Source organism: Ehrlichia ruminantium str. Welgevonden (assembly GCF_000026005.1).
In the GTDB taxonomy this organism is placed as follows: Bacteria; Pseudomonadota; Alphaproteobacteria; order Rickettsiales; family Anaplasmataceae; genus Ehrlichia; species Ehrlichia ruminantium.
In genome coordinates, this window is sequence record NC_005295.2 from 692,057 (window position 1) to 1,516,355 (window position 824,299).

519 protein-coding genes, 12 tRNA genes, 2 rRNA genes, 2 other RNA genes and 17 pseudogenes (1 of these 552 only partly in view) are annotated in these 824,299 nt (G+C 27.4%); 252 read left to right on the forward strand and 300 right to left on the reverse strand.

The genetic code is table 11. From position 1 onward, the window contains the following. The 6 genes from hpf to ERUM_RS02195 all read left to right on the forward strand — a co-directional run. Positions 1-58, forward strand: partial view of a ribosome hibernation-promoting factor, HPF/YfiA family gene (gene hpf, locus ERUM_RS02170; protein WP_011155079.1) — the 3' end only. 539 nt of this gene lie to the left of the window's left edge; only the last 58 of its 597 coding nucleotides appear in the window; its start codon lies beyond the left edge, outside the window; it ends in the stop codon at positions 56-58. Positions 59-234: 176 nt separating this feature from the next. Then, the gene (locus ERUM_RS02175) at positions 235-9,243 is read left to right on the forward strand and encodes an ankyrin repeat domain-containing protein (protein ID WP_011155080.1); all 9,009 of its coding nucleotides are present in this window, start codon (positions 235-237) and stop codon (positions 9,241-9,243) included. A 78-nt stretch (positions 9,244-9,321) separates the two neighbouring features. Then, positions 9,322-10,173, forward strand: a complete 852-nt coding sequence (gene atpG, locus ERUM_RS02180; RefSeq protein WP_011155081.1) for an ATP synthase F1 subunit gamma — start codon at positions 9,322-9,324, stop codon at positions 10,171-10,173. Positions 10,174-10,181: 8 nt separating this feature from the next. Next, the gene (gene folE, locus ERUM_RS02185) at positions 10,182-10,754 is read left to right on the forward strand and encodes a GTP cyclohydrolase I (protein WP_011155082.1); all 573 of its coding nucleotides are present in this window, start codon (positions 10,182-10,184) and stop codon (positions 10,752-10,754) included. Continuing rightward, a complete protein-coding gene (locus tag ERUM_RS02190; RefSeq protein ID WP_011155083.1) occupies positions 10,729-12,096 on the forward strand; it encodes a TldD/PmbA family protein in 1,368 nt (455 codons plus the stop codon). The genes folE and ERUM_RS02190 overlap by 26 nt, the downstream gene beginning before the upstream one ends. Positions 12,097-12,596: 500 nt before the next feature. Further along, positions 12,597-13,610: an NAD(P)/FAD-dependent oxidoreductase gene (locus tag ERUM_RS02195; protein ID WP_011155084.1), complete on the forward strand. Its 1,014-nt coding sequence runs from the start codon at positions 12,597-12,599 to the stop codon at positions 13,608-13,610. 572 nt (positions 13,611-14,182) lie between these two features. Here ERUM_RS02195 and rsmA read toward each other — a convergent pair. Further along, positions 14,183-14,971: a 16S rRNA (adenine(1518)-N(6)/adenine(1519)-N(6))-dimethyltransferase RsmA gene (gene rsmA / locus ERUM_RS02200; protein WP_011155085.1), complete on the reverse strand. Its 789-nt coding sequence runs from the start codon at positions 14,969-14,971 to the stop codon at positions 14,183-14,185. 140 nt (positions 14,972-15,111) lie between these two features. Between rsmA and ERUM_RS02205 the strand changes: the two genes are divergently transcribed. From ERUM_RS02205 to ERUM_RS02225, 5 genes are all read left to right on the forward strand, one after another. Further along, a tRNA-Thr gene (locus ERUM_RS02205) sits at positions 15,112-15,185 on the forward strand. A 24-nt stretch (positions 15,186-15,209) separates the two neighbouring features. Further along, entirely contained in the window at positions 15,210-15,932 is a 723-nt protein-coding gene (locus tag ERUM_RS02210) for a triosephosphate isomerase (RefSeq protein ID WP_011155086.1), read from the forward strand. Next, positions 15,932-16,912: a TAXI family TRAP transporter solute-binding subunit gene (locus ERUM_RS02215; RefSeq protein ID WP_011155087.1), complete on the forward strand. Its 981-nt coding sequence runs from the start codon at positions 15,932-15,934 to the stop codon at positions 16,910-16,912. Before ERUM_RS02210 ends, ERUM_RS02215 begins: the two co-directional genes overlap by 1 nt. A 6-nt stretch (positions 16,913-16,918) precedes the next feature. Then, positions 16,919-17,965, forward strand: coding sequence for a tRNA (adenosine(37)-N6)-threonylcarbamoyltransferase complex transferase subunit TsaD (tsaD, locus tag ERUM_RS02220; protein ID WP_011155088.1), 1,047 nt, complete (start codon positions 16,919-16,921; stop codon positions 17,963-17,965). Positions 17,966-18,079: 114 nt separating this feature from the next. Then, entirely contained in the window at positions 18,080-18,256 is a 177-nt protein-coding gene (locus ERUM_RS02225; RefSeq protein WP_231837247.1) for a hypothetical protein, read from the forward strand. Between the two features lie 1,578 nt (positions 18,257-19,834). On the opposite strand, the gene ERUM_RS02230 is transcribed toward ERUM_RS02225, so the two are convergent. After that, complete coding sequence (locus ERUM_RS02230) at positions 19,835-20,416, reverse strand: RDD family protein (RefSeq protein ID WP_011155089.1); 582 nt, start codon at positions 20,414-20,416, stop codon at positions 19,835-19,837. A gap of 206 nt (positions 20,417-20,622) precedes the next feature. Between ERUM_RS02230 and ERUM_RS02235 the strand changes: the two genes are divergently transcribed. Further along, positions 20,623-20,970 carry a dihydroneopterin aldolase gene (locus ERUM_RS02235; RefSeq protein WP_011155090.1) on the forward strand — a complete coding sequence of 116 codons (348 nt, stop codon included), beginning with the start codon at positions 20,623-20,625 and terminating at the stop codon, positions 20,968-20,970. Positions 20,971-21,049: 79 nt separating this feature from the next. Continuing rightward, positions 21,050-21,994, forward strand: coding sequence for a malate dehydrogenase (gene mdh / locus ERUM_RS02240; RefSeq protein WP_011155091.1), 945 nt, complete (start codon positions 21,050-21,052; stop codon positions 21,992-21,994). Positions 21,995-23,773: 1,779 nt separating this feature from the next. On the opposite strand, the gene ERUM_RS02245 is transcribed toward mdh, so the two are convergent. Beyond that, complete coding sequence (locus ERUM_RS02245; RefSeq protein WP_231089396.1) at positions 23,774-24,004, reverse strand: hypothetical protein; 231 nt, start codon at positions 24,002-24,004, stop codon at positions 23,774-23,776. A 153-nt stretch (positions 24,005-24,157) separates the two neighbouring features. Between ERUM_RS02245 and rpiB the strand changes: the two genes are divergently transcribed. Both rpiB and ubiG read left to right on the forward strand, forming a co-directional pair. Next, on the forward strand, positions 24,158-24,598 hold the full coding sequence (gene rpiB, locus ERUM_RS02250) for a ribose 5-phosphate isomerase B (RefSeq protein WP_011155092.1): 441 nt from the start codon (positions 24,158-24,160) through the stop codon (positions 24,596-24,598). Next, the gene (ubiG, locus tag ERUM_RS02255; protein WP_011155093.1) at positions 24,595-25,320 is read left to right on the forward strand and encodes a bifunctional 2-polyprenyl-6-hydroxyphenol methylase/3-demethylubiquinol 3-O-methyltransferase UbiG; all 726 of its coding nucleotides are present in this window, start codon (positions 24,595-24,597) and stop codon (positions 25,318-25,320) included. The genes rpiB and ubiG overlap by 4 nt, the downstream gene beginning before the upstream one ends. A 53-nt stretch (positions 25,321-25,373) precedes the next feature. Here the strand turns inward: ubiG and ERUM_RS05245 are convergent. The 3 genes and pseudogenes from ERUM_RS05245 to ERUM_RS02265 form a co-directional block, all read right to left on the reverse strand. Next, positions 25,374-25,546 (reverse strand): annotated as a pseudogene (locus ERUM_RS05245) (2Fe-2S iron-sulfur cluster-binding protein); the annotation flags it as partial. A gap of 525 nt (positions 25,547-26,071) precedes the next feature. Continuing rightward, a complete protein-coding gene (locus ERUM_RS02260) occupies positions 26,072-26,542 on the reverse strand; it encodes an RrF2 family transcriptional regulator (protein WP_011155094.1) in 471 nt (156 codons plus the stop codon). 356 nt (positions 26,543-26,898) lie between these two features. Continuing rightward, complete coding sequence (locus ERUM_RS02265; RefSeq protein ID WP_011155095.1) at positions 26,899-27,621, reverse strand: alpha/beta hydrolase; 723 nt, start codon at positions 27,619-27,621, stop codon at positions 26,899-26,901. 322 nt (positions 27,622-27,943) lie between these two features. On the opposite strand from ERUM_RS02265, the gene ERUM_RS02270 reads away from it, so the two are divergent. The 11 genes from ERUM_RS02270 (at position 27,944) to ERUM_RS02320 (ending at position 39,557) form a co-directional block, all read left to right on the forward strand. Then, complete coding sequence (locus tag ERUM_RS02270) at positions 27,944-29,512, forward strand: aminotransferase class V-fold PLP-dependent enzyme (protein ID WP_011155096.1); 1,569 nt, start codon at positions 27,944-27,946, stop codon at positions 29,510-29,512. A 71-nt stretch (positions 29,513-29,583) separates the two neighbouring features. Further along, positions 29,584-30,825 (forward strand): IscS subfamily cysteine desulfurase, encoded by a 1,242-nt coding sequence (locus ERUM_RS02275; protein WP_011155097.1) that lies wholly within the window; start codon positions 29,584-29,586, stop codon positions 30,823-30,825. Positions 30,826-30,859: 34 nt separating this feature from the next. Continuing rightward, a complete protein-coding gene (gene iscU / locus ERUM_RS02280; protein WP_011155098.1) occupies positions 30,860-31,273 on the forward strand; it encodes a Fe-S cluster assembly scaffold IscU in 414 nt (137 codons plus the stop codon). A 12-nt stretch (positions 31,274-31,285) separates the two neighbouring features. Further along, complete coding sequence (locus tag ERUM_RS02285; protein ID WP_011155099.1) at positions 31,286-31,735, forward strand: HesB/IscA family protein; 450 nt, start codon at positions 31,286-31,288, stop codon at positions 31,733-31,735. Beyond that, the gene (gene hscB, locus ERUM_RS02290; RefSeq protein ID WP_231089395.1) at positions 31,713-32,165 is read left to right on the forward strand and encodes a Fe-S protein assembly co-chaperone HscB; all 453 of its coding nucleotides are present in this window, start codon (positions 31,713-31,715) and stop codon (positions 32,163-32,165) included. The genes ERUM_RS02285 and hscB overlap by 23 nt, the downstream gene beginning before the upstream one ends. After that, on the forward strand, positions 32,165-34,015 hold the full coding sequence (gene hscA, locus ERUM_RS02295; protein WP_011155101.1) for a Fe-S protein assembly chaperone HscA: 1,851 nt from the start codon (positions 32,165-32,167) through the stop codon (positions 34,013-34,015). Before hscB ends, hscA begins: the two co-directional genes overlap by 1 nt. A gap of 28 nt (positions 34,016-34,043) precedes the next feature. Further along, entirely contained in the window at positions 34,044-34,412 is a 369-nt protein-coding gene (locus tag ERUM_RS02300) for a ferredoxin family 2Fe-2S iron-sulfur cluster binding protein (RefSeq protein WP_011155102.1), read from the forward strand. Further along, positions 34,409-35,479 carry a hypothetical protein gene (locus ERUM_RS02305; RefSeq protein ID WP_011155103.1) on the forward strand — a complete coding sequence of 357 codons (1,071 nt, stop codon included), beginning with the start codon at positions 34,409-34,411 and terminating at the stop codon, positions 35,477-35,479. Before ERUM_RS02300 ends, ERUM_RS02305 begins: the two co-directional genes overlap by 4 nt. 25 nt (positions 35,480-35,504) lie before the next feature. Beyond that, positions 35,505-35,882 carry a cytochrome c-type biogenesis protein gene (locus ERUM_RS02310; protein ID WP_011155104.1) on the forward strand — a complete coding sequence of 126 codons (378 nt, stop codon included), beginning with the start codon at positions 35,505-35,507 and terminating at the stop codon, positions 35,880-35,882. A gap of 876 nt (positions 35,883-36,758) precedes the next feature. Further along, the gene (locus ERUM_RS02315) at positions 36,759-38,297 is read left to right on the forward strand and encodes a lysine--tRNA ligase (protein WP_011155105.1); all 1,539 of its coding nucleotides are present in this window, start codon (positions 36,759-36,761) and stop codon (positions 38,295-38,297) included. An 852-nt stretch (positions 38,298-39,149) separates the two neighbouring features. Further along, entirely contained in the window at positions 39,150-39,557 is a 408-nt protein-coding gene (locus ERUM_RS02320; RefSeq protein WP_011155106.1) for an outer membrane protein assembly factor BamE, read from the forward strand. A 1,281-nt stretch (positions 39,558-40,838) separates the two neighbouring features. Here the strand turns inward: ERUM_RS02320 and truA are convergent. Beyond that, the gene (gene truA, locus ERUM_RS02325; protein WP_011155107.1) at positions 40,839-41,579 is read right to left on the reverse strand and encodes a tRNA pseudouridine(38-40) synthase TruA; all 741 of its coding nucleotides are present in this window, start codon (positions 41,577-41,579) and stop codon (positions 40,839-40,841) included. 389 nt (positions 41,580-41,968) lie between these two features. On the opposite strand from truA, the pseudogene ERUM_RS05075 reads away from it, so the two are divergent. Continuing rightward, a pseudogene (locus ERUM_RS05075) lies at positions 41,969-42,058 on the forward strand (tRNA pseudouridine(38-40) synthase TruA); the annotation flags it as partial. A 49-nt stretch (positions 42,059-42,107) separates the two neighbouring features. On the opposite strand, the gene ERUM_RS02330 reads toward ERUM_RS05075, so the two are convergent. Then, complete coding sequence (locus ERUM_RS02330; RefSeq protein WP_011155108.1) at positions 42,108-43,028, reverse strand: aspartate carbamoyltransferase catalytic subunit; 921 nt, start codon at positions 43,026-43,028, stop codon at positions 42,108-42,110. A 362-nt stretch (positions 43,029-43,390) separates the two neighbouring features. Between ERUM_RS02330 and gyrB the strand changes: the two genes are divergently transcribed. The 4 genes from gyrB to nuoH all read left to right on the forward strand — a co-directional run bounded on the left by gyrB (position 43,391) and on the right by nuoH (position 49,345). Continuing rightward, positions 43,391-45,787, forward strand: coding sequence for a DNA topoisomerase (ATP-hydrolyzing) subunit B (gyrB, locus tag ERUM_RS02335; protein WP_011155109.1), 2,397 nt, complete (start codon positions 43,391-43,393; stop codon positions 45,785-45,787). Positions 45,788-45,952: 165 nt separating this feature from the next. Beyond that, positions 45,953-46,171 (forward strand): hypothetical protein, encoded by a 219-nt coding sequence (locus ERUM_RS02340; protein WP_044148645.1) that lies wholly within the window; start codon positions 45,953-45,955, stop codon positions 46,169-46,171. 9 nt (positions 46,172-46,180) lie between these two features. Next, a complete protein-coding gene (gene nuoG / locus ERUM_RS02345) occupies positions 46,181-48,235 on the forward strand; it encodes an NADH-quinone oxidoreductase subunit NuoG (protein WP_011155111.1) in 2,055 nt (684 codons plus the stop codon). Between the two features lie 6 nt (positions 48,236-48,241). Next, entirely contained in the window at positions 48,242-49,345 is a 1,104-nt protein-coding gene (nuoH, locus tag ERUM_RS02350) for an NADH-quinone oxidoreductase subunit NuoH (protein ID WP_011155112.1), read from the forward strand. A gap of 145 nt (positions 49,346-49,490) precedes the next feature. Here nuoH and ERUM_RS05005 read toward each other — a convergent pair. The 5 genes and pseudogenes from ERUM_RS05005 to ERUM_RS02375 form a co-directional block, all read right to left on the reverse strand. Then, positions 49,491-49,682: pseudogene (locus ERUM_RS05005) on the reverse strand (NADH-quinone oxidoreductase subunit H); the annotation flags it as partial. Between the two features lie 322 nt (positions 49,683-50,004). Then, positions 50,005-50,245: pseudogene (locus tag ERUM_RS02360) on the reverse strand (NADH-quinone oxidoreductase subunit H); the annotation flags it as partial. A gap of 204 nt (positions 50,246-50,449) precedes the next feature. Beyond that, a complete protein-coding gene (gene gltX, locus ERUM_RS02365; RefSeq protein WP_011155113.1) occupies positions 50,450-51,862 on the reverse strand; it encodes a glutamate--tRNA ligase in 1,413 nt (470 codons plus the stop codon). Positions 51,863-52,156: 294 nt separating this feature from the next. Then, complete coding sequence (locus ERUM_RS02370; protein WP_231837248.1) at positions 52,157-53,419, reverse strand: hypothetical protein; 1,263 nt, start codon at positions 53,417-53,419, stop codon at positions 52,157-52,159. Between the two features lie 234 nt (positions 53,420-53,653). Beyond that, positions 53,654-53,724, reverse strand: a tRNA-Thr gene (locus tag ERUM_RS02375). A 26-nt stretch (positions 53,725-53,750) separates the two neighbouring features. On the opposite strand from ERUM_RS02375, the gene ERUM_RS05185 reads away from it, so the two are divergent. The 3 genes from ERUM_RS05185 (at position 53,751) to ERUM_RS02385 (ending at position 55,906) form a co-directional block, all read left to right on the forward strand. Further along, positions 53,751-53,873, forward strand: coding sequence for a hypothetical protein (locus ERUM_RS05185; protein ID WP_257616662.1), 123 nt, complete (start codon positions 53,751-53,753; stop codon positions 53,871-53,873). Continuing rightward, a complete protein-coding gene (mutM, locus tag ERUM_RS02380; RefSeq protein WP_011155115.1) occupies positions 53,857-54,666 on the forward strand; it encodes a bifunctional DNA-formamidopyrimidine glycosylase/DNA-(apurinic or apyrimidinic site) lyase in 810 nt (269 codons plus the stop codon). The genes ERUM_RS05185 and mutM overlap by 17 nt, the downstream gene beginning before the upstream one ends. 79 nt (positions 54,667-54,745) lie before the next feature. Beyond that, on the forward strand, positions 54,746-55,906 hold the full coding sequence (locus tag ERUM_RS02385) for a hypothetical protein (RefSeq protein ID WP_231837249.1): 1,161 nt from the start codon (positions 54,746-54,748) through the stop codon (positions 55,904-55,906). A 67-nt stretch (positions 55,907-55,973) separates the two neighbouring features. On the opposite strand, the gene ERUM_RS02390 is transcribed toward ERUM_RS02385, so the two are convergent. Further along, a complete protein-coding gene (locus ERUM_RS02390) occupies positions 55,974-57,197 on the reverse strand; it encodes a 3-hydroxyacyl-CoA dehydrogenase (RefSeq protein WP_231837250.1) in 1,224 nt (407 codons plus the stop codon). A 73-nt stretch (positions 57,198-57,270) separates the two neighbouring features. After that, entirely contained in the window at positions 57,271-57,744 is a 474-nt protein-coding gene (locus ERUM_RS02395; protein WP_011155118.1) for a hypothetical protein, read from the reverse strand. Between the two features lie 114 nt (positions 57,745-57,858). On the opposite strand from ERUM_RS02395, the gene miaA reads away from it, so the two are divergent. Continuing rightward, positions 57,859-58,761: a tRNA (adenosine(37)-N6)-dimethylallyltransferase MiaA gene (gene miaA / locus ERUM_RS02400; RefSeq protein ID WP_011155119.1), complete on the forward strand. Its 903-nt coding sequence runs from the start codon at positions 57,859-57,861 to the stop codon at positions 58,759-58,761. A 513-nt stretch (positions 58,762-59,274) separates the two neighbouring features. On the opposite strand, the pseudogene ERUM_RS05010 reads toward miaA, so the two are convergent. Continuing rightward, positions 59,275-59,650, reverse strand: a pseudogene (locus tag ERUM_RS05010) (lactate/malate family dehydrogenase); the annotation flags it as partial. Positions 59,651-60,593: 943 nt separating this feature from the next. Then, positions 60,594-61,316, reverse strand: a complete 723-nt coding sequence (locus ERUM_RS02410; RefSeq protein WP_011155120.1) for a DUF3023 domain-containing protein — start codon at positions 61,314-61,316, stop codon at positions 60,594-60,596. A gap of 503 nt (positions 61,317-61,819) precedes the next feature. On the opposite strand from ERUM_RS02410, the gene ERUM_RS02415 reads away from it, so the two are divergent. The 4 genes from ERUM_RS02415 (at position 61,820) to nuoE (ending at position 69,281) form a co-directional block, all read left to right on the forward strand. Next, complete coding sequence (locus tag ERUM_RS02415) at positions 61,820-64,804, forward strand: DUF3023 domain-containing protein (protein WP_011155121.1); 2,985 nt, start codon at positions 61,820-61,822, stop codon at positions 64,802-64,804. Positions 64,805-65,143: 339 nt separating this feature from the next. Next, the gene (locus tag ERUM_RS02420) at positions 65,144-65,842 is read left to right on the forward strand and encodes a VirB8/TrbF family protein (RefSeq protein WP_011155122.1); all 699 of its coding nucleotides are present in this window, start codon (positions 65,144-65,146) and stop codon (positions 65,840-65,842) included. 1,702 nt (positions 65,843-67,544) lie between these two features. Then, entirely contained in the window at positions 67,545-68,726 is a 1,182-nt protein-coding gene (locus ERUM_RS02425; protein WP_011155123.1) for an NADH-quinone oxidoreductase subunit D, read from the forward strand. A 3-nt stretch (positions 68,727-68,729) separates the two neighbouring features. Next, positions 68,730-69,281: an NADH-quinone oxidoreductase subunit NuoE gene (nuoE, locus tag ERUM_RS02430; protein ID WP_011155124.1), complete on the forward strand. Its 552-nt coding sequence runs from the start codon at positions 68,730-68,732 to the stop codon at positions 69,279-69,281. 238 nt (positions 69,282-69,519) lie between these two features. Here nuoE and ERUM_RS05170 read toward each other — a convergent pair. Together ERUM_RS05170 and ERUM_RS05255 are read right to left on the reverse strand one after the other, a co-directional pair. Next, positions 69,520-69,683 (reverse strand): annotated as a pseudogene (locus tag ERUM_RS05170) (acetylglutamate kinase); the annotation flags it as partial. An 84-nt stretch (positions 69,684-69,767) separates the two neighbouring features. Further along, positions 69,768-69,877, reverse strand: a pseudogene (locus ERUM_RS05255) (NADH-quinone oxidoreductase subunit D-related protein); the annotation flags it as partial. A 219-nt stretch (positions 69,878-70,096) separates the two neighbouring features. Here ERUM_RS05255 and ERUM_RS05250 point away from each other — a divergent pair. From ERUM_RS05250 to ERUM_RS02445, 4 genes and pseudogenes are all read left to right on the forward strand, one after another. Further along, positions 70,097-70,317, forward strand: a pseudogene (locus ERUM_RS05250) (hypothetical protein); the annotation flags it as partial. 578 nt (positions 70,318-70,895) lie between these two features. After that, entirely contained in the window at positions 70,896-71,483 is a 588-nt protein-coding gene (locus tag ERUM_RS02435; RefSeq protein WP_011155125.1) for a hypothetical protein, read from the forward strand. 791 nt (positions 71,484-72,274) lie between these two features. Beyond that, positions 72,275-73,117 (forward strand): DUF3023 domain-containing protein, encoded by an 843-nt coding sequence (locus tag ERUM_RS02440; protein ID WP_011155126.1) that lies wholly within the window; start codon positions 72,275-72,277, stop codon positions 73,115-73,117. Between the two features lie 821 nt (positions 73,118-73,938). Beyond that, the gene (locus ERUM_RS02445; protein WP_011155127.1) at positions 73,939-75,471 is read left to right on the forward strand and encodes an acyl-CoA carboxylase subunit beta; all 1,533 of its coding nucleotides are present in this window, start codon (positions 73,939-73,941) and stop codon (positions 75,469-75,471) included. 1,169 nt (positions 75,472-76,640) lie between these two features. Here ERUM_RS02445 and ERUM_RS02450 read toward each other — a convergent pair. From ERUM_RS02450 to yihA, 4 genes and pseudogenes are all read right to left on the reverse strand, one after another. Then, positions 76,641-77,753 (reverse strand): porin, encoded by a 1,113-nt coding sequence (locus ERUM_RS02450; protein WP_231837196.1) that lies wholly within the window; start codon positions 77,751-77,753, stop codon positions 76,641-76,643. Between the two features lie 1,440 nt (positions 77,754-79,193). After that, positions 79,194-79,352 (reverse strand): annotated as a pseudogene (locus ERUM_RS02455) (carboxyl transferase domain-containing protein); the annotation flags it as partial. 18 nt (positions 79,353-79,370) lie between these two features. Next, complete coding sequence (argB, locus tag ERUM_RS02460) at positions 79,371-80,339, reverse strand: acetylglutamate kinase (RefSeq protein ID WP_011256090.1); 969 nt, start codon at positions 80,337-80,339, stop codon at positions 79,371-79,373. Then, entirely contained in the window at positions 80,311-80,913 is a 603-nt protein-coding gene (gene yihA, locus ERUM_RS02465) for a ribosome biogenesis GTP-binding protein YihA/YsxC (protein ID WP_011155130.1), read from the reverse strand. The genes argB and yihA overlap by 29 nt, the downstream gene beginning before the upstream one ends. A 160-nt stretch (positions 80,914-81,073) precedes the next feature. On the opposite strand from yihA, the gene prfA reads away from it, so the two are divergent. Both prfA and ERUM_RS02475 read left to right on the forward strand, forming a co-directional pair. Beyond that, a complete protein-coding gene (gene prfA / locus ERUM_RS02470; RefSeq protein WP_011155131.1) occupies positions 81,074-82,153 on the forward strand; it encodes a peptide chain release factor 1 in 1,080 nt (359 codons plus the stop codon). Between the two features lie 1,019 nt (positions 82,154-83,172). Continuing rightward, a complete protein-coding gene (locus ERUM_RS02475) occupies positions 83,173-84,381 on the forward strand; it encodes a dicarboxylate/amino acid:cation symporter (protein WP_011155132.1) in 1,209 nt (402 codons plus the stop codon). 845 nt (positions 84,382-85,226) lie between these two features. Here the strand turns inward: ERUM_RS02475 and ERUM_RS02480 are convergent. Then, positions 85,227-86,537 (reverse strand): DNA recombination protein RmuC, encoded by a 1,311-nt coding sequence (locus ERUM_RS02480; protein ID WP_011155133.1) that lies wholly within the window; start codon positions 86,535-86,537, stop codon positions 85,227-85,229. A 211-nt stretch (positions 86,538-86,748) separates the two neighbouring features. Between ERUM_RS02480 and ERUM_RS02485 the strand changes: the two genes are divergently transcribed. Both ERUM_RS02485 and serS read left to right on the forward strand, forming a co-directional pair. Beyond that, a complete protein-coding gene (locus ERUM_RS02485) occupies positions 86,749-87,348 on the forward strand; it encodes a hypothetical protein (protein ID WP_011155134.1) in 600 nt (199 codons plus the stop codon). 217 nt (positions 87,349-87,565) lie between these two features. Next, complete coding sequence (gene serS / locus ERUM_RS02490; RefSeq protein ID WP_011155135.1) at positions 87,566-88,849, forward strand: serine--tRNA ligase; 1,284 nt, start codon at positions 87,566-87,568, stop codon at positions 88,847-88,849. Between the two features lie 2,133 nt (positions 88,850-90,982). Here serS and hemF read toward each other — a convergent pair. The 6 genes from hemF to ERUM_RS02520 all read right to left on the reverse strand — a co-directional run bounded on the left by hemF (position 90,983) and on the right by ERUM_RS02520 (position 95,479). Beyond that, positions 90,983-91,849 carry an oxygen-dependent coproporphyrinogen oxidase gene (hemF, locus tag ERUM_RS02495; RefSeq protein ID WP_011155136.1) on the reverse strand — a complete coding sequence of 289 codons (867 nt, stop codon included), beginning with the start codon at positions 91,847-91,849 and terminating at the stop codon, positions 90,983-90,985. Between the two features lie 266 nt (positions 91,850-92,115). Continuing rightward, complete coding sequence (locus tag ERUM_RS02500; protein WP_011155137.1) at positions 92,116-92,403, reverse strand: DUF2312 domain-containing protein; 288 nt, start codon at positions 92,401-92,403, stop codon at positions 92,116-92,118. Positions 92,404-92,709: 306 nt separating this feature from the next. Continuing rightward, on the reverse strand, positions 92,710-93,372 hold the full coding sequence (fsa, locus tag ERUM_RS02505; RefSeq protein ID WP_011155138.1) for a fructose-6-phosphate aldolase: 663 nt from the start codon (positions 93,370-93,372) through the stop codon (positions 92,710-92,712). Further along, positions 93,356-93,760, reverse strand: coding sequence for a F0F1 ATP synthase subunit epsilon (locus tag ERUM_RS02510; RefSeq protein ID WP_011155139.1), 405 nt, complete (start codon positions 93,758-93,760; stop codon positions 93,356-93,358). Before ERUM_RS02510 ends, fsa begins: the two co-directional genes overlap by 17 nt. Positions 93,761-93,762: 2 nt before the next feature. Next, complete coding sequence (gene atpD / locus ERUM_RS02515; RefSeq protein WP_011155140.1) at positions 93,763-95,277, reverse strand: F0F1 ATP synthase subunit beta; 1,515 nt, start codon at positions 95,275-95,277, stop codon at positions 93,763-93,765. Positions 95,278-95,395: 118 nt separating this feature from the next. Further along, a tRNA-Leu gene (locus ERUM_RS02520) sits at positions 95,396-95,479 on the reverse strand. A gap of 239 nt (positions 95,480-95,718) precedes the next feature. On the opposite strand from ERUM_RS02520, the gene mgtE reads away from it, so the two are divergent. From mgtE to ERUM_RS02545, 5 genes are all read left to right on the forward strand, one after another. After that, positions 95,719-97,089, forward strand: a complete 1,371-nt coding sequence (gene mgtE, locus ERUM_RS02525) for a magnesium transporter (RefSeq protein WP_011155141.1) — start codon at positions 95,719-95,721, stop codon at positions 97,087-97,089. 1,087 nt (positions 97,090-98,176) lie between these two features. Then, the gene (locus tag ERUM_RS02530) at positions 98,177-98,551 is read left to right on the forward strand and encodes a hypothetical protein (RefSeq protein ID WP_011155142.1); all 375 of its coding nucleotides are present in this window, start codon (positions 98,177-98,179) and stop codon (positions 98,549-98,551) included. 582 nt (positions 98,552-99,133) lie between these two features. Then, on the forward strand, positions 99,134-99,538 hold the full coding sequence (locus tag ERUM_RS02535) for a hypothetical protein (protein WP_011155143.1): 405 nt from the start codon (positions 99,134-99,136) through the stop codon (positions 99,536-99,538). A gap of 597 nt (positions 99,539-100,135) precedes the next feature. Further along, complete coding sequence (locus ERUM_RS02540; protein WP_011155144.1) at positions 100,136-100,513, forward strand: hypothetical protein; 378 nt, start codon at positions 100,136-100,138, stop codon at positions 100,511-100,513. 474 nt (positions 100,514-100,987) lie between these two features. Next, entirely contained in the window at positions 100,988-101,359 is a 372-nt protein-coding gene (locus ERUM_RS02545; RefSeq protein ID WP_011155145.1) for a hypothetical protein, read from the forward strand. Between the two features lie 374 nt (positions 101,360-101,733). On the opposite strand, the gene ERUM_RS02550 is transcribed toward ERUM_RS02545, so the two are convergent. After that, the gene (locus ERUM_RS02550) at positions 101,734-104,049 is read right to left on the reverse strand and encodes a hypothetical protein (RefSeq protein ID WP_011155146.1); all 2,316 of its coding nucleotides are present in this window, start codon (positions 104,047-104,049) and stop codon (positions 101,734-101,736) included. A 331-nt stretch (positions 104,050-104,380) separates the two neighbouring features. Next, positions 104,381-106,675, reverse strand: coding sequence for an AAA family ATPase (locus ERUM_RS02555; RefSeq protein ID WP_011155147.1), 2,295 nt, complete (start codon positions 106,673-106,675; stop codon positions 104,381-104,383). A gap of 166 nt (positions 106,676-106,841) precedes the next feature. Between ERUM_RS02555 and ERUM_RS02560 the strand changes: the two genes are divergently transcribed. Continuing rightward, positions 106,842-107,549 (forward strand): TerC family protein, encoded by a 708-nt coding sequence (locus tag ERUM_RS02560; RefSeq protein WP_011155148.1) that lies wholly within the window; start codon positions 106,842-106,844, stop codon positions 107,547-107,549. 1,167 nt (positions 107,550-108,716) lie between these two features. Here the strand turns inward: ERUM_RS02560 and rbfA are convergent. The 17 genes from rbfA to rplU all read right to left on the reverse strand — a co-directional run bounded on the left by rbfA (position 108,717) and on the right by rplU (position 131,719). After that, positions 108,717-109,064: a 30S ribosome-binding factor RbfA gene (rbfA, locus tag ERUM_RS02565; RefSeq protein WP_011155149.1), complete on the reverse strand. Its 348-nt coding sequence runs from the start codon at positions 109,062-109,064 to the stop codon at positions 108,717-108,719. Beyond that, entirely contained in the window at positions 109,061-111,631 is a 2,571-nt protein-coding gene (gene infB, locus ERUM_RS02570; protein ID WP_011155150.1) for a translation initiation factor IF-2, read from the reverse strand. Before infB ends, rbfA begins: the two co-directional genes overlap by 4 nt. A 23-nt stretch (positions 111,632-111,654) precedes the next feature. Then, positions 111,655-113,208 (reverse strand): transcription termination factor NusA, encoded by a 1,554-nt coding sequence (gene nusA, locus ERUM_RS02575; protein ID WP_011155151.1) that lies wholly within the window; start codon positions 113,206-113,208, stop codon positions 111,655-111,657. A gap of 137 nt (positions 113,209-113,345) precedes the next feature. After that, complete coding sequence (locus ERUM_RS02580; protein ID WP_011155152.1) at positions 113,346-116,465, reverse strand: efflux RND transporter permease subunit; 3,120 nt, start codon at positions 116,463-116,465, stop codon at positions 113,346-113,348. 98 nt (positions 116,466-116,563) lie between these two features. Next, positions 116,564-117,316, reverse strand: a complete 753-nt coding sequence (gene tatC / locus ERUM_RS02585; RefSeq protein ID WP_011155153.1) for a twin-arginine translocase subunit TatC — start codon at positions 117,314-117,316, stop codon at positions 116,564-116,566. Positions 117,317-117,343: 27 nt separating this feature from the next. Beyond that, positions 117,344-118,612 carry a flavodoxin-dependent (E)-4-hydroxy-3-methylbut-2-enyl-diphosphate synthase gene (ispG, locus tag ERUM_RS02590; protein WP_011155154.1) on the reverse strand — a complete coding sequence of 423 codons (1,269 nt, stop codon included), beginning with the start codon at positions 118,610-118,612 and terminating at the stop codon, positions 117,344-117,346. An 869-nt stretch (positions 118,613-119,481) separates the two neighbouring features. Then, complete coding sequence (locus ERUM_RS02595; RefSeq protein ID WP_011155155.1) at positions 119,482-121,401, reverse strand: TRP75-related protein; 1,920 nt, start codon at positions 121,399-121,401, stop codon at positions 119,482-119,484. A 259-nt stretch (positions 121,402-121,660) separates the two neighbouring features. Continuing rightward, on the reverse strand, positions 121,661-122,824 hold the full coding sequence (dxr, locus tag ERUM_RS02600; RefSeq protein WP_011155156.1) for a 1-deoxy-D-xylulose-5-phosphate reductoisomerase: 1,164 nt from the start codon (positions 122,822-122,824) through the stop codon (positions 121,661-121,663). A gap of 50 nt (positions 122,825-122,874) precedes the next feature. Continuing rightward, complete coding sequence (locus ERUM_RS02605) at positions 122,875-124,299, reverse strand: NADH-quinone oxidoreductase subunit N (RefSeq protein WP_011155157.1); 1,425 nt, start codon at positions 124,297-124,299, stop codon at positions 122,875-122,877. Positions 124,300-124,306: 7 nt separating this feature from the next. Further along, on the reverse strand, positions 124,307-125,767 hold the full coding sequence (locus ERUM_RS02610) for a complex I subunit 4 family protein (RefSeq protein ID WP_011155158.1): 1,461 nt from the start codon (positions 125,765-125,767) through the stop codon (positions 124,307-124,309). Between the two features lie 6 nt (positions 125,768-125,773). After that, positions 125,774-127,642, reverse strand: a complete 1,869-nt coding sequence (gene nuoL / locus ERUM_RS02615) for an NADH-quinone oxidoreductase subunit L (protein WP_011155159.1) — start codon at positions 127,640-127,642, stop codon at positions 125,774-125,776. Between the two features lie 73 nt (positions 127,643-127,715). Then, positions 127,716-128,042, reverse strand: a complete 327-nt coding sequence (gene nuoK / locus ERUM_RS02620) for an NADH-quinone oxidoreductase subunit NuoK (RefSeq protein WP_011155160.1) — start codon at positions 128,040-128,042, stop codon at positions 127,716-127,718. Continuing rightward, on the reverse strand, positions 128,026-128,628 hold the full coding sequence (locus ERUM_RS02625) for an NADH-quinone oxidoreductase subunit J (RefSeq protein ID WP_011155161.1): 603 nt from the start codon (positions 128,626-128,628) through the stop codon (positions 128,026-128,028). Before ERUM_RS02625 ends, nuoK begins: the two co-directional genes overlap by 17 nt. 992 nt (positions 128,629-129,620) lie before the next feature. Continuing rightward, positions 129,621-130,898, reverse strand: coding sequence for an NADH-quinone oxidoreductase subunit NuoF (nuoF, locus tag ERUM_RS02630; RefSeq protein WP_011155162.1), 1,278 nt, complete (start codon positions 130,896-130,898; stop codon positions 129,621-129,623). Positions 130,899-131,047: 149 nt separating this feature from the next. Continuing rightward, positions 131,048-131,124, reverse strand: a tRNA-Ile gene (locus ERUM_RS02635). Between the two features lie 14 nt (positions 131,125-131,138). Beyond that, complete coding sequence (gene rpmA / locus ERUM_RS02640) at positions 131,139-131,405, reverse strand: 50S ribosomal protein L27 (protein ID WP_011155163.1); 267 nt, start codon at positions 131,403-131,405, stop codon at positions 131,139-131,141. A 5-nt stretch (positions 131,406-131,410) separates the two neighbouring features. Next, positions 131,411-131,719, reverse strand: coding sequence for a 50S ribosomal protein L21 (rplU, locus tag ERUM_RS02645; protein WP_011155164.1), 309 nt, complete (start codon positions 131,717-131,719; stop codon positions 131,411-131,413). Between the two features lie 165 nt (positions 131,720-131,884). Here rplU and eno point away from each other — a divergent pair, with 165 nt between their 5' ends. Together eno and cgtA are read left to right on the forward strand one after the other, a co-directional pair. Continuing rightward, a complete protein-coding gene (eno, locus tag ERUM_RS02650) occupies positions 131,885-133,150 on the forward strand; it encodes a phosphopyruvate hydratase (RefSeq protein WP_011155165.1) in 1,266 nt (421 codons plus the stop codon). Continuing rightward, positions 133,147-134,169: an Obg family GTPase CgtA gene (cgtA, locus tag ERUM_RS02655; protein ID WP_011155166.1), complete on the forward strand. Its 1,023-nt coding sequence runs from the start codon at positions 133,147-133,149 to the stop codon at positions 134,167-134,169. The genes eno and cgtA overlap by 4 nt, the downstream gene beginning before the upstream one ends. Positions 134,170-135,962: 1,793 nt before the next feature. Here the strand turns inward: cgtA and rsmH are convergent. Then, positions 135,963-136,868 (reverse strand): 16S rRNA (cytosine(1402)-N(4))-methyltransferase RsmH, encoded by a 906-nt coding sequence (rsmH, locus tag ERUM_RS02660; RefSeq protein ID WP_011155167.1) that lies wholly within the window; start codon positions 136,866-136,868, stop codon positions 135,963-135,965. Positions 136,869-138,561: 1,693 nt separating this feature from the next. After that, the gene (gene ileS / locus ERUM_RS02665; protein ID WP_011155168.1) at positions 138,562-141,876 is read right to left on the reverse strand and encodes an isoleucine--tRNA ligase; all 3,315 of its coding nucleotides are present in this window, start codon (positions 141,874-141,876) and stop codon (positions 138,562-138,564) included. Positions 141,877-142,013: 137 nt separating this feature from the next. Here ileS and ERUM_RS02670 point away from each other — a divergent pair, with 137 nt between their 5' ends. The 3 genes from ERUM_RS02670 to ERUM_RS02680 are packed head-to-tail and all read left to right on the forward strand — an operon-like array spanning position 142,014 to position 143,708. Continuing rightward, on the forward strand, positions 142,014-142,457 hold the full coding sequence (locus tag ERUM_RS02670) for a peroxiredoxin (RefSeq protein ID WP_011155169.1): 444 nt from the start codon (positions 142,014-142,016) through the stop codon (positions 142,455-142,457). Between the two features lie 10 nt (positions 142,458-142,467). Further along, on the forward strand, positions 142,468-143,184 hold the full coding sequence (locus tag ERUM_RS02675) for a 16S rRNA (uracil(1498)-N(3))-methyltransferase (protein ID WP_011155170.1): 717 nt from the start codon (positions 142,468-142,470) through the stop codon (positions 143,182-143,184). Positions 143,185-143,186: 2 nt separating this feature from the next. After that, a complete protein-coding gene (locus ERUM_RS02680; RefSeq protein WP_011155171.1) occupies positions 143,187-143,708 on the forward strand; it encodes a 5-formyltetrahydrofolate cyclo-ligase in 522 nt (173 codons plus the stop codon). Between the two features lie 117 nt (positions 143,709-143,825). On the opposite strand, the gene argS is transcribed toward ERUM_RS02680, so the two are convergent. Further along, on the reverse strand, positions 143,826-145,556 hold the full coding sequence (argS, locus tag ERUM_RS02685; RefSeq protein ID WP_011155172.1) for an arginine--tRNA ligase: 1,731 nt from the start codon (positions 145,554-145,556) through the stop codon (positions 143,826-143,828). 277 nt (positions 145,557-145,833) lie between these two features. Here argS and recO point away from each other — a divergent pair, with 277 nt between their 5' ends. Continuing rightward, positions 145,834-146,568, forward strand: a complete 735-nt coding sequence (gene recO / locus ERUM_RS02690; RefSeq protein WP_011155173.1) for a DNA repair protein RecO — start codon at positions 145,834-145,836, stop codon at positions 146,566-146,568. A 919-nt stretch (positions 146,569-147,487) separates the two neighbouring features. Next, positions 147,488-148,048: a hypothetical protein gene (locus ERUM_RS02695; protein WP_011155174.1), complete on the forward strand. Its 561-nt coding sequence runs from the start codon at positions 147,488-147,490 to the stop codon at positions 148,046-148,048. Between the two features lie 1,219 nt (positions 148,049-149,267). Here ERUM_RS02695 and ERUM_RS02700 read toward each other — a convergent pair. Next, a tRNA-Pro gene (locus ERUM_RS02700) sits at positions 149,268-149,344 on the reverse strand. A gap of 151 nt (positions 149,345-149,495) precedes the next feature. On the opposite strand from ERUM_RS02700, the gene ERUM_RS02705 reads away from it, so the two are divergent. After that, positions 149,496-150,119 (forward strand): RlmE family RNA methyltransferase, encoded by a 624-nt coding sequence (locus ERUM_RS02705; RefSeq protein WP_044148653.1) that lies wholly within the window; start codon positions 149,496-149,498, stop codon positions 150,117-150,119. A gap of 83 nt (positions 150,120-150,202) precedes the next feature. Here the strand turns inward: ERUM_RS02705 and ERUM_RS05080 are convergent, their stop codons facing one another. Continuing rightward, entirely contained in the window at positions 150,203-150,331 is a 129-nt protein-coding gene (locus ERUM_RS05080) for a dihydrolipoamide dehydrogenase (RefSeq protein WP_011256102.1), read from the reverse strand. 166 nt (positions 150,332-150,497) lie between these two features. Here ERUM_RS05080 and ERUM_RS02710 point away from each other — a divergent pair, with 166 nt between their 5' ends. Together ERUM_RS02710 and ERUM_RS02715 are read left to right on the forward strand one after the other, a co-directional pair. After that, positions 150,498-151,976 carry a YifB family Mg chelatase-like AAA ATPase gene (locus ERUM_RS02710; protein ID WP_011155175.1) on the forward strand — a complete coding sequence of 493 codons (1,479 nt, stop codon included), beginning with the start codon at positions 150,498-150,500 and terminating at the stop codon, positions 151,974-151,976. 99 nt (positions 151,977-152,075) lie between these two features. Continuing rightward, positions 152,076-152,453, forward strand: a complete 378-nt coding sequence (locus ERUM_RS02715) for a hypothetical protein (RefSeq protein ID WP_231089442.1) — start codon at positions 152,076-152,078, stop codon at positions 152,451-152,453. A gap of 1,333 nt (positions 152,454-153,786) precedes the next feature. Here ERUM_RS02715 and ERUM_RS02720 read toward each other — a convergent pair. Then, the gene (locus tag ERUM_RS02720) at positions 153,787-154,620 is read right to left on the reverse strand and encodes a YihY/virulence factor BrkB family protein (RefSeq protein WP_011155177.1); all 834 of its coding nucleotides are present in this window, start codon (positions 154,618-154,620) and stop codon (positions 153,787-153,789) included. Positions 154,621-154,792: 172 nt separating this feature from the next. On the opposite strand from ERUM_RS02720, the gene thiL reads away from it, so the two are divergent. Further along, positions 154,793-155,743: a thiamine-phosphate kinase gene (gene thiL, locus ERUM_RS02725; RefSeq protein WP_011155178.1), complete on the forward strand. Its 951-nt coding sequence runs from the start codon at positions 154,793-154,795 to the stop codon at positions 155,741-155,743. Between the two features lie 873 nt (positions 155,744-156,616). Here the strand turns inward: thiL and dnaQ are convergent. The 16 genes from dnaQ to ERUM_RS02805 all read right to left on the reverse strand — a co-directional run bounded on the left by dnaQ (position 156,617) and on the right by ERUM_RS02805 (position 176,209). Beyond that, on the reverse strand, positions 156,617-157,345 hold the full coding sequence (gene dnaQ, locus ERUM_RS02730; RefSeq protein ID WP_011155179.1) for a DNA polymerase III subunit epsilon: 729 nt from the start codon (positions 157,343-157,345) through the stop codon (positions 156,617-156,619). Positions 157,346-157,893: 548 nt separating this feature from the next. Continuing rightward, entirely contained in the window at positions 157,894-159,366 is a 1,473-nt protein-coding gene (locus tag ERUM_RS02735; RefSeq protein ID WP_011155180.1) for a porin, read from the reverse strand. A 502-nt stretch (positions 159,367-159,868) separates the two neighbouring features. Beyond that, on the reverse strand, positions 159,869-161,563 hold the full coding sequence (locus ERUM_RS02740) for a hypothetical protein (protein ID WP_011155181.1): 1,695 nt from the start codon (positions 161,561-161,563) through the stop codon (positions 159,869-159,871). 652 nt (positions 161,564-162,215) lie between these two features. After that, on the reverse strand, positions 162,216-162,974 hold the full coding sequence (locus tag ERUM_RS02745) for a cytochrome c1 (RefSeq protein WP_011155182.1): 759 nt from the start codon (positions 162,972-162,974) through the stop codon (positions 162,216-162,218). Beyond that, positions 162,974-164,200 carry a cytochrome b gene (locus ERUM_RS02750; protein ID WP_011155183.1) on the reverse strand — a complete coding sequence of 409 codons (1,227 nt, stop codon included), beginning with the start codon at positions 164,198-164,200 and terminating at the stop codon, positions 162,974-162,976. The genes ERUM_RS02745 and ERUM_RS02750 overlap by 1 nt, the downstream gene beginning before the upstream one ends. Before the next feature lie 23 nt (positions 164,201-164,223). Then, positions 164,224-164,787, reverse strand: coding sequence for a ubiquinol-cytochrome c reductase iron-sulfur subunit (gene petA, locus ERUM_RS02755; RefSeq protein WP_011155184.1), 564 nt, complete (start codon positions 164,785-164,787; stop codon positions 164,224-164,226). Positions 164,788-165,284: 497 nt separating this feature from the next. Continuing rightward, positions 165,285-166,157, reverse strand: coding sequence for a hypothetical protein (locus tag ERUM_RS02760; RefSeq protein WP_011155185.1), 873 nt, complete (start codon positions 166,155-166,157; stop codon positions 165,285-165,287). Between the two features lie 420 nt (positions 166,158-166,577). Continuing rightward, the gene (locus ERUM_RS02765) at positions 166,578-167,378 is read right to left on the reverse strand and encodes a metal ABC transporter permease (RefSeq protein ID WP_011155186.1); all 801 of its coding nucleotides are present in this window, start codon (positions 167,376-167,378) and stop codon (positions 166,578-166,580) included. A gap of 6 nt (positions 167,379-167,384) precedes the next feature. Further along, positions 167,385-167,747 carry an Mth938-like domain-containing protein gene (locus ERUM_RS02770; RefSeq protein WP_011155187.1) on the reverse strand — a complete coding sequence of 121 codons (363 nt, stop codon included), beginning with the start codon at positions 167,745-167,747 and terminating at the stop codon, positions 167,385-167,387. 405 nt (positions 167,748-168,152) lie between these two features. Further along, positions 168,153-169,019, reverse strand: a complete 867-nt coding sequence (gene tsf, locus ERUM_RS02775) for a translation elongation factor Ts (protein WP_011155188.1) — start codon at positions 169,017-169,019, stop codon at positions 168,153-168,155. Then, entirely contained in the window at positions 169,009-169,869 is an 861-nt protein-coding gene (gene rpsB / locus ERUM_RS02780) for a 30S ribosomal protein S2 (protein ID WP_011155189.1), read from the reverse strand. The genes tsf and rpsB overlap by 11 nt, the downstream gene beginning before the upstream one ends. A gap of 1,616 nt (positions 169,870-171,485) precedes the next feature. Further along, a complete protein-coding gene (locus tag ERUM_RS02785; protein ID WP_011155190.1) occupies positions 171,486-172,064 on the reverse strand; it encodes a Maf family nucleotide pyrophosphatase in 579 nt (192 codons plus the stop codon). Further along, complete coding sequence (infA, locus tag ERUM_RS02790; protein WP_011155191.1) at positions 172,057-172,305, reverse strand: translation initiation factor IF-1; 249 nt, start codon at positions 172,303-172,305, stop codon at positions 172,057-172,059. Before infA ends, ERUM_RS02785 begins: the two co-directional genes overlap by 8 nt. A gap of 207 nt (positions 172,306-172,512) precedes the next feature. Further along, positions 172,513-173,604, reverse strand: coding sequence for an efflux RND transporter periplasmic adaptor subunit (locus ERUM_RS02795; protein WP_011155192.1), 1,092 nt, complete (start codon positions 173,602-173,604; stop codon positions 172,513-172,515). Positions 173,605-173,631: 27 nt separating this feature from the next. Next, positions 173,632-175,029, reverse strand: a complete 1,398-nt coding sequence (gene lpdA / locus ERUM_RS02800; RefSeq protein ID WP_011155193.1) for a dihydrolipoyl dehydrogenase — start codon at positions 175,027-175,029, stop codon at positions 173,632-173,634. 10 nt (positions 175,030-175,039) lie between these two features. Continuing rightward, positions 175,040-176,209 (reverse strand): PQQ-binding-like beta-propeller repeat protein, encoded by a 1,170-nt coding sequence (locus ERUM_RS02805; RefSeq protein WP_011155194.1) that lies wholly within the window; start codon positions 176,207-176,209, stop codon positions 175,040-175,042. Between the two features lie 849 nt (positions 176,210-177,058). Between ERUM_RS02805 and gpmI the strand changes: the two genes are divergently transcribed. After that, a complete protein-coding gene (gene gpmI, locus ERUM_RS02810) occupies positions 177,059-178,564 on the forward strand; it encodes a 2,3-bisphosphoglycerate-independent phosphoglycerate mutase (RefSeq protein WP_011155195.1) in 1,506 nt (501 codons plus the stop codon). A 1,356-nt stretch (positions 178,565-179,920) separates the two neighbouring features. On the opposite strand, the gene der is transcribed toward gpmI, so the two are convergent. Beyond that, entirely contained in the window at positions 179,921-181,240 is a 1,320-nt protein-coding gene (gene der / locus ERUM_RS02815) for a ribosome biogenesis GTPase Der (RefSeq protein ID WP_011155196.1), read from the reverse strand. A gap of 612 nt (positions 181,241-181,852) precedes the next feature. On the opposite strand from der, the gene carA reads away from it, so the two are divergent. From carA to ERUM_RS02835, 4 genes are all read left to right on the forward strand, one after another. Then, on the forward strand, positions 181,853-182,977 hold the full coding sequence (carA, locus tag ERUM_RS02820; RefSeq protein ID WP_011155197.1) for a glutamine-hydrolyzing carbamoyl-phosphate synthase small subunit: 1,125 nt from the start codon (positions 181,853-181,855) through the stop codon (positions 182,975-182,977). Between the two features lie 803 nt (positions 182,978-183,780). Further along, entirely contained in the window at positions 183,781-184,767 is a 987-nt protein-coding gene (ispH, locus tag ERUM_RS02825) for a 4-hydroxy-3-methylbut-2-enyl diphosphate reductase (RefSeq protein WP_011155198.1), read from the forward strand. A gap of 1,155 nt (positions 184,768-185,922) precedes the next feature. Continuing rightward, positions 185,923-186,357: a dUTP diphosphatase gene (dut, locus tag ERUM_RS02830; RefSeq protein WP_231837252.1), complete on the forward strand. Its 435-nt coding sequence runs from the start codon at positions 185,923-185,925 to the stop codon at positions 186,355-186,357. 944 nt (positions 186,358-187,301) lie between these two features. Beyond that, on the forward strand, positions 187,302-187,901 hold the full coding sequence (locus ERUM_RS02835; protein ID WP_044148657.1) for a DUF2460 domain-containing protein: 600 nt from the start codon (positions 187,302-187,304) through the stop codon (positions 187,899-187,901). A gap of 1,015 nt (positions 187,902-188,916) precedes the next feature. On the opposite strand, the gene ERUM_RS02840 is transcribed toward ERUM_RS02835, so the two are convergent. The 7 genes from ERUM_RS02840 to ERUM_RS02870 all read right to left on the reverse strand — a co-directional run bounded on the left by ERUM_RS02840 (position 188,917) and on the right by ERUM_RS02870 (position 209,986). Continuing rightward, complete coding sequence (locus tag ERUM_RS02840; protein WP_011155201.1) at positions 188,917-196,284, reverse strand: type IV secretion system protein; 7,368 nt, start codon at positions 196,282-196,284, stop codon at positions 188,917-188,919. A 17-nt stretch (positions 196,285-196,301) separates the two neighbouring features. Then, a complete protein-coding gene (locus tag ERUM_RS02845; RefSeq protein WP_011155202.1) occupies positions 196,302-200,891 on the reverse strand; it encodes a type IV secretion system protein in 4,590 nt (1,529 codons plus the stop codon). 1 nt (position 200,892) lies between these two features. Further along, positions 200,893-203,628: a TrbL/VirB6 family protein gene (locus ERUM_RS02850; protein ID WP_011155203.1), complete on the reverse strand. Its 2,736-nt coding sequence runs from the start codon at positions 203,626-203,628 to the stop codon at positions 200,893-200,895. Positions 203,629-203,765: 137 nt separating this feature from the next. Continuing rightward, the gene (locus tag ERUM_RS02855) at positions 203,766-206,231 is read right to left on the reverse strand and encodes a TrbL/VirB6 family protein (RefSeq protein ID WP_011155204.1); all 2,466 of its coding nucleotides are present in this window, start codon (positions 206,229-206,231) and stop codon (positions 203,766-203,768) included. Between the two features lie 38 nt (positions 206,232-206,269). Continuing rightward, a complete protein-coding gene (locus ERUM_RS02860; RefSeq protein WP_011155205.1) occupies positions 206,270-208,672 on the reverse strand; it encodes a VirB4 family type IV secretion/conjugal transfer ATPase in 2,403 nt (800 codons plus the stop codon). Further along, positions 208,672-208,965, reverse strand: coding sequence for a type IV secretion system protein VirB3 (locus ERUM_RS02865; RefSeq protein ID WP_011155206.1), 294 nt, complete (start codon positions 208,963-208,965; stop codon positions 208,672-208,674). Before ERUM_RS02865 ends, ERUM_RS02860 begins: the two co-directional genes overlap by 1 nt. Positions 208,966-209,353: 388 nt before the next feature. Beyond that, complete coding sequence (locus ERUM_RS02870) at positions 209,354-209,986, reverse strand: superoxide dismutase (RefSeq protein ID WP_011155207.1); 633 nt, start codon at positions 209,984-209,986, stop codon at positions 209,354-209,356. 264 nt (positions 209,987-210,250) lie between these two features. On the opposite strand from ERUM_RS02870, the gene ERUM_RS02875 reads away from it, so the two are divergent. Beyond that, positions 210,251-211,513: a PstA family ABC transporter permease gene (locus tag ERUM_RS02875; protein ID WP_011155208.1), complete on the forward strand. Its 1,263-nt coding sequence runs from the start codon at positions 210,251-210,253 to the stop codon at positions 211,511-211,513. A gap of 1,711 nt (positions 211,514-213,224) precedes the next feature. Here ERUM_RS02875 and ERUM_RS02880 read toward each other — a convergent pair. The 6 genes and pseudogenes from ERUM_RS02880 to ERUM_RS02900 all read right to left on the reverse strand — a co-directional run bounded on the left by ERUM_RS02880 (position 213,225) and on the right by ERUM_RS02900 (position 224,066). After that, a tRNA-Arg gene (locus tag ERUM_RS02880) sits at positions 213,225-213,297 on the reverse strand. A 957-nt stretch (positions 213,298-214,254) separates the two neighbouring features. Next, the gene (gene lipA / locus ERUM_RS02885) at positions 214,255-215,133 is read right to left on the reverse strand and encodes a lipoyl synthase (protein WP_011155209.1); all 879 of its coding nucleotides are present in this window, start codon (positions 215,131-215,133) and stop codon (positions 214,255-214,257) included. 242 nt (positions 215,134-215,375) lie between these two features. Next, positions 215,376-215,519: pseudogene (locus tag ERUM_RS05085) on the reverse strand (lipoyl synthase); the annotation flags it as partial. Positions 215,520-216,247: 728 nt separating this feature from the next. Beyond that, entirely contained in the window at positions 216,248-217,642 is a 1,395-nt protein-coding gene (locus ERUM_RS02890) for a hypothetical protein (protein WP_011155210.1), read from the reverse strand. Positions 217,643-217,704: 62 nt separating this feature from the next. Then, on the reverse strand, positions 217,705-221,883 hold the full coding sequence (locus tag ERUM_RS02895; RefSeq protein ID WP_011155211.1) for a hypothetical protein: 4,179 nt from the start codon (positions 221,881-221,883) through the stop codon (positions 217,705-217,707). Between the two features lie 212 nt (positions 221,884-222,095). Further along, on the reverse strand, positions 222,096-224,066 hold the full coding sequence (locus tag ERUM_RS02900) for an acetyl-CoA carboxylase biotin carboxylase subunit (protein WP_044148659.1): 1,971 nt from the start codon (positions 224,064-224,066) through the stop codon (positions 222,096-222,098). 159 nt (positions 224,067-224,225) lie between these two features. Between ERUM_RS02900 and ERUM_RS02905 the strand changes: the two genes are divergently transcribed. The 3 genes from ERUM_RS02905 to rpmB all read left to right on the forward strand — a co-directional run bounded on the left by ERUM_RS02905 (position 224,226) and on the right by rpmB (position 231,345). Continuing rightward, positions 224,226-225,200: an RluA family pseudouridine synthase gene (locus ERUM_RS02905; RefSeq protein WP_011155213.1), complete on the forward strand. Its 975-nt coding sequence runs from the start codon at positions 224,226-224,228 to the stop codon at positions 225,198-225,200. Between the two features lie 1,856 nt (positions 225,201-227,056). After that, a complete protein-coding gene (gene lysA / locus ERUM_RS02910) occupies positions 227,057-228,319 on the forward strand; it encodes a diaminopimelate decarboxylase (protein ID WP_011155214.1) in 1,263 nt (420 codons plus the stop codon). Positions 228,320-231,042: 2,723 nt separating this feature from the next. Beyond that, complete coding sequence (gene rpmB, locus ERUM_RS02915) at positions 231,043-231,345, forward strand: 50S ribosomal protein L28 (RefSeq protein WP_011155215.1); 303 nt, start codon at positions 231,043-231,045, stop codon at positions 231,343-231,345. 520 nt (positions 231,346-231,865) lie between these two features. On the opposite strand, the gene priA is transcribed toward rpmB, so the two are convergent. Further along, positions 231,866-233,845 carry a replication restart helicase PriA gene (gene priA / locus ERUM_RS02920; protein WP_011155216.1) on the reverse strand — a complete coding sequence of 660 codons (1,980 nt, stop codon included), beginning with the start codon at positions 233,843-233,845 and terminating at the stop codon, positions 231,866-231,868. Between the two features lie 1,396 nt (positions 233,846-235,241). Beyond that, positions 235,242-236,219 carry a glutamine amidotransferase-related protein gene (locus tag ERUM_RS02925; protein WP_011155217.1) on the reverse strand — a complete coding sequence of 326 codons (978 nt, stop codon included), beginning with the start codon at positions 236,217-236,219 and terminating at the stop codon, positions 235,242-235,244. 243 nt (positions 236,220-236,462) lie between these two features. Here ERUM_RS02925 and ERUM_RS02930 point away from each other — a divergent pair, with 243 nt between their 5' ends. After that, positions 236,463-237,191, forward strand: coding sequence for a uroporphyrinogen-III synthase (locus ERUM_RS02930; RefSeq protein ID WP_011155218.1), 729 nt, complete (start codon positions 236,463-236,465; stop codon positions 237,189-237,191). A gap of 1,080 nt (positions 237,192-238,271) precedes the next feature. Here the strand turns inward: ERUM_RS02930 and ERUM_RS02935 are convergent. The 6 genes from ERUM_RS02935 to ERUM_RS02960 all read right to left on the reverse strand — a co-directional run bounded on the left by ERUM_RS02935 (position 238,272) and on the right by ERUM_RS02960 (position 248,615). Further along, the gene (locus ERUM_RS02935; RefSeq protein ID WP_011155219.1) at positions 238,272-239,990 is read right to left on the reverse strand and encodes an aminopeptidase P family protein; all 1,719 of its coding nucleotides are present in this window, start codon (positions 239,988-239,990) and stop codon (positions 238,272-238,274) included. Positions 239,991-242,161: 2,171 nt separating this feature from the next. Then, a complete protein-coding gene (locus ERUM_RS02940) occupies positions 242,162-242,683 on the reverse strand; it encodes a retropepsin-like aspartic protease family protein (protein WP_011155220.1) in 522 nt (173 codons plus the stop codon). Positions 242,684-242,765: 82 nt separating this feature from the next. Continuing rightward, positions 242,766-243,593 (reverse strand): 3'-5' exonuclease, encoded by an 828-nt coding sequence (locus ERUM_RS02945; protein ID WP_011155221.1) that lies wholly within the window; start codon positions 243,591-243,593, stop codon positions 242,766-242,768. Continuing rightward, entirely contained in the window at positions 243,583-244,473 is an 891-nt protein-coding gene (era, locus tag ERUM_RS02950) for a GTPase Era (protein ID WP_011155222.1), read from the reverse strand. Before era ends, ERUM_RS02945 begins: the two co-directional genes overlap by 11 nt. Before the next feature lie 1,224 nt (positions 244,474-245,697). Then, positions 245,698-247,050: a signal recognition particle protein gene (gene ffh / locus ERUM_RS02955; protein ID WP_011155223.1), complete on the reverse strand. Its 1,353-nt coding sequence runs from the start codon at positions 247,048-247,050 to the stop codon at positions 245,698-245,700. Continuing rightward, complete coding sequence (locus ERUM_RS02960; protein ID WP_231837197.1) at positions 247,035-248,615, reverse strand: proton-conducting transporter transmembrane domain-containing protein; 1,581 nt, start codon at positions 248,613-248,615, stop codon at positions 247,035-247,037. Before ERUM_RS02960 ends, ffh begins: the two co-directional genes overlap by 16 nt. 1,424 nt (positions 248,616-250,039) lie before the next feature. Here ERUM_RS02960 and ERUM_RS02965 point away from each other — a divergent pair. The 5 genes from ERUM_RS02965 (at position 250,040) to ERUM_RS02980 (ending at position 254,167) form a co-directional block, all read left to right on the forward strand. Continuing rightward, complete coding sequence (locus ERUM_RS02965) at positions 250,040-250,834, forward strand: hypothetical protein (protein ID WP_011155225.1); 795 nt, start codon at positions 250,040-250,042, stop codon at positions 250,832-250,834. Between the two features lie 447 nt (positions 250,835-251,281). Continuing rightward, positions 251,282-252,058 carry a DUF3023 domain-containing protein gene (locus ERUM_RS02970; RefSeq protein ID WP_011155226.1) on the forward strand — a complete coding sequence of 259 codons (777 nt, stop codon included), beginning with the start codon at positions 251,282-251,284 and terminating at the stop codon, positions 252,056-252,058. A gap of 448 nt (positions 252,059-252,506) precedes the next feature. Then, positions 252,507-252,707: a hypothetical protein gene (locus tag ERUM_RS02975; RefSeq protein ID WP_011256122.1), complete on the forward strand. Its 201-nt coding sequence runs from the start codon at positions 252,507-252,509 to the stop codon at positions 252,705-252,707. 264 nt (positions 252,708-252,971) lie between these two features. Continuing rightward, positions 252,972-253,106, forward strand: coding sequence for a hypothetical protein (locus ERUM_RS05190; RefSeq protein WP_258010793.1), 135 nt, complete (start codon positions 252,972-252,974; stop codon positions 253,104-253,106). Between the two features lie 584 nt (positions 253,107-253,690). Further along, positions 253,691-254,167 carry a DUF3023 domain-containing protein gene (locus ERUM_RS02980; RefSeq protein ID WP_011155227.1) on the forward strand — a complete coding sequence of 159 codons (477 nt, stop codon included), beginning with the start codon at positions 253,691-253,693 and terminating at the stop codon, positions 254,165-254,167. Between the two features lie 177 nt (positions 254,168-254,344). Here the strand turns inward: ERUM_RS02980 and ERUM_RS02985 are convergent, their stop codons facing one another. The 10 genes from ERUM_RS02985 to ERUM_RS03025 form a co-directional block, all read right to left on the reverse strand. Then, entirely contained in the window at positions 254,345-254,641 is a 297-nt protein-coding gene (locus tag ERUM_RS02985) for a hypothetical protein (RefSeq protein ID WP_151450213.1), read from the reverse strand. 164 nt (positions 254,642-254,805) lie between these two features. Continuing rightward, complete coding sequence (locus tag ERUM_RS02990; RefSeq protein WP_011155229.1) at positions 254,806-255,267, reverse strand: type II toxin-antitoxin system RatA family toxin; 462 nt, start codon at positions 255,265-255,267, stop codon at positions 254,806-254,808. A 36-nt stretch (positions 255,268-255,303) separates the two neighbouring features. Continuing rightward, a non-coding RNA gene (gene ssrS / locus ERUM_RS04900) (6S RNA) lies at positions 255,304-255,460 on the reverse strand. Positions 255,461-255,507: 47 nt separating this feature from the next. Then, positions 255,508-257,445 carry a molecular chaperone DnaK gene (dnaK, locus tag ERUM_RS02995; RefSeq protein ID WP_011155230.1) on the reverse strand — a complete coding sequence of 646 codons (1,938 nt, stop codon included), beginning with the start codon at positions 257,443-257,445 and terminating at the stop codon, positions 255,508-255,510. A gap of 74 nt (positions 257,446-257,519) precedes the next feature. Then, positions 257,520-259,349 carry an Rne/Rng family ribonuclease gene (locus tag ERUM_RS03000; RefSeq protein WP_044148664.1) on the reverse strand — a complete coding sequence of 610 codons (1,830 nt, stop codon included), beginning with the start codon at positions 259,347-259,349 and terminating at the stop codon, positions 257,520-257,522. Between the two features lie 142 nt (positions 259,350-259,491). Beyond that, positions 259,492-259,827 (reverse strand): cation:proton antiporter subunit C, encoded by a 336-nt coding sequence (locus ERUM_RS03005; protein WP_011155232.1) that lies wholly within the window; start codon positions 259,825-259,827, stop codon positions 259,492-259,494. A gap of 94 nt (positions 259,828-259,921) precedes the next feature. After that, a complete protein-coding gene (locus ERUM_RS03010) occupies positions 259,922-260,341 on the reverse strand; it encodes a Na(+)/H(+) antiporter subunit B (RefSeq protein WP_011155233.1) in 420 nt (139 codons plus the stop codon). Then, complete coding sequence (locus ERUM_RS03015; protein WP_011155234.1) at positions 260,334-260,879, reverse strand: DUF4040 domain-containing protein; 546 nt, start codon at positions 260,877-260,879, stop codon at positions 260,334-260,336. Before ERUM_RS03015 ends, ERUM_RS03010 begins: the two co-directional genes overlap by 8 nt. Further along, the gene (mnhG, locus tag ERUM_RS03020; RefSeq protein WP_011155235.1) at positions 260,866-261,165 is read right to left on the reverse strand and encodes a monovalent cation/H(+) antiporter subunit G; all 300 of its coding nucleotides are present in this window, start codon (positions 261,163-261,165) and stop codon (positions 260,866-260,868) included. The genes ERUM_RS03015 and mnhG overlap by 14 nt, the downstream gene beginning before the upstream one ends. Continuing rightward, positions 261,162-261,428 carry a monovalent cation/H+ antiporter complex subunit F gene (locus ERUM_RS03025; RefSeq protein ID WP_011155236.1) on the reverse strand — a complete coding sequence of 89 codons (267 nt, stop codon included), beginning with the start codon at positions 261,426-261,428 and terminating at the stop codon, positions 261,162-261,164. The genes mnhG and ERUM_RS03025 overlap by 4 nt, the downstream gene beginning before the upstream one ends. 2,334 nt (positions 261,429-263,762) lie before the next feature. On the opposite strand from ERUM_RS03025, the gene ERUM_RS03030 reads away from it, so the two are divergent. The 3 genes from ERUM_RS03030 to ERUM_RS03040 all read left to right on the forward strand — a co-directional run bounded on the left by ERUM_RS03030 (position 263,763) and on the right by ERUM_RS03040 (position 270,547). Continuing rightward, positions 263,763-265,421: a DUF3023 domain-containing protein gene (locus tag ERUM_RS03030; protein ID WP_011155237.1), complete on the forward strand. Its 1,659-nt coding sequence runs from the start codon at positions 263,763-263,765 to the stop codon at positions 265,419-265,421. 1,744 nt (positions 265,422-267,165) lie between these two features. After that, positions 267,166-268,200 carry a DUF3023 domain-containing protein gene (locus ERUM_RS03035; protein ID WP_011155238.1) on the forward strand — a complete coding sequence of 345 codons (1,035 nt, stop codon included), beginning with the start codon at positions 267,166-267,168 and terminating at the stop codon, positions 268,198-268,200. Positions 268,201-269,905: 1,705 nt separating this feature from the next. Beyond that, positions 269,906-270,547 carry a DUF3023 domain-containing protein gene (locus ERUM_RS03040; protein WP_011155239.1) on the forward strand — a complete coding sequence of 214 codons (642 nt, stop codon included), beginning with the start codon at positions 269,906-269,908 and terminating at the stop codon, positions 270,545-270,547. Positions 270,548-271,589: 1,042 nt separating this feature from the next. Here the strand turns inward: ERUM_RS03040 and tkt are convergent. Both tkt and ERUM_RS03050 read right to left on the reverse strand, forming a co-directional pair. Next, positions 271,590-273,605 (reverse strand): transketolase, encoded by a 2,016-nt coding sequence (gene tkt, locus ERUM_RS03045; protein WP_011155240.1) that lies wholly within the window; start codon positions 273,603-273,605, stop codon positions 271,590-271,592. Between the two features lie 58 nt (positions 273,606-273,663). Further along, the gene (locus tag ERUM_RS03050; RefSeq protein WP_011155241.1) at positions 273,664-275,139 is read right to left on the reverse strand and encodes a gluzincin family metallopeptidase; all 1,476 of its coding nucleotides are present in this window, start codon (positions 275,137-275,139) and stop codon (positions 273,664-273,666) included. 738 nt (positions 275,140-275,877) lie between these two features. Between ERUM_RS03050 and ERUM_RS03055 the strand changes: the two genes are divergently transcribed. Beyond that, positions 275,878-276,531: an OmpA family protein gene (locus tag ERUM_RS03055; protein ID WP_011155242.1), complete on the forward strand. Its 654-nt coding sequence runs from the start codon at positions 275,878-275,880 to the stop codon at positions 276,529-276,531. Positions 276,532-277,325: 794 nt separating this feature from the next. Next, positions 277,326-278,618, forward strand: a complete 1,293-nt coding sequence (locus ERUM_RS03060) for an adenylosuccinate synthase (RefSeq protein WP_011155243.1) — start codon at positions 277,326-277,328, stop codon at positions 278,616-278,618. Positions 278,619-280,389: 1,771 nt separating this feature from the next. Here ERUM_RS03060 and ruvX read toward each other — a convergent pair. From ruvX to ERUM_RS03075, 3 genes are all read right to left on the reverse strand, one after another. Then, positions 280,390-280,860: a Holliday junction resolvase RuvX gene (ruvX, locus tag ERUM_RS03065; RefSeq protein ID WP_011155244.1), complete on the reverse strand. Its 471-nt coding sequence runs from the start codon at positions 280,858-280,860 to the stop codon at positions 280,390-280,392. A 382-nt stretch (positions 280,861-281,242) separates the two neighbouring features. After that, positions 281,243-283,030: a ribonucleoside-diphosphate reductase subunit alpha gene (locus tag ERUM_RS03070; protein WP_011155245.1), complete on the reverse strand. Its 1,788-nt coding sequence runs from the start codon at positions 283,028-283,030 to the stop codon at positions 281,243-281,245. Between the two features lie 246 nt (positions 283,031-283,276). Beyond that, a tRNA-Glu gene (locus ERUM_RS03075) sits at positions 283,277-283,349 on the reverse strand. Between the two features lie 1,732 nt (positions 283,350-285,081). Here ERUM_RS03075 and ERUM_RS03080 point away from each other — a divergent pair. Both ERUM_RS03080 and ERUM_RS03085 read left to right on the forward strand, forming a co-directional pair. Continuing rightward, on the forward strand, positions 285,082-285,912 hold the full coding sequence (locus ERUM_RS03080; RefSeq protein ID WP_011155246.1) for a polyprenyl synthetase family protein: 831 nt from the start codon (positions 285,082-285,084) through the stop codon (positions 285,910-285,912). Between the two features lie 2 nt (positions 285,913-285,914). Then, positions 285,915-286,868 carry an FKBP-type peptidyl-prolyl cis-trans isomerase gene (locus ERUM_RS03085; RefSeq protein WP_011155247.1) on the forward strand — a complete coding sequence of 318 codons (954 nt, stop codon included), beginning with the start codon at positions 285,915-285,917 and terminating at the stop codon, positions 286,866-286,868. 1,711 nt (positions 286,869-288,579) lie between these two features. Here the strand turns inward: ERUM_RS03085 and ERUM_RS03090 are convergent. Continuing rightward, positions 288,580-289,644 carry an FAD-dependent oxidoreductase gene (locus ERUM_RS03090; RefSeq protein ID WP_011155248.1) on the reverse strand — a complete coding sequence of 355 codons (1,065 nt, stop codon included), beginning with the start codon at positions 289,642-289,644 and terminating at the stop codon, positions 288,580-288,582. 822 nt (positions 289,645-290,466) lie between these two features. Here ERUM_RS03090 and ERUM_RS03095 point away from each other — a divergent pair. Beyond that, positions 290,467-290,667, forward strand: a pseudogene (locus ERUM_RS03095) (tRNA-specific adenosine deaminase); the annotation flags it as partial. Between the two features lie 649 nt (positions 290,668-291,316). On the opposite strand, the gene ERUM_RS03100 reads toward ERUM_RS03095, so the two are convergent. Further along, positions 291,317-291,736 (reverse strand): nucleoside deaminase, encoded by a 420-nt coding sequence (locus tag ERUM_RS03100; RefSeq protein WP_044148670.1) that lies wholly within the window; start codon positions 291,734-291,736, stop codon positions 291,317-291,319. Between the two features lie 159 nt (positions 291,737-291,895). Here ERUM_RS03100 and ERUM_RS03105 point away from each other — a divergent pair, with 159 nt between their 5' ends. Next, the gene (locus tag ERUM_RS03105; RefSeq protein ID WP_011155250.1) at positions 291,896-292,324 is read left to right on the forward strand and encodes a hypothetical protein; all 429 of its coding nucleotides are present in this window, start codon (positions 291,896-291,898) and stop codon (positions 292,322-292,324) included. Positions 292,325-293,813: 1,489 nt separating this feature from the next. Then, complete coding sequence (locus tag ERUM_RS03110) at positions 293,814-295,274, forward strand: replicative DNA helicase (RefSeq protein WP_011155251.1); 1,461 nt, start codon at positions 293,814-293,816, stop codon at positions 295,272-295,274. A gap of 2,511 nt (positions 295,275-297,785) precedes the next feature. Here the strand turns inward: ERUM_RS03110 and ERUM_RS03115 are convergent. The 3 genes from ERUM_RS03115 to rpmF are packed head-to-tail and all read right to left on the reverse strand — an operon-like array spanning position 297,786 to position 299,991. Then, on the reverse strand, positions 297,786-298,745 hold the full coding sequence (locus ERUM_RS03115; protein WP_011155252.1) for a beta-ketoacyl-ACP synthase III: 960 nt from the start codon (positions 298,743-298,745) through the stop codon (positions 297,786-297,788). Between the two features lie 16 nt (positions 298,746-298,761). Further along, positions 298,762-299,772: a phosphate acyltransferase PlsX gene (gene plsX, locus ERUM_RS03120; RefSeq protein ID WP_011155253.1), complete on the reverse strand. Its 1,011-nt coding sequence runs from the start codon at positions 299,770-299,772 to the stop codon at positions 298,762-298,764. Positions 299,773-299,808: 36 nt separating this feature from the next. Then, positions 299,809-299,991, reverse strand: a complete 183-nt coding sequence (rpmF, locus tag ERUM_RS03125) for a 50S ribosomal protein L32 (RefSeq protein WP_011155254.1) — start codon at positions 299,989-299,991, stop codon at positions 299,809-299,811. Positions 299,992-300,134: 143 nt separating this feature from the next. On the opposite strand from rpmF, the gene tgt reads away from it, so the two are divergent. Then, complete coding sequence (tgt, locus tag ERUM_RS03130) at positions 300,135-301,328, forward strand: tRNA guanosine(34) transglycosylase Tgt (RefSeq protein ID WP_044148672.1); 1,194 nt, start codon at positions 300,135-300,137, stop codon at positions 301,326-301,328. Positions 301,329-302,166: 838 nt separating this feature from the next. On the opposite strand, the gene pstB is transcribed toward tgt, so the two are convergent. From pstB to ubiA, 4 genes are read right to left on the reverse strand one after another with little or no spacing between them, the layout of a single operon-like run. Beyond that, positions 302,167-302,928, reverse strand: coding sequence for a phosphate ABC transporter ATP-binding protein PstB (gene pstB, locus ERUM_RS03135; protein ID WP_011155256.1), 762 nt, complete (start codon positions 302,926-302,928; stop codon positions 302,167-302,169). 20 nt (positions 302,929-302,948) lie between these two features. Beyond that, positions 302,949-303,743: a 4-hydroxy-tetrahydrodipicolinate reductase gene (gene dapB / locus ERUM_RS03140; protein ID WP_011155257.1), complete on the reverse strand. Its 795-nt coding sequence runs from the start codon at positions 303,741-303,743 to the stop codon at positions 302,949-302,951. After that, complete coding sequence (locus tag ERUM_RS03145; protein WP_011155258.1) at positions 303,740-304,234, reverse strand: flavin reductase family protein; 495 nt, start codon at positions 304,232-304,234, stop codon at positions 303,740-303,742. Before ERUM_RS03145 ends, dapB begins: the two co-directional genes overlap by 4 nt. A gap of 53 nt (positions 304,235-304,287) precedes the next feature. After that, entirely contained in the window at positions 304,288-305,175 is an 888-nt protein-coding gene (gene ubiA, locus ERUM_RS03150) for a 4-hydroxybenzoate octaprenyltransferase (RefSeq protein WP_011155259.1), read from the reverse strand. 2,201 nt (positions 305,176-307,376) lie between these two features. Between ubiA and rpmH the strand changes: the two genes are divergently transcribed. From rpmH to ERUM_RS03160, 3 genes are all read left to right on the forward strand, one after another. Next, on the forward strand, positions 307,377-307,511 hold the full coding sequence (gene rpmH, locus ERUM_RS04910) for a 50S ribosomal protein L34 (RefSeq protein ID WP_011155260.1): 135 nt from the start codon (positions 307,377-307,379) through the stop codon (positions 307,509-307,511). Beyond that, positions 307,502-307,870, forward strand: coding sequence for a ribonuclease P protein component (gene rnpA, locus ERUM_RS03155; protein ID WP_011155261.1), 369 nt, complete (start codon positions 307,502-307,504; stop codon positions 307,868-307,870). Before rpmH ends, rnpA begins: the two co-directional genes overlap by 10 nt. A 64-nt stretch (positions 307,871-307,934) precedes the next feature. Beyond that, complete coding sequence (locus ERUM_RS03160) at positions 307,935-309,248, forward strand: alanine:cation symporter family protein (protein ID WP_011155262.1); 1,314 nt, start codon at positions 307,935-307,937, stop codon at positions 309,246-309,248. Between the two features lie 2,920 nt (positions 309,249-312,168). On the opposite strand, the gene ERUM_RS03165 is transcribed toward ERUM_RS03160, so the two are convergent. The 31 genes from ERUM_RS03165 to ERUM_RS03315 all read right to left on the reverse strand — a co-directional run bounded on the left by ERUM_RS03165 (position 312,169) and on the right by ERUM_RS03315 (position 331,967). Then, positions 312,169-314,121 carry a ComEC/Rec2 family competence protein gene (locus ERUM_RS03165; protein WP_011155263.1) on the reverse strand — a complete coding sequence of 651 codons (1,953 nt, stop codon included), beginning with the start codon at positions 314,119-314,121 and terminating at the stop codon, positions 312,169-312,171. An 800-nt stretch (positions 314,122-314,921) separates the two neighbouring features. After that, on the reverse strand, positions 314,922-317,291 hold the full coding sequence (pheT, locus tag ERUM_RS03170; protein ID WP_011155264.1) for a phenylalanine--tRNA ligase subunit beta: 2,370 nt from the start codon (positions 317,289-317,291) through the stop codon (positions 314,922-314,924). 83 nt (positions 317,292-317,374) lie between these two features. Further along, positions 317,375-317,761 carry a 50S ribosomal protein L17 gene (gene rplQ, locus ERUM_RS03175; RefSeq protein ID WP_011155265.1) on the reverse strand — a complete coding sequence of 129 codons (387 nt, stop codon included), beginning with the start codon at positions 317,759-317,761 and terminating at the stop codon, positions 317,375-317,377. Positions 317,762-317,779: 18 nt separating this feature from the next. Further along, positions 317,780-318,904 (reverse strand): DNA-directed RNA polymerase subunit alpha, encoded by a 1,125-nt coding sequence (locus tag ERUM_RS03180; RefSeq protein ID WP_011256130.1) that lies wholly within the window; start codon positions 318,902-318,904, stop codon positions 317,780-317,782. 31 nt (positions 318,905-318,935) lie between these two features. Next, positions 318,936-319,319 (reverse strand): 30S ribosomal protein S11, encoded by a 384-nt coding sequence (rpsK, locus tag ERUM_RS03185; RefSeq protein ID WP_011155267.1) that lies wholly within the window; start codon positions 319,317-319,319, stop codon positions 318,936-318,938. 11 nt (positions 319,320-319,330) lie between these two features. Next, entirely contained in the window at positions 319,331-319,702 is a 372-nt protein-coding gene (gene rpsM / locus ERUM_RS03190; RefSeq protein ID WP_011155268.1) for a 30S ribosomal protein S13, read from the reverse strand. Positions 319,703-319,760: 58 nt separating this feature from the next. Beyond that, positions 319,761-320,423: an adenylate kinase family protein gene (locus tag ERUM_RS03195; protein WP_011155269.1), complete on the reverse strand. Its 663-nt coding sequence runs from the start codon at positions 320,421-320,423 to the stop codon at positions 319,761-319,763. Continuing rightward, positions 320,408-321,706 (reverse strand): preprotein translocase subunit SecY, encoded by a 1,299-nt coding sequence (gene secY, locus ERUM_RS03200; RefSeq protein ID WP_011155270.1) that lies wholly within the window; start codon positions 321,704-321,706, stop codon positions 320,408-320,410. Before secY ends, ERUM_RS03195 begins: the two co-directional genes overlap by 16 nt. 39 nt (positions 321,707-321,745) lie before the next feature. Then, positions 321,746-322,219, reverse strand: coding sequence for a 50S ribosomal protein L15 (gene rplO, locus ERUM_RS03205; RefSeq protein ID WP_011155271.1), 474 nt, complete (start codon positions 322,217-322,219; stop codon positions 321,746-321,748). Positions 322,220-322,222: 3 nt separating this feature from the next. After that, complete coding sequence (gene rpsE, locus ERUM_RS03210) at positions 322,223-322,747, reverse strand: 30S ribosomal protein S5 (RefSeq protein ID WP_011155272.1); 525 nt, start codon at positions 322,745-322,747, stop codon at positions 322,223-322,225. Positions 322,748-322,764: 17 nt separating this feature from the next. Then, entirely contained in the window at positions 322,765-323,127 is a 363-nt protein-coding gene (locus tag ERUM_RS03215; RefSeq protein ID WP_011155273.1) for a 50S ribosomal protein L18, read from the reverse strand. A gap of 13 nt (positions 323,128-323,140) precedes the next feature. Continuing rightward, a complete protein-coding gene (gene rplF, locus ERUM_RS03220; RefSeq protein ID WP_011155274.1) occupies positions 323,141-323,677 on the reverse strand; it encodes a 50S ribosomal protein L6 in 537 nt (178 codons plus the stop codon). Between the two features lie 12 nt (positions 323,678-323,689). Then, positions 323,690-324,088: a 30S ribosomal protein S8 gene (gene rpsH, locus ERUM_RS03225; RefSeq protein ID WP_011155275.1), complete on the reverse strand. Its 399-nt coding sequence runs from the start codon at positions 324,086-324,088 to the stop codon at positions 323,690-323,692. Positions 324,089-324,108: 20 nt separating this feature from the next. Further along, on the reverse strand, positions 324,109-324,414 hold the full coding sequence (gene rpsN, locus ERUM_RS03230) for a 30S ribosomal protein S14 (protein WP_011155276.1): 306 nt from the start codon (positions 324,412-324,414) through the stop codon (positions 324,109-324,111). A 9-nt stretch (positions 324,415-324,423) separates the two neighbouring features. Next, the gene (gene rplE, locus ERUM_RS03235; RefSeq protein WP_011155277.1) at positions 324,424-324,957 is read right to left on the reverse strand and encodes a 50S ribosomal protein L5; all 534 of its coding nucleotides are present in this window, start codon (positions 324,955-324,957) and stop codon (positions 324,424-324,426) included. Between the two features lie 9 nt (positions 324,958-324,966). Then, positions 324,967-325,296, reverse strand: coding sequence for a 50S ribosomal protein L24 (gene rplX, locus ERUM_RS03240; protein ID WP_011155278.1), 330 nt, complete (start codon positions 325,294-325,296; stop codon positions 324,967-324,969). Between the two features lies 1 nt (position 325,297). Continuing rightward, the gene (gene rplN / locus ERUM_RS03245) at positions 325,298-325,657 is read right to left on the reverse strand and encodes a 50S ribosomal protein L14 (protein WP_011155279.1); all 360 of its coding nucleotides are present in this window, start codon (positions 325,655-325,657) and stop codon (positions 325,298-325,300) included. 9 nt (positions 325,658-325,666) lie between these two features. After that, a complete protein-coding gene (gene rpsQ, locus ERUM_RS03250; RefSeq protein ID WP_011255720.1) occupies positions 325,667-325,915 on the reverse strand; it encodes a 30S ribosomal protein S17 in 249 nt (82 codons plus the stop codon). Next, the gene (gene rpmC, locus ERUM_RS03255) at positions 325,884-326,087 is read right to left on the reverse strand and encodes a 50S ribosomal protein L29 (protein ID WP_011155281.1); all 204 of its coding nucleotides are present in this window, start codon (positions 326,085-326,087) and stop codon (positions 325,884-325,886) included. Before rpmC ends, rpsQ begins: the two co-directional genes overlap by 32 nt. A gap of 12 nt (positions 326,088-326,099) precedes the next feature. Continuing rightward, positions 326,100-326,510, reverse strand: coding sequence for a 50S ribosomal protein L16 (rplP, locus tag ERUM_RS03260; RefSeq protein ID WP_011155282.1), 411 nt, complete (start codon positions 326,508-326,510; stop codon positions 326,100-326,102). A gap of 12 nt (positions 326,511-326,522) precedes the next feature. Beyond that, positions 326,523-327,158, reverse strand: coding sequence for a 30S ribosomal protein S3 (gene rpsC / locus ERUM_RS03265; protein ID WP_011155283.1), 636 nt, complete (start codon positions 327,156-327,158; stop codon positions 326,523-326,525). A gap of 4 nt (positions 327,159-327,162) precedes the next feature. Then, positions 327,163-327,507 (reverse strand): 50S ribosomal protein L22, encoded by a 345-nt coding sequence (gene rplV / locus ERUM_RS03270; RefSeq protein ID WP_011155284.1) that lies wholly within the window; start codon positions 327,505-327,507, stop codon positions 327,163-327,165. 13 nt (positions 327,508-327,520) lie between these two features. Then, positions 327,521-327,802: a 30S ribosomal protein S19 gene (rpsS, locus tag ERUM_RS03275; RefSeq protein WP_011155285.1), complete on the reverse strand. Its 282-nt coding sequence runs from the start codon at positions 327,800-327,802 to the stop codon at positions 327,521-327,523. Between the two features lie 3 nt (positions 327,803-327,805). Next, positions 327,806-328,636, reverse strand: coding sequence for a 50S ribosomal protein L2 (rplB, locus tag ERUM_RS03280; RefSeq protein WP_011155286.1), 831 nt, complete (start codon positions 328,634-328,636; stop codon positions 327,806-327,808). 4 nt (positions 328,637-328,640) lie between these two features. Continuing rightward, a complete protein-coding gene (locus ERUM_RS03285) occupies positions 328,641-328,931 on the reverse strand; it encodes a 50S ribosomal protein L23 (RefSeq protein WP_011155287.1) in 291 nt (96 codons plus the stop codon). After that, positions 328,928-329,545: a 50S ribosomal protein L4 gene (gene rplD, locus ERUM_RS03290; protein WP_011155288.1), complete on the reverse strand. Its 618-nt coding sequence runs from the start codon at positions 329,543-329,545 to the stop codon at positions 328,928-328,930. The genes ERUM_RS03285 and rplD overlap by 4 nt, the downstream gene beginning before the upstream one ends. A 6-nt stretch (positions 329,546-329,551) precedes the next feature. Further along, positions 329,552-330,247, reverse strand: a complete 696-nt coding sequence (rplC, locus tag ERUM_RS03295; protein WP_011155289.1) for a 50S ribosomal protein L3 — start codon at positions 330,245-330,247, stop codon at positions 329,552-329,554. Continuing rightward, the gene (gene rpsJ / locus ERUM_RS03300) at positions 330,240-330,569 is read right to left on the reverse strand and encodes a 30S ribosomal protein S10 (RefSeq protein WP_044148737.1); all 330 of its coding nucleotides are present in this window, start codon (positions 330,567-330,569) and stop codon (positions 330,240-330,242) included. Before rpsJ ends, rplC begins: the two co-directional genes overlap by 8 nt. Before the next feature lie 6 nt (positions 330,570-330,575). Beyond that, positions 330,576-331,763: an elongation factor Tu gene (gene tuf, locus ERUM_RS03305; protein ID WP_011154850.1), complete on the reverse strand. Its 1,188-nt coding sequence runs from the start codon at positions 331,761-331,763 to the stop codon at positions 330,576-330,578. A 42-nt stretch (positions 331,764-331,805) separates the two neighbouring features. Then, positions 331,806-331,876 (reverse strand) — tRNA-Gly (locus ERUM_RS03310). A gap of 8 nt (positions 331,877-331,884) precedes the next feature. Then, positions 331,885-331,967, reverse strand: a tRNA-Tyr gene (locus ERUM_RS03315). Between the two features lie 151 nt (positions 331,968-332,118). Between ERUM_RS03315 and rlmB the strand changes: the two genes are divergently transcribed. The 9 genes from rlmB (at position 332,119) to hemH (ending at position 340,353) form a co-directional block, all read left to right on the forward strand. Continuing rightward, complete coding sequence (rlmB, locus tag ERUM_RS03320; protein WP_011155291.1) at positions 332,119-332,868, forward strand: 23S rRNA (guanosine(2251)-2'-O)-methyltransferase RlmB; 750 nt, start codon at positions 332,119-332,121, stop codon at positions 332,866-332,868. Continuing rightward, entirely contained in the window at positions 332,861-333,499 is a 639-nt protein-coding gene (cmk, locus tag ERUM_RS03325; protein ID WP_011155292.1) for a (d)CMP kinase, read from the forward strand. The genes rlmB and cmk overlap by 8 nt, the downstream gene beginning before the upstream one ends. 66 nt (positions 333,500-333,565) lie before the next feature. Continuing rightward, the gene (locus ERUM_RS03330; protein WP_011155293.1) at positions 333,566-335,263 is read left to right on the forward strand and encodes a 30S ribosomal protein S1; all 1,698 of its coding nucleotides are present in this window, start codon (positions 333,566-333,568) and stop codon (positions 335,261-335,263) included. Positions 335,264-335,272: 9 nt separating this feature from the next. Further along, complete coding sequence (sppA, locus tag ERUM_RS03335) at positions 335,273-336,142, forward strand: signal peptide peptidase SppA (RefSeq protein WP_011155294.1); 870 nt, start codon at positions 335,273-335,275, stop codon at positions 336,140-336,142. A gap of 2 nt (positions 336,143-336,144) precedes the next feature. Beyond that, entirely contained in the window at positions 336,145-336,408 is a 264-nt protein-coding gene (locus ERUM_RS03340; RefSeq protein WP_011155295.1) for an HU family DNA-binding protein, read from the forward strand. A gap of 33 nt (positions 336,409-336,441) precedes the next feature. Then, positions 336,442-336,735 carry a DUF4164 domain-containing protein gene (locus ERUM_RS03345; protein WP_011155296.1) on the forward strand — a complete coding sequence of 98 codons (294 nt, stop codon included), beginning with the start codon at positions 336,442-336,444 and terminating at the stop codon, positions 336,733-336,735. Next, a complete protein-coding gene (locus tag ERUM_RS03350) occupies positions 336,728-337,093 on the forward strand; it encodes a cell division protein ZapA (protein ID WP_011155297.1) in 366 nt (121 codons plus the stop codon). Before ERUM_RS03345 ends, ERUM_RS03350 begins: the two co-directional genes overlap by 8 nt. A 115-nt stretch (positions 337,094-337,208) precedes the next feature. Next, positions 337,209-338,186 (forward strand): hypothetical protein, encoded by a 978-nt coding sequence (locus ERUM_RS03355; protein WP_011155298.1) that lies wholly within the window; start codon positions 337,209-337,211, stop codon positions 338,184-338,186. A 1,225-nt stretch (positions 338,187-339,411) separates the two neighbouring features. Beyond that, complete coding sequence (gene hemH / locus ERUM_RS03360) at positions 339,412-340,353, forward strand: ferrochelatase (RefSeq protein WP_011155299.1); 942 nt, start codon at positions 339,412-339,414, stop codon at positions 340,351-340,353. 756 nt (positions 340,354-341,109) lie between these two features. On the opposite strand, the gene zapE is transcribed toward hemH, so the two are convergent. The 7 genes from zapE to ERUM_RS03390 form a co-directional block, all read right to left on the reverse strand. Continuing rightward, positions 341,110-342,183, reverse strand: coding sequence for a cell division protein ZapE (zapE, locus tag ERUM_RS03365; protein WP_011155300.1), 1,074 nt, complete (start codon positions 342,181-342,183; stop codon positions 341,110-341,112). A 1,611-nt stretch (positions 342,184-343,794) separates the two neighbouring features. Beyond that, positions 343,795-343,923, reverse strand: coding sequence for a hypothetical protein (locus ERUM_RS05195; RefSeq protein ID WP_258010944.1), 129 nt, complete (start codon positions 343,921-343,923; stop codon positions 343,795-343,797). A gap of 773 nt (positions 343,924-344,696) precedes the next feature. Beyond that, positions 344,697-345,002, reverse strand: coding sequence for a hypothetical protein (locus ERUM_RS03370; RefSeq protein ID WP_011155301.1), 306 nt, complete (start codon positions 345,000-345,002; stop codon positions 344,697-344,699). Between the two features lie 1,117 nt (positions 345,003-346,119). After that, positions 346,120-346,977: an SPFH domain-containing protein gene (locus ERUM_RS03375; protein ID WP_011155302.1), complete on the reverse strand. Its 858-nt coding sequence runs from the start codon at positions 346,975-346,977 to the stop codon at positions 346,120-346,122. A 1,394-nt stretch (positions 346,978-348,371) separates the two neighbouring features. Further along, entirely contained in the window at positions 348,372-348,749 is a 378-nt protein-coding gene (locus ERUM_RS03380) for an ankyrin repeat domain-containing protein (protein ID WP_011155303.1), read from the reverse strand. A 53-nt stretch (positions 348,750-348,802) separates the two neighbouring features. Next, on the reverse strand, positions 348,803-349,207 hold the full coding sequence (locus ERUM_RS03385; RefSeq protein WP_011155304.1) for a hypothetical protein: 405 nt from the start codon (positions 349,205-349,207) through the stop codon (positions 348,803-348,805). Between the two features lie 429 nt (positions 349,208-349,636). After that, positions 349,637-349,882, reverse strand: coding sequence for a hypothetical protein (locus tag ERUM_RS03390; RefSeq protein ID WP_011155305.1), 246 nt, complete (start codon positions 349,880-349,882; stop codon positions 349,637-349,639). A 93-nt stretch (positions 349,883-349,975) separates the two neighbouring features. Here ERUM_RS03390 and ERUM_RS03395 point away from each other — a divergent pair, with 93 nt between their 5' ends. Beyond that, positions 349,976-352,549 carry a UvrD-helicase domain-containing protein gene (locus tag ERUM_RS03395; protein WP_011155306.1) on the forward strand — a complete coding sequence of 858 codons (2,574 nt, stop codon included), beginning with the start codon at positions 349,976-349,978 and terminating at the stop codon, positions 352,547-352,549. Positions 352,550-353,681: 1,132 nt separating this feature from the next. On the opposite strand, the gene ERUM_RS03400 is transcribed toward ERUM_RS03395, so the two are convergent. Then, entirely contained in the window at positions 353,682-354,656 is a 975-nt protein-coding gene (locus ERUM_RS03400) for a quinone oxidoreductase family protein (RefSeq protein WP_011155307.1), read from the reverse strand. A 1,251-nt stretch (positions 354,657-355,907) separates the two neighbouring features. Beyond that, positions 355,908-357,689, reverse strand: coding sequence for a type I secretion system permease/ATPase (locus ERUM_RS03405; protein WP_011155308.1), 1,782 nt, complete (start codon positions 357,687-357,689; stop codon positions 355,908-355,910). Positions 357,690-358,054: 365 nt separating this feature from the next. Here ERUM_RS03405 and folP (ERUM_RS03410) point away from each other — a divergent pair, with 365 nt between their 5' ends. Next, positions 358,055-358,879, forward strand: a complete 825-nt coding sequence (gene folP, locus ERUM_RS03410; protein WP_011155309.1) for a dihydropteroate synthase — start codon at positions 358,055-358,057, stop codon at positions 358,877-358,879. 560 nt (positions 358,880-359,439) lie between these two features. Then, a complete protein-coding gene (gene folP / locus ERUM_RS03415) occupies positions 359,440-360,291 on the forward strand; it encodes a dihydropteroate synthase (RefSeq protein ID WP_011155310.1) in 852 nt (283 codons plus the stop codon). A 595-nt stretch (positions 360,292-360,886) separates the two neighbouring features. Here the strand turns inward: folP (ERUM_RS03415) and ERUM_RS03420 are convergent. After that, positions 360,887-361,945, reverse strand: coding sequence for a hypothetical protein (locus tag ERUM_RS03420; RefSeq protein WP_011155311.1), 1,059 nt, complete (start codon positions 361,943-361,945; stop codon positions 360,887-360,889). A 332-nt stretch (positions 361,946-362,277) separates the two neighbouring features. Here ERUM_RS03420 and carB point away from each other — a divergent pair, with 332 nt between their 5' ends. Next, a complete protein-coding gene (carB, locus tag ERUM_RS03425) occupies positions 362,278-365,505 on the forward strand; it encodes a carbamoyl-phosphate synthase large subunit (protein ID WP_011155312.1) in 3,228 nt (1,075 codons plus the stop codon). A gap of 2,487 nt (positions 365,506-367,992) precedes the next feature. On the opposite strand, the gene eplA is transcribed toward carB, so the two are convergent. Together eplA and fumC are read right to left on the reverse strand one after the other, a co-directional pair. Then, positions 367,993-368,310 carry an adhesin EplA gene (eplA, locus tag ERUM_RS03430; protein ID WP_011155313.1) on the reverse strand — a complete coding sequence of 106 codons (318 nt, stop codon included), beginning with the start codon at positions 368,308-368,310 and terminating at the stop codon, positions 367,993-367,995. A gap of 112 nt (positions 368,311-368,422) precedes the next feature. Further along, complete coding sequence (fumC, locus tag ERUM_RS03435; protein WP_011155314.1) at positions 368,423-369,808, reverse strand: class II fumarate hydratase; 1,386 nt, start codon at positions 369,806-369,808, stop codon at positions 368,423-368,425. Positions 369,809-370,035: 227 nt separating this feature from the next. On the opposite strand from fumC, the gene ERUM_RS03440 reads away from it, so the two are divergent. Continuing rightward, positions 370,036-370,674, forward strand: coding sequence for a phosphopantothenoylcysteine decarboxylase domain-containing protein (locus ERUM_RS03440; protein WP_011256139.1), 639 nt, complete (start codon positions 370,036-370,038; stop codon positions 370,672-370,674). Positions 370,675-371,806: 1,132 nt separating this feature from the next. Next, on the forward strand, positions 371,807-373,156 hold the full coding sequence (locus ERUM_RS03445) for a dihydroorotase (RefSeq protein WP_011155315.1): 1,350 nt from the start codon (positions 371,807-371,809) through the stop codon (positions 373,154-373,156). Positions 373,157-374,314: 1,158 nt separating this feature from the next. Here the strand turns inward: ERUM_RS03445 and lipB are convergent. The 3 genes from lipB to ERUM_RS03460 form a co-directional block, all read right to left on the reverse strand. After that, positions 374,315-374,941 carry a lipoyl(octanoyl) transferase LipB gene (lipB, locus tag ERUM_RS03450; RefSeq protein WP_011155316.1) on the reverse strand — a complete coding sequence of 209 codons (627 nt, stop codon included), beginning with the start codon at positions 374,939-374,941 and terminating at the stop codon, positions 374,315-374,317. A gap of 423 nt (positions 374,942-375,364) precedes the next feature. Then, a complete protein-coding gene (gene purN / locus ERUM_RS03455; RefSeq protein WP_044148739.1) occupies positions 375,365-375,997 on the reverse strand; it encodes a phosphoribosylglycinamide formyltransferase in 633 nt (210 codons plus the stop codon). 173 nt (positions 375,998-376,170) lie between these two features. Then, positions 376,171-377,673, reverse strand: a complete 1,503-nt coding sequence (locus tag ERUM_RS03460) for a leucyl aminopeptidase (protein ID WP_011155318.1) — start codon at positions 377,671-377,673, stop codon at positions 376,171-376,173. A 1,877-nt stretch (positions 377,674-379,550) separates the two neighbouring features. Here ERUM_RS03460 and ERUM_RS03465 point away from each other — a divergent pair. Then, on the forward strand, positions 379,551-380,285 hold the full coding sequence (locus ERUM_RS03465) for a protocatechuate 3,4-dioxygenase (protein ID WP_011155319.1): 735 nt from the start codon (positions 379,551-379,553) through the stop codon (positions 380,283-380,285). Positions 380,286-382,789: 2,504 nt separating this feature from the next. On the opposite strand, the gene clpB is transcribed toward ERUM_RS03465, so the two are convergent. After that, complete coding sequence (gene clpB / locus ERUM_RS03470) at positions 382,790-385,369, reverse strand: ATP-dependent chaperone ClpB (protein WP_011155320.1); 2,580 nt, start codon at positions 385,367-385,369, stop codon at positions 382,790-382,792. A 390-nt stretch (positions 385,370-385,759) separates the two neighbouring features. Here clpB and ERUM_RS03475 point away from each other — a divergent pair, with 390 nt between their 5' ends. After that, the gene (locus ERUM_RS03475; RefSeq protein ID WP_011155321.1) at positions 385,760-386,509 is read left to right on the forward strand and encodes an SDR family NAD(P)-dependent oxidoreductase; all 750 of its coding nucleotides are present in this window, start codon (positions 385,760-385,762) and stop codon (positions 386,507-386,509) included. A 1,921-nt stretch (positions 386,510-388,430) separates the two neighbouring features. Here ERUM_RS03475 and groL read toward each other — a convergent pair. Then, a complete protein-coding gene (gene groL / locus ERUM_RS03480; protein WP_011155322.1) occupies positions 388,431-390,086 on the reverse strand; it encodes a chaperonin GroEL in 1,656 nt (551 codons plus the stop codon). A gap of 97 nt (positions 390,087-390,183) precedes the next feature. Continuing rightward, positions 390,184-390,468: a co-chaperone GroES gene (locus ERUM_RS03485; RefSeq protein WP_011155323.1), complete on the reverse strand. Its 285-nt coding sequence runs from the start codon at positions 390,466-390,468 to the stop codon at positions 390,184-390,186. 264 nt (positions 390,469-390,732) lie between these two features. Here ERUM_RS03485 and radC point away from each other — a divergent pair, with 264 nt between their 5' ends. Next, a complete protein-coding gene (gene radC, locus ERUM_RS03490) occupies positions 390,733-391,425 on the forward strand; it encodes a RadC family protein (RefSeq protein WP_011155324.1) in 693 nt (230 codons plus the stop codon). 317 nt (positions 391,426-391,742) lie between these two features. Here radC and ERUM_RS03495 read toward each other — a convergent pair whose 3' ends face one another. Then, positions 391,743-392,540: a phosphoribosylformylglycinamidine synthase subunit PurQ gene (locus tag ERUM_RS03495; RefSeq protein ID WP_011155325.1), complete on the reverse strand. Its 798-nt coding sequence runs from the start codon at positions 392,538-392,540 to the stop codon at positions 391,743-391,745. Between the two features lie 1,795 nt (positions 392,541-394,335). On the opposite strand from ERUM_RS03495, the gene mnmG reads away from it, so the two are divergent. Further along, positions 394,336-396,213: a tRNA uridine-5-carboxymethylaminomethyl(34) synthesis enzyme MnmG gene (mnmG, locus tag ERUM_RS03500; protein WP_011155326.1), complete on the forward strand. Its 1,878-nt coding sequence runs from the start codon at positions 394,336-394,338 to the stop codon at positions 396,211-396,213. Between the two features lie 942 nt (positions 396,214-397,155). On the opposite strand, the gene glpX is transcribed toward mnmG, so the two are convergent. After that, positions 397,156-398,076: a class II fructose-bisphosphatase gene (gene glpX / locus ERUM_RS03505; RefSeq protein WP_011155327.1), complete on the reverse strand. Its 921-nt coding sequence runs from the start codon at positions 398,074-398,076 to the stop codon at positions 397,156-397,158. Positions 398,077-398,519: 443 nt separating this feature from the next. On the opposite strand from glpX, the gene ERUM_RS03510 reads away from it, so the two are divergent. From ERUM_RS03510 to folK, 7 genes are all read left to right on the forward strand, one after another. Beyond that, positions 398,520-399,140: a murein hydrolase activator EnvC family protein gene (locus ERUM_RS03510; RefSeq protein ID WP_011256143.1), complete on the forward strand. Its 621-nt coding sequence runs from the start codon at positions 398,520-398,522 to the stop codon at positions 399,138-399,140. Positions 399,141-400,269: 1,129 nt separating this feature from the next. Then, complete coding sequence (locus ERUM_RS03515; RefSeq protein ID WP_011155329.1) at positions 400,270-400,725, forward strand: PAS domain-containing protein; 456 nt, start codon at positions 400,270-400,272, stop codon at positions 400,723-400,725. 176 nt (positions 400,726-400,901) lie between these two features. Then, positions 400,902-401,123 carry a hypothetical protein gene (locus ERUM_RS03520; protein WP_011256144.1) on the forward strand — a complete coding sequence of 74 codons (222 nt, stop codon included), beginning with the start codon at positions 400,902-400,904 and terminating at the stop codon, positions 401,121-401,123. Between the two features lie 2 nt (positions 401,124-401,125). Continuing rightward, positions 401,126-402,094 carry a biotin synthase BioB gene (bioB, locus tag ERUM_RS03525; protein ID WP_011155330.1) on the forward strand — a complete coding sequence of 323 codons (969 nt, stop codon included), beginning with the start codon at positions 401,126-401,128 and terminating at the stop codon, positions 402,092-402,094. A 43-nt stretch (positions 402,095-402,137) separates the two neighbouring features. Further along, an RNA gene (gene rnpB / locus ERUM_RS04820) (RNase P RNA component class A) lies at positions 402,138-402,475 on the forward strand. Between the two features lie 2,101 nt (positions 402,476-404,576). After that, on the forward strand, positions 404,577-407,609 hold the full coding sequence (locus ERUM_RS03530) for a phosphoribosylformylglycinamidine synthase subunit PurL (protein WP_011155331.1): 3,033 nt from the start codon (positions 404,577-404,579) through the stop codon (positions 407,607-407,609). A gap of 1,611 nt (positions 407,610-409,220) precedes the next feature. Further along, on the forward strand, positions 409,221-409,745 hold the full coding sequence (gene folK, locus ERUM_RS03535; protein WP_011155332.1) for a 2-amino-4-hydroxy-6-hydroxymethyldihydropteridine diphosphokinase: 525 nt from the start codon (positions 409,221-409,223) through the stop codon (positions 409,743-409,745). A gap of 1,463 nt (positions 409,746-411,208) precedes the next feature. Here the strand turns inward: folK and ERUM_RS03540 are convergent. Beyond that, positions 411,209-411,841 (reverse strand): hypothetical protein, encoded by a 633-nt coding sequence (locus tag ERUM_RS03540; protein WP_011155333.1) that lies wholly within the window; start codon positions 411,839-411,841, stop codon positions 411,209-411,211. 147 nt (positions 411,842-411,988) lie between these two features. Further along, positions 411,989-413,290 carry a M48 family metalloprotease gene (locus tag ERUM_RS03545; protein ID WP_011155334.1) on the reverse strand — a complete coding sequence of 434 codons (1,302 nt, stop codon included), beginning with the start codon at positions 413,288-413,290 and terminating at the stop codon, positions 411,989-411,991. A gap of 207 nt (positions 413,291-413,497) precedes the next feature. On the opposite strand from ERUM_RS03545, the gene rsfS reads away from it, so the two are divergent. Next, positions 413,498-413,863 carry a ribosome silencing factor gene (gene rsfS, locus ERUM_RS03550; RefSeq protein WP_011155335.1) on the forward strand — a complete coding sequence of 122 codons (366 nt, stop codon included), beginning with the start codon at positions 413,498-413,500 and terminating at the stop codon, positions 413,861-413,863. A 405-nt stretch (positions 413,864-414,268) separates the two neighbouring features. Then, positions 414,269-415,156 (forward strand): hypothetical protein, encoded by an 888-nt coding sequence (locus tag ERUM_RS03555; RefSeq protein ID WP_011155336.1) that lies wholly within the window; start codon positions 414,269-414,271, stop codon positions 415,154-415,156. A gap of 809 nt (positions 415,157-415,965) precedes the next feature. On the opposite strand, the gene ERUM_RS03560 is transcribed toward ERUM_RS03555, so the two are convergent. Next, on the reverse strand, positions 415,966-416,604 hold the full coding sequence (locus ERUM_RS03560; RefSeq protein ID WP_011155337.1) for a histidine phosphotransferase family protein: 639 nt from the start codon (positions 416,602-416,604) through the stop codon (positions 415,966-415,968). A gap of 151 nt (positions 416,605-416,755) precedes the next feature. Here ERUM_RS03560 and purM point away from each other — a divergent pair, with 151 nt between their 5' ends. After that, complete coding sequence (gene purM, locus ERUM_RS03565) at positions 416,756-417,784, forward strand: phosphoribosylformylglycinamidine cyclo-ligase (protein ID WP_011155338.1); 1,029 nt, start codon at positions 416,756-416,758, stop codon at positions 417,782-417,784. A gap of 2,607 nt (positions 417,785-420,391) precedes the next feature. Here purM and ERUM_RS03570 read toward each other — a convergent pair. After that, on the reverse strand, positions 420,392-421,330 hold the full coding sequence (locus ERUM_RS03570) for a tyrosine-type recombinase/integrase (protein WP_011155339.1): 939 nt from the start codon (positions 421,328-421,330) through the stop codon (positions 420,392-420,394). 259 nt (positions 421,331-421,589) lie between these two features. Here ERUM_RS03570 and ERUM_RS03575 point away from each other — a divergent pair, with 259 nt between their 5' ends. Further along, complete coding sequence (locus ERUM_RS03575; RefSeq protein WP_011155340.1) at positions 421,590-422,573, forward strand: NAD(P)H-dependent glycerol-3-phosphate dehydrogenase; 984 nt, start codon at positions 421,590-421,592, stop codon at positions 422,571-422,573. A gap of 1,382 nt (positions 422,574-423,955) precedes the next feature. Here the strand turns inward: ERUM_RS03575 and ERUM_RS03580 are convergent. Both ERUM_RS03580 and ERUM_RS03585 read right to left on the reverse strand, forming a co-directional pair. Then, entirely contained in the window at positions 423,956-425,371 is a 1,416-nt protein-coding gene (locus ERUM_RS03580; RefSeq protein ID WP_011155341.1) for a sigma-54-dependent transcriptional regulator, read from the reverse strand. A 271-nt stretch (positions 425,372-425,642) separates the two neighbouring features. Next, positions 425,643-426,458: a cell division protein FtsQ/DivIB gene (locus ERUM_RS03585; protein WP_011155342.1), complete on the reverse strand. Its 816-nt coding sequence runs from the start codon at positions 426,456-426,458 to the stop codon at positions 425,643-425,645. Positions 426,459-427,196: 738 nt separating this feature from the next. Between ERUM_RS03585 and ERUM_RS03590 the strand changes: the two are divergent. Then, a pseudogene (locus ERUM_RS03590) lies at positions 427,197-427,592 on the forward strand (response regulator); the annotation flags it as partial. 260 nt (positions 427,593-427,852) lie between these two features. On the opposite strand, the gene gshB reads toward ERUM_RS03590, so the two are convergent. Together gshB and ERUM_RS03600 are read right to left on the reverse strand one after the other, a co-directional pair. Next, positions 427,853-428,791: a glutathione synthase gene (gene gshB, locus ERUM_RS03595; protein WP_011155343.1), complete on the reverse strand. Its 939-nt coding sequence runs from the start codon at positions 428,789-428,791 to the stop codon at positions 427,853-427,855. A 1,051-nt stretch (positions 428,792-429,842) separates the two neighbouring features. After that, on the reverse strand, positions 429,843-430,445 hold the full coding sequence (locus tag ERUM_RS03600) for a BON domain-containing protein (protein ID WP_011155344.1): 603 nt from the start codon (positions 430,443-430,445) through the stop codon (positions 429,843-429,845). Between the two features lie 959 nt (positions 430,446-431,404). Between ERUM_RS03600 and aspS the strand changes: the two genes are divergently transcribed. The 6 genes from aspS (at position 431,405) to ERUM_RS03625 (ending at position 441,940) form a co-directional block, all read left to right on the forward strand. Then, positions 431,405-433,177: an aspartate--tRNA ligase gene (gene aspS, locus ERUM_RS03605; protein ID WP_011155345.1), complete on the forward strand. Its 1,773-nt coding sequence runs from the start codon at positions 431,405-431,407 to the stop codon at positions 433,175-433,177. A 258-nt stretch (positions 433,178-433,435) separates the two neighbouring features. Next, positions 433,436-433,615, forward strand: coding sequence for a hypothetical protein (locus ERUM_RS05100; protein ID WP_157858266.1), 180 nt, complete (start codon positions 433,436-433,438; stop codon positions 433,613-433,615). Positions 433,616-434,730: 1,115 nt separating this feature from the next. After that, positions 434,731-435,363 carry an HAD family hydrolase gene (locus ERUM_RS03610; RefSeq protein WP_011155346.1) on the forward strand — a complete coding sequence of 211 codons (633 nt, stop codon included), beginning with the start codon at positions 434,731-434,733 and terminating at the stop codon, positions 435,361-435,363. Further along, a complete protein-coding gene (locus ERUM_RS03615; protein ID WP_044148677.1) occupies positions 435,360-435,854 on the forward strand; it encodes an RDD family protein in 495 nt (164 codons plus the stop codon). The genes ERUM_RS03610 and ERUM_RS03615 overlap by 4 nt, the downstream gene beginning before the upstream one ends. Before the next feature lie 977 nt (positions 435,855-436,831). Then, entirely contained in the window at positions 436,832-439,453 is a 2,622-nt protein-coding gene (ppdK, locus tag ERUM_RS03620; RefSeq protein WP_011155348.1) for a pyruvate, phosphate dikinase, read from the forward strand. Positions 439,454-440,461: 1,008 nt separating this feature from the next. Next, positions 440,462-441,940: a proton-conducting transporter transmembrane domain-containing protein gene (locus tag ERUM_RS03625; protein ID WP_011155349.1), complete on the forward strand. Its 1,479-nt coding sequence runs from the start codon at positions 440,462-440,464 to the stop codon at positions 441,938-441,940. A gap of 1,707 nt (positions 441,941-443,647) precedes the next feature. Here ERUM_RS03625 and ERUM_RS03630 read toward each other — a convergent pair. The 5 genes from ERUM_RS03630 to gmk form a co-directional block, all read right to left on the reverse strand. Next, entirely contained in the window at positions 443,648-444,424 is a 777-nt protein-coding gene (locus tag ERUM_RS03630; RefSeq protein WP_011155350.1) for an alpha/beta hydrolase, read from the reverse strand. A gap of 23 nt (positions 444,425-444,447) precedes the next feature. Next, the gene (locus ERUM_RS03635; protein ID WP_011155351.1) at positions 444,448-444,972 is read right to left on the reverse strand and encodes a c-type cytochrome; all 525 of its coding nucleotides are present in this window, start codon (positions 444,970-444,972) and stop codon (positions 444,448-444,450) included. Positions 444,973-447,186: 2,214 nt separating this feature from the next. Then, positions 447,187-447,259 (reverse strand) — tRNA-Val (locus ERUM_RS03640). Positions 447,260-447,308: 49 nt separating this feature from the next. Next, the gene (gene folD / locus ERUM_RS03645; protein WP_011155352.1) at positions 447,309-448,211 is read right to left on the reverse strand and encodes a bifunctional methylenetetrahydrofolate dehydrogenase/methenyltetrahydrofolate cyclohydrolase FolD; all 903 of its coding nucleotides are present in this window, start codon (positions 448,209-448,211) and stop codon (positions 447,309-447,311) included. A 1,457-nt stretch (positions 448,212-449,668) separates the two neighbouring features. Then, positions 449,669-450,298, reverse strand: a complete 630-nt coding sequence (gmk, locus tag ERUM_RS03650) for a guanylate kinase (RefSeq protein ID WP_011155353.1) — start codon at positions 450,296-450,298, stop codon at positions 449,669-449,671. Between the two features lie 1,768 nt (positions 450,299-452,066). Here gmk and ERUM_RS03655 point away from each other — a divergent pair. The 4 genes from ERUM_RS03655 to ERUM_RS03670 all read left to right on the forward strand — a co-directional run bounded on the left by ERUM_RS03655 (position 452,067) and on the right by ERUM_RS03670 (position 455,718). Beyond that, positions 452,067-452,771: a heme ABC transporter permease gene (locus ERUM_RS03655; RefSeq protein WP_011155354.1), complete on the forward strand. Its 705-nt coding sequence runs from the start codon at positions 452,067-452,069 to the stop codon at positions 452,769-452,771. 10 nt (positions 452,772-452,781) lie between these two features. Continuing rightward, positions 452,782-453,357: a Holliday junction branch migration protein RuvA gene (gene ruvA, locus ERUM_RS03660; RefSeq protein ID WP_011155355.1), complete on the forward strand. Its 576-nt coding sequence runs from the start codon at positions 452,782-452,784 to the stop codon at positions 453,355-453,357. Between the two features lie 1,160 nt (positions 453,358-454,517). Beyond that, positions 454,518-455,507, forward strand: coding sequence for a Holliday junction branch migration DNA helicase RuvB (gene ruvB, locus ERUM_RS03665; protein WP_044148681.1), 990 nt, complete (start codon positions 454,518-454,520; stop codon positions 455,505-455,507). Then, positions 455,485-455,718: a hypothetical protein gene (locus ERUM_RS03670; RefSeq protein ID WP_011256150.1), complete on the forward strand. Its 234-nt coding sequence runs from the start codon at positions 455,485-455,487 to the stop codon at positions 455,716-455,718. Before ruvB ends, ERUM_RS03670 begins: the two co-directional genes overlap by 23 nt. Positions 455,719-458,448: 2,730 nt before the next feature. On the opposite strand, the gene ERUM_RS03675 is transcribed toward ERUM_RS03670, so the two are convergent. The 12 genes from ERUM_RS03675 to ERUM_RS03730 form a co-directional block, all read right to left on the reverse strand. Then, on the reverse strand, positions 458,449-459,645 hold the full coding sequence (locus ERUM_RS03675; RefSeq protein ID WP_011155357.1) for a multidrug effflux MFS transporter: 1,197 nt from the start codon (positions 459,643-459,645) through the stop codon (positions 458,449-458,451). Positions 459,646-460,974: 1,329 nt separating this feature from the next. Then, entirely contained in the window at positions 460,975-461,832 is an 858-nt protein-coding gene (thyX, locus tag ERUM_RS03680) for an FAD-dependent thymidylate synthase (RefSeq protein WP_011155358.1), read from the reverse strand. 1,761 nt (positions 461,833-463,593) lie between these two features. Then, entirely contained in the window at positions 463,594-464,370 is a 777-nt protein-coding gene (locus tag ERUM_RS03685) for a succinate dehydrogenase iron-sulfur subunit (RefSeq protein WP_011155359.1), read from the reverse strand. 33 nt (positions 464,371-464,403) lie between these two features. After that, positions 464,404-466,200 (reverse strand): succinate dehydrogenase flavoprotein subunit, encoded by a 1,797-nt coding sequence (sdhA, locus tag ERUM_RS03690; protein WP_011155360.1) that lies wholly within the window; start codon positions 466,198-466,200, stop codon positions 464,404-464,406. A 1,639-nt stretch (positions 466,201-467,839) separates the two neighbouring features. Then, complete coding sequence (locus ERUM_RS03695; protein ID WP_011155361.1) at positions 467,840-469,591, reverse strand: ABC transporter ATP-binding protein; 1,752 nt, start codon at positions 469,589-469,591, stop codon at positions 467,840-467,842. 3 nt (positions 469,592-469,594) lie between these two features. Continuing rightward, complete coding sequence (gene cyaY, locus ERUM_RS03700; RefSeq protein ID WP_011155362.1) at positions 469,595-469,924, reverse strand: iron donor protein CyaY; 330 nt, start codon at positions 469,922-469,924, stop codon at positions 469,595-469,597. 197 nt (positions 469,925-470,121) lie between these two features. Further along, positions 470,122-471,387, reverse strand: coding sequence for a serine hydroxymethyltransferase (glyA, locus tag ERUM_RS03705; protein ID WP_011155363.1), 1,266 nt, complete (start codon positions 471,385-471,387; stop codon positions 470,122-470,124). A 68-nt stretch (positions 471,388-471,455) separates the two neighbouring features. Continuing rightward, positions 471,456-472,079 (reverse strand): 50S ribosomal protein L9, encoded by a 624-nt coding sequence (rplI, locus tag ERUM_RS03710; protein ID WP_011155364.1) that lies wholly within the window; start codon positions 472,077-472,079, stop codon positions 471,456-471,458. A gap of 21 nt (positions 472,080-472,100) precedes the next feature. Further along, on the reverse strand, positions 472,101-472,388 hold the full coding sequence (gene rpsR / locus ERUM_RS03715) for a 30S ribosomal protein S18 (RefSeq protein WP_011155365.1): 288 nt from the start codon (positions 472,386-472,388) through the stop codon (positions 472,101-472,103). Positions 472,389-472,399: 11 nt separating this feature from the next. Beyond that, on the reverse strand, positions 472,400-472,729 hold the full coding sequence (gene rpsF / locus ERUM_RS03720; RefSeq protein ID WP_011155366.1) for a 30S ribosomal protein S6: 330 nt from the start codon (positions 472,727-472,729) through the stop codon (positions 472,400-472,402). A 126-nt stretch (positions 472,730-472,855) separates the two neighbouring features. Then, positions 472,856-473,467, reverse strand: a complete 612-nt coding sequence (locus tag ERUM_RS03725; RefSeq protein ID WP_011155367.1) for a CvpA family protein — start codon at positions 473,465-473,467, stop codon at positions 472,856-472,858. 12 nt (positions 473,468-473,479) lie between these two features. Next, a complete protein-coding gene (locus ERUM_RS03730) occupies positions 473,480-476,125 on the reverse strand; it encodes a TRAP transporter permease (RefSeq protein ID WP_011155368.1) in 2,646 nt (881 codons plus the stop codon). Between the two features lie 451 nt (positions 476,126-476,576). Here ERUM_RS03730 and ERUM_RS05200 point away from each other — a divergent pair, with 451 nt between their 5' ends. The 6 genes from ERUM_RS05200 (at position 476,577) to ligA (ending at position 483,517) form a co-directional block, all read left to right on the forward strand. Then, positions 476,577-476,702, forward strand: a complete 126-nt coding sequence (locus ERUM_RS05200) for a hypothetical protein (RefSeq protein ID WP_258010901.1) — start codon at positions 476,577-476,579, stop codon at positions 476,700-476,702. Between the two features lie 46 nt (positions 476,703-476,748). Beyond that, positions 476,749-478,101, forward strand: coding sequence for a DNA repair protein RadA (radA, locus tag ERUM_RS03735; protein WP_011155369.1), 1,353 nt, complete (start codon positions 476,749-476,751; stop codon positions 478,099-478,101). Beyond that, positions 478,098-478,598: a DsbE family thiol:disulfide interchange protein gene (locus ERUM_RS03740; protein ID WP_011155370.1), complete on the forward strand. Its 501-nt coding sequence runs from the start codon at positions 478,098-478,100 to the stop codon at positions 478,596-478,598. The genes radA and ERUM_RS03740 overlap by 4 nt, the downstream gene beginning before the upstream one ends. A gap of 2,305 nt (positions 478,599-480,903) precedes the next feature. Next, the gene (locus ERUM_RS03745; RefSeq protein WP_011155371.1) at positions 480,904-481,125 is read left to right on the forward strand and encodes a BolA/IbaG family iron-sulfur metabolism protein; all 222 of its coding nucleotides are present in this window, start codon (positions 480,904-480,906) and stop codon (positions 481,123-481,125) included. Positions 481,126-481,131: 6 nt separating this feature from the next. Beyond that, positions 481,132-481,464 carry a Grx4 family monothiol glutaredoxin gene (gene grxD / locus ERUM_RS03750; protein ID WP_011155372.1) on the forward strand — a complete coding sequence of 111 codons (333 nt, stop codon included), beginning with the start codon at positions 481,132-481,134 and terminating at the stop codon, positions 481,462-481,464. Between the two features lie 28 nt (positions 481,465-481,492). Beyond that, positions 481,493-483,517 (forward strand): NAD-dependent DNA ligase LigA, encoded by a 2,025-nt coding sequence (gene ligA, locus ERUM_RS03755; protein ID WP_011155373.1) that lies wholly within the window; start codon positions 481,493-481,495, stop codon positions 483,515-483,517. Between the two features lie 1,322 nt (positions 483,518-484,839). Here ligA and ERUM_RS03760 read toward each other — a convergent pair. The 3 genes from ERUM_RS03760 to ERUM_RS03770 form a co-directional block, all read right to left on the reverse strand. Beyond that, positions 484,840-486,000 (reverse strand): ribonuclease D, encoded by a 1,161-nt coding sequence (locus ERUM_RS03760; RefSeq protein WP_231089472.1) that lies wholly within the window; start codon positions 485,998-486,000, stop codon positions 484,840-484,842. Between the two features lie 645 nt (positions 486,001-486,645). After that, positions 486,646-488,778, reverse strand: coding sequence for a sensor histidine kinase NtrY-like (locus tag ERUM_RS03765; RefSeq protein WP_011155375.1), 2,133 nt, complete (start codon positions 488,776-488,778; stop codon positions 486,646-486,648). Between the two features lie 177 nt (positions 488,779-488,955). After that, a complete protein-coding gene (locus tag ERUM_RS03770; RefSeq protein WP_065433825.1) occupies positions 488,956-489,219 on the reverse strand; it encodes a cold shock domain-containing protein in 264 nt (87 codons plus the stop codon). Between the two features lie 288 nt (positions 489,220-489,507). Here ERUM_RS03770 and ERUM_RS03775 point away from each other — a divergent pair, with 288 nt between their 5' ends. After that, entirely contained in the window at positions 489,508-490,320 is an 813-nt protein-coding gene (locus ERUM_RS03775; protein ID WP_044148684.1) for an SDR family oxidoreductase, read from the forward strand. Positions 490,321-491,474: 1,154 nt separating this feature from the next. Continuing rightward, a complete protein-coding gene (gene dcd / locus ERUM_RS03780; RefSeq protein WP_011155378.1) occupies positions 491,475-492,032 on the forward strand; it encodes a dCTP deaminase in 558 nt (185 codons plus the stop codon). A gap of 377 nt (positions 492,033-492,409) precedes the next feature. On the opposite strand, the gene purC is transcribed toward dcd, so the two are convergent. Beyond that, positions 492,410-493,162 carry a phosphoribosylaminoimidazolesuccinocarboxamide synthase gene (gene purC, locus ERUM_RS03785; protein WP_011155379.1) on the reverse strand — a complete coding sequence of 251 codons (753 nt, stop codon included), beginning with the start codon at positions 493,160-493,162 and terminating at the stop codon, positions 492,410-492,412. Between the two features lie 166 nt (positions 493,163-493,328). On the opposite strand from purC, the gene hisS reads away from it, so the two are divergent. Both hisS and ERUM_RS03795 read left to right on the forward strand, forming a co-directional pair. Next, positions 493,329-494,573, forward strand: a complete 1,245-nt coding sequence (gene hisS / locus ERUM_RS03790) for a histidine--tRNA ligase (RefSeq protein ID WP_011155380.1) — start codon at positions 493,329-493,331, stop codon at positions 494,571-494,573. 493 nt (positions 494,574-495,066) lie between these two features. Then, entirely contained in the window at positions 495,067-498,030 is a 2,964-nt protein-coding gene (locus tag ERUM_RS03795; RefSeq protein WP_011155381.1) for a hypothetical protein, read from the forward strand. Between the two features lie 11 nt (positions 498,031-498,041). On the opposite strand, the gene ERUM_RS03800 is transcribed toward ERUM_RS03795, so the two are convergent. Beyond that, positions 498,042-498,791, reverse strand: coding sequence for a DsbA family protein (locus ERUM_RS03800; RefSeq protein ID WP_044148687.1), 750 nt, complete (start codon positions 498,789-498,791; stop codon positions 498,042-498,044). Between the two features lie 353 nt (positions 498,792-499,144). On the opposite strand from ERUM_RS03800, the pseudogene ERUM_RS04935 reads away from it, so the two are divergent. The 3 genes and pseudogenes from ERUM_RS04935 to ccmA all read left to right on the forward strand — a co-directional run. Next, positions 499,145-499,336: pseudogene (locus ERUM_RS04935) on the forward strand (glutamate--tRNA ligase); the annotation flags it as partial. 1,354 nt (positions 499,337-500,690) lie between these two features. Then, positions 500,691-501,734, forward strand: coding sequence for a COX15/CtaA family protein (locus ERUM_RS03805; protein WP_173358438.1), 1,044 nt, complete (start codon positions 500,691-500,693; stop codon positions 501,732-501,734). A gap of 454 nt (positions 501,735-502,188) precedes the next feature. Next, positions 502,189-502,818, forward strand: coding sequence for a heme ABC exporter ATP-binding protein CcmA (gene ccmA / locus ERUM_RS03810; protein WP_044148688.1), 630 nt, complete (start codon positions 502,189-502,191; stop codon positions 502,816-502,818). Between the two features lie 1,960 nt (positions 502,819-504,778). Here ccmA and ERUM_RS03815 read toward each other — a convergent pair. The 12 genes from ERUM_RS03815 to ERUM_RS03870 form a co-directional block, all read right to left on the reverse strand. Further along, on the reverse strand, positions 504,779-506,419 hold the full coding sequence (locus ERUM_RS03815) for a hypothetical protein (protein WP_011155385.1): 1,641 nt from the start codon (positions 506,417-506,419) through the stop codon (positions 504,779-504,781). Positions 506,420-506,590: 171 nt separating this feature from the next. Beyond that, on the reverse strand, positions 506,591-510,613 hold the full coding sequence (locus ERUM_RS03820; protein WP_231837198.1) for a hypothetical protein: 4,023 nt from the start codon (positions 510,611-510,613) through the stop codon (positions 506,591-506,593). A gap of 305 nt (positions 510,614-510,918) precedes the next feature. Continuing rightward, positions 510,919-513,513 carry a hypothetical protein gene (locus ERUM_RS03825; protein ID WP_231837199.1) on the reverse strand — a complete coding sequence of 865 codons (2,595 nt, stop codon included), beginning with the start codon at positions 513,511-513,513 and terminating at the stop codon, positions 510,919-510,921. Between the two features lie 686 nt (positions 513,514-514,199). Continuing rightward, positions 514,200-514,886 carry a hypothetical protein gene (locus tag ERUM_RS03830; RefSeq protein WP_011155388.1) on the reverse strand — a complete coding sequence of 229 codons (687 nt, stop codon included), beginning with the start codon at positions 514,884-514,886 and terminating at the stop codon, positions 514,200-514,202. 1,641 nt (positions 514,887-516,527) lie between these two features. Beyond that, complete coding sequence (locus ERUM_RS03835) at positions 516,528-517,220, reverse strand: hypothetical protein (RefSeq protein WP_231837200.1); 693 nt, start codon at positions 517,218-517,220, stop codon at positions 516,528-516,530. Positions 517,221-518,163: 943 nt separating this feature from the next. Further along, positions 518,164-518,712, reverse strand: a complete 549-nt coding sequence (locus ERUM_RS03840; RefSeq protein ID WP_011155390.1) for a hypothetical protein — start codon at positions 518,710-518,712, stop codon at positions 518,164-518,166. 71 nt (positions 518,713-518,783) lie between these two features. Further along, a complete protein-coding gene (locus ERUM_RS03845; RefSeq protein ID WP_231837201.1) occupies positions 518,784-518,936 on the reverse strand; it encodes a hypothetical protein in 153 nt (50 codons plus the stop codon). A gap of 800 nt (positions 518,937-519,736) precedes the next feature. Further along, positions 519,737-520,351: a hypothetical protein gene (locus ERUM_RS03850; RefSeq protein WP_011155391.1), complete on the reverse strand. Its 615-nt coding sequence runs from the start codon at positions 520,349-520,351 to the stop codon at positions 519,737-519,739. A 1,039-nt stretch (positions 520,352-521,390) separates the two neighbouring features. Next, entirely contained in the window at positions 521,391-521,951 is a 561-nt protein-coding gene (locus ERUM_RS03855) for a hypothetical protein (RefSeq protein ID WP_011155392.1), read from the reverse strand. Between the two features lie 2,224 nt (positions 521,952-524,175). Beyond that, entirely contained in the window at positions 524,176-524,769 is a 594-nt protein-coding gene (locus ERUM_RS03860; RefSeq protein WP_011155393.1) for a hypothetical protein, read from the reverse strand. A 2,209-nt stretch (positions 524,770-526,978) separates the two neighbouring features. Beyond that, the gene (locus ERUM_RS03865) at positions 526,979-527,395 is read right to left on the reverse strand and encodes a hypothetical protein (RefSeq protein ID WP_231837202.1); all 417 of its coding nucleotides are present in this window, start codon (positions 527,393-527,395) and stop codon (positions 526,979-526,981) included. 461 nt (positions 527,396-527,856) lie between these two features. Next, positions 527,857-528,375, reverse strand: coding sequence for a hypothetical protein (locus tag ERUM_RS03870; protein ID WP_011155395.1), 519 nt, complete (start codon positions 528,373-528,375; stop codon positions 527,857-527,859). Between the two features lie 666 nt (positions 528,376-529,041). On the opposite strand from ERUM_RS03870, the gene ERUM_RS03875 reads away from it, so the two are divergent. Both ERUM_RS03875 and ERUM_RS05110 read left to right on the forward strand, forming a co-directional pair. After that, a complete protein-coding gene (locus ERUM_RS03875; RefSeq protein WP_011155396.1) occupies positions 529,042-529,608 on the forward strand; it encodes a DNA-3-methyladenine glycosylase in 567 nt (188 codons plus the stop codon). A 267-nt stretch (positions 529,609-529,875) separates the two neighbouring features. Next, positions 529,876-529,962 (forward strand): annotated as a pseudogene (locus ERUM_RS05110) (DNA-3-methyladenine glycosylase); the annotation flags it as partial. 1,049 nt (positions 529,963-531,011) lie between these two features. On the opposite strand, the gene ERUM_RS03880 reads toward ERUM_RS05110, so the two are convergent. The 9 genes and pseudogenes from ERUM_RS03880 to rnhA all read right to left on the reverse strand — a co-directional run bounded on the left by ERUM_RS03880 (position 531,012) and on the right by rnhA (position 547,869). Further along, a complete protein-coding gene (locus ERUM_RS03880; RefSeq protein ID WP_011155397.1) occupies positions 531,012-531,737 on the reverse strand; it encodes a hypothetical protein in 726 nt (241 codons plus the stop codon). A gap of 188 nt (positions 531,738-531,925) precedes the next feature. Continuing rightward, positions 531,926-532,771, reverse strand: a complete 846-nt coding sequence (locus tag ERUM_RS03885) for a hypothetical protein (RefSeq protein ID WP_011155398.1) — start codon at positions 532,769-532,771, stop codon at positions 531,926-531,928. Between the two features lie 2,733 nt (positions 532,772-535,504). Next, complete coding sequence (locus ERUM_RS03890; protein ID WP_011155399.1) at positions 535,505-536,587, reverse strand: hypothetical protein; 1,083 nt, start codon at positions 536,585-536,587, stop codon at positions 535,505-535,507. Between the two features lie 505 nt (positions 536,588-537,092). After that, positions 537,093-537,434 (reverse strand): annotated as a pseudogene (locus tag ERUM_RS03895) (amino acid kinase family protein); the annotation flags it as partial. Positions 537,435-537,707: 273 nt separating this feature from the next. Then, positions 537,708-538,394: a phosphatidate cytidylyltransferase gene (locus ERUM_RS03900; RefSeq protein ID WP_011155400.1), complete on the reverse strand. Its 687-nt coding sequence runs from the start codon at positions 538,392-538,394 to the stop codon at positions 537,708-537,710. Positions 538,395-540,421: 2,027 nt separating this feature from the next. Then, positions 540,422-540,979, reverse strand: a complete 558-nt coding sequence (gene frr / locus ERUM_RS03905) for a ribosome recycling factor (protein ID WP_011155401.1) — start codon at positions 540,977-540,979, stop codon at positions 540,422-540,424. A gap of 29 nt (positions 540,980-541,008) precedes the next feature. Further along, positions 541,009-541,743: a UMP kinase gene (gene pyrH, locus ERUM_RS03910; protein WP_011155402.1), complete on the reverse strand. Its 735-nt coding sequence runs from the start codon at positions 541,741-541,743 to the stop codon at positions 541,009-541,011. Positions 541,744-544,361: 2,618 nt separating this feature from the next. Beyond that, positions 544,362-547,328, reverse strand: a complete 2,967-nt coding sequence (locus tag ERUM_RS03915) for a YhdP family protein (protein WP_231837203.1) — start codon at positions 547,326-547,328, stop codon at positions 544,362-544,364. A gap of 100 nt (positions 547,329-547,428) precedes the next feature. After that, the gene (gene rnhA, locus ERUM_RS03920) at positions 547,429-547,869 is read right to left on the reverse strand and encodes a ribonuclease HI (protein WP_011155404.1); all 441 of its coding nucleotides are present in this window, start codon (positions 547,867-547,869) and stop codon (positions 547,429-547,431) included. Between the two features lie 1,479 nt (positions 547,870-549,348). On the opposite strand from rnhA, the gene ERUM_RS03925 reads away from it, so the two are divergent. The 3 genes from ERUM_RS03925 (at position 549,349) to mfd (ending at position 556,070) form a co-directional block, all read left to right on the forward strand. After that, positions 549,349-549,924 carry a hypothetical protein gene (locus ERUM_RS03925; protein WP_231837204.1) on the forward strand — a complete coding sequence of 192 codons (576 nt, stop codon included), beginning with the start codon at positions 549,349-549,351 and terminating at the stop codon, positions 549,922-549,924. Between the two features lie 283 nt (positions 549,925-550,207). Next, complete coding sequence (locus ERUM_RS03930; protein WP_231837205.1) at positions 550,208-550,717, forward strand: hypothetical protein; 510 nt, start codon at positions 550,208-550,210, stop codon at positions 550,715-550,717. Positions 550,718-552,701: 1,984 nt separating this feature from the next. Next, positions 552,702-556,070 carry a transcription-repair coupling factor gene (gene mfd, locus ERUM_RS03935; protein ID WP_011155407.1) on the forward strand — a complete coding sequence of 1,123 codons (3,369 nt, stop codon included), beginning with the start codon at positions 552,702-552,704 and terminating at the stop codon, positions 556,068-556,070. A gap of 1,679 nt (positions 556,071-557,749) precedes the next feature. Here the strand turns inward: mfd and ERUM_RS03940 are convergent. The 7 genes from ERUM_RS03940 to ERUM_RS03965 all read right to left on the reverse strand — a co-directional run bounded on the left by ERUM_RS03940 (position 557,750) and on the right by ERUM_RS03965 (position 566,985). Beyond that, positions 557,750-557,935: a hypothetical protein gene (locus ERUM_RS03940; RefSeq protein ID WP_011256163.1), complete on the reverse strand. Its 186-nt coding sequence runs from the start codon at positions 557,933-557,935 to the stop codon at positions 557,750-557,752. 785 nt (positions 557,936-558,720) lie between these two features. Continuing rightward, positions 558,721-559,194 carry a hypothetical protein gene (locus ERUM_RS03945; RefSeq protein ID WP_011155408.1) on the reverse strand — a complete coding sequence of 158 codons (474 nt, stop codon included), beginning with the start codon at positions 559,192-559,194 and terminating at the stop codon, positions 558,721-558,723. A 611-nt stretch (positions 559,195-559,805) separates the two neighbouring features. Continuing rightward, positions 559,806-560,414 (reverse strand): hypothetical protein, encoded by a 609-nt coding sequence (locus ERUM_RS03950; RefSeq protein WP_011155409.1) that lies wholly within the window; start codon positions 560,412-560,414, stop codon positions 559,806-559,808. Between the two features lie 485 nt (positions 560,415-560,899). Then, positions 560,900-561,694 carry a hypothetical protein gene (locus ERUM_RS03955; RefSeq protein ID WP_231837206.1) on the reverse strand — a complete coding sequence of 265 codons (795 nt, stop codon included), beginning with the start codon at positions 561,692-561,694 and terminating at the stop codon, positions 560,900-560,902. Between the two features lie 668 nt (positions 561,695-562,362). Next, complete coding sequence (locus ERUM_RS05120; RefSeq protein WP_157858267.1) at positions 562,363-562,524, reverse strand: hypothetical protein; 162 nt, start codon at positions 562,522-562,524, stop codon at positions 562,363-562,365. A 635-nt stretch (positions 562,525-563,159) separates the two neighbouring features. Then, a complete protein-coding gene (locus ERUM_RS03960) occupies positions 563,160-563,975 on the reverse strand; it encodes a hypothetical protein (RefSeq protein WP_231837207.1) in 816 nt (271 codons plus the stop codon). Positions 563,976-566,616: 2,641 nt separating this feature from the next. Beyond that, the gene (locus tag ERUM_RS03965; RefSeq protein WP_011155412.1) at positions 566,617-566,985 is read right to left on the reverse strand and encodes a hypothetical protein; all 369 of its coding nucleotides are present in this window, start codon (positions 566,983-566,985) and stop codon (positions 566,617-566,619) included. A 2,389-nt stretch (positions 566,986-569,374) separates the two neighbouring features. On the opposite strand from ERUM_RS03965, the gene ERUM_RS03970 reads away from it, so the two are divergent. The 3 genes from ERUM_RS03970 to ERUM_RS03980 all read left to right on the forward strand — a co-directional run bounded on the left by ERUM_RS03970 (position 569,375) and on the right by ERUM_RS03980 (position 572,058). Next, positions 569,375-569,812: a hypothetical protein gene (locus tag ERUM_RS03970; RefSeq protein ID WP_011155413.1), complete on the forward strand. Its 438-nt coding sequence runs from the start codon at positions 569,375-569,377 to the stop codon at positions 569,810-569,812. A gap of 661 nt (positions 569,813-570,473) precedes the next feature. Next, positions 570,474-570,917, forward strand: a complete 444-nt coding sequence (locus ERUM_RS03975; protein WP_011155414.1) for a hypothetical protein — start codon at positions 570,474-570,476, stop codon at positions 570,915-570,917. A gap of 631 nt (positions 570,918-571,548) precedes the next feature. Continuing rightward, positions 571,549-572,058: a hypothetical protein gene (locus tag ERUM_RS03980; RefSeq protein WP_011155415.1), complete on the forward strand. Its 510-nt coding sequence runs from the start codon at positions 571,549-571,551 to the stop codon at positions 572,056-572,058. A 626-nt stretch (positions 572,059-572,684) separates the two neighbouring features. Here ERUM_RS03980 and ERUM_RS03985 read toward each other — a convergent pair. Next, positions 572,685-573,140 carry a hypothetical protein gene (locus ERUM_RS03985; RefSeq protein ID WP_231837208.1) on the reverse strand — a complete coding sequence of 152 codons (456 nt, stop codon included), beginning with the start codon at positions 573,138-573,140 and terminating at the stop codon, positions 572,685-572,687. A 365-nt stretch (positions 573,141-573,505) separates the two neighbouring features. On the opposite strand from ERUM_RS03985, the gene ERUM_RS03990 reads away from it, so the two are divergent. Beyond that, on the forward strand, positions 573,506-574,114 hold the full coding sequence (locus tag ERUM_RS03990; protein WP_011155417.1) for a riboflavin synthase: 609 nt from the start codon (positions 573,506-573,508) through the stop codon (positions 574,112-574,114). Positions 574,115-574,276: 162 nt separating this feature from the next. On the opposite strand, the gene ERUM_RS03995 is transcribed toward ERUM_RS03990, so the two are convergent. Beyond that, positions 574,277-575,680 (reverse strand): NAD(P)H-dependent flavin oxidoreductase, encoded by a 1,404-nt coding sequence (locus tag ERUM_RS03995; RefSeq protein ID WP_011155418.1) that lies wholly within the window; start codon positions 575,678-575,680, stop codon positions 574,277-574,279. A 1,225-nt stretch (positions 575,681-576,905) separates the two neighbouring features. On the opposite strand from ERUM_RS03995, the gene ERUM_RS04000 reads away from it, so the two are divergent. After that, positions 576,906-578,171, forward strand: a complete 1,266-nt coding sequence (locus ERUM_RS04000) for a M16 family metallopeptidase (protein WP_011155419.1) — start codon at positions 576,906-576,908, stop codon at positions 578,169-578,171. A 1,094-nt stretch (positions 578,172-579,265) separates the two neighbouring features. Here ERUM_RS04000 and ERUM_RS04005 read toward each other — a convergent pair. Both ERUM_RS04005 and secB read right to left on the reverse strand, forming a co-directional pair. Further along, positions 579,266-579,991, reverse strand: a complete 726-nt coding sequence (locus ERUM_RS04005; RefSeq protein ID WP_011155420.1) for a DsbA family protein — start codon at positions 579,989-579,991, stop codon at positions 579,266-579,268. Between the two features lie 57 nt (positions 579,992-580,048). Beyond that, positions 580,049-580,573, reverse strand: a complete 525-nt coding sequence (gene secB, locus ERUM_RS04010) for a protein-export chaperone SecB (RefSeq protein ID WP_011155421.1) — start codon at positions 580,571-580,573, stop codon at positions 580,049-580,051. Between the two features lie 116 nt (positions 580,574-580,689). Between secB and ERUM_RS04015 the strand changes: the two genes are divergently transcribed. Then, a complete protein-coding gene (locus ERUM_RS04015) occupies positions 580,690-581,331 on the forward strand; it encodes a Tim44/TimA family putative adaptor protein (RefSeq protein WP_011155422.1) in 642 nt (213 codons plus the stop codon). Between the two features lie 647 nt (positions 581,332-581,978). On the opposite strand, the gene ERUM_RS04020 is transcribed toward ERUM_RS04015, so the two are convergent. The 3 genes from ERUM_RS04020 to ERUM_RS04030 all read right to left on the reverse strand — a co-directional run bounded on the left by ERUM_RS04020 (position 581,979) and on the right by ERUM_RS04030 (position 585,055). Beyond that, positions 581,979-583,196, reverse strand: coding sequence for an MFS transporter (locus ERUM_RS04020; protein WP_231837209.1), 1,218 nt, complete (start codon positions 583,194-583,196; stop codon positions 581,979-581,981). Between the two features lie 54 nt (positions 583,197-583,250). After that, positions 583,251-583,859, reverse strand: a complete 609-nt coding sequence (tmk, locus tag ERUM_RS04025; protein WP_011155424.1) for a dTMP kinase — start codon at positions 583,857-583,859, stop codon at positions 583,251-583,253. Between the two features lie 233 nt (positions 583,860-584,092). After that, complete coding sequence (locus tag ERUM_RS04030; protein WP_011155425.1) at positions 584,093-585,055, reverse strand: ACP S-malonyltransferase; 963 nt, start codon at positions 585,053-585,055, stop codon at positions 584,093-584,095. Between the two features lie 162 nt (positions 585,056-585,217). Here ERUM_RS04030 and rpmE point away from each other — a divergent pair, with 162 nt between their 5' ends. The 3 genes from rpmE to guaB all read left to right on the forward strand — a co-directional run bounded on the left by rpmE (position 585,218) and on the right by guaB (position 589,049). Further along, complete coding sequence (gene rpmE / locus ERUM_RS04035; protein WP_011155426.1) at positions 585,218-585,445, forward strand: 50S ribosomal protein L31; 228 nt, start codon at positions 585,218-585,220, stop codon at positions 585,443-585,445. A gap of 17 nt (positions 585,446-585,462) precedes the next feature. Then, entirely contained in the window at positions 585,463-586,254 is a 792-nt protein-coding gene (locus tag ERUM_RS04040; RefSeq protein ID WP_011155427.1) for an NAD kinase, read from the forward strand. 1,337 nt (positions 586,255-587,591) lie between these two features. Continuing rightward, positions 587,592-589,049: an IMP dehydrogenase gene (guaB, locus tag ERUM_RS04045; protein ID WP_011155428.1), complete on the forward strand. Its 1,458-nt coding sequence runs from the start codon at positions 587,592-587,594 to the stop codon at positions 589,047-589,049. A gap of 2,465 nt (positions 589,050-591,514) precedes the next feature. Here guaB and rrf read toward each other — a convergent pair. After that, positions 591,515-591,629 (reverse strand): 5S ribosomal RNA (gene rrf / locus ERUM_RS04050). A 69-nt stretch (positions 591,630-591,698) separates the two neighbouring features. Next, positions 591,699-594,487: ribosomal RNA gene (locus ERUM_RS04055) — 23S ribosomal RNA — on the reverse strand. Between the two features lie 300 nt (positions 594,488-594,787). Here ERUM_RS04055 and ERUM_RS04060 point away from each other — a divergent pair. The 4 genes from ERUM_RS04060 (at position 594,788) to trxA (ending at position 598,182) form a co-directional block, all read left to right on the forward strand. Next, complete coding sequence (locus ERUM_RS04060) at positions 594,788-595,633, forward strand: alpha/beta fold hydrolase (RefSeq protein WP_011155429.1); 846 nt, start codon at positions 594,788-594,790, stop codon at positions 595,631-595,633. A gap of 221 nt (positions 595,634-595,854) precedes the next feature. Next, on the forward strand, positions 595,855-596,844 hold the full coding sequence (gene pdhA / locus ERUM_RS04065) for a pyruvate dehydrogenase (acetyl-transferring) E1 component subunit alpha (protein WP_011155430.1): 990 nt from the start codon (positions 595,855-595,857) through the stop codon (positions 596,842-596,844). Positions 596,845-596,991: 147 nt separating this feature from the next. Further along, a complete protein-coding gene (gene virB9, locus ERUM_RS04070) occupies positions 596,992-597,768 on the forward strand; it encodes a P-type conjugative transfer protein VirB9 (protein WP_011155431.1) in 777 nt (258 codons plus the stop codon). 90 nt (positions 597,769-597,858) lie between these two features. Continuing rightward, on the forward strand, positions 597,859-598,182 hold the full coding sequence (gene trxA, locus ERUM_RS04075; protein ID WP_011155432.1) for a thioredoxin: 324 nt from the start codon (positions 597,859-597,861) through the stop codon (positions 598,180-598,182). 1,924 nt (positions 598,183-600,106) lie between these two features. On the opposite strand, the gene mtaB is transcribed toward trxA, so the two are convergent. Both mtaB and xseB read right to left on the reverse strand, forming a co-directional pair. After that, entirely contained in the window at positions 600,107-601,348 is a 1,242-nt protein-coding gene (gene mtaB, locus ERUM_RS04080; RefSeq protein WP_011155433.1) for a tRNA (N(6)-L-threonylcarbamoyladenosine(37)-C(2))-methylthiotransferase MtaB, read from the reverse strand. Between the two features lie 1,028 nt (positions 601,349-602,376). Beyond that, positions 602,377-602,565 (reverse strand): exodeoxyribonuclease VII small subunit, encoded by a 189-nt coding sequence (gene xseB / locus ERUM_RS04085; protein ID WP_011155434.1) that lies wholly within the window; start codon positions 602,563-602,565, stop codon positions 602,377-602,379. A gap of 64 nt (positions 602,566-602,629) precedes the next feature. Here xseB and ERUM_RS04090 point away from each other — a divergent pair, with 64 nt between their 5' ends. From ERUM_RS04090 to ERUM_RS04100, 3 genes are all read left to right on the forward strand, one after another. Continuing rightward, positions 602,630-602,923: an ETC complex I subunit gene (locus tag ERUM_RS04090; RefSeq protein ID WP_011155435.1), complete on the forward strand. Its 294-nt coding sequence runs from the start codon at positions 602,630-602,632 to the stop codon at positions 602,921-602,923. 642 nt (positions 602,924-603,565) lie between these two features. Continuing rightward, the gene (locus ERUM_RS04095) at positions 603,566-604,480 is read left to right on the forward strand and encodes an AEC family transporter (protein WP_011155436.1); all 915 of its coding nucleotides are present in this window, start codon (positions 603,566-603,568) and stop codon (positions 604,478-604,480) included. A gap of 2,015 nt (positions 604,481-606,495) precedes the next feature. Then, positions 606,496-606,684, forward strand: coding sequence for a hypothetical protein (locus tag ERUM_RS04100; RefSeq protein WP_011256166.1), 189 nt, complete (start codon positions 606,496-606,498; stop codon positions 606,682-606,684). On the opposite strand, the gene rsmD is transcribed toward ERUM_RS04100, so the two are convergent. The 6 genes and pseudogenes from rsmD to gltX (ERUM_RS04120) all read right to left on the reverse strand — a co-directional run bounded on the left by rsmD (position 606,668) and on the right by gltX (ERUM_RS04120) (position 613,938). Then, a complete protein-coding gene (gene rsmD / locus ERUM_RS04105) occupies positions 606,668-607,252 on the reverse strand; it encodes a 16S rRNA (guanine(966)-N(2))-methyltransferase RsmD (protein WP_011155437.1) in 585 nt (194 codons plus the stop codon). The two genes, ERUM_RS04100 and rsmD, sit on opposite strands and share 17 nt — an antisense overlap. A gap of 5 nt (positions 607,253-607,257) precedes the next feature. Beyond that, positions 607,258-608,472, reverse strand: a complete 1,215-nt coding sequence (locus tag ERUM_RS04110) for a SurA N-terminal domain-containing protein (RefSeq protein ID WP_231837211.1) — start codon at positions 608,470-608,472, stop codon at positions 607,258-607,260. An 814-nt stretch (positions 608,473-609,286) separates the two neighbouring features. Continuing rightward, a pseudogene (locus ERUM_RS05175) lies at positions 609,287-609,406 on the reverse strand (lipoyl synthase); the annotation flags it as partial. A 1,125-nt stretch (positions 609,407-610,531) separates the two neighbouring features. Beyond that, positions 610,532-610,608: transfer RNA gene (locus ERUM_RS04115), tRNA-His, on the reverse strand. A 1,599-nt stretch (positions 610,609-612,207) separates the two neighbouring features. Beyond that, positions 612,208-612,351, reverse strand: a complete 144-nt coding sequence (locus tag ERUM_RS05125) for a hypothetical protein (RefSeq protein WP_155720549.1) — start codon at positions 612,349-612,351, stop codon at positions 612,208-612,210. Positions 612,352-612,606: 255 nt separating this feature from the next. Continuing rightward, complete coding sequence (gene gltX, locus ERUM_RS04120) at positions 612,607-613,938, reverse strand: glutamate--tRNA ligase (RefSeq protein ID WP_011155439.1); 1,332 nt, start codon at positions 613,936-613,938, stop codon at positions 612,607-612,609. A gap of 1,102 nt (positions 613,939-615,040) precedes the next feature. Here gltX (ERUM_RS04120) and ERUM_RS05205 point away from each other — a divergent pair. Beyond that, positions 615,041-615,403, forward strand: a complete 363-nt coding sequence (locus ERUM_RS05205) for an Erum7620/ECH_0207 family putative T1SS effector (RefSeq protein ID WP_011155440.1) — start codon at positions 615,041-615,043, stop codon at positions 615,401-615,403. Positions 615,404-616,004: 601 nt separating this feature from the next. On the opposite strand, the gene ERUM_RS04125 is transcribed toward ERUM_RS05205, so the two are convergent. Further along, positions 616,005-616,790 carry a thiazole synthase gene (locus tag ERUM_RS04125; RefSeq protein WP_011155441.1) on the reverse strand — a complete coding sequence of 262 codons (786 nt, stop codon included), beginning with the start codon at positions 616,788-616,790 and terminating at the stop codon, positions 616,005-616,007. Between the two features lie 232 nt (positions 616,791-617,022). Beyond that, positions 617,023-617,229 (reverse strand): sulfur carrier protein ThiS, encoded by a 207-nt coding sequence (thiS, locus tag ERUM_RS04130; RefSeq protein WP_231089406.1) that lies wholly within the window; start codon positions 617,227-617,229, stop codon positions 617,023-617,025. A gap of 290 nt (positions 617,230-617,519) precedes the next feature. Between thiS and ERUM_RS04135 the strand changes: the two genes are divergently transcribed. Further along, a complete protein-coding gene (locus tag ERUM_RS04135) occupies positions 617,520-618,926 on the forward strand; it encodes a hypothetical protein (protein WP_011155443.1) in 1,407 nt (468 codons plus the stop codon). 1,929 nt (positions 618,927-620,855) lie between these two features. Here the strand turns inward: ERUM_RS04135 and ERUM_RS04140 are convergent. Continuing rightward, a complete protein-coding gene (locus ERUM_RS04140; RefSeq protein WP_011155444.1) occupies positions 620,856-621,413 on the reverse strand; it encodes a NifU family protein in 558 nt (185 codons plus the stop codon). A gap of 178 nt (positions 621,414-621,591) precedes the next feature. Between ERUM_RS04140 and ERUM_RS05130 the strand changes: the two genes are divergently transcribed. Next, positions 621,592-621,846, forward strand: a complete 255-nt coding sequence (locus ERUM_RS05130) for a DnaJ domain-containing protein (protein WP_011155445.1) — start codon at positions 621,592-621,594, stop codon at positions 621,844-621,846. A gap of 1,153 nt (positions 621,847-622,999) precedes the next feature. Here the strand turns inward: ERUM_RS05130 and rho are convergent. Next, positions 623,000-624,376: a transcription termination factor Rho gene (rho, locus tag ERUM_RS04150; RefSeq protein ID WP_011155446.1), complete on the reverse strand. Its 1,377-nt coding sequence runs from the start codon at positions 624,374-624,376 to the stop codon at positions 623,000-623,002. Positions 624,377-625,809: 1,433 nt separating this feature from the next. Here rho and hslV point away from each other — a divergent pair. From hslV to ERUM_RS04170, 4 genes are all read left to right on the forward strand, one after another. After that, positions 625,810-626,379 (forward strand): ATP-dependent protease subunit HslV, encoded by a 570-nt coding sequence (gene hslV / locus ERUM_RS04155; protein WP_011155447.1) that lies wholly within the window; start codon positions 625,810-625,812, stop codon positions 626,377-626,379. Between the two features lie 2 nt (positions 626,380-626,381). Next, positions 626,382-627,848: an ATP-dependent protease ATPase subunit HslU gene (gene hslU, locus ERUM_RS04160; RefSeq protein WP_011155448.1), complete on the forward strand. Its 1,467-nt coding sequence runs from the start codon at positions 626,382-626,384 to the stop codon at positions 627,846-627,848. Between the two features lie 16 nt (positions 627,849-627,864). Next, positions 627,865-628,557, forward strand: a complete 693-nt coding sequence (gene ubiE, locus ERUM_RS04165; RefSeq protein WP_011155449.1) for a bifunctional demethylmenaquinone methyltransferase/2-methoxy-6-polyprenyl-1,4-benzoquinol methylase UbiE — start codon at positions 627,865-627,867, stop codon at positions 628,555-628,557. A 638-nt stretch (positions 628,558-629,195) separates the two neighbouring features. Then, positions 629,196-629,402, forward strand: a complete 207-nt coding sequence (locus ERUM_RS04170; RefSeq protein WP_011256169.1) for a hypothetical protein — start codon at positions 629,196-629,198, stop codon at positions 629,400-629,402. Between the two features lie 603 nt (positions 629,403-630,005). Here ERUM_RS04170 and metG read toward each other — a convergent pair. Then, entirely contained in the window at positions 630,006-631,526 is a 1,521-nt protein-coding gene (gene metG, locus ERUM_RS04175; RefSeq protein ID WP_011155450.1) for a methionine--tRNA ligase, read from the reverse strand. A gap of 356 nt (positions 631,527-631,882) precedes the next feature. Here metG and ERUM_RS04180 point away from each other — a divergent pair, with 356 nt between their 5' ends. From ERUM_RS04180 to cyoE, 4 genes are all read left to right on the forward strand, one after another. Continuing rightward, positions 631,883-633,130: an aspartate kinase gene (locus ERUM_RS04180; RefSeq protein ID WP_011155451.1), complete on the forward strand. Its 1,248-nt coding sequence runs from the start codon at positions 631,883-631,885 to the stop codon at positions 633,128-633,130. A gap of 786 nt (positions 633,131-633,916) precedes the next feature. Further along, entirely contained in the window at positions 633,917-634,693 is a 777-nt protein-coding gene (coxB, locus tag ERUM_RS04185) for a cytochrome c oxidase subunit II (RefSeq protein WP_011155452.1), read from the forward strand. 8 nt (positions 634,694-634,701) lie between these two features. Continuing rightward, positions 634,702-636,258, forward strand: coding sequence for a cytochrome c oxidase subunit I (gene ctaD, locus ERUM_RS04190; protein WP_011155453.1), 1,557 nt, complete (start codon positions 634,702-634,704; stop codon positions 636,256-636,258). 2 nt (positions 636,259-636,260) lie between these two features. Continuing rightward, positions 636,261-637,148, forward strand: coding sequence for a heme o synthase (gene cyoE, locus ERUM_RS04195; protein ID WP_011155454.1), 888 nt, complete (start codon positions 636,261-636,263; stop codon positions 637,146-637,148). Positions 637,149-637,904: 756 nt separating this feature from the next. Here the strand turns inward: cyoE and ERUM_RS04200 are convergent. Further along, entirely contained in the window at positions 637,905-638,657 is a 753-nt protein-coding gene (locus ERUM_RS04200) for an outer membrane protein assembly factor BamD (protein WP_011155455.1), read from the reverse strand. A gap of 179 nt (positions 638,658-638,836) precedes the next feature. Here ERUM_RS04200 and purD point away from each other — a divergent pair, with 179 nt between their 5' ends. Together purD and yajC are read left to right on the forward strand one after the other, a co-directional pair. Beyond that, positions 638,837-640,102: a phosphoribosylamine--glycine ligase gene (gene purD, locus ERUM_RS04205; protein ID WP_044148748.1), complete on the forward strand. Its 1,266-nt coding sequence runs from the start codon at positions 638,837-638,839 to the stop codon at positions 640,100-640,102. A gap of 1,914 nt (positions 640,103-642,016) precedes the next feature. Continuing rightward, positions 642,017-642,385 (forward strand): preprotein translocase subunit YajC, encoded by a 369-nt coding sequence (gene yajC / locus ERUM_RS04210; RefSeq protein WP_011155457.1) that lies wholly within the window; start codon positions 642,017-642,019, stop codon positions 642,383-642,385. A gap of 900 nt (positions 642,386-643,285) precedes the next feature. Here the strand turns inward: yajC and ERUM_RS04215 are convergent. Beyond that, a complete protein-coding gene (locus tag ERUM_RS04215; RefSeq protein WP_011155458.1) occupies positions 643,286-643,990 on the reverse strand; it encodes a DUF2497 domain-containing protein in 705 nt (234 codons plus the stop codon). Between the two features lie 21 nt (positions 643,991-644,011). After that, on the reverse strand, positions 644,012-645,214 hold the full coding sequence (locus ERUM_RS04220) for a TolC family outer membrane protein (protein WP_231837212.1): 1,203 nt from the start codon (positions 645,212-645,214) through the stop codon (positions 644,012-644,014). A 1,673-nt stretch (positions 645,215-646,887) separates the two neighbouring features. Here ERUM_RS04220 and rplM point away from each other — a divergent pair. From rplM to dnaN, 8 genes are all read left to right on the forward strand, one after another. Continuing rightward, the gene (rplM, locus tag ERUM_RS04225) at positions 646,888-647,352 is read left to right on the forward strand and encodes a 50S ribosomal protein L13 (protein WP_044148750.1); all 465 of its coding nucleotides are present in this window, start codon (positions 646,888-646,890) and stop codon (positions 647,350-647,352) included. Beyond that, the gene (gene rpsI / locus ERUM_RS04230; RefSeq protein WP_011155461.1) at positions 647,352-647,813 is read left to right on the forward strand and encodes a 30S ribosomal protein S9; all 462 of its coding nucleotides are present in this window, start codon (positions 647,352-647,354) and stop codon (positions 647,811-647,813) included. The genes rplM and rpsI overlap by 1 nt, the downstream gene beginning before the upstream one ends. A gap of 8 nt (positions 647,814-647,821) precedes the next feature. Then, positions 647,822-648,865 carry an N-acetyl-gamma-glutamyl-phosphate reductase gene (gene argC / locus ERUM_RS04235; protein ID WP_011155462.1) on the forward strand — a complete coding sequence of 348 codons (1,044 nt, stop codon included), beginning with the start codon at positions 647,822-647,824 and terminating at the stop codon, positions 648,863-648,865. 245 nt (positions 648,866-649,110) lie between these two features. Further along, positions 649,111-649,632 carry an inorganic diphosphatase gene (ppa, locus tag ERUM_RS04240; RefSeq protein WP_011155463.1) on the forward strand — a complete coding sequence of 174 codons (522 nt, stop codon included), beginning with the start codon at positions 649,111-649,113 and terminating at the stop codon, positions 649,630-649,632. Positions 649,633-650,475: 843 nt separating this feature from the next. Further along, positions 650,476-651,105: an ECH_1013 family putative transcriptional regulator gene (locus ERUM_RS04245; RefSeq protein ID WP_011155464.1), complete on the forward strand. Its 630-nt coding sequence runs from the start codon at positions 650,476-650,478 to the stop codon at positions 651,103-651,105. A gap of 376 nt (positions 651,106-651,481) precedes the next feature. Continuing rightward, complete coding sequence (locus tag ERUM_RS04250; RefSeq protein WP_011155465.1) at positions 651,482-652,285, forward strand: response regulator transcription factor; 804 nt, start codon at positions 651,482-651,484, stop codon at positions 652,283-652,285. Between the two features lie 70 nt (positions 652,286-652,355). After that, on the forward strand, positions 652,356-652,973 hold the full coding sequence (locus tag ERUM_RS04255) for a ribonuclease D (protein ID WP_011155466.1): 618 nt from the start codon (positions 652,356-652,358) through the stop codon (positions 652,971-652,973). A gap of 81 nt (positions 652,974-653,054) precedes the next feature. Continuing rightward, on the forward strand, positions 653,055-654,182 hold the full coding sequence (gene dnaN, locus ERUM_RS04260; protein WP_011155467.1) for a DNA polymerase III subunit beta: 1,128 nt from the start codon (positions 653,055-653,057) through the stop codon (positions 654,180-654,182). Between the two features lie 2,408 nt (positions 654,183-656,590). Here the strand turns inward: dnaN and ERUM_RS04265 are convergent. After that, positions 656,591-657,640, reverse strand: a complete 1,050-nt coding sequence (locus ERUM_RS04265) for an Mrp/NBP35 family ATP-binding protein (RefSeq protein ID WP_011155468.1) — start codon at positions 657,638-657,640, stop codon at positions 656,591-656,593. A gap of 123 nt (positions 657,641-657,763) precedes the next feature. On the opposite strand from ERUM_RS04265, the gene prs reads away from it, so the two are divergent. Both prs and gatC read left to right on the forward strand, forming a co-directional pair. Next, positions 657,764-658,720 (forward strand): ribose-phosphate diphosphokinase, encoded by a 957-nt coding sequence (prs, locus tag ERUM_RS04270; RefSeq protein WP_011155469.1) that lies wholly within the window; start codon positions 657,764-657,766, stop codon positions 658,718-658,720. A gap of 809 nt (positions 658,721-659,529) precedes the next feature. Next, complete coding sequence (gene gatC, locus ERUM_RS04275) at positions 659,530-659,874, forward strand: Asp-tRNA(Asn)/Glu-tRNA(Gln) amidotransferase subunit GatC (protein WP_011155470.1); 345 nt, start codon at positions 659,530-659,532, stop codon at positions 659,872-659,874. Positions 659,875-660,959: 1,085 nt separating this feature from the next. On the opposite strand, the gene acnA is transcribed toward gatC, so the two are convergent. Both acnA and apaG read right to left on the reverse strand, forming a co-directional pair. After that, positions 660,960-663,587 (reverse strand): aconitate hydratase AcnA, encoded by a 2,628-nt coding sequence (gene acnA / locus ERUM_RS04280; RefSeq protein WP_011155471.1) that lies wholly within the window; start codon positions 663,585-663,587, stop codon positions 660,960-660,962. A 1,394-nt stretch (positions 663,588-664,981) separates the two neighbouring features. Beyond that, positions 664,982-665,386, reverse strand: a complete 405-nt coding sequence (apaG, locus tag ERUM_RS04285; RefSeq protein WP_011155472.1) for a Co2+/Mg2+ efflux protein ApaG — start codon at positions 665,384-665,386, stop codon at positions 664,982-664,984. A 1,297-nt stretch (positions 665,387-666,683) separates the two neighbouring features. Here apaG and ERUM_RS04290 point away from each other — a divergent pair. Then, on the forward strand, positions 666,684-667,763 hold the full coding sequence (locus ERUM_RS04290) for a 5-(carboxyamino)imidazole ribonucleotide synthase (protein WP_011155473.1): 1,080 nt from the start codon (positions 666,684-666,686) through the stop codon (positions 667,761-667,763). Between the two features lie 1,286 nt (positions 667,764-669,049). Here the strand turns inward: ERUM_RS04290 and ERUM_RS04295 are convergent. The 8 genes from ERUM_RS04295 to ERUM_RS04330 form a co-directional block, all read right to left on the reverse strand. Then, positions 669,050-671,257, reverse strand: coding sequence for a hypothetical protein (locus ERUM_RS04295; protein ID WP_011155474.1), 2,208 nt, complete (start codon positions 671,255-671,257; stop codon positions 669,050-669,052). A gap of 2,476 nt (positions 671,258-673,733) precedes the next feature. Continuing rightward, positions 673,734-677,648: a hypothetical protein gene (locus ERUM_RS04300; protein ID WP_011155475.1), complete on the reverse strand. Its 3,915-nt coding sequence runs from the start codon at positions 677,646-677,648 to the stop codon at positions 673,734-673,736. Between the two features lie 1,181 nt (positions 677,649-678,829). Continuing rightward, positions 678,830-683,962, reverse strand: coding sequence for an entry-triggering protein EtpE (gene etpE, locus ERUM_RS04305; RefSeq protein WP_011155476.1), 5,133 nt, complete (start codon positions 683,960-683,962; stop codon positions 678,830-678,832). Between the two features lie 1,565 nt (positions 683,963-685,527). Continuing rightward, positions 685,528-687,900 (reverse strand): VirB4 family type IV secretion/conjugal transfer ATPase, encoded by a 2,373-nt coding sequence (locus ERUM_RS04310; protein ID WP_011155477.1) that lies wholly within the window; start codon positions 687,898-687,900, stop codon positions 685,528-685,530. A gap of 1,677 nt (positions 687,901-689,577) precedes the next feature. Continuing rightward, positions 689,578-689,955, reverse strand: coding sequence for a TrbC/VirB2 family protein (locus ERUM_RS04315; RefSeq protein ID WP_011155478.1), 378 nt, complete (start codon positions 689,953-689,955; stop codon positions 689,578-689,580). A gap of 293 nt (positions 689,956-690,248) precedes the next feature. After that, positions 690,249-690,587 carry a TrbC/VirB2 family protein gene (locus ERUM_RS04320; RefSeq protein ID WP_011155479.1) on the reverse strand — a complete coding sequence of 113 codons (339 nt, stop codon included), beginning with the start codon at positions 690,585-690,587 and terminating at the stop codon, positions 690,249-690,251. Positions 690,588-691,531: 944 nt separating this feature from the next. Next, positions 691,532-691,888 carry a TrbC/VirB2 family protein gene (locus ERUM_RS04325; RefSeq protein ID WP_011155480.1) on the reverse strand — a complete coding sequence of 119 codons (357 nt, stop codon included), beginning with the start codon at positions 691,886-691,888 and terminating at the stop codon, positions 691,532-691,534. A 1,462-nt stretch (positions 691,889-693,350) separates the two neighbouring features. Beyond that, positions 693,351-693,725, reverse strand: coding sequence for a TrbC/VirB2 family protein (locus ERUM_RS04330; protein WP_011155481.1), 375 nt, complete (start codon positions 693,723-693,725; stop codon positions 693,351-693,353). 805 nt (positions 693,726-694,530) lie between these two features. Between ERUM_RS04330 and hflK the strand changes: the two genes are divergently transcribed. The 10 genes from hflK to ERUM_RS04380 all read left to right on the forward strand — a co-directional run bounded on the left by hflK (position 694,531) and on the right by ERUM_RS04380 (position 706,375). Then, entirely contained in the window at positions 694,531-695,601 is a 1,071-nt protein-coding gene (gene hflK, locus ERUM_RS04335; protein WP_011155482.1) for an FtsH protease activity modulator HflK, read from the forward strand. A gap of 11 nt (positions 695,602-695,612) precedes the next feature. Beyond that, positions 695,613-696,485: a protease modulator HflC gene (gene hflC, locus ERUM_RS04340; protein WP_011155483.1), complete on the forward strand. Its 873-nt coding sequence runs from the start codon at positions 695,613-695,615 to the stop codon at positions 696,483-696,485. Further along, on the forward strand, positions 696,485-697,915 hold the full coding sequence (locus tag ERUM_RS04345; RefSeq protein ID WP_011155484.1) for a Do family serine endopeptidase: 1,431 nt from the start codon (positions 696,485-696,487) through the stop codon (positions 697,913-697,915). The genes hflC and ERUM_RS04345 overlap by 1 nt, the downstream gene beginning before the upstream one ends. A 7-nt stretch (positions 697,916-697,922) precedes the next feature. Next, entirely contained in the window at positions 697,923-698,537 is a 615-nt protein-coding gene (locus ERUM_RS04350) for an outer membrane lipoprotein carrier protein LolA (protein ID WP_011155485.1), read from the forward strand. After that, on the forward strand, positions 698,538-699,221 hold the full coding sequence (gene rnc / locus ERUM_RS04355) for a ribonuclease III (protein WP_011155486.1): 684 nt from the start codon (positions 698,538-698,540) through the stop codon (positions 699,219-699,221). Next, positions 699,218-699,751, forward strand: a complete 534-nt coding sequence (locus tag ERUM_RS04360; protein WP_011155487.1) for a cytochrome c oxidase assembly protein — start codon at positions 699,218-699,220, stop codon at positions 699,749-699,751. The genes rnc and ERUM_RS04360 overlap by 4 nt, the downstream gene beginning before the upstream one ends. A gap of 1,380 nt (positions 699,752-701,131) precedes the next feature. Beyond that, positions 701,132-702,448, forward strand: a complete 1,317-nt coding sequence (locus tag ERUM_RS04365) for a M16 family metallopeptidase (RefSeq protein WP_011155488.1) — start codon at positions 701,132-701,134, stop codon at positions 702,446-702,448. A 2-nt stretch (positions 702,449-702,450) separates the two neighbouring features. After that, entirely contained in the window at positions 702,451-703,818 is a 1,368-nt protein-coding gene (locus ERUM_RS04370) for a M16 family metallopeptidase (RefSeq protein WP_011155489.1), read from the forward strand. 975 nt (positions 703,819-704,793) lie between these two features. After that, positions 704,794-705,291, forward strand: coding sequence for a hypothetical protein (locus ERUM_RS05165; protein WP_197524285.1), 498 nt, complete (start codon positions 704,794-704,796; stop codon positions 705,289-705,291). Between the two features lie 439 nt (positions 705,292-705,730). After that, positions 705,731-706,375, forward strand: coding sequence for a hypothetical protein (locus ERUM_RS04380; protein ID WP_231837213.1), 645 nt, complete (start codon positions 705,731-705,733; stop codon positions 706,373-706,375). A gap of 257 nt (positions 706,376-706,632) precedes the next feature. Here the strand turns inward: ERUM_RS04380 and lspA are convergent, their stop codons facing one another. Together lspA and ERUM_RS04390 are read right to left on the reverse strand one after the other, a co-directional pair. Continuing rightward, on the reverse strand, positions 706,633-707,082 hold the full coding sequence (lspA, locus tag ERUM_RS04385) for a signal peptidase II (RefSeq protein ID WP_011155491.1): 450 nt from the start codon (positions 707,080-707,082) through the stop codon (positions 706,633-706,635). Next, positions 707,079-707,999 carry a bifunctional riboflavin kinase/FAD synthetase gene (locus ERUM_RS04390; protein ID WP_011155492.1) on the reverse strand — a complete coding sequence of 307 codons (921 nt, stop codon included), beginning with the start codon at positions 707,997-707,999 and terminating at the stop codon, positions 707,079-707,081. Before ERUM_RS04390 ends, lspA begins: the two co-directional genes overlap by 4 nt. Before the next feature lie 85 nt (positions 708,000-708,084). Here ERUM_RS04390 and grxC point away from each other — a divergent pair, with 85 nt between their 5' ends. Next, positions 708,085-708,330 (forward strand): glutaredoxin 3, encoded by a 246-nt coding sequence (gene grxC / locus ERUM_RS04395; protein WP_044148753.1) that lies wholly within the window; start codon positions 708,085-708,087, stop codon positions 708,328-708,330. 791 nt (positions 708,331-709,121) lie between these two features. On the opposite strand, the gene ERUM_RS04400 is transcribed toward grxC, so the two are convergent. Then, positions 709,122-709,964, reverse strand: coding sequence for a HemK/PrmC family methyltransferase (locus tag ERUM_RS04400; protein ID WP_011155494.1), 843 nt, complete (start codon positions 709,962-709,964; stop codon positions 709,122-709,124). A gap of 6 nt (positions 709,965-709,970) precedes the next feature. Next, positions 709,971-710,771: a type I methionyl aminopeptidase gene (gene map, locus ERUM_RS04405; RefSeq protein ID WP_011155495.1), complete on the reverse strand. Its 801-nt coding sequence runs from the start codon at positions 710,769-710,771 to the stop codon at positions 709,971-709,973. Positions 710,772-711,323: 552 nt separating this feature from the next. On the opposite strand from map, the pseudogene ERUM_RS04410 reads away from it, so the two are divergent. Continuing rightward, positions 711,324-711,601: pseudogene (locus ERUM_RS04410) on the forward strand (M24 family metallopeptidase); the annotation flags it as partial. A 332-nt stretch (positions 711,602-711,933) separates the two neighbouring features. On the opposite strand, the gene ERUM_RS04415 reads toward ERUM_RS04410, so the two are convergent. The 5 genes from ERUM_RS04415 to ERUM_RS04435 form a co-directional block, all read right to left on the reverse strand. After that, a complete protein-coding gene (locus tag ERUM_RS04415) occupies positions 711,934-713,052 on the reverse strand; it encodes a hypothetical protein (protein ID WP_011155496.1) in 1,119 nt (372 codons plus the stop codon). Positions 713,053-713,064: 12 nt separating this feature from the next. Beyond that, positions 713,065-713,472 (reverse strand): hypothetical protein, encoded by a 408-nt coding sequence (locus tag ERUM_RS04420; RefSeq protein WP_231837215.1) that lies wholly within the window; start codon positions 713,470-713,472, stop codon positions 713,065-713,067. Positions 713,473-714,739: 1,267 nt separating this feature from the next. Beyond that, positions 714,740-716,413, reverse strand: a complete 1,674-nt coding sequence (locus ERUM_RS04425) for a hypothetical protein (RefSeq protein ID WP_231837216.1) — start codon at positions 716,411-716,413, stop codon at positions 714,740-714,742. Positions 716,414-717,590: 1,177 nt separating this feature from the next. Further along, positions 717,591-718,799 (reverse strand): 2-oxoglutarate dehydrogenase complex dihydrolipoyllysine-residue succinyltransferase, encoded by a 1,209-nt coding sequence (gene odhB, locus ERUM_RS04430; RefSeq protein WP_011155499.1) that lies wholly within the window; start codon positions 718,797-718,799, stop codon positions 717,591-717,593. Between the two features lie 583 nt (positions 718,800-719,382). After that, on the reverse strand, positions 719,383-719,901 hold the full coding sequence (locus ERUM_RS04435) for a gamma carbonic anhydrase family protein (protein WP_011155500.1): 519 nt from the start codon (positions 719,899-719,901) through the stop codon (positions 719,383-719,385). A gap of 1,536 nt (positions 719,902-721,437) precedes the next feature. Between ERUM_RS04435 and ERUM_RS04440 the strand changes: the two genes are divergently transcribed. Then, positions 721,438-722,310: a D-alanyl-D-alanine carboxypeptidase family protein gene (locus ERUM_RS04440; RefSeq protein WP_011155501.1), complete on the forward strand. Its 873-nt coding sequence runs from the start codon at positions 721,438-721,440 to the stop codon at positions 722,308-722,310. Positions 722,311-723,119: 809 nt separating this feature from the next. Here the strand turns inward: ERUM_RS04440 and ERUM_RS04445 are convergent. Beyond that, positions 723,120-724,328 carry a protein-disulfide reductase DsbD family protein gene (locus tag ERUM_RS04445; protein ID WP_011155502.1) on the reverse strand — a complete coding sequence of 403 codons (1,209 nt, stop codon included), beginning with the start codon at positions 724,326-724,328 and terminating at the stop codon, positions 723,120-723,122. A gap of 807 nt (positions 724,329-725,135) precedes the next feature. After that, a complete protein-coding gene (locus tag ERUM_RS04450; RefSeq protein ID WP_011155503.1) occupies positions 725,136-725,417 on the reverse strand; it encodes an FAD assembly factor SdhE in 282 nt (93 codons plus the stop codon). 119 nt (positions 725,418-725,536) lie between these two features. Here ERUM_RS04450 and rseP point away from each other — a divergent pair, with 119 nt between their 5' ends. From rseP to purH, 5 genes are read left to right on the forward strand one after another with little or no spacing between them, the layout of a single operon-like run. Then, entirely contained in the window at positions 725,537-726,676 is a 1,140-nt protein-coding gene (gene rseP / locus ERUM_RS04455; RefSeq protein WP_011155504.1) for an RIP metalloprotease RseP, read from the forward strand. A gap of 4 nt (positions 726,677-726,680) precedes the next feature. Next, the gene (gene bamA / locus ERUM_RS04460; protein ID WP_011155505.1) at positions 726,681-728,996 is read left to right on the forward strand and encodes an outer membrane protein assembly factor BamA; all 2,316 of its coding nucleotides are present in this window, start codon (positions 726,681-726,683) and stop codon (positions 728,994-728,996) included. Between the two features lie 12 nt (positions 728,997-729,008). Then, positions 729,009-729,557 carry an OmpH/Skp family outer membrane protein gene (locus ERUM_RS04465; RefSeq protein WP_011155506.1) on the forward strand — a complete coding sequence of 183 codons (549 nt, stop codon included), beginning with the start codon at positions 729,009-729,011 and terminating at the stop codon, positions 729,555-729,557. 9 nt (positions 729,558-729,566) lie between these two features. After that, complete coding sequence (gene fabZ / locus ERUM_RS04470; protein WP_011155507.1) at positions 729,567-730,004, forward strand: 3-hydroxyacyl-ACP dehydratase FabZ; 438 nt, start codon at positions 729,567-729,569, stop codon at positions 730,002-730,004. A 41-nt stretch (positions 730,005-730,045) separates the two neighbouring features. After that, complete coding sequence (purH, locus tag ERUM_RS04475) at positions 730,046-731,560, forward strand: bifunctional phosphoribosylaminoimidazolecarboxamide formyltransferase/IMP cyclohydrolase (protein WP_011155508.1); 1,515 nt, start codon at positions 730,046-730,048, stop codon at positions 731,558-731,560. Between the two features lie 509 nt (positions 731,561-732,069). Here the strand turns inward: purH and pgsA are convergent. Further along, positions 732,070-732,627: a CDP-diacylglycerol--glycerol-3-phosphate 3-phosphatidyltransferase gene (gene pgsA, locus ERUM_RS04480; RefSeq protein WP_011155509.1), complete on the reverse strand. Its 558-nt coding sequence runs from the start codon at positions 732,625-732,627 to the stop codon at positions 732,070-732,072. A gap of 347 nt (positions 732,628-732,974) precedes the next feature. Between pgsA and ERUM_RS04485 the strand changes: the two genes are divergently transcribed. Beyond that, positions 732,975-734,276: a cbb3-type cytochrome c oxidase subunit I gene (locus ERUM_RS04485; RefSeq protein ID WP_011155510.1), complete on the forward strand. Its 1,302-nt coding sequence runs from the start codon at positions 732,975-732,977 to the stop codon at positions 734,274-734,276. 788 nt (positions 734,277-735,064) lie between these two features. Here ERUM_RS04485 and ERUM_RS04490 read toward each other — a convergent pair. Beyond that, positions 735,065-735,706, reverse strand: a complete 642-nt coding sequence (locus tag ERUM_RS04490) for an SURF1 family protein (RefSeq protein WP_011155511.1) — start codon at positions 735,704-735,706, stop codon at positions 735,065-735,067. Between the two features lie 449 nt (positions 735,707-736,155). On the opposite strand from ERUM_RS04490, the gene ERUM_RS04495 reads away from it, so the two are divergent. After that, positions 736,156-737,958 carry a pentapeptide repeat-containing protein gene (locus ERUM_RS04495; RefSeq protein ID WP_231837217.1) on the forward strand — a complete coding sequence of 601 codons (1,803 nt, stop codon included), beginning with the start codon at positions 736,156-736,158 and terminating at the stop codon, positions 737,956-737,958. A gap of 1,096 nt (positions 737,959-739,054) precedes the next feature. Here the strand turns inward: ERUM_RS04495 and ERUM_RS04500 are convergent. Together ERUM_RS04500 and ERUM_RS04510 are read right to left on the reverse strand one after the other, a co-directional pair. Further along, positions 739,055-740,923 (reverse strand): hypothetical protein, encoded by a 1,869-nt coding sequence (locus ERUM_RS04500; protein ID WP_011155513.1) that lies wholly within the window; start codon positions 740,921-740,923, stop codon positions 739,055-739,057. Positions 740,924-742,045: 1,122 nt separating this feature from the next. Further along, complete coding sequence (locus ERUM_RS04510) at positions 742,046-743,305, reverse strand: iron-containing alcohol dehydrogenase (RefSeq protein WP_011155514.1); 1,260 nt, start codon at positions 743,303-743,305, stop codon at positions 742,046-742,048. A gap of 935 nt (positions 743,306-744,240) precedes the next feature. Between ERUM_RS04510 and ERUM_RS04520 the strand changes: the two genes are divergently transcribed. The 4 genes from ERUM_RS04520 (at position 744,241) to ERUM_RS04535 (ending at position 746,264) form a co-directional block, all read left to right on the forward strand. After that, a complete protein-coding gene (locus tag ERUM_RS04520; protein ID WP_011155515.1) occupies positions 744,241-744,972 on the forward strand; it encodes a F0F1 ATP synthase subunit A in 732 nt (243 codons plus the stop codon). 69 nt (positions 744,973-745,041) lie between these two features. Next, on the forward strand, positions 745,042-745,263 hold the full coding sequence (locus ERUM_RS04525; RefSeq protein WP_011155516.1) for a F0F1 ATP synthase subunit C: 222 nt from the start codon (positions 745,042-745,044) through the stop codon (positions 745,261-745,263). A 9-nt stretch (positions 745,264-745,272) separates the two neighbouring features. Further along, complete coding sequence (locus tag ERUM_RS04530; RefSeq protein ID WP_011155517.1) at positions 745,273-745,776, forward strand: F0F1 ATP synthase subunit B family protein; 504 nt, start codon at positions 745,273-745,275, stop codon at positions 745,774-745,776. Beyond that, entirely contained in the window at positions 745,773-746,264 is a 492-nt protein-coding gene (locus ERUM_RS04535) for an ATP synthase subunit B (RefSeq protein ID WP_011155518.1), read from the forward strand. The genes ERUM_RS04530 and ERUM_RS04535 overlap by 4 nt, the downstream gene beginning before the upstream one ends. 1 nt (position 746,265) lies before the next feature. Here the strand turns inward: ERUM_RS04535 and ftsA are convergent, their stop codons facing one another. Both ftsA and ERUM_RS04545 read right to left on the reverse strand, forming a co-directional pair. Further along, on the reverse strand, positions 746,266-747,504 hold the full coding sequence (ftsA, locus tag ERUM_RS04540; protein ID WP_044148754.1) for a cell division protein FtsA: 1,239 nt from the start codon (positions 747,502-747,504) through the stop codon (positions 746,266-746,268). Positions 747,505-748,548: 1,044 nt separating this feature from the next. Next, entirely contained in the window at positions 748,549-750,000 is a 1,452-nt protein-coding gene (locus tag ERUM_RS04545) for a TrkH family potassium uptake protein (protein WP_011155520.1), read from the reverse strand. A 1,275-nt stretch (positions 750,001-751,275) separates the two neighbouring features. On the opposite strand from ERUM_RS04545, the gene ERUM_RS04550 reads away from it, so the two are divergent. From ERUM_RS04550 to ftsH, 3 genes are all read left to right on the forward strand, one after another. Continuing rightward, a tRNA-Ser gene (locus tag ERUM_RS04550) sits at positions 751,276-751,365 on the forward strand. A 35-nt stretch (positions 751,366-751,400) separates the two neighbouring features. Further along, entirely contained in the window at positions 751,401-752,717 is a 1,317-nt protein-coding gene (gene tilS, locus ERUM_RS04555; RefSeq protein ID WP_231837218.1) for a tRNA lysidine(34) synthetase TilS, read from the forward strand. Beyond that, on the forward strand, positions 752,714-754,549 hold the full coding sequence (gene ftsH / locus ERUM_RS04560; protein ID WP_011155522.1) for an ATP-dependent zinc metalloprotease FtsH: 1,836 nt from the start codon (positions 752,714-752,716) through the stop codon (positions 754,547-754,549). Before tilS ends, ftsH begins: the two co-directional genes overlap by 4 nt. Positions 754,550-756,705: 2,156 nt before the next feature. Here ftsH and lgt read toward each other — a convergent pair. The 13 genes from lgt to bioD form a co-directional block, all read right to left on the reverse strand. Next, positions 756,706-757,485 (reverse strand): prolipoprotein diacylglyceryl transferase, encoded by a 780-nt coding sequence (gene lgt / locus ERUM_RS04565; RefSeq protein WP_011155523.1) that lies wholly within the window; start codon positions 757,483-757,485, stop codon positions 756,706-756,708. A gap of 1,407 nt (positions 757,486-758,892) precedes the next feature. After that, positions 758,893-759,024: a hypothetical protein gene (locus tag ERUM_RS05210; protein ID WP_258010958.1), complete on the reverse strand. Its 132-nt coding sequence runs from the start codon at positions 759,022-759,024 to the stop codon at positions 758,893-758,895. Between the two features lie 111 nt (positions 759,025-759,135). Then, entirely contained in the window at positions 759,136-759,267 is a 132-nt protein-coding gene (locus tag ERUM_RS05215; RefSeq protein ID WP_258010959.1) for a hypothetical protein, read from the reverse strand. Between the two features lie 111 nt (positions 759,268-759,378). Beyond that, positions 759,379-759,510, reverse strand: a complete 132-nt coding sequence (locus ERUM_RS05220) for a hypothetical protein (RefSeq protein WP_258010959.1) — start codon at positions 759,508-759,510, stop codon at positions 759,379-759,381. Positions 759,511-759,621: 111 nt separating this feature from the next. After that, positions 759,622-759,753, reverse strand: a complete 132-nt coding sequence (locus ERUM_RS05225; protein WP_258010958.1) for a hypothetical protein — start codon at positions 759,751-759,753, stop codon at positions 759,622-759,624. A 111-nt stretch (positions 759,754-759,864) separates the two neighbouring features. Further along, on the reverse strand, positions 759,865-759,996 hold the full coding sequence (locus tag ERUM_RS05230; protein WP_269445987.1) for a hypothetical protein: 132 nt from the start codon (positions 759,994-759,996) through the stop codon (positions 759,865-759,867). A 5-nt stretch (positions 759,997-760,001) separates the two neighbouring features. Then, complete coding sequence (locus ERUM_RS04570; protein WP_011155524.1) at positions 760,002-761,684, reverse strand: hypothetical protein; 1,683 nt, start codon at positions 761,682-761,684, stop codon at positions 760,002-760,004. Positions 761,685-761,749: 65 nt separating this feature from the next. Then, positions 761,750-761,920 (reverse strand): zinc-finger domain-containing protein, encoded by a 171-nt coding sequence (locus ERUM_RS04965; RefSeq protein WP_011155525.1) that lies wholly within the window; start codon positions 761,918-761,920, stop codon positions 761,750-761,752. Positions 761,921-762,516: 596 nt separating this feature from the next. Then, positions 762,517-764,034 (reverse strand): protein translocase subunit SecD, encoded by a 1,518-nt coding sequence (gene secD / locus ERUM_RS04575; protein WP_011155526.1) that lies wholly within the window; start codon positions 764,032-764,034, stop codon positions 762,517-762,519. 406 nt (positions 764,035-764,440) lie between these two features. Beyond that, positions 764,441-765,223 carry a HesA/MoeB/ThiF family protein gene (locus ERUM_RS04580; protein WP_011155527.1) on the reverse strand — a complete coding sequence of 261 codons (783 nt, stop codon included), beginning with the start codon at positions 765,221-765,223 and terminating at the stop codon, positions 764,441-764,443. Positions 765,224-765,226: 3 nt separating this feature from the next. Beyond that, on the reverse strand, positions 765,227-765,826 hold the full coding sequence (gene pyrE, locus ERUM_RS04585; RefSeq protein ID WP_011155528.1) for an orotate phosphoribosyltransferase: 600 nt from the start codon (positions 765,824-765,826) through the stop codon (positions 765,227-765,229). 366 nt (positions 765,827-766,192) lie between these two features. Then, positions 766,193-767,266, reverse strand: coding sequence for a recombinase RecA (recA, locus tag ERUM_RS04590; RefSeq protein ID WP_011155529.1), 1,074 nt, complete (start codon positions 767,264-767,266; stop codon positions 766,193-766,195). Between the two features lie 1,479 nt (positions 767,267-768,745). Beyond that, entirely contained in the window at positions 768,746-769,417 is a 672-nt protein-coding gene (gene bioD / locus ERUM_RS04595; RefSeq protein WP_011155530.1) for a dethiobiotin synthase, read from the reverse strand. A gap of 82 nt (positions 769,418-769,499) precedes the next feature. Between bioD and ftsY the strand changes: the two genes are divergently transcribed. Beyond that, positions 769,500-770,429 carry a signal recognition particle-docking protein FtsY gene (gene ftsY, locus ERUM_RS04600; RefSeq protein ID WP_011155531.1) on the forward strand — a complete coding sequence of 310 codons (930 nt, stop codon included), beginning with the start codon at positions 769,500-769,502 and terminating at the stop codon, positions 770,427-770,429. Between the two features lie 1,612 nt (positions 770,430-772,041). Here the strand turns inward: ftsY and icd are convergent. After that, positions 772,042-773,493 (reverse strand): isocitrate dehydrogenase, encoded by a 1,452-nt coding sequence (gene icd, locus ERUM_RS04605; protein ID WP_011155532.1) that lies wholly within the window; start codon positions 773,491-773,493, stop codon positions 772,042-772,044. A gap of 99 nt (positions 773,494-773,592) precedes the next feature. Between icd and ERUM_RS04610 the strand changes: the two genes are divergently transcribed. From ERUM_RS04610 to ERUM_RS04620, 3 genes are all read left to right on the forward strand, one after another. Then, the gene (locus ERUM_RS04610; protein ID WP_011255942.1) at positions 773,593-773,859 is read left to right on the forward strand and encodes an aspartate-semialdehyde dehydrogenase; all 267 of its coding nucleotides are present in this window, start codon (positions 773,593-773,595) and stop codon (positions 773,857-773,859) included. 1,791 nt (positions 773,860-775,650) lie between these two features. After that, positions 775,651-777,408, forward strand: a complete 1,758-nt coding sequence (gene recJ / locus ERUM_RS04615) for a single-stranded-DNA-specific exonuclease RecJ (RefSeq protein WP_011155533.1) — start codon at positions 775,651-775,653, stop codon at positions 777,406-777,408. Between the two features lie 1,131 nt (positions 777,409-778,539). Then, positions 778,540-779,733 carry a CCA tRNA nucleotidyltransferase gene (locus tag ERUM_RS04620; protein ID WP_011155534.1) on the forward strand — a complete coding sequence of 398 codons (1,194 nt, stop codon included), beginning with the start codon at positions 778,540-778,542 and terminating at the stop codon, positions 779,731-779,733. Positions 779,734-780,983: 1,250 nt separating this feature from the next. Here ERUM_RS04620 and ndk read toward each other — a convergent pair. After that, positions 780,984-781,415 (reverse strand): nucleoside-diphosphate kinase, encoded by a 432-nt coding sequence (ndk, locus tag ERUM_RS04625; protein WP_011155535.1) that lies wholly within the window; start codon positions 781,413-781,415, stop codon positions 780,984-780,986. A 239-nt stretch (positions 781,416-781,654) separates the two neighbouring features. On the opposite strand from ndk, the gene ERUM_RS04630 reads away from it, so the two are divergent. The 16 genes from ERUM_RS04630 (at position 781,655) to ERUM_RS04710 (ending at position 799,043) form a co-directional block, all read left to right on the forward strand. Then, positions 781,655-782,260 (forward strand): helix-turn-helix domain-containing protein, encoded by a 606-nt coding sequence (locus ERUM_RS04630; RefSeq protein ID WP_011155536.1) that lies wholly within the window; start codon positions 781,655-781,657, stop codon positions 782,258-782,260. A gap of 278 nt (positions 782,261-782,538) precedes the next feature. After that, positions 782,539-783,468 carry a P44/Msp2 family outer membrane protein gene (locus ERUM_RS04635; protein WP_011155537.1) on the forward strand — a complete coding sequence of 310 codons (930 nt, stop codon included), beginning with the start codon at positions 782,539-782,541 and terminating at the stop codon, positions 783,466-783,468. Positions 783,469-784,351: 883 nt separating this feature from the next. Then, on the forward strand, positions 784,352-785,236 hold the full coding sequence (locus ERUM_RS04640) for a P44/Msp2 family outer membrane protein (RefSeq protein ID WP_011155538.1): 885 nt from the start codon (positions 784,352-784,354) through the stop codon (positions 785,234-785,236). 795 nt (positions 785,237-786,031) lie between these two features. Beyond that, positions 786,032-786,859: a P44/Msp2 family outer membrane protein gene (locus tag ERUM_RS04650; RefSeq protein WP_011155540.1), complete on the forward strand. Its 828-nt coding sequence runs from the start codon at positions 786,032-786,034 to the stop codon at positions 786,857-786,859. A 15-nt stretch (positions 786,860-786,874) separates the two neighbouring features. Next, complete coding sequence (locus ERUM_RS04655; protein WP_011155541.1) at positions 786,875-787,756, forward strand: P44/Msp2 family outer membrane protein; 882 nt, start codon at positions 786,875-786,877, stop codon at positions 787,754-787,756. Between the two features lie 27 nt (positions 787,757-787,783). Continuing rightward, a complete protein-coding gene (locus ERUM_RS04660; protein ID WP_011155542.1) occupies positions 787,784-788,557 on the forward strand; it encodes a P44/Msp2 family outer membrane protein in 774 nt (257 codons plus the stop codon). A gap of 16 nt (positions 788,558-788,573) precedes the next feature. Beyond that, complete coding sequence (locus tag ERUM_RS04665) at positions 788,574-789,443, forward strand: P44/Msp2 family outer membrane protein (protein WP_011155543.1); 870 nt, start codon at positions 788,574-788,576, stop codon at positions 789,441-789,443. Between the two features lie 25 nt (positions 789,444-789,468). Next, positions 789,469-790,317: a P44/Msp2 family outer membrane protein gene (locus ERUM_RS04670; protein ID WP_011155544.1), complete on the forward strand. Its 849-nt coding sequence runs from the start codon at positions 789,469-789,471 to the stop codon at positions 790,315-790,317. A 22-nt stretch (positions 790,318-790,339) separates the two neighbouring features. After that, complete coding sequence (locus tag ERUM_RS04675) at positions 790,340-791,179, forward strand: P44/Msp2 family outer membrane protein (RefSeq protein ID WP_373278957.1); 840 nt, start codon at positions 790,340-790,342, stop codon at positions 791,177-791,179. A gap of 19 nt (positions 791,180-791,198) precedes the next feature. Further along, a complete protein-coding gene (locus tag ERUM_RS04680) occupies positions 791,199-792,086 on the forward strand; it encodes a P44/Msp2 family outer membrane protein (RefSeq protein WP_011155546.1) in 888 nt (295 codons plus the stop codon). Between the two features lie 8 nt (positions 792,087-792,094). Next, the gene (locus ERUM_RS04685; protein WP_011155547.1) at positions 792,095-792,712 is read left to right on the forward strand and encodes a P44/Msp2 family outer membrane protein; all 618 of its coding nucleotides are present in this window, start codon (positions 792,095-792,097) and stop codon (positions 792,710-792,712) included. Between the two features lie 39 nt (positions 792,713-792,751). Continuing rightward, positions 792,752-793,645 (forward strand): P44/Msp2 family outer membrane protein, encoded by an 894-nt coding sequence (locus tag ERUM_RS04690; protein WP_011155548.1) that lies wholly within the window; start codon positions 792,752-792,754, stop codon positions 793,643-793,645. A gap of 20 nt (positions 793,646-793,665) precedes the next feature. After that, the gene (locus ERUM_RS04695) at positions 793,666-794,613 is read left to right on the forward strand and encodes a P44/Msp2 family outer membrane protein (RefSeq protein ID WP_011155549.1); all 948 of its coding nucleotides are present in this window, start codon (positions 793,666-793,668) and stop codon (positions 794,611-794,613) included. Between the two features lie 23 nt (positions 794,614-794,636). Further along, complete coding sequence (locus ERUM_RS04700; RefSeq protein ID WP_011155550.1) at positions 794,637-795,557, forward strand: P44/Msp2 family outer membrane protein; 921 nt, start codon at positions 794,637-794,639, stop codon at positions 795,555-795,557. A 1,392-nt stretch (positions 795,558-796,949) separates the two neighbouring features. Then, complete coding sequence (locus ERUM_RS04705) at positions 796,950-797,798, forward strand: P44/Msp2 family outer membrane protein (protein ID WP_011155551.1); 849 nt, start codon at positions 796,950-796,952, stop codon at positions 797,796-797,798. Positions 797,799-798,170: 372 nt separating this feature from the next. Next, positions 798,171-799,043: a P44/Msp2 family outer membrane protein gene (locus ERUM_RS04710; RefSeq protein ID WP_011155552.1), complete on the forward strand. Its 873-nt coding sequence runs from the start codon at positions 798,171-798,173 to the stop codon at positions 799,041-799,043. Between the two features lie 1,606 nt (positions 799,044-800,649). On the opposite strand, the gene ERUM_RS04715 is transcribed toward ERUM_RS04710, so the two are convergent. After that, positions 800,650-801,507: a P44/Msp2 family outer membrane protein gene (locus ERUM_RS04715; RefSeq protein ID WP_011155553.1), complete on the reverse strand. Its 858-nt coding sequence runs from the start codon at positions 801,505-801,507 to the stop codon at positions 800,650-800,652. A gap of 487 nt (positions 801,508-801,994) precedes the next feature. Here ERUM_RS04715 and ERUM_RS04720 point away from each other — a divergent pair, with 487 nt between their 5' ends. From ERUM_RS04720 to secA, 3 genes are all read left to right on the forward strand, one after another. Next, entirely contained in the window at positions 801,995-802,330 is a 336-nt protein-coding gene (locus ERUM_RS04720; RefSeq protein WP_011155554.1) for a hypothetical protein, read from the forward strand. A 1,081-nt stretch (positions 802,331-803,411) separates the two neighbouring features. Further along, positions 803,412-803,945, forward strand: a complete 534-nt coding sequence (locus ERUM_RS04725; RefSeq protein ID WP_011155555.1) for a hypothetical protein — start codon at positions 803,412-803,414, stop codon at positions 803,943-803,945. 324 nt (positions 803,946-804,269) lie between these two features. Continuing rightward, a complete protein-coding gene (gene secA, locus ERUM_RS04730) occupies positions 804,270-806,882 on the forward strand; it encodes a preprotein translocase subunit SecA (protein WP_011155556.1) in 2,613 nt (870 codons plus the stop codon). Between the two features lie 1,219 nt (positions 806,883-808,101). Here the strand turns inward: secA and ERUM_RS04735 are convergent. Beyond that, on the reverse strand, positions 808,102-808,512 hold the full coding sequence (locus ERUM_RS04735) for a hypothetical protein (protein ID WP_231837219.1): 411 nt from the start codon (positions 808,510-808,512) through the stop codon (positions 808,102-808,104). A gap of 1,548 nt (positions 808,513-810,060) precedes the next feature. Here ERUM_RS04735 and ftsZ point away from each other — a divergent pair. From ftsZ to rplS, 8 genes are all read left to right on the forward strand, one after another. Next, on the forward strand, positions 810,061-811,329 hold the full coding sequence (gene ftsZ, locus ERUM_RS04740; protein ID WP_011155558.1) for a cell division protein FtsZ: 1,269 nt from the start codon (positions 810,061-810,063) through the stop codon (positions 811,327-811,329). Between the two features lie 6 nt (positions 811,330-811,335). After that, positions 811,336-811,743, forward strand: coding sequence for an EVE domain-containing protein (locus tag ERUM_RS04745; RefSeq protein ID WP_011155559.1), 408 nt, complete (start codon positions 811,336-811,338; stop codon positions 811,741-811,743). Further along, complete coding sequence (gene ybeY, locus ERUM_RS04750; protein WP_011155560.1) at positions 811,740-812,213, forward strand: rRNA maturation RNase YbeY; 474 nt, start codon at positions 811,740-811,742, stop codon at positions 812,211-812,213. The genes ERUM_RS04745 and ybeY overlap by 4 nt, the downstream gene beginning before the upstream one ends. 228 nt (positions 812,214-812,441) lie before the next feature. Next, positions 812,442-813,209, forward strand: a complete 768-nt coding sequence (locus ERUM_RS04755; RefSeq protein ID WP_011155561.1) for a ParA family protein — start codon at positions 812,442-812,444, stop codon at positions 813,207-813,209. A 10-nt stretch (positions 813,210-813,219) separates the two neighbouring features. Next, the gene (locus tag ERUM_RS04760; RefSeq protein WP_011155562.1) at positions 813,220-814,089 is read left to right on the forward strand and encodes a ParB/RepB/Spo0J family partition protein; all 870 of its coding nucleotides are present in this window, start codon (positions 813,220-813,222) and stop codon (positions 814,087-814,089) included. Between the two features lie 356 nt (positions 814,090-814,445). Next, a complete protein-coding gene (gene rimM / locus ERUM_RS04765; protein WP_011155563.1) occupies positions 814,446-814,964 on the forward strand; it encodes a ribosome maturation factor RimM in 519 nt (172 codons plus the stop codon). Then, positions 814,954-815,661, forward strand: coding sequence for a tRNA (guanosine(37)-N1)-methyltransferase TrmD (trmD, locus tag ERUM_RS04770; RefSeq protein ID WP_011155564.1), 708 nt, complete (start codon positions 814,954-814,956; stop codon positions 815,659-815,661). The genes rimM and trmD overlap by 11 nt, the downstream gene beginning before the upstream one ends. Then, on the forward strand, positions 815,654-816,031 hold the full coding sequence (rplS, locus tag ERUM_RS04775) for a 50S ribosomal protein L19 (RefSeq protein WP_011155565.1): 378 nt from the start codon (positions 815,654-815,656) through the stop codon (positions 816,029-816,031). The genes trmD and rplS overlap by 8 nt, the downstream gene beginning before the upstream one ends. A 1,010-nt stretch (positions 816,032-817,041) precedes the next feature. Here rplS and ERUM_RS04780 read toward each other — a convergent pair. Continuing rightward, positions 817,042-817,542, reverse strand: a complete 501-nt coding sequence (locus ERUM_RS04780) for a CinA family protein (protein ID WP_011155566.1) — start codon at positions 817,540-817,542, stop codon at positions 817,042-817,044. A 273-nt stretch (positions 817,543-817,815) separates the two neighbouring features. Here ERUM_RS04780 and thrS point away from each other — a divergent pair, with 273 nt between their 5' ends. Beyond that, complete coding sequence (thrS, locus tag ERUM_RS04785; RefSeq protein ID WP_011155567.1) at positions 817,816-819,717, forward strand: threonine--tRNA ligase; 1,902 nt, start codon at positions 817,816-817,818, stop codon at positions 819,715-819,717. Positions 819,718-819,743: 26 nt separating this feature from the next. Beyond that, entirely contained in the window at positions 819,744-820,265 is a 522-nt protein-coding gene (infC, locus tag ERUM_RS04790) for a translation initiation factor IF-3 (protein ID WP_011155568.1), read from the forward strand. 1,471 nt (positions 820,266-821,736) lie between these two features. On the opposite strand, the gene tsaE is transcribed toward infC, so the two are convergent. From tsaE to ERUM_RS04805, 3 genes are all read right to left on the reverse strand, one after another. Next, entirely contained in the window at positions 821,737-822,189 is a 453-nt protein-coding gene (gene tsaE, locus ERUM_RS04795) for a tRNA (adenosine(37)-N6)-threonylcarbamoyltransferase complex ATPase subunit type 1 TsaE (RefSeq protein ID WP_011155569.1), read from the reverse strand. A 45-nt stretch (positions 822,190-822,234) separates the two neighbouring features. Continuing rightward, positions 822,235-822,939 (reverse strand): Bax inhibitor-1/YccA family protein, encoded by a 705-nt coding sequence (locus ERUM_RS04800; RefSeq protein WP_011155570.1) that lies wholly within the window; start codon positions 822,937-822,939, stop codon positions 822,235-822,237. Between the two features lie 104 nt (positions 822,940-823,043). Further along, positions 823,044-824,171: a hypothetical protein gene (locus tag ERUM_RS04805; RefSeq protein ID WP_231837220.1), complete on the reverse strand. Its 1,128-nt coding sequence runs from the start codon at positions 824,169-824,171 to the stop codon at positions 823,044-823,046. Between the last annotated feature and the right edge of the window lie 128 nt (positions 824,172-824,299).

Below are 824,299 nucleotides of genomic sequence, written 5' to 3' on the forward strand. Positions count from 1 at the left end.
TACTAGGAATGATGGTAGTATAATATGGGTAGATCCACTAAATGTGTCATCTATGTAATAAATGCTTTTTTTATTTATGTTTGTGTGGGTAATTATGCATATCTTAATATCACATATAGAATATTATAGTTGTAAAAAATTAATATATTAATTAATATTATAATAATTTATTTAATTTAGTATAGTAAGCAATAATAAAAATAAATATTTAATAATAAATCTAGGTTAATAGCAATGGCAATACAAGATCTACATGATGCTATAAAGGCAGGAGATGCAGTTAAGGTAAAAGAGTTTTTTAAATCATCGAATAAAAAGGAAATATCTAAAGCAGTATGTTCTGAATTAGCAAATGGGTCTGGTATACTGCAGTTCATAATTGGTGAACATCAAAAAACTCCTAAACAGGAGTTTATTGAAATTTTTTATGAGGTCTTAAAACATTGTGATCATGACTTAATAAATAGGAAAGATAGAAATGGAGATAGTCCAGTACTGATGGCTGCAAGTACTGACTCCTTACTATTGGAGGCTTTATTAAAAAGTGCATTTAAGGAAAAAGTTGATTGGAATGTTTGTGACCATCATGGTAATGGTGTATTGCATCATGCTATAAATTCTGGAAATATTGAATGTATAAAAGCACTCCTTAATAGCAAAAATGCACTTGCTCACCTATCTCAGGTAAATAATAATAATGATAATGTATTACATGCTATTGTTAGTAAATGTATAGAATCAGGATCTCATATAAGCACATATGATGAAGTATTACATAAAATTTCAGACTTAGCAAATGAACATGAAGGATCAGTATTAGGTGATCAAATTGCTCTTTCTAGGTTATTTAATGCAAAAAATAAGAATGGTTATACAGCAGCTCACCTATTAGTAAAGAATCCTACAGCATTTATCAAAGAAGGTGTAGATAATGATGATCTTATTCGCAATTTTGATATTGGAGCAACTGATTCACAAGGTAATAGTGTACTTGATTTGGCAGTACAAAATAATACTGCTGAGTGCATTTTTAAGATGGCTTTGAATCATGAAGGTACGGATTATCACAAAGCAATACAAAAAACCTTAATTAGATATATAGGGATTAAAAAAGGTGAAATAATGCCTTTTGCTTATGATAGAAAGCTATATGATAAAGCATATTCTATAATGTATTCTATTAATCGTAAAGATCCAGAAATATTATCAGCTATAGTTAACAGATGTAAAAAGCTTAGTACTAAAACAGCTGTTGAGGGATTTATTGATTATGTATATATTGACCTCAATATTCCTAGTACTATCGAAGACTTGTTATCTTGTATGCTAAAATCTGGGAATATGTATGCTCTTAGACACTTTATTGATCTGTATTATAAAGAAAACCAGCTTAGTACTAAACATTATCAGAAAGAACTTTCTCAAATACAAGATGAAGAAATGTTAAGAGCAGTTGTTGGTATAGATTATAATAGTATTATTAAGGATTTTTCTGATAAATGTTTATCACCTGGAATAATAAATGCATTATTCAATACGGATGAACTTGGTGTTAGTATAAAGTTAATAAATAGATTAGCTAACTCTTCAGAGTTGCGTAAAAGTTTTATTGAAAATGCATCAGGCGAGCAACTTGCTGCTTGTATGTCAAAATTAGATGCTGGCCGTCCATTTAGAAAAAATTTATGTGCTGCAATAAGAAATGAAGCATCAAAGCAAGAAATTACATCTGCTATGGATAATATTTGTAGTGATATACTAGAAAAAGCATTTAGTTTTGCTGAAAAAGGTGATTTACAAGCTCTTAATTCGTTTCTTGATTCTTATCCTAGTTTTATATATCGAGAGCAAGGTGGTAAAAGTTTACTAGAAGTTGCATCAGATAATGGGCATGTAGATATAGTACAATCTTTAATCTCGTTACACAATAAAAACATAAAACAAGCAGCTAGTAACTTATCTAAGAATCCTAATTTAATGGATGCTATATCTCTTTCTTTTCGTCAAATATCAAAAATTAATTCTGAGAATGTTTTAAAAGTTATTGTTGAAAATCAGGATGTTATTACTCCTAGTATAGAATCTGATATATTAAAAAATGCGAAGCACTGTGATAATAGAAATATTATATCATATTTAAATTCTGATAGATCTATAGCACCAAGAAGTGTTGTAGATAGTGATGCTGGTACTTCTTCAGCTATGTTAGTACAAGATAATATGAATAGATATGGTTCTTTATCAGAATATGTTGATGCAATACGTAGTAAGGATCTTGATAGGTTCAAGAAAGAAGTTTTAGATAAATTAAGTAAAAATGTAAAAGAATATATTACAAGAAGTCATGGTAATAAAGGACATACAATATTTTCGTTAGTTGCTATGTTTGGAAGTACTGAACAATGGGAAGCATTAGATTCTTCCTATAGATCTATTCCATTAACAAAGAAAACTAAGTCTCTTTTTCCAGGTGATCCATTAAATAATAATAGATTATCTACCATATGTAGTCCAGTTCAATGTGCTGTTCTTGCTGGTAATGTGCCAATGCTGGATTTCTTTTTAAAAAATATTAAAGACAGTGAATTGTCAGCAGTGTATGGTGACCATGGTAATAATTTAATTCACACTTTAGTATCATGTGGTAAAATTGATACAGTTCGTCAAATTATTGGTAATGAGAGATTTTCGAGAAAAGAAGTGATAAAGGCGCTTCTTCAACCTAATAAAGATGGAATAACTCCTTTTACTATGGCCTTTAGTGAAGGATATGGTCAATTGTGTAGGGAAATTCTTACATTTATCAAGGCATCACAAAATATTACTCAATTGAAAACAATCCTTTTGGATGAGAATTTACTTAAGGAAGTTATTAAAGATGGTAATGTTAATTTATTTCAGGACCTGTTAGATATTCAAAATCATGTTAATAAGTCAAAATCTAAGACTAGAATACAGATACTCAATCATCAAATTGATGGTAGAAATAACTTATTATCTTATGTATGTAAAAAGTCTAATGTAGAGTTTCTAGAATTATTACTTAAATGTTGTGAGTTTCAAGAATTATTTGGTGCATTGGAAGATGTAATTCGAGAACAACGTAACATTAAACCTGAGATATTGGAAAAGTTAATATCTCATTTAGTACGATGTTCTTCTGAAGAGCAAGTAGCTAGTAAGATTGTTCCGATTGCCATAAAACATGATGTTCCTGAAGTATTAAGGCACGTAATAAATGCAGTGGATATAAATGATCCTAAATTCAATATTTATGATCTTATTACACAAAATAAAGTCAACATGTTACGTTATGTGTTGACTGCGAAACCTAATAGTCTTGAGACTCCTTCTGGTAAAGAAGGTATGAGCAATTTTGCAGTTGCTATGTGTTCTCCTAATATGTTGAAGGTATGTCATGAGTATTTGACATCACATCCTAATATCGTATTGGAAAGTAATTCATTGATTTATGCAGCAATATTGTCAAACAATGTTGAATTAGTAAGTAAATTGTTACAAAAAGATTCATCTTTATTAACTAAGGGATGTGATAATTCATCAGCATTATCTAAGCAAATTCTTTCTGAATTAAAAAGTCGATATAAATGTAACTTTCAATCTGGAGAATTATTACATGATTTTGCAGAGAGAGTAGGTAGTATTACTCCTGAAATGAGAGAATATTTGAAAGATGCTTTCTTAAAAAAATGTCAAGAAAGTATTATTGCAAAAGTAGAATTGCCAATTACCAATAGTTTAATAAAAGCAATTGCAACATCTAACGATCCTGAAAAATATCCTCAATTGTGTCAGTACATTACTGATAATATTAAAGTTAGTGATTTTTTACGTGAGAGTAATCGTACTGGTAGTAATGTCTTTCATTTAGTAAATGATAACAATATTAAGTTTTTATGTGGAATAGCTAATGAGTGTGATGTTTGTATTAGGGATACTAAAGATTTAAAAATTAAAAGTATTTTCAAGGATATGATGAATAAAGTTAGGAGTTCAGACGGCTTATCTTTCTTTCATATTCTTGCAGCTAATGGTCGCTATGATGATTATGCAAAGCTTAGATCATCTGTTGGAAAGGTTGATTCATTAACATCAGATGGCGCAAATGTAATGCATCTTTGTGCTAAAAGTGGAATGAAAGATAAGTCAGGTGGTTTTGAATTTGAAAATTTGATAAGCAATAACGGTAAGTTAAGTGGGTCTGTTGATAGGCAAGGAAGAGGATTATTAGCTTATGCTGCTAGTGGATCAGATAAAGATTTGGCTAATGAAGCTGTTAAAAGGATTATAGAAATACCACATTTAGATTCTAACCTTAGTCATAAGCTATTGAAGTCTACGCAACGTAGTTATATTGAAAAATGCTTAAAGGCTGCTTTTAATAGTGGAAATATTGAAGCATACGGAATGATTGATTCAGCATTTGGTGAAAGTAGATCTGTTCCTATGGATAAAATGCATCAAGAGCTATTAACTGAAATCGGCAAAGATAGTGATCCTACTAAAGCAGCAAAATTACTATCTGATGAATATGATACATATGCAAAGTCTAAAAAGTCATTAACTGAAGGGCTAAGTCAGTCATCACATGATGAAGATGGTCAGGTACAAGAAGTATTCGTTAGTTTAGATAAAAAAGCATTATTACAATCTTATTACAAATTGCTTAATATATTAAATAGTAGGGCATCATATGATGAATGTCTATCAGAAATAAATCGAGCTTATGGTCAAGCATTACAAATTAGAATTTCTGGAAATGATTCTATTGCTGAAAGAGCTATTTTTTCTGGTAATGTTGATTTTGTAAAAGCTTTAGCATTAAGTTCTAAGGAATTGAATCCTAATGTTACTGATCATAATGGTAATACTTTACTAAGTAATTTGATAATTGCTTGTGATCAACATCCACAACTTATTCCTCATATTAATACAATATGTTCTAACTTGGTATACAAGCATAATTTTTCTGTTAACCATAAGAATAGCCAAGGTGAAACGCCAGTTAGTTTATTGCAAGTGTTGAAGGAAAAATTAGAACAAGATCCTATTAAAAATAAGTTTGGTTTAGGGGTTATTGAGAGACTTGAAGAGTTTTTTAACAGAATGCATCATGTAGAACTTGATCAATTAAAAGAACATAATAGTGCATGTAGTGTATATGATAATACTGGTTCATATAAAGCATTTAGTTCAGTACTTGAGAGACATAAATTATTATCAAAACAGTTTAATAAGGTATTATATGATGCATGTACTGATCTTTTAAGTAATGATGCTGTAAAACACCCAAGTGCAGCTGACCGTTATGCTAATAGGTTAAAAAGGTTATTATCAGATAGTGTCATTAGGAAAACGTTAACTAATACAGATAGTAAAGGTGATAATATATTACAGGTAATATTTAAAGGTATTGCTGCTGGAACAATCAAAAGTGATGATGTTGGACTAACACAACTTATTAATATGATTGTATCTAATATTACAGAAAACAGAGAATATAGCACATTACATGATCTGTTATTTAATAATAGGAATTCAGAAGGTGAAAGTGCTATTGAAACCTTGGCAAGGATCCCTAATGCTTATCCTATATTTAAAAGATTAGAAGAATTATTAGATAAAGGAATCATATCCAATAATACTGATTTGAATACTGTATTAGTAAATGCTGCAGGATCTGGTAATGTTCAGTTATACAATCATATTTGTACTAAATATGCAGTTGATGGATTGTATAATATTGATATACATGGCAATTCATCTTTACATAAAGCTGTTATTAGTGGTTCTCTAGATATGGTGAAAAGAGTACTAGAAACCGGTACTGATATTAACAGGAAAAATGCTAATGGTAATACTCCTTTACATGTTTTATTACTCCATATTTCTAATGCTCCAAGTAATATGGTTAAGAGTGAACATCTTGAACTTGTAAAATTATTAGTATCTCGTGGTGCATCACTTAGTGAACGGAATAAATTTGGAGATTCTCCAAGTAGTATTGCTCCATATATTGTAAATAGAGCAAAATCAAAAAGTGAATTACCAGAAAATGCAAATAATGTTATAGACCTCATTAGGGAAGGTAGAAAAGATCATATAGCTATAAATAGTGAGTGTAATACAGAATTAAAGTCTTATATAAAATTAGGTAAAGATTCTCAAGGAGTAGAAATTGGTATAGTGGGTGCTGTAATATCTGCTAAAATTGATAATGGAAAAATACACTCTAGTGCATTATTAAATAGTGATTTCTGTAAAAAGCATTCTTTATCAACAGTACAATTCAACTTATCTGACACAGATAAAGGATATGTACAAAAAGTTGGTGAAAAAAGAAATTATGTTGTAAATGAGGGTTCTATAAAACTTAAACTATCGTGGAAACCTGTAGGTAAAAATAGTAAAGAACAAAAAGTTAGTGTTATTATAAATGCTGATGGAACCATATCAGTGGAACCTAATGATATAGAAAGGTGTGGAGAGAATGGTCAAAACCTTAATTTTAATAATTGTAAGGTTTATATAGGTAGCTTGTGTTTAAAAGATGCTTTAGCAAGTGGTAAATGGAGAAATCAAAAGTCTGTTTCAGAAAGTCAAGAACGTACTTCACAAGACAAACATTTAAGTTCTGATAGATCTCTTGATGATGGTATGAGTTCTGAAATTGCAGAACCTAGCAGTACTAATCCAGAAATCACTCCTCAAGCATTAGGTGGTTTTGGTACAACAGATCCAACTAAACAAGCCGATATAGGTAGTGTTACTCCTACAGCACCATCAGATGATTTGCTTAGTGATAGTCATCAAACCATTCCAAAGCAATACTCTGCTAGTTCACAAATCGTTCCTCCATTAAGTGGTTTTGGTATAACAGATCCAACTAAACAAGCTGATAGAGCTAGTGTTACTCCTACAGCACCATCAGATGATTTGCTTAATGATAGTCATCAAACCACTCCAAAGCAATACTCTGCTAGTTCACAAATCGTTCCTCCATTAAGTGGTTTTGGTATAACAGATCCAACTAAACAAGCTGGTAGAGCTAGTGTTACTCCTAGAACATTATCAGATGATTTGTTTAGTGATAGTCGTCGAACTATTGAAAGGCAATTTCCATCTAATTTCCCAGTATTACCAGATAGTTTATTTGGTAGCGATGATCAAACTACTCTAAGGCAATTATTTGATATTGATGATCAAACTACTCCAAAGCAATTATTTGATATTAATGATCAAACTACTCCAAAGCAATTTGCATCTGTTGATAGTTTTTTAAGCCAAGATAGTTTAAAAGTAAGTGAAGTGCAGGATAAATCTACTGATTTTCCTGTAACAAGACCTGTAGCAGAACTAGGGGCAAGAAGTAAAATTCCTTTATTAGGTAATTTACCTAAAGAATTAAAAAATCCGTTAGTAGAATCAGTACCAATGAGTAAACAAAAGTCTGTGAGAGCAGAAGTACATAGTGATCCACTTATAGGTGAAAGTGATACAGAAGAACTTCAAGAGTTTAGTTATAGTACACGTGATGATCAATTTATGTCAGGTGCTACAGGTGGTTTAGCTAATGAAGATATATTACAACGAGTTATGGGAAGTTTACTTAGTCCTGAAGTAGCTAATAAATTAGAAGAAACTAATCATGGTATATATAGAAGAGTAATAGATGAACAATTAACTAAAACAGGAGCTAGTGGAACTACATTACAAGTTACACAAGATGGTGAACATTTAGGTTTAGCAGAAGAACAAACATCTAAAGAAAAATCTGTTCAGGCAGCAAGTAGTGGAGCTGCATCACAAGTTACACAAGATGGTGAACATCGAGGTTTAGAAGAAGGACAAACAGCTCAAGAAAAATCTGTTCAAGCAGCAAGTAGTGGAGCTGCATCACAAGTTACACAAGATGGTGAACATTTAGGTTTAGAAGAAGAACAAACATCTAAAGAAAAATCTGTTCAAGCAGCAAGTAGTGGAGCTGCATCACAAGATACAGGAGATGATGAACATCGAGGTTTAGAAGAAGGACAAACAGCTCAAGAAAAATTTGTTCAAGCAGCAACTAGTGCAGCTGCATCACAAGTTACACAAGATGGTGAACATCGAGGTTTAGAAGAAGGACAAATGGCTCAAGAAAAATCTATTCAAGCAGCAAGTAGTGGAGCTGCATCACAAGATACAGGAGATGATGAACATCGAGGTTTAGAAGAAGGACAAATGGCTCAAGAAAAATTTGTTCAAGCAGCAACTAGTGCAGCTGCATCACAAGTTACACAAGATGGTGAACATCGAGGTTTAGAAGAAGGACAAATGGCTCAAGAAAAATCTATTCAAGCAGCAACTAGTGCAGCTGCATCACAAGATACAGGAGATGATGAACATCGAGGTTTAGAAAAAGAACAAACAGCTCAAGAAAAATCTATTCAAGCAGCAACTAGTGCAGCTGCATCACAAGATACAGGAGATGATGAACATCGAGGTTTAGAAAAAGAACAAACAGCTCAAGAAAAATCTGTTCAAGCAGCAAGTAGTGGAGCTGCATCACAAACTACAGAACATGGTAAACATTCTGATGTAGGTGATAAAGATGGTGTTAAAGGAAAAGTAATGCGTTATCGTTCTTCTAGTACATCAGCCTTAGATGAAAATATTCGTTTTGATTCTGAAATGTTACGAAGACATAGAGAACGTTTAAAAAGTACAGGTTCATCTGGTATATTAGATGAAGTACCAGGACAGATGAAGCATGTTGAACCTCAAGTAGATCAATCTGGGAAAAATATTATCCTCATGTCTGGTTTAAGGCCAGTAGTTATACAAGATGCAAGATCTCGCAGTTCTAGTGAAGTATCTTCTGATGATATTAGAAAACCAAGATCTCAGAGTGTTGATAATATTTCTGATATTGTTAAAGAAGATCATGATCCAACATGCAGGAAAAGTACTGGTGATATTAGGGATGCTATATTAGGAATGTCTAGATCTGTATATGGATCAGAAAGTTATAAGAAACATATGAATGATGCTATGAATTTAGCTCAACAAAGTTCACAAAAAGGTAAGCAGACTGATGCTACATCTTTTGCAAACGAAGTATCTAAAATTGCTGAAGATTTACAAGGTGTTTCAATGTGTGAAACAGATGAAAAAAATGTGCCATTATCACATACTCCTAGTAGTGGTAAATCAAAAACAGGAGCTTCTAAGTCTATGTAGATATATTTATAAAAATCTTGTATTCTTAGTAGAAACTACTATAATTTATAGTGAGTCTGTTATAAGTTATTATGGTTTATGGCTAATCTGAAAGCTCTATTTTTGAGAATGAAGAGTGTAAAGTCTATACAGAAGACTACTAAGGTAATGCAGATGATATCCGCTGCAAAATTGCGTCAAGTTCAACAAAGATTAAACAATGCTAGGATGCATATGTTAGAGCTGAGCAAAATCATTGATACTAATGTAGTTACTAAGAATAATGAATGTACTGGTCCACACAATAAAAAAGATATTTTATTGGTGATAATGTCTTCTGATAGAGGATTATGTGGTAATTTTAATAACATGATAGTTAAGTTTGCTAAGTCGTATATAGAAGAACTAGAATCTTGTGGTAAAAATGTAAAGTTGCTGTTTTTTGGTAAAGTAGCATATAATATGATGTGTAGTCAGTATTCAAGTAAGATATTAGATGTGTTTTCCAATATTCAGTCTATTACGGACTTTTTATCTTTTAAGCTTTTTCTATATGGAAGTGGTGTTGATTTTAATCAATTTATTGGTGTCATGGTGTTGTTTAATAAATTTTATACAACTATATTACAAAAACCTACAGTAGAACAACTCATGCCTTGTAATATTGATATTTCTGTATCATTAAAGGAATACTATAAATATGAACCAGCATATTTAAATGTTTTATCTACGATGAGTTTAAGTTATATATTAAATTTAATGTATATTGCTTTCTTAGAAAATTGTGCAAGTGAACATTCTTCACGTGTTATTGCTATGGAATCAGCAAATAATAACACTAAAGAAATGTTAAGTAAGTTAGTGTTACAGTACAATCGTTCTAGACAGGCTGCTATTACAACTGATTTAATAGAAGTTATTAGTGGTTTTGAATCATTAGGTAATCAATAAATTAACTTATGAAGAACAATAGGAAGCCTTCTGAAAATGAAGTTGAGGATGCAATTAGTTTACTAATAAGATGGATAGGTGATGATGTTGATAGGCCTGGGCTTATTGGTACTCCGAGACGTATGTTGAATGCTTATAAAAAGTTTTTTATAGGGTATCAAGATATATCGTTAGTGATAGGAGGTTCAGTATTGCCTAACGAAGGTTATGATAGTATGATCACTTTTAAGGATATTGGATTTGTGTCTTATTGTGAACATCATATTATTCCAATGCGTGGAAAAGTAAATATTGGATATGTTCCTGATAAAGTCATATTTACTATTGGTCAAGTTATAAGGTTAGTAAATTATTTTTCAAAAAGGCTACAAGTTCAAGAAAGATTAACTGTAGATATAGCAGAATCTATAAATAGTTATTTAGTTTCTAAAGGAGTAATTGTAGTAATTAATGCAACACATGAATGTGTGCTCTGTTATGAGGAAAATAACAGTGATTTATTGTTGCAGACAAGCTGTGCTCTTGGTATATTTCAGAATAATGTAGAACTCAGACGTGAGTTTTTTAATAGTATTAATTGATCTTGGGAGAAAAGAATTGGATATTATAAATATAGCTGATGATACAATACATAAAATAAAAAATAAAGGTTATATTGGTGATGTTGTAGTATGTAATAACAGTAGATTATCTTTATCCCAACGATTACACAAACTTGATGAGGTAGTTCAATCTAAGAATTGTAAAATAGGAATTAGGGTTATTGTAAATAATAATCAATTTGCTTGTGTGTCTTCAAATGAATTTAGTAATATTGAAGAATTGATAGATCGAGCTATTGCTATAGCAAAATTGTCACCAGGTGATCCATATATTTCCCTATATGATGGTGATTTTTCAACAGAAAATTTCTATAATTTGATGATATTTGATAAAAGTACTATCACAATTGACCAATGTAAAAAGATTGTAGAAGATATGGAGAATGCTGCATTAAATTATAGTAATAAAATTACTAATTCTGAAGGTTCTTCTTTTTCTCATGGAATGACTGATATTGCTTTAGCTACTTCAAATGGTTTTATTGGTTCTTATAGTAAATCTAATTTCACAGCTTCTGTTTCTGTAATTGCTAGTGTTAATGGTAATATGGAAGTAGGTTATGATTTTTCTTCTGTATGTAACTTTAGTGATATGAAAGACCCTATTAAAATAGGTAAAGAGGCTGCATCAAGAGCAATTAGTAAGTTAAATCCTCAGAAAATACAAACTTCTAAGATGCCAGTAGTAATTGAAAATCGCATAGCTAGAACATTATTAAAAAATTTTGCTAATGCTATAAGAGGCGATAATATAGCTAATGATGCTTCTTTTCTAAGTAATCATCTTGGGAAAAATGCATTTTCAAGTAGTATTTCTATAATAGATGATCCGTTAATGGTAGGTGGTATATCTTCTAGACCTTTTGATGGAGAAGGTATTGTTGGTAGTAAGAAATTAGTAGTGGAAAGTGGTATAATAAATACTTGGATTATGGATATTCGTTCAGCTAATAAATTAAAGATGAAAAGTAGTGGAAACGCTATTAGGCATTCTAATGGGTCTATAACTCCTGGAGTAAGTAATTTTTATATACAAAGTGGAAATTTATCTGTTAATGAGTTAATATCAGATATTAAATCTGGGTTATATATTACTGATCTTTTCGGTTTTGGTATTAATTTAATTACTGGTGATTATAGTCAAGGAGCATCTGGATTTTTTATTGAAAATGGAAAGATATCTTATCCGGTAAATGAACTTACAATTGCTAGTAAGTTACAGCATATGTTTTCTGAAATGTCAGTTGCAAATGACTTAATGTTTTTTGGTTCAGTGAATTCACCTACTATAAGAATAGATGATATAACAGTTGCAGGATAAATTCATGTTAGGAAATTGAAATAAGTCTTAGTTAAAAATATAACCTTTAAGTAGATTTTTGACATTAGACAACTCCATTATAATTCATATTATCAGTACATAATTTAACTAAAGGATATATTACATAAAAATTATTATATTGTGTAATATATAATTGTAATGGTATTCTTAACAGTGTTGTCATTATTATTTTCTATAAATATTATATCTAGTCAGTATTTTTATTAATAATGGGTCACTATATATATTTGGTAATAAAAAAACAAAGAAATTTGTACAATATCAGTATGCTTATAATATATCAATATCCTACATATTTTTATAATTAGTTTTTTCTATATATAAGACACTTGCATAGTATTAAGCGTATAAAAAGTGTATTATTGTTTCCTTCTAGAATATAAAATTTTTTATATCATGAATTATTATGTAATAATTGCTAGATAAGTTTTTTCCTTTAGTTTAATGTAATAGCATATAAAAATATACTGGAAAAAAATATGGTTGATTATGTAACTGATATAGTAGTTATAGGTGCTGGCCCTATTGGTATATTTACAGTATTTCAATCTGGTATGCTTAGTATGCAATGTTGTGTTATTGATTCATTAAATGAAATTGGTGGTCAATGTGTTGCCTTATATCCAGAAAAGCCAATATATGACATACCTGCTTATCCAATAATTACTGCTAAAGAATTAATAAATAACTTAGTTGAACAATCAAAACCATTTGATCCTCAGTATTTATTAGGACAGGTGGCTGAAAAAATAGAAGAGTATATAGATTATCTATTAGTAAAAACTAATTATGGAACGGTTATACAATGTAAAGCAATTATAATTGCTGCTGGATCTGGTGCATTTGGACCAAATCGCCTTCCTGTAGATAATATTATTGATTTTGAGAATAAATCTGTGTTTTATTCTGTTAAACAGATTTCGGATTTTTATGATAAAAGTGTAATGATAGCTGGAGGAGGAGATTCAGCTGCTGATTGGGCAGTAGAGCTTTCTAAAGTTACTAAGCAACTGTACATGGTACACAGAAGAAAAAATTTTCGTTGTTCTCCTAATACTTCATTAAAACTAGATGATTTATTTCAGCGTGGAAAAATTAACCTTGTTGTGCCATATCAAATCAAACAGTTATGTGGTAAGGATGGTAAATTAGATTATGTAGTTGTTAAAAATATTACAACTAGTGAAGAATTAACATTACAGGTTGATTACTTATTACCATTTTTTGGTACTTCTGCAAATCTTGGTCCTATTTTAAACTGGGGGATTACAATAAGTGGTTATCAAATTGTTATAGATCCTGCAACGTGTAGAACAAATCGTAACAGAATATATGCAGTTGGAGATGTATCTACTTATCCAGGTAAAATAAAACTAATATTAACAGGTTTTTCGGAATCTGCTATGGCATGTCATGACATATATCATATTGTATATCCTAATTCTCCGTTAAATTTTCAGTATTCTACTTCAAAGGGTATACCAAAAGTATGATTTATATTATCTGTATAAATAAACAAAGTTTGATAAAGAATTTATTCAATATTATTATAAAGTTGTGCCTTCTTCAAAAGCAGGTTAATAAGTTTTACAATTTTTGATATAGCTAGTATATGTTAATCTTATCATTTTTTGCTTATTTAAGATTTATATTACTTACTATATACTTTTATATAATGACATTATCTCTGTAATTTATGTATTATATCTATTATTAGAGCATGCAAGTCTTAAAGTTTTTTTATATTTCAATAAAATGTTTATTTTAATTCGCAATAATAAGTATACAAATATGTTTATGCATAACCACAATACTGATTTTTTTATTTTAAGAATATATACTGAACATTATTTTTTAGAATTGTAAGCTTATGTACAATTTATAATTCATAAAAATTGTTTTTGTTGTTAGGTTTTCAACACATAAGTTACTTATAAATATTGAGTAATGAATATTTATAAGTAATAAATTAACCTATTACAAGTATAGTGCTATATACTCGTAATATTAGCTATCCAAATATTAGTATTATATAATACTAATAATTGATTTTTTTATATTTAGATTATATACAATTTGCAATATCACAGAACTGTTTTATTGATAAATTTTCAGGACGTAAATTATTTGGAATATTTAAAGAATGTAAAATTTCATCTGTATTGTTAGTAATTTGCTTTAATGTGCTTCTTATCATCTTACGACGTTGGTTAAAAGTTATTTTTACAATTTTACGTAATTTATCATAATTTACATCAAATCTAGGTTGTGGTAATACTACAATATTTATTACAGATGAAAACACTTTAGGTTTTGGTGAGAAAATTTCAGGACCAAAATCCTGCATTTTATACACATCAGCAAATAATTGAGTTAGTATAGATAAAGTACCATAATTTTTGTTATTTGGTTGTGCTATTATACGATCTGCTACTTCTTTTTGGAACATTAATGTAAAGCTATGAAAGAAATTAATATAATTGATCCACTTTATTAAAAGTAGAGTTGCAATACTATAAGGTAAATTTGCTATTACTTTTACTGGTGGTTTCGCTATATTTCGTAAATCAATATCTAATGCATCTGATAATATGAATTCATATTTACCTTGAAATTTTTTAATTATTTTATCATGTATTGGTAATAATCTACTGTCTTTCTCTATAGAGATTAATTTTTTAGGATTCTTTTTGAGTATTGAATAAGTCATTGTACCAAGTCCGGGACCAATTTCAATAATTGAAAAATTGCTAATGTTTCCTGCATAATTAACTATTTTATCTGTAATATCAGTTGAGTGAATGAAACATTGGCTTAACTCTTTTTTAGGATTTATCATGTAATTATCATTCATAATTTTTTAAATTGGATTATTAAATTTTGTAAATTTCTAATATCATTATACTGGTAAGTAGTATGCTTATATATACAAATTATAATTTATCAGAGTATTGACTTTTGTGATATGTGTATATAAAATACGGAGATGTTATAGCCGACTTAGCTTCAATTGGTAGAGCAACTGACTTGTAATCAGTAGGTTATAAGTTCGAGTCTTATAGTCGGCACATCATTTTACTTTAAGTAGTTTTATGTCATTACTCATCGTTGCTAACTGGAAGATGCATGGTGATTTTTTTACTTTTTCTTCGTTTACAAAGGAGCTTAGTAACCGTTTAATTAATATAGAAGATAAAGTAAAGGTAGTATTATGCCCACCATTTATTGCGTTATCTACTTATGTTAATTGTCCACATAATATTAAGTTTGGTGGACAGAACTGTTGTTATGTATCTAGTGGGAAGTACACTGGAGAAATTAGTGCTAGTATGTTATATAACTCTGGATGTAGTTATGTAATAGTGGGTCACTCTGAAAGGAGGAGTACGTTTCATGAAACTGATCATGATGTTAGGTTAAAAGCTGAATGTGCGATCGAATCAGGATTAATACCAATTATTTGTGTTGGAGAAACTTTACTAGATAGGGAAAATGGTATGCTAAAAGATACTTTATTAAGTCAATGTAGTAAATCTTTTCCTAAAAATGGTAAGTTTATCATAGCATATGAGCCAGTATGGGCAATAGGGAACAATAAAATACCTTCTACTGATGTAATAATAGAAGCTTTAGAGATTATTAGGTCATATGATTATGTATCTGATATCATATATGGTGGAGCAGTAAATCATACTAATGTAGGTGATATTGTCAGTATAAATCAATTATCTGGTGTTTTAGTTGGTAGTGCTAGTTTAGATATGGAGAGTTTTTTTAATATAATATGTAGTGCTATAAATGTGGGGCAAAGTTAATGAAGAAAATATTGGTTACGTTTTTAGTTGTTGTTAATGTGTTTTGTAATGCTGCTATTGCTTCAACTGACTCATCAGAAGATAAACAGTATATTTTAATTGGTACTGGTTCTATGACTGGAGTATATTATCCTATAGGAGGTAGCATATGTAGGTTTATTGCATCTGATTATGGTAATGATAATAACAGCATAGTTTGTTCTATATCTTCTACAACTGGTAGTGTATATAATCTTAATTCTATGCGTTATGCAAATATGGATATAGGTATTATTCAATCTGATTTAGAGTACTATGCATATAATGGTATTGGTTTATATGAAAAAATGCCAGCAATGAGGCATCTAAGAATATTATCTTCATTACATAAAGAGTATCTTACAATTGTTGTTAGGGCGAATTCTAATATATCAGTTATTGATGATATAAAAGGCAAAAGAGTTAATATTGGTAGTCCTGGTACTGGTGTAAGAATAGCAATGTTAAAATTGTTAAATGAAAAAGGATGGGAAAGAAAAGATTTTGCTGTTATGGCAGAATTAAAATCATCAGAGCAAGCTCAAGCATTATGTGATAATAAAATTGATGTGATGGTAGATGTTGTTGGACATCCTAATGCTGCAATTCAAGAAGCAGCAGCAACTTGTGATATAAAATTTATTTCTTTAGATGATGATCTCATAGATAAATTACATACTAAGTATCCCTATTATAAAAGGGATATTATTAGTGGTGCGTTATACAGTAACTTACCTGATATACAAACTGTTTCAGTAAAAGCTTCTTTAATAACAACTACTGAATTAAGCAATGAGTTGGCCTATAAAGTTGTTAAATCTTTGGTTAGCCATTTACATGAACTACATGGAATTACTGGAGCTCTTAGAAATCTTACTGTAAAAGACATGGTACAGTCAGATATTACACCTTTACATGACGGTGCAAAACGTTATTATAAGGAAATTGGAGTTATAAAATAGAATATTGTGGTAAGCAATTTGCTAAAAGTAGTATTAGCAATAGAGACAAGCTGTGATGAAACAGCTGTTGCTGTCGTAAGAAGTGATAAGCAAGTTTTATCACATAAGGTACTTTCACAAAAAGAACATGTAGTCTATGGTGGAGTTGTACCTGAAATTGCTTCTCGTGCACATATTAACTATTTATATGACTTAACCTCTCAATCTATTGAGGAATCAGGATGCGACTTAGCAGATATTGATGCTATAGCAGTTACTTCAGGTCCAGGTCTTATTGGAGGACTAATTATAGGTGTAATGATGGCTAAAGCTATTTCCAGCGTTACTAATAAGCCTATTATTGAGGTTAATCATCTAGAAGCACATACTTTGCTAATACGAATGTTTCATGATATTGATTTTCCATTTTTAGTATTGATCATATCTGGCGGACATTGTCAGTTTTTAATAGTTCATGATGTTGGATGTTATCAAAGATTAGGTTCTTCTTTAGATGACTCCCTTGGTGAAGTATTTGATAAAGTAGCAAGAATGTTAAATTTGGGATATCCTGGAGGGCCAATTATTGAACAAAAATCCATAATGGGTGATAGCAAAAGTTTTTTTCTACCACGTGCATTAATCAATCGTTTTGGATGTGATTTTTCTTTTTCCGGTATTAAGACGGCAGTAAGAAATATTGTTGTAAATCAAAAATATATAGATAATGATTTTATATGTAATATTTCAGCTTCTTTTCAAGATTGTATTGGTGATATATTGGTAAACAGGATTACTAATGCTATTCATATGTCACAAGCTATAAATTGTAAGATTAATAAGTTAGTAGTAACTGGAGGTGTTGCAGCTAATCACCTATTACGTAATCGTATATCAATTTGTGTAAAAGATAATAATTTTGAGGTGCTATATCCTCCAACTGAGTTATGTACTGATAATGGAATTATGGTTGGGTGGGCTGGTATTGAAAATTTATCTAAAGGTTATGTTTCTAATTTAGATTTTGCTCCAAAAGCAAGATGGCCGTTAGAAAGCATAAAAAGGTCTAGTTAATTATTAATACAGTAGTATCTTAATATACACAATTTCTATTATATAATATTTAAAATATTGATTGGCTATTATAAATTTTTTTATTTATTAAAGTACTCATTTTTTGCAGGAAAAATGTTTAATCAGTATCAAGATAATCAAGCTAACGACAATATTTCTTATTTATGTGGAATAAGAAGATTTACCAGCATACTAATAGGCTTAGTGTTTTTAATGTTTGTTTTACAAATTATATTGTGGTATTTTGAAAGTAAAATAGCATATTCATATACTAAGTTATTAATTAACTAGATTATTATGATTGTTGATATATGTGTGCGTATATTTAAAAGGTTAAATATACTGATACTACTAATTGATAGATTATGTGTATGTAAGAAAAAAAAAGATGGAATTGTTCCTTAATATATTTATGTCTAAGTAGAAATAGTGTATAAAGTTGCAATATAATTGGTATTTATTTCTAGATAAAATTTAGAATTTTTATTTTTTTTATAAAGCATTCACATAGAGGTAGTTAAGAAAATGTTTAATTATTAATAGTACAAAGGTGTAAATATGGTTTTATAAGTTATAATGTAATATAGTGATAAGATTATGTTTTTTTGTATGACTTTTTATAAATAACAAATTGAACAGTATATAAATACCACTTTTCCTTAAGTAATTACTACTGCTAAATAAAACGTAGCCTTTTATATGACTCTTTTTTACTATAGAAAATTCACCAATCTAACAATAGTAAATAAAAATTTTTTAATTTATATGACATTTGTATATTACTATAAATCAGTATTTATTCAAGTTGAGAATATTAATAATGTATTTAAGTTTAAAAAAAACTTTTTTGTAAATAGTCATGTTAATATAACTTTTAGCAATATAAATATTGAATTTTCAGTACTTACGTCATACTGTTAATCCTCACTATAATCATCTTTATTTATCATTAATAAAGAGATTTTTTGGTTTTTTATGATCATAGCTTTTAGATCTAAACTGATGGTTAACTAAATTTAATATTACTTTGTGTAGTACTCTATATGCTATATATAATATGTAAAAGTTTTTATAATACTTATTAGTGAAATGTAATGTTAACTTTCATTCAAAGGAATGATATATTGAAAAACCTATTAATGAAAACGGTTTTTCTGAATTGCAATTTGTTTATAGGCTCACAATTCTAAAAAATAACGTTCAGTATGTAAAATACTATAAAACAGATAACTAATTTACAATTATAGATAAAAAAACGTATTCATTATCTTTATGTGTTAAGTAACATCTCAAATAAAAAAATATATATTTCTATTGAAAATTGCGAGTTTTTTATATCTATAGCTGTATGCCTCATATATGCAATCTAAATTCGTGTTTTTATCAATTATTTATTACGCTATAATTTATAAAGAAATTTTGTTGACTTTTATGATGGTGTATAATGTGGAACTTTTTCTTGAATTCAGAATAAAAAATCTTTTTCAGATATATTATCATACCTAAGCTATAGGTTTTGGTACTATTAATATTACAGTATAGTATTATAATTAATCTCTCATTCTATAGTAATAGAATTCTTAAGTACATAATATTATTTAATACTCAATTTATAATTTATCAGTTTAGCAATATACATAATTATTTATAATTTTCTATAATTATTAAGACATCATATTATAATAACTACTACTCTAAAAAGTATATGATAAATGTCTATATCTATATAAAGAATATTACACTTGTACTTTAATATATGTATATAACATACTGTAATAGTCAACAATAAGTATAATAATTAACTATTAAATATATACTTTATAAAATGAATTTATAAAAAAACATTTAATTTATAGTAATGACAAATCTTTATCTCTTGTGATAATTTTTTAAACTTTTATTAGTTACTACAACAGTATTTGCAAGTTTATCATGCCATGTTTGTTTCCGTCTATTAAAGTTACACCACATTATTCCTATACAAAATGGTATACAAGAAAGAGCAGAAGAAAAAAAGCGCTTTACTGATTGGGATAATGTTATTTTTTCAAAAGTTGTTGCATCAACTACTCTTAATCCCATAATAAATTTTCCTAGTGTTGCAGAATATTTACTCCAACCATAGACAGCATATATATATAGTATGATGGCTTGAATTATCTGTCCACATAGAGCTCTATAAAGGTATTTATTTTTTATTTGTGATTCTTCTTCAGTTAACGAAACACCCATTTTATATTTTTCCATAACTTTTATCATCGTATCATTCATCTGACTATGTATGAAAAAATATGAATATACATTATGTATAATTTGTAAAACAAACATTAAAAACACTAGGTCTATTAGTATGCTAGTAAATCTTCTTATTCCACCTGAATAAGAAATATTGTCGTTAGCTTGATTATCTTTATTTTTTTTTAGAAAAGGAAAGTAATTAAATAAAAACATATTTTCTATTACGCATCTGTTATTCTAATATTGATATTTATACTATACTAAGATTAAATACAAAGATAATATTTATGTAAATAGGTAATATAAAATTGGAATTTGTAATAAAGTAATTATTTGTAGTACTGACTTTCAGTGATAGAATGAAAAAAATATGTTTACAGTATATTATTAACTTTAGGTAATTTTTTATTTAATAATAAATGAAAATACAAATTAATGACTTAATAGCTTACTCTCAGGTAGGAATTCGTTGCTGGGAAAATGTCTTAAAACAAAGGATAGTAATAAATTGTGAGATTACTCTTAAATTTTATGATTCTATTTGCGACATTAACTATACAATTGACTATCACGAATTTACTAATAATTTGATAAATTTTGTAAGTTCACATAAATTTTCATTATTGGAAACATTAGTTCTAGAATTAATGGATTATATTATGCAAGATGACAGAATAGCTCATTGTTGCTTAAAGGTACATAAGTGTCTTGCTTGCGGAAAAAATGCAAATGTTAGCATTGAATTACAAAGGTTTGCACAAAATTGATTTTATTATAAATTTAATTATTATTATACAAATAATATGGTAAAAGTAGTCTTTAGGTATTTTTATTTTAATGAGGGACATGATGATTCAGAGTAAAAAAATTGCTCTTATTGGTTCAGGTAATATTGGTGGCATGATAGCATATCTAATTAGATTAAAAAATTTGGGAGATGTTGTTTTATTAGATATTAATGATGGTATGGCTAAAGGCAAAGCACTTGATATAGCTGAGTCTTCACCTATAGGCAAATATAATGGTGAAATATTTGGAACTAATAACTATGCAGATATTGAAAATGCTGATGCTATTATTGTTACTGCTGGAATAACTAGAAAACCTGGTATGAGTCGTGATGATCTTATTAGTACTAACGTTAATATAATAAAAGAAATAGCAACTAATATTGCAAAATATGCTCCAAATGCGTTTGTTATTGTAGTAACTAATCCACTTGATGTTATGGTATTGGCAATGTATAGATATTCACATCTGCCTAGTAATATGATTGTTGGAATGGCAGGTGTTTTAGATTCAGCAAGATTTTCATATTTTATTGCAAAAGAATTAAATGTTTCAGTAGAAAGTGTGGATTCTTTAGTATTAGGTGGTCATGGAGATATAATGTTACCTTTGATTAGATATTCATCAGTTTCTGGTGTTTCTATTGCTGACTTAATAAAACTTGGAATGATTACACATGATAAGGTTACAGAAATCGTAGAGAGAACTAGAAAAGGAGGTGAAGAAATAGTAAGTTTATTAAAGACAGGGTCAGCTTACTATGCGCCTGCTGAATCTGCTGTATTAATGCTTGACTCATATTTGAATGATAAAAAGTTGATGTTACCTTGCTCAGCTTATTTAAAAGGAGAATATGGAGTTCACGATTTATTTGTAGGTGTTCCTATAATTATTGGAAAAAATGGAGTAGAAAAAATAGTAGAACTTCAATTAACTGAGGAAGAAAATAGCATATTTAATAATTCTGTTGCATTAATACAGAATTTGGTAGCTAATATATAATTTTACACATTACTTCTATTCAACATTATACATATTGAATTATAGTGGTATTACGAAATGGTTGTGAAGTTTGCTATATATTATTATATAAAATTTATAATGCCTAAATATTTATTTGTAGTATTAGTATAGTATTATTATTTAGACATATATAGAACATTTAGTAAACTGGATAACACTATAGGTATGGATTATATAAATATAAATTATATAGTTTATTTTTTTATTTTTATATTAGAGTAGGGTATAAGATTAAATAATGAATTATATAGTTAATAATACAATAAGGTATATTTATTAACGCTAGTTACATATTGTTGTTAATATTATCTTACATTATAGTGTATAGTACTAAATCTAATTTCAGTTTATCTGAATCATTTTGTAGGTGTAAATATTATTTTTGGTATAGTATATGATATTTCCTAAACAATATACTAAGTAGTCACAAATCTGGAAATTTAACTATTTGTCATTCTATATTTATATAATATCGTATTGATTGAGGAACTAACATATTGATATATTATTACTTAAATCAATATAGGATTATATTTAATGTGCTATTCTTTATAATGTACTGAATATTAACATCTACAACAATGATACTAAGAGATAGTAAATTTTGAGTAGCTTATTATTGTGATTTTGTATTATATTATAAAAAACATTAAAGTGTTATTATCAAATGATATGAAAGGTATGTATTGCAAATTATATATATATCAGTAAAAGAATTACAAAGTATCTGATATGTGTTTTAGTATGGTAGAGATACAATTACATATCTAGTTCTATTTTTTAACTAATAGTCCAATTACTGTACATTATCTTATATTAAACCTCTAAAAAATAAAACAAAAACCAGATGATAATTTTAATCGGACTGAATAACATAATAAGATAAGTTAATAATATTAATGGTTATCAAAAAAAAAAATCTTATATATAGTATGCTTATTTAATTAAGAAATGAATCAAGTGTAAATACAATGTTATAAATAATAAGTTAATTCTATCAGTTGTGTTCCTGTAATTATATATATTCACACAATTTTGTTACATGTGATTTATTCATAGCTTGTCAACCTAGCATGAAGTGATTTGGAGTTCTATAAAGATACTAATTCAGTTATAAAAGAAGTGATAAATACATTTTTCGTCAAGAGACTTATTATTCTAGTTAACTAACACAGATTTTCATTTACCATATTTACAATGAAATGTAGGATGCTCAATTGTATAACTTCTTAAAAAAAACAATCATTATTTAAAATAACTAAATGTGAAGGATTAATAGCATTATTAAAGGTATACCAGCCTTACAATATTAGTTTAATAATATTAAACTACCAATTAATGAAATTTAGTATTCAATTACAATATGTTTTAATGTAATAACTACATAATAAAAATTTATATCAATAAAAAGGTATTTTATATAAATATAACAACTACATTAATTAAATATATTAACATTAGTTGTACACTCTATAAAATATCAAAGAAAAGACTACTGTCTATTTTTAATGTGATGTAGGATTATTATTAAAAATTAATTAAATATCATTTAAATAATAGTAGTGCTACTTATTATGTACATAATTATAAAGCATCTATAATTCTAAATAAAATACTAAACGTTAATCACTAAAAACTATACAAATAAATAAAAAATACAACCCTATAAATCTTCTATCACTAAAACTTTAAAGAGTCATACATCTAAAAACACCAATACATAAACTATAAAGTAATAAATTACAAGTAAGTCAATGCTTAATTTAACTTATGAAGCTCACAAAATTCTGAGAATACGCTTTCATATATTTCGATCTTTTTAATAAAGGTTGTTGTATGTGATAACATGTGAGAATACTGATCTTCCGTAATAAACCCAGCTTCAAAAGCTTCTATTAAATTTTTCTTAAATGCTGTCGTATAAGATTTTGTATTGTTCAAGTAAGATAAAGTACATAGTACTACACTCTCCAAAGTTTTCGTACTCATAAAAAACATAACCAACTATGAAAATATATATACAATTAACACTATTATTTTAGTTTTGTAAAGTAAAATCTTAACGTGTAAGTTGTATAACTGTGGTTGTTGACTTTTTATTTTATTTTATGTAACGTTATATAGTGTTGAGTTGTATTGAATATGCAGAAAATTTTTATTTCTTCTGATCATGCTGGAGTGGAATTGAGACTCTTTATTAAATTATATTTAGAAAGCTTGAGTTATACAGTAGAAGATTATGGTTGTGTAATATCTGATGTTATTGTAGATTATCCAGATTATGTACAAGATGTTGTTCATTGTGTTACTAGTAATGATTCAGGATTTGGTATTTTAATATGTGGTACTGGAATTGGTATGAGTATTGCAGCAAATCGTTATAAGAAGGTTAGGGCAGCTTTATGTTATACTACAGAACTTGCTAGGTTTGCACGGGAACATAATAATGCAAATGTACTTTGTCTTGGAGCTAGGTATATTACATATGAAAAAGCTAAGTTAATAGTGTATAAGTTTCTAAATACAAAGTTTGCTGAAGGTAGGCATACACAAAGAATAGAAAAAATAGATAGTTATTTATGAACAGCACAGTTAATCAGAATGAACTATTGAAATTTTCAAAAATATCTGACAAGTGGTGGAATGAAAATGGACCATTAAAGCCTATGCATATGATGCATCCTGTAAGAATGCAATATATTATTAATTATATTAATAAAGTCATGCCAAATGTTGATTTCAAGTCATTGTCGGTACTTGATGTAGGTTGTGGAGGTGGTTTATTGTCAGAATCTATGGCACGCTTAAATATGAGAGTTTGTGGTATAGATGCTAGTAAAGAAACTATTAATGTTGCTCAAAAGCATGCTTTAGTACATGGTATACATAATATAAGTTATCATTGTATGAATATAGAAGATTTAGTTAATATTCAAGAGAAGTATGATATTATCACTGTAATGGAGGTAGTTGAGCATGTCGATAACTTGCCATTGTTTATAAATAGCATCAGCAGTTTATTAAATGACAATGGTATAATATTCTTATCTACTTTAAATAGGAATATTAAGTCTTTATTGTGTGGAGTAATATGTGCTGAATATATACTCAACTTAGTTCCCTATGGTACACATCAATGGAGCAGGTTTGTAAAACCTTCAGAAATTGCAAACTTATTTTTACCTAATGGAGTAGTTTTACAAGAAATTGTTGGAGTAAGTTTTAATTTAATAAAAAACTGTTTACAATTATCTAAAGATATTTCTGTAAATTATATTTTGGCTGCACAAAAATATGTAAATTAGATACTAAGTACTGACTTTTATAATCAATGACTTCTATCGCGGGAATTACGCAAGGAGCTGCAGGGTTTAGGTGGTCCACCAGAAATTTCCGCTAGACGCATTCTGCAATTACCTGCTATAGCAATTCTCTTATGATAGCAAACCTTGGTATTTGTATACCAGCAAGCTCACAAGCTTGTAATACAGTTATACCATCTTCAAAGCTGCAGTTTATAAAAGAGTTGATTAGGTGAGTTGTTGGATTGTATTTATATAACTTTATTGTTGTATTCATATTTTATTATATGTTAACTGTACATAATCTATTTGTAGGATTGTATAGTTTACATTCCTAATGATGCTACAGTATAGTTATTTTCTCATTATGGAAATATGTAACATTTTTCTGTTTTTCTAATATTGATAAGGAACTAATTTTGAAGTATTTAGAAATTCATTTATTATATGTATAGCTAATATATGGTGAAATGAGCTTTCCTTAAGATATTTTGTAATAAAAAGCTGGGAATCATGAATAATATGATTAATTGCTGTAGTGATTAGTTTGCTTATTATGTAATAGGCTTATTACTATATAACATAAAAAACATTCATTGTAACAAGATAAAAAAGACAACTTAACTACAAAGAGCAAATATTCAGCATAAATTTCTTATTAATTAAAAACTTGGAAACCACTAAATTTATTACTGGAAATCTTCTTATCTATAATAAACAGCACAGAGTATATTCAGATCAATACAACAGATAGTTATTTCTTTTTAACAAAATCATCTTTATGTAGTGCTATATTTGACTTAAAATTATTATTTACTATATCCTCTAGTGAAATATTATTTAAATAATCTTTTATATAATTTCCTATATCATCCCATAATTTGTGAGTTACACATCTATTGTTATTCGATAGACAACCTGGACTGTTATTTTCGCATCTTGTAATTTTAATATTTTCGCCTATTGATTCAAGTATAAGACTAAGTGTAATTAAATGAGGAGCAATACTTAGTGAATAACCACCACCTGGACCTTTTGTAGCATTAATAAGCCCTTTTTTCTTTAATTGAACAATTACCTGTTCAAGATATCCTTCAGATAAAGATTGATTACTTGCAATATATGACATTCTTACTGGTTGCAACTTATTTTGTTGCGTGCAAAGACCATGAGCTAATTTTACCATAAACATTATAGCATAACGTAGCCTAGCTGTGGTCAACATATAAATATCCACACGTTAATTATGGGCCTTTTAAAGTATTTTTAATTGAATAGATCACTTTGATATTATCAACAACCTGATAATGTATCATTAATATACCTTGTGTCAAATTTAACGCCCTAGCATGATACTATAGCACAATAAATACCTAATTTTACCATTAATCAAGGTAGAAACATATGTGAAATACTATTTTATCTGCTATATACAACCTAATTGTATACCAATTACACATTATCATTATATCAACATATTATTACTAGTGACTTGATAAATAATTATTAGAAGACTTTTAATTATAGCTTTCATAGCGTACAACAATATATTGAGAAATCAATGTGTTATAGGCTACTACATTATACTGGTTCATCTTGCATAACAATTCTGCGGTATTTTACTTTTTTATTTGTAATATCTTTTTTACGATTACCAGCAGATTCAGATAAACAAAATTTAATGTAATTATCGACAATTTCATTAAATTTATCCATGTGATCGCGGAAAAAATGGTCTGCTTTTTCTATAACATAATACTGCATGTATTTACTTTTTATCGAGTTACTTAATCTAGCAGCAAGTTGAGATACTGCAGCTTCATCAGAAATACTATCTTGATCACCTTGAATAATTAAACCAGGTACAGGACAAGGAGACAAAAATGAGAAATCATACTTATTTGCAGGAGGTGCTACAGCTATAAAACCTTCAACTTCTGGACGTCTCATCATTAATTGCATAGCAACCCATGCACCAAAAGAAAAACCAGCCACCCAAAAAGGAGATGATGCCATGTTATTATTTTGTAACCAATCTGCTGCTGCTGCTCCATCACTTAGTTCACCAATACCCTTTTCAAAATTGCCAGATGATTTACCTACTCCACGAAAATTAATTCTTAAAACAGAAAATCCGTTATTTGCAAATATATTATACAAATTATATACGATCTTATTATCCATGTTCCCACCGTACTGAGGATGAGGATGAAAAATTAAAGCAATTGGAGCTCCTACCGTTTTATTATGGTGATACTTTCCTTCAATTTTTCCTACTGCACCATTAAAAAATATCTCTCTCATGAATTAACTTCCTTAAAAATTGAGTAAACCTTCACCTCATCAATAATACAAAAAAGTTTAACTTAATAAAGTATTTTTAACAAGTATATTATTAATTACAGCTTCAAAAGCACTATAGTTTTGCTTTCATTTTTGTAAAAAAAATTAAAGTTGCAATTAAAGACATATTTAACAATAAATATTTTTACTTATCTCATTTAAGAAAAAACCTACTTGACACAAGGTATATTAATGATACATTATCAGGTTATTGATAATATCAAAATGATCTATTCAATTAAAAATACTTAAAAAGGCCCATAATTAACGTGTGGATATTTATATGTTGATCACAGCTAGGCTACGTTATGCTATAATGTTTATGGTAAAATTGGCTCATGGTCTTTGTACGCAACAAAATAAGTTGCAACCAGTAAGAATGTCATATATTGCAAGTAATCAATCTTTATCTGAAGGATATCTTGAACAGGTAATTGTTCAATTAAAGAAAAAAGGGCTTATTAATGCTACAAAAGGTCCAGGTGGTGGTTATTCACTAAGTATTGCTCCTCATTTAATTACACTTAGTCTTATACTTGAATCAATAGGCGAAAATATTAAAATTACAAGATGCGAAAATAACAGTCCAGGTTGTCTATCGAATAATAATAGATGTGTAACTCACAAATTATGGGATGATATAGGAAATTATATAAAAGATTATTTAAATAATATTTCACTAGAGGATATAGTAAATAATAATTTTAAGTCAAATATAGCACTACATAAAGATGATAAACCATATATATATGCTGATTACAATTCAACATCTACGATACTACCTGAAGTAAAATATCAATTAAATAATTTATCCTATATAAAATTATATAATCCATCTTCAATACATAAACTAGGTCAAAAAACAAGAAGTATAATAGAAGAGGCAAGAAACATAGCTATTAAGCAACTAAATGCACAATATTATGATGTAGTTTTTACATCCTCTGGTACAGAAGCAAACAATTTAGTCATCAATAGTACATCAGACTACAAACATTTAATCTCTTCTACAGAACATCTATCTATTATAAAATGTGCTACTAATGCAGAATTAATACCTGTTGATTCTAATGGAATAATATGTCTAAATGCATTGAGTAGTCTTTTACATAAGTTTAAAGATGACAAAATACTAGTGTCAGTAATGACAGCAAACAATGAAACTGGTGCTATTCAACCAATAAAAAAAATTGTAGAACTATCACATAAATTTGGAGCATTAGTACACACAGATGCCATACAAGCGTGTGGAAAAATCCATATAGATATTGAAGATTTAGGAGTTGATTTGTTAACAATATCATCACATAAACTTGGCAGCATTGCTGGAGCAGGAGTGTTATTCTTTAATAGCAAAAAGATAAAGATAAAACCTATGATAATTGGTGGACATCAAGAGAAAGGATTAAGAGCAGGGACTGAAAATGTTTTAGCGATATACTTATTATCTATATCACTTAGTAATTTATATAAATCTATAACAAAGATGCTTCTTGTTGAAAAATTAAGAAATAAATTGGAAAATGAAATATTATCTTTAGTTCCTGACGCTCAAATATTTAGTAGAAATGTCGAGAGACTACCAAATACTAGTTGTATTTCAATGCCAAATGTAAATAGTGAGATTCAAGTAATAAGCTTTGACATAAAAAATATTGCAGTAGGTAATGGGTCTGCATGTTCCACAGGAGTAGTAGAACCATCTCATGTGTTATCTGCAATGGGAGTAAATCAGGAGATTGCAAATAATTCAATAAGGATTAGCTTAAGTCCTGACACTACAGATGAGCATATAAGAACTATAGTAAACTGTTGGTACGAAATATATACACATAATCAAGTGCATAAATGAAATTAGGTGTAAAATGATGCAAAAATTAGAAGATTACTATATCATTAACGATATCAAAGACAGGTTATAACATGGAAAAAATAAAAGATATACAACGACATATTAATCTACCTATATTTCTTGATTATCAATCCACAACTAAAACGGATAGTAGAGTCTTAGATGCTATGATTCCATATTTTCAAGAGTTTTCTAATCCTCATTCACGTAGTCATTGTTTTGGATGGAAAGCTGAGTCGGCTGTTGAATTAGCACGAGAAAGAATTGCATCTTTAATAAATGCTGAAAGTAAAGAAGTAATATTCACTTCTGGTGCTACAGAATCAAATAATTTGGCAATCAAAGGTGTAGCAAACTTTTATAAAAGTAAAGGAAATCACATTATTACAGTACGTACAGAGCATAAATGTGTTTTAGATTCATGTCGCCATTTAGAAACAGAAGGATTTGATGTTACTTACTTAGATGTACAAAAAAATGGTATTTTAGATCTTAATTTATTAAAATCAGCTATAACTGATAAGACTATATTGGTATCGGTTATGATGGTGAACAATGAAATTGGTGTCATTCAACCAATAGAGGAAATAGGAAAAATTTGTCATAATCATGGAGTATTCTTTCATACTGATGCAGCTCAAGCATTTGGTAAAATACCAATAGATGTAAACAAAATGAATATAGATTTGCTTAGTATATCAGGACATAAAATATATGCTCCAATGGGAATAGGGGCATTATATGTACGTAAACGTCAACCAAGAATACGACTTACTCCTATAATAAATGGTGGTGGACAAGAACGTGGTATGAGATCTGGAACCATACCTACTCCATTAGCAGTAGGTTTAGGTGAAGCAGCATATATAGCTCAGGAAGTAATGGAAGATGAAGCCATTAGGATAAAAGAATTACGTGATATTTTATATAGTGAAATAAAAAAACATTTACCCTATGTAATACTGAATGGTGATTATGAACAACGTATAGCAGGAAATTTAAATTTAAGTTTTCCATATGTAGAAGGAGAATCTATTATTATGGCGATTAACAACTTAGCAGTAAGTTCAGGATCTGCTTGTACATCTGCTTCACTAGAACCATCTTATGTTTTACGTGCGTTAAATATAGATAAGGATTTAGAACACTCATCTATTAGATTTGGAATAGGTAGGTTTACTACAAAAGCAGAAATTTTATATGCAGCGGATCTTATTGTAAATAGCATAAAGAGGTTGCGTGAGATGAGTCCTTTATGGGAAATGGTACAAGAAGGTATAAATCTTAATGAAATTAAGTGGGATGTGCATTAATTTTTATTGTATTTGATAATTATGAGGTATTTATATGAGTTACAGTGAATCTCTTCTAGAACATTATAAGAATCCTAAAAATGTTGGTACTTTACCTAAAGAGGATTACAATGTAGGTACTGGCTTAGTGGGAGCTCCTAGCTGTGGTGATGTAATGAAGTTACAGATTAAAGTAGATGATAATGGAAAAATTATAGATGCAAAGTTTAAAACTTTTGGATGTGGTGCTGCAATTGCAGCTAGTTCACTAGCTACTGAGTTAATTAAAGGTAAAACAGTAGATGAGGCACATGAGTTGAAAAATACAGTATTGGCAAAAGAATTAAGTTTACCCCCAGTGAAAATACATTGTTCATTACTTGCAGAAGATGCTGTAAAAGCAGCTATAAATGACTATCATATGAAACAAGCAAACAAAAAAAATGCTACTAAAAATCCTAATGAATAATACAGCAATAATATGCAATCAGGTTTATCTATGGATAAAGAAGTGTTGATACCACATAATAATCAAGAGAATACATGTGATTCACAGATAAAGTATTTTATAAACAGTAGTTTCACAGATAAGTCTCCTATTATCATAACGGAAAATGCTATTAAAAAAATTAAGGAACTCATTGATAAGAAAAAAGATTCTGTCATTGGGATTAGAATAATGGTAGCGCAAAAAGGATGTTTTGGTTTTAAGTATAATATAGAATATGCATATGATATCAAAATGTTAGATGTACAAATTCAAGTAAAATATCAAAATCAAAATTTTATAATTTTGATTGATCCAAAAGCTATGATGTTTATTAATGGAACAGAAATGGATCATGTAGAAAATAAAATATCTTCTGGCTTTGTATTCAAAAATCCAAATGAAAAAGGAAGATGTGGTTGTGGAGAAAGTTTTTATGTATAAGGACTATTTTTCATTATTCAAGTTAAACCAGAGTTTTTTTATTAATATACAAACATTAGAGAAGAATTATATAGCATTACAAAGTAAACATCACCCTGATTTGTTTTTTTTAAAATCTGAAAAAAAATTAGCATTAGACAATATAGCAGAAATAAACAAAGCATATCAAACTCTAAAATCGTCAATAACGAGAGCAGAATACTTATTAGAAATAAAAAGAGTTATTGCTAATACAGATGATGTAAACAACATAATAAAAGAAGTATTTACACTTAGTGAGCTAGATGATGCTGATATTCAATATCATATACTATTGTGTACAAAAGCTATGGAAAATGCTTTTCTTATGGAAGATTTTAAAGAAGCTGCTAAGCAACTTACGAAATTGAAATATATAAAGAAAATACAAGAAGATAGGGGTATTAGTTAATGAAATTAATTAATATAACAGAACCACAAGAAAAACGCATATCCATAGCATTTGGAATAGATCTAGGTACTACTAATTCTTTGATATCTATGGTAGATGATAATGGTCAGATTATTATATTTAAAGATCAGAATGGTAATTCTCTTATTCCATCAATTGTTAGCTATCTTGATGATCATAGAGTAGAAGTTGGTAAAAATCACAATGATGATAAAAGTTGTACTATTTCTTCAGTAAAACGCCTAATGGGAAAATCTATTGAAGATATTAAACAATCAGACCTATTATTTAATATAGCTAATACAAAAGACAATATATACATTAGAAAACAAGATAATACATATGTTACTCCAGTTGAAGTGTCAGCGGAAATTCTGAAAAAATTATGCCAAATTGTAAAAAATAGCAGTAACTTGGATGTAAAAAAAGTTGTCATAACAGTACCTGCGTATTTTGATGAAGTAGCAAGAAAAGCTACAAAAAATGCTGCAAAACTTGCTAATCTTGAAGTACTACGTTTATTAAATGAACCAACTGCTGCAGCATTAGCATATGGAATCGAGAAATCAGAACATGATACTATATGTATGATATATGATTTAGGAGGAGGAACATTTGATGTCTCAATATTAAAGTTACACGATGGAGTATTTCAAGTTTTAGCAACTGGTGGTAATACAAATCTAGGTGGAGATGATATAGATTACTTATTTGCAAAATTTATATACCAAAAATATCAGACAAAATCACATATTAAACTTACAGATTTCAATAAAGAAATACTTAAGGAGTTAATTGATGATGTAAGATATGCTAAAGAATATCTAAGTGATCATCATAGTGGAACTTTCATTTTTAAAATCAGAGGTAAGGATTTTTTGTGCAAAGTTACTAGAAATGAATTAAATAATATAGTATTAGGGTTAGTAAAAGAAACATTAGATATTGTACATTCAACAATTAGTAGTATTAGCCTCCTTCACAAGGATATTAAAAAAGTAATACTAGTGGGTGGTGCTACTAAAATGCCTATAATAAAAGACATGTTAAACAATCTATTCCATAACAGAGTATTTTGTGATGTAGATCCAGAAAAAATAGTCGCTGTTGGAGCAGCTTTACAAGCACATTATTTATTGAATCCAGATATAAAAAACAATCTACTTATAGATACTTTACCATTATCATTAGGGATTGAAACAATAGGCGGCATTGTAGAAAAAATTATACCAAGAAATACACCTATACCTGCATTTGCTACACAAGAATTTACCACATATGTAGATGGACAGAATGCAATACAAATTCATGTATGTCAAGGAGAACGGGAAATTATAGAACACAATAAATCTTTGGCTAAATTTGATTTAAAAGGGATACCTCCATTACCTGCAGGTTCTGCAAAAATTCAAGTAGAATTTCAGGTAGATATGGATGGATTATTAACTGTTTCAGCACAAGAAAAATTGACAGGAATAAAACAATCTGTAAGTATTAATAATACATTAAAGTTAGATCAAAAAGAAATAGAAGAAAACGTTATGGAATCTGTTAAAAATTTTAACAGTGATATGGATGCACGTTTGTTAGCTGAACAAAAAATTGAGGGACAAAGGATTATATCCATAATAAAGAAAGCACTTATTGAGGATAAAGATTTGATATCAACATCAGAATTAATGATACTTAATAAAACACTAGAAGATGCAGAAAAAGTATTATTAACTGGTCAGAGTGATCAAATTAAAGATGCTATTAATCATGTTGAATTACAAGCATCTAATTTTATAAAAAAACGGATGGATTTTTACTTAAAAAAATCTATTGATAACTATAATATTAGCAGTTAAATAAGTATAATGATATTGGAGATATGCTGTGCCATTAATAACATTTATTTTACCAGATGGAACTAGAAAGACATATGAAGCTTATGATGGAGAAACTCTATTAAGTCTAGCACATAGAAATAACGTAGATTTAGAAGGTGCATGTGAAGGTTCTTTAGCATGTTCTACATGTCACGTGATAATTGATCCAAGTTGGTATAACATTGTTGAACAACATAATGAAATTTCTGATGAAGAAAACGATATGCTGGATTTAGCTTTTGGTTTAACAGATACTTCACGTCTTGGATGTCAAATTATTTTAACAAAAGAACTTGATGGATTATGTGTAATATTACCAAGTGAAACTCGTAATATCTCTTTTACAAAAAACAATAGCGAAGTTGTAAGTACATGAAATATTTTAATAAAAAGTTAATAGTGATATTATTAATTATCATATCACTTTCCTCTCTATATACTGGTCTTTGGTTTGTTGTAGCAACTCAAGTAAAAGCTACTGTCTCGAAAGCTTTTCATCATGTTTCTGCAACATACGGTGATATACAGATTATAGGATTTCCTTTTACTCCTTATGTTAGCATATCAGATTTTAAAATTAATGCATCTTCAATAAACATACTCGCTCATTCATTATCAGTAAAATATAGCATATTAAATAACGAATTAGAATTCTTAACGTTAGACGGTGAACTTAAGATAGAGAATAAAACAAAAATTACAAAGAGTGATCCTATAAATATAGCAAATTGTAAATTTAACCACGGTTTAAAAGTATTAATTCAACCATCTGAAAATCTATTATTTATGTTATTTAAAGATAAAAGTACAAAAAAGTTGTATTTTAAATCTATTAAGTATCATGATAGTGGTATTAGTTGTAATAATAAAAGTAATATAGGAAAAAATTCTTTCTTTATAGAAAGTAATGAATCTAAAGCTTTAAATGATTTTATAACAAAACTACAATATAAAATAAATGCTGATATTATTACTGATACTGGTGACAATACCATCAATGCAACTATAAATAACAGTATTATAACACTAATGATGACGGATGTTGATTTTAAACAAGTAGATGCTGATATAGAACATATAGATTTAAAATTTAAAAACTCATCAGTCAATATAAATGGAAGACTGTCAATTCCCCTTTCTCTAGATAATAAAGTCGTTGATGAGGGAAAGTTAATTATAAAAATGAGTAATTATCAAGATGCTATTAGACAATTAATTGAACTATTTTATACTAAAGTAACAGATAAAGAGCAGCTCTCATCTGTTTTAAGTAAGTATATATATGATGAAATTTCTGATATAAAAGACAGTAACAACATCACATTATTAGTACATGAGAAAAAAGATCCTTTTAACGTATTTATTGGTAAGATTTCTTACAAGGATTTTATCAATAAAATCAAATCTATTATCAATGTAGATAATCATGCGTCTGATAAGTAATAGTGTAATATTGATCATATCATTTATGGCAATTTTTTCATTTTCTTCTGCATATTCATTTTTAGTAGATGAAAAGTTAAAAAATTCTGAAATGGAGTTACGTGCTGTCAACTTATTTAAAATAACTAGATGTTTGATTTGTTCTGGAGAATCCATTTATGAATCACAATCACAATTTTCTCACGATATGCGTATGTTAATAAGAAATTATATTAAAAATGGATATAATGATAACCAAATAATTACAGAATTGCGCCATCATTATGGCAATCAAATTATTATCATACCACCATATGATTTATATGCATATTTTTTGTGGTTTTTACCAGTAATTATCTTTGGTTTAGGAATAATTTTAACTTTAAGGTTCATTTATATAAAGTGTAATGTTACAAAAATTTAATATTAAGAAATTATCAGGTGATAAATAATCAGTTAGTTAGCATTGTTAAAGTAAATATTAATTATATTTATTTTATACTATTTTTTAATATTATAGCAGATATATTGTCTAAAAATTATAAATTAGTACAATAATCTTATACTTTGTTATAAACAATGCTTCATTATTTCACATGATTCTGGAATTAAATTAATATGGTATATGTCATTGTCTAATTACTTATAACAATTACCTAATTATTTTGATAACTGTCATCATTACTAATTGATATACTATGAATTGCAGTATTGGGTTTAATTGATTTATAGTGTTAAGTAATACAAATACATATTTTTTTTCAACATAGTACCTTTTAAAATAGTTTACTACTGCAATACATGTAGATAATCATTTAATACTGCTTTTTAATTTGACAAAATATAGTGTGTAAAACACTCTGGAAGGTATATATAATATTATCTAGTATATGTAAGATAATATTGCTGTATCGTGGTAATATATATAGTATTCTACTGAAGTTAACAAACTTTTTTGAACTTGCCTTGCTTAGATATTATTTTAATAAAATGCATATCTATACTAATTTTACTTTTATCAATTCATAAGATAATTTCTTATCTATAATTTTATTATGCTCATAATACAGAAAATATCTACTATAAACAAATATGTTATATGTAATACTTAGTATATTACTTTAATTAATTAAATGAAAACTATTATAGGATTATCAAATTAATATGATAAAAAACACCTAGCATATATTTTATTTTCTATAATGGTTTCATAGTAAATTGCCATGCTTATATATTTTGCTACTTTAGGTGTTTTATGTTATAGATATGAGCTTTATAAGTTATAAAATTATGTATCATTATGATGGAACAATATAAATTTTGGCCGTTTCACGAAGCAGAAAAAATATTAAAGAGATTTGGAGAAAATCAGGAGATTATTTTTGAAACAGGATATGGACCATCAGGTCTTCCTCATATTGGTACTTTTGGAGAAGTATTACGTACTACAGCAATAATGAATGCACTAAAAAAGATATGTCCTCATATTGTAACGAAAATAGTAGTAATATCAGACGATATGGATGGGTTACGTAAAATTCCAGATAATGTTCCAAATCAAGATATGCTAAGTCATCACCTAGAAAAGCCTTTAACTATGATCCCTGATCCATTCTGTACTCATAGTAGCTATGGAAAACATATGAACATGCTATTATGTAAATTTCTTGATCTATTTAATTTTCAGTATGAGTTTAAAAGTGCAACAGAATGCTATCATAGTGGTATATATGATGAGAAGCTTCTTCTTCTATTAAAAAATTATGATAAGGTTATGAATATCATGCTTCCTACTTTAGGAAGTGAACGACAAAAAACTTATAGTCCATTCTTGCCAATATGTCATAAAACATCAAAAGTATTACAAGTACCTATTATTGATATCAATACTGATACAGGTACAATTTCTTATAAAGATAACGATGGTAAGATTGTTGAAACTCCTGTAACAGGTGGGAAATGTAAATTGCAATGGAAACCAGATTGGGGAATGAGATGGTCTGCACTTAATATAAAATATGAAGCATATGGTAAAGATTTACAGCCATCTGCTGATATTTCTAGCAAAATATGTGAAATTTTAGGTAGTGAACCTCCAGTTTTATTTTGTTATGAATTATTTCTTGATAAAGATGGTAAAAAAATTTCTAAGTCTAAAGGTAATGGCATTTCAATAGAGGATTGGCTATCTTATGCTCCATCTGAAAGTTTAGCATTGTATATATTGCAAAACCCCAAAAAAGCAAAAAAACTATATTTTGATGTAATCCCACGTTCTATGGATGATTACCTTGATTTAGTAGAGGATTATCACAAAAACCATAGTTGTGATAATCCTGTATGGCACATTCATAATGGGGATGTACCAATAATTAATACTGCTGGTCTGAGTTTCTCTCTGTTATTGAACTTAGCATCAGTGTGTAATGCTGAAAAGAGTGAAGTATTATGGGGATTTATTAAAAAATATAAATGTGATGATTCTGTGTTAAGTGATAGGATCTTGTCTCAATTAATAGATTTTTCTGTAAAATACTATCATGATTTTGTTAAGCCTAATAAAATTTATAAAATTCCAGATGACGATGAAAAAATTATATTAGATGAATTAAAAAGTATACTTAGTGAATTTCCAGATAATATAACAGCCGAAGAAATACAAAATAATATATTCTCTTTAGGTAAAAAATATTTCTTTAACGATTTAAGGTCTTGGTTTAAACGTCTTTATGAGATTTTATTAGGTCAGAATCATGGTCCTAGACTTGGGTCTTTTATAAAATTATATGGAATAGATAATACTATAGAATTAATTAATCAAGCATTACAGAGACAATAATTAATTATTATATATTATTTAAATTTTTGCTTAATTTTTTATGTAGTAGTTAATAAAAAGATGCATATATACAAGTTTTGGGATTTTTAATAATAGTCTCACTAAATAGAAATTTTTATATTATAAAAGCAATATTATTTTTAATAACATCAGAAATTATACCTTCAAGAAGGGTAACTCTTCTTAAGTAGGATAACCATGATACATATTTATAAGCGTACATCCGCTACCTAATAAAAGTAAAATTATGAAAAAAATTCTGACTATCATAGTGTCTCAAAAATAACCATTCTACAAGCTATACTCTATAACCAGTAAGTTATTGTATGATAGAAAGATAAAACAATAAGTTTTATCTAGTAAATTGCTTATATTAATAATCAATATATAGCTATATTATCAGTTTTAGATTGATGAAATAATAAATATTATATATTATCCTATAAAAAATATGTTATTCGTATTGACAAAAATTAAGTTCAATTTTTAATGCAAAGGTAATTAATAATATATAATTTTCTAAAAATGATACTTATAGCTTTATATACTACTTTATAATAGGTTATATTGGTACTTTTTTAGTATTATGGTAATACATTAGTAAATAAAGTATTGTTACTTATAAAATATAATTCAATAAAGTTACATAGCCTTTTTTTAAAGCATAATGGATAAAAAATATCGTTATGTGATCATGTATTATCGAATATTAAAAGTATAAATTTTATTTACGATAGCTCTGTTAATATATTCATATTTGCTAAGAAATAACATTACTAACTATATTCTATATTAGCATTGACCTATAATTTAATTTATGGTAGCTTGTAAAATGGTTATTTTTGAGACACTATGATAGTCAGAATTTTTTTCATAATTTTACTTTTATTAGGTAGCGGATGTACACTTATAAATATGTATCATGGTTATCCTGCTTCAGAAATGAGTTTATGGGATAAGATTAAAGTAGGTGATTCCGATAGCCAAGTTACCCAATTAATAGGTATTCCATGTATTATTGAAGATAATATATGGTATTATGTTTCTTATAGTGTGTATAAAAAACGCTTCTTTTCAACAAAGGAGTATGAATCTTCAATGTTAAAGTTAACATTCGATCCTCAAAATAAAAAAGTAGTAGAGATTAAAAATCTCAAAATAAATAGAACCCAGGTAATGCAATTACTTAAAAAAGATACGCAAATTACTGGTATTAATGATAGTCCATTACGTCGCTTTGGACGTGGGTTACTTAATTAATATTACATCAAAATTGACTGTATTATTCTTAGTATTAAGATTTATATACAGTTATATGTATGCTATATCTTATGTGAATTGCGAACTCATTTTTGCAGTATAGTAAATATAATGGCTAGGTTTATTAGGCAAAAAATCTTAGATGGCTTTACTACTATGACAATAATTGAAATTTCACAAATATATACCAAAACTAGAAATGTTAATTAAGTGTACCACGCAGATATTCTAAATTACAATTAGTTTGTATAATATGTGAATATCAATATAAAAACTTACTATATATTAATAATATTATTATAAATATAAAATTTTAGTAAATATTATGGAGTAAGTAAAAATTATTTTTTTATGAAATAGTACTAAATAATAAAAAAATAACCAATTAATGTTTACTGTGTACCTGATTATTTTTTCGAATAATGTGGTAATGAATTATATTACATTTTGTTAATTAGAATATTAATTAGTATAACTTTTTAAGTTCACAATAAGTATATAAAGAATCACTGATCTAATAAGAATTAATATAATATTGATAAAATTTTACTTTTAGTATCTTAAATAATGTATTTATTATCTTATCTTAAATAGGTATTAAAAACATTTTATCTTATAATATCTAAGTTAGGTCGTATATTGAATAGTAAATAATATTACTTATATAATCAACTTAATACGAATTTAGGTTATATAACTATTGTACACATATAATTTTATGATAAATCAAAAATAATTATAAAATATGAAATAATCAATTTATTAATAAGACTCATTGATATTTAGTAAGATTACTACTATATGTTACAATAAGAATTTTGACTGTATCAAACTATATTTAGAAATAATTTAGCATTACTTTAATTTTTTAATTAAAGAACATATAATTAATATGAGTTACAGTTTTATTTAGTTTAAACAAATCAATTATTACGATATTAATGCAATATATACAATATCATTTGTAACACATATCAATAATTTTATGCCAAAATATAAGAGAAAAATTATTATAACTCTGCTTAATACACATAATTAACAATATTATTTCTTGTGATTTTGACTGTCATAAACAATGATTATTCTTTGATATATTGTTGCATATGATATACATATGCTAACAACAACAAATTCGATTCATTGTATGAAATAATTAAAGTAAAAAATATTTAATATTGTTACATACTTTAGCATGTTTCTTATAAGGTTATTATAAAAAATGGAGAAAAATCATAATAGCCTTAGCAATTTTACATACAATTAAACTGTATATTTTTGTATTTAAGAGTAATCTACTTTTACAAAATATAATCCATAAGATGGAGCTGTTGTGCCAGCATAAGATCTATTATTCGCTTCCATGATAGTTTTAATATGCTCTGGTGGAAAGTAACCTTTTCCACATTCTACTAATGTTCCAACAATAATGCGAACCTGATGATGTAAAAAAGATATAGCAGATATATTAATATCAATATAAGGATGATTATATGTAATACTTAAATTATCTACTGTTTTTATAGGACTTTTAGATTGACAACATTTAGCACGAAAACTAGAAAAATTATGATTTCCTTTAATATAACATACTGCTTTTATCATATTTTCAACGTTTAAAGGAGTATGTACTAACCATGCTCTATTACGGTCTATTGTTAAAGGTGAATAACGATTTACTATTTTATATAAGTAATATCGTCTTTTTGCTGAAAATCTTGCATGAAAATCAGTATCTGTTTTTTCTACATGCACTACAGCAATAGCATGAGATATCAAATGGTAATTTATTGCGTTTCTGACAATATATGTTTCAAAATCTGTTGTTAAATCAAAATGTGCTACTTGGCCTAATGCATGTACACCTGCATCTGTTCTGCCTGCTCCATATACTATAACATGCTGTTTGGAAAATTTAAATATAGCTTTTTCTAGTATTTCTTGAATAGAATTAGAATTATGATTTTGTTTCTGCCATCCAATAAAATCTGAGCCATCATACTCTATAACAATTTTATATCGCATTATTTGATGTTTTTTCTTAATTATTGCACACTAAATACTGTAGTATTAATTCTTATACTGCAATACCCACTTTTTTATATGGTAATTTTTTTTAATAAATATTACAATATTTTTTAGTACATATATGACATTTATTATATTAATAATAAGTCATATTATAGTAAATTATCAGTATATTATTTTGTTGTTAACATTTTTTATAAGTTCTTAGAATTGGAGAATTACGAGTTCTATCATTAAATAAATAAGATCCTAAAAGAGAAATTAATAGACTAACATATACTGACATATAATTTATAGAAAATATAACGCTAGTTAGTATATATAAATGGAAGTATTATAGAATATATATTTGTTTATAATAAAAATTCTTTACCAAGTGTAGAATGTATTCACCTTTAACAGTAAACCGTAATAGAGCATGGTTAGTACATACTCCTTTAAACGTTGAAAATATGATAAAAGCAGTATGTTATATTACGTGTATACCGTCATAAATTTCTTATAATTAAAGCTTTAACAACCTATTTATGTAATATTACCCATGTCTTTAACTAATTTATGACACAGTAAGTACTCTAATATTGCTTTTCGTACTGCTACACCCATTTTTACTTGCAGTAGAATTATAGATTTTTTTTCTGCTACATAATGAGATATTTCTACACCCTTATTTGTAGGTCCTGGATGCATAACTATCACATCTGACCTTGCATAAGAAAGGTTTTCATAATTTAACATATAAAGATATGCATATTCCTCTTCTGAAGAAATAGTAAAATTAGTCATACGTTCTTTTTGTAGCCTTAATAGCATAATAACATCTGAATCACTAATTCCTTCAACAAAGTTGTGATGTATATGCGATACTCCTTTCAAATTACAAATTAATGTTGGTGGAGCAACTATAGATATATTAGCCCCGTATCTTGATAATAATCTGATGTTTGATCTTGCAACTCTACTATGTAATATATCACCACATATAGATATATTTAAATTATGAATTTTTCCTTTAATATAACGTATAGTACAATAATCTATTAATGCTTGTGTTGGGTGTTCATGGTGTCCATCTCCTGCATTGATAATATGACAATTTGGTAAATATTTTGATATTTCTTTTATAAATTGACTGTATTGTGACCTGATAATAATTAGATCAGGATTCATTGCATTTATATTTAACACAGTATCTATAATGCTTTCTCCTTTATTCATAGATGATGTACTTACATTTATAGTAACAGTATGTGCTCCTAAAGACTTTGCAGAAATTTCAAAAGAAGATAAAGTACGGGTTGAACTTTCAAAAAATAAATTAACAATTGTTTTTCCATATAAGGAATTGTTACTAACATTGCTGTTATTAAAATGTTGTATTGCAGTGTCAAAAATGAATTCTATATCATAAGAATTTAGATCATTTATTTCTAATAACATATTCATTATTTAACCTATTTATTTAATAGAAATATATCATAAATCTTGATTTTTTATAACATCTAGTATTACATGATTAAAGTGATGGATGAAAATAAAAATAGTTTTATCAATTGATAAAAGTAAGTTAATTGTAAAATACTATAATTTTTTTCACTAGATTATTACAATATCCTATGGAATCATATTATTAATAGTCAATACATTTTTGGAATATATCAATACTATAAGGTTAACAAAATACTTCTTAACAAATTGCACATATGAACATATATACATTACAAATTGGTAGTACTTAAGAGTTTTTTTACTTTATCTAAATTTTTCTACAGGTATAATGTTGTTTACTTAATTAAGTAAATATTGCTATGAATGATTATAATGCAAGCTCAATTACTGTTTTAAAAGGGCTAGATGCAGTAAGAAAAAGACCAGGAATGTATATAGGTGATACTGACGATGGGTCAGGCTTACATCATATGGTATATGAAGTTATTGATAATTCTATAGATGAGGCACTAGCTGGTTTCTGTAATAAAATAGATATTATCATTCAAAATGATGGATCAGTATCTGTAATAGATAATGGTAGAGGTATACCTGTAGATATACATGAGGATGAAGGAATACCTGCAGCAGAAGTGATTATGACACAGTTACACGCTGGTGGTAAGTTTGATCATAGCTCTTATAAAGTTTCTGGTGGGCTTCATGGTGTAGGAGTATCAGTCGTAAATGCACTTTCAAGTTGGTTAGAATTAACTATATGGCGCAATGGTAAAGAATATTTTATGCGTTTTGAAGATGGAATAACAGTTACACCTTTAAGCGTAGTAGCTGAAAATACAACAAAGAAAGGAACTAAAATTACTTTTCTACCATCAAAAGACATTTTTTCATTCATCAGTTTTAATTATTCAACACTAGAAAACCGTATAAGAGAACTATCATTTCTTAATTCTAATATTAATATCAACTTAAAAGATTTGAGGGATAATCAAATCTCAGATTCATCTTTTGGAATAAAAGGTCATATTAAAACCTCTGCTATAGAAGACAGAGGAACTTCTGGTTTTGTTAAGTATCTTGACCGTAATAAAAATCCTGTAACTAAGGTTATTCACATAGAAGGTAATATACCTGAAAGTGGAATTAATGTTGAGCTATCAATGCATTGGAATGATTCATACTATGAGAATATGCTATGTTTTACAAATAATATAAGACAAAGAGATGGTGGTACCCACCTTGCAGGTTTTAGATCTGCTATGACACGTTGTATTAATAACTATGCTACTAATGAAGGCTTTTTAAAAAAAGCTAAAGTTAGTATTTTGGGAGAAGATGTAAGAGAAGGGCTAACTTGTGTACTATCGATAAAACTACCAGATCCTAAATTTTCATCTCAGACTAAGGATAAACTGGTAAGTTCTGAAGCTAGAACAGCTGTAGAAAATATAGTTTATGAAAAGCTTACAAATATTTTTGAAACTAATCCTAAGTTAGCGAGTAGTGTTATAGAACGTATAATTAGATCAGCTAAGGGTAGGGAAGCTGCTCGCAAAGCAAGAGATATTATAAAAAATAAAAATGGTTTTGATTTTACTATCTTACCTGGAAAGTTAGCAGATTGTCAGGAAAAATCTCCAGAATTATCTGAATTATTTATTGTAGAGGGTAATTCAGCAGGTGGTTCGGCAAAACAAGGACGTGATAGACGTTCTCAAGCTGTACTATCTTTAAAAGGAAAAATATTAAATGTAGAACGTGCAAGTTTGGATCGCATATTATCATCTTCAGAAATAGCATCATTAATCACAGCAGTAGGTAGTAATATTGGGGTTGAAAATTTTGATATAGAAAAAGTACGTTATCATAAAGTTATTATTATGACTGATGCAGATGTTGATGGATCGCACATTAGAACCTTGTTATTAACATTTTTCTTCCGTTATATGCGTGAAATCATAGAAAAGGGGTATTTATATATTGCCCAACCTCCTCTTTATAAAGTCACACAAAATAAAAAAGAACTATATATCAAAAATGATGAAATGTTGTATAATTATATTATTAATAATGCAGTAAGAAACGTAACATTTATTGCTGATAAGGATTATGTAGGAGATAGCTTATCTAAGATATTACATCAATGTATGGAAATTAGTAAAATAACAAAGAGTTATAACAGAATAATTCCTCAAAATGTTTTAGAATCACTTATAATTTTCTTCAAAAAGCATAACTTTAATTCTGCAGATGAAGTATCTAATCACTTAAATAAGATTTTCTGTGATTATGAATGGAGTGTCGAAATACCTGAAAAAGATAATATAACTATTTTTAGATTATCTCATGGATTAGTTGATAAATATTATCTTGATAACAAAATTATGAATTCTGAAGATATTCAACGTGTTATTAATATGTGTAATAATATTGAAGAAGCTTTTAGTGATATACCTATTTTATCTACAAAAGATAATAATGTTAAGATAGATTCACCTACTTCTTTAGTAGATAACATAATAGAATTTGGCAAAAAGGACATGACTTTACAAAGATTTAAAGGTTTGGGTGAGATGAATGCAGATCAATTATGGGATACTACATTGAACCCTGATACTAGGACTTTACTAAAAATTAAAATATCTGATTGTGAAGCTGCCGATTCGATATTTTCAATATTAATGGGTGATTTTGTTGAACCAAGGCGTGATTTTATCAATAATAATGCTTTAAATGTACAGAATATTGATGCATAAGATATTTTGTACCTTTATGATATGTTAGTATTTATATTATAGTAAAAAGAAAATTTACGTTAAAAGTATAATATTGCATCAAAGATTTAATATGTAATTTATTGACGTAAAATACTAAAATGATAAAATATGTTATGCTTGCATAGCGTGTGTAGAGAGGATATTATGGCTAAAAAAGGAGCAAAAGTTGCAAAAACAGCAAGTAAAAATAATCCATTACAACGTAAGAAAGGTAGTACTCAGAAGATGTATGCTGGAAAAACTATAAAACCAGTTAAGTACATTAATAGAGAACTAGGAAAAATTTTTATTGCTGGACAGTATGATAATGGTGATTTGGTAAAGGATAGTTTAGGTAATCCAATAGAGTGGGCTAGTATATAAGGATAATGTGTGGTTAAACTAGTTATAGATTCTTTAGAAATAGAAGTTGAAGATGGTATAACTGTATTACAAGCTTGTGAGCTTGCTGGTATACAAATACCAAGGTTTTGCTATCATGAGAGACTTGCTATAGCAGGTAATTGCAGAATGTGTCTAGTGGAAATTTCTGGTGGACCACCTAAACCTGCAGCTTCTTGTGCAATTCCCGTAGCAGAAGGCATGGTAGTAAAAACTAACACTGATAAAATAAAAAAAGCTAGAGAAGGAATATTAGAGTTCTTATTAATTAATCATCCTTTGGATTGTCCAATTTGTGATCAAGGTGGAGAATGTGACTTACAAGATCAAACTATGTTATATGGTAGGGGGAAAAGTAGGTATAAAGAAAAAAAACGAGCTGTAAAGAAAAAGAATTTTGGGCCATTAATTGAAAATGCAATGACAAGATGTATACACTGTACTAGGTGTATTAGATTCTTATCCGATGTTGCTGGAAGCTACGAATTAGGTACTTTAGGTCGTGGTGAAAAAATGGAGATAGATACTTATATTTCTAATCATATTAGTTCAGAATTATCGGGTAATATTATAGATCTTTGTCCAGTTGGAGCCTTAACTTCAAAGCCATACGCATTTAAGGCTAGATCATGGGAATTACGTCATTGTGAAACAATAGATATTTTAGATGCTGTATGTAGCAATATAAGAGTAGATACTCGTGGCTTAGAAGTAATGAGAATATTACCTAGGGTTAATGAAGAAATTAATGAAGAATGGATATCTGATAAAACACGTTTTTCATACGATGGATTAAAGTTACAAAGATTAGACAGGCCATATATTAGAAAAAATGGACAACTATTCCCAGTAACATGGGAAGAAGCATTTAGTACAATATCACAAAAAATTACTAATACTCCAGGTAATAAGATTGCAGCAATTGCTGGAGATCTAGCAGACTGTGAGTCGATGTTTTTACTAAAAGAACTTATGCATAAGTTAAAAAGTGATAATTTAGAATGCAGACAAGATGGCTCAATATTACCTAATAATTACAGGCCATTATACTTGTTTAACACTGGTATATCTAACATTCATAAAGCTGATCTGTGTTTATTAATTAATACGAATATTAGGCTTGAAGCACCTATTATTAATGCAAGATTAAGGAAACGCTATTTACAAGGTAATATTCATATTGCCAGTATAGGTACATATGACAATTTTAACTATAGAGTAGAAAACTTAGGAAATTACTGCTCAGTTTTACAAGATATATTAGATGAAAATACAGATTTCTCTCAATTATTGAAATCTGCAAAAAACCCTATGTTAATTTTAGGGCAGGATGCTTTAATAGATAATTATGGTTATACTGTATTTACATTAGCTATTAAAATTGCAGAAAAATTTGGTATGTTAAGACATGATTGGAACGGATTTAATGTACTACACAAAGCTGCAGCCAGAGTAGGTGCTTTAGATGTAGGTTTTGTACCTAGTTATAATAAAAAAAATATCGTATTAGATATAATTAATGGTGTTAAATCTGGAGAAATAGAAGTTTTATACCTTCTTGGAGCAGATGAACTTGATATATCTCGTTCGGATTCTTCTTTTATTATATATCAAGGACATCATGGAGATAAGGGAGCACAAATTGCAGATGTAATCTTACCTGGTGCTGCATATACAGAAAAAAGTGCAACCTATGTTAATACTGAAGGTAGAGTACAAAGAACTAATATAGCTGTTTTTCCGCCTGGTATGGCAAAAGAAGACTGGGTTATTATACAAGAATTATCAAAATATTTAAAAGTAGATATGCAGTACAATACTATAGATTGTGTAAGAAATAAGTTATCAACAATAGGAGAACAGTTTTTAGAAGAAAATATTGGTCATCTAATACCAAGTAAATGGATTTCAATTGATTTAGGTGTTAAATTAGAAGAAACTTCAACATTTATAAATAGAGACTTTAACTTTTATATGACAGATCCAATCAGTCGTGCGTCTGTAATAATGGCAAATTGTGTAAAAGCTTTTTTAGGAAAAGATTAGGTAAATATGCATAATTATAATATTTTTCTAAGTTTTTATAATTATATTAGTAGTGGAGTACTGCTATTTTTAAAAATAATTATAGTAATAATTTCTGTTATGGTATCTGTTGCTTACCTAGTATACATGGAACGTAAAGTAATAGCAGCCATACAATTAAGACAAGGACCTAGTGTTGTTGGTCCATTTGGTTTGCTACAGCCTTTTGCTGATGCTATAAAACTTATTATTAAAGAACCTATAATTCCATTTAAAGCAAATAAGCTATGTTTTCTTATAGCTCCAGTTATTACATTTACACTAGCTCTATTAGGTTGGGCAGTTATTCCATTTGGATCTTACATAATAGTAGATAATGGTCAAGAATTAATTGTACCAAATGTTATCGCAAATATAAATATTGGAGTATTGTATATTCTTGCAATTTCTTCGCTTGGTGTTTATGGAATTATAATAGCTGGATGGTCAAGTAATTCTAATTATGCTTTTTTAGGAGCTATTAGATCTGCGTCACAAATGATATCATATGAAGTATCTATTGGTCTAACTATAGTGACAGTACTATTAGCTACTGGATCCCTAAAACTAGGGGAAATAGTTATAGCACGACATAACATGCCTTATTGGATAGACTTATTATTACTGCCAATGGCATTTATGTTTTTTATATCTGCTCTAGCAGAAACCAATAGGCATCCTTTTGATTTACCAGAAGCAGAATCTGAACTAGTATCTGGATATAATGTTGAGTATTCATCTATGCCATTTGCTTTATTTTTTTTAGGTGAATACGCAAACATGATTCTTATGAGCGCAATGGCAGTCATATTTTTTTTTGGAGGATGGTATCCTCCATTAAATGTTAGTTTTTTATATATCATTCCTGGAACTATATGGTTCATCTTTAAAATAGTAATACTATTATTTTGTTTTATATGGATTCGTGCTAGTATTCCTAGATATAGATATGACCAACTAATGAGGTTAGGTTGGAAAGTATTTTTACCTATATCTTTATTTTGGGTAATATTAGTCTCAGGTATTTTAGTATATACTGATTCTCTACCCAAAAATACCTTAAATAATACTGTTTATTATAAAGAAAATTAGCTAATAGTACTTGTCACTATAGTAAGACCAATAGATACTTCATATGATATTATTTGTGATAAGATAGTATTTTTTATCAGCTATAAATTTAACACTATTTAAATATAAAAAATATACTGTGTATTTTTGTATATATGTATACCTAAATAGTTCCAAGAATGATATATAAAAAACTAACATTTAATGGAGGATACCATCCTCCAAAAAAAAATATGACTGCCATTGCGCTCATAAGAATCATGTTTGCGTATTCACCTAAAAAAAATAAAGCAAATGGCATAGATGAATACTCAACATTATATCCAGATACTAGTTCAGATTCTGTCTCTGGTAAATTATAAGTAATATATAAAAGGCTATAATGCAAGTTTACAATACTGAATAATTTATTCAATAAAGAAAATCTAAACTCTACTAATAGAACTAAGTCAGTCTTGCCTTCAACATATAAAGACTGTGTGATAAATTAGCTGTTATGAATTATATAAATCTTTGAACTGGCAAATAACCATTTTCATAGTTTCATGAAAACACTAATAAATAAACTATTACATGAATAAAACCTACAACACTAAATAATCTAGTGTCATTACAAATTCATGAAAAAGCTTTTCGTTTATTACAAACAATATATATCTGTATACAATATAATAGTTCAATTCTGCTTCTGATAAATCAAAAGGATGCCTATTGGTTTCTGCTAGAGCAGATATAAAAAACATAAATGCCATTGGTAGTAATAATAAGTCTATCCAATAAGGCATGTTATGTCGTACTATAACTATTTCCCCTAGTTTTAGGGATCCAGTAGCTAATAGTACTGTCACTATATTTAGACCAATAGATAACTTCATATGATATCATTTGTGATGCAGATCTAATAGCTCCTAAAAATACAAATTTTATTTTTTTGAATAAGAATTAATTTTAATCTTATGTAATCTATAGTAATATTATTTACGGAATGCAAAATTGGTAATTAGCTTATAACTCAATAACTATAACAGCACTAACTTTGATAGAAAAAACAAAAATTTAGTTATATAGTAAGCATACACTAATACTATTTGTTATCTTATAATTTTTTATCCTTAAAATAAAGTATTATTTTACCATATCTCTTGCATATTTTATTCTATTTAAGCATTCTTCACGCTGAAAATTAACCATTATATCTATGATACTTGGAGCATTTATTCTTCCGATAATAGATGCACGTAAACAGTGATAAATATTATGAATTTTTGTATTGTAATCTTTTACAATATTTTTGATCATTGAAGTTAATGTACTGTTATTCCAGTCATCATTTAAAACTTTTGATAGATTATCATATAAAATGCTTAATATATCATGGTTAGATTTGATAATTATAAGAGATTCTTGATCAAAAGAAATTGGAATATCTTCAACATAAAATAGAGACTCATTTGCTAAATTAACTAAATTTTTTGTTCTCTTTTTTAGTTCATTAATTCCATTTAATAGATAGCCTATTTTCTCTGTATTGACTTTATATCCTATCGTTTTCTCTATAATAGGAATTATCATCTCAATAATAGTTGCATTATTAGTTGCATTAATATAGTGATTATTTAAAAATTCTAGTTTTTTGCTATCTAACCTTGCTGGAGATTGTCCTACTTTATCTATGGAAAACCAACGTATGGCTTCATCTATAGTAATAACTTCATCATTACCATGACTCCACCCCATCCTTAATAAGTAGTTTAACAAAGCTTCTGGTAATATTCCAGCATTCTTATATTCATGTATACCTAATGCATGATGCCTTTTAGATAATTTATTACCGTTTTCATCATGTATTAATGGAATATGAGCAAATTCAGGAGGTTTCCAACCCAATGCATTATATATTAATAGTTGACGTGCTGTATTAGTCAAGTGGTCTGTTCCTCTAATAATATGTGTAATACCCATATCATAATCATCAACAACAACAGATAAAAGATATGTTGGAGTATTATTAGATCGCAATAAAACCATATCATCAAGTTGTACATTATTAACTGCAATAGTACCATAAACCTTATCTTTAAACTCAGTTATACCTTCTGTATCACTATGTAATCTAATTACTTTACTACAATTACCAATAGGTGGATTTCTATTTTTCCATATACAATTATGTTTATAATGTAATCCCTTTTTCGTATATTCTTCTTTTTCCAAATTAATTTCTTCTTCAGAGCAATAGCAATAATATGCTTTATCATTCAATATCAATTGATTTGCAATTTCAATATGTCTTGATATTCTGCTCGATTGTAATATAATATCTCCATCATGCTGGATATTTAGCCAAATCATTGAATTAATAATTGAATCTATTAATTCCTTAGATGACCTCTTACTATCAGTATCTTCAATTCGTAATAAAAATTTACCATTATTGTGTTTAGCATATAACCAGTTAAACAGAGCAGTTCTTGCACCACCTAAATGCAAATGTCCAGTAGGTGATGGTGCAAATCTAGTAACTACATGATTAAGCATAAAAAAAAGAAATTTTAAAATTTTTCATTGTTTAATATAAAAACAATTTTGTAAAGCTAAATATCTATCGTGAAATACCAAAATAACAATTGTATACCATATTATGCTTTCAGATATTTTTTTTCAAAACAAATACTTATTATTAGTAGAATAGTTCGACATAATAAAATAGCCATATTAAAAAATATAATGTCTGTATGATTAGTAATATAAAACATTACTAAAGTACCTCTCTTAAAATCGCTAAATACTATAGTTGATAGATTATATAAATCCCATCATATATAACTGATTTTACTCTTTTTGTACATAATGAACTATGGGATGTGTTACTATCACATTATCTATACTCTCATATATGTGTTCACTAGATTCAAATATAGAATCTTCACCATCTTTATTATCTGTTGAATGAATACTACTTATATCTTCATCTTCTTCTATCGCAGAATATAATCTTTCATTTGATAATTTCAAATTTTGATATAAGGTACTTTCATTTTTTTGCGATAAATAATTATGAACTACATCTTGACATGAAATTAACCTTTTCTTTGTATATGATATACAACACAATTTACGGTTTTCTACTGTTTCAATATATACTTCTTCACCTAATTCTTTCAATATTAACAACTCATGAAAATGTTTATCTTTTATAGATGACATGTAACAGCTTGATATAATTTCACCATGCTGGGTTAAAGGCATTTTAGCTTTTAATTCTAAATGTCCTCTAATCAATACTGGATAATATAATGTATTACAAAAGTTATACATTTCTTCTTTGTTTATTCGTAAATACAACAATTCTGCTCTAGAACTTAATGCTTGACCAGTACGTAATTCCATAAGTAATGCAAATATATAAACTTCTGCATTAGGTACCTCATAACTTTTTCTATTACCAGCATCAATATAATTGAGTACCATTTTTTTACCATGCATATTACCAATAGCTATACATTCAACATTCGATATTAAGGCATCATAAGATTCTAAGGATTCTGAAACACACCTTCTAGATTTTCCTTCTAATATGCATCTATTAATCAATTCAGAACATAAAATTAGACTTCTTCTCTTATATGGTATACAGCATAATTTACGTGTTTCTACTATTTTAATATATACTTCTTTATCTAATTGATTAAGAATTGATAATTCAGCAACGCGTAAGTTTTGCGTACTCAATATTGGAATAACTGATATAACATCAGCATCTTGTTCAATAGGCCTTCTAAAATCTAATCCACCTGCACCTTGCTTGGATATTGGAAAATAAAATATTCTTTTAAAACCTAATATTTCATTTTGCTGCAATCTTACATACACATAACATAATCCTTTGTCATTACATAACTTGACTATTAATGTAACTATACAAATTTCTGCTGAATCAGGTATTTCGTACCTTGCCTTATCTTTCCCCTCAAAATACTTTAATACTAATTTTTCCGCACTCTTGTAACCAACAGCTACACACTCAATACCTATTACTTTTCCATTTCTAATATCTTCAAATATAGATTCTGGAACATTCCTTACAGTATACACATTCTTAACCTCCAATTTTTTTTCTTAATAAATAATTAAATATACTTAAATTAGTAATACTATAAATTAAAATTTATGCAAATATTTTAAAATTAAAAACCTTGAATGATAATAAATCTATTGCTAATACTTTACAATTATTTGGAAATAAGGAAGCACTAATACATTATATTAGTAAAAGAGCACAACTTATATAAATATCCTTTTAACAAAATTTATTATATTAACTACCTGTGCCGTTACTAAGAATCGAACTTAGTTCTTGTCAATACCAATGACATATTCTACCATTAAACTATAACGGCGGTATTATTATTCTATTTTATATTATATGGATAAGTCAAAAAAAATAAAAAACTTAGATAAAAAAAAATCTCTATCTAATGCATTAAAAGCTAATCTATTGCGCAGAAAACAAAAACAAAAACAATTAAAAGATGCCAGAGCTACCTGAAGTTGAAGTAGTATGTAAAATATTATCTACTAAAATTGTAGGAAAAACTATACTAAAAATACAAATTAATAGATACGATTTAAGAACACAAATCACAGAAAAATTAGCTGATATTGTGCAAGGTTGTTATATATCTAAAATCCTTAGAAAAGGAAAGTACATAATTTTTATTTTAAACAATCAGTATTATATAGTAATACACTTAGGCATGAGTGGAACACTGATTTGCAATCATGATTATATTACTATGAAACACAATCATGTATTATTTTTCTTTAACGACAATCAAATTCTAGTTTTTAATGATCCTAGAAGATTTGGATCATTAACTTTATTAACTTATGAACAATACCTAGAATTTTTTAAGGATTTCGGCATTGATCCATTATCTGACAATTTTAATACTGAATATCTTTATAGTAGTTTCAATAGAAAAACAAGTATCAAATCTTTATTAATGAATAATAAAATCATCACTGGTATAGGTAATATATATTCTACAGAATCCCTGTTTATGGCAAAGGTTTTACCAACTAAACTGACAACCAATATATCACAATTAGAATGTACTACAATTGTAGAGAATCTCAAGAACATTTTATTATTATCAATAAAACATGGTGGATCAAGTATTAGAAATTATATATCTCCGACAGGAACTAAAGGCAATTTTCAAAATTATTTTTCAGTTTATAACAGAGCAGGGCTATTGTGTTATATATGTAACAATAAAATTTCAATGATCAAACAACACAGCAGAAGTACTTTTTTTTGTTCACATTGTCAATCATAAGTTTACTTAATAGTAAACATATTAATTGTAAGTTATAATATTATTATATATAATTGTATTAGTGTGTTTATTTAAAATTATGCAGTTAGTACTTTTATCAACAATAGATTCAAAAAATGGAGAAGTAGTACCATTTTTATCTAATGCTTTTTCTTACAAATATGATAGTGGTAAATTCATTCCACAAAATATGAATCTTGCTAATAATGTTGTTTTTAGCAATGATTATAATTTTGGTGAAATAGAATTACATGGATCTATTTTTAATAGATGTAGTATTAGTAAATGTGAATACTTTAATGAGGAGATTATTATATTACGTGGTCTTTCTAATTTTACTAGTGAAGAAGTATTTATATGCTTCTCTGATAATAATTTTGAAAATTTCTCTAATAATACTGAAGAAGATAAAATTTTGGTATTAAAAAATTATATTTGTGGAGGAAAAGTTGGTACACTTGAATTTCACGATATACTGTTAAGTTCTCTAGAAAAGTTACAATTTACAATTAGAAAATCTCACCTTAAAACAGAATTACCAAGTGCACTTACTTTTAAATCACTAGATGTGGAAAATAATACTACCACTACTATTCAAGTAGTTTCTAGTATGCTTAATATTACTGAACCATCATGTCTTGGAGGGATAGTAGTAATATGGGCTAAACCTGATAAAAAATATGATGACCCTAAACTTTGTTTATGTAATGCTTCATTATTTGAACGTGATAACGATGGTACACTTATCACAAGTAATAGAAAGATCATGAGTATATTAACATCAGAAGCGCGTCATCTTCTTGATCCTGAATTATTTAAAACAATATTTACCAAGTTTTATCGTATCTCTAGTTCTTCTTATAATGAAGATATATTAATTATAACAGGAAAAACCACAAGTAATACAACAAAATTTCTGTCTACAACACTAAAAAAGTATATGTTTAACTGTTTTGTTAAATATCAAAATGAAAATCCTATTCTTACCTTAGAAAATAGTATTTGGGAAACAGTAGGAAATGATATTACTCCTAAGCAAATATTTCTTAATATAATTTCAAGATGTACACTAACACAAACAACAGTAGGTCCACAAAAACAATTTGTAATTTTTACATGCTATGATGAGTACGATACACAAATTAGCAATATCTACTGTAGTACTAAAAAAATATCAAATTACCATTTAATGAACCCTAAGCTACAAGAATGTGTAAGTGTACATAGAGATGTTATGTAAGATTAATTTTCCATAATATACATTATGTAATATATATGATAATAAAAAAATTATTAATGGCAGTATTTTATACATACCCCCCATCATATATATTAAGATATTGACCTTGATTATTATACATTTTTTTCTTTAATGACAGAATTTTTGGTAAATTGTTACATTCTATAGCAGAATTAAAAAAACAAAATTTATTATGATTACAATCGTTTAACATATCAATAATTTCAAATGGACCATATTTCCATCCATATGTTAATTTTACTGCTTTATCTATAATTGATATATTAGAAGATAATTCTGGAACTAAAGAAGCAATATATATTAAAGTATTTGACCACACATAATACATAAATTTTCCATATTTATTATTAGTATCAAATAAACTCTCAATACTTTTAAATTCTTGATTAATATAAGATATAGATCTGTATAAGCCAGTATATAAATCTATGACCTGATTATTATATCCATTATAAAGCTCATAAGATCTATAAAAACCACCAATATTACTTGTAGAACCAGTATAACCGTCAGAAATCATTTGAAATACTACTTTAGGAATCATATTGTATAATTGACTTAAATGATCATCATTTGGCAAGACATTAACTAAAGATTGCACAGTGGTAATAAATTTGTCTAAACCCATTTTATCTAATAATTTAAACATACCATTTGATATTCCAATATGATTATTACTGATAACAAAATCAGCTTCTTCTATCTTTATTTGAAAATCGTAAGCTCCTATTAATACAATCATTAATAGAAATGATATAATTCTATCTAATATGAGTCCTGGAGTATTATTACATACAATTAAATTAGTACAATTAAAACTATATAGTACATCAACTACTTTACCCTCACCTTTTTTCTTATAAAGAGCACATTGTATCAATTTTATTACATTATTATAATTAAAAAAATCTGTAATTACCAAATTATAACAATACATATTATTTAATATTTTACTCTCTATAACATCCAATAAAAAAACTGAATTAGATGAGATAATAATATTATCACTAAGATAAGGAGTAACTTTGTTATATGTATGATATAAAAAATCTGTATTTTTTTTTTGATCACTAATATTTATTATCCAACTTACTTCTTTAAGACAAGAAAGATCATCATTTACATTGATAACCTTTAGTAAATGATTTTCCTGTAATCCATTACCAAGATTATCTAGCTCCACTATAATAATTGGAACATTAAAATTATTTATGATATATTCTGTTATATTACTATTTTTTGTAAAATCTATAAGTGCTATTTTATGCATTTCCACGAAGTTTTTCCTTTTTTAGCTATATAGCAATCTATATATGTTATACAATTAATTAACAATATATTTATTAAACACCAAATTCATCTTCTATTTTCTTTACTATATCTTGTGGTGGATTTTCACCCCAACCAGAATATAATATTTGCCCATATAATGCAACATCTATAGATCCTGACCTACTCTTAGCAAGAAACATTTCTCTCTTATGTTTGTCAACTAACACATAATGCCAAGCAGGCCTACCATTATCTTTACCTCTAACAAGGAATAAACAATCTAACCTACTCTTCTTAGTAGATTCAGCAAAATTTTTATTACTTAATTTACTTTTTCTTAATACATCCTTTGATTCAGAAAAAGATGAATCTTTTTCACTTTTACTACTTAATGTCTCAGAAAATTTTGTTGTTTTATTAGAAATTGCATTAGGATTATTATATCTTTGAGCAAAACCACCACTTCCACTTCCTACACTTTTTCTATTGCCAGCAAATTGTTTAGTAAACTTTGAATCACCTGTTTTTTTAGAGTCATCGCTCATTTATTTACCTAATTTAACTAAAATTGCATATTAACAAAATGACTAATTCTTCATTTATACTATATTTTTACTATAATTGTACATACCATAATAATTCAATTATGTATAAACACCATGAATAATGTATTAATCATTACTGGTCCCACAGCATCTGGTAAGTCTAAAATATCTATAAAAATCGCGCAAGATAATAATGGAGTTATTATCAACTGTGATTCAAAACAAATATATAAAGAAATTCCTATAATTACAGATCAGCCAAAATTAAATGAGACTTTTATACCACACAAACTATATGGATATGTATCAGCTGTAAAACAGTACTCCGTAGCAGAATGGGTTAATGATTTAAAAAGAGAAATATATCAAACCTTTACAGAAAATAAACTACCAATTATTACTGGAGGTAGTGGTATGTACATTAGTAGTATAATATATGGATTATCCCAGATTCCTGCAATAGAAGAAAACATTAGATATCAAACAAAACAGTTATTCAACACTTTGGGAAATAAAGAATTTTATTCATTATTAATAGAAAAAGATCCTATAGCAAAACGTTTACACTATAACAACTCGTATCAATTACTAAGAGCATATGAAGTTATCGAACAGACAGGAACTTCGATATTTAGATTACAAGAAGAGCTAAAACGTAAACCATTATTTGACAACTTTACTCTCTGTATACTAGTTCCACAAAGACAGGAAGTATACAAAAAAATTAATGATCGTTTTATTAGTATGATTAATTCATCTGTAATAGAAGAAGTAAAAAATTTAATATCATTAAATATACCTAATCATTTTCCTGCTATGAAAGCTCATGGTATACCAGAAATTATTCAATATCTAACAAATAAAATTAGTATTGAAAAAGCTATAGAAATAGCTCAAAGGAATACAAGACACTATGCTAAACGTCAGTATACATGGTTTAAAAATCAATTTCCTAATGCCCTATTCTATGAATCTCAAGATCAATTATTGAAATTCATTTCTAAAAAATTTAAATAATAATTATAAATACTATTAGTTAATACTTATATATTAGATATATTACATACCTTTTTAGTATTCTAACTATTAATTATGACTTTATTCATAAAAAATTATGAAAGCAATAATACAAACATATATATAGCACAAAAAGTTCACAAAACTTATGAAAGTAATGACATAATTGTAACTTATACCAGAGACTAATAGTACTGATTATATCAAATAATTAAAAGCAAAAATTAAGTTTAAAATATTATAAAAATCTTCAGTTTTTTTAGATATCTAAAATTTTTAATAGCGATTCACATTAATAATCATATTGACATGCCTAATAATAACGGAAAAGACATGATATATTTACCTATAATAATTAGGATATAAGTATATATAAAAATGTGGTACTAGTATATTTGTTATGCTATTGATAGAATGTGTACCTATTTTAAAAGAAGAAAAAGAAAAACCTAATAAGTTATCCTATTATGACAGAAGATATTGTCTTATAGTTTTCTCCAATATGTGTAAAACGTTACCTGATATATAAAGAATTATTGCCAATTCAAGCAGATCACTTAATTCTTTTGCAATAAAATATGAAAATCTTGCTGAATCTAAAACACCTGCCATTCCAACAATCATATTACTAGGCAGATGTGAATATCTATACATTGCCAATACCATAACATCAAGTGGATTAGTTACTACAATAACAAATGCATTTGGAGCATATTTGCAATATTAGTTGCTATTTCTTTTATTATATTAACGTTAGTACTAATAAGATCATCACGACTCATACCAGGTTTTCTAGTTATTCCAGCAGTAACAATAATAGCATCAGCATTTCAATATCTGTATAGTTATTAGTTCCAAATATTTCACCATTATATTTGCCTATAAGTGAAACAGAGGAAGAAGAAAAACAACCACATAGGTTAAGATTTTGTTCAAAAAAAAAAAAAAAAAAAAAAAAAAAAAAAAAAAAATCGTATAAAAGTATCGAATAGTGCTATATATTTTAGTAAAAAATAATAATATAATAATTATACTACTTTAACATTCTAAGCATTATAAGTAAAAATGTATAGTATAAAAGGTGTATAAGGAAAACAAGATGTAAAAATTACTTTTCACCTTAGAAGAAGAACTAAATAATCAATCTTAGTTTACATTCTCAAAAACTCTTAAACTCACTAAATTAAAATTATTAGTAGTATAAATTGTTATTTCCATTGTTAGTGTATCTAAGGATACCTTAAATAAGATAATGAATTTTGAATGCTTATTGTATCAATTTAAATAAGTCAGCATTCTTTTAATAAAGGAAAGCAATATAACATATTTTAAAATAAAATATTCTAATAGTAATCAAGAAACAGAATTTTAATAAAAACTAGCAATATAGAAGAAGTATAAGCAAACAATAGTATTAAGAATATAAGCTAAATATTAATAAATAAATATTATACAATCCATTGTTTTGGTTCATAACTGATTATATAAAACTAAATAAAATAACAACTTTGTTGTACCATCTATGGTTTTTCCTATTATAATTAATATATCTTCATTATAAGAAGAGCTAGAGAAGTGATATTCTGTTATTTTTATAATGACGCAATAAACCCAATAGTCGATAATTAAAGATTAATAATATATTTAAGTAATTAAAAAAATAGTTCTATTCCATATTGTTTAAGACAAATATTATAAATAACAGAATGAAAATTTACTATCGCTAATAAACAAGTTGATCTATGGATAAACGAGTCATGTTACTGAATGTCATATATTCTCTCAGATTAACTAAAATTATTAGAACAGATTGCTCTATTAGTATATTTTTTTTAATACGTTCTCAAATTCTCTTCGCCTGATGATAAAGACTGAATACAAGTTTCAACTAATGCTTGAGCTGGTTGTTTTTCTTCTTCTTCCTCTGTTCCACTATCTTCTTGAATTGGCAATAATTCTTTTATATCAGGTAACTTTTTGCACATATTAGAGAAAACTGTAAGACAGTATCTCTTTCCATAATAGGATAACTTATTAGATTCTTCTTTTTCTTCTAGTATAAAATCTGCCTTTAATTTTACAACATTTTTCAAAAAGTAATACTCATCACATCTATATCTACGTAAAGATTCTATCAATGGCCTAACAAATATACTAGTACCATAACTTACTAAATATTTACATATTAATTGTTGTGAATTAAGTATATCATGTACAAAATTTGCTATGTTATCTCCATCAACTAAAAAACATACTTTAACATTGATGTATTTTTTTTCTAATTCTTCATTGGATAACATAAAAGTTTTAAACAAATAACGATCATTTTTCAATATTACATTAGGTACGCTTAACATTAATAAAAATAAAGATTGTCCATTTGGTAAAATTAGTTGTCGATTTTTATGAGTCTTGGTAATATATACTTGCAATAACTTTTTATGATCTGCTGTATGACCTATACAGTAAGATCTCTTAACTTTAACATCAACAAGCAAATCTATCTTATTACATAATGTTGTATTGATAAGACGTATGACTTTATGGTTGAACATAGTCTTTAAATTAATACTATTAGTTATTATATTTTAATAAGTAATATTAATTTATTAGTATAAAAAAAACATAAACATAATAAGCAATATGTCAATAGATAAAAAATTCTAATCAACAAAAGCTACTTATTTAGTTATTAATAATATTATTATTAAACGTAGAAAATTAATTCAAAATATTAGTAAAAACCAATCAACAATATTCTTTTATCGGTTCTCATAATTAACAAGCTATAAATACAACTATACAATTTGTAATATTATTCTATTAATACTAAAAGCTCAACTTTATGAACTATTAAGATAATAGTTGAAGTTTTTTAATATTACTCACAATAACATCTACTTATAGTAATCAATGTTTGTTAAGACTCACCTATAGAATATTTGATGTATTTTAAGATGGATATATATAGGAAAAAGAAGAATTAATATTCTTGTAATATTAATATATTTTAATTATATTATAAGATATGTCCTTATATATTTAATAGTTACCTGTTATGCCACTTACTTTCGATCTATATGCACATGAAAAAAGATTAAATCTTCTTCTATGCAATGCTATAAATTCCGCTGCTAATCTAGTTAATGAAATAGATATATCTTGTGTAGGATATACTGATGAAACCGGTAAATTAGTGGCTTTTATTGACCCTAACATTCCACTAAACTTATTCCCTATTCCTCAAAATCTATCCTTATTTCGTATAAGTGGTACTATACCAATTACCATTATAACAAATTCTAATTCTCAAGAATTATCTAAAGAGTTTGTTTTCACAGAAGGTGAAATAAATAGTGGCCTTGTTAAGTGTGAAATGTATTGTTTAGTAGGTAATGAAAATCTTGATGATTTTACTGAAATATGTAGTAATCCTAAAATAGGATATGAAAATTTAATAAAAATTTCCAATAATATTTACACACAATTATTTACAGAAGATATATTAAAATTTCCTATTAACATAGAACATGCTCTATCAAATATAGCAAATTTAAATGCAGAATATATATATGCATCTGATCTAGTAAGGAAAGAAAAACTTAAGCAGCTTAAAGAAAGAAATGATGATTTATGTAATGCAATATGCCATGCATGTAATGAGGAGAATGTAACTTCTGTAAAATGCATAGGACATACTCCTGACAGTAATCAACTCACAGTTCATATTAAATGTCCAGAAAGCCTTTTACCTATACCTCAAAGTAACTCTCTATTTCTTGTCGAGATGAGTATATTACCTAATGTTATAGGGGGCAATCAAATATTATCCTCTACTTTTGAATTAACAGAAAGTGAATGTAAAAAAGGTGCTCTCAATTGTACAATGTACTGTTTAGTTAGTAAGGAGAAACTTAAAAATTTTACTGATGAATGTAATAATGCAAAAAATAATAAACCAAAGCTTAAAGATATTATTCAACATTGTTCTGTAAGATGTATAAAACTCAATACAGAAGGAATATTATCATTACAAATTAGCGAAGAACAGCTAATAAATAATGTAGGAATATGTGATGCAACATTTAGATATTTTAGTGATCTACGTCAGGAAAAACTTCAGAAAATACAGCAAATAAATAATGAACTATGTAGTGCAATATGCAGTCTACCTGAAGCAAATAAAATAATTGATGTAAAATGTGTAGGACACACCACCACTAAGAATAAATTAGTAGTTCATACTGAATGTCCACTAGCTCTTCTTCCTACACCTCAAGGTGATTCATTATTTTCTATACTGATGGCTATACCACACACTATTATAGCAAATAATGCCATATTATCTTCTACTTTTAAAGTAGTAAAAAATGATCTTGGTATTGATAGTGATTATATTTTATGCACTGCATACTGTCTAGTAACTAAGCATAATCTTCAAGATTTTACTAATGAAGTGTCATCGGATGATGTAATAGATGATACTACACAACAAAAACGTCAAAAATTTAAAAATATCATTAAATTATGTTCTGTAAAATGTGTAACATTACATACACAAGAAATGTTATCATTAAACATTAGTGAAGAAGAACTAATCAACGATATAGGGTTATGTAATGCAACTTTCAAATATTTAAGTAATCTGCATCAAGAAAAGATTGATATACTTAGACAAGCAAATAATAAATTATGTCGTGAAATATGTCTTAAACTTAATAAACATCAAACAAACTATATAAGATGTATAGGAAATACTGTTGATAATCAATTAATAGTTACCACTCAGTGTCCACGAGATCTTCTTCCTTTTCCTAAAAATCAATCTTTATTCATTATAAGGATAAATATACCACCTAACATTATATTACACAGTAAAATACTAAATAATACATTTAAATTAACAAAAAGTGAAAAAGAAGATTATTACATTAAATGTGATATGTATTGCCTAGTATATGAAGAAGATATTAAGAGTTTTATTGATGTATGTGATGATTTAGATAAGCCATATATTGAAGAGTTAATTCAACATTGTTCTGTAAAATGTATAAAATTGTATACACAAGAAATGTTATCATTAAACATTAGTGAAGAAGAACTAATCAACGATATAGGGTTATGTAATGCAGAGTTTAAATATGTTGAAAGTAGACAGATAATTGAATCAGTACTAGACACATTTGAGTATATCGAAATACAAGCAAATAAACTCCTATGCAGAATTTTGCCTACACTTTGTGCTTTATATAAAAAAGATTTTCTCATCAAAAAGATACGTTGTATAGGTAATACTATAGATCCTGAACAAGGATTAACAATTTATCCTCCTAGTATATTCTCAAAGGAACACTTACCAACTGCCAAAGGTACATCTTTATTTTTAATACGAAGTAGGATGTTAACTGAAGTTATATTAAGTACTCCTGAACTAGTGAATGTACATAATCTAAGTGATGAAGAAATGTCGAGTAAGTATTTATTATGTGATATATATTGCCTAGTAGATAATCAAAACATTAATCTATTTAAGAATCTTTGTACAAAGACAAGACAGTTTTCTGATGTTGTAATTACATGTGATGTAAGATATATTAGGATATATACAAAAGATGCTAGAAAATTCCCATTTAATGAGGCAAGTGTATTAAAACAATTAGGAAATATAAAAGGAAAATATCTCAATGAACAAGACTTTAAAGCATTAGTTAGTTCTGGACTTTATACTAAATCAGCAAGTGAATCTTCATCAGCAGTATCAACTGAAGAAGAATCAATTATACAACAAGAACTCCATGTAAAACAGAGTTTAAAATCAAGATTATCACAAATAAGAAAACAACTAACACCTGATTCTTCATCATCTAATACAGTATCAAGTGAAGATGATATAGATACACCAGCAGAAATTAAAAGAAAAAGAGAAGCAAGACGTTTAAAATTAGCAAAATTACAACAAGAAGAATCACAAACAACAGGAATAGGTATGTTGTCTGATCAAGAAGTTTCACATCATAAATCTCAAAGTAAAGATTTAGATTAGTAAAAGGAAAATTTATCCTTTATTATTAAAATAATATGTATTCTTCATTTTGCTAGTATATGTTTTTATAAAGTATGGAAACATAATATCTAGCATTATGTAGAAGTATTACTCTAAATATATAATGATATATAATATGATCTTTTTAACATAGTTAATTCAAAAATAAGCTTATAACAAGTTAAATAACAATTAATATAAGTATTATCTATATTTTAACTATATACTTCTAATATTTATATATAAATATTTTTATGGTAATGAACTATATTTAATAGTATTACTGTTTATTATTAGTTATGACATTTTTATATATTATGAACTCAAGTAGAAATTTTTATGTCTTGTAGCAATGATAAAGATATTGATAGTGAATATATTGGAAGTAGTAAATATTTTCAAGATGCATTAGACTGGTATTGTAACAAATATTTGTTCTGTATTACTGAACGTGCTTGGTTGTCAATTGTAACACTTTTCTTGCTATATTTAATCTTAGTATTAATGTTTGACATATACTCATATTTTCCACTAAAAACAGATTTTTCATTTGTTAAATATACAGATCGTTATACTGATGAGTTTTCTGTTATAAGAAAGTTAAGTACTAATAATGAAGATAGTGAAGAAACACTCCTATCACGGTACCTTGTTGCACAATATGTAAAAAGATATGAATCATACTCATACGATGATTTAGAAAGTCAGTTCAACTTTATAGAAAACAATTCTTCAAGGAAAATATATTTAAGCTTTAAAGAAATGAAAGATCCTAGTAATCCTAGTAATTCTAAGTATAACTCAAAAGCTTTATCAATCAGTACTGTAATTGATAAAGTTGATTTAATATCACAAAATTTTACTTCACTTAATAAAGCTATTGTAACTTTTAAAACAAAAATTGCTGTTAATGGAGTTAAGTCACATACTGAATCTCACAAAGTATTATTAAGTTTTTCTTTATCTAGTATTAAAATGGCTAGTTCAGGAATTATGCCTCTAGAATTTGTAGTACATGATTATAAAAAATTAGATTGATTTGTTTTCACTAAAATTGATGATTAAGTCAATAACAATGGGTTATATAATCACATATCTATACAGCAATAAAGTCTGCCAATAATTATTACGCATGTACTAACTATACATATTTCGTGAAATAAATTAATTTTTATATCATCTAAAGTAAATACTATCTTAGTAAGTACATGTTATGTTATGTCATGTACCTGTGATCTATAGTATTGAAAAAAATAATCTTTTTGTTGCATTTCAAGATTGGTAAAAGTAATCTATGTGCTATATCTAACTATTAGTATATACCTATTCTGTATATAAATATTATACTCTGAATTTCCTATTCAATAATCTTACTATAGTAGACATTTTAGAACAATTTAGCATTTTATTTATAATATTGGAAACTTTATGTTATAGGAAATACAAATTATGATATTTATAAACGATTTTGTCTGTCTAGTTATTGTAAAAAATTATATATGATAACTTACAGATGTTTATAGTATTTTTTTCTATATATTTGCTGTTTATGATGATGTTAAATAGTGTTTTGTATATTACTTGAGTAATGAGCAATAAACTATTAATATACTAGTATTATCAATAATGATTTTCGTTTAGTAATATAATAAAATATATTACCTAATGTTTAAATAATTATCTTAGATATATTATTAATACATATATTCTTTTCAATATTTGTGATCTATAGCATTACTTCTCATATTGTTTGTAAGATTAAATGGTTATTTTAAAACTTGTATACTATGTTCAATTTTATTTAGGCTAATTATATATAGTTTTTACCATATAATTACAATATATATTAGTGCTTCTAAGGATCGCTAGTATAAGAAATTTACAAAGCAAGTTATATTGAAAATAATTGTTTATTATATAAATCAATATTAATTGTAATATATATATTTACTTAAATTATGTGATTTAAACAGTATGTTATCTTTTAGTTGTGTTTTTTTATATATTAAATAACTAAGATATTAATTGATGAATTAATATGTTTTTTGAAAGTATGATGTACTAAAATTATGATAGTACAAAATTTCTACACATTTTTAATTTTGTATATGAAATACGATGAATACTATATTAAAGAGATAAAAAATACTGTACAATAACTAAAATAAAAACCACCTTTAGCACCTAAATTTTTACATTTAAACGATAATTACTAAACTTTTTATTACTCCTTATACCTACTATAGTATATACATTACAAATCTATCATTGTACCAAAATCCTAGAATTCATCACCAAAATTATTACTTTTAAAAAATACCTATTAATTGCATTTATTAGTAGAATAGCTACACACAAAAAATAGCTGTATTAAACATCATGATCAATAAGCATACTTTTATACTTACTATGTAAATCAACTACTAATTGTTTTAATATTAATTAAACTTGCTATGATTATATAAAAAATGATCTTATTTAGTAGTTTAAATAATACATTATATTAGTAAAAGAGCATACCTATATAAATATCCTTTTAACAAAATTTATTATATTAACTATCTGTGCCGTTACTAAGAATCGACTTAGTTCTTGTCAATACCAATGACATATTTTATTATACTAAAACTTAATATAATGATAAATTACTTTTGTATAATTCGCGTACTATCCGAACCTTATTCTTGACATAAAATATTAGTACTTACATAATTTAAGTTATATTATTTCATAATTAACAATGTCTGATCACGTCAAAATTACACCAATGACTTTAAATTTCGGACCTCAGCATCCTGCAGCTCATGGTGTAATGCGTTTAGTTTTAGAAATGGGTGGCGAAGTTATAGAAAGAATAGATCCACATATTGGATTATTACATAGAGGAACCGAAAAGTTAATTGAATATAAAACATATCTGCAAGCTTTACCATATTTTGATCGTCTTGATTATGTATCTCCAATGGCTCAAGAACATGCATACTCATTATGTGTAGAAAAGTTGCTAAAATGTGAAGTTCCAATTAGGGCAAAATATTTACGTGTTATCTTTTGTGAATTGACTAGGATATTAAATCATTTATTAAATATATCAAGTCAAGCGTTAGATATTGGAGCTATGACTCCTTTATTGTGGATGTTTGAAGAACGTGAAAAGATTCTGAATTTTTATGAAAGAGCATCAGGAGCAAGATTCCATTCAGCATATATTCGTCCAGGGGGTGTAGCAGCTGATATTCCTGAAGATTTGATACATGATATATTTCAGTTTGTGAATACATTTCCTAAATTTATGGATGATGTAGATAGCTTGTTAACTGAAAATAGGATTTGGAAGCAACGTAATGTTGATATTGGTGTAGTATCTAAGAAACAAGCTCTGAATTGGGGTTTTTCAGGACCAATGTTAAGAGCCTGCGGAATTCCTTGGGACTTACGTAAAAGTCAACCTTATGAAATATATGATGAACTTGAGTTCAAAATTCCTATTGGAGAAAAAGGAGACTGCTATGATCGATATCTGGTTAGGATGGCAGAAATTAGAGAATCTATTAGATTAGTTGAACAATGTTTAAATCGTATACCAGATGGTCCTGTAAAAACAGATGATAGGAAAATTGCTCCACCAAAGAGATCAGAAATGAAAAAATCTATGGAAGCATTAATACATCATTTCAAATTATATTCAGAAGGTTATAGTGTACCTGCTGGAGAAACCTATATGGCAGTTGAAGCTCCAAAAGGTGAATTTGGTGTGTATATAGTATCCGATGGAACAAATAAACCGTATAGGTGTAGAATTAGAGCTCCTGGTTTTGCTCATTTACAAGCAATAGATATGATGGCAAAAGGTCATATGTTAGCTGATTTAACTGCTATAATTGGATCATTGGATATAGTATTTGGAGAAATAGATAGGTAAGAAATGGTGTCTAATATACAAAAGAATTGCAATACACGTTATGATATTGGAGAATTTAAATTCAATAAAGAAAGTCTAAAACAAGCAAATGACGCTCTTAATAGATATCCTAGTGATAGAAAATCTAGTGCAGTAATGCCATTGCTGCATATTGCCCAAAAACAGTGTGGGGGGCTTATTCCAATAGCTGCTATGAACTACATAGCAGATTTTTTAGATATGAAACCAATACATGTATATGAAGTTGCTAAGTTTTATTCAATGTATAATTTATCTGTAACTGGTAAATATTTAGTTCAGGTATGTAGAACAACTCCGTGTTGGTTATGTGGTAGCGAGAATGTATTAAAAGCGTGTAAGGAATTTTTAAATATAGATGTCGGAAATACTACAGATGATAATTTGTTTACGTTAAAAGAAGTAGAATGCTTAGGTGCGTGTGTTAATGCACCAGTTGTACAGATAAATGATGATTATTATGAAAAATTAAATGCTGATAAAATAAAAAATATATTAATAGAATATAAGAAAAAGGAAAATACCATTATAGATTAAACTTTATTTTGAAATCAAATCTATTTGATCTTAGTATAATTCAGTAGCAAACATAAGCTTTTAATATAGAAAAATTATGTGGAATTTAATGCAAGTTATTTCTATTAATAACTAATATCATAAAATCACAAACACTCAACGCATCAATACATACATCCTCAACTATAAAGTATATAATTAGCATATATTAATGCTTATGAACTCCCTACTATTGTACCAATACATAAATACTAAATAACTACAACAATAATACATGAAACATCTTTCTATCAATAACATGAGCGTAACCGTAATATTTCCTTCTACTTTTACACAAATTTGTAACTTATGGATCATATCTGCATTTGCAGTACCATTATCAATAAGATTTTCTTCATGACTTACTGATAATTCAGATATTAAAATACTATCCTTACGATATTATATATATCAGTTTTTCATGTTATTACCTGTATTGCAGTTCTTTTGTATACTAGATACCATTTCTTACCTATTTATTTCCAAAATACTTATATCCAATAACTCAATTATAGCAGTCAAATCAGCTAACATGTGACCTTTTGCATCATATCTATTACTTGTAAATTAGCAAAACCATGAACTATAGTGTTTTGTATATATACGGAAGAAAGCTAAAATAAGTTAATCAGATTGTATAAAAGTATACATTTCTTTAAAAAACTTATGCTGATTTATTTGTTCTAAGAAATACTATTATATATACTCGCTTCTTGGAATTTAGTCATATAAGCTTTTCCAGCAAGTACGCTAAATGTTCTAAATGTAAGTTAAATTTTTTAGTAGATAACATAATAGAATTTAGCAAAAAGGACATGACTTTACAAAGATTTAAAGGTTTGGGTGAGATGAATACAGATCAATTATGGGATACTACATTGAACCCTGATACTAGGACTTTTCTAAAAATTAAAATATCTGATTGTGAAGCTGCCGATTAGATACTTTCATATTAATGGATGATTTTGTTGAACTAAAACGTGATTTTATCAATAATAATACTTTAAATGTGTATTAATTATGTTGAGGTTAAATACTAATTTAGTATGTATTAGTGTAATTACTAGAAAGTAATTCAGTATTTTATAAATTTTTGTATAGTTCTAAGAGTTCTTTTTACATTGAATATTGTTTTGAATATATTGAAAAAAATTCACATCTGTCTTATGAATTTTGATCTTATATAAATTTAAGTATAAGAACACTAATACTACATAGTATAGTAGAATATTATGGCCTTCTTGGATAATTATGCTATATATATAATAAGCTGTTAGCTTATTACCATGTTTTCCAGTAATTATATATGTCTATAATTTAGATTAGTAAAATTAATCATAAATAAATTAAATATGTTAGCTATATAATTAATGATTCATAGAAAAATATTTTTACAGTTGTGTATTAATATGAGTGATCTTACTCATTACATATGTATGTTTTGTATAATTTAATACACTAAAAATATGTAACTTTTTATGTTATATCATATTAATATGTTGTGACTATTAGATTTTTATGATATTAAAAAAAATTAATTACTTAGACAAGTATATTAATTAATATTTATTAAATTACTAATTAGGTACATTGTATATGAAGTATCATAATACAAATCATAAGCTATTAAAATATCATTTTATGTTGATTATTGGTATTAGTGCAGCTATTACATTTCAGATGTTTTATTCTCCAAATACCATATCTTCTTGCTTTTTTTTATTAGTATCTGTAATACTTCTTACATTGTGTTTCCGTAGTATGTTAAAAAGGTCAGATCCAAAGCCATTAATTCCAAGTGAAATACTGGAACCTATAAAACAAAAAGATGAATGCATAAAATTTTCTGATATAACCAGAAAGTTAAAAAAACATAGTTCTACTTTAATAGCTGGGTTGTTTATAGTAACCATATGTATACAAGTTGCTATTTTTTGTCCTGCTCATGTTAAGGTTTTCCATAATATTGCTTCCCATTGTTTAAGTTTGGCATCTTTAATGATTATTATATTATGTGCTTATGATATGTTAAAACTATTTAAGCCAGACAATTCCTTAATTTTTAAAATACCAATATATGCAGAAGATAAAAAGTTGCTCGATAATTTAGTAAGCAGTATTTTAAAGATACATGATGTAGACCGTGTTGAAATTAAAAATTATGACGAACTAGAATTAGATTAAAAAGTATGTTACGTAATACTTCTATGTTTTAGCGATAAATATATTAGAATTTTAATATTATAAACTACATAACAACGGGCTAAGTTTTTTACTAATTCTATTCTATTTTTCAAGTATGGCAGATTATATATTATTTATAATAGCTTTAATACAAGTGATATTTATATTGTAATATAATATATATTTTTTTCTTTTTCCCTATTGTTAAATTAATGTGATATTTTTATTACATACTTGATTAAGGTTTTATATGTAGATAGCTCTATAATATAATGTTCTAGTGTAGTAATTAAATACAAGCACAATAAAGTTGTTATATTTTATATAAATTAGGTACTAAATGGTTTATATCATAAAAAGACACATGTAGCATGCTTAAGAAAGTAATATTAAAATTAATATAACAAAAGTTATGTATAATTCATGGATTATATATATATTGAAAATAAAATAACATTTTGTAACCTATCATTCGTATTCAGTATTTCATATGCAATATATTTAACTAATAATTTAGTAAATATTAGTTAGTATACTTCTTAAATAACTGTCTTTTAATAAATATAAGTATTATTATCTTAACCTAATAATACTCTCTAATATAAACAATTTAAAAGTCTTATTTGTTATCTAATTAGTGTTTAATTTTGTATTGTATATGCTAATGCCATAATATGTATATTTGAACTATTTTTTTTATATTTTTAAATACAATCTTTAAAATTTACATATTATAGATTACTATATATATATTGTTATGGTAGTATTAGTAATAATCTTATGGTATTAATATGTTATATGGTTGTGATATAAAGAAGGAAATAGAACTTAACCAGGAAATATGTAACAGTTTTATGGCACAACAATTCCTACGTTATTCTAGTATTTCATGTATTGGTGCTTCTGATACTGATAAAGGACTTGTTATATATGTTGATGATTTTAATAGTATTGGTGACCGATGTAACCCAAGTGGTGATAGTCTGTTTAAAATTTTAATTGAAGTACCGCGGAAAAAAGTAAAACAAAGTAAAATTTTTAATGAATTGCTAAAAATATTCCATGCTGAACATAATAATATGTGTTTTTCTATGTACATTATGGTAACATCTAGAAATCTTAATATGTTTCTGAGGAAGACCTGTATTTCAGGTGGGGAAATCTATATAGATGACTTAGCTAAATGCGGCAAAATAGTTCTAACAGTACCAGTAAGTATAGGTAAAAGAAGTATCTATAGTTCATATAATGAATCACTTCTATTGAAAGAAGTTGGAGGTGTGGCTTGTAATGAGTTTAAATATATTAATTTTGAGAAAAGTATAAGCAGCAGTACTAATTCTACAGGATTATTCAATAGGATAACAGCTACTTTTCATAATAAATTCTCAAAAGCAAGAAATAAAGAAGGAACTTCAAATGCAATGTTCTTTCAAGAAAGTGAGGAAGATCATTTATCTACTATCGGTGCAGTCGGCGGTTCTATTAGTGACAGAAAGGCAAAACCAAAAACGTCACAAGAAAAATTACAAGAGAAAGTAGAAGATGAAGATGTAGATCTAAGCGAAACTACATATCTTTTAGGCAAAGTAAAATTATCAAGTACAAGTTCTTCAGTAAGGAAAAAAGAATAAAAATATATATACTGTATAGTAACAAATTCAGTGTATATTGTTAATTATATCACTAAAGATGTTATTTTTACCAATAGAAAGCAGGTAAAGAGGTTAGTAAACATCACATGTCTTTTAGATAAAATAAAATTAATATAGGTTCTTTAACAAAAAAAGTATAAGAAATACTACAAAACTATATTGGTAAGTTAAGTTTACATTACTAAAGATTGTTATTTTTACAATTAAATGCCTTTAATTATATATATTACCGTATATGGTTATTATTATTTTACAGTATACAAATTTTTTACACATAAAAATTTTAAAGTTTTTTGTTATTATTTATTAATAAACTAATAGAAGTACAATATATTCCATATTTAACTTCTTTTAAATTTGATATTCTAATAAATTGATAAAAGTATATTATACTTAAACTTTGTGATACATATCCTTTACCTAATTATAAAGAATGATTTTTTATTGAAATAGTTAATATATTATTCAAAATATTTGAATAACATGTAAGAATGATTGTATATTAAAGATATACAATCATTAGTTCATAAAGTATATTCGTACCTTTAATGGTTAATAATATAATGTATTTACATATTAGATATCATTTATAATAACATACAAAAATGCTTCAATAATAATATTTTTATACATATTTTAGTATGTTATATAATTTTTTGCGTTATAAAAAATTTTAAATATTTAAATACTATCTTGTTAATTATAAACTTGTAATAATGTTTCCAAGTATAAAAGATTTACATATTTTTGTTAAATGTGGTAAAAATGTTTGAATAATATTTGATTATTTTACTAGTATCATGAGATTTATAGGGTTACAAAATTTAAAAGATAAAAAGTTGAATTCTTATAATGGTGGTGGTTTATCTAAAATAGAACAACAACATCTTAAAGGTAAGCTAACTGCAAGAGAAAGATTAAGGGTATTACTTGATGACAATTCTTTTGAAGAATATGGAGTATTTGTTGAACACAGATCTGTCAATTTTTCTATGGATCAATCTAAAATACTTGGAGATGGTGTAGTTGTAGGATATGGTACAATTAATGGACGAAGGGTATGTGTTTACTCTCAGGATTTTACTGTATTTGGTGGATCACTTAGTGAATCAAATGCTAAAAAGATATGTAATATTATGGATAAAGCTTCAGTATTAGGTGTACCTATTATTGCTATTAATGATTCAGGTGGTGCTAGAATACAAGAAGGAGTCGATTCTTTATCTGGTTATGGAGAAATTTTTCAACGTAATGTTGATTTATCAGGTGTAGTTCCACAGATATCTTTAATTATGGGGCCATGTGCAGGTGGTGCAGTATATTCTCCTGCATTAACTGATTTTATCTTTATGGTACGTAATACTTCATATATGTTTGTTACAGGGCCAGATGTAATAAAAAAAGTTACATATGAACAAGTAAGTAAAGAAGAATTAGGTGGAGCTACAGTTCATGCTGCTAAAACAGGAATTGCAGATTTAGTATTTAATAATGAAATTGAAGCATTGTTACAGATACGCAAGTTCATGCAATTTATTCCATCGAATAATATCATGAAGCCATTGAAACTTGACACAAATTTAGATACTTTTACAGAAGACATTTCTTTAAATACTTTGGTACCTAAAAATAGTTCTACTCCATACAATATGTATGAATTAATAGAAAAGGTATGTGATGAGAGACTCTTTTATGAGATAAAACCTGACTTTGCTCGCAATATTATTATAGGTTTTGGTAAAATAGGTGGTTGTAATGTAGGAATTATTGCAAATCAACCGTTACAATTAGCTGGATGCTTAGATATTGATGCTTCAAGAAAAGGTGCACGATTTATACGTTTTTGTGACGCATTTAATATCCCTATTATTAGTTTTATTGATGTCCCAGGGTTTATGCCAGGAGTTAACCAAGAACATTCTGGAATTATAGTACATGGTGCTAAATTGTTGTATGCATATGCGGAAGCAACTGTTCCTAAAATTAGTGTAATTGTCCGTAAAGCTTATGGTGGAGCATATATAGTTATGAATTCTAAACATTTATGTGGTGATATAAATTATGCTTGGCCAGATGCTGAGATTGCTGTAATGGGTGCTGAAGGAGCAGTTGAAATAATCTTTAGGAATGAAGCTGATGAAGAAAAAAGACAATATATAATTGATGAATATCGCTCTAAAATAGTCAATCCTTATGTAGCAGCTTCTAGAGGATATATTGATGATATTATTATACCATCACATACTAGGAAACATTTGTTTAAATCTTTACAACTCTTACAAGAAAAAAAAGTACAAAAAATTTCACGCAAACATGATAATTTGCCTTTATAGTTTTTAGTAACATGTAGAAAATTTAAATATACATTATAATAGCTATATCAGTGTTACATAGTTTGGTAAGTATTAGTATTATAAAATAATTCAAAGCTGAAGTTCTTTAAATCTTACAAAGAAATACAAAAAATCTCCTTGTTCAAAAGTGTGGCAGCAAATTGTCTTGATAGTTATATAATACAATAATACATGCTTATATATTCTACATAATATAAAAGAATATTATCTTAAATGTTATTTGATTAGATTTTCTCTAATTTATGAGAATAATTACATAATTTAATTAAAAACCAAAACTCAGTTCAAGTTATATTCTTTCAACATATTACAAAACTGTTGATATATACAATAAAACATTATACTAATGATTACAACTTAAGAATAACACCACTTTAAATAACTTATTACTTACAGCATTATATACATCTCTTTCACCAAAAATTTGGTATTCTATTTACAGAACATATAATGCCAATTAAGATTAGCTATTTTACACACACAATCAAAAATTGAAATACTAACTTATTCGGTAAAATTCAAATTAAAGCATCATAATTTTTAGAAATTTATGATACTCACATTTGTAATTTATATCTTTCCAGCTTATATACAATATTTTTAAATATGTTTTCCTAACTCCCTATCAAGTATGCCAACTTTTACCTACTAAATAACCTACTTAGTAGTATTTTAAAATATACATAGTTCATTATTTAAGTAATTAAAATATAACAGTACAAATACATGACATACACTGAAACTTTTGTGCTGCTATATTTCAATACAAAATGTAAAAGGAAAACTTATGTTTGCTATCCAGTAAAACCTTACACTATATATTAGTAAAGCCATTTACTATAAGCAATATATGTAAATTAAGACATAAACCTGAATTGAATAACTATAAAGGTATCACAAATAATATGTAGCAATATAACTTACAACCATTTTTTATATAATAACAAAGCTTCAACTCCTTACAAAGGTGTTACCACTAAGCTACAGATAACAAAGAAAAAATAACATATAACAGACATAACCAAAAAATAGGCTAAATATCCCCCCTATTACAAAAACAATTTATCTTGCTTTACAAGGTTACACCTCATGCCTATATAGCTATGATAAATCACTACTATAAAGGCACTAGAGTAATCCGTTTTTTCTTAAAACTTAAACTTTGTACCTATCAAAAACACATAACCTGACTGTTGATCAGATGTAGGCCTATCAACAGCAAAACAAATTAGATCACTATATACTGATACTTTATCAACCAAAACCTTCTCTATACCTAAAGCATAAACTGAAAGTGAATGTTGCTCTGTATTACTTTGATCATTTTTCTTAAGATCTTTATTACTATAAAAATAAGTAGCACTGATACTAAATCCATTTCTTTCGAATTTCGCTCCTAGATCATAATATTCACTACCAAGAACTACATAGTTTGCAGTATCCACAGATATAGCTTTTTTACCAGATTTGCCTAAATTACCGTATGACCCTAAAATTGTAAAATCATGATAATTAATTGATAACCCAATATTGTAAGCTACCAAATCATTATACTCCTCACTATTCAAACGAGCATGCTCTATTACCCCTGAAAAAGAATAATTAAGATTTGATAACTTATTTTCATACTTAATTCCTATGTCAATAATATCATTATAGCCACCCGCATCTTTATCCTTAGGTATATAGCTAAAGCCAGCTTTAAAACCCTTGAATTCTGGTGAATAATAATTAAGAACTGGCCCACCAATTTCATGTCCACAAGCACTAGCAATATACAAACCAGGCTTTACTAAAATTGTACCATCTTTATCAAAACCATACGGATACTTCTTAGAATCAGCTTTTAAACTAACATGCTCTAAATAGCTACCAGAAATTCCCCCTGAAGCAACACTAATTTTAGAGGAAGAAATTCTCATACTATTGGCAACAGGTTCTGCTAAACCTACTTCTATACTACCTATATTAGGTAATTTTAAAAAAACATAAGCACTATTAGCACCTACATTCAGTAAATACTTACTAGAGTCATTAGCAGTATCATCTACAACATCAGATGCTAGCTTTACATCTATCCCTACAGATGAACCAACTGTAAACTTATCACTGACACTATCTTTTACAGTATAAGAATACAATAATTTTGAATCTGCACTAAGCAAACCCCTTGTATAATCTTTACTATTAATACTATGCTGTAAACTTAAATTACCAGACAATGAGAAATCATTAGCATAAGCATTGCCCACTGTCAGCATAAAACAAGCTATAGCACTAGATATATATGCTATTTTTTTACACACCTAAACTTACCCTTTAAAAAACCCTAAGCTAAATCTAACACCAACTGTTAAAACAATCAAGAATATAATTAAAAAAAATAACTACTATAATAAATATCTATTTAACATAGATTTATTTCAGTGTAGCAAGCACTATATAGTAAATAAAATATACTTTAACTTTGTAAATATGCACATAGTTCTATACAGAAGAATTTATTTTTTAAAAACAATAATCTAATAACTTAAGTTGACCTATTAATAACCCAACTATAATCAACCAAAACAATCCTATATACTAAACTAATAAAAAAACTTATCTTTAAGATATACAAACAATAGTAAGTAGTTATGTAAGTTATATAGGCTATAGTTTTAAATATATAGTTCTAGTAAATATACTACCTATACGTTATACTATATCAAATTATTATCCAATAAAATGATAAAACAATAATAAGTAATATTCTTTAAATTCTTTTCTACATAAAATAGTCCTACTTTATACAAGTAACTCATCTTTGCATTATTTGATAAAATTAACAGAAAAGTAATACTATAATATTATTATCTTCTTATCAGAATATTTTAAGAATACCCTATTCTGCCTATATTTAGTTATACACATAATAAATAAATTTCTAAATACTCTGAAAATCGATATGTAGAATAACAAAAAAATATCATGTATTTTTATAAATATAGAAAATAACTATATGCATCATAATAATGGATAATTATATTATCCTATAAATAAGTAAATGAGATTTTACACAATTAATTAGAAACTTAATAAGATAATATTCATATTCATTGTTATTTAACTTGCTATAAGCTTATTTTTGAATTAACTATCTTAAGTAGATTTAGAGTAATATTTTTATATAAAGCTAGAGATATTATGTTTTCCATACCCTATAAAAACATATATTAACAAAATAGAAGAATAAGAATACACCTGATTTAACAATAAAAGGTCAATTTTCCTTTTACTAATCTAAATCTTTACTTTAGGATCTATAATGTAAAATTTCTTGTTCAAGCAATATAGCACTCCTATTCCTCTTAATAATAAAAGATTAATACAATACATTAATAGAAAAAGTATATTATGATAGATTGTTATTAGATAAAATATTCTTATAATATCACTACATAAAAAGTTCTTATTTACCTAATAGTATTAACATACTATAAAAATTAACAAACGTAGTTTCTATTGAAGTATTAAGAAAATAACATTTATACCACCAACATATAAATAATTATTGAGTAATATAGGATTAGTAAGTACGATTTTCAATATAGAAAAGCCATACAAAAACTTAACTTCAATAACCCCTATTAATACACTTTAAATTTATAAATTTCCTAATTATTAAATACATGAAGTTAATACATACATTTATATATATAATTCGATGGAATAAATTGCATGAACTTGCGTATCTGTAACAATGCTTCAATTTCATTATTAAATACTAAGTCTGCAATTCCTGTTTTAGCAGCATGGACTGTAGCTCCACCTAATTCTTCTTTACTTACTTGTTCATATGTAACTTTTTTAATTATATCCCAACTATAAAGCACATATTATACTCCTGAATTCACCACCATTGTACCAGTACCATGAATAGTAAATAACTCCAACAATAATACATGAGGTATTCTACCATCAATAATATGAGCAGAACCGTAACCTTCTTTAACTACTCTAACACAAGTTTGTAGCTTAGGAATCATACCTGTATGTGCAGTACCATTATCAATAAGATTTTCTGCATGACTTACTGATAATTCAGATATTAAATTACCATTACTATCAGTTACCCCTGAAACATTTGTTAAAATAATTAACTTAGCAGCAGCCATAGCATTTGCAAGAGCACCAGCTACTAGATCAGCATTCACATTATATGTTAAATTATTTTCACCACTACACACAGGAGCTATTACAGGAATAAAATCAGATTCCTCCATAAAAAATAACAGATCTGTATTAATATCATGAGGCTCACCAACAAAACCCATATCTAAAATTTTTTCAACATTATTCGATTGATTCTCTTTGTAAGTATAACAAATTTTCTTTGCTTCTATTAAATTAGCATCTTTACCACATAATCCAATAGCATTACCTCCAGCATTATTAATCAGCTGTGTAATATTTTTATTCACTAATCCACAAAGTACCATTTCTACAATTTCTAGTGTTTCAGCATCAGTAATCCTTAATCCGTTAATGAATGTACTTTTCTTATTTATCTTCTCTAAAAATTCATTAATCTTATTTCCTCCTCCATGTACAACTATTGGGTTAATTCCAAGCTGCTTGAGTAATACAACATCATGGGCAAAGCTCTCTGCCAATTTTTTATCCGTCATGGCAGCACCACCATACTTAATAATAAATGTTTCACCAGAAAATTGCTGTATATAAGGCAAAGACTCTGATAAAGTTTTAGTAATATTAAACCACTCAACATTCCCACCAAATTGCTCAATGCTCAATTTGGTATCTTCTTTATTAAGATTATTTTTTGATACATTGCGCAATTTCATAAATTAACTCCTCTATTCCTTGTTTACATTTACTACTAACATTAATGATTGGATATATAATAAAATTCAGGTTGAAGTTTTGAATATCACTTACAATAACATCAAGAACATTACTTTGTACGCGGTCAATTTTTGTTAATACTAATTGATACAATATTTGATGTACTTCAAGCCACCTAATAAAATCCAAGTCTATTTCCTTAAATCCAACTTTAGCATCTATAAGTAACACAACTTTTGACAAATTCTTTCTATTTAATAAGTAATACTCCATTAAACAAATATAACTATTTACAGTAGCCCTATCTGCTTTAGAATATCCATAACCTGGCAAGTCAACCAAAACCATCAATCCTTTATTAATCAAATAAAAATTTATCTGCCTTGTACACCCTGGTTTAGATGATATTCTAGCATTTTTTCTATTATTCGTTATTGCATTAATTAAGCTAGACTTTCCAACATTTGATCTACCAGCAAGTGCAACTTCTGGTATAGAAAAATCAGGCAAAGATTTAATGCTGGTAGCTCCTATAATGAATTGACATTGTGACATTATAGATTTTAATTTCATAAATTTCTAACATTTAATAAAAATATAAAATAGACTAGGCTTAAAGTATATACCACATATCAAAATTTAAAGAAAAAAATTTTGCAAATAATATTATAGATGTTATCATTCCTAAGTAGTCAAAATTTATAAAGATTATTTAATATATGGTAGCAAAGCTATGAGCTTTGATAGTGGTTTAGAAGAGTTATCTGAAAAGTTTTATAAGCTAAAACATTTGTTAGAAGATCCAAGTCAATTAAGTGTAGAATCTTTTGTAAATGCCTCAAAGGAATATTCAGAGTTGTTACCTATAATTTCAGTAATAGATGAGTACAATGCTGTACAAAAAGATATAAAAGATTTACAAGAACTAATAAATAACCAAGAAACTGATACTGAATTAAAAAATCTTGCTAAAGAAGAATTTTACGAGCTGCAAAAACAATTACCTAAAGTAAAACATAAATTAAAGTTATCTCTACTTCCAAAAGATAAAGACGATGCACGTAATGCTATTTTGGAAATTAGAGCTGGTACAGGAGGTGAAGAAGCAGCATTATTTGTGACTGATTTATACAGAATGTATATAAAATACGCTGAAAAAAAAAATTGGAAAATCGAACAAATCAACTCATCATCAACTGGTATAGGTGGACATAAGGAAGTTTCGTTATGTGTAAGTGGATCTAATGTATTTGCTAAGCTAAAATTTGAATCTGGAGTACATAGAGTACAGAGAGTACCAGAAACTGAAGCATCTGGTAGACTTCATACCTCAGCTGCAACAGTAGCAGTGTTACCTGAAATTGAAGAAGTAGACTTAAAGATAGATGAAAAAGATCTAAGAATTGATGTATATAGATCTAGTGGACCAGGAGGGCAATCTGTTAACACAACTGACAGTGCTGTACGTATTACACATATACCAAGTGGTATTGTTGTAATACAACAAGATGAAAAATCTCAGCATAAAAATAAAAACAAAGCTCTTAAGGTTTTAAGAGCAAGGCTTTATGACCTTGAAAAACAAAAAAGAGATGCAGAAATATCACAATTACGAAAAAGCCAAATAGGATCTGGGGATAGATCTGAACGAATAAGAACATATAATTTTCCACAATCAAGAATTACAGATCATAGAATAAATTTAACGTTATACAGATTAGAAGATATAATGAAAGAGGGAGATTTAGATGAACTAATTGAAGCATTAATAGCTGAAGATGAAGCAAATAAGTTAAAGAACTTAAATATCTAACAAACACTTCTATTAAATAAAAAAATAAGCTCATGTTATCAAATAAGAATCACATTGTTTTATTTACATGTATAGTTAATAATATCAATTAACTGTAAAGTATAAGTATTGGAATATCTATAATATTTCATTTAAATAAAATTAAAGAATAAGATAACTTACAAAAAAACTTTATATATAAACATTATACCACTTTTAATAGATATACATTTATATGTACAATAACCTTTATAATATTAACTAAATATTATAGTTTTTAAATATTTAAAATACTTTCTCAAATAGAATATAGATAAGTTACAAATAAAAAAATATAACATATATAGGATAGAAAGTGCTATCAATGATAGTAAAATAACAACATTAATACAGCAAAATAGTAATTAATATAATAACTCACTCATAACTATATATTCTATTTATTCGTATTTATATACTGAAAAAATTCAAATAGAAAAACTAAAGCATAGGACCATATAATTTTCGAATACTAACTTAATACTTTCATAAAAAATTTTTTACACTTATCAATCACACTATTATAGATTAACAACGTAAGCCATATATAAAACGTTAATTAATCAATGAGTTATAGAATATATCTGTAACCATAACTACATTAAACAACAACAAGATTATCTTTTAAAGAACAGTATAAACTTCTCTAATGATAAATTCTTCAGTATGTTATTAAAAAGATTTATTCATATCACTATATGATACTAGATATATCTTTATATAAATAATCAGGTTATAAATGAAGTCATTAATTATAAAATATAATAGTTTGCTTTATAAGTAATATTTCTTATATTATATAGATAGGAATTAGTGAATATAAACATTTTTATATACCATAAACCATGATATACGTAAAGTTGTCATAACTATATCTACCAGCTAATATATGTTAATGAAAATTCTTATTATTTCAGATTTTTATTACATATTTTTATCACACACCATATAATATAAATTATATAACTAAATATATCTCTTATCATTAATGGTCTTAATTTATGACTTATAAGTATATTCTTAAAATTCTACTTCCTATAATTCTTTCAGTAATCGCATTTTATATTAATCAACAATGGATACTTGAATTAGCAAAGACTTGTGAAAATATTTTTATTAATTTACTTAAATTAATTAGTTTACCAGTAGTATTTTTTTCTATTACATCAACAATTTCAAAACTAACAAATTTTATGGAAATAAGAATTTTAATTAAAAAGACTACATTTTATACTATAATTACAACGATTATTGCCGCTACTATTGCACTTATAACATATATATTAATAAATCCATCAAGTAAAAATATAATATTAAATACATCTATTATTAAAGAACATATTGATACTCAAAGCTATTTATCATATTTAATTTCTATATTACCTCACAACTTCATCAAGGTTTTTTTAGACAATAACATAATAGGATGTGTGATATTAGCTTTTTTAATAGGTGGAGCATTACTATCCTTACCAGATCAAAGCAAACGTGAATTACTTAATAAGATACTTGATGCTCTTTTTGACACATTTCTAGAAATAACAAAGTTCATATTAAAATTGATGCCTATAGCACTGTGGTCATTCATTACAGTATTACTATATAACCTTAACGATGGATACAATTTATCCAGCATATTAAAATATCTGTCATGCATAATAATAGCAAATTTTATACAAGCATTTATAATATTACCGTTGCTATTAAAATTAAAAGGAATCTCTACTATCAAGACATTTCGTGGAATTATGCCAGCATTAATTGTAGCGTTTTTTTCCAAGTCTTCTACAGCAACATTACCAACAACCTTACGTTATACCCAAAATAATCTAAACATATCAAAAAAAGTATCATCTTTTATATTACCAGTGTGCACAACAATTAACATGAATGCATGTGCTGCTTTTATACTTATCACAGTACTTTTTGTATCAGAAATCAATGGATACACATTTTCTATCAGCGAAATGCTATTATGGGTATTTCTAGCAACAGGAGGAGCAATTGGTAATGCCGGTATCCCAATGGGATGTTATTTTATGGCTATGAGTTATTTAATATCCATGAAAATACCACTAAATACCATGGGAATAATATTACCTATATACACAATAATAGACATGTTTGAAACAGCAATTAATGTTTGGTCAGATGTATGCATTACTCAAGTAGTAAATAAGGAGTACTGTATAACAATAAAAAACCAATAATGATCAATTTTTCACAACATATATAATGTTTATATCCACCTTATCATATTAAGTAGCTAATTAACAAGATGGTAAATCTGCTATAGAAGCTGTAAAATATTTCTATTTCATTCTCTATCATTCCTTAGATTACTTATTTTGAGAATTTCACTATATAAAAACACAAGCTATATAAGCTTTTTCAAATAAATTACTAATTTTAATAATTGTATAACCTTATAATTAAATTATCAAATCTATATTAATAATCATAACTATATCTAGGATTAAATAATCTGTAAAACTAGCAATATAACACATTAAATACATCAAAAAATAATCTTATAAATTTTACTTTTTCTTAAAAACCTTTCTCAATTAAAGATTCTTTTAATTTATGCATATTACTACATAAATACTTAGTTAAAAAAATAAGTAACTAAAATATATTTACCTTATTTCTATAATTAAAATTACAAATGCTCACATAAATCTGCTATTATTAAATTAAGTATTTTAATATAGTAATACATTATATAAGCAACACAACTACAGGATAAAAACATCAGTAGATATCATGATATATTTTGTCATTACGTTACTATTTTTAACTTATATATATACCTATTTTTACTGTTGTATATATCCCATAACATTATAACAATATTACTTGGTATATATCAAAGTGTGTGTTTAACCTCATACCATAATTATAAGTCTTATTAATAAACTCAAGTAATTTCTTATATATTTATTATAAGTTACTAATAAAGGATATTTATATCCATCACCTATAAAAACTAATTTTCTATTTAAATAAACCTAATTATCACTATAATTTTTCTACACTAATTGTATTATTAATTTTATTCATCAAAATCCTCCAGTACATTCTTCTTTGAAGTTTTAATACCTAATAATTTTAAGTTTTCAGTACGTGACAAAATATTACCATGTCCCTCTGATAATTTTTTCATTGCATCATTATACACATTGTGTAAAATGCCCATCTGCTTTCCAAGCTTTTGCATATCAGATATAAATCCAATAATTTTATCATATAAAGCCCCACCCTGACGCGCTATTTCCATAGTGTTACGGTTTTGATATTCCAATTTCCATAAAGATTCAATAGTTTTTAAAGTAGCAAGTAATGTAGACGGACATACTATAACTATTTTCTTATTCCATGCATAATTATGTAACATGAGATCTTCCTGCATTGCTAGGGAATATGCGCCTTCTATTGGAATGAACATTAAGACAAAATCTGGCGTTTTTAACTTTTCAATATCCTGATATTTCTTACATGATAATACATTAACATGTGACCTAATAGATGCTATAAACTGCTTTAATAAATTATTCTTTGATTCTTCTGATTTCGTAACAAAATACTTTTCGTAATGAATTAAAGAAACTTTTGAGTCAATTATTAAGTGCTTATTCTCTGGCAAATTTATAATAGCATCTGGTTGTTGTTTATTACCTTCGTTATCCTTAAGATTCAGGCCTGTAGCATGCAAAACATAGTCTTGATTCTTCCGTAATCCAGAATTTTCTAATATTTTCTCCAATATCATTTCTCCCCAATTTCCCTGAATCTTGATATCTCCCTTTAAAACATTAGCTAAATTCTCAGCTTGTAAAGTAATCTTTTCATTTGCAAGTACAATCCTTTGAATTTCTTTCTTTAACAGAAATTGTTCTTGATTATGTATATTAAATGAATCTTCAACCTTTTTTTTAAATAAATTTATATGTTCTTGTAATGGATTTAATATATTACTTAAATTCTCTTGAGATATTTTATTGAATTTATCTGTTTTTTCTTCAAAAATACGATTTGCAAGATTTTCAAAACATAATTTGTATTTTTCGTCAATCGTTGAAAACTCACTTTTATATAGATTGACAGTATTTTCTAAATTCTTTTTCTCATACTCTATTTCTGTTATTTTACTCTTCACATTACATAATTCAACGTTAAGAATATCATTCCTATCTTTTAATTGGCTATTTTCAATTTCTAAGTTTTTTATCCTCTCTTCCAACATGTTCTTATTAATATTCAAAATACGATAATCAAATTTTGATATTCTAGTCTTTAATGCAATAAAATAACTTACCAAGGCTACTATTAAGCACTCAAAAACACATACAATAATCAATATCATAGTACTTTTACACCTTCACAATATAACAAAAAATAGATCATACTCTACCTAATATAGTGAAAATTCCGACTCATACCTATTACAAATTGATATATTTTATTTCTATTCTTGAGGTTACAATTAATTATTATAAAAATATTAGTTATTTACTTTAAAATATATTATTTTAATATAAGATATTAAAATATTAATGTAATAAAGGAAGCAACATATGCAACATAGACCTAATAATCTTGGTATTTATTCACCAGTACCATTTACAACAAATATCTTTGAAGAATTTGGTATTACGAAAAATACTACCTATAAATACATGTGGTGTTATAAATTTTTATGTATTGGCATGATTACATCAGATAATAAGTTATCTATGGTAAAAACGTTTAATCAGTCAATACAATACAACAATCAAGATGGAAATTATATATTTTTTATAAAAGGTCTAAATTATAATAGTGAAAAAATATGGACATGTATTCTTATAAAAGATCATCAACTAGAAAATTTCTTAGGGGATCTCTCACTCATTAAATGCGACTCAATGAAAGTAAAAACCTTTTCAGGAAGAAATTTAAATACAGATTATTTTTACGATAATAGTACAGTTATCTGTTCTGGAACAGGAAAAATTAGTTTTTCCAATTTAAGAAAAAGATTAAAACGTGAATGCCAGAATAGTAGTGATATATCACTCAATAATATCAAATTTCCATCTAATAGTACATCATGGAGTAGAATAATTAGTGGTATTACAGAAATAATTGCAATACAGGAAATGACTTATGGTAGAGCAGGAAATGAATCATGGTAGAATAGGATAAGCTCTTACATGTTTTACCAGCTTACTCAATATAGTTCTGAGTTTTAACTTTATAAAACCCTATTACAAAAAATGAATAAACTGTTTTATACATAATTTTAAATAATTATAGATTACAGAGAATTATTAGTCCTTTTTTATAAAAATATAAGTCTATTAAAATAAAATTATGTTATTATCTTTCAGTTGAATATATTTAGTTATATATATGCATGATATAGATTTTATAAAAAATAATCCAGAACTATTTGATGAAGCAATGCAAAATAGAAATTTTGGAAAAATCGCCCACAAAATTATAGAATTATCTGCCAATAAAAAACACACACTAACACAATTGTACTCTTTACAAAAAGAACGAAACAATATAACACAAGAAATTGAAAAATTAAAAAAAGACAATATCCAATGTGATACACAAATAGAACTTTCAAAAGAAATAACAAAAAAAATAAATCATATTAACAATATGATAAAGACAGATTCTGAATTAATTGATTTACTTAATATATTGCCAAATATACCTGATAAAAAGGTACCTATTGGTAAAGACGAAAATGACAATATTGAAATCAGAAGATATGGAAAAAAAGTAGATTTCAAATTTCCACCAAAAACTCACTATGAATTAGGTGAAAACTTAAACTTAATGGATTTTAAACAAGCTGCAAAACTTTCTGGATCAAGGTTCGTAATACTAAAAAGTCAGCTAGCACAATTAGATCGTGCTTTAGCAAATTTTATGTTAGATGTTCACACCCAAGAATTTGGATATTCAGAAATCTCTCATCCTGTATTAGTACATGAATCTGCTATGTACGGAGTTGGACAATTACCTAAATTCGCTGATGATTCTTTTAAAACAACAGATAACTTTAGGCTTATTCCTACAAGTGAAGTAGCACTAACTAATTTAGTATCAAATACAAACACTAATGCAAATGAACTACCAATAAGGTTAACTGCATGTTCTCAATGTTTCAGATCAGAAGCAGGAAGTGCTGGTAAGGATGTACGTGGTATGATGAGACAACATCAATTCAACAAAGTAGAATTAGTAAGTATTGTTACTGAAGAACAATCAGAATTGGAATTAGAAAGAATGACACAAGTTGCTGAAGAAATTTTAAAAAAATTGGAACTACCATATAGAGTAATGATGCTATGTACAGGAGATTTAGGTTTTTCAGCAAGTATAACATATGATATTGAAGTATGGATACCAAGTCAAAATCAATATAGAGAGATTTCAAGTTGCTCAAATTGTAAAGCTTTTCAAGCACGGAGAATGAATGCTAAATATCATACAATAAGCAATGGTAATAAAGTAAATAAATTTGTACATACTTTAAATGGCTCTGCGTTAGCAATAGGAAGAACTATAATTGCAATTTTAGAAAATTATCAAAATCAAGATGGCTCTATAACTATACCACATGTACTGAGAAAATATATGAATAACCAGGATATAATAAAAAACAATAATTATTAGTTTTGTTAAGAGAGAATGCATATTTTATATATAAATTATATGAATAACTTATAAGTTTTATAACAGTAGAGTATGTTTTTTTTATATATTAAATAAAATCTCAATGTTTTTACATACCAAATTGAGTGTTATCCAGTTAATTTCTATAATGAAATTGGTATAAAAATATAAACACAATTATATAAATAAATAAAATATATAGCTATGAATGTATTACTACTGATGTGTATTGTAACATAAAGTTTTTTATTTGTAGCTGATCTTATTCTATCTGAGAAAATATTTTAAATATTTAAGGACTATAATATTTAATTAATATTACAAAGCTAATATGTAGATATATATAAATATAATTATACGATTAAGTGAGTTATTGTTATTATATATAATGTGTTATAAGCTTTTTTTTTGTAACTCATCTTATTTTTTTGATTTCACTTGTATTATATATAATAAAGCTATAGTTTTTACAAAGATAACAATTTACTTATAAATATCTCTCATTTACAAAGTAAATTTTAAATATATAAAACATATAAATAACCTACACACATAACAACAATAGTTAGCCTTTTTAATTGTTATACACTAACACATACCTTATTTATATACTAAAATATAAATACTCTGATAATTGCTATTTTACAGTATAGAGAATATTGTATTAATAAAATAGTCATTATCATATTCATAAAATGAAAACAATATGAAAAGCTAATATTATCTACTTTATAGTATAAAAAATCACTGAACTCAGAAATTCTAGTTTGTAATAACACATAATTATATATATGTAACTCTACTTTATCTATTCATGATACAGTTTTACATTATAAAAGCTTTTAGATAAGATAATATAATCAAAAAATTATTATTAACTACAATAGGCTATTCATATAAAATAAAAATTAACAACATACAAAAGTCACTTAGTAAGTATTTAATCAATTATCGTTTTCAAGTCATAGAGAAATAAAAACTGCATCACTAGCAATATTTGTTAATTTTTAATAGAGCCAACACAATAATACTTATAATTGTATATATAACCCCTTGCTTATATATACATACATAAAAAATAATACAATATCTATTGTAAAATGATCATATCACTACAATTTTTATTATTATTTTAAAAATAAAAAAGACTAATTAATAGTAATATCGCATACCAAATTACTACATCAAAATACCTAACCACATATTTTACTTAAAGTATAAAGAAATATTTTGACACATTTTGATACTATTTATACAACTTAATTGTTCTTTGTAATTCTAAATAATATTCTACCATTGTATTATACAAAAAATTTTTTCTATACTGCATTATACATTTAATGCATAGTAATACTAATATAATAAGATAATTTACTTTTAATGATGTGATAAAATTATTTATAAGTTAAGAGACAACAAAAGGATAATTAGAAATAGTGTAAATTTTAAAGACTATTTTAAAAAATATAGAAAAATAATTCAAATATACATATTATGGCATTAGCATATACAATACAAAATATAAACACTAATAGATAACAAATAAGACTTTTAAAGTGTTTATATTAGAGAGTATTATTAGGTTAGGATAATAATACTTGCCTTTATTAAAAAGGCAGTTATTTAAGAAGTATACTAACTAATATTTATTAAATTATTAGTTCAATATATTGCATATGAAGTACTTTAATACGAATGATATGTTACAAAATGTCATTTTATTTTCAATAATATAATCCATGAATTATACATAACTTTTCTTGTATTCATTTTTAATATTACTTTATTATGCATAATACATGTATCTTTTTATAATAGAAATCATTTAATACCTAATTTATATAAAATAACAACTTTACTGTTTTGTATTTTATAAATAATTACCACATCAGAACATTATATATAGAGCTACATACAAAACCTTAATCAGGTTATGTAACAAAAATATCACATTTATAATATTCGAGTAAATGTCGTTCAATAAAAAAAAGTTCTACTAGTGTTTACAATAATGTTAATTTATGAGCTACTACTGTTTTAAACAATGTGCATAAAATGAAGTTGATATCGGTTAATTCAATAGGAAATAACTAAGCTATGATTACTTATCAATACTAAGTCAATAATTCAAATTCATTTCCATTTTACCACAGGAGGCATAGACATCATAATTGCATCAGGATTTCCATTAGTTAATAAACCAAATCTTGTACCTCTGTCATAAATCAGATTAAACTCTACATACCTACCACGCTTAAGTAATTGATACTCACGCTCATCTTGACTCCAACTTTTATACATATTTCTCATGACAATAACTGGATAAATATCTAATAAAAATTTACCAACTTCCTTAGTATAATAAAAATCAGATTCCCAATCTCCAGAGTTGATATTATCATAAAATATTCCACCAATACCACGTGGTTCTTTTCTATGATGCAGGAAAAAATATTCATCGCATTGTTGCTTGAATTTTGGATAATATTTCTGATTATGCCTATCACACATTGTACGCAAATTAGCATGAAAAAATTCTTCATCTTCTTTATTTTCATATGTAGGAGTTAAATCTATCCCACCACCAAACCAATTCTTGTCACATATAGAAATAAATCTAGTATTCATATGAACAGCTGGAACAAATGGAGAACACATATGTGCAACAACAGAAATTCCACTTGCCCAAAATTCTGTACCTTCCACATAAGAAGCATTAAATTTATGAGAATTCATAACACTTAATAATTCAGAATTTTGTGTAATATTACCATATACTTCTGATACATTTATACCAGCCTTTTCAAAAACATTACCTTGTAATATTATAGAATGTCCTCCTCCACCTTCAGATCTTGTCCAATCTTTATATTGAACTTCTGGTACTGAAGAAGAAAATTTTTCTTCCACTGATAAAAATGCAGAAAGAAGTTTATTTTGTAATTCCTTAAACCAATTAACAGCCATTTTTTGTTTATCTTTCATAGACAATTCATTCATAATAACACCAGACTTATAAACCGTTATATAAACTCATTTCTTATATAATTTGAAATTATTTTATAAACAATAGATATAATAGAACAACAAATAAAAAAAATAGCTAATACTATAAAAGTACTATTCTACCTTATTAAACATCAGAATTAAATATACAATAGAAAATACTATAAAGAATAAGTTACCTACTTATTGTACAATATAACCTACCTTATATTTTTTTTAAAGATAACTAAATAATAAAAAACAAACAACAACCAATCCACTTATTCATCAATTTCAACTAAGATTCCAAGTGCCCTTTTATAAGTCATCAAAAGCATTTCGTGTTCTTCTCTATCATCATTATTCATTTTCCGTAATTTTATTATTTGTCTAATTGCTTTAGTATTGAAACCATTACTATTTGCTTCATTATATATACCTCTAATACACTGACTTATTTCTTCTCTTTCAGATTCCAATTTTTCAATTCTCTCTATATAGCGCTTTAAATCTTCAACAACCGTATTATCTTTATCCCCTGATACTAGACGACCATTAATATACACCATGTAATTTTCTCATATAATTTTGATACTGGTTAGTATACCAATAATTTATTTGAACGCAACTCATCAAACAAGAAGTCTTAAAATAGAAACTTATATAAACAACATAAAACAGACAGTTCTACAATAAAATATAGTACTACTTACAAAAGTAATGTAATGTTAAAATAAACAGCATTTCCCCTTATCTTCAAAAGCTCACTAAAAATAAAAGATATGTTCATAAATAGTAATAAAAGTATAATATCGCAAAACCTACCCTATATAAAGGTTATTTAAAACTCATGATATACATATATTTACTTTATACTAAGAAAACATTTTTTTACCTGACTCACTCCAGTTTCGTAAAAAATCTTCAAGTCCCTTATTTGTAAGAGGATGTACAAACATTTGTTTAAAAATCGATGGAGAAATAGTAACAATATCAGCTCCTATTTTTGCAGCTTGCACAACATGCATAGGATGACGTATAGATGCCACTAAAATTTGAGTATTAAATGAATGATATTTACTATAAATTTCTCTTATATCTTTAATTAATTCCATACCTATTTGTCCTATATCATCCAATCTCCCAACAAATGGAGATATAAAATAAGCACCTGATTTTGCAGCCAAAATAGCTTGAGCTGGTGAAAAACAAAGTGTTACATTAACTTTAAGGTTATGTTCATTGGATAGAATCCTACATGCTATTAATCCATCATAAGTTAAAGGAAGCTTTATTACCACATTTTCAGCAATTTTAGATATCTCTAAAGCCTCACTAATCATATCTTTATAAGATGTAGAAATAACCTCAATACTTACTGGTCCTTTTATTAATGAACATAACTTAAATATTAGGTCACTACATTTTAATTCTGATTTCGAAAATAAAGATGGATTAGTAGTAACACCATCTATTAAACCACTAATACAAAATTCCTCTAAGAAGCTTATATCTATAGTATCAAGAAATATTTTCATGCATTTTGATATTATTTATAAAATTCAATTGTTTTTCTGCAATTTCAAGCAACATCTTATCATTGATATTGTGCAAAATCTTCTCTATGCCTTCTTTATATGCTTTAAGCATACCAATATTGACATCATAGGCATTAATTAATTGATTAGCTATAATCTTACACTCATATAAAGTAACCTTAAGTATAGGATTTAGCACATAAAATACTTTTATCTCCTTTGTATCAAGGGTCAATTTCACAACTCCAGAACATAATTCCATAATAAAATTTTCATGACCAGGAAGTACCATAAATTCACCATCTACAGTATATGAAGTAATCGATAAAACATTTTTTATCTCTAGTGAAACATCTGGAGTAACAAATTCAACAGAAAGGCATTTCATAGTTATTTACCTTCTTTTTGCAATAGCTCTGCTTTTTTAACAGCTTCATTTATGTTACTAACCATATAGAATGCAGCTTCAGGTAAATGATCATACTTACCTTCCACTATATCCTTAAAACTAGAGACTGTGTCTTCAAGAGAAACAAATACACCTGGTGTACCAGTAAACACCTCTGCAACATGAAAAGGTTGCGATAAAAACCTCTGAATTTTCCTCGCTCTTGCCACTATAAGCTTATCTTCTTCTGACAACTCCTCCATACCAAGAATTGCAATAATATCTTGTAAAGACTTATACGTTTGTAATATACGCTGCACTTCCTTAGATACCTCATAATGTTTTTCCCCAACAATATCAATAGACAACGCCTGAGAAGCCGAATCTAAAGGATCAACAGCAGGATATATACCCAACTCAGCTATTTGTCTTGACAAGACAGTTGTCGAATCAAGATGAGCAAAAGAAGTTGCTGGAGCTGGATCTGTTAAATCATCTGCTGGCACATATATTGCTTGTACTGAAGTAATAGAACCACGATTTGTAGAAGTAATTCTCTCTTGCATAGCACCCATTTCTGCAGCAAGAGTAGGCTGATAACCTACAGCAGATGGGATTCTACCTAATAAAGCTGAAATTTCAGAACCAGACTGAGTAAATCTAAATATGTTATCTACAAAAAACAATACATCCTGATTTTCAACATCCCTAAAATATTCTGCCATAGTTAAAGCAGATAATGCAACACGTAACCTTGCCCCAGGAGGTTCATTCATCTGACCATATACTAAAACTGCTTGTGACTTATCTTTTTCCTCTAAATTGATTACACCAGATTCTATCATCTCATGATATAAATCATTTCCTTCACGTGTACGTTCTCCTACCCCAGCAAATACTGAAACCCCCTTATGAGCTTTTGCAATATTATGTATTAACTCCATAATAAGTACAGTTTTACCTACACCAGCACCTCCAAACAAACCAACTTTTCCACCTTTAAGGTACGGTGCCAGTAAATCTATTACCTTAATACCAGTTACCAATATTTCTGTAGTAACCTTTTGATCCGTTAATTTAGGAACTTCTGAATATATTGGCTTAATAGAGTAATCTGATTTAGTTAATGGGCCACAATTATCTATTGGATTTCCTAATACATCAAAAACCCTACCCAAAGTTGCTCTACCAACAGGAACAGAGATAGGAGCACCAGTATCAATAAATTCATCATTTCTAGATAAACCATCAGTACTATCAAGTGCTATACACCTTACAATACTATCACTAATATGCTGAGATACCTCAAGAACTAATTTTTTACCATTATAAATTTCTTTACTTTCTAATGCATTTAGTATCTTAGGTACCTTCCCACTAGGAAACTTAATATCTACAACTGCAGTCATCACACGGATTACTAATCCAACATTCTCAGTGGACTCATTAATACGAATATCTGCATCACCTTTAATTTTCCTAGCTCTACCTTTTACTTTACCAGTTAAACTTGACATCCTGTACCTTACATTACAATAAAAACGTAGCAAAAACTACTTAAGCTGATCACTCAAACTAACCTGTATTGTAATTAAATAAAAAAAACTTGCAATACTTAAACAATGCATTTATAAGTACCCCTAGCCGGACTTGAACCAGCATGTCTTTTCAGACAGTAGATTTTGAGTCTACCGCGTCTACCAATTCCACCATAGGGGCTAAAGCTATACGTATTACAATATATAATTTTCTATGATCAGTCAATATTTTTAGTAATATGCCACATTCCTTATATTCAAATAACCATCAAAATAATTTACTGTGTAATCACTTATACATTACTTCGTCTATTAAATCATTTATAGAATTTTTTTATTTAATTGTATAAACTTGTACTATTCTTGACAATTTTTTATGTTTAAAAAATTATATATCAATTAATAAAAAGGCTATGTCATATGTCTATGTCAGAAATTGACCACACATTACATTATATATTAGATGAAAAAATAAGTAATTCCTTAACTCAAGCATTAGAAACACAAAATTACGAAGTAATACAAGAAATAATTAATGAATCAGATAATGTACAATTGGCTTATTTTTTACTCACTTCAACATACCAACATCGTAAAGAACTATTGAATAATATAAATGATAATTTAATAAAAGATATTCTAATTCACTTAGTACCAGATTTGCGTCAAGAAATAATTAAAATTTTAGGAATAGAAAAAGTAGCCTCTTTAATATCTCAGTTAAACACTGAAGACATAGTAGTCATAATTGAAGACTTAGACAAAGAAAGTCAGCTGAGCATTATAAATGTATTATCAAAACGCAATAAAATTTTTGTTAATGAATTGCTATCTTACCCAGAAGAAAGTGCTGGTAGATTGATGCACAAAGACGTTATCATAGCCCCAGAATATTGGACAATAAATCAACTATTATATTTTTTAACTCAGAATAATAAAATAAATAAAGAATTCTATGAGATTTTTATTGTAGACCCAAAATTAAATCCTATAGGATATTTAAGGTTAGATAATATAATATGTGCAAATAAATCTCAAGTTATTAAGGACTTGATGAAAACTGATATAAAAATCATCACATCACATACAACACAGGAAGAAGTTGCTGAAATTTTTAGAAAATACTCTTTACTATCAGCACCAGTAATAAATAAAGAAGGAAGAATAATCGGTTCAATAATAGTACATGATATATTAAATGTTATACATCAAGAAGCTGAAAAAGATGTGTTACATTTAGGAATGGTGTCAAATAATGATATCAGTTCCTCATTATTAAAAACTGTTATAAAAAGGTTACCATGGCTAATAGTAAACCTTCTAACAGCAACAGTTAGTTCAATGATTATCGGAATATTTAGTAATACACTACAACACTTCATTGCCTTATCTATAATAATGCCAACAATAGCATCTATGAGTGGAAATGCAGGATTGCAATCTTTAGCAGTGACAATCAGGGCACTTTCTACAAAGCAACTTACCCATAGAAATGCCTATAGATTATTATTTAAAGAATTATGTGTAGGATCAATCAATGGATTAATCTTAGCAATAATAGCATCTATAGTACTTATACTTAGAGGACAAGACACCGAAATTCAAATATTAGCTGGAACTTCAATGATAATTACTTTTTCTATAGCAACTTTTCTAGGTACTGCAATACCAATGTTATTAAACTTTTTTAAAGTTGATCCTGCTATATCCTCTTCTATTATAATATGCGCTACAAGTGATACTTTATCTTTTTTAATTTTCTTAGGAATGGCTACAATATTTCTATTATAAACAGTACATATTATTACATAAATTAAAAATAATTTATCATATCATATTATAAGTTCATTAATTTTAGATTATATACACCCTTACAGTAAGTTATTTTGTAAAAACTATCCAATTTGTCATCACTAAAGATTCCAATCCTGTGCTTCAGTCATGGATGCTATTATTGATATTGTTTATAGAAGATAGTAAAGTGTTCTAGTGTGTCACTAATAAAAACTATATATTACATAATCTTAAAATTTGTGTAATGTTTTATAAAAAAAATCTAGTTTTACTAAGTTCATTTAATTATTTAAGATCATATAATTAATAACTATATTACAAAATATTTGCTGCAGTCAGACTCGTATTATTCATTACTTTTTTTTTATAAAAGCATAAAACTACTAAAACTTCCAGGATTTACTATAAGTTAGCTAATTTAAACCACAATTAGAGTAAGTTTCACAATTTTTACAAGTTAGACAACTCAGTATAATTACATACATTCTACAATTAGTTAGTAGTATCAGTAGGATAATTGATTAACACATCTAGATATTTTAGAAAAATATTATAGCGATAACTATAACATATTAACTTATTGCATACCTATATATAGAAACAATAATGATAAATACAATATAATGCTAATAATTAAATCATTTAGCTATAAAAACTCACATTAAAAAATAGCATACCTATATAATAACCTTAACTACACAAATAAGCTTTTATATTAAAATAAAAAATAATCATAAAGTACTTCCAGTTAATTAATCAGTTATAAAACCTATAAATACTTTGTATTATGTTAATCTAAGAATAAAGATAATCACTAATCTTTATTCATAATAATATATAATTTGATAAACATATTACACTACTATATTTAAAGTTGTAAATTATAATTACTTCTGTTTTATAAATACTATATATTAATCATATATTTTTATACATTTAATCAACAGAATACAAAATACCTAAAACAACATATTATGTTCTGTATACCACAATACACATAATATTAACATACTAAAAAACTACACCTATATTTTTATACTATAATTGCTATACTAACTTATAGTACGTAAAATAAAGTGTATTCATGAATAACCATAAGATATTACAACATTCTCTACTTGCTCTTTTTACTTTGTTAATCATACTGTTAATTATAGCAATAGCTTTATATATACAACAAGTTAAAATTCAAGATAGTGAAAAAAATGAAATTAATGAGATGTTTAAAAAAGCAGATCATATACGAGGAATGAATCAGCAGATAATTAAAGAGTTAGAAATTTACAGAGAAACAAATGCTAAGTTATTAACCGTATGTAACAAATTACGCGATGCAGCACAAGAAACTCTACATGATGCTATAATATCTCACCAAAATCTCAATAATATACCATCCCATCATATTGACGAGCCATCACTTCATGACAATATTACATATGATAAAAAACTACATTCTTAATTATTATAAATTATTAAGGATAGCTAATATATCAAATATAATTAATCACCTAATAAACTGATTAACTACATAAAAGTATTTTAAATAATAGTACTTTTATACCTTTTCAAAAATGACTTAATTACATAAGATGTACCTTCTGCTATAGAAGGCATCACATAACACTAGAATAGTTTATATAATATCAACTGAAATACCATATTAACAAAGCAAACAAATACTATTGAACAGTAAATAAAATCTCAGTTAACTTAATAATATGGAAGTTTAGCATGTTCGATTATCAATTACCATTGCAATAATATATTTGAAATATTATAAACATATTGGTAAAATTTTTTCACACAGCATTCTAATATTTAGAAATGTAAATGACGATAATTATCTTTACGATAAACAGCAATTACACAAAATAGTACGTTAACAACAAACAGAATAAATTCTAATAGATATCCCAAATAACATACTCTTAATTACTATATATAAAAATAATTTAACATGAATATCTTAAAATATTACACTTGTATTTTTATATAAGCAATTGATATACTATACTTATAGTATATTAAATAAAGTGTGTTTATGACTACTAATCAACTTATGGCATTTGAATATTTTGCAGTTGCTCTTTTTATTCTGTTAACTATACTAATAATTATAGCAATAGCTCTAGAGATATGTAATTTAACACAACAACGTAAACATATAACTTCATCATCTAACAAAGAACAAACAGTTATAGATCCTATCGCACTACTTGGTGAAGTAAGAAATGTGAAAAGTCATAATGCTATGATCTTAAGTATGTGTAAAGAATTACGTAATATAACACAAAATCTATTACAGGAAGTTAATGACATAAAACAACAACAAGATATAAAATCTCAAGAACAACCATCTAATAATATAAATGTAAGCAGTTTATCTGTACTATCAGACACTGACCTATTATCTAATAACATAGAAATGGCAATGCGTCAGTTGTAATTGATTAATAAAATGTCAGTTGGTATACTAATCTGGAAGCATATAGATGTTATTATATTTGTTAATAATATCTAATATATTTTTTTAATGTTAATTAAATTATATATCATTTTTTATACAGGAAATATGTAATAGTACTTCATAATTCATATATAACACCAATAAAAACATCATAGCTAAGATATCAGGTTAGGAAGTATTACCAAGAAGCTATTCCCTATTACTACATAAAAATACTTCTATAAGTTACATAAACAATAAATATGGTATCTATACTTATGATTAGTAATATATATAATCATACATAACAATGCTATAATATATATCGTGTAAAATTGTTTAACATAGCATTATAATAGTATTAAGAATATAAAACTATAGAACAGTTTTATTTATAATAAAAATATTATAGCACATATTTATCATTTAAAATTTTTTTCAAAAAAATACACATGCATAATATCATTATGTATTTTAACGTACTTAAATAATACATTATTAACTACTATATGTTAGGTATTGATACTTCTCAAATGGTGTATTTATATTCTTACATAAGTATATACTATGCATACAGTTATTAAATAAAGTGTGTTTATGAATAATGATCCAATATCATACGGTATACTTGTTACTCTTATCTTGTTAATTATACTTATAGCAGGAGTAGTAACATTATATATATATAATTCAATAAAACAAAATAATCATATAAACGATAATCCTAAAAAAACTCAGGCTACAAAAAACCAGACTTTACCTCAAACAGCACATGAACTAAATATAATGTATAAGAAAATGCTGAAACATATAGCAGATTGCCAACGGATGAGTAGTCAGTTGAATACTAGTACTATACAATTCACAGAACAACCATACTACTCTCAGGATACTACACCATCTTCTAAGGTTGAGGGCTCATTATGCAACAATATTACACAAACAACTGATAATAATATAACTAAATGTTATTAGTTAGTTTTAACTAATCAACTGGTTAATTATAAGAACACTAATTGTTATATTATTATGTATTCTATTATAAAGCGATGGATATAAATATAGTTTATTAGCAACTTATAATAAATATATAATAAATTACTTGAGTTTGTAAAAATAGTAGTACAGTAATTCATATAATGCTAATCAAAATTAGATTAAAAACTCATAAGAAAAGTATTTATTATATAAATGATATATTTGAATTACGTAAAAAGTGATTTATAAATATTAACAATAAAGTACCACCACACTATACTAAAAATAGTACAATCTACACATAGTTTCATATATTTAAAATTATTTCTAAAAAAATACACACACTAGAACTATAAAGATATATCAAGTGATAAGTGTTCAATTATACATATTAAAAAATTACACTTGTATTTTCACATAATTAAATTATATATTACAGAAATAATATACGTTATAGTTAAGGTGTGTATAATGGTTAGATTAGCATCATTTATGCAATTAGAACTTGCATTAACAATTATAAGTGCATTACTGGCACTTTTAATAATATCCCTGATCACTACTTCTATAGTTGTTTGGTGCACAAGTGTCCGCAATAAAGGTGATAAGATTCAACAACAATATTGCTGTAGCAATCCAGAGTTAAGTGAACGTTTTCAGGAATCTATGGTCTCATTATTAAATGCTATATCTAATAGGTTAGATAATATGTATCCTATACATAATTCTCAAGAACCCAAGAGTGATGTTGTTACTTCTCCTAAAAAATTACCATCTTCTAATCTTAATGAGACATCATGTTGTAATAACATATCTAATGTTGATAAAAGATCATTTGTTTAAATAACAAATTATGTTCAACTACTATTATTGTATTTCCTAAATCACAGGGTGATATTGGTATAACTATATATCTATTAGCTATCAAACTATTGTTATTTTATTTTCTAACTTTGATATCTAGATTAGATTTATTATTTTACTATGTGTTAAATATTCTACTACAATAAGCATGTTTATGTGAAGTATGACTACTGTTATGTCACTGCTGAGATAAGAAATTAGTCTAGACTTTTAAGTACTAGGATAAGCATTTTTTTAAGATATATACTTTACTGTACTTAAGATATATTTTTTTAAGTAATTGATAGTGTTACTAGCTATCCTTCATTATCTTAATATGCAAGAATTTTTATTACATCATAAGATTATATTATCTATACTTTTAGGCTAGCACATAATAACTCCGGCTGTACTACCAGTTGATTTACTTGAGGTATTTCACATATACGTGAAGTTATCTTACTTAAATTAGCAATTATTTCTTGATGAGGATTTGTTATTCCTTGTTTTGCACATTCTAGTTCAAACTGTGCTATTGATAAATTATGTTGATCACATAACATTTTTTCCATACACATACATAGATCTTCATAATAACTTGGTAAGTTCAAAATATGTTCTACTTTTGTTAATGCTATTCCTAAGTTTTTTACTAATCTAGGAGTATTTCCAATAAATAATTCAGGTTGTAATTCCTTTATACCATATTGAATTAACATACTACGTAACTCACTTAATTTATTCCTAACTTCACACTGAATATCAGACACTCCATGTTCTTGTAAATATGTATCATTCTCTAAAAGTTTATTTTCCAGTCTATCAGAAATTTCGTTAAGTACTTTATTATAAATTTCTTTTTTCGTAAAGTTTAAAGCAATTGAGTAGTCTCTTTTACTTATTAACATACATACTCTTAACAAGAACTTAAGTCTTACCATACATTCACTTGTAACAAATTGTGAAATTTCCTCTTCTAGTTGACTTGCTATTCTACTGATATACTGATCACTTCCAGAATATAAAATCATTAGTTGCATAATTACCATAAACAAATTATTTGTAGTCATTGTCCGTGATACATTAATATCTGATTCAGGAATACTTGGTAATTTTCTTAAGAATACCAGTATTGAATTTGCTACACAAACTAACTGCAACCTATGTATTACACATTGATATTCTTTTAACTCACTCAACTTTTCTTTCAATAAAGCTTCCTTTTCTTTAATATCTATATCCATGTCATTAATATCTTGCCTAATATCTAATAATGTTACACATAATTTATTCAAATCAGACATCAAAGGTTGCAACCTACTATCCTCTAACACTAGTGGTAATTCACCAGCCACACTATGAATCAATTCTACAATCTCTAGCAATTCATCAGGATCTATCAATTCTAATCCTATGTCCAATAACTCATTAGACTCTAATAAATTACTAAAACTTACCCTAGCTTCATCTTTTTTTGATATCGCACATATAAATTCATTAAGTCTCTTTACTACATGGGAATTGGCTAATAAATCTGACCCTGAATTACACTGTTTTTTTAATAATTGAGGGTAATTATATAATGTCAATAGAGCACCCTGCAATATAGTTTGTAAATATAATACAACATCATTATTAAATGATTCAATAGATGTTAGCACTTGTTCTGATGATTGGGCTAAAATGTACATAGCATCCATTAAATTTACAACATTAGATAAATATTCAAAAATACTACGTATTTCATTTAATAATTTTATAATTTTACTACTATCATTTTGTAATTTCTCTATACGACCGATGCTTTTCATATAATCTAAAATAGATCGTAAGGTACGATAATCATCATAGTGATATATTACATAAAACTTTTTACGAAGAAGTAAAAAAAAATCTTGTGTTTGTCTAAGATCTTTCAGAGAGTCTGTTACATATTTTTCTAATTCACTTACATCTCTTCCACTTAACTTACTACTACGTGTATCATAGAAATCTGATACCATCTTACTTCGTTGAGAAACCCAATTACCTATTTTTTCAAATAAATCTTTCTTTTTATTTACAGCCTCACTAATTTTTTTTAAAAATACACGTTTCATTATTTTTTGCTCTCTTATACCTAGAAAACTCACTAAATCATTAAATAATGGTATATTTTCAAATATCAAACTAGGATCCCAAAATAATGGCTTGTCAATAAATTGATCTGTTGTTTCTGACATATATTGTACAAAACTCTTATGTTGATCTAAAATTACACTACACTGATCTACTAAATAGTGTAATAACTCAATATCCTTGTTATAAGAATTTAACTGTCTACTAAGAGATTCTGTTAAATCTGACTTATCAGAAGACATATTATGCATAGCAGTTATTAAATCTTTTCTTATAGAATTTTGCCTATTAATTAATTTCTTAATATTATTTATAGTAAGTCTATACTGATAAATAGAAGATTTATATGCAAATATTTCAGTACTCACACTATTTCTTATGGTATTAGGGTCCACCCTTTCAACAAATAATATTTTTTGTTGAAATTCAGTAAGCTTATCAAAAAAGCTAGTAATAGCATCTATAAAGTATGATTCCTGTTCAATCATATATATTACAGGTCGAATAATTTCAGACATTATCATTATTCTATGTTGTTCTGCTTTTTTTAGATCTTCTTCTGTGAATAACATTTTAATTAACTCTTTTTATTAATCTTAACTAATATTAATATATTTTATAATCTTAATTTTTATAATCTTAATAAAGATACTATTTTATATTAAGAAATTTATAAATCTATTTCATTAGAACTTCAAGAAAAATTAAAAAATTAATTTTTTATATACTGATTAGGTATTTATAGAATATTAAATTAATCAATATTAATTTAATAAAATAAATAATATTATGCTTATTATTAAGTTAAAATTTTAGTAAATAATAAGTTTATTAATGAACTTAAAAAACAGTTAGCTAAGAAAAGTACAGATTAAAACATACAATCTCAATAGAATAATTAAGTTACACTTCTGCACAACAAAAATCATATATTAAATCATTAGTGTTAGGATCAAGTATAATTTTTACATATCCACCATTAGATAACCTACCAAAAAGTATTTCATCCGATAAATATCTTTTAATTTTTTGAGAAATAATGCTCTCTATATTCCTAACACCAGGTATACTATCATATCCAGATTTTGCTAAATACAATAATACATCATCACCTATATTAAAATGTATACCTTTCTTAGCTAACTGTTCTTTAAGTTCATTAATAAATTTATTCACTACTTGCAACACTGCACTTTGATTCAAAGATGAAAAGGAAATTATAGCATCTAATCTATTCCTAAATTCTGGACTAAAAATTCTCTCAATTGCTTGTTTATCATCACCTTGATTAAAGCTTCTATTCCTACTAAATCCAATAGAATTTCTACTTAGTTCAAAAGCACCAGCATTAGTTGTTAGAATAACTATTACATTATGAAAACTCACTTTTCTTCCATAAGTATCAGTAACACATCCATAGTCCATTATCTGTAATAATATATTATATATATCACTATGCGCTTTCTCTATTTCATCAAGTAACAATACGCTATATTGATGTCTAGATATAGAATCTGTCAATAAGCCTCCTTGATCATATCCTACATACCCTGGAGGAGATCCTATAATTTTAGAAATAGAATGAGATTCCATATATTCAGACATATCAAATCTTATCAACTTCATACCCATGTGATTTGCGAGTTGTTTTGCTAATTCAGTTTTTCCAACTCCAGTAGGCCCAGTAAATAAATAACTAGCTAAAGGTTTTCTATGATCTCTAAGTCCAGCTTTAGCTATTTTTATTGAATCTACAAGACTAGAAATAGCAAAATCTTGACCAAATATATGTTGTTTTAAATTTTTTTCTAGATTTTTTACTTTGTCTAAATCATTATGTGCTAGATTACGAGATGGTATTCCAGTAATCCTAGACACTATATGTTCTATATCACTACCAGTAATAACCCTATTACCGTTACTATTATGTAAATTACAATATGCCCCTGCCTCATCAATGACATCTACAGCTTTATCTGGAAGCATTTTTTCTGAAATATACCTATCTGATAACTCTGCAGCACGATCTATTGAATCTTCACTATATGTAACATTATGATATGATGCATAATAAGATTGTATTCCACGTAATATTCTCACAGTTTCATCAACTGATGATTCCTCAACATTAATTTTTTGATACCTCCTAGCCAATGCTCTATCTTTTTCAAAATTATTATTATACTCCTTATAAGTAGTAGCACCAATACATCTCAAAGTTCCCCTAGCTAAAGCAGGTTTAAGTAAGTTACTTGCATCAAGAGATCCACCACTAGTAGAACCTGCCCCAACAATTGTGTGAATTTCATCAATGAATAATATTGCATTTTCTTTTGCTTCGATTGCTTTAATAACAGATTTTATTCTTTCTTCAAAATCTCCACGATAACGCGTTCCAGCTAATAATGATCCCATATCTAAAGAATATATAACCATTTTCTTTAATTGTTCTGGTACATTACCATCTATAATATTTAATGCTAATCCTTCAACAATTGCAGTCTTACCAACACCAGGATCTCCAACATACAATGGATTATTTTTTCTCCTGCGTAATAGAACTTCCATAGTTCTACTCAATTCATATGATCTACCAATTACATAATCTATTTTACCTTTCTTAGCTGACTCATTTAAATTTATACAATAAGCATTCAAAATTTCATTATCTTTTAATATATCCTTAGGTACAGTAACAAATGAATTAACAGGCTTATTGTATTCATAATCTCTAAATTCTTGATCCATGCTAAAATCATTAACATAAGCACCACTATTATTATTTGATATATAATTTACAACATCTATATATTTTATATTTTGTTCATGTAAAAAAGATGCACTATAAGAATCTTTCTCAGCTAGAATTTCACTAAGAATATCTGCACCAGTTATTTCACTTATACCAGAACTATGAGCATGTATAATAGCTCTATGAACTAACCTTTCAAAAATAATAGTAGGCTTAACTTCTGAGATACCTTTATCAATTAGAGTGGGTATTTCATATCTTAAAAAATTTATAATAGTAATTTTTAGCTTATCAATAGATACACGAAATGCATAAAAAACACGCCTAGCATCTATATCATCCGTTAACGCCAATAAAAGATGTTCTAAAGTAGCATATTCATGATGAAAATCAAACGCAATTGATAATGCCTTATGCAAACTATCTTCAAGATTCTTTGATAACACTAATGTCCCTAATCTATATTTTCAGACACTCTATCACTGAAAAATTAAAAATAAGTTGCAAATGATAATACATCAATTTCATAATCAATACTGTGCAATAAATTTTTAATATTGTACTTATAAACAACATATGTTACACAATGATGCTTAAACTAACTACTTACATATGTTTGAAAATGATATATTCAAGTTTTTCACACTACTACTATTAGAAATCATTTTAGGTATAGATAATGTGATTTTTATATCACTTGCCGTTATAAAAGTACCAGATACCATACGCAACAAAGTAAGATATATAGGACTAGCATTAGCATTAATAATGCGACTCATTGCATTACAAACAGCATCGATATTATTGTCACTAAATAAACCAGTAATATTCCTAGCACAACTTCATTTATCACCCAATAACTTATTTATGATATTTGGAGGAGTATTCTTAATATATCACAGCATATGTGAAATATTGGATGACATTTCAAAAAAAGCTCATGATAAGAATCTTCATAACTTAAGATCAAACCCTTACTTGGTAATACTACAGATAATATTAATAGACTTAGTATTCTCAATAGATTCAATACTCACTGCTATAGGAATTACATATAACATTTTTATAATCCAACTAGTATTTATAATATCCATAATACTTACAATCTTATTTTCAAAGCATATCATAGAAGCTATTACAAAATACAGTAACATCAAAACTATAGCTGTTATGTTTGTATTAATATTAGGTATAATACTAATACTAGATGGAATACATATTAAAATATCCCATAATTATTTATATTTTACCTTTACCTTTTCTATCCTCGTTGAAATAATAAATATTATAAAAAAGTCAAGAAATAGCCTAATACAGTAAAATTAATAAGCACAATAGGTAATTTATTTATTCATCGTACAATGATATCTCTAAAAATTCATACATAAATTGTAAAGAGACATATATAACATAAATAAAATATGTTATATATACCGTAATCATTCACAGGATTATATTTAATCACAATAAACAATTAGCTCTTTAAATATTACAATTAATATTGTTACCAGTATAATTATATTACTAAAATTAAAATTTTGTTTTGTTTGTAATTTTGATTTTAAGTATTTTTATTAGATGTTTAAAGAGTATTGACAATATTACTTATTTACTTTAAAAAAAAGGGTTTTGACAATTTTTAGTTTTTAAGTAGACATCAATATTTCTAAAACAGAAATGAAATATAAATCTTTTTTTTATACAAGGAATACTACAACTATAGTGGTAAGTTCAGTTTACATTGCTAAAGATTGTTATTTTTACAATTAAATGCCTTTAATTATATATATTACCGTATATGGTTATTATTATTTTACAGTATACAAATTCTTTACACATAAAAATTTTAAAGTTTTTTGTTATTATTTATTAATAAACTAATAGAAGTACAATATATTCTGTATTTAACTTCTTTTAAATTTGATATTCTAATAAATTGATAAAAGTATATTATACTTAAACTTTGTGATACATATCCTTTGCCTAATTATAAAGAATGATTTTTTATTGAAATAGTTAATATGTTATTCAAAATATTTGAATAACATGTAAGAATGATTGTATATTAAAGATATACTATCATTAGTTCATAAAGTATATTCGTACCTTTAATGGTTAATAATATAATGTATTTACATATTAGATATCATTTATAATAACATACAAAATGCTTCAATAATAATAAATATACACAATACATACTACTGTGTTTATTAAATAAACACATATAACAAATCACTGTTATAACTTAACATTATAGCAATAATATTAACCAACACTCCACAGAAAAACTTAACTATACACAGTTACTGCTTGATTACTACTGATTACTATTTTGTTACAATACACATAACATTTTACTAATTAACTGATAATTCTAGCGTTGCGAAATTATCATAAATATCATTATTTAAATACAACAAGAATAACACATAATAATATTAACAATGTACACTAGAAATAATAACTAACAAGATATAAAAGAAATTATTTAGATTCTAATAATTGGTTTACTCTTACTAAATTATCAAAATGATAATCAATTTTAAAATATAATTTCGGTACATATCTAAGATCTACATATGAAAATATAGCCTTTCTTATTAAAAATGAAACATCATTTAGTTCTTTTACAAGATTTTCTTTATCTGGATGATCATCGGAAATTACAACAAATACAGTAGCATTTTTGACGTCTTTACTCACTTCTACTTTAGATACATTAACTATACTACAACCTATTGAATAAATATCATGTATCAATACTCTCGATATTGCTCTGCTTAATACTGAAGCAACCTTTAAATTTCTAAAACTCTCAGATTTATAAATCATTGTATAACTCTAATTTCTTCTACTATCTCAAATATATTCATAACATCACTTTCTGGATATATCTCTTTTGAATAATCAAGTAAAATACCACATTCAAAGCCAGCAGTAACTTCCTTTACATCATCTTTAAATCGACGTAAGACTTTAATCTTACCCTCATGTATAATATTATTATTACGAACTAACTTAACTAATGCACCTTTTTTTACCAAACCACTTGTTACATAACACCCAAGTACACTACCGTTATTACCTACAGAAAACACTTTTCTCACAGACAAAGTACCTATCTGTACCTCTTGTTTCAATGGCTTCAACATACCAGTTAGTATCTTCTTAATATCATCTATTATATCGTATATAACAAAATAATGCTTTATTTCGATATTTTTCTGTTTTGCCAATTCTTTTACTTGCGTATCCGTTTTAACATTAAATGCTAAAATTATTGAATTTGATGTCTCCGCCAATAAAACATCTGACTTTGTAATATTCCCTACACCTTTATATAGAATATTAACTCGTATATCTTTATGAGTAATTTTACCAATTGAATAACATATAGCTTCTATAGAACCCATAACATCACACTTTAAGATAACGTTCAACTCATCAACCATATCATAAAGCAATATATTACTCTTATCGACTGCTGGCTGTTTACTCAATTCCACATTTAGTAAATCTTGCCTATAATTAATTAATTCACGTGCTTGTTTTTCAGAATCTACAACAATAAAACTAGTACCAAAATTTGGGACATTATTTAAACCAAATACCTTAATTGGCATTGAAGGAATAGCAACTTTTTCACTTCCACCATCTGCATTAAACATACTACGCACCCTACCATAAGCTTGATTACCTGCAACAATAATATCACCAACTTTCAAAGTACCTTTTTGTACTATTAACGTAGCAACTACTCCACAATTCTTATCAACTTTTGATTCAATTACTGTACCAGATGCCCTAGTATTATATACAGCTTTTAACTCCAACAAATCTGCAATCAACAATATACTTGATTTTAACTGATCTAAGTTTATTTTCTCCTTTGCTGATACAGGAACAACAATAACATCACCTCCTAAACTTTCTGCTACCACTCCATGCTGTAATAAAGCATTAGTAATTCTATCTAAATCAGCATCATGCTTATCAATTTTATTAACTGCAACTATCATAGCAACATTAGCTGCCTTTACATGATTGATAGATTCAATAGTTTGTGGCATAATACCATCATCAGCGGCCACTACTAGCACTACTATATCAGTAACATTAGTACCATGAGCTCTCATAGCAGCAAATGCTTCATGTCCTGGTGTATCAATAAAAGTTATCTTCTTATCTCCATTTAATGTGATTTGGTACGCACCTATATGTTGTGTTATTCCTTTAAATTCCCCATCAACAACGTTTGATTCACGTATAGCATCAAGCAATGAAGTTTTTCCATGATCAACATGTCCCATAACAGTAACAACTGGTGCTCTAGGAATCAATTCCATATTATTACCATCAGAATATAAATCATTCTCTAATTTAGCATTGTCTACCAACTTAAATGTATGATTGAATGCTTCTACTATAATAGAAGCTTGATCAGAATCTAGATAATCTGTTAACTTAATATCATGCTTTCCTGTCATTTGATATAACACTTGTTGCACATCTTTTACTCGCTCAGACATGCTATTAGCTAACTCTTGAACAGTAATTTTATTAGGAATTAATACTTTACGAGTAATTTTATTTTTTACAGATCTATTTGTAACACGGTTTTTCTTACTTCGATAATTTTTTATAACTTGTTTATTATTATCTTCTTCCAGTTCTTCTTCAATTACTAACTTTACATGTTTAGTATATGTATTGTTAGACATTACCTTTTTTGGATTACCTTTCTTTTCTTCATGCTCTTTTTCATATTTTTTAAGCTTTTTCCCTTCAATACCTTTGTGTTCTAATAGATCACTAATATCATCTGATTGATCACCATTCTTCTGATCACCAGCATCATCTAGGTTAGAAGATACAAATTCATCCAACATTACAACGTCTTGAAAATCTTTATCACCATGTTCACTATCGGTTACTGGATCAACAATAACTTTTTCAGAACTATCACTCTCTATTAACAAATTATCATTAGGTAATACAACATCAACAGATTGTTCTACTTCTGCTTTAACACTGATAACTTCTTCCTCAATATGCTTATTACTATCACTAGATAACTCTTCTCTTTTTTCATTATTACTAGCATTTTGTAAAGCATTCATACGAGAAATCTGCTCTTGTATAGTAAGAGAGTTTTTATCTTCAGAATTTCCGTCTATATCATTATTTTGTAATAATAAAGAAGACCTAGCAGCTTCATCAATATTTTTTCTTTTTTTACTCTTACGTACTTCTACTGTAGTAATAGATTTATTTAAAGAAAATTTATTACCCTGTTGTATATTTGAAGATATCTTTAATTTATCACTAAGCTTAAGTGTTGTACGTTCAACCTTCCCTGATGTCAATTCATTACTCGCAACACTTTTAGACTCATTCATAGATAACTACCTAAAACAAAAGTTCACAACCATCCAATCTTTCTACGAGACTCTAATATAATAGAGTCGATTTGATCCTTAGTTAATGCAACATTAGGAACAATTTCGTAAAACTCATCTGTACACAATCCAGCTATATCCTCAAGATTATTAATACCACTTTCAGATAATGCAATAATATCACTTGGCTTTAAAAATGGTAATACTGCAACATCCTTATCAATAGGTAAACTTTCTAAGATCTGTTTTATTTCAGCATCCTTACGTGTTAAATAGTCAGATGCCCTATTCTTCAATTCTATTGCAATCTCTTCATTAAAACCATCTATAGCAGAAATATCACTAACAGATGCTTGATCTATATCTTCAATACTAACAAACCCTTCAGTAAATAACAACTGACCTATTATCTCTTCTACATCCAAACCTTCAACAAATATTCTTGAACCTACTGTTAATTCCTTTGCCTTCCGAGTAGATTCAGTTTCATCACCTATAACATCTATTTTCCAGTTAACCAACTCAGATGCTAATCTAATATTTTGTCCATAACGTCCAATTGCTAAACTTAATTGATTTTCAGGGATTATTAACTCAACTTTTTCTTTATCTTCATCAATAATAACTTTCAACACCTCCGCTGGAGCAATAGCATTAACTATAAACTTAGGAAGCTCAGGAGAATATAATACTACATCAATTTTTTCTCCATGTAGCTCAGCAATAATACTTTGAATCCTTACACCTCTAGCACCAACACATGCACCTACTGGATCTATGTTTTTATCAGAAGAAAATACAGCAACTTTTGATCTTGAGCCTGGATCTCTTGCTATTGCCTTGATTGTAACAATTCCATCGTATATTTCTGGTATTTCCTGCTTAAATAATTGTTCCATAAACCCTTTGTTAACTCTTGAAAGAAATATTTGAGGACCAGAATTTTCTTTTCTCACATCTTCTATATGGGCCTTAACTCTATCACCTACACGAAATACTTCGCCTTTGATCAGATTAGAAGCTGATAAATAACCTTCATTACCATTTAAATCTACAATCACATTATTATATTCGATACGTTTAGCAGTACCATAAACTATATCACCTATACGGTCTTTAAAGCTTTCATATTGTTTTTTTCGCTCTTCTGAAACAATAACTTGAGCTATTTTTTGCTTTGCAATTTTCGCAGAACTATAATCAAGATCAATAACAGGTAAAGGTTCTAACATTATATCACCAAGCTTAGCATTTTCATCAATCTGCTTAGCTTCTGTTAATGTAATAAGCTTATATTTATTTACGTCAGCATGATCTATTTCATTTTCTTTCCCTTCAGGAATAACAACTTCACCATTATCACTGATAACTAATACCTGCCTATAAGTAGAAATTAAACCTGTCTTTTTATCAACAGTTACCTTAATCTTACAATTGCCATACCTACTACGACTAGTTAATTGTATTGCTTCTTCTATAGCTCTGATTATTACATCTAAATTTAAGCCCTTTTGATCAGCAATATCCTTAGCCACCCTTATCAATTCCAAATTATCAAAATTTTGTAGATTAGCCATAAAAACCCTTAGTAAAACCTATGTACAAACAATTAAGATTTAGTACATTTGATTATTAAATAAAAAATGACAGATACCTAGATAAAACTGCGATAGCAGTCTATATTATAAACATTACCCAAGTCAAGCAATTTCTCCTAGTAGCAAACCATCCTATCAGACTTATTAATTCTATTACATTTTCCCAATACAAGCAATGCAGGAGTAAAAAATAAAGTAATTACAGTAGCTAATAATAATCCAATAGATATAGTATATGATAACTCACACCACAACTGGCTTGATGGAGAATTATAGATAACTCTTTGATTAACAAAATCAAAACTTATACGGAATACCATAGGTAATAACCCAACAATCCCAGTAATAACAGTTAACAATATAGGTCTTAATCTTGATATAGATGCTTTTATTATAGCATCTTTTTTATCATTTATATTACTTATATTAGCATAAAAAGCATCAATCAATAATATATTATTATTTACTATAACACCAGCTAATACAATAATACCAACACCACTCATCACTACAGAAAAAACATGATTTGTAACAAAAAGCCCCAAAAACACACAACTAGTTGATAAAAAGATTGCTGTCATAATAATAAATGTATCATAAAAACTATTGAATTCAGTAAGCAAAATCAACATAATAAGTACTATGATTATTAAGAATGCTTTAACTAAAAACTTAAGAGATTCTTCTTGATCTTGTATTTCTCCTTTTAATTCAACTAATACTTCTGGATCCATATTTTTCTTCAATTCTTTATTTAATAAACTTACCATATCATCTAACAAATACCCATTAGCCAAATCAGCAACTATACTAATAGTTCTTTTTCCATTTATACGGCTTATTATACTATCTTTGTGTTGAGCTTTATGAGTAACAAAATCACTTACAGCAGTATATCCATGAATAGTATTAACAAATAAATTATCTATTGTGTTCAAATTACGATACTCTTTAGAAAACCTCAAAAAGATATCAACTTCATCATTAATATTATCTGGATGATACTTATTTAGCATTATTCCATTAGCTATCATTTTGATAAATTGACTGATCATTGAAACATCAACTCCAAATTTTGCTGCTTTATTTTTATCAATATCAATCTTCCATTCCAACTCTGATGATGATCTATTATCTGTAATATTTTCAAATCCTAACGAATTTTTCATTACATAAATTATCTTATCTGCAACATTATGAATTTTATCTACATTATATGAGCTGATATCAATACGAATTGGTTTACCAGTAACTGGCTTAACTCTTTCCTCTAATACCTCTATAATCACACCCCTAATATCTTGTAGTTTTTCCATAACTTCATTTAATATTTCTTCAGACTTTCTACGAAGAAACCAGTTTTTTAATTCTAATTGAATTTTTCCAATTACATTATTTGAATCCAGCAAATATTCAAAAAGCCCAACTTTTACATATAAAAATTTTATACCTTTAACATTAAAAATTCTTTCTTCTATCTTATTTAATATGTTATCTCTTTCAGCAATAGATAGATTACTATTTGATTTTATAGTTATAAGTATTCTCTCAGGTTCAATGCTTGGAAAGAATTCTATACCAGGACCAATTGTAAAATACCCAAACGTAGATAAAACTAATACAGCAATTACTGCACAAATAAATTTTTTTGGATGATTAAGTACACTTTTGAGTATATTAACATAACTTTTACTAAATCGTCCTAAATTTGTAAACTTTCCAGTTTCTATTGCCATAATTTTTGCAATACTTTGCTTATCAGTAACAGATGGCTTACCAATCATAGATCCTAAAACTGGAATAAATATCAAAGCCATTATCCAAGAAGCACTTAATGTTGTAATCAATGCAATTGGAATATATTTCATAAACTCACCAGTTGTTCCAGGCCATAATAGTAACGGTATATAAACCACTAGCTTTGTCAGTGTCGCTGATGCAACTGGCCAAAACATATCATATGCAGCTTGTTTGAATGCTTCTTTTCTACCTAAACCATTGATCATTTTTCTATCTGCATACTCAGTAACTACGATAGCATCATCAACAAGCATGCCAATAGCCATAATTAAAGAAAATAAAATTACTATATTTAATGTATACCCAAGTAAGTACATAACAATAATACCAAGTAAAAATGATCCTGGTATTGAAATAGCAACTAACAATGCAGTTTTAGTTCCCATAAATATCATCATAATGACAACAACTAACAGCACCGAGACAAGTATAGAATTCTGCAATTCATTTAAAACATCTGATATTTCTTCTGATTGATCTTGCAAATATATAATTGATAAATTGTGTGGTAACACGTCTTTAGTATCATGTATCATATCCTTTACCTGAGATATAGTACCAAGGATATTTTTACCTGGTTGCTTTGATATTTCTAATACCAAAGATGGCTGACCATTTACTCTTATAATTTCCGTATCATTTTGATATATTAATTTTACAGTAGCAACATCACCTACAGTTACAATAGAATATCCATCTGTTTTTATTGGTATATTCACAATATCTTGTACATTTTTCAACAAACCAGACACATGTAGTGCATATTTACTAGACGTCACATCTAAGTTTCCAATATTGATAAATTGATTATTATTCAATATAGAATTAATCACTTCATGCACTTGCAAGTTGTACATATTAATTGCATTAGGTGAAACATTGATTTCAAGAACATCTTTACGATTTCCAATAATTTTCACATTTTGTACATTTGATAATCCTTCTAATTTAGCTTGTAAATTTCGTGCGATTTTAAATAATGCTCTATCAGGAAGATCACCTGTCAATGCAATATTTAACACAGGTAACAGACCTAAGTTCTCTTGATTTACTACAGGAAAAGTTGCTTCCTGTGGTAACTTAGCACGAATGATATCTACTTTTGATCTTACATTATCCAAAGCTTCTTTATCATCAAATCCTGCACTAAATTCCAATATAACATTTGCATATCCATTTTTTGCTAATGAAGTAACTTTAGTAACACCTTTAATTGACATTACTTCTTGCTCAATAGGATAAATTATTAGCTTTTCTATATCTTCAGATGACATACCTTGTAATACAGTATGAATAGATAAAACTGGCTTTTTAATTTCAGGATTTTTCTCTTTAGCAATATCAAAATAAGAATAAGAACCAAATATCAATATTACAATCAATAAGAATATAGATACCCTATTTCTTTCTAAAAATATTTCAGATATTTTTCTCATTTTCTAAATTACATACTAAATTAATTAAAACAAGAGATTTAATACCACAATATGGATAAAAATACTTTATTTATATATACAATTGTAGTTTTTTTACACTACTTATTATTTTGCTCAATATATCTACATGCTAATATTGAGACTTCGTACAACAATAGCATTGGCACAGCCAAACCTACTTGACTTAATACATCAGGTGGAGTTAATACAGCAGCAATAATAAAAATAATCACTATTGCAAATCTTCTTTTCTTCGCTAAAACTCTTGCTGGTAAGATACCAATCCTAGACATTAACGTCAAGAATATAGGTATTTGAAATGCTACTCCAAATGCAAACATCAATTGTAATACCAAATCTAAATATTCACTAACTGATGGCATAAATTCTATAGGTACACCCATTGAAGCATCTCTATTTTCAAAGGCAATAAAAAATTTCCAAGCTAAAGGGAATATATAATAGTATACCATTGCTGCTCCAGCAATAAACAACAGTAATGCTGAAATCAAGTAAGGCAAAAGAATTAACTTTTCCTTTTTGTATAAACCAGGAGCTAAAAACATATATAATTGCCATATAAAAACAGGGCAAGAACATAATAAAGCTGCCATAGTAGCAACTTTTAAATATACAAAAAAAGCTTCTGTTAAATCAGTATATATTAAAGAAAACTCAGAATTAGAACCTTCTAATTCTATTAAAGGAATTAATAAGAAATTATATATTTTTTCTGAAAAAAAATAGCATACTCCAAACATAATACAAAAAAATGCAAAACAAAAGAATATCCTATATCTTAATTCCTCAAAATGCTTAAAAAAGGGCATTTCACCATTTGTAGATTTCATTATACAAATTACCTTTGCACTTTTTAATCAGTGATAATAAATACTAACATAATTTTCAATAATTGATACAAATTGCTCAAAAATATTATTACCTTCTAAAGTACATAATTTTTCACCATTTTGATATACAGCAGCTACAGATCTTTCACCATAACCAGGCATACTAATTCCCAAATTAGCATGCTTGCTTTCACCAGGCCCATTAACTACACATCCCATAACTGCTATAGTCATATTCTCAACTCCAGGATTTGCATTTTTCCATACACTCATACGATCTGCTACATATTTATTCACATCACTAACTAACTGATGAAAATACTTTGGATTAGTCCTATTACATCCTGGACATGAAGTAACTTGCACAGAAAAATTTCTTAACCCTATACTTTGGAGAATTTCTTGACACAATTTTACTTCATTAGTTCTTGATTCTCCAGGCTGTTGAGTTAATGAAACCCTAATAGTATTACCTATACCATGAAGTAAAAGATAAGATATTCCAGCTGAACTACCAACAATTCCTTTTACACCAGATCCAGCTTCTGTCAAACCTAAATGCAGAGGATAATCACAAATCTTTGACAACATAGTATATACAGATATTAAGTCACGTACTTTACTCACTTTACAAGATATAACTATTTTATTCGCAGGCAAACCAACTTTTTCTGCATGTTTAGCACTTGTTATAGCAGAAATTACTAATGCCTTCCTTAAAACTACATAATCTGGATCAGGAGTACCACGTAATGAATTATCATGCATCAATTTTGCAGCCAAATACTTATCTAAACTTCCCCAGTTAACTCCTATTCTGATAGGTATATCATTTTTTATTGCAAACTCAATAATATCTTCAAAATTTTTATCTCTTTTATCTCCAAAACCTATATTTCCTGGATTAATCCGTATTTTCCCTAAAGCAAGTGCACATTCTGGATATTGTTTTACTAATCTAGCAATCTCATACTGTCCACAACCTATAATCATTTTACTATTAAAACCATGATTAATTAATACATCTCTAATATAAGGAACACTTTTTATTGCTTTATCTGAATTAATTGCAATTCTTACTAATTCAGACCCAGCCTGTGCAAGTTCTAATACTTCACGTGCATCTTGATAAACATCTCCAGAACCACCAAGCGCCATTGACTGTACAACTATAGGATTATTACCACCAATTATCACATCACCCACTTTAACTTCATGAGTGAATTTACTTCTGTATACAATAGCGTTTAGCAAATCATATTCATTTAAAATTCTGTCCACAAAATCACACTGCATATCAAACCTACTACAACAACCAGACGTAACTATAACATAATATAAAGATTAAACAAATCTTCTATTCTGCTAATAATAGCATTATTCTAACTTAATAAAGCTAATGTACTTCTGCTATAATAGTGCGTAATAAACCATATTGTAATATAAAGTGCTGTATATAAAAATCATATACTACATAAATTTTATTAATGAATTAATTTACTACTATTTCATTTAAAATTCTGTCCACAAAATCACACTGCATATCAAACCTACTACAACAACCAGACGTAACTATAACATAATATAAAGATTAAACAAATCTTCTATTCTGCTAATAATAGCATTGTTCTAACTTAATAAAGCTAATGTACTTCTACTATAATAGTGCGTAATAAACCATATTGTAATATAAAGTGCTGTATATCAAAATCATATACTACATAAATTTTATTAATGAATTAATTTACTACTATTTCATTTAAAATGATGTCCATAAAATCACACAATATGTAATAAATCCTCTTAAAATGACCAGATATGGATCATAAGATAATATAAAACTTAAATAATCTTCTAGTTTTACTAATAACAGCATTAAATGCCATTAACTAATTACTTGTTTATGCAAAATAGTATCTAGTAAATCATATTTATTTGCATATAAAACTGTTAGTATAATCACAATACAATATTATAAAATACATCTCTTGAGTTAGAAAGCATATAAACTTCACTTACAAACTAAATAAATTAATATTCTAAATAAAAGATCCCAGTAAGTTCAAAAATTAATTTAGATGACATTGAATATAAAACTAATACATAATACACGGTAATACAAAAACCATATATTTAAGATAATCATTAACGCAGATTAGTTCATATTATTCATAATAATAGGTAATAGAATAATCCTCATCGTATTCTTCTTTTACTTTTACATCTTTCTTATCATGCTGCTTAACTGATTTTTGCTGATTTTTATTATCATACTTTTTATTTACATTATCCGATAAAGGAAGATTATTATCACCAGGACCTTTACTATTATTTTTCTCTACATCTTTAGTAACGTTCTGTTCACTTAATTCTGGTAAAAAGTGAGTAACTTTGTGTGTAGTATCTTGCTTACTATCCTTATGATCATTAATAATAGTCTTTGAATTATTATCTCCTTTTAAAGGTTGATGATTACCTAAATCTTTTTCCTTATCATTATCTTTTGAAAAATCTAACAACAAATGTAATTTACTTTCATCAGTATTACTATGATCCTTTCCTTCAACAACTGGAAGCTTACTTATATCTAACTTAGATTTATCTTCAGGTAAAGATTTGCTCTTATCCTCTTTCACATGAACCTTATTTTTATCTAATTCAGAAGATTTACTTTCAGTTGATACCTTAGCTTTATCTTCTTTAATTGCAGGAAGCTTACTAACATCTGATTTAGATGTATCTTCAGGTAAAGACTTGCTCTTATCCTCTTTTATATGAACCTTATTTTTATCTAATTCAGAAGATTTACTTTCAGTTGATAACTTAGCTTTATCTTCTTTAATTGCAGGAAGCTTACTAACATCTGATTTAGATGTATCTTCAGGTAAAGACTTGCTCTTATCCTCTTTCACATGAACCTTATTTTTATCTAATTCAGAAGATTTACTTTCAGTTGATACCTTAGCTTTATCTTCTTTAATTGCAGGAAGCTTACTAACATCTAATTTAGATGTATCTTCAGGTAAAGATTTGCTCTTATCCTCTTTCACATGAACCTTATTTTTATCTAATTCAGAAGATTTACCTTCAGTTGATAACTTAGCTTTATCTTCTTTAATTGCAGGAAGCTTACTAACATCTGATTTAGATGTATCTTCAGGTAAAGACTTGCTCTTATCCTCTTTTATATGAACTTTATTTTTATCTAATTCAGAAGATTTACTTTCAGTTGATAACTTAGCTTTATCTTCTTTAATTGCAGGAAGCTCACTAACATCTGATTTAGATGTATCTTCAGGTAAAGACTTGCTCTTATCCTCTTTCACATGAACCTTACTTTTATCTAATTCAGAAGATTTACTTTCAGTTGATAACTTAGCTTTATCTTCTTTAATTGCAGGAAGCTTACTAATATCTAATTTAGATGTATCTTCAGGTAAGGACTTGCTATTATCCTCTTTTATATGAACCTTACTTTTATCTAATTCAGAAGATTTACTTTCAGTTGATACCTTAGCTTTATCTTTCTCCACTGCTTCATACTTTTCTTCAACAGGAACATGGTCATCAAGTAATTTTTCTTTAACATCTAATTTTTTACTTACACTTTTACTACTTACGTGCTTCACATTCTTCTTAGAAAGCTTACCTGACTTGTCTTGTAAATCATTATGTTTTTTTATAACATTATCATTTTCATAATCATCATCTATAGATTGAACAAACCTAGCACCTGCCACATCAGCTAAGTTAATTCCATTACTATCTACCATAAGTTGTAAATCCTTACTTTCCGATAATCCATCATCTTGTATAGGATCGTATCTATTTATATGCTTATTATCCAGTTTACCATATTTTTTTTTTGACACATTCTGCTGATTACCGTCTCCTACTAAAGCATCCCTACGTTCTTTGTAAACTGAATAAGCACGAGAAAACTCTTGGTTGCTTTCAAAAGATTCACCACCAGGATTATAAACTGGAGAATATTTACGACTAAATTGATATTTAGTTTTATTACTACACGAAATAATAAAACAACAAATCAATATCAACAATGTATTTAATACACGCACAAACATCCGATACCTATATGGATAAGTTCTACACTATAATACATTTATACTAAATATACTATGATAAGTAAACGCATTATTTACAATAAATACAAATTTTTTATTATTTAAAATATATTTATCCACAATTAAATTAAGATTTATCTAATAAAATATTAATAAATTATTAAAAATCTATATACATCAGCAAATACAAAACATGAAATACTATTTTTCAAAACAATCGTAGTGTAAACCAATATAAGCTTTTATATAAATTAGATAACTAATTCAATTTACAAATGATATCAGATGCAACCCTTCTTGCTATAGAATCACATTCCAGAATATCTGATAAGGAATTAATATGCAAACAATCAACCATATCTAATGTACTATAAATCACATTCACAATATCAAGAAATCCTATTTTTCTATTTAAAAAAGCATCAACTGCAATTTCATTAGCAGTATTAAAAATAATACTATTTGCATGAATATTTGATGTTCTAAGAATTTCAAAACCTAATCTTATTCCAGGAAACTTGTTAATATCAGGCTTCATAAATGTTAACTGATGGTATGATGCCAAATTCAACTTTTTATACAACATAGACATTCTATTTGGCCAGGACAATGTGTACATAATTGAAATTTTCATATCAGGAACAGACATAAAAGCAATACAAGCACCATCTACATAAGACACTATACCATGTACTATCGCTTCAGGATGTATAATTACATCTAATTTTTCTGGTTTTACTGAAAACAAATGATAAGCTTCTATAATTTCAAGAGATTTATTGACCATAGTTGCACTATCAACGGAAATCTTTTTACCCATTTTCCAAACTGGATGTTTTATTGTTTCCTGAACTGTTATATTTCGCATTTGATCATAATCCATATATAATAATGCACCACCAGATCCAGTAATAGTAATCTTATCTATGTTTTCTCTGTCATTACTATGAAGTATTTGAAATATAGCATTATGTTCTGAATCTACAGGAATAACATTAACATTTTTTTCTCTTGCTAAATTAAATAATAATGTTCCACCACAAACAACACTTTCTTTGTTTGCCAAGGCAATAACTTTAACACCAGCACTAATCAAATATACCATAGGTACAAGTGCAGCTATTCCTACAATAGCCATCATAACATAATCCACATTCAATGATGCTGCCATTTGCATCCCAACATCACCAACACTAATTTTAACATTAGTACCAAATAATAAATCCTTTAATTCTTTATATAAACCAACATCTGCAATAACCACCATTTCAGCATTAACTATCTTAGCTTGAAATGCTAGTAATTGAACGTTTGACTTTGCAACTAATGCTTTTACTTGATAACTATCAGAACTAGCAAGTATCACATCAATTATCATCTGACCAATAGCTCCGGTCGAACCAAATATAGAAACTGTTTTCACAAAACTAATATAAAAAACTTCAACAAACTATATATCGAATATTCACATTATTATCCATTAAAAAAATTAAAATGTAAAAAATAACCTATAACTGGCTTCACATATCCAACTAATAAGAAAAACACTAGATTAATTAATACTGTAGTCAATAGAATAAAAAGCAATCCATTACTCATTATCAAATTACAAGAATGATCATTACTTTCATCAAAATACATCACTTTAATAATTCTTAAGTAATAGTAACAAGAAATAACGCTAATAAATGCAAAAATAACTGCAATTTCTATAAAACCATTTTCTATCAAGCTTGATAATACATAATATTTTGTAAAAAATCCACCTAATGGCGGTATACCTGCCATAGACAACATAATTACAGAAATACAAAATGCTATCATAGGGAACTTGTGATGTAATCCTGTAAGACTAGAGATAGAATAATCGTCATTTTCATACTGCATCAAAAATGAGAAAAGGCCTATATTCATAACAATATACAATAATAAATATAATATTACAGAAACATTAGCATCAAAGGTATTCATAGCTAATGCAATCAACATATACCCAATATGACCAATAGCAGCATATGAAAATAATCTTTTTAGATTATTTTGTCTTATTGCACAAAATGCTGAAATACAAATAGATAATATAGATACAAAAATCATGATCTGCTGCCAATTTTTGAACAGATCAATTAGCACTTCATTAAGTAATCTGATTAATAAAAATATAAATGCACTTTTTGGAACAATAGAAAAAAATGCCGTCATAATAGTCGAAGTTCCTTGATATACATCAGGAACCCACATATGAAAAGGAGCGACAGATAATTTAAAGAAAATGCTAATTAAAATAAGTACAATACCTAAAATTACACCTAAAGATACAACCTCACTTCCAGAAAAGAAATTATGTAATTCATCAAAACCAACCTGTGCTGTATACCCATATAACATGGAAATCCCATACAACATAATACAAGAAGATAGTGCACTTAAGACAAAATACTTGATTCCCGCTTCAGAAGATTTAACAGCACTCTTATCAAAGCATGTCAATGCATATAAAGTTATACTTTGTATTTCAAATGACAAATAGAAAGAAAGTAGGTTATTTGCAGAAATTAAAGTAATTAATCCAAAAACTGCAAATAAGATCATAATAGAAAATTCATAACAATAATTTCTACCAGATGCTAATAGCATTAACAAAAGAGTAATACTAGAAAATAAAATAACAATTTTCGAAATAGAAATATATAGATTAGATTTTAAAAGTCCATCAAAAATCAACCTAGGCTCAACTTCAATACTACTTATTACAATACCAATAGTAACTAATAATGTAATTACTGAAGAAATATGTATAATTTTTTTATCTACAACAATTCCCAATAATAAAAGGATTAAAGATGAACTGATTAAAAAAATTTCAGGTATTATATAAACAAAATTATTCCAATACATAATAATCTCAAATACTACTAAAGTATAAGTTTCTTAACGACAATTGCTCCATAAATGGAGACAAAGATTTTAACAAAATATAATAAGGATATATTCCAAATACTAGTACAAGAGTAGCTAAAATAATTAAAATAAATAACTCATTCTTATTAAGGTCACATACAATTAAACTACTATTAGATGCTCCCCAGATTATTTCTTTAGATAAAAATAACATATATACAGCACCTAATATAACTCCAGTAGCAATCAAAGCTGCAAATAATTTAGAATAATGAAAAACTCCTAATATAGACAAGAATTCCCCTACAAACCCTGAAGTACCAGGTAAAGCAATAGAGGCCATAGTGAAAAATATAAACATTATAGAAAACTTTGGCATTACTTTTGCTAAACCACTATATTTTGATATCTCTAAAGTATGATTCCTATCATAAAGCATACCAACACAAAAAAATAATGCTGCAGATATCAACCCATGACTAATCATTTGAAATATAGCACCTGATATTCCATATTCATTAAAAGAAAATATCCCTGCAGTAACAAATCCCATATGAGCAATTGAAGAATATGCAATAAATTTCTTAATATTACTCTGAACAAAAGAAATTAATGAAGCATAAATAACACCAATAATACTCAATATTATAACAAAATTTGAAAAATACATATTAGCTTCTGGTAACATGGGAATAGAAAATCTAAGTAATGCATATGTCCCTACTTTGATCAAAATACCAGCCAATAATACAGATCCAACAGTTGGTGCTTGAACATGGGCATTAGGCAACCACGTATGAAAAGGAACAATAGGAATTTTTATTGCAAAAGAGATAAAAAATGCACACCATAACCACTTCTGAGCTTTTATATTTAAAAAGTTAGGTAAAATGTAACTTAATTGTTCTATATTACTTACCTTATCAGAAAAAAGATATATATATATAATAGCTATTAAGAATAACAAAGACCCAGCTAAAGTATATAAAAATAACTTAAATGTAGCATATATCCTGTCTTCATGTCCCCAAATTCCTATAATAAAAAACATAGGAATTAAAACAGATTCAAAAAATATATAAAACATTATAATATCAAGTGAAGCAAATACTCCGATCGTTAATCCTTCTAATAATAATAATAATGCAATAAACGTACGTAAGTTATATATCTTCATATTAAAAAGAGAAAACACAGTACATAATAAAAACAAGAAACTCGTTAATAATATAAGAGGTAATGATAAACCATCTACTCCTATTGAAAAACCATGTAACAAGTTACATATAAATTGATATCCCTTATATGAATAGTCAAATTTTATAGCTATAATAAAGTTGAGAATAAATGTAGCCCCAGAAGATATTAGAGAAATTACCTTTATCAATACTGAAGTTGTCTTAAAATTATTAATTGTTAATAAGCACGACCCTAATATTGGCAACAAAATCATAAAAAGCAGCATAAGGTTTTAAAATCCTGTATTATTATAAATTAACCACATGACAATACTTATCAATCCTAATAACATTACAAATGCATAATCGAAAATAAAACCAGTCTGTATTTTAACACTACCTTTTGATAAGGAATTTACCGTTCTAGTAATACCACCTAACCCAAAATAATCAATAACTTTTTTATCAATAATTTGTGAAAAAAAGTCAGCAATTAATTTAATAGGTATTACAAATACGTAATAATATAATTCATCAATATACCATTTTTTATACAAGAACTCAGTTAACCTATGAAACTTAAAAAAAGTAAAATAGTTAAAATAATATCTTAAATATGCACACACTATCCCTAAAACACTTAAAACTAAAGGTAATAACTTTATTAATAACCCAACATCTTCATGGGTGTGTATTGTAAGGCTACCTTTCCAAAATATATGATCATTTATTAGTAATACCTTTTCCCCCCACATACCAGAAAATATAGAACCTACGGATAATACTAACAAAGGCAAAAGCATTACTTTTCCTGACTCAAATATAGATTTTTTTTCTGAATCAATACCATGAAAAACAATTATAATTAATCTCCAAGAATAAAATGCAGTTAAAAATGCAACTATGTTAGATATTATAAAAGCAGTATTACTAACATTATAACTACTTTCAATAATCAAATCTTTTGAATAAAAACCAGCAAATGGAAAAATACCTGCTAATGCTAAAGACCCTATCCAAGTTAACACATACGTGAATGGTATTTGACGCCAAGAAGCACGTATTTTATAAATATCTTGCTCATGTGTAGAATGAATTATATTACCAGCACATAAAAACAACAATGCTTTAAAAAAAGCGTGTGTCATTAGATGAAATATAGCAACACTATATGCTGACAAACCACATGCAAGAAACATATATCCTAATTGGCTACAAGTAGAATATGCTATTATCTTTTTTAAATCAGTTTGAACAATAGCAATAGTAGCAGCAAATAAACAAGTAATTGTTCCCACAATTAATATAAAATGACGTGCTACATCTGATAACTCAAATAATGGAGAACATCTAACAACAAGAAATACTCCAGCTGTTACCATAGTTGCAGCATGAATCAATGCTGAAGCAGGAGTAGGCCCCTCCATAGCATCAGGCAACCACGTATGTAAACCAATTTGAGCAGACTTACCCATACATCCAATAAAAAGCAGTACACATATAACATCTATATAAGGGACTTGATAACCAAAAAAATTAATTATACCAATTCTATAATCTGAATTCACTATACTATGAAATACTCTAGCAAAATCTAACGAATCAAATACTAAAAATACTGCTATAATCCCTAATATAAAAAAAAAATCACCTACTCTATTTATAATAAATGCCTTCATTGCAGCTTTAGTAGCTGAAGATTTTTCAAACCAAAATCCTATCAATAAGTAAGAACATAGACCAACACCTTCCCACCCTAGAAACAATTGTAAAAAATTACCACTTGTTACTAAAATTAACATAAAAAATGTAAATAATGACAAGTATGACAAAAACCTAGCTGCTCCTACATCATGAGACATATAACCTATTGAATATATATGTACTACTACTGACACTGTATTCACTATAACAAGCATAATAATACTCAAAGAATCTAAATACAACGACCAGTGAATTTTTAAATCATAGACTTGAATCCATGAGAATAAATCAATAATATAGCTATTTTGAAAATTGAAAAATAAATACCACGATAATAATGATGAAGAAGTGATAAAAAAAACAGCACACAACTGTGCAAAAAATCGATGACTTATTATATTAGCAAAAACAGAACCTATTAAAGGTAATAATACACATAATAGCTCTATTTTTATCATAAAACTGATCTCCAATAAATTACTATTTTTAATATTTAAACATAAATAACTAGACAAAAAAAGTACATTTTCATTATTCTTTCATCTTATTTGCTGTTTCAATATCAATATTTCCACAACTCCTAAAATATACAACAATAATTGCTAATCCCACTGCAGACTCTGCAGCTGCAACTGTCAAGATAAACATGACAAATACTTGCCCTAAGATATTGTCAAGATATACTGAAAAAGCAGCAAAATTGATATTAACTGCTAATAACATTAGTTCTATTGATAACAAGATTGTTATAATATTTTTGCGATTTATAAAAATACCACAAATTCCAGTAGTAAACAGTACTGCAGCTAAAATTAGAAAATGGTTTAGAGTAATTCCAGCATCAATCAGAGTCTTCATAACTTACCCCTCCTCTTACCTTAACATCTACATATTTTACAAAGGGAGATCTACTTATCTGAATATCTGGACTTTGCCTACGTATATTATTACCTTTATCACGCAAAGTTAATACTAATGACCCAATTATCGATATTAATAGCAATACACCAGACAAGTGAAATATATACATATACTTTGTATATATTAGATTGCCAATAGCCATAACATTACTAACATAAGGCTTAGATTCTGTAACTAAGTCAGCTGTTGCAGAGTGTTTTATAATAAATACCATATTAACAAAAAGTATCATTCCACTTATTAATCCTATAACAAAATATTTCGTAAAACCATGCTTAAATCTTGAATAATTTATATCCAACATCATTACAACAAACAGAAATAATACAGCAACAGCACCAACATATACTATTATAACTAACATTGCTATTAATTCTGCACCTAATAATATAAATAAGGTGCTAGACATAAAAAATGTTAAAATCAAGAATAAAACAGAATATACAGGATTAGATACATAAATTACAGCTATAGAAGATAGTATTACTAATACTGCAAAAAAATGAAAGAAAAAATAAATCATTATATTTCTATCTGTTTAATGATTAACAAATTTAGCCAAAATCATCTAAAGTATAACTAATAAAATATTCAAGTAAACTACTAATTAGTAACTTAAAAGCCATCATACATTAACTGACTAAAGATTTAGGCCATATATTTAAACAACAAAGCATAAATAAATTCTTAAATTTTTAAGCAAAAAAATCCATTCTCTGGGTATACCTACTAAATATATACATAAAGCTCTAGCACTCTATATAAAATAGACCCATTTTAATAGCACATAATCTACTTATCTATAAAATAACAAAATATATTGTTAGTTTAAAAATACTAATTTACTGAAAATTCATTTGGTAAATATTTTTATTAATTTTACAAATACTGAATTAAGTAATTTTTATAAATATTACAAATATATACAATCAGGTCATAGTGAATATTATATCTTAAAGAAGACATAACTATTTTCTTTGATTTAATTATTTTACTACATTACCCACCTTATTTAGTGTTAATCCTTTAACAATTGCAGTCTCAGCAATACTCACAATTATTAAGTTACTTTGAAAAGAAAGTTCATCCATATTAATAAAATAGCATACATAACATAGGAATAATTATTAAGATAAAATATCTTTAGTTTTTATATAAATTTACTACAAGCATTATTATACTAATCACTATATCTTTATTGTATAAATTTAGATAATCAAAATATTACCTTGCATTATAAAACTATAATATAATCAAGATACTCAACATATATAATCTAGATACAACTACATCATATCAAGATTGTAAAACTCATATATTAACAATAAAGTACTGAATAAGTCAATTTATTGCTTAATTATGATAACACTCAAACAACTTTTTGTGATTTTTTTATGTGATAATACCTAAATAGAATGTAATGAGAAGAAAAATTGTTCTCTAAAAATTAATTAAAAGATTGTTATAAATGATATTGTATCTCACCTATATTGTAAAATAGACATGTTATTTTTTCTATGATTTTCTAATACAATTATCTATTCTCTCTTCAATAACACCTCTAAAATGTCTAATTAAACCTTGTACTGGCCAAGCTGCAGCATCACCAAGAGCACAAATTGTATGTCCTTCTATCTGATAACTAATACTTAATAATAAATCAATATCATCATATGTAGCAGTTCCTTTTACTAGCTTCCTCATGATTTTCCACATCCAACCAGTACCCTCACGGCATGGTGTACACTGCCCACAAGATTCATGCATGTAAAAATGTGATAACCTTTCTATAGCTGCAATTATATCTGTTGATTTATCCATCACTATCAAACCTGCAGTACCCAAACCAGATTGCACAGCCCTTAAAGAATCAAAATCCATAGTAATAGTATCACAAATAGATTTTGGAAGCACAGGAACTGAAGAACCACCTGGTATTACTGCTAATAAATTATCCCATCCACCACGAACACCTCCTGCATATTTCTCTATTAACTCTCTCATAGGAATACCTAATTCCTCTTCTACATTACACGGATTATTAACATGTCCTGATATGCAGAAGATTTTAGTACCAGTATTATTCTCCTTTCCAAGAGATGCAAACCAATTACTACCTCTTCTTAAAATTTCACCAATTGTTGCAATAGTTTCAACATTATTAATCGTAGTAGGACATCCATATAATCCTATTGCAGCAGGAAATGGTGGTTTTAACCTTGGCATCCCCTTTCTACCTTCCAAAGATTCAAGCTGAGCAGTTTCCTCCCCACAAATATATGCACCAGCACCTCTATGAATAAATATATCTATGTCATAACCAGACTTACATGCATTTTTACCAATTAATTTTGCTTTATATGCCTCCTTAAGTGCCTCAGATAATATTAAATATTCATTATAAAATTCACCACGAATATAAATATAAGCTGTAGTCACTCTCATAGCAAACCCAGCTATTAATATTCCTTCAATAAGCCTATGTGGTTCATACCTTAATATATCACGATCTTTACATGTACCAGGTTCCGACTCATCAGCATTAACAACTAAATACGCTGGCTGTCCTTCTTTTCTGGTTTTTGGCATAAAACTCCACTTAAGTCCTGTAGAAAAACCTGCACCACCCCTACCACGTAATCCAGATTTTTTTACTTCTTGAATAATGTGTTCTGAGCCTAAATTTAATATATCTAAGATATTACTCCAAATACCTCTACTTTTTGCAGATTTTAAAAATGGAGAACCTTGACCACTAAGATTAGTAAAAACTTTGTCTTTATCTTCTAACATAAAGCTTTAAATAAACAAGAACTAAAAATTGGAAACTAAAAAACAGACATCCAATATAAACATATTGATTCCACATATTAAAACTATATAACTGTTATCTAAATAAATACAACACAACTATATAAATTTTACTAAAACATTAATACAATTGGTGGGCTTGGGAAGAGTTGAACTTCCGACCTCACGCTTATCAGGCGTGCACTCTAACCACCTGAGCTACAAGCCCAATATAACACATTTTTAAGAAGCAGAGTTAACCTCTAATACATCAACAAATGTCTTATTTAAAGCCCCTTTCCTAAAGTACACAACACCTGAAACCTTAGAGAAAATAGTATGATCTTTTCCAATACCGACATTTCTACCAGGATGATATTTAGTACCTCTTTGACGTATAATAATATTACCAGGGATTACTTTTTCACTACCAAATTTCTTTACACCTAGCCGCCTACCCCTCGAATCTCTACCATTACTGGAACTACCACCAGATTTCTTCGTAGCCATAACTTCTACTCCATATTATTAATTTTAGTAATACGTAAGACAGTCATATATTGCCTATGACCATTTTTACGCCTATAATTCTTACGGCGCTTTTTCTTAAATATTATTACCTTATCATTCCTACACTGCTCAAGAACTGATGCTGTAACACTTGCATTTTGTGTAAAAATAACTTCATTATTCACACCAGTTAATGCTATCACTTTACTTAAAGTAACTTCCTCTCCTACACTTGCATTTAACTTCTCTATCCTTATAATATCGTGTTCCTTTACTTTATATTGCTTTCCACCAGTTTCAATAATAGCAAACATATATATCTCTTAGTGTTCTTAAAAATTACTCTAGCTAATTCTGCGTAATATAACATAATCTGTCAATAATATTGTGATTTTAATTAACTTAACACCTAGAATACACATTTACATTACATAAGAAAGTAATTATTATCATTAACTCCAAATAATAAAAGGTACTTTGTGGCTAATGTAAAAATTAATAACATATCAGCTAGGCAAATTCTAGATAGTAGGGGTTATCCTACTATTGAAGTACAAATAACATTATCAAATAATGTATTTGCAAAAGCCTCTATACCATCAGGAGCATCAGTAGGAAAATTTGAAGCTGTAGAACTACGGGATCACGATACAAATTATTACCATGGATATGGAGTTACAAAAGCAGTAAACTTAATCAATTCAGAAATTGGACAAAAAATCATAAAATTAGAAACTTTGGATCAAGAAAAAATAGATAATGCACTAATTGAAATAGATGGTACAAACAATAAGTCAAGAGTTGGTGCAAATTCTATACTTGCAATATCACTAGCAGTTGCAAAAGCTGCAGCTTCAACATTGAATATTCCATTATATCAGTATCTAGGAGGAATTACAGCAAAGATTCTTCCAACACCTCTTATCAATATCATAAATGGTGGAATGCACGCAGATAATAATTTAGATTTTCAAGAATTCATGATTATTCCGCATGGAGCTAATAGTTTTGAAGATGCAATACGAATGTCATCTGAAGTATTTCACACATTAAAAAAAATCTTAAAACAAAAACAATATAATACAAATGTAGGAGATGAAGGAGGTTTTGCCCCTAATATAAAAGATAATACAGAAGTATTTGATATTATTATAGATGCTATAGAAAAGTCAGGATATAAAGTATATAAGGATTTTTCACTAGGATTAGATGTAGCAGCATCTACATTTTACAAAAATGAAAAATATAAATTCTCAGATTATCAATTTAGTACTCATGAACTAGTTGAATATTATAAAAATATAGTTACTCAGTACCCTATTATATCACTTGAAGATCCAATTGCAGAAGAAGACACACTAGGCTGGAAAATGATAACAAAAGAACTAGGAGATAAAATACAAATAGTTGGAGATGATTTATTTGTAACTAACTGTAAATTGATTAAAAATGGTATTGATAATAATATGGCAAATGCAGTATTAATAAAACCAAATCAAATTGGTACTCTAACCGAAACTTTAAATGCTATAAGACTTGCTCAGAAAAATAACTACAACGTAATACTATCTCATAGATCAGGTGAAACAAATGATACTACAATCTCTCATATAGCTGTAGCAGTAAATTGTGGACAGATAAAAACAGGTTCTTTATCAAGATCTGAAAGGTTAGCAAAATATAACGAGCTATTATATATAGAAAAGTTATTAAATACCTCAGCAATATATCAAGGAATGCTATGAGCTTTATTGACGAAGCAAAAGTCTACTTAAAAGCAGGGAAAGGTGGGGATGGATGTAGTAGTTTTCGTCGTGAAAAATTCATTGAATTTGGTGGCCCTGATGGTGGTAATGGTGGTAATGGTGGTAGCATTATTTTTATTGCAAGTCATCATGTCAATACCTTAATATACTTTAAGTATAAGCAACATATAAAAGCAGAAAATGGACATCCGGGATTAAGCAAGAATAAATTTGGATTATCTGGAAGAGATATTACTATAGAAGTACCTATAGGTACACAAATATATGATGAAGAAGGAACATTAATTACCGATCTCAACTCTGAAAACCAAAAATTTATAGCAGCACAAGGTGGAAAAGGTGGAATAGGTAATTCCAGGTATAAAACTTCTACTAATAGAGCACCAAGATATTTCACACTTGGTGAACAAGGAGAAGAAAAATGGATTATACTGAAATTAAAAATTATTTCCGATGTTGGAATCATAGGATTACCAAATGCAGGAAAATCAAGTTTTTTAGCTTCTTGCACTAATTCAAAAACAAAAATAGCAAATTATCCATTTACAACATTAGAACCAGAGTTAGGTGTTGCTTTCATTAATAATACAGAATTAGTTTTAGCTGATATACCAGGACTGATTTCAGGAGCTCACTTAGGATACGGTATAGGAGATAAGTTTTTAAAACATATAGAAAGATGTTCTATATTATTACACATTATAGATTGCACATTGGAAGACATAATAGATTCATACAAATGTATTAGAAAAGAACTATCACTTTATAGCAAAGCACTAACTGAAAAAACAGAATTTATATTGTTGAATAAATGTGATTTGCTTGATAAAGAAGAAATAGCTATAAAAAAACGTCTACTTGCTGAACATACAAAAAAAGAAATATTCACATCATCTATTAAAAAAAGTAAACAACATATTCTATCAATATTAATAAAACATATAAATAAAGATTGTTCTATAAACAAACCATTTATATATGATCCTTTCAACACTTAATCTTAAATTAAACAGAATGATTTAATCTAAATCACTAAAACTAGTTAAATAACATTAAGTGTTAAAATTAAGAATAATAATGCTTCAATTCGATCTTTATAAAAAAAGTTTTTAATTATAATTGTAACCACCGTACATAAACTAATAAACTAATTTTATAGGAATTTATAGTATGTTACATATAATAGTTAAACTATATTATTTTTTTAAAAGTAATTCTAACTACTCTGACTATATTTAAATTACATTTAATAATATTAGAAAATGTGTTTAAGTAGAATTAGAAAATAAAGAGTTTTTATTATGGTAGTAAAAATTATTTTTTAAAATAGATGTAGATTAGTTAAATAGTTTTCTTAAAAGGATCGCTCTCATAACATTTTGTGTTCTTTGATATTTTTTACATGTATGTAATTAATGAATAGTACTAATAACATAAGATTATTGATAAATGTAATGCCAATACATTACCATAACTATGATCATCAATAGATGCTAATTAATACAACTCTGAAACATTTTTAGAACAATATATTACTAAACTGTAGAATAACTTTATTTCTACAAAATAAATTGGATCATATTATTAATATAATATTAGGATTGTAAAAAAATATATAAAAAATTAGAAAATCTTATAAACTTAATATCTAATTTTAAGCAATAATTATATCATAACACTTAACTACATACTGTATTGGAATACATAACATTACAGATAAATTCAAAATAAGTATATAATGCATCAAAAAAAAACATAACAATAAATACAAGATTTTTATAGTTAACTTCATTTTGTAATACGTTACTAATATTTATATTAAACATAATAATTTTCTATTACATAATACTATCACCTACAACAATATAGTAGGTTTTATCGATGCATAACTTAATGACATGACTAAATAATAATCAGAACATACAATAAAGCTAATAACTATAGATAATTTTGCTAAATAACTAGCATAAATATCCACATCAAAAGTTACTTTACAATATACAATCTCAATACATTTTATATACTATTTTGAATAAATTATTTTTTATATCGATATCAAATAATCATTGTATTACTTATAGATCAATCTAACATGAGCTAAGATATTACATGAATAATTTGACTAAACTATCTATATTTCTAATGAAATACGTAGTATTTTTGAATATTTATCTAATGTTGTAAATTTAATGGATGCTATGTACATTTTAGCCTAATCATCAGAACAAGTGCTAACATCTCATGATTCATATCAATATAAATCTTCCACACTTGTAGATTTATATTGATTATAATGAAATTTTAACTAACAAAATACTGTACTTATACTGACACTAAAACCCACACTTAAAGAGTGTAAATAAATATAGCATCTTATAAACATAAAATTTAACACTAGTTTATATAATACTGGCTTTTCCATAAAAAAATTATAGAAATATACATGGAAAGTATCACATATATAATAATATATAAATAGAGTAAGATATTGTAATAGCTTTTTTTACTAATAGTTAGGCAATTGGATAATATCCTACATCAATATTATCAGATAAATATATTACATCACTATATATTTCCAATAAAACCAATCAATATTAAAATATCTTTTATTTTCCATAAATTATATGAGAAAATATATCAATATACTAAAAAAGTAAGAGTATAACATATCATAAAATAACAACCATACTAACGTATTAGTCAAATATTATTTAATTGATAACTATAAAACTTCCAAAATTTACTATGAAAGAAACAATATAGTTAGCAAATCATATTTAATACACTCTCATAGTTTTAATATAGCACGCAATTTTGCAGATCTAGCTCTAGGATTACTATGTATTTCTTCAGCAGTTGGTCTAATTATTTTTTTATTAATTAACTGAAATCCTAACCCTAAATTTAATAAATTGACAGATTTTCCGTCACACAATAACTTAAATATGACTTTAACAATTCTATCTTCTAAAGAATGAAAAGATATTACTATTATTTTTCCACCCTGATTTAATATATTTGCAGCACAAGCTATACCTTTCTCTAATTCCTCTAATTCTTTATTCACCCATATCCTAATTGCTTGAAAAGTTCTTGTAGCTGGATCAATACTATGGTTTTTACTACGCGATACCACAGAACGTATTATTGATGCAAGTTCTCCTGTAGTATTAATCATATTTTTATTTCTAGCATTAACAATAGCTCTTGCAATTTTTCGTGAATATTTTTCTCCTCCATATTGATATATAACATTAGCCATTTCTACTTCAGATACTGTATTCACAAACATACGTGCATCAACACCAGACAATGAGGTACTCATTCTCATATCAAGAGGCCCATTCTTAGAAAAAGAAAACCCACGACTAGCATCTTCCAATTGCATAGAAGACACTCCTATATCAAATACTACACCATCTACCTTTTTTATCTGCACATTATTCAATATTTGCTGTATTTTACTAAATTTATTAATAAAGAAATGTATTCTATTAGGAAAATCATTAGATAACTTTTCATAAAAAGTATAAGTATATTCATCCTGATCAATAGCATAAACTTGACAATCTGCAGAATTTAAAATCGCCCTACTATATCCTCCTGAACCAAATGTTGCATCAACATATATCCCTCCATTTTGAGGAGACAATATATCTAACATTTCCTTCAATAAAACAGGAGTATGGTACATTCTTTAATCTACTCTGAAAAAATTTTATTACTCTTACACTTTTAACATAAAAAACCATTTTTCACTACACATTTCCATTATAAAACCACAGCAATAACACAAATCAAGTATTACTTAAATTATAAAAATAATTACCTCACTACAAACTATGTAAACCAAATAAATAATAATTTAATGCACATAAAATGTTGTGTTGTACATATCGATATAAAGCTTAACTAATACAGAAAACAACTTCCATATTAATAAAAGATAAACAAAAATCGAACCAAAGCATATTTTATAACAATGTTTTGTTTGTAAAGGGTGCTACTGCTTGCTCATATGAGAAAATTTTTGTTTTATTAATAAGATTTGTTAATCCATAAATATTAAAAAATACGTATACTATAAAAAACTATATCTAATAATCAGACAACTTATTAACTTATATAAAAATCATTACCATGATTAACTCACTAAATAACTCGTAATACTATTTTTAATATTAATAATATATCAAGTAGGTAATAAGAATTTATCAAGTTATATTATACCTTACTACACCTCACTAGCGATATCATATAAATACATTTATTAAATAACCTTAGTATAACTTTATACATCTACTATTTTAACACCTGATAACTAATCATTACCAATTTACATGTACAGTACACACTGTATATTAAACAATACTTTAATAAATAGATAAATGTTTAATTAAAATTTATAATATTCTACATATTTATATTAATTTAATATACACTATCAGTGCTTTATTGTAATATATACAACATTTCTCAAATCTACGTATATAACATATTGAAAACTACTTAAGCTAGTGTAATTAATAAATACATAACATAAAAAAACTTTATAAGTTGTGATCAAAGTACTATACAGATAAAATAATATATCAAGAGAATTTATATATCTTATTAAAGATATATAAATTAATGAATAATGTTTATACACTTTAATATAATATATAATTTTTTATATTTTTAGGATGATACTAACAAACTGACTAAAAATAAAAGACTATAGAGAACCTGAACACTATACAATCAAAAAAATTGCATATTACCTACTTTGTAAAAAACTTATTAATATTTATACTTTAAGCAGTATATATTGTTCTATATGTTATAACTTTTAAACTAATATCTGTTTTATCAACTACAGAATATAAGTTCATAAAATCTCAGACACTTAAAACATTTATAAAAACAGATTTTACCTAATACCCATAATAATACCTTATATCTACACAGCAACTATTATATATTTGCATATCATATGATGTATAAATTAATATTAGTAATACATGAAATTAGTATAATTAAAATTACATATCTAACATATTTACATGCATTTCTTAACATCTATTAACCTAACAAATACCTTAACACAATAAAAACTGACTAACAAAAATAAGCAATATTATTTTCACAAACATTGTTACAATACACACTTATCTTATATTAAGATACTAATTTTATTTATATTTATTAAAATAAAAAGACATTAAACATATTGCTATAATAAAACCTTTTTAACATTATAACATCTAATTGAACAATATCTGACATAAAATTTAACTTAACACTATACAATTTTATATGAAAATAATATAGACTAAATACATAATTCCTTAAAAAAGAAAATATAAGTAAAACTTTAGATATTTTTACATTTTACTTCAAGAAAATTATAACTTTTTAATAAAAAGAGTTAAATTTCTATCTTTCATTGTAGTTTTACAATATTCTGCTACGTTATTAGCATCCAAATTTTCATATATAACAAGTGATAGAGATAGAGTTTGTTGTACAATATATTCGTACCATGCTTGTACTGAATTTTTAACCATTTTGTCTTGAGTACATATCACTACATCAATTTTATCAGAAACATTAAACTTATTATCTTTCCTAGATTGTTGAATTATCCTAACAATATCTCTTGCTATACCTTCCATAATTAATTCATCAGTTAGTGTATTATCTAATACTAATACTCCTAGTAAATTTGGCCCCAAAGTTATAGTGGACGCAAATTCACTGTGAACCTTTAGATTTAATGTATATTCATTGTCTTCTAATATATAGTGTTCACCTTCTCTAATACCAAGCATTAGTTGGCCATTTTCCAGTATTTTCCATTGATTACTCTTTAACAACGATATCAAGTTTTTCATTTTTTCTGGTATTCTTTTTCCTAATTCTGGAAAATTAAGTTTCAACTGAAACGAAGCAATATCCTCAATATTAGACTTAAACACTATGCTTTTTACATTTATTTCATCTAACAAAATATTTTGGTATTTTACAGGTAAGTTAAATAAATCATTATTATTATAACTATATATAGTAATCTTATTTAAAGGCTGTCTCACTCTAATATTACGAACATTTCTAATAGAAAGCACACAACCACATATATTTATGATAAGTTTCATATATTGTATATTTTTCTGATCTTCATCTTTTAACGTAATATGCTCTATATTAGGCAATAACGATAAATGTACTGATTCCTCTTCCTGGAAATTCAATTTTTGCCAAATTGCTTCAGTAATAGCAGGCAAAAATGGTGCTGATACTTTTACCATATAGTACATTACTGTGTATAAAGTATTATAAGCATTTACCTTATCTTTAGTAATTTCTGATGACCAAAAGCGACTTCTACATCTTCTTATATACCAATTATTCAATACTTCAAAAAATTGTACAATACTATTACATGCAGCTTTTATATTATATCCATAATTACCGACACTCTGATCAAACTCTTCCATAGCATTAAATATGGACTGTATAGTACTGATACACTCACACATTATATATTTATCCATAATGTTATCTACTTCATCTAGATCAGAGATAACCCTTGCGTTTACTTTGTCAATATCAGCATAAATAGTAAAGAAATTATAACTATTCCACATTGGCTTTATTACATTACGTATTACATCACGTACCATAACACCATCTTTATCCAATAATAAGTCTCCACCATATGACACTGTATGAGATAACATTAGAAAACGCATAGCATCAGAGCCATATTGCTTAAATATCTCCATTGGATCAGCATAATTATTAAGTCTTTTCGACAACTTTTGTCCTTGAGTATCTAATACCACACCATGACATATACAATTCTTAAATGGAGGTTTATCAAATAAAGCTGTAGACAACACAAATAATGTATAAAACCATCCCCTAGTTTGAGCTACATATTCAGTAATAAAATCCGCTGGAAAATAATTCTCAAAAAGTTCTTTATTTTCAAATGGATAATGAAGTTGAGCATATGGCATCGATCCAGATTCAAACCAACAATCAAATACATCAGTAACACGTCTCATCATTGACTTCCCAGTCGGATCATCAGGATTGGGACGTACTAAATTATCAATATATGGACGATGTAAATCATCTATAGGTATATCAAAATCCTCTTCTAGTGCTTTTATATCATCAAATACTTTTTTTATTGATCCATATACATCAACCCTAGGATAATTAGGATTATCAGATTTCCATACTGGCAACGGAGTTCCCCAAAATCTATTACGTGAGATTGCCCAATCCTTAGCATTTTCAAGCCATTTACCAAATTGTCCACTACGAATATGACTAGGAATCCAATTTACATCTTTGTTTAGATCTATCATTCTATTTTTAATTTTTGTAACTTCAACATACCAAGATGACATTGCTCTGTATATTAATGGAGTATCAGTACGCCAACAGTGCGGATAATTATGTAAATATTGATCTGTTTTAAAACAAAGATTTTTTGCTTTTAATATACTTATGATCTGATCATTAGTATCAAATACATGCATATTAACAAAATCTGAAATTCTCTCAGTAAACTTTCCTCCATCGTCTATTGGACAGATTGTCGCAAGTAATTTTGAAGTATCCTTATCATCAATATCTGGTATACCTTGTTTTTTACATAATATAAAATCATCTTCCCCAAAACCTGGTGCCATATGTACTATTCCAGTGCCTTCATCTTCTACAACAAAATCTGCAACTAAAACTTTAAATGCATTTTTTATATCAATAAAATAATTAAATACAGGTTTATAAGACAAATATTCTAAACTTAAATAACAAATATCACCATTATGTATCAGATATTCTATATTATTTTTCCTGCAATGATCTTCAAAGTTTTTCAAATATGCCCTAGAAAAAATATACATTTCTTTATTTATGATTGCTCCACAATACTTAATATTTGGGCTAATAGCTAAAGCAAGATTACAAGGCAAGGTCCAAGGAGTAGTTGTCCACACTAGTATTTTATATGCTGTTATATTATCTACTATTAAAGATTTTGGTGCATCTAATAATTCAAACGCTAAAGTCACTGTTTTACTTGTCTTTTGTCTATACGCATTATCTATTCTAGTTTCAAAATTTGATAATGGTGTCTGACATGCCCAACTATATGGGACTATTTTTATAGATTCATATATAAGTCCTTTTTGCCATAATTGATAAAATGACCACATTATCGATTCCATAAAAGACAAATTCATTGTCTTATAGTCATTTTCAAAATCCACCCAACGTGACTGTCTATCAATATACTGTTTCCACTCTCTTGAAAATTTCATTACTGAATTACGACAATAGTTATTAAACTTCTCTATTCCAAATTTTTCTATCGCTAATTTTCCAGATACCCCCAATTCTTTCTCTGCAAGCATTTCAGCTGGTAATCCATGACAATCCCAGCCAAATCTTCTATCCACCCTAAAGCCTGCCATAGTCTTATAGCGCGCAACTGTATCTTTAATAAACCCAGTAAGTAAATGACCATAGTGAGGTAACCCATTGGCAAATGGAGGACCGTCATAGAATATAAATCTCCTTTTCTCATCACGATTTTCTATAGATTTTTTAAAAATATTATTTTCTTTCCAAAATTCTAATATCTGCTCTTCTATTAATGAGAAATCTGATCCTTCTGTAAATTGTGAGTTATATTCTTTCATAACATGTGTTATTAAGTGTAAAGTTTTTACTATACACATATTTGTATAAGCTGCAATCACAGTTTATAAATATGTAAAAATTATTGACTCATATTAATATTCATAGCATTGTTTTAAGAAATTCATATTGAGGTTTTATGACAGTAGCAATAGGAGACACAGCACCATATTTTAAAAGTCTAGATACATACAAAGGAACTAAGAATATAGTTTTATATTTTTACCCAAAAGATGATACACCAGGGTGCACTAGAGAAGCAAAAGATTTTCAATCTGCAATTAATGATTTTGCTGATTTAGATACAGTAATTATCGGTATATCTAAAGATAGTCAAGGATCGCATGAAAACTTTAAAAAGAAACACAATTTATCATTCGAATTGATATCAGATGAAGAATCCGAATTATCCCAACAGTATGGCACTTGGGTACAAAAAAATATGTTTGGAAAGTCATATATGGGAATAGATCGTTCAACATTTTTGATAGATAAGAATGGAAAAATTAGGAAAATTTGGCGCAATGTAAAAGTAGCTGGACATGTTAACAATATTTTAGAGATAATAAGGGAAATAATATAATTAAAGTAAGATGCATAATAAGTTACTAAATGTTAGGCTATATGTTCCTGATTCAATTAGCAAACACTCTATTATTAAATTAGATACTCTAGCATCTCATTACATATCTAAAGTAATGCGCGCAACAAAGTGTGATTATGTTAAAATATTTAATGGTAAGGACGGAGAATGGATAGGTGAGATATGTGAATTATCTAACAACATCAAAATCCGCATAGATAAATTAACTAGAAAACAGGTAAAGAGCAAAAATTTAACATTGTGTTTTGGAATTGTAAAAGGTACCATATTGCCTAATATAATTAGACAAGCAACAGAAATGGGTGTAACACTCTTACAGCCAATTTATACAAAACATATAGCAACTAGTAATATCAATTTAGATAAATGTAGAAAGTGGGCTATTGAGGCTTCTGAACAATGCGAAAGACTTGATATACCACAAATATCACATCCAATTAGTTTTACTGATTTAAAAAAACTAGATACAGCAAATATCAATTTTATTATTTGCGATGAAACAGGAAATGGTAAAAAACCAGCAGAAATTTTAACAAATAAGAATAATATTTATATTATTGTAGGACCAGAAGGTGGCTTTTCTTCTGAAGAATTGGATTTTGCATATACTTTTTGCAATGGTTTATCTTTAGGAACAAGAATACTAAGAGTAGATACAGCAGTTGTCAGTGCACTAGCTTATGTAAATGAGTATTATTACGTATAAATATGGTTAATATTGAAAACATTCATCAAAAAAAAACTGAGTTACGCAAAAGATATAGGAAACTAAGAAAGGAAGTTATTCATAAGGAAGAAGCAGCTCGTCTATTACTAAATAACTATATAAATAATGTAATAACAGAAGGATCATCTATAACTTCTGGATACATACCTATAGATGGTGAAATAGATGTTTTACCATTAATGCATCATCTATTACAAAAAGGCAATGTAGTAGCAGTACCTGTAATAGATCAAGGTAGCAAAATATTGTCATTCCATCAATGGAATACTACTAACCATATTATTCCAAATATCATAATAGTACCACTAGTTGCTTTTGATAAAAAGTTAAATAGATTAGGTTTTGGTGGTGGATACTATGACACTACTATTGCTAAACTTAAACCACATTGTAAAACAATAGGAATAGCATATAATATACAGTTATGTGACAAAATACCTACTGAACCACACGATCAAATACTAGATATGGTAATTACAGAAAATATGGTATATACAACTTAAGTCTCTATTAAAACTTATCTTGCCTTAAGATCAAGTAAAAAATACATTATTTATAGCAATAAATGTACGTAAAAACTTATATAAAACACTAATGATATCTTAATATATTTTGTATAGTTATTTCATTTCTGTCAATGGTACAATAGAGAATATTGTTAAACCACTTGCAATAACATATCCAACAGATTTAGCTAAATATATTCTGGCAGATGTGAGATTTATATTATTATCTACAATAAAACGCATATCTGTACTCTTATTACCATAACCCCATAACGCATGAAACGCTTCAGCAATTTCTATTAAATAGAATGTTATACGATGTGGTTCTGCAGTTTTTGCGGATATTTCAACTATATCTTGCCATTTTGCTAATAGCTTAATTAATAAAATTTCTTCCTTTGAAGATAACACAGAAAAATCTACAAGTTCTATTTCTAGAATTTTTGGTGCATTACGTATAAGTGAATGAACACGAGCATGTGCATACTGTACATAAAATACAGGATTATTTTTAGACTGTTCCACTACTTTTGCAAAATCAAAATCCAAAACCACATCACTTTTACGAGTTAACATTATAAATCTAACTACATCCTTTCCTACCTTTTCTATAACATCCTTAATAGTTAGAAACTCGCCAGATCTTTTTGACATTTTAACCTGAGCTCCATTATCAAGAAAATTAACAATACTATGTAGCTTTATATCAATCGTTGCATTACCATCACTTAGTGCTTTTACAGCGGCTTTTAATCTTTTTACATACCCAATATGATCAGAACCAAGTTCCAATATCATATGCTGAAAACCACGTGAAATCTTATAAAAATGATATGCTATATCATTTGCAAAATACGTCCAACTACCATCAGCTTTTTGTAAAGCTCTATCTACATCATCACCAAAATCAGTAGACTTAAATAACATCTGAGTTCTAGGTTTCCAATTTATACCTTCTGTACCCTTAGGTTGATCTAAAGTACCATAATATATCAACTGCTTTTCTTGCAAAAGCTCTACACATTTTTGTACAATGTTATCTTTTTGTAATTGTGATTCTGACGTAAAAATATCATGTTTGATACCTAACAATGCAAGATCTTCTTTTATAAGCTTCATAAGATACATCAAAGAAACATCACGTATAATTCTTCTTCTCTGACTATAATCCATTCCAAGTAGACCACTATCATATTCTTGATATAACAACTTTCCTATATCTTTCAAATATAAGCCAGGATATAAGCCACTTCCTATTACAATATTTTCACCTAAAACTTCTTTATATCTTAAATATACTGATTCAACTAATACATCTATTTGTGCACCTGCATCATTAATATAATATTCCCTAACAACCTCATATCCTACCCTTTCTAATAAATTAGCAAGTACATCACCAAATATAGCACCACGCGCATGACCAATATGCATTGGTCCGGTTGGATTAGCAGATACAAATTCTATATTTACTCTCTTACCATTACCAAAATTAACATGACCAAACTTCTCTTTTAATCTGTTAATAGAAATTATAATTTCATACCACACATCAAGAGAAATATTAAAATTAATAAAACCAGGTTTTACAACATTAATATCAGATATTTCTTTAATACTAGAAAATTCATCCACTAAGATTTTTGCAATATCCATAGGATTCTTTTTAATATACTTACTCAAAATTAAAGCTGCATTAGTATATAAATCACCATGGTCAGGATTATTAGGATAATCAACTATTAACTTAGCTAATATTGACTCATTTGTTACTACAAAGTTATCAATGTTTAATACATGTAATTTTTCTATTATATGACGTCTAATAGTACAAGCTACACTCATTATATTCAGTAATTCTTTTATAATTTTGCTATTATACAGGTTTTTAGCAATATTAAAAGTAAACAGCAGTAATAATACTTACAAAATTAAACACATATAAAAAAATCAAAAAACACAAAATGTTATGAGAGCGATCCTTTTAAGAAAACTATTTAACTAATCTACTCCATTTAAAAAATAATTTTTACTCACCATAATAAAAACTATCTATTTTCTAATTCTACTTAAACACATTTTCTACTATTATTAAATTATATTTATAAAACAATTTGATAATGTGAGATGGCAAGACCAAGGCATAGTAATTGCAATAAGAAAATACTGTGACAATCAAGTTATTATTTCAGTACTGACTAAAAAACATGGTTTAAAAAAAGGATTAACAAAATATTATAAAAAAACAATTAATAGACTACAAATTGGAGACTATATTAATGTCACTTGGAGTGCAAGATTAATCAGTAATTTAGGATACTTTAAATACGAACTGATTAAATCTACTATATATTATTATATAACAAACAATCTACAAACATTATGTTTAGCTTTTTTTACATTTATATTAGATCAAGTATTACCAGAAAACGAAGAAAATTACGTTATTTATCACTACTTCGACATTTTTATCAATTCAATACAATCCAAAAACATAAACTGGCAAATAAAGTACCTAAAATTGGAAATGGTACTACTTTCTGAACTTGGATTTGGACTCGATTTATCAAAATGCGCTGTAAATCAAACACAAGAAAGTTTAATATTTATTTCTCCAAAAACTGGAAAAGCAATATCAGAAAACATAGGATTACCTTATAAAAAAAAATTACTACCTCTACCTCAATTACTTTACAATATATACAATGACTATACATACGAATTCTCTAATACAGAATTCAAATTGAGTTTGAATGTATTAGGATACTTTTTCAAAAAACACTTTTTAACAGATAAAAATATAACTTTTTTAAAATATAGGGAAGAAATTATAAAACTACTAGATACAGAGAACTAAAATATTTAAATCATATTATCAAATACATATATTTAGTCATATTTTTAATTTTGTCACATTTTAAGTATATACAAGAATTATATTACTTTATTTTAAGACCTATATAAATGTTCTACACATGCCTCTTTAGCTCTAATTATTAAAAAGAAATGAACCTAATCTTGAAAAAAAATATTTTCACTTTTATTTTTCATTTTTACCTCATAATCAAATTTCTCACACCAATAACATTAAATAGCATCAAACCTATCAAGTAAGTACTACAGTTAGTTTTAGTAAGGAATTATATAACCATGTAATATACCTAGATTTTACAGAATACAAAACTTACAATACTAGCTTCATTTTTTAAGATATATCTCCCTAATATATGACCTATAAATATAACATATCATTCTTATATTCTTTTATTTTTAATGCTTATAAAAAATAAATTAATCACATAAGAACTTTATTAAGAAAATATTTTCCATATTTATATTTTATTATATTTAAATCATTCTAGAACGCTATAAAAGCTATATAGCTATAAAACAGTAAATATACATAAGTTCATATACAATATAATACTTTATTTAAAAATCTAAATTACCCCTTCAATTGAGAAAGAAAAATAATTTTTTATATGTTTACCTTTAATCATGAAATTGAAACTATGATTTAACAAAATATAAGGAAAATAGTTTAACCTCTCATAATGCTATACAATATATCAAATATCAAAAAATTCTTATTACAATCAAATCGACTAAAACTAAGAGCAGAGATTTTTCATTAATAATAAATATGACCTAACTACATGACCTTTCATTCTTATTATAAAAAAGTACACTACCCATTTTAATACTATATATTAAAAATATATTTACAATTACATAATATAATATAAACATATCATAAAATGATGTATTGGTAAGTTATGGATGAATCTCATTCCAGTGGAATAAATGTTTCTGCTTTACAATCCTATCTTCATGAACAACAAAGTGGTGGACATGGAGAAGATGAAGAGACTGTATTTTCTGTTTTTGTATTTCTTGCATGGTTTTATAAAAATGTACCAGGAGTTTGTGATATGACAAGCGGAAATCTATTAGCAGCAGTTACATCATTAGGAATGAACTTAAAAACTGAATTTTCAATAATGTCAGATTCAGGCAAAAACTTCTTTGGATTACCAAAATTATTACCAGATGCACAACCAGGAGGAGCTCCGGCTGATGGAGGAAGTGCTGATGGAGGAGGAGAAGGTTCAGCTACCGGTGGAGAAGCTAGTGATAATGATGCCATATACCATGCTCATCATGATGACCCATATGCTCATGCTGAATACCCTCATGCCGATCAAGAAATAATGCATGCAGCTGGTGGAGGATTTAATAACATTAGCCATGAAGATCATAGCCCACAACATGATCATCACCCTAGCCCTACACCTATCAGTCCATCACATGCAAATCAATACTACCATGACATGTAATGCAGCATGGTTATATTACCCCAGTAAATAGTTATTTATATACTTTATTTAGTATATATACAATTGGTTAGTGTTATAATCCCAACATTAGATGTAGCATTATACAACCAATATATATCATTTATAGGATAGTACTCAGTTTTTTAGTCATTCTATCGTGAATACAATAGTAACATAAGATATACATTTCCAGTAAAGATAACTTAAACAAGTATCTTTTTAATTCATAACTTAAATAATAGCATTTTTATGCTTCTTATTAAAAGATTCACAGATATTTTTCGTTATTTTAAAGCTGTATAAATCTATAATACTTTTATTCATAAAAATACAAACCAGTCAAAATCATATTTGTCATCTAAAACTGATATATATAACCTGATTCTTAACAATATACACAAATACCTATTTATCCATAATACATATACTAAAAACATTTATATAATATTGTCTACGCTAATATCTAAAATTTATACAATACCTATGTTCCAAGAGATTTCTGATCAAAAGAACATACCAATTCTTAATAAATTATATATATAGGATTGTACATATTTACTTAATTAGAATATACTGTTTAATATCACTTTTAGTTTATATAATTATTCAATACTTATATCATAACGAACTACGGATAAAGATATTAATGTAAACGCAACAAATATCATAAGCATCACATATACAGTACACATATTATATAAATATACTAATATCATAACAACAACCAGTAACTAAAATTATAGCTGTTGAAGTAATATTACCATTATGTATCACTATTATATAATAGTTAAAATTATTTATTAGAATTGCATTTATATAATAGAAATACGAAAAAACACATACCTATAGTACTTATACTATTACTGATCAAATATCCATTATGTATAGAAGTATCTCTTACAATACTACATGTATAACTTTCCTATACATAAAACTAAACAATATTCTTAACCCAATTTTCCAATTTATAACAATAATATGTTAGTCATTTACCTAGTATTCTTCAATAGATACAATTTGTACAAATTGACTCTTAGATATATATATAATCAAAAATATAATTAGCATTATAGATACTAAAAATCTTACACAATATAGATACATTATATATGTAATAAACCTATTACATTTGTGCTACATATATTATGCTGATACAGCAATACTTAACGATATAGTAAGCAATAGATAATAAAAAATGTATTGATATTATAAACTAGGATGGTCGGAGTGGAGAGATTTGAACTCCCGACCTCTTGGTCCCAAACCAAGAGCGCTACCAGGCTGCGCTACACTCCGGACGCAAAAGAACATATATAATCCTACCAAGAATATATATTATATCAATAAAATAATTCTTGTTATTAAATAAAAATAATTTATCATTTTATTTTAACTTAGATGGTATAAGTATATATCTATTACAGTCAAAACTGCAAAAGGACGTAAAATTTCTTCTACAAGATGGCTTCATAGACAATTAAATGATCCTTATGTACTTCTAGCTAAAAAGCAACAATATAGATCCAGAGCTGCTTTTAAATTAATAGAAATAGATAATAAGTTTTCCATTTTTAAAAAAGGACAGTATGTACTAGATCTTGGTGCATCACCTGGTGGATGGTCTCAAGTTGCTTCACAGAAAGTATCACATGGTAATAGCTCTTCTGTATTTGCAGTAGATATGCAAGAAATGAGTAGTATTCCTAACGTTATATTTATTCTATGTGATATTGCTAATAAAATAGAATTATTAAATTCTACATTTGATAAAAAAAAGTTTGATGTAGTATTATCAGATATGGCACCAAAAGCTTGTGGCAACAAACAAGTAGATCACGCTAATATAATCAATCTATGTGAAATGTCTTTAGAAATAGCAGTAAAATTTATAAAGCCTAATGGAATCTTTATAACTAAAATTCTACAAGGGGAATATGAAAAAGAATTCTATCAATCAGTAAAATATCATTTTAATTCTGTAAAATATTTTAAACCCAAAGCAAGTAGAAAAGATTCATCAGAAATGTATCTAGTTAGTTTAGGATTTAAAGAAAATTTGGAATATATTTAGAATATATACTACTACTTTAAGATACATAGTAATAAATACAAAGTAAAAACTTTAACAAATTCTTCTTCATTATTTGTAATTTTTTACCTACCATTTGCAGAAAAACTAAACCTACCTACATTGTACATATAATTAATATTCTTTAAACTTTTTTCTGTTTTACCAATAGATGCAACAGCAAGATGTGTACATATAACAGTATGGAATAACATTCATAATCTACACATTGATGTTTCCAGAAATCAATTCTGTCACATTTTATAATTATATCATATATTTATTAATATATAAAAATTTAACTTTTATTAACAAATTATTAGAAATATATTTAAAATATCTATATACTAATATTTTTACTATTAAAATAAAAACCTTAATATGATACAGGTTAAAAGTGTAGCATTTTATGGAATAAACACAATAAATGTTAATGTACAAATACACGTTGCAAAAGGAATACCAGCATTTAATATAGTTGGACTTCCAAATAAAGCAGTTGCTGAATCTCGTGAACGCATTAGAGCTGCTTTACATTCTATTAACTTATCACTACCAACACAAAGAATTACCATAAATTTGTCTCCAGCAGACATCATTAAAGAAGGAAGCCACTATGATCTACCTATCGCAATAGGATTACTAATGACTATTGGTGCAATACCTAAAATCAATAATTTACCATATATCATACTAGGAGAATTATCATTAGATGGATCAATAGTCCCAGTATCTGGAATATTACCAGCTGCTATAAATGCTCGAGAACATAATATAGGGATAATATGTCCATACAATAACGGCTCAGAAGCATCCCTAATTAAAGACATTCCAATACTATCACCTAAACATTTAGTATCATTAATAAAATATTTTAATAATCATGAAACTATACTTCCCCCAATCAATGATATATTTATAGAAGATATAAAATACTTAGATATAAAAGACATAAAAGGTCAACCTATAGCAAAAAGAGCCTTAGAAATTGCTGCTGCTGGAGGTCACAATATGCTAATGATTGGCCCTCCTGGTACTGGAAAATCAATGCTAGCAAAAAGAATTCCAGGAATATTACCTGACTTAATATATGAAGAAATTATTCAAATAAATAGCATTGTAAGTATAACAAAGCAAGAAACAAAATCAATATCAACTACTCGTCCATTTCGTGATCCTCACAGCTCACTATCTATAGCAGCTATGGTAGGAGGAGGAAAATATGCTAAACCAGGAGAAGTTACTTTAGCACATTGTGGTATACTATTTTTAGACGAGTTACCAGAATTTTCAAGATCGGTACTAGAGTCATTAAGGCAACCATTAGAAAATAAAGAAATCCTTATATCAAGAGCAAACATTCAAATAAAATATCCAGCAAACTTCCAGTTAATTGCAGCAATGAACCCATGTAAATGCGGATACTTTGGAGATACATCACAATCTTGTCAAAGAGCACCTAAATGTGCTATCGAATATCAAAATAAAATTTCTGGACCATTACATGATAGAATAGATATACATGTTGAGGTACCAAATATAAACATATTATCTTATAATAATTCTACAATAACAGAAGATTCAAGAACAATCAAAGAACGCGTTACACGTGCAAGAAAAATACAATCAAATCGTTATGGTTCATCTCTTAATAACGCTACAGTATCAGGTAATATCATATTACAATTCTTCACTCCAGATAAATCAGTAATTAAACTTCTAGAGAAAATATCACAAAAAAGGAATATATCTGCTAGAAAATATATAAAAATTATTAGGATTGCTAGAACCATTGCAGATTTATCCTCAGAGGCAATTATATCATATGAACATATTGCTGAATCTTTATCATATGTATAAAAAAATTTAATAAAATTATACAAAGATTAATCTAATATTGATTTATGGTTAATAATTTACTAAAATCAAATATTAATAAATCTTTATATGGTAATAATTATGTTTACAAGTATAGGTCAACCTCATAAAATAAGTTATAAAGGACTTAATATGGCACTAGGAGTTTGTGTTTGTATTTCTAGTATACTTATAAAACTATCAATAATTACTGGTATATCATGTTTTGGTGGTGTTAAAATACCAGGTTTACCAGAATTTTCACCTTTACATTTTTTTGCTGCTATAGCAGGTTTTGCACTAAGTACTGGAATCATTGTACTTTCTTCAATAGGTCAAAATGTTACCAAGCTTGTAGAAGCTAAAATTAACGCTCCAGGATCCATTGTTAATACATCAGAATCAGAATCACAAACTCCACAAGATGATCATGAAATAAATACTAGCTCACCAAGATTACAGAGAACTACTTTAAAATGATTACAAAACAACATCTTATAAAGTAATTGCCACTCATAGGTGTTTATAACATTAAAGTACTTTCTTATTTTACATGATACACTATTATCTAAACAATTATTATGTAGTGTATCATGCGTGTTATCTTAAATACTATTATAGGAAAAATTTGTTATATCTAAGCTATTATTAAGTAAATATTATAAGTATTTTTAACTGTACGTCTTATGCTTGAACTACATAAAGTTATATTAACAGCACTGTTATTAACTCAATAGTAAATTAATTTTTTCGCTAGTTCTATGTATCATAGTTACTTTTTTTGTAGTAATATGCTCTATAAAAAATATTATGTACTTTATCAATAACAAACTGCTAATTATAAAAACTAGCAAAAATGCATTTATAATGATTACATGAGATTAATTAGGTAAGTATAAAATATAAGTAATAAAAGAAAAACAATACCCATCAAATGATAAATATCTCAAAAGAAGTTATGTGACAATAACAACACTAATATTATTAGTATTTTTTAGTGTGTTAACATTCAATGTAGTACAGATATTAAATCAATATTCATGTTAACACAAAAGTAGTAACTTACGAATTAATTTCAAGAACCCAGTAAATAATTTGATATCATAGTTTACTAACATCGGTAATCATAGAAATAACACTCATACAAAACATTTCTATAGCTGAATACTTTCATATATACAATAAGAACAAAAAGAATAATAACATAAACAAAAATATTATTTGATTATATAAAAATAAATATATATGCTACTACATATACAAAAAAGTTAGTAAATTAATATTTAATAAAATTTTCAATATATTGATCACTTACAGTCAATTAAAACACTACTCCATATATAAAAACACAATCTAACACAAAAATATATAACTAATGCTAGTTAAGATATTACTTAAAGATTTTCAATAAATAAATACTATTATAACTATCACAAAAAATACCAACTTCTATATATAATCATATATAGAATAGTAGATAGTTTTTTTTTACTAATATTTCATAAGCATTTATTGTTTCTATTAAAGATTATATAATAATTATTGTGAATATATAGCATATTCCAATAACAATTTTCTAATAAATCATTAAATAAAAATATAGAGTAATATTACTTTACATCTCCTATTGCTGTGTTACACCATAAGGTAAATCACAACCATTTTATGTCAATAATATAAGCAAAATCACCTATTCCAGAAAATGCTATACCTCTAGAAAATTAATAAAAATAACATTAATTATATATTTTTTGATCCTAAATAAACTGATAATTATCTTATGCTTATTTCTAATACAACAATATTACAATGTTTACACAGTACTATTAAATGCATTTTTTATTCTATAGTTAAATTCTGCTCCATATATAAAAAATATACTTAAGATATAGAAAAATAACAAAGAAGCAATAATACTAGCTAAACTACCATATATTATATTCAGTTGATGAAACGTTTTTAAATACCATGTAAAAATTAAGGATGAGCAAGTCCATAAAAAAGTAACCAATACTGCACCTGGTACTACATTTGCCAAATTTTGCTTAACATTTGGTATAATAAAATACAATAAAGTAATAGATACAAATAATACTAACTCACTAACAGCATACTTAAAATACCCAAGATTTTTATTTAACATTTCATAAATTACAGGTAACACAATTATACATATCATAGCAATAGTCATCGCCAAAGTAATAGAAATAAACTGAAATATACTTAACAATCTACGAAAAATATAAGATGGTGGACTAGAAACTCTACATGCTTTATTTAATATAGTCCTTATTCCTTCTACAGCAGATGAAGCAGTCCATATTGTCCCTATTACTGCTAAAGTTAACAAACTATGTGGAGGACCTGAAATTATTTCTTGAATCCTTGGCATTAATCCAGAAATAACCTCACTAGGTATATTATCAGTAATTAATATAATTAACTTATCACTTACACTAATATCATAATAATGTAATAATTGTGCTAAATTGGACATTAATGCCATAAAAAACACTAAAAAAGGAAATACCGATAATAGTATTACAAATGATAAATATCCTGCATGTTCTATACCATCATGTTCTATCATATCAACTACTGCATAATATGAACATTTAAAAATACATCTTATCTTTTTAGCTAACATACCATAACTGCATATAAATACATATTAATCAATTATACCAATAAAGAATATATATGAAATCTTCATCTTTTCAAAATATTAATAATTATATACACTCAAATCTAAAAATATGAATTAAACTATAATGTATTACCACTAACCTAATTTCTTCAATTTAATATCTAAGAATTTTATGAAAGAATTTGAATATCTACAAAATTACATATACACATTAGATAACAATTCATTAATAGGGGATGATGCTGCTATTATTAATTGCACAGAAAACCAACTTGTCGTAACAAAAGACATTTTGATAGAAGAAGTACATTTCCTAAAAAATTGCAAACCAAGGATATTAGCAAAAAAAGCACTTCGATCTAATTTATCAGATATTGCTGCTATGGGAGCAATACCTTATGCATACTGTTTAGGATTAGTATTACCTAATGATATATCTAACAATTGGTGGCAAGATTTTAGCAATAGTTTAAGAGAAGAACACAAAATATTTGACATAATACTACTTGGAGGAGATACAACTTCACATAAAAATAATATAATTATAATAAGTATCACTGCTTTTGGAATAAATCATGGTAATTTATTAAAAAGATCTGGAGCAAAAATTGGAGATTTTATATATGTTAGTGGGACTATTGGAGATGCAGCATTAGGTTTACTTGTTTACCAAAACATTATCAAAAAAAATTATGAAAACTTAAAAAATAAATATGATATACCTCAACCAAGAATTAATTTAGGAATTGACATTAATCAAATTGCATCTTCATGTATAGATATCTCTGACGGATTAATACAAGATATGGAACACATTTGCCATGCATCTAATGTAGGAGCATCCATATACTTAAATAAAATACCATTATCAAATGAAACTAAAGAAATTATTGCTAATACACCTAGATACATTAATTTAGTATTAAGCGGAGGAGATGATTATGAATTAATTTTTACAGCTAATCCCAAATTTTCTGATTTAATAAAAGAAATATCTAAAAAAAATGGAGTTAAAATCACTAAAATAGGAAAAATCACTGAAGGTAATTCTGTAATACTATATGATCACTCAAATAATATAGTAACTTTAGATAATAAAGGCTTTAATCACTTTACCATTTAGATATAAAATACATTATACACAGTATATAAAACAGTAACTATCTATAATTATAGCTTTTAGGTAGCTTAAATATCCAATAAATTAGAATAAAATAATTTTTTAATATATAACTGTATTAATAATGCAATACCCTATTCTTGTATACTCACAATTCATAAAAATTTTTATACATACTCAAGTTAGTATAAACAGAAACATTAGCTAGATGTACTTATATTTAATTTTCCTTAAAATATCAATAATTAAAGTAAATAGTTTACACTTTTATACAAGATAATAAAGTACATTTTCCAATTTACGTAGATATTTTTATAAAGAAAGTATCTTCATAGGTAACAACTCACTATTTCATATCAATGATGTATCATTATCAATCAAAATATAAAAAACTAAAACTATAAATAACATACCTATTATGAAAAAGATAACAAAACACACTGACTAAAAAGTACTATAAACTATCCTTAAAAAATCATTGTCATAAGCAACATTTTATACTAGAAGTTAATAATTATCATTAAATAGAAAAAATTAATAATATTTAATTTATAATAATGCATTGTTATTATCGAGTTAAATATTATGAACTAATAAATAAGATATTTCATAACCAATCCGGAATATAGTTAATATATTCGTCTAAAGTAATAAATACAGCTAATAATAATTAAACAAGATTGTTACAAACAAACATCAATTCAAATTAATACTTATAAAGTATTAAGGAAAGTAAATATTAGAAAATTGCTTTACTTATTAAACCACAACTATATATTACAAATTTACCACTATATAAGTATCATTATATTTTATCATATGCTTTAACAAATACCCTTACTCAAGTAAACAAAAATACTATACAAATAATATTCACTAATTATAATTTTCATTTTTTTTATAAAATATATTGTTCCAAATAGGATTTTTTATTTTTTCCAATAACATCTTATGCTTTACTATTTCTTCTTCACTTACTTTATACAAACGTGGCTCTATATAAGATCTACTTACATCATGCGAGTAATCACTACTTTGAAACATACTACTATTATCTTGAAAATTTAAAGATCTCTGCAATCCCCCCATTAATTGCACATACACTTTTCCTAACAATGTTGCATCTAATAGTGCTCCATGAAACTTTCTATCTTGTAAAGAAATATTAAATCTTTTACATAAAGCATCCAATGTAGAAGACACTCCAGGAAACTTCTTCCTAGCTAAAATAAGAGTATCTACAACCTGAAAATCAGAATTATAGCTCTTTTGAATTTTATCAAGTTCCATTTTTATAAACTTAATATCAAATACAGCGTTATGAATAACCAATACACTATTACCAATAAAGTCTAAAAACTTATCTGCAATTTCTGAAAATTTTGGCTTATCTTTCAACATATCAACAGTAATACCATGAATTTTTGTTGCATAATATGGTATATCACGTTCAGGATTAATATACTCATGAAATACTTTACCTGTAAAAACACGATCTATTAATTCAATACAACCCATTTCTATTATTCTATCTCCACCATCTGCATCTAACCCTGTTGTTTCAGTATCTAATACTATCTCTCTAATTCCATTGTAATAAGACATATGTTTTTAGCTTAATTTAGTTATTAAGTTATTATAAAAACTTAAATATCTAAAGCATAGTAATATAAATCAAAATAAGTGCTACCACTAAATAAAGATACATATTTTATAAAGATTACTCAAATTTAAAATATTCAATATAATTATAATTATTTAATGTGATCACACTAGAAAACATTTATAATCATCTATATAATACTACTTTAGTATGTAAGGAATCCATTAAAGTACTTAAGATAGTTTAAGATATCTAAAGTTTTAAAATTATGTTCTCTCAAATTAAAAAATATTATCTTTCTTAATTTATTATTGAATTTTAATACTTTGTAACTTAATAAGTATCATTAACAGATAAATAATCTATAAACTTAACATAATAAACAAGCATAAGAACATAACTTATTATCAAGAAACTCACTATAAATCTACTATTACTTGCTAATAAAAATTATAAAAAAAGTTATACTAACTCAACGTTAAGAGCATAGTATAACTTTTTTTTTTATTCAATATTATAAAAACATTAAAGATATCACTTAAATGGCTAATTAAAATTCATACTTCATACCCAACAATAGAACATTACCAGCATAAGAACCACTGCTAGTACTTGAAATATTTTTTACATTAAAACGATGATAATTACCAAATACCTTATATTGCCCTTTATACTTACTATTAGCAGATAAATTACAATCTATTCCTATACCAAAATCTTGAAATTCATTACCAAAATTATTACTTCTAAAATAAGAAGTACTTATTGATGCATTATCATAAGTATACTTTGCACCAAGAGTCCAATAATAAGCATTCCCCTTAACATTAATAGGTTGACCAGATTTTCCTAGATATCCGTAAGACGCTGCAACTATTACACTATCATAAGCAACAGATGTACCAACAGCAATACCTGATAAACCATTAAATGGTACAAGAGGTCCCGAATATGAGGATTTTTTCAAAGCTTCAACATCATTAGAAGCATATTCTGCAATAACAGAAGCTTGAAAATCAATACTATCAAAAGAATGACTATAAGATAATCCTGCATTGATTATATTCTTATAATTTGGCCCTAAAAACTTTACCTTACCTGAATCAGCTAACCCCTCCATTTCAACATCTTGTAATGCTATCTTATCACCTAATACAGCAACTATTTCTTCTATTTTCTTATCTGCAGTTTTTTCCTGTAAAGGACCTAGTAGTGGAGGTATTGTTAATTTATCAACTTTATAATCATCACGATCTGCATGTTCAAACAAGCTGGTAGGATATCCTAGAGGAGCATAACTTACAGCAACTTTTAACCCAGCAAAACTAGGGGACTGATAAGATATCCTAAATGGTAAATTATTAATAAAATCTTTACCTCTACCTTGAATACTAAGCAATGCAAGTGATTCACTTCCATTAAATAAACTTTCAGTATATAAACCCGGGAAAACATGGTACACTAAGTTTTTATCCTTATCCAAGATATTTAAATTCTGTACCCACGTAATGCTGTTATCTCCAGACCCTATAGTAAAAGCATCAATCTTCATTATAGAATCAACACCTTCCTGATAACCCATTGATATATTTCCATAAGAAGAATCAATAAATAACTGGGCACCTCTATTATAAGCTTTTACAGTAGGAATAAAATATTTATCCTTTATAGCTGGCACTCCTATTTGCAGACTAGCACCATAAGAAATTCCTAAATTAGGATTTTCACTTACAGACTTTACATTTAAAATACCACTTACTCCTACCCCATGCTTTTGAGATTGATTAACATTATCTGTACACCAAGCATAAGATAATATTTGACCGCCTAGCTCAATCCTATGGTAACCCTTTGCTAATTTACGCAAAACTACACGCTTCATGTCACTATGATTTTTTTTAGTATTAACTGTTATCTTGTTATCATTTGTATTAGCTTTAGCTAAATTATCAACTGCAAATGCATCAACATTATACAAAAAGAGCAAAGAAACAAAAGCTGTAGTCAAAGAAAATTTACACATAAAGATTACCAAATTAATTCATACAACAAATAAACATATTAATAATACTTAATCAAGTATATAAGGTAATGTCAAGAAATAATCTTTATATTATTAATATAGCATATTAATATACAACAATCTATATAAATTTTTTCATAAATAAATTACGATAAAAAGGATGTATATTAAAAAAAAATTATTGTAAAACAAGAAATACTTTAAGATTTATATAAAATTCTAGAAAATAAAATGTATAAATAATTCAAAATGCTAAAAAAATATGAAAGACAAGTATATAGTCATTATTAGAAAAATTATGTTAAGTAAGATAAAACTAAATGCTAATACAGATACTATATAAAATCAATTACAAAATAATACCATACTGACAAGATACAATATAAATAATTATGACTTACGGTAATATAACCTACATTTAGCAATAAATAAGAAAAAATCAGATGAACCTAACACTATTCATCAAAAGTAAATCAACAAAAATAAAAACAACAAATAAATTTTAAAACTCCAGTTTTACACCAACTAAAAATATATTACCAGAACCACTTTTTAATTTTTCACTTTTTTCTCTAGTATTATAACCGAGTTTTTGCAATTCTGTTTGAGCTTGAGCACTATATACAGCAACCTCATGATTATAAACCACCTTATCAGTAATAGCAGTTTGTGAAAAATCATAATAATGATAATTACCAAATAACTTACATTTCATCTTATTTAAGTCTTTTAATAAATTATACTCAAAACCTAAACCTATATCACGTAACACATTACCACTTCTATTGCTTTCAAAATATGCAGCACTAATATAATAAGCATTATACCTATATCCTAAAGCTATATCCCAATAGTAGGTATTAGATCTTTCATATAATGGATATTCTTTATCTTTATAATAGTATTTTTCTACAAAACCAGATTTACCCAAATAACCAGAGGCAGCAGCAAAACTAAAATTACCAGAACTAATCACTGACCCAATAGATAATCCTTGAAGAGAATGACTTTTTGGATAAATATCATAACCTTTTATATTAGAATATAACCTAGGATGAGCATACTCACCTACTATTGCTACATTAAACCTTGCCCCATTACTAAAATCATAATCACAAGCAACACTACCACTTAATATATGCTCATATTTTGCACCAAAAAAAACATTACTACCACCTGGATTTTGAAGCACAGAAGCAAATTGTGGAACACCATTCCCATTTTGGTTCATTTTCATCATCCCACTAGTAACTGGATATACAATACTTTGAGCACTACCAGTATTATTAAATCCACTTTTTAATTCACTAAACTTCTCAAAATTATTGAACTTTTTATCAAAAAGATTGAATTCATAACCTTTAGGTGAATAACTAACCCCGAACCTAAAACCCATATAGCTAGGTGACATATAGGATAACCGCAATGGCAAATTATTCACAAAATCCTTACCTTGTCTATATGGATCATCAAATACTGCATTATCATTGTTTCTAAAAACAGTTTCACTATACAATCCTCCAAAAAAAAGGAACGGATACATCAAATACCCAAGAGAATTTTTCTCCTCAGCTAAAACACCTCTTATATGATGTGTCCAACCATGACTATCATCACCAGCAACTATACTAGATGCATCCAATCTCATAATAGATTCTACACCTTCCTGATATCCTACTGAAAAATCACCATAAGGTGTCGCAGCAAATATTTTCGATCCTCTATTCACAGCTGCTTTTTTCCCAAAATACTTTCCTCGAACATTAGGAACAGCTACTTGAAAATCTACACCATATTTAATACCAGAACTACTTGAACGTATTTCAGCTCCTACACGTAATAAAGCATCATAAGTTATTCCAGATGTATCATAATTAATGGATATATCTTTTACATTACCTTCTAACTTATCTTGTACATTATCTTCTAACTTACCTAATGAACTCCAAATGTAAGATATAGCTTGGCCACTCACTACTGCACGACCTATTGACTTAGGTGCATAACTAATAGAACTATACCTTGTATCTTTTACATTTTGCCATTCAACCCCTACTTTACTAGTTACATCACCCTGACTTTTATCTTGATCATAACTCAACTGATTCCCCTGACTTAATACATCAACTGCAAATGTATTATTTACATATAATACAAAAATAGAAGCCAACGCAGAGGCAACCCAAGTAAATTTCATAAGAACACACCATATCTTAACATAAAGATAAGCTACATGCTAACTATGAAATAATAATAAGTCAAATAATTTCTATAATTTATTTTATTAAGTAACCTTATCCACCTAAGTGATAGAATTAGGAAAAAATACTAAAATGACATGATTAAAAATTTCAAACTAAATTTAATTAAATATACCCTTACAATTAATCAATAAACACTTTATTAAAATATACCATATTTCCATAATACCTTACTTATTCTCAATGTTAAGTAACATCATATCTCTCAAAAAAAATTATATTCTACTTTTATTTTATAACATTAATGCCTCCTTATTAAAAACTTCCAAAACCATCATTTAAAAAAGTAATATTATCAATACTCTTTCAACATTCAATAAAAACATTGAGAACTAAAATTACATACAAATAAAAACCATCAATTATTTCCTATTAGAAACTCTTATATAGTTATACAACTATTCACATAATTATTAGCAGAAGTGAAGTTTCCTTAGTATAAAAAACTACAACATACCTACGCAAACCTTAATTATATTATTTATCTCAATACATTATTAGAATATCACTTAAATCAACACAGCTATATACAATATTAATAAAAATTAATAAGAAAAACACTGAAGTAGAAAACATATAAATATAATCCTATTTATCTTTATAAAGCGATTTCCATAGCCTTTTATTTACAAAAAATACAAAAATAGTAATCACTAATAAAAATGTAATAACTTTAATCCCAAGTTTCTTACGTACTTCCATTTCAGGTTCAGCAGCCCATTGCAGAAAATTAACTACATCATATGCCATATTCTGCAATGTAGAATCTGTGCCATCTATATACTGCACTAAATGATCAGAGAGAGGTGGAGGCATAGATATTTTTCCAGTAGCAAAATAAGGATTACTATATAAGCCACTTTCATCAGCAGTATTACTTTCATATCCAACTAACAATGAATATACATAATTAGCACCATTATGTCTTGCCTTAATTATTAAGGACAGATCAACAGGAAAAGCACCACCATTAGCAGCTACAGCAGCTTCCTTATTAGGGAAAGGAGAGACAAAATAATCCGATGGAATACCTGGACGTTCAAACATCTCACCAGATTCATTTGGTCCGTCTATAACGTTATATGATTTAGCAATAGTTTTCACTTCATCTTCTGAAAACCCAACATCACGTAAATTACGAAAAGCTATCCTTTTCATAGAATGACAAGATGAACAAACTTCTTTATAAACTTGGTAACCACGTTGAATAGATGGTTTATCAAATGAACCAAATACACCACTAAACTTCCAATTAATGTTCTTAGGAGATGCAGGATGAAATTCATCTGTAGCATAAGCAGGTGAAATATATAAAGAAAATATTATGAGTATAAAACGCAGTAACATTATTTCATCTCCGAAACTGTATCACTTAGTGTATTTGGAAGGACAACTGATTTCTCATATTTAGACAATATAGGTAAGATAATAACAAAATAGGAAAAATAATACAAGGTAGATAGTCTACTAAACGTTACAAATGGTTCTTTAACCTCTTGTCCACCAAGCCAAGTTAATAAGCAAAAATTTGCAATAAATAACCAATAAAATATTCTGAAAACTGGACGATAAGCACCACTTTTAATTTTAGACCTATCTAACACAGGTAATAAAAACCATACTGCTATAGAACTAATCATCGTAACTACACCCAATAATTTGTTTGGGATAGATCTCAACATAGCATAAAATGGTAAAAAATACCATTCAGGCACTATATGAGCTGGTGTCACCATAGGATCAGCTTCAATATAATTATCAGGATGGCCTAAATAATTTGGAATATAAAATACAAATAAAAATAATAATAAAAAGAATATACCAAATGTTATACAGTCTTTTACAATAAAATAAGGATAAATAGGAATAGTATCTTTACTAGATTTTACTTCAATTCCACTTGGATTACCTGACCCAAACCTATGTAGTGCTATAACATGTAATGAAGCAAGCATTAAAATAATAAAGGGCAATAAATAATGCAATGCAAAAAACCTATTTAAAGTTGGATTATCTACAGAAAAACCACCCCATAGCCATTGTACAACATTGTCACCAACTAAAGGTATTACAGAAAATAAATTAGTAATTACAGTAGCACCCCAAAAGCTCATTTGACCCCATGGCAATACATATCCCATAAATGCCGTAGCCATCATCGCAAAAAATATAAATATTCCAACAAACCAGACCAATTCACGTGGACTCTTATAAGAACCGTAATACAAACCACGCAATATATGTATATATACAACTATAAAGAAAAATGAAGCCCCAACAGCATGAGTGTAACGTATTAACCAACCATAATTAACATCACGCATTATTCTTTCTACACTATCAAACGCATGTGCAACATGAGGTGTATAATGCATTGCTAAAAATATCCCTGTAATAATCTGTAATATTAGTGCAATACCAGCTAATGAACCAAAATTCCATGCATAATTTAAATTTTTTGGAACTTGGTAAGAAGCTAACCCCTTTAAAAAAGCACAAATTGGCAATCTATATTCTATCCACGATAAAATACCACTTCCTTCTTGTTTTTCCATGTTATTATGTCCAGACATCAATAACCTCTTACTCTATAAACTTATGCAACATCAACTCCCTTTGCACCTATTACAATAACATCTTTCCCAGAAAAATAATAATCAGGTACAGGAAGATTTAAAGGAGCAGGCCCACTAACAATCCTTCCAGATGTATCATATTTAGAACCATGACATGGACAATACCATCCTTTTTTCCCATCCTCAACTTCAACTGGAACACAACCAAGATGAGTACAGATACCAACCATAATTAACCACTGTTCCCGTCCTGAATGTGTACGTTCTTGATCAGATTGTGGATCCCGTAAATCACTTATATTAGCAGCACGAGCCTCTTCGATTTCTTGCATAGTACGCTTACGTATAAAAACAGGCTTACCTTGCCACTTTACAACCTTAGTTTTTCCTTCCTTAATATCAGACAAATTTACTTCGACAGTAGACTTAGCTATCACCTCTGCAGAAGGACTTAGAAATTTTATTAAAGGGTATACCGAAGACAACAAACCAATACCTGCCATAGATAAGGTAGTTAATCCTAAAAAATCTCGTCTTTTAACTTTCTTCTGAAATCCAGATTTTTTGTTTTCATCGTTACTCATAATTACCCTTTCAATAACTATAATAAAAATGACTTAAAGCATTTAACACAAAGTTACCATTATAGAAGCTACATCTTACTTATACAAGTATATTTTATCAATTAACTACCTTTTAATAACAAAATTACATTATTAATAGAATTATTAATAAATCATCTAAAAACTAACAAACATTAATTATTAAATGGAAACATAACAGCTTGGTGATATCCTTATACATCATGTATGATAAAAAGTAAATAACAAATCCATATATTCAAATTGACTACTATGTAGTTTAAAAAAAACGTAATAATTATAATCTAATATTCTAAATTCAATATAATACTTACAATACAAAGTTAATAATTTATTAAATTAAAATCTTAAGTAAATGTTTATTTTACCATATACTACATGTTAGGTAATTCAAATAAAATTTAGATTTACAATAAACTTACATTTTACTGTAAACAATAAACATTATTCTTAAAATACAATTTTAAACCAACAATCTTCTAAACCTGATTCAAAATACTTAATATCTTACTCTTGCATTTTTCTAATTTTTCAACATTAGCTTCAGTGATTTTTGTACTACTTAACATATTATAATCTGAAATCTCTTTAACTAATTTGCAATATTGCTTATCTATCTCCACAAATTTATCATTTAAAGACTTCTTAATTTCTGGATAATCTTGTTCACTAATCTTCAATTCATTCTTAACATCACAAAGTAATAATTGATCAATAAGAAACATAATTAACAAACATGATACCATAACACCATATAAAAACAAATCTGTTAAATCAGACATCTCAAACATTGCACTATGAAACGATTGAGATAAAAAAATTAACAATGCTATACTAAATATTATTAAATTTATTACACGATAAGAAGCATAGTAATCATAATACTGCATATTACGCGGTAATAAGCACTCCTTTTGTATATCAGTACAAATCTGATCATTAGAAGCAAAACCACTAAAATGCAGTTCTGTTTCTCTTTTTATAGCACTTAACCGTATCTTTAAATTAATTATCTTAACTTCCAAAGCATGTATAGACTGTTTTTGCTTCTTTAGTTGATTATACTCAACAGACTCTTTCCTCAATATTATATTAGTAATACAGAACATTATTAAAGCACTGGCCAATAATATCCCGTATACCTTGAATTTTGTAAATGTTAATGGGTCTTTATTACTACCATATATTGAAAAAAACATTACAATGCCAACACTTAAGAATGACATTACAGCAATTACAGCATTGCTATTTTTATTGCAAAAATATCGCATTAATACATTTCCAACAAAGATTAAACATGCAAAGCTGCCTACTACACCAGCTGTACGAGCTGTATTCTTTAAAAGTGGCATAATATTCCTTGTTTATGCAATATTATATTTATTGTAGCATATTTTTTTAATATCGTAACTATAATTATTATTTTTTATATATTATTAGTGTATAACAAAAAAATAATACTAATAAATAATCTTACATGTATCGGATATTTATCATAAAAGAAAAACAAATACTTATAAAAAATAATTAAAGTAATTCTATTAATCACACTTTTTCTTAAAAAACACATACCTATGTAATATAAACCTCTAATTACTAATAATGTCCCTGACAGATCAAGCATTATATAGAATAAACTTATCTACAGTTATTAGCAATCATTCTTTCTAAAAAATTAATTGAAATTTATTAAATATTCTTACAATAATTAAAGATATTTAATATATAATTTAAAAAATTAAGTATTTATTTTAAATATATTGAATCTAATACTAATTAACTAACTTACCTACAGAATACATACACAATAGAAAGATAAATGATACCATAATTACTATAGGACCAGGAAAAATATCAAACTTTTCAGATAATAACAGCCCAATGATACCAGAGAATACAGAAATAACTGTAGATATAATGATCATTTGTAATGGAGTTTTTGATATAAACCTAGCTGCTGCTGCTGGAATGACTAAAAATGCAGTAATTAATAACACCCCAACTAATTGCGCTGCAAAAGCAATAAAAATAGACAATATTACTAAAAACTCCAATTTTATTAATCCCATATTTAAGCCTTCAGATGCTGATAAATCATTACTTATTGACATGATTAACCAATATTTCCACCTATATATAATAAGAACAATAACTACTATTGCTACACTAAACATTATTACTAGATCCCTATTCGTTAACATAAGCATATCTCCAAATAGAGAATGTATAATATTATTGTTTGCAGAGGGAAAAAAAGATAATAATATCATTCCCAAAGACATGGTCACATTAGTTACAATACTTAACACTGTATCTATAGAGTGAACCTTACTAATACCATAAGATAGTAAAAACGCAAAAATTACAGAAGTACATAATATCCCAGCAGATATATTAACATTTAGCAATATAGACAAAGCAACACCCAAGAGAGATGCATGAGAAATGCTATCCCCTAGATAAGAAAGGTTTTTCCATATCATAAATGAACCAAGCGAACCTGTAACCAGACTCACTATTACTATGGCTATCATACCATTAATAAAATAATACTCACTAATAATCTCAAACATAACAACTTATAACGATATTAAAGCTGCACAAATATTTCTACCTTCATATAACAAAACATTATATGTACGACAAACTGCTCCAGTAGACATATGTTCAAGATTAAAACCAAATTCAAAGAAATAGTTTTTTATTTCATTAGGTACAAAGATATGATCTTTGCCCGTACCAACCAAAACAATCTTTATCGTCTCATCCAATAATTCAATGATACTGTTCAAATTAAAAATACTAAGATTTAAGTAAGGAATAATCTTATTTGGAAAAATAATATGAGATCCTAAATATACATTATCATTCACAAAAAACTTACCTTCACCATAACCAGTAATTACATTTTTATCAGGACAAATAATCGGTGTGATATCCATTTTCTCTTCTATATATAATCTTAGGAAACTTATAACTATATATTAGTTATGAAATTAGTGTAATTACTAACTTAATAATTATTTACTTAACAACTGGCAAGCTAGTATAAAATATTTATTGAACAAACACTATTACTATAAATTAACTACACTACACAAAACACTTAATATATACTTACAAACCATATAACACAAACCTACTATAACAAATTGATAATACTCTATACAGTACAAATAAGCTATATAGAACAAGTCATATTAACTTCAACAACATAGGGTATAGCAAATACCAGATTGTTTCAACTAAAAAGTCAAGTTTGACCTATATGAACATACTAGATTGTAAAAAAACAAAACTACTTAATATATACTAAAGTATATTAATAACCAGATCTATATTATTATCTACTTATTAATAATAAATAGCTTATAATCTACAATATTAATACTAGAGCCTAATTCCTCTTCTTTCTTTTTTATTAACTCAGAAACTGTAAATTGACTATCCATAATAAACATTTGATTCATTAACACCACTTCCTGATAAAATTTAGCCATTCTACCATCTATTATCTTTTCTAAAACTGATGCCGGTTTATTTAATTGTTCAACCTGTTTTTTTATAATATCACGTTCCTTATCTATAACATTTTGATCTAAAACATCCAAAGATAAAGCTTCGGGTTTTGTTGCAACAATATGCATAGCAATTTGTCTTGCAAATATTTTTAACTTTTCAACATCACAATTAGATTCTAAAGCAACTATTGCACCCACTTTTCCTAAATTATCAACTATAGGATTGTGAATATATCCACATACTACACCACTACTAACAGACAAACAGCCTATTTTATTTAAATGAATATTTTCACCTATTACTGCAATATTACTCATTATTTCATCATTAATATTAGTATTATTAGCATATTCACATTTAAGAAAGTCTTCTATATTTTCAATCCCATACTGATTAGCTAAAAAAGCTAAATTTAATACTAACTTCTGAAACTTCTCATTTCGTGCTACAAAATCAGTTTCTGAATTCACTTCTAAAATAGCACCTTTATTTCCATCTATACAAATAGCTACTAAACCATCTGACACATCCTTATTGGATTTCTTATAAGCTTTTGCAATACCTTGTTCTCTTAAATAAGTTTTTGCTTTTTCTATATCACCATTACAAGAGGTTAATGCGTCCTTACAATCTCCAACACCAGCACCAGTAAGATCTCTTAACTCTTTTATCGCATTGATATCAACCTTCATTATTACTTCCTCCTATAAGATCACTTTCTTTAATATTTTCATCAGCATTAATAGTATTACTTTTATTACTCTTATTATCTTTATTCATCTTTAAAAAATCTTCTCTCCTTTCTACAGAAAAATCCTTAATACCATCAACATTAATACCAGACTTAGCTAAATCAGAGCGTATTGCCTCTAATATAGTGTCTGATATAATCTTACAGAAGAAATCTATTGAACGTACAGCATCATCATTACCAGGAATAGGATAATCTATACCAGTAGGATCAGAATTAGTATCTAAGACTGCTATAACAGGAATGTTCAACTTATTTGCTTCCCTAATAGCAATACGTTCCTTATTTGTATCAATAACAAAAATCACATGAGGTAATCCCCCCATATTACAAATACCACCTATAGATCTATCAAGCTTTGCACGTTTTTTCTCAAAAAGTAATAATTCCTTTTTTGTAAACTGATTATCTACATTTTGTAATAACTTTTCATATTCTCTAAGTTTCTTTATTGACAAAGAAATAGTTTCCCAATTTGTCAACATACCTCCTAACCACCTATTATTTATATAATACTGTCCACAACGTGTAGCCTCATCAGCAATAATTGCAGAAGCTTGAACTTTAGTTCCAATAAATAATACCCTACCTCTTTTAAGTACTATATCATATAAAGCACTCAATGCATTCTTAAGTAAAAATACAGTACTTTGTAAATTAATAATATGAATATCGTTATGTACCCCATATATATAAGGAGCCATTTTTGGATTCCATCTACTTGTTTTATGACCAAAGTGAACACCACACTCTACTAAATCTCGCATTGTAAATTTTGGCAAATCAACCATCTTATTCTCCTAATCTCATAATAGTTACTCCTCCATGAAATAACCTGCGAAACAACACAGGACCATTATGCTATATCATGTGTGAAATATCATTTGAAAAATAATCCTACAACGAAACTAACAATATAGAAGTCATCTAATAAGATTAGACCTCAAATGAGCTCAATCATAGCAAGAGCTAACACTATTAGCAAGAACTTTATCATTAAATTATTTATTAAAAACTACATCAGTAAATCAGTATGATGTAATTAATATATAGATTCTTGCTACACTATCAATCCATTAAGCATATAATAGGCACTATAAAATCAATAAATAATTGAATTATAAATTTATATAATAAACCACTAAATAATTGAAGTAATTTATACATACAGAAACACCATATATTTTTTACATCTTCTAACATCACACAAGTACAAAAAAACACATTACAATCTATAGTACAACACTTATCTTAATATATGTTTTTAACTTAACGACATGTAGAATATTAAAAATCCAAATCAATAAAATAAACATAATACAAGATCAATATGCTATTAAAATCAATTACAAGAAAACCACATATAATCTTTCTTAACAAATAAGTATTGTAACAATTACAATAATACAAAGCTATATAACTTCAGCATATTCAAAGAAGTGATAACAATTAACAAAACTATAAATTAGATTCATTATATTTACATAAAAAAAAGATAAGATTTTTGGAAACTTGTTTTCCAATATCAAATATTTATAATCCCAATAATACATATGATGCATTTATACAATAATTCACATATTATCAGTAAAAAAATGTAGTAAAACATATCCACTCTACAAAAAGTGATAATATTTAAATAATTCACTACATCACCTATCATTTACTAAAATCCTGTATATTAGACAAGATTTTTTCAACATTCATTTACTAATATAAATATTTCATAATCTACACTATCTTGATTACTAATGTATTTTTATAACTATTTATAATATCACTATATATATGACAATCTCTATCAACAATAACACAATATCATCTTGGTATATTAGCTCTATAAAAATTTAAAACACTTAAATCTATACTAAATAATTACCATAATCTCCTGTAAAACTCAGATTTTTTAGAATCATACCCAGAATCATGACTAAAACCCAATAATCATGATAATCTAGAAATCAACACATATTAATAATATCAATAAAAAAGCGTACTCTTCATAAGATATTATGCATACAATATTCTATCAATCATCACTAATACATTGAGTATGTATAGCAAAACACATATACAAAAAAATATCATGCTAATTTCATCTATGTTCTTCATAAGAATAGACTTATATAAAGTATTTGACATGTAAAGAATATTAAAAAAAACTTCATATACCTATAAGATGATCTATACAATCTTTATTGGCAAGTATATCGTAACATTAGTAATTTAACACGAAGTTATAAACTATCACTTGAACTCTGATCAATTAGCTTTCTTAACTCACTTTATTTAGATACCATTATCCAAATGAATAACGTATACAATTAGCATGTGTAAATACTATAAATTAATTATTAATATATCAATATTATGTACTTTACATTATTAATATTACAAATGTTTACAACTATATAGGAAAATATTGACTCAAAATAGAATAAGTCTCATATAATGGTAATCCTATCACAGAAGAGTATGACCCATTAATCGATATTACAAATTTACCAGCATTACCCTGTATATTGCATGCTCCAGCTTTTCCCTTCCATTCTCCAGATAATATATAAGAATTTATTTCTTTGACAGATAAACGTTTAATCTTAACTACTGTCATGACACTTCTATAATGCAATTTCTTACTAGGAGCATATAAATAAACAGATGTATATACCCTATGTCTACGACCTGATATTAATTCCAAAATTTCAAATGCTTGATCTTCAGTTTCTGCTTTTGGTAATATCTTCCTACCACAACATACAACAGTATCTGCACCTAATATAAACTTTTTAGGATATAAAAGACTTACCTTAATTACCTTCTCTTTAGCTACACGCATAGAATAAATTTTTGGTAATTCTTTTTTTAAAGGACTCTCATCTATATTCGGAATTACTATCTCACCTGGAAGTACTCCAAGCTGATTTAATAAGCATAACCTTTGTTTTGATGAAGAAGCTAATATTAAGTTATCAAACTTAAACATCTGTAATCTTTAATCGTCTAATAATCCTACCTTTACCCACATTACCTTTACTAAGACCATAAGTACTAACCTCAACCAATACTCTATCATGCATTAAAATACGTATCTTACTTTTTCTTATTTTACCTGAAGCATGAGCTATTATCTCACAATTATCGTTAAGCTTTACCATAAAAGTTGCATCACGTAATAACTTAACTACAATACCTTCAGCTTCAATTATACCTTCTTTTGTTGCCACTATATTTAATTCAAAAAATAAACCTTATACAGTGTAGAGTATGAACTAGTAACCTGCAACATAATTTTTTTTCCAATACTAGTATAATATCTCCAGCTACTCCAGCTACTCCAGCTACTCCAGCTACTCCAGCTACTCCAGCTACTTACTATTTAACAATTTTAAAAACATGCAAGAAGTTTTTCAAAAAACATGTAACTATATAAATTATGACACATACTTAATATACGCATTATCTAATACATATTCGTGCCCTAAAGTAATTATATCAAGTGTATCAGGAATATTACTAACCCAAACATCACCATTATATTCAGTATCAATAATTTCAACAGGTATAAATTTCACTTTATTATCAACAATAATTTTTATCCCTAAATCCCCATTATTTTGCAAATCTAAAGCAGAAGAAGAGATTTTATGAGCTTGATATTTTCCTACAGGAACCTTTATGGAATATACAGCACCTTCAACTAAGATCTTAGTATCACTATTATCTAATAACATCTCAACTCGGTAAGTTCTTGTGTGACGATTTATTACTTTACTAATAAAAACAATAGGAACTTCTATCTCCTTATCTTTTATCATAGAGATACTACACATATCACCTACTTTTAATCTGCTAATATATTTTTCTGGAACATAAGTAACTATCTTTATTTTTGCAAAGTCAACTAACTGTACAATAGGCAACCCTGAACTATTAGATACTAAACCACCAGTTTGTACATTAATTTTATCTATAAAGCCTGCAAATGGAGCTTTTATATCAGTATTATCTAAATTAATTTCTGCTTTCTTTACATCTGCCCTTGCTGATTCCAAAGCAGCAAATGATAATGCATCATTTATTTCAGATCTATACCCAGATTCGTTTAAAGATTGAGATGCTTTATATTCAAGCTCTCTTTGTTTTAATAAAGCTTGAGCTTGTTTAAGTTGTGCTAATTTCTCATATTTTTCTACTTTGACTAAAATATCACCTTTTTGTACATAATCACCATCTCTCACTAATATATCTAAAACTTTACCACTAACCTCTGGCATAATATTTACGGAACGAAAAGCTTCTACTTCTGCCATTAAAGATAAATATACTACTTTTTCTTGAGCATGAGAATTTACTATCTGAACATTAGCAACACCATTATTAGAAGTATTTATTATATCATTTATATCATTATGATGAACATCATTTTTCCTAAACACCCCAATAGTAATCCAAATAACAGCTAATAATATTATGAAACATGCTATTTTATGCTGCAGCTGCAAACCTAAGAGTTTCTGTAACATAAAACATACCTAAATTAAAACACTTATTTATTTCAAATACGCTGCCTCACATGCATCCTTAAATGCTTCATTTACATCTGGATGAGAATGGGAAATACGAAACACATCTTCCGATGATGCACGATAAGCCATAGCAATAGCTGCTTCATTAATGATAGTATCAGCATATGCGCCAATTATATGTACACCTAGTATTGCATTATTTTCTTTAGAAGTAAGAACTTTAACAAATCCTTCTCCATTATTTGTAATTTTTGACCTACTATTTGCAGAAAAATTAGATTTACCCACATTGTATGCATAATTAATATTTTTTAAACTCTCTTCTGTTTTACCAATAGATGCAACAGCAGGATGTGTATATATAACAGATGGAATAATATCATAATCTACATGAGGAATGTTTCCAGCAATCAATTCTGCTACAGCAATCCCTTCCTCTTCTGCTTTATGAGCAAGCATTGCTCCACCAATTACATCACCAATAGCAAAAATCCCTGGTATATTAGTTTCATATTTATTGTTAACCTTAATAAACCCTCTAGAATCACATTCTATGCAATTTTGGTCAATCAATCCATCAGTATATGGCATACGCCCAATAGATATAAGAACCTTTTCTGCTTCTATAATTTCAGATTTTCCATCTTTTACAGATTCAAGATGTATTGTTAAATTATCTGAACTTTTATCTATAGAGGTGACTTTCGTTGATAATTTAAAATTAATTCCTTGCTTTTTCAAACTAGCAAGTAGTGCTTTACTTATATCTATATCCATACTAGGAGCAATTTTATCAAAAAACTCAACCACTGTAACTTCAGAACCAAACCTACTCCATACAGAGGACATTTCTAATCCTATAGCTCCAGCACCAACAACTACCAATTTTTTAGGAACTTCTTTAAATGATAAAGCAGCTGTAGAAGATACAACATTCTTTTCATCAATCTCAATACCAGGAAAACTTGCAACTTCAGATCCAGTAGCAATAACAACATATTTAGCAGTTATTTTCTCTTCACCATTATTTCCAGTAACTGTAATATCAAAATTGTTAGAGTTTATAGATCTTATTTTACCAACACCACATAACCTATCAATTTTATTACTAGCAAACAAATAATTAATCCCATTACTTAATTCAGTAATATTCTTATTTTTAAAGGACATAATTTTATCTAAATTGAAACTCAAACTATTACAAGTTATTCCAACTTCATCTAGATGATTTTTGATGTGATAATACTCATGAGAAAAATGTAATAAAGCTTTTGAAGGAATACAACCAACTCTTAAACAAGTACCACCTAGGATCTCATTTTTATCTACACATGCAACCTTTAAACCAAGCTGAGCACTCCTAATCGCACACTTATACCCTCCAGGTCCTCCACCAATAACTACTATATCATAATTTTGCATACACTTCTTCCTATACTTTTTTATCAAAAATAACTACCTTATCCTTACTTGTAATAATGTACACTGAAGAATTGAGAAATATTGGTACATAATAAGATGATGGTAATATATAATTTACTGATTTTAAGGCTCCAGATTTAGAGTCTACTAATATAACACAACCATTACTTCCCATTACCAAAACATTATTATCAATTATAACAGGAACATTCCATTGAATTTTTGGCTTTTTATACTGTAATAAGTCATACTGCCATAAAAACTCTCCTGTACTAATATCTAATGAAATAAGCTTATCATCAATAATAGCAACTATATAGTTCTCTTTAATTCCAGAAATTCCTTGAATATTTAAGTCTTTTGACCATTTCTTCTTACCGGATTGAATATCAATACTTGATATATTACGAAATTTATCTATAACAATAACATCCTGCTCACTTGCACTTAAAGAAGCTCCACCAACAAAAGCAATATTATTATTTGTACTATCAGATACACTGATTTCCCATATCTTTAGCCCATTGGTAGAATTAAATGCAATAATTTTCCCATTAGAAAAAGATAAGACCACAATATCTCCAGATGATACTCTAGAAAAAGAGTAATAACTCTTTACTTCAGGTATTGATTCTTGACCACTCCACAATAACGAACCATCACTTAAATTAAAAGAATATAGATAATTATCTATTGTAACAACTATCAAACTATCATGAACCACAATAGGAGCACCTGCTATGACACTTCTCAAGGTTTTTTGCCATTTTATTTCTCCAGTATCAGCATCAATTCCATAAACATTATCATCTACTGCATATATTACCATATTTTGAGAATATAATATACTAGCCCTATATAACTTACCATATTTTGAAAAATCTAATTTCCAGTAATATTTATCTAGATTCTGCTTACTCACAGAATACAGAAAATAATCCTTACCTAAAAATATAATTCTATCACCTAGAATAACAGGTATTACACCTCTCTGCATTTTCAAAGAAATAGTATGCATCTTCCCAATATAAAAATCACTGCTAATGTTTACACCATCATTTAAATTACTATTAGTTTCTTGAATTACCTCACCCTGCTTTTGCAGTGTTTCATCTGCCAATGCTGCTATTGAAAAACAAGATATAAAAACAAGTAAACATACAATATTAGGGTTTATCATGTGCTTATATAATAAAATGTTATATTACTAAACTAAGTATATTACTTAAACAAAGAAATCAACTACTTTTACATTTAACAAGCCAATAACATATCAAAGTATTTTAAATAAATCATTAGAAATAACAACATGAACCCTAATTATAACCAACAAATGTATACCAATTTTTATATTATATATAGAACAGTATTATTTAAAATATAAAACAAGATACATCTAAAATAGAATAAAATATTATGTATATTATCAATGAGTTATAAAACACTTTTAATTTAACTTATAATAAAAATTGAATATTCTTAAATTAATCACCAATTTTTTAATAACACCAATCCACAAAATACTAACTCACATTACAACTTAATAATAAATAACATTAGACTGTTCTGTTAATAATAATTATTATTAATCAATAAACATAGCTTTTTAGTAGGAAAACTTAATATCCTCAAGTTTTACATTAATATTTGCAAAATTATATAATATATTATTTTTGTATTCTCACATATACAAGAATGATAATTTTATTACAAAAAAACTTAATATATTCAAACTTTATACACGTTACTTTGTAAAAATTTATACATATCTTTGTATTTCAAGATAGAAAAAATAATAACTTGTATATAAAAATTTTTATGACAAAACAACATCACTATGAATAAAAGCAATTACACAATAATGTATATAATTCGGTAAATAAAATTCAATATCTTCATTTATCTATATAATACTGTACAAATAATTATACTTATTGTTATACTTCAATATTAAAAATTGAAAAAAATATCTCTACTATGTCTTAACTAATGTGATATAGTAATCATAGTCCAAGTTCTACCATAAATTATGACTAATCATTCTGTAATCTTGTGTATATTAGATGGGTGGGGTAACAATAAAAACAGCCAATTCAATGCCATTGCACAAGCAGATACACCATATTGGGATAGTATAATTTCACAATACCCACAAAGCAATATAGTTACCCATGGACCAGATGTGGGATTACCAGATAGACAAATCGGAAATTCAGAAGTTGGTCATATTAGCCTAGGTAGTGGCAGAATTGTCCTACAGGATTTATGTAGAATTAATGAAGAAATAAAAAATATAAGAAAAAATACCCATTTATTAGAATTTACAGAACAAATAAAAAGGAACAATGGCATATGTCATATAGCAGGATTACTATCTGATGGAGGAATACACTCTTCCCTATCACATATGCTAGATATTATTGATGCATTATCTTATCTAAAAATCCAAGTAGTTATTCACATATTCCTAGATGGACGTGATACCCCACCAATATCAGCGTTAAAATATATCAATATCTTATGCTCTCACATTAAAGACCTCAGCAATGTTAGCATTGCAACAATAAGTGGTAGATATTACTCTATGGACCGCGATAACAGATTAGATCGCACAACAAAAGCATATAACTCAATAGCATTTGGACATGGTAAACGTTATGAAGACCCTATATCAGCAGTTCAAGATAATTACAATGCTGGAATTACAGATGAGTTTATCATACCCTGTGTAATTGGCAATTATCAGGGAATGAATCCAACAGATGGATTTATCATGACAAATTTTAGAAGTGATAGAGTTATACAAATCCTCAAGATGATTACAGAAGATCAAAACACTAATCATATCACACTAAAAAACACAATAGGAATGATAAAATACTCTAATGAACTCAATATCCCTTGCTTATTTCCTAATAAAAAAATAAGTAACACACTTGGAGAAATTATATCTAATCAACAATTACATCAATTAAGAATAGCAGAAACAGAAAAATATGCACATGTAACTTTCTTCTTTAATGGTGGCAGAGAAGAAGTATTTGAAAATGAAGAAAGGATTATTATACCTTCACCTTCTGTAACAACATATGACTTAGTACCAGAAATGTCTGCATATGAGATTACTGATACACTTATCAAAAAAATCAACTTACAGAAATACTCTTTAATTATTATAAATTACGCAAATGCAGATATGGTAGGCCACACTGGAAATATAGAAGCAACAAAGAAAGCTATAACAACTCTTGATCAATGTTTAGGCAAAATACTAAAATGTATACATAATACTAATTATATATTGGTCATTACTGCTGATCATGGAAATGCAGAAGAAATGTTTGATGTACAAAATAATATGCCTTATACAGCACATACATTAAATCCAGTGCCATTTGTAGTATGTAATTACCCTAAAAAAATCAAATTAAAAAATGGCAGATTATCTGACGTGGCACCAACAATTTTAGAAATCCTTAATATAAAACAACCAGAAGAAATGACAGGCATTTCATTAATTGATACAAGTAACTAAGTAGTTATTCACAGATAATTTTCAAGCAAATTTAATATAAAATAATGTAGTATCAGAAATTAAAAAAATTAATCTTAAAAGAAATACAAAGACTTAATTATTATATTTTCACTAAAGCACATATAATGTATAATAAGTACTATGCTCAGTATAACTATATTATTAATACGAAAATTAGGTTATGGTATTGCAAGTATAATACACACAATAACTCTGCCAAGACTTAATTAATAAAATTACTTAGATAATAATGATTAAGATAAAGTATATTACCCAAAAAACTTAACACATTATAGTAACATTACTTAAATTTACTATTCTTCTAAATAAAAAACAATAGATATTCATTAAATGGATAAAGTACTTTATCAACCAATTATATAATACTTTTAAAACACACTATATATAATGCTAATAGATTTTCACAATAATTAAAATTACCTCATAATAAGCAAATTTCATAAATATCAATTATTTCCCTAAAAATCTCATTTTGTATTAGTAATAAGATTACATTTCATAATATACAGAAAATCATCTAGTAATATCAAATAATCCAATACCCATTTACCTTATATAGCTCATTTATATATTACTAACTTATAACATTTTATATTTAATAATGATCATTAACATATCAAGACAGATACATACTAGGCAATACTGTTACTATCTTACATCACAGTAATTCTCCACTAATATATAGAATATCAAGTATTACTGTTATATATGTGATTGACTACAAACGATACATTAATGATATTGAAAAATATTTATTAATTTTAACAATCTAAAAAGACTTATCCCGTAATATTGCAAAATCTAAATTATATTACTAACAAAATAACATATCAAGACAGATACATACTAGGCAATACTGTTACTATCTTACATCACAGTAATTCTCTACTAATATATAGGATATCAAGTATTACTGTTATATATGTGATTAATTACAAACAATATATTAATGATATTGAAAAATATTTATTAATTTTAACAATCTAAAAAGACTTATCCCGTAATATTGCAAAATCTAAATTATATTACTAACAAAATAACATATCAAGACAGATACATACTAAGCAATACTGTTACTATCTTACATCACAGTAATTCCCTACTAATATATAGGATATCAAGTATTACTGTTATATATGTGATTAATTACAAACAATATATCAATGATATTGAAAAATATTCGTTAACTTTAACAAGCTAAAAAAACTTATCCCGTAATATTGCAAAATCTAAATTATATTACTAATAAAATAATATATCTTACCAATACAATCATTCTAAATGCAAATAGTCACTATAAAATTTACCTTACCTATTCCTTTAAAATAACACATATTAATAATTAACATCATATGGGTTTTTATTCTTTTTAAAATTCATTCTAATGGGAATTCCATCAATAGAAAAATATTTCCTTAAACTATTCATTAAATACTGTTGATATGTTAAATCTATACCATACAAACCATTAATAACTATAGCAAAAGTTGGAGGCATAACTTTAATCTGTGTAATATATTTTAATTTAACTGTTTTACCATTAAATAATGGTGGTCTATGATGATCTACAGCAAGTCGTAACCACTTATTCAACATAGGAGTTGAGATACGCATTGTTAAATATTTATATAGCTCTATACTCTTTTCAAGAACCATATTACAGTTAATATTTTTAAGAGCAGAAATTTCTATTATTGGTACATCAAAACTTAATTTATTATAATTACGGATATCTCTTAATAACCCCAATCTATGTTCCTTAGAAATTACATCCCATTTATTTAATGCAATGATGATCGCTTTACCTTTCTGTATTACAAGCTCAGCAATTGATAAATCCTGCTGTTCCATACCACACACAGAATCTATCATTAAAATTATTATATCCGATCTATTAATCGACTCTATACTTTTATACACAGAAGTTACTTCTATATTTTCAGTAATTTTTGCCTTTTTACGCATACCAGCAGTATCAATCAAAATAAACTTCTGATCTTGATATTCATATTCTATATCAACAGCATCACGAGTAGTACCAGGCTCAGAACTAACAATCATTCTATCTTCACCAACCAATCTATTAACAAATGTTGATTTCCCAGCATTTGGCCTACCTACAATAGATATTTTAATATAAGAAGAAGTGAAATTTTCTACATTACTTTCTGGAATAAATGGAATCAAAGCATCATATAAATCTACCATACCTAAGTTGTGTTCTGCAGATATATAAATCGGACCTATAAAATTAAAATACTCTAAGTAATCCACCTCAGAACACTTTTTTCTACTTTCACATTTATTTGCAATCAAAATTATAGGTTTATGAGTATTTTTTCTCAAATATTTTGCAAACTCTATATTCTTAATATCTCTTTCAACTCTTGCGTCAACAACAAAAAATATTACATCGCAAGCTTCTATAGCTAATTTTACTTGATCCAATATTAAAACAGATAGTTTAATCCGATAATCTACACCACCTGTGTCAATAACCTTAAATTTTAAACCACATAAATCAGCACTTCCCTCTCTTCTATCTCTAGTCAAGTTAGGTACATTACTAACTATAGCACTTCTTTTTTTTACCAACCTATTAAAAATAGTAGACTTACCAACATTAGGCAACCCAACTATAGCTACTTTTAACATAGAAAAATTTCATACCTTTATTTGTACATGATTATACAGCATATAACCTATTTCTCACATGTTAAATTTAAAGCTTAAGAATCAATATATTGTGATATATATTCTATTTACTCACTAAATAAAACGTATAATATAACAACGGCAATTTTCGTATTCATTAATACCATTAAAACAACAAGTGTTCTAATAATAAGATAATCATATCTATAGAGCTACTTTTAATCTCAGAAAACTTAAATTTCTATTATATACTACATAATATGTGATTTTTTTCTTATATATTAAAATTAAAACAGGTAAAACTATACACTTACATCTGATTACTCATTTAAGAAAAAGATCTCAAAAACAATAGCATTTTTCTCATTATCATCAAATACAGACTACATTACACCAGACATACCGATTAAGGTTTACTCTTAACAAAAAAACTTAGATTTTATTATATAATTAACTCTCATGTTACTAATAATATAGGGAAATCTCAACTATAATAATTGAATCACAAAAAACTTATTTTACAAAATACTATTCATAAATGATAATTATATAGTTAAATCAAAAAGAATTTGTTATATAATTTGCAAAATCTATTAACTCTATACATAAATAATGTCTCAAATAAAAAACTATTTAAACGCTATCCTAATGCTATCTGATGGAAAATATTTCCTTGGAAAATCTATAGGAAACAAATCTAATGCTGTAGGGGAAGTATGTTTTACTACTTCAATGACAGGATATCAACATACTATAACAGATCCATCATTTGCAGGCCAAATAATCACATTTACTTTTCCTCACATTGGCAACATTGGAATAAATAAAGAAGACTTTGAAAACACTCAAGTACTAGCACATGGAATTGTTGTGAAAACAATATCAGAAGATTCCCATTCAAGTTCTTACTCAAACTTAGAAAATTGGATGATAGAAAATAAAATAACTGGAATATCTGAAATCGATACTAGAGCATTAACACGTCACTTAAGAAACTATGGATCACAAAATGGAATTATACATCATTTCCATGACATGAATTCATTAAATCTAAAAGAGTTACAAAATACAGCATCTCAATACAATTATGTAAATCATTGTCAATCAATTTCACAAGCTTTTATAAGTGATTACAATCAAGAACCAAAGTACAAGACCTTATACAACATAGTAGTTATTAATTTTGGAGTAAAGTCCAGTATATTAAATGCTTTATCTAATATAGGATGCAAAGTACATATAGTACCAGGTCATGAATTTAATTTAATAGATAAAATATTATCATTCAATCCAGATGGCATAGTATTATCAAATGGTCCAGGAGATCCATCTGCAATTTCTGAACATACTATACAACAAATTAGAAGTATAATAGAATTAAAGGTACCAACATTAGGAATCTGTCTAGGGCACCAACTAATTGCACTAGCATTAGGTGCACAAGTTAAAAAAATGTTATTTGGACATAGAGGAAGTAACCATCCAGTATATAATAAAATGCTCAATAACATAGAAATTACTAGTCAGAACCACGGATTTACCATAGATGAAAACTCATTATCTTCAAACATACAAATAACTCACACATCTCTGTTTGATAACACAATTGAAGGTATTAAAGTAGAAAATTATCCCATTATTTCAGTACAGTATCATCCTGAAGGCAGTCCAGGACCTAATGATACAAAGTACATATTAGAAGATTTTGTTAATTTAATACAGGAAAAAACTGTATAAATTTTTTATAAGTTAACAAATCCCAAATTATTCAAAATAGTTATATGTTTTTAATATTTATCTAACCCATAAACAAAATAACAGACAATTATACTAAAATACATACTTAAGAATTATGCTAACTGATGTAATTATTTTTCTCAAATCAATAACATTATCTAGCAGGAAGAAGATTTGGTCTAAATGCACCAAATCCGGCAGCAATTAAAGAATATTTAAAATTTTTTATGAACTAATATTTCAACAATTAAACAAGCAGCAAATTATCCACTAACTAAACTATCTAGAATTATAAATACATTTAATACTATATTTCATATAAATAAGATAACCTCTAACTATATAAGATAAATATTTAAGGGTTATATTAACTCAATAAAGAAAGTTTTTTAAGTTTAATAATTTTATTCTATGTGTTTTTAGCATCTAATAGCATTCAGCTTATTACCTACTTCCATACTATAAACTCATAGAAAATTAATAAGATAAATAATCAATTACTCTATCTTAACACACATACAGATGTATAAAAAATATTCTGAAAATTAATAAATCATGTGTCTAATATTCAAACTAAGTATACTAAAAACTATTTAATTAAACTAAGCTTGATTATATTAAAATGTAACATTACATAAATAAACTTATAATATTTTTAAATATACTTAAAAAAACTACCATACTAAAGTTTTTATCACTTTGATACTATCATGAATTAGTAAAATTCTATACGATAAATATAAATTGACATACTACATACAGAACAATACAATCAATATTGTTGCATTTAGTTGATAAAAGTTATGCATAATGCAATATACACAGACCTACAAAAAGAAGTAGAAGTCATTTTAGCAAGACCAAGAGGGTTTTGTGCTGGTGTTTCAAGAGCTATAGAAATAGTAAAATTAGCAATAGAGTATTATAAAGATACTAAAACAATATATGTACTACATGAGATTGTACATAACAAATACATCGTAGAAACTTTAAAAACCATGGGAGTAATCTTCATAGATAAAGTAGATCAAGCTCAAGATGGGTCAGTATTAATATATAGCGCACATGGGGTTTCAAAATCCATAAAACAACTAGCAGAATTACGAGACCTGGAAGTTATAGATGCAACATGTCCATTAGTAAACAAGGTGCATAAAGAAGTTCAGTTATATGATAAGTCAGGATATCAAGTCATCTTAATAGGTCATAAAGGACATAGAGAAGTAGAAGGTACTGTAGGACAAATAAGCACTCCAGTAATTATAGTACAAAATTTAAATGACATAGATAAGATAGAAATATTTGACCCAGATAAGCTTGCATACGTCACTCAAACAACTTTAAGTGTAGACGATACAAAAGTAATAATCGACAAGTTGAAGAAGAAATTTCCAAATATAAAAGGACCAGATTTAAAAGATATATGTTATGCCACTCAAAATAGACAAACCACCACTAAACGTTTAGCTGAGCTAGTAGATATAGTATTTATATTAGGAAGTAAAAATAGTTCAAACTCAAACCGTCTTAAGGAATTAGCCGGAATACAGACTCAAGCTTTTTTAATAGATTCTTACAAAGAAATTGATTTAAACCTATTAAATGATATAACAAAAATTGGCATAACAGCAGGCGCATCAGCTCCAGATATACTAGTACAACAAGTCATAGATTTTCTAAAACAACACATGAAGGTTAAGTTATCAGATTTAGAGATTGTACAGGAAAGCGTAACATTTAATGTACCTAGACAACTTAGGCAATATAAAGAACAATATAATCCTATATAGAATATTATAGAAATTATTGGCATTTTTTACATTGACTTATATTAGAGTAAGTAACTTATTGAAATAATAATAATACAAATTTCTTACATTAAAATTTTTTTTATCCAAAGCCAAAAATCTAAGTATTACTTACACAATAGCTTGCAAGGTTTTATTTTTCTAAATTTCATAATAAAATAACCCACTATTAAGATAAAGTATAGAACCATATACATTTCATACTAAATATCTCAATACTAATTACTTTATAACCAAGAAATTCACCATTATTCAACAAATGCTATAAAATAAATTTATATACAATATTCAACACTGAACATTACTAGAGCTTACTTTTTAGTATATTCCAAAAAAGCATAGACATTATCAAAATAGGAAAACAGAATTACATATCTTTCATATCAATATCTCAATACTAATTACTTTATAACCAAGAAATTTACCATTATTCAACAAATGCTATAAAATAAATTTATATACAATATTCAACATTGAACACTACTAGAGCTTACTTTTTAGTATATTCCATAAAAAGTATAGCTATTATCAAAATAGGAAAACAGCATTACATATCTTTCATATTAATATCTCAATACTAATTACTTTATAACCAAGAAATTTACCATTATTCAACAAATGCTATAAAATAAATTTATATACAATATTCAACATTGAACACTACTAGAGCTTACTTTTTAGTATATTCCAAAAAAGTATAGCTATTATCAAAATAGGAAAACAGAATTACATATCTTTCATATCAATATCTCAATACTAATTACTTTATAACCAAGAAATTTACCATTATTCAACAAATGCTATAAACATAGATATGCTATATACAATATCTAATAATGTACTATCAAGATTATTTGTATATGTATTTCAATAAAATAACATAATAACTATATATCATAATAACCATATATTATTAACGATAGAATATCCATTTTTAATAAAAACTATAAGATAAAAAAATTCATGCTACTGGTAAAATGTGTTAGCAAATATTCTACACATGTAATATAAGACAATAATAAGTCTTTTTACAATCCATAGTAATAAATAACATTATTGACTAATACAAAAAACTAATTAAAATTACTGAAAAAAATATGGAGTAATTATATTAGTAGTGGCGTATCTATTAAGATCATAAAATTAAATAACAGTGATCTTCCTCTACCGTTTTATGCAACAGAACAAAGTTCTGGTATGGATTTATGTTCAGCAGTTGTATCAAGCATAGTGTTAAAGCCAGGATGCAGAGAGTGTATAAAGACCGGTATTGCAATTTCTGTACCAGATGGATATGAAGCTCAAATTAGGCCAAGATCTGGTCTAGCTCTAAAATTTGGTATAACTGTACTTAATACTCCAGGTACAATAGATGCTGATTACCGTGGAGAAATCATGGTAATCTTAATTAACTTAGGAAATGAGGCATATACTATTAATTATGGAGATAGGATAGCACAAATGGTAATAGCTCCTGTTACTCGCATATCATGGAATCTTGTCGAAGATCTTGAAGCTAATACCACAAAACGTGGCATTCATGGATTTGGATCAACTGGTATATCAACATAACACAAGTTACTACTAAGAAGTCTCATTCAATTAATTTTTCAGAATGAAGCTATAGTAGTTTACATTTTATGTTATTCTGAAATGTATATTTACCAGTTACAAAATTAATTTTTCTAGTTTAATATAAAACATATCATCTTAGACTTATAATAATTAATAATACAGCTCTGCTGAAAACACAAATATACAACTGATAATCCATTTCATACTTTACTATAATCACAACTTTATACTTTTAAATTGATAATTTCTTAGCTAGATTAATAAATAACCACAACAATACAATATTTAAATATAACTAACAATATAAACACATCAGTAAGTACTCTACTTCTTAAAAGTTTTACTACAAATTAGTAATAAATACTCAAACTTATATTTCAAATGTATACTAGCTAGATTACATAAGCACGTATAGATTTATAAATACTACAAAAACATATATAATTATTATATAAACTTTGAAATAAGAAAATAAACGTATCTTAATACAATTTACTAAAACTTAGGCTGTAATGCTACTTACAATTTTATACTTTAAAAATGTATTTCCTTAATTAAGAATATCACATAATGCATATAGTAAGCATATCAATTTGTAATATACAAAAGTTTAATACCTAACCAACCTATTGTAATCACTTATACAATTCTACAATTTATAACTAACAACATTCAGAAACACAATATTTTTTAAGTTTAGAGACCTTAAATATACTGATATTGACTGAACGACAACTCAATATTTTATATTAAACAATATATATGTACACACTTTTATATTATGATTACATAATTGATGCTTATGTGATATAATTCGGATGTATACTAAATATAGGACACAAAGCCGTCCATATTTCTAGCTACCCAATATTATAATCACCTAAGATTAAAATACCTACTTAAACCATTACAATAAACAAACATATTCTATGGTAACATCAATGACATTTTATGAAACAAGATTCCCAGAAGATATTTCTTATGGATCAACTGGCGGTCCAGAATTTACAACAAGTATTATAGAAACAAATAACGGTTATGAATACCGCAAAATCAATATATCATATCCACGCAATAAGTATAACATAATGTATAGTGTAAAATCAGAAGAAGAATTATTAAAACTAATCAATTTTTTTTACATTCATAAAGGCAAAGCGATTGGATTTCGGTTTAAAGATTGGGCGGATTACAAAGCAATACAACAAAAAATTGGTATAGGAGATAATCATCAAACAACTTTTCAGTTAGTCAAAACATACAAAGTTGACCAATTCTCATATATACGTACAATTACAAAGCCAGTAATAAACACAGTAAAAATTTATTATAACGATTCTATCAAAAATAATGGATTCTCTGTTAATTTATCTAATGGACAAATAAAATTTGATATAGCACCAAAGGATGGAATAGAAATATTCGCAGATTATGAATTTGATGTTCCAGTAAGATTTGACTCAGACTATCTACCATATTCTATAGACAACTACAAGCAGTATAATTGTAACAATATCACACTAATAGAAGTGAAAACTTAAAAAACCACCTTATATAATAACTTATCTTCAGAAACACGTTCAGTAATAATTCAATATATACTTATTTACTATTGTAAAACACCATAAGACTACCATAGTTTCTAATTATATACTTATTTGATATTAATCTCATAAATTACACACAGTACAACTAAACTACACAATTATTACTGCAAAATAGAGACTTATTATAACCAAAAAAATCACCAACAATTTATAATATATCAAATATCAAATGAGTTTTTATTTACTATAAAGCCAGTAATCAAACATTTTATAAATAGAAAAATACTCTTAAATATAAATAAATATTATGATCTAAATCTTATTAAGCAATAATCAATACAAAAATTTAATAAGTAATATTCTTATTAAATTCTCCCGATTATCTTAATAGGCAATTGCAACACTGCATTTAATACAATTTACTCACATATATAATTACATGAATTTTTAAAACAGTCTCTTACCTTTTACAAAAAGTCAGTTGCATAGATATTTTATCAATAGAAAAACTATTTTAAAGATTCATTAAACATAATGATCTAAATTTTATTGATTAACAATTAATATAAAAAATAATTTTTTTATTCACATAATAATTTAACTATCCATTGTTTAGCCCAAATATATACCTTATATTTATACAACTACGATAATAATGTATATATACTTCACACATTAAAAATAAAAAAATAACATAAACAACAAACAAAAGCATTTACAGACTAATAATATTATAAATCATTATTTGAAAAATACATTATTGCTTTATGCTTAGCTTAACATAATAAAAATACTATATCACTACCTAACAAATTACTATGAACTAAATTTTCTATTCTTTTATTGTAATTTTATAATGATAAATTTTAATATCCAGTATAACTAACCACTTTCTCATATATACGTCAAAACAAAATATTACATATCCATTGATACTTAAACAATTACTTTTCGTATTAACATCCAACTACCTAAAGCTACACAATTAATATAAAAAAATTATATGCAATCATTGATTATCTAAAATGGATTTTATTGTACTTTCTAATTTTCTTATATCATCTTCTATGTTTGCTATCTCACTAGGATCAGTAAGCTTTGATTTTTTATCTTTTAAAGATACAAGTAATTGTTCAAGATCTCTTACCATAGATTCAATATCTTCTTTTGAAAGTTTTCTTTTACCACGTTTCTTAGATTCAGTATCTTCAAAGAATTTATCAAAAGATTCTGATAGCCCTGTAGATATCTGTTTTGCATATTGATTTACTAAAATTTTAACACCAGACATAATTTTTGGTAAAGAAGTTTTCTTTGTTTTATTAGATGTTGATGTACCTTTTTTCTCTTTAGCATTATCTTTACTATCTGTAGACTCTGTTTTCTTAGCCGTACTACTTTTCTTACTTACAGCATCCTTTTCTTCAGATTTTAACGACTTAGGAATATGAATAGACTGTGCACCTTCTAGACCCATTTTTTCTTGCAACTTGAATTCCTTACCACTATCAACTTGATGGACAGCAGCTAATCCCTCTGACATATCATCAGTAACAACAGAAGCTTTTTTCATTCCATGCCCTTCAGTTACTGACTCCTCAGGCATATCTTTAACTGCAAGCTCTTCTGTTAATTCCACCTTAGACTCTTCTGCTTCCAAATCATTCTCTAATGTATCATTAGATCCTTTTTCCACATCTGCACTATCACCATCACTATCTACTTCATCAACTTCTGTACCTTCATCAGAAGAAGTATCATGTCCCTCTTCTTCAGATTCTTCCACATCACGTTTACTATCTTCATCTAGTACACTTGTAGATTCTTCTTCTGTGCTACCTTCTTGAGCAGGCTCTACTATATCTGGTTTTTCACTAACCTCTTTATCTACACTAGTATCTTCAGCATTACTATCTCTTTCAGATTCTCCTACCTTATCTTGTTCTTCCATTGATGTTTGATCAAGTTGACTATCTTCACTACTTTCCTTATCAATACTTTCACTAGAAGCAGCACTGTCACTGTGTTCTTCTGTTACATCTACTACACCTTCACTTTCATTACTTTCCACTTCAACTGCTTCAGGTTTTGTTTCACTACCTTCTTGAGCAGGTTCTACTATATCTGGTTTTCCACTAACCTCTTTATCTACACTAGCATCTTCAGCATTACTATCTCTTTCAGATTCTCCTACCTTATCTTGTTCTTCCATTGATGTTTGATCAAGTTGACTATCTTCACTACTTTCCTTATCAATATTTCCACTAGAAGCAGCACTGTCACTGTGTTCTTCTGTTACACTTACTACACCTTCACTTTCATTACTTTCCACTTCAACTGCTTCAGGTTTTGTTTCACTACCTTCTTGAGCAGGTTCTACTATATCTGGTTTTCCACTAACTTCTTTACCATCTATACTAGCATCTTCAGCATTACTATCTCTTTCAGATTCTCCTACCTTATCTTGTTCTTCCATTGATGTTTGATCAAGTTGACTATCTTCACTACTTTCCTTATCAATACTTTCACTAGAAGCAGCACTGTCACTGTGTTCTTCTGTTACATTTACTACACCTTCACTTTCATTACCTTCCACTTCAACTGCTTCAGGTTTTGTTCCACTATCTTCCGGAGCAGGCTCTACTATATCTGGTTTTTCACTAACCTCTTTATCTACACTAGTATCTTCAGCATTACTATCTCTTTCAAATTCTTCTACCTTATCTTGTTCTTCCATTGACGTTTGATCAAGTTGACTATCTTCACTACTTTCCTTATCAATACTTTCACTAGAAGCAGCACTGTCACTGTGTTCTTCTGTTACATTTACTACACCTTCACTTTCATTACCTTCCACTTCAACTGCTTCAGGTTTTGTTCCACTATCTTCCGGAGCAGGCTCTACTATATCTGGTTTTTCACTAACCTCTTTATCTACACTAGTATCTTCAGCATTACTATCTCTTTCAAATTCTCCTACCTTATCTTGTTCTTCCATTGATGTTTGATCAAGTTGACTATCTTCACTACTTTCCTTATCAATACTTTCACTAGAAGCAGCACTGTCACTGTGTTCTTCTGTTACATTTACTACACCTTCACTTTCATTACCTTCCACTTCAACTGCTTCAGGTTTTGTTTCACTACCTTCTTGAACAGGCTCTACATTTCCTACTGCAACACCAGGCAATCCTAATTCAAGAGAAGCCACATCTAAAACTTCATTATCAGTAGCATAATAAGTATTTGCCTGTAACTCAGGTTCTAATACTTGATCATCACTTTCTGAACCTCTTGACTCAGTACCATCTGAACTCTCTGAACTAGATAATTCAGAAGCAGTGTCTTGATATTGATCAGATAGCACATTAACAGAAGAATTACCTTCTGCATTCATATCAATTAATTCTTGATCTGAAGTTTGAGGAACATCCAGTTCCTTCCCAAACGCATCAGAAGTGTGATCTACATCTGGTATACTTTCTATTGTATCTTTATGATCAACTAACTCTTTACTTTCTTCGAATTCATTACTAGATTTCTCATCAATAAAATCAGTACTTTCTTGTGTATCATGAGATAAAGGATCTGTATCAAGAAGGCTATCAAAATTTTCATGTCCTAATAACACATTTTCATCACTAGCTACTGATTCTCTATCATGATCACTAGTACTAGCATACGATTCATTTTCACTGATTAATGTTTGATCAAAGATTGCCTCTAAATCTTCAGATTGTGAAGAAGTTTCCCCCTGTGAAACACCTGTAGAACTAATATCAGATAATCCATCTCCAGATAATTCTACATCTAACGCACTTGGTTGTGTAGTATCACTAGGTGATGTAACTGCTTCGCTTCTATCAACTTGTACTTCATCTTGTACATGTACACCAGTTTCACTAGATAATTGCTGCTCAGAAGTTGCTCCTAAAACATTCAATTCTATTTCTTCAGATTGTGGAGAAGTTTCCCCTTGTGAAACACCTGTAGAACTAATATCAGATAATCCATCTCCAGATAATTCTACATCTAACGTACTTGGTTGTGTAGTATCACTAGGTGATGTAACTGCTTCGCTTCTCTCAACTTGTACTCCATCTTGTACATATACACCAACTTCATCAGATAATTGCTGCTCAGAAGTTGCTCCCAAAACATTTAATTCTATTTCTTCAGATTGTGGAGAAGTTTCCCCTTGTGAAACACCTGTGGAACTAATATTAGATAATCCATCTCCAGGTAATTCTACATCTAACGCACTTGATTGTGTAGTATCACTAGGTGATGTAACTGCTTCGCTTCTATCAACTTGTACTTCATCTTGTACATGTACACCAGTTTCACTAGATAATTGCTGCTCAGGAGTTGCTCCTAAAACATTTAATTCTATTTCTTCAGATTGTGGAGAAGTTTCCCCTTGTGAAACACCTGTGGAACTAATATTAGATAATCCATCTCCAGGTAATTCTACATCTAATGCACTTGGTTGTGTAGTATCACTAGGTGATGTAACTGCTTCGCTTCTCTCAACTTGTACTCCATCTTGTACATATACACCAACTTCACTAGATAATTGCTGCTCAGGAGAAGTTTCCCCTTGTGAAACACCTGTGGAACTAATCTCAGATACTCTATCTCCAGATAATTCTACATCTAACGCACTTGGTTGTGTAGTATCACTAGGTGATGTAACTGCTTCGCTTCTATCAACTTGTACTTCATCTTGTACATGTACACCAGTTTCACTAGATAATGACTGCCCAGAACTTGTTCCTAAAACATTTAATTCTATTACTTCGTGTGGTATAGTTTCCTCTTTTAAAGCACTTGCAGAAATAAAATCAGATATCTCATCTCTCCCGACATCTAGCATACTTGATTGTGCAGCAGCATTACTATGTAATATATCTTGTCCTGTATCTGGAACAGAAGCACTAGATATTTGTGCTGTACCATCTAATCTAGAAATATCATCAATATTTAATCTAGAATAATCAGTCGCTGATAAATCAGAGGAATGTTGAACAGCCATATGAGAATTAGCATAATCTTGCGTTACTTGCTCAAAATCATGACCTAAATGCTTATGTAAAGCACTATCTAGCCTATCAATATCATAATTAATATTTATCAATGCAGTTTCATCTTTAGTATTTTCACGCATTGTTTTAAGTTGTTCCCTTGCTTCAAGAGCATCTGCTAAATTATCCTTACCTACACGTACATTTCCAGCATCATCTAATAAAGAGTGCTGATTTTGTAATTCTAACCTAGTAATAGGACCAGAACTACCTACTACGCCGCCAGCATAGCCTTTAGCAACAGCAGCATCACCTATTACATTACCAGCATAATTTGTATCATAAGAATCACCTCTCACATTACCAGTATCAGTTCTTGCAATAGAATGAGGCTCACCTCTTACATTCCCTTCATAATTTTTACTACCAGGAGAGCTAGAATCACCTACTAAATTTTTAGCATCATTTTTAACAAAAGGATTAGAATCATCTTCTTTCTGTTTCGGTATATAAGGACTAGGCTTATGTTGTTCAGGCCCCAATATATGTGCCTTTAAACTATCCAATGCAGCCTTACGATCCTGAACCATATTATGAATTAGTCCACCACTCCTACTACCTAACATTTTTCCAGCAGCATACCCACCTAAATATTTCATTGCACTCAGTGGAGAAAATCCTAGGTGAGCTCCTATGAAAGCACGAGCATAATTTAGCTGCTTAAAGTTTGAACTGTGCCTTCTATCATATTCACCATATGAAGATGTCAATCCACCAGCAACTTTACCAGTAAATTTAACAGCATGTCCTAACACAGGAACTTTCTGTAACATATTTAAAGGCCTACGTGCTGTTTCCGTTATATAGTTACCTACTAATAATTTATACGAATCTAAACCTCCATCGATTGTTTTAAATACCTTACCCACAACAGGAATACTTGAAAAAGTCTTTAGGAATCCTTCCTCATACATACTTGCAATAGTTTGTGACATCATACTACCACCTGCTAGAGATACAGCAACACTTTGTACAAAAGCACGCATTTGCCATATCAGTAATGCAGCAAGGAATAAAGAACCAACTTCAGACCACAAAATTAAATCTCCAGCACGTATTCCTTGAATTAAAGCATAATCATACTGTTCATTTAATTTTTCTTGACTAGTAGGAGTAATAGCAGCTCCATCGATAACATTATCAATAACAGATCTAATTATTTGTGACTTAAAACTTTGATCACCATACTTATCCAATTCACTTTTACCAGCATCCTTATCTTTTTTAATTCTGTCATCTATAATCTTCAATACTTTATTTTGACTATCAGAGGTTATTGTCTTATTTTTCACCAATTTCTCTAACTCAGTCTTTATATCAGCAACCAACCTAGCAACTATATATTTTTTATCAGTAGTTAGTAGCGCATTAACAAGATGCGACAATTCTTTGAAAGGACTATCTTTTGCAACATTAACACCATGTGGATTACTATCACTTTCAGTATCTGGATCAAGGAACGGATAATCTATATACCTAAAATCCTTATACTTGTGATCAGGAGGAACACTAATATATCCACCTCCACCAGTAAACTTATATCTTGCATTACCAGACATTTTTATATCATCTGGATCATCACTAGAAGCTTTCTTATCACTAACGTTAAAATCTGAAGTTATTCCAATAACTTTTGGATCATACATCTGACCTGGAGTCCACCCAAATAAACTTTTATCTACTAAACATCCAACTCTACCAAATAAACAAATTTTTACTTTCATCCATTCATTATAACATACCGTAAATCCAAAAATACGGTAATAATAATTCATAATAAGTGTCCCAAATAATGAAATCAAAGTAAATATTAATATTGCCTGCAACGAGAAACTTATACATTGTGTTAACCAACCATCAAATAAGCTCTTAAATTGAGAAAAAAGAATACCTAACAATAACAATGGCATTAACCCTACTAGAAAGGTAATACCAACAAACGCTGTGAGATATATAACAAAACCATATATGCACAATGCAATATAAATCAGAACAGCAATAACAATTACCAATACAGCAAATATTGAAGAAAAATTGGCAACAATCAATGCTCTGATTTTTATTTTCCAAATCACTGGAGAAAAAATCTTATCCCTAATCATTATATCCATAAAAGAAAATGGTGCTTGAGGATTATAATCACCTGTATAGCTATTAATCATAGCAATAATTTGATCTGTACCATGAATGAATAAACGAAGTAAATGGTTATAAAAGAAATCCCAACTATTAGGAGAAATTAACAATAACATTAAAGATATTTTCAATAACCTAACAATAATATCAGCAAACGGAGTACGAACAATACCTAGAATATAAGCAAGTGAACCAAATATTAAAAATAAAGTTAATAAACTAAAAACAAAATTCTTAAATACCGGATTCTTAACTATATTTTTAAAAAGGTCTTCTCCCGCTTTATCTAACCTACCTCTAACTTCCTTTCTAACCCATTCAAATGCAGAAAATTCTTGTTCAGCTTTTATCCCATCAATAAAAGTAACTGTATACCCACCAACATTATCATAATAATTTCTATCCAAGATTTTTATATATATTTTCCATCCTGGTTTTAATTCAACATCTTTACAAGAAGAATCCTTAATTTTCTTACTACTAGTAGAAATACCATGAGTACCTGCTAATTCTAATGGTTTATATCCTATATGCATAACAGGAGAAGTTGGATATCTCATATTAGTAATCGTTTCATTTGGTTCAGGATCTTCTGGTCTTTTGAATAATAGGTACGCACCATAACCATTTCTAAACCAACAAGGTGGACCATATGTTCCTGTCTCTAAATTGTCTTGAACTCCGGAAATCATTTCACATGATACTTTACATTGATTTGTACCATTAGAAAACGTCTTCTCTATTTTTTTATAAGGACCACAAACTCTATCAACTGCCAAGATAGCATTATAACGATCTACATCATCATCTCCATAATCTGTAGTATTTTTTTGAACTTCAGTTACATTATTACTTTTCTTGGCCCATGAAGTCCACATTCCTTCAGCCCTTAATACAATCGGATGACCATTTGTTACATATCCAGTATATTTCCACCGCACTACTTGATTATCTTCAACAGAATTTCCTAAAGCCTTATTGTCAGACATAAAATTTTCAGAAGTAGGATCAAAATATGCAGATACAGAAGTTGTCCTGCCTTCAGTAAATACATCAGCTGGTACACATCTAGGCACCGGATGCTGATTTGATTCACATGCAGTCATCAATAAAAGTAACAATAATTTTATAAAATGATTTTTAATAAAATTATACATATAACAACATCCAACCGTTACTCATCCTTTTTCTTACCACGCCTTTTCACCTGTGATCTTTCATGAGATTCTGTTTCCACATCTATAGCTGATTGATGGCCGGCAATTTTTTCTTTCACACTAGAATATTCATCCATATATAGTCTTCTTTTTTGAGGACCATCTAAGAAATTAATATCACGTTTACCTCTCTTCTTACCAACACCTTCACTTTCACTAGATGAATCATCAACAGCACTTGATGCTTTACTTTCTGCATCCTGCATATCATTTGTATTATTATTTTCATCAACAGTAGTATTAGTATTAAGGTTCTTATCATCTGAGTCATTCTCTGAAGTATTACTTTCTACATCACTACCTGAACCATTCGTTTCTCCTTCACTTACAGGACTATCAGAAGTACCATCAGTACTATCCATAGTATCAGTTCTGTCAGTTGTATTACTTTCCTCCCCTAGATCAGATTCATTTTGTTGTACACTTTCATCTTTATTATCATCATCACCAGGTGTTTTATCGTCAGTATTACTTCCAACTTCAGTAGTATTATCACCACTACTTTCTACATCACTCTCTGAAACATCAGATTCTCCTTCACTTACACTACTATCAGAAGTATCATCAGTACTATCCATAGTATCAGTTCTGTCAGTTGTATTACTTTCCTCCCCTAGATCAGATTCATTTTGTTGTACACTTTCATCCTTATTATCATCATCACCAGGTGTTTTATCGTCAGTATTACTTCCAACTTCAGTAGTATTATCACCACTACTTTCTACATCACTCTCTGAAACATCAGATTCTCCTTCACTTACACTACTATCAGAAGTATCATCAGTACTATCCTCACTATCTATAGTATCATGTCTATCAGCTGCATGACTTTCTTCTTCTACATTAGATCCATCTTGTTGTGCATTATCATTATCATTTTGATTTTCATTATCAGTAGGTACTTTATCTTCAGCACTACTACTTCCATCACGATCACCTATATCTGAATCATTACTACCTTGCATATCACCATCTCCAGTAGCAACACTTTCTTCTACTGTTTTACCATCAATATTATCTTGTGTACTATCATTCCTATTAGTGGTAGAACCTTCATCAGGTACATTATCACGAGTCTTAGTTGATCCATCATCCATTACATTTCCAGAAGTATCTTTTACACCATCACCATTATCTTTATAATGTGAAGAATCAGTATCTAACACTTGACCTTTAGTTGAATTTATTAACGTATCATCAACTGGACCATAGCGACTTCCTGAAGATACTTGATGTTTTTCATCACTATCAAAGTTTTCACCTGAAGATACACTACTACTACCTAATTTATCATGATCACCAGTAACTGGTCTATTACTACTATCATCACCATCTTTATTTAATGATTCCCCTTCATTAACAGGATTAGGATTAGCCCTACTTGAAATATTAACATCAGATTGGCCAGTAGACCTACGATTGGCCATAGCATTTTTAATAATACTTTGAGTTTCTTGATCAAGTCCTACTATCGACGCTAAAGACTGAGTTGCTGCATGCAAACTAGCACCGATACCAGCAACACTTCCTGAAATAGACTGAGAAATAGCTTCTGACATCCCTCTAAACGCCTTCATAGCATTTGCTGTAATAAGTAATATTAAAACCGACGTAATTCCAAAAGGAAGACCAAGAAACCCAATTCTACCATCTCTAGAATCTGATTCTCTAACTGCATCATCTATAGATAACTCACTTGCATAACCCACTGGTAACAATACAGGCATAACACAAACATCAGGCGGAGCACCTTTTTCAGTAACACTTGCAGGAAGACTTAGTCCAATAAAACACTGATTACAAACAGTAAATCCTGTTACATCATGCAGTACTGTTAACATTACCTGATTTAAAAATGCAAGAGCAGCAAATAAAATTATAGGCTGTAGTGAAAAATTCACTAACATTTTTATCCAAGAGTCAAATAATGTTTTTGTCAATTGAAACAAAAGAAAAGTTATAAAAATAGGAGCTAATGTAGCCAAAAATGCAATAGCAACAATAGTAAATAAATACGCTATAACTGCTTCAATTATACATACAAAAAATACAAACACAGCCCATATAATCATAGCAAATACAAGCCATCCTATTGGACCTGTAATTATTAATGTTAAGAACCTAATCCAAACTTCCCCTGTTAACAAAACGCCTATAGTTGGATCTAAAAATGCAAATGAATTATCTCCATCTAATTCTCCATTAAATGTAGATATGAGATCACTTACACCTTGCACAAATAAAGAGAAGAAATGACTACTAAAAAGCTCCCAACTATCTTGACTTAGTAAACCAACAACTACAGCTATTTTAGCAATACGAACTCCTAAATCATATTTAGTACATTTTACAACCCCTATAACATAACCCAATACCGTAAAAATGATATATAAAGTACATAATGCTTGCACTCCTCTCCATAATTTTCCAGAAGTAGTCTGATTAGTATAAATATGTTGTACTGCCCCTTTTGATTTAGTAGTACGAACAACATCCATTGCTTGAGATATACTACTAACTTTTTGATTATCAGGTAATCCATACAAGACTTTCAAAAGAAAATCTCTAATCATCACAAATGCTTTAGAGAAGTTAGGATTCCACCTATTAATAGCAAAATCAACAGTATATTTATTATCTGACTCAACACTTGGCATACTTCGATAATCAAATTGATCTTCATAACCTTGAACATCTACTCCTAAATAAATAGTACCGGATTTCTTTTGAGAGTTATCATCATTTATTGTATACGTCGCAGTCCCAGAAGTAGATTGTTTACCATCCTTACCTTTCTTTGGAACAAAAAGCTCAACAGTATTATTACTACCTGGCAACATAGTTGGAGGAGTATTTCCTATGTACATGTATAATTTCTTTCCATCTACAAAATTACACATACGTTCTACATGAATATTATATCCACCAGAATAACCTGCATATTGATTATACCCACCTATTATACCAAACTTTAATACAACAGGCTCATCAAACCCATAAGTATAGTTAACATTAGATTTTATGCTATTTTCTTCTACACTCTTTCCAAAAATAGCACTAATACATCTGAATCCTTGTGAATTAGACTCACTAGGAAAACAACGATGCAATGGCTCTCTACTTTTCCTATCTACTCTATTATCAAATAATCTAAAATATGCTGTCAACCCTACTATTATTTCTGTTTTAACATCTTTCTTCCATTCTTGCTTTGTCCAGTCTTTCTTCTCTAAATCCTCTTTTGTTGCATTTTTAAATTCTTGATCTGAATTGTTAGCAACACTACACTCACTACTACCTTCATTAAGAGTTAATATAGAAGATATTCTACTTTGTTGTGACAATGATTGATCAGATTTACACACTGTGCCACAAACACAATTAATATCATAAGTGGTAAAACTATTAAGAACATCTATAGTATCTTGTGTAACTTCTGATTTTATGATATTTCTTTCTTTTTGTTCTTTATAATATTTGAGAATATCAGCATCACTAGTACTTGTATTTACTATATGACTTATCATATTTTTCTTATTAAGTTCTTTAATAATCTCACATTGATCTTTTAACTTATCAATACTTTTCTGATTCTTAACTGTTCTAGCATCATAAATAAAAGGAGCTTCTATCCAATTTTTCTTGCTATCATTTGTATAAAATATTTTATTTCCACGAGGAGAATATCTATTATCAACTAATGCGGAAACTTCTGTTCCTTGTAGACGATTTATTGCTCCTGCTCCTTCTGTAAAATTTATACAAGCCTGTTCATCTCCTATCTTCATAGAAAAAGATTGTATCCCATTCTTGCATATATATTCAGCTTTTACAGGTTTACTACATTGATCATCTTCAAATATTTCATTATCAGAATAATATATAATACCTAAACCTTTTAACTCAGCACTACTACAACCTTTAACTTTTACTGTTCTAGGAACTAGATTAACCCTAAAAACATCACCTTTATTAAGACGAAATGTGCTTACAGTATGAACATCGGGTGCAAAAATCATCTGATCTACTTGTTGTTTCGTAGGTTGTTGTTTCTTAGATTGTTCCTGATTTCCTGTAACACCACGTTTAAAAATCACACTATCTATTAATTTTTGTTTTGCATTATCCTTAACCTGATTCTTAAAAGCTTCTCCACACACCTTCCTTATATGAAAATAAGTAGATTCATTTTGATACTCATCATCAGGAACGCCATACTGACATGAAATAGCCGGTACAATTATTTCTCGTGGATTAAAAGAATCCTTAGGACACAGATTCACAGACCCATTAATTGTTAAGTTGATTTTTTGATTCTCACTAACTCTTATCCCAGTATCAATCCAATTAGGATGTACCTTTCTATAATCTATGGTAGTTTCTTTTCCATTCTTCTCTTTTACCTTCTTTGTTATAATACTAACCTTTGCCACAGGCGGAACATCAACACTAACTGAAGTACTACTTACACCTTTACTACCTTCTATACAATTGATCCCACATCCAGTTATAAAACACAGCATCAATAATATAATACTATTCTTCATATTATTTACCAAAACTAGATGGAGGACTTTCAGGAATTGAGACACCACTACGTGATGACCGATTACCATCCTCTGCAGGTAATGGAGCAGCAAAAGAACTACGTTTACGTTCACCATCACTATTTTGATTATTTAGACTATTCATCTCATTATATCTCTGTCTTTGCATACGAGTATTTCTGTCCATACCAACTACCCCTAAAAGGCTTTCTTTTGCATTATCAGCAACTGAAGATAAATTAGCAAATGATCCAAAAATTGATGTACACATTTCACCAGAAGAACCAACAAAATGCTTAGTTGCATTTACCATAATAACAAATGCTATTATCTTAGTAATAGGAGCTGGTAATCCTATAAATATTAGTGAGTCACCATTTACTGAATCTCTCATATTATCAGAAAATGTTGAAAGAGGAGAAAATCCAGAAGGAAGAAGAAATTCAAGTAAACAGAAAGTTATCTTGATTATCCCTATATTAATTGTAGGATTAATAACACAAGCATCACATGATTCAAAATTAAACATAGCCTGTATTATACTATCTATTGTTTCTGTTAGTAGTGCAAAAGATGCAAATATTATAACAGGTTGCATGACAGTTTGAACTAAAGATTTTATCCATGCATCAAAAATTGCTTTTGTACGTTTAAATAAAATACAAATTATAAAAAATGGCGCTATACTAAGCAATAATCCTATAAGAACAATAGATATTAAGTAGGTGATAATTGCACCAGCAATAGTTAAAAACAAAACACATAATCCCCAAAATATCAGAGTTACACTCACCCATCCTATTGGTCCTGTAAAAAATAACGACAACATTTGCAGCCAGCTGCTAGATAAAGAGAATCTGTACAACATCATATCTAAAAATGCAAAACTTGTACTATTCTTAGATTCCTGACCTGTCAGGATATTAATTAGTTCTATAGGAGCATCAGTAAATAGTTTAAATAAGTGATTATGAAAAAAGTCCCAACTATTAGGACCAATAACATACATTACTATACCTATTTTTAATGTTATAACTAGTAGTTCAAAAATAGAAGATTTAGCAAATCCAACAAAATAAAACAATGCATTTATTAATATATACAAAACTAATAATGCTTTTACTATCTGAATAAAATGTGTATTTTTAATTAAGCTATCATATATTAAATGAACAGATCCAGAATTAGTAGCTGATGTACCATACAACCCCCTGTATAAACTATCTTTTAAAGTATTTACCATATAAGATATGATCTTAGGTATCCTTTTCTTTGCCACAACTGTTATATTAAAATAACCAGTGTTATTTTTATATCCATCTCCATTATCTTTGACACCAAAATACAATTCACCTGCTTTATTTTCTTTTGTTAAACTTACCGTTATATTTTTATCACTAGCAAAGTCAATTTTATGTGTACCTGAATCTCCTGGTTTACTATTAGGAACACCCTTAGATATTGTATAATATAAACTATCCTCAGCATAACCACTACAATCTCTCATAGCTTCAATAGTATATTTGCCTTTTAACGTAGCATCTTTTGGTGGTCGAATTTCTAAATAAAGCCCCTTATCTTGCCCACCATTTTTAATTTCTTTTGAAAATTTATAATTATAACCAGTTAATAACCCTACAGCATTGTTAAGAGTACTATCACTATTAACATTAGGTTTATTTTCATCATCTTTCCATTTTTTTATGACTCCATCAGACTCAAGAAAGTTATTTATGTCCTCATTATCATATAATAGATATACAAAACGCAACCCTGTATACTGTATATTATTCTTTATTACATTACATTGTGTACCATCAGTACAAGAACTTACATCTTGTTGCGTTGGTATATAATTCGCTTTCTCAATAACAAAACAATTCTTTTCATTTTCTTCATTTTTGTAATTACGAAAACCACATAAATTCCCACACAACATATTTACAGTATATGCATCATATAATCTCTTATATTTCTCTATTACGATATTTCTTTCATTACTGTCATCACCAGTATTTTTTATGTTATCATCTTTCTTACAAAGTAAGGACATCTCTTCAGAATTTATCTCTCTACTGCTTACATCAGTTATTTTATTATCTATTTTACTAACTAATTCATCATATACCTTATAATTAATATCATATAAAATCCTAGATGGAAAATTAATCCAATTTTCTTCCTCTTCTTTTCTTTCTTCTTTCTTTTTTAATGCACCATCAGTATATTCCAAATACATCATATTATTCATTTGACCATTATGTTTACCAAAAGGTATATAATGACGTTCTCCAAAATAAGTATCCATACACTTATCCTTATTTTGAACATAAACTCTAGGATCTTTATTATCACATATATCTTTATCAACAGTAAACTCAAACTCAGGCACTACTCTAAAGCTAAGTTTATCTTTTGGCATTATATTATTAAACCCCAAGTAAAACTTTTTTTTATCTCCACTTTTTTCATTACCATTAATAAAAACATTTATTGTTCTTTTGTCATTACTACAAAAATTAACATTTACTGTGCTTACACTAATATCTAAAGATTCTCTTCCAGCTAATATTAAATCTGATTTAACCCAAGTAATATGTTCTTTTTCTCCATCTTTTATTCCAGCTGCTACAACATTTGAATATTCATCGTATAACATATCTTGCGGCTTGATACACTTATGGTATCCACAGCTTGATAAAAGTAAAATACTGATTACTAAAATTACTCTCATCATAAAACCAGCTCTTTTACTTTAATAAACAACATAGCACTTAATATATCCCACTATATTACAAACTTTTAAAAAACTAAATAAACACACATTTTCATTATAAGTTTCCTTCTATTACTTCTTACCGACTATCAAAATACTCACGAAGAACTGTCTGACGCACCAGATGATCTAGAAGACCCAGAAGATATTTCATCCTTACCTCCATCTCCTCCAGATTTATTATTTCCTAATTTATTACTAATAGCATCCCTAGCCTTATTGAATCCAGCACCCTGTGCTTTAGCAGCAAGATTGACTGCAGAACCCATCATAGCTTTAGGACTTAACGATGCTCCAACATGACCAGCTCTTGGATCTCCTGCTAATTCAGCTGCAATATAAGAAATAGAAGATAAGAAATGATAAAATAAAAACCCTATTAACACCATCATTAAGAGTTTAGTCCATAACATCTCAGCTTCATGTTTAAAATCAGGAGCATAAGCATTAAACCCTAAAAATGCAGGTTGTGATAAAAACTTCATATTCCCAAACATACAAGCCAAGTTATAATCATATTTTGAACCATCACATTGATTTGGATTTTTTAATTTAAAAGTAATTCTTTTAGCATCAATAATTGTAACTTCATGCCTTTCAAACTCAAGATCCTCAAAATATAAATTATCAAACACAGTAAATAGCAACGCAAGAAAACCGAACAATATAACAGGATATAAACTATAAACCATTAACTGCCTAATCCACCCATCAAAAAACCCTTTCGTAGCTTGAAATAATACCATAGGAATCATAAGCGGAGAAATTAATATTAGTATAGTAAGGGCTATCAATGATAGTAAAAATATATATACTAACCATATTACAATAAACAACAACATTAATACGGCAAAAATTGCAACCAAACATAACATCATTTTGACATTAAATAACATAGTAGCAAAAAACATACCTGCTGTTATGAATAATCCAAGTAGTACAGTAGCAGGCCCACCAATTAATTGCTGCCCAAGATAAAATAGTATTCTACAGTCCAGCCTATCCCATGGAGCTATATATTTATATTTTTCATCATAATCTGACTCTTTATAATTACATATACTCTGTGTACCTCCTGCACTTAGCACAATATCAGATAGACCTATTGATAATTTTACCAACTGATCATAATAATGAGACATTGCATTACCCTGAGTAAAATACACTACTAAAGAAAACTTAATTACTAACATATATAATTCAGCTGGACTTTGTATTCCACCAAGAGCTGCTTTAATAGCAAATAATATTAGAGCTAATATTAAAACTGCCATAACAGCCTTTTTTAATTTTTCTTGAGCAACTTTTAAAAACCCAACTTTTTGACTCTTATTATCCCTACCAGCACTACATGTTCCGTTCAATATGTTATTCAATGAACCTTTTATACAAGCAACTATTGTAGAAGTTACAGGGAAAATAGACTTAACATAAGCACCAACCTTACCTGTACATGCATCATCTATATAACAACTATAACACTTAGAATTATCATAATCTATAATCTTACCAGTTTCTGACTTTATAGCTTCAGATTTATCACACATAGGTGCTGGTGGACCACCAGGTCGCATATGACAACCAATTTCAGCATGAGGCCATAAAGGTGCGCCCCCTCCCTTAACAGCATGTACACAAATCTTATCAGCTTTTTCTATTGCACGAAAAGTAATTGTATGAATGGTTTCTTCTTGACCAGCTCGTAAAACCTTACACTCAACAGATCCTTGTAAAGCATATTTTGCTCTTTTTATTTGAGAATCACCATAATCAGCTTCCCTTGGATAACTTCCAGACCTTAATAGAGCATCAATATCACCAGAAATAGCTTGCCCTATATTCTTTACCATAGTAAATGGATTACTAATACCTATCGGGTTACGATAACAAACTTCTATATAGGATGAACTAGATACTCGATTTTTAGGCCAACTATATTTGGTTGCCTTCTTAAATTTTCTAGAGTGACAAGTAGGTTCTTTATCTTTAGCAGCTTTTAAATTAAACGCATCAGTACCATCACGTTTTTTAGTAGCAATACACCTAAAATATTCTTCTTCTAATCCTATATCGTCATTAGCACATTTAGGATAACTCTCACCTTCAGGTTTCTCACACTCCTTATAATCACCTGCTTTAATATCGCCAGTATTCCCAGTTGTTATCTTTTTTGCATTCTTCACATCAAAATCATCAAATCGCATAACTGGATGACGTACAAATGCCCAATTACAAGCAAAAAAGGATGTAGCTCTTGTAATAGCTACTGCAATAGATGCAAATGCTGAACCCACCATAATCAAACCAATAATCCAATGCCCTGTTGCAAACACTGGAATACTTGCTATGATAAGTGCAATACCAGCAGTAAATCCTGCAATTCCAATATATTTAGTATGTTCATTTATTGCAGCACAAAGAGGATTACTAGCCAATGTTGTCCTATATACTGCTACTTTTTCACTTTCAGCTTCTACTGCAAAAGCAGGCTTAGCATACATAAAGTTAATATTGATTAAAAATAACATTAATATACATATTAACTTTTTACTAGCCTTTAGCATAATCAACTCTTTTACTAAAAATATTCAATAATTAATTTTTATACATACTTCGCTCGTTCATAAAATATAGGCAACCAAACATTTGGATCATCACCTACCTCTTTTATCAAATCATGCAACATTAGCACTGTCTCTGTCCTACCTGATAACACACTGATTATATCCTCAAGTCCACTTAAATTAATTCTAGCAATCACTGCACTAACACCCTGTTTTACCAGGAAAAACCTAGTACTAGGATCAGTATGTTTTATTAAAGTATATTCTCTCTCAGTTAACATAAACACATTTCTATAAGCACTAGTAGCCTTTAAATTAGGTAAAAATATTTGAGTAGCAGTTTGCTGTACCAAAGTATCACTAATAGCACTTTTACTAGCATCTTCAACACTCTGAGTAGCAAAAATTACAAATGTATTTAACTTTCTTAAAACTTTCAACCAATCTTTTATTTTAGGAGCAAAAACTGGATTATCTATTAAAGCCCATGCCTCATCTAAAACAATAATAGAAGGAGTACCATCTAAAGAAATACTAATCCTATGAAATAAATACAATAATACAGGAGCAAGAGATACTGGATCTTTTAATAGATGACTCATCTCAAAACCAAATACCCTGGATTTATTAAAATCTAATAAATCTTCTTTATTATCAAATATTGCTGCATGAGATCCATCACTATGCCACATAGAGATTGCTCCAGCTAAAGTATTAGGACCATCTAAGCCTAAAAATGGCACTAGATTACTTAATACCCGATGTTCCTTCTTTAATTTAAAATTACCTTCAATTGCATCATTAATACGAGTAATATCCTCAGAAGTAAGTTTATCATTAAATACAGATATTAGAGATTTAATCCATTCCATTAAAAATGTACGATTATCTGGAGTATCATCAAGATGTAAGGGATTAAAGCCTGTAAGATGTCTAGGCTCTATAACCATATAAACTCCATCTATCGCTCTGATAAAAATTTCAGCACCATAATCTTTATCAAAAAAGAAAATTCTTGGTGAAAATTTCATGGCTTGTGCACATAAAAAGTTCATGAGTACTGTCTTTCCACCACCAGTAGGACCTATAATAGAAGTATGACCAACATCACGAATATGAAAGTTAAAGAAGAAAGGAGTACCAGAAGTAGTATCAAATACTGTAACTGCTTCACCCCAATGATTATTAAACTTTTTCCCAACAGGATAGTTATGTTGAGATGCAAACCCAGCCATATTTAATGTACTAATTATAGCTTTACGCACCACATATTCAAAATTTCCAGGTAACTGAGCCCAAAATGCTGGCTCTAGGTTAATTTTTTCTCTTACTGGATATACTCCACAGTTAGACAATTCTGACTCTATTAATGACAATGCATTATCAAGAGTTTTTAAATTTTTTTCTGCACATAAAATTGTCAAATGATGTTGTCCAAAAGCAATTCTACCACTAGTAGCATCATCCAAAGCTTGACTTATTTCCACCACTTGTGATACAGCTTTATCAGAAGATTGTATCATACGATTTTGCTGGATTTGCATTTTAGTAATAGCACTCTGTCTATTAGTAAAACGAAAAGATTGAGTAATAATCAATTCATAAGGCAACTGCAAAAATGCATCTAGCATACCAGCAGAAGTAGTTTGACCATATTCTTTTAAACTAATTAATCCAGCATACTTACACTCATTATGGCCTACAATTTGTATTGTCTTATGACCAAAGTATAACCTATGCATAGGCAAGTACCGTGATACATCACCCATAGGAAATAATGCATATTGAAAAGAACCACAGTTTACTATTTGCAACAAAAATTCCATGATCTCAGAAAATACCCCATGTTTGGTTTCTCTAATACCTAAAATTTTAGGCATATAGTTACGTAGACTTGTAAATACACGATTTGTCACTTCATCTAAATCTTCAGAAATAGCATGCAAATCCTTCATCCTTGCTTCTTGCGCAGCACCTTTTCCAAACTTATCAAGGATACTAGAAAGAAATTCCATTCCTTTTTTGCCACCTTCCCTAACTATTGTAATATACAAATCATTAGTAAAAGACTGTTTTGTTGCATGCTTTTCCCTCCATTTTACATTTACATAGTTTGCAAATGAACTAGATACCTTATCACTAGCGAAACCTTCTGTAAAAGCATTCCTTCTACGTCTAATTATATGAAAATACAAACCAAAAGATGAAGATGATATACTTCTTAACATTTGATTACGAATAGAATTTTGTATAGATAAATCTTCATCGTCAGCAGTTTCAAACGCATATCCAGACAATTTAATAACCTTAAGCATTGACCCATCTTTTGTCATCAATGTAGAAGAATTCCAATGCTCACTATAAGGAATAAAATTAGACTCATGATATTCCCGAGCTATTATTTTTCTTTTTTTTGTTTGCAACCTATTTAGCTTTAACATCACATCACATCATAAGAATTAGCATTATGATAAAACCTATTTAAACATTTACTACACTTCTTCATTCTCAGCATAAATAATTCTAAGAATAATGGCTCTTTTGATGAAGCTAAGAAACCTATACCATGTATACCTGGCCCTAAAATGAACAATGCTCTAAAATCATTAGTATACATAAATAGCATTATGCAAATCATAAAATTTAACATAGCAAATATATAGCTAACACCAAATAACATTGTAGGACGTGTCAAACCCTTAAATAACTGATCTGCTTTAACAGTACCTGCCATAAACACATAACCAAAATAAAAATATATTAGTGATCCTAAGCCTTAACGTGCAAACACTAACACAAAAATGTTTAAATACAATACCTATAACGGCACACAACAATTAAAGTAACAATAACAATTTAATAAAACATTAAATCAGAATTATTTATCATAATTAATAAATTCCTTTCATTAATAATTCACCACATATACCAACTATAGCATTATTTACTAACTACAAAAATATCTGAAAAAATAGATTAAAAAACTAATAAAATCAAAATTACCTAATTAAAACACTATTACACTAAATTAATACTTAAAATATCATAATAAAAATTAAAACTCTATAAGTAAATTAAACAATAGTAGAAAATAATGTAAAATTAGCATCTTAGGAAAATATTTATTTAACATTATCAATACATTGAGAAAATCTTTGAGATGCAAAATCCCAATTAACTAAATGTTTTAAAAATATTTCTATATAATTTTGACGAACATTAAAGTAATCTAAATAATAAGCGTGTTCCCATACATCCATAGTCAGTAATGGGTATGTATCAGGATATTGAGTAATAGGAGTATCACCATTAGCTGTACACAAAATTTTAAGTTTTTGCTCTACAGTATCAAAAACCAACCATACCCATCCACTACCAAAATGACCTTTTCCAGCTTCAGTAAAAGCATTATTAAACTTTTCAACACTTTCAAAATCTTTATTTATTCTATCTAATAACTCTCCTTTAGGCGTAACAACACCATTCTTTGTTATAGATTGCCAATAAAAATTATGATTCCATACTTGACCAGCATTATTAAATATTGATCTAGTTGCTAAATCACTATGTGTAGCTTTAATAACCGCAGGTAAATCTTCATTCGTACAGGTACAGAAATCAGTCCCTGCAACAAGATTATTTAAAGCATTTACATAACCTTGATGATGCTTTCCATAGTGATAATTCAACACATTAGCACTCAAATATGGGGCTAAATCATCTTTTTGATAAGGCAGTTCTGGCAAAGTAAACATATATCCCTCCAAATTAATTATTAACTATATAATAAATAGAATATTAAAATGCTGACACAAATAATTTTTAAATGTATATCGAACAAAAAATTATATCTTTAAAATACGATAACATTATACAAAATATATGTACATATACTAGAAATTAAAAAAATAATGCTAAATTAATATATTTATTTTATATAAAAACACTTTTAATATAAATGAATCATAGATAAAATTAAAGGTCATCATTAATAGTACGATATTACATTTATAAATAACATGCACATACAAAAAAAGTTAGGTAAACTATTAAAGCACCGTCATATTGCATCTCGTGTATCCTTGAAAAATAGGAAAGATCGTATCTTATCAATCTTATCAATGAGTGCATTAATTTCTTCATTAGGAATATTATTTTTAATTTTAGGTAGTATTATCAACAATGGTTACAATGCATTAACAGCAACAGAAATTTTATTACCAATCACCATAAATAAAAGTACTACAGCTGATAATATGGCACTAAGAGGTATCCTTATAGACTCTATTCATAAATCTTTAGAGACATTATTTTCAGATGTTGTAGATATTTCAGACCCTAACAATAAAAACACTATATACAGTATCATAAGCGACACTGCACACCACAACTTAGCAGACTTTATATACAAAAACCCAGAAACCACCACATTTAAAATGTGGTTTAAATCTTCCACCACATTTAATAGAATTATCAAACAAAAAAACACATATAACAAAGTATACTCAGCAATCATCACAAAACTACAGAATGAAAATTTAATAAAACAATCATTCAACAATGCTTTATTTATTAAATATAACTCTAGATCTCCTGAAAGTAGCGGAATAATTGGATCATTAATAGGATCTATTTTTTCAATCATCATATGTTTAACATTTGCAGTACCAATTGGGATCACATCCGGCATATGCCTAAATGAACTAATACCTAAAAATAGGATATCTTATATAATAGAAGTCAGTATCACAAATCTTGCAGCGGTTCCATCAATAATATTTGGTATTTTAGGATTAGCAATCTACATAAATATTTTCAAAATACCACGCTCATCATCTTTTATAGGTGGTCTAACTTTATCATTAATGATGTTACCAAATTTAGTAATAGCAACAAAACAAGCTTTAACAGCAGTTCCATCATCTGTAAAAGATGCTGCATTTTCACTAGGAGCATCAAATATGCAAGTTATTATGCATCATTCGTTCCCGTTAGCCTTACCTGGAATTATGCAAGGTGTCATTTTAAGTATAGCTAGGATATTAGGTGAATCATCTCCACTTATTATGATAGGTATGGTAGCATTCATTGTTGACATACCTAAAAATTTTCTTGACCCAACAACAGTGTTACCTGTACAAATATATATGTGGGCAAGTAACCCACACATTGAATTTATACAATTAGCTGCAATTGCAATAGTAGCACTATTATTAATATTACTAATTTTGAACCTTATCGTAACCTTTATAAGAAAGAAATTTGATTACTTTATTTTCTAATATCCATTATAACAAGCTATACAAAAAAGCTTTAAGTTTAAATTGAATTTACCTAATAATAAAAGGAATATTTAATAATCTATTAACACCATTATTTGTAAATTTTTATACCCTTACAATATATTATCTACAGTAATCAGATACATAAAAATACAAACACATATATCTATATTCTAATCATAGAATATAAGCTTATGTTAAAACATATAATATTATTCTATACATACTGTATATTTTTTAATTAAGTAATTTATCGGTATTACAACTACTCATTCACAAACTATATACAAAACATAAAATAGTCACCAAGTTACAGATAATTTATTAATTATCACTCTCAGTACTATAAATACATTAAAATAACTGAAATATAACCTAAGCATTTTTCATTAATTTATTATTATTGTTTACAATACTACCAGTGAAACTAGATTTCCGATTTGTATTGAAAAATATACAACAGAATAATATGCTATTTTAATATAACATTATTATGAATTATAAAAGTATTTCATGCCACTTACATCAATTTATAACATTATTAAACTTATCAGTTTTATAAAAATATCTATTGAATTAATTAAAACTATCTTGTTAAAGCAGCACTTCTTTAAGTATAAAAAGTTATTAAATATATCTTAAATATACTATGATAAATATTAATTATGATATTGAGACACTAGATAGTACTTTACATAAACATTCAGGTCATGATTTTCAGCAGTAACGCAAGACTATGCTAGTTCTCATCAACTTTATACTTACTATGCATTATAACTGGTAGCCAACAAGCAAACAGGCTAAAAAACATCTATTTAAAATATCAACTTACACAAACAAAAAATTGTTTAATAGAATACTATCTATCTTTCCATAATCAAAGAATAGTATACTCATTTTTTAAATAAAAATACATATAATCAGAGAGTTATACATGAAACTCTAATATTTACTTTAATAAGATATGAAAATTATCACTAGACATATTTATTTACAATAATATACACACTATCTAAACTGAACCTACACCTGTTATTAAAGATTTAAAGATAAAAAAACTTATATAATAAGGAAGTTATGTATATAACTTAAATCTTGAGTTTAATAAAATATAAAAATTACTACCAAGTAAATTTATTAGTAAAAATACGTGCACTATATAGAATTTAAATTCACAATTTCAGTATATAAATATTAAAAACACATATAATAAAGTAGTTATACTTATAACTTAAATATTTTTTAATAAGATATGAAAATTATCACCAAACATATTTATTGACAATAATATACACACTATCTAAACTGAACCTACACTTATTATTAAAGATAAAAAAACTCATATAATAAGGAAGTTACGTGTATAACTTAAATCTTGAGTTTAATAAAATATAAAAATTACTACCAAATAAATTTATTAGTAAAAATACGTGCACTATATAGAATTTAAATCCACAATTTCAGTATATAAATATTAAAAATACATATAACAAAGTAGTTATACTTATAACTTAAATATTTTTTAATAAGATATGAAAATTATCACCAAACATATTTATTGACAATAATATGCACACTATCTAAACCGCACCTACACTTATTATTAAAGATAAAAAAACTTATATAATAAGAAAGTTATATGTATAACTTAAATTTTGACTTTAATAAAATATAAAAATTACAATCAAGTAAATTTATTAGTAAAAATACGTGCACTTAGCAGGATTTGAACCTGCGACCTTTACCTCCGGAGGGTAATGCTCTGTCCACTAAGCTATAAGTGCAAAAAATCAAATAATTTATAAATATACTAAATAAGACTATAAGCATATAAAAAAATAACATTTTCAAAATTGCGTACTTAATATAACTCAATATTTCAACAATATTTATAATTAAAATTCTTTCCTCTATATACACTATTTCATTTTTTATTAGAGAATTTACTTATCAGATTTTCCATCACGTAAGGTATTTCAATTAATGAGAAAATCATAATAGCACAATCATATGTGCTAAATTCCTATAGCTATTTATACACAATAAAAACTATTCTTACTATACATAAAGTACTGACCTTTTATTGCAAAATATTGAACATATATTTACATTACTAAATATTTTAATACTGCTATAATAGCACAATTGTAAATTTTTAATCTATAAACTGTTCATAATAAATTTAAAACTAGATATATAAAATACCAACTCTCCACCAGAAACTACTAATACACGTACTTGTAATTCAGAAAATTAGATACTAAAATAAGGCTATTTATTTCAATATAAAATTAACAAGACAATCATATTTTAACTATTATACAACATAAGACTTGTTATTTCACTAATCACAACATTTTCTCTTCAAAAATACTTAATATATATTGATTATCAAAAATTATATATCCCTATAGATAAAGTACCAACCATAAAATAGAAAATATCATAAGTATTTGATTTGTTAATTTCTATACTACATTGTCATGGTTAATTATACTTCTCAGCCATTTCTATAGAACAATTTATAATGCCAGTATCAATTATTTCTCTTAACATTAACACTATTTGACTAATAATAGATGTAACCAATATCAACTCAAATGTATACCTACAAAAAAATACTTATTAAACTCATATTCATAATAATAAAACTTATAAGTTATGGATTATATAAGTGATACTTTAAAAATATAGTATACAGCTATATATATTTTTCTTTCCTTTGACTACACACTTTATACTTATGTATACATAGCAGCACGATTTTTTTTAAGTCTCTGAAAATCCTCTTCTGCATGATATGAAGATCTAACTAAAGGACCAGAAGCAACCATTAAAAATCCTTTGGAATACGCAACATATTTATAATGATCAAATTCCTCTGGAGTAACATACCTATCAACTACAGCATGTTTAGAAGTAGGCTGTAAATATTGACCAATTACTATAAAATCAACATCTGCCGACCTTAAATCATCCATAACTTGGTATATCTCTTCTTTTAGTTCTCCCAATCCTACCATTATACCTGACTTAGTAAATATTCTAGGGTTTTTCTGCTTTATTGTTTTTAGCAAATATAAAGAATGAAAATAACGTGCTTTTGGTCTAATCTTAGCATACAGCCTTGGTACTGTTTCTACATTATGATTATACACATCAGGAAATGCTTTAGCAATTTTATCAATTGCATCATGTTTATTTAAAAAATCTGGAGTTAATATTTCAATAGTGACATTACTATCCCTTTTGCGTATTTCTTCTATACATTCTACAAAATGCCCAGCACCACCATCTTCTAAGTCATCTCGATCCACAGATGTAATTACAACATGCTGTAACTTCAACGAACTAACAGCTTTAGCCAAACTTTGAGGCTCATGAGGATCCAACTTATCAGGAATCCCAGAAGCAACATTACAAAATGCACATGCTCTAGTACATGTAGAACCTAAAATCATCACTGTAGCATGTTTTTTATTCCAACACTCACCAATATTAGGACATGCAGCTTCTTCACATACTGTATTCAGTTTATGCAACTTCATTAAATTGCGCATTTCATAAAAAGCACTACCTGTAGGCATCTTTACCTTTAACCAATCAGGCTTACTTTTCATATCGCAAATTTAGAAATCAAGTTTTACTACCTACTCAGGATAATTAATACTTACAATTCTGTCAAGAAAATGACTTCTTACCAACTCTATAATAAATACAAATAACTATAAGTAGAACTTTCTGTCTCATGATAACTTGTTCTTAATTCATTACAATAATTAACATTTTTTACTTTATAATAAGTAAATTTATTATTTCAAAAGAGAGTCAGTATACTACATAACAACCTAAAATCTTCTTATACACCAGGAAATGCTTTAGCAATTTTATCAATTGCATCATGTTTATTTAAAAAATCTGGAGTTAATATTTCAATAGTGACATTACTATCCCTTTTGCGTATTTCTTCTATACATTCTACAAAATGCCCAGCACTACCATCTTCATTTAATTTAAAATATGTAATTTATTTCAAAAATTAAGTACAAAGATACCTTTTGCTTAATATATCTATCAATACTAATTCCCTAAATTATTAAATCTATTATGTAACTATGTTTTAATAACCCATAAACAATATATATAAGATATCTTAAATCTTCTGCTAATACATTATGAAATTAAGTAATATCATACCTATTTATTCAATACATCTCCTTTATCCCACATAATCAAGGACTAATATTTTATTAATTCAGTAAACTATCCTAAAGAATTAGAACATACAGTACATCACGCATAGATGTTAATGACTGATAAAAAAACATTCTGCGAGATATTTTATTTAAGATATGTTCCTTACTATACAAGATAAATTTTTTCAGAAATAATCATTTAATAAAAAGTAGAGTAATTAATACACTTACATTAATTACTATAACTAATATAAAATTTAATATCTAGCATGTATTACTATCTTATGCATTTTCTTTGATATACATTCTATTATTATTCAACTTATCATACTAAATATAGGGAACCACCTTAATAACTGATAATCTATAATCTTTAAAAGACTAACTAAAAAACATATTAAAACAAATCTATAAAGCTCCTTCACATTTATATCGTTTAAACATACTATCACTACCTGTTGATTGCTTCAGCTTTACATATCATATTTTATAATTAAGAAGCATAATATTTTTTCAAGTTAAGAATACTTTGTCATACTTAATTCCCTAACTTTAATGATTGAGAAGTACTACAGGTTTGAGACATTTCCTTAACTTTTATACTATCTAAATAACTATTATTTTTAATTTCCATCGAAGAAAATCTATACTCACTGTGATAACTATACGATGACATATAACCCATCATACTTTGAGTACTATAAGTAACACTTTGACTCACACTTACAAAACTACATTTATAATCATAGCTAGCAGCACTTTCAGATCCCATATTTAAAGTACTTTCAGGCTTAACAGAAGCAGGAATACTATGCCTACGGTGCATAACAGGTACTTCAGATCTATCAGAGTGAAAAACCTTAGAAACAGCATCTTTAACTTTTCCTATAGCATAATCTACTGCACGCATTATAGCATATACAACAGCAAACATACCAACATTAGGTACCTGCTGAACAGACATATGATCTCTATGCATCATCATATAATATTGATCGTGTAATTTATGAGATACTTCCTTTACACAACCACGATAAGTATCTGAAATATAGCTTTGTGCATTTAATATACTCGACAGACTAACAACAGGACTTACTTGAGAAGTATTAGCAATTGTTTCATTTACAATACTTGAATCTTTTTGTTGTAATAACAACAGTTTAGACAAATCACGTAACAAACTATCATGTTCTCTACCTCCAACAGAAGCTTCCCCTTGTACCCTAATAACAGAACTAATAATACTTGAAGTTAATAAACAACTAATAAGTAAACTAGAAGTAATACCCTTTTCAATTAACATAGCCTTTAATTGCATTAAAAGAATTAACCTTTCATGAAGCAATTTTCTAAGTTCAGGATCCTGCTCTTTACTTAACCTTTCTTGTAACTCTAAAATTTGTTGTTCTATTAATTCTTTGAGACTTAGTCTACGATTAGCACGTAATAGTTTTTTTAAAAATTCTATAATAGATAATAATATAAACCTTTTTTTCCTTTTTTTACGCTCTAAAGGATTAAGTTCATACTCAAAATATATATCTTCTTCACTATCTTCAGATAATCCAACAAAAAAATCTAATATTTTTTGTAATAAGGATTCTTCTATTATCTCAAGATCTTCAGTATGATCTACAACATTTGATAAACTATAGTTATAAGCATCATTATATCCATCTTTCTGTATTACACTGCTAAGCCCAGCTTGTTCTATAATAAACCTATCAAACTGTTCTTCCAGCTGTAGCATAGTTTCCTGAATATCTAAATCTTCTAGCTTTATTTTGCCAAGAGCTTTAAAATCATCACTTACATCACCACTAAGCTGTAATAAAACTATATCACTAATTACACTATTTGGTTTGTTATGATATTTTTCTAAATTATTTAAAGTATTAGATTCAGTATCAAGTTTATTATTATCATCTACCATGGAGATACACCATCAATATTCCTATAACAACATATCATGAATTACATAATATGTAATACTTATTAATCAAAATCTAAACTCAATCCCAACATATGATATACCCCATCAAGGTCAAGTAATAATTGATCACTCCTACCATTTGCACAAGATACTTCCCCTTTCATATCACACTTTAACTCATTAGCAGATAAACATTCTTGAACACTCATTAACATTGAATTAGATACCATATTCTCATGTAATATGAAAGACTCCATATTATATATTACTTTCTCTCGAAAACAATGAGTAATATGTTTCACCATTTTTAATCCTACCATTTCATATATTAATCTAGCACACCCATTAATACACTCTAACAATCGCCATTGAGGTTCATTAATCCTATGAAAAGAAGAAGAATATATTAGATAATTAATATCACAAATTGGCAAATACTCATCTTGTACATCACACACATCATTACATAATAACCCCAAATTCAATTCAGCCAACATACAAGTTAAGTCTTGAAATAACATACCCTGTTTATAAAACTCAAGTAATAATATCTTTCCAAAATCAGTTTGAGTAAAATATTTATATAACTCTTCTATTGCTATTACATTTAACACCTGATCCATTATTTGTGAGACATGCTCAGTAATACTTAATAAACACGAACTAGAATTTGTTAAGCGAATCAAATAGTATATAAAAAAAGAAAAAACAGTACCTTTTGGATTTTTAATACATTCCATACTTTCACAAATATACTCTTTAAATCTTGAAAAACATGATATTGTTCCAGTTTCAACTCTAATTGTCCGTGCCAAATTTTTAGCTTGATCTGATGGTTCTTTTAATAGTAAGTTGTGATTGCCAAAAAAAGTGTCAAAAAATACTTTCATGCTCCTCATTTGACCATTATAGATTATACTAGTGTCTACAGATTGTAAAAGATAATAAACATCTCTTATATAACAAGAAAAATTGCACTCAATATCAACATCTACAAAACTAGTAGAAATCACTTCACCATGTTGAACGCGTTTTCGATAACTTTCTAATCTTAAAATGCAATCATATAATACTACTGTTACAATATTATCTAACCTAGTATTTAAAAATATCAATTCAGAATTACGCTTGATATTATAAACATCACAAACACTTAACATATGTATTGCCCACTTCAAAGATGCAATTTTTATATTCAATGTTTCTACTGTTATAGCATTTCCAATATCACGCACCCTATCGAAAATACTTTCAACATCACTTACAGTACATATTGTTCTGTATGAACCTTTAGAGAAATACTTAGTTTGTAAATTAACAGAAGTAATTTTATTATAGATTTCTTCTCTTCTTCGAAAACTATTTAGAATATTAGGCGAATCACCCTTACAATCATTATGATAGCTGAAGTTTTTTATATAATTATTCAATAAATAAGAAAACTCATATTTTAATTTCAGATAATTTACATTACTTATAATATCCTGAGGCAACTTAGCAGTATAATTCTCAAAATCTCTCAATAAATTCTCAATTCTCGGTTTTCCATAATATAAATTTTGATTAATTTGAGATGATAACTCCTTAGTTATCTCAGTAATCCTTAATAATACTGGTAAATCAATATTAACTTTATTACAAATGTCTTCTAACATTTCTGCAATATTGTATTCAGTATGGTACCTCCTCATACCATACACGTCTAGTTCTTCCTTCTCATTTGAGTGATCATAATCTTTAATTATAACACTTTTTAGAGATAATAGTTTATTCAATAAGATAATCATTGAACCTTTTAACCCATATGTAACAAGTGATCTACACACTTCTTGAAGAACATTATATACAGATATGCATACAAATCGTATGCCTTTTATAACTAATTTAATAACCTCAGATAATAACCCACACAACAAAATAAAATCAAGAACTCTAACTACAATGCCAATAACATCTAACATTAAAGTCCTGACTTTATCTACAAAAGTATCTAGCCCAGATACTACAAATAAACTATCACATACTCTTCGTATTACATCAATAAATCTAGCAAGAAAAATACCAGATATAATATTGAAATGTCCTAACAATACTACACAAACTGTAACTATTAGCATTATCAAAAACGTTAGTATAAAAAGCAAATATGCAACAAACTTATTAGAATATAAAACTGTTTTTACTTTTTCCAATTTACCTGAAATATTATGAGCTTTACAAAATTTCCTACTCAAAAACTTGGCTTCATGATCACTTTCAACAAATCTTTGTTGTGACAAATTTAATTTTAGTGATTCTATAACACTATTTGAAAATGATGTAACAGGAATTTGTTTGTTCTTTATATACAATTCCTCTTTTAGATTTTTACCTATATAACCTGATACAGTACGATAACGACCAGGATTAACATAATAAATAAAGAAAGAAGAAAATGGTAGGCATTTTAATACTCTATATAAAATTTGCAACACCCTTAAAAAACTACTGATTTTAATATCACAGACATATTGCTTATCTACTCTCACAGCACGTATCATAGATTGTAAAATAGTAAAAAAATCTCTATTACTTAACTTATCATCCCATAATTCCTCAGGAATATCTGATGAATCAATATTGATATCTAAATAATCCATTAAAGAATGCAATCTTAATTGATGCAAAAACCACTCATTCTTTTCTTTCTTACACGTTACCCATCTACCATCAACATAATCAATAGACTTTAACAACTGCACAACATTTATAGACGGTAACAGTTGTCCATTTTTAATAAATTCAAGACTCAACGTATGATGGCTACTAACAATATAGTAAATCACCCAATAGTTCATAAAGTATTTATTTGAATCTATAACCTTTAGATTATTATTCATATATCGAACAATTTCATCTAATAACAACACTCTACCACTTACATATTTTTTTAATTCTGAAACTTCCTTTCTTGTAACTTTTAATATTGGATTCCTATAAACAATTTTCCTATGCATAAAAAAATCATACATTACCAGTAATTCATTGATATCATGATGTACTTCTTGAAAAGTCACCTCTAACAAGAAGTTCAAGTCTTTCATGGTTAAAACATCTTTAAAGTTTTCTAAAAAATTAATTTCTGCATTTATCAGTGCAGTTATTCCTCTGAAATACTGTTGCGCACGTAAAACACCTCGGTTCTGACTAATCTCAGAAAAAAAATCAATATTTATTGTAATATTGGACTTTACAGCATGTAAGTCAGATATAGCTTTTTCTGATCTTAAAATAACTTCTGGTGAACTATTTTCTATACTATAGAATGATTTATACACATTTCGTGCATCATTTATATCTAGAAAATCTATTTTTATTTTCTTATCTTGAAAAAACTTACAAACAATACCGTTTGTAATATCATATTGTTGACGTTCTTTTAACAGATTTTCAATTTCTTTTAGTATTATCTCATCATTTGAGAGAATTGATAATGTTGCATGTAATACATGAAATGGAACCTTTAAAACTAATATACTACTTTTCTCTATTCGTAATACATAATCAATAAACAACTTTAAACTTTTCTTTTGATTTAACAATTTTAACAATTCATTATCATCACATAGATTATCAATTTGTGATTGTAATAAACTTAATTTTTTCGTAATTACCTGAAATAATACACTATCCTCAAATTTTTTCGTATCACACAAGAAAAATCCATACATACCATTTTCATAAATACATATCTTTTTTCTTAACAATTCTGGATTTGGGAAACATAAAGGGATTACATCAGTGATACATGTTGATTCCATTCTTCCAGAAAACTCATTGTTCCGAAAGAAATAATTAACTAACTTATAAAAATTTTCACGTACATCATGCTTATAAGGACCTGTTATGTTATAATAAATATTCTCACAATGCAATTTCCATAGATCAGTCACCTCAACTAATAAATACATCATCAATCTGATGTTATATTCACCACCACACGTAGCATAACGGAAAGGATTCTGAATTTTTTTTCTAAAAAAAACTAAATCTACTTTTTTTATTATCAACTTATGATTAGCTCGATCTTCTTTAATAATATCACTAGGCAATAAATCTAAAAATCTTTTCCTTTCTGTATTATCTCTGTAGAAAATCTCAAGATTTAAAAACCCCAGTTTTACTTTTAGATTATCTGTCTGAAGTACAGAAGATAAGAAATCAACCAATGATTTACTACCATATGAACTATCTAACAACATAATATTATTACCTAATTATAGATAACTATATTTAGGTTATTACAGTATTAAGTGTGACAGTGATGAATAAACAACCTTAATCTTATCTAAAAACTATAGAGAGATTAGTAATGTACTACAACTGATACTATAATGAAAATCTTTTTTTACAATTTATATTCTAGCTGCTACATACAATAACAAGTAATTAATATATATACAAACGCTATAGGTTAAGTTAACTCAATAATAATATCTCCCGTAGAAACATTACTTCCCTCTGCTAACAACACAGATTTTACTATTGATTTAACATCTGAACATATTACATTTTCCATTTTCATAGCTTCTATTACCAATAATGATTGTCCAGGATAGATCTCTTCCCCTTCCTTAACATAGATCTTCACTATCATACCAGAAATAGGAGAGCATACATTATTAGGAATGAGTTCTTGTAAATCGGTTTTAGGCATTATACTAAGTAATTTAGATACATAAGGCCTATATACTGCACATGTTGCACGTATTGCAGAATACCTCAATTGATATTCACCAATTTTTCTACTATCAACCTTTATTGGAATAACTTCACCATTTACTCCTAGCGCTAATATTTTAAAATTCATATTCCACATACCTGATATCACATACCTGATATCATTATACAGAACAATTATTTTACCATCTTCATATTTTACTGATACAAAATATTCCTGATCATTTACATAAACAACTAATTCCTTATCACAAGATAAAACATACGCACACCCCCCATATTCATCTTGAAAAAATATAAATATTGCAGTCAAAATAAAAAGCTCTATGCTGTATTCTGTTAAGTGTTCACCTTGAAAACCATTAGGATAAAATTGTTCAACAAATTTCGTATTAATATTTCCAGAAATAAATACAGAATTATTAAATACAGATAATAAAAAATCTATGTTATTAGCAATACCATTAATATAAAAACTATTTAAATACTTTTGCATAAAACCTATTGCTTCATTCCTATCTTGACCATGTGTACACACTTTAGCAACCATAGGATCATAAAACATACTCACTTCTGATCCTTCGAATATTCCACTATCAATTCTTAAATTATCATTAGGTACAGGAGCAGAATAATAAACTACTCTACCACTAGATGGCAAAAAATTCTTCATAGGATCTTCTGCATAAATTCTAGCTTCTATCGCTGAACCATTGAATTCTATATCCTTTTGAGTAAATCTTAACTTTTCACCATTAGCAATTCGTATCATTTCTTCTACTATATCAATGCCAGTCACAAGCTCTGTAACAGGGTGCTCAACTTGTAATCTAGTATTCATCTCTAGAAAATAAAATTGCTTATTTTGGTCAACAACAAACTCTATAGTACCAGCAGAATAGTAGCCAACTTTCCTAGCTAAACTAATACATTGTTTGTACATCTTTCGTCTTGTACGCTCATCAAGAAAAGGACTGGGTGTTTCTTCTATAACCTTTTGATTATGTCTTTGTATTGAACACTCTCTTTCCCCTAAACATACAATATTTCCATGTTTATCAGCTAGAATTTGTATTTCAATATGTCTTGGTAATTCAATATATTTTTCAATAAAAATTCTACCATCTCTAAAATTTTTTGATGCTTCATTTGTTGCAGAAGTAAATGCTTGATTTATTTCATCTCTTGATTTTACAATTCTCATGCCTTTACCGCCACCACCAGCAGTAGCCTTAATCATAACTGGAAATCCTATAGATTCTGCTATTTTTTCTGCTTGTTCAGAAGAATCTACAATTCCCATATAACCAGGAATAATGTTAACTTGTGCAGATTCAGCTATTTTTTTTGAAGTAATCTTATCAGCCATCATCCTAATAGAATCAGCACTAGGACCAATAAATTCAATTCCATAATCATTAAGCTTTTCAGGAAAATTAGCATTCTCAGATAAAAAACCATATCCAGGATGTACTGCTTGTACACCTAGATCTCTAGCTATTTCACAAATTTTCTCTATACTTAAATAACTTTGACCTACAGGAGCAGGACCAATATTCACTGCTTCATCAGCAGATAAAGCATGTAAAGAATACACATCTGCATCTGAATATATAGCTACACAATATATCCCCATTTTATGAGCAGTTTTCATTATTCTACACGCAATTTCACCTCTATTTGCTATTAATATCTTCTTTATCATGATTATCAACACTCTAAATTATAGGTCACCTTTACTAAACAATATCAAAAATAGACTAAATTTTACCTAGCTATAGCTATACTGCAAGCAATATCTGACTATTTTGACGACAATTAACAATTACAGTATATTAGTTAACATGAATTATAAACTATAAAAATGTTTGAAAAAAAAATTTTTATCCAAAATGGTGAAGAAAATAAAAGATTAGACAAATTTATAGCACTAAAACTCAACATATCACGTAACAAAGTACAACAATTAATACAAAATAATAAAATTTATTTATTTAATAAGATAGTAAAAGATAACAATCATATTACAAAAGTAAACGACATATATTATATAAATATGCCTACACAAGAACACAACTGTTCTATTACACCAAACATCAATATACCAATAACAATTCTATATGAAGACCAAGATATCATAATAATCAACAAAGAACCTGGAATCACAGTACATCCAGGTGCAGGTACAAAAGATGACACACTAGTGAACGGACTAATAGCACATTACGGAAGTACTTTAAGTTACATAGGAAAAGCTTCAAGGCCAGGCATTGTACATAGATTAGATAAAGATACTAGTGGACTAATGGTTATTGCAAGAAATGAACACTCGTATTATTTTTTATCCGATCTATTATCAAAAAAACAAATAAAAAAAGAATACCTAGCAGTAGTATGGGGAATACCAAATCCTAAATGCAACATTATCAAAAATCATATTGATACAAAGTCTAATAATAAACAAATGATGACTGTTACACACTCACGAAACAAAGGGAAACTTGCTATAACTGAATATAACACTATACAAACCTTTGCTAGCATAGCAACTTTAGTAAAATGCAGAATATACACTGGTAGAACCCACCAAATACGCGTACACATGAGTTATATAGGAAACTCAATAATAGGAGACCAAAAATATGGAAAAAATGATAGTAAAATAGCAAAATATGCTCAACAAAGCACCATTATTAATACATTAAAAAGACAAGCATTACATGCACATAAGTTAGGATTTATTCACCCAACAACAAATACATATATAGAATTTAATTCTGACATCCCTAACGATATACAAATACTACTAAATGAATTAGCACAACTTGCAAAAAAATAGTATAACCATAAGATAGCTCTACATTACAATATTGTAGTAGCATCTTACACAACTCCACATTAATTACCACAACAAATTAAATATGTATATCTTTATTAGCAGTAAATAATTTGTAGTTTAATTTCAGACTATTATATCTAACACAACTATTTAAACAACATGACTCTAACATTAGGGATACTATATTATGCTATAATATTAATAACCTTATACAACAAATCACATTAGGCACAGAGCTTATTAGTAATATGTAGCTTTACAAAGTAGTAAATAGATAAAATATGATTTTTTTATATTATAACATCTATACACAACATTAAACACATATAAAAAACTCACTTTAATAATTAGACACACTATATATGTCATAATACTGTAATAATAAGCAACTGCATAATAAATTATTATAGAATATTGAACACACAAAGTTAAAAAGTAGATAAGTAAATGATTTTTAATGGAACTTTACGTTTTAATACTCATAAACAATCTTAAGCACATATAAATAACTCACCTTAATTAATAAGACAAACTCTATATGTTATAACACTATAATAATATAATGAATGTATAAAATCATTTCGAATATCGAGTATGCATGTTATAAAGTAGATACGTAAAATAGCAATAACGTAACTTTATATTTTCGTACTTATTAAAATTGACATAAACAATACAATCTTAATATTAAACATATTATATCATACTAATAATACAAACATTAAATAATTTCTCAAGATCATTGCAGAACATTAAATGAAGTATATTAAACACAATTTTTATTTTAAATTACTATGTTTATACAAATAGTCATCAATGATTTAAAATAATCGACAAAATACATAATTTAACTACCAGTATAAGTTTTACATTATAAACACTATTACTCCCAGATACATTTAATAATGATGATTCACAATTTACAAGTAAAACTTAAGCATTTAAATATAAGTCCAATGTACTGAATATAGAAAACGTAAGCGTATTAGATATTACAAATTTCTCCTATTTATAGATAATATTAATATCATTATTTAACATTAACACTGTAATACAACCTTATAATGCATAGTGTTCCATATTTATTAACTATATATAGAAAATGTAAGCGTATTAGATATTACAAGTTTCTCCTATTTATAGATAATATTAATATCATTATTTAACATTAACACTGTAATACAACCTTATAATGCACAGCGTTCCATATTTATTAACTATATAGAAAACCTAAGCGTATTAGATATTACAAATTTCTCCTATTTATAGATAATAATTAATATTATTATTTAACATTAACACTGTAATACAACCTTATAATGCATAGTGTTCCATATTTATTAACTATATATAGAAAATGTAAGCGTATTAGATATTACAAATTTCTCCTATTTATAGATAATAATTAATATCATTATTTAACATTAACACTGTAATACAACCTTATAATGCACAGCGTTCCATATTTATTAATTATATAAGTAAAACATGACATATACTAATAATATACAAAACTATTAGTATTACAAAAAGTGAATCTACATCAACTTATCACAAACCACCAAGAAAAAATTTATTAAGCAAACCCTAACCACCATTTAATAATTATATATAATAGACTTAGACTAAACTATTTATATGAATTAAAATACCTAATTCGAAATACAATATGCTTTATCTGCTTTATTATAACCTTAATATACTTAATATAGAAAAGTAAACCGTATTAACAAAACTCTACCTTGTAATATTTACTAAACATCCTTTAAGAAAACTCTCTAATTATTTGATCATAATATGTTATAGACTTATACTAAGATATTTTTATGAATTAAAAACTCAACTTGGAGTACCATATGCTTTTCCTAGCTAATCCTTTTTTTCATTATAAGTCCAATGTACTGAACATAGAAAACGTAAGCGTATTAGAGATTACAAATAGCATAGGTACACCTGTTTATTGTTACTCTCTTAATGCAATCAAAAACAATTACATACAATTCAAAGAAAATTTACCGAATAATTCAATAATATGTTATGCAGTAAAATCAAATTCTAATTTATCCATTTTAAGTCTATTAAGTTCACTAGGATCTGGAGCAGATGCTGTATCTGAAGGAGAAATACGTCGTGCTATTACAGCCGGAATTTCACCAAACAAAATAGTCTTTTCAGGAGTAGGAAAAACTGAACAAGAAATCAGTTTTGCATTAGATAACAGAATTCTGCAACTTAATGTAGAATCTATTGAAGAGTTACAGCTTATAAATAAAATTTCATATCATAAAAATATCATTGCACCAGTCTCTATAAGAATCAATCCAAATATCAATGCAAATACAAATGATAAAATTACAACAGGATTAAAAGTAAATAAATTTGGAATACCAGAGGAATCACTTGATCAAGTATTTAATAGCTCATTAACTAATATAAAAATCATAGGTATTTCTGTACATATAGGATCGCAAATTGCTAATCTAGGTATATTCCAAAATACTATTGATAAAGTAAAAAGAATTGTAAAAATCTTTGAACAACATAATATCCATATATTAAGAGTTGATATGGGAGGAGGACTTGGAATACCATACAAAAATTCTGATATTTTTCCCACAATTCAAGAATATACAAATTTATTAAAAAATAATTTTGAAAAGGAAAGTTATAATATAATATGTGAACCAGGAAGAGCTATAGTAGGTAATACTGGTATACTACTAGCAAAAGTATTATACCACAAAAGTAATTATGAAAAAAACCACCTGGTACTAGATACAGGAATGAATGATTTAATACGTCCAGCATTATATAATGCTGAACACACAATAATACCTGCAGTAGTTTCTTCAAAATCTCATTTATCTTTCGATATAGTGGGACCTATATGTGAATCCGATGATACTTTTGCATATAGTTACTGGATTAACAATGTAGATAATAACGAAATAGTAGCAATATGTACAGTAGGAGCTTATGGATCTTCAATGTCAAGTAACTACAATTCTAGACCACTGGTGCCAGAAGTTATAGTGAATCAAGACAACTATCATATAATACGTCATCGTCAAACTTACAATGATATGTTAAAAGACGAGGTAACCTTAAAATTCAAATAAATACAGATCAAGTCTATATAAATTAGACAAGAATTATTGTACAACATTATATAAATAAACGACCTACAAATAAAGAGATATACAATGCAGTGTTACATATTGTATATTACCTTAATAAAGTTTCCACAAATATCAAATAACAGACTAAATTAATGATCGAATATTAAAATACAGAAATTTTAAACCGTATAAATGATTAAATTTTCATAAATAAAATAGCTTAAGCTATACACAATAAATCATGATTATAACAACACCACAATCCATCAGCTATCAAAATAGCAAATACTAGAAAGAAACAAATAATTAGAGAACTTCATATATTTAATTAACCATAAAATAACCAATATATTTTCCTAATATTCATTACAAGAGCTACCGTCTACAAAGAGTAGAAATAGTAGTTTATTAAAGATATAATAAAAACACAGCAATTTTAAACTGTATAAGCTATCAAACTTTTAGGCAAAAAAAGCAACATAGGTTAAATATTATGCGTAATAAACCAAGCATATCATTTCATAATACAAAAAAAAATAGTATTAGAACTCAATTCTATATACTAAGTAATTTAAAATAAAAAAAACAATAAATACATTCCAAACTACTAATCTATAAAACTCTACAATCATTTTATGTCATATAAAATCAATAAAAACATGCTCAAAACTCAGCAATTACAGAATGTATAGATAAATTGGTTCTAGAAATAAAATAGAAAATTACCAACATATTAATTAGCTATAATATTATCAACAGGTCAGAATAAAAGTAGATCAACAACCCTTTATAATAGTTCTAATTGTCAATTTATACTAAAACTTATATTCACCGAATTTATCATATTATTATAAGACTCAACCTAATACACTTATTATATTGAAATACAATCTAAGATATTAATTGAGAAGTAGATTAACAACCCTTTATAATAGTTCTAATTGCCAATTGATACTAAAACTTACATTCACTGAATTTATCATATTATTTATAAGACTCAACCTAATACACTTATTATATTGAAATACAATCTAAGATATTAATTGAAAAGTAGATCAACAATTCTTTATAATATTTCTAATTGCCAATTGATACTAAAACTTACATTCATCGAATTTATCATATTATTATAAGACTCAACCTAATACACTTATTATATTGAAATACAATCTAAGATATTAATTGAGAAGTAGATTAACAACCCTTTATAATAGTTCTAATTGCCAATTGATACTAAAACTTACATTCACTGAATTTATCATATTATTTATAAGACTCAACCTAATACACTTATTATATTGAAATACAATCTAAGATATTAATTGAAAAGTAGATAAACAATTCTTTATAATATTTCTAATTGCCAATTTATACTAAAACTTATATTCATCGAATTTATCATATATTATAAGACTCAACCTAATACACTTATTATATTGAAATACAATCTAAGATATTAATTGAGAAATAGATTAACAACCCTTTATAATAGTTCTAATTGCCAATTGATACTAAAACTTACATTCACTGAATTTATCATATTATTTATAAGACTCAACCTAATACACTTATTATATTGAAATACAATCTAAGATATTAATTGAAAAGTAGATCAACAATTCTTTATAATATTTCTAATTGCCAATTGATACTAAAACTTACATTCATCGAATTTATCATATTATTATAAGACTCAACCTAATACACTTATTATATTGAAATACAATCTAAGATATTAATTGAGAAGTAGATTAACAACCCTTTATAATAGTTCTAATTGCCAATTGATACTAAAACTTACATTCACTGAATTTATCATATTATTTATAAGACTCAACCTAATACACTTATTATATTGAAATACAATCTAAGATATTAATTGAAAAGTAGATAAACAATTCTTTATAATATTTCTAATTGCCAATTTATACTAAAACTTATATTCATCGAATTTATCATATATTATAAGACTCAACCTAATACACTTATTATATTGAAATACAATCTAAGATATTAATTGAGAAATAGATTAACAATCCCTTAATAATGGTTCAATTACTAATTCATACTAAAACTTACATTCACCCAATTTATAAATCAAAATTATCATATGATTAATAATAAGACTCCACATAATATATTGATTATATTTAAAATATAACCTCAGATATTAATTTAAAAAGTGATACTAAGATATACCAATTAATATACATTTTGATGAAAAATCATGTTTTTGTAGGCATTCCTATTGATTAGATTATCATAACTTTAATCTTATAGTAACACAGCATTTATTAATTGTTATATTGTGCTATCCTAAAATAGTAACATCAGTTTGTATATAAATAGTATTATTGCTAATTACTTTACAAAACAACAACATGAACATCACTACTAATATTTAGAGTAACTATCACTAGCATTTGAACTATAGTTACATTGTAACTACTATTGTAAAATATATTTTAGTTTTCAAAAATAAACTTACATTAGAAATACTTTCACCTTATTGACACTATTTAATAAATAATGATCAAAAAGAAAAATTTACCATTTAATTAACATGTGATGTTTTATATAAATATTATATCTCTATATAAAAGCCAAATTATCAACCGTTTTCTTGAATCTGACAATTTTAAAAGACTATGATTTATATTTGACTAGTATTATTATCATCTATATAATACATGACTGTTATTAGCAATGTATAGGTTTGTAGAATGAGTAGGGTTTGTGATATTACAGGTCAAACTAAATCTTTTGGTAACAAGGTATCTCATTCTAATCGTAAAACTAAAAGGACATATTTGGTAAATCTACATAATGTTACATTATTCAGTGATGTATTAAACAGAAAGTTTAGATTTAAAATATCCAGTAGAACTCTAAGAACAATAGATTATAAGGGTGGCCTTGATTTGTACTTACTCGAAACTTCATCTAGGAAGTTAAGTGATAAAGCTCAGAAGATTAAGAAAATGATAAAAAAAGCCACTGCAGAAAATGCAAAAGTTTCTTTATAACAATGTGCTATACTAGTTCAATAGCATCCATTTTATTAGGGTAAAGATTTTATTTTTGGGTAGGTTTAGGGTTATTTATATACTAGTAGTAAGTAATACTTTATATAGTTTTTTCAACGTTAAATTCAAATACCACTATAATGAAAAACATCCCTCAAAGTAATATAATTCTTAAATTTTAACCTCATACCTGATAATGTTCACTGTAGTTATTGTTCAGTACTAACAAATCTCAAATATACACAATACACTCTATAATACTATTTAAATGTAGTACTATATAATCTGTTGATACAGTAGTATTCATATTTCTACACTTGATCTAATCTCAAATATTTATGGCCTACTCTAGTTACCATTTTATAAAACATAAATTATATTACTATCAGATTAACTTTACGTGGTAATATTCTAATAAAAATTATGAACACCATGAATATTAACTAGCTTTATATATAATTAAATTATGTGATTTAATCCTTAGCAAAAATAACCCTCCTACAATACAATAATATAAAACTCACATAAAATTAATTGGATCAACATCAATAATAATTTTTACCTTACCTGTGCTTGCATAATATTCTTTATATCTAGTAAGTAACTTTTGTATTACAACATTATTTTGTACTTTAATTAAAATTCTATACCTGTATTGTCTATTCAACAAACTAATCGGAGCAGGAGCAGGACCAAGTACGGTAAGTGTTGTTGGAAGACTTTTCACTATTTGTTTAGACACATTGATTACTTTAGCTTCATTTTTTCCAGTAACTATAATACCTATTAATCTAGTATAAGGTGGCATTTGAGTTAATAACCTAGATTTTAGTTCTAAATCATAAAACAACTCACGATTATAAGATGACAAAGATTTAATCAAAGCATTATTTGCATCATAAGTCTGTAAAATTACCTCACTTCTATCCACAAATCTACCAGAACGTCCTGCTACCTGATGTAATAACTGATATGTTCTCTCCGTCGCACGTAAATCACTATTATTCAAACCTAAATCAGCATCTATTACACCAACTAATGTCAATTTGGGAAAATTATGACCTTTTGCTATTACTTGAGTTCCAATAATAATGTTTACCTTGTTTTGCATAATAAGATCAATAGTCACACCAATTTCCTTACTACTAATATCACTGCTTATTATTGCAATTTTAGCATCTGGTATGAGTGTCATTATATCTTCCGCTACTTTTTCTACTCCTATCCCATAAGATATAACTGATGATTTATCTAAACAATTGTAACATTCATCTACTATTGTACATGAATATCCACAATAATGGCACAATAATACATTCCTTCTTTTATGTTCTATAAGCCATGTAGCACAATTTTTACATTGAACTTTAAATCCACAAGTTTTACATAATCTTAATGTTGCATACCCACGACGATTTAAAAACAGCATAACTTGATCTTGCCTTTGCAATACCTTTAGCATACTACTGTAAAGATCATAAGATAACCACCTATTCACCATTTTGCTTTTACACAAATCAATAATCTTTACCGTAGGCAACTTAGCATCTCCAAACCTTTGAGTTAACCTCACATGATAATACTGAGATTTTTGTATATTACTAATAGTTTCTAAAGATGGAGTAGCCGAAGACAAAATAACTGGTATATTAAACTGCTTTGCTAGAACTATCGACATATCACGAGCATTATATATTACACCATAATCTTGTTTAAATGATGCATCATGTTCTTCATCAACAATAATCATTTTAAGATTCTTAAAAGGTAGAAATAACGCAGATCTTGCTCCTATTACAATTGAAGACTGACCATATGCTATTGATAACCAATACTCTCTACGACTTTTTACTGTTAAATTTGAATGCCATTCCACTGGAAAATAGTTTTCGAAATAATATTTTATGCGTTTAATCAATTGTAATGTTAATACTATTTCTGGAAGCAAAACTAATACCTGTGCTGTATTATCTCTAGTAACTAATTCACGTATAACTTCACAATAAACTTCTGTCTTCCCAGAACCAGTCTCTCCATCTAAAAGAATTACTGAATAACTTGATATCTTACCAATAATATTATTATACGCTTGCTTTTGTACATCAGATAAATTAATTTTTATATCACTACTATACTTTTTATTTTCATCAACAGAAAATTGAAGTTTATTAAAAAATTTAACATTTACTACATTACTAAAAACCATTTTTAAAATTAAACCAGCAGGAACAACATTATAATCACTAACCCACTTTATAAAATGAATAAGTGCACTACAAATTCCAGGCAAAGAACCTTTGCAATTTACCATTTTTAACTGTGAAATATTTACTTCACAAGTTGAAGGTATAGAATCACTGATAGCTAACACAATACCTACAATCAATCTAGACCCGAAAGGTACAATAACATAATCTCCTACAATAAAGTTCTCATTATAAGGAATATTATAAAAAAACGTTTTATTAACCGGCACTGGTAGCAAAACTTCAGCAATCATGCCTGACACATTCACAGAAAATACTGATTTACAGCAGATTATAGCAGAAAAATAAAAATATTCACACTATTAACTATACTAATGTATTTAAGGTGATATAACTTCTGAATTACCTAAAAACTAAAATAAATCTGCTTAACAATATAAATTATATTAGGATACTATGTAATAATATGCCATAGCTTATTCTATCGAATATATTGAAATTAAAAAACATAGATATATTTTTAATACATGCTCTCCAGAATTAACAAAATAGTCAAAATAACAACATAATAATTATGAGAATCACTCTATCCATGATTTTTCATTAACATATGAGTAACACAACATGTTTATAACTCAATAACAAATATGATTCATCTTAATAATATGTTTTAAACCTAATAAAACATAAAATTATCTTTACTATATTCTTTTCTATTAGATAAAGTACTAAAAAACCACTATTAATAGTAAACCACTAGCAGTATATTTTCAGTATCAATAAGAGTGTATTTCAATGATATTATTTAACTGAATATAATAAAATTAATTTTATTATATTCAGTTCCTTAGATAAAATACTCAAAAAATAACCGACAAAAACATCATGAGTAAATTATCACTCATATTTTTTTCATTATCTTTACACATTCAAGCATTATATTTCATTGTTTGATAATAACAGGTTCTTACTTAAAATTATCGTTAATGTTTTTGTCTAATAAAAATTACACTCTATATTATCCTTTAAGATACAAACACATTAATGTAATTAAGACTAGTTATCATATAAATACACTAACATTACAACTATACTAACCTTTTTCACAAAAATAATTCACAAGATATTTACAATAAAATACTCTTATTTCCCTTTTACTATTCACTATAGATATACATCTGACCATCTTGATAATTAAAAATTTACACAAACTCATCACATAAGTTATTACTATAAATTAGGAGAAATAATTTAAATTATACATAGAATAGACTCTAAACTTATTGTTATTATATCAATAGTAAGGAAGAAAACTTATTCCACTATCGATGAATATGTTATACAGTATAACCTGTGAAATTCTCACTATAATAATCCAAAACTATTTATAGAATAGATAAAACCTACAAGTTATTATACAAAATAAAAAAAATAACTTAATCACAATATAGGGTATCATAAACTATTGTTATTCTATCAATAGTAGAAAAGAACACTTACTCTAATATTAACAAATAGAAATTCTTATATACAATAGTTATCAAAAATTAACTATAGATATATACTAAATACCACACAAAATATTATATAATCAATTTATTAAAACACTATATAATAATACTTGTAATAAGAATTTCTTATAATCCAAAAACACATAACTATCCTTAATAGCATACTATATGTTATAACTTAATCACGAAAAAGAAAATCTCTAATTATCGCATCTGCAATCATAATAGATGTATCCATTCCAACATTATTAAGACGTTTCTTCTCAACATTAACTAATAGATATTCTGGGTGAAACTGAACATATATATTACCATATTTATCTTCTATAGCTTCTATTATACCATCCTCTGATAAAGCAACAATTTTATAACCAAGACTATATATCTTTTTAATATTTTCTATACTATTATCAACTGCCTCTGAATGTGCATCTGGTAAATATATTACCTGTGTACTTTTATTCAACTCATCATTAAGATCATTTAGAATACCTGACAATCTATTATGAGAAAAAACTATTATCTTATGTAAATTAGCATCTACATTTCTAGGATTAGGCATTGAAATACGATGAGATGCAACTGAAATTTCAGAGTTAAGCATACTGTCCACCGGTCTAATTTTAACACCATTTGCATCCATTATACCTTGGAATCCACCACATATTCCAAAAAGATGTATACAATTATTTTTATTAACAATTTGAACAATAGCATTAGTAACTAATTGTCTATCCAAGGATGGAGAAATAGGAAAAGAACTAATGTTATAATAATTACCTGGTATTAGTATCCTATTAATACGATTATTTTTAATAAATTCTTCAACAACATCTTCTATTATACTATAACGCGATACTTGATAATTCTGTCCAACATAAGATTTATTTCTTTTAATAATCTCATCTTTAACTGATTCCATAAGTACATTATAGTCCATCAATACTACACGTACTCTATAGCTTTGCAATAGCTGTGTAATTTCTGCAGCAGTCTTATCTTCATTAGGGTATGTAGGAAACTTGGTGGATAATAAACCAACTACAATATCTTTTTGATCATATTTTATACAATCCGCCAATACCAGACTGTCTGGTATAATCACAGAAATAAGACATAAAACTATAATACTTTTGATTTTATATATGAATTGCATTAATATAACCTACTATAAAATTGTATAGTCATTGCTAAGATACAAATACAAACAGTATTACCCTAATTTAGGATAATACAAGAAGCTAATTATACAAGTGTTTTTGATACATGCAATATTATAACATAGTAATGCTATATCATTAAATAACTAATCAAAATATAATTAGTTTTATACAAATAGTTAAGTTGATTTTCTTATAATATTGATATATCTTTAAACAACCATGTAGAATCACCATTAATGAAGTCTTTATTAGTTACACGACCTCAGGAAGACTCTATAATAATAAAAGAAACCTTAACAAACTTAGGCTTTAATATTTACATAGAGCCTATGTTCTCAATAAAATATTTACCTGTAAAACTTAATTTAGAATATTTCGATTTAATTATATCTACAAGCAAGCACAGTATTATTGCATTATCTAAAATTAGTAAAAATCGCACTCAACCCATAATCACCGTAGGCGATAACACAAAGCAAGTTGCAGAAAAATTAGGCTTTTCATCAGTCACATCACTTAACGGTAATATTCATGACATTATATCATACATACACAATAATTCTCATCTAAAATTTTTATATATCAGAGGACAAGAAATAACATATGACCTAAAAGAGATTTTTAGTAATAATACTATTAAATTTTATGAAATTATACTATATTCGACAATAGATAAACAGTCTTTAAGTAATCATTGCTATAACTTACTCTTTCATAATAGAATTTCTGGGATATTATTCTACTCTTCAAGAACTGCCACCATATTTATGGATTTAATAAAAAAGCACAATATAGGTCATAAAACAAGCAGCATAACTGTATATGCTATGAGTCAAAAAATCGCAGAAACTGTAAATAATATATCCTGGAAAAGTATAAAAACTTCTGATAAACCGACTAATAAATCACTAATTTCATTAATATCTTCTGATATGAAAATTATCAAAGAATCCACATTAGACTAACAGTACAACAATAAAAATAATTTTTATATTTTTAAAACTTTTTTAACATGATAGATAATAATAAGCTAAGAGTAATATTACTACACTATATTAAATTACAGTATCAATTACTAGAATGTTTGCAATTTACAAGTTTTATTTTCAAAAAATAAATTACATATTTCAATAATTAAATTCATTTCACTAAAAAATGAAACTAGAATAATTTACTATAGCAGCACCTAAGTATTATACATCCACTTACAAAAGTTATGTTATACTACTGTTTTTCAATATCACACAACAAAACAAAATAATCAACATTGATATGCTACATTGTAAATATTGAAGTCTTAATTAATAGAATAACACAATTTATAAAATCTTATAAATTGAAATAAACGTCCCATAATACTTGTAAAGTATAGCCATATAATAAAAAAAATAACTCTTCACAATAGCTAACACATATAACATAAATATAGGATTTATCCTACTCTATTGCTTTTTAACACCACAAAATAATCAACATTGATATGCTACATTGTAAATATTGAAGTCTTAATTAATAGAATAACACAATTTATAAAATCTTATAAATTGAAATAAACGTCCCATAATACTTGTAAAGTATAGCCATATAATAAAAAAACAATTCTTCACAATAGCTAGCATATATAACATAAATGTAGAATTTATCCTACTCTATTGCTTTTTAATATCACAAAATAATCAACATTGATATGCTATGCTGTAAATATTGAAGTCTTAATTAATAAAACAACACAATTTATGAAATCTTATAAATTAGAATAAACTGTTCATTATATTTTAAAACACACTAATATAATAAAACAACCTCTCATGATAACATGTGAATACATCTACCATAGTTACAAAATTCCTAAACCAATTTCACAATCAAAACGACAAAAGATTAGAATAATAGAAATCACATATATTTATATTATATAAATGCAATAATATATATAAAGTATCTATTTCTCTATAAAATAAAAATTAACATAATTCTTCACAGCAATATTATTGTATAAAAATATAAAATAGCTAATATAAACACTTACAGTTTTTATTATATTATCACTTTATACTACGACACGAATTCCATAACCAATCTTTTACTTTCGCATTCAGATATGGAGCAACTGTTGTATATACAAAATCATGATATTTATTTATATAGTCAATTTCCTCTTTACTTAACATATCAACATTAATTAAGTTTAAATCTATAGGAACACATGTTAATTGTTTAAATCTTAGAAATTTATCACAACATTTTTCAACATACATTAAATTTTCAATTCTTATTCCATATTCTCCATCTTTATAATACCCAGGTTCATTAGATAAAATCATATTTGGCTGTAATATAATATTATTACCATAAGAAATAGCACAAGGACCTTCATGCACTGAAAGGAAACTTCCTACACCATGACCTGTACCATGCTGATAATCAAGTCCACTTTTCCATAAATACTGCCTAGCCAATATATCCAACATTCCACCAGTAGTTTTTAAAGGAAAAACTGCCATTGCTATTGCTATATGACCTTTCAATACCAAAGTAAAATTAACAATCTGCTCATACGTAGGTTCACCTATTGCAATAGTACGTGTAACATCAGTTGTACCATCAAGATATTGCCCACCAGAATCTAATAAATATAGTCCATTTTTACAAATTAACTTATTTGTTTCATTATTTACTTTATAATGTATCACAGCCCCATTCTCTGCAAATCCAGAAATCGTAGCAAAGCTATCTCCACAAAATAAATCCTGTTGTTGTCTAAACATTAACAACTGCGCTACAACATCTAATTCTGTAATTCTTGCATTATTACTCAACTGAACATCTAACCAATACAGCAAATTAATCACAGCAACACCATCTCTAACATGTGCATTAACTGCACCAGAAATTTCAGTATTATTTTTTATAGATTTTATTATAAGACAAGCATCAAAATCTTTAACTAATACATCCTTCTGACTCAAGTGCTTAAAAATATTCATTGGAACAGTAGATGCATCTATCACTATTGATTGTATAGATTCTAAAACACTAAACAACTCATCAACATGATATATTCTAATATATTCATACTCAAAATTAACTGATTCAACATTTTCAATAAATAAATCAATTGTTCCATCTTTATACAAAATTGCACGGGATAACACAGAAGGATTAAAAACAAAATCTTTATTACGGATGTTTAATAACCATGAAATAACATCAGTATCTGTAATTAATGCTACATCCTTACCATGCAAACATTTTATAGCTTCACTAGCTTTCTCATAACCTGCAATTCCAGAATATTTTAAATCATGATCCACTATGTTTTGCGGCACATTGAAATCACGAACCCATAATTTATCAATTAAAATATCATCTATCGGCTTTAAAATAATATGATGATTTGTATATTTTTTTATATGATTTAATGTAAATAGTTGAGCTTCATATCCTACTATAACACCTGCAGGTAAATTTCTCACACACCACTGCCAAGGTGTAATATCAGCAACATTGTGTATTTGATAATAATTAAGATCCAACTCCTGTTGAGCCTGCAATGTATACCTACCATCAGTGAAGAAATGCTGTTTTTCCTGTTTTGATATTATTAAAGTAGCATTTGATCCAGAAAAACCACATAACCATCTTAATCTTTGTTTACTCTCATGTATATATTCTGACTGATACTCATCTGTATTATATAATAATAAAACATCAATCTCATATTCTGTAATTATACTAATTAAGCTGCTTAATCTATTTTCCATAAAACCAAAACCTCTATTAGCAAACACCTAATACTCTTAAACAGATTTATGTTACAAAATCAAAAACTAAAAGCTATCATGGTACAATATAATAGTTCTTGATAAATCATGAGCTATTAGTATATAACTAATACTCAAGAAACAAATTTAAACATTTTAATAACCACTTTTCTCAATCACATACATTAAATATATTTCCACTTAATAATACAACATATTAAAATGTTACCTTAACCATCTACACATCTTTCTAAGCAATGTACATAATATTTAGTAGTATAGTTTTCTACAAATCATGAGCTATTACTATACAACTAACACTCAAGAAACAAATTTAAACATTTTAATAACCACTTTTCCTATCACATACATTAAATATATTTCTAGTTAATAATACAACATATTAAAATGTTACCTTAACCATCTACACATCTTTCTAAGCAATGTACATAATATTTAGTAGTATAGTTTTCTACAAATTATGAGCTATTACTATACAACTAACACTCAAGAAACAAATTTAAACATTTTAATAACCACTTTTCCTATCACATACATTAAATATATTTCTAGTTAATAATACAACACATTAATAAAATGTTACCTTAACCATCTACACATTTTTCTAAGCAATGTATATAATATTTTAGGAGTATAGTTTTCTACAAATCATGAGCTATTAGTATATCACTAATACTCAAGAAACAAATTTAAAATTTTAATAACCACTTTTCTTAATCACATACATTAAATATATTTCCACTTAATAATACAACATATTAAAATGTTACCTCAACTCTTTACATATCTTTTTAAGCAATGTACATAATATTTTAGGAGTAATTTTTCCATAGCAAAATTATCATCCTACATTTTATATTAAAATATGAGTAACATGTTTAGTTATCAAACTTGCTACTACACTAATACACATATTAGACACATAAAAAAACTGTAATATCAGCTATGTATGGAACGAATATTAAGTTATTATAAACATACTCTGAATGTAATTTTATTATCAATAAATACCACCTAATTTTCACATGAGCTTATCTTGTACTATATTAACTCACTGCATAACAATATAATCAATACCTAAACAACAAAAAATAATAAACCATAGCTTAGCTATATCAGGATCTCAATAACATTTATCTTTATTAAAAAATGACCATTTATATATTAACTATAAAAATAAATTCTGATAGTATATGAATATTTAACTAGTTATCAAGCATACAGGTTATAATTTTATAAATATAAAACTTTAGCAAGTATTTAAAAGTCAACTTTTATAACAATCTCACTAAATACGTGTCTTTAAATTAAATATGATAAATATTTTCATATATAAATATTCTATAACCTTAATAAAAATTAATAACTAATTTGCTAGCTACATATACAGTAAACCAAAATATACAACAGTACATCTGAATAAAAACTTATACTAAAACTACCAGTGCTAATTTAGTGTTAAAAAGAAAAAAACACATATAATTCAATTATATATTATCTAAACGATTCTAATCTCAATATAAAATATTATTTAGTACTATTTACTCCCACATCAGAACTCTATAACAACTTATTTTTTTAAGAGAATTTATTCAAAAAATAACATTTTTATTCACTCTGGCTAAATCCACAAAACTTATATTACAAAGAGTTTTCGCATCAATATTTTTAACAAAATAAAAAAAGTATAAAATAGATTAATTATTACTCATTAGTATCTAAATCTTCTAATTTTGATATAATTCACTTAATCACTACTACAAAATCATTAAAATTATATTAAACAGATTTAAGAAAATAGCACCATTACCTGTCATTTAATTTCCTAAGTACTATACTGACAATTTTCTGTTTATAGTTTCATACCTAAATATCTTCTAACCTTTATGATTCACAGATACATTGAAACTAACAATAACCAAATCAATAAATGCTTACTAAAATAAATTTGCATTAACATATATCAAATAATAAATAAAAAAGTACAAATAAAATTAATTATTACCTATAATCCGAATGTTCAAATACTTTATACAAAATATTAATTTAGTACCACCTATATCATATATAAACTGTATAAGAATTTATTCTTAAAAAAAATCCATCATAAAAACACTATTACTTAAATATTTATTTTAATGTGCTACACTTCAATAAGTATTTAATACTAATGTATTACCACTCATATAAAAATTAAAATATTGTAAGAAACTCATTCCTAAAAGAGATGTACGCATTGGAGCAACATTAACACTTGCTTTAACATCTTTAACAACAAACTTACCTATCTGCATCTCAGATATTTCAACATATAATGCTTTTATTGTCCCGTTAGCTGTATGATATGTTTTTTTTCGATTTAAATATTTTAAGTGATCTTTGATTTGCTTGGCATCCTCTGCAGAAAGCACAACATCAGTAGCTCCAGTATCAACAAGAAACTTTATTGGAACTCCATGTATCTGTGCTGTTATATAAAAATGCCCATCTTTAGCACGATAAAATTCAGCACCTCCTTCCTTAGTATAATGAATTTCATCCTGTGTAGTACCAAGATTAGAAAAAAATTTATTAAAGTACCTATTAGAAGTTAAATCATCGTTAGCATCTTTAAACAGCATAACTACAATTATTAAACCCAACCAAAACAATATATATTTTACGTTTTGCATAATAGATTCCAAAAAACCCACCAATTAATAATGATATATTGATAAACATATAAATTAATTAACTGAAAGTATTTAAATGTAATTAAAGATAAAAATTTCCACTACAAGCTTTGTTCCACTCTAATTTAAACTGTTGTAAATGTCTCTTTTGGCTTACATCTAAATATAACAACAGATCATCTATACTCTGATTATAACTTAACGTTGTAATTCTGCTTTGATGATGCATAACTCTCAAATATACTAGATAAGTATTGATAACATCTGTTTCACAATAATCTCTAATTTCTGATATCTTATCATTATCATATAACTCAATAACTTTTGACCCATCTGTACCAAATTTTCCAGGAAAATTTAAAATCGAACATACCTCATTCATTTTTATCCTAGCAGAAGTACCAAAATCAGATAAATAATCCAATAAATCACAATGCCAATCAATACTATAACGTTGAAAGTAATTATTCCACTTATCTCCAACTTTATACAAACACCCTGCTTGTATCCCATATACCATTGCTCTATATTTCAACACTGGAAAATCAAAAGTACGCCCATTAAATGACACAAATCTTGGCTTTAGAGATGAAGCATACTGAAAAAAACCCTTAAGCAGATCCTCTTCTGTAGAATCTATCTTTCCCCCAGAACGCACTTCTTGCAGGTGAAAAGATTCATATTCTCCTTCTTTCCTAATACTTGCTTTCAAAAAACTAATAGCAACTACCTTATGAAAAGGCTGTCGTAAAAAAGAGTTTTTACCATCTGTAATTTCAAGGTGATAATTTGCTAATGCCTCTCTTCTCTCAGTCACACCATGTACATCATCAAAATTATCTAAAAGATTAGTACAAACATTCACATCTGGTACTGTTTCAATATCAAAAACTAACAAATTACTCAGCATATCCTACACACTCATTTAAATGATTCTGCCAAAACTCTCGAACTTTTACAAATAAAAAAAGATGTACTTTTACTTGAAGTATGTTTTCAAGATCAGATTTAGATTCCATACTAATTTTTTTCACCATTTCACCTTTCTTACCTAGAATGATGGTCTTATGACTACCCTTAGTCACATATATAACTTGTTTAATAATTAAACTATTATCTTCCTTTTCTTCAACCAATTCAGTAACCACAGATAACGAATACGGCAATTCATGACGTAAAGTTATAAATAACTTTTCACGTGTAATTTCAGCCATAAAAAACTTCAAAGGTGCATCACTAATCTGATCATCATTATATAACCAAGGACCATAAGGTGAAGTTTCACACAAATAATCTACTAATTTATCTATACCAATTCCATATAATGCAGAAATAGTAAAAGCCTTAGAAAATTTATATAAAGAATACATATATTCTATTACTTCACTAACTATCGATTGATGAACTATATCAATCTTGTTAAGAACCAAAATAGCATTAAGATTAGAATGTTTTATTCTATCAATAATCTTTTTCAGATGCTGATTTAAATAGTTTTTTACATCAACTAATACTATTACATTTTCAATGCCCTTGAGAGACATCCATGCATGCTTAACTAAAAACTTTTCCAATTTTGTCTTTGGTGAAAATATACCCGGTGTATCTATAAATATCAACTGTACATTTTCATGATTTGAAACAGCATGCATCCTTACTCTTGTAGTTTGCACTTTTGGAGTAACCGCTGCAACCTTTTGCCCTACTAGTACATTAACTAATGTTGACTTACCTGCATTAGTTGCCCCAACTATAGCACTCATAGAACATTTTCTACCTACATGATTCATATTTTTCTGCTAGTACTAACTAATTAAACATACTTATACATCAGAAGACCTGTATCAAAATTATAACACATAATTAAGATCACAATACAATTAGAAACTACTATTTATAGAATTACAAAAAGCCAAAACAGTAACTTACTTATACTATATATACTCTGGTATTACACATTAAAAACATATTCTATGCAATAAAATTTTTTAATAAATTAAAAATGTGTAACCCAATAAACAAAAAAACAATACAAACATTACTAAATATGTGTAGAAAACATAACAATAAAACAATTATTATCTACAGAGTATATATTTAAAGTTTACCAATTAACATTGGTACTGACTACTTACAATTAGAACACTATAATTTTAACAACATTTTGCTATATGTATAAATTAAATACAAGTACTTACCATAAATACACTTTACAAAATAGAAACAAATAAAAATATTAACTTAAGCATAAATTCTTATACTGAAATTTTCTTATAAACAGAAATAATTGCAATTTATAGAAGTGTACACATAAAAACTATAAAGTTCATAATAAAAAAAAGATTCACACAAAATAACATTAATACCAATATCTATATAGCTATATTAAACATAATATAAAATTCATTATTTATATAATTACAATAAAATGTTTAATAATTTATCAGGTTTTTATATAGATAGTTACTTATTACTTTAAGTATATAAAATCTCAATATCCTTGATCTTTTACTAAAAAAAGATTTATGTAAAACCATTTAATATAAATAAATTTGTATCATAACAATATGATACAAAGCTTACTAGCATTTAATTACATGTCATTACTTCAAATATTCAAGATTTACAAAGGTTTTATAGTTAAGTGATTTATCATCAATACCAACATTAAAAAATCAAAATACTAGCAAAACTCTTATTACTAACTTTTATAATATAGTAACAACATTAATGCTTATGCTTTACCTTCTGATTAATAGATAGAAAACTGATAACTATTTTACCTATAAGCTAAATGTCCATAAACCTTAGCAACATTCAACACTAATTAATTATCACTATATAAACAGCATTGATAAAATACATTTTTAGCTATCTAACTAGTTAAAAAAAAGGACCTTGACCTGCTTTATTTAAAAATATATGTATACCTAAATTACTATTAACTAATCTTTAAATAACAAATATTCGTTACATGTAATATTAGTCTTATTTGTAACCAAAACACATCAACATTATTCATTGTTTTTCAGTAAATTCATAAAATTTACATCTTTAAATTTATTATAGTCAACCTTACTGAACTTATTCATTAAATTACTCATTTGATTAAATTGCTTGATTAACATATTAATTACATTAACTGGTACACCAGAACCTCTTGCAATTCTGGTTTTACGTGAACCATTTAATATCTTTGGGTTTGCTCTTTCCTTTTTCGTCATAGAATTCACAATAGCTATATATTGTTTTATTCTACTATCATTAGCAATTCCAGCAACTTGACGTTTAACATCAGAACCAAAATTAGGCATAAACTTCAAAATATTACTAATACCACCAAGTTTATTTAAAGCTTTTAACTGCTGAACTAAATCATTTAAATCAAACTTACCTTTCTGAGCTTTCTTCTGCATTTCATCTATAGCAGTTTTACCTACAACTTCAGTAGCTTTTTCTACTAAAGATACAACATCACCCATATTCAATATTCTTCTAGCAATTCTATCCGGATAAAAATCATCTAAATCACTTAATTTTTCTCCAGTCGCAAGGAATTTAATAGGAGTACCAGTAGACATCTTCATTGATAAAGCAGCACCACCTCTTGAATCACCATCAATACGAGTTAAAATTATACCTGTTATACCAATATTACTATCAAACGATTTAACTACATTAACAGCATCTTGTCCTATCATAGCATCGGCAACCAAAATAACTTCACTTGGAGAAGTAATAGCTTTAATAGCCTTTAATTCCTCCATCATAATCTCATCTACGTGTAATCTTCCAGCTGTATCAAAAATTAAAACATTACAGTTACTTTCCTTAGCAACTGTAATTGCCCTCTTAGCTATATCAACAGGTTGTTGCTTCTCAATAATAGGTAATGTCTTAACGTCTATCTGTTTCCCTAAAATTTCCAATTGAGTTTGAGCTGCAGGACGATATAAATCTAAAGATGCCATCAACACTTCTTTCTTTTTATTTTTAAGCCTTAATGCTAATTTTGCTGTAGTTGTAGTTTTACCAACACCTTGAAGACCTACCATCATAATCACAGCAAAAGGTTTTGCAGAAAGATCTAGATCTCGTTTTTCAACCCCTAATATCTCAATTAAACAATCTTGTATTTTCTTTATTACCATCTGTGTGGGTAATACACCTTTTATTGTAGTTTCTCCAACTATTCTATCTTTTATATCATTAATAAAACTCTTAACTACAGACAACGCAACATCAGCCTCAAGTAAAGCTACCTTAACCTCTTCCATAACAGAATCAAAATCCTCAGAAGAGATAACATGTTTACTCTGCATCTTCTGGAGAACTGCAGTTAAACTACTAGTTAAAGATTCAAACATAAATATACACTAACCATAATAATAATAAATAACATAGGTAATATTATAGCAAATCCTAAAGATTTCATATTTGATATGTTCACCACTTTTCCATGAGTTTCACATAACAATAATGTACTACAATTCAACACATAACTTATTATGCTAACAATAATACCAGAAACATACAATAAAAAATCACCAATAAATAACATAAAACGAGCTAACAAAATTCTGTAAAACCAATCTAATTCCATAGTAAAATTGATTCTTCCTTTAAAAAAGGAACAAAAACAAATAAATAACAGTATACTGCCAATTATTATACCACCCTGTAATATTACACTATGTAATTGTTCATAACTTAAATTATAGAAAAGATGATAACTTCCATACATTCCTAAAAAAATACAAATCAATACTAGTACAACCATTGAGACTCTTGCACCAATATTTTGCTTCATCTGATTAAAAATAAAACCATCTCTCGGTTTAGAGATAAATACAAACCAAAAAAATTTTAGACCAACACTAACAAACAACAAAGTACTACATACTAAAAATAACTTACTCACTATTGCGTTAGTCATATCTGTAGTATCTATACTATGACTTACAAGAAACTTAGATATAAAACCTGCTGTCCCAGGGAATGCTCCCATATTTAATATAGCAATCGCAGAACATATAGCCTCTAATGGCATCTTCTTTAATAATCCACCAATTTCATTAAGATTAAATTTTCTAGTATTATTTATCACAGACATAGCAACTATAAACAATAAAGTTTGATATATCATAGACAACACTATCTGAAATACAATTATACTACGAACAGATACTCCACTACTATATGAAAAACCTACAGCAGTAATAACTAATCCCATTTGCCCAACTAAGTTGTAACAAAGTAAACGCTTAATATTGTTTTCTAATATAGAAAAAACTATTCCATAAATAGCAGTTGTAATACCTAAAAACAATAATATCTCTTCCCCTTGAAAAAAAGATAGTAACGCAAACGCCGCAACTTTAGTTGTAAAAACAGATAATACTATAATTCCATTATTAGCTGTTGAAGAATATGCATCAGGTACCCAAGATGACATAGGGAAAGATGCACAATTAATTAATATTCCTATTAACAAAAATAATTTACAATAGCTGTTATAATCTATAGATAATTCAACCACACTACCAGATGCACCAACTAACAATAGTACTCCAGCAAAAAAATGAATATAAGAGTAATGTATAACCTGATGCATATTTTTTCCATTAGATCCAGTAGCAATTATCATAACTGCACTTAATGCCATAATTTCAAAAGAGATAACAAATTTTAGCAAACTTTCAGCAGAAATGGCTATTACACTACTTAAATAATACAAAATGTATAAAATTATCTCTTGCTTCTTTATTTGTGAAATATATAGAAAAATTAGAGTAATAATTAAAGAAAATACAAAAAATAACACTGTATTATAAAAATACAGACTGCTTTCTATCTTATATAATAAATCACTCAATGTTATAGAAAATAAGTCAAAGAAACTCATAACTAAGTCAATAACATACTTACCCATAGTCACTCTATAGTACTATTACCTACTTCCATATATATCATACTAATACTAATTATTACATAGGCAACAAATAGCATTATAAATTATAATTTATATAAAGGAAAATATACCATATAAACACTAAAAGCAATACATAACAGGTATTGTAACATTTTACTATCACATAATTAAATGTCATTGACTACATAATCTATTCAAGAAACTACAAACTCAACTAAAAAAAAATTTAAGTAAAAATAGGTACAGGCTTATTAAACTACCGATAACTGAAAACAATAACCCATTCACATAAGTTGTAAGTATAATAATTACTATAAATTGAGAGTTGACGTTTCATAACCATTCAAATAATAATATAATGTGCAAGATATATTGATTGATAAAAACCATATAATTTTAAAAATAAAGTCCAGCTAACCTTAACATCAAGTTGTAATAAATATTCTATAACCAAAATAATTTACATCTTTACATAGGTAGTTAGGTAATAATTATAATACAGTTTATAGTTGATGTTTCAATGATCAGTTAATAATATAACAATAACATATGTGGTATACATGATTAATAAAAACTATATAATTTTAAAAATAAAGTCCAGCTAACCTTAACATCATGGTTATAATAAATATTCTATAACCAAAATAATTTACATCTTTACATAGGTAGTTAGGTAATAATTATAATACAGTTTATAGTTGATGTTTCAATGATCAGTTAATAATATAACAATAACATATGTGGTATACATGATTAATAAAAACTATATAATTTTAAAAATAAAGTCCAGCTAACCTTAACATCATGGTTATAATAAATATTCTATAACCAAAATAATTTACATCTTTACATAGGTAGTTAGGTAATAATTATAATACAGTTTATAGTTGATGTTTCAATGATCAGTTAATAATATAACAATAACATATGTGGTATACATGATTGATAAAAACTATATAATTTTAAAAATGAAGTCCAGTTAACTTTAACATCAAGTTATAATAAATATTCTATAACCAAAATAATTTACATCTTTACATAGGTAGTTATGTAATAATTATGATACAGTTTATAGTTGATGTTTCAATGATCAGTTAATAATATAACAATAACATATGTGGTATATATGATCGATAAAAACTATATAATTTTAAAAATGAAGTCCAGTTAACTTTAACATCATGGTTATAATAAATATTGTGTAATAAAAACAACTATAACGATAACTCAATAATACTTTAATATTTTATCCAATATAGCTTTATGAAATAATAACACTTATTTATACAGTTTATCCAGTATACATAGATATTATACTATCACATCAAATTTTAATTTTTACTAAATAAAAAAATATTTATATCAGTAGTATACTAATTAGTGTATTATCAACAGATTACGTGTGTTATTTAATCGGTAATCTTATGCTATTTAAATACAATCCTGATAATACTAAAAATATACATGATGAAGCTTTAAAATGTCTAAGTAGTATAAAATTATCGGTATATAGCTACCGTTGTATGGGATATACAGGAAAAGACGGAATTTTAAGAGTTATATCAAATCCAGATAAAATACGTATCCCAATTAAACCAAGTATTGGTTATTCTTTATTTTATCTGAAATGCACTATATCTCCTAAAACTCTCAGTGAAAACCTATCATTAATAAATATGGCACTAGCAGTTGTTAATAGTCCTACACTTAATGTTATGATTAGAAGTAGGCATCTTGCACCTGCTATGTGCATGGGATTTTATATATTAATACACAGTGATAACCTTAAGTTACTAACAAAACAAGAACTTTCTCCTACTCGTAATGTAGCTAGAGTTGGTCAGTTATTACTTTGTAAACCTAATTCTATAGGCAATGGCATATATAAAATAAATATGGATTTTGATGAACTAAAAGCTTTACAAGCAGTTAAAGAATTAGAATCTGCTCAGTTTATGGTAATAAAACCTCTACCCGTTAAAATGAATAAACCATTATTTGAAGGAAATTCAAATAATTATTCTTCGCTAGTTGAAGAATCCAGTACCCATGAAACAAACACCACAAGCAATACAGAAAACGTATCAAATGAACAAGGTGCAGTAGGAGGAGATATACAACCACAACAACTCACTAATACGGAAGCAGCAACATATGATATTAATTTTTTAACTGATGTCTCAATAGCTCTTGAGAAACTATGTGAAAAATACTATTAACAAATTAGTAATAATTTCCTTCTTAACTATTGTAAAACTTACAATTATATTTACTTACAGTATGCATGGTGACTTTTTAATTTTATGGTGATTCTTCCATACTTTTATATATTATGCTCATCATTAGTAGTTCAAAACCATGCATATACACTTTAAATATAATAAACATTACAAGCTTTCGATACTAAAAAAATAAAATCTATCAGTAATATCAACTCAGTAAGCTAATTTCCCTTCTATTTCATTACCTAGAAGATATTTTAATCTATTAATAACATAAGGAAACATACGTGAGATAATTATTTTATAATATCAAGTTACCACAACCTTAATTTATAGCAGGTTATCTTATAAATTTAACCATCAATATTATAAAAATAATCGTAAATGATACACTAAGTATTATATAATATAAGAACAACGTGTGTTAATTTAATCGGTAATTCTATGCTATTCAAATACAATCCTGAAAATACGCAACAGTTACATAATGCAGCAGTAAAGTGTTTAGAGAACATAAAAGTGTATGTAACATTATCTCGCTGCATAGGATATACAGAAAATAATGGAACTTTAAATGTTATAGTCAGCAAAGATAAAAAAGAAAGCTTATGTAAACCTCAAGGTATATCTTTATATTATATGACATGTAGTCTATCTGAGCATAAAGTTGCTAATCACAAAGAAATATCGGATATCTTAAAAGCAGTTATTCGTAATAAAATTGTGCGTGCAAGTGTTGATTACCGCATTACAGCACCTACTGCAGATTTCGAGTTTTATATATTAATAGACGAATCTAAAATTCACATGATAACAAAGGAATACCTTTGCCCTGTCAATAACATAGGTAATCTTGGAAAAATAATACTATGTAAACCCTTATCTGTAAGCAAAGGAACATATTCATTAGACTTGTACTTTGATGAAGAAGAAGCTTTAAAAGAGTTTGGAGGACTAAAGAATGCTATCTTCACAAGATTAGATATTAGACGACCACCTACTACTAAAAAACTACAATCTACAAAAGGCTCACATGGCTATTTACAACTATCAGACAAACATAATAAACATGAAACAAGTTCTACAACCATTAAACAAGGTGCAGTAGGAGGAGATATACAACCACAACAACTCACTAATACGGAAGCAGCAACATATGATATTAATTTTTTAACTGATGTCTCAATAGCTCTTGAGAAACTATGTGAAAAATACTATTAACAAATTAGTAATAATTTCCTTCTTAACTATTGTAAAACTTACAATTATATTTACTTACAGTATGCATGGTGACTTTTTAATTTTATGGTGATTCTTCCATACTTTTATATATTATGCTCATCATTAGTAGTTCAAAACCATGCATATACACTTTAAATATAATAAACATTACAAGCTTTCGATACTAAAAAAATAAAATCTATCAGTAATATCAACTCAGTAAGCTAATTTCCCTTCTATTTCATTACCTAGAAGATATTTTAATCTATTAATAACATAAGGAAACATACGTGAGATAATTATTTTATAATATCAAGTTACCACAACCTTAATTTATAGCATATTATCTTATAAATTTAACCATTAATATTATAAAAATAATCGTAAATGATACACTAAGTATTTATATAATATAAGAACAACGTGTGTTAATTTAATCGGTAATTCTATGCTATTCAAATACAATTCTGACAATACGCAACAGTTACATAATGCAGCAGTAGAGTGTTTAGAGAACATAAAAGTGTATGTAAAATTATCTCGCTGCATAGGATATACAGAAAATAATGGAACTTTAAATGTTATAATCAACCAAGATAAATCAGGAATTTGTGTGAACCACAAGCACATAGATCATTGTTTTATATAGAATGTAGTATACTTTCTAAGAGAGTTTTTGATAATCCATCAATATCAAATATGATGAAAGCTGTCATCGGTAAAAAAATAGCTCACACTTTTTTTAACTATGCAACCAGTACCTACTGTAGATATAACTCTACATATTAATAGATAACAGCAAACTCAATATGCTCATAAATGAGCACTTCATGCCAATATATAACATAGAAAGTATTGATCAAATAATATTGTAAACCCTCTTAGTGTAGCTCATGGTTTATACTCATTAGATATGGATTTCGATAAAGAAAAAGCTTTAAAGAATTTTGGAGGATTACAAAATGTTATGTTTATAAAAACAACAACCACACCACCTATTACTAGAAAATTAGCACCAAATAAACTGAACTATTCACAACTACTATAACACAATAAAGATGAAGTAAGTACCAAAAACACTAGTACTAGATGTGCGGTAGAATGAGAAAATGTATTACAAAGTCAACAAAGTATTTTAAGTGCAACAGAAACTACATCACCTTTAAAACCTAGTTCTACCAATATAGACATAAGTTTTTTAGTCATCTTACAAACAGTCTTGATAATTTTGTAAAATATTATTAATAGGCTTTAGTCATTATAATTCTCTCACTAACCATTTAAAAGCTTATAATATTATTGATAGTATATCTATCCATAAACTAATTATAAGTAGAACTCACAATAAAATGAGAAATACATAAACAATACTGAGATTATTGTGCATCAGTTATATAATTAATCACAGTTTTAACCTCCATATTATATTCATTTTATGACTAATGCATAAATACTACTTTACAACATCAGTCTTAAATTTAGCATAAAAACACCACAATCTAACTTACATTAACAATACCTTACTCTACACAAACATATATGCTTGTAACAGCATAATATGCTTGTAATAGTATAAAAATAATATTATTATACCATTACAATCAAGCCCATGTGTAAATTAATGGAATAACTATGCTCTTTAAAAACAGTGCTGAATACACACAAAATTTACATAGTCGTGTATTAGACGATTTAAATGACATGAAAGAAAAAATCGATGTAACACGCTGCCGTTGTATAGGAAAGACAGATAACAGTGGAAATCTAACAATTTTTACAAGTAAAAATAACAAAAACGATCTATGCACACCAGAAGGTAAATCATTATTTCTCATTAGATGCCATTTATCTCGTCACACAGTAAACAAATACCCAGCTATCAAAGAATTGTTATATAATTTCATTCATAGTGCACTTCCAACACCAGTCTTTATACTAAATATATACTTCTTAGTTCATGAACAGAAAACACAAAAATTTAAGGATTTATTAGAACATTATAAGATAACAGCACATACTGACAATCATACTAATTTAAATATGAGTGGTTTTGGTATTTTCATTTTATGTAGACCATTATACGCAGGTAACTATGTAAACCAAGCTTAATAACATTTTTAACGAATCAGAAGCTTTACAAACTCTTGCTGGTAGTGAATTAAAAAATGCTACTTTTATAAATATCGATATAACACAACATACAGAAGATAATACAGAAGAAAGTCCTATAACTACCACTACAGCACATAAGACACAATATCAAAAGAAAAAACACTATGGTATATATCATGTTAATACACCCACTAAAGAACTATTACAGGCACAAGTAGATAGTACAGAACCTAACAAACAGACAGATAATACAGAAACATCATCCAGGACAGAACCTCCTAGATGGCTTACCAAGTCACATCTTAAAAACAAATTTGCAAGTATTATCTCATCTACAGAACAATCAGATATACAAACTATAGAGAATGCTGAACCACAATCAAAGGCAGTATGTTCATTAAAAGTAAGAGCAAATGATAATATACATAGTCGTCGTGTAACTATAGTAGAAAATAAAAATGAGGTTAGCACAACACTAGCAAATATAACAGTTGATCGACATAGTACCATAGAAGTTTATTTGCAAGATATATAATTTTACATTACAATATCATCTTCTGTATCTGTTTATAAAGATACAGCTATTATTAACTCTAATAACTTGTAGTAGGTATACTATCGCTTTACACTTAAAGCTATTTCTTTAATAAGCTAATTGCCCTATCTCTAAAAGCAGTAATTATCTTTTTATATGCATGGTCACATACTAAATTAAATCCAGATTGCAACATAGGAATTTTAAAAGCACAACTAATATAAAATTGTACTAATGTTTCATCTTTTTTTTGTGGGACAAAAGTCCATTGATTATATAAAAATTTAAATAAATTTTCTCCTCCTTCAACCTTTATCCACCCTGGCAATTCCACAGTAGGCTGCTCAAATATAATATATGAAGTATATTGACCACTTAATCCCTTGAAACTTGCTAATAAATCAGCAACTATCATCGCATCGCTACGTTGCTTTATATATACTGCCTTACACCATGGAAGAAAATCTGGGTACTTCTCTACATCTAGTACTATATTAAATAAATCAATAGCAGAAAAATTTAAAATTTCCTCCTGATTTAGATTATATTGATTATTAGACATAATAAGATCTTTCTACAAGAACAAAAAAATCTTACGGAGGAAACCGTAATTGCCGCCTATGCTCTGAATATCCTGAGACTTAAGTTAAGGTGGGTACCGTTTATTAGTCACCACTAACTAACAGTGACAGTTCCCTAAAGAATCAATCGAGCTCGAGGAATTAACTTAACTTCAACGTACAACACAGAAACCCCCATAAGATCGTAACATAATACAATGGATCTATCAACTTGTATTAATTTACTTACCATCCTTTTTATCAATTTCTTGATAATCAGAATCTACAACTTTAGATCCATCACTATTTGATGATGATCCAGTATCAGTAGTATTATTATCACCAGCTGTAGCATTGTTAGTATTAGAATATAAAGCTTCCCCTAATTTCATAGATACTTTCATGAGATGGTCAAGCTTGTTCTGCATAGTATCTGTATCTTCTATATTATCCTTACTGATACAATCTTTTAAATCCCTGATAGCATTTTCAATATCAAGCTTATCAGCATTTGAAATCTTATCACCATGCTCTTTTAAAGATTTTTCTGTAGAATGCACTAAATTCTCAGCATTATTTTTCACCTCAACAAATTTCTTACGTTTCTCATCTTCTTCAGCTTTACTTTCAGCCTCCTTGATCATATTTTGAATTTCATCATCAGTCAGACCTCCAGATGATTGAATCCTAATAGCCTGTTCTTTTCCAGAAGCTTTATCTTTTGCTGAAACATGAACTATTCCATTTGCATCTATATCAAATGTAACTTCAATTTGAGGCATACCACGAGGAGCTGGAGGAATCCCTTCTAAACTAAACTGACCTAGCAACTTATTGTCATTTGCCATTTTCCTCTCACCCTGGAATACCTTAATAGTTACTGCAGTTTGACCATCTTCTGCTGTTGAGAATACCTGAGATTTCTTTGTAGGAATTGTAGTATTTCTTTCAATCAATGGAGTAAACACACCACCCAAAGTCTCTATACCTAAAGATAAAGGAGTAACATCAAGTAATAATACATCTCTTACATCACCAGCAAGAATACCACCCTGTATTGCAGCACCTATTGCAACAACTTCATCTGGATTTACCCCCTTATGAGGCTCTTTACCAAAAAATTCTTTTACTGTTTGTATTATTTTAGGTACCCTGGTCATACCACCTACTAATACAACTTCATCAATTTTATCTGCAGATATACCAGCATCCTTTAATGCTTTTTTACATGGTTCAATAGTTCTTTTTACAAGATCACTCACCAAATTCTCAAATGTAGCTCTAGTTAACTTTAAACTCAAATGCTTAGGTCCAGTACTATCACTAGAAAGGAATGGTAAATTTATATCAGTTTCCATACGACTAGATAATTCTATTTTAGCCTTTTCTGCTGCTTCTTTAATTCTCTGCATTGCCATAGCATCAGAATGTAAATCAATACCTGTACTTTTTTTAAAATCATCCATCAAATATTCCATAATAGCATGATCAAAGTCTTCACCACCAAGCATTGTATCACCATTAGTTGACTTGACTTCAAAAACACCATCAGCTATTTCCAAAATTGAAACATCAAAAGTACCACCACCTAAATCATATACCGCTATTACTTTTTGCTTATCACTTTTATTTAATCCATAAGCCAAAGCAGCAGCTGTAGGTTCATTAATTATTCTAATAACATCAAGTCCTGCAATTCTTCCAGCATCTTTTGTTGCTTGACGCTGTGCATCATCAAAATACGCAGGTACTGTAATTACAGCTTTTTCGACCTTACAACCAAGATGTCTTTCTGCTGTTTCTTTCATTTTCTCTAGAATAAGAGCACCAATTTGACTAGGAGAATAATCTTTATCACGTACTTTTATCCAAGCATCCCCATTTTTTGCAGATACTATATCATAAGATGTTTTAATATCCCTTGTATCCTGATACCTACGTCCTATAAGTCTTTTACTAGCATATATAGTATTTTTAGCATTTGTAGTAGCTTGACGCTTTGCTGGATCACCTACTAAAACTTCTGAATCAGTAAACGCAACTATCGAAGGGGTAGTTCTTGCACCTTCACTATTTTCAATAGCTTTTGCATCACCTCCTTCCATTACTGCAACACAAGAATTTGTCGTACCTAAATCTATACCTATAACAGCCATAAACAGCCCCCTACATAAAATCAAAATCGATATTCACAGATATAATAACCAATTACCAAGATTACAACCCCATTTAATATAAGTTCACACAATTTATATTAAATATGCGAAAATATACGATTTAACCATCGTTTTATCCATACACTACTAGTAGACTTTTGAACTTCCTCTTTTAAGTCTTCACTCTTAGAAGTTTTATAGTCAACAGTAAATACATTTACCAGATCTTCACTTTGATTTACTATATTATCATTTTCAACACTAATACTAAAGTCAGATACACTATTAAGATTTTGACTAACTGTTAACTTTATTGATACGCTAAACTCTGCTTCAATTTCAGTAATATGCTGACGCTTATTATTAAAAAAATATTCCACCATTTGCGCAACTACCGAAACATTTATTAACTTGTTACGATTTTTATTAGCACAATATCTAATATTTCTTAGTATATCTCCAGAAGATGATTCAAAAGAACGTACCTTACCTACTCCTTTACAATGTGAACATGGTACTGTATTTGCTTCTAATATACTTTGCTTTACTCTTTGCCTTGATATCTCCATCAATCCAAATGTACTTATATACCCAAACTGAACTTGTGCCTTATCATATTTAAATGCTTCTTTGATTTCAGATTCTACTGATCTACAATATCGATATTTTAACATATCAATAAAATCAATTACTATTAATCCAGATAAACCACGTAAATTAACTTGTCTTGCAATTTCTTTAACAGCCTCCATATTTGTTTTATAAGCTGTTTCTTCAATACTATCTTCTCCTGTCATTTTACCGGAATTAACATCTATTGATACCAAAGCTTCCGTAGGAGTAATAACCATATATCCACCAGAAGGTAGATTTACTATATTGCTATATAGTTCACAAATTTGAGATTCAATCTTATAATAAGAAAAAATAGGTACACTACCTTTATAAATCCTAAGACGTACCCTATTCCTAAACATAAACTTAATACATTCTTTAGCTAATTCATATGCATGACTACCTGATACAACAATATCTTGAGTACTTTCATCACAATAATCACGTAATGTTCTTTTTATTATATCCCACTCAATATACAATAATGAAGGTACAGTAACACTTATATAACTATTTTGTATACTTCGCCAAATTGATTGTAAGTATGACAAATCTTGCTCGATTTCTTTTCGAGCTTTATTAGATCCAGCCGTTCTAATAATTAAACCAGATTTTTTAGGTAATTTGATAGAATTTAAAAAATTTTTTAATATTTTTCTTTCTTCAGGATCATCTATACGACGCGATATCCCACTATTTTTATTACCAGAGTTAGGCATAAATATGCAATATCTCCCAACTAAAGTAATAAATGTTGAGAAAGTCGCACCTTTATTCCCGCGCTCTTCTTTTATAATTTGAACCATTATTTTTTGGTCCAACTTTATGACATCCTGTACCTTATATAGCTTATGAAAAGGCAACTTAGATTTATTATAATTATTTCTTGAGTTTTCTTTCTTTAATAATGCTAGTTTTTCTTCAGATTCAGTAATACCTTCACTCTCATCTTCAGATAAAATCATTGTATCTGTAGATTTTTCATCATCACTTTTTGTATCAGTATCTTTATCAGAATCTTTATACAAGGTCTGATATAATGCTTCTTTCTCTTCTTCAGGAATATTATAATATTCCAAAGATATCTCAGAAAAAGGCAAAAACCCATGCTTATTTATTCCATACTCAATAAATACTGCCTGTAAAGATGGTTCTATACGTTTCACTACAGCACAATATATATTACCCTTCAAACACTTTTTGCTTTTTGATTCTTGGTCAAATTCTACAACCTGACCATCACGTAATACTGCTACTCTAATTTCATCCTGATATACCCCATCAATTAATATCCTTTTATTATAATTTGACACCAAATTTACACCTAAAACTTACTGAAACTATAGTAGCTAATTATAACAGTATAGATAAGATTTTAAAGATAAAAACACTTTATTATTTTCTTATCATTTCAATATAAAAAATATATTATCTAAAGCAATATATAACTGTTAACTAATCTCTGATCTTCCTATCACTTATAGAAGAAAATTTTTTATTAATCTTAACAATTATCGATAAACCAACTGCTAAAATCGCAACTCCGACAACAATTGCTGTTAACATCAACACACTAGGCAAAGGATTAGTATATAACACTGTTTTATCTGTTAATATTGGTGGAACAGCACCATATACATAACCTATGGAAATATAAAACAATAATACAGAAGTTTGAAATATATTTAATCCTATTAGCTTTCTTACAAGATTCTTATTCGCAATAGTAATATATAAACCTATAACCATCAACATTATAGATACAACATAACTAAAATAACTAAAAATCATACACTAAAATCACATTACAAATTAACATAAATAGAGTATTACACCATAAATATCTACAATAAAACTATCAATACATCAACTTACAGATGTTTACTCATTCCTTACACCAAGACACAAAACTAAAATAAAGAGTCAACATCGAACTACATACTGTAATACCCACACCTAATTCCACAAGAAATATTCCTAATTCTTGACCAACAACTGAATTATCAATTAAAACAGAGTAAGATAAAAATTCCCCACCAAAAAACATTGAAACAATACCAGTTATCCCGTATATCAACACACCGATTCCACCCATTAATCGTACAATATATGGCGAAATTGCTTTCAATGTAATACTTAATCCAAACAACATACTATATATAATAATTGCAGCAGCAACAATTACCCCAGCCTGGAAACCCCCACCTGGACTATAATCACCATGAAATTGAACATACAAACCATACAAGACTATTACTGGCACCATAAGAATAGTTATTGTACGTAAAACTGGATCTTTAAGCATTATCACCTCGAACAAGTAACAAAGATACACCTAAACCAGCAGTAAATATTACAATTGTCTCACAAAAAGTATCATAGCCACGAAAACTTGCCAGAATCGCTGTAACCACATTAGGAATCCCTATGTAATAACTGGTATTCTCAAGATAATAAGATGCAACATGACCATTCGCAAAAGATTCAGGATCTCCAAAAAGCGGTAAGTCAGGTATAGCATACAATAAGCTCACAAACATTGATATTGCAATCAACATAGGAAACACCTTCACCTTACTATACTTTTTTACTACATCATTTTTAAGTAGTGATAATGCAGCCAACATAAGTACTGTACTTATACCAGCACCTACAGCTGCTTCTGTAATTGCAACATCTGGAGCATCCATTATTAAATATAACAACGCCATTAAAAAACTAAACATACTCATCATAACTACATTAATAGTCAGATCTTTAAAAAAAACTAGAGAAGATGTTATTGTTAGTAAAAACAAAGACAAAACAACATTAATAATAAAAGTTACATTACTCATCATCATTCTCACCTGTTTTCTTATTATGATAGGCAGCACGTACCAATGCATAAGAAGCAGTAGTACTAGTAATCCACAAAAAACAGATTAATAATAGTACTTTTACTGTAAACATTGATAACTCACAGCGTAGAGCTACCCCAATTAAAATCAACGCTGAACCTAAAGAATCCGTAATCCCTGCAGGATGTAATTTTGTATAAAAACCAGGAAACCTCATTACACCTATAACAGAAGTAACAATCAAAAATAATCCTATTCCCAAAATTATTATACTTAAATATCCTATCATCTTTTCGTATCTCCAAACGACCCATGAATGAAAAATTTCATAAAAGCAATGGTAGAAATAAAATTAATACAAGCATAAACTAAAGATACATCTATTAATGATAAAGAATCATTTATAACTCCAATAACTACAATTAGTATTACAGAATATGTTCCGAACAAGTTTGCAGCTAGTATTTTATCATATATAGTCTCCCCAGAAGCTACGTAGATTAACATCATCCCCATACAAAATAATAAAACAAAGCTTACTACTAACAACATCAAAATTTATAACAACTATAATAAGATCAATATATATATCAATATTAATAAGGTATAAATAATTAAATTAAAGTAACTATAGTTTTTTTAATATAAAAACTTTTATACAATTATAAAACTTATAGAAAAATAAAAATTATTTATTCTTTAACATTTGAATATACAAAGAAAAGATTATCGTAGCAAAGTATTTAACTTATCAAATTAATTATAGTATCTTCGTGCACCATTAACACTAAACTGATTAAATACTATTTACCATAAATATGCTATGTTGACTTTTATTTTGATATTTCACTTAATAAGTCACCTTACACACAAATTAATTATAATCAATGATTTGAGACCACTTATTAAGTAGACTACACCTAAATACACACCCAATATTCTAATAAAAATAATTATAAAATAACACATATAAAAAATTTTTGTATTTTATAAACAAACTATATACACTTTTACAGAGTGCTATCTCAACTAAAAAGATAAATTACTCTTATGTTAACCAACTAGACATTTTTAAAATATACAAATTCAATAAAATTTAACATCAACCTATGTCTAGTGAGTATATCCATATAGCAATTAACTTAAATAGAGAATTACACATAAGTAAAATTTCCTATATGTTGAATGTTCTCAAAGATTAGGTTCTTCTTTAGATGACTCGCTTACTGAAGTATTTGATAAAATAACAAGACTATAACAACATGGAAAAGTAGTAAAAATTCTCGCATTCTGCTTAATAACAAATAAAAACACCCAACTATTCTACATAAATGCATGTATATTTATATACAACATTTTCTCTCCATAAATAAAGATTTTACAATTTTTAAAAGTTATAATATACATCATTTATATATAAAACGTATATATTTGTCCAACATCTAGGAAAGTACAATATATTTCTTCCATATCAATACAAATTGCACATGCTTATGTGTTAGTTCAATAAAAACTCGTTAAAATATAATTTTTATCTGACACAATTAAATACGCTTAAAATGTCTACTAGTTTAATAAAACTACGAGCCTTATTATATGTACACCAAGATCTCATTCGATAACGTCTATTACTAAACCTGTTGTTTAAGGAAATAAAATGTTAAGTACTTCAGAGAAATGATATTACTCAACTTTCTTTCACATACACCAATCATCTAAATAATTTATATTTTATATTGAAAAGAAATAAAAATTATATGAAAGATCTTCTGATATATTCTATAAAAAACTTCACCTTCTGAACATGAAGATTATAATACCTTATGCATATGTATAGTATTAATAATACAAATTGAATAATAATGACAAAGTCACAATCTTAACAAAAAGTACAACAGATCCTTCAAAATATATATATCTTCAGAAAGTGCAATTCAGATAGTATAATTAAGAATAAAAAAACTATTTAGATATTTTGTATACTAAACTGTTCACTACAAAAAAACTAAGAAATGCAAACACATATAAAGGATTCTGTATATTATTTTACAAAAAACTATTACCTTCTAAGATAGAAAAGCATAATTAGGTATTTAAACTATATCTAAAAATATATAATTGATGTAGAATATACATGTAAAAGTAACTACAAAAAACTTTATAATTTATATAAAGCTTAAACATTAAGCTTCCATTATTAAAAATTTATAACTTACACAAACATTATAAAAAATACAAAATGATCCAATCAAATATTCATTTTATATTATTCAAAGCTAACCTTACTTCACTAGTCCAGTAGTAGTTGCTTTAGGTAATAATCAGTATGCTGGACTTTTTTTATAATAATATATTATACTAATGTTAAATATTACCTTACTGCTATTAAAAAATAAATTGCTAGTAATTATAGTACTTTAATATTATCACTTATATTCTCAAAATTACTACAACTGATTCAATTTATTTAGTATATCATGTATCAAGCTTATCAATCAATTTTCAAATACCCAATAACTCCCATATCAATTAAACTAGATTTTTACCTAAAAAAATTCTTATTTCTCTATAGAAATCCTGGATACTCATCACGTTTATAGAATACCTAACTGTATTGTTAAACATAGTATTACTAGATCACTTATAATAAAAAAAATATGTCAACTTTTGAAATAAATATCAACACAAATTACACTTTTAATACAAGCTTTAATTGTAACTTGTAAAACTATAACAAGAAAATTACACTTAAACTACTACTATGTTAACAACATATTTATTATATAAGTTGAATATCAGATGTATATGATTATAAACATTGACATTACTAGACAATATAAGTTATACTAATTAAGCATTATCCTTAATTTCAGTACAGATATAAACATGTTATTCAAACCCGGTTTACCCATTTCCAAGATTACAGAATCTCTGCATAGATCAGTTATACGTGAGTTGAATAGAGCGTCAGAAATACATGTTAATACGTGTCATTGTATAGGAGCTACAATAAATAAAAAAACTCTTAATATCTGCGTTGATAATAAGCCAGGTAATCGGTGTACTCCAGTAGGAACATCTTTATTTCGTATGGAATGTATTATACCCGCTCCTGTAATAAATAATCCACGTAATATATCTTTACAAAAGTTGACACAAGTATTGTCTAGTCCTTTTTTAATAACACTAGAACCACTTAAGGTTGATGCATATTTTATTGTACCAGAGGAAGAATTAAAGAATTTCATAGATTTAGTAAAACCTTTATCTAGTATGCCACGTGAAGGACTTTTACCTATTTATAATATTGGTAAATTCGGAACATTTTCCTTATGTAGGCCAAAAAGTATAGGTAATAGAGATGTAAGGCATGATGTACCATTTGACGAATTCAAAGCTTTAAATATTTTAGGAGGTCTAGAGGATTCTATTTTTTTTAAAACACCCTCATCAATCCCTGATATCACAAAACGTAATACAAAACAAAGCATAGCAGATAGTAAACAACAAAAAGTTGTAGTAACTGGTAAGGAAATTCAACACAAAATACAACATATAAAAAAAATGTTTTCTAGAGTTTCTACTACACAATGTTCACCTTCAAGTACACCAGTCAGTGCTCAAATGACACATAATATAGAAGAAAAAACAGCAAGTAGTCCGCAAAAGCCAGCTATCCAAAAGGTTATAGTAACTAGCAAACAACCTCGTAAAGAAGAAATACAATTTATATATACAAAGTTTCCTGAGGCTCCAGAAGAACATTCATCTTCAAATCAAACACAAGAGACAACAAGCAAGCATTTAGAACAGCATCTATCAAAAAGTATAGTAGGTGGTGCGCCACTTATACAAAAAGGTACAGTAGATCCTCAACAAGTTGTCAGACCAAAAACATTTGCATCTAGTCCTTTTTATAAAGAATCGACACTTCCAACTACAAAATATCCATCTTCAAATCAAACACAAGAAACAGCAAGCAAGCATTTAGAACAGCATCCATCAAAAATTACACAAAAAGGTACAATAAACCTTCAACAAGTTGTTAGACCAAAAACACAATTTTCATCTAGTCCTTTTTATAAAGAACAGGTACTTCCAAATATAAAACATCCATCTTCAAATCAAAGACAAGAGACAGCAAACAAGCATTTAGAACAGCGTACATTAAAAAAAAGTACACTAGGTAGCATGCCGCCATCTATACAAAAAGGTACAATAGATCCTCAACAAGTTGTTAGGCCAAAAACACAATCTGCATCTAGTCCTTTTTACAAAGAATCGACACTTCCAACTACAAAACATCAAATGTTAAGTGTTATAGAAGAATCGACAAATAGTAGTGTACCAATTAATACATTAAGTTCTGAAGAAATACCACGGTTTTTCAGTGTAGATTATTTTAGTAGTTATAAAGTATTGTACGATACTTACAAAGAATCTTATAAAGTTGATACTTTACCAACAGCACCTCTCGTCCCATCATGTCAACTTGAAGATGATGTATTTGTTGAAAATAGTAATCCCCATGTATCTTTGAATTAACCTAAAAGTAAAAACATATAAAGATATGTATCGTGTTTATCTAATAAGAGTTTCTTTATAAACCATGTTTTTTTATTCTGTCTTATAAAATATAAGCATTACATCTGCAAATATTAGTTTAAATTCATTGTAATATATCAATGTGCTATAAACCATCTTTACTATTTGTTAACAATTAATATATGGTACATTTAAAACCTTAACATTAGCAATATTAGTATTATAAAATATAACTTTGTTACTTTTACATATCTTTTTTATTCATTTTCTTTGTACAGTACAAACACAGAAACTTTTACATATAATTTATATACCAATATACTATCTTTGATTATTATTGTGTTAATTTATTACGTATGTTATCCCATAAAGCTTTTTACATATCACTTTATAGCCTTATAAGTTCTGAAATCCACAAAACTATTGTAATAGAATCTTATTATTACTATACTCTATTTACAATCATTAATCCACTATTAAAAACAGTTTTATACAACTAATAGACCATATCTCTCAAACATATTTTATATATCTAAATAAATTTTACTACATTTAACTATATAAATACCACATAACTTAAAATGACATACTTATAAATAATATACACTGAACCATGAAATTCTGTGTATAATACAATATAAGATGCACTACCTCAAATAAAACTACAATGTTAATAGTACATAAAGACACTAATAATGTTTTATACTTTAAACATAATAACATGTTTTTGAAACTCTATGCTTTTAAAACAATACACATATCAAAAACGGTAATATACAAGAAAAAATTATATTGATTTTTCTATAAATAACTTTAATCAATCTATAGACCAACAGTACTTAAATAAACTAACATTCTTTATATTTTGTAACATTATAACACAGATTTTAAATTTTGTACTTTAATAACAGTACACTTACAAAAGATAGATAGTTTAATATCATAATAATTATTTTATTTATCATAGGATATATTACTAGAAATTAAAGGTATAAATACTTTTTTAGTAATAGCAAAACCATTAGATTATAAAAAACCTACTACTTATATTGGTCATAACTGACATAAAAACTTATCTAACTAAATAGCTTTCAATACTTGCACTTTTATAACAATACATTTACAAAAGATAGTTCATATATAATAATTATTATTATTTTATTTATCATAGGATATATTACTAGAAATTAAAGATATCAACACTTTTTTAGTAATAGCGAAACCATCAGATTATAAAAAGCCTACTTATATCGGTCATAACTCACACAGAAACTTGCCTAACCAACCATACATGAAATTTCCTGCTTGTTAATTGTAATTTAAACAAAACTATTACACCAATATTTACCTAATTTGCCTAAACATACTTATAGATAATTCATATAGACAACTTACATTGTCTTATAACATGCTACTTGCACTTATTTCATGCAACTTCAATTTTAGATCCAATAATAAACACCATACACTTAATCACAATACTAATACATAAATCATATGATAAAGATATCTAATAATAACTTCTATAAACGTTCATTTAATAGTAAAAAGACTTTTCATCTTTTAAGTAATACTAACTTTATATTATAGATGAAAATATCACACTGCGATTATTTCGATATTAATAATTACACACATATCTTCTAAATAATTGTATATTAACAACATATACTATAAAATTAATTGTATTAACATGAATATTTAGTTAATATATAAGCAATATGTGTTATTTAATTAATAAGTTATGTTATTCAAAAACAATAAACTATTCTCTAATGCCTTACATGGACAAGTCTTAATAGAATTAAACCATATAGATAGGATATATGTAAAATCTATGTGTTGCATAGGAAATACAGATGCTAATGGCAATCTCAACGTTATAATAAATAAAGATAAAACACATAATCTATGTACTCCTGGAGAAGGTAAATCCTTATTTCATATGCAGTGTACTGTATCTGCCAAAAGGCTAACCAGATATCCTGCTCTAAAAGAGCTAGTCTATAAACTCTATCCTAGTTTTTTGCCATTACCTATTCTTAACATGGAGGCATATTTCTTAGTAGAACATACTAACATTGGTATAGTAAACCATATAATAAATAATCCGGAAGGACCAGTAGATGGCACCACAATATTTAAAAAACATAAGCCTGTATTCAATCCTGGCACGTTTGGACAGTTTATTCTATGTAACCCAAAATCTGTAGGTAATTTTGGTACACACTATCATACGGAATTTGATGAGGTTACTGCTATACAGACACTTGGTAATTTAACATATGCTACTTTCCAAACAACACAAGAATCACCAAAAAGTGATACAACTACACAGAAAACTAAACAACAAGGTTTACTTTCAAGGCTTTCTAGTATATTTCACAAAAAAACACCACTTGAAGAAGATGTAAATGAAGAATCTCAAAAATTATTAGAAGATGAATATGAAAAACTTGGTGCAGTAGGAGGTATTGACATCTCTGGTCCTATTTGTACACAATCTCAACAAAACAGTGATACAGAATCACCAGAAAGTAAAAATAAATATTTTTCTTCACTATCACAATTTTCCAGTGTAGTCCATAAGACAACATCAGATAGACAACGCACCAGTGAAGAATCTAAATGCTTAATAGGAGAAGAGGAGAATGATGAAATTAGTACAACAAGTAGCATTGGTATTAGCAATATAGCCGGAGATTCAGAATCTTATCCACCAGCTACTATATATGATATATCAGCTTCATCTAATCAGCAGAAAAAAGAGAAACATTAGATATACTTGTAGCGGTACAATGTATATTTATCATCAAATTCATTGTAGCGCTCTTGTTTTTTAAGTATTATCCTTGGTAGCAGTAATAACTATCCTAGTAATTTACAGTTTTAACATTAGCTAATACAAGCACTAAAAATTATAAATTTTTTACAAGAGTCTACCATATAACTTTTTTTACAGTTATCAATATAAGAATTGTTTTAATTAAATTTTATAATCAACTATTATTTTTATAATCATTCTTACTTAATATATTATAGCTAAATTCCTTATATATAATTTAAAAATAGGTTGACAACTTTTTGAATAAATATTTGTTTCAAGATTTTCGTAATATAATAACCTATATTTCTCAATATATTTATAGTACCTAAATCAACTTAATAACTTTTATGTTTAATCACAATCATATGATTTTGAAACTCTGCATTTATAACACTACACTTACTAAAGATAATACTATACAGAACACAATTACCATAATCATATAATGTATAACTTAAATAAAATTTTTTCCTAAAAATAACTTTAATGAATTCATATTGTTATGGTCCTTAGATAAACCAACAGTTTTTATACCTTTAATATTACCACTGATTTAAAACTCCATATTTATAACAACTAACCATTAACAATTCACTAATAAATCTTAATTCACCAATACATTTATAATCTACAAATAAGCTAACAGTTTACTGAATAACATATCACATAATTTAAATTCTATGCTTGCAACAATACAGATTTACTAAAAACAGCTTTTAGTCCAATAATTATTTAAACAATCAACATGTTATTTTAAATAACATCACATATTTTTTTTAAATAACTTGAGTCACTACATACATTTATAATACACAACAAACTAACAATTTTCATACTTTAAACATGATAACATGTTTTTTTTTTAACTCTATGTTTTTAAAATAATACACATATCAAAAATGGTAACACACAAAGAAAAATTATATTGATTCCACAAATAACTTTAATTAGACTATAGACAAATAGTACTTAAATAAACTAACATTCCCCAATTTTGTAAGATTACAACACAGATTTTAAATCTTGCACTTTAATAACAGTACACTTACAAAAGATGGTTCAACAAAATAATAATTAATTATTATTCATCACAAAATACATTATTAAAAATTAAAGATATAAACACTTTTCCAGTAATAGCAAAACTATAAGATTATAAAAAGCCCACTATTTATATTAGTCATAACCCACATAAAAACTTATCTAACAACCAGATACAAAATTTCTTGCTTGTTAACTGTAATTTAAACAAAGCTATTACACCAATATTTACCTAATTTACATAACACATACTTATAGATAACTCATATAGACAACTTACTTGTCTTAATAATATACACTTGCACTGATTTTATACAATTTCAATTTTAGATCCAATAATAAAGATCATATGCTTAATCACAATGCTAATACATAAATCATATGATAAAGATACCTAATAATAACTTCTACAAATGTTTTATTTAATACTTAAAAGATTTTCCATCTTTTAAGTAATACTAATTTCATATCATAAAAAAAAGTACCATATCATAATTTATATATATTTTTCACCAAATAATTGTATATAGTAGTAAATACTATAAAATTTTTAATTGCATCATAAATATATTAATAATATACTAATAATGTGTGTTATTTAAATTTATGAGGGTTTATGTTATTAAATAATAGTCATATTATTCCCGAGACATTATCATTTAGAGTTCTCAAAGCACTAAGACATATTGAGAAGTTACAAGTAAAAGCTATTACGTGTATAGGACATACGCATGATAGAAACAAACTTATTACATTAAATCAAGACCATACAGTAAACACATCTCACTTAGAAGGTGAATCCATAGTGCGTGTACTATGTACTGTATCTAAAAAAAGAATACTAAGAAATCCTGATATTAAAGAACTACATGATCTTGTTAATCCTGGTGTACCGGTAAAGCCATTAAATTTAACCATATATTGTGCAGTAAACCGATTACAACATAATAATTTTACAAATATATTTCCTAATACTAATTTTACACAGAATAGTTCAGGAGTGTTAAAAAAACCTGTTAAGGTAGTTACTCCTACTGAAACAGTAGGATATCCTGTATTATTTCTACCCACAAATTGTGTACTTAATTTCAATGAGGCAGAAGCATTAAGAGAAGCAGAAATAACAAGTAATTTTCAAATAGTACGTGATGATACCATAGTAAATACTCAAGAACAAGCAGCTACATGTTGTAGTTTATTATCATGTACTACTACTACTGCTAGCACCAACCAAAGACAAGATTCAACAAGTAGGTAATTATATATTTTAAGCTACTGCCTACCTATTGCTGGTTTCAAGTATAATACAAAGTATCAATACTTTTTTTATATTATGTAACAAAATTTTCACCTGTTACTGCTATTACGTTGTATTAACCACCTAACAGCAGTAACAGCTATGTATCATTATTTACAGTGTCAAAATAAGCTAAAGTAAGTATTAAATATAATTTAGCACATCATCCTGTAACAAAGATTTTTCATGCTTAATTCTATATACATTATTATCTTTATGATTATTGTATTTAAAGAAAATACAGATTCCTCTAAAAAAGTCAGATTAACAAATTTCAAACAATAATACATAAATTAACATCATCTGTATAATATGATCAATTATAAGTTATATTAACAAAAAGCTTGACTACATAGATTTTTATTAAATCATGTATAACAACATAAATATACAAATAAACTAAATTGTTTATAGAAAAAATTACATCGCATTTTTTTATAATTATGTTTTATAGCTATAGTAATTACCGAACTATTGTGAATCTACTCATCACTAGTACAAGTATAAAATTTTAAAACCTATATAATATATAAATACAAAATATAAAAACTGTAAGTCTTTTTAAGCATTATGAAGACAATATTAGTAAGTAGACTTAAATTATTTATGGAAAACATATGTTATGTTACTTCATACAAAATAATCATTAGTCACATAACATTATTTTTAATTATTATATACCTATTTATTACAAGTACAGATTTTAAAAAACCAAAATATCTAAATTATTTACCTTACTACATATTCTCCCAATTCGCAAAAATTCATCAATAAAAAAATCAGCATAGATAATGAACTCAGCAATTTAAAGCAAAATTACAACAAATGTAATATAGAACAGCAATCATACAGGTAAATACATTATATAAAACAATAACATATAGAATAATAAATCTAAATAAGCTGCTAAGAAGACATAAATAGAAAAAGCAATAGATTTATCTAAAAAATAATACAATGTGATAATTCTCTATCAATACAATCACAATGAAGACTATAACAATCAATCCGCAGTAACATTACTTTCGTAATTACTATTAATTCTTAATTTACTGAGTATTTTATCCACTAAGTTTTCTGGAGTAATTCCAAAATACTTATACAAATCTTTGAATGGAGCAGATATTCCAAAATCTTCCAAACCTACAAAAATTCCATCTTCTCCTATATACTTACACCAACCAAATGAATTAGCAGCTTCTACTGCTGCCTTTATACTTTTATTATTTAACAGACTTATAATATATTTTTTATCTTGTTTATAAAACAATTCCCAACAAGGTACAGAAACTACCCGGACACCTAATCCTTTACCTATTAAAATATCACTTGCTTTTAATGCAATCTCAACCTCAGACCCAGTAGCAAAAATTGTTACATCGAGATCATTCTTATATTCACGAATAATATATGCACCTTTGTTTGACATATTCTCTGCAACATAAGTACTACGTACACATTTAACATTCTGTCTAGATAATATCAGAACCGATGGAGCATCTATTAACTTTAATGCAATCTCCCAACACTCTAATACTTCTATAGCATCAGCTGGTCTAAAAACATACAAATTAGGAATTAACCTCAAAGATGGTAGATGCTCAACAGGTTGATGAGTAGGACCATCTTCCCCAACCCCTATTGAATCATGGGTCATAATATAAATAACTTGCCTTTTCATCAAGGCAGACAACCTTATAGCTGGTCTACAATAATCAGAGAAAATTAAAAATGTACCACCATAAGGGATTACTCCCTTATGCAATGCCATACCATTCATACATGCTGCCATAGCATGTTCTCTAACTCCATAATGTAAATAAGAACCAGAGAAATTATCTTTATTAATTACCGATGTAAATTTTGGTTTAGTATTATTAGAATTACTAAGATCTGCAGAACCACCTATCAACTTACCAGTACTACCCATTATAACATCTAATACTCTACCTGAAGATTTACGTGTTGCTTCATTCAAATTCAAGCTACATAATTCCTCTTTTAAACTCTTCAAATTCAAAAAAACCTCATTAGATACACCATCAGCCATCACATCCATAAAATCTTGTGATGTCTTGCCATACTCACTAACTCGTTCTACCCATAATTTATACTCTTCCTCTGAATTACACGCAATATCTTGCCATAATTGCAGAATTTCCTCTGGGAACTCAAATGGCTTATAAGCCCACCCTAATCTCTTCTTCATTACAATGATATCTTCTTCAGTCACTGGCCAACTATGTATATCACAAGTATTTTCTTTTGAAGGAATAGTTTTGCCAATAATAGTCTTACAACAAATTAGAGATGGCTTTTTAGAATTTTTTGCATTTTTAATTGATGATTCAATCTGAGAAAAATCATGCCCATCTATTTCATCAACATCCCATCCATAAGATAAAAATCTACCTTTAACATTATCAGAAACAGACAATGATATAGGACCATCGATAGAAACATTATTATCATCAAATAATACTATTAATTTATCTAACTGCAAATGTCCAGCTAAAGACGCAGCTTCATGGCTAATTCCCTCCATAAGACATCCATCCCCAACCATAACATAAGTATTATGAGATACAATATCAGCTCCAAATTTTTCAGATAGTATTTTTTCTGCTATTGCCATACCCACAGCAGAAGCCAATCCCTGACCTAGCGGACCAGTTGTAGCATCAACTCCAGGAGTACAACCATATTCTGGATGGCCAGGTGTCAGAGAATGTATTTGCCTAAACTTTTTTATCTCTTCTATATCCAAACATCCTAAGAAATATAATATAGAATACAATAACATTGACCCATGTCCATTTGATAAAACAAACCTATCCCTATCAAACCAATTAGGATCCTTAGGATTAAATTTTAAAAACTTAGCAAATAACATAGTTCCTACATCTGCCATACCAAGAGGCATACCTGGATGTCCAGAAGCGGCTTTTTGTATAGCATCTATTGAAAGTACTCTTACAGCATTAGCCATGGCAATCATATTACTATATTTTTGACTCATATGCTCATCTCATTAATTTTATATAATTTACACAGTAACATAATAATACATATCGTAATTATACTTTTAAATACTTATCCACTAAGTAATTTTTATAAAAACCAACATTTAATTTTTGTCCAGTAACTTTCTTTAAAAAATCTATACTGTTATACCTACCCCCATAATGACATATATTTCTATTTATCCATGAAAGAAATAATGAAAAATCACCCTTTTCAACTTCTAACAAAATCTGAGGTTCATCCTTTTGCATAACACTAAACATCTGTGATGCAATAATAATAGAGATTATATTACATGGAATATACCCAAACATCCCATTTACCCAACTATCATCTTGTAAAAACCCTTCAAAATCATCAGTTGGTGTAACATTAAAGTAATGCTTCATACCCTGAATCCAAGCATCTGGCAAATCCTGTACTTGTAAAGTATCATTTATCATTTCTTTTTCTAAAGTATATCGCAACATAATGTGAGCTAACAAAGTGACCTCATCAGCCTTATGCATAAACAAACTTGGTTGAACTTGACTAAAATAAGATTGAATATTTTCATAGCATCCTACCTTCCCCCTAAAAGAAAACTGTTTTTTCAACTTAGGAGCAATAAAATTTATAAATTCCTTACTCATCATTAAATGTTCTGATATAAGAAAACTTAAAATCCCAGGTATTATACTACCAATATTCCAACACAAAGGTTGTTTACTCCACTTTATAGGTGGATTTAAGGTACATAAAACATAACCTACTCTTTTTAGTAAAGATTTTAAACCAATCTTATAATCACTCTTATCATAATTAATCAAAAAACTAACATCTTCTCCTAACAAATATCTACTACTCTCAAAACCCTGATGATTAATACTAATATTATCAGATACAATACCAAAATAAGATAAACAATCATATCCTAAGTTAATCTGTTTATTTTCATCGATATCTCTTGGAGAATAAACCTTAATCTGCTTTTGCTTGGTATTCACTTCGGTCATAAACTGACGAAAAAAAGCTCCAATTTCAGTAAAAATACCATCTATTTTCTTAGTATTTAACTTGGAATCCTGTGCTCCTAAAATTACATCATACTTAGAAATCTTTAAACTTTCAGCTTTAATACCAGCAATCTCACCCACTAATCTTATAACTTCAGATAACAAACCTATTACATCATGTATAGAAACATCACCTTGACGTAATGATAACCAACAATTCTTACATTTTTCCTGTGCTTTAAAAAGTTCTATAGTTAACTCTAGTGGCACCATATTACTATTTCTACATATTATCTCCATATGGTTCAAATTGGCAAGTTCCCATTCATTTAGTTTTGCCTTATTGGTTAGTGAACACTGTATCATTTCATTAACCATTTCACTAGTTATAATCTCATGTCTAATTTCTTTAAGTGTACAAATATGTTCTATTCTGTCATCTACACCATTCTTATTTGTTTTTAAAACATTAATAACGGAATTAACATGTCCCACCTTCTGAAAAACTTCTTCTAAAAACTTATAATATTTCATATGTATAACATACCACGTGTTAAATTCACTCTTGATCAATAAAAAATTAATTAAATAATATCAATAGACATGCAAGACTTTTCTAAAAAATATACTAAGCACACATCAAATACTCAGATTATACCACATCAAATAATATATTAACAATAAAAGTCATTTAATACCTAAAATCACTATAGATTTTCAACAAATAAATGTATAATATACCTCTATTTTCATTAGCATTAATACTCCAAAATCATTGATTAATATAGAACCTATTTAAATATATTAACCTTAAAAAAAATAATAATAACACCTTTTCTAAAAATAAGAACTTACTTAATGATTTCACTTAATACTACTTTAACTATGAGTATTTTGTTATCTAGTAATATATAAATAACCATATAACTTACATTCATAGCAAAAGCAAGTAATCATCATCTAATTACCAGAAATTAAGTATATTTTTTCTTTATCATCATATATATCACAAACATTTCATCTTATTTTATAAGAAAAGTTTATAAAATATCTAGAATCATCATAAAATTCCATTAATAATCCGATATAAAAGGATTATCATCACACTTAAAGTTCAATGTGACATATTATAACACATTAACAAAGCATTACAGGTAAGATAAATTTTTATAAAACTACTCTATTCTAAGAATACTTTTATTTTTCTCTTGACTTAAAACAATTTTACGCAATGATCATGATTGATTTTGTTTCAATAACAGTTGAGGCCTTATGCGATATCAGTTAATAGTTGCAAATTTGATTCTATTATGCTTAACCTTAAATGGTTGTCATTTTAACAGTAAGCATGTACCACTAGTAAATGTTCACAATTTATTTTCTAACATAAAAGCTATTGATAAAGTATATTTTGATCTCGATAAGACAGTAATAAAAGATTCAGATAAAGTACTACTTGAAAAATTAGTACAAAAAGCACAAGAAGATCCTACAACTGACATTATTATCGTTGGACATACTGATACTCGAGGTACAGATGAATACAATTTAGCTTTAGGAGAACAGAGAGCAAATGCTGTTAGGGATTTCATAATAAGCTGTGATAAATCTCTAGAAAAGAGAATTACTGTTAGATCCAAAGGAAAGTCTGAGCCAGCAATTTTGGTATACTCTAATAATCCTAAGGAAGCTGAAGATGCACATGCTAAAAATCGTAGGGTAGTTATTACACTTGTAAATAATAGCACATCTACAGATAATAAGGTTCCTACAACAACTACACCTTTTAATGAGGAAGCACATAATACCATTAGCAAAGATCAAGAAAATAATACACAACAACAAGCAAAAAGTGACAACATCAACAATATTAATACACAGCAGAAGTTAGAACAAGACAACAATAACACACCAGAAGTAAACTAGTTTTACATACCCATCCTCTACAAACTTTACTGTAAATAGGTATTCTATTGTAGAGGAGTGGAAATTTTTTTTAAGGCCATAGTTTTAGTATAATGGATTATTGTTAACACACCATAATTTTACTATCTTTTAATATTGTAATATTAGTACATAAAATATGTGTAGGTACCCACACTTAAGCATGCAAGTATTTTTTATATTAAAAATATTTTTTAGCTTAGCAAAGAATAATATTACTAGCTTATTAATTATACATCGTAATCTTACTATCTTCTAATATCGTAATATTAGTACATAACATATATAGATATCCATATTTAAGCATGTAAGTATTTTTTTAGTATTAAAAATATTTTTAGATAAACAAACAATAATATTACTAGCTTATTAATAACACGTACTTATAACTAATGAGTTCATTATGGAACCATTACATACATGTTTTTTATTATCAGAAACTGCAACAATATCATATAACATACAGAACAGTAGATGTACTATATAAATACAAACTCAGTAACTTGCCATTGTACATATTTTCCTGTTTTACTAGTGCATTTTAGCAATGCTAATTACAATAACTTCATACACATATATACTAACAATATGGATATCTGAACTAGCAATTTATCATTATACGTTATTTTTATATATAAAGTTACATGCTAATTAATATAAATTTTCCATAGTAATTCAAGAACATAGATACAAAAAATAACAGATTTAAACACTAAATAATTTGACACAATTTCTTTATTTTGCTAGTGTGACTTGGGATTTATACAAATAAAGCTATGACAAATATAGTAGTTGTAGGATTACAATGGGGTGACGAAGGTAAGGGAAAAGTTGTAGATTGGTTATCTAATAATGCAGATGCCGTAGTTAGATTTCAAGGAGGCAATAATGCAGGTCATACTATAGTAATACAAGAGAAAACTTATAAATTAAATTTACTACCTTCTTCTATTTTACACAATAACAAATTATCAATAATAGGTAATGGGGTTGTCCTAGATCCTTACGCTCTGATGTCCGAAATTGACAACTTAAGAATCAACGGAATTAATATTAACACTCAAAATCTTGTAATATCAGAATCTTGTCCTTTAGTACTCAATATACATAAAGAAGCGGACACGTTATTTGAACAACTAAGACAAAATACTATAGGTACCACAAATAAAGGAATTGGTCCATGTTACGCCGATAAGATCAGTAGAAGAGCTCTTAGAGTATGTGACCTATTTGATAAAAAAGACATATTGTACAATAAGGTCAATAACCTTTTAAATTACCATAATCTATTAAGACAAAATTTTAATATTCTACCAATAGAAGCAAGCAAGTTAGTAGATGAGCTTTTAGATATCGCACCAAAAATATTACCATTTGTTAAACCTGTATGGAAAGTCATTCATGATCTAACACAACAAAATAAAACAATAATCTTTGAAGGAGCCCAAGGTACCTTTTTAGATATTGATCATGGAACATATCCTTTTGTAACATCAAGTAATACTATAGCACCACAAGCATTTGTTGGAGGAGGTATTAATCTATCACATAGTTCTTGTGTTCTAGGAGTAATAAAAGCATATACAACACGAGTAGGAAATGGCCCATTCTTTACTGAACAAAAGAATGAAATAGGTAAGTCTATGTTTGAACGAGGTAATGAAATAGGAACAGTAAGCAATAGAGAAAGAAGATGTGGATGGTTTGATGCCGTATTAGCAAAACAAGCAATCATATTATCTGGCGTTTCAGGTCTAGTCTTAACTAAGCTCGATGTATTAGATCAGTTTAGTGAAATAAAAATATGCACACAATACAAATATGATGGTGTAATATACGATTACATTCCAGCATCATCTTATGTACAAAATAATTTAGAACCAATTTATGAAACAGTTCCTGGATGGAAAGAAAATACATTTGGCAGTGTTACATATGAAGACCTACCTAAAAATGCAATATCTTACATAAAAAAAATAGAAGAAATCTTAAAAGTACCAGTGTATTTGATATCTACAGGACCAGAAAGGAATGCCATGATTATCATTAACGACAAGTTCCTTAAATAGACTTCTATATCTAGAATATAGATCATTATTAATTAATAATACTATATGTTATTTTAATTACAATACTAATATGTATACTACTATTTAATACGTTTACATATTCTAGCAACAGTATTACCTTTGTATTTATACAAGAATAATGAATTAATAAATTTTGTCGATTCTCTCTTGATAAATCACTGTTTATTGATTGTTAGTTTAAAACCTTTGCATAAATAGAGATTCTGTAGAATATATATTACACAAGTATATTATTTTTATATAAAAAAAACCCTGGCCCCCTTTTTCCTAGACAGATAAAAACCAAAGGATTTACTATATATAAAACCATATTAATTATAGTCTAACGTGTTAATAATAAATAAAGTATTTCTTAATTTATACTTAAAGCCAGTTATATAAAAACAACATAAGTAATACTATTTAAATAAAGATCTCAATACCACAATCATTTAAACTTAATCAACATTACACTATATAATACTATTAAATATTATAACAAACTCTTGCAGACACTGAAAATATATATTTATATATGTCAATAATTATACTGGAAAGTTGACCAATATAAACATACCACAAAATTACGTATAATTATAAAGACATGAACATATTCATTAATAAGCTACTAAACCACAAACTACAGATCAGTTGTATAGATTTAACAAACCAAAACTCTACAATTAATAGTAACTAAACTAAAGCTGTACAATAACAAGACATCAAACATATGCTATTTTATACATAGACATGATAAAATATACTTAAACATAACAAAATATAGTAGAAATACTTAGTAAAATAACTTAAATACAATATTTAGTGACATAGTTATCATACAACTAGAAGTTCAAGCAAATATCATAAAAACCATTATACAAAACTATAACACTTACAGTAAAACATATGAGGTATGCATAAGAAATAAATATTGTATAACAAAAGATCACAAGAATGAATACAGATCTAGAATAATACTTAATAATATTACATATGAATTACACAAAAAGAGATATAAAATGTAATCACCATAATACTAGGTATTAAAGTCATATTAATTAACCAAATATCGCTATATATCACATATACAGAAAAATAAATATTACATAATAAAAAATCATAACATGTAAATAGAGATCTCAAATAACTCCTAATAATATCCCAAACAATTATACAAAAAAAACTTTAGATTAATTAAAGTAATATAATTAAACCAAGTATAGAAAAAATAAATATTTATATAAAAGAAAACCATAATACGTAAACAAAGATCTAGTATAACTACTAAAAAAATAGTACACATGAATTACATAACAAATATATTAATCATTTACATGACATAATCTAGATATAATAAAAACTTAAATAATTGTAGAATATTGTGTAAATCTATAAATAATACGCTAACATATAGCATGCTAAAATTATGTGATAAGAAACTATGATAATATAAACATAAGATTTACAATACCTTGCTAGAATAACACTAATATTGTAAAGCAATCAGTACTTTAGCTTATAAGTAAGTTATACAACAACGACACAGTTATACATTTCACTGATAAATTAAATAAATCGCTATATAATAAGTGTTTTTCACATTGAGTTACAATTCCAGCAACTCTACAGTTAACTCACCCTAATAGAAAAACTGTAATAATATTCTCATCAAGACTTTACAATATAAATATATAATTTTATTGAACTAATGTATACACTAAACTTTTTATATGATCACTAAATATAAACTTAAAAGTTAGATATTATAACCCTACATCTGATAAATCTTTACCATATCTAACACCTGTTGTAAAATTAATACTGCAGCAATTTTATCATCTATTTTTTGAGATTCTTTTCTCTTAATATTAGCTAATTTTGCTACCCTAGTAGCCATAGCAGTACTATATCTTTCATCATGCAAATAAATATTAATTGCATACTTTTTAATCATACGATTTGCAAATAACATTACTTTATCACATAACTCATTACCCATACCAAATAAATCAAGTGGCAACCCAATTACCATTGAACCTGCATCATTTTCTATAAGTATACCATATAAACTACCTAAATCTTTTCTGGTATTTTTTCGAACATATACACTATGCGGTATTGCTATTAAATTTGTTTTATCACTTAAAGCAACTCCTATTTTCTTTTCTCCAAAATCTAAACACATAATTCTCTTTGTTTTATCTATAACTTGTTCAAATTCATTAATATTTTTATACAACACTATATTACGTTACCCAGTATACATTACAAATCTATAAAACTTAGAATTTTAAAACCACAATATATATAATCTACAACACACATATATGTAATACACAACTAGAGAATATTTTTCATATCTAATTCATATCAAAAATCACAGAATTAATTAATACAGGTCCTAACTCTTTACTCTATAACTGATCACCTACATATATTTATAATGATACAATAATAATTTTCTAATGTCTTTAAAATCACTGAACATTTGATATTTTTCTCATGTCTGATGATAAGCAATACTTTTACTCATCAAAATACCTGACTATTTAGTATGCTATTATAAAAATTCATTACTTATATAGGTCATCTATAATTTTAACATGTTAATTAATTCATCAATATTACTGACATGATAAACATTCATCATAATCAAAATTTGTGATCTGTTTACACTGCTCAATTGATTTTTCAAGTGCACCACGAGACACTTTATCTGCACGCTGAATAGACTTTGACCTGGAGTAATATAAACTTTTTAAGCCTTTTTTCCATGCAAGAAAATGTATTTTATGTAAATACCTCTTATGTACATTAGCAGGTAGAAAAATATTAACAGATTGTGCCTGACATATGTATTTTGATCTATCACTACTATGCTCTATTATCCACCTTTGATCAAGCTCATATGCAGTTTTAAATACTAACTTTTCTGTATCAGTTAAAAAATCTAAATGTTGAACTGAACCCTCATTAGTTGAAATGGTAGACCAAACTTGATCATTATTCTCACCTTTTAATATCAAGAGTTTTTGTAAAAATTTATTTCGTACAATAAAAGAGCCAGTTAAAGTTTTATGGGTAAAAACATTAGCTGCGTAAGGTTCAATTCCAGGAGATGTATTCCCAGCAATAATTGAAATAGATGCAGTAGGAGCAATAGATAATTTATTAACAAACCTTTCCATAACACCAGCATCCTTAGCATCAGGACAAGGCCCTTTTTCTATAGCAATTCTATATGATGCAGCATCAGCATGTTTTTTTATATGAGAAAATATCTTTTTGTTCCACATAGTAGCTGCTACCGATTCAAAAGGAATCATTTTACTTTGCAAAAATGAGTGAAAACCCATAACTCCAACTCCTATACTACGCTCACGCATAGCTGAATATTTTGCTCTTTCCATTTCATTAGGAGCTTTCTCTATAAAATCAGTCAATACATTATCAAGAAATCTCATTACATCTTCTATAAATAACTCATTATCTTTCCACTGCTCATAATATTCAAGATTTAATGATGAAAGACAACATATAGCTGTACGAGACTTATTCAAATGATCATATCCAGTAGCAAGAGTTATCTCAGTACATAAGTTAGACATTTTTATATCCAAATTTAGTTTTTGATAAATCTCTGGTTTATTACGATTAACATGATCAATAAACAATATATATGGCTCACCAGTTTCAACTCTGGCAGTTAAAATCTTTATCCAAATATCACGTGCTTTTACAGTAAAAATAACAGATTGATCCTTAGGGCTAATTAAATCCCACATTGCATCATTTTCAACACACTTCATAAAATGATCTGATAATACTACCCCATGATGTATATTTAATGCTTTTCTATTAGGATCACCACCTGTAGGCTTTCTTAAATCTAAAAACTCCTCAATTTCTGGATGCCAAACCGGTAGGTATACAGCAGAACTCCCACGTCGCAAAGACCCCTGACTAATTGCTAAAGTTAAAGCATTTTGTACTACAATAAACGGTATAATCCCTGAAGTTTTTCCACTACCACGAACTTTCTCACCTATAGATCGTAAATTACCCCAATAGCTACCTATTCCTCCACCTTTTGAAGCTAACCATACATTTTCATTCCATAAATCAACAATACCTTTTAAACTATCTTCCGTTTCATTTAAAAAACACGAAACCGGTAACCCTCTATTTGTGCCACCATTACTCAATATTGGAGTAGCAGGCATAAACCATAGCTTACTCATATAATCATATAACCTTTGCGCATGCTCTGAATTATCTGCATAATACTCAGAAATTCTTACAAATAATTGTTGATAATCTTCATTTTCTAGCAAATACCTATCAGATAATACAGCCTTACCAAAAACTGTTAGGTTATTATCCCTTTCGTAATCAACAATTACTGATCCCATAATTTTTACCTTATTTTTCGTCCATAAATCTTATACATACTATCAAAAATATTGTCCATATAATATATATTGTATTTGTCTATTATGTAAAACACAATATATAGAAATATAAATATATTAAGCAATATACATAATTATCAAACAGGGGTACATTTTACACAGTAAATTTTATTATTACTAGAAAATATTCACCTAGCAAAATTGAAATAATAGCACTATGAGAAAAAAGATTACAAAATGCGAAAGTGACTCCCACGGGAGTCGAACCCGCGTTACCACCGTGAAAGGGTGGTGTCCTGGACCACTAGACGAAGGAGTCATACCGGGTGATTATAAAAGTGAACATTATTATAGTCAAACATTATTGTTTACAATTTATTTCACTATGTAGTTATATAAAACATCCCTATCCACTAAAGTATAAAACTATACTAAGATCAAGTAAAGCCAATCATCACTAATTTATTTACTTAAATATCATACTACCAATATATAATTACTAAATTTTAAATATCACAAGCAGCAATAAACAAATAAATATACTTTTCTCAGAACTACACATTTTAAATTACTTGTACTTCTAATCTGGATATATAAAGATCATATATATGCTTAATGTGAGTATTATCAGTATAATCAGCTATTAAATTACTAACTAAATATTTTCTAAAGTACACGTTGCCAATTATTTGTATATAATAAAGTCCAATAACTACAATATCTTGTTACATGAAAGATAATCTCAAATATTATTGATAACAACAATATAAAACACATACTTCATCAATACTCAAATAGATATTTTTTGTCATAAAATTAAAACAATTTTAATTAACAAAATACAATCCACTTTACACACACCACATAACTCATAATCTTTAGAATCACAAAATTATAACAGTATTGCACGATACTTAGTAATACCCCACTAAGATCTTTTTCTTATGTCTTAACAACCAACACAATGCCAAAGAAACATTCATTTAACAGTACACTATAAATTTATAGTATACTAATAAACCAAAACTAATAGTTAATCGATAAACCAGTATAATTTAAGCAACATACTACAATATTAGCATAACATACAACACAAGTCACATTACTATTAGTACATAAGAAAACATTTTGTGTTTTTTAATAATAGAAAAAAACTTATTAAGGTTATATAATAAGGCAATAAAAGTATGTTTATACAAAGTAATAAATTATAAAATTTCTATATGATTCAAAACTAAAATATTATTAACAATCAATACTTTATACATAAGCACATACAACCTGAAATAACCTAGATTAATAAAACCAGTAATATAGATCAACTAATATATATTGAAAGAATATATTCACCAAAAACTAACAACATAAAACAAATTCACTAGATTAGTATTATCTGATAACTCCTTTAGTAAAATTATAATCAAATACTATCAATTACTCATAACCTATTTAACACAAGCTAATATAAGCCAATAATAAAATACATAACCAACATTCATTTAACAACAAAATTGATCTAAAACTACTCAACATACAAAAAATCACTAAGTATCTATAATAATTCTTTTAATAAAATTATATATTAAACATTTATAACTGATTTTAAACATAAGCTCACATACATTAAAAACTGCTATTTATAATAATCTATAACTAACGCTTCTATTGAAAAATAGATCTATCTCAAATAAACAATAAGCAAATACCTTATTATCCAGAATAATACATCTAAAATTACACATATTATTATTTTACAATGGATTTGTAATCTTATTATTATTTCATTTATTACCACTTATTATAGAATACATATTCTTAAATATAAATTTGGTTCAAATATTAGATAATCCATACTATAGGATTAAGCTATTTGATTATATGAGATTAACATTATTAAGTACTAATAAAAACAAGACAACCAACATGGTACATCTCGTTGATAATACAAGTATTACAAATTTCGTAGTGAAATATTCATAAATAACATTGCATATTATCCATGAAATTTCTATAATCTTAAAAATTTCGAAGAAGTAACTTTAGGATTAGTATTGTTTTATAATATATCACATTTAATGGAAAATTACAGTAGGTTATTTACTAAAGAACTGTACAATATCTTACCTAAAGCTGATCATGATGATATACTTTTAGCATCAATGAAATATTCTCTTTTCACTCCTGGAAAATATATACGTCCTTTCTTAGTCAACGCATCTGCACAAATATTTAATGTGAATATAGACAGAACATTACCTGTTAGCGTTGCGATTGAACTCATACATGTTTATTCTTTAATACACGACGATTTACCAGGTATGGACAATGAAGATACACGTAGAGGACAATTAAGTTCTCACAAAAAGTTTACTGAAGCAATTGCAATATTAACTGGTGATGCACTATTAACTTTAGCATTTGAAGTATTATCCACAATAAATGAATCACCGTATATACGTTGTCGTATTATACAGGTATTAACACAGGCCATAGGATACCAAGGAATGATTAAAGGACAAGTACTCGACACTGAAACAATTGCTAAGGATATTAATGATATAAAGACTATGCATACACTAAAAACAGCATGTCTATTCTCTGCAGCATGTGAAGTAGGAGGAATACTTGGTGGTGCTTCAGATACAGAACTTAATTCTCTAAAAAATTATGGATTAAATCTAGGATTTGCCTTTCAGATTAAAGATGATATAGCAGACATATGCAAAGATATATCTAAAAATAATATTCTCAATATATTAAGCAAGGAAGATACTGAAAATTACATAAGGTCGATAGTAGATAAATCTATAGAATATTTAGCTATTTTCTCAAATAAAGCAAATATTTTAAATAACCTAGCTGAGTTTATAAGAAATTTATAATAATGATGAAGAAAGTACTACATAAGTTATTATATGTTTGTTTAATTATAGTAGTTTTAATAACTATAGGAAAAATATTTGAACCACTATTCATAAAAATAATGTCTGATAAGGAACACATTGATAATAGTAAACCATATCACATTAGTTTTCCTAATAGTTTTACATATAATCTAGGATACAAGTTACTTAGACCAATTATTGAATCTCGCATTGATCACTACATAAAAGAAAACGGATTGGCAGAATACTTATCACAAATAAAACGTAAAACTATAATTGAAGATTTATTTACACAACATGATTATATTAAAGGATCTGGAAAAACAGCATTATGTGGACAAAACATTTCAGCAATAATATACAAATTTTCATATACTGATAATAGTAAGGAAATATTGAGTGAAGTATTAAAAAATACATTACAAGAAATACAATTCAAACTAGGAGATAGCATTATTAAAGAAATAAACTATGCAATAGATGGTATGAAAGAAGGAGGTGAACGCATTGTTATATTAACAGATCAAAAAGGGATACCAAAAGAGCAATACTATATAAAATTAGTATCTGTTAATTCAACATATCCTGACTCAATTAATAACTTACTCATATTTAGTAGTATTATTGAAAGCTATGAAGGCATTGTGAACAAATTTCGTTGTGGAGATACTGTAAGTATAAAGTACGACGTACGTGAACTAAACGGTAATACAATACTACAAGATCAAGAATTAAAATTTACTATTGGAAAAAATGAAGTCCCTCTTGCAATAGAGCTAGGTGTAATTAATATGAGACAAGACATGGTCAGACATATTATTGCACCATTAGAACTTTTGACTAATTTTGACAAACCTGACAATTTTGATGAATATAAAATAAAACTAATTGATATTACCTACATTAATCAACCACAACCTATACAAAAAAACGCAAAGCCCAGCCAATCTTAAGGTGATTATCTGTATAGCCACATAAAAAAGCTAAAAATAACGTTATTATATCAAATAAATTACAATCAACAATACTACACTAATATTATAGAAATCTACTAATATATTGATATAGTAAAATAACACACATTTACACAATCAATACTTAAATTCATAATAACTTGTGTCAACTTTATAAAACCAGCTATTTCATAAAAATAACACAAAACTATAAAACACCAAATAGCTTACTCACAATAAATGTCTCTATAAATAAATCAACTTGTTATTGTAATAATATAAAAACTAACCAACTTTAATAAAACAAATATATACTAATCTTTTATTTCCTAATTCATCTTAATAAGATTCAATATCCTTATACTAATACAAATCTTAACTCATATATTACCACCCCACACTAACAAATCCATAGAACCTGCTAAGTGTATATTATATAATATTAATTTAACATGTTAATGACTGAAAAAGTATTAACTTAAAGATCTATTTAATAAAATTTAACCTCTTCTATAACCTTAACTATTACCATTTTTAAGTAACTGAAGTATTTAAGACATTTGACAATTATATATCATATAAAAATCTGCTTAATGTATTAGCAATCGATCGATTATTCTCTCATAATATATGCAAGCATAAATGCCTATTTAACAAAACTTTATCTCTTCTATAACCTTAATTATTACTATTCTGAAGTAATGAAGTATTTAAGATATCTGACAATTATATGCCATATAAAAATCTGCTTAATGTATTAGCAATTGACAACTATTCCCTGATAATATATGCAAGCATAAAATGCCTAATTTAACAAAACTTTATCTCTTCTATAACCTTAATTATTACTATTATGAAGTAATGAAGTATTTAAGACATTTGACAATTATATACCACATAAAAATCTGCTTAATGTATTAGCAATTGATCGATTATCCTCTCATAATATATGCAAGCATAAAATGCCTAATTTAACAAAACTTTATCTCTTCTATAACCTTAATTATTACTATTCTGAAGTAATGAAGTATTTAAGACATTTGACAATTATATGCCATATAAAAATCTGCTTAATGTATTAGCAATTGATGGATTATTCTCTCATAATATATGCAAGCATAAAATGCCTAATTTAACAAAACTTTATCTCTTCTATAACCTTAATTATTACTATTCTGAAGTAATGAAGTATTTAAGACATTTGACAATTATATGCCATATAAAAATCTGCTTAATGTATTAGCAATTGACAACTATTCCCTGATAATCTATGTAGCATAAAATACCTACAGGAATCTTTATTAATAGTAATTTACTTATCTATTGAACATAACTTTAAGTATTACTAGTCATAATATTATAAAGACACACTTAATATTAAACATTGTAGACATTTTAACATGATTATCTAGGAAAATACTATCTTACTTATTATCTTTAACTACTATTTTCTTAATAATATAAACACTAAAAAATGCTATATAATTTAGCATGTCATCTTGAAGTATAACTGTTAAAGATCTATTCATAGCTATCTCTTATTACTTGCTGACTACTATTATCCTTAAGTTCACAACCAATACAATTTAATATACATCATATTATCATTAATTAACGTACCAATACTTCATATAGTTTATCACATTTGAGCATTACCATCCTTACTAACTGCAATACTGAAAAAAACTTGACAAGTAATATTATATTACATTTAGTTTAGTACACTAACAATTGATAGATTATTCTTCGAAGATCCATTCAGTAAAAACATAACCTCCTCTATCAGAGAAGGAGCTAATAAATAACCATGCCTATACAAACCATTAATACTAATTATATTACCATTAACATATATTCGTGGTAAATTATCAAGAAATGCTGCTCTACAATTTTTTGACATTTCTATAATCCTCGCTTCAGCAAAACCTTTATGTACTGAATAAGCTGAAGACAATAATTCTAATACAGATTGTACTGATACTTCAGACATATCTTCACTTTCTATTTCAGTAGCTCCAACAACAAAACGAAAACCTGGTCTAGGTACTATATATACACTATACTTAGGATGTACCATTCTTATAGGCCTATTAAAACTTACCTGTGGAGCATATAATACCATTATTTCACCTCTCACTGCTCTTAAACCAGGTAAATCATCCTTTGCTCCTATCCCTCTACAATCAAAAATAAATTCAAACTTATACTCTGTACCATTTTCTAAAATTACATACTTATCAACAATTTTACTTACACAAGTATGTTCATACCACTGAATGTTATATTTTGCTAAAGTGTGCATTATATTCTGAAATAGCCCTGAAGTATCAATATGACCTTCCCATGGTAAATATATACCATAAGGAAACAAAAGTTCAGGTTCCAATAATTTCAATTCTTGTTCACCCATAATTTTCAAATGATTAATCTTCAACTTTCTTTTGATGAACATCATAGACCTTTCAAGTTCCGACATATCATTTCTATGAGCTACAATAATACTACCAGACATTGTAAAAAAAGTATTCCCTACTAAACTTTTAATAATGTTTGGCCACAAATTCAATGACCTAATACCTAATTCAAAAACAACTTCCTCCATTTTTTCTAATTCTGAATACAACCCTAACATACCAGCAGCAATAGCACCACAACTTTTCCTATCATTTTTACCAAACTTATCAAATAAGGTAACTTGCCAACCATCTTGTAATAATCTTAATGCCAACAGCCTACCTAATAATCCCGCACCTACAACAGCAGCTTTTTTATTCATATAAATTCATATATTAAAAAATAAATAAAAATTTAAAATTACATAATTTCGTAATAAAACATTCGATTTAATTATAAACAGCATGTAGAGTCAATCATTATCAACCAACAAATCCAACAGAATAATTTAGAAAACCAATAAAAAAACACCTAAATCATAACAATATCTAAATTTCACATTTAATACATTCACCTAATTCAATATAAATGTGACTTTAACATTAATATCAAAAAAGCACTTATTATACAGTTTTCACAAACCTATAATACCTATATTATGATACTTATGTTCAGTTTTTATAATAATATATTAATCTTCATTACTATATAGCTTTACTAGCATATCTTATAAAAAATACTTCTTACAAGAATACAAACTAATAACATAAAACACCATCTAAGAATTCTTTTTATAACTAATACCTAGTAACTATGATTGTTTTAAAATTATATATATAACTTCTTCATTAATAGCATAAAAACACATTTAATATTTTACATGATACTATCTAAAGATTCACAGAGCTAATATTGTTAAACTTAGTATGTAAGCTGTAAACATTAACTGATAACTTTGTAATACTGATTATCTTACAAATAGTTAGTATATTAATTTGAAATGCCCCCCCCCCCCTTACAATTCTGAACAATTAGGTTGTAAAATACTTCTATGTTATACTAGTATTACTAAATAATAAGGACAACTATAGCATCTATATCTCAATCATGTATCCGTCAACACTATTGCATACTTAGAAGATTTTCACATACCATAACTATTATACAAAGTTGTATGATATAAACAATATAATTAATTATATCAGAACCATGTGCAATGTGTGCTCAAGCAATATCTTTTGCGAGAATACATAGATTGTATTTTGGAGTATATAATAAAAAATATGGTGGTGTTGAAAACGGTGCTAGAGTTTTTCACTTCTGTCATAGTATTCCAGAGGTATATGGAGGAATATTAAAAGAAGAAAATATGAAATTGATAACTAACTCTGCCTTAGTAGTATAAATTTTCATGCTACTTTTACCACTATATACAAGACAAATATGACTTAATTTGGCATTGTTACATATATACATTACATTGCAGAGAATTTTTATTGTTATACAATATTTTTATAATGTATAAACAACAGAACTTATTATCAGTAATATGTTTGTAATATTACTTGCTTACCATGTATATTATAACAATTAACTTGTATTTCATTTAATATTATAATACTTATAAAAACTATTAGGAAAATTTCACTATATTACACAATACCAAATCATCATAGTATTTGTTACAAATAGTCAGTTCAACAATCTTTATAAGTTATATTCAAACTTACCTTTATCGAACTATATCAGATTATCAAGTATTCCTCGTTGCAGTAATAAGTTTATAAGTATAAATTATTTTTAGCTTAAATAATACTTATAACTAATTTTAATAACATATACATAAAGCATACAAACTAGTTAGCTGATATATATTTATAAATATCAAACAATTTATAATAAGCTTGTAATATACATGTCTTTTAGAAATAATAAACCTCCAGCACCATATTACAATCCCATATTTTTGAAGATTCAACTCATCAAGCTTTACTTTACTAGGCAAATAAATATAACCTAATAGGTACAACCATTATAACTAACATAACAATATACTATTCCCTAAGTCTTCTAAAAAAGTTAGTCATCAGCCTAATATTTTCTTCTTCTAATATTCCTCCATATACCTCTGGAACACTATGACAGAAGTGAAAAACTCTAGCACCATTTTCAACACCACCATATTTTTTATTATATGCTCCAAAATACAATCTACGTATTCTCGCAAAGGATATTGCTTGAGCACACATTGCACATGGTTCTAAAGTTACATACATATCACATTGGTTTAATATATGAGTAGACAATACAATACAAGCATGCCTTATAGATAGAATTTCTGCATGTGCAGTAGGATCACAGTTCTTTACATTTGAGTTGTTTTGACAAGATATTACTTTACCATTATACACTATTACTGCACCAACTGGTACCTCCAAACAATCTTCCTGTGCTTTACCAATAGCTAATCTCATGTATGAGTAATTAAACACTGAATTTATCGTGAATTAAAATTATGATTATACAATAAAAACCATTTCTTAATATATATGTATTTTATTTTTTCAATAGAGCTTACTATTTTTATTATATTATGATATAATGTATTAAGTTTGTTATAATTATGTGCACCTATGTATTTTGATGTTCTTACATGGTTAGTTATAGCTTTAGGAGCCTTAGGCATCTGTATAGCACTATTCAACCTGTATAACAATTCTGTACATAGATTTATCATCAAAATATTTACTGATGATGACTATGAAGATAAATTAACAGATGAAGAAAAATATAAGTTATACATAGAAAAGAAACAAAAAGAGATCATTAAGCATCAGATGCTACATCAATATATTGCTCAAGATCATCTCCAGGAATACAAAAATCAAGTGAAAATCGTATCAATCATGGAACCTATTGGTCAATGGACTAGGCTTGTTATGTCAGAAAAGCTACAAAGATTTGCTGGTTTAAAATTTGATGAGAATCAAACTGGATTTTGGCAGATGTTTGTAAGTATGAAATCTTTATCTCAAGGAAAACATAAAGGAAGATCGAAATAAGGCATTAATTAAACCCTAGTATAAATAAAAGTTTACTGGCTTTAATATATGACTCATAAGTCATAAACAGCTATTGTAATTAATCATACATTAATAATACCAAAAGCACACTAATGCAATTACTACTTTTTACCGCAATATAAATAAAAAACCTACTTTCATATAATAATCTAAAATGTACTATTCTATCTATCACTTGTACATAATACTCAATAGATCAATTTTAACCTTAATTTTCAATAAGACAAATCTATAAATCTACACATATTTTACTAAACATTTATAAGCCACTGTAATTGGAAAAATTATACCATTTTGCATTATTATAAACTTATATCTAAATAAAACGATAAATCTTCTTTTATGTAATTAACAATACTTAGTTGCTTTTTATACCCAACTTATAATATATTAACAGGTAATACCTACCCATCTTGATTATATTATTTTCAATAAGACAAATTGATAATCTACATATATTTTACTAAATATTTATAAGCCACTGTAATTGGAAAAATTATACCATTTTGCATTATTATAAACTTATATCTAAATAAAACGATAGATCTTCTTTTATGTAATTAACAATACTTAGTTGCTTTTTATACCCAACTTATAATATATTAATAGGTAATACCTACCTATCTTGATTATATTATTTTCAATAAGACAAATCGATAATCTACATATATTTTACTAAATATTTATAAGCCACTGTAATTAGAAAAATTATACCATTTTGCATTATTACAAACTTATATTTAAATAAAACGATAAATCCTCTTTTATGTAATTAACAATACTTAGTTGCTTTTTATACCCAACTTATAATATATTAATAGGTAATACCTACCCATCTTGATTATATTATTTTCAATAAGACAATTTAATAATTTACATTATATAACTTGTTACTTTAAAACCATCTGATATCAGATAATATTAAAATATTGTAGCAACTTTAACATTACAATCAGATTCTTAGCTAAATAAGAAAAAGTTTATTATTACATACCCACTATCTGTCTTCAATTCCTCAATGTTCAACTTATTGATAACTTTCAATAATATAACTTAATATACATATTACTTAATTAGTTACTCATAAATAACTAAAATTAGAAAAGTGTAACAGTAGCAACATTTAATCTGTTCCATATGCTATTATAGAAGTTTGTTTAGTAGGTTTCGCAAGTACTGTATGTCGAGTTATCAAGAAAGTACATACACTGATAATTCAGCATAAATCTAATCACTTGTTAACATTACACAATTTTATCAGTACTTAGGAATACCACTATAAATACCAATAAAAAATGTGCTATAGGTAAGTAATTTTGAATAACATGATACCATCTAGCACAAATATAAGTTCAACTTTTCACTAATAAATACAGAAAAGTTATAAATAGTACATAATTAAAATTAGTAGTATTAGATTTCTATCTTGGTTTATAATAGGCATAAATAATAAGATGGTATTTTAGTTTTGAAAGCAAACACCAATAAAAACTTAGAAAGATTAATATCTGAACTTCCGTGCAATATTGAAGCTGAGCAAATATTGCTTGGAGCTATGTTACGTGATAATAGAGTTTGTGATGCAGTTGGAGATTTAATCACAAGCGAAGTTTTTTTTGACCCATTGCATCGTCGTATCTTTGAACAAATTTTCAAAATCAACAAACGTGGACTAATTGCTAATGAGTTGAGTTTAAAAATGTTTTTTGATAATGATGAAGCGCTAACTGAATCCGGAGGAGTTGAATACCTGGCAAAAATAGCAACAAAAGCAAGTATTATTTTTGATATTAAAAATATAGCAAATATAGTAGTTGATGCTTACTTAAGAAGATGTCTAATATCATTTGGGCAAGATATGATTACTAATGCTTACAACTATGATATTGATAATCCTGCTGTGTATCAAATAGAAAATGCAGCCCAAAAACTGTTTTTACTAAGTAACCAAGGAAAATCAGATAACACTTACAATAAACTCGCATTTCTAATAGAAAACATTACCAAAAGAATAGAATTTGCAAAAAGCAATGAAGGTACTCTACAAGGAATATCTGTAGGATTACGTGATTTAGATCAGTTATTAAATGGACTACAAAAATCTGATCTAATTATTCTAGCAGCACGTCCATCTATGGGAAAAACAGCTTTAGCATTAAACATGGCATTAAATGCATGTAAACTTCTACACAGTAAAGATCAATATAATGGAATGCACATCGGTTTTTTCTCATTAGAAATGTCAGCTGAACAATTAGCATCGAGAGTAATAGCTATTGAATCAGAGGTTAGTTCATATAAGGCATTGTCTGGTAAAATTAGTGGGGAAGAGCTCAATAAGGTTATTGATGCAAGTACAAAAGTATGTAATTTACCATTAATTATTGATGATACATCTAGCCTCTCAATAAGTAGTTTAAGAACAAGAATTAGAAGAATGCACCAATTGTATAATTTAGGAGCTGTCTTCATAGATTACCTACAATTAGTAAAAGGAACTACTAAGCGCAGCGGAGAAAATAGAGTACAAGAAGTTTCTGAAGTCACACAAGGACTTAAAGCTATAGCAAAAGAACTAAATATACCAGTAGTAGCACTATCTCAGTTATCTAGGTTAGTTGAACAACGTGATGATAAAAAACCTCAGCTTTCAGATCTACGAGACTCTGGAAGTATAGAACAAGATGCAGATATTGTAATGTTTTTATATAGAGAAGAATACTATGAACTTAGAAAACAACCTGCAGAAGGGACAACTAAGCACATTGCATGGCAAGAAAAAATGAATTCAATAAGTAATGTTGCAGATGTGTTAATTTCAAAGCAGAGAAATGGCCCAATAGGAAACATAAAACTATTTTTTGAAGCAGAAAAAGGTAGATTCAAGAACTATACTGCAAAATACAATCCTGCAGATTTTAATGTATGATCTCCAAACAGCAGTTTTTCAATTATTTTAATAAAAAAATAAACTTAATAATAAAACTATACATTTCTTAACATTACAAACATAGTAGTATAAGAAAAAACATTACAAATAAACTAAAAAGTACACTACAAAGTGTAACTATATATATGATAAATGCACAATTTGTAAATATTCATTTTCCACATTTCACATAACAAGAAATACACCATCTAACAAAACTTATACACTTTTACATAATTTACTTATCATACACTATGTTATGAATTAAACTATTGCAACAAGCTAATGGTAAGTAGTACTAGCAGAATAAATGAAGATTTGCATTTCAAAGTTACATCATAAGTACAGTTTACTATAAAATACTACTTGAAGTTTTAACATAGATATATTACTAAAATAAATTTAAATTAATATAGAAGCTCTCCTAAATAACTTTATAATACATAAGACATAACAGAATACTTGAATTATTTTTTTATACAAATAGATAATATAAAGCACAAATTACACTATAAGATGCACTATTTTTTAACAGTTCTTTTTCATATCCATTAATAAAAAAAGTAACTACATATTTATACATATTGATAGAATATAGTCATATATATCATAGAATATCCAAAATGATTGACTAAATAAATCTATATCACTATTACTTCAAAATAAACGAAATACAAAATATTAAGATCACATGTTATAACACTAGTTTAAATACTAGAATAGATATATTGACTAAAACCAATTTACAATAACATAAGATACAAGAGAAATACTAAACTATAAAGAATATAGACCACAAATTATACTCTAAAACGTACAACCCTACAGATACACTATTCTTAAAAACCAGCAGACTATATAGCCTATACTTATACACTTTTATTAAATTCGTTACCATAAATAGAATACAGCAAATATTACACTTCAACTACTGTCTTATTATAATTACTACTATTTAATAGCTAAAGATATGTATGTCAAAACTATATAAAATAGCTTTACTGCAATATATTAATCTAGCAGACTATATAGCCATACTTATACACTTTTATTAAATTCGTTACCATAAATAGAATATAGCAAATATTACACTTCAACTACTGTCTTATTATAATTACTACTATTTAATAGCTAAAGATATGTATGTCAAAACTATATAAAATAGCTTTACTGCAATATATTAATCTAGCAGACTATATAGCCATACTTATACACTTTTATTAAATTCGTTACCATAAATAGAATATAGCAAATATTACACTTCAACTACTGTCTTATTATAATTACTACTATTTAATAGCTAAAGATATGTATGTCAAAACTATATAAAATAGTTTTACTGTAATATATTAATCTAAATGTCAATGACAAAAATATTATTCAATAAACCAAATATGCTGAAAATTTTATTAAATAATTTTACAATAACGCAATATAGTAAGAAACTGTAAACTACTCACTGAAGAATATAAAATAAAAACTATACTACAAAGTGCAATATTAGAGATTGATACATAATCTAAAAAGTTTTACAATTGTAAATGGAACTACTATTCCTCATATAAAACAATAAACACACATAAGATAATTTAGATAAAAGTATTTTTTATTTCTGGACAATTAATATTTAATACGTTGCAATATAGTTTTCTATAAACAATCTTTTAATAGTTTTTTATTACTACTAATTAACAAAATTACCTTTTATTCTTATAATATAATCATGCACAATCATAAACACTAAACGAGTATTATAAAACTTTTATTGACATACATGTTTTACACACATAATAACAAATTTTAATAAATAATATTGTAAATTATTATATTTATAATCCAGACTACTTAATACATTTGATTTAATATTTCCACATAATTTCCTACTTGCTCTTTACTGTTACCAGAGCACCAAACTTTCTGTATAACATGCAGGATAAACATTGACAAATTAGATATGCTAAACTACATATAATATTTATTAATAGAAAACTTACTATATATACAAGTTTTAAGATGCACTATTATATATAAACATATTTCAATTGCACATTATACTCCTATAATAACATGAACCATGTTTAAGTATAATTAATCCTTATCTACTACTTTTAAACTATTTTAAAATAGAAATTTTACAAAAAATACATATTATCCAAATTATTATATATTACTAAAAATCAATACTATAAACTGTATATAAAAAAACATTATAGAGATACACTACTTGGTAGTTTTGTATTTAGCAGAACAAAAGATCTTATTAAATGTATTACACTCCAGATAAATATGCTCATAATTTATCATATAAAACACATAGCTTGAATCTCTTTCACCTCTTGGATATGTCAACCTTACAATTAGAATAACAAAAATCTTGTATGTATTACACTTTAGCTAAACACTTTCCTAAATAATACTAATAATACTTACTATTTATAACACATAACTTGAATTTTTCATTTTTTACATACGATCTAGTCTTGTCATTAGAGTAATAGAATTTATATAATACTACATTCTCACTAAACATACACCCCAAGTAATACCAGCACCTATTGCTGCCAAAACAACAAGATCATCTTGTTTTAACTTTCCTGAATTTTTTGCATAAGATAATGCTAATGGTATTGAAGCTGCAGATGTGTTAGCATGTTGATTAATACTAATTACCATTTTCTCAGAAGGTATTTTTAATCTTCTTGCTACTAATTCAATGATACGAATATTAGCTTGATGCAACACAAACCAGTTAACCTCATCTATGCTCAAATTATTTTTATTTAGAATTTCAACTATAGAAGCACTTAATTTTTCAATTGCATGTTCAAACACAACTGTACCATTCATACATATTGTACCTGCAACACCATTGTATGCTGTACCACCACTTGTATACAATAAATTATGAAGAGTTCCATCAGAATACAAAATAGTAGATATAACACCAGTATTTCGTGCAGAATTATTACTTAAAACAACTGCACCTGCACCATCACCAAATAATACACATGTAGACCTATCCTTCCAATCTAAAATTCTAGACATTACTTCAGCCCCTATTACAAGTGACACATTAACCTGACCAGATTTTATAAAATTATCAGCAATAGCCATAGCATATATGAATCCAGAACAAACAGCCTGAATATCAAACGCAAAAGCATTCTTACACTCCAACTTAGACTGAACTATAGTAGCACAACTAGGAAACGTCCTATCTGGTGTAGTAGTAGCAACAACAATTAAATCAACATCCTGTTTATTAATACCTGAATCATTCAAAGCAAGTTTTGCTGCCTCTACAGCCATATCTGATGTCATTTGATCATCTGCAGCAATATATCTCTGTCTAATACCAGTCCTTTTGACTATCCATTCATCACTCGTTGCAACAGTACAAGCAAGATCATCATTTGTTACCAAACTTTTAGGTAAATAAGAACCTATTCCCAATATCCTAGAACTTCTCATTTAAATAACACTATCTTTAATTCAACTCATGAACAATCTTAGCATTAATATCATGAATTACAGCATTGACAACTACTTTTACAGCATTAGCAAAAGCTAATTCATCAGAATTCCCATGACTTTTTACTACTACACCATTCAATCCTAAAAACATTGCCCCATTATGTAGCTTGGGATCAAACTTGCTAAAATTTTTTATCAATCTTGGTTTAAGTAGTAACCCTGCAAATTTAGCTACTATAGATTCAGAAATTGACTCTTTAAAAATTGAAGCAATAGTACTTGCGATAGATTCAGACACTTTTAATACAACATTACCACAAAACCCATCAGTTACAACAACATCTACCTTACCATCTACCATATCTTTAGGCTCAACATAACCACAAAAATTTATTTTACCTTCAACTTCTTTTAATAAGGAAAATGCTTCTCTAATTACACCAGTACCTTTAATTTCTTCTTGTCCAACATTAAGCAATGCAACTTTAGGATTAGGTATATTTAGTACAGCTTTTGCAAAAGCACCACCCATAATTGCAAACTGGAACAAAGAATTTGCATTACACTCAATATTAGCACCTAAATCTAATAATACAAAATCCTGAAATTTAGAAGGAACTTTAGTACAAATAGCAGGACGATCAATATTAGGAAGAGTACCTAATACAAAACGTGATATCGCCATTAAAGCTCCAGTATTACCACAAGATACTACACCAGATGAAGTACCAGTTTTTATACTATCAATTGCACACCACATACTAGAAGACTTACGTTTTCTTAGAGCAAAAGATGGCTTATCATTTGCCAGCACAACATCTGAAGTATTAATAAAGACACTATTATCACGTACTGCTTTATACTTATCTAGCACAGGTAATACACAATCCTCTTTTCCATATATATTAAAAGATATATTGTGATCTACCAATAAATTCATCAAAGCAAAATTCAACCCACCTACTACTGCTTCTGGGGCAAAATCTCCACCCATAGCGTCTACTGCAATTGATATCGTGCTCATCTGTATATTTCCCAATATTAATCAGTATCAAAACAATTATATATTACTATCAACTTCCACTATTTGCTTACCATTATAGTACCCACCTAAACATATATGATGAGATAACTTATATTCTCCAGTTGTTTTATCAATTCCAATATTAGGAACTTTCAATTTACAATGTGAACGGTGCATATTACGACGTGACTTTGACTTTTTTCTTTTTGGTACAGCCATTAATATAAACTCCACAATTTAAAACACCAGGGTACATTATCAGTGAAAAAACATAAATTAGCAAATATTTTTCAACTAAACTCTAGTAAAAATTTATAAAATAACTTAAACATTACTTAAAGTATTAAATTTTTACATTGTTCATGTATAAAAATTTCCAATTTAAAGTAAAACATCAACATAATAATGCAAGATTATGTATGATACACACACCCCATGGAGTAATTAATACTCCAGCATTTATATTTTGTGCAACAAAAGCAGCTGTAAAAGCTGTTGATATTTCAAAAGTAAAAGAATCTAATACACAGATAATATTATCTAATACTTATCATTTAATGTTACAACCTGGAGAAGATATTATAAAAAAATTAGGTGGGCTACATAAAATTACGGGATGGGATAGACCAATACTTACAGATTCAGGTGGATATCAAATCTTCAGCTTAGGGTATGGATCAGTATCACAAGAAATAAAAAGTGCAGGAAGACCACATAAATCTAAAACTTTAATATCAATTAATGAAGAAGGTGCTATCTTTAAATCCTATATTAATGGTAACATATACCACTTAACTCCTGAAAAATCTATACAGATTCAACACAAACTAGGAGCAGATCTCGTTGTAGTACTAGATGAATGTACACCATTTCACATAAGCTATGATTACACAAAAAATTCAATGTACATGAGTAACCGTTGGGCTATTAGATGCATCAATGAGTTTAAAAAAATCAATGATAATTCCCAAGCATTATATGGAATAATTCAAGGAGGAATTTATGAAGATTTAAGACGAGAAAGCTGTAACTTCATCAATAATACCCCATTTTTTGGACATGCAATAGGTGGTTCACTAGGAAATTGTAAACAACAAATGTACGATATTGTTTCTTTTACATCAGAAAAATTAAATAGAGATCGTCCCATACATCTCCTAGGTATAGGTAATATTAATGATATTTTCCAAGGAGTAAAATCAGGAATAGATACTTTTGATTGTGTCTACCCTACAAGATTAGCTAGACATGGTGGAGCATTAATAAAAGTACAATATAGAAATGAAGAAAATGCTACTAAAGAATATATTAATTTACGAAATGAAAGATTTAAGATAGATACAAACCCTATAGAAGCAGATTGTAAATGTTTTACATGTTCTCATCATTCACGAGGATATATACACCATCTCCTAAAAGCACAAGAAATACTGGCTCATAGTTTACTTACAATACATAACATATACTTTATGAACAATCTAATGAGTGCCATTAGAGAATCTATATTGAATAACACACTAGATATAGAACAAAAAAAATGGGTGGTAACATCATAAGATAAATATTGATTATACAATATATTGTACTTTAATTGATTACATTTAAAAAATTTTAATCAGTAATTACTTAATAGAAATACATACTCATAAAAACCTAATATTTTCAAATTAATACACTATTAAGAATCTTTCTAAAATCACTTACCACTGCTCATAGCTAAACAAATATATTCTTATTAACACAACTTGTTACATTATTTCTTACATCAATAAAAACTATAATAAATGATTAATTATACAATATATTGTACTTTAATTGATTACATTTGAAAAATTTTAACCAACAATTTTATATAGAAATACAAATTCGTAAAAACCTAGTATTTTCAAATATACATCTTTCTCAAATAACTTACCACTACTCATAGCTAAACAAATATATTCTTATTAAAACAACTTGTTACGTTATTTCTTACATCAATAAAAACTATAATAAATGATTAATTATACAATATATTTACTTTAATTAATTACATTTGAAAAATTTTAATCAGTAATTACTTAATAGAAATACATACTCATAAAAACCTAATATTTTCAAATTAATACACTATTAAGAATCTTTCTAAAATCACTTACCACTGCTCATAGCTAAATAAACATATACTTACTAAAACATGTTATGTTCTTTCTTACATTAATAAAAATTATGGCAAGTATATACCCTAACTTTATCTCAAGTGTGAGTTTCAAAACATCTTATTTAGTAATATACTAATTACATAGTACCTTACACTATCATAAATCTCCTAACCAAATTAGCAATTATTGCCTATATTAAATACAATATAAAATTCATTGCTATAACTTGTAGTATTTCTTATAAAAAAAAATGTTATAAATGATCTACTATATATCTTTTCGTTTTACTTGACTGTGGGTTTTTAAATATTTCATCAGTAGTATTATATTCTATCAACTTACCAGACTCAAAAAATGCTACTTTATCAGATACTTTACGTGCTTGTTTCATAGAATGAGTAACTACAATAATGGTAAAATTCTTTTTTAAGTTTTGTATAAGATTTTCAATAACACTAGTAGCAAAAGGATCGAGAGCAGAACATGGTTCATCCATTAATAACATTGTTGGTTTCACAGCAATAGCACGTGCTATACACAAACGTTGCTGCTGCCCACCTGATAACTCAAAAGCATTATCCTTTAACCTATCAGACAATTCTTCCCATAAACCAACACTAGTTAAACTTTTTTCAACTATTTCATCTAATTTTTTCTTATTCTTAGCTAATCCATGTAACTTCGGCCCATATGCAACATTATCATATATAGATTTAGGAAAAGGATTAGGTTTTTGAAATACCATACCAACCTTGGCACGTAAAAGTACTACATTTGTATTAACAGAGCAAACATCTATATTCTCAATTATCAATTCACCTTTGATTTTACAATTCGACACAAAATCATTCATACGATTAAAACATCGAAGAAACGTAGATTTACCACATCCTGAAGGACCTATAAAAGCAGTAACTTCTCTTTTATATATGTCTAAACTGATATTATGTAAAACTTGGTTACTATCATACCATAAATTCAAATTTTTAGCTGAAGCATGAATCTCTATCGACATACCTTATTATACCAAAATAATTACTGTGTCACCATCATATCTGACATTGTATATATACCACAAGGTTGTCCTATTAACCATAAAGCTGCCTTTAGAGCGCCTTTTGCATAAACATTTTTATTCGTAGCTCTATGACTAAATTCTATAACATCCTCATCACCAGCAAAGATAATTTTATGATCACTAAGTCCTACCCCACCTCTAGACACAGCATATCCTATACTCTTATTATCTTGTCTACTTTCCTGACCACCTTTTATATACTGATTCATCCTAAATTGAACATTCATACCCCTTGCTGCAGCTTTTCCCAACATCAAAGATGTACCAGATGGAGAATCCTTTTTATACCTATGATGTATTTCCCATATTTCTACATCATAACCAGACAACATTCTTGTAGCATCCTCAACTAATTTTAACAGTATATTCATACTAAAACTTAAGTTAGCACTCCACAAAAAAGGTACACTCTTAATATAATCTTGAAAAACCATATCTTCACTTATTCCAGTAGTACCACTTACCATAGGTTTCTTTTTTAGTTCAGCCATTTTCATACATTCTATCATGGTATTAGGATTAGTAAATTCTATGACAACATCTGAAACATCAAAAAGATGCTCTAAAGAATCAGTAATTTTCGCATCACAATTACATCCAATAACGACACCTAATACCTTACCAACATATTCACTGCCTATACGAACAAGTCCTGCACTTACCTCAGCAATATCACTTGCAGATATTTCACTCACCAAATGCCTACCCTGCCTACCTAAACAACCAACTATCCCTACTTTCACTTTATTCATAATGGATCACCTATAGCCATATACTGTCCTCTATAATATACTAAAGGACTATCTTTACTATCTAATTTAGAACAATCTATGACTTGACCAATTATAATTTTATGATCCCCACCATCATACACATATTTTTTGATACAGTATATATAAGAGATACAACCACTAATCATTGGAACCCCATCCATAATATCATATTGAAAATCTTCCCAATTTTGAAGATCACACTCTGCAAAATTCTTAGATATTTCTTTTTGCTTAGAGCTTAATATATTAACAACAAATTTTTTACAGGTAGCAAATACTTTAAACCGCGAAGCAGATTTTTCAATTGAAAATAATACCATAGGTGGAGCTAATGATACAGAATTAAAAGAATTAACAGTAATGCCGTGCATAGTTCCAGCTTCACTAACTGTAGTAACAATTGTTACACCAGTAGCAAATTGACCTAAGCAAGACTTAAGATAAGCTTTAGAAAAACCACCTACTTGCATTTACCTATATACCTTAACAACAATCAAGAAACTAAAGTAATTTTTCACAAACATTATCTCATAATCCTACCAAGCAAAGCACCCAGGAACAAGATCATCCCTACATATATATTGATTTTAAACATATACATACATTTTCCTGGATTGTCAAAATCTGATTTTTTATATTGATAATAGAAAACCCCAGCTATAATAAGCATAGCGAGATAAAATATAGGATGCAATACAGCAATAATACCAGCTGATACCCACATTGTTATAACAATAATGTACAATCTTTTAATCCATGACCTGATATTATCACCAAATTCTATAGCAGTAGATTTTAAACCTAGTTGCATATCATATTTTTTATCCTGTGCAGCATATATAGTATCGTAACCCAATGTCCAAAAAATACATCCAATATAAAGCAAAACACTACTCAATGCTAAATGCCCAATAACCATAGTACATCCCATCAATACTCCACTATTAAACACTATTCCTAATAATAATTGTGGCCAAGAAAAACACCTTTTAGCCAGTGGATATAAAATTATGAGAACCATAGTCACAAGGCTTATTTTTACTGTATACATATTAGTAAACACAAGTAAAACACTTGCACATAGTAACAATACTGCTAACACTTTTAATGCTTGAAAAACACTCAAACTACCATTAGCTAACGGTCTACTTTTAGTTCGTTCAACCGCTATATCTATTTTCCTATCACAAATGTCATTAATTATACAACCAGCAGATCTCATAAGGAATGAACCTACAAGACATAGAAACATATATAAAGTATCACGCAATAGATTATTAGATACTAAAAGTATACTTGTACAACTAGGAAAAACTAATAAACAAATTATCCACACACTATGTAATCTTAATAAAAAATAATATCCTTTAAAATCTGAAAGAACATCCTTAAGTTTACATAACATATACATCTCCTAACATTACACACACTACATATATTTATCAAAAGTAGAAATACATGTATATTAAATCATATAATTATTCTTTAAAATACTTTTTGATTAGATAACCTATGCTTGCAAATGATATCATAAAAAATAGATAATCAATCTAACAAACCCAATTAATGCATATACTCATATTTTTATTTGAAATTCATAACTTGTAAACAGAAAGTTAAATGTAAACTGTTGCACTTATAAAAAATAAATACTCTTTTATTAATCAATATCTTAATGATCTATGAATACAAATACTTACCTTAGAGTATGAATTATTGGATTAATACCAAAATTCTATTTTTTAGCAAGAAATACCACATAATAAATAACTCACAAAACCCCCTTCAAACTCATTGTAATAATCAGTTGATAATAAATTAATTAAATATCTACATAGTTTAAATAATATTATGAATAATTTATTACAGTACACATCATTGCCAATAATCCTTTTAGGATAAACAATACTATTGACATACAGAACATACAAATTTAAACTTACTTATGAATTCTCCATCTATAATTTTATAGTACACTTATTAAAAAGAGTAAGTATTATCAAGTTAGTAGCTACCAAAATTAAATTGTAAGTAAATTATTCCCAGTAATTTTTTATCACTAATTCTCATTATCTATTCTCCATACTATTAACATATGGGAACTATAAATTCAAAGTCATTCTAAATCCCGATCTAAGAATAATATCATCTCATTAAAAATAATTAACTATACCATAAGTCTCTATAATGTATTAATTAATGTATATTACTTGATTCTCAGAAATAATCTGAGAATTGTGGTAAAGTCTGCAATGATTATTGATATCCGTCCCAAAAATACTTAACTTGTTAACTATGATCTACATTATCAGTACATTTCCTAAGAATAGACTCATAATATCTAACGATAACTATAAAAATTAAGAAGATAACCTTGCTCACTCAACAATTTACACAAGTTATCAATAGATAATTAAGGTAGTAATATTGAGCAATCTACATATACTCCTATACTATTTAGAACAAAAATATATGATCTTTCATGTTACATAAAAATGTCATACCTACATAAACATACAAAAACGTGATTCTAATAATATTTAATTAACATATTACTTAATAACACACCTAGAACAAATACTATAAAACACATTCATTCCTATATCACGTAATATAGAAAGTACACATAGAAAATATTAAGTTACCTTACTGATATTGTTATAATACCAATAGACTTATACAAATATACTTACATTAATCATAATAGAGAATTTCTTAAACTCTATGTAATAACAGTATTACATAAATACACTCATCTATACACTAGCTAGTATAGCAGAACTCATACACACATAAAACACTACTACACATTTTAACATTTTTACAAAGTAATCACAAAAACATCTACAGCTCACAATTACTTTATGGAACATAATACTTCATCACATAATCTTACTTCATCTATATTAACCAGGATAAGAAAATCATATACAAAATATTTTATCGTTCTTACTCTAATACAGAGTTATATAAATACACCAACTGTAATAGAAAATTATATAGTATTACAGTAACCTAATTGCACGCTATACTTTATAAATACGTTCCAAATACAAAACAAACTTACTGGTAAACATATATACAAAATTTTAGATGCTAATAAATTAATATATAGAATATAGACAATATTACCTTATATTAACAAATTATACAGATAAAAAAATCATTCAAAAAAGTGTATTCGTACACATTAACTTTAATAATAAGTTACAGGGATTATATAATAAGATTTATATGATCATACCAATAACAATTTATAATTAACAGCAATCACATCCTCACAAATTAAAAAAAGATCATAAACAAATGCTTATACTAACTTAATAATATTTACTTAACTATAGAAATCATATTTAAAACAACTATCAAAAATAGTTTTATATTTACACTAAGTTTTAGTAGTAACACTATTTATTTACTAAGATTTAAAATAAAATTATTTCCTTTTTTATTACACAAAATCCATCATATAATGTTTAATAATCAGAGAAATAAAATCATATAGCAGATCATTAGCTTTATGAATAAAAAATGTATTGCTACTCTTGACAAACATCAGATAACATGTAAGTATTTAGCATACTTTTAACTTTCTATAAAGAGGATTTTAGTATGAGGCAGACCTTTCAGCCCAGTAGGATTGTACGTAAGCGTAGACATGGCTTCAGAACGAGAATGTCAACGCGAATGGGCAGAAAGATTCTAAATCGTAGGCGTACTCAAGGTCGCCGTGTTTTATGCGCTTAAATGGCATAGTAACAATAAAAAAAAGAGAGGATTTTTTATTCGCACAGCATAATGGTTGTTTTATAGGGAGTTTTGGCTTATTTTTACAGGTTGTTCGTGAATCATCTAAGCCTCTACAACATGATGTTATCAGGGTTGGTTTTACAGTAAGTAAAAAAGTTGGTAATGCTGTTGTACGTAATAAGGTTAAGAGACGTTTTCGTGTACTAGCAGAAAGTGTTATAGTACAGCATGCTAGGAAAGGTTATTATTACATATTAATAGCTAGTAAAGATACACCGAAAATAAGTTTTCAAGATATGTTATCTAGGTTAGCTAGCTATCTTAACACATCACGTGTATATTCTAAAACACTATAACCAAATAACATTACCAGATAGTGCTTCTAATTTTTCATTTCTAACTATGTATGGAGTTTACAATATGGTTATATTCAATATTTTACTATTAATATCAGCACTTATGGTATTATCTACAGGTGTCTATTTATCAATAAAATCAAATTTTTTACAAATTAGAAAATTACCACAGGCAATATCACTAATTACAAAATCTAAATATCGCGACAAGTCATTCTCCATAGCAGCATTATGCACAATTATCGGAGGAAATTTAGGAGTTGGAAATATTTCAGGAACAGCAGTTGCATTAAAATCAGGAGGTCCTGGATTTGCACTTTGGATGATAATTGTTGTAGTAATTTGTTCAATTATAAAATATGTAAACTGCTATATAAGCATAGACACACGCACTAAAATGGACAATGGTTACTTTGGTGGACATGCAATGTATTTCAAACGTGTATTCAAAACAAATAAAGTTAATATTTTATTTGCAATACTGATAGTATTATGCACTATCACCGCAGGAAATTTTGTACAAGTTAATTCCTTAGTAATACCTATGAAACTAATAAATCAGCCTCCAATAATAGGAGGGTTATTTATGATGTTAGCATTTCTCTTTATTACAGGGTTAAAGCTAGAGAATATTGCACTACTAATCTCAAAAATTGTACCAATAATGGCTATAGCTTACTTAATACTATCATTTAGTGTACTATATAAATTCCATGATAACATAATTCCTTCTATAAAATTAATGTTCTCCAGCTTCCTTAATTTTGATAGCTTTAAAAATGGAATGATATCAGCGTTTATATTAGAAACCTTGCATTTAATTCAAGTTGGAGCTTTTAGAGGTATATTTGCAACAGACATTGGATTAGGATTAGAAGGAATCGTACACTCTGCTATAAATAGTGATAGTAAAGACTTTAAAATAACCCAAAGTTTAATATCTATAATATCTCCATTTATAGTGGTAATTGTTGCAATATTTACCACATTAGTAATACTCGTAACTGATGCATGGCACGGACCATTAGAAAGTACTAACATGTGCATTGCAGCTTTCAAAGCTGCATTTGATTCTCAATATGTAAATTACATAATTATGATAATCATGTTTTGCTTTTCATTTACCACTATTTTTACTTGGTTTACTTGTGCTAGAAGTAGTTTGTACTATTTTACAAATGGCAAGAACAATCTATATATCAAGCTCTGGTATATTTTATTTGTAATAGTACTCCCAATAGGAGCATTATGGGAAGTACAGTTTTTATGGAATGTAGCTGATGTTTCTATGTCACTTATGTTAATTGTAAATAGCATTGCAATATTAATGATATTTCCACAATATAAGAATAGCATTTTTAAATATAATCTGAAGTAGTTAAACATCACTAAATTACTAAAAGTTTTTTTCTTAATGTTTTAGAAAAAAACTTTTAGTAAGCAAGACTAATTACTACATAAATAAGTATATGTTACAAAATAATCTATAAAATAAACTTCATATTACCACAAAAATAACTTACCAAATTAACATAATTAAACTTTTAAATAGATGTGAAAATCATAATATCAAGTACTTAAATATTCAACATTACTCATCATATATTTTTTTTGATTACAGAATTACAACGCTATATAGTAGCAGTTAACATGTCTCTTTTTCACTAATGATAAGAGTTTTTACAGCTTAAAAAAAAAGATCTTTTCCATTCTATAAATTTTACTATTATTCAAGTTACAGATGCACTATTCTTCTAATAATATATCAAGATTAAATATATAGAAAGTATCATGTTAGAACAGTAAAATAAGTAAGTGGCAATCAATCACACTAAAAGGTGAGAGTTTGTAAAATGTTAAGTATAATATCAAATATATACGACTATGATATATTCTACTAATATGATGATGATATGTAAGATTAGTACTTAAACATTACTTTATACTTCCACAATGTCTTCTTATCCAAACTGTAGTTTCACCATTTTCTCATTCCTGTGTTTCACATGCAAAAAAATAAATCGAGCTAGTTTGATAGTACTATCAGATTGCTTAAAAAAAGATAGTGAAATAAAAGCTTTGCATATAAAACAATAAGCACTTACTAAATGGTATTAATAAACTAAAAAAATCTAGTTAATTTAGCGCAAGCAATTTTCCATCTATGTTAAAGATATTTCAAATTATACTCACCAATAATTTATAATAATTATAAGATCTATTTTATATGATTATTTATCAAAAGCTTTAGATAATCACTGGAATTACTAAATACTAACTTTAGTGATTAAAAATATTATAAAAATTTATATGGATATTGACCAACATATATTAAGAACTCACTATACTATGCATAAAAAAATAATCGACCAAATGTTTAAAGACTACAAAAGTATCATGATAAAATAAATTTGCAAAACATCTCTAAAACATAGTGTTACAAACAAATAACTTTATATTACTAACCAAAAAAGGTTTAAACTCTTAAATATAATATACTGAACACATGCTTTCCATTATTGATAACTATATAATTTAAGGTACGCTTTATACCAACACATTACACATAATAAAAACAATATTATACAACATGTTTCATATTCTCTCATCTACCCATACATATAAAAACTATATCATAATTATCACAACATTATGTCCTTAGTACTCATAAGCACATTAATTTTTAATTATTATTATAGTTTACATACCTACACAAATAACAATTTTTCATACTGTATTACTTATTATATATCTTACCATGATTTAGTTTACAAACCTTGATACTTTTATCATCTATAATAAAAATACAGTTTCTAACTACATACCATTATAATCAATATATCAATTATAATATTTTGAAAATCTATACTTTTTTAAATCACATTACGTATTTAATATCCCATAATTATTTATGGTTTATCAACTCTCACTTCAATCATCTAACAATATAGCCTACAACTATAATATCACCATCACTAAGATATTGTTTATGACATTCTTATCATACACATTCTAATATATTAGACACTCCATATTCTATTATTATGTTTACTAATCTTTATTTTATTATCTAACACTCAAATAAAATATAGTCCATGACTTATTATATCAACATAACTAAGATATTGCTTATGACATTCTTATCATACACGTTCTAATATATTACACATTCCATATTCTATTATTATGTTTACTAATCTTTACTTTATTATCTAACACTCAAATAAAATATAGTCCATGACTTATTATATCAACATAACCAAGATATTACTTATGACATTCTTATCATACACATTCTAATATATTAGACATTCCATATTCTATTATTATGTTTACTAATCTTTATTTTATTATCTAACACTCAAATAAAATATAGTCCATGACTTATTATATCAACATAACTAAGATATTGCTTATGACATTCTTATCATACACGTTCTAATATATTACACATTCCATATTCTATTATTATGTTTACTAATCTTTACTTTATTATCTAACACTCAAATAAAATATAGTCCATGACTTATTATATCAACATAACCAAGATATTACTTATGACATTCTTATCATACACATTCTAATATATTAGACATTCCATATTCTATTATTATGTTTACTAATCTTTATTTTATTATCTAACACTCAAATAAAATATAGTCCATGACTTATTATATCAACATAACTAAGATATTGCTTATGACATTCTTATCATACACGTTCTAATATATTACACATTCCATATTCTATTATTATGTTTACTAATCTTTACTTTATTATCTAACACTCAAATAAAATATAGTCCATGACTTATTATATCAACATAACCAAGATATTACTTATGACATTCTTATCATACACATTCTAATATATTAGACATTCCATATTCTATTATTATGTTTACTAATCTTTATTTTATTATCTAACACTCAAATAAAATATAGTCCATGACTTATTATATCAACATAACTAAGATATTGCTTATGACATTCTTATCATACACGTTCTAATATATTACACATTCCATATTCTATTATTATGTTTACTAATCTTTACTTTATTATCTAACACTCAAATAAAATATAGTCCATGACTTATTATATCAACATAACCAAGATATTACTTATGACATTCTTATCATACACATTCTAATATATTAGACATTCCATATTCTATTATTATGTTTACTAATCTTTATTTTATTATCTAACACTCAAATAAAATATGGCCCATGACTTATTATATCAACATAACTAAGATATTGCTTATGACATTCTTATCATACACGTTCTAATATATTACACATTCCATATTCTATTATTATGTTTACTAATCTTTACTTTATTATCTAACACCCAAATAAAATATGGCCCATGACTTATTATATCAACATAGCTAAGATATTGCTTATGACATTCCTGTGGATAAACAAACTTCCCAAATTGTATCACTAAATCTATATCTAAACAATTCTGTATTACATACTCAGATGTATATGCAATTAAAATTTTTCTTTTTTGCTTAGTATATATACATCCTTTACCTGCTTCACAAAATAAGCATTTAGCATTTTCCAAATTATATTTCAAGAGTTTCTGTTGACCATTCTGCTTTGCCCACACTAAACCTATGAAACCTGTAATATGTGCATTTTTATTAACTGAATACAATTGCCCATCTGATTCTTTAACCGCAATATTATTAATATTTACCAATATATCAGGTGTAACATATTGAAAACCAATAAATAAACCACACACAATAACCACTAATCCTAAAAATCTTAAACTTCCATTCCATAAACATAAAAACAAAAACCCCAATGTAATAATCAATATAGATACTGATGACACTGCATGAAACGATAGTATTAAACTATCTATTTTAGACACATAACTAGATACATATAAGAGCAACTTTACAGAACTTTCTAACGCATATGAAATATAAAACTCTAAATTGACAAAACTTAATACAACATATAACAAACTCAACGGTATAATAAAAAATGTAGTAACGGGAATTGCTAACACATTAACAAAAACTCCAATAATAGAAAAATTGTGAAAATGATATATTACATACGGTAGCGTAGCTAATCCTGCAATTAATGAACTCAAAACTATCGATGAAAAATACTGTAGTATATCACCTATAATAATAAGTTTTGTAAAAATATCACAACTTGCTATAAGAGCCAACACAGCAGCAAATGACATCTGAAAACTTGGATTAAGAACTGCTTCAGGATAGCACAATAATATAATAAACGCTGCAATTGCTATAGCACGAAAATTATTATGACGCCGGTCAATAAGAATACCTATAAAAACATAACTTGTCATTAAAAATGCACGTTCTGCAGAAACTGACATCCCAGTAAGTAACAAATATATTAAACTCACTATAATGGCTATAACAGCAGATATCTTTTTTATATTATAACTTTCAGCCAAATTCCCAAAAAAAACTAATAAATTTCTTGATAAAGAAAAAAACAATCCAGTAATAAAGGATAAATGCAATCCAGAAATAGCAAAAAGATGAGCTATTCCAGCATTTCTAATATTACCCATTATATCATTACTAATCCCATCCTTTTTACCAATTACCAATGCACTAACTACATTAGCAGTATCCCAAGTTAAATTTCTTAAGAAAAGTTTGTATATATGTAATCTGATTAGTTCTATATACTCAAAAATTTTCTTACTTTTTCTTTTTTCAAATAACCTAACATTACTTATTGTGAAACCAATTCCATTTATCTTTTTAAAATATGAAACACGAGAAAAGTCATAAGAAAACGGTGAAACTGCAGTTTGCGGTGGATAAACAATCGCAGAAAGTAAAATTCTATCACCTATTTCAATATTCTCATCCCATTGAGTACGAGACACTAACCTTATACAGGTAACATTATATTTAACATTTTGAACATCACAAATTATTACCCTCTTATGTGATTGTTTACTACTTACCTCTTTTACTGTTCCAATAATATCTTTTGCATATATCTTAGCTTGTAATACATCACCAGAAAAATAATGAGCTTTTACATAAATAGTAACAAAACCAAACAATATAAAAAAAAGTGATAAAAATAGGCAATTGCTCTTCTTCAAAATTACAGCAATTAAACTTACAAACAATGTAAAAACTATACATAATACAATATAGCTTTGTGGTTCTGTTGGTAAAGAAAAGTATATAATTACACCAATTCCTTGTAGCACTGGAATCCATAACATTAAAGAATTTTTATTATTTTCCAGTTGCTTATGTAAAAATGATATAAAATTTGTAATTATTACATCCACAAATAGTATATAAATTAATAATATTATTAATTTATATACTATTTATTAATAATACTTAATAAATAATTTTATATTGTTCATATTAATAAATAATACATACTAAAAATGCTGAAAATTAGATTCATAAGTTATATAATTTACTGAAGTAATATCATACTATACGTAATTTAGTGTAAAAAGTTTTTATATATAGAATTGAAATACATATACATTTTCCCACTATTACTTTTTAAGCTAATGATATTATTAACATATAATATACAAATATAGAGAAGGACAGATGTACTCAACATCAAAACGCTCTAAAACACCAAAGCCACTTTTTCTATTACAACTCTTTAGCAAATTTATTTATAATTAATATATAACAAACATCAATTAGATATACACATACATTTATTTGATATAAGAAAGTTTTTATATACAAGAACTTATAATTATAATATTACCGCCCTATAACTAATAGTACTATCATTATTATAACATTAAATAAACTATAATAACGTGTAATATGATTTAAATAACTAACTGACATACTTTTAAAAACTTATTTGCTTCATTCATAAACCGAAGAGTTTCTTTATTATTAAGATCATTAAGCTACAGAAAGTTAACAGTTATAAAAATAAATCACAGATACAAATCATATTAAAAATACAAAAAACCTATAAATAACCTTTAATACTACAGGTAAAAGCATTATCAGTAACTATAGAAATAAAAATAAAAACTTAACAAGATCTAAGAATCCCATTAAAACCTTTACTAATTGCACTAATTATTAGATCAGATGCATCCTTTATCTCTTGATCATTTAACGTATGATCAACAGATCTAAACGTGACAGATAAGGCAACAGATAACATACCTTTATCTATACCATTTCCTTCATATATATCAAAAATTGACACATCTTCTATTAACTGAACATTAGTCTTTTTAGCAACCTCTATCAAACACTGAATATTGACATTTTTGCTAACTAAAAAGGCAAAATCACGTTTTACAGATTGATATCGTAACTCTACAAATTCTTTACGTGTTAAATCAACAACTGGAATTTTATACAAAAATACCTCAAAACAAACTATAGGACGCTTTATTTCATACAAATGAACAATACTAGGATGTAACTCCCCAAAATATCCAATAAGAATATTATTAAAATATACATCCGCAGATTTCATAGGATGGAGATATGACTTAGTAGATCTTACTAAATCAACAGAATCATATCCAATATTCATTTCTTGTAAAACCTTAAAAAAATCAGATTTTACATCAAATATATCAACAGACCTGTCAGTTTTATAAAAATTACGAGGTAAGTTATCTCCATATCTTACCCCACTTACCACATAATTATTATCACCACATACACTATTAATATTATATATCTGACCTATCTCAAAAATAGCCGCATCATTATTTCCATATGCTTGATTTTCAGATATAACTTGTAATAAATTCAATAAAACACTAGGCCGCATTAAATTCATGTTATTATTAATAGGATTATCTATTAACATTATATCTGAATCATATCCAAATTTTTTAGCAAATTCTAGATTTGTAAATGACCATGTTACTACTTCCGTCATTCCTTGTGATAATAGTACTGATCTTAGCTTATTATGCAAATTATCAGGAAATTCAATATTAGAAATAGGTATAGGATTCTCAAGAATTTTATCATACCCATATAATCTAAGCACCTCCTCTACAAGATCAAAAGAATGCTTAAGATCTGATCTCCAAGACGGAGGAATTACTATCCAAATATCACAATCATGATTCTTTACAACACAACCAATATTACAAAGGAAATCAAAAATTTCGTCCCGTGTAATACTAACACTACCAATGTTCCGTACAGAATCTGGAGAAAAATTCAACAAGATATCATTGTGTACATAATTCTGTACAGAAACAATACTAGAAGGGCTACCACCACAATACTCTAGTATCATTTTTGTAGCTAGTTTCAAACCATCTTGAAGAAACTCAGGGTCAACAAACCTTTCAAGCCGATAACTAGAATCTGTAGATAACTTTATCTTCCTAGAAGATAAAGCAATATCTACAGGATCAAACCATGCACATTCTAAAAAAATATTTTCTGTATCAAATAAGCATTTACTATATTCTGAACCAATTACTCCAACAATACTATGAATCCTATTTGCTAAATCAACAGCAATAATATTTTCCTTTCCTAATAAGTATTTTTTATCATTAAGTGCAAAAAATTCTATTTGATCATCAATTTTCCTAAAAACCAATTTACCTGCTATTTTATCCGCATCATATATATGAAGAGGTCTATTAAAAGACAACATAATATAATTTATAATATCAACAACGCACGAAATAGATTTTACCCCACATGAGAATAAATACTCTTTTAACCATTTAGGAGTCTCACAATTCCTTATACCCTTAATGTATACTCCTTTTACTATTCCTTGAACCTCTAGACAAATTTCAATTGGAGAAATATAACAAGTATTATCAAAAGTAATATCACAAAAATTAACAGACTTTAACTTACCTACTCCAGCAGCAGCTAAATCACGTGCTATACCATATACTCCCAGACAGTCACCACGATTTGGAGTAATATTCAACTCTATCACAGGATCACATGAGAAAAAACTCTCTCCTACATTATATGTATTATCAGACAACTCTATTATACCTTCATCAGTACTATCATTTTCTGCAATGCCTAACTCATCTCTAGAGCATAACATACCGTAGCTATCAACTCCACGCAGCTTAGCAACTTTAATAACAGTTTGATTTTTTGGTATCACACTACCGACATAGGCTAGTACAGATTTCATGCCAACCTTAACATTAGATGCACCACATACAACTTGAAAAGTTTGTACTCCATCATATACCTGACAAACTTTTAACTTATCCGCAGCATGATGTGGTACTACATCTATAACTTCTACAACTACAAAAGATTGAAGGTGCTTTTTACAATCTACACTATCTACTTCTAATCCAATATCACTTAACTTAGAAATAATAAAATCTAATGAAGCATCAGTATCTAAATACTGCATTAACCAAGAAAGTGTAAACCTCATAAAGAACTAATACTTAACAACTATAAATCTCACTTGAAACAGCATTCATACTGAATAAACACACTTAACTAGCTAAGTTACACTTAAGATTGAGATACTATCTGCCTATCGACAAGCTCAATAATTGCTATAGGAGCACAATCACCTTTACGAAACCCATTTTTCATAATTCTAGTATAGCCACCATTTCTACTTTTATAACGAACTGATAACACATCTATCAATTTATCAGTTGCATCAATGTTCTTGAGTTTGGATATTAATAACCTTTTCCCATATACTAAATTTTTCTCCCTGTACACCTTACCAATAGTAATAAGCTTCTCTACATAAGGACGTAATTCCTTAGCTTTAGGCAAAGTAGTAGTAATTCTCTCATGCTTAATTAAAGATATAGATAAATTTAATAACATAGAGATTCTATGAGCACTAGTACGAGAAAACTTTCTATGAGCAACACGATGCCTCATAACATAACCTCACTTTTCTTATTCTTCACTATATTGCTTACTTAAACTCTCAATGGACTCAGGAGGCCAATTTGCAATCTTCATACCCAAATGCAAATTCATACTTGCCAAAAGCTCATTAATTTCATTAAGTGACTTCCTACCAAAATTTGGAGTTCTTAACATATCAGATTCAGTCTTCTGTACTAAATCTCCTATATAAGTAATATTATCATTTTTCAAGCAATTATATGATCTAACCGAAAGCTCCAACTCATCAACCTTACGTAATAAATTAGAATCATAAGGTAATACATCCTTAGTATCAACCTTCTGATGAGGCTCATCAGTTTCATCAAAATTAATAAACTGTTGAAACTGATCTTGCAAAATTCTTGCAGCCAATGCAACAGCTTCATCAGGTAAAATAGAATGATCTGTCTCTACAGACATAATCAACCTATCATAATCTGTAAACTGACCAATACGACTGCTCTCAACTCTGAAAGACGCTTTCTTGATCGGACTATAAAGAGCATTAGTAGCAATAAAATTTACAGGAACATCATTTAATCCAAACTTATTAATTGACTTACGCTTCACAGCGGGAACATATCCTTTTCCAGAATTAACATACATTTTTATATTAAAATCAACATCCTGATCCAATGTACAAATCAATAAATCCTTATTTAAGATAGTACAATCAGGAGTATCAGCTATCATCCCAGACCTTACTTCACAAGGCCCCTTAACTTTAAGAGATAACACCTTATTATCCATCCCAGAAAGCTTTAACCTAATCATACTTATATTCAATAGAATATCAGTTACATCCTCTCTAACCCCAGAAATTGAAGTAAATTCATGCAAAACATTTTCTATTTCAACACCATAAACTGCAAAGCCACGCAAAGAAGACATCATAACTCTTCTCAAAGCATTACCTAGAGTTAATGCAAAACCGCTTTCAAGTGGCTCAATAATTAAATCTGCCTTATTTAAAGCATTACCATGATTAACTACTTTAATAGAAGAAGGCTTAGTTAACTTATTCCAGTGGTCACTCATTGATATACGCCCTACATCACTAGAGTATGGACTACCTACTCCCATATAACCCGATTCTTGAGCAACAGAACTAGAATCCTCATCAAAAATCACAATAGAACCTCACACATTACTATAAACATAATTAAACCCTGCGCCTCCCTGGAAGCTTACATCCATTATGTGGAAGCTTCGTAGTATCTTTAATAGAAGTAACATTTAAATTACAAGCTTGAACAGCCCTAATAGCTGCTTCTCTACCTGCCCCAGGACCAGAAACTTTAATAGATACAGTTTTCATCCCATTTTGCTCAACAACTGTTTTAACAGCATGCCCTGCTGTTTCTTGCGCCGCATAAGGAGTTGCTTTCTTAGATCCCTTAAAACCATAAGCTCCAGCAGAAGTTGATACTAATGAATGCCCTTGCTGATCAGTAATAGTCACAATTATGTTATTATAAGTAGCATGAATGTGCACAACCCCAACTACAACATTCCTTTTTTTCTTTTTATTATATGTTACACTCATAATATACCTTGTTATTTTTTCTTAGCAGCAACTGGCAATCTTGACCTACCCTTACGAGTCTTAGCATTAGTATGAGTTCTTTGCCCGCGCACAGGTAACCCCCTTCTATGCCTTAACCCTCTGTAACATCCTATATCAGTCAAGAACTTAATATTCATACTAACTTCTTTCCTTAAATCTCCTTCCACTACATAATTTTCTCTAATAAAATTCCTAATTCTAATAATTTCATCATCACTTAAATTTACAACTCGAATATTATGATCAATATTGCAACTTTCACAAATCTTATTAGCTAAAGAGATACCAATACCATATATATAAGTCAAAGCAATAACTACACGCTTATTTGTAGGAATATTAACTCCAGCTATACGTGCCACTAACTTTCCTCCACAAGATAATAAATGTCTTGCAATATAGCAAATTTGTCAATTAACGTCAATCAATAATTAAATATTCTATGCGTTCCTTTATATCCTGAGTAACCTTATCAATTGATTTACCTGCATCAATTTGTATGATCTTATCATGGTAATACAATTCTAAATCTTTCATCTCCTCATAGTATTGATTAACTCTTTTGACTATCACTTCAATCTTATCATCATATCTATAATCTAACCGACCTTTACAAAACTTACAAGTGATTTCATCTATTGCTTGATCAAAAAAATGTAAATTAGAAACCTGTCCACAATCCTTACATACAATACGTCCACAAAGCCTACTTTTTATAGTGTCTAAATCTAATTGTAATTGTATCACTATATTAATCTTATTATTACGCTCTTCCAAAATTTTAGTTAGAAACTTCGCTTGACTTAAATTTCTTGGGAAACCATCTAATAAAAACCCATTACTGATACTATTAATAGATACTGAAAACATCCTGCATACTAAATCATCATCCACTAAATCACCAGATTCCATAATATGCCTAATCTTACGTCCATCATCAGTATCAAGCTTTGCCTGATCCCTCAACAAATCCCCAGTTGAAATAACAGAAATACTAGGATAAATCTCTGACAAAATACGACACTGAGTACCCTTACCAGACCCAGGTGGACCAAATATCAACATATTTATTTTATTTTCCATAATTCAGACTTTTTAATTAATGTACTATAACGACTTGAATACAAATGTGTTTGAATTTGAGAAAATGTATCAATAATAACATTAACTATTATTAGAAAACTAGTGCCCCCCAAAGTAAAAGATATAGAATAATAATACCTAATAAGCTCAGGAACTATACAAATAACTGTTAAATATACTGATCCCAAAACAGTTAATCGTTTCATTACATAATTAAAATACTCACAAGTACTATTACCTGGCCTTTTACCTGGAACAAATCCCCCATTTTTCTTTAACAATTCTGATGTTTCTTTTGCATCAAAAACAAATGTCATATAAAAAAACGCAAAAAACACTATTAATAGTGCATAACACACTATATACAACAGCTTACCAGATGAAAAATACATAAGTATAAAATCAGACCATGGAGAACCTTGATGAAAATTTGCAACAGTAATCGGTGATAACAGTAAAGCATTTGCAAAAATAGGAGGTATAACTCCAGAAATATTAATTTTTAGCGGAACATATGTAGATGCAGTATTATATAATTTATTTTTAACCTGCCTTTTTGGATATTGTACTAAAATTTTTCTATAAGATTTTTCAACGAAAATGATTAACAATAGTAATGCAAAAAATATTAATATCATTAATAAAATCACAAATATTGGCACATTGCCATTTTTACCTAATAAAAACATAGCAGAAAAAGAACCTGGTAACTCTGCGATTATTCCTGTAAATATAATTAGAGAAATCCCATTACCAATACCCCTTTTATTTATACTATCACCTAACCAGAGTAGAAACATTGTACCACCTAACAAGCTACTAATACCTACTACCCTAAATAACAAACCAGGATCAATTACCACAATACTAGTCTGTGTATTCATTTTTTCTAACCCAAGCAAGATAATAGAACCTTGAATTAAACAGAAAACAATAGTTATATATCTTACATAAGTATTAATCTTTACCCTACCTAATTCACCACTTTGTCTCATCTCATTCAATCTTGGAATTGTAACTGAAAGTAACTGCATAATTATAGAAGAAACTATATATGGCATAACATTAAGGGCAAAAATTGTCATTCTACCTAAAGCACCACCAGAAAATACATTAAAAATACCTAAAACACCCACTGAATGTTTTGATATAACTGCATCTATTACATCTGGATTAATGCCTGGAATAGGTATATATGTACCTAAACGATATATAATTAAAGCTAATAGCGTAAACCAAATCTTACCTAATAAATTATCCTTATTCCAAGACAGCAGAGCCATTTTTATAACCTAAGATTACCTAAATTTATATTAAAAATGTTATTTTGATTCACTATCTGAAAGACTATTCAATAAAGTAACCTGTGACTTTGCTGATTTTGAAATAAAATCATATTCAATGCATACAGTAGTGTTCAGTTTACCATCCCCAAGAATCTTAATTTTTTGTTTAACTGAAGAAATAACACCTAAATTATACAAAACTTCTTTTGTAATAGCAGAAACATTATCAATCTTTCCACTGTCAATAAGCCTCTGAATCAAAGATAAATTGATTATCGAATACTTATTTTTAGGTAAAGAATTAAAACCTCTTTTAGGTAAACGAGTAAATATAGATTGTTGTCCACCTTCAAAACCATTTATAGAAACTCCAGATCTTGCTTTCTGACCTTTATGACCACGACCAGAAGTTTTACCTTTACCACACCCTATACCTCTACCTAAAACCTTAGATTTCTTTTTTTTAGGTAATCCGCTAAATATATTATTCAATTTCATAACTACATCCATAAGTTATCTATTCTCAATAATCTCACCTATTTTCCTACTTCTTTTACTAGCTACTTGTTTCGGTGAGAGCATTTTTCTAAAAGCAGTAAATACAGCATATACAACATTATGTGGGTTTGAGGAACCTATAGATTTTGCTACAACATCTTGTACACCTAAAACTTCAAAGATTAAACGTATAGAACCACCAGCTATAATACCTGTTCCCACCTTAGCAGATCTTAACATAACCTTACTTGAACAAAACTTAGCTTGTATATCATGATGTAAAGTACGAGACTCACGTAAATGTACCCTAATCATATTTTTTCTAGCAGCATTAACAGCTTTTACTTTAGCTTCAGATACCTCAAGATGCTTACCTATTCCGCAACCAACTTTACCTTTTTCATCCCCTATAACTACTAGAACTGAAAACGAAAATCTACGACCACCTTTAACTACCTTAGCAACTCTTCTAACAGAAACTATCAACTCAGAAAAATCATTAGATCCATGCGTGTTCCTTGACTTCTTGACAACATCCATACTATACAACCTACCTATTAAAACTCAAAACCATAACTTCGCAATTCATTCGCAAATTCAGCAACTACCCCTATATACTTATAAGGTCCTCTATCAAAAACAAATTTTTTACAATTATCCAATTTATTCAATCTTTCAGACATTAACTTTGCAACAATTTTTACAGAATTACTATTAACTCTCCTATGAGCTAAAGCAATAACCTCACGTTCTAAAGTAGAAGCAGCAGCATATGTTTTACCACAACTATCATCTATTAACTGAACATAAAAATGCCTATTTGATTTAAAAATTGACAACCTTAACAAGGAAAGATTGTTTTTTAACTTTAACCTTACACGTCTTTTTCGTCTTTCAAATCTATTAGAAGTAGCCAACATATCAATTTACACCTTACTTTTTCTTATTAACTTCTTTTCTATAAATATATTTGCCTTTAATGGAAATACCCTTACCTTTATATGGGTTATATTTCCTGATTGAACAGATATCAGACGCAACCATATATACTTTTTGTTTATCAAAACCTTTTACTAATATCTGAGTAGGCTTAACACACTGAATAATAATGCCATTAGGTATTTTATACTTTATACCATGACTAAAACCTAACGATAAAGATAAATACTCATCATTAACTTCTGCCTTATATCCAACCCCAGTAATTTCAAGTTCAACAACTAACCCTTGAGATAACCCTATAGCATAACTATTAATCATACTTCTATAAGTTCCCCACATTACCTTTGAGTTAGCAGAACTATCATTAACATGCAAGGTAATGCTGTTACCATCAATATTACAGGATATACCATAATCTAAAACTAACTTTAATGAATTTTCACTATTCTTCAAAGTAAGCTGGTTACCAACTAAATCCACCTGAACATTACTAGGAATCAGTATAGGCATAGAGCCAACTCTTGACATCTTATTTATCTCCTAAAAAACACCACATAAAATTTCTCCACCAACACCAGATTTACGGGCATTATAATCTGACATAATCCCTTTAGATGTAGATATTATATATAACCCCAAACCATTATAAAACTTCGGCATACCCTTAGCTGAACAATAGCATCTTTTGCCAGGTTTTGACACTCTACATATCCGATTAATTACAGGAACACCATTATAATATTTAAGTTTTACCTCAAAAAACTTTATATTAGTGCTCCTTAACTTTTCAGTAAAACCATCTATATACCCTTCCGATAGTAAAATTTGCAATATAGCATGGATAACATAAGAATAAGATACTGTTACAACCTTATTCATACTTAATTGCCCATTACGTATACTTGTTAAAAAATTAGCAATAGGATCTGACAACGACACTACTGAACCTCCTTTTAATATTACCAACTTGATTTAGTCAAACCAGGTATTTGTCCAATTGAACCTAACTGACGTAAAACAATACGAGAAACTTTAAACTTTCTATAACAACCTCTAGGCCTACCAGTAATTAAGCATCTATTTCTAATCCTAATATAAGAAGAATCCCTAGGAAGCTTGGATAACTTTACTTGTGCTAAAAATCTATCATTCATAGAAATAGATTGATCTTTAATAATAGCACGTAACTTCTCCCTTTTACTTTTTAATCTATCACAAATAGATATACGTTTTAAGTTTCTCTGTATAACAGACTTTCTTGACATCAAACCCCTCTAATTAATAAATGGCAATCCAAATTCCATTAACAATAGCTTCGCATCCTTATTGTTAACTGCATTTGTTACAATATTAATATCTAACCCCAATATTTTATCTATTTTATCATAATCCACTTCCAAGAAAGATATATGTTCTTTAATACCAATAGATATATTACCACACCCATCAAATTGATTAATAGATAAACCTTTAAAATCTTGCTCTCTAGGAAGAACAACATATATCAATCTTTCCAAAAATTCATACATTTTATTATTCCGCAAAGTTACCTTACAACCAATAGGAAATCCTTTACGTATTTTAAACCCAGCAATAGATTTCTTAACAGAAGTTGCTACAGGCTTCTGACCAGCTATTAATGCCAAATCACGAACACAAGAATTCATAACCTTACTATCAGAACCTCTAATTCCTAACCCCATATTCAAACAAACCTTAACAATCTTAGGCACTTGCATTACATTACTATACCCAAGCTTATTTTGTAATGATGGTACAATTTGAGTCTTATACAAATCTTTTAACATATAAATAACCTACTCTATAACTTTGCCAGAAGATTTCATAAAGCGTACTTTTTTATCATCAATAAATTTATAGCCCACCTTCGTACGAATACCAAGAACTGAATCAACTAATGCGATATTTGAAATATTAATTGGCCTTTCAACACTAATAATTCCACCATCACTATTTTGTGTTGCCTTAACACTCTTCTTACATATATTAATCCCAGAAACTATTGCAAAGGTGAGATCTTTACCACAAGATTTCTTTTTTAAAACTTTAATCACCTTACCCATTTTCCCTTTATCTTTTCCACTAACCACTAGAACATCATCACCAGCAATAATTTTCATACCCATTTTATAATACCTCAACAGCTAAAGACATAACCTTAGAAAAAAGACCAAAAGGTAATTTTTTAACCGGACCGAATACACGAGTTCCCAATGGATCACCTTGATCATTAATTAACACAACAGCATTACTTGAAAATTTAATAACGCTACCATCTAATCTACGTACTGCCTTTTTGACCCTAACAATAACTGCTTTATAAACTTTCCCTTTACTAACCTTTCCTCTTGGAATCACAACTTTTGTTGAGACTACAATAACATCACCAACTGATGCAGATTTTTTTCCATTCAATAGCCCAATACATAACACCTTGCGAGCGCCAGAATTATCTGCAACATCTAATAAAGTATTTTTCTGTATCATATATCACCTTTATATTACAACCCACCTTTTAGTAGCAGATATAGGTATATGCTCACGTATCTGCACAACGTCACCACACTTATACCGATTATATTCATCATGTACTACATAGTTTTTACGTTTCTTAACTATTTTTTTATACATCTTATGACTGACCATCCGGGACACCATAACTTTTATAGTTTTATCACACTTTGCCCCAACAACCACTCCGGTCAAAACTTGCTTAGACATTCTTGACCTCATTCTTTCTTTCACTTAACACTGTTAATATCCTAGCTATATCTTTCTTTATATTTGAACCATAAAAATGATTATGCGACTTATCAAGTTTTTTAGTTAAAATAACATCAATTAATTCCTTACGTAAATTAAACAACAGCTCATGTAATTCATCATTAGTCTTAGATCTGATATCAATAATATCCATACTTAATACCCTTTACAATTCATCACTAATAAACTTACACTTTACTGGAAGCTTAGCTTGAGATTTTTGCAGAGCTTCCTTAGCTAAATTTAACGAAACACCACTTATTTCAAACAATATTTTACCAGGCTTCACTTTACATACCCACATCTCAATACTACCCTTACCTTTCCCCATACGGACATCCATAGGCTTTTTACTAACAGGAGTATGACAAAATACTCTTATCCAAACTTTACCTACACGCTTCAGAGTCCTAGAAATACTTCTTCTAGCTGATTCAACCTGCTTAGAAGTCAATCTACCAGGTTCTAAAGATTTTAAACCATAAGTTCCAAATGCTAAAGTATAACCACCTTTAGCATTACCACTAATACGTCCCTTAAAATCCTTCTTATATTTAGTTTTCTTAGGTATAAACATAAAATTTACTCACTACTCATTGCTCGATTTTGTCTCACCAAGATACACCCAAACTTTAACACCTATTATACCATAGATAGTCTTAGCTTCAGAGAATCCATAATCTATATTAGCCCTAAAAGTATGCAATGGAACACTACCTTCTTTATACCATTCTGTCCTAGCAATTTCAGCACCACCTAATCTACCAGCACAACTAACTTTGATTCCTTTTGCACCTATTTTTAAACAATTTTGTACACTTCTTTTCATAGCTCTCCTAAAGGATACCCTCCTTTCTAGCTGTTGTGCTATGTTTTCTGCTATTAAAATAGCTTTCAGTTCAGGTTTTTTGACTTCTATAATATTTAACTCAATATTATTATTGATCATCTTGACAATTTTTTGCTTCACTTTATCAATATCAGCACCTTTTTTACCTATAATCACACCAGGTTTAGCAGAATATACATTAACCATAATTACATCTACTTTTCTAGCAATTACAACCTTACTAATAGAAGCATGATAGAAGGCCTTCTTAATAAATTTACGTAATAAAAAATCCTCATGAAGTTTAGTAGTATAATCTTTATTAGCATACCATAAAGAATCCCATGTATTGATTATTTTTAACCTTAAACCAATAGGATTAGATTTTTGACCCATAAACTTATACCCTCTCAAACAATTTTATGATCACATTACCATAATGCTTATATACCCTACATGCCTTGCCTCTCGCACGTGCATGAATTCTACGTAAAGAAAAAGACTTACCAACTAAAACTTCCTTAATATAAAGATTATCAACATCAACACTATAATTAGCCTGCGCATTAGCAATTGCTGATTTTAAAACTTTACTTATGTATCTAGCAGATTTTTTCTTACAAAATTTTAGATACATAACAGCAACAGATACAGGCTTACCTCTAATTAAATCAGCAACTAAATTTAACTTGTAAGGAGTAGACCTCAACCCCATCCCTTTAGCTTCAACCAACACTTTACTCATAATACAAACCAATTTACTTTCTAGATACCTTCTTATCACCAACATGTCCAGTATAACGACGAGTTGGAGAGAACTCACCAAACTTACGACCAATCATATTATCATTCACTTTTACAGGTACATAAGTCTTCCCATTATAAACCCCAAAAGTTAAGCCAATAAACTTATTTAATATTACAGAAGACCTAGAGTGAATATTGATAATAGAGTTTAATTTATTTTGAGCTATAGCCTTATTCACTAGGCGCAAAACATGTGGCGCACAAAAAGGAGGTTTTTTTATAGATCTAGACATACTTTACCCTTTATCAGATACACGCTTAATATACTTATTACTAGACTTATTTTTCTTCCTAGTCTTTTTACCTTTTGTCGATACACCCCATGGTGTCACAGGATTTCTACCACCAGAAGTCTTACCTTCACCTCCACCATGCGGATGGTCTATAGGATTCATAGCAACACCACGCACAGTTGGTCTAATACCCAGCCACCTACTTCTTCCAGCTTTACCTAACTTTACATTTTGATTATCTAAGTTAGAAACTATACCTATAGTTGCACAACAATCAGCTAATACTTTCCTAATCTCACCAGAACTCAATCTAAGTAAAACATATATACCATCCTTACTCATCAACTGAGCATAAGTACCAGCAGATCTTGCTATAATTCCTCCCCCTCCAGGCCTCAATTCAACATTATGTACAAATGTTCCCACAGGGATCAGCTTTAACATAAGACAATTTCCAGGTAATATATCAGAGCCATTACCAGACATAATTACATCACCTTTTTTTAATCCATGTGGCGCAATTATATAAGACTTTTCCCCATCATCATAAGATAACAATGCAATAAATGCTGTCCTATTTGGATCATACTCTAATCTTTCAACAGTAGCAGGTACTCCAACCTTCTTTCTCTTAAAATCAATAATTCTATATAAGCGTTTATGTCCTTTACCACGATGACGAACAGTAATAACACCACGAGAATTTCTTCCACCATGAGAAATCTTATAACCAACCAAAGATTTTTCTGGCCTACCTTTCCATAACGTAGACTTATCTAACAAGACAGTACCACGTAGTGATGGAGTTACTGAATTTAAATTTTTAATACCCATGTTACTATTTTATTCCCATATACTTAAAATCCTGATCTTTTAATAGAGAAAAATAGACTTTTTTTCTATCTTTCCTATGACCAATTATTCCTTTAAAATACTTCTTTTTGCCTTTTTGATTTAAAATATTAATACGGACAACATCCAAACCAAAAACTACTTTAAAAGCCTTCCTGATTGTTTTCTTATCCGCATCACCTGATACATAAACAGCATACTTATTAAATTTCTCATTCAACAATACTGCTTTTTCTGTAATAATAGAGGAATGTATAATACTAAAATAATTAATCATAACAACCTATCTTCTAAATACTTCACAGTGTCAACAGTTAGAATTACACAATCATGCCTTAAAATATCAAAAACATTTGTTCCAATTTGCTTTAGCAACGTTACATTATGCAAATTTTTACAAGAATACATCATTCCTTTATTATAATCTTTACCAATAATCAAAAAAGATTGATGCTCAAAATTCTTAATAAAGCGTAATACTTGCGCTGTTTTCACAAAATTAACATCAATACTATCTAAAATCAACAATTTATTACAAGAATTCTTTAATGATAAAGCAACTTTTAACCCTAAATTACGCACTTTCTTATTTAGCGAATAAGCATGAGTCCTAACTACTGGACCAAAAATAACAGCACCACCTCTAAATTGTGGACTACGCAAACTACCTTGTCTTGCTCTTCCAGTATGCTTCTGCCTGTATGGTTTAGCTGTTGTACCAGAAACATCACCTATAGTTTTTGTTTTATGAGCTCCAATACGCCTCTTAGATAATTGCCATTCTACCACCATTTTTAATATATCTGGCCTATAGTTTACAGAAAATATCAAAGGATTTAAGTCAATCTTACCAATGTTTTGACTCTCTATGTTTATTACATTAACTTCCATATATTATCATCCAATATTATCTAACTTTAAATCTTCAGCACATATAGGAAAAGAATTTTTAGGAACAGGCTTTTTAATAGCATCTCTAACAAAAAGATAAGACCCCTGAGCTCCAGGAATATTATTACCCTTGACAACTAATAAAGATTTTTCTTTATCTACTGAAATAACTTTAATATTTTGTACAGTTACTCTACTATTCCCTAAATGACCAGCCATCTTTTTACCCTTATATACTCTTCCAGGATCTTGACACTGACCAGTAGAACCTTGAGACCTATGTGAAATAGAAACACCATGAGATGCTTTTAACCCCTTAAAGTTATGCCTCTTCATAACACCAGCAAAACCTTTACCTAAAGAACATCCAGTAATATCAACATATTGGTTTTCAACAAAGTGAGTAATTAAAACTTTAGCCCCCACTGTCAAATTATCAATATGATCAACCCTAGATTCAAAAATTTTACAATTAACATTAATATTACTTTTTTGTAAAATTTTTAATTGAGGTTTCTTCATATTAGTAGAAACTTTCATTCCAAAGACTACTGAAGTATAACCATGAGAATCTTTGTCCTTTATCGATACAACAAAAGAATCCCTTAAATGCAACAACGTAACTGGTATTCTTTTTCCTTCATTATCAAAAATAGCACTATGTCCTACTTTTTCTAACAATAACCCTATTCTCTTAGCCATTATTACTGCCTCCAATTACCTTAACCTTTACATCTACACCAGCAGGTAACTGTAAGCTCATTAGTGCTTGAATAATTGTTGAATTAGCTTTTGGTAAACTAATTAAACGTTTATGTGTTCTAATTTCAAACTGCTCCCTAGATTTTTTATCAACATGAGTTGATCTATTAACAATAAATTTAGCCACTCTACGAGGAAAAAATATCGGGCCATTTACACGTGCACCACTCCTTTTAGCAGTCAAAATAATGCTACGGGCAGACCTATCTAATAAATAGCTATCAAAGGCCTTTAACTCAATATATATCTTTTGCGTTACCATAACCACTTACTCCAAAATTTCAGTAATAATACCAGAACCAATAGTTCTACCACCTTCACGAATTGCAAATCTTAACCCTTTATCAATCGCAACTGGCTTATCTAAATTCACTTCGATACTTATATTATCTCCAGGCATTACCATCTCTACCCCATCAGGTAATTTTATATTACCTGTTACATCAGTTGTCCTAACATAAAATTGTGGCTGATAATTTGAAAAAAATGGAGTGTGCCTTCCACCCTCCTCTTTCTTTAATACATATACCTCTGCCTTGAACCCCTTATATGAATGTATCTGTCCAGGTGCACTTAATACCTGTCCCCTCTCTACATCCTCTTTCTTTATACCTCTTAACAATATCCCAGCATTATCCCCCGCCTCACCAGCATCCAAAGCCTTATGAAACATTTCTACACCTGTACATACTGTACTTTGTATATCTCTTAATCCTACTATATCTATCTTGTCCCCTACCTTTATTACTCCTCTCTCTATCCTTCCTGTTACTACTGTCCCTCTCCCGGGTATTGAAAATACATCCTCTATAGACATCAAAAATGGCTTGTCTTTCTCTCTTATTGGTAAATCTATCTTCTCTAAAGCATTCATCAATTCCATTATCTTCTCGCTCCAGACACCATCAGCCGATTCTTCTTCTAATGCCTTGACTGCAGATCCTTTCACTACATCTATATCATCACCAGGATATCCATACTTTGTTAATAACTCTCTTATCTCCATCTCAACTAACGATAGCATCTCTTCATCATCTACTACATCACACTTATTCATCCATACTACTATGTCCTTTACCCCTACCTGCTTCGCTAGCAAAATATGCTCCCTTGTCTGTGGCATCGCACCATCAGTAGCAGATACTACTAATATCGCAGCATCCATTTGAGCTGCCCCTGTGATCATATTCTTTATATAATCAGCATGCCCCGGACAATCTACATGCGCATAATGCCTATTCTCTGTCTCATACTCTACATGTGCTGTTGAAATGGTAATCCCTCTCGCTTTCTCTTCCGGTGCTTTATCTATCTCATCATACTTGACACTCTTATTCCCTTCACCACTTAATCTCTTCGCTAATACTGTCGTTAATGCAGCAGTTAATGTTGTCTTACCATGATCAACATGTCCTATCGTTCCAACATTTATATGCGGCTTCCTTCCATCTACCATAAACAATATACCTTTAACACCATAAAACCATCCCAAATAAAGAGCGGATAGTGGGAATCGAACCCACATAACCAGCTTGGAAGGCTGGCACTCTACCATTGAGTTATACCCGCATTTAACGTGGAGGAGGTAGGATTTGAACCTACGTACACGCTAGTGGGCAGATTTACAGTCTGCTGCCTTTGACCGCTCGGCCACTCCTCCTAAACACACTAACGCTAACCTAAACAATTTTAATTAGCATAAAAAAATAAAAAATGATACCAAAAAATTTAGATTAGAATTGATTTAACTAAATTAAAGATTAAAATATGTCAATACCTAATTATAAAAATCACATTAACAGCTGATATTTATGACTAAGAAAAAAATATGGATCTATGGAAAACATCCTTGTGTTGCTGCATTACAAAATATAAATAGAAAATGTCATGAGCTTTTAGTTACAGAAAATTTTATTAAACATAATAATGGAATACAAAAAATCAGAGAGCTTAGTAAACAAAAAAATATTTACCCAAAACAAGTAAATCTCAATACTATTAACTCAGTACTACCACCTAATAGTAATCACCAAGGCATTGCTTTACAAGTTTCAATAGTCGATACAGTAAGCATAGAGGACGTATTATCTAATATTCCTACAGAGATTTCAACAATAATACTTTTAGATCAGGTAACAGATGTTTATAATGTAGGCTCTATTATTAGATCAGCAGTATGTTTTAATGTACATGCTGTAATTTTACCATACTATAATTCACCATCAGAAAACTGTGGAATGTCAAAAACTTCAAGCGGAGCAATAGATATGATCCCAATAGTATATGTAGTTAATATATCAAATGCTATTCATACACTGAAAAAAGCAGGATATTGGTGTTATGGATTTGATGCAAAACAAGGAGAGCCCTTACACAAAATAAAATTAGATAACAAAAGATTAGTGATTTTTGGATCGGAAAACAAAGGATTACGTACATTAACAAAAGAAAATTGTGATTTTCTATTAAAAATTGCAACATCAGAAAGAATTGATAGCCTTAACGTATCAAACGCTGCTGCTATAGCATTATATTCTATTTTTATACAAAATCATGATTAAATATCGCAACAATTTTGTAATAACAATTGACGGCCCATCTGCTTCAGGTAAAGGGAGTTTAGCAAAACAATTAGCTGAATTATTTAATTTTAAGTATTTAAATACAGGAAAATTGTATAGAATCATTGCTGTATTATTTGGAATAGAAGCACAGTATAATATCAAAATTGATAATGTATTAGAAAATAAAATACTACTATTATTAGAGGATAATAACACGTTATATAATGATGAGAATATAGGTAAAATTGCATCAATTTTAGCAAGATATCAACATATCAGAACTGCATTGTTACCAATACAGCACAAGCTCATTAATTCAGCAAGTCCAGGTATCGTACTCGATGGAAGAGATACATCTTCTGTAATATTCCCTAATGCAGACTTTAAGATATTTATCACAGCACAAACACCTTTAAGAGCACAGAGACGGTTTAAAGAATTGCAACAACAAAAAAAAGAAATGTATAAACAAGTATATAGACACATAATTCAACGAGATATCAGAGATATTTATCGAAAATCTTCTCCACTGATAAAAGTAGAAAACGCTTTATACGTTGACAGCTCTTATATGAATAAAGAAGAAGTATTATCATATATTAAAGAAAAAATAAAAACCTACTTGTAAAGTATAGGAAATAATAATAATATGACTTCATACTGCTTTACTAACTTAATTTTATAGGCTGTGTTTATGGAAAATCTTCAAACAAGTTTAGAATCAGAAAACTACTTACAGAATATCAAAAAAATAAAATCCAACAAATTTATTAGTCATACTTTGGAAACAGAAGGTTATGACAATAATAACGAAGATACAGAGTTCCAGCATGCATTAAAAGAGTTTATGGATAGCAGTGTCAAAGAAGGACAAATAATAGAAGGTACTATAATTTGCATAGACAAAGGATACGTAACAATAGATTCTGGATTAAAGTCTGAAAGTATTATATCACTTAAAGAATTTGAACTTGGTGATGATTATCAAAACATCGGAGTAGGATCAAAAGTAAAACTGTACCTTGAAAAAATGGAAGGCCGTAATGGTAGCGTAGTACTAAGTAGAGAAAAAGCCATTAGGAGTGAATTATGGCAAAAGCTTGAAGAAGCAGCAGAAAATAAAGAAGATGTTGAAGGTGTAATATTTAGCTCAATAAAATGTGGATATACAGTCGATATTAAAGGTGTAGTAGCATTCTTACCAGCAAGTCATGTAGCACTAAGACAAGTCAAGGATATTACCCCATTATTAGGTAAAAAACAAAAGTTTCGTATACTTAAAATGGATAAGAAACAAGGCAATATAGTCGTCTCAAGAAAGGCTATACTTGAAGAATCTCTTGCAGATGCTAAGAGTCTATATTTAAGCCAGTTAAATGAAGGAGATATTATTGAAGGTAAAGTTAAGAGTATTACTAAGTATGGTGTATTCATAGAAATACATGAATCACCTTCAGTAGGTGTAGTAGATGGATTATTACATATCACAGATATATCATGGAGTCGTGTAAATCATCCATCAGCTGTCTTTTCATGTGGTCAAACAGTAAGGACTAAAATAATAAAGATTGATCGTGAAAATAAAAAAATCTCACTCGGCGTAAAACAATTAGAAGAAAGTCCATGGTCTAATATCGAGAAAAAATATCCTGTTGATAGTGTTCATAAAGGTATTGTAACAAGTATAGAAGAATATGGTATATTTGTTGAATTAGAAGTAGGGATAGAAGGTTTAGTCCATGTATCTGAAGTTAGTTGGACAAAAAGTTCCCTTCCAATAAATCAATTATTTATGAGAGGTGAAGAAATACAAGTTAAAGTATTAAGTATCGACACAGCAAAAAGCCGTATGAGCCTTAGTATGAAAAGATGTCAAGACAATCCATGGGAAGCATTTACATTGAAATATCCTCTAGGATCCATTGTTTTAACAAAAGTTAAAAATATAACAAATCTTGGTATATTTGTTTCATTTCAAGATGAAACATTGAACAGTGGAATTGAAGGGTTAATCCGTATTACAGAATTAAGCTGGTCATTACCACCAGAAGCAGCAGTAAAAAAATACAGTATTGGTGATTCTATAGAAGCAAAGATACTTATGATCAATACAAATAAAAGCAAAATTGATTTAGGAATAAAACAGTTGGAATATGATCCTTTCCTTGATCTATTAAAAAGAACTAATTTAGGAGATAAAATACCAGTTACTGTTACTAAGGTAGTTGAAGATACTGGTATATTAGTTGATGTATTCAATGGTTCCAATAGTTTTAATCTCTTAATTGAGCAAGAATATTTGCCTGATAACAAAAAGTTCTTCCCAGGAGATAAGTTAGAAGCTGAAGTATTGTTGATTGAAACATATAATATGATATTGTCTTTAAAATAGGATTAATTTATGTCTGACCATCAGTTACTTAAAATAGAAATGTTAAATTCTAAGTTAAAGTTATGGCGTACTTTAACGTTTCTTGTGGTTTTCTTAATGTTGATATTAAGTAACTATGTTGACACATCAAGTGTTAGTAATTTCCTAGATAATGAATATATTGCCAAAGTAAACATAGAAGGCAAAATTGAAACTAATGAGGAGATGGATAAATTACTAAAAAAAATTGCTAAGGACACTCACATTAAAGGATTAATACTCAATATAAATAGTCCAGGTGGTGCAGTTACTGGTAGTGAAATTTTATACCAAAACATTCGTAATGTTTCAAAGTATAAGCCAGTAGTTGCATTATTAAATGATTTTGCAGCATCAGGTGGATACATGACAGCAATTGCTGCAGATTACATAATAGCTCGTCATACTACTATTACAGGTTCAATTGGAGTATTAATGCAATACTTTGGAGTAGACCAGTTAGCAAAAAAGTTAGGCATTACTTTGAAATCTATTAAATCTTCTCAACTAAAAGCAGCAACATCTCCTTTTGAAGAACTGACACAAGAAAAAGAACAATCTGTACGTCATATAATCAATGACTCATATAACTATTTTGTTGATATAGTAGCAGAACGTAGAAAAATGACAAAAGAACAGGTATTAGCAATAGCAGATGGAAGTATATATACAGGGTCTGAAGCATTAGCAATAGGCTTAGTAGATCAAATTGGTGGTGAAGATGAAGCACTAAAATGGTTCAGTTCCCAAAATGTTAAAACACAAAAAATTAATACTCTACCAATTAGAGAGCATAAATCTGTACTTGGAAATATAAACTCACTTATATCCCAATTAGTTTATTATTATATTAGCAAATAGTTATGTTAAAATCACATCTAATTCAACATATATCTAAAAAAAATCCTTCTCTAAGTGAGGATATAGTATCTAGAATATTGCATACTTTTTTTTCATTAATTGTAGAGTATTTAAAAGATAATCATAGAGTTGAGCTTAGAGGGTTTGGAGCTTTTACTGTACGTACATATAACATTAAAACTGCTAACACAAGGTTGACAAAAAATAAGTATCAAAAAGTTTACTTTAGGCCAAGTAACAAGTTTATCAAGCTTATTAATCAATAGGTGTGCTATATTGTAATAATTATATGGTTTACTATGGATCAAACAAATAGTTTTTCTAATTCAGAAATTCAGCAGAGTTTAGACCAAGCATTTGATAACTTGGAAAATTTATTAAAAGAGAAATTAAGCAATAATAATAACACATTACAAAATAATGAAACAATAGCACTACTTAATGTAGAAAAAAATCAACTAAATCAACAGCTCCTAGAAAAAATAAATGAATGCAATAATTGGAAAGTAACGTGTAACGAGGTAATTAATAGATTAAACACAGCAATAGAAGGTATAAGGTCTATCTTAAATAAGGAGCAAGCAGGTGAATAATCATAATACACAAATTATTGAAATTATCATCAGAAGCAATACCTATAGAATAGCTTGTAATAAAACAGAAGAAACACATTTACTTAAATTAGCTGAGCAGTTCAATTCATTAGTTAATTCAATTTCAACTGCAGAAAAAGGTAAAGGATCTGATGCTTTAATATTTTTATTAGCAGGTCTAACGCTAGCAGATGAGAAAAATGAGTTAAAAACACAATTAAAAAAAGTAAAAGATGAAATGTTAATGTATAAGAAACATTTTGATGATTATTTACAGGTAAAAAATGATGTAAATAATTTATTATCTCACACCTTAGCAAGAATAGAAAAGTTAGTTCAATACTTAGAATCTTATTAACTACTAAGGTTTTCAATATTTTATATATTATAAAATACACACTTATTAAATAGTATACTTTATCAAAAAAATAAATTATAATTTCTATTTTATTAATTATCGCTAGTATTTATTTATGTTATCCTCAACATTAAAATCAAGAATTGACTTATCAAACATACCACTAAAAGTTAAGAACTCTATATTATGTGGAATAAAAGGATTCCTCATATGCAATTTAGCAGCATTTACTACTCTGCAACAATATATCTACATTAAACTTCATAAAAATGATGTCCCATCTGAAATACTACTCACCCATATTACAGGAAAACAAAACGCACAATATGCTACTAGACATAATCTAATACCATTTGCAGAAGCAGCAACTGTTATGCCTCTCGTATTTATATCAGCTTATTATCTTGCTAAATATGGAATAATTCCTAATACAAATCCGCTCAATATGCATATGATATGCTTAGCTATTTGTCTAGCTATCATGATAATAATTTGTATAAGTTTAAGAATACTAAAAATCAGAAAAGATTGTTGCTCTTATATAGAACATCCAATATATAGAGACCATACTACAACAACATCTAGCCTTTTTGTTAATTTTAAAGGCAATTCTTTGGTATTTCAATCAAAAAATACACACAAAAATCCTACTTATTATACATCTGGATATTATATTATAAATTTCCTTTTTTCCGTACTAACTACCCCACTAAAACTAGTAATAGCACTTTTAGAACTCCTTTTGTTCTGTGTAACAATACTAGAACTTCCATTAAGCTTAATATTTGATACAGTAATTTTAATACATAACAAAATAAAAAATATTAACCAAAAAGAAACAGAATCATTCCATCAAGAAACCTACAAAATAAATTATCATTACTCAAAAGAAACTACAAACAAAGCATTTAGTTTTTTATATGCAGGAATCCGGGATTTAATAGTAACATTGAGTATTGGATTATTAGGATTTGAATATATTACACCTACCAATGGTGAACATCCAAGATCTTTAATATCATATATCGATCAAGTATTTACAACACAAGCTAAAAAATCAGAAGATATACCTAACACAGACAAAGAGGAATAAAAAACTAGTAGTTGTATGTCAGATGCTAGTACAGAAAGTGTAAGATCTTGCTGTAAAAAAAAGTGTTGTTAGGAATTATAATATATATTCATACAGAAAAATAGTTAGTATAATACTTATTCTTTATACTTATAAAAGTAGAATTGTTGTTATTTCTATATACTCTAATGATATAGTACTACTAATTGCATGTAATACTATTAAGTTATACACTTAAACAACCAACCATGTAGCTTATACTATTTTCTTTTAAGTGACAAACAGTAATTGTTTCTGTCCTATAAAGCTCTAACATTATTACTAACATAAAAAAATTCTGTATTACATCTTTTAATAGGATGTAATAGATGATGCAACTAGATAGAACCATTTCCCCAAATATTACACATACAAAACTTGTATGTCAGGAAACAAGATACTTTTTTATATTTTCACTAAAACATAATTTTTTTAGATAAGAACAAGTACACACTTAATAACAGGAAATAGAGATATTAATAGTCACATAAAAAATCTTCTATATTACATCTTTGATATAAATGCAATAGGTGATAATATTTTTAACTAAATAGAACCATTTCCCCAAAGTATTACACATACAAAACTTGTATGTCAGGAAACAAGATATTTTTTTATATTTTCACTAAAACATAATTTTTTTAGATAAGAAAAAGTACACACTTAATAAAATTATACCTCATTCATTTTTCTGAAATAGGATTCATAAAAAATAAAAATATTACACATAATCCATAATATGCTTACTAATATTGTACAAAGCATAATCCAGGTAACAATTACACTTATAACTTGCACATATTACATATATTTTAATATCAATTAGCAAAAATTATATACTCACACAATAAACATATTAGTATTTCTTCATTCATTAGTTTCTTATACATAATACAATACCATGTATCCTAAAATTGCATATATATAACTGCTATACCCATACTTACACTCCAGAAATTATATAAATAATGAAATCAGTATAATCGAATTCCACAGAGTTATATAAACAGCAATATTTTATAAATTATATCATTATTAATACAATTCACAAAAAACAGTACTCATGCTAATAACTTATTATGTTCCTAATATATCAAAATCAAAATATATAATTCTATTTAAACAATGTGTAACTGACTATATTTCACTTGATAGCTAGCACATCACATGTTACTTTCAAGGATTACATAGAACCAACAAACATTACATGTCAAGAATAGCAGTAGTATTATTTAACTTAGGTGGACCACAATCACTATCTGAAGTAAAATCATTTTTATTCAATTTATTCTACGATAAAAATATCATAAATTTACCAAATCCACTACGATTTATTATTGCTACATTAATTTCACACTTTAGGAATAAAACAGCAACTAAAATATATCAATATCTAGACGGCAAATCCCCTATATTAGAAGCAACAAAAACACAAGCTACCTTACTTGAAAACGTATTAAATAAGCACAATAACAACCAATACAAAGTCTTCATATTTATGAGATACTCTAATCCTTCAGTAAAGGAGACAATTAAACATGTTAATGAATATAATCCAAATAGAATAATTTTACTCCCACTATATCCACACTATTCATTAACAACTACATTTTCAGCCATCCAACATTGGAATAAATATACTAAGACAGAAAATCTTGCAATTCCTACCACCACTATTTGTTCATACTACCACAATGAACACTATATAAAAGCACAGTGCAAACTTATAACAGAAAAATACTATGAAGCATGTATCTACGGATTACCAAGAATTCTATTTTCAGCACATAGCTTACCATTAAGTATAATACAACGTGGTGATCCTTACTTATATCAGATTGAACATAGTGTATATTTAATTGTAAAGTTTCTTAATATACCATCATTAGACTATAAAATTTGTTATCAAAGCAAGGTTGGACCTGTTAAGTGGTTAGAACCCAGTACATTATCAGAAATTAATAAAGCAATACAAAATAACACACCAATAGTATTAGTACCTATATCATTCGTATCAGAAAATTCTGAAACTCTCGTAGAACTAGATATTGAATATAAGTCAACAGTACCAGAAAATATGTTTTTTAGAGTACCAACATTAAGTGAAAACGAAGGCTATATCAAGTGCTTAGAAGAAATGTGCATATAAAATCATTATTAACAGAAAATACTATTCAAACTAACAAGTTTTACTAAATTATATACACAACAAAAAACTCATATGCTTTTTTACATAAAAAATAGGTCTATAATATTGAAAAGCTTTCATAGTGATTGATATTTATTTAGTAATTTATTTTACAACACTAATATTTGAGCTGCTAAATTTATAAAACTCTTAACCAATTTATAACATCTTTTCTAAAATTTATATTATCAATCTAACCTAACACATAAAAGACACATTCACCTAAATATATATTTTAACAAAATTTAACCAAAATATCAGATTATTCAATTATTAAGATTACATAAATACACACAATTTAAGTCTGTGCTTTCTACAAATAACTATATTAACAAGATAAAAAAAATACAACTATCTAAAGCATCTATATAATATTAGTCTAACACTATTAGATAATAAATCTCCCACTCAATATATCAAAGAGTTCTTCATAAATGAAAGCTTCACAAATTACACAAACATATAACAATACACTTTCAGGTCGCTATACTATAAAAATATTAGTTTACTTAATTATTAGAACTATAGGAATAATACAAATACACACAACTTTAACCTATAGTCTTCTATAAATAAGAGTATCAAAAGTATATACAATAACAACTATCTGTGCATCATAATATGAGAACTCATGGATACCTTATATCCAATAATAAAATTCAGATCAGTACATTTAAACATTTGCTATAAAATAAACATATTAAACATCAAAAATGATTACCTAGCAGTATCATAATATGATTTAGATCTCATTTCGATTAAACGTGAGATTGTACGTTGAAAATCTATAGGAACATCACACAAATAATACAATGATTGAGGTTCTGCAGCTAAAGAACAAAAAATTCTTGTCTTACTTTCATATAACTCATCAACTAAAATAGTAAATCTTTTCATTTCATTATGATTATAGAAATTAAAAATAGGCACTCCAGCAATAAATATCACTGAAAAATTACGAACTATCTCCTGATAGTCAGAAACCCATAAAGGTTGGCCACACAGTTCATGAAAATCAAACCATGCAATCTCACCACATACCTTACTTACTTTAATATCTCGTCCTAAAACATACAACTTTACAGACTTCACTTCTTTATTATTTACCATCTTAATAAACAGATTTGATAAACTATCATAAGAATGATCACCTATAAAATATATATCCTCTACTCCTAAATCTTTTACAGTCCGGTAATCTTGTTTTCCAGATAAATGTACAATATGCATTCTATCCATTATTAATGATATAGCAGGTTCAAAAGATTCCCTTTGTATTCCATCTTGATAAAGATCAATAGGAGCATAATTTGAAGTCATCATTACAACAATTTTCTGCTCAAAAATAATCGAAAACAGCTTATATAATATCATGGCATCACAAATATCATGTACCTGAATTTCATCTAAAAACAATAAATCCACATTATAGCACATTGTTTTTGCAACTTTATAAAGTGGATCTTTTATATAAGATGATCTATATTCGTGTAATAAAGAATGTATTTCCTTCATGAACTGATTAAAATGTTGTCTTTTTTTATTCTCTATACCACAAACATTGTAATATAGGTCTGTAACCATGGACTTACCCCTTCCAACTTTACCATGTACATATACACCAACCTTTTTCAACCTCCTTTTTATTGGAAGAAAAGAACAAACATTTTGTACAGTAAGATAAGGTAAAAATTTTTCTAGTAAATTAACTTGTTGCTCATCATAAGTAATTTTACCACTATCTACCATAGAATAATAAGTAGTAAAAACTTCATTTTTTTTTCTATTCATAAAATAAATATTTTTTAAGGCAACTTATTAGACAAACTATTTTTATATTTCCAATATTTTATTCTATATTTAGAATAAACAAAATCTCAACTTGCAGATTATTTAACAGCAAAATTGAAAGTTATACAAGTTGAGATTTCTAACAATTGACAGAGAACTTATAAGTAATTACACTCTTTTAAAATAATATTGATATAGCCATATCCTACGGTACATTATCCATATTACTTCATCAAACACCTTGCTAAATAAAAGTTACACCAATTTAGATTTCAACAGCAAAAAGAAAATTAGCAAATTAATCAATGTTTCCTAAACAATATTACTAATATTCTGCATAATTATTATTCATCAAACACCTTGCTAAATAAAAGTTACACCAGTTTAGATTTCAATAACAATAAAGAATAATTAGCAAGTTAATCAATGTTTCCTAAACAATATTACTGATATTCTACATCATTATTATTCATCAAACACCTTACTAAATAAAAGCTACATCAATTTAGATTTCAACAACAATAAAGAATAATTAGCAAGTTAATTAATGTTTCCCTAAATAATATTACTGATATTCTACATCATTATTATTCATCAAACACCTTACTAAATAAAAGTTACATCAATTTAGATTTCAACAACAATAAAGAATAATGAGCAAGTTAATTAATGTTTCCCTAAACAATATTACTAATATTCTGCATAATTATTATTCATCAAACACCTTACTAAATAAAAGTTACACCAATTTAGATTTCAACAACAATAAAGAATAATTAGCAAGTTAATTAATGTTTCCCTAAACAATATTACTAATATTCTGCATAATTATTATTCATCAAACACCTTACTAAATAAAAGTTACATCAATTTAGATTTCAACAACAATAAAGAATAATTAGCAAGTTAATCAATGTTTCCTAAATAATATTACTGATATTCTACATCATTATTATTCATCAAACACCTTACTAAATAAAAGTTACATCAATTTAGATTTCAACAATCCATACATAAAGTCAATTATTAGATTCTTTTTAAATAACATTGATATATAGGACATCATAGTACTATTTACAAAACATATTACTTAACAAAAAACATACATTCAAACAATCTATAGAGGGATTAATAAATAATTACACAGTAATAAAATTTTATATCAGGACATTCTAGTTTAGTATTCTCAAATACTTTACCAGAAGTACAACTTAATAAAGTATTTAATAAGCACCAAACTTACATATTTCATAAATATATAAAAAATATAACACACATAGCATTACTTACACTATCAACATTAACAATAAATAGCTCATAATAAAAATAAATGCTTATATTATTACTTATAAAACTTTCAGTAATTTGTTCCTTTTAATGGTTAAACATGACAATTTATAGAACAATTCGTCATAAGGTAATCATTTGAACTGTTACCAACTATAACACACTTAGTAAATATACATCTAATAACACACCTATCTTTTTTCTATGTTTTCATACATAAATTCCTTATAAAATAATTTTTAAATTTATTGAATTACATCTTATAATCAACTAATAGAATTCATAAATAACACATTTAAAAAAAATCTTCTTACATACTTAACTTTAAAATCCTATAAACATGTTATCAGGTAAAAAACTTTCTTCCTTAATACCTATAATACTTTTACCTACACCATCGCGTTTATTAATAATGCACCTTTTAACCTTACGTATATTAACCTTAGATAACATATGAATAGGAAAATCTACAACACAAAACTAGCAGCTATAGAACAAAAAAACAAAAGAGATTCTTATGAATATATTATTTTTATACACTATATCTTAACAAACTTACATAATTCTCATAATTAAGAAATACGCTAAACATTTTAGATAAACTACCTATGCATACATAAATTACTTGAATTGAAATATAATTACTAACATGAAAGTCTAGGATAACAAATGCTTAATAAAATTACTTTCCATCTATAATATAGACAAATACAAAATTATAATTCTACAACAAAAAAACTAAACATCTCAACTTACTACACACTATGCATGCAATAACACAAACCATAATTCAAATAACTATACACTCATTCTAAAAATCAGTTACACTTATTTGAGTATAATATTACTTTTGCATATACAAAAACTACATGAGAGAAAGTACAAAATAAATAATAACAAAGACCAAAACAATAACACTTAATAAAATCAACATCTGCCCTTACATAGACAAACATAAAATTATAATTCTACCGTTAAAAAACATGAATATTCTAATTGACACGATAACAAACTTATTATGAATACCAGACTACTATATAAGTTTTCAGAATATTATTAACATATACTATCTTATTTACAGATAACATTATTTATAAAATAAACAGGTAACCAATACATGAGAAATATACTCAATAATCAAATCTCAACTTGCAGATTATTTTAAACAGCAAAATTGAAAGTTATACAGGTTGAGATCTTCTCTACTTGACCTTTTAAGCGTCCATTTATTTACTGTTTGATATAATTCTCTTTGCCTTAGTTTGTACAGTTACAGCACTATAACCAGCAAAATGACAAACAGTAACAAAATCTTCTGAGTAATCATTAAACCAATTATTAGCTTTTATTTTCTCAATCTTATTTTCCATCCTTTTATAATTAGATGTTGAATCAATAATTGCTTGAAGTATTACTGCCTTCCATATTGCTTGGTAAGACATATACTCTTCTGACAGCTCACTATCGTATACATAATCTACATCATTATATATACCATGATATTCATAAAGATTTAATGTATCATAATTCATAATTAACCTATAGTATAAAAAATATTGTTATTCAAATCTTAGGAAAAATAAAAAGCAAGAATTGGATATAGCATTTATGATTGCTATTCTTTAGGAAAAATAATTAACAACTTAAAATAATCTAAAAAATTTTCACTATAATTATAAACAGTGATAAAACTTCATTAAGTTATAGTATAACCTAACCTATTGTTTATTTATGACAAATACACAATATACATTACTATCAATCATGAATAATAGTTATAGAAAAACATTTTCAATTAATTGATAATAGATAAATACATAATAAATATACCTATTTTTATATATAATAAAATAATTATACAACATATATACTATCAGGCTGATCATATTTTATGATATAAAAGACAAATTTTTCATATATGCAAGATATCATATATAAATTTAATACCATTCTGTCTTTTTTATGTACATCAAGAAAGATATTTCTACTATATAAAAACAAAATTTTTAGTTTTTACAGTTGTAGTATATCATAAGTTATACTTGGATTATTCAACATTAAGAAAATTACATATATAACTCATTACTTTTTAATCTTAGTTTTTTAAGTCTTTATAAGATTAAGCAATGCATATACATATATCAATAAATAAAAACATTGCTATGTACTCAATATTCCACATCAATATACGTATTAACTTTTCTTATTATTATCAAGATATTATTTATTAATATGTCATATATAAAACATTGAAATACATATACTAAATTTTACAACTAAAAACCCAACATCAAAATTAGATGATAATTCTTTTTACACTATAAAAACAATAGTACATATCTACTTCTATATCCAATTAACTATGATTACTTAACAAACCAATACACATACTTTGTAAATATCATATATCATTACATACCAATAGCAGGCAAATACCATAGAATTTATCAATTCAATTTTTTATTCATCAGATAAACCAATATGATATTTTATCCATAATAACATTACATATTATAAATACTAGTTACAACTTTTGTTATCATTATATAAAAACAAATAAATACTCTATACAAATTTTCACAACTATAAGAAGATATTTTGCCCACAATTCTTAAAAAAAAGGCCTCCACCTTTTTATACTATTAAGCATTATTCTATATTAAGAGTAGGCTGAGCACCTTGCTCTGAAATCAGAGACACTAACAGATTATTTATCAACTTAACTTTTTGTTCATCAGATAAATTAATTTGATATTTTAACTCAAAATGTGTTAATATTTCATCCACCATAGTAATAGCATTTCGCACTATGTATCCTCTAGCATTAGTAATAGCTTTTGCTTGTTGTCTTCTTAACATAAGCTGTGCTATTTCAGAAGAATAAGCTAAATGTGCAATACGAGCATCTTCTATAATAATTCCCACAACATCTAATCTACTTTGTAATATATCACGCAGCTTAGATGATATTTGCATAGAATTATTACGCAAAGACTCACTATCATCTTCAGCATCATATGGGTAGCTACCAGCTAACTCCCTGACTGCAGTTTCACTTTGAATATTAATAAACTCCTGATAATCACCTACATTAAGACACGCTTTTGCAGGACTAACTACTTTCCAGACAATTACAGCAGCTATTTCTATTGGATTTCCATTAAAATCATTCACTTTAATTTTACTTGTATTAATATTTCGAACTTTTAATGAGATTGTTCTCATACGCACAAATGGAACAGTCCAGAAAAACCCTGATTGAAATATAGTACCAATATAATTCCCAAAAAATTCAACAACCTTAGCTTCATTTGGATTGTTTACAAAAAAACCACTCGGAATAATTACTGTAGAAACCAACGCAATTAAAGACATTGGTAACACAACTATAAAATTCCCATAATATATGCCAGAAAATAATAACAAGACATAAATAATCGTAGAAAATATTATTGATAAACCACTAACATATGCTAGATTTTTATCACTAAATTCTTTAGCATTCACAACAACTCCATAAATCAACTACCTACTAGAAAACCTCATAGACAAAATAACAAACACCCAATCATAAACAACCATTATTTCACTATTAAGATCTTACAATTAATTCAACAATACAAAATTATATAAAAGATAAAATACTTTGTTATTTATATATACTAAAATAAACACATAAAATTATATTGTTTAGTAATACACATGATAAAATTAGAATTAAAAAATATTATTATCAAATTGACCAAGTAGTATTAATTGCTACATAGTATAACAAAAATAACAACAGTACTATAAAATCATTTATTGTTTTACTTATATACTAATCAGTAAATTTATAAATATTTCATCTACTAACATATAACTTGAGTATTTTAATAAATAATCCACCTATAATTTATATAGTAACAGAATAGATTTACAAAATTAAAAAAGTATTTTCACATTATTTATTTTAACTAAGATATCAACTTTCCACAACTAATAAGAGCTATCTATTCAAAATAAACACCACAATTGTTTACTACCACCATGTACATTATTTTGTATTACTATCTAATGATCATATACCTACAATAAAATTAATAATATTATTTACTTATAAACAGTACTTCTCACAGTTAACAATGGCTATTATATGAAAAATAGTATTATACACTTAACAGGAAAAAATATCTTAATAATCCTATTATTCAGTATATTATATAACTATTTAACATATATAGTATTACCATTAAAACTAGCAATATTATATCTTTTACTTAATATAAAAAGTCACAACTTACAATTACGAAATCTTACTTTAGAATAGAACTACCAAATACACCTACTTTTGAATCATTAGATATAGAAATAGCAGACTCTATTTTATAATATAAAAAAATGACATAATATGCTTAAACTTAACTAATAAATATTACAATACTATTTAGCATATATTACTACTCAATATAACACATATCACTCAGCTAGCAACGTTATGATTTTTTACTGATATTAAGCTTTCATATATAAAATAAAAAAAATAGAACTATGCACTTAACAAAGAAATAAGGCATTCAGTATAAATAAAATGTACATAATATATTTCACATTATGCAATATCTAAGAATGCAATAACCTACAACCTGACATCAAATATTCAATCAATAACATAAACAATCATATGTACAAGTATTACAATAAGTAATTTACTATAACAACTATTAATTTGTAATTGATGTATAAATAAAGTAATAAATAACTATATAGTAGGAATCAGTAATAACATCTATTAGCAAGTTACCTAATTTTTTGTTACACATATATACAACTACTAACAAATAACAATTTTACTAATAATGTCCTACATACAAACAGTTATAACTAACATTTACAGTTTTTAGTAACCCATAATATAAATACTAACGCTGCATTGTCATAATAGCACGTGCTATATCATACCTGCTATTTTTCATAGCTATACTGATAGGAGTATCATTATTATAGTTGGCAACATTAGAATCAACACCTACTGATAGAAGAAATCTTACTATATCTAACTTTCCATATCTTACAGCATAAGTTAACAAAGTATCACCAAGTCCTACAGTACGTATTTGAGATGATACAACAGGCAAACCAATATCTAGTTCTTCAAGCTTATTAAGCAAAATACGTAAACCAGAAACATTATTAGTTATTATACAGTAAAAAAGTTGAGTACTATAATCTTTCACAGTATACAATTTTGGTAAATGATTATTCATTTCATCATATTCACCTTTTTCAATCTCTGGCATAGGATTCCTAGCAAATGGCCACTTATATGAAAAATTTGCTGTTTGTACCTCATTTACTGATTCACCATTAGTTTTTTTTTATCATCAACTTTTTCTGTATTATCTTTCTTTTTTGGATGTTTCTTATCTTGTTCTTTCTTTACACTATCACTTGCATTAGTATTCTCAGATTTAAGTATACTCTCATCATATTTTTCATTATCTTCAATATCTTCTTCATCTTGCAAATCTTCTCCTGTAATATCATCACTTAGCTCATCAGAATCATCATCTTGTTCTAAATAATCTTCATCATCAACTTCATCATCATACGAGTTATCATTCTGAGGAAATACATGATCCTTTGTATCCTGATCTCTCATATCAAAAGAATTATCATCAGGATGCAAAGCATATGCAATACCAGATGTAGCATTAACAAAACTTACTAACACCATCATTAAAAACAATTTTTTCATAAAAAAGTACCCACCAAATTACCTGTTGTGACAGAATATACTATTATAAATATAATTTTTCATTAACATGAATAAATTTAAAAATATTAGTAATTATATACTATATAAAGAATATTGCAACTGAACTTCTTTATTCTTTTACATAAATACTAGAATCACTAATAAAGAAAAAATACTAGGTATGAGCAAATAGAGTACTTTACCTACTTAATAATACATAACTTAAGACAATATTTTACATAAGATTACGAAATATAATTAAACATCAAAAACAGAAATATATTTTTAATAATGAGTGATAAATAAAATAGGATAATTAAGAAATAACATTAGTACTACCAAATTAACTTTTACAACTATGTAAAAGTTAGGATCATACCATATACTCACCATTCATCCTTAAGCACGCATATAACAAAACTCATACTTTTAAAAAACACCACTTACATACTTTTTATTATCAAAACCTTCTCCAGTAACTTGAAGACCAGTAGTACTTCCATAACCTTCTTCTTCATTTTGATTACTTTCAACGTTGTCATGATCATAATCATCCTGCATTACATTTTCAGCATTACTGTTTTGTTTATTATTCCTAGAATGTACATCACATGCAATACCAACTTTAACACTAATAAAGCTAACTAACACTATAAATAAAAATAACTTTTTCATAAAAACCTCATCATTTAATAAAAACAAACTACAATAAAGTATGAGTTTTGATTAATATTATAGATTTTAGGACACTACTAATTATACACTATAATGAGAAATATTACAACCAATACGTTTGACTCTTTGATATGGATCTCAGCATCAGCTGGAACTGGAAAAACCAGGATATTAGTCAATAGAGTACTAAAATTATTAATCACAGGTCATCAAAATATACTTTGTCTCACATTTACAAATGCAGCTGCATATGAAATGACAGAACGTATACATTCAACCTTAAGTGCTTGGACAACATTAACAGATACAGAGCTTAAAACAGACCTACAAGAAATTATTCACAGTAATATAACAGTTCAAGAATTACATCAAGCAAGAAGACTATTTAACAGTATACATAACATATCACTTTCAATAAAAACTATACATAGTTTTTGCTACCAACTAATCTCCGCATTTCCTATAGAAGCTGGAATCTCTCCAAATTGTATAGTGAAAGATTTATCAGAATCCTTTCCAAAAATTTTTTATAAAACACTAAATGATGTAACAATAAAACATAACATATCTGCTATCTCCTCTGAGATCACAGAAAAAACACTCTACGATTTATTATACAAATTACTAAGTAACCAAGACTATAATCCAAACCAAGAGTTAATATATCATAAACTAAACTGTAATATAACACAGATAAAAAAATTGCCCAATATTAACCAAAGTAATTTAATATTTCTTATAAAAGCTTTAAGTAAAGGAAGTACAAGAGATCAAAAAATCAGCAATAAATTAACTGCATGGATGAATTTATCTGAAAAGTATAAAATAGCAAAATTAAATGAATATACAAAAATATTTATCAACTCAACATCTTTAGAAAAAAAATCTATATCATCAATAATAACAAAAAAAACTTTAAATGACTTCCCTCAAATAGAAAAAATAATTATAGATATACAAGAAGAAGTATTAGAGTTTACCAACACTTTTTATGCTAATAAAATAGCAGAACGAACTGTACATTTAACTGAAATCGCAAAATGCTTCACAAAACTATACCAGCAGAATAAACAAAGATTAAACTACTTAGATCATGATGATGTAATTAACTTAGCACTAAAACTACTTATAAATCCACACTATAAGGATTGGATACTCTTTCATCTAGATAGTAAAATAGATCACGTATTAGTCGATGAATCACAAGACAATAGCATAAAACAATGGCAGATCATTTCTGAATTATGTCAAGATTTCTTTACAGGTATTGGAACAACAGAAGAAACAAAAACATTATTCATTGTAGGAGATATAAAACAATCAATATATAGCTTTCAAAATGCTAGACCAGACTACTTTAAACCCATGTGCAACTACTTCGCACAAAAAAGCAATCAATACAAAATACTATATCTTAAACAATCATTCAGATCTACAGCACCCATTTTAAAATTAGTGGACAAAATATTTAATAATTTTCGGCAAGAAATATCTTTTACCACAGAAGCAATACATCATGAAATTTTTCGAAAACATGACCCAGGATATTTAGAAATATGGCCTATATTTCATACTGAAAACAATAAGTATAATTTTCTAGAAAATACAGATCACAAAATCACCCCTAATACAAATCTATTACTTGCATCAACTATTGCTAATAAAATTCACACATGGATAAAAAATCAAAGAATTCTACCAGCAAAACAGCGCACCATAAGTGCCGGAGACATCTTAATATTGGTACGACACCGTACATCTTTTATAGACCATATGATTACAGAGCTAAAAAAACTTAACATTCCAACACTAGAACGAGATAAATTTAAAGTTATGGATAGTATAATAATTCAAGATCTTGTCAATTTAGGAGAATTTCTTTTATTACCAGAAAATGATTTAGCATTAGCAGGATTATTAAAATCACCAATATTTGAATTCACTGAAGAACAAATATTTAACTTAGCATACAATAGAAACAATTTACATTTATGGGAAGTATTACAATTAAAATTTAGTTACATATCAGACTACCTGAAACAACTAATTAATATATCACAAACTCATAACCCATTAGATACATATAATTATATTATATCACAGCATAAACATAAATTTATAAAACGTTTAGGTCAATCCAATATAGAGGAGATCATAGGAGAATTTATTAATCTATTAATAAAATTCGAGCTAGATCATATTAACTCATTACAAGCATTCATACATTGGATAAAAAATACTAATCCAGAAATAAAAAGTGATATCAATCACACAAAAAATTATATTAAAATCATGACAATACACAATGCAAAAGGAATGCAATCACCTATAGTATTCCTTACTGATACCACAACTATCCCAAAAAATGATCTTCAATTAATATTCGATACAGAAAATACACCATTCTGGTGCCGTAACGATACTCATGACTTCTGCGAAAAACTAAAAACCCAACAAAAAATTAATGAATATAACGAATATTTAAGATTACTATATGTAGCAATGACTAGAGCTGAAGATGAATTATATATAACTGGTACACCACCAATACAAAGTAAATCATGGTACAATATAATATACAGTATCAGTGGTACATATAAAAAAAAATACATTGACCTACAACCTTTAACAAAAGAAAAAGCAGAAGTATTATATTTAGATGAATAATTTTTAAACATTAATACTGTACTGCAACTAACTACACATGAGACCAATTATACAGCACAATTAATTAAGCATTAGTTATACACTCATAATCTACAACCATTTCAAAAAGCAGAAGTTTTCTTAGATAAATAACTATTAAATATTAATAACTGCACTACAACTAACTATGTGTAATATCAATTTATACAGTACAATTAATGCCGCTCTAGTTATACACTAATGATCTACAACCATTTCAAAAAGCAGAAGTTTTTTTAGATAAATAACTATTAAATATTAATACTGTACCATAACTAGCTACATATAAGACCAATTATACAGTACAATCAGTGTAGTACTAATTATACACTCATGATCTACAACTATTTCAAAAAGCAGGAGTTTTTTTAGATAAATAACTATTAAATATTAATACTGTACCACAACTAGCTACATATAAGACCAATTATACAGTACAATTAATGCCGCTCTAGTTATACACTAATGATCTACAACTATTTCAAAAAGCAGAAGTTTTCTTAGATAAATAACTATTAAATATTAATAACTGCACTACAACTAACTATGTGTAATATCAATTTATACAGTATAATCAATGCAGTACTAATTATACACTAATGATCTACAACTATTTTAAAAAGCAGAAGTTTTTTTTAGATAAATAATTTAAAATATTAATACTATTTAGTAAGCAGCATATTTTATGCTGCTATTCATATAAACATAAAACAATAACATATATATAAGATAAGTCATATCATAGTATATTAAATTATACAGTACAATTACAGAACACTAATTATACATCCAATTTTAACCATAAAAAAAGTAGAAGTGTTATGTTTAAATGAATAAATCTTAAACTCAGCAATCAGTGATTTTTCCCTATCTATAATATATTGATACTTTTTACAAATAAAATTGTAATACTAAATAAACAGCATATGTTTTAAATTACCATATACTTACATTACATATAAAATATTATAAAACATATCTACTTCACATACAGCCCTTTACTAAAAGATAAGAAAAAATACTGTATGATCATTAATCTACCTTAAAAATTACCTAACAACAGTAACTTTTGTTCTGTTCTTTATACACGGTAGAATAATACAAAACCACCAACCTACAATAAGATCACATTTGAACCAGTAAGGTTTCTTTTTTCTAAATCTTGATGTGCAGTAATTATATCATCAAATCTATATATTTTATTTATATTAACTTTTATATGACCTTTTCTCATTACTTCAAAAAGTTCCATAGCTGTCATAGACAAATCAAAACTTGAACGCTTATAGTGAAATATTAAAGGAGCAGTAAAAAATAATGATCTTGAACTCATCATAGAAGCACTAATATTTACAAGAGGACCAGATATCTGACCATAGGAGATATAAATACCAAAAAGACCTAGTGACTCAAAAGATACTTTACCTACTAATGCTCCTATAGGATCATACACAACATTAACACCAGCTCCATTTGTAATTTCCATGACCTGCTTGACAAAACTTTCACTATTAGAATTTACAATATATGAACATCCAGAACGCAGAGCAATATTAGCTCTATCATCAGAACTAGTAACACCTATAACTTTAGAACCTTTATAACTAGCCCATTGACATAATATTTGCCCTACACCACCTGTAGCTCCATGTACTAATGCAAAACTCTTAGGTCGCGTGCTGTAAACTACATGTGTCAAATAATGAGCTGTCATCCCCTTAAATAACACTGCAGCTGCAATTTGGTCAGTTATATCATCAGGTATTTTAACTAGATATTTTTGATTTATAATCCTCTTTTCAGAATACGCTCCTCCAGATACAGTACAATAACCTACTCTATCTCCTATATTAAAAACCTCAACATTTTTCCCTAATTTTTCTATAATCCCGACTGCCTCACTTCCCAAAACAGCAGGAAATTTTTTAATTTTGCGTGTACCATTACAACATTCGAGATCATAACGATTTAACCCAATAGCAGTATGTTTGATCAACACCTCATCATCTTTTGGTTCATTCACATTACAATCAACATATTTTAAAACTTCAACACCACCAGTCTTATCAATAACAACAGCTTTTACCATAATACTACATAATTTATAAAAAATATCTCACTTATCTACCAATAGCAAGCTAACCTAAAATTACAACATATTCTTTAAATTTAGACTAATTTATACCAAATAATAAGCAATTTCTCCAAAACATCATTAATAAACACACACCTACAAGATAGCAGGACATAATATTAACTTCTATATATTTTTCAAAAATTAAAATATATATTAAATTAGAAAAAAAGTACTTACACTTAAACCATAATTCAGCTATATACATTCAAAGAATTAATAATATATCAAATTATATATAAATACCATATAACCTTTAAGTATTTCATTCCACTGTATTTATTACACACAACTTAAACTCTGTTATCAGATTACTTGCATTTAAACTAAAATTTAATATAAAAAAATATTATTGAATACTAATACTCAAGTTTAATATACGTTTCTAGACATAAATAATACATTTATAAAGTGAAAAAAACACCAAGTTTATCAACTACACTATAATTCAATATTAATATTTTATTAATAATTAATTGATGTAACACGATAAAATTTTCAATTTTATCTTCCACAAATACAATTTTAAGATAATATTACAAAACTTACAGCACATATAGTTTAATAGATTTATCAAATTCAAAAATAAAATATACCACTAGATATATTATTAGATAATTTAACAACATTACATAATAAGCTGTACCTTCAAAATCCATAAATTTTTACATATTAAACAACTCAATTTTATCAATATCAACTATTACAGACTAATTTAATAGCACATTACGATGATAATAAATTTAATTGATAAGAAAAATTCTCTGAATTTTTCTTATCTAATTAATATTTTCAACTCTAACCATCAAGGAAATCTGTAGATCAAAAAAACACATTTTTTAAAGATAAAATTTTAAGAAAAATAGAAGGTAATCCATAAAACAATATTTCCAACAGTTTTTAATATCCTACTAGTAAGATCCATTATAAATTTAGATTTTTTTGGATCCTATTATTGTCAAGTTCAATTTATTACAATACTTATGAGAAATTTATTGTACCATATCTACAATAACTTCATTTGGAACCCAATATTTATATTATAGAAAAAAATAAATACAACATTTCTAACCTTTTATTATTTAATACTTGTTAGCATGTATTTCTATATAAGTTGCCTATCTCTGAAAACCACCCAAAGGTTGACCTATCATATACTTGCTACATAACTTGAATTAATAGACTTTTGACAACTTCACAAAATTATTAGTTTTTTGGATTCTCTACATTATCAGGTAATGGTCTAGCTTGACCCTGCGACTGAGTATTTTGTGGACTATATTTAGGAACAATTTTACTCAAAATCTCATCTCTAGGACCAATACCACTAATCATACCATCAGTCATCACTAGTATTTTATCAACAGCATTTAATAATTGTACCTTATGAGTCATTATAAAAGTGGTAATACCACTTTTTTTCGCATAAAGTAATGCATTTATTAAACTTGCTTCTGAATTCCCATCTAGATTAGCATTTGGCTCATCAAGTACTAAAAGTTTTACATCACCATAAAACGCCCTTGCTAACCCTATCATTTGTTTTTGCCCTCCAGATAAAACCAGACCATTAGAACCAATTAAAGTATCATATCCATTAGGCAAACTTAAAATTAATTCATGTACACCAGCAATTTGCGCAGCTTTTATTACCTTACTTGGATCAGGATTTGGAATCATTCTTGCAATATTAACATTTACTGGAGCATTAAATAATTCAACATCCTGCGGAAGGTAACCAATATAACGTCCAAAATCTTCTCTATTCCACGTATAAACATCAGCTCCATCAAGTCTTACAACTCCTGCTATTGGTTTCCATACACCTACTAATAGTTTTGCTATAGTAGATTTTCCAGATGCACTAGGTCCTATAACACCAACAACATCTCCAACTTCTACTGCAAAAGATATACCTTTAATAGTAGGCTTATTACTACCATAAGGAGTAAAAAACACACGATCAAAAACTACCTTACCTTGAGGAATAGGTAAAGACATAGTTTGCTCTCTTTTAGGAGATGCTACAAGCAACATTTGTAATCTTTTATAAGATATACGAGCCGATATCAACATTTTCCATGTATTAATTGATGTCTCAAATGGTGCTAATGCTCTACCCATCAAAATTGATGAGGCAATAATTCCACCTGCAGTCTTATGTCCAAGTACTGCAAGAAATGCACCAATACCTATCACAGCTATTTGTAACACTGATCTAATGAACTTAGTTATACCAGAAATCAAATTAGAACGATTCTGTGCCTTAATTTGCATAGCCCTATTTTTATCATTTTTCTGTGCCCAATCATCTACAATATAATTAACCATACCCATAGCTTCCACTACTTCAGCATTACGAGTTGCAACATCGATTGAATTAATATTACGTATCCCTTCTTCGCTAGCTTCCTGCAATATCTTTTTCGTTGCTAATTCATTCCACACACCCATAGCAGTCAATAATACTATACCTACTATAGCAATATATCCTGTAACACTATGTATCATAAAAATAGTAACTAAGTACAATACTGCCCAAGGTGTATCAAACAATGAAAATATACCAAATCCAGTAATAAAACTTTTCACAACACCTAAATCACGAATTACTTCACCACTTGAAGTAGACGATTTTATAGAAGTGAGACTAATTGACTTCATAATAAGATCAGGAGTAACAACTTTATCTATCCAATCTCCAACTTTAGCCATAACCAAAGATCTACATATCTCTAATATTGCAGAACAGGCAAAAGCTATAATTGTAATAGCACTTAGCATAACAAGAGTTGAAACGCTACCACTTGTAAGAACTCTATCTAAAACTTGAGAAGTATAAAGTGGTAAAAATAACATTAACAGATTAATAGCAGAACTAAACCAAAAAATAAACCAAAATACACTTTTACACTTCTCCAGGCTAGTATACAGAACGCTTTTCTTTAGCTCTTTCATCGCCCGAAAGTTAAAATTTACACCGTCCACGGATTCCTCTAAACAATTAATTCACTATATACATAATTTAAACTTCCTTTATCTTAAATAAACAATACAGATATTTTATAAATTTTCATATAAATAATTTTCATTGAGACAAAGTTATACAATATGATATAGTACAGCGTATTCTTATATGCATATGAAAATGTTTAGTAATGCAGTATCGTTAATAATAATTTTAATTTTCACATCATTAACGTTAATATCATTAATATCTGGCGTAATACTAATGGCCATTGGTAATGAATTCTACATTAAACACAGAAACAAAATTATGATGGTTAGAATACTACTACAATTTATATCACTAATCCTAATAGCATTATTTTTTAGATAACACAATTTTTAACATGAATTTTAATACAAAACTAGTTGGGATTTTAAATTATACCCCAGACTCATTTTCCGATACAGGTAAATTTTTTACTGTAGAAAAAGCACTACAACAAGCTGAATATTTAATCAGTGGAGGAGCTGATATAATAGATGTAGGAGCAGAATCAACAAGACCTACATACCTATATAATAAACATGGTCATTGTACCGTATCTCAAGCTGAAGAATGGTATAGATTACAACAAATACTTCCACAAGTTATAACACTTGCTCATAGCAAGAATGTACAAGTCAGTATAGATACTCGAAATGCAAAAACTGCAGAAAAAGCACTAGAACTCAATATAGACTATATTAATGATGTAAGTGCACTATCAGATAATAATATGATTAATGTACTACAACAAAACAGTCTTACTAAGATTATTATTACTCATAATCTAGGTATACCTTTAACAAAAGGAAAAACAATTCCAGAAAATTCTAATCCGATAGAAGAAATTATCCTATGGGCAGAAAAATGTATAAAAAAATTAACACATGCAAACATTAGCAAAGATAGAATTATTATAGATCCAGGTATAGGATTTAGTAAAACTGCCACCCAATCACTATACATACTTAAAAACATCACAAAATTACAAACTTTAAACCATCCAATATATGTTGGTCACTCACGGAAATTTTGTCTATCTCTATGTACATCAAATAATCAAACTCTTGACAACGCTACATTAGCAGTATCAATATCTTTACTCCAAAAAGGTATAGATTTTATTAGAATACATAATGTTCATTTACATAGTGAAATATTTAATGTTCTAAAAAAAATATATTAGGCAGACCTTAGAAACTATGTATTTAAGCTTTTAACATAATCACAGCATTTGTAAGAGCAATATTTTTTTAGCACAATTTATATACTTTGAACTATTTAAATAACTAACCCATTACATCACAATAGTACTAGCAAGATACATAATATCAAAAAAAATACATGAAGTTGATCTTATATATTAAGTTTTCTAGTTTTTTAACATAACAACAATATTCATTTAGAACAAAACCTATTAAAATATATATTATACATTTTTACTTGTTAGAATCATAAGTTCATTATATAACAACATTATTAGTGAAATGTTTAATGTCCTAAAAAATATACTAAATTCATATTAGAGGCTATATGTTCAAGTCTTTAATGCTATAAGAGTATTTACCAAAATAGCATTTACTCAGACACATACCTTACATATTTTAACCTATTTATTAGGACAGTAAGTTCATTATATGACACAATTATTAAGGTAGTATTGCATTTATTTATAATAGTAGAGATTATGTAAATATCATCTTAACCTAAGTCTAAACTTTAATTCTTCATAATAGGAGTCTTACAATGAAATTCAAAACACAAATACTAGGTTGTTTTAACTTTACCCCTGATTCATTTTCAGATGGAGGACAGTTTTTTACTGTAGAAAAAGCAATCAAACAAACAGAACATTTAATCAATAGTGGAGCAGATATTATAGATGTTGGAGCAGAATCAGGAAAACCAAGATATATATATCAAGGAGATGAAACTCTAATTACACAAGAAGAAGAATGGAATAGACTAAAAACAATATTACCACAAATTGTAGAACTTGCTCACAGCCGCAATGTTAAAGTTAGTCTAGATACTAGAAATGCAAAAACTGCAGAAAAAGGATTGGCTTTAAATGTAGACTTCATTAATGATGCTACTGGAATATCAGATAGTAATATGATACCAGTATTATTAAATAGTTCTGCAAAAATTATAATCTCACATAACCTAGGCGTACCGTTAATAATGGGTCAATTTATACCAAAAGGTGTTAACCCAATAACTGAAATTAAGCAATGGCTTAAAGATAAAACTACAATGCTGATCAATGCAGGAATAAATAGAGATAGAATTATCGTTGACCCAGGTATAGGATGTGGGAAAAATGCAACACAATCATTATATATAATGAAAAATATAGATAAATTAAAGGAACTAAAGTATCCAATATGTCTTGGCCATTCTCGTAAATCTTGTCTTATGCAATTTGATCCAGAAGATAAAATACGTGATAACCCTACAGTAATAGCATCATCTGCTTTGTTTTATAAAAATATAGACTTTTTTAGAGTACACAATGCTGAAATACATAGTAAAGCATTTAAAGTTATAAAAACTATGTTTCAAATTACCTTAAAAGATGTATATGATTCTTTATAAATTAGTTGCTATATAGTAAAGTACTCATTAAATGTAAAGTAGTTTTACTTTAGTAAAAAAATATCTATTTGGAATAATATTCACACTATTGAATAAATTGTGTATAAACCATATATAAACACTCTTCAGGTATGGTAATGCTATGGGTGTTCATTTTTGGTGTTCATTTGCTGCAAACTTCAGATAATATATCAAGCTTATTAAATGGTGTGTTTTTTTGAAAGCTACTTCATATGTATATAATACCGTACTTAATATTACTTAACACTATATTTAGGATTCTAGATTAACAGTATTTTAGTAATGTAAAATACTCACATAACAATTTATATACGCTCACTTTACTTGATCATCTCTCCCCTGATTTTCTAGTATAAATACACATAGTAATAAATTTCAGTTATATTTTACAAATACCTCTGAAATTATATCTCAGTTATACGACGAAGTCATACCAATTTACAATAAAATTTTACAAAGATAAATCAACAATATTACTAACTAAAAAGGACTATTAATAACACTATAAGCTTATCATCATGTAATAATAAAGGTTAACTTCTAATAAAACAAATCATCATGCTGAATAAAAACATTACAAATCAATGTTTTCACCAGGTACATAAAAACTCTCCAAACTTAATTCACTTCTATGTAAAGAAGAAACATTATCCTGATGAAGCTTTTTATAACCTATAGAAACCAAAGTAACAGACACAATACCTAATATAGCAGATCCAACACACACACCAATGGATAAGTTTTTCATATCAACGACATTCATTATATTATTAACATGTAATAAAATAAACAATGATCCAAAAATACTAAACACTACCTGCATTAAAAAAAACATTAACGCAAAAGGCATAACTGAATTGATTTTAAGCTCACTTGTAACAGATAAGTAAGGCAACCCTTTTACCATTTTATTAGTGTAATACTTATGAATAGATCGAGAATAGCAATAAAGTACTATATGATTTATTAGTTTATCATAATTACTTGAGATATTAATCGTTACATCATTACTCTCAGGGGGAAAAAACTCACGAGATGCAAGAAGTTGTATAAATCTAAGATTTACTATACCTAATATAAGATCAGTACTGCAAAATCTCATCAACGTTTCTAAAGCAGAAGAATCCAAACTTAATTCCGAACAGATTGTACGAAATTCTTCAACAGATAGTAATTTACTTCTATCCAAGATATAAGAAATTTTCACACATCTACACATAGTACGCTTGATCCTTTCATTCCCTTTAAAACTTGGTATTACAATTCCTACCTGGATATACTTAGATTCACATTTTATCACTTTATCTAATAAACTACCGACACACCGCCTATATTCTTCCAGAATACTTTGAGATATACGTTGTTTCTTACTCCCCATATCAATATCAAATATTTTTAAAAGTACTTCTTTAATTAGTGCTTCCATTAAAACAGATTGTTCACAATTGACAAAATGCCCTCTAGCTTCTCTACCGTGATATCTTGGTATTTCATATTTAAGTTCATTTATCCTATCAACTAAATTCTGTAATTCTTTTTTTATTTCTTCATTTTTTTGTCTAGCAAAAAAATATGAAACTATTTCCATAGTACTTTCAATTAAATTATTTAATCCTACTTTCACTGCATGCACTTGATTTCTCCATTAATATTTTATTATTAAACTAGAATATTATAATAAATTTTATACTATACAACTTAAAATTGTAAAATAATATGTTTTTTTAGAATACTAAATGAGCAAATCTTACTTATCTTATATAAGTTAGTTATAACTTATGAACTACTATGTTAAATATATTTAACAATAAAAAGTCTGAACCAAATACCTACCGGTAATATTTCAATCACTCACAATATAAATGGAAATTCACTACACCTTGAAAAAAAATTTTCATTTTTTTTATTTTGAAGATTCAATACTAGTAGTTTATATTACTAGAAGCTTAATTCTTTAATTACATCATGCCAAAACGTACAGACATAGAATCAATACTGGTAATCGGAGCAGGTCCAATAGTCATAGGACAAGGATGCGAGTTTGATTACTCAGGTACTCAAGCTTGCAAAACATTAAAAAAAGAAGGTTATAGGATAATCTTGATCAATTCTAATCCCGCAACAATAATGACTGATCCAGAAATAGCTGATTCTACATATATTGAACCAATTACAACACATATTTTAGAAAAAATAATCATTAAAGAAAAACCAAGTGCTATACTTCCAACAGTCGGTGGACAAACTGCTTTGAATGCTGCAATAAGTCTTTGCAATACAGGAATATTGGAACAATATAACGTCAAGTTAATAGGAGCTACAAAAGAAGCAATAAAAAAAGCAGAAGACAGAAATCTATTTCGTCAAGCAATGGATAGAATAGGAGTTAAATATCCAAAAAGCATCATCATAAGAAGTGTAGATGAAATAAACTATGCCCTAGAATATATAGGACTACCAGCAATCATTAGACCATCATTTACACTAGGTGGTATAGGAGGAGGTATATCATATAATAAAGAAGAATTTCAAAAAAATATAGAATATGGACTAAATATCTCCCCAATATCAGAAGTTCAAGTAGATGAATCTATTATCGGATGGAAAGAATTCGAAATGGAAGTAATGAGAGATAATAAAGATAATTGTATTGTTGTCTGTTCTATAGAGAATCTTGACCCCATGGGAGTACACACAGGTGATAGCATAACAGTAGCGCCAGCACTAACTTTACGAGACGTAGAATATCAAAAAATGCGTGATATTTCTTTTTCCATTCTCAGAGAAATAGGAGTAGATACAGGTGGATCTAATGTACAGTTTGCAGTCAATCCAAAAAATAATGATATACTCGTTATAGAAATGAATCCAAGAGTTTCTAGATCATCAGCACTAGCATCAAAAGCAACTGGGTACCCAATAGCTAAAATCGCTGCTAAGCTTGCTGTAGGATATTCTTTAAATGAAATACAAAATGATTGTACACAAGCTATTCCTGCATCTTTTGAACCAAGTATAGATTATATAGTCACAAAAATCCCAAGATTTAATTTCGATAAATTTCGAGGAACAGATAAAGAGTTATCAACTTGCATGAAATCTGTAGGAGAAGTAATGGCACTTGGTAGATCATTTCCTGAATCATTACAAAAAGCACTATGTTCACTAGAAATTGGATGCTGTGGATTAAATGAATTTTTCGATGATAATGTTGAAATAGATCAAATCTACAACGCTCTTGTTAAGCTATCCCCTGAAAGAATCTTTATTATAGCAGATGCATTAAGACGTAATATAAGTATAGAAGAAATAAATAAAATAACAGGATACGATAAATGGTTTTTAATGCAAATTCAAAATATTATACATCACGAACAAGATATAAAAAAATATGGGTTACCAAAAGACGCAGAAAAGTTACTGCTTCTAAAAAAAATGGGATTCTCAGATGAAAGGTTAGCACACTTAAGTAATAATACTGTAGAATACATAGAACATTTCAGGAACTCATTATGTATAAAGCCTGTATACAAACATATAGATACATGTGCCGGAGAATTTGAAACTAGTACGTCATATATGTATAGCTGTTATGAGGGAAATACATTCAGTAAAACCGAATGTGAATCTTTTATAACAAATAATAAGAAAGTTATAATACTAGGAAGTGGTCCTAATCGTATTGGTCAAGGTATAGAGTTTGACTACACATGCGTACATGCAGCACATACTATTAAGGATATGGGATATGAATCTATAATGATAAACTGTAATCCAGAAACTGTATCCACTGATTATGATACCTCAAGTAAACTATACTTTTCCCCTCTCACTAGAGAACATGTTTTAGATATCATATATAAAGAACAAGAAACGTCCTCCTTATTAGGAGTCATTGTACAGTTTGGAGGACAAACTCCTTTAAAACTTGCAAAAGTGTTACATCAAAAAAACATTAGAATACTGGGAACATCCTTTGACTCTATTGACTTAGCTGAAGATAGGATGAAATTTCAACAATTACTTATGCAATTAAATATAAAACAACCACCTAATATTACATACAATTCCAAAGATGAACTACTTAAGAATATAGAAACATTAGATTTTCCTATATTAGTAAGACCATCTTATGTACTAGGCGGACAATCAATGTCAATTATACGCGATAATAATGCCTTACTTAATTACCTCACAATACATAAGAATATATTTGATCATGGTTCCCTATTATTAGATCAATTTTTAACAAATGCCGTTGAAGTTGATGTAGATGCTATTTGCGATGGAAAAGATACATACATTGCTGGCATAATGGAACATATAGAAGAAGCAGGCGTACATTCAGGTGATTCAGCGTGTTCTTTACCAGCTTATACATTAACAAAAGAAACAATAGACACTATAGCAAACTATACAAAAAAGATTTCATTAGCACTAAATGTACAAGGATTCATCAACATACAATATGCAATACATAACAATGAGATTTATATACTAGAAGTTAATCCTAGAGCTAGTAGAACTGTACCTTTCATTGCTAAGGCAACAGGTATTCCTATTGCAAAAATTGCTACTGAAATATTACTAGGAAAAAAACTTCCTAAAAATCTTGAAAGAAAATTTAATCATGTTGCTGTTAAAGAAGCAGTTTTTTCTTTTTCAAGGTTTCCTAACATAGATGTGCTACTAGGACCTGAAATGAAATCCACAGGTGAAGTGATGGGAATTGATCAGTCATTTGAAATAGCTTTTGCAAAAGCACAAATGGCCGCAGGGTATGAACTTCCAATAGAAGGAGCTGCTTTTATATCTGTTAAAGATTCAGATAAGCCATTAATTCTTGAAACAGCAAAAATACTAAAAGATATTGGTTTTACAATTTTTTCCACGACAGGTACATCTATATTTTTGAATAAAGCTGGCATAATAACACAGCATGTAAATAAAGTAAGAGAAGGTAGACCACATATACTCGACTTATTACAAGACGGAAAGATAAACTTAGTAATTAATACATCTGAAGGAATTAAATCATTTTCAGAAAGTAGCAGTATAAGAAAAACTGCACTAATCAAAAAAATCCCATACAGTACAACAATACCTGGAGCAAAAGCTATAGCATTAGCAATTAGAACTTTAAAAAAGCAAGGAGTTCAAGTAATACCTATGCAAGAATACATAATACAATAGAAAAAGCACATAAGCATAGAGGAATAAGTTTAATTGCTATACACTAATAAAAATATAAGACTTATAAAATCAGGGATGCTATCCTAAACAACTAAAGATATTCAATATATGACTCATCACAAATTCAAGGAATACATAGCATTATAGGGAAACAAAAGTTCTTAATCTTTACAAGCTAGAAAAATCTGTTTAATTTGCTATATACTATAAAAAGATATAAAAAAAAGTATAAAATCAGGAGTTCTATCTAAACAATTAAGGATATTCAATATATTATCCTTAACAAATTCAAGGAATACATAGCATTATAGGGAAACAAATCTTCTCAATCTTTACAAGATAGAAAAATCTGTTTAATTTGCTATATACTATAAAAAGATATAAAAAAAAGTATAAAATCAGGAGCTCTATCTAAACAATTAAGGATATTCAATATACTATCCTTAACAAATTCAAGGAATACATAGCATTATAGGGAAACAAATCTTCTCAATCTTTACAAGATAGAAAAATCTCTTTAATTTGCTATATACTATAAAAAGATATAAAAAAAAGTATAAAATCAGGAGTTCTATCTAAACAATTAAGGATATTCAATATACTATCCTTAACAAATTCAAGGAATACATAGCATTATAGGAAAACAAAAGTTCTTAATCTTTACAAGCAGAAAAATCTGTTTAATTTGCTATATACTATAAAAAGATATAAAAAAAAGTATAAAATCAGGAGTTCTATCTAAACAATTAAGGATATTCAATATATTACCCGAATAGGCAATAATATACATAAGTATAGCATAATAGAACACTAAACCCTGTAAAATAAGTATAAATATACCCAAGAATGAATAATCTGATAGTAACTCAAAATAATGTAAAATATATTTTAAAATTAGAACAACATCAATAACTAAGAATAGTTCATGTTATAACCTAAAATCATTATAACACTTAAATAAACAATAGATTTAGAATTACAAACATATAGAAAAATATTTTACAATTTATTTACAAAAAACTAAGTAATAAAAACTATAAAATCAATAATTAATATACTACAAACCAAACTGTAATAATACATAATAAAAAGTATAAAACATCATAAAATTAACATGCTTAATTAAAATCTAATTATAGTAACACTAATATTCAGTACTTTGATGTAATAATAACAACCTCACTAATATACAATAAATAATAATTTATAAAACTAACAGCAATTTTTAATATATACAGAATAAAATATAGAAGTTAATTAGTATTTTAACATATACAAAACTTAATTAAATCTATAATTATATTTAATAACACACAATAAAATTGCTAAACTAATATTACTATATCATATATTATCCTATTTCTATCTAATTGTAATGTTACAAGCAAACTTATCTTTTACATTACACATTAAATAATAATCACTAATATTATCAATATATTTAAATATTCTTATTTAAACTTATCATTTTCCAATTTATTCAAGTAATGAATTCAGTAAATGTTTAAATAAAGTCACAACATAAAAAATATTATAACATACTTTTTACGGGATATTATACACTAGAAACAAGTAAAATTGTATTCACTATCAAAATAGATTAGGTATTAAAATCAATTTTTAAACTATATAATAACATGTCCAATAAATAACTATTATTCTAAAATATCAACAAAACAAACATATCAAATGAATATTCATGGAATACTATAAAAATACCATAATTTACATAATTTAATACTGATTAACATATGTACTAATTTATAGATTATCAAATAACCAATTGATAATGTATTAATTAATATTTTTATGGATAATGATAAAAAACACAGCATCTATTTAAAATAATAAATAACACAAAAATTGTACTAAAATTTAACACTCTACTACAATCACCAATAATCGTGCTGATAAAGTACCCATCACGAACGCATTAGATAAATACTATCATCTGACAATTTAGTATAAAATACTACCTATTAATAGATATAAGAAAGAATTTCCAAAAACCACTAAAAAAGATGGAACAAATATATGTAGAAATAATTAGGACTATTCCAATAACTATCATATAAACTGTAAAATCTCAGGAATTATCTGCTAAATTTCATCATCTGACACTATTATACACATTACTAACAATATACAAAATAACCTGAGTGAAATTAGTACTTAGCTGCTATATACAATAGCTACATGATCCAAAAAAGCTTTCAAATAAAAAATCACCAATGAGATATTAAATAAACAACAACCCCAATTGTATGAAACTACAACTCTAAGAAATAACAATAGGCTAACAAATTTAACAAATGAAATGTACCTTGATAGACTTATACTATATATAATCAACCAATACCATATCGTGTACAAATAGACCTGTAAACGTACACAACAACACAAATAATGCCCATTGTCAAAAGAACTACAGTAAACAACATAAACACAAGATTATTTACAAATAGTTAAAAAACAACAAAAGAATACTTAAGCCTCTGTCTTATTAGACTTAAAGACATGACGCTCTAACCTTGCAATACGCTTTTTAAGTACCTTTAGCTCTTCTAGCAATTCTTGACTCTGAGTATAAGCTATACTATCATCAGCAGATCTTATACGTTTCATCTTGGAGTCCCCTTCAACTAAAGCTCCATTAGCCTCATTCTGAGCACTTGCTGCCATAACCCTTTCCTGAATTTTTACAACTGACTCAAACATCTGATCGAAGGTTTTACTGTCCCCAACTATTTCCTTTACTGTATCTATATACTGCTTTATTACACCCTTGTAATCTTCATCTGCCATAAAACTACTACACAAAATACTATAATTCTACTGATTATAACCATATAATGGAAGATGTCAATATTATTGCATAAAAGAAGTTTATACGATCTTAATAGCACACAATAATACATTAATTATCAGGATATATCATATTTTCAGGATTTATAATTTTATCAAATTCTTCTTCACTTATTAACTTTAACTTCATAGCAGCATCTTTTAAAGTGATACCTTCTTCAAAAGCAGTTTTTGATATTTTAGCTGCATTATCATAACCTATATATTTATTTAATGCTGTTACTAACATTAGAGACTGATTCAGTAAAAATGCAATACGTTTTGTATCAGCCCTTATTCCGTATATACACTTCTGTACAAAATTAACACTAACATCAGATAGTAATCTAATAGATTGTAAAATATTATAAATAATTACAGGTTTAAATGTATTCAATTCAAAATGACCATTTGATCCAGCAATACTAACAGTCATATTATTACCCATAACTTGAGCACATACCATAGTAACCGCCTCACATTGAGTAGGATTAACTTTCCCTGGCATGATAGATGATCCTGGCTCATTTGCAGGTAATATAATTTCCCCTATACCACACCTTGGACCAGAGCTCAGTAATCTAATATCATTAGCAATTTTCATCAAACTAACAGCAAGTACATTTAATGCACCACTAAACTCAACTAGTGCATCATGTGTAGCCAAAGCTTCAAACTTATTTACAGAAGAAACAAAATTAAAACCTGTAATTTTTTTTATTTCATTGGCAATATGAACATCAAACTGCTTCCTAGAATTAATACCAGTACCTACTGCAGTACCACCCTGTGCTAACTCAAGCAAATTACTTAATGCTGATTTGATTCTGCCAATGCCTTGTAAAATTTGATATGCATAACCAGAAAACTCTTGCCCTAAAGTTAGCGGAGTTGCATCTTGAAGATGAGTACGTCCCACTTTGACAATATTTTGAAATGCTATAGATTTACTATGTAATGCATCATATAAATTTTTAAGACTCGGTAATAAATAGTTTTCAGTTTCACTAACAGTAGCAATATGCATTGCTGTCGGAAAAGTATCATTTGAAGACTGAGAATAATTCACATGATCATTTGGATGAACTGGAACTTTACTACCCTTTTCACCACCTAAAATTTCAATCGCACGGTTTGCTATAACCTCATTAACATTCATATTAGTTTGAGTACCAGAACCAGTCTGCCATACTACCAGAGGAAATTCATTATCTAACTTACCATCTATAACCTCAGCAGCAGCATTACAAATTGCATTACCTATCACCTCATTTATATCACCATTTTTCATATTAACACGTGCTGCAGCTAATTTTACAATCCCCATAGCTCTTATCAAAGGTTTAGGCATTTTCTCTGAGCCAATTTTAAAATTATCAATAGAACGTTGTGTTTGTGCTCCCCAATAGTGACATGCTGGTACATTCACCTCTCCTAAACTATCTTTTTCTTTTCTCATAACTTTACTTAATCTTAGTTCCTATTCATAAAAGTTTATAATTCAGTTTCTCAAACATGTCTACTTATATAGCTGATCTGAATAAACAGATTAAAAAAATAGGTATACCATAAATATAAAATAATCATCTATACCCTATTCTCACCTATAATTTTAATTTCATACTATATATTCTGCAATTTCTATACTACAATAAGGACATAAAATAAATATTACCCAATATTTACATGATCAATGTGTTAATTACAGCTGGACCAACATGTGAAAAGATAGATCCTATAAGATACATAAGTAACAATTCTTCTGGTAAACAAGGGTATGCAATAGCAGAACATATGAATAAAATTGGCTGGAAAGTCAACTTAGTGTCTGGACCAGTACATATCAAAGGTTATAATATAGAAAATATCATATACGTAAACACCGCACATGAAATGCTTCAAGCTTGTATAAAATCATTACCAGTAGATGTAGCAATCTTTACAGCAGCAGTAACTGATTGGTGCCCTATATACTCTCCCACAAAAATTAAAAAGGAAAGAATTACAAACATTCACGTTACACATAATCCAGACATTATACATCAAATAAGTACTCATCAAAAGAGACCTAAATTAGTAATTGGATTTTCATTAGAATCAGAAAATATAGTAGAGAACTCACTAAAGAAATTATTTAATAAAAAATGTGATTGGATTATTGCAAATGCTATAAACATCAATAATCAAGAAGTCATGGGAAATGATAATAATCAAATTACTATTATCACAAAAGATAAGAATTACAAATTTCCAATAATGTCAAAAAAAGACATTGCTAAACTAATTACAGAAAAGATTATAGGTTTTTTAGATAATCATAATTAAATTTAAGCAAAATACCTTTCAACTATAATGACAATTTATTGAAAAACCTAAATAACATATCTACAAGGATACTACTACGTAATAACTAAATGCATGAAAAATGTTTCATACACATTTATTATTGATAATATAAATATAGTTTATTCTCATTAAAACATGGAAATATTAAGAACTACTTTCTCCTATATAACATGTTTTTAACTATCACAAATTCCATAAATAATTGAAGAATTATAAAATCCCAGGCAATAAATTTACATGATAGTCAATAAACAAAAAATACTTTTCAAGTTTATAGTGATATCTAACCAAATAATCATAAATCTTCAGCATTAAAAATAACATTACTGAATAATTAATATACTAAATGATATACAAATATAACTTACTTAATAATACTTACAATTCATAACATAAACATTACTTACTATAATTAATGATGCAATCATATTTCCAACACCCTGTTAATCATAAAATATTTTCAATTAAAACATAGTATTTAATAATTGATAAATGTTATTACAAAGTTAAAAATAGTAAAAAAGCATATTGAAAAAAAACAAGTAGTATTATTGATACATACTCATATATTTGTAAAAACTAAATCATATATACTTATAGAATAATCTACACCAAACTATTCACTTATTAAAAAAATATGTAAACTACATACCATCCCTCAATATATCACATGTACAGGTTTACATACCATGCATTATAAATTATTTATTATTTCAACTAAAAACACAAAACTCCTGCATTCCTATTAAACTTATTAGATAATCTCACTTACCTTATAGAATAATTTCTATTACATAAATACGAATTATCAAGAATATTAACCTATTAAATATAATGTATCTTATAAACATATTGTAAATTGTAACTACATATTTTAACCTATTTTCTAATAGTTAGTTATCTCTAATCAGCAAAAAGCTTATACGAATACTAAGATAACTTCTATTGACCAAAATTAACTATCCTAGTAATACCTAGCACATGTATTAATGAATCAAACACAAAATCATACATAACATAAACTTGTTGACTATTTAACCATTTATAGATACCTTAGTAATAAAATTTTGTACAGATTACTTAATTTTTAGGATTTTTTTAGGCATTTAGAGTGTATCAGCAGTTTTGGGAGTTGTTAGGAAATCGACAACATAAAGATTATAGTGTTGCATACATTAACGCACGAATCATTGACCCAGAATCCAGGTTAGATATTAAAGGATCACTTCTTACTAAAGGAGACAAGATAGTAGATTTTGGTCCAAACTTATTTGCTGATGGTATACCTACTGGAATATGCGAAGTAGTAGATTGTAAACATAAAATATTGATGCCTGGCTTAATTGATATTCATGTACATTTTCGTGAGCCAGGTCAAGAACATAAAGAAACTATTGAAACAGGAAGTAAATCAGCTGCTGCAGGTGGTATAACTACGGTAGTATGTCAACCCAATACCATACCTACTATTAGCAGCGTTATTATCGCAAAATACATAAAAATGAGAGCATTAGAAACTGCTTATGTAAATATAGAATTTTATGCTTCTATAACAAAACCTGATAACTCACTATCCGACATGGCCTTACTAAAGGAAGCAGGAGCTGTTGGGTTCACTGACGATGGTATGCCAGTAATGAATTCCCTTATAATGAGACAAGCACTCAGCTACTCAAGTATGTTAGATACAGTAATTGCTCAACATGCTGAAGACCTAAATTTATCAAATAATGGATGTATAAATGAAGGTAAGGTTTCATATGAGTTAGGATTAAAAGGCATGCCTGATATTTCAGAATCCATTATTGTTAATCGTGATATAGCTATACTTAACACATTAAAAAATGTACATTATCATGTTTTACATATTTCCTCTAAAAGCTCGTTAGATATAATAAAACAAGCAAAAAATCAAGGTTTAAAAGTCACATGTGAAGTAACGCCTCACCATCTTACTTTAACTGAACAAGATGTGATACAGCATAGTACATTTGCAAAAATGAATCCTCCTCTACGTACTGAGAGTGATCGTATTAGTATGATAGAAGGATTAAAAAACGGGATTATAGATTGCATAGCAACAGATCATGCACCGCATGATCTAGGATCTAAAGAATTACCTTTAGACACAGCCGCTTTTGGAATAGTTGGATTAGAAACAATGCTACCAATTTCCTTAGAATTATATCACAATGGTACTATGCCATTAATAGATTTACTTGCAACATTGACATATAAACCAGCTGATATTATTAGAGTACCAAGAGGACGTATTAAAAAAGGATTCACAGCAGATCTTATTCTACTAGATCTTGATCATGAATGGACTATTGATATATCAAAATTCGCAAGTAAGTCAAAAAACTCTCCTTTTCACAATCGTAAAGTAAAAGGTAAAGTATTAAGAACAGTAGTTTCTGGAAAAACTACCTATAGGCTTGAAAATCACAAGACCTTATAGTTTTAGACACATATATAAGACAATTTTATGTCAAGTAATTTACTAAATTATTAAAATTTTGCACCATATAACTATAGTAACAAGAATACTCTAAAATAGAATATTAAACATTTCCAATAAAATAGAAGAATACAAAATTATTATACAATACTGAAATACGCTAAAATATACCAATAAACAAATCTTCCACTTATACAACAATAAAGAATATAGCTTTATTACAATAATCTAAGAAATATTTTGTTATTTAGTTATCTATTATTTAAAAAGTATATTGCTTCTTATAGTTCTTAAAAATTTGCACACATTGAAAAATATTTTATAATTAATATAAAATAGAAAACATAGCTTTACAGATTTTAGTTGGAATAAACTGTCTTTATATTACAAATAATGCATATCATTAAAACACCATATTAGTAAAATTCTGACAGATTTGATCATTTAAGTAACACTACTTTTTTAATAACCTATTATTCTAGATTTTTTTAATGAATTGTCAAAAAACCAAAAAAATATGTCTTTAACTTTTTTACATCTAAGCTTATAGTCTAATATTTTATCATTTTCTTATCTTTCCTAAAAATTTGTACATACTAAAAATATTGTATAATTAATATAACATAGAAGAGCATAATACTACATATTTCCAGATTTTAGTGGGACAAACCGTCTTTATATTACAAATAATGCATATCATTAAAACACCATATTAGTAAAATTCCGACAGATTTGATCATTTAAGTAACACTACTTTTTTAATAACCTATTATTCTAGATTTTTTTAATGAATTGTCAAAACACCAAAAAAAATGTCTTTAACTTTTTTACATCTAAGCTTATAGCCTAATATTTTATCATTTTCTTATCTTTCCTACAAATTTGTACATGCTAAAAATATTGTATAATTAATATAACATAGAAGAGCATAGTACTACATATTTCCAGATTTTAGTGGGACAAACTGTCATTGTGTTTTACATGATAAATATCATCTATATTTGATATAACAAGTTAGTATTATCATAAATATACTCTTTTGAGTTTTTTCTATAACCTCACTTATCACAAATAGTACAAATACTTAAAAATACCTGTACCAGTCTTGTCACACGTTTCAATCCTAATATAAGATTGTAATTTAATAATAAAATTAGATTAACAATTACAGAAAACCTTATTAAATTCTTTCTTCAACACAACATCAAATTCTTCATAAAGAATATTTACTCCTAATGTTTTAAGTGAAGTTATTCCATATTCTTTGATACCACATGGAATTATTCCTGAATAATGAGAAAGATCTGTAAAAACATTTATAGAAACTCCATGATATGTTATCCATTTTCTTATTCTAATGCCAAATGCAGCAATTTTTTTTTCACTACCATTATGGTTAACCCATACCCCTATTAAATTAGGATTAAAATATGATCGTATTGAAAAATGCTTTAAAGTTTTAACAATCCACTCACCCAAAGTTTCAACATACAACCTAACATTACATTTATCTCTTGCTTTTAAATCCATCATCACATAAGCAATTCTTTGACCAGGACCATGATAAGTGTATTTACCACCTCTACCTGTAGAATACACAGGAAACAAACTATCGGTTAGTAATTCCTCACTCCTTGCACTAGTACCAGCCGTATATAACGGAAAATGTTCAAGTAACCATACTAGTTCATCTTGTGTCTTATTAGCAATACCCTCGACCCTTTGTTGCATAAAACACATAGCTTTATCATAAGGTACAGGTAAGGATTCAATCTTCCACTCCATATAACTTCAAATAACATTCATGGTATAGCGTTATAATAAACCAATACAAAATTTATTAAAATATAAAACTATCATCACTTGATAATACAAATATGATAAGCCTAGGCCTATCATAACATTTAATGATATTACCATAAACCTTAATAGTTACATTATAAATGATTTTACTAACTCTCATTATGTAGAATATATATTTTCATAATGAATATCTTATCAATACTATACAAGTAATACACTCTTAAATAATAAGAAGAAATAATGTTTTAGAATACAATGCTACAACTAAACATTACTTACTACATAACTAACATTAATAACACCAAACAAAGGCAAAGAAATAGTTGTTTACAGTATTATAACGAGGAAAAGTAGATTGTTTTACCAACTTATCCAAAAATAAGGCTCAATACATAAAAAAATAAGCTATACAAAAGCTTCATCATTATAAAACATGTGTAGTGTTTTTGCTGATAAAGCTAAACTACCGTTAAGTTGTAGCTGATTATAAGCAATTAGTTCCACAGCTTTAGGGTAACAAATATGTTCCATCTTCAATATTCTATTAGCAAGATCCTCAACACTATCAGATGAAAACACTGGAACTGCTGCCTGAACAATAATAGGTCCACCATCAACTTCTGGGTATACATAATGAACTGTACATCCAGCAATCTTTACTCCAGCCTTTAATGCTTGAGCTTGTGCATTTAAACCCTTAAATGATGGCAAGAGAGAAGGATGTATATTAATAACCTTATATAACCACTTATTAATAAACTTTTCAGGAACAATACTCATAAATCCTGCAAGACAGATTAAATCCACCTCATGTTCTTCAAGTATATTATCAATAGCATCAAAATCTAGAGGACGACCTTGTACTATAAAAGTTTTAATATTACTTTGCTGAGCAAGTATTAGACCGTTTGCATTTGATTTATTTGATATAACACAGGATACACTTGCAGGAAAATCATCTCGCTGACAAGCATTAATCAGAGCCTGCATATTAGAACCCCTACCTGAAATTAAAATACCTAACCTAAGTGGTTTCATAGTCATTAACTGAACCTATATAAATATAACTACAAATATAAATTTATACCACAATAGCACACTCATAAATCAATCACAATACCAAAAAATCAGCCTACTACATAAACTTAAATTGAGTAACATATAAATCAAGATACATTACTTTACTTAAACTATAAATAAAGAAGCAACAACTAATGAGACTCGTAGTACTTTGATACAAATCTATTTAATAGCCTTACCCCAAAACCAGTTGCACCCTTAGGACATATCTCAGTGCCTTCATAATCCCATGCCATACCAGCAATATCCAAATGCACCCAAGGAACACCATTAACAAATCTTTGTAAGAACTGTGCTGCAGTAATACTATCTGCCCCATATCCTTTTGTTGAAATATTCTGCATATCAGCAATTGATGAATCTATAAGTTTATCATATGCTTCATCTAAAGGTAACCGCCATAATTTCTCACCAGATTCATTCCCAGCTACAATCAACTGATTTGCAATAGCATCATCATTTGAAAAAAGCCCAGCATACTGATTATTACCTAAAGCAACCACTACTGCACCAGTTAATGTTGCTAAATCCACCATCAATTTAGGAGTAAACATCTCTTGAGTATACCATAACGCATCAGCTAAAACCAACCTCCCCTCTGCATCAGTATTTAACACCTCAATTGTTTGTCCAGACATTGAAATAACAACATCACTAGGTCTTTGTGCGTTCCCATCCACTGAATTTTCAACTAATCCAACTACTCCAACAGCATTAACTTTTGCCTTCCTTGCAGCAAGAGTACGCATAATTCCAACAACAGAAGCAGAACCTGCCATATCATATTTCATATCCCACATACCCTTTGAAGGTTTTAAGGATATTCCACCAGTATCAAAAGTTACACCTTTTCCAACAAACGCAATAGGACTTTCTGACTCATCACCTCCATTCCATTTCATAACTACAAGTCGAGATTTTTTAGCACTACCCTGACCTACTCCAAGAAGTGCCATCATTTGATTTGCTTTCATGTAATCTTCATCAAAGACTTCAACCGTTACACCAACCTTACTTAATTCTTCATATATCATCTGAGCATATGTTTCTGGATATAAAATATTCGGAGGTTCTGAAACAAAAGAACGAGCTAAGAATATTGACTCACCTTCAGCTTTTAAATCATTAAACAAAGCAGTAACCTCTTGTGGTTCACTCTTTGAGAATAGAACCAACTTATTCAAATAAACTGAATTTTTATCTTTTTTCTCTACGAAATATTTATCAAATTTAAAACTACGTAAAAGTGCTCCATAACCAATATTAGCACTTACATTACTATCAGTATTAATAACAATTGATGCATCTGGTATTTTCATTCTATTAAGTTCAGAATATATTACACCACCAACTTTTAAAGCTTTATTTTCATCAAAATCCTCAGATTTACCCAGTCCAATAACTACCACAACAGGAAAATCTTTCTCTAACCCAATAATAGGTAATACCTCAGCAAACTTACCATCAAAAGATTGATAACCATTTACTATTTCCATGATTTTATCATTATAACCTTCTAAAGCACCATTATCCTCTAAATGATTACTTCCTTCAAAAATACCTACAACTATTACCGTGGTCTTTAATAATACAGATATTCCAGACATTAAACCTAAAAATGATACATTTATCATGACTACCCTTCATTGGTATAATTCAACTATATGTTTACTCTAGTCTTTTTTCAAAGCTTTTCAAGGAAAATTTTAACTCACTTAATTACCTAACCTTGATCCCGAAATACTATAAACTTTCAGCTTATTACAAAGAATCAATAGTCTTTTACATGCACATAATCACTATTGTTTCTACACAATGTTTAGAATTAAATAACTATATAAAATACACCGTAATCAATAATTATAACAGTGCACCTTTTTCAGATCTTTATTAATTAGAGGAACAGTATTATCCAATAGTTTCGGACTAATTTCAAAATATATTACCATACCTAACTAATTTTTACAACCCTACCACTATTAACATATCGAGATAAACTAAGTCTTACTATTATTCATTTGATAATAACCACCAGTTCATCTAAAGGTACAGGAATTGTTACAATATGATCAAATTTATTGTCTTTATAAAACTTATAATTCCAATCTTGCCACAAGTTAACTTATCATAAAAATAACTACAATCTTAAGTTATCACAATTACCTTTTTGAAACATAGTGATAGCTATTTCTTATGTATTAGCTAATTAAATAAAATAACTGTATACAAATATTATCATATTTATCGCTTTCATATTTTCCAAATATATAAATTAAACCACTATATCTTTTCTCTTACATTATCTAATAAAATAATTCATTAAATTTAGTATACTGAATACTGTTTACCAAAATTTAGCAGTACAACTAAAAAGTAGAAATAATCTTATTGATATAAGAACATTTGAATCTTAACAAACTGACATAATATAAAGAATCATATTTTGATCCTTCTATAACTAAAGTTTAAATTAAAATTAGTACTATTATTCTTTAGAGCTTATATAAGGTCACACCTAAAAGTATTATTTCAAACTCACACATTAAACTTATAAAATATTCATGGTATTCCGTTCCTGATACAAAAACAATATCTTTTTATGCTTAATGCACCTAGATCAATCTTTTTATTAATATATACATTATTTACAACTTAACATGTTGTTTTAATCATTATAACCTATGTTATAAACATTAGCATCAGTCTTGGCTAACATAATACAGCATTTAGCATAAAATGTATTTATAAGTATTGATACTTTATTTATATATGTAAATGTCAGTAGAAAAGTGTTTAAAGCAAGTACACAATGTAATACCTAATACTTTCATGTTTTTGACAATAGTTGTTCGTTTATGATATTCATCATTGATTTAATTAACACACCATACTACATAATTTCCTCTTACAAACTTCTTCCCCACCCCCATACCTAATTTTATCTTATAAAGATTCTCCTCCTTTTTGAATTATATTAATACCAAGATCATATATAACCACATTAGTACTCAACAGTAATTCTTGATTATGAGTGACAGATAACTATGTTAGTATCTAATTTATACAGGTTCTCTATAGTATATAAAAACAAGATACAGTTTTACCTATTATCAAGATAAATAAATACTCAACACACTATATAAAAGCTATAGAACAAACACCAAAAAGCTAAGTTATACAATGAGTTTAAAATATCAAATACAGCAAAATTATCATAATGTATTTAACATATATAATATTTATACAATGAATATCTGAATTCTAAAAAAGCTAGTTTTTTTGCTTATAAATTACCAATTACTGCATAAGTTTTGAATGACATACTCAATTGATAATTTATCTACAATATAAATAATATTTATGAGATTCAACACTGTATCCATTAAACAATTACAAACTCTTTCTGTTATTAGTTATAGTATCATCACCTAATTATTATTGATATAATAAAAATATATAATACACTCTTATAGGTATAATACAACGTTGCATCAAATTAAGTTGAAATATAATGGAGCATGAAATATTATTTACTACAACTCAAAGATCCGATTATGGTAATAAAATGAATTACTTAATAAAGTTATTATTCTGCATATTCATAAGCATAACATACACAAGTATTGCAGTAGCAGATGATCCTGTGTTAGTTAACTGTAAAAAAACTCCTGAAATTTACGATCTCAACAATAAACCAAATAAGTTCTCATTATCAAATAATTTACGACGCAAAATGAGCAGTCCAGCAACAGCTGAAGGAGAATTAATATATATTGTTGGTAGAGTTACTGATATAAACTGTATACCTATTACAGGTGCTAATGTTTTCATTTGGCAAACTAATGCACATGGAATATATCAACAGAATCCTTATGATAATGATAATAGATCAGAATTAATCCCAGAAGAATTAGATATGTATGATTACCAGTTTATTGGTTCTGGAAAGTCAGTAACTGATAATCTAGGAAATTACAGTTTTATTACCATAATGCCTGGCACTAATAACAAAAACAAAGTTCCTCGCATACACTTTATGCTACAACACTCAGAATTTCCTGAGTTTAATACAACAATGTTTTTCTCAGGATATGACAATAATCAAGATGAAAAATTTAAAGAAATAAATGATATAAAATTACAAAACCTGCTAACGGCTCAATATACTATAAATCACCTTGGAATAAAAACTTACCACTTTAATATTACAATTGGGAGTAAAAATACTCATCAATCTTTTAAGTAAATACTACTCATTAATAGAATTATTCAATAGTAACTTATAGTACTCTGCAAAATAAGGTAAACTTAAGTATCTTGATACTTCACTACCTATATAATCTACTTACTAAAGTAATTATTGATACATGTAAATATAATATCTTGTTATATTCTCATACCTATACAAGCAAAACACTGTTTTATGAACAAACATTATTACAAAGCCTTATACTTTGAACAATAAAAATACTAAATAATATACCATTACAAACACTTAATGTACCTGATTATTTAAATAAGCACTTAACATACAAACTTAAAAACACATCAACTTATAATCATGATATAAAAACACCATATACATATAAGTTAATACAGTGGAACTTTTAGCATCACATATATCTTTTTCTGTATACAGCAATATTATCAAATTTAATAATAGTACAATATGATTTGATAATAATATTTTTCTCAAATAGTATTAAAATTAGATTATCATTAAGTCTATATTATAATATCAAAAATGCTAATTTTAGCATATTATTAACAATATACAAAAAAATCAATAGTACTAATTACTGCAATATTGATACATACACACCACCTTTTCTATTAACGTAAGATGAATAGCAATACTAAAGAAAAATTGTGATAAAAATATCAAATTGTAGAAAATTACTACAAAACATCTTGTTAAATTTCAATTATACATAATATATTCTTACATATCAGCTTCTAGTAAAACCACCTTATTATCTAAGAGTACTAATCTATTGTACTTAACGATATCAGTTTACCTTCTTACTAATATTAATTTGTTACTCACATAATATAAAAACATCTAAGGTTAATTTAAATTAAACAATATTTTGATGACCAAAGTTGATAAAAATAATGACAAAGATTTTATGCAGTAGTATTTAATATGCTATACAAAAAACCTATATATACCTTTAGAAGTTCACTTACAAAGTTTATTGATCAGAATATTATCTATAATCTCTCCAATATAATATCAAGATAATACTAACTAAAACACTAGAGTAACCTTAATAGCTTCAACATGATGAAAAAAACAGCTTTTCTTATAACCAATACCACTTTATAATAACCACAAAAAAATCTTAAATTAAAATAATACCTATACAATGAAATACCATAATATTAATAACATTATTGTTTTATTTTAAACACACTGATAACTTAACTATTAATATTCCTACTAACCTTAAGAATATAAAAATATAGAAAATTTTTTCAATATAAAGTTAGTAACATAATATATACATCTTAGTATCCTATATATAAAACTCTATAGCTACGTATTTCGATATATTTAATAAAATTTTTAATTGATGATAACCAAATATTAAAAGTAATAATACCTTCTTAATTTTATAAATTAAGAACATTTTCGCTAATTCAAGCTACTCAATATTACAAAATTTATACCTATACCTTTAAAAATGAAAAAAGATTTATTACACATAAAAGTCACATCAATTTCCTATAACTAGTTAACCAAGGTAACAAACTATCCACTTATATGATCAAATAAAGATATTTTTTAAGAACCTAAACAAATATAAGCTGCTTTCAATAAAAGCTAACTAAGCATATAAACTTTTTACTTGATTCCTGATATAAATAAAAAGCATTATTTAACATAAAGTTTACGAATTATTCATTATTACAATCAAATAAAGACATTTTTTTTAAGAACCTAAACAAATATAAGCTGCTTTCAATAAAAGCTAACTAAGCATATAAACTTTTTACTTGATTCCTGATATAAATAAAAAGCATTATTTAACATAAAGTTTACGAATTATTCATTATTACAATCAAATAAAGACATTTTTTTTAAGAACCTAAACAAATATAAGCTACTTTCAATAAAAGCTAACTAAGCATACAAACTTTTTACCTGATTCTTGATATAAATAAAAAGAACTATTTAATAAAGTTTATGAATTATTCATTATTACGATCAAATAAAGATATTTTTTTAAGAACCTAAACAAATATAAGCTGCTTTCAATAAAAGCTAACTAAGCATATAAACTTTTTACCTGATTCTTGATATAAATAAAAAGAATTATTTAACATAAAGTTTATGAATTATTCATTATTACGATCAAATAAAGATATTTTTTAAGAACCTAAACAAATATAAGCTACTTTCAATAAAAGCTAACTAAGCATACAAACTTTTTACTTGATTATTGATACAAATGAAAAGAACTATTTAACACAAAAGTCACATAAAAATTCCTATAAGCTGATCAATTATTCATTTATTAGAATCAAATAATATAAACTTTTTTCAATAAAAGTTAATCCACCCAATAAATTCTCCTGTCATTTCCACATAAATAAAAGAGATTTCTTTAATACAAAAGTGATATAAACCTTTACAACTAGTTTAACAAATATCACAAAATCTATACTTGCCACCATAGAAGTAAAAAAATTCACTCCGAAAACTTTCCAACTATAAACTTCTAAAATCTATCTTATTTTATAGAATTAACTAATCTTATGAATAACAAGATTATCATCTAATAAATCTACCCTTAATTTATTACCTTCAGCTACCTGATTAGCAAGTATTAATTTTGCCAAGTTATTCTGTATTTGCTGTTGTATTAACCTCTTTAAAGGTCTTGCCCCATATAAAGGATCATAGCCATTATTTATCAACCATGTTTTTGCATCTGAAGATAAAGTAATCTCTAATTTTCTTTGAGCAACAATTTTTTGTAATATAGAAAATTGCACATCAATAATTCTTTCAATATGTTCTTTAGTTAACCTATGAAATATAATAATTTCATCCAATCTATTTAAAAATTCTGGCCGAAAATGACTACGCAACACATTAGTAACAGACTCTTTAACTGACTCTTCATTGATATTTCCAGATTCATTGTTCATTAATATTTCTTGCCCTAAATTTGAAGTTAATACCAGTATTGTATTACGGAAATCCACTAACTTACCATGATTATCAGTCAATCTTCCTTCATCTAATACTTGCAATAAAATATTGAAAATATCTCCATGTGCTTTTTCAATTTCATCAAATAATATTACTTGATAAGGCCTTCTCCTCACAGCTTCAGTTAATGCACCACCTTGGTCATATCCAACATATCCTGGAGGAGCTCCTATTAATCGTGAAACAGCATGCTTTTCCATAAATTCTGACATGTCAAATCTTAAAAGTGCAGACTTATCACAAAATAAAAACTCAGCTAATGTTTTAACCAACTCAGTTTTACCTACTCCAGTTGGCCCAAGAAATAAAAAAGACCCCAATGGTTTCTGTGCATCCTGTACCCCTGCACGTGATCTCCTGACAGCATCACTTACTGCTTTTACAGCACTATCCTGACCAATAACTGTTTTGCCTATCTCCTCCTCCATACGCAGTAGTTTTTCTCTTTCACTACTCATTATGTTCTCAATAGGAATACCAGTCCATTTTGATACAATACTTGCTATGTCATGTTCTGTAATTTCCTTCTTAAAAAGGCTACTTGTAAATTTTTCATGTTCTTTTAACTCTTTCTCAATTTCTGGTATTACACCATACATTAACTCACCAGCTTTTGCCAAATCACCAGATCTTTGTGCTCTTTCTAAATCACTTCTAGCAATATCAAGCTTTTCCTTACATGCTTTCATCTTTGACATTTTCATTTTTTCCGCTTGCCATTTACTACTTAGCTCAGCAGACTGAACATTTAGTTTTTCTAGTTCATCTTTTAACTTCATTAACCTCTGTTTTGAGGATTCATCACTTTCTTTTTCTAATACTCCTATCTCGATTTTTAGCTGCATTATCTTTCTATCTAACTTATCAATAACCTCAGGTTTACTATCAATCTCCATTCTCGCACGACTCGCTGCTTCATCAATAAGGTCTATAGCTTTATCTGGTAAATACCTATCCGTAATATAACGCTGCGATAAAGCTACAGCAGCAATTATCGATCTGTCAGGAATATCTATACCATGATGTCCTTCATATCTTTCCTTTAACCCACGTAACATAGAAATTGTATCATCACAAGTTGGCTCAGAAATAAATATAGTTTGAAATCTTCTAGCAAGTGCTACATCTTTTTCTATATGCTTTCTATATTCATCCAATGTTGTTGCACCTATACAATGTATTTCACCTCTAGCTAATGCTGGCTTCAACAAATTTGATGCATCCATTGCTCCATCTGTTGCACCAGCACCAACTAATGTATGTAACTCATCAATGAATAATATAATACTACCATTTGAAGAAACAATTTCATTAACTACAGCTTTCAACCTTTCTTCAAATTCACCTCTATATTTAGTCCCAGCAACAAGCATACCAAGATCTAATGACATTATTCTCATATCTCGCAACCCAATTGGAACATCTCCCTTCACTATCTTATGTGCTAACCCTTCAATAATTGCTGTTTTACCAACACCAGGCTCTCCAATTAATACAGGATTATTTTTTGTTCTTCTCAATAATACCTGTATTGTACGTCTAATTTCCTCATCTCTTCCAATTACTGGATCTAATTTTCCTGCTCTAGCAACTTCAGTCACATCTTTAGCATATTTTTTTAGTGCATTAAACTTTTGCTCAGAATTTACACTATCAGCTCTAGCACCATTACGCATGTTTACTATTAATGACTCCAACTTCTGAGGAGTCACACCATGTGCAATTAATATCCTAGAAACATTACTGTCCTTTATTATTGTCAGAGCTTGCAGTAATCTTTCAACAGTAACATAAGAGTCCTGATGTCTTTTTGCAAGATTAACAGCCTCTTGTAAAACTTGCGCCATTTCCTTTGATAAATGTATATGACCACTACCTGGACCACTTACAACTGGTAATTTATTTAAAGCCGATATAACATCATTACGTAACGTCTCTACATTACACCCACAAGAAGTAAGCAAAACTTCAACTATCTCATCTTTATCATCCAACATTACCTTAAGTAAATGCTCAGGTACTAAAGACTGATGCCCTAATGCAACAGCTGAAGTTTGCGCTTGCACTATGAAATTCTTTGATATATCAGTAAATTTATTTAAATCCATAACTAACTTCATTGAACAATTTATAATAAACTATATAAGCATTATTAAAAGGAATTAAAGATATGTTGACAATTTTATACAAGCAAAAATATTCCATTAATAACATTATTAGTAATTAATATGATTATAAGCATAATTAATTATAAGTATTAACTTTATCTCCAAAACAGTAGAGAAAAATTTTCTAACAAAATGTAACTTATAATAAAGTTACTATTTATACACAAGAGTATATAGTAATTTTAAAAAATTCACATTTTCTCATATATCTTTTACATTATAATTCATCACTACTTAACTAGCTATGCGTATTATACGTTACGTATTGTTTATGAAGTCAATTGACAGTTTTTATTATTAATATATTATAAACTAAAAAGTAGGTACAGCATGGAGAAACAGTTAGAAGGTAAAGTAGCAATAATTACAGGTGCATCTGAAAGGATAGGTTCAGCAGTTGCACAAAGGTTTGCTAAAGAAGGTGCCTTACTTATTTTAGTAGCTAAAGATATCAATAAGTTAAATGCTGTTTATGACTCTATACAAGAACTAGGAGGAGACGCAATATTAGCACCTGTCGATTTGGAAGACTTTGATACCATAAAAGACTTTGCTATGTCTATAGAAAACAGATTTAAAAGCATAGATATACTAATACTTAACGCTGCAGTTTTAGGGAATCTAAGTCCTGTACAAGATTATGAATACAGTACATGGAATAGAATTATGAATATTAATTTTACAGCTAATTGGTACTTAATAAAATGTTTTGATCCACTTCTTAAACTTTCCCCAGCAGGTAGAATAATTGCAACCACCTCTGAAATAACACAATCGCTTTCTAATTATCCATATTGGAGCCCATATGCATCAAGCAAAGCTGCACTAGAGACAATGATGAAAATATATGCAACGGAAACAAAACACAGCAAATTATGTATTAACATGGTATACCCATCACTAATAGACAGCGGAATATATGTTAAGGCATTTCCAACAAAAGATACCCCAGAATCATTACTTCCAGAAAGCTTTACAGACAAATTTGTTGAATTATCATCTAGCCAATGTAATGTAACAGGACAAGTTTATCAGTTACCTTCTACAGTTGAAGATAAACCCATCACTAATTATGTGTAGTTAAGTAAAAAAATTTTAATCTATACACCTTTTAAACAAGGTTTACTTCTTTCATAGACATGAATAAACTAGTTGTGATCTCCAAAAAACATCTTATTATTGTACTTAATTAATATATTAATTATTCCTAATAATATATATCTAATCAGTATTTCTTAAAAAATTTTACTACAAATTCACCGATTACCATCTAACTAATATGATGCAGCAGAATAAGAGTTGTTAATTTAAGAATAATAAGTATATTCACATTAAAATTTTCGGTATACAAAAAGTATTAAGGTAGCTAATTATAGGAAATGTAAATCATACAAGGTACCAGTAAATACTTCAATACTTACAAAATAAAATAAAAAACCTACCACTTATTACAAAGTGTATCTTTAAGATGCACCAATATAAAAACACCAATTAACTGAAATTAGCTATATTGATTCAATAACTTTGTTATAAATTAACTAATAATAGACTTATTATACAATACAAAATAAAAAATCATACCACTAATATATTAATACTGATAACATATAACTATATAAAACATCTTAACTCTTAGTTTTTTACTTTAATACCACCGTATATATTATCACAAATCTTTACATATAATAAGTGATCACAATAATTATATTGATATACCAAACAAGACATCTAAATGCTTTAAGTAGTAATTAATATAACTCTTTCTACTAAACCCTCTACATACATCAGAGCAATCATTATCCAATAAAACTGGCAATTTATTAACTACAAAGACTATATAAAGAAAATTCACTAAGTATAATAAGAAATATTTAAATTCTAAATATACAACTTAACATTAATATCAGTGTATAAACACTATTTCCAAAACGGCTAAAAACGATTCATACATATCAACACTACATTACATAATCACACTAAAAATCCATAATCAATGCTATTAAACTACTGTATACATACTTATTAAGAAAATTGATTCAGTATAACAAGAAACACAATACAACTTAAATATCTAAATATTTATAGTAGTTCCTAATTCGTGAATATCTTATACAAACAACTAACAACATATTTATAAACACGTTACTATACTACATACAGTATATAAAGACTTATAATTAACATTTAGAATAGCAATAGATAATTTATAAAAATTACCAAAAAAAACAGTAACCGAAAACTAATCATACTATTATACATATACTTACATAAGTAATACAGCCATTTAGATATATTTATAAAATAGTTACCTTATATTACACAATACAAAAATTATTTAATATACAAAACTAACTTACTCATTCTACTTTGAGTCAATACCTTCCTATATAATTGTAATGATCTTATAATATTATAATGTAAGGCATAATACTAATATACTAATAATGGATCATTTGTATAGTAATTATATACAGATGTTAATAGCATACATTATTTATTTAGATAATGGCATCTAATATATACAAAAACCATGCCTAGTTATATCAACTTAAACCATTGGTAAAGTATCAATCTATAAAAACACACAAAATCAATTTTATTGTCCAAGTAAATTAAATAAGTAATTAATTTTGACAAATATACTCAATACTTGTTCTACCATATTTCATCCTTGTACATATACTACATTCTTTAATACAACAAGCATACAGTAACTATTAGGCAACACTATTTTTTGAACATTAAAGATACTACACACATTAAAACACTTTTTTAATTCTGGAACATAACAATACTAGAAAATACACATTGTTGTCAGTAATATACTAAAATTACAATACTCTAACCATAATACCACCACTTATCAGTACTTGTTAAATACACGTAGAATATAAAACCTAAATAAAGTAGATAAGTTAACTTATAAAAAATACTACATCATAAACGTACAGGAGGAAGTAAACAAACTTCCTCCATATAATATTAAAAAGGATATGGTTACTTAAAAACCACCCATACCACCCATGCCTCCCATACCAGCACCACCGGCAGCACTATTATCATCCTTAGATGGAATATCAACAACAATAGCATTAAGTGTCATAAATACTGCAGCAAGAGATACAGCAAAATCAAATGCTATACGCACTACTTTAAGCGGATCAATTACTCCAGAAGTAAATGCATTAGCAAAATTCATTACATCCACATTAAAGATAAGTTCCTTATCATTTTGCTTCAATAAATGAGCAATAACACATGGTGCATTTTCTGATCCAGCATTTTTAATAATACGCTTTATAGGAGCTTGTAAAGCACGCTTTACAATATTAATACCCAACTGTTCATCATCATTCTTACTTTTTAAGTTGTCAAGCGCTGATAATGTATACAATAATGCAGCACCACCACCTGGCACAACACCTTCTTCAACAGCAGCTCTAGTTGCATGAAGAGCATCTTCTACACGATCTTTACGTTCCTTAACTTCAACTTCACTAGATCCACCTACTTTCAATACAGCAACACCACCAGAAAGCTTTGCTAAACGCTCTTGTAGCTTTTCTTTATCATAATCTGAAGTAGAATTATCAATTTGCATTCTAATTTGACAAATTCTACTTTGAACATGAGCACAACTATTATCTACACTACCAATAATAGTTGTAGTATCTTTTGTAATACGTATATTCTTAGCAGTTCCTAAATCACATAGAGTCAAATCTTCCATTTTAATAGCAAGCTCATCATTTATTACATGTTTAGCTCCAGTTAAAATTGCAATATCACCTAACATATCTTTTCTTCTATCTCCAAACCCTGGAGCTTTAACTGCAGCTACATGTAAACCACCACGCAACTTATTCAATACAAGTGTACTAAGTGCTTCACCTTCTACATCCTCTGCAATAATTAAAAGTGGTCTACCTGATCTAGCAATATTCTCTAAAATTGGCAATAGAGGTTGTATTATATTTAGTTTCTTTTCTGTTAATAAAATATAAGGATTTTCAAACTCAACTAACATCTTTTCTGAGTTAGTAACAAAATAAGGAGAAAGATATCCTCTATCAAATTGCATACCATCAGTCTTTTCAACATCTAACTCTTTAAATCCTTTGCTTTCTTCAACTGTAATAACCCCATCTTTACCAACTTCTTTAACACACTGTGCAATTTTAGTACCTATATTTTTATCACCATTCGCAGAGATAGTTGCAACTTGGGCAATTTCTTCTTCAGATAACACTTCACGCTTCATGCATTTTAAAGCTTCTAATACTGCCTCTTTAGCTTTAAGTACACCTTCCCTAACACAAATAATATCTGCACCAGCAGCCTTAACCTTAGATACTTCCTCAATAACCTTTGCAGTTAAAATAGAACATGTAGTAGTTCCATCACCTACTTTATCGTTACATTGAGAAGCACTTTGAGCAATTATATTAGCAATAGCAAGAGCCAATGGATCTTCTGGCTTTATGCTTTTCATAACCTTATATCCATCTTTTGTCACCTCTGGTGCACCATAAGGTTTACTAATAGCTACAGTCAATCCTTTTGGACCAGCTGTACATCCTACTGCGTCTTCTAAAATACGGACAACTTCTCTAATTGATTTGTCTAGTTGCTCCCCTGTTACAACCATATTTGCCATGTTTTTACTCCATTTATAATGAAAAATTAACTAAAACACCTATACTTTCAGCAATTGCAAAAAAACTATATTTATTTAATATACTAAATACAATTTATTATACTTCTTTCGCAATTATATCACTCTCCTTCATAACTATGTATTTCTTATCAGAAAACTCCACTTCATTACCAGCCCACTGGCGATAAAACACTACATCACCTACTTTAAGAGTCATAGGAATGAGGTTACCATTATTATTGTAAGACCCTGGACCAACAGCTACTACTTTCCCTTTAGTTGGCTTCTTTTTTGCTGATTCAGGAAGTTGTATAGGAGAATTATTAAGACTCTCTTCTAAAGCCTCAATTAACACATTGTCATGTAACATATTTAAATTCATATACTACCTCTGTAAAAAAATAAATTATCAGCAGCATCAGCTGATTAAAACCATATATAATATCAAGAAATTTAATTTCAAGTATCAGTCAAACATATTTTATCATATATACTATACAAATTTTTACAAGCTTAGAATCACATACAACCAAAAGAATATATATTTTTCACACTCAACCAAGCTATTAAACCGATTATAAAAAATTAATTGACTTCACTGTCCAAAAATCCGGATATTTAAATTATTAACTTTTAAAGAAAGTCCATGAATACCGAAAACGAGCAAAAAACTCAATATCTTGGACACAGAAAGAGAGTAAGAAAAAAATTATTGTCTGGTGGAAGTAAAGGATTATTAGACTATGAAATCTTAGAAGTAATATTATATTCTTCTTATCCAAGAAAGGACGTAAAACCTCTTGCAAAAAGGTTAATTAAACACTTTGGCACCTTTGCAAAAGTATTTTTTGCAGATTTCAACCAATTAAAAGAAGTACCAGGCATAGGTGAAGCTTCAGCATCTGCCATTTTTTGTGTTAGAGAAGCATTAGGAAGAATTTTACGTGAAGATATCAAAAGTGGAATAATAATCAACGAATGGCAAAAATTAATAGAATACTTAAGAATAAAAATAGGTAACGGTAATATTGAAAACTTTCATATATTATATCTTAACACAAAATTTAAACTTCTTGCAGATGAAATTCAAGACGTAGGTACAGTTAACCAAACCCCCTTATACATTAGAGAAGTAATAAAAAAATCCTTATTATTAGGAGCTACTTCTATTATCATAGCACATAATCACCCAAGTGGTGATGCTACACCATCAAAAGCAGATATTGAAGTCACCAATCAACTAGCTATAGCATGTCATAATATGGGAATCACACTAATAGATCATGTAATTGTCACATCTAATACTCATTACAGTTTCAAAAGTCATGATTTACTATAATTAAAAGAACCTCTACATATTACCCATTAACTTATATAAATAATAAAATATCATTACTTTTTATTATTCAAAAGTACCAATCTAAACTTTCTCAAACATTAAAATTACTAACTATAGCATACCAAACATGGGAATCACACTAATAGATCATGTAATGTAAAACTCAACAGATTACCATAATTTTAAAAATTAGAACTTGTTAATAGCTCAAAAATATACATAATTCAACATATTATATGTTAATACTAAAGTTATCATATATGCATATTTATATGGTATTAACATTGTTATTACTTGTCATTAAGAAAATCTATTCATTACATACTATGAAAATATTTCACAGCATTGCAAAAAATCTTTATTCCATCACCATAAATGGGATAAGGGATATCAGAACGTAAGCACTGTTCCTTAATTTCACTCCAATTATCTTGCTGTAAGAAAAATACAGCTCTTTCTGGATGTGGCATCATTACTAGCACTCTACCATTGTTACTTGATAACGCAGCTATATCATATACCGACCCATTTGGATTGTATGGAAATTGTTGATTTGCAAGATTACCTTTATCTGTAACATATTGTAACGCAATTTTATCTTTAATAGATACATCAATAGAATTACTTTCAAGAAAAAACCGTCCTTCTCCATGTGCAACTGGAATATACAATTCATCTAACTCATACAACCATACTGAATCATTTAACTGGTTTACTTTTACTTTCACCCACCTGCATTGATACTGCTTAACAGAATTACTTAAAAGAGTGATACATGAAAAATCAGATATTACCCTAATCAATACTTGACATCCATTACAGATACCAAGAACTAATTTATCAGCAGTAAGAAATTCTTCTATTTCTTCTTTAAAATTATTTAACATCCTTAATGCAAAAGCATTGCCAGCACCAGTATAATCACCATATGAAAAACCACCAGGTATTACAAGTACATTATAGCCTTTCAATAATCTGGGATTTGATACCACTTCATTAATATGCATTACTTTCACTTGCACATTACACGATAATAATTCTCCAGCTTTTAAAAAAGCAAATACAGTTTCTTCTTCACAATTCAAACCATATCCAGATAAAACAATTACATTCATTATTAATCTACAATAAGTATATAAATTTAGATTCACATAAAAGCAAACTATTGAACTTTCTTTATATCAACATTTTATTTAAAAAACTAGATTATTAAATACATAATCTACAGAATACAAAATCACACAACGTAGATCATTGAATGATTTTCTTTTTTTTAGAATATACACAAATTTACTATTAGTGAATGAGATTATAACAACACTTTATTGCGAAGTAATCAACATTTTTAGCATATTGAAATATAAAAACTATAACATTTTCTTTAATAACTAGCCTACATCTTTTTTATACTAACACCTAATAATTAAAGAACCAAACTATTCAAAATTATTTAATTATTTCAAAATACTAACTAGAAAACTGACACATCCAGACAGAAAATAAACAACTAAAAAATAAATATCAAAAACATATGACCAATAATTAGCTACTCTATATGAATTAATTCAATGATAATCAGAATAAATATTTCAATTTTAATGTTACTACCAGTAAATTAAGCACTAGCCATATTTAATTATAGTTAACATTCAAACTATTGTTACAGTAAGTCAAATAGGCAAAATACAACTATATTTCTTATATAATCCAGTCAATATAGTTAAGAAGTAAACACTTTAATATCAGTCTCATTACACATAATTAAATGTTAACAATACATCAATACTGTAATAAAACATAAGAGTTTTTCATCATATATTACTAGTAAGCATTGATAATGCTAAATTTAAATTATAATAACCTATATCAGGTTACTCAAGAACTACCATTGTTCCTTATATTATCACCAATACAATATTATTAAAAAGTGAATTCTTTAATATTAATACCACTACAAGCAACTAAGTATTAATAATACACCAATAACCAACGTATTAAAAAACACTATAGCTTTCGATCCTAATAATTAGGAAATACGCATAATACCCAATCAAAATTGTTGTAACAACTAGTACAAATATATTGTATCACAAACCAATACCTACCACACATATTATCAAAATAATATCTATGAATATCCTTAGTTAGCTTCACTACAAGTGACTAAGTACTAATAATACACCAATAACCAACGTATTAAAAAACACGATAGTTTTCGATCCTAATAATTAGGAAATACGCATAATACCCAATTAAAATTGTTGTAACAATAGGTACAAATTATACTATATCGCAAACCAATACCTAACCCACATGTTATCAAAATAATATCTATGAATATCCTTAGTTAGCTTCACTACAAGTGACTAAGTACTAATAATACACCAATAACCAACGTATTAAAAAACACGATAGTTTTCGATCCTAATAATTAGGAAATACGCATAATACCCAATTAAAATTATTGTAACAACAAGTACAAATATATTATATCACAAACCAATACCTAACCCACATATTATCAAAATAATATCTATGAATATCCTTAGTTAGCTTCACTACAAGTGACTAAGTATTAATTGATAATAGTAAAAATGTATATTAACTAAGTATTATAGTTTTTTATATTACAATTGTGTTTAAATAGCATAGCCACCATGAATTTTTCTGCTAGTGTTTCTCACATAGGATCTTATAAAAAATACCGAATGTACTAATTCTTCAGTTTTATAAAAATTTATAATGTACTAAGGTAATACTTTACTGCTAAATACTAGACTATTGCTCTAATAACAATTTTGTATAATACTATTAATAGGTCAGTATACTAATATTAATGTAACCATATTGACAACTTTAAAAGAGTATTAGCATAATTAAGGATCTGTTACTTTTTAAATATATCTTTTCATGAAAAAGTATGACGTAGTAGTAATAGGGGGAGGTCATTCTGGATGTGAAGCTGCTGCTGCAGCAGCGCGTATCGGAGCAAAAACTTTACTCATTACTCATTCTATATCAACAATAGGAGAAATGTCCTGCAATCCAGCTATTGGTGGCATTGCAAAAGGTATAGTAGTAAGAGAAGTTGATGCATTGGATGGGTTAATGGGAAAAGTTATCGATAATGCTAGTATTAACTCTACCATACTCAATAGGAGTAAAGGTCCAGCAGTATGGGGACCTAGAGCACAAGCTGACAGAGATCTATATAGACACGCAATGCAGAATAGTATACTTAATTACCCAAATTTAACAGTTTTAGAAGCATCAGTAGAAAATTTCACTACAACAGATAACCAAGAACTCCCTACTATCAATTCCGTCATCACTGCAGATCAAGAAGTCATATATACAAAAAAACTAATATTAACTACTGGAACATTTTTACAAGGAACTATTCACATAGGAAGCTATAACACTCCGGCAGGTAGATTTAACGAGCAATCATCAGTTGGATTAGCAAAAACACTAGCATCATATAACTTTAAATTAGGCAGGTTACGTACTGGTACCCCTCCACGACTTGACAGAAACAGTATTAATTTTTCAGGATTGCAAGAACAAAAAGGAGATACACCACCCTCACCTTTTTCTTATATGTCAGAATCAATAAATTTACCACAAATATCTTGTTATTTAACTGCAACTAACACTAAAACTCATGAAGTTATCAAAAACAATTTACACAAAGCTGCAGCTAGTAACTTACTAAAAGAGATAAAAGCACCAAGATATTGTCCATCAATAGAAGAAAAAGTAAGAAGATTTTCAGAACGTAATAGTCATCAAGTATTCTTAGAACCAGAAGGATTGAATTCTGAAATAATCTACCCTAATGGCATAACCACTTCATCCCCACTTGATGTACAACAAACCATGCTTAAAACCATATCAGGGTTAGAAAATGTAAAAATAGTAAGAAGTGGTTACAGTGTTGAATACAATTTTATTGATCCACGAGAGTTATACCACACCTTAGAAACAAAAAAAATACGAGGGTTGTATTGTGCAGGACAAATAAATGGTACCACTGGATATGAAGAAGCAGCTGGTCAAGGGATCATAGCAGGGATTAACGCAGCCCTTTCACTCAACTCAAATTATGAGCCATTTATACTAAAGCGGAATGACGCATATATTGGTGTCATGATAGATGATTTGGTAACATTGGGAACATCTGAACCATATAGATTATTCACATCAAGAGCAGAATATAGATTAAGGTTACGTTCTGACAATGCAGACTTACGGTTAACAGAACTGGGATATAAAGTATCAGCTGTATCATACCAAAGGTATCTTACTTTAAATCGTAAGAAAGAAGAGGTAACCAAGTTAACTAACATACTAAAAGAAACTGTTATTTTACCATCGCAGCTTTCTCAGCATGGTGTATGTATATCACAAGATGGAAGAAAAAGAAGTGCTTTTGACTTATTAAGCAATCCAAATATCAACATGAATATTTTATCAAAAATATTCAATCAAATAAAAAATTATCATGCAAGTACTATACAACAAGTAGAAATAGAAGCAAAATATGCTCCTTATTTTATAAAGCAAGAATTAGATATTCAGTCTTTTATAGCAGAAGAAAATACGCACATTCCACACGATATAGAGTTTTCACAAATCCATGGATTATCAACAGAAATACAAGAAAAGCTACAATATATGAAACCACCATCCATAGGATCTGCAAGACGCATACCAGGTGTAACACCAGCAGCAATTACTAACATTCTTTTCTATCTACGTTACCATAAAAATAAAAAGATATTATAGATATGTTATTGTTAAATTAAAATTTTGTATACATACCACACTCAAAGTTATAACACATAGTACAAAATATTCGATGTATTAAAGCTCTACATTAATTTTACAAAAAAAATAGGTTCATATACTTTGAGTATAATCAATACAGTAAATTAAAGTCTAATATACATTTTTTACAACTATGTTTTTTCTATATACACCCATACTTAATAACTGTTTTCTAATATCAGATATTGTTATATGATTAATTAGTACATTAAATTTTTATAGCTTAAGTAGAAATATAGATTCTGGCATGAAATATCCACAGTAAATTAAAGTTTTACATGATACTTTTAGTATCCTTCCCATATATAATACTTAACAACTACCCAAATAATACCAAAATTTAACTAGCACATTAACCTCAAATAAGTAAAACATATACTCAGAGTATGAATTCATTAAATAAACTCAAGTTTTATAGTATATTTCGATGAGAATTTTCCTATCCTTGATCCTAAATTATTTAAAACAATGATACTATACTTAATAATCATTTCTATAGTATCAGATATATAACTATTTATGTAATCCTGAAATAAGCTCAAACATAAATATCACATATGGTATTATTACATCATATTCTCAATACCATACATTCAATAAATCCTCCTAATAAACTACTATCTTCTGCTCATTCTACTAAATACGTAAAAATCTTATCAATAATCTTCTTGTTACATAAATTCTAATACAGGTAAAAATGATGTTTTTTATTTGATAATAACCAGCTGATATAAAAATGTAACAAATTTATAGATCTAAAAACACTAACAACTAATTATCATAAAATACTTATAATCTATGTATTATTTAAAATAACATATCAAATACTATATAAAGTACTATTCCATTTAACATATCGCATAATCCAAATATCCCCCTTAACATTTTAAAAATGTACAACTAAGTATATACAGTATTACTAATATGCATTACACGTGCTGATTTAATAATAATAGACTCTATAAAAAGCAAACCCTTAGAATATCTAATACCCTTAACTAAACTACTATCTGTAATACCTGTAGCGATAAATATTGCATCAGATCTAACCATTTCGTCTATACAATAAATTTTATCTATATCATCTATTCCAAATTTTTTAGCTCTCGCTCTTAACTGATCTGTATCAATAATAAGCCTACCTTCAATATAACCTCCTACTGATAACAACGCAGCTGCGGCAAGCACACCTTCCGGTGCACCACCAATACCAATATACAAATCGTGATTTCCATGCATTAGTGATACCACAGCTGAAATATCCCCATCATCTATAAGCTTTACACGTGCCCCACATTCTCTAATGTTTTTAATCAATTCTAAATGTCTTTCTCTTTTTAATACCGTAACTACTAAATCAGCTATGTTACATCCTTTTATTTCTGCTAAATTATATAGATTAGTTTTTATATCATACCTTAATGAGATAACCCCTTTAGGAATACCAGGTCCAACAGCAATTTTTTCCATATAAACATCAGGAGCATGTAAAAAACCTCCCTTTTCTGTCACCGCAAGAACAGACATAGCTCCATCTTGATAATGAGCACATATAGTAGTTCCCTCAAGTGGATCAAGAGCAATATCAAGTTCAATACCACCAAGACCAACCTTTTCTCCAATATATAACATAGGAGCATGATCTCTTTCTCCTTCCCCAATTACAACAGTACCACTAATATTTAAAAAATTTAACGACTCACGCATAGCATCAACTGCAACTGCATCTGCTTTCTTCTCATCACCTATACCTAGGCACTTATAAGAAGCTACAGCAGCAGCTTCAGTAACTGATAATAATTTAAAACATAAATCTTGCATTATTCTAACTCATACAGTCTAACAACAAAGAAATTATCATATTACACAAAATACCTTTTATAGCAAATCATCATAATACTTTTCACTATTACAACTTATTTATAACCAGTAACAATTATCATATATCAATTAATCATTCTAGATTAATATGGCAATCTATAAATCTTGCACATGATACCTAATATATCACTACTAGTATAATAAAAAATAATTACCATAGGTTAAAAACCACATACATTTAGAGATAAGTCAAATACAATTACCAAAACATAAACTCATGTTATATTTTTTATTTATTATTGATATTTAAAGAAATACATTACTTCATCAAAATAATTAATTATAGGTTAACAAAAATTTTACATTGCTAAACTTTTAGTAATATACTACTATACTTAGGAATTAAATAAGATAAAAAGAACATAGGTATTGAGACTTAGTAGGTGTATGTGACAATACGGAAAGCAATTTTAATTATGTTCTTATGTTTTGGTTGTACACAAAAACCAGCTCCATATTTTCTAAAAGGAGAAGAGTTTCATGGTAATAAGGAGCTAGAAAGTGCAGATGAATATCATCTTGTAAGGTATGATATTCAAAACCAGGAAACCAACCAACCGGAAAAAACATTACAAGCTCATAAAATAACTAAAGCATCATCACCAACTAAACAAGAGTGCATTTTTATCATACCTATTGAAGGAATTATTACATCAAAATTTTTAACAAATAATCAAGATCAGCATTGTACTAAGGGAATCATTATCAAATCAAATAATGAACAACCAGTCAGAGCATCAGCTGCTGGAAAAATATTATATACAGGTCATGGTCTTAAACAAAATGACAATACTATAATAATAGAACATAATAGAAATACAATCACTCTATATTCTTACTTAAGTACCATCAATGTAAAAGTAGGAGACAAAGTTAAACAAGGAGAACCCATAGGATCTATTACAACACAAGATAATAACATAGCTTATTTATGTTTTTCTATGCGGAAACACGGAAAATCTGTAAACCCACTATCATATATCAATTGTAAATCATTAGAATAATCATATACTAACTAATAATACTTATTAATAACCAGCAAATGCTAAATATAATTAAAAAAAAAAGCTTATGCTTTTATAAAACAAACTCTTATCCACTTAAATATCTTTTTACTTATTGTATTGGAAACATAAATAACCGTCACGTTGCAATTATTTCATACATAAAAAACAATTATAAAATTAGATTGATATAATCAGTAACAAATAAATATCAAATAACAAGATAATTCTATTTAACTTATAAAATAAACATTTATATTAATTTTACTATGCTAGCATTGTGTATACATAAGCTAGAGTGTTTGTTATTTCTAACATAAGCAAAAGTCCAAACATAGAACCATTTATAATAGAAATAGGAAAAAACTTGTACTACTATAATATATACCATATATTCATTAACAACTAACAATATTAAAGTAAGTATTTAATCTACCCAAAATACCTATTTCCACAAACATGAACTATTATTAACCCATAGTTGATACATTAACTAACACACTAGCATACACTATAAGTATACTGTGGTACTTAACTATAGAGTACCTATGCTACTATTAGCAATTGAAAAAAAAATAGTAAAACTGAATCTAAAAGAATTATGTTATTATTATATATTAAATAACCATATCATTTAACTAAACTATGCCATGTCTTCTACAATAAAAAATTTTACCACTAATCAAGTATGAAATAATTTCAAATGTATATCGAAAACATGATATTTAAGAAATATTCATACAACATATATTTTATATAAATACATAACAATAGTGTTTAAAATATAATTTACAATGTGAACACCTATAGTAATAGTCTAGTGTTTATTTACATATTTTGTAAATAAATCTTAGAAACAGTATGACAAGATATGTCCTATATTCAGGATATCAATAATTGTTAATAAGTAAAAAAACTTTCTATTTACAAGAATCATAAACTGATAAGTCATCAAATAATCCAATGCATGGAAGACATATTTATATATGGCACAACTAATAAGATAAAAAATTTACTACTATTATATCATCTATATATAAACTAATAGCTAACTAGTATTAATAGCAAGTAAGAGAAAATCAATACATTTATTGTAAATTTTTATTCATTACAAAAATTAAGGTAGCAAATGCCAGAATATGTATCAGAAAGAAGAGCAATAAAAATATTATTTTCTTACTGGGACCAGTTACGTGCTGACAAAGCTTTCCCTAGCATGGAAGAAATAGATCCTGAAGAGATTACAGACATTTGGCCTTACTGCTTTATTATTGAAGTAAGAGAAAATAATGAAGAAAAATATCACTGTACTTACATAGGTGAAGCAGCCAAAGAACTATATAAATCTGATATCAAAGTATATGCTGAATCTCAAAATATAAAGCTATTCTTCCCACAAATCATAGAAAATTTATTTGATTACTTGGAATCAGTACTAGAAAACCAAGAACCAATAATAGATGAATCAGAGACTGAAGGCGCTGATGGAAATTATATAAAAATAAGAGAATGTCTATTACCCCTTGGTAATAATGGTAAAATAACCCATATTATAGGAGTAATAGGTGGAAGAATATACTATTAAACTCCTTTTATCAAACTGCTATATAAGGTCAGATATTAGAAAAATGTAATAACTATATAACTATAAACATTAAAAAAATATTGACTATCTTACTAGTGTTGAATACCATTTAATGATTTAGTAGTTGTAGAATAGCTGTTGTTTGGCTTGGTATACCATAATAAAATGAGTGTCTTATGAAATTTTTCTTACATGATATGTCAAAAGTTAGTGTATCATTTTTTGGAATTGCGTTATGTACTTTGAGCATTACAAGCAAAGCTTTTAAGAGATGTTTGTCTACATATCTAAAAAATAACAACTTTGTTACTCATGACGATCTAGAAGCTTTAAATAATTCTATTAAAGAAGTAATACTAAAACAGGAAAAAATTGAAGAACAGTTATCACAAAAATAAATATGTGTACTTCAATAAGACATGATTGGCAGCTACCTGAAGTATTAGAGCTCTTTAATCTTCCATTTAACGATTTAATATTGAATGCTCATCTAATACATAGGAAGTTTTTTAATAGTAATGAGATACAGATTGCTGGATTGTTAAATATTAAGACTGGTGGATGCCCGGAAAACTGTAAATATTGCTCACAGAGTGCTCACTATAAAACACAACTTAAAAAAGAAGATTTACTCAACATTGAAACTATAAAGGAAGCAATAAAAAAAGCTAAAGTAAATGGTATAGATAGGTTTTGTTTTGCAGCAGCTTGGCGTCAAATACGAGACAGAGATATAGAATATATTTGCAACATTATTAGCTTAATAAAAAGTGAAAACCTAGAAAGCTGTGCTTCATTAGGAATGGTTACTCTGGAACAAGCAAAAAAATTAAAAACAGCAGGTTTAGATTTCTATAATCATAACATCGATACTTCACGTGATTTTTACTATAATGTCACCACCACACGCAGCTATGATGACAGATTATCAAGTTTAAATAACATTAGTGAAGCAGAAATTAATATATGCTCCGGTGGTATACTAGGACTTGGAGAAAGTATTGAAGATAGAGCAAAAATGCTCTTAACTTTAGCAAATTTAAAAAAGCATCCAAAGTCTGTTCCTATAAATAGACTAGTTCCAATAAAAGGAACACCTTTTGAAAATAATCCAAAAATAAGCAATATAGATTTTATTAGAACTATTGCTGTAGCTCGTATTTTGATGCCAGAATCATATGTACGTCTTGCTGCAGGGCGTGAAAGTATGTCACACGAGATGCAAGCATTATGCTTATTTGCTGGAGCAAATTCTTTGTTTTATGGAGAAAAATTACTTACAACCCCAAATGCAGATTGTAATGATGACAAGAATCTGTTATCAAAACTTGGAGTCAAAACAAAACAAGCCGTCTTTTTTGATTCATAAATTTTTATTTACTATGTATAATTGATTAGATATAATCAATGTGTCAGGTAAGAAAGTAGTTGCTGTATTTCATAATGCAGAGGAAAGTCCGGACTCCAAGGGAAAATGGTGACAGGTAACTCCTGTCGGAGGTAACTCTAGGTATAGGACTACAGAAAATAACCGCCTTACTAATAAGGTAAGGGTGAAAAGGTGTGGTAAGAGCACACCGTACTTATGGCAACATATAGTAGCTAAGCAACCACCACCAGGAGCAAGACTAAAAGAGATATATGTGTTTTCCCTCACAATTATCTAGGTAAGTCGCGTGAGGTAGATAGCAATATTTATCCCAGATGAATAACTACACAAACAGAATCCGGCTTACTCTTACCTGACCATAAATAATATTTCATAACATCACAAGACATCATTATGCAAACTTTTACCGTTCTATTTTACTTACAGATTACTATGCAAACATAATTTGTAATATATTGCACTTTGTGTTATTAATCTAAATATATTTTATTAACTTATTAAACTCGTCAAACTTAAATTATTACGTAATAAAATCAATTATTATTAAGTATATAATCTAATATTATACTCAACAACATAGAATATAAAATCACCGCAACACATACTTAATATAATTGTTAGTAATGTAGTTGATACAGCAGCTGTTATATAAATTTACAAAAATATGCAATAATCTCAATTATTTAAGTCCATGATAATTTGTTATATATCATTACCATTATCACGTTACTCAACACCACACTTAACAATCAAACAACACAAAATCTCAACAAATACAACTTACTTGATTCAAACAATATTTTATCTACAAAGCTATATAAAAACCTAATGAAACTCAATTCATACAAGACAAACAATAATTTCTTACACGTGATACTACCATAACTTCATTCAACAACGTTACGATTAAATAATACATATCACTAAATCACTACTATACATATTTATTCAATTATAAAATACTACATACTTCTTATAATTCACAAAGGCCTAATTATGTATATACATTTAACCAATAAGAGTAATTATAACCTCACTTACAGCACCACTTAACTCTTAATATTAACCAATCAACTACAATACATACATCTAACATCACAATATAACAATTAATCTCCATTAGAATATTCTACTAACAAACCGCTTAACAGTTTTTTTATGACTGTAGAAAATTGTTATGTATCTCACTACATAGTATTTTTAATACTGCTCATAGAATTATATAACTGTTATTAATAACCTACTCACCTAACAAATGTATATGTCAGAATCCTTCTCCATCAAATAATCAGCAGTTTTTACGACGAATAGAAAATTGTTACGTATCTCACCACATGGTATCTTTAATGCTACTCATAGAATTATATAACTGTTATCAATAACCTACTCACCTAACAAATGTATATGTCAGAATCCTTCTCCATCAAATAACCAGTAGTTTTTATGACTGTAGAAAATTGTTATGTATCTTACCACATAGTATCTTTAATGCTACTCATAGAATTATATAACTGTTATCAATAACCCACTCCCTAACCAAGGTATATGTCAGAATCCTTCTCCATCAAATAATCAGCAGTTTTTACGACGAATAGAAAATTGTTATGTATCTCACTACATAGTATCTTTAATGCTGCTCATAGAATTATATAACTGTTATTAACAACCCACTCCCTAACCAAGGTATATGCAGAATCCTTCTCCATCAAATAATCAGTAGTGTTTATGACTGTAGAAAATTGTTACGTATCTCACCATATAATATTTTTAACGCTATTGATAACATTGATATAATTACCATTAATACATATTTACTAACAACACTGTATATTTATAATATGATTATCAAACAACAATTAATCATCAACGATTTACCAAATATTTAGTAAACATAATTTAATAATCTGAAATATAATTGCAGTATCCAACTTATAAAATCGATATTATTATTATCCATTATACAACATTACATTTACCAAAATATCTTATAAAAAAACACTGCATACATTATAATAACTAGAATTAGGCTTCCTACAAAACATATATATTCTAAAAATTAAAATAACAATCAGCTCTGCTAATAAACCACAATAAAAAAAAATTATTTCACATTCTTTACAATTCATTATGTAACATAGGAGATTAATGTAATTTATTTACATAACTTATTAAGATACATCCTATGTAATCCACACATTAATGATTGAATATTAACAACCGCAACAAAAATATACTTCACTCCACCATCACAATTACTATAAAATAGCCTACTCGATAAAGAAATGTATCTCTATAAACATATATATTTCAATTCATAGTATATTTATATTTTATGGAGAAACATTTAGATAATAGTATGTAGTGTATAATTACTAATATATATTAACAATATAACAAATAATAATTTGAAATTACCATAAATTATTATACAGTGTAAATATATCACATAATAAAAACATATATGATTATCCGGATTGGCATAGCAGACAAGACATTACTAGAAAATTATAGAAATACCACCCTTACCGTTTATACGATAGATACCCAAAAGAACCTAGACCAAGAAACTATTAATAAAATAGGTACTTTACTTACTAATCCAATAACACAAAGATTTTTTACATTCATATACAATAATGTAGAATTAAATTACCAAGAAGTTAACACTACAAATAACTACAATTTGTTGAACATATTTAATGCAAATTGGTCCTTAGAAAAAAGCTTTTTACCTGGAGTGACTGATAATGTTGGCAATACAACTAAATGCATGATAAAAGAAGCATTAAAATGTGATTTCAGTTTGGATGTTATAACATCACAAGTAATATTCAGTCAAGAGACCGTACCACAAGAAAAAGATATACTCAAGATTTACAACCCACTTATAGAATATTGTAAGTTATCAATTCGCAAAGAAACTGGATTTAATGTACGTTTTTTTGGAAATAAGCAAATATTGGATCTTAATAAACTATATGACAATTCCAGAACACATAATACTATATTTATTATACCATATGTAAGACAAGAAGATCTTGTTCCTCAATGCATTACACAAGATACTTGTGTCACAGCCGTAAATTTAAATATTCAAGATGAAGAATTAATGGAACTTAGCAAATACGGTATCCATGGTAGAGGAGGCTTAAACCTGTCATTAGAAGCTATGAAAGCTATACAAGCATATTTTAAAAAAATAAACCGGAATCCTAATGATATAGAATTAGAAACACTAGCACAAACCTGGTCAGAACATTGTAAACACAATATCTTCTCCTCTCCCATAGATGATATTATAGATGGGCTGTACAAACATTATATCAAACGTGCAACATATGAAATAAACTCAGAAATATGCGTATCTACGTTCTCTGATAACGCAGGAGCAATAATATTTGATGATAATTTCATTATTGCAGATAAAGTAGAAACTCACAATAGCCCATCAGCTCTTGACCCATTTGGAGGAGCAATCACTGGTATACTAGGAGTAAATAGAGATATCATTGGATTTGGTAAAGGAGCTAAACCAATATTAAATGCTTATTACTTTTGTTTTTCTGAATCAGAAAAAGAGTTATATCGAGATAAAATGTGTACAGTTAGCGTGTTACCATCTGAAACAATAATAAATGGAGTAATCAAGGGAGTTAACTCAGGAGGAAATTGTTCTGGTATCCCAACAGGTCTAGGTTCAGTATATTTTGATGATAGATTCCAAAGTAAACCATTAGTATTTGTTGGATGCACTGGTATCATACCACGCATTATAGGTAATACTCCATCACATCTAAAGGGACCTGCAGATGGAGACTATATAGTAATAGCTGGAGGTAGAACTGGACGTGATGGCATACACGGAGCCACCTTTTCATCCAATGCACTAACAGAAAATAATAGCAACAGTACTGTGGTACAGATAGGTGATCCAATTACACAAAAGAAATTGTCTGATGCTATCATTAAAGAAGCAAGAGATTTAAACTTATATAATGCAATCACTGATAATGGAGCTGGAGGTCTATCATCTTCTATAGGTGAAATGGGAAATAATGGATTTAAAGTAGAACTAAATAAAGTATTATTAAAACATAAAAATATGCTACCTTGGGAAATTTGGGTATCAGAATCACAAGAAAGAATGACATTAGCTATTCCTCCAAGCAAATTCCCAATATTTGAAAAAATTATGAAAAAGCATGATGTTGAAATCAGTATTATTGGAACATTCAATAATACAAAAAAAGCAGTAGTATCATATAATGACTCCATTATTATGGATATAGATATAAACTTCTTACATAACGGTATACCAAAAACTCATCTAAAAACCATACCATGGTCAAACATAATATCCTCAGCAGTAGACACATTACATAATAAACCACTAGACACTGAGCTAAATGAAATGATGCAAAGAATGAATATATGTAGTAAAGAATTTATCTCTACACAATATGATCATGAAGTACAGGGAACATCAGTCATAAAACCTATACAAGGGAAAGGACGAGTAGATGGAGAAGCAATAGTTATTAGACCAATATTATCATCAGAAAGGGGATTAGTAAAATCACATGGATTAGGATCAAGCTATGGAGAAATCAGCACATACCACATGGCTGCATGTGCTATAGATACAGCAATACGTAATTATATAGCAATCGGGGGAAATTTCCATCACTTAGCATTATTAGATAATTTCTGTTGGTGTGACTCTACAAATCCAAAAAGATTATGGCAATTAAAAAATGCTGCCCAAGCATGTTATGATTACGCAAAAATTTTCAAAACACCTTTCATTTCTGGAAAAGATAGCATGTTCAATGATTTTAAAGGTTATAACAATAAAGGAGAACCTATTAACATTTCTGCTCCTCCTTCACTTTTAATTTCTACAGTAGGAATAATAGAAAATATTCACAATGCCATAACACTTGATGTAAAAAATCCAGGAGATTTAATATACATATTAGGTGTGACATATGATGAACTTGGAAGGTCCGAATACCAAAAATATAGCGGATTAGGAAATAATAATGTTCCACAAGTACGTGCTAAACATGCAAAAAAACTATACAAGTTATATAGCAATGCAGTTAATACAAATATTATATCATCTGCAATTGCATTAAACCTAGGGGGGCTAGTTATAGGTTTAATAAAATCACTAATTGGAGGAGAACTGGGAGCAAAAATTGACTTATCACTAGTACCAACACATAATATTGAAGATAATAGCATAAAAGAGAAAGTAATCCTATTTTCAGAATCACAAAGTAGAATTTTAGTAACAATAGCCCCACATAATAAACAAAAATTTGAAACTATTTTCAAAGACATAGCACATGCAAACATAGGTATAATCAGTGATACAAATACCCTGATTATTAACAATATGCACATTATTAATTTAAATACACTAAAACACAGTTATAAAAAATTCAGCAACATGAAAATACAAGCATATGCAAATGCAGAATATATTTAGTTAGTAATTAATTTTACTTTTATTACCTTAATAGTCTTAGTAATATATAAATTTTAACACACCATAGATAGATATTATGCATTACTGAAAATATCTATAATGTTAATCTAAATGAGCTGAAACATAGTTATAAGAAATTCACCAATATGAAAATACAAGCATATGCAAATGCAGAATATATTTAGTTAGTAATTAATTTTACTTTTATTACCTTAATAGTCTTAGTAATATATAAATTTTAACACACCATAGATAGATATTATGCATTACTGAAAATATCTATAATGTTAATCTAAATGAGCTGAAACATAGTTATAAGAAATTCACCAATATGAAAATACAAGCATATGCAAATGCAGAATATATTTAGTTAGTAATTAATTTTACTTTTATTACCTTAATAGTCTTAGTAATATATAAATTTTAACACACCATAGATAGATATTATGCATTATTGAAAATATCTATAACGTTAATCTAAATGAGCTGAAACATAGTTATAAGAAATTCACCAATATGAAAATACAAGCATATGCAAATGCAGAATATATTTAGTTAGTAATTAATTTTACTTTTATTACCTTAATAGTCTTAGTAATGTATAAATTTTAACACACCATAGATAGATATTATGCATTATTGAAAATATCTATAATGTTAATCTAAATGAGCTGAAACATAGTTATAAGAAATTCACCAATATGAAAATACAAGCATATGCAAATGCAGAATATATTTAGTTAGTAATTAATTTTACTTTTATTACCTTAATAGTCTTAGTAATATATAAATTTTAACACACTATAGATAGATATTATGCATTACTGAAAATATCTATAATGTTAATCTAAATGAACTGAAACATAGTTATAAGAAATTCACCAATATGAAAATACAAGCATATGCAAATGCAAAATATATTTAGTTAGTAATTAATTTTACTTTTATTACCTTAATAGTCTTAGTAATGTATAAATTTTAACACACCATAGATAGATATTATGCATTACTGAAAATATCTATAACGTTAATCTAAATGAGCTGAAACATAGTTATAAGAAATCCACCAACATGAAAATACAAGTAATAAAACTATTGTTTTTATTCTACTACATTAATAATTGAACCTTGATCCAATCTTGGTATATTACAGCATCGTGATTATCAAAAACATGTATACACTAATAAAATTATAAAAAACTTAATATTTTAATAATACATATGTATACATAAGAACAATATATTTTTTACAACTCAATTATTAAGCCATACAGATTATAGTTTCTTGTTTAATAAATAAGTAAAAATAATACAAAATCTATTTTTCTAATTTCTTTAAAATGAATTTATATACTAGACCTACTGTATCCTATATAAGGAACATAAAAATACATTTATAATCAGATTAGAAATTTATCATAATATTTCAATATCTTTGTTAATTTTATTATATAATTTATATCTATTATATAATGTTCTCTCATTATTAATTGTAACACATTATTTGAATACTAAAATCATGTAATACTTTTCTCAACTTAAAAATTGAAACGACCAAAAATCTATTCTATAATTTATATGCTTTGTAATAGCTTAACTTAAATTATAGACATGGATTACTCACCTGACTATGATATAGTAGTACTAGCATTAGGTAGTAATTGTGGCAGTATGTTATTGAATATTAAATCTGCTATAAATATGTTACCTTTATATAACAAAACATATTCTTATATCTATAAAAGCATGGCACTATTACCAGAAAATGCTAGTAGTGATTGGGATACTCCTTTTCTGAATATGGTAGTATCAGGTTATACAAATCTTTCACCAAATCTTATGTTAGAAAGAGTTAAATACATTGAAAAAAAAATAGGCAGGTTTAATAATGAATACTGGTCACCTAGATGTATAGATATTGACATTATCTTATGGGGAGATAAAGTCTTAGATTCACAAACTTTATCTATTCCTCATAAGCATATGCAAGATAGAGATTTTGTACTTGTACCACTCTCTGATATTCACGCAAGATTTCCTCACCCAGTATCAAAGCTATCAATTGAAGAAATAGTTCTCAATCTACGTGAGATCAATTTAATAAAGCAGTCATATACTATAACTCGATATTTATAGGTGACACTTATAGTATTCACAGTGTTATCATTAAGTACATATAATCGTATATATATCAGGAAATACTTCTCAATCTACGTGAGATCAATTTAATAAAGCAGTCATATACTATAACTCAATATTTATAGATGACACTTATAGTATTCACAGTGTTATCATTAAGTACATATAATCGTATATATATCAGGAAATACTTCTCAATCTATGTAAGTCAACTTAATAAAGCAGTTATATTATACTCGATATTTATAGGTGACACTTATAGTATTCACAGTGTTATCATTAAGTACATATAATCGTATATATATCAGGAAATACTTCTCAATCTATGTAAGTCAACTTAATAAAGCAGTTATATTATACTCAATATTTATAGATGACACTTATAGTATTCACAGTGTTATCATTAAGTACATATAATCGTATATATATCAGGAAATACTTCTCAATCTACGCAAGTCAACCTAATAAAGCAGTTATATATTACAACTCAGTATATATATAATACTTAGAGTATTAACAGTACTATAATAAGTATATGTATTAGTATAGCAAGTTATATTAGATTATATTTAAAAATATATAACCAGATCATAATAACATGAATGAAAAACACAAGATGATATAAAAAGTTTTTTAGTTACACCATATCATTGGCAATCCATATTTATTACTTATCATATTATTCAGAAATTATTACTTTCCTTCACTGATTCCTGCAATATATATAATAAATTTATTTTCACATCTTATATAAATTTAGAAAATTCCTTGTAAATCAATATACTAGGGTTATAGTGTCAATCGCTAATTAATACTACTCCCTACACAATGCCGTATAAGTGCTTTTAAATTTATATAAATACTTTACCCCACAATAACAAAATAATAACTTTTATTTTATACATAAATAAGCATAACCACATAAATCAATAAACACAGTAGTATACCAAAACTAAAATTACTCTTTACTATCAATATCAAACATATTAGCTTATAAATTTTCACCATTTCAAATAACACTAGAACGTTTCATTTTTATAACCTAACTCTACATAACCAACATCCTTTGATTAATATCAACACTGATAGATCACCTTCTAATAAATACCATAAAATTCTCGGATATTAATACTATAAATAAAACTTAATATCTCCTATTTTCATAACTTATTCTCCCTAAAACAATACGCTATAACACAAATATTTACCCTAATAGATTCTAAATGCTTATAAACATGCGCCTGATTACACTAACAAAATACAGCGTTCATATATAATATTAGTTACCTAAACTAACAAACTAAAGTAGCATATTTAAATTAGAAAATTATTTTTACCATAAATTGCTATAATACATTTATAGGTTATTATCCTAATACAATAGCACCTTTTATCTATACTTAACTATCTAATCTAATATGCCACAGCAGTACTATTTAACACTAATTTACAGAAGAAAATTATTTTTTATCACAAAATGCTACACACTTACTGTAAGTAGTAATTTTTCCACCACAACCAGTAAAACATAAATCATAATCACTCCTACATAATCTATCACAATCATTTACCTTACATAAACTTACAGGTTTCACAGGAACTACAGATTTTATACCAGCTCCAAAAGATTTTGAGGTACTACTACTTTGTACTTCATGCTTAAAAGATCCTGAAGAAAAACTCATATCAGTTTTAACTCGTTGCTCAGTATCACACACATTAAATTGCATATCACATTCAGTATCACAAAAAGTACCATTTTTACATGATTTCATACATTTTTGTCTCTTATCCTCACATGGATTATTACTATCCTCTTTATCATCATTACCTTTACTGATAGTATTGTTTATTATACTAATAAATGGATTACGACGAGTTTGTGCATCAATCATTTTCTCTGCTAATCGACAATCTGTTAACTTAACCTGACATTGCCTATAGCAATCATTCTTATTGTAACTACATTGAAGTATACATGCTTTGCCAACTTCACTGTCTGGAGCTTCATAGTTTGATCTAGTTTCATAAATCGCACTACAAGATACTTGTAATATAAGAACCAGCAATAAAAATAAACTTATTATTCTCATAAAATTACCACACTCATAAATAAATTCAGGTTTATAGTACCTGCACAGTACTATTTATCAATTTACTATTGTTCATTACTACACTTACTTTTATACACACATAATAAAAAATAACTAATATAACCTATAATTATATTAAGAGTGATTTCATAAATTAGTTTTTAGATCGCGTATGTGTTCTAAATATACACTATCCTTTGGAAGATATCGCTGAGCTAAATTAAAATATTTTTCAAAATCTTTTTTATTATATTCAAAAAAAGACTTGTTTGCTAATGAAAAGTAGGACATTCCTAAATTTCCCATCATACCATATCCTATGGCTAATTGTTTCCATGCAAACACATTATCTGGCTCTTTATATATTACTTGTTCTAAAAAATTCACTGCTTCTTTCTGATCATATAATAATAAAGCTTGTGACATTTCAAGCTTCATTAAAATATCATCAGAAGAAAACTGAAGAGCTAATTTATAATTCTCTATAGATTGCTTAATATCACCAATTTTATACAAAATCTGTGCTTTCAATTCATAAAGATAAGGATCTTCTGGAGATTGTGATATCATATTATCTAACGTTGTTAAAGCCTTTGGAACATTAGATTGTCTATAAAAAATAATAGATTGCATGTACGGAGACAATTGATCAATACTTGTATTATTATTTAATAAAAGATCTATAGGTGTAAAAAATGCATTCATTTTTTCCACTATTCGCTGAAATTTTTTGACATCCCCATCTTCAAATCCATTAACCTTATTAACATTATGGTAATTTTGCATCTGCAATAACCTATCACTACTAAGAGGATGAGATAATAAATATTGATCAACACTTCCTCTGTATTGTGCTTCTAAAAGGTAAAAATGTTTAAACATTTTAATTAATCCTTCTTTACTATATCCAGCACTATCTAGGTAACGTAATGCACACTGATCTGCTGCTGTTTCTTGTAAACGACTATAAAGAAAAAACATCCTTTTTGTAATATCATTGGTAGCTAAGGCAATAGCCTGACCAACATCAGGATTTACCGTAATCGCAGTAATAATGCCCAATACATAACCTATTCCAGACATAATAATAGAATCTTGTATTTTATCTTTACGTAGTAAAACATGTTTTTGAGATATATGACCAATTTCATGAGCTAACACTCCAATAAGAACATTAGGATCTTTTGAAAACTCAAACAATCCATAATTCAAAAATATGTCATTATTATTTCCAGTAACATAAGCATTAACCGTCTTATCATCAACAATGAATACCCTAACTGCTTCTGGATTAATCTTCGCAGCAACAAATATTGGGAATGCCATTTTTTTTATTACAGACTCCACTTCACTATCACGAAAAATTGTATAATTCTCCTGACAGAAAGACACATTACTATAAAGTAGGATAATTACAACTACAGAGAATAGTAAAATTTTTATATTCATAAATTAACCTAATTATACTTGTTAAAGTATACTATAAATATTGCTTATAATGTATCAAAAAATTAATACTTACACTATAATACAGGATAATCTTAATATATATATATTTAAATATAAGTATACTACTTTTAGTACATTTATAATAGTTTGTATTATATCCAATATATGATAAAATGTAATAACTAAGCTTAATAAACGTGAGGAGTCATGAATCCAAAGGAGTCTAACATCGTATTCAGTTCTGAAGAAGATCTGAAAGATTTAGTAATATCCATACTTGATCAACACAAAGCAACCAATATTGTTACCATTAATATTGGCAACATAAGCAACTTAGCTAAATATCTAATTATTGTTTCAGGACAGTCAAACTATCATGTAAAATCCTTAGCAGAAAAAGTCAGAAAAGCAATCAAACCATATGAAAAAGTATCAATTGAAGGATTAAAGGAAGGTAATTGGGTAATAGCGAGCTTTCATAATATACTAGTTCATATTTTCAGGCCAGAAGTACGTGAATATTATCAGCTTGAAAGCTTATGGCATGGTCAGGTATTAGGTCAGAAATCTTAACCATACAATTTAATTATACATAATATTTCTTAATAGCGTTTGGATATTAATTAAGTAAGTATATGAAATCCATATTTGATGCTCTACAGCAATAACACCTAATGTCTGTTAATAACTACACAACATACATCTACTATAAAATAGTATATCTTATACTTAACAAATCTAACATTAACAATATTACTTACACCATTAATATTAGAATTATATGTCGTAACCTATTATAAGTCTACCTTATTACATTATCATATTCATGTTATACAGAGACCTTAGTACTTTATTAAGTAACCTTATGAATAATTCATTAATTATGCATCATAAATTAAAGAGTAAAAGTAAAATTTATATACACACAAAATAATAAAAAGTTTTTAATTCTTAAAAATTCATAAATACGAGAAAAATATGAATGATTTCATAGTTGCAAGAAGATCTGATGATTCTGTAATATCAGTACAACAAGACAATAGTACTAAAAATTTAATGATTACTAGTCTTAATAAGTCAGCAGAACTTCTTCTCAATTATACAAATTCTGAACTCTCTAATAAACCACTATCAACAATCCTAAATAAAAATCTAGTAGAAGATATGAACAATGAGTTAGAATACACAAATGATGGAACTGACTTATTTGATATTATATCTAAAATGAATAATTTAACTTTTATAGGAAAAAATAATAAGAATATAACAGTAAAAGCAAAAATTTTTCGTACAGCTAATTTTGATAGAAATATAATAAATTATGAATTCTTAATACGTGACACTACTATTTCTCAAAAACTTGATATATTTAGAAAATCTATATCTAACAATACAATATATACAATGCATCCAGTATTCGAAATTATGGATGAATCATCAACAATTATGGAGATTAAGATCATCTTAGATTTTCTACATAAATACAATATGAGAGCTACTATTGCAATGTTAAGTATAGATCCTCCACATAACAGTAAGAACATCGATATTTTAACAAAAAATACCATAGATTTATTACACAAAAACATCAGAGAAAGTGATATAACTGGTTACATTGGAGAACATAAAATAATATGCATATTACTAGGATGTAAATCTGAATATGCATACTCAGCAGTCTCAAGGTTACATAAAAGTATAAATAACAGCTTACAAAACTTTCATGCAAAAATATCAATAGGTTATGCTCAAATGTATAACGAAATTGATGCCACAGAACTAATAAATAAAATAAATAAGATACTATTCATTGCTCAACAAGAAATTGGAGGAGGGTCTATAAAAGATGCTAATACCGAGTTATAATGACTAATCAAGGCATCTTGAATATAATGTGTACTAATTTGTACAATAAACCAACTTCACTACAAATATTAGTTAAAATATTAGATCAGATTCAATATCACAGAATTTTAAATATAATAATACATGGTTTATTTATACAATACAGAACTAGAGAATAACCTATAAAAAAAACTACCATTAAACTATATTCTGAGTAAATCTATAAAGATTGATTCTTATCATTATACAAACATCTATTACAAAAGCACTGATAATAATAAACAAAGTCAGTATTACATAACCGGCTAAAAAACAAACAATAGATTAATGATATCAAAGTTTGGTATACAACCATCAACATAAATAAATATTAATTTTTCTAATGATATATTGCTAAAACATTTTATATAACCTTATATCTTTAAAAGATGCTCTCGATCTATAGAGTTTTACATCATTTTATAAGATTAACACAATTATAATAATAACACATGTACTATAACTCTAAACATATCATATATTCCATATACTATTAATAATAAATTTTTTTTTTAATAACATCATGGAATACTGTCAGTAAAATTCTACTAATACACACCCTTTACTAATATTAATATAACATCAAGCTGAATAGATTGATACTACCCCCTCCTACCTTAGATCACTGATTTAATACTAATCTACTAAAAAACTGGTTTTATTTAACCATATAAACATTTCTACACAACATATATTATAATAATATTACAACTTTAAACCCAAATTATAATGATATAAGATGTTACCATTGAAAATTATTTACACACAAATTGCACTCTCTTACGCTTAATTTATAATGGAAAATCAACAATAAATTTAAATACAGTTTGTTGTACATCATATGCAATACGTGCATTATAATTACTGATAAGTAACATAAGAAAACTGACTTGAACATTTCTAGTTGTTAACTCTACAGAAGTTATATCTCCATTAAGAATACTCTTAATACTTTCATGCATTTCTATAATTTGTGCATTTGCAATCACTTCAATTAATAGATGACCATCACTCATACTAGACAACATTATCTTTACTCTATTCCCATTAATTACAAAAAGCATGAGTACCATAACCATATTAGTCAGTAGTTTATTAATCTTTTCAATCAACTCAGCATCAAAAATCTGTACATTAACATTCCATTCAAGAATAACTTTTTTTCTTGTTAGATAATTTTCTATGTTACACTTGGTACTATTAAAATCACCATTATCATCAGAAATACTATAGGCCTGCTTTAGCAACTTAAACTTATTCATTACATCATTAGATGCATCAGAAAGTAGAGGCATCATACTCCCGGATAAACTTTCATCATCACCTAAGCATTCTATATAATTTACTATAGCACCCACTGATCCAGCCAAATCATGCAATAATCTTGCAGATATTAACTCAATATTTGATAAAACATCATTATTTTGCATAAAAATCCTAAATTTTATATAACGTTTCTATATGTCAACATATAAAAAAAATAACTTTATTAACTAGTAAACAATTTTTTATATGAAGTACAAGTATTTAATGCTATGCTAATTAACTAAATATAAAGATTTTCCATTATTTAAGGCATTCATGAAAACATATTCAAGTGCCGGTGTTGATATTGAGTCCGGTAATAGTTTAGTAGAAAAAATTAAGCCAATTGCATCTTCAACATCCAGACTAGGTGTAGTCAGTAATATAGGATCTTTTGGAGCACTTTTTGATATATCTAAAATAAAACAATATCGCAATCCAATTTTAGTATCATCAACTGACGGAGTAGGTACAAAATTATGCATAGCTCAAGATACCAATAATCATACAACCATAGGAATAGATTTAGTAGCAATGTGTGTTAATGATGTTTTAGCACAAGGAGCAGAACCATTATTTTTTTTAGATTACTTTGCAACAGGGAAAATTCACCATAATACTACTTTAGAAGTGATTAGTAGCATAGCAAAAGGATGCAAAGAAGCAAATGTAGCCTTAATAGGTGGAGAAACTGCTGAGATGCCTGGAATGTATGACAATAATAAATATGATATTGCCGGTTTTTCAGTTGGAATTACAGAAGCAGATTATATTTTACCAAAAACCAAAAATATCAAAATTGGAGACACAATTATTGGATTAGCATCAAGTGGTTTACACTCAAATGGATTTTCTCTTATAAGAAATATCATAGATGAATATCATATAAATTATCAGGACACATGTCCTTGGTCAGATGAAACATGGGGAAGTTATTTATTAATTCCCACAAAAATTTATGTTAACAGCTTACTATCAATAATACCATTAATCAGTGGATTAGCACATATTACTGGTGGAGGTTTTATATACAACATACCACGCATTCTACCCAATCATCTATCAGCACAAATTAGTCTAAATTCATGGAAAATGCCAGAAATATTTGATTGGTTAAAAACTACAGTACAAATATCACAGACAGAACTTCTAAAAACTTTCAACTGTGGTATTGGAATGGTAGTAATTGTACCACAAGAACATGAAGATCAAATATTATCCATGTTAGAAATTACAGGTGAGATTGTATATAAAATTGGCAAAGTTACAGATAATATAACTGGAGATCAAATTTTATTTCAGTAAATTTAAAATTATTTAACATTCAACAACTGTAATTATAAAACCAACAATACAATATACTAATGTGTTTAATACTAAAAAGGGTTTAACTTTATAAATTAATATATAAGATATTTTATAATACATTCCGTATTACATATAAAATAAAAGTCTACACTAACTCAACAGAATTAACGCAAAAAAAATAACATTTATAAATTATTTTCTTCACAAGAAAGGCATAATACCTCTCATATAATAAATTTATAATATATTATGTGACAACACCATAAATCCATTGTAACCCTAACAATGTAAGTAAACACACTATATTATGTAATAAAATCTTTAGTATATGTGCTATTAATATACTATTATCAATGCTAATAACAGAACCAACCTTACTATATATGATTCAATCATAAGTTCTCTTGATATTATGAAAATTAGTATATATTGTGCTGATAAATATAACTTTTCAAAAAATCATTATAACATAATCAAATAATTCTTCATAACCACATAACACAAATGTACGATTTTTACTAATATTATATGTAAATTTTAACTGTATATAATTTATTAATAATGTATCTAAGTGTATATACCCTGATTACTAATATGCTAAAACACACTTATGGGACACAATACATAAAAACTTTCTATGATATTATTTTCACTCTGATAGTATAAACATATAATGCTAATATCCTACATAATTTTCATTCTTTAATATAATTAAGAGTTTTTTATATTAATTGGAAATATATACTCATAACAAAAATCATATAGAAAATATCCAATACATAGATAATATCCGACATTCACTATAGAAAATTAAACTGTACATACTATCAACAGAATTTCCTATATACTAAGTTAAAGAATATATGTTTACTTATTACAAATAAAATCAAAAACATAAGCAATCTTTAGCATTGTTACTTATACTTCAATATATAAATGTTAAACCTCACACAGAATTAAACTGCACATACTATCAGCAGAATTTCCCATATACTCATAAAGAACATATGTTTACTTATTACAAATAAAATCAAGAACATAAGCAATCTTTAGCATTGCTACTTATACTTCAATATATAAATGTTAAACCTCACACAGAATTAAACTGCACATACTATCAACAGAATTTCCCATATACTCATAAAGAACATATGTTTACTTATTACAAATAAAATCAAGAACATAAGCAATCTTTAGCATTGTTACTTATACTTCAATATATAAATGTTAAACCTCACACAGAATTAAACTGCACATACTATCAACAGAATTTCCCATATACTCATAAAGAACATATGTTTACTTATTACAAATAAAATCAAGAACATAAGCAATCTTTAGCATTGTTACTTATACTTCAATATATAAATGTTAAACCTCACACAGAATTAAACTGCACATACTATCAGCAGAATTTCCCATATACTCATAAAGAACATATGTTTACTTATTACAAATAAAATCAAAAACATAAGCAATCTTTAGCATTGTTACTTATACTTCAATATATAAATGTTAAACCTCACACAGAATTAAACTGCACATACTATCAACAGAATTTCCTATATACTAAGTTAAAGAATATATGTTTACTTATCACAAATAAAATCAAGAACATAAGCAATCTTTAGCATTGTTACTTCATACTTCATATATATAAAATGTTAAACCTCATATAAAATTTCTATAGATTTAGAACAAGATCTTTTCTTTTTTATAACCAAATAATATATCTATACACCATTACTAACAAAGATGGCACCATATACATGGTATATATCCTTTAATAAACCACTTTTATTATATTAGTACATATCACACAATACAAAAAACAAACTGATTAATAAAACTTGAATAGACAATCTAAACAACTGCTTAATATTAAATAGAAATATAAGCATTCAAAGATGACACTATATACATGGTATATATCCTTTAAAACCACCTTTATTATATTAGTACATATTACACAATACAAAAAACAAACTGATTAATAAAACTTGAATAGACAACCTAAACAACTGCTTAATATTAAATAGAAATATAAGCATTATAATAACACAAAATATAAAATAAAAACTGGTATACCATAACGTTAAAAACATCTTGAGCAATGAGGAATCTTCCTCAAGTATTAAAAATATAATGATTTTATATCCTACTTACTGAATAGATATTTACCAGGCTATTCCCATATAAACTCAGTACAATGCTTTTTAAAACAAAATAAACAAGACATCAATAAGTTATAATATTCAAAATACTGTAATATTAAATAACCATGAAGAAATTTATTTAACAGCTAAATAAGCCATGTTTTATACAAGTACTAATCGAATAAATATCTATTTAAGTAATTTCTATAAATTAAGCACAATATATTTCATAACATAAAATAAGACGTTAACGAGTACATAACTTTTAAAACATTACCAATAAAATTAAGAACTATTTCCAAAAGGTTAAAAGACAATATTTTTTATCTTTACCTATCAAGTAGATATTTATTAAGTTATTTCTATATAAATTTAACATAACATATTGAAAAAATATATATAGTATAGACAGTAAGATACCAATGACCAAATAATGTTCAAAACATTTTTAATAATCAATATTCTTTTTTACTATTTGAGGATGAAAAGCTTTATAATGCTCAATAATGCTCTTATGATCTAAATGAGTATAAATTTGCGTAGTAGATAAACTTGTATGACCTAGTAGTTCCTGAACTGATCTAATATCAGCACCACCAATAAATAAATGTGTAGCAAAACTATGACGGAATGTATGAGCAGTTGTAATATCAGGCAACCCCATTTCAGCACGAAGCTTTTGCATTATGTTTGCAAAATGAGTCCTACTCAGTTTTTTTCCTCTAACTCCAACAAAAATATATTGGTTACTAGGTCGTGCACCCAAATAATATGGACAACACTCTATATATTGACATAAGCTTTTATATACCATTGATAAAATAGGTACTACTCTTTCTTTATTGCCTTTACCAGTAATAAAAAGTCTATCTTCTCTAACATCTTGAAACTTCAAATTAACTACTTCACTAATCCTGAAACCAGATCCATAAAGCAACATCATGATTGCAAAATTACGCATATCTACCCAATTCTGCGGTAATTGTTTATAATAATTCAGTATTATCTCAATATGAGATCCTGCTAATACTTTAGGTAATGTTTTTTTAAGATGTGGCCTAGATAAATAAAACACTGCTTGACTGTCTATATAGTACATACGTGATAGATAACGAAAAAAATTTCTCAAAGCAGACAGTGACCTTGCATTGGTAACTGCTTCAACTCCACATTGATATCTAGAAGCAAACCATTTTCTCAAATCTCCAATTTTAACATGCACAAGATCATTTAATGTAACAGAACACCCTGTACTCTTATGCAAGAACTTTATAAGCTTATCAAGGTCTCTTACATAAGAAACAACTGTATTCAAAGAATACCTCTTCTCCTGTTCCATCCATATTTTCCAATCATTTACAATATCATAGAGTTCTTTATTCGACATATATTTAAAATCAATCAAAACAAAATAATAATACTATCCAATCAATAAAAAAATCCTCAATAGTCTTTAGCAAGAACTACAAATATACTGAGATACTTAACTTATTAATATATTTCAAATTTATTATACTACTCATCATATTTAGCATAATATCACATCTGACATGATTAACAATAGTAACACATTTCTTAACACTAGATAATATACAATAAATAATATATAATTTTTGACTGGTTTCTTGATATAAATTAGGTAGAAAATGAAAATCAGTATTTTAGGTGCAGGATCATTTGGCACAGCAATAGCAATTGCACTGTCAGCACATGGTATATCAGTTAACTTATGGGGACGTGATCATAGAAATACTACACATATAAACACCTACCGAAAAAATTTAAAATATTTACCTACATATCATCTACCAGACAACATATATGCAACCAGCAATATAGATGAAGTATTATCTGACAACAATACATGTATTATCTTAACTATTCCTACACAACAATTACGCACCATATGTACACAAATACAACACAAACAGCATATGTGTAAAAATACTCCAATATTAATTTGTAGTAAAGGTATCGAAATTACATCACTCAAATTTCCCAGTGAAATAGCAGAAGAAATTTTACAATATAACCCAATTTTTATACTATCTGGTCCAAGTTTTGCTAAAGAAATTGCAGAACATCTTCCTTGTAGTATAGTACTTGCTGGCGATAATAAAGAACTTGGTGAATCACTGATAGAAAAAATAAGTAATGATGTTCTAAAAATAATATACCATCAAGATATTATAGGTGTACAGATTGGAGCTGCATTAAAGAACATAATTGCAATTGCATGTGGAATAATCGCTGGAAAAAATTTAGGTAATAACGCTGTTGCTACTGTTATAACTAAAGGCATGAATGAAATTAAAACACTATATATAGCAAAAAATCATTCAATAGATCTTCATACATTAATTGGTCCATCATGTCTTGGAGATCTAATATTAACATGTACAACAGAACATTCACGCAATATGGCTTTTGGACTAGAAATAGGAAAAGGTAGAAACATAAATACATTAATAGATCACAACCTAAAGCTTGTTGAAGGAACCAGCACTGTAAAACCACTGATATCATTAGCAAAAAAACTTAATGTAGAACTACCAATTTGTATATCTATTTACAATTTATTACATGAGAATATATCACTAGATAAAGCCATATCAAATATATTATCTTAGTCTAATCATCCTTTGATAATTTCAACACAATGATAAATAAACGGTCAAAAATATAACATACAACGTTCACCACACATATAAAAAGCAGTCAAATACCCATCCCGTTAACACCCAACTAAGTATGTAACATATTACATAACAAACTTAAGTATAACTTAAAATTTCCTAGCTAATTATATAAACAAATTCCTATCTCCTATCTCCTATCTCCTATCTCCTATCTCCTATCTCCTATCTCCTATCTCCTATCTCCTATCTCCTATCTCCTATCTCCTATCTCCTATCTCCTATCTCCTATCTCCTATCTCCTATCTCCTATCTCCTATCTCCTATCTCCTATCTCCTATCTCCTATCTCCTATCTCCTATCTCCTATCTCCTATCTCCTATCTCCTATCTCCTATCTCCTATCTCCTATCTCCTATCTCCTATCTCCTATCTCCTATCTCCTATCTCCTATCTCCTATCTCCTATCTCCTATCTCCTATCTCCTATCTCCTATCTCCTATCTCCTATCTCCTATCTCCTATCTCCTATCTCCTATCTCCTATCTCCTATCTCCTATCTCCTATCTCCTATCTCCTATCTCCTATCTCCTATCTCCTATCTCCTATCTCCTATCTCCTATCTCCTATCTCCTATCTCCTATCTCCTATCTCCTATCTCCTATCTCCTATCTCCTATCTCCTATCTCCTATCTCCTATCTCCTATCTCCTATCTCCTATCTCAATTAACCAATTGTTATCAGATTATAAATAAGTCAAATTAAACTTTTACTTATTTATAAAATAATATGTTTGCACACTTTCTCACTACATCATGATATAATGAACATAATTTTACATAAAATAACTAATAAAAAGAACCAATACATATATTATATTAAATTACTAAAACACCTATTTACTACGTAATATTACACAGATGTCCTGACATAATAGATTCTATCACCCTTGACATATTTCAAACATAAAATATGATAAACTGTTTTTTATACCCATTAGTTCTTGATAAAATTGCTAATTACCCAAGAAGGTTAAAATACACATTCTTGCAACAAGATGAAGAAAATACAATACACGTCAAATAAATTAAACAAATTTCTAATATAACCACCTACTCTAAACATAGGAACCAATAGTATATCATACCTAAGTAAGATATCCCTACAGCACACATCAAATAATAAAGAAAAATAGTTATGTATATTTATACAATTACAAAATTTCCAATTTCAACAACAAAACTCAAAGTTCCATTATAACAAATTCAAGAATTATATATACTTCACCAACACATAGTTATCAAATTCTATAATATATCATATCCTTTTAAAAAAAATGACTTCATAATTCATACATAAATAATTATACATGCAATGTTTATTCAGAAACATTACACAATCCAAGAATTTTCAATTTACGGTGTAATGCTGAACGTTCCATTCCAACAAATTCAGCAGTTCGTGATACATTACCTCCAAAACGAGATAACTGAGTTTTTAAATACTGTCTTTCAAATTCTTCACGAGCTTTACGTAATGGTACAGAAATAACTTTAGCACTTAAAACATCATTAATAGGCGAATTAGATACTATATCTACTGGTAAATCTTTTGCTGTAATCATCTCCTTAGGAGATTTCATAATTAAAATCCATTCTATAACATTACGTAATTGTCTTAAGTTACCTGGCCATTCATATGACTGCATTGCTATTAAAGCTTCATCACTTAATACATGAGTACACAAACCTATTTTTTTACAGATGCTATTCATAAAATACCTACACAATTCCGGTATATCTGTACAATATTCTACTAAAGACGGTACTCTAATTGGAAGGACATTTAATCTATAATATAAATCCTCACAAAACCTACCAGCTTTTACTTCACTTTCAATATCTTTGGAAGAAGACACAATAATTCTCACATCTATACTAACAGGAATCTTACTATTTTCCCTATATATTTTTCCCTCCTGTAATAATCTGAGTAATCTTAATTGCGTATCGTATCGTAAATCTGTTACTTCATCTATAAATAACGTACCATGATTTGCTTGCTCTATAATTCCAATATGAGGAGGTACTCTATGAGACAATATATTATTACTTTCCTCACTACCAAATATATTAACCAAGTAATTATTAGCTGGTAGCATAGATGAGTACATAGATATAAATGGAGTATCATACCCCTTGGATTTTTTATGTATTAGCCTAGCAACTACTTCCTTTCCAACACCTGGCGAACCAGTAATGAGTATACGACTCGATGTAGTAGCTGCTTTATTAATCATACTTCTCAAATTACGTATAACAGGGGAGTTACCGACTATTTCATAATCCTCAAATGCTGATTTCAACTCATCATTTTCTCTACGTAATCTACCAGACTCTATAGCTCTCTTTACAACTAACTTTAATCTTCCTTCTGTAAAAGGCTTTTCTATATAATCATAAGCACCCATATGCAGAGACTTTACAGCAGTGGCAATATTACCATGCCCACTAATCATAATAACAGGCAAATAAGGATACCTTTCTTTAAGCTTTTCCAGTACACTTAATCCATCAATATCAGATCCTCTTAACCATATATCTAATAATACAACATCAGGCTCTTTTTCATAAGCCATCTTGATCGCGGATAAACCATCAACTGCTAATTTAGTGACATAATTATCATCACTTAATATATCTTTTATTAGATTTCTGATATCAACTTCATCATCAACAACTAATACTTCAGAAATATACAATCTTTCCTTGGACATTTCAAAATCCTGTGCCATAATTACCTACAATACTAATGAAATACTGCAAACACAATGTACTCCTTTAAAGTACACCTCATAATACTACCACACACACTAATGATCAACAACCAATATATTAAATTCATTATTTTTTACTTATAAATTTAAACATATTATAAAAATTAGTTACTATTATTACTAATTTATCAAGCATAGGTTTCCTATATATCCAAAAAGAAAAATAAAAACACTTAATAAAAAACTTATCATCAACTTTGTAAACCTATAGTAACTAATTATTAATAAATTATTTCATTATATTAACCTTCCCTGGAACACGCATGTCTATAGTTTTCCATACCAAAAACTCACTTGAAGCTTTATAGATATTCAATAACTCACGCCAAGCAGCATAAGGATCATTATTAGGTAATTTTATATTTAAACCACTAGACAAAATAATATCCCACCAATGACTATCAACATATGTGATAGATGAAACCATACCACCAACAAGAGTATTATCATTGACTACTTCACGTATAAAATCTAAATGAGTTAACGCACCATCTCCATGTATTGAAGTCAAATCATCCCTTATACTACAATTATCAACAATAACATGCCCAAAACTATCAATGATAGAATTTTTGTTATCATGATACCAATTTGCAAAAGCAGAATATTCTTGAACTGTTATCTGTAAAGTATTTGGTAATAGCCTCTTAACTGAGGCACTTTTGATCCATGGATGACTAGACTCTATTTTGTTTCTCAAATCAGCCAAAGGTACAAAAAAGATAGACCTTGCATCAACAAGTTTACGTATTTCATCAGAACTTACATATTCATTACCATCAATCAATATTTTATCAACAGTAAATCCACAATTGACTAATTGATCTGACAACCTATATAACATAACAAGAGAATAATTATCAAACTTACTAGTGACTTTAGTTGTTATAAAACAAGTTATAGTAACACTAACAGCAATAGCTATGATTAAACCTTTGTAAGAAAAACGTATCTTTCTTTTATTTACCTTAGAAGTAGCAAAATCTTCAACATTATCCGAAAATTGATACTCCTTTACATTATTAAGATCATCAGTCTCTTTCATAACACCATAATACTCCTCAATCTAAATATTCCACTAATTTATCATAAATCACCAATAACATAATTATATAAAATGTCTATTCCATACTTAATAGATAAACTATCCACTGATTGCTATATCACAAAAAGTAGAATAATTCTTACAGTATTAGATTTACGATGTTACCTATATAAAGCTGAGCATAACAACAGAATACCTAACTCTTCTAATACAAATAAAATATATGCTCATAAATAACGTTATAGTACCATTTAAGTATACAACATTATATGAAATCTAAAGACAATATCAAAAATATAATATATTATAATAAAATAATATAAAAACTAAGTTCTATATGAACTATTACTAGAAATAAAGAAACAAACTTAATTCACTTAATAAGAAACTTATTTAACATATACCATAGTGAATATTATTTAACCCTAAAAAGTTTTTATATATAAAATTCGCTGTTTTGGCAAATCTATAAATATTAATATATTTTTAATCAAAGAAATCAGGTTCATAACTTTACCAAATTCTGATTACGCATTGATAATATTACAATCAACTTACAACAATAATTATCATATATAATTAAGATCATTTTAAACTACAACACCCTATTCGAAAACCTCACATCAAATAAGAATATTTCTTAAAACAACTATTAAAAAAATTTTATTTAAAAATACTGATCTCAGTCTATCTATAATAAAAACTTACCTATGGAACTAATAATGATATATTAGGTGTGATAATTATATCACTAAATTAGCAGTTGATGGTTTATCCGCGATCAAGATGGCTTATGAAAAAGAGCCTGATGTTGTATTATTGGATATATGGTTAAGAGGATCTGATATTGATGGATTAAGTGTACTGGAAAAGCTTAAAGAAAGGTATCCTTATTTGCCTGTTATTATGATTAGTGGGCATGGTAATATTGCCACTGCTGTAAAGTCTCTGCATATGGGTGCTTATGATTATATAGAAAAGCCTTTTACAGAAGGAAGATTAAAGTTAGTTGTAAAGAGAGCTATAGAGTCTGGTAGATTACGTAGAGAAAATGATGAGTTGAAATCAGCATTTGAGGATTATGAAATAGTCGGTAACTCCCCTGTTATACGTAATTTGAGAAGTATGGTTAATAATGATACTTTATATTCATATTATTATCAAAACTATAGATAAAGATTTCTTACATGAATGTATATATATTATGAAGTTTATAAAACACATATGACATATTTTGATAAGACATAAAATTATTACCTAGATAAATATATCCACATCATCACTAAATTCATACAAACATACTCAAGATAGTAATGTTGTTAATATTGAAAGAATTAAATTATAATATAAAAAACATGTACATATATATAACTTTAGTTCACCAAATAAATGATCTATACATAACCACATCTTGCATAAAACTTTTTTTCAAAACAATCCCAACATTTTTTTTCTAAACATACATTATATAACTTATTAACCTCCAAAACTCCACAAGGAGACGTAACATTAATTTCAATTAAATATCCATCTAACACATCTATTCCAGCAAATATCAAGCCTTTCAAAGCTAACTTATCCTCTATTGCTAAACATATATTATAATCTCGATCTGATAATTCAGCAGGTTCTGCAACTGACCCAACTCGCAAATTAGTTCTTACCTCTCCAGCAGATAATATTCTACGCCTAAAGACTCCTATAGGTTTACCATCTAATAGCAAAATTCTTTTATCATTATTAATATTAGGTATAAATTGTTGAGCAATAATAGGACATTTATACTTTTCTATCATCAGTGCAACTATTACCTTAATATCAACATTATTATTAATCCTAATTACGTCATTTCCACCATAACTATATAGAGGTTTTAATATAATATCCTTATGTTCATAATAAAAATTTTGCAACATAGAATAATCTTCAGTAATTAGAGTATCTGGAATAAAATCATCGAATAAAAGTGGTAACAGTTTTTCAGGATAATCCCTTAGAAATTTAGGATCATTTATTACAAGTGGCTTTGTCAGTTTTTCTAAAATATAAGTCGAAGTAATATAGCGCATATCAAAAGGTGGATTTTGACGAATAAATATTATATCCATATCTTCAAGAAATAACTCTTGTACATTCTCAAACTTCAGTTTTTCCTGTTCTACAGTAACTAAACAAGCACTAGCAACTGGAATATTGTTTTTTATTGCCAATTTATCAGGAGTAAAAAAAAATACAGTATGTCCTCTTATTTGCGCTTCTTGTATGAATTTTACTGATACATCTTTACCAACAACTACATCCCTATCCATCTGAAAAGCAACAACTAACGCCATCCTTATTTCTCTTGTAAATTTATTTAACTTAATCTTCTTTCTTTATATAATACTAACACAGCTTCATAGGGATTATGCAAAATAATTTACTAAGCAAGAATAATTAAATACCAAAAATTTATATCTTTTGTATAAATTTAACTGGTATACAGCTAATTAAGTATTGAAATTTACTTCAATCAAATCCTCACCAAATTTATACTTGAATCATACAACTAAATATAAAATAAAAATGTTAGCTTTAATCGGGTAACATATATCATTCAATTAACACATTTATCATGAATATACAGTATTGACCACTCAGATTACTTACTTTTTTTAATATTTTAAAATAGATAAAATTAATATATGAATGATTCATTTTCTATAAATAATGTACGTTTAATAATAATATAAAATACACATAACAACGTACTATCTTATTAGTTTGGTAAAAATATGTATAAACCACTATAAATACAAAACAGTTATTAATTGGATAATTGACTCATATAGTTATTGGTTTATTTCTCATCAAATCTATGTGCACTAATGATAGTAAACATATATATAAAAAATGCCTCAAATTATCTCCTTAATTTACACTCCTATTTATTTAAAATACATATAAAACATACAAAAAATAAGATAGTTACTATTGATATAATTTACTTATAAATACACTACATAAATTACATAAGAAATTCACATAGTTAAATTATACTTCTTACATATATCACAACAGATTATCTAAACACATCTAACGATTTACTCAAATTTATTTTACTATCTAATAGAAATTATATAATATAACCACTCGGTAAATACAAAGTCTTACTAAGAGAATAATTTATTCATAAGTATACTACAAAAACTAACATACTTAATGACGTATTTAATCAACATCTATGTTCGAATAACACTGATAAACACATCATGAATATGATACACATAATACTTATCAGAACACATAATTTCCTGATCTATCTTCCTTAAAAACATATGATAGTTCATTTCATGATACATCACTTATATAAAGTTTAAATCCCTAACCTAAACTTCCATACTTTTAAGAGTTTTGATTATTACGTAACCTGCTATCCTTTAATCTAACATAGCTAATTACTTGCTTTACCTTTTTCACCTTTCGTGCAATTGCGACTACTTTATCTAATTCCGCCTGATTTTGAGCTATTCCCATTAAATAGACAGTACCATTAACAGTATTAACACTATAATTCATTGATCTAACTTTACTTTGAGATAGAATACGTGCTTTAACTTGAGCACTAATCATAGCATCAACAGCAGCTTCTTTTATGTTAATAGATTCCTTATCTACAACTATTTCGTTAACAACTTCTTTTACATCTTTCTGATGCCAAGCAATTTTTTCAGCCTTAATTTGATCTTCTGACGATTTAACATTACCAATCAATAATACACGTCCTTCACTAACTTTAACTGTAACTATTGGAAACAAACCTGCATTAAATAATTCTTTATTAATTCTAATCAATATTGCAGTATCATCTATAGTATCACCAATTGACTTATCTTGTAATGTAATGATCGCACCTGTAGTAACAGCAAGTCCTGCCATTATCCCAGAACAACCAGTTTGATTTATGAGAAGTAAAGCTACTAATAACAAATTAATAAAAAAACGCATAACTTCAAAAAAGTCAAATTAACAGAAAAGCGACAAACTCATGCTATACAACTTTTTACAGTGTGTAAATAGTAAAATATTTTAGATTTTCGTATTATAATATAATTTTTAATACTTCCGAAATATTTAATTACTTATAATTATAACATTAAAAGTTCATTAACTAATATCTAATTAATTCATAAGATAATACTAACCTCTAGAATAAACATATTTATTACACAATAAAATATACTAAGAACTTAAACTTTACATATCATATTTTTTTACACCATACAATAATATTCAAAATAAACCTATCAACATCAAAGTTACTATTTAATACACAGAAACGATAACATCAATAGTCAATGATATTAAAGAATAAGATGCTCCAGTTACATATTTCTTTCAGGATACAAAACATATTTTCTTAAAGTCACAAACTTTTCATATGTTTTAACATTAGGATGAACTAGATACTAAACTTATCTATATAGCAATCACAATAAGCTAACACCTTACCTCTAAGAAAATAATTACTATTACTTAAACATTCAGGAGTAAGTGTTAGTAGTTATGTTATAAAGTAAATCACTGTATATTTTTCAAGAAAGAGAGATAAGAAAACGGCCTGTACAGGTAAGCATTGTTGTACAATATTTGTTATATGCGTTATTTAGTTAGCTCATTTCAACAGGTCTAGATTATATAGTAATCACCATACCAAAAATTTTATTATTCCATAACACATCAATCAATATGGATCATATATGTTAAGAAAGTAACGTACATTTTTCCAAATACATAGCACTTTGCCATAAAAAATTTATCAACACTGTATAAATAACTAAGGTATCTATATTTTAAAATTTGCTACCATCTTAATAAATAAATTTTACTATCATATAATTAATAACCCTACCAAAAATACTTTTCAATGTATATACTATGTACAAATGAACTTGCACTAACATATTATGAACGTATATAGAACACATTTGTGTAATGAATTAAGAGAAGAACACATTGATCAAACAGTAACACTTTCAGGGTGGGTATATAGAAAACGTGATCATGGAAAAATTATTTTTGTAGACTTACGTGATCATTATGGAATCACACAATTAGTATTTAATGACTCTGATACTACAATCTTTCAATTAATTACTACTTTAAGACTTGAAAGTGTAATCACAATAAAAGGAATAGTAAAAGCAAGAGATAGTTCTACTATCAATGAGACATTAGATACAGGATCTATAGAAGTTATAGTGAGTTCTATCAATATTGAAACAGCATCAGAGATCCTACCAATAAATATTGCATCTATGCAAGATTATTCTGAAGATATTAGGTTAACATATAGGTTCTTAGATCTTAGACGAGATAAAGTAAAAAATAATATAATTTTAAGATCTAAAGTGATTACAGAAATAAGAAAAAGTATGGAAAATATGGGGTTCATTGAAATACAAACTCCAATATTAACATCATCATCCCCTGAAGGAGCACGAGATTATTTAGTTCCAAGCCGAATTCACCATGGAAAATTTTATGCTTTACCTCAAGCACCTCAACTATTCAAACAGTTATTGATGGTAAGTGGCTTTGATAAATATTTTCAAATTGCACCATGTTTTAGAGATGAAGATGCAAGAGCAGATCGTTCACCTGGAGAATTCTATCAACTAGACATTGAGATGTCTTTTGTAACTCAAGAAGATATATTCAACATCATAGAGCCAGTAATGATAAATATATTTAGCAAATTTTCCAATAAGACCATTAATAAAGAATTTCCTAAAATATCTTATCATGATGCAATGTTATATTATGGATCAGATAAACCAGATTTACGTAACCCATTAGTTATTCAAGATGTAACAGAAATTTTTAGAGATTCTGAGTTTAAAATATTTAATTCAAATATAAAACAAGGGATGGTAGTACGTGCAATCCCTGCCCCAAATACTGCACATAATCCTAGAAGCTTTTTCGATAGTAAAATTGAATTTGCAAAAACACTTGGTGCACAAGGTTTAGGATATATTACTTTTATTGATGACTCTTTAGCAAAAGGACCAATAGCTAAATTTCTAGATAAAGATCGTTTAGATAATATAAAACTTATCTGTAATATAAAAGCTGGAGATAGCGTATTTTTTGTCTCAGAAATAGCAGATAAAGCTGCTTTATTTGCAGGAGAAGTTAGAACTTTATTAGGTAAGGAGTTAAATTTAATAGAAGAAAACACCTTTAAATTCTGCTGGGTAATTGATTTCCCATACTTTAAATACGATCACAAAGAAAAATCCATAAACTTTTTTCATAATCCTTTTTCAATGCCACAAGGTGGACTAGAAGCATTAGAAAACCAAGATCCTCTAAACATACTAGCATATCAGTATGATATAGTATGTAATGGTATAGAAATATCAAGTGGAGCAATACGTAACCATAAGCTCAATATTATGTATAAAGCATTCTCCATAGCAGGATATACCAAAGAAATGGTTGATGAAAAATTTAAAGCTTTAACTCGTGCTTTTAAATTTGGAGCACCACCACATGGAGGAATTGCTCCAGGAATAGATCGCATAGTTATGTTATTAGCAGACGTACCAAATATCAGAGAAGTCATTTGTTTCCCATTAAATCAATCTGGAGAGGATTTACTTATGGGATCTCCATCAGAAATAGATAACGACCACTTAAAATTACTTTCACTAAATATTATCAAGAAAACTTGATACTTACTAAAGTTAAGTACTTTTAATCAGCATATTATTAATAATGCCACAGTATTATAAACTAGGCATGTGGTAGTGTGATATATCTTACAAACCTACTCACATAAATAACTATGCAAATAACCATCAGAAAAATCAACTTTAAGAACAAGACATTCAATAAAATTATAACATAATTTTTTTTCATAGAATTTTGAGATTACGGTATACCCTATACATAAGTACACAAATATATATTATTATAAACGAGGTAGGTTGATGCATGATACAGTTGAAAGATATGCTAAGTTTACATATTACCTGATTTATTCATATAAATCACTATGTAAACAACCATCAAAAAAATCTCTTTTAAGAACAAGACATCCACATAAAATCATAACACAACTTTTCCATGGAATTTTGAGATTACGGTATACCCTATACATAAGTACATGAATATATATTATAAATAAGGCATACTGTAGTGTGATACAGTTGAGAGATATACTAAGTTTACATATTACCTGATTTATTCATATAAATCACTATGTAAACAACCATCAAAAAAATCTCTTTTAAGAACAAGACATTCACATAAAATCATAACACAACTTTTCCATGGAATTTTGAATTACGATATACCCTATACATAAGTACGCAAATATATATTATTATAAACGAGGCAGGTTGATGTATGATATAGTTGAAAGATATGCTAAGTTTACATATTACCTGATCTATTCACATAAATCACTATGTAAACAACCATCAAAAAAATCTCTTTTAAGAACAAGACATTCACATAAAATTATAACATAATTTTTTTTCATAGAATTTTGAGATTACGGTATACCCTATACATAAGTACATAAACATATATTATAAATAATAATGCAAAACATAATTCAACATAATAAAATATGTTGTTTCCAATATGTCAGAAATAGTTTTTAGAATAATAATTTGACAGACTTTTACCAATACTAAATCTTATTCTAATTTAACAAGTACATTAAATAAATACAAAACATTATATAACCTATCTTAAATAATATTATACTGAATATTTAACACTTTTTCATATAATAAGTTTCAATAAAAAAATAGTAGCACCAATAAACACCATATAAAAATAGCACACAAAACTTTTAACTAATTTTACCAATCACTAATACATTAGATACAATTTTACTACACCAGATAAATTACCGTAGCAATACATTTCACTTAATTACTCATTTAGACTATTATTTATATACATATAAAAAAAATAACTCGTACATTTTGATAAACAAACAATATCAACATATAAAAACAAATTTTTCGTATTTTCAATACACACTTCTTCACAATATACAATATTTACTAATAGATAAATAATATAGTTTGAATTATATGCCAATAAAGGTATAATTAAACTTGTCATTATCATATACATTGATAAAATAATAAGATATATACCGTAAAAAATATGTATAAATTAAATATTGAAATTAATCCTTACTTTTATAGTATCTTAATAAATTTTTTATAAAAATAGCAGTTTATACAAAATGATTAAGTGAATAATTATGAAACAACCTATAGCAGTAATATTCGATTGGTATAATACACTAATTGACACAAAGGTTAACATTGATCGCCCAACTTTTTATCAAGTATTAAATAGAATGGGATATAAAGATGTTAATCTCAATACTGTATCTGATTCTACAATATTAAAATATCTAGCAATGCTATTAGGGGATAGATGGGAAGAAGGAGTAGCTTTATATGAGAACAGTTTAGAAAAATCACAAAAGCTAGATAATTTTGTATTAAATGATGGAGCAATAGAATTACTAGACACTTTAAAAGGAAATAACATTACAATGGCTATTGTAAGTAATAAAAATGGAAAAAGTTTGCGATCAGAAATACATAATAAAAATCTCTCCCATTATTTCAATTCTATCATTGGATCTGGCGACACAGCTTCTACTAAACCATCTCCAGAACCTGTACTAACAGCACTAGCATATTTAAATATTCAACCAAGTAAAAATGTATTTTTCATAGGAGATAGTATATCAGATATACAAAGTGCAACCGATGCAGGATGTCTACCAATCAGATATGGAAATTGCAGTACTAAAGATAATGTTTTATCATTTAAAAATTTTAATGAAATTAATAAATTTATTTGCCAATTATTAAGTCTATGAAAACAAAAACAGCAAAAACAACAATCTTATTGAAAAGAATTAGTGCAAATATCATTGATCAGATTATACTATCACTGATTAATTACCAAATTTCGTGGTTCATAGGTGAAATAACATTTCTATCTTTTATCATTAACATAGTAAGCCATTGTTGTTATTATATGTATTTTTTATCTTCTGAAGCTCAGGCATCCATCGGACAAAAAATACTAAAAATTCATACTATACGCTGCAATGATAAGAAAATTGATGCTAAGTTAGCATTTGATCGGACACTATCAGAATTTCTATGCCCTACTATCTTCATGATTAACATACAGATTGTTAACATGCATATAAACAATAGTTTGATCACCATTATTGTTTTTATAGTCACAATATTCACATTAATATTGTCAGTTTATTGGTATTTTATAGCTTTATTTTCAGAAAGTAATCAAACTATCCATGACATTATATTTGACACTATAGTAGTAGAAAATAAACAATAATTTTTTATTTACTAAACATATAATATTCACTTGTAAGATAAGCTATATACACCTTTAATATTAATGTCAGCAGCCTAAATTAAGCTATTATATTATCATTGCATGATACAATTAACAATAGCATACATCATAAACAGAAATACATCACTACAACTACTTATATTAACGTAGATATTTATGTAACAATACTACTAATTTACTGATATTTTGCACTATCAAAAATATCATGTAAATAATAAGTCCTGCTTATTTGTAATATTATGTAACCATATAACTTCACAACAACTCTTCAGAGATATATTATAAACCACTACCACAGACTACCTATAATAAACTCATATTTTATATCATATCTATGCAAGTATAGTACAATTTTACCAATATTGCATTGCTAAGAATTATATACACTTTCCAATTACCATTATGATTAGTGAATATTAAGATAATACTAGTAAGCTAAAAACAAAATTAACACGTGTTATAGTTTATTAACATCATATATACTTTACAAAATAGTTTCTCTTTTTATACATATTAAAGTGAGAAGCATTTCCAAAATTACCAAAGTAATATGTAAACTCAATAAACAATACTATAAAACTAAAATCAGGTATAGATGGTAAAGTACAAAGCTATGTGTATACTAACAGTAGAAATATACTATAATGCTTTAAGTATACATAAATCGATTACATAAAAAAATAAGCACACTATACAATACAATATTATCAATGCACATACTAACAAATAATATAAGTAATTTTTATACCATTAATAAACAAACCATAATATCTTGTTGAACAGTTTAAATCTATATATCTCGACATCATTAGTATCTGAAACACATTTAATATACTATCTTTACTGACTAATTATTCCACAATAGTTGCACTCTACAAAATTAGGTTTTATAGTATAGATATTAGTGTTTTCGATAACTATTATAACATAAAAACAAATTTTTCTGGTTCTCCTATATGAGTGAAAGATTAATATATTATTTTAGTAAAAATAAGTGTGATGGAAATTTAAAGTTAAACCATATATTAGGCAGTAAAGGTGCAAATTTAGCAGAAATGTGCAATATTGGTATAAGCGTACCTCCAGGTTTTACAATATCAACAGCAGTATGCAGTCACTATAATGACAACAAATTGCCAGATCAAATATCATATCTGATACAAAACGCTATTGAATTTCTAAATAATGAAGTAAATTTAAAATTTGGTGATGAGAATAATCCTTTACTACTCTCAGTAAGATCAGGTAGTGTCAGCTCTATGCCAGGAATGTTAGACACTATATTAAACGTAGGTTTAAATGATAAAACAGTTATAGGATTAGCAAAAAAAAGTGGAGATCTTTTTGCATACGATAGTTACCGTAGACTTATACAAATGTATGCTCATACAGTACTACAAGTAGAAAACAGTTTCTTTGAAGAAGCAATATATAAAAAGAAAAGTGTTAGTACATCAAAAAATGAGAAAATATCAGATCCCAATATATTTAAAGAACTAATAGATGAATTCAAAAGAATAGTTAAACTTCACACAAACAAAGATTTTCCTCAAGATGTAAATGAACAACTTTATACTGCAATATATGCAGTCTTCAGATCATGGATGAATAAAAGAGCAATTACCTATAGAAAGATACACAATATACCAGATAATCTAGGTACAGCAGTAAATGTGCAATCTATGGTATTTGGTAATATGAGTGAAAACTCAGCTACAGGTGTTGTTTTTACACGTAACCCGTCAACAGGAACAAAAGAAATCTTTGGAGAATTTTTAATAAGTGCACAGGGTGAAGATGTAGTATCAGGTACACATAGTCCATTACCACTAAATAAAATGAAGGATTTAATGCCTATAACTCACAATGAATTAGAACAGGTGTGTAAAAAACTAGAATTGTATTATCGTGACATGCAAGATATCGAATTTACAATAGAAAATGGTAAATTATGGATCTTACAAACCAGATCAGGAAAACGTAGTATCCAATCTGCAGTTAAAATAGCCACAGATATGGTCAAGGAAAAATTAATCTCAAAAGAAGAAGCTATTACAAGAATTGATCACAAATCATTTAGCAAATTATTTCATCCAACACTTGAAAGCAGTACAAACACTGACATTATTGCATATGGGCTACCTGCATCTCCAGGAGCAGCAACCGGTCAAGTAGTTTTTACACCCAGTGATGCAGAACAACTTAAAAAAGAAGGAAAAAATGTAATATTAATACGTCAAGAAACCAACCCAGAAGATATAAATGGGATGAATAGTGCTGTTGGTATTATCACCTTAAGAGGAGGAATGACTTCCCATGCAGCAGTAGTTGCTAGAGGCATGGGTAAGCCATGCATTTGTAGTGTTAATAACATTTTTATAGATAAAAGCGAACAATTCTTTTATACAAATACAGGAATAAAAGTATATAAAGGTGATAATATCACAATAAATGGATGCAATGGAGAAGTTATTTTAGGTGTTATTAAGACAACACTACCAAAATTAGATGAAAGTTTTTATGATCTAATGGAATGGGTAGACGAAATAAGAACATTAAAAGTTATGGCTAATGCTGATACACCAGAAGATGCAGAAATATCAATGAATTTCAAAGCAGATGGTATAGGTTTATGCAGAACAGAACATATGTTTTTTTCAGACAAGAGAATAAGCATAGTACAAGAAATGATCGTATCAGATAAGAAAGAAGAAAGAGCAGTAGCATTAGAAAAACTAGAAATTATGCAAAAAGAAGACTTCAAGAAAATATTTACACATACATTAGACAAACAGGTAACTATTAGGTTACTCGATCCTCCACTACACGAGTTCTTACCAGATAATGATGATGCTATACAAGAAATATCATCCAGAACAGGAAAATCCTTAGAAAAACTAAAAAATAGGATTCTTTATTTATTAGAAAAAAATCCTATGTTAGGACATCGTGGATGCAGACTTGCAATATCATATCCTGAAATATATGAGATGCAAGTTAAAGCAATATTTCTTGCTATTAAAGAATTGCAAGAAGAAACAGGTATTAAAGAAATCATTCCTGAAATTATGATACCTTTAATTATGTCTGAAGAAGAGATTATTGTAATCAAAGAACTAGTAAATAACATTGCAAAACAATTTGATAATCCTAAATACTTACTTGGAACAATGATAGAACTACCAAAAGCAGCATTAATTGCAGATAAAATTGCAAAACATGTACAATTCTTCAGTTTTGGTACAAATGATCTTACTCAAACCACTTTAGGAGTTTCTCGAGATGATTCTGCAAGTTTTATAGGTACATATCGAGATTTAGGAATTATAAAACACGATCCTTTTGAAACCTTAGATATTGATGGAGTAGGAAAATTAATATCAATCGCAGTAAGTTTAGGTAAAAAAGAATCTCCAGATATCAAAATTGGAGTATGTGGAGAACATGGAGGAAACTTTGAATCTATACAATTCTTTTCAAGGCTAAACATAAACTATATTTCCTGTTCTCCATACAGAATTCCAATAGCAAGGCTAATAGCTGCACAATGCACAATATTCAATAAGGATATAAATTAATTCTTTTTTAAGAGTAAAACACATTTATAATGTAGTTATTATAACTACTAGATAATAATAGCCATATAATCTATTAATATCATAATTAACAGTTTATAATAATTTAAACATACAATAAACACATTATGTTATTTCTACACTACATATCTACATATATTATCCAACAGTTTACCCTTGGCTTTGAGTATTTTATGATTGAGACAGTAACTTTACATTCCACTTCTTAGATCGATAATACATTGGAATATTTTATTACTCTACAATGCATATTCATAATAAATACTAGAAATCATAATTTGACAATGTATTACTATCAGTAGTGTAGTACTCCTTCTAATAAACACATTCATGCATACAATATATTACATAATTTTATTTATGTAGTATATATCCTGTATAAATATACAAACATATATTTATATTGCTAAAGTTAGATATTTTATTATAAATCTTTTGAATACTTTTAATCTATACAACTATAACCTTATGTTCTATTCCTCATGTTTTCATGATCAACATCAGGCTACTTTATCTTTACTATACAACGTGTACTAATGATAAATAGCAACAAACACAATGTTAGATTATATTTATCAGTAACATAGCACTTCTTATAAAAAATCTCTTAAAATACATAAGCATACCATATCATTATATCCTATAATACTAGTAAGACATGTATAAACACATATATATCAGTATGACAAAGTCCAATAACTATATTATTCATGACACAACATTAAGTACTACGAATAATGTTTACACAATTAAATATTGATTAGCTACTTAAATAATAAAAAACAATTTATCATTACAATTATATATGTATATAAAAAAACAGTACCGTCTTTATACATCTAAATAATATATATTGTAACTACTCATCAGATCATTAAATTATTTAACTATACAACAAGTAATAATAATCTATAAATCAAGACTCTTTACTTTAAAAAACTTTATTGATATCTATATATACTATATGTTAGGGTGGCGGTAAAAAGGCTTATGCACTTTTTCAAAAATTCATTATCAGATTTTTCTATAATCTGGTTAGTTTTCCTACCATATATATCTTCAGTATTGATATTATTATTAAAAAAAGTTAGATACTCACAAGAAACAATAAGTTTTATTGCTTCATGCATGCTATTTTACGCAGCATTTAATATTTACACCCAAACAACCGATAACATATCAGCCTTACATGTTGTATTATGTGAGTTTACTCCTAAAATACAGCTAACATTAAAAACAGAATATATAGGCATAATATTCAGCATACTAGCTTCATTTTTGTGGATAGTAACTACTATTTATACTATTAGTTATATGAGACACAATGATAAAAATAACAAAAAGCAATCTATATTTTATGCGTGTTTTGCAGCAAGTATTGGATGTACAATGGGAATTGCTTTTTCAGGAAATCTATTAACATTATTCATATTTTATGAGTTGCTAACTATTAGCACTTACCCTCTTGTTACATATTATGCAAATCACGAATCACAAATTTCTGGTAGGTATTATATGGGAATACTGCTGGGAACTTCAATGTTATTATTTTTACCAGCAATCATCATTACTTATAACATTAGCGGCACCTTAGATTTTACAAAAGGTGGCATATTACCATCAAGCATCTCTAGCGTTTTTTTAATGAGCTTATTATTCCTATTCATTTACAGTATAGGAAAAACTGCATTAATGCCTATACATTCATGGTTACCAAGAGCTATGGTTGCCCCTACTCCAGTAAGTGCACTATTACATGCAGTAGCAGTTGTCAAATCTGGAGTTTTTGCTTTAATAAAGGTTTTATTGTATATAATCGGGTTAGAAAGACTACAAGCGTTAGTTCAAACACATAACAATATATTGATGTACGCTTCAGCAATTACAATTCTCTTAGCATCCTTTATAGCAATAAAACAAACAAACTTAAAGAAGTTATTAGCATATTCAACAATTTCACAGCTTTCTTATATAACAATAGCAGTATCATTGTATACAGAACGTGCCGTTGATATTTCTATATTTCAAATGATATCGCATGCATTTGCAAAAATAACATTATTCTTTACTGCAGGAGCAATATATACCAAAACAGGAAAAAAATACTTAAATGAACTTCAAGGTATTGGTAAATCCATGCCAATAACAATGACAGCGTTCTCTATAGGAGCTGCTGCAATGATAGGCATTCCTCCTGCTGTAACATTTTGGGGAAAATTTTTTATTATATCAGAATCATTAAATCAAAATATTATGTCTGTAGTACTAGTATTAATAGCAAGCACCATACTAAATACAATATATTTTATCCCTATTATATACAATGCGTTTTATGTCCCATGTAACACTAATAAATATGCTGAAGCTCCTATACCCATGCTAATTGCCATTTCTATAACAACAATATGTACAATATTATTATTTTTATATCCTGACGTAATATTCAATATAATAAATCACCTCAAATAAGATAATGTATATAAATACATTGGTTAATACCATATAAAATATTCTATTTGGAGTACAAAATAAGAATTAGTTAAATATTATTTTGAATTGATAACGTATTATTTACACTATATATTAATCAAGTCATTAATTATAAGTATAGATTCTACATTCTACATACTACACCTAAACAACTACAATTAAATACTTCAATTTGAAATATAAATACAATATTAAAATAGTCGTAAACTAGTAGCTTATCACTTAAATTATAATACCAACCAAAATCATTAATTATTCTTTTTCACATATTACTTAAAGTAAAAAATAGAATATAAGATTAAAATATAACCCTAAGTTAGGAGTACTTTATCTACACTAGATCAATTATTTATTACTTGTAGTAGTATAAAGGTCACTTTATAAATCTAAATTAAAAATTATAATGAGAAGAGACCTTTTAATATTTGTAAGAAAAACAGACAATAAACATATTGAAAAGTTGTATTATTCTTCAGAATTGATTGTTGTATCAATGGTATTGTTGTACTATGAAGAGTAGTATAAAATTCCTATTTGTTTGCTATAAATAGCATATTGCTTTGTAACAGCTTGTGTAGTTGTTATGTAGGAGTAGTATGTTCAGTTGATAGTTTGTAAGAATGATATTATTTAAATAGGTTTAGTATAAACATTATATGTCAAACTTCAATCTGATAAATATTACTAAATATACAATAACATAAATTTTCAAAAATAAACTTAACTAACAATTTATAGTAAAAAACTTACCATAATATACATATACTAATAATTTATTTCTAATAAACAATATTTTATAAAATTAACAAAAAGATAGTACCCTTTTTACTAATCACGTAAAATTATATTCAATTCTATTATTAACAAAGTAACTTATTAATAAGTTACTTGATAACGTGAAAAAAGTTTCTTTAATTAACACCCAATTTCACATTGTAAACACAACATGTGAATCTATTAAATTATATAAATATAGGATTATATAAATATACATTTTACTACACACTAAGATTGTTAAACAACCATACCAATCAAAAAATCACATTTATCATGAATAATCAGTACTACATACCATTAATTTTATAATATTAAAAACACAACTTCATTATATAAATTTAATAACAACTGATATTCAATAACAGAATCAAACAATCAGAGTATTTCTATTTTTTTTTATTCATCTACTATTATGACTCAAGTTAACTAAGGATAATATTATTAATTACTTTTATATCCCATACATCACCATTATATTAATCGTAAATAAAACATTACTAAATAATAAACCTTCAAAACAAGTCAGGAAAAAACACACAATCCAATATAGCTTTTAACAACATTATATAACATCATCTAAATAATACTAAACCATTTTTAAATAATATCATTCTTATAAACTATCAACTGAGCATACTACTTCTATATAATAACTACACAAGCTGTTACAAAGCAATATGCTATTTATAGCAAACAAATAAGAATTTTATACTACTCTTCATAGTACAACAATACCATTGATACAACAATCAATTCTGAAGAATAATACAACTTTCTGAAACCCAGTAATTTTTTATATACTGTATATACATTAACTACTCATAAGTTTATAATATTACTAGCATAACTAAAGATACTGAGGTTACAATCAATACAAAATATGCTACTACATATAAAAAATAGATAGCATTATAAGTTTTGCTGTTCTATTGCTTCTTCTATAGCCTTAAAAATTATCGTTAAAGAAATATCATCTGACAAACTGTGATCAGACGACCTGATTAATCGTAAAGTCAAATAACTTGATCTTATCTTTTCTGCTAAAGTTAGTGAAACATTATATGGAACAATTGTATCATTCATACCATGAATAAGAGTAACTGGACACTCTATATTAATAAACTCCCTATTTAATATTAAGTTTTTCCTTCCATCCTCAAACATATACCTAGTTATAACACGAGAACGACTATCTTCATTACTACTTAAGAAAGTAACATGACCATACTTAAGCAATTCATCTTGTTGAACTGTAGTTAAACTTTTAAATAAACTTTCTGTAATATCAGGTGCTCCAGCTAGACTAATCAAATTAGATACTCTATGCGGGTGAGACATTGCTAATAAAAACATCATCCAAACCCCAAGACTAGATCCTATAATAATATGACTACTATTAGGAGGAGTTAACTGATCAATAACATCAATAGAGTTTTTGTACCAATCACTTATAGAATAATCAATGAGCTGTCCATCTGATTCACCATGCCCTAAATATTCAAACAAAATTAAATTAAAGTTATGAGCCTTGCAGTAATTATACAATGCTGTTGCTTTTGCACCTTGCATATTTGCCTGAAAACCAGAAAGGAACACAATAGAAACATTACTATCACTAATTAATTGCTTATATGATATATGTAAATCCGGCGCATAAGATAACTTTAGCCTACCTTGATTCAACATATGTATCCTCCATAATGACAAACCTATTCTAAAGACTTCATATATGCTATTAAATCTGCTATATCTTGAGGCTTTGAAATCCCAGCAAATGCCATACGTGTACCTTTAACATAAGCCTGAGGCTTTGTTAAAAACTGAAACAAGTCATGATACTCCCATGTTCCACCAATATTCAACATTGCCTTTGAATAATTGAAAGCATCCCCTAAATGTGCTTTTTTGTTCCCTATTATATGCCATAGGTTTGGACCAACTTTATTTGCTCCACCTTTCTCAAAAGTATGACATGACACACACTTTTTTGAAATCTCTTTTCCCTTTGTTATATTAGCTTGTGCTACAAGAGCCTGGATATCTACTTGTACATCAGGAACAGCTGCACTTTCTTCTATCAGACCCTGTTGCTCTACATCTACTTTATAACCCCTTACTGGTTCAGTATGAGGCTCAGGATTATACAATAAGTCAGTTACATTACTAACAAACAATACTATAAAACATGCAAACAAAATAGCTGTAAATATTTTATTTAATTGAAAACCATCCATATTATTTTGGAGTCCCTAGCTTACAAGTAACTATAATCGTACTTTCCTAGGGTAATATAATAGTTAACTATAGTCAACAAATAACATAGGTTTTGATTATTCATAATTAAAGAACCTATTTAAACTTGATCATATAAAATATCATACAAAACTTACAATATGTAATAGTGAAATCTCGATTTTTTAGGATTTAGCATTACAGATATTTTATTATACAAAAAAACTGCATAAAAAGACATACCTTACTTTTTACATATAACATAAACAGTTTTTTAGTAAGAAATTTTTCTTAGCCACTTTTTAACTTAGATTAACATTTTAAATAATAAACATCCTAGTAGCAACAGAAAAAGTCATGTAATAATTACTAACAATAAACATGCATTGCAATACTATTGTATATTGTAATTCCATAACTCAAAAAAGCATAATAATGATTTAACCAATTTAAAACAATGACACAATTAAGTGATAACCTTCTAATATTATTTTAATAACTATTAAATTAGTTCAAATAAACAACATTTATACTAGTCTATTTATACTGAATCTATATTTACATTCATATAATTTAAACACCAAGCAGTATATTTACTAAATTATTGACATTTCACTTAAATAGCCAATATATCAAATATGTTGAATCTATAATAATACAGGATTTCATTATTTAACTAACCTTGTACATCTTTCATATAAGCACCACTAATATTAGAAACAAATTATTAGTATTTTATATAAGAGTATCATTATCACTGCTATCAGCAATACCTATCCAGACTGTATAAGTGACCTGCTAAATAAATTTACTTACAACAAACATATAAATCTACTTAAAACAACCCCAAAAACAATTAAGCCAACTACTACTATAGATACAAATACTTTTTTTAAATAAGTTTTAAGTATTAATTCAAGACTATATTTACTTATATATCAAAGATGTGTAACTCATATAAAACCAGTATTTTTAATAACTAAGCTTAGGTTTTGGCTTTTAAACCACAATGCATTATATCAAACATGTAGAATTAGTATAAAAACTTGTATTTTAGTAATTAAACTTAGATAACAATCCTCACAACTACAAATATCTTTATTGTACAACATATATACCATATATTGCGTTCTTAATATAAAAAACTTACTTTAAATTATTACATTACAATATATGAGAAATATACTTATAGGTATATACTTACCACTTTCTAGCTATAAATGTTTCACAGTTCTATAGCTATAATAGAAATACAATATTTTCAAAAATAAATAACGTGAAGAAACACATATTAACACTATGAATAATCATAGCATCAATTAACAATAACAACTTATAGGGAAGACTATACTACTTACAAAACACAATAACATATCTAAACACTTTAATGATACATGTACAGTAAATATGAAAGTACTAAATATAATTTTTTCAAAAAAATAACGTAAAGAAACACATATTAATACTATGAATAATTACACCATCAATTAACAATAACAACTTATAGGAAGGATATAATACTTACAAAATACAATAATATATCTAAACACTTTATTCTTTATGATACCTGTACAGTAAATATGAAAGTACTAAATATAATTTTTTCAAAAAAATAACGTAAAGAAACACATATTAATACTATGAATAATTACACCATCAATTAACAATAACAACTTATAGGAAGGATATAATACTTACAAAATACAATAACATATCTAAACACTTTATTCTTTATGATATCTGCACAGTAAATATGAAAGTACTAAATATAATTTTTTCAAAAAAATAATGTAAGGAAACACATATTAATACTATGAATAATCACACCATCAATTAACAATAATAACTTATAGGAAAGATATATAATACTTACAAAATACAATAACATATCTAAACACTTTATTCTTTATGATATCTGTACAGTAAATATGAAAGTACTAAATATAATTTTTTCAAAAAAATAATGTAAGGAAACACATATTAATACTATGAATAATCACACCATCAACTAACAATAATAACTTATAGGGAAGAATATACTATTTATAAAATACAATAATATATCTAAACACTTTATTCTTTATGATATCTGTACAGTAAATATGAAAGTACTTAGGAAATCACAAAACTTACTATATTAAAGCAATATCACACTCTACTAGCTATAAAGTAGTAATAATAACTCATAAAAATATTCACAGCTATAGATAAAAGAGTGGGCGATAACAGACTTGAACTGCTGACCTCCTCGGTGTAAACGAGATGCTCTACCAACTGAGCTAATCGCCCTATTACATTATCTTTATAAACTATAAATACGTTAACTGCAATCAAAGAATTATAAATCAAGATACTTTTCAAGAAAACCATCAATTCCTGACTGGTTACATGCAGCAATAATGGTATTAACCATTAAAAACGCAATAGTCATAGGTCCAACACCACCAGGTACTGGAGTAATGGCTGAAGCAATTTTATTGACCTCAGCAAAATCGACATCTCCTACAAACTTTTTCACGCCATCTTCTTCTATAGAGTTAATACCTACATCTATAACAATTGCCCCATGTTTTACCCAAGAGTATTTAACAAAACGAGGTATCCCAACCGCAGCAACAAGAATATCAGCTCTTCTACAATAATCTGGCAAATCACGAGTAGCCGAATGAACAGTAGTAACTGTACAATTTTCCCCTAATAGTAAACAAGCCATAGGCTTCCCTACTATATTTGATCTTCCTATAACTACAGCATCACTACCAGATAAATTACGAGTGATAGTTTTTATTAAATAGAGACAACCCTGCGGTGTACAAGGTACTAAGCAATTCTTTTTCTGTCCAGTAAATAATCTACCTACGTTTTCATTATGAAATCCATCAACATCTTTTTTAGGATCAATAGTATTGATAATCAGGTTCTTATCAATATGTCTCGGAACAGGTAACTGTACTAAAATCCCATGAACACTATCATCATTATTAAGCTGATGTATTTTTTCAATCAAACTACTTTCAGATATTGTACTAGGAAGCAACATCGTTTCAGATCTAAGTCCTAACATTTCTGCTTTTCGTTGCTTATTACGCACATACAATTGACTTGCAGGATCATCTCCAACTAGAACAACTATTAAACACGGTGTTAAATTATGCTGTGCTTTTAAATCACTAATACATGTAGCAAGTATGTTTGTAATATTATCAGCAACTGCTTTCCCACTTACAATATTCCCTTCCATAAGAGTTCAATATCTTATTGTATAACTTAAAGGTTAGTGCATTTTACAAAAAACTTCAATAAACATTAAGAATATATTTTTATAACCACTACAAATAAGACTTAATATTCTCCAAATAAAATATTATCTACATTATTTTAACTACATAATATTTTTTATTAAATGATATTACTTATAAAACATATATCATGTAAGGTAGTTTTTATGGTATTATCTTACTAAAACCTATAATACCAATAAAATTATATAATATTATAAATAAGTAACTCATTAATACTGAAATAAAACAAGTAATACTTAAGAACATCCGTTTTTAAATTTTAGTTATTTTATATATTCCCCATAAATCAATGTGATGGTTAAATAAAATTTATGTTATTTCATACATATACTAAAAGAACAACTGGTATAAAAAATGCACTAATAAAAAAGCTATAGAAATAACATTTGTTTACTACATACAATAACACAATCTCCTTTAAAAAAACTACGTCACACAATCAACATTTACGACTGCTAATAACAACTAATATAAGACCACTTTACCAAACTAAACCTATTGAGCTGCTTATTTGCTTTTTTTTAGTATTATAGTTCCGCATAATACACAAATATTATATGTATTTAGCATTATTAAACATGCCACTTATTTTTATAGTAATAAAGACCTTAAGAAAAATGATTAAAGTAATACAGAGCGAATATTAATGAACAGATACATTACTATACAAGCTCTTTTTTTTTATATATCATAATGCATAGAAATCTAAACAATACAAGAAACTTCCCTATTACCAACAAAGAAATAGTTAACACTACCTAGATTAAAACAAATAATTAAGATTATTTAAATTATAATACAGCACTATAACTCAAAAAGGTTATTTAATACCAACAACTATATTATTCTAATAAATAATAGCCAACTATCAAAAAGTAATAAATAACAAATGAATATTATTACTGAAGTGCTACAATAAACATATTGCTATTTATAGAAATATATAGTAGATCAGAATTTTAATAACTTACATAATAAATAAAGAATACCTTATTCCAAATAATGTATAGGTTAGTATATTATTTATACATAACTAATAAGATTTACATCATACTCTGCTTTAATTATTAATAACTTATCTGTACTTACTTATAATAAAAAAATACAATAAAATACATTGTCAACAATGATATACACGTTAAACAAATAACAATTTTTTAAATATAAAGATCATAAAGTAGCAAATAAACTTAATAAGTTCTACAAGTATTGCACTATTTAATCCTACAAAACATATTCTGGTATTTAAATAAAACTTATACTTGAACTATTACAACACTCCTTAAACAATAGATGTACCTTAAAAATTCTACAGTAACTATTTATATTACATGATAAATAATCCACAAAATACTTATCTTACTTCAATAAGTAAATAATATTACAATTTTCACAATTATATATAATAACTCTTCACAACCTGCTCAAGAAACATTTTACGATGTGTTTTCAATTTCTCCGCAATAAAAATACTTTTTATTTGTTGTACACTTTCTTCAATATTATGATTAACGATAATATAATTATAACGATAACAGTGACTGATCTCAAAAGCAGCTTCTTTTAATCTTTGGTTAATCATATCACTCTCACCACTTCTATTATATAGGCGTCTTTTTAGCTCTTCCATAGATGGAGGTAATATAAAAACACTAACCACATGCTCACTCATAATATCAATTAATTTAAATGCACCTTGCCAATCTATACTAAACAATATGCTAATACCATTATTTATATTATCCATTACAAATCTACGAGGAATACCATAATAATTTCCAAAGACCTTAGCATATTCCAACATTTGATTTGTATTACATAAATGATGAAATTCATCCTCAGTAACAAAAAAATAATCTTTACCTTCTACTTCCTCATTTCTAGGTTCACGAGTAGTAACAGAAACTGACCTAATAATCTCACCCTGTAATTCATTAACCAACAACTGCGATATAGTAGTTTTACCCCCTCCAGAAGGAGAAGACATAACTAACATTATTCCCCTGCTTTTTAGATTATTATTCACCGCATATTTCCCAATAAAACATGTTTTTAGATAACCAACGTTATTTCATATAATAATACAGCAGACTATAAATTATTTAAAAAAAACTATTGCTAACCTTGAGTTATATAATTTCTTAATATTAACAACACTTATTATGTAAAAATACTTTTCATTTTGCAACATAATATAACATTTGTAAACTTGATTGAGTTCATTTATTACTACATCTTTGAATTGAAAAAAACTTTTAACATTAAAAAAATCTACAGTTATTTAAAACACATATTTAATATTAAAAAAACAATTACTTACTGTACGTACTACCGCTAATACTATGTATAAAACAAGAATATAAAATTAATTTAAAAATTCACCAAGTCTATTGATTACCTAATAATCTCGAAATTTTTTTTATTTAGAACATATATTTACTAACAACTAAATAAAAAAATTTTGGTATTAGATTACTTAATATTTACCTAAAAGCTCATAACATTAGATTTACAACTATAGCTTATCCTTTAGATATTCAGTTACAACATGTCACATTAATATTATATACATATAATTACAAATAAATCATTGGTACTTTTCATTAACGTATACATATATGTATATACTATTCTAAAACTGCTTAGATAATTTTTAATATAAAAAATTAGTGTAAAAAGAAATTACACAGAAAATAAATACTTAATATAGATAAAACTAACTTATTGTCTTTATGTATAATGCAATACATTACATATTACTATATAAAGTAACACATGTATGTATTATTTTTTAAAACTGTATAAACAATCTCTTATGTTAAAAATCAAAAAAAATTATACAGGAAGTAAACTATGTACATATTATTCTTAAAACTGTATAAACAATCTCTTATGTTAAAAATCAAAAAAAATTATACAGGAAGTAAACTATGTACATATTATTCTTAAAACTGTATAAACAATCTCTTATGTTAAAAATCAAAAAAAAATTATACAGGAAGTCAATATTTATAGTATAGAATCAAGTCTATAAAAAAATTCACATACACCTTTCTAATACTACTATAACTTAACATCCATATAACTAAAGAAAATGTTATTTTAAGACAACAAGATTGCAATTGATTTTTCTTAGATTGATTCATATGTGTAAATATTAGTAAAATACAAAATAACAACTTAAACATTACAAATATAAAAAATAGGAAAGTATGAAATACTTATCCTATTATAACGTCTCAAACCAGGACATAACTCCATACTATGAAAGTATATTATAAATACAATAAACTACTTAAAACATAACTATATACTATACTTACAGTTATAAGACATAATTTCATTATACACTAACCCATTCACAATTTTGTATTATTAATTATCAACTGAAATTGTTATGGTATTTTTCAAATACAATTTTGATACATATAATCATACACTATAACCACAGCAAAAAGATAATAGTTACACTGCCCTCAACCAATTTACAATCTAATACCATAAGAAATAATTACAAATTTGCTAAAACACAACCGTAATATACCCAATAATACACCATACATACGCTCAAAATATAATTTTATTATTTTACAATCCTATACTAGGATAACTATGTTGAAATTATTATAGGTTTTTTTACAGCAAAACTTGTAACATACAATACACCTATAAACTAATAGATAAAAAAAAGAAAATATAAATCAATAATATAACTTCTATTTCAAATATTTTTATGCATTGCCTGATACTAGAATCTATGGTACTTTTACCTACCGCTATTACCTTTTTATACTATGACTAGGTTCATTCGTTATACAAAACTAATTTTACCATATATAATATTCTCATTTACCATCTGTTTAGCATATAGTTTATACATGATATTTATTGCATCCCCTGCAGATTATAAACAAGGAGAATTCGTAAGAATTATGTACATACACGTACCATCAGCATGGATATCACTAGGTTCCTACACACTAATAGCGATATTGAGTTTTGCAATACTAATCTGGCAAAATACCGTTGCAACAATCATATCACATGCAATTGCACCATTAGGATTAGTGTTTACAGCTATATGTTTAATTACAGGTAGTATATGGGGCAAATGTACCTGGGGAACATGGTGGGTATGGGATGCAAGATTAACATCAATGTTAATTTTATTCTTCCTCTACTTAGGATATTTATCACTGTGGAGTTTTTTTGATAATGAAGCAAGATCAGCAAAAGCATCTTCAATTTTTGCAATATTTAGTGCAATTAACATTCCAATTATAAAATTTTCAGTGAACATATGGGCAACATTACATCAACCAGCAAGTATATTGCGTAAAGATGGTATAGCTATTGATATTTCAATGCTCATACCTCTTCTTTCTATGTTTATAACGCTTGGGCTATTATTTTGCATTTTACTAATATTAAGATCACACACATTAATCAATCTAAGAAAAATCAACTGCAGACTTGCTGTATTAAATAACATTCTTTGAGAGGATAACATTGATAGGTAGTATCACAGGTAATGTTGAGGAAATACGTGACAGCTATATTATACTAAATGTAGGCAATATAGGATATATTATTTATGTCTCACATAAAGTCTTACAGACTTGTAAAGTAGGAGATAATATAAAACTATATATAGAAACTTATGTAAATAGAGATAACATAACTCAACTATATGGGTTTTTAAATAGACAAGAACAAGACTACTTAAAAATGCTGGTTACAATAAATGGAATTAATTATAAAACAGCACTTTCAATATTGAGTAAGTTATCACCTGAACAGATTTTTTCTGCAGTAGTAAACAATGATAAAATAGCATTTAAAGGAAATGGTATAGGTGAAAAACTTGCAGGACGTATAATAACTGAACTACAATATAAAATCAATAAAATGCCTATAGAAGAAACATTTTCAATAATAGAAAATGATGATTCCTTAGCTGCTCTTATAAGCTTAGGATATGAAAAATTAAAAGCTTTCAATGTAATACAGGAAATAAAATCTAAAACTCCAGATGCTAGTACACAAGAAGTAATAAGAAAGGCACTACAAAAACTTTCTCAATAAAAAATATATTTTATTAAAATTAAAACAACCAATAAAAACCTTTTCTTTATACTCTTTTATGTTTACAGTGATTAAACTTTACATTTTTATCACTTAATACATAATTAATATAATTTTGGATAATAACTCCATATATTACCTATCTTTCATTCATAATTAAGATATATAGGCAATGATATTGATAGACCTGGGCTTAGTGGTACTTGAGACATATGTTGAATGGTTATAAAAAGTTTTTTTACAAGGTATCAAGTTACTATAATCATTTTAGAAATAGGTATATAATTTTAACATTAATTAACTAAACTTACTACATACCATTATAACATATGCATAACTACATAATATAAAAACTAACACTGTACAATTTATTAAGTTACACAAATACTCTTTATCTTATTTTATGAAATACAAATACTAAAAATATATTCTATCTTTCACTACACAGTCTTTTAGCGTTACAAGTTAACCTTTGCCATTAGTGCGTTTTTAATATTAAACATCACTAGAATAATAAAAAACATTACATACTATACCTGATAATAGAATACTACACATACCTCCAAAACGTTTAACATTCAGTAACTGAATACTCAAGCTTTTGCTTGTTTTATTACTAGTTCTTAATATTAAAAATTACCAGAATAATTTTAAGAGTAGTAATGCATATACGTACAATTTACCATCGTACTATAAAATATGACAGATTTATTGATAATTATATAGATATGAATAATCATAATTGCCAATATAATATCATACATTATCATCTATGATATACACATACGCAATACTACTCCAAAAACTGTGAAAATGACTTATAATATCAAAATTAATGTAATACAATCTACAATATGCACACACGATATACTTTAAAGCCGTTAAGATGATTTATAATATCAAAATTAACGTAAAAAGAAATTATCTAAGAAATAAAGACTCAATACAGACAAAATCAAGTATAGCCTTTATATAACATCTAAGTATTCTTATTTATATTATCAAATTCATTATCTTCATTCTGCTATAACTAAGTTAAGTAACTTTAAGAAGGTATATAACTAAATTGACTGGGATAATATCTGAAACTTAAGATATAAAATACAATTTAATATGCTATTATACAATAAGTGACAATCTTAACAAACTAATGAGTGTTTATGAAAGACATATTGCAAAGTAGCGAATGCATAGAAGATCAACAAAATATTTCAATGAGGCCAAATCTTCTTGATGAATTTATAGGGCAAAGCAGTGTAGTCAGCAATTTAAAAATCTTCATAGATGCTGCCTATGAACGAAAAGAACCAATAGATCATATTTTGCTATATGGTCCACCAGGGCTAGGAAAAACGACACTAGCACATATAATCGCTAAAGAATTAAAAGTAAATTTTCGGTCAACAGCAGGACCACTACTTAGCAAAGCAGGAGACTTAGCAGCAATATTAACTAATCTTCAAGCAAGAGATGTATTATTTATTGATGAAATTCATCGTTTAAATCGAAATATAGAAGAAATATTGTACTCAGCTATGGAAGACTTTTCTCTAGATATAATAGTAGGTGAAGGATGTGGAGCACGCACTTTAAGAGTAGACATACCACCATTCACATTAATAGGAGCAACAACACGAATTGGACTACTATCAAACCCTTTAAGAGATCGTTTCGGAATACCAATGCATTTAGAATTTTATTCAACCGAAGAACTTACAAAAGTAATAAAGCGTGCTGCAAAAGTGATACATACTAATATTTCCAATAACGGAGCAGAAGAAATATCTTTAAGATCACGTGGTACACCTAGAATTGCATTAAGATTATTAAGACGTATACGAGATTTCATATCAGTTACAAAACAAGATACAATCACTCATGAATTTGCTGACCAAGCACTATTACGTCTAGGTATTGATAAACTTGGACTAGATAGACAAGACATCAAGTACCTACAGTTCATTTACGAGGCTAATAATCCAATAGGAATAGACACCATATCTTCCGCATTATCCGAAGATACTGGAAATATAGAAGAAACTATAGAACCATACTTAATAAAAATAAACTTCATACAACGTACACCACGTGGTAGAGTTATAACTCAAAAAGCAATATCTTATCTTAATGAACAAACATACAATATGTAGTAAAGTATTACATATTATACATAATTTCTATATAACACATAATTACACATCATTTGAGCGTGATAATGATTATACACTTACCACAAGTAATAGAAATATCATAGATATATTAACATCAGAAGCGCGTCAGTTCCTTAATCCTGAATTATTTAAACAACATTTACTAAATTTTATCGTACCTCTAGTTCTTCTTATAATGAAGATATATTAATGATAATAGGAAAAACCGTAGACAGTACAACAGAATTTCTGGCTATAACAAAAAAAATATATGTTTACTGTATATATTATTATGCATAACATTTCATATTAAATGACTATAGAATGATTTCCTGATATTGTTTAAGTGTCATAGATAATCATATAACTTATAGAATAACCTATTAACAAAATCACTATAGAGAAAGTTATACCTCTATTTATATTTTTAATATATCAAGCTTATGTACAAATTATTTTAACATAACATATACAACTATACACTTACAAAAGAATCAATAATATTAGCATATTATTCATCATATACTTAGATAACAAAACTATTAACTTTAATTATAAATAAAAACTACAAGAAATACTTACACTCTATAGTATATCCCGTTAGCATAGGAGATTTATAATTCTTGATTACAAATATATCATGTTATTAGTGGTAACAGATGTCCATTTAAAAAAAGCTATTACTTCATAATAATAGCAATAACCTAGTTCAATTTTATGCATTACTTATCTTTAGAGTAGATATCTGTAATTTCATTAATAACATTATAACATAAAACCATTGTAGTAATCATTGTTACTTATAAGAGATGAAAATTACAAGCAATATATGAATTGTAGAAACACTAAAACAAAAAAATATATTTAAACAAACTAACTTAACTTCTTTTATATCTTACTTATTCTTGCATGGATATCTGTTTTCATTAATAAGGGTAATCTTATACTCAAATTATTTAGTAATGACTTTATTATAATGAAACTGCAATAACATATTATCGAATCATTATAAAAATACAAACATGTATAATAAAGTTACAATTTATAACAAGTTCCAACAACTTAATATTCTTTTGATACCTTAATTATCTGTAGAAGAAATACTACCAATTTCATTAATATCACTTATAATATTGAAATCACTAAGTAATCATTTTGTGTATAAATAGATAAAAACTGCAAATAAGATATAATTGAGAAAAGGCAATATACTAGCACAACATATTGTATGACAAAGCTCTGGGAAATAAATAAAGTAACACCCTAGCACCCTATTATGCATTATTTATTTTTAGAACAAGTACCTATATTTAGTAAATAACTTTTATAATATCTAAAATACTCAGCAATTATTCCAAAAGTGATGTTTAATATTAAAAACACTAATGGAAAAAGCTCAGTTATAACGAATGACACATGAAAATTTAAAATAATATATAAACAACTTTAAGATATTCCTCTTTCAAATAATGCATTAACATTTAAAACCTATAAACACATTCTCACAATAGATATTATAATAACATTAAGAACCAAAATATCTTCTTTCAAGTTATATCAGAAAGTCATATACATTATGTAATATCATACATATACTAACAGCGGGATATATAAACCAATATTTCACAATACTCAGTCACTTAATACCTATTTAAAAGCAATTACCATAATAAAAATATTAATCGTTAGTTATTTCTTTAATATCATGTATAACAATACTCTAAACTATTCAGCTTATATTTCAATAATATTATCATTATAGAAATATAAAAGAAGTACTTACTAAATACTTAAAATCACAAATAATACTTAATCGGTACTGTTAATCATTCACAATATCTTTAATATCAATATAACAGATACCAAATACATAGTACTACTTTTTATAAATTACTGTCACTGTGACAGATTACATAACAAATGCATTCATATACTCCAAATTGTGAACAATACAAAATAACTAGTACTTTTAATTATCAATAATCCCTTTAATATCAATGTAACAATACTCTAAACTATTCAGCTTATATTTCAATAATATTGTCATTATAGAAATATACAAAGAAGTACGTACTAAATACTTTAAAATCACAAATAATACTTAATCGGTACTGTTAATCATTCACAATATCTTTAATATCAATATAACAGATACCAAATACATAGTACTACTTTTGATACATTACTGTCACTGTGACAGATTACATAACAAATGCATTCATATATTCCAAATTGTGAACAATACAAAATAACCAGTACTTTTAATTATGAATAACCCCTTTAATATCAATGTAACAATACTCTAAATTATTCAGCTTATATTTCAATAATATTGTCATTATAGAAATATACAAAGAAGTACGTACTAAATACTTAAAATCACAAATAATACTTAATCGGTACTGTTAATCATTCACAATATCTTTAATATCAATATAACAGATACCAAATACATAGTACTACTTTTGATAAATTACTGTCACTGTGACAGATTACATAACAAATGCATTCATATATTCCAAATTGTGAACAATACAAAATAACCAGTACTTTTAATTATGAATAACCCCTTTAATATCAATGTAACAATACTCTAAATTATTCAGCTTATATTTCAATAATATTGTCATTATAGAAATATACAAAGAAGTACGTACTAAATACTTAAAATCACAAATAATATTTAATCGGTACTGTTAATCATTAAGAATATCTTTAATATCAATGTAACAGATATTAAATACATAGTACTACTTGCATTAATTATCTAGCTATAAAAATTATATGATAAGCATGTGTTAGTATACTTTATCAATTTGAATCACTTTATGAAAAGTGAACGGACTCACAAATTAATAAAGTATACTAACTATAACCACCCATATAATTATCATTTAGAAGTTGCACTTCGTTATAATATCATCAAAATAGAATTACATTCCTACATATTAGTTTTTTTTTCCGTTACCTTAAGAACAAGGTATATGATAATACATAATATAGAACAAACTACTGGAAAAATTATAACAGGTATCAAAGTACCATCATAAAAACAACTTAAAATATAAATGCCAATAGCACCAAAAATCGTTTGTAAAAATAAAATAAATGCTGAACCTATACCTGTTTCTTTAATCTCAGAAAAAGCACAAGTCATATTATTTCCAAGAATAAACGCAATACCCATACCAGATGGGATCCACATAATTTCTGCTAATAAAGGAGTTATTTCTATCACCTGATACAAAATAAAAACACTCGCATCTGACAAGGTTGTTAAAATTAAACCCAAAATCAGCATATTACTCATACCAAACTTCTCAACAAATTTCTGGTTAATAATAGCGCCTATAATATAGGCAGCAACATTAATAGCTACAAAATAACCATAGTAAGCAACAGGTACACCCATATCATTTACAAAAACAAATGGTAAGTTAGTGATGCATGACCAAATCCACATAATAGTCAAACTATGAATCAAAGCGAATCCAAAGAATCTATAGTTACAGATAAGTTCTTTATATTTATACATAACTGATCTAAAAGAAATATTATTTTTAGATCTATCAATAACTAACGTTTCTCTTAAAAAAGAAAATAAGCATATCAAAACTATAACAGATATAACAGATATTATCATAAACAGTACATTCCAATTATACTCATAAGATATTACTGTACTTCCTAAAATTGGTCCTAACACTGGAGAAAATGCCACTGCTATATTTACTATAGAAATATTTTTAGCACATTCATCACCTGAATACATATCTTTGATAATAGCGTATCCAACAACTCCTGCAACTCCTGTTCCAAATCCTTGAATAAAACGCATAATAATTAACATCATAACATTGTTAGCAAAATAACATGCTACACTTGCTATAGTAAATATCACAATACCTAACAACATCACAGGACGACGCCCATAATAATCAGATAGAGGACCATACAATAAACCTGAAATAGAAATTCCAGCTAAATTTAAACTAATTGTCAACTGTGCAATTGAATAATCTACATGAAAAAAATCACTAATTTTTGGCAAACTAGGCAAATATATATCTGATGACATTTCAGTCATTACTATCACTGTAATAATAAGAATTAAAATATTCCTTTTAAAAACTTTCATAAATAAAAAAATAAACCCCCCTTAATTAATAAAATAATCTAATATAAGCCAAAGCTATAATACTTAAGCTTTATTTCATTATTAATGTAATATAAAAAATATAAAACAACATCAGTAGTATTAAATATACCACTCTTACTAAGCTACAGTTATAGTAAATTATACATAAATTAATAATAAAAAGTAGTACTTATATAACAACCTATAAAAACAACATAATTACAATATTACAGGATGAATAATACTACTTAAAAAATAAAAGTACAATATTAGTAAATAATGAACAAATCAACTATAAACATCTACTTAAAACATAAGTACTTTATAAAAAATACAACACTATCAATCCTTATTCTTGCACTTATATACACTTTTGTCACTATAGATCATTTATATAAGCACCTTCCATTTAAAAATGATATATTTTATAATACATTACATCACAAAAATATATGATAAGCTTTTATTAAAATGTTACACACACAAAACTTTTGTACAAATATAACTATACCAACAAGTAGCTTCACTCTACATATCAAAAGCTGACATGCTAAAAAAATTCAATATATTAAACTTTCACACATTTCATAAATATCTTCTATATTAATCATTCTTAATTACTACTATCATAAAAATCATTATTTAACATACTCCATCACTATTAAATAATGTCATAGCAATAATTTCTTTTATAAATACAATCACACATTACAAATAGTATTTTATACAAACCATAAAGATCGTATACCAAAAAAATAACTATCACTTATTAACTTCACATAACATGGCTTAGTATCTTCTATAGCAACTATAGATTCTTTTTATTCAATAAGACTCCTTTACACAAGTTATTAATAAACATGTTAATAGTAATTACCTCCTCGCACATATAATTACACATTAAAATTAGTATGCTAAAAATAATTGTAAAATCTTATATAATATCTTCTACCTTATACGATAATTACTCATTTTAATAAGCCATATTATGTAAGTATATTACAAGATAAAATAGCTTGAATAGCATTAACAATTTTCACTAAATACATTATTAAGCACATTTTTGTACAACTTTTGTTTCTAACAATAACAACTTACATATAATAAAACAAGTGTTACTAAGTACAAATATTGCTGACAGATCTGACATCTATGATGAAAAACTCTATAAATAATTAATACTGATTAGCTTATATATTATCAGATGTACTAGATTAATATTTAGATACCTATCTCAACCTTCACTTATAATCTTGTTCCAGCAATAAAGTATCTTTCAACCATTTCCCACAACAATGAAAGTTTATATATCTGATTTATATACTATAATTATTTATTATCTGCTAAAACATCCATCAACTCTCTCCACTCTCTTTTACCAATACCAGTATCTTCTCTAGCAACATCCTCACCAGCAATTAGCTTCTTGACAACACTCAATGCACTCTTAGAAAAACTTTGTGATTCCAAACAATATTCAACAAAAGCTGCATAAGTTAATGGCACCCACTTTTTTACAATTTCCAACATAGTCTCAGCATAGACTCTAATTTCATATTGAGCATGCACATCAGACCTCAATCTTAAAAAATGCAATAAATTATGTAGATCTATTTTCCAATACCATTCAGTGTAATAATTTAGAGTAAGGCTAATACGTGATATTTCTCTTGAAACACCTTTTATTAAAAACTTATTATAGGTTTCATATACCATATCAGAATCTCTTTTTAATAGATCAGTTACATACTGAGCATCCTCATTAGACAAGCTATTACCTCTACCTTGTGCATTATCTTCAGATTGAGTTGCCACATGATCAAGCTCAGGAATATAAAATTCATGATCTAAAACAGAATATCTAGCAGAATATTCATTAACATTTGCAGTTCTATGACGTACCCACTGTCTTGCAACAAATATAGGTAATTTAATATGAAATTTTATTTCACACATTTCAAATGGTGTAGTATGTGAATGCCGCATAAGATAATTAATCAACGCAGCATCCTGGCTTACACTTTTAGTACCTCTTCCATAGGATATTCTAGCAGCCTGTACTACAGATTCATCAGATCCCATATAATCTACTAACCTGACGAACCCCTTATCTAAAACCTTATGTTCCTTATAAAGAATATCTTCTAATTCAGGAACAACTATACGTTTTGTAATCTCTGATTCCATAGTCTGCCATACTTTAATTCTAATACTTAATACTAACAACTGGCTACATTAGATCAAGTTTAAAAATATAATGAAATTTATAAAAGTTCTACACACACTTACAAAATATATAGTCAGAAAAACTACTATACTTGATTTAAAAGCAATATATTAACTATAAATAAACATATACTTTTGCCTACTAATCTTGATCTGAATTTTTATAAAAATATTCTATAATTTACAGATTATCATAATACGCAACACAGGTAACCATCAATACACTTTATTAAAAAATTCATAAGAAACTATAACAATATAATTTAAGATTTTTTATTCAACACTATTTTCATAAGTATACAGCATTATATACCTATTGTGACACTTTTTATCTTTTAAGATTATTTTAATATTATGATTTTCCTACCAGTATTTATATTTTTAAAATTAAGTATTAGTAACGTTCACTATTTATAAAATAGCATAATTCTAATTTAATATCTCAGATTTTACATAATATACATAGTAAAATAATTTTAAATATTGTTTACCAATACTTAATGTTTAATTAGCATATAAAAAAAGAAATTTTTTATAACCAATTATCTCAATACAAACACTTATATCATCCTTGTTATCATCACCTGCTTAACATTAGTAATCGTTCCAGCAAAATAAATGCAAAACATAAGGGAAAAATACACTGAAATTTTCAATTGTTTATTGAATGCAATTTTTAAACACTAACCATAACAATAATTCTAGAACTCATCAGCATATTAAATATTTTATATAGGGGATCACAAAATACTTCCACAAACTATTCAATTATTTCAAAATACCAACTAGAAAAATGATATATCTATATAAAAACACATGACCAATAATTAGCTATTTTTCATGATTAATCCAACACAATTGAAATAAATTCTTCAATCTTAATGTTACTACATGTAAATTAATCACTCACTATATTTAAATTATAGTTAATACTTAAACTATTGTTACAGTAAGTCAAATAGAACAAATAATAACTATCATTCCTTATGCTATCAAGATCAATATAGTTGAGAAGTGAACATTTTAATCAATCTCACTACACATAATTAAATATTAACAATACATCAATACCACTAATTAAAAGCATTATAACAAAACATGAAGAACATTTTTTCAAATTTTATTCCATTAGCCTTTCCCACAAAGTACTATATCTTTTCCTATAGTAAATACATAAATAATTATCATCCTCTAGAAAAATTAAAATTTATTTTTTAAGTATTTTAACTAATACTCTAGAATTTTTAACTACCTATCTAATATAATTTTTCAATGCTAGATTTTATAATTATCAAATATCCCATCAGTACTATTTAATCCTAATATCGATAATATAAAAGGTTTTTAAAAACCACTAACACTTATAAGAATCTACATCCTAACTCTTATATTTTCTAATAATTCTTCAATATCAGTAATTATCTTAGTAGAACTTAAAAAACAGTACCACCTGTAAAACCCACATAGCAATATCATTTAGAAATACAGTCCACATATCCTATCAGGATATACAGTATAACACATGACTTTTCTCAAAATAAATTAACCTTTATAGTACTTAGAAAACCTACTAAAATTTTCCACATTCCTACACTCATTTGCTGTGTATAATGCAATAACTCATGAATAACCCAAATACATCTTATTAATAACATTACAAATATGTAATTAATAAGATCATTAATTCTATCCAACCTCTACACACATATATAAGATAAAATTTTATCTTCTTACCATCATTTGCTTAATATCAGCAATTGCCTTAGCAGGATTTAAACCCTTAGGACAAGTATTGGTACAATTCATAATAGTATGGCAGCGATATAATTTAAATGCATCATCAAGCATATCCAACCTTTTATCTGATGCCTCATCCCGACTATCAATTAACCACCTATATACTTGTAATAATGCAGCTGGTCCTAAATACTTATCTGGATTCCACCAATAACTAGGACAGCTAGTACTACAACATGCACATAATATACAATCATATACTCCATCCAACTTACTCCTGTCTTCTATACTCTGCAATCTTTCCTTATTATGACTAGGCTCTTCAGCTTGCATCCATGGAGTAATGGACTCATATTGTTTGTAAAAATTGCTTAAATCAGGTACCAAATCCTTAATGACATTCATATGTGGTAAAGGATAAATCTCAACATCCGATTTAATATCTGATATGGCCTTTGTACATGCCAGAGTATTAGTACCATCAATATTCATTGCACAAGAACCACATATACCTTCCCGACATGACCTCCTAAATGTTAATGTAGAATCAATCTCATTTTTAATTTTTATAAGAGCATCAAGAACCATCTGCCCACATTGATCAAGATCTATAAAAAATGTATCAATTCTTGGATTGCTATCATCATCTGGAGACCATCTATATATCTTAAAACATTTTACATTTTTTGCATTTTCAGGAGCATTATATACTTCCCCATTTTTATTAATCTTAGAATTCTTAGGTAAAAAAAACTGAACCATAACAAACCTTTTACACAATTCCTATACGGATAACTAATATACTCTTCTCTGTGGGGGAAAATATTGAACATCATTTGTTAAAGTCGTCTTAGCAACATCCTTATACTTAATTTCTACAGAACAATTAGCAGCATCATACCAAGCTAAAGTATGTTTCATCCAATTTTCATCATCACGCTCAGGAAAATCTTCTCGTGCATGAGCTCCTCTACTTTCCTGACGGTTTGCTGCACATTCCATAGTTACAACTGCTTGCGGCATCATGTTAGTCAATTCCAATGCTTCAACCAGATCACTATTCCATATCATGCTCTTATCCTGCACTACAATCTCAGGCATTAGCTTAGCTACATCTTTAATCTTGACTTTTCCTTCATCTAACACTTCTGCTGTACGAAAAACAGCTGCATGATTTTGCATAACATGCTGCATTTTACCACGTACTTCCGCAACACGTAAACTCCCCTTAGAGAACCTAATTCCATCAAAACGAGCAATTATTTTTTCTTCACTAGCTTTGTTTATAGGAGCATGTAACATACCAGGCTTTATCAATTCCTTCGCTTTAATAGCTGCAGCTCTACCAAATACAACTAAATCAAGTAATGAATTAGAACCCAAACGATTTGCTCCATGCACAGAAACACATGCTGCCTCTCCTATCGCAAAAAGCCCAGGTACGATCTTTTCTTCACTATCTGTTAACGTAATCACTTGACCATAATAATTTGTGGGAATACCACCCATATTATAATGAACAGTTGGTAATACAGGTATAGGTTCTTTCGTAACATCCACTCCAGCAAAAGTACGAGCAGTTTCACTAATACCTGGTAATTTATCATGTATAACTTCTGCTCCTAAATGAGATATAGATAAATATACATGATCCTTGTTAGGTCCTACACCACGACCTTCTCTTATTTCCAAAGTCATGGCCCTACTCACAACATCACGAGATGCTAAATCTTTAGCTTTTGGAGCATAACGCTCCATAAATCTTTCACCCTCAGAATTAATTAAATAACCACCTTCTCCTCTACATCCTTCGGTCATTAAACACCCAGAACCATATATCCCTGTTGGATGAAATTGTACAAATTCCATATCTTCTAAAGGCAAATTAATACGAGATACCATTCCTCCACCATCACCAGTACAAGTATGAGCACTAGTTGCAGAAAAATATATCCTACCATACCCACCTGTAGCAAGAACAACAGCATGAGAACGGAACCTATGTAACGTCCCATCACATAATGACCATGCAATTACACCTTGACACTGACCAACTTCATTCATAATTAAATCAATAGCAAAATACTCCACAAAAAATTCAGCATTGTGCTTTAAAGATTGCTGATATAGAGTATGAAGTATAGCATGACCTGTTTTATCAGATGCAGCACAAGTACGAATTGCTGGTTTACCTTTACCAAATTCTGTAGTCATACCACCAAAAGGACGCTGATATATTTTACCATCACTAGTACGTGAGAAAGGTACTCCATAACGCTCAAGTTCAATAACAGCTTCTGCTGCATTTTTACACATATATTCAATAGCATCTTGATCACCAAGCCAGTCAGAACCTTTGACTGTATCAAACATATGCCATCTCCAGTCATCCTCAGTAACATTACCTAGAGCAGCACTAATACCACCTTGAGCAGCTACTGTATGACTCCTCGTTGGAAAAACCTTAGATATGCATGCAACAGACAAGCCAACAGAAGTCATCCCAAAAGTTGCCCTCAAGCCAGCTCCCCCAGCACCTATTATTACAACATCATACTCATGGTCTATAATACTGTACGTAGAACTAGACATTACAAAAAAAATATTACAAAACAACAGAAAACATAACTAGGCTACCATAATAACACAATGAGTCAACATAATTTCTATATTAAAACAGTTTAATAATATACTCACAGTCTTATTAATAAATTAAGAACTATTATCATTACTTAACACTTACAATATACATAATGTACTATATAACTATTACTAATTATCTAATATCTAAATAAAGGAACAAATAAACAATTAATATATGAATAAACTCATCTTTTATATACCAACTACAAAGAAACGAATTACTATAATCTGATGTCCACACTTTTCAAGAAAAATTATATCAACATACAACTTAATCTGATACTTACAATTTTGCAATAAACACAATAAATTATCTAAATATTTACTAATATTATTAAAAATATAATTTCTATTACTCAATTATTCTCCCACATTTATTATCAAGATTTAGACAAATTAGTAACAGAACTATAGAATTAGTGCCTAATAATTAAATCAACTAAAATAGATGAACATATTCTCGAACATCTATTAACAATATTATAATAATAACACCATATAACCTTAACAATTATCACATACATATGTTATAATTTATATAAATGATACAGAGTTATAAGGTTAGTAATTTAGCAATTAAATTAATTAATATAGATAAGATCTATATATCTTTAAATACCTATTAACAACATTACAGCTTTATAATAACATCATGTAACCTTAATAATTATTACACACATGTATTATAACTTTATATAAATAACACAGAATTATAAGGTTAGTCATTTAGCAATTAAGTTAATTAAGATAGATAAGATATACATATCTTCGAATACCTATTAACAATATTATAGTTTTATAATAACATAATGTAACCTTAACAATTATCACATACATATGTTATAATTTATATAAATGATACAGAGTTATAAGGTTAGTTATTTAGCAATTAAATTAATTAATATAGATAAGATCTATATATCTTTGAACACCTATTAACAATATTATAGTTTTATAATAACATCATATAATCTTAATAATCATTATACATATGTATTATAAATATTTATATAAAGTGATCTAAACAATAAAACTCACTAAATAATAGATTGGCACATAATATTTAAAACATCTATTAATGTACTACAAATTTATGTAGTAACACTATATATTATCTAGTTATTTCTACAAATCATAAATATTTATATAAATTGACAATAGAATAAAAAACACATCATCTTATACAAAATTAACAATAATAAATAAAATTTATCTTCAATCACCCATTTAATAAAATACAAGTACCCATCAGTATAACAATACTATCAAAATAACTTGTAATAAAATATCTCAGTCCTCACTGATGACACAATTGAAAACTAATCTAGTACAACTATTAAAAATAGATGCAACACATGATAAATGTATTCAATAATTTACTCAACAAACATAAAAATTATAATTCAATTATGCTATTTCTTTAAATTATGATGTTTATTACATCCCAGCATCAGATTACTATAATCTATAACTAACACTACATATAGAACAAAAGAATATATACAACATAGATAAATTGTCTCAAAACAACAGTAATTGTATTACCTAAAAACTTATTACATATTTTTTATATATCAAAGAATGCAGATTAATTAGAACTACCATCTGAAAAATTTTCATTTGATAACTGTAATTTCGCCAATTTGCTATACAACCCATCTTGTTTAGCTATTAACGACTTATGAGTACCGATATCATCTATACATCCATTGTTAAAAACAACTATCTTATCAGCTTTAACAATAGTTGATAACCTATGAGCTATTATTAGCATCGTTTTATTATTTTTTAAATTATCCAAAGCATCATGTATTAACTGTTCATTTTTAGAATCTAGAGATGACGTAGCCTCATCTAATATCAGCACCCCTGAATCTTTTTTTAATACAGCTCTTGCTATAGCAATTCTCTGTTTCTGCCCTTCAGACAAGCATAATCCTCGTTCACCAACAAAAGTACTAAATTTATTAGGAAGACTTTCTATAAAGTCAAGAATACAAGCTGTTTTCGCTGCATTTTTTACATCTTCATATGTAGCATCTGATACACCATATGTTATATTCTCTAATATAGTACCAGAAAACATTACAGGATTTTGAGGTACAACAGAAAATAAAGAACGTAAGCTACTTAAAGATAAATCCTTGATATTTATACCATCAATAGTAACATCACCTGCAGTAATATCATAAAAACGTAACAAGATATTTGTAATAGTACTTTTACCACTACCAGAAGGTCCCACTAATGCAACAACCTGACCTTTATCTATTGAAAATGATACACCTTTTAATGCAGGATCATTTGGCTTACTAGGATAAGAAAATGTTACATTGTTAATTAAAATTGCATCTTTTAATTCATCAACTATTTTTGGATTCTCTATTTCATGAATATCCAATGGCATTAATAATACCTTTGAAATATCTTCTGAAATTCTTACAGCTTTCTGTATGTCATGAAGATTATCTCCCATATTATTTACCGATCCAGCAGCTATTGCTGCATAAAATATAAACGAAAAAAGAGAACCGACAGTAATATTATTATTCAATACCTCCTTGATACCTAAAGATAATACAAGACCTATAGAAGTCATTGCAGAAGTAATAATCAAAGTTACCAACAATGCACGCAGAATAATATATTTATTTGTTATATTCAGTGAAACACCTAATAAATTAGAAAACTTTTGTTTTGTAGTATTTTCCTTAGAAAAAGATTGAATAACAGAAATACCACGATATGTTTCTTCAACGAATGACGTTATCTCATCTGTTTTTAAACGTACTTTTTGCGACAGAAGTTTTACTTTTTTACCAAGAGAAGTTAATATTACTAAAATAACTGGTATTACCACTACAGTATATGTAGTCAACTTGAAATTAGTATGTACTAACATTACAATACTACCTAACAAAGTAGTTGCATTTCTTAATATTGTTGACATGCTAGCACTTAATATAACTTGAAGTGCTGACGTATCAGCCATCAAACGCGTTACTAAGCTTGAGATACTATTATTCTCGAAAAATCGTGGAGAAAAATGTATTATCCTATTATATAAGTTTAACCTAATTCCAGTAATAACTCTCTCACTTCCATAACCCGTAAGCCACATTCGTAAAAAAGATGTTACTCCAACTATTAAAACCACAATTAACAAAAACAATAATGCATTATTTATAGACGTAACACTGGATGTAGTAACCCAAGAATCAACTAAATTATGTAAACCATAACCAAATGCCAAAATTGTAACAGAGGAAACAGCAACTACTAAATACGCAAATATAAAGTATAACAGGTAAGGCTTGACAAATTGAAATAATATTTTCATCTTCTATATCATAACATTAAATAACATATTAATTTCAGACTTTAAGAAGTGAAATAGCTCATCGTTGTTATTATTAACCCAAATATTTAGAGATTTATTATAACTGAAACGGACAGATCCACTAATAGGTGAAGCAACCCAAATCTGCAAAGAAGGCTCATGTTTGCTAACAATATATACATTACCTTTACCATCAGATATGCTAACTATCCCATTACAATTTTCACATTCCAATATCCCATCTAAATCTGCAGCATCTATCATATTCACTAAAGTATCTAATACATTATAAGACAAGCTTTGAAAATCAGACACACACAAAAAATGTGGCATTTATACTTCCTCGCAACATTATGTCAAATAAAAATACATGCACTTCAACAAGTATGAACCTTACTACAGAATCTTAAAAATAACAAATAAACCTATCCACTTTTCATTTATTAATATCATTAATAATATTATTTAATACAAAAATCAAGTTATTTACGATACATCCAAAAATATATACTACATTATTTTATAGATAATTAAACCTTAAAAGTATCCGTCAATTCCTTAACTCTCCTTATGACATCTTGCTCAATAGATAATCTAACATCATCAGTAGTTTTTAAACTATCAATAACATCACATACCATATGACCAATCTTTTCAAATTCGGGCTCCTGTAATCCTCTAGATGTCTCAGCAGCACTTCCAAATCTTAATCCAGAAGTTACAAAAGGTTTTTCCGGATCAAAAGGAATAGCATTTTTATTACAAATTATCCCTAGTCTTTCTAACGCAAGCACTGCATCTTTCCCTGTAACAGACTTAGGACGTAAATCAACAACTACCATATGAGAATCTGTACCACCTGTAACTACATTAAGACCTCTTTCTTGAAAGACTTTAACCAATGTTTTAGAATTTTTAATTATCTGCTTTGCATAATCTTTAAATTCTGGTTTTAATGCTTCCCCAAATGCTACAGCTCTAGCAGCAATTACATGCATTAATGGACCTCCTTGCATACCAGGAAAAATAGAAGATTGAATCTTCTTATAAATATCCTCATGATTAGTCATTATTACTGCACCTCTAGGACCACGTAAAGTTTTATGAGTAGTAGATGTAATAACATGAGCATATTCAATAGGTGAAGGAAATTCTCCTGCAGCAACCAATCCAGCATAGTGCGCTATATCAGCTAAAAGATATGCACCCACCTTATCAGCAATCTCTCTAAATCTTTTAAAATCTATTGTACGTGGATAAGAAGAAGAACCAGCAATAATCAGTGATGGATTATGGGATAAAGCAAGTTTTTCAATTGCATCCATATCTATCATACCAGTGTCACGGTCAACTTGATATTGTACAGCATTAAACCATTTTCCAGAAATACTAGGAGCTGAACCATGAGTTAAATGCCCACCACAATCCAAAGACATACCAATCACCGTATCACCTGGTTTAAGTAAAGCAGCAAACACCCCTTGATTAGCTTGAGAACCAGAATGTGGTTGTACATTAGCAAACTTACATCCAAATAACTTACATAAACGCTCTATTGCAATATTTTCTATAATATCTGCAAAATGGCATCCACAGTAATACCTTTTGCCAGGATAACCTTCAGCATACTTATTTGTAAATATAGAACCTTGTGCTTGTAAAACTGCTTTACTCACAAAATTTTCAGATGCTATTAATTGTAATTGAGAATTCTGTCTATTTGATTCATCAGTAATACATTTAAATACTTCCGTATCTACATCTTGTAAATCATAATCCGAGATATACCTAACCATAGTAATAATAACTCCTGCATAAACATTATAAAAAATAAAATCTTAACAGCGTGTTACAAAACTGGTTATTACTGGCTCTCTTCTGTGCCTTCTACTACAATTTCTTTAGCACCATCGCCATCATTATCATTTGTGACGCTACTAAGCATTAACTCTTCATCTTTTTCTGTAGCACTTACTTCATCCTTAGCTTTTTCTTCTTTCTTTTGCTTATCTAAATGCAACTTCTGCGCTTGCATAGCTCCTAAATCATTTTTTACAACGTAAAGCATCATAGGAACTACAAGATCATGATGAAGTTCTAAATTAACTACATACTCACCAATATACTTAATTACAGAGTGAAAAAATATGTTATGATAATGTATATTATATCCTTTATCAGATAATAGCTTAGATATACACTTCGGTGTCACCGAACCAAAAAGCTTACCATCATCAGCTGCTTGCCTTATGATAATCAGGAATTCATCTTTTAAAGACACTTGTAAAGCCTTTGCAGCCTCTAATTTTTCTAAATTCTCTTGCTGAATAGAGATATGTTGCTCTTCCAAGATCTTAAGATTCTCTTTAGTGGCTCTTACTGCTTTTTTCTGTGCTAATAAATACCTAGCATACCCTGGTTTTACTTTAGTGACCACTCCCGCTTTACCAAGATTTCTAACACTCTCCTTGAGAATAACTGATAACATACCAACCTATAACATAAAATACTAACAATAAGGCAACAGAGCTAGATAACGTGCCCTCTTTATAGCAGTAGATAATAATCTCTGTTTCCTAGATGAAACTGAAGTAATCCTACTTGGCAATATACGCCCATATTCTGAGGTAAATTTAGATAATAAAGCTTTATTCTTATAATCTATATCCTCATTTGCACATTGCTCTAATGGACAAGCTTTAGATCTCCTAAAATACGGCCTTTTCAAATAAGCCAAAGGAGAATATGCTGTACCACCTGAACTATTAGAACCTGTCTTTTTACCTTTTTTCAACATAATAACACCATCTATGCTTGACTTGCTTGTACCATTAACGAGTCACCTTCTGGTAACTTATCTCTCTTAAGACATAAGAAGCGTAAGACATCTTCATTTAATCTTACCTTACGCTTAAACTCATCCATACTAGTAGAAGATGACCTGATATACATCATACAGTAATGCCCTTTGTTCATCTTATCTATTGCATAAGCAAAATCCAAGAGTCCCCAGTATTCATACTTAAGAAGTTCAGCACCATTTTTTGTCAATAAAGACGATAAACCTTTCACTAACCCTTCTAACTCATATTGAGTTAAACCTTGTTGCGCTATAAAAGTAAACTCATATAAAGGCACATCTTCTCCTTAACAAAAACTAATGATGCTAGTATATAAAATATTACATGATAATCAAGTTAATTATTTTATCTTATCAGAGGTTTTTTATAACTTAAGTACCATTAGATAGATGAACCTATTATCTTAATTTTCATCTTCCATATCTTTTTTATACTTACCAGATTTCTTTTTATCCTTATTTATAGACTTTTTATCTATTATATCCTGTAAAGTAGACTCTAGCTCTTTGATCTTATCATGAGTAGATTCTGGTACAACCTCATCTATATAAGTATTAAAGATATAGAATATATTATAATAATATGAATCTAAGAACCAATTTGGTAATACTTCCTCATCTTCTTTTGCTGCAGGTAATAATGCATAACAGGAAGTTTGAATGATAAAAAACAAAATATAAGAAAAAACTACACCCTTCACTAACCCTATCAACAAACCTCCAAATCTATCAACAATACTACATCTAGCTGAAGAAAGAAGGCTCATAACCCAACCATTAACAATTATTGCAGTAATAGTAATAAAAATAAATACAGTAATTGCTGACAATATTCCTGCTATAACTTCAGAAGTAACATACTGATTATACAACTCAGCAAAGCAATCCCTATATCGTACAGTCAACAATATAGATATAAAAATACTAGTTAAACCAAATACTTCCTTAATAAAACCTCTTAAAACACCAATTATAATCGATAATAATATAATACCAATTACTGCTAAATCTAGCATATCAATCCTACTTCATTTTATAGTATTATTTCTTCTAGTTTGTAAGAAGATAACTACTAACAGTAACACAATAGCTATTAAATAAATACAAATAACATGATAATATTTTTTAACAGATAATGCTAAACCTACAATATCATACGTATTATCCATATCAGAAGGTTCTACAGAACTCCAACTAGCTATATCAACAACACCTAACCTATTACTGGATGTTTGAACATTATCAACAATTATACCAAGATTTTTACGTAATAAATTAAGCATTGTACTTTGGTATTCAACTGTATCTACCTTATCTTTTAATGGTATGATAACATCCTTTCGTGTAACATTACTGATATCATCTTTTCTTTGCACAGTAATTTTAATAGAACTATTTTTAGAGACTATTAATGTACGATCTAATTCAGAAAATATGATATCATTATATGGAGATACTATTAAATTAGTAATATAATTCTGCATAATAAACATTATCCCAACAACCAATAGCATAATAGACTCATACAATTTATTTCGCCTAATAAAATACCCTTGCATTGCTGCTGAAATACTCAATATTCCAACTAAAGAAACACAGATAACTATTATATTATCCCATATATTTGTAATATCGTATAATATTAGCTCAGTATTATATATAAATAAGAAAGGAACTATCATAGTCCTTATGTTATACAAGAAAGACTGTACTCCAGTTTTAAAAGCATTACCTTTTGCAATAGCCGCAGCAGCATAGGAAGCTATACCTACTGGTGGAGTAACATCTGCCATAATACCAAAATAGAAAACAAATAGATGTATAGCAATCTGTGGAACATACATGCCACTCTTATGTATCACAGAAGTCAAAATAGGCGCCATAAGTGTAGATACTATAATGTAACATCCAGTTGCTGGCATTCCCATTCCTAATACTATACATATTATCGCTGTAACTAATAACGTAATAAACAAACTACCACTTGCTATAGAATCAAGCATACCGCTAATTGACAAACCAAAACCAGTTAATGATACAATACCAACTATAATTCCAGCTGCACCTGTAGCAATTGCAATAGCAATCATGTTTTTAGAAGCCATCACCATAGCTTCATATATCTGTTTCACACTACCAAAAAACACAGAAAGTATACCTGATGTTTTCTTAATAAATAAGGCATATATTGTATCCCTGGTAAGTAACATAAAAATTAAGAATAAATTTGTCCAAAAGCAGGATAGTGCTGAAGATAATTTTTCAACTATTAGACACCATATTAAAATAAAAATTGGAATAAAATAATGTATTCCATACTTAAAAGTTTCTGATAAACTTGGGCACTTATCTTCTTGATTGTCATTAGTCCTAAAACGTTCACCTCTAGATTGATAAAAGAGTACTCCAACATATAAACCAATCAATATTAACGATATACAGTATATACTTTTATCAAGAAAGATATCCTTGATCCCAGGAATATAAATTCCGTATATATCCACTCCTTCTATAAGCACATAAACAGCACATGATAAAATAACTATACAACTAACAGAAATAAAAAATCGTAGTAAACTTAAATAAATAGATCTTGCTTTTGTTAAATCAATTACAGGGCGCATATCTAACTTACAAGCTTCTAGATGTACAATATAAAGTAAAGTAATATATACCATCACTGCTGGAACAAACGCATATTTTACAATTGTTGCATATGGAATAGATAAAAATTCCGACATTAAAAACGCTGCTGCACCCATTACTGGGGGCATAACTTGTCCATTAACACCAGCTGAAACTTCTATTGCGGCAGCTTTTTCAGCACTTAAACCCATCTTCTTCATTAAAGGGATAGTAAAAGACCCTATAGTAATAGTATTAGCAATTGAAGATCCAGACATCATACCCATAAAACCAGAAGCAATAACGGCAGCTTTAGCAGGACCACCAACAAACCTTCCAAGTAATGCAAACGATAGTTTAATGAAAAAATTACCAGCACCAGCCTTGTCTAGAAAGGCACCAAATAGTACATATAAAAATACAAAATTACAAGATACAGCTAATGCCACTCCAAATACCCCTTCCTGGGATAACCACTCATGAGACGCTATAGAAGAAAAATTGTGCCCTTTATGTGCAACAATATCAGGCATATATTTGCCAAAATAAGCATATACTAAAAAAGCCAAAACAATAATAGTAATAGGCAAACCTATTGCTCTTCTGGCACCTTCTAATAAAAATAAAAATCCAAAAAATGCTATTATCAAGTCAATATCATTAGGCATTGCTATCCTAAATGATAATTCCTCGTAAAATACCACAATATATAATGCAGATATACTAGCTAATATAGCAGAAATCCAATTAAAAGCTTTAATAAAACTTTTGTTTGAACCTTCCGATATTGGAAAAAATAAAAACAACAAAGAAAATGCAAATGCTAAGTGTATAGCTCTACACTGAATATCAGGAAGGACTGCCCACTCTATCCCACAACCAACCAACCAAAAAGGCAAAGGCGAAGCTATAAATAATTGAAAGCATGCCCAAAAAAAAGCCAAAAAGCTTACTGTATAGGCAGTAATTTTACTACCATCATCAATTTGCCTTGAAGAAGCTAACTCTCGTTCTATTATATGTTGTATATCCTCTTCCTTATTTTTCATCCTACAATCAACCTTGTTCTAATTATTTATTAGTTAATAGCATCACGTAATTTCCACGTCAATAAAATATCACCCCATCAATTAACACCTACAGTTCTCTAAAATACAATGCAAAATAAGCATTGATATCTTAAAAATATATTGTCGAAACTAACAAAATGATAAATTATACGATTAAATACCTCTACTGACCTTTTGATATATTTATCGTATTATGTGATTAAACTACAACTTACATACTCCAAATCACATAAATTTATTCTACTACAGATTACTATAAATAGTTGTAATAGTAAAGATATTTACTAAATTAACTTTATTATTAATAAATATATACACATAATAATCATCTTTTATTTGTATTTAACTTAATAACTATTGTGTTATTGTCAGTAGTTCTCTCCTTAATAAACTATGAAGAAGTAATACTATAAAATGAAGTAGGGTTGATATGTTAGATTTAGCAGTAATTGATATTATAATTATCAATTATAATTGGTGTTTTATTAAACAATATTCTCATAAGCATACTTATATAAAAAAACTTCCAGTAGATAATATATTGTCTACCTGTTAGAATTAAGTTTGTATTTAATTTAATAATAAAATTTATCATCAAAAACATGTCCTCAAAAATCGTATACATCTGTCAGGTATGTAGTAATCAAACACATAGATGGACTGGTAAATGCAATTCCTGTGGTAGTTGGGACAGCATAATAGGAGAAACGGCTACTGAACATCTAACAAACATACAATATACCTCTGAAATAAAGTTAAGTTCATTATCCGATAACAATACAACATCCACCTCTCGTTTCATAACACAAATAACTGAAATAGATAGAGTATTTGGAGGAGGTATAGTCTTAGGTAGTAGTACTCTAATTGGTGGAGAACCTGGTGTAGGAAAATCAACCCTGTTATTACAATTAGCTGCAATTTTAGATAAAAAATCACCTATGTGTCTTTATGTTTCAGGAGAAGAATCTGTAGATCAAATTAAAATTAGAGCAAATAGACTAAATATTACTCAATCTAATATTCAATTATTATCAACATCATCTTTATTAGATATTACTAATTGTTTAAAAAAAAATAAGGATTTTAAGTGTATTATCATTGATTCAATACAAACCATATATGATAGTAAAATATCATCACCACCAGGTACCGTAGTACAAATACGCATGTGTACTCATGAACTTATAACTTTTACAAAACAACACAATATAATCTTATTCATATTAGGACAAATAACAAAAGATGGTCAAATCGCTGGACCAAAAACCCTAGAACATATGGTAGATACAGTATTATATTTCGAAGGAGAAAATAATACTCAACTTCGTATTCTACGTACAGTTAAAAATAGATTTGGCCCTACTAATGAAATAGGAGTATTCGAGATGTCTGATCAAGGTTTAATTCCAATAAAAAACCCATCCGCCCTTTTTCTATCTAAATCACAATATAATAATATAGTAGGTAGTGCAGTATTTGCAGGCATTGAAGGATCAAGACCTTTATTGATGGAAATACAATCATTAATTGCTAATACAAACATGGTAACTCCAAGAAGAGCAGTTGTGGGGTGGGATGTCAATCGATTAGCAATGATTATAGCTGTATTAACAGCCAAATGTAATATCTTCCTTGGAGATAAGGAAGTATACCTTAATATTGCAGGAGGGTTAAAAATATGTGAACCAGCAGCAGACTTAGCTATAGCAGCATCATTAATATCAAGTTTTACAAATATACCTATTCCACCATCAACAATAATACTAGGAGAAATAGCTCTATCAGGAGAAATAAGAAATGTATCAAGCATTGATTCACGTTTAAAAGAAGCTTATAAACTAGGCTTGACACAAGCAATTATTCCACTCAATAATAAAACCATCTTCTCTGATATTAAAATCATAGAAATAGGTCACATTAGAATGTTAAAAAAATATCTTATTGAATTATGAAAATATTTGGTACAATTTTCTTAATATGTTTTTTAATGTTTGTAGCCATATTCACAAAAACATTGTTAGATAAGAATACCGTTCCTGATGTTTCAAATAGAATAGTACTACCTCTCCTATACACAGAAGATAAATTATTTGATACAAACGAGCTAATTGGACATCCATACATATTAAATGTATTTGCATCGTGGTGCACAACATGCCAAGAAGAGCATGGTATATTACTAGACATTGCTAAAAAACAAATGATAAAAATATATGGTATTAATTATCTTGACACAGAATATAAAGTAAAAGAATGGCTGAAGACTAATGGTAACCCATACACTGAAATAGCTAAAGACTACTCTGGAAAGGTAAATAGTGCACTAGGAGTAACAGGAGTACCAGAGACTTTTATATTTGATCAACACGGGAAATTAATATTACACATACACGGTAATTTACCCGAAAATATATGGGAAACTCAAATACTACCTCTAATACAAAATTAAACACATATAACCTCACACACCACTAATCATATTAGAAATAGTGCTACTATAAAAAAACTGACAAAATCATACTAACTCGTATTCAGATCAACATCATAATTTTATGATAATTAGAAAATAAAATAACATATACTTTGAAGTATTCAGACTAAAATACTCACAACATCTTAGAATTAATCAAACAACTACTTTTTCTTAAGCATCCCTCAGTTATTATATTCCTAAGGGATATATATTTGTGTTAATGAGAATTATCCACACTTCATACCTACTCAAGGTAAACCAATACTACATATTACCTCAGAACTATAAATAAGCACTACAGGTGAATACCAGCTCCAGGACAATATGCTTAGTATATATCTAAACTATAGTAAAAGTAATATTATGAAAACAAAATCTACAAAAACCTCATCACACAATTTATATAATTACATATCCACACTTACTAAACCCTCTAATTCATTATTAAATCAATAGAAAGATATTTATACATTTTTGGAACTACCATTATTTTACTGAACATAATCTAGAGGTTAAATATATTTAGTTTAAATGCACTTTAATTAGCTGGTCCAATTATATTTGATTATATTGGTAATGTTTTTATCACTTTAGTAATAACTACATATTTTCACACAATAACTATAAAATTACATACTAATACTTATTAAAGTCTCTAATTCACTATTAAACCAATGGAAAGATACTTATAAATTGGAACTACCATTATTTTACTCAACATAATCTAGAGGTTAAATATATTTAGTTTAAATGCACTTTAATTAGCTGGTCCAATTATATTTGATTATATTGGTAATGTTTTTATCATGTTAGTAATAACTACATATTTTCACACAATAACTATAAAATTACATACTAATACTTATTAAAGTCTCTAATTCACTATTAAATTAATCGAAAAATACTTATAAATTGGAACTACCATTATTTTACTCAACATAATCTAGAGGTTAAATATATTTAGTTTAAATGCACTTTAATTAGCTGGTCCAATTATATTTGATTATATTGGTAATGTTTTTATCATGTTAGTAATAACTACATATTTTCACACAATAACTATAAAATTACATACTAATACTTATTAAAGTCTCTAATTCACTATTAAATTAATCGAAAAATACTTATAAATTGGAACTACCATTATTTTATTTAACATAATCTAGAGGTTAAATATATTTAGTTTAAATGCACTTTAATTAGCTGGTCCAATTATATTTGATTATATTGGTAATATTTTTATCATGTTAGTAATAACTACATATTTTCACACAATAACTATAAAATTACATACTAATACTTATTAAAGTCTCTAATTCACTATTAAATTAATCGAAAAATACTTATAAATTGGAACTACCATTATTTTATTTAACATAACTTAGAAGTTAAATATATTTAGTTTAAATGCATTTTAATTAGCTGGTTTAATTATATTTGATTATATTGGTAATATTTTATTATTTAGTAATAATTACATATTTTTATAAATAAGAATAATATCCAATAACTAAGCATACAGATAAACATAAAGCTACTTGCCTATGCTCTTAATAACTTATCAAAGTATTCAAATAGTCAATATAATACACCTCAAGAAACTAATTATATGTACATTTTGTTCATAAAAACATATATTCCCCCATTCATAATCATTATACCAGTACATAGGAAAAAACATCTAAGCGCATCTTTCAAAATAGAGTTACCATAATTAAATATAATATCAATCATCTTAATATTTTATACTTATTGAATACTCAATTACATCTTCTACTACAGATGCATATTAGTCACATTTATAATTATCATACTAGTATACAGAAAAAAGTATCAGAGTATATCTTCACAATATAGATAAAATACATTTTTAATTACATTATATCGTACTATAATATCTTCTCATTTCGGATAGTACCACAACAATATAAAATATTAAGACACTCTTTTCATTTTCTCATCTTTAGATGTACATTACAATTTACTAAATATCCTTATTGTACTTTTCTTATATAAAATTCACTTTGTATCTTTTTAACATCAGAAGTATTACCTAATATAGGTTAACATTTTCTTTTTTTTCAACTTTACCTATATTAATCAAAGACATTATACATAGCTTTCCACTATATAAAACCCATTACGTATCATTTTTAACCTGACCACAACTATGCAGAAAATAAGTGTAATATTCACTAACCATACACCTTAGCTATTTACCTACATTATAAAACATGTTATAGTACATAGCTTTTGTATCAACTTATGGCTTATTTAAATAATGAGTGTAACACAGCTTCAACTAGAACAGGTAATTAAGAATGCTTTTCCAGAAGCTGACATTACTGTAACTAGCTTAGTTGACGATAATAACCATTATTCAATTAAGGTAGTGTCACACCAATTCCATGGCAAATCAAAACTCGAACAACATAGGATGGTATATAAAGTATTAGATGGATTAAATATACATGCAATACAAATTAAAACAGAATCTAAGTAATGTACTATGACAAACAATATAATGGATAGAATAAAACATGATATAGAAACTAACGATGTAGTACTATACATGAAAGGTGATGCTAATATGCCTCAGTGTGGTTTTTCCAGTGTAGTAGTTACTATTCTTAAGAAAATGAATATCAGTTTCAAAAGTATTAATGTATTAGAAGATCAAGAACTGCGGGAAGCAATAAAGGAGTTCACAAACTGGCCTACCATACCACAATTATACGTGAAAGGTGAGTTTATTGGAGGATGTGACATAGTAAAAGAAATGTATCACACTGGAGAACTTCAAGAATTATTTGTAAAAAATAACCTAATTACAGCTAATTAGCTCAAGATACATTTAGTAAAAACTAACTATGACAGATCAAGAAGAAGCTAAGTTGATACTAGATAAGCTAAATGAAAAAATTAGGTATCATGATCTTTTATATTACACACAGGATAGTCCAGAAATAAGTGACGCAGAATATGATGACTTATGCCATCAAAGAAGTATAATTCTCGAAAAGTTCCCTTCACTAAATAGTTATTATCAAGATTATATAGGTGGAGATCCAGACTCAAGGTTTTCTAAAGTTAAACACAATGAGAGAATGCTATCTTTAGATAATGCTTTCAATAAACAAGATGTCGAAAAATTTATGGTGAGGACCAGAAAACTCTTAGATATGAAAGAAAACGAGTCACTATGTTTCTCCTGTGAATTAAAAATTGATGGGCTATCATTTTCTATAATATATAAAAATGGAAAATTATTTCAAGCATCTACAAGAGGCAATGGATACTTTGGTGAAAATATAACAAATAATGTTAAAACCATTGAAAATCTACCTCATACCATTCAAAATGCACCAGATTTTTTAGAAGTAAGAGGTGAAGTATATATAGATAGAAATGATTTCATACAATTAAATAATGAAGGAAAAAACTTTGCAAACCCACGTAATGCTGCAGCTGGTTCCATTAGGCAATTAGACCCTACTATTACTGCTCAACGTAAACTAAAATATTGCATGTACACAATAGTAAATAGCAATTGCCTAACACAAACAGAATCACTAAATCTATTAAACAGTTGGGGTTTTTGTACAAATGAACATACAATTAGTACAGATAATTTTGAAGAAGCTATTAATTTCTATAATAAAATGTACAACAATAGAAGTAACATAAGCTACGACATTGACGGAATAATATATAAAATTAACAACATCAAATTACAACATATTCTTGGTACAACAAGTAAGTCTCCTAGATGGGCTATAGCATACAAATTTCCAGCAATAGAAGGTAAAACAAAATTAAATAAAATTTCAATACAAGTTGGTAGAACTGGAGTGCTAACACCTATTGCAGAACTTGCACCCATTAATATAGGTGGAGTTGTAATAACACGAGCTAGTTTACATAACAAAAGTGAAATAGAACGCAAAGACATACGTGAAGGAGATTATGTTATTGTAAAACGAGCAGGAGATGTAATTCCCCAAGTAGTTGATGTTGATAAAAGCTTACGAACTGTAGAATTGGCAGAATTTAATTTCCCAACAGCATGCCCTGCATGTGGAAGCACTGTATACCAAGCACAGCAGGAAGTATCCATATACTGCATGGGAGGATTATTTTGTCACAATCAAATTTTAGAGAAAATTAGGCACTTTGTGTCAAAAGATGCATTTAATATTATTGGGCTTGGAAAAAAACAACTACTATTCTTTTATGAATATGGTTTAATCACAAATATTATTGATATATTTACACTAGAAGAAAAAATCAACAATAAAAACATACAATTATCCTCATTTAATGGATGGGGAGAAAAATCCATAAATAACCTATTATCTGCTATAAATAACAGCAAAGTAATTAACCTTGAAAACTTTATCTTTTCTTTGGGTATTAGATTTGTAGGTAAACATATAGCAAAGATACTTGCCAATCATTTTATATCATATAAAAATTGGTATACTGAAATGCTTAAATTAGCACAAGATGTTAATTATACAATTAATATACAACAAGTAGGATTAAAGACTATAAATTCACTAAGAACATTTTTCATAGAACAACATAATTTAAATATGATAAATAACTTAGTAGAACACCTCACAATAATAGACGCACAATCTAACAGCTATGTATCTCTGATTCACGGAAAAACCATAGTTTTTACTGGAGAATTATCAAGTATGTCACGGTCAGAAGCGAAACTAAAATCAGAAACTGCAGGAGCAAAAGTTTCTTCATCATTATCAAAAAATACAGATTTTCTTATTATAGGTAATAATCCTGGTTCAAAATATAAAAAAGCACAATCTCTTAACATACAAATCTTAAGCGAAGATATATGGTTACAATATATTCAACCTAATAAAGTATAATATATATAATGTATATCAAACATTAAAAGTATATTATTATCATTAATTATGAATATCGGTACTTTAGTACAAAAAAAATGGAAACTATAGATGCAAGTTTCCTTATCACACTCAAACACACAAACCTTCTCACTAGCAGTAATAATCCTAGTTCAAAATATAAAAAGCACAATCTCTTAACATACAAATCTTAAGCGAAGATATATGGTTACAATATATTCAACCTAATAAAGTATAATACATATAATGTATATCAAACATTAAAAGTATATTATTATCATTAATTATGAATATCGGTACTTTAGTACAAAAAAAATGGAAACTATAGATGCAAGTTTCCTTATCACACTCAAACACACAAACCTTCTCACTAGCAGTAATAATCCTAGTTCAAAATATAAAAAGCACAATCTCTTAACATACAAATCTTAAGCGAAGATATATGGTTACAATATATTCAACCTAATAAAGTATAATACATATAATGTATATCAAACATTAAAAGTATATTATTATCATTAATTATGAATATCGGTACTTTAGTACAAAAAAAATGGAAACTATAGATGCAAGTTTCCTTATCACACTCAAACACACAAACCTTCTCACTAGCAGTAATAATCCTAGTTCAAAATATAAAAAAGCACAATCTTTCAATATATAAATCTTGTTTAAATGAAAACTTATTCTTAAATATATTTAATCTAATAGAGCATTACCACTATAGCGAATATTATAAATCCACCAATATGATACCTGCATCAATTAATAATAATTGTTAATATGAAAAATGTAAAACTTAGAATTTTCAGTTTTTTACTACCTAAAAACATACTGAGTAATAATATAATACCAATTACTGCTAAATCTAACATACTAATCCTACCTCATTTTATAGCATTATTTCTTCTAGTTTGTAAAAGTATTATTTATCATACGCAATAGTTTCGCTTAAAAATATACTTAATTTATAATCCATCACATACAAACTCTAATTGAAAATTGATGTTTACCATGTACTCAAAATAAAGGATTTTTATAATCCTATATAATCTATATATGTAATATGCCATAGCATATTAAAATGATAACATACTATATACTCTTTATAGCACTCTATATAATCCTTAAAGATAATTACCTTATTAAAACTTAGCACTCACTATAAAACTATAAGCAAGTTTTTAGGATACTAACTACTGTATCATTAGAACAAGTACAAAAATTTAAACAACCCTAAGAACAGCAATAATAAAAACCTTATTCATTTACCTAAACTGGAAACTGATAAAACAATTAAATTTACATAATCTATTACTTACTTACATCTCTGATAAAGTAGTAACAATGTCTACACACTGATTATTTAATGCTTGAGCAGATACTATAATTTTTGATTTTCCTTGCATAAATTTTTCAATTTTACACCCAAAAAACTCATATCTCCAACCTGTCATTACATAACTAGACTTACCATTAAGAAACCTGATTAAACTACCTTTAGAACACACCAACTTTTGTGATATATTATTCTCATAACAAATATTGTATAATAATATTAAGAGTATATTTAAAACTGACTTATTATTATTAGAAGTTACACTAGACAGACCACCAACATCAATAGACTGATTATTACTAATAATTTGAAAAACATCAAACGTTGTATCATGCAATAAATACTCTTTTTTGATGTACTTCTTTAAAATACTAATATCACTTTTTCCCACAAGATCTTTAGCTAAGTATGGTATTGCTTTATTTTTTAATACAAAATCACGATTAACATTAAAATACTTTGCTAATTTTTCTCTCCATTCAACAATAGACCAACTAATAATAATCTCATCCTTTGTCACTTCTGAAGGAAAATCAGAAATGTCATATATGTTACCATAACTTGCCTCCTGTTTGACAATATTACTCATTTCTTCTAAAAACCATAACAACCTTTTAGAAGATATAAGATTATCATATAGTACCTGGTATAACTCATATAAATACACAACATCATCAAGTGCATACTGAATCTTATCATCAGATAACGGACGCATTAGCCAGTTAGATCGTTTTAGAGTTAATTTATCTAATGAAACATCTAAAAATTGTGCAACTAACTTTGAATATCCCACAGCATTATCATAATAGGCACAAAACATGGCAGCAATTTGACTATCAAAAATAGGATAAGGAATTCTCGGAAATTTTGTTAATAATGCATCTATATCTTGTTTACAATCATGAAAGATCTTGACTATCTCTTTATTATAAAAAATAGATTCCAAAACAGATAAATCTATATCATCTGCTAGAACATCAATAACACATTTTCCTTCACTCCAGGCAATTTGTATCAAAGATAATCTAGGATAGTATTCATTACAATTTCTGATAAATTCAGTATCTACTGCAATAAATTTAGGACATGACATAAGTAATTGATTACATACATCCTGCAATTTACCAGTAGTATCAATCAACATACTTTTCATTCCTCTTTATCATTTAACATATACTTATTATCTATAATGCAATTTCACTACATACAACTAATTTACATACACACTGATCTAAATTTTTATAAAATAATTAAATCTTTTATGAAAATTATCAATTCTATCCTTATTAAACATGACCTAGTATTTTAGCTATACAATAAAATGCATAATTTTACCTTTTGATACATCACAATATATATTTAGTACATAAATAAGACTAAGCATTTTTAATACTGTTAAGATAGTACCAAACCTTCCAAAATATTACGCGTTTATTTTTTATCTACTAGCATACTTATCCTATTTATTTCATACTAATAACAAAATATCATGTAACATTTTTAACACAATACACTTATAAACTTTAGTTACTGATAATCTTTAACAATACAAAATAAACTTTTATAATCTACTACATATATAAAGATATAAGTTTTACACATCTAATATTACAAATATCTTATATAAACATAGAATGACGTTATATATATATTAATAACTATTGGAATAAAATTCTATATAAATACATCAATAGATGGCTAAAAATCTGTGTAACACCATTGTTAATAAAAAAATCAAATTTATTACACAATGATTACTATCTGTACTATTGACTACTTAAAGTGTATTTTATCCATTATCTAAACATTTTATAAATGTTAATTTAACCATACCACCATCCTCTATATTATAAAAATTTATTGATGCATGATGCTCATCTAATATTTTTTTTACTATAGATAAACCTAATCCCGTTCCTTGACTACGAGTTGTTACATAAGGTTCTGTAAGTTTTTCTATAAGCTCTTCTGGAAAACCAATTCCATTATCTTGTACTTGTACGTAAACTTGATCATCATCTTCAACTACACTAATAGTTATTTTACCATGTACATTATGTTTAATTTCAATAGACTCACATGCATTTTTAAATAAATTAATAAATACATGATTAATTTGACTTTTATCTAATACTACAAAAATTGGCTTATCTGGTACATTAAAATTATAATCTACAAGATCACAGCTAAATTGCCCGGAGGATACTAAATCCCTTATAACATTACAAATATCATGCTTAACCAATACAGGATCTGACATCCTTGCAAATTTAGCAAATTCATCAACAATCCCTCTAATACTTGTAACATGACGAATAATTGTATCAACATACCTGGAAAAACTTTCCTGGTCAGATACAATTTCTTTTTTATATTTGCTATTCAATCTTTCAGCAGCAAGATATATTGGAGTAATAGGATTTTTTATTTCATGTGCTATTCTTCTTGCAACATCAGACCATGCTGCTGATCTCTGTGCTTCAACTAAACTTGAAATATCATCAAACGTAATAATATATCCTTTTGTAACACTGCCTAATACTTTAATGCGTACAGACAAAGTAAAAGATTTTTTATTTCTAATTACAATCACTTCATCTTTCATCTTATTGCTTGTTATCAACTCAGATATTTCAGGAAAAACACTATCAAGTTCTACATTTAACACTTCAGGAGCTAACAATTCTTTTGCCTTATCATTCATTAAAGTAATAACACCTGCACAATTTACAGCTATTATCCCAGAAGAAATACCTGACAATACAGCTTCTATAAACTCTCTCCTTTCATTCATATCCTGATATAACTTTATTAACTGAGAACGTTGAGTATTAAGTTGTGATGTCATCTGGTTAAATGCACGCACAAGCGTAGACATTTCTTGTCCAATTTTACCTTCTTCTATTTTAAAAGATAAATCACCCTTTTGAACTTTCCTTGTAGCATAAAACAAATCCAATAATGGACGAACTATATCACCAGAAAAATTAATACCATACCAAATCGCAGTAAATAATAATAACAATGATATTAAAATAAATATCATTGAAAATTGAACTTGCAACGACGATATCTGAGATTGTAAATCTCTATAAGATTTAACAGCTCCCTTAGTTGCAGATAAGTGAGAAGACACTTTCATATCTATAATACGGCCAACCATAATATACGTAGATGAGAACCCATCAATTAACAAAAAAGCACGTATCATATTTTCTTGTGTTATTATAATCACTTTATCATCATCTATTGTTTCTAAACCATACCATGGAATCATATCAAAACTTAAAGCAAAGCTAAATTTACTACTTGCTATCACTCTACCTGGTTGAAAAATCAATACTTCTGATAATCCTAATAGATCTGCTTCAGACTGAACAACATCCTGCAAATATCCTTTATCATAATATAATAGTCCTTTATTACCAGATACATAATGCGATATAGCTAAGATATCAGAACGAATATTTCTCTTCTGCTCTCTAAGATAGGCTTCTGCTACTTTTATAGATTGATGCATAGCAGTTTCTACCCTTTCATTAAACCAAGCTTGAATACTATAATTAAAAAACAAGCTAGAAAATCCAGATATAATAATAGTAGGAATAACAGCTACCACAGAAAACATTAACACAATTCGTGTTTGCAAATGTGAGCCTAAACGTCCTCTCTTCCTCTGTATCCATATATTAATCAGCTTATAAGATACACTTGTAATTAATAATAAAAATAATATTAAATCAAAAAATATTAATTTAATAGCTTTACTATGATCAGGCCCAAGTGGATCATCATGATGGAAAACAACACAATAAGTTATAACAGAAAACAGAAAAATAGATATAGCTAGAAATGAAGCAACAATTTTAAAAAATTTTAACTTATTTATGCTGCGATATACCTTTATAAACCAGTTTTTCATTAGAGTATCAAACGGTGATGAACTAACTTATACAAAAACAATTAGTTCTTAGGCCTATGACACACTATAACATGCCTAAAGGAACCTATATTTAGAATATTTGTAAAAAATAAAGAACGCTACAAATTTTTTCATATAACCAAATAATAAAAAATACTCATAGCGCATAATTTTATCTTAGCATTCTAAAACTTCGAGGTTAATTGCTGAGAACTTTCCATTATTTTTATCAAGCTGATACTTAACTTTTTGACCTTCTTTCAACTCACTAATTCTACTTTTTTGTAATGCAGTAATATGAACAAAAATATCTTTCACATCTTGACCTATATTTTTTACTTTATCACCATGGTCTTTACGAATAAATCCATAACCCTTTTCTGAACTAAACCACTTTACATACCCAGTGTAAATTGAGTCATCTACCAACCGTTGAGACATTAAACAATCCTTAAAAATTAACATAAAAACATATACTACACTACCAATAATACATTAAAATACCATGTATTAGAATATATAATACTATGTTGGATTAAGAGTAAAGGTTAATATATTTTTTGCAAGAAAAAATTAGTAGACTAGTCTCAAGAATATCTACATTACAGCGTTGATACTAGGTATAAAATTACTATTATACTGCAATATTTAAATAATATTAATAATTTAGTTGACTTTTATTAAAATTAGATATAGCAAGTGATTAATCCAATACGACATTACACAGTTATGCATTTGTTTTGCTTTGGATATGGATACACAGCTAGCTTCCTTGCACAAAAATTACTACCTCTTAAATGGAAAGTAAGCGGAACATCATTTCATAAAAAGAAAACACAAGATAAAAACGTAAATATATTAGATTACAATTTCCCATTACCAGAATCAATATTTAGTGATGTCACTCATGTACTTATATCAATCCCTCCAGAAGGAGACAATATTCTTGAAAAATACCACTTACTCTTAAAAAATATTCATTGGTTAGGGTATCTATCAGCAACAAATGTATACGGAAATCATAATGGTAATTGGGTTAACGAAACATCTATTACAAATCCATCAACCAGCTCCGGCATTCATCGTTTAAACAAAGAAAAACTCTGGCTCAACTCTAACTTACCCACACATATATTCAGATTATCTGGTATATACGGCCCACACAGAAATGTATTACGCAACCTAATACAAAACAATGTAAGATATATTATCAGTGATATTATGTTTTCCCGTATACATGTAGATGATATAGCAAATATTTTATTTACATCAATACATCAACCAAACCCTAATAGTATCTATAATTGTTCAGATGACCTACCAGATTCATATTTAAATGTCATTAAATATGGAGCTCAACTATTAAACATAGATCCACCAAAACCCGTTACGTTTGAGGATTTACCAGATAGTATGAAAAGATTTTACACAGAAAACAAACTAGTAAGTAACCTTAAAATAAAACATGAGCTAGATGTATCTTTAAAATATCCCACCTATATACAAGGTTTACAAAGCTTAATTAACACAGAAAAATTTTAAAACATCAGCAGAAATACCTGATATAGAAAACACAAAAAGCAACTTGAGAATAAAAAAGTTAGCATCCCACAGTATTACAGAAACTCAAACAAACTCTAAAAACTCAATTAATTAAAAAAACATACATTATATCATACGTAAACAATACAAAAACATATCTTTACCAATAACTTCACCATAAGAGTATATAAAATTTAACTAGTATAGAAAAAAATTTTTAAAGCATAAACAATAGCTTTATCTAGAACAATTGTAATATTAATAGTACAAAAACATATGGTTTAGGTATGAATGATAATATATCTGAAAAAGATTTTTTATTCTGAATTCAAGAAAATTGATTAAACATTTTTCCTACAAAAAATGAGTACTTTAATAAATAAAAAAATATAATAAATAACCTAAAGTAGATTCAGATATACATAATCAATATTCGATCCATGTACACAGTTTATAAAACCTAGTAATAAAGAAATTTTAGCAACATCAGAGTAAGTAATAACCTAAGCAAGTTATACTAGTATCATATTAACTAATCGATTAATACCTACCATACAGTATAAAATTAACTTAAGATACTGTGAACCTATATTATAAAAAGCTATTTAATTAAGAATTCATCACATTAAATCAATACTATTTTAATACCACTCCTACATTAATAGCAAAGTTATATATCTCCGAATTCGATATAGTTTTACATATTACTAGATTATAATGAAATTATACCTTTCAAATAAATTATAACACCTAGCTAAGTAAACTAACTCTTGTCTATAATTAATGATCATACACTTTGATATCTTATATATTTATATACCACCTCACTAAAAATCATCACAAAGACACTCCATAATTACATATATATTATATCAATATACATATACTTCAGTAGAAATAATAACTAATATAGAAACCCATACTGAAAAAAAATTTTTACATAGGCAAAACATGAATAATATAACCATTTCAATGTATTATGAGATAGCTTTTAAGTGCATTTGTATTTATGATATACTATGAGTTATAAATTAATTACATTATTAATGTCTAACACCATACATGCACACATTGATTTTAAACTTGCATTGATTAATGATTAATTGTAAATGTGTTACTTGCCATCTAGATATCACGTTATATGAGGACCAAATATGTCAGTCATGCCAGATCATTGGATAAAAGATAAGGCTATAAAAGACAAGATGATTAACCCATTTACTGATCACAAGAAGAGTAGTGGCGTTTTATCATATGGTCTATCATCTTATGGGTATGATGCAAGAATAGACAATAAATTTAAAATATTCACAAATGTCAATTCAGTAACAGTTGATCCTAAAAATTTCCCTTTAGGAAGTTTTGTTAACAAAGAAGAAGATGTGTGTATTATCCCACCTAACAGTTTCGTATTAGCAAAAACTGTAGAATATTTTAGAATACCAAAAGATGTGCTTGTAATATGTGTAGGTAAGTCAACTTATGCAAGATGTGGTATTATCGTTAATGTAACCCCTCTAGAACCAGGGTGGGAAGGATATGTGACATTAGAATTTTCAAATACTACACCGCTACCTGCAAAAATCTATGCTTTTGAAGGAGCTTGCCAATTCATTTTCTTAAAAGGAGATAGTGAATGTAGTGCATCATATAACGAGTTAAAAGGAAAATACATGAACCAATTAGGTGTAACTTTACCTATTGTTAAGTAATAAATTAAGTTATTGTACTCACAGTAAACTTACCATTACACTAGCTACTTGTATAATAGAAGTACATCAAACCACTTTAATAATTAAAATCACTTTGCTAATATTACACATTAAAATACTTGGCAATAATTAAATAAAATCTTTTATTATATACATATGCTAAATTCCAATCGACTTTTTACTGTAGTTAATCTAAATTTTAGAAGTTATAAAACGGTATTGCTTAATATATTGGAAAAAAATTTTTCCTTTCTAGTTTTATATATTAATTATCTCTAATAAATTTAATATTAAGCATCAAATGAAATTTATAGTTTACCAATTAAACTTATATATAGTCTTGATGTATTGCTTTTTTTAACAATGTGTACACCTTATCAAGTAGAACTTGGGATAGCATGTAGTCTTTGTGCAACTTCCTTATATCTCTCGATTACATTTCCAAGATCAAGTCGATAACAATCTTTATCTAACTTTTCATTAGTTGATATATCCCAAAGCCTACATGTATCAGGACTTATTTCATCAGCTAGAAGTAGCTCAGTTTGATTATTGTATAACCTGCCAAATTCTAGTTTAAAATCTACTAATTTAATATTCACGTCCAAAAAAAGTTTGCTTAGAACATCGTTTATATGAAGTGATAGCTTTTTTATCATATCCAGCTCATATGATGTTAGTAATTGAAAACTTAAAATATGGCTTTCACTGATCATAGGATCATGTAATTCGTCATCTTTATAATAAAATTCAAGAATAGGTAATCTAAATGTTATTCCATCTTTCATATTGAATCTTTTACTAAAATTACCAGCTGATGTATTCCTTACAACAACTTCAATTGGTATGATTGTAACATGCTTTATTAACTGTTCTCTATCATTTAACAAAGATATAAAATGTGTTTTTATACCTGTAGATGTCAGCTTTTTCATTATAAATGCACTTATATAGTTATTCACTACTCCTTTTTCTGGAATAATATCAGCTTTTTTATTGTTAAATGCAGTTATATTATCTTTAAAGTGCTGTATAACCTCTGTAGACTTAGAAGTTGAAAATATAATTTTTGCTTTTCCTTCGTAAATTTTTTGTACCATATGTATTTTCTGGTAAATATAAGGGCTCATTGTATATTTCTATAAGCGTTTTAGCAACTGCCTTTTTTATATTAACCAATGTATCGTGTACTTAATAGTTCTTTATATTATATGTGTTTTTGTAGATTGATGAAAATAATGTGTATATAGTTGTAAAATTACAGAGATTAGATAGGCCAATACGGGGAGCAATCTTATGCAACATAATAAATTGAGAGAAGTTAGAGGTACTAAAGATTTGTTAGATGACGAGCTGTATAAATTTCAATATATACAACATTTAGCTCAAACAATAGCAAGTAGATATGGATTTATACCTGTTGATACTCCAATTATTGAGTTTACAGAAGTATTTACTAAATTGGGAAACACATCTGATATTGTAACTAAAGAAATGTATAATTTTAAAGATAAGGCTGGAGAAGATATAACACTAAGACCAGAGTTTACATCAGCTATTGTAAGGTTACTTATTAGTAAAAATTTAACTATTCCTGTAAAGTTATTTTCTAGTGGCCCTGTATTTCGTTATGAAAGACCTCAGAAATGTCGTCAAAGGCAATTTCATCAAATTAATTTCGAATTTTTTGGAAGTGATAGTCCAATTGCAGATGTTGAGATGATATCTTTATGTTATAATATCTTAAGTGAGCTAAAATTATCGGACCGTATAAAACTAGAAATTAATTTTTTAGGTGACCAAGAAACTATAAACTCATATAAAATACATCTTGTAGAGTATCTAAATAAATATCAAAAAGATCTATCAGAAGATAGTCAACGTAGACTTGTTGTCAATCCGTTGAGGATATTAGATTCGAAATCTCCTGAAGATTGTAAAATTTTACTTAATGCTCCTAGTATTTCTGACTTCTATAATCAAAATTCACAAAACTTTTTTAAAGAAGTTTTGGATGGCTTGGATAATTTGTCCATTAATTATGTGATAAATCATAATATAGTTAGAGGCTTGGATTACTATTGTAAGACAGTTTTTGAGTTTACAACTTCCGAGTTAGGATCCCAAAATTCAGTAATTGCTGGTGGTAGATACGATGGATTAGTAAAATCTATGGGCGGACATAGTACACCTGCAATTGGTTTTGCAGCAGGTGTTGAGAGACTCAGTGCTTTAATAGATTATGAGCATAAAAAACCTAAGCGTATAGTGTTAATACCTATAGGAGATGATGCAATATCCTACGCTATTAAGCTTGCATATGAATTGCGGTGTAAAGGGATACACGTATGTTGGAATAATTATAGAGGTACTAGTCTCAAAAACGAATTAAGAAAAGCAAATGACACTGACATAGTTTTGATTTTTGGAGACGAAGAACTCCAAAGCAACACAGTAAAAGTAAAAGATATGAAAACTGGTGATCAACAAAATGTTGCTGTATGTGACTTATTGGATAATTTACTATATAGAATTGTGTAATAAAGTTTACATTTAAGTCAATCCTTTTTTGCATTTTTATTCTAGGCTTACTTTAACATTAAAGCTGTGTACAGATTTGCAATTTGTAGTAATATTGTTTCTTATCTATTTTATTCTTCTTGTATGATTAGAATTTCATCTCCTTAATATTAATTATAGTCCTTTTTCCTTATTCTGTTCCAACATTATCTCTTAATAAGGCAATATTAAGTAAGCGCTTACAAATAGTCTTTCTATGTAAAACAATACTACTTATGGTAAGTACAAGTGAATAAGTACTTGCTTACTTAATAGTTATATATTAAAATTCTACTAGAGTGAGGGTTTATGCATATTGATAGTATTTATTTCTTATACTGAAGATTTTTATCTCTATTACTTATTATTATAATAAGTTGATTATATGTTGGTAGCTATTATGTCAATTTATTATTCTTTAAATTCCTCGGTGGTATAAAGAAAGCTAGTATTACATATTTTTATAGGTAGTGTTGTGTTACATCCAAAATTCAAACAGTACATTTTAGCAAGAAAAAGCATTTTTTTAGATTGTCTACGTAAACATGGTTTTAATGATCAAGAAATTTTAGCTGCTCTCACCATCCTTACATCTTTTCATCAAAATGTTGCTTCTTATATTGATACTGGTGCAGAAGAACCTCAGATTATCGACAATTTTTGTATTCATTTTAATATTGCACATCCTGACCCTAGAAATTTCATCATTTTTCATACTTTGCAAAGGCAATCTGCATCAAGTCCTAAGGATAAAGAAGTTTTATCCTATGTTCTGCAGATGTATGGAATATATCGTATGTTTAGTACCATATATCAGAGCATGTTTGCTAATCCATATAATACTGATGAACAGATCGCTACTAGTGTAATAGAAGATATTACAAAAACCTGCAAGGCTGTTATGCATATGGAGGAGGAAGCCATAGATATAAATGATCCTCAATTTATAAGCAATATAACAACCTTTACCAAAGTTGTTTTAGGCATTGATTACTATGATATCCAACAACAGATCTGCTACCAGATAAAAATAGTTAAAGCTAACTATTTAAAAATAGCAGCTAAACTAAACAAACCTATAGATCAAGCAAAGGTTAGGAAATTTCTTGTAATGTTAATATATAAGGATGCTATTAGGTATTTTGGAGAAACTCACAGTAGTATCTTTAGTAATAAATTCCAGAAGGAAATGCCTGCTATACTTACTCCAATAAGTGGTGCATATGACCCATCTTTATCTAATACAGTATACGAAAACAAAAATGTTGGCAAGTTAACTAGATTAATACTTAATGCCTATCAGGATATTTTCTATGCAATGTACCAGGATTGTCTCTCTATCTGCAATCCAGAGTACTTAATGTCAGCATCTCTTTCTCAAGACATTAACTGTACAATGAGAACCTTTGAAAACTTACAAACAACAAGTACATTTCAAATTATCCCACGCAATAACACTAGTTTTGTTAGTTGCGATATCTCACATGCAATACACAGTACACTTAATACTACTCATGCCATAAAGTTAAATATATTACATGTCATAAGTGCAATATATAAGGAAGTACTATTACAAAAGTTTATTTCGCAAAGTGAAGACCATAGAGACATATTAACAGAATTACATGGAGCTAACAAACAATTATCAGGACATTTGTTAGAGTTACTAGCCCTTTGTTATTATTCCGCATTCCATCTAAAATTACCAGCTTCACAAATAAAAGAATGTTATGATACATGTTACAATTTCTTAGTAAAGATCGCAAATGCCTCACATAAAAAACATACCAAATTACTTCGGGGGTATGAAGTACTTTTTAATGAAATTCAAGCAAAGTTACATTGTAGCACAGTTAATATATATAATCAAAATACTCAGATTATACCAAATAACATGGTCATGTTATTGCAACACCTAACATTGAATGAAGGTGTACCATACATATTAGGCAATACACAATTACCATATCACATGATAGCTTGTTGTAGTACTGTTAATGAAAGAAAAGCTCGACAAATCGCAGTTATAATGTGTAGAGTATTAGGGCAACATTCTCTTGATCCGGAACACTATTCTAGCAGTGTACTAATAATTTTATTAAAGCTATGTTTTGGTAATTTTTTAGAAAAATCTTGCATTACAAGATTATTTGATATTGCATATGTTGCTTATAACAACCCTGAAACCTTATTATCACGTGTAACATCAGGTATTAATAAGTTTTATATAACACTTTCTTTACTAGCAAATCTACTAAACAGCGATGTAAATAACATATACTGTTATGCATCAGCTGATGATTTTGCAAAAGCCAATGCTGAACCTTTTCACAACTATATGACAATACATAATGTCCTTGATTCTTTTTCAGAGGAATTAGGTGTCGATACAGATCATATAGTAACAACACAAGATACACTGTACAGTACTGAGTTCTGCAATAAAACAATAAGGGAGGTTGTATTACGTATGCAGTTGGTACGTACTACGGAAACAAGGGAAATATCATGCCAAAACTTTGACATTTCTTTGTTTAGTCGTACCCTACAATTAGCTGCATGTTATGTAAGTTCTTTCAGTGATGAGCAATTTTCTCAATATTTATGTACAGCCCAAACATCTTCCATACAATTTTTATTATTTAATATTCTAGTTTCAAGTTCTGTAGTACGAAATATAGATCTATTGTGTAATAGTGCTAAGAACCTACAATATCCACTACTCAGAGCATTTGAAGAAGGACTTCAGGAGTGTGTTTCTTGGGATAGTGTGTCATCAGCATCTACAACATCACAATGGCTCTCTCCTTTCGATATACAAAAGTTAGTTTGTCCTTTAGTTGATAAAAATGGAAATATTTGCCTATCACATGATGTAGTTAAACAGGTTGGTAATAATGCATTGAGTGATCAATTAAAATTTTCAATTGATCAAGATATACAACTTGTATCATTGTTAGCTAAGGGATTTTCCATGGATCAATTATATATTCCTAATATATACGCTACAGCACAAGCTTTAGCAATTCACTACCCTCACACTAGTACTAAAGAAAGTGAAGGTCACATAACTGATACATATGATAGCCATAGTATTAGCAGTCATACAAAAAAAACAGCTCAACCACCATATCCCAAAAAAACCCTATGTTGTGTATTTGCAGCAGCATTAATTATACTTTTTAGTATTATAACAATATCATTGTTATACCACTGTGAGGTTAATAATAAAGATATAATAATTAATATTATTGCTATAGCAAGTGCCATTATTGCACTATCAATGATAGCTTATGGAATCATATGCAGCAAAACCTACACCATTACTGATGAAAACAATAATGCAGAAGATATGGAAGAAGGTGTTCCCAACACAATAACAATCACTGAAGACCCTAAAAACCCTTCTATAAATAGCACAGATAACACCCTTCATTAAGGAAAGAAGCTTTATTGTTCCTGCTGTTCTACTATTTTACTTCTTAAAGTTGATAAATCTGCAGCTCCCCCAATGAATGCATCACCTATTATAAGAGCAGGAGTACCTCTAATATTTAACTTCTCAGCCAGATTTCTAGTGGACTCTATCATCTTATCAATAGTACTAGAATTTTTAGATAAAGAATCTTTAAATTCCTCTTCTGAAATTTCAAGTGATTTAACTATATTAAGTATAGATTCATCATTAAATGGCTGTTTATGATTTAATGCTGCATAATAGAAGTCCAGATACTTACTTGGATTGATAAGATGTATAGCCAATGCTGCTTTAACAGCCTTTAACGACGACTCGCCAAGTATTGGAAAATCTCTAAAAATAACACGTACCTTACCATCTTTTACAATTTGTTTTATATCTTCAAACATCATTTTACAATAACCACAAGAGTAATCAAAGAACTCAATAAATGCAACTTTACTGTCTTTATTGCCAGCAGATGGGTATGCAATATCTTCAAGCTCAGATTTATATTTTTTGATATTTTCAGTAAGCTCTGCTCTTTCTGCTTGTGCTTGGCCTGTAGTGAGTAAATCTATTACCCTCTGAGGATAATTGGTTATATATTCCTCAACTATAGATATAACTGCATCCTTATCCAATGTAGTAGACTTACCAGAATGATTAGATAGCCAGTTATTTAATAGTGGAAAACTTGCTACTAATAATACTAAGCCTAACAAAAGAAAGATTCTTATCATCATAAACCTGGTAAAAGATAGAGTGCTAAAGCTACTATAAATTTATACTGAAGTCAATATATGAAAAACAAATATTATTGAAATTTTGCCATAAAACAATTTGTAATAAGTTTATTATCATTTATACAAAAAACAACAGTAACTAAATCAGTAGTGAGATACAGATCATCCATGACACTAGATTTACTAATATAATTACAATGCAATCATAGATATATGAGTCATTAAGTAATAAATATAAAAAAATAGATATAACTTCTTATTGTATATTTTAGAGTAAATTAAGAATAATTATACTTTCATTACAGTAAATAAAGAACCAAGGTTTTATACTTTACAAGATTAAATTTGATATAATATTCATAGAGAAAACAATAGGATATAAAGTCAATACAGAGAAAATAGGCTATCTACTAAATGGAATTAATGAACTAAAAAAGAGAACAAAAAATTTAGTTAATTTAGCAAATGAGTCCCTATTTTATGTTGAAGATATTCCAATTTCTTTTGATCAAGAATCTCTTATAATTAGAGAATCTAACCATATTGAATTCAATATTCCTACATAGTAATACTATGTATAATCAATCTCGAAAATTGAAAAAAGTTCCAATTTTTACAGTATCAGTACTTGTTCTAACGTCACTTATTACCTCAATTTTAAACTGTAATTGATTTAATAATGCATTACAGTATGTTATTAAATACACAATTTGAAAAAAATTAAGACTCGCTAATTCTACTATTTTAATAGAAAGCAGAAAATAATTTTAATTAACAATTTAATTGTTTTTGGCTAAGTAGCATAGGTAATTAATAATATTAAAGTGTTAGTGATAATGGATAACTGAAAAGTATTGTACAACACATTCTAAGTTTTAATATAAGTATGCCATCAAAATAATCAAATAAATACTGATACTCCTATAAATATTAAGTAATAGATAATTAAGTAGAAAAAGATTTTAACATGTGCATAATTTATTAATATTCCGTATTAGATTAAGCAGAAAAAAAATTAGCAATATTACTAAGTATAGGTTTATCTCTAAAAATAAGATGTATTATCACGCATTTAGTAATGGCTCATAAATACTATATTAGCCAAAGAACAGAATCAAAATCCAAAACATTAACTATTACAAACACATATAATCATATATATTAGTAAAAGGAATATTATCCTAGGAAAACTTAAAACTATTGAAATATAAATCTATTACCTTGATTTGAGATTCAATTGATAAACTTGCTTTCAGTAATTATGCATGTTTTAAACTTTGGTAAATTCATGGAACAGACAATATTGTGAAAGATAACATATTATAAACAATGTTACTCGTGATAAAAAATTTTGTATTACCCTTCAATATAGTAGAGATCAATGAATAATTGCATAAATAATAGAATTATTTCAACATTAACGTTGGAGTTACACAACTGCAAAATAATAGGATTTTCATCTTAATATTGAAAAAAGCTAGTTAAATATATATTGTTTGAAAGCCATATACAGCAACTATTTTGTATTACTTAAGGTTTTTCTGATTATATCTCTTTATTACAAAAGGCATTAGAGAAGTGTAATAAATTTTCCCTATCTCATAAACATTGCTATAGTACCTGATATAAGTATTTTATACAAAAAATACATTAGACAATCATTAAAAGTATCCTCAAGTTATACTGATCAGCAAATGCACTAAACTAGTCTTAACTATTAAAATAATACAGTACATATTATGCTATATCTTTCTGATTGATATAATCTTATCTATAAACAATCATAATTCACGAATATTATTCTATGCATTAATAATAATTAGAATTTTTGTTAAATTATATGAGAAACAAGATTATTTTGTGCATATAATATCAAAAACCACTGTGGATTCTAGTATGAATATTATTAATAATTCTGAAAATGTATGTACTGGCGTGAAAATATGGTTATGTATATGTTGCATAGGAATATTAGTAATGGTTTTTATTGGAGGAATAACACGCCTCACCCACTCTGGTTTATCAATCACAGAATGGAATCCTGTAATAGGAATATTCCCACCAGTTACTGAAAAGATGTGGATAGCAGAAAAAATAAAGTATATGGCTACTCCAGAATATAAATATATTACTTCCAATATTACTTTAACAGAATTCAAAAAACTGTATTTAATAGAATATTTCCATCGATTACTTGGAAGGATTGTTGGTTTGGTGTTTTTAATTCCATTTTTATACTTTATGTATAAACAAAAACTAAGTAAAAATTTAATACATCGTTTCATATTAATAGCTTTTTTAATATTAGTACAGGGAGTAATGGGATGGTATATGGTTAAAAGTGGTTTAATCGATCGCCCACATGTTAGTCATTACAGATTAGCTATGCATTTGCTGTTAGCATTAGCAATTTTTTATCTTTTATGGAAGCATTTTTTATTGTCTGTTGTACATCAAATAAAATGTAATATTAAAGTTACTAATACGTCAGTTTTTTATATAATCATCTCGTTGATTACTATACAAATAACGTGTGGTGCTTTAGTAGCTGGGTTAAATGCTGGATTATTAAGTAAAGATATTCCTTTCCTATCAGACAAAGTAGGATTAAACGATTTGTTATTTATTAAACCATGGTGGCATAATATTTATAATAATCCTATTACAGTACAGTTTATACATGAAGTAATTGCTCTACTTATTTTAATCATTGTCGTTATTACATTATTAGTATTAAAAGTAAGAATTTTTCCTATGTACTTATTATTAGCGCTTTTACTAATACAATTAACATTAGGCATATTAACATTTATATATAACGTACCTATAATACTGGCTTCGTTACATCAGGTTACAGCCTTTATACTCTTTGCTAGCAGTATATATCTACTACATTATGTAAAATTGTTGCAAATACAGTATGTAAAGAACAAGATTTAATTACTCTATTTCATATTAGTGTTTATTAGGTAATTTATATAAAAAGTGCTGTTATTGCTATATATCCTTTTTTAATATATCATGACTTTATAATATGAAATGCATAAATATTATATTTATAACTAATTAATTCCCCGTTTTTTTTGTTATATAACAAGTGATTATGGAATAACACTATTTGTACACTAAAGAAAAGTGTAAATCTGAGTACAAGTACTGTATTATATAGGTACAATATGTTCCTTAGTACGCTGTACACATTGCAGAAATATGCAAAATATTACAATTTGTATTAAACACTAATTACTTTCCTTTTTGCAACTACATAATTATCAAATAAAAAAACAGATACAGATAATAATGATACACTGAACCCACAATATTATAGAATAAAATTGTTGACCTATCTGCAAAGAACTAATATTAAAATATAACTCTAGCAATGTATAAAAATATGTTAGAATGTATTGACCTGCTTTGTATTAGAAATAACAAGTGCTTATTTTCTCAGTTGAGTTTTACTACAAAGAAAAATTTTCTCACCCTGGTAATAGGAAGTAATGGTACTGGAAAAACGAGTTTACTAAGATTGCTTGCAGGACTAATTCCCATAACACATGGCAACATAAAATACAATGGAGAAAATATTCATGACTCCGACACTTATTTTACATCTATTACCTATATAGGGCATAAAAATTTTTGTAATGACAACCTTACAGTACTAGAAAATATAGAATTCTGGGCAAACATAAAGAATTCCCACGAATTAATAGCAGCAACAATATGCTTTTTTGAGCTACAACTAGTACTCGATATAAAATATAAATACTTATCAGCTGGATGGAAAAGAAGAGTAGCTTTATCAAGATTGCTTATATATAATACTAACATATGGATTATCGATGAGCCTTTCACACATCTTGATACCCATACAAAAGAGTTAATATTAGAACTTATTCTTACGAGACTAAAACAAAATGGAATAGTGATTGTATCTGATCATAATACAAGAGAAGCATATGGGGAGTGCAATGTTATAAATCTCGAATCATTTGCTAATAAATCTACAATTCAAACATAAACAGCCCATATCAATGCTGTATAATTACTAATAGTATGTAATACTATTTCAATATAAATTCATGCAACAAAATAACATACTTTCTATCGTTACATAATAATAATAATAATAATAATATTAATATTCACAACCCTCCAACTTTCTGCATATTAAAAAATCTGTGATATAGTGGCTACTAACTTACAAACACTGTATTTTACACATAGATAAAGTTTTTGACACTATGCTTGTTTTTTTATAGTTTAAACAATTCATTATAAGCACAACTCCTTGAGGTAAGTAAATTAGTAAATACATTACTCACAAACAAATATCTTCACTAATATCTATATTTTAAATTATATAAAGAGTATACCTTTTATGGAATTTTCTCACACACAATATAAAATATTGACAATACTACTAATACAATCTTTTATAGATAACAAGAGACAACAGTAGTTATATATAACAGCTAAAATAATTTAGCTTTGCACCTTAAGTTATACATTAATAATAATTCTCTACCTAAAAATACAATCTTACAATTGTATTCATTACATATAGTATGGAATATTAAGTAAACACTATTCAAATCAATCCTATAAACACTAAAAATTTAAATATGTAAAACAGTAATTAATTTATATACAATTGTACAAACTATTTATCAATATTCGTACTTCACATAGTAATAGTTAATTATCTAAAAACATAATTTTATCTTATACTATTTGTAGTTTATATATACTTAAAACATCTACTATATTGTTAATGTCAATTATCTGAAAACAAAAAAGTCAAAGAATGTAAAACTAGTAATTAATTTATATACAATTGTACAAACTATTTATCAATATTCGTACTTCACATAGTAATAGTTAATTATCTAAAAACATAATTTTATCTTATACTATTTGTAGTTTATATATACTTAAAACATCTACTACATTGTTAATATCAATTATCTGAAGACAAAAAAATTAAAGAATGTAAAACTAGTAATTAATTTATATACAATTGTACAAACTATTTATCAATATTCATACCTCACATAGTAATAGTTAATTATCTAAAAACATAACTTTATCTTATACTATTTGTAGTTTATATATACTTAAAACATCTACTACATTGTTAATATCAATTATCTGAAGACAGAAAAGCCAAAGAATGTAAAACTAGTAATTAATTTATATACAATTGTACAAACTATTTATCAATATTCATACCTCACATAGTAATAGTTAATTATCTAAAAACATAATTTTATCTTATACTATTTGTAGTTTATATATACTTAAAACATCTACTATATTGTTAATGTCAATTATCTGAAAACAAAAAAGTCAAAGAATGTAAAACAGTAACCAGTTTATATACTAATTATATGGATTATTTGTAAAGACTGATTAACTATCTAAGAATATAATATAGTTGAACTTATATATATTTTATGTACATCTATAAATACTTTTACTTGTTTTTTGTGTTTTAAGTTATTAATATACTGAGGTGTATGTTACATAGCATCAACAGTATTTAACAAATAAATCATAAAATTTAATAACTCTATAATTTCTTAAAATTAAGCATATCGGTTAATACTATTCTAACAGATTTCTATGGTAAATACTGGAACTCTTTTGGAGCAACGATACTTTACCATTTTCTATAATAGAAATAACAATAAATCAAGATAGCAGTAACAATAATTTTTATATAAATTACTTATAAATACTAATATGAAATAGAATAACTAAATCTTGTTCCCTACATACTGTATTTGCAACAATTTTACATAATGTAGTAGTATATACTACTACATTATGTAAAGGCTGTGACCTGATGTAACGACATCAGTACTATAATACGTTATACATAAATGTTAACTGCACCTTATAAGACTATATAGAGTATACACTATACATTACATATTACATAAAAGCATATTATCACACTAATAATTATGGCATATATCCTATTTCACATAGATTGCACTATTGCACAAACAAAAACAACACATACCTTTAGATCCTACAGGTCCTGCAACATTTGTTGTAGGACGATTATATACAACACTATCTTTTTGTCCTAACAAACTCAAATCTTGTGCTAATTCTTGACAAATATTATTTACATAAGATACTGGTTCTTTCAACATGTCAATTGTATTACTAATAGGTTCACCCAATTTCATACTGTAATGAATATGATACATTCTTTTCAAAGCATTCCTACATTTCAATAAAGCTTGTTCATAATTTATATAATCATCTGTTAAAAAATCACATACAATATTAGGAAATTCTTTTGCACTACAAGATAATTGCGATATTTGACACATACGATCTAATACTACATCCCGTTGAAAACAAAGATCTGATAGTTTTGCCCTATCCACACCTGAATCTAAGCATGCACTCACATCACAATCTTCTTCCATAAACGAATAGGCTGATTTCATATCGCTACAAATATATTTTAAAACTCTTTGTTTTACTATTTCATAATTTGCCCGTGTACATGTTTTGCATAATAATAACTCTATTTCTTTATTTATTTTTTGAAAATGTATGTCTAAAGTGTCACATATCTCCTGACATATGTCACATATTTCCTTCGTAGGTAGCATCATAGTCAAAAAAGGTTCAGCAGCTACAGCTATTTTTTTATATTCTTCCTTTTCACGTTTTCTACTATTTCTACTTTGACCATCTTGTTCTGAATCTACAAAATGCTCCTTAATACCAAGTAACATGCTCCTCAAAGGATCTTTCACTTTATCAAGTAATAAGGTTAATGTCGTATTTTGAATGTTTGTTCCAAGAACAAGGTATTTTACCAAACTTCTAACATATACCATATCTATACGTGAAATTTTACCAAGTTTTTGCATCAATCCAGCAATAAGTTTATAATTAACATGGTCTCCACAAGATAATATTTCCTTCATATCAGGTATACATTTTTCTTTAAGTAAATCAATTTTCTCCCTTTCAGATTGTACTTCAACACAAGTTTCAATTAGCTTCATAAAATTTGCAAATTCTTCTGAATCTATTTCTTGTCTATATTGATCAAATTCTTCTTGAGTTATGCCATCTCTTATACCCATTAACATTGTATCTTTTTTATTTGCTACATTTATTGCAACATAATTACTTTCTTTCACTTGTAATACTCGTTCAGCTGTAGTTTTATAAATCTCTTCTTTTTGAGTAACAAATTCTATAATTCTCATTACTTCGTAATTAATAAATTTTTTAACGAATGTGTTATTAAATAACACTTCCTTACCTTTAAATAACGTTACAACAGATTTCATTAGTGCATTAATAACAGAAGATTGTTTTGAAGATGTAATTGTTAAATCATCACTCTTCAACACTTTTACTACTAATATTAACAATTTATAAAACTGCAAATCACGTTCATACGTAACCAAACAAGTTTTTAAATCATTAAATTTTTCTTGTTCAGTTTTTAACAGATCTATTATTTCTCGAGCATATAATCTATCTTCTACCTCATGACCAATTCCTAGAGATATTTTAAATTTAGAATCATCAATATATGATTTTTTAGAAATACCAGCAAAACTGCCTTCTTCATTTCCCATTATGTCATCCTTTTATATATTTAAATTTTTTTAACAATATAATTACATTAATATATTAATTAATTTTTATATAATACTACTTAAGATATATACTTTTTTTTTATTTAAAAAAACAAACTACCTATACGTAACACCATAAAAAAGTATTTACCTAAATCACATCAAATCATATTAATGTGCATTACATTTACTGTTCTGTCCTAATTCCATAGCTACAAGATCCCCTACATCTTCTAAAGTATCCATAGGAAGAAGAATACCATCAATTTCCTGATCATAAAATTTTCGGGCTGCAGCACTTCTAGATTGTCGTCGATTATGATATTCTTGAACCGCAGGTAAAAAATCATCTATATCTTTATAAAAAACCGTGTACTCACAAACAATACACTTCACCAAACCTAGATATTTTTTTTCCTCTTCATACAACACATCACGTAACACATATGGTGCTAGGTTCTTTATATTTTTGATAACTTGTTTAGCCTTATCATCAAATTTCCAACTATCAAAAACAATACGTGATACAAAATATCTTATATAAGCAACATCTCCTGTTAATAACGCCTCTTTTTCTGCTATAAGATTAGTGTAAACTTGCTTAGTTAAATTCAGTTCTTTTTCTATTTTATCTAATAAACACAACAGGTCTTCCTTTTTTTCACTAAAATGATCTGTAAATTTCGACAATGCACTTTTCTTCTTTCCTTGCCTTAGATTACACTTTTTAATCTTTTCTCGTATTTCATCACACTGTTTAGATAATGACTGAATTTTCTTTATTGCACCTGCAGTTTTTTCACATGCACACACTATACAATAAAATATCCTTTGAAAATACACATTATCTTGTAAGACTGCCCTTCTCATAGAGAACAATTCATCTACTAATTTCCATTCCATTGAAGATATAGGATCATTGTTAAAGAATATTTTAGCAAAAACCGGAATAATATGTTTAAAGACCTTAAATAAATATTTTTCATCTTGGATAAGCATTTGTGACATAACATCATCATAAACACCACTAGATTGTTCCATTACATACCTGGATATATCATCTGTACTTTTAGTATCAAAAAATTGAATACCTACCGTTTCTTTTATTAAATCCATAATATTAACAAGGTTACTAAATATTTTTTCATTATTTTTTTTAATATCATCTATAAAATGTTTTTTTCTTTTTTCTAAAGTAGAAAATGTATTATTAAGCTGCACAGTAGTATCAATATCACAAATCATCTTATCTATAAAATACGAACCCATACCAATCATAGAAGAAACACTATCATCACCCCTACTAGCACAAAGACCTGTACTAGGTTTATTACCATATTCTTCTACAGTCATTGTTGCACCTGTATCTTTTAAACATGTATCACTAGTAAATGATGAGCTCATTACCACACTGTCTCTACATTTTCCCTCATCTAAAGGACCTATTTTTACTTGTAACTCTGCAACAGACTCAACACTATGAACTCTATGCTCAATTACTGGACTACTAACCAAACAAGTAGTAACATTACTTAATTGCTCAACAACTTCTCTATCAGGATAACATTTTTCCATACTAGCCATATTATAGTGATCTTCTACAAGATCCATTTTCACTCTCCTCTCTAAGTCAGGTACACAATATTGAACTTTATCCATACCTACAGGATTACTAACTGAATCAGCAGTAGTACAACCTGATGACTTAACAACTTTTTCATCAATATCACGTTTTTCCCCTAAATTAACTACATCAACAATATCTAACTTAGCAGATACAGAACCTGTAACTATAAAAGCACCCTGCTTAGTATCTTCATTCTGTTTAGCTTGTTTTATATCATCAGGAACCAAATCACTCTGACATACACTTACGCTATTTTCAGTCATATCATATTGACTATGCGCAGCCGCGGTTGCAGAACCTGTAGCTATAAAAGCACCCTGCTTAGTATCTTCATTCTGTTTAGCTTGTTTTATATCATCAGGAACTAAGTCACTCTGATATACACTAACACTATTTTCAGTCACATCATATTGACTATGCGCAGCCGCGGTTGTAGAACCTGTAGCTATAAAAGCACCCTGTTTAGTATCTTCATTCTGTTTAGCTTGTTTTATATCATCAGGAACTAAGTCACTCTGACATACACTTACGCTATTTTCAGTCACATCATATTGACTATGCGCAGCCGCGGTTGTAGAACCTGTAGCTATAAAAGCACCCTGTTTAGTATCTTCATTCTGTTTAGCTTGTTTTATATCATCAGGAACCAAATCACGCGGATATACACTTACACTATTTTCAGTCACATCATATTGACTATGCACATTAGTAATACATGAATAAAGTTGATCTTCTGATTGAGGAAGATCAACACCACAATGTTTTTCTTTAGTGTGATATATAACATTATCAGGATAGAAACTAGGCACTAACTTACTAGTTGCCTCTTCGTATACAGGATTACCATTTCTGTCAAAATCTAACATTAAAGAACAAGTTTCACTTAAACCACAAGTATTTCTTGAACTATCTTCAACAGCATTAACCAAATCCAAACTTGAAGCTAATTGAAACGTACTTTCTTTTCCAACACATATAACAGGCTTATTATCCTTAACAGTAGTTTCACAACTAGAAGCAGATAAAACTGAATCCTCTATTTTACCTAAATCTACACCTGATAGTTTTACTTTATCATCTTTTACATTACCACTTTGAAGATTAAAAGTAGCATCAACACTTCTAGCAACACTACTCTCCTTTTCATCTCTTATAGCAGTACCTTCAGATACTACTTTTTTCTCTACAGATTTATCCTTAGTATTACCCGTACAACCTGTATCAGTAACATCCTTTCTCTCATCTAGTTTTTCTAATCTAGAACCAGATAATTTAACTTGATTACTTTTCATATCACCAGTTTGAGCACTAGCACTTACAAAAACATCTCTCTTTTTTTCATTTATTCTTATAGTATCACCTTCAGGTACTACTTTTTCCTCTACAGATTTATCCTTAGTATTACCCGTACAACCTGTATCAGTAACATCCCTTCTCTCATCTGGTTTCTCTAATCTAGAACCAGATAATTTAATGTGATCACTTTTCATATCACCAGTTTGAGCACTAGCACTTACAAAAACATCTCTCTTTTTTTCATTTATTCTTATAGTATCACCTTCAGGTACTACTTTTTCCTCTACAGATTTATCCTTAGTACTACCTGTACACGCTGTATCAGTAACATCCCTTTTCTCATCTGGTTTCTCTAATCTAGAACCAGATAATTTAATGTGATCACTTTTCATATCACCAGTTTGAGCACTAGCACTTACAAAAACATCTCTCTTTTTTTCATTTATTCTTATAGTATCACCTTCAGGTACTACTTTTTCCTCTATAGATTTATCCTTAGTACTACCTGTACACGCTGTATCAGTAACATCCCTTTTCTCATCTGGTTTCTCTAATCTAGAACCAGATAATCTAACTTGATTACTTTTCATATCAGTTTGAGCACTAGCACTTACAAAAACATCTCTCTTTTTTTCATTTATTCTTATAGTATCACCTTCAGGTACTACTTTTTCCTCTACAGATTTATCCTTAGTACTACCTGTACACGCTGTATCAGTAACATCCCTTCTCTCATCTGGTTTCTCTAATCTAGAACCAGATAATCTAACTTGATTACTTTTCATATCAGTTTGAGCACTAGCACTTACAAAAACATCTCTCTTTTTTTCATTTATTCTTATAGTATCACCTTCAGGTACTACTTTTTCCTCTATAGATTTATCCTTAGTATCAACCATAACATCAGATTTAAAACTAAGACTTGTTTTTATAATAGTTTCAGTATGATTATAGTGAACACCAACACCAGCATTTTCCTTAACCATAACTTGTTGACCTTCTACATTATCGCGTTCTATAGTTTGAACGTCAGAAATTTGATGTGTTACCTGATCCATTTTGGTAGATGAGACAGTAGATTTTGATTTTAAAACATCACCTACATCATCACTATCACTATGGTAAACTGATTTTAGAAATTCAATACCATCTTTTCCAGATAAAGTTTCCATCTCGTACTTTCCATATTCATACTCACTCTGACTACAATAAGTAACCCTACTTTTTGTATCATTATCCGATATATCCAATTCTCTTGACTTATACTTCATAATACTTAACACATAACACACAAACCTAGCCACAAGCAGAACATAGTAAATACATATAAAAAACAGTGATACTGCTGTGTATAGGATTATCTCATTCATATTATTTAATAAGAAAATTAATATAAGTTAATATATACATATATATTTAACAACTAAAAGAATTATAATAAAAAAATTTACTATTTCTAATATTTTTTTAATTAGTTACTAAATCTATATTATATTTTTAAATAATACTAATTTTTAATATAAATAAACTAATATCAAATGATAATCTTTTACTATATTAGCAACATCATAAAGTGCTAAATACTACTTCTTATAGAGGATGATCTACTATCACTCATTACACAACTCACATTAATATAAGATGGTAACCTTTCTGAAGGAGTATATATTTTATTCTTCTTAACCCGTTTTACAACATTACTTATAATAATAGCATCTGAAATTTCTCCCATATTGTTTTTTAAATATTCTTTAACTACAACAGCAGCTTTTTTCTCCATCTTATCACTAAAAAATGAAGCCAATTTCTGAATAGATTTCAATATATCAAGTTCCCATTTATCATTATTTATCACCTTAGACATTAATGTACCAAACACTGAACTTTGAGAATGATTTCCATGTTCTAGATATCTGGTTACCATATTATGTACAGCCCTATATTTAAGTCGCATTTTACTAACCGCCATGATCAAAACATTCTTATATGCTACTGTGATCGCTTCTTTTTGAATACTCTCATATACTTGTGTGACATATTCAGAATACATATAAGATTTTACTTGATTCTCTAATTCACAGATCAAAAACTCTCGATCACCGGGATTAGCATCACATACTCTCATATCCTTTGCCAATAAGTAAACACATTCTTTTATAAGTCCTGCTTTAGACCTTTTATACAATGTTGTACCACGCTGAATAGCAAAGTCCCGTATCATAACAGGCATTACTTGTTTATCCATACGTTGTATAGTATTCAACATCAGACTATATGCATCCATACATTCATGCTTAACTTTACTACGTAAATTCTCATCACCTATTCCCGACAACAGAGTATCTAGTCTATCACTCTCAATATTCCATGCTGATATCAATAAATCATGAGGATCAATTTGCATTCCTCCTTGTGCTTTGTGGTAAACCATTATTTGAGATATGTCACATTCATCATCTCTAAACAAGTATGTAGTAGTACTTAAACCTTGCTTCTTCTTTAACTTATCTGTATTCAAACAAGTAGACTCTTGACCTATAACTCTACCTTCACTTTCAATACTATGTTTTACAGATGGTAATACAGTACAATCTACACTACTTTCATTTTTTCTACTTTCACGAACACGATTAGTATCATGAATACCACCTATTTTACTAGAAGCCACACTAATTTTCTGGCCATGACTAATTGCTGGAGTTACTAATGACAATCTAGCACGACTTATAGGCGTAGCCTCTTTTCTCCTACTACGCTCATCAGCATCTTTAACATGCCTAGCATCACTCTTCTTACCAGTAACTGACCTAACTGCTTGATCACAAACAACCAATCTCTTACTATTAGCATGTACTTTTTTATCTCTTGCATTTATCATTGCTACAGATCTGTTACCACTCTCAACTATAGCACGCCCCGCATACATTATAGCTTCTCGAAAAACTTGCGGATTACTAAAAATCAAGGACATACTAGTCATTGGATCATTAAACATCAAATACATATTAATTCGTGGATTACTAAACATTAAGCTTACATTCAGACACACATTTGACAATAGTTTGAATAGATTTTCACAGTTCATACTTGTCATCTGACTTAACAATCGTTGATCACCAGCATTACCACTTATCATAGTTCTGATTACAAGTCCTAAATCTCGCGAAGACATAGCAGTCTGATTATTATCAGAAACAGCAGTACTTGTACTACTAGCCTTTTTAGAATATGAAAATTGTGTACAAGAATCTGGGAGTTTACCAGTTGTATCTTCTTGACCAACTAGAAAACTATGTCCAGATGATACAACCCCTTCCAAACCTTTACATGGTGTATCTGAAAGAGCATCTTGCATATCAATGCCACGAATAGCAAGGTCACTCATATCATAACCAGTAGACTTAGTATCCCTATGCCTGGACAAATTTCTCAACCAGCGAGTATCAGCACTTGCAAATATAAAATCTTTCTGTTTATCAGATCGAACAATAAAGTCATTCCCACCTAAACTCTGGTCAAGTGTTCCAAGACTACCATAGAATCCAAACTCCATTCTATATTGTTGAGAGAAAGCAGATTTACCTAATAATCCACCACCACCAATAAAGCTATCACTAGCATATAGCCCAACTTTTGGATTATCACCCAAACACAAACCATCCGGAAAAACACTACGCTTTGGAGATAAATAACTATCGAAATGTTCAACTTCTGAAGATAAGTTAGTTATGGAATAGGAGCGCTTTTTTTGAACAACATCTTCACCATCACACTGATTTAATATTCTACAAGGTTTACCCCATCTTTGTATACCATTACTAAAAAACTCATCACATTCTTCCATACTATCACTAGTAAGAACACCATCTTCTTGTAATCTTTTACTACCTTGCCCATCATATATAAATTGATCACCATATTTATACTCTACAGTCTCCATCCCCGTCTCCATCATACCATCTAGACCCTCAGGAAAACTTTCACTATCAGAAGGATCTACTCCAATGACACAATCTTTTCGCTCTTCTAATTCTTTACCAGGTATAGTTTTAGAACTTACTGAAGAAGGCTCAGATTCCCCCTCTAGATTACTATTTATTAAAGTATTTCTTCCTTCTCTTTCATAAATTCTCTTACAACAATACACTATACAACTAGCAATTACGAGCATAATAATGAATACCGTAAATATAATAAGCATGAGCATTCTTATATTCATATTTAATACTTCTTTATATATTATCATTAATAATATATAATTTTTTAATATAAACAAGACTATTTAATAAAAATATACTATTTTAACGGAAATTTTTATGATAATTCTTAAAATTATAAATATATATCATAACATGTAACAAGTTATTGATATAAAAAATAAAATAATAGTAACCCTACTAAGTTATATTCTAAAATAATTAAAAATAATCTTAAAATCTATTAATAAGTATTTATATACAATATATAATACCATTACTAAATAACCATACAGATCCACGATATAATAATTCAAAACTGTACTGATATTATTTTATCCACTACAAGATCTACACTAATATAAAAGATAGTAATTAAGGAATGTAACACAATATATTATTTATCTATCTACACAGAATAGATTTATTATAGTAGCTCACATTTTAACATATAAAATTATGTTTACAGAGAAACCACACCTTTCCTTTATTAACAAAAACACTAAAAACTATTCTAGTACCTTTTAAAGTTTACAATAAACCAAATATCATTAATGATAACTATCATTAATACCTGTAAATACTATTAATAAACAATATTAAGCACGATTAATATACATATAGATAAATCGCTACCTGTAGTACATCAGATATTAGATCATTATCTACTAATATCTGTATCACAATTCTTTACACTATTCATTATATCAACTAGCCGCATATTATTTTTACAGCATCTTTCATCAATAAGATTCAATACATTTAAACATTTATATACAGATGTATCATCTCCTGTATTAGATATTACATTACGTATCTTTTTTATACATTGTGTTATTTTGTTATAAAAAACATGTTCAAAATTTAATAGTGGTTCAATAACTATATAATTACCACACATCACATAAGACAAATATTCACGTGATCTAGTATTGAGTCTTTTTACATCTGATAGTACCTTTTGTAAAATTGTAACCTCTTTGAATTCAGCTTTATTACATAACTTCTCTATTGCTGATTGCATAAACTTAATCATACATGAATTAACATAAAAACGATCTGTGATCTTTTCAACGTCACAAAACAATTGATCATATTCATTGAGCAATGCAACATTTACTATAGAATCTAGTTGAGTACATGGTAATTCTTCAGATAAAGATTCAGTATCAATATTTCCGGCACTATTTATTTTACCTGTTACAGAATCAGCATCATTTTTTTTATCTATTTGCTTTTTATAAGAAACACCTTTACCAATACAATCAAAAATATACAGTAGCAAGACAGCAATAAGGACCACAAATAATACTATTAATCCTAGCATGATGCCTTCAACTAATTCCATATATACCTCTTTTTTAAATATCAATTCTATCTAAATTTTATTCGCTTATACGTGATATTTATAATAGCAATAGTACACTTCAACATACTTTATATATTTTTCTAAAATACAGAATTTTTAAAGCTATAAACAACTTACTAAAATTTTAGCAAAAATATTACTATTTAAAGTATATGTGAATATAAATTAACAAATTCCTAATTTAACTACTGATTCATTTAAAATAGGGTAATACGGTATTTTTATAGTAAAAATAATAGCTTGAAGATCAGCACAAATACTAGTAGCCAAATACTCTGCTGACAATTATATAATAATCTTCCAAGTTAATCATACATATACATAAGGTAACTATAAAAATTATGCTCGAATTATAAGTTGTAATGTAACCTCAAGTTAATATAACTTGACATTAATATTGAAAATACTCCATAGAATTTCCAATTCACACATTTAACATTTTATACATTAGCATTACATAACTAATCATTCACTATTACATTTTTACAATATCCATATCAATCACAATACCTTTAATAGGTTATCAGTAAGTCAAACATAATATATAACCATTAAAGAAATTGATATTTCCTTTCACTGGAAACACATACTTAATTATATTTTTTAAATTTATGATAAAAATATCTATCAATATATAATTCACTTATACACTTCCAATATTATGGATAAAAAAATTCTATAAATCACTTCTATTTATAGAAAACAAAAAGCACATTCCTAACCATTCAGCAATAAAATTGCTCTATATGATATGTAATGGTGTGTAACTACTAAAATCAATATCATTAACTCTGCTTCTCAAATTATTTAACTTTATAAATTGAGATGATGTTAGTTTTTTAAAATTATAAAATATGTTTTTATATAATCAAAATTAATAGAAATTTTCCCTTTTATCTATATTAATTTACTTATGTTGCTATAGAATTTTCCAATAACAAATACATTATAAGTTGTTAAAGATTTTTCTCTTAAAATCATCTACAACTACAATTTCTTTGTATATAAGATTATTCTACATTCCATATAAATAGCTATGTATTACAGCAACAAGTAGCTAATTTAAGAGCAAAAAACTATTTGATAAATATCAAATTAGAAAAAATAATACTATTATACATAAATATACAATTTTAATATAATTATATATATGATAGTGATCATGTATATTATTCAACTTACAAACTTGTTAATAAATTAAAGTTTAAACCTTTAATATTCAATATGATATGCTAATACTTACCATATTACTAACACATAACCACATTGTATAATAAAATACTAAAACTTTTTATAGAAGATATAAACCCTTTACAAACCCTACATAAAACAAAGATAGTTTAATCAAATATAACATATATATGAGTTTATGTATCCACTAATACATCTCTGATATCCTATAATACTTGTATTATCTATATAAATTTTCTCAATGAACCATAGAGTATTCTCCCTAATACTTAACTACCTCTCTATAGTAAACTAAAATTTACCTTAAATAAAACATATGTAATAAAAACACAGTAATAGAATATAATCTATACTCAACCCTTTGCCTCTTGACATCCAAAGGCAGTTCTTGCATTATCATTTTATAATAGTTTAGACATTATTTTAAAACTAACTAATACCATGATCACTGCTCATATTATTAAATAATATAGAACTTAATCTATCACCCTTCCTAGAACAATAACTATTAATCATTTCAAGAGTAAGATTATGTACATTAAAATTAGGATCATTTTCAGTTGCTGAATAGACAATGTCCTTCACCTTAGGCACAGTACATAATAACAGTTCATACATTCGACATTCATTATATAATATATCGAATTCTGTATAAGGACCTAATAGAGGAAGTTTGCTTACCATATTTTCTAATACTTTAACTTGACCACTAAGAAATTTACATAATCCTTGTGCTTGTGCTTTTGACTCTTTATTAGTTAATGGCTCAGCACCGGTCAATATATCTAATAAAGTCTCACACATAGATATTTGATTATATAACCTCTGCTTAACATGAACAGGAGCCATATCAATACCTTCCTTAATCAATGCTCTCTGCATATTCTCGAGCCTACTAGATGGTAGAATATCACTTTCTTCCGAAGATGACTCTTCTTCTGACGAAGTAGAAGATCTCGCTTTTTTCTCTTGACATAAATCTTTATCAACAATGCCTTTGTCTGACCTAACATGCAACCTAGGTTGACACAATTTCTTTACAATATACGTTAATAACACTATAATAATAGTTAGAGTTATTACTACAATAAATACTATTTTTAAAGTTTCAGCAGCATCCATAACAACAACATACCTGACAAAATTAACACACTTACAACAAACTACATACCATAGTTTCACCCTTTAACATGACATACAAATAGCACAAAACTAGTATACATCACATATAGCGATACTAGTTCATAAGATACATTGTCATGTAAAGCAGTTTTACATATATCACATAATCCTTAAAATTATATATATAATTCAACTAATGATATGGTTAAATGTTCAACTAATAAGATTAATTATACAGCATCTTTGTTAAAGATTTACATTAAAGATTAATAAAACTTTAGGATCTTTTTTATGTTGACCTCAAATTGATCAATCATTAATCAATAACTACTATTTAGTATATATCATAAACAATTTATACTTTAAAAGTAACAGAATACACAAACAAGGTGTAATACAAATTTTTAACAAATATATCTAGATGATAAATAATACAAATGCTTTTTTAGTAATATCATAGGATTAGATCCTATGATATTAGGAAATTTCAAAAAATCTTGCTATCCATTGGTATATAGTTATACTTTTTACCAAGGATAACACGAAAAAATATTGTATATCATTACCTAAAGCATGTTATCAACATATATATTTTTTGAATTCAGTATAAAACATCTTATACCAAATGAATACAATGTGTTGTTATACCATGTAGAAAGATAAATTAACTACTCATCAATCATTCTAATTACTCACTAAGATTAACACAAAAATTACTCAACTTTATATATTCATTAAGATAATAATATTTAATTATTTAACCTATAATAAATATATAATACATCTTCCAATTGAACAAAAAATTAACATTCACAGATAATTAATTCTTATGCTACTAACATTGACACTATGTAACATTATTTATAAATTAACATATAATATAAATACCCATTATTTTTTTCATTACTATAAAATATTAATTTTCAAAATCACTATTCTAACCCTATAGACTAGAATTTTTACATTTTGTATTATGTGAAGTAACATTAATTTTATTTAACACAGTATTTGTCAGAAATAGATTTTCAAGTTCTTTCCTCATAAGATCACACATGTCAGAGAAATACAAATAAATTCGCGTTTTATCCAATAAAGGATATTTACTCACAAATTCCTCTATCGAAAACTTCATGTTTTCTATCATGTTAATATAATCATTACAAATAGTCTCACTATTCAATGGTCTATGGCGATCAATAAATTTATCAACAAGTGCACGTGCTTGATCAACAAAGCAATCAAAGTTTCTATAAATTTCATATCTATCTTTTATAGGAAACTGCAAACACAACATATCAACATCATATTTCAACAATGTCACAAATTTAACAAAATGCTTACATAAAATACTACTTATTATATGATCATTTATTCTAGAGTTAGAATACTCTTCATTAATTTTCATTAATGTGATTATACATAAAGAAATCATTCCTACTAAAACTATTACTAATAGCAGAAATACTAGCACAATAATTAAAGAACTTTGCATAAAATACACACCCTCAATCTATGCATATTCTCTTAATATTTTAATTTAGATTACAACTGTAAATCTATAGATCATTCAGATAACAAACTTATCATAAGATTTAAAACATTAAGTAGAAACCCAACATGTAAGCTGATTTTTTTAATTAAAAACATTAAAAAATACATATTACTACTTAATGCATTTTTATTAATTAATACAACCAGTACAATTTTAGATCTCATATTAACAGATAAAATAACTATAAATTCATATGTCAAAAACAGTACAATTCTATTATAACATCTAAAATTTATAGCATACTTATCTTTTTTTTTCTATATCAGATATACCTAATATAACAAATTTGCCTATTATAAAACAGTAAGATATTTAAACACACTTAAATAATATCTCTAATTTTAATATTATATTATAACATAATATCCTAATAAATATATCCAAATGCATATATCACTATATAAGTAAATAACCACCTATGATTATATATACATTGCCAATATTTTTAAATATCGTAAAGTCATAATAATGAATCTCACAAATTTTATTTTATACCAACAGATAAAACACAACTACTTATAATCAAGAATCTATAAATTTTTAATACTAATAAGCTGCCCATTAATACAGACATAACTGTATAACAATGTTCTCACAGAGCTATATACAGGACACACATTCCTTATATATAATATACTGTAATAACAATAAAAACTAATTATTTAGACCAATTAACAGGATAAAATATACTTAGAATAAAGCAATATTAAAAAACAGTACTAGATTAATGAAGACATAATGATGCAAATAATTCTCAACAATCTACATTACATATATAATTTAGAAATTTCCATGCATAATATACAACAACGATATAATTTATTATACCAACAAATAGGAAACTGAAACCATAATATAACACAAATTTAGTAAAAAACTCTATATATTCCCTTTCACGTAAACACGTATTGAATTTATACAACAGGTAAATATACTTATATTTTTCTCAAAATACATTAAAAATTTATTTTGCCAAATTCATAGCCTCACTATTTATATGACGTAATTCTACATAATCTAAACTAGACTTCACATCCTCTTTAGACGGAGTTGACTTAACATCTCTACTTTCTCCAAGCATAACTTGTGCATTAACATGCATCATAGAATGTTCATCTTGATCATGATGTTCTTCTGATGTCAGAACATATTGTTTTTTAACTTCAGGAACTACCTGTTCAGCCTCTGTATGTTCTTGTAAATCGTGTTGTATATCACTATGTACAACAGGATCAGAGCTCTGAGCTACTTTCTCATCAATTCCACTTCTTTGATCGCTAATACTTCGATTTTGATTACAATATATATCAAGAACTTTATCATATAAATGTCTTGTCAATTCATCTGACAAATATAATAACTCAGACTTTAATTCATTTACACGCAATGTTATATTATCAGACAAATCCCTAAGTTCACTCCGTGTACTTCCATAGTACATAAGATTTGTACGTACTACACCAGCAATAGAGTTATCAATTTTTTTCAATTTACAAAAAACCTTAACCATTGTAATTATACAAGCAAGCAATAATACTGATGTAACAACTGTTAAGGCTATACAAGTTTGAAAATTCATAATACCTCTCTATTTAAATATAACATGTAGCTAATTAGTGAAAAAAATAATCGTCATATATAAACTGGTTTAACAAAATAATTCCAAAAATTATTATAGCTTCTACAGTTCTTATATATATATTGCCATTAGATACTAATATTCTGATCTATAATACATAGTATCATAGAATAGTAATTAATATATTAATCTTTTTCTTTAAGATAGAAATATATATTAATATGTAATACATCTTATTAACTTAACTGCTATATAAAAATTTAGCTAATATAAAAGAATTTCTGAGCATAGTAATCAATACCAGCACATATTAAAAACCCAGACTACAACCATACCCATTATATATAAGCATTTTGCACATTATTTAATAAGTAATACATCAAACATTAGAAGTAAATTCAATTGATAAACCTATATATTCCATTCAATGCTTAGCATTAAGTTCATCAGAAATAATTAATATAAACAAGTAAGAAAGAAATTTTTTCCAATGTTATTAGATAACATCATTTTACAAGAAATATATACAACACATGATAAATCATGGTTGACAAATTTAAAGATAAATAACAGTTATATAACCGATAGCAACACTTATAAATATAAGACTGATAATCGGAATACATAAAAACCGATATCTAACGTTTTCTAGATAATAAAAATTGATAACAAATAAAGAATAACTAAGCAGGTAGTTATTTAAACACTATTAAAAAATAAATAAAAAAGTTCAATCTCCACAAATATACCTATGTTACAAAAAGATAATATTTTAATCTCTATAAGCAATACAACATATCAATAGTATAATCTTATATCTCTCTATATAAATATTCTTATTAAACTCATAAAAAAGTAATTAAATATATTGAGGAATAATAATACTAACTATATTAAATTCATGCTTCATACTACAAATCATTTTTTGATAGATCTTTTAAAAATTTCCTCTACTAAAACACAGTAATTAATACATCAAACACAACTTAATTTTGAATAATTGATATACTTTAACTACAAATTTATCTCAATAGATATTTCAACGTCTACAACCCAACTGAATATCTTCTTCACCAACAGGAGTAATTGATACATCAGACGTCATATAACTTGATTTTGTATCATTAACACTCTGTTTAGACACCACCTCCTGTGAACTTTGTTTAGAATCCAAAAGTACATCCTCTTCTTGAACAACATGTTTACCATCTTTATCAGTCATTTTATCATTTAACAAACGGCGACTAGGTAATCCAAGTATCTCAACTTTATCAGGTATTCTAGATAATAGATTTGTAGTTAGTATACTATCACTAGGTATAACTTTTTTATCCGAACATATACCATCTTCATTCATAACATTATGTAAATCATGAACCTTCTTTGTCAGAACATGTAACTCATCAGTTTTTGCAATTATGTTTCGAATTTGTTCTTCAACATCTGAACAATAATATTTATCTCGTATCTCCTCATTATGCCATGCTTTCCTAACTTTTTGAAATTTGGATAACAGACATACAGCAATACATATAAGAACACATAGTGAGACCAATAGTGCCATCGATGCTATAAAACAATATTCTTTAACCTCTAACATATAGATTCCTTCTTCTCACATGAATTTTTATTGATTAATAAACTACTTAATTTTTAACACATGCATATTAATGTATGCCTTCTTTAACAGAATAAATGACCTATATTTTGATGAATCAGAAACACACAACTAATTTTTGTAAATTAATTATATAGTAAAAAACAACATTATTAATATGAAATCTCATAATATTGTATTTTATAATATATATTTTAACTAAAATGTTTCTATATGTCCTTTATATGCTAAATATTAAAAATAATACTAGGAAAAAGTAACTAATTTATTACCTTTTAAGAGTATTAATACATAAAGGATTTTTCTTGAAGTTTTATCATATAACAGAAATATATAATCACCAGCATAGTAAAATACTATGAATAATGATGTCTTATAATTTTATTTATCAAGTTTATTATTCACATTTTTTTTATTATATATACTAGAATAGCAAAATAATATTTTCTCGATTAAAAATTTTGTATTTAACGGATTATTTATAAAAAATTATATACAAGTAAATATCTATAAGAAATACACACATCTATATAATAATCAGCAATCTACTGTAATTAACCATATAAATAAAATTTATACAACACACCATTATCATTTTGAAAAATTTAGACAATCCTTTAGAGATCTATATTTATAATTCAAGCACATTGAAATAAATATAACACTATTTAATTCTCTCTCATATCAATACGAAAAATCTATATAGAACATACATTTTACATTCATAATAACATTTATAAAACTATTACTAAAAATTTTAAAATCATATTACTGTGTTCAATTTTATACTGTAGCCTTAATGTAAAATAATAACCTTATTTTTAATTTTGAAAATACTCTAACCTATTTATACATATAAAATTTACTGTCCTTACGTTATAACATTTAGGATAAATTATACATAATGATAATTATATTGCACTTCTTTAATCATGATAACAATCAAATATTGTAGTCCATTTCTTAACTTAAAAATACTGTAATTTACTAAGATACATATTGCAACTTACCACTCGTATAGTACTAGAGTTTATATAAATTACATAATGATAATTATATTGTACTTCTTTAATCATGATAACAACCAAATATTGTAGTCCATTTCTTAACTTGAAAATACTGTAATTTACTAAGATACATATTGCAACTTACCACTCATATAGTACTAGAGTTTATATAAATTACATAATGATAATTATATTGCACTTCTTTAATCATGATAACAATCAAATATTGTAGTCTATTTCTTAACTTAAAAATACTGTAATTTACTAAGATACATATTGCAACTTACCACTCGTATAGTACTAGAGTTTATATAAATTACATAATGATAATTATATTGCACTTCTTTAATTATGATAACAATCAAATATTGTAGTCTATTTCTTAACTTAAAAATACTATAATTTACTAAGATACATATTGCAACTTACCACTCATATAGTACTAGAGTTTATATAAATTACATAATGATAATTATATTGTACTTCTTTAATCATGATAACAATCAAATATTGCAGTCCATTTCTTAAGTTAAAAATACTGTAATTTACTAAGATACATATTGCAACTTACCACTCATATAGTACTAGAGTTTATATAAATTACATAATGATAATTATATTGTACTTCTTTATTACAATAATATGATACTGATGTATAACCCTTTAAAAATATGATGATATATCAGATATATATCAAGTTTACTTCTCTCATATTACGAAATTTATACTAAATATACACTGACAATTATATTCTATTTTTAGAATATAAACATATGCCCTTCTCTCATTCAATTTGAGCATCATGTAATTCATAAGACACATATTTTTCATAGTACTATAGGTTAATATCAGCTACACATTAATAATTATATATTGTTTTGATCATAATATAGTACAAATGTAGACACTCTATATACAATAAGCACATTCATTATTACGCATTTATACAATATCCACTAAGGATATCTCACCCTATTAATTTATTATAATAATTACTATAATTCTTTTCACTACTTGAATTAGATTTATTAAAAAATAAATTTTACATTATAACTTACATATACCCTATACAAGAATAGAATAGTATATTACTTACCGCACGGTAACTTGTAACTCTTTACTATATAAGATTAATTGTCATATATTATATACTAGTATATCTAACACTGAAAAAACTATTATTTATATTATTATGTAAACTACTGCATGATATAGTCAGATAAATCTAATACAGAATTTACAATAACATTCATAATAATTCCAACATTACTCTGGGAATTGTTAGAATCTGGCACATCTTGTATTTGTGCAGCTTTTACCACTTTATCTTCTGCTTTTGTATTATTCACAAAACTCTCTACTTCAGAATCACTAACTGGTTCAACAGAAACTTGAGAACTTATAACACCATGAACTTTATCTTCTACAGAATCACATTTACTGGCAACATCAAAAACATCAGATTTATCACTTGTATCATTATGAGACCACTTCACTCCGAAACTACTGGAACATTCACAGCATTGCTGAACATCAACATTCTTCATAACAAGATGCAGACTTTCTATTTCTTCTTCTAAAATTCGACTATCTTCTCTTCCATCAGATATAACTGTAATATCACTACTAGTTTCACGCGCTCTTGTTTTAGGCAATTCTACTTTATCTAGCTCATTACAACTAGTAGTACTGTGAAAACTATAATACATACACCATATGACGGTTAATAATATCATTAACAAAATCACTAATATTATTCCTACAAGTATATAACTAATATTATTTCCATACATTACACACACTCCATTAATTTCAAAACAATAAACTCATGTGATAATCAGATAATTCACAAAATATACTCATATAAATCGGACGCATTAAGGTTCTAAATAAAGTAGAAATTGCCAATAACCGTATTTCCAATGTTAAATATATATTTTTATTAAGTTGATTATTACTTTTTGTGAATATTGAGAATCTTACTAATCCTAAAAACACACACTAGTAAGTGTACTATTATTATTTAAACAAGACAATATATTATGTATCAATAATAATATCTGATGATGTACTATTATTCCTATTTTTTGTATGCATAAAATTATTACATATTTCTCAAGACATCAATACAGTAACAAATAAAGAACACTGCTCATATAACTGGTATTATTAGATGAGTATAATACTTAAATAATCACGATATTATTTTGTAATGAACTGAATTTATATATATCGTAAAAATATATAGATCTTTATCTAGTATATCCTAATAGGATACTGTTACATAAACCAATTTACTAATTTGAAAGCATAGTATAAAATAATCTATCTTATTCTTAATTTACCACTTTAAATTATCAAGTATATGTAATATGGTATTATCAGCACATTTTTGTATATAACCATACATAACTGTATCTATAATATAACAACAGGCAATCTATAGCTGGACTTTATGATATTTTAAATCACAATTACTTTTATAATCCCTCGAATAATCTATTATTAATTTTATATTGCATATATATATTACAAGGTTACCCTCTACACATGTCATAAATAATATAATTACACTTTTCACAATATATTAGAACAAAACTGCCATGCTACATAAAAATTTTATTTCTATACATAATAGGTATATTTATATTATGCAGCAATTTTATAATATATAAATATCACAATATACAATATATATACACGATATATACACGAATAATTAATCTTATAATAATGACAGTTATTTTAATACAACATTATCTGGACATAAATGGGACATATTTATATGTCATCATTACGGAAATGCATAATCCATTATGAATCAATCATAGTAGTCAAAATATCACAAAATATAACTTTGCTAATGCAAAATACTAAGCATCTAATAAATTATGTATTAATCAAAATACACGATACACTATATTACAAATATTAAACACAAACACCATACTACCTAATATCAACATATAGCAACTATAAACCTTCTATTATTGTCAACTTTATAATCTGATTTAATACGTTAGAATATTTTTTTCTCACCAAGATTACTAATTTTATTGATACTATACTTAAGTAACAATTAGGACACAAATAATTTTGATATCAAATAATAAAGTACCATTAATAATTTGTGCTACACACTAGGTTTCTTAAATTTAATAATAGTACTAAAAAATTTATTCTTTCCTTTAGATATAGATCATGCTTTATTTCACTAAATACATCTCAAAATTATAATTATTCATAAACTAGATCTTACTAAATTTCTCAAAATTCACTCTTGCAAGTATTATCAACATATCATAAAAAAGCTCTCAATAAACTGACACATCAACTATTAATATTAGCATTATTACTGCATACATATGAAACATACTTAACCTATACACCTTAACTTAATTGCGATAATGGTACAAAACAATACAAATAATTTCTAATGGTCAGACTGTATTATCACAATTTAAAGGTCCATATTATTTTACTAATAAGTTAGTATAATGAATTTTTCATTTTCACTTTGTACACCAACAGATAAACATCCACAAATTATATTTTTTTAAATTGTTCTATAGTGCTTACCTTTATAAACATATTAACACATCCTAAAAAACCTATTAATAAGCTAATACATACATCAAATACTAACTTTAAAATTACATTATGTATGGTAAAATATATAGACTCAATTTATACATCCTAACTCAATTATGACAATAGAGTCACACTAAAAAAATAACTTACCTCACTGAGGTAACAAGCATAGAATCAACAGTTCTTGATTAACAAACAAAAATAGTCATTCTACTTATTAACTAATACATTCTAGGTACCATCTAATAAGTAATATATAATTACTATAATAGTATTACACAACAACAGAATATTTGATATTTAAGGTCAGTGATCTTCTTGCAATAATACAACAATAGAACAACTTTATATTCTATAAGATATATCTACAGAAGCATTTTTTATATTATGTCAATTTTTGCTTTTAAAAATCTAAGTTTTACTACAACCCACATCTTTTTGTTCAATGTTTACAAGATCAGTTATTATAATCACTCTACTAAGTAAGGGATATGATGTTTCTTCTACACCACTAAATTGAGTATCTTGCTGTTCTTTACTTTCCTGTTCTTGATCAAGTATACCTAGTATAGCTTTACACGACCTACCAGCTAAGACATTCTCTTGTTTCTCCTTATCAGATTTCTGACCTGCAACTCTTAATGAAGGCAACCCACATACTCTTTCCTTTAACTTAAGATAGCGATGATGATATGGACCAGTTGGACGTACTGCAACATCATAAAAAGCGATCGCATATTTGATAAGTTGACTAACACATAACAAAAGTATGATTAGTGCTAAACCTACTGAACCTATAATAGCTAAAGTGTAATAATCAGAATGCATAATACAGACCATTATTTAACTAATACACTACATTATATACAAAAATAATGAAAAAGACAAGTCTAACGCTACTCACTTAATACATATCACAGCAAAATCATTAACTAAATACTTATCATTCTCATAAGTCAATTTGTCTTAACTAAATGGAATTTAGAGTATTCAAATACATATATTACATAAATTCATAACTAAAAAGAATATAAAACGTTATACAGATTTTTCATTTAATAGACCTTATGATAGCATTAACAATTTGATAGCATCATTTTCATGAGACTTAACAATATTGTATAATAACAACACCATATATCTACAATCCTACTTAATTAGATACTAAAAAAAATTATATAACTTCTATAAGTAATTCTTTTCTAACACATTTTCTATCTTTGACAACAGATAGATCTCCAACTGTCAACAACTGATTCTCCTTTACTAAAATAACCCACCTGTTAAAACTACTCCTTACCTTGGCTATTACCCTGTTGCTCAATGATAACATCACTAACTAGAGAAGTTAGAGCCCGTCTTCGACAACACGGTGAACCAGTAGGATGTAACCCTTCCATTGTAGACTCAACTTGACTTATCTCATCTTGTTCAACTACAGTAGGGCTAGACACAAGTTGTGGTAGCTGTTCACTCTGTAGTTGATCCTGTTGTTCCTCTAGCAACTCTACAGACTCATCATTCAATTTATCTGAATTTGAACAATGGCATCCTAATGGCTGAGTATCACCTTCTGACAATATGTCAGGCTCTTTTTCACTCTTTTCTTCTTGTTTATTATTAACTAATGACTCGTTTTGTTTAGCAAGTAACTTATCCATTTTTGCCTGTGCTTTTCTTTCCCGTTCTAGACGTGTTTTGAGATCAGGAAACGCATACCTACATAGCACATGTATTAGTACACATATCGTGATGATACACGCTATCAATATAGCTAACCAAGTTATAGCAAAATCTCTATACGGCATAACACACCATTAATCAGTAACACATGGGAGTATATCACACAATAATATGAAAAATCAATAACCCTATAGGTAATTAATGTAGGAATAGTTGTACAATTTATAAAAATCTTTATAATGCTAATAAATCAATTTACCCTAATTAAATAATGTTACTAAAGTTCTCTTACAAAGTACACATATCATATAACTAGCCACTAAAAATAACTTATGAATATTATATGTTTCCAACAAATTACTAACTGTACTTGAAAACTTAAAAACATTATAATTTAGATAACATTAAACAATACTTTCATAATTATTACCATTATAATATAACTAAATATGGATAGTCACGTTACTTAAATACTACAAATATTCCTTAATCAATTTATCCTTCTATAGCATTAATATTTTATACGCTAACTAATTGTACCTATAGTATCTTACTTTAATATTGAAAAGCTATGCATATTCTTAAACCTATACTTAGATATCACCAATAATAAATGTAATTTTGTAAAATACATTTCGTATTCTATTATAATGCACATAGCTTTTTTATATTAACAAAATATCTACCCCTTCTTCACACTATCCATAGCTCATTTCCATTAATTGACAAAAATTATACATCACTAATATAATTAGTTGTAAATAGTCCCATAGTAGTGATAAAGACAATACATGTACAACATATTAAAGAAGTCATTTTATAAACAAAAATCACTTGATGTTGCAAGCAGCTTACTAGGCAAGATGTTACTTTTTAATCAACACAAAGGGATTATAACAGAAACAGAAGCATATATAGGACAAGATGATCAAGCAGCACATTCTTTCCACGGATATACAAAGCGCACTGCTGTAATGTTTGGTAACCCTGGATTCTCTTATGTTTATTTAATCTATGGAATGTATCACTGCCTCAACGTTGTTACAGAACCTGAAGGTTTCCCTGCAGCAATATTAATTCGAAGTATAATCTTATTATCTAAAAATACACCACATACAAAAGTTAATGGACCAGGGAAAATATGTAAAATCCTAGACATAACAAAAGAACATAACAATATAGACATGACAGCAAATCATAGTTTCTGCATTTGTGATACAAATCTTAATATAGATGATTATATTTGCACCCCCAGGATAGGTATTAGTAAGGCAACAGATAAATTCTGGAGATTTGTAATTCCTGACGTTACTTCACTACAATACATTGATACAAAACTAGTACCCACACTAACTTAATAAACAATAAAATTGAAAATTCTGAGCTCAATACTCTTTAATAATGCCACAAGCCATAATATATCAAAAATTAAATATACATATTAACTCAAGCAGATAAATTCTAGAGATTTGTAATTCCTGACGTTACTTCACTACAATACATTGACGCCAAACTAGTATGCACATTAACTTAATACAAACAATAAAATTGAAAATTCTAAGCTTAATACTCTTTAATAATTCCACAAGCCATAATATATCAAAAATTAAATATACATATTAACTCAAGCAGATAAATTTTGGAGATTTGTAATTCCTGACGTTACTTCACTAGAATACATTGACACCAAACTAGTATGCACATTAACTTAATACAAACAATAAAATTGAAAACTCTAAGCTTGATACTTTCTAATAATGCCACAAGCCATAACATACTTGAATATTCATGTTAACTCAATATGAACAGCTAAAAATTAAAAATAAACTATACAAACCTGTACTTTAATACTACTTTTCTAAAATAACTAGTACTGATGTTAGTATAAAGATCAAACTAATATAAATTAACAAAATATAAAAAGATACTTGAGATCTATCATCCTAATTTATATACACCAATTGATCCATAATGTGTACATTAAAATAATACACTACATATAACATAAAAATTAAAAAAACAGCTCTTGTTAAATCCGTTACCTTATCACATAACTTAACATATCAGGTTATAATTCTTTAATACTAAGTTTAATGTGTCAAATTTTATTTTTTGATAACCTAATTAGTAGTCTATATATATTTTTTAATATCTTGTATTAACGTATCACAAACAATAAAAAATATAACTAGTAAAAATGTCAAGAAATATTGACTACAATAAAACACTAATCATATTCTCTACATAAATGAAACTCTCATTTAGCTCCCTTACAATTATAACAAATTTGATCATGTATATAATCAATAGTACTAATATTTAGTATATCAAATATACAAATTATATATTACCTAGCTAACATTAATATATCAAAAATTAAAAATTAAAGTACTACACTTACAACAAACTAAACTACATCTTAGTTTAACAAAACTGTTGAATAAAATTATACTAATACACAATTTTAAATATACAGTTATGTCATACTAATGCAACATAACTGAAATTAGTAATTAAATAATATTACATAACTTACATATCAATATTTACTTTTCACATCAGTAAAAATTAGCAAATAAAATAACTCAACACTGACCAAGATAGTTAAGAATTAACACATTAGACACACACTATTACAATTTATAGAATAAAAAGCACAAGTTAATTTATACCAATACACACTACTTATCCAAGTGAATAAAAATTAACCTAATATTTGAACATTCCACATAACAAATACAAATAAAGCTTAGAAATTTATCTAATGACTAATACAATGGTTTATATCATATAATGATATAGTAGTAAAAGTAACATCATCAGTACACAACTGTTTTTGATTATTACAATAAACATTACCACTTAATGTACATATATTTTTCATTATATAAGTAAAACCACTATGAATAAAAGATAAAGCATATTCAAATTTCATTCCATATATTTCCATTAATTCAATATCACTTTGTTCACATATACTTTTTGTCAACTTTAAAATATTATTTACAAGCAAACGTACATATAGCACTCTTTGTAGTTCGCACTGTATAGTTTCCTCATTACATATAGTATATATTGTATCCTCAAATTGCATTATTAATACTTCTAGTGATAATACCCTCCCAGTAATATACTGATTAACAATTCGGTCATCTATTTCAGATATTAAATCTTGGATGTATTTAGAACCAGCTTTTACCATCAGACCACCATATTGAGCAGATTTTGCTGCTACAGAGTTAACATTATTATAATCACAAAAATTTCTTAATGTACTTCTAAATTCTTTTTTTAGACCACATAAAACAGAGTTTTTAACCCTGTTTTCAATAGATAAATTCACAGCATTTTTAGTTTTACCAGTATTATTGAAAACACAGTTTTTAATATTAGCATATGCAATATCGATACAATACAAAATTAACATCAAGCAAAATAACAATATAATCACACCTATAGTACTAACTATATACAAAGAAAGTTTCATAACTATTTATCCAGAAAATGACGTTATTAAATTGAAAGTGAAAAAGTATGAATTTATAACAACACGAGATTTACGATTTCACTATGTACTACACATATAAAGAATTTATTAAAAATATGTTTCAATTCACCAATGCTAATTAGGAACCCTATTAATAAAATCCTTTTACACAAATATAAAAATACCTTTTAGCACAACATTCTATCTATTATATTGTTACGCCGATTAAATAACTCAACAACAGACACATCATCTACAGAAGTACTTAATATAGAAATATAACGTTTCACTTTACTAGTAATACGCTCATTGACCAAGTTAGCAAAATATTCCATACAATCAACTACAGAAGCAACTAATAATTGATCCCTTAGGGAACAACTTGTATGTTGCATCAATAGCTTACAACTACTATTGATAATATATAATGAAAGATTTATAGTTATTAGTAAATTTTTAAACATGTTTAGATTTGCCGTATTATTAGGCACACCACGACTTATTAGTGTAGTAATTGCATTAGACCATTCAAGAATAATAACAGATGCTGATAATCTGATTCTATTTATTTCTTTATTCCTAATATGTACATTATTAAACAAACCTGGCTTATTTAAAATATCACAAGATTTCTCAACAAGCTGTATTAAAGAATCAGCTAAAACACCTAAATCCCCACACTCACGCCTATGAGTTATTGCTGACTGACGATAACTATTGTATAATATTTTACTATTTAATCGCAAAATAGGCTTAAGAGAAGTACAAATAAACTTATTAACTGATAACCTAGTTCTATTTATCATATCTTTACCTATAATATTCGTACAACTAAATAAATCCAACTTACTTAATAAAATATCAAAAGAGCATTCAAAAGAATGTATTAAGGAATCTACTAAAATACTCAAATCCTCATACTGAAATCTTTTATCTATAGTTGACCTATAGTAATCAGTATACAACGTATTGTTACTTAAATGAGGCATTAGTAGTTTACAAAAAGGATACATCAATTTATAAGAAGTAATCATATTAATAACTATATAAAATATTTAATAAATAATAATATATTAATCTATTAAATATTTACAACAAATAATATATATTATTAATATATATTGATATATAAGTTCACACTATATTAATGAACAAATAATTAAGAGTAATAGAGGGATAAGATTACATATATAAGCCTTATCTTAACTAAAATAATTAATAAGTCACATCTCATTAGTAAAATACTTAATGAAATGTGACTTATCAGACTTATATAAATTGCAAAAAAAATTAAGACATCTTAATATATCATATTTTTTGCTTATACTCAATATATATTTATTAATTCTAGACAAAAGTTCAAACTTACAAAAGTTGGTACTACTTCTTCCAGATAAAACAATATTGTCAAATTACCAAATGAACTATGTATGACACATATAATTTGTGACTAATATACTATATTATCAGATACTGATATACGATTAAATTGCTATAATACTCAAATCACATGTATAGAGTGATATATAAGCAATATTTTATTATTTAATAACCAACTAACTATATTAATTTTATAACATTCATTATTAAAAGAAACCTTTGAGAAAAAAGTATCATATTATCACACTTACCAAAAATTTGATGAAATTCAAGATTTACAAATCACCCAAATTTATCAAAATCAACGATATTAAATAACTCACAACAAAGATATATTTTACCAGCAATTTAAAAACCCTATAAAAACACATTACATAACTACTAGATCTATCATAAACATTATTAAAAACATATGTTATACAGAAACTAACCTTTACTTATCAAGCATCTATACTTAAGTCATAAAACAATTAATATATACTTTAACTACACACAAAAACCTAATATCCTCCACTGAAGCATATTAAACTATCTTACAATTATACAAAGAATTCACATATACATATTACATGTGTTATTTATTGCTACACCAATCCTATACTCAATTCTTAATAACAACTGTTTCTATACAAACTCAAAATAGTACGCAATTTTTAATAATCTTACTATGCACATAATATCACTTTCAGAATAGTTTTTTGATTTTAGAATTGTTCTTTCAACTCTATACTAATACCATAAACTTTTATCCATAGATTGAAAAACATTTAATAAACCTGATCCAGAACAGAAATATAGATAATTCATTGATATTGAGATATTAAACAATTCTGAGAGGTTTAGTATTTTTGAAATGTTTAACCTACTAGTACTATCTTTATATAACAGTACGATTTCAATGATGAATCATTATTAATAAATAACACAATAACATATACAATAAGGCTTATATCTTATCTGCATATCACACATTCTATACACTCACGCATGATCGAACATTCATATACAATACCTATATAACTCATATAGTTATGATTAACTTTTCAACATAAAAACATTTACAATACAAATATAAACATCAACGTATTAACTATCACACTAATGATGTAATAAGCATACATAGATATAATCAGATTGCTAATAGTTAAACTTCACAGAAAAATAATATACTTTATTTTAGAATACTCATACCATACTACTAAAAATATAAACTAAACCGCATTTTACAATAATACTTTTTTATACATAATACAGAAATTTCATAATAAACTTGCATAAATACACACAATAAACAACTTGATAAAATTACGCATAAAAATATACAAATTTATATTAAACCAAGGATGGAAAATCAAGTATTGCAATACTACATAACAACCAAATATTATTTAATATAATTTCCAACAAAAACATAAAACAAATTTTATGTTATAAATTTAACTATAAATAAAAAACGAGAAGTACCTTATAAATTAAAAGAAACACAACACATTAAACACTTAAAAATACGTCTAAAATTACTAGGATCAATAATATAACAATTTCACAATATCTTAATACCAGCACAATATAGATATAACAATTAAAGAACCTTTACACTTAGTCTTAATAAAAACTTAACCAATACATATATTACCTAATTTTAACTACAATATTAAACATATAAATAAACTGAAAACTCATACTTAACATTCAAATAACTACAATAAATTTAATAAAAGTAATCTCAATAAGCAGCAATATATAAATATTACTTAAACATACATACAATATTTGATAATACACTAAACAATATTCATTACTTAAAAAATGCAAACAATAATAATATTATCAAATTCACAAGTATAACTACAAACTTCAAGACTACAAATATGTACAATATATTTAAATATTAATACTAAATATATAATAGACTATGGTAATTATAGTTAAATATAATACAAAGAAAGAACAAAAATTCTAAATATTAAAACTTTTCTTACTATACAAGGGGAGATTGCTTGTATAAATACTCTGTAAAATACTACTATTAATAAAAAAGAAAAGAGCTAACTGATAGAAATTAATCAGTATAGTGAAAATAGATACAGAGTATAGCAATACTATATAACTTGATAATAATTTATTAACAAAGTGATAATTCTGAAAAAGTTAACTATTAATTAAATCAATAAACTTAATGATATGACATTTCTGATATTAGAATACTAAATGCATCGAATAAATAGCTGTTTAGATAAAATTAATAACCAGAAACCAGATAATAAAAATGATATATAATTACCTTAATATATTACATAATACAATCCTACTACTAATATAAAGTAAACACATTATTAATTCTATATTCAAAACTATAAATAAAAGTTTTAATATTTAAGTAATTTTTATATGCCAATAGATGGGTTTTTAATCACCTCAAACGTTGCACTCACAACAGACCTACTACTAGGACCAGCACCATCATCACTTGTATTCCCAACCGATAAAAATGTTACTTTTGCTCTTCCATTCAGTAACTTTATTTGCCCATTACTTGAAACTAACAATTCTACTCCATTAGGAAATGATTTACCTTGATTATTATGAAGCCTGTCATATTGCATTACACAATTTACCATATCTTGTAATGTTACACCACATGTCTCTTTTATCTTATCAAAAGAAGCTTTATATAATTTAGCAATACTAGATAATGCTATTTCCTTAAAACTTATTGCATAATCAGATTCGCAAAAACCAGGCTCTCTAATACTAAAATAATCCTTTAAATTTTGATCACCAATAACACCACACCTATGACCAACCCTCGCCAATTCAAGCATTTTTGGATCTTCACATTTAGATATTATATCCTCAAGTAGTAGTTTTTCCATCTCATCAACAAAAAAGTTAATATTATGGACAGCTAATATCAACTGTGTAAAACCTTGCGAAAAAAAATTGCTATATCTTATCAAAGTAGCACAATCTTTCCGAATTCTGTCAAAAAGCTTTTTTATCCTGAACAAAGATGATTCTACATATCTAGGTAACCCTTCCATCCCATCAAAAAAACAACGATTTTTTACCATGCTAAGTATTTCACTATATTTTGATTCCATTTCAACAAATAATCCTATATACCGGGGTAAAATCTCTCTTCTACTAAATGGATGGTGCATCATCTTATCTAACATTTTACAATATGTAGTAGTTATACGAGATATATTAACACTAATATCTTCTACAAGATTAGATCTTACATTTACATCCCCTACCATTTCAGGTTGATTTAAAATATCACAAGCACAGCTTGCAAGTTTTATTAATGCCCCTTCTTTACAACTAAATGGCGCATAAACCTCCTGAACACCTTCTATACTTATACAATGTGTATCATATAAACGAAGAGTTGCTAAATTTAATTGCCGTAAGAAAAATGCATAAAGAAATTCACTTACATTATGTACAATATCAATATCACCCATATTCAGGATCTCCAGTAAATGTAAAAATTTTATTAAGTTAAATTAACACTCTATAAAAAAATAGTAAACAAAAATTTAATAAATAAATAAATTATTTTAAAATAATTACTTTATTAGTAATAAGTAGTTTAAGTATTGATCGATAGATCTTATATAAAGAGGAAAGTAAAACAGCCAATTTAACTACAGTATTAGTAAAACTAATATAATTACATTTTCAAAAACAAAGTAATTAATCTGATTAGTAAAAATGAATATCTAATATTATAGAAATGATAGATATATTAACTTTCAACATACATTTTGTTATTATATTATATAAAACACTGATTTGACTTTAATAACGTCAAGGTTTACTTACAAAGAAATATAAAAAAACTATAAGTACTGATTATAAATATCTATTCAGACAAATTACTAAGTATTCAACAAGAATTCTAATAAACTTTTTATATAATATGTGATCAATAACACAGTAAAAATAAAACTATTTATTTGAAACACATATTGAATGATCTCGAGCCAAGGATACAGCTGCAACATCCATAATTTTAAGATCAAGAGATAATAACTCACGATAAGAAATCTTATCATACCTAACTGCATCAGTAACTTTTTTAGAATCTGCTGAGTAGACACCATCAACTTGCGTCCCTTTAAATATCACATTACATCCCATTTCTATGCCACGTAAAGCAGCAGCAGTATCTGTAGTAAAAAAAGGATTACCTACCCCAGCTGCACAAATAACTATTCTTCCCTTCTCTAAATGACGGATAGCACGCCTCCTAATATATGTCTCACATACTGCAGTAATAGAAACTGCAGACAAGACTCTAGATTGTACAAGGTAATTTATATAAATTCACTTAAAGAAGATAACATTTGTGTTCCCAAAGTCATAGGTAGTCACTTTAATACTACTCAAAAAAACATATATTATGTATTTAAAAAGAATTTTGAAAAACTTTTGACATAATATGCGACCAACGGAGCAGTAAAAATAAAACTATTTATTTGAAACACATAAGGTAATTTATATAAATTCACTTAAAGAAGATAACATTTGTATTCCCAAAGTCATAAGTAGTCACTTTAATACTATTCAAAAAAACATATATTATGTATTTAAAAAGAATTTTGAAAAACTTTTGACATAATATGCGACCAACGGAGCAGTAAAAATAAAACTATCCATACGATCGAGAATGCCTCCATGTCCAGGTACAAAAGTACCACTTTCTTTAACTTTACATATACGTTTCACACAAGATTCCGTAACATCCCCAAGCTGAGCAACAACAGCAATAACAACACCAGCAACTAAAGCATGAGAGACAAAAAATATTCCAAAAATTATCGACACAACCACACTAACAAACATTCCGATAACAATTCCTCCAAGCAACCCTGACCAAGTTTTGTTAGGACTAATAAAAGGAATCATCTTTTTTCCGCCAATATTTTTACCAACAAAATACGCTGCTATATCTGTCCCCCATATCACAGATATTAACCACAATAAAATTATCTCTCCATTAGGCAATCCATAGATATATACTAAAGATGCATAAGGTATAACTATCATAAATACTGCAATAAAATATGATATTTTCTTATCCTCTATCATATTAAACAATTCACATGAAGAAACTACAGTAATAAAAAAACATAAAGTATAGAACGTCATTTTGCCACAATATAAAGACAAAAATACAATAATAAACATAACTATAGAAGATAATGATCTTACCAATAAATTACTACTTATCATTTCCCTCCTAACCAAATATTTCTTAAATCCCATAAGCTACTTTTTAATAGAAGCAAGTAACTATAACATATCAATATAATTTATCATAGTAGTAACTAAAATCATAATAAAGTAACCTTTGTTAATTATTAGCAAATAATAAAAAGTATAGCAGACTATTTATTAAAAAATCTATATAGTATTTTTTTTATTTCACTATAATACACCTTAAAAATACATATATTACTCATAATTAGCACTTTTTCAAAAACACATTAACATTTACCGTTATTTTATTCACTAAACGGTTTTCCAATCTAGAAAAGCATTTACACACATATTTTTGATTTTTCATTATAGAACATAGTAGAATGTTTCTTTTGGATATATATAATTGCATCTAAAACAGATAATACAATAATTATCAATGTTCACAGCATAGCTTAACTTGATAATACAAAACATAGTTTACACTTCAATAACATGCAAGAAATCTTTATGCTATAAAAAATTGTAAGCATTTTCTTACTATAATAGTATACTAGTTTAAAATAAATTACTCAGATGATTTTGTATAATTTTAAAATGTAATTTGATAATAGCTTATATGATAAGCGGTAATTATATAATTTTCTCCACTACATAAAGATGTAATAAAATTATTACACTATAAAAGTTTTTGAAAATTACCTTCACTTTGTTCTAATATTATAGAGCAGTAACCATTACTAGTATTTAACTTTACAATAAACCATGTTTAACTAGTATTACGTTTTTTAATCAATAATGATTTGATAATGCATAAATACTCTTTATTACATTCAAAGCTATTTTTTTAACCACTTGATCTCACTACACAACTACAATGAAGCAGAGCTATGAAATACCTTAAAAATTTACATATAGTAAATACTGATTGAAAGCTGCATATTTATTAGATTTTTACACAAGATAACATGACATATAAATCCAATACTGAGAACACTAATATAATTGATAACGAAACTTATAGAACTACATAGTGATAAGTAGTTCTGTAGATTTTTTTTTACAAAACAAGATAATATTACATACAAATCCAGCATTTATAACACTACATATCAATAATATAATTTATAAGGAAACTGCATAAAACATTTAGTATACTGATCTCAACAAATAATAAGTTTTTAACATACCACTAAATATGCAAATACTAAAACCTATCACAAAATCATAAAAAGAAAAGAAGCTACTACACTAGAAATTGAATAAATTATAGAGTTACCAATATATTGCAGATTGATAGTAAAAACACGTGATGTTTCATACATAATAAAGATATAAGAACTAGTAAACTTATCTTACCAATTTCAAGTCTTAGTATGTCGAATTTATAATTATATAAGAAAAGAAGACCCACAAAAAAACAAAATAAGTATTGTAAAAAAAATTAACTAGCACATCATAAGTCAAACTACTTTATACTTATCACAAAAAAATTGGTAAATTCTTAAGCTAATAGAATATCTGTAAAAAATATAAACTACAAATACTCTGACAATTAATACTAAACAGTGATTAGTATTTCATACATAATTAGATCAAGAATACCTATTTTTTAAATTTAGTTACAAGATTTAAGTATTACTACATAATACCAAAACATACACATAATATGTGTTATATAAACAACAATGTACTCTATTATCTTTAAATGATCTCACTATGATTATTCTAGTAATTATTTATAAATAATTATTATAAAGCACAATAATTATATTCACATATAACCACATAAACTTTATAGTACAATAAGTTATAAAAGATCAATATTGCCATTAGTATTTCAAACACAATCACATAAGATAATTTTCATTCAAAGTAGTACTTATTTTATGTCTTTTATTCCAAATTGAACAATTTTACAGACAATAATATAAAATATTACTATAAATGGTACATAATATCCTTTCACTATGGTATAAATGTACTATTATTCCCCAATCATTTACTCAGCATCATAAACATAATATAATACTACTAACAAGCAAGTACCTAATTAAAATTAAGTATTACATAAACTAAACCATGTACTCATTTTATACATGTAACAGTTCTTTCTCTTTTGCTAAAAAAGTATCATTTATCTTCTTTATAATTTCATCAGTAATTTTTTGTATTTCTACTCCAGCTATACGTAAATCATCTTCGGAAATATCTTTATTATCTTGCATTATCTTAAGCTTATCCATAATATCTCTCCGTATATTCCTGATAGAAATTCTACAATCTTCCGAAATTTTACCTAACAACTTTACTAGATTCTTTCTCATATCTTGTGTCATATCCGGAACAGTCAACCTTATAACGGCACCTTCACAAGAGAACCCAAATCCTAAATTTGAATTTATAATTGCTGTTTTTATAGCACCTACATTATTGATTTCCCATACCTTAACTAATAAAGTTTTATTATCGGATACAGATATACTAGAGATCGTATTAAGTTTAACACGTCCACCATAAGTTTCAACAACAATCCCATCTAAAACTGAAGCTCTAGCTCTCCCAGTTCTAATACCATCAACATCACTTAAATATACCGATAATGTCTTCTCCATTCTATTCTTAGCATCTTGCTTTATTGTATTAATCATCTTATTATACCAACTATTTCTATTAAATCTTAATTATATATTGTTGTATACAAACCACCACCACAGATTATATCAGCAAGTGCACCACGTTTACCTAGATTAAACACAATAATAGGAATTGAATGATCTCGAGCCAAGGATACAGCTGCAACATCCATAATTTTAAGATCAAGAGATAATAACTCACGATAAGAAATCTTATCATACCTAACTGCATCAGCAACTTTTTTAGGATCTGCTGAGTAGACACCATCAACTTGCGTCCCTTTAAATATCACATTACATCCCATTTCTATGCCACGTAAAGCAGCAGCAGTATCTGTAGTAAAAAAAGGATTACCTACCCCAGCTGCACAAATAACTATTCTTCCCTTCTCTAAATGACGGATAGCACGCCTCCTAATATATGTCTCACATACTGCAGTAATAGAAACTGCAGACAAGACTCTAGATTGTACATTTATTTTTTCTAAAGAGTTTTGTAAAGACAGTGCATTCATCATAGTAGCTAACATGCCTATATAATCATTACTAGCCCTCTCAAAACCAAAAGGTGCAGAAGCAGAAGCACCACGAAATATATTACCACCACCTACAACTAAACATAACTGTACACCAAGATCATGTACTTCCTTAAGGTCATGTGATAGATTATCAATAGTTTCAATATCCCACCCAAAGCCTTTATCTCCCATTAATGCTTCACCAGATACTTTTAGTAAAACTCTCGAGTATTTAAGCTCATTAGCAGAGTTTTCACTCATTTACTTTCCTTTTATCATCTAACAATTATAGACACAGTTAATTATATAATTAGCAATAAAAAGATGCAATATACAATTTATCATAACCAAAACCCATTATTTAGTACTATGCTATAGTAGATAATACAAAAAACTTAAACACAATTACTGTGCCGTTGGTCTATGATAAACATAACCCCATAGATTACACCTACAATATAGCTATAATTAAATCCTAATACAAATATAAACAAAAATACAATTCGTAATAGGAAAAATCTAATATTAATTCATACCTTATTTGACAGCACACATATATATACAACTATTGTGCTTGTACATATATAATAATCATAATCTTGCAGATTACACATATCGTAACAAATATCAGTAAGGATATAATTTTAATAAGTGAAGTCTAATATTAACTTATATCCTATTTGACTGCATATATATACAACTATTGTGCCTGTACATATATAATAATCATAATCTTGCAGACTACACATATCGTAACAAACATCAGTAAGGATATAATTTTAATAAGTGAAGATCTAATATTAACTTATATCCTATTTGACTGCATATATATATACAACTATTGTGCCTGTACATATATAATAATCATAATCTTGCAGACTACACATATCGTAACAAACATCAGTAAGGATATAATTTTAATAAGTGAAGTCTAATATTAACTTATATCCTATTTGACTGCATATATATATACAACTATTGTGCCTGTACATATATAATAATCATAATCTTGCAGACTACACATATCGTAACAAACATCAGTAAGGATATAATTTTAATAAGTGAAGTCTAATATTAACTTATATCCTATTTGACTGCATATATATATACAACTATTGTGCTTGTACATATATATAACCATAATCTTGCAGACTACACATATCGTAACAAACATCAGTAAGGATATAATTTTAATAGTGAAGTCTAATATTAACTTATATCCTATTTGACTGCATATATATATAACTATTGTGCCTGTACATATATAATAATCATAATCTTGCAGATTACACATATCGTAACAAATATCAGTAAGGATATAATTTTAATAAGTGAAGTCTAATATTAACTTATATCCTATTTGACTGCATATATATATACAACTATTGTACCTGTACATATATAATAATCATAATCTTGCAGATTACACATATCGTAACAAATATCAGTAAGGATATAATTTTAATAAGTGAAGTCTAATATTAACTTATATCCTATTTGACTGCATATATATACAACTACTGTAAATTCTACTTTATAAGCAATATATAGTAACTTTATAATAAATATATCATTAATCATTAATTGCACTATACTTTACCTAATAAATATTAGGTCACTTTTGTATTGAATGTATAAAATTTTATTTAACTTCCCTTTCTTAGTAATGGATTATACTACAATTAGACAAATACTGCACTTCTATAAGTAATATATACCTTGTAATTATGTGTATAATCTAACAACTATATCTTACATAAACACACTATAGCAGATTAAACTAACCTTATATTATAAATTAATAAACTCATTATTTTAGCAACATATATATAATCTTAACTATCTTAAAATGGAACTTAATTAGTGATTTGTGATAATATATATTGAAACATATTCTTTATTATGTTTCCATTGATATCCTAATTAACAATACAATAAACAAATTCATATATGCTATATTTTTAGTTTATTGTTTATACTTAACAATAATGTAAGCATAAATTAGTTATACATGTCATATAAATATAAAAAAACCTATACTTTTTTATTAATCACAAATTTTTATAAAAATTCACTGTACATAGTTAGGAATGGCATTTATAGCAATATGAAAATACACAAGCAACAAAACCTTAAATATAACATAGTAATTTATAATTAATAATATAAGCTCATATAAGTATCTCAAATGATATGCCGAAATTAGGAATAAGCTTTTTTTATTATGATAACATTATTGAATATGTAATTGATATATATTCAAATAAACCTGATTATTTCTAATAAACATAGTAAACCATATCTACTATAAAGCATATACTTATTTATCAATAATAAATAATACAAAAGATAATCCTAACTTTCTCTATTACCATAAGTGCCACTGTACAATTTTTTCACACTTATGTTAGATAAAAAAATATTATAAATTCACCACTTATACATCAGAGTACAATATACCGAAAGCAAATATATTCATTTACCAACAGAAAATAATACAAAATGATAATCTTACTATAAGTAAACTTTCTCTATTACCACAAGTGCCCAATACAACCTTTTCACACCTATGTTAGATAAAAAAATATTATAAATTCACTACTTATACATCAGAGTTACAATATACCGAAAGCAAATATATTTATTTACCAACAGAAAATAATACAAAATGATAATCTTATCAGCTGTACAATCGAATTTTCCATCATCACAAATATTACTATGTAGAATTTATAACTTACACACCAAAAATACTACAGCTTACTTGCTATAATAATAAAGCAAAATGTATAATATAAAACCATAACCTTTAAATCATAACACAGCATACACCATGTTTATTAAGTATGATAATATTTAATAACACATGATTCTTTAGCTTATATGTTTTTATGCTCTACTAGATTTTGCTTATCCTTTTCTTTCTTTACTAATTTAGTATCAAATATTTTTAATACTCTTTTTAATAAATTAGGAGTAAGAATAGACATAAAATTAACTGATAAATCGTGGTTTTTATCTGTACCTTTTACTTTATAATCAATAGCAATAACTCCTCTACTTTGTCCACCTGTTAATAACTTGCCAATAATAGGAGTTTGCCATATTATTTTATTAATTACATAAGCAGGTACTATCTGCCCTTTTATATCAAAAATTTTTGTATTTAAATTTACTTCACCACCTAAACTAATACCAAGTTCCGAACCTTCCATCCACGATTCTGTTATACTCATCACATCATTTTGATAAGTAAACGGAACATTTAATCTATTAAAATAGATACCTTTACCATTTAAGGTATTAACAACTCCCTTCAAAGATGACAACGTTAATATCTGTGCTAAAATAGAAGCATTAACAATATGAAAATCTGTTAGTGAAAACATACCATAAGTAGTATCATCCCTTTTGATTGGATACATATAAAAGGACAATGTTCCTTTATTTATAGTTTTGAGAATATCCATTGCGCGTAAAAGTTCCCCAGCATTATTTGTACTGATCTGCAAACCAATTGGACTATACTCTAAATAAAAGGTGCTATCATCCAAAAAATTACCAGTTAACTTAATTGCTTTATATTTATCCTGATAAGAATCTAATGCAAAATCTACGTTATAAGCTACTACTTTGTTTTTCATTATGACATTATCTACATTAATATCTATTGTAGTTTCTTTAACCTGAGACTCACTTTTCATAATCTCACTAAAATTAGCAGAACTTAAATTTAACGATGCACCAAGTATTTTCATTTTAAATAAGTCTTTATCTAACTTTAACTCAGCCTTAACATCTGTATCCCATAGTTTTACTTTATCCAAAAATAACTCTATCGTATTACCTACTTTACCATTCAATTCTATATCTATCTCATCTCCAAGTATCTTTGCACTATTTATTTTTATTTCATCTTTATCCTTGAATATGGCAGAAAACTTAAGAGTAACTGGTAAACTATCTCGTGTCATATCATGAATCTTCAAATGCAATTGAGAAAGATCTACATCTCCACCAATTGTTGTACCAACATTATCACTATCCCATTGAAGGTTTGCGTTTACCATTCCAAAACAATTTGCATAATTTATCAGTCCTAGCTCTTTCATATTTTGTGCTGAAATATATCCAGCAAATTCATAATGAGTTTTATAACTATCAACTAAATTTCGCATCATTTTTAAAGACATAGGATGTTCGTTCAGACTCCCATAACTATTCATACTAACATCATTATTATGCAATGTAATATCTACTTCTGCATTATCAACATTAAAAGTATCTAAAATACCACCAGCTCTAAAAGATTTAACATGCGCATGTATATCGGATACATAATCAACTGGGTTATCATTCAATAAATTAAAAATTTTAAAATTAAATTCAGTATGAGAATCTCCAAACATTTTATCACTATTCAGTGAAATAAATTCTTCTTTATCTATCGCACCATATAACTGTTTTACATCCCCAATAGAAGTCCCAGTAATCTTCATTACTGCATTTGCATCACTTAAATTTTCAATTTTCAAATTAGCATCTCCAATAACCATACCTCTAAAATCTGAATTATCAGAAGTAACTATGAAATTATTATCATGTAATAACAGCTTTCCACTTACTATTTTAACTGGATCAAAATTATCATGAAACTTTATTGCTACATTTTTAACATCAGCATCTACCTTATAATTTGATACATCATTATAAATTAGACTATTACCCATCTGCCCTTTTATTTGGAACTTTAAATTATCAATTTTCCCTAACTTAACATTACTACAATACCATTTATTTAAATCAGGATATAGATCAACAGACCAATACTGACAGAGTTTCTCTGGTGATATTGAATCAACATCAAAGTTCAGATTCACATACCCATTATCAATCACCCCCATACCAGACACTGTACTTTGATCTAAAAATAAAGAAAAATTTTTTAAAGAAAAAACATTATTTTGATATACCAACTTGGTTTTTAAATCATGAATACGACATCTCTGCATAGAAATACAAGGAATATCACCCACAAGACGCTGTATATCAATATTGCCATAGGTAATTTCTTCATGTTCACTAATCCTTAGCATAGCAGCACCACTAAGTTTTAAACTATCATATAGCAAAAACTTAGAATTCAAATTTCCAAGATATCCTAACACCTCAGTACTAAAATTACCATATGTTACCTCAAAAGACATTACTCCTTTATAATATTCATATGCTGTCATATTCAAAAATGAATTTCCATTATCAATATTAACATCAACAATATTTTTATCATATTCTTTATTCATCTTTACACTTAACTGTTTTATCTCTAAATCCTTTTTACTCTCTTTTGAAAGAACAGCACTGTTAATAAGTATTGGAATATTTAAATTAATTATTCCAAACAAAGTATCTTTCAAAATCTTAATTGGATCATTTATGAAATGTAGATCTATTTTCTCTTTAAGATCATAAAATTTAACATGAATTTTTGGAATATTAATATAAGAGAAGTCATAATTTCCCCACAGGAACAATATTCCAACCCTAGAATACAATAAAAATTGTGGTATAGTAATGTCTACACCAAATTTAGCATTTTTTACTACTAAATCCTGCGACGATAAGATAAAATTTTCACTTTTGTTTTGCCAAGTTAATGTTGTACTACCTACGCTAATTTCTGAGCCAGGAAACACCTTAGCAAGTCTATGTTTAACATAAAAATTTAAGAATTTTGCATTAACCTCTATAACATTTTTATCATGGAGATAAAAATATGACGTACCACACAATACTGACAGTATTAATATAAAAAATATTCTTGAATATATTTTTTTTTTTAGCATAACTAACACTAGACCAACATACAGCAGCATCATTTATAGGATTGTCTGTACAACAACACCACAACTAATATAACATAATATAACACTAAATATAAAAAACCTATTTAACAATTTGACTACGTGCAAGCATATCTGCCTTTTCATTATACAAGTTTCCTGAATGAGCCTTAACCCAATACCAAGTAATTTTATGATATTTCACAATTTCATCTAACTCCAACCATAGTTCTAGATTCTTTACTGGCAACCTATCAGCAGTCCTCCAACCATTTATTTTCCATTTTTTAATCCATGAAGTAATACCAGATTTAACATACACACTATCAGTATACAAATCAATAACATAAGTAATATCTAAAAACTTCAGCGCTTGGACAACTGCTGTCAGCTCCATCCTATTATTAGTAGTATTAGGATGGCCACCACAAATCGTTTTTTCACCATTATCAAATAACAAAACAGCACCCCATCCTCCAGGGCCAGGATTACCTGAACAAGCCCCATCAGTATAAACTACTACCTTATTTAATTCATCCTTCATGCAACATATAAAACTACTCAAGCTCTAAGAGTATCATCTAATATCTACTATATCAATATCGAAATATAGAATTACCAATAAAATCAACATGTTTATCATTTTATAATTATATAAATAGTCCGTATTAACAAAATTGTTTAGATTTCAATATACTCAAATATAAAAAACATTAATTATTAAACGTATACATAATACTTCACACAAGTTATATAGTAACAGTACTACAAATCCAACCAAGTATCTTAATAAATTATTTAAATCTAACAAATTTAAACATACAAAATAAATACTATTGTTAAATATACATATAGCTCTATACCTACAAAGTACATAACTATAACTCTACTCAAGTATTAAAAAACTACAAAAATTATAATCAAACTAATATCACAATAATAACTTAATTTAAGAATAGATTACTGATAAACACCCAATAAATAGAACAGCAATCATCAGATATATACTTCACACTTATAATTAGTAATTATAAATACACTATATCAAACAATATTAACCATTAACACTACTAAACAATTATACAAGATTCATTATAGTAATCTGATATAATATCCATTACTCAATTAAATTTTAACTCACTATAGAATCCCATTATCCAATCTATAAAAACCGCATATACAGATATATATTATCAATCCAAATAAACTATAAAATACCGCAACAACTAACCTTGTCATAGCAATATGACAATATAGCAAGTACAATATAAAATAAATACCTTATTAACAATAGATTTTAATCACACAAAATACCCAACTATAACTAGTATATAAATAAGCGACCCTAAATTATATATATAAAAATTAATATGGAAAAAATACACTTTTATTTTTTTAGTTAGCACAACATAATCATAATTATAAAACAACTCAATTGTTTCTGATTCTATAATACGATTTAATACAAAAGCTAAAGTTCTTTACTTTTTTAATATAAAAAAATAAACCTATATAAAGGTGACTAAATATTATATAACAACAAACTATTTACATATCAATACAGTATTACCAAACCTATTATATAGATAAAATAACTTCACAAATAATAAATTCATGACATCAATAAATATTATACCATTTATTATCAAAATAAATCTAAGTTTACATTTTTACCAAAAATTAATCATACCCTTAAATTATCTATATATTCATTCACTATGATAATACTCATGTTAGCACTAATATTTAAAACTCATAATTATGTTACTCTTCTTATATAAACCATATATGTATGTGTTTACAATCAACATTAAGTATTAAATTTTACCATTTATCATAATGCATCTTAATAAATATAACCATACTTCAACTTATAAGTTACTACTTAATACTAGTTAAAAACTTGACCTACCTATAGTATTTAGTTATAATATTAACATTATGTTGTTACCTTATATACTAGATATTACATACTCAATTATAACTATCATTCTATAATACAATGTTAGCTACTTCCGTTATAATGATTTATATAGTACTAAGTATATTGTTAATATTAGCACTTTTAATAGCATATTGGTACTGTAATAAAAAAAAAAAATCTAAAGGTTCCAAAGATATAAAACACAGTACTAACTCAAAAGAAAATGATCCTACAAGCCCATATAACATACCCATAAGTGAGGAAGCAGCATATGAAAAGACAGTGACTAATTTTACAACATATAATAATAACCAACCATATCCACATAATCAGCCAATTATAGAGCCTACTATTGATTATTCTACATTAAATAACTACCCTACACACTGTATACATAATAAAAAAGAACCCCATCCAATACAATCTATAAGTCAATACCTATGCAAGCAAGCCCTACAACTAGCGATAAGTCAAGCACAACATATTATACCATTACCACCTAAATCACGAAGGCAGTATAGTCACTACATATTATTCAATGATGGTTCAGCACTCCCAATATCCGAACGGTGTAGTGGACCATATCAACCTCTTTCCCCAGCAAACAGTGTAATAATGGAAATAGAAGAAATAGAACCTACAAAAACAGAACAAAATACCTATAAAAAATCATAATTATATATAAGAAAAACATTTAAATCAAAAATCACCACAACACATATTAACAATTAATGATTAACTTACCATAATATTACAAACTAAAAAGTTACTCATCTTATTTCTAATGCTCTAGCAACCTTAATATATAAAATAATTAATCTTTATGTATTAATTATTTATCTTGACTATTTAATAATACTTTCTATTCTTAATTAAAATATTTAATAATATTTTAATTATTTTACATACTTATTAATCAAGTATGCTATTTTTTTACCATTTTTATAAGGAAATACTTATGTACGGAAACATTACTAGTGTAATATCATCTAATAACAATACCCTTGCACCATTATTCAACACTAAAACAACCATAGATAACAATACAGACTCATTATTACCAATTATTATTAGTATATCAGGAGTCTTACTAGTCATAGGCATAATAATGTCATGGTATACAAGAAAATGTATAAGAGAAAATGCTCTAACCACAAGATCTAGTATATCTTTAGCAACATATAGATCTACCAGATCAGTAGAAACAATTGAAGAAGATAATAATGACTTTGATAGCATTGAAACATATTCTCGTGATCATAACTATCATGCACTTACAATTGAAGATGACGATGATGATTTAGAATTCTTAAATGTAAAGTTGCAATGGATTGAAGAAACAGATCCTAATTACCGTCATTATGTACTTAATAATATGGAAGGAGAAGAAATGGATGATAATACTGCATTTCAAATTTCAAGTGTAAGGTTACCATACCAATCAAATAATACTCAAAAAAAATTATAACCAAATATGTAAACCTTTTATACAACAATTCGTAATATATCACTTTATAGGATATTAAAAAAATAATAGTGCTACTGGTATAACACTATAGTGACACCAGTAGCATAACTTTAAGGTTAATTCTTCTGCTTTTATATAGGCAAATTTTAATATCATAATTATTTACATTATAGAATAATTTTGAAACAGCCTATATTTAAACTATATCCAAATACTATCTAGTTCTACTTATTTTAAAGTGGAAGTTCAATTTTATAGGAAAACATTTTATATACCAGAATTAATAATTCACTTTTAGTTTATTTTCCTGACTATTTATGTCACGTCCATCAAAAGTGTATTATGTATTTGTAATATATTTAATAAAACAGTATTAACAAGCAGTCTTGATAATTTACAATTTATAAATTTGTATTAATTACATGTATATTTACTTGCTTTTACTTATATAATACATTTTTAAATTTAATCAAAAAAACACATAAAACTAATACAAGTACATCTTTTCTTATGAAAAAAATACGCATTTATTAATTAATAAATAAATCTTGATTTTTTACACATACTACTACTAACATACATACAATAATTTAAAATATAAGCTATGCTTATTGATTTTAACTTATTTACTATACGAACTATTGAATAACCTATTACATATTATGTAATATATAATCTTCATACATTATAAATGATACAGATGCATTATATTTTAAATAGCTTTTATATTACTAACCCACACTAGAATATACTAATACACACATTTCACTAATAGCTTACTTTAATCAGAATAAACTTATCCCAACATATTTACTATATCCTATGCTACAATATCCTTGAGTAATATTTCATAACTATAGATATTCTAATCCTAAATACACAACAAAAAAATAAACTAATTTCTAGACTTATAGCTTTTTTCTTCTAAAAACCACAAGTAAACCATTGATTTTATTAAACAAAAATGTACATGATATATTTCTTTTCAAAGTTACATTGAAGTTACGTGGCTTTACTTACATACTAGAACTAGTATACAGAATTTACTGGGTTTTATTCTTACACGCTTACTTATATTTAGCATACAAAATTACCACTGAGTAAGAATTTCTCAATATGATTAGTATCAATTAATAAATTGATACTAGCTATTAGAAATAACACAATATAAATAAGGAAACTGTTTTTACTGACTTCTCATAAAATCTTTACATAGTACTTACAACTGTACATTTTATAACAATTATATTTTTAACAATTCATACTTATTATCTCATAGTTACACTCAAATAATATAACAATATTTTCTTGTACCTTTATTATTACAAATACATAACTAAAAACATGGAAAACAAACCTAACAGACAATAATGAACATAATTGTCAATAATAATCATTTAAAACTTAATAACTCACACACAATATGATGCTAATCTAACCAACACAACCCATATTACAGACATATTACTTAATATACAGAATAAACACATTTACAATACAAAAGTTAATTAAAATTTCTTTCAATAAGCATACTTATTGCTTTATAACTATACAAAAACAACATTTTACTGCTTATAACTAGAGTTTTCTCTATTAATAATAACATTATAAAGATAAAAAAACATATATTATAAACAGAATCTATACCATTATAAGCTTTTCAATAATAACCATCCCCATATAAACAGAATATCTATAGCTATATATCTTTATAAATTATATACAACTTAAAACACAACATGATTATAGGATATATATTAAATTAGATCTTGTAATAATAATCATATTTATTATTCCATAACTATAACTATTATATGATTAGCACCATTCACATTATAGGCACATTATTAATAATATCAAAATGATGAACCTTATCCTATACATTATTTAACACTAATCAATATCAACATATTGAAAAAACATAAATTTTATTAATTATATTTTTCGCTTACAATCAACTCAATTATCTTAACTAATTTACCATATGAACACCGTTAATTATATCTCTAATATACCACATACACTTGAAGCATTTGCTATAGCAGAAATGTACAACAAAGGACTGATTAACTCTGCAATATATATAACAAATCAAGAAGATTCTTTATATCAATTATCATCTATTTTTCAATTCTACATTCCAAACCTTAAAGTAATTGTAGTCCCCGCATGGAACTTAATACCATATAAAAAAAATTCACCTAACAATCTAATAATGGCAGAACGAATAAAAAGCTTATACTCTTTAACTCATACACATAATAATACTACTACTCCATATATCATCATAACAACAACTAATGCAGTCATCCAGAAAGTACTGCCCAGGAACATAATATCACAAATAGTATTTAAAATTACAGTACAAGAAAATCTTCCTATACACTACATTAAAAACTATCTTATAACTCATGGATATACTCAATACTCAACAGTACAAGATATTGGTGAATTCTGTGTCAATAACACCACTATAGACATATTTCCCATAACATATCAAAATCCTATAAGAATTTACTTAAATAATGATCACGTAGAATCAATTAAAACATTTGATTGCAAAACACAATTAATACATACAGATTCTTCTATAAATGAAATATTCATTTACCCAACTTCTGAAGTAATAAAGCAACAACAAAATATAGAACAGTTCCTTAAAATTTATAAAACAAAGGCTAATCAGGACAAACACTTGTTAAACACAATAGTCTCCAAAAAAAAATATATAGGAGAAGAAAATTTCTTACCTTTATTTTATGAAGAAGAATTAGAAGATATTTTCAATTATATTCAAGATATACAGTTAATATTTAGTAACAAAATAATTGATCAAATATCACAATATAATAACAACCTAAGATCAAATTATAAAAATTCACTGTATTATCAAATAGCTCCAGATCAATTATATATAACTCTTGAAAACTTTTACTCTATTACTAAACAATTAAAAAAAATTATTTTCTTAACAGTAGATGAACTAAATTATGTTAACATTGACATACAAAACCCACAATGCAACGTTACAAAAATCAAGAAAATACCTAATTTTAAAGCATTAGCAGTACAAGAACAAACCGATGTATTTGAAATCTTTGCACAATACATTAAAAGTCAGCATCACGCATATAAGCTATTAATAGCATGTCACTCTGTAGAAACCTTAGAATATATACAAAGCAAACTTGCAATATGTCAGATAAAACTAAATAAAATAAATAACTATAATGAGATCAATAACACGTATAACATAGCTATATTACAAATAAATAACAGTTTCTCTACCGAATCCACAATAATAGTAACAGAAAATGATTTACTGAGCACAACGTCTACAACAAGTATATCAGACATTATCAATTATACTATCGATTTAAATATAGGTGACATCGTAATACACAAAGACTATGGCATCGGCAAAATAGCAAAACTTGAAACTATTAAAGTATTAGATAACTATCACGATTTCTTAAAAATAGAATACTACAACAACGATAAGCTATTTTTACCTGTAGAAAACATTAATTTGATAACTAGGTATAGTAATCAAGATAGTAATATTACACTAGATAGGCTAGGAAGCACATCATGGCAGCAACGCCAAACTAAATTAAAAAACCATATACAAAAAATTGCAAAAGAACTAATTAGAATAGAAGCAGCAAGACAATTAATGCAGGGCACACCTTTTCTACCTAACAATACTTATAAAAATTTCTGTGATGAATTTGCTTATACTGAAACAACAGATCAGCTACAAGCTATTCAAGATATAGAGAATGACCTGTCCGGTGGAAAAATAATGAATCGACTTATATGTGGAGATGCAGGATTTGGAAAAACAGAAGTAGCATTAAGAGCAGCATTTTTAGTAGCTATAAAAAATTATCAGGTTGCAGTAATAGTACCAACTACCTTATTATGTAAACAACATTTTGCTGTATTTACTGAAAGATTTAAAAACTTCCCAAATATAAAAATTCAACAATTATCTAAAATTGTGAATAAACATGAAATAAAAAAAATAAAAGAAAACATATCATATGGACACACACATATTATTATAGGAACACATGCTATATTATCACAAGACGTAAATTTCTTTAACTTAAGCCTAGTCATTATAGATGAAGAACAACAATTTGGAGTTAAACAAAAAGAGTTGCTAAAGAAAATTAAAGCAAATGTCCATGTACTGTCACTATCTGCAACACCAATACCAAGAACATTACACATGTCCCTATGTGGTATAAAGAATTTCAGTTTAATAAAAACACCACCAAAAAACAGATTACCAGTTATAACATATACAATTCATTACACCGACAACACGATCAAAAATGCTATAATTCATGAATACGAAAGAGGTGGAAGAACATTTTATGTATGTCCACAAATTAACAACATAAAAAATATTAATGACAATTTAATTAGATTATTACCAGATATCAAAATAGGAATTGCCCATGGTCAATTGCCTTCCCACGAACTTGAAAATGTTATGAATGATTTCCTTGATGGTAAATTTACAGTATTACTTACAACATCAATCATAGAATGCGGCTTAGATATTCCACATGCTAACACAATTATAATACACAATGCTGACATGTTTGGACTTGCACAGCTCTATCAATTAAAAGGTAGAGTAGGACGTAGTAATATTAAAGGTTATGCATATTTTATACTATCGGATAACATAAACAATATATCAGAGCGAAGACTAGAGATCATACGATCAATAGATTCCATAAACTCAGGATTTGCGTTATCACTTCATGATATGGATATCAGAGGATTTGGTAATTTAATTGGAGAAGAACAATCAGGAAATATAAAAGACATAGGTATTGAGTTATATCAACAAATGTTAGAAGAAGAGTTAAATACTAATAATCAATGTTATAAAAATCTTCACCATATAAATATCAATATTAATATAAATATTAGAATTCCAGAACATTACATTAGTGACATAGGATTAAGAATGAACATGTATAAAAGAATAGGTAATCTAAGAACAAAAGAAGAGATAGATAGTTTTCATATAGCACTTATTAAAAAATTTGGCAAATTACCAGATGAAGTGGAGAATTTATTAGATATCATATATATAAAACAGTTATGTATACCCATTGGCATTTACGAAATTGAACAAGTAAAAAATATTGTAAATTTTAAAATACACAATAATGTAACTTTTCCAAAAATGGTATTAGATTATTTAATACACAATCCATTAATTTTAAAGATACAAAACAACAGCATTTCAATGTTAGTTAATAATATCTCATCACGTATTACAAAACTCATAATACATCATCTAAAAAAAATAACATCACTGCTATAATAACTTACTTAATGAAAAATATATAACAAAGCACATCTTATAGAATACACCAGGATTTAACATGCAAAACTTATAGACATAATCAACACTTATAATAATATTACAAAAGAGTTTCTACAGGATAGTAAGTAATACTGGTAATCACATGTATGTACCAGAAATCACTAGATGAATAACTTATATATTTACTGATTATATTGCTAAGCAAAGACTTTAGATATGGTTAAATATCAAATGAAAATCATATACATAACACAGCACATTTTATAGAATATACAAGGATTCAACACGCAAAACTTATAGATATAATCAACACTTAAATAATATTACAAAAGAGTTTTTACAAGATAGTAAGTAATACTGGTCATCACATATATGTACCAGAAATCACTAGATGAATAACTTATATATTTACTGATTATATTGCTAAGCAAAGATTTTAGATATGGTTAAATATCAAATGAAAATCATATACATAACACAGCACATTTTATAGAATATACAAGGATTCAACACGCAAAACTTATAGATATAATCAACACTTAAATAATATTACAAAAGAGTTTCTACGGGATAGTAAGTAATACTGGTAATCACATATATGTACCAGAAATCACTAGATGAATAACTATATATTCACTTATTATATTGCTAAGCAAAGATTTTAGATATGGTTAAATATCAAATGAAAATCATATACATAACAAAACACATTTTATAGAATATATAAGGATTCAACACGCAAAACTTATAGATATAATCAACACTTAAATAATATTACAAAAGAGTTTTTACAGGATAGTAAGTAATACTGGTAATCACATATATGTACCAGAAATCACTAGATGAATAACTTATATATTTACTGATTATATTGCTAAGCAAAGATTTTAGATATGGTTAAATACCAAAAGACTTTTAATCTATACAGATATGATATTATAGATACCATTTTTCCAACTTACTGAAAAATCAAATGTAATACTAAAACATTTTAGCACCCAAGAAAATACCAAACCAATATTGTACTTTAAGTTTTTAAATTTATTCAATATTAAATATAGAACTGTAAACACAGGATTATACTTCAAATATTGATTGTTCACAAATCAAACATAATTACTAAAGCACTGTAAAATTTAACGAGATATTAAAGTAATATTGTATCTTTGCAAGTTTTTAAAATCTCTCCTACATCTCAAAAAATCTTGTTACACCAATAAAACAGAACAATATCCTTAATTATCATAAGATATAATACTACTAATACACTTACTTCAAATACATAACAATACATCATGCTACAGTATACGTACTGCCCATTACCATTTGCATTATAAAAAAATCTACCAGCACAATTAAATAGTACAAATGAAAATACTAAACTTTTGTATTAGTTCACTTAAATTTATAATTTCTCAAGTAAAGAGACACATAACTATACATATAATAAATTAATATACAAGCACTTATAATACACTATTAACTCACCCATTAAAATATCAACACTATTTTCATTACTTTACAATTTTACTCTAGATTTCGTAATTTATATATCTGATCTTCATCATCACTTATTTCCAAATGTATAACCACACCAGTTACCTAACTGTCTATATAGATTGAGCATATACTTTTTTATCAGATTATCTATGTATTAGGATTTTACATTAGTTTCACTATTTAATCTTATAACAGATCATTTTATTCCTATCCATCCTGAATTTTTCCAATTTTGATATACTACTTAACCATCTAACAAGTTCTTTCTTGTCTACTTTTATATTTGCAACGAGACAATTTACTATAATACTTTCCATCAACCATAGAATAGAGAAATAAAATATATCAATACCACCATTCATTATTCGTCATCTATACAAATTAGGATAATAATCATAATCAGCAAAATATAAGCACAACAGTCATAAGTTCATGACCTAGTAGGTCAGTATCTATACGTACAATAAAAAAATATTAAATACCAACTTTCTTAATTATTATTGATATACAACCTTTAATGCAAATGCATAACACTCAAATTATTAAGAATAAATCAATACAAAAGAAAGGCAGCATTTAATATTTATCTTATTACCATAAATACCAACCCTATACCCACTTAATCAAAGTGAGTACTATTTAATATTACCATATATTTCTCTCCCTTATCAGGAATAACCATTATATCAGTAATTTCATTTAAATTTCTAAGAACAACCTGGTAATAAATTATTAATGGGGTAACAAATCCTGTAATAACATAAAATATACATTAAAACAGCATACAAAAAAATCACATATTAAATCTCTAACGTATAAAACAACATATTACATAACCAAAATGATTTATAATGATTCAATACATGCTAACAATCTAATACATAAATTAGAGAATTTATCTACCCAAATAAATGAGTATTAATAATATATCTACACCACATGATTGATAACCACTATAGTTTTTCATATCTTAATCAATAATATAAGTTATATGATAACTATGAACTAACAAGCAGTTTAAAATTATATATTTTTACCATTTCTATTTTCCGTTTTTCAATAGAAAAAAATTCTAGCAGGTATTACAATTGTTATTTACAATTCCATTATATAATAAAACTACTTAATTAAAATAACTTACCATAAATCACTCATGATTAACACCACGTGCTCCACATATATTAACTTCTACCTCAACAAGTAAATCCCACTCTTCTAACTCACCATCAGATGCAGTACTATTACTATCCAAATCACTTGATGGTGTACCAGCACTCATATTATCAGATGGAACATTAGAAGTATCATTGCCATGTATATCCGAATTTTCTGCACCCACGTTGCTTTCATTCATATTACTTGCTTCTGGATTAACACCCCCTTGACTTACACCATCATCAACATTTTCTTCATTAGTGACTCCATCAGCAGGTCTATGCATATGTCTCAACATCATACTAGAACAGACATATGCTACAGCTGCAATACACATCGTAGCTCCTATAAAAGTACTCCGAGAAGGGCCACCATTGCTAGATACATTTTGCTCAGGAATACCAACATGCCTAATAAAAAGACCTAATATACCAATTACACCTGCCACTACCATTTGCTGATTCATAACACACTCTTAGATAACATACACATGCAGTGTATAGATCATATACCAGAAAAAGTCAATACATTATTATGTTTTGACACGTTACATTAGAAAATAACATAGGATTTAATAAATCAAAGTAGTATTATAACAGAAAAATCATCTCATAATAATTTAAAGCATCAGTATTACACAAGATAGAAAATCAATATATATATTTAACCATTTATATTGATAACCCACATAATTACACTAATAATAACTACATGAAATAAGTGAATAAGTAATGTCATTTCTACCATATTTATAATTATGATATGACCTGCATGTTACAGTACTATTCATCTGAAACAGCAAACAACATTATTCATTACTATCTGATAAACTCCATATATAAACAGATACTTAATCTCAAATACTCAAACACAATAAAAAGAGTAATACTTCCACTATGAATAAACAGCATAACACATAAATCAATTAACAAACATAAAGTAATCACAATTACTCATGATTTATTTACTAATTATTTTTTTAATCGGCACTATAACAGTAATTACACAGATGTACCATGAAATCACTTTACAATTACTAATACATAAAATACGATCTAATACAAATTAGCTTCAGTACTATCTCCATCGTAAAGACACATCTTCATAGATATTTTCAACTTCAATTGACTCAGTACTATCTTCTTCATTATCCACATTACCACCTATAATCATACCTTCCACACTACCTGGGCTACTATCCGTATCACTACTTTCTACAACACCATCAGGTGCACCAGACCATACAGAATTTACTGAACGATTAGATGTAGTATTATTACTACTGGTAGAAGTTATACTCATATCAACACTTTCTCCATATCCACTATCTGTAAGATAGCTATCATTATGATGATTATAAAATACCTGATAATACAATTCATTAGAATAATTAACGCTACATACAACAAATACTATAAAAATAAGTATTAATAACACATAAACTGCACAAACAACAGCATAGGTAACATCTGACTGAAGAACAGTATTATTATGAGATACAGATTCAGAAAAAGTACAATTTGTATATGTAATACTACTATTTAATGGCTGACTGGTAGTATTTAACACACTAGATTCTATATTTGTAGAGTTGTTTACAGATCTATTGCCATTCACATGAGTAATAGCACCCATAAAAACAGCTTGAAAGGTACTAAGTATTACTCGCAAGAATTTTGTAACCATAACTTATATATGAACGGGTATTTTATATGTACTTAAAGTAGCATAAATAGGTTAACAGATACTAACTCTTAACAAACCACATTAGAAATATTATTAGTGCATCATAAAATAAAATATATTTAGAAAACACAGTATTAAGTAATTAACAATACTATTAGTCATACCACACATACAGTTAAAAAATTGACAATACACTCACTACAATGTGACCAACACTAAGATACAAACATCAGAGCAATTACTGCTCACCATATTCAGAATTATTGCACTATTAACACTATTACTGCTTCTTCACATAATACAGGTAAGTAATACAAATAATACTTATTTAAAAATTTAATATAATTACAACCACCAGAAAGATTATATACAAAGTGCATTAATAACTACTTACAACTGTATAAACAACAACTATGATAAAATTACCTAAATCATTATACTATAGATAACTTATTATTAGCACATAATACTACTTAAGCTCAGATTTATACAATAGTCTCAGTTATGTTACGACCATTAAGTGAAACCACAGAAATATCTTGAAGTTCTGACATATCCTCACCTGATACTTTTAAGCACATATTTTCAACTACACCACACGCTCCTTCTACTGGTATATTATCATAACAACTTTCCTGTGATATATTGAGTATATTATCTTGAGAGACTCCTCCAGCAATAACAGCGTTTCCTTCTTCACCTTGTTGTTCAAGATCATTTTCTCCTGCAGCACCAGATACATTACTTAACGCATCATCATTTTCTTCAGCAACTGACCCATTATTAGAGGTATCACTCGAAACTATACTTTGACTAATACTACTTCCACATCCACTGTCATTATCATCATCAAAAAACAAAACAGGTGCTAGAAAATGACGGACAGGACGAGGACGAGGAGGCTGATTAGTATTACTCACAGAGGTACACGCAGCAAGACAAATCATAAACACCACAAGAATAGGTACACCAAAGAATACAGAATAAGTAATATAAACAATTAATGGATCTTCTCCATCTGTAGGATCTCCTACTGAAGAGTTTGTTATGATAGTAGTTGGAGAAAGTGTACTCAATGAAGAACTAGAAGTACTACTCACTCTAGTAATATTGTATACAGGTGATAAGCTAGTAGATACAGTTGATGATACATTATATCCACTACCCGTATATTCAACAGTAGCATTCTGTTGACTTGTCAAGTTATTTGATGTCACACTAACAGCATAATAAAAAGCACCTTGCAAAATATTGAATAATACTCTTAGTAATCTTCTCACACACAACCAATATTAAATTCACACGTATATCCTTATTATATTTTAAAGAGTATAAATAAGTCAATTAACAAACTAGACTAGAAATACCCCAGCCCATACTTTAAGAAATTACAGACTAAAAAAAATAATAATAAGATACTATACTACAATTAATTCATAAATATTATGTTAAATATCTCTACACTATATACAAAAAAAATTCATAGCATGATAATTCAACAACTACTGTGATACCTAAAAGCCATAAACATAATAAACACCACTATATTAAATTAGTATTTTATGCAATCTTCTCGTCAATCTTACACATACATTAGACCATAATTTATGATCATCTAGAAATTCTAAAGATAATATAACTACCATATTACAAAAACTAATAAGCATATACAAAATTGATGATGACCATAAATAACACAACACTATTTCAATGATAAATTTACTTTATTACCTACAAATAACCCAACTCACTCTATATATCTTGATTTACTATTTCATTTATGGATCAATCAATAGCTGATTCATCTTCACTTTCACTTAAATATCTTATATTACTATATTCACCATCAGATGAACCTTTACAATCTATTCACCATAATCTATATTTTGCATAAAGCAAGTATTATCATGATCAACAACTAATACATATAATATAGTACCAGACATAGCTAAAGAAATACCACTACATCAATACCTGCTTCATAATGAATGACATATACACTATCATAACCACCTCTATGTATGATATATAACCTATGACGTACATGAAGGTAATAATAGCAATAAATAAACACTACAAAAATATGTAATAACATAGAGACAAAAATCATAATCTTACCAATTATTTTTTTCTTAACATTAGTTTGATCATCATTTGCCTTTACAACATTAAATCCACGTAATATATCATAACCAATAACATCTAAACTAGTAAAAGAACTATTCTTTTCACTACAGTATTAATGACTCAACAAAAACTACAAAGTACTAAGTAATACTGCTTTTAGTTGTTAATGATGAACCTATAATAAACTAGCACATATACTCTATATCAATTATAAGTAATACAGATAAACCAATTAACATAAAATATATAACAACATTATGCTTTATTATTAGTACAATAAAAAAACTCTCAATTATTACACTATCACAACAGATCCCACATCATAAATATCATATTAAAATTATATATTCATGTCATAAGAATTCATAAAATACAAAAGTAAAAAAAACAAGTAATACTATTATCAACAAAAATACTGTAAAACCACCTAATTATAACTGATGCACTCTAAACTAATTTAAGTAATATTATTACCAAATCTTAAGTCAATCCAACTATATAAATTAGGTTTTAATTTAAAATCAATTTAGCACAAAAATAACACATTAACTATACTACATTAATAATTAACGCACACAATTTATCATTAACATATTAAATAATATGTCAGTGATAGATCTATAAACTAGTTTCATAAATAATACTACCATTACATACAGAACTCACACTAGAGACACTTTGTAGATCATCTGGTATATGAACACAACTTTCTTGCTCTGTACTACTTACATTACAAGTCCTTGCTTCTACATGCCGCAAACCATTCTCTGTATTGCCACTTTCACATTGATTAATTACTACATTATCATTCTCATTCTCTTCTTCACTTTCACTCGAATATCTTATACTACCATACTCGCCATCAGATGAATTGCCACAATCTATTTCACCATAGTTTATATTTCTTGTACAAAAAAGAGTCTCACTAGTAACATTTGGTAAATTCATATTACGATCAGATGGAACAAAAGAAAGACCACCAATGTCATCTATGTTATCATCATTAATACTATCTCCATATCCACTATCCGATACATTATTATGGATGATAAGATTACGATGAGTACGAAATGCAATATTAATATATAATCTAATCACACAAACAAAACATATAATAAGAAGTCCGATAAAGAAGATCATATAAGGCCGTCCACTAATTTCATAAGGAATAACACTAACACTTGTAACACTACTATTCAACAACGGACTATGAGGACTCATAGTAGTAGCAGACGTATTAACTATACTAACACCTGTAGTATTAGAGTTTAACAAAGAAGTTACAGTACTATACTCTGTGTTTGTAACATCACTTATAGACTCCGTAGAATTATGACTTATATTCATAGAGTTACTATAGTCTGTTCCATTAACAGAATGATTAACAACAGCTTGAATTATACCTAATAAAGCATCTAATAATTCATTTATCATAAGCTTCTGAACTAGACTAACACACAGCGTTATTGTAAAGTATGCAAATAAAAAAAACAATATATTACTGATCTCTTAAATAACACACAAAAGAGTATTTTTTGAAAAATATACAAACTTCTAGTACTATAATATTTAAGTAATATATAAAATCATAAAAATTGATAAGATGTAAATATAACAAGATCCAACATTATTGAACTACATAATAAATTAATTTAACAACCTTACTTTAAACATAAAGTATAATTTAAACTGATATAAATATATAATTTACAAAAACATCATAAGACGTTTTATTATAAGGTACATAACAATTGGTTAGTATATAGTCACATTATTAACATCAGTTTAGAATACACTCTCCTATCTGTATAGAACATAATTTACACTATACTACTAGTTCACTATTATACTTTCATATATTTTATAGTTATTGTTAAACATTGTGGAAATATCGGTTAAAACATTAACGTAATATATTCTGATAACTTCATGACCATGATAAACACTTATAAATATGTATTTAAAAATGTGATACTCTTAAATTTTTTACAATCGATTACAATATCAAAATTTATAAAGTAAAACACTTACAAATAATGTCAACTATTTTACACAACACATACATTACTATTAGACAAAGCATGATTATCATCATACTAACATGATATTTTATACTACATAAAGATTAGGTATAGAAGACTAAAGTACTATCAAACTAAAAAATATCATACAACTATGCAATAGTGAGCTGTATTATAAATACTGTAATTACTATTGCTTTTACAATAATATAGTCCATACCTATAAACTTATAGGTATGGGAAACATCCAATGTATATAGGATAGAAAATTATAGTATTAGAAGATATTTCAAATAGCAAGTATAAGACAGCCTTAGTTGATAATATTACTTAATCTAATGTAATTGACCAATCTAAACACATATACTAATAAAAATGCTTGTTTATTAGTATATTGGAAAACGTAATAATTAGTTTTGTATTTATTATATAATATAATTGACATAAATTACAAAATGAACACAAGGTTTCTTAATACTTCTGTAAAACTACTATGAACAAATACCTTTACTAATATTACTAACACTAAAATACGGAGACTACAACATACCCTTTTATATTTAATACAATGTATTTAGCACAGCATGTTTAAGGTTTTTACGTACCTAGTAACTACAGTTACCTTCCTATGTTATGGATCACACATATTCCACAGTAAACTCAAATTCAATGTAATCTCTCTTTTATACAAATAGTAATAAACAGTGAGAAATTTTACCAAGGTTATTATTTATTATGTAGTACATATACTATGTCAAAAAGTAATTGTTAAGAATTCTATCACCTTTAAAAGGTTTCCATAAATAATATTATATTCTGAATATAAACTTAATAAATTTTAAAAAGAATCAATTATAGTTTAACTAAAACAATAACTGTAACACGAATTAGTGGTGATTATTAGATTTGCATTAATATAAATATGTAATATATTTTAGCAATTTACATACTGTAATTATCTTATGACCATATTTCACAATAATCATACCATATTTACTATTTCTAAAAAAACATATTTATAACCTAATTAGACCTATCACATACTTTTAAGTTTGTATTTACATAATAACGCAAGATACATTACTAAATAACCTAATGATTTAATAAAATACATCTCTACTATTTCTAAATATAGCATTTTGTCACTTTGATGAGAAATACAACTAACTTTACTTTCTTAATTGACCCACCCATTATTTACATACACTACAAATTTCTCTAAATATATTAATTGATATGTGTGTTCATTACTATAAAGTATCAATTTGAAATACATCGCACAAATTAATTATTTTAAACCAGATAATATTGAACTACCATATCCTACACATAAATGATTATATCATGAATGTATATATAAACTTATATTCAGAAATTTGAGACATTAATTTATTAAACTTAATTCTTAAACTCTTCCAATATATATGAAAATTTAAAATAAGAATTATCATTTAATAACACACTCACATAATAATTACCAAAAACATTATACAGATTGAATCAAAATGTACTGGATATACTTCGATCTACATATATTAGTCAAAGAATTACAATACAACTGTTCAACAATATTATAGTTAATATCATCACTTAAAATAGGATTATTACCAACAATACACATGTATAACCATTATAAAAAACATTTACAGGTTAAATAAAACTACATTAATCACATCAGTACTTAAAACTACAATGCATCAAGTATAACTGTACCACAAGGTATACATAATATTCAAAGTAATAACTACTTTACAATGTATCCGTATAATTACAGTATAACAATCTCTTAATTCAAAACTTTATATAAGCATCCACGTGTTGATTAGAAGCATTAACTTAATAAACAATTATGTAACTGCCTCATAACAAAATATATTAATAATATTATAATATGAAGTAAAGTCAGCAATATACTTACACAATTATTATTGAAATATTACACAACACGGTACCGAATACACTTAGACCTATAAATATTAGCAAAACTATCTAAACATAACAGTTATCACCTGTGTTCATAAGATTAATATTACATAGTATTCAAAATTACACACTTATTCTATTGACTGCTCAACAGTTTTACCATTAACACCCGGTAATACTTGTGGATTAGATAATTGCTCTACAGATTGTTTTATTGTTATTGGTTCATCAAAAGATTTCTGTCGTGCCAACTTAATTTTATTATGTAAATTACGTACAACATCACATACAGCAGCTATTAATAGTGCTAATAAAAAAAGTACTATAGCTCCTATTACAATTACAGTAAGTACCACTACAAGTGGATTATCACCACCACCACCACTATCACCACAAAAAGCAAACATACATGGAGTATATTCACCTACCCTGTTTGTATATTTCCAATCCCAACCTTTATTTTGCTCTTGAATAGATACATCTTTACTAGCATCTAACATATAAAGATACTCCTAATTAAAAAACTAATATAATTAAGTTATTAACTTTATTTAAAGTATAACTTAAGACTGTAATAAATCAAATTAATTAATATTAAAAAATAAAATAACATATTATATAGCAATTTATTTATACTATGTAAAATTAACATATCTTGTTTATCAATCTATCAATACCTCTATTGAAATAATATACACTAACAAAAAAATCTTAGTGTTTATGATATAAATATTAAAAAAACAAATACTTTAAAAATAAACATAGAAATGATATTAAGGATTATTAATAATATAGATATTAAAAAACTTTAGATACAAAAACTACAATAACTGGAAGCTGACAACTACTAACTTAAAATAAGAAGAGCATGCTATACATTAGTCAATAAACCAACAATTTCCATAAAACTCATACTATAATTACCTAATACTTAATGCATAAGTATTAGAATCATGACAAAACAAGAACAGCTATTATAAAATAGCTAAACATAAATACTTTTTAACACACTGCTCATTATATATACATGCTATCACATAAGTTAACTATTCTGTGATAAAACTTATACCACAATTATCACTTTATTTTCACATTAACATCAAAGAATTAGGCAGAATTATAGTATTAACTATTAATCTACGTATCATTAAACTACACAACAAGATTTCATAATGTAACAAACTTAACAATATAATTACATAATATTGATTATGCAAATTAGATAAGTATAAGAAAATTTTAAGGTATTTTTTATAGTTATTTAGGGCTTGTTAAGTTGTAATTTTTAGAATTTTTCTTGTTTTAATCTGTATAATTTAATTAATGAACGCTCTATTTTATGTTTGTAGGTTTATATGTAATCGAATAAGTTTTGGTTTTTTGTATTTATACTTTTAAACTTTATCATACAAGATAATTCATAAGATTTTTGCTATGCTGTTATCTACGTTTTTACATTGTAAGTTACCTAATTTGTAAAATATTCTTATATTTCTTGGTAAACCACCTAATGTTTATAAATATGGCATTATATGTTTAAGAATTGAATTAATCTTATGTGTATGTACATAACAGCATATCATGTTAATATTACTGAGTAATAATAGCTTTATTTACAATATTGAAGCTTTAGGTTAAAATTATTGTAATAACTACATTTTGAATTATAACTTATTTTTAAAGTTTAATGTTATTATCCATAATATTGTGTATGAGTCTTCATTTTATTCAAAAAGATGTATATATTAGAGATAGGTTATCTATTATAGAATAATACAATTATAAAAAGATAAAAAAACTTTTTATCTGAGACTATAACTCATTATGGTCTTCTATACCAAATAAGCATAGCAGTTGAAATTTTAAAGATAACATCACAACAATAAGAATTTATTATAGGAAAGAATATATAAAAAAATGTGATGAAGTTTTTTTTGAAATGTGATGTGTTATAGTTCTATAGATTAAGGGTTTTGGATAATTGAGGTTCAAAATATAAAAGGAGTTATTAACTATCTTCTATAGTTAGACTCAATATAAAAATAAAAGAAATAAAAATGACTATTTCATGTGATAGTACATATGATAATAATTTATACTAGATAAGATGGTATACTGTATTTGGTAGTATAAACTTCTATGGGATGTATATGCATCTTTTGTAAGGTTGTAGTATACAATATATATTATACTGTACAATTGTTGGATAATTTATTTCTTTATAAAACTATTTAATAAAACATACTAGAATTACTGTAGATGATGGAATATTCGACTATAGGATTGAATAAGTAATAGTACTTTATAAATAATATAAGTATTTTAACATACTTATTCTTTTTTTTAATATAATCATGTCTAAGGAAGAATGGGTATTTGTTTATTGTTAGTAGTGCTTATAAACTAAGATAATATCTTGTTTGTTAACAACTGTGAAAAGCTATAAGGTAATTTATTCATGGTTTATAGTTGCTTGATTTATATATCTTTATTTTAAAAAAACGTATAACTCATTTGTACATTCAATTAATTAGCTATATTGTGAATCTTAATTTAGTATAACATTATAGATTTTAGTGTATAATATAATTATGGTTTTTATTCAGTGGTGTATATAATTAATAGGGAAGAGAATAATAAAGCAATATTTAACCTATTAATATTGAGTGATATTTTTGGTCAATCTTTTTATGTACTGTAGTTATTATATATAGGTAACATAGAACTTTTAATATACGAGACTTTAACCTTATAGTTGTGTTATTAGTACTTGATAATATTAAAGTAGCATTCCTGTATTTTAATATCTTTGTTTATGGAATCTAGGTTTTCATAGCAATGTGTATGTTTGATCCTGAATAATTCTGTTTTTATTAGGAGTAAATTTGTGTGGTGAGTATTTGTTGTCAAGGTACCAGTTTAGGGGGATTTTCTGAAAGACTGATCAGAATAGGTCTACTTGGAATGTGGGTGGAAGGACAGAATGGTTATACGAATTTATTATTGGGGATTGCATCAGTTATAACAAATTTATGTTTTGTTATACTGTTACTAGTAGTGATGATAGTTGATATGTTGTGTAGTATATTTCGGTTACTGAGTTATAAATATACACAATACTCTCAAATTGAAGATCACGAATATACTTCTTCTATTTCTATGTCTTGTGTTTCTTTTGGATCTAATTCTCTTTGTGAAGTTAGTGATTTTTTTGATAACAGTGTTCCTCCCCCTTCTTATACATTGTATGATGTGATGTTACCACCCCCTTACGAAGCAGTTTGTAATTCATTATCGCCACATAATACTAGACGTCACTCTTTCTAAATTTAGTGAATCTTATATTTATTATAGTATAGGTGTAATGTGATAATCCTAATATAAATTGTGAATAATATCATGTAGATATTAAGTATCAGGTTTGGTTACTTGTATTTAGGTGTGTTTGTGTGGATTATATAATATGTGGTTAATATTTATATTTTATATATAAAATTCATAATTAGATGTGATAAACTCATAGTTGTACTCTGAGGTGAGATGTGTGTTCAGTGTATATGGTATTTAGTTATCTGTTAAAATCTAATTTTGTCATTTAGCTGTATGATGTTGTATATGTTAATTAAATAATATTAATCTGATTGTGTGTATGATTATACTTAGATATTAGCATAAAAAAAGTGTTACAAATATAATTTTTAGTGTATAATAAGCTATAAACCTATTACTTAGTAGTGTGTGTCTTGGGCAATTTATTACATAATTAATAGTATGTGATGTAAAACGTTAATAATCGATATACTTAGGATGGATGGTTTTTATGCCTATCGTTGTGTGTTATCTGGAGTTTTTAACATAATGCTTATATTTCTTAAAGATTAATAATACTAAATTTAATTTTCTGTACTTGTTTTATACATGTGAATTAGTGGTCTTGGTTTTATAAAAATATGTATTTCTAATGTTGAGAATTTTTATTAGGTAATAAATGATAGGTAGGTGTAATAATAATGGTCGGTGGAGATTTTCTAGGTATTTAATTGATGCATTTGGGACGTGGGTGGAAGGACGGCCTGTGTGTTATAATATTGCTAGGTATATTGTATTAGACGTTCTTACATTTATAGTAAGTGTATTAGTTTTAATTGTGCTATTAGTGGTGATAGTAATGGACTTGTGTTGTCAAATAGCTGGGTTGCTATGTGGATGCACGCGAAATACTCAAGCTGAAGATCAAGACAATGTTTCTGAAGCTAGTACTACTCTTCCTGTTTCTGCTTCTTATGACCTTGGCGGTTCTGAGGATGCTAGTTTTTCTTTCTATGGTTATAGTCCACCTCCTCCTTATACAGGCTCTGGAATTGAGCCACCACCCTATGAATTAGTTTGTAATTCGGCATTGAATTGTAGTTTGAGACGTAATTCTATCTGATTTTGGTAAAAATGATCCTTATATTTGTTATTATGTAGATATAAATTTTATAGTTTTCCGTATGTCATGCTACATTGTAAGTGTGTAGTTTATGCTATATAACTGTATTGGTAAATGTGGTTAGTATCCATATATCTAAATTTATAGTGAGATGATATGATAAGCTTACAAGCTGTGTTACTAAGTTAAAGATATATCTGATATGTAATTGTATTTTTAAATATTATTCTTACTTCATATAGTGGTGTCAATTAATGAGAATACCATTGTAGGTCTTATCTTGTGTAATTATTGTATTTATATATAAAGTGTACAAAAAAGTAGAGTATATAATTTTTTTGGTGTATAATTAAGTAGGTTATATATTTTTACTTAATAGTGTGTGTTATTAATAATTTATCGAAGAATAACAGTAGAATATGTCAAGTATAATGATATTAGTTATATTTAGATAAGTCTTCTTTATATGTATCTAATAACTTGTTATATGGGTGGTGTGAATATCCATATGGTAAGGTAGAGAGGCTTAATAATATTCTGTATTTTTGTATTTACTATGGTATGTAATTTTTTGATGTATAAATCTTGGTTGTGATTCAGGTTATATATATCTGACGTTTGGTGAATTTGTATGGTATTTTTTGATTGTGGTGACAGTTTACTTGGTAAATATACTGGTAGGTTGGAATGTGCTTACTGTGTGTTAATGTGTGGTTACTTAGCTGTAGATTGTCTCTGGGAAATTCTTTATTCTAATATATATTACACTGGTGCAATAGCCAGTTGTTTGATGGTTATAGTTTTTGTGGTTTGTTTTTTAGCACTATTAATAGCTCTAGCAATTGACTTATTTTCCTGTATTAGGTGTAAACGTCAAGTGGATTCTCAATCTGAAGATCAAGAAAGAGTAGGTGGCAATCAGCAGCATGTGCCCATGACAGGTGACATGTCTAATACGGGTGGTACTACAGATTGTTCTAATATTGATAATGATGTTACCTTTGTTACGCCTAGTGCTCCTCCTGAACCTAGCGTTCCTCCTCCTCCTTATACATTATATGATCCAAATCCTATATCATTTTGTACATCTGGAGGTGTAAATCCAGAACGTCAGCCATATGTTGTTGGTTATAAGGTCTAGTGGGTGGTATGTAGAGTTACTCTAGTAATCATTATGTAGGTGTAGTTTAAGAGTATATATAGTATCTTTTTATTATATCTTAGTATAGGTTTTAATTACTTGAGTTTTTATTTACCATAATACAGTATTAGTCTAGTATTCATGATTAAACATAATAAATTTATAGGTTGAAATTGTTTAATTCAAATAATACGTTTATTACATAAGGAATATTATGCCAAATAAACAATAAGTAAGCCACACTTACAAGAAGCCATCTATAACCAACACAATTTTAATTTAACTATAAAATAAATACCTATCAAATAACAAACAAAGCTTTTAAATAAGGCCACATATTTAAAATTCTATAATACCTACTACTGATATAAAGCTTCTTACTTACGTTGACTTGTGAAAACTATTCCATAACCTACATAACACTGCTGTAATATACACTAACTTAATTTCAGATTACTAAAATCATCGCACCATATACACTTAATCAATGAAGACAGAGCCTATACGATTAAGAGAATTTGTGACTATACCAGTGTGCCACACATACCCATCAATTCTCTACAAACATACAAATAACTAGAATCTAATAAAATCAAAATAATTTAACTAATAAATAAACACCTATTTCATATTGATTGACAGCCTTCCACACTACAAGGGGAAAGTACTGTAAACGAATCACCACTTCCTCGATCTTCCCCAGGCACAAAATCAGGAATTTCTCCTTTATTTGGTATTTCTTCTGAAGAGTTATCTAACCCACTACTATAATCGGAACCATTATCACTTAATAGCTGAGGAGAAGTAGGATGATCAGAATCATCTTCTTCAGGTATCACACAACATGTATTCCTAAAACAATCAAAAATACCAAGCCACACATAAGCACAAAATAAAATAGGAACAAGAACACATACTAACAGAACAACAACAATAAACTCTAAAACAATAGAAAGCAAGTGCCTGTTTTTCACATCATCATCTGTATGCTGTATAGCCTCCTCACCTTCTGGCGTAAACACAGCTATAATCTTATCTCTAGTACTTAATATAGAATCCTTTATTTTGAATAAGAGAGACATAATACTTATAACTACCATATCTTATAACCATATATATATGTTACCATCAAACCACATATTTTTCAACAAAAAGGTTATATACAATGATCTTAAGTACACTCTAAAATAAATAACTAAAGACTCAAAGTAAGACTAATCCTTTAAAAAGCATGCTACTCTAATACTGTTAATAACTGTCTTTTAGTGATACTTGTGCTAACAAATATCCAACAACATATATACAGTTCTAATAATAATATTTACAGAATAAACTAATAAGTCACAACACAAGATACTGATACAAAGGTTCAACAATATTATAAAAAAGATTTGACATTTTCAGCTAATTACATAGACTAGCCTTTTCTATAAGTAATATACGAAAAATGTTTAAAGGCATTATAGAAGATATAGGAACTATTGTTCATGTAGATCACATTCAAGAACGTGATATAAGAGTTTTTATCAGACCATACAATGTAAATTTCTTAAGTAAAGTACAATTAGGTAGTTCAGTAGCATGTTCTGGTATATGTTTAAGTGTAGCACAATTACATAGTGAGTATTTTTCAGCTGATATTTCACAATCCACATTGTCTGTAACCAATACTATATATTGGAAAAAAGGAACAAATATTAACTTAGAATTATCATTAAAAATCAATGATCGATTAGATGGACATTTTGTACAAGGACATGTAGATGGTATAGGAACTATTATATCAATTACTAAAATAAATAGTTCACACAACATAGTTTTTCAAACACAGCAACCATTACTAAAATATATTGTCACAAAAGGATCAATAGCTATAGATGGAGTATCGTTGACTGTAAATACTACCTCTAATAATACATTTTCTGTAAACATTATACCACATACCTGGGAAAACACTATTTTTCAATACAGCAAAGTAACAGACAAAGTTAATATAGAAGTAGATATAATTGCAAAACATATAGAAAAATTATATCAATACAACACAAAATTATAGCAATCATTTTTACTTTAAAGTATAGCATTAATGTACATTTAGGTAATATGCAATTTCACATCATATTGTATTGATACAATGTAAACGTGAAAAATTACATTACTAATTTATTTTGTAAAGTATAAACAACAAAGCTCACTCTATCTTGTACAAAAACTCTCACTAATATCCGGTTAAAATCCTGTCAACAAGTTCTCTAACTGTCGGTATATAACCATCCTTATAGAACTCATCTTCTACAAATTTATAAGCATTGTGTCCAGAAAACATGAGTTCATACTCATGATCCACTCCAGCAATAATATTTTGTAATGTTTTTTGAATACAAAAACTACGAACATCTGGTTTGATACCAGTATTATAATCCCCATGGTCCTTCCAATTACTAAACCTACAGTGACTTAAACATCCCATACAATTGATCTGGTCTTCTCTAATGCTTTTCGATTTACTTTGAGTAACAAACACTAGGGTATTATCCGGAGTCTTTAAAGTATCAGTATAACCCATAGATATCCAAAGTTCTGATAATTTTTTATCATCTGGATGCACGTATACCTTTCTTCCCCTACTACCAATAGTCAATTCAGCACTGCATCTTTCACTGATTTGTTCTTCAAATGCAATTTGACGTGCATTACGTTCTTGTAATTCCTTAATAAACTCATTTCTAACGGCAGAAGAATAAAACCCAGTAGGACTAAATTTATTTAAAAATACATCTCCAGGTTTTAAGGACATTAATTTTTTTTTCCAAGCAGCAGATATAGGACTTTCCTGTGTTAATAAAGGTCTTGTTCCAAATTGAAATGCTATAGGACCAATCAAGCTATTGTCAAACCACGATTCCCAATCCTTTAAATGCCATACACCCCCTGCCATAATTAATGTAACATCTGACAATCCAACCTCATTCATATACTCACGAATTGCTGCAACCCTCTCAAAAGGCATTTGAGGATTGTCAGGTGACTCACTATTACTAAGACCATTGTGCCCCCCAGCTAACCAAGGATCTTCATACACAACACCACCAAGAAGTATTTTAGAAAACTTCTGATAAGATCTCTGCCACAGAATTTTAAATGCTCTAGCAGATGAAACAATAGGATAGTAATACACTTGATATTGAGAAGCTATTTCCGCCAACTTATATGGCATGCCAGCACCACAAGTAATACCATGAATTAATCCTTTAGCCTTTTCAAGAACACCATGAAGAATTCTCTGTGCACCACCCATTTCCCACAATATATTCATATGTATTCTACCCAAACCAGCAGATATATCATGTGCTACTTTAGCCTGACTCACTGCTGCATCAATACTATAGCTTATCAATTCATCATGACGTTCTAATCTAGTTTTACCACGATATATTAGAGGCACATACTCTCCATTTTGATCTAAGAATTTAGCACATGCACCAGAAAATGTACCAACAGCAGATGCAGCAGCAAAAGCACCTGCCGTTCTACCGTCACTTACACCAATACCTTTACCACCTTCTATTATTGGCCAAACACTTTTACCAGAAATTAATACTTTCTTAATCTTTTTACGCAAAGCAAACCCTTAATCAATTAACAGTGATATTACTTATTATTAACAAAATTTAAGCAGTTATTTTTATCACTTTTTTTACAAACTCACAAGATCATAATCAACATTACAAATCTTAAACCCAAGGCTATTTTAACAAATTATACAACATATAATACATATATAAAGCAAGTATTATAGATAAAATAATTAGTATGTTACATAAAACTTGTAATTATTTGACCATAATAACAACTTTAACAACAGTTTGAAAATTACCATGTAGATAATTATCAGCGATAGAATATAACAACAGCTGTAAATGAATAAAACACACAACCTCAAGACTATTGAGACTAAATCTCTTCTTCACAACTTAACTAACACGATGATAAAAACAAATAGCTAATTTATTCACAACTACTTAGCTATTACACTAGATTAATATATCTTGTATTGAGACACAACATTATTACACTCAAAATCATATAATAAAAATTTCTATCACTAATTATGTAACTAAGTAAATCTTAACTTAATGATAATATTAAAATTATTGATTAATTAAAAAAAATTACAAACCATATACTCTCACAATAGGATTAAAACCCATGTTCCTCTATTTTACACACAACAAATTATGAAATATATAAAACACAACTCCTTTGATCTCATTAAGTTTTAAATTAAATACTATAAAAATGATTAAGAATATTAGATATAAGAAACCCTATATTATCGTTTTTCAAATTCTAGTATTAACTTATAACTTATATTACAGCTAATTTCAAATATCTAACACTGTTAATGCTAATGTATATGTATTTTGATAATAAATACTTATAAGATCTTGTACAAGTACATATAGCTTATTTATGATACCCATGCAAATATATACACACTCTACCACCTATTCATTCTCTCAACAGAATACTAATTACTAATCACAAAAGAAACCTTTGGTTGGAATGATACAATTAAATCTTTCAATCATATAATCAATAATATTGCCACATTATCATATAAATACATGTAACAATATTATCCCTATATACTTTTTATACTTACATGTAACAAAATATGATTATATAATCACAAGATAAATTCTCAGAATAAAAATTAAGATATACATTAATCTTCATCAACACAACATAATTAAAAATATAATTCTTTAAATATATCTCATATATTTGTTGCAGTTATATCATTCAAAATATAAACTTAGCACATTCATTTTTTTAGCGAAGCTATGTTGCCAAATATTACACAATTAAGTAACAGTTTTACCATAATAACTGATACTATGCCTTATGTTGAATCTGTATCCATTAATATTTGGGTTAATGTTGGAAGTAGGCATGAGAACACAAATATAGCCGGTATTTCTCACTTTCTAGAACACATGGCTTTTAAAGGTACTAAAACTCGTACAGCACTTGACATAGCACAGATTTTTGACAATATCGGAGGCAATTTTAATGCACATACAGATAGAGAACACACAGTATACCATGTCAAAATATTAAAACGAGATATCAAAATAGCCATAGAAGTACTTGCTGATATAATATTAAATTCACAGTTTCCACAAGAAGAAATAGATAGAGAAAAAGGCGTAGTTTTACAGGAGATATATCAAACCAATGACTCCCCTACCAGTATCATTTTTGATAAATATATAGAAGCTGCTTACCCCAATCAGGTATTTGGCAAATCTATTTTAGGAACACCAGAATCAGTTAGTAATCTCTCTAAAGAAAACTTACATACATATATGCAAGAACATTACCACGCTGGTAACATGTTACTATCAGTAGCTGGTAACATAACACATAATGAAGTAATAGATTTAGCAACCCAATATTTTTCTCAAATAAAGAAATCAACACCACAAGAAACAAATAAGTCTGTTTACATTAGTGGTGAGTACAGAGAAGAACGGGATTTAGAACAGGTACACATAGTTATAGGCTTTCCTAGTTCTTCATATAAAGATGATCAATTTTATGTAATACAGATCCTTGACTCAATACTAGGTAATGGTATGTCATCACGTCTTTTTCAAAAGATTAGAGAACAACTAGGGCTAGTTTATAGTATTTCATCTTTTAATTCAAGCTACAGTGATAATGGTATTTTCTCAATATATACAGCAACAGATAAAAATAATCTCCCACAATTACTAGATGCAATAGCTGCAGAAGTACAAGGTATTTATATTAATTTAGAAGAAAATGAAGTAATAAGGGCAAAAGATAAATTAACATCCGAAATATTAATGTCAAGAGAAAGTACAACTGCACGTGCAGAATCTCTAGGATACTATTATTCTCATTATAATCGTTATATTACAAAAGAAGAACTACTTAAGAAAATTTCAGAAATTACTATGGAAGACATTCTTAATTGTATTAGTAGATTACTACGCAGTAATAATAAAATAACACTAGCAGCAATAGGACAAATTGAAACATTACCTTCCTATAATGATATATGTCAAATGTTTCATATATAAAGTATAGTGTCTAATAACAATACAACAATTTTTCTACATTAGAAAAATTTCAATTACAGGGTTATTCAACACTACCATGTGGTTATTCAGAAAACCTAAAGCCATTATTAATTGAAGATATTCCTCATTGCATTAGCAAATATTGCAGTAACAAAAAACACTAGCATAATCCATAAATAAATTAAGATCCTATATTACAAGAACAGATTTTAAACGTTCTGTATATCAAAATAGCTTTCTGATAATATGAATGATTCACAAAATAGCAATCTAATATTACCTCCCCCACATAATGATTAGAAAACCTAAAATATCATTATTAAAAATATTATTTCATTACATAGTAGTGATTAAATAATAATAAAATAATATTATAGTAACAGAACAAATTGATATTCAATTTTCTTACACTTATATATAATTTTTATATATAAAAATAGCACCTAATAATACAAAATGTCTCATTGAATCATCTAACTACAACTATGTAACATTATTCTGTAACATATATAAAATACAGAAATCACAAACAAAAAGCCTATATTCTATTTGTACGAGAAATGAAATAGAGTTATACAGATATAATCCATAATTTTTTAAAACTGTGCAAACCTTGTAATACAATATATAAATAACAAGATCATTAATTATTTAAGAAAAACTCTAAAATGATAAATTTTAGATATTACTCAAGTATCATAAGTGTTAGTATTTCAAATACATCACAAATACACATATTAACTTAAGAAACTGAAAAATAACACTAAAACCTATATAATATGCAAAGATAAAAAATTTAAATTTCTAAAATAACATACTGCTTTAAAATACATGATATACTAAATACATTGTAGAATATAAAACTGAGAAAAACCCATAGTATTCATGATTACTATACACACTTAACTATAAACAAAGTAAAACTGCTCAGCTTATAATAAGCTTTAACAGAAGCAATACAACAATAAAACCAACCTGTAAATCGCAGAAATTATTCTAATATATAAAAAATATAAGCATTAAAAAACCTACAAACCATTTGCTGCGTAATTTATAAAAATAGTGAATATACCATATTGTAGTACAATACAAACTTAAGGTGCATTGTTATTAGCTAATGAATAATTAGGATGTAACATAATAAGCTCATTGATAGCTTCAGAAAAGCTTTCTACATCATGTGCCTTATCATACTTCTTTCCATTAATAAAAAATACAGGAGTAGCATTCACTTGTAACTTCTTATTTGCAATAAATTTTTCTTGAATAATATAGTTCATAATATCTTCATCATTAACACATTTGTTAAATCTTTCCTCACTGATATTACTAATTTTTGCAATATTGGATAACACTCCTAGATCCCTATAGTTAGTTACTAATGCTTCAATGGAGCTGAATACAGCTTTATTATATGTAAAGAAGCTATTAGCAGTATCATAGCATGTACCTAGCATTGCAGCCTTTAGAGATATATAATCTAAAGGGAAATTCCGAAAAATGTACAATAACTTACCTTCCTTAATATACTTATGTTCTAATACTGGAAATACATTCAGTGCAAAATGTGCACAATGCATACATGAAAATGAAGCATATTCTATTATAACTACTGGAGCTTTTGTATTACCTAAATAACGATCATTAGGTAATAACGTCAATAACTCTTTAGCAGAAATATCATCACTAATTTTAACTAAAGTATCGGAATAAAACTGATGTGGGTTTTGTTGATCACTAGCATTAGTACAAAATGCACTATTAAAAGAAAATACTGCAATCATAATACAGAGTAGATTACCTATTATAAAAAACTTCATAACACAAAAAACCCATATAGTTAAAATCCTCTATAAATAAGACTTACTAAGCCAGCTTTAAACATTATCTACAGAATTATCATTATCGTTTTGCCCAACACCTTGTTTAAGTTGATTCTCATACATAGTTCTAAAATCAACTATATCAAGCATAAGAGGTGGAAATCCACTTGAAGAAGTAGCCCTAGCAATTAGCTCTCTAACAAATGGGAATAAAATACTTGGAGCAGCCACTAGTAACATATCTTTTACTTCTTGGTGACTTAAATCAATTTCATTATTTTCAGCATCACTTTTAATAGAAAATACACCACAATATTTAATTTCACAAATAAATGCCACAGTGTTTTGTATACGAGCTTCTGCATTAACTTGCAATGTAACTTCATACAAAGAAGACAGATTTTCAGTACCACTTTTTTGATCATCTGTCTTAACAGGAAGACTTATAGAACTGACATTAACAGAAATATTAATTTCAGGTGTAGCTTTACTCATCATCACAAAAATTTGTGGAGAATTTGGATTCTCAAATGAAAGATCTTTAATATATTGTGCTTTAACGTCTAATTTATATGACATACTACATAAGCTCCAAAGTAAAAATAATGTAATTAATTATTGATTAACGTACACTAAGATATAATATTAGTTAAGTATACACAGTATGCACTTTTGTCAATAAAAATTAGGATAATATGGTTGAATTAGCAATATACGCATTTGTAGCAGCATTCATTTTTTTTCGTCTATATAACTCTCTTGGAAGAACTTCAGGATTACAACCAAACAACCATTCCCAGCCTGTAAGTATTTTAATACAAGAAGATAATAACCATGACTACACTGACATTGATATAGAGTCAGTAATGGAATCCTGTGATGACAACGACAAATCCATAATGAGTACTATAAAAAGGAAAGACCGAGAATTTTCCTTAAAATACTTCATGGATGGATCAATGAAAGCATTTGATATTATTATCAAAGCTTTTAATGAAGGAAATACACAAATTCTATGCTCATTACTTGATAAGGATCTATACAATTCATTCCTAACAGAGATAGAATATCGCAAAAATCTTGGTCAAGTGTATGAAGACGTCATTGTATCCATAATACACCATAAAATAACTAAATTAAAACTATCAGGAAACATTGCACATATTACGGTAAAGTTTATCAGTGAACAGATAAACTTCGTAAAAGATCAAGAAGGAAATATTTTACAAGGTAGCACATCAAAAATTAACAAGATTGAAGATGTCTGGACATTTAAAAAAGATATGTCACTTCTTACAAGTAAAAAATGGTACCTTAGTTCTATTCAACCTGTATAGGGTTACCTTTAAAATATTGTTATTTTATTTGTAAGGAAACTAAGATATTTCCGTGTTATAACAAAATTATATATCATAGGGGTATATATCCAGATAAGCTTAGTTCTTGAACATGTAATGTAGTATCAGTAAGTTATTACAGTAAATGCTAACTCTTCTCTATTATCATAAGGTATACTGATATTAACCGATAAAAAATACTTATACTGTCTAACAATTATGAATAATACTCCAAATAAATGTTATATCAGAATAACTCATCAAATGATTTAACATTTTGATATAATCCTACTTACTAAAACCATTAAACTAGCACACATATTACAAACAATAACATCATTGAGATAATGTATGTTATTATTTGTCACTCAGTTAGATTAGTCAAACAATATTAAAATAATATACTATGCAGTCTTATAAAAATAAATGATAGAAAAATTGCTTGATCAATGACTTTATAATAACCTCAAGAAGAAAAATCTTAATTCTTCATACCTTATCAGATCATACATAAAGAAAAATACATTTTAATTTGTACATAACCTGTACCTTTAATAAAACAATCGATCTAGCTTATATTAAAAAATGTAAAGAGTTATAAAAAACATATATCTACTTTAAGTAGATATATGTTTTTTATTATAGTATTAGTTTACATACTTTTTATTTTTATATTTTAAGTATGTAAAACCTACTAATCCTATTAATAATCCACAAGGTATACATAACATAGCATTTAGCATTAGCGTCTTATCATACACTGGAACAGAATCAACAATTTTTCCATCCCATGATAGATCTAACACATAAGATATCGCAGTATGAAAGACATAACCAAAACCCATAACTATCATATTGTTAACAGCACTAGTTAGTGCTACTACATTACTGTCAACATGACGCAATATCTCATCAGTAGCTATAATCTGATATGCAGAAAAGAAACCTAAGATAAAAAACGATATCAACACCAATACCACACTAGAACTAGCAATAAACATCAATACAAAAGCACCCAACATAGCTACAGCAGATAAAATGAGGAGATTATAACCATCAAATGATTTTTCTAACATGTATGGTAATCCAAACGCACCAAAGCATACACCAAAAAATATCATCGATGGTAATAAAGCTGCTGATTCTTGGCTTATATTACTTATTGTTCTTAAGAAAGATGAAGCCCAACCATCAGCAAAACCCTCTAACGGTCCTATCATAAACCCAGCAAGCAAGCTTATAATTATAGTATATTTATTCAATAATACTAATTTAAGCTTCTTACAAACGTCACCTGACTCATTAGAAGAACTATTATATGGAAGAATAAATATATATAATAATAATGCTAATACAAGCCCTATGCCAATAAATCCAATAAATAAATGTTCCCATCCAAATTTATCTAATAAAGACAGAACTGGAAGTCCACCATACATAGCACCCAATAATCCTATAATAATAGAAAAACCTACCATCTTTGCAAATTTTTCGTTATAGTACATACTAGCAATTTTAAAAATACCTAAAGCAGCACCAGCAGATCCTATTCCACTAACTATTCTTCCAATTTGCACAAACAACCAAACATCTGATATTATCAAAGGAATTAACCCAGCAACAGTTAAAACAGCACATACCGATAATATTACCTTAGGCCCATATTTATCTAAAAAGAAACCTATAGGAATATGTGCTAGAGTATACCCAATGTAGTACAAACCTAAAAATTGACCAAATGCTATATTACTAATATTAAATTTTACTATACATATAGAAGAAATGGCATTTGGCATAACCCTTAATACATACTGATATGCATAAAACAGTGAAACTAAAGACCATATAAAAAATTTCCTACTCAAAATAACCTCCATTTATAAATTACTAAAAAATAAACCATAGATGCTATATTCATTTCACAATGCGTGCAATATTTTTATCGTTTTTAAATATATAGCACTTATCTCATTAATATTTTTCGTTGCATCTACATTGGTAATTAGATAACAACGGTATTGATTTCTTTTTACAATATCACGAAATCCATCTCTAACCCTAGCATAAAACTCCAAATCAAGAAATTCATATCCATTCTTATTAGATCTAGCAACAGACTGGTTAATATCAGAATCAAGAACAAATGTAATATTCGGATAAATATCAACTACTAAATCATTCAACTCTTCAATCAACTTACAATCAATACCGTGACCATAACCTTGATATGCAATTGTAGAATCAATAAACCTATCACAAATCACTATTTTTTGTTGAGTTAATGCAGGTTTAATTACTTTCATAAAATGTTCTCTACGCATTGCAATAAAGAAAAGCAGTTCAGATAACTTATCTAGATTTTTAGTACTAAACAATAAATTACGTACTGACTCATTAAAAAAAGTACCACCAGGTTCTCTAGTCAATATAACATTATCTACACCATATACCCCTGATAAATACTCTGTTAGTAATCTTGATTGCGTGGTTTTACCTGAACCATCTATCCCTTCAAAAGTAATAAACATAATAAATTCCTATAACCTAATACAAAACACACATTCAATAAAGATAAAACAAAGTTGTACATATCACTTAATAAATACACTTTAGAAAATTTGAGCATTAAGTATGATACATACTAAAGTATATTATTACTAAATATATGAACCACAGTAACCCAAAAGTGCATAAAAAAAACAGAGATGTAACTTAGATAAATCCAGATTAACAGAAGTAAATCTTTATATCAGCCAGAAATTTATGCCCCAACACAATCCGCTGCAAGATGTCGCATTAATAGATCTATAGAATCAGCAGTATTAATACTAACTGTAGTGACACCTGTATGAATTCTCTTCATTAAACTTGACAACACTGTACCAGGTCCAACCTCAACAAAGTTTGTACATCCTTGTTTTATCATATATAAGATGCTCTCACGCCATCGTACTTTACTAATTACTTGTTTAGCTATTAGATTCTTGATCATTAAACAATCAGTATACTCTCGTGCAGATACATTCGATACGATGTCTACTAATGGCATTTTTATTTCAATACCTTCAACAAACTGTTGTAGCTTATCACAGGCAGAACTCATAAGTGATGAGTGAAAAGGCCCACTTACCTGTAATTTTATAGCTTTTTTTATATTAGTACCCTTAATTAAATCAGGTAGTTGTTGGAGTACTTCATTTACACCACTAACTACAACCTGCCCTTCACAATTATCATTTGCTATTTCACATATTCCATATTCTTGAGCAGCTGCTACTACCTTCTCCACATCTTCTAAGGTACCACCTACTAACGCATACATTCCCCCGTATCCCAAAGGGACTGCATCATACATAGCCTGACTTCTTACAAGTAAGAGTTGCGTCACTTCAAATAACGTCAATGCCCCAGATGCACATAGTGCTACACATTCCCCCAAGGAATGTCCAGCCATATACTTTATCTGCCTAAATAAATGTAGCGGAGTCCCTAGTACATATTCTATAGCACGCAATGTAGCAATAGAAGCTACCATAAGGGCTAGCTGAGCATTATCTGTTGAGGTTAATTCTTCAATTGAACCTTCAAACATTATCTTAGATAACTTTTTGTTAAGGATATCATCCACCTCATGGAAAACATATCGCGCAACAGCAAAGTTATCGTATATGTTTTTTCCCATAGATACAAATTGAGACCCTTGCCCAGGAAACATCAAAATCATCTATTTAAAGCATTTTGGTTATTGTTCTTTATTATAGTACTCCGTTATTATTAATTAGTCAAAATGAATTTATACTATGATAAATAATATCATTGACAGATTGCATACATAAATGCTAGAAGTAGTAGTTTTTAAGCATTTTTATAATATAAAGGTTCAGGAATGAGAAAGGGAATACATCCAGAAACTTACGATATTCTCACTGTGTTTACTAATGGAGAAGAAAGAGTAATGAAATCCACTCTTGGCAAAAAAGACGAGATGATAAGGATTCACTTAGAAAGTGATTGTTTTAATCACCCTGCATGGAATCCAAGCTTAAGAGCAACTAGCAAAAAAAATAGTAAGGCTGCAAAGTTTCTAAGCAAATTTGGTGATTTAGATTTATAAGTTTATTTATTATCAATATGAGCAATTATCAAAACATTGGGTATATTTTTACTGATGCTTTTGATAAAGATATAGCTCTTATGATGGAAAAGCGTTATCACTTAATAAATGTTAAAGAGAACAATGATTTACCTATCGATTTACTTGTAGTAATAGGAGGGGATGGGTTATTACTTCATAGTTTGCATAGCTATGTAATTAACAAGCAGCGCAATATTCCAGTATACGGTATTAATTATGGTACTGTTGGGTTTCTACTGAATCAGTATTCAGAATATAACCTCATAGATCGTATTAATAAGGCTGTACCGACACAACTAGCAACATTAAATATGGTAGCAACCGATATATATCAACACAAACATGAGAGTACAGCTATAAATGAAGTATCTTTATTTCGTAGTACTCATCAAGCTACAAATTTACAAATAAAAATTAACGACAAGTTAGTAATGGAAAAACTAGTATCTGATGGCATTTTAGTTTCAACACCAGCTGGTAGTACAGCTTATAACTTCTCTGCTGGAGGATCTATATTACCCTTAAACTCTAATGTAATTGCCTTAACTGCAATTAACTCATTCCGTCCTAGACGTTGGCGTGGAGCTATATTAACAGATTCTATAACAATCGAAATAGATGTAATTAATCCAACAGTACGATCTGTATCAGCAGTTGCAGACTATACAAATTTTTATAACATTAAAAACATCAAAATAAAAAAGGATAGTAATGTAATCATTACATTGCTATTTGATGAAGGACATAAACTAGAAGAAAGAATTATTAATGAGCAATTTTTTCATTAAACATCACTAACTATTACAAAGTCTACAACTAACTAGTCTACCTAAAAGAATATAAATATCAGAAGAACTCTGTAATCTAGATTACAGACATAATATATAGCTATATAGCATGATGAATAAAAGTAACTAATACATTTTAGGAAACTTTTTATAAGAAAAAACAGAAACTTATAAGATAAAAACTACTAATCGGTAGTTTTATCATGATAAAACTTTAACAATATAAAAATAACAGATTAATTATTTAGGTAGTCACGTAATTATAATAATATTAATTTAAATAACCATTTCTCCATTTTACACATAACTCACCTAATAAAACAACACCTTATAATATCATTTTATGAATAATAAGAAAAATTAATATAATTTATAATGAACCTTCCATACAGAAAAAAGTATATATTTCATAAGTAAAATATATTATAGTAAGTTTCTTTATGATAACACTTTAACAATGTAAAAAATAACAGATTAATTATTTAGGTAGTTACGTAATTACAATAACATTAATTTAAATAACCATTTCTCCATTTTACACATAACTCACCTAATAAAACAACACCTTATAATATCATTTTATGAATAATAAGAAAAATTAATATAATTTATAATGAACCTTCCATACAAAAAAAAAAAAAAAAAAAAAGTATATATTTCATAAGTAAAATTATTATAGTAAGTTTCTTTATGATAAAACTTTAACAATATAAAAATAACAGATTAATTATTTAGGTAGTTACGTAATTACAATAACATTAATTTAAATAACCATTTCTCCATTTTACACATAACTCGCCTAATAAAACAACATCTTATAATATCATTTTATGAATAATAAGAAAAATTCATATAATTTATAATAAACCTTCCATACAGAAAAAAGTATATATTTCATAAGTAAACTATATTATAGTAAGTTTCTTTATGATAACACTTTAATAATGTAAAAAATAACAGATTAATTATTAGACGGCTACTTAATTACAACAACAATTTTAGGAAATATCATTTTTTATTCAATATTTCTAACAAATCATCAAATAATATTAATTATAAAAACAATTAATGCAATCATAATACACCTTATCATATATGGGAAAAATATATAATTTTATAAGCAAAATTATCATAGTAAGTTGCTCTAGTAATAAAACTCCAATAATATAAAAAATTAATAGCTTAATCATTAGATAGCTACTTAAATAAAAGCATACATTTAGAACACAAGCATCTATACTCTAGTTTTTTAGCAATAATAGATAATATCCAGCAATATTATTGCACGAACAATAAAAAATTAATATACTTTATGAGGAACCTTTTATAGGAAAAAAGTGGAACTTTCTTATGCTTTTGATGATATACTAATTGTACCATCAGCATCAGATGTATTACCTGCTGACACAAATGTGACAACATACATAACAGAAGAGATAGAACTTAAAATTCCTATCATTTCTGCAGCAATGGACACAGTTACAGAAGCAAATTTAGCTATAGCATTAGCACAACATGGTGGTATAGGATGTATACATAAAAATTTTTCTACAGATCAACAGTTACTTGAAGTAAGAAAAGTAAAAAAACACGAAAGTTGGATAGTATATAACCCAATTGCAGTGTCTCCTGAAGATAGCTTAGCAGTCGCTTTATCAATTATGAAAAAATACAGTTACTCTGGAATACCAGTAGTTACAGAAACAGAAAATGGTAAGCGTTTAGTAGGAATATTAACAAATCGTGATGTAAGGTTTGTTGAAAACAAAGACTGCAAAGTAGCAGACATTATGACTAAAGATCACCTAATTACAGTTCCAGAAGGTATAGAACGCTGTGATGCAATAAAGTTATTGCAGAAATATAGGAAAGAAAGACTAATTGTTGTAGACAATAACTACTGTTGTGTTGGGCTGATTACAGTTAAGGATATAGAGAAATTCAATCAATTTCCAAACTCATGCAAAGACAATTGTGCAAGATTAAGAGTAGCAGCAGCAGTAGGTACAGGAAAAACAGATGGAATTGAAAGAGCTGAAGCACTACTTGCAGAAGATGCAGATATAATCATAGTCGATACAGCACATGGACATTCTGAAAGGGTGTTAACAACAGTAAAAGAAATAAAAACACTTTTTCCACATGCCCAAGTAATTGGAGGTAATGTAGCAACAGGAGAGGGAGCATTAGCATTAATTGAAGCAGGTGTAGATGCAATAAAAGTTGGTATCGGTCCAGGATCAATTTGTACAACCCGTATTGTTACTGGTGTTGGTGTACCACAATTTTCTGCAATAAGAAATGTAGTCAATGCATGTAGGAACAAAAAAATAAGAATTATTGCAGATGGAGGTATAAAATATTCTGGTGATATAGCAAAATCTATAGCAGCAGGAGCAGATGTTGTAATGATAGGTTCTATTTTTGCTGGTACAGATGAAAGCCCAGGAGAAATTATGATATATAATGGACGCGCATATAAGTCATACAGAGGTATGGGATCTCTTGGTGCAATGAAACGTGGATCAGCAAGTCGATATTTTCAAGATAGCAATCATAAATTTATTCCAGAAGGTATAGAAGGGAGAGTACCTTTGAAAGGTCCAATCTCTGGAGTAATACACCAGTTAATTGGTGGGTTAAGATCTGCAATGGGATATACGGGTAATCGAAATATATGTGATATGAAGAAAAATTGCAAATTTACTAGTATTACATCAGCTGGACTACGTGAAAGTCATGTTCACGATGTAATCATTACTCAAGAAGTATCAAACTATGACCCTATTGCTTAATTATATTTTTATAACTATATGTAAGACATCTACATAACAAATATGTTATTTTGATAATTTCAATTAATGTATTCGATCAATAAATTAACATATTCAAGATACTAACTTACTCCTTTATAATTAAAGTTATGCATTAATGCGCATATACACACATAACATTCCACTTAAACTGCATGCTCAAAAGTATATTATAAATAAAGAAATTAGTAACGAGATAACCAAATATTTCTCTATCTTAAGTTAGTTACTGTAATCATAATCTTTATTAGCAAATTACATTATTTAAATTTCTTATCATCTACACAAAACAATAAAAACACAATTATCAACTATGACATTATTAATTTCATATAATATTCTTTGAAATATGCTATTAGTAAAAAACTAATCATAAATCATTACTAAGATTAAATAAGTTATATCTTATTCTCATCTCTAAAAATCCATATAAGAAAATAAATATAATATTATTAGTTTAACAATAATCCTTCCTTGAATAAATTAACCAGTAAAAATAGACTTTTCTTATTCCTTCTCTATACACATAAATAATTAATACAATTTTATAATTATGATTTTCCAGTACTTAATTGCACATTTAATAATCTATACAGAAGATTTAATAATACATATTAAAAATATATTTCAAAGTCTATTATATAGTAATAAATATATAATATTATTAGTTTAACAATAATCCTTCCTTGAATAAATTAACCAGTAAAAATAGACTTTTCTTATTCCTTCTCTATACACATAAATAATTAATACAATATTTTATAATTAATTTTCCAGTACTTAATTGCACATTTAATAATCCATACAGAAGATTTAATAATACATATTAAAAATATATTTCAAAGTCTATTATATAATAATAAATAAGTTAACAACTTCAAACTTTGTAATATCACATATACATATCTTCATCTATTTCTTCTATTCAAAATCAAATTACTATCCTTTAGGATTTATCGTATCTTATCTTTATAAAATATATCAAACAATAATATCAGCTAATTTCAAAATAACTTTTCTAGTAAATTAAATCATTTTTACATAAAATTTTTAGTGATTACTTGTACTTCATTTGAAAATAACACCTTTATAATTTAGCAAGTGTTTTATATACTACACCTATTAATTTGAGAGATCACTACTAAATCAAACAAAGTGAATCAAACGTATCACGGCAAGAATAAACTGATAATCACACACACTACTTGTATCACAAAGACTATGCTTCTCCTTAATAAGTATAGTATTTTAATATTTGGAAAATTGTAAATTGATATCACATTTATAATTATGCTACATAAACAAGCACAGTTAATAAACTAAAGCTACAGCAAGATTTTTTTATAAATTTATAGCATTCGTACAAAAATCCAACATTAATTAAGATAAACTTACCATTATAATAGTAATCATGTTTACTAATATATAATATTATAAACAACTTGATATTCTTGCTCAGGATAGATTAAACTAATAACTAAAATACTATTAGTCTATAATTATCAGAAATACTAGATATAGGAAAAACACTAATGTATACTTCTTTTTTTATATACTAATATTGAAGGTTAAAGTAACAAATTCAAAAATTTATTATTTCTCATAACCTTTGTACTTAACAACTGATAAACATACCTTTATACAAAGGTTATATACAATAACTATTAAAAATAATAAAATATTATACAAATTATAACATACCATTACTAGTAAGTTTTACTCACTGCAAATCAATACATAGATATATAAAATTACTACAGTTTATTATGAATAACTTTTAATAATTAACAATAAGAGATTACTACATTAGATACTTTCTAAATCATGGTAAAATATAATTAAAAAATAACAAAATCAAAAGTATGTACCTATACACATTTTACTTTTTTAAAAATAATTATTGTTTTCATGTGTAATCTCATGGTTTATTCACCATCACATTTCTACTATACTTTAAAATTACCTAATTATTATTAAATAACAAAAGACTTAGCTACTGCAAAAAGACTACCCACATCATAAAAACTATTATATATGAAATATCCAAGATATACTTATAAGAAAAACACATAAGACTCTAAGTATTACGATTGATAACATCCATTAATGATTACACTTAGTAACTACTGATATAGCTAAAACTCATTTAATAAATATACAACAAATTCTTAAGTAACACAGATTTATATAGAGTTATTGCTTCTATATCAAATTACGCGTTGTATAATAATGTTATAATAAAATTTATTATTTAAATATTCTCTTTATTATCAGTGATACCTACAAAATACTTATCCACTATACTTAAAAACGTCAATTAAGAAGAAAATGAAAAAACATACTCTCAAATGCATAATAACAAGAAACAAGCAACTCTACACAAAAAAGAAAAATATTAACCAAAGAAAATACTGGAAGCTACAATAAAAAAAATTATAGCTTAATAAGGGTGGCAGCGACCTACTCTCCCGTGCCTTAAGACAAAGTACCATAAGCGCTAGAAGGCTTAACTTCCAGGTTCGAAATGTAGCTGGGTGTATCACTTCTGCTATTACCACCAACCCAATTAAACTATAAAACAAAATAAGCAAAAAGACAAGCTGCAGTTTTAATACTACATATAATTACAAATTAAGTAAATCAATCGGGCTATTAGTACTGGTTAGCTACATATGTTACCATACTTACACACCCAGCCTATCAACGTGATAGTCTCTCACGGCCCTAATGGGGAAATCTAATCTCAAGGAAGGTTTCTTACTTAGATGCTTTCAGTAATTATCCTATCCATACTTAGCTACCCAGCTATGCTGTTGGCACAACAACTGGTACACCAGAGGTATGTCCAACTCGGTCCTCTCGTACTAGAGTCAGATCCTCTCAAATTTCCAAACGCCCACGGAAGATAGAAACCGAACTGTCTCACGACGTTCTAAACCCAACTCACGTATCACTTTAATCGGCGAACAGCCGAACCCTTGGGACCTACTTCAGCCCCAGGATGTGATGAGTCGACATCGAGGTGCCAAACGGTGTCGTCGATATGAACTCTTAGACACCATAAGCCTGTTATCCCCGGCGTACCTTTTATCCGTTGAGCGATGACCCTTCCACTCGGAATCACCGGATCACTATGACCGACTTTCGTCTCTGCTCGGTCTGTCGACCTCGCAGTCAGGCAAGCTTATGCCATTGTACTATAAAAGCTGATTTCTGACCAGCTCTAGCTTACCATCGCACGCCTCCGTTACTCTTTAGGAGGCGACCGCCCCAGTCAAACTACCCACCATACAATGTCCTAACCCCAGTTCATGGAGCATAGTTAGATATCAAACATGTGAAGAGTGGTATCTCAAGGACAACTCCACTAAAGCTGGCGCCCTAGCTTCAAAGTTTCCCACTTATCCTGCACATCACATTTCTAATATCAATGTAAAGCTATAGTAAAGGTGCACGGGGTCTCTTCGTCTACCCGCGGGTACCCCGCATCAGCACGGGGAATTCAATTTCGCTGAGTCGATGTTGGAGACAGTGGGGAAATCGTTACGCCATTCGTGCGGGTCGGAACTTACCCGACAAGGAATTTCGCTACCTTAGGACCGTCAGTTTTACGGCCGCCGTTTACTGGGGCTTCGAATTGGAGCTTGCACCCCTCATGTTAACCTTCCAGCACCGGGCAGGCGTCAGACCCTATACTTCCACTTACGTGTTTGCAGAGTCCTGTGTTTTTAGTAAACAGTCGCTACCCCCTATTTTGTGCCACCTACACATGGTTGCCCACGCACAGGCCACCCTTCTCCCTAAGTTACAGGTGTAATTTGCCGAGTTCCTTCAACATCGTTTTCTCAATCGCCTTAGTATACTCTACCCACCTACCAGTGTCGGTTTACGGTACGGACTTATAAATTTAAGCGCTATTTCCTGGGATTTTTTTAAAGCATAAGCCAATCCAATAAGGCTTATACTAACACAAAATCCGTCACGCTTAAAAGGTTCAGGAATATTAACCTGATTTCCATCGACTACTCCTTTACGGCCTCGCCTTAGGATCCGACTAACCCTGCGCAGATTGACTTAACACAGGAAACCTTAGGTTTTCGGCGAGAGTGGCTTTCACACTCTTTCACGCTACTCATGTCAGCATTCTCACTTTTGATACCTCCAGCAACCCTCACGGATCACCTTCACAGGCTTACAAAACGCTCCGCTACCAGACCTAATTTACATTAGGAATTCGCGTCTTCGGTATATGGCTTGAGCCCCGTTACATCTTCGGCGCAAGAAGACTTGTTTAGACAAGTGAGCTGTTACGCTTTCTTTAAAGGATGGCTGCTTCTAAGCCAACCTACTAGCTGTATTGGTCTTCTCACTTCCTTCCACACTTAGCCACAATTTCGGGACCTTAGACGGCGATCTGGGCTGTTTCCCTTTCCACCACGGACTTAGCACCCATAGTGTGTCTGCTGTATAACTACTTATTGGTATTCGGAGTTTGATTGGATTTGGTAAGAGGATGAGTCTCCCTAGTCCATTCAGTGCTCTACCCCCAAAAGTATATAGTACAACGCTCTACCTCAATAGATTTCGCGGAGAACCAGCTATTTCCAAGTTTGATTGGCCTTTCACCCCTAACCACAACTCATCCAATACTATTGCAACAGTAACAGGTTCGGTCCTCCAATGTACTTTACTACATCTTCAACCTGGCCATGGTTAGATCACTTGGTTTCGGGTCTAATCCATTAAACTAAACGCCCTATTCAGACTCGCTTTCGCTGTGCCTACACCTAACGGCTTAAGCTTGCTTAATAGATTAACTCGCTGACCCATTATGCAAAAGGTACGCTGTCACCCTAATACATATTTTAAGATTGCTCTCAAAATAGATATAAGGCTCCAACTGTTTGTAAGCATTTGATTTCAGGGTCTATTTCACTCCCCTCCCGGGGTTCTTTTCACCTTTCCCTCACGGTACTTGTTCACTATCGGTCGTTAAGGAGTACTTAGGCTTGGAGGATGGTCCCCCCATCTTCAAACAGGATTTCACGTGTCCCGCCCTACTCAAGGATCTATAACATTTTTACTTATACTGGGCTATCACCATCTATGGCTACTCTTTCCAAAGTATTCTAATTTTTAATTATAAATCACTGGCCTGGTCCGCATTCGCTCGTCACTACTAACGGAGTCTCATTTTGATTTCCTTTCCTCTAGCTACTTAGATATTTCAGTTCACTAGGTTTGCCTTGTACACCTATGAATTCAGTATACAATAATCAATAAATTGATTGGGTTTCCCCATTCAGAAATCTGCGGATCAAAATTCGTCTGACAATTCCCCGCAGCTTATCGCAGCCTACCACGTCTTTCATCGCCTCTTAACGCCAAGGCATCCATCAAATGCTCTTTGTTATTTACTCATTTGCTGTATATGCAGTACTAAAACTGCATTCTTAAATTTATACTTTTAGCTAAATTGAATCAGATTGATGATTAATTACCATCAACCTTACCATTTTATTAATCTTTTTGCTTACTTGTCAATCAACAAAGCAACATAAAAATATATGTAACCCATGAGATATAAGTTTTAACTACATATGTATTTTATGTCAATATTTATTTTTATTTATTTTTATTTTTTTTTAGTATCTATTTCTTAAAATCAATTACCATCTTATTATAAAATACAATACTTACAGATTTGATATAACCTGAACATGCTATTTCATACATTAGATATAAATCAATTTCAAGAAAAATTCACCATGAATTACTCATATTTTGATAGTAGTAGCAGTAAATATCTAATATGCGTACATGGAATAACAAGAAATTGCAGAGATTTTGACTACTTAGCAACTGTCTTATCTAAACACTACAAAATAATATGCCCAGATATTGTAGGAAGAGGTAAAAGTTCGTGGCTCCAGAACTATAAGTTATATAATTATTCTACTTACTGTAAAAGTATAGTATACTTACTAAAACATTTAAAAATTAATCAGATTGATTTCCTCGGGACTTCGATGGGTGGAATAATAGGAATGTACTTATCGGCATATTTTCCTAACCTAATTAATAAATTAATTATTAATGATATTGGACCGTTCATTAACATCGATTCCTTAAAAAAAATTGATAAAAATATCAATATTAATCCAATATTCAACACTATAAATGAAGTAGAACTATACATAAAAAAACTATTATATAGTTTTGGAATAACCCAAGAACAGCATTGGCAACATATCATTAAACACAGCATAGTACAAAATTCTGACAATACATATGCATTAGCAGTAGATCCAAAAATAGGAATAGCATTCAGCGAAGAAATTAGTAATATAGAGAACATGGATATGTGGAACATATGGAATAAAATACACAGTAAAATATTGGTAATACGTGGAGCAGTATCAAATATATTAACAAGATCTATATTAAATCAAATGGTATTATCAAAACCAGACATGAGTTTTATAGAGTACCAAAATGCAGGTCATGCACCAGCACTCATGGAAAATTATCAAATACATGATATACAAAACTGGTTACTAACATAACTATACAGTTATTACAAGAGTACATATTAAAGTTTTTAATATTTGATTAATGGTTAAGCAAGTTAGTATATTCATGAGCAGTTATATTTAGACTGAAAATTTAATTATTGCGATATGCTAATAAATAAGTTAGCAATATCTTAATATTGAATTATAAGATTACTCAAAAAAAATAGTGGCAATATGCCACAAAAATTAAGCGTATTAATTTAAGGTAATACATGACAACAGACCATATACACAACTTGACAAAGCAACAACTAATAAATTGCTATCATGACATGTTGCTAATACGCAGATTCGAAGAAAAATCTGGACAATTATATGGAATGGGGCTTATAGGTGGGTTCTGTCACCTGTATATAGGCCAGGAAGCAATAGCAGTTGGTATACAACATTCAATAATAGAAGGAGATTCTATCATTACTAGTTATAGAGATCATGGTTTTATGCTTTCTTCTGGTACCGATCCAAAATATGTAATGGCAGAACTTATGGGCAAAAGTACCGGATGTTCAGGAGGTAAAGGTGGCTCTATGCATATGTTCAACATAGAAAAACAATTCTTTGGAGGACATGGTATCGTAGGTGCACAAGTTCCTATAGGTACAGGAATTGCTCTTGCTAACAAATACAAAAAAAATAACAACGTGGTTTTTACATGCTTTGGAGATGGAGCTACTAACCAAGGACAAGTATATGAAGCTTTTAATATGGCTGCACTCTGGAAATTACCAGTAGTATATGTTATTGAGAATAATGAATATGCAATGGGTACATCAGTATCTAGATCATCTTATATTACAGATTTATATAAAAAAGGAGAAAGTTTTGGTATACCAGGATATCAAATAGATGGAATGGATTTATTTGCAGTAATAAAAGCAGCAACTGATGCAGCAGCTTATTGTAGAGAACAAAACGGACCTATTTTATTAGAGATGAAGACATACCGCTACAGAGGACATTCTATGTCAGATCCAGCAAAATATAGATCAAAAGAAGAAGTGGAAAAAGTGAAAGAAGAAAAAGACCCATTGATAAACTTAAAAAATTATATGATATCCAACAAAATCATATCCGAAGAGGATTGCAATAAATATGATAAAGAAATTCGCAATATCGTAAAAGAATCTGTAGAATTTTCTCAAAACAGTAGCGAACCAGCAGTAAATACATTATATACTGATGTATATAAAAACACAGATTAAGATAGAAAATACATATCATGATACAACTGACAATAATTTAAACATATAACACTAAAATTAAACATTTATACTAAATCTGCATGGAATTGTTGCAAGTTACAATATTAGTGCTAAAATTAAGTGTTATGTATCTTATAAAAGCACAAAATGAAAAATTTAGTAGTAATTTTTATTTTGCTTCTACTAAGCAGTAACATTTGTTTTGCAAAGCAGGAAGTACGTACTATAGCTGAAGATGATCATATTAAGGTTATGACTTATAATCCTCATTCAATACATCAATATGTAGGATTCTATGGCTATCAATCTAGTATATTGTTTGAAGATGGAGAAACAATCGATACAATATCTATGGGTGATTCAACCGGTTGGCAGTTAATCCCAAAAGGTAACCGACTATTTATTAAACCTGTCGCAGATAAAGCAAATACTAATGCAACTATCATAACAAATAAACGAGTATATTATTTTGAGTTCCTTGCAGATGAAGCTACAGGACTTGACGATCCTAGGTTAGCTTATGAAGTAAGGTTTTTATATTCTTCTACTGAAAACTTTACACCAGATAGCTCAGGAATGGTTTTCCCAGTAGAACAAGCTAATATTCCAGATTTAACTGATATTGAAACTGCAAAAAAAGGCTTAAATTTTGACTATCTAGTTTCACACAATAGAGGAAGTCAAAGAATAGTTCCTTTAAAAGTCTTTGATGATCATCAATTTACTTACATGCAGTTTGCACACATTAATGCGGATTTACCTTCTATATTTACTGTAGACTCAGAAGGATATGAATCATTAATTAATTTTCGAGTGTCTGGTGATTATGTAATTATTGAAAGAGTTAGTGATGCATTCACATTACGTTATGGTTCAGATACAGTATGTGTGTTTAATAACAAGTACAATAAAAAGAAACGCTAGGTAGTAACGATTTTTTATGATTGTTCTTGATATAATTAACAACTACTTTACAATATGTGAAAAATTTGTACTTAACTAGGTGGTATTATAATGATTGAACAGATTGAAGATAGTGATTTTCAAAGTAAGGTTATTTCTTGTAAAGAAGACATTTTGATTTTAGTAGATTTTTGGGCTCCGTGGTGTGGACCTTGTAAAAGTTTAGAACCTCAATTAGAAAAGTTAGCCAATCAGTATGCTGATAAAATTAAAATTTATAAGTTAAGTATCGATAATAATCAAGATGTTGCTATTCAGTATGGTGTTAGTGCAGTACCCACTATACTAATGTTTAAAAATGGAAAAAAATTAGCACAAGTAATTGGGGCTGATATTTCCAGAATAATTCTTGAATTAAACAACTATATAAGCTAAACAACAAGGAACATAAAGTTTGCATAACAGTATGTTTATTTATTATTCTATGTCCTATTTGCATATAGCATTTAGCAGTTTATTGTAGAAAAATATTGTTATAGCATTATAATTAAATCTTGCTACACTGATGTCCTTAGTAGGAAATAGGATTGTTTACATACAAGCCTAAGTACTGAATAAATTAAAAACAACATTATTGTACTATTTAAATAATAGCAATACCATCAAAGTTATACAGTAACAGCAAATATGTGTAGCAATATATAACCACTCATATAAATTAAGTATTCAAGTATCTTTTTTATATACAATATCGCTAGAAATTACAGGTCTATTATCAATAAGTAATCAGCATTTCTATAAAAAACAAACCCTTCGCATCAATAAGTATCAAATATAAAAAAACTAAGCTTGTTATATAAAATAACCATACCAACAAAGACCATACAACTTAGCAAATAATCAACACTTTAATAAAAACAAAATGCAGCTTGTCATATATACATCAATATCAAATATAAAATAACCATACCAGCAAAAATCATATAACTTAGCAAATAATCAACACTTTAATAAAAACAAAATGCAGCTTGTCATATATACATCAATATTAAATATAAAATAACCATACCAGCAAAAATCATATAACTTAGTAAATAATCAACACTTTAATAAAAACAAAATGCAGCTTGTCATATATACATTAATATTAAATATAAAATAACCATACCAGCAAAAATCATATAACTTAGTAAATAATCAACACTTTAATAAAAACAAAATGCAGCTTGTCGTATATACATCAATATTAAATATAAAATAACCATACCAGCAAAAATCATATAACTTAGTAAATAATCAACACTTTAATAAAAATAAAATGCAATTTGTCATATATACATCAATATTAAATATAAAATAACCATACCAGCAAAAATCATATAACTTAGCAAATAATCAACACTTTAATAAAAACAAAATGCAGCTTGTCATATATACATCAATATTAAATAATAAAATAACCATACCAGCAAAAATCATATAACTTAGTAAATAATCAACACTTTAATAAAAATAAAATGCAATTTGTCATATATACATCAATATTAAATATAAAAAACTATATCATTAAAGATCATATGATCTAGTCAATAATCAACATTTCTACAGGAACATAACCTTTGATATATCAATAAGTATCAAATATAAAAAAATAACAAATTCAACATATAAAATAACTACGGCATCAGAAATTATATTAGAAGGATAATTAATATGTAAATTAGAATATTTAGTAACTTTTTTAGTACATATATTCAAATACTAAACTTATAAAAATACTATTATCTTTCAAATAACCATAATATTCAGCTATATCACAATAAATAAATGTTCATAACATATAATCAATAGAAAAATAAATTTTCTATACAAAAACAAGAAGAATATTAATTAGCTTCCCTTTAGCAATACAAAATATTAACAATATAAATTAATATAATACAATAAAAAGATATGATACAAATGTTAATACGATCATATATTTAAAACATTACGCATTTATATATTGGCTATAATGGAAAAGAATTATTTCCATTTTCTCCATTTTAAAACCATTAAAAGTATATTTTAGTAATTTTATGTAAGATGTTGTATGTCTTATTTGATATCAGTTGTAATACTAGATGTGCATAATTATAATAACAGAAAAATTTTTTTTCACATGTGAATTATATAATTACATTAGAAAATCCTCCCAATTCTAAAGTTATCGAAAACATATTGTGATCGTTTTATGAAAAATAATATTTACTATTAAACAATTTTAGTATTAATCACAAGTTACAAGTATGTTACCTGAATATAAACATTAAAGCATTTTTAGATAATATAACAAACATAATTATGAACCTTGAGATTCTCACAATTTTAAAACTTCAGCAATCAAATAGTTACCTTCAACTGCTTTTACCATCACTTCAACAACACTCTGTAACTGAACATCTTGACTAAAAAACTTAACCAAAGCAAAATTTTCTGCTCTACCAATACCTGATTTTTCAACAACAATACTTTGCCTTGTATGTAACAGGGTATTATAAAAACTTTTCAATCTTTTCTCAGAAATTTCCCATAAATATTTTGTACGTCTCTTCCTAACCTCTGGTGAAACCTGAGGCATCCTAGCAGCTGGAGTACCTTCTCTAGCTGAATATGGAAATATATGCAAATATGAAATATTTGCTTCTTCTATCAATTTAACAGTATCATTAAACATATCTTCTGTCTCTGTTGGAAATCCGACAATAATATCAGCTCCAAATACTATGTCTTTTCTCATGCCACTTACTCTATTACAAAATTCCACTACCTGTTCTCTATTATGTCTACGTTTCATCCTTTTAAGAATTAAATTATTTCCAGATTGCAAGCTTAAATGCAAATGTGGCATAAACCTAGGTTCATTTCCAATAATATCAATAAGATCATCTTCTATCTCTGCTACATCTATAGACGATAACCTTAATCTACGTAACTGTGGTATAGCTCCTAATACCCTCTTTATCATAACACCAAGCATACGTTGACCATAGATATCGATACCAAAATCACTAATATCTACACCAGTAAAAACAACTTCATTATATCCATTATTAACACAATCTTTTACTTGAGTTATAATATCTTCAATATGTAGGGAACGATTATTACCTCTTGCTTTAGTAATAACACAAAAAGTACATTCATGATTACACCCATTTTGTATTTCAATCAATGCTCTAGATTTACCAGGAAACTGTTTTATTGAATCTTTTATAACTTTTCTTGAACTACCTATATTTCCTACAATAACTTTATCAGCAGTAATATAACTTTCATATTTCAGTTTATCTTCATTCCCTAAAACCTTAACTACACCTGGCATACTCATATATGATTCTGGATTTAATTGAGCAGCACATCCTGCTACAATTATTTTAACATTAGCATTATTATTATAAAGTTTACGTATTTTGGCTTTTACTTGACGTTCTGCTTCACTAGTAACAGCACAAGTATGCACAACAATAACATCATCTAGTTCTGCTTTTTTTAAATTATTTTTTATAACTTCACTTTCATAAAAATTTAATCTGCACCCAAAAGTAATTACTTCACTCATTACATTCTCTAACTATTAAGTTATTTATATAAAATTAAACACTGTTTAGCAGTATCATATACTTTAAATTAACTTGATTAAAATTATTTATTTGCGTTTGCACAAAACTTATTTTGTCAATTACCTAATAAAACCACAAAAATTTTACCAATTAATCACTATTATAACACTTATCATAACATTTTTATAATGTACTGATAAACATACATAATTCTATTACCAAAGTCCCTTTCATAGGACTTTATAGCCTATGTAAAGTAAACTACAACTTAAATAGAGTTATCATTTATTTAGAAGTAAGTCTGTATTACTCAACAAAACATGCATTTTCTATACTAACAATACACTCATATATATCATGACATCAACGGAAAAATTTATTCAACTTAAATAATAAGAGATAAGAAAAGCAGTTATTTATTGATTGTATACTATAGTGAATGTTGTCTACTTGTATAAAGTTAAAAACAATTTATTCCTTATACTAGACTTTATTATGATATATCATCACACCTATATCTTATTAAGTAATGTTTTACTTTATTTATCATATTCTTTCTTGTATCTTATTTGCTATTACTTTTAATTCTATCTAATATTTTTTTCACTTTATTACAATATTATTTAATTATGTACTAATCCTAAATGAATGTATTATAGAAATAAAAAAACTAGATAATTCTTCAATGCAAAAAATTTGATAGCAAAATAACATTTCATATAGTTCAAATGAAAAAAACTACCATATAAATACATCTTTTACTTATATATTTGAACTCTTAGTCTAATCACATATCTTTATTAATAGTAAAAGACTATAAAAACTTTACTTTACAAATCACCTATCTTTAGCATACTTATTATACTTAACAACAATGCTGAATAATAGTGATCTTATAACATAAACTTAAAAACACATAACTTTCTTTCTTCTTATTGTACAAAGTTTTTAATTTGTAATACAAAATAATCTTTCACACATATACAAACTATCTACCCTAAAACAAGTATCTATTGAAATGTTTAATTTATTCTCTAATTTCAATTTTGAGTTCTATATCTTCAATAACTTTATTACAGTACTCATATAATTCTTTACCACGACTATATAGTTCAACACTTCTAGTTAAACTTACTTCTCCAGATTCCAATTCTTGCACTATGGACTCTAACTGCTGTATAGCAGATTCAAAAGTATACTCATCATTAATAGACATAAACTATTATTTAGTATATAATTTATAAGGTAACAGTTTTTTTATAGAAGAACAAGTATCAAACATGTATGCAAAAATATACAGACCAACTAAAAGCGTTATGCAGTCTGGAAAAAACAAATCTAAAACATGGAAATTAGAATTTGGACCATCAAATACTCAATACATAGAACCATTAATGCAATGGACTGGTTCTTGTGATACAATGCAACAAGTTTCTTTATTCTTTGCAACTAAAGAGCAGGCTATTGCATATGCAAATGCACACAATATTAAACATATAGTATTACAGGAATATTCACAAACTATAGCTCCAAAATCCTACGCTGACAATTTTACAAGACTGAGGGGAATATAATAAACAAGCCATATACTGATATTGGTACTTTTTTATTTTATAATTGATAAACTTAGTAATATACAATAAAACTCTATAGTTTTATAATAAAGTTATATAAGCCATTATGATAATAAATTATCATTTCTTTTTACTCAATCATAATATCAAGTAAGTTAGTAATTATAACATTGTCAAATAGCGATATATATATAACATACCTGAAATATTATATTTAAAAAATTTTCATATTTTTATATTGTTACCAATACAAAAACTTTATATTTAGCAATTTGCTTAAAACATGAGAATAATCATATAACCAAAATATGCTATTATCTATATACAAAAAACTCATTTCATAGTTAACAATTATACTATGACAAAACTATATTAATAATACCTACTATAGTTTTTTATAACACTCCATTACATATTAACTGAATACCAATGATGGAGTTATACAACATATCATATGATGAACACTGTAAATTTAATGGTTATTTAATACACTATGTCTAATATTAACTTATTAACTAATTGATGACTGCATTTTTCCCAGTTATCAAACTTTAACTGGCAGATGTATTTTTCACAATTCTATAGTTGTAAAGCAATTCATATTTATGCTACAGTATCCTATTAGTATCACATTAAAAAATTATGTTCTCAGTCCTACTACTCAAGATCTTACCTGTATATATAACAGTACTGTTAGGGTTTATTGCAGGTAAATTCTTAAAGATAGACAGTCCTAGCATAGCAAAATTATTGTTTTATATTGTAGGACCACTTGTAATATTCTTTGGTATATCACAGGTAAATATCAACCCAGAAATCCTTTCCTTACCACTCCTAACATGTCTAATATGTTGTATAATGTCAGCTGTAGTATATTACACATCTGCCCTAGTGTTTAGAGATAACACAAGAAATATCCTAGCATTCAGTTCAGGAAGTTCTAGCATGGGTTTTTTTGGTCTACCTCTAGCTCTTGCAATGTTTGATGATAATACAGTATCAATATATTTATTCTGCTATGTAGGAATGTTAATATTTGAAAACAGCTTTGGTTTTTATCTTGCAACTCAGGGAATATATACCACTAAAACATGTATAATGAAATTAATAATGTTGCCAGCAATATATGCTGCTATTGCGGCATTATCTTGTAGTTACTTTCATATACATATTCCAACTTTTCTATCTGATTTTGCAGTAAACATTAGAGGTACTTATGTTATACTGGGAATGATGTTATTAGGTGTAGCTGTTGCAAACATAAAGAGTTTAAGTATAGACTGGAAACTCATTTCCCTAGCTGTAATAATAAAATATATACTCTGGCCTGCCTTGGTAATTGGGTACATTGTAATAGATAAACTCACAATACAACTATACGATAATGACATATACAGAGCACTAATACTCATAGCAATAGTACCAATGTCAGGTACTAGCATAATATTAGCAACAATATTAAATAATAATCCTGATAAAATAGCACTTATGTTACTAGTAAATACCATTATAGGATTATTCTATGTACCTATGATGATTTCATTATTATTATCGTAAAAATATTAAACACATACAAGATATTATTTTATTACAATACATGTTTAATATGCAATCTTATGAACGTTAATTATATGGAATACATAAGTAAGTACACAACTTTTCATCAATATAAAATTTATTAAAATTAGTCAGCTGTGTATTTTCAAATTAACAATTATAACTTATATTAATAAGTATGATATACTACTAGTAAATCTCATAGTAAAATACTTACAATAAACTAATATATAATTTACAAGACACAAATTTATAATAACATACGCTGCATATATAACACATTTCATAAACAGATGCTTTACTACTAATCAAAGTTCAATATCTGTAAAATTTATAGTTACTTTTAATAGACATGTTATCACTTTTTATTATAGAAAATAATCTATAATTATAGAGCTTGTTTTATTAGAATAAACACAAAACTAGGACTGTTAAAGTTAGACAAAATTTTACTGTTATCCTACTTTGCAGAAAATAATATCTTTTATTGCTACATATATGATACATACCATGTGTGCTAATAAACTAAGATTAATATAACAAACCATACCCTTATAAACCTACAAAAATTCCTTTTTAATAATTTTAAGATTATGAGCATTACAATAGCTTTCACTTAATGATAATTAATAAAAACTTTCTGTAATGTTACATGTATAGTCCTATAAAAATTATCACAATATATTCTAATTATCTTAGAATTATAGATAATTCTAATTTCCTTCACCTCATTATAACAAAATAAAGTAAAATTTTCCGTTTTCTAGAATGTACATATCTAATATCATGACTAATATTAGAGTAAACAATATTCCTACAAAATCATCAAAATGTGTTTTCAACAACTCTAAAATACTTGTTTTAATAAATAATAGCTCTATTTAAACTGTGGTTTACTTTATATATGGTAAATTTTTCGTTGATGTCACAATACATATAAACATTTTCAGTATAGGAAATATATGCTTTATTAAGTAATATGGGCTCAAAAGAACACTACTACTACTTCAATATCAGTTAATCCACAAGAAAAACTTTTATATTATTACATAAATCTATGTATTACTATTTATATCATCATAATCAAACAACAATATCTTATACAAAACTGCCAACATATTTTAAAAACCTAAATTGCAATCATACCTTTACCTCATTGTACTGGCATACACAATCAAAAATTTTTAACTTAACATACATTATTTATGTACTACTATTTATATCATCATAATCAAATAACAATATCTTATACAAAACTGCCAACATATCTTAAAAACCTAAATTGCAATTATACCTTTACCTCATTGTATTGGCATACACAATCAAAAATTTTTAACTTAACATACATTATTTATGTACTACTATTTATATCATCATAATCAAATAACAATATCTTATACAAAACTACTAATATATTTTAAAAAACCTAAATTGCAATTATACCTTTATCTCACTGTATTGGCATACACAATCAAAAATTTTTAACTTAACATACATTATTTATGTACTACTATTTATATCATCATAATCAAATAACAATATCTTATACAAAACTACTAATATATTTTAAAAAACCTAAATTGCAATTATACCTTTACCTCATTGTATTGGCATACACAATCAAAAATTTTTAACTTAATATACATTATTTATGTACTACTACTTATATCATCATAATCAAATAACAATATCTTATACAAAACTACTAATATATTTTAAAAAACCTAAATTGCAATTATACCTTTATCTCACTGTATTGACATACAAATCAAAAGTTTTTTACTTAATACACATTGATGTAATACTATAACAAACATTTACATTATAACATACATATTACTAATAATATTTTCATCAAATTGTAAAACATAGCAGCAATAATATTACGACTAATAATCTGATTATTTTGATAAAATAGATTTTTTACTATATATAACAATATCAAACAACCTAATATAGCTTAAATATCTGTAAAAATTCAGAGTAATTTACAATCTCTTGACATTGGGAGTATTGTGGAAGTTACGAATAATGATGCTGTAAATATCATTATGTTATGTAATGTAACAAAAGGTAAGGCTGATGACACTAGTGTTAGTGATGTTAATATGATAAAGCAGAAGCTATATATGGAAAAGTTAACTATGCAAAGCGAGTATTTATTGTCTACTTTAAAGAAAAGTTCTTTTAAGATAAATTTGTAACATCAGCACACAATATTGCTTTATTAAATCGTAATATGATCACTTTAGAAGTTCCATAAGTACGTTCAACTAGTACCTGATATCCTAAAGGAAAAACAACAGAAGTTTTTCTACTAACTCTAACCATAACTATACTATCGTCATTAATCCAACCAAAATTAATGAGGATATTCAGAGTGATATTAACTAATGTAGGATTATTATATGGTGGATCAACAAAAACAATATCATATTGATCATTTGCAATAGATAACCTTTCTACATCACAACACATCAATACAACATTATCTGTTAGACCCAAATATTCAGATGTTTGTTTAACTAAGCGTAAATTATAATGGTTAATATCAACTAATAAAGAACTTGCTGCACCTCTTGATAATGCCTCAAAAGATAATGATCCACTACCACAAAACAAATCAAGAACTTTACAACCTTGAATGCTCATGCGAGATGAGATTATATTAAAGACCGACTCCCTAATTATAGACATAGCAGGCCGAGCACTCAAAAATTTATCAGAAAATATTTTACGTCCTCGGTATTTTCCAGATATGATACGTAGCATAGTAACTAATTATACTTTTCTATTAAAGAACTTTTCTTTAAAGTAGACAATAAATACTCGCTTTGCATAGTTAACTTTTCCATATATAGCTTCTGCTTTATCATATTAACATCACTAACACTAGTGTCATCAGCCTTACCTTTTGTTACATTACATAACATAATGATATTTACAGCATCATTATTCGTAACTTCCACAATACTCCCAATGTCAAGAGATTGTAAATTACTCTGAATTTTTACAGACAAGTCTTTTACTTTCGCAACAAAACTCAATGGTTTTGGTAAGCCAAGCTCAGCTGCAATATTCTGAAAATTCTCACACTTAGCTTTAGTCTTCAGTAAACTAATCTGATCAACATATTTTTTACTTTCTTGAACATCTAAATACATTTGCTGTAGATTGACACTACTGTTTGCAAACTCTCTATTTATTTCAAACCTATTAAGTAACTTTATAATCAGATTCCCATATTCAGTCTTAATTGGACCAATTACATCATTAACTTTAGCATTCAATAATTGGTTAGCCAATACTATATCAACATCTTTAAGATTAATGCTAGTTTCTTCGAACAGTAATCCTTCAACGCGCTTTTTAATATTATCAATACTTATTCCATCATGTAAACTACGTATCACATCAGTTACATTATTATCACTCAAACCAACTGGTAATACAATCTCTTGAATATGCACAAATATATTTAAACCATTAGGGGATAACATAGTATCTTGACTATCCAATATCTCTTTATTACTAACACTAATATAAGGGACAACCTTTAACATCAAGATTTTATTCCACAGTAACTTGGATTTTACATGCTGTATTAACATATCATAATCTAACCCTTGCTGTTCAGTATAAGATTTAAAGTCATTATTATGATTTTCCTTATGGTTAGAACCTTTCATAACAAATAATTGGTTAACAGCATCCAAGATTTCTTGTTCACTCACCACAACTTTAAGTTTTTCAGCTTCCTGCTTCCATATATACTCATCAATTAGAGAATCTAATTCTATATCCTTAGCTACATCACTATCAACATGATAAAAGAATTTACTTATAGCAATATATCTTTCTAGGTCTAAGCTAGAAATCAATTCACCATTAACCATAGCTACCATTTTCACATTAGCAAAAGCATTAGAACAATAGAAAGCAAATATTAAAAGAAACAACCCTATTGTACGATTACGCATATGAATTATCATTAACAAGTTCTCCCTATTAACTATCATATAAAAACACAGTAATGTCAAAAATTCTTTAACCATTTAAAACACAATATCTTAAACAATATTAACCTACACTATAACTCAAGTATCACACAAAAGATAAAAAAATATAAAAGTAGGTCTTTCGAACATCCAATATAATCATCTGATATGTTAAACTTACATTAAAATACTGCTTAAAAAAATAACAATTACCTCATACCTACTCGCATTTCTTTACAGAACTTTTTGACAATAACTTAAATTATGAAACACTTGTAACTATATATACAAAGCAGATATCACAAAGTTATAAAATAAATTAACATCCACATACTGATTAACAATACTAGAACCCAATCGCATTAGATAATTCCCTGATTAAATAATAGAGTAAAACATAATATAAATATTCGATAACTCTGATAACAAATATAAAGGTGAAGCAGTCAATATAAAACAATATTTATTATCTAACTAAATTTAACTGTCCATTAGGCTCATAAAACAGTAAAGATAGTACAAATACCTGATACTATTTCATCATAAATATTAAACAAGCAATCAATATAAAACATAAATTAATGTAACCACATTATTAAACAATATAGTTATTATCTAATTAAATTTAATTGTCCATTAGGCTCATAAAACAGTAATGTCAATTAATATAATTAATACTATGATTTAATTAAATAGCGAAATTACAAGATAAAACCTATAAAATTTAACAATCACATAAATAAAATATAAGTATGTTTTATAATCAACAAAGGTAAAGTAACCATATTATCCATGTAATATTATTATTTTTTAATAAATATAAAGAATGAAAATAACGTGCTTTTGGTCTAATCCTAACTATAGCCTTGATACTACTTCTTTATTGATTATACACATCAGGAAACACTTTAGCAATTTTATCAATTGCATATTATTCTTTATATAAAAATAAAATTGTACCACATTGATTTATGATTTCCAAATTTGATAATTAAGAAACTGGTGTTATTTAAATAACAAAAATGTAAAAGACATCAAATACAAGATTTTTAAAATCACCTTATATAATAATATAATTTTTTTGGGGAAACTTTACTAAAAAAATGACTACTCAAACAGTTATATAAAATATACTAGAATACCTATGATCTTTAATAAACATACCAATGGAAACAATTTATGATAATAAGTAGCATGGAAATTTTAAGCTCTCCTTAAATTTCAATAGACATATAAACTTAGTATTACAATAAAAAACACATTTTTAAACCCATATCTTATTATTAGTGTAAAACTAAATAGTAGTCTTATTATTTAAGAATTTATAAAAGATATTAAAATTACTAGTAAATTTTATATTAAGATAGATTCAAGGACTTTTTCCATCCAATAAATAACAGAAATAAAACACCAATTTTTAACAGCAAAACATTTGTACACACTAAATAAGACAAATATTTGTAATTAAAAGCATAATATTTAGAAAATGTATAACTTTACTTCTCCAAAAAACTATATAAACCCAATAGAATATATAGCAGAATATTATAAAAAGCTTTATTAAAGGATATAGATTTCTTTTTTTAATAAAAACAAAAGTAAAATTATTATTTTATAAGCTTTATAGAGAAGCATTATATACACTATATAATTTTGTAAGGCAAATTTGTAATTAAAAGTATAATATAAAAAAATATAATCTCTCGTTTTCAACCACAAATTATGAGAAATAAGAAAGATTCCTAGTTAAACATCCTATATACAACAGAAAATAATTTTTCTTTAACAAATATAAAAATTAAGTAGCTTTATCAATTTCATAAACTTTATCAGAAAATACCCATATATAACACTCACCAAGATGCAGTATGAAATAAGCTTTCATTCTTTTCAGATACTGTCAGTTATTTAAATAAGTATAAGACTTTATAAAATACATGATAACCCAAATCTATACCAAACTACATAAAAAATAAGTTACATCTTTAATTATACAACATATTAATAACACTGAAATACACATTCCCTATATCACAAAAACAGAAAGTAAAGATGGGGCGAATGACCAGAATCGAACTGGCGACCTTCAGTGCCACAAACTGACGCTCTAACCTGCTGAGCTACATCCGCCATATTTAAATAATAAGTACTTCAGTATTTTTACCACAAAAAAATATAAGTTCAACACTGATCTATATAAAGTAATGTTATCAGTATAAACCAAGACTATAAATTTAAAACAGTAAATTTACCAATAACAACAAAATTAATATTATTCACTATAACCATAAATAATATTATAAATATATCAACTAATAAATAATATTTTATATGCCATCTTCATTAAAAATAATCTGACCAATAAATACAAAAAATGCAAGATAATATTACACATCTACATTAACTATTTCTCAGTTAATTTACCAGAATATAATTTTCTATTTATTATATAATCAAAACTTAAAAATATTTACTGTATATACAGAATCCAGATCTTATATATCCAATAAAATTGCTACTATAATATACTATAGTATTAAATGTAAAATTCTTAATAATCAGATAAGAACACCTATCATATAGATAACAGATCATAAGTTTATTATAAAACAAATAGATAAGTAACTTATAAAATTTACCATATATTTACGACTGGATGTATACAAACTCATCTAAAGTACTAACAACAGCATTACTTTGACAACAGCTTATAAAATGATAATGGAAAAAATAACTAATTTTGCTTGGACAAAAAACAACACTTTGAGAAATATGACAGTAGTCATGCGTAACCAATTATTTCTTAATTACTAAAACACTACTTGTAACATATATAAATTCAGTTAATCATTTCTAAGATATAATATTGACAAATATTTTAACTAATATACTTCTTAAAAAATACATTATCACTTACAAAGCTATCAAAAAAAACAATACTTAATAAATGAACACACTGTTAAATATTATATACCTAACTTTAATAGTATTAAGTTGTATCTTTATATTAAAGAAATAAACTTCTAATAATATAATTCTAGGTTTTACACTTCATACATTTTAATATTAACTTGAAAAAATACAGATTAATAAATTTTTAATTAATTTCTAATCTTAATAAGTAATTGCATAAATTGATTTTTAATTTTATAAGCACATTCTACAATCAACCAAATACGCTAACATAGATAGGCATAATATAAGTTACCTTTTAACTAGAGAAATAATAACTTACTCAAGTAACATAACAGATATTTTAAACCTCATACTAAACTCATTTTAATAAGTGATGTCCATTTTAAAATAAAATAATCCAAAAAAAAGTCCAAAATACACAAATAATTTACTATCTACCAAAAAAAAAAAACAAACAACTTAACAAAACCATACTAATAAATATTTTAAACCCAACATAACCTAACAGCAGGGTACACCACTTTTAAAATTGGAGTACAATCTTTCTTGTATACATATAAGAATTATGATAGTTCCTTTCTTATTTATTATATAACACTGAGCTAATACTATAGGATATTACAAATATATGGGATAATATAATAGTTATCTGTGTTTATTTAGTTGGAATATTGAGTATTTCAGCAGCAATGTAAGGGTATTCTACTAAGCGAAATAAATTTGTTAAGTCTATTAGCTATTGGTTGTTGGAATAATGTTTATTATGCAGAATTATACTACTAATTTAATAGTGTCTCCATAGTTATATTCATATCAAGATATCTTACTTAAAAAGTTGACCATATATGTGGTATTAAAATTAATATCACTAATATTATCTTCACATCGACTATCACGCCAACTATGATTATTATGAAGTATACGACGACGACCACAACAACATGAACTAATGATCATGACAATACATATAATAAAAACTCCCATAAAAAAGTATAAGAGGTTCTGGGATACTGAATAGTATAAATATATCTCACAAGAATCAGATATATAGACAATCCATCACTTGATAAAAATATAATAACTTAATAAACCTAGAAATGATATTTCACAAAGCCAACGTCAAGCAAAGCAGTAAATTACATAAGCTCATCATTCATTAAAAAACACACTATCCATAAAAACTCATTGACCACATATTTAATACATTAACATCTATCTAGAATAACCAAGCCTACGAATGATTTCTGCTCTACCAAGTATAGGAAGTAATTTTGCAAGTTCTGGACCAGTAGATATTCCAGTCAAAGCTAATCTTAAAGGAATAAATATATCTTTCGATTTACGATCAGTCTTTTCTTTTATATTAGCTACCCATGTTTTCCAAGTATCTTGATTGATTTCTCCATTAGGAAATACACTTAAAGCCATTTTAATAAAATCTTGATCAGATTCATTAATCACTGGTACAGTAGTTTGTCCGCAAATTCTTATCCATTCTTTAATATCAGAAAACTTTTGCACATTTCCAGAAACAAAATCCCATAAATCTGGAGAAGTTATATTTAACTCACTTAATCTAAGTTTAACATCTGAAAAAGACATCTTATGTAATACTTTAGGGTTCAGTTTTATTACATCATCTATATTAAACTGAGTAGGAGCTTGATTAAACTTTGTAATATCAAAAGTATATATTAAATCCTGAATTTTTGTATGAACAACTATTGGATCAGAAGTTCCTATCTTGGCAAAATAACTATTAATAGCCATAGGCTCTAATTCATAAAATTGCATATCTTTAATACTAAAACCACCAACCCTTTTCGAGATTTTATTATCATCACAATATAAAAGAGATAAATGTGAAAACGTAGGCACGCTAGCTTTTAGAGCATTAAACATTTGTATCTGAATTGCAGTATTACTTATATGATCTTCTCCACGAACAATATGAGTTATATCAAAATCTATATCATCTATTACAGATGGCAACATATAAGTATAGGTACCATCTGCTCTTTTAACAATTGGATCGCTAATATTTGCCGCATTAAACGATACCTTTCCTCGTATCTCATCATCCCAACTTATTAACTGACTTTGATCAATCTTAAACCTAAAATAGACATCTCGCTCAGAATATTTATTTTTTTCATCCTGCGTAAGTTTGAGTGCACTCCTGTCATAAATAGGTGGCAATCCTAATTTTAACTGCATTTTCCTTTTAAAATCCAACTCCTCTTTACTCTCATAGCAAGGATATATTAATTCTTCCTTCAATAGGTAATTAAATATTTCATCATAACGATCAAATCTAGACGACTGTCTCACATCAAAATCCCAATCCATCTGTAACCACTTAAGGTCATTAGCGATTTCATTCCTATAATCATCTTTAGATCTTTGAAGATCAGTATCATCAAATCTAAGTAAGAACCTACCTTGTTTACTACGAGTATATAACCAACATATCAAAGCAGTTCTAACGTTCCCCACATGAAGATAACCTGTAGGACTTGGAGCAAAACGCGTCATCATAATCAAGATCCTTTAAAAAAACCTATTATTTGCTACATTAAGAATTATTTTCAAGTAACATCAGCCCATAACCACAGCATAAAACAACATATATTTAATACAATAAATTTATAACACATATTATATAATAACGATAACCCACTTAACCTGTATAATCACAAATAATACTATACAAACACTTTTCAACTAGCTATCAAACATTAGTTCTTAATTTCACAATTTTATCAGGTGAGTATGTTATAATAATACTAACCAGTATTAAATAAACATTACACAATACATCTAACTAAAATACAATACAAAAAACACTTCTTTAAACTACTATCCAAGTATTAACACAAAGTACAATAATATCTATATTTCTGCTTTTATACAGAGAAACTTCAACATCATAATTATTTATGTTATAGAATAATTTTGAAACAATATATACTTAGACTATATACCATACTATCTAATTCTACTTATTTCAATTAATTACACTATGTAGCATAATATATACCTGAAATAAAATAACCATATAAAAAAAGCTTTTCCAACTTTTCACACAAATACTAGCTAAAAATACAACAACTTTATCTAAAATGAGCATACTACGTAATATAACTTTAATACTGAGTAACACTATAAACTACTTTCACACATATAAAATTAGATATAACTAGTAAATAATCATACTTACAAATATTTCTAATTCACCATATTACGCAATACAACAATTAACTTACACAACTAGCATAATAATGATTTATATAGTTTCTTAAGTTTTAGATTATTATCAATAGGAATTTTAGTGCTTAAATAATATACATAAAGATTTTAAAAAATCTTGTAAACCTGTCCTATTAAAAAAAATAACTGACAATAAAAAGATTCCTTTTAAATTTTATAATAACATTCACTGAATCACTTAGGTATGAAATATGCTATACAACTTACTCATAATTTAATATATCACTTCTACACATTTATATATTACTTGACACAAGAAAGTATATATACTGATTTCAATTATATCGCTATATAAAAAAGACATTATACTTTTTATTTACTAAAGACTATTTTAATTATATCATTAGGCCATAAACAGTAAATACATACTTACACTATGCACTCCTTTATAATATATAAACACCCAAAGAAGGATTCTTTAATTTTCGTTCAAGATGGGTTTTCATTAATGACATTTATGTTCACAATTTTTTTTACTCTCTACAATAGGTTATGGTTGATGTCATTAATGTCACTTTTTATATTCACTGGAACATGTACCATGTATTCTTACTTACATTGCATTAATTTCCCTACCTACTTACTCCTTAACTTAACATACATTCTCTACATGGCTATATCTTATTCTAGTTGGTACTGTACAAAGTTAAAAAGAATGGGATATAAAATATATAATGTTATATTTGCAGAAAACCTGATTGCCGCAAAGTTAAAACTACAAGATAGGGGTTTTTTCTAAATTACTATTTGATTTTTTTAATTATTACAAATTGCTTTAGTTTTTTTATCTATCTCCTACTAATTTAGTACACATCTTTACCTTTATATATGGTTATATCGTAATGCTATAGCTGTTTACATAAATCAAAAAAATGAATCTAGTAACATATGTGATTTGTACAGAATCAAATTGTAATAAAATTAATATACGATAGAAACTTGTTTTAAATTGCTGTTTAATTTTCAACTATTACAAATTTCTTTATTTATCTACTTTAATCCATACATTTCTTATTAGACTATGGTTATCTACACAAAATTAAAAAGATATGGTATAAGCTACGTTATATTTATAAAAACCTGATTGCTGAAAAGTCAAGTATACAGTATAGAGGCTTTTCTAACCTACTGTTTCATTATAGTCATTATAATGATTTTAGGCTTTTTATTTATGCTAGCATAAGTATAAACTATATATAGTTATGTTATAGGTAATACTGAACAGAATAAAAAGGACAAAATATATAAGATATGCAATATTATACTTGCAAGTATCACATTTTTATAAAATTAACATATAAATATTAGGATGTTTTTAACCCACCTAATCTTTATGGCTATTAATTTGAATTATTACACCAAAAAGGTGTATCTATCAATGGTGTACTTGATACTGCAAAATTTCTCTTAGGTATAATACCAGAATTATAAGCTATATACCCTGCTTCTACAGCATGTCTAAAGGCACGCGACATATCTTGTGGTACAAGAGATTTTGCAATAGCAGTATTAACAAGCACAGCATCAAAGCCATATTCCATTACCATAGTAGCGTCTGATGGCCTACCTATACCAGAATCCACTATAAGAGTGATATCTTGAAATCTATTTCTTAATAATTTTAAATTATACATATTTAGTATACCGTGTCCAGACCCTATAGGTGAAGCACCTGGCATAAGAATACGACATCCATAATCTATCAATTTTTTACATACTACCACATCATCTGTGCAATATGGAAAAACCTCAAACCCCTGACTTATTAATTCTTTTACTGCTTCACACAACAATACCAAATCTGGATATAACGTGTATTCATCACCTACAACCTCTACCTTAATCCATTTAGTGTCAAAAATTTCTCTTGCCATCTGAGACATAAGCACAACATCATTTACTGTAGAACACCCAGCAGTATTAGGTAAAATATGACATCCGCTTTTTTTTATGATATCCCAAAAGTCATTACCACCATTCTGAGATGGCATTTGTCGTGACAAAGACACTGTTATTACTTCAGTCCCAGAAGACTTAATAGATTGACATAAAATATTAGGAGATGGATACATTGCAGAACCCAATAACAACCTACTCCTTAATAAAGTTCCATATAAATTCAACATATCTTTTCCTTATTCTGTAACACTGATTACCAATACAGACACATTGTGTTATAATTTTACCACCTTCATTAGCACAGATTACGGAACGCAGAATCTAATATCTTTTTTTCATATATTCCACCATGTATCTGAAAACTTACACAGTTATATACTATTATAACAAACATAAATTTTATACCTAAAAACTAATTACCTATGTTGAGATATTATATAAATATAAAATATCAAATGCTTACCCACCTTGCATAGGATAAACTATATCTACAATATCACCACTACTTAGGTAAGTACTGCTATATTGACTACGAACTATTAATGTCTTATTTACTGCAACAGCAAACGGAATGTTACTATCATAACCACATAGGTTTAATATATCACATAATGTTAGTTCACTTTTAAACGATCTTTCCTCTTTATTAACTATAATAGTAATCAATACCTTACCCCATACCAACTATATACACAAAATCTACTCTTATAAAAAAAATGACTAAAATATACTTACAATCATATTATTCTATAAATTTATATTTATACATACAATTTTATAGTCTAGTTTATATACAACAACACATTTTATATAATATTTTAATATTTATAAATTTATACAAAAAATTATTTAAAATACTTAATAATATATTAATTTTATGTTAGAATGGAAAAAGTCTCTGTAAGGAAATTAGTTTATATTATAACATAACTCGTGATAAATTTAGTATTATAATAATGCATATTAACTCTTATACAACACACAGTTTTCTGCTAAACACAAAATTTAAGCAGCAATTATCACATACATCCCATAAAACATTATTACCATTCTTAATATTAATTTCACAAACTTGTAAACCCCCTATTGAGCAAGAATACTCCCGCTATTATCATTTAATACAACATTATACTCATGTGTTATATAATAAGATACAAAGTACAGAAAATATAGAACAGTCTGTATCACTATTACGACTCTGGTATCAAGACCTAATATACCAAGTTATAGGAAACAGGGTACTACTTCCCAGTGAACAACACATTATTGATAAAATATTAAATAACACACTAGACAAAATGCTTATACAAGCAAAACCAAATAATAAACTTTCTCATACTTGTTTAAAACGCGATATCTATATAAAATTTACAGAAAAATTATGTAAAGCAGATATTAGACCAGAATTGAAAAAATTATTTAAAAATACAATAAAAAATACTTATGATATAACCCATCATACAATAAATACAATGAAGATTATTAGCACGGTTATACAAAATCATGATATCTCTTTATTACTAGCATTCTATGGAGTTAGTAAAAGAACTAATAATACAACCGTATACCCTAGTACACCAATGTCCTATGAATTAAAAAAAATATACGGAGACATAATGCAAGCAGACCCAATAGATACACAATCTGCTCTAAAATTATTCCCAGACAAACACACTGCTCATACAATACACAAAAAACTTAAAACGGCAAGTACTAAGGTAAATCTTGAGTACAATAAGGTATACAAATTCATACTATATCAATATCCATGGTATTCTATTATCAATAAAATCAAACAGATCATAATTACTATTACTGTAATACCAAGATTACGTGAAGAAATGCATATATTAAAACATCTAAGGTCTACATTTATAAAAAGTATAGCTTATGGAGATACTGCTCCTTTTTTTGAAAAATTAGCAAATACCAGAAATACTTCAACAACATTTAGGAAACACAATACCACTACACAATTAATAGAGGAGCTTAGAAAGCTGGAAACATCTACAGATAATAAAACTGTTACTACTCAAGATTTTATTACACACATGAAAAAATATGCTATTCGTCCATCTAAAACAACAATAACAGAACAACTACCTTTAGAATTACAGATTAACCCACAAAATAACCAAACCCATAAAAAACCAAATATACTATCTAAAACAAAAAATATGATAGGCAAGAGTAAACATTTTTTAAAAAGAACTGGTACAGTATTAACAAAAAAAATGAAAAAAGTAGTGCCAAGTAATAGAAAAAAGTATAAAAAAGTACCACCACATCTGACTTCTATTGAAACAATATCTGAATATTCTACTGAACCATGCTTGTTGACAAATAATATGAAACTTGATTAGCTAATACAATTATATCAACTGGTATATTACCTCTATACCAAAAATACCCAGTCTCAACTCAAATGTCTTGTTCTTTCAACAATAAAACTAAACAACATAGCCTATATAAGTTTTATCAGTTTACGTAGTTATATGTTGAAATATATTCGTAACAAAATAATCACTAATACTCAAGACAAGATTAAAATAATAACACAATACAGAAAATTGTATTTACATAATTTTTGATCTATTACATTACCTGAAAGTAATATTCTTATATTATTTCTCTAACACTTAATTAAAGTATTATTAATATTGAAATAGCAACTGTGTATTATCAAGTACATTTGGTATTATATTAATGCGTCATATTGTCTATGATTTATTAATATTACATATTCCACACAATAATGATCTCAACACAAAACCTAGTTTATATAGAATAGAGTAAAAGTAAATACACATATTTTTTGAAGACAAATATAATCCATTATTTACTCAAACAACTCATTAATACCATACTATCACATTTCCATATACTATAACAAAACATAAAGTTCTCAGAATTTCAATAAAAATTAATATATATTATTAAAAGTACATACAAACTACTTCTTGATTAAATGATATTATATTCAAATTAATTAATCATATCACTCAATACTGTACATGATTTTAAATATTATTAAATTTATAACTAGTAAAGAAATAGTAACTACTATAACTTCTAAGTTCTAGATAATTAAATATATGTTTTTAATATTTACAAAATCACCTATCAATACTACAAGTTGAGCTCAGTTAAATTAAATAAAAATTCTAATAACCAAATCAGTATAAAAAAATCATATATTACTCAATATACAAAACTTATACATATTACAGATCTGTTCGTTCATGTAACAGACCTATTAATATTACAATAACACTACTACAGTACTAAATTATACACCAGCTGCTAATATGTGATATTGTGTATCCCAAGCTTATTGTCTTAAAATTTGAACTACAGTATTATGGTGAGGTTTCCTAAGTGTTGATTGAATCTTTTGTGTTAATTTATCTTCTGTACCAAGACATAATACATATTGTACAGTAGATCTGTACAATACCGATTAATATTATAAATTCAATTCGTAATAGTATTAAGTTACATACAAACTGATAGCATGATATTGTTCATTTTAAGTCTATTGCCTTAAAATTTGAATTACACCATTATCATGATTCAGTTTTCACTAAACTCTTTGTTATTAATTTAACATACTTTATCAACATATAATATTTATAAGTACACTAACCCTTTCTATGTAACAGTAACTTATTAATATCACTTCAATCATAACAGTGTTAGGTTATGTATCATAAACAGCACTATAATCTAGTTTGAGCTTATTGTACTAGAGCTTAACCTACAGCATTTATTATAAATACCTACCAGTTTTATTACTAAACTTTTGTATTAATTTACCTTCTTTTCTTAATCTAGATAAACATGACTACTTTAAATCAAATAACCTAAAAAAGACTATATTACTCTCAATATTATATATAACTATATTAAATATTACAGAGATGTAATATTACTAAAATATTATGACAACACAGAACCTTATTATTGAGGTAGTATTAATAAAAAAATCTACAGCAATATCACACATTAAATTTTCATATTATCTAAGAACTCAATATAAATAACAACCAATGCTACAACACTTAATAGTATCACTTCCAATAAACAGTACTGAATATAGTTTTATTACTACAAAAATAGTTGGAAATTAATTATAAAATTTTCTCACATTAGTTAGGACAATCTTACACTTTAAATAAGTACTAATAAAAACCATACTTTCAGTTATAATACACCGCAACTGCCCAAGTAACTCAACAAGAAGATCTCCAATGATATAATTACATATCAATAAACAACATACTTAATTATGTTTATACACTTTCAACACTTTGTATATCTGGTAGATAATAAGTCAGCATGTTATATATACCTTCTTTTAAAGTAATAGATGCACTAGGACAACCTGAACATGCTCCCCTTAATTTTACAAATACTATACCATTACTATATCCTTTAAATTTTATATCCCCTCCATCTTGTGCAACAGCTGGCTTAATATAATCATCTATTAATTCTTTAATCTTGCTAACTATTTCTTCATCTTTTGCATCAAAAAACTCTTGTAAATCTTCTTCATCATTATTTTCTACAGAATCATTTGGATTAAGTGTTAAGAAATCCATAATTACAGTTAATATTTCTGGCTTTAAAACATCCCATTCAATATCACTAGATTTTGTAACTGATATAAAATCACCTCCAAAAAATACACTCACTATATGTTCAATTTCAAAAAGTGCTTTAGCAAAAGGTGAACTTTCAGCTGTAATACTATCAGTAAATTCACCAATTTTTCCATTATTAACAGGAATTCCTGGCATAAACTTTAGAGTATTAGGATTTGGAGTGTCTTCAATTTGTATAAACATAATAAACCATTTACAAAAAAGTACTTTTACTGATAATATTGGTATACCGTACTTAAATCAAGTCATTTGTATGTGGTTTATTTTCTTAGTGATATTCTGTATAATAGGCGTTATATTTGTATTGCCAGTTGTTGCACTGTTTATATTTTTCTTATTCAAAAGAAACAGTATTATAAACATGAGTGAAATTATAACTTCCACTCTAAATCGAGTACTAAATGAAGCAAATACTTACACTAACATTAAAAGTACAGGCAGCAAGCTATCAAGACAGGAAGCACTTGAAATATTAGGACTACAAAATGGTGTAACTCACGAACAAATTAATGCAGCATACCACAAATTAATGAAATCGATACATCCTGACAGAGGTGGTTCTCCTTACCTAGCTCAAAAATTAAATGAAGCTCGTGATACACTACTAAAACAGTAATACATACCTATCAAATAACTGTTTTCTACTCTGAGTAAACTACGCAATCTATATATAAATGCTTATATTATAAACTACACTTAAATAAAATTATTTTCTCTAACTAAGTTCCAATGTTAAATAATCATTATTTAGAGATTAGCTAATATATACATAGTTATATATAACTAATACAATTCATACATAAGATATAATCAATAATACACACCTACCAAATAACTGTTTTCCACTCTGAGTAAACTACGCAATCTATATATAAATGCTCATATTATTAAACTACACTTAAAAGTTATTTTTTCTAATTAAGTTCTAATGTTGGATAATCATTATTTAGATATTACTTAACAGATACACATAACCAAAGCTAACAATTATATAATTTATACATAATACAGTATTGATAAATTAAGTAGTACTACATACAAAACAGCATAGCCATAGTTATATAGCTACCAATCGCAATACTCACCTACCAGGAATATAACAAGGATATAGTTTATGTATAAAGAATAACATGATTTCAAATATCATTAATTTATAACTAGTTAAAAATATAGTAGTTGCTATAAATTTTTGAGCTTTAGATAATTACTATATGTAATTTTAACAATATCAGCATTACAAATCCATTTCAGGTAAGTTAAGTAAAAAATTTCAATCGCAAATTAGCATTAGAACACTGTATATAGCTCAATACACAAACCTATAGCTAATTAAATACATATTCTTGTATAGCAATACTCATTAATATTAGAACTCCATCATCGTAGTTCTAGATTATATATCAGTTATTAATATTATTTAATCTACAAATTATATAATTCACATATTAAACATAAAATGACAAACTAGAAGATCTATTACATTCAAAACCATATTAATCAGTATATATAGTTTACCATATTTAAATAATTACTACTTACACATTAAGAATATAATAGAACATAGTTCATGTATTACCAAAACTACAAATCATGCAATTCACATATCAAATGACAGAATAGTATGTTTTTTAATCAAGATAACATATTATTACTTAACACAAATTTTATAATAAAAAATTTATATAATTTAATTGTTATACATTAATATATCTATAGACAGATATAACTTAAATTACAGGTATATAAAACCATACTTTACTATCGGCTAACTAGCTATTCATCATATCGAAAAACTCATTGTTATCTTTCGTTATTGATAACTTATCTCTTAAAAACTCCATAGCTTCAACAGAACCCATAGATGATAATAATCTTCTCAATAACCATACTTTCTTTAAACACACATGATCTATTAACATATCTTCTTTTCTTGTACCAGATTTTGAAATGTCTATCGCAGGATACACTCTCTTATCTGATATTTTCCTATCTAATATTATTTCACAATTTCCAGTACCCTTAAATTCCTCAAAGATTACTTCATCCATCTTTGATCCTGTCTCAATCAATGCAGTTGCTATTATTGTTAATGATCCTCCATTCTCTATATTTCTTGCAGCACCAAAAAATCTCTTAGGTCTTTGTAAGGCATTAGAATCTACCCCACCTGTTAATACCTTCCCAGATGAAGGTATTACAGAGTTATATGCTCTTGCTAATCTTGTAATTGAATCTAATAATATTACAACATTTTTCCTATGCTCCACCATTCTCTTTGCCTTCTCTATTACAATCTCTGCAAGCTGTACATGTCTATATCCAGGCTCATCAAATGTTGAACTCACTACTTCACCCTTCACTGATCTACACATATCTGTCACTTCTTCTGGCCTTTCACCGATTAATAATACTATTAATTCAATATCTGGATGATTTACAGATATTGAATGCGCTATTTGCTGTAATATTATTGTTTTCCCAGCCCTTGGCGGCGCAACTATCAATGCCCTCTGTCCTTTACCTAATGGTGCTACTATATCTATTACTCTCATGCTTATATCTTTCTTACTTAAGCTTATAGGGTCATTGCACTCTAATAGTATCCTTTCCTCCGGATATAAAGGTATTAGGTCATCAAAATGCACATATCTTTGTAGCTTCCCCATATCTGTAAAGTTAATGCTATGTGCCTTTACTAATGTAAAATATCTTTCTTTCTCACTTGGAGCTCTAATCTCCCCACTTACTATATCACCAGTCCTTAAATTAAATTTCTTTATTTGTCCTGCTGAAATATATACATCATCACTACTAGCAGCATAATTTGCTTCAGGAGATCTTAAAAATCCAAAGCCATCGGATAATATCTCTACTACTCCACCTCCTATTGCAGCTCCTCCATCATTTACTACTTTCTTCATTAAGTGAAATATTATTTCCTGTTTTAGCATCCTTCCATTACTGACCACACCCAGCTCTTCTGCTATCTTTAGCAGATCCTCTATACTCTTCTTCTTTAATTCACTTAAATCTAATACTTTAACCCCTACTCCTTTATCCTCAGGTACCTTAACCTCTTCTTCACTTTGTATACCCTCTATTACTTCCTCTTCCTTCACTAAAAGAATATCTTCTGATTCCAACATAATAACTCTCTATTACACTTAAAATAAGTTGATTTTATGAACGCTTTCCAGTTATACATTTTATTACACTAATGAATTACTAGATCCACACATTAAATTAATAAATTTAGTACTTTTTAACAGATTAATTAGTAAGACAAATTCTCCACTGCAGATGTCTAAATAATGAAAACCTGTATCTACAGTCACACAATTACTAAACTAGCATACTTTTTTATTTTGACAATATATAAAACACTCATAACCTCAATGATACCTAATCAATACACTTGTTATTTACAAACACTAATAAAAGCAGACTTAACTAATCAGTTATTAGTAATAAGTATAGAAACACCAGCACATATCATATTAATCACTAGATCGACTATCCACTAAATTAACACACATACTTACAATATGACACATACACTACTAAATTTTATTGTGTGTAATGATTATTGTAATATAGACCCCATCCCCGGTTTTTTCATTATACACAACATTTAAAAACGTACAAATAAAAAAACTTTTTGGTTATATACTAATATCAGTAATGAAAATGAGAAATTATAGCACTACAAGATACACATCAACCATTACACCTAAAACTAGGTATTAATATTGTAACATACATTTATAACTCAAGCTACATGAAAGATATTGATAAACATTCCTAGTTAATAATGTCATACACATTTCTAAGCTATTATACAACATTTGTAATTCACAATAGAAATATTACATATAATGTATTTAAATTATGACATATAGATAACTGGATGCAATGTCATAGTAAAACATTCTTAATAAAGAATCTCATACATAAACCAACACCTCAATATAATATAACATTTATCATAGAGAAACACAATAATGTGTTTAAATTAGACTATAGATATTCACATAAAATATTATATACAACATTTCTACATATTAGACATGAACAACAACTAAGTTGCAATGTAATATTTTATTACATTGTAAGCAGTACTATGACATTCGAAATCAGTTATAGTGCTTTAATCATATAATAACATTATGAATTTAGTTAGTTATGGTTTATATCTTATAACAAAAAACTAAAAAGATAGATTTCAGAAATATTATTATTTTTATTCAAGTGTAAAATATATGTAAATTTATCAGAAGTAACATGCAATATTTTACTACACTAACAAAATTGTTTGTCAGAATACTATTATTCTGTTACAAGTAAACAATGATTTCATAATTATTAATATGTTATAGATTACAAATTTCAGCATTTCCTAAAATATTCAGAAAAAAAGAAATGCTACACGTATTATTAATATAGTATATAATTTCAGATGTAAAATTGTATACGTAGTTAGCTATGTATCTGAAATTCACTTTCTAGGTAATGTTAACGGAACCATGTATGTAAAAATGGATTCTCAGATCATAACTATATACCACTAGGAGCTTAAGTAATGGAACACAAAGACAATAGTAAAATGTATGGTACTACTATCTTATGCATACGTAGAAACAACCATGTAATTATTGCAGGAGATGGACAAGTGTCGTTAGGACATACTGTAATGAAAAATTCAGCAAAAAAAGTAAAGCGTTTAGCTAATGATACAGTTATTACCGGATTTGCAGGTGCAACAGCCGATGCGTTCACACTTTTTGAAAGACTTGAAGGCAAACTAGAAAAGCACCCTGGACAACTGCTCCGTGCATGTGTAGAATTAGCAAAAGATTGGAGAATGGATAGGTACTTGCGGAGATTAGAAGCAATGATGATTGTAGCTGATAAGTCTGTATCCCTCGTAATATCAGGTAATGGCGATGTGTTAGAGCCAGAAAATGGTATTGCAGCTATTGGCTCAGGGGGGAATTATGCGTTAGCTGCAGCAAAGGCATTATGCGAATCCAATGACAAATTTTCTCAAAACATGACTTTAGAGTACATAGTTACTACCGCAATGAATATAGCTGCTGAAATATGTATCTATACAAATAACAATATCATTATGGAAAAAATAGAGGATTAAAAATGTTTCTTACACCAAGTAATAAATTAAACTTAAATGATGAACTAAACAATATAGAAAACAGCAGTGATATGAACACTCAGGAAGTTACACAAAATATTCCATATACTCACAGTACACCAATACAAGAAGATGAAATAAATTTTTATGATCATAGCTCTCAAGAATTAACACCACAACAAATAACACAGGAGTTAGATAGGTTTATCATAGGACAAGCAGATGCAAAACGTGCTGTAGCTATTGCTTTAAGAAATCGTTGGCGTCGTAACAGGGTACCTGAACCTTTACGCGAAGACATTATCCCAAAAAATATTCTTATGATAGGACATACAGGGGTTGGAAAAACAGAAATAGCACGTAGGTTAGCAAAACTTGCAAAAGCTCCATTCATAAAAGTCGAAGCAACAAAATTTACTGAGATTGGTTATGTAGGAAGAGATGTAGACTCCATAATAAGAGATCTAGTTGATGTAGCCATTAATTTAGTAAAAGAGAGATTTCGTAAAGCTGTACAAAAAAAAGCAAAGGATCTATCAGAGAATATAATTTTAGATGCCTTAATAGGATCTGATGCAAGTCAAGAAACTAAAACTATTTTTCAAGAAAAATTAAAAAATGGGGAATTTGAAAACTCTGAAATTTCCATCTCCATTAAAGAAAGTAAAAGTCCAATACCGCCAATAGACGTACCAAACATACCAGGTAGTCAAGTTGGAGTAATGAACATAAGTGAAATCGTTCACAAAATGCTAGGAAACAATAAGCAACTCAAAACTGTAAAAGTTACAGTAAAAGAAGCAAGGGAATTACTAATCAACGAAGAAAGTGAAAAGTTAATCGATGAAGATAAAATTGTTAAAGAAGCTCTCCAACTTGCTAGCAATGATGGAATCGTATTTTTAGATGAAATAGATAAAATTGCAGCTCGTACAGAGATTAGAGGAGAAGTTAACAGAGAAGGAGTACAAAGAGATCTTTTACCACTACTTGAAGGAACAAGTGTTACTACAAAATATGGTACTATTACAACTGATCATATTTTGTTTATAGCATCTGGTGCTTTTCATTTAGCTAAACCTTCTGACTTATTACCTGAATTACAAGGGCGTCTTCCTATTAGAGTAGAACTTAAGCCTCTCAGTAAGGATGATTTAATAAGAATTCTAACAGAACCAGAATCAAGCTTACTCAAACAGTATTGCGCATTGATGAAAACAGAAAATATCACCATTGATTTTACTGATGAAGGAGTATCTACTATTGCAGATATTGCATCTACAGTAAACAGAGAAGTTGAAAACATTGGTGCTCGTAGATTACACACTATCCTTGAAAAATTAATGGAAGACATTAGTTATACTGCAACAGAAAATAGTGGTAAAACATATGTAATAGATAGTGAGTATGTAAAGAAAAAACTTGAAAATATCTCAAAACAGTTAGATTTGTCAAAATTTATACTATAAGCATATATAGATATCAATGAAGGAAAAGTCAAAATTTGTCCATCAGGTTTTTACATCAGTAGCATCTCGTTACGATATAATGAATGATATCATGAGCTTTGGTCTTCATAGATTATGGAAGGATCAAGTTGTTCAAAGTATTCACAAAGGCAGTTTACTTGACGTAGCATGTGGTACTGGGGATATAGCAGTAAAGGTAGCAAACTACAAAAAAGATGTAGATATTGTTGTATGCGATATTAATATCAATATGTTAAATCGTGGAAGGAATAATGCTGTAAATGCAAACATATTAAATCTAAAATGGGTATGTGGCAACGCAGAACAATTACCATTCTACGACAACACATTTGACTACTATACTATTTCTTTTGGTATACGCAATGTTTCTAATAGACAACTAGCACTAAATGAAGCATATAGAATTCTCAAACCTGGAGGTAAATTTATATGTTTAGAATTCTCCCCTTTAAAAAAGAACCATTGTCTTTATACATTATACAACTTTTATTCATTTAAAGTTATTCCCAATATTGGACAGTTAGTAGCAAAAGATAGAGCGTCTTATCAATACCTAGTAGACAGTATACAAGCGTTTCCATATCAAGATGATTTTATACAAGAAATACAGAATTCAAACTTCGTTCAAGCAAGATATAGAAATCTATGTTTTGGTATAGTTACACTATATACCGCATGGAAAGTATAGTATTAATCATAATTTCCAGTTGTCCACAATAACCAATACTGTTATAAATGAAACTGTGCAACATTTATGTAAATAATATTTTTATATAGTTATACTGTGTATTCATAAAACAAGTTATCAATATAAAACTTTGTTAAATTAGTTGTAGCAGTATCTAAATTATATAAAAAACAAGTAGTTCATATGTATTTTTATATGACATATTATAAACATATACACACCACAATTTTAATTATTAATTGCTTGATCCTATCAGGAACATTTATTAACTATAGCAAATAAACTACATATAACATTTGTAACTACTAGACAACAATTACACTCAAAATTCTTACCAATTATATTCAACAGTAATATTAAGAATCATTAAATTATTATCAAGTATCAACTATCGGAAAATACTAAATCTTTACAAATGAGAATTACTAATAACATACTAATAAATTACTGTACTTATTACATAATTTTTTAAGATTATCTGGAATCACTAAATATTCAATACACTACTTTTGTATTACCATTGATTACACGTAAAGCATTTTATATATACATTACTAGCATAAGCAAATTTGACCTTTAATACCAAGTAATAAAAAAATAATAACTAATTTCCATATAAAACAAACTCTCAACACTATATGGCAAATAATTACATTAATGATTATCAAAGACCTTTAGAAGAACATTCTCATACAACAATATATTTTTACACATCTCAACATATTACTAATACAGATAAATTAGAACATGAATATCAGGATAATAAACTAGAAAGAATAATTACCTATTTTCATATACAAACTATCAATATTGATATTAGTATACTATTACATTCATTGAGATAACGTTTAACATTACTTGAAATATTCGAATAATACAGAACATGAATATTAGGATAATAAACTAGAAAGAATAATTACCTATTTTCATATACAAACATCAATATTGATATTAGTATACTATTATATTCATTGATATAACGTTTAACATTACTTGAAATATTCGAATAATACAGAACATGAATATTAGGATAATAAACTAGAAAGAATAATTACCTATTTTCATATACAAACTATCAATATTGATATTAGTATACTATTACATTCATTGACATAACTTTAACATTACTTGAAACATTTGAATAATACAGAACATGAACATTAGGATAATAAACTAGAAAGAATAATTACCTATTTTCATACACAAATATCAATATTGATATTAGTATACTATTACATTCATTGACATAACTTTAACATTACTTGAAACATTTGAATAATACAGAACATGAACATTAGAATAATAAACTAGAAAGAATAATTACCTATTTTCATATACAAACTATCAATATCGATATTAGTATACTATTATATTGATTGATATAACGTTTAGTATTATTTGAAATATTGAATAATATAGGACAATATTTTATTACACTATTATCAAAATTATATAATTTTTGTAAAAATAGGTTCAGGTTTTGGTAAAATTATTCCCGTATCTATAGGTACAGCAAAATTATTAAAACTACGTTTGTACTCTGATAATGCAATCTGATCCAATATTTTAGATGATAAATATGGCATTATAGGCTGCAATAGTAATCCAACACATCTTATATATTCAAGTAACTTATATAACACAGCTTGCATAACTATAGGATCAGTTTTAGATAACTTCCATGGAGCTCTAAATGCAATATATTCATTTGCTATAGATGACAATTCTTCTACAATATGTATCATACCATTAAGGTTGTACTGATTAATACAAATTCTAACATTTTCCAAAATCTCTTGATAATTTGGTAAAGCATCCTCATCCTGAAATAGACTACTTGCCACATTTGGTATTGTTCCACGACATTCTTTATGCAAAAGCGAAACAGTCCTTTGTACTAAATTACCAATATTATTTGCTAAATCACAATTTATACAATTAATAATACTACTTCTCTTATAATCACCATCATTACCTACTGGCATTTCTTTAATTAAGAAGTACCTAACCTGATCAACACCAAATTCTTCAATTAATTCAAAAGGATTAATCACATTTCCTAATGATTTGGAAATCTTCTGTCCTTCATTAGTCCACCAACCATGTGCTAAAATTTGTTTAGGCAATGGTAACTCAGCAGCCATTAAAATAGCTGGCCAATATACTGCATGAAATCTCAATATATCCTTTCCTACTACATGAACAACTGTACTATTTTCATCAACCCAATAATTTTTATATTCACTACTATTAATCTCAGGAAACCCCAGAGTTGTTAAGTAATTTGTTAAAGCATCAATCCATACATAAATAATATGATTATCATCCTCCGGTACACTTATCCCCCAAGAAATATTTTGTCGTGATATAGAAATATCTTTCAATCCAGACTTAACAAAAGAGATAACTTCATTATAACGATGTTTAGGTATAATAAAATTCGGATGTTTATCATAAAAATCTAATAACCTTTCTTGAAAATGAGATAACCGAAAAAAATAACTCGGCTCTTCTACCCATTCTACTTCAGCACCAGTAGGAGCTTTGCCATCAATTAACTCTTTCTCTTGGTAAAATGTTTCATCCCTAACTGCATACCATCCAGCATAATTACCTAAATATATCTTTCCATAATTATATAAACGTCTCCATAATCCTGTAACTGCCTTTTTATGCCTGATTTCCGTTGTACGAATAAAATCATCATGACTAAAGTTCATAACACCTGCCAAGTGTTGAAAAATAGCACTAGCATGATCAGTAAACTCCACTAATGATTTATTAGCCTTTGCAGCTGCTTTTTCTATTTTCTGACCATGTTCATCAGTTCCAGTAATAAACTTTACATTATAACCATCAAGACGCTTAAACCTTGCAATAATATCAGATATTAAAGTTGTATAGACATGCCCTATATGTGGAACATCATTAACATAATAAATAGGAGTAGTCACATATATATTTCTCATAAAACAACAATATCACTTCTGAATAATAACAATTAATATATCACAATAATTCCATTTAGAGGATATAATACACATTTATACTATACTAGATACAGTATGCTTATAGAAATCAATACAAGTGAACTTTTAATTGTAACATCTCATAACAATACATTATATCTATAGTATAAACACATCAATTTCACTAATGATGTATTCATTGACAATTCATAATAAACCAAATCTTTATTTAATCAAACAAAGAAAAAAGATATTATGAAGTATACTATTACAGACCTTATTTTATCAATATTACAACTTTGCAACATACAAAAAATCGCTTATATTTAGGACTTAAATATTTCTAGCATATAGCAATGACTAAGATTCTAGTAAAAAAATTTGGTGGTACTTCCTTACAAAATATTAAATGTATTAATCAAGTAACAGAAATAATCAAACAAGATGTTTGTAGTAACCATAAAGTAGTAGTCATAGTTTCTGCTATGGGTAAGTTTACCGATAACATTATTTCCCAAATAAAAGAAATTTCCGATGTAAAATCCTATAATGAACTATCGGAATATGATTTGATTATTTCCTCTGGAGAACAAATCTCATGTGGTATGTTATCCTTAGCTCTACAAAAACTAGGAATTAAAGCACAGTCATGGTTAGGATGGCAATTACCTATAGTAACAACTGATGATCATACCAAAGCAAGAATAATGGAAATCAATACCTCTGCATTACAAGATTTCTTAGTTAATAATGACGTTGCTATAATCGCTGGATTTCAAGGAATGCATAAGGAAAACAGAGTTACAACACTAGGCAGAGGAGGATCAGATACTTCAGCAGTAGCTATCGCTGCAGCATTAGGAATAGATCTATGCTATATATACACAGATGTAGATGGAATATACACATCAGATCCTAACATAGTACCAAAAGCACGTAAATTAGATTATATCGCATATGATGAGATGATCGAGATGGCTTCCCTTGGAGCTAAGGTACTACAAGTACGTTCAGTAGAATTAGCAATGAAATATAATATAAAGCTGCATGTATTATCTACATTCAATTCTATAAAAGGAACAATATTATGTAAAAAAGGAGAAATCGAAATGGAAAGTCAGTTAATCACTGGTATTACATATAATAGTAACACAGCAAGTATTACGTTAAAAAAAGTTAGAGCTCTATTTGGTATTACTACATTATTTAGTATCATAGCAGACAATGGCATAAATGTTGATATGATTATTCAGAATATGGATAACAATGCAAACGATATAACATTTACAATACCAGAAGAAGACTTATCCATAACAGAAACACTATTAATCAAAATAAAAGATAAACTTATGTATGAAGAATTAATAATCAACCCAGATGTTGCAAAGGTTTCAGTGATTGGAGTTGGTATGATTTCTCATCCTGGCATAGCGTATAAAATGTTCGACACACTGACATCCAATAATATAACAATACTTGCAGTTACTACTTCAGAAATTAAAATTAGCGTACTAGTATTAAGAAAAGATGGCCAACTAGCAACACAATATTTACACTCTAGCTTCAAACTTGATTCACAATCAAACTTACATACAACAAGTTAAAAAAATTATTGTCATCTAGCTAGTAGTTTTTAATAAACTCATGATAATACTCTATAAACACAGAATAGTAGTACCATTAATTATGTAAAAAAAACAGCAACTATCAAATATACCAAAATTGACTCATTAGACTTAGAAAAGTATAGTATACTACCTATAAAATCTCAAATTCTAGTAGTTACTTAATAAAATACTGCATTTCAAAATAATGCTTAAAATATTACTGTACTCTGATTAGTAGTTTTGACAAAATTATATTAATAATGTTTTACAAGTATAAATAATATAATCTCAAGTAATATACAAATATAATTTCACAATACACTCGCAACTCGATAAATACAGCATAGTTCACCTAACACTCTTAAAGTATAACAACTACAATCTTAATATTATTAATTTTTAACACCACTACAGCAATTTTATGAAAAATAGTACCAGATAGTCTGATGTATAAGATTAAATTTTACTAATATTCTGAAATATCTAGCACAGTTATTGTAAAGCTGACAACAGTCTAATTTTACTATCTGAATATTAAAAACCATAAGAATTATATATTTTTTTATAAATTAAGTTTAGAATATTAGCATAATTAATTAATTTCATATTAGGAAACTACTCTCAGTCTCCTATTATTAAATATTTAAAAACCCTTTAGCATTTATTTTATACTAAACTTAATATTAGATTATTAAAGACATTTTTAGATAAATTAAATAGCATAAAATTATTGCATTTTTGCGATCAAAATGATAAAGATAAAATGATTAATAATGTAGTGTTATGTTAAGACTTATTATCTTTTTTTTCTGTCTATTTATTTCTTTTAGCACATTTGCATCATCACCTACACCATGGCAAATGGGTTTTCAGACTCCTGTAACAGATATAATGGAATCCATCATAAAGTCACATAACTTTGTTATGATTGTCATGTCGATAGTTACACTTGTAGTTTTTACCATAATGACATATGTAATCATAAGATTCAGGAAAAAACCTGAAGAAAAAGTAGTGTTCAATACGAAAAATTCTCATAATACTGCTTTAGAAATATTATGGACATTAATTCCCCTAATAATTGTAGGATTTCTCACCATAAGTAATGTTAAACTTATTAGGCATCAACAAAAAATTCCTCATGTAGAAATGACACTCAAAGCAATTGGATATCAATGGTATTGGGGATATGTCTATCCAGACCATAAGAATCTTTCTTTTGATAGCTACATGAAAGAATCAAGTAGTTTACAAGATGGTGAATTACGATTACTTGAAGTTGACAATAGAGTTGTTGTACCAATCAATACAAATATTTTATTGCAAGTAACAAGTGCTGACGTAATACATAGTTGGGCTGTCCCAGCACTAGGAATAAAAATTGATGCAGTTCCAGGTAGATTGAATGAAGCATGGTTTAACATTAAAACTCCAGGAACTTATTACGGTCAATGCTCAGAACTTTGCGGTAGATTACATGGATTCATGCCAATAGTAATCGTTGCTGTTGAAAAGGAGCAGTTTGACAAATGGATACAAGAAAAGACGCTTGAGCTATAGAGGTATACATGAGTAGTGAACACATACCACAAGGAATAAAACGTTGGTTGTTTTCAACAAACCATAAAGATATAGGTACATTATATATAATTTTTTCTATTATAGGTGGTATTGTAGGAGGGTTTTTTTCTCTCATATTAAGATTACAACTTGCACATATTAATGTGTTAGACAATAACTATCAGTTATACAATGTTATAGTAACAGGTCATGCATTAATCATGGTATTCTTCATGATTATGCCTGCTTTAACTGGAGGCTTTGGTAATTGGTTTGTGCCATTACTTATAGGAGCTCCAGATATGGCATTTCCGCGTCTTAATAACGTAAGTTTTTGGTTATTAGTATCATCACTAATTTTACTATGCACTTCTGTATTTATAGGAGAAGGTGCAGGTACAGGTTGGACTTTATATCCACCATTATCATATATAAATTCTCATCCAAGTGCAGCAGTAGATGTAGCAATATTTGCAGTTCATGTTGCTGGAGCCTCATCAGTTATCGGTGCAATTAACTTTATTGTCACAATATTCAATATGCGTGCTCCTGGTATGACACTCTTAAAAATGCCATTATTTGTCTGGACTGTATTATTAACATCTTTTATGTTAATTGTTACAATTCCAGTTCTTGGTGGAGCAGTTACAATGCTTTTAACAGATAGAAACTTCGGAACAAGTTTTTTTGATCCTGCTGGTGGAGGAGATCCTCTACTATTTCAACATTTATTTTGGTTTTTTGGACACCCAGAAGTATACATAATTATATTTCCTGCGTTTGGAATAATCAGTCAAATTGTATCAACTTTTTCACACAAAGCAGTTTTTGGATACTTGGGTATGGTGTTAGCATTACTAGGTATTGCTGCAGTTGGTGCAGTGGTATGGGCTCATCACATGTTCACTGTAGGGCTTAGTGCAGAAACAGTAACATACTTTAGTGTTACTACTATGTTAATAGGTGTTCTGACAGGTGTGAAAGTATTTAGTTGGATCGCAACCATGTGGGGAGGACAGATAGAGTTTAAAACCCCCATGCTTTTTTCAATAGGATTTATTTTTGTATTTGTTATAGGTGGAGTAACAGGAATTGTAATTTCACATGGTGGTATAGATAAAGCACTACATGATACATATTATGTAGTAGGACATTTTCACTATGTCATGTCAATCGCAGCACTATTTGCAGCTTTTGCTGCATTTTACTACTGGATAGGAAAAATATCAGGAAAACAATATAATGAATGCTTAGGTAAAATACATTTTTGGTTAACCTTTCTTTCAACGAATATTACATTCCTACCACAACATTTCTTAGGAATATCTGGCATGCCAAGACGTATTCCAGATTACCCAGATGCATTCATACCATGGAACTATATATCATCTGTAGGTGCAGGACTATCATTCTTATCTGCATTGTTTTTTATTTATATTGTAATCCATACTCTAAAAAAAGGCAAAGCAGCCCCCAGCAACCCATGGGGAGGTGATACATTAGAATGGACAATCCCATCACCTGCACCTTTCCATACCTTTGAAGACATTCCAAAGGTTGATTAAATATGGGAATACAATCCAGTACTATGAAGTTACCATTAATACATGAGATATCAGATTATTGGCATTTGCTTAAACCAAAGATTATGTATCTTGTTGTCCTCACAGGAGTTACAGGAATAATAATCGCTCCAGGTAACATTCATCCTTTAATTGCAGTAATTAGTACACTATGTATAGCATTAGGATCTGGAGCTGCTGGAGCAATAAACATGTGGTATGATAGTGATATAGATGCACTAATGACAAGAACAAAAACACGCCCTATACCTGCTGGAAAAATTTCCAGATCTAGTGCTCTTGAAGTTGGACTGGTATTGTCATTCATATCAGTAACAATAATGATGATAGCAGTAAATTACATATCCGGTATACTTCTAGCTATTAGCATTGGATTTTATATCTATGTATATACAATGTATCTCAAAAGAAGAACGCCACAAAACATAGTAATAGGAGGAGCTGCAGGAGCATTACCACCTATCATTGGATGGACATCTGTTACTGGGTCTATTTCTATAGAAAGTTTAGTATTGTTCTTGATTATTTTTATGTGGACTCCTCCACACTTTTGGGCATTATCATTGTTAAACTATCATGAATATGAAAAAGCAAAAATACCAATGTTACCAGTGACACATGGAATATTTACTACTAAAATTCATATATTAGTCTATAGTATTCTGCTATTCCCAATAACGTTATTACCAGGGCTTTTCCTAAAAGACCCAGTGTTATATGAAATAACAGCAATACCACTTGGATTAATGTTTGTAGTACAAGCTTTTCAAGTATTTAAATCAAGTATTTCTTATCATTACAGAGTAATGTTCACGTATTCAATCATCTATCTTTTCATTTTATTTACTTGCATAATGCTTTCTAGTTTTTAGCTTACAGTAATGTTACAACACAAAAAATAATAACAAACTATATACTTATATTATCTATTGTAATAGATTAATCATAAAATTAGTACATATCAAAGCATTCTTGTTTACAGTACTTTTCATTAACTACATAATTAGATATAAAATATAGAAAATACACAAATCACAAATTATGCAACTGCTTTAATGTACAATTTACAGTCATTATCCTATTTTTAATACAATAAAACATTAAAATGTATTCATAAGTCAATATAAGGAAACTTCATATACAGATAAATACCTATATAACAACTACATATAAAAAAACAGTAGCTTCTTATATTGCACCACTTAATAAGTATCAATTAAATTGATCAATTATATGAACTAATATCACACAGTATCTGGTTATACTATAAAGTACTATATAATAGTAGTTTCAAAACAAAACTTATAATTAATAACCAAGTTATTACACAGACTAGTATCACAAAAAATAAAATATAACTGAAAAATCATAAAGTTAGTGATGTCTTATATACTTGCGGTACAACGAATGTCTAACATATTATATATCGACACTTGATACAACAGATACCCTGCCATATTGTGATAATACATATTACCTACAAAAGATCTCCGATAATAAATACACATTTTCTTATAAGTATCTTTACCTATCTACAAGCAAAGTATACCACTACAATTAAATACCACACCCTTTATACAGAACGTACTCTATATTCATTGAGTACCCATTTTACCGAAAAGTCTTTTTTAGTTATGGGACAATACATACCACTCACTACCTACACAGCATTCCTGTAGTAAAGATATATACTTTTTATAAGCATCCTTATCTCCTAGAGATAAATACGCTTCAGCAGTTCTATAGACACTTTCTGGAAAATATCTTGTATTCTTGTAACGCTTCAGGATAGTACTAAATCTTCTAATAGCAGCAACATACTCTCCACGTTGTAAATAAAATTTACCTATTGAAAATTCTTTTGCCGCAATATGCTCATGCACCATGTTTAATCTTAAGTTCACTTCTTCTAAATACTGAGAATTAGGGAACAAACGTACAAATTCATCTAATAATTCTGAAACTTTATATGCAACACTTTGGTCACGGTCTATATCATTAATCTGCATGTAATTTGCCATAATACGTAAATAATACGCAACATCTATATCCTCACTATCAGGATATAGATTTATATAATCTTCTGCATAAGTTGCCGCACGTGAATAATTTTCTAATTCATAATTTAAAAATGACATCATAATACGAGCTTTAATAGCTACTGGAGAGAATGGATATAGACTATCTATTTCTTCAAGATCTTTCACAGCATCCTTATACTGTTTATTACTAGACTTCTTTAAAGCACTTTCATATATTCCATCCGCTGTTCTATTTTCAACAGATTTTACAACACGTTCCTTACTCAAGAAAGCACAACTAACAATAAAAAGGCAACTTATCAGAACTAATATATTCTTAAAAACCTTCAAGTGATACATAATTAATCACCTATACTATATAATATAAAAATTAAAACTTATTGAAACATAAAGATCTGTCTGAGACAAGCAATTTTTACGCACATCCTTGTATAAAAAGGTACACTCATTAATACTATTGACAACCACAAGATTGATACTAGAATTCACAAGTACACATAAACTAAAGGAGCATGCTAATGAATGTATTGGTAATTGGTTCCGGTGGACGTGAGCATGCAATGTTACATAGCATTCGCAAGTCCACACTATTAAACAAGCTATTTATTGCACCAGGACGTGAAGGAATGGAAAATTTAGCAGAAATAATAGATGTAGATGTCAATAATACCATAGAAGTAATCCAGATATGTAAGAAAGAGAAAATTGATTTAGTAATCATAGGCCCAGAAATAGCATTAATGAATGGTTTGTCAGATGCACTAACAGAGGAAGGAATACTTGTATTTGGTCCATCGAAAGCTGCAGCTCGTCTCGAGTCTTCAAAAGGTTTCACAAAAGAATTATGTATAAGATATGGAATACCTACAGCAAAGTATGGTTATTTTATTGATGTAGGACCAGCCTGTAAATTCATTGATAAACAGAAGTTACCTTTAGTAGTAAAAGCAGATGGACTCGCACAAGGTAAAGGAACTATCATATGTTATACACATGAAGAAGCTCATAATGCTGTAAATGCAATGTTATTAGGCAATAAATTTGGAGAAGCAGGACACGCTGTAATTATTGAAGAATTTCTTGAAGGCAAGGAAATTAGTTTCTTTACATTAGTTGACGGATCTAATCCAATAATACTAGGAGTTGCACAAGATTACAAAACTATAGGAGATCATAATAAAGGACCTAATACCGGCGGTATGGGATCATATTCCAAACCAAACATTATCACACAAGAAATGGAATATATCATAATTCAAAAGATAATATACCCTACTATCAAAGCAATGTTTAACATGAATATACAGTTTAGGGGCTTATTATTTGCCGGTATAATCATAAAGAAAAATGAACCTAAATTACTTGAATATAATGTTCGTTTTGGTGATCCTGAAACACAGTCAATTTTACCACGTTTAAATTCTGATCTTCTAAAACTTTTATCACTTACAGCAAAAGGAAAACTAAGTAATGAATCAGTGGAATTAAATAAAAAAGCTGCTCTATGTGTAGTAGTGGCTAGTCGTGGATATCCAGGAGAATACAAGAAGGGCTCTATAATTAAGGGAATAGAGGAAATTGAAAAACTACCTAATATCCAGCTATTACATGCAGGGACCAGAAAAGATGGAGATAATTGGGTATCAGATGCCGGTAGAGTGCTTAATATCGTAGCACAAGGTGAAAATCTAGCTAGTGCAAAACATCAAGCATATGCAGCTTTAGATTTATTAGATTGGCCAGACGGGGTATATAGGTATGATATAGGATCATGTGCATTGTAATGTATTAATCTATTAGTCCAGTGCATAATGTATCGTTATACTATTTCAGCTGCATAAAATCACAGTTGATATGTTATAAATGTTTTACTTATTTATTCTAATCATGCCATACTAGCATGTTATTAAAATAACATCAGTAACTATTATCTTATTTACTGAGTTAATCATCGGTATAAATAAACATCCTTCTACAATTTTAATTGTCTACAGCAATAACATACCATATTGAATATAATATGAAAAATTATTAGTTTTAACATATATTATATATGTACACAATTTATATGTACATAATAGTAAACTAGTATTCCTATTAAGATAACACAAATAATCTACTATAGTAATAATAGCATTAATCATAAATAGCTTTAGTTTAAATTTTTACAGCAATAACACACTACTAATACTACTTGAATACAGTATAAAAATTACTGACTTTAATATATCATGACACGTATGATTTGGATGTTAAATTAGAAGGAACTTCAACTATAATAAAACGTTAGCTTCTTTTTAAAATTGAGTACTAGTATTTAATCTAAATAATATTAGATAGGCTATCATTGTGTTTTAGAGTGAAATTCTTACATTAACAATCTAGCTATCAGTATTAACTATCACACAGTACTAAAAATTATCATAAAGATATTTTTATACACTACCTAAGTATACACAATATATAACTATCAACTGTAACAATAAACACATATATATGTGAACAAAAGATTGCTTTGTTTATTACACACAACATTACTACCAGAATAATTAGGTAATATTATTCACACATTTGCTTATAACAGTTTTTATATTATACATATTTTAAATATATCGCTCTATATCTAGTGGTAATATGTAACATAGTTAAAAATATAACAGTGACATTATATGAGTAATGTACTTCTTATATATTTCAAGTAATAATCAGTAGCACAAGTTGTTTATACCCACTACCTATGCTAAATCAAGTTCAAAGATTTTTATAACCTGATTAATATAAAATACATGAGCTTAATCTACATCCAATAATATATACCTAGTAATACATGTACAAGATTTAATACTATATTGATATTACAAGACATGTTTTCTACATTATGTAATAGTTACTTAATCTAGATTGATAATCACAATACACAAATTTAAAAAAACACAACAAATATAAATCAATGCATACCTTAGATCAATAACTGTTAGATTTGTGAATTTTATTACCACCCCACTATACTCATCTACCAATTTAATAATAATAAATACCACTAATAACTCATTATCTACTTATTAACTAACACAAAATGTTAGTTATGCGCAATTATTGATATTATTGTAAAATGACATACAACTTAAACTTTCTCATAATTTTACACACATCTGTATCACTCGACAACAGTCATACTAGGTTTTACTGACAACAGAGACAATACTTAATAATATAAATAACGTCACTATTGATATTACTATAAACTTGATAAATAAATTTTTACTGCAGTATTACTTAAAAAATACCGCTTTACGTAATTATAGAACACTATTATAGAAATCACATTCTTCTTGTAGATAACTATAAACTTTATCATAATTTCATACAAACCAGTATTACTTAACACCGATAACATCAATTCCTACTAGCATAGAACAGATAATTTATTCAATATAAAAAAGCAACTACTGATATTATTACTGTAAATTCAATAAATAAATTTTATTATAATATTACCTTATAATGCTGTGATAATTTAACATAGTATATTATCTAATATAGACTACAACATGTAATGATCATTTAATCATACTTAACTATCTATAAGCAGCATATCAATATACTACATGAGAAAATTTCAAACCAAATTGGCAATTGACAACCTATGTTATTACAATTATAGTTAAGCTTCTATGTAAACACAAATGGTCATGAACATGTCAATTATATCTGAAGTTTTTGCAGCAGCAGCAACATCATCAGCTTCAGCTTCAGGAGTTGGAAGTTCAATTGCAGGGTTAGTCCCTTTAGTGTTGATTTTCTGTGTATTCTATTTTTTTATTATCAGACCACAACAGAAAAAGATCAAAGAACATAATAAACTATTAGAAAGTATAAAAAAAGGTGATAAAGTTATTATCTCCAATAGTATATTCGGCATAGTTACAAAAGTTGATGCAACAGGTGGGCACTTTTTTGTAGAAGTATCAGAAGGTGTGGAGCTTAAAGTGTTAAAGTCTTCAATTTCCGAAGTATTAGATAAAAATAATAAGCCAACTCCTGCTCAAGAAGCTACTTCTAAATAACTAGCTTTTTTATGTTATCTAGATAGTTGTATATTTATCAAGTTATAGTCAGCATATGCTTTTATTGTTGTTACATGTTTCTATTAACTTGTATCAAATACAATTAGTAGCACCACTATAATTTACTAGTACTTATATGCATATCTAATATATATTAAATATAAATTCTCTTTCTCTCACTAAAACATATAAAACAACTACTTATTATTGTGTATTCTTTTAATATAAATAGTGTACCAAAGTCTCCCAAAAACTGCATAAGCAACTACATACTCATAATCAAAAAAGTACACTATATATCAAGTAATATAGAAAACCCCTTAAAAAATATTGCTATTCAAGAAATACAAACACATACCTATGTTAATATATCATGGAAGCCTATATACTTCAATTATATGTTATTAGAACCATATAAATAAACATATTATTACATAATGACTTATTCAGTAACCTTAAACACTCTTATAACATATACGATAACTTTAATACTTAAATAATGGATTTCTTATTTCCTATCATATATGACTAAATAACTATATATGCTATACCTGTATAAAAAACACTAGATTACTAAAAGTTTATGTTACACGTGCTTATTTTTTATATAACAGTTGAAGAATGAGCTCATATTTTTATAAAATCACTTTACTGTCACATAGATTAGCATGGCTACTACCTAATCTTAGATGCATAAAATACTAAATGATAACAAATTGATGTCAGGATTACTTAGATACATATAATTTAAAATATGCTATTTAGTAAAACTTCAATTAAATACCACATCAATAATAAATAATAGTAACCTCATTCCTTTATAACATTACAAAGTACCAGCTTAAACCTATAACTCTCAACATTTAATATTACAAAGAAAACTAATATATCTAAATTTCCCTAACCTTGATTTGATTTTTTTACTATATGTTTAATTTCCCGTTCAACAATATCTTGTACTACTTTTTGTAGATTATTGTTAAGCCATGTAGATAACTCTGGCTTGAGTATACTTATTACTAACTCTTCTATAGTAGGGCTTTTATCTTGAGCAGTAACACTAGGCAATGTAGTATAATGATGTATTTGTGTGATGAGTTTTTTTATTTCCTCACTACTTGCAAAAACATTTTCAGGAGACAGCAAGTTCTGGTGATGTATTTCTTTAATTTCTGATGATGCAGTACCTTCAATTTTTGATAATCCTTCTGATATAGTATGTTTTGTTGTTAACCGTCTTTTTTGAGACGATTGCTCTATAGATATAAACTGATTCATACTAGATAGCTGATCAGGATAAATTTTTTCTCTTGTCATTGCTACTTCTATATCAGGCTTTATATTGATCTGAGACACTGGACTTATGGGCACTGTTGTTGAAAAATCAGCCATAGCTTGAAATGTTTGATTGATTTCACTTAATGTATTACGTGCACACTGTATATTATTTAACTCCACAATATTTTCTGGATCTTCTAAGTTTAATATTTCATTACTAGTATCCTGTTGATCAGTAACCAAATCTGTCGTATCATTGCTAGACATAACTTTCCTAATGTTAGCAATTACGTCTTTAATAGACTGAAAATTATTAGTATCACTCATAAATTTATCATATTAAATAAATTAATTAATATTCAATTGTCCGATCAAAGCAAGTAAATTATATATACTAATGATAACATTACTCTGTACATTAACTAAATTTACTTTTGCCTTCAATAACTCTTCTTCTGCATCTAACACATCTAGAATCGTCCTTAAGTTTAATTCAACTTCTTTCTTAACTCCAAATAATACAACTTCTGTATACTTTACATGATCTTGCGCAGCTTGTAGCATAGAATTAGCTGTAGAAATGCTCTCCCAATTTGAAACAATAGATTCTTTTATCGAATTCAATGCTTCATAATATGCATACATTTTTTGTTTTACAGCAAGCTCAGACTGTGTCACTGCTCCAAGATTAAGTCCTTGCTGAAATATAGGTAATGACATCTTAATCTCAAAAACATCTTCAGTTTTTTGAATATCCTTGTTAAGAATATCAGTTTCTGTATAGGAGGTAACAGCTGATACACTAATAGAAGGCAATAAATGCCCAAGTGCAATTAAAACACCTTGTTTAGCTGCTTTATGTCCATTGTTAGATATCTGTAAAGAAAGATTATTCCGTTGTGCAATCTCTAAAGCCTCTTCCACTGAGCTTGGTAACACAGGTGCAACAGGATCTTGTAAATCAATTGGCAATTCTCCTATTGTATGAACATAACTAGCTTCTGCAGCTTTCATATTACCATACGCCTTAATGGATTCTGACTTAGCAGCAGATAACCTAGCAGTTGCTTGTGATACATCTGTTTTTGTCACTTCTGCTAAAGCAAATCTTTTTTCTGTAGCCAATAAATGCTCAGTTAAAACCTTTTCTGTATGTTGAGTCAGCTTATAAACTTCAGATGTTGTTAAAACTTTCATATACGCTTTTACTGCATTAAGGAGAACGTTTTGTTTTTCTAATAAGAAATTGATTTCCTCAATATTCGTTAAATATTTAGCTTGCTGAAAAGCAGCAGCATCAGCTCCACCATTGAATACCTGTTGCGTTACACTAATACTCATGTTTTTTATGTTATGATCTGAAGTCAGACCAGGAAAACGTGAGTTATATGAATATACAATCGATGGTAAAAATTTTGATATACTACTCAGTTTGAGTCTTTGTCTATTTTCTAAAGAACCATAGAACTTTGCTTTTATACTAGGATTATTTTTCAATGCTGCATGCAATGCTTGATTCAGGTCAGTACAATAACTACCATGAGGCAGCATAATTAATACCATAATCAATATTAGGATGTAACAGGTTTTATACATACAAAATCTAATAAATTAAATATTTCTAGTATTATGCAAAAAAATTATACTGACAACGATTAAACTGTAATTAATTTTCATTAGCAAGCATTAAGTGTAATTTAAATGATATAACACTATATCACTAGTTATACATCCAAGTATAATTGGAAAATTGGTTATTAACCAGATTATACTACCATAAAATACAATTACGGGATCTTTTTTTTTATAAATCCACCATTTACCCTAAATAATCTAGAAAACTTAGACTAATTCAAATAATATACCTTATCAAAGAATATCTAAAGTGTTTAACTGATTTAGTTAATATAACAAAACAACTCAATAACTGATATACATTAAACTAGAAGTTTTACAACACTAAATAAAATGGTGAAACACCCAGATTGATTAAATACAATTTTTTACCCTTATCCTGGAATGGATAACATAAATCACAAATTCTCAAGAGATTAAATAAACTATATTCAAAGTAACTGCCACCCCCAATATATTCCTTGTTAACTAAAAACAAATCCCACTACACCAACATCAAATGAGTTTTTTATTCTAAATACACGAATATTATATAAAAATAGCAATAGTTAAATCTACTACTTTAGAATAACAAATAATCCACTTATCAACTAGGAACCATTATCAATACACTGATAACTTAGCAAGTTACCAATTAATTGCTCAAAGTTCAACATTATTTAACATAACATTCAAATATTTACCTTTAACAAATTTTCCTATGCTGAATATACAAGTAGTATTAATAACATGACTCAAAAACACCCTATCAGTAAGTTAATAATAAATGTAGACATCATTATGGAATAGTACCAATGTATTTCAAGTAAGCCATTGACCAGAATAATAAATATACTTATTTAATTACTAATACATAAACACTGCCTAGTCATATAATTATTATATAAATCACTAGCTTCTATATAAATAAGCCAGTAGACACCTCTATATTAGTCAATTACAATAGATTAAACTAATATAACCCAGGTAGAATGGTTACTTATATTATCAAATTATCACCTACAATCAACCAAACTTAGTAACGAGAAACAGTAAATTAAAGCATTAACTTGATAATACTAAAAAAGTACTTGCTTTACTAACATTGTATAGTTAATTTAACAATCTTATTACAATCAGAGAAACAATAAGCCAAGTACACCTTAAAATCCATAATATAACTTTAGGTCAAACATTTACAATTTTAAACTATACACTATTGAATATCATCAAGATAAATATGCATAAATTCTCAGTCTATAAAATAGAACATAATCTTATTATTAAGGTAACAGTATTGTTTGGAGATAAAACAAATTTATCTGATGTTCAGGTAGGTAGTTGATCTGGTATTACTATTTTATGTTATGGATCTATCCATCAAAACTCCATAAAGTAAACACTATATGTGATAACACTCTTTAATATGTTTATTTTTGTATTTTACTTAATTTTAAATAATCACCATTATTACATATAATACAGTTATTGATTTTGCTTATTTATATTCTCTGTTAGTCATTTAATTTTAAGATTAAATACTTAGTGAGTTTTTATTGACAAGAAAGCATTGTATTATTATCATCAGAGCTTATTAGCAATGGATGCATATGGAGACTTTTTCTTTAAAAGCAAGTCAGATTAATAAACGGTGGGTTGTAATAGATGCAAGTGGAGCTGTAGTTGGTAGGTTAGCTGCATTTGTAGCAACTGTTTTGCGTGGCAAGAATAAACCTGAGTACACTCCCCATATGGATTGTGGTGATAACGTAATTATTATTAATGCAGAAAAGGTACAATTTACAGGCAATAAGTTAAAACGTAAGGTTTACTATAGGCATACTGGTTATCCTGGAGGAATAAAGAGTTGTACACCAGCTGATTTATTTTTAAATAAGCATCCAGAACGTATAATCAAAATGGCAGTACGCCGTATGCTCAGCACTGGTCCAATGGCACGTTGTCGTTTAAAAAACTTATATGTATATTCCGGCCCAGAACATAAGCATAATGCTCAACAGCCTGTACAGTTAGATTTTTCATCAATTAATATTAAAAACAACAAGAGGAAATAATGGATAGCAATCCTGATATGTCACCTAATTACCAGCATGAAGGTAATCAACCTAAAAGTATAAAAGTAGATGCTCATGGACGTGCTTACGGAACAGGTAAAAGGAAGGAAGCTGTTGCACGTGTATGGCTAGCAGTAGGAAAAGGTAATGTTACCGTAAATGGTATGGATCTTTTTAAGTATTTTAAGAAAAATACTTTATGTAGGAAAGTTTATAATCCATTTATCGTAACATCAACATCTGGTTGTTATAACGTCATTGCAACTGTAAAAGGTGGTGGTATTTCAGGACAGGCTGGTGCTGTAGCTCATGGAATTAGTAAAGCATTAGCTGACATTAATCCTAGCCTTCACGCTATCTTACGGTCTGGTGGCTTGCTGACTAGGGACTCACGTGTTGTGGAACGTAAAAAGTACGGTCAACACAAAGCTAGAAAAAGTTGTCAGTTCTCTAAAAGATAATCTCCAAAATGAGTTATCAAGTATCAGTTGCCGTAGTTGGAGCTACAGGTTATGTAGGTGTGGAATTAGTACGTTTATTACTTTTTCATCCTATGGTGAAGATAAAGTATTTATGTGCTACTCAATCTATTGGAAGTCTGTTATCTTCTCATTATGATCATGTATTAAAAGACAGTATACCAGTTAGTATATCATGTTTTTCTTCTATTGATCTATCTAAGGTAGACGTAATATTTCTGTGTTTACCTCATGGACAATCAAATGAAATTGTAAAAAAAATCCACAATGAAGTAAAAATTATTATAGATTTATCAGCTGATTTTAGAATCAAAGATATTGATACATATAAAGAGTGGTATGGAGCACATTGTTGCCCAGACCTAATACAGGATTTTGTATATGGATTAACAGAAATATATTGGGAAGAAATTAAAAAGTCACGTTTTGTGGCTTGTCCAGGATGTTATGCTACCTCTGCACTAGTACCATTGTTTCCGCTATTAAGACTTCGTTTAGTAAAAAGCCAGAATATAATAGTCGATGCAAAATCAGGTGTAAGTGGCGCTGGCAGGTCTGTTGATCAAAAAAAGCTCTTCTGTGAAATTCATGATGTTATAAAGTCATATAATATTTCAAAACATAGACACATACCAGAAATAGAACAGGAACTTTGCTTTGCAGCATGTCAAGAGAACATTAATGTACAGTTTGTACCCAATTTAATCCCAGTAAAACGTGGAATGTTATCTAGTATATACCTTGAATTGGAAGAAGGTGTATCTCCAATTGATATACGAGAAGCACTATTAGTTTTTTACAAAGATTCTAAATTTATCTTCATTGATGAAGAGAAAGCTATAACAACTAAATCCGTTATAGGAACAAATTATTGTTATATAGGAGTCTTTCCAGGCAGAATACCTAATACAGTTATTATAGTATGTAACATAGATAATTTACTTAAAGGAGCATCTGGTCAAGCAGTACAAAACTTTAATATTATGATGTCTTGTGATGAAACTACTGCACTATTAAATATACCATATTTATAGAGTGTCCTTCCATGCTAAAATCTCAAATAAATTACTATTACTACACCATCAGTTACATATTTTCATACAGTACAAAAATTTCTATGTTATCTTACAGAAAGGTATTATATATTTAAAGTATCTTGTACTTTAATAGAAATATGTTGAAGCATAGGTATATTGACTAATGCTACAGTAATATGAACACTTGTTTCATACTATAGCATTTTATATTGTTTATTATGTATTATACTAAGAGGTTAATTATGAATTTAGATAATGTAACTAGTGGTAATAACGTACCTAAAGAAATAAACGTTATTATTGAAATTAGCCAAAATTCTTACCCAGTAAAATACGAATTTGATAAAAAGAAAAACTTATTTTGTGTAGATAGATTTTTACCTACTTCTATGTATTATCCATGCAATTACGGCTTTATTCCACATACTTGTGCTGGAGATGGAGATCCAGTTGATGTACTTGTTGCATCTAGATTTCCAATTACAAATGGAGTATTGATTTGCGCCAGACCAGTAGGTGTGCTAGTTATGCATGACGAAGGTGGAGAAGATATTAAAGTGTTAGCTGTTCCCGTTAATAAAGTAGATCAGTATTATTCTAGTATACAAAACTATACAGATTTCCCTGTATCATTCTTAAATTCAATTTCCCATTTTTTTACATTCTATAAAAAGTTAGAAGAAGATAAGTTTGTATCAGTAGAAGGATGGAAAGATATTAGTGCTGCAGAAACATTTATATCAAATGCTTTGCTCAGTAAATAGCAAACTCTTTAAATATTTTACAGATGTTATGTAGGTGCTATTAGTGTAGAACACATAATTCAATACCACAAGCTTTTCGGTAATAATACAAACATATAACTTTATATGTTTATAATATGGTTAGCTTGAGGTATTCGATTGCAGTATATACTAAAATTTATTCAGTACGAGTATGAAAACAATAAAATATTATACATATGATATTTCACTCTTATACAGTTGACTTCATAACAAATATTGATTTTATTTTGTGTCACTATTAGACCCATTAGAAATGAGTTATAAAACATATTTACTAATTACCTGTATAAATAGTCAAGTAAACTGGCTAGTATCTATTTAATATCAAATATACTACTACAAATAGTAATTCCATTTACATGACTCTTAAATTTATTGAGCATCATATCTAACTTGCTTACTAATTTGCTTGACAAATTATGGAATAGTGTAAGGGATCATACAAATACTTTCATGTTAAAACGCTTATTTACATATTTTACTACCTACTAGATCAATTGAATATTACATATTAGTTATCCTAACTAATTGTTTCATAAATTAGAAAATTAACTACAGTAACATGACAACATTTACTAAATTATGCGATATAGAAGTTATTATAAGCACCAATTTTTATCTTGTATCATTTTTTATTCAACTATTACAATCACTAGCAAGTGTAGTTATCAGCTTCTAATATAGCAATTGTATTTTACACGGTTCTCGTGCTAATAATTTGATAATTTGGTGTCATCATAAATGAATTGTTCAATTATTACTTGAGTTTATATACTTTAAACTGTACAAAAATGTAATAAATATTAACTATAAGGGGAGTTTATGAAAACAAGTAATAGTATAATCGTTACTAGAATGAAACATCAAATGGATAAAATGGGAATAAATGCACGTGAACTTGCTAATAGAGCTGAAGTTGGCAAGTCTTTTGTGTACGATATATTAAGCGGTAAATCAACTAATCCAACATCTAAGAAATTAATGGCAATAGCAAAAGTATTAAATGTATCTTTATCTTACTTAATTAGCGATGATAGCTACATTTGTGGACAAGGTAATACAAATATATTGCCTGTATATAATTTAGAACTAGAAAATGGTCAGATTTCATCTTCTGGAGATGTTAATTTATATCTTTCTTCAAATATTAATTTAACACCTAATATGAAAGATCTACGTGTATACCACGTAAAAGGAGATAGTATGATCCCAACATTGATGAATCAAGACATTGTATTAGTAGATATAAGTGACAAGAGCCCTCACCCTGCAGGTCTATTTGTCATTGTAGACTCAGTCGGAATTTCCATTAGAAGATTAGAATATTTAAAAGATAGTAATAAAATTAAGTTACATGTAGTTTCTGATAATAAAAAATACTCATCTTATGAATGTCATTTAGAAGATATGGAAATACTAGGTAGAATTATTTGGTATGCTAGATCCGTGTGAAATATACAACATTTCAAACTTTTAATATTAGTGTATGTGTGTTTATTAATATATAATAGTTATTGTAATTACTATTTTTATTATTAATAAAGTATTAACTTGTGTTTATGTATAATCAGTAGAATATTTTACCGATTAAGGAAAATTAGGTGTATTCACTATAATATCTCTAATAGTCTTGAGGGTAATTTGTGTTATATATGCAACACATTCAAAGTATATTACATGTAATTTACTATTATACTTGAACAGCATAGTAACACTATGTATTAACTTTTGATGAAATATTTAGTTGTTATAGGTTGATTATGTCTTTAGATTAGGCTAAGTGCTTTATATATTTAAGTTATGGATTATTGGATTTTTAGAGGTATTTATGCGTATATTATTAATAGAAGATGATATTGCATGTGCAAAGGCAGTAGAGGCTTCTCTATCTTCAGAAGGACATTTTTGTGAAACTATGACTTCTGCTCAAGATTGTTATGGTAGTATCATTCCAAAAAATGACGACTATGATATCGTTATATTAGACATACATTTCCCTGGCAAAATAGATGGGTACGATATTTTAGTAAAACTACGTGAATCTGGAATAAAAGTTCCTGTTCTTATATTGTCATGTATTTCATCAGTGTCACATAAAGTTAAAGGCTTATATTACGGAGCAGATGATTATGTAACAAAGCCCTTTCATAAAAGCGAATTACTCGCAAGAATTAAAGCTATTGTACGTCGCACCAGAGGACATCCTGAATCAATAGTGCGCGTTGGTAACATTGCAATTAATCTTGATCATAAATGTGTTGAATGTAATGGTGAAATAGTACACCTCACTAAAAAGGAATACGGGATGATAGAATTATTGTCTTCTAGATTAGGGACTGTACTTACAAAAGAAATGTTCTTATCTCACTTATATCGAGAGCTAGATGAGCCATCAGATGACAAAATCATTGATGTATTTATGTGTAAGTTGCGCAAAAAGCTCAAAGTAGCTAATAATGGTAAAAATTATATAGAAACTGTGTGGGGACGCGGCTACGTATTAAAAGAATGTGTTGATGATGACGAAAGTGATGATGATAGAGGAGAAGAAGGATATAGATGGAACAACAACACTAATAACGATATGATGTATAGACAAGAAATTGACAAAAAGTACGTTGAAGAAGCATAATATGGTTGATAGGTCTTTTATACGTGGTACAATAGTTATATGATGTTATACGCCTATATGTGAGGGAGTTGTGCCTATATTTGTACATGATTATGACTTGCCTGATGGGGTAGAATTTGGCAATACTGTTGCCGTCGATACAGAAACTATGGGCTTAGTGTGTAGGCGAGATAGGTTATGTTTGGTACAGATGTCTGGAAGTAATGGTAACGTGCACTTGGTCAAGTTTCCTTCAACTGAATATCAAGCATCTAATTTGAAGAAAATTTTATCTGATTTAAGCATAACTAAAATCTTTCATTTTGCTCGCTTTGACATCACTGCAATACGCTATTACCTTGGTATATGGGCAATACCATGCTACTGTACTAAAATAGCTTCAAAGTTGGCTAGGACATATACAGATCATCATGGTTTAAAAGAGCTTTGTAATGAGTTATTAGGCATCAAATTGAATAAAGTTCAACAGTCGTCTGATTGGGGGAAAGAGGTTCTAACATCTGAACAGTTAAACTATGCTGCATCAGATGTTATTCATTTACATGCATTAAAAAGTAAGCTTGATGCTATGTTAGAGCGTGAAAATAAGCAAGAACTAGCAAAATCCTGTTTCGATTTTCTTCCTACACGAGTTCAATTGGACTTATTAGGTTGGGATAATGTTGACATATTTAGTCATGCATCTTAATCATTAAAATACAAGAGGCATACTTGACTTGTTAGTGTTTACTCTGTATAACACCTGAATACTTTGTATTGATAAGAACATATGACCAGTAACTCTACACTAAATTTTTGTGTTGGCAAAGATAAGCTTTTACAAGCGCTATCTTATATCAACAGTATTGTAGAAAAACGTCATAGTATTGTCGTATTGTCCTGTGTTAGAATAGAAGCACAAGATAAAAAAATTAGTTTAACATCTACAGATCTCGATATTTCAATTGTTGCATCAATTAGCGCTAATGTTTTAGTTGATGGAGTTATAGTTGTATCTGCTCAGCTTCTTTATGACATAGTAAGAAAATTACCTAATGATTTTGAAATCAAGTTTACTATTGGTAAAGATGGGAGATTAACCATAGAATGTAGCCGTACAGAGTTTTCCTTACCTATTGTTGACATAGAAAAATTTCCTGTAATTGAACACAATGAGTTACAAGACAAGTTTACCTTACAAGTATCTGAGTTAGTAAACCTTTTTGGCAAAACTAAATTTGCAATTTCTGCTGAGGAAAGTCGGTTTAACCTAAATGGAGTATATGTACATACATCAAATGGGGCTTTATGTTGTGCTGCTACAGATGGACATAGACTATCTTTAGCTAAATTAAGTAAAGTAGAAGATATTGTATCAGACTTTGGCATTATCGTTCCTAAAAAAACAGTCAATGAAATTTTAAAGATAATAAGTCATGGTAATAGCAGCGATCCAATATCAATTAGTTTATCAAATAGAAAGATTTGTTTTGAATACAAAGAATATATTTTAATATCTAAAGTAATAGATGGCATTTTTCCAGACTACAACTCAATTATACCAAAATCTCATGATAAGAACGTCCTTATTGATTCTGAAGTATTATCTAATGCAATAGATAGAGTTTCTGTAGTTGTTTTCGATAAGGTAAAAGTTATAAAACTCAAATTTACCGATAATAAGTTAATACTCAGTGCTGCCTCTTCAGATCAAGGAGATGCAAGAGAAGAGTTAGAAATTGATACTTACTCTACATCTGAAATCACCATAGGTCTGAATGCAAGATACTTAATGGAAGCACTATACTGTATTAAAGGGAAATGTCATTTATCCTTCTATGATGCAAACACTGCCATTTTAATACAAGAACAGGATAATGATGATGCTATGTATATTATCATGCCAATGAGAATATAACATAAGGCAAGAAAATTTTTTGCTTTAAGTATCATTACAATATAAACACATCTAAAAATGCATCAATCAATTCACACATTATAAAAAATTATGGTATTATATGTTAATACTAATCTAGCAATGCTATATGATTTAGTAGAAGAAGTTCTAAAACAAGCTAGCACACGGTTTACAACTAACAAGTACTATAATCTGCCACAATGTGACTAGAGACTCTGTACCACACTAAATAGATTTTAAGCTAGAAACAGTACTTAATAATTTTACAGATAATCTTTTATACATGAAAATCATCATTACAAAGCTAGGTAATTCAATCACACTATTAGTAGCATCTATATATCTTAAGGCTTGGTAACCCCTTCTCTTAAAACTTAACGTATCATGAACAAAATATAGACAATACCAAGATAAAAAACATAATCAATTCTTTCGATCATTTCTTGTAACATTAATATACTAAAAGGTACCTTATAACTAAAGATTTACACATCACATTACACAAAAAAAGTATCTCAATATTAAGGTAAGAAAAATTCTCATTTATTCTATATTTTTAAAGTAACATTGATTACCCAATTTACTGCTCTAATATAAGCAAAATCATCTTTACATTGATAACCTTTAGTAAATGATTTTCCTATAAAAATAATTTCCTTACATATGAAAATTATAATCCTAAACAGATAGCTACTTATTAAATAACACTACTTATTACATCTACATTATTAATCTTATACTAGCTGAATACTTATATCTAATGTAAAACAAAGTACAATCAATATTAAACTAGAAAAGACCCACTCAATATTTCGAGATATCCACATGCATTACACAGATCTTCAACAGTAAGTAATGTTTTTCTATCTTATGTTCATTACATATTTTGAAAAGTACCAGTTAATAATTATAACTCTTTATTTTTATTTAACTATACTACTGATTAAAATATCACAAAAAGTGACTAAAGTTAAAATAACATATTTCTACATATAATACATGTATAAAATTATATTACCAATATAATAAATATACTTTCATTTATAATATACGATATTTCTTTTTATAGAATACGAGTTTATTGTAGTTTATAAATATTTTCATTAATACTACAGGTAATAACTAGTATAATTATAAACTCATGTTCATCATTATATTACTTACAAAAGTATTGACCAATCTTGTAATGGATTATATTTACAATATATGACATTCCTTTTATAGAACACTAGTTTATTGCAGTTTATCAATATTTTCATTAATACTACAGGTAATAACTAGTATAATTATAAGCTCATGTTCATCATTATATTACTTACAAAAGTATTTACCAATCTTGTAATGGATTATATTTACAATATATGACATTCCTTTTATAGAAACTAGTTTATTGTAGTTTATCAATATTTTCATTAATACTACAGATAATAACTAGTATAATTATCAACTCATGTTCATCATTATATTACTTACAAAAGTATTTACCAATCTTACAATGGATTATATTTACAATATATGACATCCTTTTATAGAACACTAGTTTATTGTAGTTTATCAATATTTTCATTAATACTACAGATAATAACTAGTATAATTATCAACTCATGTTCATCATTATATTACTTACAAAAGTATTGACCAATCTTGTAATGGATTATATTTACAATATATGACATTCCTTTTTATAGAACACTAGTTTATTGCAGTTTATCAATATTTTCATTAATACCACAGATAATAAATATGAGTACAATTATAAACTTATACTCATCGTTATATTACAACATTACCGACAAAATTATCTAGCAACCTTGTAATGTATTATTACTGGATATTGTTATAAAGTTGCTCTAATTTGCTATAAGATTGAACTGAAAGTGTGGTAAGCCTATATTCTGATTTATGATAGTATCTGTTAACCAAATATATAAATGATCTATTCTTTTTCTGAGTTAATTGTAATTTACACATATTTTTTTTAGAGTTATAAGTAATAACATCAGTAGAATCATCAATTCTTACTTTTATATAAAGACATACTATGTACAAAAACTACATAACAACCTTATGGATTATTTCTGAAGAACTAGTCGATTATAATAATTTATACATATTTTCTTTAGAACAACTACATAATAAAATAAGTAGAGTTGTAAACTAATACTTAAACATAATATATCTACTTGATACATAACACAGATGTATAAAAATTGCATTTCTAACAGAAATAAACACCTATTTCACTTTGTACATATCTTTTATCACAAAGAACTCAGTACCACATGTTAATAACTCTTTTTAGTATTATAATACACATAATACGTTGATTAATGTTCTTTACATATTGGCATAGATATATAATTTGTTATCTCTAATCAAGCACTTTACTAGTCAAAATACCATCTTCATTAAACACTATCCACTATGCATAACATACTATCAACAATACTATTATAAATTTTACATATCTCACTATCAAGCATTAAAGGATTACCTGACTCTGCAGTATCACATATTTGAGGATATATTGGTATTTCTCCTAAAAAATTTATATTAAATGTATCTGCCATATAACGCACACCATGTTTGCCAAAAATATAAGTTTTATTACCAGAGTTAGTATCAATAAAATAACTCATATTCTCTACTACACCAATAACACGAACTTTCATCTTATGCATCATGTCACACATTTTTACTGCATCAATAATAGCTAACTCCTGTGGAGTAGAAACTATAATAATACCAGTAATCTCAAATTTACTAGTAAGAGTAATATGTACATCACCAGTACCAGGTGGTGTATCTATAATCAAATAATCCAATTCTCCCCACACTGTATTGAGTATTAAACTATATATAGCTTTTGTTATCATAGGACCACGCCAAATAGCCGCATTCTTCTTACTAGTCAAATATCCAATAGACATACTCTTAAGACCATATCTGGTAATAGGTAGCATTCTATTACAATCATCTACCTCAGGATTCGTACCATCTATAACCCCTAACATATGCGGTATAGACGGACCATAAATATCAAGATCAACTAATGCTGTCTTATATCCTTTTCGCACCAAAGCTAACGCTATATTCAACGCAACTGTAGATTTTCCTACTCCACCTTTCCCAGAAGATATAAGTATTACATTTTTCACATTCTGAATAGATATCTTATTATCAGTTTCACCGTAACGAGATTTATGACTACTACGTGTACTAGTAATAATAACTTTTACACACTTGATATTTGGAATAAGATTAATAGCATCTTTACATTGTTTCTCAATTACATCTTTTTGTATAATATGATGTTCATTTAATAAATTTAAAATACAAGTAACATTATGATTATCAACCAATATTGAAGAAACTAATCCAAGTTCTACAATATTCTTATTGCTATTTTGATCTATAACTTTTGACAATACATTTAATACATCATTCTTATTTATCACTATTATCCTTTAATAAAGACTACCTTATGATACCATAATACTATAAAAAATACCTATTTACTTTTTCTACAGTATTACATATTATCACGATGCACATTTCCATATATTAGAGTAACTTACTTAATGTTAATATCCGCTGGTATACATAGCACTGATTTAGCAAAAAGAATATCAGAGCTAACATGTATAAAACTAGTTAAGTCATACACTTCCAACTTTGCTGACCAAGAGTTAAATGTAGAAGTAGAAGAAATTCAAAGTAATAAGAATAAACATATAATAATAATACATACAATTGGTTTTCCAGTGCACGACAATTTAATAGAACTACTATTACTAATCGACGCACTCAAAAGAGCCTTATCTCCAAACAGAATCACATTAATAGTTCCATACTGTTGCTATACTAGACAAGATAGAGTAATGTATAGAAACTTAAATAACATTAATATAGTATCTGCATTAAGTGCTAAAGTAATTGCTAATATCTTAAAAACAATAAATGTTAATAATATGATTTTTATCGATCTACATTCAAATCAATTAGCTGGTTTTTTTGATACGGAAATTACTAACTTAAATCCTAATAGTATTTTTATAGATGCTATTATTGAAAAGTTTACTATGGAAAATCTAGTAATTGTATCCCCTGATCATGGCGCATTAAACAGAACTAGAACCTTTGCATATACATTAGCAAAACAGTATAATTTAAAGCATGAAATTCAAGTAGCAGTAATAGATAAATACCGAACAAAACCTGGTGTTTCTGAAGTTATGAACATAATTGGCAATGTAGAAAACAAGGAGTGCATAATAATAGATGATATAGTAGATTCAGGTGGTACATTATGTAATGCAGCATCAGCATTAAAAAATAATGGAGCCTTACAAGTAAGTGCTTACATTACACATGGAGTATTATCTAACAATGCAATAGCTAAGATAACCAATTCACAATTAAATACACTGACTATAACCGACACAGTAAATCACTGTTCCATTAATACGCCAAAAATTAAAGTTTTATCTATAGATAAGTTTTTAAGTGACTATATATTACATAACTTAACTAACTAATAAATAGAAACATTACTAAGTCAAGAAATATAAGATCACTATCTCAAAAATTAAATATACCAACTAGGTAAACAGTATTTACAAATAACTAATTTATATAACATTTTTAAATTTTAACAACTGCATACTTATAAAACATAGAAAACCAACTACTAAAGATAAAAACTAAGACATAATAAATATAGAGATGTCATATGTTTTATTTTAACAATATAAAAATATCAAATTACTAATCAATACACCTCTAATAAAAGAGAGCCACAATTCTTTTGATCGTAGAACATTAAACAACTATATCAAATATATATAGCCTAGCAAATATCAATAAAAATTGAAAAAACCACATACAACACATTACATCTCTATTTGAAAGTCTTAACTTCAAATCAATAAGATTATCAGTTTAAGATTCAGATATAACAATTAGTTAAAAGATATTTGTAAATAATTAGTACTATTATAGCCTTAAGATCAAATGATCACATTATTCACAACAAGAAACTAAGCAATCAAATAAAACTAAAAAACACATTAGATTAAATAACAAGATATATCTTTTATCTAACAATATATTAGAGAATACAAATTAAGATAATAGCAGTAAAAAAGTAATTATATTAGAAATCATTCATATATTAAACCTAATCACAAATTATAAGCTAATAAGAATCAAGATAGAATAATAAAGCATTTATATATCAAAAATTGCTAAATTATATATTGCAACTTAGCTAATACATTAAAAATTCACATTTTATTCATTGATAAATTTTTAAGTAACTATATACTATGAAATCTATTACTAACTAATGATAAGAAACAAATTGATAGACAATCAAAATAATTCAAATAACTTGCAACAGAAAAAGATAACCAAGGATGATCTGCTACAAGTTGCAAAGTTAGTCAAAGTAAAATTGAGTGACAATGAAATCGGTTATTATATTAAGGAGTTAGAATCTGTTTTGAGTTGGATAAATACAATATCACAAGTAAACACAGACAATGTTATCCCAATGAGTCATGGTGGAATAAGTCATAAATTACCTCTACGTCAAGACATTATCAATGATGGCAATATAAAAGACATTATACTTTCTGAGTCTCCTAAACAAGAACATGACTTTTTTGTTGTACCAAAAGTCATTGAGTAATAATGTACTATACAATATTGTAACAATAAATTATTATGGTTTGACAATTAAAAACTACGGTATTACCTGTAAGTACAATATATATTACACAAAAACATACTTTTAACCATACTGCCCATCAAAAATTACCAATATTAGTCTAACAAACAATATTCTTTATGTATTTACAATACATTCTATAAAGAGAAATAGACATATAAAAACAGTTAGCAGCAATACTTAATTATAAGTAGTAAACTAACTCAACTATTATCAGGTAAACACGTTACCTACTCGTAAAACACTACTAACAAAGAATATACAATAAAAAATCTTACACCACCAACAAGAATAGAACTTTTTTATTGTACTCAACGTCTTAAATAACAACATATTAAAATATTGTAATTGATAAGTAACAAATCTTAGATTAACATGCAAGGAAGATACAATAAAAAATCTTATACCACCAACAAGAATAGAACTTTTTTATTGTACTCAACGTCTTAAATAACAACATATTAAAATATTGTAATTGATAAGTAACAAATCTTAGATTAACATGCAAGGAAGATACAATAAAAAACCTTATACCATCTAAACAAGAATAGAACTTTTTTATTGTATTCAACGTCTCAAATAACAACATATTAAAATATTGTAATTGATAAGTAACAAATCTTAGATTAACATGAAAGGAAGATACAATAAAAAATCTTATACCACCAACAAGAATAGAATTTTTTTATTGTGCTCAACGTCTTAAATAACAACATATTACAACTCTAATTACTAAGTAGTAAATTTTAGTATTAACATACGTTGAATTACACAATCTGTACTTACATTAATTTAAAATGCATATATTCATCTAATATTATGTGACTTACTAATTATTTAGCTTTTAAAATAAGCACTAAGCTTAACATATTTGACTAATACTGGACGGATCATATAAACTTGTACAATTGATAGTATTTTACTTAGATATAATATAGTGTCACCTATCATAGATAGGACTCTCATATACTAACTAATATAAGCACCATCTTAAATAATGTATATATTATTTTCTGATAACTATATATGTATTTATACATTAAGCACTAACTTGCCATCATTCTCATAAGTACGTATTGCAATACACCACCACTTTTAAAATACTCAACTTCAATAGCAGTATTAAGATTACAAACCACAGTAATACTTTGACTAGATCCATTTTGTCTCAAAATCATACATTTTAACTCTTGATTTATACCAATTTTACCAGTAATACTTATTACTTCACAACCTGTTAAATCTAACGTCTTTCGCGTACATCCATTTTTAAATGTTAATGGTAATACTCCCATACCAATAAGATTTGATCTATGTATACGTTCAAAACTTTCTGCTATAATAGCTTTAATATTTAAAAAGAAAGTACCTTTAGCAGCCCAGTCTCTACTTGAGCCACTACCATATTCTTTACCAGCAATTACAACTAACGGTATGTTATTCTGTTGATAAAGTTGCGATGCATCAAATATTGACATTTCTTCACCAGTAGGAATATATCTAGTTACACCACCTTCAGCACTTACCATTTCATTACGTACACGAATATTAGCAAAAGTACCCCGTGTCATTATATGATGATTCCCTCGCCTTGAACCATAAGAATTAAAATCCTCTACCATTACATTATTTTGTAATAAAAACTTACCAGCAGGACTATTTAAAGCAATATTACCTGCAGGAGAAATATGATCAGTAGTAACACTATCACCTAACAATGCTAAAATATTTGCATTACTAATATTAATATTATCACTACTATTTAAATTAGAAGACAAATTTTTAAAATAAGTTGGACTTTGTATATAAGTACTATTCATATCCCACTTATAGATATCACTGTCACCACATTTTAAATTTTCCCAATACTTTCCTCCACTAAATACATTTTTATACCTACTAGTAAACACTTGTTTATTAATAGTATTCTGTATAACTTCATTAATCTCATCATTAGATGGCCAAATATCTGATAAATAAACATTTTCCCCATTATCGCCAATAGCTATAGGATCAGAAGTAAGATCTATATCAATTGTACCAGCCAAAGCATAAGCTACAACCAATGGAGGAGATGCAAGAAAATTAGCCCGTACACATGGATGTATTCTTCCTTCAAAATTACGATTACCAGATAAAACTGCTGCAACTAACAAATCATTAGATTTTATATCTTCTTCAATATGAGGAGCCAAAGATCCAGAATTGCCAATACAAGTAGTACACCCATATCCAACCAAATAAAATCCTAAAGCATCTAAATGCCTCTGTAAACCTGATTTGACTAGGTATTCTGTTACAACTTGAGAACCAGGAGCTAAAGAGGTCTTTACCCACGGTTTAGATTTTAAATTTAACATATTTGCTTTACGTGCAACAAGTCCTGCTGCAATCATAACACTTGGATTTGATGTATTAGTACAACTAGTTATCGCAGCAATAACTATATCACCATTTTTTAAAGATTTTGCTGACTTATTATCGTTAGTTGATTTCACACCCAAACTTGGCAATGTTGTCTTCACTTGAGAAAGAAAAATTTTATCTTGAGGTCTTTTTGGACCAGCTAATACAGGCTTTACTTCTCCTAAATCAAATTCTATTTCATTATCATACCTTAACCCTTCTTTAGTATGCCATAAATATTGTGCTTTAGCGTAAGACTCCACTAAATCTATTAAAGATAGCTCGCGTCCTGTCATCTCCAAGTATTCCAAGGTTTTATGATCTATTGGAAAAAAACCACAAGTAGCCCCATATTCAGGAGACATATTTGCTACAGTTGCCCTATCAGCAATGGATAAACTATCCAAACCTTCACCAAAAAATTCAACAAACTTTCCTACTACACCTTTACTCCTAAGAATATTAGTAATTGTCAATACCATATCAGTTGCAGTAACACCATCTGATAACTTGCCTACTAATTTAAATCCTACAACTTCAGGAATTAACATAGTAACTGGTTGACCTAACATCACTGCTTCAGCTTCTATACCTCCTACACCCCACCCTAATACAGACAATCCATTAACCATAGTAGTATGACTATCAGTACCAACTAAAGTGTCAGGATAAACTAAATCACCATCATTCCATACAACCTTAGCAAGATATTCTAAATTTACCTGATGACAAATACCAGCTCCAGGAGGTACAACACGAAAATTTTTAAATGCGCATTGCCCCCATTTTAAAAACTTATATCTTTCAACATTTCTTTGCATTTCTATAGATACATTTTCATCAAAAGAACTCTCTGTTCCATATGAATCAACTTGAATAGAGTGATCTATAACTAAATCAACTGGCACTTTAGGATTAATTATAGCTGGATTACCGCCATTTTCTTTTACATAGTCACGCATTGCAGCTAAGTCAACTACTGCAGGAACACCAGTAAAATCCTGCATTAATACTCGAGCAGGTGTGAAATTAATTTCATAACTTACATATTTATCAGCACATTGAGCCAATTTTTTTATATCTTCGATTTTAACACTAAACCCATTTTCATTACGTAATAAATTCTCAAATAGTATTTTAAGTGAGCATGGTAATCTTTTAATATCTACACCTAGCTTTTTAGATGCAACCCCAATACTAAAATATTCGTAACAATTTTTGCCAACATTCAACTTTTGTTTTGAATCAAGAGAATTTAAAAATCCCACGTTATAAACTCCAATCACTTAACTTTTCATCTAAAATACTAATTATTACAGATAGCACCATACAGTATATATCACCAAATCCTTAAATTAAAGTGTTCGTAATAATTTCTTATTAAGCATTAACACCACCTTTCTAAAGCTCCATAATGTAATTTATTATAAAACTAATCAAATCAATACTCTTTAAAACTATATAACTCATTCTTTCGCAGTAACCACGATTAATTCTTTATTATAGAACTCGCTATCAGTATAAAGAACATTATTGATTAGATTAATATCGCTTATATAGCTTATAGGTTGTCAAATCAATATCAAGTATACCTGATGTTTTAACATAGTAAATACTATTATAAATTCTTTTTTTTTTATAGAACTATTATTAGATCAATATTGTTATACTACAAATGTCAAACATTACAGATCAGAATAACACTTACTTTGCTCGCTTACTATAGAATATTTTAGTCAATTTAATACATATATTATCATTCTGAAATTCTATAACATATTTAACTACTTTTTTCTGTGCGTACTACTTGTTAAAGAATCAACTACTAATAATAGTAGCATACAATTAATTAAACCAACATGATAAATCTTCAAATGTCTCTCCTGATTTTGATCAAGTCTTCTATTATAACTTGTAAACCAGAAACAAAAAAGGTCCTTGTCCCACAGTTCAGATTTCTATTTAACATATTTGTTTGACGTGCAAAAAGTCTTATTATCATCATAATATTTGGATTTACTGAACATTAAGATCAAATAATATTTTGTATTAATTTTGGTACTATATTTAACTAGTTTAAGAAGCACAATTATTTTGAGATTTCATAACTGAGATAATTTATACTGTCATAATATCTCATACATGCCATGATCTAACACTTACTAGTACAATATAATAAATATACCCTTATTAAAAATATAGATAGTACATTCCTTTTAATTTTTAACCATGCTTTCTTATAAAGGGAACATGGTAGCTTACTTTGATTACAACCTTATGGTTAATTATCTACAAATTAATGCTTTTTTTACCCATTAGTATTACTTGTTAAAAGCTCCACACTCAATAATAACAGTTAATTAATTATTTTAATATATTGAACAATATTATAACTTTCAAAATTAAATATTAATATACCTTTCTTTTAAATAAGAAATATCACTAATGCGTTTTTATACAACATTACTGTTTATTGAGAAAAACAACTATTAAGATCATAAATATTATTTGATCATATGAATACCTAAACAACATTCACACTATACTTTCTAACTCAATATCAATATAACCTGAAGATAAAAAACATTAAACAGTATAAATGCTTTTTGTTAATTATTTTTTATAGGAAATCAAGAATAGGAATTTTTATCTTTCTGAAAATTTAATGTGGTTTTGTATTAACATATGGACTATCAAGAGAAAACATAGGTATATTTACATAGAAAACCTGTGCAGCATCTTCATCCATAAACTGATATTCTCCATGCATCATACCAGATGGAGTACTTAAGTATGCACCACTAGTATACTCAAAAAACTCACCAGGTTTTAAAACTGGCTGTTTTCCTATAACACCAAGTCCTGTTACTTCATTAATAATGCCAGTAGAATCAATAATTTTCCAACTTCTCCTTAATAACTGAACAGTAGATGTACTCTTATTTTTTACTCTAATATTATACAACCATATATAACAGTTCTCATGAGGAGAAGACTGCTCTTCTAAGTAACTTGGAACAACCTTCACTTCAATCAGCTTTGTCATACTGTAATATTGCAATGTCATAAATAACCCTTAGTTACGTGGCAATGATACACTAATTTTATTCATACATCAATATACAATAATACTCCAATTCCATAAGCCAATAATTAATAGTAAAATCACTTACATAATTAGCCAGCACATTTCCAAATAAACAATAATAGAAATGCTAAAGTAATAGTACTATACAATATAGTTCTATTACTACGCTAAAGTTATTGTCTACCTTAAAATTTTATAAAACCATTATTTATAATACTTACTTAAACATCAGAATTTCAAATAATCAGCAATAAAAAAAATTTTAATAACTTGCATTTACTAATTTTACCAACATCTTTATATTGACTAATACATAAATTAACTAACTTTTTGGTAAGTACTATTATTAGTTTTTATAACATAAACGCATAATAGCTTGCTATGTTATACAGTTTTTATACACCCCATATTCAAGTAATATAATTAATATCCACAAACTCATTAAACAGATCTCATGCATTAATAATCAATTACAATGTACACTCATATAACTTTTTATTTAAACTATCATCATGCTTAATTAAAATAACAAATGACATGCATTTTACAACTTATTAGTATTTTAGTCTTCATACTTACAAAGCTATACTTAATGGCATGTAAATTCTATCAGAAAAAGAATAGATCATTTATGTACTTGATGAACAAATACTATCATAAATCAGAATATAGGCTCACCACACTTTCAGTTTAATCTCATAGCAAATTAGAGCAACTTTATAACAATATCCAATTCAATAAAAATATAGATCTCATTTACGACCAATATACTCTTTAACTTACTAAGTAGATCACATAATCGAATATTTGAAAATATTAATAAGACTGACTATAATAAATAAAATTACCAATACTTACTAATGTCATACAATTAGGTATAAATTCATCTCTCATATTCACATTAATTGATTTACTTTTTACAGCAAGGTAATCTTACCAAATATAATAGAATCTATACTAACATAAGTTGTACTTTTTCTGTATATGCAGCATTAGGTAATATTACATCTGTAACTTGTACTCCATTATATCCTTATATATACAAAAGAAGAGTCAGAACAAGATACATAAAGTTCATCTGCTACAATAAAGATATAAAATTTCTCTTTCTCTAGACTTTACATCATTAATAACTACTATTTAATACAATATTTAGACAAATCATAATATTGATTAATACATCTAATAAATGGAGAGTTACTTTATCATTATTTAATTGACTTATCTTTTACAGCAAGATTATCATTCTTTAAATTGTCATCAACAAATCACTTATATGATACACGATTTACATGTCCCCCCTGGCTCAACTATTGGAATTTTAGGTGGTGGGCAGCTTGGAAAAATGATATCTGTTGCTGCAACAAAATTAGGATATAAGACACATCTATTAACAGACAATCTCAATAATCCATCAGTACAAGTTACAAACAATGTGACCATATTAGATAGCCACACTAATACAGAACAATTGCTTGAATTCGCATCAAGTATAAGTGTAGCAACCCTAGAATTTGAAAATATTCCTAGCAATATCATCAATATTCTACAACAGAAAACATCAATTTACCCAGGAATAGATGCTTTATATATTTCTCAAAATAGAATAAGAGAAAAACAACATATAAGAAATTTAGGTATTGCAACTACAGATTTCGCAATTATTAATAATTATGAAGACTTAATATATACAGCATCAGAATTTGGCTATCCTACATTACTGAAAACAGCAGAATTAGGTTATGATGGCAAAGGACAATATATAATAAGACAAAAAGAAGACTTAAGTAAGCTATCTTCACTAAACTGGGAAATAACATACGTTCTTGAGAAATTTCTCAAAATAGATAAAGAAATCTCTATCATAATATCAAAAAATATACATGGAATAACAGAGTTTTTCCCTGCTGCAGAAAATTATCATAATAATGGTATTTTAGTAAGATCTTCTGTACCAGCACAAATTAACCAAGAAATGCATATCAAAGCTCAAGAATTGACAAAAAAAATTGCAGAATCTTTTAATTTGATAGGATTATTAGCAGTAGAGTTTTTTATTACAGAAACTCAAGAACTTATAGTCAATGAAATTGCACCTCGTCCTCATAATTCTGGGCATTGGAGTTTAGATGCTTGCAATGTAAGTCAATTTGAACAACTAGTAAGAGCAATTTGTGGATTACCTCTACAACCAGTAAAGTTACTGTTCCCATGTACTATGTATAATATACTTGGAGAAGATATATATAAATATTATAAACATCACACCCAAATTAATGAAAGCGTATACATATATGGAAAAAACAAAGCTAGCCAAAACAGGAAAATGGGACACATTAATATCTTACAATACTAAATTAGTATGTTATTAGCATATTAGATTAACTGATTTGTATTGCACACTTAATTCACTAATATTTCCTGAAAAAATTAATAATAATGCATTCCTAATATGCCTTGCTAGAGTAATTTTGGATATATTGTATTATCTGTGTTAATAAAATATCAAACTCTAAGTATCTATATTAACTCTAACAAAAGAATAATAAATTAATATATAGAAATAATTAGTAGATAGTAGATCAAGAGTAAACAATTTCATATAAAAATTACAACAATGTTCCTCTATATCATTTATCCTATACAATTAAATACAGATTTAATTTCTTAGCAGATACATCTTTAAAAAACAATAGTTCAAATTTATCAATAAGGTTTATTTTGTGTAAATCACTATAAGTTCTCTGAATATTATAACAAAATCAATAATTCACTATCCATTTAATAAAAACATATTAATGTTGACGTAATGAAAAGGTACTTAGAGAAAATAAGCTATAATACACTAAATACTTTAGAACAAAAACATTATCAATCTTTCAACATATAATACATATTATTAACCTGATACAATCATATACACAAGGTAGTAATTATAACATACATCAAAACTATATAATAAGCCTACCAAGAAATAAAGTGAGATAAGCTATTTACAGAACGTAAGAACTGTAAAATAAATAAGATTAATAATACATCAATATTTAAGAACTAAGGATATAATCAACTTTTCTATTATATGTCATATTATTAATCTGATACAATATATATACATAAGTTAGTAATTATAACATACATCAAAACTAGAATAAGCCTATCAAAAGAAATAAAGTGAGATAAGCTATTTACAGAACATAAGAACTGTAAAATAAATAAGATTAATAATACATCAATATTTAAGGACTAAAAATATAATCAACTTTTCTATATATGTCATATTATTAATCTGATACAATATATATACATAAGTTAGTAATTATAACATACATCAAAACTAGATAAGCCTATCAGAGAAATAAAGTGAGATAAGCTATTTATAGAACGTAAGAACTGTAAAATAAATAAGATTAATAATACATCAATATTTAAGAACTAAGAATATAATTAATCTCTTCTACCAACACTGAACTTTATACAAAACTTACAAACATTTTTATTGATATAATACACCAGAATAAGCTCATATTAACAGGATAAAGTGAATATAAAAACTCCAAATTAATACAATATGAAAAATAATATAAATAGAACATTTGTATACAAGTAAAATTACATCTAATACATATAAACTTACAATATTTTTTAATTATACCAATTTTCACAAGTAATTTTTACCATACCTCCTGCACCTTTTTCAGTAGAATTAGTACTTATATCAGCACACCCTCCAGCTCCAAAATACTTACTAGCATTTTCCATTAATAATGATCCAGCAATACATTCATCATCATTAAGTTCCTCAAACAAAATATCTTGTACAAAATTCTGATATGGGATAAACCTTACTCTTTTATTACGAGGAATATTACTTAAAATTCTATTCTTATTATTACTAACTACTCTATAGTAGAGCATATTTCTACTATGAACAGTATCATTGCTAATAATATTTTTGATTTTATCATTAGGTAATTTTCCCCCACCATTTGCCACCAATTTCACTTCACATACTTCTACATCACTATTCCTATGTTTTTTTCTCTTACAGAATTCAATCATAGAATCTGACCCTATAGAATTACCATTGTTAACATTAAAATGGACTTTGACAAAATACTGATCAGATTTTCCTATCTTAAACATTCCCATTACATATTCGCCAGGTACTCCTTCTTTACTTTTACCCGTTTCAGCATCAATTTCACCAGACTGTCCTCCACCCAAAATTTCTACTTTTATAAAATCACATTTCTTAGAAACATTATATACATTGGTAAATTTAGGATAATACAACCATATATCTACATCTCTATCGCGAGTAATCTTTACCTTATTTTTTAAAAATAAATTATTCTCTGATGTATTATCTTTAGCAGCATATATAACACTTTTAAAATTATCAATACACATTCCCATAGAATAATAGTCTAACAGTTCCAAATCATTTTGTAATTTTACATCTAAGGAAATTTCCTCTTTACTATCTGCATTAAAAAACCTCACGACATCAGCATTAAAGTAACCTTGTCCACTATAATATTGTGTTAAAACTTCAGGAGGAAATTCCCATGATTTTTCATTTCTTAGTCTCAACTTATAATTTTGATATAAATAAAATGAGTTTTCTAAATTATTACATGGATTATCTTCTTCATACATATTTAATTTTACATCAGTATTCACTTCATTAGAAAAAAAATAATACCCATCTTCATTTATTAATATCCTATCTAGAAAATCTTGCTTTTTGTCCTTCAAATCATACTCATAGTCAGCACATTGAATATATTTCTTGTTTCTAGTTCTAGCATAACGTACCATCCTACTATATAGTGGTCTCAGCCAAATATACCTATCATATTTTCCTTCATGGGTTTTCAGTATATATCCAAAAACTGTATTAAATTCATTAATACCATCTATGCATTTTACTTGTACTCTACTATCACGCTGATATTTTATTTTACCATCCATACAACAGTTACTTAAATTGAAAATTTTATTATCCTGGAGCTTCCCTTCTAAATAGAATTGATGATTATTAAGATTAATTTTAGGTTTTATTATCAGGTCAATATTATCTCGAATAATAGATTCCTTTAATGGGGCAGTACCAAGAAATTGTATCTTCATCTGGTTATATTTATACTTACTTAATACAAGTTGTGTTAACACAGGTATAGGTACACATCTAAGAGGCTGTGGTTCTTGGGGATTTTCAATACATATTTTATTTCCATCAACCATATAAGCTTTAAAACCATAAAAATCCCCAGTAAATTCAAGGCGACCATTTTTTACAAGAAAATCATTATAGGATAGAAACACCTCATCTTCATACATCTTTCCCTTTTTCAATTCTATGATTCTAATTCCCGGATTAAAAAACGTCTGACCAGAGAATTCAATTGGAACAAACCTAATAATATCTTTGTCTTGAAAAATACCCGAACAGAATGGTATAGGATAAGATCTCTTAGGCATAGCATGACATATTGCACGACTGCTACAAGTTAAATGCCAATCTGATTTTACTTCTGAAAGATTATTACATGAACTCACACGACATATACATAATTGTGGATGAAAAAAATCATTTTCATCAACATATACAATAAAATTTATTAACCCATCACCTGTTCCCTTACATTCCCCTATTCCAATATCAAACCTATAAGATAGATCTTCTATTGTTACTCTGTTATCAAAGAATGACAAATATTGATAATCTAAACTCATTTTTTCATCTATGTTTTTACCATATGCAAGCACACAGATGTTTATACTACCGACATAAAATAACAATAAATAGACTAAATTTTTTATAATATTAAAACTATATCCATACATAAAACATATCTATAATAAAAAGAACAAGATGTCTTTATATACAATTTTTAATATATTAACTATATTTTGCAATAAATATTATAAATAAATTAACTATTATTATTTAAAAACTATATAAAATATTGCTTACATCATCACGAATTTACATATTGGGAACATCGATAACACACAAGTTAGAAAACCAATTATACAAATCATTATAAAGATAACCTGATAAACCATATTTTAAATATATGTGTTTCTATCACCTATCATGTTAACAATAACATCAATAATCACTAAAACTAGAAAATATATACAATATAAAATAATAAAGTATTTGTTATTCACTTCAGATAATAATCAATAAATATCATAATTATTAGCAAATGGTATACTCAATCATCATAGACTCAACTTACCACAACAATCTTTAACATATAGATTCACTAACATATACAATTAAGCACTAAATATAAGTCTAATGTTACTTATTAATCGCAATTTGTACTCATAACTTTTATTCTCAATATAAATTCAACTGATTAATCAACTAACTAAATTAATTTTCTTTACTACTTAATCAGTTATATTTAACAATACGTACTATTTTCCTATACTAACGATAACATTCCAGTCACTAAATAAAGATATTGAAAATTGATTTCATGATTTACAACAATACCTAAAATACATACAATTATTATGTATCACATATAAAATATGCTTTCAATTAGATTTAATAACAGGTACTATTTTCTTATACTAACGATAATATCCAGTTACTAAATAAAAATACTGAAAATTGATGCTATAATTTATAACAACATTCAAAAATACATACAATTATTATGTATCATACATAAAATATGTTTTCAATTATAGTTAATTGGAATTACATTAACAAAAATCTATAAAGCTATATTGTCCCAGTCTAGAGTATACATTTCAAATATATCTATTATTAACAACAATTATACTGTATTACCTGTACACAACTATGGACATCCACTAAGTAATATTAGAAAATTGTGCGATTTTCCAATACTTAAATTTCATTAATACTTAGATAAAACCTACTTATAAAGAGTAATGAAGTGTTACTACACTCTACCTTTATATTATTACAATATTTACATAACAAATCACTTAACTATACTATTCTTTCAAATATTCATATCCATGAATATAAACATAGAAATAATTAATCCATTTATATAACAATTACCTTTACAATATAGTATACCTTTATAAGGTAACTTACAAATAGTCATATTATCGATATAAACCTTTGCATATCAATAAGTAATAAATTATTACAAAATAATCCCCTGATCTTTAAGAGTTAGAATTTCAATCATGTATAATTAAGTATCTATTAACTATAAAGTGTAAGTGATGGAATATCTAGAACATTTTACTTAAATAAAATTAAAAAATAAGATAACTTACAGAGAAAAAACCTGATAAACACATATACCACTTAATAGCTATATATCCTACTTACCTGTATAATCACATTTATATATATCTACATATCAACTTGACTTAAAACATCTTCTCAGATAAAAAATAAGCTACAAGAAATACTTTATATCACAACATACACCATAATAATATAATCTCATTCATAGCTATATATTCCATTTAAATATATGTAAAAATATTATATTTACACTATCTATCATACACATATATTAAATTAAGTAACAATTATAACTTTGTTTTATTAGTGATTATAAATATAGAAATAACAATATAACGTCAAAAATATTATTATTATAGGTTTAGATGATCCTTACATATATTAATACATAACCAGACCTTATTACTAATAATACAGAAATATCAATTAATATTTATAATACACTCTCAAAAATAAATAACATGCTATTATGTTTCTCACTTATTTAGCTATTCTAGTTACTTGGTAAATCAAGAATTAAACTTTTTTTTACTTCAATAGCCATCTGATAATTTATAAGTTGCATATTTAAGTTATATTTTTACAAAAAATAACTAGTGATCAAATATCACATTCAAGCCATAAATAAACTTTGAAGTTTTTATATTCACTTTATACTGTTGATATAAGCTTATTCTGGTGTCTTATATCAATAAGAATGTTTGTAAGTTTTGTATAAAGTTTAGTGTTGATAGGAAAGATTGATTATATTTTTAGTCCTTGATCTGATTTTTTATTAATTTCACATACTGATATGCATCAATCTACATACACCATTGTTGAAACTCTTATTATTATCAACATTATTATGTGCATTATTACACATAAACTACCCCAATACTGATCTATATTTACCACTACATTATCATATTAATCCAACTAAAAACAACTTAATATAACACAAGCTTTTTTATGTTATACCTATTGTAAAATATGCAAATAAACCCACTGACAGAGAGATATTGTTTATATTATGCACTATATAAAATATTAGGTATAAAAAATTTTTTTATTTATATATCATTACCAATATCACCTAGCAGGCAATCTTTGTTCTTCTGTTTTCTTCAACTCTTTATTCACCACTAAATGCTTTCTATAATTTTCATCTTTATCTTTTAATTCTTTTCTCTTCTCTGGTGACATATTATAAAACCCTAATATTTCCCATATATCTTCTTGAGCTGATGACCAACATACACTCTGCTGACCAGATCCTTGCTTGGGTTTTGTCAAATCATGATAACAACAATAATACTTATAATAACTATGTCTAAACTCCTGTTTTGGATCTTGTTTTTCACCATAACATGATAAACCAACATTTTCATCATCTAAACACATTTCTTTTTTATTTCTAGTATTATTATCACCATTTTTATTTGAATAACAACATTTACCATCTTCTACCCCACACAAAACTTTAATATTTGTATTGTATGATGATCTATTTTGCTTCGTATCATTAAAATCACACTCATTATTTAACCAACTCATGATACCATTTTTCCCATCATCTTGATTAGTAAGTAAACTTGACATATTTTTTCCTTCGTCATTTTTATTACCAAAAACAGATAACAATTTATAGCTATTATATTTATCAACAATATTATTAGATTTAGCACACATAGAAACAGATTTTAAGCACCCTTTATTTTTAATACTATCTGTAATATTAAAACAAAAAGTTTTTCTTTCCTCATTATAAATATAATTTAATTTCTGTTCTTTAGGAAGTAATGATTTTTTTAAAATTGACCATTCATCTAACAATATTTCAGCCCCTTTATCAAAGGTTTGTTTATTCTGTTCCGGAAGACTAACATAATCAAACATTTCTACCACATTCCTACCTAATGTTGTCCAACAAAGATCATCTGTTTTTTCTAAAGACTGGTTAGTACCGTAACAACACCTAATATGCAACTTATTTTGTTCATCAATATAACAAGATAATAAAGGCTTCTCTACTCTCTTCCAACACTTTTTACTAATTACCCTATATACCTCATTACCTGAACGCTCTTTAAATATATAATCTCGATGTTCATCTAATGTGTTATACCTAGTCAACCTATTAAGGTTAGTATAACAACATTGTTCATTTTTACAAAATATATGTAATCTACCTGATGCTGTATTATTACTCCACAGCATTTGTTGGTATTCGCTCTTATAATCTGCCACATTATTACATTGCTTCTGATCACCAAACATGACAATAGGTTGATTATATTGATTATTATGCAGAACATAAAGACAAATTCCTTTTATACATTCCCGTTGATTTACACCTCCATTAACTCTACAAAGCAAATTTGTATCATGGTAAGTATATTGCCGTTTAGAAGCAATTGATGACCTACTTAATAATGCATTAGTTCCATCATCAAAAGCTTTTCTAACATCCTGTGGCAAACTACTATAATCAAACATTTTAACTACATCACTACCTGACGTTTTCCAGCATACATTATCTGTGGACCCTTTACTATTTGTACCATAACAACATTTATATAGTTTATAACCACCATTATGTCTATCCATATAACAAGATAACAAAGGCCACTCTCCTTTTTTCCTACACTGTGAACCGATCGCTTTTCCTGTTGAATCAATTAAGTATGCACTACCATAATGTGTTTCCGATTTGTTAAATTTAGTATAACAAAATTGTTCAGTTATATTTTGTACACCTACATAATATATATTTATATCATTCTTCGCAGAATCAAGATCGGATAGTAACCCTGTGCTTTTTCTTATATCACCACTTTCTACTGTAAAACCTTTACAGGCAGCTTTATCACCAAACATAGTAATAGCTTCATGATATCCAATAGTTGTATAATTATCATCTGAAGCATAAATACAAATTCCTTTTATACATTCTTGCTGATTTATACCACCTTGAGTCCTACACAATTGTCCATTATAATAAGCATATTTATTACTGTCACTACTATCAGTAGTCTTCCACTGCTCACACGTTACCTTTACCATACCATCTGCACCTTGTTGAATAGATTTTCCTACACGTGCACATCCTCCAGAACCAGGATACTTATTATCATTCTTCTCCCATGAATTAACAGGACCATGACAGTCTTGATAAGATAAACCCACAGTACCATTAAAAAAATCATACGAACTTCCCCACGGAATAAATTTATCATATTGTCTAAAATTATACATTTCTTTAGGAAAACTCATACCAGTAGCAGACCTATAATGTACGACAATATCATCTTTAATCAAAGAATGTTTTTCTTCACATTCACCAGTAGTACACCCACGAGCTACAAGAACTACTTCACATTTATCAAAATTACTGTTATCACATACTGCCACTACAGTATCCTCTCCATACTGTCCTGGAAATTTTCCACCTTCACCAATATGTATCATTAACTTTTTATCTTTAACTTTAGTAGAATCCAATACTGCCAAAGTATAATGACCAGGAGTTCCATTATATGCTTTACCATCTTCTACATCACCAGCTTGACCTCCTCCCCAAGCTTCAATTTTCAGAAAATTACATTGATTATATTTACCTATTTCATACATATACTGCTTCTCTATTTCACCATCGGCATGCCTTTGTATATGATAATCATACTTAGGAAACTTCTCCACGCACATTCCCTGAAAATACAAATTTTCTTCTATTAAACCATCCAATTCTCCTTTATTAGTTAAGAAAACATCTGTTTTGTTCAACTCATATACATTTCTACTGATACCAAAGGTTTGAAAATCATCACTTGTATATTTATACAAGCAATGCTTAACTTTCTTACCATTATCAGACAAATACTCTATGTTACCAAATATACACTCTTTATCATCTTTAATTTCTTTGGAATAATTAGATGTATAAAAATACAATTCACTATCACGACATGAATTCTGCTTTACATGTCCACTATATTTATTTCCTTGCTGATTACGAATCACATAATAATCACCATGTAACTCAACAGATTTAAGGAAAGATTCCATTGAAATATTTTCAAGGTCATAGCTAAAACTATCATCACATGGAAGATATCGATTTTTTTGATCATCATATATATGACGAACCAACTTCTTTTTATTTAATCTTACCCAAAAATACCTATGTCCCCCAATAGTCTTATCATATTTTTTTATATAATACCTCTTCCCTGGAAGTTCCAAACCACTTATACACTTAACATTAACATTCTGATTAGGAGAAACCTTTGTATCATCAATCTTCTCAGTTTTTAAGTCATAATGATCACCCATTTCAGCTTTTACTATCTCAACAGACTTACCAACTGTACTTTTTAATTTTTCTAAATTCATTTCTTCAACAACATCATGATATTTATATTGTGCATTAGTAGAACTATCCATAGTACTATCAATTGCTTTTCTAACATGAAACTTTGTAATAAGCTTTCCATCTTTCTCTTCAAGAACAGGACGTTTCAATGGAGGAATAGGTAAACATTGTTTTACACAATTACCCATCTGTTCATAATAAATACACATAGAATCCATATTATGACGATGAACACCATAATAGGTAACACCATATTCTGATGACAAAATATTTTGCTTGTTCTTATATTGTGCCATCATAGACTTAAAATCTGCACTTAGCAATTCATCACCTTTTGGTACTGGTATAAGACCTTTAGCAGACATAAGGGATGCCTTAGGATAAAAAAACGATTGCATATAAAATGGAAATATACGGAAATTCAAAAGCTTAAATTGCCTAAAAATATTCTCACAAAAATCACATACAGAAGCATCAATTTCATCAATACTATGAAAAACATTATTACTACTATTCTCATTATCTACATTCCCATTATCTACACACTGAGAAAAGCTAGAACATGGGAAAATTACATAAAGGAAAAGTATTACAAGACATTGATTTACTTTTAACAACACACACTTACTCATAAACTTTAGCCTATAAAAGACTTTTTAAGAATACTTACACTTACCTTCTATCCTTAATAAAAAGCCACTCCTAATACATCAGAATACTCATGAATAGTTACACACATTAGAGACTGAAAATTGTATAAACATAAATTAATAAGCTCATAACTTATGCTTAACATAAAATGTACATACAAACCTTTTGAGTCACACATACAAGATCAAAACCATATCAATAGACTAACTATGACAATATATCACCTGACTATTAACCTCTAATACAAATAATACTTAATTAAATCCTTAATACTAACTAAGTAGCACTAGAATTAAGATAGCACATAATCTCCTAAACAATTATAACCATTACACTTATATGAATAAATCTTTATATATACATATAATTATCATATAATATATACCCTCAGATTTATTTCCCTATCACCTAAGCATCCACTTACACAATAATTAGTTGTTATATAACAATGCTAATCATATTTACAGTAGAAATTATATCATAACAATAAATAATACAACTGTTGATAATATATAAATTATAAACTACAACCTAAATTAACTATTAATTAACAAGTAATTATATAATACAAACTACCATTTATAATGGTGTAAATCAGTATTTACCCTTAACATAATTAAAACATTTTTTTTAATAAAGGTTACATTACTTTGTAATATAAACAATACCTACTTTAACTTACTAACTTCTCTAAGTTAGAAAACTTTACAATGTTTCCTATATATAAATATATAAGTCAGGCTTTTATCAAATTAAAATTTGAATTATTTCTTTTAAAAATTAGCTAAACTACACTTAAAAAATCGTGCATATATATAAACTTATTACTTAGAATTTATGATCATTAGCAAATACAACAAACTCATAAATGTATAAATAAAGTTTAAATGATCACATTACTTCAACTTTCTTACTAAACATATCGAAATCAGACAATTGTAGCTAATAGTACTTATTATGATATGTATTATAATAACATTACAAAAAGTAACTCCTTATCACATCATAACTAATTCACTTTTTTCAAAAAACTAGTAATACAAAATCTTATAAATCACACATTTATCACCTGAATAAATAAGTAGGAAATGATTAATACTAATAATAAATTCACAAATACTACATAACCGCATTTTTATCGCGATCTTATACTCATATTAAACTATTTACGAAGATTAGGTACACGATCTCCCAATACAAACTCTAACAAAGGATTAAAGTACTCATTAGCAAAATCATCATAATAATATGCCCGATAAAACATATAGGACCAAAGTACAATTATATCAAACCTATGTTCATTATACTTCCCATCTTTGTTTAATATATTTTGTGTAAAACTCTGTAAATCAATCTGGTGAATCGTTATCATTGAGTTAATTATCAAATTCTGCAAATAGGGAGTCTTATCAATATCAATCACTAGTTTTTTAAATGGGGATAATTCTGCAAGGAGATAATTGATTATTGCTGCATCAAACAATAACCTCACTTCCTGATATTTTGTCAAACCTATATTAGCAAAAATCTTTTTTACTTTCGGTGCCTTTAATATATCATTAAATTCTTCAGTCATTTGTGATATATTATCCATAGCATTTATTACACCATTATTAGATAAATTAACTAATTCCTTTATAAAGTTACGCATTAATGTTTCTTCTTTGTCTAATAATCCTATCAATTCTGGTAATTGTATAAGTTCATTATAAAATTCCTTAGTACTAATTTTAGCAATAAAATCATTTATACCATCAGGCAACTTCTCTTTGTATTTACTAATTTTATTAATAAACCTAGTAAACTGTCTTCTCTCACTAGTAGACTCTTTTATATTTTCTCCTAATACTAACTTTACAAGAGGATTGAAATACCTTTCAGCAAAATCACGATAATAATACTGACTATTTATCATATAACACCAAAGTACCACTATATTAAACCTATGGTTACTATGTTCTCCATATGCCATGTCTACGACATCTTGTTTTAAAACTGATAAATCAACATTACCTATGCTTTTCATTATTTGCATTTTTCTATCTATACTGGATGTTGTCTTAACATCAATAAGTAATTTCTTAAATGGATTCAAATCTGAAAGTAGATAATTAATTATTACTGCATCAAATAACAATCTTATTTCATTAACAGAATTTTTTATACCTGCATTAGCAAAAGCCTTTTTTACATTCTCTTTATTTAATATATCACCTAACTCTTTATATACTTTTGATGTATCATCTAAACTACTCATTACATCACTATTAGACACATCAGCTAATCCCTTTATAAAATCACGTATAGACATTTCATATTTGTGTAACAAATCTACCAACTCTGGAAATTGTACAAGTTCGCCAGAAAATCTATGAGTACTAATTTTATCGATAAAATTATTCGCCGCCTCAGACAACTTATTCCTATATTTCTTAATGTTATCAACAAGCTCAGTAAGTGTTTGTTCTGTAGACTTTTTACTAGCAGCACTAAGCTTTTGTAGATCCTGATCTAACATTAATTTAATAAAATACTCAAAATGTTTGTCGTTAAACTTATCATCCATATAAAATGCTACAAAGGTCCACAATGAGACGATGTCAAATCTATAAATACCATTGTCACCACACTCCATTTTATTACAATTATCTTGTAACATAAAAAGATAATCCCCAGGAAAATCTAATACAGTCAACGCATCTCTTCCTACTCTAGAGTTTCTTAACTGATCAAGTATAGAGCCTTCAGAAGCATTGTATTCTGATAATATATTATTAAGTACAGCTGCATCAAATAATAACCTTATTTCATCATTATTTTCTGTTACACCTACTCTAGTAAAAATGTTTCGTATGTCTGATTTACCTAAAAAGTCCCTCCATTGACTAATTAATGACTTCATATCATGCATCATAAATGAAAAATTATTAATATCATCTTGAAAAATACTGTTTATAAAATGCTTCATATTGTCTGCATAGTGATGCAACAATTGATTAACTTGTATATATCGAGACATCTCACTACAAAATTTATCTTCTCCGCTAATTTTTGTAATAAAATTTTGTACTTTTAAAGGTAACTTCTGTTTATATTGATTTATTTGTTTAAATAACTGCAGTATATCTTCGGAACAATGATACCACTCTATAAATTCAATTAGGTCCATACCTAACATTAATTCAACAAAAAGGTGAGCATATATATCAAAAAGACGTTTATCAGCTTTAAAGAAACTATACATCCACGACATCACAATATTATTGTTTTCTTTACTATGACCAGGTTTTTTATCTCTAGTATACATTTCCATTGCTTCAATAAATGATCTATATTTTTTTATAAATTGTTGATCACTTACTCTAACACTAAAATCACGTGATTTTGATCGATTACTAGTTGCATTCATTGCAAATGCTAATTCATCTGGCACCACTTTACTATCATCAATACCTACTGAAGAATCATCATTAGCTGCAACATAGTAATTCAATAAATATTGACCAGGTTTATTCAAAACATTAGCACCAAAATTAAAAACAAGTGCATCAATATATAAGAGTGTCATATCAGGTGAATAATCAATACCTATCCTTTTTAAGGCTTCTTTAACTTTACTATCATTTAACTCTGCTAATAAGCTTTTACGAGATTTTATTAATGCTGGATAATTAGGTGTGTCAGTTAATAAAGTCTTTACTGACATAAAATATCCAGACAAGCTTGATACTAACTTTGGTAAACTCTTTAATTCTCTACAAATACTTATTTGACTAATTTTTTTCAAAAATTCTTTTATTTTCTCAGGCAGATAATCTTTTGAGTGATTAATTTCCTCTATAAACGTTACTAGAGCAGCACTGCATGCATTCTCATCCTCAAGTTCTATTGTACCTGGAGTACCTGACCATTTTTCACAAGTCAATTTCACAATACCATTAGCACCCTCTTGTCCATTTGTATGAACACTAGAACAACCACCAGCTCCAGGATATTTATTAGAATTTTTCTCCAATTCTGGATTACGATACATACATTCTTCTGCTTGTTTTGATATTTTACCTTCAAATAAATCAGGATTTTGATATGGTATTAGTATTTCATCCTCTTCCACATTACGATGTCCAGAAAATAATCTATAATGAGCAAGCAAGTTAGTTCCAGAAGATTTATCTTGTAAATAATCATCTCCTTTACTTCCACCTTGGGCGATTAAACTTATCACACAATCGCTACCATTATCACTAGTACACAATTTGACACTAGTATTACCACCAGCATTACTCAAATGACGATCTCCCTTACCACCAGCACCTATATCAATTATTAATCTCTTATCCATTACACTTTTATCTAACTTTAACACTCCCATAATATAGTTACCAGCCTTGCCAGATTTGGTTGATCCTACTGATCCAGACTCTCCACCACCCCATACTTCTATCTTTATAAAATCACACGATGTTTTCTTCTCATTAATACGCAATGAATAACTTGTAGGTAATACTTTTCTATTCTCTCTAATCCTATATGTATTAGAAGGAAAATTACTAACACACATACCTTGCAATATTGGATTAAGAGGTTTTATATTTTGTACATCACTATTTTCATGAAAGAAATCAGTAAAATCATCATCATTGAAATATAATGAACTACAACCATAAAAAGTACTTTGCTCATCACTCCAGGTAACAACATCTTTGCAAGATATCTCCTTACCTTTTTCATATAACCTATTACTATCATACTTATATATTACACTACCTTGACATGCCCTATCTTTAGGATTGTAGTGACCAGGAATATTAAAAAATACACTTTTCATTCTTCTCATTTGAGCAAGCTGGTCTTGCGTTAGCTTAGTAATGTCTATTGCATATTTATAATCACATTGTACATATTTTTCACTCTTTTTACCATCTACAGTTTTTTCTATAACTATACCATAACCTTGCAACATGTTTTCATGTCTACGTAGCCATAGATCCCTATTGTTTTTTTTGATAGAGTATACAGTAGGAACAAATGGCATATTAATAACACATGTTACATTACCATTATCATCATGAGCATATCCTAATTTTTTAACTGAATTAATATCAGGACACTTATTTGCATCATATACTACCTGACCATCTGCACATTTATACTCAGTCAATAATGTATAATCATCCTTGTTAATTTTAGGCTTTATTACAGAAAATGATAAATCCTTATCATGTGTACCTACTGGTACATTAACATCACAAACAGGAGAATCCTGACAATCTTGATATTTGATATTAACACTATTATTACTAAAACTTATCTTAGGACGCACCAAACTTGGGGAAGGAACACAAACCGTTTTTTCAGGTATACCATTATCTGTATAGTCAACACACACTGTATCATATCCTTTCTTATAAACCTGAAATACATATGGCACTCCTTTATACTCAATATTATAAGTGCTTTTTTCACCTATTTTATAAGATTTTGCATATAAATCTATCACATGAGGTACTTCAGATCCTGCACGAATATATACTCGTGCACCAGATTTAAAGAAGGTTTGGCTGGAAAACGCCAAAGGCACAATTGTTACTATATTTTTTATATCAAACATTTCACAAAATGGCGGAGGATTCACAGGTAATTTTCTACGAGTACAGTGCAAACTTTTGAAATCACATGATTCTATTACAGGCTTAGAACTACAATTCTTGACAAAGCATATACAGACATACTCATGTTCTTTCATCATTTCATTAAAAGTTATCACAGCAATAGAATCATAAAAAGTGCTACCTCCATATAACATTTTACAACTACCTACAGGTAGAGTATGCAATGTAACGTTTCCCCAATAAGAAGACAATGCTATAAACATGACTTCATGTTCTGCAAAATTACGTTTACTTCTGTCACGAGGAATATTTAAATTATCAATTAATTTATTTTCTTCATCTGGATACCAACCATTTAAATAACGGCCATAATATTTTTCACGATTATCTAGATTATATTGAGCAAATCTTATAGTAACAGACTCATTACGAGACTCAGCATCATCAAGTGGAGTATAATAATCAAGAAAATGTAATCCATAATAACCTTCATGATTAATCATAGAGCGTCTTGTAAAATAAGACATATGAAAAACTTTATCTCCAACAAACACCTTTTCACCAACCATATAGAATCCCATTTCAAGTTGGCCAATATGTTTTTCTGTATCAGCATACAATAACAATGGCTTTATCAAAATTATTAATAATAAAATTACACTGCTATAATGCTGTATTCTCATAAGACTTTTATTAATTACTAATTCAAAAGTTATTTACACAATTTTTATCACACAAGAGGTACAAAATTATATGAAAATTCCTTCATATAAGAGGATATATCATAATATATGTCAACTAAAATTTCTTACAAAACATAATATCTCCAAATAAATTTAAGACTATAAAAGTGAACTATTATCCCTGAAATACGTTTTCAGAATATTATTATATATCATGTTAAATGTAACAAATTCATTAATGTTACAGGATAAACACTACATATCTATGAACAGACGGAATAATAGCGGTATTTTTTTTATGAAAGATCTATAGTATGATACCTTTTTATCAGTAGAAATTTATAAAAAATATAACCTACCACAAACGCTATACCTAAACATAAGAAAACAGTTTCTTATAATTGCTATCTTGTTTACATACCTTTATAAATAATATCAGCAATAATATTCATTATACAGTAACACTAATAAACCATTACATTTATGTAGGTTTTCTGTACCAATAACAAAATTTACTTTTTTGTTTACAAATCTAAAGATTTAAATATATTGACATGACATATTCTATTCTCAATGTCATATCATATTTAGATTATTAAGTAACTTACAGAGATAGACATATATTTTAACAACTAAGCAAGACTATTACTATACGATCTATACCAAACAAATACTACATATGTAATCATGAAAACAACTCACATTACATGTAACAATATTTTTAAAGTTACTGATAAATAAAAGTATTATAATCTGATTCCATCATATATTAATATTTTAAAAATGCTAATATTTTTCACACAATTAATACTTCTATTAATACAGTTACATAAATTACACATTCCAATTATTCAACTAGTCGAATCTCTAATTTTTCAATAATTAAGCATAATCTAACATTATAAATGTAGCTAATCACTTCTTAAGTCACTAAACTATTAACAGATAACATTAAATGTTTTTAGTATTCACAAGCACATCATTCTTAACTATTAGGTAACATAATTATTATTCTGTATATTAATATTTATAATAGATAAAAATTTTAAGAATCACAAAATATCTACTATATTTATTATAAAATGAAAGCAATCAATCTTTGATACCACTATAATAATTACAAGTTATATATATATCTAATAATGAAACGACTAAATTATTAGTATCGTGCAGTAACATTATAACGAAAAAAATCAAAAAAAAGAAAAATCAGTATAAACTAATTTCTTATACTTATTTATAAATACAAAAACCATGTATCAACATCTACAACTATTACATAAGCCTATAATAGTTTCTTAAGATAAAGATAGTAGATATTATCATTACATACTAATATTGACAATTAGCAAATTAAAAAACTTAAAAACAAAACTATTTACTACATTTATTTTATATATAATGCAAAAACTACTCCTTAATATTATTACTACAACTATTGACAGGTATCTTACACATAATCTCTTAATATAACTGATAGCCTAAAACTAATTAAACAACCGAGCTATTGCTATTACATATTAAATATTTGCAATTAGTATATAAAAAAATTTCTAGAATTAAAACTACTTATTACACTTGCTATAGAATGCAGGTAACCACTCCTTAGCGTCATTACCACAACTATTAATAGATTCATACATATATCGAATCGTTTCTTGAGTAGCTGTTAACACATTAGCTTCTGGTATATTAGGTAATTGAAATGATAATACTATAGAAACATTACATTGTTTCACAAAAAAATACCCTTCTTGAGATGGCATCTGAAACATAGTATTACATTCTGTTTTTGAAAGATTAAAGGCTTTCATATATAATTTATTAGTTGATACAGAATTTGGCATAAAAATTTGTGTTTCAACATGTTTATTAAAACCACAAATTACACTACTTGACACAACAGCTGGAATATTCTCACCAGAAAAAATAATGACAACATTTAATTGAGACATCATTTCAACCCAGTCATCAAGTTCTTGATCACTGGTAAAAACGTAATCTAAAATCCATGATTCATCTACTACTAAAATCGTGGGAGATCCATCTAGATAATTCACCAATATACTTAAAAAATAATATATTATAACAGCAGCACATTGTGGATTAGATAAGACCACTCCAACATTGAGACCTAAAATCTTTGCACTCCAATCAATGTTTACACCATCTTTTAATAGATGAGCAAATTCTCCATCATTTACCCACCTACTTGCATTTTTACCTAACCTACTAACATGATCAGTAATACTGCCTATATTTCTATCCTCGATAGGTAGACTAAATATGTACTCTACTATCTCATCAATAGTATTTCTCATCTCTTCAGACATGTTTGCTACATTTACACATGACATCCTTTGTAAAATACCACTAATTATCTTACGATTTACATCACTATCCTCAAGTTGAAAAAAATTAAATGATACTTCATGATGATCTGGTCTATGATCTGCTCTATAATATTTTCCATTAATAGCTTTAGTAAAAATAATAGACTTTCCCCTATAATCTAATATGATAATTCGTGTATCAAATTTTCTAGATTCTAATAATAAAAAATGTAATAATACAGTAACAGAAGACTGTGGACTACCAACCATTAAAGTATGTCCTCTATCTTTTACATGGAAACTGAAAAAGTAAGGTCTTCCCTTATTTGAAAAAAAAATAGTAATTGCTTGCCCCCATTTGTTTCCTTGCAATGCTCCTGAAGGGAAATAATGTAACAAAGCAAATGCACAAGCATATTTAGTTAAGGTATATCTAATATTTAAAACATGAGAAAAATTTCCAGGTAAATGCGCCCAAAAATCATCTTCCATTGTCAAATCAGATCTTACACATAAGATTCCAAGTGATGATAATGAAATGATAAATTTATTTATATTTATTTGAAGTTGCTGTAGTGTATCAGATGCTATAACAAAATTAATTTTGCGTTCACAGAAATTCAAACAGGAACTCACATCAGTTGATACAAATTCATCTATATTAGTTGCTTGCTTCAAATGAACATCATTACTTACCTCTAAAAGTTGAGCTTGCTTTTGGAAGAACTTTACTACATTTTTACCCTTCGTAAATTTCATGATTTCTACAATCATAAATTCACAATTTTGCTGTAAACACCCATCTACTGAATCTAACGGAGACTCATGATAATCCTTAATTGCTAAAATAGCACCAAATTTATGACTATCACGATCCGATATTTTAAATGTATTAAACCCCATGCTAATATCGTAACATGCACACACGCCAGCAATGTCAGCAACATCAAGCAAACACTCCTTATACCTCATTGTAGTCAGATAGAAAAAAAATTCTATCAGCTCTGACCTTGTTTTACCTTCATTATTTGGTAATAATCCTAATTTCCTTGCTTCAAACCCTTTTAAATTTTCTAAAATACTTCCAGTAATTTTATTCAACCTAACCAACTTGTTTTTTAAGAATTCTTTATGTTTATTTTTAACATACGGAAATGACAAAGCTCCTAAAAGACTTTTTATATTCTCAGGCAGATTATGTGTTACTACAGCAATATAAAGTTCATTAATATACGTAACTTGCTGACCTACATACTTCATATGTGTCTCATGAATCACATCAGACACATCATCTATACTCTCCCGTGAAAGATCAAACTTATGTAGCTTCCTTATTGTATATATCCAAAAAGAAACCTCAGGTGTAGTAACACTACTGGCAATACTATTGCGTACAATTGTTCTTAAGTCAGTATCTTGTGTATTAAGTACATAATCTTCAATTTTTATTATTTGTAAAAGTTCCCCGTTTTTATTTAATATAGTATTTTCATCATAATGGCAAGCTGCAGGAACAAAATTTCCCTTATTATAGGTATTATCATGTTCCTTCATAATACAATTATCTACATCAGAATTACCTATTATCTCTTTAATAAAAGACATGAAGAAACCTCATTTTTAAACCTATAATAATATCAAAAAAAAGTGTTCATTATCGATCAACATATACATACAAACAATATGCACCTAACCATTATCTAGACATAAAATTAACATTTTATTTATTCTAAAATAAAAATAAATGACTCACAGATAACAACATCACAATCTATAAAATAAACATACATACACTGATAAGTCTACTACTAATAGGTTAATACTAACCTTAATATTACACTAAAAAATTATATTAAATACAACCGATTTAAAGACTTGAAAATACAAAATTGTACAAATTCATTAGAGTAATCTATATCAATACACTACACTTAACACAGGCTATAACATAATAAGTAAATTACAAAGAGACAATATTATAAAACACTACTAAAATTTATGTCACATAATAGCTATTATAAAATAAGAATTTTATATTTACAGAATATATATTTATTTTTTAAAAACACAACAACATTACTACACTCACACTTACTGTGACAAATCCATCCACAACTTCATAATAGTATACCTCTTCAATTACTTAACACCACATGACCAGTTAAAACTTAAAATACTGTTTAATTATAAAACAATATTTAACAAATATTTAAATCTTATATACCTGTTTTATAATTTAATTTTAAAATATTACTTAATTATAACAAGTCTAAAGAAACTTCCCATACCTATATCAAACACTTTATATTGTCATAGATAATTCTTATTTCTTAACATCCTGATTATTGGAATATTATTAATTACAACTAAGTTTAAAAGTGATTTATAGCACATATACCTAAAACATACTGGACAAATGACACAACACATATAAAACCCACCCTATATTCATAAGTTGGTAAAATTACTTTTATGCCATTTTATCAATTACTAACATTAATATATAAATAACAACAAAGTGACTATCGCTATAAAACTTATATCATACCCATATACAGAAAAACACTATATACTACAATTAAAATATTACTCCAAAACTAATATCATAAAACTTACAATTTGATATTTATCAACGGCAATAGATTACAGAAACTTATCAATACATACCGATCTACCACAAAAAAAAATCTTGTAGAGACCTTATTACACAGCAACACCCTAATCATGTAAGTTATTAGGACATCTTATTAAAATACTAAAAAAATAAAATAAGCAATGTTTTGTTATGCTACTGATATTAGTAATATATACCCACTTTCACAAAACTAATACCATATCCTTAAAACATAAAAAGACTACACATGATAACAATAGAAAGCAAAATACCAACTTTTATACATAAAAAATACTAACTAAACTATGTCCACATCTCATCTTAGATTATTAGCTAATAAACTACATATACTACCAAATAATTCACTTTATTTTATCAAATATTTATCATCATCCTTATTAATTAAAAGCATATTTGCTAAATATATACAATAAACATTGTATTTTCTTATATATGTTCACCTTAAACCAACCATGACCCTTACTAAACCAACTTTGGCTTCCAGGAAAGATTGATGAAGTATATACAAATTTTAACAACCCATTGATATTAAATCATGTTATAAAAAACAATACATTAATGTAGCAATACAATACTAAGAAAGAGGCATAACTTTTTTAGACAAATTTATACATTAAATTAACACCTATTTAGTATGAATATGATACCTAATGTGTAATAACAGCACCTGCAGCCTTATCAGTTCTATATTTTTCACAAATATCCTTATCAGTATCCTTAACTTGACCAACCCCATTAGCAAATTTATGCATCAACTTACCAGCTCCAAAAAATATCGCTGTAAATACAACAAGCATCACTATTGCTGGCCATGGTAACTTACCAAATATCGCCATTATACTCGAACCTAATATTACTCCCGTCATAATTGGTAAACCTAATCTCTGTACAAAATTGATAACATTACATATAACTTTAGTTACAGTATCATCATCACCATTTGTAGCTGCAGGTGCTGATTGAGCATGAACTATATTACACATAAACCCCATAAATACAAAAAACACTAACAAAAATTTAATCATACACACTCCATAAGTAAAACCATTAATAATCATTCACTACATATCTTATTTAACAGATTATAGTCACTATGTTACACCAAATTTTTTACAAATACCACATACTTTTCAAGTAAGAAAATATATTAATTAAAGTTTATATACAACATGTTTTCAAGCAATACTCATTAGAATAAGTTAAATTATAATTAGGATTACATAAGCTACCTTTACCCCATTTTATATAGGAATATAACGAGCCCTAATATATTAATAGCATAAGTTTGAATAACAAAAATTAAAACTACTGCAATTCATCATTTACAAATCTCTCCGTTAGAATTCTCCTTCATTACATCAAGTCCATTAGCAAATTTACTAATTAATTTACCAGCACCGAAAAATATCGCTGTAAATACGACAAGCATAACTATTGCTGGCCATGGTAGTTTTCCAAATATTGCCATTATACTTGAACCTAATATTACTCCTGTCATAATTGGTAAACCTAATTTTTGTACAAAATTTATAACATTACATATAACTGTAGTTACAGTATCATCAGCAGATGAACCAGTACTTGAAGCTAACTGAGCACTAGTCATATTACCTATCAATCCCATCACTACAAAAAACATTAACAAAACTCTAATCATACACACTCCATAATGTAAAACCAGCATAATATTTACAACTATTATAATTCACTCTTTAATAAATCATAAATATTTTATTACATTAAAAATTGCATAATATACTATTTACTTATCTTCAAACAGAAAAGCATACCTAATATTAATGCTTGTGTACTAACTCATCACAAAACGATATCATTAGTAAAAAATCTCAATAGCCTTTCATATAAACCAGACACTCAAGCTAATAAAGTAGCGCATCAATCATTTGCATACCAAATTTCATAGAAACACTTAATGTAGTTTTTTTGTATTAATGACAAATATCCTTGCTGTTACCTTATTTATGAAAATGTAGTTGTCAATTTACCAGTACCAAAAAATACTTCTGTAAATACAATAAATATTCCATAGCTCACCATGACAATTTCCTAAATACTATCATTATATTTAAACCTAATATTATTTGAGTCGTAACGGATAAACTTAATTTTTGTACAAAATTTATAACATTACATATTATTTAAAGTCACACTTGTATGATCTTTAATATTAACTGAAATCTTCAGAAGAAATAGTGACAACAAACACACTACTTATATAAACCATATAAGATTGTAAAAATACTAAAAAAATTTAATCATATACATTTCGTTAAATATCATAAATACACTTTTGCTAATTATTATTCTATAAACAAATTTAATACTTTATTTATACCAAGCATTATTATCAAATACTAATATCTCACAAAGTTAATATTAGTACTAACTTTAGATAAAATTTACATAACAATGCAATTCAAAAAAGCAGATCTACAAACATAATATTATCTACTATTTTACAAGTTAAAAAATCAACCACATATTTCTCAAACTTTTACATATTATATAAATACTGCATACTAAATATAGTTGAACTAAAGACTTTAACAAACATATATATGTTTGTTAAAGTTGAGATACTCATTTAACTAACTGGTTTTGCCCCCCCCCATTATTAGGACAAACTTCTCCTGTCTGAGTACCATTTACTCCACCTGCAAATTTAGTCATTAATTTACCAGCACCAAAAAATATCGCTGTAAATACAACAAGCATCACTATTGCTGGCCATGGTAACTTACCGAATATTGCCATTATACTTGAACCTAATATCACTCCTGTCATAATTGGCAAACCCAATTTTTGTACAAAACTTATAACATTACACATAACTTTAGTTACACCAGTATCATCATTAGCATTACTATCCGCAGCAGCAGTAGATACATTACCCATTAACCCTATAATCATCAAAAATACTAACAATATTCTAAGCATACACACTCCAACATCAACTTACAAAAACTCTCATTATTCCATTGTTTATTATAGATTATAATCACTTGTATTATACCAAATATTGTATAAACTCTACACTTTCTCATGTAAGAAATACACTTATAAAGCGTACACCTCTTAATGTATCTCAAGTCCATATTAGTTTTAGCTAATGATGCTTACTTCTTATATGATAAATAATAGTTATAATTTTCTCTTTTTATTACACATTACAAACATGTACTAATTACAGTACATTATACACGTTTAGCTACAGACATAATATTTTAAATCTTATCTATCACATGTTATAATATATTACGTAGAGCTTTAGTAATCAAGATACAATACATTATACCATCTAAAGCGCATCATTTTACTGTCGATTTTCTATATTATAAGAAAATACATCAAGTATTATAATCAGTATAATCATTACAACAAAAACACTAATACCCTCAAACTATAACAAGTTTACATAGTACACCATAAAATTGTTAATTTATAATAAATTAGTGATACCATATAATATTACTATAGTTACATATTGATGCAGCAAATGGTTATATTTAAAAAAAATTATTTTGATATATAAAAATACAATTGGAATATAGACAATAATACAATTTTTAGTAGGTGTTAAATTAGTATTAATTAAAGAAAAATAATGATTATAAAAAGATTTTTTCTCAAAAAGTTTTTACATTTAAGCATGACTATATTTAACACATAAAATAAACTATTCAATAGCTAACTCAAAACTATAAATCTTTCTAAAACCGCTCTTTTAAGTTACAAAATCAATAAAAAATATTGGAACATACCTGCTATAGTCAGAAGTTTTATTACATTCTAAACTTTAAATGTAGCACATGATAAAATCAAATAAGGAACTTGTATAAATAATCAATACACAGTCATTTTATTATTCACATAGTACATGTATTATGTGTTTATCAATCAAAAAAAATTCTTCAAATATGTACAATCCACATACGTTAAAATGAATAAAAAAAAATACTCTTATAGTGACTGTGCCTTCACACATTTTTCATCTAAATAAAATAGCAACAATAACTAAAACTACACAACATAACAAAGAAGAAATTACTATAATCTTTAGGGTTATATTATCAATTTAGTACATCTTTAAACTACAAAAAAAGATATGTTAAGAATTCAGATCAACTAACTTTAAAAAAATACATATTTAATATAATTTTTATTACTAATTGCAAAATAGTAAAAAAATCACAGATATGTATAAAATCATAGAATTAATTTATAAACATAACATAAACCAATACAGTTGATACTTTAATAAACTTTATAGTATTACTCGGATTATAACCTATGTATAATCATACAAGGTATAATATCGAGCAACACTATCAAATATTACATACAAACTGATGTTATTACACTTTCAGAAATCACAGTAGTAGTTACACAAATTAGTGTATTATTTTTCTGCAATATCTGTACAATCAAATTTCTTAGCGTCTGATATCCCCTGCACCCCACCTGCAAATCTAGAAATTAACTTACCAGCACCAAAGAATATTGCAGTAAACACAACAAGCATTACTATAGCTGGCCATGGAAGTCTTCCAAATATTGCCATTATACTTGAACCTAATATTACCCCTGTCATGATTGGTAACCCTAATCTTTGTACAAACACAACAACATTACATATTACCTTAGTAACTGCATCATCATTATTTTGTTGTTGACTTGGATCACTAGCATTACTAATGCCTGGTAGTACTAACATACATAGTACTAAAAATAAAAAGGCTTTTCCTATAAAACATTTACCTATATAACCTACCATTAAAACCCCCAATAATCTATGAATAACACATACTTAAGAGATAAAAAGACTCTTGTTCATCCTTATCTACACCATAACAAATAAAAGATTTTTCCTAAAAATTAGTTTATAGCATAGCGCATTGTTTGTTATTTCATAACTAAAATTAACCAGCTTTGCAAATTTTAATATATCAATTATTTTTATACACAAAATGGTTAAACTAACTCCATTAGAAAAAACTAATATTAAAAAAAACAATATATTATTATTTATAATATCAATCTGTATATACAAACTACTAAAAAGTCAATTTAATATTAATTAATATTAAACAACCAACTCACAACGTTAAGTATAAGTTCAACTTTTAACAGCATATATAGCAAATTTAATTTATAAAGTAAATCAGCAAATATTAAATAATATTATTAAAATATTAAAAGATATTAAATAAACAAATTTTAAACTTATCTATTTTTCATGTTACATATCAGCTCTACTCTAGTAAAATCATCTCATTATTTTGTGATTTAATTATTGACTTTTTATATGATTAATTAACTTAGATTGATAAAAATGCTTTTAGCAAAATCAATACATAAGATACATTTCACTTTTAAATAATATGTTAAAATTAAAGTTTGACATATTACAATTTTTAATAAACTATAAAATACTTAAATTTATGTCAAATAGTTATTTCTTTAGGTGTGAATTAATAAGCCAAGAATCTCTATTGATAGATTTCAAATTTTATTGTATAAACTAGTTGGATGCTTAAGTTGGTATTGAGCATATTTTTAACATTTAGGTTAGGGTAATTATGTTTGATGATTATGATCCTTGGAACAATAATAATACCACAGAAAATAATAGACCTAAAAACTATAAAAACTCAAATGACATCAATAAAGTTATAGGAAAATTTAGTAGCACATTTAACTCGTTTTTAAAAAACAAAAAAAATACCCAACCTAATGGTAACGGCAAGTTACAGCTAACAGTTGCAATATTAACATTTTTACTCCTATATATGGGATCAGGGTTTTATGTAGTGGAGCCAGAAGAAGAAGCTGTACAATTAATATTTGGCAAATATTACAACACTGTAGGACCGGGATTACGTTACCACCTTCCATCACCTATCGGAGAAGTTACTAAACTAAAAGTAAAAACTGTTAATAGAGAAGAAATAGGCTCACGTTTTCACGTAGATAACACATTAGGACATGGTGAAGGTGTGATGTTAACAGGAGACGAAAATATTGTTCATATTAATTTTGACGTACATTGGCGTATAAATAACGCATATAATTATTTATTCAAGGTAAGAGACAATCAAGCTGGGGATACAGTAAAAAATGCAGCAGAAAGTGCAATGAGAGAAATTATTGGAAAGAGTTCAATTTCTTTTGCAATTGAAGGTAAAGGAAGAGCTGCAATATCACAAGAAACCAAATCTTTACTACAGAATATTCTTGATCACTATAACATGGGAGTAGAAGTTTTATCAATCCAACTCAAAAAGGTTGATCCTCCAGAAAAAGTTATTAGTTCTTTTAGAGATGTACAAAGTGCACGAGCTGATAAAGAAAAGCTAATTAACGAAGCATATGCATATCGTAATCAGGTTGTGCCAAGAGCCAAAGGTGAAGCCATAAAGATTAAGTTAGATGCAGAAGCATATGAAAGTGAAGTAGTAAACGCTGCTGAAGGTAATGCCCAAAGATTTCTTGCAATATATAAAGAGTATGCTCAGCAACCCACAGCAGTACGTAACAGACTATACTTAGAAACCATGGAAGAAATATTAAATAAAAACGACAAAGTTGTCTTTACTGATGATCTTAAGGGTATGCTGTCTCATTTTCCATTAATAGAACCTCAAAAATAATAGGTAAGTTCATGAATAAATCACCAGTTAAATTGGTATTAGGCATTCTTGCTGCTATAATGGTAATTGTATTATTAAATTCAGTGTTTATTATAGATGAATCACACCAGTCAATAGTTTTACAGTTTGGACGTGTTGTTAGGCAAATAAACACTAGTGGCCTATATTTTAAGATGCCTGTGATACAAAAAGTCGTATATTTTGATAAAAGGATCATTGATATCAGCCCTGATTCAAGGGAAGTAATTGCTGCAGATCAAAAAAGATTTATTGTGGATTCCTACGCAAAATACAAAATTGTAGACCCTATAAAATTTTACCAAACAGTTAGAAACGAAATAGGATTACAAAATAGGCTCAGTTCTATAATTGAATCTAATATTCGTGAAAAAATAGGTACAGTATCACTAATTAATTTTTTAAATGGAGCAAGATCAGAAGTCATGACTGTAATACAAGAAGGTGTTAGTAAAGAATCTGAAAAATTTGGAATAGAAATGATAGATGTAAGAATAAGACGTGCAGATCTACCAGAAGAAAATAGTACTGCTATATTTAGGCGAATGCAAACAGATCGAGAAAAAGAAGCAAAGGAAATTAGAGCAGAAGGAGAAGAAGCTTCTCAGCGCATAAAATCTGATGCAGATTTACAAACTCGTATTATTATTGCAAACGCAATAAAAGAAGCACAAATAATACGCGGGACTGGAGAAGCAAAAGCATCAAAAATCTACAATGATGCCTTAAAAAATGATCCAGATTTTTTTAGTTTTTATAGAACCATGCAGGCATATAAACAAGCTTTTAATAAAAAAAATACAAAAATCATTTTATCACCTAACAATGATTTTATTAATTTTTTTAATAAGCAGGGAGGTAATTAATGAGGAAATTTTTATTAGTTATATCAGTACTATTACTAACAACCGTACCATTAGTTAGTTCATCTTCTGAAGATATTGAGCAATATGATCCAAGATCAGGGTTTTCTCGGCTAATTCAAGATTCAAGCCCAGCAATAGTAAACGTTAGTATAATTCAGGATTCATCATCCGAACAACTTTCTATGTTATTAAATTTTGAAGAGCTATTAAAAAGTTTAGTTGAAGGAAAATCAATTAAAAAAGCTGTACCTGAAGAGATATTAAGTTCAGGCTCAGGTTTTGTAATTGATAAATCAGGCATTATTGTAACTAATTATCATGTTGTACAAAATGCAAAAGAAATTTTTGTTACATTTAGTGATAATAAGTCTGTACCAGCAAAACTTTTAGGTATAGATCCACAAACTGATCTTGCAGTATTAAAAGTTGAAGTTAACCAAAACCTTCCATACTTAAGTTTCGGTGATTCTAACTCTGCTAAAGTAGGAGATTGGGTAGTTGCAATAGGTAATCCATTCGGCCTCGGAGGATCTGCAAGTATTGGTATTATATCTGCACGAGCAAGAGATTTAAAAATCGGAGCAACAGAATTTCTACAAACTGATGCAGCAATAAATAGCGGTAATTCTGGCGGTCCATTGTTCAATATACATGGAGAAGTAATCGGAATTAACACAGCAATGATGTCAACACAACGTGGAGGAGGTAGTATAGGAGTTGGTTTTGCAATTCCATCTAATAGTGCTATTCCTATAATTAAAGTCCTCTCTCAAGGTAAAAAGGTAGAACATGGTTGGCTTGGTATAGTAATGCAGCCCGTAACAGAAGAGCTAATAGAACCTTTTAAGTTAAAAGAAGTAACAGGAATTTTAGTAACAACTGTAGTTAAGGATAGTCCAGCAAATAAAGCAACTATATTGCCAGGAGACGTAATACTTGAGTTTAATCATAATAAGGTCACTACTGGATCACAGCTATATCAATCTGTACTAAGATCTAAGCCAGGTAGTGATGCAAATATCTTGATATCACGTCATGGTAAATTAATAAATTTAAATGTTAAAATGGGAAAATTTGAGGACCCTAATTTACAGGATCAGAGTAATGAGATCTACCAGAATATAAAAAACGTTTTCCAATCACCTGAATTAGGTTTAACAGTAGGTAACATAGAACCTAATATGCTACCTAAATGTACAGAAGATACTATCACAGGAGTAATAGTATTAAAAGCAGAACATGGAAATGATGCCCCAAGTAAAAATTTAAGGAAAGGAGACGTAATATCACAAATAAACCAACTAGCAGTAGCTAACATATCAGATTTTAAGAATGCCATAAAAAAAACAAATAGAAATAAGTCTGTAGCATTGCTTGTCCACAGAAATAACTTTCCATCAATATTTATTCCTGTTAAGTTAAAGAAGTAAGTAAACTATGCAATTGAGAAAGTTACTATGTATATTTTGTTTAGCAGTTTTGTTAAACTCATACTATATCTGTAATGCATACTCAATTAATACAAAAACAGATAACACAGTTAAAACAAATTCTCTTACATATTTTGATGCTGTACGGTCTTTTAAAGCAGATTTTATGCAAATTTCTTCTTCTGAGGATATTCCACGTTATGGATATGTTTTGATGAAAAAACCAGGGTTATTGAAATGGGATTATTATCCCCCTACTCCAGTATCTATTGTAATTAAAGGTACAACTATTTCTTACTATGACAGAGAATTAGAAGAATATTCTTATACCATTGTTAATAACCCTATAATTGGCCTACTCAGCTCTGATATAAAAAACATATCAACTATAGATTTTATAAATATAGATACAGTAAATAACCAAAAAATTGTAACTCTGCATGATAAAAAGTCAGACCTATATGCAGAAGTTATTTTTAATACTGACCCAATTACTATAGTTGGATTAAATATATTAAATCCAGATTCTAAAACCAGCATTCAATTTTACAATATTAGCAGTAATATTCCTATTGATAAAAGGGAATTTAAACATGATATATCCCATTATTATTCAGAATAAATGATCACAAATGCTATATCAAAAATTATCAAATATGATTTTAAAAATACTCAATTGCTTAATGAAGCACTAACTCACCCAAGTGTTCTTTCTAAAGACAATAATAATTTCAATTACGAAAGACTTGAATTTTTAGGAGATGCTGTGCTAAATTTAGTAATTTCCGAAATGCTATTCAATATTTTTCCCTATGATACAGAAGGTAACCTTGCAAAAAAGAAAACAGCTTTGGTTTGTGGAACAAAACTAGTAGAAATTGCACAATCTATAAATTTAGGAATATTTATTATCATGTCAGATGGAGAAAGAAGTTGTGGTGGAGCTAACAATTCTAACAACTTAGAAAATGCATTAGAAGCATTAATAGGTGCTATATATCTTGATGGAGGATTAAAAGCAGCAAAAGACTTTATTTTTCTATTCTGGAAAAATTCTGCAACACATATGAAAGTACCACCACAAGATGCAAAAACTATCTTACAAGAATGGGCACAAAGTAAAGGATTTCCTGCACCAAGTTATCATATAATAAACAAATCTGGCCCAGATCACAATCCTTGTTTTACTGTAGAAGTAAGGATCAATTCACATGAAACATTACATGCAACTGGTCATAACAAAAAACTAGCTGAACAGAAAGCTGCTAGTCTAATGTTAGCAAAAATTAATTACAAAATAAAATGACACAAAAAGCAAAAAATACTATCTATTTATTAATATTAATCATACTATCTATGTTATGTTTAGTATATGCTTCAGTACCATTATACAGCATATTCTGTAAAGTTACAGGATATGGAGGAACCGTCAGAACAGCTACAGCAACACAATCTAAACTCGGTAAGACTACCATTAAAATAAGATTTAATGCAGACATAAATAAAGAACTTCCATGGAAATTTTATCCTGAAATACCTTACACAACTGTCAAACCAGGAGAACAAAAATTAATTTTTTATAGAGCAGAAAATTTAACTAATGAATACGTATCAGGTATGGCTGTATATAATGTTACCCCTTACAAAGTAGGTAAATATTTCAATAAGGTAGCCTGCTTCTGTTTTACCAAACAAACGTTATCTCCTTATCAAAAAACTATTATGCCTGTATCATTTTTTATAGATCCAAATATAGAAACTGACCCTGAAACATCAGATGTAAAGTTAATCACTCTCTCATATACATTTTTTAAATATAAGGAAAACACAAAATAATTAAGAATATATAATAAACATCTCAGAAATAAAAATAACCTTTTAATATTTAAGATAAAATACTGAACTCATAGCCATAGCAATTATTTAAACTCATATAATATTTAATACTATTTAAATATAAAAAATATACTGTATATTTTTGTATATATATAGACCTAAATAGTTGCAGTAATAATATGAACAAATATTTACTTTATAGTTAGTAGATAACAAAAACTTTAGTAAATATCTTGCCTTTAATTATAACAAAACATTATAAAAAAATGAAAAAAGTCATTACTTTAATACATACTAAAGGTATTACTCATAACCATTTAAGTTACATATAAAAAACCCACTAAATCGTCAAAACTAACAAATACCCTTCTTTCACAACAAGCACACAACAAAAAACGAAAAAAAGCTTCCCATAATTATAACACGTAAACTAAACATTGAAGTTATGGCTTGATAACAACGTTAACCTTTAAAGGATATGAAAAAATACATAATATTTATAATTAGGACATAATAACAATATTCACAAATACCCTAGCTCTAAGCTATAACAACAATTCGTTTAACACATACCCAATAATACTGAAGGTATAGTATACAATAACTTAAAGCTATACAAGGAAACCAATAAGTCAAATATTAATAAATATACTTTTCCCTCAGCAATCTAATAAAAAATACTAGTAAAGAAAAATAGTGTTCAACCTTCAAAAAAATAATTAAAATTACAATGACTTATGTATTAATATAAAAAACCACACAAATGTTACATAAGATGACATTTCTAATACTTATATAAAATCCCAAATTTATACAACATTTCAAATACATAAATTGTATAATACGTTGTTAAACACAACTAAATCTTATTAGATAAATTTGCTAATAATATATAAAACCACTTAAAGTAATCTTGTAAAAATGTACATCTTTAAGAGAAATTATAACCTAACACTTCATAACTTCATTTTATATAATAAACATAAAACGAACACATCAAACATATATAAAAAAGTACTAATAAACTTATATCAAATAATGACACTATTACCATAAAATATAAACCAGTAATTAACAGAGTAATTTTCAACTGACATTAAAAATATATCTACTTAGTATTGACCAATTATATATTTATAGTTTTTTTTCTTTTTATATTTACAATTTGGCATTTTGGATTATAAATAACCTAGCCTTAACTATTATAGTATGAGTAAGTAACTTAATACTATTTAGTTTGTGTTACATATTTATTGAAGTAAGTCGGCATAGTAAAATTAATAGTTTTACAATAAAAAAGTAATAGGCTTATTAGCATGTTCATATTTATAAATTATGCGTAAGTTTTTATTAAATTAAATCATTACAAAGGTTAAAATCATGGTTAGATTTTTTGTTTTATTCTTAATTATTTTCTGTATAACAACCAATAATGCTATATCAGTTAATGTTGAAGTTATTCATGAAAAGCTAGATAATGGAATGGAAATATACATCTTACCTAATAATCGCAGTCCAGCAGTCATGCATATGGTATTGTATAAAGTAGGTGGATCTGATGATCCAGTAGGATACTCAGGACTAGCACATTTCTTTGAACACTTAATGTTCAGTGGTACAGAAAAATTTCCAAATCTGATCTCAACTTTAAGCAGCATAGGTGCTCAATTCAATGCAGGTACTTCTGCATCTTTTACTATGTACCATGAATTAGTACCAAAACAATATTTGCCTCTTGTAATGGACATTGAATCAGATAGAATGAAAAACTTAAAAATCACTGACAATGCATTCACTAGAGAACAAAAGGTAGTGTTGGAAGAAAGAAAAATGCGTACTGAAAGTAAAGCAAGTACCATACTAGAAGAAGAGATGGAAAATGCTTTTTACTATAACGGATATTCTAGACCTGTAGTAGGATGGGAACATGAAATTAATCAATATAATAAAAAAATAGCAGAAGCTTTTTATAAGTCACATTATAGCCCTAATAACGCAATACTACTTGTAGCAGGAGATGTGGATTCTAATGAAGTCATAAAGCTAGCAAAACAATATTATGGAAAAATAGAACCTAGCACTCAAGAATTTCCACGAGTTCCAAGGTTAGAACCTCAACATAAAGTAAATATGACAATAACATTAGAAGATGAATCAGTTGAAGTACCAGAATTATTTTTAATGAATCAAATACCAAGTAAGCTGACAAAAAATTACATCACAAATATGATTACAGCAGAAATACTGGGTAATGGTAGATTCAGTATGTTATATAATGACTTAGTACTCAATAACCCTATTGTAACATCTATAAGCACTGATTATAATCATTTAGTATATAGTGACACTTTCCTTAGTATTCACGCTGTCCCTAAAGATGGTATTACTATACAAACAGTAGAAGAAGAAATCTATAAATGTATAAATGATTATATAGAAAATGGTATACCAGAAGAATACTTGGAAGCTGCAAAATATAGAACAAAAGCAAGCATGACCTATGCTTTTGATGGATTAGATTTTATATCACAGTTTTACGGGATCAGTTTAGTTATTGGAATACCACTATCAGAAATCAACAACATGTTCAATTTAATCGATAACATAACTATTGATGATGTAAACTCTACCTTACAAAACATTTTTCAAAACAAAGCAAAATTTGCTGGACATTTATTACCTAAATCAGGGGCATAATTATGAGAAACGTATTATACTATATAACAACATTAATTTTCTTTATAGGCAGTTTTTATAATGCTTACGCAGATAATAATGTAAATATTAATATACAAAAAGCTACCACCAAAAATAATGTCAGTTATTTATATGTTGAACATCATAACTTACCAATTATTTCATTAACACTCGCATTTAAAAAAGCTGGGTATGCATATGATACACCTGATAAGCAAGGGCTTGCATATTTTACATCACAAATATTAAAAGAAGGATCACAGAATAGCAGTGGCATTGATTTTATCAAGCAACTTGAAAGTAAGGGGATTGAACTAACATTTAACATAGATCAAGATAATTTTTATATCACTGTAAAAACTTTATCTGAAAACCTTGAATATGCACTATCGTTACTAAGTGATTGTTTGTTATATCCAACAAATGATGACGAAATATTTGACAGAGTAAAAGATGAACAGATTACACAGATTAAGTCTTTATATAGTGCCCCTAACTTTATAGCAGAATCTGAATTATTCAATGCTATATTTGAAGGACATCCATATTCCAACAGAGATTACGGAACAATAAGTACTGTTAGCAATATTAATGAAGAAGATGTACAATCATACATTAAGAGTAGTTTTGATAAGAATCAAATAGTAATCAGCGCAGCAGGAGACATAAACCCAACTAAACTATCGAATTTACTAGATAAATACCTACTGTCTAAATTACCATCTGGCAACAACAATAACACTATATCAGATACCACTATTAACAAAAAAAATCGCCTATTATATGTTGCCAGAGACATACCACAAAGTGTAATAATGTTTGCAATAGATGGAGTACCTTATAATAACAAAGATTACTATGCTGCAGATTTATTTAATACCATTCTAGGTGGACTAAGTTTAAACTCAATATTAATGATAGAACTACGTGATAAGTTAGGATTAACTTATCATACTAGCACTAAACTCGATAATATGGATCATAGCAATATCCTAAAAGGAGTACTATACACTGATAGCACTACAGTAACAAAATGTATGTCAGTATTTAAAGAAACCATAGAAAACATCAAAAATAATGGTATTGATGAAATGACCTTTTCAAATGCAAAGTCTAGTATAATAAATTCTTTTGTACTTTCATTACTTAATAACGACAATGTCGCAGATACATTATTAAGTATGCAACTATATAATTTAGATACCAATTATATAAATCAGCATAGTTCTTATTACGAAGCTATTACATTAGATGAAGTCAATAGAATAGCAAAAAAAATCTTATCTAATGATTTTGTTATAATTGAAGTTGGAAAGAATAATAATATCGACGGTAAAGAAATTAATGTAAAGCAAAATATACTTAATTAATATCAGTATATATAACATTACGTAATTGTGATTAGGTTAATATTTTTTGATTTATCACTTATGTTTTTTAAAAAATATGACCTCACAATTACAAAATATGTTAGAAATACAAAAAGTCAACTAGTAGCATTGTACTAGTACATAACTGAAAATAGACATTCCGCTATGATATAATATACAGTTTTATATGTACCATCTATACAGATATATACACCCTATTTTTATTATTTATACTAAACAACTCATATAAAACATATATGTATTGTTACATATTTAGATTATGTCAAAAACTAGTCATCTTTTAGCATAATTTTCAATTAATTATATGACTATAATTAACAAGATTAAAAAAAGAAGTATTACTACTAAAACAATATTTGTAAGTAAATACATCCATAAACAAACTTTATAAAATCACTTCTATATATTGAAAATATTACACTTATAATATATTAGCAATTATTCCGTAATTACATCAATAATCTTTCATACATAAATATACTTTACATCCAATAAGCAAGAAGTTCTTTCATTAATATTAAGTTTCATTGCTACATCTCAGTTATATAAAAAGGTAAGATAAACTAATAATCTACATCTTATATAACTAAATATATCAATATAGCTTAAACAATTAGTACAGTAAAATTTTTACAATCAATAGTATTGCATTATAGTAACTTAGAAAAAAGTAGTTATGTTAATTAGCATATTTAAAACACCTAATTTCTAATTCTAAAGAATTAACTTTTAAACAAACCAATAATAATATCTAACAACCTTTATAATTAACTTTGTATTACCTAAAATAAATACATATTTAATTTTATAACCTTAAACTTTTTATCTAATAATAACCAATTTTAATTACTATCTATCAAGTATGACATTTGTATTAAATTTAGTTGTAACATTTAGAAATATATTACATAGATTATCAATTATACCACCACATAATGGATAAAAACCTGGCAGTTGGCAGTTGGCAGTTGGCAGTTGGCAGTTGGCAGTTGGCAGTTGGCAGTTGGCAGTTGGCAGTTGGCAGTTGGCAGTTGGCAGTTGGCAGTTGGCAGTTGGCAGTTGGCAGTTGGCAGTTGGCAGTTGGCAGTTGGCAGTTGGCAGTTGGCAGTTGGCAGTTGGCAGTTGGCAGTTGGCAGTTGGCAGTTGGCAGTTGGCAGTTGGCAGTTGGCAGTTGGCAGTTGGCAGTTGGCAGTTGGCAGTTGGCAGTTGGCAGTTGGCAGTTGGCAGTTGGCAGTTGGCAGTTGGCAGTTGGCAGTTGGCAGTTGGCAGTTGGCAGTTGGCAGTTGGCAGTTGGCAGTTGGCAGTTGGCAGTTGGCAGTTGGCAGTTGGCAGTTGGCAGTTGGCAGTTGGCAGTTGGCAGTTGGCAGTTGGCAGTTGGCAGTTGGCAGTTGGCAGTTGGCAGTTAATAATATACTTTTAAATTTAATAAAGCAAGATATACCTTTATTATAATATTAAGAAAACTATAAATTTATAATACCAAAATAAAAAATGGCTAGTTATTTAAAAATATCGATATATGTTATAAAAAGGCTTATAAAAAAGATAATAAGTCACATTTTACATCTATTATGATTTTAGAAAAAATTAACTTTTTTATTTGATAGTAGATATTATAATGTTATTACAAGTACCTAATATAATGATTAGTATATATTAACATTAACTACTGTAATAGTTTCGCCAGTACACTGACTTACTATATCCATTAATAATAATTATTTAGTATTACAATTTTACAAATTCATAGTTATTTTATAACATTAAAGAACAAAATAATATTGTAGTATCGACAACAAAAGTAGAATTTTACAGCACCTTCTACACTTGACAAAATAATATTAGTTATCTAAAATGTTAGGTGTGTTTACTTATTTATGGTATGATCAAAATGCTACCTTTCACTAATTTATCACGGTATGAGCCAGCTCAAAGGTCTCTTTTATTAATGATGTTATTGAGTTTTGCTGTAATTGTTTATTGTTTATCAGTTTTATTAAAGCAATTCAGTGATCCTTCATTGGTTTCTAAAGCTCATTTTATTGCACTATTAGTTGCAATTTCAGTTTTTGTATTGTCTTTTATCACACTATGTATAGTGTCCTGTTGTAGTAACAGCTATATTAGACAAGAACAAGCAAAACAAAACAATAATGGTGCATCCTATCATAGCTATGAATTCAAACTTTCAACTGTAGCACTTATGGTATGTGCATCCATATCTCTTGTATCATCATCAGTATTTTTTGGATCAATAGTACGTAATGCTCAAGAGTTTAACATTTTGAGTGCTGTAAGTGATTTCGCAAACCCTCTTTGTATAGGACTTTATGCTTCTTTAGCTGTATTATTAGTCTCAGTAGTAGCACTTGCTATTAAAAATGTAATTAGCCCAGAAACATCTAATAGCTATATTTTTATTTGTGATCAACCAATACCAGAAAAGAGTTTAGATAAAATTTGTCAGAAAGTAATTACTCACCCTCATCTAGTGTGCTTTGTATCTTCTGAACAATTATGTAATGGTATTAACTAGATAATACCAATCTCTTTTCTGCTATTTATATAATGTCATCTTAGAAGTTATATATGTATGTTGGGTGTGTTTTTACTGAAAAAGTTAAGGTTTAAGTTTACATTTGTAGTCTACACTTTCATGAAGAGGCTTAAATATATAGCGTAATTTTTTCTTATAAGGGTTTATTATTTATTAGAAATGTAATAGCATTAATTAAGGAATAAGTATAGTACTAAGAGTAACTATTATCTACAAAAGAAAATATAATAACTGAATTATTTTCTTTTATTTTTTGGTATACTTTTCATAAGGATGATGCTTATTCCTATAACTATAAAAGAATCTGCAAAATTAAAAGCAGGCCAGTGCCAGTTTTTAACATAAATGTCTATAAAATCATATACAGCACCGTATCTTATCCTATCGATTATGTTTCCTATAGACCCTCCAATAATAATAGCTATAGGCATTTTATCAAATAGATCTGATATTAAAAAATAAAACAGTAAAGAAGTAATAACAACAGAAATACTACAAAAAATAAGATTACTATACATCAGGTTATGCATCATACCAAAACTTATACCTGTATTCCACACCTCAGAAATTTGTACAAAACTACAAATTTTTATTACACTAATATTTTGCAACAAGAGCATAACACACCATTTACTCATTTGGTCTATAAAAACTAATAAGCATATTATTAATATATATTTCTTCATAAAATTTGTTTTACTGTAACAATATCAATATTAATTTGCTGTTTTAATTGATCAACACTATCAAACTTACACTCAGGACGTATAAACTCTAATAACCTAATAGCCACATATTGATCATATATATCATTATTAAAATCAAAAATATGCATTTCTAAAATAGGAAATACAATATCATTAAATGTAGGTCTTAAACCTATATTTACAATTCCATGTAACCATGTATTACTGTTATTAATTTCTATAGAAGCAGCATATACTCCAAATTTTGGTACTAATACATGTCCAATATTAATATTAACCGTAGGAAAACCAATAACACGTCCTCTAACAAATCCCTTAATAACTTTACCATTAACTTGATATGGCCTACCCAGAATTTTATTTGCCAATTTTATCTTTCCATTAGATAGACTTTCTCTAATTACTGAAGAAGAACACAAAATATTCTCTACAAACAAAGGATCCAATTTTTTTACCTTATAATCATAGATAATCGAATAGTAATATAATAAATCTATATTACCAGAACATTCACATCCAAAGGAACAATTATGTCCTACTATAACATGTTTCATACCACAATTATTTACTAATACATCTTTAATAAAAACTTCTGGAGAAAGCTGTGAAAAATTTTTATCAAAATTAATCACATATAAATAATCTATTCCTAAACTTTCTAATAATTTAATTTTCTGATCAAAATCTAAGAGAAGAAACCCGTGTTTATTTCGTAAATACACTGATGGATGTGGTTCAAAAGTAACAACAGCAGATGCTAAATTTTCTTTTGTTGCAATATTCCGTATAGTATCAATTATAGCTTTATGTCCTAAATGTACTCCATCAAAATTTCCAAAAGTAATAGCAGTATCAACTTTACTTTCGTGGTTAAGATAATCATATATTATTTTCATAATAACATTTATAAAATTTCTCTATTTACTTTCTTCAATTACTATGATATCCACAAACACGTGGTTAAACATTATAGGATATGCAGTGACAAAGGTTATAATATATACTAAAGACTTTTGTTCTTATTGTACTAAAGCAAAGGCTTTATTCAATAGAAAAAATATACCATTTGAAGAAATTAATATAACAGGCAACAGTACCCTTAAAGATGAAATGATACAAAAATCCAATGGTATGAAAACCTTACCTCAAATATTTATTAATGATGTACACATAGGTGGGTGTGATGACTTATATAGACTATATGAATCTGGTCAATTAAAGTTATAGTTCCACTTTTGTTACTCATGGGTATACCTATCCTATATAAATAACACCATAATCGATAAAGATATTGCAGTAGTTCAAGGTTGGTAAAATATATACCAAGGCACTACATCACCTAAATATACAAAACATAATACTTAAGAGAAGTACATTATAATATAACATACTTAGCAAAAACTATAAACTTGTAGATAGACTTCAGGTTCAAGGTAGATTCTTTCGTCATTACTCTGCTCTTTTCATACATATTAAATTAAATAACAGTATTATAACAAGATATTTTTAAACAACCAAAATAATACATGTTAAGTATATGAAAGTTATAGGTTATTGTAATAAGTATTAATATTAAAAACTTTTATATAGCACCTTATTAAATATTTAATCAATCCTGAAGGGCATATTTCACAGATTATGCCTTATCAAAAGCCATACAATATATTAAACCATATTATAACAATAAATAAAAAAACTAGAACTTGTAATGTAGAAAATGTTTTACTTTATCAGCTATAAATATACAAAAAATAATAAAACATTCTCACAATAAATACAGTACCAAAATTTATATCACGATATCATATTTATGTAATATCAATCCAATAAAAGTATAATACCTTTATTACTTATTCAGCTCTGATTGAGTATTTTCAATATTAAACACATTATAAATTATTCAAGAGTGATCATATATCACTTGTTTAACAAACAACAAACACAAGACATTAAAAATAAAAATGCACTGTTGATTATACAAAATAAGGAAATTTAAAACCTCAATAATATTAGTTATTTCAGACCTGTTTAATTATTATACAACGTTTTTTGCCAGATAAATCATAACAGTATGAATGAAATTTCAACCCATATTTACAAATTATGTGATGAATTTGGAGCTGATCTTCTCCTATTTCTAGAACAGCAACACCATTTTTTTTTAAACATCTCTTTATCACCACAAAAATACTAAAATAATTTTCCAATCCTACTGGACCACCATCTAAAGCAACATATGGCTCATACAACTTTACTTCTGGTTGTAATGTCATAATCTTATTTCTTCTAATATAAGGAGGATTACTAACTATTAAATCACACATTTCGTAACAAGTATTCCAAGAAGATAACCTCATCTTAATTCTATTGTATACCTTATGATTTTTAAAATTTTGATATGCTACCCTATAAGCCTTAACATTTTTTTCTACAGCTATACCAACTGCTAACTTATAATAAGAAAGTAAAACCGTAAGTAAACATCCAGTGCCTGTTCCAAAATCTCCTATTACTAATCTACGATTTTTACAAGGATACATTGTGAATACGGCAGAAATTATACTTTCACTATCTGGCCTTGGATCTAATACATGAGAATTTACAATAAAATCCATACTCCAAAACTCTCGTTTACCTATAATATGTGATATAGGTACATTTAAAGCACGTTTTTTTACCATATCCCAAAATATCTCTGTATCAGTTTTATTTAGAGAAATATATGGATCTTTTACTACAATTAAGCCATCAACATTCATCAAATGTCTTATAATGACTTCTACATCACGCTTTGGATTGTCTATATTATGGTTATTTAAAAAATCAACAGCATTATTAAATAAAGAGGCTATAGTATTCATTATAAATCAACATACATAAGGTGGATAATGCAAATTCTTTGGAGATAAGGTAAATATTTCTACACCATTCTCAGTTACACCTAAAGAATGTTCGAACTGAGCAGATAAAGAAAAATCTCTTGTTCTAACAGTCCAACCATCTTCCTTACTAAGAACAGTATGGTGTTTACCAAGATTGATCATTGGTTCTATCGTAAAAAACATTCCCTCTCTAATGACAACTGGATCATTTTCATCATAATAATGTACCACACTAGGCTTATCATGAAACACACGACCTAAACCATGACCACAGTAATCTCTTACTATTGAATACCCATATTTTTTTATTTCTCTTTCGATAGCCAATCCAATTTGATTAAGCTTTTGCCCAGGAAATACTTGAGCAATTGCTACATTTAACGCATTATATGTAGCTTCACATAGACGTTTTGCTTTAATTGATGGTTCACCAACCCAATACATTCTACTGGTATCTCCATACCAACCATCTAATATAACAGTAACATCTATGTTCAAAATATCACCATCTTTTAAAGGTAAATCATCTGGTATTCCGTGACATACAACAAAATTCTTGGAAGTACATATGGACTTCGGATATCCTCTATATCCCAATGGTGCTGGAATTGCTCCAGAATCGATAATAAAATCATGACATAAATCATTTAGTTTATTAGTAGAAACTCCAGGCTGTACGTACGGAATAATAAAATCCAAAACTTTAGCTGCAAGTCTTCCAGCATTACGCATATATTGAAAATCTTCCTTGCTATAAATAGTTATATCAGAATTAAAATTACTCATAATTTCCTAACAAATTTTTTTTTTGTTAATATCATAATACTCCATAATATAATTATTTACTTCATAAAAATAATCATTTTCTCAAAAACACGAACTACTCATTACATAATATTGTCATCTTAGAATTTTTTATACCTAACATTTTAATTTCTCTAATGTATTACATATAGAAATTATTAATCATTAGCTGTTTAATATACAGAAATATATCCTTTTGTTTGTAACAACAAAGCTGTTTTCACCCCCCCCCCCCTTATATATTCGAAATTAGAATCTCATTTAATGTTTATAGCTATTTCTTGTAATAAGACTGTTATAATTATAGATGTTAATGTTTTGAACATAACTAGCTTATTTTTTCCAACTCCGTTTATATGATCTGTGATCTCCATGCTATTACAAACACTTGTGATTTATAACAATATCTTATCAAAAAAACTTCTACTCTTGTATTTAATGACTAAAAATAAAATCTTATTATCTACGTATAATTAAATAATAAAGAACGACTCAAAAGAAAAGTTCTTATTGCTCAATATGTAGCCCAAATCTTCTACTAATAAACTAAATGATTTATGTCATGATTTTATTATCAATTCTGGAGCAATTCCAGCACCATTGGGATATAGAGGATATCCGAAGTCCATATGTACTTCCAAGAATTTTGTTGTATGTCACGGAATACCAGATGATTTACCTTTAAAAGATGGTGATATTTTGAACATAGATGTTACTGTTATATTAGATGGTTGGTATGGAGATACCAGCAAATGTGTGGGGTCAGTGAACCATCAATTAAAGTAAAATTCTCAAATAAAGCTAAGTATAATATATTTAACACAAATACTATCAAGTAATGTATACAACTTTCTTTATATAAATACTTTATTTATATTAATATATAAAATGTATTGTACTTCATATTAATACAATCAGTAGATAATAATAAATAATGTTATTATTAAATAGTAAACCTAATAAAAAAGTTACATATATTAAACATTAGCTAAATGTAGAAAATACTCATTAATGGTACACTACTAAAATCTATCTTCATAATATATATCAAACTCACTAATATACTGAATTGTATTACTAGCACATACAACTTTTATAATAAAATCAGTATTATTATTAGAATAGATATAAATTATCTTACCAGTTATCTACCATACCCAGCACCCTTGCACAATTCTTCATCTTCTGATTCAGATTCTTGCTCTTGTTCCTGCTGATCTTCATAGTCTAACATATGCCCATAAACACCAGGTATTTCATAAACCATATTTTCATATATATTTAACATAGCATAAATACTTTCAAAACCTTCCACCATAGCTACATTACATATATTATCTACAATACTTTTACATATAATACCAAACTTACCCTTTTGCTGATTTTTTTCAACAAATTTACTAAATTCACTATCAAAACCAGGAGAACATACTTCACACACTATTTTTGGAAATGGCATATTACATATATATATCAACGGATATGTTGCTGTATTATCATACATATGTGCAATTGCCATATACACTTTATGTAAGAACCTTAATATGACAGATCTACAACATTGATAATCAGTACCAGTTTCACAACAGTGCACATAAACAGATCTACCTAATAGACTTATTTGAATACCAACACTTATAATTAACAAATTCACTGCTTGTATTTCTACCATATCGAAATATCGATTTCCTCTCGCATATATTAAATCACGAAATAACTCCAGAATTACTTTATAAAACTTTATACTATAAAAATTCGGCTTATCATCATCACATTGCATCATATGATATATACCAAGAATTTCCTTCTGACAGGCACTAGCATTTAGTTCATTATCACATATACTGTCAAATAACATACACAATATCATGTCAACTGCATAAAAATCAATGGAACTAAGACAACGTGTTATCATCATCTTACCAGCTTTATATACACTAAATATAAGAAAATAGTGCAATAAAATACTTGATTTAATAAGAGGTTCAATCATATAAGCATGTGAAGTGATTTCTGAAAATACCTTCTTATATTTATCTTTGATAACTAAAACATTACCTTCCTTCTCAAATAATTGACATAACAATATATAAATAAGTTTAAAATGCATCACTTTTAATTTCTTAAGTACACAAGATGATCTATGACCACCAGATTCTAAAACAGTTTGATTACATTCTACAGACTGCATTACAGATTCTTTCTTAGATTCACAAACACCAAATTGACCACTGTTAGTCTGAAGAATAGTAGCAGATACCAATTTCTCTGAATCCTAAAGAGGTATACTACATTCTTCCTCCGTTTTAGATACATCAGTTGTACGTTTTACAAGTCCAATAGGTAAATTACTATGTGATTTTATACTCTGCAGCACAACCTTACTTTGAGTTCTACTTTTTGGTCTAGCACCCTGCTGTATATATACACTCTCAAGTGCACTACTTTGCTGAACCTCTGATACAAGTCCTTCATTTGTTTCCCCTACCTCAGTTACAGCTACATTACTAGCACTAGCAGTTGCTCCCACACATTGACCTTGATCTGCACCTTCAACATTCTGAGCTTGTGTGTTAGACTCATCATTTGATGCACAGACTTTCTTTCCTCTATTATTGAATTGATCATTTTTCTTATTATTAGAATTCTTCCTATTTTTACCTTTATCTACACTAAATAACATATAAAAACCATCAACACACTTTATTAAGTAGTGTAATATAAACACAACAAAGTGTTAATTTTTTTTTTAAATGTATAAAATTCTTATTAAGTTACAACAACAAAGACATAAATCAAAATCAGGAATTCATACTCTATTACCAAAACATATCAGTAATATTTATAGCAAACCACAAACTCTATAGTCAAAAATATGATTATTCATTAATAAAACTTATACAATAAGACACAAGAACATTTAAACTTTGACTTTTTAAATTAATATAAAAATATTATGTTGATTCTATTATAAGTACACATTTTCACAATATATCTCACTTACCACATATAGAATATTGTTTGTATAAACACACCTAAAGCATTATCCTTATCACTTTTAGTATGATAAAAAGTAAAAACCACTAAATAAAAGTTTTAGATTTTATCTGCTTATATATACTACAACATAGTAAATCGAACAACTTATGTCATGATTTTACTCAAATACTTAAGAAACTTTTTGTATTAACCTATAAAATAAAGCTTTATCTATTTTATAATTTAAAAAATTTGGCTGTATATTATACAATTTTCGGTGATTTTACCATTTTAAAATATGGAAGCTTATATTAAACGGCTTGTATAGTTATGTTAGGAGGTCAATACCTAATAGAAGTACTAAACTTTATTATGTCATATGTATAATACAGTACTAGAGTTAATAAACTAAATAATCTATGTAGTGACTTTTATCGCAAAAACTCAGAAAATCCTTCTTAGTCTAGTAAATACAAAACATAAGCTTAAGTTTACTTTAAAGGATTTGTTTCTGTATCATAGAATTTTATATGACTTCACCATTATAACAATGATAATACTCTACACATAGATTTTACTAACACTAGATAGTTAAATACCATTAAATAGTATTTCTTATACATCATAAATTCACAGAAAAATATCTATATTAAACCATTTATAATACATTTAACATAGCATTTATCCATAACATGTTAATAATGAATGTATGCACCACCACCTTTCACTTCTATCATAATTACAAGACAGAGCAAATATAATAAATACTACTAGTAGTAATACTCAAAAGTTATATAACAAACACTAGTTAAATATAGAAAAATCATCATTAACAATACTTTATTAAAATTCATTTTCCTATATGATCAGTACAGTCCAAAAAAATAAAAAATCACATCACCCTAGTGTACATCTTTTATTATGATTCATACCAAAAATGATATCACTGCCTTATTCAGATGAAAGTCATATTATCTACCATAACCATCATCAAAACTAAAGTAAGAGTACAACTCTTCTTTATTTGGCTGAGACTGCTCTTCTTGTTGATCATCACAGACACCATGAGTACGGATTATTTCTTCACATATACCTAATATCCTCTCAACATTATCAAGACCCTCATTTCTAACTGAGTAATTAATATTTTCTACTATATCGCTTAATAGATTACGAAACTGTAAGCGATTTTCTTGTATTACTTGGCTCAACTCATCACAAAATTTAGAAGAGCACATATGAAGTAACACCTTTGGTAATGGTATACCATGTTCTCTACTAATTGCATTTGGTGTTGCATTATACATATATGAAAATCCCTTACAAACTTTATTGCATAAATTTAAAACCTCAGATTTACAACACCCAGTGCTATAACCACGGTTATTAAGATAGCCATAAACAGACCGATTCATTAGATCTATTTGAATACTAACACTGATAATCAATAAATTAACTAATTGTAAATCTAAATCACCTAACACCATACTTTGTCTTGCAGATAATAAATCACGGAATAATTGCACCATTACATAACAAAACTTTATATTACTACAATTAGGATTATAACCAGAATTATAATCCATTATAGCATACATCCTAAGAACTTCTCTTTGAGCACAATAAAGATTCACTCTCTCCTTGTACGAAACCAATATTAATTCTAATAACAAAATATCAATTGCATAAAAATCAGAATTACTAAGCTTCTGTGTTAACATTGACCGGCTTACCTGATACGCACCAAATGCAAGCAAATATTGTGACATAAGATTTAACTTCACAAGAACAACAGCCTCGTCAGAATGTTTAGTGATATTTGATAACATCTGCAAGTACTCCCCACGCATAACTAATGTGTTACCTTGAGCCATAAACAATCGTTTCATAAAAAAATTAAGATATCCCATATGCATACCTCTTAATCTTGCTAGACAAGAATTACTAAACTGTCTAAAACTGCCACATTTTTGTTGTAAGGATACACATTTTTTATATACGACATCAGATAAAACATTATGATCACCTCCAGACTCAGTAGGCAGAGCAACATCTAATTCTTCTAATGAATGTATTAATTTCTCTTTATCAGTATCATGAATATCTAGATCATTATTTTGTGGCTTTGTTAAAAATATATCAGATGCACATTTTGCAAACCTAGAAGGTAAGTCCTCCCTTGACCTTGTGCTTTGATCGCTACGCCTTTTAGTCCCACATATATATGTATCACATTCTGCCTTTTCCAAAGATACATCAGCCATACGTTTTACAAATACAGGAGGCAAACTACTCTGTGACCCTATACTCTGAAATTGTCCTGTACTCTGCTGTGCAACTTTACTTTGAGTCCTAGTTTTTGGCCTAGCACCCTGCCTCATATATATATTTTCAAGACTACTACTTGGCTGAGATGTTGATGAAGATGATTCAATCTCTATAGTCACAGAAAAAGCACATCTTCCAACACCACTCATATCACTAGCATCTGTTGCCCCTTCTACTACACCCTGACCTATATCTTGAATACTTTGCTGGTTTGGTACTTCAGGTTTAACACCTGATTCACCAGTTTGATTCCTTTCATCATTTTCTTGATTATTGGGATCTTTTTTCTTTTTATTTTTATCTTTACTCAACAACATACAAAACACCGCTAACACACCTTATAACCAGTGTAATACAAATACAATAAGATGTTAATTTTTTTTTAAAATATATAAAATTTTTTATTAAATTCTAAAAAATAAACATACAAAAATTCTGTTAATATACTATTACGAAATACATCAACAATGTTTTGTTAATCATAAGCTACACACTTCTTATTCAAAAAATAGGATTACCTATCAACAAAATTTAGATAATTAAGATATAATAACTTTAAATTTTGATTCTTTAATTTCTTAAATATTATAAAAATATTGTACTAACATTATTAATTTATAAGATATCATTCAAAAAGCTACATTACTCTACAACAACTGCTGCTACTTTTTATATGTAATAAAAAAATTTAGTCATATTCTTCATATTAGTACTACTAAAAGTATCAATAGATAATTATAATACGTGTAGGCAATCTTATATAGGCTACCATAGCCTTCATACATATAAACTACTTTACATTTTCTGCATTTGCAACCTTATACATCAGATGACAGAAATACAAAAATTTTTAACAAAAAAGATGTAGCTTAATACATTTACATTACCGTACAATTTAATTTTTTATATTAACACAAGATTTAGCTCATACCTTTTACCAAATAACCTATATATTAACGTATAATTACAAGAAAAATATTCAACAATGTTAACATCTCAATATGTTCATAGATAGCTCTATAAAAACATCACAGTGATAAAGAAAGTTCTATATGTTTTGCATAGCTAAAGAAATGTTACATTTATTTTTATACTATAACATAACTTTGTAATTTAACATTAACTCATATAACAACACAAAAGACATTGCAATAAAGCCATCTAAAATTTAGATTTTATTTTTATATAAATTAATACTTTTTGAGATCGTTTTTATATAACAACATAAAATAATTAACACTAAGAATTATATACAATTTCTATTATTATATATGCGTAAACACTAATATTCCCGTCACTATTAGCTATATCAGCACTATAACTGCATTACATTTATTATACTTTACTATAATTACTTAACAATAAACCAATAAACAAAACCCACAAAACTTAATATTGTCAGACAGCAACCTTGTACATTACTTCGTAAAATATACAGAAACTCAAGATGTTAAACAATTACTGCTATGATTGTGAAATGCCGATATACATAATTTATATTTCTAGAAACATTCTACTTGGATCTTCAATATACTGTTTAACTCTTACTAAAAATGTTACAGCACCTTGTCCATCAACAATTCTATGATCATAAGATAATGCAATGTACATCATAGGTCTAATCTCTATAGAATTATCATTAACTACTACTGGTCGTTTTTGTATAGAGTGCATACCTAAAATACCAGACTGAGGAGGATTAATTATAGGAGTAGATAATAATGAACCATATACCCCACCATTAGTAATAGTAAAAGTTGCACCAGCCATATCTGAAACTTCTAATTTCCCTTCCCTAGCTTTCTTACCTAAAGAAGCTAAGGTTAACTCAAGCTCAGCACAAGACATCTTATCAGCATCACGCATTACTGGAACAACTAGACCTTTGTCTGTCCCTACAGCAATACCTATATCATAATAATGTTTATATATAATCTCATTACCAGATATCTCAGCATTAATTACTGGTAATTCTTTTAATGCTAATACTACAGCTTTTATAAAAAAAGACATAAATCCAAGTTTGACACCATATTTTTTTTCAAAGGTCTCCCTATACTGAACACGAAGATCCATAACATTCTTCATATCCACTTCATTAAACGTAGTTAATATCGCAGCAGTATTTTGAGACTCCTTAAGCCTCGCAGCAATCACCTGCCTAATTTTACTCATCTTAACACGTTCTTCTCTCTTCTCATGAGAAGTAATACTACATTGTTCAGAAAGCACACTATGATCTTTTGAAACAACATTAATGTGGTCTAAAACATCAGATTTTGTAATTCTTCCACCAATACCAGACCCATTGATCTGATTCTTATCAATTGAATTTTCTGCCATAATTTTTACTGCAGAAGGAGCATCTTTTTTCTGTATAAACGTCTGAATATCATCATTAATAATATTACCATTATCTGTTTTAGGATCCTGAGTTTGAGACTGGACAATATGTGATAATTCACCAACATTTATTGTACATAAAAGTTGATCACGTTCTATAATTTCTTCATCTGCTATAAATACTTTACTAACTGTTCCATCTACAGGAGATACAATTTCGAGAGAAGTTTTATCCGTTTCAATGATAAACAATACATCACCTTGCTTAATACTATCACCAATCTTAACAGAAACTCGAATTGGAGCTTCTAATATTGACTCACCACCAAGATTTTCAGCCCTTACTTGTACTTCACTCATAAATGCACCACAAAAAATTCCTTAGACTACACTCAACACAAAAAATGACATATGAAATATAATAAAAAAAACTACTTATTTACTATAAATTACATACAAACCCAACATCATATGATGTATAATCCATAGCATAAATCATAGAAATTCCCATTGTCAACAAATTAGCACATTTGATTTATAATTTATACATCACTAATTTCACCAATTATAACTAACATGAATTTATTCTCCATCCTATAACAGAAAAGTAATTTTCAACAAACCACACCATCAAGAATATACTAAGTAATTAAAATACTTGAATAAAAGTATTCACCAGAATTAACACACATTAAAGGAATTTTACTTTAATTGTTAATTAAAATCTATACTACATAAGTAATCTACCCATTTTACAGATATTACTAACATAGTTTAAAACAATAATAATGAAATAATACAAAACCCTACTTCCTATGCTACATCTAGTAATTAATTGAAACATAGAATATAGACTCATCCATAGCATAGATTCATATAAAATAAAAAAACACTAGTAAATTCTCAATCAATACAGATAATTATCTTTTGAGCGTAACTAAAATTACAACTTACCGGTTATGTAATCACTGGCAAGCTCTATATAGTTATCAGCAGATTTACTTATCTCTTCAATTTCATCACTAGACAACATTCTTAAAAATTGTGCAGGCCTACCAGCCCATAATTCACCAGTTTTCACAACTTTACCTCTTACAATTAATGATCCAGCAGCCACCATTGCATTCTTTTCAACCACAACGTTATCCATAATAATAGATCCCATTCCAACAAGCACATAATCTTGTATCTCACAAGCATGTAATATACACCCATGCCCAATAGTAACCTTTTTGCCAATATTCGTATTACCATATTTCCTATCAACATGTATTATTGTCCCATCTTGAATATTAGTACCTACACCAATAACAATTTGGCCTACATCTCCACGTAATACTGAGTTATACCAAATGCTACACTTGTCACTTACACAAACATCACCTATAATTACAGCAGTAGGTGCAACAAATGCATCGACACTTATATTAGGCATTATCTGCATATAATTGAATATATTCATAATCTTACCTTTTTTATTTATTTAAAATTATATAAAATGCACTTTATATAGTAGTTACTACAAATCTATATTAAAAATACTTAGTCAATGCAATCTTGACTGTAAATTTATAAGATATATTTTCTTAGACATGCTTTCTAATAACACATTAATTTTAATGTTAATTATTAGGATGTTCATATAATAAGATCTACATAATTCAGAATTACCAAGTAAAAAACACAAATTCAGGAAAGTAAAATATATAATATCAACATAACTTCATATAAGTTTGATTTAGTATACATCAGCTATATTATGTAATAAGTATAGTAAGTTCATAATACTATACTAATGTAATACATTAATAACATGGTTTTAGTATTATCCAATATGTTGAATAATTTAGTATATATTACAGCTGTACATTATACATATCCATAAATATCAGCTAGTACAGCTAAATTAGAATTTTAAGGCTAATAAATTAAAAATAACAACTACCTCTCTTCAATTAAAAAAACTATCAACATTATTACTAATAATAGTAAGTTATTTTATTTATATATTACTCATTATTCTTGTATACACAATAATTGCATAATAACTAATCCAAAATATTACACATAAACACTGTTAAATCTTGGATTTCTAACCTTAGGAATTACATTGATGATAATCAACACATATACTCAAACACTATTTTTACAGGTATCACTAGTTTAGCATATTATTTGATAAAAACTTTATCTATATTAATCATAAATAATAATAAAACTCATTGATCAATTGAATATCAAAAAATTTCATCACACACATAGCTTTATATAGCTAACATAGTATCTCTTAACAGGTATTCTAATTTAAAATGTTGTATCACAAACACCCTGCAATATAAATCATCACAATCTTAACATAATAAAAGGAGTTACACAACTACAGCTACATACATCATACTAATACACAAAATACAGTAATTATTATATACGTGCTATTAACCCATAACATTATTCACAAAGACTTAATTTAAGATAAAATTCTTGAATCCATAATATAAAAAGGATTGATTATCATTACTATACTATACAGTTCTACATATTTTAAATTCAATACTTCCGATATAGATATTCTAATTATAATGTCTATTACAAATTTTATCGATGTAATAACAAAATTTTTTATTACACAAATTTGAATAATATTATTCTATTACTTAACATGTACTTTTTAATAACTGAAGCATCAAAGTATAGTTTCTCATAGGCAATGCCATTATATGGCATCATAATCCTATTACTTATATTTAAATAACACTTCTGACTTATTAAAATATTAACTATAATTATAAAGATCTCACAGTAATTACATTACTACATTTCTTATAGAAGATAAAGTTTACTCGCCCAACTAAAATTGTATCATATAATTATATTATTTCATCTAATTACTCAATATTTTTATATTTCAATATTATATATTAATAAATAAATTATTATTGATCTGAATAACACTATACTATAACATATACTAATATATATTTTTCTATAATGATATTCTATGATGTTACGCAGCTTTGTTATTGTATTTATATATGTTCTTACTTGTCTTTTACCTACCATAAATAATACTTACGCAGCAGATATACAAACTAAAGCATCTGAGATAGCAATCTTTGATCTCTCTTCAAACATAATGTTATTTGAGCACAATATAGATAGAAAAATTCATCTATCTTCTATGAATAACCTAATGACACTATATGTTGCATTCTCTTACATGAAGCCTGGCTTTGTAAGAATGGAAGACAAATATATAGCAAGTAAAGAAGCATGGCAACAAGGTGGACCTTCTATTTTCTTAAGAGCAGGACAACCAGTACCAGTACGTGATCTACTTGATGGAATTATTACATTATCTGCAAATGATGCATCTATCACACTTGCAGAAGGTATAGCTGGTTCCCAAGAAAATTTTGTTAAAGAAATGAACCAAATGGCAAGAAAATTAAATTTGACATCATCAAATTTTACTAATGTAACAGGATTACTAGATAGTAATCAAACAACATCAGCACGTGATTTAATTACATTAGCACAAAGGTTATTCAATGATTTTCCAGAATATTATCACTTGTTTTCAAAAAAAGATTTAAAATTCAACAACATATATCAAAAAAGCACTAATACATTATTAAATAGTGATATAGCAATTGATGGAATGGCAGTTAAAAACACTGACCAAGATGATAATCATGGAGCTATAATTTCAATAAAAAAAGATGGTAGAAGGATTTTACTACTAATAAATGGATTAGAAAATAATGAAGAACTTTTATCAGAAGTACAGTTGTTGATTAATTACGTTTATAATGATTTTAGTACAAAAACTATATTTCAAAAGGTGAATAAAATTGAAGAAATAATAGTTTAGATGGTAAGGGTCATTTTACTTTAAATAAGTAATAATGTAACCATTTCATACTTAAAAGTCCTTCTATAATATTAAAGTTTTTCATTTTATATTATATGATACAATATCTATATTATGCAATGAGTACAGAAAATTACATCAAACATCAGATCTTATAGGAAAATAATTTGAGTGTATTTCTGTAGCACACATCTGATACTAACTTTTACAAAAATATTAAACTCATCATCATTTCAATTCAAGAGTATAAAAAATTTGATATGCACATATAACAATCAAGTTGTTAATACTAACAATTACACTTAAAATATGCATAGTATATATTTGTGTGCTTTAAAACATAAATAGTAATATTTTACATTATCAAGAAAATAATCATTGCGACATAAAAATGCACACAAACTTACTCGTGATTTTTTTGAAAATTAAAGCTTATACTACAGTAAACAACATAATCATCTAAAGTAATTGATAATCATAGTAATAACTAATTAATTTTAACATGATTGAGAATACCTTACAAACAACAATATAGTAATAACTCTTGAAATGTATATATAATTTTGTTATTTGATATACTAAAAAATTAACATATCTTTTAAGAAAATTTATATTAAAGATAAATCTTCTACTAAGTTTATTAGAAAAATCTCAGATAAAACTCAAGAAGTATTAATAATTTGATATTAATGTCAACAAAAACAACTTTAATTTTTAAATCTATAAGTTGACATTTGTACAGGTTATTTTAAAAATTAAACCTGCAGAATCACTATAACATATAAATAGTGATTCTCACTTGGTATAATTTATTTCACATACTTATTTATCGTATCAACAACTACTTTTTCAGTTAACATTTGTGGTAAAGTCTTAACTTTCTCCCCATTAACATATAATACATAAAGTGGTATACCTTCTTTATTTAACTTGTTAACATATGAGCTCATTTCGGAATTCTCACTAGTTAGGTCACCTTTCATATAAATAACCCCCTTTTTCACAAACAATGCTTGTATAGTATCCAATTGAAAAATTCTTTCATTAACTCTACAAGTTAAACACCAATCTGCACCTACAGACAGTAACACATTCTTTTTCTTATTAAGAAGTTGAGTTAGTGTTGTTTCAGAAAATTCTAGTACTTCCATGTTAGCAGTTTTACTACGTATAATACTTTCTTTAACTTTATGAAAATACAACGGAGAAGTTGCAAATATTATTATAACAAAGCAAATTACAATTCTACCTATAAGTTTTTTATTATTAATTAGTTTCATAACCCATATTCCCATCACAAACAATATAACACTAGATAAAACAGGGAAGAGTAATTCTATGCCCGTCTGCTTAATTAATATACAAAATAACCAAGCTGCTGAAAAATAAAGAGGAAATGCTAAAAATTGCTGCAAAACTTTCATCCACTCACCTGGTTTAGGTAATATACTCAACAACTGTGGAAAAAATGATAGTACCAAATAAGGCAATGCTACACCAAAACCAAGAGCTTGAAAAATCAACAACGAATATAACCATGGCTGATTTAGAGCAAATACTATAGCAGAGACCATAAATGGTGCAGTACATGGAGTCGCAATTAACGTAGATATCATGCCTACAATAAAACTACCTACTAATCCTTCCTTTTCAGTGCAACCACTAGTAATATTAGGAAAAATAAACGGTATATAATAGAAGCCTGAGAATGACAGCCCCATGAGGAACATAATATACATTAACCCTGTAATCAATACTGGAGATTGCATATGATACCCCCAACCTACTACATATCCAAAATAACGTAATACTAATAGTAATACAGATAGTATTAGCATGCTTACCATGACTCCACATGTATATGCTATACCATCAGCTTTTATTAACGATTTTTTTGAATGTTGGGCATTTTTTAATATTGACATTATCTTTAATGACAACACAGGAAATACGCATGGCATACAATTAAGAATTATTCCCCCAATCAAAGAACATGCTAAAACGTAAATTAAATCCATATTAAAAAAACATTATTATACAAAGTTAAAAGTAACTATATCACACTTTATCAATCTTCCAATCTCAACAACTATAAGTTTGTATATTTAACAAACCATTAATACCAGAAATTCAAAAACTGATCTTTGAATTAAATAAGCACAAATACAATCTTTATTATGAAAAATAGGTAATCAACTTTCCCATTTACTAAATATATATATATACTGCCTCGTTATTATATATCTAAAGTTAATAATTAACAAATCTTATTAAAGAATATAAACCTTAACAACACTTTAGATTTTTTACATAATTTTAAACAATACCATACACATGCCTAATATGTGAAATTAGCATAATAATTCAAAATAATAAATCGTAAAGATTTGACCTCAGATCATGATTGTAATTTACATAAACTAAATAACATTACTAACTATTCTTAATATGTAATGTTTATCGGTACATATAATTCTTTAACATTATGCCAGCTATCAAAGAAACATGATCAATTTATATAGAATTATATATTTTTATTCTACATGTGTTAAAATAAGGTTTTTGGTATAAAGTTATATTTTTCATACATTATATTAGCAGTAATATAACTTTTGAAAACACTGTTCTTTTATATAGTCTTATTTAAATTCGCTTATTTTAACTAAACCATTTACATAATTACCAAATTACAACATAGATCTTATCTGATAACAGATATATAAATATTGAGTTATTAACTATAGAATTTTACACAATAAAAATCCTTGTAAATAGGAATTATATAAGATTTTTTTACTATATAGTTTTTTCTGATTAAATACACATTACTTTGAAAATTTGGACATTACTAAAGACTTATTAAAATCTACAATATTCTTTATAATATTACTACTTAAGTATTCTGGCACTAACTCTTCCCCTGTTATATACTTATAAAGCTGATAGTCATTGGTATTAATAATTTTTTCATATTCATCAACATCTTCAATAGATAACAAATAAATATGATGTAAAGCAAAATTACCAAGAATTATGTCCATTTCTTTACATCCTCGATGCAAACTTCTATATAATAACCGCTTACGTTTTTCTAATACAGGATCCATAAAACTTATTTTATACTCTACATTGACCTAATTAAAATTATTACATATTATATTGTCAATTATATAAATATATTATATCATCCCATTGTCTTTTTTTATTACATGCTAGTAACTTTATTATGATAAGTAGCATTAATAGTTTGTATAATGTTCTGAATAGCAGTTCTTTTTATTTACTGTCATTTCTTATTATAATGTCTATAATAGTGTTTGTACATGAATATGGTCATTATATTATAGCAAAGCTATGTAATGTAAAAATTGAAGTATTTTCTATAGGTTTTGGACCAGAGCTATTTGGTATAAATGATAAATCAGGAACTAGGTGGAAGTTTTCCCTAATACCACTAGGTGGATATGTCAAAATGTTAGGGGATGATGGTCCATCAAGCGCTACAGGAAGTTCTAGCAATTTACCAGAGAATGAAAAATCTTATGCATTTTGCGAGAAATCTTTATTACAAAAATCTCTCATAGCATTTGCTGGTCCGTTTGCAAACTTAATATTTAGCTTAGTATTACTTACAGCATTTTTTAACATACATGGTATTCTACGTCATAATTCAACAATAGGTGACGTAATAGAAAATAGTGCTGCAGCAAATGCTGGTTTAGTAGCAGGAGATGTTATTCTAGAAATCAATGGTCATCACATCAGATGGTTTGAACAAATAAAAGAGTACATGGAAAAATATGCACAAGATAATGAATTACTTATAAAGTACTCACGCAATAAAGATATACACATTATTAAGGTAAAACCAACACTAAAAGAAACAGAAGGATCTTCTAACAATATAAAAGCAAAGCCATTTCTAGGTGTAGTAATAAGTAATATTCCTAGCAATTATGAATCACAAAAACTGACCTTAGGTAATTCTTTTATTCAATCAATAAACTATACTTATCTATTATCTAAATCAATTCTACAAGTACTTGGTCAGATATTAACTGGGCAGCGCAGTCTTAACGAATTAGGCGGACCTATACGTATAGCTCAATATTCAGGGGAGTCAGTAAAACAAAACCAAGTATTGTTATGCATGGCAATGATATCTATTAACTTAGGTATAATTAATTTACTTCCCATTCCAATGTTGGATGGAGGACATATTTTTCAATATCTAATTCAGGCAATATTACGTCGCAAAGAAGTCAATCCTAAGTATCAAAGATATGCAGCCACAATTGGGTTGATGTTATTGTTATCTTTAATGATTTTTGTCACGTTCAACGATGTAAGGAATATTTTTAAGTAGTTTTATGCAATACGTTATTGTTATTTTAATGTTATTATTTTCTTCCTGTGTTTATGCAGAAGCTCTTGATACTAAAGTAAAGCAAGTTCAAATTAATGGTAACCACAGGTTGGATTATAAAACCATATATTTTTATTCAAAAGTTAACTTAGAAGATAATATTAAGGAAAGTACTATAAACCAAATTATCAAGAATTTATATTCTACACAGCTATTCTCAGAAGTTGAGGTATATGTTAATAAAGATAATTATTTAATAATAAACGTCAAAGAAAACCCTATTGTGAATGATATAATTTTTTACGGTAACAAGGAGTTTAATAAAAAAACTTTACAAAATGATATATTAAAATTAAAAAAACTTGGTGTTTTTACTAAATCAAAGTTACAACGTGATATATCAGATTTACTATCATTATATCAAACTAAAGGTAAGTTAGGGGTTACAATTTCTCATGAAATACAGGAATTAGAAAATAACAAAGTTGATATAATTATTAGAATAAATGAAGGACCTACATCAAGAATAAAAAATATTAAATTCGTTGGAAATAAGTTCTTCTCTAGTATGGTATTAAAGAAAGCTATATTATCCACAGAATATTATCCATATAAAATATTCAACAGTAGTACTAAATTTGCACCTGAAAGGTTAATGCTTGATCAAGCTGCATTGTACAACTTTTACACATCTAAAGGTTTCATAGACTTTAAAGTAAAATCTGCAGTTCCAGAAATCACTAATGATAAAAGTGTCAATCTAGTATTCTCTGTCGAAGAAGGAATACAGTACAAGTTTGGTAATAGTAATATAATTATAGATAAGCAGACTAATAATACTCAGCTAAAAGAAGAGCTTGAAAAACTAATATTATCAAAAAACAAAGATACATTTAGTCCAGAAACTGTTAACAATTCTGTTGAAAGAATAACATGGCATTTAAGTAATAATGGAAATTTTTTCTCAGATGTAAAACACGAATATCAAATAAAAGATGGTGTAGTTGATGTAGACTATATTATTTATACAGGAAATAAAGTTTACATTAATAATATAAACATTACTAATAATCAAAATACCATAGATAGAGTCATTAGACAGAAGCTGAATATTTCTGAAGGTGACATATATAATGCTAGTATCATTAATAGATCTTACAAAAATATTCTTGGTTTAGGATTTTTTGATTCTGTAAATGTGCAAAACCATAAGGTAAGTGATAGTTTAGTAGACTTAAATTTCCAAGTAAAAGAAAAAGGAACTGGATCATTTGATATAGCAGCAGGATTCTCTTCAATTACTGGACTTGTAGGAAAAATAAACATACAAGAAAGAAACTTGTTTGGTACTGGAAAAATCTTATCTCTACATCTAGAAAAGTCATCTTCCTCATTATCTAGCAGTATAGATTTTGCAGTACCAAATTTTCTAGAAACTGATTCAGCAGTAGGGTTTGGATTATTTTACTCACAACAGAATAAACCAAGCATGGAAAAGATTAACAGTAGCTTTATTGAGATCATGAAAGATAATTCAGATGCTGCTTTTAGTAGTAGCAGCGCTGGTCTTATATTACACACATCACACAATATTACTGATGACTTAGGACTTTCACTGAATTATTCTTACAAACATGTAAATATATTTAATGTTAAAGATACTGCTTCTGAAATAATAAAAGAACAAGCTGGTAAAAATGTTGATTCATCAGTTGGTTATTCTCTACAATTCCGTAAATTTGATAATGTATCTAAAATACACGACGGGTATTTACTCAAACTTCGTCAAAATTTTTCTGGCATCGGTGGAACTTTACATTATATTAAAACTGAAGGATCAGTACATTACAGCAAAGAACTATTACCAAAATTAAGTAGTGATATACTTCTCAGTATAAAAGCATCAATGGGATATGTATTTTCGTATAAAGATGATGAAATAGTAAAAATTAGTCAGAGATTTATAATTGGTGGAAATGAAATTAGAGGGTTTCATCAGTCAGGTATAGGTCCAAGAGACAAAAAAAGCTTAGATGCACTTGGTGGAAAATTTTACTTCAGTATAATAAATCAAGTTGATTTCCCAATAGGATTACCAGAGGATTTAGGAATTAAAGGGTCACTCTTTGTCGACGCAGCAACTTTGTTTGGCCTTGATTATACTGATAAAGAGTATTATGAAAGTAAATCTCTAAGACTTTCAGCTGGGTTTGGGTTCTCATGGCGTTCTCCATTTGGACCAATGAGATTAGACTTTGGTTTTCCTATATTAAAAGAAGACTACGATGTTGTGGATATAATAAGATTTTCAATGCAATAAAAGAGGTTTCCTATGCAACTAAAATTATTTTTAGCTATTTTTATAATACTCTTTGGAGTGAATTTTCAAGCTGCAGCAAAAAACGACCAAGCTATTCCTTTAGCTTTTATCGATCGTGATGTCATCATATCTGAAGCAATATCAGTTAAAAGTATTAGAACACAATTAGATGAAAAAAGAACAGAATTACAAAAAGATTTTGCAGCAAGAGAAGAAGAACTACATAAATTAGAAGAAGAACTAAGTAAACAAAAATCACTTTTAAGTCCTGAAGCTTTTGAGAAAAAAGTTACTGATTTTAAAACAAAAGTATCAGACTTACAGCAAGAAATTTCAGTTAAAGGATCAGAACTAGAAAATATGTATATGAATGCTATGGAGATAGTTTATAATAAAATAAAAAATATATCATCCAAAATAGCTAAAGAAAATAACATAAATTTAGTACTCTTTCTAATAAAAAAGAATCAAGTATTCTATGCAGCTGATGGTATAGATTTTTCCAGTCAAGTATTAGAAAGGTTAAATAAAGAATTACCAAATGTAGAGATAAAAAAATAGGTTGTATACATGCAGTTTAATATTCAAGATATTATTAAGATGTTACCACATTCTTATCCCTTTTTATTGCTTGATAAAGTAACTGCATGTGTTCCTAATGAGTCTGCAACAGCAATAAAAAATGTTACTTTTAATGAGCCTTTTTTTATTGGACATTTTCCTAATAACCCTGTTATGCCTGGTGTACTGATTGTAGAAGCTATGGCACAAGCATGTTTGGTCTGTGTAATGAGTGATTCTAAGTGTAATTTTGAAAATTATACTATATATTTTATGTCAATAGAATTAGCAAAATTTCGTAAACCTGTTATTCCAGGTGATATTTTAACTATTGAAGTAAATGTCATACACAAAAGAAAAGATACTTGCAGATTTCAATGCTTTGCGCGTGTAGATCAAGCATTAGCTTCTGAAGCACAAATCTTAGCAATGATTAAAAAAAATTAGTATGAATATTGCGTTATATATATTATTCCACATAGAAAATTATGAAAATTAACAGAGCAATTATATCAGTATATGATAAGACAAATATTGTGAAATTTGCAAAATTTCTTATTGAACAAAAAGTAGAAATTATTGCAACAAGCAGTACTTACAAAATCTTAGTAGATGCTGGGTTACAAGTTATAGAGGTATCTGATTATACTAAATTTCCAGAAATAATGGATGGTAGGGTTAAAACATTACACCCAAAAATTCATGGTGGTATACTAAGTAACCGTAATAGCCACACTGAGGAAAGTAATAAATTTAACATACAGAATATAGATTTAGTTATAGTAAACTTATATCCTTTTTCTCAAGTTGCTAGTATTAAAACCTCTACTGATGATCAAATAATAGAACAAATAGACATAGGTGGTATTACTTTACTCAGATCTGCAGCAAAGAATTTTAATAATGTTACTGTGCTCTCTGATATAAATGATTATGACACACTACAAACAGAAATGACCAATAATAACAATGAAACAACACTATCATATAGAAAACATCTCGCAGCAAAAGCATTTGCTATTACATCAACTTATGATAGCATTATACACAATTGGTTAAACAACAATACTCAAGATATTTTACCAAATACATTTGCTATTCATGGAAATAAAGTACAAGATCTCAGATGTGGAGAAAACCCTCATCAAAAAGGTGCATTTTACAGTGCTTCAGCAGATAAGTATCCATTAAAACAATTACATGGTAAACAATTAAGTTATAATAACATAGTTGATATAGAAGCTGCTATTAATATAGTAGCAGAATTTACAGAACCAGCAGCAGTAATTATAAAACATAGTAATCCTTGTGGAGCAGCAACTGCTGATGATATAACAAGTGCTTATAATAAAGCTTTTGCATGTGATCCAAAAAGTAGTTTCGGTGGTATTGTTGCTCTTAATAGGGAAATAAATGAAGAGATAGCAGAAAAAATCAATCAAATCTTCATTGAGGTAGTAGTAGGACCATCTATTACAGATAAAGCAATAGAAATAATACAAAAGAAGAAAAATGTAAGGATAATTTTATCTACAGAGTACAACCTACCAAAATATACTATTAAGAATGTTAGTGGAGGATTTTTGCTACAGGAAAGTAATACAAATAGATTATCAGAAAAAGATTTAATACAAGTTACAAATTTTCCAGTATCACCTGATATAATTTCCAACTTACTGTTTGCATGGAAAATATGTAAGCATGTAAAGTCTAATGCAATAGTTATTGCACGAGACCATCGTGCAATTGGTGTTGGAGCTGGACAAATGAGTCGTGTAGATAGTTTAGAAATTGCAATAAAAAAATCCCAAGACTGTACTGGAGCTGTTCTAGCATCTGATGCATTTTTTCCGTTCACAGATAGTATACTATTAAGTGCATCTGCAAAAATAAGTGCAATAATTCAACCTGGAGGATCACTACGTGATCAAGAAGTAATAGAAGAAGCAAATAATCAAAAAATAGCGATGTTCTTTACTAATATTAGAAATTTCTATCATTAATAGTTATCGATATACTAAATAGAACTCTAATAAAACATCATTACTATTTCTTAATATAGATTCATTTTATGTAGTATCTGTATGCTACATATTACTTAAGTTAGAAGGTTAATAAAAAAGTGCTATATTTTTTCAAAATTTAGAAACTTAAGCATTAATAGTAAGTAGTTTTTTTGAGTATTACAATATAAACTGTTTTGTACTTATTGCTACTTTGTACAATTCATCTGATAATTACACATACTTAAAAAAAATAGAGAAGAAAATCACTAAAAGATCTACATAATAATAAGTTTGTTAGACAAAACTAGAAGTTGATCCAATATAGTGTTATAAAATTACCTAAAGAATATCTATGGTTTTATTAATATCAAAAATTTTGATAATCAAACAATCTTCTTCCTCATTAAAATAATATTTACAAGACATAACAACATCATACCTACCACAAAAACAATACATATAAGAAAATACAATCCATTAAGATAGTAAAATGTCACAGATCAACTTTATTCCTGAGAATAAATTTGCCTCAAAGCTACACATATATAGAGATATGCAGAATATACAGTTAACCCTGCAGCTATATACAATATTATATCTGCAACATATAATATAATACTGTAGTCTAACATTAACATAGCAATAGCTGCCATCTGTATAAAGGTCTTAACTTTCCCTAGTTTTATTACAGGAATTTTGAAATTCATAGAAATAAGAAATTCCCTCAGTCCAGAAATCAGAATTTCTCTACAAATTATAATAACAACAGGTATTATAGTCAATTTTGTGACTTTACCTATATATACCAACATAATGAGAGTTGCAGATACAATAAGTTTGTCTGCAATCGGGTCAAACAACCTACCAAACTTAGATTGAGTCTGCCATATACGAGCTAAATAACCATCGAAAAAATCTGTAATACATGCGAAAATAAAGATAATAAATGCAATATAATTCGAGCTATCATTTTGTATATAAAAGCTACAAACTATAGCAGGAATTGCAAGTACTCGCAATATAGTTAATAAATTAGGCAAAGTACTTCTAAAATAACCAACCATACTGTATAATGTTCTATATTTCACCTTATGATAATGATAATCTCAACAACTTCAATATTTATATTGAAAATGATGTATTATACATGTAAGCATACCTAACAAGTAAAACTTTCTTTTACGTATCATAAAACAACACACACAATAAAGTAAGTTTACACTAGTCAGTAATAAAAAACTCAATACTTTTATATAACATCTAAAAAACTTTAAACTAATGCACAGCTAGCTTTATAAATATAATGAGTACTAAATTTTAATATATTTTCTAATAAAAAAGAATTTTAAATTCTCTTGTTTACTTTTTATACCAAGTCTATAATCCATCATCTACAGCATGAAAAGTTTCAATGTCCTATATTAACAACTACAACATAAATCTATACCGTAAGTGGCTATTGTTAGGTACATCTGCTTTAGCAATATCTGGTATATTATCTATATTCATAGTTCTATTAAGGCTTCCTATATCAAAGTCCTTTTTTGTTGATGTTAATAGGATTTTTGATATGTCACTAGTTATACATGTAAACCTATCAGTACTAGTATGGGGATGTTCAATTATTTCAATGATATCAAGTTTTCTTATATCTAATAGTAAATACTCAAGATACTTTAAATACTTATGTTATTCCGCATTCACTGGAACATTATTAATGTTATTATCTGTGTTTTTTCAAAATGCAGAACCAATAAAAAATAATTACATTCCTATAATAAATAATCAATACTTTCTATTGGGATTGCTTATATTCATTATGAGTATACTCTGTTATTCAATACTCTCAACAAAGTGTCATGGTTCTAAAATACTAAAGGGAATTGCACTAGGAGTTCATGGAACTTCAATAATACTCACATGTGCCATTTTATGCTTTAGCATGTCTTATTATACAATACATACACAAAAGTATTCTCCTGTGTTATTTTATGAATATATGTTTTGGGGAGGAGGACATGTATTACAATTAGCTTTTAGTCAAACATTACTATTAGTATATCTAATAATATTAGAACAGAAAAGTAAGTTCCTCAAAGGAACCACAGTTAACATAATTTTTATAGTTAACACATTATCTACTATATTTACACCACTTGTATACATATCCCACTCAGCTGATTCACAATTTATAATAGACTTTTTTACCTGGCATATGCGTATTGCTGGAGGGATCATTCCTATATATCTATTCATTTTTGCACTATTCAACTTAAAAACATTGTTAAAACCTGAATACCATAGTCTGATATGTGCAATCTTACTATTTAACTACGGTGGAATTTTAGGAATACTAAGTATACAAGGTAATGTAACAATACCTGCACATTATCATGGATCTATTGTTGGTATGACAATAGCATTCATGGGACTTATTTATTGGATTATACCAAAAATAGGATTCTATAAGATCAATACTACCATAGCTAATATACAAATCTATACATACAGTTTAGGACAATTTTTGCATATAACAGGCTTAGAATTATTAGGAGGATACGGAGCTATAAGAAAAGTCACGCATCTACCAGACACAGCATCAAAAATTGCACAGCATTGTTTTACATTTGGTGGTTTAATGGCGATTATTGGAGGATGTTTATTTGTTATACTGGTTTTGTTACAAGTTTGTAAGAAAAGATCACATATATAGTTACACAATATATCTAAATAAAAATATTTATAAGTAAGACTATTCTAAATAAATAATATTTCGCAGCCAGGTTTATTAATCTTTAATAACACAAATAATATTAACTAATGTATCTAAATACCATATATCAGGAACATATGAAAAAATTATATTTTTATTATCCACATTTATGACACCATTCACTTATAGAAATGCACAAAATTTCAATTATCTTATGATTATACAATCATACATTAATGAAGAACTATTATTATAACTTTATCAAAACAAATATTTACTAATATATCTTTATCCACCTATTCCACAACATTACTTACAGTAATTATGCTGCTAAAAACTACCATGAGATTAGCACTTATTAAACTATAGATTAAATTACAAAAATTTTTCTTTCATAACTAATATCTGATGAGAAAATAACAAAAAATATATGTTCATATTAAATATTGATCATTTTAAAATACATATTCATAATACTTGATCCTATAAAGAGCTCGAATAATAACATATAGTTTGGTACATACAACTTTAAGAAATACTTACTACAATAAATAATTTCAATGAATTTCTCATATACGTCACAAGTTATAAAGAAAGTCTACAATATTAATAACATTATGGAATCACAGTTCTATTTACATATCTAATTAACTATATTAATGCCAGTAAAACTATACAATTTATATATAGACAATTATTTCTGAGCTTTAGTCTAATTAACATCATTAAAAATTACTGTATAACCTATATCATCCCAACATATACTTATTCTTATATACCAAAAATTTTTAGGTCGTTTTACTACGACACCAATACAGATATCCCACCAACCACACTAATGCAAGTACATACCAAGTAATTATATATTCTAGATGATCATTTCTGACCTTCAGTGGTACATTTATTGTAATACCATTAGAATCTACTGTATCATTTGCCCATATTATACAACTTTCCAATGGAATATTTACTGTTTTGATCATAGCTTCTATATCAAACCAAAACCACAGATTATCATCAATATCATTTTTTACAAACCATCCAACTTTTTTATTATGATCACAATAGAGAATACCGGTTACACTACGTTGGTTATTATCAAAAAGCTTAAGTTCATTTTTTCTATCAGCTATTGTTCCTTTATTTATTAATATATACCTACCATCATTCAAGTGAAATGGTTGTAATACATAATAACCTAAAGTACCAGCAAAAACAAAAAACTTATGATCATTATCAAAAGATCCATTTGCAATTACATGATTATAACGTTGTGATACAAGATTATCTCTTGATAATTTTACAGGTAAAGCCTGCATATTATGAATAATAATATTCTTTTCTTTTAACCTAAACACCTGCCATGTACCAAGTGTTATCATAATGGAAAATGGAATAGCAAAAACAAAAATAAATTTTATACGCCACATCTATTATTTTTATATAACTCCATAACTTATAAAATATACATTATAATAGGCATAGCATGTAAAATTTAAACACTTTTGTTATATATACATCTTAATAATCAATATATAACACTAATGTATGATATAAACTAATATATATTCCATATCAACCGAAATATTTAGTAAATATCATATATTTATATTGCAAATATCTTTACAATAACTAATTACACAGTATACTTCTGTAGTTTAGTAGATTATACTAAAAATTATATTATAAATTTATGTTAAAGACACGAATCAGGTAAATATCCCACATATAGTTAAAGAATAGATAATATAATAAACATATAATACAAAACTAACATTAACCAATTTTATGAAATTTATTATTTATAATAAAATTAAGTTATACTGTTACTAATTTATACAGATATATAATTATGAAATATTATGTGATACATGCTATTATGATTTTCATCTTTTGTGTTTCACTGATATGTAATACCAATATGTGCTATGCTGATATTACAACAGAAAATAAAGATGAAACCACAGAACAAAAAGGTCTTTTTTCTATAAAACACACTACACATACAAAAGAAGAATTCATAAACTTTATAATAAAATGTCACTCTAAAGGAATACCTTTAGACTTTAAAAAAGAATTTGGTAATAATTTATCAGGAGCAGATTTTAGTGATCTAGACCTTAGAGGGTCAGTATTTAATAATGTTAACTTATCACATGCAAATTTTACACGTACTAACTTATCTAACTCAACTTTTACAGATTCCAACATGCAGAGAGCATCTTTTATACATGCTAATCTAAGTAGGTCTAGTATAAAAAATTCAAATCTAAGCTTTGCTAATCTTACATCTGCAGATTTACAAAAAACAATCATTGAAAAATCACAGCTTGATAATACAAATTTTAGTTACTCAGATATGCGCTTTTCTACCTTAAAAGAAGTTAACGGGCTATCTATCAATTTCTCAGAAGCAGAACTCACATCAAGTTTAATTTCCGACTCTCAAATACAAAAGGCAAATTTCCATGATATGGAAGGTGATAATATAACCATCCAACATTGCAATCTATCATCTTCCAATTTATTTGGAGCAAACTTATATAATTCAAGGATACAATTTTCTAATTTAACAAACGCTATATTGTATGGAGCAAATTTAGATTCATCAGATATAACAGGAAGTAACTTAAGCAATAGTGATATGGAAGTATCAAATATTAGTTCCTCTAACTTCCAAAATGCTAATTTAAGTAATACAAATATGTACTTCGTAGATGCACATTATACCAATTTTAATAATACAAATTTACATAATGCATCAATAAATAATGCAAGTTTGATTGGCGTAAATTTAAATAACTCGATATTATCTAATGTGAACTTAAGTAATACAGAAATTACAAATGCAAGTATACAAGAATCTGACATGCAATCAGTAATACTTGATTCAACTAGTATTACTAAATCTAATTTGAATAACTCCATTTTAATCAATGCAACTATTAAAAATGCAGTATTTTCTAATTCAGATTTAACCATGGTATCAATAAAAAATTCTAAATGGATTGATTCTAAAGTAAATGCAAGTATTTTAAATTTCGCAACCATAGATCACAATACCATTATAAACAATACCTATAAAAAGGTAGCAGCAACAAATACTTTATGGTCTAATTCAACAATAGAAAACACAAATATAGAAAATAGTAATCTTAGCTTTGCAACTTTCACTAATAATACAATAAACAAAACAAGTTTTTTCAATAATAATTTAGAATCTGCTGAAATAAAAGAATCTAACTTCAATGGGTCTAGTATTTATCATAATACATTAACTAACTTCTACTTTAATAACTGCAATACTACAAATACAATAATTATTGCTAATAAAAATTTTAAAAATAAGTATTCTAAAGCAATCACATCTTTAAAAGCTTTACAAGACACAATAAAAAATAATAAAAAACTAGACGTCAACTTTTCTAATTTCAATTTCAAGAAATTAGATTTAAGTAACACAGACTTTTCAAATTCTATATTACAGAATGCAAATTTTTCTAATCTCATATTAAAAAATGTAAATTTTTCCAACACAAATCTACAATTTTCTACATTTAACAACTCAGAACTCTATTTAGTAAACTTTTCTAATGCTAATTTAGAGAATGCAAATCTATCAAATGCAAAATTACATGAGACAAATACAGAAAATGCAAACTTACGTAATATAAAAAACTAATATACTATTGCTTTATAAATACTTTGAATATAAAGTATTCCTTTTTAAATAAAGAAAAACTTTAGTTTAATAATATCTTATTATCAATATAAAATAAACATATTGCTTTGTAATATTTATAAGCTAACTTAGCAAAAATTTCTGAACTAAAATCCTTTAGAACAATATTGTTATCACTAATGAAAAATATGACTCAATTCTATAAAAAAAGATGTCATGACTTAAAAAAACTAAAGAAAGTTTTTTCTAATGCCTAGATTAATTAGAGAACAACCTCAAGCTAAAATAACCATTTAAAATATCTATTACACTGTAATATAAGATCTTGCAGATTAAAATCTACTTTTAATATAATATCACTAAAATATACAGCAATAGTATATTTGATACCATCAACTAATACATATTAAACACCATAATACATATATTTTAGATCTAAAAGTATCAATAAAGACTTTTTAATCTACATAAGAAAGCTATTAAGGTACACTCAATTATCCCTCAAGACACATATCCTAAAAATTATTACTCGGATGATGCAAACCATTTTTTTATCTCAATTTTAACAACATATCCTATATAGTTTTAATTAAACACTATTAATAAAGAAATGTTGACACATACGAGAACATTATATGTATATTTCTTTTCTTATAGAAACATGTTATATAAAAAATACCACAATTATTAAACCTAATATACAATTATAGATATCTTATTGATCAATACTGACATAAAACGCTAAACCTGCACTAAGAAAACTACGAGATAAATATTAACATATGCAAAATAACATTTTACTATAAGCAAAACTTATAATCTTCAATCTACTTACACTATTTTATTACACAATTTACATACTATTTATCAATTTTTACATAATCACACTTAACCAACTGTATCTTCACAATAAGAAAATATAAACAATATAATCATCAAACTAATTAGAAGATGGAAAAAATTTCAATCATAAAGTACTTACAGGATTAATTTATTTATATAATCAATCAAACTTAGCTTATACTAAATTATACAATTGCTATATACAGAGTTTACATTATAACAAAATCATTAGCCCTATTAAACAGATTATAATTTATCTACCACATCCTTTATTTCCAGAGCCACATTGTTTCTTTTTTTGAGTGTTATTACCTAACAGTTGTCTCACATCATCAGCAATCCCAAATACCATATTTTCATACACACTGATCAGAAGATCAAGATAATATAAATTTTGCTCATCAACACAACCAACAATATTACTGCTTATATTACTCATGATATATTCAAATTTTTCACAAGAATGTGAAACCAATTCAGACCATTTGTCAATAAAATTAGATGAACACATATCAAACATACGAGATGGACAATTCATACCACTTAAGCATATTACTGGATTTTCACTCAATATCGATTTTACAGCATACATAGCTCGTAACCTTACTGAATTATATGTTACTGTCACTAACCTAACGTTCTCAGGATTTGCAGTCGACAATTTCATATAAAAACAGTGACGTGAATGACGATGCAGGTTAACACTGTTACGCACAAAACCTAACTGAATACTACAACTTACAATCATAAAATCCATCATCTTGTTTATCATAACAGAACAACTATTTTCTTTTGAGAGTTTTGCGTATGCAAGTTGTACCAACAATTCTTTCAATGCTTTATAAAGTATTGGATCATAGTAAGCACAATTCATAAAAATACAATCAACCTTACAATCACAGTAACATTCAAACTCCTCTCTCATACGACAACAGTAATCTTTCAATGTGTTACATTTTTGTAAATAGAGAAATGCTGATTTTAACATCTCATCAATTACATAAAAATCCTGATTACTAAGACATACTGATAATATCATAAGTCCTAATTTCTGGACACCTAATATAAAAGCAAATTGCGAAATTAGATTCAATTTTATAAGTGTTACACTCATACTAACATGTGAAGTAATCTTTGATAATGCAGCATAATACTCATTACGAAATATCAACACATCATTTTCAACATCAAATAATTCTTTAACTAACTCACAAAGATATTCAGTATGTAGAGCCCTGAATCTTTCAAAGATTTTATAATCAGGAAGTATTGGAGTACGTGTTTTTAATGTGCTTTTTTTAAAGATACCAATATTTCCACTAGAAGTAGTCTGTAATTTTTCAAACTCAGAACTCAATTGTTCTATATTATCAACACCAGATTTCTTACCTGCTTCAACACCTACATTAGGATTTAATTTTTCATAACTAGAAAAAAAGTCTTCCAACATGAGATGCCGTGTATACCGCATACGCTGCTTTATACCTTGAATACCTTTTGTATCTTGTACCTGGCTACTATGCTTAACTTCCTTTTTTGGCCTAGCACCTTGTCTTATATATGAACTTGTAAGTGCACCGCTTGGCTGAGGTATTTCATGCAGATCTTTACTACTATACTTGTCTACATTAGTATTAACCTCTTGACTTGTTTCAACATCTATACCATAGCTTAATCTTTTCTTAATAGGAGGAAAAAAATCCCCTAACGTAAGATGCTGCGAATATCGTCTATGTGACCTTATATCTTGAACATCTTTTAACCCTTGTAATACTTTACTACTACGCTGCACTTTCTTTTTTGGCTTAGCACCCTGTTTTAAATATACACTCTCAGGAACAGGGTCTGACATAGTCTCTACTACAGGTGTTTCTGCTACTATAATAGATGTAGAAGCATTATCTATAGTACCTTCACCTTTAGAGACATGCTGCTCTGCTCTACCACTCTCTTTTTTCGTTTCATTACAACTTTGATTTACATGATCTGTCGTTTCACCATTATCTTCTAAATCTTGCGTCTCAAATCCATGACCCATCTTACCATCTGTTTCACAACCATTTCCCTGACCATTAATACTTTTTTTCTTTTTCTTTTTTCCTCGATTTGCACTAAATAACATATAAAAAATCCATTAACACACCACTATAAGGTAACATACAAAAAACGAAATGTTAATTTCTTTTTGAAGAATATATAAATTTTTACTATTTATAGAATATAAATTACTTAAACAAGTATAATTTAGAACTATAACATGCTCAATTATTTTAACTTGTGTAATCATGTAAATAAACACGTCACCCAACATGAACCTATTGTTGCCGTAATCTCAGATATTATATTTGTTAATAGTTAGTAGAATAACAATACTGAACTCTTATACGTTAGAACATCACTGTTACAAAAACATATATAAATTTTATATTATCTACTGCATACATTATACTAAAACCCAAACAACCATTAAAGTATTAGATAATGAGCTTTCTTTATATAAAAACAGTTATTTCAAAAACTACACTATCAAGTTTTTTGCACACAACATATGGTAATTAAAAAAAAACAACATAAATAAACTAGCATTCAAATTATCAATGCAGTCTCCTTTTTCCTCAATAGGAATTTTGAACTCAAGTTTGTCATATATTTCATTAAACTACTATGACAAGAATAAGGTATACCCACTACTAAAAAAGATACATTTAACAAACCGCAAAATTCACAATTTTACACAAAATGATTATTAGCAACATATATACACTAACCACAGTTAACTTGTATGTGATATAACCTTTTTATATACCACTAACTTAGTATATGTTTGACCACCAGTAATGATTTTTTAGGTCTGGTTATTAATAAAATAAACATTGTTATATTATCATAGAACATTTTGTTACATTAATAATCTATTTTCTAATATCACTACTTATACTCAAATTTTGCAGAATACTCTTTTGGAGAATATTTTATGAATAGCAATAAACATTCATGTAAAAATACATATCTTATCAAGTTCATATACTCAATGATTTTTTTAACATTAGCACACTTTAATCCAAAAAAATCCACAAAATAAACACACCTCTGTAATACCATAAAAATAAACAAGTAATAATAAAAAGTAGATTCAGATGTAAAACAAATATACATTGTTAATTTCTTACACTTACTATATACATACTTAACCTTCAATAAATACCATACAAAATAGTACTAATGAACACACTTTTTCTAAGAGTTAAATATGTTCAACTACTGGTAATCTAGCATGATGTGCAATATCAAGAAACGTAAACCTTTCTCTAGTAATAAATGCAAACTCAACAGCTCTACTATATTTATTAAAATCCCAACCAATGTGCTCCGGCTTATAAGGACAACCTATATTTACCAACATATCTCTTATTGAAACATGAGATAAAGTTTTCTTATAAACCATGTCAACAATATCTGACCATTTATCACAAATTAAACTATTAAGATGATCAGCTTTTTGTTGATCAATAAATTTTTCAGTAAGTATATCACAAAACTCTTCAGTATGTTGCTCACGAAAATGTTCTTTTATATTGTCACAATTAACTAATGTAGGATATAGCTTTGGCATTTGTCTAAGTATCCTTCTCTGTAAACATTCCATCGTAACAACACTTACTCCAATAAATTCACCATGAAAAAAAGACATATCGTTTTGTAAAATTTCCATAGTATTAGCAATCATATGCTCTCCTTGACTAGCAGATTGGCTACCACCCACAATAAACATTCCTAACCCAGACAAAAGCAAAGCTTGCATTAAAATCATAATACTATGTTCATCACGTGCTACTATTCCTAAATATTCTTCTAATAAGGCATCCTCACTTGCTTTACTTATTAAAAATGGTAATTCAGTATATTCATTACCTAATAACAAATGCGATAATAACCAATCTGCTTGTACTGTAGATCTACAAATAAAGTCAGCAAAACCACTAACTATAAGCCTTCTTGGCGCATTTACAATAATATCTACATCTATATATATAGCTTTCGGTAAATGAGCTTTTAATGACTTTTTGTTACCACCACTAAATGTTATAGATGCATTTGATGAACTATACCCATTCATAGAAGGAGCTGTAGGAAATGAAATATAATTTTTATTTGTAATGTAACTCACATATTTACAAAGATCATTTATTGTGCCACTACCAAAAGATACTAAAATATCAGCATCTTGTGATTTTTCTGTAATTAATTCTACTAACGTTTGAGATGCACAATATTTTTGCAGGATTATAAAATTTTTAAAAGTATTAAATACAACTTTATTTAATAAAGCAGCAGTATTTACATCAGCTACTATAAAAGCACAATTACCATGCTGCCTAATAATATCACATATGTTAGAACTGATTTTTCTATCAATATATATATTATCTATAATATTAACTACTGAACTTAATTCATAAAAATTTTTATCAAGCAAAACTTGCTTTAGAAACTTATCATACATAATAAAAAAACAAGCTATATGCTATTATTGTAACTTAATAGCTAAGTTTAAAAATCTCTTATAGTAAAGTATACCAATAAAACTAAATCTTAGAAAAAACTTTCTCAAATTTAAAATATTAATTTTTTTTTTACAATACGATACTAGAACACACACATATATTAGTTAACTACAAATACCAGTGTACTGCTAATTCAACATATAAGTCATTGCTTATAATAACATTATTAATTAAAAAATAACTATTCTAGCCAGTGTTCATCACACTATGTCATTTTACAGTAGATCACAACTTAAAGAAACAAAATACTATTAAAATAACACATTAAAAGCATATCAATAATACTTAATAATAACCATCAATGTTTATAATTTATGTAAAATAAAAAACTTTTATTCTTAATCATTACACTTTATGTATATATTACAAATTTTTGAACAATAATAAATTAAACTATCAAGAATAGTTGTCATTTTAAGTTTATCACAACATAGGAAATTCTATATCCCTATTATAAGTAACATATATATTTAAATAATACAATCAACAAATAAACACACTACAACTGATAAGGTTACACCTACTATAAACATATAGATAAATAAAAATTCAACATAACTATCACCAATATAAGACAAATACTGTTTTTTTGAATATAGGAACATTAATAACCTACTATAAATGTTTCTAACTTTAAGTATAGTACAAAACAAAATACTCATTTTTAATTTATATTAAATATATATATTTTAACTACATAAATTAATTACCATTATAAAGAAATATATATACTTGAGAATTATCAAAATATTTATCTTACTATCTCAATTAATATAGTTGCCTTATCTACATAACTGCAATTGACTAACTTATCACAGTTGATATGATTAAGAATAGCAAAATTTTACTTTATATGTGTTTATATGGAGACTAGATGTCAGCAAATCCCTTAGATCAGTTTAGGATTTCCACTATATTCAAGCTACCTGATATTGGCGAATATAATATTGATTTTACTAATGCCTCATTATTTATGGTATTATCCACATTTTTAATCTCCTTGTCTTGCTATGTTGGATTAAGGAAAGAAAGTGTTATTCCGAATCCATTACAATCAATAATAGAAATTATTTATGATTTTATTGTTTCTACAATAGAAAGTAATGTAGGTAAGGAAGGGTTACAATACGTACCATTAGTTTTTACAATATTTACATTCATTCTAGTATGTAATCTCTTAGGTATATTACCATTAGGGTTCACTGTAACAAGTCATATTGCAGTAACATTTGCAATATCAATGATTGTATTCATAAGTGTAACATTCATAGGATTTAAACACCAAGGAACTCATTTTCTTCATATATTGTTACCACAAGGCACACCAATGTGGTTAGCACCTATGATGGTCTTAATTGAATTATTTGCCTATTGCGCACGCCCTGTAAGCCTATCAATACGACTCGCTGCTAATATGATAGCTGGCCATACTATTATCAAGGTTATAGCAGGATTCGTTATAAATATGAATATATTTTTAACACCTTTACCTATAGCATTCATTATAATACTTATTGGGTTTGAAATATTCGTTGCAATCTTACAGGCATACATTTTTACAGTACTTACTTGTGTGTACTTATCAGATGCAGTAAATAAGCACTAAATTTTAGCGATTGACTTCGTATAATGATCTACTTATAATTCTTCTAGCTTTTTATAAAGGTAAGAGTGTATGGATTCTTTAAAGTTTATTGCTGTAGGGTTAAGTGTTTTTGGTATGGTTGCTTCTGCTTTAGGGGTTGCAAATATATTTTCTACTATGCTAAATGGATTAGCACGTAATCCTGAAACAGAAGATAAACTAAAAAAATATGTTTATACTGGTGCTGCTTTAGTTGAAGCAATGGGTTTATTTTCTTTCCTATTAGCCCTATTACTAATTTTTGTAGCCTAATGTAAATTTATGGACACAATACCACAGTTAGATATATCTTCTTATCCTTCTCAGTTTTTTTGGTTTTTTTTATCTTTTAGTGTTTTGTACATTATAATTAGTAAAAATGTGCTGCCAAAGATTGAAAATATAGTAAGAAAGAGGTATAATATTATAAGATGTTCTATTGATTCTGTTAAGGGTGATTTAAGTCATGCGCAGCAAGAGTTAGATAAACAGCTGCTAAAGCTTACTGCAGTACAAGCAGAAGTAGATAGAATTATACGATCTGCTTTTGATGAAGTGCAAGATGCTAATGTAAGTCTTATGGCTACACTTGACCAGGAAATACAGAGTATGTTTAAAATGGCAGACGACAACCTAAAAAATATGAAGCTTCAGCTTGAACAAGAACTAATAGACCTTGCCTTTAATATAGCGTTAATATATTACAGTAAGTTATTAGGTGTTGATTGTGTTAATAAGGATAGGTTACGTGACATAACAATTAAGATATATAAGGAAAGGATATGATATCTGCATATTTTGTTATTAATCTTGCGTTTTGCATTGGTGTTTTGTTAGCTTTTTCTCCACTACGTAAAAAAGTAAAGGAATTGTTAACAGCACGGTTAAATAAAGTGAAAACAGAAGTGAAACTACCTAATGAAATTCAGGCCCAATCTAAAGAGCTGTCAAATAAGGTAACGATTCAAGGTTATGAATTAGACAAAGCAATTGAAGAAATACTCAAAAAGGCACATGAAGAATATGATGCTATAATAGCTGCTCACAAAGCTGATATTGAAGCTACTTTAGAAAAACATCTAGAAGTTGCTATTAAAAAAATATCAGACCAAGTATCTGTAATGGCTCATTCTTTAAAATTAAGTACTATAGATGTAGCAGCAATTGCAATTCAAGAGCTAGTAAAAGAATCAAACGAGCAAAGTGAAAACCAGCAAGATAACAATGGTGTTATATCTACGTTAGATCGTGACTTAAGAAAGAAGTTACATTAGTTTAATCAGCTTTTACTGGAATTAGCTTTAAAAGCTTTTTCAATACATTATCTTTTCTATGTGTAGTAGCTTTTTTATTTGTATTTGTACACAATGTATTTGTAATAAGTATTATAGCACCTATAGCCGCAGAAAAAATAGGATTACTGTTATTCTCTTGAATCCCTTTTAACTTTACTGGCAAACCTATTCTTACTTGTTTTTTTAAAATAGAACCAGCTACTTCTTTGATGTTAGATAACTGACTAGACCCACCCGTAATAATTACTTTATTAATTAAGTTTTTTTGCTTTCCAATTCTATCACTTACTATCTCAAAAATCTCTTCTACTCTAGGCTTAATTATTTTAACTAAATCAGAACGCAAGACTGAAATAACTTCGTCATTTCCAACATCAGCTTCTACAACACCATCTTTATCTGAAGGTATTAGCATAGCATCTCCATATAATACTTTGATACGTTCAGCATCTTTAGCATTAACACATAATCCATAAGCAATATCATTAGTAATATGAATACCTCCTAACGGTACAACATCCGCATATACAAATTTTCCTTTGTTAAAAATACCAATAGAAGTATACCTTCCACCTATATCAATAATCATAGCACCTAGTTCTTTCTCATCATCAGTAATACATGCCAATCCTGAAGCATAAGATTCTGCTACACATCCAATTAAACTAAAATTACAATAAGTTATACAATTCTCTATATTTAACAATGCAAACTTAGAAGCACTAACAACATGCACATTTGCTTTAAGTTTACTACCATATAACCCTTTTAACTCCGTAATATTATTTAAACCATCAAGATGATATAATACAGGAATATTGTGAATTACAACTTGATCTTCATGACACTTCTCATATGTTTGTAACATAATCTTTTTTATATCACTGTCTGAAATCTCATGAATTGTTGAATCTATCTCATTAATCATATTTGTGGAATGAATATCACATCCAGAAATGTTAACATACACCTTAGTCACTGTTTCTTGTGTCATTTGTTTAGCAGATTTTATACATGATAATATAGAACGGCTTGCAGATTCTATATCAGTAATAGTACCACCATTAATTCCTTCAGCAGCTTTATATCCCACTCCTATAATTTCAGGAGCATTTCCACCAAACACTTTAACAATTAAACATACTACTTTTGTAGACCCAAGATCTACAACAGCAAAAACAACCTTTCTTATATCTGTAAGAACAGAAAAATGTGACATATTCATATTTATGGTAAACATTTATAAAATAATAGCATGAACCACTGCAAGTGTCCATGTTTATACAATTATAATAGAATATCAAGTTTTTTTAAAAACTTAAATACACAATTAAACTTTGTTGTTAATATTTTGAATAAACCTATATTAATATCATTAACTATAACCCATAGCTATATAAGTAGTTCCAACATTGTTTCTCCAAATATATATTTGTACACAATAGAACTTTAAAGGAGTTTTACCAATATGTGATACTAGCATATTTTATGTTAATAACGAACACATTGTTTATCATAAAATATACAACACCAGAAATTATCTTAATTATTACCATGAAAATCATATACAAGATAATATTTGAAAATATTATCTACCCGATATTATACCTGACTATTATATTTTTTTTTCGAAGATAGTAAATCAAACAGTAACATACAATTAAAAACTGTTAACACTACTCTACCACAATAAAATAATATTATGACACTCAAAGGTAATTTGAGCATTCATAGTAAATATGCATAATAAAAAATAACATTAATTACATATTATAAAAATTACATACAAGGTAATATTATAGCTGACTATTATATTTTTTTCGAAGATAGTAAATCAGACAGTAACATACAATTAAAAACTGTTAATACTACTATATAACAATAAAATAATATTATGACACTCAAAGGTAATTTGAGCATTCATAGTAAATATGCATAATAAAAAATAACATTAATTACATATTATAAAAATCACATACAAGGTAATATTATACCTGACTATTATATTTTTTTCGAAGATAGCAAATCAGACAGTAACATACAATTAAAAACTGTTAATACTACTATATAACAATCAAATAATATTATGACACTCAAAGGTAATTTGAGCATTCATAGTAAATATGCATAATAAAAAAATAACATTAATTACATATTATAAAAATTACATACACGGACAATTTTTCAAAATATCAGACACCTACATTATCAGTTTATCATTACATTTTCTAAGATAGTAAACAATAGAACAAACATAACACAATTATTTAAACTTAAATATATTATGCACTATTAAATACATACACACATAAAACGGCATAATCTCTAATCTTCCCATTAACATCAAGAAAGATAATAATAACTTTACTGAAGGTAGCAAGCTATAATAATTATATCGTGGACCTATTATATTTCCAATACCAGGACCTGTATTACTAAAAGTTGCAGCTACTGCACTAAATGCAGTTACAACATCAACTCCACTAATAGATACAAGGATACACCCCACAAACAATATAAAAATATATAGAATAAAGAATAACCCTATATTACTAATAGCAACATTATTCATACATTTTCGCCCATACCGAATAAGAACTGTCTTATCAGAATGTACTAAACCACTAGTATAACAGTTTATAGCTTTGAACAATAATCCAATCCTATAGATTTTAATCCCACTATTAGTAGATCCACTACAGCCCCCCATAAGCATTAATACCATTCCAACTACAGAAAAAAAATACCAATTATTATAATCATAATTAACAAAACCAGTAGAGCTACTCAATGAAACAACCGAAAATACAGAATATCTTAATATGTTGAAAAATGAATAACTAGATAGCACTTCATCATAACAAGAGACTACCACAGATAGCATTGAAAAAAATAACAGAATAATTGCAAATAAAATTACTTGTTCATCATAAAAACACTGTTTTGTTACCATTTTTAAATACATAATAAATGGACAAGAACTCAATAACATAAATACTATTGCTATAATTTCAATATATACATTATTAAAATGTTGCAAAGAATCATCATAATTAGAGAAACCACCAGTAGATACAGTGGACATAGCATGACATATAGCATCAAAACCTGACATTCCTGCCATTAAATATAAAATTGCACACAAAACAATAAAAATACAATATATAATAAAAACATACATAGAAGACTTCACTATACCGTATTTAAAACCCTTTGAATTATCTGAGGATTCTGAACGATATAGTTCATACAAACCAACAACTTTTAAACAAGGAAAAAGGAAAATACCAGTCATAATAATTCCTAATCCCCCTATAGCATTTAATAAACATCTCCATAATAGAATACCTGGTGATTTATTATGTAAATCAGTCAATATTGTTGCACCTGTAGTAGTAAGACCAGATACTGATTCAAATAATGCATTCACATAAGAAATCTTAACATCAAACATAAATGGTATAGCTGAAATTATGGACAGTATAATCCATACACTAACTGTAATAAAAAAAATCTCTTGCTTTCTTACACGAGATAATTTTCCATAAAGTATACAAATTAAACTAAATAATAGAGTAATAAAACATGCACAAAAAAAACTTTGCCAAGGGTATCCAGCGTAACAATTAACTACAACCGGAATAAACATTAAAAATACAAAAATTGAAGAAAAAATACCAGTAATAAAGATGATATTACGTAAACTCTTATACATTATTTTGTATTATTTAATTTCTAAACCTTTGTAATATAGAATAATTAATACATAATTAACTATATTTGGATTTATATATGTTACAACATAGAACCAGTTACTTATAAAACAACTTATGATAAATATTACTGGAGCTCATATTTACTTTATTCACTAAAATTAGATTATCTAACCGTAACTAATAAACATACACTAATTAAATAATGTAAAACTCTATACTTACCTCATTCTCTGGATTTGCTAACTTTGTAATAAGAAATTTAATATCTATAAATAACTCAACATGTACAAGTATGACTAACTTTCAAGCAATCTAATATGCACAACCGTATTAACACTATTTCTCATATTTATATTACCTACCACAATAATTAAGTAAAGTATTATAAATCTAGTATATCAATATAAAGAATAATAAAACCTATTATATAGGTCATACAAACTATACATCTACATCATTATTGAAATACATTAATCTTATGAAAAAAACTTAGTATCTATAAATAATTCATAGATACAAATATTACTTATGTTAGATATAGTATGCATCCAAACAAAATCATACAATAAATACATCATTAAAATTCATGTTCATTTACGCTAAGTTATCTAAATGTATAAACAGAGCATTATAATCATTTAAAAAATCTAACAAAATAGCATATATTCAGGTAATATAATTTATACTTACATAACTAAAACAGAATAAGGAAGATATATCTTACTTTCAATAATACTACTACTAAGCACAACATTAATTCTATTTATACTTAGAAAAAACTATAGCTTGTATATCGATATAATTAAAATAATATGTGTAACATATATTTATTAAGAATACGAATAATAAAACAGTATAGCCACGTATACTACGTATTTATAAATTTTTAAATTAGTATCTAGGTGTTCAACTAGTAATATCATAAATTTCAAAATCATGACACCATATGTTATCTACCTATTTAAAAATAGACTAAATAATATTATTTAAATAAATTGATATGTTATAAATTATCTAATAAATTTGATTATCATAAGTATTATAAAACAACATATTGATAATAATTTCGAAAATGTTACTACAATAAGATAAACAAGTCTTTTATTAGTTAACACTTGATAACAAAAAGCCACTTAGTAAAGATAAACTCACAGACTACAATAAATTTTTAACTAACATGTCATAACTATTACACTTTGATATACAACTTTATTACGCTAAATAACATTTTTATTATGGACTGTATAAGAACTCATAACTATAATGTTGTATTTGGAAAGGTGGCTGAGTGGTCTAAAGCGCACGCCTGGAAAGTGTGTATACAGTGTCCTGTATCGAGGGTTCGAATCCCTCTCTTTCCGCCACCTGTTTTTATTTATAAAAATTTGTGTTTATATGTATGTATGCAAAAAAAGATCTTGAATTATTATTTAAAGAAAAAGTTCAAAACTTACATGATAACTATGCAATTGCAGTTTCTGGAGGAATAGACAGCATGGTACTATTACACCTATCAGCAATATGTAATACCAAATTCACTCCTACAATACTTACTGTAAATCATGGGTTACGTTCCGAAGCAGCACAAGAAGCTTTATTTGTATATCAACATTCACAAAATTTAAACCTAAAATGTCATATATTAAATTGGCACGGAGAGAAACCACAAAGTAATATTCAATCTTCTGCTAGGCAGATCAGGTACAGTTTACTTCTGCAATGGTGTAATCAAAATCAAATTAATTATTTAATGGTAGCACATCAGAAAAACGATCAAGCAGAGACTATTATGATGAGATTAGAAAGAGGTAGTGGCTTAGACGGATTAGCTGGAATGCAAGAATGTACATACCTAAATGGTATCTGCATACTCAGACCACTACTAGCCATCAGTAGAGAAGAACTAATACATTATGCAGATACAAAGAATATTACATGGGTACATGATATCAGTAACGACAACAAAAAATACAAAAGAACTTTATACCGTAATATATTAAAAGAAGTAGATAATACAGAAGAATTAGTTAATAGGCTCTATAAAACATCAGTACATATAAAACGATCCTTAGATTGTATATTGCATTATGTAAGATTAGCTATTGATGAGCACTTAGAATTTAACAATCTTGGATTTATCAAAATAAAACTAAATACATTTTTTAATCTTCCAGAAGAAATATCATTAAGACTTTTTACATATTCAATTATGTCAATTGGACAAAAAAAATACAAACCAAGGTATCATAAACTCAACAATATGTTTAGAAAAATACAAAACAATGATTTCACAAAACCTCAAACTTTTTGTCACTGTAAAATTACTAGGAATCAGAAAGACAATACACTATGTATAACTAGAGAAGTATCAGTAATAAATAATAAAACTATCAGTCCTTATTCTAAGACATCAATAGTATGGGATAATAGGTTTAAAATACGCATTAGTAATCCCAATACCCATAGTATTACTGTCTCTAGTTTAAACAATAACTATATTCCTGAAAATCTCAAGAAATTAGATAGAGAAGCAGTGCGATGCTTACCTATACTAAAATATCAAAATAAAATTCTCGCTTATCCTCTACAAAATCATCTTATTGATGATTATATTAATGAGTTAGAGCCAATTATAACAATTGAAGAAGTGTTAATAAAACAAAACTTTATTAATTTAACTTACAACAATTTTATCAGCAAGGAGCATTTGCTATGAGAAAAATAATTGAAGGGCTAGCTATTTGGATTATAGCAATTGTTTTAATTGCTGGAGCATACTCCCAATTCAATGATAAAATTATAAATGGCAATACAATTAAACTACCATTCTCAGAATTTTTAAATAAAGTTGAACACGATGAAGTTAAAAGTGTAAATATCAATGAACATAATATCACTGGTACACTTAAAGACGAATCTAAATTTCAAACAACTGGCGTAGTATATGATAGTTTAATAAAAATACTACACAACAAACAAGTAACTTTTTCATTTCTACCCCAAGATACGTTACTTGGGATATTAGGTAGCATATTAATTTCATGGTTCCCAATGTTACTGTTAGTTATAATATGGTTTATATTTTTAAAACGTATGCAAATAGGTGGTAACCGTACCATAAACTTCAGTAAGTCACGTGCAAAATTAATGACAGAAAATCGTAACAAGGTAACTTTTAATGATGTAGCAGGTATTGACGAAGCAAAAGAAGAACTAGTAGAAATTGTAGATTTTTTAAAACATAGGCAAAAATTTCAAAAATTAGGAGGTAAAATACCAAAGGGATGCTTATTGATAGGATCACCTGGAACTGGAAAAACCTTATTAGCTCGTGCAATTGCAGGCGAAGCAAATGTACCATTCTTCAGTATATCAGGTTCTGATTTTGTAGAAATGTTTGTTGGAGTAGGAGCAAGTCGTGTACGTGATATGTTTGAACAAGGTAAGAAGAACGCTCCATGTATTATATTCATCGACGAAATAGATGCAGTTGGTAGACATCGTGGTATTGGTTTGGGAGGTGGTAATGATGAACGTGAACAGACATTAAATCAGTTACTTGTTGAAATGGATGGCTTTGAATCTAACGAAGGAGTAATCATTATTGCAGCAACAAACCGCCCAGATGTTTTAGACTCAGCTTTATTAAGACCTGGAAGGTTTGATAGACAAGTTACTATTGGTATCCCTGATATTAACGGACGTGAAAAGATAATTAATGTACACATAAAAAAGGTACCAACAGCCCCCGATGTCAATATTCGTACCATAGCACGTGGAACACCAGGATTTTCCGGTGCTGATCTAGCAAATTTAGTAAATGAAGCAGCACTAATTGCAGCAAGATTAAATAAAAAAATTGTAACCATGAATGACTTTGAATATGCAAGAGATAAAGTCATGATGGGTGCTGAAAGAAAATCATTAATGATGACAGAAGAAGAAAAGAAATTAACAGCATATCATGAAGCAGGACACGCAATTATTGCGTTTTATACACCAGCATCCGATCCAATACACAAGGCAACAATTATTCCACGTGGGAGAAGTTTAGGTTTAGTGATGCGATTACCTGAATCAGATCGTGTATCTCACACACGTGAAAAAATGGTAGCAGATTTAACAGTATCCATGGGTGGAAGAGCGGCAGAAGAACTAATCTTCGGATATAATAAAGTAACTAGTGGTGCTTCGTCAGATATCAAACAAGCAACTGATCTTGCTAAAGCCATGGTTATGAAGTGGGGTATGAGTGATAAAGTTGGTCCGTTATATCATAGCGATGAAAAAAATGAAGCTATTTCCACTAATTTAGCAAACTTAATAGATGAAGAAGTAAAATCAATAGTAACCTCTGCACTTGATAGAGCAAAAAGCTTATTAAATGAACATTTAGAATCACTACATATAGTAGCTAAAAACCTATTAGAGTTTGAAACATTAACTGGAGAAAATATAAAAGACATAATAAATGGTAAAGAGCTTACTAAAGACAGCATAGATGATGAAAAACCTATAAGAAGATCATTCACATCAAAAGTACAATGAATTTATGAACACAGTAAAACATGTAAATTTTTAATACATGAGATCAGCCATTTCATGATTAACTTATGCTACATAAAACCAAGCTATTTTACCTAATATAGTTATTAAAAATCTACAGAATTTGAAATATTTATAAAAAAATTAAAAGACACATAATGCAGAAAAAAGATTATTATTAAAAATAACACAAATAATAAAACAACCTTATAAGAAAATCATATAACATCAAAAACATCCTAAATCTAGGATAATTAACATAACATGGATTCTTAATATTTATGCTACTTTTTGTAAACAAACTTATAATACAACTAAACTTACTTTTATATAAGTGCTACAAATTCAGTAAACTTTAAAATCTCAAAAAAAATATAGAAGTATATAATAAAGAGTAAAAAAATACTTAATATCAACTACAGATGATGAACTATCTCAAAGAATATCATTCACATCAACATACAATTTAGAATTACAAGCATGATAAACATATGATTTATATAATAGGTAATTCAATCTTTTTCGATTATTTGATACAAAAAGTCAGTCAAGCTTATTCAACATACAACATATATACATTAAAAGATTATATACAGAGACAGAAGACTCAGTATTTACCTAATAGATAAGAAATATTATACAATAGTTTAACTCAATATTTTTCATTAAATTACTAAAGATACATCTGTATCTTATATAAGATAACAATTAATAATATAGAAGCTGTAAATTAAATCTTCAAGTATGTAATAGAACATATTATTACAAAAAATATTTAATTTTATTCTACAGAAAAAAGTGAGATACACAATTAAGCTTTAACAGTAATTCTATATTAACAATTCAGACGGTACTATCTTAAATACAAAACACTATTATTCACTAAAGTACCAATGCTTACTTAAATATAAATTATGAATAGACAATCATAGTTAGTACATCTATCATAAAACTATAAATAAAATGTAAGTATACTGTTCAACACTTAGCACCTATATACTAACAATTACCATTTATCGATACTAGTCTCATATATAAGTTTAATATACAATTAATTTATCTAAATAAATTATTCATACCTAAACATAGATAGTGCATATAGCATAATACCAAGCTCACAATATATTCCAAAATACTAACTATACTTAGCTAAAATAATGCTATTTAAAATATGTAATGATATAATTTATTTATATAGTAACATCTCCCCAAAGATTATAAAAACACTGAATATACATAAGTTTAATATATAATTCACTTAAAATAAATTATGAATACATAAACCAAATATTACACACAGCATTTCCTGCAAAACACAATACATAACTTAAAAATATTAACTACACTTAGTACTTACATATCATAAGCCATGAGTAGTGAACATGGCCTTAGAGCTTTTATCACAGCGATAAGAATTTTGTTGTTAAAATATACACCAACGTAATTCACAATAACTGTTTATTTGATACTATTCTTAAAATTTATACAAGAAACATTTTAGATATTATCTGTATAAAATCTACAATTCATAGTTAAATTCTCTAAATACATACTTGAAGCAACATAACTACTCTTCAATGATCATACTCAACATTTATGTATTACTTAGAACAAATACTGACCTTATTATAAAATCTATCTACTAAACAGCACAAATCTATCTTAAGTCTACACAAAATACTATAATAAATATAGCTTATTACATACTTCATATATCTATACAGACAAAAACTGTAACTCCCAAATATTACACAGGCAATAATACATATTAAATTCAATTATTTTCAAGAAAGATATAGTTACACACTAAATTATTACAAATTCCTCCTGATATTTTGCTTGCAGGTACATTTCTTTATCAATACATTTTCAAGATAAGTTGCAGGTAATGTTTGAAAATTTCGTTCTTTCATACCTAAATACAAACATTGCAAAACAGAAGATCTTCGGCTACCTGAAAGAAGCGATGTTAAAACTTTTATTTTCATTTATAGCCAAAACATATTAATGCTAGTATATTTTACCGATTATATTACCTTTTTAATAAAAATACAACTTCACATTTATGGAATCATTACAATAGAAAAATAAAAAACATTAAGATAACTAGTTTAACTAGTTATAAATCCTCCTATACATGTTACATAACTATTTCACTACTAAATATTATGAGACATTCTAGATAACCTTAATATACAGATACCTAAAATAACCATAATGAAGGACAATAACTGTCCCATAGTAATCCAATTAAATAAAATATAACCCACTTGAACATCTGGTTCTCTTACAAATTCAATAAAAAAACGTACTATTCCATACCATATCATAAAAATAGAAAATAACATACCTTGATATGATTTTACCTTAGTAAAAAAAAATAATAAATTCATTACTACAAACAATAATAATCCTTCAAAAAAAGCTTCATATAACTGACTAGGATGCCTATAAAAAAAATCTCCACTATTTTGAAAAATCATTCCAAACCGTGTATTTGTAACTTTACCATATAACTCACCATTAATAAAATTCGCAATACGTCCTAAAAATATTCCGACAGGTACAGCACACAAACACAAATCAATTGCTGATAAAAACTTTATTTTATACTTTTTACAAAAAATATACATAGTACAAAAAAGCCCTAAACTTGCTCCATGAAATGACATACCACCTTTCCATAACTTAAACATTTCAATAGGAAAACTCATATAGAAATTTAAGTTATAAAATAATATATATCCTATCCTTCCACCAAGAATCATTCCAGTAACCCACCATGAAATTATCGACTTATAACTTTCTGGAGTAAAAACCTTGTACTTATCTATTTTCTGCACATACCAATAAGCAAATAAAATACCTATTATATATGCTAAAGAATACCATCTGATCTCTAACAACCCTATCTTTAAAGCCACTGGATCTATATTCATAAAATATAATTACCTCTTTAATAATTTTAATAAATAACTATATACTTCCATAAAAGCATTAATACAGTTTTTTCTATATTCTCAACTATAAACAATAGAGAATTTGGCATCTTCTAAAATTTAAAAACATATCTGGCAATACATATTCTTAAAAATAACGTCATTTCACATATCTATAAAAAGTAAAAATATCAACCAATAATAACCATGTTGATTTAGTACAATTTATTAAACTAATTCCATTTTAACAAAATGTTTAATGTTCTAATTTAGATTCACATAAGATTATACATACAAGCTTTCATTAATTATAAATAGAATAAAAAATATAACGTAATACCAAGTTGCGTTACACTTTATTGCACAGTCTATAATTTATCAATCATAAACAAATTAAAAAGAAAGTTTAGTATTAGATTAACAAAGCCTGTAGTGATTCTAACATATATTCACAATACAATATATGTATAATGTATCATTAAATACAAAAATAATAAGTAAAAACTCAATTTGACACACTCATTATTTAATATAATTAGATATATAACATATGTTTTCACTATACAAAATTATCAGTACTATTTTTAATATTAAATTGATACATAATAATTAGTTATGGTATTAGTATGATAAAACATTAGGTTTTATTCTATCATAGAAACTATACAAACCTTAATATCCACAATCCTTTACTATAGAAATTTACATATTCTTAAAAGAAAATAGCAAGATATTATACATCTATTATCGCCAACATCAAAACTTGTCTAGCATAAAACCTTTGTACCATTATTATATAAATAATCAACAACAAGGTACTACCTAGTACCTACAAATTCTATTATAGATTCATCTTAAGCTATAATGTATTTATCAAGAAATATCCTATTTAATAATAGATATTAATCATCTCACACTTATGAAATTACACTTCACTAATTTCACAATATGTAGTTTTTAAATTAATATTTAAATCTCGAAAGAAATTTAGGTAATAAAATTTATTAGTTATATTAAACATTTTATAGTAATAAATAGTATTTTTACTATTTATTATATGTCATACAACACATTATTAAACTAACAAGTTTTGCCAAATCCTAATATGTTCTCCAAAAAGCACCACTAGCAACACTTATTTTACTAATGATACTACCTAGCATTAATAAATTGATAATTGTAACATCTAGAACTAACTCTCATATATCTTAAATATAAACAGTAAGACATTATCTATCACCCTAAATTCTATCATAATTACAGCATTTGTTTTATTTTATATAAAGACACCACTTTTTATACTTTAATAAGTCCATAAAAGTATAATTAACAGAACACTTGTTTACATATTGCTTGCACACTTTATGGTATAAAACTTCATTAATTTTACAACCTGTAGCACCTACATTAACTCTTCAATCTTGAAAAATTAGACAACAAACTACCACCAACTATACTAAATGTTTTATAAACACAAATAACATTTTTTCTATTATTGGATATTACATCACATATCACTAAATTAATAAGTTTTTCCATAAACTTTAACTTGATGTTTCTCTAGATGTATTACTAGCAGTACCTGTTACAACTGCCTCTTCTATGTCACTATCTAGCACTTCAGCAATTTCACAACCTGTAGCACTTACATTAACTCTTCAATCTTGAAAAATTAGACAACAAACTATCACCAACTATACTAAATGTTTTATAAACACAAATAACATTTTTTCTATTATTGGATATTACATCACATATCACTAAATTAATAAGTTTTTCCATAAACTTTAACTTGATGTTTCTCTAGATGTATTACTAGCAGTACCTGTTACAACTGCCTCTTCTATGTCACTATCTAGCACTTCAGCAATTTCACAACCTGTAGCACTTACATTAACTCTTCAATCTTGAAAAATTAGACAATAAACTATCACCAACTATACTAAATGTTTTATAAACACAAATAACATTTTTTCTATTATTGGATATTACATCACATATCACTAAATTAATAAGTTTTTCCATAAACTTTAACGTGATGTTTCTCTAGATGTATTACTAGCAGTGCCTGTTACAACTGCATCTTCTATGTCACTATCTAGCACTTCAGTAATTTCACAACCTGTAGCACCTACATTAACTCTTCAATCTTGAAAAATTAGACAACAAACTACCACCAACTATACTAAATGTTTTATAAACACAAATAACATTTTTTCTATTATTGGATATTACATCACATATCACTAAATTAATAAGTTTTTCCATAAACTTTAACTTGATGTTTCTCTAGATGTATTACTAGCAGTACCTGTTACAACTGCCTCTTCTATGTCACTATCTAGCACTTCAGCAATTTCACAACCTGTAGCACTTACATTAACTCTTCAATCTTGAAAAATTAGACAACAAACTATCACCAACTATACTAAATGTTTTATAAACACAAATAACATTTTTTCTATTATTGGATATTACATCACATATCACTAAATTAATAAGTTTTCCCATAAACTTTAACGTGATGTTTCTCTAGATGTATTACTAGCAGTGCCTGTTACAACTGCTTCTTCTATGTCACTATCTAGCAGTTCAGTAATTTCACAACCTGTAGCACCTACATTAACTCTTGAATCTTGAACAGCAGGATCAGGTAATAAAGTATCATCATCTACCCTAGGAACTGTATCAATATCCCCAGTACTTTTTTCCTCTTGTAGATTATCTAATGCCTGCTGACCAAACACACCAGCTTTACAGGCATTATAAATAGGCATATTAACACTTTCAACAAACATAAATTCATATTTGCCAATTTTGATATATTCAATGTCATCAAACATTTTTAGGTGATCTTTTATAGATAAGTAAGCTGTAGTACTAAGACCATCTAATTTTGATACTATTTTTCGATCTTTCCTACGCAGAAAATGACATATTAAAGTAATAGCTATCATTGTTCCAGTTATTCCAGCTATTACACTAGATAATACAAACTCATGACCAAATTTAGCATCGCAACACAACATCAATACATTTGTGGCCATAAAAATACCTGCAAATCCAATAATAAACGCTGCACAGACTCTTGATATTTTATTCTTATACGATAGTAAATACAATCCTCCTAGAAACATTATAAAATACGATACAACAGAACAGTATAAAGCTATTCTATCAAATTTAAAAAAATGACATGATAAAGCCACAAGTTTTAAAAGATACACAGATCCTAGTATTAGAAAAGTAGTACATCTTAACAGTAATTGCCTTTTTGTAAGCTCATTGTTACCTGCCATAAGAAACAAATTGTGTTTTGTACTTACTTTCTTTCCTAACTCAGTAAGCTGTAAATTTCCTTTGCCATCATTGACCATAAAACTCTGTTTTTCAGCTTCCTGTTTTATATGTGATAAAATTCTCTCTCTTTTCGTAGAAGGAACATCATCATTTAGAAGATCCTCAGAAACAGTACGTATACCTTGATTATATTCTCTATACTGCCATGAAAGTAAATTCATACTACTTGCTTCTTCTTGAACACTTCTATTCCCAACATAAGATAATAAAAGAACAATAGGAATAACAATAGTAGGAGCAAATACTACAGTAAAACAACATCTTAATATTTTCTCACGTATAGTTAATAAAGACCACCTTTCAGCATATAACACAGAATCATATATTTCATGACTTAATGGTTTACTACTGACATCATATTTTTCAACTCGAAAAACTCGATCAGTACCAGCTTGTGTTTCTAACTCATCAACAAAATCTCTTTGACTTTTTAAAATTATATCATATATATCACTTTCAGGAGTGTGCTCTTTAGCACCATCACATGTAGAAATAATAAAAACAGTTTTAGGATTAGAATAAGCTTTACCTTCACGATAAGTACATTCAGAAATACCAATATCATAACTGGAATGCACTACTGGCAAAAACCCTAGCGAACGTATAAATGATACAGTCTTACGTATATCGTCTTTATTAGTAGAAGTATGTATTAATACCCTTTGTAAAAAAGATTCATCTACCGCATCATCTTTATTTTGAATAACAAAAGCAGCAGGAGTAAGATTTCTTATTACCTTTCCTGAACAAAACATACCAATACTTGGATTATAAAATATGGTATATCTTAAATTGTCAAGCCATTCCTTATAAAACTTATACTTAGCAGGATCATACATTAGTTTTTAACTTATTACCTATTTACAATCACAATACTACATAATTACTATTTTACATTAATTTTTTAAATATTATAAGTAAAAGTTTTACTACAATAAGGGCAAACTATTTCTTGACCATTTCTGATAGTCAAATATATTTTCGGATGTTCAGTATAATCAACATCACTTCCTTCCCCATTACAAGATACTATTTGCTCTTCAAGTACATCTATTTTTTTATCATGATTAGACATAAATATAATTTTTAATATTAATAAAACACAACTCTTATAACATCATAATAAATAACAAGCTACCTTTCTTACCATTCAAATATATATTATTATACACTTTGTATAATCAAATTATTATATTACTAGCAAATACATGTTTACTACATTAAACTTATTTACTACTATCAACATAGCTTTATGAATAATTCTATAGACAAAAACTCCACTTTTTCTTTCCTTGATTAAAGAATATACCTTAGATAAGTCATCATAAAAGTTTCATTATAATATTAGATAGATTATCCTATGATAAAAATTTTACATCAGAATTAAATAATTATTAACACTATTATACCCCAAATTACAATAAAATTCCTCAACAATTTTCTGATAATTTAAAACTAGTACTACACATAACTGCTATCAAGACCTACAGATAAAAATTAAACCTTTTTCTTTCTTACTATCAAATACATTTCTTAAGGTATTTCACACAATCAACATTATCTAACTTACTAATTATAACAAACAATGATCTCCGTTACTATATTCACTGCAATATTATGATTAAAAAACAATTTTTAAATAAATAAAAATTTAACCTTTATAACAAATTACTATATATTTAACACCTTTAAATTAAAGAACCTAATGTACAAATCTATAAGCATTTTTGTCAATGTAATTGCAGAAAACATAGAACATAAAATACCTATAGATAGCGTAATAGCAAAGCCACTAACTGGGCCGCTACCCATTACAAACATAATTGCTGCAACAATCAGCGTAGTAATATTTGAATCAAATATCGTAGACATAGCATTTTTAAATCCAGACTCTACAGCCCATCTTAATTTTTTCTTCGATCTTAACTCTTCCTTAATTCGCTCAAAGATTAAGACATTAGCATCAACAGACATTCCAACTGTTAAAGTAATACCAGCAATACCAGGCAGTGTTAGCGTAGCTTGAAGTAAAGTTAGAGCAGCAACAATAAAAATAATATTAAAGACTAATCCAATAACAGCCAACAATCCAAATATACCATAGAAAAATATAATAAAAGTTGATACTGCCACTACTGACACTATCATTGCTAATCTTCCTTGTTTTATATATTCAGCACCCAAACTTGAACCAATTGTTTTTTCTTCAATGACTTTTAAAGGAGCAGGTAAAGCTCCAGATTTTAACAAAATTGATAATTCTTTTGCACTTTCAACAGTAAAATTACCACTAATTTCACCACTTCCAGTTAAAATAGGATCACGTATTACAGGAGCAGTAAGAACCACACCGTCCAACACTATGGCAAATGGCTTATTAAAATTCTCTTTTGTAATCTTAGCAAATTTTTTAGCTGCAGCATTATTTAATTTAAAATTCACAACTACATTACCAAGACTATTTATTCCAGAAGACACATCCACCAAAGAGTCACCACTAATTTCAACCTTTCTCAATATAGGATATGTATTTCCACGTACATCCTTCAATAAAACTGTAGTTAAAGGATTAATAGATGAAATTTGAGTAACATTTTCCAATAAGTGAAATGTTAACTTTGCAGTTTTTCCTAATAACATCTTAATTTGACTAGTGTCATGTATTCCTGGAATCTGCAAAGATATTCTATCTTTACCATGACTGTTTATAGTAATTTCCTTAGTCCCAGATTTATCAAGCCTACGACGTATATTACTAATCGAATCAGTTATAATATTTTTTAACAAATTCTCTTTATAGCTATCATAGAAAGACATTACAATACGAACATCCTGCTTTGATATTCTCACATTTTTATCATTAAATGACTTAATTCGATCAAAATCTTGACTATCTTTTAATATCAATACCAACTTATCTTCATATACATCAAAACTTTTATATTTTATATTCTTACTTAACAGAAACTCATTTACTTCATCATATAATCCGTACATTCTTTCTTTTAAATATTCTTTAAAATCTGCTTCTAATAATAAATACACTCCACCTTGTAAATCTAATCCTAAGTTAACTTTTTTATTGGATATCAAAAACTTATTATCAATAAAATTTGGTAATACCAAATATATAGCAATTGTACACAACAATGTTACAACTATTGGTTTAATTTCTAATTTAAATAGCATATCATACACTAAAATAATTACAGGATTATATTACATTATTGATAACAAATAAAATAGTTTCTAACACAGGTTAACCATTGTAAACCAACATGCATTATCAAACATATGTAAGATAATTAAAGTAAAAATAATAAGATTACATTTCTTATAGACAACACAACTTATTTCCTAATACCTTAACCATGTACATTAATTTTAACATCACTGTTATATGCTATATTCTATACATATTCCATAATATTATAAAACACATATAAATAACCTATTAAGAATACGTTGGATTTCTTATTAAAATATACTTACTTTACTAATAACTACACATACACATTAATTTCAAAAAGACTACTAGGTGTTATACATTCAATTCATCACCAATATATTATAACAATTGATCAAGAATTTTTTACTAAAAATACAACTTACTTTCATAATAATCGTAATCATATGGATCCACCTTAACATCATTGCTACACACTATACATCTTTCGTTTTTTTGAAATGTGTAATGAGTAAATTCATTATTTTTTAAGTCAATCCTCTGTAACTTTCCAATTACATTATATGAAATTTCTAATAAATACTTTATAGCTTCTGCTGCTACAATACTACCTACTACACCAACTGTTGGCCCTAGCACACCAGCATTAGAACAGTTTAGATGTATACTCATATACTGATGTTCAAAAAAACATCTGAGGCAAGGTTTACCATATGGATATATGGTTAATATTTGACCAACAAAACCAATTGCTGCACTATGTATTAAAGGTTTTCCTAAAATAACACATGCATCATTAAGAAATAACTTAGTTGCTAAACGATCTGTACAATCTATAACAAGATCTACTTCTCTAAAAACTTGTTCAAAGTTTTTAGGAGTAATAAAGATATTCAATGTACGTACATTTACTGCAGAATTAAGCATACTAACAAATTTAGCAGCTGTTACCACTTTACTATTACTAACATCAGATTCTTTATATATTATCTGCCTATTCAAATTTGATATTTGAATTTTATCACTATCAGATAATATCAAGCTACCAATACCACTAGCTGCAAGTAAAGGAATAACCGTACTCCCCAAACCACCACATCCAACTATTAGAACACTACTATTACATAACTTATTCTGACCTACTACTCCTACTTCTGAAAGTAAAATCTGCTTTTTATACCGCTCAAACACTAACTATTCACTCAAATATTTTCTACTTCCAGGTGTGGATACAGGAATTCTTCTTAAATATTCTGGAATATCTTCATCAACATAACTTTTTACATTTAACTCGAGTAAGCTAATTATAGGAAAAGGAAGCCTTACATCCTTACTACGTTTAACTAACGCTGCACCTGCAACAACAGTTCCACCATTACTTTTAACACAATTTACCACTTCCATAGATGTCTTGCCAGTAGTAATTACATCTTCTACAATCAAAACTTGACTACTTTTTTTAATTTCAAAACCACGACGTAATACAAATATACCATTAACACGTTCACAAAACACATTACTAATTTCTAGTTGTCTAGCAATTTCATACCCAACAGTAATAGCACCAATAGCCGGAGAAACAATCATATCGATATTTGGTAAAACCTTATTAATTTTCTCTGCAAGTAAAGAACAAAACTTTACTGCAAGAGCAGGATTTTCAAATAATCTAGCACATTGTACATATGTATCACTATGTAAACCAGAAGAAAGTATAAAGTGACCACTTATTATTACACCAATTTTAATGAACTCATCATATATAGAATCACTATTTAATAAACCTACTTCCATACAACACAACACCCTTAAAACATTATTTCTTCTATTTGATTAATATGTGTACTTTTGAATAAAATCAACTAATATAATTATCTAATAAGTATAATTACATACTTATAAAACTCTCAGTTGTTAAGATTACTGACACACATCTCGATTAACTAATCCCTCTTCCTTTATTAATTATTAACTTTTTGTACTATATAACCATCACTAATGAAATTTCTATTATATAATTACACTTTTCAGAGATATTTCAACTAAAGAACAGTATAGCAACATTCACTTACTAATCTGTTAATTCATTACCTGAGAAATAATTACTGTAATCTAACCTTACAATAAAAAAAATACCGATATTTTTTAAGTACGTGATACCTAAAAAACTGGCACATCCATATCACTAATACTATCAACCTCCGCATTAAAACAGCTAACATCATTATCACTTGCTTGCAAACTAGCCCTTATTTTTTGTTCAATTTCATCTGCAGTACTAGGATTATTCTTAAGGTATAGTTTAGCATTCTCCTTACCTTGACCAAGACGTACACTATTATACGAATAATAAGACCCTGCTTTTTCTACAATATTAAGCTTTACACCCATATCTATAATTTCACCAACCTTCGAGATTCCTTCATTATACATAATATCAAAATCAACTTGTTTAAAAGGGGGTGCCACTTTATTTTTAACTACTTTAACTTTAGTTTGATTACCAATAATAACATCTTTATCTTTAATCGCACTTACTTTACGTATGTCTAATCTAACAGAACTATAAAATTTTAATGCATTTCCTCCAGTCGTAGTCTCAGGATTACCATAAACTACACCTATTTTCATACGAATCTGATTAATAAAAATAAGTATGCAATTAGCTTTTGACACAATTGAAGTTAACTTTCTTAAAGCATGACTCAATAACCTTGCTTGTAAACCCATATGTTGATCACCCATATCACCTTCTATTTCTGCTCTAGGTGTTAATGCAGCAACTGAATCAACAACTATTACATCGATAGCACCAGAACATATTAGATATTCAACTATATGCAGTGCTTGCTCACCAGTATCAGGCTGAGAAACAATTAAATCTCCTGTATTTACACCTAACTTACGAGCATACATTATGTCTAAAGCATGTTCAGCATCAATAAAAGCACAATTGCCACCTTTTTTTTGAGATTCAGCAATTACATGCAATGCAAGTGTTGTTTTCCCTGAACTTTCAGGACCAAAAATTTCAATTATTCTTCCTTTAGGGAAACCACCAATACCCAATGCTGTATCAAGAGCTATTGAACCTGTAGGGATACTATCTATTTTCTCAATAGCACCTTGTTTTAATTTCATTATTGCACCACGACCAAACGCTTTTTCAATTTGACTAATTGCATTATCCAAAGCTTTTTGTCTATCGTGATTTAAGTTTTTGGTATCAGACATAATTCTTTATTTTATATAGACATTTTCATAAGGGTAAAGAAAGCTAATCATTCTTAACATTAATTGTCAAGATTTAAAATAATCATATATAATTCATCAAAATGTACTAATTTAAAACAAGTAAAAAGCCATTTTCACTGTTACAAACTCTAAAAATCCCTATAACATGAATTATTTACATACTTCAAAAATGTCCAAATAATTTTATGAATATTAAAAATGCAATCATATGACTAAAAAATCTATAGTTGTATGTAATATGTAAATTATACACACTGTAGTTAAGTTAGGTAAATAAATGAGTTATCACTCTAAAAAAATTAGGTAATAAATATATAATAGCTCATAACTATAAAATTTATGTAAGTACTAATTAATAAAAATTATTATAGCAATTATAAACATAAATATCCGTTAGATAACGATAAAACATCATATAGATATTAACATTTACCATAAGTCATGTAGTACATAAATAACATAGGTCCTATAGTAATTATCATAAGATCAAGTTTATTGGCATCAACTACTAGCATACAGAACATTTTTTACAGACAAGAGCTTTTCTTAATATACTGTTAAGCAACCATTGATTAACCAACACATATTAATAAGATTATGCTATGATATAAAACTATCAATTATAAATACAATAATCCTTTATAAGGAAACTCGTGATGCATATGCTATTATATCAATTTACCAAAATATATATAATAAATAAAATTACCAACATACATAGCATTATTAAGAATGCATATCAGAACTTTTCATAGATCACAAACTACCCACTTAATATATCATCTGCAATAAACTAGATTCTCAATACTAAAATACTAATTTTCAATCCATAAATTACACTATGCTATAATCTATTAATAAAAGCTCTATCACTATCGTTTATAAAACATCATACTCCTACAATGAAGTATTTAAATAATACTATTGACTCAATATTAACTTAGCACTATACTTAATATTAATAAATCACACAACGTTTATAATACTAGTAAAAATTATATCACCATCCTGAATAGATAACCAACTATAAAACTAACTATTTTTCATAATAAACTAGCCATTCATATACTATTTATACATAGTATTGATTGACTAAAATATGGAATAAATAAAATCACTGATATGATATTGATAAAAATCATATACCTATTTTTCACAGATAAACTAATTATAAACCTAATTTATAAAAGTTCCAAAATTTGATATAGCTCACTAATAACTTATTGTGATATAAGGTTCAAGATACTAGTATCATGACATAGCATTTATAAACTAGTTTAACTATATACTACTAAATAGCGTTAATTACTAGCACATTTAATATAAATTAACCTAGAATTTGAAACATCTCTTGATAAATCACAAATAACTTTTATAGATACTACTAAATATATATTCATTTACTAATTACAATATAAATAACTGTAATACATTAATAAAAATATCAATTACTGTTCCTTATAAGATAAAATTAACTATGTCATCTGAAGTACTTTCCCATTTGTTAGCATTATCTTTAACATATTGCTGAACATATACTAATTTACCTGTATACTCATAAATAAATTTCACTATATCATTAATATTAGTATCAGTTTTATTGTTAACACTTAGCACAATCTTCACATCGATATCACCTAACACTTTAAGTACCGTCAATGTATGACTAATGCTCCCTAAGTAAGAACCAATAACTAAAATTACTTTTATTTTTAAATCTTGTATTAATTCCAAGCAAGTCTTCTGATCAGTAATAGGAGACATAACACCACCAACACCTTCTATTAATAGATAATCTATATCTTGATTAATATGTGTATAACAGAATTTAAAAATTTCATTATAATCTAATTTAATATTTTCCAGCCTAGCAGCTATATTAGGAGCATGAGGATAAGATAGCCTCCAAGGAGAAATTCTATTGATGTTATGAGTATTGCAATCCACATCTAAACTACATAATATTTTGCTTGTATCATTACTCATAATTTCCACATCATTCCACCCACTTATTATAGGTTTTATTGCATGTACTGTTTTACAATTTTTTCGTAAATGCCAGCACAGTACTGTAGTAATAAAAGTTTTACCTATACCAGTACCACATGATGTAATAAAATAAGCTGACATTTAATACAGTGAACCTTATAATTTACTTAATACTAACTGATAAACACTGAACTCACAACAAAACACTAAGGAAAATTGAGCTATGACAGATAACCAAGGATTTTTCAGCAATATCAAAAAAAGTCTATTTAAAACTTCATCAAAATTAAGTGATGGAATTAAAAAAATTTTTTCCAATAGTAAAAAAATCAATCAAGAAACTTTAGAAGAATTAAAGGAATTACTGATTACAGCAGATATTGGATATGAAAATGCATCATTATTAATAAAAAAAATTGCAGAAGCAAAATTTGATGAAGTAACTGATCATACAATAAAGCAAAAACTAGCAGAAGAGATAGAAAATATTTTATTACAAGTTGAAAAACCTTTTTCTATAATAAAAAAACCACATGTAATTATGATATGTGGAACTAATGGAAACGGTAAAACAACAACAGTAGGTAAATTAGCATATAAATTTAAGAATAATGGAAAAAGTGTATTAGTTGCAGCGTGTGACACATTTCGTGCAGCAGCTACAGAACAACTTACAGTATGGTCACAAAAAGTAGATTTTCCCATTGTAACAAGTACACAAGGATCAGATGCAGCAAGTGTAGCATATCAAGCCATGCAGCAAGCTTTAAAAAATGAAATAGATATTTTACTTGTTGATACTGCAGGAAGATTACACAACTATAAAAATCTAATGGAAGAATTAGCAAAAATTAAACGAATTATAGGTAAACACGATAATGAAGCACCACATGATGTAGTATTAATACTAGACGCAACAACTGGGCAAAACGCTCTTAATCAAGTCGAAGTTTTTTTACAATTTGTAAACATTAGTGGACTTGTTATCACAAAACTGGATGGTACAGCAAAAGGTGGAGTAGTAATAAGAATAGCACAAAAATATAAATTGAATATTCATGCAATAGGAATAGGAGAACAGGTAGAAGATCTTAAAGATTTCTCCGCTAAAGAGTTCACTGCTGGACTTTTAAATATGGATAACATATTGTAATTTAATAGCAACTTTGCTTGTAAAGCAGTATTCTTCTTGCATTTACTGTTTAGTTTAATATTAACTCATTGCTATTAGACATTTATTTTTTCCTAATTCAATTGATGTAATATAAAAATTTCTCGTTGCTACTAATTTTTAGTTCTCTTGTAACAAAAATTCTACTGAGTTGATACAATCATAATATAACAATAAGTTTCTATTCATACAGAAAAAATTTTTTTCTGTACACTACTTAAAAATAAAAAAAAGTACTATACAAGCAATACTAAAAACACATCAGTTTATATCATAGTAAGTAAATAAGATAGAAACTTTGTAATATTTGCAATAAAATCAATAATATATTATGTTAAACTAACATACAGGAAATATTACGTTTTCACTCTTTTAAAAAAGAAATTCATATTCATTTATACTATAAGTAGTTTAGAGTATTTACATGAAAGATCATGATATAATAGAGTATATTATCAAGTAATCTATTAAATCTGGTTGAATATATAATAATATTTTCAGAATATTAGATACCTACACTATTAGTTTATCATTTAACATCCTAACAAAATTAATTTTAACATTGAATCTATGATATTTTTACATATTAAGTCTTAATTTACACAACATGTAAAACACATTTTGTATAAATTAAGAAAGTACATAAATTTAGGTAACTATATTAAAATCTCATTATAACAAACAATAACCTAGCGATTATTATATATACCTACACACAAAATAGGTAACACCAGTTTTTTAGTAGATATGGGAAATCTACTTTATAAATTCAGAATTTAAGTAAAACTGTTATATTTAAGTAACATGTAGTAAACTAATAAACATAATCACATTAAAATACAGTTATAATATATCATCTATAAATATTTGATACCAATAAGTATTGCTAACTATTATTTGAAAAATATCAGGCATTTTTGTAAATACAATAATCCATAAATTAAATCCAATTTAAATAAACAACAAACTTATACGAAATTAAAAATAATTATATTTGTAATCTATAAACACTCACATACAAATCAGTAACACAATCCTATTTATCTTGTTTACATAAGATATAAAGCTTGTTTTGTAAGTTAAAAAAACTTATAAGTGAAGGAGTAGTTATATTAATCAAGTATTCCATTACTCATTTATTCATAATGACTCTAGAAAATCTCCTACATTACAAGCAAGATATATAGAAAAATATAAACACCCAGCTAAATTTTTTTCTTATTCACAATGAAAACCTTTAACTTATTTCAAAATTAAAAACTATTAAAGTATACTCCTACAATAATGTAGCACTAATCTCTTATCCATGAAAATTCTATCACCATTTTACAAACTTAAACACTTACACCAATGCCACACAACACTAAATATTAATCAAATATTCTTCAATTAACTTATTCATAATGACTCTAGAAAATCTCCTACATTACAAGCAAGATATATAGAAAAATATCAACACCCAGCTAAATTTTTTTTCTTATTCACAATGAAAACTTTTAACTTATTTCAAAATTAAAAACTATTAATTCTTATATAATATAAAAACTACTCTTTCTACTAATATCCTATACAAACACTTTAGTATTTTATAGTACTACGTAAAAAATCCAGGTTGATCATCATACAGATAGAGCTTTTCCATTTTCACTACATTTATTTTCTTTTTATCTAATTCCAAAAGCAATTGATTCACATGGTCATTAGTGATTTCACTTTTACATTTCATATAAAATCTACAACATATTTGATCAACATAAGAAAGATTTACAGTCGAAGATTCATCTGGCCAAATTTCCAATCCTTTACTATGAACTAATACAAGTTCTAACTGATCATGTTTTATATTTCGTAAATCAACAATCAATTGATTAAGATTCAGATCTATAACATCACAACCAATAGTAACATCCACACCAACCAAAATTTTATCGGAATAAGATGGCTGATATACATATGGCACACTTGTTGTACCACTTGTACTATTCATAATACTTAATACAGGTTTTTGTATGTGACAAGGAGATTGCCCAAAATTCTCAACCACAGCTTTAGCAAAATCCATAGTAGAAACTTTTTCTTTACTAATATTATCTTGGTAAATATCTGCTGTGTGAATTCCATCTTCTAAAGTTTTAAGAAATGCATTATGAATTAATTCTGCTTCATTAAACTTCTTCAAATAAACTAGCATCTGTATTGCAGCACTCAATAAACCAGAAGGATTAGCTATATTTTTACCAGCTATATCTGGGGCTGATCCATGTACAGCCTCAAACATTGCATAATTGTCCCCTATATTGGCACTTCCTGCAAGACCAATCGATCCAGATAGTTCAGCAACTATATCAGAAATTATATCACCATATAAATTAGTAGTTACTATAACATCAAAATTTTCTGGATTAGTAGCCACTCTTGCCATACCAATGTCAACAATATAATGATCAGATATAATACTAGGATAACCCTCTGCAATTTTTGAAAAAGACTTATGAAATATGCCATCTGTCATCTTCATAATATTATCTTTTACCAAACATGTAACTTTTTTCCTATTATGAGTCATCGCATATTGAAAAGCATAATTACATATCCTTTCTGAACCTGATCTTGTTATTACTTTTAAACATTGATATGTATCACCAGTTAATCTATGTTCTATACCAGTATAAGTATCTTCCTCGTTTTCTCTAATTATTACTACATTCAAATTAGGATATTTTGTTTTTATTACAGGATGATAAGAAATACATGGTCTAACATTTGCATATAGTCCCAACTTCTTTCTCAATGTAACATTTAAGCTTTTATGTCCTTGTCCCTGTGGGGTCATTGTAGGAGATTTTAGTAATACCTTAGTTCTATGGATAGAATCCCAAGAAGAAGGAGCAATACCACAAGACCATTCTTTTTTATATAAATTGTGCCCCAGCTCTATAGTCTCTATAACCAAACCTGATTTAGCTTCACTTAAGATTAAAAGTACAGCTTCCATAATTTCTGGACCAATACCATCTCCATAAGCAACTGTTACTGGAATTGACATTTTACTACTTCCTCATTTATTACAAAGTCTTATACAATCAGACTAACAAATCACTATATAAATTAACATAACATTAAACACAACAAGAAATATAATAATTTGGTATATAAAAACATAAAAATAGCAGTAGTAGATGCTACAGGAAATGTAGGGAGAGTTATTCTCAATGTTTTATTAGATAGTAAAATATTTTTCAACAGTAACGTTGTAGCATTAGCGTCAAAAAAATCTGTAGGAAAGAAACTAAGCTATGGAGACGCTATATTAGAAGCTCAAGACCTAGGAAGCTATGATTTTTATGGAATAGATATAGCAATTTTCTCAGCTGAATCTTCAATATCTCAACAATATGCAACAATAAATTAATTCAACACAGTTATAAAAAATATACAATAATTTAACTGTCTTTTATTTACAAAAATTTACACACTTCCAAAAAAATTATCTAACATTACAATATAGTAAAAAATATTTTTATAATGTAGAAACTAATAATAACTGACTTAATTTTCTCTAAATTTATCAAACTTTTATAACATTGTTTATATACAGTATAAAATTTTAGATTATACTTAAAATTAAGTAATCTTTATATAACAATCAATATTAAAATAATAATTTTTACAACCTTTAGAACACTGCATCAACAAATTACAATAATATACCACAAATAAAACTTATGCTTATTACCCCTATATGTGTAATTTCAAAAGGTCCATAACGTAGAGTACAGATACACTGTTACTTACAATACTCATTATTTTATTATCTAAATTTTCAATATTTAATCCAACAATGCAATATTCAAACTTGATACTATATCATCCTAAGATTTTTCATTTATCCAAATCCAACAACAAGCAAATGTAGCACCATCAAACTATATTCACATCCATAAAAATAACTACAACAATTATAGTATATATACAAATACTATAAGTTTCTATTCCTATTAACCACAGCAAGATGTTATCCAACAAATAATATGCAATGCCTTAATATACTTGATATTACAATATTGAATATATTCTGTAATTATCTGTTATAACTCTTTAAGTTTTTATATTGAAATTTATTAAAAAAATTTCCAAATAACATATGATAATATTTTGGAGTATTTTTGACCACCTATGTCATATCAATTTGTAAAATATACTCGCTGCAAGAAAAGAAGATAAGAAAAATAACTAATATCTTTACAATATAATATATGCTAACTAGCTGTATATATCTTTGATCTTGCAATTTACAATAGCAACATTAACATTACAATTGAGAAAATTCAGAATAAACAATAAATAAAAACGTTACACATTACTAATGTTATATAAACCATACAAAGTATTTCATGCAACACTATATAGATAAAACACACACCTGAAAAGTATCATAGGGAAGAAAATAGTACCAGTAAAGACAATTCTTAGTAATACTATATTACTACATCACAGTTCAAAAAAAACAAGTTAATAAGTATAAATGACAGAAAAATTTAAAGATACATTACTGATTACAAATCACTATGAATACTTTTATATAATACTTTAAATAATATCATGGGTCATATAAACAATAGCAGTAATACAATACTTTTACGATATAATGTAGAAAATCAAATATTACACATATAAATACAAAAACTTTAAACTAGGTTTAATTTATCAACAAATCACACCACACAACAGTAGCGAGTAAATATAATTTTCTAGTAACTCAATACTATAACATTACAGTCTAAATAACTAAACCTATCTTTTAAATAATGAAACATTAAAATTAGAATTTTAGTATAAAAATACTATTAAGAACTTATGCTACAAGTAATTATTCAGAGTATTTAAATACGAGTAACATCACATAAAATAAAACAACACATGTTAAAATCGTTTTCAATAATATAATTGCCATATTATAGTCTTTAGAACTAAACGTGATGGTAGTTAATATATTTAGCCACAAATGTATTAACTAGAATTACAGCACATATAAAACAATATTAAATTATGTTAAATATAACATATATAAATACAATTTAATTACACATCAATAATACAAACAACTCCAACAAATACATTAATACACATAAAATACAATTGGAATAATATTATGAAAGCATAAAAAGCAGTGTTATAATATAAACTTTTGAATATTTGTAGCATGTTAAACTGTAATCTAGAAAACTCGGAATATATCGGAGTAACAGGAGCATTATGGAAACCATACGATGTAAATCTGAGAGATATTTTAACAATCAAGCAAAAATTTTACCTTTCTGAAATTGTTGCAAGAATATTATCTGCAAGAAAAATTAATATAGAAGAAATTAGTAATTTTTTATATCCAACTCTAAAATCATCTCTACCTAATCCTTTTCACATGTTAGATATGGATAAAGCAGTATACAGAATTTGTCATGCAATACATAATCGAGAAAACATAGTAATCTTTGGAGACTATGATGTAGATGGAGCAACATCATCTGCATTAATAAAACAATATCTATCACAGATAGGAGTACCAACAACGATATATATTCCAGATCGTATATGTGAAGGATATGGACCAAATACACAGGCCTTACTAAAATTAAAAGAAATAGGAAATAGTCTATGTATAACCGTAGACTGCGGTACTATAGCACATGAACCAATATCCGCAGCAAAGTCAGTAAATCTTGATGTTATAGTTATAGATCATCATATAGGAATTAATACTTTACCAGATGCAGTTGCAGTAATCAATCCTAATCGCTTAGACGAAACATCCCCCTACACATATCTAGCAGGAGTAGGCGTATCTTTTTTAATGTTAGTAGCACTACATAAAACTTTAAAAGAGCAAGGATTTTTTAAAAATAATCAAGAACCAAATTTAATAAATTATTTAGATTTAGTAGCACTAGGAACTGTATGTGATGTTATGCCTATTATAGGACTAAATAGGACTTTTGTAAAACAAGGTCTAAAGATTATGACAACAAGACAAAATCTAGGCCTTAAAACATTATCTGATGTAATTGGATTAGAGGAAAAGCCAAATATTTATCAACTGGGATTTAATATAGGACCACATATAAATGCAGGAGGAAGAGTAGGTAATGCTAGCCTAGGAGCAAGATTATTATCAACCAACAATGAAGAAGAAGCATTAGAAATTTCAGAAAAACTGCAAAATTTCAATTTAGAAAGAAAAACATTAGAAAATCAAAGCTTCAATGAAGCAGTAGAACAAATAGAAGCTACTATAATATCAAGCAATATAATTATTGCTACAGGAAATTGGCATCCAGGAATAATAGGTATTGTTGCAGGAAGATTAAAAGATAAATTTTTCTTACCAAGTATAGTAATATCACTTGAAAATGGTATTGGTAAAGCAAGTGCTAGGTCAATTCCAGATGTAGATTTAGGCGCAGCTATTTTAGAAGCAAAAGCCCTCGGAATAATAATAGAAGGAGGAGGACATGCTATGGCTGCAGGATTTTCAATACAAGAAAATAAAATCAAAATATTACACGAGTTTCTATCACAAAAGTTCCATAATATCAATACACGAAAAGTATTTAAAGTAGACGGTATTGTCACTGCAGAAGCTATCAATTTAAAATTATGGAAAGAATTACAATTTCTAGAACCATTTGGCATAGGTAATCCTGAACCAAGATTCATTCTCACAAATATCAGAATAAAAAATTCAGAAGTTATAGGAGAAAGTCATATCAGATGTTTAATTTACGATAACAAAACATTTATAAAAGGAATTTGTTTTAGATGTATCGGCACAGAATTGGGTACCACTTTACTAGAATGTACTACTACCACATTACTAGGAAAAATAAGTATAAATTACTGGAGAGGTAATGAGAATATACAATTTATAATAGAAGATGCTTTACAGCATAACCAAATAAGGTAAAGTGATATTAATTATCATGATCTTCATTATCAAACACAAAAAGTTAGTAACAAGCATTCTACGCAGATATTCGAAAATATACTATTATAACTAAGTATATAACAACTCAACTAAGCCCTAGTTCAAATACATTATTAGTTTATATGACTAAAAAATAAATAATAAATTACTGAGAGTAGGATAAAAAACGGTAGATATACAAGCATCATTAATATAGGGAATAAAGTCTCACACATTAACTATGACATGATAAATTTTAAATATAATTCACACTACAAGATTAGTTATATGACTAAAAAATAAATAATAAATTACTGAGAGTAGGATAAAAAACGGTAGATATACAAGCATCATTAATATAAGGAATAAAGTCTCACATATTAACTATGACATGATAAATTATTAAATATAATTCACACTACAAGATTAGTTATGTGACTAAAAAATAAATAATAAATTACTGAGAGTAGGATAAAAAACGGTAGATATACAAGCATCATTAATATAAGGAATAAAGTCTCACACATTAACTATGACATGACAAATTATTAAATATAATTCACATTACAAGTTGAATATCATTAAATTCACAACATAAAAAAGCCTATAATTAGGCTAAAGTTAACAAATATAGCTAATACATAAAAATCTTCAATTAGTATATAAAGCTAAAAGATTATTGATATAAATACATTTAATACAATAAACATTACGGATAGAATGCACATTCTATCTAGTTTTACCATATAGATATGGTAACATAATCTTTAGTTTATATATGTATAATAAATATATTATTTTAGAATAAATTAAAAATATACCTTCATAATTAAGTAGGTGAGATATTTAGATATAGCAAAGTATGCTATAAAAATTAACTTCTAATAGAATACCATGAAACCTATATTGGTATAATTATTTGCTATACCACAGTATATACAACATCAACAACATTTACTATATAATAAGCCACTACAGGAATTTTAATACATTTATATCATAACTCGATAGTAATATTCTTTAATCAACTAAAAAATTTATAGAATTTTCACAAAACTAATACAATACTATAGAGTTATATAAATACTTGTCTTATTAACTACTTAAATAACCTAAATACTACAGTTAGAAATGCTAAACAACTTCGCAAATAATAACGACATATTATTAATTACCAATGCAATAAAAAAATATCAAGGAGACATTAGACTAGTAGGTGGATGCGTAAGAGATAATATTTTAAAAAGACAAACTGTAGATATAGATTTTGCAACAACTTTATTGCCGTATCAAATAATCGAGGCTCTCAATATAGCACATATCAAATCAATCCCAACTGGAATTAAACATGGAACAATAACAGCTATTGTAAACAACACAGCATATGAAATTACTACATTAAGATCTGATATATATTGTGATGGAAGACATGCTGAAGTTAAATTTACAAATAATTGGCAACAAGATGCTTCTAGAAGAGACTTTACTTTCAATGCATTATACTGTGATGAAAAAGGAATTGTATATGATTACTTTTCAGGAATTCAAGATTTAAAGAACAAACAATTAAATTTTATAGGAGACCCAGAAACTAGAATACAAGAAGATTACCTACGAATACTTAGAGCATTCAGGTTCCACGCTGCAATATGTAGTCAGGACAAATTGAGTGACATTATCATACAATCTTGCACAAAATACGCATCATGTATAAGTAAGTTATCCAGAGAACGCATTCGTGACGAATTTTTTAAACTCTTATCATGTATAAACTTAGTTAATACACTTAAAATTATGCAAAAATGTAATGTATTACAAAAAATAATTCCCTTTGAAGTATTACCAAATGTAATATCATCCACTGTTATATCACATACTGAACCAATAGTAAAACTTGCAGCTTTACTAAGAACAAACAAAAATGAATTCTCAATAGACAAAATTAGAGATTCATTATACTTATCAAATTCTGATAAAAAACTACTTCTATCTTTAGTAAATAATAATTTAGAACTTCCATTATCAATAATGGATCAACAAAAATATATAAACAAACTTGGAAAAAAAATATATTGCTACCTTATCAAAATAAGACATGCAGAACTAACATTAAATAATCATGATTTAGTTCAATATATAGAATATGCTGACAAGTTTGTAATACCTGAATTTCCATTATCTGGAAAAGATTTCTTAGCAATTGGATATCAAGAAGGAAGACATCTAGGAGATGTTTTAAAAAAGCTTAGAAATTTATGGGAAGATAGTGCATATCAATTAACAAGACACCAACTTTTAGAACATGGAAAAAAATTACTAGATTAGATAATCATGTATTACATGTTTTTTATCTTATATAGATGTAACCCAAACTATTCTGTTACTTTAGAATATTTTTATATATAAAGTTTACAGCAAATATCACAGTGTACTATAAGTAGTTTAATAAGCTAGCACATTATAAAATTAAAAAATTGTCTTATATTTACGAACTCACATAAACATATTATGTATTTATACTAACAACATAATATCTATATACATTTTTATGCTATTAAAATATAAAATTAAACCTCATAAATTTAAATTAAGTATCAGCAATTTTTACAACCACTCCATAACACATAATAAAAAATAATAATACAATAATCTATTCAATATGGGATTAACAAAAACCTCAAATAAGCATATGTCAATAGATAGTACAATTGCTTATTAATGCATATGAATTTTTATAAAAAACTAATATAATCCCTTAACTTTACCATTATATAAATAACATGAATAATGGTACTTCCTACATTTTTAAAGATATCAGTATTATATAAAATAACCCTAGATTATCTAAAAAGGAAATTGATATTTACCTTTCTGACACTATTTTTATTAGATCTTAACTCCACTTCTATAATAAAAAAAACACACCACCTCAAGGACAAGTTTTTATATTTTACAGATTAACTAACAGCTATTTTTTCTTATATTCCTAAACAAATTCACACTTAAAATAATCACCTAGTACTTTCTTATGATGCTATTTCTGAAACAACTCCGTAATTTTTATTTTACATAAAAAAACACGTAATTACAATAGTATATATTCTTTTTTTAAAGACTATTCATCTTACTCTTGAGTGTAAACATAGTATAGTTCTACGTAAATTTATATTTCAAGTTGAGTAATATTTATCATACCAGTATTATTTTTAAGTGGTATTACTAGGTAAGAAAAAATACTTTACAGATTCTATACATCACTCCTAAACATTAACTTCTCATAACAATAATGAGCATTCCCATATATATCATGTCTAACATTTCATACATAAAACCTATATATTACTCTAACAAATATAGATTTTAATAACTAAACAATTTAGAATAAATACAATCCAAAATGGATAAATAACACAATACTAGAGCAACATAATTCTATTTAATACAAAATGGAAATTACATAAAAAACTTAATTAGGATAATAGCATAATCATATACTACTAACTGCATTCCTAAAATACTAAGTGACATCAACCTAATATCCAATGAGATATAGATTAACAATTGTTAAATGTAAATTAACACTCATATAAAGACAATAACTCATATTCACTAAAGAAAAACCTTATTTCCCTAATTGCATTTTCTAAACTATCTGAACCATGGACACAATTTGCATCTATATTTTCAGCAAAATCTCCTCTAATAGTTCCAGAATTTGCTTTTTTAGGATCAGTAGCACCCATAATTTCCCTATATAAGCTTATAGCATTCTCTCCCTCTAGAACCTGAACCACTACTGGACCAGATATCATAAAATTAATTAAAGGTACAAAAAAAACTTGTGACTTATGTATTTCATAAAATTTTTCAGCTTGATAACGTGTTAGTAAGCACATTTTTTGTATAATTATTTTAAGTCCTGAATTTTCTATATATGAATTAACTTGACCAGCAATATTACGTTTTACAACATCTGGTTTCAGTATAGATAAAGTTCTTTCTAGCACAAATAAATCTCCTCATAAAAACTAACTATTTAAAATAGTATAAAACATACATCAAGTTAAGTCAAAATCCCTAGAGAAGGTGAATAATGATTCAGAATTTAATTATGTTATTTCTTACATAATTATAAATATAAATGTTATTTTGACATAATTAATAAGATTGATCCATTAAATAACTATTGCATTCAGATTGTCTATGATTTATCTTACATAGTATTGCCTTATTATAGGAAAATGATATGTCTATACACGCAAAAAACAAAACAAATAAGCTAGACTATGCTAATGAAATAAAAGCACAGAGCCCTATATTCAATAGATCAGTCACAGAAGATACTCAAAATAATTTCAACAAAAACAACATAGAATCTATGTCTGGACAAAAAAGTACTACACCAAAATCTAGACCTCACCCTGTTGATGAATGTGTTGGAAAAGAAATAAAAAGACAACGCATAATGAGAGGCATGAGTCAAAATCAACTTGCAAATAAGTTAGGAATAACTTTCCAACAAGTACAAAAGTATGAAAAAGGAACAAATCGTATAGTTATCAGTAGGTTATACCAGCTTGCAAGTGTGCTTAATGTTGAAGTCAGAGATATAATGTTAAAATTGCAAGAAGATTTAAAAAATATTTCATGTGGTAATGACATCGTATCTACACCCAGCTTAAAGGATAATGAAGAAAAATTTGTTCCAGAATTTCATGACAGTAAAATAGATAGTAAAGAAGTGTTAATGATGGTTAGAGCCTATACATGTATTAAAAACGAAAAGGTACGTAATATAATTTACAATTTAGTCAAGGCATTATCTACAGACAATAAAACATCTGTCAGCTAATTCTTTTGTATACAGATTATGAATTTTAGTTATTATGTAACTATGTTATAAAATTAACAAATGTTGTATTATATTTAATTGTTTTTTTTATGTATTTTACATTATAGTAGTTACATTAATAGCACTTGTAGTATATAATGCTAAGTATTATGTACATTATGTATTATTTTGGGTATTATTATGTATTAGTATATACTATTAGTATATACTTTTGACTTAAGATGTAATTTTTACTATGTTATTATTATCTTAGGTTGGCTTTTTTATATAATCTATTTATGGATAACGTTATGGTAAAATTTTCATGTTTAGGGTTTGCACTTTCTTTAGTAACCTTAGTAATGGCACATAATGCATTTTCATCACCACTTCCTGTTGACTTTTCCAATGAGAGCGAAATGGTTGGCTTTTACACAAGTGGACAATACAGTATAGAAGTACCTAAGTTCAGTGCAATATCTGCAAAATATAAACACGAAAAACAAGACAAGGAACTAACGTTATTTAGTTTAAAAGAGGAAAATACAGAACTAAAACTAAATGATAAAGATCAGTTTAAGAAAGGATATAACCCTGTATACAATAGAAATTATACTGGATTTTCAGGAGCTATTGGATATTCAGGAGGAGGTTTAAGAATAGAACTAGAAGGAGCATTTACAAAATTTGACGTTGATAAACAAAAGTATAAATTTCAAGACAATTATAGATATTTTGCCTTATCAAAAGATGAAGAGATCTCTGGTCAACCAGATAAACCAACTCCTGCACCAGAACCACAACCTGCACCTGCACCTGCACCTCAACCATCACCCAAAACCACAACTGGTTACAATTACGTAACTGCAAAAAATGAAGGCTTAAGTATTATTTCTTTAACATTAAATGCATGCTATGATGTTATAATTGGTAATTCCCAATTAATACCAAGTGTTTGCATTGGCATAGGTCAAGGAATAACAAACTTTTTAGGAGTAATAAATATCAAAACTATATATAAAGCAAAAGTAGGTGTAGGGTTTTTACTTTCACCAAAAACCATTATATTTGTTAATGGGTACTACGTAAAAGTTCCAAATGATTCCTTTAAGAATGTATCAATTCAATATCAGCATGAGCTTGAAAAAGATCCAAAACATATAGAACCTATTATTTTCTTTAATTCAGATTATTATGGTGGTGAAGTTGGTCTTAGATTTATTTTATAGAGTTTAAGCTTTTGCTCACTACTCTTTATTAATTGAGTATTTTTAGTTCTATTGTGAATTAGTAGTAGTTTATATTATGCTTTTTTTTTACTCACTAATTAGTTAGTCCATAACTTAGTGATTTAATTGACTAAAATAACAGCAATTGTTACCTTTTTCTTTTTAATATTCATTTGTACATAAGTTACAAAGTAATATATATGAATAGCAATTCTGAAAAACAGCACTTAATAAAAATATATATATTTCTATAAAACTCATAAAATATGTTCCACGTGAAACATTATCAGGAATGTAAAAAAACGTTTTTATATTTTAGAAAATAATATAGACACAAAAAACATTATTTTTCATATGCTAGTAATTATACAATTACTTTCTTAATTTAGGTGGTAAATATCATAATCTATACAATTTTGATATTTATTTAAGAATAGATTAACTATAGTATTATTTTTATACTTAATTATACGTATCATTATATATACTAATCATATAGCATATATTTAATTCATATTTTTAATACATCGTGCATTTATTTATAATTAAATAAGTATAAGTTATTGTTATACTAGTATGTTATTACTAAACAGTCAAAAAAGTTTCCAACAAAAAAATTAAAAAGTTATCTAACAACACAACTCACAAGTGATATATATAGCCACCATCTTAAATGTGATAGAACATATTTGCTAAATATTTTACAAGTTTTTTATTTGACTAAATATTATTTATAGAATAAAATCACCTATTATTTTATGCTTATATGCAAGTGTGTCAGGTTATGCTATGGTGTGTTTTCACTTTTTTTCTCTAATATATATCCTGAGTTAACATGAGTGTGTGGCACTTTTAGATCATTTACTTGGTTTTGTAGGTATATATGAGTTATAGCAAATTTCTTTTATACATGGCAGTAATATTACTTAGCCCATATGTTTCTTTAGCAGTTAACCTAAATGAAAATATATATAAAGGTTTTTATGCAGGTATTCAGTATAAACCTGCTAAGTATCATTTATCATACTTAGATCTTAAAGAGGATGGATACAATACTATTGATGCTTTTGCACTCAAAAAGTTTTCTGAAATAAAAAAGAATATACAAATTGATAATACTACATTAGCTGCTACATTAGTAAGTGCAAACAATTTTACTATAGGGTACAACCCACATTATAAAAATAGTTATTTAGGCATTTCTGGTGCTTTAGGGTATTATTATCATAATGGCTTTAGAGTGGAATCTGAAATATCCAGTGAAAGGTTTTTATTAAAAAATGAAGGATATAAAATTCTTGATCATGAAAAATATTTTGTGTTAGCAAGATCAGCATCTGGTAATGGTCGTATTACTCGTGTTTTTAGCCCGAATGAAAATGAATATGTTATCTTAATGAATGATGGAATTAGATCAACTTCATTAATATTTAATGCTTGCTATGATACTAACATTAATATACACGGCTTAATAACATATTCATGTGTTGGCTTTGGTGCAGATTTAGTGGACTTCTTAGGTAAATATAGCCTAAAACCATCATATCAAACTAAACTAGGTATTAGTTATCCTGTATCATCTAACATAATAGCTATTGCTGAAGGTTACTACCACGGGTTACTAAGTAGAAGATTTGATAAAATACCTGTAAATTCTTATGCAATACAATCACCATTAAATTCAGTTGATACTACTGCATCAGCATTACTAAACATAAGATATTACGGTGGAAGTATAGGAGTAAGGTTTATTTTAGGATCATTATGATAATGGTTTATGCTGTTATTTTGCTTGTTTAAAGTTTAGTGTGTTTTTTGTTTTATTGAAGATTTATGTACTTAATGGTTATGCAATCATGAATAATAAGAAGATATTTAAATATTCCTTGTTATGTGGACTAATATCTTTCTTGTTATTAACATCTTTTAACTATCCAAATATCATATCTAATGTAGCTTCATATTCTAGTATAAGTAGTTTTTATAACTCCATAATTATAGAACATAGTAACCTCAGGACATACAGTTCAAGAGATATTATCATTAGCAGCACTCCCAATCCAGTATCTTACACAACTCTCATTTATCCAAATAGTTATCAACTCTATTCAGAATTCAAGGAGTTAGTAAAAATTTCAACAAACAAATTAATTTATCACATACCTGTCAACCATAATTATTGTTTATCATGTAATTGCAATGTGATTAAAGACAATAAAGTTACAGATAATTCAACTACTTTTATATTTCAACACCCACAAAAAGTGTTGTTTTCCAATTTTGTTACCTACTATAAATCAGTATTAGATCACTCAGTTTTATTAAACTCAAACATAAAAAAGTTTTTTTTGAGTTTTTCCAAGCAACTGTACAAATTTTTTTACAAGAAAAAGTTTATGACAAGTGATCCTATTAGTTTTAACTTTCACATATATCAAAGCAAAAAAATGCTGGTTTCTCTTTTTAAGTCAGTAAAAAACAATATTGAAAGAACAATCTCTACAGTTAGATACTTAAATTTGTTACATACTTTTTTACGTTACAATTATTTCAAGGTTATATTATGAATTACAAAAACATTTTTATACTGACATTTTTAATATTTCTATTACCTTCAGTATCCTCTTTAGCAAGTAATGACGATACCTTATCACCAGTATATCAATTTTATACAAGTGTACAATACAAGCCAAGCATTTCGTATTTTAGTAAATTCTCACCCAGCATACAAAATGAGAATATAGTAGAAATATTATCTTTAAAAGAAAACCTTAGTGCTACTATAAATAATTTTAATATTAAAGGTGGACAGAATTACGATATTAAAAATTTTATTTCACCTTACAATCCTACATATAAAAATAGTCCTCTAGGGATTGGTGGAGCTATAGGTGTTAAATCAAATAATTATAGAATAGAGTTAGAAGTATTTTATGAAGAGTTTGACCTAAAAGTACCTAGTGAATATTTTCATAAGGATGCTTACAAATACTTTATTATAAAGTCCACACCAAGTCATCCTCACCATCACTTGTTTAAAAATAATGACATAACAGTATCACCTGTTTTAATCAATGTTTGTTATGACATCCCTCCAAAAAATACCAAAATATTTCCATACTTATGTTTTGGTGCAGGAGTAGATGTTATAGACTTTCTTGATAAAGTACATTTCAAAGTTTCGTATCAAGCTAAAATTGGTGTTAGTTACTTTATTTTACCAAATTTAGCATTATTTGTTGATGGATCATTTTATAGTCATTTATCTAATAAGTTTACTCATATACCTACCATCAACATAATGGATCCTCCAATATTACCAGATTCATCATCAGCAAAATTCAACGTTAATTTCCTTAGCAGTAGTTTTGGGATTAGGTTTATTCATTAATTATGGTGTCTACATATGAAAAAGTTATATTACCTAAATTTTATATTAGTATTACTAGCAACATGTTTTTTACCAAAATTTGCCTTTTCAACATTTCATGATACTAATATAGCTAAACCTTATATCACAGTAAATTATCAACCAACTGTATCAAACTTTCGAAACTTTCACATAAAGGAAACTAACTTTGATACAAAAAAACCTATTGAGGTAAATATAAATAGCACAGGTATTTCAAGCCGTTACTTTAAAAATAGAGAATTTGCTTTCTATTCATCACATAATAAGCATTATGAATCTTATAAAAACGACTTATCAGCATTTACCACATCTATTGGAATATCACTAAAGAACTTTAAAATAGAAGCCGAGGGCTCATATAAAGTATTTGATGTATTTGATTTTAGGAACTATGCAATTCAAGGTGCACACAATATTTTTGCATTACCACGCGAAACAAACTCTTATGGCATGTACCCACTTGATAGGCCTTCATTACGTAACAAAAATACTGGTTACACAATACTAAAAAATAATGGAATAGCCATTATATCGAATATGATAAATTTATGTTATGAAAAACAAAGCAACAATTTTACACCATATATATGTTTCGGTATTGGTGGAGACTTTATAGAAATCTTTGATACTACAAGAATAAAGGCTGCTTATCAAGGTAAAATTGGTATTAGTTATCCACTTACTTCAAGAACAAATCTCTTGATCAGTGGACAATACCATAAAGTTATAGGAAACCAATTTAAGGAATTACCTACTTTACAGATTGTTGAATTAAAGAGATTACCTGAAAGACAACCAGAATATGATGTAACTGCACTACTAACACTTGATATAGAATATTTTAGTGGTGAAGTCGGTTTAAGTTTTACACTTTAAAGGTTTGTATCAACAAGGAATATTTTTATGAATAACAAGAATAGTATTACAAAAGTATATATAGTAACAATACTTTCTTTTATCTTATTACCTATACAATCATTTTCAGCATTGATAGGTAATATCACTAAAAATGAAGAATATTCTAATGTATATATTACCAGCCAACTTAAGCCTACTGTATTATATTTTAAAGATTTTTCATTAAAAGAAATTAATGCTTCACATAAATCAAATGATGATATTATTACTCAGCATGATACAAAATTTCACAATAATACCAGTAGCTTTAGTGGATCTGTGGGATACTCATCTCTAGGATTAAGACTTGAATTAGAAGGCTCTCATGAAAAATTTCACATGCAAAATTCTGATATCATATCAAAAATAAGTAAATATCAGTATTCTACAAAAGCATATGCAGCAACTACTGATAATTATACTAATACAAATAATAATAACATAACCTTAACATCCCTTATGGTAAATACCTGTTACGATATAACAATAGGTAATTCATCAGCAGTCCCATATCTGTGCACAGGAATTGGTGGAGATATCATAAATATTTTTAATGCAACACATCTCAGATTTGCATATCAAGGAAAAATTGGCATAAGCTACCAACTAAACAACAACTTCTTTCTGTTTGCTGACACATACTATCACAAAATTATGGGTAATAAATTTAAAGATTTATACATCCATAACTCTTCAAACATTACACCTATGTTAGCTAAGATAGATATTGGTTATTTTGGTAGCGAAGTCGGGTTAAGGATTATATTTAATAAACTATAAGATAGGTTATAAACTTATGAAAAAGAAAATTAATATACTAAATGTTATATTATTAGCATCACTATCAGCATTTTTATCTACCAAATCATCAGCAGTATCCTTAGACAACATTGAAAGTCCTCAAATATATTTAGGAACTAATTATAAATTAAGCATTTCTCATTTTACAAATTTCTCAGTACAAGAAACCAATCAAACAGTAGATATTATTGGTTTAAAAAGTAACGTACCAAATACTGAAGATGATATATTAAAAACAGCAAAAAACTTCAATACTCAATATAATCCAATATTCAAAAATAATTTTACCGGTTTTAGCGGAGCACTTGGTTATTATTCAGGTAAAGGACTTAGACTGGAATTAGAAGCTTCTTACCAGGATTTTGATGTCAAAAAAAGCAAAAATTATAAAACAAATGACGCTCATAGGTATTTTGCTTTAGTCCGCAACAAAGATGATAAAGCATTTCAACCACAAGATGATGTTTTATACCGTAAACGTTATAGATCTTTTTACTCTTTTATGAGAAATGATGGCATATCCATTGCATCAGTTATGTTCAATGGTTGTTATGATCTGCCATTTAGTAATTTCAAAGTATCATCTTACGCATGTATAGGAATTGGCGGAGATTTCATAGAATTCTTTGAAGCAATGAAGGTAAAATTCGCATATCAAGCTAAACTAGGTATTAGTTATTATATATCACCTTCCGTCAATTTATTTGCTGACACTTATTATCACAAATCAGTAGGAAACCAATTTAAAAATTTACGTGTTCAATATGCACACACATTGAGATTAACACCTATTTTTACCTCAGCAATAGCCAAACTTAATATCGGATATTTTGGAGGAGAAGTAGGATTTAGGTTTATATTTTAATAATAAAAAAATAGGAGAATATTTTATGAATAAAAACAAATCTATCATAATAGGAACAGCTTTAACATTCTTATTAGCGTTCTCACCTATTGAATCTTTTTCAGCAAATCAAACTGATGAAACTATACCTATCACAGCTCCAATTTCTGGTATATATTTCACAGGACAATATAAACCAGGAATTTCTAATTTTAGCAATTTTTCAGCAAAAGAAACTAATTACAATACTCAAAAATTAGTAAGACTAAAAAAAGACGCTAAAGAAAGCAACCTTCTTGGAGTTAATACAAATTTCGAAGATACATACTCTGTAAAATTTCAGAACAACATTATTAGCTTTAGTGGAATTATAGGATATGCTACCTCTAAAGGTATAAGATTAGAAATAGAAGGTGCTTATGAATCATTTGATGTAAAAAGCCCAGTTGGATACTCAAAAGACAATGCCTACTATAGATACTTTGCTTTAGCACGTAGTATGACCAAAGAAAATCCTAAAGAGTTTACTGTAATGAAAAACAATGGATTATCTGTTGCATCTATAATGATTAATGGTTGTTATGATTTCGCGTTAGACGATTTTGCATTATCACCTTATATATGTGCAGGTATCGGTGAAGATTTTATTGAATTCTTTGATGCACTACATATCAAAATCGCTTACCAAGGCAAATTAGGTATTAGTTATCGTGTATCTCCTAAAATCAGCTTATTTATTGATGGGTACTACCATCATATTATAGGTAACCAATTCAAAAACTTAAGCGTACATCATGCTGTTGAGCTTTCTGAATTTCCTAAAAATTCTTCTGCAGTTGCTACCCTTGATATAGGATATTTGGGTGGTGAAGTTGGAGCAAGATTTATATTCTAATATAAACATAATGGGAAAGTTTATGAATTACAAAAATACCTTATTAGGAATTATGCTTGCATTATCATTATTACCTACTAAATCCTTTTCAGAGTCTATAAGTAATAATGATAATAGTCAAAATTTTAAGCTATACATAAGTGGACAATATAAGCCAGGAGTTCCTAAATTTAATAATTTTTCAGCAAAAGAAACCAACGTTAAGACCCAGAAATTACTGGGTCTTTTAAGTGGTACATCACGTAAAATAGACAAATATAAGGATTTCTCAAATACCTATATTCCAGATTTTCAAGACAGCAGCACCGGATTCGGTGCAGCTGTTGGATACATATCATATAAAGGTATAAGGTTTGAGATTGAAAGTTCATATGAAGAATTTCAAGTCAACATACACGACAATTGTGAAGGAACTATAGAACCTTGTAGATACTTTGCTTTAGCTAGATCTGTAGGTAGACGTGGCTGGCCAGACCAAAACAATTACACTGTGATGAAAAATACTGGTTTATCTATGACATCTGTTATGTTTAATGGATGTTACAATATTATGTCAAACAAGTTAGAAATCTCACCTTATATATGTATAGGTATTGGTGGAGATTTTATAGACTTTTTTGATTCTACACATATCAAGTTAGCTTATCAAGGTAAGCTAGGTATAAGCTATTCACTATTACCTGATGTTACATTATTTGTTGATGGTTATTATCATAGAATAGCAAATAATCAGTTTAAAAATTTAAACGTACTTCAACCTGTGGAGCTAAAATATGAACCCAAAATTACTAGTGCAACAGCAACTATGAATGTTACATATTTTGGAGGTGAAGTTGGTATAAGATTTATATTTAACAGTTAACATATTTATAGGAGCATTTATGAATAAAAATAGAAAGTTAATTTTAAATACAGCGTTAGTATTTTCATTATTGTCTTTTTTACCTCACCAAGTACTTTCAATACCCATAAACAATAGTATTAGTAAATATTCTGGTATATATTTTTCTGGAAGTTATAAATTAGAATTTCCGTTACTTGATAACTTTTCAATAAAAGAAACTACTTCTAATACTAAACAAGTAATTGGTTTAAGCAAAAAAAAAGAAGCAAAAGTCAGAGATATATTAAGTTATCATGCTGCATTTAACGAACCTTATACACCAATATTCCAGAACACTGTATCTGGTTTTAGTGGAACTGTTGGATACTCTTATACCAATAAATTAAGGTCTGAAATAGAAGTTTCTTATGAAAAATTTGATGCAGAAATCCCTGAAGGATCTATTTATGATGACTATATAGAAGACACTTACAGGTATTTTGCTTTAGCTAGAGAAACCTCATCTTCTTTATCAAAAACTACACCTAAATATAATCATTATATTATAATGAAAAATAATGGTGTATCTATTACTTCATTGATGGTTAATAATTGCTATCAGTTTTCTACATCACAATCTAATAAAATATTACCTTATATATGTGGAGGTGTTGGTACAGATCTAGTACACTTCTTTAACAAATTACATATAAAACTTGCGTGTCAAGTTAAATTAGGTACCAGTTATTCACTATCTCCTCATTATCAATTGTTTGCTAATGTATATTATCATGAAGTAATCGGAAATTATTTCAATAAGTTAAAACCTATACGCACTGTTCTTCCAAGAAATACTACAAGCACAGAACTTAGTAACGTTTCAGCAACATCAACATTAAACATTAGCTATTTTGGTAGTGAAATTGGATTAAGATTTATACTCTAGGAGATCATATGATTAAAGACAGTGTCTGCTTATCAAAAGTACAAGTATATCTTTTGCCCTTATCCGTATCTTTAAAAACTATATATAATCAAACAGAATTACAGGCTTTCAAAAATAGCGTCAACTTGCCTGTCAATTATAGGTTTTATACAAAACTAGAAAAAGAGAATAACAATAAAGAACTAGATATCAGAGACTTAGAATATAGCTACAAAGATAAATACAGGCATCCATTATCACGTAAAATAAATAAGGGATCATCTGAATTATCAATAAATAACAGCAAATTACTTCAAAATATTATTAGAAGTCATCGAATGTCTATGATATCAGCTATGACTAATAGATATTATAAATTACCTTTAGAGGGTATAAACACATTACCTGATACAGGTATCAGAATTTTTCAGAGCTGTGTGTATTTTTTTAAGGTATTTTATGCAAAAATAGCATATAATGTCAAAGTAAGTAGAAAATACACAATACCTAATATAATCAGTATATTTACAAATAGATATCATAACAAAATAACAGACAATAAACTTAAAAATACAAGATTTTTTAACATACAAAAGCTTCCAAAGCTATTTATACATACTATTATCGGCCACAACACATTTTGGTGAAGAAACTTAAATAAGATTAAGACTATAAATTGCAATTAAATGAGGATCTTTATGAAAAGTAAAATTATTTTTACTAATATAGTATTAACATTTATATTATCTATACCTAGTATTTCTCATGCAGAAATATTAAACAAAGATACTGGTAAATATAATAACATATATTTAAGTACACAATACAAACCAGCAATACCTGTTTTTAATAATTTTTCAGTGAGTGAAAAAGATCAGAATACAGCATTATTAGTCGCTCTAACATCAGATATTAATAATACAAATATCAATAATAATGAGAAAATAAGTCTTCCTCAGCATTTTACAACACCATATCATGCACAATTTCAAAATAGCATTATTAGTTTTAGTGGCACTATTGGACAGTATTTGCCAAAAAATTTAAGAGTTGAAATAGAAGGTTCTTATAAATCATTCGATGTAAAAAACCCTGGATATTATGATGTAAATGATGCATATAGATACTTTGCTTTAGCAAGAGATGTAAAAAATAATTCATACCAACCTCAAGATAACAAAACAAACAATACCACCAACCTTGCATATTATACTATAATGAAAAATTATGGTGTATCAATCATGTCTGTTCTCCTAAACGGATGTTATGATATTTCTGTAGATAAATTAAAAGCCTCACCTTATATATGTTTAGGAATAGGTGTAGATACAATAGAGTTTTTTGAAACTCTACATATAAAATTTGCTTATCAATGCAAAGTTGGTATTAGTTATCTTATACTTCCTCAAGTTAGCTTATTTGCAGATGGGTACTATCACAAAGTAAAAAACAATCAATTTAAAAACTTGAATACTATACAAGTTCGTATGCTTGCAAATAATCCCAAAATTACATATGCAGCTGCTACACTTAATATAAGCTATTTTGGTGCTGAAATTGGTGCAAGATTTACATTCTAACAATAAAATAAAGAGATTTTATGACAAACAAACTTACTTTTACAGGTACAGTACTAGCACTTTTGTTATGCATACCTAACACATCTTTCTCAGAAATTAAATACAATAACAATACTCATATACAGTATAGCATATATGTCAGCGGACAATATAAACCAAGTGTTTCCAATTTTCGTAATTTCTCAGTTAAAGAAACTAACACTTATACAAAAAATCTAATAGGTGTTAAAAAGGACATTACATCTTTAGAGGTACATACAAATAATAACAAACCAATTGTAAGTAGAAGAAATCCAAATCCTGGACCTACTATTAAAGCTACAGGAATTAGCCATCCTAGTAATTTTAATATTCCTTATAATCCAGAATTTCAAGATAATATAATAAATTTTAGTGGAACAATCGGTTATCAATTTTCAAAAAGTAAAAGAATAGAAATAGAAGGATCTTATAAAATATTTGATGTAAAGGATCCTGGTGGATATATGCTTTATGATGCATATCGATACTTTGCATTAGCACGTGAAATGAATGATACAAAATTTGAGCCAAAACCATATCAATTAGACAATGTTTTCAACAACTTTTATCATACAGTTATGAAAAATACAGGTCTGTCAATCATATCTGTTATGATTAATGGATGTCATGATTTTCATGTAAATGAATTAAAAATATCACCTTATATATGCGCAGGCGTTGGAATAAACACTATAGAATTTTTTGATACCTCACATATAAAGTTTGCTTATCAAGGCAAAATTGGCATTAGTTATCCACTATCTAACAACATTAAAGTATTTTCAAATGGATATTATCATAAAGTAGCAGGTAATAAATTTAAAAACTTAGAAGTTATTCATGTTGCCAATTTACACAATGCACCATGGTATACATCTGCAATAGCGACACTTAATATAGGATATTTCGGAGCCGAAGTTGGAATAAGATTAGGCTTAAAATTATAAATTGTAATTAAAAAAGGACACGTATGAAAAACAAACTCATTGCAACAGGTATAGTATTAACATTGCTATCATTTATACCTAATATATCTTTCTCAGAAATCACGCACAATAATACTGAAATACGTTATTCCATATATATTAGTGGTCAATATAAACCAAGTGTTTCTAACTTTAGCAATTTTTCAGTTAAAGAAACTAATACTAACACAGAAAATTTAGTAGCCACAAAACAAGATATTGCACCTTTAGACATTGATGCAGGTCTAGTTACTCCTAAACCTCCGCAGAAATCACAAAAAATTTATAAAGGTCTTAGAGAATCTACTAACTTCAATCATCCATACACTGCAGAATTTCAAGATAACAACATAAGCTTTGGTGGAGCTATTGGATACTCTTCTACTAAAGGAACAAGAGTTGAATTAGAAGGATCTTATGAATTCTTTGATGTAAAAGACCCAATCGGTCATAAACTACACGATGCACATCGGTATTTTGCGTTAGCACGTGCTATGAACAAATATAAACCATTTGAACCAAAACGACAGTATGAATTAAGAACACATCATACAGTAATGAGAAATGATGGAGTATATATTTCATCTATTATGCTTAATGGGTGTTATGATTTTTCTATAAATGAATTGAAAATATCACCTTATATGTGTGTAGGTATTGGTATAAATGCTATAGAATTTTTCGATGCATTACACCTAAAACTTGCCTATCAAGGTAAATTTGGTATAAGCTATCCCATATCTAACAATATTAAATTATTCGCAGATGGATATTACTACAAAGTAACAGACAATAAATTCAAAAACCTCAAAGTTATTCATGTTGCTGATCTGAATAACACCCCATTAGTAACATCTGCAATAGCTACACTTAATGTTGAATATTTTGGTGGAGAAATTGGAATAAGATTTGGATTAAAGTTATAATGTTATATAAAAAATAAGTTTTTCTCTGGTAAATAAAATTTAGCTTAGTGGATATCATATAAGTTTTTTATTATTTTGATTTTATATATAATGTATATCAGTATTCTAATGGTACTGGTATACATCATATGGTACATACAACAATAATATAAATAACGTTTCTTATTATGTGATAACTTTTTAGGTGATTAAACTAAATAATTTAAGTTAAGGTTAGAAAATCGTTATATATTTTTAATATACTAATTAATGTTTTTTATCTTTACAAATAGAATTTTAAAATATTATAAGGTATAGTAAAACTATTAGTTATTTTTTGATTAAAAATATAAAAATTCAAATATAATATTATATTATATAAATAACCTCATAAGTATTACATAAAACAATAATTTATATAATGAACAAAGCATGATTTCTTTCTTATAAAACCATTAAGAAAAATGAATTACACATTGTATCTATCATAATAAAAATATCACTATATTTACTAAAATGCCTTCTATTACTTACATATATTATATATGTTTTCTTTACTAATAATTTTATAAAACTTTTTATATTTCATATAGAAAATTTATATGTAAAAATAAGATTAATATTTGTCATCCACTATTCTATAGGATTAGACCACCTGGTAACAGATAGTAGTATGTAAACAACATTAAAAACAAAACATCATAAAGTAATTACAATAGCAGACACACATTAATATGTTCATGACACATGATATAATTAATATTAATCATTTTTAACAAGCTATAAGGAAAACTTAGATATCAAAAATTATAAATTTTTTATGTAAAAAAATAATACTAATATTTTCTTTACATCATCACTATTTTTCCCAATTAATAGAGCTTCTTCTTATTAAGAATACTTTGACATAAAAAACTTAAAATTATATATATGCAATATCCTTATATGTATTTTGTAACAGCATATACTTTACCTATGTTTATAGATAGTATTTCAAATACAAGCTGACTTATTAAAATAATTACCTATTAAAACAAGTGTAAACTCATAAATTAAATATATATCATAAAAACTATTATTATGCACACATTCAAAAATGGTTAATATATTAATTTATTTTTTATATAGCTTTTTATGTTTTAACATTCAAATATTATAATTATTAATTAATTACCCTGTTATTATAACAATGTATAAAATAGCTTCCATACCTAAAAACAACAGTATAGACTAGGATAATTAACTATTTAATTAATATTGCTATATACTATTTTATAGTATTATATTAATTATTCTGAAAAATTAATTGATATAACTATAATTTTTAAAGAAAATTTACATTCTACCTTGCTTTTCTTTACTTATTTTATTATTCTTAAATTATTTATTATCTTTTATAAAAGGTTTATTAATATGAATTATAAAAAAATTCTCGTAAGAAGTGCGTTAATCTCATTAATGTCATTTTTACCATATCAGTCTTTTGCAGAACCTGTAAGTTCAAATAACATTGGAAATGAAAATGCTAAAGAAGGGTTCTACATAAGTGCAAAATACAACCCAAGCATACCACACTTCAGAAAATTTTCTGCTGAGGAAACTCCTGTATACGGTAAAGACTCTCCAACTAAAAAGGTATTTGGGTTAAAAAAGGAGGGTTCTATAACAAAATACAGTGATTTCACTAGAACAGATATATCGTTTGAGGGCCAAAATAATTTTATCTCAGGTTTCTCAGGAAGCATAGGTTATATCATGGATGGACCAAGAGTAGAGATTGAAGCTGCATACCAAAAATTCAACCCAAAAAATCCAGCTAATGAAACTGATACTAGTGATTACTATAAACACTATGGATTATCTCGTGCAGAAACCATGACAGATAAAAAATATGTTGTACTTACAAATAATGGAGTAACTTTTTCATCATTAATGTTTAATGCTTGCTATGACATTACAGCAGAAGGAGTACCTTTCATTCCATATGCATGTGCTGGTATTGGTGCAGATCTTATATCTATATTTGATGATATAAATTTAAAATTTGCTTACCAAGGTAAAATTGGTATTAGTTATCCAATTACTCCTGAAATTTCTGCATTTATTGGCGGATATTACCATGGAGTAATAGGTAACAAGTATAACAAAGTACCTGTAAAGCTTCCTGTAACTTTAACAGATGCTCCTCAAAGCACTTCCGCTTCAGTAACTCTTGACGCTGGATATTTTGGTGGTGAACTTGGAGTAAGGTTTACTTTCTAGTATTTTTGTTTCACTGATATTACAAAAACAATCTAAAGAAAAATTTTGTAGCATCGTACATAATAGGGAAAACATAGAGTTATCTAAAGTTTTCCCTTAGCTTTATTCTGAGTTATATTAATGGGTTTATGAGGTATTTTTATGTAAATAAGAACATTTTTGATATGTATTAGTTAAGTTTATTTTTATTTATAACTTGTATTTGTATTCAAGAAATAGTAATTATTCAAATAAATTTCATTATTGGTTTTGTATAATTATTAATTTTTTTTTACACCTACTAATAGTATTTCATACTAAAACTTACATTATAGCTTGCTTTTATTTTTTACTTCTACTATTGTTAATTTATTTGTCATTATTAGGTGTAATATGAATTGCAAGAAAATTTTTATCACAAGTACACTAATATCATTAGTGTCATTTTTACCTGGTGTGTCCTTTTCTGATGTAATACAGGAGGATAGCAACCCAGCTGGTAGTGTTTACATTAGCGCAAAATACATGCCAACTGCTTCACACTTTGGTAAAATGTCAATTAAAGAAGATTCAAAAAATACTCAAACAGTGTTTGGTCTAAAAAAAGATTGGGATGGAGTTAAAGTACCAACATCAGAAAACACCAATTACTCTTCACTTTTTACTGAAAAAGATTATTCTTTCAGATATGAAAACAATCCGTTTTTAGGTTTTGCTGGAGCAATTGGGTACTCAATGAATGGACCAAGAATAGAGTTCGAAGTATCCTATGAAACTTTTGATGTAAAAAACCCAGGTGGCAACTACAAAAATGATGCACACATGTACTGTGCTTTAGATACAGCACAACAGAGTGCTACTAATGGTGCAACATTAGCTTCATCTGTTATGATAAAAAATGAAAATTTAACAAATATATCATTAATGTTAAATGCGTGTTATGATATAATGCTTGATGGAATGCCAGTTTCTCCATATGTATGTGCAGGTATTGGTACTGATTTAGTGTCAGTAATTAATGCTACAAATCCTAAATTATCTTATCAAGGAAAGCTAGGCATAAGTTACTCAATCAATTCTGAAGCTTCTATCTTTATCGGTGGACATTTCCATAGAGTTATAGGTAATGAATTTAAAGATATTGCTACTTTAAAAATATTTACCGCAACTAATAAAGTATCTACTGTAGCCAATCCAGGTTTTGCATCAGCAACACTTGATGTTTGTCACTTTGGTATAGAAATTGGAGGAAGGTTTATATTTTAACTATAATTGTGATTAATAATTGGCTAATATCGCCAGTTTAAGTATGTTTATGCTATATAGATTTTTCATCATAAAACTTGAAATGTTATATAGTTAATTATTGTATGATATGTTAATAGCTAACAATTGTATATTATGAGTTTATGTGATATACATGTATGATTGTTAGCTATTTCTTTTGGTTTTATTTTTTGTATTCTTTTAGATTCCTTAGGTAAGGTTATATTGCTTCAAAATTGTATACTTATTTTTACAATAGGGTAAGTAATCACTTGAAATAGTGAAGTGTTGTATATAAAAGTCTATGTTGAAAGTAGAATACATTTGCTTTTTTAGTAAAGTACATTACTAATACATATATTACATTAGGTAATTAAGATAACAGATGCTTTTATTTTTTTAATATCTATGGTTCATTATAATATAAACATGTTTACACATTAATAAATAAATTTTATATCTCTGACTTTGCTGTTAATATTGTATCTTTATTATATTAAAAAAAATCTTTTACAATGGGTTATAACTTTCTATAAAATAAATTTCAAATATTACAGTTTTTAACGCAATAATATACAGTTACATACTTAAAAATATAAAAAATCACAACTACATTACTAAAAATAGTTTCAATTGTACAGTTAATACCAATAAAATTTACAAATATAACTTACCAAAAGATATAAATATGCTTTCTATTGCTATAATACTAGAGGAATATTTAGTTTAGAAAAACTATTATTAAATAAATTATACTAAATTTTATATTAAGCTTAATGGAAAATATTAATAGAGAACATACAAAAATGTAATTTACTAGGTTGGGCTATAATAGCAAAGATATATATTATTCACATCTAGCATTTATATGAAAGTTTGACTTTTAACTATTAATATAGACTTAGAAATAGTTAAACCATCTTATCCTTAAACAGGAAACACAAATATTAAACACTTTTTAAACAAGCTAATCCTTTTTTCCAAACATCGAATTAAACCATAAAAACTTACATACATGTAATATACTCAACTTATAGATAAAAAATAAACACACAAAACTACTTAATATAAAATTTATGATACATTAAAATACATTACATGTATTAGCTCAAAACATGTTAAATACTATAAAAATATATAATAACAATCCACAATTAAATACTAAAATTAGCAATTAACCTAAGGATACATACAATATTAACAAACTCATATCTAATTATATATATAACAATAGCATATAATTATATTTAAATAAATTATACGTTTTAGAAAACAAACAAAGCTTAATCCATATACCACAAGCTATTTGCAGATTAATAAAACAACAAACTTAATTCATCAATACTATTACTTATTTCATAGACATCACAATAAAAACACATCTGTAATAAACTAAAAATTATAAAAGGAAAAATACCAAGCCTACCTTTAAACCTTTAACAGTAACTAAAAATAGTGCTTACCACCCATGTTCTCTTATCATACAAACTATCAATCTCAATAACTAGAAATACATAGTTAAAGACAAGGACTAGTAAATAGATAACCTAACTAAAAAAACATAACATCAAGTATTAATATAAAAAAACTATATATTACTTATTTACTATAAGAAAAATCTAATCCCAACCTCACAACCAAAATAATCAATATCTAAATTAGCAGAAACAAATGTCATTTTAGGAACAGTATTTAACTGAACAGGATGATAAACCACTTTCACCCTATCATATTTACTACCCATAACTTTATGATAATACCCACCACCAAATAGCATAGTACGAATACTTAGTGGGTAGTTTACTCCAAATTTAAGCTGATAAGAAAATTTAGGCAATGAAACTCCTATAAATTTTACATAATCCCCACCAATACCAGCACACACGTAAGGTGCTAAAGGAATATTTCCGTGAGCAACATCATAACAAAAATTTACATGCAATGTCCTAATCTTAACCCCATTATTTTCCAACACTACAAAATCATTATTATTACTTGAGTCAGTATTAGGAGCTGCATTATCTTGACGAGATACAGCACAAAACTTATGACTTTGACTCCCTTCAGGATACCACTGCCTTTCAATTCCGAAACTTGAATAAGATGTTTCAAATTCCATTCTTATATTATCAAAATAGTACCCAAACATACCACCTATCCCTGTAGAACTGGTACTATAAGTAGGATTATATAATCTTGTAAAATTAGCACGTTTTGTAATATCAGATTTACTTAGATCCAAATCTAATCCATAAACACCCTTAGTTAAACCAGGGATTGTTTCTGAAGCTGAAAAATTATCAAAATTTGGTATACCTGTCCTATACTGAACACCTGCATAAAACCTACTTCTATTTTCTGAAACATCCATATCAGATATAGCACGTTCAGGTAGTAAAGAAAACAACAATGCACTTAATGTAACACCTAAAACAAATTCCTTATAATTCATTTCTTTATCCATTAATAACCAAAGGTAAACTACGGGAGTGTACTATAACAAAGTATATTAAGTCAAGCATTGTATACAGAACAAAACAAAAGAAATAAGGTTATTTATATACCATAATTACAATAGCTAATCGGGAGCATAATAAATAACCTGCAGAACTTTAAAACAGTAGAATACTCTTACTATAAAACACATATATTATTATCAACAAATTAGAAAATATTCTTATTAATACTTTAAATGTATTTCATAATAAATATCATAATTTAAGAATAAAGATTTAAAAATACATTATAATCAGCACTGCTAAAATGTATTAGAATTACTGAAATTTATATATAATTTCTATACCATTAAAAAAAAATTTATTCTTTCAATATATAAATCATAGAAGGAACTGGTAACAAAAACATTCTATTACACTATATTATGATCAAATATATTGTTTTTTTACAATAATCAGTATATATAATAATCTTTTACTAATTTTAGGTAATATATGGACATTTTGAATACTAATAATGAAACTGGAAGTGATATAGTGTATACTGAGTATCCTGTGAGTTATGCAGCAGATCAAGAACCTTTTGTTAACTTAATGATAACACTGTCTCCTACACAAACAGAAGACCAGTACTTAGTTGAGTTACTAATTGAAGCAACTAACTTGGACAAAGGAGTATTACAATCATTATATGGTAAATTAACAGCTACTCTTGCTGATAATTTGTTAGTTTTAAAATACGATGATGTTTCTATTTCACTAAACAGAGATTCTTTGCTCTCTTTATTTAATAATATAAAAGTCAATAAAAATACTAGTCTAACCGAATAGTTACTCTTATTTATATAATAAGTATTTTCACATTTTATTTAACATATCTTTAGTATTAGTAGTTGTTATGTTATATGTTATAAAAATGTAAGTCTGTATTTTAAACACGGGTATGATTTATTTGGTTCTATAGATTTTATATCTTAATTAAGTTGCTTTTTTGCTATTGTAACATTATGAAGGTCTATTATCGCTAATGTTTTTGTTGTGAAATATATTTTAATGAGGTTGTTATATAATGTATTACAACTGGTTTACATATCTTCTAAGTATAATAAAATTTATGTAGTATAGAGATATGTAATAAGTAGCAATTTAAAATGATACCACTATTAATTCATATGCTCTTTTAAAATAGTTTTAGTTTCTTTAGAATATTTTTTAATGTATGAAATGTGATCGCAAACAATATCTCAGGAGTATTTTTTATAAAGTTTATTAATCTATTCTTATATTTGAAAAAATCTTACTATTGTATAAAAAATATGTATGTGCCCTACTTATTAGGATAAATTCTACCTTAATCTGATAGAAAATTTATAATACTTAAAGATAGTAAGCTTATTATTAGACTAGAAAGATCTCTGTTACGAGTTTTTAATTAAAATTATTATCTAACTAACTACTTTTTATTATTATAACAGCAAATTCAACTTTTCTCAGCTAATATCTTGTAATATAACTTTTTATCAATTATGTCATTCATAGTTTTTAATACTATTACTCATAACATCATACTTATAGAAAGTATCCATAACAATAATTATAGATGCTAATCATTAAGTAATATAAAGTTGTTATCATAAAAGTTATTAGTTAAAAATACAAATTATTATATAAATATCATAATTATTTAATTAATATAATATTAAATATCAAACACATAAGTAAATTTTTTAGATTATTCATAAACATATATGTATTAATATCCATTATATTATACATATATATTAATATATACGCTTTTAAGATACAAATATCTTATATAAAGGAATTTATTACCATTAAGAAACTAAAATATATTGTTTTTCAATATTAATCATCATATAATCCTAGTATTAATAAATTTAGGTAAGTCATTATGACTATTTTTGGTGAATTCGACGTTAATATTACAATTAATGGCAATCCAATGCATTATGTAGGAAAAATTACCGTAGACAGTGATGGTAATTTTAATACTGATCTTCACTTAGATCATGGTGTAGGTACCCTTGGTCATTTTACAGGACATTTAGATTTTAGTGAAGATGATGATGAAACACCTATTTTATGCTATGAATTTACACAACATGCACTCAGCCCAGGATTACCTGAAGTAGGTGAGCACAGTGGATATGTAGAATCTGTAAATAAAGAAGGAGATCTTGTTTTTAACGGTCATGATATAACAATATCATTCCATAAATCAGAAGAACAAAATGTACAAAAAGTACAAGAGGAAGAACAAGAAGCAGCAGAAATACAACCACAAGAAGCACAAGAAGTACAACCACAAGAAGCACAAGAAGTACAACCACAAGAAGCGCAAGAAGTACAACCACAAGAAGCACAAGAAGTACAACCACAAGAAGTGCAAGAAGTACAACCACAAGAAGTGCAAGACGCAGAATAACAACATAGCTAGAATAAGTAATTTTTTCATGATTGTTAAACACAATAAAGTAGATTTCAATATCTACTTTATTGTGTCCTTTTTTTATTATTTATATTTTTCATCTTGTCATATCTTTAGTTTTGTTATGACTTTTTGATACATGTACAAAATATTTTTCCAAATATTTAGTACTGTATTCCGCTGATTTAAATTTATAATTCCTTTATATATCGTAAATAATAACAAATGAGCTAACATCTGCTATTTGCTAATTTTATTGTATTTTTATGTTTTTAATCATATAATTCACAACCTAACAAATTAAACATTGTATCAACACATATGCTAAATATTGCACAAAGAATCTTTGGCTCAACAAATACTAGATTAGTAAAGTCATTGTATAAAATAGTTAACCAGATTAATGCAATAGAGCATGAATTTCAAATTCTTTCTGATGAGTCCTTAAAAAATAAAACTATAGAATTTAAAGAACAACTAAACAATGGAAAAACCTTAGATGACATATTAGTACCTGCCTTTGCTGTAGTAAGAGAAGCATCAAAACGTATACTTAATATGAGACATTTCGATGTTCAGCTTATAGGTGGTATAGTACTACATAAAGGAATGATATCAGAAATGAAGACAGGTGAAGGAAAAACCTTAGTAGCAACACTAGCTGCATATTTAAATGCCTTAGAAGGCAAAGGAGTACATGTAGTAACAGTAAATGATTATTTAGCAAAACGTGATGCTGATTGGATGGGAGAATTATACAATTCTTTAGGAATAACTGTTGGATGCATACTCAGTGACACAAATGACTTAGATAGAAAAAAGGCTTATAACTGTGATATAGTGTACTCAACTAACAATAATTTAGGTTTTGATTACCTACGTGATAACATGAAATTCTCAAGAAATGAGATGGTACAGAGAGGTTTCAATTATGCCATAGTTGATGAAGTAGATTTAATTCTAATAGATGAAGCAAGAACTCCTTTAATCATATCTGGGCAAGTAGACCAAGATATAAAGATGTATAATAAAATAGATAAATTAATATATGAGCTCAGTGAAGAGGACTATGAGTTAGAGGAAAAGCACAGAAACATATTTTTAACAGAATGCGGTATAACAAAAATTGAAAACCTATTAATTCAACATAAATTAATTTCTTCTAACACCTCATTATATGATATTGATAATATGATAATTATGCACTACATAACCCAAGCGTTACGTGCACATAAAATATTTTCTCTAGATAAGGATTATATAATAAAAGATGGCAACATAATAATTATAGACGAGTTTACAGGTCGTATGATGGACGGCAGAAGATACTCAGATGGATTACACCAGGCTATTGAGGCAAAAGAAAAATTAAATGTAAACAATGAAAATCAAACTTTAGCTTCCATCACTTTTCAAAACTACTTCCGTATGTATAAGAAACTATCTGGAATGACTGGTACAGCAGAAACTGAATCTGAAGAACTTTTAGGGATATATAACTTACAAGTCGTACAGATTCCAACAAATACTCCAGTTCAAAGAATTGATTTAAATGATGATATATACTGTACAGAAGAAGAAAAGTTTGATGCAATTATAAAATTTATTTCTGAATGTCATAAAAAGTTACAACCTGTATTAGTAGGAACAATAAGTATTGAAAAATCAGAAATACTATCAAAGTTACTTACAAAAAATAAGCTAAAACATTCAGTATTAAATGCACGTTATCATGAACAAGAAGCATATATAATAGCACAAGCAGGTATACCAGGAACCATAACAATTGCTACAAACATGGCAGGTAGAGGCACAGATATACAACTTGGTGGTAACCTAAAAATGTTAGCAAAAACAACACTTGCCAATATTTTAGATAAAGAAATAATAAGTATAAAATATAAACAACTAGTAGAAAAAGTAAATAAAGATAAAGAAATAGCTATACAAGCTGGAGGATTATGTGTAATTGGTACAGAACGTCATGAAAGTAGAAGAATTGATAATCAATTAAGAGGACGTTCAGGAAGACAAGGAGATCCAGGACTATCAAAATTTTTTCTATCATTAGAAGATGATCTATTAAGAATATTTGGATCAGATAAAATAAAAGGTATGTTAAAAAAATTAGGCATGAAAAAAGGTGAAGCAATACAACATACCTGGATAAGTAGAGCTATTGAAAAAGCACAACACAAAGTTGAATTAAGAAACTATGATATTAGAAAATCATTACTAAAATTCGATAATGTAATAAATGAACAAAGAAAGGTTGTTTTTGACCAAAGAAATCGTATTTTAGACAATGATTCTTATAATATTTCTTTAATATATAGAGATATCAATAGTGATATAGTAAATAATATTATACATGATAAATATTACAACTTAGATGATGAGACTTACAAGTTAATATCATCAGAGATCACAAGAATATACAGCATTACACTAGATTACAACACGATCAGTGAACTTGAAAGTAAAAACAAACTGATAGAACATATAAACAACATCACCGATGAATTTTTCAATAAGAAAATAGCAGAATTTACAAGTAAAGAAAAAGACTTATGGGATAATCTTACAAAAAAAGTAATGATAATGTCACTAGATTACTTGTGGAGAGAACACCTTGCTGCATTAGATAGCTTAAAATGTGGAATAAATTTAAGATCAATAGCACAGAAAGATCCATTAAATGAATTTAAGTCTGAGGCATTTTCTATGCTTGAAAGTATGATGAGCAATTTTTATGAACTAATAATACAAAGATTAGCTCACTTAAAATCTGATAACATATTTCATAGTTACAGCAAGGAACTAAATAATTTACAAAGCTCACAAGATATTAATTCCATCAAGATATCAAGAAATGAAAAATGCCCTTGTGGATCAGGAAAAAAATATAAACACTGCCATGGAGAAAATATTTAATTAAAAATAAATAAGATCTATAAAAAGTATTATACAAAATCTCAATGCTACTATTGTAATAATAAAATCAATATTTACTAATTGCATAACCTTACATAAGAATATTAGTATGTTGTCATTATCTTATAAAAATGATGTTATAATTTCCATAATTACTTCAATATGCTTTCTTTATGTTTCACATGAAACATAATCATTTTTTATTAGACATAACTTCTTCAACTACCTTATTTTTATATATTATATTAAGCACTACAGTTCTTTAGTATATGTAATAGTATATTAAATCATGATAATCTACAAAAAATGTCAGTATATTTTACTTAATATTTAACATAAATAAATTCTTATATAAAAAACATGAATAGAACATTACTCGATACAGTAAAGCATTTAATATATCTCTTTGATACTCATAACCTAACTTTTGTAAAAGTACACTGCTTTCTCATACCACAGAAATGTAAGTTACATATATAAATACTCACTTATTTTCTATAATTAAATATTAGGTTAGTATCATTCAATCTGGATTATTAGTTAATAAGTAATCAATACTAATTATCAACAATGATAAAAAATTATAAGTACTATTAAAATAGAAACCTAAAACAATACCACAAAAATTATTAATAATACAAATATTCACATAATAAATACAGATATAACATTATTAAAGTACATAATACATGCTATATAAGATATGTATCATAAATACAATAAAAACAATATTATATATCTTTTATATTAACTAACAAAAATAACTTTAAAAGATAATACTTACATTCTATCAAAAAACTACACTAGAATTATAAACCTTCAAGTATATAGATAACACATACTAATATCATTAAAAAATAAGGAACAGTAATTATGCATTATCAATATAAAACAAAAAGGTAATAATGATTACAAATAAATTTCTTATAATTAAGCTTAAGCTAGGCTATATACAAAAAACATAATAATAAAAAAACAAATTACCATGCTTAACTGTCAATCATAAAAATTAAAAAATACGTTATGGTATAAGGATGGACCATATACCATAACATATACCTTAAATGCTATAAAATAACAACATTATTAACTTATATAAAAGGCAATATTAAATATCTACTTATCACCAAAATGAATTTTATAGTTATATTTGAAACATATATCAAATTGACAACATAAGCTTATTATCATAAAACAGTTAACTGTCAAGTAGGAACTACTACGCATACATTTCACTTGAACGCACAAGCATTATAACATGATTTTGCTTAGTCTCAACTTTAACTTCTCCTGGTAGTTTTTGTGGTAATGAGTAATCATCATCAATTAACATCACATTACCTCTATCTAGATTTGATATTTTAAAATCTTTATTAAAAAATGCACTTTCATACATTTTATCACTGGAATGGTAACATTGAAGAGCAATATCAATATTGCATTTTACAGAGTTATTATCAACAGTAATATTATTATATTTTAAACCTAGTTCCCCAACATCTCCTGTATGTTGATTAGTAACAGATCCACTCATATAATACTCACTCCCAGCTGGATTCAAGTGCATCTCACCAGAATAAACATCAAAACCACTACTCTTTTCTATCAAAAAATCAATATCGTATGTCATAAAAAACCATGTTATTAACATAAATTATATATACATATAATAACTTATTAAAAATTTTATGCAAAAAAATTATTTTTTTAACCTAAATATAGTAAATCTATCATAAATTAAAATATGGCAGTAAACCAATTCTATAGGTCCATACCTATATTATTACAATCTTTTACATTAATTTATGAACAAAACTATACACACACTATACTTAGTACTAAAAACCAACTTAATATCAATCAAGTTAAGTAAAAACCATACACAATATATATGCCTAATGTATCACACATTAAATAGAGCTTAAATTTTTACATCTCACTTTGAATAGGAAAGAAAAATACAACATAAACTTTTTATCTTTTTAAATATAAAACAATAATATCAACAATATCAATATAAGTATTAATACTATGTTTATATTATTCTATATTTTTTAATATTTATCTAAGTACTTCACATTAATAAATATTACAAATATTTACACTGCCTTTTGATTCAAATCATAATAAAGCACTTTTTATTTTGTAGTATTTCAATATCACTCACTGAACTTAAAAATTACTTAGTTTGATCATATAATTTACAAACATAATCTAAATTTATACTAATATTCACCTACGAACACCAAAATTACAGAACATATATTAAATATTCATTCACTATACTATATTTTTTATTAGATCTATTAATATCAAACGTTGTCACAGTAGTTAAGAAATAGGATATTAACAAAAACTATAAAACAATCATTCACAATGCTATAGCTTATAATGCTTTTACACAAATACCAGATGGGTTAATATAAAAAGCTAGTTACTGATTATAATATAAACCAAGGTAACTCAAACACATTAAGTTATTATCATTATGTTCTATATAAGTAATTAAATAATTTAAGTCTACGTTATCTTTAAAATTATAATTCGATCATAAGGTTATAAACTCACATAAATATGAATTGTAGATTTATTATACTTACACACACTAATATATTGACTTATTATATATTTTTAACCATATCTCATTCTTGAGAAGCTTAAGCTATACAATAAAGTATTAATTAATAGTATTTTTACTACATCTAACATAAAAACTTCATATAATTTTTACCTTACAACTAAGATATACAAAAATATAACGCTTGATATTTCTATGCACCCCAAAATTATAAAAACATATTATTAAAGAACAATCTCACGATTAGAAATCAAAATATTACAAATGGTTTTATAATCTTTTATAGATAATCTAATATATAGATAAAACTTATATTACATATCAACTGTAAAATTTAACATCACTTATTTTTCCTAAAATTACAGAGAAAAAACATTTATATTTATTTTTTTAATACTAATAATGCAAAATCAATTTTAAATATAAGAAAACATAAAAGGATTATTGTTTTACTTTTATTAGTGTAAAATTAATAATTGATGCTAGTTATAATATGTATATTTAGTTAAAATACTGATGTAACTTGTTCTATTATTAATCAAATTATTTGCATTATTTTATTGGCGTAGTATATTAGCTTATCTTTATTACGTATTCAATATGTCTTTAAATATTTATTTACCAGATCAATCTCTATTAAGACCAAGAATAACAGTTTTTGGTGTAGGTGGTGCAGGTGGTAATGCTGTCAATAATATGATACAGTCTAATTTACATGGAGTTAATTTTGTTGTAGCAAATACAGATGCTCAAGCATTAGAAAACTCTCTGTCAGAAAAAAAAATCCAACTAGGAATTGGACTAACAAAAGGATTGGGAGCAGGATCACTACCAGAAATTGGTAAAGGTGCAGCTGAAGAATCAATTAATGAAATTATAGAAGAAATAGTAGATAGTAATATGCTGTTTATAACTGCTGGAATGGGTGGTGGAACAGGAACAGGTGCAGCCCCTGTAATTGCAAAAGCTGCAAAAGAAAATAAAATTCTAACTGTAGGAGTTGTTACTAAGCCCTTTCATTTTGAAGGAGCACATAGAATGAGAACTGCTGAGTATGGTCTAGAAGAGTTACAGAGGTATGTTGATACTTTAATAGTAATTCCTAATCAAAATTTATTTAGAATTGCAAATGAAAAAACAACTTTTGCTGATGCATTTAAACTTGCAGATACCGTATTACATACAGGTGTACGTGGTATTACTGATTTAATGATAATGCCAGGATTAATTAATTTAGACTTTGCAGATATTAGAGCAATAATGAGCGAAATGGGCAAAGCAATGATGGGCACAGGAGAAGCAGAAGGAGAAAATAGAGCTATATTAGCAGCTGAGGCTGCGATATCTAATCCTTTATTAGATAATGTTTCAATGAAAGGAGCTAAAGGGATACTAATCAACATAACTGGTGGATTAGATATGACTTTATTTGAAGTGGATGCAGCTGCAAATCGCATAAGAGAAGAAGTAGACAGTCATGCTAATATAATATTTGGTTCAACATTTGACAAAGAAAGTGAAGGAAAAATGAGAGTATCTGTTCTAGCAACAGGAATAGATAATGAGGAAGTAGTAATACAGAATAAAAGTATGAACAAAGATAGAGAAGATCATAGCATAAATTTTTCTGAAGTATCAAATAAGAACTTTAACCATTCAGATAATGAGATTGCTTATTATAAACCAAATGATCCAGGAGAGGATAATTTTAACTCTATGAATCATAATAAGAGACATAGTCATTACAAAACGGATAATCACAAATCTAATACAATTCCTAATTCAGAACATAAAAAAGTATATCCTAACCGTAATGACTATTGGGATGAAGATTCCTTTAACATACCAACTTTTCTGAGAAAAAAATAATTTCCAATGTCTTATTGGCTTTTAAAAACAGAACCACAAGATTTTTCTTGGAGTGATATGGTACGTAGTAACATTACTGTATGGGATAATGTTCTCAACTATCAAGCACAAGGTTACTTAAGATTAATGAAATCTAATGACCTTGCTTTTTTTTACCATTCTGGAATAGAAAAAAGTATCATAGGTATTGTATCTATATATAAAGAATTTTACTGTTTTAATAAAAATGATAAATTTGGTGTAGTGGATGTAAAAATACATACAAAATTAAAAAAAGCAGTGCATTTAAAAGATATAAAACTTGAAACCAATTTGAAAAATCTTATTATGTTAAGACAACCAAGACTATCAGTTTCTCCAATAACAGAAAAAGAATGGAATTCCATATTAGAAATAAGTGAGACTTCTTTGTGATTGAGATAAATGTTTATTATAAAAAATGGTATAGTACAATAAAAAAACCAAAAATCTTCGTCAAAAATGTTATTAAATCCTCATTGATAAACTTAAATATCTATGAATATAAACCTATAATTTCCATAGTATTAGCAAATAACATACTTTTACAAAAATTAAACTATGAGTATAGGAATAAAAATAAACCAACAAATGTACTATCATTCCCATATGATAAACTAAACAAAAAATGTAATTTAGGAGAAATATTTCTTTCATTAGATACGTTGATACAAGAATCTATTGATCTTAATATACCGATAGAACATCACACATGCCACATGCTTATCCACGGGTTATTACACATTCTAGATTACAATCATGAAGAGCCATTAATGCAATATATAATGGAATCCATAGAAATAAAATTATTAGATAAACTAGGTATAAGAAACCCTTACGTTTCACGTGAAACTATATACCCATAAACAAAAAATGTATTATTTATTATAATTACCTAAGTATTAAAAAAAGCTTCTAACACTACTTGAAATCAAATTTTATCCTTTTTAGAACTATATTTTATACTAACCTATTTAATCAAATCATTAATTTTTCTCGATAAACAAATACTGTTGCATATCTTTTTATAAATAAAAAATTCAGTGACACAATTTTTATCTTATATATAATTCTATAAAATGTATATTATTTCTATGAGTAAGGTTTTTGGAATAGTCAATCAAAAAGGAGGTGTTGGAAAAACCACCACCAGTATAAACTTAGCTACAGCTTTTGCTATTGTAAACAAAAAAACACTACTAATAGATTTAGATCCTCAAGGTAATAGTAGTACTGGCTTTGGTATAACTTACCAACAAAGAACTAACACAGTTTATGAGGTATTAATCAATAATATACCCACATCATCAGCTATAATAAAAACTGAGATACCAAACTTAGATTTACTACCATCAACAGTAGATTTATCTGCAGCTGAAGTAGAATTAACACAAGTACAAAAAAGAGAATTTGTGTTAAAAAATTCCTTATCAGAAATAAAGACATCATATGATTACATTTTTATTGATTGTCCACCATCTTTAGGATTACTAACAGTAAATGCACTAATAGCTGCAAACGCAGTTATAATTCCTTTACAATGTGAGTTTTTTGCTCTAGAAGGACTAAGTCATTTAATAAAAACAATAGAATTAATAAAGAAGCATCTAAACCCATCATTATCAATTGAAGGAATTATTCTAACTATGTACGATAAAAGAAACAAGCTTAGTGAACAAGTAGAAGAAGATATAAGAAAATATTTAAAAGAATCTGTATATAAAACAGTTATACCTAGAAACGTAAGATTATCTGAAGCACCATCTCATGGAAAACCTGCTATTATTTACGACTTTAAATGTGCAGGTTCACAAGCATATATCTACTTAGCAAAAGAAATACTAAAAAGACAACAAAATTAGGTATCTCAAAATGACAAAACGACTAGGAAAAGGTATTTTTGAACTGATAGGAAACAGCACAATAGATGATAACAGTAATAATGCTACTAGTAGCAATGTAAATCCTAACAATTATATTACAATGCCGATAAATCTACTTAATCCTAGTACATCACAACCCAGAAAAATTTTTGAAAAAGAATCTCTTAAAGAACTAGCAGAATCTATAGCTAAACACGGTATAATACAGCCCATAGTAGTAAGAAAAAATCCACACAAAACTAGTTACGAAATAATAGCAGGAGAAAGAAGATGGAGAGCTAGCATTTTAGCAAAATTAAAATCAGTACCTGTAATTGTAAAAGAAGTAACTGATAGTCAATGTTTTGAGTTATCAATCATAGAAAATATACAAAGACAGAATTTAACACCAATAGAGGAAGCTGAAGCATATAAAAAACTTATTGACACTTTTTCTTATACACATGAAGACTTAGCTTCTATTTTAGGAAAAAGTCGTAGTTATATCACAAACATGATACGAATATTATTACTTCCACAATCTATTAAATCAATGGTAAATGATAAAACAATATCGTTTGGACATGCTAGAGCACTAATAAATACAGAAAATGCAGAAGAAATTGCACAAAAAATCATTGATTCAAATTTGAACGTAAGACAAACAGAATTACTAGTTAAGAAATTACAAAAATCAAAAAAGGCTGAAGAAAAACAAACAGATACAAACTTAAAAAAGTTAGAACAATCATTATCACAAACACTAAATCTAGATGTTAAAATAAACGGTTTAAATAATAAAGGAAACATCATTATAAAATATAAGAATTCTCAACAACTTAATTCCATACTAGAAAAGCTAAAAATATCCTTAACATAAACTTACATATTTATAATACTCTTGCATACCATAAAATAAATATTACCAATACATTTTTAACGAGATATCTAAAGATAAACACCATACTGGTATTACCAAAACTAAATACAATTACAATGTATTATAAAAAAAGAATTACTTAGTTATATAACACATCATAACACTACAATTACTGATGATAAGTTATAGTGTTTTCCACATAACAACATTACAAATCCTATTCTTTTCTTAGTAAAAACACAAAGTAATTGTTATAAAATCATATACCAATATTATACAAATCAACTTACAGTAGTATTTATAAAAAAGAAGTATTGGTGTATAATATTAGAATTTACAATTAGCTAAACTACAAAATGAATAGTGATTTTATCTGCCTGGGTATAATAACATCACCTCATGGAATAAAAGGACATGTAAAAATAAAAACTTTTACAGAAAATCCACAAAATTTTACTTCTTACGGAAAACTCACAGATGGCATAACTACATATGAAATCAATATAATACAGGTAGTATCAAAAAATACAATAATAGCAAAAATTAACAATATAACATCAAGAACCAACGCAGAACTATTAAGAAATAAAAAGCTATTTATAGAAAAAACTAAATTACCCAACTTAATTGAAAATGAGTTTTATCATAGTGATTTAGTAGGATTACAAGTAATTTTAGAAGACAATAATATTTTTGGAACTATAAAAAAAATTTATAATTTTGGGTCATGCGACATTATAGAAATACTATTATATAACTCAAAAAAAAGTACTATGTTACCATTCTCAAAAGATATATTCACACATATAAACACTAAAGAAAGATATGTAATATTAAAATTACCAGAAATTATAGGGAGCAATAGTGGTATTTAACGTTAATATATTAACTATATTCCCAGAAATGTTCCCAGGGACATTGGGTTACTCAGTCATAGGTAAAGCCTTAAATAAAGGTATTTGGAACCTAAATGTCATTGACATTAGATCATTTGCAACAGATAAACATAAAACTGTAGATGATAAACCTTACGGCGGTGGTCCTGGAATGATAATGAAAGCAGATGTTATAGGTTCAGCAATAGATAATGTATTAAGTACAAATAAAGAGACAAAATTAATATATATGTCTCCTAGCGGAGTAAAATTAAATCAAGATATTTCTGGACAATTAGCACATTTTTCTAATATAACTATACTATGTGGTCGCTTTGAGGGAATAGATAGAAGAGTCTTAGACTTTTATGATTTTTATGAGATAAGCATTGGAGATTACATATTATCAGGTGGGGAAGTTGCTTCTATGGTTCTTATAGAAACTTGTGTTAGGCTTATACCTGGGGTAGTAAGTAATGTTGATAGTATACGTGATGAAAGTTTTACTGCAAGTTATGGTCTTGAGTACTCTCAGTATACACGTCCAGCAAACTGGAGGGGCCTAGAGGTTCCAAGTGTATTAGTATCTGGAAATCATAAAAAAATAAATCTTTGGAAGACTCAGCAATCTTATCGTATTACAAAGCAAAGGCGTCCTGAATTAACTAATACTGCGGATGGAGATATATATGAGTAACTTACTCAAAGAGTTTAACGAGCAACAAATTAAGTTATTATCCAATAGAGAAATACCAAAGTTTAAGTCAGGTGATACGCTAAGAGTAACTATGAAAATATTTGACAGTGCTGGTGAACGTATTCAAACATTTGAAGGAGTGTGTATAAAGAGAAGAAATAATGGATTACATTCTTCATTTACATTAAGAAAAATAAGTTATAATGAGAGTATACAGTTACAAGTATTTTTATATTCCCCTACTATAGAATCCATAGAAGTAGTAAAGTTTGGTAAAGTTCGCAGAGCAAAACTTTATTATATGCTTAGTTTATTTGGTAAATCTGCAAGAATTAAAGAGCGAATTGACAGATCAAAAAAGTCATCTTAATTTCCTTTGTGTATAATCAAACTATATTTTCTCTCAGTTAGTTTTTTTATAGTTCATTTAATGTTTTTTATGTAGTAGTTTAGATGTATTAAGTAAAGATTTATTGTTATTATTTATTTAAATTTTACACATATCATTAAGGTAACTATCCAAAAATCTGTCATATAGTTCTTATGTTACTTTTAATCAATAAATTATAGCAACATACTAAGCTTATAGATTATAGTAGTTATGATTTTTCATATTTACCTAAGTTTTCATCATTTACTACAACAATGCTACATATCAAAATATGTATACACTCGTTTTATTATATAATTGCAATATTTTACTTAGTTTACTATATTTGATTTTGGTTGTTCTAAGTATAATACCAAGCTAAACAAGAGAACCATAAATATAGCAAGTTTATTGATAAATTGTATTATAAAAAAGTTACTATACATAATTTTATTGTAGTAATAATAAATAATTAATATTAAACTCCCTACTAATTTATACTTACAATATTTACGACATAACTTACCCTAGTCTTTACTTTACTACAACTACAGTAAAACTTTATACAATAATTCCTATATATATTTACTCTATAACTTACAAATTTTTATGATATTACTCACTTCAATTTATATTTACCACCATAAAAAAACTATAATACAAGAACTATTTACTCATTTATCTATAAAGCTACAATACATTACTCCTGCATTTATTATGCCTACTAATAAAAGTATATACACTATCCCATTAGTAAAACATCATTCAATAATTATATTTTTAGCTATTTAATACATCATAACAAGCATAAATACACTACCACTAAGATATATAAATTCACACTTTTCCGTAAATAATCAGAACTCTTTTAAATTTTTCTACAAATTAATACATATTAAAGGTTATTAATACTGTAGCAAAACTACCTATAAACGTACTAAAGTCCTTATTCCCCTTCTATAAAAAACATTATATTGTATAAAATAAATACAGTTTTTGTTAAAATATGCCTACTTTAATTGCCTTATTTTATATAAGAGAAAATCCAAAGCAAAATCTACTGATGACATCTGTATTTCATATCTATTCATATTCTGAAAATAGCATTTTTTATATTCACTTTCCAGTTCAGAAATAGCATAACCTATATATACCAATCCAACTTTTTCACAAATATTATTACTAGGTCCTGCAAATCCTGTAATAGAAATCGATATATCAGCTTCCGAAGCTTTTAAAGCACAAGTTGCCATTAAAAGAGATACTTCTGGACTTACAGCTCCATACTTATCAATCATATCCATATTTATACCAAGAATTTTAGATTTAGCATAATTTGAATACACAACAAAACTACAACTTAACACTTTAGATGCTCCAGGAATACAAGAAATTACAAATGACATTAAACCAGCTGTACATGACTCAGTAATAATTACTTTTAAATTATTATCTATTAAACCAGTGACACAAATTTTAGCTTTTTCTAATACTTCATTTTTTATCATCATAATACATTAAGATTTATCAATTTATAGAATTAACTAAAAGAATTATACAGTAAAAACAACTACTACCAAGATAGAAAAGCATAACACGTAATAACATAAATATCCTAATATATAATAGATAGTAAAAAACATATGATATACAAATACAAAATGAAAAATATTAGAAGGTGGTACAACTTTTTTTTTTAACAATTCCTACATATAAAATGTTACACATATAACAAAACCATATATAATAGAAGCTACTCTCAAAATAACTATGGAACATAAAAAATGATAAATGTTTATTTTAGTGACAATTCCTGTAAACAATTTCTTCCTGGAATTAAAGGATCAGATATAATAACACATTTATTTCCAGAATTATTAAACAAAGCAATAGCTATAAAAATCAATGACAAGTCATTAGACCTATCTACAGAAATTACAGAAGATTGTAAATTTGAAGTTATAACATTAGATAGTGATGAAGGACTTGACATTATACGACACGACACTGCTCATATTATGGCACAAGCTATAAAAGAAATGTTTCCTGAAGTAAAAACAGTTGTTGGACCAACTATCAAAGACGGTTTCTACTACGATTTTTCAACAGACCACATTTTTTCTAGTAATGAACTAGAAAAAATAGAAGAAAAAATGAGAGAAATAATAAAAAAAAATGAAAGCTTCATACGTGAAGTATGGACTAGAGAAGAAGCTATAAGATTTTTTTCTAATAAAGGAGAAGATTACAAAGTCAAAATAATAGCTAAAATCCCAATTCATGAAAACATTACTGTATATAAACAAGGAAGTTTTATTGATTTATGTCGTGGACCTCATGCTCCATCAACAAAAATATCAAAAGCTTTTAAACTAACAAAAGTATCTGGGTCATACTGGGAAGGTAATACAAATAATGCTCAACTGCAAAGAATTTATGGTACAGCATGGCGTACTGAAGAAGAACTCAAATTATATTTAAATAACTTAATTGAAGTAGAAAAAAGAGACCACAGAAAAATTGGGAAAGAATTAGAATTATTTCATATTCAAAATGAAGCATTAGGTCAAATATTTTGGCATGAAAAAGGATTGATAATTTATCGTATTATAGAGAATTACATAAGAAAAAAATTAGAAAACAACGGCTATATAGAAGTTAAAACCCCGTATCTATTAAGTAAAACTCTATGGGAACAATCTGGACATTGGGACAAATTCCGTGAACACATGTTCTTAAGTGAAATTGATAATAAAGTTGTCGCAATAAAACCAATGAATTGTCCATGCCATGTACAAATATTTAACTCCAAAATTAGAAGTTACAAAGATTTACCACTGAGAATGGCAGAATTTGGAACATGTCATAGATATGAATCATCTGGAGCATTACATGGATTAATGAGAGTACGCAGTTTCACCCAAGATGATGCACATATCTTTTGTACAGAAGACCAAATTATAGAAGAAGCACTAAAATTCTGTAATTTACTAATGGAAGTATATGAAGTTTTTGGTTTTAAGGACATCTTAGTAAAATTTTCAGACCGTCCAGAAAAAAGAGCTGGCAGCGATAAAATATGGGATAAAGCTGAAGAAGCACTAAAAGCCTCTGTTAAAGCAGCAAACTTAAACTATGTTTTAAACCCTGGAGATGGAGCATTTTATGGACCAAAATTAGAATTCACACTAAAAGATGCTATTGGTAGAGAATGGCAGTGTGGAACCTTACAGATGGACTTTGTCTTACCTGAAAGATTAGGTGCTTATTATACAGGAAGTGATGGAAAAAAACATCACCCAATAATGCTGCATCGTGCTATCTTAGGCACTATTGAAAGATTTATAGGAATTTTAATTGAACACCATTCAGGTAAATTACCTATATGGTTAGCGCCTGTACAACTATCAATATTAACCATCACTGAAGACGCTATTGACTATGCAATATCACTAAAACATAAAGCTATGAAACAAAACATAAGGGCTGAAGTTGATATTACAAATGAAAAAATTAATTATAAAATACGCAGTCACATATCAAAAAAGATACCAGTATTATGGATAATTGGAAAGAAAGAAATTGAAACAGAATCTGTATCTATTCGCTACTTAGAATCTAAAGATCAGCATATAATGTCGAGTGATAAAGCATTGAAAACATTACTAAGTTGTGCTAGCATCTAGTAATTTTCTAACCAGGAGTATAAAATTTGAAGTCAAACAAATTTTCCAATAAAAATAAAATTAACGAAATGATAACAGCAAAAAAAGTAAAGCTTGTTGATCAAGACAGTGTCATGGTCGGAGTTGTAGATATTGAGGAAGCATTATCCAGAGCTAGATCTGTAAATCTGGATTTAGTTGAAATAGTACATGATGATGAATATCCATTATGTAAGATATTCGACTATAGCAAGTATAGATATAGTCACAAGAAAAAAATAAGTGATTCAAAAAAGAAACAAAAGACCATTATTGTCAAAGAACTTAAGTTTAAGCTTAATATCGGAGACAATGATTACAATGTGAAACTAAACATGATACGCGGATTTATAGAAAGAGGTGATAAAGTAAAAATATCCTTAAAATTTATAGGAAGAGAAATACTTCATCCAGAAGTTGGTATGGAAATTATAGAAAGATTAATAAAAGACACAAGTGACATTGCAAAACCAGAAAATCTACCAAAACGAGAGGGAAATTTAATAAATATGATATTAACTACAAAATAGCACATACATATTAACTTTATAGTTACTATACAGTGAGTTAATATTTATACTTGTTGTTTATGTTGATATAAAAATAAGTTTTATTAACTAAATAACTATGTTTATACAATGCATTATTAGTAAAAACTCTATAGATAGTTATAGTTTTGATAGCTGTAGTGTTTTTACTAAATACTATTCCTATATATATCATATAAAACTTATAGGTATATTTCTTCTCATATTATAAAGTGTAGCTAAGTAGTAAGATACATTGATGAATAGAAAATATGTAAAAGAATTTCTAAAACATCCCTGCACAAACAGAGTTATCTTCTATCTTTTCTCAAAAAATTATACCTAATATTATCTACATACAAGACAAGTACATAACAAAACCATATATAACACATACAGTTTCATAATATATTTCACACCTAATACACATTAAATGTATTTTATAATTCTTATTTAGCTATTTACACAACACCACATTACTATACATTAATACATTGTATTCTAGTACTAACATGTACAATAGTATCCATCTAGAATTACTATAAAAAACGTAGAACTAATTTTATGAAAAACATACAACTTTATTGTTTTATATAAGCTTTTTATACTAAATAAAAAACATTCCACACATAGAATTGCAAAAAAACTACAAATAAAATAATAAATGCAGTACCCTTATGATAAAGATATCAAATATACAACAAAATTTATAATAAAAAGACCTTCTAAACTTATTTATAAAAAGAATTAATAATAAAAAAGCAGCTCTCTTATAATAAATACTTGATATGTAATATTTATTACTGATATCCAACATTATCACTATAATAAGCATTACTGTATACATTACTTATATATAAAGGATACATAAGTAATACAAAACCACATTATTAAGCTAACATTCAATAGCACAATAATTTTAGTCAATATAAAGTACTCATAACTCACTTAACATAACTACATCCATAAATGTTACTATTTTAGTACAATATTACTAGTTATGTTACGACACTATTGTTAATACAATAATAAAAAACACCGTACAATACAAACTACTAATATTTATGCAAGTAGTATTTTACCATTCACTAAAAAAAATAACTATTAATCATGGTACTATCATTAGATAATTATAAAATTACAAAAATAAATACATTATTTAATATTCCATATCCAACTATATAATTACAATTTATTTAAAAGTTACTGAAATTCTTACAAACATCAACAAAGTTTAACTTATAATTTTTTTTAAAGATCCTTTATAAAATACAACCTTATATTCTGAAGTATTATAAAGTAATTATTGTGATAACAAAAACATACCACATATTACTAATTTTATATAACGTTTGTATAATAGATAATTCATCATGATATACAATATATCATACTAATATAATACATATACCATTAAGTTTTCATAATAACATACCAATATCTTATTGTAGTTATTCTGTAAATTAAATACAGGCTAAATAACACTCTTTAAAATATTATACCAAAAGTCATCATCAGTAGAGATACTGATATTGCGTAGTCCATCCTTAATGGAATATTGTATATTTATCCTTAAATTAAAATTCACTATATCACTTAACAAATCAGGCCATTCTACAATTCCCACATCATTATCAAAAATAGTATCTATTCCTATATCGTATATTTCAGACAAAGAATTAATCCTGTAAAGATCTATATGATAAATCGTAAACTTACTAAAGTGATATTCATTAACGATATTAAATGTAGGACTACTAACATCTTCAGAAGGAATAAGTGTATTAACTAGCAATTTAACAAAAGATGTTTTACCTACACCTAAATCACCGCTTAAAGAGATAGAATCACCAGTCCTTAAATTAAATGCTAGAATACTAGCCAACTTACCTAAAAAGAGTAAATCAGCACACTCGTAATTAAACAAGATTTTCTATAACCATAAAAGATATTCTATTTTCTTCAGAAACAATTACCTACGCTCACCTTGCAAGTTTAGTAAGCTTAGAAAGATATTAATGTAATTAAAGTATAAGGTAGTTGCACCCAATACAGCCATCTTATTAAGAGATACACTATTACCATCATTAAATCTATAATACATATCCTTTATTCTTTGAGCATCACAAGCAGTCATACCAGTAAACAAAATAACAGCAATAAAGGAAATAGCAAAATCTAATGGACCATTATGCAAAAATAAATTAACTAAAGAAGCAATAATTACCCCTATAATACCCATAATCAAAAATGACTGAAACTGAGATAAATCCTTCTTCGTAACATTACCATACCACGCCATAGCACCAAACATAGATGAAGAAATAAAAAATACTTTTGTAATACTAGCAGCCGTATATATCAAAAATATGGAAGATATAGATGCCCCCATCAAAGCAGCAAAACTAAAAAATACTACTAGGACAGTTTGAAAACTAAAAGTACTCAACTTATATGACATTAAAAAAACAAGTACTATTGGAGAAAACATTATTACCCAATGCAATGGAGTATTATATATAATATTAACAGCATAACTAGACGAAGATACAAAAAATGCAACCAAGCCTGTTAAACCTAAAGCCATAGCCATATAATTATATACTTTCATCAAATAATTCCTAAGTCCTACACTATAGTAATCACTTTGAAAACGTACACTACTGTAATTGTCCATAAAACTCCACTTAAGAATACAATAAAACTCGTGTATTATACCAAAAAACTATAAAAACATCAACATAAATTTAGCATTTATTTGACATTAAACTAATAAAATACTTACATAGCAATTAGCTTACGTGATTCATCCATAAGTTCAGAAAAAGATTCCTCTAAAATTGTAGGAAGAGGACAAACTTTTGCCTTTTGTCCCTCATCAACACTTGAAACATTATATAATACAGAATCATCAATAGCTGCTAAGCTCTTACTAAGTAAACCTCTGTCAACTTCTTCTTTCAGTTGTTTATTAGCATTTGTACTATTATATAACATAAGCCCATATGCAACACAAAACAAAGCCATACCAAGGCTACGAATAATTAAAGCTAATGGTAATACATCTCCAAAAAGCCCAGGGTGTCCTGTATAAATTGCACCACATGTTGCTTCAAAAGAAAACATTATTTTTCCTGCACAAACTAGTAACATTGAAGCAAATATAGCACTAATAATAAATGTTGATTGCCTATTATGTTTATAACCAGACTTATCCTTATTTTTATACTGTTGAATACAGTAAGATAATAAAAACATTCCTGCAGCTATTACAAAAAGTATATTTCCAGTAGTATCAACTATACCCTGTACATTAAATACACAATCAGCAGGATATTGACTAATTTGAAAAATAGTTGTAGTTGTTAAGCAAAATATTACAATTGTTTGCATAGTAGTAGTAAATATACTACCTAACAAATCAACCTTGTTAGCATGCTTATTACAAAAATCTGCAATCTTACTAGCCTTAGAACTTTCAATTGTATTTTCCCCTTCTAAGACCTTTAACTGAGCCTCTATTTTCCTTCTTTGTTTCTCTAAGTAAAAGACATTATATAATGCTGCAAGAACAAACATTAAGCCCACAGCTAAAGCTAAAAAATCAAATACATTAGAAAATAATGTTATTTGATTTTTATTAGAAAAAGGTATAATATTTGACTGTAAAATAGCAAAAGCAGTAAATGTTATAAATCCAAGTACTGATGCTATAAGAACTACTCTTTTTCTTACAAGATCCTGATTATCTATTTTCAATAAACTAGCTTTAAGGTGTTCCTTTAGCAGGATATGACTTACACTGCTGATGTGCTTTAATACATCTTCTTCCACACCTTTAACAACTTTACCTTGAGACTCTATACACTTTCCATCTTCTGGTAGCTTATCTGACTGTAATTTTCCCATATCCACTACCTCTTTATTAATATAAAAAAACATGGACTTAAAAAAAAAACAGGTATATATCCTATTTTTGCGTATTATATCACAATTACACATAAAATGCAATTTAACTTTAAGGTTTTATAAAAAAA

Bases quoted from the DNA above. Each gene is read 5' to 3' on its own strand.
- ERUM_RS02175 (WP_011155080.1), top strand. From the start codon at position 235: ATGGCAATACAAGATCTACATGATGCTATAAAGGCAGGAGATGCAGTT.
- atpG (WP_011155081.1), top strand. From the start codon at position 9,322: ATGGCTAATCTGAAAGCTCTATTTTTGAGAATGAAGAGTGTAAAGTCT.
- folE (WP_011155082.1), top strand. From the start codon at position 10,182: ATGAAGAACAATAGGAAGCCTTCTGAAAATGAAGTTGAGGATGCAATT.
- ERUM_RS02195 (WP_011155084.1), top strand. From the start codon at position 12,597: ATGGTTGATTATGTAACTGATATAGTAGTTATAGGTGCTGGCCCTATT.
- rsmA (WP_011155085.1), bottom strand. From the start codon at position 14,971: ATGAATGATAATTACATGATAAATCCTAAAAAAGAGTTAAGCCAATGT.
- ERUM_RS02210 (WP_011155086.1), top strand. From the start codon at position 15,210: ATGTCATTACTCATCGTTGCTAACTGGAAGATGCATGGTGATTTTTTT.
- ERUM_RS02215 (WP_011155087.1), top strand. From the start codon at position 15,932: ATGAAGAAAATATTGGTTACGTTTTTAGTTGTTGTTAATGTGTTTTGT.
- ERUM_RS02225 (WP_231837247.1), top strand. From the start codon at position 18,080: ATGTTTAATCAGTATCAAGATAATCAAGCTAACGACAATATTTCTTAT.
- ERUM_RS02230 (WP_011155089.1), bottom strand. From the start codon at position 20,416: ATGTTTTTATTTAATTACTTTCCTTTTCTAAAAAAAAATAAAGATAAT.
- ERUM_RS02235 (WP_011155090.1), top strand. From the start codon at position 20,623: ATGAAAATACAAATTAATGACTTAATAGCTTACTCTCAGGTAGGAATT.
- mdh (WP_011155091.1), top strand. From the start codon at position 21,050: ATGATGATTCAGAGTAAAAAAATTGCTCTTATTGGTTCAGGTAATATT.
- ERUM_RS02245 (WP_231089396.1), bottom strand. From the start codon at position 24,004: ATGAGTACGAAAACTTTGGAGAGTGTAGTACTATGTACTTTATCTTAC.
- rpiB (WP_011155092.1), top strand. From the start codon at position 24,158: ATGCAGAAAATTTTTATTTCTTCTGATCATGCTGGAGTGGAATTGAGA.
- ubiG (WP_011155093.1), top strand. From the start codon at position 24,595: ATGAACAGCACAGTTAATCAGAATGAACTATTGAAATTTTCAAAAATA.
- ERUM_RS02260 (WP_011155094.1), bottom strand. From the start codon at position 26,542: ATGTTGACCACAGCTAGGCTACGTTATGCTATAATGTTTATGGTAAAA.
- ERUM_RS02265 (WP_011155095.1), bottom strand. From the start codon at position 27,621: ATGAGAGAGATATTTTTTAATGGTGCAGTAGGAAAAATTGAAGGAAAG.
- ERUM_RS02270 (WP_011155096.1), top strand. From the start codon at position 27,944: ATGTTGATCACAGCTAGGCTACGTTATGCTATAATGTTTATGGTAAAA.
- ERUM_RS02275 (WP_011155097.1), top strand. From the start codon at position 29,584: ATGGAAAAAATAAAAGATATACAACGACATATTAATCTACCTATATTT.
- iscU (WP_011155098.1), top strand. From the start codon at position 30,860: ATGAGTTACAGTGAATCTCTTCTAGAACATTATAAGAATCCTAAAAAT.
- ERUM_RS02285 (WP_011155099.1), top strand. From the start codon at position 31,286: ATGCAATCAGGTTTATCTATGGATAAAGAAGTGTTGATACCACATAAT.
- hscA (WP_011155101.1), top strand. From the start codon at position 32,165: ATGAAATTAATTAATATAACAGAACCACAAGAAAAACGCATATCCATA.
- ERUM_RS02305 (WP_011155103.1), top strand. From the start codon at position 34,409: ATGAAATATTTTAATAAAAAGTTAATAGTGATATTATTAATTATCATA.
- ERUM_RS02310 (WP_011155104.1), top strand. From the start codon at position 35,505: ATGGCAATTTTTTCATTTTCTTCTGCATATTCATTTTTAGTAGATGAA.
- ERUM_RS02315 (WP_011155105.1), top strand. From the start codon at position 36,759: ATGATGGAACAATATAAATTTTGGCCGTTTCACGAAGCAGAAAAAATA.
- ERUM_RS02320 (WP_011155106.1), top strand. From the start codon at position 39,150: ATGATAGTCAGAATTTTTTTCATAATTTTACTTTTATTAGGTAGCGGA.
- truA (WP_011155107.1), bottom strand. From the start codon at position 41,579: ATGCGATATAAAATTGTTATAGAGTATGATGGCTCAGATTTTATTGGA.
- ERUM_RS02330 (WP_011155108.1), bottom strand. From the start codon at position 43,028: ATGAATATGTTATTAGAAATAAATGATCTAAATTCTTATGATATAGAA.
- gyrB (WP_011155109.1), top strand. From the start codon at position 43,391: ATGAATGATTATAATGCAAGCTCAATTACTGTTTTAAAAGGGCTAGAT.
- ERUM_RS02340 (WP_044148645.1), top strand. From the start codon at position 45,953: ATGGCTAAAAAAGGAGCAAAAGTTGCAAAAACAGCAAGTAAAAATAAT.
- nuoH (WP_011155112.1), top strand. From the start codon at position 48,242: ATGCATAATTATAATATTTTTCTAAGTTTTTATAATTATATTAGTAGT.
- gltX (WP_011155113.1), bottom strand. From the start codon at position 51,862: ATGCTTAATCATGTAGTTACTAGATTTGCACCATCACCTACTGGACAT.
- ERUM_RS05185 (WP_257616662.1), top strand. From the start codon at position 53,751: ATGGATAAGTCAAAAAAAATAAAAAACTTAGATAAAAAAAAATCTCTA.
- mutM (WP_011155115.1), top strand. From the start codon at position 53,857: ATGCCAGAGCTACCTGAAGTTGAAGTAGTATGTAAAATATTATCTACT.
- ERUM_RS02385 (WP_231837249.1), top strand. From the start codon at position 54,746: ATGCAGTTAGTACTTTTATCAACAATAGATTCAAAAAATGGAGAAGTA.
- ERUM_RS02390 (WP_231837250.1), bottom strand. From the start codon at position 57,197: ATGCATAAAATAGCACTTATAGATTTTACAAAAAATAGTAATATAACA.
- ERUM_RS02395 (WP_011155118.1), bottom strand. From the start codon at position 57,744: ATGAGCGATGACTCTAAAAAAACAGGTGATTCAAAGTTTACTAAACAA.
- miaA (WP_011155119.1), top strand. From the start codon at position 57,859: ATGAATAATGTATTAATCATTACTGGTCCCACAGCATCTGGTAAGTCT.
- ERUM_RS02410 (WP_011155120.1), bottom strand. From the start codon at position 61,316: ATGTTCAACCATAAAGTCATACGTCTTATCAATACAACATTATGTAAT.
- ERUM_RS02415 (WP_011155121.1), top strand. From the start codon at position 61,820: ATGCCACTTACTTTCGATCTATATGCACATGAAAAAAGATTAAATCTT.
- ERUM_RS02420 (WP_011155122.1), top strand. From the start codon at position 65,144: ATGTCTTGTAGCAATGATAAAGATATTGATAGTGAATATATTGGAAGT.
- ERUM_RS02425 (WP_011155123.1), top strand. From the start codon at position 67,545: ATGTCTGATCACGTCAAAATTACACCAATGACTTTAAATTTCGGACCT.
- nuoE (WP_011155124.1), top strand. From the start codon at position 68,730: ATGGTGTCTAATATACAAAAGAATTGCAATACACGTTATGATATTGGA.
- ERUM_RS02435 (WP_011155125.1), top strand. From the start codon at position 70,896: ATGAAGTATCATAATACAAATCATAAGCTATTAAAATATCATTTTATG.
- ERUM_RS02440 (WP_011155126.1), top strand. From the start codon at position 72,275: ATGTTATATGGTTGTGATATAAAGAAGGAAATAGAACTTAACCAGGAA.
- ERUM_RS02445 (WP_011155127.1), top strand. From the start codon at position 73,939: ATGAGATTTATAGGGTTACAAAATTTAAAAGATAAAAAGTTGAATTCT.
- ERUM_RS02450 (WP_231837196.1), bottom strand. From the start codon at position 77,753: ATGCTGACAGTGGGCAATGCTTATGCTAATGATTTCTCATTGTCTGGT.
- argB (WP_011256090.1), bottom strand. From the start codon at position 80,339: ATGAAATTGCGCAATGTATCAAAAAATAATCTTAATAAAGAAGATACC.
- yihA (WP_011155130.1), bottom strand. From the start codon at position 80,913: ATGAAATTAAAATCTATAATGTCACAATGTCAATTCATTATAGGAGCT.
- prfA (WP_011155131.1), top strand. From the start codon at position 81,074: ATGAGCTTTGATAGTGGTTTAGAAGAGTTATCTGAAAAGTTTTATAAG.
- ERUM_RS02475 (WP_011155132.1), top strand. From the start codon at position 83,173: ATGACTTATAAGTATATTCTTAAAATTCTACTTCCTATAATTCTTTCA.
- ERUM_RS02480 (WP_011155133.1), bottom strand. From the start codon at position 86,537: ATGATATTGATTATTGTATGTGTTTTTGAGTGCTTAATAGTAGCCTTG.
- ERUM_RS02485 (WP_011155134.1), top strand. From the start codon at position 86,749: ATGCAACATAGACCTAATAATCTTGGTATTTATTCACCAGTACCATTT.
- serS (WP_011155135.1), top strand. From the start codon at position 87,566: ATGCATGATATAGATTTTATAAAAAATAATCCAGAACTATTTGATGAA.
- hemF (WP_011155136.1), bottom strand. From the start codon at position 91,849: ATGAATGAATTGTCTATGAAAGATAAACAAAAAATGGCTGTTAATTGG.
- ERUM_RS02500 (WP_011155137.1), bottom strand. From the start codon at position 92,403: ATGGTGTATATTAATGGTCGTCTAGTATCAGGGGATAAAGATAATACG.
- fsa (WP_011155138.1), bottom strand. From the start codon at position 93,372: ATGAAAATATTTCTTGATACTATAGATATAAGCTTCTTAGAGGAATTT.
- ERUM_RS02510 (WP_011155139.1), bottom strand. From the start codon at position 93,760: ATGAAATGCCTTTCTGTTGAATTTGTTACTCCAGATGTTTCACTAGAG.
- atpD (WP_011155140.1), bottom strand. From the start codon at position 95,277: ATGTCAAGTTTAACTGGTAAAGTAAAAGGTAGAGCTAGGAAAATTAAA.
- mgtE (WP_011155141.1), top strand. From the start codon at position 95,719: ATGTCTATGTCAGAAATTGACCACACATTACATTATATATTAGATGAA.
- ERUM_RS02530 (WP_011155142.1), top strand. From the start codon at position 98,177: ATGAATAACCATAAGATATTACAACATTCTCTACTTGCTCTTTTTACT.
- ERUM_RS02535 (WP_011155143.1), top strand. From the start codon at position 99,134: ATGACTACTAATCAACTTATGGCATTTGAATATTTTGCAGTTGCTCTT.
- ERUM_RS02540 (WP_011155144.1), top strand. From the start codon at position 100,136: ATGAATAATGATCCAATATCATACGGTATACTTGTTACTCTTATCTTG.
- ERUM_RS02545 (WP_011155145.1), top strand. From the start codon at position 100,988: ATGGTTAGATTAGCATCATTTATGCAATTAGAACTTGCATTAACAATT.
- ERUM_RS02550 (WP_011155146.1), bottom strand. From the start codon at position 104,049: ATGTTATTCACAGAAGAAGATCTAAAAAAAGCAGAACAACATAGAATA.
- ERUM_RS02560 (WP_011155148.1), top strand. From the start codon at position 106,842: ATGTTTGAAAATGATATATTCAAGTTTTTCACACTACTACTATTAGAA.
- rbfA (WP_011155149.1), bottom strand. From the start codon at position 109,064: ATGATTTATAAATCTGAGAGTTTTAGAAATTTAAAGGTTGCTTCAGTA.
- infB (WP_011155150.1), bottom strand. From the start codon at position 111,631: ATGAATGAGTCTAAAAGTGTTGCGAGTAATGAATTGACATCAGGGAAG.
- nusA (WP_011155151.1), bottom strand. From the start codon at position 113,208: ATGGCTAATCTACAAAATTTTGATAATTTGGAATTGATAAGGGTGGCT.
- ERUM_RS02580 (WP_011155152.1), bottom strand. From the start codon at position 116,465: ATGAGAAAAATATCTGAAATATTTTTAGAAAGAAATAGGGTATCTATA.
- tatC (WP_011155153.1), bottom strand. From the start codon at position 117,316: ATGAAATCTACAAATGGTGAAATGCCCTTTTTTAAGCATTTTGAGGAA.
- ispG (WP_011155154.1), bottom strand. From the start codon at position 118,612: ATGCAGTGTGATTTTGTGGACAGAATTTTAAATGAATATGATTTGCTA.
- ERUM_RS02595 (WP_011155155.1), bottom strand. From the start codon at position 121,401: ATGTTTGTGCGTGTATTAAATACATTGTTGATATTGATTTGTTGTTTT.
- ERUM_RS02605 (WP_011155157.1), bottom strand. From the start codon at position 124,299: ATGTATTGGAATAATTTTGTTTATATAATACCTGAAATTTTTTTAATC.
- ERUM_RS02610 (WP_011155158.1), bottom strand. From the start codon at position 125,767: ATGCTGCTTTTTATGATTTTGTTGCCAATATTAGGGTCGTGCTTATTA.
- nuoL (WP_011155159.1), bottom strand. From the start codon at position 127,642: ATGATAAAAATAGAGCTATTATGTGTATTATTACCTTTAATAGGTTCT.
- nuoK (WP_011155160.1), bottom strand. From the start codon at position 128,042: ATGAAGACTCTGATTGATGCTGGAATTACTCTAAACCATTTTCTAATT.
- ERUM_RS02625 (WP_011155161.1), bottom strand. From the start codon at position 128,628: ATGATTTATTTTTTCTTTCATTTTTTTGCAGTATTAGTAATACTATCT.
- nuoF (WP_011155162.1), bottom strand. From the start codon at position 130,898: ATGTTAGAAGATAAAGACAAAGTTTTTACTAATCTTAGTGGTCAAGGT.
- rpmA (WP_011155163.1), bottom strand. From the start codon at position 131,405: ATGGCTACGAAGAAATCTGGTGGTAGTTCCAGTAATGGTAGAGATTCG.
- rplU (WP_011155164.1), bottom strand. From the start codon at position 131,719: ATGTTTGCTATTATTGAAACTGGTGGAAAGCAATATAAAGTAAAGGAA.
- cgtA (WP_011155166.1), top strand. From the start codon at position 133,147: ATGAGCTTTATTGACGAAGCAAAAGTCTACTTAAAAGCAGGGAAAGGT.
- rsmH (WP_011155167.1), bottom strand. From the start codon at position 136,868: ATGTACCATACTCCTGTTTTATTGAAGGAAATGTTAGATATATTGTCT.
- ileS (WP_011155168.1), bottom strand. From the start codon at position 141,876: ATGAAAGAATATAACTCACAATTTACAGAAGGATCAGATTTCTCATTA.
- ERUM_RS02670 (WP_011155169.1), top strand. From the start codon at position 142,014: ATGACAGTAGCAATAGGAGACACAGCACCATATTTTAAAAGTCTAGAT.
- ERUM_RS02675 (WP_011155170.1), top strand. From the start codon at position 142,468: ATGCATAATAAGTTACTAAATGTTAGGCTATATGTTCCTGATTCAATT.
- ERUM_RS02680 (WP_011155171.1), top strand. From the start codon at position 143,187: ATGGTTAATATTGAAAACATTCATCAAAAAAAAACTGAGTTACGCAAA.
- argS (WP_011155172.1), bottom strand. From the start codon at position 145,556: ATGAGTGTAGCTTGTACTATTAGACGTCATATAATAGAAAAATTACAT.
- ERUM_RS02695 (WP_011155174.1), top strand. From the start codon at position 147,488: ATGGATGAATCTCATTCCAGTGGAATAAATGTTTCTGCTTTACAATCC.
- ERUM_RS05080 (WP_011256102.1), bottom strand. From the start codon at position 150,331: ATGTTATTCCATACTGTTATATGTACACATCTTGCTGTTGCATCTATT.
- ERUM_RS02710 (WP_011155175.1), top strand. From the start codon at position 150,498: ATGATACAGGTTAAAAGTGTAGCATTTTATGGAATAAACACAATAAAT.
- ERUM_RS02715 (WP_231089442.1), top strand. From the start codon at position 152,076: ATGTTTACAAGTATAGGTCAACCTCATAAAATAAGTTATAAAGGACTT.
- ERUM_RS02720 (WP_011155177.1), bottom strand. From the start codon at position 154,620: ATGTTAGCTAAAAAGATAAGATGTATTTTTAAATGTTCATATTATGCA.
- thiL (WP_011155178.1), top strand. From the start codon at position 154,793: ATGAAAGAATTTGAATATCTACAAAATTACATATACACATTAGATAAC.
- dnaQ (WP_011155179.1), bottom strand. From the start codon at position 157,345: ATGTCTTATTACAATGGAATTAGAGAGATAGTATTAGATACTGAAACA.
- ERUM_RS02735 (WP_011155180.1), bottom strand. From the start codon at position 159,366: ATGTGTAAATTTTCTTTGACTACAGCTTTTGTTTCTTTGCTCTTTTTG.
- ERUM_RS02740 (WP_011155181.1), bottom strand. From the start codon at position 161,563: ATGAAATTTACTTGGGTTGCCTCTGCGTTGGCTTCTATTTTTGTATTA.
- ERUM_RS02745 (WP_011155182.1), bottom strand. From the start codon at position 162,974: ATGTTACTGCGTTTTATACTCATAATATTTTCTTTATATATTTCACCT.
- ERUM_RS02750 (WP_011155183.1), bottom strand. From the start codon at position 164,200: ATGTCTGGACATAATAACATGGAAAAACAAGAAGGAAGTGGTATTTTA.
- petA (WP_011155184.1), bottom strand. From the start codon at position 164,787: ATGAGTAACGATGAAAACAAAAAATCTGGATTTCAGAAGAAAGTTAAA.
- ERUM_RS02760 (WP_011155185.1), bottom strand. From the start codon at position 166,157: ATGCCACTTTTAAAGAATACAGCTCGTACAGCTGGTGTAGTAGGCAGC.
- ERUM_RS02765 (WP_011155186.1), bottom strand. From the start codon at position 167,378: ATGTTTGAGATTATTAGTGAGTATTATTTTATTAATGGTATGATAGCC.
- ERUM_RS02770 (WP_011155187.1), bottom strand. From the start codon at position 167,747: ATGGATATCACACCGATTATTTGTCCTGATAAAAATGTAATTACTGGT.
- tsf (WP_011155188.1), bottom strand. From the start codon at position 169,019: ATGAAGGTTGATATCAATGCGATAAAAGAGTTAAGAGATCTTACTGGT.
- rpsB (WP_011155189.1), bottom strand. From the start codon at position 169,869: ATGGTTGATTTGCCAAAATTTACAATGCGAGATTTAGTAGAGTGTGGT.
- ERUM_RS02785 (WP_011155190.1), bottom strand. From the start codon at position 172,064: ATGTTTAAGTTTGATAACTTAATATTAGCTTCTTCATCAAAACAAAGG.
- ERUM_RS02795 (WP_011155192.1), bottom strand. From the start codon at position 173,604: ATGTTACAGAAACTCTTAGGTTTGCAGCTGCAGCATAAAATAGCATGT.
- lpdA (WP_011155193.1), bottom strand. From the start codon at position 175,029: ATGCAAAATTATGATATAGTAGTTATTGGTGGAGGACCTGGAGGGTAT.
- ERUM_RS02805 (WP_011155194.1), bottom strand. From the start codon at position 176,209: ATGATAAACCCTAATATTGTATGTTTACTTGTTTTTATATCTTGTTTT.
- gpmI (WP_011155195.1), top strand. From the start codon at position 177,059: ATGACTAATCATTCTGTAATCTTGTGTATATTAGATGGGTGGGGTAAC.
- der (WP_011155196.1), bottom strand. From the start codon at position 181,240: ATGTTAAAAGTAGCTATAGTTGGGTTGCCTAATGTTGGTAAGTCTACT.
- carA (WP_011155197.1), top strand. From the start codon at position 181,853: ATGTCTCAAATAAAAAACTATTTAAACGCTATCCTAATGCTATCTGAT.
- ispH (WP_011155198.1), top strand. From the start codon at position 183,781: ATGCATAATGCAATATACACAGACCTACAAAAAGAAGTAGAAGTCATT.
- ERUM_RS02835 (WP_044148657.1), top strand. From the start codon at position 187,302: ATGACATTTTATGAAACAAGATTCCCAGAAGATATTTCTTATGGATCA.
- ERUM_RS02840 (WP_011155201.1), bottom strand. From the start codon at position 196,284: ATGTATAATTTTATTAAAAATCATTTTATAAAATTATTGTTACTTTTA.
- ERUM_RS02845 (WP_011155202.1), bottom strand. From the start codon at position 200,891: ATGAAGAATAGTATTATATTATTGATGCTGTGTTTTATAACTGGATGT.
- ERUM_RS02850 (WP_011155203.1), bottom strand. From the start codon at position 203,628: ATGATGAGAGTAATTTTAGTAATCAGTATTTTACTTTTATCAAGCTGT.
- ERUM_RS02855 (WP_011155204.1), bottom strand. From the start codon at position 206,231: ATGCTAAAGGCTAGTAAAAAGTTAATATGTATATTAATGTTATTTTTA.
- ERUM_RS02860 (WP_011155205.1), bottom strand. From the start codon at position 208,672: ATGTTAAAGCTAAATAGGTTGCAAACAAAAAAAAGAAAAATAATAGCT.
- ERUM_RS02865 (WP_011155206.1), bottom strand. From the start codon at position 208,965: ATGGCAGGTACTGTTAAAGCAGATCAGTTATTTAAGGGTTTGACACGT.
- ERUM_RS02870 (WP_011155207.1), bottom strand. From the start codon at position 209,986: ATGTTTACTTTGCCAGAACTGCCTTATCAAAAAGATGATTTAGCCCCA.
- ERUM_RS02875 (WP_011155208.1), top strand. From the start codon at position 210,251: ATGCACATACAAAAAAAGTTAGGTAAACTATTAAAGCACCGTCATATT.
- lipA (WP_011155209.1), bottom strand. From the start codon at position 215,133: ATGAAAAGTAAGCCTGATTGGTTAAAGGTAAAGATGCCTACAGGTAGT.
- ERUM_RS02890 (WP_011155210.1), bottom strand. From the start codon at position 217,642: ATGGTAGATGATAATAATAAACTTGATACTGAATCTAATACTTTAAAT.
- ERUM_RS02895 (WP_011155211.1), bottom strand. From the start codon at position 221,883: ATGTTGTTAGATAGTTCATATGGTAGTAAATCATTGGTTGATTTCTTA.
- ERUM_RS02900 (WP_044148659.1), bottom strand. From the start codon at position 224,066: ATGATAAAGAAGATATTAATAGCAAATAGAGGTGAAATTGCGTGTAGA.
- ERUM_RS02905 (WP_011155213.1), top strand. From the start codon at position 224,226: ATGTTTGAAAAAAAAATTTTTATCCAAAATGGTGAAGAAAATAAAAGA.
- lysA (WP_011155214.1), top strand. From the start codon at position 227,057: ATGCTTTTCCTAGCTAATCCTTTTTTTCATTATAAGTCCAATGTACTG.
- rpmB (WP_011155215.1), top strand. From the start codon at position 231,043: ATGAGTAGGGTTTGTGATATTACAGGTCAAACTAAATCTTTTGGTAAC.
- priA (WP_011155216.1), bottom strand. From the start codon at position 233,845: ATGATTGCTGAAGTTTTGCTACCAGTGCCGGTTAATAAAACGTTTTTT.
- ERUM_RS02925 (WP_011155217.1), bottom strand. From the start codon at position 236,219: ATGCAATTCATATATAAAATCAAAAGTATTATAGTTTTATGTCTTATT.
- ERUM_RS02930 (WP_011155218.1), top strand. From the start codon at position 236,463: ATGAAGTCTTTATTAGTTACACGACCTCAGGAAGACTCTATAATAATA.
- ERUM_RS02935 (WP_011155219.1), bottom strand. From the start codon at position 239,990: ATGGAAAATAGATTAAGCAGCTTAATTAGTATAATTACAGAATATGAG.
- ERUM_RS02940 (WP_011155220.1), bottom strand. From the start codon at position 242,683: ATGCAAAACGTAAAATATATATTGTTTTGGTTGGGTTTAATAATTGTA.
- ERUM_RS02945 (WP_011155221.1), bottom strand. From the start codon at position 243,593: ATGCTGAGTAATTTGTTAGTTTTTGATATTGAAACAGTACCAGATGTG.
- era (WP_011155222.1), bottom strand. From the start codon at position 244,473: ATGAATCATGTAGGTAGAAAATGTTCTATGAGTGCTATAGTTGGGGCA.
- ffh (WP_011155223.1), bottom strand. From the start codon at position 247,050: ATGTTTGAATCTTTAACTAGTAGTTTAACTGCAGTTCTCCAGAAGATG.
- ERUM_RS02960 (WP_231837197.1), bottom strand. From the start codon at position 248,615: ATGGGTAAGTATGTTATTGACTTAGTTATGAGTTTCTTTGACTTATTT.
- ERUM_RS02965 (WP_011155225.1), top strand. From the start codon at position 250,040: ATGCTATTTAAATACAATCCTGATAATACTAAAAATATACATGATGAA.
- ERUM_RS02970 (WP_011155226.1), top strand. From the start codon at position 251,282: ATGCTATTCAAATACAATCCTGAAAATACGCAACAGTTACATAATGCA.
- ERUM_RS02975 (WP_011256122.1), top strand. From the start codon at position 252,507: ATGCTATTCAAATACAATTCTGACAATACGCAACAGTTACATAATGCA.
- ERUM_RS05190 (WP_258010793.1), top strand. From the start codon at position 252,972: ATGGATTTCGATAAAGAAAAAGCTTTAAAGAATTTTGGAGGATTACAA.
- ERUM_RS02980 (WP_011155227.1), top strand. From the start codon at position 253,691: ATGCTCTTTAAAAACAGTGCTGAATACACACAAAATTTACATAGTCGT.
- ERUM_RS02990 (WP_011155229.1), bottom strand. From the start codon at position 255,267: ATGTCTAATAATCAATATAATCTAAATCAGGAGGAAATTTTAAATTTT.
- ERUM_RS03005 (WP_011155232.1), bottom strand. From the start codon at position 259,827: ATGATTTTTAGTTATTTTAGTTATGTTGTATCTATAATGTTGATGGTT.
- ERUM_RS03010 (WP_011155233.1), bottom strand. From the start codon at position 260,341: ATGCTTAAAGATCCAGTTTTACGTACAATAACTATTCTTATGGTGCCA.
- ERUM_RS03015 (WP_011155234.1), bottom strand. From the start codon at position 260,879: ATGATGATGAGTAATGTAACTTTTATTATTAATGTTGTTTTGTCTTTG.
- mnhG (WP_011155235.1), bottom strand. From the start codon at position 261,165: ATGATAGGATATTTAAGTATAATAATTTTGGGAATAGGATTATTTTTG.
- ERUM_RS03025 (WP_011155236.1), bottom strand. From the start codon at position 261,428: ATGTTGTTAGTAGTAAGCTTTGTTTTATTATTTTGTATGGGGATGATG.
- ERUM_RS03030 (WP_011155237.1), top strand. From the start codon at position 263,763: ATGTTATTCAAACCCGGTTTACCCATTTCCAAGATTACAGAATCTCTG.
- ERUM_RS03035 (WP_011155238.1), top strand. From the start codon at position 267,166: ATGTTATTCAAAAACAATAAACTATTCTCTAATGCCTTACATGGACAA.
- ERUM_RS03040 (WP_011155239.1), top strand. From the start codon at position 269,906: ATGTTATTAAATAATAGTCATATTATTCCCGAGACATTATCATTTAGA.
- tkt (WP_011155240.1), bottom strand. From the start codon at position 273,605: ATGAGTCAAAAATATAGTAATATGATTGCCATGGCTAATGCTGTAAGA.
- ERUM_RS03050 (WP_011155241.1), bottom strand. From the start codon at position 275,139: ATGAAATATTATAAGTTTTTAGAAGAAGTTTTTCAGAAGGTGGGACAT.
- ERUM_RS03055 (WP_011155242.1), top strand. From the start codon at position 275,878: ATGCGATATCAGTTAATAGTTGCAAATTTGATTCTATTATGCTTAACC.
- ERUM_RS03060 (WP_011155243.1), top strand. From the start codon at position 277,326: ATGACAAATATAGTAGTTGTAGGATTACAATGGGGTGACGAAGGTAAG.
- ERUM_RS03070 (WP_011155245.1), bottom strand. From the start codon at position 283,030: ATGGGATCAGTAATTGTTGATTACGAAAGGGATAATAACCTAACAGTT.
- ERUM_RS03085 (WP_011155247.1), top strand. From the start codon at position 285,915: ATGATGAAGAAAGTACTACATAAGTTATTATATGTTTGTTTAATTATA.
- ERUM_RS03090 (WP_011155248.1), bottom strand. From the start codon at position 289,644: ATGAATAAAAAAGCTGCTGTTGTAGGTGCGGGATTATTAGGTAGGCTG.
- ERUM_RS03100 (WP_044148670.1), bottom strand. From the start codon at position 291,736: ATGAGATTAGCTATTGGTAAAGCACAGGAAGATTGTTTGGAGGTACCA.
- ERUM_RS03105 (WP_011155250.1), top strand. From the start codon at position 291,896: ATGTATTTTGATGTTCTTACATGGTTAGTTATAGCTTTAGGAGCCTTA.
- ERUM_RS03115 (WP_011155252.1), bottom strand. From the start codon at position 298,745: ATGAGAAGTTCTAGGATATTGGGAATAGGTTCTTATTTACCTAAAAGT.
- plsX (WP_011155253.1), bottom strand. From the start codon at position 299,772: ATGAGCACGATATCAATTGCAGTAGACGCTATGGGTGGAGATTTTGCC.
- rpmF (WP_011155254.1), bottom strand. From the start codon at position 299,991: ATGGCTGTACCAAAAAGAAAAAAGTCAAAGTCACGTCGTAATATGCAC.
- tgt (WP_044148672.1), top strand. From the start codon at position 300,135: ATGTATAAAAATTTCCAATTTAAAGTAAAACATCAACATAATAATGCA.
- pstB (WP_011155256.1), bottom strand. From the start codon at position 302,928: ATGTCGATAGAGATTCATGCTTCAGCTAAAAATTTGAATTTATGGTAT.
- dapB (WP_011155257.1), bottom strand. From the start codon at position 303,743: ATGAATAAAGTGAAAGTAGGGATAGTTGGTTGTTTAGGTAGGCAGGGT.
- ERUM_RS03145 (WP_011155258.1), bottom strand. From the start codon at position 304,234: ATGCAAGTAGGTGGTTTTTCTAAAGCTTATCTTAAGTCTTGCTTAGGT.
- ubiA (WP_011155259.1), bottom strand. From the start codon at position 305,175: ATGTATATGTTATGTAAACTTAAGGATGTTCTTTCAGATTTTAAAGGA.
- rpmH (WP_011155260.1), top strand. From the start codon at position 307,377: ATGAGGCAGACCTTTCAGCCCAGTAGGATTGTACGTAAGCGTAGACAT.
- rnpA (WP_011155261.1), top strand. From the start codon at position 307,502: ATGCGCTTAAATGGCATAGTAACAATAAAAAAAAGAGAGGATTTTTTA.
- ERUM_RS03160 (WP_011155262.1), top strand. From the start codon at position 307,935: ATGGTTATATTCAATATTTTACTATTAATATCAGCACTTATGGTATTA.
- ERUM_RS03165 (WP_011155263.1), bottom strand. From the start codon at position 314,121: ATGTTATGGATTCCAGTGCTACAAGGAATTGGTGTAATTATATACTTT.
- pheT (WP_011155264.1), bottom strand. From the start codon at position 317,291: ATGAGGTTTACACTTTCTTGGTTAATGCAGTATTTAGATACTGATGCT.
- rplQ (WP_011155265.1), bottom strand. From the start codon at position 317,761: ATGAGGCATCGTGTTGCTCATAGAAAGTTTTCTCGTACTAGTGCTCAT.
- rpsK (WP_011155267.1), bottom strand. From the start codon at position 319,319: ATGAGTGTAACATATAATAAAAAGAAAAAAAGGAATGTTGTAGTTGGG.
- ERUM_RS03195 (WP_011155269.1), bottom strand. From the start codon at position 320,423: ATGGAAAATAAAATAAATATGTTGATATTTGGTCCACCTGGGTCTGGT.
- secY (WP_011155270.1), bottom strand. From the start codon at position 321,706: ATGGCTCTGCTGTCTTGGAATAAGGATAATTTATTAGGTAAGATTTGG.
- rplO (WP_011155271.1), bottom strand. From the start codon at position 322,219: ATGGATGTAGTTATGAAATTGAATAATATATTTAGCGGATTACCTAAA.
- rpsE (WP_011155272.1), bottom strand. From the start codon at position 322,747: ATGGATGTTGTCAAGAAGTCAAGGAACACGCATGGATCTAATGATTTT.
- ERUM_RS03215 (WP_011155273.1), bottom strand. From the start codon at position 323,127: ATGTTGGCTACTTCTAATAGATTTGAAAGACGAAAAAGACGTGTAAGG.
- rplF (WP_011155274.1), bottom strand. From the start codon at position 323,677: ATGTCAAGAGTTGGCTCTATGCCTATACTGATTCCTAGTAATGTTCAG.
- rpsN (WP_011155276.1), bottom strand. From the start codon at position 324,414: ATGTCAAGAAAGTCTGTTATACAGAGAAACTTAAAACGTATATCTATT.
- rplE (WP_011155277.1), bottom strand. From the start codon at position 324,957: ATGTTAAAAGATTTGTATAAGACTCAAATTGTACCATCATTACAAAAT.
- rplX (WP_011155278.1), bottom strand. From the start codon at position 325,296: ATGGGTATGAAAATTATTGCTGGTGATGATGTTCTAGTGGTTAGTGGA.
- rplN (WP_011155279.1), bottom strand. From the start codon at position 325,657: ATGATACAGAAAAATACTTTATTAGATGTTGCAGATAATTCTGGCGCT.
- rpmC (WP_011155281.1), bottom strand. From the start codon at position 326,087: ATGGATATTATTGATATCAGATCTAAGACTAATGATGAATTACATGAG.
- rplP (WP_011155282.1), bottom strand. From the start codon at position 326,510: ATGTTTATACCTAAGAAAACTAAATATAAGAAGGATTTTAAGGGACGT.
- rpsC (WP_011155283.1), bottom strand. From the start codon at position 327,158: ATGGGTCAAAAATCTAATCCTATTGGTTTAAGGTTAAAAATAATCAAT.
- rplV (WP_011155284.1), bottom strand. From the start codon at position 327,507: ATGAGTAAAGTGTTGGTTGAAGCTAAAGGGATGGGGTTGAGGTCTACT.
- rpsS (WP_011155285.1), bottom strand. From the start codon at position 327,802: ATGTCTAGATCTATAAAAAAACCTCCTTTTTGTGCGCCACATGTTTTG.
- rplB (WP_011155286.1), bottom strand. From the start codon at position 328,636: ATGGGTATTAAAAATTTAAATTCAGTAACTCCATCACTACGTGGTACT.
- ERUM_RS03285 (WP_011155287.1), bottom strand. From the start codon at position 328,931: ATGATTAATTATTTTAGTATTATACATTCCTCTATTATTACAGAAAAA.
- rplD (WP_011155288.1), bottom strand. From the start codon at position 329,545: ATGGAAGTTAATGTAATAAACATAGAGAGTCAAAACATTGGTAAGATT.
- rplC (WP_011155289.1), bottom strand. From the start codon at position 330,247: ATGGCTAAGAGAATAGGGTTATTGTTAGAAAAAGTAGGACATAGTGCT.
- rpsJ (WP_044148737.1), bottom strand. From the start codon at position 330,569: ATGGTAACGCAAAAGATATATATTGAGTTAAAGGCCTTTGATAGCTAT.
- tuf (WP_011154850.1), bottom strand. From the start codon at position 331,763: ATGGTAGATGGAAGGAAGCCGCATATAAATGTTGGAACGATAGGACAT.
- rlmB (WP_011155291.1), top strand. From the start codon at position 332,119: ATGACTAAGAAAAAAATATGGATCTATGGAAAACATCCTTGTGTTGCT.
- cmk (WP_011155292.1), top strand. From the start codon at position 332,861: ATGATTAAATATCGCAACAATTTTGTAATAACAATTGACGGCCCATCT.
- ERUM_RS03330 (WP_011155293.1), top strand. From the start codon at position 333,566: ATGGAAAATCTTCAAACAAGTTTAGAATCAGAAAACTACTTACAGAAT.
- sppA (WP_011155294.1), top strand. From the start codon at position 335,273: ATGTCTGACCATCAGTTACTTAAAATAGAAATGTTAAATTCTAAGTTA.
- ERUM_RS03340 (WP_011155295.1), top strand. From the start codon at position 336,145: ATGTTAAAATCACATCTAATTCAACATATATCTAAAAAAAATCCTTCT.
- ERUM_RS03345 (WP_011155296.1), top strand. From the start codon at position 336,442: ATGGATCAAACAAATAGTTTTTCTAATTCAGAAATTCAGCAGAGTTTA.
- ERUM_RS03355 (WP_011155298.1), top strand. From the start codon at position 337,209: ATGTTATCCTCAACATTAAAATCAAGAATTGACTTATCAAACATACCA.
- hemH (WP_011155299.1), top strand. From the start codon at position 339,412: ATGTCAAGAATAGCAGTAGTATTATTTAACTTAGGTGGACCACAATCA.
- zapE (WP_011155300.1), bottom strand. From the start codon at position 342,183: ATGAATAGAAAAAAAAATGAAGTTTTTACTACTTATTATTCTATGGTA.
- ERUM_RS05195 (WP_258010944.1), bottom strand. From the start codon at position 343,923: ATGTTATCTAAGGTTAATATACGTAAGGTTAAAAGGTGCATTATTAAT.
- ERUM_RS03370 (WP_011155301.1), bottom strand. From the start codon at position 345,002: ATGAATTATGATACATTAAATCTTTATGAATATCATGGTATATATAAT.
- ERUM_RS03380 (WP_011155303.1), bottom strand. From the start codon at position 348,749: ATGCCAGAGATTGAAAAAGGTGAATATGATGAAATGAATAATCATTTA.
- ERUM_RS03385 (WP_011155304.1), bottom strand. From the start codon at position 349,207: ATGAAAAAATTGTTTTTAATGATGGTGTTAGTAAGTTTTGTTAATGCT.
- ERUM_RS03390 (WP_011155305.1), bottom strand. From the start codon at position 349,882: ATGAAAAAGTTATTTTTATTTATAGTGTTAGTTAGCTTTATTAGTGTT.
- ERUM_RS03395 (WP_011155306.1), top strand. From the start codon at position 349,976: ATGAGAAATATTACAACCAATACGTTTGACTCTTTGATATGGATCTCA.
- ERUM_RS03400 (WP_011155307.1), bottom strand. From the start codon at position 354,656: ATGGTAAAAGCTGTTGTTATTGATAAGACTGGTGGTGTTGAAGTTTTA.
- folP (WP_011155309.1), top strand. From the start codon at position 358,055: ATGAATTTTAATACAAAACTAGTTGGGATTTTAAATTATACCCCAGAC.
- folP (WP_011155310.1), top strand. From the start codon at position 359,440: ATGAAATTCAAAACACAAATACTAGGTTGTTTTAACTTTACCCCTGAT.
- carB (WP_011155312.1), top strand. From the start codon at position 362,278: ATGCCAAAACGTACAGACATAGAATCAATACTGGTAATCGGAGCAGGT.
- eplA (WP_011155313.1), bottom strand. From the start codon at position 368,310: ATGGCAGATGAAGATTACAAGGGTGTAATAAAGCAGTATATAGATACA.
- fumC (WP_011155314.1), bottom strand. From the start codon at position 369,808: ATGAGAAAAGAAAAAGATAGTTTAGGAGAGGTGAATGTACCAGCATGT.
- ERUM_RS03440 (WP_011256139.1), top strand. From the start codon at position 370,036: ATGATCAATGTGTTAATTACAGCTGGACCAACATGTGAAAAGATAGAT.
- lipB (WP_011155316.1), bottom strand. From the start codon at position 374,941: ATGGAGTGGAAGATTGAATCCTTACCTGTACCTTATGATAAAGCTATG.
- purN (WP_044148739.1), bottom strand. From the start codon at position 375,997: ATGAAACCACTTAGGTTAGGTATTTTAATTTCAGGTAGGGGTTCTAAT.
- ERUM_RS03460 (WP_011155318.1), bottom strand. From the start codon at position 377,673: ATGATAAATGTATCATTTTTAGGTTTAATGTCTGGAATATCTGTATTA.
- ERUM_RS03465 (WP_011155319.1), top strand. From the start codon at position 379,551: ATGGAGCATGAAATATTATTTACTACAACTCAAAGATCCGATTATGGT.
- clpB (WP_011155320.1), bottom strand. From the start codon at position 385,369: ATGGATTTAAATAAATTTACTGATATATCAAAGAATTTCATAGTGCAA.
- ERUM_RS03475 (WP_011155321.1), top strand. From the start codon at position 385,760: ATGGAGAAACAGTTAGAAGGTAAAGTAGCAATAATTACAGGTGCATCT.
- groL (WP_011155322.1), bottom strand. From the start codon at position 390,086: ATGGCAAATATGGTTGTAACAGGGGAGCAACTAGACAAATCAATTAGA.
- ERUM_RS03485 (WP_011155323.1), bottom strand. From the start codon at position 390,468: ATGAATTTAAATATGTTACATGACAATGTGTTAATTGAGGCTTTAGAA.
- radC (WP_011155324.1), top strand. From the start codon at position 390,733: ATGAATACCGAAAACGAGCAAAAAACTCAATATCTTGGACACAGAAAG.
- ERUM_RS03495 (WP_011155325.1), bottom strand. From the start codon at position 392,540: ATGAATGTAATTGTTTTATCTGGATATGGTTTGAATTGTGAAGAAGAA.
- mnmG (WP_011155326.1), top strand. From the start codon at position 394,336: ATGAAAAAGTATGACGTAGTAGTAATAGGGGGAGGTCATTCTGGATGT.
- glpX (WP_011155327.1), bottom strand. From the start codon at position 398,076: ATGCAAGATTTATGTTTTAAATTATTATCAGTTACTGAAGCTGCTGCT.
- ERUM_RS03515 (WP_011155329.1), top strand. From the start codon at position 400,270: ATGCCAGAATATGTATCAGAAAGAAGAGCAATAAAAATATTATTTTCT.
- ERUM_RS03520 (WP_011256144.1), top strand. From the start codon at position 400,902: ATGAAATTTTTCTTACATGATATGTCAAAAGTTAGTGTATCATTTTTT.
- bioB (WP_011155330.1), top strand. From the start codon at position 401,126: ATGTGTACTTCAATAAGACATGATTGGCAGCTACCTGAAGTATTAGAG.
- ERUM_RS03530 (WP_011155331.1), top strand. From the start codon at position 404,577: ATGATTATCCGGATTGGCATAGCAGACAAGACATTACTAGAAAATTAT.
- folK (WP_011155332.1), top strand. From the start codon at position 409,221: ATGGATTACTCACCTGACTATGATATAGTAGTACTAGCATTAGGTAGT.
- ERUM_RS03540 (WP_011155333.1), bottom strand. From the start codon at position 411,841: ATGAGAATAATAAGTTTATTTTTATTGCTGGTTCTTATATTACAAGTA.
- ERUM_RS03545 (WP_011155334.1), bottom strand. From the start codon at position 413,290: ATGAATATAAAAATTTTACTATTCTCTGTAGTTGTAATTATCCTACTT.
- rsfS (WP_011155335.1), top strand. From the start codon at position 413,498: ATGAATCCAAAGGAGTCTAACATCGTATTCAGTTCTGAAGAAGATCTG.
- ERUM_RS03555 (WP_011155336.1), top strand. From the start codon at position 414,269: ATGAATGATTTCATAGTTGCAAGAAGATCTGATGATTCTGTAATATCA.
- ERUM_RS03560 (WP_011155337.1), bottom strand. From the start codon at position 416,604: ATGCAAAATAATGATGTTTTATCAAATATTGAGTTAATATCTGCAAGA.
- purM (WP_011155338.1), top strand. From the start codon at position 416,756: ATGAAAACATATTCAAGTGCCGGTGTTGATATTGAGTCCGGTAATAGT.
- ERUM_RS03570 (WP_011155339.1), bottom strand. From the start codon at position 421,330: ATGTCGAATAAAGAACTCTATGATATTGTAAATGATTGGAAAATATGG.
- ERUM_RS03575 (WP_011155340.1), top strand. From the start codon at position 421,590: ATGAAAATCAGTATTTTAGGTGCAGGATCATTTGGCACAGCAATAGCA.
- ERUM_RS03580 (WP_011155341.1), bottom strand. From the start codon at position 425,371: ATGGCACAGGATTTTGAAATGTCCAAGGAAAGATTGTATATTTCTGAA.
- ERUM_RS03585 (WP_011155342.1), bottom strand. From the start codon at position 426,458: ATGAAAGAGACTGATGATCTTAATAATGTAAAGGAGTATCAATTTTCG.
- gshB (WP_011155343.1), bottom strand. From the start codon at position 428,791: ATGGCGTTAGTTGTTGCTTTTCAGATGGATAGGGATGTAGTTGTTGGT.
- ERUM_RS03600 (WP_011155344.1), bottom strand. From the start codon at position 430,445: ATGCGTTTTTTTATTAATTTGTTATTAGTAGCTTTACTTCTCATAAAT.
- aspS (WP_011155345.1), top strand. From the start codon at position 431,405: ATGAACGTATATAGAACACATTTGTGTAATGAATTAAGAGAAGAACAC.
- ERUM_RS05100 (WP_157858266.1), top strand. From the start codon at position 433,436: ATGCATGATACAGTTGAAAGATATGCTAAGTTTACATATTACCTGATT.
- ERUM_RS03610 (WP_011155346.1), top strand. From the start codon at position 434,731: ATGAAACAACCTATAGCAGTAATATTCGATTGGTATAATACACTAATT.
- ERUM_RS03615 (WP_044148677.1), top strand. From the start codon at position 435,360: ATGAAAACAAAAACAGCAAAAACAACAATCTTATTGAAAAGAATTAGT.
- ppdK (WP_011155348.1), top strand. From the start codon at position 436,832: ATGAGTGAAAGATTAATATATTATTTTAGTAAAAATAAGTGTGATGGA.
- ERUM_RS03625 (WP_011155349.1), top strand. From the start codon at position 440,462: ATGCACTTTTTCAAAAATTCATTATCAGATTTTTCTATAATCTGGTTA.
- ERUM_RS03630 (WP_011155350.1), bottom strand. From the start codon at position 444,424: ATGTTGAATCAAGGTAGGCTAAAGTTATCTTATGCGCCGGATTTACAT.
- ERUM_RS03635 (WP_011155351.1), bottom strand. From the start codon at position 444,972: ATGGATGGTTTTCAATTAAATAAAATATTTACAGCTATTTTGTTTGCA.
- folD (WP_011155352.1), bottom strand. From the start codon at position 448,211: ATGGAAGGGAATATTGTAAGTGGGAAAGCAGTTGCTGATAATATTACA.
- ERUM_RS03655 (WP_011155354.1), top strand. From the start codon at position 452,067: ATGACTAGGTTCATTCGTTATACAAAACTAATTTTACCATATATAATA.
- ruvB (WP_044148681.1), top strand. From the start codon at position 454,518: ATGAAAGACATATTGCAAAGTAGCGAATGCATAGAAGATCAACAAAAT.
- ERUM_RS03670 (WP_011256150.1), top strand. From the start codon at position 455,485: ATGAACAAACATACAATATGTAGTAAAGTATTACATATTATACATAAT.
- ERUM_RS03675 (WP_011155357.1), bottom strand. From the start codon at position 459,645: ATGAAAGTTTTTAAAAGGAATATTTTAATTCTTATTATTACAGTGATA.
- thyX (WP_011155358.1), bottom strand. From the start codon at position 461,832: ATGGAATCAGAGATTACAAAACGTATAGTTGTTCCTGAATTAGAAGAT.
- ERUM_RS03685 (WP_011155359.1), bottom strand. From the start codon at position 464,370: ATGGTTCAGTTTTTTTTACCTAAGAATTCTAAGATTAATAAAAATGGG.
- sdhA (WP_011155360.1), bottom strand. From the start codon at position 466,200: ATGTCTAGTTCTACGTACAGTATTATAGACCATGAGTATGATGTTGTA.
- ERUM_RS03695 (WP_011155361.1), bottom strand. From the start codon at position 469,591: ATGAAAATATTATTTCAATTTGTCAAGCCTTACCTGTTATACTTTATA.
- cyaY (WP_011155362.1), bottom strand. From the start codon at position 469,924: ATGCCACATTTTTTGTGTGTGTCTGATTTTCAAAGCTTGTCTTATAAT.
- glyA (WP_011155363.1), bottom strand. From the start codon at position 471,387: ATGGTTAGGTATATCTCGGATTATGATTTACAAGATGTAGATACGGAA.
- rplI (WP_011155364.1), bottom strand. From the start codon at position 472,079: ATGTTATCAGTTATTCTCAAGGAGAGTGTTAGAAATCTTGGTAAAGCG.
- rpsR (WP_011155365.1), bottom strand. From the start codon at position 472,388: ATGTTGAAAAAAGGTAAAAAGACAGGTTCTAATAGTTCAGGTGGTACA.
- ERUM_RS03725 (WP_011155367.1), bottom strand. From the start codon at position 473,467: ATGCTAGATTTAGCAGTAATTGGTATTATATTATTATCGATTATAATT.
- ERUM_RS03730 (WP_011155368.1), bottom strand. From the start codon at position 476,125: ATGAAAAATAAGGAAGAGGATATACAACATATAATAGAACGAGAGTTA.
- ERUM_RS05200 (WP_258010901.1), top strand. From the start codon at position 476,577: ATGTTAGATTTAGCAGTAATTGATATTATAATTATCAATTATAATTGG.
- radA (WP_011155369.1), top strand. From the start codon at position 476,749: ATGTCCTCAAAAATCGTATACATCTGTCAGGTATGTAGTAATCAAACA.
- ERUM_RS03740 (WP_011155370.1), top strand. From the start codon at position 478,098: ATGAAAATATTTGGTACAATTTTCTTAATATGTTTTTTAATGTTTGTA.
- ERUM_RS03745 (WP_011155371.1), top strand. From the start codon at position 480,904: ATGAGTGTAACACAGCTTCAACTAGAACAGGTAATTAAGAATGCTTTT.
- grxD (WP_011155372.1), top strand. From the start codon at position 481,132: ATGACAAACAATATAATGGATAGAATAAAACATGATATAGAAACTAAC.
- ligA (WP_011155373.1), top strand. From the start codon at position 481,493: ATGACAGATCAAGAAGAAGCTAAGTTGATACTAGATAAGCTAAATGAA.
- ERUM_RS03760 (WP_231089472.1), bottom strand. From the start codon at position 486,000: ATGTTGATTGATACTACTGGTAAATTGCAGGATGTATGTAATCAATTA.
- ERUM_RS03765 (WP_011155375.1), bottom strand. From the start codon at position 488,778: ATGAAAAACTGGTTTATAAAGGTATATCGCAGCATAAATAAGTTAAAA.
- ERUM_RS03770 (WP_065433825.1), bottom strand. From the start codon at position 489,219: ATGTCTCAACGGTTGGTAGATGACTCAATTTACACTGGGTATGTAAAG.
- ERUM_RS03775 (WP_044148684.1), top strand. From the start codon at position 489,508: ATGCATTTGTTTTGCTTTGGATATGGATACACAGCTAGCTTCCTTGCA.
- dcd (WP_011155378.1), top strand. From the start codon at position 491,475: ATGTCAGTCATGCCAGATCATTGGATAAAAGATAAGGCTATAAAAGAC.
- purC (WP_011155379.1), bottom strand. From the start codon at position 493,162: ATGAGCCCTTATATTTACCAGAAAATACATATGGTACAAAAAATTTAC.
- hisS (WP_011155380.1), top strand. From the start codon at position 493,329: ATGCAACATAATAAATTGAGAGAAGTTAGAGGTACTAAAGATTTGTTA.
- ERUM_RS03800 (WP_044148687.1), bottom strand. From the start codon at position 498,791: ATGATAAGAATCTTTCTTTTGTTAGGCTTAGTATTATTAGTAGCAAGT.
- ERUM_RS03805 (WP_173358438.1), top strand. From the start codon at position 500,691: ATGAATATTATTAATAATTCTGAAAATGTATGTACTGGCGTGAAAATA.
- ccmA (WP_044148688.1), top strand. From the start codon at position 502,189: ATGTTAGAATGTATTGACCTGCTTTGTATTAGAAATAACAAGTGCTTA.
- ERUM_RS03815 (WP_011155385.1), bottom strand. From the start codon at position 506,419: ATGGGAAATGAAGAAGGCAGTTTTGCTGGTATTTCTAAAAAATCATAT.
- ERUM_RS03820 (WP_231837198.1), bottom strand. From the start codon at position 510,613: ATGAAGTATAAGTCAAGAGAATTGGATATATCGGATAATGATACAAAA.
- ERUM_RS03825 (WP_231837199.1), bottom strand. From the start codon at position 513,513: ATGCTCGTAATTGCTAGTTGTATAGTGTATTGTTGTAAGAGAATTTAT.
- ERUM_RS03830 (WP_011155388.1), bottom strand. From the start codon at position 514,886: ATGGAATTAGTTGAAGGCATCATGCTAGGATTAATAGTATTATTTGTG.
- ERUM_RS03835 (WP_231837200.1), bottom strand. From the start codon at position 517,220: ATGGATGCTGCTGAAACTTTAAAAATAGTATTTATTGTAGTAATAACT.
- ERUM_RS03840 (WP_011155390.1), bottom strand. From the start codon at position 518,712: ATGCAAAGTTCTTTAATTATTGTGCTAGTATTTCTGCTATTAGTAATA.
- ERUM_RS03845 (WP_231837201.1), bottom strand. From the start codon at position 518,936: ATGAGATCTAAAATTGTACTGGTTGTATTAATTAATAAAAATGCATTA.
- ERUM_RS03850 (WP_011155391.1), bottom strand. From the start codon at position 520,351: ATGAATTTTCAAACTTGTATAGCCTTAACAGTTGTTACATCAGTATTA.
- ERUM_RS03855 (WP_011155392.1), bottom strand. From the start codon at position 521,951: ATGTTAGAGGTTAAAGAATATTGTTTTATAGCATCGATGGCACTATTG.
- ERUM_RS03860 (WP_011155393.1), bottom strand. From the start codon at position 524,769: ATGTATGGAAATAATATTAGTTATATACTTGTAGGAATAATATTAGTG.
- ERUM_RS03865 (WP_231837202.1), bottom strand. From the start codon at position 527,395: ATGCATTCTGATTATTACACTTTAGCTATTATAGGTTCAGTAGGTTTA.
- ERUM_RS03870 (WP_011155395.1), bottom strand. From the start codon at position 528,375: ATGCCGTATAGAGATTTTGCTATAACTTGGTTAGCTATATTGATAGCG.
- ERUM_RS03875 (WP_011155396.1), top strand. From the start codon at position 529,042: ATGTACAACATATTAAAGAAGTCATTTTATAAACAAAAATCACTTGAT.
- ERUM_RS03880 (WP_011155397.1), bottom strand. From the start codon at position 531,737: ATGAAACTTTCTTTGTATATAGTTAGTACTATAGGTGTGATTATATTG.
- ERUM_RS03885 (WP_011155398.1), bottom strand. From the start codon at position 532,771: ATGATTACTTCTTATAAATTGATGTATCCTTTTTGTAAACTACTAATG.
- ERUM_RS03890 (WP_011155399.1), bottom strand. From the start codon at position 536,587: ATGGGTGATATTGATATTGTACATAATGTAAGTGAATTTCTTTATGCA.
- ERUM_RS03900 (WP_011155400.1), bottom strand. From the start codon at position 538,394: ATGGGATTTAAGAAATATTTGGTTAGGAGGGAAATGATAAGTAGTAAT.
- frr (WP_011155401.1), bottom strand. From the start codon at position 540,979: ATGATTAATACAATAAAGCAAGATGCTAAGAATAGAATGGAGAAGACA.
- pyrH (WP_011155402.1), bottom strand. From the start codon at position 541,743: ATGAGTGAAAACTCTGCTAATGAGCTTAAATACTCGAGAGTTTTACTA.
- ERUM_RS03915 (WP_231837203.1), bottom strand. From the start codon at position 547,328: ATGCTAAAAAAAAAAATATATTCAAGAATATTTTTTATATTAATACTG.
- rnhA (WP_011155404.1), bottom strand. From the start codon at position 547,869: ATGAAGGATGAATTAAATAAGGTAGTAGTTTATACTGATGGGGCTTGT.
- ERUM_RS03925 (WP_231837204.1), top strand. From the start codon at position 549,349: ATGATTTATATAGTACTAAGTATATTGTTAATATTAGCACTTTTAATA.
- ERUM_RS03930 (WP_231837205.1), top strand. From the start codon at position 550,208: ATGTACGGAAACATTACTAGTGTAATATCATCTAATAACAATACCCTT.
- mfd (WP_011155407.1), top strand. From the start codon at position 552,702: ATGAACACCGTTAATTATATCTCTAATATACCACATACACTTGAAGCA.
- ERUM_RS03940 (WP_011256163.1), bottom strand. From the start codon at position 557,935: ATGAATGGTGGTATTGATATATTTTATTTCTCTATTCTATGGTTGATG.
- ERUM_RS03945 (WP_011155408.1), bottom strand. From the start codon at position 559,194: ATGAATCAGCAAATGGTAGTGGCAGGTGTAATTGGTATATTAGGTCTT.
- ERUM_RS03950 (WP_011155409.1), bottom strand. From the start codon at position 560,414: ATGGTTACAAAATTCTTGCGAGTAATACTTAGTACCTTTCAAGCTGTT.
- ERUM_RS05120 (WP_157858267.1), bottom strand. From the start codon at position 562,524: ATGATTTTTGTCTCTATGTTATTACATATTTTTGTAGTGTTTATTTAT.
- ERUM_RS03960 (WP_231837207.1), bottom strand. From the start codon at position 563,975: ATGATAAATGAATTATTAGATGCTTTATTAGGTATAATTCAAGCTGTT.
- ERUM_RS03965 (WP_011155412.1), bottom strand. From the start codon at position 566,985: ATGTTAGATGCTAGTAAAGATGTATCTATTCAAGAGCAAAATAAAGGT.
- ERUM_RS03975 (WP_011155414.1), top strand. From the start codon at position 570,474: ATGATAGGTAGGTGTAATAATAATGGTCGGTGGAGATTTTCTAGGTAT.
- ERUM_RS03980 (WP_011155415.1), top strand. From the start codon at position 571,549: ATGGTATTTTTTGATTGTGGTGACAGTTTACTTGGTAAATATACTGGT.
- ERUM_RS03985 (WP_231837208.1), bottom strand. From the start codon at position 573,140: ATGTCTCTCTTATTCAAAATAAAGGATTCTATATTAAGTACTAGAGAT.
- ERUM_RS03990 (WP_011155417.1), top strand. From the start codon at position 573,506: ATGTTTAAAGGCATTATAGAAGATATAGGAACTATTGTTCATGTAGAT.
- ERUM_RS04000 (WP_011155419.1), top strand. From the start codon at position 576,906: ATGTTGCCAAATATTACACAATTAAGTAACAGTTTTACCATAATAACT.
- ERUM_RS04005 (WP_011155420.1), bottom strand. From the start codon at position 579,991: ATGAAGTTTTTTATAATAGGTAATCTACTCTGTATTATGATTGCAGTA.
- secB (WP_011155421.1), bottom strand. From the start codon at position 580,573: ATGTCATATAAATTAGACGTTAAAGCACAATATATTAAAGATCTTTCA.
- ERUM_RS04015 (WP_011155422.1), top strand. From the start codon at position 580,690: ATGGTTGAATTAGCAATATACGCATTTGTAGCAGCATTCATTTTTTTT.
- tmk (WP_011155424.1), bottom strand. From the start codon at position 583,859: ATGTTTATTACTTTTGAAGGGATAGATGGTTCAGGTAAAACCACGCAA.
- ERUM_RS04030 (WP_011155425.1), bottom strand. From the start codon at position 585,055: ATGATTTTGATGTTTCCTGGGCAAGGGTCTCAATTTGTATCTATGGGA.
- rpmE (WP_011155426.1), top strand. From the start codon at position 585,218: ATGAGAAAGGGAATACATCCAGAAACTTACGATATTCTCACTGTGTTT.
- ERUM_RS04040 (WP_011155427.1), top strand. From the start codon at position 585,463: ATGAGCAATTATCAAAACATTGGGTATATTTTTACTGATGCTTTTGAT.
- ERUM_RS04060 (WP_011155429.1), top strand. From the start codon at position 594,788: ATGCTATTTCATACATTAGATATAAATCAATTTCAAGAAAAATTCACC.
- pdhA (WP_011155430.1), top strand. From the start codon at position 595,855: ATGACAACAGACCATATACACAACTTGACAAAGCAACAACTAATAAAT.
- virB9 (WP_011155431.1), top strand. From the start codon at position 596,992: ATGAAAAATTTAGTAGTAATTTTTATTTTGCTTCTACTAAGCAGTAAC.
- trxA (WP_011155432.1), top strand. From the start codon at position 597,859: ATGATTGAACAGATTGAAGATAGTGATTTTCAAAGTAAGGTTATTTCT.
- mtaB (WP_011155433.1), bottom strand. From the start codon at position 601,348: ATGAGTGAAGTAATTACTTTTGGGTGCAGATTAAATTTTTATGAAAGT.
- xseB (WP_011155434.1), bottom strand. From the start codon at position 602,565: ATGTCTATTAATGATGAGTATACTTTTGAATCTGCTATACAGCAGTTA.
- ERUM_RS04090 (WP_011155435.1), top strand. From the start codon at position 602,630: ATGTATGCAAAAATATACAGACCAACTAAAAGCGTTATGCAGTCTGGA.
- ERUM_RS04095 (WP_011155436.1), top strand. From the start codon at position 603,566: ATGTTCTCAGTCCTACTACTCAAGATCTTACCTGTATATATAACAGTA.
- rsmD (WP_011155437.1), bottom strand. From the start codon at position 607,252: ATGCTACGTATCATATCTGGAAAATACCGAGGACGTAAAATATTTTCT.
- ERUM_RS04110 (WP_231837211.1), bottom strand. From the start codon at position 608,472: ATGATAATTCATATGCGTAATCGTACAATAGGGTTGTTTCTTTTAATA.
- ERUM_RS05125 (WP_155720549.1), bottom strand. From the start codon at position 612,351: ATGATCATTAGTTCATGTTGTTGTGGTCGTCGTCGTATACTTCATAAT.
- ERUM_RS05205 (WP_011155440.1), top strand. From the start codon at position 615,041: ATGCACTCCTTTATAATATATAAACACCCAAAGAAGGATTCTTTAATT.
- ERUM_RS04125 (WP_011155441.1), bottom strand. From the start codon at position 616,790: ATGTTGAATTTATATGGAACTTTATTAAGGAGTAGGTTGTTATTGGGT.
- ERUM_RS04135 (WP_011155443.1), top strand. From the start codon at position 617,520: ATGCATATTAACTCTTATACAACACACAGTTTTCTGCTAAACACAAAA.
- ERUM_RS04140 (WP_011155444.1), bottom strand. From the start codon at position 621,413: ATGTTTATACAAATTGAAGACACTCCAAATCCTAATACTCTAAAGTTT.
- ERUM_RS05130 (WP_011155445.1), top strand. From the start codon at position 621,592: ATGAGTGAAATTATAACTTCCACTCTAAATCGAGTACTAAATGAAGCA.
- rho (WP_011155446.1), bottom strand. From the start codon at position 624,376: ATGTTGGAATCAGAAGATATTCTTTTAGTGAAGGAAGAGGAAGTAATA.
- hslV (WP_011155447.1), top strand. From the start codon at position 625,810: ATGGAACACAAAGACAATAGTAAAATGTATGGTACTACTATCTTATGC.
- hslU (WP_011155448.1), top strand. From the start codon at position 626,382: ATGTTTCTTACACCAAGTAATAAATTAAACTTAAATGATGAACTAAAC.
- ubiE (WP_011155449.1), top strand. From the start codon at position 627,865: ATGAAGGAAAAGTCAAAATTTGTCCATCAGGTTTTTACATCAGTAGCA.
- ERUM_RS04170 (WP_011256169.1), top strand. From the start codon at position 629,196: ATGGCAAATAATTACATTAATGATTATCAAAGACCTTTAGAAGAACAT.
- metG (WP_011155450.1), bottom strand. From the start codon at position 631,526: ATGAGAAATATATATGTGACTACTCCTATTTATTATGTTAATGATGTT.
- ERUM_RS04180 (WP_011155451.1), top strand. From the start codon at position 631,883: ATGACTAAGATTCTAGTAAAAAAATTTGGTGGTACTTCCTTACAAAAT.
- coxB (WP_011155452.1), top strand. From the start codon at position 633,917: ATGTTAAGACTTATTATCTTTTTTTTCTGTCTATTTATTTCTTTTAGC.
- ctaD (WP_011155453.1), top strand. From the start codon at position 634,702: ATGAGTAGTGAACACATACCACAAGGAATAAAACGTTGGTTGTTTTCA.
- cyoE (WP_011155454.1), top strand. From the start codon at position 636,261: ATGGGAATACAATCCAGTACTATGAAGTTACCATTAATACATGAGATA.
- ERUM_RS04200 (WP_011155455.1), bottom strand. From the start codon at position 638,657: ATGTATCACTTGAAGGTTTTTAAGAATATATTAGTTCTGATAAGTTGC.
- purD (WP_044148748.1), top strand. From the start codon at position 638,837: ATGAATGTATTGGTAATTGGTTCCGGTGGACGTGAGCATGCAATGTTA.
- yajC (WP_011155457.1), top strand. From the start codon at position 642,017: ATGTCAATTATATCTGAAGTTTTTGCAGCAGCAGCAACATCATCAGCT.
- ERUM_RS04215 (WP_011155458.1), bottom strand. From the start codon at position 643,990: ATGAGTGATACTAATAATTTTCAGTCTATTAAAGACGTAATTGCTAAC.
- ERUM_RS04220 (WP_231837212.1), bottom strand. From the start codon at position 645,214: ATGCTGCCTCATGGTAGTTATTGTACTGACCTGAATCAAGCATTGCAT.
- rplM (WP_044148750.1), top strand. From the start codon at position 646,888: ATGGAGACTTTTTCTTTAAAAGCAAGTCAGATTAATAAACGGTGGGTT.
- rpsI (WP_011155461.1), top strand. From the start codon at position 647,352: ATGGATAGCAATCCTGATATGTCACCTAATTACCAGCATGAAGGTAAT.
- argC (WP_011155462.1), top strand. From the start codon at position 647,822: ATGAGTTATCAAGTATCAGTTGCCGTAGTTGGAGCTACAGGTTATGTA.
- ppa (WP_011155463.1), top strand. From the start codon at position 649,111: ATGAATTTAGATAATGTAACTAGTGGTAATAACGTACCTAAAGAAATA.
- ERUM_RS04245 (WP_011155464.1), top strand. From the start codon at position 650,476: ATGAAAACAAGTAATAGTATAATCGTTACTAGAATGAAACATCAAATG.
- ERUM_RS04250 (WP_011155465.1), top strand. From the start codon at position 651,482: ATGCGTATATTATTAATAGAAGATGATATTGCATGTGCAAAGGCAGTA.
- dnaN (WP_011155467.1), top strand. From the start codon at position 653,055: ATGACCAGTAACTCTACACTAAATTTTTGTGTTGGCAAAGATAAGCTT.
- prs (WP_011155469.1), top strand. From the start codon at position 657,764: ATGTTAATATCCGCTGGTATACATAGCACTGATTTAGCAAAAAGAATA.
- gatC (WP_011155470.1), top strand. From the start codon at position 659,530: ATGATAAGAAACAAATTGATAGACAATCAAAATAATTCAAATAACTTG.
- apaG (WP_011155472.1), bottom strand. From the start codon at position 665,386: ATGACATTGCAATATTACAGTATGACAAAGCTGATTGAAGTGAAGGTT.
- ERUM_RS04290 (WP_011155473.1), top strand. From the start codon at position 666,684: ATGATACACGATTTACATGTCCCCCCTGGCTCAACTATTGGAATTTTA.
- ERUM_RS04295 (WP_011155474.1), bottom strand. From the start codon at position 671,257: ATGTATGGATATAGTTTTAATATTATAAAAAATTTAGTCTATTTATTG.
- ERUM_RS04300 (WP_011155475.1), bottom strand. From the start codon at position 677,648: ATGAGTAAGTGTGTGTTGTTAAAAGTAAATCAATGTCTTGTAATACTT.
- etpE (WP_011155476.1), bottom strand. From the start codon at position 683,962: ATGAGAATACAGCATTATAGCAGTGTAATTTTATTATTAATAATTTTG.
- ERUM_RS04310 (WP_011155477.1), bottom strand. From the start codon at position 687,900: ATGTCTTTTATTAAAGAGATAATAGGTAATTCTGATGTAGATAATTGT.
- ERUM_RS04315 (WP_011155478.1), bottom strand. From the start codon at position 689,955: ATGATTAAATTTTTGTTAGTGTTTTTTGTATTTATGGGGTTTATGTGT.
- ERUM_RS04320 (WP_011155479.1), bottom strand. From the start codon at position 690,587: ATGATTAGAGTTTTGTTAATGTTTTTTGTAGTGATGGGATTGATAGGT.
- ERUM_RS04325 (WP_011155480.1), bottom strand. From the start codon at position 691,888: ATGCTTAGAATATTGTTAGTATTTTTGATGATTATAGGGTTAATGGGT.
- ERUM_RS04330 (WP_011155481.1), bottom strand. From the start codon at position 693,725: ATGGTAGGTTATATAGGTAAATGTTTTATAGGAAAAGCCTTTTTATTT.
- hflK (WP_011155482.1), top strand. From the start codon at position 694,531: ATGTTTGATGATTATGATCCTTGGAACAATAATAATACCACAGAAAAT.
- hflC (WP_011155483.1), top strand. From the start codon at position 695,613: ATGAATAAATCACCAGTTAAATTGGTATTAGGCATTCTTGCTGCTATA.
- ERUM_RS04345 (WP_011155484.1), top strand. From the start codon at position 696,485: ATGAGGAAATTTTTATTAGTTATATCAGTACTATTACTAACAACCGTA.
- ERUM_RS04350 (WP_011155485.1), top strand. From the start codon at position 697,923: ATGCAATTGAGAAAGTTACTATGTATATTTTGTTTAGCAGTTTTGTTA.
- rnc (WP_011155486.1), top strand. From the start codon at position 698,538: ATGATCACAAATGCTATATCAAAAATTATCAAATATGATTTTAAAAAT.
- ERUM_RS04360 (WP_011155487.1), top strand. From the start codon at position 699,218: ATGACACAAAAAGCAAAAAATACTATCTATTTATTAATATTAATCATA.
- ERUM_RS04365 (WP_011155488.1), top strand. From the start codon at position 701,132: ATGGTTAGATTTTTTGTTTTATTCTTAATTATTTTCTGTATAACAACC.
- ERUM_RS04370 (WP_011155489.1), top strand. From the start codon at position 702,451: ATGAGAAACGTATTATACTATATAACAACATTAATTTTCTTTATAGGC.
- ERUM_RS04380 (WP_231837213.1), top strand. From the start codon at position 705,731: ATGCTACCTTTCACTAATTTATCACGGTATGAGCCAGCTCAAAGGTCT.
- lspA (WP_011155491.1), bottom strand. From the start codon at position 707,082: ATGAAGAAATATATATTAATAATATGCTTATTAGTTTTTATAGACCAA.
- ERUM_RS04390 (WP_011155492.1), bottom strand. From the start codon at position 707,999: ATGAAAATAATATATGATTATCTTAACCACGAAAGTAAAGTTGATACT.
- ERUM_RS04400 (WP_011155494.1), bottom strand. From the start codon at position 709,964: ATGAATACTATAGCCTCTTTATTTAATAATGCTGTTGATTTTTTAAAT.
- map (WP_011155495.1), bottom strand. From the start codon at position 710,771: ATGAGTAATTTTAATTCTGATATAACTATTTATAGCAAGGAAGATTTT.
- ERUM_RS04420 (WP_231837215.1), bottom strand. From the start codon at position 713,472: ATGTTATTTAGTGTAGATAAAGGTAAAAATAGGAAGAATTCTAATAAT.
- ERUM_RS04425 (WP_231837216.1), bottom strand. From the start codon at position 716,413: ATGTTGTTGAGTAAAGATAAAAATAAAAAGAAAAAAGATCCCAATAAT.
- odhB (WP_011155499.1), bottom strand. From the start codon at position 718,799: ATGAGTGAAGTACAAGTAAGGGCTGAAAATCTTGGTGGTGAGTCAATA.
- ERUM_RS04435 (WP_011155500.1), bottom strand. From the start codon at position 719,901: ATGAATATATTCAATTATATGCAGATAATGCCTAATATAAGTGTCGAT.
- ERUM_RS04440 (WP_011155501.1), top strand. From the start codon at position 721,438: ATGATGTTACGCAGCTTTGTTATTGTATTTATATATGTTCTTACTTGT.
- ERUM_RS04445 (WP_011155502.1), bottom strand. From the start codon at position 724,328: ATGGATTTAATTTACGTTTTAGCATGTTCTTTGATTGGGGGAATAATT.
- ERUM_RS04450 (WP_011155503.1), bottom strand. From the start codon at position 725,417: ATGGATCCTGTATTAGAAAAACGTAAGCGGTTATTATATAGAAGTTTG.
- rseP (WP_011155504.1), top strand. From the start codon at position 725,537: ATGATAAGTAGCATTAATAGTTTGTATAATGTTCTGAATAGCAGTTCT.
- bamA (WP_011155505.1), top strand. From the start codon at position 726,681: ATGCAATACGTTATTGTTATTTTAATGTTATTATTTTCTTCCTGTGTT.
- ERUM_RS04465 (WP_011155506.1), top strand. From the start codon at position 729,009: ATGCAACTAAAATTATTTTTAGCTATTTTTATAATACTCTTTGGAGTG.
- fabZ (WP_011155507.1), top strand. From the start codon at position 729,567: ATGCAGTTTAATATTCAAGATATTATTAAGATGTTACCACATTCTTAT.
- purH (WP_011155508.1), top strand. From the start codon at position 730,046: ATGAAAATTAACAGAGCAATTATATCAGTATATGATAAGACAAATATT.
- pgsA (WP_011155509.1), bottom strand. From the start codon at position 732,627: ATGGTTGGTTATTTTAGAAGTACTTTGCCTAATTTATTAACTATATTG.
- ERUM_RS04485 (WP_011155510.1), top strand. From the start codon at position 732,975: ATGTCCTATATTAACAACTACAACATAAATCTATACCGTAAGTGGCTA.
- ERUM_RS04490 (WP_011155511.1), bottom strand. From the start codon at position 735,706: ATGTGGCGTATAAAATTTATTTTTGTTTTTGCTATTCCATTTTCCATT.
- ERUM_RS04495 (WP_231837217.1), top strand. From the start codon at position 736,156: ATGATTTTCATCTTTTGTGTTTCACTGATATGTAATACCAATATGTGC.
- ERUM_RS04500 (WP_011155513.1), bottom strand. From the start codon at position 740,923: ATGTTATTTAGTGCAAATCGAGGAAAAAAGAAAAAGAAAAAAAGTATT.
- ERUM_RS04510 (WP_011155514.1), bottom strand. From the start codon at position 743,305: ATGTATGATAAGTTTCTAAAGCAAGTTTTGCTTGATAAAAATTTTTAT.
- ERUM_RS04520 (WP_011155515.1), top strand. From the start codon at position 744,241: ATGTCAGCAAATCCCTTAGATCAGTTTAGGATTTCCACTATATTCAAG.
- ERUM_RS04525 (WP_011155516.1), top strand. From the start codon at position 745,042: ATGGATTCTTTAAAGTTTATTGCTGTAGGGTTAAGTGTTTTTGGTATG.
- ERUM_RS04530 (WP_011155517.1), top strand. From the start codon at position 745,273: ATGGACACAATACCACAGTTAGATATATCTTCTTATCCTTCTCAGTTT.
- ERUM_RS04535 (WP_011155518.1), top strand. From the start codon at position 745,773: ATGATATCTGCATATTTTGTTATTAATCTTGCGTTTTGCATTGGTGTT.
- ftsA (WP_044148754.1), bottom strand. From the start codon at position 747,504: ATGTCACATTTTTCTGTTCTTACAGATATAAGAAAGGTTGTTTTTGCT.
- ERUM_RS04545 (WP_011155520.1), bottom strand. From the start codon at position 750,000: ATGTATAAGAGTTTACGTAATATCATCTTTATTACTGGTATTTTTTCT.
- tilS (WP_231837218.1), top strand. From the start codon at position 751,401: ATGTATGCAAAAAAAGATCTTGAATTATTATTTAAAGAAAAAGTTCAA.
- ftsH (WP_011155522.1), top strand. From the start codon at position 752,714: ATGAGAAAAATAATTGAAGGGCTAGCTATTTGGATTATAGCAATTGTT.
- lgt (WP_011155523.1), bottom strand. From the start codon at position 757,485: ATGAATATAGATCCAGTGGCTTTAAAGATAGGGTTGTTAGAGATCAGA.
- ERUM_RS05210 (WP_258010958.1), bottom strand. From the start codon at position 759,024: ATGGAAAAACTTATTAATTTAGTGATATGTGATGTAATATCCAATAAT.
- ERUM_RS05215 (WP_258010959.1), bottom strand. From the start codon at position 759,267: ATGGAAAAACTTATTAATTTAGTGATATGTGATGTAATATCCAATAAT.
- ERUM_RS05220 (WP_258010959.1), bottom strand. From the start codon at position 759,510: ATGGAAAAACTTATTAATTTAGTGATATGTGATGTAATATCCAATAAT.
- ERUM_RS05225 (WP_258010958.1), bottom strand. From the start codon at position 759,753: ATGGAAAAACTTATTAATTTAGTGATATGTGATGTAATATCCAATAAT.
- ERUM_RS05230 (WP_269445987.1), bottom strand. From the start codon at position 759,996: ATGGGAAAACTTATTAATTTAGTGATATGTGATGTAATATCCAATAAT.
- ERUM_RS04570 (WP_011155524.1), bottom strand. From the start codon at position 761,684: ATGTATGATCCTGCTAAGTATAAGTTTTATAAGGAATGGCTTGACAAT.
- ERUM_RS04965 (WP_011155525.1), bottom strand. From the start codon at position 761,920: ATGTCTAATCATGATAAAAAAATAGATGTACTTGAAGAGCAAATAGTA.
- secD (WP_011155526.1), bottom strand. From the start codon at position 764,034: ATGCTATTTAAATTAGAAATTAAACCAATAGTTGTAACATTGTTGTGT.
- pyrE (WP_011155528.1), bottom strand. From the start codon at position 765,826: ATGGAAGTAGGTTTATTAAATAGTGATTCTATATATGATGAGTTCATT.
- recA (WP_011155529.1), bottom strand. From the start codon at position 767,266: ATGTCTGATACCAAAAACTTAAATCACGATAGACAAAAAGCTTTGGAT.
- bioD (WP_011155530.1), bottom strand. From the start codon at position 769,417: ATGTCAGCTTATTTTATTACATCATGTGGTACTGGTATAGGTAAAACT.
- ftsY (WP_011155531.1), top strand. From the start codon at position 769,500: ATGACAGATAACCAAGGATTTTTCAGCAATATCAAAAAAAGTCTATTT.
- icd (WP_011155532.1), bottom strand. From the start codon at position 773,493: ATGTCAATTCCAGTAACAGTTGCTTATGGAGATGGTATTGGTCCAGAA.
- recJ (WP_011155533.1), top strand. From the start codon at position 775,651: ATGTTAAACTGTAATCTAGAAAACTCGGAATATATCGGAGTAACAGGA.
- ERUM_RS04620 (WP_011155534.1), top strand. From the start codon at position 778,540: ATGCTAAACAACTTCGCAAATAATAACGACATATTATTAATTACCAAT.
- ERUM_RS04630 (WP_011155536.1), top strand. From the start codon at position 781,655: ATGTCTATACACGCAAAAAACAAAACAAATAAGCTAGACTATGCTAAT.
- ERUM_RS04635 (WP_011155537.1), top strand. From the start codon at position 782,539: ATGGATAACGTTATGGTAAAATTTTCATGTTTAGGGTTTGCACTTTCT.
- ERUM_RS04640 (WP_011155538.1), top strand. From the start codon at position 784,352: ATGAGTTATAGCAAATTTCTTTTATACATGGCAGTAATATTACTTAGC.
- ERUM_RS04650 (WP_011155540.1), top strand. From the start codon at position 786,032: ATGAATTACAAAAACATTTTTATACTGACATTTTTAATATTTCTATTA.
- ERUM_RS04655 (WP_011155541.1), top strand. From the start codon at position 786,875: ATGAAAAAGTTATATTACCTAAATTTTATATTAGTATTACTAGCAACA.
- ERUM_RS04660 (WP_011155542.1), top strand. From the start codon at position 787,784: ATGAATAACAAGAATAGTATTACAAAAGTATATATAGTAACAATACTT.
- ERUM_RS04665 (WP_011155543.1), top strand. From the start codon at position 788,574: ATGAAAAAGAAAATTAATATACTAAATGTTATATTATTAGCATCACTA.
- ERUM_RS04670 (WP_011155544.1), top strand. From the start codon at position 789,469: ATGAATAAAAACAAATCTATCATAATAGGAACAGCTTTAACATTCTTA.
- ERUM_RS04675 (WP_373278957.1), top strand. From the start codon at position 790,340: ATGAATTACAAAAATACCTTATTAGGAATTATGCTTGCATTATCATTA.
- ERUM_RS04680 (WP_011155546.1), top strand. From the start codon at position 791,199: ATGAATAAAAATAGAAAGTTAATTTTAAATACAGCGTTAGTATTTTCA.
- ERUM_RS04685 (WP_011155547.1), top strand. From the start codon at position 792,095: ATGATTAAAGACAGTGTCTGCTTATCAAAAGTACAAGTATATCTTTTG.
- ERUM_RS04690 (WP_011155548.1), top strand. From the start codon at position 792,752: ATGAGGATCTTTATGAAAAGTAAAATTATTTTTACTAATATAGTATTA.
- ERUM_RS04695 (WP_011155549.1), top strand. From the start codon at position 793,666: ATGACAAACAAACTTACTTTTACAGGTACAGTACTAGCACTTTTGTTA.
- ERUM_RS04700 (WP_011155550.1), top strand. From the start codon at position 794,637: ATGAAAAACAAACTCATTGCAACAGGTATAGTATTAACATTGCTATCA.
- ERUM_RS04705 (WP_011155551.1), top strand. From the start codon at position 796,950: ATGAATTATAAAAAAATTCTCGTAAGAAGTGCGTTAATCTCATTAATG.
- ERUM_RS04710 (WP_011155552.1), top strand. From the start codon at position 798,171: ATGAATTGCAAGAAAATTTTTATCACAAGTACACTAATATCATTAGTG.
- ERUM_RS04715 (WP_011155553.1), bottom strand. From the start codon at position 801,507: ATGGATAAAGAAATGAATTATAAGGAATTTGTTTTAGGTGTTACATTA.
- ERUM_RS04720 (WP_011155554.1), top strand. From the start codon at position 801,995: ATGGACATTTTGAATACTAATAATGAAACTGGAAGTGATATAGTGTAT.
- ERUM_RS04725 (WP_011155555.1), top strand. From the start codon at position 803,412: ATGACTATTTTTGGTGAATTCGACGTTAATATTACAATTAATGGCAAT.
- secA (WP_011155556.1), top strand. From the start codon at position 804,270: ATGCTAAATATTGCACAAAGAATCTTTGGCTCAACAAATACTAGATTA.
- ERUM_RS04735 (WP_231837219.1), bottom strand. From the start codon at position 808,512: ATGACATACGATATTGATTTTTTGATAGAAAAGAGTAGTGGTTTTGAT.
- ftsZ (WP_011155558.1), top strand. From the start codon at position 810,061: ATGTCTTTAAATATTTATTTACCAGATCAATCTCTATTAAGACCAAGA.
- ERUM_RS04745 (WP_011155559.1), top strand. From the start codon at position 811,336: ATGTCTTATTGGCTTTTAAAAACAGAACCACAAGATTTTTCTTGGAGT.
- ERUM_RS04755 (WP_011155561.1), top strand. From the start codon at position 812,442: ATGAGTAAGGTTTTTGGAATAGTCAATCAAAAAGGAGGTGTTGGAAAA.
- ERUM_RS04760 (WP_011155562.1), top strand. From the start codon at position 813,220: ATGACAAAACGACTAGGAAAAGGTATTTTTGAACTGATAGGAAACAGC.
- rimM (WP_011155563.1), top strand. From the start codon at position 814,446: ATGAATAGTGATTTTATCTGCCTGGGTATAATAACATCACCTCATGGA.
- rplS (WP_011155565.1), top strand. From the start codon at position 815,654: ATGAGTAACTTACTCAAAGAGTTTAACGAGCAACAAATTAAGTTATTA.
- ERUM_RS04780 (WP_011155566.1), bottom strand. From the start codon at position 817,542: ATGATGATAAAAAATGAAGTATTAGAAAAAGCTAAAATTTGTGTCACT.
- thrS (WP_011155567.1), top strand. From the start codon at position 817,816: ATGATAAATGTTTATTTTAGTGACAATTCCTGTAAACAATTTCTTCCT.
- ERUM_RS04800 (WP_011155570.1), bottom strand. From the start codon at position 822,939: ATGGACAATTACAGTAGTGTACGTTTTCAAAGTGATTACTATAGTGTA.
- ERUM_RS04805 (WP_231837220.1), bottom strand. From the start codon at position 824,171: ATGGGAAAATTACAGTCAGATAAGCTACCAGAAGATGGAAAGTGTATA.